Source organism: Shinella sp. H4-D48, from assembly GCF_022637395.1.
In the GTDB taxonomy this organism is placed as follows: Bacteria; Pseudomonadota; Alphaproteobacteria; order Rhizobiales; family Rhizobiaceae; genus Shinella; species Shinella sedimenti.
In genome coordinates this window covers 2111295-2807500 of sequence record NZ_CP093337.1, presented here as the reverse complement: position 1 = coordinate 2807500, position 696206 = coordinate 2111295, and the positions used below count along the sequence as shown (strand labels likewise).

Here is a 696206-nt window from a genome sequence, read left to right as displayed (position 1 = left end):
ATTGGATTGGGTGTGCAGGGAAGCGGTTCCAGGAAATAGCTCCACCGTATAGACCGTACCCGAAACCGACACAGGTGGTCAGGTAGAGTATACCAAGGCGCTTGAGAGAACTCTGCTGAAGGAACTCGGCAAATTGCACGCGTAACTTCGGAAGAAGCGTGACCCCAAGGCACGCAAGTGTTTTGGGGTGGCACAGACCAGGGGGTAGCGACTGTTTATCAAAAACACAGGGCTCTGCGAAGTCGCAAGACGACGTATAGGGTCTGACGCCTGCCCGGTGCTGGAAGGTTAAGAGGAGAGGTGCAAGCTTTGAATCGAAGCCCCAGTAAACGGCGGCCGTAACTATAACGGTCCTAAGGTAGCGAAATTCCTTGTCGGGTAAGTTCCGACCTGCACGAATGGCGTAACGACTTCCCCGCTGTCTCCAGCAGAGACTCAGTGAAATTGAATTCCCCGTGAAGATGCGGGGTTCCTGCGGTTAGACGGAAAGACCCCGTGCACCTTTACTATAGCTTTACACTGGCATTCGTGTCGGCATGTGTAGGATAGGTGGTAGGCTTTGAAGCAGGGACGCCAGTTTCTGTGGAGCCATCCTTGAAATACCACCCTTATCGTCATGGATGTCTAACTGCGGCCCGTTATCCGGGTCCAGGACCGTGTATGGTGGGTAGTTTGACTGGGGCGGTCGCCTCCGAAAGAGTAACGGAGGCGCGCGATGGTTGGCTCAGACCGGTCGGAAATCGGTCGTCGAGTGCAATGGCATAAGCCAGCCTGACTGCGAGACTGACAAGTCGAGCAGAGACGAAAGTCGGTCATAGTGATCCGGTGGTCCCGCGTGGAAGGGCCATCGCTCAACGGATAAAAGGTACGCCGGGGATAACAGGCTGATGACCCCCAAGAGTCCATATCGACGGGGTTGTTTGGCACCTCGATGTCGGCTCATCGCATCCTGGGGCTGGAGCAGGTCCCAAGGGTTTGGCTGTTCGCCAATTAAAGCGGTACGTGAGCTGGGTTCAGAACGTCGTGAGACAGTTCGGTCCCTATCTGCCGTGGGTGTAGGAATATTGACAGGATCTGTCCCTAGTACGAGAGGACCGGGATGGACATATCTCTGGTGGACCTGTTGTCCTGCCAAGGGCATAGCAGGGTAGCTATATATGGAATGGATAACCGCTGAAGGCATCTAAGCGGGAAACCAACCTGAAAACGAGTATTCCCTTGAGAGCCGTGGAAGACGACCACGTTGATAGGCCGGGTGTGGAAGCGCAGCAATGTGTGAAGCTTACCGGTACTAATAGCTCGATTGGCTTGATCGTTCTCATTGTTCATGCTCATCTCAAGGCAAACGCGAAGCGTTTGTCCTGACAGAGCAAAGGCAAAAGCCTTTGCGACAGGCCCGGCGAACACGCAGTGTTCGTCCGGTTGTTGCTGAAGACGTGTTCAAAACTTAAGACAAACGAGGAAGTTTCCTTCCTCTACCAGCTTCTCATCACATTGCCCTTAGCCGACCTGGTGGTTATGGCGGGGTGGCCGCACCCGTTCCCATTCCGAACACGGCCGTGAAACGCCCCAGCGCCAATGGTACTTCGTCTTAAGACGCGGGAGAGTAGGTCGCTGCCAGGTCTGCTAAAGGCAATGTCATCTGGTTTTTGCGGAAGCGAAATACCTCTGGTTTTTGCGGAAGCGAAATACCAGCAGGTTTTGTCGCAAGACAAATACCGACAACAATCTTCTCGACACACATTCGGCCCTGCCGAAACCAAAGGGCCGCTTCAAGCGGCCTTTATGCTTTCCAAACCTCGGATACGAGGTCAGCGTAACAAACGGTATTTTGCCTCCGGCAAAAACCGGACCGGAAATACGATCTTTGCCTTCGGCAAAAATCGGTCGGTATTTTGCCTTACGGCAAAAACCGGGTAACGCGGGGTGGAGCAGCCCGGTAGCTCGTCAGGCTCATAACCTGAAGGCCGCAGGTTCAAATCCTGCCCCCGCAACCAAATCAAAAAGCCCCGCAGGCGTAAGCCGCGGGGCTTTCTCGTTTGGGGCAGGAAAGCAAAAACGCGAAGCAAACCACAAGATCGCCACATCGTCCTTGCCCGATGTCAAAGGGGAGGGCGGGATGCCCAACCCCTTGTTGCGAGTTAACGCCTGTAGCGCAGGCGTTCCTGCTCGATTTCAGCCGGACCATAAGGGTCGAGGGTGTCGTCGAAGCGGGTCCAGCCACCCTCTGCATAGGCCGCGCGGCGCTGGTCGGGATCGACAAGGTTCGAGTTGCGGAGAATGGCTTCAGCCTCGCTGTAGAGACTATCGTCGACCTTCGCCGTCACCAATGTGCCGCCGCGGCGCACGCCTTCAGCATAGACATGCGCATGGTCTTCGGGAACGCCCGAGTCGGTGAGTGCACCGATAAGGCCGCCTGCCGCGCCGCCGGCGACCGCGCCTGCAACTGCCCCGGCCGCAGTGGCTGCGAGCCAGCCGGCCGCGACCACGGGGCCGACGCCCGGTATGGCCATGACGCCGAGCCCGGTCAGAAGGCCGCCGACGCCGCCGACGGCAGCACCGATGCCCGCGCCGGCTCCGGCACCTTCAGCCGCATTGCTTTCCCGGTTATGGCGTTCGTCGGCATTGTTGGAAACGATGCTGATGTCGCTGGAGGGCACGCCGCGTGCCTCAAGGGCGCTGACGGCAGCGCTTGCATCGGAATAGTCGTCGAAAAGTCCTGTAACGGTTTTCATGGAAATCTCCTGAATGTGTGATTAGTTGGCGACGATGTTGCCCTGATAGTCGAGGGCCACGCCGACGGCCTTGCCGTCTTTCATCGCCTTGGCCTGCCAGACACCCTTGTCGTCCAGCATTAGGCCGGTGATGTCGGCGTAGCCGGCTTCGGACAGACGTTCCTTGGCCTGCTCCTCCGTGAAGCTGTTTGCGCCCTCGACGGGAGCAGTCGTGTTCTTGGTGTCGGGCGTGGCGACGGCAGGCGTATCGCCATCCGTGGCGGGAGCGGTGGTCGTCTGGGCAAAGGCGCCAAGTGCGGATGCGCCCATAAAGGCGGCGGCTAGGAGAATTTTTTTCATGATCGTATTCCTCGTTGGAGCCTGAGAGCAGGCCCCTAAGGAACACGCTGTGGGTCGCATGGTTCCGAGGTGCGAGAAATAGAAATAACGACTCCAGGCATGGAACGGCGAGTAAATCAGTGCGTTACATGCACATATCGCGTGTATTCCGGTGCTTCATTGGAGATTTAATGGGACGTGGTCTTCTTTTCTGGCTTTTGGGCATTCCTCTTCCCATCGTGATCCTGCTCGTCCTCTTCTTGCGTTAAACAAAAACAGACAAGGCATCCGTAGTGTGCTTGAGGCATTGCTCGCCAGGTGCGCTGCTTCTGTCGCGGGCCTCACCGCCGATGCGCCCGGCTTGTTGATGGCCGCTCGTAGCGCGTCACGTTTACCGGCACGTAACCGCGCGCTGCTCCCGCTAAAGGACAGCCTTCGGGGAACTCGCCGAAAGGCCGTTTCGGTGGCTGGCCTCCTGAAGCGCATGCGCCAGTTTTCGGACAGCACGCTCGATCTCATAAGGGGTGTAGGCAGCGAAACCCATGAGGAAGCCGGGTTTTCCGCCCGCGCCGGCATGAAGGGTCGAAAGGCCGAGAAGCGCGATTTCCACCCGCTTTGCCGCGTCCACCACCGCTTGTTCGGGCAGGTCGCAGGTCAGCACACAGGGCATCTGCAAGCCTCCGATGGGCACCTGCGCTTCGATGAAGTCCGAAAGATGCCGTCGGACGAGTGTGGTCAGCACGTCCAGCCGCTCTGTATAGAGGCTGCGCATCGCGCGGACATGCGCGCCGAAATGCCCGGCTTCCATGAAGCGCGCCAGCGTCAGTTGCGTTAGGGAGGCGGTGTGACCGTCCAGCAGGGTGCGCGCTACAGTCATCGGTTTGACGAGCTGGTGCGGCAGGACGACATAACCGATCCGCAGGCCCGGAAAGAGCGCTTTCGTGAAGGTCCCGACATAGATGGTGCGGTCGTGCGGGTCGAGACCCTGTACGCAGGCGGTTGGCTTGCCGGCATAGCGGAACTCGCTGTCGTAATCGTCCTCGATGATCCATGCCTGGTGCCGCGCGGCCCATTCGATCAAGGCGAGGCGGCGATCCAGCGAAAGTGTCGCCCCTGTCGGGAACTGGTGGGACGGCGTGAGGAACGCCGCTTTCGCCTTGCGTGGCGCGGCGAGGATGTCATCGACAACGATACCCTGACGGTCCACGCGAATGGGAATGCAGTCCAGGCCGGCAGCATTGAACGCCTTCCGCGCGCCGTAATAGGCGGGATCTTCGATGAAAATACGCTCTCCGGGGTCAAGGAGCACGGTCGCGCACAGGGCCATGGCCTGTTGCGAGCTGGTCAGTACCAGCACACGGTCGGCCGTGGCGCGTGCACCACGCTCCAGATTGACGTGGTCGGCAATGGCGCGGCGCAGCGGTTCGGCCCCCTGCGGATCGCCATGCAGCAGAGCCTGCGTGCCGGTCTCCTTCAGCACCTGGCGCTCCAGTCGTTCCCAGAGTGCGAGGGGAAAGCTGCGCGTTTCCGGTACGCCGTGCGCGAAAGGTCTTGGCGAAAGCGTTTCCGCCACGCCTCCGTCGCGGAACATGGCGGCACCGCGCTTGCTGAGACTTGGCGCCTGGTTGCGAGGGCAAGTGTCTCGCCGTGTTATGTGACGCCCGGCCGAGAAATCCGTTATCTGCGCGACGAAGCTTCCACTTCCCACGCGCCGATCAATGAAGCCTTCCGCATGCAGCTGGGCATAGGCCGCTTCGATGGTATCGCGGGAAACGCCAAGCGATTTGGCGAGCGCGCGTGAGGCCGGCAGCGGCTTGCCGGCCCCCAAAGCTCCATCGAGGATCAACTGGCGGATGGCGCGCTGGATTCGCGCGTGCAGTGGCATCGCCGCGTGTGCGGGATGCGCGAGCGAGGCCTTTACCGATTCCAGTTGCGAATGCTTGAACAAATGGTCTGCGCTTCTCTCATCAAATGACAAAGGTATCAGGCCATTTGCTTGTCGGGAGTCAAGCCACTGAGCGCAATCGACCTTTTGAGACCATGCAAATCCCCCACCTCGAAGATGCGGTGTCCGCCGTGATGACGCGGCCCGCTTTGGCATGACATTAGATCTTGGGATTTCTATTTGCGGCGCGGCGAAATATGACTAGGGCATGGATGATTCGGCGGCGATTCTGATTTCCCGTCGTGGTGGCCGGCTGCTTCGTGCAGCATCGCTGCTAACGGCCCTTGCTGCGCTGGCCGGCGCCGGTTGCGCAGCGCGTCCCGGCGCGGGTGTGGACTCGATGTCGACCACGGTTCCCGCGACGAGCGCGCTTGTGCTGCCCGCACCGGGCACGCTTTCGATCGTCAGCGTCATTCAGCGCCAGTATACCAATGCCATCGAACAGCAGATTGCGCTTTCGACGACCGCTGCTTCATCCGGTCAGAACTTCCTGAGCATCCAAGCCTTCGGGCCGGCGGAAACGGTGGCGCGGCCTGCCGGCGCGCTCGCCTTCAAACCCGTGCAGCACGGTGCGATCCGCGGCGAAATCCGCAAGTATTTTCCCGGCCGCCAGCTCGTGATCTCCGCCAATTTCGTGCGGAACAGCTATGGTCCCTTTGGCTATGCCTATGGTCGGGGCGCGGGCAACGACGGTTGCCTCTACGGATGGCAGCAGATTCGCTCCGATGTGGCCGATCGCGACAGGCTGCGCGAGCTCGGCATGCTCCAGATCCGTCTGCGCGTTTGCCAGTCGGGCGCCTCTGAGAAGGAACTGGTCGAGCTGATGTACGGCTATACGGTCGTCGGCGGGTTCGCTGGTGCCGCCTGGAACCCCTACGGCAGGCCCGCTCCGGTCGACAGCCAGATCGGCGGCGGCGAGCCGGTGCGGCCGGTTTTCGAGGAGCCGAAGACGGCGGCGGTCACGCAGACCGTCAATCGTGCGGTCGTGACGCGGCGGCCTGTGACGGAAACGCCCGTGCGCAAGACGCAGGGGGCGGTGGACACCGGCGGGAATGCGGTTGTCGTTCCCTCGCCGTCGGGCGGCGCAACCGTTTCGGGCGGCGAAGCCGTCGTCGTGCCGTCGCCTGTATGTGCGACGGGAGAGGCGGGCGCAGTGAGCTGCAATTGATGTCGGTTGAGCCCTAATTTCTCCTTAACCGTCTTGCGGGTAGTGTCTCGCGATCGCGCCATGACGGCGAAGGGTGGGTAAATGAGACATAGCGGTACCGTCGTATTGTGGGCATGTGTGTCCGCTCTCGTGATTCTCGTAATCACGCTTCCCATCAATCTCCAGACCCAGCTCGTCGCCAGCATAGCCGTCGTGACCTTCATGGCGGTGATCAAGGTTCTGCGCGCCGAGGGCATCTGGCGACTGATCGCACTCGCCTTCGGCACGGCCATCGTCCTGCGCTACGTCTATTGGCGCACCACCAGCACGCTGCCCCCTCTCAACCAGCTGGAAAACTTCATTCCCGGTTTTCTGCTCTATCTCGCCGAAATGTACAGCGTGATGATGCTGGCGCTCAGCCTGTTCGTGGTCGCGCTGCCGTTGCCTTCGCGCAAGGGCAGTGTCACGCCGCTTGAAAGGCTGCCAAGCGTCGATGTGTTTGTGCCCAGCTACAACGAGGATATCGGCCTTCTCGCCAACACGCTGGCTGCTGCCAAGGCGATGGACTACCCGGCCGACAAGATGACGATCTGGCTGCTGGATGACGGCGGCACGGAACAGAAGCGCAATGCGGCGGCTGTCGTGGAGGCGCAGGTCGCGGCGGCGCGTCACGCCGAGTTGCAGGCGCTGTGCCGCGATCTTGGCGTCAATTACCTTACGCGCGCGCGCAACGAGCACGCCAAGGCCGGCAACATGAACAACGGCATGCTCCATTCGAAGGGCGAGTTGATCGCGATTTTCGATGCGGACCACGCGCCGGCCCGGGACTTTTTGCGCGAGACGGTCGGCTATTTCGCAGACGATCCGAAACTGTTCCTTGTCCAGACGCCGCACTTCTTCCTCAATCCCGACCCGCTGGAGCGCAACCTGCGCACCTTCGAGAAGATGCCGAGCGAGAACGAGATGTTCTACGGCATCATCCAGCGCGGCCTCGACAAATGGAATGCCTCCTTCTTCTGCGGTTCGGCGGCGGTCCTGCGGCGCACCGCGCTCAATGAGGCGGGCGGCTTCAGCGGTCTGTCGATCACCGAGGACTGCGAGACGGCGCTGGCGCTGCATTCGCGCGGCTGGAACAGCGTCTATGTTGACAAACCGCTGATCGCCGGGCTCCAGCCCGCAACCTTCGCCAGCTTCATCGGCCAGCGCAGCCGGTGGGCGCAGGGCATGATGCAGATCCTGCGCTTCCGCTTTCCGCTCTTCAAGAGCGGTCTCTCGCTGCCGCAACGCCTTTGCTACATGTCGTCCATGCTGTTCTGGCTGTTTCCGTTCCCGCGCACGATCTTCCTGTTTGCACCGCTCTTCTACCTCTTCTTCGACCTGGAGATCTTCACGGCATCGGGCGGCGAGTTCCTCGGCTACACCCTCGCCTATATGCTCGTGAACCTGATGATGCAGAACTATCTCTACGGCTCGTTCCGCTGGCCGTGGATTTCGGAACTGTATGAATATGTGCAGAGCGTGCATCTGCTGCCCGCCGTGGTTTCCGTGATGCTCAACCCCACGAAACCGACCTTCAAGGTGACGGCGAAGGACGAGTCGATCGCGGTGGCGCGGCTTTCGGAGATCAGCCGGCCGTTCTTCGTCATCTTCGCCGTGCTGTTCGTTGCGTTCCTCATGAGCATCTACCGGTTCTATGCGGAGCCCTACAAGGCTGATGTCACGTTCGTGGTCGGCGCCTGGAACCTGCTGAACCTGCTGATTGCCGGCTGTGCGCTTGGCGTCGTCTCCGAGCGCAGCGAGAAGGCGGCAAGCCGGCGCGTTACCGTCAAGCGCCGTTGTACCTTCCTCAGCGAGGGCCGCGAATATCCTGCCACGCTTGAAAACGTTTCGGCGAACGGCGCGCGCGTTCAGGTCTTCGGCCTTGAGGATCACATTGCGACGGGCGCCGAGGGTGCCCTGCAGTTCAAGCCCTATGGCGGAGATCACGAAGAAGCGCTGCCGGTTGAAATCCGCAACACCGAAACGGCCGGCAATGTCATGGTGATCGGCTGCCGGTTCACGCCGCAGGACGCTCGGCACCATTCGCTCGTCGCCGACCTCATCTTCGCCAATTCCAACCAGTGGAGCGATTTCCAGGTGTCGCGCCGCTACAATCCCGGTATCTTCCGCGGCACGCTTTGGTTCCTCGGGATTGCCGCCTATCAGACGAGCCGGGGGCTGATCTACTTCGCGCGCAGCCTCGGTGGGCGCAAGGGGGAGGCGACGTCGTGAGGTTCGCTCCAGCAGCGGCCGTGGGGCTCGGCCTGTTTCTCGCGCTTTCGGCTTCCACGGCTTTCGCGCAGGAGGCCGCGGTTCCCTTCGACATGACGGGCGAACGCGGTCCGACCGCCGATCAGAAACCGTCCGAAGGCAACAGCGGTACGGCCACGCCAACGACGACACAGGTTGAACAGAAACCGGTCGTGAAGCCGCCCGCGCGGCGTTACATCGTCTCTGCCCCGTCGCTGATGCTGGAAGGCGAGGTCGCCAGCCGCTCTTTCCCGATCTACCTCACAAAAGATGAGGCGGCAGGTGCCGATGCGCTCAACCTCGGCTATTCCAACGCCGTTGTCGTCGCGCCGGAGGCTTCCCGTCTGACGGTCGTGATCAATGACGTGCCCGTCGGAGAAATGCCCGTGCAATCCGCCGAGGGCACGAAGGAGGTGCGGCTCAACCTGCCGGCCGGCCTGCTGCGTCCCGGTATCAACCGCGTCACGTTCAACGCGACACACCGCCACCGGACCGATTGCACCATCCGCTCGACCTATGATCTCTGGACGGCGGTCGATCCGGCGCGCACGTTCCTGACGCTACCGGACGCCCCGACGAGCCGCTTGCAGACCATGGATGATATTCCGGCCATTGGCGTCGGGCCGGCCGGCCAGACGAAGTTCATCATGGTCCTGCCGGAAATGGGTCAGCCTGCTGCCACCAACGCGCTGATGCGCCTCAGCCAGGGCCTCGCCATGATGGCGAAGATGCCCAACCAGACCTTCGATGTCGTCGACACGATGCCGGCGACACTCGGCGCCGGCGAACTGGCGGTGGTGTTGGGCACGGCCGGCGATCTTTCGCCGATCCTGCCGCGCCTGCCCGCGACGGCCGCAAGCTCCGCCGTCGCGACCTTTGTCGATGCCCCGGCAGGGAACGGAAAGGTCCTCGCCGTCAGCGGTCCCGACTGGCCGTCCATCGAAAGTGCCGTGGAAGGCATCGTCTCGCCCATCGACCGGCCGCTCGGGGTTATGCGTGAGGCGCTGAGCGTTCGCCAGCGCAACGCCGCCGAAATGCCGCTCGTTTCTGGCGAGACCACACTGACGCTTGCTGCGCTCGGCGTGCGCACCGGCGAATTCAGCGGCCGCCGTTTCCGCACGGGCTTCGATATCGGCATTCCCTCGGATTTTTATGCCGATGCCTATGGTGAGGCGACGCTTCTGCTCGATGCCGCCTATGCGCCCGATGTGCTGCCCGGCAGCCATTTTGATGTTTATGTCAACGGCAACCTCGCCTCCACGGTGCCGTTCAACAGCCGGAACGGCGGCATCTTCCGTCACCTTCCCATTCGCGTGACGATGCGGCACCTGCGGCCCGGCCCCAATCGTATCGATATCGAGGCGATCCTTCTGACGCAGGCCGACGCCGTCTGCGCGCCGGGCGCCAGCGCGCTGCAGGAGCCACGTTTTGCGCTGTTCGATTCCTCCGAACTGCGCGTGCCGAACTTCGCCCGCATCGGGCAGATGCCAAGCCTTGCCGCCCTATCGGGAACCGCGTTCCCCTATAACGGTCAGACCGATCCGGCGGCGCTCTATCTCGACCGCCTGGATTCCGACACGCTTTCGACGGGCGCGACGTTCCTTGGCCGGCTTGCCGTGTCGGGCGGCCGGGCCTTGCAGGTTCGCCCCGAATCCTCGGCGCTTGCCATCGGCGATCGCAATGCCATCCTGATCGGCACGCTGTCGCAGCTTCCGCCGCTCGTGCTCAGCCAGACGCATATCGCCGCCGAGAGTGCCTCGACCTGGGGCGCGCCCGTGGCGGGCGACAACCAGCGGGCCGGCACGCAAGAAGCCATCGACGAATGGCAGTCACGCGTCCGCGGCGGGGCGTGGCGCAGTCAGGTGGCGGCGTTCCAGACCTGGTTGCAGGAAACTTTCGACATCTCGTTTTCGTCGCTCCGGTTGTTGCCGGGCGAAGAGCAGGAGGTGGTGCCCGACGATAGCGCCCAGTTCCTCATCGCCCAGGGTGACAGCCCGGACCATACGGCGACGTGGACCGTGCTTTCGGCACCGACCGGTGCGAGCCTCAAGGCCGGCATGGCGGCAGTGGCGCAGGATGCCCGCTGGCAGCAGCTGGATGGATACGCGACGCTGGACGACAAGGCCTCCGACAGCCTCGACACGCGTCAGGTCAGCCGCGCCCGGTTTGTGCCCACGCAGCCATGGAGCTTTTCGAACATGCGCCTGATCGCGGCGAACTGGCTGTCCTCCAATATCCTGTCCTATGCCTTGGCGTTCTGCGGCCTCTCTCTGCTCCTCGGCATGGCGACCTGGGGTTTGTTGCGTCGGTTCGGACGGCAATCGTGATCGGTATGTTTACCGTCGGTTAACCCTACTGGGCTTTTATCGGTGCGAGTTGGCTCTTTATGGCGGACACGGAGACGTGTCCGCCGTTCATGACGCATGGTGTCGTCACGGGTAAGCCGGAGCCGGATGTGGAAAATGACCGAAGGAAATTCGGGATGAAGTCGATCCTGATGGCGCTCGTCCTTATTTCCGCCGGCGCGGCAAGCGTCGCCGGCTTGTCATTCCGGCTGCCCGGCGATCAGCCGCAGGATGTGCTGCGCATGGCCGCGGGTGGAGACACGCGTGGAAAGGCGGAAAAGAGCCCCCGCGTGGAACTCGCGCAAGCCAACGGCGGCGCGCAGCAGGTTCCGGCCAACCAGAACACGACGGCGGACCAGCCAACCGATATGACGCAGGCCAAACCTGCGGTAGACGAAAGCGCCCTGCGCTACTTCGCGTCCCGCGGCGACACGGTCCGGCTGAACGCCGAGATCGCACGCCTGCGCTCCCTCTACCCGACCTGGACCCCGCCGGAAAATCCGCTCGCCATTCCCGAGAACGAGGACAAGCAGCTTGAGGCGATGTGGGCGCTCTACAGCCAGTCCCGTTATGCCGATGTCCGTGCGGCGATCGCCAGCCGTCAGAAGGAAGATCCCCAGTGGACGCCGCCCGCCGACCTCGTTGAGCGTCTCGATATCGCCGAGAAGCGGACAGCGCTGATTGCTGCTTCCAATGCGGGCAACAGTCAGGAAGTCGTGCGTCTTGGTGCAGAGACGCCAAGCCTGCTGACCTGTAGTGACGCAGATGTGCTCTGGCGCGTTGCCGAAGCCTTCGTGAAGGTGGACCGCGTGCCACGCGCCAAGGACGCCTTCGGCTACATGCTCGACAATTGCACGGATGGACCGATCCGGCTTGCGACCGTGCAGAAAGCGGCCGCCGTGCTTGGCTATGCGGACATGCAGGACCTGCTGGCGCGCGAGCGGATTGCCGCGGATGGCGCCAAGGAATTCGATACGCTGCGTCCCGATCTCGCGCGCCGTTTCGTCAGCGAAGGCGACAATGAGCCGAAGCTGACCGTCGCGCCGGAATATCTGAAGATTGTCGAGAAGCTTCTGACCGATGACGGTCTCGCGTCCGATGCGCTGCTGCTTGGCTGGTATCATCTTCGCCGCGACGAGAATGCGCTGGCCGAGCCGTTCTTCCGCAAGGCGCGCTCGATCGAGGATTCCGCCTCGGCCGCCCAGGGCCTGTCGCTCATCCTGCTGGCCCGCAAGCAGCCGGCGGAAGCGGAGGACGTGATGTATGCCTGGCGCACCAGCTCCGACCAGGCGATGGAAACCTATCTTGCCGCCACTGCCAACCTGATGGCGCTCGATCCGATACCGACCCTCGACGCCACGGTGCTCAACCGCATCGCTCAGGTGACGGTGGAGGAAAAGCATCCCGAGACGGGCGAGCAGTTCGGCTGGTACGCGCTCGCCATGGACCAGCCACGCACGGCGGAGGAGTGGTTCTCGCAGGTTCTGCGCTGGAAGGCGGACTACGAGCCTGCTGCCTACGGTCTGGGTGTGGCGCGTCTTCGTCTTGAGGACAAGGCAGGTCTTGCGGCAGTCAAGCAGGCTTGGGCGAACCGTTCGCAACGCATTGCCCGGCTGGGCGAGGCCGATACAGGCAACGACGCGGCACCCCTTCGCCGCGAGCGGGAGCAGCGCCCGGTGGCTGTCGACCGACGCGTGCCTGAACGCGAAGTCGTGGCCGAGGCGCGTCCGGCGCTTGTCGAGGACGTCTCAACGAGGACACAGCGCACCGGCCGTACGACGGCACGCAGCACGGCAAGCGCAGACTGCCGGGCGACGCGCGATCCCGCGGGTCTTCCGCCGGCCAGCGCCCTGTCGCTGGGCTGGTGCCTGATGGAAAGGAACCGCCCCATGGAGGCCGCGCAGGCCTTCGAGGTGGCGCTCGGCGGACAGGGCACGGTGCGCAGCGATGCGGCCTATGGCCAGAGCCTTGCCTATCTCCGTGCCGGCCTGACCAGCGATGCCGCGGTCGCCGCCACCAAGGCAAAGCTCGAGCAACGGCGCGGCGCCGAACTCCAGTCTGCCATCCTTGCCGACCGTGCCGTTGCCAGCTTCCGTGCGCAGCGCTACCGCGAGACGCTGGCCTATCTCGATCAGCGTCGGCAGGTCCAGGCCGAGCCGGCCGACCTGATGGTCATGCGCGCCTATGCCTACAAGAATCTCGGCATGCGGGGAGACGCCTATCGTCTCTTCGAGGCACTTGGCGAGACGGGCCGGCAGGATGCAATCCGTGCGCTGGCGGAATTGCGCGACGAGCGTCGCTAAGTTCGGCCCGGCCAGCGCCTGAAGGCATACTTACAGGAAACATTACGAAAATATAATGATCCCAAAGGGTTCTCCTTTCGGAGCATCGGTGCCACATGTCTTTGTAAGGGACATGGAGGCACGGCCTCGACCATTGGAAGACGGATGAGCAAGAGCGCACGACCGAAAGAGGATGCAAGGGCCGCCGAGGATGCGGGCCGGACCAATGTGACATTCATGCCAGGCGCGGTGCCGCCGCGGCGGCGCAAACGCTCGCGGACATGGCTGTGGCTGGGGCTTGCCGTCCTTCTCGCCGGTGCCGGTTATTACGGCTGGCGGGCCTACACGCCGGCCGAGACGGCAGCCGCCGTCGTTACCGAGGCCGTGGTGCGTGGCGATATCGAGAATGCGGTCACCGCCGTCGGTACGCTGGAAGCGGTCAAGTCCGTCGATGCTGGCGCGCAGGTCTCCGGCCAGCTGAAGGTGCTGCATGTCGCCATTGGCGACAAGGTCGACAAGGATACGCTCCTTGCCGAGATCGATCCCGCAACCATCGAAAACCGCATGGAGATCAACCGCGCGGAGCTTGCCAATCTTCAGGCCCAGCTCGAATCCAAGAAGGCGCAGCTTACCTTCAGGCAGGCCAATATCGCCCGCCAGCGCAATCTCGTGGCCGGCAGCGCCGCCGCTCAGCAGGCGCTGGATCAGGCCGTCGCCGATCTGGCAGCCGCCGAGGCGGACGTGAATGCGACCGAGGCGCAGATCCGCAAGCAGCAGGCGACGATCGCTGGCGACGACGTGGACCTTAGCTACACGAAGATCTATGCGCCGATGGCCGGCACCGTCGTTTCCAACCCGGTGAAGGAAGGCCAGACGCTGAACGCCGCCCAGTCGGCACCCACCATCGTCACCATCGCCGACCTCTCGACCATGACGGTGCGCGCCGAGGTCTCGGAGGCCGATGTCGGCCGCCTGAAGGTCGGCATGGAAGCCTATTTCACGCTGCTTGGTCAGCCCGGCAAGCGTTTCACCGGTACGCTCCGCCAGATCGAGCCGACGCCGACCGTCGAGAACAATGTCGTCCTCTACAATGCGCTGTTCGACGTGCCGAACCCGGACGGCGAGTTGATGACGTCCATGAGCGCGCAGGTCTTCTTCGTGCAGGCCGCTGCCCGCGATGTGCTGATCGTGCCGAACGGTGCGGTGAGCATGAAGCGCGCCGAAGGCGGCGCCAAGCCGCAGGCGCAGGTGACCGTCGTCAAGGCCAACGGCGCGACGGAGACCCGTTCCGTCGAAACCGGCATCCGCAACCGCGTCAGCATCGAGATCAAGAGCGGGCTGGAAGAGGGCGAACGCGTCGTCGTATCCCCGACGTCCGAAGGCGGCTCGGCCCGTGGCGGCAGGGGCGGACAGGGTCGCGGCATGCGCATGCCGTCGATGTTCTGAGGTGCTGACATGGCACCGCTGATCTCGCTCCGGGACGTCACCAAGACCTATTTCAACGACGGCTTCGCCGTGGAGGTGCTGCACGGCGTCTCGCTGGATATCGAGGCCGGCGAGTTCGTCGCGATCATCGGTCAGTCCGGTTCCGGCAAGTCGACGCTGATGAATATCCTCGGCTGTCTCGATCAACCGACGAGCGGCGATTACCGCATCGACGGCGAGCCGGTTTCCGACATCGACAGCGACGACCTCGCGGCGCTCCGACGCCGCACCTTCGGCTTCGTCTTCCAAAGCTACAACCTCATCCCGACGGCAAGCGCCCTGGAGAATGTCGAGGTCCCCGCGATCTATGCCGGACTTCCCGCGCGTGATCGACAGGAGCGCGCGGAAATGCTGCTCGGCTCGCTGAAGCTCGGCGACCGGCTGGATCATCGCCCCAACCAGCTTTCAGGCGGCCAGCAGCAGCGTGTTTCGATTGCGCGCGCGCTGATGAACGGCGGCCGCGTCATTCTCGCTGACGAGCCGACCGGCGCGCTCGACAGCCAGAGCGGCGAAGAGGTCATGGCGCTCTTGCGCAAGATGCACGAGGACGGCCACACGGTCATCCTGATCACCCACTCGCGCGAGGTGGCGGAGGCCGCCGACCGGTTGATCGAGATTCGTGACGGCACCATCATCTCGGACCACGCGCGAAAGCCGCGATCCGCGTCATCTGCTGCCGCCGGCTTGCAGAAGGCGGTACGCGACGGATCGGCCGCGATTGCCGATCTCTCCGAAGCCGTGAAGATGGCCTTCCGGGCCCTGCACGCCAACCTGTTCCGTACCGTGCTGACATTGCTCGGCATTGTCATCGGCGTCGGATCGGTCGTGGCGATGCTGGCCATTGGTACGGGCGCACAGAACTCCGTGCTCGACCGTATCTCCGCGATGGGATCGGACCTGCTGCTTGTCCGTCCCAGCATGGCCAACTTTCGGGGTGGTGGAAGCGCGCCGGTGACCCTTATCCCGGCGGATGCCGACGCCATCCTCGAAGTGCCGAACGTCGCCTTCGCGGTGCCGGAAATGACGAGCACGGTCACCGTGCGCTACGGCAATATCGATTACCAGACCACCGCAAACGGCACGGTGCCGGCCTTTCCGCGCGCGAAATCCTGGGCGGTGGCGTCGGGCGAATTCATCAATGCCGAGGATATGAATACCTATGCCCCGGTGGCCGTGCTCGGCCAGACGGTTGCGAAGACGCTGTTTACCAACGGCGAAAACCCGCTTGGCCAATATGTGCTCGTGAACAAGATCCCGTTCCAGGTCATTGGCGTCATGGCGGAAATGGGCGCGACCGCCGGCGGCAACGATCAAGACGACGTGATGCTGGTGCCGCTGTCGACCGGCAGCATGCGGCTCTTCGGACAGCGCAACGTGCGCACCATCACCGTGCAGGTGCAGGACGCCACCGCCATCGATCAGACACAGGACACTATCCAGGCGCTGCTCGACGAGCGCCACAAGGCGCAGGATACGCAGATCACCAACATGTCCTCAGTGCGCGAGGCGTTCACCGAGACGTCGAACACAATGAAGCTGTTCCTGGGCTCGGTTGCGGCGATCTCGCTGCTCGTCGGCGGCATCGGGGTGATGAACATCATGCTTGTGAGCGTGCGCGAGCGCACCCGTGAGATCGGCGTGCGCATGGCGACGGGCGCCCGCCAGCGCGATATCCTGTTGCAGTTCCTCATCGAGGCGCTGGTCGTCTCGGCGATCGGCGGCGCTATCGGTGTCGTGCTGGGCCTGTCCATCGGCGGCATCGCGCAGGCGTTCGGCATGCCGGTGAGCTTCACCGTCGGGCCGGTCGCGCTTGCCTTTGCCTGCTCGTTCCTGACCGGGCTGGTCTTCGGTTATCTGCCGGCCCGCAACGCATCGCGCTTGCAGCCGGCAGTCGCGCTAAGCGTAGACTGAGGCCATCCGGCCTCAGTTCCGGTCGAGCGCCCTTGTCAGCGTGAGGGCTGCAATGGTGCAGATCGCGCCTGAGATCAGGTAACCGCCGATGAAGATGATGCCGAAGCTGCTGGCGAGACCAAGCGCCACCAGCGGCGCAAAACCCGCGCCGACCAGCCAGGCAAGGTCGGAGGTGAGAGCGGCACCGGTATAGCGATAGGGCTGCGAGAAGCGCGAGGACACGGCGCCGGAGGACTGGCCGAAGCTCAGTCCCAGAATGAAGAAGCCGATCAGGATGAAAGCATCCTGCCCCTTGCCGCCGGCATCCAGCAGGAAGGGCGCCGAGAACGAGAAGATCGCAATCAGGATCGCGCCGGCCATCAGCTGGTTGCGCCGGCCGATCCGATCGGCAAGTAGGCCCGAGAGCACGATGCCGACGGCGCCCAGTGCTGCACCCGCAACCTGCACCCACAGAAACTGTGCCGCCGACTGCCCGCCCGTCAAAGTGACCCAGGAGAGCGGGAAGATGGTGACGAGGTGGAACATCGCAAAGCTTGCCAACGGCACGAAGGCGCCGAGAACGACGTCGGTGCTGTGCTTGCTCAGCATTTCGAACACCGGCCGCGCCTGCAGCTCCTGCGCTTCCATCGCCGCGCCGAATTCCTTGCTGGCGACGATGCGCAGGCGCGCGAAGAGCGCCACAACGTTGATCGCGAAGGCGACGAAGAACGGATAGCGCCAGCCCCAGGAAATGAAGTCCTCCTGCGAGAGCGTGCTGACGAAATAGCCAAACAGGACGCTGGCCAGTGCAAAGCCGATGGGCGCGCCGAGCTGCGGGATCATGGCGTACCAGCCGCGCCGGCTTTCCGGGGCGCTGAGATTGAGCAGCGAGGCGAGACCGTCCCATGCTCCGCCGAGCGCGAAACCCTGCCCCAGGCGGAAGAGCGCCAGCAGGGCGACGGCCCAGTAGCCGATCGTGTCATACCCCGGCAGGAAGGCGATGGACGCCGTCGAGCCGCCGAGGATGACGAGCGCGGTCGTCAGCTTCGTGCCGCGGCCGTAATTGCGATCGATCCACATGAAGACGAAGGAGCCGATCGGGCGGGCGAGGAAGGCCAGCGGGAACAGCGCGAAGGACATCAGCGTCGCGACCACCGGATTGGGCGCGAAGGGGAAGATCAGCTTGGGAAAGACCAGGATAGACCCGAGGCCGTAGACGAAGAAGTCGAAGAACTCGGAGGTTCGGCCGATGACCACGCCGATGGCGACGCTGCCGGGCGACAGCGGCTTGTCGTCCTCGTGCATGCGGCGCGCGTCGCGCTCCATACCGGACGAGGTGGGATTGATGGCCGAACTCATGAACTCCTCCGTGTGGATTTGCGTCATGTGGTTAGAATGTTGATCAATCGGTGGCCGATGGCAAGGACTACCTTGCGAATGAGTCATTGGCCGCCGAATTGACAGAGGGCATTTCTATTGCGCTAGTACAATCGCGCATCGACAGATAGTCCCTTATTGACTACCCTCCTGCGACAGAATGCTGCGCTGCGACGATGGACCTCATTTCCAAAGCCGCCTGTGCGCGATTATTGCCGACTAGACAGAACGCAAGTTGAGGCCGAAATGCCGAAGCAATTCAGTTTAGCCAGTCGATTCACCGTCTTTGCCCTTATGCTCGCCACTTTAAGTGGTTGCGATCTCGTGGTCATGTCGCCTTCCGGTGATATTGCGGCGCAGCAAAGAGATCTGATCGTCATCTCGACGATCCTGATGCTGGTGATCATCGTTCCCGTGATTTTTCTCACGCTGTTTTTCGCCTGGCGATACCGCCAGTCGAACACGGCCGCCACATATGATCCGGAATGGCACCATTCCACCGGCCTGGAAGTGGTGATCTGGTCGGCGCCACTCGCCATCATCATCGCGCTCGGCGCCATTACCTGGGTCAGCACCCACAAGCTCGATCCCTACCGTCCGCTCGACCGCATCGACGCCGCGCGGCCGGTGACGGAAGAGATGAAGCCGATCACCGTTGAGGTCGTCGCGCTCGACTGGAAATGGCTGTTCTTCTACCCGGATTACGGCATTGCCACCGTCAACGAGATGGCGGCCCCCGTCGATGTGCCGATCAACTTCAAGCTCACGGCCTCCTCTGTGATGAATTCGTTCTACATCCCGGCGCTTGCCGGCATGATCTACACGATGCCGGGCATGGAGACGAAGCTGCACGCGGTCATCAACAAGCCGGGCGAGTATGACGGCCTCTCGTCCAATTTCAGCGGCGATGGCTTTTCGCATATGCGCTTCAAGTTCCACGGCGTCGACCAGGCCGGCTTCGATGCCTGGGTCGCCCGCGTCAAGCAGAACGGAACCGCGCTCAACCGCGACGCTTACCTGAAGCTCGAAAAGCCGAGCGCGAAGGAACCCGTTCGCTACTTCGCCACGGTCGAAAACGGTCTCTACGAGGCCGTGCTCAACATGTGCGTGCGCGAAGGCCAGATGTGCATGAAGGACATGATGCACATCGACATGATGGGCGGCGGCGGCAAGGACAGCCACGACAACAAGGAACGCCTCCGGCACGACGACCGCTTCGTCAGTGACGCGCGCCCGAAGGCCGACATCCCGGTCGAGCAGCTGCTTGCGTCCCTTGAGCAAGATATCTGCCGCACCGAGCCGGGCGAAGCCCTGACGCTGGATGCGGACGGCAAGCTGCCGGCGACCGAGTTCATGAAGTACAGCCCGCGCGCGACGCAGTAGCGCCCGCGCCTTCCGGAACCGGCTCCCGCGGTTCCGGCTCATCTGTAGAAACCCATGGCCTGCCAGTCCCGGGCCGCAGTCTGTAAAGTTTGGACCACCCCATGTTTGGTGACATCAGCCTCACGCAATTCATCTTCGGCCGGCTTACCTGGGAAGCGATCCCCTATCACGAGCCGATCCTTGTCGTGACCTTTGCGGTCGTGGCGCTCGGCGGCATCGCCATCCTGGGCCTCATCACGAAGTTCAAGCTCTGGGGCTATCTCTGGCACGAATGGTTCACGAGCGTCGATCACAAGAAGATCGGCATCATGTACATCATTCTGGCCATCATCATGCTGCTGCGCGGTTTTGCCGACGCCATCATGATGCGCATCCAGCAGGCAATCGCCTTCAACGGCAACGAGGGCTATCTCAACCCGCACCACTACGACCAGATCTTCACCGCCCATGGCGTGATCATGATCTTCTTCGTGGCGATGCCTTTCGTCACCGGCTTCATGAACTATGTCGTGCCGCTTCAGATCGGCGCGCGCGACGTCTCGTTCCCGTTCCTCAACAACTTCTCCTTCTGGATGACGACGGCCGGCGCCGTCATCATCATGATGTCGCTGTTCGTGGGCGAGTTCGCCCGCACCGGCTGGCTCGCCTATCCGCCGCTGTCGGGCGCGGATTACAGTCCGGGCGTCGGCGTCGATTATTACATATGGGGCCTTCAGGTGGCGGGCGTGGGGACCACGCTTTCAGGCATCAACCTCATTGCGACCATCGTGAAGATGCGCGCGCCCGGCATGACCTTCATGAAGATGCCGATCTTCACCTGGACGTCGCTCTGCACCAACATCCTGATCGTCGCCACCTTCCCGATCCTCACCGCCACGCTCGCGCTGCTGTCGCTCGACCGTTACGTCGACACGAACTTCTTCACGAACGATCTCGGCGGCAATCCGATGATGTATATCAACCTCATCTGGATCTGGGGCCATCCGGAAGTCTACATCCTCGTCCTGCCGGCCTTCGGCATTTTCTCCGAGGTGGTCGCCACCTTCAGCGGCAAGCGTCTCTTCGGCTATGCCTCGATGGTCTACGCCACCTGCGTCATCATGATCCTGTCCTATCTCGTGTGGCTGCACCACTTCTTCACGATGGGCTCGGGCGCGTCGGTGAACGCCTTCTTCGGCATCACCACCATGATCATCTCGATCCCGACGGGGGCGAAGATGTTCAACTGGCTCTTCACCATGTATCGCGGGCGCATCCGCTACGAAGTGCCGATGCTGTGGACGATCGGCTTCATGGTGACCTTCGTCATCGGCGGCATGACGGGCGTGATGCTCGCGATTCCGCCGGCCGATTTCGTGCTGCACAACTCGCTCTTCCTCATCGCCCATTTCCACAACGTCATCATCGGCGGCGTGCTGTTCGGCCTGATGGCGGGCGTCGTCTACTGGTTCCCGAAGGCCTTCGGCTACAAGCTCGATCCCTTCTGGGGCAAGATGAGCTTCTGGTTCTGGCAGATCGGCTTCTTCTTCGCCTTCATGCCGCTCTATGTGCTCGGCCTGATGGGTGTCACGCGCCGCGTCAGCCAGTTTGAGGACCCGTCGCTGCAGATATGGTTCATCATCGCCGCCTTCGGTGCTGCGCTGATCGCCATCGGCATCGCCTCCTTCATCATCCAGCTCGTCGTCAGCTACCTGAAGCGCGACCAGTTGCGCTGCGACACCGGCGATCCGTGGAACGGCCGCACCCTGGAATGGTCGACGTCCTCGCCGCCGCCGGACTACAACTTCGCCTTCACGCCGGTCGTGCACGATCATGACAGCTGGTACGACATGAAGAACCGCGGCTACGAGCGCCCGCTTGAAGGCTTCAAGCCGATCCACATGCCGAAGAACACCGGCACGGGCATCATCCTATCCGGCATCAGCATTGTGCTGGCCTTCGCCCTGATCTGGTACATCTGGTGGCTGGCGGCTGTCTCCTTCATCGCGCTCATCGCGGCGTCGATCGCCCATACGTTCAACTACGACCGCGACTTCTTCATCCCCGCCGAGACTGTGACGGCGACGGAGGATGCGCGCACCAAACTGCTTGCAGAACGGACCTGAGCCATGAGCGCGACCCAAGTCCAAGAGACCGAAAAGCCGCAGTTCTACCTGACGGACGACCATCACCCGGAAAACAGCACCAATCTGGGTTTCTGGCTCTACCTGATGAGCGACTGCCTCATCTTCGCCGTGCTGTTTGCCACGCACGGCGTGCTCGGCCGCAACTATGCGGCCGGTCCGTCGCCGGCCGATCTGTTCGACCTCAACCTCGTCGCCATCAACACCGCGCTGCTGCTCTTCTCCTCCATCACCTATGGCTTCGCCATGCTGCAGATGGAGCGTGGCGCCAAGATGGAAACGCTCGTCTGGCTCGGCATTACCTGCGTCTTCGGCGCGGCCTTCCTGGCTTTGGAAATCTACGAGTTCCACCATCTCATCGCTGAAGGCGCGGGCCCGACTCGCTCGGCCTTCCTGTCGTCCTTCTTCACGCTGGTGGGTACGCACGGCCTGCACGTCACCTTCGGCATCATCTGGCTGATCACGCTGATGGTGCAGGTATCGAAACGTGGCCTGATCCCGGAAAACCGTCGCCGGCTGATGTGCCTGTCGATGTTCTGGCACTTCCTCGACGTCATCTGGATCGGCGTCTTCTCCTTCGTCTATCTGTTGGGAGTCCTCGGATGAGCTCGAATCATGAAAGCGCTTCTGACGTGCACCACGCCCACAGCCACGGTCACGAGGCGGCGCATGGGTCCTTCAAGAGCTATGTGACCGGCTTCATCCTGTCTGTCATCCTGACGGCCATCCCCTTCTGGCTGGTCATGGGCGGCGTGCTCGATAGCAAGCTCCTGACCGCCGTTCTCGTCATGGGCATCGGTGTCGTGCAGATCTTCGTGCACATGATCTATTTCCTGCACATGAACACGCGCTCCGAGGGCGGCTGGACGATGATGGCGCTGATCTTCACGCTCGTCATCGTCGGCATCGCGATTGCGGGCTCCCTCTGGGTCATGCATCATCTCAACACGAACATGATGCCCATGACCCACGAGATGATGAAGAACATGCCCTGACGGGCGGAGCCGACATGAAGACGGATGAGGAAGGGCTGCAGGACGGCGGGCAACCATCGCCCCGCGCCCGCAGAGTTCTCACGGCACTCCTCCTGCTGCTCGTCGCCGTGTTCGTGGGGCTCGGGTCCTGGCAGGTGCAGCGGCTCTTCTGGAAGCTCGATCTGATCGCTCGGGTGGATGCCCGGGTGCACGCCGATCCAGTGCCGGCCCCGGCCGGCCCGGTCGATGCCGCCGCGGACGAATATCGCCATGTCATCGCTATCGGTCTTTTCGAACACGACAAGACCGTGCTCGTACAGGCCGTCACGGAGCGCGGCGCGGGTTTTTGGGTGGTGACGCCGCTGCGGACAGATGGCGGCGGTCCGACGATCCTCATCAATCGCGGCTTCGTGCCCGCCGATCGCAGCAGCGAGGATGCGCGCCTCGCCAGCGCGCTGGCTGCCGGTCCGGTCACGGTGACAGGCCTGCTGCGGATCACCGAGCCGGGCGGCGGTTTCCTGCGCGCCAATGATCCCGCGGGCGACCGCTGGTTCTCGCGAGACGTTGCCGCCATCGCCGCGGCCAAGGGGCTCCGGAATGTCGCGCCCTATTTCATCGATGCGGATGCAACGCCCAATCCGGGCGGTCTTCCAGTCGGCGGCCTGACCGTCGTGACCTTCCGCAACAGCCATCTCGTCTATGCGCTGACCTGGTATGCGCTGGCGCTCATGAGCGCGGTCGCCGCCTACAGCGTCCACCGTCGTCGCTTCGTCTAAAAACTCCGCTACATCTGCCTGCAGAATCAGTCGCCGGCTTGCCGGCGGTGGTTGAATGTGTCGCTTGCCTTGCAGGGTCGAAGGGAAGATCCTGCTGATGGCTCTGGCGTGGGATGATGGGAGCAGACTTTGGGACAGGATGTCGAACTGAAGCTCGATCTCGCCGGTGAGGAGATCGTTGATCTCGTGGCGGCCGGTCTTGTGTCCGGTGAGCCCGTCGTGCTTGCGCGGCATGTTGTCTATTACGATACGCCAGATCGCGCCCTGCGCGCCGCCGGCTTTTCGCTTCGCATCCGCAAGGATGCGGAAGGGTATGTCCAGATCGCCAAGGCTGTCGGTGGCGGTATCGCAAGTGTCTTTGCCCGCCCGAAATGGGAGCGAAAAGTCGAGAACGATACACCCGTCCTCGATGACACCACGCCGATCCGGGCGTTTCTCGGCCGGCGCGCCGATGAAATCCAGCCTGTTTTCGAAATCGCAACCGAGCGTCGCCGCTGGTCCGTCCTCTGGGAAGGGACGCGCATCGAGATGGCTCTCGACCGGGGCAGTATCGTGGCCGGCGACCGGAAGGCGCCTATCGCCGAGATCAAGTTGAAGCTGGAGGACGGAAAACCGGATGGCCTCTTCTCCTTTGCCCGACGGTTGGGCGCGGTCATGCCGCTGCGGCTGGGTGTGCTGAGCAAGGCGGAGCGCGGCTACGGGCTGACGGCGTCCCCGGCACGTGCGGTGAAGGCCGATCCGGTCGCGCTTGTTGCCGACATGACCGTTCCCACCGCCTTCCGCACCATCGCGCGTGCTTGCATCAGGCAGTTTCGCATGAACGAGGACCTCATGGGGGACGGGGGAGAAGACGCGGTGCATCAGGCGCGTATCGCCCTGCGGCGGCTGCGCTCTGCGTTCTCCGTGTTCAATCCATTGCTGGAGAATGAGACCGGCGCGTGCCTTGCCGATGAAGTGAGATGGCTGGCGGGCGTGCTCGGCGGCGTGCGCGATCTCGACGTGCTGGTGGCCCGCTGCAAGGATGATGCGTTGCGCGCACGGCTGGCAGAGGCGAGGGCGACCGCCTTCCGTGAAGCCGCCGCCACTCTCGCCGGACCGCGTGCCCGCGCACTGATGCTGGACGTTGAAGAGTGGCTGGTTTGCGGTTCCTGGCAGACGCAACGTCGCACACGCGAAATCCGCACGCAGCCGCTGCCGGATTTCGCCGCCGGTGCGCTCGATCGGCTGCGGCGCAAGGTCAAGAAGGGTGGCCGCGATCTCGCCGACGTGGATGACGAAGCCCGTCATGCCGTGCGCAAGGACGCCAAGAAGCTACGCTATGCCGCAGGTTTCTTCGCCGCCTTGTTTGATCGAAAGCGCCAGAAGCGCCGGTATGGCCGCTTCATCGATGCGTTGGAAGCCTTGCAGGATCGTCTGGGTGTGCTGAATGACACGGCCGATATGCCGGAGGTTCTCGCTCGCCTCGGCTTTGACGAGAAAGCGCTTACGGCCTTCACCAAGACGGAACCGCAAAGCTCGGCGGATATGCTCGCCGCAGCGGCGGAAGCGCATGAGGCGCTGATCGATACCAAGCGCTTCTGGCGCTAGACAGGCGATGGATTGCACGCATTGCTTTGCAAAGTAGCCTGCACTTCCCTACATATTGACGTTGGTCGTCAAACGGAGTTCAGGCGTGAGCGTCGCATTCGTCAAGGAAGAGAGCGCGGAAACCGCAGCGGAAACCCAACTGCCGGATCGGCCCATCTCGCCGCATCAAAACCTCGTCACGGAAACGGGCCTGAAGGCGCTCGAAGCGCAGTTGCAGGCCGCGCGCGAGGCGTTCGAGGCAGCCAATGCGCTTGAGGATGTGAACGAACGCCGCCGCCAGACGGCCGGTCCCGTGCGTGATCTGCGCTATCTCGCAGAACGGCTGCGCACGGCCCAGCTCGTGCCGGCGCCGACCGCAAACGATGTCGTCGCGTTCGGCAGCACCGTAACCTTCAGCCGCGACGACGGGCGCGTGCAGACCTACCGTATCGTCGGCGAGGATGAGGCCGACCCGAAGGCGGGTTCGATTTCCTATGTCTCGCCCGTCGCGCGCAAGCTGATGGGCAAGGCGGTCGGCGATGTCGTCACGGTGGGCGAGCAGGAACTCGAGATCGAGACGATCGCCTGAAACGAAAAAGGGCCGGCTTGCGCCGGCCCCTTGAGGCTTAGAAGCTGACGGCGCGGTCGCCGTCTTCGTCCTGGATGCGAGTCGGCAGGCCGATGCGGTTCAGGAGGTTGATGAACGGCTTCGGCGGCAGTTCTTCCACATTGGCCATCTTCTTCACGTCCCACTCGCCGGTTGCGACGAGCATCGCGGCGGCGACGGGCGGCACGCCGGCGGTGTAGGAAATGCCCTGCGAACCGACTTCCTCATAGGCTTCCTTGTGATCGGCCACGTTGTAGATGAAGACGGTCTTTTCCTTGCCGTCCTTCAGGCCCTTCACATAGTCGCCGATGCAGGTCTTGCCTTCGTAGCCGGGTGCGAGCGACGCCGGATCGGGCAGCACGGCCTTGACGACCTTGAGCGGCACGACTTCCTGGCCTTCGGCCGTCTTGACCGGCTGCTCGGAAAGCAGGCCGAGGTTCTTCAGGACGGTGAAGACGTTGATGTAGTGATCGCCGAAGCCCATCCAGAAGCGGACATTGGCCCCGTCCATGTTCTTGGCGAGCGAGTGCACCTCGTCATGGCCGCAGAGATAGGCGCGGCGCGTGCCGACGACCGGCAGGTCGTAGTCCTTGCCGATTTCGAACATCTTGTTGGTCTGCCACTGGCCGTTCTGCCAGGAGTAGACGACGCCGGTAAATTCGCGGAAGTTGATTTCCGGATCGAAGTTCGTGGCGAAATACTTGCCATGGCTGCCGGCATTGATGTCAACGATGTCGACGTCCGTCACCTTGTCGAGATATTCGTCCTTGGCGAGCTTGGCATAGGCGTTGACGACGCCCGGGTCGAAGCCGGCGCCGAGGATGGCGGTGATGCCCTTTTCCTCGCATTCGGCGGCACGCTTCCACTCGTAGTTACCGTACCACGGCGGCGTCTCGCAGATTTTGCCCGGCTCTTCGTGAATCGCGGTGTCGATATAGGCGACGCCGGTATCCATGCAGGCGCGCAGCACCGACATGTTGAGGAAGGCGGTGCCGACATTGATGACGATCTGCGCCTTTGTCGAGGTGATCAGCGCCTTGGTGGCTTCGATGTCCAGCGCGTCGAGCGCATGGCCTTCGAGAACGCCCGGCTGCTTCATCGCGTTCTTCTCATGAACGGACGCGATGATCTTGTCGCACTTCGCCTTGGTGCGCGAAGCGATGTGGATGTCGCCGAGCACGTCGTTGTTCTGAGCGCATTTGTGCGCCACGACCTGTGCAACGCCGCCGGCGCCGATGATGAGCACGTTTTTCTTCATGTCCCGGAATAGCTCCTTCTGGGTTTGATGAGGGGATTTAGGAAAGGCTTGCTTCGTAGTCCGCGTAGTCGAATTCGCGGACGGTGCGGATGCTGCCATCCAGTTCACGGATGGCGATCGCCGGCATTTTCACGCCGTTGAACCAGTTCTTCTTGACCATTGTGTAGCCGGCCGCATCCTGAACGGAGATGCGGTCGCCGACCTTCAGGCGGTTCTCGAAGTTGAACTCGCCGAAGATATCGCCGGCCAGGCACGACTTGCCGCAGACCATGTAGCGGTGCGGTCCGGTGTTGGGCGAAAGCTTGGCATTCTCGCGGTAGATCAGCAGGTCCAGCATATGCGCCTCGATCGATGAGTCGACGATGGCGAGGTCCTTGCCGTTGTTGAGGATATCGAGCACCGTCACTTCCAGAGAGGTCGATTTGGTGATCGAGGCCTCGCCGGGCTCGAGATAGACCTGCACGCCATATTCGCCGGCAAATCGCTTCAGCCGCTCGGCGAATTTTTCGAGCGGATAGTTCTCGCCGGTAAAGTGGATGCCGCCGCCGAGGCTTACCCATTCGGCCTTCTTCAGGAGCGGTGCGAACTTCTCCTCGATCGTGCCCAGCATGCGGTCGAACAGGTCGAAATCACCGTTTTCACAGTTGTTGTGGATCATGAAGCCGGAGACGCGGTCCATAACAGGTTCGACCTTTTTCACGTCCCATTCGCCGAGGCGCGAGAAGGGGCGGGCAGGGTCGGCAAGGTCGAAGCTCGACGAGGAGATGCCGGGATTGAGACGCAGGCCCCGCACGATGCCGGCCGCCTTGTCGGAGAACCGGTCGAGCTGGCCGATCGAGTTGAAGATGATCTTGTCGGCGTGGCTGATCACCTCGTCGATCTCGTAATCGGCATAGGCCACGGAGTAGGCGTGGGTTTCCTTGCCGAACCGCTCGTGCCCCAGACGCACTTCATTCAGCGACGAGGAGGTCGTGCCGTCCATGTAGTCGCACATGAAATCGAAGACCGACCAGGTGGCGAAGCACTTCAGCGCCAGCAGCGCCTTCGCGCCGGACAGTTCGCGCACCCGCGCGATCTTTTCCATGTTGGCGAGAAGCTTCGACTTGTCGATCAGATAATACGGCGTTGTAAGGGACATGCGGGACCTGTCTTGTGCGGTGGATGGCCGCCGGCTGAGACCGGCAACGCGACGAAAACGCGAAGAGGGAGGCGCAAACCGTCCGCTTCGTGTGGCTCTGGAAAGGGAAAAGCCGCTGTTACGGTATCGTCGTGCGGACACGGCGATGTGACAGCGCCTTGGCGCTGTTGCCCCGGTCGCGATACCTGGCGAGAAAGAGATTGGGCAGGCGTGACGTCTTCACCGGGCGCAACGATGCGGCCGGCGTAACGGCATAAAAGCCAGACCGTGCCCCATGGGCACTGATCGAAAAGCGTTCTTCCGTTCGGGGGGCATCCGAGCCCATCCCCGATTGGAAGAGGGCGTGCCAAGACATGGCGTCCTCCCCAACCAGCAGATGAAACCTGCAACAAGTGGCGCTCTCTAGCACAGGGCGGCCGGAAATATCAATGTGGCTTCGGTTGCGATTTTTTTTGATTTCGCTCTTGCACCTCTAGTCGCTAGAGGTCGTAGACCATCCTCACGACAATGAAGAGGATTGTATGATGTCCGATGTGAAAGAGACGCGTTTCCGGGTCGAAGGCATGGATTGCGCGTCCTGCGCCAGCAAGATCGATACGGCGGTGCGCCGCATGCCGGGTGTGTCCGACGTGTCGGTGTCCGTCACCGCAGGCACGATGCGGGTCCAGCACGATCCGTCGAGTGACCTGGACGCGATCCGCAGGAAGGTGTCGGGCCTCGGCTATGTCGTGACGCCCGGTGCCGCCCTGGCGGGGGACAAGCCCGCACCGGAACACGCACATGGGCCGAACTGCGATCATGCGCATGCGCACGACCATGATCATGGACACAGCCACGACGTGAAGGCTGCCGCCATGGAAGGCCTGCACGGCCATGATCACGGCCCTTCGGAAGGTCCCTGGTGGAAGGGCAAGAAGGGTAGGCTGACCATTCTCGCCGGCGGCGCGCTTGTGGTCGCTTACGGCATCGGCCATCTCTTCCCCGCCATCGCATCCTACGCCTTTCTCATCGCCATGATCGTCGGCCTGGTGCCGATCGGGCGGCGCGCCATCATGGCAGCCCTTGCCGGCACGCCCTTCTCCATCGAAATGCTGATGACCATTGCCGCGATCGGCGCCGTCGCCATCAATGCGACGGAAGAGGCCGCGATGGTCGTCTTCCTTTTCCTCGTCGGAGAGCTTCTGGAAGGTGTGGCCGCCGGCAAGGCGCGTGACAGCATCCGTTCGCTTTCGACCCTCGTGCCGAAGACGGCGCTGCTGGAGGAGGACGGCCGCACCAAGGAAGTGCCGGCCGAGTCGCTTCCCGTCGGGGCGGTCATCCTCGTTCGCCCGGGCGACCGGATTTCTGCCGACGGTACGATCATCGAAGGCGAAAGCGCCATCGACGAGGCGCCGGTGACAGGCGAAAGCACGCCGGTGCGCAAGGAGGCTGGTGATGCGGTCTTCGCCGGCACGGTGAACGGCGATGCGGCATTGCGCATCCGTGTGACGGCGGCAGCCGCCGACAACACGATTGCCCGCGTCATCAAGCTGGTCGAGGAAGCCCAGGAATCCAAGGCGCCGACCGAGCGCTTCATCGATCGCTTCTCGAAATATTACACGCCCGGCGTCGTCGTGGTCGCCGCGCTCGTCGCGATCATCCCGCCGCTCGCCTTCGGCGGCATCTGGAGCGAGTGGGTCTACAAGGGCCTCGCCGTGCTGCTGATCGGTTGCCCCTGCGCGCTCGTCATCTCCACGCCGGCGGCCATCGCTGCGGCCCTGTCCGCCGGGGCCCGCCGCGGCCTGCTCATGAAGGGTGGCGCCGTGCTGGAAGGGCTGGGCAAGCTCACCGCCATCGCCTTCGACAAGACCGGAACGCTCACCGAGGGCAAGCCCGTCGTCACAGATGTCGTCGCCTTCTCGTCGCCTGCCGAAGAGGTGCTGCGCCTCGCCGCAGCTCTGGAGGCAGGCTCCAGCCATCCGCTGGCGCTCGCCATCCTCGCGAAGGCCGCCGAGGACGGCATCGTGCTCCCGATCGCCACGGGCTCGCATGCGCTGGGCGGCAAGGGCGTCGCCGCGACTGTCGAGGGCAGGGACGTCTTCCTCGGTTCGCCGAAGGCTGCTGCGGAGCGCGTCGCTTTGTCCGCAGAGGTACAGGCTGCGACCACGGCACTCAACGATCACGGCAAGACCGTCTCCATGCTGATCGTCGATGGTGTGCTGGCCGGTGCCATCGCCATGCGCGACGAACCGCGCGCGGATGCCGCTGCCGGCCTGAAAGCCCTGAAGGACCTCGGCATCAAGACGATCATGTTGACGGGTGATAATGCCCGCACGGCCAGGGCCGTCGGCAGCCAGCTCGGCATCGAGGTACGCGCCGAACTGATGCCGGAAGACAAGCAGCGCATCGTTGGCGAGCTTCAGCGCGAAGGCTTCGTCGTTGGCAAGATCGGTGACGGCATCAACGACGCGCCGGCGCTCGCCGCCGCCGATGTCGGCATCGCCATGGGCGGTGGAACGGACGTTGCATTGGAAACCGCCGATGCCGCCATCCTGCATGGCCGGGTCGCCGACGTGGCGTTGATGACGGACCTCTCGAAGCGCACCATGCGCAACATCGTCGAGAACATCGTGCTCTCGCTCGGCCTCAAGGGCGTCTTCCTCGTCACGACGATCGTCGGCATCACCGGCCTGTGGCCCGCAATCCTCGCCGATACCGGTGCAACCGTGTTGGTCACGCTGAATGCGCTGCGTCTCCTCAGGCCGATCAAGTGATGCGGCGCAGGAAAATCCTTGGCCTCTGCGTGCTGGCCGCGATCGTCGGTGCGACGGTCGCGGCGCAGATGCCGACCGCCGACCCATCGAAAGAACGGACCTTCATACTGACGACCGTCGACGGAACGCCGTTCAGTTCCGCCGACCTGGCCGGCAAGCCCTATCTCGTGTTCTTCGGCTTCACCCATTGCCCGGATGTCTGCCCGACGGCGCTGTTCGAGCTCAGTGGTCTCCTGAAAGATATCGGCCCGGCGGCGGATCGCATCACGCCGCTGTTCGTCTCGATCGATCCCGAGCGCGATACGGCGGAACTTCTGAAGCTCTACATGACGTCCTTCGATCCCCGTATCGTCGCGTTGCGGGGCGATGCGGCTCAGACGAAGCAGGCGGCGGATGCCTTTTCGGCCACATACAGGAAGGTGGAAACGGCGTCCGACAGCTACACGATGGATCACACAGCCGGGCTGTTCCTTGTCCGCGCAGACGGGCGTCTTCAGGGCATGCTGGACATGCACGAGCCGCGCGCGGTACAGCTCCAGAAACTGAAGCTGCTGGCCCAGACCTAAAGCATGTCCAGCCGAAGCAGTATCGCTTCGGCTTCGGATAATGCGGCTAGTCGTGCTCGTCGTGGCAAAGCTCGTGGTTGGCCAGCGCGCGGATGACGTAGCAGTCGCGCACCTGATCGGAATGGCAATGGCTTGTGATGCGCACCAGTTCGGCTTCCAGCTTCTGGAGGCGGGCGATCTTGCGGCGCACGGCGGAAAGCTGTTCGGCCGCGATGCGGTCGGCATCGTGGCAGGGGCGCTCGGGATGCTGGCTGAGATCGATCAGCTCACGGATGGCGTCGAGGGTGAGGCCGAGGTCGCGCGCATGGCGGATGAAGGCGAGCCGGTCGCGTTCGTCGCTGGAGTAACGCCGCTGGTTGCCTTCGGAACGTTCGGCAGGCGCGATGAGGCCCATCTGCTCATAGTAGCGGATCGTCGGAACTTTGACGCCCGTTGCCCTGGAAAGATCGCCGATGGTCAGCATCGTTTCGCCTCGTCGCGTGCATTTGCTCACAGATGGACGCGAAGGGCGCGAAAATCAAGTTTTCCAGCTTTCCGTGCCATGCGGACAGCGCGCGGCAAGGTTCTGACGTTTTTTTGTACGTGCCGTGATCGTTGGACGAAAGAATGCCGCAAATCTGGGGTTGAAGCTCTGTTGGCGAGAGGGTTTAAGCTCCTGCCAAGCAAGGTCGGCCTTAAGCGTCGACCGCGGCATGAGGCCGCAAACGCAACAAGATTAACGAAGTTCTAAGCAATCGCTTGGACTCTACACGAAACCGGCGCCGCGCGATTGCGGCGCGTCGAACTTCCAACGACCGAAACAGACCCATGTTTGTGCTTCGCCAACGCTCCGATACCAAATCCGCCCGCCCGCGCCTTTCGCTGCTCGCGCGTCTCGCCGCCGCAACGGTTGCCGGTGGCCTGCTTGCCGGCTGCATGGCCATGGACGTCGCCTCGCTCGCGGAAGCGCCCAAGCTTTCCAACAAGGTGAAGGCGGAAATGTCGAAGAAGAAGATGCGGCCGGAAAGTCCCGTGCTCGTGCGCATCTTCAAGCAGGAAAGCGAGCTGGAGGTCTGGAAGGTCGACGCCAGCGGCAAATACGCGCTGTTCAAGACCTATCCGATGTGCCGCTGGTCCGGCAAGCTCGGCCCCAAGATGAAGAGCGGCGACCGCCAAGCGCCCGAGGGTTTCTATCATGTCTCGGCCGGCATGCTGAATCCGAACTCGCAATATTACGTATCGTTCAATCTCGGCTATCCGAACCGGCTCGAATCGGCGCTCGGCTATACCGGCGAGGCGCTGATGGTGCATGGCGCCTGCTCGTCGTCAGGCTGCTACGCCATGACGGACCAGGGTGTCGGCGAGATCTACGCCATCGTGCAGAAAGCGCTGGAAGGCGGTCAGCAGCGTTTCCAGGTGCAGGCCTTCCCCTTCCGCATGACGACGGAGAATATGGCTAAGCATCGCGGCGACCCGAACATGCCCTTCTGGCGCACACTGAAGGAAGGCTACGACGCCTTTGCTTTCACGCGCCAGCAGCCGAAGGTTTCCGTCTGCAGCGGACGCTATGTCTTCAACCGCGAATTCGTGAACGGCGAGCCGAGCGATCCGCTCGCCCAATGCCCGGCCACCACAGATGGCGCACAAAATGATGTGATCGCGAAGATCGGTGCGGAACAAAAGAAGCTGGATGCGGCTTTCGCCGCTGCCACACCGGTTTCGAGCTTCGCCTATGTGGACGGCGGCATGCATCCCAGCTTCCGCTCGCTTCTGAAGCAGCAGGGCGCGAAGGGCATGGCATCACGCATCTCTCGCACCAAGTATCCGGTGAGCCGGCCCGATGCCGCGCTTGCCGATCCCTATGACAAGTAAGGTGTGAGGGCGTCTGTTGACATTTGAAAGCGTAACCCGCCGGTCTTTCCTCCTGGGCAGTGCCGGACTGGCGACGACGGTGCTGGCCGGCTGCACCACGGCGCGCGAAAGGGTCGAGGTCAGGCCTGAGCCCGTCGTCGATAACAGCATCTATGCGGCCATGTACGGGCCGAAGGATGACGAGCAGTTCCCGCTGCCCGCCATTCCCTACCAGAAGATCGATCCGCGCTTCTATCGCCAGATGGTGCCGAACCCGACCGGTGAGCGTCCCGGCGTGATCGTCGTCGATACGGCGAACCACTTCCTTTACCTCACCTATGAGGATGGACAGGCCATGCGCTATGGCGTGGGTCTTGGCCGCGCCGGTTTCGAATGGGCAGGCCGCGGCGTCATCCAGTACAAGCGTGAGTGGCCACGCTGGACACCCCCGGACGAGATGATCGCGCGCCAGCCGGAATTGGAGCCCTACAGCGCCCGCAACGGCGGCATGGAGCCGGGCCTCAAGAACCCGCTCGGCGCCCGTGCGCTCTACATCTTCCGCGACAAGCAGGACACGCTCTACCGCATCCACGGCTCGCCGGAGTGGTGGACGATCGGCAAATCCGTTTCCTCAGGCTGCGTGCGCATGATCAACCAGGACGTGGTCGATCTCTTCAATCGCGTGCAGAGCGGCACGCCGATCGTCGTGCTGGGTGCCGCGCCCGCCATGGCGGCGGTCGATCAGCCGATGCCTGCCTATGATGAGGCCACGCCGGTTTACTGAAATTCGCCTTGCGCAATGAAAAAGGGCGTGCCCGCAACTGCCGGCACGCCCTTTTGCTGTCTGCGAAGCCGCTCAGGTACGCGGCTTCAGGTTTTCCGGGTCGTAGAGCGGCTTGTAGCCGATGCTGACCACCTCCACCGGGTAGGTCTCGTCGAAATACGAGATGTTGAGCTTGCGGCCTTCCTGGCAATAAGCATGCGGCAGGTAGGCCAGCGCGATGTTCTTGCCGATGGTCGGGCCGAAGGCGATCGACGTCGTGTAGGAGCGGCGGCCGAGCTCGTCGATCAGCACTTCGCCGGTTTCCGGATCCATGACCGGCAGGTTGCCGAGCGGATAGCGCTTCACACCGTTTTTGTCCGTATTCTCGGTCATGACCAGCGTGCAGAGCATGGCGGGCTGATGGTCGCGCGCCTTGTACTCCAGATGCTTTGCCTTGCCGCGGAAATCCGCTTCCTTGACCTTCGGACGGGCCAGATCGGCCTCGATGAGGTTGTACTGGGTCAGGAGGTCGGCGTTCTGGAGACGCAGGCTCTTTTCCATACGGCGCGAGTTGGCGTAGGTCTCGACGCCGACGGCCATGGCGCCGGTGGAGCGCAACGCATCCCATACGGCCAGACCGTCCTCGTACTTCATGTGCAGTTCCCAGCCCTGCTCGCCGACATAAGAGATGCGGAAGGCGGTGACGTGCTTGCCGGCAATCTCGATCGGCTTGATGGCCGCGAACGGGAAGTTCTCGATATCAAGGCCGGCTGGGTCCGCAACGACCTTCTTCAGGTTCTCGCGGGCATTCGGGCCCCAGATGCCGATGGTGATGTACTTCTCCGACGTATCGGTGATCGTGACGTCGAGGCCGCGATCTTCGGCAACGCGCTTCATGTAGTGGAAGTCGCGCGGGCCGGCATCGGCGCCGTTCACGAGCCGGCAGCGGTCGGACATGCGGAAGACCGTGAAGTCGGCGCGCACCATGCCCTCGTCGTCGAGGAAGTGGGTGTAGATGCCCTTGCCGATATTGCCGTCACCGCCAACCTTGGCGGCGCAGAGCCATTCGAGAAGCTCGACGTGATCGGGGCCCTCGATATCCACCATGTGGAAGTGCGAGAGATTGATGATGCCGCAATCCTCGCTCAGCGCGAGATGCTCGGCATTGGAAACACGCCAGAAGTGGCGGCTGTCCCACTCGTTCTCACGCACCGGAACGCGGTCGCCGTATTTTTCCAGCAGATGCTCGTTGGCCTTGTAGCCATGCGCACGCTCCCAGCCGCCGAGTTCCATGAAGTAGCCGCCAAGTTCGACTTCGCGCTCGTAGAAAGGCGAGCGCTTGACGCCGCGGCTGGAGGCGTAGGGCTCACGGTTGTGTACGGCAGGGAAATAAATCTTCTGCGCGGCCTCGAAGGTGCGGTTCTCGATGAACTTCTCTTCCAGCTGGTGCGGGTAGAAGCGCGAATAATCGATCGAGTTGTGGTCGATCTCCGTGCGTCCATCCGTCATCCAGTCGGCGATCAGCTTGCCGTAGCCGGGGCCGTCCTTGACCCAGATGGCGACGCAGTACCAGAGGCCGCGCACCTTCTGGCTTTCGCCGCAGGACGGGCCGCCGGCGGCCGACACCTGCAAGAGGCCGTTGAAGGAATGGCTTTCGTTGTAGCCGAGTTCGCCGAGGATCGGCGTCAGCTCCATTGCCTTTTCGAGCGGCTCGAGGATCTGCTCCATGTCGAGATCGCGCTGCGAGGGCGAAAGGCGGGCTTCGTTCTTCTCGAGAATATCGCGCGGGTGGCACAGCCGCGGATTGGTGGTCTCGTAGTAGCCCCACTCGATCTGGCCGCCTTCGGTGGTCTTCGGGTCGCCGGTGTCGCGCATATAGGCGGAGTTGCCCTGGTCACGCAGCAGCGGGTAGCCGATTTCCTTGCCGGTGCCTTCGAATTCGTTGTACGGGCCGAAGAAGGTCAGCGGATGGTCGACCGGCATGACCGGCAAGTCCTCGCCGACCATTTCGGCGATCAGGCGGCCCCAGATGCCGGCACAGACGATGACATAGTCTGCCATGATGGTGCCGCGATGGGTGACGACACCCTTGATGCGTCCGCCCTCGACGATCAGCGACTTTGCCGGCGTGTTCGCAAAGGCCTGCAGCTTGCCGGTTTTTTCGGCGGCATCGACGAGCTTGCCGGCGACGGTTTGCGAGCGCGGTATGACGAGGCCGGCATCCGGGTCGAACATGCCGCCCTGCACCTGGTCTTCCTCGATCAGCGGGAACTTTTCCTTGATCTCGGCGGGCGACACGTAGTGCGCGCGCGTGCCGAATGCCTTGGCGGAGGACAGCTTGCGCTTGATCTCTTCCATCCAGGTATCGTCGCCCGTGCGCGCGACTTCGAGACCGCCGATGCGGGCGTAGTGGCCCATCTTTTCGAAGAAGTCGATGGAATACTGTGTGGTCCAGACCGAGAGGTAGTCATGGCTGGTCGTGTAGCAGAAGTCCGAGGCATGCGCCGTCGACCCGATGTCGGTCGGGATGCCCGACTTGTCGATACCCACGATATCGTCCCATCCGCGCTCGATGAGATGATGGGCGATCGACGCACCCACGATGCCACCCAAACCGATGATGACGACCTTCGCCTTTTGCGGAAATTCTGCCATTTGCTGGACCCCGATGAGAAATTTGAGGCTGATTTTAGGGCCTCGTTCTGCGCCATTGCAGCCTGTCTGCGACGGCGCCGCGACCAGTTCCGACAGTCGCCGGAATGGCAGTGCGACCCTAGCCGATCGTCCCGCCGACGCAACGCAATTCATGGCGTCAGGCGTTGGTCGAGTTTTGTTCGGGCGCGCTTTTCTTTGGAAAACCATGCCGGTGCCGGGCATGTCACATTTGCTATACATCGGCAGGCTAGAGCGCGGATGCGCATAGACGGGGAGGGGCAACATTTGGCAGGCGATACGGCGGCCCGGACGGGCGCTCCGTCCAGCGACCACGCGCACGGTGTTCCCATCGGCGAGGCGATCACGGTCTGGGCTCGGGTGGCTGCGCTCAGCTTCGGCGGCCCGGCCGGGCAGATCGCCGTCATGCACCGCATCATCGTGGAGGAGAAGCGCTGGATCGGGGAGAGCCGTTTTCTGCACGCGCTGAACTACTGCATGCTGCTGCCCGGCCCGGAGGCGCAGCAGCTTGCCATCTATATCGGCTGGCTGATGCACCGCACGCTGGGCGGGCTGATCGCAGGCCTGCTGTTCATCCTGCCCGGTTTTCTCGCCATTCTGGCGCTGAGCTATGTCTATGTCGTCTTCGGCGATGCGAGCGTGGTGGAGGGGCTGTTCTTCGGCCTCAAGGCGGCGGTACTCGCCGTCGTCGTGCAAGCGGTTTTCCGCATCGGCAGCCGTGCCCTGGTCAATCCGGCAATGATCGCGATTGCCGGCGCGGCCTTCATCGCCATCTTCGCCTTCAAGGTGCCGTTTCCGCTTATCGTCGTTGCCGCTGCCTTCATCGGTTATCTCGGCTCGAAGTCCGGGATGCGGCTTTTCCGCGTGACCGCCGGCCATGCTGCCACGCGCAGCGCGGTGCTGCAGGATCGTGATTCGCTGCTGGGCGAGGCGACGCCGGCCCATGCCCGGCCTGATCTCCGTTGGTCGCTGAAGATATCGGCCGTGATTCTCTGTCTGTGGCTCGGCCCCGTCGCGCTGATCTGGGTCGTTGCCGGTGGCGAGAATGTCTTCACGCATATCGGCGTCTTCTTCAGCAAGATGGCGGTCGTGACCTTCGGCGGCGCCTATGCCGCGCTGGCCTATGTCGCGCAGGAGGCCGTACAGCACTATGGCTGGCTGCAGCCCGGCGAAATGCTGGACGGGCTGGGCATGGCGGAAACGACGCCCGGGCCGCTCATCATGGTGCTGCAATTCGTCGGTTTCCTCGCCTCCTACCGCGATCCGGGTGGCCTGAGCCCGATGGTGGCGGCGACTTTTGGCGCGATCCTCACCACCTGGGTCACCTTCGTGCCCTGTTTTCTCTGGATTTTTCTGGGCGCCCCCTTCATCGAGAAGCTGCGCGGCAATGCGGCGCTGTCCGGTGCCATGTCCGCCATCACCGCCGCAGTGGTCGGTGTCATCCTGAATCTGGCGGTCTGGCTTGCCGTGCACACCCTCTTTCGAGCCGTAACCGTGCTGTCGGCCGGGCCGTTGCATATCGAGGTGCCGGTGCCGTCGACGCTCATACTGCCGTCGGCGCTTCTTGCTGTTGCGGCAGCCTTTGCTCTCTTCAAACTCAAAAGCTCCGTGCCGATGACGCTTGGCCTGTCGGCTCTTGCCGGGATTGGCTGGATCCTGCTCGCTGGCGGCGGCTGACCTGGTTTAACCCATGCGCTGATTGCATGGGTGGCGTGCGGCCTTTGCGCTGTACCGCAGTGCAGCATTGCAGTAAAACATACCCATCGAAAGACGCGGTGCCACGGATCGGTGCCGAACAGAGAGCCTCACGAAAGGGGATCATCATGAACATGGCACGTTCCTTCAGCAATTGGCGCAAATATCGTCAGACCGTCACCGAACTCGGCCGCATGACCGAGCGGGAACTCAACGATCTCGGTATCGCACGCTCGGATATCAAGCAGGTCGCCCGCAGCGCTGTCGGCCTCTGATCGACAGGCCGCACGACGGCAGGAATTTGGAAACGCCCGCTCTCGAGCGGGCGTTTTTGCGTTGCGAAGACCACAGGCAGAAACGGGTCTGCCAAGGCACCTTCAGTCATTCGATAAGCGCATAGCGCATGGCTGCTTTGCAAAACGATGCCTATGAAATCATCAGGAATCGGATATAGTCATACCTATCGAAGCAACGTACCTCCTCCCACGAAGCTTCGATGTTTGCAGAAGGCCTACTCCTCCTCCCAAGGCCGACTGCGGGAATGGCGACACTCCTCCTCCCAGTCGCCATTCGGTTCTATCGGAAAGCCTGCCGCACCTCCTCCCGCGGCAGGCTTTTCCATTTCTGGACCTCGGCAACGCCGCTCCCCTTCTTTCTCCCGTATTTTCCGATGCTTCCCTCCGCCGGCCTTATGTCTACGTCGGTGTCATTGTGTTCTCAAAAATATAACGCTGGCAAAATTGCAGGCGGCGATATATTCACCGAGATATCACGCTGCCGAAAGGTGGAAATGGGAGAACAGGAATGAACCGTCGTCTGCTTTTGAAATTCGTCGTCGCTGCCTTTGCCGCGCTGCCGCTTGCCATGCCGGCCGCGGCCGCCGAAAAGGTCACGGTCTTTGCCGCAGCCAGCCTCAAGAACGCGCTGGATGCGGCGAACGCCGCCTGGCAGGCGGAAAGCGGCAATGAGACGGCCGTCTCCTATGCCGCAAGCTCGGCACTCGCCAAGCAGATCGAAGCGGCAGCTCCCGCCGATCTCTTCATCTCGGCCGATCTTGCCTGGATGGATTATGTGGCCGAGAAGAAACTCATCAAGGATGACACCCGCTCCAACCTGCTCGGCAACCGCATCGTGCTCGTGGCGCCGAAGGACAAGGCGGAAGCGGTCGATATCAAGGAAGGTTTCGACCTCGCCGGCCTCGTGGGCGACGGCAAGCTTGCCATGGGCGCGGTCGACAGCGTTCCGGCCGGTAAATACGGCAAGGCCGCGCTCGAAAAGCTCGGCGTCTGGTCGTCCGTCGAGGGCAAGGTCGCAGGAGCTGAAAGCGTGCGTGCCGCGCTTGCGCTCGTGTCACGCGGCGAGGCGCCCTACGGTATCGTCTACGAAACGGATGCCGCCGCCGATCCGGGCGTTGCCGTCGTCGGAACCTTCCCGGAAGAGAGCCACCCGCCGATCATCTACCCCGTCGCCATCCTCTCGGAATCCCAGAGCCCGGCGGCGGCCGCCTATCTCGACTTCCTGAAGTCCGAAAAGGCCGCGCCGTTCTTTACCCAGCAGGGTTTTACCATCCTGAAGTAGGGTGAGCCTATTCCATAGGCCAAGGCACGTGTTTCCGGTTGTCTAACGGAGGTTTGCTCACCGCTTGGGGCCGCCCCTCATCCCGTTACCGCGACCTTCTCCATGTAAGCGGGGAGAAGGTGCCGGCAGGCGGATGATGGGGCTTTCGCAACGCCGGGCTGGAAACTAGGGTCTCGGTCATCGAATTTTGCAAAGGAAAATGCCGTGGACTGGCTAGCGCTCAGCGCCGAGGAATGGACCGCCATCCGGCTGAGCCTTCGGGTTTCGTCGGTGGCGGTGCTCGTGAGCCTGCCGCTTGGCATTCTGGTGGCGCTGGCGCTGGCGCGCGGCCGCTTCTGGGGCAAATCGCTGCTGAACGGCATCGTGCACCTGCCGCTCATCCTGCCGCCGGTCGTGACCGGCTTCATCCTGCTCATCCTGTTCGGCCGGCGCGGCCCGGTCGGATCCTTCCTCGATGACTGGTTCGGCATTGTCCTGTCCTTCCGCTGGACAGGTGCGGCGCTGGCCTGCGGGGTCATGGGCTTTCCGCTGATGGTGCGATCCATCCGGCTCTCCATCGAGGCGGTCGACCGCAAGCTTGAGGAGGCGGCCGGAACGCTGGGGGCAAGTCCGCTCTGGGTTTTCCTGACGGTCACGTTGCCGCTTATCCTGCCCGGTGTGCTGGCCGGCATGATCCTCGCCTTCGCCAAGGCGATGGGCGAGTTTGGCGCCACCATAACCTTCGTTTCCAATATTCCCGGTGAAACGCAGACCCTGTCGGCCGCCATCTATACCTTCACGCAGGTGCCGGGCGGCGATCAGGGCGCGATGCGTCTTACGCTCGTTGCCATCGCCATTTCCATGGTGGCGCTGCTGGCGTCGGAAGTCCTCGCCCAGCGCATCGGCCGCAAGGTGCACCTCGAATGAGCCTCGTCGTCGATATCCGCCACCGTCTCGGCGAATTTTCGCTCGAGGCCGCCTTCTCCTCCGATGGCGGCGTGACGGCACTGTTCGGGCGTTCCGGCTCGGGCAAGACCTCGCTTATCCGCATCATCGCCGGGCTGGCGCGCCCTGCGGACGGCCGCGTCCAGCTCGATGACGACGTGCTGGTCGATACTGCCGGCCGCCGCTTCGTGCCGCCCCATCGCCGCCGTTTCGGTTATGTCTTTCAGGAAGCGCGCCTGTTCCCGCATCTGACGGTGCGCCGGAACCTCGATTACGGCCGCTGGTTCGCGCCGAAGGGCGCACGAACGGAACACCCGGATCGCATCATCGATCTGCTCGGCATCGCAAACCTGCTCGACCGTCAACCTTCCAATCTCTCGGGCGGCGAAAAACAGCGTGTCGCCATCGGCCGTGCGCTTCTGTCTTCTCCGCGACTTCTGCTGATGGATGAGCCGCTCGCGGCCCTCGACGAGGAGCGCAAGGCGGAAATCCTGCCCTATCTCGAGCGCCTGCGCGACGAGGTCGGCATTCCCATCGTCTATGTCAGCCACTCCGTTGCCGAGGTCGCCCGTCTTGCCGACAAGGTGGTGCTGATGGCCGCAGGACGCATCGAGGCCATCGGACCCGCTTCGGACGTGCTGGGCGGCCCGCGCCTTGCCTCAACCATGGAGCGCCGCGAAGCCGGCAGCGTGCTGACAGGTCGTGTCGAGGCGCAGGACGCGGCCCACGGCCTCGCCACCATTCGCCTCGAAGGCGGCGCGGCACTGCTGGTGCCCGGCGCAAAGGTCTTGCCCGGCGAGGCGGTGCGCCTGCGCATTCCCGCGCGCGATGTCATGGTGGCGACGGTGCGCCCTGAAGGACTGAGCGCGTTGAACATCCTTGAAGGCACCGTGGAAGCGATCGAGCCGGACGGGGAGGGCATGGCAAGCCTGCGCATCGCCTGCGGCGGCGATCATGTCCGCGCCCGCATCACCGCGCTTTCGGTCGAACGCCTTGGCCTCACCCCCGGCCTGCCGGTTCATGCGGTCATCAAGACGGTGGCGCTGGAGTAGCCGTCACTCCGCCAGGTTGCCAATGATCCAGTCGATATCGTCGGAGAGGGCGGCCTGAGCCTTCTCTTCCATGGCGTGATAATGCGCGATCAGCGCCTCGCCGAACGGTGTCACCACCGCGCCGCCGCCCTGCTTGCCGCCGCGCTGTGATTCGACCACGGGTTCGCGAAACAGCCGGTTCATCTCGTCCACCAGAAGCCACGCGCGCCGATATGACATGTCCATCGCCCGGCCCCCGGCGGAAATCGAGCCGGTTTCCCGGATATGCGTGAGAAGCGCAATCTTGCCACGCCCGATGCGACCCTCCGGCTCGAACTGGAGGCGGAAGATGAGTTTCGGTTCGCGGTTGCCGGCTGCTGACATGAAAAGGGCCCGTGCTGATGACGGGCCCAGATATAACAGCGTTTCCTGCGCAGGAAAGATTAGGCCGCGCGCTTCAACGCATCGCCCAGGATCGAGACGATATCCTCGAAATGCTTCTTTTCGGCAATCAGCGGCGGCGAGAAGGCGATGATGTCACCGGTCACGCGGATGAGCAGGCCCTTCTCGAAGCAATCGACGAAGACATCGTAGGCACGCGCGCCCGGTGCGCCATCGCGCGAGGCAAGCTCGATACCGGCAATGAGACCGATCGTGCGGATATCGATGACATGCGGCAGGCCCTTCAACGAATGCATCGCCGCGTGCCAGTCGTCCTGCAACTCCGCACCGCGAGTGAACAGGCCCTCGTCACGGTAGATGTCGAGTGTCGCGATGCCGGCGGCGCAAGCGGCCGGGTGGCCGGAATAGGTGTAGCCATGGAAAAGTTCGATGGCGTTTTCCGGGCCGTGCATCAGCGCATCGTGTACCTTGCGGCTGGAGAACACCGCACCCATCGGGATCGCGCCGTTGGTGAGGCCCTTGGCCGTGGTCACGAGGTCGGGCGTGACGCCGAAATAGTCAGTGGCGAAGGCCGCGCCCAGACGGCCGAAGCCGGTGATGACCTCGTCGAAGATCAGCAGGATACCGTGCTTGTCGCAGATCGCCCGCAGCTTTTCGAGATAGCCTTTCGGCGGGATCAGCACCCCGGTCGAGCCGGCGACCGGCTCGACGATGCAGGCGGCGATGGTTTCCGCGCCGTGCAGCGCGACCAGACGCTCGAGATCGTCAGCAAGCTCCGCGCCGTGCTCGGGCTGGCCCTTCACATAGGCGTTCCTGGAGAGATCATGTGTGTGGCGCAGATGATCGGCGCCGGCAAGCTGCGGAAAGACGCGGCGGTTGTTGACGATGCCGCCCACTGAAATGCCGCCGAAGCCGACGCCGTGATAGCCTCGCTCGCGGCCGATCAGGCGCGTGCGCGTGCCTTGGCCGATGGCGCGCTGGTAGGCGATAGCGATCTTCAGCGCCGTATCGACCGATTCCGAGCCCGAGCCGGTATAGAACACGCGATCAAGTTTGGCGCCTTCCGGGCCGGGCGCGATTTCCGCGAGGCGCTCGGCAAAATCGAACGCGATCGGATGGCCCATCTGGAAGGAGGGTGCGAAATCCATCTGCATCAGCTGGCGCTCGACGGCGGAGGCGATCTGCCGGCGGCCATGCCCGGCATTGACGCACCACAGGCCCGCGGTGCCGTCCAGAACCTGCCTGCCGTCGCTGCTGGTGTAATACATGCCTTCGGCAGCGGCGAGCAGGCGCGGGGCAGCCTTGAACTGCCGGTTGGCGGTAAACGGCATCCAGTAGCTGTCCAGCACCGGCGCATTGGGTTTGTTGTGCACGTTCATGGCGAAGTCCTCCAGGGCGGTTCCGGCAAAGGGCGTAGCGGCTCGTGGCCGGAACTGCGTGAAACGAAAGGGTAGAACGTTCCGCAACGCGAAAAGCGGAAATGCTCTGGCTGGAGGATTGTCGCCATGATTTGCAAGGCCGAACAAGTCCTTTTCTTGTTGACGCCAAGCACTTGAAAAGAAAGGATGGAGAGCAAGACAATTTCGCTATTTCGAACATCTAGAACAGGCAGATGCCATGTCGGTCGATATCGGGGGCAGGCTGCGCTATCTGCGCATCGCTCACAACCTTTCCCAGCGGGAACTCGCCAAGCGCGCCGGCGTCACCAATTCCACCATCTCGTTGATCGAATCGAACGCCTCCAACCCGTCCGTCGGTGCACTGAAACGCATTCTCGACGGCATCCCCATCGGCCTTGCCGAGTTCTTCGCCTTTGAACCGGACCGGCCGAAAAAGGCCTTCTACCGCGCGGACGAGCTGACGGAGATCGGCAAGGGCGGCATTTCCTATCGCCAGCTGGGCGACAACCTCTTCGGCCGCAGCCTGCAGATCCTGAAGGAGTGTTATCAGCCCGGCGCCGATACGGGAAAGGTACCGCTGGTGCATGATGGCGAGGAGGGCGGCATCGTGCTGTCGGGCCGCCTCGAAGTGACCGTGGACGACGAGCGGCGCATCCTCGGGCCGGGCGATGCCTATTACTTCGAAAGCCGGCGCCCGCATCGCTTCCGCTGCGTCGGCCCGGTGCCTTGCGAGGTCATCAGCGCCTGTACGCCGCCAACCTTCTGAACAACAAAAAGCCCGCCGGTGGCGGGCTTTCTGAAGACGGCCGATCAGGCCTTGGGGGCGGTGTTGTCTTCCACCGGCGCGTCGGGGCCATTCTTCTTGATCGAATCGATGGCGTTCTGTGCGCTGGCCTTGCTGGAGTAGCCCTCCGTGGAGAACATCACTTCGCTGTTGTACTTGAAGCGAACACGAAACTCGCCGGCCTTGTCCTTGTAGATCTCAAACTTGTGCGCCATGGGCTTCCCTCTACGCAGTTGTGAATCAAGCAACCACAACGTGCCAGCCGCCGCCTGCGCTGACAAGAGGCCCATCCGTACCGCTCCACCTGTTTATTAGAGATAAAGCAAGAAGAACGCCTCGTCTCGGCAGCGTTAAGGCCGAATGCTGGGAAGATCGGCGATGATCGAGGCGGGGTCGCAGGAGAGGCGGGTGACTTCATTGCCCTTCACGTCATTCGTGAAGGCATCCGTCGAATTGTAGACGCGGATTTCCGCGTCGCGGATGCGGTCGTCGAGGCGCTTATCCTGCGTCACGACGAAGGCATAGACGTAGTCGCCGCGCGCATAGCCCAGTGCCATGGTGAGATCCGTGGGGTGATCGACGTCGGTGTCCTTGGTCGAAAACCAGGTCGAATCGGTTTCGAAATACAGCTCCGCGGGCTGTGTTCCCACCACATAGGTATAATAGGCTTCCTTCTTGCCGGGATGCTGCGCGGGCTCGGCGATGCGGCAGAATTCCGCCCGGGCATTCCGTTCCGGGATGGCGCAGGCGAACTGCGTCTGCCAGGGCGGAACGCAGTTCGCCAACGCGGGCGATGCCAGCAGCACGGTTGCGGCCACAACCCTAGCGCGCCGCATCACGCGGCCTTTTTCTTTCGCAGCGAGAAGAAGGTGAACGCAGCGGCACCCAGCCCGTAAAGGGCCCATGCGACAGGCAGAAGGTCCGCCGTTTCGCTGCGGATCGGCAGGTAGGCGACGGTGCCGGGCCGTGTCTCGAGACCCGCCTTGCCCTCTGCCTGGGCCTGCGCGATCTCTTGGGGAGAAACCTCCCATTCCGCGCCGCTCCACTTGTCATACGCCATCTTGCCCGCTCCCACGGCAACACCCACGATGGCGGCGATGACAAGGTTCCTGACTGTCGACATGCTTGATTTCCCTCATGATTCCGCAGGGAAAATAGCCACGACCCGCCGCGCCGGCAAGGCCAATATGACTTAGATTCTCGTAGAAAGGGGATTGATTTCCGCCTGTGCAACAAAGTGCGACGAAGCTCGGTTTTTGAGAGGGAGATGATGGAAAGATCAACGAATGCCGTTCTCAAGAAACACTGTATCGTACTGGTCAACCACGCCTTGAATCCATGGAGGGATACGTGAGGCGGTAATGCGCCACTCCTGAAAATCACGCACAGCCTTATCCCAATCTGGGAAGCCTCTTACCGCAGCAATCCTCACTTTATTGTCTTCTGTTTGTTTCAGCATCGCCAAGGTAAGCGCTTGCTGCTCGTCCAAAAAATTCACAATGCCCAATTGTATTTCGGGATGCTCTGCGCCGATCTGTGAGGCTAAGCGCTTCAGACGTGGAGTGGCCATCGATAGAATGTCGAGTGTACGGCCAAGTTCACCAGCAACTTCAGCATTTAGGCGTGCCACCTCAGCCCGCAGGTCGCTCTGGCGCATGGCACGGTCGCTACCGATACCAACAAGCGTAAGCAGCCAAGATATAAAATCCACGCATGCCCCCAACGTCACAGACTTTAGGTTGAGCGAGAATCGGTAAATTAGCAAGAGCGTTTGGCAAGGGCGGCATGATCGCTATTGATCATCCGCAAACATCAGCACTTAGCACTTCCTGATCAAATCAGGCATCTAAATCTAGCGGAAGAAAGATTGGCTGGGGAACCTGGAAAGTAATCCAACTTTCATCAACGCCTTGATGCGAAACAACCTATTGCAATTAACGGCTTATTTTATAGCAGTGTTCCGGTTGGGTGTTCCGGAATAGTGCTACGGATGGGCAGAAATGGCAAGGGTCACATATCTCGATCGGCGCGGGGCAACCTACTATGCCAGACTTGATATTCCGCTCGATCTTGTCGCCCACTATGGCACGACGACGCGTAAGAAGTCGTTGCAGACCAAGGACGAGAACGAAGCAAAAAGGCGTCTCTGGCCCGTCATCGAGAGTTGGCGAGCCGAATTCGATGAGGTTCGCTCACGCCGCGAGCTAACGCCAGAAGACAAGGCGACTGCAGTCTGGCAGCATTATGAGGCGACGCTGGAAAGCTATGATCGCAAACAGCGTGCAATGCCGACGCCGGAAGACCAGGACGCAGAGCTGCAGAGCCTGTATCGCCGGATCGATCTCGGCGAGATCACGTCCGACGACTTCTTTGGCATGATCAACGCCTACACCGACTTCGAGCTGATGCTGAGAGCGCGGACCGATGACGCCAATCTACGCAGTCGGCGGCTTGCGGCCTTGAAGAGGGCGCTTGCTTCTGGCGACAACAAATTAATCGCGTCGGCGGCGAAGGACTTCGTTGCCAAGCACAAGCTCCTGGTTGATGAAGGCTCGGATGAGTATCGCGAGCTTTGCGTCCTGATGACGCGTGCTGAGATCGAGGGACTCCAGCGCACCCTTGAACGTGACGGGGGTGACTTTACCGGAGCCCCGAAAGATCCGATCGTCAAGCCGGCGTCCGGCATCGCCCGCGAGGCAGCAGCTCCTGGCCAGACCATCATGGAGCTCTTCGAGATCTACGCGCGCGAGAACCCCAACCAGATTAAGTCGGATACGCTTGCACAAGCTCGTCGGGATGTAGGTCTGTTCGTGGACCACGTCGGTAGCACGTTCCCAGTCCATCGGATCGACAAGAAGGCTGTGAGGGAATGGAAGGCGCTCCTGCTTCAATACCCGGTCAAGGCAACCGAGACGCGGGTTTTTGCAGGCATGAAGATCGCCCAAATCGTCAAGCACAATGAGATTGTAAAGAAGCCTACAATCAGCGCCCCTACGGTCAATCGTCATCTATCCGGATTCAGCGCCTTCTGCACCTGGCTGACGAACCACGGCTACCTGTCGGCGAACCCGGCGGCCGACATGTTCCTCAAGAAGTCGAAGGAGAAGACTACCAAGCCCTTCACCGTGGATGAGATGAATATCTTGTTCAATTCGCCGTTCTTTACCGGATGCCAGAATGATGATGCCCCTCGTTTCTGGAGCAAGCCTGGCAATGTCCTGATCCGAGACCATCGTTTCTGGGTGCCGCTGATCATGCTGTTTTCCGGCGCCCGTCCCGCAGAAATCGCGCAGCTTGGAATAGACGATGTCCGCGAAGACCGCGGTCACTGGATCATGCACATCACGACTGAAGGGGATGGTGACAAGTCCGTAAAGACTGCTGGTTCAATGCGCGTCGTGCCTGTTCACCCCGAATTGGTGAAGCTCGGGTTGCTCAAATATCATACTACACTGAAGAAGCTGGAAGAGAAGCGACTGTTTCCGCTCGCTGAGCGCAACGAGCGCGGCCAGATGATCGCCACGTTTAGTAGAGACTTCCCGCGCTACCTGACAAAGATCGGGTTGAAAGAAGGTCGCGGCCTATCCCTCTACAGTTTTCGGCATGGGGCGGCTGACGCTCTCCGTCGCGCAGGTTTCCTTGATGAGCAGTTCGGTTTCATCCTCGGACATACGTCTGGCACTATGACACAGCGTTACGGCACGTTGCCTCAGGGGATGCTTGAACAGCGAGTGGAGCTGATCAACTCCATCGCCTATCCTGGACTGCTGATCGATCACCTGAAGGTCTCCGACGGTGTAGAGGAGGCGGCTTAGTCACACTCATCCTGTTGTCCGGATCCGGCAGCTTGGTCCAGTTCATAGCCGCGGCGCCAGCTTGGCGCGGCATCAATCGCGGCCTGATACCGCCAACGCTGTTTGGTGCGCGGCTTCACCCAGGTGACCGACATGCGCTTTCCCTCGTCTAGCGCTTTCTTGATGGCCTGCTGCATTTCCGATGTCGGCTTGGCAGGGACAATTCTGAGCCCGCTCTTCTCAATCTGCTCGAGCATGAACCGTGTGATTAAGGATGCTTCGTCGTCGCCCACGCAGATCCCTCGATCGGAGAGTCCTGTCTTCAACGCCTTCTTGAGAATGCGCCAGGTGTCGCGGTCGAGCTGGTGCGGAAAGGTTTCATCGCTGCGGAGTTGAAGTTGATCACTCATGCGGCGTCGTCCTGGTCGCGGATCATTTGCCGCCCTTTTTCTTTTTGGATTTTCGCTTTGGGGTCGTCTCTCGTGACCGGCCCGCGAGTTCATCAGATGGGTCAGTTGGACCGCTGGACAGCGCCTGGCACATGAAGTCGACAGTTCTATCGGTAAAGAACTGCCTAAGCACGGCACGGGTAAAGTTTGTTGGCTCGATTCCGAGGGCCTCTACGGCGGCTTCGATAAGGTCTGGGGGAAAATAGTGGCGCCCGGTGATTAAGTTCATCACCTTCGCTCCCTGTTTGATGCCAAGACGCGTTGCTAGCTGTTCCGTCGAAAAGCCGGACGCGCACAGGTGATCCCTCAGGATATTTCCGACAATAACGGCGGCGCTGGGGTCCTTTTCCATCTCATGTATTCCTCCTTTGTGTCGTGTTGTATTCCAGCATTGCCTTGCTAAAGTCAATTAATCAGCAAATTATACATTATGCCAATAAGTAAGCGGTTACTTAACGCTGCAGAATTGATGCTGTTCCCATCAGAAAACCTCTGAGATTAGTGATATATACTCATTGAAACTGATCAAAGAGAGCGCATTGATGATGAATGAGGATACGAAGGCCGAGATATCCACCCTCCTCAGGGCGCATATTGATGAGAGTCCCTACACTCTAAATGAAATCGCGATCCTGTGCGGTTTCCACGGACCTGAAATGCTGGAAGGTATTCTTAGTGGAGAGCTCCGGGTTCCCCTCGACAAGGCAATGCCGTTGGCCAAGGCTATCGGGTGCGACGGACAGACCTTGTTCGCGCTCGTCCTCAAGAGTTGGTTCGGGGTAGAGTTGGTGAATACGATCGAGGAGGTGTTCACGAATGATGCCGCTTCGGCGGTTGAGCGCGGCTGGATCGCCTTCCTCCGTGACTTCTATGGTGACCGTATCCCGGAGCTGACTCCCACGCTGCGTCGCCGCCTTCGGTTGCTTGTCAGCTTACCAGGTTGACGCTCAGCTTCTGGAAATGATTGGGCGCGGCCTGGTAGCGGCCCGATAACCGGTATGGGAGGATAGGCGACCGGATGCTCGCGGCCACGGAATGCATCCCCATGGCTGATGCGCGCATGCCCTAGGACTTCGATGTTTCGGATGCAGGGCAATATCGAGCTGCGTTCGCGGCGTAGGAGGCTAGCGGGCACCAGGTGGCAGCCAACAAGGTGGAGGTGCGCGCCAGCGCATCGTCCGTTGATCTCTAGATCTATCTGAGAAAGCTAGGTTCGAAGCTACTGGTCCTGCAGCTAGAGCTCAGATCTGCGGTCAGTTAAAGGCGCGGACACGTTTCTTGCCCCTGCGACGCAAACTACTCTGGATATGTTTTCGACGCTGGCACTCATACGACCCCTGCTGCCGACATAAAGCAGGCCCGCCAAAAGACCTTGCTTTCGAAGCCGCTGTTCTGTCGGGCGTCAATGAGATCAGGCCAGCAGTCTTACCTGCAACCTGATCGTGTTCTCCAACCTTTACATCAGAGGCAAAAACATAGATTTCATGCCATTCTGTCAAGATGGGGGAAAGGTAGTGTCAAGGTTTCGGGCATTTCCGCAATGATTGCGGATTTTGTGTCAGGTTCGATGACAACCTGAGGTAGGTGTTTGTCAAGGTTCAATGGTTGCGACCTTTACATAATCGCGGTCGGTAAACCTGTTATGTAAAGGTCGCTCGCAAACGCAGAGAGTCTAGCAAGGCTGCAGGTGCAGCAACCCTCCTGGTGGGTGATCTCCGTAATCAGCTAAAGCTGGCTTGAAAAGCTGTCGCGGTCAGCGTCACATGTGCCTCAAGCGGAGGAGCCAGCTCGAACGCCTTCGGTCCTCGCGAGAAATTCCAGAGCCGCAAAAGGCGCCATTGCGTGCGGCGTTCCTGGGCTACGGCGAGCTCATTGCGGCTAATATGGAAGGGGGTGCGCTCCCACCCGTTTGTCGTCTTGACCTCGATGAGCCTTTCCTTGCCGGACAGGTCGAAGCTTGCAATATCGTAGCCCGCACCATCGCCTTCGTCCTCAGAGATCCAGCGCACGCTGTTCGCAAGATCCGTGCGGCCTGCTGCTTTCAGAGTGGCGCGCTCATGCGCGAGAACGAGCTCCTCGCCGGCGCGTCCCAGTTTGCGGTTGCGCTCATCTCGGCCGGCAACATCGAATTTACGAGCGATGTGCTGCATTTGCTCAAGCTCTTGCGGGGGCGGTTGGTTGGACATGGTCGGCGCTGGTCCGATCCAGAGCGGTTCAGCCTCGCGCATCTCAGATGTCCAGGGCAGATTTGGTTGGCGCTGAAGCCAGGCCGGATTGGCGAAGAGCCACCGAGCTACCGCGTCTTCAAGAGACTTCTGGAAATTGAATGCCGGCTTGTAACCTGGGATCCATTCCTCGCCGAACCCCTTGAGCACCGCACTGATGTTCTGATGCTTAAACTCGATCGAAGTGCGGGATCGGCCGAGCAGCTGCTGGAGGCGACGGTTATGCTCGGCCTTGTTGTAGGGGCTGCCTGCAACGTCGAGCATTAGCATCTCGAAATAATCTGCAACGATCAGGTCGTTCTCTGTATCGGTCCAAGGTCCTTCAGCCATGAGCCAACGTTACAAGCCGCCTATTCAGCTGTCATTTAATTATGAAGTCTGTCCCCCGCTCCGAGGTCAACAGAGAAGATCGAGGAAAACTTCGTCACGAAGCAACTGCTCAGAGATTGCGCGAGCTTGCACCACCCGCACCATTGTTGTTTGATGCTTACCATCTCTGATTGCCCGGAACAGACTTGCGTCAGGGTGGCTTGGCAATCCAGAGCGAAAATCGGTTTACATAAAGGTGTGCAACATCGACAATACTGCCCCTTCATTTGTTGACCGGTGTCTGTCGATCGACCTCGAGGTCAACCCAGAAAGCTCCAAGATCTTTGCCTTTGCGGCGGTCCGGTCTCGTGACCTCGAGAAGGTAGTCTTCCGAGACAGAGATCTCGACGCTGCACTCGATCGACTGGAGAAAATGGCGTCAGAGGCCGAGTTTCTGCTCGGTCATAATATTCTCCGGCATGATCTTCCGCATCTGACCGCAGCGAGGCCCAGCTTTGGCCGGCTCTCGTCAGGCCCTGTCGACACGCTCTGGCTGAATCCACTGGCGTTTCCGCGCAATCCTTACCATCACCTGGTCAAGCATCATCATGATGGACGGCTGCAGGCCGGGCATGTCAATGATCCAGAATTGGACGCTCGCCTGGTTCTTCAGATCCTGGCAAATCAGATAGAGGCCTTTAGGAGCCTCGCAGATCGTGCGCCGGCAGTCATCGAAGCCTACCACTATCTCTCGACCTGCGCGCCAGGCAGCGGTGGTTTCGACGCTTTTTTCGCCGACTTGCGCCGAGCTGCTCGCCCTACTCCTTTAGCCGCCGAACGGGCGATCCAGCAGCTCCTGGAGGGGCAGGCCTGCGCAGCTCGAGTGCGAGACGTATTGCAACGCCTTTCGTCGCCCCATCTGGGGTGGCCGATGGCCTATGCGCTCTCCTGGATCTCTGTCGCGGGCGGAGATTCTGTCATGCCGCCTTGGGTGCGGGCGCAGTTCCGTGAGGCCGCGCAGATCGTCAGGCACCTCCGCGACAAGGCATGCGACGACGACCGTTGTCAGTGGTGCCGGGAGAGAAACGATCCAAAGAAAGCGTTGTCGCGCTGGTTCGGGTTTGAGGGGTTTCGAGCCGAGCCGAAGGATGATGCCGGTCGTCCCTTGCAAGAGCGCATCGTCGCAGAGGCAATGGCTGGCCGATCGGTGCTTGGCATCCTGCCGACTGGCACTGGTAAATCTGTCTGCTATCAAATCCCAGCGCTTTCACGGTTCGACAAGACCGGCGCTCTGTCTGTCGTGATCTCCCCATTGGTGGCTCTTATGGCTGATCAGGTCCAAGGTCTTGCACGACATGGCATCTCCAGTTGCGTGACGATCAACGGTCTTCTGTCACTGCCAGAGCGGCATGCAGCACTAGATCAAATCCGGATGGGTGAGGCGGCCATCTTGCTGATTTCGCCTGAGCAGCTGCGAAATGCTTCCGTGCGTTCGATCCTGTCGCAGCGTGAGGTCGGCTACTGGATCCTCGATGAGGCCCATTGCGTGTCGAAGTGGGGACACGACTTCAGACCGGACTATCGTTACGTATCGCGGTTCATCCGCGAATACACCGGGGATCGAGAGCCGGCACCCGTCATCTGTCTGACTGCGACGGCCAAGCCTGAGGTAGTGCGCGATATCAGGGACCACTTCCACGCTCGCCTCGGAGTGGAGCTCTTGCTGCTCGACGGAGGGGCAACGCGTAACAACCTCACCTTCGAAGTCCAGGAAACCCACCGCAGTCGTAAACTGGCGGACATCCTGGACACCATCGAGCGCGCACTCCCGCAAGAGGGAGTGTCGGGGGCGGTCGTTTACTGCGCTACGCGTGCTGCAACCGAAAAAGTGGCTGGCTTCTTGCAGCAGCAGGGATTGGCCGCTGACTACTTTCATGCCGGCCTAACACCCGAACGCAAGCAGGATACGCAGGAACGCTTCCGGGTAGGTGACCTCAGGATCATTGCCGCGACTAATGCTTTCGGCATGGGGATCGACAAGCCCGACATCCGGCTTGTGGTCCATGGAGATATACCCGGATCGCTAGAGAACTATCTGCAAGAGGCAGGGCGCGCCGGGCGAGATCGCAGTCCTGCTGTGTGTGTTTTGTTGTTCAACACGGACGATGTCGAGCGACAGTTCTCGCTCAGCGCACGCTCTCGCTTGGCTCGTCATGAGATCAGTGGGATCTTGAAGGCTCTGCGTCGCCTGGATGCGAAGGGCAAGCACCGGGGAGGTGTCGTCGCGACGCCTGGTGAGATCGTTCGCGAGGACACAGCGCAGGATTTTGAGCGCGACAGTGCGACCGACGACACGAGGGTCAAGACCGCAATCGCTTGGCTTGAAGAATCCACCTTGCTGACACGCGACGAGAACCGTGTGCAGGTTTTTCCCTCATCTCTGCGAATTCGCACCATGCAGGAGGCCGATGTCATTCTGACAAAGGCGGAGATCACAGGACCGCGGCGCAAGCAACTCATAGCCTTGGTGCAGCACCTGATGACCGCCCCTTCGGATGCTGGAGTATCTACGGATGAACTTTCCGGAGCGAGCGGCCTCACAGGTGGCGCTCTCCGCAAAGCATTATCCGATCTCGAAACCCTCGGCATTGCAACCGACGACACCGCCATCACCATGTTCGTGCATATCGGTATTGAAGGAGCTTCGCGACACAGGTTTCAGATGGCAGCTTCTCTAGAGACTGCGCTGATTGGGGCTTTGCGCGAAAATGCGCCAGATGCCGAAGATGGGGAGGCCTACCCCCTGCACCTTGCGACGACCTGTCAGATGCTACGTGACCAGGGTCATGCAAGCGTTCGTCCTGATTTGGTCGAAGCTCACCTTCGTAGTTTTGCGCAGGATGGGCGTGATGAGGACGGAGGCCGTGGCAATGTGCATGTCCAGAAGCTGAATAGGAGCACATGCCTGGTGCGGCTACAACGATCCTGGGAGGTGCTGAGCAGAACTGCGGAGCTTCGGCGACGTGGATCGGAATTGCTGCTGCTGCACCTGGAGGGGCTTGTGCCAAAGGGAACACGCGGCAAGGACATCAGAGTCGAGACGACGATCGGCAAGCTGCAAGGCGCCATCATGGGAGACGTCTTTCTGAAAGGATCTGTCCGTGATGAAACAAAGCTCTTGAGCCGGGCGCTGATGTGGCTTCACGAGCAGGGGGTAATAACGCTCGGGCGAGGCCTCACGATCTTTAGACCTGCGATTACCGTGAACTTACGCCCTGGCACAGGCCAATTCACCCAGAAGGACTTTCTGCCTCTCGAAGAGCATTACAGCGAACAAACCATTCAGACCCACATCATGGCGGCCTACGCGTCTCGTGGCCTCATCTCTATCGATGAGGCTGAGCGATTGGCGTCCGACTATTTCCAATTGGAGAAGGAAAGCTTCCTAAAGCGGTGGATGCCAGACCGCGCCGGAGAGCTTCGCAGACAGACGACACCGGAAAGCTGGCGTCGGATCGTCGATGATCTAGGCAGTCAAACGCAGTCAAAGATCGTTGCAGACGATCGTGAGCAGACAAATGTGCTGGTGCTCGCGGGCCCTGGATCCGGCAAGACGCGCGTCTTGGTGCATCGCGTTGCCTATCTGGTTAGGATCCGACGTGAGGATTCTCGCGGTATCCTGGTGCTTACATACAATCGCCATGCCGCCGTTGAAATTCGCAGGCGACTGAAGGACCTCATCGGCGACGACGCAATCGCCGTGACAGTGTCGACTTGCCACGCATTGGCCATGCGGTTGGTGGGCGCAAGCTTTGCCGGGCAGATTGACACAGACAGTCAGCGCGACTTCGACAAGGTAGTGGTGGAAGCAACGGCCTTGCTGAAGGGCGACGGTCTCCAGAAGGAAGAAGCCGAGGCACTTCGCCAAACGTTGATAGAGGGGTATCGGTGGATCCTGGTGGATGAATACCAGGACATTGGTCCGGAGGAGTATGGGTTGATCGCAGCGGTAGCCGGCCGCTCCCTCGACGACCAGGATCAGCGCCTCAGCCTCTTTGCCGTGGGAGATGATGATCAGAACATCTATGCGTTCGCCGGCGCCTCGATCGAGTTCATCAGGCGCTTCGAAACGGATTACAGTGCCAAGCCGACATATCTCATCGAGAACTACCGTTCGACCGCAGCGATTATTGCTGCCGCCAACCGGGTCATTGCGCCAGCTGCGGGGCGAATGAAGGCAGAGCATGATATCCTTATCGATCGGGCTCGTGCAAAAGCTCCAGCAGGCGGCATGCTTGCCAATCTCGACCCTGTAGCCCAGGGGCGGGTTCAACTATTGCACTGCAGCGCTGACGGGCAGCCTCAGGCCGCAGTTGATGAACTGGTTCGATTGTCACAGCTGGTGCCGGATTGGTCCTGGTCAAAGACGGCAATCATCGCCCGGGAGTGGCGTCTTCTGGAACCGGTGCGAAGCTATTGTGAGGCGAGGGGCATTCCGGTGCAGCTTGCGAGCGAGACCTTGCCGCCCTTTTGGCGCCTTCGTGAAGTAAGGGCTTTCCTCGCCTTCGTGAGAGCGGCTTCTGCAAAGATGCTAACAATCTCACAGATGCAGGAGTTCATCGCCGCACAGACCGCGAACTGTTGGTGGACGATGATATCTGATGCCTTGTCGGCATTCAGCTTGGAGCTGGATGGCAAGGCGGTTCCGGTCGCCGACCTTATCGAAATGCTTGCGGAATGGGCACGGGATGCTCGTCAGGAACAACGCGGCCTGATGCTCCTGACCGCGCATCGCGCCAAGGGGCTCGAATTCGATGATGTGGTGATCTTGGATGGCGGCTGGGATAGGAACTCACGAGGGGAAGATCGGGATGCGCCGAGGCGGCTTTTCTATGTCGCGATGACACGCGCCAGGCGCAGTCTGGCGATATTTTCTACCAGGGACAAGCATCCGCTTATCGGCCCCAATGCCCCGGGTTTACTGCGGCGACAAATGACAGCCAGGACTGATCAAGTCGGCGATCGCTCTCTCCGCTATCAACTCGTGGAGCCGCAGATGGTGGACCTCTCCTGGACAGGTCGGCAGAGCCCTTCACATCCGGCGCATGCCGCCTTGGCACATCTGCGAACTGATGATCCCGTAACATTAGTCGAGAATGATGGTCGATGGCTGATCCAGAACTCGGTCGGCGTGACAATCGGGCGGATGGCGAAAAGCTATCGGCCGCCGGATGGACTGGGTTTCATTGAAGGTTCAGCAAGAGCCATCATTCAATGGCGCAAAGTCGACAACGGCGAGGATTTTCAGGAGACTTTAAGACACGAGGGATGGGAAGTCGTTCTTCCCGAGCTTCTCTTCGGTGTCTCTTAGTTTGCGGCATTGATGCCCGCGTCCCGTCCGCATGGTTCCATTGCCGCGACGAGGGATGCAGTGATCGATTGGAGCTCGTAAAGAACCCTGTTCGGTGCCGCTCAAGGACCACTGGCGTTTAGTTGTGCCGACAGCCGTCACCGTGTCGTGCCGGGCCTCGCGGGCGTGGTGTTGTTACAGGTGTCAGATTGTCCCTGCCAATCAGCATTGCAAGCCTTGCATCAGCTATGCAACTTTGGGTAATGCTGTGTAGCTATATATTTCCTTTGGGGGGAGGGACCGAGTGCATCCGAGTGAAGTCACGCGCCTGGAAAAAAGTGCCAGGAAACTCGCTGAAGCTAAACAATGGGAAATGCGAGAGCTGCTCGGACATGGGGCCAGTGCAGCCGTGTTTGAGGTCGAAACTGCTGATGGCCTGGCAGCATTAAAAATTTATCATCCTAACTTTCTCAGGGGCAACGAAGGAGTGGTGAGCAGGGCTCGTCTAGCGTTGGTCCAAGAAAATCTTTTGACGCACACATGCCCCACACTCGTTCGAATCTTCGATTGTGGGGAAGCTGACGGCGTTGTCTACATGCTCATGGAGCGAGTGCCGGGGCTATGCTTGACTGAGGCGCTCAAATTGGTTCCAGGAGACAAGATCGAAGGTATTGTTGTGCAAATTGCTCGAGCCGCGCAATACTTGGAGTCAGTCAATATATGTCATCGGGATATCAAGCCCGACAACATTGTGGTCTCTATGGATTTTGAAAAGGCCACGCTGCTCGATCTTGGGGTTGTGCGGTTGATAGACAGTGATAGTGGATCGGGAACCGATGAGTCCGGTCAACTGCCGTTTGTGGCGACGGCACGTCACAGCTCCCCTGAATACATGTTTCGTCTCTGGCCCGCCGGTCCGGAGCTTTGGAGGGCGCTGACATTTTATCAGCTCGGAGCTGTGACTCATGATCTTCTGGCGCAGGAGCAGTTATTTGAAGAGGTGGTCAGCAAAGGCGCCGGAAACCGTTACCTAATCGCACATGCTGTCGCCACCATAGTCCCGACAGTCCCGGTGAGGGCAGATGCTCCGTCCTATCTCTCAGTTTTAGCTCAACGAGCCTTGCAAAAGGATCCTTCTGCAAGATTGCGTGCTGTCAGTTGGAACGATTTCAATCAGGATCGACGAAGACAGAACGAAATTATTCTGGGAGTCGTAGGTAATAATGGTTTCAACATTAAACAATCATCAATAAACTTGCATGGTGTGTCTCAAAAAATCAGAGAGTTTATCAATGTAAAACTTACAGAGAATAAGGTTGACTGTAGTTGCAAAGTGGATTTTACGTCAAGCAAAGAATTTAAGGTTGCGTTCGATTGGATTGCAAACGTGAATGGTGGTGTTGGTCTGAGGACTGATTTGTGGGTGGCCGTGGGGTCTGAAACGTTGACTATCAACGGGGTCGCCAGGTGCAAGGATAGGCCTCTAGAGTGCAAATCTCCGCCCGTCACGATCGCATATGTTGCGGGTCATGAAGTGGCTATAGAAGAGCAGTGCTATACAATATTCTTAGAATGCTCTGCTCTAATAGTCGAAAAGTGCTTGGAGCAACGTGAGGATCAAGCCCAATGAGCCTTTTATGGAGACGCCGCCGCGACCTGCATCAGGACCAAATAAATGCTATTGAAGGGCTTCCTGTAAGCGGAAAATATATGCTCATCGGACCACCAGGTAGTGGTAAGACGAGTATTCTATTGCACCGAGGTCAGTATCTGAGGCTCCCGCCTCACCAACTGGCAAATACTAAGCTTATAACGTTCACTAGGACGCTTCGGGAGTTTATATCCCTGAGCGGAGACAACAGATTTCCGGCAGAGCTGATCACAACAATGAGATCATTTGTCGATAGTTTTTTTGCTACCTATGGGGTCAGCGCTCCAGTTTATTCCGGGGATTTGGTCGAGGCAAACAGGCGCCGAGCCATTGCCGCAGCTGATCTTCTAGATCAACATGGGCGCCTAGTGTCATACGACGCGCTTCTAGTTGATGAGATTCAAGATCTCTCGTTCGAAGAGTTGGAATTCCTTAATCGGTTGACCGATCGGCTAATGCTTGTGGGAGATGACAGGCAGCGCGTCTATCAGGGTGGGACCACGCTGGAGCTCGCCGGTGCGATATGCGATCAGAGGATCGATCTGAGGCACCACTTCAGGATTAGCCACGATATCTGTCTGATGGCAGATAGAATCCTTGTGCAGGACGACTACACGTTGGCCGCATATTGCCATTACGTCGGCCCCACACCGGCTCCGCCGCACTCCGTCGGTCCATATTCGCGACAGGCTCAGGTGGAGGCTCTGGTAGCTTCTTTGGATGTCCAATTAGACACATACAATGAGCCTGGAGACCTCATTGGAGTAGTAGTGCGCCGACGCGCCGATTGCGATGATGTCTTCGACGCCCTTGAGCAAGTCGCTAAATTGGCAGGGAAATCGCAAATTTTCCACTCCGGGGTTCCGGATAGGCACTTCTCCGATAGCTGCCGGATATGCATCACAACAATCCAGTCGTGTAAGGGGCTTGAGTTCCGTGCCCTTCATTGGCTATTTGCCGAGGACGACAGTTACCTGACGCGCCAAAAAGCGTATACGGTCGTAACCCGCGCCAAAACGTCACTCGCGGTGTATTTTAACCAAGCCCTTCCGGAAATCTTGGCAGGAGCATTTCCTCCTGCAGCACAGGGATTGTTCGATGATGATGACTAAGAGCGACTTGTCGTTTTCTCTCCTGAGCCGCGAAGAGCTAGCTTCTGTGCTCCGTGGTGAGTCGGAAGCGAGAGATAGCGCGAGCCAGGAGTTTTTGCGGCTGTCTCAAGAGGGGTCTGTGAAATCAGTAGTCGTCGTTTGGCATGAGCAAAGCGCCCGTCCCGTCGCTGTTATCGTTGGCTCTTCCCAAGCTCGTGATGAGCTGCTCGCCTGGCTTGTAACATTTCATGGTGATTTGGCTCCCCTCACGAGCTGGTGCTACCTCCTTTCGTCCGAAGATTTCGAGCGTCACTTTCGCAGTGGCTCACGTTACCCTTCTCTCAATGGTCTTGAGGCGGCGTGGCTGGGAGCGATCATTGCCGACGCCATGAGCTCTTCGAACCGCGACATTGCAGCACTTTCACTATCTTCGTGCCTGTCGACAGAAACTTTCGCCGTGGCCCGCGCTGCAGCTCTTTATGGTCCGAAGAGTGGCTTAGGCACCATCGAGCGGCTGGAAGCAGCAAGGCAGTCAGTGCAGCAAAAGCAGCTCCCCACGCGCGTTAGACGACTCTTCGTGATTGAAGTCTTGTTGAACCTGATGCCCGGGAACAGCGTGCCAGCGTCTCGCAACAGTGAGTTGGTGACGGCCGCCTGTAGGTCGCTAGCAGTTTCCGAGGAAGCCATACCTTCGCTACCCAGTGCAATTGTGCGCGATTTCATTGAGGTCTCGCCGGACTTTGAAACGCTGGCACTTGTTGACAAAATGCCCGCAGAGCACCGCGTCCGGCTGCTTAGACGAATCAAGGATATTTCACTGCATGCATTTCCGGGCGATCTCGAAATCTACAACTTCGTTGCAGGTTACATCATAAGCCGAATTGGCGGAGCAGAGCGAGATTTCCGCTTGGCTCAGGACTTCAAGGATGGAGCAGAAGTGTTGGCCTGGGCCGCAGTGGCGGGAGGGCTCGGTGTGGAGACGTTCTGGACGAATGCATTCGGCGGCCTTGGACGTCTCTTGGCAAAAGAATTGCTGCGGCCTGTAGCTCTCTGTGATTTTCCGGAGAGTGATATCTCCCTAGACGAACTTAGGCACCTTCAATCCAGCAGTGGAAAATTGCAGTTCCGCACCGCAGCCAGAAATGCTGTAGTTGTGGCCTTGCAGCCAGGTGTCGACGTAACAATTGCTCTGGCAGACCTTGATAGAGCTTCATCGAGTTACAGTCCGCCAGCTCAAAGAGAACAAAATCCGGCGCAAATGCCGCTTGAATTTAATGCTGGTCAGCTTGACATTTTGGTGGAGAAACTGCTTCCGCTGCTTGAGCGCAGGTTGGCCTCGCCAAAGTCAACCAGATATACTAAAAGTGGACCTAAATCACTGAAATAATGCGCACCACCAAGTTATTGACCTCGTCTAGTAAGTCTTGGCGGGGGGCGTATTAAACCTGAGCTGGAATCGAAGAATCCGTTAGGTGTGAGCGTCCCAACGCAGCTCCAACCGCCCTCCTTGAGCTCTCGCATCCAGTATTTGGACCAATAGGGGGTAGTTCTCCAATACAATACTGGCGCTGAAAAACGCCCGCCGAATATCTGCAGCATTGATGGTCGGCGGAATTGAAGATGTGGTTCCGCGTGCGAAATCGAAGGCGCTTTCCGCCATCGCATAGACCGCAGCCCACCCCAACACTTCCGAAATAGCGTTGTGGGTTGGTAGCTGGCCCTCCGCGACTAAAGGTTGAAGCACAGTCGTTTCGGTTCCAGACCGCCTAGCCTCGAACACTTGGAAATGTCGAAGAATATTGCTCAGCCGGTCTTGCGTAGCCGGATCCGAATACTGAATCACTTCCTTGAGCACAGGGATTACGGCTTCAGGCATCGGCTGGAAGACCGTTGCGTCTGCCAGCTCGGACCCGATCGGCCCGTAGCCGGGGGCGAAACGTAGTCGCAAGTTATTTTGCGCAACCTTACAAATCTCGGACAGCACGGCAGGCAGCATCGCTCTTGCCGCTGCAAGAGACCGAATCCTCCGCTCTTCTTCTAAGTCTGCCGCCTGCTGTATTTGCGCCTTGTTACCTTGCAACGCCAGCCATGCAGCGCCTATGGAAAAGAGCGCGACGACGATGCTTCCGAAGAAGCTCACCCAGTCGTCATTTCCCAAGTTGAAGTCAATCAACATGAAGGCGAACAAAAAGGCCAAGGTCGCTACAAAGAGCCCGAGTGCGACGCCTTCAAGATAGCTGACTTGCTTTTGACGCCGACAGTTCATGACTGGAAAATCCGAAGACCAGCGGACCCACCGTATCCATCCCCAAAGTTAAGCAGTTTGATATCGCTCAAGATTCACCTCGGCTGTGACCGCAGATTGTGCTCAAATTTCTATTCGCTTTGTCGCCCTTGTCCAGATAATTTGCCGGTGCGCGGCGATTTGGTAGGATCGGCCTGCGGCTGATGTGAGGGATGAGCATAGATGACGACGTTGAGCCTGGCGCAGCTGGAAAACCATCTCTGGCGGGCAGCGGATATCCTGCGGGGATCGATCGATTCCGGCGACTACAAGCACTACATTTTCGGTCTGCTGTTCTTCAAACGCCTCTCGGATGTCTGGGAGGAAGAGTATGAGGAGCGGCTGGCGCGCTACCATGATGCCGATTTGGCGGCTGATCCCGACGAGCATCGGTTCGATATCCCCAAGGGCCATTTCTGGAAGGATGTGCGCAAGCACACGACCGATATTGGCACGCATCTGAATGCCGCCTTCCGCGCCATTGAAGACGCGAACATGAAGCTGCGCGGCGTCTTCCAAGATGTCGATTTCAACAACAAGGAGCGCTTTCCGGATGCCATGCTGGAAAAGCTGCTGCAGCATTTCGAGACCTATCGCCTGCGAAACTCAGATGTCGAGCCGGATGTGCTGGGCCAGGCCTATGAATATCTAATCGCCCAGTTTGCCGATGATGCCGGCAAGAAGGGCGGCGAATTCTATACGCCGAAGATGGTCGTGCGGCTGATCGTCGAGTGCCTGAAGCCCGAAGAAGGCATGTCGATCTATGACCCCACCTGCGGCTCGGGCGGCATGCTCCTGGAGGCGGTGCATCACCTGGAGCGGCAGGGCAAGAACCCCAAGAGTCTCTCGCTGTTCGGCCAGGAACGGAACCTCAACACCTGGGCCATCTGCCAAATGAACCTGTTCCTGCATGATATTGACGATGCGCAGGTGGCGCGCGGCGATACGCTGCTGGAGCCGAAACATCTGACGGGCGACAACGTGAAGGCCATCCGCACCTTTGACAGGGTGCTGGCCAACCCGCCTTTTTCGCTGAAAAGCTGGGGCCATGATGTCTGGTCGAAGGGCGATGCCTATGGCCGCGACCGCTATGGCTGCCCGCCGAAATCCTATGGCGATCTCGCCTTCGTGCAGCATATGGTGGCGAGCCTGAAGGAGGATGGTGTCTGCGGCGTGGTGCTGCCGCATGGCGTGCTGTTTCGCGGCGGCGCGGAGGGCAAGATCCGCGAGGGGCTGATCAGGGATGATCTGATCGAGGCCGTCATCGGCCTGGCGCCCAATCTTTTTTATGGCGCGGGCATTCCGGCCTGTATCCTGATCCTGCGCAAACATAAGCCGGCGGACCGCAAGGGCCAGATCCTGATTGTCAACGGTGCCGAACAGAAGATCGATGGCAAGAACCAGAACCAACTTTCGGATGCCAATGTCGCTACGCTGGCAAAGGCATACGACGACTTTGCCGATGCCGAGCGGCTGGCGCGTGTGGTGCCAGCAAGCGAGATTGAGGCGAACGATTTCAACCTTAACATCAGCCGCTATGTGCATTTGGGCGAAGAAACCGAGGAGGTCGATGTCGCGGCGGAAGTAGAAAAGCTGGTAGAGATTCAGGCCGAGCGAGATGCGGCAGAAGCGCGGATGATGGGCTTTCTGCGGGAGCTTGGCTATGTCGCCTGAGGTGGCCGAGGGGTGGAGGCTGACCGCTTTCAGCGACATTGCGTCCGACGTGTCAGCAAGAAATCGCAGCCGTGATGAGATCCCGGTTCTAAGCGTCACCAAATACGACGGCTTCGTCCCTTCTGAGGAATATTTCAAGAAAAAGGTGTTTAGCGCAGACACCGAGAACTACAAGATCGTTCGGAACGGACAATTTGCTTACGCGACGATCCACCTCGATGAGGGGTCAATCGATCGTCTCACTCGTTTCGACATGGGGCTAATCAGCCCCATGTATACAGTGTTTGAGATCGACGAACGTCAGGCGGATCCGGATTTTATTCTTCGTCTTTTCAAATTGTATGCCACGAATGGTCAGTTTGATGCGCTTGGAAACGGAGGCGTCAATCGCCGTAAGTCGATCTCTTTCTCGACTTTGGGAAAACTCTCGATTCCTCTCCCCCCGCTCCACGAGCAGCGCCGGATCGCCGAAATCCTGTCCAGCGCCGATGAGGCCATTGCGGCAACGCGGACGGTGATCGAGCAGACGAGAAAGGTCCGCTCAGAGATCCTTTCGACGTCCTTCCCAGAACATCGGGCTGTCGGGCGGTCAACTGCGGATGACACCTTCAAAGGATGGTCGGTAGAACCTGCTTCAAGCATTTGCGAGAGTATCATTGACTGCAAAAATCGCACTCCTCCGGTGACCGAAAATGGTTACGCAGTTGTTCGAACGCCAAATGTTCGTAACGGCCGCTTCCGATATGATGGGCTTCAATTCACTGACAAGCAGAGCTTTCAAGAATGGACGGCGAAGGGAGTGCCTAGAGCAGGGGATATTCTTTTCACCCGAGAGGCTCCATATGGCGAGGTCTGCATGGCCCCTGCAATGGCGTTTTGTCTGGGGCAGCGGATGATGTTCATGCGACCGGATACATCTCGTGTCAGCTCCGATTTCCTGTTGTATGCGCTCCAGTCAGGGGCAGTAAAACAGGAGATGTTCCGGCGGGCTGGCGGTTCTACTGTCGGCCATCTGCGAGTAGGAGATGTTCGTGCACTACCTATACCTGTGGCTCCCAGAGAGGTTCAGTTGCGCTTGACTTCCACCCTAAGGTCGCTGGATGAGGCGCTACACAGAAACGAGAAGACTTTATCGCGCCTTGAGGACTGCAAATCCGCCCTGATGTCCGACGTGCTCACCGGCCGCAAGCGCGTCACCGACGCCCTGCCCATGGCTGCGGAGTAAGCGCCCCATGAGCCACGGCCCCGAATGGCATTTTGCCGAGCGCCCCACGATCGAGCACCTGAAGGCCATTGGCTATCGCTTCGTGGCGCCGGCAGACCATGCAGCCTTGCGCGAGGGCGAGAACCAGGTTCTGTTTCGCTCGCATCTGATCGAGGCGCTGATGCGCGTCAACGGGATCGACCGCCCGTCTGCCGAAGCCGCCTATGGCGAGCTTGCCGCGATCAGCGACAACGAGGCCTGGCTGAAGGTGCTGCGCGGCGATTATGCCCGCAAGGTGACCGGCCAGGAAATGCGCCAGACGCTGCGCGTGATCGATTTTCTTAATCCCGGCAACAACCTATTTGTCGTAACACATCAGCTCAGGGTGAAGGCTCAGAACACGCGCAAGCCCGATGTTGTGGTCTATGTGAACGGTATTCCGCTCGTCGTCATCGAGGCGAAAAGCCCGTTGAATGTGAAGGACAAGACCGGCGAGGCTTTCGAGCAGATCAGGCAATATGAGCAGGACATTCCGCGCCTGTTCTTCTCCAATGTCTTCAATATCGTGACCGACGGCGCGCTGGTGCTCTATGGCGCAACCGGCTCCGGCTCGAAATACTATGCCGAATGGCGCGACCCCTGGCCGAAGGTCGAGAGTGATTTTCCCGATCCGCTCGCCAAGGGTCTCTGGTGCCTGCTGGAGCCCAGCCGTCTGCTCGACCTCATCGCGCATTATGTTGTCTTTGAAAAGGCAGAGACCGGCACGATCAAGAAAATCTGCCGCTACCAGCAGTTCCGCGCCGTCAACCGCATCGTCGAGCGGGTGATCGAGAGCAAGCATCGCCAGGGGTTGATCTGGCACACCCAGGGCAGCGGTAAATCGCTGACCATGGTGTTTGCCGCGCTGAAGCTGAAGACGCACCGGACCATCCCATCCGAGAGGCTCACCAACCCCAACATTCTGGTGCTGACCGACCGGGTGGACCTGCATTCCCAGATCAGCGGCACCTTTGTCGCCTGCGGCCTGCCGAACCCGACGGCGATCGAAAGCATCAAGGATCTGCACGCGCTGATCCGCAGCGGCAAGGACGGGCACACCGCGCTTTCCACGATCTTCAAGTTCCAGGGCTCGAGGGAGCCCATTGCCAATTCCGAGAACTGGATCGTGATGGTGGATGAGGCCCACCGCACCCAGGAAAAGGATCTGGGCGCCTATCTGCGCGCGACGCTGCCCAACGCCCGGTTCTTCGGTTTTACCGGCACGCCGGTCAAAAAGGACGACAAGAACACATACGAAAACTTCGGTGTGCCAGGCGAAGGCTATCTCGACAAATACGGCATCGATGACGCCGTGGCCGACGGCGCGACGGTGCCGATCTATTATACCGGCCGCAAGACGGACTGGCACATCGACGAGGCAAAGATCGACATTCTGTTCGATACTTGGTTTGCCGAGCTCGATGATGACAAGCTCAACGAGATTAAGAAGCGCGGCGTGCAAATCGAGGATCTGGTCAAGCATCCGCGCCGCATCGAACTGATCGCTTACGACATCTGGACGCATTTCAAGCAATATGCCCGGCCAGATGGTTTCAAAGCGCAGATCGTCGCCATCGATCGCGAGGCGGTGATCCTCTACAAGCAGGCGCTGACGAAGGTCATTGCCGAGGATCTGGAAGCCGAGGGCATGGAGCCCGCCGAGGCGCTGGCCCGCGCCGATGCCATGTCGGCCTGCGTCTATTCGATCAACCAGGAAGACAGCAAGCCAAGCGAGGATGCCCACAAGCAGGCGATCCGCACCGAGCTGAAGGCTCATTATCTCGATGCCGAAGCCGAGAAGCTGGCGAAGAAGGCCTTTGGCCGCAAGAGCGAGGCCCCGCAGTTTCTGATCGTCTGCGACAAGCTGCTGACCGGCTTTGACTGCCCGATCGAAAGCGTCATGTATCTCGACAAGCCGCTGAAGGAGCATGGGTTGCTGCAGGCGATTGCCCGCACCAATCGCGTTTCCGACGCTAGGAAGCGCAACGGGCTGATCGTCGATTACATTGGGGTGTCCGGCCATCTTGAGGAGGCGCTCTCATCCTACCGCGCTGATGACGTGAAGAACGCCATGCGCGACCTGGACGATCTGCGCAATCAGCTGCGGGCAGCGCATTCTGCCGTTGCCGCGCTGATGAAGCCGCTGAAGCGCAAGGCGAGCGACAAGGATGCGCTGAAGGCGGAATATGATGCCTTCGTGAAGCTGCTCGGCACCGAGGACAAGTGGTTCGACTTCAAGGCGAAGGCCCGCAGCTTCATCGCGCTCTATGAAACGCTAAGCCCGGACCCAAGCGTGCTGGAGTTCACCGCCGATCTAAAGTGGGTCGCGAACTTTCTGCTCTATGGCACCCAGCACTTCGAAAAGCGCCAGGCCTTCGACCAGATGAGTTACAGCGAGAAGATCCGCGAGATGCTGGAGAAGCATCTGGAAGCGACGGGCCTGAGCGTCACCGTCAAGCTGCGCCACATCACCGATCCGGAGTTCTGGGAGGATTTCGATCCTGATGGCAAGACCGAGGAAGACCTGATGACAGCGGCGATCCGCAAGACGACGGAGCTGCGCAAGACGGTGACCGAGCGGATCGACGATAGTCCGCATCAATATGGCAAGTTCTCAGAACGGCTGCGCCAGCTCTTGGAAAAGCTGGAAAGTGCACAGCTCTCCTGGTCGGAAAAGCTGAAGGCAGCTGAAGAGCTGGCGAAGGAAATCACGGACGAGGATGCCGCTCATGTCGAGGCGGGACTCTCTCCCGGCGCCTATGGTATCCTGCAGATCCTCAACGGCTTTACTTCGGGGCCGGAGGGCGAGGATCTGGCGATCCGGCTGGAAGGACTCTACACCGATCCTGTGACCGCTCCATCAGGCTGGTGGGAGAAGGACGGCCTGCGCAAGAGCTTGCGCCAGCAGGTGCGCTCCATGGCGCATCTGGCGGGTCTGACCCAGCTCAGGGAGATCCCGGAAGAAGTCGAAGCCTACGCGCTCAAGCATTTCGTGGGGCAGTGACATGGCCGTGTATCGCATCGGGGCTCAAGAGATCGAATACACCCTGCGGCGATCGCCGAGGGCGCGCAAGGCAAGCCTCAGCGTCACGCCAAAATCCTTTGACCTCCTCGTCCCAGAGACCGCCACCGACGAGCAGATCAGAGCGGTGCTGGACCGCCGGCGCGCCTGGATCATCGAGACCGTGCAGCACATGGCGGAGCGCGCCAGGGCGCAGACGCGGGTCTACCAGTTCGTGACCGGCGCCAAGATCCCCTATCGTGGCCGGATGACAAAGCTCACGATCGAGCCCTTCGACGGCTCCCTGGTCGAAGTCAGCTTCCGCAACGGCTTCCAGATCCGCCAGCCCTCCGATCTTTCGCCGGAGTCCTCCGACACCATTATCGAGAGCGCGCTCCGGCTTTGGCTGAAGCGCCGCGTGCGCGACGACGCCCACGACTTCGTCCGCAAGCATGGCGAGCGCCACGGACTGAAGCCGCGCGGCGTTCATATCAAAGACCAGAAACACATGTGGGGCAGCTGCGGGCAGGACAGGCTGATCAACCTCAACTGGCACCTGATCTTCGCACCGAAGCCCGTGCTGGAATACGCCGTGGTCCACGAGATGTGCCATCTGAAGCACCGCAACCACGATCCGGAGTTCTGGGAGTTCGTTGGGCGGGTGCTGCCGGACTGGCAGGAGCGCAAGGCCTGGCTCGACAAGAACGAGCATATGCTGGGCTGGGAGAAGGTGGAGCCGGTGCAATGAGCTCTGTCCTTGCGTAACCGTGGCTGGCGTTGTTTGTCCTCATCGTTGTAAAGTTGATCAAGGGGCCTGGTTGTTGCCAGTCAGATAGCGAGCGAACTAGAAACTCTCAGTTTTTCTGACTGAGTTCTCGCCGGAAGCCGTCGGAACGTCGTCCGATCTGCCGGTCTTGGCTGAGTTCTGGAGAATCCGTGACGACAGTTGCCTAGTAACTTCTATTAGGACCTTCTCATCCTTCCTGTCCCCCCTCTGCAGCTCCTACTTCCCCTTCCACCTGACATTCAAAGCCAGCGACAATCCTCTTTCCGAGATTACGGAGTGCTGTCCTCGTGCGATTGTTCAGCTCCTCAAAGGCCACGAACGAACCCGCGGGCCCGCGCCCGGGCCTGTTAGCTGCTGGTAGGCGTAGTCCTCGCCGATGAAGATCCCGCAGGGCGTGTCGCTTGATCCCGGCCTGTTGCTCAGCGAGTGCTCGATCCATCGCTTTCAAGCTCAGTCCTCCGCTCTTGCCGAACTTGATCGCGCGTTGACGATCCTGCCAAAGTTGGAGTGCTGATTTCCTTCCCGGATCCAGGGCGGCGTCTCCAGTAAAGGTCGGGAAGAAGAACCGGAAATACCGTCCCTGCAGGCGCGTGAAGTTCAGGTGCTTGAGGTCGCTGAGGGCCGTGATGCCGAGGGCTTCTACCTCCGGCTGGGCGAGAGTAACCTCGATCCTGGCACGCTTCTCTGCCTCATCCAGCACGACGCACGTTCCGGCGCGGACGTTTTGCCGGTCGATGACCTTGTCCATCACACGCCAGCGCACGGTCCCTTCCTTCGCACCAATCTCTAGCGTCCCATCCGTAAATGGCGCGCGATCTCGCTCTGTCTCGATCAGGAAGCGCGTATTCTCCTCCGCGGTAAGGTGTTTCGAGTCGTAAATGAGCCGGGCAACGCTACGCTGGTCGCGCCCCCACACCGTCCTCGGGCGGTCTCGAATGTTCGTGATCACATCCTGTTCGACCAGGAGATGGTTCATCAGCACGCGGGCGATCTTCGCGCGTTCCAAGTCGCCGGGAACCCTCGGCGTGAAATCGACGCTGATCTCGACGCTACTCACGACGGGCGCCCTCTCCATCCCATACCTCGCCTCGATTGCGGCCATGGCTTTCAGGACGGCTCCCATCTCAGGTTCCTGGAACCTTACTTCAAAGCTATCGGATGAATCGTTCGGCTTGCCGAGCCGGTTCTTGACGAATGGAGTTCGACCAAGAATTCCGGCTATCTCCGACTGGAGCCATTGGAACTGGGTCGCCCTCTTCAAGAACACGCTTACGGCAAGCCAATCGATGACCGCCCGGATCTTGAACCTGCCGAGGTCAATGTCAGGGCAAAGAGCGTATCGCCCGGCCAGGCGCTTCTGTGCGTTGGGGAGTCCTACCCGTGAATAGGTGAGGTGACCTACGATCGCCGGCACTTTCCTGGCAAACAGTGGGACGGTCAGTAACGGCTGAGGTGCGGTCATTCTGTTCTCTTCAACATGTGCGCGGTTGTCCGATCGGGGACCATCTCAATGGTGCCCGGGCGTGTGGCTCAAGCTGCTGGATAAGTGGGTTAGCCTCGCCGGCTCAGGAAGCCCGGATAGCGGCGCCGACGGCGGGCGCTAACAACTTGCTGTTCAGGTGTCTGGAGCGCGCCTGTGGCCTGCTAGGTCGATTGGAGAGGCGTTGACACGGGCCGGGCCGGTGAGGCCCAAGCTAACCGCTGAACTCGTCAGCGGCATAGCCTGGCACCTTCAAATCCCGGTCGCCCTATGCGTCCTGCAGCGCCTTCTTCAGGGCCGCCCATTCGGTTTCCAGAATGGCGTCGCGCAGAGGCGGGAACTTGTTCCTGAAACGCTTCTTGAGGTGCTCCACGATGGCAGTGGCTCGAAGCTCCGGTTTCTCCGCGACACACGGCGCCCGAGAACCGTCGACGTGCTGGCCTACCGTTTCCGGCTCTTCAGCCGCTAAGGCTCGGTCCAGCGAAGCTAACACGTCATCCGGGAGGTCATTGGACGGCTTCTGGGAGCCGTCGAGTGCCATCTTCTGAGCCGCGACAGCCTTCTGTGGCGCCGCGTTCTTGGTAGCTGCAATCTTCTTCTCGATCTGCTTGGGGTCGGGTTTTTCGCCCCGCTTGATCTCGTCAATTACCGACTGCCTGATCGCGTCCGGCGTGCTCTTTGCCGCAAGCTTATAAACCGTTGACGGGGGCAGCAAATCAATGACCTGGGGCGTAGAGCCAAAAGCAATCGCTGAGTTCATGTAATTCTGGGCGGTCCGTTCCTTCCAGCCGAAATGGAATTCCAGCCACTTGCCGAATTTCCCGTGCTTGAGCACCTTTTTGATGCCCAGCAGGTCCTTGCCAATTTCGATGGAATGCACACTGAGACGATGACGGATCCGTTTGGCAGCTGCTTCCGCTTCCTTTGCAGCTGCGGCAGACAGACCTGCATAGTCAAAGGAACGGACCTCGGCAGCTTTAGGCTTCGGCGCAGGTAGTGCCACGACGTTGGTGGCAGGCACGGACGATTGCTCTGCAGGAGCTGCTGCGATCGTTTTAGACAGGTCGAGATCAGTCAGCTCTTCATCATTCAACTTGGAAACATAAGCCATCGAGTAACTCCTTGAATATTTGTTCGACGCAAAACCGCAATAGTTGCGGGTTTGGCGCTCTGGTTGCGTGGTTGAGATTGGCGATTTAGTCTGCTGCCCTGGTCTGCGGGCGGGATCGTCTGACGCGCTTGTTCAGGTTGTGGCGCATCTTTTTCAGGCGCTCCAACTCATCCAATGCTTGCTTTGAGTTCGAACCAGTGAGGCCGGACTTCTTGACCTCCTCGATCCGGGCTTCGATTTCGCTCCGCTTGAAATCAGAGATGTCGTGAGCCAGCGTCTCGACCACGTCCTCCAGCAGGCTGAGGACCAGCTCAGCTTTGCCAAGGGAATTGAAGGCTGCGGCCTGGTCGTCTTCATCGATCTCAGATGGATCCAGCGGCTCGATGCCATCGTCCTGGCTAAAATCCCACCATGTGCTGCCGAGAACAAGGAAGTGGCTTCCGAATCCGGTGCGCTTGTCCTCCCGGCAGAAATCGGAAAACGCCTTCTTAAACACCGAGGAATTCAGCGATCGCTCCTGCGCCGATTGCCTGTCTCGTTCCCGCTTCCGTGCCTCTCGCTTGTATTCGGCCCAGCTTTTTCGCATGTCCGTCTCCTTTCGTTGGACGGACAATGTCCAAACGTTTTGGACATCTCAAGTCCAATTGCATGTCCAACCTTAGAGGGCAGGAGGCAATGGCCGGGGCCAGCACGGAGATGTCGTTGCTTTGTTATTCCCACGCGTCCGCCGGTCGATCCCTAGGATCGCTGCCGTTCCCCGCCTCGAGACGGCTGACTATGTTGGGTAATGTGATAGGATGAGCTGCGCGGACGGGACGGAGCTGCTCCCATACGCTTACCCCGAGGGTGAGGACGATGATCGACAACAGCGAAAAGCCCATTCGCCGAGCGAGGCCAGGTTATAAGCCGCTGGACGCCGGCGACCTCGTGAGCAGAGAGTATGAGCGCCATGGGGCGCTCATGGAAGCGCTTAGGCAGTCCGACGCTGATGAGGACGCTGCTCAGGATCCGGCGAACAAGACCGACGTAGAACGGTAAGCTGTCCTTCCTGCGAGGAAGCTATGGCGCCTACAAGCTCGGCTTTTCCACCGCCCTTCGCATCAGGGCACATCTGGTGTCGATTATTTTCCGGACGGTCTTTAATATCGGATGGTAGGTGCCGTTCTCGGACATCTCGTCCATCAGCCCGTCGGCTTCCAGCCCGATCGCGTCCGCCATGCGGACCAACTCGCCGGCCAGCATGCGCGTCGCGGCCTTGTTGGACGGCACGAGCGATGCCCAGTGCTCCATCTGGATCGTGTCTGGTAGTGACCTGCCGCCGAGTGCCATCGCCATCTTCTTTGACAGTCGTGGATAGGCAGCCGTGCAGATGGCATCATACATCGGTGCCAGGTCCGGCGCTTTCCCACGATAGAGCAGCGCGTAGTTCTTGGCATGGGCGTCAGCATTGCCAATCAGGTAGTGGAACATCAGCATTCGCTGGAAGCGCAATGTCTCGGCCGCGGGCTTGGCCGTCGTTTGCCGGATCAGCTGGAGGCACTGACTGATGCCGGGGCCTCCTTCTTCCTCATACTTGAGCTCGGGGGGCACGCTCAGCGCCTGGCAGAAGTCTTCCTGGTGCAGCCGCTCGATCCGCCCGTCTTCAAGCGTCAGGCGATCGTAGCGCTCGACCAGGAAGTAATCGACCTTGCCAGCCGTGCCCTTCGACACAGCGGGGACATCGAGGCCGAGACGGCGTCCCAGGCTCATGCAGAACACTTCGTTCTCCACCGTGCCATCAAGGCCCTCGATGAAGGGTTTGAGGATGTGCGTCGTCGGCCGCCCGCCCCGGGGCAGCAATATGTGGCCGTTGATGACGGTCACGGCCAGCTTGTCCTGGGCGCCGGCAAGCGAAAGGCGCACGTCACCTTCTCCGCCGAGCAGGGGCCTCTGTCTGAGCAAAGAGAGGATCCCTTCGAGGAGCTGCTCATCGAGTGCCTCGGCATCGTCTGTCGTCGAGGCCGGTGGGAACTGTCCTGGCGGAACAAGCGACAAGGCGCCCGCACATTCCCCGCCGATAACCTCGAGCAGCCCGAACGCGTTACCCGAGGATATGCCCAGTGCCGCAGCCAATCGACGTCGAGCGCCTTCATCAGGCAGGAGACCGGAGAAGAATGGACGTGCGACGCGATCGGCAAAAGGTTCTTCCCTCACCGGTAGGGAGACTGACAAAGCGATTGGATCACTGGCGAGGTAGTCGCCGTCGTAAGCGAAGGTGAGCGAGGCGTCGCTGTCCTGCTTGAGCTCGCCGGCCTTGCGGTCTTTGAGGAAGACGTCCAGCACGCGGCTCATGAGGAGGCACCGCGAGAGGTGATGCTCACGGTCAAGCCAAGCGTCTGCAGGACGGTCAGAGCAAGTCCGACCCGACAGCTTTCCTTGCCGCTCTCCAGCTCGCGCACGAACCGCACGCCCACGCCTGCGACGCCGGCAAGTTGTTCCTGAGTCAGTTGCTGACGTTTTCGCTCGGCGCGGATCAGCTGGCCGAGTGCTACGCTATCAGAGACCGTCGCCATGTGATTCATCCCTTTCGGGACGATTGAAGCATAATTGTCGAGTGATTGCACGAAAAAGAACCGAGCGGGACGATCGTCGCAAGAATCAACGGGCGGGGACCTTGATGAACCCGATCGGGACTCTCGGAAGTGGGGGACATGGAGATGCTGTCGGAGCGATTGTCCAGCCAATGGCTTCAGGTCAGCGTGATCCGGAAAAGTGGTTCGGAAAACTGTTCCGGTTGACTTTGGCGTCGGCCGTCTAAGTGTCTGAAAAATATGAAAAAAGAGAGATTGGCTGGGGAACCTGGATTCGAACCAAGATTAACGGAGTCAGAGTCCGTCGTTCTACCGTTGAACTATTCCCCAGCGTGGCTGTTGCCGGCTTGGCCGGCGCCTGTGAGGCGGGCTTATAAACAAAAGATGGCGAGATGCAAATGGTTTTTTCGGGAAAATCGCGTTCGTGCTGTCGGGGCATGGACGATGGGCGCGCGCTGTCGCGCGCATGATCGGCCGGGCTGTCGTCGTGGCGTCACAAAAAGAATTTGGCGAACGGGGCGGGCGCTGGTAATGTCGACCCAACGAAGATCGAGAGAGCGCCTGCTTGCAGCTTCAAGGCTTTGCGCGGCGCCATAGGCAGTAACGTGAACGACCCCGACAGCGGCGAAAAGCCGTCCGTTTCCGGGGCGCGAGTTGCGGGAGAAGCGGGGCGACCGAAGCGGTCGCGCCGTCGAAAGGGAAAGCAGAAGGGCGCGACAGCTCCCTCTGTCGCTTCCCTGTCCGCAGGCCAGGTGGACGGTTCGACCGGATCCGCCGAGCGCCCCCAGTCCGCCCCCGGTGGCAGCAGCAATGCGCGCCGCAACAAGCGCCGCAGGCACGGCAAGGTCGCCGGCGGCGCAAATGTGCGCCCGCTTGTCCCGGTAGGACAGAGCGAATCGCCGGATCCCGACCAGCGCCATGCCGAGGGCCGGCGCAACCGTCGCAAGAACCGTGGAAAGAAGGCGTCCGCGCGCGTCTCTCAGCCCGTTTCCGATAGCGCCGTCGCGCAGCCGGCCGCGCAAGCCTTCATCGAGCAACGCCCTGCCACCACGCACGAGCCGCGGCGCGATACGGCTTTTGCAACCCGTGGCGGCGAGCGTGACGGCTTCGAGATGCCGCTTTATGCGGCCCTCGACCTCGGCACCAACAATTGCCGGCTTCTCATTGCCCAGCCCACGCGGCCCGGGCAGTTCCGCGTCGTCGATGCCTTCTCGCGCATCGTGCGGCTCGGGGAAGGGCTGGGCGCGAGCGGCCGGCTTTCCGAAGAGGCGATGGATCGCTCCGTCGAGGCGCTCAAGGTCTGCGCCGCCAAGCTGAAGAGCCGCAACATCCGCCGCGCGCGCCTCATCGCCACGGAAGCATGCCGTTCGGCCGAAAACGGCGAGGCCTTCCTCGTCCGGGTGAAGGAAGAAACCGGCCTCGATCTTGAAATCATTAACCGCGAGACCGAAGCGCGGCTTGCCGTGTCTGGCTGCTCGTCGCTCGTCGGGCGGGAAGCGAAGTCCGTCGTACTCTTCGATATCGGCGGCGGTTCGTCGGAAATCGCCGTCATCCGCATCGGCGACAACCGGTCGAGCCGGCTTGCCAACCACATCACCCACTGGACCTCGCTGCCCGTCGGTGTCGTCACCCTCTCCGAGCGTCATGGCGGGCGGGATGTGACGCCGGAAAGCTTCCAGGGCATGGTCTCGGAGGTCGAGGGCATGCTGGCGAATTTCGATTGCCCCGGCGATATCGTGCATGCGCCGGAGGATTTCCATCTCATCGGCACCTCGGGCACCGTAACAACGCTGGCCGGCGTGCACCTCGATCTGCCGCGTTACGATCGCCGCCGTGTGGATGGCGTTTGGCTCTCGGACGACGAGGTCTCAGCCATGCAGGCGCGGCTGCTGTCCTGGGATTTCAACGCCCGCGCCGCCAACCCCTGCATCGGGCCTGACAGGGCCGATCTCGTTCTCGCCGGTTGCGCGATCCTCGAGGCGATCCGCAAGCGCTGGCCTTCGCGTCGCATGCGCGTGGCCGACCGCGGCTTGCGGGAAGGCCTGCTCACCGACATGATGGCCGATGACGGCGTCTGGCGCCGCGGCCGCCATCGCCGCAATCACCGCGCCGGCCCGCGCAACCCGGCAAAGCCCGAAGGACAGGCATCATGACCAAGCCCCCTATCGGCCGAAAAATCGGCCAGAAGGTCAAGAAGGGCAAGCTGAAAGCCTCTTCGCGGCGCTGGCTGGAGCGCCATATCAACGATCCCTATGTGCAGCGCGCCAAGCTGGAGGGTTATCGCGCCCGCGCGGCCTTCAAGCTGTTGGAGATCGACGAAAAGCACAACATTCTCGGTGGCGCCCGGCGCATCATCGACCTTGGCGCAGCGCCTGGCAGCTGGTCGCAGATCGCCGCCAAGGTGACGAATTCCACCGATGCCGATCCGCGCGTCGCGGCAATCGACTTCCTGGAGATGGACCCGCTGCCGGGCGTGCGCATCCTGCAAATGGACTTTCTCGATCCCGATGCCCCGCGGCAGCTTATCGAGGCGGTCGGCGGCACGCCGAATCTCGTCATTTCAGACATGGCCGCTCCAACGACCGGCCATCGCCAGACGGACCATCTGCGCACCATGCATCTTTGCGAAGTCGCGGCCTATTTCGCCGTCGAGGTGCTGGCAGAGGGCGGTCACTTCCTCGCCAAGACGTTCCAGGGTGGCACGGAGCGCGACCTGCTCAACATGCTCAAGCAGAATTTCCGGCAGGTTATCCATGTAAAGCCTGGGGCTTCCCGCGCCGAATCGGTGGAGATGTTCCTGCTCGCCAAGGGCTTCAAGGGCCGCAAGGCGTCCGAAACAACCGATGCGGCCGAAGCGGACGCCTGATGCTGCTCTACACCACCGTCGGCACGAACGATCTTGAGCGGGCCGGCCGTTTCTACGATGCCATCCTGCCGCTCATCGGCTATGGCAGGCAGAAGCAGGCACCGGGCGAGATCGGCTATGCGGCGGATGGCGATGTGCGCTGCCGTTTCTGGGTGGTGGAGCCGTTCAACCGTGAACCGGCAACCTATGGCAACGGCGCCACAATCGCATTCGAGGCGCCGGACCGGGCCTCGGTGGATGCCTTCCATGCGGCGGCGCTTGCTCAGGGCGGCGTGGACGAGGGCGCACCGGGCCTTCGGCCGTTCCATGCCAGCTTCTATGCGGCCTTCGTGCGCGACCCTGACGGCAACAAGCTCGTTGCCGTCTGCGAAAAGCCTGTCTGAGCGGCCTACTTCACGCCAACCGTTTCCTCTTCCGCCGCTTTCAGCTTGTGGCCTGAAACCGATTCGCCGGCATTCTTCGCCATGGAGATAAAGGGCAGGGCAGCCAGCAGCGTCAGCCCGGCAATGATCATGAAGGCAATCTGGAAGTCGCCAAGTTCGAGCGGCGAGCCGGTGAGTGTCGTCTCTGTTTCCAGAATGGCGCCGGCTACCGCCACGCCCATGGCGAGGCTGATCTGCTGGATGACCGCGCTCATCGACGTGGCCTTGCTCGCGTCCGCATCGGCGATGTCGGCGAAGGAGAGCGCATTGACGCTGGTGAAGAACAGCGAGCGGGCGAGCCCGGCGATGAGCAGAACGCCGGCCATGAACCAGAACGGGGTGGCCGGCGTGAACAGCCCGTTGGCGAAGGTCAGCGCCGCGCCGCAGAGGCTGGCGACGATGAGCGTCGTGCGGAAACCGGCATAGACCAGCACGCGCTTTGCCATGAACTTGGTGGTGATCGCGCCGATCGCCCCGGTGAAGGTGACGAGGCCGGATTCGAAGGGCGTGAGCCCGAACCCCACCTGAAGCATCAGCGGCATGAGGAAGGGCACCGCGCCGACGGAGATGCGAAACAGCGTACCCCCAATGGCGGCGGCGCGAAACGCGCTATCGCGGAAGAGCCTGAGGTCGAGCAACGGCGCGGGATGATGGCGCGCATGGCGCACATAGAGCACGCCGCAGACGATGCCGGCGATGGTGGCGGCGATGCCGATGACGGGCGGCAGGGCGGGCAGGCTGACCACGGAAAGGCCGAAGATCGTGCCGGATGCCGCGACGGCGCTGAGCAGGAAGCCGATCCAGTCGAGCGGCGGCGGCGGTGTCGCCTCGGTCTCCGGCAGATAGATGCCCGAAAGCACATAGCCGACGATGCCGACCGGCAGGTTGATCAGGAAGATCCAGTGCCAGGTGAAATAGGTGGTAATGAAGCCACCGAGCGGCGGGCCGGCAAGCGGCCCCACCAGCGCGGGGATGGTGAGCAGCGCCATGGCCGAGACCAGTTCGGAGCGCGATGTGCTGCGCACCAGAACGAGGCGCGCCACCGGCGTCATCATCGCCCCGCCCATGCCCTGAAGGAAGCGCGCGACCACGAAGGACAGCAGGCTGCCGGACATCGCGCAGAAGATGGAGCCTGCAACGAACACCAGGATCGCCAGACGGAAGACGCGCTTGGCCCCGAACCGGTCCGCCATCCACCCGCTCAGGGGAATGAAGGTCGCAAGCGACACCATATAGGCGGTGAGCGCGAGCTTGAGCGTGATCGGCCCCACGCCGAGATCGGCGGCGATGGCCGGCAGCGAGGTGGAGATGACGGTGGAATCCATCTGCTCCATGAAGAGCGCGACGGCAAGGATAAGCGGAACGATACGGTTCATCGGCATGTCGCGTGCGAGGTCCCGGGCGGACCCGGAGGGCAGGGCTGCGGCTTGGCATATGCAGCTGCAGGCCGAAACATTCGGCAATATCTGCGCCTCGTACTGCGTTCTGTCAAACTGTGAGCTGCGGCGTTTGGGCATCACAAGCGCGTGATAGGACGGGACCGCAATGTGTGAGCGCCCTACTTTCCGCCCATGGCATTCTTGCCCAGCCCCTTCATGCATGAAAGAGGAACAACCATGGGAAATCCTTCGACCATCTCGCGCCGGACGCTTTTCCTGGCCGCAGGTGTGGGTACGCTTGCCGCGCCCGTGCTGCTCGGCCGGGCAGCTGCAATCGCACAGACCCAGACCGCAGAAGAGGCGACCGACATGCGTGTGAGCCCGCTCCAGGCGCGCAGCCTTAAGCTCGGCAGCTTCCGTATCCTGACGGTGCGCGACGGGATACGTTCCTCCGGCGCACCCAACGAGACTTTTGGCACCGATCAGTCGGCCGACGCGGTCGGCAAGCTGCTCACCGAAAACTTCCTGCCCGCCGACAGCTTCGTCAACAGCTTCACCCCGGCGCTGGTGGATACCGGCTCCGAGGTGGTGCTCTTCGACACCGGCATGGGCGAGGGCGGGCGCGAGGCCGGCATGGGCCGCCTTATCGAGGGCCTGAAATATGCAGGCTACACGCCTGACCAGGTATCGGTCGTCGTCATCACCCACATGCACGGCGACCATATCGGCGGGCTTATGGAGGGCGGTAAGCCGGCATTCCCCAACGCTCGCTATGTCACGGGCCGCACCGAATACGATTTCTGGGTCAATCCGGAGCGGATGGGCACGCCGGCCGAACAGGGCCATCAGGGCGTGCTTGCCAAGGTGCAGCCTCTGGCCGAAAAGCTCACCTTCATCGAAAACGAGGGCGAGGTCGTGCCCGGGATCACCGGCCTCGATGCCTTCGGCCATTCGCCGGGCCACATGATCTTCCGCGTCGAATCGGAAGGCAAGGCGCTGATGCTCACCGCCGACACGGCCAACCATTATGTGCTTTCGCTGCAGCGGCCGACCTGGGAGGTCCGCTTCGACATGGACAAGGCGGCAGCGGCGGCGACCCGCAAGAAGGTCTTCGATATGATCGCGACCGACCGGCTTCCCTTCATCGGCTACCACATGCCGTTTCCGGCCGTCGGCTTCGTGGACACTGCGAGCGAGGGCTATCGCTTCGTACCGGCGAGCTACCAGTTCGACATCTGAGCGACACCTTCGGGATGCGCGCAATGCCCGGAAGCGATTCCGGGCATTTTGCTATTTGCAATCCGTCATGAACGTGTTACCAGCCCTCGCCAACTTCCAAGAATTTCTTGCAAGCGACCGAGGCGGACAACTCCCAATGTTCACCTTGGTGCGTAAGCTTTACCCTGAAGGAACTTGGCCCATGGCGCGCATCATTGAAACGGCAACCGGTCTCGAAGCCCTGACCTTCGACGACGTTCTCCTGCAACCCGGTCACTCCGAGGTCATGCCGGGTCAGACGAACATCGCCACCCGCATTGCTCACGATTTCGATCTCAACCTGCCCATCCTCTCCTCCGCGATGGATACCGTCACGGAAAGCCGTCTCGCCATTGCCATGGCGCAGGCCGGTGGCCTCGGTGTCATCCACCGCAACCTCACGCCTGCCGAGCAGGCCGAGGAAGTCCGCCAGGTCAAGAAGTTTGAAAGCGGAATGGTCGTCAATCCGGTCACGATCGGCCCAGATGCCACGCTGGCCGAGGCGCTTTCGCTGATGAAGACGCACGGTATTTCCGGCATCCCGGTCGTCGAGAACGGCGGCAACGGCAAGGCCGGACGCCTCGTCGGCATCCTGACGAACCGCGACGTGCGCTTCGCTTCCGATCCGGCACAGAAGATCTACGAGCTGATGACCCGTGAAAACCTCATCACGGTCAAGGAAACGGTCGACCAGCAGGAAGCCAAGCGCCTCCTGCACCGCCATCGCATCGAGAAGCTGCTTGTGATCGATGGCGATGGCCGCTGCGTCGGCCTCATCACCGTCAAGGACATGGAAAAGTCGCAGCTCAACCCGAATGCCTCGAAGGACTCGCAGGGCCGCCTGCGCGCCGCCGCCGCCATTTCCGTCGGCGATGATGGCTTCGAACGCGCCGAGCGGCTGATCGATGCCGGCATCGACCTCATCGTCGTCGATACCGCCCACGGCCACTCGCAACGCGTTCTCGACGCCGTTGGCCGTGTCAAGAAGCTCTCCAATTCCGTACGCATCATGGCCGGCAATGTCGCGACCGCCGACGGCACCAAGGCGCTGATCGATGTCGGCGCGGATGCCGTCAAGGTCGGTATCGGCCCGGGCTCGATCTGCACCACGCGCATCGTCGCCGGCGTCGGCGTACCGCAGCTCGCGGCCATCATGTCCTCGGTCGAGGCCGCGCAGGCAGCCGGTATCCCGGTCATTGCCGATGGCGGCATCAAGTTCTCCGGCGACCTTGCCAAGGCTATCGCCGCCGGCGCCTCCGCCGTCATGGTCGGCTCGCTGCTGGCCGGCACGGATGAAAGCCCGGGCGAAGTGTTCCTTTACCAGGGCCGCTCCTTCAAGGCTTATCGCGGCATGGGCTCGGTCGGCGCCATGGCGCGCGGCTCGGCGGACCGCTACTTCCAGGCGGAAGTGCGCGATACGCTGAAGCTGGTGCCCGAGGGCATCGAAGGCCAGGTGCCCTACAAGGGCCCGGTCTCGGGCGTGCTGCACCAGCTCGCCGGTGGCCTGAAGGCTTCCATGGGCTATGTCGGCGGCAAGGACCTGAAGGAATATCAGGAGCGCGCGACCTTCGTGCGCATCTCGGGTGCGGGCCTGCGCGAAAGCCACGCGCATGACGTGACGATCACCCGCGAAAGCCCGAACTACCCGGGCGCCGTCTGATCCCGCACGCTCAGGTGACAGAATAAAATGCCCGGCTTTGCCGGGCATTTTCGTGTTTGGACGCCCGCTCTCCCATTTCGTTCCTGCGAGTATGTGCATAGAGTGAAATAGCGGCAATTTCGCCGTTATCCGGGGGACATCATGAAAACTATTCTGGCTGGCGTGCTTTTCGGGCTTGCGCTGGTTGCGCCCGTTCAAGCGCAGACCGTTAATGCCGGCACTTACAACGTCGAGGGCACGAACCTCGACGGCTCGGCTTATAACGGCACGGCAACGATCACGCTGACGAGCGAGACGACGTGCGCCATCGAATGGAACACCGGTGCCGTCACTTCGAACGGCATCTGCATGCTCTACGACAACGCATTTGCCGCCGCTTATGTGTTGCAAGACGCGGTCGGGCTCATCGTCTACCAGGTGAAGGCCGACGGTTCGCTCGAAGGCGCCTGGACGATCAGCGGCAAGGACGGGTCCGGTTCGGAAAAGCTGACACCCCAGTAAGACGATGCCTTCGGCTTGTCGGATCCACCGCTGCGGGTTGAGGCCTTGGCCATAACCGCCTATGAACGCGGGACGAAACGACAAGCCGAAGGATTTTCATGTCTCCCACGGAAGCCACGATCTGGCCGATGATCGCGCATGTAGCGCTCGTCTTCGCATTATATTTCCTGCTTTCCGCGCGGCGCATACGGGCTGTCCGCAGCGGTACGGCCCGAGCAGAGCAGTTCCGCGAGAACCGGGAAGAGCCGGCCGAAAGCCTCACCGTCAGGAACGCTATTGCCAACCAGTTCGAGTTGCCGGTCCTCTTCTACGCGGTCAGCATTCTTCTCTACCTGGTCGATGCCGACAATCCGGTGACGGTTGCCGGCGGCTGGCTCTTCGTAGTCCTGCGCTATGCCCATGCCTGGGTGCATGTCACGAACAACCGCCTGCGCTATCGTCGGCCGCTGTTCATTGCCGGTTTTTTCGTGCTGATGGCTCTTTGGGCCTGGCTCGGTGTCTGGCTCGCCTTCACCTGACTCAGGCGGCGCCGGTAACAGCGCCGCATTTTCAGGCGTTCACATCCAGCCGCATCGCGCATCGCGTGTCGCGCGAAAGCCCGTCGCCATCCTCGCGGTCCATAAGGTCGTTGAGGCGCGGGGAGAGTTCGCCGTCCTCCAGAATGCGGAAGCCGAGCCGCTCGTAGAACGGGCAGTTCCACGGAATGGTGCGGAAGGTCGTGAGCGTCACCGCCTCGAGGCCGCGCGCGGCGGCATTTTCGATGGCGTGTTCGATCAGCTTGCGGCCGAGGCCGAAGCCCTGGTGAAGATGGCTCACCGATATCTCGCAGATATGAAGGTCCTTGTCGGCGACTTCCGCGCTCAGGAAGCCGAGCGGTCGGCCGCTGCCGTCCGCCGCCACCCAGTTGGTGCCGGCGGCGGTTAGCCTGCGATGCGTTTCGGCACTCTGCACATCGCCGACCGACAGCCATGAGAAAGCCTCGATCAGCCGGAAGGCCTGCGCGGCCGACCGTTCGATCTGGCAGAGCGTTTCCGCCTCGTCGTTGCGGGCCAGCCGGATTGTTACACCGGTCGGCCCGTTCTTGACGAGAGGGGCGCCGTCAAGCGGGAGCTGCGTTACCATCCGGGCAGGATCTGCCCCGGCCGATGCCGCGGAAGGCGCGGAAACACTTTGACTTCGGCATCCGTGAGGTCGTCGGCAGCCGCCAGCGGCGTGATGTTGTCGAGGCAGGCGGTAATATGGCTGGTAATAGCGTTGGAAAGAGACGGCGACAGGCCCGGCCGGCGCATGATGCCGATCTGGACCGGCGCCAGAGACGGAAAGCCGTCGGCCTGCGTCAGCACCTTCATGCCGGGTCGCAATGCCGATTCCGGCAGAACGGACACCGCCATGCCGGCCATGACGGCGGCGGCGACGACAGTCGAAGACCAGCTCGTGAACAGGACCTGATAATCACGCCCCACCGAATCCAGCGCCCCGCAGGCGATCTGCCGCCACTGGCAGTCGCGCCGGCCCACGGCTAGCGGCACTGGTGCGTTTTCCGGCAGCGGATGGTTCGCCGACATGACCCAGCAGAGCGGCTCTGTCCGCACGACATCGGAGTGGCGCTGGCGCGGGTTGTGGGTGACGAGCGCGATATCGAGTTCGCCCTTCGCCATCTTCTCGGCCAGATCCACCGAGGGCTCGCAGACGATGTAGAGCTCGACATTCGGATGCGTCTTGGCGAACCGCATGATGATCTCGGGCATGTAGCGGTCGGCATAGTCGTCCGGCGTGCCGATGCGCAGCATGCCTTCGAGCCGGTTGTCGTCGAAGGCGGCGATGGCCTCGTTGTTGAGGCGCAGCATGCGCCGGGCGTAGTTGAGCAGGCGCTCGCCCTCTGCCGTCAGCCGGTTGCCGCGGCCGTCCTTCATGAAGAGCTGCTTGCCGATGCGCTCCTCGAGGCGACGCATCTGCATGGAAACGGCCGACTGGGTCTTGAACACCCGCTCGGCGGCGCGCGTGAAGCTGCCGGTGTCTGCAATCGAGACGAAGGTCTGCAACTGGTCAATGTCGAGCGGAGCGGACATGGGTCTTACTCATCAGATTGTTTGATTGATACTATTAGAAACATTCGTTGGACTGATCAATGGGATTCTGCGAAAAAGCAATTGTTGAACGATTGCTCCGTCCGCCGGGCCTTCGTTCGGCAGGATATGCCGCTCGCTTCGACCTCCCGCGGGCGTTCCTGATGAGACCGAGACCCTGAACCGCCGTCCGATCCCTGCGGATGGCGAACGATCATTGGCGTCCTGCGAAACCCCATCGAAGACGATGGAACGCTGCGCCGGAAAGGAGAAGTGCCATGCGCATGATCGACCGTAATTTTGAAATAGAGACGAGAGCAGCACGCCGTCCGGCTTCGACCTTCGTGGCAAGTGTCCGTACCGTTGCATCCGGATTTTTCCGCGCCTGGCGCAATCGCCGCATGGTCAACCGGCTCAACGAACTCGAGGATCACCAGCTCCTGGATATGGGGCTGCGCCGCAGCGATGTGAGTGCGGTACGGGCCGCTTCGTTCTTCTCCGATGCCGGCCTTCATCTGACGCTTGCCTCGCGCGAACGCGCCCGCCGCCACCTGCGCGCCGGTCGATCGGACTGATTTCTCCCGGCCACGCCCTTTATCGCGAGGGCGACGCCAGACTTCCCCGCAGGGTGAGAGCCAATAACCCTGCTGCTTGCCCGGCGTGCAACTCCCAAGGTTCGCGCCGGGCTTTTTCATACCGCCGGCCTGCAATTGGCTTTACCTGACGTAAACCACACTTGGTTACCGTTTTCGCGGCAGTCGTGGAGCGCTCCACGGGCATGATGCCGCCTGCCTTCCGGATGAACCGGGTCACCGCCTCGTTTTCTATTGGACGGATCGTAATGCGGATTTCCCGGAAACTGCCCCTGGCCGCAGCCGTGCTCACGCTGCTTTCCATCGGCGCCGCAAGCGCGGTCTCGCTCATCGTCAGCGCCGAGACGGTGACGGACCAGGTCATGCAGAAGCTGGAGGCGACGGCGGACGGCCGGCGCAATGAAGCCCGCGCCTATCTTGAAGGCATGAAGCTCGATCTCATCAGCATGTCCAGCGCCATGCCGACCACGCAGGCCTTCTACGGGTTTGCCGGCGCGTGGAGCGCACTTGGCACGGAGCCTTCGAAGGAACTGCACAAACGCTACATCACGGACAATCCGAACCCGCCTTCCCAGCGCTATCTTCTCGATACCGCCAAGAAGGATAATTTCGACCGCTCGCACAAGCAGTATCACGCGACTTTCCGCAAGCATCTCGAATCGCTCGGCTACGCGGATATCTACATGATCGACCCCAAGGGCAACGTGCTCTATTCTGTGGCCAAGGCCGAGGATTTCGGTACAAACCTCGTTGACGGTCCCTTCAAGAACAGCGGCCTCGCAAGAGCCTTCACGCAGGCCATGGCGCTGAAGGAGCCGGGGTCGGCCGTCTTTTCCGACTTCGCCGAATATGCGGCCCTCGGCGGCGCGCCGGCATCGTTTCTGGCAGCGCCCATCACCATGAATGGCCGCACGCTCGGCATCATGGCGATCCGCGTGCCCAACGCCAAGCTCGACACGATCTTCGCCAACAGCAAGGGCCTCGGCGAAACAGGGGAAACGGTACTCGTTCGCGCTGACGGTACAGTGCTCACGGATGCGCCCCGCACGCCCGAATACGATGCACTGAAGGTGCGTCTCGACATGGCGAACCTGCCCGTCGGCAGTGAAACCCATGGCACGATCTCCGATGCGGCCGGCACCGAACTGTTTGCCGCTGCCGCGCCGCTGTCCTTCGGCAGTGCCGAATGGTCGGTGGTGGCGAAGATCAGCCGGGCGGAGGCGACCGCCGGCCTGATGCGCGGAACGCTCATCGTGCTCGGTGTCACCGCCGCCATCATCGCGCTTGCCATCCTTGCGGCCACGATCTTCTCGCGCGCCCTGACGCGTCCCATCCACCAGCTCGTCAAGGCTATGACGGCGCTTGCCGCCGGCAACACCCAGATCGACCTGCCCAAGGAAGGCCGCGCCGACGAGATCGGCGACATGGTCCGCTCCGTTGCTGTCTTCCGCACGGCCGCGCTCGAAAAGGACGCACTCGAGCGGTCTACCGCCGAAGCGCGCGCCTCGTCCGCCCGCGAACAGGCGGCGCAGGAAGCGGCCAAGGCCGCCCAGCAGCGCGAGGTTCAGGAAGCGGTCGCGACGCTCGGGGCGGCGCTGGAGCGCCTGTCGGCCGGCGACCTCTCAACCGTCATCGGCCGCACGTTCGCGGACGGGCTGGACGAATTACGCGCCGATTTCAACACGTCGGTCCGCCGCCTTGCGGAAACAATTGCTGCCGTCTCCTCCAGCGCCCGCTCGATCGACAGCAAGGTTATGCATGTCGATGCCGCTGCCCGCGACATTGCCGAGCGCACCGAAAGCCAGGTGGCAGCACTGGAGCGGACCTCCGGCGCCGTGGGCCAGATGATGGAGGCCATTCGCAATTCCACCGAGCGCGCCGACGAGGCCTCGCGCATGGCCACGGATGCCAAGCGCAGCACGGATCTTTCGAGCGGCGTCGTCACCGACGCGGTGGCCGCCATGGAGCGGATCGAGGGCGCATCGCGCGAAATCTCTTCCATCATCAACGTCATCGACGAAATCGCCTTCCAGACGAACCTGCTGGCGCTCAACGCCGGCGTGGAAGCAGCCCGCGCTGGCGAGGCCGGCAAGGGTTTCGCCGTCGTGGCGCAGGAGGTGCGTGAACTCGCCCAGCGCTCGGCCAATGCCGCCAAGGACATCAAGGCGCTTATCACCAAATCCGGTACCGAAGTCGCCAAGGGCGTGGATCTCGTGCAGCAGGCCGGGTCGGCCCTTTCGGGCATTGCCGAGCAGGTCACACGCATCAGCGATCATATCCATTCGATCGCCACCGCCGCCAACCAGCAGTCATCCAGCCTCGGCGATATCAGCCGCTCGATGAACGAGATGGAGCAGGTCACGGCACAGAACCGTCAGGCGGTTTCCGAGACGGCGGCCGGCATGTCCGGCCTTGCCGGCGACACGCGTGCACTGGCCGCCATCGTCGAACGCTTCAACCTGCCTGCCGGCGCAACCCGGACGCGGGCTGCGGCGTAGAGTTTAAAGGCGCTGTGTGAACGTCGGGGAGGGCGTGCATTGCGGCCCTCCGTTTCGGGCAGTCTGGCACCGCTCAGGCCTTGCTGCTCTCGTTGTCCATGCCGTTGCGCATCGTCTCGAAGATCGCCTCGACGTTGCGCTGGTAGTCCTTCTGCATTTCCAGCCCGGTATCGAACATCGTGCCGACGAGGGACTTGAGCGCATCGGCGGGGGCGGCATCCGGTTCTTGCGGTTTTTCGCCTGCCGCGGATTGACCCGCCATGCCGGCCATCATGTCCTGGAAGGCCTTCGCGAAAGGATTGTCGGTGAAGGGATTGGCGGCCGCTTCCTTCTTCGTGCCGAAGAACTCCTGCGCGGCCTGTGTGAAGGGATTGTCGAAGGGGTTGGCCGGCGCGGGCTTCTTCGCAAGGCCCGAGGCCTCTGCCCATTGCTGCATCATGTCGGCAAAGGGATTGGCGGATGCGCCGCCGGTCTGCGCGCCGGGAAAGAACGGGGCGAAAGATTGCTTGAAGAGGCCGCCCATCAGCGTGCTGGCCATGACGGGCAGCATCTGCTTGTAGATTTCCTGGCCGATGCCGGTCATCTGCGCGGCCTGTGCGGCGATGGCGCGCGACACGTCCTTGTTGCCGAAGAGATGGCCGAGGATACCGTTGCCCTCGGCAAGGCCCTGCGGCGTAAAGGCCTTGGAGACATCCTCGAAATATTTGGCGTGCTCGCCCGTGGTCAGCGCCTTCATGAAGGCGGCCATGTCATAGGGGTTGGCGGCATTGCGCTTGAAGCCCTCGGAAAAGGCCGGCATCAGGGCGGCGACGGCTTTCGCCGCCTGCTCCTGCGCAAGCCCGAACTGCCGAGCCATGATCTCCACGGCATTGCCGTTCTGGGCCTGCATCATCATGTCGTAGAGCGATTGCATCGGCGAGACCCTTCCCCTGGCAGGCGTGTATGCAACTGCAGTATAATGGGAATTTCCGCCGCGCAAACCGCTTTCTGGCGTGATGTCAGTATTGGTATTCGCTGAAAACCGGTTCGACCGAGCCGTTCCAGCGGCCGTTGTAGAGCGCCAGCATGTCCTCTGCGAGTGTCGCCTTCTTGGCCAGCACTTCGTCGAGCGGCGCAAGGAATACGCTTTCGTCGACGCCATCGCCGTTCAGGCGGGCGCGCGCGACTAGTCCCTGGCGGGCGATGGACAGGACTTCGCGGGCGACATTGAAGAGCGGCTTGCCACGAAACTCGACGTGAAGCGCTTGCGCCGGCACGGCGTCGCGCAGCGCGGAGACTTCCTCGAAGGTCCAGTCGCGGGTCAGCGCCTCGGCGGCGTCAAGCGCGCCGTCATCATAGAGAAGCCCCACCCAGAAGGCGGGTAGCGCACAGATGCGGCGCCACGGGCCGCCATCGGCGCCGCGCATTTCCAGGAACCGCTTGAGGCGCACATCGGGGAACAGCGTGGAAAGATGGTTCGTCCAGTCGCCGAAATTCGGCTCGTAATCCGCGACTTCGCCCTTCAGCGCACCCGCCATGAACTGGCGGAAGGTGACATGCGTGCAGTCGTGATATTTGCCGTCGCGGACGATGAAATACATCGGCACGTCGAGCGCCCATGCCACGTAATCCTCGAAGCCGAAATCCGGCGAGAAGGCGAAGGGGATGAGGCCGGCGCGGTTGTTGTCCGTATCGCGCCAGATATTGCCACGCCAGGACAGGAGCCCGTTCGGCTTGCCCTCGGTGAAGGGCGAGGAGGCGAAAAGCGCGGTGGCGAGCGATTGCAGCTTCAGCGACACCTGCATCTTGCGGCGCATGTCGGCTTCGGAGGAAAAATCGAGGTTCACCTGGATCGTGCAGGTGCGGTACATCATGTCGAGGCCCTGGCTGCCGACCTTCGGCATGTAGCGCGTCATGATGTCGTAGCGACTTTTGGGCATGCGGTGCGTCTCGGCAAACGACCATTTCGGGCTGCCGCCCATGCCGAGGAAGCGAATGCCGAGCGGTTCGGCGATCTCGCGCAGCGTGGCGAGATGCTGGTTGGATTCCTTGCAGGTCTGGTGCAGGTTTTCGAGAGGCGCGCCCGACAGTTCGAACTGGCCGCCCGGTTCCAGTGAGATCGCACCCATGCCCGAGGGTTCCGCAAGGCCGATGATGTTGCCGGCATCGATGATCGGCTCCCAGCCGGTCTTGGCCTGCATGCCGTTAAGCAGTGCGGAAATGCTCGCATCGCCAAAATAGGGGACTGGGCTGTTGTCGGCCGTAAAGAAGACGAATTTTTCATGCTCGGTGCCGATGCGGAACTTCTCCTTCGGCTTGTTGCCGGCGGCGAGATAGTCCGCCATTTCCGCGACATTGCGGATCGGCGTCTGGTCGGTGGTGTCACGGGCCATGGGCGTCTTCTTCTGAACGGGTATGCCCGGCAGAACCGCAGGGCCTTGGGAGGGTGCTTGAACCGGAATTAAATGCGGTGCAAGCAAATTCCTTTCAAGGCAGATTCAAAAAAACCAATTCGACTTTTGGGGAAAATCATTCCCAGTCGCCGATGGCTGCCTGGATCACGGCCATCGCCGCCACGGCCGCGGTATCGGCACGCAGAATACGCGGGCCGAGCGGAATGGGCGTCACGAAATCCAGCCCGCGCAGGAGCGTGCGCTCCTCGTCGGAAAACCCGCCTTCAGGGCCGACCAGCAGGGCCAGCTTGCGCTCCGTGATATCGCGCAGCACCGGCAACGGGTTCTGGCTGCCATGCCCTTCGTCGCAGAAGATGATACGACGATCACGCGGCCAGTCTGAGAGCAGGTCGTCCAGCTTGCGGGGCGCGGCAACGGTCGGGATGGCCAGGATGCCGCATTGCTCGGCGGCTTCCACGGCGTTCGCCTCAAGCCGTTCGAGATTGGTGATCTTGCCCTGTACGTGTTGGGTCATCACCGGCTGTAGCACGCCGGCGCCCATTTCCACCGCCTTCTGCACGAGATAGTCCAGCCGCCCGACCTTGAGCGGCGCGAACAGGTAGTGCAGGTCGGAAGGGACGGGCTGTGCCCGCGTCTGTTCGACCGGCGTAAGCATGAGACGCTTGCGGGTGGGAAAGGACAGCGTGGCACGCCATTCGCCGTCCCGGCCGTTGAACAGCAGCACCGCTCCCTCTTCGCCCATGCGCAGCACGTTCGTCAGGTAGTGAAAGTGATCCTTGGAGGCTTCGAAAGGCTGGTTTGCCGCGAGCGCATCGTCCACGAAGAGGCGCTGCATCCGGTAATTGGCGCGCATGGTCGGTCTCTCAGCTGAACACGGCGTTGAGGGCGAGGAAGACGAGGGCGGACAGCATCGCCGAGATCGGCAGCGTCACGATCCAGGCCGAAACGATCGTCATGAAGTGGGAGCGCCGCACGAGATAGCGCCGGCGCGTCTCTTCGGGATTGGCCGATGGCTCCTCGGGTGCGATGCCGTTGCCGCGGCTGCGGATATACTCGATACGGCGCTTCGAATTGCGGGTGTACCATTCACGAAACAGGCCGACGCCGAACACCGCCCCAACGGCGATATGTGTCGAGGAGACGGGAATGGCGAAGGCCGATGCCGTCAGCACCGCTACGGCCGACGACAACGCCACGCAGAAGGCGCGCATCGGATTGAGCTTGGTGATCTCGCTGCCGACGATGCGGATGAGGCGCGGACCGAACAGCAGAAGGCCAAGCGAGATGCCGAAGGCGCCGATGACCATCACCCAGAGCGGAATGCCGGCATTTCCCGAGCCACTGCTTTCACGCAACGCCACGACGACGCCGTAAAGCGGACCGACCGCATTCGACACGTCGTTGGCCCCGTGGGCAAAGGACAGCAATGCCGCCGAACAGATCAGCGGCAGACGAAACAGCGTGCGCAGAGACTGGTTGCGGTTGTCCAGTCCTTCCGCATGCCGGCGCACGATCGGTCGTGTGACAAAGTAGGTCAGCACGCCCACAGCCAGGCCGACAAGCAGGGCTTTGCCGAATGGCACATGATAGAAGCCATTGGTGCCGCCGGTGGCGAGAAAGGCGGAGAAAGCCCCAGCCATGATTGCGACGAGAACCGGGACCCAGGTCTTTGCCGCCGCGATCTTGTCGTCGCGGTAGATGATCGTTTCCTTGATAAAGAACAGGAACAGCGCTGCAATCACGCCGCCCAGAATCGGTGAGACGGTCCAGCTGATGACGATGAGACCCATCGCCTCCCACTGAACACTGTGCAGGCCGCTTGCCGCTGCACCCGCACCGATGACACCGCCGATGATGGCGTGCGTGGTGGAGATCGGTGCATTGGCGAGTGTCGCGATGTTGATCCAGATCGCGGCCGAGACGAGCGAGGCCATCATTGCCCAGGCAAAGACCTCGGAGCTGGGGAAGTTCGCGCGATCAAGGATGCCGGATGCGACGGTCTCGGCAACGCCGCGACCGGCCAGGAGCGCGCCCGCGATCTCGAAGACGGCTGCAATCGCCAGAGCGCCGCCCATGCTTATCGCACGGGCGCCCACCGCGGCCCCCACATTGTTCGTCACATCGTTCGCGCCGATGTTCATCGCCATATAGGCGGCCAGCGCGGCCGTGACGGCGATGACGAGAACCCCGGGCGTACCGGTGGCAAATGTATTGGCGATGGCCATCGTCAGGAGCAGGAAGACCAGTGAAATGCCCGCACCCGTCCAGGAGCGCAGCACAAAGTGCGTTGCCTGTTCGGTGAGGGTGAGTTTTTCCAGGTCCTTGTCCAGCGTCGGCTTGCGAAGCTGGACTTGAGAATTGGCCATTCATGCTGCTCCAGTTTTGCCGAGAGGCAGTAACGCCTCATGGCATAGGCGGCAATATGGCGGAGGCTGTGTCAGGCGCCGGTCGTGCCGTTTTTCGCGATCGGGGGAAGCCCGGAGAGGATTTTCTGCTCGAAGGCGAGGAAGAGCTTCTTCAGGCCCGGCTCCTGAACGCGGTTTGCGGCCTCGGCACAATCGACCCATTCGGCGCGCCGCTGGTCCTTTTCCGGGAAATTCTTGCAGATGTCGTCCACGGCCAGCGCGAAGACGCGCACCCGGCAATCGACCTTCAGCCCTTCCGGCAGGCCCTTCATGTAATGATAGTCGCCGATCGCCTCCTGGGCGATAACACCCTTGACGCCGGCCTCTTCCCAGGCCTCACGCGCCGCTGCTGCGGCGGCGCTCTTGCCGTCCATCGGCCAGCCCTTGGGAATGACCCAGCGACCGGTGTCGCGGCTGGTGATGAGGAGGACTTCGACCGCCGAACGTTTCTTCTTCAGCCGGTAGCACAGCGCGCCATACTGTTCCCGGACGGGCCTGCGGAACATGAGTTGGACGTCACTCGCAATGCGGTTGAGAATGTTCAAGGTCTTTTTCATTCCTCTCGTCGGGACGTGCGTGTTGAGTCGCTTTGTGACATATCTTGCTTGCGCGCAGATTGCAGCGCAAGTCAGGCTTTTGCGGGAAGATTGCGCTTTTGCATGCGCAGCTGAGAAATACGTTGCCATTCTCCGCTGCGTTCGGCTTCGCGGATAGCGACGGCAATATAGTCCATATGCGCCTGAGCGGCATTGCGCGCCGCATTTCCGTCACGGGCCATGATGGCGGCGTAGATCGCCTCGTGCTGCGCGAGAAGATGTTCGCGGGCTTCCTGCGAGGAGAAAACGAGATGGCGGTGGAAAAAGATCCCCTGCGCCAGCAGCCGGTAGCAGGAGCGCAGCGTGTGCAGCAGCACGATGTTGTGCGCGGCCTCGCCGATCGCGTTGTGCAACTCGACATCCGTCTCGAGTTCCGCATCGAAGGAGCCGCCGGCATGGGCCTCCCGCATCGCCTCCATGATGCGGGTCAGCATCTGCCGGTCGTAGTCCGTCGCGCGGCGGGCGGCGAGTTCGGCGGTAATGCCTTCCAGCTCGCGCCGGTACTCGATGTAGTCGCCGGTCGCGCGCTGGTGACGGGCGATGAGGTCCACGACAGCCGGCGAGAAGACCTGACCGATGATATCGGCGACATAGGTGCCGCCGCCGTGCTGGCTGACGAGCAGGCCACGGATTTCCAGCTCCTTCAGCGCCTCGCGCAGGATCGGTCGGGAAATGTCTAGGCGCTTGGAAAGCTCGCGCTCGCCCGGCAGCCGGTCGCCGTCGCGCAGCACGCCTTCCAGCAGCAAAAGCTCGATCTGCCGGACCACCTCGTCGGCGGTGCGGTCATGGCTGATGGGGGCAAAGAGGTCGAAAGCGTTTTCGGTCACGGCACGATAGTACCAACCCGCATGGAAACTGGTCAACAAACTTGTCCAATCCCTGTTCGTGGCCTGCGTCAATGCGTCTCATCACCGTTGCCCTGACATTTGTTAAGAAAGATCTGTTGCACGTGAGGGGAAGGTGCAGACATGGCAAAGGGCAGCTTCGCCTTTCCGCAGGCGACAATGCGCGCGCAGGCTCTCGGAGAAATCCATGCACGGCCATATGCGCTGGTGCCGTCGCCGCGCGTCATTTTTCAGCTCGCGTTCCTGACCGAGGGCGGCTCGGCCGTCGATCATGCCGTTATGGGCGAACTGTCGCGCTCGCGCGGTGTGTCGCCGCCCGGCCGCGATTCCAACCACCACGCGCTGAGCTGGGGGCAGGGCACGCTGCGCTGGGAGCGGCACACCGAATTCTCCACTTATTTCTGGGATGCGCCCGCGCCTGAGATCTTCGGCGGCGAGGTGCCCGTCCATCCGTTCGGCGACAGCTTCTCGCCGCCTGGCACGCTGATATCGGGCATCCGCCTGGAGATCCGGCCGGATTCGCCGGAAAGCCGTGCAGCGATAGCAACCTTCGACCCGACCAGTCTCTGTTATAGCGAGATCAAGAACGGCCAGGGTGTCATCGTCACGGACTTTCGCCAGAACGGCGACGGGCTGACGCCGATCCTCGTCATCGACAAGGGCATGACCGAAGCGGGGCGCGGCGCGCTTGTGCAGCGCCTGCTCGATATCGAGACCTACCGAACGCTCGCCATGATGGGCCTGCCGCTTGCCCAGTCGCTATCCCCGGAAATCCGTCGCATCGAGGACGGGCTCACGGGCATCACCAATGCGATGAAGCAGCACGCCCGCGACAAGGCCGACGCGCTACTTTCCGAGATTACGCGGCTTGCCGCGGAACTGGAGGCGAATGCCGCGCTCAGCCTCTACCGGTTCGGCGCTAGCCGCGCCTATTACGGTATCGTACAGGAGCGCATCCGCACGCTGGCTGAAACCGCCGTGCCCGGCTACGAAACGCTCGGCTTCTTCCTCGAGCGGCGCCTTGCGCCGGCCATGCGGACCTGTCAGTCCGTCGAGGAGCGGCAGGCCAACCTGTCGCGCAAGCTCGCCCGCGCCACCGCGCTGCTGCGCAGCTGGATCGACGTGGAACTGGAACAGCTCAATACCTCGCTGCTGAACTCCATGGATCGCCGCGCGCGGTTGCAGCTTCGCCTGCAGCAGACCGTCGAGGGCCTCTCGGTGGCGGCGATTTCCTATTACGTCGTCGGTCTCTTCGGCTATGTCGCGAAGGCGGCGCATGGTCTCGGCCTGCCGGTGAAGCCGGAAACGGCGACCGGCATCGCGGTGCCCTTTGTCATCATCGGCATGTGGCTTCTCGTCCGCGCGATCCGCAACCGCCATGCCGAAGAAGACAAGCACTGAGGCGATTACGCCGGTTCAGGTGGAGAGGTCGCACATATAGCGCGGCACACCATCGACGACGGAAAAGCCGGTCTGCCAGCCCAGGTCGGCCTTGTCCTGCGCGGTCAGTTTTGTCTGCGCGGACTCGCCCCGCGCCTTGAAGGTCTCTTCCGCCTGCTTCACCGCGCCTGCCGGGAAAATCACGGCGTGGGAGCTGAAGCCGCTTTCGAGGGCGGTGATGAAAACCTCGATTTCCTGCACCGGTACACCGCGCCAGGTGCCGTCGCTCACCGGCAGGGTGACGTGCAGATACTCATCGACGGGCGCGACAGTCGGCTGGCCAAAGACCGTCTCGTAACCGGCCGGAATGGCGATGTCGCCTTCCGTGCGGCCGAATGCGTAGCTCGATTGAAGCAGCGCCGCGAGACCGTCGCTGTAGTCGCAGGCGTCATCGAAGCCTTCGAGCAGCGGATCGAGCGGCGCGGCGAGCGCCGGGGAGACCACGAGCCCGCAGGCAATTGCGAGCATGCTCAGTCTGCCGGCCATGTCTTCCTCCTGTCGTCAATGTTCCCAATAGGGCGCGGGTCCATAAAGCTCGGCGAGATAATCGATGAACAGCCGCACCTTGACCGGAAGGAACTGCCGACTGGGATAGACGGCGGACAGCACCACGTTGCGCGAGCCTTCGTATTGCGGCAGCACCTGCACGAGGGTGCCATCCTTCAGAGCCGGTCCCACATCCCAGCTTGAGCGCAGCGCGATCCCCATGCCGGAAAACACCGCCTCGCGGACAACTTCGCTGGAGTTCGTATAGAGCGGTCCCTGCGGACGGAAGCTGACGCTGCCTTCCGGTCCTTCAAGGCGCCAGAGATCCTGCGTGTGCGGCGGCAGGCAGACATGCGCGGCGAGGTCGGCGAGTGTCGCAGGCATGCCGTGCCTGGCAATGTAATCAGGCGAAGCACACAGCACGCGCCGGACCGGTGCAAGCCGCCGGGCGACCAGCGAGGAGTCGGAGAGTTCCCCGATGCGGATCGCCAGATCGAAACCGTCACCGACAATGTCGGAGAAGTCGTCGGTCAGCACGAGATTGACGATGAGTTCCGGATAGGCATCCATGAAGCCCTTCAGATGCGGCGCAATATGGAGGCGGCCGAAGGATGTCGGCGCGGAAAGGCGCAGCGTGCCCCGCACCGCGCCCGACCGGCCGGATACGAAGGCTTCCGCCTCCTCGATGCCGGCGAGAATGCCGACGATACGCTCGTAGAAGCCCTGTCCGGCCTCCGTCAGCGAGATCTGGCGCGTGGTGCGCTGGAAGAGGCGGGTGCCGAGGCGTTCTTCCAGTCTTTTCACGCGCTTGGAAACAACGGCTGGGGATAGACCCAATGCTCGCCCCGCTGCGGACATACTTCCCATGGAGATGACGCGGGAGAAGATTTCGAGATCGCCGAGATTGGTCATTCCGTCGCGCCCATTGTTTCCGTAGCGGATAAAATGCTTATCATTTGCACCGGCCGATAGAAAGTGGTAAAGAAAACAGACCACTTGTGGATTGGGGAGGCGAAATATGGATCAGATCGCGTTTCTGGAGCCGCGCCCGGCGGTTCTTTCGCGCCGCCGCGAAATCGTCGCCGATCTCCTCGATCTCCTGCCGGAAGGCTGTCTCGTGCATGAGCCGCGCGAGCTCGTTCCCTTCGAAACGGACGCCTTCGTGTCCTATCGCCGTCTGCCGCTCGCGGTCGCCCTTCCCGAGACCACGCAACAGGTCGCCGCGGTGCTGAAATACTGTCATCGTTACGGCGTTCCGGTCGTGCCGCGCGGGGCGGGCACCTCGCTTGCCGGCGGCGCGATTCCGCAGGAGGATGCCGTCGTCATCGGTCTTTCCAAGATGTCGCGCATCCTGGAGGTCGATTTCGCCAACCGCACCGCAACCGTCCAGGCCGGCGTCACCAATCTTGCCATATCCGATGCCGTTTCCGCCGACGGCTATTTCTACGCGCCCGATCCGAGCTCGCAGCTCGCCTGCACCATCGGCGGCAATATCGGCATGAATTCCGGCGGCGCGCATTGCCTGAAATACGGCGTGACCACCAACAATCTCCTCGGCGTCAAGCTCGTGCTGATCGACGGCACGATCGTCGATCTCGGCGGCAAGGCGCTCGATGCCGGCGGCCTTGATCTTCTCGCCGTTGTCTGCGGTAGCGAAGGCCAGCTCGGCATCGTCACCGAGGCGACCGTGCGCCTCATTGCCCGGCCGGAAGGCGCGCGTCCGGTGCTCTTCGGCTTCGACACGTCGGAGGAGGCCGGCGCCTGCGTGGCCGATGTCATCGGTGCCGGCATCATCCCCGTCGCCATCGAATTCATGGACAAGCCCGCCATCGAAATCTGCGAAGCATTCGCGCAAGCCGGCTATCCCATGGATGTGGAGGCGCTTCTCATCGTCGAGGTCGAGGGTTCCGAGGCGGAAATGGACGCCATGCTGGCCAGCATCATCGAAATCGCCGGTCGTCATGGTGTGAAGGTCGTCAAGGAATGTCAGTCAGCAACCGAGGCGGCGCTCATCTGGAAGGGCCGCAAGTCCGCCTTCGGCGCGACGGGCCGTATCGCCGACTATATCTGCATGGATGGAACCGTGCCGCTCGGCCAGCTGCCGCATGTCCTGCGCGGCACGGCCGAGATCGTGGCGAAATACGGTCTGCGCGTCGCCAATGTCTTCCATGCAGGCGATGGCAACATGCACCCGCTCATTCTCTTCAACGCCAACGACCCGGAGGATGCTGCGCGGGCGGAAGCCGCCGGCAATGAAATCCTGAAGCTTTGCGTCGATGCCGGCGGCTGCCTCACGGGCGAGCACGGTGTCGGCATCGAAAAGCGCGACCTGATGCGCCACCAGTACAGCGAGGTGGACCTCGCCCAGCAGATGGCCGTCCGTGCCGCCTTCGATCCGCAATGGCTGCTCAACCCCTCCAAGGTTTTCCCGCTCGAAGGGCGCCCTGCCGCATGACACCGATCCATGAACCGCTCTCCGAAGAGGCCGCAGCCCGCCTCGTCATGATCGCCGGCCTATCCGCGACGCCCTTTTCCATTTCCGGAGGTGGCACGCGTAGCCTGCTGCCGGCGACCGATGGTGCCGAGCAGCTGTCGACGCGCGGCCTTAATGGCATCGTGGCTTACAATCCGGCCGAGATGACGATGACGGTGCGGGCGGGAACACCGCTTGAAAAAGTCGAAGCCGCCCTTGCCGAAAACCGCCAGATGCTGGCGTTCGAGCCCGTCGACCTGCGCGGCGTGCTCGGTTCGTCCGGCATTCCCACCATCGGTGGCGTCTTTGCGACCAATGCGTCCGGCCCGCGCCGCTTCGTGGCGGGTGCGGCGCGCGACAGCCTGCTTGGCGTTCGCTTCGTCAATGGCAAGGGCGAAATCGTAAAGGCCGGTGGCCGTGTGATGAAGAATGTCACGGGCCTCGATCTCGCAAAGCTGCTTGCGGGATCGCACGGTTCCCTGGCGCTCCTGACGGAAGTCACCTTCCGCGTCCTGCCGATGCCGGAAACCGCCGTCACCATCGTTGTCTCCAACCTCAACGATGCCGAAGCCACGGCGGCCATGGCAACCGCGATGGCCCTGCCAGTCGAAGTCTCCGGTGCCGCGCATCTGCCGGAAAGCGTGCGCGGCCGGTTTGTCGGCGGCGCGTTGCCGGACGGGGCGGCGACCGTGCTGCGTCTCGAAGGCCTTGCCGCTTCCGTTTCGGTGCGGGCGCAGAAGCTTGCCGATGCCATGGCCGGCTTCGGTACAGTCTCGCAATGCGATGCCGGTTTGACGCAACGCCTCTGGCGCGAAATCCGCGACGCCACGCCCTATGCAGATGGCACGTCGCGGCCGCTCTGGCGTGTCTCGGTCGCGCCCACCGCCGGCCAGCAGCTGGTCGCGGCCCTGCGTCTCGAAGCCGGCGTCGATGCCTTCTACGATTGGCAGGGCGGTCTTGTCTGGCTGCGCATGGAGAGCGACCCGGAAGCGGCATTGCTGCGTCGCTATATCAAGGCGGTCGGCGGCGGCCATGCAACGCTGCTTCGCGCCCGCCCGGACGTGCTGGCCGCAACGGAAATCTTCCAGCCGCAAACCGATGCGGTCACCGCCATCCAGACCGCCGTGAAGGCTAGTTTTGATCCGGCCGGGCTTTTCAGATCCCGCATGACCGGCTGACAGGAACACCCGCCGATGCAAACCAATTTCACCGCCGAACAGCTTGCCGATCCGCATGTCGCGACATCGGAGAAGATCCTGCGCAAATGCGTGCATTGCGGCTTCTGCACGGCCACCTGTCCGACCTATGTGACGCTCGGCAATGAGCTGGATAGTCCGCGCGGGCGCATCTATCTCATCAAGGACATGCTGGAAAACGGTCGTCCGGCGGATGCCGAGGTGGTCACCCATATCGATCGCTGCCTCTCCTGCCTTGCCTGCACGACCACCTGTCCCTCCGGCGTGGACTATATGCATCTCGTCGATCACGCGCGCATGCATATCGAGGAGACCTACAGGCGGCCGTTCTGGAACCGCCTGACGCGCAACATCCTCGCGGCAACGCTGCCCTATCCCTCGCGCTTTCGCATCGCTCTGCGGGCGGCGGCGCTGGGGCGGCCCTTCGCCGGATTGTTCAAGCGCTTCAAGGCCTTCGAGCCCTTCGGCGCGATGCTGGATCTGGCGCCGAAGACATTGCCGAAGGCCTCTGCCAGCTCGAAGCCGGGCACATATGACGCCGCCGGCGAGCGTCACGGCCGCGTGGCGATCCTGTCCGGCTGCGCTCAGCCGGTCCTCAAGCCCGGCATCAACGAGGCTACGATCCGGCTTCTGAACCGGCTCGGCGTCGAAGTCGTGGCGCCAGCCGGCGAGGTGTGCTGCGGCTCGCTCGTCCATCATATGGGCCGGGAGGCACAGGCGCTGGAGGCCGCACGGCGCAATGTCGATGTCTGGCTTGAGGAAGTGGAGAAGGGCGGGCTCGACGCCATCATCATCACCGCATCCGGCTGCGGCACGACGATCAAGGATTATGGATTCATGCTGCGGCTGGACCCGGTTTATGCGGGGAAGGCGGCGCGCGTTTCGGCCCTTGCCAAGGACGTGACGGAATATCTCGCGACCCTCGACCTGCCACAACAGGAGGGCAAGGGGCTGACGGTCGCCTATCACTCAGCCTGCTCCATGCAGCATGGCCAGAAGATCACGATGGCGCCGAAGACACTGTTGAAGAAAGCAGGCTTTACGGTACGCGATCCAGCGGAAGGCCATCTCTGCTGCGGTTCGGCCGGCACCTACAATATCCTTCAGCCGGAAATCTCGGCCAAGCTGAAGGCGCGCAAGGTGAAGAACATCGAGGCGACGAAGCCTGATCTCATCGCGACCGGCAATATCGGCTGCATCACGCAGATCGCGACCGGAACCGCCGTGCCGATCCTGCATACGGTGGAATTGCTCGACTGGGCCTATGGCGGCGAGAAGCCTGTGGCGATATCGAACCTTTCGACGAAAATGCCGGCCTGAAGCCGGCATTCCCTGATACCAGCAGGTCTTCTCAGATTAGCCGCCGAAGCCGAAGAGCGTGCCGAAGAAATCCACGCCGCGGTCGTTGTAGTCGACGGCGCCCTGCCGGTTGCCGGGGCCGACGACGATGACCTTGGTGCCGATATCGGCGCGGGCATACAGGTGCTCCACATCCTTGTTCATCATGCGGATACAGCCCGACGACATGTTCTGGCCGATCGTCCAGGGCTGGTTCGTGCCGTGGATGCGGAAGATGGTGTCGCGGCCGCCCTGATAGAGATAGAGGGCGCGCGCGCCGAGCGGGTTGTCCTCACCGCCGGCCTGCACGACGGGCAGGATGCGCCCCTTCTTGGCCTCGCGGCGGCGCATCTCGGCCGGCGGCGTCCAGCTCGGCCACTCGGCCTTGCGCCCCACCTTCACCACGCCCGACCAGCCGAAGCCGTCACGCCCGACGCCGATGCCGTAGCGCGTCGCCCGGTTCTTGCCCTCGACATAGTAGAGGAACTTGTTGTTCGTATCGACGATAACGGTGCCCGGCGCCTGGTCGGTGACGAAGCGGACCTTGGTGCGCTTGTACTTCTGGGCGACCTGCTTCTTGCTCTGCTGCACGAGCACGACGTCGCGCGCGGGGCCGGCCTGGTTCTCCTGCCGCGCGCCGGGAAAGGCGCTGGCCGCTGTTGCCGGCATGATCGCCGTGACGGCGACGGCGGCCGCCAGCAAGATCGATGCGTATGTCCGCATGTTGAAGTCCCTCTCAATCCTCAATTCCGCAAGGCTAGCCGAGTCCTGATCAAATTCAAGTCGGCCCGCCGGAAGCAGGACGGTTGCGAGGGCGGATTTGTTCGAATTCTTTCGACGGGGCCTGCGTAAAACGAAAACATCTCCGGCAGCGGAGCGGCCGGAGATGTCCGAATTGCTTGGTTTTGGGCGGTGTCAGATCACGATGACCTTGGTGCCGACCTTCACGCGCTCGTAGAGATCGACGACATCTTCGTTGCGCATGCGGATGCAGCCGGAGGAGACCGCATAGCCGATCGTCCAGGGCGCATTCGTGCCGTGGATGCGGTAAAGTGTCGAGCCGAGATACATGGCGCGCGAGCCGAGCGGGTTTTCCGGTCCGCCTTCCATAGAGGCCGGCAGGTAATGGCCCTTCGCGGCCTCGCGCGCCACCATTTCCTTGGGCGGCGTCCAGCGCGGCCATTCGGCCTTGCGGGTCACGGTGTGCGTGCCGGCCCATTCGAAGCCGGGCTTGCCGACGCCCACGCCATAGCGGCGCGCCTTGCCGTCGCCCATCACGAGATAGAGGAAGCGGTTGTTGGTATCGATGACGATCGTGCCGGCCTTGTGCTTGCTCTCGTAGGAAACGATCTGCGGCAGATACATCGGGTCGAGCTTGGAGCGTACGGGCCTCTGTGCCTGGCCGGTCGCCGACACCTGCTCCACGCGGGCGACGCCGTCGCGGCGGATGACGCGACGCTGCTCCACCCGCTGGCGCTGGATGATGCGGCGGGTATTGGCGGCCGGCTGCGCGCCTTCGCCGGTCAGCTGCATCAGCCACGGCGCGGTGAGGTCGGGGCTGACGATGACGGGCGGGCGGCTGCCGTACCGGTCGTTGGCGTGGGCAACCGTCGTGGTGCTCAGCAGGGCTGCTGCTAGAAGGGTTCGTATCAACATCGGACGTACTCGCTACTGATCGTCGCCGGTCTGCGCCGCCCCAATGCGACGCCGGTTCGCCAAAATGCTTGCACCGTCAGATGAAGCGAATGGTAAACGCCCATTCATTAAACATGCACGATGCCGATAAAGCGTTGAGTAGGGTTATTGCCCGCTTTCCAAAGGTGGTTGATGAGTGGTAAACGCGAACAAAAAGGAAACGGAGACGGTGATGACGGAACGCGGATTGACGGTGGGCGAGGACGGGAAGACGCGGTGCGCCTGGCACGGCAACCTCGACGACTACCGGCGTTACCATGACGAGGAATGGGGCCAGCCCGTCACGAGCGATATCCGTCTCTTCGAGAAGATCTGCCTGGAAGGATTCCAGTCGGGCCTGTCCTGGCTCACCATCCTGCGCAAGCGGGAAGGGTTTCGCGCTGCCTTCGCCGGCTTCGATTTCGACCGCGTTGCGGCGTTCGGCGAGGAGGATGTCGCGCGCTGCGTCGCCGATACCGGCATCGTGCGCCATCGCGGCAAGATCGTCTCGACCATCAACAATGCACGCCGCGCACAGGCGCTGCGCGACGAGTTCGGCACACTCGCCCGCTATTTCTGGAGCTTCGAGCCCGGTCTGGATGAGCGTCCTGCAAGGGTGGATTGGGCGACGATTTCCGCCAATCCCACCACGCCGACATCCGTGCGCCTTTCGAAAGATCTCAAGAAGCGCGGCTGGACCTTCGTCGGTCCGACGACCGTCTATGCCTTCATGCAGGCCATGGGGCTCGTCAACGACCACGTTGAAGGTTGTTGTTGCCGGGCAGACGTAGAACTTAAGAGAAATGCGCTCGTACGGCCATAAATCCGGGCTTGCCGTTACAAACAGCTATTTGATTTTGTGACGAATCATGTAGCTTAAGGTTGAGCGGCGAATTCATACATCAACAAGTCTGGGGCGACGTGTACACGTATGGTCGCGCGGTGCCGCTTTATGCTGAATGATTTGGCATGGGGGATTTATGGCGCCAAACCTATCTGCAATCGACGATACCCGGCTGGAACTCTGGGCCTGTGACAAGGCGCAGGAGATCATGTTGCGCGAGGGCTTTCGTCTCATCCGGTCCGCGCGCAGCGGCTCCAACACCGAACTGCGCGAAACGAGCCTTATGATGGCCCGCGCGATCGCCGCCTCGCTTGTCGAGGCCTCTGCGACCAGCCGGCCGCCGGCCGGCGAGTGAGCGATTGAAGACCCGCCGGATCCGGCGGGTTTTTCGTTTGGGGGACGCATTCGCCGCACAGATGGCGATACGAAAGAGCCCCGCCTTGCGGCGGGGCTCCCGGCCGGCGGTTATGCGGCTTACTGGGCGTTCTTCGCCAGCCACTCTTCCATCATCTTGATCTCGCCCTCCTGGGCGGTGATGATCTCCTCCGCGAGCTTGCGGATAGCCGGGTCCTTGCCGTGCTCCAGCTCGATCTTCGCCATGTCGATGGCGCCCTGGTGATGGGCGATCATGCCGCGCACGAAATCCACGTCGGCATTGCCGGAGAACGGGATGTCCATGCCCTTGTGCATCTTCGCATTGGCATCGATGAAGGCTTGCGTGGATGCGCTGCCCGAAGGCTCGGCCGCCATCTGATGGCCCGAGTGATCGGCCTCCTGTGCGATGGCCGGCAGGGAGAAGGCGAGCGCGAGGGCAGCGCCAAGAAACAGGGTCTTTGCGTTCATTGTCTTTTCCAGTTCTGAAAACGGTTGATGAGCGGACGCGAGGCGCGTCCGCATTGTCATGCAATCGTGTTCAAGCTCGGGGAGGGGGATCGAGCGGCGACAGCGCACGGCCCGCAAGGCGCGGCTCGGCGCTGGAAATGCGCGCGGAGATATCGAACCGTCGGTTGGTCGGTAAAAGCGTGCCGGCTTCTATCGCAAAACACGCAGCACACGCGACGGGATGGGCGGAGGGCTTGGTTTTTCCGTGTTCGCCGGAGCCGTGATCATGCATGTGCACGGCCTGCGCTGCCGGCATGCGGGCCGCATGCAGCGTCCCGGCCATCGCCGGCACCCAGCCGGCGAGCACGGCGCCCAGAATGGCGAATATGAGGAAAATCTTCCGCATGCACCAGAGATAGGCGCGTGCTGCGCAAAAGGAAAGGCCTCAGTTCAACAGGGTCGGCATGGTCACAGTCGTTTCGAGACAGCGCCGCGCGGTGGCAAAGGTGCCGACGATCACGCCGCCGTTCGCCGTGATTTCCGAATGGCCGAAGCAGAATACCGGACGGTAGAGCCCCGCCTTGGGGCGGATCGACGTGCCGAAACTGATATCGGTCGCGACGGTGGCGGCTTCCTCCAGCGCCAGCAGAACCTTGTGCCAATCGGCGGGATCATAGGGCTGGATGATATCGAGGATGCCACAGGTCTGGCCGGCCACACCATGGAAGGCGGCGGTCTGCGGCCCGATCCACAGAATTCCCGTCGCGAGGTCCGCGCTCCAGGATTCGCAGACGAACATGTCGTCCAGTTGATCCGCCTTGATGCCGATGAAGTCTGCGACGGACGAGCGTTGCGCGAGGGAGATTGTCGATTTCGATGCCATTGCGTCGGTCCGGGCTGGTGTAGTCGCCGTCCGAGGGGACATGCACGTGGCGACAAACCACACCCAGCCCTTCGTATGGTCGCCGTCTTTTGAAAATTTTCGTTCACCGGCAGCAACGGCTGCGCGAATGAGCGTTCGCTTTCATACGCCCAGCCGCAGCCGAAATCTACTAAAAGGAGAGCTGCCGGTTTCAGCTCGATCAAAAGGGCATGTCTTTGCGCCCTTGCCGCTTCCGGCCCAATCCGCTAGGGAAACCGCAACGGAAATACAGGAATTTCGGCCGTCCCGATGAGCGAAAAGCAGAAAAAACCGCAGAAGCTGAAAGCCCGCCTGCCGCGCGGCTTTGTCGACCGCGAGGCTGCGGATATCCGCGCCGTCAACGAGATGACCGCGAAGATTCGCGAGGTCTATGAGCGCTACGGCTTTGATCCCGTCGAAACGCCGCTCTTCGAATACACCGATGCGCTCGGCAAGTTCCTGCCCGACAGCGACCGCCCCAACGAGGGCGTCTTCTCGCTGCAGGACGACGACGACCAGTGGATGAGCCTGCGCTACGACCTGACGGCGCCGCTCGCCCGCCATGTCGCGGAGAATTTCAACGAGATCCAGCTGCCCTACCGCACCTATCGTGCCGGCTATGTCTTCCGCAACGAGAAGCCCGGCCCGGGCCGCTTCCGCCAGTTCATGCAGTTCGATGCCGATACGGTCGGCGCCGCCGGTGTCCAGGCGGATGCCGAAATGTGCATGATGATGGCCGACACGATGGAAGCCCTCGGCATCAAGCGCGGCGACTATGTCATTCGCGTCAACAACCGTAAGGTTCTGGACGGGATGCTGGAGGCGATCGGGTTAGGCGGTGAGGAGAATGCTGGGCGGAGGCTCAATGTACTGCGCGCCATCGACAAGCTTGATAAGTTTGGCGTTGAAGGTGTTCGCCTTTTGCTAGGCGAGGGACGCAAGGATGAATCCGGAGACTTCACCAAAGGTGTAGGTTTGAATTCGCAACAAATCGCGAGAATTATCGTCACGTTATCGGGCGGTATGGCTGCGGTTGACGTCGAGACAGATGACACTCGTAATATCGCGGATATGAAGTCGTTCTATTCCGATCCGAATGAGGCAGAGCCTTCTACCTATGCTGACAACATCCACGACGCCAGATCGCTGATAGATCTTGCTACTAACGAGACAGGGTTGCGAGGTGCAGAAGAGCTGTTAGCAATGGCGCAGATTTTCTCTGCTTGCGGGTATGAAAGCGGCCGTATCAAGATCGATCCGTCCTGCGTCCGCGGCCTGGAATACTATACCGGCCCCGTCTTCGAGGCCGAGCTGCAGTTTGCCGTTACCAACGAGAAGGGCGAGAAGGTCGTCTTCGGGTCCGTCGGCGGCGGGGGCCGTTATGATGGTCTCGTGTCGCGCTTCATGGGCCAGCCGGTGCCGGCCACGGGCTTCTCCATCGGCGTCTCGCGCCTGATGACGGCGCTGAAGAACCTCGGCAAGCTCGGGCAGGACGAGGTCGTCGCCCCCGTTCTCGTCACCGTCATGGACGGCGATGTCGAGAGCATGGGCCGCTACCAGCGCTTCACCCAGGAACTGCGCAATGCCGGCATCCGCGCAGAGATGTACCAAGGCAACTGGAAGAAGTTCGGCAACCAGCTGAAATATGCCGACCGCCGCAACGCCCCCGTCGCCATCATCCAGGGCGGCGACGAGCGCGGCGAAGGCGTGGTGCAGATCAAGGACCTGATCGAAGGCAAGCGCCTCTCCGGTGAAATCGAGGACAACACGTCCTGGCGCGAGGCGCGCGTGGCGCAGGTTTCCGTGCCGGAAAGCGAACTCGTAGCGAAGGTCCGTGAAATCCTCGAGGCGCACGCCGAAGACCGGGCGCGGGCCGGCTGATAGCGATGCGCGCGTCCTTCCACCCCCTTCTGGCCTGCCGGCCATCTCCCCCACAAGGGGGGAGATTGGCAAGGCGCGAACGCATCACCCGGATAGAGATGTCAGGGACAGGCGAGACGGTCCAACAATTCGATCTCCCCCCTTGTGGGGGAGATGGCCGGCAGGCCAGAGGGGGCTATGCCGCCCCGCGGCCGGAGCTTTTCCCATGCCACTGATCAATCTCCCCGCCTTCGCCCCCGATCTGATCTCCGATCTCGAAGCCCTCGGCACCGAGCGCGTCGACACGCCGGTCATCCAGCCGGCCGAACCCTTCCTCGACATGGCGGGCGAGGATCTGCGCCGGCGCATCTTCATGACGGAGAGCGAGACGGGCAAGAGCCTGTGCCTGCGCCCGGAATTCACCATTCCCGTTTGCCTGCGCCATATTGAGACGGCGACCGGTACGCCGAGGCGCTATGCCTATCTCGGCGAGGTCTTCCGCCAGCGCCGCGAGGGATCGAACGAGTTCTATCAGGCTGGTATCGAGGATCTTGGCGAGCCCGATGTGGCGCGCGCCGATGCCCGTGCGGTCAGCGATGCCATTGCCGTGCTGGCAAACCGTCTGCCGGGCGTGTCACTGTCCGTGGTGCTGGGCGACCAGTCGGTGTTCGAGGCGGTGGTTGCCGCCTGCGGTCTGCCGGCCGGCTGGCAAAAGCGGCTTGTCCACGCCTTCGGCAACCAGACGCAGTTGCAACGGCTGATGGACACGCTGTCCAATCCCGCCCCGTCAGGCGTCTTCGGCCCGGAAGTCGAACGCCTTGCCATTCTCGGCAAACTCGACGACGAGACGACGCTGATCGCCCATATCGACGAGACGATGAAAGCGACCGGCTATTCCACAAATGCCAGCCGCAGCCCCGCTGATATCGCGCGCCGCCTGCGGGAGAAAATGGAACTGGCGAACACCCGCCTAGATGAGCGCACGCTTGCGCTGCTCAGGGAATTCCTGGCGCTGGAACTGAGCCTTGCGGATGCGCCACAGGCGCTCGCCGCCTTCGCGCAGAAGGCCGGCCTGTCGCTTGGAGAAGCGCTCACCCGTTTCGAAAGCCGCGTTGCCGCTTTGCGCGAGGCCGGCATGCACCCGTCCGCCGTGACCTATCGCGCCGCCTTCGGCCGCCCGCTCGACTATTATACCGGCCTTGTCTTCGAGATCACGCCTGAGGGCGATCCGCTCGTTCTTGCTGGTGGGGGCCGCTTCGACCGGCTGCTCACGCTGCTCGGCGCCAAGGAGCGTATTCCCGCCGTCGGCTTTTCGCTGTGGCTCGATCGCATCGCAAGCGTGAAGGAAGCTGCGGCATGACCATCACCATCGGTCTTCCGTCCAAGGGGCGCATGAAGGAGGATTCGTCCGCCATTCTCGCCCGCGCCGGTTTTTCCGTCATCGCCGTCGGCAATGACCGGTCCTATCGCGGCCGGGTCGAAGGCCGCGACGATATCGAGATCGCCTTTCTCTCCGCCTCGGAAATCTCGCGCGAGATTGCCAATGGTACGGTCGACTTCGGCGTGACTGGCGAGGATCTGGTGCGTGAGGGGCTGGCGGAGGCCGATGCTCGCGTCGAGTTCTGCGCTCGCCTGGGCTTCGGCCATGCCGATGTCGTCGTCGCCGTGCCGGAAATCTGGCTCGATGTCGATACCATGGCCGATCTCGGCGATGTCGCCGCCGATTTCCGCGCCCGCCACGGCCGCCGCCTGACGATCGCCACCAAGTACTGGCGGCTGACGCAGCAGTTCTTTTCCGGCAATCACGGCATCCAGCTCTACCGCATCGTCGAAAGCCTGGGCGCCACGGAAGGCGCACCCGCCTCCGGCTCGGCCGACATCATCGTGGACATCACATCGACCGGGTCGACGCTGGTTGCCAACCACCTCAAGATCCTGTCCGATGGCGTGATCCTGAAATCGGAAGCCTGCCTCGTGCGCGCCCGCAAGCCCGAGCATGAAGGCAATCCGGTCGTGGCTGAGATCATCGACGCGGTGCGTGGGGTGCTCTGACTGCAGGGACTATCCGGCTTCCACCGGAATTTTGTCGGGGCCACCCTGACATCGCCCGTCCACCTGTCCTATCTATGAGCTCCCGTGTCCAAGGAGCCGTTCATGTCCGACCTTTCCGCCTTCCAGATCACCAAGAAGTGGCCCGCCAAGAACCCCGATGTCATCCAGCTCTATTCGCTGCCCACGCCGAACGGTGTGAAGGTCTCGATCGCGCTTGAGGAACTTGGGCTTCCCTATGAAGCCCACCGCATCGAGTTCGGTCCGGACGGCGTGAAATCGCCTGAGTTCATCTCGCTCAACCCGAACGGCCGCATTCCCGCGATCATCGATCCGAACGGCCCCGGCGGCAAGCCGATCGGCCTGTTCGAATCCGGCGCCATCCTCGTCTATCTCGCCGAGAAGATCGGCAAGCTCATCCCGGCCGATGCCGCCGGACGCTATGAAACGCTGTGCTGGGTGATGTTCCAGATGGCCGGCGTTGGCCCGATGCTGGGGCAGTTCGGCCACTTCTTCAAGTATGCCGCCGACAAGGTCGCCAACAACTCCTATCCGATGGAGCGCTACCGCGACGAGTCCAAGCGCCTGCTTTCGGTTCTGGAAGACCGCCTCAAGGATCGTCAGTGGATCATGGGCGACGAATACACCATCGCTGATATCACCACATTCCCGTGGGTGCGCGGCGCCGATATCTTCTACGGCGGCCGCGAAGCGCTCGACTACGCGGGTTTCCCGGCGGTCGGTGCGTGGGTCGAGCGTTGCGTTGCCCGTCCGGCGTCCGCAAAGGGCCTCGAAATTCCGGCAAGCGCCTGACACAAACCGAAAATCCGGTGGCGCGGCGCCTGTTGACGCCACCGGGTACGCCGGGCTACCTCTCGGAAAACAAGAGCGGGACGGAAACATCGTGACGGGAAGACTGGTTGTTGTGGGCGGCGGTCAGGCCGCATTTTCCCTCGTTGCCAAACTGCGTGCACTGAAGGACGAGCGGCCGATCACGATCGTCTCGGCCGAGGCCAGTCATCCCTACCAGCGCCCGCCGCTCTCCAAGAAATACCTGCTGGGCGAGGCGGACCTGTCGCGCCTCATGTTCCGCCCCGACACCTGGTATCCGGAAAACAATGTCGAAATCCGCCTGTCGACCGAGGTGACGGCGATCGATCGTGCAGCCAAGACAGTGGCGCTCAGCGATGGCACGACGCTGCATTACGCTTTTATCGCGCTCGCCACCGGCGCCACGCCGCGTCGCTTGCCCGCCGAGATCGGCGGCGATCTGGACGGCGTTTTCACCGTGCGCGACTATCGCGATGCGGACCGTCTCGGTCTGGAAATGCAGGAAGGCCGCCGGGCGCTCGTCGTTGGCGGCGGTTATATCGGTCTTGAAGCGGCCGCCGTCGCGCGGGGCAGGGGGCTGCATGTCACGGTGATCGAAATGGCTGAGCGTATCCTTGCCCGCGTTGCATCGCCCGCGACGGCCACGATCCTCAAGGCCATTCATCACGCCCGCGGTGTGGATGTGCGGGAGAAGACCGGCCTGGTGCGCCTTCTTGGCGAAAACGGCCGCGTCACCGGCGCGGAGTTGACCGACGGCTTCGTGCTGCCGGTCGATGTGGTGATCGCCGGTATCGGCGTGACGGCGAACGACCAGCTCGCGCGCGAGGCCGGCCTGGAGGTGGCGAACGGCATCGTGGTCGATCAACACGCCCGTACCTCCGATCCTGCCATCTTCGCCATGGGCGACTGCAGCGTACTGCCCTTCGAAGGAAGTCGCGTGCGGTTGGAATCCGTTCAGAACGCGGTCGATCAGGCCGAGGCGGCAGCCGCGGTCATCGCCGGCGGCGACGAGCCCTATCAGCCGAAACCGTGGTTCTGGTCGGATCAGTATGATGTGAAGCTCCAGATCGCCGGCTTCTGCGCGGGTTTCGACGATACATTCGTTCGCCCCGGCCAGCGCGAGGGCAGCGTTTCCGTCTGGTACTTCCGGCAGGGACGGCTGATCGCGGTCGATGCCGTCAACGATGCCAAGGCCTATGTCGTCGGCAAGAAGCTGATCGAGATGGGGCGTACCCCGGAGCGCGCAACGCTGGAAGATCCGGCTGCGGACCTCAAGGCGCTGACTCTCTAGGCTTATTAGCGCCCGTGGTTGTGTGCTGCGCACGTCGCCGTCGCACCTGGTTGCATATTTTCGAAATCCGTTAAGTATGACGGCACATGGAACCCGGCAGCAGGCTTCCGTAACGTGAGGATTTATCGATTCTTCAGGATTGACGGCGTTTTTGGCGATCACATAGCCCCACCCGGTGACCGTCTTCATGCTGTATATCCTGACCTGCCTGACCGTTGAGCACGACCTTCGTCTCGTCCTGCTCGCCGCACTCATTTGCTTCCTGTCCTGTTATGCCGCGGTTGTCCTCACGCAGCGCGCCCTCGTTTGCGTCGGTATGGCACGGGTTCTCTGGCTCGGTGCGGCCGGCGCTTCCAGCGGTTTCGGCATATGGGCAACTCACTTCATCGCCATGCTGGCTTACGATCCCGGCATGGATATGGGCTTCATCATGGAGCCGACGCTTGTTTCGCTGGGCGTCGCCATATTCGTCACCGCCGCGGGGCTCGGCGTGGCGACCTATGTCTCGGGCCGCAGTGCGGTTCTGGCGGGTGGCCTGCTGCTTGCCGCGGGCGTGACCTCCATGCACTATATCGGCATGTCGGCGGTGGAACTGCCGGGCACGCTTTTCTTCGACAAGACCTATGTCGCGGCTTCGGTCGTGAGCGCCGCCCTCTTCAGCACGCTGGGGCTGATCTGCTGCCTGCGCCCCGCACCGCGTGCGCGGGATCGCGCGCTTGCCACCGGCCTGATGGCGCTCGCCGTCGTGTCGCTGCATTTCACCGCCATGGCCGCCGTGCGCATCGAACCGGGTCCGATGCCGGTGGCCGGCGAGACGATGCTGTCGACAAGCGTCATGGTGCCCCTCATCGCGACCGTGGCATTCTCCCTGCTCATCGCGGGGCTGACAGCTGCCGTTTTCGCCCGCCAGGCCGAGATGACCGCGAACGAGAACGCACGCCGCTTCTCCATGCTTCTGCAGGGCGTGAAGGATTATGCCATCTACATGCTCGACGCAGAGGGCCGGGTGGCGAACTGGAACGAGGGCGCCGAACGCAAGATGGGTTTTGCGGCCGCAGAGATCGTCGGCCAGCACTTCTCGCGCTTTTATGGCGCGGAAGATCGTGTGGCGGACGAGCCGGAGCGCGCCATGCGCATTGCGCGCGAGCAGGGAAAGTTCGAGACCGAGGGCTGGTGCCACCGCAAGGATGGATCCCGTTTCTGGGCCAACACGGTGATGGACCCGATCCATGACGCGAGCGGTGCCCTTGTCGGTTATGCCAACATCACCAAGGACATCACGCAGGAGAAGGCGGACGCCGATCGGCTGGCCGAGGTAACGAAGAACCTCGATCTGGCGCTGGAGAACATGTCGCAGGGGCTTTGCCTGTTCGACAAGGAGGAGCGACTTCTGCTGGCCAACCGGCGTTACAGCGAAATCTTCGGCTTTCCCGAGGGTGGCATCAAGCCTGGCATGACCCTTCGCGAGATCATCGACCTCGGCGTGGCAGTCGTCCTCTCCGACCCCGAGGAACGGCAGGCCAAGGCGCGGGATATCTATGCGCGCCGACGTGCTGCGATCCAGGCGCGGGAGGTCGATGCCATTGTCGAGAAATTCTCCAGTGGCGTGTCCGTACAGCTCTATCACCGCACCCTGCCGGATGGTTCGTGGGTCGCGACCTATGAGGATGTGTCCGAACGCCTGCGTTCGGAGGCGCAGATTTCCTTCCTGGCGCGTCACGACAGTCTGACGGGGCTGCCCAACCGCGCGAGCTTCAACGACCGGCTCGAGGCCGACCTGCTTTCCGCCCGCCGCTCCGGTGGCAAGGTCGCGGTCATTGCCATCGACCTCGACAAGTTCAAGGAGATCAACGATACGCGCGGCCATGCCGCGGGAGACGAAGTGCTGGCCACCCTGTCGCGCCGCATGCAGGCCTGCCTTGCGGCCGACGAGACGATCGCCCGGTTCGGCGGCGACGAGTTTGCCGCCTCCAAGCGCTTCGAGGACATGGCGGAGCTTACCGGCTTCGTCCAGCGTCTTGAAACTTGCCTTGGCGAGGAGATCCGCATCGACGGCTATGATATCCGGCCGGGCGCCAGCTTCGGCATCGCCATCTACCCGCAGGATGCCGACAACGTCGGTGCGTTGCTGAACAACGCCGACCTTGCCATGTACAGGGCGAAGGAGGCGCTGACGCAGACCGTATGCTTCTACGAAGTGTCGATGGACGAGGCCGCCCGTCGCCGCCGCCTGATCGCGAACGATCTGTGGCAGGCTGTTGGTCGCAACGAACTGGAGCTGCACTATCAGGTGCAGAAAGCCGTCGATACGGGTCAGACGCTCGGTTACGAGGTTCTGCTGCGCTGGCACCATCCGGTGCGCGGCACCATCCGGCCGTCGGATTTCATTCCGATCGCCGAGGAATGCGGCGCCATCCTGCCGATCGGCGAATGGGTGCTGCGCGAAGCCTGCCGCGAGGCCGTCAGCTGGGATAGTTCGCACAAGATCGCGGTCAATCTCTCGCCGGTCCAGCTCGGCAATGCGGATGTCGCAGACCTCGTGCACCGCGTGCTGCAGGAAACGGGGCTGGACCCGCGCCGACTGGAGCTGGAGATCACGGAATCGACCATCATCGGCGACAAGGAACGGGCGTTGGAAACGCTGCGCCGCATCAAGGCATTCGGCGTTACGATTGCCATCGACGACTTCGGAACCGGCTATTCGTCGCTGGAAACGCTACGTGCCTTCCCCTTCGACAAGATCAAGCTCGACCGCAGTTTCATGAGCGAGGTGGAATCGAGCCCGGAGGCCAAGGCTATTATCCGCGCCATCCTGGCGCTGGGCCATACGCTGCGTGTTCCGGTGCTGGCGGAGGGCGTGGAGACGCGCAACCAGCTCGACATCCTGCTCGACGAGGGCTGCGACGAAGCGCAAGGTTATTTCCTCGGGCGGCCGATGCCGATGGAGCGCATTCGCGCGGCACGGCAGGCGAGTGAAGCGGCGTAGGACGCCGCTTACTGCCGCTTGAAGCGCCGGCCGGCGAGGTCGATCTGGAAACGGGGGAAGATGAAGACGCCGATGATCGTGCCGGCGTACTTCTCTTCCAGGCCCGTCGATTCGCCGACGCAGAACACCGGCTGGCGCGGCGCGCCATCCAGATGAATGGTCGTGGAAAAGCAGAAGGAAGACGAGGAGGCGGCCGCCTGCTCGAAAAGCTCCAGCACGCGCGTGCGATCCAGCGGCTCATAGCACCGGATGAGGTTGAGCAGCCCGCAGGTGCGCTGTGTCATGCCATGCGCCAGCGTGGCCTTCTCGCCGAGCGTGAAGAGACCGTTGGAAAGATCGCCCGTCCAGCGCTCCGTCACGCAATATTGGGTGAGAAGCTCATTATCCGTCTCATCGAATTCCATCGAGCCCGGCAGAAAGGGCGACGAGAGATCAGTCTTGATTATCTTGAACACCTACGACCTCAGGCAGTTGCTCGAATTTGAACGACATGTCGCGGGCGCTTGCGCCTCATGACACGCTAAAAATGTGCACCGGCCGAGCTCCCGAAGCTGGCCGCCACACGTCTCTATGAACTGAACTGCATCCGGTTCCGGTTGTGCATATCGGGTCGGATGTACGCGGAGAAGACCGTCGCTGCCTCTCCGTCAAGGCCATGGCGGTTCCATTAAATACCGTGGGGATGGTCGCGGGCGGATTGCCGGCAGCAATGATGCCGGGTTTTCAGCGCCTCAGGCCCCCCTGTGAATCTTTAAAGCTCACTTGGGGCGTCTTTATAGTTGGTTTTTCAACGCCATCAACGGCTTTTTGAAAATTATTGTACGGTTGGAAAAATTCTTCTTCCGGAAACGTTGCAGGCCGGTTGCCGTAAAACAAAAAGGGCGGTCCAAAGACCGCCCTTTCCTAACTGAACCAGATGGCTCATATGTGAAGGATTTCGCCTGTCACATCATGTCCATGCCGCCAGTTCAGCGCGCTTGACGCGCTGAACCGACTTTAGTGCATGGGCGAAGCTTGATGGTCACGCTGCGATAGGCTTTCGCCTATCACATCATGTCCATGCCGCCCATGCCGCCCATGCCGCCAGGCATGCCGGCCGGAGCGTCCTTCTTCGGCAGTTCGGCGATCATGGCTTCCGTCGTGATCAGCAGCGAGGCAACCGAAGCTGCGTTCTGCAGAGCCGTGCGGACAACCTTGACCGGGTCGACGATGCCAAGCGCAATCAGGTCGCCGTATTCGCCGGTCTGAGCGTTGTAGCCGTAGTTGTCTTCGTTCTTCTCGAGGATCTTGCCGACGACGATGGATGCTTCGTCACCTGCGTTGTCCGCGATCTGGCGAACGAGAGCCTGGAGGGCGCGGCGGATGATGTTGATGCCGGCTTCCTGGTCTGCGTTCTCACCCTTGACGGTGATTTTTGTGGAAGAACGGAGCAGGGCAACGCCACCGCCCGGTACGATGCCTTCCTGAACGGCAGCGCGCGTCGCGTTGAGGGCGTCGTCGATGCGGTCCTTCTTTTCCTTCACTTCGACTTCAGTCGAACCGCCGACGCGGATGACGGCAACGCCGCCAGCGAGTTTGGCAAGACGTTCCTGCAGCTTCTCGCGGTCGTAGTCGGAGGTGGTTTCTTCGATCTGGGCCTTGATCTGCGCAACGCGGCCTTCGATTTCAGCCTTCTGGCCGGCACCGTCGACGATCGTCGTGTTTTCCTTGGAGATCGAAACCTTCTTCGAACGGCCGAGCATGTCGAGCGTTACGTTTTCGAGCTTGATGCCGAGGTCTTCGGAGATGACCGTGCCGCCCGTCAGGATGGCGATGTCTTCCAGCATGGCCTTGCGGCGGTCGCCGAAGCCCGGAGCCTTGACGGCAGCGATCTTGAGGCCGCCACGCAGCTTGTTGACGACGAGCGTAGCAAGGGCTTCGCCTTCGACGTCTTCAGCGATGATGACCAGCGGCTTGCCGGTCTGGACGACGGCTTCGAGAACCGGAAGCATGGCCTGGAGGTTCGAAAGCTTCTTCTCGTGGAGGAGAATGTAAGCGTCTTCGAGATCGGCGACCATCTTTTCCGGATTGGTCACGAAGTAGGGCGACAGGTAGCCGCGGTCAAACTGCATGCCTTCGACGACTTCGAGTTCGGTTTCGGCGGTCTTGGCTTCTTCAACCGTGATGACGCCTTCGTTGCCGACCTTCTGCATGGCTTCAGCAATGTCGAGACCGACCTGCTTGTCGCCGTTTGCGGAGATCGTGCCGACCTGGGCAACTTCTTCCGAGGTGTTGATCTTCTTGGCCTTGGCCTGGAGATCCTTGACGACTTCCGTGACGGCGAGATCGATACCGCGCTTGAGGTCCATCGGGTTCATGCCGGCGGCAACGGCCTTGTGGCCTTCGCGAACGATAGCCTGGGCAAGAACGGTTGCGGTCGTGGTGCCGTCGCCGGCGATGTCGTTGGTCTTGGAAGCGACTTCGCGAACGAGCTGGGCGCCCATGTTCTCGAACTTGTCGTCCAGTTCGATTTCCTTGGCGACGGAAACGCCGTCCTTGGTGATGCGCGGAGCGCCGAAGGACTTGTCGATGACGACGTTACGACCCTTCGGGCCAAGCGTTACCTTGACTGCGTCTGCGAGGATATCGACGCCGCGCAGCATCTTTTCGCGCGCGGTGCGGCCGAATTTAACTTCTTTGGCTGCCATTGTGAGGACTCCTGAGTAGATATCAGCGAATTGCGGAACGGGTTACCGGCTGATCAGCCGATGATGCCCATGATGTCGGCTTCCTTCATGATCAGAAGGTCTTCGCCGTCGAGCTTGACTTCGGTGCCCGACCACTTGCCGAACAGGACGCGGTCGCCAGCCTTGACATCCAGCGGAATAACCTTGCCGGACTCGTCACGAGCGCCGGTGCCGACAGCGACGATTTCGCCTTCCTGCGGCTTTTCCTTGGCGGTATCCGGAATGATGATGCCGCCCTTGGTCTTGGCTTCGGATTCGACGCGACGAACGACGACGCGGTCGTGAAGCGGGCGGAAGGTGGTGCTTGCCATTGTCTAATCCCTCGATCAAATGACATTGCGAACCCAGAGCGGGTCCGATGGATTATTGTTAGCACTCATCGTTGGAGAGTGCTAGCGGCTTCGAGATAAGGGGGGCTTTCTCTCGAGTCAAGAACTGCCTTCGGAAAATTCTTTACCGTTGGCGGTTGCCGCGGCCGGCAGATGGGAACGTCCTGCCACGCCATCAAGGCGGTCGTGTGAATTTTTGCAACTTTGCCTGTGGATGCGTCAAAATTGTAGGGAGAGGCTTGTTTTCTTGGCGTCGCTTTGCGATGTCACGCGGGCCTGATCTCGATACGGAACTCCCCCATGTCCCACCGCATCCAATCCATCCGCGACATCGCCGCGCACTACGACGTGATGCTCTGCGACGTCTGGGGCGTGCTGCACAACGGGGTGGAGGCCTTCTCCTATGCATCGGAAGCGCTCGCAGAAGCCCGTGCGGCCGGCATGACCGTCGTGCTCATCACCAATTCGCCACGCCCTCATCCGGGCGTGAAGGTGCAGATTCGCGGGTTGGGCGTCGGTGACGATGCCTATGACCGCATCGTCACCTCCGGCGACGTTACCCGCGCGCTGATCGCCAAGGGCCCGAACAAGGTCTATTTCATCGGCGCCGAGAAGGACCTGCCGCTGCTCGATGGTCTCGACGTCGAACCTGTGGGCATGGACGAAGCCGGTATCGTCGTCTGCGCGGGCCTGCGCGAGGACGAGAAGGAAACCGTCGAGGACTACCGCGAGGAACTCACCGCACTCGCCGCCCGCAAGCTGCCTTTCATTTGCGCCAACCCGGACCTCGTCGTCGAGCGCGGTCACAGGCTCATCGCCTGCGCCGGTGCCCTCGCCAAGGTCTATGAGGAACTCGGCTGCACGACGGAGATCGCCGGCAAGCCGCACCGCCCGATCTACGACAAGGCGATCGCCGAGGCGCGCGACGTGCGCGGCGACTTCGATCTGTCGCGCGTCATCGCCGTCGGCGACGGCATGCCGACCGACGTGCGCGGGGCCGAGGCCTATGGCCTAGATGTGCTCTACATATCCGGCGGTATCCACGCCCAGCATTATGTCGAAGGCGGCCGCACCGACGAGGTGAAGCTCGCTGCCTTCCTGGATCAGGAACAGGCCCACCCGAAATGGTGGATGCCCCGGCTGCAGTGACGGGACGGAGACGGTCGTCATGACGGTATTTCACAGGAACGAGACGAAACAGCTGCTGCCGGAGCACCTGCGCGGCGGCGTCATCGCGATCGGCAATTTCGACGGCGTGCATCGCGGCCATCAGGCCGTGCTGCAAAGGGCGCTGGACATTGCCAAAGGCCGCTGCGCCCCCGCTCTGGTTCTGACCTTCGAGCCGCATCCGCGCACGATCTTCCGGCCGGATACGCCCGTCTTCCGGCTGACGCCAGCCCCCCTCAAGGCCCGTATCCTGGAAGGCATGGGCTTTTCCGCCGTCATCGAATACCCGTTCGACCGCACCTTCTCGGAAATGTCGGCGCATGATTTCATCGGTGCTGTCCTGCTCGAATGGCTGCACGCCTCGGAGGTCGTCACCGGCTTCGATTTCCATTTCGGCAAGGGCAGGGAAGGCGGCCCCGCCTTCCTGATGGCGGCCGGACAGGACAACGGTTTCGGCGTCACACTGGTCGATGCCTTCCGCGACGAGAACGCCTCGGTCATCTCCTCCAGCGTTATCCGCTCTCTGCTCGGCGAGGGCACGGTTACCGAAGCCGCTGGCCTGCTCGGCTATCGCTACACGGTCGAGGCCGAGGTCATCGACGGCAAGAAGCTCGGCCGCACCCTTGGCTACCCCACCGCCAACATGGCGCTTCCGCCGGAAGTGGAACTGCGCAACGGTATCTACGCCGTGCGCTTCCGCCGTCCCGACGGCAGTCTGCATGACGGCGTCGCGAGCTTCGGCCGCCGCCCGACCGTCACGTCGAACGGTGCGCCGCTGCTCGAAACCTTCCTCTTCGACTTTTCCGGCGATCTCTATGGCGAAATCTCCGCCGTCTCCTTCTTCGGCCATCTGCGTGACGAACTGAAATTCGATGGTCTCGACGCGCTCGTCGTGCAGATGAAGCGCGACGAGGAGGAAGCGCGTGCGCTTCTTTCAGGCGTGCGACCGCTCGGCGAGATCGACCAGCGCCTCTGTTTCTGACGCGCATGAAGAGTGGCGAGCCCAGCCCCTCTATCTCTTCCGCTCGCAGGGTTTTGCCGCATCGGGCGACACCGTTGTCAGCGTAGTGCCGCAGCAGCACGTCGTTGCCGTCTATGGCGGTGGCGGCACTTTTGAGGCCGACGGACTTTCCCAAGCCTTCGGCGGGGCCGCAATCTTCAGAAACGATGCGACGGGACGACGAACGCTGACGACCATCATTCTTGTACCAGCACGCCTGCGTGGCCGTCGCACCGGATCGCGATGAAGAGGTTTGCGATATGTCTTTTCAAACCGCCGAAAACCCCGTAAGACCGCGCGCATGATGCTCCACCGGCTGACCATCGATCTGCGAATTAGTGGCCCGGCCTTCCGCGCGCTCTGAGCGAGGCCGGAAGGTCCGGGATTTCGGGTGTTCTTGAAACGCCCCCGCCGTCATTGCCGGTGCATTGACCGATATTCCCTCCGCATGCGCACGATGCGCGCGAACAAAGACGATAGCCATATCCATGACCGATACGCCTGAAAAAGTCGATTATTCGTCCACCCTCAATCTGCCGCAGACGGATTTTCCGATGCGCGCCGGCCTGCCGCAGAAGGAGCCGGAAACGGTGGCCCGCTGGCAGCAGATGAACCTCTACAAGAAGCTGCGTGCCTCCGCCGCCGGCCGCGAGAAATTCGTGCTGCACGATGGCCCGCCCTATGCCAACGGCAATATCCATATCGGCCACGCGCTGAACAAGATTCTCAAGGACGTCATCACCCGCTCGTTTCAGATGCGCGGCTACGATGCCAACTACGTGCCCGGCTGGGACTGCCACGGCCTTCCCATCGAATGGAAGATCGAGGAAAAGTACCGCGAGAAGGGCAAGAACAAGGACGAGGTTCCGGTCAACGAATTCCGCCAGGAATGCCGTGACTTCGCGAGCGGCTGGATCAAGATCCAGTCGGACGAGTTCAAGCGTCTCGGCATCGAGGGCGACTTCGAAAATCCCTATACGACCATGGCCTTCCATGCCGAAGCCCGCATCGCCGGCGAGCTGTTGAAGATCGCCAAGTCCGGTCAGCTCTATCGCGGCTCCAAGCCCGTCATGTGGTCGGTCGTCGAGCGCACCGCGCTGGCCGAAGCCGAAGTCGAATATGCCGATGTCGAGAGCGACACGATCTGGGTGAAGTTCCCAGTGGTTGGAGCGGACACGTCAGCTCGCTATTCTCGCGTTGCTTCGGAGGTTGAGGCTGACCGAATTGCAGATGGCATCGCGTCGGTTATAAACAACGTTGAGGAGCTGGTTGAGGATAAGGTCTCTGTCGTCATCTGGACGACCACGCCCTGGACGATCCCCGGCAACCGCGCCATCTCATTCTCGTCGCGCTTCCCTTACGGCCTCTACGAGGTGGAAAGCGCCACGAACGATTTCGGCCCGCAACCGGGCGAGAAGCTGATCTTTGCCACCCGACTGGCCGATGATTGCGCCGCCAAGGCCAAGGTGACGCTGAAGTTCCTCCGCGATGTCGCGCCGGAAGAGCTATCGGCGATCGTGACAGCCCATCCGCTCGCGCCGCTCGGCTACACCTTCCCGGTGCCGCTGCTCGACGGCGACCATGTCACCGACGATGCCGGCACGGGCTTCGTGCACACGGCCCCCGGCCACGGCCGCGAGGACTTTGATGCCTGGACGGCCGAGGCCCGCAACCTCGAGGCGCGCGGCATCTCCTCCAAGATCCCCTTCACCGTCGACGACGCGGGCTTCTACACTGCCGATGCCCCCGGCTTCGAAGGTGCGCGCGTCATGGACGACAACGGAAAGAAGGGCGATGCCAACGACCGCGTCATCAAGGCGCTGATCACTGAGAACAACCTCTTTGCCCGCGGCCGCCTTAAGCACTCCTATCCGCATTCCTGGCGCTCCAAGAAGCCGGTCATCTTCCGCAACACGCCGCAGTGGTTTGTCTATATGGACAAGGAACTCGGCGATGGCACCACGCTGCGTTCGCGTTCGCTTGCAGCAATCGACCAGACCCGCTTCGTGCCAGCCTCCGGCCAGAACCGCCTGCGCGGCATGATCGAAGGCCGCCCGGACTGGGTTCTGTCGCGCCAGCGCGCCTGGGGCGTGCCGATTGCCGTCTTCGCCGACGAACAGGGCGAAGTGCTCGTCGATGACGCCGTCAACGCCCGCATCCTCGAGGCCTTTGAACAGGAAGGCGCCGATGCCTGGTTCGCAGAGGGCGCGCGCGAGCGCTTCCTTGGCAATCGTGCGGGAGAAGGCTGGACGCAGGTCATGGACATCCTCGATGTCTGGTTCGACTCGGGCTCGACCCACACCTTCACGCTGGAGGACCGCCCGGACCTGAAATGGCCGGCCGACGTCTATCTCGAAGGCTCCGACCAGCATCGCGGCTGGTTCCATTCGTCGCTGCTCGAAAGCTGCGCGACGCGCGGCCGCGCGCCCTACAACGCCGTCGTCACCCATGGCTTCACCATGGACGAGAAGGGCGAAAAGCAGTCGAAGTCCAAGGGCAACGTCGTCTCGCCGCAGGACGTGATGAAGGAATCGGGCGCCGATATCCTGCGTCTCTGGGTCATGACCACCGACTACTGGGAAGACCAGCGCCTCGGCAAGACGATCATCCAGACCAATATCGACGCCTACCGCAAGCTGCGCAACACGGTGCGCTGGATGCTGGGAACGCTGGCGCACGACAACGGCGAGGAGATCGCCTATGCCGACATGCCGGAGCTGGAAAAGCTCATGCTGCACCGGCTGGCGGAACTGGATGCGCTCGTGCGGTCGGGGTATGATGCCTTCGATTTCAAGAAGATCACCCGCGCGCTCATCGATTTCTCGAATGTCGAACTGTCGGCCTTCTATTTCGACGTGCGCAAGGATGCGCTCTACTGTGATGCCCCGTCCTCGCTGAAGCGCCGGGCCGCCCTTGCCGTCATTCGCAAGCTGTTCGATTGCCTCGTCACCTGGCTCGCCCCGATGCTGCCCTTCACGATGGAGGAGGCCTGGCTCTCGCGCAAGCCGGAAGCCGTCTCGGTGCATCTGGAGCAGTTCCCGGACGTGCCGGCCGAATGGCGCAACGATGCACTCGAAGCCAAGTGGGAGAAGATCCGCGCGGTGCGCTCGGTCGTCACCGGCGCGCTCGAAATCGAGCGTCGCGAGAAGCGCATCGGCGCCTCGCTGGAGGCCGCTCCGGTCGTCCACATCGCCGATCCCGAGCTTCTGGCTGCCCTTGACGGCCAGGATTTCGCGGAAATCTGCATCACCTCGGCTATCACGCTCGTTGCCGGCGAAGGCCCGGTGGAGGCCTTCCGCCTTGCCGAAGTCGCCAAGGTCTCCGTCGAGCCGAAACTGGCAGAAGGGCAGAAATGCGCCCGTTCCTGGCGTATCACGACGGATGTCGGTTCCGACCCGGAATATCCTGATGTGTCGGCCCGCGATGCGGCGGCGTTGCGCGAAATCGGTTTCCGCCGCGCGGCATAAGCGCCCGCTCTGTTGACGGCCGGTTCTTTCCGGCCGTCGATTTGCCGGCATGAATTGCACTTCGGCGCCTCATCCGGTAATGCTGCCTGAAAATGGTCGGATTGTTCCGCCATGGCACGGCGGACTTTTGCCGTGGAATGAGTTTTCTGCGTACCGGCTCTGCTGGAAGGGTATTCATGGGAATGACGCGAAATATTCGGGTACGGACCGGCCTGTTCGGCCTTCTCGGCGGCAGCCTCCTTCTGACCGGTTGCATGGGCCCGACCTACGGCACCGACAAGACAGCCGGCGAGCAGCTGATCGACGACCTCGGCAATGCGGTGATGATCCAGCCGGAGAACAAGGGCGCAAAGACGGTCCGCTATCAGCCGCGCGGCGGCCTTGTCGTGCCGAAGGACAAGACGGCGCTGGCCAATCCGCAGCAGTCGGTCGCGTCCAAGGAAAACCCCGAATGGCTGGAAAATCCGGAAGACATGCGCGAGCGCCTTCGCGCCGAGGCCGATGAGAACCTCAACAATCCCGGCTACCGTTCGCCGCTTGTCAGCCAGAATTCCAATGCCCAGCAGATGGGCACGGCGCAGCAGACTCAGGCCTACCGCGAGGCACGCCGCCTGCAGATGGGCGCCTATTCCGACCAGCGCCGCTACCTGAGCGATCCGCCGACCGAATATCGCAAGCTTCCCGAGGAAGCCCAGGCCGATCTCGGCGAGCCGGAAAAGCAGAAGGAACGTCGTCGCAAGAAGGAAGCGAAGGCCGCCAAGCAGAGTGGTTCCAAGTGGTGGCCGTTCTGACATCATGACCGGCTACCGAATCCGGCCGGCGACGGTCGATGACGCCGCCGTCATCCTGCGCTTCATCCGCGAGCTCGCGGACTACGAAAATGCCCTGTCCGAAGTCGCCGCGACCGAAGAAAGCGTCGCGGTCTCTCTGTTTGGCGAGGGGTCTGTGAGTTGCGCGGCCATCTGCGAGACGCAAGACGGCGAACCGGCCGGCTCCGCTATCTGGTTCAAGACCTATTCCACCTGGCAATCGAAGAACGGCCTCTATCTCGAGGACCTCTATGTAACGCCCGCCCATCGCGGTGCCGGTGTCGGCAAGATGCTGTTGCGCTACCTTGCGCGCCTTGCCATCGAACAGGATTGCAGCCGTTTCGAATGGAGCGTGCTCGACTGGAACGAGCCGGCCATCCGCGTTTACGATGCCATCGGCGCCGAGCCGCAGAAGGAATGGCTGCGCTATCGCCTGACGGGCGACCGGCTGAAACGCTTCGCCGAAGGGTGAGACCCGGTCAGCCTCCGCGCCGGGCAAGCAGGACCAGATGAAGCATATGCGCGCCGACAAAGGCGACGCAAAGAGGCAGGATCGCCACGATCATTCCGCCGCTCATGGCGACAAAGGCGAGCACCAAGACTGCCAGCGTCGGCGTGAAGGCGAGTGCGGCGTTGCGCGGCAGCGACCAGTTCGGCTTGCCCTCGCGGTTCCACTGCATGGTCAGTCGTTCAGCACCCGGCGCGATGCGGCGCGCGGCAAGGCCGGACATGGCGGCCATCAGGATGACGGTTGCGACAACGGCAGCGGTGGCGGGTGGCATCGTTCTCAGCGCCTTTCCAGAAAGAAGTCCTTCAAGATCTCCGCGGCTTCCAGGCCGCTGATGCCGGAATAGACCTCCGGGGCATGATGGCAGGTGGGCTGCGCGAAGAAGCGCACGCCATTGTCGACGCCGCCGCCCTTCGGGTCTTCTGCGCCATAATAGAGGCGTCGGATGCGGGCGAAGGAGATGGCGGCCGCGCACAATGTACAGGGTTCGAGCGTCACATAGAGGTCGGCGCCCGTCAGCCGCTCCTGGCCAAGTTTGCGGGCGGCCTCGCGGATGACGGCGACTTCGGCATGAGCGGTCACATCGTTGTCGGCGCGCGTGCGATTGCCCGCCTGAGCCATGATGGCGCCATCCATGACGAGCACGGCGCCGACCGGCACTTCACCGCGTTTGCCGGCAGCACGGGCCTCGGCCAGCGCGATTTCCATGAAGCGATTTGTCATAGCGGAACGAATTCCTCTTAACCCGGGGCGTCTGACCTGATACGACACGCGAAAACGCAGGCAACACAAATGACATTCAAAGACAAGCCAAAACGGCCGGGCGCGAAGCCCGCGGGCCGCGATACCAAGCCGCGTGGCGCTGCATCGGCGGCCGCGGGCAAGAAATCCTTCGGCAGCAAGCCGGCAGGCAAGAAGCCTTTTGACGGCAAGTCGGCCCCGCGCGACGGCAAGCCTTCCCGTGCCGCCAAGCCGGCACCCGCCGCGCCGGCCGGTGCCGAACTCGCGCCCGAACGCATTTCCAAGCTGCTCGCCCGTGCAGGCGTGGCTTCCCGCCGCGATATCGAGCGCATGATCATGGAAGGCCGCGTCAGCGTGAACGGCAAGGTGCTGGAGACCCCGGTCCTTAATGCCAGCTTCGCCGACCGCATCGAGGTGGATGGCGTGCCGGTGCGCGGCATCGAGCGCACGCGCCTGTGGCTCTACCACAAGCCTGCCGGCCTCGTGACGACCAATGCCGACCCGGAAGGGCGCCCGACCGTCTTCGACAATCTGCCGGAAGAGCTTCCGCGCGTCATGTCCATCGGCCGCCTCGACATCAACACCGAAGGCCTGCTGCTGCTCACCAATGACGGTGGTCTCGCCCGCATGCTCGAACTGCCGACGACCGGCTGGCTGCGCCGCTACCGCGTGCGCGCCCACGGCAAGATCGAACAGGCCGACCTCGACAAGCTGAAGGAAGGCATTGCCGTCGATGGCGTGCTTTACGGCTCGATCGATGCGACGCTCGACAAGGCACAGGGCTCCAATGTCTGGCTGACGCTCGGCCTGCGCGAAGGCAAGAACCGCGAAGTCAAGAACGTGCTCGGCGCGCTCGGCCTCGACGTCAACCGGCTGATCCGCATTTCCTACGGGCCGTTCCAGCTCGGCGAGCTGCCGGAAGGTCATGCTCAGGAGATCCGTGGCCGCACGCTGCGCGACCAGCTCGGCCCGCGCCTGATCGAGGAATCCGGAGCAAACTTCGATGCGCCGCTCTTCGATCACAAGGCGGAGGATGCCGACGAAAAGCCGGTGAAGCCCCGCGAGGAGGCGTCCGCCTGGAGCGAGCGTCCGGCGGAGCGCCGTGAGAAGCCCGCCGGCCGCCGTGATGGTGACCGTCGTGAGCAGGCCCGCGCCCGGCTGGATACCAAGCGCGACGACCGTTTCAGTGACAAGCCGCGCGGTGGCCCGCGCGATCGGGATCGCGATGGCGATCGTTTCGAAAGCAAGCCGAAGCGCGAACCCGCAAACCGTGGCCGCAAGTCCAACGTCTGGATGGCGCCCGGCGCCCGTCCCGTTGCCGAGAAGACGGCTGACGCCGCCGAAGGCGTGAAGCGTGAACCGCGCGCTCGTCCCGAAGGGGCGCCCAAGTCCAAGCGCTACGGCCGTACGGCCGAGGGCGCGCCGACCCGTTCGTCCAAGAAGTTTGACCCCGATCGCAAGGGTTCCGACAGCAGGGGTCCGGCCCGCGGCCGTCCCGGTGATGACCGCGTGGAAAAGCCCCGCATCCTGAAGACGCGCGACGAGGATGGCGAATGGATCCGCGCCTCCGAGCCGGAGGCCGGTGGTCGTGACGATGGCGGCCGTGGCGGCTTCGGACGCACACGCTCCGGCGCAGGCGACGATCGTGCCCCCCGCGATTTTGGTGATCGCAAGCCGCGTTCTCAGGGCGAGCGCTCCTTCGGCGACCGTCCGGCCCGGGGTGAACGTTCCTTTAGCGACCGCAAGCCGCGCGCAGAGGGTGAACGCTCGTTCTCCGATCGTCCGCCGCGTCGCGACGGCGGCAAGCCCTTCGGCGGCAAGCCCGGCGGCAAGTCGTTTGGCGGAAAGCCGAGCGGCGGCAAACCCGGTGGTGGACGCCCCGCAGGCGGCGGTCGGCCGCGCGGCAAGGGCAAGTAAGCCGCCGTGCGGATCGTCGGCGGAGAATTTCGCGGTCGTTCGCTTGCAACGCCGAAGTCGGACGATATCCGTCCGACTTCGGACCGCACGCGCGAAAGCCTGTTCAACATCCTCTCACACGCGTATCCCGAGGCGCTTGACGGAACGCGCGTGCTCGATCTCTTCGCGGGCACCGGCGCCGTCGGCTTTGAGGCGCTGTCTCGCGGCGCGCGCGCCGTGCTCTTCGTCGAGCAGGGCGTGGAGGGCAGGGGACTGCTGCACGCCAACACGGAATCGCTCGGCGTGATCGGCCGCGCCAAGATCTTCCGACGCGACGCCACCTCGCTCGGCGGCGTCGGCACGATGGAGCCGTTCGATTTCCTCTTCGCCGATCCGCCCTATGCGAAGGGTCTTGGCGAGCGTGCGCTCGATGCCGCCGCACGCGGCGGCTGGCTCGTCGACGGCGCCCTTGCGATCCTTGAGGAGCGCGCCGATATTCAACCCGCCGCCGTCGATGGTTTCGAGCTTCTCGAAGTCAGAACGTTCGGCGAAACGCGCATGCACTTCTATCGTTACCGGCCTGGCTGAACGGTGACGGCCGCGGAGACCTGAGCGATGACCGATTCCCTCGTTTCCTCGATCGCGCCACGCCCCGCCGGCCCGACCGTCGCCATCGCGCTTGGCGGCGGCGGCGCGCGCGGACTTGCCCATATCCACGTCATCGAAGTGCTCGACGAGTTCGGCATCCGTCCGGTGCTGATCTCGGGCGCGTCGATCGGCGCGATCATCGGAGCGGCCATGGCCTCCGGCATGACGGGTCGCGAAATCCGCGAGCATACGCTGGCCACCATCGGACGTCCGGGCCAGATCATGAACCGCCTGTGGAGCCTGCGGCCTGCGGGTTTCTCCGAAATGGTCTCCGGCGGCTTCCGGCTCGGGCAGTTCAATCTGGAGCGCATGCTGAAGGCCTTTCTGCCGGACCGTGTGCCGGAAACCTTCGAAGAACTTGATATTGCGATGAAGATCGTCGTGTCGGATTACTACGCCCAGCGCGAATGCGTCTGCGAGAGCGGCCCGCTTTTCCCGGCACTTTCCGCATCGGCCGCCTTGCCCGCCGTCTTCCTCCCCGTCGTCATCGACGGCCGGGTGATGATGGACGGCGGCCTGTGCAACCCGATCCCGTTCGATCATCTCGCGGGCCGGGCCGATATCACCATCGGCGTCGATGTGATCGGGCAGCCGCCGGCCGGCACGGCCGAACTGCCGAACAGCGTTGACAGCCTCTACGGCGCCACGCAGCTGACCATGCGGTCCATCGTTACGCTGAAGCTCGAAAAGGGCGCGCCCGATATCTTCCTTCAGCCGGAGGTAGGCCGCTTCCGGGTGCTGGATTTCGCCAAGGCAGCTGAGGTGCTGAAAGCATCGGAGGGTATCCGCGACGTCCTCAGACGCGCGCTTGACAAAAAACTCTCCCGTACGCACTGAAGCCGCCGAGTCGACAGCGCTCAGACGTCCTCGTCCGCATCGGCCATCTGGTTCTTCGGCCGCACGAGCGGTTCCGGCTTCACTGGTGCGGAATGCAGCATGTGCCGCCCCGCGGCCAGTCCTTCCACCGCCTGAAGTTCCAGCCGCGCCACGTCGCGGCGGCGGATATCGTCGCTGATGGCCACCGCGTCATCGGGCTCGACGCCGAGCTCTTCAAGTGTCTCGCGGCCGAAGACAAGCGCGGATTCGAATGTTTCGCGCACGTCGTGCTGCACGCCGCGGGCACGCAGCGAAAGCGTGTGCACGCGATCATAGGAGCGCACGAAGACGGTGGCGTTCGGGTATTCCGACTGCACGAGATCGACAATGCGATCCGTGGTGGTCTTGCCATGCGTGCAAACGGCGACGATCTTCGCCCGTTCGATGCCGGCGGCGCGCAGCACATCCTTTCGCGTGCCGTCGCCGAAATAGATGCGGAAGCCGAAATTCGCGGCCTGTCGCACGCGGTCCGTCGAATGGTCGATGACTGTCACCTCGCGGCCGCCGGCCAGCAGGATCTGGGCGGCGATCTGGCCGAAGCGCGAAAAGCCGATCATCAGCACGTCGGCGCCGGCGCCTTCGAAATCCTCCTCCATCTCCTCTTCCGGATCCTCTACCAGCAGGAAGCGGGAGAGCGCGGCGGCAATCGGCGTCAATGCCATCGACATGGTTACGACGGCAATCAGTAGTGAGGCGAGCCCGCCGGAGAAGATGCCGGCCGCAGCTGACGCCGTGAAAAGCACGAAGCCGAATTCACCGCCCTGCGGCAGCACGAGCGCGATGCGCACCGCATCATTGTGCGAGGAACCGGTAAAGCGGCAGAGGCCATAGATGACGAGGCCCTTCACCAGCATGACGGCAGGTGTCGCGATCAGGATCGTCAGCCAGCTGGAGAAGATCACGTCGAGATGCAGCGACAGGCCGACCGCCATGAAGAAGAGGCCGAGCAGAATTCCGCGGAAGGGTTCCACATCCGCCTGCAACTCGTGGCGATAGGAGGAATCGGCAAGCAGCACGCCGGCCAGGAAGGCACCCATGGCCATGGAAAGCCCGGCCATCTGCAACAGCATGGCGGCGGCCAGAACCACGAACAGCGCCGCCGCGATCATGGCCTCGCGCGCGCCGGTGCGCGCGATGATCTGGAACAGCGGGTTGAGCAGGTAGCGGCCGGCGACCAGCAGGGCGGCGATCGCTCCGACCGCGACCATGAAATCGTGGAAGGCGCTTGTCGTGTCCTCCGGCGCCTGTTCGGCCAGCAGCGGTATCAGCGCCAGCAGCGGCACGATGGCAAGGTCCTGCAATAGAAGCAGCGAAAAGGCGCGCTGGCCGTAGCGCGTGTTCGTGTCTCCCCGCTCATCGAGGATCTGCATGGCGAAGGCGGTGGAGGACAGCGCAAGCCCGAAACCGATGATCAGCGCGCCGTCCCACTCCTCCAGCCCGAAGAGCAGCACAAACCCCGCCAGGACGAGCCCCGTCACCACCACCTGCGCGATGCCAAGCCCGAAAATATCATGGCGCATCGACCACAGGCGCGAGGGCTTCAGCTCCAGCCCGATCAGGAAGAGCAGGAACACGACGCCGAGTTCGGCGACACCCAGCAGCTCCTCGCCATCGCGTATCTGGTGCAGGATGGGGCCGATCACCACACCCGCCGCGAGATAGCCGAGAATGGTGCCAAGCCCAAGTCGCTTGAAGATCGGCGCGGCGAGAAGCGCCCCGCCGAGCATCATCAGGACCTCGTTGTACGAGCTGTGCGTATATTGCATGCGGAAGGCTTTCTCTGCGGGATGGCGGCTGCACGGCAAAAAAGGAACGACCTCCCTTGATGCCTGTGTCGGCGCACAATAAATGGGGCATCAAAGAAAGGCCAAGTCATGTCACAGACAATCGATTCCGCAAGCCTTCTCGGGCGCGCCGGTGAACTTATCGACCGCGCCATTCAAGCGGGGGCGGATGCGGCCGATGCCGTCGTCGTCCGTGGCCGGTCCTCCTCGGTGAGCGTGCGCCTCGGCAAGGTCGAGGGTACCGAGGCCTCCGAAAGCGACGATTTCTCCTTGCGCGTCTTCGTTGGAAAACGCGTCGCCAGCGTCTCGGCCAACCCGGGCTTCGACCTGAAGGTGCTCGCGGAGCGCGCCGTGGCCATGGCCAAGGCCTCGCCGGAAGATCCCTTCGCGTCGCTCGCCGTCGAAGACGACCTTGCCAAGGCGTGGCCCGACCTCGAACTTTTCGACCCGACCGAGGTCTCCGCCGACCAGCTCACCGAAGCGGCCCTTGCCGCCGAGGCCGCAGCGCTTTCCGTATCCGGCATCACCAATTCCGGCGGGGCCGGCGCATCCGCCGGCATGGGCGGCCTTGTGCTTGCCACCTCGCACGGCTTTTCCGGCGCTTACAGCGCCAGCCGCTTCGGCCGTTCCGTCAGCGTCATCGCGGGCGAAGGCACGAAGATGGAGCGCGACTACGATTTCGACTCTTCCCTGTATTTTGCGGAACTGCGTGATGCCGAGGATATCGGCCGCGAGGCTGCCGCCCGTGCGGTGCGCCGGCTGAACCCGCGCCAGGTGCCGACAGCAAAGAACGTGACGGTGATATACGATCCGCGCGTGGCGCGCGGCATTGCCGGCCACATTGCTGGTGCGATCAACGGCGCCTCCGTCGCCCGCAAGACCAGCTTCCTGCGCGACCGCATGGGCAAGCAGGTCCTGAAGGCTGGGCTTTCCGTCACGGACGACCCGCTCATCGTGCGGGGCTCCTCATCGCGTCCGTTCGATGGCGAGGGCGTCACGGGCAAGCGTCTTGCGATGATCGAGGATGGCGTGCTGCAACACTGGTTCCTCTCGACCTCCACGGCGAACGAACTTAGCCTGAAGACGAACGGCCGTGGCGTGCGCGGCGGCACCTCCGTCAGTCCGGCTTCCACGAACCTTGCTCTGGAGCCGGGAGATATATCCCCGGAGGAACTGATCCGCTCGGTCGGCAACGGTTTCTATGTCACGGAGCTGATCGGCCAGGGCGTCAACATGGTGACGGGCGAATACAGCCGCGGCGCCTCCGGCTACTGGATCGAAAACGGCGAACTGACCTTTGCCGTCTCCGAGGTGACGATCGCCTCCAATCTGGTCGACATGTTCATGCGCATCACGCCGGCAAACGACATCGACCGTTCGTTCGGAGTGGCCGCGCCGACGCTTGCCATAGAGGGCATGACGCTTGCGGGAACGTGACCCGATGCACCCCGCCGGAGATTGGGCCGCCGATCTCGACCTCCTCGTGGGGGCCGCGCGGCTGGCCGGCGCCAGGGCGCTGGAATTCTTCCGCAAGGGCCCGGAAGTCTGGTGGAAGAACGGCGGCCGCTCGCCGGTGAGTGCTGCCGATTTCGCGGCAAACGATATCCTCAAGACGGAACTGCTTGGTGCCCGGCCCAATTACGGCTGGCTGTCGGAGGAGACCGACGACGACGCGGCTCGGCTCGGCTGCGAGACCGTCTTCGTCATCGACCCCATCGATGGCACGCGCGCCTTCATCGCCGGCAAGGATATCTGGTGCGTCAGCGCCGCCGTCGTGCATGGCGGACACCCGGTGGCGGGTGTTCTCTTCGCGCCCGCGCTCGACGAAATGTTCACGGCATCGGCCAGCGGACCTGTGCTGAAGAATAGCGCGCCCATTGCCGTGACCGGGCCGGACGACACGCGTGCGATGCGCGTCGCCGCCCCCGAGGACATGGTGCGCGACATCGATCGCCGGCGGATCGGGGACATGAGCCGCATCGCCCATGTACCGTCGCTTGCCTATCGTCTTGCCATGGTGGCGGACGGGCGGATCGATGCGACGCTCGTGAAGCGCAATTCGCACGACTGGGATCTGGCCGCCGCCGATATCATCCTTGCGCAGGCCGGCGGGGCGCTCGTGTCGCTGGACGGTGAGCCTCTCGTCTACAACCGCACGGCTGTCAGCCACGAGACGCTGTGCGCGGCCGGGTTGTCCCGGCTTCCCGCACTTGTGGAGGCCGCACGCGACCTCTCCGACCATTGACCTTTTATGCGGAATACCGCAAACCGTGAGCCGAATTCGGCATAATAAAGAGAGAAGACATGACCGATACGAACGAACCCAAACAGCTCCTTCATCTCGTTTTTGGCGGCGAACTGAAGACCCTCGACGACCTTCAGTTCCGCGACCTCAATAGCCTCGATATTGTCGGGATCTACCCAGATTATGCGAGCGCGCTCGTAGCCTGGAAATCCAAGGCCCAGCAGACCGTGGACAATGCGCATATGCGCTACTTCATCGTGCACATGCACCGTCTTCTGGACCCGCGCAACGGCTGAGCCGTCGTCACCGCCCCAGTCCCGCGCGGCCTGACCGCGCCGGACAGAAAGACCGGACCCTTCATGACCCTCCACAGCCCGAAAGCCCGAACGAAGGTGCCTTGCCGATGAGCAGCCGGCTCGCCCGTCTCACGCTTTCGATTTACCGCTGGGGAGGTGTCGCGCTCTACCCGGTGATAGGTCCCTATCTTGCCGTGCGCGCCGCCAAGGGCAAGGAAGAGCGCGCGCGTCGCCGCGAGCGCTATGGCGTAGCCGGCGTGCCGCGTCCTGCCGGCCCGTTGGTCTGGTTCCATGCTGCGAGCGTCGGCGAGACCGCCTCCATCATTCCGCTCATCAAGGAAGTGCGCCGCCGCGGCATCGCCGTGGTGCTGACGACGGGCACCGTCACGTCCGCGAAGGTCGTTCAGGACCGGCTCGGTTCCGATGTCATTCACCAATATGTACCGCTCGACCTGAAGCCTGCGGTCAGCCGCTTCCTCGAATATTGGCACCCCGATCTCGCCATCATGGCGGAGTCGGAGATCTGGCCGATGACCATTCTGGAATTGAGTCAGCGCCATATCCCTCAGGTGCTAGTGAACGGCCGTATCTCGGATCGTTCCTTCCCGCGCTGGCAGCGTCGCCAGGCCTTCGCCGAGGCGCTGTTCGAAAATTTCGCGCTGGTCATCGCCCAGTCGGATGTCGATGCGGAGCGGTTCAGCGCGCTCGGCGCGCTGCCTGTAACGGTATCCGGCAATCTCAAGGTCGATACCGATGCGCCGCCGGCCGATGCCGATGCGCTCGCGACCTATCTCGGCCAGATCGAAGGTCGCCGGACCTGGGCGGCGATCTCGACTTTCGAGGGCGAGGAAGCCGCCGCCGGCAACGTGCACCGCGCCCTGAAGGAGCGCACGCCCGGCCTGCTCACCATTATCGTGCCGCGCCATCCCGAGCGCAGCGATGCCGTCGCGGATATGCTGATGTCGCGCGGCCTCAAGGTCGTCAGGCGCACTTCCGGCGAGTCGCTGACGCCGGAGACGGATATCTTCCTCGGCGACACGATTGGCGAGATGGGGCTCTACCTGCGCATGACCGAGGTGGCCTTTGTCGGGCGTTCGCTCTTTGCGGAAGGCGGGCAGAACCCGCTGGAGCCGGCCATGCTCGGCTGCGCGATCCTTTCGGGCGGCAATGTGCAGAATTTCCGCGAGACCTATCAGCAGCTCGCCCGCAACGGCAGCGCCAAAATGGTGCGCGATGTCGAGATGCTCGCCAAGGGCGTGCATTATCTCCTCAACAATGAGGAAATGCGCCGGCAGATGATCGATGCGGGCCAGGAGACGGTGCAGGAAATGCGAGGCGCGCTGCGCGCCACCGTCAAGGGGCTGGAACCCTACATCAATCCCCTCACCGTGAAGGCGCGGCTCCACCCGCGCCAGTCCTCCTGAAAGGACGCGACATGACGAAGGCCGAAGCGATCTCCGGTATCCTCTTCGACAAGGACGGCACGCTGCTCGACTATGCCAAGAGCTGGGTTCCCGTGAACTACGAGCTTGGCCGCATCGCCGCCAAGGGCGACGAAGACCTTGCCCGCAAGCTGCTCGTCGCGGGCGGCATGGATCCGGACACAGGCCATGTCACCCCCGACAGCCTGCTGGCGGCCGGCAACACAGTGGAAATCGCCGAGGGCTTTGTCGCGGCGGGCGCGCCGTTCACGGTGGAAACGCTCACCACCCATTTCGACGGGCTTTTCGCCAATTCGGCGCAGCTGGCCGTCGCCGTCACCGACCTTGCGGCCTTCTTCGCCACCATGCATGCGCGCGGCTACCGGCTGGGTGTCGCCTCTTCCGACAATGAGGCCTCCATCCGCGCGACGGCTAAGCGCTTCGGTTTCGACGGCTACCTGCACTATGTCGCAGGCTATGACAGCGGCTTCGGCGTCAAGCCGGAACCGGGCATGGTGCTGGGCTTCTGCGCCGCCACGGGGCTCGAACCGCATCAGGTCGCCGTGGTCGGTGACAACAACCACGATCTCCATATGGGGCGCAGCGCCGGTGCCGGTATTACTGTCGCGGTGCTCACTGGAACGGGCTCGCGGCAATCGCTGTCGGAGGCATCAGACTATTGCCTCAACGACATCACCGAACTGGTGCCACTGTTTTCCGGCGCCGCCGCGCGTCCGGTGGCTTGAGCGCTATCCTCCGCGCTTCGCGGCCCCGGTCACAGGCCCGATGGTTGATTTTCACACCGTTCTCGCGTTTCTTGTGCCGACGAACGGGCAGGGGTGCCTGCGGGGGATGAAATGGTAAGTGAAGCGCCGCCGTTCTGGTGGACGAAGCCCGACTGGCGAGCCCGGGCGCTCTGGCCCATCTCGCGCCTTTACGGGCTGATCGCGGGACGGCGCATGCGCAGCGGTCGCCGGGCGCAAGTGCCCGTTCCCGTCATCTGCGTCGGCAATTTCACGGTGGGCGGCGCCGGCAAGACGCCGACGGCCATCGCCATTGCCCGTGCCGCCAAGGCGCGGGGCCTGAAGCCCGGCTTTCTGTCACGCGGCTATGGCGGTTCGCTCGATGTCACCACTGTCGTCGATCCTCACCACCACCGTGCCCGTGCCGTTGGCGACGAGCCGCTGCTGCTCGCCCGCGAGGCGCTGACGGTCATTTCCCGAAAGCGCATCAAGGGTGCGTTGAAGCTGGTGGACGAGGGCGCCGATCTCATCATCATGGACGACGGTTTCCAGAGCGCGCGGCTGACTTTCGATTACGCGCTCGTCGTCATCGATACCCGTCGTGGGATCGGAAACGGCCATCTCGTGCCAGGGGGGCCGGTACGCGCGCCGCTTGACGAGCAGATGCGGCAGGCCAGCGCCCTGCTCGCGATCGGCGATGGTACGGCAGCCGACCGACTGATCCGCCAGGCCGCCCGCGCCGGAAAGGCGATCCATCCCGCGACGCTGGTAACCGTCGGCGCCGGCGATCTCGCAGGGCAGGCTGTCATGGCGTGGTCCGGTATTGCCGACAACGAAAAGTTCTTCCGGACCGTGCGCGAGACCGGCGCGCAGCTCCAGATGACGCGCTCCTTCCCCGATCATCATTTCCTCGCCGAGGACGAGGTTGCCGAGCTCCTTGAGCAGGCCGCAGAACTGGGGTGCGGGCTCGTCACCACGGCCAAGGACAGCGTGCGGCTCGGCGGCGGGCACGGGCGGTCTGAGGAGTTGCAGGAAAAGAGCCGGGTGATCGAGGTGGAAATCCGGTTCGACGACCCGAAGGGCCCGGACGCGATCATCGATGCGGCGATCGCCAATGCACGGCAGCGCAAGCTGCAGCGCCCGGCCGGGGCGAAACCCTAGCGCTTCTGCGTCGGCAGGCTGCCGGCGCGCTTTTCGGCGTCGAGCGAGGCTGCGCAGCTAATATAGGCTTCCTGTCGCGCGACACTCCAGTAGCGCAGTTCCTCGACCGGAATCGTCTCACCTGTCATCGCGCAGATGACGTGCGAACCCGGCATCAGGATCTGGAAATCGCCATCCAGGTAGCGGATCTTCGCTTCCCGACTGCCGTTGCGGCCTTCAAAACGGTTCATCATCGATTTCAGTATCCGTATCACTGCTGGCAATTCCGCTTCGGCAAACGATCCGTATCCGGAATTACGTCAAGAAAGCTTCATGGTGCATATCGCGGCAAGGGCCAAATTTCCAGCGCTTTCGCCGTTCAGCTGCGTCCGAAAAGACGCTCGATATCCGACAGCTTCAGTTCGATATAGGTCGGTCGGCCGTGATTGCACTGGCCGGAGCCGGGTGTCGCCTCCATCTGCCGCAGCAGCGCGTTCATCTCTTCGGGCCGCATGCGCCGCCCGGAGCGCACCGAGCCGTGGCACGCCATGGTCGCGGCGAGATATTCGAGTTTTGCCTTGAGGCCGTTTGCCGTGTCCCATTCGGCAAGTTCGTCCGCCAGCTGACGGATGAGGCCGGCCGCATCCATCTCGCCGAGCATGGCGGGCGTTTCGCGCACTGCAATCGCGCCCGGTCCGAAGCGGTCGATGCCGAGCCCGAGTGTCGCGAACTCTTCGGCATGGGCCACCAGCCGATCGCAATCGTCTTCCGGCAGATCGATGATCTCGGGGATGAGCAGCGCCTGCGCGGGCACGGCGCGGGAATGCAGCGCATTGCGCATGGCTTCGAAGACCAGCCGTTCATGCGCTGCGTGCTGGTCCACGATGACGAGGCCATCCTGCGTCTGCGCGACAATATAGTTCTCGTGCAGCTGCGCGCGCGCCGCGCCGAGCGGATGCTGCTGCGGCGCGTCGTCCGGCACCGGCTGCTGTGCCGTAAAGACCGGCTCGCTGCGCGCAGACGGTGTTGCGAATTCGGCAAAGCCGGCCTGCTCCGCGCGCAGCGGCATCGATGCTGCCGGCTCGAACGGGCGATAAGGCGAGGCAGCAGGCGTCCAGGGCGTGGCGGGCCGTTGCGCTTCCGGCCGGAAGGCGCGCATCAGGCCGCTGGCGCCGGTCGTGGCCGCCCGGTCGCCCTCGCGCCCGAGCGCCTCGCGGATCGCGCCGATGACAAGCCCGCGCACCAGCCCCGGATCGCGGAAACGCACGTCGGATTTCGCCGGGTGCACATTGACATCCACCAGGGCCGGGTCGATCTCGATGGAAAGCACCGCGACCGGGTAGCGCCCGTGCGGGATGGTTTCCGCATAGGCCGCCCGCAGCGCCGACCAGAGAAGCTTGTCCTGCACGGGACGGCCGTTGACGAAGGCGAACTGGTGCAGGCTGTTGCCGCGGTTGAAGGTCGGCACGCCCGCAAAGCCCGTCAGCCGCACGCCCTCCCGCTCCGCGTCGATCTCGATGGCATTGTCGCGGAAATCCCGGCCGAGCACCTGCGCTATGCGCGCGAGGCGATCCGTCCCGGTCGCGGGAAATTCCTGCGTCGTCCGGTCGGAGCCTGATAGCACGAAGCGCACATGCGGGAAGGCGATGGCCATGCGCCGCACGACATCCGAAATGGCGGAGGCTTCGGCCTTCTCGCTCTTCATGAATTTCAGCCGCGCCGGCGTGGCGAAGAAGAGGTCACGCACCTCCACCACGGTGCCGCGATTGGCCGCCGCCGGCCGCACCGGCTCGACCTTGCCGCCGGTTACGCTGATTTCGGCGCCCTCGCTGGCCTCCGCCGTGCGGCTGAGCAGTGAAAGGCGCGCGACCGAGCCGATAGAGGGCAAGGCCTCGCCGCGAAAGCCAAGGGTGCGGATATCGAGCAGATCCGTGTCGAGCTTGGAGGTGCAGTGGCGCCGGATCGCGAGTTCCAGCTCGCCGGGCGCCATGCCGCTGCCATTGTCGGTAACGCGCAGCAGCGTCTTTCCGCCGCCCGCAGTGGCAATCTCGATGCGCGTCGCACCGGCGTCCAGCGCGTTCTCGATCAGCTCCTTGGCGGCGCTCGCGGGGCGCTCGATCACCTCGCCGGCTGCAATCTGGTTGATGAGGGTTTCGGAAAGCTGCCTGATGGTCATGGCGCCATTTTCGCGGATTCGCGCGGTCCCCGCCAGTGGTCTTGGCGGCTTATCCCGTCTTGCGCGTCCTTAAGGCACGCTCACGAGATTTAATCAGGCTTTAATAAAATGCTGCGAACGTGCTGTTTGGCTTGTATGAGCACAAGCTTGCCGGTCGCCCGGCGGACGATTTCAGCGTGGCTGGCCGCTGTCATTCCCATGTCCAAGAGCGCGTGAAGCGCCGATCAGCATGTTAGCGGGAATGCCAGACAGGCAGGGGTGGCCAATATGAATGATGTAGCGCCGTCAGACGCGCACATCCGGCTGGGAATGTTCGAGGCTGCGTGCGATATCCTCGCCGCGGCCGTGATCGTGTACGACAAGAACGACTGCCTCGTTTTCGCCAGCCGTCAGGCCCTTCGCTACTTTCCCATTCCCGTCGAAATGCTTATCCCCGGCACCCGCCTCCGCGATGTGCTGGGCGCAATCTTCGACAGCGGCATGCGTTATGGCATCACGCCGGATCAGCGCCACAAGGCGATCAACCGCGAGGAATGGATCTCTACCCGCATTTCCGCCCACTGGCGCGAACAGCACGACGCCGTCGAGCGCGTCGGCCGCGACCGCTGGATCCATTTCCGCAAGCGCCGCCTTCCGAGCGGTTACAGCGTCAGCACCTTCATCGATGTCTCAGAGCAGAAGAAGCAGGAAGAGCAATGGCGCCTTGACCTCGAGCGCATCGCGCTAACCGAGGATATCCTGGAGACCTTGCCGTTCCCGGTCGTGATCAAGGATCGCAACCTGACCTATATCGCGGCGAACAAGGCATTCTGCGCGATCTATGGGGCGAGCGCCGAAACCATCGTCGGGCGCTCGTCCTGGGCCTTTGCCGATCCGGAAACCGCCGAACGGATCGAGCAGGGTGATCGCACGGTCTTGGAGACCGGCGAACCGACCAGCCTTGCCGAGCACATCATTCGCGCCGACGGTTCCGATCTCTACACCATCACACACAAGTACCGCATCGGGGCTCCCGAGCATCAGGTCGTCATCACCGTCATGCAGGACGTCACCGCCTATGCACAGAACCGGGTTGCCGATCCCGCTTCGACTGACGCGGTCCTGCGGGTGACCGGCGGCTTCATCGAGGCGCAGAACTGCTTCGATCCCGTTCGCGAGGCGGAACACCGTCTGTTGCTCGACCAACTGGATGCCGATGAGTTGCGGACGATTGCCGGAAAGCGCGTGCTTGTCGTGACGGCCAATCCGCATATCGAGGATATTCTCGTCGCAGCGCTCAAGGCGCGCGGCGCGGAATGCTGTGCCGTCCACAGCGTACCGGAACATCACGCCTTCCTCGCCGCGGCCGCTGCCGGCGGATTGAGCCTCGACTATATCGTCATCGACAGGAACCTGCCGGCGCGCGAGGCCATCGCCGACAATGACTACGGCATTGAAACGCGCCTCATTACACCCGACGATATCGGCCCCGATTTCATGCGGACCCTTGTTGATAGCCACGAGCTTTTGTCGGAGGATGCCTCCCCGCTCGGCGAGATCGTCGTCACGCCGTCAACATTCGCCGACGACTGGTATATCGCGACCGACATCACGACGATGCTGCCGGGCGCGGTCGGTGACGTCGAGGTGCTGGTGGCGGAAGACAACCAGATCAACCAGTTCGTCTTTTCACAGATCCTCGAGGGCATGGGTGTCTCGCACCGCATCGCCGAGAACGGCGAGGAAGCGGTCATGCTATGGCGCAAGCACCAGCCACGCCTCGTGCTGATGGATATTTCCATGCCGCTGATGAACGGAATTGATGCGGCAAAGGAGATCCGTGAGGCGGAAAAGCTGACAGGCGCCCGCACGCCCATCGTTGCGGTTACCGCCCAGGCGCTGAACGTCGACATGCAGAAATGCATGGATGCCGGCATGGACGATTACATCACCAAACCGGTAAGCCCCGACATGATCGAGGCCATCTATCGGCGCTATGTCAGCCGGATCTCGGAAAAATCCGTCGCATAGATCAGGAAAGGACGGGTCAACCCCCCATATTTAGGGAGGCTGGAGGGCAGGACTGACGATCGCGTGCTATGCATTTGTTAACGCTCATGCCGCATCGTGAAGCAGTCTTCGGAGGTCGAGTGCAAGTACGGGTAATCATTAATGAAGTCTGCTGATCACGCGGCGCTGGATGTTTCCCAGACTGACCTCCATGCCATGGCCTATACCGACCCGTTGACCGGGTTGGGCAATCTCTACCGACTGCGTGACAAGGTTCGCCAGATCGCCAAGGAGCGCGAGGAGGACCCCGCGCCGTTCGCCATCGGCATCACCAATCTCGACGGCTTCAAGCCCATCAACGATCTGTTCGGCCCCCGGGCCGGCGACGAGATTCTCTGCCAGGTCGCCCATCGCCTGAGGGCCTGCATCCCGGATGGTGCGACCGTCACGCGCCATGGCGGAGACGAATTCGCTTTCGTGCTGCCTCTGGTCTTCGAGCGCAAGGGTGCGGAGAAGATCGGCCAGATGCTGCGCGAGGTCCTGTCAGCGCCATTCGATCTGGGCGACCGCAACGTGCGCCTGTCCGCTTCCTTCGGTTTTGCGATCTATCCCTTCGCCGGTGAAGACTTTACCGAACTCCTGAAAAGTGCCGACACTGCGCTTTATCGCTCCAAGCGTCGCGGCCGTGGTCAGATCACGGTCTATTCCCAGGAGATCGCCCAAGAGATGAAACGGGCGACGCAGCTTGAACAGGCGCTGCGCAACGCCATCATCGCCAACGAGGTTGATGTGCATTTCCAGCCGATCGTCAGCCTGCGCGATGATACGGTGGTCGGCTTCGAGGCGCTGGCGCGCTGGTGCGATGCCGATCTAGGCTATGTATCGCCAGCGGTCTTCGTGCCGCTTGCCGAGGAACGTGGTTTCATTGATGCGCTGTCCGACACGCTGCTGCGCAAGGCAGCCGAAGCGGCCCTTTCTTGGCCGAAGGAACTCTTTCTGTCCTTCAACCTCTCTTCCGCCCAGCTGATGGACCCGAAGACCGCCTTCAACACGCTGGCGATTCTCAATCGCGTGGGGCTCGATCCGCGCCGGTTGGAGCTGGAGATCACAGAGACCGCCGTCATGACGGATGCGGATACGGCCCAGAAGATTGTCTGCGAGCTGCGCGCAGCGGGCGTTCGCATCTCGCTGGACGATTTCGGCACGGGCCAGTCGAGCCTCGGGCGGCTGCGCGATTTCACCTTCGACAAGGTGAAGATCGACCGCGCCTTCGTCTCGCGTATTTCCAACGACAAGGCGTCCGAGCACATCATCAAGGCTATTGTCACCATGTGCGAGGGCCTTGATCTGGCCGTCGTTGCCGAAGGTATCGAGGATTTCTCCGAGGCGCTGAAGCTGAAGGCGCTCGGCTGCGGCATGGGGCAGGGCTATTTCTACGGAAAGCCGGCGGATGCCGTTGCGACGATGCGCTACCTCGCCGATCGCTACGTAACCGTCGAGGGCCGCGCGGCATCTTGAGGGTACGTTTACCGATTCTCAACGCTATCCATTAGCCGGGCGGCAAAGGTTTTTCACTACCCTGCGTTTATCTCGGCAACGATGGGGGTGTGCTGAATGACGACCATCAAGGATATGCCCGTCCGGGCAAGCAATCGTTCCAGCGTGCGGCTTTTCGCGACGGTAAAGATCATGCATCAGACGACGCGCGCGCGTGTCGTCGATCTGTCGGCCAGCGGCATGGCCTTCGATATCGAAAAGCCCATTCAGGTCATGCCAGGGCAGCTCGTGACGGTCGAAAGCGAGGAGCTTGGTCGTCTCAGCGGCACAGTGCGCTGGTATTCAAACGGGCGGCTGGGAATCCAGTACAAACTGTCGACCAACGCGCTTGCACAGATCACCTCCTATTTCCGTTTCTTCCACGAGGAGGTGCGTCCGGTCCTGCGCCGCTGACGCGCCATTTTTGCGGACAAAAAAACCCGGTGGCTCAAGGCCACCGGGCTTGTGTCGTTCAGCCTGAGGCTTATTCAGCCGGCTGGGTCGTGGTGGGCAGCGTGCCCGAGGTCGACGACGTGGTCGAATTGTCGACCGGCTGGTTGGCCTGACGCTCGGAGACCTGCTGCGCCTTGGTCTTGAATTCCGGCGCTGCCTGCAGGCTTTCTGCTGTTTCGGTCGTGGTCAGCTTGACGTCGTCCGAATCCGGGACCTGCGTAATCGCGATCTTTTCGAACGGAACGGCAACCCACTTTTCGCCGATGCCCAGGAAGCCGCCGACGCCGATCACCGCAGCGTCAATACCGCCGCTCTTTTCCATGATCAGGTCGGAAATCTTGCCGATACTTTCATCGGCGCTGTTGTAGACAGCCTGGCCGATATAGGTGTTGGCGCTGATCTGCTGGTCGGACTGGGCCGTCAGATAGTCACCACCGGCAGCTGCCGGAGCCTGGGCCGTATCTTCGGTCGCGGTAGCCGGCGTTTCGGCCATGTTCTGGTCAGTCGTTGCACCCGGTGTCGCAGCGGTGTCGCCGGGGGTGGTGCCCGTGGCGTCATCGTTGGTCATGCCGGGCTGTTCCATCGTCTGGCCGGCTGCGGGCTGGTTGGTGTCCTGTGCATATGCCGCAGGAGCCAGGGCTGCGCCAAGGAAAAGTGCACCAGCGGCAACGGAGGTAAGAAGTTTCTTGCTCATGATAAACCTGCCTTTCGTCTCGTTGGTATCAAGGCGCGGCGGTCTTGAAGTATCCTCCGCACCGGCTGATGCACACACAACGGTGACTCCGAGTTTTGGTTCCGAGAAAATTTGCCTCATTTTTGATGTCCGCCATGCAAAAGGAGCGGCACTCGCCCGTTCACGTCCGGGCAGCCGCTCCCTTGTATCGACGGTAAGGGCCGGGTTCAGAGCGCGAAGCGTGGTTCGAAACGACCATTGACCGCAACGCCCAGTTCGAAGGTCTGGCCGGCATGCGGGTCGTCGCTGCGGGCAGCTGCATCCATGCCCTGCCATGCCGATGTCACCAGCAGGCGGTCGGCCTTTGCACCGATGAAGGCGGGGCAGCTCGACTGCGAGGCGGGCACCAGATGCCGCGCGATCTTGTTGCCGTCGGGCATGTAGACCTCCACGGCATTGGAGCCCCATCGCGCGTTCCAGATCAGGCCTTCGGCATCGCAGACCGCACCGTCAATGCCGCCGGGCGTTGTGGACTCGTCGCTCAGCACTTCCGGCTGTCCGGTCGGCAGGCCGGTGGCGGGATCGAGCGTGACGCGCATGAGGTGGTTCACATCCGTATCGGTGAAATAACCGATGCTGCCATCCGGCGAGAAGCAGATGGCGTTCGGAATGGTGATGTCGGAATAGAGCTTGGTCACCCGCTCGCCCGCGACATGGTAGATCGCGCCGGCGTGCTTTTCGGCCTTGCGTCCCATGGTGCCGATCCACAGTGCGCCGGACGGATGCACGCGCCCGTCGTTGGAGCGGTTGCCCGGCTTGTCTTCCAGTTTTGCAAAGGGGCTGGCCTTGCCGTCAGCCACCGTGCGGATGAAGAGGCCCTTGTCGGATGCGATCAGCTGCCGCTCGGCATCGACGACGGCAAGCACGCTGCCGAGGAAGGGTAGGTCGTGCACGGTTTTCTTCATGGTGGCGAGCTGCAGTTCATGCAGCTTTTGCCCGATGATGTCGAACCAGAAGGCGGTGTCGGTCGCCGGATCGTAGGTCGGGCCTTCGCCCAGCTCGCTGTTGACGTCGCACAGGACGCGGCCGGTAAATGCGTGAGTGTCTGTCATCGTTTTCCTCCGTAAACGGCGTCATAGGCATCGAGCGTCGCCTTAGCGCGTGCACGCACCGCGTTGCCGTCCATGCCCACCTTGTAGAGGCTGGAACCGAGCCCGAAGCTGCGGATGCCGATGGCGGCATAATCGCCGAAATTCTGGTCGGAGACACCACCCACGGCGGCGATTTCCAGTTCCGGCGGCAGGATGGCGCGGATCGCCTGGATGCCTGACGGGCCAAGCACGCTGGCGGGGAAGAATTTCAGCCCCGTTGCGCCGGCCCTTGCGGCGGCGAGCGCTTCAGTCGGCGTGAAGACGCCCGGCATCGTGACCATGCCCTTGGCGGCGGCCGTGGAAATGACATCGGGCTCGACATTCGGGCTCACCATGAGGCGCCCGCCGACATCGGCAAGGCGCTTCACGTCCTCCACTGTCAGCACCGTACCGGCACCGATGAGGCAGCCCTCCGGTGCCATCTTCACGGCGATCTCGATGGACTTGAAAGGCTCCGGCGAGTTCAGGGGAATTTCGATGGCCGTGAATCCGGTCTCGATCAGCGCGCCCACGACATCCTCCGTCTCGTGCGGCTTCAGTCCGCGCAGGATGGCGATCAACGGATATTTCATGGGCGGGAAGGGGATGCGGCTCATTGTTGCGACTTTCTTCGGGCGTTCCAGCCAACGGCGTTGGCTGTGTTGATGACTAAAGCGACCAGATGGCCTTTGCGCCGGCGGCAAGGCCAGTACGCACAGCCGTGTCTGCATCGATAACGGTGGGGGAGAGGCCGGCGGCGGCCAGCGCCTGTCCGTAGAGTGTGCCGAGCGAGCCGGACGCGACGAGCATGACGGGCGTATCCTTCGCCGCCAGTGACAGCGCACCGGCGATTTCGAGCCCAATCAGCGTGCCGGAGAGGCGGGCTTTCGCATCCTCCGGTGAAAGCCCTGCAATCAGCGAGCCGGCCCTCACCGAAAACAGCTGGCTCGTGGCAAGCGCCGGATTGGTGACCATGCGCGTGACGGCCGCCCGGAAGGCAGCGTTGTCAGGAGCAATCGCGCCGGCATCGGCAATGGCATGGCTGAGGATCGTGTTCTTCGCGATGGCGTCGAACAGTTCGCCCGTCATGAAAGTCGAGAAGCCCTCCACCTTGCCGCCTGAGAGCCGCACCCACTTGCTGTGCGTGCCGGGCATGCAGACGAGATGATTGCCGCTGCCGAGGTCGGCAGCCGCGCCGAGAAGCTGGGTTTCCTCGCCGCGTATGACGTCGGGCGCCGTCGCATCGCGCTGTGCGAGACCGGGCAGGATGCGGATATCGGCCTCGACACCGGGAACCCGAACAGCAGCCGCTGGAATGGCGGAAAGAGCGGCCGGCGTATCGAGATAGCCGGCCTCCACCCATCCCTGCTTAGCGCCGGCCATGCCGCAGATCAGCACGGGCACGCCCTCGGGCGCGGAAATGGCGGCGAGGTGGCTTGTCAGCACCTCGGCAAAGCCGGTGCGCGCGGCGGTCGTCATGCCTTCGCCGCTGCGGCGTTCGGCGAGTACGGCTCCATCACGGCCGACGAGCCAGAGACGGAAGCTGGACGTTCCCCAGTCCACGGCCACGTAGGCGGCGTCGGTGGGGGAAGCGGTGTGGGTCATCAGAGCATGCCTCCATCGGCAATGAGCGTTTGTGCGGTGATGGCGGCGGATGCATCCGATGCCAGGAAAAGACAGGGGCCTACCATATCCTCGGCAACGAGGGAGCGCTTCAGGCATTGCCGTTCGATGCCGGCGGCGGCATCGGCCTCATCGACCCACAGTCGCTTCTGCCGCTCGGTCAGCACCATGCCGGGCAGGATGGCGTTGACGCGGATATTGTCCGGTCCGAGCTTGCCGGCGAGCGATTTCGTCAGGCCGATGATGCCGGCCTTCGCCGTGGCATAGGCGGGCAGTTCTCCCATATTGAGCAGGTAGGCGATGGAGGAGAAGTTGACGATCGACCCGCCGCCGCCCTTGCGCATGGCCGGCACAACCGCCTGGGCGGCAAAGAACTGGTGGCGCAGGTTCACGGCCTGGTTCTCGTCCCATCCGTCGGGCTCGATGTCCTCCAGCCCCTGCCGGTCATCGCGCGCGGCATTGTTGACGAGTACGCGGATGCCGCCGAGAACGGAGATCGCCTCGTCGACCGCGCTGCGCAGGGCGGTGATGTCTCGCAGGTCCGCCTTGATGAAGTGAGGCCGGTGGGCGGCCGTATCGGCCAGTTGCGCGACCAGAGCGCGGCTTTCCGTTTCGGCAATGTCGAGAAAGGCAACGCGGGAGCCCTCGGCGCAGAAGGCCGCAACCAGCGCCGCCCCGATTCCCGACCCGCCGCCGGTGATCAGAACGCCCTGTCCCGCCAGGTCCTGATAACGGCCCGCCATCGTCTCCTCCTTTTTGTTCCATTATTTGGAACTGAGTTTGATTATTCGGAATTATTTCGTTAGGCTCTCGCCCTGTCAAGAGAAGACCGGAGCAGCGCAGATGGCGACAGAGCGGAACGACGAGACGGTTGGAACCGGCACGCTGGGCAAGGCGATGGCGGTGCTGGAGACCGTCGCACTTGCCGACCGGCCGATGCGCTTCACGGATGTGCTGGCGATCAGCGGCCAGCCGCGCGGCACGCTACACCGCCAGATGTCCCATCTGGTGCACGAGGGCCTGCTGGAGCTTCGTGCCGACCACGTTTATGTGCCGGGCCTGCGCCTCTTGAAGCTTGCCTCGGCAAGCTGGGCGCGCAGCGAGTTCCGCGCGGTCGCCGCGCCCTTTCTGGAGGCACTGCACGGGGAGACGGGCGAAACGGTCCATCTCGGTGTGCTGCGTGGTCGCGAGATCATTTATCTCGATAAGGTGGAAAGCCGTCAGGCGGTGCGGATGAATTCGCAGATCGGCAATGCCTCGCCGGTCTATTGCACGGGTGTCGGCAAGGCTGCGCTCTCCACGCTCGACCCCGCCGCTCTGGACGTGATTCTGTCGGGCATCGAGTTCCAGCGCTTCACGCCGCAGACGATTGTCGACCGGGCAACGCTGCTTGGCGAGCTGGAGGCCGTGCGGCGCAGCGGCGTGGCCTTCGATCGGGAAGAGCACGAGCCCGGCATCCGCTGCGTGGCCGCACCGGTCTGCGATGCCGCGCGCTCGCTGGTCGCCGGCGTTTCCGTAACGGGGCCGGCCTATCGGGTGGGGCAGGAGAAGCTGGACGCCTGGGTTCCGCTGGTGCGAAGGGCGGCCGATGCGATCAAGAGTGAGTTGGACGCGCGGCTTGGCCCACAACGCTGACGCGATATCTGATGTACGTAACCGCACAAACCTTATCTTATCACCGCATTTTACGGTAAATTAGAAAATCGCGCTGGACGCGAGCGGAGGGGGTCATTAGCTTCATCGGTGACGCGCCTGCGGGCTGCGTCGCTCATCGCGGCTTGAGGCGCGGTTCATCGGAAATACTTGCATTGGGATACGGGGGTTCCTGAAGCAAGCAGTGTATCGTGTCGGCGGGCTCTGCCGCACTTTCGCATGCGTGCTGAAGGAAGGTGACTATGGCGGATCGACTTCATACGGATTCTGCGAAGCTCCAGCAGCGATGGGATTCTGTCCCGTCGGCGATGGGATCGGAATCGGATATCGCCGATACCTTGCTCGCCATTGCACAGCGTCATGGTCTCAACGGCTACATCCTGATCAATGTGCCGTCGGAAGCGCCAACGAATTTCTCCTCCCATGTTCTCATGACGTCCTGGCCCAAGGACATGCTGCAGGCCTATGACAATGCGGGCCTCATTTTCGGCAGTCCTGTCATCGAGCATCTGCGACAGAGCACGACCCCCTTTTCGTATGACGCCGAACGCACCAACCGCCGCCGCTCGGATGGCAAGTCTGAGATCGCCATGCAGCTGTTCGACGGCCACGGCCTGACACGCGGCGCTTATTTTCCGGCGCACAATTCCGCCGGCCTGCGCGGGGCGCTCGCCTTCGGCGGAACGCGGGCAGCGTTGCGACCGAACGAGATGGCGGAGCTGAACGCGGTCGCCAATCTCGTGTTCACCCAGGTTCTCGAACTGCGGGCACGCCGGCGCCAGAACGTGTCCTTGTCACGCCGCGAGATCGAATGCCTTTCCTGGGCCTCGGCGGGCAAGACGAGCGTGGAGATGTCGGAAATACTCGGTCTCTCGGAGTATACCGTGAACCATTATCTGAACCGCGCGACGCGCAAGCTCGATGCGGTCAACCGGGTCCAGGCCGTCGTCAAGGCGATCAGGGCCGGTCTTTTGAACTGATGGGAAGAAACCTTGTGACTGTCTGGAATGTGCGTGGTCCCGCTCCAACTGCTCAAGGGGAAAAATAAACAGTGCGGGGCAACAATGACTGCTGACGAAAAAAGCAGCGAGGAATACCAGGTAAACGACGACGCCGCCGAGATTGCCGGGCTGGCCACCCAGTTCGACATCGTTCGCTATATGCGACGGCGGTGCGAGCAGTATGGTCTGAAATATTTCATCGTGTTCAATCTGCCGGGTTTCGAGGCGGAAAAGCTTTCGGCCTATTCCATCGTCAGCAACTGGCCCCAGGAAGTTCTCGCCAAATACGATGCCATGCGGATGGTTCGCCACAGCGCGGGCATCCGTAAGCTGCGGCTGACCACGGTGCCCTTCTCCTACGACATGCGCGAATGGCTCGGTGAGGCGAGCGCCAATCCGGAATTCGGCGACCTTCTCGAAATGATGACTGATCACGGCATGCTGGTCGGCCACTTCTTCCCGGTGCACGATGCACTCGGCAATCGGGGTGCGGTCGTCTGGGGTGGCGACAATCTCTCCCTCAAGCGGGAAGACCGCCTGATGCTGCAGATGATCTCCGTGCACCTCTTCAACCGGCTTGCCGAAATCGGCTCGGCCTGGAAGACCGGTCAGATCGTCCTGACCGAACGCGAAGTCCAGTGCCTGAGCTGGACCGCCGCCGGCAAGACGAGCCTGGAGATCGCGGAAATCTTGGGATTGTCGGAGCACACCGTCAATCATTATCTCAATCAGGTCACCCGCAAACTCGAAGCGGTCAACCGCACCCAGGCGGTTGTGAAGGCGATCCGCCGCGGTCTCATTACCTGACGCCGTCATTTTTGCCGCAGGCCTGCTGCCTCCCGTCGCAGACAAAGTCGTTGGCGGCAGCCGCTGCGTGCACTATCTACGGACAAGGCCGGCGATAGCACGGCGGGGTCTCAAGAGGATGTCATGACGGATGTGAGCAAGGAACAGGTGCTGGAACGGCTGCGTACGGTGCGCGGCCCGGATATGGACGGCAACATCGTCGATATGGGCCTCGTTTCAGATGTCTTCATCTCGGATGGCAAGGCGTATTTCTCGATCACCGTGCCGGCCGAGCGCGCCCGTGAACTCGATCCCATGCGTGCCGCCGCCGAGCGGGTCGTGAAGGAAATCCCCGGCATCAAGGCCGCCATGGTCGCGCTGACGGCGGACAAGCGGGCCGCATCCGGCCCTGCGGCCGCCCGTGCGCCGACCCCGCCTCCGCCGGGCCGGGGCGCTGCACATGATCACGCCGGCCACGCGCACGCCGCGCCGGGGCAACCCCAACAGCGCGCCAAGTCCGGCATTCCGGGCGTCGGTGCCATCATTGCGGTCGCCTCCGGCAAGGGCGGCGTCGGAAAATCGACCACATCGGTCAACCTGGCGCTCGCGCTGAAGGCCAACGGACTGCGTGTCGGCATTCTCGATGCCGATATCTACGGCCCCTCCATGCCGCGGCTGCTGAAGATTTCCGGCCGCCCGCAGCAGATCGAGGGCCGGATCATCAAGCCGATGGAAAACTACGGCATCAAGGTCATGTCCATGGGCTTCCTCGTCGATGAGGACGTGGCGATGATCTGGCGCGGCCCGATGATCCAGTCCGCACTCATGCAGATGCTGCGGGAGGTCGCGTGGGGCGAGCTCGACGTGCTCGTCGTCGACATGCCGCCCGGTACGGGCGATGCCCAGCTGACCATGGCGCAGCAGGTGCCGCTGGCCGGTGCCGTCATCGTCTCCACGCCGCAGGATCTTGCGCTCATCGATGCGCGCAAGGGCCTCAACATGTTTTCGAAAGTCGAGGTGCCGGTGCTCGGCATCGTCGAGAACATGAGCTACTTCATCGCGCCGGACACCGGCAACCGCTACGATATTTTCGGCCACGGCGGTGCGCGCAAGGAGGCGGAACGCATCGGCGTTCCCTTCCTCGGCGAGGTACCGCTGACCATGGATATCCGCGAGACCTCCGATGCCGGAACGCCGGTCGTGGTTTCCAATCCGGAGGGCGCGGCCGCGAAGACCTATCGCGAGATTGCGACCCGCGTCTGGCAGGAACTCGAGGCCGTGCAGGGCAAGGGTACGCGCGGCGCTCCCGCCATCGTATTCGAATAGCGCCTGGCCGCCGCTCTCGATCGCTGGGCACCATGAACAAGGCTTTCTCCCACAGCCGCCGGATGCGCGCACGGGGAGGGGGCCTTGATTTTTATGTTGCGCTGCGCAATATCCCCAGCCTGCCGCGCGGCGGTATGTAACAGGAGTGTGTGCGATGGTCCGTTTCGGAGCCATTCGCCGGTGATCACCGTCTTCCGTCCCGATGGCGCGGCGCAGGCCCTGCCCGCTGAAACCGATTCCGCCGCCGCGGAGGCTCTTGCCGGCGCCGTTTGGGTGGATCTGGTCGAGCCGACCCGCGCGGACGAGGCTCTGGCCGAGCGAATGCTCGGCCTCGAAATCCCGACGCGCGACGAACTCAAGGACATCGAGCCCTCAAGCCGTCTCTATACGGATGGCAGTGCCGCCTACATGACGGCCTCGCTGATGGTGAAGGCCGAAAGTGACCTGCCGTTTCTCACCGACGTCGCCTTCATCCTGACGCCGGAACGGCTGCTGACTGTCCGCTACGCCGACCCGCGCTCCTTCGAGATATTCCGAACCGCCATGCGCCGCATTCCCGGCGGCTGTTCTTCGCCGACGGTCATGGTCACGCGCCTGCTCGAAACCATCGTGGACCGCACTGCCGAAATCCTCGAAATCGCCGTCACGCGGGCCGACAAGCTTTCGCTGGAAGTCTTCGGAGACAAGCGGCATCTTTCACGCCGGCCGCCGCGCTATCTTGAGGATCGGGTGGTGCAGGTCTCCGCGTTGCACCGGCTCCTCGCCAAGACGCGTGACAGCCTCCTGTCGCTTTCGCGCGTCCTGACCTTCCTGCATGGTCTGCCGGCGCTGCAATCCGATCGCGACAGTCTGGAACTCTGCCGGACGGTGACACGGGATGTGCAGTCGCTGTCCGAGCACGCCAATTTCGTCGCCGGTAACATCACCTTCCTGCTGGACGCTTCGCTCGGTCTCATCAATCTCGAGCAGAACGCCATCATCAAGATCTTCTCGATCGCCTCGGTGGTGTTATTGCCGCCGACGCTCATCGCCTCCATCTACGGTATGAACTTTGAGTTCATGCCCGAACTGCATGTTGCCTACGGCTATCCGCTCACCCTTGTGGCGATGGTCCTGTCGGCGATCCTTCCGTTTTTCTTTTTCCGCTGGAAAGGCTGGCTTTGACGCCTGATCGCCCCATGCACGCAAATACAGGCAGCGCAGCGCATCCCGAAAGCCGCCCGCGCGCAATGTTTCTTCTGGCGCTCGGCTCGGTCGGCGTCGTCTACGGCGATATCGGCACCAGCCCGCTCTATGCCTTCCGCGAAGCGCTGCGCCCGGTTTCCGGCGACGGCCTCGTGCGCGAGGAGGTCATCGGCCTCATCTCGCTGATGATCTGGACGCTGACGATCATCGTCACCATCAAATACGTGCTCTTTCTGCTGCGTGCCGACAACCACGGCGAAGGCGGCACCCTGTCGCTGCTGGCGCTGCTGATGAAGACGGCCGGCAGGCACGCGCCCATTCTCTTCTTCATGGGAGCGGCCGGTGCGGCGCTCTTCATCGGCGACGCCATGATCACGCCGGCGCTTTCGGTGCTGTCCGCCGTAGAGGGCCTGACGCTCGTCACGCCGGCTTTCGGCGATTATGTCGTGCCGATATCGGTTGTCATCCTTGTGCTGCTTTTTGCCGTGCAATCGCTCGGCACCGCTGCCGTATCGAGGTTCTTCGGGCCGATCACCGCCATATGGTTCGTCGTGCTGGGCCTTGGTGGCATTACGCATATTTCCGACGATCTCGGTATTCTTGCGGCTTTCAATCCCTATTACGCTGTGCATTTCATGGCGACGGAAGGCTATCTCGGCCTCGTCGTGCTGGGCGCGGTGTTCCTGACGGTCACCGGGGCGGAAGCGCTTTATGCCGATCTCGGCCATTTCGGCCGCCGGCCGATCCAGTGGGCGTGGTTCTGCCTGGTCTTCCCCGCGCTGACCCTGAATTATCTCGGGCAGGGCGCGCTGGTGCTGGCCCGCCCGGAGACGGTTTCCAACCCGTTCTTCCTGATGTTCCCGAACTGGGCCCTGCTGCCGGTGGTCATTCTTGCCACGGCCGCGACGATCATCGCCAGCCAGGCGGTCATTACCGGCGCCTTCTCTCTCACCCGCCAGGCCATCCATCTCGGCTTCCTGCCGCGCATGGAAATCTTCCACACATCCGAGACGCAGACCGGACAGATCTACCTGCCGGCCGTCAACACGGTCCTGTTGCTCGGCGTCATGCTGCTGGTCTTCCTCTTCGGCTCCTCCGAATCGCTCGCCACCGCCTATGGCATCTCCGTCACCGGTGCGATGGTCGTGACGACAGTGCTCGCCTTCGAATTCCTGCGCGCGCGCTGGCACTGGAAGCCTCTCACGGCCGTCCTGGTACTTCTGCCGCTCTTCCTGCTGGAATTGACCTTCCTCGGCGCGAACCTGCTCAAGATCCATGACGGCGGCTATGTCCCCGTCGCCATCGCCGCCGGCGTGGTGGTGGTCATGTGGACATGGACCCGCGGAACGCGCATCCTGCGGGAGAAGACGCGCCGCATCGAGGTGCCGATGTCGGCCTTCGTGAAGTCGCTGGAAAAGCACAGCACGCATTCGCCAGTGCAGGTGCCGGGCACGGCAATCTTCCTGACGAGCGATCCCGACTTCGCGCCCGCAGCCCTGCTGCACAACATCAAGCACAACCATGTCCTGCACGAGCAGAACTTCGTGCTGACCATTACCACGGCCAACAAGCCGCGCGTGGCCCCGGCCGACCGCTTTACCGTGGAGCGCATCTCCGAGCGCTTCTCACGCATCGAGATGCGCTTCGGTTTCATGGAAACGCAGAACGTGTCGCAGGCGCTCGGCGTGATGCGCAAGGCCGGGCACAAGTTCGACATCATGTCGACGTCGTTCTACCTCGGCCGCCGCAAGCTGGTGCCCGATGCGCAGTCCGGCATGCCCATGTGGCAGGACCGCCTGTTCATAGCCCTCGCCGACCTCGCGACCGACCCCTCGGATTACTTCCGCCTGCCCACGAATCGCGTGGTGGAACTCGGGTCGCATGTCGTGATCTGAGCCGTCGGCCGTCCGTTTTCTCATGCTCCTGACAAAAACGTGAAGAGGAGGCCCGCGCCTACCCTTCGCGCATGTATGAGCATTAACCAACCATCAAGGTTAATGCTTCATTTTACCCTGACAGCGAGCCGCTTCGGGCCCGTGCCTCGGCGCGGCTTGGCTCCCATACAAAAATATCCGGGCAGAAAGGCACGCCGGTCGTTCATCGGCGCGGTCGCCCGTACATGCGTGCGGAGTAGTCAGTTGCGTAAGCGTAACATTCGTCATGCCGGGGCAGGCCGCTTCTTCGACTATCTGAAGCGGGAATGGAAAATGCCCCTGGTCCTGGCCGCAGGCCTCGTCGCCAGCGTGCCGACCCAGGCCGCGCATACCGACCTTGCCACCTATCTGGCGGGGCTCAACCGCAAGGGCGGCAATCAGAACATGGTGCTCACCCGTTCGCCCGCCGGTTCGGTGCATGAAATCGAAATTTCCTTTGCGGATGCGATGATCACAGGCGGCATCGAGAGCGGGGCAGGGGTTGAACTGCCCGGCGGCGCCAAGGCTGCGCTGCGCAGCGAGCACAAGGGCCAGGGCGGAATTCCCGACGAGGACCGCATCAACCGCCGCGACAAGAAGGGCCGTATCGTCGCGGTGGTGCCCGTGAGCCCGCCGAAGGATTTCACCGCCGGTTCCATTCTGGAGCGTACGTCCTCGCTCCTGTCGCCGGTCTTCAATGATGGCCAGCGCATGATCTTCGCGCGGGCCGACATTCGCGGCAAGGAAATCCAGATCGCTACGGCCTTCTACAAGAAGACGCCGGCGCGCAAGACCCCCGGCGTCTCGCCGGTCATCGCCGATCTCGTCACCAGCGACAAGGCTGACATCCTCGCGACCGCCTATGCCCGCGTCGAGCCGGATTATGCGCGGGAATCGCCCTTCGATTCGATCCTGAAGCCGAAGGTCGAGACCGGCCGCTTCATTCCTGAAATCGCACCGGAGGATCATGCCTGGGCCGCGACTGCGCTGCCGCCGGGCGTGTTCACCGAGAAGGAACAGAAGTGCCTGGCCGAGGGCATTTATTTCGAAGCGCGCGGCGAAGAGCTGAAAGGCCAGGCCGCCGTCGCCCAGGTCATTCTCAACCGCGTACGAAACCCCGCCTATCCCGACACGATCTGCGGCGTGGTCTACCAGAACCAGAACTGGCGAAACCGCTGCCAGTTCTCCTTCGCCTGCGACGGTATCCCCGATCTCATCCTGTCGCCCTGGCACTGGAAGACGGCCAAGGAAATCGCCATGGCGGTAACGGCCGGCAAGATCTGGATCGATGAGGTCGGTTCCTCGACCCACTACCACGCGACCTACGTCAAGCCGCCGTGGGGCCGCACCATGCAGCGCGTGGCAAAGATCGGCAAGCACATCTTCTACCGCACCTATGGCGGTGGCTGGAGCTGAGCCAGTCGGCGGCTGTGGTGAGTCCGCGCCACAGCGCCGGCGATTCCCGGGGCAGAGAGTCGCGCTTCCCGTTCAATTCAGGTCAATGTGTTGATTTTATTATATATATTTGCAGCGGCGCAAAGCTCCGCCACGCCTTGACTATGCCGGCACCTAAAACTATGTTGCGGCCGACTTCGAAAGGGGTCGGATATGGCTTGAATCCTAGCCTTCAATATGTCCGCATTGGGGCGAACGCCTCATCGGAAGCAAGCAGGAGGATGCCATGGCCGACGATCAAAAGGGAAGTCTGGAAGACCGGCTGAAGCGGCTCGACGCGGAACTCGCGGAGAAGCGCAAGTCAGACGGGGCGGAAGAAGCCGCCGAGGCGAGGGCAGCAGCAAGCCGTTCAGGCTATGCGGTCGCCATGAAGCTCTCGAGCGAGTTCGTCGCTGCCGTGATTGTCGGGGCGCTTCTGGGCTATCTTTTGGACCATTTTGCGGGTACAGGGCCGTGGGGAATGATCGTATTCCTCCTTCTCGGCTTCGGTGCCGGCGTTCTGAACGTCATGCGCGCCGCCGGCATGGTGGCTTCGCCCCATCCGGTCGACAGGCTGGCCGGGCGAGAGCCCGGCAAGGTCGGCGGCGGACGGGACGAGACCGATAAGAAGGACGGCGTCTGACGACGCGGTTCGCATAGTGGGTGACTTCCGTCGCAAGGCGGGCAAGCAAGAGAGATAAGCGGTGTCCAACGATCCGACCCATCAGTTCCTGGTCAACAAGATTGTTCCGATCGAAATCGGCGGTATCGATTTCTCGTTCACCAATGCCTCGCTGTTTATGGTCGCCACCGTCGCGGCCGGCATCGGCTTCCTCTATTTCACCACCGGCCAGCGCGGCCTGGTTCCGAGCCGCATGCAGTCGGTTTCGGAAATGTCCTACGAGTTCATCGCCTCGATGCTGAGGGAAGGCGCGGGCAGCCACGGGATGAAGTTCTTCCCGTTCGTGTTCTCGCTCTTCATGTTCGTGCTGACGGCAAACATGCTCGGCATGGTGCCGTACTTCTTCACCGTCACGAGCCAGATCATTGTCACCTTCGCGCTGGCCATGCTCGTCATCGGCACGGTCGTGGTCTACGGCTTCTACAAGCATGGCTTCGGCTTCCTCAAGCTGTTCGTGCCGTCGGGTGTTCCCGGTGCGCTTCTTCCGCTGGTCGTCTCGATCGAGGTCATCTCGTTCCTCTCGCGTCCGATCAGCCTCTCGATCCGTCTTTTCGCAAACATGCTGGCGGGTCACATCACGCTGAAGGTCTTTGCAGGCTTCGTCACCTCGCTTAGCGCGCTTGGCGCCGTCGGCGTCGCCGGTGCGATCCTGCCCCTTCTCATGACCGTCGCCCTGACCGGTCTCGAATTCCTCGTGTCGTTCCTGCAGGCCTATGTCTTCGCAGTTCTGACATGCATGTACCTCAACGATGCCGTGCATCCGGGTGGTCACTAGGGAATAAAGTCGTCGGTGCCTCCGGGCGCCGCTCACAAGCCGCAACAACCCATTCAAGGAGTTCAACATGGAAGCGGAAGCAGCAAAGTACATCGGCGCAGGTCTTGCCACGTTCGGTCTCGCCGGCACGGCTCTCGGCCTCGGCAACATCTTCGGCAGCTACCTGTCCGGCGCTCTGCGCAACCCGTCTGCTGCTGACAGCCAGTTCGGCCGTCTCGTATTCGGCTTCGCCGTTACGGAAGCTCTGGGCATCTTCTCGCTGCTCATCGCTCTCCTTCTCCTCTTCGCCGTCTGATATCGGCTGAGGACTGGACCATGGCCCCGCAAGGGCCGTGGTCCATCGTACGTTCCGTACATGATCTGAGAGTGCCCCCTGGAGGTCAGCATGTCTGTGACCTTGGCATCGGCCGAGTCCACCCCCTTCGAAATCGCCCAGGCGGAAACTCCTGCGGATACGCATGAGACCCCTGCGGATGCGCATGCGGCTCAGCCGGCAGGCGAAGTGCACACCGAAACGGGTGTTGCCCATGGCGGCGAGCACGCTTCCGGCGTCTTCCCCCCGTTCGACCAGACAACGTTTGCATCGCAGCTTCTGTGGCTCGCGATCACGTTCGGTCTTTTCTACCTTCTCATGTCGAAGGTCGTCATTCCGCGCATCGGCGGCATTCTGGAGACGCGGCACGACCGCATCGCACAGGATCTCGACGAAGCGTCCCGCCTGAAGGCGGAAGCCGACGCTGCGATCGCTTCCTACGAACAGGAACTCGCCGCTGCCCGCGCCAAGGGCAACGCGATCGCCTCGACTGCCCGCGACGAAGCCAAGGCCAAGGCCGACGCCGAGCGCGCCAAGATCGAAGCCTCGCTGCAGGACAAGATCGCCGGTGCGGAAACGCGCATCGCCGAAATCAAGGCCAAGGCGCTTGCCGATGTCGGCACGATTGCCGAGGAAACGACCGCAGCCGTCGTCGAACAGCTGATCGGCGCCAAGGCCACCAAGGCCGAGATCGCTTCGGCCGTGAAGTCGGCAGCGGGCGAATAAGGAGGATACCATGGCATTCGACGCAACATTCTATGCCTTTGTCGGCCTCCTGCTGTTCCTGGCCCTGATTGCCTATCTCAAGGTTCCGGGCATGATGGCCAAGGGTCTCGACGCCCGTGCCGAGAAGATCCAGAACGAGCTGGCGGAAGCCAAGCGTCTTCGCGAGGAGGCCCAGCACTTGCTCGCCGAATACCAGCGCAAGCGCAAGGATGCCGAGGCGGAAGCTGCAAGCATCGTCGCCGCCGCTGAACGCGAAGCGAGCGCCCTGACCGCCGAGGCCAAGCAGAAGACCGAGGAATACGTCACCCGCCGCACCGCGCTCTCCGAGCAGAAGATCAAGCAGGCGGAAGTCGACGCGATCAACGCCGTGCGCGCCGCAGCCGTCGATCTCGCTGTCGCGGCCGCCGAGAAGGTCATCGCCGCCAAGGCAGATGCCGCAACCGGCAAGTCGCTCTTCGACAACGCGATCAGCGAAGTGAAGAGCCGCCTCAACTGAGGTCGCCATTCTCGATGAATTGAAAAAGGCCGGAGCGATCCGGCCTTTTTTGCGTCCGGCGTATACCCAACATTGGTCTGTGCTGAGTGTTCGACGCTGGCGATCAGACACGATACTTTCGCGCCTCTGCCGGTTGGCAGCCAGCGTGCGCGCTTTGATATCCAGCGTAGAACTGGTGATCTGCAATTGTTGCGGAGGGGGTGGATCAGTCCTTGCGCAGCGGGCGAAAGCTCATGCGGTGGAGGCGGCAGGGACCGATGGACTCGATAGCGCTGCGGTGCACCTGGGTGGCATAACCGGCATGCACGGCAAAGCCGTATCCTGGATAGGTTTCTTCCGCGCGCGCCATCATCCGGTCGCGCATCACCTTGGCGACGATCGAGGCCGCAGAAATCGAAACGGAGAGCGCGTCGCCCTTGATGACGGCCCGGCCCTCGCAGGCTAGGCCCGGCGGCACGTCACGGCCGTCCGTCAGGACGAGCCTCGGCGCCACTTCGAGACCCGCGACGGCGCGGCGCATGGCGTCGAGGCTCGCCTTGCGGATGTCGATCGTATCAATGCGCCGCGAGGAACTTGACGCGACGGATACGAAGGCCGTTTCCATGATGCGGGCAAACAGCATTTCCCGCTTCGCCGCGCTCAATTGCTTGGAATCGCGAAGACCATCGGGAATGTTATCAGGGTCGAGCACGACCGCCGCCGCGACCACGGGCCCGGCCAAAGGGCCGCGCCCGGCCTCGTCAGTCCCGGCGACCGGCCAGAGGCCGCGTTTTCTGGCCGCCATCTCCATCGAGAAGTCGGGCCCTTCGGGCATATCGAAAAGAAGGCGGGAATCGGAGGATGCGGGACGGGACATGCGGCGAACCTCGCACATCCGTCCGATTCCCTGCAAGTCCCCCGGCAGGAGGCGGATGCCGGAGGGGCAACCGGTGCGCCCGGGGATTGGCGGACCGGAAGAGGATAGCGCCCTTTCAAGAGCCGGCCGGCCCGAGGAACTGCGCAGAACTTTCAAATCACTGTCGCGGCCTTGGCGGTGATGTGGGTCACGGCCCCGTTTGCCGTAAGGCATGCCGCCTTGTCGGAACGCCGCGCGGGGTAGGCGGTTAAACCTCACCCACCGACTTTCAGAGCAAGGACAACTGCACGCCGCTGCCCGAGGGCGGAATGAACTGGTCGCCGGACAGGTTCCGGCGCGTTCGCGTCAGTTCCAGCCGCTTGCTGGCCATCTCGAAGCGCCGCGCGATCTGCCACGCATAAGGGCCGGCACCCTTCATGCGCTTGCCGAACTCCGCGTCGTAATCCTTGCCGTCACGCATGGAGCGCACGAGCGACATGACATGGCGATAGCGATCCGGATAGTTGCGCAGCAGCCACTCACGGAAGAGGGGGCTCACTTCCAGCGGCAGGCGCAGCAGCACATAGCTCGCTTCCATCGCCCCGGCCGCCTTGCCCGAATCGAGCACCTTTTCGATCTCGTGATCATTGAGGCCGGGAATGATCGGCGCCATCATGACGGCGGTGGGGATGCCGGCATCGGAGAGCGCGCGTATCGCCGCCAGCCGGCGTGACGGGGTGGCTGCCCGCGGCTCCATGGTGCGGGCAAGCTTCCGGTCGAGTGTCGTCACCGACATGCCGACCCAGGCCAGGCCGCGGGCGGCCATGCGGGAGAGAATATCCATATCGCGCATGACGAGCGCCGACTTGGTGACGATCGAGACAGGATGGTTGGCCTTGTCGAGCACTTCGAGAATCTGGCGCATGATACGCCATTCCTTCTCGATAGGCTGGTAGGGGTCGGTATTGGTGCCGATCGCGATGACACGCGGCTTGTAGCCGGGCTTGGACAATTCGCGTTCGAGCAGCTTGGGCGCATCCGGCTTGGCGAAGAGCTTCGCTTCGAAATCGAGGCCAGCGGACAGGCCCATGAAGGCATGAGTCGGCCTGGCGAAGCAGTAGATGCAGCCATGCTCGCAGCCGCGATAGGGATTGATCGAGCGGTCAAAGGGAATATCCGGCGATTCGTTGCGGGTGATGATGGTACGCGGCTTCTCGACTTGGACCTCGGTGCGGAACGGCGGAAGCTCCTCCAGCGTCTGCCAGCCGTCGTCGAAGCTTTCGCGCGTCACGGGCTCGAAACGGCCGGTGAAGTTGAGCCCGGCGCCCCGACCGCGTCGGCGGTCTCCATCGATGCGCATGCCCGTATCAGCCAGCAGTGCTTCGGCAACATCCTTCGCATGGCCGGGCGCTAGGGCACCCTGCCTCAGGTTTGCAACATCGTTCATGGCTATCTCCGGCGGGACCGTCTCGCCCCGGTTCAATGACTATATTCCTATAATCGAAATGAGAACAATGCAAGAACAAATTTGTTCCGGCTAACCATGTCGCCTAACCATGCGGCAATGCGACGGTCTTGCGGCGGTGGCAATTCATGCTGCGATGCGGTAGTAGGATGTATGCTGACGATCATCATCGAATGCCGGGACAACGAGGCCGAGCTTGCTCAGACGCTTTCGGCGCTTGTTCCGGGTGCTGTCGAGGGAATCGTGCGGGAGGTCATCGTGCTCGATCACGGCTCGCGCGATGGTTCCGGCCGTGTGGCGGATGCAGCCGGTTGCCGGTTTCTCACCAGCTGGGACATGAAGGATGTCGTGCGCGCGGCGCGCGGCGACTGGCTGCTCCTGCTGGAGCCCGGCGCACGCCCGATGACCGGCTGGGTCGATGCCATCGCCGATCATGTCTCGGTCAGTGCCGGCCCGGCGCGGTTCACCGGCTCGCGCAATCACCGTCGCCCATTCCTGAAACGCTTCGGGCGCCGCCTTTCGCCACTCGAGCAGGGCTATCTTGTCAGCAAACGGCAGGCTGCGGCCGCAGTGCGCACCGGCATGTCCCTGTCCGACATCGCAAAGGGTACGAAGACCTTTTCGCTCGTTGCCGAGATCGTGCCCGCCTGGGCGATCAGGGCGATGCGCGCGCAGCTCGTGGCCGGTTGAGGCGGCTCAGCAGGCCGAGCGCTTCAGGTGCTCGTCGAGACGCGGCATGATTTCCACGAAATTGCAGGGCATGTGCCTGTAGTCGAGTTGTGCCTTGAGAATGCCGTCCCAGGCATCCTTGCAGGCGCCGGGCGAGCCGGGCAGCACGAAGATGAAGGTGGCGTTGGTGACACCGCCCGTCGCGCGCGACTGGATCGTGGAGGTGCCGATCTTGTCATAGGAGATGCGGTGGAAGACCTCCGAAAAGCCGTCCATGCGTTTCTCGAAGATCGGCTCCAATGCCTCCGGCGTCACATCGCGGCCCGTGAAGCCCGTGCCGCCGGTGGTGATGACAACGTCGACCGCATCGTCGCGCGTCCAGGCCTCGACCTGCGCGCGAATGGTGGCGATATCGTCCGGCACGATCGCGCGGGCAACGAGCCTGTGGCCGGCGTCGGCGATGCGCGCGACCAGCGTATCCCCGGAACGGTCTGTCTCTGGTGTGCGGGTATCCGAGACGGTCAGCACCGCGATGCCGACCGGGATGAACGGTCTCGTCTCGTCAAGGCGTGCCATTGTGTCCCTCCAGCGTGCGGGTGGCGGTGATGAACCAGTCGGGGTGTTGCTGCCTCAGCGAAGCCGCCGCCGCCTCGGCCATTGCGTCCGAACCGTATAGCGCGAAGCAGGAGGCGCCGGAACCAGACATCCGCACGACGCGTGCATCCGTCGCGGCAAGATCGTTGGCCAGTTCCCCGATCTGCGGGCAGAGCCGGCGGGCAGGCGGCTCCAGATCGTTGCGCAGGCCGGCAATGGCATCCAGCCAGTCTTCCGGCATATCTTGAAGCGCCAGCGGCCCGTTCCGCTTGGAGGCGAGCGCGCGAAACACGGCTGGCGTCGAGACACCCACGAGAGGGTTGGCGAGCACCATGGAGAGCGCGGGAAGTGCGACAGGCGTGATATCCTCTCCGATGCCGCGTGCCAGCAACGGACGGCCGGCGAGGCACATGGGCACATCCGCGCCGAGCCCGATGGCGATGGCGTCGAGCCGGTCGCAGGGCAGATGCGCGTGCCACAGGGCAAGCAGGCCGCGCAGTGTCGCGGCCGCATCCGCCGAGCCGCCGCCGATGCCGGAGGCAATGGGCAGGTTCTTTTCCAGATGAATATGCACGGGCGGGGCGGATTGCCCCGTCTGTTCCAGCGCCGCACGCAGGCGGTCACGCGCGCGGGTGACGAGATTGTCACCCTCTGCGGCCAGCGTGCCGGAAAAGCGGCCGGACAGCGTGAAGCGGTCTTCATCGGCCGGCGACAGCGCGATGCGGTCGCCGAAGGCTGTGAAGGTTACGAGGCTGTCGAGGAGATGGTAGCCATCCTCGCGCTCGCCGACGACGTGCAGCGCGAGGTTTATCTTGGCGGGCGCCGGTTCGATAACGGCAAAGCCCGAAAGGGTGTCGCCGGGCATGCGGTCAGGACTTGCGGTCCGCGGCTTTTTCTTCCGGCGCGATTTTCTGCGCGGGCTTGTCTTCCTTCGCTTCGGCCGAGGCCGGGTCGGAAGGCTTGATATCGGCGAGACCGTTTTCGATCTTGTCCTTGATCTTGACGATCTCCGCGTCTTCCGGCTTCAGCCCGAGCGCGCGGTTCCACTGGAAGGTCGCTTCCAGTTTGCGGCCGACGCGCCAGTAGGCATCGCCGAGGTGATCGTTGACGGTGGGATCGCCGGCCTTGAGCTCCGCCGCGCGCTCCAGTTCCGCGACGGCGTCGTCGAAGCGGCCGAGACGGTAATAGGCCCAGCCGAGCGAATCGACGATATAGCCGTCATCGGGCTTGAGGCTCACTGCCTTGCGGATCATGTCCAGGCCCTCGTCGAGGTTCCGGTTCATGTCCACCCAGGAATAGCCGAGATAGTTCAGCACCTGGGGCTGGTCGGGGTTCAGTTCCAGCGACTTGCGGAAATTCGGCTCGGCCTTGTCCCATTCCTTCAGACGCTCATAGGCGATGCCACGCTGGAAGAAGACGCTCCAGTGGTTGCGGGTCGGAACCGAGCCGATGACACTGACGGCCTTGTCGTAGAGCGTGGCCATGGCGCGATAGTCCTTGGCGTCGGACAGCACGCTGCCGAGCGCGAGATAGCTGCGCAGGTCGGCCGGATCGGCATCGATCAGCTCCTGAAGGTGCTTCTTGGCTTCGTCAACCTTGCCGGTGTCGGCAAGGTTGAGGCCGAGCTGCAATTCGGAAATACGGCGCATCGGCGATTTCTCGGGCACAGCCCGATAATAATCGATGGCGATATCCGGCTTCTTCTGGTTCTCGGCAATGCCGCCGAGAAGAACCAGAACGTCGTCGCTGTCGGGGTCGAGCGCGCGGGCGGCCTGGAGATAGAGCGCGACGATGTCTTCCGCCCCGTCGCGGTTCAGTGCGCCACCGATGGAAAAGAGCACGGCGGCAGCACCCTGGGCGGCGGTGCGGACTTGCTGCTCCTGCTTCTCGCCGGCCTCGATGCTCTGGCGCAGCGCCTTCAGCGGCGCGTAGCTCGTAACAAAATTGTCACCCACCGAGATCGCGTCGAGCGCCTTCTGCTTGTTGCCGTCGCGGGCCTCAAGCCGGGCCAGTGCCATGACGGCGCGAATGAAGGTGTCGGGTGCGGCGCCAGCGCCGTTGCGGTCGAGGATCGCCTCGTTGAGGCGTGCGCGTGCCGTCGCCTTGTCGCCTGCGGCAGCGGCCAGCGCGCCGGCATGGTAGTTCTTGAAGATGGCGAGCCATTCCGGCCCCTGCATGCCCGTGACGAGCTTGAGCGCCTCCTTCGGCTTGCCGTCGCCGAACTTGGCCCAGGCGAGCAGGAGGTCGTTCATCATCCGGTCGAGATCGTTCGGCCCCTTATAGGCGAGGATCTTTTCCGCCGACTTGTATTCACGTTTGCGGATCGCCTCCATGCCGCGCACGGTCGAGGTGATGCGCTCGACGGACGGGTCGTTCTTCAGCGTGTCGGCAAGCTTGACGCCCTCGGCGAAGTCGCCGCTCATCAGCTGTGTGATCATCAGGCGCTGCTTGACGTCGGTGTTCGTCGGGTCGAACTGGAGCGCGATCTTGTAGAGCTTGACGGCGGTGGCGTAGTCCTTGTCGAAATCCGCGGTGCGGGCCGCCAGGAAGGCGCCGGAGAAGGTGTTGACGCTCAGCGGATCGAACGGCGTCTCATCGGCCGCCTCGGCAGCGGGCTTGTCCTGCGCATAGGCGGCGGACGGACCGGCCAGGGGACCGGCGAGCGTGATGCTGGCAGCAATCGCCACGCCGGAAAGAAGCCGAAGGAGGAGGAAATGCCGCATCAAAATGCCTTTCACCGGAAGGTATGAAGGTCGCCCCGGCACCCAGCGCGGCACGTCCTGCCACGATGGCGCCCAAATCAGTCATGGACTCATGACGGCAGAGAATGGCTTTTTTGGCGCGGCGCGGCAAGATAATCCTGCCACGCCGGATTTGGCGGAATGCCGTCAGCTGACGCGGGCGATGGAGAAGTCGATGACTTCGAGCAGCGCATCCTTCCAGGGGCTTGCCGGAAGGGGGGCAAGCGCATCGCGGGCGATCATGCCGTAATGCTGCGCGCGGGCAATCGTGTCCGTCAGACCGCCATAGCGGGTGATGAGGCCGAGCGCCCGCTCCAGATTGGCATCGTCGCTCTTGCCGCCCTCGATCGTCTCGCGCCAGAACGCACGGTCCTCGGCCGTGCCGCGGCGCCAGGCCAGAATGACCGGCAGCGTGATCTTGCCCTCGCGAAAATCGTCGCCGGTGTTCTTGCCCAGGTCGGCCGCCTTCCCGCCGTAGTCGAGCGCGTCATCGACCAGCTGGAAGGCGAGGCCAAGATTCATGCCGTAGGACTTCAGCGCATTGCGCTCGGCCTTGCCGGTATTGGCGATAATCGGACCCACTTCGGCAGCGGCGGCAAAGAGGGCGGCCGTCTTGGCGCGAATGACTTCGAGATAGTCGTCCTCCGTCGTCTCCATGTTCTTGGCGACGGACAGCTGCAGAACCTCGCCCTCGGCGATCACCGTGGCGGCGGTCGACAGCACGTCGAGCGCTTCCAGCGAGCCGACCTCGACCATCATCTTGAAAGCCTGGCCGAGAAGGAAGTCGCCGACGAGTACGCTCGCCTGGTTCCCCCAGATCATGCGGGCGGTGGATTTTCCGCGGCGCAGGTCGCTCTCATCGACCACGTCGTCATGCAGCAGCGTGGCGGTGTGCATGAACTCGACGCTGGTCGCGAGCTTGATGTGATGGTCGCCGCCATAGCCGAACATGGAGGCTGCCGCGAGCGTCAGCATGGGACGCAGGCGCTTGCCGCCGGACGAGATGAGGTGGTTTGCAACCTCGGGAATCATCTGCACGTCGGAACCGGCTTTCGACAGGATGAGCTGGTTCACCCGTTCCATGTCGGCTTTTGTAAGGTCGACGAGCGGCTTCACCGATGCCTGTTTGTTTTTGCCTTCTTCAAGCGGTATCACGACGCCCAAATGCCCGGACTCCTGTTCATTTTTGTTGAAAGACAATAGAAAGCGGGGCCTCATGCGGCAAGAGGCGAATTGTCCCGCCTCCGGAATTAAGGCTGGAAAAGACCCGAATGATCGAACTGATCCGCACCAACGACGCCGTTCTGCTCTCCTTCGCGGAAAGCCTTATGAAGGAGGCGGGTGTCCACTGCCTGATCGCCGATCAGGGAATGAGCATTCTCGAAGGCTCGCTTGGCATGCTGCCGCGCCGTTTCCTCGTCGAAAGCGACCGGGAGGACGAGGCGCGCGGCATCCTCAGGGATGCAGGGCTTGCCGCGGAGCTGCGCCCGTGACCAAGGCGTCTCCCGAGCCGGAAAAGCCGGTCACGGAAACCGTCGACGCCTTCCATTACGGCCGCTTCCACGTCGTCCAGCCGAAGGGCGTCGGCCATCGTTCGGGCATGGATGCGATGCTTCTGGCGTCGCTGGTCAGCGGCGATGGGCCGATGCGCGTTGCCGATCTCGGCGCGGGTGCGGGAGCCGCCGGCCTTGCCGTAGCGGCCCGCATCGAGAAGGCTGAGGTCCTGCTCGTCGAGCGCTCCCCGCTCATGGCCGCCTTCGCGCGCAAGTCGCTGGCGCTTGAAGACAACGCACCCTTCGCCGGCCGTGCCAGCGTGCTCGAGGCGGATGTGACGCTCACCGGCCGGGCCCGTGTGGCTGCCGGCCTGGCCGATGACGATCACGATCACGTTATCATGAATCCGCCCTTCAACGACTCCTCAGACCGGAAAGCGCCCGACGCGCTGAAGGCGGCGGCGCACGCCATGGAGGACGATCTGTTCGAGCGGTGGATACGCACGGCAGGCGCCATCCTCAGGCCCGGCGGGCAGCTTTCGCTGATCGCCCGGCCGCAATCCATCGCCGAGATCATCGCCGCCTGCGGCCGGCGTTTCGGCGGTGTCGAGATCACGCCAATCCATGCCCGCACGGGGGAAAACGCGCTACGCATTCTGGTGACGGCGATCAAGGGCTCGCGCGCGCGCCTCAACCTGCGCATGCCGCTCGTCATGCACGATGGGCCGGGCCATGCCTTCAGTGCGTTCGTCAACGATCTGAACAACGGCCGGGCCAGTTATCCGCGTCTGTCGCGACCCTGAATTTTCCGGCGCGCCATTGCGTTTTGCCGTCCCGTGCATACATCAGCCGGACGAAAGAACAGGAGACACGACCCGCATGGCCGGATTTTTGAAGAGGCTGGTGCCGAAGAAGTTCCGCAAGGAGGGCGTCGTCGTTCCCGTCGTGCGGCTGCATGGCGCAATCATGGCCGGCGGCAGCCAGTTCCGGCCGGCGCTGAATCTCGCGGGCGCCGCACCGGCCCTCGAAAAGGCCTTTGCCTACAAGGATGCGCCGGCCGTCGCGATTTCCATCAATTCGCCCGGCGGCTCGCCGGTGCAGTCGCGCCTGATCTTCCAGCGCATTCGCGACCTCGCGGTTGAAAAGAACAAGCCCGTCCTGGTCTTCGTGGAGGATGTGGCGGCCTCGGGCGGCTATATGATCGCGCTCGCCGGCGATGAGATCTTCGCCGACCCGACCTCCATCGTCGGTTCGATCGGCGTCGTCTCGGGTGGTTTCGGCTTTCCGGAGATGCTCAAGAAGATCGGCGTGGAGCGGCGCGTCTACACCGCCGGCTCCAACAAGGCGATCCTCGACCCGTTCCAGCCGGAGCGCGAAAGCGACGTCGAATATCTGAAGTCGCTGCAGCTCGAAATCCATCAGGTCTTCATCGACATGGTGAAGGCGCGGCGCGGCACACGGCTTGCGGATGACCCCGATCTCTTCTCCGGCCTGTTCTGGACGGGCGGTCGCGGCCGCGCGCTCGGGCTCGTCGACGGGCTGTCCGACATGCGCTCCGAACTCAAGCGCCGCTACGGCCCGAAGACGCGGCTGGAACTCGTTTCCACCCCGAAGGGATTGTTCGGACGAAAGACGCCCGGCGTCGGGGGGCTTTCCCTCGACATGGCAGACCGTATAGGGTCGGCCGGTGTTTCGGCCGTGGCCGAGCTTGCGGAAGAAAAGGCGCTGTGGGGCCGCTTCGGCCTGCCGGGATAAGGCGTCGTAGAACAACGGGGGAGGGCATGGCCCAGATTATCTTTCTGCTTCTGGTCGGCGGCCTTGCCTGGTTCGGCTATCGCAAGTTCGTGTCGGATGCCGAGCGCTTGAGCCGGGTGCGCCGCCGCACCGAAGAGGAGCGTCGCACCGGCGCGACCGGCACGCTGGTCAAGGATCCGGAAACGGGCGAGTACCGCGTGCGCCGCGACGACGAGTAACGTTCCGGCACGGTTTCATCCTGTTTCGGGGCGACGTGAAAAGGGCTTACGTATTGTTTTCGCACGTTAACCAGGTCTCGTAAGGTTAATTCCGTATTTATCGCTGTGCTGCGCTGGCGCGTGTTGTGCCCGCGCGTGGGACCACCGATCTTGAGGGCATGGCCGCCATGAGGGCGGATTGCAATGCGCCTGTGCTGATCGGAGTACCACCATGGCCTCGCTCGACCTCGACCATATCCGAACCATCGTCGTGACGGGTGGCGCCGGCTTTGTCGGCTCCCATGTCGTCGATGACCTTCTGGCCCATTGTCCGATGGCGCGCATCCGCGTGCTCGATGCTTTTACCTATGCCGCTGATATGTCACATCTCGATGCCGCCCTGCGCTCCGGACGGGTGACGATCCAGCAAGGCGATGTCTGCAATCTCGACCTGGTGACGGAGGTCCTGAAGGGGGCCGATCTGGTGGTGCATGCCGCCGCCGAAAGTCATGTCGAACGCGCCTTCGCCGTTCCTGAGCGATTCACGCTTGCCAATGCGCTCGGCACGCAGGTGCTGGTGGAGGCGATGGGACGGCGCAGCGTGCCGCTGATGATCCATATCAGTTCGGCGGAAGTCTATGGATCGGGCGAGAATGCACCGGCTGGCGAGCGTTCGCCTCTGATGCCCGACAATCCCTACGGCGCCTCCAAGGCCGCCGCCGAAATGCTGATCGCCGGCCTCACCCGCTCCTTAGGCGTCGATATCCGTGTGCTGCGGCCCGTCAACCTGATCGGCACCCGCCAGAACGTGGAAAAGCTGTTGCCGCGCTTCCTGGAACTGGCGGCCGTCGGTCGCCCGCTGCCGGTGCATGGCGACGGCCTGCAACGCCGCAGCTTCCTGCCGATCGCGGATTTCTGCGCGGCCCTGCGCACCGTCGTCACGAACGGCGCGGAAAATGCCACCTACAATGTCGCCGGTGAAGATCCCGTCGATATTCTTTCCGTCGCGCGCATGGTGCTGGAGACGGTGCAGGACCCGGTTGCCGGCGTGAGCTTCGTTGCCGGCCGCCCGAAGAATGTCAGCCGCCCGCCGCTTGATACGAGCGCGTTGAGGGCGCTCGGCTGGCAGGCGAAGGGGTCGCTTCGCGGAGAACTGCCGGCGCTCGCCGCCTGGTATGGCGCGCGCATTCCCGGCGGCGCCCGCCGCCGTCTCGCACAGGTGCCCGACCTCGCACCACAGCGCGTGCAGGTCGTCACGCAGACGGCCGGATCGGGCCTCTTCCGCTCGCTGGAACGGCACTGAGACGCCTTGACCCTTCCGGCGCATCGTGGCACCAGTCCGCCAGCTTTTATGAATGTCCGGACATGACCGATGACCTCTGCCGCCCTGCCTGACCACATGAACCCGACGCGCTCCTTTCAGGCGCTGATCCTGACCCTGCACAACTATTGGGCGGACAAGGGCTGCGCGGTGCTCCAGCCCTATGACATGGAAGTGGGCGCGGGAACGTTTCATCCGGCAACCACGCTGCGCGCGCTCGGGCCGCGCCCGTGGCGGGCCGCCTATGTGCAGCCCTCGCGCCGCCCGTCGGACGGCCGCTATGGCGAGAACCCGAATCGTCTCCAGCACTATTACCAGTATCAGGTCATCCTGAAGCCGAACCCGTCGAACCTTCAGGAACTCTATCTCGGCTCGCTCGCCGCCATCGGCCTCGATCCGCTCCTGCATGACGTGCGCTTCGTCGAAGACGACTGGGAAAGCCCGACGCTGGGCGCCTGGGGCCTCGGCTGGGAATGCTGGTGCGACGGCATGGAAGTCTCGCAGTTCACCTATTTCCAGCAGGTCTGCGGCATCGAATGCGCGCCGGTCGCCGGCGAGTTGACCTATGGCCTCGAACGCCTCGCCATGTATGTGCAGGGCGTCGACAACGTCTACGACCTGAACTTCAACGGCCGCGAGGGCGACGAGAAGATCACCTATGGCGATGTCTTCCTGCAGGCCGAGCAGGAGTATTCCCGCCACAACTTCGAATATGCCGACACGGCCATGCTGCATCGCCACTTCATCGATGCGGAAAAGGAGTGCCAGGCATTGCTCGCCGCCGGTGCGCCGGGCGACAGCAACGCCCTGCACAAATGCGTGCTGCCGGCCTATGACCAGTGCATCAAGGCCAGCCACGTCTTCAACCTGCTCGATGCGCGCGGCGTGATTTCCGTCACGGAGCGCCAGAGCTATATCCTGCGCGTACGCACGCTCGCCAAGGCCTGCGGCGAGGCCTTCCTACTGACGGATGCCGGCGGCGCGAACTGGAACAAGGACGCGGCGTAAAGTCGGATACATTCCGATCATCAGCCGCCATGTTGAAAAGCCATTCGCTAACCCGGATGGCTTTTTCTTCTGGAGGATCAGGCGATTGTCGTGACCTTCACGCCCAGTTCCCAGACAGGCTTGAGCGTTGGGAAGGCGCCGGTCGGCAGCTGGCCGGCATAGGTCTGGAGCGCGCGGCGCACACCCGTCGGCCGGTCGATCGCCGCACCCATCGTGTAGGCGAGGAAGAGAGCGGTGAAGCCGAGGACGTTGAGCGTGAGGGCGAGGGCTTTCATGGCGGCGGCTTCAAGGCTCGGTTGGCGATGAAGCGACTATCGGTCAAAGCGCGGCCGCGCGCGGTTCCCCCGGTGACAAGGCCGCCGGCATCGCCCGCAAGGGGCTTTCCAGCCGCGCTTTCAATGCTAAGGTCGCCGCAAACGCCATGAAGGAGCGGAGAAGCCCATGATCGGTCTGGCAATTGCGGCGGTGGTCGTCATCTACGCCATCGTCATCTACAACGGCCTGGTGCGCGCGCGGCAGGTGAAGGAAGAGGCCTGGTCGGGCATCGACGTGCAGCTGAAGCGCCGCGCCGACCTCATCCCCAACCTTCTTGAAACCGTGAAAGGCTATGCCGCGCACGAGAAGGAAACGCTGGAGAAGGTCGTGGAACTGCGCAACCGCGCGCAGGCCGTGCCCGCCGGTGATGTCGCCGGCCGCGCCCAGGCCGAGGGCATGCTGAGCCAGGCGCTTGGCCGCCTCTTCGCGCTGGCCGAAGCCTATCCCGACCTCAAGGCCAACCAGAACTTCGCCGAGTTGCAGCAGACGCTGGAGACCATCGAGGGCGAGATCCAGATGTCGCGGCGCTACTACAATGGCGCTGCGCGCGATCTCAATGTCAAGGTCGAGAGCTTCCCCTCCAATCTCGTGGCCAGCGTCTTCAAATTCGCCAAGGCGCCCTATTTCGAGATCGACAATCCTGCCGACAGGGCCGTGCCCAGCGTGAAGTTCTGATACCGGAGACCCCCATGACGCGGATCGCGGCTTTCCTGACGTTGTGGCTGTGCCTCCTGGTCGGGAGCGCCGCGCAGGCGGAAGAGTATTTCGACCGCTACCATTCCGACATCACGGTGGCGAAGAATGGCGTCCTGACCGTGACGGAAACGATGCGGGTCCATGCCGAGGGCGACAAAATTCGCCGGGGCATCTATCGCGATTTCCCGCTCACCTTCACCGATGAGGCTGGCCGCGAGCGCGAGGTCGGCTTCAAGGTGCTGAGCGTCGAGCGTGACGGCCAGCCAGAGCCCTATCGCACGGAAAATATCCGCCGGGGCGTACGCATCTATTTCGGCTCGAGCGACAGGCTGCTGTCGCCGGGCTTTCACGAATACCGGCTGACCTACGAGACGACGCGGCAGATCCGCTTCTTCGATACCCACGACGAGCTTTACTGGAACGTGACCGGCACGGAGTGGGCCTTCCCGATCCGCGCGGCAAGCGCCATCGTCACGCTTCCGGCCGGGGTGAGCGCCGAGGAGTTGACCGTCTTTACCGGAGAATTCGGCTCGGGCGAGAAGAATGCGCGCGCGGAAAACCGCGGCAACCGCGCGCTGTTCGAAACGACGCGTGCGCTCGCGCCCTACGAGGGGCTGACGATTGCGGCGAAGATGCCGGTGGGCAGTATCGACAAGCCGACGCCAGAGGAGGAACGCGCGCTGTTCTTCCGTGACAACCGCGATCTGTTCCTCTCCTTTGGCGGGCTCGTGCTTGTCATCGGTTATTATCTCTGGGCGTGGCTGTCCGTAGGCCGCGACCCGCCGGAAGGCGTCATGGTGCCACGCTGGGATGCGCCGGAGGGCATTTCGCCCGCACTCGTCAACTATATCGATGGCAAGGGGTTCGGCGGGCAGGGCTGGACTGCCGTCGCCGCCGCCTTCCTCAGCCTTGCCGTCAAGGGTCTCGTCGAGCTGAAGGATCTCAAAAAATCCATCGTCATCAGCCGCACGGGCAAATCGCCTTCCGGCGTGCTGCCCACCGGCGAGGCCGTGCTGTTTGCCGCGCTGCCGGCGGATGGCGGCGATTTTGTCATCGAGAAGGCGAATGGCAAGCGGGTGCAGACGCTCGGCGGCAGCTTCCGCGATGCGATGGAAAAGGAGCACCGCCACAAATATTATCTGGCGAACTGGCCGCAGGTGATCGGCGGCATTCTTCTCTCGCTCGCCTGCCTTGCCGCGCTGCTGATCTTCGGTTCCCTGCCGGAGGAGGGCGCTGCCCTCATCATCCTGCCGGTCTTCGCCGCCGTCTTCGTGTCGATCTTCGCTATGGCGCTCGGCCGCAGCCTGCGGCGGGCGAGAACGCTCGGCGCGCGCATCTTCGCCGTGGCCATGATCGCCTTTGTCAGCTTCGTCTTCCTGACCGTTTTCGGCGGCATCGCGCTTGCCGTCTTCGCGGAAGCGGAGGCGGCCGGCGAAATGCCGCTCTTCGTCGCCGTCGGCGGCATCGTCGTCGCCAATATCGTCTTCTTCTTCCTGATGGGCGCGCCCACGCCGCTCGGACGCAGGATGATGGATGGCATCGATGGGCTGCGCCAGTATCTGACGCTCGCCGAGAAGGACCGGATGAACATGGCCGGCGCGCCGGAAATGTCGCCCCGTCATTTCGAGACGCTGCTGCCCTATGCGGTGGCGCTCGGCGTGGAAAAACCCTGGTCGCAGACCTTCGACCGCTGGCTGCTCTCTGCCGCGGCAGCGGGCGCGGCGGCGGCCGCCTACCAGCCCGGCTGGTATCATGGCGATGGTTTCTCATCCGGCAGCTTCTCCGACCGGATGGGCGATTTCGCCGGCTCGATGGCTGGCACCATGCAGTCCTCGCTGCCGGATCCGCCGAAAAGCTCGTCCTCCGGCTTCTCGTCGGGCGGCGGTTTTTCCGGCGGCGGTGGTGGCGGCGGCGGTGGTGGCGGCTGGTAGCTCAGAGATCCTGATAGTTCAGCGGCGTGACTTCGACCAGACGATGCCCGGGCTTGGCCGTGACGCTGGCTGCGGCGGCAAGACCTGCTTTCGCCTCGCCCGCCACCGTAATCGAGAAGGTGGTCATGGTACCGCCGTCAAGGGTCATGACACCGCTCGTCTGCGCTTGCGTGCCCGCCGATACGGCGACCTCGGCCGTGGCCTTGAGCATGCTTGTGGCGGGGATGGAAGCAGTCAGGATGGCGTCGACGGGTTCGAAGGGTTTTTCCGGCAGCAGGCTGCCGAAGGCCCACACGGCTTTCAGTTCGGACTTCGTCATCGGCGCGACATTGACGTCGATGTCGTTCAGCGCGCCCTTCACCCGGTAGGGGCAGCGCCGTTTCGTGCAATTGGCGGCGGCCGAGAACTGCCAGAGCGCATAGTTGTCCCAGTTGCCCATCGGGAAGCTGCCGGCAATGCCGGGCTTGTAGCGGGCATACCAGAGCGGCAGGCGTGAAAGGATGCGGTAGCGGTCGCGGTTGGCGGCGATATGGAGCGCCGTGATGTGATTTGTGTAGAGCACGGGGTAACGGCCCGTGCGCGTGCGGACATGGCTGGCGAAGACCTGAGCGTCATCGAGCGACATGTAGCGGTCCGGATCAAGCCCCTCGATATCGAGCACCATCATCTCGTCGTCCTGCGGATTGGCATAGTCGAGAAAATGGTTGGCCTGTTCGATCGGGTTGCCCGGGCGGGCAAGGTGATAGGCGCCCCAGAGCAGGCCCTTGGAGCGGGCAAGCAACCGCCGCGTCTCGTAGAGTTCGCGGCTCACGGCATATTTGCGCCACATGGTCTTGCAGTGCGCGAAGGTGTCGCCGCCGTGGTCGCCCTTGCAGCTGTAGCTTTCCGGCAAGCCGTCCGAGGCCTTCGAGATGAAGCCGACGATGCGCTTGTCCGTCAGCATGTCGGACCAGTCGATCTCGTTCAGCTCATAGGCGTCGATGACGATGGCATTCTCCGGCTTCTTCCACGGCTCGACGTCGGCGGCCACCGCGGCAAGCGGGAGAGCCGTCGAAAGGAGAAGGGCGACAAGGCCTGAAAACTGCACGGAATGCATGGACGCTCCTTCGCGAATCGCTGATTTTTCGCGAAGCCCGATGCTGCGGCAGACATGGTTAAGGAACGTTGAAACCGCGGGGCGGGAACAATCGCCGGCCTTTCCCGTTTCGCTGGCAATCGCGCCGGCATGGTATGCCTGGCGATATCAGGGAGAAACGCCATGAGATTGATCAGCAAGTGCCTTGTCGTTGCGCTTTCGGCACTGTTTGCCGCGACGCCCGTCGTGCCGGCGAGTGCGATGCCCTTGCCGGTCGTGAAGGTCCAGCCGGCAGAAACCAGCACCGGCGCCCAGTTGGTCGATCACCGCGCCTATCCGCGCCGCCACTGGCGCGGCGACCGTCAATGGCGCGGCAATCGCGGCTGGGGTCGCCATCACGGTCGTCACTATCGTGACCGCTGGCATGATCGCCGTCGTTACGGCGGCTACTATCGCCACCGTGACAATGCCTGGGTTCCCCTTGCGATCCTCGGAATGGGAGCCGTCATCGGCAATTCCGTCGCGCGCGACCGGCGCGTCTATTCCGGCGGCCGCAGCCATGTGAGCTGGTGCGCCAACCGCTACCGTTCGTATCGCGCCTACGACAACACGTTCCAGCCCTACAACGGCCCGCGCCGCCAGTGCTATTCGCCCTATCGCTGAGACAGTTCAGCTTGAAGGCATGCAGACAAAGGCTGACCGGCATCCATCGGTCAGCCTTTTCTTTTGCCGATGTGTTCCCTTGTCGCTTGCGTCAAAGATTGACGTTTACGTAAAAATCAATAATCTTCGCGCCAGAAAAGCCGCGCTTCGGCTGAGCGCGCGCAGAGGAGGATAGAGATGTACAAGGCGCCGGTCGAGGAGATTGCGTTCACCCTCAAGCATGTGGCGGGCCTCGCGCCTGCGCTCGACGGCGGCCATCTCGGCGACCTCACTGACGATCTCGTCGATGCCATCCTTGCCGAAGCCGGCCGCTTCGCGAGCGAGGAGATCGCCCCGCTCGGAGCGATCGGCGACACCGAGGGCGCCCGCTTCGCCGATGGCGCGGTGAAGATGCCCGATGGCTGGCCGGCACTCTACAAGGCGTGGGCGGAAGGCGGCTGGAACTCGCTCACGGCCTCGCCGGACTTCGGCGGGCAGGGGCTGCCGCACATGCTGCATGTTGCGGCGCTGGAAATGTGGAACAGCGGCTCCATGGCCTTCGCCATCGGCCCGACGCTGACCATCGGCGCCATCGAGGCCCTGACGGCGCATGGTTCCGACCACCTGAAGAACACCTATCTGCCGAAAATGGTCTCGGGCGAATGGATGGGGTCGATGAACCTCACCGAGCCGCATGCCGGTTCAGACCTCGGCGTCATGAAGACCCGTGCCGAGCGCCGCGACGACGGCACCTACCGCCTGTTCGGCCAGAAGATTTTCATCACCTATGGCGAGCACGATTTCACCGACAACATCGTGCATCTCGTTCTCGCCCGCCTGCCGGATGCGCCGGCCGGCACACGCGGCATCTCGCTGTTCCTAGTGCCAAAGTTTCTGGTCAATGAGGATGGTTCGCTGGGTCCGCGCAACGACGCCTATTGCCATTCCATCGAACACAAGCTCGGCATCCACGGCTCCCCCACCTGCACCATGATCTATGGCGACGGCCGCTTCGGCGAAGAGCCGGGCGCGATCGGCTGGCTGGTCGGCGAGGAAAACCGCGGGCTCGCCTGCATGTTCACCATGATGAACAATGCGCGCCTGGCCGTCGGCATGCAGGGCGTGGCCATCGCTGAAGCAGCCACCCAGAAGGCCATCGCCTATGCGAAGGAGCGCACACAGGGAAAAGCGCCTGGCTGGCAAGGCTCGGGCATGAGCCCGATCATCGAGCACCCCGATGTCGCGCGCATGCTGCTCACCATGAAGGTGCTCACACAGGGCGCGCGGGCCATCACCTATGCCTGCGCCCACGCCGTCGACATGGCCCATGGCGAGGATGCCAGGCATTGGGCGGAACGCGCGAGCCTCCTGACACCCGTCGCCAAGAGCTTCGCCACCGATGCCGGCGTGGACGTGGCCTCGCTCGGCATTCAGGTGCATGGCGGCATGGGCTTCATCGAGGAAACGGGTGCCGCCCGCCTTTACCGCGATGCGCGCATCGCGCCGATCTACGAGGGCACCAACGGCATCCAGGCCATCGATCTCGTGACGCGCAAGCTGCCGCTGTCGGAGGGAAACCACATCCGCGGCTTCATCGCTGAATTGCGGGATATCGCCGCAAAGGCGGCTGCCAGCAACATGCCGGCGCTCGGCGAGACCGGCGAACGGCTCACCGCCAGCATTGCCGACCTCGAAATCGCCACCGAATGGCTGCTCGCCGCAGCCACGGAAGGCCGGCAGGTCGAGGCGCTCGCCGGCGCCACGCCCTATCAGCGCCTCTTCGGCCTGGTGCTGACTGGCGCCTTCCTCGCCAAGGGCGCGCTTGCCGATGGCGGCGATGGCCGCAACGAGGAGCGCGCGGCGCTCTGCCGCTTTGCGGCGGAGAATGTCATCGGCGAGACTGCCGCGCTGCGCGAGCGGGTGATCGGCGGGGCGCCGAGCCTTGCGGCCGCGCGCGCCGTTCTGGGCTGAGGGGGAAGAGCATGACCGACCATATCCTGATCGAGCGTCCTGAGGCCGCACCGGGGGTGCAGGTGATCCGCTTCAATCGCGCGGACAAGAAGAACGCCATTACCCGCGCCATGTATGAGGCCATGACAGCGGCGCTGAAGGCGGGCGATGCGGACGAGGGCGTGCGCGCCACCGTCTTCCTCGGTTCCGAGGGCTGCTTTTCCGCCGGCAACGACCTCACCGATTTCATGGCCGTCGCGATGGGCGGCGCCATGGCGCGCGAGGCCGTCGATTTTCTCTATGCGCTCGCCACCCACAGCAAGCCGCTCGTGTCTGGTGTGGACGGCCTTGCCATCGGCATCGGCACGACCATCCAACTCCATTGCGACCTGACCTATGCCTCTGATCGCACGCAGTTCCGCACGCCTTTCGTGGACCTGGCGCTGGTGCCGGAAGCAGCCTCCAGCTTGCTTGCGCCGCGCGTGATGGGCCATCAGCGCGCCTTCGCGCTGCTCGCGGCCGGCGATGTTCTCTCCGCAAGCGCGGCGAAGGAGGCGGGTCTTGTCTATGCTGTCGTCGAGCCCGGCGCCGTCGAACGCGAAACGCTCGCTGCGGCGAGCCGCCTTGCGGCCAAGCCACCAAAGGCGCTGGCCATCGCCCGCAACCTCGTTCGCGGCGACCGGTCGGATGTGCTCGCGCGCATCGACGAGGAACTCGGCCATTTCTCCGCACAGCTGAAAAGCCCGGAGGCGCGCGCCGCCTTCGAGGCGTTCATGACGCGGCGTTGAGCGGAGTCTATTTCTCCAAGACCGCAATCGCTTCGACATGGGCGGACCAGAGGAACTGGTCGATGGGTGTCACGAGGCGGATACGGTAGCCGGCGGCGGTGAGGATTGAAAGATCGCGGGCAAGGCTGACGGGATTGCACGACACGGCGATAATGGTTTTCACACCGGAACGGGCAAGTTCCTTGCACTGGTCTTCGGCGCCCGCGCGCGGCGGATCGAAGACCACGGCGTCGTAGACCTTCAGTTCTGAGGCCATCAGCGGGCGGCGGAAGAGGTCGCGTCGTTCCACCGTCACGGGCTTGAGGCCCTGCGTGTTGCGCGCGGCATGGTCCAGCGCCTTGATTGCCGTCTCCTCGCCTTCCACCGCATGCACCTTGGCTTGGCGCGCGATGCGCAGCGCAAAGGTGCCCGAACCGGCAAAGAGGTCGGCGACACGCTTGGCCTTGCCGAGCGCGGTCAGCACGAGTTCGGCCATGGCCTCCTCGGCAGGTTTCGTCGCCTGCGTGAAGCCGCCGGATGGCGGAGAGACACGCACGCCGCCGAACTCGATTTCCGGCTTCATCGGCTCGATCAGGATTTCGCCGTCGCTGGTCACGCGCGCGATACCGCGCAGCGCCAGCACACTTTCGGTCACGGCATGGCGTTCCCGGGTGCCGACCTTCTTCACCCCTTCGAAGGCGAGGTCGAGGCCGGCCAGGGTATCCAGCACGGTCACGCGGAAAGGTTCGGCCGAGGTGGCGATGGCCGCCGCGACCTGGCGGATCGCATCCAGCCGGGAGACGATGCCGTCGCTGGCGATGGGACAGTGCTCGATGGAAACGATGTGGTGGCTGCCGGCCTGGTTGAAGCCGAGCAGCAAGCCCTTTTCCGTCTTGCGCGCGGTAAAGGTGACGCGGCGGCGTTCGCCGGGCGCGGCCGTGACGAGCGGTGCCACATCGGGCGTCAGTCCCGTGGATTTCAGGGCGTTGACGACGAGCGAGCGCTTGAAGTCATGATAGAGCGCGTCGCCTGCATGCTGCAGCGTGCAGCCCCCGCAGGTGCCGTTCTTCCCATCGGGGCCGAAATGCACGCAGGCGGGCGCGATCCGCTCCGGAGATGCGACCGACATCGACATGACGGTCCCGTGGTTCTTGACGCGCGCGACCGCGACGGTCTCGCCGGGCAGGGTGAAGGGCACATAGACCGGGCCGGCGGACGTGTCGGCAATGCCGTCGCCGCCGCTGCCGAGCCGCGCAATGGTGAGCGTCTCGGTCGTCATGGTTTCACGCCTCCCAGCAGGAATTCGACATTGCCGTCGCCGCCGGCAATCGGCGAGGGGATGAGACCAAGGCTCTTCCAGCCCATATCCTCCACCAGCCAGCGTTCCAGCTCGGCAGCGACAGCAGGCGCACTGTCGGGGTCTTTCAAAAGTCCCGCCTTGCTGATCGCGTCGCGGCCCGCTTCGAATTGCGGCTTGACGAGAAGCACGCAGAAAGCGCCGGCTTCCGCGAAGGAGAGCGCCGGCGGCAATGCGAGCTTCAGCGAGATGAAGGACACGTCCGAGACGATGCAGCCGACCGGCCTGTCTTCGATATCGTCGCGGGTCAGCGCACGCGCATTGAGGCCTTCGAGGTTGGTGACACGGCGATCGGCGCGCAGCTTCGGGTGCATCTGGTCATGGCCGACATCGATGGCGACGACATGGGCGGCACCCCGCTCCAGCAGCACCTGCGTGAACCCGCCGGTGGAGGCGCCGATATCGAGACAGTCGAGGCCTGCGGGATCGAGACGGAAATGGTCGAGCGCTGCCGTCAGCTTCAGCGCGGCGCGCGACACGTAGTCCTGCGCGGGGTCGTCGATGGCGATGACGGCGGAAGCGGGAAAGCAGGAACTCGGCTTGGTGACGACGCGGCCGTTGACGGTCACGGTGCCGCGCGCGATGGAATCGCGCGCCCGCGAGCGGCTGGGCACGAGGCCGGCATTCAGCAGGAGCTGGTCGAGGCGGATGGTTTCGGTGGGTTCGGACATCGCCTCTCATGACGCCTTGCGCGGCAAGAGGCAAGCCCCGGAATCACAGCCAGATGATACGGCCGGGAAAGGCGCGCGCCGAATCGAGATCGATCAATGCCGAAATACCCTGCACCGCCGCCTGCGGTGGCTCGCGGCGAACGATTACAGGTTCCTCACCGATACCGTGCGACTTGCGGATATCCGGCAGCTTCTTCTGGAGGATGGCGATCGCCGCGGCCTCGATTGCCGGGTCATGTGCAGGCCGCTCGTCGGCCGCCGCCAGCGGCTCATGGCTAAGGGTGGCGGCGAGAGCCGCAAGAAGCGCGTAGCGCATGGTGAAAATCCCTGTCCGGTCTTTTTTGTCTTTGACGGGACACTAGCAGCCGGAGGTTTCAGAACGGCCAAGGGATGTGGTTACGCGGTTGCAAAACGGCATGGTTGAGAAAAGGTGACACACGGGAAAGCGTGCGTCACGGTCTCGCCAAGGGCAGGCAGGGGCCGGTCAGCCGGCCGCACCGACCCCCATGGCCTTCTGGCCGAGTGCCTTGAAGACCGTCGAGACGATGCCCGCGCGGTCGAGGCCGGCCTTGGCATACATCGCGTCAGGCTTGGCCTGCTCCATCCAAATATCGGGCAGCACCAGCGGGCGGACCTTCAGCCCGTGGTCGAGCAGCCCTTCCATGGCGAGGAACTGCAGTACATGGCTGCCGAAACCGCCCACGGCGCCTTCCTCGATGGTGATCAGCACCTCGTGGTGGCGGGCAAGCTGGCGGATCAGGTCATGATCGAGCGGCTTGGCGAAGCGCGCGTCGGCAACCGTCGTGGAAAGCCCGGCGGCGTCGAGGTCCTCAGCGGCTAGCAAACAGTCGGCCAGGCGGGTGCCGAAGGAAAGCAGCGCCACCTTGGAGCCCTGCTTGACGAGGCGCCCCTTGCCAATTTCGAGGATCTCGCCCCGCGCCGGCATCTCGACGCCCACGCCCTCGCCGCGCGGATAGCGGAAGGAGATCGGGCCGGCGTCATAGGCGGCGGCGGTGCGCACCATGTGCTTCAGCTCCGCCTCGTCGGCGGCGGCCATAACCACGAAGCCCGGAAGCGTCGCGAGATAGGTCGTGTCGAAAGAGCCGGCATGGGTCGGCCCGTCCGCGCCGACGAAACCGGCGCGGTCGATGGGAAAACGTACCGGCAGCCCCTGGATGGCCACGTCGTGCACCACCTGGTCATAACCGCGCTGGAGGAAGGTGGAATAAAGCGCGCAGAACGGCTTGTAGCCCTCTGCGGCAAGGCCGGCGGCAAAGGTCACCGCGTGCTGTTCGGCGATGCCCACGTCGAATGTGCGCATCGGATAGGCCGTGGCGAGCTTGTCGAGACCGGTGCCGGCAGGCATGGCCGCGGTGACACCGACGATCTTCTCGTCGAAGCCGGCTTCCTGCACGAGCGCCTCGGCGAACACCGAGGTATAGGCCGGCGCATTCGGTTTCGCCTTGGCCTGCGCGCCGGTGATCACGTCGAAGGTGTTGACGCCGTGATACTTGTCGGCTGCGGCCTCCGCCGGCGGATAGCCCTTGCCCTTCTGCGTCACGACATGGATCAGCACGGGGCCCTTGGCATTGTCGCGCACATTGCGCAGCACCGGCAGCAGGTGATCGAAGGAATGACCGTCGATCGGGCCGATATGGTAGAAGCCCATCTCCTCGAAGAGCGTGCCGCCGGTGACATAGCCGCGCGCATGTTCGACGGCGCGGGTGATCGCCCGGTCGACCGTCTTGCCGAGATAGGCCGTCAGCTTCTTGCCGAGTTCGCGGAAGCCCATATAGGTGCGGCCCGAGGCGAGGCGGGCGAGATAGGCGCTCATCGCACCCGTCGGCGGCGCGATCGACATGTCGTTGTCGTTGAGGATGACGATGAGGCGCGCATCGAGCGCGCCGGCATTGTTCAGCGCCTCATAGGCCATGCCGGCTGACATCGCGCCGTCGCCGATGACGGCAATGACATTGCGATGCTCACCCGCAAGATCGGCCGCGACCGCCATGCCGAGGCCGGCGGAAATCGATGTTGAGGAGTGGGCGGCGCCGAAGGGGTCGTATTCGCTTTCCGCGCGGCGGGTGAAGCCCGAAAGGCCGTCTTCCTGGCGCAGCGTGCGGATGCGGTCGCGCCGGCCGGTCAGGATCTTGTGCGGGTAACACTGGTGGCCGACATCGAAGATCAGCCGGTCCTTCGGCGTATCGAAAACTTTGTGGATGGCGATGGTGAGTTCCACCACGCCAAGGCCAGCGCCCAGATGCCCGCCGGTGCGCGAGACGGCGTCGATCATGTCCGAACGCAGTTCGCTGGCGAGCTGCGGCAGGTCGCGATCGTCCACGGCCTTCAGGTCTGCGGGGATGCTTACCTGGTCGAGCAGGGGGGTGGCTGGCGTCTGTGTCACTCTCGTGCCTCGTTGTCGCGCCCGCCGGCCAGACCTCCCTCACGGAGGCACGGCCCGGGCGTGCGGCTTTGCAACCGCGCTTGCTTGTCACATGCAGAATGCCGAGCGCGATTTCAACCTTTTCGGCAAGTCTAGATTGGTTTTCGGCGGATTGATACCGCTCAATCCGTCACAGGCGCGGACTCTCTGCACCCATTGGGGCATTTTGCAGACACTGCCCTGCCGCACTCACCGCTTTTTTGCGCTGCGCGCCGCCCGATTGAGTGCGATGGCCGCGCGGACCAGGCCCTTCAGAGCTTCCTCGCGGATCGCGTCGCCCTCGCGCAGATCGATGGCGCGGCGCGTATTGCCCTCCAGGCTGGCGTTGAACAGGCCTTGCGGGTCTTCCAGAGCCGCGCCCTTCGCAAAGGTGAGCTTGACCACCGCCTTGTAGGTCTCGCCCGTGCAGATGATGCCGCCATGTTCCCAGACCGGCACGCCGCGCCATTTCCATTCCTCGACGACGTCAGGGTCGGTCTCGCGGATCAGCTCTCGCACCTTCGCCAGCGTTTCACCGCGCCAGTCCGCCAGCTCGGAAATCCGGCGGTCTATCAGTACGGAAGGCGATTCGGCTCCTTTCTGTTCCTCGGTCATCGCATTGTCCTCGATATGGCGTTACAGGCGCTCGCCGGGAAGCGCGCTTGCCTGGCTAATCCAGGCCGCAAGCTGGCGTTCGTCCAGCGCCTCGCCCTCATGGATATGGAAATAGCGCGTCTCGTTCGTCTTGGAAGACACCGGCGGAACAGGATCGAGCGACGTGCCGCGAAAGAAGGTCAGCTTTATGTATTTGGCAAAGCAGTGATAGCTGAGGAACCAGCCTTCGCCCTCCACGCCATAGAAGGGCGAGTTCCACTTCACCGCCTTGCGGGCGCCCGGTACGGTCTTTTCGATGAGAGCGTCGAGCTTGCGGCCGATGTCGCTCTTCCAGCCTGGCATGGCCGCGATGTAGGCCTTTACCGGCGCGTCACCTTCTCCCTTGGCGATCTGCGGGTTGCCGCCTGAGAGAAGGACGACGCCTTCCGCTTTTGTTGTCTTGTCAGCCATGCATCTCCTTCCGTTTTGCCTGGCACTCTTTCAATCGAATCTGTCAGCCTGCGGGCAGCGGCACGAATTCCTCCTCGTCGCCGGGCACGATGTCGTAACGGCCGGTGCGCCATTCCTCCTTGGCCTGCTCGATGCGCTCCTTCGAGGAGGATACGAAGTTCCACCAGATATAGCGCTTGGAGCCCAGCGCCGCGCCGCCGAACAGCATGATGTGACAGCCCTGCGGGCCGGCTTTCAGCGTGATCGCATCGCCGGCGCGGAAAACCAGAAGCTGGTCGGCCGCAAAGACATCGCCTGCCACGTCGAGCGTGCCCGAAAGCACATAGACCGCGCGCTCCTCCCAGTCCGCGGCAAGCGGCGCCGAAGCGCCCGGCGCAAGCGTCAGGTCCGTATAGAGCGTGTCGGTCGGCACACTGACGGGCGAGGCATGGCCCTCGTAGCGGCCGATGATCGTGCGGCCTGTAATGCCGTCGGCGGAAAAGGCCGGAAGCTCCGCCTTGGTGGTGTGAGCGAAGACCGGAGCGGCCTCTTCCAGACGGTCCGGCAAGGCAAGCCAGGTCTGCAGACCCGAAATCGACTGCGGCCTGCCGCGCAGGTTTTCCGGCGAGCGCTCCGAATGCACGATGCCGCGTCCGGCCGTCATCAGGTTCACATCGCCGGGTGCGATGACCATTTCGGTGCCGAGGCTGTCGCGATGCTTGATTTCGCCGTCGAACAGATAGGTGACTGTGGAAAGGCCGATATGCGGGTGCGGTTTCACGTCGATCGCCTCGCCGGCGCGCAGCAGCGCCGGTCCCATGCGGTCGAAGAAGATGAACGGGCCGACGAGCCGGCGCTTGGCCGTCGGCAGGGCGCGCCGCACCTCCAGCCCGCCGATATCGCTGGTGCGCGGAATGATCAGCAGGTCCAGCGCGTCGCACGCCGGCGCATCACCGGCCTCAGGGTCCTGTCCGGGAAAAAAGCTCATGGCACCCTCCTGTCATCGGTTGTGGCCCGTATGCTAGCGGGCAGGGCGGAGCGTGGATAGGGCTGCGGATGTGGACGGTGTGTCGTCGGCTGGAGATGTCAGGTGTCGTCGGGAAGATTTGCTGCGGCGTTTCGCGCATTAATGATCAAAGCGGGCAACTGTTTGGTTACGATCGACCAGACGACTTCCTCATCGACGCTGTCGTAGGCATGACGAAGGATGCTGCCCAAGTCATGAGTGTGCCGCCAGGGGTGGTGTGGCAGAAGCGTCTCGGCGGTGGAACCAAGCTTGCTCGCGGCTTCGGATATCCGTTCCAGGCATCTCTCCACCGCATCGCGGATCAGCCTATTGCCACTGAAAGCCTGCCGATCCAGGCCGGCGGTGTAGTCGAGGATGCTTATAGCATTCTCGACGATATCCAAAAGCCTTGCCTTAGGCCGTTTAGAAGGCAATGACCCGCTCTCGCTCGACATTTTTACGGAGCTTGTCTTTCCGGATCGGCTCGGGAAGAACATCGACCGCGCGCCCGGTGAACTTTTCGATCATGCTTTTGAGATCGGCAAGCACGCCGAAATAACCGAAACCCGATTGCCGGACCGGTTCCGAGAGCTTGATCAGCACATCGACATCAGACTCCGTCGTATCATCGCCCCGCGCCACCGAACCGAACAGCGAAACGTGCTCCGCCCCCGCCGCCTCAAGTTCGGCACGGTGCTCCACAAGCTTGGCGATGATCTCGTCTCTGGTCATGGCTGAATTCTACCACAAGGCGAAACGACGGTCGAGATTGGCCCTTACGCGCCGTCGAGCGGTTCGGTGCCCTGCGGCTTGCCGGCGCGGTCGAGGCGGATCTTCTCGATGCGGTTCTCGGCGGCCGAAAGCAGCGTCTCGCAATGTTTCTTCAGCGCTTCACCGCGCTCATAGATCTCGATGGAGCGGTCAAGCGGCACGTCGCCGCGCTCGAGCGCCGCGACGATCTTTTCCAGTTCCTCGACGGCCTGCTCGAAGGACAGCGCCGAGACATCGGTGGCGGGGGTGGGGGTGTTCATGGTCAGCCTCTCATCAGGCGAAAGATATGGGTGGCGGCGGATTCGGCAAGGCCCTCGAGGTCGTAGCCGCCTTCCAGCAGGCTGACGACGCGATGATTGGCCGACTTTTCCGAGAGTTCCATCAGTCTTGCCGTCGCCCAGTCGAAATCTTCGGCGACGAGATTGATCTGCGCCAGCGGGTCGCGGTGGTGCGCATCGAAGCCGGCGGAGATGATGATCAGGTCCGGCCTGAAATCGGCGACACGCGGCAGCACGCGCGACTTGAAGGCCTCGCGGAAATGGTCGCTGCCGTCGTTCGGGGAGAGCGGCGCATTGACGATGTTGCCAGCACCGGTCTCATCCTTCGCGCCGGTACCGGGATAGAGCGGCATCTGGTGTGTCGAACAGAACAGCACCGAGGGCTCGTTGAAGAAGATATCCTGCGTGCCGTTGCCGTGGTGCACGTCCCAATCCACGATGGCGACACGCTCGGCGCCATGGACCTTCTGCGCATGGCGGGCGGCGATTGCGGCATTGTTGAAGAAGCAGAAGCCCATTGCCTTTTCACGCTCGGCGTGGTGGCCGGGCGGACGCGCCGCGACGAAGGCGTTGTCGGCCTTGCCGGAAAAGACCGCATCGACAGCCGCCACCGCGCCGCCGACGCCGGTCAGCGCCGCCTGTAGGCTTGCGGGACTGGCATGGGTGTCAGCCTCGAAGTGGTTGATGCCTTCCTCGGGGATCACGTCCATCACCGCGCGCAGATGGCTTTCGGGATGGGCAAGCAGCACGAAATCCTCGTTCGCCTGCGGCGCTTTCTCGCGCACCAGCGGTGCGAAACGCTCATGCTCCAGCGCAAGGTTGAGCGCACGGATGCGGTCGGACCGCTCCGGGTGGCCCTCGGGCGTGTGATGCTCAAGGAAGATCGGGTTCTCGAAAAGGAACGTCGTCATGGCCGGAAGCTATCCATTGCGGTTGGCGCGGTCCACGGGAAATGGGCCGGTGTCCACGCCTTTTCAACGGTCATGGCGCAAGAAGCACCTTGCCGGTGCGCGCCGGGTCGTCCTGACGAGCAAGTGCAGCGGCAAGCTCCGAGAGCGCGTAGACCCCATCGACGGACGAACCCAGCACGCCGGCACGAATGCCCGCAAAGCTGCGCGCGAAGGCGGCCTCGATATCGGCGCGCGGGGCGGCATGCACCCAGTTGCGCAGCCAGAGGAAGGAGAACGCCACCGCCTCGCGCCTTTCCGTCACCAGCGCCGGGTCGAGCTGCGCACCGGAAAGCGCGCCGTACTGGATGAACGCGCCGCCGGCCCTGACCTGCCGGAACAGCTCATTGCCAGCCTCGCCGCCGACCGCATCGAGCACGGCATCGAGATCGGGCGCCACCCTTACGGCGATCTCTCCGGCGAAGGTTTCGGCAAGACGTTCGGCGGTCGCAGCACTGCGCACGAGAGCGACGGGATGGAACCCGGCCTCGGCCAGCAGGACGAGCAGCATCCGGCCGATGGCGGAGGCTGCGGCAGTCACGCCGATGCGCCGGACGCCAGCCTTGCCGAAATGCGCCTGCACGGCGTCGATAAGCCGGAAGGCCGTGAGCGGGTTCACATAGGCCATGGCGGCCTGATCGTCGGAAAGGTCATCCGGCACGGCAAAGCACCAGTTCGCCGGGCGCACGAGCCGCTGCTGCCAGAGCCCGCTCGCGCCGATCGGCAGCACGCGCTGGCCGATGGACAATCCGGTGACGTCGGTGCCGAGGCTCATGATTTCACCCACGCCCTCGAAGCCCGGCACGAAGGGCAGGACGGTGCGGCTGCGATAGGCGCCGGTGACGGGGATGAGATCGGAGGGATTGATCGCCGCGCGATGGATTCGGATTTCCACATCGCCCGGGCCGGGAGCGACGGGATCGGCCTCTTCGAGGTCGATCACTTGCCGGGGGTCGCCGAAGGCTTTAACAACGGCACGAAGCATGGTCTAACCCCGGGATACGACGTGGAACAGGCGGCAGACATCACGGCCAGCGATATCAGGATACCGTTCCGCGATATAGACATGCACGGCCACATGCACAATGCCGCCTATTATGCCCATGCCGAGGCAGCGGTCGCGGGCCTGTGGCGTCACCGGCCCGAAGACGCGGGCGATCCTGTCTATCTCGTGCGCAAGTCCGGCTGCATCTTCCATCGGGGCTTGAAACTGGACGATCTCGCGCGCTTCAAGGTCTCGGTCACGCGAATGGGCGCAACCTCGCTCACCTTTGCCGTGGCTGTTTCATCCGAAGGGCGCCCTGTCGCGGATCTCGAGATCGTCTGGGTCGCCGTCGATCCCGCTGGCCGTCAGCCGGTCAATGTTCCGCAGCCGGTGCGCGACTGGCTGAAGTTATTCCTCGCCTGAGGCCGTCTCCACGGAAAGCCAGTCCGGCCGGCAATCCTCGAAGGAATGGTACTGCGGCGCAAGCGCAGGATTGCGCGGATCGTCGAAGCCGCCGATGAGGAGCGCCACGACCGGATCGTCGTCGAAGGCGCCGAGCGAGCTGCCGCAGGTCGGGCAGAAGGCGCGGCTGGAATAATCCGAGGACCGCCAGGTCGACGGCTTTCCGCCCGTGCCCGTCCATGCCACGCGCTCGGCCGGAAACTCCACCCAGGCGGCGGTCGGTGCGCCGGTATGCTGCTGGCAGAACCGGCAGGAGCAGGTGTGCGGCTTTTCCGCGGGCGCCGTTGCCTCGAAGCGGATCGCGCCGCACAGGCAGCCGCCGGAATAGATCGTCTTGCGCATGTCGGTCCTCATGCCTTCCGGAAAAGCGTGGCGATGCCCATGCCGCCGCCGATGCCCATCATCGCCAAACCCGCGGTGTCCTCGGCGGCATCGCGCATCTGCGCGAAAAGCCGCGTGACGAGGATCGCTCCGGAGGCACCATAGGGATGGCCGAGCGCCAGCGCTCCGCCATCGCGATTGACCGCGGCGGGGTCGACGCCGAGGGAATCCAGGCAGGCCAGCACCTGCGCGGCGAAGGCTTCATTAAACTCAAGAAAGGGTACGCTTACGGCATCGAGGCCGGGATTGCGTGCCGCAAGCTTGTGCACGGCCGGCACGGGACCAAGCCCCAGCAGGTTCGGATCGACGCCGACGGTGACGCTGTCCACGATCTCCATGAGAACGGTCAGGCCGAGCGCTCGCGCACCCGCCAGCGACGTGACGAGCACGACCGATGCCCCGTCATTGACCGGGCAGGCATTGCCCGCGGTCACGGTGCCATCCGGCCGGAAGGCGGGTTTCAGGCCGGCAAGTTTCTCAAGCGAGGTGTTTTCGCGCGGGCATTCGTCCCGCGTGACGAGGCCGGTTGGGGTCTCGATCGGCACGATCTCGCTATCGAACCGCCCGGCCTTCCGCGCCGCCACCGCGCGGCGGTGGCTTTCGAGCGCGAAGGCGTCCTGCCGGGCGCGGCTGATGCCAGCATGGGCGGCGACGTTTTCGGCGGCGATCCCCATGTCGGGGTCGCCAATGGAATCCGGCGCCATACGGGCGCGCGGCACGGGTTCAGGCGCCCCGCCGGGCACCATCGGCGGGCGCAGCCGCAGATGCGCGCGGCTGGTGCTTTCCGTGCCGCCGGCCAGGTAGAAGCGCCCGGCGCCTGCCTGGACGAGCCGTGCAGCCAGCGCGATCGCCTCCAGCCCCGAGCCGCACTGGCGGTCCACCGTCAGGCCGGGCACGGCGACCGGCAGCCCGGCCTCCAGCCCGGCGAGGCGCGCGAGGTTACCGGCACTATTGGCGGCATTGCCGAGGATCACGTCATCCACCGCATCGGGTGCAAGGCCCGTTTCGGTCAGGATCCGGCGGATGAGCGGTGCGGCCAGGCTTGCCGGCTCGATGGCGGCCAGCGTGCCGTTGATGCGGCCGATCGGTGTGCGCAACGCCGCTGCGACGACGGGGATGCGGTCGGGATCAGAAGAGGCGTTCGAGCGCATCGTTGTCCTCCGCAACCCACTGCCGCACAGTCTTGGCCGCCACCTTGCCGGAGGGCGTGACCGGCATCGTCTGGCACTGCCAGATCCGGCGCGGCTGCTTGTAGCGCGGCAGCAACGCGGCCATCGCGGCCTGCAGGTCTTCTGCCGCAAGACCGGCTTCCGATGGTTCTATCACGGCAACGAGTTCGCTGCCGAGATCGGCGTGGTCGCAGCCGAAGACATGGGCAGCGCGCACGCAGGCAAGGCCAAGCAGGGCCGCTTCCACCTCGGACGGGTAGATGTTGTTGCCGCCTGAAAGCACCATGCCGCCGGACCGGCCGAGCAGGTGCAGCGTGCCATCAGCGTCGAGAAAGCCGAGGTCGCCGACGGTCGCGAGCGCACCGAAACGCTTAAGCCCCGCGCCATCGCCCGCACCGAGATAACCCGTGGCAACCAGCGGGCTTTGCACGAAGATCGTGCCCGTTTCGCCTGCCGTCACGGGAGCGCCGGCCTCATCGAGAACCGAGACCATGACACCTGGAAAGGCATGGCCGACGGCGGTCGATGATGCCGCGGCATCCGGTTGCGTGACGGTAATGAAGCCCAATTCGGAAGCCCCGTAATATTCGCGCAGGTCTGCCTTCGGGAAGTGTTTTCGGCTGAGCGCATGGTCGCCCGCGGTCAGCTTGGCGCCCGCCACGGTGATGGCCTCGACGCTCGCAACCGGCGGCCCCTCGCAGAGCCGGCGCAGCATGGTCGGTACCAGAACGAGGCGGCGAATGGTCGCCGTGCGCATCGTCTCGCGGGCGCTGACCGCATCGAAATGCGTGGCCGAATGGAAGGTCGCGCCGCCAAGCAGCGTTTCGGTCATCGCATAGAGCGCAAGCCCATGGGCGAGGGGGCCGGGGGCATAACTGTGGGTTTCGATATCGATGCCGAAGAACGGTGCGCCTGCCGAAAGGCTGATGCGCCATGAGCGGCGGTCGCGGATGATCGGTTTCGGATCGGCCGTGGTGCCGGACGTGAAGACGATGAGGAATGGATCGTCGTCGTGGCCCTCGGGCAGCGGCGGCGCGTCGGTGGTCGCGCATTCGGCGAGGCGCTGTGACCCGCCCGTGCGGGAAGCACTGGCGAGAAGTCCGTCGCCCTGCGCCGTCACCACGATATCGGGCGCGAGCTTCTCCAGCATCCGGCCGCGCATCGCGTCCGGCAGATGTGGATCGATCAGCGCCACGCAATTGTTGCCGGCCGTTGCGGCAATGAAGGCGGCTGGGAAGAGCAGGTGGTTGCCGCAAACGAGCGCGATCAGGCGTGTCTTGCGGCCGATGACACTCCGGCCTTCCGGGGCAAGCGTCGTGAAGGCGCTGTGGCACGTCCGCGCGGTGACGGCCAGCCCCCCATAGGAAAGAACCCGGTCCTCCAGATGGAAAGCCGGGTTCTGCGGAATGCGTGCGGCGTGCCGTTCGATGGCGCCGGAAAGCGGCATCGGCTCAGGCGCGCTGCGGCAGGAGCGGATAGCCGGCAAGCACCGCGCGTGCAGCGAGCATGGCGACGAACGCCTTGATCAGGTCGCCCGGCAGGAAAACCAGCGATGCGGCAGCCGTTTCGAAAAAGGCCTTGCCGCTCATATAGGCGAGCCAGGGCATGCCGAAGAGATAGACGATGCCGATGCCGCCGATCACCGATGCCACTAGGAAGGAAATGAACTGCGAGAGTTCCGACTGGTCTTCCCTCACGAGGCGTTCGGCGATCAGGCCGCAGACAAACGCACCGACCACCCAGCCGATGATATAGCCGGCGGTCGGTCCGGCAAAGATCGCCAGCCCACCGCGACCGCCGGAAAGGACCGGAAGACCTATCGCGACGAGCAGGAGCACGAGCAACATGGCGGCGGAACCGCGTCGTGCGCCGAGAATGCAGCCGGCGAGCATCGGGCCGAGCGATTGCGCCGTGATCGGCACGGGAATGAAGCCGAGCGTGATCGGCGGCAACAGGCCCAGAACCACCATGATGGCGGCGAAGAGGGCAACAAGCACGATGTCTCTTGTGGTCACGTCTGAATCCCCAAAAACAGTAAAGAGAGGGTTTAGTGCCGCCGAAAACCGCGGGCGTCAATCGCCATGGCGATCGTGTCGGCATCCTTCAATGTCAGGATGATAAGCGGAACGAGCATCGTGAGTGGCCGCACACGCAGGCCGCGCGCCCTGTGCGCGTCGGCAATCTCGCCGTAACGCGCAAAGATCTCGGGTACGAAGCGAATGACGAGACCGACCGCCAGGCTGACATCCGCCGCCCGCACGAAGCCGAACCGTTCGAGCGGGGTGATCAGCCGCGTAATCTCGTCCATGAAGGCGGAAATGCCCGTCGTCGCGGTCACGGCAGCGGCCAGCAGCACCAGTGCCGACAGCCGGCAAAATACGACGAGCGCCTCGTGTACCGAATGGAACAGGTAGTTCGCGAGTGCGACAAGCAGCACCGTGAACAGCACGAAACGCGTGCGGCGGAAGGCTTCTTTAAGCCCGATGCCGGTGGAGAGGTAAAGGAGTGCGGTAAGCGCGAGCGCAGGCACGAGAATGCGCAGGTCCGAGATCAGCAGGAGCAGGATCGCGGCTGTGAACAGCAGGATAAGCTTCCCGCGCACCGGCATGCGGTGAAGCGGCGAATTACCCTCGATGTCGAGCCCGTTCAGCATGCAGCCAGTTTCCGGTAAGCGGCAATGGCGTTCGAAGGCGTGTCATCGGCGGCAAGCCGGCCCTCGTGGAACACCAGCACGCGGTCGAATCCTTCGATGAGTGCGAGGTCGTGGCTGATGACGAGCACCTGCTCGGGCAGGGCGGCGATGGTGCGCTCGATCAGCGCGCGGTTCTTCAGGTCGAGCTGGTTGGTCGGCTCATCGAGGATCAACAGTTCCGGACCGGTCACGAGCACGCTGGCGATAGCGCCAAGCTGCGTCTCGCCGCCGGAAAGCTCATGCACACGCCGGCGGGCGAGATGCGAAATGCCGAAGCGGGCGAGGATGGCGTCGGTCTTCTCGGCGATGTCCGCCTTGGTGAGTTTACGGTTCTTCAGCCCGAAGGCGATATCCTCGGCCAGGATCGGCAGGATCATCTGGTGCTGCGGGTTCTGGAAGATGAAGCCGGTCTTTCCGCGCGCCGCCGCTTCGTCCGCGACGGTATCGAGCCCGTCCACCGTCACTGTGCCGGCGGTCGGCTTGACGAGGCCGTTGATCAGCCGCGCCATGGTGGTCTTGCCCGATCCATTGAGGCCGACGACGCCGATGCGTCGCTCAGCCAGCGTGAGCGTCAGCGGCTGGAGCGCGGTGCGCGCACCATAGGCCACCGTGGCGGCGGAAAAGACGATGTCCAAGAGCAGGTTTCCGGTTCGCGAAAGTCGGAGTGACCTATAACATGGCGGGGCGCAAAGAAAACCGGGTGGAACAAACAGGGAATGTATGTCTATCATCGCGCATGACGATTCTGCTTTCCAATGCCGAAGCCCGGCACATCTTCCTTTCGCGGCAGGGGCTGAGCAGCCCGCCCGGCCGTGCCCTTGGCAAGGCTGGGCTGCTGCAGCTCATCCACGATATCGGTTTCGTGCAGGTGGATAGCATCGCGACCGTCGAGCGGGCGCATCACCAGATCCTCTTCTCGCGCAACCAGACGTACCGGCGCGAGCATCTCGCCGAACTCCTGGAGAAGGACGGCGAGCTTTTCGAGCACTGGACGCATGACGCCTCCATCATCCCCAGCGCCTTCTTCCGCTACTGGAAGCATCGTTTCCGCCGCAAGGAAGCGTCCATCCTGGCAAACTGGCGCAAATGGCAGGGGGAGGGTTTCGACGCGACCTTCGAGGAAACCTACCAGCGCATCGCCGAAGGCGGGGCGGTAATGTCGCGTGATCTCAAGGTGGACGATCACAAATCCGGCGGCTGGTGGAACTGGCATCCGAACAAGACGGCGCTCGAATATCTCTGGCACACCGGCAAGCTGGCCATCGCGCGTCGGGAGAATTTCCAGAAGGTCTATGATCTTGCCGAGCGTGTCCTGCCGCAGCATCACCACGAACCCGCCGTAAAGCATGACGTTTTCGTCGACTGGGCCTGCCGCAGCGCGCTGGAACGGCTGGGCTTTGCCACCCACGGCGAAATCGCCGCCTTCTGGGCGCTGGTCACGCCGGAGGAGGCGAAGGCCTGGGTCGATGCCAACAGGGCGGAGCTGCGTCAGGTCTCCATCGAGACCGCCGATGGCGGCAAGCCCCGCGCCGCCTTTGCCTTCGCACATTCGGCCGACAACCTGCGCGATGTGCCCGAGCCGCCTGCGCGCCTGCGCGTGCTCTCGCCCTTTGATCCGCTGATCCGGGACCGCAATCGCACGGAGCGTCTTTTCGGCTATTTCTACCGCATCGAAATCTTCGTGCCGGAGCCGAAGCGGCAATATGGCTACTATGTCTTCCCGCTGCTCGAGGGCGACCGCCTCGTCGGCCGCATCGACATGAAGGCCGACCGCAAGGCGGGCGTGCTCTCCGTCCGGCGCATTTGGTGGGAGCCGAAGGTCCGTGGCTCCGCCGGGCGGCTGGAGCGTCTGGAAGCCGAACTGGCACGCGTGGCCCGGTTCGCGGGCGTTGAGAACGTGCGCTATCTGGATGGCTGGCAGGGCGAGGAGACGTAGCACCGCCCGCCGCCGCTCTCTTCTCCGCACTTACGGGGAAAAGGTGCCGGCAGGCGGATGAGGGGGCCTGCGGCGCTTACGTTGCCGAGCCGCCCTGTGACGTCAGACGTCCGGTCTGGCCGCGGTCGCGCAGGTAGTGATCGGCGATGGCGCAGGCGACCATGGCTTCACCGATCGGCACGGCGCGGATGCCCACGCAGGGATCGTGCCGGCCCTTGGTGCGCACGTCGACATTGTTGCCGTCGGCATCTATGGAGCGGCGCTCGGTGAGGATGGATGAGGTCGGCTTGATCGCGAAGCGCGCCACCACCGGCTGGCCCGTCGAGATGCCGCCGAGGATGCCGCCGGCATGGTTCGAGAGGAAGATCGGGTTGCCGTCATTGCCCATGCGCATCTCGTCGGCATTTTCCTCGCCTGTCAGTTCGGCAGAGGCGAAGCCTTCGCCGATCTCCACGCCCTTCACGGCGTTGATCGACATGAGGAGCGAGGCGATGTCCTGGTCGAGCTTGCCGTAGATCGGTGCGCCGATGCCGGCGGGCACGCCCTCGGCCACGACCTCCACGACGGCGCCGACGGAGGAGCCGGCCTTGCGGATGCCGTCCAGATACTCTTCCCAGACGGGAACGATGGCCGGATCGGGCGCGAAGAACGGGTTGTTGTTCACCTCGTTCCAGTCCCAGTTGTTGCGGTCGATCTTGTGCTTGCCGATCTGCACCAGCGCGGCGCGCACGACGAGGCCGGGCACGACCTTGCGGGCAAGCCCGCCGGCTGCAACGCGCGCGGCGGTCTCGCGGGCGGAGGAGCGTCCGCCGCCGCGATAGTCGCGGATGCCGTACTTGATGTCATAGGTGTAGTCGGCATGACCGGGGCGGTAGCGATGGGCGATCTCGCCGTAATCCTTGGAGCGCTGGTCGGTGTTCTCGATCAGCATGGAAACGGGCGTGCCGGTCGTGATCATCGTCTCGCCGTCATCGTCCAGCATCACGCCGGAGAGAACCTTGACGAGGTCGTCTTCGCGGCGCTGCGTCACGAAACGCGACTGGCCGGGTTTGCGCTTGTCGAGCCAGGCCTGGAGTTCCGCAAGCGTGAAGCGGATGCCGGGAGGGCAGCCGTCCACCACGCAGCCGAGTGCTGCCCCATGGCTTTCGCCCCATGTGGTGACGCGGAAGAGATGACCGAAAGTGTTGTGCGACATGAGCGGAACCGGACCGATAGGAAAGTGTGCCTTCTCTTAGTGGAAAAGGCACGCCCGGGACAAGGGTTTCACGTCCTCACGATGCCATCTTCCAGCGCATCTCGGTGCCGAAGGCGAGAAACGCGTCGCGCGACAGCGGCTTTGCAAAGGCGTAGCCTTGCAGAAGGTCACAGCCGAGCATGCTGAGCATCTCGGCATGCTGCATCGTTTCCACGCCTTCCGCGACGATCTCGATGCCGAGCGAGCGGCCGATCTCGATGATCGATCGCACCAGCGCCTGCTCGTTTCGCGACTTGAGGATGGGAGACACGAGCTGCCGGTCGATCTTCAGCCGGTTGGGTTTCAGCTTGAGCAGGCTCACGATGGAGGTGTGCCCGGTGCCGAAGTCGTCGATCTCGATATCGATGCCGAGTGCCTTGATGCGCGCCAGGTTGGAGAGAACCACATCGTCGCTCTCGTCGAGGAAAATGGATTCCACCAGTTCGAAGGACAGCTGGCCGGGTTGGATCGACAGACCGGTGAGGCTTTCGATCAGGCTCTCGTCGCGCAGGCGCCGGGCTGAAACATTGACCGATATCTTCGGCATGACCAGACCCTTGGCCGCCCAGCGTGCGCAATCCAGCAGCGCCTTTTCCAGCACGATCCGGTCGAGCGTCGCCATCACGTTGAGGTCTTCGGCGATCTTGAGAAAACGGTCGGGCGTCAGCAGGCCATCGCGCGGATGGTTCCAGCGGATCAGCGCCTCCGCGCCGGCAAGCTTCAGCGTGCCGGCGTCGATCTGCGGCTGGTAATAGGGCACGAACTCGTTGTTCTCGATGCCGGCGAGAATGTCGTCGGCGGTGCGCTTTGTCGAGATGATCTCGGCCTGCAGCGTCTCGGTGAAGAATTCGTGGCGGTTGCGGCCGAGCGCCTTGGCCCGGTAGAGCGCGATATCGGCGTTGACCAGCAGCTTCGCCGTGTCGATGGAATGCCCGGAGGCAAAGGCGATGCCGATGCTGACGCCGAAGCGGCAGAGATGGCCTTCGTAATCGACGGGCTGCTGCATCAGGGCGATGATGCGGCGCGCAAGGCCGCTCAGATAGTTCTCGTCGGTAGTGTCGGAGACCACCACCACGAATTCGTCGCCGCCGATGCGCGCGACGAGGTCGCTCTCGCGCGTGGATATGGTCAGCACCTGCGAGGCATGTACGAGCAGCGCGTCGCCGGCGGCATGGCCGAGCGTGTCGTTGATCTGCTTGAAGCGGTCGAGATCGATATGCAGGATGGCGATCTGCGCTCCGTCCGCCGCGCTGTCTCTGGAGATCGCGGTCAGCACGTCATCGAGCTTGCGGCGGTTGCCAAGCCCGGTCAGGGGATCGTGCAGCGCATTGTGCTCGATACGCACCCGCGCCTGTTCGAGCTCGATGTTCTTGGCGTCCGCCTGGGCCTTGGCGGCCTTGAGGTGATCGCGCAACACCACGTCCTCGGTCACATCGAAGGCGAGGCCGATCAGCTTGCGGCTGCCGCCATGCCCATGGTGAACCTTGCCGACCGAGCGGATATGGCGGATTTCGCCGCTGGACAAGACCACGCGTGCCTCGTGCACATAGGGCTGTTCCAGAGCCGTGCACCGGTCGACGTTTTCCACGATCGCATCGCGGTCATCCTGGTGGATCGTGGCGAGCCATGCCTCGCGCGTGACGATGCCGTCGGTAAAGGTGAGGCCGTAGAGTTGGTGCATGCGCACGTCCCAGAAGGTACGTCCGCCGTCCAGATCGGCCTCCCACATGCCGCACTGATAGGAATCGAGCGCCAGGTCTAGACGCCGCGTCGTCTGCTCCAGCTCGGCATTCTGCCGCTCGGAGCGCTCTTTTGCTTCCTTCAGGCTTTCGGTCATGTACACGTCTTCGGTCACGTCGAAGGCAAGGCCGACCAGTTTGCGCCGGCCGTCCTCGACATGCAGCTTGCCGACAGACTGGACGTAGCGGATGTTTCCGTCGGGCAGCAGGATACGGGCGGTGCGCATGTAGGGCAGATTTCTTTGCGTGCTGTCTGCCACCTTGCGCAGAGCCTCTGCCCGATCGTCCGGGTGAAGCGCTGCCAGCCAGACCGCGTGCGGGATGCGCTCTCCGGTATTCGGGACGCCGTAGAGCTGATGCATGCGCTCGTCCCAAAGCGTCAGTCCGTCTTGGAGATCGCTTTCCCAAAGGCCGCATTGATAGGCATCGAGCGCAAGGTCGAGGCGTTGCGTGAGCTTGGCCAGCTCGACGTTCTGCACCTCGGTCTGTTCCTTTGCCGTCTTCAGGGCCTCATTCAGCAGGACATCTTCGCTGACGTCCCAGCAGATGCCGGTCAGCGTTTCGCCGCCGTTGGGGCCGGCGAGGCGCGAGCCGACGCTGCGGATGTGCCGCCATGAGCCGTCCTGCATGCGGATGCGGTACTGCGCGCGGAAATCATTCGCGCCTGCCCGGATCAGGTCCATCTGGGCGTTTGCAGGCGCAATATCGTCAGGATGCAACGCGGCGTACCAGAGATCGTCCGTGAGCGCCACGGTCTGGGAGAAGCCATGCAGGCGATGGATCTGGGCGTCCCATTGGCGGACGCCGTTCATGAAGTCGTATTCCCAGATGCCGATCTTGGACGCGTCGAGGGCAATGTCGAGACGCTGGGACAGCGTCTGCACCTGCCGGTCGCGGGCTCTGAGCCGGGCGAGGTTTCGCTGGCGTTCGGAGATGAGGCCGCCGGTCAGGAAGATCGGTACAATGATGACAAGGGCGCTTGCGATAGCGGTGAGGCGGATCTGCGTAAGGTTTTCCGGCGGATGGTGCCAGCCCTGCGTTGGGATCGCTCCCACTTCCCATGTGCCGCCGGGAAAGCTCAGAACCTGCACCACCGGATTGCTCTCGAAAACCTCGGCATTGCCGAAGAACGGATCGTTGATGTTATCAGGCACGCTGATATCGCGGATCGCCAGTTCCATGTCCGTGGCATGCTGTGAGATGCCGTGCCGCACGCGCTGACCTTCGGTGATCAGACCGGCATCGATGAGGAGTTTTCGCTCGTCGATCACGCCGTCGACATAGCCCCACAGGTGCTGCCGCCCGCCAACCTGGGTGAAAACCGGTACGAAGAGGTTGAAGCCCCGGCCACCCTTGGCAAACTCCACGGGGCCGAAGATGCGAGGTTCGCCAAGACCGCGCTCGCTGCGAACCGCATGGCGAAACGAGGGGAAGCGTTTGAAATCGGTGCCGAGATAGCGCTGGTTGCCGCTTGTCGGGAAGGCGTGGCTGACCTTGCCGTCAGGCGCAAGGCCGATGCGGCGGATATGGCCGTTCTGCAGCATTAGCCGGCCGGCCATGGCGTTGAACTGCGCCGCTGCATGGTCGGTCGTGACGGAGATCATGTTCGCGACGCTGCGCAGGGCTGCCGCGTCGCTGTTCATCTCGCTGCGCAGCCGCGCAACCGTCAGCGCCAGATCGCCGGACACCCGCATCTGAAGGTCGTTGCGATAGATCTGCTCGTTCTGTCGTTCATAGAAGACCGTCGCAGCGAGGATGACGCAGCCAGCGATCGCCGCGGGAACGAGCGAAGGGCGCGCCCATTCCGCGATGGATGCGATGCGGTGGCGAATAGAGGCAGTCGATGGCAACGCGCAAGCCCTCGTTTGTCGAGGGAAAATAGGGTGGCTTCCCTTAAGATAGCCTTTATGAGCCGCCGGAAATCCGGGGCTTGCCCGGTCTCGCCAGCACCGGCTGGCTGCGGATGCCTTTAGCACTCAGGATAATAGCGGGGATGACGCTGGCGGGAGCCTTGATTCGCACTCCCTTTCCGGCCATCCATGTCACCCACAGTCAAAAAACGGGCGAATTTCGCCATATTTGGGGAGCATCTGACGTGGCCGGTAAGAAGACTGATTCATTTCCAGGGGTTCGCAGAATGCGTTTGATGATCGCCACGCTCATGGCCATGGCCACCCTCCTTTCGCCACTTGCAGCGTCTGCCGAAAGCGCTGATGTCGAGGCGACAATCACCGGTGTCGACACGAACAGTCTCAGCCTGTCGCTGGATGACGGCAAGAAGTATCAGGCGCCCGAGGAGTTCAATTTCGAGGGCCTGGCGCCGGGCGTGAAGGTCGTGGTGTTCTACACGGAAGTCGACGGCAAGCGCGTCATCAACGACCTCGAGGTCGTTCAGTAAGGCGCGGGCTTACAGCCAGTGCATGCCGGTGGCGTCGATACGCAGGATGCGATCCTGATGGATCGGCGTATTCGCCGCCTCTTCCTCATCCATGCCATTGAGCCGGAAAGCCGCGCGGAAAACGCCGCCATGGCTGACGCAGACCGTGGGCTTCGTCACGTCGGCGAGCCATGAGCCGATGCGCCAGCAGAGAATCTCGTAGCTCTCGGCGGTTTCGCCGGGCGGAATGAAGTTCCACTTTGCACGGGCGCGCTCCTCGACACGCTCCGGCGTGCTTTTCTCAAGTTCGGGAAGCGTGAAGCCTTCCCAGTCGCCGAAGGACACTTCGACGAGGCGCGGGTCGGTGCGATAGGCGAGGGGATCGAGGCCCATGGCGCCGCGCATTATTTCCATCGTTTCGCGCGTGCGCCCGAGCGGGCTTGCGACGAAATCGAAATCCGAGACGGTGTCGCCGAGTAAGCCCTTGAGGGCGAGGCCGTTTCCGGCCGCCTGCTTGCGGCCGGTATCGTTGAGCGGGATGTCCTTCTGGCCTTGCAGCCTGCCCTCTGCGTTCCACGCGGTCTGGCCGTGTCGGATCATGTAAATGAGCAAGCTGAAAACCCTGCGTCAGTCCTTGACGACGGAAATGTCGGGCGCGTCCACGGCCTTCATGCCGATGACATGATAGCCGCTGTCGGCATGATGCGTCTCGCCGGTGACCGAGCGCGACAGGTCCGACAGCAGGTAGAGGCCGACATCGCCTACTTCCTCGATGGTGACGGTACGGCGCAGCGGCGCGTTGTACTCGTTCCACTTCAGAATATAGCGGAAGTCGCCGATGCCCGATGCCGCGAGCGTCTTGATCGGGCCGGCCGAGATGGCGTTGACGCGGATGTTCTGCGGGCCGAGATCGACCGCCAGATACTTCACGCTGGCTTCCAGTGCAGCCTTGGCGACACCCATCACATTGTAGTTCGGCATGACCTTCTCGGCGCCGTAATAGGTCAGCGTCAGCATCGAGCCGCCATCGGTCATCAGCTTTTCCGCACGTCGGGCGACCGAGGTGAAGGAGTAGACCGAGATCTGCATGGTCTTGGCGAAGTTGCCCGGCGTCGTATCGACGTAACGGCCGGTCAGCTCGTCCTTGTCGGAAAAGCCGATGGCGTGCACGAGGAAGTCGATCTTGCCCCACATCTTCTCGACATTGGCGAAGACCGCATCGATGGATGCTTCGTCGGACACGTCGCAGTCACCGGCCAGAACGGCGCCGATTTCGGCGGCCAGCGGTTCGACGCGCTTCTTGAGCGCATCGCCCTGATAGGTGAAGGCGATCTCGCCGCCCTGTGCGTGGATGGCCTTGGCGATGCCCCAGGCGATGGAACGGTTGTTGGCAACGCCCATAATGACGCCGCGCTTGCCCTTCATCAGACCAGATGCCTGAACCATGGAATGCCCCCTGAAACTAAAGTCGAGACTGCCTATGGCATAGGCGGCAATGCGGTTCAAGCGCGCACGGGTTCAGGAACTGTTAGCATTCGTAACAATGGGTGCATGTTTCACCCCGGCGTCACAAACCGTTCTAAAGATAGAGACCTTCGCGCTGAGAGCGCATCAGGTCGACCATCCTCGCATCCGGTTTGTCCCAGAGAAGAAGGCGGATTTCGGCAATGAGATCGCCGCGTTCGCCGTTTTCCATGATCAGGCCTTCGCCGGGAATGCGGATGGCCTGGTCCGAGCCGGACCATTCCGGCACCGTCACGGGAAGGGGGCCAAGCGGTCCCTCGATGGTCGTTTCGCAGCCAAGGACGGCATTCTCGATCGTGATGGGCAGGTCGATCTTAAGGTCGAAGCCGTCGACACGGAAGCGGCCCGGCGTGATGCGAACGGTAGCGACGACATCGCCGCGGCGCAGGCCTTCCATGCGGTAGCCGGCCTCCTTGAGGCGGATCACCTGGCCATCCGTCGTGCCGGCGCCGATGGGGATGCGGATCGTCTGTCCTTCCGGCGTTTCGATGGTAGGGCGCACCTTGTTCAGGATGTCCTCGACGGAGACGCTGACATCCGTGACGAGATCGGGCGCCTTTTCCATCTTGGCGCGGCTGCCGCGGATGCGGCGAAGAATTGCGGAGATGAGGGTCGCACCCGGGGCTGCGACTTGTGTGGCGGCGGCCTCGTCGGTCTCGTCGGCGGCCTTGCGGGCGTCCTGCGCCGGCGCGGCATTCGGCTGGGCCTGCTGCTGTTGAGGTTGCGGACGCGGCTGTGCGCCGGCATCGGCCTGTGCGTTTCGCGAATCGACGCCGAAGATGCGGGCGATCATGTCCTCCGCGTCCTCGTTGCCGGCGCGCGGTGGCTCGCTGCGTGCCTTGCGCTCCGCCTGCTGGCGGCGCATCTGCTCCATGCGGCGCATTTCCGCCTCGCGCTGCTGGCGGTCGTAGCGGCTGCGCTTGTCGGGATCGCGCAACAGGTCATAGGCGCGGCCGGCCTCGGTGAAGCGCACGGTTGCGAGCGGATCGTCGTGATTCTGGTCGGGATGCACGGCTTTCGCCAGCGAACGCCAGGCCGCCTTGATTTCCTCTTGCCCGGCGCTTCGTTTCACGCCGAGGACCGAATAGGGATCACGCATAACTCATACCCGTTTCCGTTGTGGCGGCCATGGTAGCGGCGAACGTCCTAATCGGCTCTTACGGATCAGGGTTTAGAAAGTGTTATCCCTGGCGGTCGAAGGCCAGGAGCATCCATTCGCCGGAATTGCTCATGCAGGTGCGGCCGGAGAAGTTGGCGATGCCCTGGTAGGAATGTTTCGTGGTCACGAAATCCCGGCAGGTGCGGCCGGCCCGGTCCTGATTCTCGGCGATGGAACTGATGACGCCAGCGCTGCCGGAGGCGGAATTGGCCCACGGGATGGCGTTCCCGCCGGTGCGGGCGAGGTCTGCGGAAGACACGGCATTGCGCACGGTGATTTCGTCGGTCAGACGTTCCGTGTTGCCGTTGGATACGGTGCTGGTGCGCAGCGACGTGTCGACCTTGCTGTCGGAAAACAGGTCGAGACCGCTCATGCAGCCGGAAAGGACAGTGCCGGACATCATGACGGCAAGAACCCCAAGGCCACGCACCCAGTATCGCTTTGTGTACGGTCGCGTTTTTGTTATGTCTTTCACTCCAGCCTGCCTCATACAGCTAGATAGATCGGCATTGAGTTAAATATGAGTGACAATGCGTTAACAAGCGGTGACTTCACCGAGGAAAACGAACCCTACATCCTTTTTGGCCATTGGCTGGAGGACGCGGGAAAGACCGAGCCCAACGATCCCAATGCGCTCGCGCTTTCCACCGTCGACGCGACGGGCATGCCGAATGTGCGCATGGTCCTGCTCAAGGGCTTCGACGAGCGCGGCTTTGTGTTCTACACCAATTTCGAGAGCCGGAAGGGCGAGGAGCTTCTCTCTGCCCGCAAGGCCGCCATGTGCTTCCACTGGAAATCGCTACGCCGCCAGATCCGCATTCGCGGCGATATCGAGGTGGTGAGCGATGCGGAGGCCGATGAGTATTACGCCTCGCGTCCGCGCGGCAGCCGTATCGGGGCGTGGGCATCCAAGCAGTCCCGGCCGCTGGAAAGCCGCTTCGCGCTTGAGAAGGCGGTAGCGGAATACACTGCGCGCTACGCGATCGGCGAGATCCCGCGCCCGGCGCACTGGTCCGGCTTCCGCCTGAAACCCGTCTCGATCGAGTTCTGGCACGACCGCCCCTTCCGCCTGCACGACCGGGTGGAGTTCCGCCGCACGGAAGACGGCGCGGGATGGACGAAGGTTCGGATGTATCCCTGACGGTCAGCGCCGTATCAGCCGGAAGGGAATGCCCGAGGCCAGCGCGCCCACATATTTCGGCTTCTGGTAGAGGCCGTTGAGCGAGATGCGCGGCAGCGATGTCGGCGTGTCGAAGGAGCGTGCCGAAAGCGTGCCGGGTTCCGTCGTCACGGCAACGCGGAAGCCAAGTTCCTTGGCCAGCCGGTGCTCGCGCGGCGAGACGGACTGTCTGTCGCCATAGGGATAGGCGAAGGTGTCCGGCCGACGGCCGATAATGGCGGCAATGCGTTCGGCTGAAAGGTCGATCTCCTGTCGCGCCTCGTCGTCGCTCAGGCGGGCCAGCGCGCGGTGGCTGATCGTATGCGCGCCGATGGAGGCCAGCGGGTTGAGCACGAGGCTCTTCAGCTCGGGCTCGCGCATCACGAGCCGCTCGGTGATCATGAGCGGTTCGATGCCGTGCACCTTCGCCATCGCGTCGAGCTGTGCGATCGCCGACGCCTCGTCCGTTGCGGAATGGATGAAGCGCGCGAAGCGGTCGAAGGCGGCTTGTTTCTGGAAGGGCGTTGCGAGCGGCAGGGTAACCGGGCCGGGGCCGAAATCGAATTCGAGATGCGGCACGGCACGCAGAAGTTCGGTCAACGTCTCCCACCAGATGCCGTGCGTCTTGCCCGCAAAGCCCGGGGCGACGAAAACGGTGAACGGCACCCTGTGCTGCGTGAAGACCGGCTGGGCATGCACCGCATTGTTGCGATAGCCGTCGTCGAGCGTGAAGGCGGCGAAACGCTCGCCGGCGCGCGCGATGGCTAGTCGCGCCGGCATGTCTGCAAGCGCCACAAACTGATAGCCTTCCTCCGTCAGATGCCGGATGGCCGTATCGAGGAATTCCGGCGTGATCTCCAGATGCGCATTGGGATCGAAGCTCTGCGGCGTCTTCGGCCGGACATGATGCAGCGTGAAGATCGCCCCCATGCCGCGGGCCGAGGACATCAACCCGACCCGTTCGGCCAGATGCGCGAACTCCAGCCCACCCGTGATGACGGCGCGCTTCAGTTTCTGTCGCATGGCATTTCGGATCGGCATGTCGTTTCGATCTTTCCGCGTTATTTCGAGCGGTCGTTATCGCACCCGGCCGGTATCCGAGTGGTTAACAGGGGCTTTCCTGTCGCGCACCGGCGATGCACGTCCGGGCTGGAAGGTGAGGAGGCGAACCACCTCCATGGCAATGGCGAGGATGTTGTCGAACATGTCTTCATGCTTCATGCGTTGAACCTGCATGGATTGTCCGCCCGCTTGCCTGTCGGGCTCAAACGAGTTTATCGTCGACTTCAAATGACTTGAGGTTATGCAATGAAGCGTGGACGGCTGCCCCTGACGGCATTGCGGAGTTTCGAGGCGGCGGGGCGGCTCGGCAGCTTCACGCTTGCGGCCGATGAGCTTTCCGTGTCGCAGGCCGCCGTGAGCCGGCAGGTCAAGGACCTGGAGGCAGAGCTTGGCAAGCCGCTGTTCGAACGCCGCCATCGCAGCGTGCGGCTGACGGCGGCCGGCCGCAGCCTGCTCGATGTCCTCTCCCGCTCCTTCGATGCCATGGATGCGAGCCTTTCGGAAATCCGCGGCCGACGCGGCGGCGGGCTTCTGGAAATCAGCGCGGAGCCTTCGTTTGCCGCCTGCTGGCTGGTCTCGCATTTGGAGGATTTTCGCGCCGGCCATCCCGAGATCGACGTGGCCGTCGATTCCGACATGCGGCTCATCGAATTCCGCACCCACGAGGCGGAAATCGCCATCCGCCATGGCATGGATGCAAAAGCCTGGCCGCGCACGGAAGTCGATCTTGTCGCCGAGGTCGATCTGGTGCCGGTGATCGCGCCGGCACTCCTGGCTTCCGGCCCGCCATTGAGCGAACCTGCCGATCTTCTCGCGCACACCCTATTGCACGAGGAGAACCGCAGCGTCTGGGAGCGCTGGTTTGCCGCCGCTGGCGTGGAGGGCGTGCCGCTTGGCCGCGCGCAGATATTTGCCGAGGGGAACTTGGTGTTGCAGGCCGTGCTGCGCGGCCACGGCGTCGCGCTGGTCGATCGCTTCCTGGCCGCCGAAGATATCGCCGCCGGCCGGATCGTGCAGCCGTTCGATCTCTCGATCCGCCACGGCGCCTACTGGCTTGTCGCGCGCAGCTTCAAGCGCCTCTCACCGGAAGCCCGCGCCTTCCGGCAGTGGTTGCTCCAGCGGATTGCGGTGCCGGGCGGAATGTGATGAGGGGCGGCTCGAGCAGGTCCTGAAAAATCAGGTCTTCGTCCCGCCCACCGTGATCTGGTCCATCCGAAGATGTGGCTGGCCGACGCCGACCGGCACCCACTGGCCGGCCTTGCCGCAATTGCCGATGCCGGTGTCGAGCTTGGTGTCGTTGCCGATCATCGAGACGCGACGCATGGCGTCCGGTCCGTTGCCGATCAGCATGGCGCCCTTGACCGGTGCCGTCACCTTGCCGTTCTCGATGAGATAGGCCTCGGTGCAGCCGAAGACAAACTTGCCCGATGTGATGTCGACCTGCCCGCCGCCGAAGGAAACGGCGTAGATGCCGTTCTTCACCGAGGCGATGATCTCGTCCGGCGTCTTGTCGCCGGAGAGCATGTAGGTGTTCGTCATGCGCGGCATGGGGCGGTAGGCATAGCCCTGCCGGCGGCCGTTGCCGGTTGCCTTCATGCCCATCAGCCGGGCATTCTGACGGTCCTGCATGTAGCCCACCAGCTTGCCGTCCTCGATCAGCACATTGTAGGCCGAGGGCGTGCCTTCGTCGTCGATGGTGATCGAGCCGCGGCGGTTGTCGATGGTGCCGTCGTCGACGACGGTGACACCCTTGGCTGCGACCTGTTCGCCCATCAGCCCGGCGAAGGCGGAGGTCTTCTTGCGGTTGAAGTCGCCCTCCAGCCCGTGGCCGACGGCTTCATGCAGCATCACGCCGGGCCAGCCGTTGGCAAGTACCACGTCCATGGTGCCGGCCGGGGCTTCGACGGCCTCGAGATTGACGAGCGCCTGGCGCAGCGCCTCGTCGGCGCCGGCATGCCAGCTGTCCTCGGTCAGGAAGGCATCGAAGGTGGTGCGTCCGCCGGTGCCGAAACTGCCGGTCTCCTGGCGGTCGCCGTCACCCACCACGACGGAAATGTTGATGCGCGTCATCGGGCGCACATCGCTGACGCGATGACCGTCCGCGCGCAGGATGTTGACGACCTGCCAGCTTGCCGCAACCGAGGCCGTGACCTGCCGCACCTTCGGGTCCTTGGCCCGCAGATAGGCGTCGATTTCGGTCAGAAGAGCCACCTTCTCCTCGAAGGTCGGCGCGCCGATCGGATTGTCGGGGCTGTAAAGCTGCCGGTTGGTGCCCTGCGGCGCGGCGGCATAGTCACCGGAATAGCCGCGCGTGACGGCGCCGGCGGCATCGGCCGCGCGCTTCAGCGCCGACAGGCTCATCTCGCCGGAATGGGCGTAGCCGACGGCGTCGCCGGCAACGGCGCGCAGCCCGAAACCCTGGTCGGTGTTGAAGCTGCCGCCCTTCAGGCGACCGTTGTCGAAGGACAGTGATTCGGCCTGCGCGTGTTCGATGAAAAGCTCGCCGTCGTCGGCACCCTTCAGCGTTTCCCGGAGCACGGCCTGCACGGTCGCCTCGTCGGCATCGAAGAGGGAGAGAAGGTCGGTGTTCATGGCGGGCTCCGCAAGCAATGGTGGACGGGGCTCATGTAAGTTCCCCGGCGGCGGGCGGCAAGCCCGCCGGCGACAGGCTCACGGCAGCGCGTCGTAGCCTTCGCCAAAGCCCTTGAGATCGACCGGGATGCCGATGCCCTCTTCGGGAGACTGGAAGACGATGAAGGTCGCCGTCGCACCGGAGCGGAATGTCTTCAGCAGTTCATCCTCCAGCACCACTTCGGCATAGCAGCCATCGGCGAAGCAGCGGACGAAATAGGCCCGGCCGATATCCTTGCCGTCGACATTGAGGCCGAGGCCGTTGGGCAGGAGCACGCCGAGCGGGGCGAGAACGCGCAGGATCTTCGCCTTGCGGTCGGCGGTCTTCAGCACGACGACGGAAAGGCCCAGTTCCGGCCGGTCCTCTGCCAAAACATTCTGCATCAGCGCGCACTGCTCGCCCGATGCGCCGGCCGGCTGGTCGCAGACGATGGACCAGGCGCCATGGTTGGATTTCACCGTTCCGGGCTGCTGCGCTGCGGAGAGGGAAGGAAGTGCCGTGGCGCCGAGCGCGAAGACGGCAAGGCCGAACGCCGCCCGTGACAGCCGGGAGAGGGGAGTAAAACCCATGAAAACCTCGGAATCTCGAATCAGTCGGGCTATCTTTGAATAGCCGGCGGCGAAATGAAAAGCCCCGGCCGCTGCTTTCCGATTGATTGAAGGCGGAAATTGGACGCGATCGCGCACTTTCATGCCATCGGCCCGCACTTTATTTAATAGGCAGTGTGCTGTGGCCGCCTTTGCCACGCAATCGGGTAGCCGTTCGAAGCAGGCTCGCCGCTGCCAAACCTTTCATGCTATAGACAAATGTGAAGAAACTGTGGGGAGTGGCCACATCCGTTTGCGTTTGCGCAAAAATGCCGCACGGGGGCATCCCCATGGCGGTTGCGGCGGACATGAAACTATGATTTTAAGCACTCAGTATAGCAGGGATTCTGCGCGTCTGTTTGATCCCGATCAAACGCCTTGGGGAGATACGTTGTGAAAAACAAAGCTTTTGCAGGTCTGGCCGCTCTTGGCTGTCTGCTCTTTGCTTCGACCGCCTTCGCTGATCAGCCGTTCGACTGGCAGAAGGGCCTCCAGCCCGCCGCGACCTCGATCATGGAAGAAATTCGCTGGTTCGAGCAGTACACACTGTGGTTCATCGTTCCGATCACCCTGTTCGTTCTCCTTCTGCTCATCGTCGTCGTCGTCAAGTTCCGCGAAAGCAAGAACCCGGTGCCGTCCAAGACCAGCCACAACACGGCTATCGAGGTCGTCTGGACGCTTGGCCCGGTCGTCATCCTCCTGTTCCTTGCTGTTCCCTCCTTCCAGCTGCTGACCAAGCAGCTCGCTCCCACGGAAGAGCCGGAACTGACCATCAAGGCCACCGGTTTCCAGTGGTACTGGGGTTATGAGTATCAGGTCGGCGACAACCCGCTCTCCTTCGACAGTCTCCTTCTGCATGACAATGACCGCGCCGCCGCCGGCAAGGAAGACAAGTCCGTCTATCCGCGCCTTCTGGCCGTCGACAACGAAGTCGTGGTTCCCGTTGGCAAGCATGTCCGTCTCCTCGTCACTGCCGGTGACGTGATCCACGCTTTCGCCATGCCGTCCTTCGGTGTGAAGATCGATGCCGTGCCGGGCCGCATGAACGAGACCTGGTTCAAGGCCGAGCGCGAAGGCCTGTTCTACGGCCAGTGTTCCGAGCTCTGCGGCAAGGACCATGCGTTCATGCCGATCGCCATCCGCGTCGTTTCGCAGGAAAAGTTCGATACCTGGCTTGCTGCCGCCGCGACGAATGTCGGCGAGGCAAACAAGGCCCTGATGGCGTCTGTCGACGGTGCGGACAAGTCCGTAGACGTCGCCCAGAACGCCGCGCAGTAATACCTAGGGAGTCAGATCCATGGCCGGAACATCCGCTGCCCACGGCGATCATCACGATCACCACGAACACAAGCCGCTTACTTTCTTTCAGCGTTGGTTCCTGTCGACCAACCACAAGGATATCGGCACCCTCTACCTCATCTTCGCGATCTGTGCGGGCATCATCGGCGGCACGCTGTCGATCTTCATGCGCATGGAGCTTCAGGAGCCTGGCATCCAGATCTTCCACGGTCTGGCGCAGATGGTCTACGGCTTCGAGGGCGATGCCGCCATCGACGGCGGCAAGCACATGTTCAACGTCTTCACGACGGCGCACGCGCTCATCATGATCTTCTTCATGGTCATGCCGGCGCTGATCGGCGGCTTCGCCAACTGGATGGTTCCGATCATGATCGGCGCGCCTGACATGGCGTTCCCGCGCATGAACAACATCTCGTTCTGGCTCATCATCCCGGCCTTCCTGCTGGTCTTGCTTTCGATGTTCGTAGAAGGCCCGGCGGGTGCCTATGGCGCGGGGGGCGGCTGGACGATCTATCCGCCATTCTCGACGGCCGGCCAGCCCGGTCCCGCTATGGACCTGGTGATCCTCGGCCTGCACATTGCCGGCGCGTCCTCGATCCTCGGTGCGATCAACTTCATCACCACGATCCTGAATATGCGCGCTCCGGGCATGACGCTGCACAAGATGCCGCTCTTCGCCTGGTCGGTTCTGATCACCGCCTTCCTTCTCCTGCTTTCGCTGCCGGTTCTGGCAGGTGGCATCACCATGCTGCTGACGGACCGCAACTTTGGCACGGCCTTCTTCGCGCCGGAAAACGGCGGTGACCCGATCCTCTTCCAGCACCTGTTCTGGTTCTTCGGTCACCCGGAAGTGTACATCCTGATCCTGCCCGGTTTCGGCATCATCAGTCACATCGTGTCCACCTTCTCGCGCAAGCCGATCTTCGGCTACCTCGGCATGGCCTATGCCATGGTCGCCATCGGCGCCGTCGGCTTCGTCGTGTGGGCCCACCACATGTACACGGTCGGCATGTCGCTCGACACGCAACGCTACTTCGTGTTCGCCACGATGGTCATCGCCATCCCGACGGGCATCAAGATCTTCTCGTGGATCGCGACGATGTGGGGCGGCTCGATCCGCTTCACGACCCCGATGGTCTGGGCGATCGGCTTCATCTTCCTGTTCACCGTCGGCGGCGTCACGGGCGTTCAGCTCGCCAATGCCGGCCTCGACCGTGCCCTGCACGACACCTACTACGTGGTTGCGCACTTCCACTACGTTCTGTCCCTCGGCGCCGTCTTCGCGATCTTCGCAGCCTGGTACTACTGGTTCCCGAAGATGAGCGGCTACATGTACTCCGAGTTCATCGGCAAGCTGCACTTCTGGGTCATGTTCATCGGCGTGAACCTGGTCTTCTTCCCGCAGCACTTCCTCGGCCTCGCCGGCATGCCGCGCCGTTACATCGACTACCCGGATGCCTTTGCGGGCTGGAACGCGGTATCGTCCTACGGTTCGTACATTGCGGGCGTCGGCGTGCTGATCTTCCTCTTCGGTGTCTTCGAAGCCTTCGCAAAGAAGCGCGTCGCCGGCGACAATCCGTGGGGCGAGGGTGCAAACACCCTGGAATGGCAGCTGTCTTCGCCGCCGCCGTTCCACCAGTGGGAACAGCTCCCACGCATCAAGTAAGATCTTGCGATCGGGGCCGCCGGCAACGGCGGCCTCAATACTGGGAAATACCGGCGGAGGCCGGGGCAAGGGCGCTGGCGATGAGCCGCAGCCTGGAACCCAACCTTCGTCATCCTCGGGCTTGGCCGGAGGATCCATCCCGCATCCTCCGGCGTGCCGTGGGTGTGGATCCTCGGGTAAAGTCCGAGGATGACGGTGGAGAGGGGAAGCCATGAGGCTGACGCTCTCGGACAAAAGAACGGAAACATCATGTCGGTCATCGAGCATCACGAAACGGTTCCGGGCGGCGGCGAGGTCTACCTCTCCGAAGCGTCGCCGCGTGATTTCTTCGAGCTCCTGAAGCCGCGCGTCATGTCGCTCGTCGTCTTTACGGCCTTTGCGGGCCTCGTCGTCGCGCCCGGCTCGATCAATCCGGTCATCGGCGTCATCGCAATCCTCTGTATCGCCGTGGGTGCCGGTGCATCCGGTGCCCTGAACATGTGGTACGACGCCGATATCGATGCGGTCATGACCCGCACCGCCCAGCGTCCGATTCCGTCCGGCCGCATCCGGCCCGAAGAGGCGCTCGCCTTCGGCATGACGCTCTCGGCCTTTTCGGTCGGTATTCTCGGCCTGGTGGTCAACTGGCTCGCCGCCGGCTTGCTTGCCTTCACCATCTTTTTCTATGCCGTCGTCTATACGATGTGGCTCAAGCGCTCGACGCCGCAGAACATCGTCATCGGTGGCGCGGCCGGCGCCTTCCCTCCCATGATCGGCTGGGCCTGCGTCACCGGCGGCGTGTCCGTCGAGAGCGTCGTGCTCTTCCTCATCACCTTCCTGTGGACGCCGGCGCATTTCTGGGCGCTCGCGCTGTTCAAGATGCGCGACTACGAGGCCGTCGGCGTGCCGATGCTGCCTAACGTGTCCGGCGAGGCGACGACCAAGGTGCAGATCCTGATCTACGCCGTGCTGACCGCCGTTATCTCGGTCGTCCCGACCTTCCTCGGCTTTGCCAGCCTCGGCTACGGTCTCTTTGCCGCAGCGCTTGGCCTTGGCTTCGTGTGGTACTCCATCGGCGTGTTGCGCATGCCGGAGGGGGATCGCGCGATGGTGCCGGCCAAGAAGCTCTTTGCCTTCTCGCTTGTCTATTTGTTCGCGGTGTTCTCCGGCCTCATGCTTGACCACCTGATCGCGTCATTTGGATGGGTGCTGTAATGGAAACCGTAAAGCTCACCGATAGCCAGAAGAAGGCCCGCCGCGGCCGCAACCTCGCGCTCGGCGCCGTTCTTCTCGGCCTCGTCGTCCTGTTCTACATCGTCACGCTGATCAAGTTCGGCGGCGGGATGGCAGGCTGACCATGAGCGAACCGAAGAAGACCGAAAAGAGCGGAATGGGCAACGGCGCCGTCGTCGCCATGTGCTGTTCCTTCGTCATCGGCATGGGCGCGATGGCCTATGCCGCCGTGCCGCTTTACGAGATGTTCTGCAAGGTCACCGGTTACGGCGGCACGACGCAGCGCGTCGAGCAGGCCTCCGACGTCGTTCTCGATCAGAAGATCAAGGTCCGTTTCGACGCAAACGTCGCGCCGGGCCTGCCGTGGACCTTCACACCGGTCCAGCGCGAGATCGAGCTGAAGATCGGCGAGACCGTGCAGGTCTTCTACAAAGCCCGCAACAATTCTTCCAAGCCGGCGACCGGCCAGGCGACGTTCAACGTCACGCCGGAAGCGACCGGGGCCTATTTCAACAAGGTCCAGTGCTTCTGCTTCACCGAGACGACGCTGAAGCCCGGTGAGGAAATGGAAATGCCCGTCGTCTTCTTCGTCGATCCGGAGATCGTCAAGCCGGTGGAGACGAAGGGCGTCCACACGATCACGCTGTCCTATACCTTCTTTCCGCGAGAGGCGTCGAAGCCGGTGGCTGCGGCTGCGGACGTGAAGACGGGCGACGCGAATAACCTTTGAAAGACATGCGTTTCCGGCTATGCCGGGAACGGAACGCGATACATTCGGGGATAAGTCAAATGGCCGATGCGCATCAGAAGAAACACGACTACCACATCATCGACCCCAGCCCGTGGCCGCTGCTCGCATCCATCGGCGCCTTCGTCCTGGCGTTCGGCGGCATCGGTTACATGCGCTACCTGTCGGGCGGCGCATTCCACCTGTTCGGCCTGAACTTCGCCACGCCGTGGGTCTTCTACATCGGCCTGCTGATCACGCTCTACACCATGTATGCCTGGTGGGCCGACACGGTGAAGGAAGCGCATGAGGGGCACCATACCCGCGTCGTGTCGCTGCACCTGCGCTACGGCATGATCATGTTCATCGCTTCGGAAGTGATGTTCTTCGTCGCCTGGTTCTGGGCCTTCTTCGATGCCAGCCTGTTCCCCGGCGAAGCCATTCAGGCCGCCCGAGCGGAATATACCGGTGGCGTCTGGCCGCCGAAGGGCATCGAGGTTCTCGATCCCTGGCACCTGCCGCTCTACAACACCGTCATCCTGCTGCTCTCGGGCACCTGCGTGACCTGGGCGCACCACGCTCTGCTGCACAACGACCGCAAGGGCCTGATCAACGGCCTGGCGCTCACCGTTGCGCTCGGCGTGCTGTTCTCCTTCGTGCAGGCTTACGAATACGCTCACGCACCGTTCGCCTTCAAGGATTCCATCTACGGCGCGACCTTCTTCATGGCGACCGGCTTCCACGGTTTCCACGTTCTGGTCGGCACGATCTTCCTGATCGTCTGCCTCATTCGCGCCATGCGCGGCGACTTCACGCCGAAGCAGCATTTCGGCTTCGAGGCCGCCGCCTGGTACTGGCACTTCGTCGACGTTGTCTGGCTGTTCCTCTTCTTCTCCATCTACATCTGGGGTGGCTGGGGCGCACCGATCGCCCATATGTAAGCGCGACGACGAACAGACCTTCGAAACGGCCGCAGCGATGCGGCCGTTTTGCGTTGCGCCCTTTGTCGCGGACTTTCGATTGGACGCAGGTGGTGGCGGCGATATAGAACCGTCTTGACCGGCCGGCGGTTTATGCCGGTGGCAAGACACGGAAGCGATCATGGACGAGGACAAGGCACTTTACCCACCCGTGGAGCCCTTCAAGGCGGGCGCGCTGGGCTGCTGCCCGCGCTGCGGCCAAGGTAAGCTCTTCGACGGGCTTCTCAAGGTGAGGCCGGCCTGCTCGAATTGCGGCCTCGACTATTCCTTCGCCGATTCGGGTGATGGGCCGGTCGTCTTCGTCATCCTGATCGTCGGTTTCATCGTGGTCGGCGCAGCCCTGTGGACGGAGGTGAATATCAACCCGCCGCTCTGGGTGCATTTCATGCTGTGGATCCCGCTGGTGATCGTGCTGGGCCTTGCGGTAACGCGCATCCTCAAGGGACTGCTGATCGCACTGCAGTATCGCAATCGCGCCCGTCCCGGTGAGATCGACCGTGGCTGAAGTGCCCCCGCATTCCGTGCCAAGGGCCGGCAAGGGCAGAGCGATCCTGACGGGTGTCGCCTTCCTGGCGGCGCTTGCCATTCTTCTTTCGCTCGGCACCTGGCAGGTCGAGCGCCTGCAGTGGAAAGAGAAGCTTCTTGCCGATATCGCCGAACGTCGTGTCGCGCCTCCGGTGGTGCTTGATGAGATCGAGGCGATGGCGGCGCGGGGCGAGGATATCGAATATCGCCCCGTCACGGTTACGGGTGTTTTCGCCAACAACCGGGAACGGCATTTCTTCGCGACCTGGCGGGGCCAGACCGGCTACTATGTCTACACCCCGCTCCAGCTGGCGGATGGCCGGTTTCTCTTCGTCAACCGCGGTTTCGTGCCCTATGAGGCGAAGGAACCGGAAATGCGCAAGCAGGGGCAACTGACCGGCGAGCAGACGGTAACGGGCCTCGCCCGAGGGCGCCTTGCCGAAAAGCCGTCGGCCATCGTGCCGGAAAACGACCTCGCCAAGAACATCTTCTACTGGAAGGATCTCGACGCGATGGCGGCCAGCACCGGCATCGCGGCCGACAGGCTGGTCCCGTTCTTCATCGATGCCGGCGACGCGCCCAATCCAAAGGGCCTGCCGATCGGCGCCGTCACGCAGTTCGACCTGCCGAACAATCACCTGCAATATGCCCTCACATGGTATGGACTTGCCGCAGCGCTGGTAGGCGTGATGCTCTATGCGCGTTTCCGGCGAAAGGGCGATCGCCCGGAGGGCTGAACGCAGCCGGACGCGGGAACGAAAGGAAAAGCGCATGCAGATCCTCGCAACCCTTCTCGTGGCGCTCGTCGCCCTCGAGCACATCTATATCCTCGTGCTCGAAATGTTTCTCTGGACGACGCCGCGGGGCCTGAAAGCCTTCGGCATGACGCCGGCGCAAGCCGAAGCCACGAAGACGCTCGCCGCCAATCAGGGCCTCTATAACGGCTTCCTTGCCGCCGGCCTCGTCTGGTCGTTACTTCACCCCAATCCGGACGTCGCTTTCCAGCTCAAGCTGTTTTTCCTTGGCTGTGTGCTGGTGGCCGGCCTATATGGGGGCGCAACGGCCTCACGGAAAATTTTCGTCATCCAGGCGCTTCCTGCGGCCATCGCCCTTGTTGCTGTCCTCATTGCCGGATAACCGATACGCATGACCGAGAACCGACCGGACTTGACCATCAGGCTTTGCGGCCCGCGCGGCTTTTGCGCGGGTGTGGACCGTGCCATCCAGATCGTCGTGCTGGCGCTGAAGGCCTATGGCGCGCCCGTTTATGTGCGCCACGAGATCGTTCACAACCGCTATGTCGTGGAAGGCCTGGAAGCCAAGGGCGCGATCTTCGTGGAGGAACTCGACGAGATCCCGCCGGAACATCGCCAGCAGCCCGTGGTGTTTTCCGCTCATGGCGTGCCGAAATCCGTGCCAGCGGATGCCGAGGCGCGCAACCTCTTCTATCTCGATGCCACATGCCCGCTCGTGTCCAAGGTCCACAAGCAGGCCATGCGTCACCAGCGGCTCGGCCGTCATGTCGTGCTGATCGGCCATGCCGGCCACCCGGAAGTCATCGGCACGATGGGCCAGCTGCCGGAAGGCACGGTCGATCTGATCGAGACCGTCGAGGATGCCGACCGCTACACGCCGCCCGATCCCGACAACCTCGGCTTTGTTACCCAGACCACGCTGTCCGTCGATGACACCGCCGGCGTCATCAAACGTCTGCACGAGCGCTTCCCGAACCTCACGGCGCCGGCTGCCGATTCGATCTGCTACGCCACCACCAACCGGCAGGAAGCCGTGAAGCAGGCCGCGCCCGGCTGCGATCTCTTCCTCATCGTCGGTGCGCCGAATTCGTCGAACTCCAAGCGGCTCGTTGAAGTGGCGCTGAGGGCAGGGGCGACGAAGTCCGTGCTCGTTCAGCGCGCATCCGAGATCGACTGGGAGACGATCGGCGATATCCGCACGGTCGGCCTTTCGGCCGGCGCGTCCGCGCCCGAGGTCATCGTCAACGAGATCATCGAGGCATTCCGCGCTCGCTACAATGCGGTGGTGGAGCTTGCCGATACGGTGGAGGAAAACGAACACTTCCTCGTCAACCGCGAACTGCGCACAATCGAACTCACCACCGCCGACATGGCCTTCGTCAATGGGGAATAGGGCTGGTTGGCGTTCATTGCAGCGCGCGTCCCTCCGTTCTCTCCCGTCCTTTCTTCAAGCCTGAGACCCGCCGTGGCCGTCTATACCGATATCACCGAAGACGATCTTTCCAGCTTCCTGACTGCCTATGATGGCGGCACGCTTCTGTCCTACAAGGGCATCGCCGAAGGCGTGGAGAATTCCAACTTCCTGCTTCACACCACGAAGGGCCCCTTCATCCTGACGCTTTACGAAAAGCGCGTGGATCGGGACGACCTGCCGTTCTTCCTCGGCCTGATGCATCACCTGGCGGAGCGCGGGCTCTCCTGCCCGCTGCCGTTGCCGCGCAACGACGGCGCGCTGCTCGGGGAATTGTCCGGCCGTCCGGCCGCGATGATTTCCTTCCTGGAGGGCATGTGGCTGCGCAAGCCGGCCGCGCGGCATTGCCGTGAAGTCGGCCGGGCGCTGGCGAAGATGCATCTCGCCGCCGAAGGGTTTCAGATCCGGCGCGAGAACGCGCTTTCCGTCGAAGGCTGGCGACCGCTCTGGGACAAGTCCGCCGCGCGGGCCGATGAGGTCGAAACCGGGCTTCAGAAGGAAATCGGCCAGGAACTGCATTATCTGGAAGCGCACTGGCCGGATAATCTGCCTGACGGCGTCATTCACGCCGATCTGTTCCCCGACAATGTCTTCTTCATCGGCGACGATCTTTCCGGCCTGATCGACTTCTATTTCGCCTGCAACGACTACCTCGCCTACGATGTCGCCATCTGCCTGAACGCCTGGTGCTTCGAGAAGGACGGCTCCTACAATCTCACAAAGGGCATGGCGCTGCTCGACGGCTACGAGAGCGTTCGCCCGCTTTCCGACGACGAGGCGGCGGCGCTGCCGCTCCTGGCGCGCGGATCGGCGATGCGCTTCTTCCTGACCCGGCTCTACGACTGGCTGATGACCCCGGCCGGCGCCCTTGTTGTGAAGAAGGACCCGCTGGAATATCTGCGCAAGCTGCGCTTCCACCGCGCGGTCGAAAACCCTGTCGAATACGGTCTCTCCCGATGAAGCATGTCGATATTTTCACGGACGGCGCCTGTTCGGGCAATCCGGGCCCCGGCGGCTGGGGTGCGGTGCTGCGCTATGGCGAGGTCGAAAAGGAATTGAACGGTGGCGAGCCGGACACGACCAACAACCGCATGGAACTGATGGCCGCCACCAATGCGCTGACGGCGCTGAAGACACCTTGCGAGGTCGATCTCTACACGGACTCGAAATATGTCATGGACGGCATTTCCAAGTGGATTTTCGGCTGGAAGAAGAACGGCTGGAAGACCGCAGACAAGAAGCCGGTGAAGAACGGCGATCTCTGGCAGGCATTGGATGCAGCGCGATCACGCCACAAGGTCGAGTGGCACTGGGTCAAAGGCCATGCCGGCCACCCGGAAAACGAACGCGCCGACGAACTCGCCCGCAAGGGCATGGCGCCGTTCAAGCGTTCCTGATCCATCACGCAGCCGCCGAGGCGATCGCGACGAGCGAGAACCCGCCGAGCACGAGGGCAGCACCCTGATAGGCATGTTGCTTCAGCTGGCGCGGCAGGAGCGAGCCGCTGAGGATCCATAGGAGCCCCGCCGTCATCGACAGAGCGATATAGGTGGCGATCCAGACCGGCAGGTTCGCACCCGTGCCCGGTGGAATGAGCACCACACCGACGACCATCGCCTTGGGGTTAAGAATAGTCGTCAAGAGCACCCGCGCGAACGCGCGCCGGGGCGCCTCCGCCGTATCTGCGGTGCGCGTCCGCCAAAGCTGGATGGCGGAAAACAGCAGCCACGCGGCCGCGATCGTCTTCATCACGACAAGCCCGGCCGGCATGTGCGTTACCGATTGTGCGATGAGGGCGAAGAAGGTGACTGCGGCAGCGTAGCCCGCAGCCTCCGCCAGCACCAGTGCCGCACCGCGCCGCATGCCGAAGGCAGCGCCATAGGCGGCAAGCAACGTGTTTGTGGGGCCGGGTGTGAGAAGCAGGAACAGCGACGTGGTGATGAATGTCAGCGTGACCATGAAGAGGTGACCATGTACCGGGGTACGCCCGCCGGCGCGACCGGGTCACGCGCGGCAAGCGATATGCTGACGGCAGGCATAAAGGCGCCCGCATGCGGGCGCCTTGGCATGGATCAAAGCTGTTCGATCATTGCGGCGGCAGCCGAAACGGTTGCCTGGCCGGGGCTTTCCTCGACATTCAGCGTCTTCACCACGCCGTCGTCGACGAGCATGGAATAGCGCTTGGAGCGAACGCCGAGCGTGCCTGCGGAAAGATCGATATCCATGCCCAGCGCCTTTGTGAAGGCGGCATCCCAATCGGCGATGAAGCGCAGCTTGCCCGCACCACCCGTCGAGGTCGCCCACGCGCCCATGACGTGCAGGTCGTTGACAGCGACGACGACGATGTCATCGACGCCCTTGGCGAGGATCGCGTCGCGATTTTCCAGGTAGCCCGGCAGATGGTTCAGCGAGCAGGTGGGCGTGAAGGCGCCCGGAACAGCGAAGAGCACGATGCGCTTGCCGCCGAAAAGTTCGGCGGTCGAGACTTCGGCGGGACCGTCCGGCGTGCGCTCCTTGAGCTTGAGGTCGGGCAGCTTGTCTCCAACGGCAATGGTCACGGCGTCTCTCCTGTCTGTGTAATGGAAGCGGCCCGCAAGGGCCTGCCGCGGCACTATAGGGGAGGCTCATTCGATGGCAAGCGGGCTTTCCATCGTCCTGTCGCCCGCGCGTACCGTCAGCCGGATCGGGTCCTTGTCCAGATCGTAGACCTTCGGCTTGTTGAGCACCGGCACCTCCGCGACGAAGACGCCGCCCTCCCGGCGCACGGGACCTGCGGCGCCGAACTCGAAGGAGGACGAGCCGGACAGGAAGACATCCGGCAGCGGCCCGTCGGCAGGCGCTTCGAAACGCACGGAGATGCTCTTGTCGTCGGCAGCGAAACGGCCGGAGAGCGGCTTGAAGCCGTCGCCCGCGCCATGGGGAAGGCTGGCCTCGGCATCGGCGATCGCCACTTCCTCCAGCGGACTGGCGAAGGCCTCGCTGCTGGCATCCGCTGTCAGTTCGGCCTGCACGGGCACACAGATTTCCTTGCACACGCCGAGAAAGACCGTCGCGGTAATCGAGCCGCCGCCCGATTTTGCATCAAGTATCAGCGGCAGCCTGACAGGCGCATCGTAGCCCACGTAATGCGTCTCCTTGTCGCCCAGACGGCGCGGCGCCGGGAAGCCGATCGACTTGAGCTCCGCGCCGCTGATCGAAACCGAGGGAGGAATGCCGCTGCCGCCGGGATCGCGCCAATAGGTCTTCCAGCCGTCATGCAGGCGAATGTCGAGCATGGCGCGCACCGTGCCGTCGGCCGCGCGCGGCAGCGTCACGAGGCGCACGTCGCCGCCCGGCGTCTCGAACCAGGGCGAGCTGGCGGCAAGCGCCGGGGAGGCGACGGAAAGCAGAAGCAGGGCTGCGATTTTCAGGTGTTTCATGAGGCACATTTAACGCCGGCCAAAGTGGCTTTCCAGCGGCAAACGTAGGTGTGGCGATCATAATAGCTTGATCGGCGTGGCACTGCTATGCGCCCTGCGGCGGGCCGACCCATATCGCCGCCCTAAAAGAACACTTTTCATTTGATGGCGAATTGATAGGCTGGGTGCACTATGGCTATGTCGGTTCTGAAAAACAGACGCGAGCGCGGTTTCCTTGACGGTCAGTTCCTGATCGCCATGCCGGGTATGGCCGACGCAAATTTCGCCCGCACCGTGGTCTATATCTGCGCCCATTCCGATGACGGCGCGATGGGCTTCGTCATCAACCGGCCCCAGCAGCTCAGCTTCTCGGATGTGCTGCTGCATCTGGAAATCGCCGACGAGGACGAGTTGATCCGCATGCCCGGCGCCACGCGCGATTTCCCCATCCGCTGCGGCGGGCCGGTAGAGAGCGGCCGCGGCTTCGTGCTGCATTCCGACGATTACATGTCCGAATCGAGCATTCCCGTCAGCGATGACATCTGCCTGACGGCCACGCTCGATATCGTGCGCGCCATCTCGCATGGGCGAGGGCCCCAGCGCGGCCTGATGATGCTCGGTTACGCCGGCTGGGGGGCAGGACAGATCGAAAACGAGATCGGTGCGAACGGCTGGCTGACCTGCCCGGCGCACGAAGAACTCATCTTCGACACCAATCTCGACAGCAAGTACGAGCGGGCGCTCGCCCTTATGGGTATCACCCCAGCCATGCTGTCCACCGAGGCTGGCCACGCCTGAATCGTCGTCGAATTTTAGCCGGCCGCGGGAACTAGTTGAGACTATCCCCGTTTGTAGAACGCGCCGCTGACGGCGTCTCGAACAAAGGGATAATCGCAATGGGCAGCACGAGCGACAAGATCAAGGGTACGGCAAACGAGCTGACCGGCAAGGCCAAGCAGGCAGCCGGCAAGGCCACGGACAATCCGAAGCTGCGCGCCGAAGGTGCGGCTCAGGAAGGCAAGGGCAAGGCCCAGAAAACCGTGGGCAAGGCCAAGGATGCCGTCAAGGGCGCCGTCGACCGCATGTGATCCGACGGAATGGCGCGGCCATTCCATCATCGAATGATTTTAAGCCCGTGCCGGTTTCCCGGCGCGGGCCTTCTGTAAAAACCATCCCCCGGGATTGCCATGAAGCTCTTTACCTGCGCCACCTGCGGCCAGACCATCTATTTCGACAACCGGTTTTGCGTGCGCTGCGGTTCCGCGCTCGGTTTCCTGGCGCAGGATGTAACGCTCCATGCGCTGGTCCCGGCCGGAGATGCTATGTGGACCGTTGCAGGCCGCGACGGTGTCTTCCGCTTCTGCGACAACGCCGCCCATGACGTCTGCAACTGGCTCGTGCCCGCCGATGGTCCGCATGCCTTCTGCGAAGCCTGCCGCCACAACCGCATCGTGCCCACCACGGATCCGCAGGGGTTAGAGCGTTGGCGGCCTATCGGCGCAGCACAGCGCCATCTGTTCTATTCCATCCTGCGCTGGAACCTGCCGCGCCCGACCCGCGAGGAGGATCCCGCTGGCGGTCTCGTCTTCGATTTCCTGGCCGACGAAGTGGATATGAACGGCAATGTCGTCAGCGCGGCCATGACGGGCCATGAGGATGGCTTGATCAGCCTGCGGGCGGCGGAGGCCGACGATGCGGTGCGTGAGAGCGTGCGCGTTTCGATGGGCGAACCCTATCGCTCCCTGCTCGGCCATTTCCGCCACGAGATCGGCCATTTCTACTGGACGCAGCTGGTTCGCGACGAGGCTATGGTGGAGGAGGCGCGCCGCCTGTTTGGCGACGAGCGCGAGGATTATGCCGCCGCCCTCCAGCGCAACTATACGGAAGGCCCGCCGCCGGACTGGCCGCAGCACTTCATCAGTACCTATGCTGCCGCGCATCCCGCCGAAGATTTCGCAGAATGCTGGGCGCATTTCTTCCATATCGTCGATACGCTGGAGACGGCCCGCAGCTTCGGCCTCAACACCGATCCGAAGGGCCATGAGGAACTCGAGGCCGAAGTGACCTTCGATCCCTACCGCGCCGCTAATGCCGGGCGCCTCGTCGAATCCTGGATCCCGCTCAGTGTTGCTCTGAATGCCATCCAGCGTTCCATGGGACAGCCTGACAGCTACCCCTTCGTGCTGCCGCCGCCCGTAGTGGACAAGCTGGATTTCATCAACAGGCTGGTAAGAGGCGTCAGGCAATAGGAATTGGGCAATAGGGGACGGATTTCCCTACCGCTTAATTCCTGTCACGCCCGCTTCATCAGCGGAAACCGCTCCTTGAGCAGCCGCTGGACGGAATCGTAGCCGATCGGCGGGCCGAAGAGATAGCTCTGGCCGAACTCGCACCCCATATTGCCGAGTTCGATAGCATCCTCTTCCGACTCGATACCTTCCGCCACCACCTGCATTTCCAGCTCGCGCGCCATCGAGATGACGGAGCGCAGAAGCACGGTGCGCTTGTCGGAGCCGTCGCGCACCAGCGCCTTGTCGATCTTGATCGTGTCGAAGGGGAAACGGGTCAGGTAGGAAAGCGAGGAATGGCCGGTGCCGAAATCGTCGAGCGCCAGGCCAAGGCCGAGGTCGCGCAGCTTGTTGAGGATCAGGCGCGCCTGTTCCGGATTTTCCATCACGACGGATTCGGTGAGCTCCAGCTTGATCTTCTCGGGCTCGCAGCGGGTGCGGGCCAACGCGGCGCGCACATCGTTGTAGAGCTCGTTGTTGAGAAGCTGCGAGCTGGAGAGGTTGACCGAAACGAAGATCGGCAATTCGCCGGTGTGCAGCTGCCAGTCCATGAGGTCGCTCGCCGCCTTGTCGAAGGCGAAGAGACCGAGCTGGCCGATGAGGTCCGACGCCTCGGCGATGGGAATGAACTCCGCCGGCGAGATATTGCCCCGCTTGGGATGATCCCAGCGCATCAGTGCCTCGAAGCCGGCGATTTCCGCATCATGGAGGCGTACGATCGGCTGGTAGACGAGGGAGAGTTCCTTGCGCTCGATGGCACGGCGCAGGTCCGTCTCGATCTGAAGCCGGTCCGCGCCGAAGGTGCGGAAGGCGGGGCGGAAGGGCTCGACGCGGTTGCCGCCGGCTTTCTTGGCCCGGTACATGGCAAGCTCGGCGTCGTTGAGAAGCCCCGCGGCATCCTCCTGCTGGTCGACCCAGGAAACGAGGCCGATGGAGGCCGTCAGGATGATTTCCCGGCCGCCGAAATTGATCGGCACCATGATCGCCTTGCTCACGGCATCGGCGAAATCCGCCACCTTGGCCGGGTCGCGCTCCGACAAAAGGATGAGGCCGAACTGGTCGCCCGAGAGGCGTGCCAGCGTGTCCTGCGGCCGCAGCAGGCGGCGCAGGCGCCGCGTCAGCGCAATCAGGATATTGTCGCCAGCGGCGATGCCGAGCGCATCGTTGACCTGCTTGTAGCGGTCGATGTCGATGGTCATGACCGTGGGTCGCACTGTTTCCGAGCTTGCCGTCAGCGAAAGCATCGCCTGAAGGCGGTCGAGGAAAACCTGGCGGTTCGGCAGGCCCGTAAGGTTGTCGTGCAGCGCGTCCTGCAGCAGCCGGTCGACGGAGTTGCGCTGCTCCGTGATGTCGATGATCGTGCCCACACAGCGGATGATCTCGCCGTTTGCGCCGAGCACCGGCCGGGCGCGGATCGAAAGCCAGTGGTAGTGACCGTCTTCGGCGCGCACGCGGAACTGATGGTTGAGCCGGCCCCGGCGGTGCTCCAGCAGCACGTCGAGCGTGGCGCGGAAGCGGTCGCGGTCATCGGGATGCAGGCGCGGTAGCCAGTTGCGGGCGGGACCGTGCATGACACCGGGCGCAAGGCCGAGCTGGATGGAGATGTCGGGAATGGTCACGACGCGGTCGCGCGCCACGTCCCAGTCCCAGACCGTATCACCCGAGCCCGTCAGCGCCAGCGACTGGCGCTCGAGATCGGAGAACAGGCCCTGGCTGTAGGCGCCGCCGGCAAAGGCGTGCTGCATGACCGTGAAGCCGATGAGCAGCACGATGAGAACGAGCCCACCACCGAGCGCCGGCTGGATGATGTCGTTGTTGAGCTGGCCGGTGACCGTGAGCCACGCGCCGAACAGCCAGACGAGGATCAGCGCCCAGGCCGGCACGAGCAGGATGGCGCGGTCGTATCGGTTGAAGCCGAGATAGGCGATGAGCACGATGCCTACCGTTCCCGTCAGCGCGAAGGACAGGCGCGCAATGCCGGCGGCAATCGGTGGATCGTAGATTGCCACGCCGAAGAGCAGGCCAAGTCCCAGGATCCAGGCAAGCGTCGCGTAGGACAGATGGGCATGCCAGCGATTGAGGTTCAGATAGGTGAAAAGGAAGACCACGAGGCCGGCGGCAAGAAACACCTCCGTTCCCGCGCGCCATATGCGCTCGTCACCGGCAGTGATGCTGATGAGCTTCGACAGAAAGCCGAAATCCACACAGATGTAGCCGAGCACCGCCCAGGCGAGCGCGGCCGTCGCCGGCAACATGGAGGTGCCCTTCACCACGAAGAGGATCGTCAGGAAGACGGCGAGGAGGCCCGCAATGCCGAGCACGATGCCGCGATAGAGCGTGAAGGCGTTGACCGTATCCTTGTAGGCATCCGGCGCCCAGAGATAGATCTGCGGCAGGTCCGGCGTCGCAAGCTCGGCGACGAAGGTCACGACGGAGCCGGGATCGAGCGTGATGCGGAAGACGTCCGCCTCGTCGCTCGGCTGGCGGTCCAGCGCAAAGCCCTGGCTCGGCGTGATGGAGATGATGCGCTTGGCGCCGAGGTCGGGCCAGAACAGCTTGGATTGCACGAGGCGGAAATGCGGGGCGACGATCAGGCGGTCGATCTGTTCGTCGGAAACATTGGCGAGCGCGAAGACGGCCCAGTCGCCCTGATGCGTATCGGAAGTCGCCCGCACCTCGATGCGTCGCACGATGCCGTCGGTGCCGGGTGCGGTGGAAACCTGGAAGGCTTCGCCCCGGCCCGTATAGATTTCCGTCGTGGCAGTCAGGTCAAGAGCGGTGTCGTCACGCGAAATCCGCACGGGCTCGACAGCAAACGCCTGCCCGGCGAGCGAGGCGAACAGCACCATCGCCGCCAGCAGGATGAGGTATGAGGACCGGCTGGCACGCAGCGCGAGCGGCACGATTGAAGACGTCATTGAAAGCGCATTGTCCTTAGGTACTTGCCCAGTCCTGTCGCGCCCGGTGTCGCTCAGGGCCGCCCGTCGGCGGCCAGGAGCGAGAACATCACATGGTCGCGCCACTGCCCGTTTATCTTCAGATACTCCCGAAGGTAGCCTTCCCGCTGAAAGCCGGCCTTTTCAAGGAGGCGAATGCTTCTCGTATTGTCTGGAATACAGGCTGCCTCGATACGGTGCAACTGAAGGCTCGAAAAGATATAGGGAATGGCGAGCTTGAGCGCGCCGAACATGTGGCCCTTTCCGGCATGGCGCGCGCCCATCCAGTAGCCGATCATGCAGCATTGCGCCGCCCCGCGCCTGATATAGCCGACGGTCAGTCCGCCCAGCAGGGCATTGTCCACGCGCGAAAAGACGAGCAGCGGAACGGCCTGGCCAGAGGAAAATTCCTGTTCATTGCGGATGATGCGTGCGCGAAAGGCGCTCTCGGTCAGCTCGTCGCCGCGCCATGTCGGCTCCCACGGTTCGAGGAACGCGCGGCTTTCGGAGCGCAACGCATACCATTGCCGATAATCCTGAAAGCGGGGGAGGCGAAGGAGGTAGCCGTCGCCGGCAAGCTCGACCGTGTCGGACTGCCGGGACAGAAACCGAAAAACCGACCTCGTCATGCAGCCCTCCGCGCGCGCCGACTGGTGGCGCGCATTCGCACGAGACTATGACGATAGCGTTACCGGCGTCAAATGCTGTTGACAGTCGGCCGGCCGCGGGACGGTCTGATTTTGCGTGCTATGCAGGATTTGCATGCCTGTGCTGAAAGCATGTGCATTTAAAGTAGGCATGGGAGAGGCTATATTTTCATCAACACAAAGGAGAGATGAACATGAACCTTTTCGCAAAGCTCAAGAAGAATGTTGCCGACCGCCGCGCCATCCGCGAACTCGGTGCCCTCGATGACCGCACCCTGCAGGACCTCGGCCTGACGCGCTCGAACATCCGCGCTGCCGTCAAGGGCGCAAGCGACCTCATCTGATACGGACTGCGGCACGCGCCGCGTCCCGTCTGACCGCCGGAACGCACCTCCAGGTTCCGGCCCATAACCCGCCCGCAAGGCGGGTTTTGTTATGGAATAAACCTCCGCCGGAGGTGGCGCAGATGGCCTGCTCAGGCGCTTCGGTTCGCTCTAGGCCGCTCAGCTGGCCGGTTTATCGAGAACGAAATAGGCGTAGCGCTCATCGTCGATGAGATTGTCCTTGGGACGAAGCGAGATCGACACCGGTATGAAGCCGGCGCGTTCGGTCCTGTGCCAGAAGTCGTCGATGCAATAGGTCGTCATGTTGGCGAGGTTCCGGCGGTATCCCCATTTGCGGGATTTCGTCTTCCGGTCGGCCGTCTCGTATTTTATCTGGATGATCGCGGTCCCGCCGGGCCGCAGCACCCGGTTGGCGATGTCGAGGATGCGCTGGCCGTGCTCCTGTGAGGGGAGAAGCTCGAAAACGTAGGTGCAGAGAAAAACGTCCGCCGTCCCCGCCAAGGCGTCGGCGGCAGCCTCGGGATCGGAGACATCGGTGAGCACAGGCTGAAAGTTCTCCTGCCCCATGCTGCGCAGCACGACGCCGCATTCGTCCAGCGTGGCCTGTGAGATGTCCACCCCGACGAAGCTTTCGGTCATGGGCGCGAAATGCACCGCATTCGCGCCGCCGCCGCACCCCCATTCGACGACGCGCCCAACCGGCAGACTTCGACCGCGGATGGTCAGGTGGTCGAGCATGAGCTTGAGATGCGGTTTTCCGAGCTCCAGCCAGACGCGTTCCGGCAAGCCTTCGCCGCCTTTCCAGTGGGAGTTGGAGTGGAACGCTCGCTGGTTCACATCACTCCAGTATTTCTGGGACTCGTGCGCACGGCTACGCTCTGATTGCTGCACCGGCATGTGCTCGAGCAACGTATAGCCAGCGTATCGAAGCAGGTTTTTCGCGACTGCTCTCATCGACGTCTCCCCGCCGGGCGCAAAAGACCCGGTCGGGATACCATCGCTGCGATCGACTGGAAAAAACATCCACCGAAAGACGGAGGACGCGTCGGCTTTATGGCGTATGCGCGGACTTCGAAGGGCCGCTTAACTTGCGACCCGGTCCGGCACGCTGTCACGCGCAAGCGAGCGCGTTATGTCGGCGGCCGGCACGAGGTGGTCGAGCGGACCGATGGCCGAAATGGTCGGCACGGTGTCGAAGAACAGGCGTCCGGCAAGGTCCGTCAGGCGCTCGATGGTGATGCCTTCAAGGCGCTCCATCAACTCCTCGTTCGGGATCGGTCGACCGTACAGCATCATCTGGCGGGCGATCTGGCCGGCGCGGGCCGCAGGGCTTTCCTGACCCATGAGCAGCTGGGCGCGAATCTGCGCGCGGGCACGCTCGATCTCCTGCTGTTCGATGATATCGGAGGACTTCTTCAATTCGTCGAAGATGACGGGCATCAGCTCGGGCAGGTTCTCGCCGCCCGTCGCGGCATGAATGCCGAAGATGCCGGTGTCGGAAAAGCCCCAGTGGAAGGCATAGATCGAATAACAGAGGCCGCGATGCTCGCGAACTTCCTGGAAGAGGCGCGAGGACATGCCGCCGCCGAGGATATTGGCGAGGATCTGCGAGCAGTAGAAGTCGCGCGCATGATAGGCCTTGCCCTCGAAGCCGAGCAGCACCTGGGCATCCATCAGGTCGCGCGTTTCGCGAATGTCGCCGCCGGTGTAGCGGGCGGGTTCGAAGACCGGCGAGATTTTCGGCGCCGTCGGCAGGCTGGAAAAGCGCTCCTCGACCTGGCGCACGAATTCGTCGTGCTTCACGGCGCCGGCCGCAACGACGAACATGCGGTCCGTCGTGTAGTTGCGGTCGAGATAGCTGCGGATCTCGCCGGGCGTGAAGGAGAGAACGGTATCCGGCGTGCCGAGAATGGCGCGGCCGATGATCTGATCGCGATAGGCGACCTCGGAGAACTTGTCGAAGACCACGTCGTCGGGTGTGTCGTTCGCCGCGCCGATTTCCTGCAGGATGACGTGCTTTTCGCGGCGAAGCTCCTCCTCGTCGAAGACGGATTCCGTCAGGATGTCGGCGAGGATATCGACCGCGAGCGGAACGTGGTCCTTCAGTACGCGGGCATAGTAGGAGGTCGTTTCGGTCGAGGTGGCGGCGTTGACCTCGCCGCCGACATTTTCGATCTCCTCGGCGATCTGGCGGGCCGAGCGGCGCTGCGTGCCCTTGAAGGCCATATGTTCAAGAAGGTGGGCGATGCCGTGCTCGTCCGTGGTTTCATTGCGTGATCCGGATTTGATCCACACGCCGAGAGCGACGCTCTCGAGATGGGGCATTGACTCGGTCACCACGGTCAACCCGGATGTAAGCCGGGTGCACTCAACTCTCATCATGCGCACTTTCTGCGTTCAGTCCCGCGCCCGCGTATGTTTGCCGATGTAGTCTTCCACCGCATCGAGCTCAGCACCGAGCACGTCGAACCGCTCTTCCCTTTGCATCAGGTCAGCAAGCCACGACGGAAGCGCCGGGTCAATACCACTCGCCGATTTTACTGCGGCAGGGAATTTTGCCGGATGCGCGGTGGCAAGCGTTACCATCGGCGAACCGGGCTTTTCATGCTTTGCGGCAACAAACACGCCGATCGCCGAATGAGGATCGAGCAGATAGCCGGTCTCGGCCAGCGTGGTCTTGATGGTTTTCGCCACGTCTTTTTCGGTGGCGCGGCCGGCGCGGAACTTCTTGCGGATCGTCTTCAGCGCCTTGTCTTCGATCTCGAAAGCGTTGGATTGCTTGAGGCTTTCCATGGCGCGGCGCACCGCGCCCGCATCGCGGTCGAGGGCTTCGAACAGCAGGCGCTCGAAGTTGGAGGAAATCTGGATGTCCATGGAAGGCGAGGTGGTGGCCTTCACGCCTTTGATCTCGTAGCGCCCGGTCTTCAGCGTGCGGGCGAGAATGTCGTTCTCGTTGGTGGCAATGACCAGCTTGTCGATCGGCAGGCCCATGCGCTTTGCCGCATAGCCGGCGAAGATGTCGCCGAAATTGCCGGTCGGCACGGTAAACGAGATCTTCCGGTCCGGGCCGCCCAGCGCGACGGCGGTCGTGAAGTAATAGACGATCTGGGCCATGATGCGCGCCCAGTTGATCGAGTTGACGCCGGACAGTTTCACGCTGTCGCGGAACTTGCCGTCGTTGAACATCGCCTTCACGAGGTTTTGGCAGTCGTCGAAATTGCCCTTTATCGCCAGCGCGTGGACGTTCTTTTCCGTGGAGGTCGTCATCTGGCGCTGCTGCACCGGCGAGACCTTGCCTTCCGGGAACAGAATGAAGATGTCGGTGCGCTCGCGCCCGGCAAAGGCATCGATTGCCGCGCCGCCCGTATCGCCCGATGTCGCGCCGACGATGGTCGCGCGCTGGCCGCGGGTGGCCAGCGCATGGTCCATCAGCCGCGCGAGCAGCTGCATGGCCACGTCCTTGAACGCGAGCGTCGTGCCGTGGAAGAGTTCCAGCACGAAGGCGTTGGGGCCGGTCTGGATCACAGGTGCGATGGCCGGATGGCGGAACGTGGCATAGGCCTCGTCGATCATCGCCCGGAATTTGTCGGCGGGGATATCGCCCTCCACGAAGGGCGAGAGGACGGTGAAGGCGATGTCCTGATAGGACTTGCCGCGCAGCGCCCGGATGTCCTTCTTCGAGAAAGTGGGCCATTCGCGCGGGACATAGAGCCCGCCGTCACGGGCAAGGCCCGCCAGGAGCGCATCCGAGAAACCGAGGGAAGGGGCCTCGCCCCGCGTCGAAACATAATCCACGTTCACACGTCCTTGGAATGGTTGGGCTGCAAGGCGTTGCCTGCGGCCGTTCGTGACGATGCCGTTCTGTGCGGCCCACCGATGGCGGACCTTTCGAAATTCTGCGGGCGATTTCATTCGACAATCGATTTTTCCCCGCGCCGCTGCTATAGACCATCGCCTGGGGTCGTGAAAAGGCCCGTAAAACGAGTTCCGAAAGGCTTGGACGCCGGAGGCGGGGCCTGATCGCAGGGGTAGACGTAACGTGTTTGGAATGACAATCCGCCGCTTTCTCGGCATCACCCTTCTTGCCACCGTCGCCGGTTGCAGCCAGTCAGACAAGCCTGTCAATCTCGGCGTGACCAGCGATCCGTCCGGCATCGAGACCGCGACGCAGCAGCAGACTCAGGTCGCCGTCATCCAGGGATCGTGCCCGCAGGTCTATCTGCAGGACGGCACGGCCGTTCTCCAGCGTTACGCCAGGGGCGCCAAGGACGATCCGCAGAACCTCGCCTATCAGGTGACGCTTGCCGACACGACGCGCCAGTGTGTGATCAATTCCAGCCAGCTCTCCATCACGGTCATGGTGCAGGGCCGTATCGTCGTCGGCCCGGCCGGCGCCTCGGGCACCGTGAACGTGCCGATCCGCGTTTCCGTGCTCGATGGCACCAACACGCTTTACACCCAGCTGGTGCAGTACCCGGTCACCGTACCGGCCGATGGCACGGCGGGTCAGTTTATCTTCAAGCAGGACAATATCGCCGTTCCCGGCGGTTCGGGCGGCTTCACGAAGGTCTATGTCGGCTTCGAGGACGGCCCGGCGAAGAAGCGCAAGTAAGCCCCTTCCCAGATATGAAAAAGGCCGCGGTCGATCATGCCCGCGGCCTTTTTGTTTCCGGTTATCCGTGGCGTCAGATCGCCTCGCTCCATTCGGCAAGTGCGGCGATGACGTCGGGCAGCTCCGTCATGCGGGCAATCACGGTTTCCGCGCCGGCTTCCGTCAGGCGGTCGGCATGGGAGGGATAGGTGTGCGAGGCGCCGGTGAAGCCGACGACGCGCATGCCGGCGGCGCGCGCGCCCGAAATGCCATGCACCGAATCCTCGACGACCAGCGTGCGCGCCGGATCGGCGCCGAACTGCTTTGCGCCATGCAGGAAGATGTCCGGCTTAGGCTTCACCCGGTCCGGCCCGAGGTCCTTTGCCGAATAGATATAGGGGCCGAAGACCGGCTTGAGACCGACCTTGGTCAGCATCATGTCGAGCCGGTGCGAGGACGAGTTCGAACAGATGCAATAGGGCTTGCGGATGCGCGACAGCATCTGCTTCACGCCGTCGATGACCTTCACCTCGCTTGCCAGGCGCGCATCGAGCAGCTTTTCCGACTTGTCGAGCAGCGATGCGGAAAGTGGAATAGCGGCCTCGCGCTCGATGGCCAGCAGGATGTTCTGCCAGGTCATGCCGGCAAAGCGCTCGCCCATCTCTTCGACGCTGATCGGATAACCCGCCTCCGTCAGCAGGCGGGATTCCACTTCCGCGGCGATGATTTCCGAATCGACCAGGACGCCGTCGCAGTCGAAGATGATGAGGTCGAAACCTTCCATGATGGGCTGTCTTTCAAACTGGCGGCGCCGGCAGGCGCATCACGCCTTGCTTGCCGAAACCGGGAAAAGATTGGAGGAGGCGGGCAGGCCCGCGCAGCTGCGGCATCCCTACACGAAAGGGCCGCCCGGGACAATTGCGGAGTGGTGGAAGGAGCTATGCGCGGCTGCGGCGAATAGGCTGCCCTGCTTCAGGCCTTCGGATTATGGAAAAAGCGCCATGAACTCGCGTTCGCCTTCCCCGGTGAAGCGGACGGCGCGGCTGTTCTTTTCGCGTTTTGCCCAGCCGGTGGCGATGAAGCGGGCAAGCAGCGCCTCGCCCAGCGATCCCGCAAGATGCGAGCGCCGTTCGCTCCAGTCGAGACAGGTACGGCAGACCGGGCGGCGTTGCGCCTTCAGGGCCGGCATGTCGATGCCGAGCGCGGCCATGCGCATCTCGCCCGCCGGCGTCACCGCGGCTTCGTCGCCATCGAGCGTTACATCGCCGTCTGCCACCAGCCGGTCGAGCAGGCGCACGCCATAGTCGCCGGCGAGGTGATTATAGCAGACGCGTGCCTTGCGCAGCGCCGGGTCCTTCGGGCCAGGACGCGTGCGCAGATGGCCGCGGTTGGCTGCATATCCCATGATGCTCTCGAGCAGCCGGCCGGCCTCGTCGTCGGCCAGCGCGAAATAGCGGTGCCGCCCCTGCTTGCGCTGGGCGATCAGTCCGCCGGCTTCCAGCTTGGCGAGATGGGCGCTCGTCGTCGGAAGCGTCACGCCCGCCGCACCGGCGAGTTCGCTTGCGGTCAATGCCTCGCCTCCCATCAGCGCGGTCAGCATGTTGGCGCGGGCGGGGTCGCCGATCAGCGCGCCGATCTGGGAAATGTCCGGTCCTTCTTTCATACTTCGATGATAGACGAAGCATTCGCGTCAGGCAATGCGGGAAAGCCAGGTACCGCCTTCATCCGCTAAGAGATCGATCTTTTCCGCAAGGATGCTTTTGCTGCCTATGCCTACCGTCTTCGTGTCGCGAGCGTGTGCGTGACGACGGTCTCAACGACCGCAACGAGGGGCCGAAAGATACCAGCCCTTCGATGCGGCCCAGGCGCAGCCGGCCTATTCCACCGTCACTTCCGAGCGCTCGCCTGCCTTCACCGTGGCCGGTTTCTCCTTCGGTGCAATGTCGCCCTCATAGTTCACGGCGATCACATAATCGCCGGCCGGCAGGGTCTCCTGGTATTGGGCGCCGTAGTTGTTGGAAACGGATTTGCGATTGCCCTGAATGTCCTTCTGGGCGCTGAAAATCTCGATGAAATTTGCGCCCGGAGCGGTGATCGCCAGAACCCCTGCATTGAGGTTGACCGACACGTCGGCCATTTCCCCGGCCTTGATCGTGAAGGGGATTTCCGCCGTTGCCGCGCCGAGCTTGGCCGTCAGGACATGATCGCCGGGTGGCACGTCGATCTTGCTGCCGGTGCCGTAGTTGTAGCCGATCTGCTTTCGCGTGCCGTCGATAGCCTTGTTGGCGGCCACGACCTCGAAAAAGACATCGCCGGAATCGACCGCCGGTCCGCCCTCGGCATAGATGGCGCTGTTCAGCACGGTGCCGGAACCGACGATAAGGTCGTGTTCCATCTGCTCGCCCGCCTTCAGGGTGACGGTTTCCTCGACGGCGGTCGGGCCGACGGATCCCTTGAGTTTCACTTGCCCTGCCGCGGCATAGAATTTGGACGTGCCGTAATAGGTGGTGGTGTAGTCGCCGAAGGCGACGTCGACGCGGATTTCGCGGTCGTCCTCGGCGGCATCGGGGGTACGCTTGGGATGCACGATCACCGTTCCGGCGTCGAAATTGACGAGGGGCTTGGCCACCTCGCCATCCTTCACCTCGAAAGCCACCTGCTTTTCGATGACGCTATCGAGCTTGGCTACGGCCACATATCTGCCGGCCGGGAAGTTGGCGGAATAGGCGCCCTTGTACTCGCTCGTCAGGTCGTCGCCGGTGCGCTGGCCGTTTTCATCGGCCTTGTAGACCAGCCATTGCACATGGTTGTCCTCGCCGATCGAAGGTCCGCCTTCAGAAAGCACGCTGTCGAAGATGGTGTTGAACTCGACTGCGGGTTTGGCTTCGACCACCTGCTCTTTCGGCTTGGACATCGGCGCTTCCGCAACCGTCGCGGTCAGTGCGGCGACGAGCTGGGTGGCGTCCGAGGCCTGGAAATATTTGCCCCCGGTGTTTTCGGCGAGGCACGCGACCTTCCTGCCTTCCTCCGCCGTCAGCCCGAAGCCGACGACATGGGTGGTAAAATCGACCCCTTTGCTTTCCAGCGCCGACGCGAGAGCGCACGGATCGGCCTCGCAGGTCTCCAGCCCGTCCGTGACGAGCACGACGGTCGCCTTGTCCTCGGTATATTTCAACGCCTCGGCCGCCTGTTCCACGGAGCGGGTCAGCGGCGTCTTGCCCTTCGGATTGAGGCCGGAAACGAAGGCGTTGATGGCATTCTCGGTGCCGGCACCCGGCGGCACGGCAAGTTCGATGTCGCTGCACGAACCCTTTTCGCGATGACCGTAGATCATCAGGCCGAGTTCGGTGCCCACGGGAACGGATTTCAGGACCGTGCCCAGCGTTTCGCGTGCAATATCGATCTTCGAACGTCCGTTGATTTGGCCCCACATCGAGCCGGAGGCGTCCAGGACGATCATGGTCTTGTCCGCGGCAATCGTATTGGTGGCGGCAAGAAGCCCCGCCAGAAGCAGGAATGCAGCTTTCAGTCGCACATTTCTCTCCTCGTGATGTCGGGGGCTCCCGCGCCGATTGCGGCAATATCGGGAAAAAGACGTTCGGGCGCGGCGGTCTATTCGCATGTGCTTGAATGATGCGGAAAAATTCCGTCTTGCGACGGTTTCGGCTTTTTCTTCAGGGCCTTCAGCCTTTGGTAACCATCTTCGGTAACCATAAGCCCATCAAGTTCAGTTCCCAGTAAGCGTATCAGCGAGTATCAAATGCCATCTGTTCTTTCGCTTGCCGACGTCTCCCGTTCGCCCCGCAAGAGCGTGTGGCTCGACACCATCATCAAGGGAGACTGCGTCGCCGCGCTCGAGGCGCTGCCCGACCAGTCCGTCGATGTCATCTTCGCCGATCCGCCGTATAACCTCCAGCTTGGCGGCATGCTGACCCGACCCGACCAGTCGCAGGTCGATGCGGTCGATGACCAATGGGACCAGTTCGCATCCTTCGGTGCCTACGACGCCTTTACCCGTGCCTGGCTGCTGGCCTGCCGCCGCGTGCTGAAGCCCTCGGGCACCATCTGGGTCATCGGCTCTTATCACAATATCTTCCGCGTCGGCGCGACCTTGCAGGATCTCAACTTCTGGATCCTCAACGACATCGTCTGGCGCAAGACCAATCCGATGCCGAACTTCAAGGGCCGTCGCTTCCAGAACGCGCACGAGACGATGATCTGGGCCACCCGCGACCCCAAGGCCAAGGGCTACACGTTCAACTACGACGCCATGAAGGCCGCCAATGACGACGTGCAGATGCGCTCCGACTGGCTGTTCCCGATCTGCAACGGCGGCGAGCGCCTGAAGGGCGAGGACGGCAAGAAGGTGCATCCGACGCAGAAGCCGGAAGCGCTGCTTGCCCGCATCCTGATGGCATCCTCCAAACCCGGGGACGTGGTGCTCGATCCGTTCTTCGGTTCCGGCACGACGGGTGCCGTCGCCAAGCGCCTCGGCCGCCACTTCGTCGGCATCGAGCGTGAGCAGACCTATATCGATGCCGCTCGCGAACGCATCGAGGCCGTCGAACCGCTGGGCAGCGGCACCCTGTCCGTCATGACGGGCAAGAAGGCCGAACCGCGCGTCGCCTTCAACACGCTGATCGAAAGCGGTCTGATCGCGCCTGGCACCGTGCTGACCGATGCCCGCCGCCGTCACAGCGCCATCGTGCGCGCCGACGGCACGCTTGTCGCGGGCAACGATGCCGGCTCCATCCACCGCGTCGGTGCGAAGGTGCAGGGCTTCGATGCCTGCAATGGCTGGACCTTCTGGCACTATGCGGAAGGGGCCGAACTGAAGCCGATCGACGAACTGCGCGCCATCGTGCGCTCGCGGATGGCCGGCCTCGAATAGAGGCCTGCCGAAGACTTTAAAACTGTTTCTCCAGCTGCGGCCTCCGGTGTTCCCTGCACCGGGGGCTGTGGCTTTCTAGGGATGCAAATCTTTTGTGGTTTGGCCTTGCGCGATTCAGATGATGTTAACCAACACGCGCTTACTTTGAACTCGACAAGGACATCAGGCCAAGCGGCGGAAATCGTTGCGGAAAGCCACGGCCGAACAACCGGCCAGGCAGGCCGGATATCGCTTTTCCGGTTTTTGTACCTTCAGTCCCGGAAATGCGAAAACGCCCGGAGCTTCAAAAGCTCCGGGCGTTTCGGTTTAAGAGCCGCTCCTTAAAGCGCGATGCCGTGGGCGGCGAGGTCCGTCTTCAGCTTTTCCGGATCGGTGAACAGAACGGCATTCCAGCCGGCAAGCCGTGCGCCTTCCACATTGGCCGGCGCGTCGTCGATGAACAGCGTGTGGGCCGGCGAAAGGCCGAAATCGCGGCTGTGCTTTTCGTAGATGGCGATGTCGGGTTTGATGAGGCCGATCTCGCCGGAAACCGTGACGCCGCGTGGCATGTCGAGGAAGGGGAAGAGCTTGCGCGCTTCCTTGAAGGTGTCGGCCGCGAAATTGGTGAGCATCGTCACGTCGCGGCCCTCCTGGATGAGGGCCTCCATGATCGCCACGCTCTCAACATAGGCGTGCGACACCATCTCGTGCCAGTGTTTGCGGAAGGCGCGAATATGCTCGATGCGATCGGGATGTGCCTCGATGAGCAGGGCTTCGGCGTCTTCCCACGCCCGGCCGCGATCCTGCTCAAGGTTCCAGTCGTGCGTGCAGACATTCGTGAAGAACCAGTTCCGCTCGGCGTCGTCGGGAATGAGGCGGGCAAAGGGGATATGCGGATCGTAGTGAATCAGCACCCTGCCGATGTCGAAGACGATGTGTCGGATTTCGATGCTGCTCATGCTTTCCTCGCCTTTTCGAATGCGTCCGGTATCGCTTGTTTTATGGCTTTCTTCATGACGGTCGGCAGTGCCTCACCGTCGAGCGTCTCCTTGGGCTGCCACCATCCTTCGCCGGCTACGACATCGCGCGATGCCCGTGAGCGATAGACGGTAAGCCGCAGCTCAAAATGCGTGAACACGTGCCCGACGGTTCCGCAGGCCTGCCACGCCGCCGGAAACGGTGCTGCGCCAGTGCCAGTGTCACCATCGATACGTGCCGTCCAGTGGCTGCCGGGCACCTCCGTCATGCCGCCGAGCAGGCCGCTCTCCACGCGTTTGCGCAGGAAGATGGCGCCCGTTTCGTCTTCCGCCACGAAGGCCGCGCCCAATCGGACCGGCTTTTCCTTCTTAGCGGCCTTGCGCGGATAAAGTTCCGGATCGTCCTGGCCAAGCACCCGACATTGCGCGTTGAAGGGACAGAGCGCGCAGGCCGGCCGGCGCGGCGTGCAGATCGTGGCGCCGAGATCCATCATACCCTGGGCGAAATCGCCCGGCCGGTCCTGCGGCGTCATCGCGGCCACCAGCGCCCGCATTTCCGGCTTGGCCGAGGGCAACGGCGTCTCGATGGCATGGAGGCGGGAAATGACGCGCTCCACATTGCCGTCGAGCACCGCGCTGTGGCGGTTGAAGGCGATGGCGGCGATCGCGGCTGCGGTATAGTCACCGATGCCGGGCAGGGCTTTCAACCCTTCCTCTGTATCGGGAAACACTCCGCCATGCTCGAAGGCGACGGCCTCAGCGCATTTTTTGAGATTGCGCGCGCGGGCGTAGTAGCCGAGCCCGGCCCACGACTTCATCACGTCCTCGTTGTCCGCCTTGGCGAGATCCATGACCGTCGGCCAGCGCGACGTGAAGAGGGCGAAATAGGATTTCACCGCCTGAACGGTCGTCTGCTGCAGCATGACCTCCGACAGCCAGACGCGGTAGGGATCGGCCGTCTCGCCGCGCGCCGCCATCGGCGGGCTGACCCGCCAGGGCAGATCGCGATGGTGCCGGTCGTACCAGGCGAGAAGCAGGTCGGCGAGCGCCGTCGTTCGGTGAGGCTTGGTCATGATCGGCCTGAACGGGGTCGGATCACCCCTCTTTGTATCGCTGAATCGGCGCAAAACCCTGCACACTTTTGCTGGAATTGCTCTATAACTGGCGGAGTGGTCCGCGCTCTTCAAGGTGCTTCGCGGGCATGGCAGGAATATTTTCCCGCGAGGGGTAAACCGTGAACAACAAGGCGTCAAGACGCGGCATCGTACAGATCAGCGAAGTCGCCAACGGTCTCATCGATCCGGTGCTGGCCAAGCGTGCGGGCATCAATACGATGCTTCTGGGCTCGTGGGACGAGATCGCCGGAACGCAGTTTTCCGACTGCACGCGGCCGGAACGCATTTCCTGGCCGCGCCGGGCCTCCGAAATGACGGGTGAGGGCGGCGGCCACCAGCCGGGCGTGCTGACCATTGCCTGCGAGGGCGCGCGCGCACTCTTTCTCAGCCACCAGCAGGGCGAGATCATCCAGCGCATCAACGGCTTCTTCGGCTTTCCGGCAATCAATCAGGTCCGGATCGTCCAGAAGCCGGTAAGCCAGCAGTCGCGCCACCGCGCAAAGCCGCGCCCGCTGACCGGCGAGGCCGCCCGCCATCTCGACGGCCTCGTTGAGGGTATCGAGGGCGATGCCCTGAAGGCAGCGCTGAAGCGGCTTGGTACGGCAGTGCTCGGCCGGCGTCGCTAGAACCATCGAACGGTCACAATTCTTTGAAGTTACTGGCCTCCACGCAGCTTGTTCGCGCCCCAAAGCAGGTATATCGGGAATGCGAAGAGCAATTCTTGCGAAAAGACTTGAACCGTCTTTCCTCAAGAATTGCGCCGATCCCAAGAATTTTCCATCCCACAGGAGAGACCATGTCCCTTTCCGAAATGAGCCTGATGAAACGCCTTCTCACCGGCGTTGCCGTAGCAGGGCTTGCCGTAACGCTTGCCGCCTGCTCCGACGACAAGAAGGAGCAGGCTGCGCAGGATCCGGCGACCAACCAGTCGACATCGACTGAAACCACGGGCTCGACGACCTCGACCGCCACGACCGGAACGACCGAGGTCGCCCAGGCCGACACGGCGACGGCCGCCCCTGCCGAACTGCCGACCGCCGAGGGCGACGTCGACATGGCTGAAGTGCTGAAGCCCGGCGCTCTGCCGGACATGGCGCTGGGTGAAGCCAACGCGCCGGTGACGATCGTCGAATACATGTCGACGACCTGCCCGCATTGCGCCGCCTTCCACAACAACACCTTCGACGCGATCAAGACGAAGTATGTCGACAGCGGCAAGGTCCGTTTCGTGATCCGCGAATTCCCTTTTGATCCGCGTGCCGCCGCAGCCTTCATGCTGGCGCGCTGCAAGCCGCAGAACCCGGCAGAACTGACGGACGCCGCGCAGTACTTCCCGATGATCTCCATGCTCATGAAGCAGCAGGAAGTCTGGGCCGCCGCGCAGGATGGCCGCGAAGCGCTGCTGCAGATGTCGAAACTCGCCGGTTTTACACAGGAGAGCTTCCAGGCCTGCTTGACGAACCAGAAGCTTCTGGATGATGTGAACGCGGTACGGGAACGCGGTGCCAAGGAATTCGGCGTCGCAGCGACCCCGACCTTCCTGATCAATGGCAAGCGCTATTCGGGAGACATGTCGGTTGGCACCATGTCGGCCCTCATCGACAGCATGTTCTGATCCTTCGACCGGATTGACGGCGGGCGACGGCGGAAGCTGTGCGCCCGCTTTTTATTTTTCGTCGGCGTCCGTGGCTCACCCCCCTCTGGCCTGCCGGCCATCTCCCCCACCGGTGGGGAGATCGGCTGGAGGCAAGGCGTCGCCACGATTCAATCTCCACCCTTGTGGGGGAGATGGCCGGCAGGCCAGAGGAGGGTATCCCACCCTCGAGGCGGCCGCATGAAGTTCAACAAGCTCCGTCTTCTCGGCTTCAAGTCCTTCGTCGAACCAACCGAATTCGTCATCGAGCGCGGCCTGACCGGCGTGGTCGGGCCCAATGGCTGCGGCAAGTCGAACCTTGTCGAGGCGCTGCGCTGGGTGATGGGGGAAAACTCCTACAAGAATATGCGTGCGTCCGGCATGGACGACGTCATCTTCTCCGGTTCCGGCAACCGCCCGGCGCGCAACACAGCCGAAGTCGGCCTCTATCTCGACAATTCCGACCGCACGGCGCCGGCTGCCTTCAACGACGAGGACGAGATACAGGTCTCGCGTCGCATCGAGCGCGAAAACGGCTCGATCTACCGCATCAACGGCAAGGAAGCGCGTGCCAAGGATGTGCAGCTGCTTTTCGCCGACGCCTCCACCGGCGCCCGCTCCCCATCCATGGTGGGGCAGGGCCGGATCGGCGAACTCATTCAGGCCAAGCCCCAGGCCCGTCGCCAGCTGCTCGAAGAGGCGGCCGGCATTTCCGGCCTGCATTCCCGTCGCCATGAGGCGGAACTGCGTCTGCGCGCCGCTGAAACCAATCTCGAACGGCTCGACGATGTCACCTCGCAGCTCGAAAGCCAGATCGAAAGCCTGAAGCGCCAGTCGCGCCAGGCCAATCGTTTCAAGGCGCTGTCGGCCGATATCCGCCGCCACGAGGCGATGCTTCTGCATATCCGCTGGGTGCAGGCGAAGGAGGCGGAAGGCGAGGCGGAAAGCCAACTCAATCAGGCCACCTCGCTCGTCGCCGAGCGGGCGAACGCCCAGATGCAGGCGGCCAAGGACCAGGCCGTCGCCAGTCTCAAGCTGCCGGAACTGCGCGAGAACGAGGCGAAGCTCGCCGCCGTGCTCCAGCGTCTGCAGATCGCAAGAGCGCAGCTCGAAGAGGATTCCGCGCGCCTGCTGCGCCGCCGCGACGAACTCGGCCGCCGCATGGCGCAGCTTGCCGAGGATATCGTGCGCGAGGAACGCATGGTGGCTGATAATGCCGCCGTGCTGGAGCGCCTTGAGGCCGAGGAGGCCGAAATCGGCGAAATCCTAGCCGAGGCCGACGAGCGTGCCAAAGCCGCCCGCGAGACGATGGACGAAGCGGCGGCCAGGCTGGCAACAAGCGAAGCCGCTCTTGCCACAGTCACCGCCGAGCGCGCCGAAGCGCAGGCCGTGCGCAACCAGCTGGAAAAGGCGATCCGCGATCTTTCCGAGCGCCATCTGCGGCTTGGCCAGCAGCTTGATGCGCAGGCGCGCGAGCTTGCCGAAATGGATGCGCGCATCGCGGCACTTCCCGACCCGGAAGAGCGCCGCGCCGCCGTGCAGGAGGCCGAGGAAGCGCTGGAAGCCGCCGGCGAGATGCTGGTCGCCGTCGAGGAGGCGCTGGAGGAGGCCCGCTTCAGCGAAGCCGCCCTGCGCGGCCCCGTCGACACAGCGCGCGCCCGGCTTGCCGGCATCGAGACGGAAGCCCGCACCATTCGTCGCATGCTGGAGGCCGGAACGAGCGCGGGTTCGTCTGCGCCCGTTGTCGAGGATGTCGAGGTCGACCGTGGCTATGAGACGGCGCTCGGTGCCGCGCTCGGCGACGATCTTGAATCGCCTGCCGATGTGGACGCGCCCGTTCATTGGCGTGCGTCGGGCGATGCCTCCGCCGATGCGGCCCTGCCAGGCGGCGTGCCGTCTCTCATTTCTCATGTCCGCGCGCCCGCGGTTCTGCACCGCCGCCTCGCGCAGGTCGGTATTGCCGGCGGCGTGGAGGAGGCGCTGGCCCTCCTGCCGCAGCTCCGTCCCGGCCAGCGGCTCGTGACCCGCGAGGGCGCGGTGTTCCGCTGGGATGGCCACGTCACCGGTGCCGATGCGCCAAGTGCGGCGGCGCTGCGCCTGGAACAGAAGAACCGCCTCGCCGAACTGGAAGCCGAACTGGACGACGCACGCGCGGCGCTTGCGGATGCCGAGGCTGACCTTGCCCGTGCCGCCGAGACGATCCGCGCCGAAATGCAGCGCCAGCAGGCGGCCCGCGAGGCGCAGCGTGTCGCCACCCGCGCGCTTGCCGAGGCCCGCGAGGCGCTGGAAACGGCCGAGCGCGCCTCGGGCGATCTCATCCGCCGCCGCGCCGTTCTCGGCGAGACGCGCGCGCAGATCGAGGGGCAGGTGGAAGAGGCGGCAGAAGCGCTTGAGGATGCCCGCGCAGCCCTTGAAGACGCGCCCGACCTTGCCGATCTCGACCTTCGCCTGCGCACCCACACGATGGATGTCGCGACCGACCGCGCGACGTTGGCGGAAGCCCGCGCCGCCCATGACGGCCTCGCCCGCGAAATGGCCGACCGCCGCCGTCGCCTGATGGCGATCTCGGCCGAGCGTGAGACCTGGACGACGCGCGCCACCAGCGCGGAAAGCCACATCGCCACGCTGCGTGACCGTGAGGCGGAAGCGCGCGAGGAAATGGAGGAGTTGGCCGAGGCACCCGACGAGATCGAGGAAAAGCGCCGCGAACTGCTGACCGGCCTCACCAATGCCGAGGCCGCGCGCCGCGAAGCCGCCGACGCGCTTCAGGAGGCCGAGAACCGCCAGCGCGAGGCCGATCGCACAGCCACGACCGCGCTCTCGCAGCTGGCTGAGTCGCGCGAAACCCGCGGCCGTGCCGAAGAGCGCCTCGTCTCGGCGCGCGAACGCCGCATCGAAGGCGAGACACGCATTCGCGAGGCGCTGAACTGCGCGCCGCACGAGGCCCTGCGGCTGACCGGCCATGCCGTCGACGCGCCGCTTCCCGATCCGCGCGAGACCGAACGGGACCTCGACCGCCTCAGGATCGAGCGCGAGCGTCTAGGCGCCGTCAACCTGCGCGCCGAGGAAGAGCAGCGCGAACTGTCCGAAAAGCTCGATGCCATCGTCACCGAGCGCGAGGATATCATCGAGGCGATCCGCAAGCTGCGTTCTGCCATCCAGAGCCTGAATCGCGAGGGGCGCGAGCGCCTGCTCGCCGCCTTCGATGTGGTCAACGCGCAGTTCCAGCGCCTGTTTACCCACCTGTTCGGCGGCGGCACGGCAGAGCTTCAGCTCATCGAGAGCGAGGATCCGCTGGATGCCGGGCTGGAGATCCTCGCCCGCCCGCCCGGCAAGAAGCCGCAGACCATGACGCTGCTTTCGGGCGGCGAGCAGGCGCTGACGGCGATGGCCCTCATCTTTGCCGTCTTCCTCACCAATCCCGCGCCGATCTGCGTGTTGGACGAGGTGGACGCCCCGCTCGACGACCACAATGTCGAGCGCTACTGCAACCTGATGGACGAGATGGCGGCCTCCACCGAGACGCGCTTCATCATCATCACCCACAATCCCATCACCATGGCCCGCATGAACCGCCTCTTCGGCGTCACCATGGCCGAACAGGGTGTTTCCCAGCTCGTCTCCGTCGACCTCCAGACCGCAGAACAGCTGCGCGAAGCATCCTGACGCCGGAACAATAGCCTCTCTGATGCGTTTATCTTGGCCTGCAGGGTTTGCAGCGCTGCATACGCAATTGGGGATCACACGTGAACAGAAACGCACTCTACATGATCATCGGCGCCCTTGTCGTCGTGGTGGCCGGGTTCGCCTACTATGCCTATCAGCAGGAAAAGAAGCCCGATGGGGTCGAGATCAAGCTCAACGATCAGGGGCTTTCGATCGAGGGCAACTGACGCTGGCGCGTAACCTCTGAAGCCGTGTTCTGCCTTCGAACGCGGCTTTTCCATCTCAAACAGAGCTATATTGCATTGCCGTCGCATTTTTGACGCAGTGCAGCATAATTCCCATCATGCCGCGTTTTCAAAGGGATGCACTTCCTGTAGATTGCGAGCGCGCATTTGGGAGGCGTTGATGGAGAAGTGGGTCTACACCTTTGGGGACGGCCGTGCCGAGGGCAGTGCGGAAGACCGCAACCTGCTCGGCGGCAAGGGCGCGAACCTGGCCGAAATGTGCAATCTTGGCCTGCCGGTCCCGCCCGGTCTCACCATCGTCACCGATGCCTGCAATCACTATTACGAAAATGACCGCACGTTGCCGGAAGGCCTGAAGGATCAGGTCCGTGCCGGCCTGCGCCGGATGGAGACCATCACCGGCCGCATCTTCGGCGATACGCAAAAGCCGCTGTTGCTTTCCGTCCGCTCCGGCTCGCGCGCTTCCATGCCGGGCATGATGGACACGGTTCTCAATCTTGGCCTCAACGACGCGACGGTCGCGGGGTTGGGCGAGGATGCCGGCGATACGCGCTTTGCCTGGGACAGCTACCGTCGCTTCATCCAGATGTACGGCGATGTCGTCATGGGCCTCGACCACGAGGTCTTCGTGGAAATCCTGGAAGACGAGAAGGGCCGGCTCGGGCACGAGAACGACACCGAGCTTTCGGCCGCGGAATGGCAGGAGGTCGTCGCCCGCTACAAGCAAGCCATCCGCGAGGAACTGGATGAAGAGTTTCCGCAGGACCCTGAGGTCCAGCTGTGGCGCGCGATCGGCGCCGTCTTCGCCAGCTGGATGAACGCCCGGGCCGTCACCTACCGCACGCTGCACAACATTCCGGCCGTCTGGGGCACGGCTGTCAATGTGCAGGCGATGGTCTTCGGCAATCTCGGTAATTCCTCCGCCACGGGTGTCGCCTTCACGCGCAATCCCTCGACGGGCGAAAATGCGCTCTATGGCGAATTCCTCGTCAATGCGCAGGGCGAGGATGTCGTCGCCGGCATCCGCACGCCGCAGAACATAACCGAGGAAGCCCGCATCGCCTCCGGTTCCGATCGGCCGTCGCTGGAAAAGCTGATGCCGGAAGCATTCGGTGAATTCCGCGCCATCTGCGACCGGCTGGAGCGGCACTACCGCGACATGCAGGACCTCGAATTCACCATCGAGCGCGGCAAGCTTTGGATGCTGCAAACCCGCGCAGGCAAGCGCACCGCCAAGGCCGCACTCAAGATCTCCGTCGATATGGCGACGGAAGGGCTGATCAGCCAGGGCGAGGCGGTCAGCCGCATCGATCCCGCCTCTCTCGACCAGCTTCTTCACCCGACCATCGATCCGCGCGCCCGCCGCGACGTTATCGGCTCGGGCCTGCCGGCCTCGCCGGGGGCGGCAACGGGCGAGATCGTCTTCACCTCGGAAGACGCCGTGAAGGCGCAGGAGGAGGGGCGCAAGGTTATTCTCGTGCGCATCGAGACGAGCCCGGAAGACATTCATGGCATGCATGCCGCACAGGGCATTCTGACGACGCGTGGCGGCATGACCAGCCATGCGGCCGTCGTCGCGCGCGGAATGGGCACGCCCTGCGTTTCCGGCGCCGGTACGCTGCGCGTCGACCTGCGCAACGAACTGCTCGTCGCCCATGGCGTGACGCTGCGCAAGGGCGACGTCATCACCATCGATGGCTCGTCCGGCCAAGTGCTGAAGGGTGCGATCCCCATGCTCCAGCCGGAACTGTCAGGCGATTTCGGCCGCCTCATGGAATGGGCCGACCGCACGCGCCGCATGAAGGTGCGCACCAATGCCGAAACGCCGGCAGATGCGCGCGCTGCGCGCTCCTTCGGTGCCGAGGGTATCGGCCTCTGCCGCACCGAGCACATGTTCTTCGAGGGCAGCCGCATCAATGTGATGCGCGAGATGATCCTCGCCGAGGATGAGGCCGGCCGTCGTGCCTCGCTGGCAAAGCTCCTGCCCATGCAGCGTTCGGACTTTGCCGAGCTGTTCGAGATCATGCACGGCCTGCCGGTGACCATCCGCATGCTCGATCCGCCGTTGCACGAGTTCCTGCCGAAGAGCGACGAGGAGATTGCCGAGGTTGCCGCGGCCCTGTCCATCGAGGAAGCCGTGCTGCGCCGCCGCGTCGATACGCTGCACGAGTTCAACCCCATGCTTGGCCATCGCGGCTGCCGCCTCGCGATCTCCTATCCCGAGATCGCCGAGATGCAGGCGCGCGCCATTTTCGAGGCTGCCGTGGAAGCGGCGAAGAAGACGGGGGCCGCCGTGGTGCCCGAAATCATGGTGCCGCTTGTCGGTCTGAAGGCCGAGCTCGACTATGTGAAAGCCCGCATCGAGGCCGTCGCAAAGGCGGTCATCGCCGAAAGCGGCGTAAAGATCGATTATCTCGTCGGCACGATGATCGAGCTGCCGCGCGCGGCGTTGCGGGCCCATGTCATCGCCGAATCGGCGGAGTTCTTCTCCTTCGGCACCAACGACCTGACGCAGACCACCTTCGGCATTTCGCGTGACGACGCCTCGGCGTTCCTCTCGACCTATATCCAGAAGGGCATCGTCGAGCAGGACCCGTTCGTGCAACTCGATTTCGACGGCGTGGGCGAACTGATCCGCATTGCCGCCGAGCGCGGACGACGCACGCGCAACGACCTCAAGCTCGGCATTTGCGGCGAACATGGCGGTGACCCGGCGTCGATCCATTTCTGCGAGGATGCGGGGCTGGATTATGTTTCTTGCTCGCCGTTCCGCGTGCCGATCGCACGACTTGCCGCCGCCCAGGCGGCATTTAACAACGGCAAGGTTTGAACGCGTAGGCTTAGACAGTCAGCGACGGTAGGTCCGCACGACATAGACCGGCTGCGGCATGAACAGCGCATCGCGGCTTGCCGCGCGCAGTTCCGCCCGTCGGTCGAGATCGATGCGTTGCAGGCATGCCGCGAAAGCGTCCGTGCGCGGACGGAAACCGTAGGAGGCACAACGATTTTCATCGGAGGCGCGGATTTCCTCGGCGGTCTGGCATCCGGCCAGCACAAGCATTACCGCTGCAAGGGCGATCAGGCGGGATGAGATCGGTGACATGCTGGCTCCGGCGATCAGTTGCTGGCTTGAAGTAGGCGAGCGCCGCCGTTTCGGCAAGCGCTAGATCCGTTGCAGCACATCCACAAATGCGTCGGCGAAACGCTTCAGGTCTGCCGTCTTTTCGTCGGGGTTTTCCACGCGAATGGATGATGCCTCCGCATCGAGCAACGCAAAAACCACCTCCAGCGCACCGTTCTCGCCCTTGGGCACACGCAGCGCCGCGATGCGCTGGCAGTCTTCCGCAAGGCCGGAAGCCGGCAACTCGAACAGGAAATCGCCGTCCAGCTGGCTGGCGGCATTCCGCACGGCATCGGCGAACGCGTCTGCGTCGCCGGAAAAGCCGTCGAGTGAAAGCTCGAGTTCCAGAAGTTCGAGCGGGAGGGCGGGTTCCCCGCTATTGGCAGCGGTTGTGGTGTCGGCGGCTGTCGGCGTCGGCAACATTGTCTTTCTCCTAAGGCGACCCCTGCAACAATGAAAAAGCGGCCTTCGGCCGGAATCGCGTTAAAGATGAACTACCCCCGTCCCGGGAAAGTTCGTTAAGGAGCGTGGCAATTTTGCGGCGGGCGCGGTTTCTTCGCGTCTGTTGCTGCCTGACAACATCCCGCCCGGTGGTTCTGGCGGATGGAAAAATGCGCGACCCTGCGCTAGGGAAGGGAGCCGCGGCTTCGCCGCCGGCGCATCCGGTTTCTGGCGCGTACCCTTCGCACCAGGAACGGCGTGAAGCAGGAAAGGCGCTTGCGGTGAACGGGTTTCACCAAAGCGCATCGATACTCGGTGAGGCCATGGCGATAACCATCCAGTACGAACGGCCCGTTTCCTACGCCGCGCAGTGGGCGCGCCGCCTGTCGCTGTTTTCCTGCGCGCTGTTTGTCGTCGTCGTCGCGGCGCACCGCTTCGGCCCGCTCACGACGCCGCATTTCCTGGTGCTTGCCGCCTTCGCCTGCGGCGTGGCGGCCCTCGCGGTCCTGATGGCGGCTGTCGGGCTTGCGCGCCTCTGGCATGTCGGCGCACGCGGCGGAAAGGCGTCGCTCATCGCGCTGCTCTTTGCGCTGTTGCCGCTCGGTGTGGCGGCCGCTGCCGTCTATTCCTACATCTACAAGCCCGCGCTCTACGACGTGACGACCGATACGAACGCCCCGCCGCCATGGATCGTCGAGCCGGTGGCGGAAAAGGGCTGGCGGGCCCGTGCCCAGACGATCACGCCGCAGGACCGGCAGCTGCAACTCGATGCCTATCCGGCCCTGTCCGGACGGCGCTACGAGGGCGCGCTCGATCGCGTCTATCAGGGTGTGCGCAAGGTGTCCGACGCCTATGGCATCAGGATCGTCGCGGAAGACGGGCTGGACAACATCCTGACCGATCTTGAGGACCTTGCCGTCGATCCCGCAAAGGCGGAGCAGGGGGCCGAGGCGCTGGGCGATGTGCCGATACCCGAAGCACGCCCGCTCGAAACGCCTTTGATGCCGCATCTCGGCAGCGCGGGCGATGTGATGGTGCAGGGCGAGTGGCGCAGCCTGGTCTTCGGCCTGCGCTTCGACGTCGTCATTCGCCTGCGCGAAGAAGCCGAAACCACGCTGGTCGACATGCGCGCCGCCTCCCGCACAGGCGCACATGACCTCGGTATCGGCGCGGATCTGGTGGAAGGGTATCTGAAGGCGCTCGACGCTGAACTGCTCGGCATCGCAGGCGACTGATCAGAGGCCCGGCGCGGGGAAATAGAGGCCCGAAAGCGAGGGCGCCCCCTCCGTCACCACCTCGCCGCGGGCGATGAGGTCTTCCAGATGCGCCAGCACCGAGAGGGCTGCAGCACCATGCAGGCGCGGATCGGTCTCGCGGTAGATGACCTTCACCATATCGGCAATCAGCCGGTCGCCGGCGCGAATGCGCTCACGCACCGCCCGTTCACGCATGCGCCGGTGGGTACGCAGGCCGCGCAGGAAGGCCGCCGGTTCTGTCACCGGTCCGCCATGGCCGGGAAAATACAGCCGGTCGTCCCGCTGCAGCAGCCGCTCGAGCGACGCCATGTAGTCCGCCATGGACCCATCCGGCGGCGCGACGATGGAGGTCGCCCAGGCCATGACATGATCGGCCGAGAAGACGATGCCTTCGGGCCCCTCCAGTGCAAAGGCCGCATGGTTTGCGGTGTGGCCCGGTGTCAAAAGCGCCGTCAGCGCCCAGCCGTCGCCTTCCACCCGCTCGCCATGCGCCAGCGCGACATCGGGCACGAAAGCGGTGTCAGAGCTTTCGGCGAAGGGATTGCTCTCGCCGGCATGCAGCGGCCGTGCGGCGCGATGCGGCCCCTCCGCGACGATGATGGCGCCGGTCTCGGCCTTCAGCCTGCGGGCAAGCGGCGAGTGATCGCGATGCGTATGGCTGACCGCGATATGTGTTACCTCGCGCCCGGAAAGTGCCGCCATCAGCGCCTGGAAATGCGCCTCGTCCTCCGGTCCGGGATCGATCACCGCCACGGATCGATCGCCGACGATATAGCTGTTGGTGCCGTGGAAGGTGAAGGGGCTCGGATTGTTGACGGTGAGGCGCTGCACGCCCGGCGCCACGGCAACGGCTTCGCCATAGGCCGGCCTGAAATCGCGCTCGAAACGCGGGCTCTCGTCCTTTTCGTCGCGCATGGCAGCCGTCACTTGTATTCGATCTCGATGAAGCTCATCGGCTTGTCACCGCCATTGACGACATTGTGCGCCACGCCCGCCTCGCGCCGATAGACGGCACCCGCTGTCGTGGGCACGCGCCGCTCGCCCGTCTCATCCTCGATCAGGAAATCGCAATCCGTCATCGGCACGACGACATAGCCCAGGCCATGGACGTGATGGCCGGTATCGGCACCCGGCTCGAAATTCCACCGCGTGACACGCACCATCGCATCGTCAAGAAGAACGGTGGGAACGGCCGGCGGACGGGCGCGGAACTGGGACATGAGGGCTCCTTGCGGAATTGGATGTCGGGACGGAAAAACGCACAGACACGCTCACATGCGAAGCCGTGCAGATAGGGCCGACACAAATCCTATCGCCCGTCACCAGTCCTTGCCAAGCACCAAGCTCGCACCGCCGTGCAAATCCCGCTACTCGGCACAAGATAATCGCAGAAAAGCAGAACATAAGCATTGTCCACGCCCCCCCGCTTTGCTATCAGGCTCCCGCAAGTTGGGGCGTCGCCAAGCGGTAAGGCACCGGTTTTTGGTACCGGCATTCCCAGGTTCGAATCCTGGCGCCCCAGCCATTTAACTCTTTTGTCCAAGTAAATCGGCATGTTCAGATCCCACTGCTGACCTGACGGCGCGCCACTTGCGGAGATGCGCCTGAGAGTGCTACGCGCATGCCAAATACCTAAGGCTTTATTTGCCGTCGCATTTACCGGCTATTTGCGCGCCAAGAAGATGGTTTGGACATGGACATCCGCATTTACGCGATTAATCTGGATCGTTCGGTTGAACGCTGGACTAGTCTATCTAGGCGTGCGGACGATTTAGGCTTTGGCCTTGTTCGTGTCGCCGGAGTCGATGGTGTAAAGACGCCGCCGGAAGAACGCGTAGACTGTGATGAGAGAACTTTCGAGCACAACAACGGCCGCACCATGCTGCCGGGTGAGTATGGTTGCTATCGAAGCCATTTGAAGGCTCTGGCGACATTTTACGCAACGGGCGAAGCCGCGGGCGTCATCGTCGAAGATGACATCGAGCTTTCAACCACACTTGTTGCCCGTGCCGTAGCCATAATAGAAGCCATTCCGGATGCAGATGTCGTGAAGCTATGCAACCACCGTGTCGTCGGCTTCAGGCATGTCGCCAACTCGCAAGAAGGCGATGAGATTGGCCGTGCCGCACATGGTCCGCAAGGATCCGCCGCGTGTTATGTTGTTACGCGAAAAGGCGCCAAGCGCGTGCTCGAAGGCCTGAAAATCATGGAATACCCTTGGGATGTCGCTCTGGAACGTGGCTGGGCTTACGGTGCCAAAGTCTACACGACGCGTCATGACGTGGCCGTACCAGGGCGTGACAGCACGACGATTGCAACAAGCTCGTTGTACCGTGCCGCCAAGTTTCCCTGGTGGAAGCGGCTAAGGACATACGCTATCCGCATCGTAGAGGCTATTCGCAGGATCGGATATGCGCGAAATGGTTGAACAGCTTTCGGTATCGCGCGCCCGTATGAACGCCGTAATATTTGCTCTTTTATGGGCGCTCATGGCTTCCGCCATGCTGTTAGAAAGCGATACCTACCGCTATGTCTCCATAGTACTGGTTGTGTTTGCCGTTGTCTGGCAAAGGGATGGCGTCCGGCGCGTTTCGCGAGACTGGCTGGCGATCGCCTGCTACGTCTGGGCTTTTTACACGGCAGGCCGCTTTTTCTATGGTGTATTTGTCGCCGGGGAGAAGGGCACGTCGGAATGGCTCTACATTTTCCCAGCCGTCTTTCCGCTTGTTGGCGTCGCCCTCTACGCCACCAGAGCCTATATTTTCCCGGCTGCCACGCTGACTGTCGTCGTCGGTTTTGTGGCGCTCGTGGCCACGTTGAACCCTGCGGTCATCATTGCAGGCGAGAGGGCGGCACCATTGTTTCATCACAATCCCATTCATGCGGGGATCGGCAGTTGCATGCTTTTTCTGACCTCGGTCTTCTGGCTGCTCTACGCGGCTGAAACCGGGCGTTTGAGAGGCCGTTTCAAATTCCCGATGGTGGGGCTGGGCGTACTCACACCCATTCTCAGTCTTTTCGGCGCTCTGGGCGCGCACTCAAAAGGAGCTTGGCTGGCGCTGGTCTTTGTCATGGCCCTCATGGCCATTCTCGCGCTGCTCCATTATGCGGGCAGATGGCGGCTTCATCTCTTGGGCGGGCTCCTGTTGACGGCAGTGGCGGTGGCTTTGATTTCCGCCTCCTATGTCGAGAAAGTTGCTGGCCCCACTATCGAAGCGGCTGCGAAGTTGACGGATGATACCGTTGCGACCGAGGGGCCGATTGCGTCCATGCAAAGGGCGATTGTTGATCCTGCAACACCATCCTCCATGCGCGAGCGTCTGAAATTGTGGTCGAACGCCATTGAATTGATCCAGGCTGCTCCGTTTGTGGGATGGGGCAATGAATGGCTGCGTGAGTGGCGCAAGACGACCTATGCGGATGTGGGCTTCACGCTAATCCACAACGGCTATCTTGAAATCATGGTCCGCCATGGCATTCTCGGAATGGCCTTTCTCCTTGTTTTTGTCGCGACCGCTGTCCGCCGCATCAATGCTGCGCACCGTGGCGGCGTCATTTCCTCAAGTCTAACGGCCTATCTTTACAGTTTAAGCTTCTTCTTCTTCTGCACGATAACGACAAACTCCAATAATCGCCTCGCATTGGGGGAATCCTTCTTCATTCTGGGAGCGGCGACCGTGTTCGCGATTAGTCTCGCGCAGGAAGACCGTATGCGGGGTGAGCATGAAGAGCGTTTAGCCCAGCCAGTCTAGGCGGCGTCAGCAGCCCCGGCGGTTCCGGCTTTGTCGAACAAGCCGCATGAGCGGCGCTCTAATCGACCTCCTCGATTAATTCCCCTCTCTCCGCCATCTTGTCGGCCGCCAGGTACCCCGGAATACTGCCTTCAAATTGTCATTGAAGGTCATGCGCGGGATGAGTGCTCTTGAAGCTGTAATCGATGGTGTTGGCGATCGCATCGATGGTCTTGTGGCGGGCCATCGGGCGGGGCATGGGCTGGCGCGGGCGTTTTATCAGGATGCGGAGATTTACCGGCGCGACATGGAGCGTGTCTTCCGCCGGCACTGGCACTGTATCGCGCATGAGAGCGTGATCCCGAACGTCAACGATTTCGAGGTCTTCCGCATCGACACGGAACAGGTGATCGTGACGCGGGCTGCGGATGGCAGTATCCATGCGGTGCTGAACGTCTGTCGCCATCGCGGCGCTGAGGTCTGCACGAAACAGAAGGGCAATGCGCGCGTCTTCGTCTGTCCCTATCATGCGTGGACCTACGGCAACGACGGCAGCCTCAAGGCCGCGCGGCTGATGCCGAAGGATTTCAAACGCGAGGATCATGGCCTGAAGACGCTCAATGTGCGCGTGGTCGAGGGGTTGATCTTCATCTCCTTCGCCGAGCAGCCACTCGATTTCTCCGAGGTCGAGAACCTGCTGCACGCCACCTGCGGACAATATGGCTGGGCGAGTGCGAAGGTGGCCCATCGCGAGTCCTATCCAGTGGCGGCGAACTGGAAGCTCGCAGTCGAGAACTATGTCGAATGTTATCATTGCGGCCCGGCGCATCCGGAATATTCGCAGACCCATGCGTTGGAACAGCCGCTGCATATGATCGAGGCGCTGAACGAGGCGATGGAGGCGCGCACCTGCGCGCTCGGCATCGAGGTCGGCTCGGGCAATCACTGGCAGACGTCCCGGGAGGGCCGCGAGGCGATCCACGCCTTCCGCTATGCCCTCTATGACGGCGTGCAGAGCGGCAGCGAGGACGGCAAGGCGGTCGCGCCGCTGATGGGCCGCTTCTCCGATTTCGATGGCGGCGTCACCTCCATCCATCTCGGCGGCACCACGTTCCTCGTCTGCTATCCCGATCACGGCATGATCTATCGCTTCATTCCGAAATCCGCGGAAAGCTGCGAGATGGAACTGATCTGGCTGGTCGACGGCAAGGCGGAGGAGGGCAGGGATTACGACCTCGCCAAGCTCACCTGGCTGTGGAAGGTTACGACGGAAGAGGACAAAGCGATCATCGAGCACACCGCACGCGGCGTGCAGTCGCACTATTTCGTGCCTGGCCCGATTGCGCCGATGGAGCAGAACGAGCTGCGCTACATCGAGTGGTATCTCGACGAGATCAGCCGTCCCTGATGAACGCCCAAGTGTCGGCCGTCTGGAGTCGGTGGTTTCTGACTATTCGCCTGGGACCTCGGTTTGAGAGACACCGGATGGCGATGGGCAAGGCGTCATCGCGTCAATCGACACTTTCCACTTCGGCGGCTTAAAAAGGCTATTGGCTGGCGACGCAAGCGCGGCTCCTGGTCTGGCCGCTGACAGAACATCTTGGCGTCTGGGCGCGCCAAAGTGCCGTCAAAACGAATAAAGACATAAAGATTTCTTTATATCTATTGACTTCCAAATGATTGTCGGGAGATATGCCCGTGTCATGGTTCCCCGGGGCAGTTCTGCTGCTGCGGGGCTAAGAGGGAATCCGGTGCGCCGAGATGATCGGCAAGGCCGGGGCTGCCCCCGCAACTGTAAACGGCGAGCTGTTGTCCAGCGATGTCACTGAGGCGATGCCTTGGGAAGACGGACAGCGGCGATGACCCGTGAGCCAGGAGACCTGCCAAGACGAAATAACGTCCACGGGCGGGGTGTCCCGGTGGTTGCTGCAGCCCGTCGATTGCGGCGGCTTTTGCACGCGTCCGCTTACCCATGCCCCCACAAACCAATGGGGTATGTCCATGTCCAACAAAACTCTCTCCGTCGCTTCGCTCGGCTTTCCGCGTATCGGCCGCCACCGCGAGCTGAAATTCGCGCTGGAAGGCTTCTGGTCCGGCAAGGTTGCCGAGGCCGACCTGCTCGAAACCGCCCGGAAGCTGCGCGCCGAAAACTGGGCGCTCCAGCGCGACATCGGGATCACCAAGATCCCCTCGAACGATTTTTCGCTCTATGACCACGTTCTCGACACGGCCGTGATGGTCGGCGCCATTCCGCCGGCATATGGCTGGACGGGCGGCGACGTGTCGCTTGCCACCTATTTCGCGATGGCGCGCGGCAGTGAGCGCGATGGCCACGCCGATTGCGGCCATGCCCACCATGGCCACGGCGTTCCCGCGCTCGAGATGACCAAATGGTTCGACACCAACTACCACTACATGGTGCCCGAAGTTTCCGAGGATCAGGCCTTCGCCCTGACCTCACAGAAGCCCGTCGATCATTTCCTCGAGGCCAGGGCGCTCGGCATCCACACCCGCCCGGTCGTTCTGGGGCCGGTCACCTTCCTCAAGCTCGCCAAGGCGCGCCCCTCCACGTTCAAGCCGCTCGATCTTCTGGCGAAGCTGCTGCCCGTCTATGAAGAGCTGTTCCGCCGGCTGCGCGCCGCCGGCGCCGACTGGGTGCAGGTCGATGAGCCGATCCTCGCCCTCGACCTCACCGAAGGCGAGCGCCATGCCTTCAAACTGGCCTATGAGGCCTTCGCCAAGGCCGCACCCGGGCTGAACATCATGCTTGCCACCTATTTCGGCGCGCCGGGGGACAATCTCAATGCCGCGGCCGCCCTTCAGGTCGCCGGCCTCCATGTCGATCTCGTGCGCGCGCCGAACCAGCTTGATGCAATCCTGAAGGTTGTCCGGGCCGATCAGGTCCTTTCGCTCGGCGTCATCGACGGGCGCAACATCTGGCGGGCCGATCTTGCCGCCATCCTGGAGCGGCTGGCGCCGGTCGTCGCCGCTCGGGGGGCTGACAAGGTCGAAGTCGCCGCCTCGTGCTCGCTCCTGCATGTGCCGATCGACCTTGCGCTCGAAACCGGGCTCGATGCGGAGCTGAAAAGCTGGCTGTCCTTCGCCACCCAGAAGCTGGGCGAGCTTGCAACGCTCGGCCAAGGGCTTGCACAGGGCAGGGATGGCGTGTGGGAGGCGATCAACGAGGCCGCGCAGGCGGTGGCGGCGCGAGCGTCCTCGCCGAAGGTAACCGATCCCCTGGTGCAGGGCCGCATTGCCGGCATCGATGCGGCGATGACGCGCCGCAAGAGCCCCTTCGAGCATCGCCGCGCGCTCCAGGCAAAGGCACTCGACCTGCCGCTCTTCCCCACAACGACGATCGGCTCCTTCCCGCAGACCAGCGAAGTCCGCAAGGCACGCTCCGCCCACGCCAAGGGCGCGCTGAGCTACAAGGATTACGAGACCTTTCTGCAAAAGGAGACGGCTGCGGCGATCCGCTGGCAGGAGGAGATCGGGCTGGATGTGCTGGTGCACGGCGAGTTCGAAAGGAACGACATGGTGCAGTATTTCGGCGAGCAGCTTGCCGGCTTCGCCTTCACGCAGCACGCCTGGGTACAGAGCTACGGCTCGCGCTATGTCCGCCCGCCGATCATCTTCGGCGACGTCTCGCGGCCGAACCCGATGACCGTTCGCTGGTGGCAATATGCGCAGTCGCTGACCGAAAAGCCTGTGAAGGGCATGCTGACGGGCCCGGTGACGATCCTCAACTGGTCCTTCGTGCGGGACGATATCCCGCGCAGCGCCACCTGCCGACAGATCGCGCTCGCCATCCGCTACGAAGTCGCCGATCTCGAGGCGGCCGGCGCGAAGATGATCCAGATCGACGAGGCCGCTTTGCGCGAAGGCCTGCCGCTGCGCCATCGGGACTGGCAGCATTATCTGGACTGGGCGGTCGAATCCTTCCGGCTGTGCTCGAGTGGCGTGGCGGACGAGACGCAGATCCACACCCACATGTGCTACTCGGAGTTCAACGACATCATCTCGGCCATCGCCGCCATGGATGCCGACGTCATCTCCATCGAGACCTCGCGCTCGAAGATGGAGCTGCTCGATGCCTTCAGGAACTTCCAGTATCCCAACGAGATCGGCCCCGGCGTCTATGACATTCACTCGCAGCGCGTGCCCGATATCGGTGAGATGACCGACCTCCTGTCGCTCGCCCGCCAGCGCCTGGCGGATCGCCAGCTGTGGATCAACCCCGATTGCGGCCTCAAGACTCGCAAATGGGAAGAGGTCAGGCCCGCGCTCGTCAACATGGTCGCTGCCGCCGCGCAATTGCGCCACGCCGCCCGATAGTGTCATCCGGCGGCCCGGGGAAACCCGGGCCGTCCTCATGTCGTCAGGTCCGCCGGCCTGACAGGTGAAATCGTTCTCGCCGCTTGAGGAGGGCTGATATGAGCAGACGTCCCAGCCGGATTGGCCGACGCCAGGTCTCCGGACACTTCCCGCCCGATGTGCTCGACGCGATCAGCCGGCTCGCGAAAGAGCGCAACGTCACCCATCAGGTCATCCTGGCCGAAGCGTTGAACGATCTCTTCGAAAAGAACGGCCTGCAAAGGCTGGCCCGTCAAACCGCGCTGCCGAGAGGACGAGCGACTGTTCGCCGTCACGCGACCGGGCCGGACGCCGCCGATTGAAGGAATTGATCTCATGTCTGTTTTCCCGAGCCGCCTCATCGATCTCGTTTTTCCCGGTGATACGAACCACCACGGCACGCTGTTCGGCGGCGCCGGACTAGCGCTGATGGACCGCATCGCCTTCATTGCCGCGACCCGCCACGGCCGGGTGCCCTTCGTGACGGCCTCCTGCGACCGCGTCGATTTCCAGGCGCCCGCTCGCGTGGGGGAAATGGTCGAGCTTTGCGCGCGCGTCCTGCGCGTCGGCCGTAAGTCGATGTCCGTCGAGGTGGAAATGACGGCGGAGGACCTTCTCTCCGGCGAGCGCCGGCTGTGCACGCGTGGTGGGTTCAATATGGTCGCGGTGCCGGAAAGCAAGGGGCCGGACTGGCGCCTGCCGCCGCTCTGTGACACCGCCGATGCGCCGCACGACGGGCTCATCACAAGCGATATCGTCTTTGCCGATCAGGCCAGCAGTTCCTGCCGCATGTTCGGCGGCGAGGCGCTCGCCGTCATGACCAAGGCGGCTTTCGTGGCGGCGACCCGCCATGGCCGGCGCATCACCGTGCTGGCCGCCTCCGAGCGTGTCGATTTCCGCGCGCCCGTGCCGGTCGGCGCGATCGTCGACACGGTCGCAACGATTGTTGCCGTCGGGCGCACCTCCATGACCGTTGCCGTGGACCTGTGGTCGGAAGACCTGATGAGTGGTGCCCGCAAACTCACGGCACACGGCCGTTTCGTGATGGTCGCGGTCGATGACCGCGACCGGCCGGTGCCCGTGGTCCCGCACGAAATGTTGGATAACCGATCATAGGCGTTGACGCATTTTTTACCTCGTCTACTATATCTTGTGTTCGAGGTTCCTTCGATTCGAAAGTGTCGAGGGCTAAGACGGGAACCCGGGGCGGCTATGATGGCCGCATTGTCCGGGGCTGCCCCCGCAACTGTAAGCGGTGAGCGTTCATCCGATGATGTCACTGAGGCGCTAATGCCTTGGGAAGACGGATGACCGTGTCGACCCGCGAGCCAGGAGACCTGCCTCGTGCATGAACGTCCACGGGCGGGGTGTCCGGATGGCGAGCGATGGGTTGCGAATGATCTCGCCCCGCGTCTCCCTGTGCACCCTGCTGAAAATGTCTCGGTGTGAAGTCATGTCGATCTTGTTTACAGTTTCTCCGCGCGTGTAGGCGGACGCCCCTTAACCGGTCGTCCGCGGGCGTCCGTCCATGTCTCTATAATGTTTCGAACGGTCATCGGCGGATGGCCGATCGGTTCCCCATGCCTGATTGAAAAACGAGGAAAGCCCATGTCCATCATCGTCTATTCCAAGCCCGCCTGCGTCCAGTGCACCGCGACCACCCGCGCGCTCGACCGCCAAGGCATCGATTACAGCGTCGTCGATGTCTCCGAGGATGCCGATGCCTTCGCGCTGGTGCAGGGTCTCGGTTATCGCCAGGTTCCCGTCGTCATCGCCGGCGAGCAGCATTGGGCCGGCTTCCGCCCGGACATGATCAGCGCGCTCGCCTGAGCCGGCCGATGGGCGGGCTCGTCTATTTTTCCAGCCGGTCGGAGAACACCCGGCGCTTCGTCGAGAAACTCGGCGTCGCGGCCCTCCGCCTGCCGGTCGACGCGACGGACGAGCCGCCAACGGCGCGGGAGCCCTTCGTGCTGGTCTCGCCGACCTATGGCGGCGGCGGGGAGAAGGGAGCGGTGCCGAAGCCGGTGATCCGCTTTCTGAACGATCCGCACAATCGAAGCCTGATCCGCGGCGTTATCGCGGCCGGGAACACCAATTTCGGCACCGGATACGCTCTCGCAGGCAACATCGTCTCCGCGAAATGCGCCGTGCCGTACCTCTACCGTTTCGAACTGCTCGGAACGGATGAGGATGTCGACAACGTCAGACAAGGGCTGGAACGATTTTGGACACGATGACGATAGACAAGCCGGCAAAGGTGCCGGAAATCACGGCGCTGGACTATCACGCGCTCAACGCCATGCTGAACCTCTATGATGAAGAGGGGAAGATCCAGCTCGACAAGGATCGGCAGGCGGCCAAGCAATATTTCCTCCAGCACGTCAACCAGAACACGGTGTTCTTCCATAACCTGCGGGAGAAGCTCGATTATCTGGTGACGGAGGGCTATTACGAGCAGGACGTGCTCGATCAGTATTCGTTCAATTTCGTGCGCGATCTCTTCGATCACGCCTATGACAAGAAGTTCCGCTTCCCGACCTTCCTGGGTGCCTTCAAGTACTACACCTCCTACACGCTGAAGACCTTCGACGGAAAACGCTACCTGGAGCGCTACGAGGACCGCGTCTGCATGGTGGCGCTGGCGCTGGCCCGCGGCAACGAGCAGCTTGCCCGCGATCTCGTCGACGAAATCATTTCCGGCCGCTTCCAGCCGGCGACGCCGACCTTCCTCAATGCCGGCAAGAAGCAGCGCGGCGAACTCGTCTCGTGCTTCCTGCTGCGCATTGAAGACAACATGGAAAGTATCGGCCGCTCGATCAACTCGGCGCTCCAGCTTTCCAAGCGCGGTGGCGGGGTCGCGCTCTCGCTCACCAACCTTCGCGAGATGGGCGCGCCGATCAAGCAGATCGAGAACCAGTCGTCCGGCGTCATCCCTGTCATGAAGCTTCTGGAGGACTCGTTCTCCTACGCCAATCAGCTCGGTGCGCGGCAGGGGGCAGGGGCCGTCTATCTCAACGCCCACCATCCCGATATCATGCGCTTTCTCGATACCAAGCGCGAGAATGCCGACGAGAAGATCCGCATCAAGACGCTGTCGCTCGGCGTGGTCATCCCCGACATCACCTTCGAACTGGCGAAGAACAACGAGGATATGTACCTCTTCTCGCCGCATGACGTGGAGCGCGTCTACGGCGTCGCCTTTTCCGAGATTTCGGTCACCGAAAAATACCGTGAGATGGTCGAGGACAGCCGCATCAAGAAGAAGAAGATCAAAGCGCGCGATTTCTTCCAGATCATCGCCGAGATCCAGTTCGAAAGCGGCTATCCCTACATCATGTTCGAGGACACGGTGAACCGCGCCAATCCCATTGCCGGCCGCATCTCCATGAGCAATCTCTGCTCGGAAATTCTGCAGGTGAGCGAGCCGAGCGAGTTCAACCCCGACCTCTCCTATGCGAAGATGGGCAAGGACATCTCCTGTAATCTCGGCTCGCTCAACATTGCCTCTGCGATGGATTCACCGGATTTCGGCCGGACCATCGAGACGTCGATCCGCGCGCTGACGGCCGTTTCCGAGATGAGCCACATCTCGTCCGTTCCCTCCGTCGAGAAGGGCAACGACGACAGCCACGCCATCGGGCTCGGCCAGATGAACCTGCATGGCTATCTCGCCCGCGAGCGCATCTTTTACGGTTCGGAAGAAGGCGTCGATTTCACCAATATCTATTTCTATACGGTGACCTATCACGCCATCCGCGCCTCCAACCGGCTGGCTGTCGAGAAGGGCGTAAGCTTCAAGGGCTTCGAGAACTCGAAATATGCCTCGGGCGAGTATTTCGACAAATATACCGAGCAGGAATGGCTACCCGTGACGGAGAAAGTGCGCGGCATCTTCGAAGAGGCCGGCATCCACATCCCGACGAAGGAAGACTGGAAGGAACTGAAGTCGGCCGTCATGGAAGGCGGGCTCTACAACCAGAACCTCCAGGCCGTGCCGCCGACCGGATCGATCTCCTATATCAACCACTCGACCTCCTCGATCCACCCGATCGTCTCTAAGATCGAGATCCGCAAGGAAGGCAAGATCGGACGCGTTTACTATCCCGCCGCCTTCATGACGAACGACAACCTGGATTACTATCAGGACGCCTATGAGATCGGCCCGGAGAAAATCATCGACACCTATGCGGCGGCCACCCAGCATGTCGATCAGGGCCTGTCGCTGACGCTGTTCTTCCGCGATACGGCAACGACACGCGACATCAACCGGGCGCAGATCTATGCCTGGAAGAAAGGCATCAAGACCATCTACTACATCCGCCTTCGCCAGATGGCGCTGTCCGGCACGGAAGTGCAGGGCTGTGTCTCTTGCGCGCTGTGATTTCGGGGAAGACCATGAATATCCAAGTGAAGACCAAGGCGCCAAAGGCTGCCGCCGCCGTGCGCGCCATCAACTGGAACCGCATCGAGGACGACAAGGACCTGGAGGTCTGGAACCGCCTGACCGGCAATTTCTGGCTGCCGGAAAAGGTGCCGTTGTCCAACGACATTCCCTCCTGGGCGACGCTGAAGCCGGAAGAGCAGAAGCTCACCATCCGCGTCTTCACCGGGCTTACCCTGCTCGACACGATCCAGAACGGCGTCGGCTCCGTCAGGCTGATGGAGGATTCGGCCACGCCGCATGAGGAAGCGGTTCTTTCCAACATCTCCTTCATGGAGGCCGTGCACGCGCGCTCCTATTCCTCGATCTTCTCGACGCTCTGCCTGACGCCCGATGTGGACGACGCCTATCGCTGGTCGGAGGAAAACGAGTTCCTGCAACGGAAATCGGCGCTGATCATGGAGCAGTACGATTCCGGCGATCCCTTGAAGAAGAAGGTCGCCTCCGTCTTCCTGGAAAGCTTCCTGTTCTATTCCGGCTTCTATCTGCCGATGTACTGGTCGAGCCGCGCCAAGCTCACCAACACCGCCGACATGATCCGCCTCATCATCCGCGACGAGGCCGTGCACGGCTATTATATCGGCTACAAGTTCCAGCGCGCCGTCGAGCGCTTGAGCGCTGACAAGCAGCAGGAAATCAAGGACTTTGCCTTCGATCTGCTGCTGGAGCTCTATGACAACGAGGCCCGCTATACCGAAGAGCTCTATGACGGCGTCGGCCTCAGCGAGGACGTCAAGAAGTTCCTGCACTACAATGGCAACAAGGCGCTGATGAACCTCGGCTACGAGGCGCTGTTCCCGCCGGAAGCCTGCAAGGTCAATCCGGCGATCCTCTCGGCGCTGTCGCCGAATGCCGATGAAAACCACGACTTCTTCTCCGGCTCCGGTTCGTCCTATGTCATCGGCAAAGCGGTCGCGACCGAGGACGACGACTGGGATTTCTGAGCCTTGGGATGTCCTTCAACGGCATGTCGTTCGGGGTGCCGTCGATGTCGTATTCCCGAGGGTCCTTTGGCCCGCCAGATGGTTTGCTGGGTGCGTACAGGGTGCCGTCCCGACCATGTCGGGACGGATAATTGGGAAGCCGGTCGAATGCCGGTGCTGCCCCCGCAACGGTAGCGGAACGAAAGCTCCGGCAAACACCACTGGCCAGTCGGCCGGGAAGGTGCCGGCAGCGTCCGAAAGGACAGTTCCGAAGCCCGGAAACCAGCCCTGAAACGATGACTCGGCCGATTGCGGTGGGCGATCAAGAGGTGAACGGCGTCCTCTCGAAGGGCCCGTTTCCTTCTCCTCTCCATCCTTCGTCGAGCGACGCTCCGCGCTCAGCCCGTTGGCCTGCGCGATCGTTCCGAGAGGATCCGGCGCGCGCTTGGCGGGCCGGACGAGGCAAAACCCAGGAGGAGACAGACATGAGCAGGAACAGAGGCGTCGTCTATATGCGACCCGGCAAGGTCGAGGTCCGCGACATCGACGACCCGAAGCTGGAGGCCCCCGACGGCCGCCGTATCGAACACGGCGTGATCCTCAAGGTGATCTCGACGAATATCTGCGGCTCCGACCAGCACATGGTGCGCGGCCGCACGACGGCCATGCCCGGCCTCGTCCTCGGCCACGAGATCACCGGCGAGGTCATCGAGAAGGGCATCGACGTCGAGATGCTGCAGATCGGCGACATCGTCTCGGTGCCGTTCAACGTAGCCTGCGGGCGCTGCCGTTGCTGCAAGTCGCAGGACACCGGCGTATGCCTCACCGTCAATCCGTCGCGTGCGGGCGGTGCCTATGGCTATGTCGACATGGGCGGCTGGATCGGCGGCCAGGCCCGTTACGTCACGATCCCCTATGCCGACTTCAATCTGTTGAAGTTCCCGGATCGCGACAAGGCCATGTCGAAGATCCGCGACCTTACCATGCTGTCCGACATTCTGCCGACGGGCTTCCACGGCGCGGTGAAGGCCGGTGTCGGCGTCGGCTCGACAGTCTATGTGGCGGGTGCCGGCCCGGTCGGGCTTGCGGCGGCCGCATCCGCCCGCATTCTCGGCGCAGCGGTCGTGATGATCGGCGATTTCAACAAGGACCGTCTGGCGCACGCCGCCCGGGTGGGCTTCGAGCCGATCGACCTTTCCAAGAGCGACCGCCTTGGTGACATGATCGCCGAGGTCGTTGGAACGAACGAGGTGGACAGCGCCATCGATGCCGTCGGCTTCGAGGCCCGTGGCCATGCGGGCGGCGAGCAGCCGGCCATCGTGCTGAACCAGATGATGGAGATCACCCGCGCCGCCGGCTCGATCGGCATTCCCGGCCTCTATGTCACGGAAGATCCGGGCGCCGTCGACAGCGCGGCCAAGGAGGGCAGCCTGTCGCTGCGCTTCGGCCTCGGCTGGGCGAAGGCGCAGTCCTTCCACACCGGCCAGACGCCTGTTCTCAAGTACAACCGGCAGCTCATGCAGGCCATCCTGCACGACCGCCTGCCCATCGCCGATATCGTCAACGCGAAGATCATCGCGCTCGACGATGCCGTGCAGGGCTACGAGAGCTTCGACCAGGGCGCGGCGACGAAGTTCGTGCTCGACCCGCACGGCGACCTGCTCAAGGCCGCCTGAAAAACCGGTACCGCGCCGGCCGCCTGTAGACGGCCGGCGCGGTCCAAACCGATGCAACGTCGCGGCCTCGCTTTCCGAAGCCGGGTTCGCGGCGTTCATTCGAGAGGGAGGAAACCATGGCGGATATCAGGGATGTCCTGATCGATCATCTCATCGACCGGCGGGCAGGGTGGAGCATGGGGTCGTATGGCGCCGTTGCGGAATTCCACCAGGATCCGGGCGAGTATCTGCAGGCCGATGCTCCCTCGCTTTTCGTCCGCGCCACACCGCGCGGCGCCATCCGGCTCGATGCCGATACGGTCGGGCAGATCGTGCCCTTCGCCTACGAGGCGCTGAGCTGCCGGCCGCAGCGCTGGAGTCATGGTGTGGCGCTGTGCCTGCCGCAGCGAGACGCGGCGATGAACGGTCGCAAGGCGCTGACCGAACTCGGCCCTGATACGGAAGCTGTGCGCGTGACGGACCGGGCGGCCATCCTCTTCGATCTCGGCCTTGCCCTGCCGCAATGCGATTTCTGTATCCGCACCGACGATCCCGCGCTGCTCGCCATCCTGCGCGCGCAGATCGGCCGCAGCCTGTTCGATCCGCACAATCCGGCGACGGCGGCCATCATGAAGGCGCATCCGCACCGCGTGGCGCTGACCCGACTCGGCCGCATCGAGGTGTTCCAGAAGATCGGCGGCCCGGATACCGGCGGCGTCTCACCGCCGGGGCCGCACACACATCTCCTGCCGCACCTCATCCGCTCGCGGCGCACCCATTCGGCCAACACGCCGATCCCGAAGTACCATGTGCCGCTCGGCTATCTGCATCCCGCCAATCCTGTCATGGACAGCCTGGGGCGCGATCTCGATTTCGACATCGACGACCATGCGCGCTTCCAGGATCTCTTTTCGCAGTTCGCGCGCCCGGACCTGCCCATCCTGCGCAAGGCGGTGCTGGATGGGCTGGCGCGGCGGGTGGAACCGGAATCCTTCCTCTCCCACACGGATCGGTTCAGCCGTGCGACGGTACGCATCACGCTGCGCCAGCAGGACAGGATGGCCCGGCGCTTCGGCGGCGGCTCCTATCTCGAACTGATTTCGCAATGGCGCGCCGTTCTCGACAGGGGCGTGGAGGGTATTGCGGCGGACGAAGACGCGCCCGGCCACGCGGAGACCGGCGCCGTCGTGTCGTTCCTGCCGCTCGCCGCGACGGGCTGAGCCGTCAAACGCCGTCGTCAACTGCGGGCAGGCCCGCGCCGAAACCGCGCAGCGCCCAGCGGCGTCCATCGCTCGACAGGTCGAGAAAGCCGAGCGGCTCTACATCGATACGCCAGACCGCCGTCAGCGGTGCGCCCACAACATGCGCGAAAACCAGCTTAAGCGGGATGCCGTGGGTCACGGCAAGGATGCGCCCGCCCGTGCCATGCAGGCCGTTGAGCCAGCCCGTGGCGCGTGTGGCCGCCGTCTCGAAGCTTTCCCCGCCATGCGGTGCCGCGGCCGGATCGGTCATCCAGTGCCGCAGTGCCTCTGGAAACCGCTCCGCGATCTCGTCTGCGGTCTGTCCGTTCCATGAACCATAATCGACATCGCGCAGCGCCGGGTAGGGGATCGGTGCGGCGGAAAAGGCCGCTGCCGTTTCGGCCGCAGAGGCTTCCGGCGCGCAGAACACCCGGTCGAAGGGCCGCAAGCTCTTGGCAAGCGCCGCCGCGCGGGCCGGCTCCTTCGGCAGGAGGCTATCACCGGCTGAGAACCGCGCCTGCCGGTTGGCAGCGGTGGCGCCGCGGCACAGCAGGGTGATGCGGGTTGCCCGGCTCGCTCGCGCTGCGGGCGCGTCTTCTGGCGTCGTCACGATCTGTCATGCTCCATGGCAGGGGCGCTCGGTTTTTCGATTGATAGTCGCATCGGCGCCGGTGGCCAAGCGGCTTTGAAAATCGCATTTGCGGCAGGCCGGCGACGGAAGGTGCTTCGCGCGCGAGGGCGGAAGATGCTATCAACGGTTCTCATTCGAAGACGGGAGACAGGCATGAGCGAGAACAAGGTAGCGGTGATTACTGCCGGTGGCAGCGGCATGGGCGCGGCCTCGGCACGGCGGCTGGCGGCAGATGGCTTCAAGGTGGCCATCCTGTCTTCTTCCGGCAAGGGCGAGGCGCTGGCCGCCGAACTGGGCGGTATAGGCGTCACCGGGTCCAACCAGTCCAACGACGATCTCAAGCGGCTCATCGACCTTGCCGTCTCGACCTTCGGCCGCATCGACGTGCTGGTCAACAGCGCGGGCCATGGCCCCCGCGCCGAGATCACAGCCATCACCGACGAGGACTGGCACAAGGGCATGGACGTCTATCTCATGAACGTCGTGCGGCCCGTGCGGCTGGTCGCGCCCGTCATGAAGGCGCAGAAGTCCGGATCGATCGTCAATATCTCCACTGCCTGGGCCTTCGAGCCGTCGTCGATGTTCCCGACCTCAGCCGTCTTCCGCGCCGGGCTTGCCGCCTATACGAAGATCTTCGCTGACACCTATGCGGCCGACAATATCCGCATCAACAATGTGTTGCCGGGCTGGATCGACAGCCTGCCGGGCACGGAGGAGCGGCGCGAGAGCGTGCCGATGAAGCGCTACGGCACGAGCGAGGAGATTGCTGCGACCGTCGCCTTCCTCGCCTCGGAGGGTGCCGGCTACATCACGGGCCAGAACATCCGCGTCGATGGTGGGCTGACGCGCTCCGTCTGACGGAACGCCGGGGCGTCAGGCAAGCGTGCCGAGCGGTATGAGCTCGCGCGCGCCGGGCGTCCAGGCTGCGCCCTGCCAGTCGCCATACCAGCGCTCGACCCGAAGACCGGCTTCTCCAATCAGCCTCTCCAGCTCTTCCCTGGTTGGAAAAGCGATGCGCGAGGCGGCGGACAGGCGCTGGCCGGTCTGCTCGATCTCGTAATGCGTTTCATAGGTCACGACGCCGGTCTCGTCGTCGAAAGCCGCATCGTTCCACGCCTGCACGGCGCCGAACCGGGGATGCGCGAGGCGGCGTCGCGATTCGTCCGGGCCCCATTCCTCCCATTCCCGGCAGGCGGGCTCGCGGCTGTCGAAGATGAAGCGGCCGCCGGGGGCCAGATGCGCGGCGATGGTGGTAAGCGCCGCACGCCGATCCTCCTGCGTGAGGAACACCTGGAAGGCGTGCCCCGTCAGCATGACCAGCGCGAAGCGCCGCCCAAGCCGCAGCGTGCGCGCATCTCCCTCGATGAATTCGACACGCGCCGCACCCGGCTTGGCGCGTGCGATTTCCAGCATGGCGGGTGCCGGGTCGACCCCGACGACCATCCTGTTGCCGGACAGCGCGACCGCCAGTTCCCCCGTGCCGCAGCCAAGGTCGAGCACGCTGTCAGCCTCGGCGGCGAGTGTCTGGCAGAAGGTGAAGTCCTCAGACCGGTCCCAGCCGTTTTCGAGATCGTAGAAATCGGCAAGGGCAGGGTCGTGGTAAAGGCGGTCTTCCATGTCTTCCTCCATGAAAAAAGGCCATGCGTCGCCGCATGGCCTTGTCATTTCTGCTGTGTCAGCCGCCCATCATTTCTGCGCGGCGTCGAGCACGGTTTCGCAGTGGCTCGGGCCGCCCTTCGGATCGACGCGGTCGGCGATCGCACGGATATTGGTGATCCGGTAGGCGTCGTTCACGGTCAGCTCGACGGAGCAGGACCGGCCCTTCGAGAAGCCGCCGCGCCACTTGTAAAGCGTCGTGCCGCCCGCGCTCGTGTCGGAAAGCGGAGGGCCATAAGCCGCGAAGAAGCTGCCGGCGGTCTTGCCGTTCCAGCGCGCTTGCAGCGGGTTCGTCGGAACGCTGACGGTGGTGCATGCGGTAAGGGCAAGCGCCAGGCCTGCCAGGAGTGCGATGCGGGAGTTCATATGTGCCATTTCCTTGGACTTCGTTCAGCCGTTCCCGGTGACTCGGGACGGGCCCCTGATTTCGCCATAGCGCAGTGCTCGCAAAAGGGGAATCACTCCCGCGCCAAGTTTGTGGTCATCCCCGGACATGGGGCGGGATACGTGCGGATTTGCAACAGTGGGATGCAACCGCCGGCCGGGCGCCAAGCGGCGTCATGGCCCGAACCGTAGGGAACCGACGTCTCAGAAATCGTCCATCAGGATAAAGGTGCATTCGGCGCGCTGATGGGCATTGATCTGCGGCACCAGCCGCCGGAAGTGTTCCGTCGCGCAATGGGCGTCCAGCGCGGCGCGGTCTGGCCAGGTTTCGATGAAGACGAAATGGCCGGGATCCTTTTGGTCGACATGCAGGTCGTAGCTGATGCAAAGCGGCTCCTGCCGCGTCAGCGCAACCAGCTCCTGGTAAAGCGGGCGAACGATCTCCAGCGCCTCGGGCTTGATGAAGTCCTGGGCAATCACTTTCAGCATATTGGCAATCCATTTACGGTGAGGGCATTGAATGCGGCGCGGTCGTCAACGCTTGGCAAAGAGATGGCTGGCCGTCACCAGCCCGATGACCGCCAGCAGCGCCAGGCTCCAAGGGAAGAGGCCGATCACGAAGGCGAGCAGGGCAAGACCGATACCGGCCGCCGAAACGCAAAGCAGTGCGGTTGCTATCGTCTGACGCGTCATCCACGCTCCCGATTCATGCGTTCGCCGCACGATAACAATCCGGGAAAACCTCGGCAACCGCCGCGGCTATCATCGCAATCTCGAAAGGGTTTCGGGAAACATTCAACCGCCTGATCTTCTAGCAGTTTCAGCTGGTCGGAGTGGAGTGATTCGAACACTCGACCCCCACGTCCCGAACGTGGTGCGCTACCAGACTGCGCTACACTCCGTGACCAGCGGCGCCTCTATAGAACAGGCTCAGCCGTTCGACAAGCGGAAAAGTTCAAAAAAATCCGCGATGTTGGGGAAAGCCCCGGGACGCCGCGGGATTTTTTTCGCGAAGCCTCGGACCGCAGGCCGGGGAGGGCGTTTACGCCTTTCGCGCGGTACGGCTCACGCGTGTCGCGAAACGGAAAAGCCGGCGTGCGTGGCTGGCCTTTGCAAGCACTTGTACCCGCCGCTGGTGGAACAAAATCGCGCAACGCGCATTTCCTGTTCAACGCAATAAAGGAAAGGAAACAACCATGGCTCGCGCTTTTATTCTCTGGTTGATGGGCGTTCCGCTCTTCGCAGTCCTGCTGATCTGGTACTTCTTCTTCTGAGGATTTTCGGATCGGCTGCCTGCAAGGCGGCAGGCCATTCCGGATCATGAAAGGCACCCTCGAACCAGGCTTGCTGGCGAAGGGTGCCTTTCTTTTTAGATGCCACATGTGGCAACGGCCAAAACGAAAAGCGGCGCCCGAGGGGCGCCGCTTTCGTATCGCCATGCGATGCCGGACTATTCGTCCAGATCGCCAAGGATTTCCGCCGCGCGGCCGACGGTGGTGTGGCGAATGTCCACATCCTGGCGGCGGCTTGCGAAGAGTTCGCTGGCCATGATCTTTTCAGCAAGATCGGCGGGCAGGGAGAGCAGCACGCGCTGGTCGTCCTTGTGGATGCCGCCCAGTTCCGAGCGCCGCCCCGTGATCATGCCGCCGGCCACCGTGTTGTTGGTGTCGGGGTCGATCAGGATGAAGGCGCCGGTCGTGCGGTTCTGCTCGTAGGTGTCGAAGATCGCCTGTTCGTCGAAGGTGAGATGAACCTTGCCGATGGCGTTCATGCCGAGACGTTCGGCGGTGCCCCACTTCGAGGTCTTCAGGTCGAGCTGGCTCACCGGCTCGATGAGTACGCGCTGGCGGCGTGAGCCGCTCTTCAGCCAGTAGCGCTTGCCCGGCTCGATGCGGTCGGGTTGCAGCGCCACGATCTGGGCGTCGAAGCCGCGGCCGGTCATCGGCTGGCTGTCGATGGCGACGATCATGTCGCCGCGCGACACGTCGACCTGCCGGTCGAGCACGAGCGTGATGGCATCGCCCGCGACGGCCGCGTTGCGCACGAGGTCGAAGGTCACGATCTTGGTGACGTTGGCGACCATACCGGACGGCAGGATCACCACGGAATCGCCCGGCTTCACCGAACCGCCGGCGACCGTGCCCTGATAGCCGCGGAAGCTTTCGCCCGGGCGCGAGACGCGCTGCACCGGCAGGCGGAAGCCGACCGTCTGGTTGGAGCGGGTCGTGGCCTTTTCCAGCGTCTCGACGAGCGTCGGCCCGTCGTACCAGGGCATGGCGGCACGGCCGTCATAGACGACGTTCTCGCCCTTCAGCGCCGACATCGGGATGGCGGTGATCTGCTTGACCCCGAGCGTGAGCGCGAATTCCTTGAAATCGTGCACGATTTCCAGGAAGCGGGCGCGGTCGTAGTTCGTCAGGTCGATCTTGTTGACGGCGAGCACGAACTGCCGGATGCCCATCAGCGAGGCGATGGTGGCGTGACGGCGGGTCTGCTCGAGAATGCCGGCGCGGGCATCGACCAAGAGCACAGCAAGGTCCGCCGTGGAGGCGCCGGTGGCCATGTTGCGGGTATATTGTTCGTGGCCGGGGGTGTCGGCGACGATGAACGAGCGACGGTCCGTCGAGAAGTAGCGATAGGCCACGTCGATGGTGATGCCCTGTTCACGCTCGGCCTGGAGACCGTCCAGCAGCAGCGCGAAATCGGGCAGGCCGAGATCGTTCTGCTTGCCGCTGTCGCGGTGCAGCGTCGCGGCCTGGTCTTCCTTGACGGCCTTGGTGTCCCAGAGCAGGCGGCCGATCAGCGTCGACTTGCCGTCGTCGACCGAGCCACAGGTGATGAGGCGAAGCGGGCGGGAATCGCGGATCGCGCGGGCCTGTTCAGCGACCGGCGCTTCGAGCGGAAGCGCTTCGGCGGTTGCGGTGGCGGAAACGGTCATCTCAGAAATACCCTTCGCGTTTCTTCTTTTCCATGGAGCCGGACTGGTCGCGGTCGATCGCGCGGCCCTGGCGTTCGGAGACGGTGGCCGTCTCCAGCTCGGCAATGATGTCGTCGAGCGTGGTGGCGTTGGAGCGGATGGCGCCGGTCAGCGGGAAGCAGCCGAGCGTGCGGAAGCGTATGACGCCTTCCTGGCGCACTTCGCCGGGCAGCAGTTCCATGCGGGGATCCTCGGCCATGATCATCATGCCGTCGCGCTCCACATAGGGGCGCTTCTTCGCGAAGTAGAGCGGGACGATCGGGATGTCCTCGGCCTGGATGTAGCGCCAGATATCGACCTCGGTCCAGTTGGAGAGCGGAAAGGCGCGCACGCTTTCGCCCTGCCGGATCATGCCGTTATAGACGTTCCACAGTTCCGGGCGCTGGTTGCGCGGATCCCAGCGATGATCGGGCGTACGGAACGAGTAGATGCGCTCCTTGGCGCGCGAGGCTTCCTCGTCGCGGCGCGCACCGCCAAAGGCGGCATCGTATTTGCCGGCGTCCAGCGCCTGGCGCAGCGATTCCGTCTTCATGATGTCGGTATAGAGAGCCGAACCATGCGTGAAGGGCGTTACGTTCTCGGCCGCGCCGCGCGGATTGATGTGCTCGATCAGGTCGAGATCGTATTCCTTCACGATGTTGTCGCGGAAGGCAATCATCTCGGCGAACTTCCAGCCGGTGTTGACGTGCAGCAGCGGGAAGGGCACGCGGCCGGGATAGAAGGCCTTGCGCGCCAGATGTAGCAGGACGGAACTGTCCTTGCCGATGGAATAGAGCATAACGGGGCGCTCGAATTCGGCAGCGACCTCGCGGAAGATATGAATCGCTTCGTTTTCCAGCGCCTTGAGGTGCGGATCGAGCGGCGGCTTGTGCGTTGCGTTCTGCTTCGCTTCCGCCTCGTTACGGATGTCGGACATGGAAATTCTAAACTCCGGATGGGGCGCCTTGGGAGGGCGGGTGTCTGTCAGGCGGCGCTCGGGGCCGGGATGGTGGATGCGGTGGCCTCGTGGACGTGCAGGCCGCATTCGCGCTTCTCGTCGTTTTCCCACCACCAGCGGCCGGCACGCTCGGGCTCGCCGGGCTTGATGGCGCGCGTACAGGGCTCGCAGCCGATGGAGGGATAGCCGCGGTTGTGCATCGGGTTCACCGGCACGGCGTTGTCGGCGACATAAGCCTTGATGCGGTCGATGTCCCAATCCGCCAGCGGATTGATCTTGATGAGATTGCGATCGGCATCGAATTCGGCGAAGGGCGTGTCCGCGCGGTTGCCGGACTGGCCGCGGCGCAGGCCGGTGATCCAGAAGGATGCCCCTTCGAGTGCGCGCGCAAGCGGCTTCAGCTTGCGCACGCCGCAACAGGCGTGGCGGGCTTCGACGCTATCGTAGAAGCCGTTAAGACCATACTTCGCCGCATAGGCGTCGATATCGTCCTGTGCGGGAACGTAGCGGGCGATGGTGATGCCGTACTGGCCCTCGGTCTCGTCGATGAGATCGACGGTTTCCTTGAAGAGACGCCCCGTCTCCAGCGTCACGACATCGATGGCAAGCCGCTCGGTGCCGATTACCGCGGTGATGACCTGATCCTCGATGCCGAGACTGGTGGTGAATACGGCGCGGCCGCCCAGCTCGGCGACCAGCGCAAGCCGTCCGGCAAGATCGAGGCTTGCAAGTTTGTCATTAAGGGCCTGCGCGGTCCCGTTTCCGGTGAGAGCAGTCATTGCGTCCATGCCTTTGCGAAGAGTTGACGGATTATCGCAGGAGCAGGGACGCCGAGACAGCAAAACAGGTTTCTCAAAAGTCTGCGCAGGAGCAAATATCTCTCCATTCGCCAAGAAGAGAAGAAATACTGCCGCACCGCCTCGGAAAGCGCTTTATTTCTTTATATTCTACATAAATAGTAGAAAATTATGGTTGCGCGAGACTATAGTTGGGCCTGCGATGAGGATGCGGCCGTCACCGTGCGGGTGCCCGCTCGACATCGGCCCGCTGGTTTGCGCGGTTGGCGCGGATCGAGTCGGCAATGAAGGCGCGAGACAGACCGTGATACAGCGGCTCGGATGAGATGAACCGTGCGGCGATGTAACCGAGCATGGAGGCGGCCATCAACGCGATGACGCTCTCCCGGCTGTCCGACATTTCCAGGATGATGACGAACGCCGTCATGGGCGCCTGGACCACGCCGGCGAAATAGCCGGCCATGCCGACGAGCGCGCCCAGCGATATGCTGGCGCCCAGCAAGGTTGCCACGGTGCTGCCGAAACCGGCGCCGACGGAAAGCGAGGGGGCAAAAATGCCACCGGGAATACCCGACATCATGGAAATGAAGGTGGCGGCAAGCTTCTCAAGGAAGAAGAAGGGCGAGGGGGCCGTGCCTTCCACGGCTGCGCGTGCCTGCTCGTAGCCCGTGCCGAAGGTCGCACCGGAAGACAGGATGCCGAGCAGCGCGATGGCAAGCCCGCTTGCGCCGGCGAGCATCAGCATGCGGCGGCGGATATCGGGCTGCGCCCAGCGCTTGATGCGCCGCGCGCCGCGCAGCGCCGCCGTGCTGAAGATCGCCCCGATAAGCCCCCCGCCGATTCCGCAGATCATGACCATCCACCAATCGGAGGCGTGCAGTGTGGTGGATGGTGCGCCGCCGAAATAGGTATAATTGCCGTTGAGGCCGAGCGCGGCGATGCCGGCGAGGATCACCGCGGTCAGCACCGCGCCATTGGTGCGCGATTCGTAGCTGCGGCTCATTTCCTCAATGGCGAAGACGATTCCGGCGAGCGGCGTGTTGAACGCTGCCGCAATGCCCGCCGCCGAACCGGCGAGAATCAGCCCACGGGCCTGCTCGACACCGCCCCACCGCGCCGCCTGCAGCATGATCGAGGCACCGACCTGAACAGTCGGCCCTTCGCGACCGATGGAGGCGCCCGACAAGAGCCCAGTGATCGTCAGCACGATCTTGCCGACGGCGAGTTTGAGATTGAGCAGCCGCGCGCGGTCTTCACGATCATGCAGATGCCGCGCGGCGATCGCCTGCGGAATGCCGCTGCCCTGCGCGTTCGGAAAGAACTGCATGGCCAGCCAGGCGCAAAGCACGAAGCCGAGCGGCGTGATGACAAGCGGCAGCAGGAAGGTCCATTCCCCGGCTGTGCGCGCGGTGCTGAACAGATGTTGGGCGACATCGGCAAGCCGTGCAAAGCCGACGCTGACGGCCCCGATAGCCAGAGCGCCCAGCCAGAACACCAGGCGCATGCGCCAAACCTGATAGGAACCCCACATCGCGCGGCCGCGGCGCAGGAGTTTCGATTTGCTGTAATATCGCGACATGGCGGCACACTGTCACGTCCGTCACACGGGGGACAAGACGCGAGAACAAATTTTCCCGCATCTGGTCCCAACGATGCGGCCTTTACCGGTCGCTGACCGCCGCGCGGGGGTTGACCCAGGGTTCCTGGTTGGAACGGGCGAGCGGCTGGCGGCCGAGGATGTGGTCGGCCGCCTTTTCGCCGGTCATGATCGACGGGGCGTTGAGGTTGCCGTAGGTCACATGCGGGAAGATTGAGCTGTCAGCCACGCGCAGACCGTCGATGCCGATAACGCGGGTTTCCGGATCCACCACCGCCATCGGGTCGCTTGCCTCGCCCATCCGGCAGGTGCCGCAGGGGTGATAGGCGCTTTCCAGATGCTCGCGCAGGAACGCGTCGATCTCGTCGTCGGTCTGCACCTTCTCGCCCGGCTGGATTTCCGGTCCACGGTAATCGTCGAAGGCCTTCTGGCTGAAGATCTCGCGGGTCAGGCGCACGCAGTGGCGGAACTTCGCCCAGTCTTCCTCGTGGCTCATATAGTTGAAGCGGATGACCGGATCCGCCATCGGATCGGCGGACCTGAGCGTCACGTTGCCACGCGATTTCGACAGGTTGTAGCCGACATGCACCTGGAAGCCGTGGCTCTTGGCCGCCGCCTTACCGTCGTAGGAGATGGCGACGGGCAGGAAGTGATACTGGATATCAGGTTGCTTCAGCCCCGCCGCCGAACGCAGGAAGGCGCAGGCCTCGAACTGGTTGGAGGCGCCGAGCCCGCCCTTGGACAATAGCCACTGCGCGCCCGCCACGCCCTGCCAGAACCATGGCAGCCAGGAATAGAGCGAAACCGGCTTGGTGGAAATCTGCTGGAAATAGAATTCCATATGGTCCTGAAGGTTGGCGCCGACGCCCGGCCGGTCGACCTTCACTTCGATGCCCATATCCTTCAGGTGCTGCGCCGGGCCGATGCCGGAGAGCATGAGCAGCTTGGGCGAGTTGAAGGAGGAGGCAGAGACGATGACCTCCTTGTTGGCCCGCACCACCTCGACCACGCCGCCACGCTCGATCTCGACGCCGACGGCGCGGCCGTTCTCGATGACGATCTTGCGCGCGAAGCACCGCACCAGCGAAACGTTCGGCCGCTTCATGGCGGGCCGCAGATAGGCATTGGCCGCCGACCAGCGCCGGCCGTTGTGGATCGTCTGCTCCATCAGGCCGAAGCCCTCCTGCTTGGAGCCGTTGTAATCCTCGGTCATTTCGAAGCCGGCCTGCTGGCCCGCCTGGATGAAGGCGTGGAACAGCGGGTTTGTCATGGGACCGCGCTGAACGTGCAGCGGCCCGTCGGTGCCGCGCCAGCCGGTCTCGCCGCCATGCGAGGTCTCCATGCGCTTGTAGTAGGGCAGCACGTCCGCATAGGCCCAGCCGCGCGCGCCCAGCTCTTCCCAGCGGTTGAAGTCCTCCGCATGGCCGCGCACATAGACGAGCCCATTGATGGAGGACGACCCGCCCATGACCTTGCCGCGCGGCGCTGTGATGCGCCGGTTGTTGAGGTTGGGCTCGGGCTCGGAGAGATAACCCCAGTTATAGCGCTTCATGCTCATCGGCCATGCGAGCGCCGCCGGCATCTGGATGAACGGCCCGATATCCGAGCCGCCATATTCCAGCACCATGACCGTATGCTTGCCATCTTCCGAAAGCCGGTAGGCAATGGCCGAACCGGCCGAGCCGGACCCGATGATGATATAGTCTGCGTTCTGCATGGTTGAGCCCCTAGAATTCTCGCGTTCGGCAAGCCCCCTCATCCGGCTGCCGCCACCTTCTCCCCGAGGGGGAGAAGGCTATTGTCGCACCGCTTTCGTCCCTTCTCCCCCTGGGGAGAAGGTGCCCGAAGGGCGGATGAGGGGGGATCTGCTATCTCAATACGGCGCCTCGACCTTGCCCATCGACACGTAAACCGTCTTCAGCTCCGAATAATGTTCCAGCGCGGCGAGCGAGTTCTCCCGCCCGAAGCCGGATTGCTTGGAGCCGCCGAAGGGGATTTCCACGGGGGCGAGGTTGTAGGTGTTGATCCACAGCGTGCCGGCCTCCAGCTGGTCGACGACGCGGTGGGCGCGGGTGATGTCGGACGTGAAGACGCCGCCGGACAGGCCGAACTCCGTGGCATTGCCGCGTTCGATCACCTCGTCTTCATGATCGAAGTCGAGCACGCACATGACCGGCCCGAAGATCTCTTCGCGCGCGATGGTCATGTCGTCGGTGACGTCGGCGAAGACGGTCGGCTGGATATAGGTGCCTTCGGCCGAAACGTCGTTCGGAATGCCGCCGCCGGTGACGAGCGTCGCGCCCTCGGCCTTGCCCTTTTCGATATAGTCGAGAACCTTGTCACGCTGCGCCTTCGAGACCATCGGGCCGAGCTGGGTCGCTTCGTCCAGGGGATCGCCGATGACGATCTTTTCCGTGCGCTCTTTCAGGCGCGTCAGGAACTGCTGCTTGATACCCTTCTGCACGAAGACGCGGGTGCCGTTCGAGCAGACCTGTCCTGTCGAATAGAAGTTGCCGAGCATGGCGCCGCCGATGGCGCTTTCGAGATCGGCATCGTCGAAGACGATGAGCGGCGACTTGCCGCCGAGCTCCATCGTCACGTGCTTGAGGTCGGAAGCCGCAGCCCCCGCCACCTTCTTGCCCGTCGGCACGGAGCCGGTCAGCGAGACCTTGGCGACGTCCTTGTGGTTGACGAGCAGCGGCCCGGTCGAACGGTCGCCTTGGATGACGTTGTAGAGCCCCTTCGGCAGGCCGGCTTCGATCAGGATCTCGGCGATCTTCAGCGCGCCGAGCGGCGTGTTCTCCGAAGGCTTGAAGACCATGGCATTGCCGCAGACGAGCGCCGGTGCGCCCTTCCAGCAGGCGATCTGCTGCGGATAGTTCCAGGCGCCGATTCCGACGCACACGCCCAGCGGCACGCGCTTGGTGAAGGCGAAATCCTGGCCGAGGGGGATGTAATCGCCGTTGAGGCCCGCCGCCGCGATGCCGCCGAAGAATTCGAAGGCATCCGCCCCGGAGGTCGGGTCGGCGACGATGGTTTCCTGGATCGGCTTGCCGGTGTCGAGCGTTTCGAGTTCCGAGAGTTCGCGGTTCCTCTCGCGCATGATCTCGGCGGCGCGCTTGAGGATGCGGCCGCGCGCCGTCGGGCTCATCGCAGCCCATTCCTTCTGGGCGCGCCTGGCCGACGCAATGGCCTTCTCGACGATGGCGGGCGTTGCCGCATGCAGCCTGGCGATCACCTCGCCGGTGGCAGGATAGATGCTCTCGAAGGGCGTGCCGGCGGCATCCTCGATATATTCGCCATCAATGAAGTGCGAGGCTTTCGGTTGGGCTCTCATGTCATTCTCCCCGCGGGTAGCGTTTGGATTCCTCGAGATTGTCGAGGTTCATGTGGTTGCGCATATAGCGTTCGGATGCCTTTTGCAGCGGCTGGTGATCCCATGGATAATAGCTGCCGTTGCGCAGCGCCTCATAGACCACCCAGCGCCGCGCCTGGCTTTCGCGCACGGCCGCGTCGAAGGCGGCCATGTCCCAGCGCGCCTCGCGCATCTGCCGGAAGGCGTCGAGCGTCGCCTTGACGACGCTGTCCTCTGATGCCGCGAGATTGTTGAGTTCGTGCGGATCGGCTTCCAGATCGTAGAGCTGCTCGGGATCGAGCTCGCAATGAATGTATTTCCACTTGCCCTCGCGGATGCCGACGATGGGCGCATAGGAGGCTTCGGCGGCATATTCCATCAGCACGGGCGTCGTGCGCTCCGCGCCGTTGATGACAGGCAGCAGGCTCTCGCCATCCGTCCACGGCATCACCGCGTCCATGGAAATACCGGCGAGGTCGCAGAGCGTCGGCGTCACGTCGAGATTCGAGGAGGGGGCAAGATGCAGGCCGGGCGCCACGCCGGGACCTGATATCATCAAAGGCACGCGGGCCGAGCCCTCGAAGAAGTTCATCTTGAACCACAGGCCGCGCTCGCCCAGCATGTCGCCATGGTCCGAGCAGAACAGGATCAGGGTGCGGTCCAGCATGCGCGTGCGCGTCAGCGTATCGACGAGTTCGCCGACCTTTTCGTCGAGATAGGAGATGTTGGCGAAATAGGCCTGGCGCGAGCGGCGAACATGCTCGCCCGTGATGGCGAACTTGGCGTAGTCGCAGGAATGCAGGATGCGGGCCGAATGCGGATCCTGTTCCTCCAGCATGCCGACCTCGGGCAGGAGGTGTTCGCAGTCCTCGTAGAGGTCCCAGAATTTCTTGCGCGCCACATAGGGATCGTGCGGATGGGTGAAGGAAACGGTGAGGCACCAGGGGCGCCGCGCCTCGTCGTCGTTCTCGCGCGAGAGCTGATAGAGCTTCTGGTTGGCGAGGAAGGCGACCTCGTCGTCATATTCCATCTGGTTGGTGATCTCGGCGACGCCGGCGCCCGTCACCGACCCCATATTGTGATACCACCAGTCGATGCGCTCGCCCGGCTTGCGGTAGTCCGGCGTCCAGCCGAAATCGGCCGGATAGATATCCGTCGTCAGCCGCTCCTCGAAACCGTGCAGCTGGTCCGGCCCGACGAAGTGCATCTTGCCCGACAGTGCCGTGTAATAGCCGGCGCGGCGCAGGTGATGTGCGAAGGTCGGGATCGAGGAGATGTATTCGGCCGCATTGTCATAGACCTGCGTGCGGCTCGGCAGCTGGCCGGCCATGAAGGAGGCGCGGGCAGGGGCACAAAGCGGCGAGGAGGTGTAGTTGTTGCGAAACCGCGCCGAGCGTGCGGCAAGCGCCTTCATGTGCGGCGCATGCAGCCAGTCCGCCGGACCGTCCGGGAATAGTGTCCCGTTGAGCTGGTCGACCATGATGATCAGGATATTCGGCTTGGCGGTCACGGACAGGTCCTTGCGTGAATGAAACGTTGGTCTCGAATGTCTATCGCGGCTGTGTGACGGGTGCGCGTTTGCCCGCGTCGGCGGAGGCAGCACCCGCGACAGAGGCAAGCTGTGCGTCCACGTAACTCTCCGTCAGCGCGATGGAGGATTCGATGCTGACGGGTGCGGAGCGAAGGCCCTGCCGAAGATAAAGGCCATCGATCATCGCCGCCGCGCCATCGGCGATGGCGGCGGCCTCCTGGGGCGCGCAAAGGCGCTTCAGGCTCGACAGCAGGTTGGAATTCAGCCGCCGCGCATAGACGACGAGAAGGCGCCGCACCTCTTCCGACCGATGCGCCTCGGTATAGAAGGCAAGCCACGCCGCCACCGTCTCCGGCGCGAACTGGTGCGCCTGGAAATTGACGCGGACAACAGCCGAAACCCTGTCGCGCGGCGTGGCAGCCTGCCGGAGCGCCGCCACGGCATCCTCGCGCAAGGTGCGCAAAAGGCTGCGGATCGTCTCGATGACCAGCTGTTCCTTGGAGCCGAAATAGTGATGGGCAAGCGCTGGCGAGACACCGGCATGACGGGCGATTTCCGACATGCTGACGGTGAGCGAGCCATGGTCGCCGACAGCCCTCAACGTGGCGTCCACCAGCGCCTTGCGGCGCAAAGGCTCCATTCCGACTTTGGGCATGACGGTCTCCTGACTTTCATCAAGAATATTTTTAATTGATCGATCAATCAATAAAAAAGTTTGGCTTTCCGTCCGCAATCAGATGTCGTGACGCGCCGGTTTTTCGTGTTAGGGTCAGGCGCGTTCTCATCTGTTTTTCGAGGTGCATCATGGTCCTCTCCCCTGGAATGAACCCCCTCTCCGAAGTGCGTGCGAAATGGGGCTGGTTCGTCGCCCTTGGCGTCGTCCTGCTCGTTTTCGGCGGGATCGCCGCGGCCAATCTCTTCATCGCCACCGTCGCCTCGGTCTATTATGTCGGCATGCTGATGATCGTCGGCGGCGCGGTGCATCTGGCCCATGCATTCCAGGTAAAGGCGTGGCGCGAGACGATCGCCTGGGCGCTCAGCGCGCTGCTCTATCTTGCCGCCGGTGTGCTCGCCTTCGTCAATCCCATCCTGACATCGGCGGTGCTGACGCTGCTGATGGCATCGGCACTGCTGGTCGCGGGCCTCTTCCGCATCTTCGCGGCGTTTCGCGTACGGCCGGAAAGCGGCTGGGGCTGGCTCCTGGCCGGCGGTATCGTCACGGCGCTGGCCGGCATCGTGTTCTTCCTCGGCTGGCCGGTCAACAGCCTCTGGCTGCTCGGCCTGTTCCTCGCATTCGACCTCGCCATGCAGGGCTGGGCGCTCATCGCCTTCGGTCTCGCGCTGCGCAAATAGGCGTCCGACGGCCACCCACCGCCCGGAATGGCGCGCCGGGCGGCGTTTGACAGGCCGAGGTGACACAGCCTAGAAATTCCTGCGTGGGATGGGGATGGCGTTGCCCGACAACCGCCGTCGAGCGGCTGATCGCGCCTGCCGGACCGTCCAGCGATGGCCGTCGGAGGGCGGTTCCTATTGTCCGGATGTCGAAACAGCCTACCCGTGAGGCAGCACGCATGAACTATCTAATCGTCTTTCTCGGCGCGGGCATCGGCGGCGCGAGCCGTCATGGCGTCAATGTGCTGGCCGCGCGGCTGGTCGGCACGGCCTTTCCGGCCGGCACGCTGGTCATCAACGTGCTCGGTTGCCTGCTGATGGGCCTGATCGCCGGTTTCTTCGCGTTCCGGGGGCATCTGCCGCAGGAAGCCAGGCTGTTCCTGACAACGGGCATTCTCGGCGGCTTCACCACCTTCTCCGCCTTTTCGCTCGATGCCGCCCTGCTGTGGGAGCGCGGCGATATGGGCCTAGCCGTTCTTTACGTGCTGTCGTCAGTCATTTTTTCCCTGCTCGCCGTCGCGGCCGGGCTTGCGCTTTCGCGCGCTTTTCTCGCGGGCGTTTAAGACACCACAAGCCTGAACGTCGCCATGCCGCGCTTTCAGGGGCGTTGCGGCGCAAAGCTGGCTAAATAAGAATATTCTTCTTCAACTTATTGTAGTCGTTGAAGTTTCATCAAACCGTCACACTGGCGAAACGCTTTTTTCAGAGATGTGGATGGACACTTCCGGCAAAATCGATGCTCCGGAGTTTCCGAATGTCCGCCGCCGAATTGCTAGCCCTTCGTCGCTTCGGCGATGGTGAGATCGTCACCCTTGCCAAGCTGGTGATCGAAACGGCATTTCAGCCGATCGTCGAAGCCGCGACCGGCTCGGTCTTCGGTTACGAATCCCTCATGCGCGGTTTCGACCGCCTCGGCTTCCAGTCGCCGCTCGATCTCATCGACCGGGCGCACGACGCCGGCCAGCTCATGGCGCTGGAGCACATGGTCAACAGCCGGGCGATTGCCGCTTTCGCGGCACTGCCGGATTTTCGCGCGCGCACGCTGTTCATCAATCTCGATTCCCGCCTCGTGTCCGAGGGATCGGTCCTGGTCGATCGCCTCGCCGGCCATCTCCAGCGCGCCGGCATTCCGGCGTCCTCGATCTGCTTTGAAATCTCCGAACGCTTCGACAACGATACGCTGCCGGACTTCGCGCTTCTGGTGCGCAAGCTGCGCCTTGCCGGCTTCAAGCTCGCCATCGACGATTTCGGTGTCGGCCATAATGGCCTGAAGCTCTTGTGCGATCACCCTGTCGATTATCTCAAGATCGACCGGCATTTCATTTCCGGCATGGAGGCCGATGCACGCAAGCGCCACCTCGTGCGCCACACCGTCAACGCCGCCCATGTGCTGGGCACCCGTGTCATTGCTGAAGGCGTGGAGACGGAAGCGGAGTTCATCGCCTGCCGTGACGCTGGCTGCGACCTCGTGCAGGGCTGGTTCATCTCGCGGCCGGTCACGGACTTCTCGGCGCTGAGCCCGGTCTATCCGCAGGTCGATCGCGCCGGCGGCATCCGCCGCAATTCCCGCACGCTCGACAGCATCCTCATCCGCCGCGAGATCGAGCAGGTCGCGGTGCTGCGCGAAAACGAAAGCCTGGAATCCGTCTTCGAGTGCTTCCGGCGCGATCCCAAGCGCACCTTCTTCCCGGTGCTGAATGCCAATGACGAGCCGCGTGGCATCCTGCACGAATATCATGTGAAGGAGCTGAGCTATCATCCCTTCGGCCGCGATCTCCTGAAGAACAAGCTCTACCAGAAGGGCCTCTCGCACTTCGTCACGACAGCACCCATTGCCGATCTCGATACGCCGGCAGAACAGCTGCTCGACGTGTTCACCGGCATGGGCGGCAACGAATGCGTCATCCTGACCGAGCGCATGCGCTATGCCGGCATCCTTTCGGCATCGTCGCTGCTCAAGATTATCAACGAGAAGCGCCTGAAGACGGCCGAAGACCAGAACCCGCTGACCGGCCTGCCCGGCAACCGCTCGATCCGCGATTACCTGCAGGACAAGGCGCTCGACGGCGACCAGCTGCGCTGCCTGTGCTATTTCGATTTCGACAATTTCAAGCCGTTCAACGATCACTACGGCTTCCACAAGGGCGATACGGCGCTCTCCCTCTTCGCCTCGCTGCTGCGCCGTGAATTCGTCGGCGACGATGCCTTCATCGGCCATGTCGGCGGCGATGATTTCTTCGCCGGCGTTTCCGGCCGGCCCGTTGCGGATGTCCGCGTGATCCTGGAGCGCCTGCTCGCTGATTTCAGCCGCGAAGTGCGCCTGTGCTATTCGCCGGAGGATCAGCTGGCCGGTGAAATTCGCGGCCATGACCGCGCGGGGCAGGCGGCGCGTTTCCCGCTCATGCGCTGCTCGGCCGTCGTGCTTGTTGTGCCGGAGGGCGAGATCATCAGTGATGCCGGACAGATCAGCAGTCTGATCGCGACGCTGAAGGCCGATGCCAAGGGCAGCGAGGCAGGACTTGTCCTGGCGTCGACATCAGCCCATGGTGAGCCGCCGGCCGCGCTTTGAGGTTGCCGGAGCCTTCCTGAAGCTCCGCGAAAACATTCGCAAACCGGAGCAAGCGATTCAAAGGATTCACGCTTTCGGCTAGAATCGCTGCAACAAGACAGACAGCGCAAACGACCGGGAGGTTTCCATGCCCCATCCAAGTTCCATGCTCCATGTCGGCCTGAACGGCTTTGGCGGACCGGAGGCCATGGTCGTGACGGAAGGCCCCGTGCCGCAGCCGAAGGATGGTGAAATCCTCGTGCGCGTCGCGGCGGCCGGCATCAACCGCCCGGACGTTCTCCAGCGCAAGGGCGAATATCCGCCGCCGCCGGATGCCAGCCCCATCCTCGGGCTGGAGATCGCCGGCGAGGTCGTGGAAGTCGGCAAGGACGTGAAGGGCTACGCGCCGGGTGACATGGTCTGCGCGCTCGCCAATGGCGGCGGCTACGCGCAATATTGCACGGTGCCGGCCGGCCAGGCCCTGCCGTTTCCGAAAGGCTATGATGCGGTGAAGGCGGCGGCGCTGCCGGAGACCTTTTTCACCGTCTGGGCGAACCTCTTCATGATGGCCGGGCTGAAGGAAGGCGAGAGCGTTCTCATCCACGGCGGCTCCAGCGGCATCGGAACGACGGCGATCCAGCTTGCATCCGCGCTGGGCGCGCGCGTGTTCACGACGGCCGGGTCGGCGGAAAAGTGCGAGGCCTGTCTTGGCCTGGGCGCCAGCCGCGCCATTAATTACCGGGAGGAGGATTTTGTCGCGGTCATCGCGCAGGAGACGGGCAAGGCCGGGGTCGACGTCATTCTCGACATGATCGGCGCCGCCTATTTCGAGCGGAATCTGAAATCCCTCGCCCGTGACGGCCGTCTTTCGATGATCGCCTTCCTCGGCGGCGCCGTGGCGGAAAAAGTCAATCTCGTTCCCATCATGACGCGCCGCCTGCATGTCACGGGCTCGGCCATGCGCCCGCGCAGGGCGGCGGAAAAACAGGACATCCGCGATGCCCTTCTGGCCACGGCTTGGCCGCTTCTGGAGGCCGGGCGCGTCGCCCCCGTCATCCATGCCGTCATGCCGTTCGACAAGGTTGCGGACGCGCACCGGATGATGGAAGAGGGCGATCACATCGGCAAGATCGTGCTGACCTTCTGATAAACCAGAGCATGTCGAGCCGAAGCGGAATCGCTTCGGCGTTGGACGATGTGGGAAATATGCTAGGACTCGGCCCGCTCGATGCGGTCGCGGCCGAGATGCTTTGCGCGGTAAAGCGCCCGGTCGGCGCGCTCGAACAGATCGTCGGCAGCGTTGCCGCAATATTCGGCGACGCCCGCTGACATCGTATAGGTGCAATCAAGGCCGGGCTGCGGCTCCTCGCGCGGCAGGTGGCGGCGCAGCCGCTCCATCGCGGCCGTCGCCTCGCTGAGGCTGGTGTCGGGCATCAGCACGAGGAATTCCTCTCCGCCCACGCGCGCGAGCATGTCGCCGCCGCGCAGATGCTGCCTTCCGGTGGCCGCGAAATGGCGCAGCACATCGTCGCCGCGGGCATGGCCGTAGCGATCGTTGATCGATTTGAAATGATCGAGATCGATGAGCGCGAGCGACAGCGGCGTGCAATTGTTGAAGGCATGCTGCATGGCTGCATCCACCCGTTCCATGGCCGCCCGACGGTTGAAGAGGCCGGTCAGCTGGTCCGTGTCCGCCGCGTGCCTCGCCGCTTCATGCGCGCGCTGAAGCACCTGCTCGTGCGATTTCAGAAGCGTGATATCCGTAAAGACATGCCACAGCCAGCCGCCCGGAAGCAGCGTCTCGTCCGCCTGAAGCCAGCGCTCATCGCTGGTCTCGATTTCGAACACACGCTGCGGGCTGCTGCGCCGCTTTGTGCGCGCCATCGCCAGAAAGTCCTCGATCGGCGCATCCATCTTGGGGCCTACACGCTCCAAATAACAGTGGCGCATGATATCGGCGAAGGTACGCGCGTCGGGCTGCACGTCGAAGAGCAGCTTGAAAGCGGTCGATCCGTAGGACAGTTCGTCATCCGGCGAAAACAGTGCAAAGGCGACGCCGGAGGCCTCGAGCCCGGAGAGAATGAGGCCTGTGGTTGCGCTGTCGCGTAAAAGCGCCGGCGGAAGAATCGTCTCCAACGGTGTCTCGCCGCCATGCTCGATCCATCCTTGCGGGATGTTTTCGCTCATTTTTTCCTCCAGCGACAGAATCGCCGCCTGTCGATGAAGATAGGGGCGCTTTGCCTCAGAGGCGAGCAATGTCGTGATTGCGCCCCGCGTTTGTCGTTAATACGCTATAAATTTAGACTCTTTGTGGCCCGTTCTGGCACGGCACTCCGCTCAGATTCCGATGCGGCCGATGGCGGGGATCTTGATGGCCGGGCGCATCAGGTCGACGCCCGCGACAAGGCCCATGATGTGCAGTTCCAGGCCGCTACGCAGGCCGGCGGAAACGCCGAGAAGCCCATAGAGCGTGGCATGCACGTCCTTGCCGTCGGGGTCGAGCGCGAACAGCTTGCCCTCGGGCAGGTAGTCGCGCCCCACAGCGTCCGGCGGCAGCACCACGCCGAGTTCCGGCACGGAACGCAGCACATGCGCAACGAAGGTGTTGGAATTCGGCCCCGGCCAGATGCGGTAGGCGCCGGGCGTCGCATAGGGATAGTCGGCAATGGCCTTCTCGATCTTCGGGATCAGCCGTGCCGCCTCGTCGCCGCTGACGGACACCACCACGCGCGGCGTGTTGGAGTACCAGTAGGCGTCCGGCGCATAGCCGTTCTTGCGTACGGGCGTGCCCCAGCCGACCTTGTCATAACGGTTGTAGCTTGCCGCATTCGCCTCCTTGGTGACGATCCAGGCATGGCTGGCGACCGCGCCCTTCATGCCGCCCGTCGCGGCGGAGAAGATGTGGATCGTCGCCTGCGCGGTGTCCTTCGCGGCCGGCAGGATGCCCGCGGACTTCCAGCTGGCCTCGCGCCAGCTGTGCGGCCGGTCCTTGATGTACCAGTAGCCCGCCGAGGCCAGCGCCGGCATGAGATAGATGACCAGGAAGAGGACAAGGACGTTCCTCAGAAGTTTCATGCGGGGCGTCTCCGAAAATCGCGTGTGCGAAACCGTGTTTTCGGATAATACCGCACCGGAAACCGGAAATTTGAGGGCATCATCATGGCAAACCCCGTCCTTGTCGAAGTCACGCGCGGCAATCTTGTCGAAAGCCGCCATCGCGGCATGGTCGTCGTGGTCGACGGCGATGGTAAGGTGGTGTTTTCGCAGGGCGATGTCGAGGCCGGTGTTTTCCCGCGCTCGGCCTGCAAGGCCATGCAGGCGCTGCCTCTCATCGAGAGCGGTGCGGCCGATGCCCATGCCTTCGGCAATCAGGAACTGGCGCTGGCCTGCTCTTCGCATAACGGCGAGGCGGCCCATGCGAGGCTTGCCGGCACGATGCTGGCGGCGGCCGGCGTGGATGAAAGCGTGCTGGAATGCGGCGCGCACTGGTCTTTCGAGCAGCCCGTCCTGATCAACCAGGCGCGCCTGCTCGATCGTCCGAGCGCCCTGCACAACAATTGCTCCGGCAAGCATGCCGGCTTCGTCTGCGCCGCCTGCCACACCGGCAAGGATCTCGAGGGCTATGTGCGCTACGAGCATCCGGTGCAGGCCGAAATCCGCGGCGTCATGGAAAGCCTGACCGGCGCGGCACTCGCCATCGACAATTGCGGCGTCGACGGCTGCTCCATTCCCACCTATGCCGTGCCGCTGAAGAGCCTCGCACACGGCTTCGCGAAGATGGCGACGGGCGCGGGCCTTGCGCCCGAGCGCGCGAAGGCCTCGCGCCGGCTGATCGAGGCCTGCATGGCCGAGCCGTTCTTCGTCGCCGGGACCGGCCGCGCCTGCACGCGCCTCATGGAAACCGCGCCCGGCCGCATCTTCGCCAAGACGGGCGCCGAGGGCGTATTCTGCGCCGCCATTCCCGAACAGGGCATCGCGATTGCGCTCAAATGCGAAGACGGCACGACGCGCGCCGCCGAAAGCATGGTCGCCGCCACGCTCGCCCGCTTCTTCACGGAAGAGCCCGATATCCACGCCGCGCTGATGGCGCAGGCCAATCGCTCGATGTCGAACTGGAACCGTATCCATGTCGGCGATATTCGCGTGACGGATGCGCTGGTCGCCTGACCGCTGATTTTTTCAGCGCGGCTTGTCGGCAAGGCATGGGCCGTTACGTCCTTGTGGCATGACGGGGTGATCGCGCCCCGCCGCGCAACGAACAAGGAGGGCATCCATGCGCATGATCTTCGTCAACCTGCCCGTCAAGGATCTGGCCGCCACGCGCCGTTTCTTCGGCGCGCTCGGCTTTTCCTTCAACGAACAGTACAGCGACGACACGGCCGTCTGCATGGTCGTGGACGAGAACATCTACGTCATGCACCTGACGGAGGAGAAGTTCGCCCAGTTCGTGACCGGCAAGGTCGGCGATCCCGAACAGCAGACTCAGGTCCTGACCTGCCTTTCGGCCAGCAGCCGGCAGGAGGTCGATGATTTCAAGGCCAAGGCGCTCGCCGCCGGCGGCCGCGAATGGAAACCGAACATGGAGTTTGGTCCAATGTACGGCTGCTCCTTCCAGGATATCAGCGGCAATGTCTGGGAGATCATGTATATGGACCAGACCGGCGGCTGAGCCCGCCTGTCGAAAGCACGAGGCCTGCGCTGGAAACGACGCAGGCCTTTGCATATCCGCGTGTCAGGCGGGGCGTCTGCCGCAGCCCTCCGCCACGTCGCGCGGACGAAACAGGCCAAAGGGCAGGTCGCCCAAGGCGCGGCCGTCCATCGCGCTGATATCGGGATGGGACAGTGGGTCGCGCGCCCAGATCGGCGCGTCCGACCCGTCGGTTTGCGTCCTGAACATTTCTGTCAGCCTGGAGAAAATCTTGAACATTGAATTCTCCCTTCTATGCGTTACTATTGGTGATGGCTGATAATCGCGCTGAAGTATCGAGATCGCAATCGAGTAGTTCGTGAGAAGATTATAGAAAATCTATATGAAGAATCTCAACCAGGTGCATCTGAACGGCCTGCGCGCCCTTGAAGCCGTGGGCCGGCTCGGCTCGCTTCAGGCGGCGGCCGACGAGCTTGGCGTCACGGTGGGCGCCGTCAGCCAGCAGGTCATCAGGGCAGAGGAGCAACTGGGCCGCCCGATCTTCGACCGCACCGCGCGCGGGCTGCGCGAGACGGCGTTCGGCGGGCCGTTTCTTGCGACGCTGTCGGCGGGCTTTCGCCAGCTGTCCGAGGCGGTCGCCACCACACGGCGCAGCGACGATGCCATCCTGACCATTTCCGTTGCGCCGATCTTCGCTTCGCGCTGGCTCATCCACCGTATCGACCGCTTCGCCGCGCTGCACCCCGATATCAGCCTGCGCATCGAGGCGACGACCATGCTGGTTGATCTCGCCCGTTCCGATGTCGATCTGTGCATTCGCGTCGGGCCGGGCGGCTGGCCGGATGTGAAGGCGGAATATTTCCTGCCGCAGGTGCTGTTTCCGGTCTGCGCGCCGGCGCTGGCGGAAAAGATCAGGACGCCGAAGGATCTCTCGGAGCAACCGGCAGTCGTCGATGGCAACGAGGCCTTCACGTGGGAGCGCTGGCTGGAGGCCGCGGGCCTTGGCGTGCCGCCGCCCCGGGCGCGGCACGTGTTTTCCGATGCCTCGCTGTGCCTCGATGCTGCCATGGCCGGGCAGGGGGTGCTGCTCGCCTTTCCGGTCCTCGCCTCCTGGGCGCTGCGCGAAGGGCGGCTGGTCGCGCCATTCCCCATCCGGGTGGAAACCGGCATGGGCTACTATTTCGTGACGGCCCCGGGCGTGCCCGAGCTGCGCAAGGTCGCGGTCTTCAAGCAATGGCTGCGCGCCGCCATGGCCGAGGATGAGGATGGCTTTGCCGGTGCCGTTATTCCAGCTCGCCGCTCCGCGTCTCCATCATCGCCTTGAAGGCCGGCCGCGACTGGCAGCGCGCAAGCCATGCCTTCACATTCGGCGCGGCGTCGAACAGCGCCGGCTGGCCCATCGCATAGCGGAAGACCTCCGCAAGGTTGAGGTCGGCCACCGTGAAACGGTCGCCGACGACATGGCCCGTTGCGGCAAGATGCTGGTCGAGTCGCTGGAAGCCACGCGCCAGCGCTTGCGAAGCCTTGGCGATGACGCTGCGGCCTTCCTCGCTGTCCTGCGCGCCGGTATCGAAGGCCAGCACGATCTTCACCGCATGCGGCTCGACTTCCGTGGCGGCCCACATCGTCCATTGCAGCATCTCGGCCTCCTCGGTCGCGGTCTGGCCGGAGAGCGGACCGCCGTGCTTGCGGGCGAGATAGAGGTTGATGGCGAGTGATTCCGTCATGACGAAACCGCCGTCGTCGATGCAGGGGACGAGCCCGGTCGGATTGACGGCAAGAAAGTCCGGCGACTGGGTGTTGAGCGGCGCATCCGCCGAAAGCGGGTCTGCGACACGCCGCGCCTGCACGACGGGGACGGACACGAAGGGCAGTCCGAGTTCGCCGGCCAGCCAGTAGTTGCGCGAGGCGCGGGAGCGATAGACGCCGTAGATGGTAAGCATGGACACTCCTGGGTAGGGTTGGTTTGCACGAGAGCAAAGAGTTCAGTTCGCCGCCGGGCTGAAACGGCGATATCGATCCTGCCGCACCATAGGCGAGGGGCGCGCGCCGAAGTAGCGTGCTGGCCTGATCGTCCCATGAATTGTCGTGATGGCTGCCCGCTTTGTCGCATTGACCTTGCTCCGACACGAGGTTAAGGCCGAAGGATCCGCTGTCGCGGATGGAGACGAACGATGACGGGACGCATGACACGCTGGGCTGTTTGCCTGCGCATTCTTTGCGCAGTCGCCCTGCTGTTCGTCGGTTTCGCCCATCAGCCGGCGGCAGTCGGCCAGCCCACTATCCTCGAGCTTGCCGACTATGTCCTGCCGGATGGCAGCATGGCCGACCTGTGCATCGGCAACACGGTGGATGGCAAGGCCAAGCACACCGGTCCCGTCAAATGCGAGGCCTGCCGCATCGGTGGCGCGATGCTGATGCCGCAGCCGGCCGATCTTGCCGGCATGGCGCTGGCCTATCGCGTCGTCGCCGATCGTCCCCTCGTGACCGAGTCGCTGCATTCCAGGCGTGATCGCCCCGGCGCGCCGCCGCGCGCACCACCCTTCCTGTCCGCCTGATCTTCTGCCCGTGTGCCGGCTTGCGCCGTCGCGCGCCTGAAACCGGCCTGACAGGCCTTCCTTACCCGCACTGTGTCGACTGCCGTCATGGCCGCCGTTGCGGGCCTCCAATTCCGATCCTGAACCACAAAGGACACCGTCATGAAACGCATCCTCGCAACCGTCGCCGCCCTCGCACTCTCGGCAGGCGTCGCATTCGCCCATGATTACAAGCTGGGCGATCTGGAGATCCATCATCCGGCCTCCAAGGCAACGCTGCCCGGCCAGCCCGTCGGCGGCGGCTTCCTGACCGTCACCAACAAGGGTGGCGAGGCCGACCGCCTCGTCTCCATCACCGCGCCTGATGTGTCTGATGACGTGCAGCTGCACGAAATGGCTGTCGAGAACGACGTGATGAAGATGCGCCAGCTGACGGACGGTATCGAGATCCCGGCTGGCGCCACCGTCGCGCTCAAGTCCGGCGGCCTGCATGTGATGTTCATGAGCATCAAGCGCCCCTTTAAGGAGGGCGATAGCTTCAAGGCGACGCTGAACTTCGAGAAGGCCGGTGCGGTCGATGTCGACTTCAAGGTGGAAGCGGCAAAGCCCGGTTCGGGCGCGGGCGAAGGGCACAACCACGGCGGCTGAGTTGCAATATGAAAGCGGACGAGGGAGCGGCCCGGATGCTGCCCCCTCGTCCATGCGTCTCTCCGTTCGGGCAGAAGAAGAGACGCAATCGAAGACGGGCTCAGCCCGTCCTGTTCCGTTCGATCGTGAGGTGCGGATAGGCGCTGCCGGCCGTCGCAAGGTCGTCCGTCGTGCGCTCGTTCCAGCGGAAGCCGGCAATGGCGGCCGTTTGGGTTTCCTCGAAAATGTTGCCGGAGATGAGCGCAGAGCCCGCGCCTTCCACCACGGTCACGGCGCAGCCGACGGGGCTGTTGCGCACCAGGTTTCCGTTCACGACGAGGCCGCGCATATAAGGCCCCCAGCCGAGTACCAACCCCCATTTCGGCGCGTTTTCCACGGTATTTCCCGACAGCACCGTATCGGCCTCCACCGCGATGCCGAAGCCGAAGCCCGCACCGTCATGCAGATAGGGGCCGTCGAGCTTCAGGTTGCGCACGACGTTTCCGGTGACGGTAGCGAGCCGCCCGCCCTCGTTGAAATTGACGATGAGAATGCCGTTGGCCGCGCCGTCGATCAGGTTGCCGTTGACGATGGCGCCCGTGAAGCCGAATTCCGAATAGATCGCCGTCTCGCCGCTATCGAGGCAGGTATTGCCCGATATCTGCACGTTCGAACCCGCATTGGCGCGGATCGCCGAGAAGGCGCAGCCGGAGACATGGTTGTTGGTAATCATCACGTCGTCGGCGCGGAAGATGTTGATCCCGTTGCCATATTGCCCGGTGCCGCCGCGCGTGGCGGATATGCGGGCGATGCGATTGCCCGAGACGATGCTGCCGTCGCGGCCGGTCTGCCAGCGGTGGATCAGGATGCCGCCATTGCCGCAGTCGAAGACGTGGTTGCCCGTCACCGAAAGCGTCTGGCTGTCGATTGCGTAGATCGCGTGCTCTGCCGCGCCGGAAATCCGGCTGCGTTCGATGCGCCCGCCGGAGCGCTCCATGTAGATCGCGCTCTTGGCCGAGCCCTGGATTTCGCAATTCTCGATGGTGACATCAGCGACGGCGGAGAAATTGAGCAAACCCTGCACGCTGTCGTCCAGCCAGCGGTTCGCCCCGTCGATGACGAGATTGGCAAGCTCGATGCGTGCGGCGCCATCGGCGGCGAAGAGGTGGCCGTCGCCGCCATAGACAATGCGGGTCGCACCGGGCACGCCGGTCAGCCGCGTGTTGTCGGGCAGCGTCAGGTTGGAGATCACATAGTCGCCGGGCGGCAGGAAGACCGGCATGTTCTTCGCCGCGGCGTCCTTCAGCAGCTTGGCGAAGGCCTTGCTCTTGCGGTCGCCCGCCCCGGAGCGCACGCCGTGCGCAGCCGCATCGATGCTGCCTCTCAGGTCCACATCGAAAATAGGCATGCGCTGCGTCTGCGCCTGCGCGCCGGTGGCGGCGCCAGCGGCGCCCAGCGCCAGACCCGACAGAAATGACCTTCTGGTAACCATCACAGCTCCTTTGGCCCTATATTGCAGGAAGCGTGCCAGATGGTTTTGTCTCGAAACGGCACAGGTGGTTTTCCCGCCAGCCTGGGTTGTTGTTCTGCTCGAAATACGCCGAGAGGGCGGCATTTCGCTGGTTTCGTTCAGGATTGACTAACGAGTTGGGGTGTAGGGTTTTCCGGTTGTGTGAGAGGAGGCCGTTGCAGCGCGCATCCTCGCGTTCGGGAATGCAAGGGTTCATGTCGACGCAACTGTCTCACCTTGGCAAGGACGAAGCCGACGCGACAGCCCGGCTGATGTCGGCCAGCGAACGCCTGATGGCCGAGGCGGCCCGGCTGTTTCCGCTGGCGGCAGCGCAGAGCGAGCGCACCGTCTGGCTCGAAGCCATGATCGACGAGGTGCCGGACTATCTCTATTTCAAGGACCTGTCTTGTCGCTTCGTCGTCGCCAACCGCGCGATTACCAGCGACAACGCGCGTGACACTCTGGTCGGCCTGACCGATTTTGAGCTCCACCCCGAAGCCACCGCCCGCCATTTCTTCAACACCGAGCAGGAGATCATCCGCACCGGTCGCCCCATGCTGGACATGGAGGAGCAGATCCGCGATGCCGCCGGCAACCTGAAATGGATGCTCTCCTCCAAGCTGCCGGTGCGCAACGGCAGTGGCGAGGTGATCGGCATCGTCGGCACGGCACGCGATATTACCGAGCGCAAGCTGGCGGAAAGCCTGCATCGCGGTCAGGCGGATCTTCTCAAGATGATCGCGCTCGGCGAGTCGCTGACCGATGTCTTCTCCGCTCTTATCCTTCTGATCGAGCGTCATGTGCCCGACGTCACCGGATCGATCCTGCGGCTTTCGCCGGATGGCCGGCATATCGTCAACGGAGCTGCCCCCAACCTCGACCGGGGCTATTGCAAGCTGATCGAAGGTCTGGAGATCGGCCCGGTCGTGGGCTCCTGTGGAACCGCCATGTGGCGCGGCGAGCCGGTTATTGTCTCCGATATCGCGACCGATCCGCTCTGGGCGGGCTTCAAGGATCTCGCGCTGGGCATCGGGTTTCGCGCTTGCTGGTCCTGGCCCATCCGGTCCTATCAGGGCAGGGTGCTCGGCACTTTTGCACTCTATAACCGCGAAATCGGGGAGCCGTCGGCCGAGTGCACGAAACTCGTCGGCATGGCGACCCACATCGCCGGCATCGCCATCGAGCGCAAGGAAGCCGAAGACAGCATCCAGTACATGGCGCACCACGACACGCTGACCGGCCTGCCGAACCGCAGCATGCTGGACGAGCGCGTGGCCTCCGCCATCGAGGCGGCCGACGATCGCGGCGGATCCATGACGCTGGCCTTCATCGACCTTGATAACTTCAAGCTGGTCAATGACAGCCTCGGGCACCACGCGGGCGATGAACTCCTCAAGATCGTCGCTGCGCGCATGCAGGGATGCATTCGCGCAAGCGACAGCATCGTGCGCCTCGGCGGCGACGAGTTCGTCATCCTCATTAGCGGCGCGATGCGCCGGGGCGAGGCGGTCGAAGACCGGCTGCGCTCCGTGCGCGAGGCCGTCGCCGAGCCCGTCGAGATCGACGGCCGTTCGTTCCAGGTGACATGCAGCATGGGCGTGGCCGTCTATCCGGAACACGGCCGCAATGTCAGCGAGCTTCTGGCGCGCGCCGACATGGCCATGTATCGCGCCAAGGAGATCGGCCGCGACGCGGTGCAGGTCTTCACCTTCGAGCTTGCCGCGCGCGCCCACGAGAAGCTTGAGCGGCAGGAGGAGCTGCGCCGCGCTCTCACCCAGACCGAGTTCTTCCTCCAGTACCAGCCGCAGATGGACCTCGTGACCGGCCGTATCTTCGCCGTCGAGGCGCTGATCCGCTGGCGTCACCCCGAGCGCGGCATCGTCTCGCCGGGCGAGTTCATCCCCCTTGCCGAGGAAACCGGCCTCATCGGCCCCATCGGCGACTGGACGCTTCGCACTGCCTGCCGGCAGAACAAGGCCTGGCAGCTCTCCGGCCTGCCGCCCATCGTCGTCAGCGTCAACGTTTCCGCCCGCCAGTTCCAGGAACGCGACTGGGTCGAGCGCGTGGCGGCAGCCCTTGAGGAAAGCGGTCTGGAGGCGCGCTACCTCGAACTGGAACTCACCGAGAGCCTCATCATGGAGGATGTGCAGCAGGCGGTGGAAACCATGCACCGGCTGGAACAGCTCGGCGTGCATCTGGCCATCGACGATTTCGGCACGGGTTATTCCAGCCTCAGTTCGCTCAAGCGCTTTCCCGTCGGTCGCCTCAAGATCGACCGCTCCTTCGTGAAGGACCTGCCGGGCGATAGCGACGATGCCGCGATCGCCACGGCCGTCATCTCGCTCGGGCACTTGCTGCAACTGCGCGTCATCGCCGAAGGCGTGGAAACGCGCGAGCAACTGGACTTCCTGCGTGCGGCGGGCTGCGACGAGATCCAGGGCTATTATATCAGCCGTCCCATCGATGCGATGGCCCTTCAGGCCCTTCTCTGCCTACCGCACTGCTGATGCGGACCGGCATAGCGGCGACCGCCCCTTGACATTGTCGTGGCGGCGCCAACGTTACCAGGCATGAAGCCCGATCAGCTCCTCCGTCCGGCCCCCGCCGGCCTCTATTGCCCCGCTGGCGATTTCTATATCGACCCCGTCCGGCCGGTGGCGCGCGCGCTGGTCACCCATGGCCATTCGGACCATGCCCGTGCCGGCCACGGCGCCGTGCTCGCCACGCAGGAAACGCTCGACATCATGGAAATCCGCTACGGAGCGGATTTTTGCGGCACCCGTCAGTCCGCCGCCTTCGGCGAGCGCATCGAGGTCAACGGCGTCACGGTTTCCTTCCATCCCGCCGGCCATGTGCTGGGCTCGGCCCAGATCGCCGTGGAGAAGGCCGGCCTGCGCATCGTCGCGTCGGGTGATTACAAGCGCGGGGTCGATCCCACCTGCGCGGCCTACGAGCCGGTGCCCTGCAATATCTTCATTACCGAGGCGACCTTTGGCCTGCCGGTCTTCCACCATCCCGACCCGAAGGCCGAGATGGGCAAGCTCATCACCTCGCTCCGGCAGTTTCCCGAGCGCAGCCATCTTGTCGGCGCCTATTCGCTCGGCAAGTCGCAGCGCGTCATCCGCCTGCTGCGCGACTGCGGCTACGATGCGCCGGTCTATATCCATGGCTCGCTTGCCAGGCTGTGCGACTACTATGTCAGCCGCGGCATCGATCTCGGCGACCTGCGCCCCGCGACCGTCGAGAAGGGCGACAAGACCGATTTCCGCGGCGCCGTCATCGTCGGCCCGCCCTCGGCCTTCGCCGACCGATGGGCGCGCCGCTTCAACGAACCGCTCATCGCCTTCGCCTCCGGCTGGATGATGGTGCGCCAGCGCGCCAAACAGGGCGGCGTCGAGCTGCCCCTCGTCATCTCAGACCACTGCGACTGGCCCGAACTGACCGAGACGATCCGCGAACTCGCCCCGCAGGAGGTGTGGGTCACCCACGGCCGAGAGGAGGCGCTGGTGCGCTGGTGCGAACTCGCCGGCCTGCCGGCACGGCCGCTGCATCTGGTGGGCTATGAGGACGAGGGGGATTGATGATGGCGGCTCGAATTCAGCCGCCCGGGTGCGGCTCACCCCCCTCTGCCCTGCCGGCTATCTCCCCCACAAGGGGGGAGATCGGGTTGTTGCCACGCCTCGCCCAAAGCGGGCGATTGACATGGAGCGATAGCGGTGCTCCCAGCAAATCTCCCCCCTTGTGGGGGAGATGGCCGGCAGGCCAGAGGGGGGTAGATTGCATCCGCCGGTTCCTCGGAAGGGGAACCCCATGAAGGCCTTCTCCACCCTTCTCGACCGCCTCGTCCTCACCCCGTCGCGCAACGGCAAGCTGAAGCTGCTGGCCGATTACTTCCGCGATACGCCGGATCCTGACCGGGGCTATGGCCTTGCCGCCATCGCCGGCACGCTGGACCTGAAGAGCGTCAAGCCGGCGCTGCTGCGCGAACTGGTGCTCGAGCGCATGGACGCGGTGCTGTTTCGCTATTCCTACGACTATGTCGGTGACCTCGCCGAAACCATCGCGCTGGTCTGGGACCAGGAGCGCAAGGAGCGCGTGCCCGATGAGGTCGAGCCCAGCCTGAGCGCCGTCGTGACCCGCATGAACGCGCTCGGCCGCACGGAGGTGCGTGGCGCTGTGCGCGATCTGCTCGACCGGCTCGATCCCTCCGGCCGTTTCGCCTTCCTGAAGCTCGCCACCGGCGCCCTGCGCATCGGCGTCTCGGCGCGTCTCGCCAAACAGGCGCTCGCCGAGTTTTCCGGCATGGACGTGACCGAGATCGAGACGCTGTGGCACGGACTGGAGCCGCCCTATGAGCCGTTGTTCGCCTGGCTGGAGGGCAGGGCGGAACGCCCGGTTCTGGCCACGCCGGCGATCTTCCATTCCGTCATGCTCGCCAATCCGGTGGGGGACGGCGATCTCGTCAATCTCGACCCCGCCGATTTCGCCGCCGAATGGAAATGGGACGGCATCCGCGTGCAGATGTCGTCGTCCGGATCGACGCGCCGGCTCTATTCCCGCTCCGGCGACGACATCTCCGCTGCCTTTCCGGACGTGCTCGACGCCATGAATTTCGAAGGCGTGGTGGACGGCGAACTCCTGGTCGGCGGCACGGCGCGCATGAACAGCCCCACGCGCACCTTCTCCGATCTCCAGCAGCGGCTGAACCGCAAGACGGTCAACACGAAGATGCTGGAGGACTACCCGGCATTTGTGCGCGCCTATGACGTTCTGTTCGAAGGCGAGGTCGATGTTCGCCCGACTGCCTTCACCGAACGCCGGAAGCGGCTTGCCGGCCTCATCGACAAGACCCCGCACGACCGCTTTGACCTCTCGCCGCTGGTGCCCTTCGCGACATGGGAAGAACTGGAGGCCATCCGCCGCGACCCGCCCGATCCGGTCATCGAGGGTGTGATGATCAAGCGCCTCGACAGTCCCTACCAGGCCGGCCGCATGAAAGGCCCGTGGTTCAAGTGGAAGCGCGATCCGTTCAACATCGATGCCGTCATGATGTATGCCCAGCGCGGCCATGGCAAACGCTCGAGCTACTATTCGGATTTCACCTTCGGCGTCTGGACGGAGGGGCCCGACGGCGACGTGCTGGTGCCGGTGGGGAAAGCCTATTTCGGCTTCACCGACGCCGAACTCGAAGTGCTCGACCGCTTCGTGCGCAACAACACGACCGAGCGTTTCGGTCCCGTCCGCGCCGTGCGCGCCGACCCCGCCCACGGCTTCGTGCTGGAAGTGGCCTTCGAAGGCATCAACCGCTCGAACCGCCACAAATCCGGCGTCGCCATGCGCTTCCCCCGCATCGCCCGCCTCAGGCAGGACAAGCTGCCCGCCGATGCAGACCGGCTGGAAACGCTGATGGCGATGATCGATGCGCGGGAGGGGGTTGCCGACATTTAGAGTCCCAGCGCCGAAAGGTCCGGCCCGAGCGGGACGATGCGGTTGGGGTTGAGCGATTTGATCGAGTAGTAGCCCTGCTTGATGTGGTCGATATTAACCGTCTCACGCACGCCCGGCAGGTCGAGCATGCGTTTCGTATAGGCCGAGAGCACGTTGTAGTCGGCCATACGCTGGCGGTTGCACTTGAAGAGACCGAAATAAGCCGCGTCGAAGCGGATGAGCGTGACGAAGAGGCGAATGTCGGCTTCGGTGAAGGTCGCGCCGGTCAGGAAGGCGCGGTCGTCGGAAAGGCGGGCTTCCAGCTCGTCCAGCATGGCGAAGACGCCCTGATAGGCTTCCTCGTAGGCAACCTGGGTCGTGGCGAAGCCGGCACGGTAGACGCCGTTGTTAAGCACGGGATAGATGCGTTCGTTGAGGGCATCGATTTCGGCGCGAAGCGGCTCGGGATAGAGGTCGACGCTTTCATCGGCAAGTCGGCCGAAGCCGTTATTGAGCATGCGCACGATATCGGCGGACTCATTGTTGACGATGGTCTTCTTCTCCTTGTCCCACAGCACAGGCACTGTCGCGCGGCCGGTGAAGGTCGGGGCGGCGCGCGTATAGAGTTCGTGCAGGTAGGTCGCGCCGTTCAGGTCGTCGCGGTTGGAGCCCGGGTAGTCGCCGAATTGCCAGCCCTGGTCGGAGAGTGCCGGCTGGACGACGGAGATGGAGATCACGTCGTCGAGCTTCTTCAGCTTGCGCGCGATCAGCGTGCGTGAGGCCCAGGGGCAGATATAGGCGACATAGAGCTGATAGCGGCCCTTTTCGGCGGCAAAGCCGCCTTCGCCGGTCGGCCCGGCGCTGCCATCGGGTGTCACCCAGTTGCGGAAGCTCGAAACCTGCCGCACAAAACCGCCCTTGGCGTCCGTCGCCTGAACCGGCTGCCAGTCTTCCGTCCACTTGCCATTGACGAGCATCGCGTCACCTCATGTCCCTTGCATCTCCTCCAGCCGTAGCCCGCGCGCGCGGAAACGGCAATTCGCGCAGCGATTGACACAGCGTTCACAAGGCGGAGGCGCCGTGGTGTGGAGATGGTTATCCTGCCTCTGCTTTGTGTTCGGCGACAGCGTTTCGCGAAAACGGTGCGCCACCTCTACCCCAAGGGGAGAAGGAGAGGTGGCGAAGTGTCGGGCATGCCAATCGTCTGTGCAGAGGCCGTCGCCAGCCGAGAGTGCTATGCTCAAGCCATCAGCCGGTCGATCAGCGCCGAGGCGGCGTCCGCGATGACGGTGCCGGGCGGGAAGATGGCGTCGGCGCCGGCCTCTTCCAGCGCGGCAAAATCCTGCGGCGGGATGACGCCGCCGACGGCGATCAGCATGTCGCGCGCGCCGCGCTTGACGAGGGCGGCCTTCAGTTCCGGCACCAGCGTCAGATGCCCGGCGGCGAGCGACGAGGCGCCCACGATATGCGCGCCCTCACGGATGGCGAGCTCCGCCACTTCCTCGGGCGTCTGGAACATGGCGCCGACGATGACATTGAAGCCGAGATCGGCAAAGGCCGTGGCGATCACCTTCTGGCCGCGGTCGTGCCCGTCCTGGCCCATCTTGGCAACGAGGATGGCGGGCTTCTCACGCCGCAGCTTTTCAAAGGCGGCAACTTTGTCGACCGCCGTGTTGAAGGCGCAGTCGTTGGCGCCCATCTCCTTGCGGTAAACGCCGGAAATGGTGCGGATTTCCGCGACATGGCGTCCGAATGCCTTTTCCAGCGCAAGCGCGATCTCGCCCACCGTCGCCCGGGCGCGCGCCGCCTTCACCGCGAATTCCAGAAGGTTGCCGTCGCCGCTTTTCGCAACGTCCGTCAGGGCATCGAGCGCGCTTTCGGCGGCCGCGGTGTCGCGCGTGCCCTTGAGCTGCTGGAGCTTGGCGAGCTGGCGCGCCCGCACCTCCGAATTGTCGACCTTGAGCACGTCGACCTCGATATCGCGCTCGGGACGGGAGAAGTTGACGCCGACGACGGTCTGCTGGCCACTATCGATGCGCGCCTGCGTGCGGGCCGCGGCCTCCTCGATGCGCAGCTTCGGAATGCCCTTCTCGATGGCCTTCGCCATGCCGCCCAGCGCTTCCACCTCCTCGATATGCGAGAGCGCGCGCGCGGCAAGGTCATGCGTGAGACGCTCGACATAGGCCGAGCCGCCCCAGGGATCGATGATACGGGTCGTGCCGCTTTCCTTCTGCAGCAGGATCTGCGTGTTGCGGGCGATGCGGGCGGAATGGTCGGTGGGCAGCGCCAGCGCCTCGTCGAAGGAGTTGGTGTGCAGCGATTGCGTATGCCCCTGCGTGGCCGCCATCGCCTCGACCATGGTGCGCATCACGTTGTTCATCGGGTCCTGCGCGGTCAGCGACCAGCCGGATGTCTGGCAATGGGTGCGCAACGCCAGTGACCGGGCGTCTCTGGGCGCAAAATTCTTCTTCATCAGCGCGGTCCAGATCAGGCGCGCGGCGCGCATCTTTGCGACTTCCATGAAGAAGTTCATGCCGATCGCCCAGAAGAAGGAAAGTCTTGGGGCAAAGGTGTCGATGTCGAGCCCTGCGGCCACCCCGGCGCGGGCATATTCGATGCCGTCGGCAATGGTATAGGCCAGTTCCAGGTCCGCCGTCGCGCCCGCTTCCTGCATGTGGTAGCCGGAAATCGAGATGGAGTTGAACTTCGGCATGCGCCGGCTGGTATAGCCGAAGATGTCGGAGATGATCCGCATCGAGGGCTGCGGCGGGTAGATATAGGTGTTGCGGACCATGAACTCCTTGAGGATGTCGTTCTGTATGGTCCCGGACAGCTTGTCCTCGGAAACGCCCTGTTCCTCGGCCGCGACGATGAACAGCGCCATGATAGGCAGCACCGCGCCGTTCATGGTCATGGACACGCTCATCTGATCAAGCGGGATGCCGTCGAAGAGCTGGCGCATGTCGAGAATGGAATCGATCGCCACGCCCGCCATGCCGACATCGCCCGCCACGCGCGGATGGTCGCTGTCATAGCCGCGATGGGTGGCGAGGTCGAAGGCGACGGACAGGCCCTTCTGACCGGCCGCGAGGTTGCGGCGGTAGAAGGCATTGGATTCCTCCGCCGTGGAAAAACCGGCATACTGCCGGATCGTCCAGGGCTGCTGGACATACATGGTGGGGTAGGGACCGCGCAGATAGGGCGCGGCACCCGGCCAGGTATCGAGATAGGAAAGCCCCGCCAGCTCCGCCTCGCCATAGGCGCCCGCCACGGTGATGCCTTCCGGCGTGTGCCATGCGGCATCGCCGGTAACGGCCGTGGGGGTGGTTGGCTTCGACCACGCGATGGATGAAAAGTCCGGGATCCGGCTCATGCGGCGGCTCCTGCTTTAAGGGGGCAGCGTATCCGCATCATGCCGCCTCCACGCAGTCTGCCAGCAACACGGGCCGAAGCCCTGGCGTGGTAGTGTCCGACAGAGGCCCGAGCACCGTTGCCGGACGCTCCTCCTTCAGCGCAAACAGCGTGGTGCCGACAATGGGCCGCCCACGTCGTGCGTCGCGCGCCGCCGCCACCATGGCCTTGATCCTCCCCGAAGCAATCGCGGCCGATAGCCCACCCGCCTTCTCGATATCCGCAAACACCGCCCACGCCTTTTCCGCCAGCGCATCCGTCAGCGCCTCGATGCCGCCCGCGCCCGCGGCGGGATCGGCGACATGGGCGAGGTGGCTTTCGGTGATGAGCACGACCTGCGTGTTGCGCGCGATGCGCCGCGCGAAGGGATCGGGCACGCCGAGCGCCAGCGTGTGCGGCAGCACCGTGATCTCGTCGGCGCCGCCCGTGCCGGCGGAAAACACGGCGATTGTGTTGCGCAGAATGTTGGTTTCCGGATCGAGCCGGGTCAGCATGCGCCAGCTCGTCTCGGCATGGATATGCGCGGGCTTCGGTTCCGAAACACCACAGGCCGCCTGCATGCGCGCATGGATGAGCCGCGCCGCGCGGAGTTTCGCGGTCGTGAGGAACTGGTCCTGATCGGCCGCAAGACAGAGCGCGGTGGCGGCAAACACCGTTTCCGGTGCAAGGCCGGCGGCATCGAGGCGGCGCAGGTTCTCCGCCAGCGCGGCCGCGACGATGGCGAGTTCCAGCGCTTCGCCCGCGCCGGCATTGTGCGCAAGTCGGCCGTCGGCATTCAGAACCGTTCCCGAAAAATTAAAGCCGATCAACTCCTTGGCGCGGTCGGCGGAATCTCCTGCTTCACTGGAAGTGCCGGAAAGTGCGGCACTGTAGGGATCGAGCCCGAAATGCACCGGCGCCCTGCGGGCGCCCGCCTTGTCCAGCGCGTGGGCGAGCGTCGCCGAGAGCGCATTGTCGCGGAAATCGGCTTCGAGGCGCAGGGAAAAAGGGGCGGCGGCACATGCGGCGGCCGTCCGGGCGAAGGCGGTCTCGCTGCCGGCGGCCATGCCCGCGCCATGGGCGCTGGCGCTGCCCATGAAGACGAGGGCGATACCCGTCGCGCCGTTCTCCAGGTCGTCGGCCATCTGCGCACGGGCGCGGGCGGTGTCGGCGTCGTCGCGGCGCTGGTTGACGGTCCAGGCGTCGCCCGCGTGGGGCGTGGCGGCATGGCTGTGGGCGAGCGGCGGCGCGCCTTCGCGGCGCGGGTAGATCGGCTGGATGGCGATGCCATCGTCAGTCTGCGACAGCAGTGTCGCGTCGAAATCCGCGCCCTTCAGCGCCTTTTCCGCCAGTGCCCTCCAGCCCGCCTCGTCGACGGGCGCAAAGCCCGCCGTCCTCAAGATGCTCGCATCCATGCCGTCGCCATCTCCCGTGTTGCGGCATTTCTATTCATCCGGGATACAGCGTAAAGGACCACTTTGGTAGAGTGACGCATTGGTGACACCCCGCCGGAATTGTGGCGCGCAAGCCTGACACCAGCCGCATTTGCCACATTTAGGGCAGGGTTGTGAACCTAATTCGCCCTGCATTCATTAGTGATTCAGCCTTCGCTCATCCCGCCTCCGTCAAACGGATACCGACCCTTCCATGACCGATACCGCGCTTTCCCGTCGCCGTTTTCTCCAGTTTTCCGGCCTTGCCATGGCCAGCGGCCTTGCCGGCTGCACCTCGTCCATGAACACCGACGAGTTCCGCGAGCAGACCCGGCCTTATTTCCGCAATCCCGCGCTCGAGGGACGCCCGGAATATATCGACAACCGCGGACCGATCAGCATCTACGGCCAGACGCCGCCCTCCGGCCTGCTGCCCGATTCCTCGCGCTATGCCGCGATATACGGCCCGGTGAACGACGGCGGCTTCCAGGTGCCCGCCGTGCCCTACCAGCAGATCGATGCGCGCTTCTACCGTCAGGAGGTGGAAAGCCCTTTCGCTGAGCGGCCGGGCACGATCATCGTCGATACCGGCAACCGCTTCCTCTACCTGATCCTCGCCAATGGCCGTGCCATGCGCTACGGTGTGGGCATCGGCCGGCAGGGCTTTGCCTGGTCGGGCCGTGGCGTCATCCAGTGGAAGCAGGCCTGGCCGAAGTGGACGCCGCCGGACGAAATGGTCAAGCGCCAGCCGGAACTGGTGAAATATTCCGGCGCCAATGGCGGCATGGCCGGCGGCCTCAACAACCCGCTCGGCGCGCGCGCTCTCTACATCTTCCAGAACGGCCAGGACACGCTCTACCGCCTGCACGGCTCGCCGGAATGGAAGTCTATCGGCAAGGCCGTCTCATCCGGTTGCGTACGCATGCTCAACCAGGATGTGATGGACCTCTACGACCGCGTGAAGGGCAAGGCACCGATTCTCGTGATCTGATGCATGGGGCCCGTCGGGCCCCCCTCTGCCCTGCCGGACATCTCACCCACAGGTGGGGAGAGCGGCAGGACGTTCGGACATCTCTTCATGTGCAATGATAGCGTTGGGCGGGGCGCAACCGCGATTCAATCTCCCTCCTTGTGAGGGAGACGCCCGGCAGGGCGGAGGGGTATCCCTAAACCGTCGCCGGCGAAATGAGATGCGCGCCTTCGATTTGCGGCAGGTCGCCGGATGTCACGGCCTTGCCGCCCTCCATGCGCACCTTGCCGTCCGCCACAAGACGCAGCGCCAGCGGATAGCTCCGGTGCTCGACCGTTAGCACGCGGGCGGCCAGCGTATCGGCGGTATCGGCCGGCAGCACCGGCACGGCGGCCTGAACGATCACCGGACCTTCATCCATGCCCTCCGTCACGAAATGCACCGTGCAGCCGGCAAGGCGCATGCCCGCATCAATGGCGCGCTGGTGCGTGTTGAGGCCCGGAAAGAGCGGCAGCAGGGAGGGATGGATATTGAGGATGCGGCCTTCATAGCGGTTGATGAAGGTGCCGGAGAGCAGGCGCATATAGCCGGCAAGGCAGATGAGATCGGGCGCAAGCGCTTCGAGCGCCGCAAGGATCGCCGCCTCGTGGGCCTCCTTGTCGGCATAGTCCCTGCGCAGGAAGGTATGCGTTGCAATGCCGAGCGCTTCAGCCCTGGCAAGCCCGCCGGCATCCGCCTTGTCGGAGAAGACAGCGACGATCTCGGCCGGGAAATCAGCCGCTTCCGCCGCCTTCGCCAGCGCCAGCATGTTGGAGCCGCCGCCGGAAATGAAGGCGACGACGCGCTTGCGGGCAGGGGTCGTCATAGGGCAAGCGTGCCCTTGTAGATCGTGCCGGCGGCACCCTCTTCACGGCCGACCATGCGGCCGAGGCGGAAGACGGTCTCGCCTTCGGCGGAAAGCACGGCGGCGACCGCATCGGCCTTGTCGGCCGGCACGACGGCGATCATGCCGACGCCGCAGTTGAAGGTGCGCAGCATTTCATGGGCTTCCACACCGCCAGTGCGGGCAAGCCAGGAGAAAACGGCTGGTGCCTTGACGGCATCGAGGTCGATCTCGGCGGCAAGGTGCTTGGGCAGCACGCGCGGAATGTTTTCAGGAAAGCCGCCCCCGGTGATATGGGCCAGCGCCTTGATGGAGCCGGTTTCGCGGATCGCCTTGAGAAGCGGCTTCACATAGATCTTCGTCGGTGTGAGCAGCGCTTCGCCGAGCGTCTTGTCGGCGTCGAAGGGGGCGGCCGCATCCCAGGCGAGGCCGGAGAGCGAAACGATCTTGCGCACCAGCGAATAGCCGTTGGAATGCACGCCGGAGGAGGCGAGGCCGAGGATGACGTCGCCTTCGGCAATGTCGCCGGCCGGCAGCAGCTGGCCGCGCTCGGCCGCACCCACGGCAAAGCCCGCGAGGTCGTAGTCGCCGTGCGAATACATGCCCGGCATTTCGGCGGTCTCGCCGCCGATCAGCGCGCAGCCGGCCTGGCGGCAGCCTTCCGCGATGCCCTGCACGATGGCGGCACCCTGATCGGGATCGAGCTTGCCGGTGGCGAAGTAGTCGAGGAAGAAGAGCGGTTCGGCGCCCTGCACCACGAGATCGTTGACGCACATGGCGACAAGGTCGATGCCGACAGTGTCGTGGCGGTCGGCGTCGATGGCGATCTTCAGCTTGGTGCCCACACCGTCATTGGCCGCCACGAGGACCGGATCCGTGAAGCCGGCGGCCTTGAGATCGAACAGGCCGCCGAAGCCGCCGATCTCGCCATCCGCGCCCGGGCGGCGCGTCGAGCGCACGGCCGGCTTGATCTTCTCGACCATCAGGTTGCCGGCATCGATATCGACACCTGCATCGCTATAGGTCAGACCGTTCTTCTCCGACTGGCTCATGCTCTCGTCTCCGGGTTCAGGCTGTTCGCGCCCGATTGGCATGATGGGACGGCAAGTGCAAGTCGAATGCCGGGAAAACCGGGCTTTTTTCACCGATTTGCCCACTCCTGTGACCGGAAAAATTCCCGAGCGATATGGGGAAATCGAGGAAAACGCCTTGCCGGTTCCACTTATGGCCGCCGAGCCTTGACGTTTCTCCGGCCCGCATCCTATCTGCTGATATAACGGCAAACACGGGAAGAGGCGCGATGGCAGCCCATATCAGCGGCGCGGGACTGAAGCGGCAGGTGATCTTCTGGATCATCGCGCTCATCGTCTTCGTGATCTTCCTCCTCATTTTCAGCGATATCCTGCTGCCCTTCATCGCGGGCATGGCGCTGGCCTATTTCCTCGACCCGGTCGCCGACCGGCTGGAGCGGCTCGGCCTCAGCCGCATGATGGCAACGGTGCTAATCCTCATCGCTTTCGTCGTGCTGTTTGCGCTGTCGTTGATGATCATCATCCCGCTTCTGGCAACACAGGCCGCCGATTTCCTGGAAAAGCTGCCCACCTACGTCACCCAGCTCCAGCAGCTCGTGGCGAGCTTCAATCCCGATCTGCTGCCGAGCTGGATCAGCAGCCAGATGGACACGATCAAGCAGAGCTTCTCCTCCATTCTGGCGGAAGGCGCGGGTTTCCTCGGCACGGTCTTCAAGCAGCTGTGGAACTCCGGCATGGCGCTAGTCAACATCGTCTCGCTGCTGGTCATCACGCCCGTCGTCGCCTTCTATATGCTGCTCGACTGGGACCGCATGATCGACAAGGTGGACAGCTGCGTACCCCGTGACCATGTCGCCGATGTCCGCCAGATCGCGTCCGAAATGGATGCCGCGATCGCCGGCTTCGTACGCGGGCAGGGCTCCATCTGCATTATCCTCGGCCTTTACTACGGTGTCGGCCTGTCCTTCGCCGGCCTGAATTTCGGTCTGCTGATCGGCCTTTTCGCCGGCATCATCAGCTTCATTCCCTATGTCGGTTCACTGGTCGGTCTGGTGCTGGCCATCGGCGTGGCGGTCGTGCAGTTCTGGCCCGATTACTGGATGATCGCGCTCATCGCAGGCATATTCTTCTCCGGCCAGTTCATCGAGGGCAATATCCTCCAGCCGAAGCTCGTGGGCTCGCGGGTCGGGCTGCACCCGGTCTGGCTGATGTTTGCGCTGGTCGCCTTCGGCGCGCTGTTCGGCTTCGTCGGGCTGATGATCGCGGTGCCGGCGGCCGCCGCTGTGGGCGTGCTTGTCCGCTTCGGCCTCAACCGTTACCTTGACAGCGATCTCTATTACGGCAGCAAGAAGCCCATTCTCCTGGAGGAGAGCCTGCCGCAGGAAAGCCTGCCGCGCGGTGAATGAGACAGAGTACCCGGGTAGACGCATGACCTCGCGCAAGACCGCCGAACAGTTGCCGCTGGCCTTCGGGCACGATCCCGCAACGGGACGGGACGACCTGCTGGTCGCCGGTCCGGTCGATGCGGCCGTCGCCATGATCGATGCCTGGCCGCATTGGCCTGCGCCCGTCGTCGTCATCGCCGGACCCGTCGGCTCGGGAAAATCCCATCTCGCCGCGATCTGGCGCGAGCGGACCGGCGCGCGCCTTATCGAGGCGATGCCCGGAACCGGCGCCGAACAGGCGGCCGAACAGGGGCCGGTCCTCATCGAGGATGCCGACCGCGCCGGCTTCGACGACCGCACCCTGTTCCACATCATCAACAATGTGCGCCAGCACGGCCACACCCTGCTCATCACATCGAGGCTTTGGCCGATGTCCTGGGTAGTCGAGCTGCCGGACCTGCGCTCGCGCCTGAAGGCGGCGACCGTGGTGGAGATCGGGGAGCCCGATGACGAACTCCTGTCGCAGGTCATCGTCAAGCTCTTCGCCGACCGCCAGCTCTTCGTCGATGACAGGCTCGTCGCCTATATCGTGGCGCGCATGGAGCGCTCGCTGGAGGCAGCCCAGACGCTGGTGGACCGGCTGGACCGGCTGGCCCTTGCCCGCGGCAGCCGCATCACCCGCCAGCTGGCGCAGGAAGTGCTGGGCGAGATGGTGGGGGCCGGTGAATTTCCCGACGAAGCCAACTCTGTGGATTGACTGTCACAGTTCTGTCGTCAAACTGCGCTAAGCGCTTCGCGTTAAAGCAGAAATCGTTTCCGCCGCAAAGACGGGGGACGCGGCGGCCAAGGGACGGAACCTTTCATGGATACAGCGACTTCCGACATGTCGGGCGACAAGCCCGTCGAGCAGGCGCAGCCGGAGGGCGCGATTGTCGATGTCGAAGCGCTGATGGCGAGCCCCGAGCGCTTCATCAACCGTGAATTCTCTTGGCTCCAGTTCAACCGCCGTGTTCTCGAGGAAACGCTGAACACCGCCCATCCGCTGCTCGAGCGCGTGCGCTTCTTGTCGATCTCGGCGGCCAATCTCGACGAATTCTTCATGGTGCGCGTCGCGGGCCTCGAAGGTCAGGTGCGGCAGGGCATCGCTATCCGCAGCCCCGACGGCAAGACCTCGGCCGAACAGCTCGACGACATCCTGAAGGAGATCGACAATCTCCAGATGGAGCAGCAGGCCTCGCTTGCCGTGCTCCAGCAATATCTCGCCAAGGAAGACATCCGCATTGTGCGCCCGGTGGCGCTGACGAGCGACGACAAGGTCTGGCTCCAGCAGGAGTTCAACCAGTCGATCTTTCCGGTGCTGACCCCGCTTTCGATCGATCCGGCGCACCCGTTCCCGTTCATCCCCAACCTCGGCTTCTCCATCGGCCTCCAGCTGGAAAGCACGATGGGCAAGGAGCCGATGACGGCGCTGTTGCGCCTGCCGGTCGCGCTCGACCGCTTCATCCGCCTGCCGGATGCCGAGGGTGCCATCCGCTACATCACGCTGGAGGATGTCGTCGGCCTGTTCATCGGACGGCTCTTCCCGGGCTACATCGTGCGCGGCTCGGGCACGTTCCGCATCATCAGAGACAGCGATATCGAGGTGGAGGAAGAGGCGGAAGATCTGGTACGCTTCTTCGAGACCGCGCTCAAGCGACGCCGCCGCGGATCGGTGATCCGCATCGAGACCGATTCGGAAATGCCGGAATCACTGCGCCGCTTCGTCGTCGGCGAACTCAACGTGCCGGATAACCGCGTCGCCGTTCTGCCGGGCCTGCTTGCCCTCAACACGCTGTCGGAGATCGCCAAGGCTCCGCGCAACGACCTGAGGTTCGAGCCCTACAATGCGCGATTTCCCGAACGCGTCCGAGAGCACGCCGGAGACTGCTTCGCCGCCATCCGCGAAAAGGACATGGTCGTCCACCACCCCTACGAAAGCTTCGACGTGGTGGTCCAGTTCCTTCTCCAGGCTGCGCGCGATCCTGACGTTCTGGCGATAAAGCAGACGCTCTACCGTACCTCCAACGACAGCCCGATCGTGCGCGCGCTGATCGATGCGGCGGAGGCCGGCAAGTCGGTAACGGCGCTGGTCGAGCTCAAGGCCCGCTTCGACGAGGAGGCCAACATCCGCTGGGCGCGCGATCTGGAGCGCGCCGGCGTGCAGGTCGTCTTCGGCTTCATCGAACTCAAGACCCACGCCAAGATGTCGATGGTGGTGCGGCGCGAGGAGAACCGGCTTCGCACCTACTGCCACCTCGGCACGGGCAACTATCACCCGGTCACGGCGAAGATCTATACGGACCTGTCCTTCTTCAGCTGCAACCCGACCATCGCCAACGACATGGCGAACATCTTCAACTTCATCACCGGCTACGGCGAGCCCGAGGCCGGCATGAAGCTCGCCTTCTCGCCCTATACGCTGCGCCCGCGCATCCTGCGTCACATCGACGAAGAGATCGCGCATGCCAAAAACGGCGCGCCGGCGGCGATCTGGATGAAGATGAATTCTCTTGTGGATCCGGACATCATCGACGCGCTTTACCGCGCCAGCCAGGCAGGCGTGGAAGTGGATCTGGTGGTGCGCGGCATCTGCTGCCTGCGCCCGCAGGTGCCGGGGCTCTCGGACAACATCCACGTCAAGTCCATCGTCGGGCGCTTCCTGGAGCATTCCCGCATCTTCTGCTTCGGCAATGGCCACGGGCTTCCATCCGACAAGGCGCTGGTCTATATAGGCTCCGCGGATATGATGCCGCGCAACCTGGACCGGCGGGTCGAGACACTCGTGCCTCTGATCAACCGGACGGTGCATGAGCAGGTACTCTCGCAGATCATGCTGGGCAATCTTATCGATAACCAGCAGAGCTACGAGATTCTTCCCGACGGAACGTCCCGGCGCATGGAAGTGCAGCCCGGCGCCGAACCGTTCAATGCTCAGCACTACTTCATGACCAACCCCAGCCTCTCCGGCCGGGGCGAAGCCCTGAAGTCCTCGGCACCGAAGGCGATCGCGGGCTGGCAAGGGCGCCGCAAGAAGTAAAACTGGATATGCATGGTCGAATCTGAAGCCCAGGGGCGTTTGCCTGGAATTGCCCCGGTCTCGGTCGTGGATATCGGTTCCAACTCGATTCGTCTTGTCATCTACGAGGGTATGAGCCGGTCGCCGGCCACGCTCTTCAACGAGAAGGTCATGTGCGGCCTCGGCAAGGGGCTTGCCCGGACCGGCCGCATGGACCAGGCGAGCGTCGACCGCGCTCTGGCAGCTCTTCATCGTTTCAAGGCGCTTTCCGCGCAGGCCCGCGCCACCACCATGTTCGCGCTTGCGACGGCGGCGGCGCGCGAGGCCGAAAACGGCCCCGATTTCATTCATCAGGCGGAGATGATCCTCGGCCAGAAGGTGCGCGTGCTGACCGGCGAGGAGGAGGCCTATTTCTCCGCGCTCGGCATCGTCAGCGGTTTCCATGACCCCGACGGCATCGTCGGTGACCTTGGTGGCGGCTCCCTGGAACTGATCGATGTCGCAGGCGGCGCGATCGGCAAGGGCATTACGCTTCCGCTCGGCGGCATCCGGCTGTCGGAAGCCTCCGGCGGCTCGCCCGCACAGGCGCGCATCGTGGCCCGCAAGTTCCTGCGCACCGCCAATCCGTTGAAGAAGGGAGCGGGCCGCGCCTTCTATGCCGTGGGCGGCACCTGGCGCGCCATCGGTGCCCTGCACATGGAAGTGCAGAACTATCCGCTCCACATGATCCAGGGCTACGAGCTGAATTTTTCCGACGCCATGGATTTCCTGACCGACATCGTCACGGCCAAGGACCAGAAGGACCCGGCCTATGCGGCTATCTCCAAGAGCCGCCGCAACCTGCTTCCCTTCGGCGCCGTCGCGCTTCAGGAGACGATCGCGATCATGAAGCCGTCGCGGGTCTTCTTTTCCGCGCAGGGCGTGCGCGAGGGCTATCTCTATTCGCTGCTGCCCGAACGCGAGAAGGCACGCGATCCGCTGCTGGCCGCCGCCGGCGAACTCGCCATCCTGCGCGCCCGCTCGCCCGAACACGCCCGCGAACTTGCCGAATGGACAGGCCGCGCGATGCCGCTGTTCGGCATCACCGAGACGGACGAGGAGCGGCGCTATCGAGAGGCCGCCTGCCTGCTTGCCGATATCAGCTGGCGCGCCCATCCCGATTACCGCGGCCTTCAGGCGCTGAACCTCATCGCGCACGGCACCTTCATCGGCATCACCCATCCCGGCCGCGCCTTCATTGCGCTCACGAACTACTATCGCTTCGAGGGCCTGAACGACGATACGGTCAGCAGTTCGCTCGCCTCCATCGCCACGCCGCGCCTGCGCGAACTCGCCAAGCTGGTGGGCGGACTCCTGCGCGTCGTCTATCCGTTCTCGGCCTCCATGCCGGGCGTCGTTCCGCATCTCGCCTTCCGCACGTCGAGCATGTCCGATGTCGATCTCGAACTGATCGTGCCGCCGGAGCATGCGGAACTGGCTGGCGAACGGCTCGATGCCCGCCTCCAGCAGCTTGCGCGGCTCACAGGCAAGAAGCTTGCCTATCGTTTCCTGTGAGGCAGACCATGCGCGTGACGAGCTTTCTCATCGGCCTTTTTCTTGCCACCGGCGCCATGGCGCAGGACTGGCAGGCGGTGGAGCGCGTCGAACCTTATTCGGTACAGGGCACGACGGGACTGGAAATCTACCGCTCCATCGGCGAGCGCGGCCCCAAGCTCGGTGTGGCCCGCGTCATAGCCCATACCGGATTCAAGCTGACCTGGACGCGCAAATACGAGCGGCAGGGCAATGCCTGCGTCATCACGGTCAACAAGCCGAAGCTCATCATCACCTACACGTTGCCGCAGCTGAAGACCAAGCTCTCCGAACCGATGAAGAGCCGCTGGGACACCTTCATCGCCGGCGTGACCGCGCATGAGAAAATCCATGGCGACTTCATCAAGGACATGGTGAAGGAAATCGAGGCGATGAGCGTGGGCATGCGCGTCGAGGACGATCCGAACTGCAAGAAGATCCGTCCCGCGCTCCAGGCCCGACTTGGCGAGCTCTCGCAAGCCCAGCGCGCGCGCAGCCGCGATTTCGACAACGTCGAAATGAGCGAGGGCGGCAATGTCCACCAGCTGATCCTGCAGTTTGTCGATCCGCGGTAATCCGCCGCCTCGCCACCGTTGGGCAATGGTCAGGCCCTTTGCGCCTCCTCCCCGCAAGCGGGGAGAAGGCTGATGCAGCGAGCTCTCTGGCTCACTCCGCCTTCAAAAACTCGCCCACTTCCAGCAGCACGAACTCGTTGTCGTCGGCCTTGTCGAGCGCGCGGCCGGCGGAGAAGGGCAGGTTGTTGTCGTTGCCGACGATGATGTGGGTATCGTCCACGCGGTCGACATTCTCGATGGTGACGAACGGCATGTCGTAGAAGCCGTCGCCGCCGCCCTGGCGCTTTTTGTTGGCGGGATCGGCGATCTTCAGAAGGTCGATATAGCCGATCTTGCGCACGGCCTTGCCGACGGTCTCATCCGTCATGGCGATCTTGTAGATGCGCTTGACCTTTGAGGGCGTGGCGAAGCAGTCCGGCTTCGGGTCCTTCGCATCGGCGCAGGCCTTGTCGGCGGTACCCGCACCGTTATCGCGCTCGATCACCAGTGCCGTCGTCTCGTCCAGCATGTTGAAGTCGCCAATGGCCTCGCCGCCTTCGGCGAGCGGATAGAGCCAGCTGCGGCCCGTCCAGGCCTTGGACGCGACGTCGAGCTCGATGATGCGCAGAGCCGGGCGACCTTCGGCCTTCTCGACATTGGCATTGTCTAGCCAGATCGGGCCTTCCAGCAGGCCGTAGAGCTTCGAGCCGTCCTTCGAAAGGGCCAGGCCTTCATAGCCGCCGGAGCGCTTGAGGTTGAAGGCCGGCATCGCCTTGGACGGATCGGCCTGCACGGCAAGCGTCGGATTGTCGGGCGAAGCCACCGGCTTGCCGTCGACCTCTGTGGCGATGACGTCGGTCAGCCGGCCCTCACGGTCGAATTTCAGGATGTAGGGCCCGAATTCCTCGCCGACCCAGAAACCGTCGGCGACGGGCTGAATGGATTCGACATCGAAATCGGCGCCCGTGAGGTAGCGCTTGGCCGCACCCTCCATGACGATCGGGAAGGGCGCCTTCTTGTCCGGGTCGGACAGGAAGAGCGTCGTGATCGGCTCCATCGTGCCCTTGTCCCAGTCGAAGCGCACATGATGCAGCATCAGCATGGCGTCGGACGAGTTCAGCTTGGTGCCGAAACCGTTGTCCGACAGCGTCCAGAACGTGCCGTCCTCCATGGCCTTGATGCCGGAGAAGCCCTGCATTGGCTGTCCTGCGAAGGGCAGTGCAAGGCCGGTCTCGCGCACGCCGTCCTTGCCCATGACAGTGCCGGGCGCATCGCTACGCTTGCGGTCGGCGGTGGTGAACTTGCCGGAGGTCTTGAGATAATCGGCCGCGTCATCGGGGGCGGCGAGGATCGTGTCGGCCGGGAGGATCGCGTGCGCCTTCAGCGTGGCGGTAAATTCGGTCTCCGCGGCGAGCGCGGTCGTGGTCATCAGCAGCGCAAGGGCAGCGGTGGTGAAAAGGTGTCTGGTCATCGTTATCCCCGTGGGTTTGCAAAGCGACGCCAGTTGATAGGCAGCGTGCATGACCGCTGCTTGACAGTTGCTTGTCGCTTTCGTGACGGGGGTGTGGATTAGAGCATTTCCGGCCGAAGCGGCATCGCTTCGGCGTGGGATAATGCGATGAAAACAATGCGCTAGCGGCCGCGCCCTGCGGAAAGCGCGGCGAAGCGCCCGGGCGTCATGCCGTGCGCTTTCTTGAAGTGGCGGCTGAGATGAGCCTGATCGGCAAAGCCGCTGGCGAAGGCGGCTTCCGCCAGGCTTTCGCCGGCGGTGATCAGGGCGCGCGCGCATTCCAGCCGGCGCATGACAAGATAGCGGTGCGGGCTGGTGCCAAGCACCCGTCGGAACTGCCGGGCAAGCGCAAAGCGGTCGAGGCCGGTCACCTCTTCGAGGTCTTGAGCGCTGACTTGCCGGACGATGTTTTCCCGCAGGAAGGCGCAGGCTCTCAGGACCTCCGGCTGCGCAAGCCGTTCCGACCGTGCCTGCGGCGCACCGGCATGGTCGAGCAGCGTGGTGGCAATCTCCGCCACCAGTTCGTCGAACTTCAGCGGTTCGAATGCTTCATTCATGCTGCCGAAGGCGTCGAGCAGCAGCCGCGCCAGCCTGTTGTCGTCGATGACGGGGCTTGCCACGAAGGGCAGGGAGCGCCCGCGTTCAGCCGTCGCCGGCAGGAACCGCTCCGGCGGGATGTACATCATGCGGTAGGTCAGCCCGTCATCTGTGCCGGCCGCGCCGTCGTGCAACTCGTCGGGATGCAGCACGATGACATTGCCGGGCGGGCTGAACCGCGACGCGCCGCGATAGCGGAAGGTCTGGATGCCGGCCATGGTGACGCCCAGGGCATAGGTGTCGTGCCGGTGCAGGTCGAAGCCCTTGCCGCGGAACCGCGCCTCGATCCGTTCGATGCCGGCAAGCTCGGGCGCCACGACGATGCGGTCCTTGTCCCTGTCCGTGCACGAACGTTCAAGCGGGCCCTCGACCGCGCCTGCTATCGCATTGTCCGCGGAATGGTCCGCAGCCTTTTCCCGGGAGTATATCCGAATGTTCGATACCAAGTTCGCCGTCGTGCTGCGCGAGGATCTGGAGGTGTGGCAGAAGCTCAATGTCACCGCGTTCCTGTCGAGCGGCATCATCGGCCAGAAGCCGGAACTGATCGGTGAAGCTTATCGCGATGCGGCCGGCCATGTCTATAACGCGCTCAGCGTGCAGCCGATCATCGTGCTGTCGGCCGACGGCACGACGCTTTCAAAGATCCACGTCCGCGCGCTCGAACGCGCGGTGCCCGCATCCGTTTACATCAAGGAGATGTTCTCGACTGGCCATGACGCCGCCAATCGTGCGGTCTTCGCGACGTTCCGTCCTGACGATGCCAATATCGTCGGCATCGCGATGCATGCCGACAAGAAGACCGTGGATCGCATCACCAAGGGCGCCAGGCTTCACGCATGAGGCTTAAAGCTCGACGGCCTCGATCTTCTTGTCGACGAAGCGCAGCGCGACCTTGCCGCCGATAAGGTTGAGCGCGGTCTCGCCGAAGAGTTCGCGGCGCCAGCCGGAAAGGGCGGCGACTTCGGCCGCCTCGCCCTCGATGGCGATCTTTTCGAGATCGTCGGAATTGGCGATGATCTTGGCCGCGACGCCTTCTTTTTCGGAGACGATCTTGAGCAGCACCTTCAGCATTTCGCTGGCGGAGGCTGCGCCTTCGGGAACATGGTTCTGGCGCGGCATACGGGGCAGGTCGGTCTTCGGGATGGCAAGCGCCTCGCCGATGGCCTCGAGAAGTGCGGCACCCGACTGCGAGCGCTCCCAGCCCTTGGGGATGGTGCGCAGGCGGGCCAGCGCCTCGGCGTCGGCCGGCTGCTGCTGGGCGATCTCGTAGATCGTGTCGTCCTTGAGGATGCGCGAGCGCGGCACATTGCGGCTGCGCGCCTCGCGTTCGCGCCAGGCGGCCACCTTCTGCAGAACGGCCAACTCCACCGGCTTCTTGACGCGCATCTTGAGGCGGCGCCAGGCGTCATCAGGGTGCAGGTCGTAGGTCTCGCGTGATTCCAGCACGGCCATTTCTTCCGTCAGCCACAGCGAACGGCCCGCTTCCTCCAGCTTCTCCTTGAGTGCCAGATAGACGTCGCGCAGGTGAGTGACGTCGGCCAGCGCATATTCGAGCTGCTTGTCTGTCAGCGGCCGGCGGCTCCAGTCGGTGAAGCGCGAGGACTTGTCGATATGCACGCCCTTGATCTTCTGCACGAGCTGGTCATAGGACACGCTGTCGCCGAAGCCACAGACCATGGCCGCGACCTGCGTATCGAAGATCGGATGCGGCAGCAGGTTGCCGCGGTTGAAGATGATCTCGATATCCTGCCTTGCGGCGTGGAACACCTTCAGCACATCAGGGTTGGCCATCAACTCGAAGAAGGGCGCAAGGTCCAGACCCTTGGCCAGCGGATCGACGATGACCTCGATCTCCGGCCCGGCGAGCTGGATGAGGCAAAGTTCCGGCCAGAACGTCGTTTCCCGCAGGAACTCCGTGTCGATCGTCAGATACTCGGAACGGGCGAGCGTCTCACAGGCGTCGCGAAGGGCTGCGGTTGTCTCGATGATCTGCATAAGGACTTGGCCGGCTTTCTCGATTTTTTGGATCGGGCAGCTTTAGACGTTCCACGGTTTTGCCACAATCGAAAATTTCGGGTTAAAGCGGCGGTGCCACGCCTTACGTCACCCGCACATAGCTCGTCATGCCGGTCTTCTGGTGCTCGATGATGTGGCAATGGAAGACCCAGTCGCCGGGATTGTCGGCCACGAGTGCCAGCTGCACCTTCTCGTCCGGCAGGATGAGATAGGTGTCGGAGAAGTGCGGGCGAAGCGCCTGCTTGTTGGAGTTCATCGGCTTGAAGACGAGGCCGTGCAGGTGGAGCGGATGCACCTGCGGCGTCGGGTTTTCGACATTGAAGATATAGGTCCTGCCCGCCTTCATCTCGGCGAGCGGCGCGGTCGGGTCGCCGCTGTCGTCTGCCCACGGCACCTTGTTGATGGCCCAGAAATTGTAGCCGAGCGAGCCGCAGATGCCGTCCTTCGGGCGCTCTTCCGCCGAGGCCGACAGGATGAACGGGATTTCCGTCGCCGCCGAAAGGTCCGGCTCGGACAGGGGATTGGCGGACAGCGCCGGCAGATCCTGGAGATTGCGCTTCAGCGATGCGCCGGTGGCGCGGAAGGTGACGAGCGTGGCGGGCTTTGTGCCGCGCAGGTCCATCAGCGCGGCGATGGCGCCCTCGCTGTCGGGCATGCGCAGCGCGAGGTCCAGTCGCTGGCCGGGGCCGATCATCAGGTGATCGAGCTTGAAACGGTCTGCCGTGGGATTGCCGTCGGCGGCGATCACGAGCGCGTCGGCGCCATCCACATTCAGGGTCAGGATGCGGGTGACGTCGGTGGCGGCGATGCGCAGCCGCACGAGCCCGCCCGCCGGCGCATCGTATTGTGGTGTCTGGCGCCAGTTGGTGGTGCGCACCGTGCCGAAGGTGCCGGCGCGCGCAGCGTCGCGCGGCTTGAACTGCGCGATGAACTGCCCGTCGCCGCCCAGCCGCCAGTCACGCAGATTGAGCACGATCTCGGCGTCGAAGACTGCGTCGGTCGGGTCCTCGACCACGATCACGCCGGCGAGGCCGCGGCCCATCTGTTCCAGCGTGTTGCAATGGGGGTGATACCAGAAGGTGCCGGCATCGGGCGGCGTGAAGGCATAGTCGAAACCGTCGCCGCCATAGACATAGGGCTGCGTGAGGAAGGGCACGCCGTCCATCCTGTTGTCGATGCGCAGACCGTGCCAGTGCACCGTGGTCGGCTCGTCCAGCCCGTTTTCGAGGCGCAGCGCGAAGGGCACGCCGCGGCGCATGCGCAGCACCGGCGGCACCTCGGCGTCGCCATAGGTCATGGCCGCCCTGGTCGGCCCTTTGTCGGTGATGAGCGCATCGGTGCGGCGGGTGAGGAGCGTCGTTGCGGCCTTCGCACTTGCCGGTTTGCCAAGCTGGCCGGCCAGGCTCATTCCGCCGGCATAGGCACCGGCGACGAGTGCGCCCTTCATCAGCGTGCGACGTGTCAGCATGGCAATCCCTCCGGTGCGTTGCCTGCTTCTAAACCTGACTTGCGCGCTCATCAATAAGCGGTGCGAGACCAGATTGCCGCAGCTCAGCGCTTTTCGCGGCGCTCCTTCTCCGGCGCGGCCAGCTTGTTGAAGAAGAAGGAGGTGCGCAGCAGGTTGCGGAAGCGGCTGCGGCGTGCGCCCGTCGGCACGCCGGGCCGTGCGCTCATGCGCAAGGCCGTGTAACCCATGAAGGCGAAGAGGATGATGGCGGTATAGAGGAAGAGCGCCTGCGGCCCGAAGAACTGGAGCAGCACGGAGGCGAAGAGCGGCCCGATGATCGCCCCGCAGGACCAGAAGAAAAGCATCCCGGCCGAAACCAGCGCATGCTCGCCTTCCCCGGCATGATCGTTGGCGTGGGCAGAGCAGAGCGAATAGAGCGGCATGGCAAAGGCACCGAAGACAAAGATGCCGACGAGGTTCTTCCATTCGTTGCCGCCGGCAAAGAAGGCGAGATAGAGCGCGGCGAGCGTTGAGCCGAACGTGGCGACGAGAATGATCAGGCGCCGGTCCAGCCTGTCGGAATAGATGCCGAGCGGATATTGCAGCACGACCCCGCCGACGATGCCCGCGCTCATGAAGCTCGCGATGGCCGTCACCGAAAGCCCGATGTCGTGGGCATAGATCGGCCCAAGATTGCGGAAGGCCGCATTGGTCAGGCCCACGACGATACAGCCGACGGTGGCGAGCGGCGAGATGTTCCACAGCTTCTTCACGTCGAAGCGGATCGCCTCCGGCACGGTGGGGCTGGAGCGGTCGGCAAGCGAGATCGGCACCAGCGACAGCGACAGTGCCATGGCGATGAAGGCGAAAATCTCGAAACCGCCGATGCCGAAGCCGGGAATGACATATTGCGCGGCTGTCACCGAGCCGAGGTCGACCAGACGGTAGACGGAAAGCGTGCGCGCCCGGTTGGCATTGGTGACGGAGGCGTTCAGCCAGCTTTCGACGGTGGCGAAGAGACTGGCGAAGCAGATCCCGGCGACCAGTCGCATGGCGAACCAGAAGATGGGATCGATCACCAGAACCATGGCGATGGCCGAGGCCGACGCGATGGCCGCCATGGCGGAAAAGGTGCGGATATGACCGATGGCCCGCAGCACGCGCGTCACGTAGATGCAGCCGATGGCGAAGCCGATGCTGTAGCCCGCGCCGACGATGCCGATCACCGACGTCGAGAAGCCCTCATTGGCCGCGCGCAACGCGATGAACGTGCCCTGCAGCCCGTTGCCGCCGATCAGGATACCGGCGGTGACGAGAAGTGGAATCAGGGGGCGAATCGTGGACATGCGCCCACTATGGCGAAGCTTTCACGGAAAGGCAGGCGGGAAAGCGAAACGGGTGCGCAAATCGGTGAATGCGTGGGGGGCCACAACCAGGATTGCCCCCGAAATGGGGCCAACGCCCAAAACCGCCTTCAGCCCAGCAGCTCGGCCATCACGCGCAGATGGTCGGGTTCCAGCGGCTTTTCGAAATAGCTCTTGACGAAATCGTACTGCATGGCCCGTTCGCGGTCCTTGCCGAGATGCGAACTGGTGAGCATCGCGACGACGGGGGCGTGGACCTCGAATTCCTGCGCATAGCGGTCGAGGAACTCGAAGCCGTTCATCACGGGCATGTTGATGTCGAGGATGATGGCATCCGGCGTGTCGCCGCGCAGCACATTGAGTGCTTCGGCGCCGTCGAAGGCCTTGAGCACGCGGATGGCCGAGTCGTATTTGCGGATCGTGTATTCGCAGATGAACTGATCGTTCTCGTCGTCATCGACGACCAGGATCGATTGGATTTTCATGTGTTTCCTCGACGGGCAGCTCGATGATGAACCGGCTTCCCTTGTCCCTTGCTTCGTAGAGCGCAGTACCGCCAAGCGATTCTGCGCTTTTCCTCAATATATAAAGGCCCAGCCCGCTGCCGAAGGATCGGTTGGGGTGCAGCCGTTTGAACATCCTGAACAACAAATGGCGGCTGGCGGGCGGAACGCCCAGGCCGTTGTCCTCTACCGATAGCCGTATCCCGCCGGCGGAGCGGAGGGCGCGGATATCGATCCTCGGCTGCGCCTCCTGCGGATCGTGATACTTGATCGCGTTGGACAGCATGTTGCCGACGATGACGTCGAACTTCGATGGATTGCTGATAATTGTCAATTCTGCGGCAATGTGATTTTCGATGCGGATGCGCCTGAACTCTTCCAGATGGGAGAGGGAATCGATGGCATCGGAGACCGCTGCACGAAGAGAGATGGTGCTCTTTTCCTCTTCCATCAGGCGGTTGCGCGTGATGGTGATGATGTTCTGGATGAGGTGGTCGAGCCGGCCGAAATTCTTCTCCATGCGCTGGAGTGTCTGCGCGAGTCCCTTGAGATCGCCGTCCGCCAGCATCATGCGCGAAATCTTGAGCAGGCCCATGGAGGAGGCGATCGGCGAACGCAGGTCGTGCGAGGTGCGATAGGCGAATTCCTCGAGCTCTGTATTGGCGTCGATCAGTGCGTGCTCGCTCTCCTTGCGCTCGGAAATGTCGCGCACGATGCCGCTATAGATCGTCGCGCCGTTGAGATCGATGCGGGCGACGGCAAGATCGAGCGGGAAGATCTCGCCGCTCTGGCGCCGGCCTTCCACCTCGCGGCCGATGCCGATGACCTTGGCCTCACCGCTGCGCTGGTAGTTGGAGATATAACGGTCGTGGTCGCGGTGATAGGGATCGGGCATCAGCATCTTCACGTTCTGGCCGATCATGTCGTCGGAACCGTAGCCGAAGATGCGGGTGCATGCCGCGTTGACCTTGAGGATGATGCCGCGGTCGTCGATCAGGATGATGCCGTCGACCGCGTTGTCGATGACGGCGGCAAGCCGCGCGCGGCTTTCGGCAAGGTCGTCGGCCATGCGGCGCGCCCGGCGCGATGAAAAATAGAGATGTGCCACCAGCCCGCCGTAAAGCACGCCGGAGATCACGATGAGCGAGGTGAGCGTGGAGCGCCCATTGCCGGTATCCGCGGTAAACGTGATGCCGAAGGCGGTCTCGTAGCGGGCCAGCTCGTAGTAGGCCATCGCCAGCAGCACGAGATAGGTCGAAAGGCCCAGAATGCTGGCGAGCGTCGAGCGGTGGTAGCCGGTTTCCTCGGTGTCGACGAAAACGATCGACATGCCGAGCGCGATGAAACAGCTGGCGCTTGGAATGGACATGCGCGTGAAGCGGATCCAGTCATGGGCGATATCGAGCGCGATCGCATAGCCGACAAGGGCAGCAGCGGCGATGATGATGGCCGAGAGCCCGAGCAGGACCTGTACTGTGTCGGTCTTCCGCCTGATGATGCGCAGCATGAGCGCGAGGCTCACGAGAATGAAGCAGAGGGCCGTGTTCGGTGCGATGCGGCCCGGCCGGCTCGTTCCGATGTCCATGAAGGGCGTGTTCAGGAGCGTGTCGATGCCGACGTCGATCGCAAGGACGTGCTGCGACAGGGCCAGCACACCATAGATCAGGACCACCAGCAGCAGGAGCGTCGGCAAGGTCCGCAGACCGCGCGCCGACAGGAGCAGGGCGGCCCCCGTCATGACGGCCGCAAGAGCCGCATTGAACTTCATGCCGAAAAGGAAGGGCAGGTGGCCGGCGAGATCGACCGGCTCCATGAGCCAGAACGTCATCATGCCGATGCCCACGACAAGGCACCAGATGCCCGCCGCAAGGTTCGCCCGTTGCCAGGACCACTGCCAGTTCAATCGTTCCCCCAGACACGGCTCTGATCTGCCGCCTGGTGCACTCTAGCGGCAAGGGGCGGCCGGCAACAGGTCTGCGCGTGAACGATCTGGGGAAAGGCGGTCTTTACGCAGCCGTATCGTGCCGCGCGGCCGCTTCCAGACGGGCGGAGAGCTGTTGCAGCTCGCCCGTCAGCGCCTGCAGGTTCTCTACCGTACAGCCCGTCGCCTGGCGGATCCCCTTGAGGATACCGATGGCTGCGTCCTGCATGGCCTTGCCCTTGTCCGTGAGGGTGATCAGCACCTGCCGCTCGTCGGCCTTGTCGCGGGCGCGGCGGATATGGCCCGCCGCCTCCAGTCGCTTGAGGAGAGGCGAGAGCGTGCCGGAGTCGAGCCCGAGCGTTTCGCCCAGCGCCTTCACGGTACGCCCATCTTCCTCCCACAGCGTCATCAGCACGATATATTGCGGATAGGTGAGGCCGTAGGCGTCGAGCAGCGGCTTGTAGGTGCGGTTGAACGCATGCGCCGCGGAATAGACGGCAAAGCAAAGCTGCTGGTCGAGCGCCAGCGCGCTTGGCGGAATGTCGTTGGTCTCGGCTTCGTCACGTTTGTCTGTCATGGTGACATTGTCGCAGAAAGCGACAGAAATTGCAATTTTGCAAAATTATATTGCGCACAATCTAATTTTGCGCTATCAACAATCATCAACACAGGAAAGGAGACACCATGCCCATTCTCTACAGGACCAAGGCATCTGCAACCGGCGGCCGCGCCGGCCATGGCGCAACCGAAGACGGCACCGTCGATGTCACGCTGACGGTTCCCAAGGAACTTGGCGGCGATGGCGCCACCGGCGCAAACCCGGAAAAGCTCTTTGCCGTAGGCTATTCCGCCTGCTTCCTCGGCGCCCTCAAGTTCGTCGCCGGCAAGGAAAAGGTGAAGATCCCCGATGACGCCAAGGTTACCGCGACGGTCGGCATCGGCCCGCGCGAGGATGGCGGCGGTTTCGGAATCGAGGCTGCGCTGGAAGTGTCCGTCCCCGGCGTCGACAAGGCCGTGCTCGAGGATCTCGTCAAGAAGGCGCATGTCGTCTGCCCCTACAGCCACGCCACCCGCGGCAATCTGGACGTCAAGACGACGATCGCCTGATCAGCCGTCAGAAATTCAAAAGGCCGCCCCGTCACCATCCGGGGCGGCCTTTCTGCGTGTTCCCGCGGAAACAGCGCAGGAAGCCGCGCTGTGAGACCTTTTGATCACCGGACGAGAACAGCTCGTCGTTCCCGGACATCAGGAGAGACCCATGCGCAAGTTCATCGTTTCCGCGACCATTGCCCTCGTTGCCGCCGCTTCCTTCGCCGCGCCCTCGCAGGCCGGCAATTACGGTTATGGCTACAAGCCGCAGTGTTTCATCAAGAAGGTGAAGTCCTACGATTACTACGGCAATGTCGTGATCAGGAAGATCAAGGTCTGCAAGTAAGCCGCATCAGTCATGACCTCCCCAAAGGCCCGGATGTCCCTGCATCCGGGCTCTTTGCTATCTTGGAAGACGTCAGTCCCGCATCCCTTGTCATTGGAAAAATATCGACTATATTCTTTCCCATGAAAGGAGATCGCATTATGCAGCGCAAACCTGCCCTTCAAGCCAATGCCGAAGGCGTCGTGCTTACCAAGGCGGCAGTCAATGCGGCCGAACGGCTTGGCCTGACGGCGCGTATCCTGTCAGCGGTCATCGGGGTGTCGGAGGCCACGGTCTCGCGGCTCAAGCGGCAGGATGTGCTTCTCGAGCGCGGCACCAAGCCGTTCGAACTCGCCGTCCTGCTCGTGCGCCTGTTCCGCTCGCTCGATGCCATCACCGGGGGCGACGAGGGCGTGGCCCGCGCCTGGATGAGCGCGGAGAACACGGTTCTCCAGGCCCGCCCCGTCGATCGTATCGTTTCCATTTCAGGCCTTGTCGATGTCCTTGCCTATCTGGACGCCCGTCGCGCTCTCGTCTGAGGCGCGGCCTTTTGCGGGCGAGGTGTGGCGGCTCGTCGAGGCGCAGCATCGCGTCTCCACCCTGAAACTCGTCGATACGCTGGACGAGCAGGCGTTGCTGGAGGATCTGCTCGAAGAGAGCAAGCCCGTGTTGCCGCCCGAATGCGCGGGCCTCGATTATCTGCTCGCCACACCTTTCCGCTATGGCGCGGTTTATCCGCACGGGTCGCGGTTCCGCCGCGCTGGCCGCACGCTCGGCGTCTATTATGCCGCGCTGACGGTGGAGACGGCTTTGGCGGAAATGGCCTTCTACCGGCTGCTGTTCTTTTCCGAATCGCCCACGACGCCGCTGCCGTCCAATGCCGCCGACTACACCGCCTTTTCCGCCGCCGTCGCCACCGGACAGGCCCTCGATCTCACACGACCGCCGCTCGACCGTGATGCGCCCGCCTGGACGCATCCGACCGATTACGCCGCCTGCCAGGCGCTTGCCGATGCCGCGCGTGCCGCGGGCATTGACGCCATCCTCTATCGCTCGGTGCGCGATCCCGGCGCCGGCGGCAACCTGGCGCTTCTGACGGCGAAAGGCTTTGCCGTGCCGAAGCCGGTGGAGCGCCAGACCTGGCGCATCCGGCTTTCGCCGCTCGGCGTGCAGGCGCTCTGCGACCACCCGCCAAGACGCATCGGCTTTTCACGCGAGGATTTTGCCCGCGATCCGCGCATCGCCTCACGCAAATAGCGCGGCTTCCTCGAAGAAGTCTTCCGGCCCGTCCACCTCGATCAGCCGCCGCTTTTCGATGAGCCAGAAGCGGTTCGCCACTGCCCGTACGAAGGCGCGGTCGTGCGAGACGAAGAGGCAGCTCGCCTGCTGGGCCGTCAGTTCGCGCTCCAGCGCTTCCTGTCCGTCGATATCGAGATGGTTGGTGGGCTCGTCGAGCAGGGTGAAGTTTGGATTGGTGAGCCTGAGCACCAGCATGCCGAGCCGTGCCTTCTGCCCGCCGGACAGCAGCCCGACAGGACGACCCTGCATGTCCACGGAAAAACCCGCGCCGGCAAGCAGGCTGCGCGCCCGCTGATCGCCGACATCGAAGCGGTGGATGATCGTGCCATGCGGCGTCTCGTCGTCGGACAGGTCCGAAAGCGCCTGGTCGCCATAGCCGAGCACCAGCGAGGGCGTCGGCTTGATGCCCTCCTGTACCTCGCCCTCGATGGCCGCCTTGAGCCGCCGCACCAGCCGCGTCTTGCCGGTGCCGTTCAGGCCGAGCAGCACGATCCTGTCGCCCTGGCAGATGAATTTCTTGCCGGTGCGGAAGAGAAGCGTGCCGTCGGGTGTTTCGACCGGGCAATCCTCCAGCGTCACCAGCACCTTGGCATGCGTGCCACGACTGGCGAGCCGGATGGCGCCGGCGGAGTTCTCCTGATGGGCGGGACGCGCCGCATCCTCGATGCGTTCCGCGCGGGCCTTGAGCTGCTTGGTCTTCACCACCAGCAGGTCGCTGCCGGAATTGACGCCGATATTGTGCAGCTTCGCCGCCTGCTGTCTGAGCTGCGCGGCCGTCTTCATGTCCTTCTCGAAGCGTCGCTCCTCGGCTGCGTCCGCCTCATCCAGCGCAGCGCGGGCACGGGAATAGGGAAGTGCGAAGACCTGCGAGCGCTCGGGCCTCAGGAACAGCGTGCGGTTCGTCACCGCATCGAGAAAGGCCCGGTCGTGGCTCGAAAGGATGACCGGCATGTCGCGCGGCAGGGTGGCGAGCCAGCTTTCCAGCCTTGCGATCTTTTCCAGGTCCAGATGGTTGGTCGGCTCGTCGAGCAGAAGCACGTCCGGCTCGCTGACACGCACCCGGGTGATCAGCGCGATGCGCTGCCAGCCGCCGCTGAGTGCGGCGAGCGGACGCTCGCGCAGGTCCTGCGGCACCTCCAGTTCCTCGAGCGTGACATCCGCACGCCAGCTTTCGCTGTCCTGCTGCTCAGCCGACAGTGCGTCGAGCACCGCCTCGCGGAAGGTCAGCGTTTCCAGGCCGGGCGCAAGCTGTTGTTCCATATGGCCGATGGTCAGGCCGCGGGCGCGGGTAATGTCGCCCGTCGTCGGCTCGAATGCGCCCGTGATGCATTTCAGCAGCGTGGACTTGCCGCGTCCGTTGGCGGCAACGAGCCCGATGCGGTCACCGCTGGAAACGGCGAGGTTGAGGTTCGAAAAGAGGGGAGCGGAAAGCGTGACGCCGAGCGCACGGATATTGATGAGCGACATGAGAATTCTCTGGTCTGCAAGGCCTCGCGGCGCGGCATCGGCCGTCGATTACGCGCAAGGCACAAGGAAATCGGATGCGGTGAACCACATCGCCGAAAGGGCAGACCAGAAAAGAAAGTGTGTTCGTTCCGATCAGCCCTGCAAACGCATTTGCAGGGCAAGATCAGGGCCATGTGTGCGATGTGGCAGGAAGCCGACCTTCACGGCACAGCCCTCTCTTACGTGTTGCGAACGGCGTGGAAATACCATCGGCTGGCAAGGTTTGCAACGGGGCGGGTGGTTTACCCCCCTCTGTCCTGCCGGACATCTCCCCCACAAGCGGGGAGATTGAGTCGCGGCACCGTGTTGCCCTTCTCCTGCATGCTGGTGAAGCGAAGGTGCCGCTGCTTGCCGATCTCCCCCCTTGTGGGGGAGATGCCCGGCAGGGCAAAGGGGGGTGAGCACTGAGCTTCGATGCAGTCCTACCGCCGCAAACTCCCCAAAATGCCGCGCACGAGCGCGCGCCCGAGGGAGGATGCCACGGTGCGGGCCACGGATTTCATCGCCGCTTCCGCGACCGTTTCGCGCTGGTAGCCCGCACGGGGCTTGGCCTGCTTCTGTGCCGGCTGGGCGGGTTCGTCGTCGCCGAAGCCGGGCAGGGTCCAACGGCTGCCGCCGGAGGATTGCTGGCTCGACTGGTCGGCTTCCGCCTGCTGCTGCGCGGCGGCGGCATCGGCTGCCTTCTTGGCCTGCGCCGTCAGGATCTCGTAGGCGGACTCGCGGTCGAAGTCTTCGTCATAGAGCCCGGCGACAGGGCTCACCTTCATGATCGACTGGCGCTCCGCATCGGTGACGGGGCCGAGCCGCGAGGCCGGTGGGCGCACCAGTGTGCGTTCCACCATGGACGGCGCGCCCTTGCCCTCCAGCGTGGAGACCAGGGCCTCGCCGGTGCCGAGATTGGTGATGACCTCGGCGCAGTTGAAATCCGGATTGGGGCGGAACGTGTCGGCGGCGGTCTTCACCGCCTTCTGCTCGCGCGGCGTATAGGCGCGCAGCGCATGCTGCACGCGGTTGCCGAGCTGGGCGAGCACCGTTTCCGGCACGTCGAGCGGGTTCTGCGTGACAAAGTAGACGCCAACACCCTTGGAGCGGATGAGGCGCACGACCTGCTCCACCCGCTCGGTCAGCACCTTCGGCGCGTCCTTGAACAGGAGATGCGCCTCGTCGAAGAAGAACACCAGCTTCGGCTTGTCCGGATCGCCCACTTCCGGCAGCACCTCGAAGAGCTCGGAGAGCATCCACAAGAGGAAGGTGCCGTAAAGGCGCGGGTTCATCATCAGCTTGTCGGCGGCCAGCACCGAGATCGCGCCGCGCCCGTCATTGGTGGTGCGCATGATGTCGGAAATCTTCAGCGCCGGCTCGCCGAAGAACTGCACGGCACCCTGCTGTTCGAGGATGAGCAGTTCGCGCTGGATCGAGCCGACCGAGGCCTTGGAGATGAATCCTAACTGGTTGGAAAGCGTCGAGGCATTCTCGCCCATATAGTTGAGCAGCGCCTGGAAATCCTTGAGGTCGAGCAGCGGCAGGCCGCCCTGGTCGGCGATCTTGAAGGCGATGTTGATGACACCTTCCTGCGCATCGGTCGCGTTCATTAGACGTGACAGCAGCAGCGGACCCATTTCCGAGATGGTGGTGCGGACGCGGTGGCCCTTCTCGCCGTAAAGATCCCAGAAGATGACCGGGAATTCCTGGAACTCGTAGGGCGTAAGCCCGATCTGGTCGGCGCGCTTCTGGAGGAAGTCCTTCGGCTCGCCCATCGCGCCAATGCCCGAAAGGTCGCCTTTCACGTCGGCGCAGAACACCGGCACGCCGGCATTGGAAAAACCTTCCGCGAGGATCTGCAGCGTCACCGTCTTGCCGGTGCCGGTCGCGCCCGTCACGAGGCCGTGGCGGTTGCCGAACTTCAGGTCGAGATATTCGGGCTTGTTGTTGGTATCGTCAGGCTTGCGGCTGGTGCCGATATAGAGTTTTCCGTCCTGAAGAATGGAATCCGTCACGTTGAAACTCCCTGACTGCCGGTTCCTGCCGCGATTCCCGTGAAGGGGCGGATCGCCGCGCCCGAACGGTTTTCATTGAATCGTCTCAGGGAGGTTATAAGGATAGTCAGGCACGGGAACAACACGCTTTCACGGCCGACTCCCGGCGGTCGAATGCGCGCCTGACCGGCTTGAGTTTGCCGGAGAACTCATTTACCTTGACGTTAACGTCAATTCCTTTGGAGGATCGTCCATGAATGAACTCGTCACCCGCGTCGCCAATGCCGTCGGTATCGAACCTGCCCTCGCCGAAAAGGCGATCGGCATGATGCTGGGCTTCCTGCAGCGCGAAGCGGCCGATGGCCCTGTTGCCCGCATGATCGAAGCCATTCCCGGCGCCTCCGACCTCGTCGCCCAGTATAACGGCGAAGGCGAAGGCAAGGGCCTGCTCGGCGGCCTGATGAGCGCCATCGGCGGCGGCGGCGTCATGGGCCTCGGCCAGCAGCTGATGAGCCAGGGCCTCGGCATGGGCGAGATCACCGGCCTCGCCAAGGAAACGCTCGCTGTCGCCCGCGAACATGCCGGCGCCGAGACGGTCGACGAAGTCGTCGATTCGGTCCCGGGCCTCAGCCAGTTCGTCTGATTTTCGATACGCCATCCCGCTCAAGGGCGGGATGGCGGCCTCATGGCGTTGCCTGCGCCTTCAGCCAATTGCGCAGCCGGCCGCGGGCATTGGCATAGGGTGACGACGTGTTGAACTGGATCATCCGCCCCATCGTCCACTTTTCATACCAGCCTCGTCCATAAAGCGCCGCATCGTCCTTGCCTTCGATGGTCGCGACGATCCGCGCCTTCGCAGCCTCGAGGCGTGCGACGAGCGCGGGATAGGGCACATCCTCATAGTCGCGGTAGAATTTCTGGCCGAGCCTGCCCAGCTCGTTCCACTTGAAACCCGTCTCGGGAAAATCGACCGGCAACCCCGCCGCATCACGATCCAGCCATTTCAGCACGAGTTCGTTCCAGCCCGTCAGGTAGGCGACGAGATCGAACGGGCTCATCATCGTGCCCTTGGCATGGCCCTCCATGGTGCGCGCGTGAACGATGCCCTCGGGAATATCATCGAGCGCCTTGCGCAGCTTGCCGAATTCCAGCGCGATCGCCGCCAGCAGCTCATCCTTGGTCTGCGGCACGGCCATGGTGGTCTACCGCTTGCGCGCCTTCATCATGAGAACCGTAAAGAAAACAAGTCCGACGCCCACCGAGAGCGGACCGGCCTTGGGGCCGCCGGCCTCCATGATCGCCCCCGTCAGGCCCGACCCCGCCCCGCTGCCGGCCGCATAGGCGAGTGCGAAGGCGGCACTTCCGGCAACCAGCATGGCGCCGCTATGGCGTTCGCCGAGCATGGTGAGAGCACAGGTGTAGAGCGAGAAGGTGGCCGTGCCCATCAACGCGAAGACCGAGAGAATGGCGATCTCCGACGTCATGGAAGGCAAAAGCAGGTAGCTTGCAGCGGCCACGGTGACGGCGGCGAGCGCGACGCGTTCGCGCGGGAAGCGGTCGAGCAGCACGCCGATGAAGGGCTGGGCGATGGCCGTGGGCAACGCCAGCACGGTTACGCTCACCGCCGCGAAGGCCTCGCTGTAGCCCATCTTCACGAAATAGACCGGCATGGCGGAAATCGCCGCGATATCGGCAAAGCCGAAGACGAACACCATGCCGGCCAGAAGTGGCGCGGCGCGGAGGAAGCGGAAGACATCGCCGGTGGAGGAAGGCTCGGGCACCGTCTTCGTCGAGAACATCAGCATGGCCGTCGCGAAGGCGACGATGGCGAGATAGATCGCCGTCATGGCGAAGCCGATGGCGCTTGCGCTGCCGAGAAGCGGAATGGCGAGCGGTCCGGCGGCGAAACCCGCGCACATGCCCGCACCATAGATGCCGGAGACACGGCCGCGCAGGCGGTCCGGGCAGGCGGCGTTGAGCCACGCCTCGCCGAGCATGAAGATGAGGCTGGCGAAGAAGCCGAGCAGGAAGCGGGCGACAAGCCAGATGGCGAAGGAGCCGGAAGCGGCGAAGGTGGCGAGGCACAGCGAGCAGCCGATGAGGCTTGCGATGATCAGCCGGTCGGCGCGCCAGCGGGCGGTGAGCGTGCCGAGCATCAGCGTCGAGGCGGCAAGGCCGCCGGCGAAGGCCAGCGCGTTTACGCCGATCAGCCCCGGCGAAAAGCCGCGTGCCTCCAGCGTCAGCGAGATCAGCGGATAGGTCAGCCCCTGCGCGACGGAAAATGCGGTGACGCCGAGCACGACGGCGACAATGGCCGGCCAGTCCGGCGCAAAGACGGTTGAAGACGAGGACTGCATGAGGGGCTCCCGACCGCACGCGCGGCGGCGCCTTCATCCATATCCGGCCGCCACGCCTTTGGGAAGCAGGACAACGAGGCGCGGTGTGCGCCCCGTCGAACGTCGATCAGGCCGCGCGGTCCCACGCCGGTGCCAGTCCATCCGGGCTGACGATGCGGCCGTCGGTGCGGGCAAGCCCGTGGATGCGCGTCATCTCGTCCGGTGTCAGCGTAAAGTCGAAGATTGCGCGGTTTTCGGCAAGCCGTGCCTGCGTCGCCGTCTTGGTGAGCACCACCACGTCGGGCTGCTGGATCAGCCAGCGCAGCGCGACCTGTGCTGCCGACTTGCCATGGGCCGCACCGATATCCTTCAGCACCGGCTCGGCCGGCACCTTGCCGTCCGCCATGGCGAAGTAGGCGGTGAGTGCCATGCCGTGGGTGGCGGCGGCGGCGTGCACCTTCGTCTGGTCGAGGAACGGGTGGTATTCGACCTGGTTGGTGGCGAGCGGCGCGGGGCTGAGGCGCACGGCGTCGGCCATCAGCGCCGTGTTGAAGTTGCTCACGCCAATATGCCTGGTCAGGCCGCGTTCACGCACGGCATTGAGCTCGGCGATCTGCACCGCGAGCGGCACAGCCTCGTTCGGCCAGTGCAGCAGGAGAAGATCGACATGGTCGGTCTTCAGCTTGCGCAGGCTTTCCTCGACGGAGGCGGCAAACGCATCCGTTCCGTAATTCGCGACCCAGACCTTGGTGGTGAGGAAGATGTTTTCGCGCGCAACGCCGGAGTTGCGGATCGCGTCGCCGACAGCCGCCTCGTTCTCGTAGATCTGGGCGGTATCGACATGGGTGAAACCGGCCTGCAGCGCCTTGGGCAGGATCGAGAGGACTTCGGTTTCCGGCATGCGGAAGGTGCCGAAGCCGAGCTGGGGAATGTGGGCGCCATTGGCGTTGACGGTTTGCATGGGTTTTTCCTTGGGTGGATGCGCTGGAGTTCCGGGACGGATATCCGGCAGGGGAAGATTTCAGGCAAGCTCGGCGGCGGCGTCCGGCTGGCTGCGTTCGCGGCGGTCGAGCGCACCGCTCAGCATCGTGAGGCCAAGCGCGCCGGCTACCAGGATCGCGCCGACCCAGGGCGTTGCGCCAAGCCCCAGCGGCGAGGCGACGACGAGCCCGCCAATCCATGCGCCGGCCGCGATGCCGAGGTTGAAGGCGGCGATGTTGAGCGCGGAGGCGACATCGATGGCGGCGGGGCGGTGACGCCGGGCCATGTCGACCACGTAGAGCTGAAGGCCGGGCACGGTGGCGAAGGACAGGAAGCCGATGGCGGCGAGCGTGACCAGCGCCAGAACCGGCGAGGGCGCGGTCAGGGTCAGCACGGCCAGCGCCGCCGCCTGGAGCGCAAACATCACGGCAAGCGCCTTCACCGGATCGCGGTCCGCAATCCTGCCGCCGACAAGATTGCCGATGGCGATGGCGACGCCATAGAGCACCAGCACGAGGCTGACCATGTTGGCGGAAAAACCGGTAATGGTCTGCAGCAGCGGCGACAAGTAGGTGAAGGTGACGAAGGTGCCGCCATAGCCAAGCGCCGTCATGGCGAAGACGATGAGCAGGCGGCCCGAGCCGAGTACGCGCACCTGCTGCATGAGGCCGGCCGGCGTCTCGCGCTTGAGATTGGACGGCAGAAGCAGCGCGATGGCAGCGAGTGCGACGAGGCCAAGCCCGGCCACGGCCCAGAAGGTGGCGCGCCAGCCGAAGGTCTGGCCGATGAACGTGCCGAGCGGCACGCCGGTGACGATGGCGACGGTCAGCCCCATGAACATCATGGCGATGGCCGAGGCCCGCCGGTCCGGGGCGACGAGATCGGCCGCGATGGTGGCGCCGACGGAGAAGAAGACGCCATGCGCGAAGGCCGAAAGCACGCGGCCGACAAGCAGCATTTCATAGCTTGGCGAGAGCGCGGCAAGCGCATTGCCGGCGATGAACAGCGCCATGAGGCCGACGAGCAGCGGTTTGCGGCCGAGCCTGCCGGTGAGCGCGGTCAGCACGGGCGCGCCGAAGGTGACGCCGAGCGCATAGACGGAAACGATAAGGCCGGCAAGCGGCAGCGTGATGCCGAGGTCGGAGGCGACGGTCGGCAACAGGCCGACGATCACGAATTCCGTGGTGCCGATCGCGTAGGCCGCGACGGTCAGGGCAAAGAGGGCAAGGGGCATGAAACACCTTTACAGGGTTACGGGCGCGGGCCTGGGAGATGGCCCGGTCGCCGCGCGGAACGGATGGCGCGAATATGCGGCCTTGCCACTTGAATGATAATCGGCAGCAATGGATAAATGGCTGTGAAACAAATTCACAGGATGAGCCATGGACAACCGCACCGGTGAAATGGAGGTCTTCGTCTCTGCGGCGGAGACCGGCAGCTTCTCTGCCACGGCGCGCCGGCTGAAGCTCACGCCCTCGGCGGTCAGCAAGCTGGTGACGCGCATCGAGGACCGGCTCGGCACGCGCCTTCTGGTGCGCACCACCCGTTCGCTGCTGCTGACGCCGGAAGGCGAGACCTATCTGGCGCGCGCCCGGCGCGTGCTGGCGGAAATCGATGAGATGGAGCGGCTGGTCGCGCAGGGCGCGCAGGCCAAGCCGCGCGGGCTGCTGCGCGTCAATGCGACGATCGGCTTCGGCGAATGCTACATCATCCCGCTGGTCGGCGAATTCCTCTCGCTCTACCCGGATGTGCGGCTGGAACTGTCGCTCAGCGACGGGTTGATCGATCTCGTGGAGGAGCGCACGGACATCGCGTTCCGCACCGCGCCCATGGCCGATTCATCGCTCAAGGCACGCAAGCTCCTGGTCAGCCATCGCATCACGGTGGCCACGCCGGATTATCTCGCCGCGCGCGGCACGCCGCAGGTGCCGGCTGATCTCGCCGGCCATAACTGCATCACCTTCACCTTCGGGCGCACCCCGGGCGAATGGCCGTTCCGTGATCCCGGCACGAGCACCGTCTATCCCGTGCCGGCGCCGGGGAATGTCATGGCGGCAAGCGGCTCGGTCGCGCGGCTGCTCTGCCTGGAGGGCGTGGGCATTGCCCGCATCGGCAAGTTCCATGTCGACGGAGATATCGCCGCCGGCCGCCTCGAGGAGGTGCTGGCCGAATACAACCCCGTGCAGGAGGAGCAGGTGCACGCCGTCTATGTCGGCCACGAGCACCTCGCCGCGCGCATCCGCGCCTTCATCGACTTCCTGGCCGAGAAGATCTGAAGCCGTCAGGCCTTGACTGCGATGACGAACAGCCGCGGGAAGCGCAGCAGAAGCCGTCCGTCCGTAAGCGGCGGGTAGCCGGCGGCGATACGCCCTTCGTAATCGGCAAGGAAGTCCTCGTGGTGTTCGGCAGGGATATGGTCGAGATAGCGCCGGAGGCCGGTGCCCTTGACCCATTCCACGATGGCGCCCGCATCGGCCATCGGATGATTGTAGACGGTCTGCCACACGTCGACGCGCACGGCCCTGGGCGCAAGCGCGTCGAAATAGGCGGCAGGCGGGGGAAGGCGCTTTCGGCGCGGCGCGCCGTCGGGAAACGCGCTCTGCCAGGGACCGGCCAGCGCGCTTTCCTCCATCAGCCTGTGCGAGGGCTCGTCGAAATTGTCCGGCATCTGCACGGCAAGCACGCCGCCGGGGCGCAGCCCGTCCATCAGCGTTGCCATGAGCGCCAGATGGTCCGGCAGCCACTGGAACACGGCGTTGGCATAGAGCAGGGCAGCGGGTGCCGGCGGGCGCCATGTCGCAAGATCGCATTCGACGAAATCCACGCCCGGCAGGCGTTGGCGCGCCGCCTTCAGCATGTCGGCCGCATTGTCCACGCCCTTCACGCCCCGCCCGGGAAAGCGTTGCACCAGGAGTTCCGTCGAATTGCCCGGGCCGCAACCGAGGTCGTAGACCGTGCCAGCCGGCAGATCGGCGGGCACCTGGGCCAGGAGGTCGCGCGCGGGCCGAGTGCGTTCATCTTCAAATTTCAGATATTGTGCGGCGGACCATGCCATGTCAGAGGCTTTCGAGCGAGGGAAGGATGAGCGCGGGGCCGAGATCGAAATATTCATCCGGCATGTCGGCGCGGTTGATCCAGACGGTGCGGAAGCCGAATTTCGCAGCACCCGCAATGTCCCAGCGGTTGGAGGACTGGAAGGAAACGGCGTCAGGGTAAAGCCGGTAACTGGTCGTGACCAGATCGTAGACCGCGGGTGCGGTCTTGTAGGTCTTCAGCGCATCCACGGAAAAGATGTCGTCGATGACGGTGTCGAGCGCGGCGTTCTTCACCGCCGAGGCGAGCATGGCCGGCGAGCCGTTGGAGAGAATGGCGATATGCGCGCCCCGGCTCTTCAGCGCTTTCAGCACGGCCGGTACTTCGGGGTAGCAGTCGAGCGTCCAGTAGGCGTCGAGCAGCTTCGACCGCAGCGCCGGGTCGACGCCGCTGACGCGCTGGAACGTATAGTCCAGCGCCTGCTCCGTCAGTTGCCAGAAATCGGCGTAAGCGCCCATCAGCGCGCGCGTCCAGGAATATTCCAGCTGCTTGGCGCGCCACATCTCCGAAAACAATCGGTAATCCGGCCCCACATCCCCCGCATGCCGCCGCACCGCCGCATGCACGTCGAACAGCGTGCCATAGGCATCGAACACATAGGCGGCATGGGACATGGTGGGCGATTCCTCGGGTTTCCTCGCTCGCGATTGGCGGTGATTGGCGTAGGAATGTCAATTGTGCGCCGAAAGTACGCTTCTTCGCATCTCGGGCGCCATGGCCGTCAGGGTGAAGCGGAAGTGATCGCTTTCAGTACGTCTATGAAGGCGCTGGTGCGAACACCGGACGCGTTCTGTTTGAGATCGACGGTCTGCACCACCACGAGACGCTTCGATGGCACGACAGCGATGATCTGCCCGCCATAGCCGGAAGCGTAAAAGGCATGCGGCCCCCAGGGATCTTCGGGAAGTGTCCACCACATATAGCCGTAGCCCTGCCGTATCCGTTTCGCCTGCGAATAGGGTGTCGTCGATTCCTCGACCCACGCTTCTGGAATGATCTGCCTGCCGCCCCACTTGCCTGCATTCAGAAAAAGCTGGCCAAAACGGGCGGCGTCCCGCGCACTGAGTTGAAGCGGATAGGCTGGGTGCTCGGATACCTTTTCGAGGGCATAACGGCCGTCTTGAAGCGAGAAATCCTCCATGCCCACAGGGCGGGCAATCCGGTTTTGAAAGCTCGCGAAGATGTCTTCCCCGGTCTGCTGCCGATAGATCGTACCAAGAGTGTTGAAGTCCCAGTTGTTGTAGAACCAGAACGACCCCGGTGGATGGCTCCCGCGGGCCGGCCGCTTGCGCTTGATATCGGCTGTCTCGTGCGCGGCTGGATGGTAGATACCTGATCGTGACATGAGCAGATCGCGCACTGTCGCCGTTTTTTCCTCTTGCGTCAGACGGGGCGCCGTGTCGTCGATGCCGAGTTCGGCAAGAGTGCTCGACAGGTCGATCCGGCCGTCGGCGACAGCGATGCCATAGAGTGCGCTGAGCAGGCTCTTGCGAACGGATGCCATGTTGACCTTGCGCGACGTGTCGCCCCATCGGGCAATGACCCGCCCGTCCTGAACGATCATCAGCGCGGTCGGCTTGAGTTTTTTCGATTGCAGGCGGGCGGCCTCGAGCCGCTCCACGGACCAGCCGGCGACAGCCGGATCGACGTCCTCCCAGGCTTGGGCATGGGCTTGCCCTGACATGAGAACGGTCACGAAAAGCAGAAATGCGAAATGTCGAGCGAACATGGCCCCTCCCGTTTTGAACAGGCTGAACATCCAATCGTGGCAGCTTTCTGGTGCACGCCTCGACTGTCGACACATGAGGGATTTTTCGCTCGGCAGCGCGCGGGCTCGCCCGTCATTCATCCTCAAGCCAGCCGGAGGGCGGCCATGTCGCCGCTGCTGAGAGCCGGCAGGTTGGCTTCGATCTTGTCGAGCGGCCAGTCCCACCAGGCGAGACGAAGCAGTTCATCGATGACGTCGCTTGAATAGCGCATCCGGATGATGGATGCTGGATTTCCGCCGACAACGGCGTAGGGCGGAACGTCCCGGGTAACCACCGAGGCGGCGGCGACGATCGCGCCCGAACCGATATGGACGCCGGGCATGATGGCCGCGTTCTGGCCTATCCAGACATCGTGATCCACAATCGTGTCTTTGACAGGCAGGTCCTTGTAGCCGAAGGTCTCCGGCTTGAAGATGCGAAACGGATAGGTCGTGAAGCCGTCCATCGGATGATTGGCGGAACTCGTGATGAAATAGCTTCCGCGCGCGATCTGGGCGAACTTGCCGATTACCAGCCTTTCGCGACATGCGTGGCCGAGGTAGGGGGCCAGAATCAAGGCCGTGTCCTCGAGCGTGCCGGAATGCGTGTAATAGCTGAAGTCGCCGATCTCCATGCGCGGATGATCGATGACGTTCTTAAGATACACCGTGTCCCGATAGATAGTCCCGTCGGGCAGGGTGATGGGATGAATGGCCTGTGCATCAAGAAGAGCCATGGAGCACCTTTCAGGCATTCGGCCAGCCAATCACGACGAAGCGGCATTCCGGTGAGATCTGGCGGCTAGTGTTCGAACGATAACGCTATTGTCGCGGGGCCGGGAAATCCATCACGGCCCGGATATCGCTCCGATGAATAATTTTGATACCGAAATCGGGGACGCGCGCGGCCCCCCGTTAAAACCGCGTGATCACGCTGATGCCGAGTTCGGTGGCCTTGTCCATGGCCATCAGCGCCGGCACGGCCTCGTCGAGGCTGATATGGCGGCCGATCAGGTTTTGCGGGGCGAGCTTGCCGCTTTCGATCATGGCGAGCATGGCGTCGTAGCGCCAGGCCTGCATGCCGTGGCTGCCGTAGATTTCCAGCTCGTGGCCGATAACCTGGGCCATCGGAATCTGCGGTGCGGCATGGTCTGCCAGCATCAGCCCGACCTGCACATGGCGGCCGCGGCGGCGCAGGTTCTTGATGGAATTGAAGCAGGTGACGGGCGAGCCGAGCGCATCGACGGAGGCATGCGCGCCACCGCCGGTGATATCGCGCACGGCTTCCGCGACATCGGCCACGTCCCTGGCGTTGATGGTGGCGACCGCGCCCATCTTGCGCGCGAAGTCGAGCTTCTCGTCTGAAATGTCGATGGCGACAGGGTTTGCGCCAAGCGCCGCTGCGACCATGATCGCCGACAGGCCGACGCCGCCGCAGCCGTGCACCGCCACCCACTCGCCGCCCGTCACGCGCGCCTGGTCCACCACGGCACGGAAGGACGTGGCGAAACGGCAGCCGAGGCTGGCGGCGGTGGCATAGTCGATAGCCTCGGGCAGGTGCACGAGGTTCTGGTCGGCGTAGTCGATCGCGACATATTCGGCAAACGAGCCCCAATGGGTGAAGCCCGGCTGGAACTGCTCTTCGCAAACCTGCTGGTTGCCGGCGCGGCACTCACCGCAATGGCCGCAGCCGGAGACGAATGGCACCGTCACGCGCTGGCCTTCGCGGAAGCGGCGCACGCCCTTGCCGACGGCCATGACCGTGCCGGCAAGCTCATGGCCCGGCACATGCGGCAGCCTGATATCGGGGTCATGCCCCATCCAGCCATGCCAGTCGCTGCGGCACAGGCCCGTCGCCTCCACCTTGATCACCACGCCGCCCTCCGTGGGCGTCGGGTCCGGCAGGTTGCGGACATCGGGCGTGGCTTCGAAGGCTTCGAAATACATGGCGCGCATGGCTGTCTCCTTTTGCCCTCTATCGCATGCGGCCCGCGGCCTCTCAATCGCGTCACCCATGATAAGACCTGATGCACCTATTCAACATCTTGAATGGACAAGCGGCCCGCTCTGTCCGAAGTCAGGCGGGCCGAAGTCAGGCGGGCTTGACCGGCCCGGCCGGCAAGGCCTTGATGGGCGAAAAGGAGTTTTTGAAAATGCCAGTCGATACCTCACCGCGCTCGATGACCTGGACCTTCGTGGACGGCGAATGGATTTCGGGCAACCCGCCACTTATCGGCCCCACCTCGCATGCCATGTGGCTCGGCTCGACCGTATTCGACGGTGCACGCTGGTTCGACGGCATCGCGCCCGACCTCGACCTGCATTGCCAGCGCGTCAACCGCTCTGCCGAGGCGTTGGGCCTCAAGGCGACAGTGCCGGCCGAGGAGATCGAGGCGCTGTCGTGGGAAGGCGTGAAGCGGTTCGACGGCAAGACGGCTGTTTACATCAAGCCGATGTACTGGGCCGAGCACGGTTCGTTCAGCGTCGTGGCGCCCGATGCGGAATCGACCCGCTTCGCGCTTTGCCTGTTCGAGGCGCCGATGGGCGATCCGAAGGCGGCCTCGTCGCTCACCGTTTCGCCCTTCCGCCGCCCGACGCTGGAATGCATGCCGACGGATGCCAAGGCCGGCTGCCTCTACCCGAACAATGCCCGCATGCTGGTGGAGGCCCGCAAGCGCGGCTTCGACAATGCGCTGGTGCGCGACATGCTGGGCAATGTCGCCGAAACCGCATCGTCCAACATTTTCATGGTGCGCGACGGCGTCGTCTTCACGCCGGCCTCCAACCGCACTTTCCTTGCCGGCATCACACGGTCGCGGGTGATCAACCTGCTGCGGGAAGCGGGCTTTGACGTCGTGGAGACCGCGCTGACGCTGGCCGACTTCCAGGCGGCCGACGAGATCTTCACCTCCGGCAACTATTCCAAGGTCGTGCCTGTCACCCGCCTTGATGACCGCGACCTCCAGCCCGGCCCCATCACCGCCAAGGCCCGCGATCTCTATTTCGACTGGGCGCATTCCAACGGCGATGCCTGAAATGACAAGAGCCGGTCGAAAGACCGGCTCTGCCGCACGCAGATGTCTGGCGGTCATTCCTGCCCGGTGGGGTCCTGCGTGGTGTTGTCGCCGGTCTCGGCCTTTTTCTCGGCTGCTGCGGCGCGCTCGCTTTCGCGCACGACATGCAGGAAATCCGCGGTGATCGGCGGTGACATCTCAACCGTCTTCTTCTGCTTGTCGTAGATGCAGACATAGGTGATCTGGCTTTTGGCCTCCGGCGACAACCCCTCGATGGCGGCGATGCCGTAGGATTCCGTGCCGGTCGGCTCGACGAAGACGGTGGGCGTTCCCAGCGCTTCCGGCAGGCTGGCCAGGCAGCTCTTCTCCACATCCGCGCGGAATTCCTCCCAGGCCTCGGGCGAGGAGGCGTGCGCGAGCGGGGCGGTGAGAGAAAGGGTGATCATGGCAAGGGGAAGGGCGCGCATGGCAGGCTCCGTGTTGCGGTGAGGGGCAAAATGTCCCGAATCGGAATTCGTTCCGCTTCATCGTTGATCTGACACGCAAAAACGAAAGGATTTTGTCGAAGGTCAGGAAAATTTGGGAGCCGGGCGGGTTGCCTCTTCCGGTTGCCGCTCCTATGTTCCGCTCACGGATTTCCTTGAAAAATTCCGTCGCCAAGAGGAGACATCACCATGGCTTTCGAACTTCCGCCGCTTCCCTATGATTACGAAGCGCTCGCGCCCTTCATGTCGCGCGAAACGCTCGAATATCACCACGACAAGCACCACAAGGCCTATGTCGACAACGGCAACAAGCTGGCGGAAGAAGCCGGCCTCGCCGACCTCTCGCTCGAAGAGATCGTCAAGAAGTCCTACGGCACCAACCAGGGCCTCTTCAACAATGCCGGCCAGCACTACAACCACGTCCATTTCTGGAAGTGGATGAAGAAGGGCGGCGGCGGCAAGAGCCTGCCGGGCGCACTTCAGAAGGCCATCGACAGCGATCTCGGCGGCTATGACAAGTTCAAGGCCGATTTCGTCGCTGCCGGCACCACGCAGTTCGGTTCGGGCTGGGCCTGGCTTTCCGTCAAGGACGGCAAGCTCGCCATCTCCAAGACCCCGAACGGCGAAAACCCGCTGGTACACGGCGCAGAGCCGATCCTCGGCGTCGACGTGTGGGAACACTCCTACTACATCGACTACCGCAACGCCCGCCCGAAGTACCTCGAAGCCTTCGTCGACAGCCTGATCAACTGGGACTACGTCCTGGAGCGCTACGAAGCCGCCACGAAGTAATTCACGCGGTTTGCTGATTTCAAAAAGCCCCGGTCGGAAACGGCCGGGGCTTTTTGTTTGGTCTGTGAAACCAAGCAGGATGTGCTAGAATGTGTACATATCAGCACAGGTGATACGCATGAGCACCACAACGATGACTATACGGGTCAGCGAAGACCTGAAGGAACGGCTCGACAGGCTTGCGGCCGATACGCGGCGCAGTCGCTCTTTCCTTGCGGCCGAAGCGGTCGAGGCTTACGTCGCGCGTGAACTGGCCATCGTCGACGGTATCAATGCGGGCGTCGACGATGTCGCAGGCCGCCGTACGGTCGCACATGATGACGCCATGGCGGAACTGAAGGCTGTGATTGACACGGCGGAGCGTGACGAGCCGTGAAGCGGGCCGTCCGGTGGTCGCGTGCGGCCCTTGATGACCTGAAACAGCAAGTGCGGTACATCGCGGCGGACAATCCCGCGACCGCACGCGACGTCGCCGACCGTATCGATACCGCGGCGCGGCTGCTGGGCGAGGGTGCCACTGGCCGGCCCGGTCGTGTCGGCGGAACCTACGAGAAATCCGTGCACCGGCTCCCCTATGTCATCGCTTACAGCATCGGGGTGCTGGAGGGGCGTGAAACCCTATTCGTCCTGCGTGTCATCCACACCGCACGTGATTGGCCGCAGAGGCAATGGCCCGATTAGCTTTCACTTGATCCAAATTGCCGCATCAGTCCGTTGGCGACAGCGGGCGACCGGGCGATCCCGCAGTATTTGCGCCGTCAAAAAGATTTTACTTTCATGCGGTTCGCAAAATGCCATCATGCCGCTGCATCGTAAACGGGCGGCGCGGAATCAACCGGCCGCCAACTATCGGGAGAACGCGATGAAGTTCAGGATTTTGGCGACGGCGGCCGCGCTCGCTATCATCGGCGCCAGCGCCGTGGTCGCGGCGGATGAGCCGCAAGTCGTCCGCGCGCAGATGATGAAGAAGGTCGGCGGCGCCATGGGCGCGCTGTCGGGCATCGCCAAGGGCGAGAAGCCCTATGACGCCGACGTCGTGAAGGCATCGCTCACCACGATGAGCGAAGTCGCCAAGGCGTTCCCGGATCAGTTCCCGGCCGGCTCCGAAACCGGGCATGATACGGAAGCGAGCCCGAAGATCTGGGAGCAGATGGACGACTTCAAGGCGAAGGCCGCCAAGTTCGGCGCGGATGCCGATGCGGTGCTGGCGAACCTGCCCGCGGATCAGGCGGCGGTCGGCACGGCGCTGGGCACGATCGGTCCCAATTGCGGTGGCTGTCATGAGGTCTACCGCGTCAAGAAGTAAGCGGTAGACCCGACTATCCCCCAGGAGACGCAACACTGTCCCGGCGCCGGCCGCCGGGGCGGTGTTTCATGGTCTGAGGTTGCGGGCGGCGATCCCGCCACCGGCGAGAGGAAATGGCTCATGGCTTTCAAGAAGATCATCGGCGGCATTGTCGTGCTTGGCGCGATTGGCGCGGGTGCGTTTCTGTTCATCACCGCCCCGCAGCGCGTGCCGGCGGAAGCCTGGGCCGCTGCCGGCGCGCCGGACCTTACCAATGGTGAGCGTATCTTCCATGCCGGCGGCTGCGTGAGCTGTCATGCGGCGCCGGGTGCGGCCGACGACCAGAAGCTGGTTCTCGCCGGCGGCATGGCGCTGAAAAGCCCTTTCGGCACCTTCCACGCGCCCAATATCACGCCCGATGAGACGGCCGGCATCGGCGCCTGGACGCTCGCCGAATTCGGCGACGCTATGAAGCGCGGCACGGGCCGCAACGGCGAGCATCTCTATCCGTCCTTTCCCTACGCCTCCTATTCGCGCATGACGGTGAAGGATATCAACGATCTCTACGGCTACCTGAAGACGCTGCCCAAGAGCGGCAATGTCGCGCCGGGCCATGAGCTGCCGTTCCCGTTCAATATCCGCTTGGCGCTCGGCGGCTGGAAGTTCCTCTATCTCAACGAGGCGCCGCGGGTGGAACTCGCCAATGCCGACCAGACGGTGAAACACGGCCAGTATCTCGTGGAAGGCCCCGGCCATTGCGGCGAATGCCACACGCCGCGCGACGTGCTGGGCGGTCTGAAGATCGACCAGTGGCTGGCCGGCGGGCCCAATCCGGAAGGCGAGGGGCGCATCCCCAACATCACGCCGGCCGAAGGCGGCTTCGGCAGCTGGAGCGCCGGCGATATCGCCAACTATCTCGAAACCGGCTTCACGCCGGATTTCGACAGCGTCGGCGGCTCGATGGTCTCGGTGCAGAAGAACATGGCGCAACTGCCCAAGGAAGACCGCGACGCTATCGCGGCCTATCTCAAGGCGATCCCGGCGCGTTAGGGATGGTGGAGCGTGACGATCGCGCGGAGAGATGACGCATGCCTTGGTAGGTGAGTACCGCCATTGTCGTCGGCCTAGTCTTCTCTGCCGTGCCTTTCCACTATGCACGCTATCTCGCCCGCGGCGAGACCGAGGGCAGGCCGACATGGTACGGAGGCTTCACCAATCTCTATCTTGTGGTGCGTATTCTGAAGGCGCACGCCCGGCGCGGTGACCGCTGGGCGGGACCGGCCTATATCGCCTATTGTATCAGCGCGGCGATGACGCCGGCCGTGCTGGTCGGGCTCATCGTTCAGGATTACTGGTTTCGCTGAACCAGGCCGCCGCCCGCATAGCAGCGGCTGGCGCGGACTAATACATGCTGCGGCGATAGTCCTCTTCCAGCCCGTCATCCATCCTCTGCATCTCGTCCTTGTCGGTCGGCGCGCCGGTCGTGTCGTCAAGGATCATTTTGATGAGCGAGGGCATCTCGCTGCGGTCCTGGAAATGCTCGGCACTCCATAGGCGGGAGCGTCGGAATGCCTTGGCGCAGTGCAGGAAGACCTCGCTGATGGTGACGACGATTGCGAGCTTCGGCGCACGGCCAGCGACGGCCATGCTTTCGAGGAGTGCCGGATCGCGGGTGAGGGTGGCCCGCCCGTTGACGCGCAACGTGTCCTCGAAACCGGGGATGATGAACAAGAGCCCCACCGTCGGATTGACGATGATGTTGCTCAGTGTGTCCAGCCGGTTGTTGCCGGGACGATCCGGGATTGCGAGTGTGCGATCGTCCAGGATCGTCACGAAGCCCGGCGGGTCGCCACGCGGGCTGACATCGCCCCTCCCGTCCGGGCCCTGGGAGCCGATGCACAGGAACGGCGAGCGCCGGATGAACGCTTGGGCATGTTCCCCCAGTGAATTCCGGCACTTCTGCACGGCAAGATCGTGCGTGGGCGCAAACAGGCCCCGCAGTTCTTGTTCATCCGCGATGATGAAATCGGGATTGAGTTCCAACGTCGTCATGATCCGCCTCCCAGGCTGTTTTCATTCTGATTTCTGTCCCCACGCACAAGCCATATCCAACGCCTTTCTCGATGGCGTCAAAAATGACGTACGTACATCAGAAAATCATTATAGGAATATGTGCGCCGGATCAACGTGGTTTGTCTCGATCGAAAGCGGGAGCGAGGGATGGTGGCGTGCCCGGGGAAGAACGAGAGGCATGCGGGCAGGTGCGAGAAACAGTTCGAAGCCGGTGTGAACGACGACTGCCCCCTGTGCGGCGGAGCAGGGCTGTTCGCCCCGTGTTCTCAGCCTGCCGCCGCCCGGTGCTCGTTGCCATACATGTCGAGATAATCGACCAGGCCGGACGAGCCAAGGCCGGCCGCCACGAAGCGGCGGACAGGCGCCGAAAGGTCGGGTGCGTCGCCGCTCTCCCAGATCGTGGCGCCACACAAGCCCAGCGCGTCGAGATCGTCGGGTTCGGCATCTTCCGCCTTGCCCGACGCGCGAACGCAAACGTCGCCGAGCGAGGTCACGTCATGGCCGCCGGGCGTCAGCACGAGAGTTTCTGCGCCCAGCGCATGGCGGGCCGTCGCCATCAGGAGCCCGCACTCCCAGTCGGCATAGCCCTCCGTCAGCACGATCGCCGATCGCGTGGTCATCTTGGGGCAGATGTCAGCCGAGCGCCTGCACATAGCGCATGCCCGTCACGGGGCCTGCGCGGAAATTCATGTGTTCGTAGAAGCGGTGCGCGCCGAAATTGCCGGTTGCTGCGCTGACGGAGAGGTAGCCGCAGCCGGCAATGCGGGCATGGTCGCGGGCGCGCGACACGAGGTGGCGGCCGATGCCCTGTCCGCGATGGTCCTTGCGCACGAAGATCTGGTGCAGTTCCATGCCGCGCACGCCATCGCCGGCGCGGTACATCGGCACGAGCAGGGCGTAGCCAATCAGGCGTCCGCCGGCTTCGGCAACGAGCGCAGTGATCCAGGGATGCACGCCGAAGAGGTCGCGGTCGAGATCGGCGGCGGAAATCTTCGCCGTGTCGCCATGGCATTCGGCATGCAGCGCGATCATGTCGAGGATCTGCTGCAGATCGCCCTGGCGGGCGGCGCGGATGTTCAGCATCGCCGGACGTTCGACGGCATGCGGTTCGAGCTTGATGACGGTGTTTTGCATTTCGGGCTCCCTCGGGTTCAGTGCCATCAGGAGCGTTAAAACAACAAAGCCGCCTGATGGCGGCTTGTTGACATGATCAGACAGCCGCTCCTTATCGGAACAGCCAAAAATACGTCGCGGCGATGTGCGTACTCTTGATCATGGACGCGATATTCTCGAATTCGCGCCGTTTGTCAATCGCCTTTCTCGCCGCGACGGGAAGTCGAAGCGGAGGCTGGTCAGGCCTCCGCTTCCTTCGTGCCGGCGGCGGCTTGCCCGTCCGCTGCGCCGGCCTGTGCCGTCTCGTCGACCCCGAGGCGTTGCTTGATGGCCTGGCGGATCTGCTCGTTGATTGCCGATCGTTCTTCCGGCGGCAGCTGGGCGAGGCTGTCCTCGGTCAGGCCCATCTCCTCGAGCAGTTCCTTGCGCAGGCGCTCGATCGCCGTCATCTTCGATAGATCGAGGAATTCCGTCAGCACTTTCTCGCTTTCCTCTTGCAGCTTGTCCTGCTTGGACGCGTTCAGCCAAAGGGCGTTGGCGAGGCCGGAGGGCATGGAGGAGGCGGACGTTTCGACGGTCGGGATGTTGCGTCCCCCATTGCCGTTCCCGTTGCTCAAGCCGGGCGGAATGCCGGCGTCGCCGGAGGGGGCGCGCTGCTGGCGGGCGAGCGCATAGGCGGAAAGCGAATTGCTGTCGATCTTCATGAAAAGGACTCCCTGAAAAATGTCTCGGGAGCATGGTTAGGCGGCGCAGCTTTTGCGAAGCTTTCGGTCAGGCGCTCGCGTCGAGATGCCCGCCGGTCAGGTGAACCACGTGGTCATCGGGCGCGATAACGCTCTTGCGATGGGTGACGGCAAGGATCGTCACTTCGCCGGCAAGGCTGCGCACATGGCGCATGATTTCCGCCTCCGTCACCTCGTCCAGCGCCGAACTTGCCTCATCGAGGAAGAGGAACTGCGGATCGGCATAGAGCGCGCGGGCAATCGCGATACGCTGGCGTTCCCCGCCCGAGAGCTTCATGCCGCGCTCGCCCGCCATCGTCTCGAAGCCGTCGGGCAGCCCTTCGATGAAGGGCAGGATCGCCGCCTTCTCCACCGCGCGCCGCAGCTTCGCTGGATCCAGCGACCGGCCGAGCACGATATTGGTGGCGAGCGTGTCGTTGAGCAGCGTCGGCTCCTGCGGCACGATGCCGATCGCGGCATACCAGTCGCGCTGCGAGATGGTCGCCAGATCGCTCCCGTCGACACTGATCCGCCCCGATGTCGGCGCGAGCGATTTCAGCGCCAGCCGCAGCAGCGTCGATTTGCCGGAACCGGTTTCCCCTACGAGATAGGTGATCCTGCCACGTTCGGCGGTGAAACTGACATTGGCCACGCCCCGGCCGTTGTCATGGGAAAACGAGACGGCCTCGAAGGCGAGGCGGCCATCGCCGGCAGAAAATCCGCCCGGCGTTGCCGCATCCGTCTCTTCCGGCGCAGCCCAGATGCGGGCGAGCGGCAGGAGCGAGGCGCGTGCCCGCACCAGATCGTCGATCGCGTGGCCGATCATCTCGAAGGGCTGGTTGAGCTGGAGCAGCAGCGTGTTGAACAGAACGAGGTCGCCGACCGTGAGCTCTCCCGCCTGATAGCGCGGCAGAAGCAGGACGAAGGTGATGAGGAACTGTGCGGCGAGCCCCGCGCCCATCAGCGAGGAATATCCGATGCGCCGGCGGCAGAAGGTCGTCCAGTTGTCGCGCTCCTCGCGCGCCTTGCCGGAAAAGCGCGCCTGCATCCAGTCCTGGCTGCCGAAGTGACGCAGCGTCTCCATCGCCGTCATGGCATTGCCGATGAATTTGGCATTCTCCTGGCCGGCTTCGATGGCCGCATCGAGATAGCGGCGCGTGCTGTGATTGGCGATGGCCGTCAGCGTGATGAACGCGCCGCCATAGGCGATGACAACGAGCACGACCTCGAGATTGATGGCCGCGCCGAGCATGGCGAGCGAAAGCACGATCTGGGTCGTACCGGGAACGAAGACGATGAGGGCGAGCTGCACCAGCGTCATCATCGCGCTTTCGCCACGCCGGCCCGCGCTTTCGATCTCGGCCGGATTGTGTTCGGCGAAGAAGAGGGCGCGTTTGCGAAGCAGTCTTTCGAACAGGCTGGTGCTGGCGATGAAGCTGAGGTTCTGCGCGCTCATGAAAGAGAGGTATTGCACCATGTTCTGCAGTGCCGCACTCGCACCGATGAGCAGCGCGTAAAGAGCAAAACCGAAAGCCAGCATGGCGGCCATGCGGTCGGCCGTCATGGTATCGACGAGGCGCGAAAACAGGTAAGGCGCGGCCACGGACGACACGGCCGACAGGAAGACGATCAGGCACACGAGAGCGAGAAGCCCGCGCGAGGCGCGCCAGTAGTTCGCAAGGATGATCCTCACCGGCGCGGCGATCAGCCGCCAGTCGTCGTTCATGGCGAATCTCCCGAGGATTGGAGGCCGCATAATGAAAAGGCCGGCGCGGGGAAGCAACCCTGCGCCGGCCTTCTGTGATCGCGAGGAGCGGCCGCCGGGCCACCCGTTCGTGTGTCTTACGGCAGCGTATAGGCGATGACGTAGTCGCCAGGCTTGGTGCCGACGGAGCCGTGGCCACCGGCGACGATTAGCACATATTGCTTCTCGCCGACCGTGTAGGTCATGGGCGTTGCCTGTCCGCCGGCTGGAAGGCGGCCTTCCCAGAGCTCGCGGCCGGTCGTCACGTCATAGGCGCGGATGTAATCGTCCACGGCCGCACCCAGGAAGGCGACGCCGCCCTTGGTGATGATCGGCCCGCCGATGCCGGGTACGCCGACCTTGAAGGGCAGCGGCAGCGGGGTCATGTCCATGACGGTGCCGTTCTTGTGCTTGTAGGCGATCTTGCCGCTCGCGAGGTCGGCGCCAGCGACATAGCCCCACGGCGGCGCCTGGCACGGAATGCCGAGCGGGCCGAGGAAAGGACCCATGAACACGCCGTAGGGCGCGCCCTCGTTGCGGTTGAGGCCCTGTTCGGATGCCTTCTCGTCCTCGCCCTTCGGCGGGATCTGGTCACGCGGCACAAGGCGCGAGGTGAAGGCGAGGTAGGTCGGCATGCCGAACATCACCTGCCGTTCCGGGTCAACCGCGACCGAGCCCCAGTTGAACGTGCCGAAATTGCCGGGATAGACGAGCGTGCCCTGCAGCGACGGCGGCGTGTAGCGGCCCTCATACTTGAGCGACAGGAAGTCGATGCGGCACTTTAGCTGGTCGAACATGCTGATGCCCCACATGTTCTTTTCCGTCAAAGGCGGCGGCGAGAAGGTGAGGTCGGAGATCGGCTGCGTCGGGGCAGTGAAATCCTCCGGGATCGCACCCGTTGGTGCGGGGATTTCCTTGATGCCAATGAGCGGGTCGCCGTTGCGGCGGTCCAGCACGTAGATGTCACCCTGCTTGGTGGGGCCGACAAGCGCCGGAATGGTCGCGCCGTCCTTTGTGATGTCGATCAGCGCGGGCTGCGCCGGCACGTCCATGTCCCAGAGATCGTGATGCACGGTCTGGCGCACCCAGCGCACGGCACCGGTCTTGATGTCGAGCGCCACGATGGAGGACGAGTATTTTTCGACATGCTCGCTGCGGCCCATGCCGAGCTGGTCGGGCACGCGGTTGCCGAGCGGGATATAGACGAGGCCGAGCGCGTCGTCATAGCTGAAGACGGACCAGGAATTCGGCGAGTTGACCGTATAGACCTGACCCTCCGGCAGCGGCGTGGTGACATCCGGATTGCCCGAATCCCAGTTCCAGATCAGCGCGCCGGTTTTCACGTCGAAGGCGCGAATGACGCCCGATTGCGAATGGATGGAATAGTTGTCGTTGACCGCACCGCCGATGATGATCTTTTCGTCGGTGATGACGGGCGGCGATGTCGAATAGTAGTAGCCGGCCGGATTGTACGGCATGCCCTGTTCGAGACGCAGCACGCCGTTTTCGGCGAAGCTGGTGCAGACATCGCCGGTCTCAGCGTCGAGCGCGATCAGCCGGGCGTCGGAGGTCGGCAGGTAGACGCGTGTGGCGCACGTCGTGCCCGCCGTCGCGACCGGATCGGCGTAGTAGGTCACGCCGCGGCAGGTCTGGTGCTGGCGGTCGGAGTTCATGCCGGAGTTGGAATCGTATTTCCACTTTTCCTTGCCGGTCGCCGCGTCGATCGCGATCGCCCAGTTATGCGGCGTGCACATATAGAGCGTGTCGCCGATCTTGAGCGGCGTCACCTGGTAGGTGGTCTCGCCGACATCGTCGGGCAGCTTCACGTCGCCCGTCTGGTACTGCCAGGCGACCTTCAGCGTGTTGACGTTTTCCGTGTTGATCTGGTCGAGCGGAGAATAGCGCTGGCCGAAGGGGGTGCGGCCATACTGATGCCATTCCCCGGCCGGCACGTTGCCACCGAGCGCCGGCGTCGCATTGACCACGTTCGTCGGCAGTTCACCCGCAAGGTCATGCGGATCCTGCGTCATGGAATAGCCTGCGACGGCGATGGCCACGATGGACGCTACGGCAAGCGGCAGGGCCGATGCCGGATAGCGGATGCCGGTGGGGCTTGCAATGCCGAGCGGCCTACGGATGGCCGGCAGCATCAGCCACAGGCCGAGAAGCACGATGATGCCGCCACGCGGACCGAGCTGCCACCAGTCGAAGCCGACTTCCCAGATGGCCCAGCCGAGCGAGCCGAGGACGATGAGGGCGTAGAGCCAGAGCGCAGCACTGGAGCGGCGCAGGAGGAGATAGGCCGTGACGAGGAAGGCGAGGCCGGTGATGAGGTAGTAGGGGCTGCCGCCGAGTGACAGCAGCCATCCGCCTCCGCCCGTCAGTACCAATCCGATGATGGCAAAGAGGACGGCAGTCAGCGTGAGCAACATGGGAAACTCCATTTGTGATGGCGGCCGGGAAAGCGGCCGACATGACGTCCGGCTCCGTAGAGCGGACGTGTCAGGAATTAGGGCGAAAAGGTGGCCATTCAATGCCCCGGCTCATGCGTTATTGCACGGCTGGGCTACCATGACTGCATGTCGGCGGCGGCGCAAGGGCCATCAGGTGCCGCAGAACGTTGCCGAGATCTCCTCGCCCGGCGCGGGCGGGAGGGCATAGGCGGCAAAGCGCGGCTGGTCCTCATAGGGCCGGGCAAGCACGTCGTTCAGAGCCGCAAAGAGCGAGAAATCGCCATCGTCGATGGCCGCATTGAGCGCTTCCTCGACCTTGTGGTTGCGCGGGATGAAGGCAGGGTTGACGCGCCGCATCGCCTCGGCGCGCGCGGCAGGCGAGGTTGCGTCCTGCGCCAGCCGTGCCCGCCAGGTGGAAAGCCAGAGGGCAAGGACCGCCGGGTCTTCGAGGAGGGCGCCGAGCGCGGGATCGGCCGCGTCGTCCTGCGCGCAGTCGGCAAGCCCGCGAAACGCCAGCGTATAGTCCGCCTTCTGCTCGTAGAGCGTGACGAGAAGCTCGCGGATCAGCTCCTGATCCTCCTCGCGCGCGTCGTCGCCAAGGCCGAGCTTGGCGCGGATGGTGCGCGTCCAATGCGTCTGGAACCGCTCCATGAAGCGGCCTACGGCGGCGTTGGCGGCTTCCACTGCCTTGTCCTGGTCCTCGTCGAGAATGGCGAGCATGGCCTCGGCGAGCCGCGCGATGTTCCATTGGCCGATGCCGGGCTGGTTGCCGAAGGCATAGCGGCCGTTGCGGTCGATGGAGGAATAGACGGTGCGCGGGTCGTAGCGGTCCATGAAGGCGCAGGGCCCGAAGTCGATCGTCTCGCCCGAGATCGTCATGTTGTCGGTGTTCATCACGCCGTGAATGAAACCGACGCCGAGCCATTTCGCGATAAGCGACGCCTGCCGCTCGGCGACGGCGTCGAGCAGGGCGAGATAGGGCTTTTCCGCGCCCTTGAGCTCGGGATAGTGCCTGTCGATGACATGGTCGGCCAACACGCGCACATTCTCCGTGTCGCCGCGCGCGGCGAAGAACTGGAAGGTGCCGACGCGGATATGGCTGCCGGCGACGCGCGTGAAGACGGCGCCCGGCAGGACCCGGTCGCGATGGACCGGCTGGCCGGTCGCGACGGCGGCGAGTGCGCGCGTCGTCGGGATGCCGAGCGCGTGCATGGCTTCGCTGATGATATATTCGCGCAGGACCGGACCCAGCGCCGCCCGCCCGTCGCCGCGCCGCGAATAGGGCGTCGGCCCGGCGCCCTTCAGCTGGATGTCGCGCCGCTTTCCGTTGCGGTCAATCACCTCGCCGAGCAGGATGGCGCGCCCGTCGCCGAGCTGCGGCACGAACTGGCCGAACTGGTGCCCGGCATAAGCCATGGCGAGCGGCAGCGAGCCGGGCAGGGGAATGTTGCCGGAGAAATAGCCCGCGCCATGCCGTTCCAGCCTGTCGGCATCGAGTCCGAGTTCCTCGGCGAGCGGCCGATTGAAGGCGATCAGCATCGGCGCTTCCACCGGCGTGGGATCGACCGGCGTGAAGAATGCATCCGGCAGGCGTGCATAGCTGTTGTCAAAGGGGAGGGCGCCGGTCGCGCCCGCCTGTGCTGTCGTTGCCGTGCTCATGATCCATCCATCCTTTGCCGCTTTCTCTTCAGATAGGACGTCGGGGCGGCAAACGAAAGGCTTGGAAGCCGTATGCCTCATGCGCGACAGCCCCAGATGGCCTCAGGCCACCTTTCCTTTCACGGCCCCCGCCCTATCCTCGTCGAAAAGGAGTGTTGCATGAAGAACCTGACCTGCCTGCTGCCCGGCATGACTGCCATTCTCCTGCTCACGGCCTGTAGCGCGCCGTCAACGCAGGCGCCGGCCGGAGAGCGGCCCATGGACGAGGTGCCGCGCCAGACGCAGCTTTCGAATGGCGACCGGCAATACGCCTTTCGCAACGGCTGCGTGATCGTGCTGGACTCCCGCCGGGCGGTGGTGAAGAGCGAGGGGGCTGTCTGCGCGCTCCATCATCGCGATATCGCGCTGCTCTACGGCTCCGCCGACTGATCGTGTACCCCGTCGCCCGGTTGGTCGGCCGGTAGCCGGCGGTCGATGAAATCATACATCAGCGTCAGCGCTTCCTCGCGCGGCACGCCGCCGGATTGAAGGCCGTGCCGCAGCCAGAGGCCGTCAATCAGGCCGCTGATCAGCAGCGCGGTCCGGCGCGCCGCCTCTGCCGGCATCAATTCCCGGAGTGCCGACATGAGGTTTGAATGCATGCGGGCGTGAATGACCGCCTGGATGCGGGCGAGCTGTGGTTCGCGCGGCACCTCCGCGCAGAGCGCAAGCCATGCATGGGCAATTTCGGGCTGGTAGAAACGCGGGTCGAAATTGCCCTCCACCACGGCCGCGATGCGCCCGCGCGGTGTCTTCGCCTGCCTGAGACGCTCGGCCACGGCATCGCGCAGGTTGGCGTTCGCCTCGCGCATCGCCTGTTCGAACAGCTCCTGCTTGTTGCGGAAATAGTGCAGCACGATGCCCTTCGAGGCGCCGGCATGAGCGGCGACCTTTTCCAGCGTCGCGCCGGCCATGCCTTCGCGCTGCAGCACCTCGAACGCCGCCTGCCGCAGTTCCCTGCGCCTGATATCGACCAGTTTCGTGAGCTTTCCCGCCATGTGATTCCCGCTTTTCGTACGGGAAGATTGACATTTTTTCCGTGAAGTTCAAGAATTGTCCCATTGGTCAATCTTTGATCCAGTCGGACAAAGTTCAAAAAGGGGAACGCCGATGAAACGCGCCATTGCCTGCGCCGCCGCATGCCTCATGACGATCGGGGCCGCCCAGGCGGCCGAACAGGAGAGCTGCCGCAAGGTGCGCCTCGCCGAGCCCGGCTGGAACGACCTCGCCTTCACGACCGGCGTCGCGCAGTCGCTGCTGCATGCGCTGGGCTACGAGACGCAGAGCGACCTTCTCGGCATCGACGTCATCTATCTGAGCCTGAAGAACAAGGATCTCGACGTCTTCCTCGGCTATTGGGATCCCGCGATGCGGACCTATTTCGCGCCTTACGAGAAGGACGGCTCGGTCGAGACCATCAAACAGAACCTGACGGGCGCGAAATACACCTTCGCCGTTCCCGCCTATGTCTGGGATGCCGGTGTGAAGGATTTCGCTGATCTCAAGACCCATGCCGACAAGTTCGAGAAGAAGATGTACGGCATTGAGCCGGGCTCCAACCAGCTCATGCTGGATGCCATAGCCGATCCGTTGTTGGGCATTGCGGACTGGGAGGTCGTGGAATCGAGCGAGCAGGGCATGCTGGCCGAGCTTGCCCGCCATATCGACATGAAGACGTTCTTCGTCTTTCAGGGCTGGGCACCGCATCCGATGAACACCGCCTACGACATCCGCTACCTCACCGGCGGCGACAAGTTTTACGGCCCGGATTTCGGCGCTGCCACGGTCTCTACGCAGGTCCGCAAGGGCTATCTCGCGGAGTGCCCGAACGTCGCGCAGCTTTTGAAGAACCTCAGCTTCGACATCGATTTCGAAAACCGAGGCATGGGCTACCTGATGAATGACGGCATGGCGCCCGAGGATGCCGGCCGCAAGGCGATCGGTGAAGAACCGAAGCGCCTCGACGCCTGGCTGGCCGGCGTCACCACGGTCGATGGCGCGCCGGGCCTTGAGGCGGTGAAGAAGGCGTTCGGCCTTTGAGTGGTGTCGATCAGGCGGGGTGGAACGGCCGCAAGCGTGCTCTGCCCCTGCGAGACGGCCGAAGCCTCGCCTTCATCGATGCGGGGTCGGGCGATGTCCCGCTCTTCCTGCTGCACGGCTATACCGACAGCAGCCGCAGCTGGTCGCTGATCGAATCGCACCTCGCGCGAGGATATCGGCTCGTCATGCCCGATCTGCCGGGGCACGGCCTGTCGGCCGCGACGACTTCGCCCAGGCTGGAAAGCTTTGCCGACGATATGGTCGAACTGGTCGATGCACTCGGCATAGCGCGCTTCGCGGTCGTCGGGCACTCGATGGGGGCGATGACCGCGCTGGTGCTTGCGGCACGCCATCCTGCAAGGGTGACGGCGCTCGCCAGCATCTGCGGCAGCGTGACGCCCGGGCTCCTGGCACAGACGACGCTCGGCGCGGAGATTGCGGCCCTCAGCGATCCCATCGATCCGCAAAGCGCTTTCCTGCAGGCCTGGCATGCTTGCGCGCGGCCGGTGGATAGGGATTTCCTGCGCTGGATCGCCAGCGAGGCGGCGGCAACGCCGGCCGCCAGCTGGCAGGCACTCTATGCGATGCTGGAGAGCGCGAACCTGTCGCGGATACCAGAAGCGGTGCGCGCGCCTCTGCTGCTTCTGGCCGGCGAGGAGGACTCGCTGTTCGGCGAACCGCACCGCGCCGCCCTGCGCCATGCCTTCCCGAATGCCACGGTCGAGGTCCTCGCCGGCCACAGCCACAATCCCCATTGGGAATCGCCGGTTCTCGTGGCGGCTGCGCTGACCGATTTCCTGGCAGCGCAGCCGCTCTGAGGCTTACATCTTGCCGGCGACCTTGATGGCGAAGGCATATTCGAAGGCGATCTCCTCCAGCCGCTGGAAACGGCCCGAGGCGCCGCCATGGCCCGCACCCATATTGGTCTTGAGCAGGATCGGTTCCTTGCCGGTCGTCTTCTCGCGCAGCTTCGCCACCCACTTGGTCGGTTCCCAATAGGTGACGCGCGGGTCGGTCAGGCCCGACAGCGCGAGGATCGCGGGGTAGGCCTTGGCCTCGACATTGTCATAGGGCGAATAGCTCGCCATCAGCTGGTAGAAATCCTTGCTCTCGATGGGATTGCCCCATTCGGGCCATTCCGGCGGGGTGAGTGGCAGCGTGTCGTCCAGCATGGTGTTGAGCACGTCGACGAACGGCACGGCCGCGATGATGCCGCCGAACTTTTCCGGCGCCATGTTGGCGATGGCGCCCATCAGCATGCCGCCGGCCGAGCCGCCTTCTGCGACGATGTTCGCGTAGGACGTGAACTTCTCCTGATTCAGATAATCCGCCGCCGCGATGAAGTCCTTGAAGGTATTGGTCTTCTTGTCCATCTTGCCGTTTTGGTACCAGGCGAAACCCTTGTCCTTGCCGCCGCGGATATGGGCGATGGCATAGACGAAGCCGCGGTCGACCAGCGACAGGCAATTGGTGTTGAAGGACGCCGGAATGGTGATGCCATAGGCGCCGTAGCCATAGAGCAGGCACGGGGCCGATCCGTCCAGCGGCGTATCCTTGCGGTAAAGCAGGGTGACCGGCACGCTCTCGCCGTCCCAGGCCGGCGCGAAGACGCGGCGGGTGACATAGTCATCGGGGTTGTGGCCCGACGGCACTTCCTGCGTCTTCAGGAGCGTGCGCTCGCGCGTCGCCATGTTGTAATCGAAGAGCTGCGAGGGCGTCGTCATCGACGAATAGGAAAAGCGGATGACGTCGGTATCGTATTCCGCCGCCCCCGACAGGCCGAGCGAATAGGCCTCCTCGGCAAAGGCGATGGCGTGTTCCTCGCCGGTCTTGCGGTCGCGCACGACGATACGCGGCAGGCCCTCGTGGCGCTCCAGCCAGACGAGATGACGGGCGAACGCCATATGGCTGAGGATCAGCGTGCCGGGCCGGTGCGGCACGACTTCCGTCCAGTTTTCACGGCCCGGCGCCGTTACCGGCGTTTCCATGATCTTGAAGTCCTTCGCGCCGTCGGCATTGGTCAGGATATAGAAGACGTCGCCGCCCTCGGTCATCGAATATTCCAGCCCCGTCTGGCGCGGGGCGACGACAACGGGCGTGGCCGTGAGGTCCTTGGTGGAGAGCAGCCGGTATTCGCTCGTCTCGTGGTCGTGGATGTCGATATAGATGAAGTCGTCGATCAGCGAGCCGCCGACACCCATGAAGAAACCGGCGTCCTTTTCCTCATAGACCAGCCGGTCGTTCTCCTGCCTGTCGCCGAGAATGTGGTGGAAGATCTTCGAGGGACGGTGGTTCTCGTCGAGCGCGGTGTAGAAGAAGCTGCGGGCATCCGGCGCCCAGACGCCGCCGCCGCCGGTGTTGGAAAGCGTGTCGGCGCGGTCCTCGCCGGTCGCGAGATCGCGCACCTTCAGCGTGAAATATTCCGATCCCTTGTCGTCATAGCCCCAGATGCCGATGGAATGGTCGGTGGAATGGTCGATGCCGGCCAGCCGGAAGTAATCCTTGCCCGCTGCCTCCTTGTCGCCGTCGAGCAGGATGACGCGCTCGCCACCCTCGCGCGGCTCGCGGAAATAGCGCGGCTGCTCCCCACCGGTGACATAGGCCGTGCCGTAGGCATAGGGGCCATCCTTCATGGGCACGGAGCTGTCGTCCTCCTTGATGCGGCCGCGCATCTCGGCAAACAGCGTCTTCTGCAAGGCCTCCGTATCGGCCATCGCCGCCGTCATATAGGCGTTCTCGGCCTCCAGATGCGCGCGGATCTCCGGCTGGAGGATCGAGGGATCCTTGAACATGGCCTGCCAGTTGTCATCGCGGAACCAGGCATAGTCGTCGGTGCGGGTGATGCCGTGGCGCGTATCCTCCTGCGGGTTCTTGGCAGCAATCGGGGCGGCGGGCAGGTTCTTGAAGACGGACACGATTTCACTCCGGTGGATCGACAGGCGGGACCAGAGAGATAGAGAGCCATGCCCCCGGCATCAAGCAAGCTTTTGCCCGGGGCCTGGTTTTTGATCAGCCCGGCAGGATGCGCTTGGCGGCCTTGCGCTTGGCGGGACGCAGCTCGTCGGCGACGGTCTTGGCGATGATCGAGAGCGGCAGCGCGAGCATGGCGCCGGCAGCCCCCCACATCCATGTCCAGAAGATGATCGCGGTAAAGACGATGAAGGCATTGACCTCAAGCCGCTTGCCCATCACCGCCGGCATGACGAGGTTTTCGATGGCGAGGTGGACGAGGAAGAAGAGCAGCGCCGGCATCAGCCCCATCATGATCGTGTCGTGGGTGAGAAGGCCCGCTGAGGCGAGCGCGATCGTCATCAGCGTCACGCCGAGGAAAGGCACAAAGCTGGAGATGAAGGCGAAGAGGCCCCACAGCACCGGCATGCCGAGCCCGCCGAACCAGGCGATGAAGCCGGTGATCACGCCAAGCGAGCCGTAGACCAACGCAGCGGTGGCGAAGTAATAGCCGAGCGCCGAATCGATCGCGTTCATGATGCGGATGGTCGTCAGCCGCTGGCTGCGGCGGGGAAACGCCATGATGAGCATCTGGCGCAGCTTGAGACGCGCCGAAAGGAACAGCACCAGCGCGGCAAAGAAGATCATGCCCTGCAACAGGGCAGGGGTGAGGCTGGACGACAGGATGCTCAGTACGCTGCCGGTGTTTTCCAGAACCTTCTCCATCGACATCTGTCCGCTCTCGAAGGCGGCCGGATTGACGTTGAGCCAGCCGAAACGGGAAAACAGTGGCGTGATACGGTCATAGGCATCGCGCACCAGCTCCGGTGCATTGGCTGCAAGCTGGGTGATCGGCTCGGCCAGCGCGCCGGCGATGAGGAACAGGCCCACGGCAAACGCGCTCGCAAGAAGGAGGGCGGCGGGCAGCGGGGGAATGCCCATCTTGTTCAGCTTCTCGGCGGCGACGCCGAAAATCAGCCCGATGACCACGGCCAGAGACAACGGAATGAGAATGGGCGCCATGAAGTAGACGATGCCCATGGCCATGATGGAAAAGATGCCGATGATCGCCCAGGATGAGGCGGTCAGCAGCCCGTCGCGTCTTATCGAGACGTCGTCGACGTCGTCTTCCGTTTCAAGACTGCTTGCCAGCAGGCGGCGTTCGGCTGGCTTTGCGGACATGTCGTGCATGGATGGATCCCCTTGTCTGCTCCACAAACGCCGCCGCACGATGGATGTTCCATAAGCAAAAGCCGTTGTAACCTCCGGTGGGTTGCCGGCTGTCGTCAAATCGACATATTGCCGGGCAAACCCCAACGAGCCAACGAAAACGATGAGGCAAAGAGGAGTGAGAATGTTGAACCGGCAGACCCGCGGCCTTCGAATTGCCCTGTGCGTGCTTGCGCTGCTGCCCGTCGGCCAGTCGCCTGCCATGGCGCTCGATGCGCGGGTGCGCGGAGAACTGCAAAAGCTCGATCCGGAAGAGCGGCTGGAGCAGCGGTGCGACATGGAAGCGATGGACAAGATCAGCGGCGCCAAGGAGGGCTATCGCCCCGACAAGGTGATCGCCTACGCTTTCGGCGATCCCAAGGTCGACGGCACCACGCTGAAGACGAAGGGGGCGGTGTTCCGCAGCAAGGGGGAATGGTACCGCCTGTCCTACAAGTGCGAGACCAGCGCCGACCGCCTGGAGATCAACGCCTTCAAATACACGATCGGCGAGCCCGTGCCGCACGATCAATGGGCCGCCCATTACCTCTATGATTGATGAGGCTGGCGCGAGAAGCGGGCACTGAACGCACCGGCCCCTCGCGACGCTTGCCTATGCCGAAAGCTTCAGCCCGATGCCCCAGGGATCGACGAGCGAGACGGTATCACCGGAGCGGGTGGTCGGGATGGCGAGTTCATCCAGCTTTGCCACGGCCGCGTCGAGCCTGGCCCTGTCGTTGAAGCGCAGGGTATAGTCCGAAAGGCCCGTCATGCCGTCCTTCCGTTTCGGCCGGCCGCGCGAGTTCCAGACATTGGCCGCCACATGATGGTGGTACTTGCCTGTGGAGAAGAAGCTCGCGCCGGGATAGGTCGCCATGACGTCGAGACCGAGCACGTCGCGAAAGAAGGCGTCGGCTTCCGGGATATCCGAGACCTGAAGGTGGATATGGCCGATGGCCGTGCCATTCTCCTGGCCTGTCCAGCCGTCCTTCGGGGCCTCGTCATAGAGCGCCTGGAGGTCGAGCCGGTTCGTTGCCATCTTCACCCCGCCGTCAGGAACATAGGTCCATTCCGAGCGGTCGCGGTCGCGATAGATCTCGATGCCGTTGCCTTCCGGGTCGTCGAGATAGATCGCCTCGCTGACGAGATGGTCCGATGCGCCGGTAAGCGGCACGTTGTTGTGGGCGGCATGCGCCAGCCAGCGGCCGAGCTCCTTGCGGTTGGGCACGAGGAAGGCCGTGTGGAACAGGCCCGGTGCGGTGCGTGGCGCGCGGGCGGCGTTGCTGCCGGTCGTCAGCGTCAGGAGCGGGCGCCCGCCCACGCCGAGCGTCTCGCCCGATGCGGACGTGTCCAGCACCGAAAGGCCCATTGCCTTCTGGTAGAAGGAAGAGACCATCGGCAGGTCGATGACGTTGAGATGCGAATGGTCGACAAAGGCCGGCATGTCGATGGCATGGTTCGTGTTGGCTGTCATGGATGCGATCTCCGCGTGAAGGGGGGCGGCGGCGCCAGCGATGCCTGCGGCGGCTGCGCCGAGAAAGGTTCGTCTGTCGAGGGCCGTCATGATAATGTCCCTGTTTCGGTTTCCGTCGGAAACCGTTCTGTCGGGAGGAATATGGCGGGCTGACATCGTTCACGAAAGATGGTGTTTCGGCGATTTACTGTCAATGCGGCGTTGACGGCATGCATGTGGGACTTGATTCCGATCAATGCTGGATGCCGGGCGGGATGCCACTTTTCCTGTCGTGAGGAACCCAGGAGATGGAATCGTGAAGGATCTGGCGCATTACAAGGACGTACTTCTCACCCGCAAACGCGAGCTTTACGGCCGCCTGCACAAGATCGACAGGGATCTCGATACGCTGAAAAGCAGCGACAGCGGCGAGCGCGCGGTGGAGCGCGAGAACGACGAGGTGCTGGAGGAATTCGGCGCGACAGGTCTCAAGGAACTGGCTGCGATAGATGCCGCGCTGGACCGGCTGGCGGCCGGCACGTTCGGCACCTGCGCGAAATGCGGCAAGCCCATCTCGGCAGAGCGCTTGTCGGCGGTGCCACAGGCGGCGCTCTGCGAGGAATGCATCGCGGGGCCGTAACCGCCCGCGTTTCAGCCGGCAATTATTCTTGATCCCGCTTTCCCTTGCCTGCGCGGTGCAAAGATACCACCATATGGTCTTGTATCATTGCAGGCAGGACATCGTGGAAATCAAGGGCGTCAAGTGGAACTATGACCGGTATGAGGTGATCGCCGACGGCGTCGTGCATGGCATCGGCGTCGTCTTCGCGCTGATCGGGGTAACGGCGCTGATCTTCTATGCGACCGTTTGGGCCAGCAGCGGCCAGCTTGCCGCCGCCTGGGTCTATGGCGTGGGTCTGGTGCTCTCGCTCGGCATTTCCTTCGCCTACAATATCTGGCCTGTCTCGACGGTGAAGTGGCATCTGCGCCGCTTCGACCACTCCGCGATCTTCATCCTCATTGCCGCGACCTACACGCCCTTCCTTCAACGCGGCATCGACGATCCGTTCCTGGCGGCCATGCTTGTCGGCATATGGGTGATGGCGGCGGCTGGCGTCGCGTTGAAGTTCCTCTTCCCCGGCCGTTACGACAGGCTGGCGATCCTCATCTATCTCGCCATGGGCTGGAGCGGCGTCTTTGCCGCCGGACCGCTGACCACGCATCTTTCCACGGCCACGCTCGCGCTGATCGTCGTCGGCGGCGTGCTGTATTCGGTCGGCGTCATCTTCCATGTCTGGGAAAAGCTGCGCTTCCAGAACGCCATCTGGCACGGCTTCGTCGTGGCTGCCGCCGCCGTGCACTATTCGGCGGTCCTGACCAGCGTCGTCGCCGGCGTCTGATCCCGCCCTCTACTGCGCCGCAGGTGCGACGCCCTGCGCGCTCGTGCAGCCCTGTGCCGGGCGCATCGATTTCACCAGCCGGCCGACCAGCGGCGAAATCGCCTTCTTCATCGTATCAGGATATTCCAGAACGAAGGAGGCCGCCGCGCCATCGCACAGCACAATCGCCCGGTGATAAAGGATCGACTTGCCGCGCGTGCCCGAAAGGCTGGCCCAGCCGGCCGTCTGCCGGTCGTAACTCAGATCCCAGCCCTCCCGCGCATAGGTCGCGCGCCGTTCCGCCACATCGTCAGTGAAGTTGCCGTTGGCGAGAGTCTGGCCCCAGACGGCGAGGGTCGCCTCGCCATTCGCATAGCTGCGCCCATCGCCGTTGTCGGCTTCTCGCACCAGCGAAAAGCCTGGCGGTATCTCCACCGCAAAGCCGAAGCGGGCATTGGCATAGGGCGTCCAGTCTGCGGCAAGCACGGCAAGAGGCAGGGAAAAAACAGCGATCAGGACAAGAAGGAGGCGCAAGCTGTAAGATCTCCGGTCATCAACAGGCAGGGAACGGATGGATCAGGCCATTTCTTCGGACTGGACAGCTTTCCCGCTCCTCTTGTAATCCATTTTCGAAAGCCGGGGGAAACATGGACATTACAATACGCGACGCCACGGAAGGCGACCTTCCGGGCATCATGGACATTTACAACGACGCTGTGGCCAACACCACGGCGATCTGGAACGAGGCGATTGTCGATCTCGAAAACCGCAAGGCATGGTTTGCCGCGCGGCGGGAGCGGGGCTTCCCCGTTCTGGTGGCGCTACGCGGAAAACAGGTGATCGGCTATGCATCCTACGGGGAATGGCGCGCCTTCGACGGTTATCGCCATACGGTGGAGCATTCCATCTATGTGCGCAGCGACACGCGCGGCACGGGAACGGGCGGCAAGCTGATGAAGGCGCTGATCGAGCGCGCGAGCTTCAACGGAGTGCATGTCATGATCGCGGGCATCGAGGCGGAAAACACCGCCTCGATCAAGCTGCATGAGAAGTTCGGCTTCCGCACTGTCGGCCGCTTCAGCGAGGTGGGCATCAAGTTCGGCCGCTGGCTGGACCTCACCTGCATGGAGCTGAAGGTGCCGAAGCGTTAAGCCGTCAGTCCGGGTCGAAGCTGAGCGCCACACCGTTCATGCAATAGCGAAGGCCCGTCGGGGCAGGGCCATCGGGGAAGACATGGCCGAGATGGGCATCGCAATCCGAACAGCGGATTTCCGTGCGCGTCATGCCGTAGGAATAGTCGGCGTGATCGGCGACGGCGCCCGGCTCGATCGGCTGGTAGAAGCTCGGCCAGCCCGTGCCGGAATTGTATTTCGCTTCCGACCGGTAGAGCGGCCTGTTGCAGCAGATGCAGCGATAGGTGCCCTTCTTGGACAGGTCGAAATCGGGGCTTGAAAAAGCACGTTCCGTGCCGTGCTCGCGGGTGATGCGGAACTGCTCGGGCGTCAGGATCTGCCGCCATTCTTCCTTGGTCTTGTTGACCTTCAATGTCGTCGTTTCGCTCATGGGAACCTCCAGTTGCTCCATAGATAGGACGCCAATTGTGGCAAGACAATCGGGCGCCGGATCATGCCGAACGTTCTGATGCCTTTGCCGTCAGTCCTCATAATGTCGTGAGCAAATGCCTTGCTGTGACGATCAAGGGTGGTCATTTTCCTTCGGGCATCCTAGAAACGGCGCCGGAATGATCGAAAGAAGACGGTCGAAGCCGCACGTGAGGGAGATTGAATGACAGGCACCATGGGCTTCACCTTGCTGGCCTTTTGCCTGCCGTTTATCGGCGCGCTTGTTGCACCCTTCCTGACGCGCCTGCTCGGCCACAACGCCGCCTGGCCGCTTGCGCTCATTCCCTTCGCCGTCTTCCTGCATTTCCTGGGCTTCAACGCCGACGTCGCAGACGGCCGCATCGTCACGGGCGGCTATATGTGGGTGCCGTCCTACAATGTCAGCTTCTCCTGGTTGATCGACGGCCTGTCGCTGACCTTTTTGCTGCTCATTTCCGGCATCGGCACGCTGATCGTGCTCTATGCCGGCGGCTACCTGAAGGGGCACAAGCATCAGGGGCGGTTCTTCTCGTTCATCCTCATGTTCATGGGCTCGATGCTCGGTCTCGTCGCGTCCGATAGCTTCCTGATGCTGTTCGTCTTCTGGGAACTGACCTCCATCACCTCCTTCCTGCTGATCGGCTTCGACCATGCGCGCGAGGCCTCGCGCCGCGCCGCCCTGCAGGCGCTGATCGTGACCGGCGGGGGCGGGCTGTTCCTGCTGGCTGGCCTCTTGCTCCTGTGGGACGTGACTGATGTCACGCAGTTCTCGCTGCTCATGTCTTTCGGCCCGGAGGTGCGCGCAAGCCCGTTCTATCTTGCGATCCTGTTCCTCATGCTGGGCGGTGCCTTCACCAAGTCGGCGCAGTTTCCGTTTCATTTCTGGCTGCCCAACGCCATGGAAGCGCCCACACCGGTCTCGGCCTACCTGCATTCGGCGACCATGGTGAAGGCGGGCGTCTATCTCCTGATGCGGCTCAACCCGGTGATGGGCGCAACACCCGCCTGGGAAACCATCCTGCCGGCCTTCGGCGGTCTCACGCTGCTGGTGGGGTCGGTGCTTGCCATTCGCCAGACGGACCTGAAGCTGATGCTGGCCTATACGACGGTCGCCTCGCTCGGCCTGCTGGTGATGCTGACCGGCTTCGGTTCAGAGCATGCGATTGCGGCAGCCGCGCTTTATCTCGTTGCACATTCGCTGTTCAAGGGTGCGCTCTTCATGGTCGCCGGCCTCATCGATCACGAGACCGGTACGCGTGACGTTACGAAGCTTGGCGGCCTGCGCCGGGCCATGCCCATAACCTTCCTTGCCGCCCTCGTGGCTGCGCTCTCCATGGGCGGGCTGCCGCCCTTTTTCGGCTTCCTCGCCAAGGAGGAAATCTACGCCGCGCTGGCCGGCGGCAATGCGCGCGCCATTGCCTTCACTTCTGCCGCCGTTATCGGCAATGCGCTGATGTTTGCCGTGGCCTTCGCCGTGGCGCTGAAACCCTTCCTCGGCAATGCCGTTGCGACACCGAAACAGGCGCATGAAGGACCGGCGCTGCTGTGGATCGGGCCAGTGCTGCTGGCGGTGACGGGGCTGGCGATCGGCATCTTCTCGGGGCTTGCCCACGCGCTGATGACCTCGCCGCTCGCCTCCGCCATATCGGGCACAGCGCAGACGGTCACCATCTCGGCGGTGCCGCATGCCGGCATCGCACTCTATCTCTCGCTGCTGACCGTCGCCATTGGCGTCGCCGTCTTCCTGAAGCTGAACGCGGCGCGCGGGGCAGCCGACCGGCTGATCGAGGATATCGGCTGGGGCCCCGACAGGGGCTTCGACCAGGCGATGCGCGGTCTTGTTCGCTTTTCGACACGGGTCGCGCGCTTCACCCAGCCCGGCCTCATGGAAATCTACATGACCGCCACCTTCGTCGTGGTGGCACTGGCGCTGCTTGTGCCGCCGGCAGTGTACGGCGAATGGCCGCGTGCCCCGGTCTGGCCCGCCGACATGCCGTTCCATGAACTGGCGGTCATGGTGCTGGCCGCGCTCGGCATCGCCGCGGTGCTGATGGCCAGGAACAGGCTGACGGCCATCGTTGCGCTCGGCATCCAGGGTTTCTGCGTCGCCATGCTTTTCCTGCTGTTTGGTGCCCCGGACCTCGCCTTCACGCAGTTCATGATCGAGACGCTCTCCGTCGTCATCCTGGCGCTTGCGATGACGCGGCTGAAGCTGACGCCGCGCGACCATCGTCCGCTGCGCGAGAAGATCCCCGATGCAGTGATCGCCATCGCCTGCGGTCTCGGTTTCGCGCTCTTCCTGCTGAGGGTCACGCAGGCGCGCTTCGACACTGCGCTCACCGACTTCTTCAACCTCTATTCCAAGACGATTGCGCACGGCGCCAATGTGGTGAACGTCATCATCGTCGATTTCCGCGGTACGGACACGCTGGGCGAAATCGCCGTCGTCATGGTGACGGGCCTTGCGATCCTCTCCCTCATCCGCGTCCGCAAGGGGAGGCGGGCATGAACACTCTGATCTTTCGCACCGTTGCGCCCTTCCTCACCGCCCTCATGGTGCTGTTTTCGCTGTTCGTGCTGTTGCGCGGCCATAACGAGCCGGGTGGTGGCTTCATCGGCGGGCTGATCGCCGTTTCGGCGCTTGCCATTTTCGGCATTGCCAACGGCATTTTAGCCGTGCGCCGTGCGCTGTGGTTCCATCCGATGGCGATCTCGGCCTTCGGGCTTTTCATCGCCTGCCTCGCCGGGCTGATGTCCATCTTCTTCGCCGTGCCCTTCATGACCGGGCTGTGGATCACGCCGGTCATCCTCGGCGTGGAGATCCCGCTGTCCAGCGTGATGCTGTTCGATACAGGCGTCTACCTCGTCGTGGTCGGATCGATCACCTCCATCGCGCTGGCGCTCGAGGCGGGGGACGACGCATGATGGAGTTTCCTTTCGCACTGCTCGTCGGCCTGTTCTTCGCCGCCGCCGTCTATCTCATGCTCTCGAAGTTCCTCGTGCGCGTGCTGCTCGGCGTGGTGCTGCTCGGCAACGGCGTCAACCTCCTGATCTTCACCAACGGGCGCATCCTGCGCGAGGTGCCGCCGATCATCCCTGACGGGCACGACGTGCCGACGATGCTCACCGCCAATCCGCTGCCGCAGGCGTTGATCCTGACGGCCATCGTCATTTCCTTCTCTTTCTTCGCCTTTCTTCTCGTGCTGGTCTATCGCGCCTATCAGGACCTGGGCACCGACAACGGTAACGAGATGCGCGCGGCCGAGCCGGAAAACGATCCCCTTCCGCCGACCGGCTACTGACAGGAACCGACCCGCCAATGGCCGCAAGCACCGCCGATCTTTCTGCAGCTTTCCTCATGACGCCGGTCGCGACCGCCGACTGGCTGGTCGTGCTGCCGCCGGCCTGGTGCATCCTTGCCGGCGCGGTTCTCCTGATGCTGCGCAAGTCGCTGCACCTGCAGGCGTGGCTGGCCGTGCCGGCGCTCGCGATCCTCGTCGTGCTCGACGGGTTGCTGCTGAGCCATGTTCTGGCCAACGGCCCGGTGACAATGGTGATGGGCCGCTGGCTGCCGCCCTTCGGTATCGCGTTCACCGCTGACCTGACGGGAGTGCTGTTCGCACTCGCCGGCGCGGTGGTGGCGCTGGCGGGCGCGGTCTATGCGATCGCCGATATCGACGGCAGCGGGCGGCGCTATGGCTTCTACCCGTTTCTGCTTCTGCTGATGGCCGGTGTCTCCGGCGCGTTCCTGACCGGCGACATCTTCAACCTCTATGTCTGGTTCGAGGTGCTGCTGATCGCGTCCTTCGGGCTCATCACGCTGGGCTCCGAGCCGCGCCAGATCGACGGTGCGATCAAATATGCCTTCCTCAACCTGATCGCCACGACGCTGTTCCTCGCCACGACGGGCTATCTCTACGGCATCTTCGGCACGCTCAACATGGCCGACATCGCCCTGAAGGCGGCGGCCGGGCGTGACAGCCTGCCGCTGATGACGCTTGCGACGCTCTACCTGCTCGCCTTCGGCATGAAGGCCGCGGCCTTCCCGGTGAATTTCTGGCTGCCGGCTTCCTACCATACGCCGCGCATCGTCGTGGCCGCGCTCTTCGCGGGCCTGCTGACGAAGGTCGGCATCTATGCGCTGCTGCGCACGCTCATCATGCTGTTTCCCGTCGAGCGGGAGGAGCTCAGCTTCGTCATCGCGCTTGCCGGCGCCGCCACGATGATCGTCGGCGCGCTCGGCGCACTCGGCCAGAGCGATGTTCGCCGGGTCCTCGGCTATGTCGTCATTTCCGGCATCGGCATCATGCTCGCCGGCCTTTCGCTCGGCAGCCCGGGCGGCGTCGGCGGCGCGATCTTTTATGCGTTGCATTCCATGGTGGTGATGACGGCGCTCTACATGGCCGCGGGGCTGATGGGCCGGCTTGCCGGCAGTTTCGACCTCAACCGCCTCGGCGGGCTCTACGGCCGCTCGGCGCTGTTTTCCGGACTGTCGCTCGTGCTGTTCTTTGCGGCATCCGGCTTGCCGCCCTTTTCCGGCTTCTGGCCCAAGGTCATGGTCGCCAAGGCGGCGCTGGATATCGGCGCCTGGTGGCTGGTGGCGGCGGTCTTCCTCACCGGCTTCCTCGTTACCATCGCGCTCGGTCGGGTCTTTGCGCTCGCTTACTGGCGTCCCGCGCCGGAAGCCCTGCCGGCGACGGCCATTCCCGCAAGCCTGCTGCTGCCGCTGGCCGCCCTCACGGCGCTGACGGTGGTCTTCGGCCTGTTCCCGGACGCGCTCCTGTCGACCATCCAGGCCGCCGCGCAGGGGTTGTCCGATCCGAGCGCCTATATCGGCTCGGTCTTCCCGGGAGGAACCTGACATGCGGCCCGCCGTCATCGTCGCGCTCTTCGCGCTGGTCTGGCTTGCCGTTTCCGGCAGCTTCACCATCCCCAATCTTCTGCTCGGCCTTGCCGCCGGGGCGCTGTCGCTCTGGCTCATCCGAGGCCATATCCAGCTGGACGGCCGTCGCGTCCGACCGCTGAAGGTGTTGTCGCTCGTCCTGCTGTTCATCAAGGAGCTTGCGCTCTCGGCCTGGAAGGTCGCGGTTCTGGTGGCAAGTCCGAAAATGGCGCTGAAGCCGGGCATCTTCGCCTTTCCGCTGACGGTCGACCGCGATTTCGAGATCACGCTGCTCGCCAATCTCATCACGCTGACGCCGGGCACCCTGTCTGTTGATGTCTCCGAGGACCGCAAGGTGCTTTATGTGCACGCGATCGACTGCTCCGATCCAGCCGCCGCGCGGCGGGATATCGCAAACGGTTTCGAGAAGAAGATCATGGAGGCCTTCCGCTGATGGGCGCTGAAACGATCCTCTCCGCCGCGTCGACGCTCGCGCTTGGGCTGATGTGTGTGGCCTTTTTCCTCACCGCATGGCGCGTCATCCGTGGCCCGACCCTGCCGGACCGCATCGTCGCGCTCGACATGCTGGTGGCTATCGCCATCGGCTTCATCGCCGTCATCGCCATCCGTACCGGCTTCAATCTCTATATCGACATCGCCATCGCCCTCGGGCTCGTCGGCTTTCTCGCCACCGTGGCCTTCGCACGCTTTGTGCTGAGCCATGGCATGTCGGAGGATGGTGAAGACCCAGCACTCGTGCCGGACAGGCCGCAGCGCGGCAAAGGCCGGCGCAAGGGGAGGGCGCGCTGATGCTCGATCTTGTCCTCGCCCTCATCGTGGCCGTCATGCTCGTTGCGGGCGGCATCTTCGTCTTTCTGGCCGCGCTCGGCATCGTGCGCCTGCCGGATGTCTATACGCGCATGCATGCGGCCTCGAAGGCCGGGACGGTGGGGTCCGGGCTCATGCTCTTTGCAGCAGGCATCCATTCGCTCGACATCGCGATCTTCATGCGGGCCTTTGCCGGTTTCGTGTTCTTCGTGCTGACCGCGCCGGTGGGGGCCCATCTTCTCGCCCGGGCCGCGCACAAGGCCGGATACCGCCTCGCGAGGGTCTCGACGGTGGACGAGATGCGCGATTCCGAACGGCGCGACGCCAAGAAACGCTGATATCCATTCAATAGTATATTCTAAAACTTGGAATAGTTCTTGAATTCTTCCGTGCGAAGAGACTTGGCAAAATCTATTGCTTCCTAACGGCAAGATAATGCTGGACATTAAATTGCGTAATGATATTTCAGATGAAGTAAAGCCGATGCGCTGATTTAATTCGTGTTCATTTTTCCTGCTTAGGTTGTGCGTCTCCCTAATCTAGCTCGCCCGCTATAGGTTTTGTTGAGATCGCCTCGCAGAAGCAGAGTATGTGATTGCAGAAATTATATTGGTGTAGAATTTCGGTGTTTTGGCAGGCGCGCCCGAAGACGGGTGTTGTTTCGCGGCCCGGACGTCGAGGAACAAGGCTTTGTGCACAAATTGAAGTGTAGGCGGATGGGAAGAGACTATCGGCTTGCGCACGTTCGACAGGAGAAAGACATGACTGATAATACCCTTGCCGCCGGCTCCACCCTGCTCGTTGAACTGACCGCGGACATCGTTGCCGCCTATGTCGGCAACCACGTCGTGCCGGTCTCCGAACTGTCGGGCCTGATCGCCGATGTGCATGCCGCGCTGAACAACACGACGCAGCCCGCCGCCGCCGTCGAGGCACCTGTCGTTGCCGAAAAGCCGAAGCCGCCCGTGCCGGTGAAGAAGTCCGTGCAGAACGACTACATCATCTGCCTGGAAGACGGCCAGAAGTTCAAGTCGCTGAAGCGCCACCTGATGACCCATCACGGCATGACGCCCGAGGAATACCGCGAGAAGTGGGATCTGCCGGCCGATTATCCGATGGTTGCGCCCGCCTATGCGGAAGCCCGTTCGCGCCTCGCCAAGGAAATGGGCCTCGGCCAGCGCCGCAAGGGCAAGTAAGCGCCGCATCGACGTCGCAGGAATCGAAAGGCCGGCGCCTCCAGGGGCGCCGGCCTTTTCTTTTGCTGAACGGGAGCATCATTGAGGAATAAAAGCCTAGATGCGGGGATGAGTTTCAAAAAAATGTTAATATTTTCAAGGAAAGGTTGCGCTGAAGTGCTTCATTCATCCCCGTTTGCGCTCTAGGGTGTATGAATAAATTCCTATTAACGGAGTGGCTCTTCATGCATCAGTTCCTTGTTCCGCACGCCCGCCCGTCCTGCCTGCCCGTTCCTGCCGATGCCGCGCCGGAAACCAAGAGTGCCGAACGCGTGGGCCGCTCCGCGCGGCCGGGCCGCGCCATGGATGGTCCGGACGGGCCCGTCGTCCCACCGGATATCGCCTGCCGAATCGTCCGCCATCTCGTGCTGGAAATGACGGCGCTGGCGAGCGACCGCCCGCTGTGGCGGCGCGACGGGCGTCGTTCCACCAGCCATGTGCGTCAGGTCGCCATGTATATATGCCACGTGGTGCTGAGCCTGTCGCTTTCCGATATCGGCACCGCCTTCGGCCGCGACCGCACCACGGTCGGCCATGCCTGCAACCGGGTGGAGGATCGCCGCGACGATGCCTCCTTCGATGCCTTCGTGGCGTCGATCGAGCGCGCCGTACTCGCCGTCTTCGGCCCCTCGGGGATCGGCAGCCATGCGTGAGATAAACGGGAAAGACGATGCGGCCCTGGCGCGGCTCCTGCGGTTCATGCTTGCCGCCCGGGTGGCAACGCTTGGCGGTGGCGACACGCTCACAGACCGCGACGGGCGCACCATGCCTGCGATGCCGACGGTTCTCGCCCGGGCGCTGCGTGATGGCCTCATCCGGCAGGAGGGGGATCGGTTGGCGGCGACGCCTGAGGCCCGGGCCTATCTGAAACGCCGCCTCGACGCGGCCGAAACGCCTTTCGCCGGCCAGCACCGCGACCTCACCGGCGTAATGGTGGTGCAGGACGGCGCGCGCGAAACGGCAGTGATGAACCGGCTCGAATCGCCGTTGTCAGGCATCGCGCGGCTGAAGGAGAAATCCGGCGAGGCCTATCTGCCGGAAAGCGCGATTGCCGCCGGCGAGCGCCTGCATGCGGATTTCACCCGCGGCGGCCTGCAGCCGCGCATGACCATGTCTTGGGAGCCGCGCATCGCGAGCCGCCAGAAGGGCGAGGCGGGGGCGGCCCGCGAGATCAGCGATACCGCACTTGCCGCGCGCCTGCGCGTCGCACGCGCCGTCGAGGCCATCGGCCCGGAACTGTCGGGCGTGGTGCTGGATGTCTGCTGCTTCATGAAGGGGCTGGAAACGGTGGAGCGTGAACGACAATGGCCGGCCCGCTCCGCCAAGTTGATGCTGCGCGCCGCCCTCATGGCGCTCGCCCGCCACTATGCACCGCCGGTCGCCAGAGGACAGCGCGCGCATCGATGGGGTGCGGAAGACTATCGGCCGGAGATGGGGCGATAGGTGGGAGGCATCCGGACGAGGAACGGTTACGCCGCCACCTTTATTGCCGCTTCCTCGCGGATGCGCTTGACCATGGAGCGCAGGCCGTTGGCGCGTTGGGAGGAGAGGTGTTCGACGAGGCCGATCTCGTTGAAGGTATCGATGGCGTCGAGGGCTGCGATCTCGGAGGCCCGCTTTCCTGAATAGATGGCGAGCACGATCGCAACGAGCCCGCGCACGATATGGGCGTCCGAATCGCCCTCGAAGGTCATGACCGGGTCGGCGCCGCCGGCACTGTGGCTGACGAGCCAGACCTGGCTGGCGCAGCCCTGCACCTTGTTGGCCGCCGTGCGCTTGTCTTCCGCCAGATCCGGCAGTGCCTTGCCGAGTTCGATGACATAACGATAGCGGTCCTCCCACTCGTCGAGGAAGGCGAAGTCGTCGATGATCTGCGTAAGCTCTGCCATGGTCCGTCCATTCCGCTGTTCCCCTTCATATAGGCGAGGGCACGGGCGATTTGAACCGAAAACCGCCGTCATGGACCGTATGAAAAAAGAAACGCCGCAGGGAACGGGTCCGTGCGGCGGTTGCAGTGCAACGAGTCAGGCAGGCAGTAAAACGTGAAAGAGGCTCAGCTCTTGCGATCGGGACGGCGGGTCGGGATGGCGACGGTGCCGGTGATGACCTCGTCCTCGGCATTGATGGTGGCGACGGCCGGAAGCGGCTGGTTCAGCGCTTCCTTTTTCGAATGGGCGGTCTGGGCGGCCTCGTCTTCGGCGAACTGGGTGTCGAGGAACTGGTAGGCGATGCGGGCACCCTCGCGGGCCCGGTGGCCCAGCGCAACAAAGGTTTCGCTGCCCTTCTCGCAGACATCGGGTTTTTCCAGGCACAGCGCCGTCAGGTAGTGAACGGCTTCCGTGGCGGCGGTGAAGGTATCGCCGATCTGCACGGTCGGTCCGTTTTCCAGCTTCGTCGCCGATTCAGGGCTCAGAAACGGGAGCAGGACCAGAACCATTGAGAACCAGAACGTTCCCTTGATCAGAAACCACATCGCTTGCCATCCTCGTTAAGGCCTCGGCTCTTTGCGGCCTTCGGCTTGATTGGTCCTTGGCGAACCGTTGATGCGAGAATAGGGCCCGGAAGGAAATTCCCCTTTGCAAGAATCATTCGGATTTTGCCCAGTTTTGATTAAAATTCGAACGAATCCGATCTTCACGGGCATTTGAGGCAGATTTTAGCATTCCCCGTTAAGGATGATGGCGTCCTCCACAGGCACGAGCGCCCGGAATGCCGGAGGACACCATGGGCCGGCTTTGCCCCAGAAGTTAATATGAACAGAAAAATGCCGCAAAATGAGGCGCTTACGCCCCGTTAACCACGCCGGACGAATGGCCGTTGGATTGCCCCGAAATGGGATTTTTCGGCCTTTTTCGACCCCTTCCGGTCCCCCGCGTTTATTCTTTCCTTAAGTCGCCGGTGCGATTTTGGGCTCACATAAAAAGTACATAAACGGCAGGGTTTTGCGTTGCGCCACATGAACAACATCGCTGACAGAATGGCCGCCCGTCTGGGCGCCGTCGCCGGCGTTGCTGGTGCTGACACGGCCGATGCGCGCCCCTCCGCCGCGCTTCGCGCGACCACGCTCGCCCTTCTGGCTGCGGTGCCCGGACTGCCGCTCGTGCTGTCGGCCGTCATGCCCGCCTCCGCCGCCCTTCCGGCTGGTGTGGCGGTGGCCGGAGCCGGTGCGCTGCTGGCAACGGCCGCCAGTGCCGTGCGCAAGCCCGCGCCTGCACCCGTGCGCACCTTTTCCGAAGAACTGGACGTTACGGCACCGCCGGCCGTCTCGCCCTACGATCTCTTCGCCGGCCTGGTGACGCTGCATGATGCGCGTGGTTTCGTGACCGCCGTGCATGGCCGCGACAAGGCCGATGTGCTGGCCTGGATGCGCGACCCCATCGGCCGCGGCTATCTCGACCAGATCCACGTGTCCGATAGAATCGGCTTCCTCGCCGCCATCGACCGCCTGCGCCAGGGCGGTACGCGCGAGACCGTGGATATCCGCATCGACCGGCCGAGCCTTGGGGCCGATGCCGAGCAGTTCACGCACATGCGCGTGGAGATGACGGCGCTTGCCGGCCCCGACGGCGCGCTGATCAACGTTATCGCCCAGTCGCACGACATTTCCGCCGAAGCCCGGCTGAAGGGCGAGAACGTGCGCCGCGCGGCCGACGCCGAATCGGCCAACGACGCCAAGACCCGCTTCCTTGCGGCCGTCAGCCACGAGCTGCGCACGCCGCTCAACGCCATTCTCGGCTTCTCCGACGTGCTGTCGGGCGAGTACTTCGGCAAGCTGGAGAACGACCGTCAGCGCGAATATGTCGCGCTCATCCATCAGTCGGGATCGCACCTGCTGTCGGTGGTCAACACCATGCTTGATGTCTCGAAGATCGAGGCCGGCCGCTATGAGCTTCTGACCGAGCCTTTCCGTGTCGCCGAAAGCGTGAAGGCCTGCGAGCAGATGCTCGGCCTCCAGGCACGCGACAAGGGGATCCAGCTGACGAGCCGCGTGCCGCGCGCCGTCGGCGAGGCCGTGGCCGACCAGCGGGCGATCCAGCAAATCCTCATCAATCTCGTCGGCAACGCCATCAAGTTCACCGACCGCGGCGGCATCGTCACCATCGATGCGGCGCGCGAGGGCAAGGACCTGCTGCTCGTCGTCAGCGACACCGGCATCGGCATTCCCGCCGACAAGCTCGCGCTGATCGGCCAGCCCTTCATGCAGGTCGAAAACGAATATACCCGCAAATACGAAGGCACCGGGCTCGGCCTGTCGCTGGTCAAGGGGCTCGTCGCCCTGCATGGCGGCAGCCTGACGATCCAGAGCCAGCCGGGCGAAGGCACCGTCATCACCGTTCGCATCGCGGCCGATGGTTCGGGCGTCGTGAGCGACACGAACGGCCGGACGGCATCGTCCACCGTCGATTTCCCGCCCCGCCTTGCGAGCGACAAAGAGACCGTTTACGAGCCGTCGAACGATGGCAAGGACACGCAAGATGAACGCGCACGTCAGAAGACAGCCTGAGCGGGGGCCGAAGGGCCAGGCCCGCAAGGGCCGGTCCGGCGGACGCAACCAGCCGCAGCGCCGGCCGAATGTCGCGCTCACCGCGCTCTCGGCGCTGGGCGGCCTCGTCGCGCGCCATCCCGCCACCGTAGGCGGCATAGCCGCCTTCATCGTCGTCTTCTCCTTCGTTGCGGCCAATGCGCTGTGGTATCAGCCGGGCGGTCATCCGTCGCCGTTCCTGAAAACCCGATCCGCCGACAATTCGCTGGGCTTCACCGCCACGCAGCCGGGGCCGAAGGACGTCACGACCTTCGTCATCGAGCGCGAGGGGGAGGAGGGCGATCTGCCCGAAGTGACCGGTGTCACACCCGCCGAGCGTCCGTTCGATGAGGTCGCCGCACTGGTGGAGAAGAGCTCCGCCGACGTGCCCGCCGCAAAGGACGAGGCCGATCCGGTTGCTGCCGCGATCCTGCGCGCCGAGGCCGATCCGGGCGTGACCTCGGCTGTGGCGAAGCCCGTTCCGAGCGAACTCGTCATGAAGATCCAGAAGGGGCTGAGCAACATCGCCTATGCCGATATCGCCGTGGACGGGCTGATCGGCGAGAAGACGCGCACCGCCATCCGACATTTCGAAAAGCACTATCGCCTGCCCGTGACGGGCGAGCCCAACGAGCAGGTGCTCGCCAAGCTCAAGGATATCGGCGCGCTCTGAGGGCGGATTAGACGAAAGTCTTAAGCCTACAATGTCCTGCCACGCCAGGTTGTCTTAAAGGAAGCGTTAACCCTATCCCCGGATGATTGCGCGATCATCGGGAGGATAGCCGAACCATGTCCAATGCCGCCTTGCGCGAAGAGACGCAGCTCTTTGAAGAGGAAACGCCGGCAGATGCGGCCGCGCTGCGCCGGGTCATCGGGGCGTTGGCGGGCGAGGCGTCAGACCTCGGCATGCATCTCGTCGACATTGCCGGTTCCATTCAGGACACCGCCGCTCAATCGCGCGAGCATGCCGCACTCTTCACCCGTCTTAACCAGTCGGCTACGGCGATTGCCGGCACCAATGGCGATATCGCCCGCGCCCTCGGCGAGACCGACGCGCTGGCCGGCAGTGCGCGCACGGTTCTGGGCGAGCAGGCGGCGCAGCTCGACGGCTCGATTGCCGCCATCGACCACATGGTGACCGCCTCCCACGAGATCGGCACGGAAATCTCCGCCTTTTCCGGCGCACTGGCCGATGTGGGACGGCTGGCGGACGCCATCGGCACCATCGCGCGCCAGACGAACCTTCTGGCCCTCAACGCAGCCATCGAGGCAGCCCGTGCCGGCGATGCCGGCAAGGGCTTCGCCGTGGTGGCCGCCGAGGTGCGTACGCTGTCGCTCCAGACCTCCGAGACCACCGCATCGATCCAGAAGACCTTGCAGGCCTTGCGCGCCCGCATCGACAAGCTGGAGGCGGCGGGCGAGGAGGCGCGTGTTTCCGCCGAGGATGTGAAGACGACGGCCGCCGAGGTGCAGGGATCGTTTTCGGGTGTCGAGCAGGTCATGTCGAAGATCCTCGACAGCGCCTCGTCGCTGGCCGCGACCGCCGGCGCGGTGGACCGGGAATGCAGCGAGTTCGCGCGTGCCATCGGCGCCGCCTCCACGGATATCATCCGCACCAACGAGGTCCTGCAGGGCGCGTCCGCCAAGGTGGGCGAGGTGGTGACGATTTCCGAACGCATCATCCAGGCGACGGCGCGGGCGGGCATCGATACGCCCGACAGTCCCTATATCCGCCTCGTGCAGCAGCTGGCCGACGAGGTCTCCGGCCGCTTCACCGCCGCCGTGCGCCAGGGCGAAATCGGCCTTGCGGCGCTGTTCGACCGTCAGTACCGGCCCATCCCCGGCACCGACCCCGTGCAGATGATGACCGCCTTCACGGACTTTACCGATAGGGTGCTGCCGGCGATCCAGGAGCCGGTCGTGGCCGCAGATGCGCGCGTCGCCTTCTGCGCGGCGGTGGACGAGAACGGTTACCTGCCCACCCACAACCGCGCCTTCTCCGCGCCGCAGCGGCCGGACGATCCGGCCTGGAACACCGCCAACTGCCGCAACAGGCGCATCTTCAACGACCGCGTCGGCCTTTCGGCCGGCCGCAACACCGAGCCCTTCCTCGTCCAGACCTACCGCCGCGACATGGGCGGCGGACAATATGTGCTGATGAAGGACATTTCCGCGCCCATCACCGTCGACGGTCGCCATTGGGGCGGTCTGCGGCTGGCGATTCGGGTGTAGCGGGGCCGCGGGACCCGGCTTTACGGCTGACGTGGGGTGAGGGGCACCTTGCTCCACCTCACCGCGCCGTGTATGCCGCCGTGATGCGCGTTCGCACCGACATCTTCGTTTCCGCCCTGATGCGCCGGGTCTTCGCCCGCGGGGATTTCGCTGCTGTGGAGGTAAAGGGCGCTGAGGCGGCAGGCGCGGTCTTCGTGCGGCAGATGTTTCGCGACGGCACCGAGAGTCTGCACGCGCCGGCGCCGCAGAGCTTCTTCGACAGCGAAGAAAGCGACACGCGCCTGTTCGAGACGCGGCTGGAGCGCGTGGCGGCCCATGCGGTCGCCGAGGCGGTCGACCGGGAACGGCGCTTCGACAGCGATCTGTGGGTGGTGTCCGTGGAGACGGACGATCTCGCGGGCCTGATCGATTTTGCGGAAGACAGCCCGAAGGACGACGGTTTCTTCCGGCGTTAGGCTGCGCCTGTTCCAAAGGAAACAGCGGCGAACCGGCCGCCATGGGAAAACAGGGTCACGCCGGCATGGGCCGGTGGCTCACCCTGGAGGACCCCATGTTCATCGTGCTGCCCGCTCTTGCACTGCTGATTTCGGTCATGTTCTTCGTGACGATGGTTGCGGCGCTTTCCGCCGGGCGGGATGACGCAGCGGCAATTCGCACACCGGGAAAACGCGGACTTTTCTGAGAAGCTGTCAAACAGCGGGGCGTTGCCGTCCCGTCTGAGAGGATTTGCCGTGGTTATCCAGCCCCTTCACCTCCATGTCATCGGTATTGGCGGCCGCCGGAAGGCCATCACCATTCGTGTAGCTGTCCGCCCGCTGCCAGCTTTCGATGCGTCGCACCGCCTCGGCGGCATCTAGCGAGGCGAGCAGGGTGTCGGCCCCGCCATCGGCCAGGTGCGGATAGAGCGTTGACAGCACGAAGAGGCTGTCGGCTTCTGGCACGCGAAGCGCCAGCAATGTTTCGGCAAGCTGCCGCCCGGACACGTCGAGCAGGATGCGCTCGGACAGCCACTGGCTGGACGACAGCGCGTCGGCGAGCGTCACGGCGATCATGCCGACATCGCCGGTGCGCGCGAAGCGCACGAACAGCGACTGGTGAATCTCGGACGCCGGAAAGACGCGGATCGGTGCCTCGACGGCGGGTGTCGCGGCCCGCACGAGGGCGCGCAGCTCGTCGCGCATCTTTTCCTCGCGGTCGAGCCGTGCGGCTTCTTCCAGCGCGGCGTCGCGGTCCTTGCCGGTGCGGCGGCTGGCATGTTGCTGATGGGTGCCGACCAGCGCCTCGATGATGGCGGGAGAAAGATTATCGCGCCGCCCGATGGCGCGCGCATGTTCGGGACCGGCGATGCGCAGGATGTGCTTGATCGTCGCATCGTTGAGCGTCTTCGCGCCCATGAGGAAGATCGCGGCAATGGCAATGGGCTGGCGGGCGATGAAGAGGGCGGTTTCCTCGGGGATCTGCGGGCAGCGCGACAGCGCCGCCACCGCCTGGCGCCGGGCCTCGTCGGAAGAAGCTATATAGAGCGGCTGGAAAAGCTCACCGAACTGGCGCAGGTCCGATTTCGACGGAAAGCGCAGGCTTTCGAAGCTGGAGACCGTGGCCATCAGAACGATGTCCTTCGGCCGCCCCGCCTGCGGTCTCTCCAGTTCGCGAAACCTGTCCGCCACGAAACACCTGTCATCCCCGGACCGGCAGCCCCTGGCCGGTCATACCGTCATTCACGAAAACCGAAGGAAAGAGGTCTGTCTGTTGCCGCGATGTGCATTTGGCGCAATCGTTTGAAAAACAATAGACTTTCCGAAAATAGCTCTCCTGCGAACGGCATTCGCCGCTCCCGCTTACTGTAGGTCCTTCATGATTAACGGACGGTAAAGGCAGCGTCCTCACCTGTGCACAATCGGGGCGGAGGGTATGCCCGGCGCAAGAGTGTGCCCGATAGTTCCGGCATCCATCCGCCGGCGCAACACATCGCAACCGGCGCTGAACGTTGACATGACGGGTGGGGGCTGCTGGCGCTTCTTATCCTGGCGTCGGATCTTTCGATGGTCGGCTATGCCTTCGGCCCCACGGCGGGCGCGGTGAGCTACAATATGGTGCACAGCTATATTTTCGCCGCGGGCCTTGCGGCGCTCGGCTTAGTCTGGCCGCTTCTGCTTCCCGTCGCCTGCATATGGGCCGCCCATATCGGGATCGACCGGGCGCTTGGCTATGGCTTGAAGTCCGTCTCGGCCTTCAATGAAACCCATCTCGGCCCCATCGGCCGCCGTCGCTGAATGCGCCTGTAACCACGGTAACTGCCATAATGCCGTGATCACGGTAGTGTTAACAGCGTGTTAACCAGACTGTCGTTAGTTTTGAGGATGTGGTTCGGTTCGTCTCCCGCAGGGGATGTGGTAGGTTCCGGCCATGGTGATGGTGGTGATCCCTCGGGATGCGCTGCCGTGCGTGGGAAAGGTGCGATGTTCCGGTTTCCGGTCGGTCGCCAGACACATTCCCGTGATGGGAAAACTTCTGGTCCCGTATCGCCGTTTTCTACCCGTATGCGACAGGCTCGATAGCAGGCTCATGTCGCATCCGGAGGACGGACCGGATGCACCGGCTCGAAAAACGGGCAGGGTGAGATTGTAGAGTACTTCATCCGTCTCGATTCTTCTTATGGAGGCGAGAATGGCAGACGTGGTACGATTGACGGAATGGGCAGGACGGACGCCAAGACGCGATCATGTCCGGCCGGCGGAACCGGCACAGGTTCTTCTCTTCACGGGTGTGCGCTATGAGCGCCTTACCCCTGTTTTGCCCGCGCCGCGCGGCAAGACGGCAAAACACGGCGGTCCCGACACGGCCCGTCGGACCTAGAGCGCGTCACGCGCCGAACGGTACGTGCGCCGGAAGCGCGCGTCCCTAGCGGTCGGCCGTGAACGGCTCGCAGCTTGCGCCCGCCAGAAAGGCGGCGGCCTCTTCCTGACGGCTGCGGGTCGGCACGAATGTCCGCAGCACCGCATAGCCTTCCTCTCCCCGCATCTCCACCAGAATGGACTGTTCCAGCTCCTGCGGCACCGCCTTGCGGATCGCGATCAGCTGGACGGGTGTTGCGACCAGCGTATCGAGCGCGCCGCCGACAGAGGTGCGGTCGTTCATGCTGAACACCTCGTTGGAGGCACTGTCATAGACGGCGAGCGACCAGAAGGGCACATCGCCTTCCGCGAAGAGGCGGACCGGGCCGTTCTCCACCGAAAACGCGCAGACCGCCGTCAGCATGGACGGGTCGTCGTTGATCGGCAGCAGCGTGTTGCCGCTGCTGGCCAGCGGGAAGAAGCGGTTGGGCTCGTCGAAGGCCTGAACGCGGGTATAGGCATCGCGCCCGGTGAAGCTCGGCAGCGACAGGATGATGACGATGTGCAACAGGGCGGCCCCGACCAGCCCGATCACGATGGCATAGAGAAAGCTACGCATCCGCGCAGTCCAGCCGGTTGATGGCGGGCATGGCGAGGTCGATCACCCCGGAACTGCCGGCGGTGGGCGTGTCGAGCAGCGTCATGACGAGCAGGAAGGGCGCGCGCCCTTCCGGAATGGCCAGCCAGTTGCCCGCAGACGCCGAGGACGAGATGCGGATGGAAAAGGCGCTGTCGGCACCGCGCAGCACGGACCAGGCGTTGACGCCGGTCGGCAGACCATTTCCGGTGCCTTCGAGCGGATTGCCCGCGCTGTCGGCGGCATGCAGCGTCCACAGCCGTGCAGGCGGCGTCAGGCCCGCTATCTCGTAACGGCAGTTTTCCACCAGCGTGCGCTTCTCGCTGTCGCGCGCGGCGGTGAAGGTCAGGCCCTCGGCGCTGCCGAGCAGGAGCTTGCCATCACGCGCGCGGTGCGCCTTGGCATAGGGATCGGCATCGATCGTCTGGGCATTGGGAAAGGCCGTCCACGGTCCAAGCGCGATCGCGCCGAAGCCGACCGTCGCGCGCAGCGCGTAGATCGAGCTCAGGATGCCGAACCCGAAGGCGACGGCGAGCGCTGTGGCGATGACGAGGGGTGTGCGGAACAAGACGATCGACCGTTGGAATCAGCTGCGGGTTACTCTGTCCGGTTCGCTCTAGGCAGGTCAAGCGTATCGTCGAGCGCGGCCACGCGGCCATCCGGCTTGAGGGGCTTGGCCTCGGTGAACTGGCGGGCGACGTCTTTGAGGAGTTTCGTGACATCCGTGGACAGCGAACGCGGGCGAACGAGGGCGGGCAGGGCACTCTCGTCGGGATTGGTCTGCGCGACCTCCGTGGCCTGCTTGCCATCCGGCAGCGGATTTTCGATGCCTGGAATGGCGCGCAACTCGATGCCCTGGTGGGCATAGTCCATCAGGCGCTTGAAGGTCATGGCGGGCAGGGAGCCGCCGGTCATGTTGTTGGTCGACGTATAGTCGTCGTTGCCGAACCAGACGGCCGTCGTGTAGTTGCCGGTGAAGCCGACATACCAAGCGTCGCGATAGGCCTGTGTCGTACCCGTCTTGCCACCCGACACGATGCCGCGGTCGAGCGCGCCGCGCCGCGCAGTGCCGCTGACGGGAATGGTGACGAAGATGCGGTTCATCGAGGATGTCGCCTGATCCGACAGGATCTGCCGGGCGGGCAGCTCGTCACGGCCGAAATCATAGAGGATGTCGCCGTCGTAATTGATGATCTGGCTGATGCCATGGCGGCGCGCCTGCCGGCCGCCGGCCGGGAAGACGGCATAGGCCGTCGCCTGATCGAGCACCGTGACCTCGGTGGTGCCGAGCGGCATGGTCTTGTCGGTGCGCAGCGGCGTCTCCACGCCCATTTCCTTGGCAAGTTCGGCGATGCGCTTGGTGCCGAGCTTGTCCTTGGCGAGGCGGACCGGGACGGTATTGATGGACTTGGCCATTGCCGTCATCAGCGTGACGCGGCCGGCATAGCTGCGGCCGTAGTTCTGCGGCGACCAGCCGCCCCAGCTGATCGGCCCATCGACGATGGTCGTCTCGGGCGTCATGCCGGCCTCCATGGCGGCGGCATAGGTATAGGCCTTGAAGGACGAGCCCGGCTGGCGCAACGCCCGGGTCGCGCGGTTGAACTGGCTTTCGCCGTAATCGCGCCCGCCGACCATGGCGCGCACCGCGCCGCCGTTCTCCACCATGACCAACGCGCCCTGCTTGACGCGGTAGCTGTCGCCATACTGGCGAAGGCCGCTCTCCACCGCCTCTTCCGCGGCGGCCTGCAAACCCATGTCGATGGTGGTGCGCACGACCAGCGAATGCTGGGCGAAGGGCTTGGCGATGCGCTGCACCTCGTCGAAGGCCCAGTCGAGGAAGAAATCCGGCGCCGTCTTGTCCTTGCGGTCGATGACGGTGGCGGGATTGCGCCGCGCGGCGATCACCTGGCCCTCGGTCATCAGCCCGCCCTGCACGAGATTGGTCAGCACCTCGTTGGCGCGGCCGCGCGCCGCCGGCAGGTTGACATGCGGCGCATAGCGCGCCGGCGCCTTGAACAGGCCCGCCAGCATGGCGGATTCGGCAAGGTTCACATCCGTGATGTTCTTGCCGAAATAGAACTGCGCCGCCGCCGCCGCGCCGAAGGTGCCGCCGCCCATATAGGCACGGTCGAGATAAAGCCGCAGGATCTCCTTCTTGGAAAGATTGGCCTCCAGCCAGAGGGACAGGAAGGCTTCCTTGATCTTGCGCTCCAGAGTCCGCTCGTTGGTGAGGAAGAGGTTCTTGGCCAGCTGCTGGGTAAGCGTTGAGCCGCCCTGCACGACTCCGCCGGCGCGGGCATTCTCGTTGAGCGCGCGGGCAAGGCCGAGAAAGTCGATGCCGAAATGGCTGAAGAAGCGGCGGTCCTCTGTCGCCAGAACCGCCTTGATGAGGTGGTCGGGCAGCTCGTCGATCGGCACCGAATCCTCATGGATGATGCCGCGATGGCCGATCTCGTTGCCGTAGCGATCAAGGAAAGTGACGGCGAAATCGCTCTGGGCGCGCCAGTTGCCCTTGGTCTCCTCGAAGGCGGGAAGGGCGAGCGCCAGAAGCAGCACGAAGCCGGCCGTGCCGAGGTTCATGCCTTCGCCAGCCAGCTCGAAAACCGCCTTCTTCCAGCCGCGCACATGAAAGCGGCGGGAGAAGATGGTGATCTCTTCCCAGATCTCGCCGAGCCGGAACCCGGCGTTCCAGACCGTGGAATCTATCCACGAATCCAGCCGCAGCAGGACATGCCGCTTGCGGCGGCGGGGTTGTTCGGGCTTAGGGCTGTCGTCTTCCACGTCTCTTACCTTGTCGGAGGCGGCCGCAGCCTGCCCGCATCCGGTTAACGTCCTGTGACCACCGGTTTATTCTTGCACGATACCAGTCTTTTCCAAGGCAAAGAACGGAATTTCCGCATGAAGGTTAGCGCGCACGCCTCTTGACCTTTGCGGCCGAGGGGTTCAGGGGTCGCGCATGACCAAGCCGATGACCGAAACCCCGCAGGACCTGCCGTTCTGGAAGACCAAGACGCTCGCCGAGATGAACGACGCGGAATGGGAAAGCCTGTGCGACGGCTGCGGGCTCTGTTGCCTCAACAAGCTGGAGGACTGGGAGACCGGCGAGATCGTCTGGACCTCGATCCGCTGCACGCTGCTGGACGGCGAGAGCTGTCGCTGCTCGGATTACGAGAACCGGCAGGCGACCGTGCCGGACTGCATCCGCCTGACGGTGGAAAGCGTGTCGGAAATCCCATGGCTGCCGCCGACCTGCGGCTATCGCCTCGTGCGTGACGGCCTCGACCTCTACTGGTGGCATCCGCTGGTCTCCGGCGACCCCGACACCGTGCACCAGGCCGGCATTTCGGCGCGCGGCCGCACGATGAGCGAGGATGGCATCGATATCGACGACTACGAGGATTACCTCGTGACGTGGCCGCTGGAAGTGGGCGAGAAGACGTAGCGCTGCCAGGCGTTTACGCGAAAAATCGAAATAATAGGAAAATAGTCCTTGACGGCGTGACGGTCGTTTGATAGGTTTATGGCATAGTCGGAAAGGTGCGGGCGGATGGATCGCCGAGCTTTCCGGAGGCTTTATGGCTTCGGCGGCATCCGCCCGCAGCCGGCTTGAGAAAATTTTGTTAGGCGCTCGTTCCTATGGACCGGGCGCCTTTTCGTTTTCGGGTGTGCGATGGACCAGTTTTCGACGATCGATCTCGACCTTTTCGGCATTTCGCCTGACATGGCGGTTTATGATGGACTCGGCGCGCGTCGGGCCATTCTCTACGGTGGAGCGGCCCCGCTGCTCGACACCAAGGCCGACGCGCCGGGCGACCCCTTTCTCGACATGCAGGCGATGCTTCTCGAAATGACGAAGGAACTGCGTGAGCGCTTCCAGCGGTTCCAGAGCCAGAAGGTTCTGGCCGAGCAGGATGCGGACGCAGCCGTGGACGACGCAGCGCGCAAGGTCGCCCAGACCGATGCCAAGGCGGCCATCGAGGCCGTGTCGCTCATCGTTCGCACGCTGGAGAAGATCGACAGCCTGCAGCGCACGCTGATCAATGAACGGGCTGAGGCCGCAGCGGCTGACGGTGACGACGAGAACGAGGCGGCGCTGATCGAGGAGTTCGACCGGCTTGTTGAGGTGCGCGTAAAGGAGCGGATGGATGCCGCCAAAAGCGAATGGATGCGCGAAATCCGGGCTGGCGGCGATGCTGCCGCGGGAATGGAAAGCGGGCCGTAAGGAGCGGCGCGCCTGCCGGGCGATCGGAAAGAAGTCGGACGGAAATTTGAGGGCGGCGGCCACGGGCTTGACGATGATCGAGGAAAATCGTGGGCTGGCGGCCTTGCGGAATGGGGCCGATACGCTCGAGGCGGGGCTGGCGCGGCGCGGCGCGGATAGCGACGATTGCCCCTCACCCCCCTGCCGGGACCCTCTTCCCGCGGGCGGGGAGAAGGGGCTGGAGGGCGTGTTTTATTCTCCAGCAACGACCCCTGGTGAAGAAAGCCCGGCATCTCTTCCTTCTCCCTGTTTGCGGAAAGACAATCCCGACAGCGGAACGACGGGCACGTCGGAAGCGCTTTCGTCTGCCACAAAGCGGATCGTTCTGAGCAATCGACGGCAGATCGGCCACTGGCACTGCAAAGCGCGGCTGGCGCAGATGCCGCCGAAAGGCGACTGGCGGGTGTGGCTGCTGATGGGTGGTCGCGGCTCCGGCAAGACGCGGGCCGGGGCGGAGTGGGTGCAGGAGATCGCCCTCAAATTGGCCGGCATCCGCATTGCGTTGGTGGCTGAAACGCTGGGCGACGCGCGTGAAGTGATGATCGACGGCGTCTCCGGCCTCTGCAGGATCGCGGGCCGCAACAGGCCGGATTTCGAGGCATCGCGCCGGCGGCTCGTCTGGCCGAACGGTTCGATCGGGCAGATCTTCTCGTCCGAAGACCCGGAAAGCCTGCGCGGGCCGCAGTTTCATTTCGCCTGGTGCGACGAGCTCGGCAAGTGGAAACATGCGCAGGAGACCTGGGACATGCTGCAATTCGGCCTGCGTCTCGGCGAGGATCCGCGCGTTCTGGTGACGACGACGCCGCGGCCGGTGCCGCTGTTGAGGGCGCTTGCGAGCGATCCGGCGACGGCCGTGCAGCGCATCCGCACCGACGACAATATCGACAACCTGTCTCCGGGCTTCCTGCGTGCCATGGCCGACCGTTACGGCGGCACGCGGCTCGGCCGGCAGGAGCTGGACGGCGAGCTGATCGCCGACCGCGAGGATGCGCTGTGGAGCCGGCCGCGGCTGGAGGCGATCCGCCTTCGCAGTCCCGGGCCGCTGTCGCGCATCGTCGTGGCGGTCGATCCGCCGGCGACGGCCTCCGCGGCCTCGGTCTGCGGCATCGTCGTGGCCGGGCTCGACCAGACCGGGCGTGCCGTCGTGCTGGCCGACTGCTCGGTAACGGGCGCAAGCCCGGCGGGCTGGGCCAGTGCTGTGGTGCGCGCCTTCCGGCGCTTCGATGCCGACCGGGTGGTGGCGGAAGTCAACCAGGGCGGCGACATGGTGACGGCGATGCTGCGCAGCGTCGACGCCGATCTGCCGGTTTCGACGGTCCGGGCGACGCGCGGAAAATTCCTGCGCGCCGAACCGGTGGCCGCCCTCTACGAACAGGGCCGGGTGGCCCATGCGGCGGCCGTTGCCGAACTGGAGGACCAGATGTGCGATTTCGGCCCGGACGGGTTGTCTTCCGGCCGCTCGCCTGACCGGCTCGATGCGCTCGTCTGGGCGTTGACGGCGCTGGTGCTCGACCGGCAGGGCGAACCGCGCGTGCGGGGGATATGACGATGGCAATCGATCGCAAGGGCTTCTTCGACGGCGTGCGCGGGCCGCTCTATGGCGGGCGGCTGGCGCGGGCGCAGGTCGCCGGCATGAGCGCGCTCATCGACCGCTTCGAGGCGGGCGGCGAGACGGGCGGCCGGCGCTTCCTCGCCTATATGCTGGCGACGGCGCATCACGAGACGGGTGGGCGCATGCAGCCGGTGCGCGAGACCTTCGCCGCGACCGACGACACCGCGATCGCTCGCCTCGACCGGGCCTTTGCCGAGGGGCGCCTGCCGCAGGTCTCCGCGCCCTACTGGCGACGCGACGCCGACGGGAAGACCTGGCTCGGGCGCGGGCTGGTCCAGATCACGCACCGGCGCAACTACGAGCGGCTGTCATCGCTGATCGGCGTCGATCTCGTGCAGCGCCCCGAGCGGGCGATGGAGATGGCGGTGTCGGTGGAAATCCTCGTCGTCGGCATGCTGCGTGGGGCCTTCACCGGCCGGCGGCTGGCTGATTGCTTTTCACCCGGCCGTGCCGACTGGATCGGCGCGCGGCGCATCATCAACGGACTGGACCGCGCCGAGCGCGTGGCGGGGTATGGGCGGGCGTTTTTCACCGCGCTGGGCGGGTAGGGGCGCTTCCGCCGAACCAACCGCATTTTGCAACGAACCGAGGGCATCATGAAACTGCCATCCATTTTCTCCCGACGGCGCGCGGCGCCGGCGGAAACCAAGGCGTCGGGCTTCTTCACGCTGACGGCCGAGGGGCGGGCGCACTGGTCGAGCCGGTCCTATGCCTCGCTGTCGCGCGAAGGCTTCATGAAGAACCCGATCGCGCACCGCGCGGTGCGGATGATCGCGGAGGCCGCCGCCTCGGTGCCCTGGCTCGCCTATGAGGGCGAGAGCGAGCGGCCCGGCGATGCGCGTCTTACGCTGCTTTCCCGCCCGAATGGGCGCATGGCGGGCACGGATTTCTTCGAGACGCTTTACGGGCACCTGCTGCTTGCCGGCAATGCCTTCGTCGAGGGCGTGCGGGTGGGCGAGGACTTGCGCGAACTGCACCTGCTGCGGCCCGACCGGGTGCGCATCGTCGAGGGACGGGACGGCTGGCCTGAGGCCTACGAATACCGCACAGGCAACCATGTGCGCCGCCACCGCGCGGGCGACGGGGCCGCAGGCGAGGGGCAGGCGATCCTGCATCTGCGGCTGTTTCACCCGCTCGACGACCAGCTCGGCTTCGCGCCGCTCGAGGCCGCCTCCATGGCGCTCGACCTCTCCAATGCCGCGGCGATCTGGAACAAGGCGCTGCTCGACAATTCGGCGCGTCCCTCCGGCGCACTCGTCTACCAGCCGAAGGAGGGGGGCAATCTTTCGCCCGACCAGTATTCACGGCTGAAGAGCGAACTGGAGGACGGCTATTCGGGCGCGGCGCGTGCCGGCAGGCCGATGTTGCTGGAAGGCGGGCTGGACTGGAAGGCGATGGGGCTTTCGCCGCGCGAGATGGATTTCGTGGAGGCCAAGAACGGCGCGGCGCGCGACATCGCGCTCGCCTTCGGCGTGCCGCCCATGCTGATCGGTGTGCCCGGCGACGCGACCTATGCCAACTACCAAGAGGCCAACCGCGCCTTCTGGCGGCTGACGGTGCTGCCGCTGGTGAGCCGCACAGCCGCAGCCTTCGCCAACTGGTTCTCCGAGGAAGGCGAGGCCGCGCTGCGGCTGGTGCCGGACCTCGACCAGGTGAGCGGCCTTGCCGCGGAACGTTCCGAACTCTGGGCGCGGGTGGGGGCGGCCGGTTTCCTGACGGACGAGGAGAAGCGGCGGGCGGTAGGGTATTGAAGGTGCGGTGCATCCCCCTCTGTCCTGCCGGACATCTCCCGAAAACGTCAGAGAAACAGATCGTTGCCCGGGGGAGCTGAATCGTTTTGCCGCCTTCCGGATTCAACATCTGAACGCGTTGAATCGGACTACGAGGAAAGCGCGCCAAGGGATTCAAAAGACTCAGCGTTTGCCGCGCCCGCCGCAGAGAAGCCGGCGTGTCCTCGGCCATTTGGCCGATGCTTCTGGATTTTCATAATAATCTGAAAGGCTTAACAATGGCTGACTTCGGAAACGATAGCGGGCTGTGGACGGCCCGTCTGGTCGGGGCGTCGGCGGGAGCCGCCGTCTCGTTGATCTACCTGCTGCCCAAAAGCCGTCGCGAGGCGGCGTGCCGGTTCTTCACCGGCCTTGCCTGCGGGCTCGTCTTCGGCGGGCCGGCCGGGCTGTGGATTGCCGTCCGCCTGGGCATCGCAAGCTATCTAGGGCCGGTGGAAGTGCTGCTGACCGGGTCGGCCGCGGCGAGCCTCTCGGCCTGGTGGGGGCTGGGCGTACTGGCGCGCGCGGCGGAGCGGATGAAGCAGTAGCGCGTGGGAAATAGCCCGTAGGCAAGGCAGTAGGCCGTGGATCGGACGCTCGCGTGGCGACCCTGCTGGCTGCTGCCAAATTCCAAATCCTCCTTTCATATCGGAGCAACCAATGACAACCGACGACCTGCCGGTCTGGCGGACGAAGAAGTATGCCGATCTGACGCTCGCCGGCGTTTCCGGCGACGGGGCGTTTTCGGGTTATGCCAGCCTGTTCGGCGAGGTGGACCTGGGCAAGGACGCGATCGCGCCCGGCGCCTTCGTGCAATCGCTCACCAGGCGCGGCGCGTCTGGCGTGCGCATGCTTTTCCAGCACGATCCGGCCGAGCCCATCGGGCGCTGGCGCACCATCCGCGAGGACGAGCGCGGGCTCTATGTCGAGGGTGTGCTGTCGCCCGGCGTGGCGCGGGCCCGCGAGGTGCTGAACCTCATGAAATCCGGTGCGCTCGACGGCCTTTCCATCGGTTTCCAGACAGTGCGTTCCAGGACCGACCGCTCGAGCGGCGTGCGGCGCATCCTCGAGGCCGATCTCTGGGAAATCTCGATCGTCACCTTTCCCATGCTGCCTTCGGCGCGGGTGTCGAACGTGAAGAATGCGCGGTGGTTCCGCGACAAGGAAACGGAGCTCGTGCGCACCATGCGCCGGGCGGCCCGGATGATGATGCAACGCTAACAGGAGCACAGCACGACATGACGGATACCCTCAAGACCGCGCCGGAAATCAAGGCGGTGCCGGAAACCATGACCGCCGCCTTCGACGACTTCATGGAGGCCTTCGAAGCCTTCAAGGAGACCAACGACCGCAGGCTCGGCGAGATCGAGCAGAAACTGACCAGCGATGTGGTGACCCGTGAGAAGGTGGACCGCATCAACCGCGCCATGGACGACCAAAAGCGGGTGCTCGACCAGCTGGCGCTGAAGAAGGCGCGGCCGGCGCTTGGCGGCAGCGGTGCTGTGAGCCTGGAAGCGGCCGAACACAAGGCGGCATTTTCCGCCTATATGCGACGCGGCGATGAAAGCGCCCTGCGCGCGCTGGACGAAAAGGCCATGTCCGTCGGCTCGGCGGCGGACGGCGGCTACCTCGTGCCGCCGGAGACCGACACGGAAATCGGCCGCCGGCTTTCCGCCGCTTCGCCGATCCGGGCGCTCGCCACGGTGCGCCAGGTTTCGGGCGCGGTGCTGAAAAAGCCGTTCGCCACATCGGGCATGGCCTCCGGCTGGGTGTCCGAAACGGCGTCGCGCCCGCAGACCGGCACGGCGCAGCTTGCCGAACTCTCCTTCCCGACCATGGAGCTCTACGCCATGCCGGCGGCGACGGCGGCCCTGCTCGACGATGCGGCGGTGGACGTGGAAAGCTGGATTGCCTCGGAGGTGGACATCGTCTTCGGCGAGCAGGAAGGGACCGCCTTCGTTTCCGGTGACGGGACCAACAAGCCGAAGGGTTTCCTCAGCTATACCAACGTGGCGGATGCCGGCTGGAGCTGGGGCAATATCGGCTATATCGCCACGGGGGCCGCCGGCGCCTTCAAGGCGAGCGGCCCGTCCGACACGCTGATCGACACGATCTATGCGCTGAAGGCGGGGCACCGGCAGAATGCGAGCTTTGTGATGAACCGCAAGACGCAAGGCGCGATCCGCAAGTTCAAGGATGCCGACGGCAATTATCTCTGGCGCCCGCCGGCAACGCCGGGCCAGGCGGCTTCGCTGATGGGCTTTGCCATCGCCGAGGCCGAGGACATGCCCGACGTGGCGGCCGACAGCTTCTCCATCGCCTTCGGCGATTTCCGCGCCGGCTATCTCGTCGTCGACCGCACAGGCGTTCGCGTGCTGCGTGATCCCTATTCCGCCAAGCCCTACGTCCTTTTCTATACGACCAAGCGCGTGGGCGGTGGCGTGCAGAACTTCGAGGCGATCAAGCTGGTGAAGTTCGCGGCGAGCTGAGGTCTCGGTCGCCAGCGTATCCGCTCCCTCTCCCTGCCTGCGGGCAGAAGGGGTCGCGGGCGCTGCTTTCCTTCCTCCATTCTTCTCGCACCGGCGGTCGTCCCCTGCCGCCGGTGCCGGCGGGCGCGGCTCTTCCTCCCGGCCGCGCCCGCATCCCTTTCACCGCAAGAGGACGACCATGACCATTGCCGAACTTCTACCGCCCGCGGCCGAGCCGATCACGCTTGCCGAGGCGAAGGCGCATCTGCGCCTGGAGACCGACGACGAGGATGCGCTGCTCGCAGCGCTCATCCGCACCGCCCGCGACCATCTGGAAAGCGAGACGGGGCTCTGCCTCATCACGCGGACGCTGAGGCTCTATCTCGATGGCTGGCCGGACGGCCAGATGATTCAGATTACCAGAGGGCCGGTGCAAACCATTGAAACCGTAACGGTTTATGATGAACTGGGTGATCCTGTAGAGGTGGCGCTTGCAGGCGCCGTGCTCGACGGGACCGCCCGCCCGGCGCGGCTCTTGCTGCCGGACCGTCCGGAGACCAGACGCGCGCTCAACGGCATCGAGATCGATTTCACCGCCGGCTTCGGCGAAAGCGGCGCTGATGTGCCCGATACGCTGAAGCGGGCGCTGCTGCTGCATGTGGCGGCGATGTTCGAGTTGCGCGGCGTCGTCTCGCTGGACGACCAGCCGGGCGCGGTGCCGCAAGGCTACGACCGTCTCATCGCACCCCATCGCCTGCGGAGGCTGTGATGACGAAACCCATCGATCCCGGCGCGCTGAGCGTGCGGCTGGTGCTGGAGCGCCCGGTGGAAACGTCGGACGGGCAGGGCGGCGTGGAGACCGGGTTCGCCGCGCTCGCGACGCTCTGGGCGCGCATCGAGCCGGTATCGGCCGGCCTCAGTGAGGCAGCCGGCGCGCTGCAACGGCGGGTGACGCACCGCATCTGGCTGCGCGCGCGCGGCGATCTCAACGGCGGCATGCGGCTGCGCAAGGGCGCGCGTATTTTCGCGCTCGTCGCCTTCCGCGATCCGGACGAAACGGGGCGCTACACGCTCTGCGACTGCGAGGAGTTGAGCCCATGAGCGCGGCATCCGCCTTGCAGAAGGCGGTCTTCGGACGGCTTTCCGCCGATGCGGCGCTGACGGCACTCGTCGGCCCCGACGGCATCACCGACCGCAGGCTTTCCCAGCCGGCGGCGCCGCTTCTGGTGATCGCCGGCATCGACAGCACCGATCATTCGACGGCGAGCGAGCCGGGCGAGCAGCACACGGTGCTGCTGGAGGCCTGGAGCGAGGCGGCGGGCCACAAGACCGTGCAGGCCATCGCGGCGGCGGTTCGCGCCGCCCTGCATGACGCGCCGCTCGCGCTGGATGGCCATCACCTCGTTTTGCTGCTGCACCGCGACACGCAGCTGCGGCGGGACGGCAAGTCGCGCTTCCACCGCGCCGAAATGCGCTTTCGGGCCGTGACGGAGCCCGTTCTCTAACAACGTTTCATGGAAAGGATCGGGCCATGGTGGCACAGAAGGGGCGGGATCTGCTGCTCAAAGTCGATAACGGTACGGGCTTCGCGACGGTCGCGGGGCTGCGCTCGAAACGGCTGTCGTTCAACACGCAGCTCGTCGACGTGACCGACGCGGAGTCGGCGGGACGCTGGCGTGAACTGCTGGGCGGTGCAGGTGTGCAGCGCGCGGCCGTTTCCGGCAGCGGTATCTTCAAGGACCAGGCATCGGACGCGCTGGTGCGCTCGCTGTTCTTCGCCGGCGCGATCGTGCCCTGGCAGGTGGTGATCCCCGATTTCGGCAAGGTCTCCGGCGCGTTCCAGATCGCGGCGCTGGAATATTCCGGCGCGCATGACGGCGAGGTGGTTTTCGAGATCGCGCTTGAATCTGCGGGACAACTGACCTTCGAGGTGGTGTGATGGGCGCGCGGGCAAACCGGCATCGCGGCGAGATCGAGGCCGACTTCGACGGCATCCGGCGGGTGCTGTGCCTGACGCTCGGCGCGCTCGCCGAGCTGGAAACGGCCTTTGCCGTCGACAGCCTGACCGGGCTTGCCGAGCGCTTTTCCTCCGGGCGGCTGAAGGCGGACGACCTGATCCGCATCATTGGTGCCGGGCTGCGCGGCGGCGGCAACCTTTTCAGCGACGAGGAGGTGGCGGCCATGGCGGTGGCGGACGGGCTGGCGGGTTTCGCGCGCATTGCCGCCGAACTGCTGCAGGCGACCTTCGGCGGGGCGGCGCAAAACGAAAACCCTTGAGGGCCGCATCCGGCGCGTCCGGCGCGGCACCTGCCTTCCCCTGGGAGGCAGTGCTGCATGCCGGGCTGTGCCGCATGCGGCTTTCCGCACGTGATTTCTGGGCGATGACTCCGCGCGAGCTTGGCTTCGCTCTCGGCCTGCTGCGGCCTTCGGCGGTGGTGCCGGGGCGCGGGGCTTTGACCGCCCTGATGCAGGCCTTTCCCGACGAGATGGAGTGAAACATGGCGACTTCGGACGACAATGCACGATCCGCCTCGCTTGCCGACACGCGGCAGCAGGCCGAGGCGCTGACAGACGTGTTCGACGATCTGGAGGCGCGCTCGCGCTCCTTCGGCTTCGCGCTGACCTCGGCGCTGAAGGGCGCGGTGGTGGACGGACGCAGGCTGGACAGCGTGCTGCGCGGGCTCGCGCTGCGCATGAGCGACATCGCGCTTTCGGTGGGCCTGAAGCCGCTGGAAGGGTTGCTGTCGTCAGGCATTTCCAACCTGCTCGGCGGCGCGACGCCCTTCGCCAAGGGCGGTGTCGTCTCTGCGCCGACCTATTTCGGCAGCGGCGGCGGACTGGGATTGATGGGCGAGGCGGGCGCGGAAACGATCCTTCCGCTGAAGCGGGGGCCGGACGGTTCGCTTGGCGTTGCCGCCGGCGGGGGTGGTGCAGGGCAGATCGTCTTCAACGTGACAACGCAGGACGCGGCGAGCTTCCGCAAATCCGAGGGACAGATTGCCGCCATGCTGACGCGTGCGGTGGGGCGCGGGCAGCGGAGTTTGTGAGCGTTTGGGGGCGGGGGCCCAGATTGCGACGCCCACCGTTGGCGATGGCGTCGCGGCGAGAGGTGCCAGCAGGCGGGTGAAGGGCAGTCCCATTTATGGAGATATCGAGATGGCGGGATTTCATGATGTGCGGTTTCCCTTGCGGGTCGCGCTCGGTACAAGCGGCGGGCCGGTCAGGCGCACGGATATCGTCAGCCTTTCCAACGGCCGGGAGAACCGCAATCGCCGCTGGCAGGACGCGCGCCGGCGCTATGACGCCGGCTCGGGCGTGCGCTCCGTGGATGATCTCTACGCGGTGCTGAACTTCTTCGAGGCGCGGGCGGGGCAGTTCAACGGGTTTCGCTTCCGCGATCCCGTTGACCACAAGTCCTGCGCGCCCGGCGCGACCGTGAGTGCGACCGATCAGCTGCTTGGCACCGCTGACGGGACGACGGTAATATTCCGATTGGTGAAGCGCTATGCGGATGTGGGCGGCGAGACGGTGCGCCCGATCGAGAAACCCGTGGCGAGCACGGTGGTGGTCTCGGTGGCGGGTGCGGTGGTGCCGACGGGAGACTATGTGGTCAACCATGCGGCGGGTCTCGTGACCTTCAAGCCGGACAAGATCCCGGCTGCCGGCGCGGTGCGGGCGGGTTTCGAATTCGACGTGCCGGTGCGTTTCGATACCGACCGCATCGATATCGACCTTGCCCAGTTCAATGCGGGCCGCATTCCCTCCATTCCGCTGGTGGAGATCAGGCCATGAGGACGATTCCGGTAGGGCTGCAGGCCCATCTCGACGGCGAGGCGACGACGCTGTGCAATGCCTGGCGCGTCGTGCGCCGCGACGACGTCGTTCTCGGCTTTACCGATCACGACCGCGACCTTGAATTCGACGGTCTCACCTATCTCGCGGCGAGCGGCTTCGAAGCGAGCGAGACGGAGGACGGCAACGGCCTTTCCGCCGAGGGCGGCGATGTCTCCGGCGGTTTTTCGGCGGATGCGATCACGGCGGAGGACCTGTCGGCCGGGCGCTATGACGGCGCGAAGGTCGAGGTGTTCCTGGTCAACTGGCAGGAGACCGGGCAGCGGCTCCTTCTGCGCACCGCCGAGCTTGGTGAAGTGCGCCGCGAGGGCGGGCTTTTCCGCGCCGAGCTTCGGCGCCTCACGCACAAGCTCGATCAGGTGAAGGGCCGTATCTATGGCCGGCAGTGCGACGCCGTGTTGGGCGACGGACGCTGCGGCGTCAATCTTGCCGCCTACCGCGCGACCGCGACGGTCAGCGCGGTCACTGATGACATGCACATCGACGTGACCGGCCTTTCGGGTTTCGCGGAGCGCTTCTTCCGCTACGGCGTGCTTTCCTTCACCGGCGGGGCGGCGGCCGGGCTTTCGGCCGATATCGAGGATCACCGTAAAGGTGCCGGCGTCGATTCTCTCACGCTCTGGCTGCCCATGGCGGCGGGTGTGGCCGTTGGCGATACGCTGCAGGTGACGGCGGGCTGCGACAAGCGCTTTTCCACCTGCAAGGCGAAGTTCAACAACCGGCTGAACTTCCAGGGTTTTCCCCATATGCCGGGCAGCGATTTCAGCTACGGCTATGCCGACGGCCAGACCGTGCATGACGGGAGGCCGCTCTATGGCTGATGATTTCGGGTACCGGATCGTGGCCGTGGCGCGCGGTTTCATCGGCACACCGTATCGGCATCAGGGCTCGCTGAAGGGCGTCGGTTGCGATTGCCTCGGGCTGGTGCGCGGCGTTTGGCGCGAACTCTATGGCGCCGAGCCGGAGGTGCCGGCACCCTATGCGCCGGACTGGGCCGAGCGGGCAGGCGAGGAGCGGTTGCTGCTCGCCGCCGCACGGCACTGCGGGCCGGCGCTGCCCGCCTCGGCGCTCAGGCCGGGCGATCTCCTCATCTTCCGCTGGCAGGAGGCGGCGGCGGCCAAGCATGCCGGTATCGCCGCGCCGGATGCGCGCTTCATTCACGCCTATGAGCAGGCGGCGGTGATCGAATCGCCGCTCATTCCCTCCTGGCGCCGGCGCATTGCCGGCGTCTTCCGCTTCCCGGAGCTTTCCTGATCCATGGCGACCATTCTCTTCCAGGCGGCGGGTGCCGCCCTCGGCGGCGTGTTCGGGCCTGTCGGCGCCATCGTCGGCCGCGCCGTGGGCGCGCTTGCGGGCTCCATCGTCGACCGATCCCTCATCAACGGTTCGAAGACGATCACCGGCCCGCGGCTTGGTGACGCGCGCCTGCCGGGTGCCGATGAGGGAACGGCGATCGGCCGCGTCTACGGCACCATGCGGGTGGGCGGCACGCTGATCTGGGCGACGCGCTTCGAGGAGGAGGTTACGGTCGAGCGGCAGGGCGGCAAGGGCCGCGGGCCGCGCGTCGAAACCTATCGCTACTATGCGAACCTCGCCGTGGGCATCTGCGAAGGGCCGATTGCGGCGGTGCGCCGCGTGTGGGCCGACGGCCGCGAACTGGACCTGCGCTCCGTCGAGATGCGCATCCACAAGGGCACGCGCACGCAGCAGCCCGATCCGCTGATCGAAGCCAAGCAGGGTGCAGGCAACACGCCGGCCTATCGCGGGCTCGCCTATGCGGTTTTCGAACGGCTGCCGCTCGACAGCTACGGCAACCGCCTGCCGGTGCTGCAATTCGAGGTGCTGCGGCCGGTCGGCGCGCTGGAAACGGATATCCGCGCGGTGACGATCATTCCCGGCTCAAGTGAGCACGGTTACGATCCCGGCCTGGTGACGGAGAATTTCGGCAACGGCTCGGCACGCCATGTCAACCGCAACACGCTGACCGCCTCCACCGACTGGCAGGCCTCCATCGATGAATTGCAGGCGCTGTGTCCCAATCTCAAGCGGGTCGGGCTGGTGGTGGGCTGGTTCGGCACGGACCTGCGGGCAGGCCAGTGCCGGATCGTCCCGGGCGTCGAGGTTTCCGCGCGTGGGCAGGAGACACGGCCGTGGCGCGTTTCAGGCATTGCGCGCGGCAACGCACATGTGGTGAGCCGCAACGGCGGCTCGCCTGCGTACGGGGGCACGCCTTCCGATGCCGGGGTGATCGCGGCGATCCGCAATCTGAAGGCGCGGGGACTGGAGGTCTATCTCTATCCCTTCCTTCTGATGGACGTTCCCGCTGACAATACCCTGCCGGACCCCTATGGCGCGGCCCTGCAGGCGCCCTATCCGTGGCGCGGCCGCATCACCTGTTATCCGCCCGGTGCGGACAAGACCAATGCCGCGCGCAGCCAGGTGCAGGCATTCCTCGGCAACGCCCAGGCCGGCCATTTCTCCATATCGGGCGAGACGGTTATGGGACCTTCAGGCGACAGCGGTTTCCGCAGGCTCATCCTGCACTACGCGCATCTGGCGGAAGTGGCGGGCGGCGTGCATGGCTTTCTTATCGGTTCGGAAATGCGCGGCCTGACCTGGCTGCGCGATGCGGCCGGGCGCTTTCCCTTTGTCGACGGCTTGTGCGATCTGGCGGCGGACGTGCGTGCGGTGCTGCGCGCCGGCACGAAGATCACCTACGCGGCCGACTGGAGCGAGTATTTCGGCTTCCAGCCGGCCGATGGCAGCGGCGAGGTGCGCTATCACCTCGATCCGCTCTGGGCCTCCCCTGCCATCGACGCCGTCGGCATCGACAATTATATGCCGCTTGCCGACTGGCAGGACGGCGACACCGTCGCCGGCAATCCAGACGACTTCCGCCATGCTGAAGACGTGGCCGCGATGCGCGCCCATATCAGGAGCGGAGAGGGCTTCGACTGGTATTATGCCAGCGCCGCGGACCGCCGGGCGCGCAGCCGCACGCCGATCACCGACGGCATGGCCGGCAAGCCATGGGTGTTCCGCTACAAGGATATCGAAAGCTGGTGGGCGAACCGCCACTATGAGCGCGGCCCCGGTGGCACCGAGCTTGCGAGCCCGACCGCCTGGGTGCCGCGCTCCAAGCCGATCTGGTTCACGGAACTGGGTTGCCCGGCCGTGGACAAGGGCGCAAACCAGCCGAACGTCTTCGTCGATCCGAAAAGCGCGGAAAATGCGCTGCCCTATCATTCCGGCGGCGCCCGTGCCGATTCGACCCAGCGCCGTTTCCTCGACGCGCATCACAGCTGGTGGCAGGGTGAGGGCCCAGAACCGGGCATGGTGGATCCCGGCCGCATCTTCCTGTGGACCTGGGACGCGCGGCCGTATCCAGCCTTCCCGCAGAAAACAGGGCTTTGGTCCGACGGAAGCAACTGGCAGCGCGGTCACTGGCTGAGCGGGCGGCTGGGTACCGGCACCGTCGCCGATGTCATCGCCGCCATCCTGCGCGATCACGGCTTCTCGGATTTCGACGTGTCCGGCGTTTCCGGTGACCTGCCGGGCTTCGTGCAAGGCGAACAGGCTTCGGCGCGGGCGATGATCGAGCCGATCATGGCGGCATTCCAGATCGACGCGCTGGAGGCGAACGGCCGGCTGACCTTCCGCTCGCGGCTGAAATCCGCGCTGCCGCCCGAGGATCTCGATGTGCTCGCCGAGCGGCCGGACGAGGCGCTGTTCGAGGAAAGCCGCGCGCATATCAGCGAATTCGCCGGCGAGGCGATCCTCGATCATTTCGACGATGCCGGCGCCTATGCGCATGCCACGACACGCTCGCGACGCATGGCCGGCGACACCGACCGGGTGCTGCGGCTCGGCCTGCCGGCCGTGCTGCATGCGGGGGCGGCTGCCTCGGCGGTCGAGACGGCCTTGCGCGATCACCGGGCCGCACAGCGGCGCGTGACATTTCGTCTGCCGCCGACGGCGCTCGGTGTCACGCCCGGCGATGTCGTGCGGCTGACGGACGGCCCGGCGGGGCGTTTCCTGATCACCGACATCACCGACGGGTTGGTGCGCGAGGTGGAGGCGCGGGCGATTGCGGCCGGCGACAACGGCGCGCCGACGCTGGGCGAGGGGGGCGGGGAGCCCGTGAACGGTCCGGGCCCATCGGATGCCTTCGCGCCCGAAATCGTTCTGCTCGACCTGCCCGTTCTCGGCTCCGGCAGCGCGCAGGATTTCGCGCGCGCCGCCGCCTATGCCAAGCCGTGGCGCGCCATGGTCCTCTCTAGTTCAGAGGGATTGGAGGGGTTCAGGCCGCGGGCGCGGCTGGACCGGCCGGCGCGCATCGGCCGACTCGTCGAACCGCTTGCGCCCGGGCCGGTGGGATTGTCCGACCTCTCCAATGTCATTGTCCTCGATCTGCCGGGCGGTGAGCTCGCCTCGGCCGATATGGTGAGCATGCTCAACGGCGCGAACCGGATCGCTGTGCGGGGCGACAACGGGGCATGGGAGGTGATCGGCTTCCAACAGGCGAGCGAAATCGCCCCGGCCCGCTGGCGGCTATCGGGCCTGCTGCGCGCCCTGCATGGCACGGAAGACGCGATGATCTCGGGTCACGCAGCCAATGCGCAGGCGGTGGTGCTGGATGAAACGGTACGGCCGCTCGGGCTCGATGTCGAGGAGGTGGGGCGGCTTTCCAACTGGATCGTCGATGCGGTGGGTGCGCCGCAGGGACAGGCCGGTCCCTATGCTTTTGCCGGTGGCGAACGGGCGCTGACGCCGCTTGCCCCGGTGCATCTACGCGGCGAGCGGGGATCGGACGGCGCAGTGCGCTTTACATGGACGAGGCGCGGGCGGATCGATTCGGACACCTGGCTTGCGACGGAGATCCCGCTCGACGAACCGAACGAGGCCTACCGCCTCGATATCCTCTCCGGTTCCACGGTGGTGCGGAGCTTTGAGGTGACGGCGCCGGCCTGCCTCTATCCATCTGCTAGCGAACTTGCCGATTTCGGTGCCACGCAGGCCTCGATCACCATTCGCGTGCACCAGCTCGGGCGGGCCATTCCGCTTGGCATCGCCGCGCAGGCAACCCTGAACCTCTAGGAGAAGACCATGAACGACGTGAAAGCCTGGTATCAGTCCCGTACCGTCTGGGGCGCGCTGATCGCGATTCTCGCCTCCTTCGCTCACGCTCTGGGGATCGAGGTGACGGCGGGCGACGAGGGTGAACTTGCCGACCTGATCGTCGCCGCAGTCGGCGTCGTAGGCGGGCTCGTGGCGCTGATCGGCCGCCTTTCGGCACGCCGGCGCGTCGGATGACGCTTTGCAGAAAGTCTGCCCGGCATTCATTTGCCATTCAGCGAGGATCGTTTATTGCTTGCGTCACACTGATGAGCACCTGAAAGTATGTCGATGGCTTCGCCAATTCTCATAACCGCACTTGCGGCCAGCCTGATGCACCCGGTCCCGTTCGATGCGGGCGTCCAGCGGGATGTCGTCTCGGTTTCGGGCGACTGCAGCAATGCGGCTGCGCAGGTGGTGTCGCAGACGGGCGGTGAACTGCTTTCGGCGGAGCCGAGCGGCGACAGCTGCGTGGTGACCGTGCTGGTGCCGGGCAAGGACAATGCCCGGCCGCGCAAGGTGACGGTACGCGTACCGATGTAAGACCGTCGGGCCAGTCGGCCCGGCGAGGGGATTGCTGATAGAAAGAGGGCGCATGCGAATCCTGGTGGTCGAGGACGACGTCAACCTGAGCCGACAGCTCAGCGAGGCATTGAAGGAGGCCGGCTACGTGGTGGACCAGGCCTTCGATGGCGAGGAAGGCCATTATCTCGGCGATACCGAGCCCTATGACGCCATCATCCTCGATATCGGCCTGCCGGAAATGGACGGGATCACCGTGCTGGAAAAATGGCGCGCCGACGGCAAGGCCATGCCCGTGCTGCTTTTGACGGCGCGCGACCGCTGGAGCGACAAGGTCGCCGGCATCGATGCCGGCGCCGACGACTATGTCGCCAAGCCCTTCCATGTCGAGGAGGTTCTGGCTCGCATCCGCGCGCTCATCCGCCGTGCGGCGGGTCATGCCAGCCCCGATATCGTCTGCGGCCCGGTGCGCTTGGATACCAAGGGATCGAAGGCGACGGTCAACGGCGAGACCCTCAAGCTGACCTCGCACGAGTACCGGCTTCTCTCCTATCTCATGCATCACATGGGCGAGGTCGTCTCGCGAACCGAGCTGGTCGAGCATATGTACGATCAGGATTTCGATCGCGATTCCAACACGATCGAGGTTTTTGTCGGCCGGCTGCGCAAGAAGATCGGCGTCGATCTGATCGAGACCGTGCGCGGCCTCGGCTACCGGATGCAAGCCCCCGCCAATGGCAAATAACGCCAGGCGCTCCCGCTCGCTCACCGTTCGCGTCCTCTTTCTGGCCTCCCTCTGGGCCGCGGTGGCGCTTGTCGTCATCGCCGTCGTCATCTCGACGCTCTACCGGCAGAGCGCGGAGAAGAGTTTCCGCGACCTGCTGCGCGCGCAGCTCTACAACGTCATCAACTCGATCTCGACTAGCGAGAACACGCGTCTGGCCGGCACGCCGCAGCTGGGCGACCTGCGCTTCTTCCAGCCGCAATCGGGCTGGTACTGGATCGTCGAGCCGATCGGCGGCACGCTGGAGGGCGAGGCGCTGACCTCATCCTCGCTCGGCACGGGCAGCATTCCCATCCCGGACACCGACAGCATTCCCTTCGATACCCGCTACGAGCGCTTCTACACGACCATCGATTCCTTCGGGAACGAGGTCGAGGTGGGCGAAACGGAAGTGGTGCTCGACGACGAGGGGCGAACGGCGCGCTTTCGGGTCGTCGGCAACCGAGACGTGCTGGAAAGCGATATCAGCGACTTCTCCGGCAGCCTCTATCTGGCGCTTGCCGGTTTCGGTGTGGGAAGCCTGTTGCTCAACGCGGCGGCGATCCTGATCGGTCTGCGACCGCTCGACCGCGCCCGAAAGGCGCTGGAAAAGATCCGGGCCGGGGAGAGCGAGCAGCTCGACGGGGAATTTCCGCGCGAAATCCTGCCGCTTGCCAGCGAAGTGAACGCGCTGATCGACAGCAACCGGCGTATCGTGGAGCGGGCGCGCATGCAGGTGGGCAACCTCGCACATTCGCTGAAGACGCCGATTGCCGTGCTTCTCAACGAATCGCGGTTGATCTCCGCGCCGCAGGGCGAACTGGTGAAGACGCAGGCCGAGGCGATGCAGAGCCAGGTGCAGTCCTATCTCAACCGCGCCCGCATCGCAGCCCAGCGCGAATCGGTGCTTGCCCGCACTGAGGCGCTTCCGGTGCTGGAGCGCCTGGTGCGCGTGATGCGACGGCTAAACGCCGACAAGCAGTTTCCCCTCCATGTCGATCCGCCCGGTATCATGCTGGCGATGGAGCAGCAGGATATCGAGGAAACCGTCGGCAACCTTCTGGAAAACGCAGCGCGCTATGCCAGAAACACCGTCAGCCTGCGCGTCTTCATGGCGCCCGCCGACCTGCGCGGGACCGACGATGCGCGCAAGAGCTGGGTCATCGTCGAAGTCGAGGACGACGGGCCCGGACTGGAGCCAGACGAAATCCGCGAGGCGATGAAGCGCGGGAAGCGGCTTGACGAGAGCAAGCCCGGCACGGGCCTCGGCCTTTCCATCGTCAACGAAATCGCGTCGGAATATCAGGGTGTTTTCGGGCTGTCCCGCGGGCCGGGCGGCGGGCTTCTCGCGCGTCTTGTTCTTCCAGCCGTTACAAAGGATGTTGCTTGACACGGCGGACAATGCAACAAGGGATGGTCCGCGATATGAGGATCGCGGGATTGAAGAATGACGGCGGCTTGCCGCCCTTGCGTGAGAGACGGTTCCAGCGGATGAAGACGGGTTTGCGCGGCGCCTTTTTCCCCCTCCTTCTGGCGACAGTGACGGTTTCGGGATGTACGACCACATCAGGTGGAAAAACCTCCCTCGGCGGGTCGGCATCGGGCGGCCTGTCGGGTCCTGCCGCCTATATCACGGCGCTGCAGGGCGGCCTTGTCAGCCGCAACACGTCAGCGCAGCTTTCCAAAGCCGACATGCAGCGGGCGCTCGAGGCTGAATATCGTGCACTTGAAGCCGCACCCGGCGGCCAGCCCGTCGTATGGCAGGGCAAGGGCGTCGGCGGCTCTGTGGTCGCGGCCGCACCCTATCAGGTCGGTTCGCAGAACTGCCGGCAGTACAGCCACACGCTGACAGTCGACGGCCGCGAGACCGCGACGCGCGGCGCCGCCTGCCGCAATGCAGACGGTGCCTGGGCGCCGTTGTCCTGAGCCTGACGGCCCGTTGCGGCGAAACGCCTCAAATTCGCGTCATCGTTCCCTGGGGAATTGGAAACGCCCGCATGTTCCAGTAATGGAACGAGCATGCTTTTCTGGATTCTCGTCGCCATTCTGACGGCAGCGGTCGCCGCCGTCCTCCTTCTGCCCCTGCTGCGCCGGCCACCGGCCGCCGCGGGCGATGCCAGCCATGATGTCGAGGTCTATCGCGACCAGCTCGAGGAGTTGAAGCGCGACGAGGCCACCGGGCTCATCGCGCCGAACGAGGCGGAGCTCGCCCGCGCCGAAGTTGCGCGCCGGTTGATTGCGGCAAGCAAGGCCGAGGCAAAGGAAAAGGCTGCCCCCGCGACACGGCGCAACCGGCTGGCGCAGGCCTTCGTCATCGCGATCCTTCCGATCACCGGTCTCTGTCTTTACATCGCGAACGGCCGCCCGGACCTGCCGGCGCAGCCGCTGGCGGAGCGTCTCGCCAATCCCGGAAACGACGTCAATATCCTGATTGCTCGGGCGGAAGGCCATCTTGCGCGCAATCCAGATGATGGCGCTGGCTGGGATCTCCTAGCGCCGATCTATTATCGCAACGGACGCATGGAAGAGGCGGCCAATGCCTTCTCGCAGGCAATCCGGCTGCTCGGCCCTACCCAGGAGCGGCTTGATGGCTATGCCGAAACGCTGATCGCCCAGGCGAACGGCATCGTGACGGCGGATGCGCGCGCGCGGCTCGAGCAGTCGCTGGCGCTGCAGGCCGACAATCCGCGTGCGAAATATTATCTGGCGCTGGCGCTGGAACAGGACGGGCGACGCGATGAGGCGCGCGCCGCCTTTGAGACCATGGCGAAGGATGCACCGGCGGATGCTCCCTGGCTGCCGCTGGTCAACCGACATATAGCGGCGCTCGCTGATGGAACGGAAACCGGCCCGGGCGGTGCACTCGGCAATCCCACGGTGGGCGATGTGGCAGCAGCCGAAGAAATGTCGGCTGGTGACCGCCAGCAGATGATCGCCGGTATGGTCGACAGTCTTGCCGCCAAGCTGGACGAAGACCCTGATAATTTCGAAGGATGGATGCGCATCATCCGTTCCTATGTTGTGCTGGATCAAAGGCCGAAGGCGGAGGCCGCGTTACAGACGGCGCTCAAGATGTTCCCGGCGGATAGCGAAAACGGCAAACAGCTCGTGGCGCTCGCCCGGGATCTGTCGATCTCGACCGGGGGAAGCGGACAATGACACGCAAGCAGAAGCGTCTGGCGGTTATCGGCGGCGGCGTCGCTTTTCTGGTGGCGGCGGTGCTGCTGGTGATGTTCGCCTTCAGCCAGTCCATCGCCTATTTCTATGTGCCAGGCGATCTGGCCAAGGCGAGCGTGCCGCCCGGCACGCGCATTCGCCTCGGCGGCCTCGTCGAGGACGGCACGGTCAAGCGCGGCGAAGGATCGACTGTTACCTTCACGGTGACGGATACGCTTTCAACGGTGCCGGTGACCTATACCGGCATTCTGCCCGACCTTTTCCGCGAAGGGCAGGGCGTGGTGGCAGAAGGCACCTTCGGCACCGACGGGCTCTTCATCGCCGATACGGTGCTTGCCAAGCATGACGAGACCTATATGCCGAAGGATGTGGCGGACAGGTTGAAGGCGCAGGGCGTCGAACTCTCCGGCAAGGAAACGATCAAATGATCATCGAGCTTGGCCATTATGCCCTCATTCTGGCGCTGGCGACCGTCATCATCCAGTCGGTATTGCCGCTGATCGGCACGATCCGCAACGACCGGGCGCTGATGGCCGTGGCGCCGGCCGCGGCCTTTGCCGGTTTCCTGCTCGTGCTGTTTTCCTTCTCGGTTCTGACCTTCGCCTATGTCGTGTCGGATTTCTCCGTCGCGAATGTCTGGGAGAACTCGCATTCGCTGAAGCCGATGATCTACAAGATCTCCGGCGTATGGGGAAACCATGAGGGCTCGATGCTGCTCTGGCTCCTCATCCTGGTCTTCTTCAGTGCGCTGGTCGCAAGCTTCGGCGCCAATCTGCCCGAGCGGCTGCGGGCCAATGTGCTGGCCGTGCAGGGACTGATCTCCACGGCCTTCGCGCTCTTCATCCTCCTGACGTCGAACCCGTTCATCCGTCTATCGCCGGCGCCCGCCGAGGGGCAGGACCTCAACCCTGTCCTGCAGGATATCGGCCTCGCAATCCACCCGCCGCTGCTCTATCTCGGCTATGTCGGCTTCTCCGTCTGTTTCTCCTTCGCCATCGCCGCGCTGATCGACGGCCGTATCGATGCGGCTTGGGCGCGCTGGGTGCGACCCTGGGCGCTCACCGCCTGGTCGTTTCTCACCGCAGGCATCGCCATGGGCTCGTACTGGGCCTATTACGAGCTGGGCTGGGGCGGCTGGTGGTTCTGGGATCCGGTGGAAAACGCTTCGTTCATTCCCTGGCTTGCCGGCACCGCGCTCCTGCATTCTGCGCTCGTCATGGAAAAGCGCGAGGCGCTGAAGATCTGGACCGTGCTGCTCGCCATCCTGACCTTCTCCATGTCGCTGCTCGGCACCTTCCTGGTGCGCTCAGGCGTGCTGACCTCGGTGCATGCATTCGCGACAGACCCGACGCGCGGCGTCTTTATCCTCGCGATCCTCATCTTCTTTATCGGCGGCGCGCTGTCGCTCTTTGCCTTCCGGGCGGCGACGCTGAAGGCCGGTGGCCTGTTTGCGCCGATCTCGCGCGAAGGCGCGCTCGTTCTCAACAACCTCATCCTCACCACGGCCGCCGCGACGGTTCTGACGGGCACGCTCTATCCGCTCGTGCTGGAGGCCTTGACCGGCGAGAAGATTTCCGTCGGGCCACCGTTCTTCAACCTGACCTTCGGCCTTCTGATGCTGCCGCTCCTGCTGGCGGTGCCGTTCGGACCGCTGCTGGCCTGGAAGCGTGGCGATATCCTAGCAGCGGGGCAGCGGCTGTTCGCGGCGGCCGCGATCGGTCTCGCGGTGGCCGCTGCGGTGATGTATTCCTATCGCGGCGGGCCGGTGCTTGCCTATTTCGGCATTGCCATCGGCTTCTACATGATCGCGGGTGCAGTGACGGATCTGTGGCTGCGCGCCGGTATTGGCAAGGTGGCCGGCAATGTCGCGTTCCGCCGCTTCGTCGGCCTGCCGGGCTCGGCCTTCGGCACGGCGCTCGCGCATATCGGCATCGGTGTCACTGTTATCGGCATCGTCGCCGTTACCGCCTTCGAGACCGAGCATGTGGTGGAAATGAAGCCGGGCATGCAGGTCGAGGCAGGCGGCTTCACGCTGACCTTCGACGGCATGCGCCGCGGGCAGGGGCCGAACTATTCCGAAGAATCCGGGCACTTCACCGTCGCACGCGCAGGTGCGGTCGTGACCGACATCTGGTCGTCGAAGCGGTTCTACACGGCGCGGCGCATGCCGACGACAGAGGCGGGTATCCGCACATTCTGGTTCAGCCAGCTCTATGTTTCGCTTGGAGATGCCATGGCGGATGGCGGCATCGTCGTGCGGGTATGGTGGAAGCCGATGATCCTGTGCATCTGGATCGGCACGCTCATCATGATGGCGGGTGGCGCGGTATCATTGTTCGACCGGCGTCTTCGCGTCGGTGCGCCGCAAAAGGCCCGCAAGGTTAAGGCGGCTCTGGAGGCGGCCGAATGATCCGCCGCCTGCTCATGGCCGTAGCGTTCCTGCTTGCCGCGTTTCCCGCCTTTGCGGTCAATCCCGACGAGGTGCTTTCCGATCCGGCGCTGGAAGCCCGCGCCCGGGCGCTGTCCGCCCAGCTTCGCTGCATGGTCTGCCAGAACCAGTCGATTGACGATTCGAATGCCGAACTGGCCCGCGACCTGCGCCTTCTGGTGCGAGAACGGCTGACGGACGGTGACAGCGATGAGGCTGTCATCGATTATGTCGTCTCCCGCTACGGCGAATTCGTACTGCTCAATCCGCGCCTGCGTGGCGAGACGCTCCTTCTATGGGGCGCGCCGATCGTGCTGTTTGTGGCGGGCGCCGTAGCCATGGTGCTTTTCGTGCGCAAACGCGGCGGCAAGCCCACGGGAACGCCGCTATCCGACGCCGAAAAGGCAGAGCTGGATCGTGCCCTGCGCCGCGACTGACAGGAAAATTCCAACATTACGAAAAATTCATGCGGCGGATAGTGTGCCGTAATGTGCGACCGCCTATCTCTTTTCCATCGGCTGCCGGGCGCAGCCCTGAAAGAAGAGAGAAGGTGCACAGAATGGCCAAGATTTCCGCGTTCCGTCCGAGCCTCAAGGCTGCGTTGCAGACGACCACCGTCGCAGGGCTCGCAGCCGTTATGCTCGCGACCGGCATCCCCGCGCGCGTTACTGAAAGCTATGCAGAAGCCGTTTCCGTCCAGGCGCCGCAGGTTGCGAGCTTCGCCGACGTCGTTCAGGCCGTTTCCCCGGCCGTGGTTTCCGTCCGTGTTGAATCCGATGCCAAGCCGTCCAACGATGAAAGCAATTTCTCGTTCAACTTCGGCGGCCGCGGCTTTGACGAGCTTCCCGACGATCACCCGCTGAAGCGCTTCTTCCGTGAATTCGGCGGCCAGGACCAGTTCCGCGGCGACCGTGGCCCGGATCGAGGCTTCGGTGACCGCCGTGGTCCCGGCCGCAAGCCGCATCTTCGCCCGACCGCGCAGGGCTCCGGCTTCTTCATCTCCGAAGACGGCTACATTGTCACCAACAACCACGTCGTCAGCGATGGCTCGGCCTTCACGGTCGTCATGAACGACGGCACCGAGCTTAAGGCCACGCTTGTCGGCAAGGACAGCCGCACTGACCTCGCCGTGCTGAAGGTCGACGAGAAGGACAAGCGCAAGTTCACCTATGTCAGCTTTGCCGATGACAGCCAGATCCGCGTCGGCGACTGGGTCGTGGCGGTCGGTAACCCGTTCGGCCTCGGCGGCACCGTGACGGCGGGCATCATCTCCGCCCGCGGCCGTGACATCGGCTCCGGCCCCTATGACGACTACCTGCAGGTGGATGCCGCTGTAAACCGCGGCAATTCCGGTGGCCCGACCTTCAATCTCAACGGTCAGGTCGTCGGCATCAACACCGCCATCTTCTCGCCGTCGGGCGGCAATGTCGGCATCGCCTTCGCGATTCCCGCATCGGTCGCCAAAGGCGTCGTTGCCAACCTGATGAAGGATGGCAAGGTCGACCGTGGCTGGCTCGGCGTCCAGATCCAGCCGGTCAGCCGCGACATCGCCGACTCGCTCGGCTTGGCGGATGCCGCCGGTGCCCTCGTCGTCGAGCCGCAGGCCGACTCGCCCGGTGCCAAGGCCGGCATCAAGAAGGGTGACGTGATCACCGCGCTCGAAGGTGAGCCGGTCAAGGATCCGCGTGACCTCGCCCGCCGTGTGGCCGATATCGCGCCCGGCAAGACGGTCGATGTCGCCGTATGGCGCGATGGCAAGTCGCAGACCATCAAGGTCGAGATCGGCACGCTGGCCGGCGAAGCCATCCAGGCCGCCACGACCACGGATGACGCTGCTCCCGCCGACGAAACCAGCGAGCAGGCGCTTGCCGATCTCGGTATCTCGGTCACGGCCGGCGACGACGGCTTGACCGTCTCCTCTGTCGATCCGGACTCCGACGCCAGCGATCGCGGCCTCAAGGAAGGCGACCGCATCACCTCCGTCAACAACCAGACCGTCAAGTCTGCGGACGAGGTGATGAAGGTGATCGAAGCCGCCCGCAAGGATGGTCGCTCCAAGGCGCTGTTCCAGGTCGAGACCAAGGATGGCAGCCGCTTCCTGGCTCTGCCCATCGACCAGGGCTGACCGGCTCCGTAAATCTTCGCATTGACGGCGCCGCGGGATCGAACGATTTCGCGGCGCTGCCGTATCCGGCGCGTGCTGCTGGTAAATCCCGCCGAACATGCTGTAAGGTTCCGCCATGAAGTTATTGATTGTGGAAGACGATCTGGAGGCAGCCGCTTATCTCGCGAAGGCTTTTCGCGAGGCCGGCATCGTTCTCGATCATGCCAGCGACGGCGAGAGCGGCCTCTTCCTGGCCACGGAAAACAGCTACGACGTGCTGGTCATCGACCGCATGCTGCCGCGGCGTGACGGCCTTTCGCTGATCTCAGAGCTGCGCCAGCGCAACATCCACACGCCCGTGCTCATTCTGTCCGCCCTCGGGCAGGTCGATGATCGCGTGACGGGCCTTCGCGCCGGCGGCGACGACTACCTGCCGAAGCCTTATGCGTTCAGCGAGCTGCTCGCCCGTGTGGAGGTACTCGGCCGCCGCAAGGGCACGCCGGAACAGGATATGGTCTACCGGGTGGGCGATCTCGAACTCGACCGTCTGTCCCACACCGTCAAGCGCGCCGGCAAGGAAATCCTGCTCCAGCCGCGCGAGTTCCGTCTTCTCGAATATCTCATGAAGAATGCCGGGCAGGTCGTGACGCGCACCATGCTGCTCGAAAACGTCTGGGACTATCATTTCGATCCCCAGACCAACGTCATCGATGTGCATGTCTCGCGGCTGCGTTCGAAGATAGAGAAGGATTTCGACCAGCCGCTGCTGCGCACCGTGCGCGGCGCGGGATACATGATGAAGGAAGAGGCGGCGGTCTGAACCGATGCAACGACTGCTTGGCCGGCTGACCGCACTCTATCGCACGACCGCCGTGCGCCTTTCGGCGGTCTATCTCCTGCTGTTTGCCGCCTGCGCGGCCGTTCTCGTCTTCTACGTTTCCTCCATGTCCGAAGGCCTGCTGCAACAGCAGATGCGCGAGGCCGTGGCCCAGGAGGCCGAGCAGATCGAGCGCATCTTCGACAACAACGGCATGAACGGCCTACTGCGCACGCTCGAGCGGCGCGCGCGCCAGCCGGGTGCCAATCTCTACATCATCGCGAGCCCCACGGGCGAGGTGCTGGCCGGCAACGTGGCCTCCATCCAGCCGGGCGTGCTGGACACGGAAGGCTGGACGACAATACCCTTCCGTTATCAGCGCTACCAGGAAGAGGCGCGCGGCACAAACCGCCCCATGGCCTATGCGCAGGTCAATGTCTTGTCGAACGGGCTTCGCATCCTGGTTGGTCGCGACCTCGGCGAACCGGAAAACTTTCGCAAGCTGGTGCGGCAGGCCCTGATGGTGGCGCTTGGCGTCATGGGCGTCGGCGCGCTTGCCATCTGGTATCTCATCGGGCGCAACGCCCTCAAGCGCATGGATCGCATGTCGGACGCCAGCCAGCGGATCATGGCCGGCGACCTTTCACAGCGTTTGCCGACCAGCGGATCCGGGGACGAATTCGACCGCCTTTCCGAATCGCTCAACACCATGCTCGGCCGTATCGAGAAACTCGGCGAGGGGCTGAAGCAGGTTTCCGACAACATCGCCCACGACCTCAAGACGCCGCTGACACGGCTGCGCAACAAGGCTGAGGCTGCGCTGGCAGTTGGAGACGGGGCTGATCACCGCAGCGCTCTGGAAGAGATGATCGTCGAATCCGACCAGCTTATCCGCACCTTCAATGCGCTCCTGATGATCTCCCGCGTCGAAGCCGGGCAGGCGCCGGCGGAAATGAGCGCGGTGGATATCAGCGGCATTACACATGACAGCGCCGAGCTCTACGAGCCCGTTGCTGAGGATTGCGGTCTGAAATTTACTACCGACATTGCCGAAGGTATCGAGGTCAAGGGCAATCGTGAGCTCGTCGGTCAGGCACTCGGAAACCTTATCGACAACGCGATCAAATATGCCGAGGGCAGCGACGGCGAGCCGGATATACGTATCTCGCTTGCACGGCGGGATAACGAGGTCGTGCTTGCTGTGGCGGACAGCGGCCCGGGCGTGCCGGAAGACAAATATGGCGACGTGATCGAACGCTTCGTGCGGCTCGATGCCAGCCGCTCCAAGCCGGGAACGGGGCTTGGCCTGTCGCTGGTCGCGGCGGTCATGGAAATGCACCAGGGTCGTCTGGAACTCGACGCCACCCATCCCGACCGGGAAAACAACCGTGGCCTGACGGTCAGGATGGTTTTCCCCGTCCTGCCGGACTGATACATCTCCTCCTCAAAAGCGAGGAGACATCATGAGCGTGACGACGGCAACGCGGCTATCCGATCTTACGGCATCTCCGATCCGGCCCCTGAGCCAGACGGACGCCAAGTCGGTCCTGTCCGATCTGAAGGACTGGGGCCGCGACCACCCCGCTATTGCCGGCCTTCTCTCCACGGATGGGCCGCTCAAGGATTTCATCGTCGCGGCTTTTTCTCTGTCTCCCTATCTGCGTGATACGGCCCGCATCGATCCCGCCTTGCTGGTCCGGGCGGTGGAAGAGCCCGTCCTGCCCGTCATCGAGGCGGCCATTGCCCGCGCCCGTGCCGCCTGGCAGCCGGGCGAAGGAGAGGTGACGGAGGCGGTGCTGATGACGCGGCTTCGCGTTGCCAAGCGCGAGGTTGCCTTCCTTACCGCGCTTGCCGATCTTGCGCGCATCTTCGATGCCCGCCGGACGACGGCGCTTCTGACCGAGCTTGCCGAAGCCACGACATCTGCTGCCATCGATCATCTGCTCCTGTCCGCCCATGAAAGCGGCAAGGTAAAGTTGCCGGACCCTGCCCATCCCGGCGAGAAATCCGGCCTCATCGTGCTTGGCATGGGCAAGCTCGGTGCCGCGGAACTGAACTACTCCTCCGATATCGACCTCGTCGTTTTCTTCGACCCGATGGCGGACATCGCGACGGATCCAACGGAGGCGGTAGAGACGTTTTCCCGTCTTGTACGCCGCCTCATCCGTATCATGCAGGAGCGCACCGCCGACGGTTACGTCTTCCGCACCGACCTGCGCCTGCGGCCCGATCCGGGGGCCACGCCGCTCGCCATCTCCTTCGATTCCGCGATGCTCTATTACGAGAGCCGAGGCCAGAACTGGGAGCGCGCCGCCTTCATCAAGGCCAAGCCCGTTGCTGGCGATATCGAAGCAGGCCGCAACTTCCTCAAGGGCCTCATTCCCTTCGTCTTCCGCAAATATCTCGACTATGCGGCAATCTCCGATATCCACTCGATCAAGCGGCAAATCCATGTCCACAAGGGGCATGGCGAGATCGCAGTGAAGGGGCATAACGTCAAGCTCGGCCGCGGCGGTATCCGCGAGATCGAGTTCTTCGTACAGACGCAGCAGCTTATCGCGGGCGGGCGCGTGCCCGCACTGCGCCTGCGCGCGACTGAACCTATGCTCGCAGAACTCGCCAATGCCAACTGGATCGACACGGCGACGGCCGACGAGTTGACGGAAGCCTACTGGTTCCTGCGCGACGTCGAGCACCGCCTGCAGATGGTCCGCGACGAGCAGACCCACGTCCTGCCCGAGACCGAATCGGAACTGAAACGCATCGCCTTCATGCTCGGCTTTGCGGATACGGCGGGCTTCTCCGAAAAGCTCGTGTCCGTGCTCAAGACCGTCGAGCGCCGCTACGCCGCCCTGTTCGAGCAGGAGGCAAAGCTGTCGTCGGAGGCCGGCAATCTCGTCTTCACCGGTCAGAAGGACGATCCCGATACGCTGGAGACGTTGAAGAAGCTCGGCTTCGAGCGTCCCGCCGACATTTCCCGCACCATCCGCACCTGGCATTACGGCCGCTACCGCGCCACGCAGTCCGTCGAGGCGCGCGAGCGGCTGACGGAACTGACGCCGGAACTGCTGCGCGTCTTCGGCCAGAGCAAGCGGGCCGACGAAGCGCTGCTGCGCTTCGACAGCTTCATTTCCGGCCTGCCTGCCGGCATTCAGCTGTTCTCGTTGCTCGGCAACAATCCCGCGCTGCTCTCCCTTATCGTCAACATCATGTCCTCGGCGCCGCGCCTTGCCGAGGTCATCGCGGCAAAGCCGCATGTCTTCGACGGCATGCTGGATCCCGGCCTTCTGGCGGAGCTGCCGACGCGCGCCTATCTTGCCGATCGCATCGAGGGTTTCGTTTCGGGCGCGCGCCACTATGAGGAAATTCTCGACCGCCTGCGCATCATCGCCGCCGAGCAGCGCTTTCTGATCGGCATTCGCCTGTTGACGGGGGCAATCACCGGAAAGCAGGCTGCACGTGCCTTCACCCATGTTGCAGACCTCATCGTCGCGGCGGCGCTCAAGGCGGTGCTCGACGAGGTCGAGGCGGCGCACGGCAAGTTCCCCGGCGGGCGTGTGGCGCTGGTCGGCATGGGCAAGCTCGGCAGCTTCGAGCTGACGGCGGGCTCCGATATCGACCTCATCCTCCTCTACGATCACGACAGCGACGCCTTCGAGTCGGATGGTGCAAAGCCCCTCGACAATATCAAATACTTCACCCGCATCACCCAGCGCCTGATCGCCGCGCTCTCGGCGCCCACCGCGGAGGGCGTGCTTTACGAGGTGGACATGCGCCTGCGGCCTTCCGGCAACAAGGGGCCGGTCGCCACGCGCATCACATCCTTTGCCAAGTACCAGGCGGAAGAGGCCTGGACCTGGGAGCACATGGCGCTGACCCGCGCGCGCCTTCTCTGCGGCGATGACAGCCTGGTGGCAGAGGCGGGAGAAATCTTCCGCGGCGTGCTGGGCCGCAAGCGCGATACCGCCAAGACGGCAAAGGACGTTGCCGAGATGCGCACGCTCATCGATCAGGAAAAGCCGCCGAAGGACATCTGGGACCTGAAGCTGATCGCCGGTGGCCTGATCGATATCGAGTTCATCGCTCAGTTCCTTGCGCTGGTCGCACCTGCGCGCGGCGCGGCCCAACCGGAAGGGGCGCTCCCCACCGCAGAGGCGCTTGCCGAGCTCGGCCAAGCCATGATGGATCCGAACGATCTCGAGACCGTGCAGGGCGCGCTGTCGCTCTATACGGAAATCTCGCAGATCGTGCGTCTGTGCGTGGATGGCGGCTTTGATCCGAAGGAGGCGCCCGCCGGGTTGATCGATCTCGTCTGCCGCGCAGGCGAGTGCCCGGACCTGCGCACGCTGGAGGCGGAAATCCGGCGTGTCTCCAAGGCGGTGCGCAAGATCTTCCATGCGACGGTCAAGGGCTGACTGTCGCGCCCTCAGGCCGCCGCCAGGTGAAGTGCGGCGAGCCGTTCGCGGTCGGGAATGCGCACGGAGATGATCGTGCCCTTGCCCTCGTCGGAGCGGATGCGCATGGCGCCACCATGCAGGTGGGCGAGCGAGCGCGAGATGGCGAGACCGAGCCCCGAACCGCCCTTGCTCTTGGCATACTGGCTCTGCACCTGTTCGAAGGGCTGGCCGATCTTCTGGAGGGCGGATTTCGGAATGCCGATGCCGGTATCGGCGATCGTCAGCGTGATGGCGCCATCCACGCGCCGCGCCCGAACTTCAACCTTACCGCCTTCGTTGGTGAACTTCATGGCGTTGGACAACAGATTGAGCAGGATCTGCTTCATCGCGCGGCGGTCTGCCACGGCGACGAGGTTGCAAGGGCAGGCTTGCTCGACCGTGATGTTCTTCTTCTCGGCCTGCAACATGGTGAGGCGCAAGGTTTCCTCGATCAGTGGCGCAAGGTCGACCGCCTCGCAGCTGATGCGCATGTGACCGGCCTCGATCTTCGACATGTCGAGAATGTCGCTGATGACGTTGAGCAGGTGCTTGCCGCTCTCGTGGATGTCACGGGAATATTCGCGGTACTTGTCCGAGCCGATCGGGCCGAACATCTGGTTCTGCAGGATCTCGGAGAAGCCGAGGATGGCGTTGAGCGGCGTGCGCAGCTCATGCGACATGTTGGCGAGGAATTCCGACTTGGCGCGGTTCGCCGCCTCGGCTCGCTCCTTTTCTGCCTGGTAGTTGGCATTGGCCAGCGAAAGCTCGGTCTTCTGCCGCTCCAGCTTGGCGCGCGAGGCCGAAAGGTCGCCGATGGTCGCCATCAGGCGGCGTTCGGATTCGCGCAGGCGCACCTGGTGGCGCTTCATCATCGTGATGTCGGTGCCGACGGAGACACGTCCGCCGTCACGCGTGCGACGCTCGTTGATCTGCAGCCAGCGTTCGTCGGCGAGCTGCACTTCGGTGGTCTGGGAAACGCCAGTGCCGTCAGCATCAGCAATGCGTCGCTCGATGACAGGCCGGGCAGCAGCGGCATTCACCACGGCGCGGTCGGTGCCGGGCACCAGCACCTCGTCCGGCAGGCCATAGGCCTGCTGGTAATGCGCGTTGCACATCACGAGCCGGTCGTTCTTGTCCCATAGCACGAAGGCTTCCGACGTGCATTCGATGGCGTCGGCAAGCCGCTCGTCGGCTTCCTGATAGCGCTGGGCGAGGCGGTGCTGTTCCGTCACGTCCATGGCGATGCCGATCATGTGCATCCGGCCGGAGGACATGCGTATGAGCTGGGCGCGCGCCCGCATCCAGACATAGTGTCCGTCGGCATGGCGCATGCGGAAGACCTGGTCCACCTGCTTGGCCTCACCGCGGGCAACCGCACGCGCCACCTGGTAGATGCCGTCGTCATCTGGATGCATCAGCCGCGCGGCGTCACCGAAGGACAGCACGCTGTCGCGGGCCGGCATGCCGAGCATCTCGTACATCGAACTCGACCAGAACAGCCGGCGGTTCGCCAGGTCGAAGTCCCACAGGCCGCAGCGGCCGCGTGCCAGCGCCGTTTCCACGCGCAGATTGGACTCCGCGAAGATGGCATCGGCGTCGCGGGCGCGCTTAGCCTGGATGTAGTAGGCATAGAGAATGACGAGCAGGATCGCCGAAATCCCGGTGAAGAGTGTCACGTTCAGCGCGATCTCGTCGCGCCAGAAGAGCGCTGTCTGGCCCAGCGGATTGGCGACCACGATGAAGCCGCCCTTGCGCGGCATCTCGACGAGCGAGGCGTAATAGTCGTCGCCGCCGATACGGGTGCGGAAGACCGTCGCCGGATCACCGAAATACTGGATGGCGGCAAGTTCGGGCGAGAAGCGCGCGAGCGACTGGCCGACATAGCGAGAGGCGGCCAGGGAGCTGCCGAAGACGCGGCCGTTTTCTGCAACGAACAGCACAATGCCGCCCGGCTGCATGCGATCCTGCGGCAGGTTGACGGACAGCGTAGCCTCCACCGCCATGCGGTCGGCTTCGGCGAGGCTTTGCGCCATCGTGCCGGAGAAGGCCGCGCCGACAGCGAGCGCCGTCAGCGATGTCGTGTCACGCACACTCGTGTCCATCCGGTCGTGTTCGACCAGAATGCCGACGACCCGCGATATCGCCACGACAAGCAGGAATGCAATGATCAGGATCGGTATCGACCGCTTCAGCACGGGCTCCGCCCGTGACAGATGCCGTGCGGTCGGCCCCGCGAAAATTTTCGCTGGCCCTGTCGCCTCGGATTTCCAGGCCGCCATTCCCGGAAACTTGAGACGAGTCCACCCGCCGGCTGCGCGTCCTCGTTGCGCGTCCGCCATAGTCTTCAAACCTTGTAACCCTCTCGTGATTCGGCGCGCCGCTCGCCCGAATCTGCCATAATGAATCAATTGTGATTCGGCTTGTCTATAGAAAAAGGTAAAACTTTTTTAACCATTTTTGACGGGTGCGATTTGGTAGACCAAACCGGCACTTAAGCGCAGCTCTGGCCGTCTTCGGGCCGCCGTGGCCTGCTGTCCTGCTCGTGCCACTCCTTCAGCAACAGGGCGCGCCGGCGCGGATAGCGTGTTTCCATGAGCGCGATTTCGCGCATCCGGTCTGTGCGGAAATGCCGGAAATCGTCCCGCGTCTCGCACCACGCGACGAGCATGCGCGTTTCTTCAAAATAGCCGAGCGCAACCGGCCAGATGACGCGTTCCGTAAAGGTGCCGGCACCGTCCGCATAGGCAAGACGCAGTTTTCGCTCACGGCGGATGGCGCTGCGCAGCAGCACCAGATCCACCACTTCCGCATCGACGACCCGTCGCGGCCCGACCAGCAGCGCCGTGTTTTCCAGTTCGTCGCGCAGTTCCGCCGGCAGCACGGCCGAAATCTTGGCGAGCGCATCCGATGCCGCCTTGGTCACGGGCATGTCTGCGAACTTCTGAACCCAGCGAAAACCGAGTATCAGCGCTTCCAGCTCGCTTTGCGAAAACATCAGGGGCGGCAGCATGAAGCCGGGGCGCAGCACATAGCCGACGCCCGGCTCGCCCTCGATGTCGGCGCCCTGTGTCTGCAGCGTGGCGATGTCACGGTAGAGCGTGCGGATGCTGACGCCGAGTTCGCGGGCGAGCGTCGCGCCGCTCACCGGATGCCGATGGCGCCTGAGAAGCTGGAGGAGGGCGAGCAGTCTTTCCGAACGGGCCATGGAACGATACTGCCATTTTCTGGCAGTGGTGTCGCCTAGTATCCCTTCGTCAACACAGCGAAAGGACGCTTCCCATGACCTCTCCCAACCTCCTGATCCTCTATGTCGAAGATCCTGCCCGTAGCGGCGGCTTCTATGAAAAAATTCTGGAACAGGCGCCGGCCTTCCAGTCGCCCGGATATGTCGGCTTCGCGTTCGAAAGCGGGCTCAGCCTCGGTCTCTGGTCGACCAGTTCGCCGGAATTCGTCTCCGCGGGCACGGGGCATCGCTCGGAAATCGCCATCGCCATCGACGGCGACGACAAGATCGACGCATTGCATGACACGTGGAAGGCGGCGGGCGTTGCCATCGAGCAACCGCCGTTTACAGCTGTCTTCGGACGCACCTTCGTGGCTCTCGATCCCGACGGGCACCGCATCCGCGTTTGCCCGCCGGATAAATAAGCAAAGGTTTCAACCCTTCAGCATGCGCTCCACGATGTCGGAGACGTCGGAGGAGAGCTTCTCGCCCGCAGCGATGGTGCGCAACGCGTTGCGGGCGTGATCGGAACGGACCTCCTCCAGCGCGCGCCAGGAGCGCATGGAGGTGAGGATGCGCGCGGCCAGCTGCGGGTTCTTCGGGTCGATCTCGAGGATCTGCTCGGCGAGGAAACGGTAGCCCGCGCCATCCGCCCGGTTGAAGCCGGTCGGGTTCGAGAAGGCGAAGGTGCCGACGAGGGCGCGAACGCGGTTCGGGTTCGACTTGGCGAAATGCGGGCTCGTCATCAGCGCCTGAACGCGCGCAAGTGCTCCATCGCCCGGAATGGTCGACTGGATGGCGAACCATTTGTCGATGACGAGCGCATTGTCGGCAAAGCGGGCGCGGAAGGATTCAAGCGCCTCCGCCGTTTCCGGCGCTGCCGGGAAGCGGTGTGCCAGCACCGTCAGGGCAGTGCTGCGGTCGGTCATGTTGTCGGCGCTGGCAAAGGCCTCGGCCGCGCGCGCCGGTGTGCCGTCGCTGACGGCGAGATACGAGAGGGCGGCATTGCGCAATGCCCGGTGGCCAGCACTTGCCGCATCCGGCGTGAAGGTACCCTGTGTGCGGTGACGTTCGAACAACGTCGCAAAGACCGCCGCACCACGGTTGGCGACGAAAGCCAGCACGGCTTCGCGGCCAGTTCGGATGGCATCGGGGTCGTTGTTGCTGCCCAGTTCCCGGGCGATATCGGATTCCGACGGCAGCGCCAACGCCTGCGCGCGGAAGGCGGGCTCCAGATTTTCGTCGCCGGCGATGGCGATCAGCGTGTCGGCGAGCACGGCGCTCGTCTCGACCGTCTCTCCGGCGCGTGCCCTGCGGGCCGCCTCGACGAGGCTTGGCAGGGCGAGGTCGTTCAGCGCCTGCCAGCGCGAGAAGAGATCGCTGTCATGACGCGCGATATGGGCGAGATCGGCCGGAGCCTGCTCGAAATGCAGGTTGACGGGCGCGGAGAAGCTGCGGTTGAGCACCAGGACCGGGCGCGACGGAATGCCGGAGAACGTCACCGTCTGGCGGCGCTCCTTCAGATGCAATACATCACCCGTGACGTCGGCACCGCTCACGGCTGCGGTCTTTGCCTCCGAACCGTCCCCCAGCAATAGGCCGAAGCGCAGCGGAATGTGCATCGGTTCCTTGACGCTCTGGCCGGGCGTCGGCGGTATCATCTGCTCCAGCGAAAGCGTGAATTCGCCCTTCGCCTGATCGTAGGCGCAGGAAACGCTGACGAGCGGCGTGCCGGCCTGATGATACCAGAGCGAGAACTGCGTGAGGTCGATGCCGTTGGCGTCCTCGAAGCACTTTACGAAGTCCTCGATGGTGGCGGCATCGCCGTCATGGCGCTCGAAATAGAGATCCATGCCCTTCTTGAAACCGTCATGGCCGACGATGGTCGCGATCATGCGCGTCACCTCGGAGCCCTTCTCATAGACAGTCGTCGTGTAGAAGTTGTTGATTTCGCGGTATTTCGTCGGCCGTACCGGATGGGCGAGGGGGCCGGCATCCTCCGGGAACTGCTCCGATTTCAGATGGCGCACTTCCGCGATGCGCTTGACCGGGCGCGAGCGCTGGTCGGCGGAGAATTCATGGTCGCGGTAGACCGTGAGGCCTTCCTTCAGGCACAGCTGGAACCAGTCACGGCAGGTGACGCGATTACCGGTCCAGTTGTGGAAATATTCGTGGGCGATGATCGCCTCGATATTCGCATAGTCCTGGTCGGTCGCCGTTTCCGGGTCGGCCAGCACATATTTGTCGTTGAAAACGTTGAGCCCCTTGTTCTCCATGGCACCCATGTTGAAGTCGGAGACGGCGACGATCATGAAGATGTCGAGGTCGTATTCGCGGCCGAACACCTCTTCATCCCATTTCATGGAGCGTTTCAACGCGTCCATCGCATAGGCCGCACGCGCTTCCTTGCCGTGCTCGACATAGATCTTCAGCGTTACCTCGCGCCCGGACATCGTGGTGAACGTGTCCTCCACGACGCCGAGGTCGCCGGCAACGAGCGCGAAGAGATAGGACGGCTTCGGGTGCGGATCGAACCAGGCGGCGAAATGCTTGCCCTCGCCATAGCCGGCGCCGCCGAGGAAGTTGCCGTTGGAGAGCAGCAGCGGGCAACTTGCCTTGTCGGCGATGATATTGACCGTATAGACCGCAAGAACATCCGGCCGGTCCGGGAAATAGGTAATGCGGCGGAAGCCCTCGGCCTCGCACTGCGTGCAATAGACGCCGTTCGAGCGATAGAGGCCCATAAGCTGGGTGTTGGCCTCCGGGTTGATCATCGTGGTGATCGTGATTTCGAAGGGTTCGCTCGCCGGCAGGTCGCGGATGGTCAGGCTGTCCGGCGTGGCGTCATAGCGCGCCGCATCCATTTCCATCTGGTCGAACAGTAGGCCCGTCATGACGAGCTCGTCGCCGTCAAGAACCAGCGGTGCGGCCACGTCCGCGCCTTCGCGACGATGGAAAATCAGGCGTGCCTCGACCTTGGTTTCCGTGGGGTCCAGTTCGAAAGTCAGGTCGACGCGCTCGAGAACGAAGTCAGTCTGGCGATAGTCCGCCAGATGAATGATCTGGCCGTTCTCAGTCCGCATGGATATGTCCTGTTTCTATCGCTCCGGCCTGTCCCGTTCGTGCATGACGCGACATCCCGCCGGGCGCATTGCCCCCAAATTCCACCGATTGATATGCTTATTCGCTTAACATCTCATTTCCACGGAACCGCCGTTCACAACTTTGTGCTGACTTGAGACAGGTTGGCATGCACGCCGCACCCGCGAGCGCGGCGCTTCGCTCAGGCGGCGCGCATATTTTTCCGCGACATATCATCATATTTGATGCCCACGGGCCGGTTTGTCCCGCTAGAGTGGCCGCGTCCGGATCGATTCCCGATGCGCCAAACATCTGACGCCGCGACCTGCCGGTCGCGCAGAGCTTTTCATGGATATGCCGCACCACGACCCCATGAGGGGTATTTTCCTCAAGATCGCTTCCGTTGTGATCTTCCTGTGCATGTCCACGCTGATCAAGGCGGCGGGCAAGGATATGGCGGCCGGGCAGATCACCTTCCTGCGTTCGGCCTTCGCCATGGTGCCGATCGTCGTCTTCCTGGCGTTCAAGGGACAGCTCGTCGATGCCTTCCGTACCCGCGATGTCATGGGCCACCTGAAGCGCGGTTTCGTCGGCATCCTGGCTATGGGCTTCGGCTTCTACGGCCTCGTGCACCTGCCGCTGCCGGAGGCCATCGCCATCGGCTATGCCATGCCGCTCATCGCCGTCGTCATCGCGGCGGTTTTCCTCAAGGAAAAGGTCGGCATCTATCGCTGGTCGGCGGTGCTCGTCGGGCTGACGGGCGTCTTCATCATCACCTGGCCGCGGCTGACCCTGTTCCGCGAGGGCGGCGTCGGCTCGGCGGAGGCGATGGGCGCGCTCGCGGTACTGCTATCCGCGACACTCGGCGCGGTGGCGATGGTGCTGGTCCGAAAGCTCGTGAAGACGGAACGCACGCATACGATCGTGCTCTATTTCTCGCTCTCGGCCTCCGTCTTTTCGCTCGCCACGCTGCCCTTCGGCTGGAATGCGCTCGGCTGGGAGGCGCTCGGCCTTCTGGCAATGGCCGGCTTCTGCGGCGGGGTCGCACAGCTCCTGCTGACGGCAAGCTACCGCTATGCCGACGTCTCCACCATCGCGCCCTTCGAATACACCTCGATCGTTCTCGGGCTGGCGGTAGGCTATTTCCTGTTCGATGACATCCCGACGTCAGCGATGCTGATCGGCACGGCCATCGTGGTGAGCGCCGGCATCTTCATCATCCTGCGCGAACACCGTCTGGGTCTGCAGCGGCGCGCGGCGCGCAAGCACGTCACGCCTCAGGGCTGACGCCATTCCGGCGTCGTGGTGTCTTCCATCGGCTCCTCCGTCGGCGCGTCGGGCTGCAAGGCGGCAGCGGCGGCGTCGGCGCCAAGCGGCTGTACCGCCATAGCCTGGAAGTCCGTCTTGACGACAAGGCCATCATTCTCCTCGCGGCGGCTGATGCGCCAGGCGGCATAGGCGCTGTAGAGGGCAAAATAGCAGGCCAGCACGACAAAGAGGGAGCCGGGGCCGAACCGGTCCATGATCGGCCCCACCATGATCGGAGCCGAAATCGTGCCGACGCCGTAGACGATCATCATGCCTGAGGAAACCTCGACATATTCGTCCGGCTGGGCAAGGTCATTCGCATGGGCGACATTCAGCGCGTAGATCGGGAAGATCACCGCACCGACGCAGGCTGCCACCGCGTAGAGCAGCACCGGCGGCCCGCCGGAAACGGCGGCCATGACGGCGCAGGAGAGCGCACCGAACGCTCCGCAGGCGACCATGACGCGCCGTCGGTCCATCCGGTCGGATGCGCGTCCGATGGGAATTTGTGACAGGGCGCTGCCGATGAGCACCGAGGCGAGTAGCGTCGCACCCTCGGCGGTGGAAAGTCCCGTGCGCTGCGTGAACACGCCGCCGAGATTGAGCCACGCGCCGGAAAGCGCACCGGCAAGGAAGGCACCGATGACAGCGACGGGCGAGCGCCGATAGAGCGTCGGCACGTTGAAGCGTGCCTGCGTCGGCGGGGCCGGCAGCGGGGAAGAGGTCAGCGCGGTCGGCAGCAGCGCCACGGAAAAGATTATGCCGCAGAGAATGAAGAGTGAGGTGTTGGTGGGATCGCCGAGCGGCACGAGATACTGTCCGCCGATCGTTCCGACCATAGTGGTGATGAGATAGACGGAGAAGATCGAGCCGCGGTTGTCGTTCGTGACGCGCTCGTTGAGCCAGCTTTCGATGATAAGATAGCTGCCAGCGATGGCAAAACCCGATACAGCGCGAAACAGCATCCACGCCCGCCAGTCCACCACCAGCGCGCAGAGCAGGATGCCGATGGCGAGAAGCGTGATGAGCGCCACGAAGACGCGCACATGGCCGACGAGCAGCACGAACTTCGGCGTGACGATGCATGAAAGCGTGAAGCCGACCGTGTAGCCGGTAGCGATCATGGCGATGGTCTGCGTCGACCAGCCCTCCGCGACGGCACGCACCGGCACGACATAGCTTTGCAAGCCGAAGGCCACCATCATCAGGAGGGTGGACAGCATCAGGCTCAGAATGGAGACAAGGCTTGCCAGCATGGGGGCTCCGCGAAAGGCATCCAGTTTCAGAATGTCGCTCTATTGCGCCGGCCATGCTCTGTCCATGGCGACAATCGCTGGCGTAACCAGGAAGATTTTCCGGAGTGCGGAGGGTTTCTCGGAGGAGCAATGTTGTGAAGGAAGTGCCGGGTGCATGCCCGGCATACCGAAAGGAGGTTACACGCTTGAGAATCCGGGTTTCGGTTATTGTCAGACTGTTCGGTTGGCGCCTGACTCTGACAGTAAGCCGATAACAGAACGGAGATCGGGCTTCGGCCTAGTCTCTACCGGAAGGAAAGGCGTCTCACCTCCTCACGGCAGAGATCATATCACGGCTTTTGGCCATGGACAAAGCCGGTCAGTTCGGCAGGAAGGCCTTCAGCGGATCATGCCGCTGGGCAGCGTCGCGCGGCAGCGATGCCAGTACCGAATATTCGCGTGCGGCATTCACGGCCGCACGGATATCGGCGATATCGGAAACCAGTCGGCGAAATTTCAGCATGGCTTGCTCCTGTGTGCATCTGCCGGGCACGCTCTCACGCACCCGATCCGCATCAGCGTGTGACGAACTCGGCGAAGAGCTGGGCAGGACGGTTGATGCGGGAAAAGCCGATGGCCGTAAGCTGCTCGTTGGCCGGCGCGCAGATGCCGCCGAAGCCACGGCCGGTGCGAAGACCGGAATGGCGGAGCGTCTCAAAGCTCGAGTGGATGGGCCGAAAACGGGCGGTCATGGGTTCAGTTCCTTAAATCCTGTCCCTCCCATGCCTGTATATTGCGCCGCAACATGGATTTTGCAATGCGACATTCCGCCCGGCAGATATGTGCAATTCGCATGGCTGGCGAAACATTTTGTTCATGCTTGAGGCAGAATCGCGGCACCGCGATTGATCCTCATTCAGCGTGTATCGTTAAGTAATTGAAAAATATGGCATGCATGAAATGCCTAGTCTTGCAGCCCTGCACGAAAAGCGAGCAGGTCCAGCCAGGCCAGCCGCTTGCTGATCGGCGCGGTGACCAGATCCTGCGGATGCAATGTCGCAAAAGCGGGGATGGTTCTGCCCGAAACTTCGATTTCACGCCATTCGCCACGGAGCTGATGGATCGTATCGTTCGACCGGAACAGGAAACGGGCAGCGAAATTGCCGAGAACGAGCAGGTGATTCGGCTCGGCCAGCGCGATCTGGCGTTCGATGAACGGCCGGCAGATATCGGCCTCGCGCTGCGATGGCGGGCGGTTGCCCGGCGGCCGCCACGGCACGATATTGGTCAACAGGATCTCGGCACGCGTCAATCCGATACCGGCGAGCATGCGGTCCAGCATCGCGCCCTGCCGGCCGGAGAAGGGTTGGCCGTCGCGGTCGTCTTCGGCATTCGGCATGGCGCCGATCACCATGACGGCGGGCTTGGCATTGCCCTCGGCAAAGACGAGGCAGCGCGCGCTAGTCTTCAGGTTGCAGCCGTTGAAGGCTTCCATCGCCGTGCGCAGTTCCTCCAGCGAGCGGGCGCTGCTGGCGGCAAACTCCGCTTCCGCGACCGCCTGGCCGTCCGGGATCGCGACGTTCGGCATGGGGGCCGGCGCGGCGGGGCGGGGCTGCTCCTGCCGTTGCGGCGCCTGCCTTGTAGGCCGCTGCGGCTCCGGTGGGGCCTCTTGCCGGGCCGGCATGCCGCGTGCCGCGCGCATCGCCTCGAATTCGGCTATGCGGTCGACAGCCTCTTCCTCCAGCAGCCAGTCGACGCCCGCATCCGCATAGAAATGCAGAAGCGCACGAAGCTGCTCGGGATGAAGGTCGCTGGCGGTGTTCATGGCCGCACCTTAGCGAAGCGGCGGCGCGGAGGAAAGCACCGCCCTCATGCTACCCACGTTGCGATGTCGTCGCTTTCGCCGATCAGGGCGAGACCGTGGGCGATAGACAGAAGCTCGCCGCCGCTTTCGATCTTGTCGCCGTCGAAGCGGCGCGTGAAGATCCCGCGCACCGCAGGCACGAAGGATGTGCCGCCGGTGAGAAACACCTTGTCGACGGCCGAAGCCGGCGTTTCGGTCTTCTCCAGCACTTCGTCGAGCGCACCCTCGATGCGGGCAAGGTCCGGTGCAATCCATTGTTCGAAATCGGCGCGCTTCACCGTCTTGCGCCCCGCGGCTCCGAGCGGCGGGAAGTGGAATGCCGCTTCCTCGTCTGCCGACAGCGCCATCTTGGTGGCAGAAATCGCCTGATAGAGCGGGTAGCCCTCGTCATGGTCCACGAGATCGATGAAGAGTTCCAGCTTTTCAGGCTCCAGTGCCGAGCGCACCAGCGACTTGAGGTCAGAGAATTCGCGCGTCGTTTTGAAGATCGACAGCTGGTTCCACCGCGAGAAGTTGGCATAGTAGCCCGAGGGCACTTCCAGCACCTTGTCAAAACTCTTGAAGTGCGAGCCCTTGCCGATTTCCGGTGCCACGAGATGCTCGATCATGCGGGAATCGAAATGGTCGCCCGCGACGCCGACGCCGGAGTGGCCGATCGGCGTTGCCGTCAGCCGTCCTGCCTGCCGCTCGAAGCGGATGAGCGAATAGTCCGTGGTGCCGCCGCCGAAATCCGCGACGAGAACGGTGGCATCGGTTTTCAGCGTCTGCGCGAAATAATAGGCGGCCGCGACGGGCTCATAGACATAGTGGATTTCCGGAAAGCCGAGCTTCGTCAGTGCCGCGTTGTAGCGCTCGATTGCGAGGTCCGGGTTGGGGCTTGCACCGGCGAACTGCACCGGCCGGCCGGCGATCACGCGCGATACGTCCGCAGGCCATCCGTCGCCGGCGTAGGTCTTCAGGCGGCGCAGGAAGATTTCCATCAGGTCGTCGAAGCTGTGGCGGCGCGCGTGGACGAGCGTACCCTGGAAGAGCGCGCTTGCCGCAAACGTCTTGATCGACTGGAGAAAACGACAGTCGCCGGGATTGTCGATGAACTGGCGGATCGCCGCCTGGCCGGCCTCGACCTTCAACGCCTGCGCGCCAACCACCGGATCCTTCATGAAGGAAAGCGCCGTGCGCATCGTGTCGGTAATGCCGGCGCTGCTTTCGAAGCGCATGGATTGTGTGTCGTTGTCGCCGGTGGCCAGCGCCATGACGGTATTGGTCGTGCCGAAATCGAGGCCGAGTGCCCGTGCCATTGCCGTGCCCCTGTCATTGCAAAAATGGATTGAACCGGGGCAGTTGGCCCCGTGCGAGGAGGCGCGTCAGGTGCGCCCTGATTTTGGAGAGCGCGCCAGATGGCACAGGCCGCGGCCGATGGCAAGGGGAGGGCGGCGGCTCAGAGCGAGCTTGCCGCTCCGCCGTCGCAGCGCACCAGGCTGCCGGTGACATAGCTTGCGGGAGCGCTGCACAGGAAGGCAGCGGTGGCGGCGAACTCCGCCACGGTGCCGTAGCGCCGGGCCGGGATGGCGGCTTCCGAGGCGGCGCGCACCTCTTCCACGCTCTTGCCGCTGCGCTCGGCGGCCGCGGCATCGAGGCTTGTCAGGCGGTCGGTCATGATGGAGCCGGGCAGCAGCAGGTTGCTGGTGATGCCGTATTGCGCAACCTCGCCCGAAAGCGTCTTCGACCACCCGGCCAGCGCCGCCCGCAGCGTGTTGGAAAGCGCGAGCCCGGGGATCGGCTCGATCACGCCGGAGGAGGCGACGGTCAGGATGCGGCCCCAGCGCTGCTCCTTCATGCCGGGAAGCAGCCGGTTCGTCAGCGTGATGATGCCCAACACCATGGACTGGAAATAGGTGGTGAGCTTTTCCACGCTCATGTCTTCGGTCGAACCCGGCGTCGGGCCGCCCGAATTGTTGACGAGGATGTCGACGCTGCCGAGCTTCTCCGCAACGGCATTCGCCACCGTCTCGACGAAACCGTCGTCCGAAAGATCGGCCTGCACCCAGTCCGCGCGGCCTGGGCCTTCGGCGTTTATGGCCTCGCAGTTCGCCTTCAAGGTTTCCGCGCTGCGGCCGCACAGCAGCACATGCGCGCCCTCGCGGGCAAGCGCAACGGCGATGCCTTTGCCGAGGCCGCGGGAAGAGGCGAGAACGAGGGCGCGTTTGCCGGCGATGCCGAGATCCATGGTATTGTCCTTTTATTGAGCGCCCGCTCGGCGCGATCGGCCTATTTTGTCGAGATGTGACGGATTTCCGCGGCGAGGGCGGCTCTGGTGCTGCGGGCGCGCCGCAAGCCGGCGTCTCGACGGTTGCCTCCGATATGGTGGAGCATGCCGCCGAAATCGTTCAAGTCTCGTACGGACATTCGGATAATCTCGTACATGGAAAGGTCTTGGGCAAACAGCTTGGCTGCGCATGCCTAGTCCCGCGGCATGCCAGAATCAAGTACAGGCCGGCTTGGATCCGTTACGGCGGTTGACGTTTACGTTAAAGTCAATAAAAATTCGACCGGTGTCATCACCTCATGCGCAAATGCGGGGACGCTCTGTCGCAGAACGGCTCGACAAGATTTCTGGTATTTGTCATGAGAGGGTCCACCAGAGGGTATTTCCGCGGCTTTCGAGGGTTGCGGCGAGGAGAGAAAAATGAGCGAAGAAATGGAACTCCCCGAACGCGAAAGCATGGAATTCGACGTTGTGATCGTCGGTGCGGGTCCTGCCGGCCTTTCGGCGGCGATCCGGCTGAAGCAGGTCAATCCTGATCTTACCGTCGTCGTGCTGGAAAAGGGCTCGGAGGTCGGCGCGCACATTCTTTCCGGTGCCGTGGTCGATCCCATCGGCATCGATCGCCTGCTGCCGGACTGGCGCGAGGATGCCGATCATCCGTTCAAGACCGAGGTCACGGACGACCATTTCCTGTTCCTCGGCCCGGCCGGCTCGGTGCGCCTGCCCAACGCCTTCATGCCACCCTTGATGAACAACCACGGCAACTACATCGTCTCGCTCGGCAATGTCTGTCGCTGGCTGGCGACCAAGGCGGAAGAGCTCGGCGTCGAGATCTATCCCGGCTTTGCCGCCACCGAAGTGCTCTACAATGACGAAGGCGCCGTCATCGGTGTGGCCACCGGCGACATGGGCATCGAGCGCAACGGCGAGCCCGGCCCGAACTACACGCGCGGCATGGCGCTGCTCGGCAAATATACGCTGATCTCCGAGGGCGTACGCGGTTCGCTCGCCAAGCAGCTGATCGCGAAGTTCGACCTCCAGAAGGATCGCGAGCCGCAGAAGTTCGGCATCGGCCTCAAGGAACTCTGGCAGGTCAAGCCGGAGAACCACAGGCCCGGCCTCGTGCAGCACTCTTTCGGCTGGCCGCTCGGCATGAAGACCGGCGGCGGCTCGTTCCTCTATCACCTCGAAGACAACATGGTCGCCGTCGGCTTCGTGGTGCATCTCAACTACAAGAACCCCTACCTTTATCCCTTCGAGGAGTTCCAGCGCTTCAAGACGCATCCGGCGATCCGCGGCACCTTCGAGGGCGGCAAGCGCCTGTCCTATGGCGCGCGTGCGATCACCGAGGGCGGCTACCAGTCGGTGCCGAAACTGTCCTTCCCGGGCGGTGCGCTGATCGGCTGCTCGGCCGGCTTCGTCAACGTGCCCCGCATCAAGGGCAGCCACAATGCGGTGCTGTCGGGCATGCTGGCAGCCGAGAAGCTGGCGGATGCGATTGCGGCCGGCCGCGCCAATGACGAGCCGATCGAGATCGAGCAGGGCTGGCGCGACAGCGCCATCGGCTCGGACCTCAGGAAGGTGCGCAACGTCAAGCCGCTCTGGTCGAAGTTCGGCACGGCGATCGGCGTGGCGCTGGGTGGTCTCGATATGTGGACGAACACGCTTCTCGGCTTCTCGTTCTTCGGCACGCTCAAGCACGGCAAGACCGATGCGGCCTCGCTGGAACCGGCGGCCAAGCACCAGCGGATCGATTATCCGAAGCCGGATGGCGTGCTGACCTTCGACCGCCTGTCCTCGGTGTTCCTGTCGAACACCAACCACGAGGAAGACCAGCCGGTCCATCTGCAGGTCAAGAATCCCGAGCTGCAGAAGACGTCCGAACTCGACATCTACGCCGGCCCGTCGACGCGCTACTGTCCGGCCGGCGTCTACGAGTGGGTCGAGAAGGATGGCCAGGACGTCTACGTCATCAACGCGCAGAACTGCGTGCACTGCAAGACCTGCGACATCAAGGACCCCAACCAGAACATCAACTGGGTGCCGCCGCAAGGGGGCGAAGGGCCGGTCTATCCGAACATGTAATGTTCGCGGAGACGGCCGCACGGACCCCCGCAGGCAAGAGCGCGGCGAAGGGCCGGTCTATCCGAACATCTAAATCCCGCAGCGATTACCGAGACCGAAAGGCCGCCCTCCAGGTGGCCTTTTTCGTTCGATCTCGCCTTTTTCCGGCCACGCTGGTTAATCCGTCTTGCAACCGCAACTGGCCGTTTAACCTTCGATTAACCATAACTGCATAGTTTTCGCCCCGACGGATCATATATTCAGGGGGCCTTAACCATGTCGATTTCCCGCCGCGGATTCCTGCTAGGCGCATCCGCGCTGCTCGCAGGCTGCGCTACCAACGGCAACAGCGACCGCGCCAATTACGGCGACCGTCTGGATGAGCGTCATCCGTTCAAGGCGATGCCGCTCGACAAGATCAAGCCGGAGCTGCGGCGTCAGGAAGTCGCCTATGCCACGACCCATGCCCCCGGCACCGTCGTGGTGGATACGCCGGCCCGCCGGCTCTACTACGTGCTCGGCGGTGGCAGGGCGGTGCGCTATGGTATCGGCGTCGGCCGGCAGGGCTACTCGCTGGCCGGCAGCGCCTATATCGGCCGCAAGGCGGAATGGCCGAGCTGGACGCCGACCCCGAACATGATCCGTCGCGATCCCCAGAAGAACCTGAAATATGCGGGCGGCGTTCCCGGCGGCCTGAACAACCCGCTCGGTGCGCGCGCCATCTATCTCTACCAGAACGGCAATGACACGATGTTCCGAATCCATGGCACGAACCAGCCGTGGTCGATCGGGCAGGCCATGTCGAGCGGTTGCGTGCGCATGCTCAATCACGATGTGATCGACCTCTATGAGCGTGTGAAGACCGGTGGCCGCGTGCACGTTATCCAAGGTCGCCGCGAGGCCTGAGTTTCCAGCGCACACAGCATCGTCGCAAAAGGTCAAAAGGCTGGCGAAAGCCGGTCTTTTCCTTTTTAAGGTTGAAAAAGCTGTTCGTTATCATAGGATTGCGAGCATCCCCGCGGGGCCCGGTCTGCTCTTGGTGGTATTAATAATTTGATACCACATGACGCATCGGGTTTAGTGGCAGACGCATTCATACCGGCATTCGATGCAGTAGCTGCAAAAGTCGAGAATGCGGTAATCGCGGATCAGGCGCTGCATCTGTGCCTGTCCGAATACGATCCGCGGAGGATAACGGGCTCGGCGGCGGTGCAGCGGGTCCGATGGGGCACAACGACACCGCCATAAAAAGGGAACCATCATGAAACATCTTCTCGCTTCCACCTGCCTCGTCGTCGGTCTCATGGCCATGACGGGTGCGGCGCGCGCCGAATGCGGCAACGTGACCATTGCCAGCATGAACTGGCAGAGCGCCGAGGTTCTCGCCGCGCTCGACAAGTTCATCCTGAGCGAAGGCTATGGCTGCAATGCCGAAGTTATCGTCGGCGATACGGTTCCGACCATCACCTCCATGACCGAGAAGGGCGATCCCGACCTCGCGCCGGAAGGCTGGGTCGACCTGCTGCCTGACGTCGTCAACCGCGGCATCGAGGAAGGCAAGCTGGTCGGTGCGGCTGTCGCGCTCTCCGACGGTGCCGTTCAGGGCTGGTGGATCCCGAAATACATCGCCGACGCGCATCCCGACATCAAGACCATCGATGACGTCTTCAAGCACCCGGAACTGTTCCCCGATCCGGAAGACAAGAGCAAGGGCGCCGTGCACAATGGCCCGCAGGGCTGGGGCGGCACGGTCGTAACGAGCCAGCTCTACAAGGCTTACGGCGGCGAGGCGGCCAACTTCACGCTGGTCGATACCGGCTCGGCTGCCGGCCTGGATGGCTCCATCGCCAAGGCCTACGAGCGCAAGGAAGGCTGGGTCGGCTACTACTGGGCGCCGACCGCGCTGCTCGGCAAGTACGACATGGTGAAGCTCGAGCACGGCGTTGCCTATGACGAAGCCGAGTGGAAGCGTTGCAACACCGTAGCCGATTGCCCGGATCCGAAGAAGAACGACTGGCCGAAGGACAAGGTGCAGACGCTCGTTACCAAGAAGTTCTCCGAACGCGCTGGCGAAGACGTCATGGGCTACCTCAACAAGCGTGCGTGGACCAACGACACCGTCAACAAGCTGATGGCCTGGATGACCGATAACCAGGCGAGCGGCGACGACGGCGCCAAGCATTTCCTCGAGGAAAACGAGGCGATGTGGACGGAATGGGTCTCGCCGGAAGCTGCCGAAAAGATCAAGGCAGCACTCTGATCGCCTGACACGATGCGGCGGCGCGCAATGCGTGCCGCCGCTCACGTTTCGTTTCGATGCATGCCTATGGCGCAAATCGATGCGCACTTTCCTTTGACATGCATCAGGGTTGGGCTCGCAAACCGGCACAAGACCGGTGGAGCGGAAGGGGATTGATATGGAATGGTTGACAAAATTTCCGACGATGGACGCGGGATCACTTCGCGATCTGAAAAAGGCGATCGATGAAGGCTTCCGTGGTTTCACGCGCGCCTATGGCGACAGCATCGAATCCCTTTTCGAGCCGTTGCAGCATTTTCTGATCTGGTCCGAGCGCTTCATGACGCGCACACCTTGGCCGATCATCCTCATTCTCATTGCCCTGATCGCATGGTTTGCCAGCCGCAACTGGAAGATCGTCGTCGGTGCAATCGCCACGCTTCTCGTGATCGGCTATCTCGACATGTGGGACGATACGATGAAGACGGTCTCGATGATCTTCGTCTGTACGGTCCTCTCCATCGTCATCGGCATACCGATCGGCATTCTGATGTCGCGCTCCGACAGGTTCCAGAACGTCATCAATCCGATCCTCGACGTGATGCAGACGATGCCGAGTTTCGTCTATCTCATTCCCGTGGTCATGCTGCTCGGCATCGGCAAGGTGCCCGGCCTGATCGCCGTGGTGATCTATGCCATTCCGCCGATGATCCGCCTCACCAATCTCGGTATCCGCCTGGTGGACAAGGATGTGCTGGAGGCTGCCGACGCGTTCGGGTCTTCGGGTTGGCAGAAGCTGAAGAACGTGCAGATGCCGCTGGCGCTGCCCACCATCATGGCCGGCATCAACCAGACGATCATGATGGCGCTCGCCATGGTGGTCATCGCCTCGATGATCGGCGTGCAGGGCCTTGGCCAGCCGGTGCTGAAGGCCATCTCCAACCAGTACTTCACGCTCGGCATCTTCAATGGTCTGGCCATCGTCGGCATCGCGATCATCTTCGACCGCGTCAGCCAGGCCTTCGGCAAGCGCCTGCAGAAGCATCGCGAGATCGTTCACGGCTGATCCGGAACCGGTCCGCAAGACAAGGGGCGCCCCGGCAAAGGCCGTGGGCGCCCTTTCTCGTTCAGCGGGCCGTCTTCCAGGCCACGACCATCAGGGCGCCGATGACGGTGATGTGTTCCATCACGATATAGAACTCGACGGTGCGCATTGGCTCTTCCATGGTCCAGAAATTGTGGGCCAGCGGAATGGTCAGTGCTGTGAAGACAGCGAGCATGCCGGCCCCAAGCCATGTCCAGCGGTTGGCGATGATGAGCGCCGAACCGACGAGCTGGACCACCGCGGTGGCGATGTTGAAGAGGGCGGGCGGCTCGAGGCCGAAATGGGCCATCTCGGCCACGCCGCCATTGAAGTCGGCCAGCTTGGCGATGCCGGACAACCAGAACATGGATGTAAGGACGAGGCGGGCAACGAAGCCGAAGGCACGGCTGCCGGTAATGCTTTCGACGAAGGCGGTCATTCTTGTCTCTCCGATGACATGGCCGCGACGGGCCGGTTCGCCCGCTCCCGCACGCCTTTCGACAGCGGGAGCGGTACGATCCTGTCTAGCAGAGATTCGGTGCGGGTTGTGCTGCCCGAAAAATAACCCTCGTAAATTTCAGAGGCGTGTCAAAATCCCTCCAGGACCAGCTTGCCGCGGGTGCGGCCGCTCTCGATCTGAGCATGTGCCTTGCGCAGGTTCTCCGAGTTGATCGTGCCGACCGTCTCGGCGAGTGTCGTGCGGATCTTGCCATCATCGACAAGCTGCGACACCGCGTTCAGCAGATTGTGCTGCTCGATCATGTCGGGTGTCTGGAAGAGCGGACGCGTGAACATCAGTTCCCAATGGGTCGACACCGCCTTGCGCTTGAAGGGCATGACATCGAGCGTGGCGGGGTCGTCGATCAGACCGAAGCGGCCCTGCGGTGCAATGGTCTCGACGATGGCGGGCAGGTGTTGCGCGGTGCTGGTGGTGGAGAACACGAAGGCCGGCGCCCCGATGCCGAGTGCCTCCACTTCCGCCGCCAGCGGCTTGCTGTGGTCGACGACGTGGTGCGCGCCGAGCTCCTTCACCCATGCTGCCGTCTCGGGCCGGGACGCCGTGGCGATGACAGCGAGATCCGTGAGGCTGCGGGCGAGCTGCACGGCGATAGAACCGACGCCGCCGGCACCGCCGATGATGAGGATGGCGTTGGCGGCACCGGACACGCCGTCGCGCACCTTCAGCCGGTCGAACAGCATTTCCCAGGCCGTGATGGCGGTGAGCGGCAATGCCGCGGCGGCAGCGAAGCCGAGCGAGGCGGGCTTGCGGCCGACGATACGCTCATCGACGAGGTGGAATTCGGCATTCGTGCCGGGCCGGTCGATGGAGCCGGCGTAAAAGACGGCGTCGCCGGGCTTGAACAAGGTCACATCCGGTCCGACAGCCTTAACGATGCCGGCGGCGTCGAAGCCCAGAACGCGCCATTCGCCCTCCGGCGGCACTGCCTTGCTGCGAACCTTCGTATCGACCGGGTTCACCGAAACGGCCTTGATCTCGACCAAGAGGTCGCGGCCCAGCGGTTCGGGCGTCGGCAGTTCGATATCGACAAGGGCGGTTTCGGCGGCGATGGGCTGTGGGGTCTGGTAGGCGGTGGCGCGCATCGTGGGTTCCTTTCGCGTTGAATGGAAACTAGATGAAGGGTAGCGTCGCTTTGCGCAAGAATGCACAAATAGTGTTCATAGTATCCAAAAGGATACCGTCGATGTCGCGTCCACGCGCCAAGCTCACCAGCAATTTCCCGGGTTGCCCCGTGGAATCGACCCTGTCGTTTCTTGATGGAAAATGGAAAGGCGTGATCCTCTTTCACCTTATTGACGGCAAGCTGCGCTTCAACGAACTGCGCCGCAAGCTTCCGAGCGTCACGCAGCGCATGCTGACCAAGCAGCTGCGCGAGCTGGAGGAGGCGGGTATCGTGTCACGCACCGTTTTCCCCGTCGTCCCGCCGCGCGTCGATTATGAGCTGACGGCCATCGGGGGCAGTCTCAAGCCTGTCATCATGGCGCTTGCGGCGTGGGGCGCACGCAATGTCATCTGCGACAACGGCCGCAACGTCATCCGCCTTGCCGATGAAAAGGAAACGGCGTCCCCGGGAAGGGACGCCGCCTGAAGGTTTGCGATTGACCGGAGGCTTTCACTCCGCCGGGCAGGCCGGGGATGCGGCGCGCTCCGCCTTTTCGAGCGCAAGCGAGACGAGGAAGACGCCGAAGCCGATTACGGCCGTTGCAGCCCCCACGAAGCCCATCGATTCGTAGCCGTACCCGGCATTGATCGCCATGCCGCCGAACAGTGCGCCGAGCGCATTGGCGATGTTGAAGGCGGAGTGATTGAGGGCGGCGGCCAGCGTCTGCGCGTCGCCGGCCACATCCATCAGGCGCGTCTGCAAGGCGGGGCCAACCACGAAACTGCACCCGATAAGGAAGCAGCACAGCCCGAGCAGCACGGGATCGTGCGCCACCAGGGACAGGGCGACGAGAACCCCGAAATACAGGACCAGCGACCAGCCGATGGTGCGCATCAATGAGAGATCGGCAAGCTTGGCGCCGAAAAGGTTGCCGACGATCATGCCCGCGCCGAAGATCGCCATATAGACCGGCACCATGCCGACATTGAGCCGGGCCACGTCGGTCACGATCGGCGAAATATAGGTGAAGACCGCGAACATGCCGCAAAAGCCGGTAGCGGCGATGCCGAGCGTCAGCCAGACTTGCTTACGCTTGAGCGCGCCGAGTTCCGTCAGGGCGTTCACGCCCTTGGGGGCCTTGTCGCGCGGCAGGAAGGTGGCGATCAGCCCGATCGTCAGAAGCCCCGTTACGCCGACGGCTACGAACATGAACTGCCAGTTGAGGATCTGCCCGAAAAAGGCGGCAAGCGGCGTGCCGATCAGGGTCGAGACCGTCAGGCCCAGCATGACCTTGCCGACCGCTTGCGTGCGCTTGTTGACGGGCACCATGGAGGCCGCGACAAGTGCTGCCACGCCGAAATAGGCGCCATGCGGCAGGCCGGAGAGAAACCGGAACAGCATGAAGCTGTGGAAGCTTGGGGCAGCCGCGCTTGCAAGATTGCCGGCGGCGAAAACGCCCATCAGCACCAGCAGGAGGTCGCGGCGGCGAAAGCGCGCGCCGATGACAGCAATGAAAGGCGCGCCGACCACGACGCCAAAGGCATAGGCGCTGATGACATGCCCCGCCGTCGCATTGCTGACGCCGAACGTGCCCGCGACATCGGGCAGGAGGCCCATGATGGCGAACTCGCCCGTGCCGATGCCGAAGCTGCCCACGGCGAGCGCCAGGATGATGAGGGTGACGGTCAACGCCGGAAGTGGCGGCTGCCCGGAGGAGAGGGCGGCATCGGGCAGTTTATGTTCGGACACGGTGGCTCCGCAGGATGTGGCCATGCGGCACATCCGGCCACGAACCATCACAAGGGCGGCCACTCCTCCTGGCTGCTTTGCGGTGCGGTTCGGCCGGGTTGGCCGCAATGGGGATAGATTCAGGCCGGCAGGCGTCTTCCCGACGCACGCGGCTGCCTGAGATATATCAAAACAGGTGCGGATGCCTACTGTGATTTTTCGCCCGCACCGGTTGAGCGGTGCACGCCGACTTCACGATTTATTGCATTCCCTTTCCTGACCGCCTGTGAATCGCCGCTTTCTCCCCTATCTAATGCAGCCATAGAGAGCCTTCAGGCGTTCTCGGCCAGGATGCGGAGTAGACGAATGAGAGTTCAGGCGATTTTCAACCGGGATGGCGGAACGTTTCGGACCACCGACATGGAGGCCTACGCCCGCCATGCGGAAGAGGTCTTCGCCGCGGCGGGGCACCATCTCGACTGTGACATCGTCGAAAGCTCCGATATCGAGATGGTTCTGCGCCGCTGCGCGGAACGCACGGATCTGGACGCGATGCTGGCCGGTGGCGGTGATGGCACGATCTCTGCTGCTGCCGGGCTTGCCTGGCAGAGCGGCATGCCGCTCGGCATCATCCCGGCCGGCACGATGAACCTCTTTGCCCGATCGCTGAAGATCCCTCTCGATATCTGGGAGGCGATCGATGCGCTGGCGGATGGTGATATCGCCGCTGCCGATATCGGCACAGCGGACGACCGGCCCTTCGTGCATCAGTTTTCCGCAGGCCTCCACGCCCGCATGGTGCGCCTGCGCAATGCCATGACCTACCGCTCGCGTGTGGGAAAGATCGTCGCCAACACGCGCGCTGCCTTTGGCGTGATCTTCGATCCGCCCGAATTCGAGGTGGAGTTCGAGGTCGACGGCGTTGCGGAAAGTCGCAAGGTCTCGGCCATCAATGTCTCCAACAACCGGTTCGGCGACAATGGCCTGCTCTATGCGGATGATCTGTCCGGCGGACATCTCGGTTTCTATACCACCGGCCCGTTGAAGCCGGCCGGCGTTGCGCGCCTTGCCTTCGATATCCTGCGTGGCAAGCTGCGCGAGAACGCCGATGTGCGCGAGATGACCGGCCGCGAAGTCGAATTGCATTTCCCGCGGGTCGATCGGTCGATCAACTGTGTGATCGACGGCGAGCTGTTGCCGATGGATCGCGACGTCTCGATCCGCCTGCATCCCGGCGAACTCAAGGTGATCGTGCCGAAGGTGCAGGCCGGCAACATGTCCACGACGGAGACGGCGGCGGCTTAAGAAAAGGCACGGCCCAGCACTATCCTTTTCCGCAAGCGGAAAATGAGCCCGAACCTCTCAGATCCGTGGCAGATAGGTCTGGTAGTCGAAATCCGAGACGGTGCGCAGATAGGTGATGGCTTCCTTGCGCTTCGTGTCGCCATAGAGCTTTTGGTAGGCTTCGCCAAAGGCGTCATTGATGAAGGGCGAGGCCGAGAACTCTTCCACCGCTGTCAGGAAGTCGTGCGTCAGGCGCTTGGCGTTTGGCACGTCCTTGCCCGGCTCCGTCACCGGGCCGGGGTCGAGTTCGTTGTCCAGCCCGAGCAGGATGCCGCCGAGGATCGCTGTCAGCAGCAGGTAGGGGTTCACGTCGGCACCCGCCACGCGGTGCTCGACACGCGCCGCCGGGCCGTCCTTGTCGGGAATGCGGATGGCGGTGCCGCGATGGCCGAAGCCCCAGGTCAGATCGACAGGTGCAAACGAGCCCGGCTGGAAACGCCGGTAGGAGTTGGCGAACGGCGCGAAGACGAGCTGCGCATCGCGCATCGTCTGCAGCATGCCCGCGCAGATCGATTTCAGCTTCACCGGATCGCGGCCCTTGGCGTCGAGGATGTTGTTGCCGTCCTTGTCGATGACGCTGCAATGCACATGCAGGCCGGAGCCTGCGTGCTCGGCATAGGGCTTCGCCATGCAGGTGGATTTCAGCCCGAAGCGGCGTGCGGCCTGCTCGGCGATGCGCTTCAGGTAGATGCAGTCGTCGGCGGCGGCAAGCGCGTCCGGCCGGTGCAGCAGGTTGATCTCGAACTGGCCGGGGCCGAATTCCGCTGTCGTGGCGTCCGCCGGCAGATCCATCTCCTTCGCCCACGCGCGTACCGTCTGGATATAGCCGTCCAGCGCATCGGTGGCGCGCATGTCGTAAAGCTGGAAGCCGTTCGGCTCGTCGCGATACATCAGGGCTGCCGGGGGGCGCGGCTTGCCGGTTTCGCGCCAGTCGTCCTCGACGACATAGAATTCGAGCTCGGTCGCCACGACCGGTGTGAGGCCGCGGTCCTCGAAGCGCTTCACCATGCGGGTAAGAATGGCGCGCGGGTCCATGAAGGAGGCGGTGCCGTCGAATTCGTGCATGGTGGCCAGCACCTGGCGTGATCCTTCGGGTGCCCAGGGCATCGACGTCAGAGAACGCCTGTCGGGAATGCACACGCCATCGGGGTCGCCCACGGACAGCGACAGGCCGGTAATGTCGTCGTTATCGTCGCCCCAGATGTCGAGCGACTGGGTGGAGGAGGGCAGGCGGACCGAGCCATCCCAGATCTTCTTCTCGGCTTCGGGCGGAATCTGCTTGCCACGCAGGTCGCCGTTCATGCCGACGAGAAGGATTTCGATACGGGCCTGGGAATTGGTGGGCGCGTTGACTGGCGGCGAACCGGCAGCCTTCTTGTCGTTTGTCATGGTGCCTGCTTTTGGTTTGGCGGGAAGCACCGACAGGAAATTTTGCTCGCGCAGCATCTCTTGCCAAATGCCTGTTACATGGGCATTTTCGTAACCCATTCTGTCCCGTCGTTCAATAAGGCGGGTTCCACCTGCAAGGATGTATTCAAATGTCGCAGACCAGTGCAGCAGCCGTTTCGAACCTCGGTGCCCTCGATGCCGCCCACCATCTTCATCCGTTCTCGGACATGAAGAAACTGAACGCGGCCGGCACCCGCATCATCGAGCGCGGCGAGGGCTGCTACATCTTCGACAACCACGGCAAGCGTTATCTCGACGGTTTTGCCGGACTGTGGTGCGTGAACATCGGTTACGGCCGCAAGGAAATCGCCGATGCCGTCGTGCGGCAGATGAACGAGCTGCCCTATTACAACACCTTCTTCGGCACCACGACGCCGCCGGCCGTGCTGCTCGCGCAGAAGATCACCTCCCATGCCGGTCCCAACATCAACCGTGTCTTCTTCACCGGTTCGGGGTCGGAGGCCAACGACACCTGGTTTCGCATGGCCCGCGTCTACTGGGGCGCCATGGGCAAGCCGACCAAGAAGGCCATTATCGCCCGCAAGAACGGCTATCACGGCTCCACCGTCGCCGGCGCCTCGCTCGGCGGCATGAAGTGGATGCACGAACAGGGCGATCTGCCGATCGCCGGTGTGCACCATATCGACCAGCCCTTCTGGTACGGCGAGGGCGGTGATCTCTCCTCCGACGAATTCGGCCTGAAGATGGCCCGCCAGCTGGAAGAGAAGATCGACGAGCTCGGCGAGGACAACGTCGCCGCCTTCGTAGCCGAGCCGATCCAGGGCGCGGGCGGCGTTATCGTGCCCCCGGCCACCTACTGGCCGGAAATTGCCCGCATCTGCAAGGCGCGTAACATCCTGCTCGTCACGGACGAAGTCATCTGCGGTTTCGGCCGCACCGGCCACTGGTTCGGTCATCAGCATTTCGGCGTCGAACCGGATCTGGCGCCCATCGCCAAGGGTCTTTCCTCCGGCTATCTGCCGATCGGCGGCGTCATGGTATCCGATCGCGTGGGCAATGTTCTGGTCGAGGAAGTCGGCGATTTCAACCACGGCTTCACCTATTCCGGTCATCCGGTCTGCGCCGCCGCGGCACTGGAAAACCTGCGCATCATCGAGGATGAGAAGCTGGTCGAGCGCGTGCACGACGATATCGGCCCCTATCTTGCCGCCGGCCTGAAGTCGCTGGAGGATCTGCCGATCGTCGGTGAAGTCCAGCAGGTCGGCCTGATGGCCGCCGTTCAGCTCGCCGAGGACAAGACGACGCGCAAGCGCTTCGAGGACAAGGAAAAGGCCGGCGTCACCGTGCGCAACCATTGCCTGGACAATGGCCTCGTGCTCCGCGCCACCGGCGACCGCATGCTCTTCTCCCCGCCGCTCGTCATCACCCACGCCGAAGTCGACCAGATGATCGACATCACCCGCAAGGGCCTGGAACATGCCTGGACGGTGATGAAGGGCTGATCGGACACAAAGGGGCGGTTTACCGCCCCTTTTTAGTTCTCGTCGCAGTCTACTGAAACGCGGTCTCGAAGAAGCTTCTGAGTTTGCGGGAATGCAGCTTTTCCGTCGGCATGCCGGCGAGTTTTTCCAGGGCGCGGATGCCGATGCGCAGGTGCTGGTTGACCTGGGTGCGATAGAAGGCCGTGGCCATGCCGGGAAGTTTCAGCTCGCCGTGCAGCGGCTTGTCGGAAACGCACAGCAGCGTGCCGTATGGAACGCGGAAGCGGAAGCCGTTGGCGGCAATGGTCGCCGATTCCATATCAAGCGCGATGGCACGGGACTGGGAGAGGCGTTTGACCGGCCCGCGCTGGTCGCGCAGTTCCCAGTTGCGGTTATCGATCGTCGCTACGGTGCCGGTGCGCATGATGCGCTTGAGGTCATAGCCTTCGAGGCCGGTGACCTCCTCCACGGCGCCTTCAAGCGCGACCTGGATTTCGGCCAGCGCCGGGATCGGCACCCAGACGGGCAGATCGTCGTCCAGCACATGGTCCTCGCGCACATAGGCATGCGCCAGCACGTAATCGCCCAGGGTCTGGCTGTTGCGCAGGCCCGCGCAGTGGCCAAGCATCAGCCAGGCGTGCGGGCGCAGCACCGCGATATGGTCGGTGATCGTCTTGGCGTTGGACGGGCCGACGCCGATATTGACCATGGTGATGCCGCCATGGCCTTTCTTCTTGATGTGATAGGCCGGCATCTGCGGCAGGCGGCCGGGGGTAATGTCCGGGTCCGGCCTGTCGGAGCCGGCGTGTGTGATGATGTTGCCCGGCTCGATGAAGGCCGTATAGCCATTGCCGCCCTCGGCCATCTGCTGGCGGGCCCATTCGCAGAATTCGTCGATATAGAACTGGTAGTTCGTAAACAGCACGAAGTTCTGGAAATGCGTGGCGCTCGTCGCCGTGTAGTGGCTGAGGCGGGCGAGCGAATAGTCGATGCGCTGTGCGGTGAAGGGCGCAAGCGGCGAGGGCTCGCCGGGGCCGGGCTCATAGGCACCGTTGGCGATCTCGTCATCGGTGTTCGAAAGGTCGGGCGCATCGAAGAGATCGCGCAGCGGCAGGTCAATCCCGCCGGCCACGTCCGCTTCTACATGCGCGCCTTCCCCGAAGGCGAAATGCAGCGGGATCGGTGTCGTCGATTCCGACACGATGACCCGCACGCCGTGATTGCGCATGAGAAGCCCGAGCTGTTCGATCAGGTAATGGCGGAACAGTTTCGGGCGGGTGATGGTCGTTGTGTAGACGCCGGGCGAGGCGACATAACCATAGGAAAGGCGGGAATCGACATGGCCGAAGCTGGTGGTCTCTATGCTCACCTGCGGATAGCAGGCGCGAAAGCGCGTCTGCGGCGCGCCGGTGCCGGCAAGCGAGGAAAAGGCATCGGTCAGGAAGCTCGTATTGCGATCGTAGAGCGCTTCGAGCGCATCGACGGCGGCCACCGGATCATCGAAGGATTTGGCCTCGTAGGCGGCGGGCGTGGCGTAGGAAAGCGGCTTGGGCGAGAAGATTCGTTTGCTCATGAATCACTATAGGTGTTGTCTTTTGACAAGCAAACGACAACTTCAGCGCGCCTGCAAGCCTTATCGAGGTGCGGCGAGGATCACACCGGCACCGACGAGCGCCAGTGTCGCGCCTGCAAGGTCGAAGCGATCCGGCCGCATGCCCTCGGCAACCCACAGCCAGAGCAGTGATGCTGCAATGTAGACCCCGCCATAGGCGGCATAGGCGCGTCCCGCAAACGCGCTGTCGGCCTGTGTCAGAAGCCAGCCGAACAGCGCGAGGGAAACCATGCCGGGAACGAGCCAGAGACCGGACTTGTCCAGCCGCCACCACGCCCAGAAGGCAAAGCAGCCGGCGATTTCGGCTAGGGCGGCGACGGAAAAGAGAAGGAGGGATTTCATCCGGCGCTCCGCGAAAACGTCAACGTCTCCGGGTTTAGCACGGATCAGCCGGCTGGGAAGGCCGGCGTCAGCTCATCGACTGGCGCTGGAGGGTGACGAAGAGAACGAGGCCGGCGCCCTGCTTTTCGATGCCGAGGCCGCCGGCATTGCTCCAGGCGAGACCGCCGACCGGCGCGATCATCATCGCCGAGAGGGCGAGGATGCGCAGAAGCGTCGCGGCGGTGTTGGTAAGGGCGGCGGTCATAGTGAGGTCCGTCTTTCGGTTCAGTATCAGATAGAGGCGCGGCACATCTGCGGTGCGGAGCATGCGACAAGCTTGCCGTTGGCATTGTGGGTGCCGCGGCGGTAGTCGGTCTCGACGGCAGCAGCGAGCATGATCGCGAAGATCGCCATCAGAAGCGTGATGATCGTGAGGCGGCGAGCGAGAATGTCCATTGTCTTGTCCCTGACGCAGAATGTTGCTGTGACGCCTTTGTCGCATTCCGGGACTGAACGCTCCCTGAGAGGCCGGTTCATCTCCTGTTCAGAAAAGGTGTGAATGTGCCTTGAAGCGGCGCAGGGCACCCTCTACGTGTTGAAAAACACGAAGGAGAGACCGAAATGACCGCGCCGATCGAAGTCTATTACTGGCCGACACCCAATGGCTACAAAGTCACGATCATGCTGGAGGAACTGGGTGTTCCCTATGACATCAGCTACATCAATATCGGCAAGGGCGAGCAGTTCGCGCCTGACTTCCTGAAGATCGCGCCCAACAACCGCATGCCGGCGATCATCGATCCGGACGGACCTGATGGTGCGCCGATCTCGATCTTCGAGTCCGGCGCGATCCTGCAATATCTCGGTCGCAAATATGGACAGTTCTATCCGGCGGACGAGCGCCGGCGCGTCGAGGTGGACCAATGGCTGTTCTGGCAGATGGGCGGGCTTGGACCGATGGCGGGACAGGCGCACCACTTCCGGGATTACGCACCTGAAAAGATTGCCTACGGCATCGATCGCTACACCAATGAGGTGAACCGCCTCTATGGCGTGATGAACCGGCGGCTTGCCGATCGCGAATATCTGGCTGGCGATTACTCCATCGCCGATATGGCATGCGTCGGCTGGGTGCGGTCCTACGAAAAGCAGGGACAGGATCTGAACGACTTTCCGCATCTCAAGCGGTGGTTCGAGACGCTGATGGCGCGACCGGCTGTCGAGCGCGGCATTGCGGTCGGCCAGGAAGAGCGGGCCCGTCAGGCCAACCTTGCCGAGGACAAGGAAGCGCAGAAGATCCTGTTCGGCCAGCGCGCCCAATAATCGAACACAGCAAAGCCGGCGCCTGGCGCCGGCTTTTCGGTTTCCTCAGAGCCGTGTCCAGGTCTGAGACTTGCACAGAACCGCCAGCACGCAGCCTTTCATGCGCAGTGAACTGCCGGTGACCGTGCCCGAGCCGCTATAGGTCTTGTCGGTTTCCGGGTCAGTGATCGATCCGCTGTAATCGGTGCCGGCACCATTCATCTGGCCGATGCGCTTGCCGGCATGTTTTCCCGTCTTCAAGGTAATGCAGAAGCCGCCGCCGCATTTGGCGATCGCGGCGGTCGCGCCGCTCGCCGTCTTCCAGTTGCCCTCGATGGGCTCGGCGGCATGGGTAACGGCAGCAGGCATGGCCAGAAGCGCCGCAATGAGCAAGGTCCTCAGTTTCATTCTCTTCCTCCTCCAGAATGAGCGCGCAGAATATCTTACGCAAACGTAAAGGTAAATATACGTGAAAGCCGGAATCCGGCGCCTTCAGAGGGGTGGACGAGCCCCAAATCTTGCTGTTCGAAAAATCACTGCCGTTCGCCGTGGTTAGCAAAGCGTTGAAATCGCCGTTTGAACAATCGGTAAATTTTGAAGCAAATCCGCCGGATTTCAGAGGGTCCGATGTTTAACGAAAATCCAATTTTACCAAGCGTTTGGATTTTGTTTGTCTCAAATTAAGCATGCCTTTTAAGCGCATTTTGAAGGCCCCGCGGCATAGTGGAGCCATAAGACGAGCACGGAATAACCGGCCGGCAAAACTCTCAGGGAAGACCAAAGCCGCGAAGACGGCAGGCGCCAGGAGAGGCCCGAAAGGGCAGGTAAAACAGGACAAAAGAACAGTAAACCAGTCAGACAGGGACTATCGAAATGGCACGCTTTGATTTTCAGAACACCGAAACGGCCGCCATGACTGGCGGTGAAAACCGCGCCGAAACCTTCTGTGACATGGGCCTGATGTATGCGACGGGCCGCGGTTGCGATATCGACGTGGTGCAGGCCCACAAATGGCTCAACATCGCCGCGATCAAGGGGTGCGACCGCGCCGCTGAACTGCGCGCCGATCTTGCCGCGACAATGACGAAGACAGATCTCGCCATGGCGCTGCGCGCCGCCCGCGAGTGGATGACGCTTCACTGATAAGACAGGCCTCAACAGGCATTCGCAAAGCCTCCCGCAGACCCACGGCAACCGGCGCCAGAACCGGAGCTCCGTTGGCCTCGTCGGGAGGCTTGGCGTTTATACCAGTTTTTTCAGCACTTTGGGCAGGGCTTCTTCCAGCAGGGCCATGTCGCTTTCCATTCCCGTGCTGATGCGAATGCATCGGTTGAGGGGCGCAACACCCGGCATGCGGATGAACACGCCATGCTCCATGAGCCCTTCGACGATGGCCTTGGCATGCGCGCCGTCGCGGCCGCAGTCGATGGTGACGAAATTCGTGGCGGAGGGGAGTGGCGCAAGGCCGTTCGACTGCGCAATGGTGGTGATGCGCGCGCGCGATGCCGCGATGCGGCCGATCACATCCTTCAGATAGGCCTGGTCATCGAGTGCGGCCAGCGCTGCCGCGATCGACACCCGCGCCATGCCGAAATGGTGGCGGATCTTGTCGAAGGCCTGCGCATTGCCAAGCGTGCCGATGGCATAGCCCACACGCGCACCCGCCAGTCCGTAGGCCTTCGAGAAGGTGCGCATGCGCAGAATGTTCGGTTGGCCGATCAGCGCGGTAATGGACGGAATGGTTCCGGACGGCGCCGTCTCGCCGTAGGCCTCGTCCAGCACGAGCAGCGTCGTTTCCGGCAGAGCCTTCGCGAAGGCGACGACGCTGTCGGCATCCCACCAGCTGCCCATCGGATTATCGGGGTTCGCGAGGTAGACGAGCGGAGCATTTTCCCGCCGCACAGCATCCAGCAGACCATCGAGATGCTCGCGGTCGCCCGCATAGGGCACCGTGACCAGCCGACCGCCATAGCCGTTCACATGATAGTTGAAGGTGGGATAGCCGCCGAGCGAGGTGACGACGGGCGTGCCCGGCTCCACGATCAGGCGCGCGATATCGCCGAGCAGACCGTCGATGCCGCTGCCGATGGCAATGTTGTTGCGCGATATGCCGTGATGAAGGGCAAGCGCCTCCCTCAGCTCGAAATTCTCCGGGTCGCTGTACATCCATATCGTCGTCGCTGCCGTGCGCATGGCCTCGATAACGGAGGGGGCTGGGCCGAAGCCGCTTTCATTGGCGCCGATGCGGGCGCGGACCGCAAGGCCGCGGGTGCGTTCGATTGTTTCGGGGCCGACAAAGGGAACGGTGGAGGGCAGTGCCTGGGCAATGGCGGTAAAGCGGGAAAATGCGGACATGAAAACGCCTGGGATCGGTGAACGGACAAGGTGCCGGAATCGGCTTTGCCGGCACCCTAGCCAATAATCCCCGGTTGCGAAACGCTCAGGTGATGCGCGATCCCACGCCGCCCTTTTCGACACCCACCATGTAGCGCCGCTCCGGCACTTTCGGCTTGGCGGCACCGCCGGTGAAATAGTCGGCGCGCACGATGGTGTGCAGCAGCTCCTCGTCGATTTCCTTGATGAACTGCACGCCGATGCGGCTGTCGGTGCGATAGACCTCGGCGCAGCCGATGCGCGACGTGACGCCGACGATGGAAAGATAATAGTGCAGCGGAAGGCCGATCGTCGTGGTGACGCTGAAGCTCGCGCCGCCCTGGGAGATGTCGATCAACTGGCAGCTACGCATCTTCGGCGCGCCCAGATCGAAGCCCACGGTCATCAGCATACCTTGCCGGTTGACCGCGTAACGCTCCCACTTGCGTTCATAAAGGCCCGCGGCGGAACGCGGATCGGCGCCAATGCTCATTGCGATACTCCCGAGGAGGACGATCATGTCCGACACAGATGAGGCAGTGTTGCAGCGGAGTATTTTGTTTCGCTGAAGCAAATTTTTAAAAGTTTAATCGACGCATATTTTGTGCGGCCGATCAGGCCTCATGCAGGTCGGCCGGTCGCCCCAGCACGACCTTGAGGAATTCCGTATCGAGGAACATGTTGAAACGCACGACCATCTCGTCGCCGTCGCGCTTGAACTCGGTGCAGGGAATGCCGTCGCGAATGCCCTGGATTTCCAGATAGAAGTTCTCGGGCAGCGTCAGCGTCCGATTGATGGAGAGCACCGCACCGGCACTCGAAATGCTGCGGATCAGGCAGGTGTAGCGCAACGCCGTGCTGAGGTGATGACCGATCGGCGTGATGAAGCCGGGCCGGTCCAGCCTGTACTGGACGAAACTGCGCTTGGGCTGGCGCGCATGGGCCTGTTCGTGGAGATGTTCGAGAGGCATGAAGCCCTCCCGCTTCTGTTGCCGGACTGGTACTGTACCGAAACGGGATGGAGAAAGCGTAAAAACGGCCGCCCGTATTCTAACGAGCGGCCGCCGAAATTGCGAAATGTCAGGTCAGCTTACTGGAAGGCCTGAAGACCGGTCTGCGCGCGTCCGAGGATCAGCGCATGGATGTCATGCGTGCCCTCATAGGTGTTGACGGCTTCAAGGTTCATGACGTGGCGGATGACGCCATATTCGTCCGAAACGCCGTTGCCGCCGTGCATGTCGCGCGAAACGCGGGCGATATCGAGCGCCTTGCCGCAATTGTTGCGCTTCATCAGCGAAATCAGCTCGGCAGGCGCGCGATGTTCGTCGAACAGGCGGCCAAGCCGCAGCGCGCCCTGCAGGCCGAGCGCGATTTCGGTCTCCATGTCGGCGAGCTTCTTCTGGATGAGCTGCGTTGCGGCGAGCGGCTTGCCGAACTGCTTGCGGTCGAGCGTATACTGGCGCGCGGCGTGCCAGCAGAATTCGGCGGCACCCATGGCGCCCCAGGCGATGCCGTAGCGGGCGCGGTTGAGGCAGCCGAACGGACCGGCAAGGCCCGACACTTCCGGCAGCAGGTTCTCTTCGGGAACGAAGACGTCCTGCATCATGATCATGCCGGTGACGGAGGCGCGCAGCGAGAACTTGCCCTCGATCTTCGGTGTTTCGAAGCCTTTCATGCCGCGTTCCAGCACGAAGCCCTTGATCTTGTTGTCATGCGCGTCGGACTTGGCCCAGACGACGGCAACATCGGCGATCGGCGAATTGGTGATCCAGTTCTTGGCGCCCGAGACGAGATAACCACCGTCGACCTTCTTCGCGCGGGTGATCATGGAGGAGGGGTCAGAACCATGGTCGGGCTCCGTCAGTCCGAAGCAGCCGACCCACTCGCCTGAGGCGAGTTTCGGCAGGTACTTCTTGCGGGTCTCTTCGGTGCCATAGGCGAAGATCGGGTGCATGACGAGCGAGGACTGCACGGACATGGCCGAGCGATAGCCGGAATCGACGCGCTCCACTTCGCGGGCGACGAGGCCGTAGGACACGTAGTTGGCGCCGACGCCGCCATACTCTTCCGGGATGGTCGGGCCGAGCAGGCCCAGTTCGCCCATCTCGCTCATGATTTCGCGGTGGAAGATCTCATGGCGGTTGGCTTCGGTCACGCGGCTGGCGAGCTTGTCCTGGCAATAGGCGCGCGCCGTATCGCGGATCATGCGCTCTTCGTCCGTCAGCTGATCTTCAAGCAGGAAGGGGTCGGCCCAGTCGAAGGGCGCCATCTTGGCGCGCGCCTGCTCGGGGGTGGCGCTGTGGTGCTCGCTCATGGGGTTCCTCCTGTCGCGGATCTGTCGTTGCAGAAGTGCTACATCAGCTTGACCGGGTTCGAAAGGCCGGGAACGAAATGCAGGGCGTTGCACTTTGGCTATTTATGAATGCCCTCATGAATCCGCAGAATGAGCCATCTCCGATATTTCGCCGACTGTGCCTTGATCCTGCCGCGCACACTGCGCAAGTAAACTGACGATGGGCAATTCCATGAAAGAGAGGCCAAGCATGCGGGATCGCTTCAAGCGGTCGGTCGAGCGACTGTTACCGGCCGAAACGCGGCTGGGAGATCTGTTCTGGCCGTTCCAGCCGACCACGGAACGCAGGACGCCGGCCGTGCGCCGCCGCGTGGACACAGGCTCGCCGCTTGTCGAGACGAGTGGCTTCGGCAGCAATCCCGGCGGCCTTCGCATGTTTCTACATATCCCCGAGGGCCTGCCGTCCGGGTGCCCGCTCGTGCTGGTGCTGCACGGTTGCCGGCAGGATGCCGAAAGCTATGACCGCGCCGCCGGCTGGGCCTCGCTTGCCGACGAGCGTGGCTTTGCCGTCGTTTACGCCCAGCAGCGGGAGGCGAACAATCCGCGTCTGTGTTTCACCTGGTTTCGCCCGAGCGAGGTGACACGTGACCGCGGCGAACTCATGTCGATCCGCCAGATCGTGGCCCATGCCGCCGGGCTTGCGGCAAGCGACCGGCAACGCATTTTCATAACGGGCCTTTCGGCCGGCGGCGCCATGACGGCTGCGATGCTGGCGAACTACCCTGATGTCTTCGCCGGCGGCGCCATCATCGCCGGCCTCCCGTTCGGTGCCGCCCGCGACGCCACCCGCGCCTTCGATGCGATGGCGCAGGCCCCGGATCATACGCCCCGCGCCTGGGCCGATCTCGTTCGGCTGGTCTCGCCGCGCATTCGCCGCAAGCCGTCGGTCTCGATCTGGCATGGCACTGCCGACGATACGGTCGCGCTTTCAAACGGCCTCGCGCTTGTCGAGCAATGGCGCGACCTCTACCGCCTGCCGAAGGATGCCTTCGTCGAAAAGCGCCTGAAAGGCCGCCGCATCCGGATCTGGCCGGACAAGGACGGCAAGCCGCTTGTCACCTTCCATGAAATCGACGGCATGGGTCACGGCACGCCGGTCATGTCGGGCGAGGGCGGTGGCTACGCGGCCTCACCGGAACCCTTCATGCTGCAGGCCGGCTTTTCCTCGACGCTCGAGATCGCCAAGGAATGGGGCATTACGCGCAAGTGGAAGCGCTGATCTTAAGCTCGCACGCGCTTTTCGTCTGATTGCCGCTGGCTGCGCGTGATATTCACATCTGGTGAATCGTGGAGCGATAAAAGACGTGACGGAAAATCATTGGGAAGGCGACCGGTTTGACGGTCGGTGGGAAATCTTCCGGGACGAGCCCGATCACGGATGGATCCCGTGGCATGGCGGCCTGCCGCCGTTCACGACCGGCGATGTCGATGTGCGCCTGCGGTCCGGCCGCTTCATTTTCTATCGCGGTATCGTCCATATCGGGGGGCGGAAAAACGAGGGCGGCAACTGGGTTCATCTCGGTGAAATGGCCGATATCGTCGCCTATCGCCGTCATCCCAAGGAGGTCTTTCTCGGAGACCGCGAGGAGATCCTTCCCTTCTAGTCCGGCTTTCGGCCTGCCCTTCGTTTCTTCGCCCGGAAACGTTTCAAGGAGTTGAAAAATAAAGCCGATGGTATTCCGGCACCCGGTGCCGCCGCCAGCGAGACGGTCGGTGCCGGGCGATGTGATTGATTTCGTATTGCAATCCTGCGCCGATGATTCTGGTCCACAATCACCCCAGCAGCCACTCATGCTCCTTGGCGTTGTGGAACTTCCAGACGCGCTTCGGACCGGCCATAACGTTCAGGTAATAGAGGTCGTAGCCGTGAATGGTCGCGCAGGGGTGATACCCCCTCGGCACCAGCGTCACGTCGCCATCCTCCACTGCCATGGCCTCGTCCAGCGTACGGTCGTCGGTATAGACGCGCTGGAAGGCGAAGCCCTGGGGCGGGTTGAGGCGATGGTAGTAGATCTCTTCTAGCAGGCTTTCGTTCGGCAGGTCGTCCCGGTCATGCTTGTGCGAGGGATAGGACGAGGTGTTGCCGTTCGGCGTGATGACTTCGACGACGAGCAGCGAATGGGCCGAATTGTCGTCTTCCGGCATGATGTTATGCACATGCCTGATATTCGAGCCCTTTCCGCGATGAAGCTGCGCATGGGTACCCGGGGGAATGGGCTTCGCCTTGTAATCGCCGCCGCCCGGGGCCGAGCAGACGGCGAGTTCCAGATCGGTCTCCGCCGTCACCGACCAGTTGGAATCGGCCGGGATATAGAGTGCGTGCGGTGCGCCTTCGAAGGGGCTCATGCGCTCGCCGAGCACGCCGAAATCCTCGCCGCCCGCCGTCGCCTTGCCCTTGCCGGAAACCCAGACGAGGCAGACCTCGCGGCTGCCCGTTTCCGCCGCCACGATCTCGCCGGGCTTCATGCGGTGCAGGTCGAAGCCGACATAGGTCCATCCGGCGCTTTCGGGCGTGACATGGCTGACGCGGCCGTGGGTGCCCTGGGGTTTGACGAGCAGGTTCGGCATGGGTTCGGTCCTTTCATTCAGGCGTGCGGCTAGGGCTTACCCTTTTGGAAATCCTTCCGTCTCGACAGTATAACCGGCGGCGGTCATCACGCGCATCAGTTCGGCATGGCCGACTTCAGCCATCTTCGCCGGTGGAGCCTTGCGCGGATCCTGCTCGGCTTCGACGACGAACCAGCCTTCATAGCCGTAGTCGGCAAAGCGCTGCACGATGGCGCCGAAATCGAGCGAGCCGTCGCCCGGAACGGTAAAGGCGCCGAACGCCACCGCATCGAGGAAGGACTGTTTCGTGCGGTCGAGGCCATCCACGACCGACTGGCGGATATCCTTCACATGCACGTGGTTGATGCGGGCATGATGGTTGTCGATGGCGCGCAGCACGTCGCCGCCGGCAAAGGCGAGGTGGCCGGCATCGAGCAGCAGCGGAATGCCTTCGCTGGAATTCCTCATGAAGGCATCGAGTTCCGGCTCGGTCTCGACGACTGCGGCCATGTGGTGGTGGTAGGAGAGCGGCATGCCCTGTTCGGCGCACCATTCGCCGAAGGCGGTGAGGCGGCGACCATACGCCTTCATCTCGTCGTCGGAGAGGCGCGGCTTGGTGGCGAGCGGCTTGGAGCGGTCGCCCTGGATGGAGCGGCCGACTTCGCCATAGACGATGCAGGGCGCGTTGACGGCCTTGAACAGTTCGATCATCGGGGCGATGCGGTCCTTGTTGGCCGACAGTTCCTCATCGACCAGCGTGCCGGAAAACCAGCCGCCGCACAGCGTGACGTCGGCGGCGCGCAGGATCGGCAGCATTTCCTCCGGGCTGCTCGGAAAGCGGCGGCCCTGTTCCATGCCCGTGAAGCCGGCCGTGCGCGACTGGCGCAGGCACTCTTCGAGGGACACGTCGTCGCTCAGGTCCGGAAGATCGTCGTTCCACCAGGCGATGGGCGACATGCCGAGTTTGGCTTTCATGCGAGGCTCCATGGCGGGAGGCAACGGCCTCCCTGTCGATTGTCTTGTCCCATTCATTCTGCCTTCCTCTCGGGACAAGCCTGAGGGTGGCAGAGACGATACTTCCTAGCCCAAGGCCTGGGCTGCGCGGGCCTTCACATAGGCGATGCGCGCCTTGTTGACCTCGCTGCGGGGGCTGACTTCCGGCACCGCCACATCCCACCAATGGCCACCTTCCTCGGTGGTGATCAGCGGGTCGGTGTCGATGACGATGACCGAGGTGCGGTCGTTGCCCTTGCTCTGCTCGATGGCCGTTTCGAGATCGGCGATGGAGGACACCTTGACCGCGACCGCGCCCATGCTCTCGGCATGCGCCCGGAAGTCGATATCGGGCATCATCTCGATCATCGAGTCCTTGAGCAGATTGTTGAAGTTCGCGCCGCCGGTGCCCATCTGCAATCGGTTGATGCAACCGTAGCCGCGATTGTCGAGCACGATGATGGTCAGCTTCTGGCCGAGCATGATGGACGTCGAAAGCTCGGAATTCATCATCATGTAGGAGCCGTCGCCAACCATGACGACGACATCCGCCTCGGGCCGCGCCAGCTTCACCCCGAGCGCGCCGGCAATCTCGTAGCCCATGCAGGAAAAGCCGTATTCCATGTGGTAGCCGCCCGGCTTCTTCGCCTGCCACAGCTTGTGCAACTCGCCCGGCAGGCCACCGGCGGCGCAGACGAGGACGGAGTTCTCGCCGCCGATCGAACGCTGCACCGCACCGATGACCTGCGCGTCGGAAGGCAGGTCGGCATTGGTTGGTGCCGTCGCGCGGTTCGCCGCCGCCATCCATTCGCCCTTGCGGCTCTTGGCCGTCTGCGTGGAAGCCGAGGGTGCCGACCAGCCGCCTAGCGCTTGCGAAAGCAGCTTCAGGCCTTCCCGCGCATCCGCGACCAGCGGCTGGCTGTCATGCTTGGCGGCATCGAAGGGCGCGGTGTTGAGGCCGATCATCGTCACGCCGCCGTTCTTGAACAGCGCCCACGAACCCGTCGTGAAGTCTTGCAGGCGCGTGCCGACGGCGAGGATGACATCGGCTTCCTCCGCAAAGGCGTTGGCAGCCGAGGTGCCGGTCACGCCGACCGAACCCATGCACAACGGATGATCGTCCGCGATGGCCGATTTGCCGGCCTGCGTGACGGCGACGGGGATACCATGCGTTTCCGCGAAGGCCTGGAGTTCTACGGTCGCCTGTGAATAGAGCACGCCACCACCAGCGATGATCAGCGGCGTCCGCGCCTTGCGCAGCGTTTCGATGGCGGCGGCCAGTTCGTCCGTGTCGGGACGCGGGCGCCGGGTCGCCCAGACCTTTTCCTCGAACAGGCTGGCGGGATAGTCATAGGCCTCGGCCTGCACGTCCTGGCAGAGTGACAGCGTCACCGGCCCGCAATCGACCGGATCGGTCAGCACCTGCATGGCGCGCTTGAGCGCCGAGATGATCTGCTCGGGCCGCGTGATGCGGTCGAAATAGCGCGACACGCAGCGGAAGGCATCATTGACCGACACCGTGCCATCGCCGAAATCCTCGATCTGCTGGAGAACCGGGTCTGGAATGCGATTGGCGAAGATGTCGCCGGGCAGGAAGAGCACGGGCAGGCGGTTGACGTGCGCCACGCCGGCCGCCGTCACCATGTTGAGCGCACCCGGGCCGATGGAGGTCGTGCAGGCCATGAAGCGCTGGCGGAAGCTCGCCTTGGCGAAAGCGACCGCGGCATGCGCCATGCCCTGCTCATTGTGGGCGCGCAGCGTCGGCAGTTCCTCACGTACCTGATAGAGCGCTTCGCCCATGCCAGCGACATTGCCGTGGCCGAAAATGCCCCACACACCCGCGAAGATCGGCACCGTCTTGCCGTCGATGATCGTCTTCTGCGCGTTCAGGAAATGCGCAACGGCCTGCGCCATCGTCAGCCGGATCGTCTTGCCCATGATGTTCCTCCCGTATTCTGTTATTGCAGGCTGCGCGTGCGCAGCCATGCGTCGGTCAGTTCGCGGAAGCGGCTGGCCATGTCCGTGATCGCTGCCTCGTCGTCGATCTTGCCGGCCATCCAGGCGCGGGCGGCGTCGACGAAGATCGTGCGGCCGACGGCAAAACCTTTCACCGAAGGCGCGACGGTGGTCGCCTCGAAGGCCTTGACCAGATCTTCCGTCGGCGCCTCGAGACCGAGCAGCACGATGCCGCGGCAATATTCGTCGTTGCGTGCGATGACGGCTTCGATGTTCTTCCACGCCGCGCTCGACGCCTGCGGCTCCAGCTTCCACCAGTCCGGCTTGATACCGAGATCGTAGAGTTCCTGGAGTGCGGTCGAAACGGTGTCGTCGGTGAGCGGGCCGTTCTTGCCGGCGATGATCTCGACCAGCAGCTCGCGACCAACGCGGCGGGCGGCTTCGAAGAGCGTGCGCAGCTTCTCCTGCTGCTCCGTCTTGAGGGTATCAGGATCGTCGGGATGATAGAAGCACAGGCATTTGATGCAATGGTCGAGCGGCCATTCCACCAGCTGCGAGCCGATATCCTGGCTGAACTCGAAGCGTAGCGGCTTGGAGCCCGGCATTTCGACCGGGCGGCCGATCCACGAGAAACCCTTGGTTGCAGCGTCGAAAAAGGCGTCGCGGCCGAAACGTTCGTCGATCAGCATGCCGTAGCCCGGACGGCCCTGCGAGACGCGGGCGGCAGCCTCGACGGTCAGCCGCTTGAACGCGGAAATCCTGTCATGCGGCACCTTCAACTCGTCGGCCACATCGACAAGCTGCATGCGGTGGTCGCAGGCGAGTGCCATCAGCAGGGGAATGTCGGCCTGCTTGCGGTTCGTCGCCCAGTGGATGTGGTTGATCGCCTCGTCCTTGCGCAGCGCGCGATGCTTGCTGCCGTTCTTCAGGAAGAAGGTCAGTTCCTCCCAGCTCGGATATTCCGGCGAACACAGAAGGCGCGATACGGCAAAGGCACCGCAGGCATTGGCCCAGGTGGCGCAGGTCTTGTGATCCTCCCCCGTCAGCCAGCCGCGCAGGAAGCCGGACATGAAGGCATCGCCCGCACCCAGCACATTATAGACCTCGATGGGAAAGCCATCGCCCACCACGCCGTCTTCCAGATCGTCGGAGATCGGGCCGTCATAGACGATGCAGCCCATGGCGCCGCGTTTCAGCACGATGGTGGCCGGCGAAACGGCGCGGATCGCCTTGAGCGACGACAGCACGTCGTCGGCACCCGAGGCTATCATGATTTCCTCTTCTGTGCCGACGATCAGGTCGCAGTCCGGCAGGACCGATTTAAGGGTGGCGGACACCCGGTCGGACTTCACATAACGCTCGAAACCCTCGGCATGGCCGGCAAGGCCCCAGAGGTTCGGGCGGTAGTCGATGTCGAAGATGACCTTGCCGCCGCTTTCCTTCGCGATGCGGATCGCCTTGCGCTGCGCAGCTTCCGTGTTGGGGCGCGAAAAGTGCGTGCCGGAGACCAGAACGGCGCGCGAGGAGCGCACGAAGGCCTCGTCCACGTCACCTTCGTCCAGCGCCATGTCAGCGCAGTCGGTGCGCACGAAGATCATCGGCGAAACGCCTTCGGCTTCGATGGCGAGCAGCACGAGCGCGGTCAGCCGATCCTTGTCGGTCCTGATGCCCTCGACATTGACGCCTTCGCGGGCGGATTGCTCGCGAATGAAGCGGCCCATCTGCTCGTCACCGACGCGGGTGATCAGCGCCGACCTGAGGCCGAGGCGGGCCGTGCCGATCGCGATATTGGCCGGGCAGCCGCCCACGGACTTGGCGAAGGAGGCGGTGTCCTCCAGCCGCGTTCCGAGCTGCTGGCCGTAGAGATCCACCGACGAACGGCCGATCGTGATCACGTCGAGCGACTTCGCCGGGCTCTCGCGGCGATCGATGTTGGGCATGTCTTCCTCCCGGTCTCGCGGCGCCTTCGGGAAGGCGATGCGGCATTCTCGGAAAATGAAACATGAATTCTATTATTATGTCAATTCGGAATATTCATTCCATTTTTATTCTCCGGCATTCCGCCTTGGTGTGCGCTTGAGACTGCGCCGGCGCTCGGCGATCGCAACGGGCAGCGCCATCGCAAGCGCCATGGAGGCCGAAAGCGAGCGAAAGCCGGCATAATCGGCCTCAGACACCTCGAACCAGTGGGTGGCGGTGGCGGCAAGCGGCGAGAACACCGAGTCGGTGATCGCGATGATCGGAACGCCGCGGCCCGCCAACTCCTGCGCCTGCGTCAGGCTTTCGGCGGCGTAGGGTGAAAAGCTTGCCGCAATCACCGCGTCCTTGCCGGTGGCGAATTGCGCCATTTCGGTATCGATGCCGTTGGGCGATGCGATGATCTGGTGGCGGATGCCGAGCTTGCCGAACGCATAGGCAATATGCGCCGTCAGCGGATAGGACCGGCGCTTGGCGACGAGATAGATCGTTTCCGCCCGCGCGAGCACATCCACCGCTTTCGAAAATGTCTCGCCATCGACCGTGCTGGCAAGCCGCGCCACCGACTGGCTTGCCGCGTTCAGGAAGCCGGAAAGCAGTTCGGCATCGCTGCCGGCCGTTGCGCCGGCCTCCAGCGACAGCAGCCGCTCCTCATACGAAAGCGTGCGGTCGCGCAGCCGGGCGCGAAAGACATTCTGGAGGTCGGAAAAACCGTCGTAGCCGAGATGGTGGGCAAGGCGCACCAGCGTCGAGGGCTGCACGTCCGCAGCCGTTGCAATGCTCGCTGCGGTGCCGAAGGCCATGTCGTCAGGGTTGGACAGCGCATAGGCCGCCACCTGCGCCAGCCGCTTCGGCATGGTCTCCTTGCGCTCGATGATGACGCTGCGCAGGCTTTCAAAATCGCGGGGTACGCGGGTCTGGGCCGCTTCGCTGCTGGTCATGCATTCATTCTCCTCACGTTGCCGCTTCGCGAAAAACGGAATGAATATTCCATTATCAAGGAAAAGAAAGTTTTCATTCCAAATCTTTCCGGCTATGAATGACGTCAGCGCGCCCCTCTTGCGAGATATAGCAATTCCGGCGCGGGAGCGTAGCGGAATTCAGCGGACGGAGGAGACGTCATGAAGGCTCTTGGCATTGGACTGATCGGCACCGGCTATATGGGCAAGTGCCATGCGCTCGCCTGGAACAATGTCAGTACGGTTTTCGGCGACGTCGATCGCCCGCGCCTCGTGCATCTGGCCGAGGCCAATGGCGAACTCGCCGTTGCGCGTGCGAAGGAGTTCGGCTTTGCCAAAGCCACCGCGAACTGGCGCGATCTGCTGGCCGACCCTGAAGTCGACGTGATTTCCGTCACCACGCCCAATCAGTTCCACGCCGAAATGGCGATCGCCGCGCTCGAAGCGGGAAAACACGTCTGGTGTGAAAAGCCCATGGCAACGGACATCGGCGATGCAGAACGCATGCTTGCTGCCCAGCGCGCGTCCGGCAAGATCGCCGTGATGGGCTACAACTACATCCAGAACCCGGTCATGCGCCACATCCGTTCGCTGATCGACGAGGGCGCGATCGGCACCGTCAATCACGTCCGCATCGAGATGGACGAGGATTTCATGGCCGATCCGCAGGCGCTGTTCTATTGGAAGAGCGAGGCGTCATCCGGTTATGGTGCGCTTGATGATTTCGCGGTGCATCCGCTGTCGCTGCTGTGGAGCCTGTTCGGCCATGTCGAGGCGGTCATCGCCTCGCTTGCCAAGCCCTATGCCGACCGTCCCACGAAGGACGGCGGTCGGCGCGCCGTCGAAAATCACGATATCGCCAGTGTTCTGATGCGCCTTTCCGGCGGCATTTCCGGCGTGCTGATGGCGAACCGCTCCGCCTGGGGGCGCAAGGGCCGCATCGCCCTGCAGATCTATGGCTCGACGGGTTCGATCCTCTACGATCAGGAGCGCATGAACGAGTTCCAGCTCTATACGACCGATGGTCGCGCCACCGAACAGGGCTTTTCCACAATCCTGACCGCCCCTCATCACAAGCCCTATGACAGGTTCATTCCGGCGCCGGGCCACGGCCTCGGCTTTAACGATCTCAAGGTCATAGAATGCCGCGAGCTGATGGCCGCCATCGCCGGGAAACCATCCCATGCCATCGATTTTGTCGATGGCCTGCGCATCGAAAAATCCGTGCATGCCATGGCCCGCTCCCATCGCGAGGAGCGCTGGGTGGAGGTCGATGCCGGGTGAGCTCCGCCGGCCAGGATAAAAAATTCCGAATGCCCCCACATTGAAACGGGCATGCCCATACGTAATAGTGGCGGCAATAATGCCGGAGGTAAGGGCATGTTAAGACGCGTACAAAAACACTGGGCGCCGGTATTCTTCGTGTCTGTCGCCGTCGTGGTGTTCAATGCGGGCGCTGCGGAGGCGAAGCGCGTTGCGCTGTTGATCGGCAATCAGAAATACGAAGAGACCGCCCAGCTCAACAATCCCGCGAACGACGTGGAGCTGATGCGCGCCTCGTTCCAGAATGCGGGCTTCGATTCCGTCAAGACGGTGTTCGATCTCGACCGCTCCGCCATGGTCAAGGCGCTGCGCGAATTCGAGGACGAATCGGTCGATGCGGACATGGCGGTGGTCTATTATTCCGGCCACGCCATGGAAATGAATGGGGTCAACTACCTGATCCCCGTCGACGCGGCGCTGAAGAGCGACAGGGATGTCGAGGACGAAAGCGTGGCCATCGATCGCGTGCAGCGGTCGCTGGAGGGCGCCAAGAAGCTGAAGCTGTTCATTCTCGATGCCTGCCGCAACAATCCGTTCTCCGCGCAGATGACGCGCTCGATCGGCACGCGTGCCGTGTCGCGCGGCCTTGCGCGCGTCGAGCCTGAATCGGCGGATACGCTGATCGCTTTCGCGTCGAAGGCCGGTACTGTGGCGCTGGACGGGGAGGGCAAGAACAGCCCGTTTGCCACCGCGCTTGCCAAGTACCTTACGGAACCCGGCCTCGATGTGCGTATCGCGCTCGGCAAGGTTCGCGACGAGGTGGTGCAGGCCACCAATCGCGAGCAGGAGCCTTTCGTCTACGGTTCGCTCGGCGGTGCGCAGATCTTCCTGAACATCAAGGAAGTGAACATCAACATCACCAACAGCGGCAACACGCAGGAGGTCTCGCCCAACGGCCAGTCCGAGGCGGCGGCCGACTGGCAGAACATCCGCGACCTCGCCGACGAGGACCTGATCAACGCCTTCATCGCCAAGCACGGCAAGGACCCGGTCTACAAGATGCTGGCGGAAAAGAAGCTCGCCGGCCTCAAGGAAGCGACCGAGACGGAAGGGCAGGATGCGGCGGGCATCGCCTGGGAGGCGCTCACGGGCTCGACCGATGCGGCCGCCCTCCAGCGCTTCATCGAGCGCTATCCCGACAGCCAGCACCGCAGCGACGCCGAACAGCTGATCGCCGCGCTGGAACCCAAGAAGGGGCTCAGCGTCAATGTCGCCGGCAAGGAAACGCCGGCCTCGCGCGATTGCTTCCTGCTCGCCGGCGAGCCGCAGTCGCTGCCCGGCTTCATGGGCGTTAACTTCCTGAAGATCGATGCCAAGCGCGCGCTCACCGCCTGCGCTCAGGCCGTCAACGAGAACCCGTCCGACGGCATGCTCGTAAACCTGCTCGGCCGCGCGCATGACGCAGACCGCAACTATATCGAGGCGCGCCGCAACTACGAAAAGGCGATCGAACTCGGCAACATGTATGGCCTCACCAACCTCGCTTGGTTCTCGGTCTATGGGACGGATGGCCCCGTCGATGTGCCGAAGGGCCTGTCGATGTTCGAGAAGGCTGCGGTTGCCGGAAATTCCTATGCGCAGGCCTCGCTCGGCTGGCTTTACCGCGAAGGCTACGGCGGTACGCGCCAGGATTATAATGAAGCGGTGAAGTGGTATCAGCAGTCGGCCAATCAGGGCTACGCCAATGCCATGGCGACGATGGGCTGGTTCTATCGCGAGGGCCTCGGCGTCTCGCAGGATTATGTCCAGTCGCTCACCTGGTATCGCAAGGCCGCCGATGCGGGCGATGCCAATGCCATGTCGTCGCTCGGCTGGGCCTATCAGAACGGCCTCGGTACCGCGCAGAACTATGCCGAAGCCAAGGTCTGGTACGAGAAGGCCGCCAATATGGGCGACGCCTACTCCATGGCCTCTCTTGCCTGGCTCTACGATGTCGGCAACGGCGTGAAGCAGGATTATGTGGAAGCCCGCTACTGGTATGAAAAGGCCGCCAATGCCGGCAGCGCCTATGCCATGGGCAACCTCTCTCGCCTTTACGATCAGGGCCTCGGCACGCCGGCCGATGCCAAGGAAGCCGTTCGCTGGGCGGCGGCGGCCGTCGAAAGCGGCGACGCCAACAAGCTGAAGGAACTGAAGGAAACCCCCGGCAACTTCACCGTCGCCTTCCGCACGGAGCTGCAGAACCTGCTGCGCGAACGCGGCTACTACAGCGGTTCGTCCGATGGCGAATTCGGCGCGGCGACGATCGCCGCCATCGATGGGCTCGCGACCGGCCGCACCGGCAGTGCCTCGGTCTCCAGCGGCGGCACGTCGACCATCACCACTGGCCAATCCTCGACGGTGCTCACCGGCTCGGATGCGGACCAGTGTTACGAACTGGCCGGCGAGCCGAACCTGCGTCCCGGCTTCCTCGGCAAGCTCTTCACGCAGATCGACTACGGTCGTGCGATCCCGGTCTGCGAGGCGGCGCTCAACGCCAATCCGTCCGACAACGGCATTCGCAACATGCTGGGCCGCGCGCACGATGCGGCGCGCAACTACAGCCAGGCCCGCGAATATTACCAGAAGGCGGCGGACGAGGGGAACCTCTACGCCCTGACCAACCTGGCCTGGTATTCGATCTACGGTACGGATGGTCAGGTCGACATGGCCAAGGGCATCCGCATGTTCGAACAGGGTGCCAATGCCGGTAATCCCTATGCGCAGGCTTCGCTCGGCTGGCTCTATCGCGAGGGCTACAACGGCACGCGCAAGGACTATGACGAGGCCATCAAGTGGTACCGCAAGTCCGCTGAACAAGGCTATGGCAATGGCCAGGCCACCATGGGGTGGTTTTACCGCGAAGGTCTCGGCACGGCGCGTGACCTGACCCTTTCGCTCGAATGGTACAAGAAGGGCGCGGAAGGCGGCGACATCAACGCCATGTCCTCGGTCGGCTACGCCTATCAGTCCGGCCTCGGCGTTCCCGTCGATTACGCCGAAGCCCGCAAGTGGTACGAGAAGGCGGCAGCCTTCAACGACTACTATTCGATGGCCTCGCTGGGCTGGCTTTACGATGCCGGCAACGGCGTGAAGCAGGATTACGCTCAGGCCATCAGCTGGTATGAAAAGGCGGCCAATGGCGGCAATACCTATGCGATGGGCAACCTCTCGCGCCTCTACGACTACGGTCTCGGCACCCGCGCCGATGCCAAGGAGGCAGCGCGCTGGGCAGCCGCCAGCATCGAGGGTGGTGATCAGGGCAAGCTTTCGGAACTCAAGGGCTCGCCGTCGAACTTCACGCCACAGTTCCGCAAGGCGTTTCAGCAGATCCTGAAGGACCGTGGCTACTACAACGGCCCAATTGATGGCGACTTCGGCGCTTCCACCCAGAACGCCATCGATCGCCTCGCCGCCCGCGCCTGATACGCTGCCGGTCGAAAAATCGAAGCCTCCGGAAACGTTCGTTTCCGGAGGCTTTCTCGTTTCGGGGAGTCGTTAACCAGCGCCTTCAAGCCTGCGCAATTCGACAGGTCAGATCCAGATATCGTTTTCGGCCGTACGTTCGCCGCCGGCTTGGCCCGTGTTCAGCACCCCGCGCGGCTCGATCAGCAGAAGATGGACTTCCCTCTGCGCAAAGGGCTTGTGTTCCACGCCCTTCGGAACGACGAACATTTCGCCCGGCCGAATCGTCACGGCGCCATCGCGAAAATCGATCCGCAATTCTCCATCGAGGACGATGAACGTCTCATCCGTCTCCGGGTGATCATGCCAGATGAAATCGCCTTCGATGCGCACGAGCTTGAACTGATAGTCGTTCATCTCCGCGACGACGCGCGGCTGCCACAGGTCTTTGATCCCGGACAGTTTTTCTGAAAATCGGATGGTTTGGTACGTGCTGTCCATCTTGCCGCTCTCCTTTGTTGAGCGCGGTGAATAGGCGTGTTTGCAGATCCGTTCTTGAACGATCGTGCAGGGACAGGCCCGGACAGATTTGTCTCGGTGGGACCGGGTGACCGAATGCATCTTAACGGCAGGGCAGGCGGCTACTCACTTCGCGGCAAGGAGCGAACTGTGCAACCATTCGGCATTATACAAGATGGCAGAAGGGGAAACTGGCGGAGAAGAAGGGATTCGAACCCTCGATACCGTTTCCGGTATACTCCCTTAGCAGGGGAGCGCCTTCGACCACTCGGCCACCTCTCCGCTCGCGATTTCACTATGCGGCATGGGTCGGGATTGCAAGGCATTTTTAGATTTTTGCGACAATATCCAGAATTTCTCGCGCCTTAGGCCAATGTGCAGTCCGCTGCACGCGCAGCCGTCTTTTGCGTGTTGACCGCTCAGGGCCGTCTGGGCATCTGCCGCCGTTTCAGGCCCTGACAAATCATGCCCGGACCTGCTGCCAAAATCCTGTGATTCGGGGGGAGGAATGCCTCCCTCCGGCCAATGACGACGCCATGCTGTTTGCCTACGGCGCCTTGATACGGGCGGCGTGCTCCAGAACGGGGACACAGACATCGAGATCGCCGGATGCGAGATGCGCATAACGCATCGTCATCTGCAGCGTCTGGTGCCCGAGCCATGTCTGCACGCGCCTGATATCGATGCCGCCCTGAACGAGCCGCGATGCACAGGTGTGTCGCAGAATATGCGGAACGACATCCGGTTCCGAGCCGAGGCCAACCTCCTGCTTCGCCTCGTTCCAGGCCGCCCTGAATTTCGCCTGGACAATGCTCGTGAAAGGTCCGCGTCGCTTGCGCTCTGATGCCTGGATGGCCGCGGCTGCCCTCTCGGTGAGCGGAACAGAGCGGCTTTTGCCGCTTTTCGTCAGCCAGAACGTCACGCGATCCTGATTCAGATCCTGCCATCGAAGGCCGATACCCTCGCCCAGCCGCGCCCCCGTATCGATAAGGAAGGTACAGAAGCGACCGTAGAGCTCCGATTTCTCGGATATGGCGGCAAAGAGCCGGTTTTCCTCTTCCGGCTCGAGAAAGCGGATGCGCCCGGCCTTCTCCTTCAGGCGCTTGAACTCCGGCAGGCCCTGGATATCGCCCATCTTCTGGGCCTTCTTCAGGAGCTTGCTGAGTGCGGCCATCTTGCGGTTGATGGTGGCATTGCTGTTGCCGCGCTTGCGAAGCGCGCCCGTCAGCGTGTCCATCATCTCGTCGGTAAACTCCGAGAATTCGGCACCGAGCAGGACCTCGTCGAGTTCGCCGACAAAAGACGTCACATTGTATTTATGCGAGCCCGGTTCCCAGAGAACATCGACGTATCGATCGAGCAGGGCGCGAAGCGATGCCTGATTACGGGCGCTCTGAAACTGATAATTCAAGCGGTAGGGGCCGCTCATCAATGGAGGGTTTAACATGTCGACCTTGCTACGCCACGTTGAGCGCGTATTGGTTGCATCGAATGCTTATTAATTCCCTGCTAATTAACCCCAAAAACTAGCCGGAACGGGAAAAACCCGACCGAAGGCCGGGTTCTTCGCTTTTGGATAAGCTAAGCCAGATTGGCTTAGAAGTTGCGCTGCAGACGCAGGAAGCCGGAAGTCCAGTCCGTATCACGCGAGGCAACATTCGAGTCACGGTTGTTGTAGTTAACCGTACCGAGGAAGTTGAGACCGGATACGATCTCGTAGCCTACGGTCACGCCCACGCGCCACTGATCTTCGTTTTTGTTAAATCCGTAGCTCGGGAGACCCTTGACCTTGCCGCTAAGAGCGAGATTGTCAAAGTATTGAACGCCAGGCGTAATCGTCAGCTTTTCCGTCGCCTTGAAAGCGTATGAGGCTGCGATGCTCCACTCGGATGCATCCCAATACGTATTCGGGTCAGAAGCCCAGACGCCAAGAACCTGCAAAGTGCCGGGGCCAAGGTCTGCGGAAAGGATTGTGCGGATTGCGCCTTCACCGACGGCGTTGTCATAACCACCGAGGATGTCGAGATTTACACCGCCAAGTGAGAAGCCAACAGTACCTGCTACGCCAAGATTGTTGTGGTTGAAGTTGTTGCCAACGACGAGAGGATTGTGATTGTTCTTGACGTATTCAGCGCCCTCGATTTCATCAAGCGAGAGGCCTGCACGCCACGTGCCACCATCATAGGTGTAAGCGATCGAGTTGAACTCTGTCGTGTTGCCGTTCGTGTCGGTTTCGCCGTTGATGCCGCTATCCCACCAGCTATAGAAAAAGCCGACCTTGAAACCAGCGAGTTCGATGAAGGCTTCGTCGATATCGAAATCGCCATCACCACCGTTCTGATCAGAGTCAGCATTGGCTTCGATTGCGATGTACGAACGCAGCGTGCCGAGTTCGGTGTCATTGCGAGCGTCGAACTGCACCTGAACCTTCGTGAACGAATCCCAATCGGAGTGAGAACCAGCGAGGTTCGTGTCGATCTCGTTTGCAGTGCCGCCGATGTCACGACCAAACGAGGTCTGGAAGCGAACGAAGCCGCCGATCTTGAGGCAGGTTTCGGTGCCCGGGATGTAGAAGAAGCCGGTGCCGAAGGCGTCGCAAACGCGAACGTATTCCATGGGCTCGGGCTCAGCAGCGACGATGGCGTCGGCGGCCTGTGCGCCGGATACTGCCACGAGAGCGGCAGCGGAGCCGATGAGAAGGCTCTTGATGTTCATTTCTGACCTCCAGTCAAAAAGAGCCGCGCGTGTGGCTTTCTGCTGGTTGATCAACCCCTGGCTTCCATATGCAATATATAAAGTGTGTTTGTGTGCGAGGGTTGTGTGTCGCCGAAATGGAAGTGTACGTGCTTTTCCGATTGCAACGTCATCCAAAGCCTTAAATGTTCAGTGCGGACCTAGAGCGAAGTCGCATCAAGCGGCTGCGTAAGCGGTCACGATTCGCCGGCGAATCGAACGAGCCACATGGCGCACCGATTCTCGATTTTCCTTGAGGCAGCGGTGACCCAATCCATGAAGTGCCCCATAAAAACCGCGCTCTCGTCATGCGAAGAGGCCGCGTCTGCCGGCTTTCTGCCTGGATTGTGACGGCGTCACCAGGGATGCGCCACCGGCTAAGTGACGGCTACATAAGGTTTTTTGTTAAGGATCCATAAACTTTTAGCGATCCCGGCTGCCATTTTGTGTCCTTTGCGCAACAGGCACGGGCGAAGGCTGACAGAAACCCTGCCTCGTTTCAGTTTGATGATTGCTTACGGAAACGCGTCTTGTATTTTCACTTTCGGAAGCAGGGGCGGTTGTTCGTCCGCTTCCTGAACTTGGGGATGGGGCAGGGAACGCTGTCCTTCAGCAAAAAACCCAGACCCGTTTGAAACTTTTTGACTGGAGGTCAGAAATGAACATCAAGAGCCTTCTCATCGGCTCCGCTGCCGCTCTCGTGGCAGTATCCGGCGCACAGGCCGCCGACGCCATCGTCGCTGCTGAGCCCGAGCCCATGGAATACGTTCGCGTTTGCGACGCCTTCGGCACCGGCTTCTTCTACATCCCGGGCACCGAAACCTGCCTCAAGATCGGCGGCTTCGTTCGCTTCCAGACCTCGTTTGGTTCGGACAACGACCCGGTCGGCGTTAGCTCGAACCAGGACTACCTGCGTGACGGCGGTGCCTCTGATTGGGATTCGTTCACGCGCATCAACGTGAACCTCGATGCCCGTAACGACACCGAGCTCGGCACGCTGCGTTCGTACATCAACATCGAAGCCAATGCTGGCGGTGCTGGTTCGCGTTCGGGCAACGACTTCTACATCGATGAAGCCTTCATCGAACTGGCCGGCTTCAAGGTCGGTAAGTTCTACAGCTGGTGGGATAGCGGTATCAACGGTGAGAACGACACCCTTGGTAACATCACGGCTTTCAACTCGATCGCTTACACCTACGATGGCGGCACCTGGCGTGCAGGTCTCTCGGTTGACGAAATCGAGTATGATATCATCGATTCCTTTGGTCCGCCGATCGTTCTGGGTGATCACTATCACGACTTCGGTATTGCCGGTACGGTTGGCTTCTCGCTCGGTGGCGTGAACCTTGATGTTCTCGGTGGTTACGACAATGCTGCAGAAGAAGGCGCGATCCGCGCTATCCTGTCGGCTGAGGCCGGTCCGGGCACCTTCCAGCTTGCCGGTATCTGGGCTTCCGACCCGAATGCTTACTGGGCCGCTTCTGAGTGGACCGTTGCCGCTTCCTACGCCTTTAAGGCCACGGAGCGCCTGACGATCACCCCCGGCGTGCAGTACTTCGACAAGCTGTCGTTCGGTGGTGCTGACTTCGTCAACGACACGCATCAGTGGCGCGTTGGTGCGACGATCGGTTACGAAGTCGTATCCGGCCTGAACCTGCTGGCGACCGCCGACTGGAACAAGGTTGATGACGGTGCGGACAACGACGACTTCGTTCGCGGCTTCCTCCGCCTGCAGCGCAACTTCTAATCTGAAGTTGAGCTAGGAATAGACCCGCAGCCTTTTCGAGGCTGCGGGTTTTTCGTTTTTTAGGCTTTCGCGCCATACGGCGTTCCATCCGCGCTGGACGTTAGTAATTGTCCAGAAACGCCTTGACCCGCTCGAACAATCCCGGCTGGTGCAGTAGGGGAGCGTGGCCTTGGCCATTTGCCGTCGTGGTTTCAATAATCGGCTCCTGCGCCTTCATGCGCGCCAATGTCTTCGCGGAAAAAAGCTTGGAATATTCGCCGCGCACCACGAGCAGCGGCTTTTGGGCCAGCAGGGCGAATTGTGGCCAGAGCGTCGGCAGGGGCTGGGAGAAATCCATGGCCCGCAAGGGCGCCACAAGCGCAGAGTCGTGGTCTGCGACCAGGCAGCCATTGTCCTCGACATAGATTGCGTTTGCCATATCCAGCCAGTCCTGCCGGGTTAGGACAGGGAAGGCCGGGCCGTGAACGGCTTCGAGATGGTCGGCCGCCGCTTCGAAATCATCGAGCGCGGTCTGCCGCGAGAGGTAGTCACGGATATCCCGAAGACCCTCCGCCTCGATCTCCGGCCCGATGTCGTTGAGAACCGCCGCCGCGATCCGCTCCGGCTGTAACGTCGCCATGATATGGAGAATCAATCCGCCACGCGAGGTGCCGACGAAGATGGCCTGCGCGATGCCGAGCGCGTCACAGATGGCCAGCACGTCGCTGCACTCCACGCCGACATTATAATGTGTGGGATCCGGATCGCGGCTCGAGCGGCCCCGGCCGCGATAATCGATGGCAACGACGCGCCGTGGCGTTGTCGTATCCTTGGAAAGGCGCTCTGCGAATGGATGGAAATCGCGGCTGTTGCGGCTGAGCCCTGGCAGGCAGATCACGGGAAGCCGGGAGGCGCCGCCAGACACGGGCGCATAGTCCCGCACATGGAGTTGCAGTCCGTCCGTCGTGGTAGTGAAGCGGCTGATAAAGTCTTCCATACCTGCGCCCTCGTGTCCGATGGCGAAAGCCTAGACCAAAAAAGAGCACGGTGCGTAGCGCTTTCGCACCGGAGTTTTCAGGGGCAGGGGCGGTTAACGCCCCGCGACGAGGTCGTGTTCGATATCAGCCTTCTGGCCAAGCCGCGTCTTGTAGACCTGGTAGTTCTCCATCACGCGCTGGACATAGCCGCGGGTCTCGGAGAACGGAATGCGCTCGATCCAGTCCACCACCTCGTCGACCGATTTGCCGCGCGGGTCGCCGTAGCGGGCGATCCATTGTGGCACACGACGCGGGCCGGCATTGTAGGCGATGAAGGTCAGCACGTAGGAGCCGCCGAAGTCATTGATCTGCTCGCCGAGATAATGCGCGCCGAGCGTGGCATTGTAGGCAGCGTCCGTCGTCAGCTTCTCCTTTGAATAGGCGAGGCCGTAGCGTTTCGCGACACCCTGGGCCGTTGCCGGCATCAGTTGCAACAATCCCTGCGCATTGGCCGGCGAAACGGCCGCCGGGTTGAAGGCGCTTTCCTGGCGCGCAATGGCATAGGCCAGCGCCTTGCCCGAGCCGGAAATGTTGGCGCCATCGGGAATGACCCCGACCGGGAAGGCCAGTGCCGCCACATCGATGCCGCGGCCGAAGGCGATCTTGCCGATCTGGAGCGACAGCTGGTGGTTGCCGCCCTTTTCCGCTTGTGCCGCAAGCAGCGCCAGTTCGCCGGGGCTCACCAATTCGGCGGCCAGCGCGCGGTAGAGGCTGTCACCGCGCCAGCCATGGCCGGCGGCCTGCAGCCGCGCGATGGCCTGGACAGCCTCGCGCGCATGGAAGCGGCCGCGTTCCTCTGCCGTCGGCTTCGGATAGGCGACATTCAAGGCCGTGCGGCCGAGCCTTGCTGCGGCGAGCTGACCATAGAAGGTGCCGGGAAAGTTCGCGGCCTTCGCGAAATATTCCTTCGCGTCGCCGGTTCCGCCCTTTTCCGCCGCGCGCCCCAGCCAGTACCAGGCGCGGGACACGGACAGCGGGCGGTCGGAGGCTTGCAGGATGCGCTGAAAATGCTTGTGCGCGGTCTTTGCGTCGCCGAGATCGCGCAGCGCGTACCAGCCGGCATGGAATTCCGCCTCGACGATATCGGTTGCATCATCTGCGCCGTGATGGGCGGCAACCCGGTAGGCGTCGCGATAGTCGCCCAGATCGGCAAGGCCGCGGCTGACGATGCGCTGCTCGTTCCACCATGCGCCCGGATTGACCAGCCGGGCGGGGTCTTCCGGCATGGCCGAGAAGAGCTTGCCGGCGGCGCGGTATTCCTCGTTGTTGCGCAGGTTGCGGATGCGCAGATAGGTGTAAGCGGGATTGTTCTGCCAGCGGGCATCCACCGCCTTGATGAGCGTGGCCGTATTCTTGTTCTTGCGGATGACGGCGGCCCAGGCGCGGTAAAGCGATTGCGCCTGACCGAGATCGCCGAAACGCTGCGCCTGGTCGGCGCGGTCCCGGTAGAGCAGCATTTCCATGCGGGCACGATGGTCCGCGATGGTCAGAAGCCTGCCGAATTCGTCGAGGATCTGCGTTTCGATATCCGTGTTCATCGCCTCCCTGTGCCAGAAGGTACGCAGCACGTCCGTCGCGCGGGCCGTATCGCCCGTCGCGATGAGCGCGCGGGCAAGCACGACGGCGCCTTCCGCCGTTTCGGGGCGGGTCGTACCGAAGGCGGCGAGCACGTCTGATGTCGGTGGATTTTCCCGGGCAAGCGCCCGTTCTGAATGGCCACGCAGCGCCTTCAGGCCCGGCCAGCCCTTCAACTCCCTCTGCGCCTCCGCGATCTCCCACGATGGCACGCCGCGTTGGCCGGAAACCGCGATGGCCCATGTCAGGATATGGCGGTCGAGGCTATCCCTGGACAGACGATCGCGTGCAACCATCGCGGCCGCTGCATCCCGGTTGGAAAGCGCGTCCAGCCCGGCCTTGAGCGCAGGGTTCACTTTAGGCACGGCGTCGCCGCGCGGAATGGCGTTGGTGATGATGTCCTTCGATGGCATCTCGGCAGCGAAACCGAGCGGCTTGATCGTGGGTGTGGCGACACTCTCCGCTTCCACGCGAGAGGGGCGAAGGGAAAGACCGGCCACGCCGGCCAGCAACAGCGCGCAAAGGGCAAGACTGCGTTTTGAGATCATCTCACGTCCTGGATGCCTGGCAGGCGGCGTTGGTCATGGTTCGCCTGATCCTCGACAATCATTAACCCTTTGTTGTCTTAACGAATGCTTAACCGGTCCGGTCACCAAGCCGTGAAGGCCCGCGCTTTCGAACGACGGACAGAATGACACGGATATTCGCGTCGTTGCGGCACTTTCGCCTTGATCGTGCACGAAAAACGCCTTTCACGCCGCTTGCCGCATGACTGTCACATGACTATTGTGCCTTCGTTTTTAACCACGGAATACGGCCAAAGCATGTAAGCCTCCGGGCGGCTCTGGTCCTAGGAGTTCTCGATGTTCAAGGGATCCATTCCCGCTCTCGTCACCCCGTTCACCGATGCTGGTGCCGTCGATGAAGCGGCATTCGCCGCCCATGTCGAATGGCAGATCGGTGAGGGCAGCCACGGCCTCGTACCCGTCGGCACCACGGGCGAATCGCCGACTTTGTCGCATGACGAGCACAAACGGGTGGTGGAGCTCTGCATCGAGGTTGCCAAGGGCCGCGTTCCCGTCATCGCGGGCGCCGGCTCCAACAACACGAAGGAAGCGATCGATCTGGCCCGCCACGCCGAAAAGGCAGGCGCAGACGCGATCCTCGTCGTGACACCTTATTATAACAAGCCGACGCAGAAGGGACTGTTCGCGCATTTTTCCGCCATTGCGGAAAGCGTGAAACTGCCGATTGTGATCTACAACATCCCCGGCCGTTCGGTCGTCGACATGACGCCGGAAACGATGGGCGCGCTGCATAAGGCGCACCCGTCGATCATCGGCGTCAAGGACGCCACCGGCAAGATCGAGCGCGTTTCCGAGCAGCGCATCGCCTGCGGCAAGGATTTCGTCCAGCTCTCGGGTGAGGATGCGACAGCCCTCGGCTTCAACGCCCATGGCGGCGTCGGCTGCATTTCGGTCACGGCCAATGTGGCGCCGCGCCTGTGTGCGGAGTTCCAGGAAGCGACGCTTTCGGGGGATTACGCCAAGGCGCTCGACTATCAGGACAAGCTGATGCCGCTGCACAAGGCGATCTTCATGGAACCGGGCGTCTGTGGCGCGAAATACGGCCTGCACCGCATCCGCGGCGGCAACCGTGCGGTGCGCTCGCCCCTGCTTCCCAGCCTGGAGCCGGCAACGGAGGCCGCCATCGATGCAGCCCTTCGCCATGCTGGTCTGTTGAACTGACATGGCAACCAAGGCACGTCCGACAACGATCAAGAAGATAGTCGCGGAGAACCGCAAGGCCCGCTACAACTACGAGATCGTGGATACCTACGAGGCCGGTCTCGTGTTGACCGGCACGGAGGTCAAATCCCTGCGCGAGGGCAAGGCGAACATCGCCGAGTCCTACGCGTCGGACGAGGGCGGCGAGATCTGGCTGATCAATTCCTACCTGCCGGAATACCTGCAGGCGAACCGTTTCAACCACGAGACCCGCCGCCGCCGCAAACTTCTGTTATCGAAGCGGGAAATCCATCGCCTGCGTTCCGCGATCAACCGCGAGGGCATGACGCTGGTGCCGCTGAAGGTCTACTTCAACGATAGCGGCCGCGCGAAGCTGGAACTTGCGCTCGCCAAGGGCAAGAAGCTCCATGACAAGCGCGAGAGCGAGAAGGAACGCGACTGGAACCGCCAGAAGGGCCGCCTGCTGCGCGACCGCGGCTGAACGGGTTCCCCGCGTTCCGCGTCAGAACTGACTGTAGAGCTGGGCGATCATCGACTGGTTGATGACGGTACGTGCAGCCGTTTCGCCGCTGGCCGGCGTGCGCGCCGTGAGGAAGGACGACATCAATGCGTTGAGGTCGGCGCTCTGGATGGCGAGCGGGCTGGGCGTATGCCGTGTGGTATCGGCATTTACGGCGCGCTCGACAGCGCTGGACGAGGCGGCCGAATTGCCCGGAAGGCCGTTGGTCGCATAGAGAAAGCTCAAGTCGCCCACGTCGTCCGCAGCATCGGACGGTTGCGTAACGGCGGGCGACGAAACGCTTGGACGGGTCTCGCCAGTCGGGGCGGCCGGACGCAGCGCAAGAGCCTGCGTTGCTGCCCGGTAGCTGTTGCCAGAAAGCGATACTGCGTCGACCATTACAGGATATTCCAATGCGGGATGTGTTTACCGCATTTTGAATAGCAGCAGAACCTTGCGGAATACTAATGGGGTTCCGCGCTATTTTCCTCGATGTTTAACGAAGCGTTGAAAAGTCTGGTTTTGCAGGGCACAGGCGTTTCCAAAGGGAGCGTTCCGTTTCGTGCGCGACCTTTCTGCCTGATGTCAGTCTGCGGCGGTCTCCGCTGCTTCCGCCGAGCGGGCCGGGCGCTCGGAGGGATCCCGACCGATTTCGGCCTTCAGCGTGCCAAGATCGATGAAATAGTCCGCCTGCCGGCGCAGATCGTCGGCGATCATCGGCGGCTGGGTCTGCATGGTCGAGACGACCGAGACCTTGCGGCCACGGCGCTGAAGCGCCTCGACCAGCGTCGTGAAATCGCCGTCGCCTGAAAAGATGACGAGGTGATCGACCGTCTCGGACTGTTCCATCGCGTCGATGGCCAGTTCGATGTCCATGTTGCCCTTGATCTTGCGGCGACCGAGCGAGTCGGTAAATTCCTTGGCCGGCTTTGTAACAACCTTGTAGCCGTTATAGTCGAGCCAATCTATCAGCGGGCGGATGGATGAATATTCCTGGTCCTCTATCAGCGCCGTATAGTAATAAGCGCGTAGAAGGTAGCCGCGTTTTTGAAATGCTTTCAACAGTTTCCGATAATCGATGTCGAACCCGAGTGTTCTGGATGCTGCATAGAGATTGGCGCCATCGATGAAGAGTGCGATTTTCTCGCGCGGGTCGAACATTTCAAAAAATCCCTTAAGTAGAGGTCCGGATAATGCGTAAGCCACGCCACGCCGGCGTGCATGGCTGCGTTTTCCGGTGGCATTATGCATATTTCATTTATTTGTCATTTAGGGCAGGTTGGTGGCATTTCCAAGCAAACACGGGTTGCGGCGCATTTTTTCCAGAAGCACGGTGCCCGTGCATTTCACAATATCGGAATTGGGAAGTATTTACCGGCCTTTATCCTCGCCGTTCGGGGCGCCGTGCCGCGTCTTTTCGTGGGCGCAAACCTCAACCGGGAATTACAGGCGCGGGCTTGCGGCGTCCGCGAAAGGCGCGTCCGGCAAGGAAAAACTTGAATTTGCCGTCCTTTGCCTGTATCGGGCATGCAAACTCCTGAAATTCTCGATCACAAAGGACAGGCAATGGCCCGTGTCACCGTTGAAGATTGCATTGACAAGGTAGACAACCGCTTCGAGCTGGTTCTCTTGGCAAGCCATCGCGCCCGCCTCATCTCGCAGGGTGCGGCCATCACCATCGATCGCGACAACGACAAGAACCCTGTCGTGGCGCTGCGCGAGATCGCCGACGAGACCCTGTCGCCCGACGATCTGAAGGAAGATCTGATCCATTCGCTGCAGAAGCATGTTGAGGTCGACGAGCCCGAGCCCGATCCGGCAAGCCTGCTGGCAGAAGATGCCACGACCGCAACCGCCGACGAGGACGACGACCAGCCTGAGACGATCGCTTTCGACCGCATGTCGGAAGAAGAGCTGCTCGCCGGCATCGAAGGCCTCGTTCCGCCGGAAAAAAGCGACGATTACTGATTTCGGTAGCCATTCCGAAACCTTTATTATTGTGAATATCGGTGCGCCCCTTCTAAGCTCGGGGCGCACTTTTTGTTTGCCCCGCCTGAACGAGCCGGGGAGGGAGCCCACCGAGAATGATGCGTCAATATGAACTCGTGGAGCGGGTTCAGAAATACAAGCCCGATGCCAACGAGGCGTTGCTCAACAAGGCTTATGTCTATGCCATGCAGAAGCACGGCCAGCAGAAGCGTGCGAGCGGCGATCCCTACATCTCGCATCCTCTCGAAGTGGCTGCCATCCTCACGGAGATGCGGCTCGACGAATCGACCATCGCCGTCGCCCTTCTGCACGACACGATCGAGGACACCAGCGCGACGCGCGCGGAAATCGACGAACTGTTCGGCGAGGATATCGGCGCCCTCGTCGAGGGCCTGACCAAGATCAAGAAGCTCGACCTCGTTTCCAAGAAGGCCAAGCAGGCCGAAAACCTGCGCAAGCTCCTGCTTGCCATCTCCGACGATGTGCGCGTTCTGCTCGTCAAGCTCGCCGATCGCCTGCACAACATGCGCACGCTCGAGCACATGACGCCGGAAAAGCGCGCCCGCATCTCCGAAGAGACGATGGACATCTATGCGCCGCTCGCCGGCCGCATGGGTATGCAGGACATGCGCGAGGAGCTGGAGGACCTGTCCTTCCGGCATATCAATCCTGAAGCCTACGAGACCGTCTCGCGCAAGCTGGAGGAGCTGTCGCAGCGCAACGAGGGACTGATCCGCAAGATCGAGGAGGAGCTGCGCGAACTGCTCGTCGTGAACGGCCTGCCGGATGCCCTCGTCAAGGGCCGGCAGAAGAAGCCTTATTCGGTCTTTCGCAAGATGCAGTCGAAGTCGCTCTCCTTCGAGCAATTGTCCGACGTCTACGCCTTCCGCATCCTCGTCGACGACATTCCCGCCTGCTATGCGGCACTCGGCATCGTGCACACGCGCTGGCGCGTCGTGCCGGGCCGCTTCAAGGACTATATCTCGACGCCCAAGCAGAACGACTATCAGTCGATCCACACCACGATCGTCGGGCCGTCGCGCCAGCGCATCGAACTGCAGATCCGCACCAAGCGCATGCACGAGATCGCCGAATACGGTATCGCCGCGCATTCGCTCTACAAGGACAAGGAGCCGGTCAACGAGGAGGCCGCACGCTCGCCGCGCTCCAATGCCTATGCCCTGCTGCGCCGGACCATCGAGGCACTGGCCGAGGGCGACAACCCGGAAGAATTCCTCGAGCACACCAAGCTGGAACTGTTCCAGGACCAGGTGTTCACCTTCACGCCCAAGGGCCAGCTGATCACGCTGCCGCGCGGCGCGACGCCCATCGATTTTGCCTATGCGGTGCACACCAATATCGGCGACACCTGCGTCGGCGCCAAGATCAACGGCCGCATCATGCCGCTCGTCACGCGCCTCAACAATGGTGACGAGGTGGAAATCATCCGCTCGGGCATCCAGGTGCCGCCGCCGGCCTGGGAAGAGATCGTCGTGACCGGCAAGGCGCGGGCAGCTATCCGCCGCGCGACGCGTGCAGCCATTCGCAAGCAGTATTCCGGCCTCGGCTACCGCATCCTTGAGCGCACCTTCGATCGTGCCGGCAAGACCTTTTCGCGCGACGGCCTGAAGCCTGTTCTGCACCGGCTCGGCCACAAGGATGTGGAAGACGCCATCGCCTCCGTTGGCCGTGGCGAACTCTCTTCGCTCGATGTGCTGCGCGCCGTCTTCCCGGATTATCAGGACGAGCGCGTGACTGTGAAGCCCAACACCGACGAGGGCTGGTTCAACATGCGCAGCGCCGCCGGCATGGTCTTCAAGCTGCCCGGCAAGACGAAGGCCGCGCTGGAAGACGGCGAGGGCGAATCGGGCCCGGAGGCCCTGCCGATCCGTGGCCTCTCCGGCAATGCCGAAGTGCATTTCTCCGCCGGCGGCGCCGTTCCCGGCGACCGCATTGTCGGCATTATGGAGAAGGACAAGGGCATCACCATCTATCCGATCCAGTCGCCGGCGCTTCAGAAGTTCGATGACGAACCGGAGCGCTGGATCGATGTGCGCTGGGATCTCGACGAGGCGAACAACACCCGCTTCATGGCGCGCATCATGATCAATGCCCTGAACGAGCCGGGCACACTGGCCGAAGTCACGCAGGTCATCGCGACCAGCGACATCAACATACGATCGATGTCCATGGCGCGCGTGGCGGCCGATTTCACCGAGGTGCATATCGACCTTGAGGTCTGGGATCTGCGGCAGCTCAACCAGTTGATGGGCCAGCTGAAGGAGTTGCAGTGCGTTTCGACCATCAGCCGTGTGTTTGAGTAGTGGCTGACATCGAATTTTCAGCAATTTGCCTTGAATAAGTCAGGATTGCTCAAGTTTTAACCAGGCGATATGCGCAATGCGCATGGCTGTGTTGGGATAGTCGCGCTGGTGCCGGCGGGGTGTCTCACCTATCTTCTGTCTCGGGAGGTCAACCGAAAGAGGTTTACCATGCTGAAGCAGTTCAAGAACATCGCCCGCGCCTTGCGCGTTCCGTCGGCCGAAGAGCGCGAGAGCGCCTATCTCAACGGCGCCATCGACCGGATCGACCTGGAATACCGCCAGCGTCAGATCGACCGCGGCCTTTTCCGCAAGTCCTACTAAGGTCTGCAGCCATGCGGCGCACCCCGTGCGCCGCGGCGGCTCCTGCCGTGGCGTCTCAGGGCGCCATTGAAATGACACCAACGGATCGGCTATGTCTGGGCGATGTTGTTCAGACGCCGAAAAAAGGCCTCACGGGCCGAACGCTTGCGCGAATTTCTCTGGCCGCGCAAGGGCCTGACGCGGCCGGCGCGCTATCTCGCGAAGCGCATCATCCGCCTGTCGGCATCCCCGCACGCGGTCGCCGCAGGTGTCGCGGCCGGCGTCTTCTCTGCCTTCACACCGCTGCTCGGGTTCCACGTCATCCTGGCGCTGGTCATGGCCTATCTCATGGCCGGCAATCTGCTCGCGGCCGCCCTTGCCACAACCGTCGCTAACCCCCTGACCATTCCGCTGATCGCGCTCACGACCTTCCGCATCGGCGAAGCGCTGCTCGGCATCCAGGCCGCTGAAGCCATTACAACGCACGACCTTCTGCACAGGCTGGAGCATCTCCAGTTCTCCGAACTCTGGCAGCCGGTGCTGAAACCCATGCTGGTCGGCGCAGGTGTGCTCGGGCTGCTCGCAGCCGTGATCGCGTATGGCGTGACACGCCTTGCCGTCCAGTCCTTCAAGGTCCGTCGCCGCGCGCGGCTGGCGCTTCGCGCCGGGCTTGCACCCGCCGCGCTCTCATCCGGAGACCTGTCCTCATGATCATCGGCATCGGCAGCGACCTCATCGACATCCGTCGGGTGGAGAAGTCGCTGGAACGTTTTGGCGCACGCTTCACGGAGCGCTGCTTCACCGCGATCGAACAGGCCAAGTCCGATGGACGGAAGAACCGCGCCGCCTCCTATGCCAAGCGCTTCGCCGCCAAGGAGGCCTGTTCCAAGGCGCTCGGCACAGGTCTGGCGCAGGGTGTGTTCTGGAAGGACATGGGCGTCATAAATCTGCCGGGCGGCAAGCCGACCATGCATCTCACCGGCGGCGCGCTCGAAAGGTTGAAACGGATGCTGCCGGCCGGTCACGAGGCGCGAATCCATCTCACCATCACCGACGACTTTCCGCTGGCGCAGGCTTTCGTGATCATCGAGGCGCTACCCGCGGGAATGCCGGCTTTGTGAGGCTTCCGCGTCTTTTTGACCGATGTGATTTCCAACAGGCAACCTTTCCTCTATAGAGGGCCTCATGTTAGCAAATAAGGACAAGTCGGGCGTGGCAGAGAAGACTGAAAAGGCCGAAGGCGGCCTGTGGGAAAACGTCAAGGTCATCATTCAGGCGCTGCTGCTCGCCGTCGTGATCCGCACCGTGCTTTTCCAGCCCTTCACCATTCCGTCCGGCTCGATGATGCCGACGCTGCTGGTCGGCGATTACCTGTTCGTCAACAAGTTCTCCTACGGTTATTCGAAATATTCGCTGCCGTTCTCGCCGAACCTGTTCTCGGGCCGCATCTTCGCAAGCGAGCCGAAGCGCGGCGACATCGTCGTGTTCCGCTTCCCGCCGAACCCCGACATCGACTACATCAAGCGTCTCGTCGGCCTGCCGGGCGACCGCGTGCAGGTGCGCGACAGCATTCTCTACATCAATGACAAGCCCGTCGAGCGCCAGCAGGATGGCTTCTTCCGCGCGGACGACCAGTACGATACCGGCGAAAACATCCCCATGTTCCGCGAGACGCTGGACACGGGCGTCTCCTACGACACGCTGGACACCCGTCCCGGCACGGTCGGCGACAACACGCGCGAGTTCATCGTGCCCGAAGGCCACTACTTCATGATGGGCGACAACCGCGACAACTCCGCCGACAGCCGCTTCGACGTCGGTTTCGTCCCGGCCGAAAACCTCATCGGCCGCGCCAGCCTGATCTTTTTCTCGCTCGGCCACGACACGTCCTTCAGCGAAGTCTGGAAGTGGCCGGCGAACCTGCGTTGGGATCGCCTCTTCAAGGTCGTTGAATGAAGGGCGCCATTCCGCTGAACGACGCCAACCGCAAGGCCCTCGAGGCGCTGATCGGCTACGTCTTCACCGACAAGGATCGTCTCGACCGGGCGATCACGCATGCGAGTGCACGGCCCGGCAAGGGCAGCAACTACGAGCGGCTGGAGTTTCTCGGTGATCGCGTTCTCGGCCTTTGCGTGGCCGAGATGCTGTTTCGCACCTTTCGCGATGCCAAGGAGGGCGAGCTGTCCGTTCGCCTCAACCAACTCGTCAGCGCTGAAAGCTGCGCGGCAGTTTCGGATGATCTTGGTCTGCATCGCTTCATCCGCACCGGCGCCGACATCAAGAAGCTTACCGGCAAGGCCATGCTGAACGTACGGGCCGATGTGGTGGAATCGCTGATCGCGGCCATCTATCTCGATGGCGGGCTGGAGGCCGCGCGCGGCTTCATCCTCGCCAACTGGGAGGGCAGGGCGGCGCGTGCCGAAGGCGCGCGGCGAGACGCAAAGACCGAGTTGCAGGAATGGGCGCACGCCCGGTTTGGCCTCACACCGAATTACAGGGTGGACGAGCGCTCCGGACCGGATCATGATCCCCGCTTCACCGTGACGGTCGAGGTCAAGGGCGTGGCGCCGGAGACCGGCATCGACCGATCGAAACGGGCCGCCGAACAGGCGGCCGCGACGAAGATACTGGAACGCGAAGGCGTCTGGCCCAAGGCCGACGCCTGAACGCACTTCCGCCTTTTGAAATTGCATGGAAACAGGAACATGGGGCCTTCCGCCAGAAGGACCCGGATTGACGGATATCATGACGGAAGAAACCAACATCCCTGCCGAGACCGGTGCCGCAGCCGAGGGCGCGACCCGTTCGGGCTTCGTCGCCCTGATCGGCGCCACCAATGCCGGCAAGTCGACGCTGGTGAACCGGCTGGTCGGCGCCAAGGTGTCGATCGTCAGCCACAAGGTGCAGACGACGCGCGCCATCGTACGCGGCATCGCGATCCACAAGAACGCGCAGATCGTGTTCATGGACACACCCGGCATCTTCAAGCCGCGCCGCCGGCTCGACCGCGCCATGGTGACGACGGCCTGGGGCGGCGCCAAGGATGCCGACTTCATCATGTTCCTGATCGACAGCGAGCGCGGCCTGAAGGGCGACGCCGAGGCGATCCTGGAGGGCCTCAAGGAGGTCCATCAGCCGAAGATCCTCGTGCTGAACAAGGTCGACCGCGTCAAGCCGGAGGATCTCCTGAAGCTGACGGCCGCCGTGAACGAGGTCGTCAAGTTCGAGCGCACCTTCATGATCTCCGCCCTCAACGGCTCGGGCTGCGAGGATGTGATGGACTATCTTGCGGCCGCGCTGCCGGAAGGTCCGTGGTACTACCCGGAAGACCAGATTTCTGACCTGCCCATGCGCCAGCTCGCCGCCGAAATCACCCGCGAGAAGCTGTTCCTGCGCCTCCACCAGGAACTTCCCTATTCCTCCCACGTCGAGACGGAAAAGTGGGAAGAGCGCAAGGACGGCTCGGTGCGCATCGAGCAGGTCATCTATGTCGAAAGAGACAGCCAGAAGAAGATCGCGCTCGGCAAGAACGGCGATGCGATCAAGGCGATCTCCACGGCGTCCCGCAAGGAGCTCTCGGAAATCCTCGAGCAGCCGGTTCACCTCTTCCTCTTCGTGAAGGTGCGCGAGAACTGGGGTGACGATCCGGCCCGCTTCCGCGAAATGGGCCTCGACTTCCCGACATCCTGATCCGTTTCGCGGCCGTCTGGGAAGCGCTTAGCCCTGTGCGCGGCGCTCTGCCGACCGCATCGTTTCGCGTGCCGTGTCCAGCAGGCGCTGCATGGCCCAGACGCCGAGGTCGTCGAGCGCAAGCGGGCGGCTGATGAGATAGCCCTGGTAGAGGTCGCAGCCTGCCGCGGCGAGCAGCGACATCTTCTCCGGCGTATCGACCCCTTCGGCAATGACCGACATGTCCTGCGCGTGGCAGAGCGCGATCAGCGCGCGCAAGGTGGGAAGGGCGGCCGACCGGGTCAGGCTTTCCACCAGTTCACGGTCGAGCTTGATGGTTTCAGCCGGGTACTCGATGATCTGCTGCACGGACGTATATCCGGCGCCGAAATCGTCGATCGAGATGCGGAAGCCCTTGGCGCGCAAGATCTCGATGTTGCGGCGGGACTGCTCGCCGAGCTTGACCGCGAAGGTTTCCGTCAGCTCGATCTCGATCAGCCGCGCATCGACGCCATGCCTGTCGGCGCAGTCGCAGAAGTGATCGCTGATCGACTTGGTGTAGAGTTCGGCGGACGAAATGTTGATGCACAGGATGGTCTCGGCGCCGAAGAGCTTCCTCACATGGCCATAGTCGGCCATCGCGCGGTTGATCACCCACCAGTCGATCTTGCTGAACAGGCCCGTCGTTTCGGCGATGGGAATGAATTCGTCCGGGGTGACATTCCCCAGCACCGGTGAGGTCCAGCGCAGCAGCGCCTCGCAGCCCGTGACCTTGCCCTGACCGTTGACGATGGGCATGTAAACCAGATGGAACTGCTCGTCGGCATTGAGGATGCGCAGTTCCTCCTCGATGCGGCGCTGACGGTTGCGCTTCTCGTGCAGGGAGCGGGAATAGCGGGCCGAACCGTTCTTGCCCTGCGATTTTGCCTGATACATAGCCGCGTCGGCATTGGCGATGAGTTCGGGCAGTGTGCGCGCGTCTTCAGGGTAGACCGCGATGCCGATGCTGGCTGTGACCGGATAGGCCTTTTCCAGTACTTCGAATCCCTCCGCAAACAGCGCCAGGATATTGCCGGACAGTTCGGTGATCGTTCCCGCGCCGGGCTGGCAGCGCAGCATGATGGCGAATTCGTCCCCCGAAAGGCGGGCGAACAACCCGGCCGGAAGGCCGCGCTCAATGACAATACGTGCGACGATCGCCGAGATGCGGTCTGCCAGCGTCTTGAGCAGTTCGTCGCCGATCTTGTGGCCATGCTTGTCGTTGACGAATTTGAAGTTGTCCACGTCGATGAACAGCAGCGTGCAGCCGATGCCGGCTTCCTCGGCCTCTTCGAGCAGCTGCGTCGAGCGGATGTTGAAGTATTCGCGGTTGGAGATCCCGGTCAGCGTATCCGTCCAGGAGGCGTTTTGCACGAGATCGAAGGAGTGCATGGACTGGTCGTGCAGGCGCTTGACGTTCACGGAGAGGCGGCCGATTTCGCCGATCTCGTGCATTTCGGGCAGGGCGCTGCGATTGCCGGTCATGACTTCGGTTAGTTGGCGGTCAAGGCGGGCGATCGGGTTGGTGATGTAGCGGCGAACCAGCACCAGCACGAGAACGATGGTGCACAGGCTGAGCGCGATGGCGCCGAGCGCCAGAAGCATTCTGAGCGTCGAAAGCCGTTCCTCCAGAAAACCCGGCTCCGGCGTCAGGCGTGCAAAGAGCGACGGGCCGAGCGTGGCGGTCGCCGAAAGCCCGCCCTGCGCAAGGAACTGATGCCGTGCGATCTCGACGGTTGCGCCATATTCCTTCTCGAGCGCCCGCTTCAATTCGAGAAAGGCCTTCGGGCGCACTGCCGTCTGGACCAGGATCGATTCGGCTTTGGCGCTGGCGACCGGGCGGTTGAAGGTCACGGGGTCGATGAATTCGGAATGCACGATGAGCGGTTCGATGCCCGGCGTGTCGAGGTAGGACCACGAGGACAGCCGTGGGCTGTCTATGGTATGGCGGATGTGTTCGAGTTGCTGCGGTGTGATCTCGGCGAAGGGATCGGCGCTGTCCTCGAAATAGTAATCCACCGTCAGGGGCGGGCGAATGATGGCGGCAGAAATAAAGCGTTTGCGGTCGTCGGAGAGAGACGTGATACTCTGCTGCAGCCGCACGCCGAGCGCCATACGGCGGTAATCGGCATTCGGTTCGTTGACGAAGAGACGCACCGCACCGCCTTCAACGAGCGAATACAGGAAGCTGCGGTTCTGCATCACGTCGTTCTGGAAGACGGCGGTCAGCATGCCGATCTGCTGCCAGAGGCGCGCGCGCTCCAGCCCGGCGATGGACGAGCTCTGCACATAGTAGATGAGCGAGGCTGCAAGCACATAGCCTGCCAGAACGACCGGGAAGATAAGGGCGAGGGCGCGTTTACCGAGCGTCACTGAATTGAGCCAGACTGCTGAGGATGCGACGGCGGGCCTGCACCGATTGAACGGTCAGTTCCTCCTGAAGCTGGCTCTTTGCCAGGATTTCCGGGGCCGCATAGATTTCGGGATTGGATTGCATGTCTTCCGGCAGTAGCGCCATTGCCGCCTTGTTTGCCGTGGGCATGTTGAGCTTGACGGCGTTGCGGGCGCTGTTTTCCGCATTACCGATGTAATCGACCAGCTTCAGCGCGAGCGCCTTCTGCTTCGAACGTTCGCTGACCGAGACGCAGTCGAGCCAGGACAGCGTGCCTTCCTTGGGCAAGGCATAGCGCCAGAGGTGCGGCGTGCCCACCTTGCCGTTGAGGGTATACTGGTCGCCGCTATAGCCAAGCGCCATCCAGATGTTCGGCCCCTTGTCCGGGCTCTGAACCGAGGTGATGGCGTAGTCATAGGTCAGCACATAGGGGGCCTGCGCCTTCATCATGTCGTAGGCGGCCTTGAGCGTCTCGTTATCGTTGGCATTCACCGATTTCCCGAGCAACACGAGCGGCGCGACGAAGGCTTCGGCATGGTCATCGTACATCGCGATATGGCCGCGCAGGGGTTCCGCGGGCATCATGATGTCGGCCCAGGAGGTCGGCGGCGTCGTGATCTTGTCCGAGCGGTAGAGGATGCCCATCGTTCCCCAAAGATAGGGAACGCCGTAGCCGCCGCAGCGCTTGGTCCAGCTGTCCTCGTAATCCTTCAGGGCAGGAACGTTGCCGGTATCGAGTGCCGTCAGAATGCCGCGATTACCGTAGAGCTTGGCACCGTTCTCGTTGGTCACCACCACGTCGATATTGCTGTTGGGGTCGGCGAGGATCTCGTCGCGCACGTCGCCGCTGTCATAGAGCGTCTGCCGGACCTCGGCGCCGGTTTCGGCGGTGAAGTCGGCAAGCACCTGTTCGTCGATGTAGGCTTCCCAGATCAGCAGGCTGAGCGTCGTCGCATGCGCAGGCCCTGCCACGGCGAGGGCCGCCATTGAGACTGTTGCGAGAAATGCACTGCGCATGACGATGGCCCCGTTGCCGTTCCACAGTGCACGATACCGGCGGAAGGCTTTATGAAGCGTTACAACCCAAGGGTCGGAAAGCGTGGTAGCCTCACTTTCCCGCACTCGCGGGAGCGCTGATATATTGTGGACTGGCGGCCAGTCGCGGCGCAGGCAGTTGGCCTTGCCCCGCTGGCGAACTATGGTCGCCGCCCGCCGTTACCCCACAGGAGTTCGTCATGGCCCCGACCCCGCTCAAGATCGCAAACCTGATCGCAGCCGAGATCAAGGCGACCGCCGCGCAGGTTTCCGCAGCCGTCGGACTGATCGACGAGGGCGCGACCGTTCCCTTCATCGCCCGCTACCGCAAGGAAGTGACCGGCGGGCTCGACGATACCCAGCTGCGCACGCTCGCCGAAAGGCTCGCCTATCTGCGCGAACTGGAAGCCCGCCGCGCCTCCATCCTCGATTCCATCGCGGGGCAGGGAAAGCTGACCGACGAGCTGTCCGCCCGCATTGCCGCCGTCACCACCAAGGCCGAGCTTGAGGATATCTATCTTCCCTACAAGCCGAAGCGCCGCACCAAGGCGGAAATCGCCCGCGAACGCGGCCTTGGCCCGCTCGCCGAGCAGATCCTTGCCGACAGGGCACTGGTGCCGTCCGAGCTGGCCGAGAAATTCCTCTCGGCCGATGTGCCCGATGTGAAAGCGGCGCTGGAAGGCGCGCGCGACATCGTCGCCGAACAGCTCACGGAAAACGCGGACCTTCTCAAGCGCCTGCGCGATTACATGAAGGACAATGCCTTCCTGCGCTCGCGCGTCGTCGAGGGCAAGCAGGAGGCCGGAGCAAAGTTCTCCGACTATTTCGACCACACCGAACGCTGGGCGACCGTGCCCGGCCACCGCGCGCTCGCCATGCTGCGCGGCTGGAACGAGGAGTTCCTGTCGGTCGATATCGTCGTGGATCAGGACAGCACCGAGCCGGTCAAGCCCGTCGAGCGCATCATCGCTTCCTTCTACGCCGTCGGCACAAGGCCGGGCGACAAGTGGCTGGCCGACGTCATCGGCTGGACCTGGCGCGTCAAGCTCTCCATGTCGCTGTCGCTCGACCTGATGCGCGAGATGCGCGAGCGCTCCGAGGAGGAGGCGATCCGCGTCTTCGCCCGCAATCTCAAGGATCTCTTGCTTGCGGCCCCCGCCGGTACACGCGCCACGATGGGCCTCGATCCGGGCATCCGCACCGGCGTCAAGGTCGCCGTTGTCGACAACACCGGCAAGGTGGTCGAGACGACGACGGTCTATCCCTTCCCACCGAAAAACGATGTGCGCGGCACGCAGGCCGAGTTGGCATCGCTCATCCGCAAGCACAAGGTGGAACTAATCTCCATCGGCAACGGCACGGGCAGCCGCGAGACGGAAAAACTCGTCGCCGACATGCTGGCCCAGCTTCCTGGCGCAAAGCCCACCAAGGTCATCGTCTCGGAGGCCGGCGCCTCGGTCTATTCCGCTTCCGAAACAGCCGCCGCCGAGTTTCCCAACCTCGACGTGTCGCTGCGCGGCGCCGTCTCCATCGCGCGTCGCCTGCAGGATCCGCTGGCCGAACTCGTGAAGATCGAACCGAAGTCGATCGGCGTCGGCCAGTACCAGCACGATGTCGATCAGGGCAAGCTTTCGCGCTCGCTCGATGCCGTGGTGGAGGACGCCGTGAATGCAGTCGGTGTCGATCTCAATACGGCCTCCGCGCCGCTTCTCGCGCGTGTTTCGGGCCTCGGAAAATCCTCGGCCGAGGCCATCGTGGCGCATCGCGATGCCAACGGCCCCTTCGAAAGCCGCAAGGAGCTGATGAAGGTCGCGCGCCTCGGCGCCCGCACCTTCGAACAGTGCGCTGGCTTCCTGCGCATCCCCAACGGCAAGGAGCCGCTCGATGCCTCGTCGGTCCACCCGGAAGCCTATGGCGTCGCCAAGAAGATCGTCGCCGCCTGCGGTCGCGATCTGCGTGCACTGATGGGGGATAGTGCGGCGCTGAAGCAGCTCGATCCGAAGGTCTTCGTCGACGAACGCTTTGGTCTGCCCACCGTCAAGGACATTCTGGCCGAGTTGGAAAAGCCCGGCCGCGACCCGCGCCCGGAATTCAGGACCGCGACTTTCGCCGACGGCATCGACGATATCAAGGACCTCAAGGTCGGCATGCTGCTTGAAGGCACGGTCACAAACGTCGCCGCCTTCGGTGCTTTCGTTGATATCGGCGTGCACCAGGACGGTCTCGTCCATGTCTCCCAGCTCGCCGACCGCTTCATCAAGGACCCGCACGAGGTCGTGAAGGCCGGCGACGTCGTGAAGGTGCGGGTGACGGAAGTGGATGTGCCGCGCAAACGCATCGGCCTCACCATGCGCAAGGACGGGGCAGCTCCCGCGCCGCGGGACAACGCCCCGCGCAATGACCGCAACGCCCAGATGAAGCCGAAATTCAGCCAGGCTGCGCCCAAGCAGCCGGCCCCGTCGCAAGGCGCCTTCGGTGCCGCGCTCGCCGAGGCGATGAAGAAGAAATAGGCCTAGTTTTCCTAATGGCTGCTGGCAGAATTCGTCGTTTGTTTTGACCCGGCCCGTTGCGCATAGTCGCGATGTGGGCGGGCTCAAACCGGTGTGGCGCACAAGGCGCCCGTTACCGGCAGACAGGAAATGAACGGATGACGATGACGATTTCACGCCGGCAGGCGATGGCCGGCGCTCTCTTTGCGATTCCCGCCGTTTCGGCAATGACAGGCTCCGCTCGGGCCGCCGGCGACGGCGCGCTCGGCAAGCGGCTCGCCGAACTGGAAGCGCGCCACAAGGGCCGCATCGGCGTTGCCATACACAATCTCGCAACGGGCGCCCGGCTTGGCCATCGGGCCGATGAGCGGTTCCTGATGTGCAGCACCTTCAAGGCGCTGCTGGCGGCGCATATCCTCGCACGCGTCGACCGCGGGGAGGAAACGCTCGACCGGCACATCGTCGTCAAGACATCGGACCTCGTCGACTGGTCGCCGGTGGTGGAAAAGCATGTCGGCGGTGCCGGCATCTCGGTGGCCGCTCTGTGCGAGGCGACGATCACGCTCAGCGACAATGCCGCCGCGAACCTGCTGCTTGCCGCGTCGGGCGGGCCGGAAGCCGTCACGACCTTCCTGCGCGGTTGCGGCGACACGGTCACGCGCCTCGACCGCACGGAACCGGCGCTGAACTATCACGACAAGCCGAACGACGAGCGCGACACCACGACGCCGACCGCCATGACCGACACCCTGCACAGGCTCGTTCTCGGCGACGTGCTTTCGCCGCGTGCGAAGGCGCAGCTTGCCGCCTGGCTGGTGATGAACAAGACGGGCGATACGCGGCTGCGCGCCGGCTTTCCGGCGAACTGGATGACCGGCGACAAGACCGGAACGAACGGCGACAAGGCCGGCAACGCCAACGATGTCGCGATCGCCTGGTCGCCGGATCGCGGTGCGATCGTGGTGACCGCCTTCGTGGAAATGCCCGATATTTCCGGCGACGAACGAAACGCCATCATTGCCGAGATCGGCCGCATCGCGGTCGCGGTCTGATTTTGTGAGGCGCCGTCGAATGGCGGGGCCTCAGCCTTCCAGTTCGTCTTTCAGGGCCGAAAGCACGTTCATGGCATGCCCGGCATACTGGCTGATCCAGCGGTCATGGATCGCCTGGATCGGCAGGGCGTTAAGGTGGTTCCAGCGCTCGCGGCCCTCTCTGCGGGGAATGATCAGGTCCGCCTCTTCAAGCACCTTCAGGTGCTGCATCACCGTGCAGCGGTCCATTTCCGGAAATTTCTCGCACAGTGCACGCGTCGTCAGCGGCGCGAGCTTGATCGCGTCCAGCATCTGCCGCCGCTTGCCGTTGGCAAGCGCCTTGAAGACGGCATCCTCTATCGATTCGATTGACATGTTATATTTTTATAACCTATTTTGACCGGGTACAAGACAGAGGAGGCGGGTACGCCCAAGGAGGAAGGCATGACGCTGGAATTTCGCGTGAACGGGCGGATCGGCAAGCCGGTTGCCGAGGTTTTCGATGCGGTGGTCAATCCGACGAAACTGAGCGGTTACTTCACGACGATCGGCGGTGCGAGCGCACCGCTTGTCGAGGGTACGACCGTCACCTGGTGGGGAATGGCCCCTGTTATCGTCGACAAGGTAGAGGAAAACACCCTTATCGTCTTCCGGTGGGACGCCATGGTCGATGAGGGGGAGGCGCCTTACACGACGCGCGTCGAGATGCGTTTCAAGTCCCTGGACGATGGCGGTACGATGGTGACGATTGCAGAGAGCGGCTGGCGTGAGAACGAGCGCGGCCAGAAATCCTCCTACATGAACTGCGAGGGCTGGTCGCAGATGCTCGCCTGCATGAAGGCCTATGTCGAGTACGGCATCAACCTGCGGGAAGGCTATTATCCAAGCGAAATGAAGGGTGTGGTCACCGCCGGGCAGGAGGATTTCACATGACGGAGGTTGCGATGAATACGCAGATCACGGGCGGTATCAATATCGCGATGAAGGTGCCGTCACATCAGTATGCGGCGACCGTCGCCTTCTATCGCGACGTCGTGCGCCTCAAACCCTTCGAGGCGAAGGCGCCAGCCATCGGTTTCGAACTCGGTCCGAACAGGCTTTGGATCGACGAGGCGCCGGCCTACAGTCAGGCGGAAGTCTGGCTCGAACTTTTCACACCGGACCATCGGGCCGCGCTCGGACATCTCGAGCAAAACGGCGTCGTGCGTTGCGACGCCGTTGAAGATCTGGGAGAGGGCTTTCGCGGTGGTTGGATCATGAACCCCGCCAGCATCGTGCATATGGTTCGAGAGCCCGACGCTTGGTGATGCTCAGATCGCAGCCGGCGGCACAAGTCCGTCGGACGCGGCCATCGGCCCCGGCTCGTCGACCGGCGTGTGATGCTGCAGCACGACGACGCGGCTTCCAGTCGGAACACGGCCATAGAGGTCGATGATATCCTGGTTGAACAGCCGGATGCAGCCGCTCGAGACCGCCTTGCCGATAGACCACGGCTCGGAGGTGCCGTGGATGCGGAAGAGCGTGTCGTTGCCGTCCTTGTAGAGATAAAGCGCGCGCGGGCCGAGCGGGTTGGTGAGGCCCGGCTCCATGCCGCCTGCCCATTTCAGGTTACGTTCGGGTTCGCGCGCAATCATGTTCTGCGTGGGCGTCCAGCGCGGCCATTCCGCCTTGCGTCCTATGCGTGCCGCACCTTCGAATTCCAGTCCCGCCTTGCCGACGCCGATACCGTAGCGCATCGCCATGCCGTCGCCCTGCACGAGATAGAGGAAGCGCTCCTGCGTATCGACCACGATGGTGCCGGGCGGCTCCATTGTCCGGTAGGCCACCTGCTGGCGGAAGTATTTCGGATTGACCTTGCTGATATCCATCGCCGGCAGCGGAAAGCGCTCGTCGGGATGCGGCCCGTACATTGCCACATGCATCGGATCCGGGCCCTTCTGCTTCACCTCCATCACGGTCGTGGCGCAGCCGGCAAGCGTCGAGGCAAGAACGAAGAGGGCGATGGAGCGAAGCAAACGCATGAAAACGGCACCTGTCATGTCAGCGAAATTTGGCTTTTGCAGCCTTTGGGCGGTCTTTCAGGGGCAAAGCGGGCGAGGGCAGGGCGAGAAGAAAGCGAAACTGTGGCAAGGGCTTAAGTGTGGCGTCAGCGCCACGCGGCGTTCCGCCGCACAGCGATGACCCGCGCGCCTTGCGGCCGCAGGGCCGAAGGCGTAAGGCTTGGCCATGCAGTGGAGTGATGAGGCCATCGTTCTGGGCGTTCGGCGCCATGGCGAAACGTCTGTGATCGTCGAGGTCATGACGCGCGGCCGCGGCCGGCATCTCGGCATGGTGCGCGGCGGACGCTCGCGGACCATGCAGCCGGTGCTCCAGCCGGGCAATTCCGTAGATGTGACCTGGCGTGCGCGGCTCGACGAGCATCTCGGCGAGTTCCGCATCGAGCCCGTGGAACTGCGCGCTGCCCGGCTGATGGAAACGGCGACCGCCGTCTACGGCGTGCAGGCCATGGCCGCACTCCTGCGCTTCCTGCCGGAGCGCGATCCTCATCCCCATCTCTACGAGGCGCTCACCGTCATCCTCGACCACCTGCACGAGCCGTCCGCCGCGGGCGAGCTTCTCATCCGCTTCGAGCTTGCCGTTCTCAACGATCTCGGCTTCGGCCTCGACCTTCTGGAATGCGCCGCCACCGGCTCGCGCGAGGACCTGTGCTACGTGTCGCCCAAGTCGGGGCGGGCGGTGTCGCGCGCCGCCGGCGGCCCCTGGGCGGACAGGATGCTGGCGCTGCCGGCGTTCCTGGGCGATGAAAGCCGGCATGCCGCCGATGCCGCGGCACTCTCCGATGGCTTCCGGCTCACGGCCTTTTTCCTCAACCGTTACGTCTGCGAGCCGCGCGGCCTCACGCTGGCGAGCGCCCGCGACGGGTTCGTGCAGGCGGCGCTCAAGGCGCTCGGTGCGGCCGAAGACATGCGGGCCGGGGAAGCGGGCGCGCACGGCGGTTGATGGTCCAGGTCAAAACCTCCATCCCTATCCTGTGAAGAGATCGCCGGCCTGAAACGTAACCCTGTTTGGCGTTTGAAGAAAAACGGGTAGTCTGCCGCCCGAACATGGCCGTCCTGGAGTTGTAATGCTCGATATCCTTACCCTGGTCGCGATCGGCCTGGCGCTCTACACCCTCAACGCATCCCGCAACAGCGCGCAGAAGATCGGCGAGGAGGTGCTTCGCCTCCGGCGCGAGGTAGAAGCTTTAAAGGCGGCCGGTCCCGTGGTGGTAGCCCAGGCAGAGCAGGCGGACGATGTCGCAGCCTTACCGGCCGATCCTGCGCAAGAGCCTGAACAGGAAACGTTCGACGGTCCATGGGCAGGGACAACCGACGAGCTCGACAAGGGCCGTGCGATTTTTGGCAGCGCGCCGGCCGAAGAAGCAACGGAGAGCGTGGCGGCAAGCCAGACGGCACAGGATGTTGTCACGGCTCCGGCCGCCACCCCTGTCACCACGCCGGCAAAGCCGCGCGAAAGCTTCGAAAGCCGCATCGGTGCGCGCTGGGCGGTCTGGGTGGGCGGTGTCGCGCTCGCGCTCGGCGGCATTTTCATGGTGAAATATTCCATCGAGGCCGGGCTGCTCAGTCCTGCGGTGCGCCTGTCGCTCGCCGCCGTCTTCGGCCTGGTGCTGATCGCCATCGGCGAATTCGTGCGCCGCCGCACCCAGCCGCTCATCGCCAATGCTTTCCAGAACGCCATGATCCCCGGCGTGCTGACGGCCGCCGGTGCCCTGACGCTCTTTGCCGTCACCTATGTTTCCTACGGGGTCTACGGCTATTTCGGCCCGCTGGCGGCCTTCGTGCTGCTGGCCGCCGTCTCCTTCGGCACCATCGGCCTGTCGCTGCTGCACGGTCAGGCACTGGCGGGCCTCGGCCTGCTTGCCTCCATGCTGACGCCGGCGCTGGTCTCGACGGAAAATCCCAGCGCCTGGGGCCTGTTCGGCTTTCTCGGCATCGCGTGGCTTTCTACCTTTGCTGCCGCGCGCATCCGCCGCTGGCAGGTCGTGCCGGCGCTTGCCAATGCCGGCATGGCGATGTGGACGCTGCTCTATCTGACGCAGGCGAGCTATGTCGATGTCATCCCGGTGCTGCTGACAATGCTGCTGCTGGCGCTCGGCCATGGCCTGCTCTGGCCGGGAAGCGTAACGGCGGACGACGTTCCCGCACCTGCCGCGATGTCCGCGACACCGGCCGTGCCCGCAACCGCGCTCGACCGTCTGTTCGCGCCCCCGCTGCTTGCCGTCTCCCTCACCGGCGCTCTGGCCATGGCCTTCCCGGCGCTCGTCCTTGCCAGCAAGGTACCGGCGATCGCGTACGGCGAATACGCCTTCGCAGCCATCGTGCTGGCGCTGGCCGCTCTCGGCACGTTGCGCGGCTGGGCGATCTATCCGGCGCTCCTGTCGGCCATAGCTGCCGTTGGTGGCGTTGTGAAGATGACCGCGCTACCGGGCGGCCTGATCGATCCGTTCACGCTGATCGAACCGCCGACACTGGATGGCGCACAGCCTGTCTCCGTTCTCGGTTTGGTGCCGGTCAATCTGCTGCTCGTTCTGGCGGTCGCCTATGCGGCGGTCGGCCTTGTCGCGGTGCGCCTGCAGGGCAGGGGCGATCGTGCCTTTGCCGCGATCTGGAGCATATTGGCGCCGGCCGTGCCGTTTTCGATCGTCGCGGTCAGCTTCCTCAATCTCGGTAATCTCTCCTTCGATCCCAAACACGGTCTGCTCGCCATCGTTCTCGGCCTTGTCTTCTTCGCGGCGGCCGAGATGTTCTCGCGCGAAAGCGAGGCGGAGGAAAATATCGACATCAAGCAATGGGCCTTCGTGGCCGGCGGCTTCGCCTTCCTGGTCCTCGCGCTGCACGCCCTGACCGATGGTCTCGCAACCACGCTTGGCATCGCTGTCCTGGGTACGGTCGCGGTCTTTGCCACGCGCCTGCGCCGCTGGCCGGTCCTGCCCTGGCTGATGGCGGCGGCCGCAATGCTCGTTGCCGGCCGCATTGCCTGGGAGCCGACCATCGTCGGCGCGGCCAATCTCTCGAAGATGCCGGTGTTCAACCAGTTGCTTGCCGGCTACGGCATTCCTGCCGCACTTCTCGCGCTGTCCGCCTTCGAACTGCGCCGCTGGCCGGGTGAACGCATCCGTAATCTCTTGCAGGCGCTCGCGAGCCTCTTCGTGCTGCTGACGGCTGCGATCCTCGTGCGCCACGGCATGAACGGCGGCGTGCTCGACAGCGCCGTGCCGACGCTGGGCGAGCAGGCGACCTACACGCTGCTGATCATCGGCGCCTCGGCTGTCATGATGTCGCTCGACCTCAAATCCCCGAGCCCGGTCTTCCGCTATGGCTCGATGGTGGTCGGCGTTCTTTCGGTCCTGTCGGTGCTGAGCGCGCATTTCATCGGCCTCAATCCCTATTTCACCGGGGAACTGCTCGGCAAATGGCCGGTGTTCGATCTGCTGCTGGTCGGCTACCTGCTGCCGGGCATCGCCTATGGCGGGCTTGCCCTCTATGCACGCCACCGCCGGCCGCTGCCCTATGTCATCATGCTGGCGCTGACGGCCGTGGCGCTCGCCTTCGCCTGGGTGACGCTTTCCGTTCGCCGCTACTGGCACGGCGAGGGCATCGCCGACTGGAAGGGTTTCCTCCAGCCGGAGACCTACACCTATTCCGTCGTCTGGCTGCTGCTCGGCGTCGTGCTTCTGGCGATCGGCTCGAAGGTCGATTCCCGCAGCATCCGCCTCGCTTCCGCCGGCCTCGTGCTGATTTCCGTGGTGAAGGTCTTCCTGATCGACATGTCGAACCTCGAAGGCATCCTGCGGGCGCTCTCCTTTATCGGGCTCGGAGCGGTTCTCATCGGCATCGGCCTGTTCTACCAGAAGATCCTGTCGCGAAAATCCGGGACGGAGGATGCGACGGAATTGAACGCCGGGGCCTGACGGGCTAGGGAAGGAGCACCATTCCGGGATCGCTCCATGTCTTTCACCTGCCTTGCCGCCGCTTTCTCGCCGCTCGGAAGCCTTGCTGAACGCCTGCTGCCGCAGGCCTTCGCTGCCGATGACGGCTCGCATGACGCGGCCCATCTCATCCGTGTGTGGAAGAATGCCCGACGCATCCAGGCGGAGGAGGGCGGCGACCTGCGGCTGCTTGCCGCCGCCGTTCTGCTGCACGATTGCGTGGCCGTGGAGAAGAACTCGCCACTGCGGGCAGAGGCCTCGCGCCTTGCCGCGGAAAAGGCTTCTACCCTGCTGGCCGACGAAGGCTGGGACGCGGCGGATATTGCCGCCGTCGCCCACGCCATTCTCACGCACAGCTTCTCCGCCAATATCGCGCCGGAGACGCTGGAGGCGAAGATCGTGCAGGATGCCGACCGGCTCGACGCCATCGGCATGATGGGCGCGGCGCGCTGCTTCTACATTGCCGGTCGCATGGGCAGCGGTCTTTACGATCCCATGGACCCGCTGGCCGAAAATCGACCGCTCGACGACAAGGCCTTCGCCATTGATCATTTCGAGGTGAAGCTGTTCCGGCTCGCCGATGGCTTCCGCACGGCAACCGGCAGCCGCATGGCAGCTGAACGGACGCAGCGCCTGCGCGTCATCCGCGACATGATGCTGGATGAAATCTGAAGGAATACATGCTTTTGTGACCCCGGATTGAATCGATCCGGCAAGGAATTGAATCGATATTTCAGGAAAGATTGCCGTCATGCAGGTCGAAGGCCTCAACATCCATCCACTGAAAAGCGGCCGCGCCATTCCGCTCGAGACGGCGACCGTTCGTATCGACGGGCTGGCCGGCGACCGGCGCTACATGATCGTCGAGCCGGACGGCCGTTTCATCACCCAGCGCGAATTGCAGGCGCTAGCCCGGGTCGAGGCCACAGCAGTCGGTGAAAGTCTGCATCTCGAAATGGATGGCCGCCAGCTCTTTGCGAGCTTCGAGCCGGAGGACCGCCTCGATGTCGTGATCTGGGATACGCCCGTCAACGCGGCTGTCGCCGATCCCGCAGTCAACGAGGCGCTTTCCGAATGGTTCGCCCGCCCGGTCAAACTCGTGCACATGGATGCCCAGGCGCACCGCGCGGAAGGCGAGGCATGGGCCGGCGTGGCGGCGTCGGTCGGCTTTGCCGACGGATTTCCGGTTCTTGTCACGACAACCGGTTCGCTGGCCGACCTCAATGCGACGCTCAGCGCAAAAGGGCAGGAGCCGGTCGGCATGGATCGTTTCCGCACCAATATCCTCGTGTCGAGCGACGAGCCGTGGGCCGAGGATTTATGGGAAACGATCGAGGTGGGCGGTGTCGTGTTCGACCTCGTCAAGCCATGTTCCCGCTGCATCATGACGACGCAGGACCAGACGACCGGCGAGCGCATCGGCGGCAATCCGATCCAGGGCCTGGCCGAAAAGCGCATGTCCGCCGACCGTCGCGTGCCTGGTGTCCTGTTCGGCTGGAACGCCGTCCCGCGCAGCGAAGGCGAAATCCGCCTGGGCGACCCGGTGCGCGTAACGAAGACGCGCGCCGAGCGCTGGCCGATGAAGGTGCGCGGTTAGACCCAGCCGCGCCGTTTGAAGTAGAGGTAGGGCATCAGCGCCGAGATGATCATCAGGCCGACGGCATAGGGATAGCCGAAGTGCCATTGCAGCTCCGGCATCAGTTCGAAGTTCATGCCATAGGCCGACGCGACAAGCGTCGGCGGCAGGAAGACCACCGAGGCCACGGTGAAGATCTTGATGATCTGGTTCTGCTCGAGATTGATCAGGCCGAGCGTAGCATCGAGCAGGAAGTTGATCTTGCCCGACAGGAAGGCGGCATGGTCGCCCAGCGAGGTGGCGTCGCGCTGAACGAGCTTTACCAGCTGGCGAACCTCCTTGGAGGGCCGGCGTGAGGGGCTTTCCAGCGCCGCGTGATAGGCGACGAGCCGCGAAATGCTGACGAGGCTTTCACGAACGCCGCTCAGGAAGTCTCCCTTGCGGCCGAGCTGCTCGATCAGCGCCTCGAGGTCACGCGTCTTCTTGCGCGAGGAGGCCTTCTTGCCGCGGAACACGCCGCGCGAAATGCCGTCGATCTCGTTGCCGAGCCGTTCCAGCACGTCCGCCATCCGGTCGATCACGGCTTCGATGACGCCGAGCATGACATCCTCGCCGGTCTCGTAGCTGTGACCGTTGCCGCGCAGCGCCCGCGTGCAGAACGTGGCGAAGGGCTTCGCATCGGCATGGCGCACCGTGATCAGCGTCGGCCCCCGCAGGATGAAGGTGATCGGGGTCTTGGCCGGCTCGTCGCTGTCGAGATTGGTCAGCGCCGTCATGGTCATGAAGGACGCACCGTCCTCCTGATAGAGCCGGGCCGACAGCTCGATATCCTCCATTTCTTCCCGTGTGGGAATGGAAACGTGAAGAGCTTCCTGGACGTCCTTGATCTCCGCGGGCGTCGGGCTGAGCAGGTCGTACCAGAGCGCAGGCGAGATCGCCTGCTCGATGGCGGGGTTGGAAATTTCGCGCAGGCAAAAGCGGTCGGCCCTGCGGGCGTAAATCTGCAGCATGCTTCACTCCTTTGAGGGCAGGCGAACCGCCCGGAGCGAAGCGTGAAGCCGCTACCGGACAGATCGTTCGACTGCTCTCGATCGTCTACTGTCGGGGTCCATTGTCTTATCCGGTTTGGTTTGGCGTCTTGTGACGCCTGCGGTGGAGATGCGCCTAAAATCGCCCGGCGTCAAGTCGATCTGACAGGGTGGAAAGGACTGTCGGATTCCATCAGTACGGCTGATCGTTCGGTCAATTAAATTCGCTTTTGTTCATCGATCGCGACGCTTAGGTTCGGCAACCTGATCTGGAGACCGTCATGTCCGCCCCATCCATCCATGCAGCGCCGTCCGCCAGCCGCCCCATGCCCTGGGGCATCATCGCCGCCGGCTCGCTGATCGCCGTGCTCACCTTCGGTCCACGCTCGGCGATGGGCTTCTTCCAGCTGCCCATGCTGCAGGATACCGGCTGGGACCGCACGACCTTCGGTCTTGCCATGGCATTGCAGAACCTTGCCTGGGGCCTCAGCCAGCCTTTCTTTGGCGCCATCGCCGACAAGTTCGGCACTTGGCGGGTGCTGCTGGTCTCCGGCATCGTCTATGCGCTCGGCCTGTTCCTCATGTCGCTCGGTACCTCGCCGCTCTGGCTGCATATCGGCGGCGGCGTGCTGGTCGGTCTCGGTGTCGGTTCGGGCTCGTTCGGCATCCTGCTTTCGGCCTTCGCGCGCAATGTCACGCCGGAGCAGCGCTCCATGGCCTTCGGCATCTGTACGGCGGCAGGCTCTGCCGGCATGTTCCTCTTTGCGCCGCTGTCGCAGGGTCTGATCAGCGCCTATGGCTGGTCTGACAGTCTCGTCTATCTCGGCGTGCTGATGCTGCTGGTGCCGCTGATCGCCATTCCGCTGCGCGGCAACTCGTCATCGGGCATCACGGCGGCGAGCGAATACAAGCAGACGATCGGCGAGGCGCTGCGCGAGGCGCTCGGCCACCGATCCTATCTGCTGCTCGTGTCCGGCTTCTTTGTCTGCGGCTATCAGGTCGCGTTCATCACCGCGCATTTCCCCGCCTATCTCGGCGATATCGGCATCGATGCGCGCTATGCAGTGATCGGCCTCGCGCTGATCGGCTTCTTCAACATCATCGGCTCGCTCGCCGCCGGCGTCATCGGCCAGCGCTACTCGAAGCCCTATTTCCTCGCCTATATCTACATTGCCCGCTCGGTCGCCGTTTCCGCCTTCATCCTGCTGCCCAAGTCGCCGGCCTCCGTCATCATCTTCGCCATCGTGATGGGCCTGCTGTGGCTTTCCACTGTGCCGCCGACCAACGGGCTTGTCGCCATCATGTTCGGCACCAAGCATCTCGGCCTGCTGGGCGGCATCGTCTTCCTGTCGCACCAGGTCGGCTCGTTCCTCGGCGTGTGGATGGGCGGCTATCTCTACGATCATTTCGGCACCTACGATCCGGTCTGGTGGCTCGGCGTGGTGCTCGGCATCTTTGCCGCCATCGTGCACTGGCCTATCGAGGAAAAGGCCGTGCCGCGGCCGGCCGCCGCCTGAACGAAATGAGGGCGGCTTCACGAGGATTTCGGGCGCCGCTCCTTGCAAACCGTCACAAAAGTTTTTAAATCAGAACCACCGGCCATGCCGGTTTTGTTTTAAGACCATTATGCTCACTTTGAGCAAAATGGCGGCGCCGCCGGAGGGCGGTGGAAGAGGAGGGTTCCATGACCGTTCTGGCCCAGCATGCGTCGGCAGCCGATGCACCGCGCCCGCTCACCGCAGCGGAGCGCTTCGGCATCCTTGAAAAACCGGACCTCACCTTCACGCCGGAAATCGCCCGCGAGACGGAGCACCTGTACGAGAAGGTCAAGCAGTTCATTCCCGCCTTCGAATGGCCGGTCTATGCGCCCTATGTCGCCGCCATCAACCGGCTGAAGCGCGAGCGCGGCGCGGTCATCCTGGCGCACAACTACCAGACGCCCGAGATCTTCCACTGCGTTGCCGATATCGTCGGCGATTCGCTGCAACTCGCCCGTGACGCCACCAAGGTCGATGCTGAGATCATCATCCAGTGCGGCGTGCACTTCATGGCCGAGACGTCCAAGCTCCTCAACCCGGAAAAGACCGTTCTCATTCCCGATGCCAGGGCCGGCTGCTCACTGTCGGACTCGATCACCGGCGCGGATGTGCGGCTCCTGAAGGAGCGCTATCCGGGCGTGCCCGTCGTCACCTATGTGAACACCTCGGCCGATGTGAAGGCGGAGACGGATATCTGCTGCACCTCGTCCAATGTGCTGGCCGTCATCGAAAGCCTGGAGAGCGACACCGTTCTCTGCATCCCCGACGAATATCTGGCGATGAACGTCGCCAAGCAGACGAACAAGAAGATCCTGACCTGGAAGGGCCATTGCGAGGTGCATGAGCGCTTCACCCCACAGGAACTGCTGTCCTACAAGGAAGCCCATCCCGGCATCGAGATCATCGGGCATCCGGAATGCCATCCTGATGTCATCGCCGTGTGCGATTTCGCGGGCTCCACGGCGGGCATGATCAACTATGTGAAGGACAACCGCCCCGCGCGCGTCCTGCTCGTCACCGAATGCTCCATGGCTTCCAACATCCAAGCCGACTTGCCCGGCGTCGATTTCGTCAAGCCGTGCAATCTCTGTCCGCACATGAAGCGGATCACGCTGCCGAAGATCCTCGACAGCCTGGTGAACATGACGGAGGAGGTCGTGGTGGACCCGGCGATCGCCGACCGCGCCCGCCTCGCCGTCGAGCGGATGGTGAACCTTAAGCAGTAGGAAGCGCACGCAACGTTCGCGCGGCCCCTCATCCCCCTGCCGGGACCTTCTCCCCGCAGGCGGGGTGAAGGGGCAGAACGGTGAACCCCATCGCCCCTTTCCCCGCTTGCGGGGAGAGGATGCCGTCAGGCAGGTGAGGGGCAAGCTGACGGGGCCGACGCGCTGGAGGAGTAAAACATGCCCATGGATAGTTTTCGCCCGCAATCCTGGAACGGTATCGACGATATCGTCATCGTCGGTGGCGGTCTGGCAGGTCTGTTCTGCGCGCTGAAGCTCGCGCCGCGGCCCGTGACGATTCTCGCGGCCGCGCCCATCGGGCAGGGCGCTTCCTCCGCCTGGGCGCAGGGCGGCATCGCGGCGGCCATGAGCCCCGGCGATACCTTCGACAAGCACGTTGCCGATACGCTTGAAGCCGGTGCCGGCATCGTCGATGAGAAGATGGCACGCTTCATGGTCTCCGAAGGCCCCGCGCGCATCCATGATCTGCTCGAATACGGTGTGCCCTTCGATCGCGACCTCGAGGGGAAGCTCCTGCTGTCGCGCGAGGCGGCCCATTCCGAGCGCCGCATCGTGCGCGTCAAGGGCGACATGGCCGGCAAGGCCATCATGGAAGCGCTCATCGCGGCCGTGCGTAACACTCCGTCGATCCGCGTGCTGGAAGGCTATGTGGTCGAGGAGCTGGTGCGCGAGGGCCGCTTCATTTCCGGCGTTGTCGCGCGGCCGGATGCCGGCCAGTCGAAGCGGCGCGTGCATTTCCCCGCCCGCGCCGTTGTGCTGTGCTCGGGCGGTGTTGGCCATCTCTTCGCCGTCACCACCAATCCGTGGGAGGCCTGCGGGCAGGGCGTCGGCATGGCGGCGCGTGCCGGGGCCATCATCGCGGATCCGGAATTCGTGCAGTTCCACCCCACAGCCATCAATATCGGCCGTGATCCCGCGCCGCTCGCCACCGAAGCCCTGCGCGGCGACGGCGCCCATCTGGTCAATTCCGCCGGCCATCGCTTCATGCTCGATATCCACGAGGATGGCGAACTCGCGCCGCGTGACATCGTCTCGCGCGGCGTCTTCGCGGAGGTCCAGGCCGGCCGCGGTGCCTTCCTTGATTGCACCAAGGCCGTCGGCGCGCATTTCCCGGAAATGTTCCCGACCGTCTACGCATCCTGCATTGCCGCCGGCATCGATCCCGTCACCCGGCCCATCCCCGTCGTACCGGCCGTACACTATCATATGGGCGGCGTGCTGACGGATGCCGAGGGCCGCACCTCGATCGATGGCCTCTGGGCAGCCGGCGAAGTCACCTCGACGGGCGTGCACGGCGCCAACCGCCTTGCCTCCAACTCGCTGCTCGAAGCCGTCGTCTTTGCCGCTCGCATCGCCGAAAACATCAAGGGCATGCTGCCCGAGCCCAAGCTCAACGACTGGGGCGAGAATGCCGGCGAGAGCGACGATCTCGTCACCATTGAGGATAGCGCGGCGCTCAAGCGTCTGCGCCGCCTGATGAGCGATCATGTCGGTGTTATCCGCACCCGCGAGGGCCTGATGACCGCGATCCGCGACATAGCCGCGCTGGAGCGCGAAAACACCCGCATGCGCTTCCACAATATCGTCACGACCGCCAAGCTGATCGCGACCGGCGCCTATCTGCGCGAGGAAAGCCGCGGCGGCCACTTCCGCTCCGATTTCTCCGAGCAGAAGGCAAGCTGGAAGCACCGCACCTTCCTGACCCTCGCCGATGCCGACCGTGTCGTCGCCGAACTCTCCGAAACGAAGGCGGCGTAAGCTGCCGCGCATCCATGATCTGAACAGGACAAGCCCATGACCACGCCCCATCTTCCCGTTCTCTCCCCGCTGATGGTCGAGGAGCAGGTGCGCGCGGCGCTGGTCGAGGATCTCGGCCGGGCGGGCGATATCACGAGCCAGGCGACGATCGCGCCGGATATGACGGCGACGGCGGAGCTCAATGCGCGGGAGGAGGGCATCGTCGCGGGGCTCGATCTGGCGCGCGCGGCGTTCCGGTTGATGGACCCCGAAATCCGCTTCGAGGCCTTTGTGAAGGATGGCGACCGTCTCGAACCCGGCACGGTGATCGCGACGGTATCCGGCCCGGCGCGCGCCGTGCTGTCGGCCGAGCGCGTCGCGCTGAATTTTCTGATGCATCTGTGTGGTGTTGCCACCCACACCGGCCATTTCGCGCAGGAGATCGCGCATACACAGGCAAAGGTCTGCTGCACGCGCAAGACCATTCCGGGCCTGCGGGCGCTGGAAAAATATGCCGTCCGCATGGGCGGCGGCTCCTCCCATCGCTACGGCCTGGACGACGCCATCCTCATCAAGGACAACCACATCGCCGTTGCCGGCGGCGTCGCGCCCGCCATCCGCGCCGCCCGCGCCTTCGCCGGTCATCTCGTCAAGGTGGAGGTCGAGGTAACGACGCTGGAGGAACTGGAGGAAGCGCTGGAGGCGCAGCCCGACGTGGTGCTTCTCGACAATATGGGGCCGGAACTGCTCTACCGCGCCGTCGAGATCAACCGCGATTGCGCGGGTCTGACAGACGCCACCTATGCGGCTGATCCGCGCCGGGTGAAGCTGGAGGCGTCGGGCAACGTCAACCTCAAGACGATCCGCGCCATTGCCGAGACCGGCGTTGACTATATCTCGACGTCCAAAATTACCATGGCGGCGCCGACGCTCGATATCGGCCTCGACGTCGTCGTCGGCTGAAAAGGCGGAACACCCTCACGCACGATGCGTTCCGGTTCCATGACCAACCAACCGGACGGACGTATCATGTTGAAAATTCTTGCACTCGCCGCCGCGGCGAGCACCGTGGCGCTGGGTTCGCCAGCGCTCGCCCAGCAGGCCGGAAACACGGCCCAGGCAGATTTCGTCGACAAGTCCGGCAAGGAGACCGGCCGCGCCCATCTCACGGCAGCAAGTGGCGGCGTGCTGTTCGAAGTCGAGGTCTCAGGCCTGGAGCCGCGCAAATGGGTTGCGCTGCACGTTCACGAAACGGGCAACTGCGATGACCATGCCGAAGGCCACAAGGCATCCGGCGGCCACTTCAATCCCGATGAGAAGGAACACGGCTTCCTGGCCGCCAACGGCCCGCATGCCGGCGACCTGCCGAACCAGTACGTTGCGGAGGATGGCGTCATGCGCGCCCAGATCTATTCCACGCTGGTCCGCCTCGACGACAAGGAGCGTGGAATTCGTGGCCGTGCGCTGATCGTGCATGCAGGCTCGGATGACAACCGCACGGATCCCGCCGGCGGCGCGGGCGATCGGCTCGCCTGCGCGGTAATCCGCTAAGCGTTGCCCATCCGGCGCAGGGTCCTTTGCGTCGGATGCTCGGAAAAGAAGCAGAGAAGTCATTTCTGGCGAACCCGTGTTCGCCGGAAATTCTTTGGAGATCAGGCGGCCGGGGCGGCATCCGGCTCCGGCCCGGCCACCTTCTGGCCGAAGGCGATCCGCACCCGGCGGTTCATGTCCCTGGTAATCTTGAACCATTGCGGCGTAGACACCCAGTAGCGCAGTTTCAGGGTCGCGGCGCTGTCGCTCACGCTGTCGACGAAGACCTGCGGGGCGGGCACGCTCTCGATCATCGGGTCCTCCTGCGCAATCGACAGCAGGCGCGCGATCTCGTCGTCGATGTCCCGGTCGCCCGGCACGGTCACTTCAAGGTCGTGCTTGCGGATTCGCTCGCGGCTGAAATTGGTGACGGGCGTGTTCCACAGAGTCGAGTTGGGCGCCAGGAGATACAGTCCATCGCTGGTTTTCAGCTCGGTGGCGAACAGACCGACTTCGGTGATTGTGCCGGAAACGTCCTTGGTCTGGATATATTCCCCCACCCGGAACGGCCGCAGCACCAGAAGCATGATTCCGGCCGCGATATTCTGCAGCGTGCCTTGCAGGGCCAGGCCGATGGCGAGGCCGGCGGCGCCGAGGGCGGCGATGATCGACGCCGTCTGCACGCCGAACTGACCGAGCACTGTGACAAAGACGAGGATAAGGACGGCGTAGCGCAGCGCGTTTGCGAAGAAATGCGCGAGCGTGGTATCGATGCCGCGCACGTGTTTAAGCCCGTTCAGCGCCCAGCTGTGCAGGATGCGCGACAGGAACCACCCGAGCAGAAGCAGCACGACCGCGCCGAGAATGGAAAAGGAATATTGCACGGCCATGGCACTCGCTTGAGTGAGTGCGGCACGCGTTGCGACGACGGCTTCGTTGACCTGCTGTTCCATGAGCCCTTCCACGTTTTGATGTTGAAGGGCCAAATGTCAGTGCAAGCGATAGGTTCCCCTGGTTCCGTCGCCTAGCGCATGCCGACCTTGAGACCCGGCGCCGGCCGCTCTTCCAGAATGCGGCGGCGGAAGCGGAAGAGGGCGGCGGGGCGCCCGCCCGTCGCGGATGTGGAGCCGCCGGTGGGTTCCACGAGTTCGGCGCCTTCCACCAGTCGGCGGAAGTTCTGCTTGTGCAGGTGCCGCCCGGAGATCGCCTCGACGCTCGCCTGCAACTCGGTGAGGGTGAACTCCGGCGCCATCAGCTCGAAGATGACGGGGCGGTATTTGATCTTGCCGCGCAGGCGCGCCATGGCGGTGGCAAGGATGCGGCGATGGTCGTGCCGCATGGCCACGCCCGGGGCGCTGACACAGGATGTACCGCGCCCGTCGGTTACGGCCTCCTCGGCAAGCCCCGCCTCATAGAGCAGTTCGTAGCGCTCGAGCACGCGCTCTTCGTCCCAGGGAAAGTCGTCGAGCCCGAAGGCGAGGCGCATGCGGGTGCGCGGTGAAGGCATGGTGCCAATGCGCTCCTCCAGCGGCGGCTCGGCCGCCCAGCTTTTCAGCGCGGGCAGGATGATCTGGTCGATCACGGCAGGACGGCCTTGCCGCCAGTCCTCCCACGGCAGATAGCTGTACCAGTCGCGCCAGGTCGCACCGGCTTCGGCCAACTGCTCCGTCGCCTCCGCATCGGTGCGCGTGAGCGCGAGATAACCGACCGACACCATATGCGTGCCGGCCTCGTCGGGCAGCTTCTGCCGTCCCCGGTCGCCGAAGGTGTAGAGCTGCTCGATATAGCCGAGTTTCAGCGCGGTCTGCGCCTCGACGCTCGCCCGGAGGCTCGTTTCGAAAGTGCGGTGCTGGCGCGGATCGAAGGGGCCGAAGGGCAGCGCGTCGCGGCTGTCGGGCCCTTCGCCGCCAATCGCCAGAATGGACGGCCGGCCACCCGAGATCGCGACCACCGCTGCATTGAGGCCGATCTCGACCGGCGGGCGGGCGCGGGTCTCGCTCATGGCGCGACAGGCTCCGGCATGGCGGAGAAGGAGAAGGGGCTGTCGCCGACATAGTCCGCACCGCGGCCGATCGCCTTGACGGCGGCCACCAGCCGTCCGCTGCGGCCCAGCATCCGGTCGCCGATCTCGATAAGGCGTGCATTGGGCGTCGCCTGAACGGAGGCGCGCCTGAGGCGCTGCGCAAGGTCGTGATCGTCCTGATCCGGCGCCACCGCGAGTGCTGCGATGAGGGCGGCGGCCGGCGAGCGGGAGACGCCCATCTGGCAATGCACCAGAAGCGGCGCCTGCCAGTCCCATCCACGCGCAAAGGCGATGATGGCGTCGACATGCTCTTCGCCCGGCGCCACGAGCCTGCCGGTGCCGGCAAAGGCGATGTCGTTGACGCCGAGGATGAGGTGGCGCTCCCCGGCAATGACGGCGGGTCGGTGGAAATTCTGCTGCGGCGCGATCAGGCTCAGCATTTCCCGGCAGCGGTGGCGCACGGCGAGTTCCGCGATCTTACCGAGTGGCGCAACGATGATCGTGCCCATCGTCACACCGCCGCGGCGATCAGGCCGCGTTCCTGTTCCAGCGCTTCGAACCGCGCGCAGAACAGCCGCTGCGCTTCCAGCGCGGGAACGGGGACGATATCGATCATGTCGAGCGTGATACCGCGCGGCGCGCCGAAGAATTTCACGGCCTCCGCATGGGAGAAGCCGGCAAGCTCGGTGGCCTCGAAGAAGGCGGCGACCTGATCGGCCTTCTTGATCTTGGTTTTCAAGGCAGCGGGCGTCACGGGCGGCAGGCCGAAACGCAGGTGCACGGCGGCCTCCAGCCGCTTCTCCACGGTCTTGTAGCCACCGCCGACCACCGCCTTGAACGGTGAAATCATGTCGCCGATCACATATTCCGGCGCATCGTGCAACAGCGCCATCAGGCATTCGTCCACGCCTGAGCGGTTCTGATGGCGGAAGATCGTTTCGACGATCAGCGAGTGCTGCGCGACGGAAAAGGCATGGTCGCCGTTGGTCTGGCCGTTCCAGCGCGCGACACGGGCAAGCCCGTGGGCGATGTCGGAAAGCTCGACATCGAGCGGCGAGGGGTTGAGCAGGTCGAGGCGGCGGCCAGACAGCATGCGCTGCCAGGCGCGCGGCTCGGCCTTGGCGCGCACCGTTCCGCTCATGGTGCCGGAGCCTCCGCGGCATCCTGCGGGAAGGTGAGGCCGGTCCAGTGCGGTAGTTCAACGGTCACGGGCGCGCCGTCTAGGGTGATCGGCGTGCCGGACTGGATAGCGTCGCCCGCGCGGTCGATGCGCACGACGGCAAGGCCGAGTGTGCCGGCGACGCTGCCGAGCGTGCCGATCGGCTTTCCGCCGGCCATGAGCTCGGTGCCGGTGTCGGGCAGCGCCACTTCGCCCTTGACGATGACCGGACGGCGGCGCGCCGTGCCGCGATGATGCATACGCGAGACGACCTCCTGGCCGACATAACAACCCTGCCGGAACGAAACCCCGTCGGTAAGATCGAGTAGCACGTCGTGCGGAAAGGCGTCCGACAGCGCATAGTCGCGGCCGGCTTCCGGCAGGCCCGCCTCGATGCGCAGGAGATCGTAGAGCGCGGGATCGTCGCTACCCGTCGCGCCAGGTGTGCGCGAGAGGGCGATGCCGGCCTTGGCGAAGCGGCCGTCGCGCGGCGCGCCGGCTTCAGCCTCATCCCAGGCCACCTTCACGCTGTCGCCGTCCACGGCCGTAAGGTCGACGGCGGCGCGCAGCCTGTACATGGTCAGCCGCTTGAGAAGTGCATCGCGCTGGTCGGCGCTCGTCTCGAGCAGGAAGGCCCCTTCGCCATTGCGGCGGATCAGGAAATCGAACAGGATCTTGCCCTGCGGCGTCAGCAGCGCACCGGGCCTGATCTCGCCCTCGGCCAACTCGGGCAGATTGGTGGTGATCAGCGATTGCAGGAGGGTCTCGGCATCCTTGCCGGAAATGTGGAGAAAGGCGCGGCCGGAAAGCGTGACGGAAGGCATGGCAAAATCCAGATATCTCGCGCGCCGGGAAACGTCCGGCGCAGGCGGTGCGTCGATGCACCTATCGAAACAGAGGTAGAACGGCCGGGCGCCTTTCGCAAGGTCAGGCCTCTTGCCGCGCCGTGCAAAGCCGCTATGACAGCCTCCCAATCGAAAGCGAAGTCATGAGCGAAACATCCCCAATCCCGCACGATGCCTGGTGTGCCTGGCACCCGCAGGAATTGGCGCGCAGGGTTTCCGGCGTCAAGCGACCGTGGTGCGTCGTCGGTGGCTGGGCGCTCGACCTGTGGCACGGCGCTGAGACGCGGCCGCATGAAGACATCGAGTTTACCGTATTGCGCGCAGAATTTTCCCTGTTTCGCCATGCGTTGACAGGCCTGCGCTTTCACGCTGTGGGAAACGGGGAGGTGCGGCCTTTGCTGCGGGACGAAGCGCCGCCTGCCGATATCGCACAGGTCTGGTGTGAGGACGTCGCGGCCGGCTGCTGGCGGGCGGATATGATGCTGGAGGAGGGCACGCCGCAGACCTGGATCTACAAGCGCGATCCGTCGATCCGGCGCTCGCGCTGCGAAATGGTGCAGGTCACTGCGGACGGCATTCCCTATCTCGCGCCGGAGGCCGTCCTGCTGTTCAAGGCGAAATACCGGCGGGAGAAGGACGAGGCCGATTTTGCCCGCACCGTTCCCATGCTTGGCAAGGACCGCCGCCGCTGGCTGAAAGCGTGCATCGCGAAGGCTGATCCGCGCCACGTCTGGCTGGCGGCTTTATAGGTGAGGCCGTCCGCCCCTTAGTCGCCTGTCACGAAGAACTTCCACTGGCCGTCGGGCGCAATGCCAACGCGGTAGAAGTTGTAGCTGCCGAATTCCTGCATGTCGGCGAAGTCTCCGGCGGTGACGATGCGCAACAGCTCCACCTTTTCCGGCGGCGTGAGGCCGGCGAGCGGTTTGGCGGTGAAATAGGGCCAGACATACATTTCATCCGGCGTTCCCTGGCCGACATGGACATAGCCCGTCGCCAGCACGTCGAGCAGGATGGCGAGGACCTCGATGCCGTCGGAATCGCCGGACTGGCCCTTGAGGGTCTCGACCGGTCCTTCCTGGCTCTCGACCATGGAGACCTGCGTTTCGGTCACGCCCTTGCCGAGCAGCGGGCGCAGGCGTTCGATATCGCCGGAAGCAGCGGCCTCGACAATCAGCTGGCGCATGCGGCGCACCGGTTCGGGCGCCTTCTCGATGTCGTAGATGACTTCGACGGGTTCCTGCGGTTCCTCTTCGGCGGGCTTGTCGTCGGTGACGGCGGGCTCGTCCGTGGGTTCCGTCACCGAATCGCGCTTACGGATCAGCGGATCGGGCTGCGGCAGTTCGACCGGAGCGGCGTTTTCCTGCTCTTCCTCAACGGGAGCTGCCTTTTCGCCCTCGGCGGGCTTCTGGGGAAGCTCGCCCTCTTCCTTCTTCAGCTCGCTGAGTGCGAAGGCGGGGCGTGCGGGCAGGGTGAGCGCCATTGTTGCAAACAGCGCCGACAATACGATGAGGCTGCTGCGAAGCAGCGTTTTACCGTCCGTCGATATGCGCATGATCAAAATTCCAGCCTATTGCAGGATACGCTCGGGGGAGAACTCTCCGGCGAGCATGCGCTCGCGCAGCGCGTCGAGCATCGCTTCCGCGCCGCGTTCGCCCTGGGTGCGTATCGTCTCGCGAAGCGCGAGCGCGATCGCCGCATCGGCAATGATTTCCGGCTCGATACCGTCTGCCATTCCGTCGGCCCAGGCTTCGTTCTGGTATTCCAGAGCGGCCTGCATCTTCTCGTGCACGATCATCTCGTCGATATCGTTGAGAGTAGGTTCCATCAATCGGTCCATGCGCGGCATTCAGTTCTTACTGCTCTGTTAACGACCTTAGCAGCCTTTTCCCAAAACGGCACTGGGTCAGGTAAAAAGGGGTTAATTAATCCCTAATTTCCGAAGCGTGCGGTTATTTCTGTGGCAAGTGTTGCACCTTCGTTACGGTATCTCTCTTCTGCGACAACTGCCGAGTCGGTGCAAGCGGTATAGATGGCGGCAAAGGACCTGTATCCACGGTTGAATGCGGCCGTCAGCTTTTCCTGCCGCTTCGGCTCGCCCGCCGCCTCCATGTCGATCAGGCGCTGCATGTCGGCGCGCCAGTTGTCCTCCGCCTGTCCCAGGCACAGATTGCGCAAATAGTGCACCGCGCCCAGGATTTCCGAAAGGCGCTCCAGCCGCTCGTCATAGGGAGCCGGCTTTTCCTCCACGGTTGGGGTCGCCGGCGTCGCGGCCGATGTGTCGCCCTTCGCCTTCTGGGCAAGCGCCGGTGTGGCCAGCGCAAGGCTGAGCAGGAGAAGAAGCCGAATCATGCGCTGATCCCCAGTCTTTCGGCCTCCAGCCGTGCGATGCAGTCTCGCACGCTATCGGGTGCCGGCATGGTGGCGATCTCTGCGGCCGTGTACCAGCCGACGCTCGCGGCATCGTCGGATGCGACGGCAACGGCCTGCGGATCGGCGTTCACCTTGAAGACCGAAAGGAAGAAGGAAAGGCTGCCGGGCGCGCCTTCGGGACCGGACAGGTCATAGGTGGCGAAGAGTTGAGGATTCTCGCCGTGAATACCGGTTTCCTCGGCCAGTTCGCGCAGTGCCGTTTCAGAGGCCGTCTCGCCCGGTTCGCCGCGCCCGCCGGGAAAGGCATACATCGCCTTCGACGGCGGCTTGCTGCGCAGCACGAGCAAATAGCGGCCGTCGCGCTCGAGAATGGCGGAGGAGGCGGGCTTGGATATCCTGGGCGTCGTCATCGTGATCCGGTTCGCTGGCGCTTCATTGACCCCTTATAGGCAAAGTGCGATGACGACGCCATGTGTGGACGATTTGCATTGCTGGCCAAGACCGATCTTGCGCGCGAATTCTTCAGTCTTGCCGAGATCGACGATCTGACGGAGCGCTACAATATTGCGCCGACGCAGCCGATCGTCATCGTGGTGGCAAGCGAGCGGCAGGAGAAGGGCAGCAACCTCCCGGAGCGCAAGGCCATGCTGGTGCGCTGGGGCTTCATGCCTGGCTGGGTCAAGGACCCGCGCGAGTTCCCGCTGCTTATCAATGCCCGCGCCGAGACGGCCATCGGCAAGGCGTCCTTCAAGGCCGCCATGCGCCACCGCCGCATCCTCGTGCCGGCGACGGGGTTCTTTGAGTGGCGCCGGCCACCGGAGAAGGGCGCGAAGTCGCAAGCCTATTTCATCCGCCCGAAGAAGGGCGAGATCGTCGCCTTTGCCGGGCTGATGGAAACCTGGTCCTCTGCGGACGGATCGGAGGTCGATACCGGCGCCATCCTGACCACGGCGGCCAACACCGACGTCGCCCGTATTCATGATCGCATGCCCGTCGTCATCCGTCCGGAGGACTTTTCCCGCTGGCTCGACTGCAAGACGCAGGAGCCGCGCGATGTTCTGGATCTGATGAAGCCGATCGACGACGGTTTCTTCGAGGCGATCCCGGTCTCCGACAAGGTCAACAAGGTCGCCAATATGGGGCCTGATATCCTCGAACCGGTCGAGGAGGTCATTGAACCGCCGCCGCCGCAAAAGAACAAGGGTGCTGACGCGCCCCCTTCATCCGATCAGCTTTCGCTGTTCTGATCTGCATCCGCTCAGTCGTGCAGCGACCGAAGCACGGCGGGCAGGTCGCGCTTGCTGTCCGTATCCGCGCTCTTGATCTCCGGCTTGCACTGCGTAGCCGCAACCACGGCGCGCAGGCCGAGCGGCTTGTAGCGCGTCTGCAGGCTTTCCTTCGTGGCGCCTTGCGGAGCAGGCTGGGTTTTGGCGGTCGACATCTCGTTCTCCTCAGTTCGGTTGGCGAGGCAGCCCCGTGTGTTCCCTCCGGTCGCCGCTCTCTATGAGCTATGAATTTAACGCAGCCTTCCGGCCGAATTCTGCCCGAAATTTGATCGCTCTGCGGCAAACTACTGAAAGCATGTTGTTTTCGATCAACAATTGTGACGGGCGCACACAATCAGCGGGTGGTTCGCGGACGCGCTCGGGCAAGCATGACCGCTGCCAGAACGGCGCGCATGGCAAGCGGATTATAGCGTTCTGCGAGGTCGATCTGTCTCCTGTCGGTCTTCATCCTGCGGCTCCTCTTCGGGCGGTGAAGACCTGTTCTCGCATGGCCCTGACTGGCGGCGAGTCACCTGGGGAACAGGGAAGGGCAGGATTTTCGCGCCAGCGCGCCCGCACCCGCTTGACCGGACGCCTGCGGGGCGCAATAAAGCACACCATGAAAACGGTACTCTGCCTTCGCCGGAGCATTATTCGCTAGCGCACGCGCTGGCTCGGCCGTTTTCGTCCCCCAAAATCCCTGGATGACAACGACCCGGCCAGCCGGGTTTCTGCATTTTGGGAGATTCTAATGGCCGAAAAGCCGGTCCTGACGCTGTACAACACGCTCACGCGCACCAAGGCGCCGCTTGCGCCCATCGATCCGCAAAACGTGCGCATGTATGTCTGCGGCCCGACGGTCTACGATTTCGCGCATATCGGCAATGCGCGCCCTGTCATCGTCTTCGATGTGCTGTTCCGGTTGCTGCGCCATGTCTATGGCGAAAGCCATGTCACCTATGCGCGCAACATCACCGACGTCGACGACAAGATCAACGCCCGGGCGCTGCGCGATTTCGGCCCGGAAATCGAGAAAGGTACCTTATCGCTCAACGAGGCGATCCGCCGCGTGACGGAAAAGACGGCAAACCAGTTCCACGAGGATATCGTCCGCCTCGGCGCCATGCCGCCGACGCATGAGCCCCGCGCCACCGAGTTCGTCTCGCCGCGCGAGGATGGAAAGGTGGACATGATCACCTTGATTCAACGTCTCATCGAACGCGGCCATGCCTATGAAACCAATGGCGAAGTCCTGTTCGACACGCGCTCCATGGAAGATTACGGCGCGCTCTCCAAACGCAATCTCGATGAGCAGCAGGCCGGCGCCCGCGTGGCGGTCGATACGCACAAGAAGAATCCGGGTGATTTCGTGCTCTGGAAGCTGTCTTCGCCGGAGGAGCCCGGCTGGGATTCGCCTTGGGGCCGCGGCCGTCCGGGCTGGCATATCGAATGCTCCGCCATGTCGGCCGCCTATCTCGGCGAGGTCTTCGATATCCATGGCGGCGGGCTCGACCTGATCTTTCCCCACCACGAAAACGAGATCGCCCAGTCGCGCTGCGCCCATGGCACGAAGGTCATGGCCAATGTCTGGATGCACAACGGCTTCGTACAGGTCGAAGGCCGCAAGATGTCGAAGTCGGAAGGCAACTTCGTCACCATCTACGAACTGCTGCACGAAGAAAAATTCGGCGGCCGCAAGTGGCCGGGCGAGGTGCTTCGGCTTGCCATGCTGATGACCCATTATCGCGAGCCGATCGACTTCTCCGTCAAGCGGCTGGAGGAGGCCGAGCGCCTGCTCGCCAAATGGCCGGCCGGCGGCAACCCGGCGGAAGGCAGGGTGGACGAGACCGTGCTCGCGCCCCTTCTCGATGATCTTAACACCGTCGGCGCAGTACAGGCACTGCACGCGCTCGCCCAATGCGCCAACAACGACCCGCTGATGCTGCCGGTCTTCGCAGCCAGCGCCGAGCTTCTCGGGGTCCTGCCGAAGAAGGCCGAGGTCTCCAAGGCGCTGGAAGACAGCGTCGAAAGCCTCATCCAGCTCCGTCTCGAAATGCTGAAGGCCAAGAATTTTGCCGAAGCCGACAAACTCCGCGACGACCTCGCGGCCAAGGGCATCCAGCTCAAGGACGGCAAGGACCCGCAAACCGGCGAACGCGTGACGACGTGGGAGGTGAAGAGGTGACCACATCCGTTCACACCGGCGGCTGCCAGTGCGGGGCGGTGCGCTTTCGCGTCGAGGGCGCGCTTGGCGATGCGTCGGTCTGTCATTGCCGCATGTGTCAGAAGGCGAGCGGCAATTTCTATCTGCCGCTGGTCTCCGTGCGCGACGCGGCGCTCAGCTGGACGCGCGGCGAACCGAAACGCTTCCGCTCGTCGAACCACGGCTATCGCGGTTTCTGCGCTGATTGCGGCACGCCGCTGACCTATGAGGCGCCGGATGGCGTGGCGCTGACCATTGCCGCCTTCGACGATCCCGCCGCGATCGCCCCTCGCATCCAGTGGGGCATCGAGGCGAAGCTGCCCTATGTCGATACGATCCCCGACCTGCCGGGCGAGGACACGATGGCCGATCAGGACGCCGCCTCCTTCCTCGCCGATCTCGTTTCCTATCAGCATCCGGACCACGATACCGATGAATGGCCGCCGGAGGATCGTCGATGACCGATCCGCGGCCGGACCTCGGCTTTCCGCGTAAATGGCTTTATCTCATCGCCGCCAAGCTGGTGCTGATCACCGCGGTGGTGGTCGCCGTCGTCGTTTATTCCTCCTACCGTTGAAGGATATCGTCATGAGCAAGGAAGAGCAGGAAATGAGAACCGGAGGTTGCCAGTGCGGTGCCGTGCGCTTCCGCATCCGGGGCGCGCTCGGCCGCCCGTCGATCTGCCATTGCCGCATGTGCCAGAAGCAGTTCGGCGGCTTCTTCGGTCCGCTCGTCACGGTCAAGGGCGAGGTGGAATGGCCGCGCAGCGAGCCGGCCTATTTCCAGTCCTCGATCAACATCGCCCGCGGCTTCTGCCCGCAATGCGGCACGCCGCTGACCTACAAGCATCCCGGCGGTGTGGAGATCGCCATCGGCGCCTTCGACGACCGCAGCGACCTCGCCCCGCAGATCCAGGTGAACTACGGTTCGCGGCTGCCCTGGGTGGAGCAAATCTTTGCCGCCCCTGTTCACGACGACCCGGACTATTACAGTCAGCAGGAGGGGATCATCTCCTTCCAGCATCCCGATTACGAAACCGAAAACTGGCCTGAACACGGACTGAAATTATGAGCGATACCCTGCGCGGCCTCTATCCCGAGATCGAACCCTATGCGTCCGACCACCTCGATGTCGGTGATGGTCATGTCATCTATTGGGAACGTTCGGGAACGCCGGGTGCCAAGCCGGCCGTGTTTTTGCACGGCGGCCCCGGCGGCGGGTTTTCCCCGAGCCACCGCCGCCTGTTCGACCCCGCCCTCTACGACGTGACCCTGTTCGATCAGCGCGGCTGCGGCCGGTCCACGCCGCATGCGGAGCTGAACGCCAACACGACCTGGCACCTGGTCGAGGACATCGAGCGGCTGCGCGAAATGGCCGGTGCCGAGAAGTGGCAGGTCTTCGGCGGCTCCTGGGGTTCCACGCTGGCGCTCGCCTATGCGCAAAAACATCCTGAGCGCGTCTCCGAACTCGTCCTGCGTGGCATCTACATGCTCACCAAGGGCGAGCTCGACTGGTACTACCAGTTCGGCGTCTCGGAAATGTTCCCGGACAAGTGGGAGCGCTTCATCGCGCCCATCCCGCCGGAGGAGCGCCACGAGATGATGCATGCCTACCATCGCCGCCTGACCAGCGACGATAAGGCGACGCGTTTTGCCGCCGCCAGGGCCTGGAGCCTGTGGGAGGGCGAGACGATCACCCTGCTGCCCGAGCCGTCGACCAGCGACAAGTTCGGCGAGAACGAATTCGCCCACGCTTTCGCGCGCATCGAGAACCATTTCTTTGTCAATGCCGGCTGGATGGAGGAGGGGCAGCTGCTGCGCGACGCGGGCAAGCTCGACGGCATTCCCGGTGTCATCGTGCATGGCCGCTACGACATGCCGTGCCCGGCCAGATATGCCTGGGCCCTGCACAAGGCTTGGCCGGAGGCTGAGTTTCACCTGATCGAGGGCGCTGGCCACGCCTATTCCGAGCCCGGCATCCTCGATCGCCTGATCTACGCGACGGACAAGTTCGCGGGCAAACAGTAAGACAGACGGTTCCCAGGGAGGGAACAGATGAAAAAAGACCGTATCTACCTTTTCGACACCACGCTGCGCGATGGCCAGCAGACACCGGGCATCGATTTTTCCGTCGAGGACAAGATCGCGATTGCCGGCATGCTGGACGAATTCGGCCTGGATTATGTCGAGGGCGGCTATCCCGGCGCCAACCCGACCGATACGGCGTTCTTCGCAAGGAAACGCACCGCACGCGCAAAATTCGTCGCCTTCGGCATGACGAAGCGCGCCGGCATTTCCGCCTCCAATGATCCGGGCCTTGCAGCCCTTCTCGATTCGCAAAGCGACGCGATCTGTCTCGTGGCCAAGAGCTGGGATTATCATGTGCGCGTGGCGCTCGGCTGTTCCAACGAGGAGAACCTCGAGAGCATCGCCGAATCGGTCAAGGCGGTCGTCGCTTCCGGCCGCGAGGCGATGATAGACTGCGAGCATTTCTTCGATGGCTACAAGGCTAACCCTGGCTACGCGTTGGCCTGCGCCACGACGGCCTTCGCATCGGGCGCGCGCTGGGTCGTGCTGTGCGACACCAATGGCGGTACGCAGCCGGCCGAGGTGCGCGCCATCGTCGAGGCGGTCATCGCCGCCGGCGTCCCGGGCGCGAACCTCGGTATCCACGCCCATAACGACACCGGACAGGCCGTCGCCAACACGCTCGCCGCCGTCGAGGCGGGCGTGCGGCAGATCCAGGGCACGCTGAACGGCATCGGCGAACGCTGCGGCAACGCCAATCTCGTGACACTCGTGCCGACGCTGGCGCTGAAGGAGACCTATGCCCAGCGCTTCGACATCGGCATCGACACCGACATGCTGGCGGGCCTCACCAAGCTGTCGCACACCTTCGACGAATTGCTGAACCGCTCGCCCGATCATCAGGCGCCCTATGTCGGCGCCTCCGCCTTCGCCACCAAGGCCGGCATCCACGCCTCCGCGCTCCTCAAGGACCCGCGCACCTATGAGCATGTTACGCCCGAAAGCGTCGGCAACCTGCGCAAGGTCATGGTGTCGGATCAGGGCGGCAAGGCGAACTTCATCAATGCGTTGAAGCTGCGTGGCATTACCGTCGCCAAGGACGATCCGAAGCTCGATCGCCTCATCCAGATCGTCAAGGAACGCGAGGCCACCGGCTATGCCTATGAGGGTGCGGATGCGAGCTTCGCGCTCCTGGCCTACCGCACGCTCGGCACAGTGCCGGATTTCTTCCATGTCGAGAGCTTTCGCGTGATGGTCGAGCGCCGCTACGACGCGAACGGCCAGCTCAAGACCGTCTCGGAGGCCGTGGTGCGCCTTATTGTCGACGGTGAGACCATGATGTCGGTGGCCGAGGGCCACGGCCCGGTCAATGCGCTCGACCTCGCACTGCGCAAGGACCTCGGCAAGTACCAGTCCGAAATCGCCGATCTGGAACTGGCGGACTACAAGGTGCGCATCCTCAACGGCGGCACCGAGGCCATCACCCGCGTCCTTATCGAATCGACCGATGCTTCCGGCGCGCGCTGGTGGACGGTCGGCGTCTCCGACAACATCATAGACGCTTCCTTCCAGGCGCTGATGGACAGTATCGTCTACAAGCTCCTGAAGAACCGGGGTGAGGCGGGCAAGGCCGCGGCGGAGTAAAGCGGGCGGCAGGTTCAATGCCGCTCATCATCCCTTCACCGGAATGAATTGGTACATTCATCGCGGTTAGAGTATTCCCGTCGAAAAATCCATAAATCGACGGGAAGTGACACCCATGGCCGACGCAAACTCCTCCAGCGGCCCGCAAACCGGCGATTCGCCGCGCGGTTTCGCCTTCGCCCTGACAGCTTATCTCCTGTGGGGCTTCCTGCCGTTCTTCATGAAGGCGGTGGCGCATATCCCGGCGGCCGAGGTGGTCGCGCATCGCATCATCTGGTCCGTGCCGCTCGCCGGCCTCGTCCTCGTCTGGCTGGGGCGCACCGGCGACATCAAGGTGGCGCTGCGCTCGCCGCGCATGATCGCCATGGCGACGCTGACGGCGGTGCTCATCACCATCAACTGGGGCATCTATGTCTGGGCCATCGGTGCCGGTCGCGCCATCGAGACGGCGCTGGGCTATTACGTCAATCCGCTGTTTTCGATCTTCCTTGGCGCCGTTCTGCTGAAGGAGAAGCTGGACCGGGCGCAGATGGTGGCGATTGCGCTGGCCGCCGTTGCGGTTGCCATTCTGGCATTCGATGCCGGAGGTCTGCCGTGGGTGTCGTTGGGGCTGTGCGTGTCTTGGGCCTTCTACGCCTTCTGCCGAAAGGCGCTGCCCATCGGCCCGAACCAGGGCTTCTTCCTGGAGGTGCTGATCCTCAGTGTGCCGGCTATCGGCTACATCATCTGGCTGGAATCCACGGGGCAGGGCCATTTCGGCGACACCGGCATGGCGGATGTGCTGTGGCTGCTGTCCTGCGGCGTCGTCACCGCGATCCCGCTCATGATCTATGCCAATGGCGCCAAGCTCCTGCGCCTCTCCACCATCGGCATCATGCAGTACATCGCGCCCACAATGATCTTCATCATCGCGGTCTTCGCCTTCGGCGAGCCTTTCGGTACGGTCAAGCTCATCGCCTTCGTCTTCATCTGGGCGGCACTTTTCATCTATTCGGGCCCCATGCTGCGCAGCGCGCGCAACCGCCGCCTGGCGGCCGCCGAAATCAAGGCGGCGGAATAGGGCGAACGGCTTTTCGCCCGACCGAAAGACAATGGCCGGGACGTGCCCGGCCATGATGGAACTGCGTGGTGAAGGAAGACCCGTCAGAGCCGGGCGATGATTTCCGCTTCGCCCTCGCGGTCGACCTGGCTCGCCCAATGTTCGAGCAGGGTCGAGACGATCTCCTCAGGCTCGTCGATGACGAGCGGCTGCACGAGATGGGCGGTGTGGATAAAGCCTTCGTCCGCCATGTGGCGGATGAGCTTGAGCATCGGATCCCAGAAGCCGCCAATATTGGCGAAGATCATCGGCTTGCGGTGGCGGCCGAGCTGCCCCCAGGTCATGATCTCGACGATTTCCTCCAGCGTGCCGATGCCGCCGGGCAGCGCGACGAAGGCATCGGAGCGCTCGAACATCTTGTGCTTGCGCTCGTGCATGTCAGGCGTGACGATCAGTTCGCTGAGCTGACCGAGCGAATGCCGCGTGGCCTCCATATCGATCAAGAATTGCGGTATGATACCCGTGACACGGCCGCCATGGGCGAGCACGCCGCTGGCGACGGCGCCCATGATCCCCTTGGTGCCTCCGCCATAGACGAGGCGGAGATGGTTTTCCGCCATGGCCTTGCCCAGGCTGCGCCCGGCATTGACATAGGACGCATCGCGTCCCGGCTGGGAACCGCAGTAAACGCAGACGGATCGAATCGGCATTGAATGTTCGCTCATGGGCCGATTCAGCCACCCGACCACGGGCCCGTCAAGGATAATGACGGAAAATGCGCGCATGGGAGGCTCCGGGAGACTGCAAACCTTGTGCGAGCCATCGGGAATCGGTAGCAATTCGGGCAGGGAACTCACCGGGAAACCGGGACAGAGAGAGAGTTGATGATGAAGAACAAGACCGGCCTGGTGGCTCTGATCGTGCTGGCGGCGGCAACGCTGCTCATGGTTTTCTTCGTGCTGCCCAACATGAACAAGGACAAGCCGGCTGAAACCACCGTCTCGACTGCAAGCGAGACACCGGCCGCGGGTGGTAGTGAAACCACGACGGCAGCCGGCAAGCAGGCGCGCGGCACGACCGAAGCCGCCGGCGAGGCCGCCGCGACAGACGGTGCCGCAAGTGCTGAGGCCAGCCCGGCGCAGGACGCGACCGCCACGCAGGAAACCGCCAAGGCGGATGCGACGCCGGACGCGCCGGGTGAAGACTGGGTCACGCCGTCCTTCGACGTGCTGCGCGTCGAGCCGGACGGCTCCACGGTCATTGCAGGCCGCGGCCAGCCGAACACCAAGCTGGAGATCAAGAACGGCGATACGGTCGTCGGCACGGCCGATATCGGCCCTTCCGGCGATTTCGCTGCCGTCTTCGACCAGCCGCTCGCCGCAGGCGACTATCAGCTTTCCCTCAACACGAAGGACGACAAGGGCACGTCGAAGACCTCCGAAGAGGTCGCGACCGTTTCCGTGCCCAAGGACGGCGCGGGCGATCTGCTCGCCATGGTCTCGCGCCCCGGCGAGGCGAGCCGCCTGATCACGGTTCCGCAGACCGACACGGCCGGTAATGCCGCCGAAACCGCAACCACCACGCCGGCCGGTGAAACGGCCGACAAGCCGGCGACCGAGACGGCGTCAGCGGATGTGGGCACCGCCAGCAGCGACCAGCCGGCAGCAGGCGAAACCGCGAATGGCTCTGATACCGCAGCGAAAACGTCCGGCGAGGCCGCGACGGCCTCTGCGCCCGAGGCTGTTGCCAAGGAAGCTCAGGCCCGTGTTTCGGCCGTCGAGCTGGAAGGCCGGCGCATGTTCATCGCCGGCACGGCCAAGCCGGGTGCGCTGATCCGTCTCTATGCTGACGACACGCTCGTCGGAGAGACGAAGGCGGACGAGCAGGGGCGCTATGTGGCCGACGGCACGATCGATCTTTCGGTCGGCCGCCACACGATCCGCGCTGACGTCATGAGCGCGGATGGCGACAAGGTCGAGTTCCGCGCCTCCGTGCCGTTCGATCGTCCCGAAGGTGAGCAGGTCGCCGCCGTCGTGGCGCAGGACAATCCGACGGGCGCATCCGACGCCACGCTCGGCCTGATCGGCGGTGGTACCTTCGACAAGCTGCGCGGCGATGCCGACAAGGCGCTCGCCCTGCTCAAGGGCCTCTACGCCAACGGTGCGGTTCCCTCCGCCGAACAGCTGGCCGCAGCCCGCTCGGCGACGGAAATCGCCTTGAAGTCACTGGCCGAGTTCAAGCCGGGCGAAGAAGAGGGCGACGCCGCACGCACGATGGCCGCCAAGGCCTCGGCCGCTGCCGCCGATGCGCTTGCCCGCCTGCGTGCACTGCCGACGGACGCTGCTGCCGTCGGTGCTGCGCTCGGCTCCATCGAGACGGCTGTGGCGGACGCGCTCGCGCCGGCCATCGAGAAGGCACAGACCATGGCCGAGAATGTCGCGGCTGCGGCTGACGGCTCCATCGAGGCGCTGGTCGAGCAGACCGCGGCGATCCACCAGAAGTTCGTCGCCCTCTTCGCCGATGGCCGCAACGCCACGGCGGCGGAAATCCAGACCGGCCGCTCCGCGCTGGAGGCAGCCCTGGACAAGATCGTCGGCTTCACCGTTCCGGCCAATACGACCGGCGACGTTGCTGCTGCAATCGAGAAGCTGAAGGGCTGGGCCTCCACCGCGCTCGACCGTCTGGCGGCCGTTCCGGCCGGGGCGGCCCCGGAGGCCTACCGTCAGGCGCTTGTGGCGCTGGAGGGCATGCCCTCGCTCAGCGCCGCTGCCGGCGCCGTGGAAACGACGACCGAAGGCGCGGTCGCGACGACGGCCGGCGCCACGTCCGCGCAAACGGCTGGCACCGATACGGCAGCCACCCCGGCGGGCGGCGAGGCCGCGGCCGAGGAGCCGGAAACGGTTGAGCAGGCGCCGCTTCAGGCCAGCAAGACCTCCGTCATCATCCGTCGCGGTGATACGCTGTGGCAGATCTCCCGCCGCATCTACGGCAAGGGTGTACGCTATACGACGATCTACCTCGCCAACGAGGACCAGATCACCGATCCGGACCGCATCATCCCCGGCCAGGTCTTCGGCATCCCCGACAAGACCGTGGAAACGGATGCGGCTGCCGAGGAGATGCACCGCAAGCATGTGCGCGGCAATTGATGCCTGACAATTTCCCGCCGGCGGTTGCGAAGCGGCCGGCGAGGACCTATCTCACACGGACGGCGCCCGAAAGGGCGCCGTCTTTTCATTAGAGCAATTCCAGCACGTAAAGACCGAACCGTTGCATATGGTTCGGCGGAGGCCAGCGTGGCGACGACGACGAAAAAGACGGTTTCGGCCGATAGCAGCAATCCGCTCCGGACGCTGGTCAACCTTTGGCCCTATATGTGGCCCTCCGACAGGCCCGACCTGAAGATGCGGGTTGTGTGGGCTTCGGTCTTCCTGCTCGCCGCCAAGGTCGTGCTGCTGCTTGTGCCCTATTTCTTCAAATGGGCGACGGATGCGCTGAACGGCAAGCCAGACGCCGTCGGCCTGCTGCCGGTCTTCATGCTCGGCGCGGTCATGCTGGTGCTCGCCTATAACGGCGCGCGCATCCTGCAGGCCGGCCTCAACCAGCTGCGCGATGCGCTGTTTGCCAGCGTCGGGCAATATGCGGTTCGCCAGCTTGCCTACCGCACATTCGTCCACCTGCACCGCCTGTCGCTGCGCTTTCATCTGGAGCGGCGCACCGGCGGCCTTTCGCGCGTCATCGAGCGCGGCACCAAGGGCATCGAGACGATCGTGCGCTTCACGATCCTCAACAGCGTGCCGACCTTCATCGAATTCCTGATGACCGCCGCCATCTTCTGGTGGGGCTACGGGCTGCAATATCTGCTCGTCACCGCCGTCACGGTCTGGCTCTACATCTGGTTCACGGTTCGCGCCTCCGACTGGCGCATCTCCATCCGCCGCTCGATGAACGACAGCGACACCGAGGCCAACACCAAGGCCATCGATTCGCTCCTGAACTTCGAGACGGTGAAGTATTTCGGCAACGAGGATATGGAGGCCCGCCGCTTCGACCAGTCCATGGAGCGCTACGAGAAGGCCGCGACCCAGGTCTGGACCTCGCTCGGCTGGCTGAACTTCGGCCAGGCGCTGATCTTCGGCATCGGCATGGCGGTCATGATGGCGATGTCGGCGTTCGCCGTGCAGCGCGGCGATCAGACACTCGGCGACTTCGTCTTCATCAATGCCATGCTGATCCAGCTGGCCATTCCGCTCAACTTCATCGGCTTCGTCTATCGCGAAATCCGCCAGGGCCTGACGGATATCGAGCAGATGTTCGATCTCCTGGAGGTTGAGGAAGAGGTGCAGGACAAGCCGGGCGCCGCCGATCTCGTCATCTCCTCCGGCGCCATCTCCTTCCGCGACGTGCATTTCGCCTATGATCCCGCGCGGCCTATCCTCAAGGGTGTCTCCTTCGACGTGCCCGCCGGCAAGACCGTCGCGGTCGTCGGCCCGTCTGGCGCCGGCAAGTCCACCCTGTCGCGGCTGCTCTATCGCTTCTACGATGTGCAGGAGGGTTCCATCACCATCGACGGGCAGGATGTGCGCGACGTCACGCAGAAGAGCTTGCGCCATGTCATCGGCATGGTGCCGCAGGATACCGTGCTGTTCAACGACACGATCGCCTACAACATCCGCTATGGCCGGCCCGATGCAAGCCAGGAGGAGGTGGTGGCCGCCGCCGAGGCCGCGCAGATCGGCCCGTTCATCCACCAGCTGCCCGAAGGCTTCAAGGCGATGGTGGGCGAGCGCGGCCTGAAATTGTCGGGCGGCGAGAAGCAGCGCGTCGCCATCGCGCGCACCATCCTGAAAAGCCCGCCCATCCTCATCCTCGATGAGGCGACCTCCGCGCTCGATACCCGCACGGAACAGGAAATTCAGGCGGCGCTGGACATCGTCTCGAAAAACCGCACCACGCTGGTCATCGCCCACCGCCTTTCCACGGTCATTTCCGCCGACGAGATCATCGTGTTGAAGGACGGCGCGATTGCCGAGCGCGGCACCCATGGCGAACTCATGCAGCGTGACGACGGCCTCTACGCCTCCATGTGGAACCGCCAGCGCGAGGCCGTGCAGGCCGAGGAACGCCTCAAGCAGGTGCGCGAGAGCGACGATCTCGGCATCATCGTGCGCGGCGCCCCTGCGGCGGAGTAGGATCAGGGATCAGGCAGCCGGAGCGGGCAACAGGGGGGAAGGGCGATCGCTTTTCCCCTGATTCCTATTGTCGACTGCCTATCACCTTTCCCTAAACATTGCCCCCATCGCCATTTCACGCTAGGTCGATGGCGTGAAATTGTCAGGAGATGTCGAAAAATGAGTTTGGTCGATACAGTCCGCAGCACCCTGGTGCCGATCCATCGGGAGGGCTGGAAGTTCGTGGCCGGCTTCTTTGTCGTCTCGCTTCTGCTGGGCTTGCTCTGGACGCCGCTGATGTGGATCGGCTTCGTCCTCACTGCCTGGTGCGCCTATTTCTTCCGCGATCCCGAGCGCCTGACGCCGCAGGACGACGACCTCGTCATCAGCCCGGCTGACGGCCGTGTCTCGGCCATCGCCTTGATGACGCCGCCGGTGGAACTAGAGCTGGGCGACCAGCCGATGCTGCGGATTTCGGTGTTCATGAATGTCTTCAACTGCCATGTGAATCGTGCGCCCATGCGCGGCCGCATCTCGCGCGTCGCCTATCGCGCGGGCAAATTCCTCAACGCCGACCTCGACAAGGCAAGCCAGGAGAACGAGCGTAACGGCCTCGTCATCGAAAGCGCGCATGGTGAAATCGGCGTCGTGCAGATTGCCGGCCTCGTCGCGCGCCGCATCCTGTGCTGGAGCACGATGAACGATCATTTGGACGCGGGCGAGCGCTTCGGCCTCATCCGCTTCGGCTCGCGCCTCGACGTGTTCCTGCCGGCCGGCGTCCAGCCGCGCGTCAGCGTCGGACAGACGGCGATTGCCGGCGAAACGGTGCTGGCGGAATTCGGCTCGGCCAAGGGCCCCGTCGTCAGCCGCAGGGCGTAGGATCGGGAAACGAGGTGGCCAACGGGGCGTTTTGCGCCGCGGCCGCGTCCAACCAAGAGAAACGACACGCGATGGAAACGCCATTTCCACCCTATGAGCCTGATGGCCCGAACGACGAAGCGCGCGGGCCGCGCCTGCGCGAAATCCCGCTGCGCATCGTCATTCCCAACGTCATCACTGTACTTGCTATCTGCGCGGGCCTCACCGGCATTCGGCTGGCCTTTGAAAACCGCTACGAACTGGCCGTGGGCATGGTGCTGCTCGCCGCCTTCCTCGATGGCATCGATGGGCGCGTGGCGCGCCTCCTCAAGGCCACGTCGAAGTTCGGCGGCCAAATGGATTCACTGGCCGACATCGTCAATTTCGGCGTCGCGCCCGCGCTCGTGCTCTATGTCTTCATCCTCGATCAGGCCCGCTCCTTCGGCTGGATTGCGGCACTGATCTACGCCATCGCGGCGGGCCTTCGCCTTGCGCGCTTCAATGTCATGGCCGAGCGCGAGACCAAGGCGAAATGGCAGAGCGAATACTTTGTTGGCGTGCCGGCCCCGGCCGGCGCCATGCTCGTACTCCTGCCGGTTTATATCGGCTTCCTCGGCGTGCCGCCGAGCCCGCTCTTCGCCTTCCTTGCCTCCGGCTATACGGTGGTGATCGGCTTCCTTCTGGTGAGCCGCCTGCCGGTCTGGTCGGGCAAGTCCGAGGGCAGCCGCATCCGCCGTGATCTCGTGCTGCCCGGCATCCTGCTCGTCGTGCTCTATGTGGCGACCCTGATGAGCTTTACCTGGGAAACCATGGTGGTGACCGTCGTGGCCTATCTCCTGACGCTGCCCTTCGGCGCCCGGTCCTGGAAGCGCAAATATGGCGGCTGGTCTGCACCCGTCACGCCGGCCGCCAGCGAGTTTCCCGAAACCGACGGTCACTGACCGCCGCAATCATTTTTACGTGAGCTTGCTGCAAGCCCCGTCCAGTCCTCTGGGCGGGGCTTGATTTTTGTCATGCCTTGGATTACCTAGCAAGCAAATAGATAGCAAGCTAATAATATTTGGGCTACCAAGATGATGATGACCGATCCGCGTGAACGCCTCCTCGACGATCTCTCCCGTGTCCAGCGCAAGATGCGCGCCTTGTTCGATGCGCGGGTGAAGGAGAGGGGGCTGACCCTGCCACGCGCCCGCGCCCTGATGATTCTCGGGCGCGGCTCCCAGCTCAACCAGCGCGAACTGGCCGATGAACTCGATATCGAGACGCCGACGCTGGTGCGCCTGCTCGACGGCATGGAGAAGCAGGGTTTCATCGCCCGCCAGTCGGTGGAGGGCGACCGCCGCGCCAAGCAGATCGTCATGACGCCGCACGGCGCGCGCATGGCCGGCGAAGTGCTCGATCTCGCGCGCTCGCTGCGGGCGGACGTGCTCGCCGACATTTCCACGGCCGACATGACCGCGACAGTGAAAGTCTTCGCGGCCATGTCGGACAACATTGCCAGGAGCTGCCGGGACAGCGTCGAGGCATGAGGACGGTTTCCCCAAGCGATGAGCTGGACGAGCCGGCCGAGCCGGTAACGCCGGTGGCCGCGCCACCGGCACCGCCGCCCATGCCACCCGGCCGTGCCGCCCTCTACATGGCCGCCTCCACATTGCTGGCCATGACGCAGGGGTTCGGCATGAACTTCGTCGCCGCCAATCTGCCGCAGCTGCAAGGCCCGCTTGGCGCGACAAGCACGGAGGCGGTCTGGCTGGTCGCGGCCTATATGGCGCCCAACGCCTCGCTGTCGATCGCGCTCATCAAGATCCGCAACCAGTATGGTCTGCGCCACTTCGCCGAACTCGGCATTGCCGTCTTCCTCGTCGTTTCGGTAATGCACATCTTCATCACCGATCTGCATTCGGCAATCGTGCTGCGCTTCTTCGCCGGCATGGCTGCCGCGCCCCTCTCGTCCCTCGGCTTCCTCTACATGCTGGAGGCCTTTTCACCGGCGCGAAAGCTGACCGTCGGCATCTCGCTGGCGCTGACCAATATCGGGCTGGCCGCGCCGCTGACCCGCATCATCTCGCCGCCGCTGATCGACCTCGGCGGGGTAAGGGCGTTGCTCTATCTCGAACTCGCGCTTGCCATGCTGTCCTTCGCGGCGATCTATCTCCTGCCGCTGACCCCGATTCCGCGTGCCAAGGTCATCGAGAAGCGCGCTATCGTCAGCTATCTTTTCATCGCCGTCGGCTTCGGCTCGGCTGCCGTGATCTTCGTCGTCGGCCGAACCTACTGGTGGCTTGAGGCGGAGTGGATCGGCGTTCTGGCCGTCGTGATGATTGCCGCGCTCACCATCGCGGCCGTTCTCGAGCTCAATCGAGAGACGCCGCTGATCGACCTGCGCTGGCTCCTCAGCCGCGAGGTGATGCATTTCGCCGCCGTCCTCATCCTCTTCCGGCTCATGCTGGCCGAGCAGACGGCGGTGGCCGGCAACTTCTTCCAGATCATGGGCCTGCAGAACGGCCAGCTGACCGGCCTTTACACCTATGTCGCCCTGGCGACGCTTGCGGGCGGGCTCGTCTGCGCGGCGATCCTCAAGCCCAGCCGTGAACCCGGCATCCACATGGCGGCGCTCATGCTGATCGGCGTCGGCGCCTGGCTCGACAGCCACGCCACCAACCTGACGCGGCCGCACGATATGTATTTCAGCCAGGCGATGATCGCCGCCGGCGGCGGTCTGTTTCTGCCGCCCGCCATCGCTGCGGGCTTCACCATGGCACTGCGCAAGGGCCCGCAATACATCCTGAGCTTCATCGTGGTCTTCCTCGTCACGCAGAGCCTCGGCGGCCTTGCCGGCTCCGCGATCTTCGGCTCCTTCATCACGCTGCGCGAGAAGTTCCATTCCAACATCCTCGCCCAGACAATGACCCTGACCGATCCGCTCGTCGCCGCGCGCGTTTCGCAGCTTGCCGCCGGCTATGGCCGTACGATCACAGATCAGGCGGTGCTCAAGGCCGAGGGTGTGGCGCTGCTCAGCCAGCAGGTGACGCGCGAGGCGAACGTGCTCGCGCACAACGATGCGTTTTTCGTCATCGCGCTTCTGGCCGTCGCCTCCGCCGTCGCGCTCGCCATCCACCGCATCTATGTCCGAATCAGAGAGGCGGGCGCCGTTTCGGGCGCGGCCGCCGCAAAGGCTTGATCCATGAAAGAGTATATTCGCAACACTGCGACGGCGCTGGCCGTCATCCTTGGCGTCGCCGGCATTGTCGTCGTTGCCTATGCCTGGCGCCTTCCGCCCTTCAGTAGCCAGGTCCAGACGACGGACAATGCCTATGTGCGCGGCTACGTGACCCTGATCAGTCCGCAGCTCGCGGGCTACGTCACGGAGGTGGCGGTCAAGGATTATGAGAGCGTCAAGCAGGGGCAAGTGCTCGCCCGCCTGGATGACCGCATCTACCGCCAGAAGCTCGCCCAGGCCGAGGCCACGCTCGCCAGCCAGAAGGCGGCACTTGCGAATTCAGAGCAGCAGGAAAATGCCGCCAAGGCCCGCATCGGCGCCAGCGAAGCCGCGCTCGGCGGTGCCACCTCGGCCAAGCGTCGGGCAGAGGAAAACTGGAACCGCGTCGAGGAACTGTCGACCAAGGGCATCTCCACCCAGAGCGATCTCGAGCAGAGCCGTACGACGCTCGATCAGGCCGAGGCCGCGGTCTCGCAGGCACAGGCCAATCTCGAAGTGTCGAAGCAGGATCTGCAGACGATCATCGTCGGCCGTGATTCGCTCGGCGCGGCCGTTGCCGGCGCCGAGGCCGCCGTGGAACTGGCGCGGATCGATCTTTCCAACACCACGATCACCGCGCCGCGCGATGGCGTGGTCGGCGAGGTCGGCGTCAAGCTCGGCCAGTATGTCGCCGCCGGCACGCAGCTCATGGCCGTCGTGCCGCGCGATACCTGGGTCATCGCCAATTTCAAGGAAACCCAGCTTGCCTATATCAAGCCGGGGCAGGCGGTGGAGGTGACGGTCGATGCCTTCCGCCACGCCACGCTCAGGGGCCATGTCGAGCGCTTTTCGCCGGCCGCTGGCTCGGAGTTCAGCGTCATCAGGCCCGACAACGCCACGGGCAATTTCACCAAGGTCGCCCAGCGCATCCCCGTCCGCATCGCCATCGACGACGGACAGGACCTGTCGCAATACCTGGCGCCGGGCCTTTCGGTGGAGGTGAGGACGGTGGTGGAGTAGGGCGCCAGCGCCCCCTCTGGCCGGCAGGGCAGAGGGGGCAATCCACAACTCCTCATGCCAACGGATCACTCCGGCAGGCGGTAATCCACCAGGCGCCCCTGGCGCATGTCGAACAGCTTGCCGGTCTCGGCATAGTCGCGCGCGACGAGCGGCAGGATGGCCTTGGCCACCTCGGAGGGATGCTGCACCGTCGAGGGATCTTCGCCGGGAATGGCCTGGGCGCGCATGGCCGTGCGGGTGCCGCCGGGATCGAACGAGGTGATGCGCAGCGCCGTGCGCTGCGTCTCGCCGGCCCAGGTGCGGGCCAACGCCTCGACGGCGGCCTTGGAGGCGGAGTAGGGCCCCCAGAACGGCTTGCACTTGTGGGCGGCGCTCGAGGAGAGCAGCACGGCGCGGCCGGCATCGGATTTCAGGAGCAGCGGCGCCACCGAGCGGATCAGCCGCCACGTCGCCGTGACGTTGATGTTCATCACCTTCTCGAACACCTTCGCCTCGACATGGTCGATCGGCGAGATGACCCCGAGCATGCCGGCATTGGCAATGAGGATGTCGAGCTTGCCCCAGCGCTCGAAGATCGAGCCGCCGAGCTTGTCGATGGCCGCCATGTCGGCGAGGTCGAAGGGCACCAGCGTGGCCGAGCCGCCCGCGGCCTGGATGGCATCGTCCAGTTCTTCCAGCCCCCCGACGGTGCGGGCACAGGCGATCACATGGGCGCCCGCCTTGGCCAGTTCGAGGGCGGTGAAATAGCCGATCCCGCGCGACGCGCCGGTGACCAGCGCGATGCGGTCTTTCAGGTCGATGCTCATGCTGTCTTCAATTATCCGTTGCTTGCCAGAACCGAGACCTTCCGTCCCATCGTCTCGCCTTCCTTGTCAAGGAGGCGCGTCGGATAGTCGCCGGTGAAGTAATGATCGGTGAACTGTGGACGGGCCGGGTTGCGATCCTCGCCGCCGACGGCCCGGTAGAGACCGTCGATTGAGATGAACTCCAGCGAATCCGCACCGATATACTTCGCCATGGCGTCGACGTCGGCATACTGGTTGGCCAGAAGTTTGTCCCGATCCGGCGTGTCGATGCCGTAGAAGTCCGGATAGAAGATCATCGGGCTCGCCACGCGCACATGCACTTCCTTGGCACCGGCGTCGCGGATCATCTGTACGATCTTCAGCGAGGTGGTGCCGCGCACGATCGAATCGTCCACGAGAATGACGCGCTTGCCCTCGATCATCGCACGGTTGGCCGAGTGCTTCAGCTTGACGCCGAAGGCGCGGATCTGCTGCGTCGGCTCGATGAAGGTGCGGCCCACATAGTGGTTACGGATGATGCCGTATTCGAACGGGATGCCGCTCTCCTGGGCGTAACCCAGAGCCGCGGGCGTGCCTCCATCCGGCACGGGCACCACGACGTCACCCTCGACCGGGTGTTCTTTCGCAAGGTTGATACCCATGTTCTTGCGCGCCACATAGACGCTGCGGCCGCCGACGACGGAATCGGGACGGGCGAAATAGACATATTCGAACAGGCAGAGCCGTTCCGGCTGCGCATTGCCGGATTTCCTGGCCTCGATGGTGATCGAGCCGTCCGGCTGGATCTCGCAGATGACGATCTCGCCGTTCTCCACGTCACGAATGAACTTGGCGCCGATGATGTCGAGCGCGCAGGTCTCCGAGGCGAAGATCGGCTTGCCGTCGAGTTCGCCCATGACGAGCGGACGGATACCGGTGGGGTCGCGCGCGGCGATCAGCTTCGTGCGGGTGATGCCGAGCATCGAATAGCCGCCTTCCATCTGGCGGATCGCATCGATGAAGCGGTCGGTCGTGTTGGTGTAGCGCGAGCGGGCGATGAGGTGGAGAACGACTTCCGTATCCGAGGTCGACTGACAGATGGCGCCGCCGGCAATGAGCTGACGGCGCAGCGTCAGGCCGTTGGTGAAGTTACCGTTATGGGCGACGGCGATGCCGCCGACTTCCAGTTCCGCAAACAGCGGCTGCACGTTGCGCAGCGCCACTTCCCCTGTCGTGGAGTAGCGCGTGTGGCCGATCGCCATGTTGCCGGGCAGCTTCGCCAGCGTCACCGGATTGGTGTAATGGTCGCCGACGAGGCCCATATGCTTTTCTGTGTGGAACTGCATGCCGTCGACGGAGACGATACCCGCCGCCTCCTGGCCGCGATGCTGGAGCGCATGCAGGCCAAGCGCGGTCAGCGTTGCAGCATCGGGATGGCCCAGAATGCCGAAAACGCCACACTCCTCGTGAAGCGTATCGCCGTCGAGATCGTCATCGTGGCGGCCGGGGAACAGGAAATCGCTCATTGCTGCAAGCCTTTGCTCGGAACCTGGGAGGTTGCACGGGGGTCTTCACCGCTCCGGCCATGCCCATATGGGGATGGCCTAAAGCATTTGCCACCGAGGCCCGGAAGCATCAGTGGCTGTTCTTTCATCCTAACAAAAAAACGGGGAGCCTGCCTTCGTCAATTTTCGCGAGCGGCGGCTCCCCTGATTGTCTTATCCGTTCGTCGCGGGCGTCTCTTCGGCGGGCGCCTGGTTCGTTCCGCCGGCAGCGCCGTCCGGATCCTCCGTGGCGCCGTCGGTCTGCTTGCCGCGCAGGCGATCGATGATCGTCGCGTCGGCATCTTCCGGCAACAGCGCCACGAGGCGCGAGCCGAGATTGTCGAGCAGCGGCTTGGATTTCGCGGTGGTGACCCAGGACGGCTGCTGCTGCGGCGCCACCAGCCAGTTGAAGAACAGCATGGCCACAACGACGAGCAGGATGCCGCGCGCCGCGCCGAACAGGAAGCCCAGGGTGCGGTCGAGTGCGCCGATACGGCTGTCGATGATGAAATCGGCGATGCGCATGGTGATGAAGGAGATCACGATGAGCGCGACGAGGAAGATGGCGGCGGCGGAACCCACCAGGGCGACCGTGTCGCTCGTCGTATAGTCCTTCGCATAGGGCAGAAGGACGGGATACAGGAAATAGGCGGCGGCTGCGGCACCGACCCAGCTTGCGACGGAGAGCACCTCGCGCGAGAAGCCGCGCACCATCGCCAGCACGGCGGAGAACAGCGCAACGCCGATGACGATACCGTCGAGAATTGTGATGGGCATGTTCGTCCTACTCCAAACCCGAAATGTCGCCAGGCCCGCCCCGTGCGAAGCGCACATTAGCGGAAGGCGTCTTCGCCGTCCCGGTTCGGCACGCTTCAAACCCGTGTTTCCCACAGGGCATTGACCCGCTGCCGAAGGCCGTCAGACGTCCTCGTCTTCCCGCTTGAGAGCGCTCTTCGATCCGGCGATGCGCGCCACCAGGTCCGGCAGGCCTTCGATCTCGCTCCAGCGGCCGCCGGTGCCCTTGGGCAGTTCGGCTGAACCCGCTGGCAGCAGGGCCTGCGAAAACCCCAGCTTTTCCGCCTCCTTGAGGCGCTGGGCGGTGTGCGCAACCGGACGAATGGCGCCCGACAGGCTGACTTCGCCGAAATAGACGCAATCGGCGGGAAGGGCAAGACCGGCAAGCGAGGAAACCAGCGCCGAGGCCACCGCAAGGTCCGCCGCCGGCTCCGAGATGCGGTAGCCGCCCGCCACATTGAGGTAAACGTCGTGTTGACCGAGCCGCACGCCGCAATGGGCCTCCAGCACCGCAAGGATCATCGAAAGGCGCGCCGAATCCCAGCCCACGACGGCGCGGCGCGGTGTGCCGAGCGAGGTCGGCGCCACCAGCGCCTGCACCTCAACCAGCACCGGCCGCGTGCCCTCCATGCCGGCGAAGACCACGGCACCGGGCGCCTTTTCGTTGCGCTCGCCAAGGAAGAGCTCTGACGGGTTGGAAACCTCGCGCAGGCCCTTGTCGGACATTTCGAAGACACCGATCTCGTCCGTCGGCCCGAAGCGGTTCTTTACCGTGCGCAGGATGCGGTAATGGTGGCCGCGGTCGCCCTCGAAATAGAGCACGGCGTCGACCATGTGTTCGACGACGCGCGGTCCCGCGATCTGGCCTTCCTTGGTGACATGGCCAACCAGCACCATGGCCGCGCCCGTCTGCTTGGCGAAGCGGATCATGGCCTGCACGCCGGTGCGCACCTGCGTCACCGTGCCGGGCGCGGCCTCCGCCGTATCGCTCCACAGCGTCTGGATCGAATCGATGATGACGAGGTCCGGTCGTTTGCCTTCGCCGATGGTGGCCAGGATGTCCTCGACATTGGTTTCGGCGGCCAGCAGCACGTCGGTCTGGTGTGCCTGGAGACGCTGCGCGCGCAGCCTGACCTGCGCCACGGCCTCTTCGCCCGAGACATAGATGATGCGGTGGCCATGGCGGGAGAGGGCAGCAGCGGCCTGCATCAGCAGCGTCGACTTGCCGATGCCGGGATCGCCACCGATCAGCACGGCCGAACCGCGCACGAAGCCGCCGCCCGTGGCGCGGTCGAGTTCGGCGATGCCGGTATGGATGCGCGGCGCTTCCTCGATCTCGCCCGACAGCGCCGTCAGCGCGACGGGCCGGCCTTTCTTCGGCACCTTGCCGGGGCCCGAGCCGATGCCACCCATCGGGTCTTCCTCGACCACGGTGTTCCACTCGCCGCAGCCCTCGCATTTTCCCACCCAGCGGGAATGCACGGTGCCGCAGTTCTGGCAGACGAATTGAGTGCGGCCTTTCGCCATCAGGACTTAATCTCCGGTATCAGTCGCTAGTGGCAATAGCACAAAACGGGAACAAGTCCAGTTCGCCGATGGGTGTGAGCACGTCGCCGTCGTGAGGAAATCTACTTCTTCAACGCCTCGTAGCGCCGTTCGTAGCGGTTGCCCAGGCTTGTAAGAAGCTCGTAATCAACGGTGCCGGCGGCACGCGCCACATCCTCGATCGGCATGGTCCTTCCGAAGAGTTCGATGAAATCGCCCGGCCGCACGCTTCCGGCGGGCAGGGCCGTCACATCGAAATGCGTAAGGTCCATGGTCACGCGGCCGATGATCGGCACGGGGTGGCCATGCAGCATGCCGCTCGGGCCGGCAAGGCCGGTCTGGCGCAGCGGTATGCCGGCGCTGGAAAGGCTGCGCATATAGCCGTCCGCATAGCCGATGGCGGCGATGGCCACGCGTGTATCGCGCGCGCAGACCACGGCGGCGCCGTAGCCTACGCTTTCGCCGGCCTTCACGTCGCGCACCTGGAGAATGCGGGCCTCCGCCGTGACGACCGGTTTCATCGGGTTCGGCACGCCATTGACCGCGGCCCCGCCATAAAGCGCGATGCCGGGGCGGGTGAGGGTGAAGTGATAGTCCTCGCCAAGAAAGATACCGGCGGAATTGGCAAGCGTCGCGTCGATATCGCCGAAGGCGGAAATGACGCTGCGGAAGCGCTGGAGCTGCTGTCGGTTCAGCGCGTGGGAAGGCTCGTCGGCGCAGGCAAGGTGGCTCAGCAGCATGATCGGCGAAAAGCTCGCGGGCCGTGCGATGTCCTCGGCAAGCGCCAGCGCATCCTCCACCCTCAGCCCCAGACGGCTCATGCCGGTGTCGACATGCAGCACGCAGGGAATGTCGCCGCCATCAGCAATCGCGGACATGAACACGACAAGCTGTTCCTCCGAGACGATGACCGGCACAAGGTCGAATTCGAAGAACAGCCGCTCGGCGCCCGCCCACATGCCCGAAAGCACATAGATGCGCGCATCGGGCAGAACGGCACGCACAGCAGCGCCTTCGGCGGGCGTAGCGACGAAGAAGTCGCGCGCGCCGGCCTGATGGAAGGTTTTGGCGGCGGGTTCCAGGCCGATTCCGTAGGCGTCGGCCTTCAGCACGGCGGCGGTGCGGGCCGCGCCGGAGCGGCGGTCCATGGCGCGCCAGTTGTCGGCAAGCGCGGAAAGGTCGATCGTCAGGCGGGCATGATCCTCGCCTGCGACAGGAAGCGTTGGGCGGCCGGAAGCTGAAAGTTTGCTCATCGTGTGGAAATACAGCCTGTGGACTGTGGCCGCAATACGGTCGGCGCGCGCATTGCGGCGGCCCGGCGCCGGCCCTATGGTGCGGTGCAAACAGGAGCGAGCATGGCGCGCAGAAAACCATTGATCATTGCCGCTGCGATGTTTCTCCTGGCCATGCCCGTCCTCGCGCAGGAGACCCCGACCGACGCGGATATCCGGGATGCCCATGCGGCGCTGCTCGGCCTTGCCCGAGACGATGGAACGCCCGAGAAGGACCACGCTGCCGCAGTCTATTATTCCATCGTCGAAAACCCGGATGCGCCGCGCCTCGTCACCCGTCTCGAAGTGGGCGGCGCCCCATGCCGCTCCCGCTTCATGTCCGCGCTGCAGTTTCCCAACCAATGGGCAACCCTGACCTTCGGCATGGTGGACCTGCGCCGTGTCACGTCCGTCATCGCCTACGCTTCGGCCGACGACATGATCGCGGGCGTGAAGCCGGTGCCGGTCGATTCGGAAAAGGCCGTGCAGATCGTTCTCACCGGCAAGGATCTGCACTGCTCCAGCCGCATGTCGCTTTCGGGCGAAGCCGCCTCGGACCCGGTTTGCTCCGACCGGCTGGACCTGACACTGACGGACGCGCGGGAAAAGGAGCGCGCCCGCAAGGCGCTCGCCATCGTCGCCGGCACCTGCAAAGCGCCGGCCTTTTCCAAGAAGTAAGCGCGCAAAAAGGCCGGGCAGGGCCCGGCCGTTCGTGACAGATATAAGCGGCTTGAACCCGGCCTCAATGCTCGTACTGGGTGAAGGACGGGTCGGCGAGGTCGGTGAAGCGGGTGTATTCCGACTGGAAGGCGAGCTTCACCGTGCCGGTCGGTCCGTGACGCTGCTTGGCGATGATGACGTCGGCCGTCCCCTTCACGCCCTCGAACTTCATCTTCCATTCCTCGTATTTCGGATCGAACTCGTCGCGCGGCTCGAGGTTCTTCACGTAGTATTCCTCGCGGAACACGAAGAGCACCACGTCGGCGTCCTGCTCGATGGAGCCTGATTCGCGAAGGTCCGAAAGCTGCGGGCGCTTGTCCTCGCGGCTTTCCACCTGACGGGAGAGCTGGGAGAGCGCGATGATCGGCACGTTCAGTTCCTTGCCCAGCGCCTTGAGGCCCGTGGTGATCTGGGTGATTTCCTGCACGCGGTTGTCGCTCGACTTGCCCGAGCCGGTCATGAGCTGGATGTAGTCCACCACAAGGCAATCGAGACCGCGCTGGCGCTTGAGGCGTCGGGCGCGTGCCGAGAGCTGGGCGATGGAAATACCACCGGTCTGGTCGATATAGAGCGGCACCTTCTGCATCATCTGGCTGCAGGCGACGAGCTTCTCGAAATCGGCCTCGGAAATGTCGCCGCGGCGGATTTTCGAGGAGGACACTTCCGTCTGCTCGGAAATGATACGGGTCGCCAGCTGTTCTGACGACATTTCGAGCGAGTAGAAGCCGACGACGCCGCCATTGCGCGCCTTGTACGAACCGTCCGCCTGCACTTCGGGCTCGTAGGACGCCGCAATATTATAGGCGATGTTGGTGGCAAGCGAGGTCTTGCCCATGCCGGGACGTCCCGCAAGCACGATAAGGTCCGAACGCTGCAGGCCGCCCATGCGGGCGTCGAGCGAATGGATGCCGGTGGAAATGCCCGACAGCGAACCATCGCGCTCGAAAGCCTGACCGGCCATGTCGATCGCCTGCGCCACCGCATCGTTGAACGACTGGAAACCGCCGTCGTAGCGGCCTGTTTCGGCCAGTTCGAACAGCCGGCGTTCTGCGTCCTCGATCTGCGTCTGCGGTGGCATGTCGAGCGGCGCGTCATAGGCGATGTTGACCATGTCCTCACCGATATTGATCAGCGAGCGACGCAGTGCGAGATCGTAGATCGCCCGGCCATAGTCTTCCGCGTTGATGATCGTCACGGCCTCGGCCGCCAGACGCGCAAGATATTGCGGGATCGTCAGGTCGCCGACCCGTCCGTCCGTCGGCAGGTGCGTCTTGAGCGTGATCGTCGTGGCAATCTTGCCCATGCGGATCGTGTCGCCGGCAAGCTCGTAGATCTTGCGGTGCAGCGGCTCGTGGAAATGGATCGGCTTCAGGAAGTCGGAGACGCGGTAATAGGCATCGTTGTTGACGAGAATGGCGCCCAGCAGCGCCTGTTCGGCCTCGACGTTGTTCGGCGCCTCGCGGTGGTGAAGCTCCGCATTGTCGTGACCAGCCTGGCTGAGCTTGCGCACGGCATCATTCATCGTCCCGAATCTCCCCGTCCTCTTTTGCGAAGGCCGATGGTTTGGGTTCTTTACCGTCGGGGGTCAAGCGCATCCGACTCATACCGACGTTTAAGCCCGGTCTTAGACTTTTCCACAGGCGGGCATGACACAGCAAGCCCGGATTCCTCCGGGACATCTGGCTTTCGGTTGACTCGCTACGCGAATCTTCACGCATTGCCAGCCGAGGCGGCACGCTGCGGCATCTGAAACAACGATCGAAAAGCTCTGGTGAGTGTTGCCCGGAGCGTCTCTAGAGCGATGCCTCCTGCGGGAACTGCCGCGGGCCGCGCTGCTCGCCTTTGGGATTGCCCTCATGCGCCTTGAGGCAATCCTCACCGCGGCCGATATAGTCGCGGGTCAGCGGCATGGCCTCCTGATCGTGCGCCAGCTGGAGCTGGAAGACGACGAGGTTCTGCCAGCGGAAGGCGCTTTCGGACGCCGCGAGATAGAACTCCCAGATACGGCAGAACTTCTCGTCGTAGAGCGCCTTGGCCTCGTCGCGCCGGGCCATGAAGCGCTCGCGCCAGTGGCGCAGGGTCTCGGCATAATGCAGACGCAGGATTTCCACATCCGTCACGACAAGCCCGCTTTTCTCCACAGCCTGCATCACCTCGGACAGGGCAGGGATGTAGCCCCCGGGAAAGATGTATTTCTCGATGAACGGATTGTTGGCCGTCGGCCGGTCGGTGCGGCCGATCGTGTGCAGCAGCATCACGCCGTCGCGCTTCAGAAGGGCTGCGCTCTTCTTGAAGAAGGTGAGGTAGTTCGGCCGCCCGACATGCTCGAACATGCCAACGGAGACGATGCGGTCGAACGGGCCGTCCGTGTTGCGGTAGTCCTGCAGCAGAAACGTCACCTCGTCGGCTAGCCCCGCCTCGTTCGCCCGTTTTACCGACAGCGCATGCTGCTCGTCGGAAAGGGTGACGCCCGTGACCTTCGCGCCGAGCTGGCGGGCAAGGTAGAGCGCCATGCCGCCCCAGCCGCTGCCGATGTCGAGCACGTTCTGGCCCGGCCTGTTGATGTTGAGTTTGGCGGCGATGTGCCGTTTCTTGGCAAGCTGCGCCTCGTCCAGCGACTGGTCCGGCCGTTCGAAATAGGCGCAGGAATATTGCCGGTCCTGATCGAGGAAGAGGTCGTAGAGCGCGCCGGTCAGGTCGTAGTGATGCTGCACGTTGCGGCGTGAGCGCACGACGCTGTTCTTCTCGCGCGCCCAGCGCAGCAGGTAGCGCAACCGCTCCAGCGTCCGGTTCCACCGTGTGTCGTAGTACTGAAAGTCGGGATTGCCGGTGAAGACGATCTTGAGCAGACCGTACATGTCACCCTCGACGATATCGATATCGCCGGTGCCGTAGTGATGGCCGAGATAGTAGGCCGGGTCGAGCGCAAGGCCCCAAAGCGCCTTGCGGCTGTTGATGCGCATGTGCACCGGATTGCCGGTTCCATCGCCGAAGGTCTGGCGGGATCCGTCCGGGTAGGTGACCGTCAGATTTCCAGTCTCGACGAGGCGGGAAACAAGAGCCTGTACTATGAATTTCATCAGCAAACTCCGTCGCGCTTGAAAAAATGGCGGAACGGGTCTGGTCGGAAACCGGCCTGAAGAGCGGCCCAACCGCCAATCCAGTCTAACGGCTTATAAATATTGCTGAGAAAGCGGGGATTTCAACCCGTGTTTTTTGACCTGCCAAAACGAAGACGGGCCGGCAATGCCGGCCCGTCCCGTAACCAACCGTAGGGGCTGGATATTATGCTTCGTCTTCGTCCATGCCGTCAGCTTCCGGGTCGAAGAAGTCGGCTGCCGTCAGCGCGTCTTCGTCAACGCCGTAGATGGCGTCGGCCGAGGTCAGGCTTTCGCCCTTGGCCTGGCGCTCGGCTTCATCGGCCGAACGGGCAACGTTAAGCTCGATGGAGATCGCGACTTCGGCATGCAGGTGCAGCACGACCTTGTGCAGGCCGATGGCCTTGATCGGCGTGTTGAGCTCGACCTGGTTGCGGCCGACGTTGAAGCCTTCGGCTTCCAGCGCTTCGATGATGTCGCGCGCAGCGACCGAACCGTAGAGCTGGCCGGTTTCGCCGGCGGAGCGGACGATCACGAAGGACTTGCCGTCGAGCTTTTCGGCAACAGACTCGGCTTCGGACTTGCGCTCCAGGTTACGGGCTTCGAGCGTCGCACGCTCGGCTTCGAAGCGCTTCTTGTTGGCTTCGTTGGCGCGCAGCGCCTTGCCCTGCGGCAGCAGGAAGTTGCGGGCAAAGCCGTCGCGAACCTTTACGGTTTCGCCCATCTGGCCGAGCTTGGCGATGCGTTCGAGAAGAATGACGTCCATTTTAGAGTTCCTTTCTTGAGTTCAGGTATTTGGGTTTTTCTGTTCAGCCGGGCCTGTGGGCGTCAGCGCGATGGTGCGCCTCGTGTCCATCAGGCCGAGAATGAGGATGAAGAAGACCGGTATCGTGAAGAGCAGTACCGAGATGTAGGTGAACCACAGCGCAAGCAGCCGCCATGGCTTGCCGCGGGTGCGGAAATGCAGGCTGGCGAAACCGGCGAGCACGAAGCCGGCGCCGAACGTGCCGCAGATCAAGGCGCCGATGATCGCCGGAACGCCGCCCACGAAGGTCAGCACGAGGCCGCCGAGGAAGGCGAAGATCGCATTGCGATGCATGCGCAGCGTCGCGGGCATGTCCTCGCGCGGGCGCAGCCCCTTGCCGGAAGCGCGCACGATGAAGGACGCGATGTAATAGGCCGCAAACAGCAGGAACACCCACAGCGCGCCCTGCACGAGCGGCAGCGCGATCGCAAACACCGACTTCAGCTGCGCGACGGCGGTGGCATCCGGGTTATAGAGCGGCTCCTGCGCCTTCAGGGCCTCGATGACCATGTCGACGAGCTTGCTCGCCATCTCGCTGTCATAGCCGACGATCGCGCCGACCGCGATCATGCCGAGCGTGACCATCACGGCGAGGTGGGCGAGGATGTTGGAAAGCGGATACCAGGCGAGCGCGTTGTCAGGACCGCCGAGCTCGGAAGCCGGGCGCGCGAGGTTCGCAAGATTGGAGAGCCAGCCCGCCGGGATCAGCGTGATGAGTACGATCAGCGCGGCGAAATGCGAGGAAACGAGCGCGGACGCCGTGACGCCACCGGCAATGACGGCGATGAAGGCGCTGGCATTGCCCCAGCCGAGGCCGGCAATCAGAATGGGCAGGGCGGACGCTGCGTAAAGCACGATGGCCAGCGACGACTGCGCATTCGCGCTCAGCGAAAGCAGAGCGGCGGTCACACCGGCAACGAGGCCGATCGCAATCGAGGTTGGCGTCAAGGTCTTCACGTTCGCTGTCCTGTCTCATCAGACAGTTAGAGGAGGTTCCTGATCGAAGGTTTCAGGACTGTCTCCCCAACATGGGGTTTTGGCTTCGAAAAGCCGGCGGCTCCGATCCGCGCCCAACGCGGAAGGGAAGCGGGGAAGGCGGAAAACCGTCTTCCCCTTGAGTCAGAGGCCCCGGCCTGACGCGGAGTCAGGCCGCAGCGTCAGCGTGCTTACGCTACGACGTAGGGCAGCAGGCCGAGGAAGCGGGCGCGCTTGATCGCCTTGGCGAGTTCGCGCTGCTTCTTCTGGGAAACGGCCGTGATGCGGGACGGAACGATCTTGCCGCGCTCGGAAATGTAGCGCGACAGAAGACGGACGTCCTTGTAGTCGATCTTCGGAGCGTTTGCGCCCGAGAAGGGGCAGGTCTTGCGGCGGCGGTGGAACGGACGGCGTGCCGGAGCGGAAGAAACATCAGCCATATCTATAATCTCCTTCTGCTTCGATTACGCGCGGTCTTCGCGGGCCGGACGGTCGCCACGCGGCGGGCGGTCGCCGAAATCGCGGCGCGGACGGTCGCCGAAGTCGCGGCGCGGGCCGCGGTCGTCGCCTTCGCGGCGCGGACGGTCGTCGCGGTCACGCTTCTGCATCATGGCCGACGGGCCTTCTTCGTGCGCTTCGACGGCGATGGTCATGTAACGAAGGATGTCTTCGTTGATGCGCATCTGGCGCTCGACTTCGTGGATCGCAGCTGCCGGAGCGTCGATGTCCATCAGCGCGTAATGCGCCTTGCGGTTCTTCTTGATGCGGTAGGTCAGGGACTTGAGGCCCCAGTTTTCGACCCGGCCGACCTTGCCGCCGAACGATTCGATAACGCCCTTGTACTGTTCGACGAGAGCGTCGACCTGCTGGGCGGACACATCCTGGCGGGCCAGGAAAACGTGTTCGTAAAGAGCCATGTGGCTTTGCCTTTCTTGCGTTTGCATATCACCCGAAACCGGCGCCAAGCCTCAACGACAGTTCTCAAGAGGCCGAAGCCCGAAGCAAGAAAAGCGTTAATCCAGACGGTCGAGAGCGGAGACACGGGAGGCTGGAGCCCTTGGCCCCAAACGGCATGTCACAAGGATATGCCGGCCCTCCGTTCAGCCACCAGCCGATTGACCGGGTGTTTTGAACAGCGCGCTTATACGGTTTTTTCCGCGAAACGCAAGGCCTGTCGCCAAAAGCCCTCGTTTCGTTCACCAACGCCTTGCGGAACCATCCCTGCATCCGGACGTTATCACCGCGATCCAACAACATGGAGTGAACGACATGCAAGACCCGAACCTTGTCAATCGTCCCCTGGAACACAACTCTCCGGATGGTCGCGTGGAGCGCCCGGTGCAGGACCGCGATCCCGTCGTCGTCAACAACACCCGGAGTGGTGGGACTGGCGGCTGGGCCGTCGCGGTGATCCTCGCCGTGCTGGTCGCCGTAGGTGCTTTCTACTTCGTCGGCAGCGGCACGCCCGATAATGTCGACCCGAACGCCAACACCTCGTCCGTCACGACGCCGGAAACCGCACCGGCCGCAGGCACGGCCACGGATGGCCAGACCGGCGGCGCCACGGGTACTCAGCAGCCGCTGAACACCCAGCCTGCAGAAGGCGGCGGCGCCACGACGACGACGCCATAAGAATTTCCGAAGCTCGGCCAAGGACAAACCCCAAGTCCGCGACTGAGTGTCGGGAGCGAGAAACCCGCCGGAGACGGCGGGTTTCTTATTATGTGCATATGACCGAATGCGGGTGTCAGATCGGTGCGGGATGCAGACGGTGGATGCGGGCGATGCCATCGAGCACCTCTTCCGACAACGTGACGTCCTTCGCCGCGATATTCGTCTTCAGCTGCTCCATCGAGGTCGCGCCGATGATGACGGATGCCATGAAGGGGCGCGTCAGGCAGAAGGCGAGTGCCATCTGGGCCGGGTCGAGCCCGTGCTTGTGGGCAAGGTCCACATAGGCGCGCACCGCCGGCTCCTGCAGCGGCTGATAGCGCCCGCCGAGATCGCCGTTCTTCGTCAACCGCGAACCCTCGGGCTTCGCGCCGTCGAGATATTTGCCGGTTAGCAGGCCGGCGGCGAGCGGCGAATAGGCGAGAAGACCGATGTCTTCGTGATGCGACAGCTCCGCGAGATCGAGATCGTAGGTCCGGTAGAGAAGGTTGTACTCATTCTGGATGGAAGCGACGCGCGGCAGACCCTTTTCCTGAGAGAGCGCGAGCATGCGCATCGTGCCCCAGGCCGTATCGTTGGAAAGCCCGAGCGCGCGGACCTTGCCGGCCTTGACGAGATCGCCCACGGTTTCAAGGATTTCCGAAAGTTCCTCGGCCACCTGATTGCGGTCCTGCTGCGAGGGATCGTAGCCCCAGGCATTGCGGAAGTGATAATGCCCGCGGTTGGGCCAGTGCAGCTGATAGAGATCGACATAATCGGTCTGGAGGCGTGACAGGCTGGCGTCGATGGCCGGAAGGATGCCCGCGCGGTTCATCGGTTCGCCGCCGCGGATATGCGGGCGACCGGGGCCGGCGACCTTTGAGGCAAGCACCACCTTGTCGCGGTTGCCACGCGCCTTCAGCCAGCTGCCGATGAAGCGCTCGGTGTCGCCATACGTCTCCGGCGAGAGCGGAGTGGTCGGGTAGAGTTCGGCGGTATCTATAAAATTGACGCCCTGGGCGAGAGCATAATCGAGCTGGTCATGGGCTTCCTGCTCGCTGTTCTGGGAGCCCCAGGTCATCGTGCCGAGGCAGATTTCCGACACATCGATGCCGGTCCTGCCGAGCGGATTGTATTTCATGGGAGGGAAAATCCTTTTGTGGGAACGGCGCGAATGTAGGCGGGCGTCTGCGAAGTGCAAGACATGAGGCCGCAATTCCCTGTGCAAGGCGCGCCAAACGGCGGTTCGGGCACGGTGCGGGGGCGCGCCACGCCTTGACTTGGCCGGCCGGAATGTGAATGGAAAGGAAAACAGAAGACGGGAGACCCCGAAAATGAGCGTAGCATTCACTTTCCCCGGCCAGGGCAGCCAGGCCGTCGGCATGGGCAAGGAACTCGCAGACACCTTCCCGGAAGCGCGCGCCGTTTTCCAGGAAGTCGATGACGCCCTGGACCAGAAGCTTTCCGCCATCATGTTCGACGGCCCCGAGGACACGTTGACGCTGACGGCGAACGCCCAGCCGGCGCTGATGGCCGTTTCCATGGCCGTCATGCGCGTTCTGGAAGCGCGCGGCCTGTCGCTGAAGGACAAGGTATCCTATGTCGCCGGCCATTCGCTCGGCGAATATTCCGCGCTCTGTGCCGCCGGCACCTTCTCGCTGGCCGACACCGCACGGCTCCTGCGCATCCGCGGCAATGCCATGCAGTCGGCCGTCCCGGTCGGCGAGGGCGCCATGGCCGCCATCATCGGCCTGGAGCAGGCGGATGTCGATGCCATCTGCCAGGAAGCGTCGAAGGGCGGCTCTTGCCAGATCGCCAATGACAATGGCGGCGGCCAGCTCGTCATCTCCGGTTCCAAGCCGGCGGTCGAGGTCGCAGCCCGGCTCGCGACGGACAAGGGCGCCAAGCGCGCGCTGATGCTTTCGGTCTCCGCCCCCTTCCATTCCGCCCTGATGGCGCCGGCCGCCGACGCCATGCGCGAGGCGCTTGCCGCCGTCGAGGCAAAGGCCCCGATCGTGCCGCTCATCGCCAATGTCCGCGCAGCACCCGTCAGCGATCCGCAGGAGATCGTCCGCCTGCTGGTGGAGCAGGTCACCGGCCAGGTCCGCTGGCGCGAAACGGTCGAGTGGTTCGGCGCAAACGGCATCACCACGCTTTACGAGGTCGGTTCCGGCAAGGTGCTGACCGGTCTGGCACGCCGCATCGACAAGTCCGTCACCGGCATTGCCATCAACACGCCTGCCGACATCGACAATGCGCTCGCGGAGCTCGGCTGAGGGATCAGGCGATAGGCAGCAGATACTAAGGGCGCAAAGCGCCCTGCATTCAAAACCCTGCTGCCTCATTCCGACTGGCCAATGCCTTACCGTCTTTCGCTCAAACCACAGGAGCAACCCATGTTTGACCTTTCCGGCCGCAAGGCTCTCGTTACCGGCGCTTCCGGCGGCATCGGCGAAGAGATCGCCCGCATCCTGCATGCCCAGGGCGCCATCGTCGGCCTGCACGGCACCCGCGTCGAGAAGCTCGAAGCGCTTGCCAACGATCTCGGCGAACGCGTTCATATATTCCCGGCCAACCTGTCCGACCGCGCCGAGGTCAAGGCGCTCGGCGAGAAGGCCGAAGCCGATCTCGGCGGCGTTGACATCCTCGTCAACAATGCCGGCATCACTAAGGACGGCCTGTTCGTGCGCATGAGTGACGTGGACTGGGATGCGGTTCTGGAAGTGAACCTCACCTCCGTTTTCCGCCTGACGCGCGAGCTGACCCATCCGATGATGCGCCGCCGCTACGGCCGCATCATCAACATCACGTCGATCGTCGGCGTTACCGGCAATCCGGGCCAGGCCAACTACTGCGCCTCCAAAGCCGGCATGATCGGCTTCACCAAGTCACTGGCGCAGGAGATCGCCACCCGCAACGTCACCGTCAACTGCGTTGCGCCTGGCTTCATCGAAAGCGCGATGACCGGCAAGCTGAACGACAAGCAGAAGGAAGCCATCATGGGTGCCATTCCCATGAAGCGCATGGGCACCGGCGCGGAAGTTGCGTCGGCCGTGGCCTACCTCGCGTCGTCGGAAGCCGCCTACATGACAGGGCAGACGCTGCACGTGAACGGCGGCATGGCCATGATCTGAATGGGCTGCGGGCACCCGGTCAACCGGCTGAAATTGCATGTTGACCGCTGGAGCGCCGGCCATTTTCGGACTTTGCGACAGACTTAAACCGTGTTAATCGGGCCATGACTGTCAGCAGTCGACCGGCAAAAGCCTGAGCGATCAGGCGGTGCGAATGAGTATCGCCGATGCCGTTTGCCGGTTGCAGGGATTGCCGGATGTGTTCTTGAGGCACATCGGGCGTGTTGAGTGTCCGGTGCCGTTAAAGGCGCCGATCAAAAACAAAGGTCGAGGAATCCGACATGAGCGATATCGCAGAACGCGTAAAGAAAATTGTCATTGATCATCTGGGCGTTGACGCCGAAAAGGTCAGCGAAGGCGCAAGCTTCATCGATGACCTTGGCGCGGACTCCCTCGACACCGTTGAGCTGGTCATGGCGTTCGAAGAAGAATTCGGCGTCGAGATCCCGGACGATGCCGCGGACTCGATCCTGACGGTCGGCGACGCTGTCAAGTTCATCGAGAAGGCCCAGGCCTGATCGAACCGATTTCCGGCGGGCCGCCTTCGGGTGGCCCGTCCCGGTCTCCGTCCGGGAGGCCGCTCCCCCCTCGTATCGAGGCAACAGAAATAACATTCTATAGGGTGGATCACGGACGATGAGGCGTGTCGTTATCACGGGTACCGGCATGGTATCTCCGCTTGGCTGTGGTACCGAAGTAACCTGGAACCGGCTTCTCGAAGGCCGCAGCGGTGCCGCAAGGGTCACTGCTTTCGAGGTTGAAGACCTTCCCGCAAAAATCGCCTGTTCCATTCCGCGCGGAGACGGCTCCGACGGCACCTATAATGCCGACCAGTGGATGGAGCCCAAGGAGCAGCGCAAGGTCGATCCCTTCATCGTCTATGCGATGGCGGCTGCCGACATGGCGCTTGCCGATGCCGGCTGGCATCCGCAGAACGACGAGGACCAGATCGCGACCGGCGTTCTCATCGGTTCGGGCATCGGCGGTCTCGACGGCATTGTCGAGGGCGGCTACACGCTGCGCGACAAGGGCCCCCGCCGCATTTCGCCCTTCTTCATTCCCGGCCGACTGATCAACCTGGCTTCCGGCCATGTCTCGATCAAGCACAAGCTGCGCGGCCCCAATCATTCCGTCGTCACCGCCTGCTCGACGGGCGCGCACGCCATCGGCGATGCCAGCCGCCTGATTGCGCTCGGCGACGCCGATGTCATGGTCGCCGGCGGCGCCGAATCGCCGATCTGCCGCATCGCGCTGGCCGGCTTTGCCGCCTGCAAGGCTCTGTCGACCGAGCGCAACGACGACCCGACCGCCGCTTCGCGTCCCTATGACCGCGACCGCGACGGCTTCGTCATGGGCGAGGGCGCCGGCATCGTCATCCTGGAAGAGCTGGAGCACGCCAAGGCGCGCGGCGCCAAGATCTATGCCGAAGTCGTCGGCTACGGCCTGTCCGGCGACGCTTACCACATTACCGCGCCGTCGGAAGACGGTGACGGCGCCTATCGCTGCATGCAGATGGCGCTGAAGCGCGCCGGCATTCCGGCAAGCGAAGTGGACTATATCAATTCGCACGGCACCTCGACCATGGCCGACACGATCGAACTCGGCGCGGTCGAGCGTCTGGTCGGCGATGCCGCGTCGCGGGTTTCGATGTCGTCGACCAAGTCTGCCATCGGCCACCTGCTGGGTGCCGCCGGTGCTGTCGAGGCCATCTTCTCGGCGCTGGCGATCCGCGACAACATCGCGCCGCCGACGCTCAACCTCGACAATCCCGCCGTCGAGACGGCGATCGACTTGGTGCCGCACAAGGCCCGCAAGCGCGAGATCAACGTGGCGGTCTCCAACTCGTTCGGCTTCGGTGGAACGAACGCCTCGCTGGTTCTCAAGCGTTACGCCTGACCCTTTACCGCCGGCAAGGCATCCTCATCCGCCTGCCGGCAGTCTCTCCCCGCCGGGGAGAGGCAGAGAACCGAGATATCGCATTCTCATGACCTTCGCGCACAAGGCGGGGAGGTGGCCCGTGGGCCGGATGAGGGGAGAACTCGGCTGATCGATAGAGACGCGGGGGATCATCCCTGCTTTTGCCGCATTGCTCTGCTGGAAGACGTCGAGCAATGCCCGAACATGAGGACAGTCCGTGAGCGACACGAACGAACCTGGTGAAACGCCCTTTGGCCGAGCGGAAACAACCGGCCAGCCGCGCATCATCCCCAAGTCCGCCAATGAGGCTCTCCGGCCCGAACAGGTGCCTGAACCGCCGAGCCGCCGCCGTTCGCGCAAGGCCCGCAGCCAGGTCGTCATCTTCCTGAATTTCGTGATGACACTGGTCGTCTTCGCCACGGTCATCGGCGTCGGCGTGTTCTATTACGGTGTCCGTAGCTACGACGAGGCCGGCCCGCTGGTCGCCAACACCAATTTCATCGTGCGCAATGGTGCCGGCACCAACGAGATCGCCGCCAATCTGGAGCGCAACAACATCATCACCGATGGCCGCGTGTTCCGGGTGCTCTCGCGCGTCTATCTCGACGGCGAGACGCTGAAGGCCGGCGAATACGAAATCAAGGCCGGCTCCTCGATGCGCGATATCGTCGAGCTCTTGAAGTCCGGCAAGTCGATCCTCTACAGCGTCTCCGTGCCCGAGGGGCTAACGGTCAAGCAGGTCTTCCAGCGCCTTGCGGACGATCCGGTGCTGGAGGGCGACCTGCCGCAGGAACTGCCGGTGGAAGGCACGCTGATGCCCGATACCTACAAGTTCTCCCGCGGCACCAAGCGTGCCGATATTCTCCAGCAGATGCTGAACGCCCAGAAGAACCTTGTGGACCAGATCTGGGCGCGCCGCGACGAAGGCCTTCCGGTCACTACCCGCGAGGATTTCGTGACGCTCGCCTCCATCGTGGAGAAGGAAACCGGCCGGGCGGATGAACGGCCGCGCGTTGCCTCCGTCTTCATCAACCGTCTCGAAAAGGGCATGCGCCTCCAGTCCGACCCGACGATCATCTATGGCATTTTCGGCGGCGACGGTAAGCCTTCGGACCGTCCGATCTATCAGTCGGACCTCGAAAAGCAGACGCCCTACAACACCTACATCATCCGCGGCCTGCCACCGACGCCCATCGCCAATCCCGGCCGTGCGGCGCTGGAGGCTGTGGCGAACCCGTCGCGCACGCCCGACCTCTACTTCGTGGCCGACGGCACGGGCGGCCACGTCTTTGCCGAAACGCTGGACGAGCACAATCAGAACGTCCGCCGCTGGCGCAAGCTGGAAGCCGAAAAGGCGGCCGCCGCCGCGAAGGAAGCCGAATCCGGCACTGCGCAGTGATGACAGGCTAATGATCAAGCGGCCCCGGAATGTCCGGGGCCGTTTTCTGTTGGAGGCAACACCCGTGCGGACGTCATCCCTGGGCTTGGCCCGAGGCTCTGTCCATTGCATTGGCGATGCCGTTTTGGATGCTCGGAAAAGCGTGAATAGGGCGGGCGCCATGTCGGAAGTTCCTGATCCGTACATCCGTTGCCCCGTACATTGTCACCTTTGGTGTGGATCGCGCACGCTTCCGCGCCCTTGGGCGTTTCCAAGCCCTTAAAATTGTTTCACTTTGGGAAATGGTTCCGCCTCACCGGCGCGTATCGGGCTGCCCCCTTTCCGGCGGGCGCCATTGGAGGATGACATGACATTGCAGTCGATGACCGGTTTCTCGCGCGTCGAAGGCACCAGCGGACGAACGCGCTGGGCCTGGGAGCTGCGCTCGGTCAACGGCAAGGGGCTGGACCTGCGTCTGCGCCTGCCGCCCGGCCTGGAGGCGCTGGAGGCAGATGTCCGCCGCCTCGCAGGTGAGGCCTTTTCGCGCGGCAACATGCAGATCGGGCTGACAACAAGCGTCAGCGAGGCGCAGGTCGAGGCCGTCGTGAACGAGGGCGCACTCGCTGCCGTGCTCGCACTGCGCGACCGGCTTGCCGGCACCATCGATCCCGCGCCGCTGAAGCTTGAGACGCTGCTGTCGGTTCGCGGCATCGTCGATTTCCGCGAAGCCGAGGAAAGCGAAACCGAGGCACAGACGCGCGATCGCGACATCCGCGCGGGCCTTGCCGAAGCGATCCGTCGTCTCGCCGACATGCGGCGCAAGGAGGGGGCGGCCCTTGCCGACGTGCTGCTCGGCCAGGTCGCGCGCATCGAGGCCCTGACGGCGGCTGTCGAGGCCGATCCGTCGCGCAGCGTTGCGGTCATTGCCGAACGGCTTGCCGTCCAGGTCGCGACGCTCATGCAGGGTGCGACCGCACTCGATCGCGACCGCCTGCATCAGGAAGTGGCGCTGCTGGCCACCAAGGCGGATCTGCGCGAGGAGATCGACCGGCTGAAATCCCATGTGCGCGCCGCGCGCGAGCTGATCGCCGAGGGCGGACCGATTGGCCGCAAGCTCGATTTTCTCGCACAGGAATTTAACAGGGAATCGAATACCATCTGTTCCAAGTCGAACGCTGCTGCTGTAACGGCTGCGGGTATAGAATTGAAGGTCGTCATCGACCAGTTCAGGGAACAGGTCCAGAATCTGGAGTAGGCCATGGCCGAGCAGACCAAGCAGATCCACATCGAGCGCCGCGGGCTAATGCTCGTCATCTCCTCGCCGTCAGGCGCGGGCAAATCGACCATCGCCCGCAATCTTCTCGAAGCCGACTCGGGCCTCAGCCTCTCGGTCAGCGTGACGACGCGTCAGCGCCGGGCCAGCGAGATCGCCGGCCGGCACTACCATTTCATCAACCACAAGGAATTCGAGCGCCTGCGCGACAGCGACGCCCTGCTGGAGTGGGCCGAGGTGCACGGCAATTTCTACGGCACCCCGCGCGAGCCGGTGGAGGAAGCGATGTCCGCCGGACGGGACATGCTGTTCGACATCGACTGGCAGGGGGCTCAACAGCTGCAGGAGAAGATGCCGGCCGACGTCGTCTCCATCTTCATCCTGCCGCCATCCATGACAGAGCTGCAATCGCGCCTGCACCGCCGAGCGGAGGATACCGAGGAGGTCATCCAGACGCGCCTCGCCAACTCCCGTGCGGAGATCGAGCATTGGCGGGAATATGACTATGTCATCCTGAACGACGACCTTTCCGTCGCCTTCGACGCCGTGCAGAGCATCGTCAAGGCCGAACGCCTCCGCCGCGACCGCCGCCACGGCCTGTTCGAATTCGTGACGGGGCTGGTGACGGAAAAACCTGTTCTTTAGGGCGACAGGGCGAATTCGCCCCTCAGCCTAACCCTCTCCCCGCAAGCGTGGAGAGGGAATTTGCCCCGTAAGGTTGCCTTTAGGTAAAACAGCGCAACGCGATTCCTTCGCCCCTCTGCGGGGAGAAGGTGGCCGGCAGGCCGGATGAGGGGCAATCTCTGCGGTCGTTACAGCGCGTTGGCCAGCCGCACGAATTCTTCCACGCTCAGCGTCTCCGCGCGCCGCTGCGGGTCGATCTGCGCCCGCGCCAGCAACGCCTCTCCACCGAGCGACTTCAGGCTCTGGCGCAGCATCTTGCGGCGCTGGCCGAAGGCGGCCTGGGTAACGCGTTCGAGGGACGAGACGTCACAGGGCAGGGGATTGGCGATCGGCTCCAGATGGACCACGGACGATGTCACCTTCGGCGGTGGCGTGAAGGCCTGCGGCGGCACGTCGAAGGCCATGTGCGCCCTCGTGCGCCAGCCGCAGAGCACGCCGAGACGGCCGTAGTGGTCGTCGTTGTCTTCGGCGACGATGCGCAGGCCCACCTCGCGCTGGAACATCAGCGTCAGGGATTCCCAGAAGGGTGGCCAGGTCTTCGGCAGCAGCCAGTTGACGAGCAACTGCGTGCCGACATTGTAGGGCAGGTTGGCAATGATGCGGACGGGCTCGCCGGGCGCCAGCGCCTCGAAATCCGTCTTCAGCGCGTCGCCTTCGATGACGGTCAGGCGCCCCGGATAATGCGCCGACACCTCCGCCAGCGCCGGAAGGCAGCGCGCGTCGCGTTCGATGGCGATCACGCGCTTGGCGCCGAGCGCGAGGATGGCGCGCGTCAGGCCACCCGGGCCCGGGCCGACCTCGATCACCGTATGGTTCTCGATGGGCCCGGCCGTGCGGGCGATCTTCTGCGTCAGGTTGAGATCGAGCAGGAAGTTCTGGCCGAGCGCCTTCTTGGCGTCCAGACCGTGACGCTGGATGACATCGCGCAGCGGCGGCAATCCGTCGAGGGCGGCCATCAGAGCGTTTCCTTCGATGCGCGCTCGTGCGCGGCGAGCGTGTGGGCGAGCCGCAGCGCCGCCAGCAGGCTGTCAGGCTTTGCGATACCTTTTCCGGCCAGCGCAAAGGCCGTGCCATGGTCGGGTGAGGTGCGGATGAAGGGCAGGCCGAGCGTGGCGTTGACGGAATCGTCGAAGCCGAGCGCCTTGGCCGGGATCAGCGCCTGATCGTGATACATGCACAGCGCCACGTCATAGGTGGCGCGCGCGGCGTCGTGGAACATCGTGTCGGCCGGAAGCGGCCCGACGGCATCGATGCCGGCCGCCCTGAGACGTGCGACAGCCGGCTGCACCACGGCATCATCCTCCAGCCCAAGAGCACCGCCTTCGCCGGCATGCGGGTTCAGCCCGGCAACGGCAAGCCTCGGTCGCGCAATGCCGAAACGCTGGCGCAGATCCCGCTCGGTGATAACGGCCGTTTCCACGATCAGGTCCTCGGTGAGCGCGCCTGGTACGTCCTTCAGCGGGATGTGGATCGTCACCGGCACGCTGCGCAGCTTCGGCCCGGCCAGAAGCATCACCGGAAGCAGGCTCTCGGCGCCGGTCGCCCTTGCTGCGAGGTCGGCGAGGAACTCCGTATGGCCGGGAAAGCCGAAGCCGGCTTCGTAAAGCACCGCCTTGGCGATCGGGTTCGTCACGACGGCCGACGTTCTGCCTGCCATTGTCAGGGCGACCGCCGTCTCGATTGCGCCGGTCACGGCCGCTGCGTTGCGGGGATCGGGCGTGCCCGGCACCGGCGCGACGGCGCATTCGACCGACAGCACCGGCAGAGCCGTGTCAAACAGCGCATTCCCCGTTTCAGGCGTTGCTGTGGCGACGGCAATGTCGAGACCGAGCACGGCCGCGCGTGCTGTCAGTACCTGTGCATCGCCGATGAAAAGGAAGGGGGGCAGCGAAAGGGATCTTCGGTCAGACCAGAGCGCAAGCGCGATATCCGGTCCAATGCCCGCGGGGTCGCCCATGGTGAGCGCCAGCGGCGGAACAGTCATTGTCGTCATGATACCCCGCAGCGGGTTTGAAAAAGCGAATGCCCCGCCGGAGCGGGGCATCGTGTCGCCGACTCCGCGCTCAGCGGTCGGTGATCGTGGCCTTCTTGCGAAGCTCGGCAAGAAGCTTCTTGCTGTTTTCATCGTTCTCGTTGCCCTTGGCTTTCGCCAGGTCCTCGGCACGGAAAACCATTTCGGCGGCGACGTCGTCATTGACATCGCGCTTCATGCAGATCGCGAGATATTCAACGCCGCGTTCGGTGACGCGCGTGCCGGTCGTCTGACCGGTCGCCTTTTCGACCAGCGGCTTCCAGTCTTCGGGCATCTGCGGCGCGAGCACCCGGCCGAGGTCGCGGATCGATACGTCGTGCATCGTCGCGGCAAAGGCCTTGGCCTGGTCGCAGCCGGGGAATTTCGAGCGCGAGGCCTCCGCTTCCGACTTGCGCTTGCCCAGGATGGCGTTGCGGCGCTTTTCCGGTACGACGAAGATCACCTGCTTGAGGAAATATTCCGTCGTGACGGGCTTCTTGCCGCCATTCTCCTGCATGCGCTCGACGAGCGATTTGCCGGTGTTGGAACCAGCGAAGCGCGCATTCACCACGCGCGGCCAGCTCATCTGCAGCGCAATAAACTGCTTGAAATGCTCCGATCCGACGCCAGCCTGGCTGAGGACCTTGCCCAGCTGCTCCGCCGACATCTTGTTGGAGGAGGCAAAGCGCGCATAAGCGGCATCGACTTCCGACTGGCTGACGGACGCACGCACGCGCAGGATTTCTTCGCGCTTGAGCGTGTCCTCGATCAGCTGTTCGCGTGCCATGCTGCGGAGGTTACCCTTCGCGCGTTGCAGCTTGAGGAAGTTCACACGCTTTTCCACGTCACCGGTGGTGATCGCCGTGTTGTTGACAACAGCGACAACGGAGCTTGCCGCCTGCGCCGTGCCGGCTGGCACAACGACCGCAACCGCCGCAGCCAGCGTCACTCCCATCATCACGGAGCGTAGCAGAGAGTGTCTCATCCCGTTCCCTTTCCCGTAGCCGTTCCGCATGGCTTCACCGTACAATGCCCTTTAGGCGTGCTGCCATCCGGAAGTTCTTTTCCCGGATGTGCATAGTACATGCGGCCAAACGATGACAAGTCGTACAGCTTTTGAGCGTCAATAGCTGTCAGTGCCAATCTGGATGTCGCCAATCGTGCGGAACATCAGGCGGGCCATGACCGACCAGTCGTTCGCGGTGGTGTTGCTCTTGTCACGCGTCTGTTCATAGGCGATCGAGAAGAGCGTATCGCGGTCATCATAGGCAAAGCCGACGCCGTTGCGCGCCACGACCTTGTTGCTGATATCATAGGTGACGGAGCCGAAGACCGACCAGTAGTCGCGGAACTTGAACGAGGTGCTGTTCTGCACTTCGCTTGTGGTTTCACTGGCGCCGTAGAGCGGCTGCGCGGCGACGCGGGTATAGGTCGTTGTCGTGCTGAAGCGATCGTTGGCGAAGCCCAGCGACACATCGGAGCGGCGCAGCGACAGGTCGTCCTTGTCGAGACGCGCACCCGTGGTGAAAGTGATGCCGATCGGAAGATCGATACCTGCCATGCCGACATAATCGGAGCTATCGGTTTCCAGGCCAGAATTCGCGCCTGCATTGACCAGATCGGGTGTGGCGAAGGAATTCACGCCGCCGAGATGGTAGGACTGGCCGACAATACTGCGCAGCCGCACGTCGTTGTCGAATGTCCCGGTATAGCGGATGCCGACATTGGCCCGGCTGCCACCTTCGATCCGGTCGAAGCCCGAAAACTTGTCGCGCTCGAACAGATTGGAGGCGTCGAAGACGAAGCTCTGCGCATCCTCGTTCGGCAGGCGGCCTGCGAGATCCTCATCCGGCCGCAGATAAAGCTGGGCCATCGGCTCGAAAAGGTGGCTCGACGAGTCGGTGGTAACGAGAATCGGGTAACGGGCTTCCAGCCCCGCCGTCAGCATCGAGCTCGTCGCGCTGCCGGCGGTCTCGAAATCGCCGCCATACCCGACCGGCGAGCGAACGTCGAGGCGATGAATATCGCCACGTGCGGCAAGCAGGGGCGTCAGCACAAGGCCACCCGGCACGATGAACTGGCGCTTCCATTCAACTTCGCTGGTAAAACGTGTCGAGCCGCCTTCGAGGCCGCCGAACCTTATGCCGCCGGGAACAAGTCGGCTGTCGGTCAGGTCGCGATCGATATTGGTGAAGTTGGTCGTCACGGAAAGCTCGCCGCCGAGAACCGACTCCGGGACAATATACTGGTGATCGAGAACCTGCGCGATCGCCTGCTTGCGCTCGGCGGTGTTGTCGATATCAGCGTCCTGGACGTCGAAGTAGAACGCGCGCAAATCAAAGCTATTACGCCGGCTCAAGCCCGTCAGGTAAGCCTGATTGACGTAGGTATCCGCCTTGAAACCTTTGATACTGTAGGTCCGCGAGAAGTTGTTGTCGCTCTGCAGCATGGCGTTCCAGCCGAACGCCCAGCGCGGATTGATCTGGAAGGCACCCGTCGTGCCGACCATGCCGCGATTCGTCTCAAGCTGGTCGCTCGTTCCAGCGGTGAAGCGATCCGGATCCGACTGGTTGATGCCGGCCGCATGCAGCGTCACCATGCCGTTATGGAAGCGCTTGCGGAACTCCGCTTCCATCAGGAAGCCCTGGCTGGTCAGGCCGGTGGGGGAGAGCGTCGCATCCATGTCCGGGGCGATCGCAATATAATAAGGTGTCGTGACGCCGAAGCCGAGCTTCTGATCGAAGCGGAACTGCGGGAAGAGGAAACCGGTTTTCCTCTTCACCGTATGATCCGGCACTTCAAGCACCGGGATATAGGCGACCGGCCGGCCGAACATTTCGAAGCGCGCATGCTCGAGGCGGATCGTCTTGGTGCGGCCGTTCTGCACAACGCGCTCGGCCTTGACCTCCCACACACCGCGATAGGTCGGATTGGTCGCGCAGGGCGTACAGGCGGTATAGACGGCGTGGTTGAGGATCATCTCCTCGTCATTCACGCGTTCGCCGCTCGTCGCCGCGAGCTTGGTCAGATCGGTCGTCTCGACGCGCACCGCATTGACGAAGCCGTTTGCGAAATCGTCCGACAGGTCCATTTCGTCGCCATAGAGGCGGTTGCCGGTCGGCTCGATCAGTTCGATATTGCCGTAGGCCTTCACCCGGCCGGTCTTCTGATCGTAGATCACTTCGCGGGCGACCAGCTTGTAGCCGGCATAGTTGATCTGCACCGCGCCGCGTGCGGTCACGGTCTCGTTGTCCTTGTTGTAGACAACCTCATTTGCCGCAAGAAGCAGCTTGCTGCCCTCAGGGACATTCGGCGCCATCGCATCGACGCGCGCGTTCTGGGAATATGCGGGGAATGCGGATGCGGACATGAGGGCGCACGCGGCCGCACCTGCAAGCAGGGCGGCTTTCAACCACCGATTCGTTTTGCGGGCGCCTGCCGCCACTAGCCGTCCTCCTGATGCAGAAGAATCGTTGCTCCCAGGGACATCGCGACGACCACTGGGAGCCAAGCCGCAACGAACGGAGGAACAACACCGCTGCTTCCGAATGCCTTCACAAGCACGGTGACGACATAAAGCATGAAGCCCGAAAGGATTCCACCCAGAATCACCGCACGCGATTGATTAAACCGGCTAAATTTCAATGATACACAGGCGGCGATCAGCGTCATCGCAACCAGGAGAAGCGGCAGCGCCAGCATCGTATGAAGCTGTGTTTCCATCGCATGCGTCGGGAAGCCGAAGGATTTTGCCGCTTCGATTTTCCGACCCAGATTGAAAAAGGCAATGGTTTCAGGCTTTTCGAGGCTCTCCTGAACGAATTCCTGTTTCAGGTTGGTACGAAGCTGTACCTCGTCGAGACGCACGGGCAATTCGCCGGTGCGCGTTTCGCGCACATTCTTAAGAAGCCAGTAACCATCTTCCAAAGTCGCCTGGTCTGCGTCCTGGCGAAGCGTGATGCGATTGTCGGTATCGAAGTGGATGACGGACACGTTCATCAGGCGCATTCCGCCGTCGAGAACGGCCTTGGCGCCGATGATCGCCTGGTCATTGCCGTAGATCTGGCGCAGCCACGGCACGGCGGTCTCGGAGCGCGCCGCGTTGGTCGCACCCCACGACGCTTCGAATTCCTGCGCCTTCTTGCTGCCCCAGGCCGCGAGCGGATTGATCGTCAGGATCGCGGCCACGCCGAACAGGAAGGCGCCGAGCAGGAAGGGGCGAAGGAACTGCCAGGCGGAAATGCCCGCGGCGCGTGTCACCACCAGTTCATAACGCCGATTGAGCGAGATCAGCGCCGCCATGCCGGCGAAGAGCGCGACGAAAGGCACCGTCTGCATCAGGATCATCGGGATGCGCAGCGCGGTGACCACGAGGCCCATGCCCAGCGTATAGCCGGGCAGGCCGCCGACGCGATTGGACATCTCGCTGAAGTCGATGATGAAGACGAGCGCGAAGATGCCCAGCAGGAACCAGATGGTGGTGACGATGTAGCGGCGAAAGAAATAGAGATCGAGCGTGCGGATCATGGCTGCTTGCCTCCGCCGGGCAGTGCGCGCCCCTTCGCAAAGCGCGACCGAAGTTTTTCCGTAAGCTCCGTCAAGCGCTCACCTGCCGAACTGGGGAGATCGAGGTTCTTGTTGCGTGCGAGATACCGGATCGCGATCGCCGCCGTGAGGAGGGGGATGATGTACATGACAGGAATGAAATAGGCGGATTTTTCGGCGCTGTTGGAGGCATAGAAACTTGCCCAGCGCACGAAGAGCGCGGTCAGCAGTGCCGTCACCATCGGATGCAGGCGCGCTTCGCGATGCGAGCGGGCGTCACCGCTCACCACGAGCGCGATGAGACCGAAGACCGCCGGAAACAGCCATTCGGTGAAGCGTCGGTGCAGTTCGGCGCTGAAAGCCAGCGGATTGTTCTTGTAGTGCGAATCCGCGGGGTCGGGATTGAGCAGATAGGCGAGATCCCGGTCCTTCGGGCGAATGTTGGCCGTGCCGGCGCTCTGCGTCAGGTCGGCGAGGTCGAAGGCGTAGGAATCGAACTTGATGATCGAGACGCTCCCGTCGGGAAGCTTGCGGTGCACCTCACCGTCCTTCATCACCAGCGCGGCACTGTTCTCGTCCACCGCGCCTTCGCGGGCATAATAGATCATCTCGAAGCGCGGATCGCGCGTATCGGCGACGAAGAGACCGTGCAGCACGCCGCCGTTGCGCCGCTCCGCCACCTGTACGTAGAGACCGTCCGTGACCTTGCGGAACGTATTTTCCTGCACGACCGAAGAAAGCATGTCCGCATTGGCGGTGGCGATCATCTGGCGCACGGCCATGCGCGAATAGGGCTCGACGAAATTGTCGACGGCAAAGGAGACGACGCTCGTCGCCATGGCGAGAATCATGATCGGCTTGATGATGGTCATGCGCGAACTGCCGGCGGCATTCAGCACCGTCAGTTCCGAATCGCCGTTCATCACGGTCAGCGTCTGCGCCACGCCGATGACCAGGGCGAAGGGCAGGATGATCGGAATGACCGAGGGGAGGATGAGCGTCGCGAGCCGCAGGAAGGCGAAGATCGACTGGCCGCTGTCGGTGACGAGATTGACGCTGGTCAGCGCCTGCGTGACCCAGACGATGCCCAGCAGCGGCAGAAGCGTTGCCGCGAACATGAGCGACGCCCGCCGCAGGATATAGCGCTCGATCAGTTTCATCATTCAGTCCGCGTGGTCCAAAGGCGGCTCCGGTCAGCGCCCCCTGGCGCCCCTCTGCGGAACTGCAATGGGCATATAAGCTTTCTTGAGGCTGACGCCATACCCCGAGAGTCTCTACCCGGATGGAAAATTTATGGCGAACAAGCGTGGTTAACGTTCTCTAAACAACCGAACGCATCTTGCCAAGCGCTGCAAAAGCGACAAGGAGTCGATGTTATCGCGGGCTTTGCCCGCCCCGCCGGCGGGTTCCGGCGTCACATGCGGAGTAAGTCATGGCATCCAGGTTCGACATCGGTTTCGCAAAGACGGCACGTGCTTCGGGCGGCGTCGCAATCCTCCTGCAGGCCGCCGGCCAGCCGGCCGCGGGGCTCGCGGATGTCGACCCGGGCAATGTCGTCGGTCGTGCGGCGGAGGTGGCGAAATTCACCGGCAAGGCGCTGAAGAGCCTGGATGTTCTGGCGCCCCACGGCGCGCCGGTGGATCGCATCCGCGTGCTCGGCCTCGGCGAGGCCGACAGGCTCGTCGCGCACGATTGGCTGAAGGCCGGCGGTGCTGCTGCAAAGATTGGCCAAGCCGAAAAGGTCACCATCTATCTCGATGCGCCCGGCGTCACCGTCAGCGCGCGCAATGCCGCCGATTTCGCGCTGGGTATGCAGCTCGGCGCCTATAGCTTCGATACCTACAAGACGAAGAAGGGCGATGAGGACGAGGCAAAGCCCGGCAAGCCGGTGAAGGTGACGCTCGTCACCGCTGCCGCCAGCGCCGCGAAGAAGGCGAACGAGGTGTCCGACGCGGTCGCCGAGGGCGTGATCCTCGCGCGTGACCTCGTCAACGAGCCGGCCAACGTGCTCGGCCCGGTCGAGTTTGCCGCCCGCGCCAAGGCGCTCGAAAAGCTCGGCGTCGAGGTCGACATTCTCACCGAGCGCGAGATGAAGAAGCTCGGTATGGCAGCGCTTCTCGGCGTCGCGCAGGGCTCTGTGCGCCCGCCGCGCCTTGCCGTCATGCACTGGAAGGGCGGCAAGGAGAAGGACCGTTCGATCGCCTTCATCGGCAAGGGTGTCGTCTTTGATACCGGCGGCATTTCCATCAAGCCCGCCGCCGGCATGGAGGACATGAAGGGCGACATGGGTGGCGCGGCGGCCGTCATCGGCCTTATGCACACGCTTGCCGCCCGCAAGGCGAAGGCCAATGTCATCGGCATCATCGGCCTTGTGGAAAACATGCCAGACGGTAATGCGCAGCGCCCCGGCGATATCGTGAAGTCCATGTCGGGCCAGACCATTGAGGTCATCAACACCGATGCCGAGGGCCGGCTCGTGCTGTGCGATGCGCTCTGGTACTGCAACGAGACCTTCAAGCCGCAGTTCATGGTCAATCTAGCCACGCTGACCGGCGCCATCATGGTCGCGCTCGGCAGCCATCATGCGGGCCTGTTTTCGAACGACGACACGCTCGCCACGCGCCTCACGGCGGCGGGTCTGACCACCAATGAGCGCCTGTGGCGCATGCCGCTCGGGCGCGAATACGACAAGATGATCGACAGCAGGTTCGCCGACATGAAGAATACCGGCGGCCGTTATGCCGGCTCGATCACCGCCGCGCAGTTCCTGCAGCGCTTCGTCAAGGATACGCCCTGGGCGCATCTCGACATCGCCGGCACGGCGATGGGCTCGCCCACGGACGAGATCAACCAGTCGTGGGCCTCGGGCTTCGGCGTACGGCTGCTCGACGAACTCGTGCGCGCCAATTACGAGGGATGAGGTGAGCGAGGTCCTCTTCTATCACCTGACCGAATCGAAGCTCGAGGATGCGCTGCCGCCGCTCCTCGACAAGAGCCTCGAACGCGGCTGGCGCGTCGTCGTGCAGACCGGCGATGCCGAACGGCGCGATGCCATCGACACGCACCTGTGGACGTTCCGGGAAGACAGCTTCCTGCCGCACGGCACCGACGAGCAGGCCTTCGCCGCCGACCAGCCTGTGCTGGTGACGGTAACGCCGGACAATGCCAATGCTGCAAATGTGCGCTTCATCGTCGCCGGTGCCGCCCCGCCGCCGCTCGATGCCTATGAGCGCGTCATCTTCATGTTCGACGGCTACGACCAGGCGGAGGTCGAGACCGCGCGCGAGCACTGGAAGCGCCTGAAAGGCGAGGGCCACCAGCTCACCTACTGGCAGCAGAACAACGACGGACGCTGGATGAAGAAGGCCTGACCGCGACACTGTCACCGCGCTCATCTTGCCAACGCGAATTCATGGGTATATACCCGCGAAATGAGCAAAGATCTCTGCCACTGCATTCTTCTGCGCAAGGCGTCGCGCAAGGTCTCGTCCTACTATGACGAGGCGCTGGCCCCGCTTGGCATAAACATCGCCCAGTTCAGCCTTCTCAGGAACATCAGGCGCATGGCGCCGGTATCGCTGACGGATCTGGCTGCACGCGTCGAACTCGACCGCTCGACGGTCGGCCGCAATGCCAAGGTGCTGGAGCGCATGGGATTGGTCGATATTCGCACCGGTAAGGATCAGCGCGAGGCGACGCTTCTGGTGACGGAGGCAGGCCAGGCGGTTCTGAAAGAAGGTGCCCCGCTCTGGGATCGCGTGCAGGCCGATATCGAATCCCGCCTGGGAGCCGATGGCATCGACCGGTTGCGGGACCTGCTCGCCGTTCTGTGAAATTTTTTGTCGTTAAATGGGTATATACCCGCAAATTCACCGCGACGTGGTGCTGACGAAAGGGACGTGAAGATGGTTTCGGCAAGTGTCGCCAGATGGATGGCCGGCAGGAATGTGCATTACGGCTGGGTGGTGGCCGCGACCACCTTCCTGACCATGCTGGCGACGGCCGGCGCCATGGGCTCGGCGGGCGTGATGATCCAGCCGCTGCATCAGGAGTTCGGCTGGGATATCGCCGACATTTCGTCGGCCATGGCCGTTCGGCTGGTGCTCTTCGGCCTGCTCGGCCCCTTCGCAGCCGCCTTCATGAACCATTTCGGCATCCGCCGGGTGGTGACTGCGGCCCTGTCGCTCATCATGGGCGGCATCGTGCTGTCCTTCTTCATGACGCAGGTCTGGCAGTTGCTGCTGCTCTGGGGCGTCGTCATCGGCGTCGGCACGGGCATGACGGCGCTGGTGCTCGGCGCCACCGTCGCCACCCGCTGGTTCTCCAAGCGCCGCGGCCTGGTCATCGGCCTGATGACGGCAAGCAATGCGACGGGCCAGCTCGTCTTCCTGCCGCTGCTTGCCGCCCTCACGGAAGCCTATGGCTGGCGCACGGCGCTCACGCTCTCCGTCGCCGTCATCGCCACCGCGATGGTGCTCGTCCTCCTTTTGATGCGCGATCACCCCTCCGATGTCGGGCTGCCGGCCTACGGTGAAACGGCTGTCGTCGCGCCGCCAAAGCAGGATCACAAGCTCGGGGCCACGTTGCTCGCACCGCTCGTCACGTTGAAAAGCGTCTCAGGCAATCCGGTTTTCTGGGTGCTGTTCGGGACGTTCTTCGTCTGCGGCCTCTCGACCAACGGCCTGATCCAGACCCACTGGATTTCGATCTGCGGTGATTTCGGCATGGCAGCCGTCACGGCGGCAGGCACGCTCGCCGTTATCGGCGTGTTCGATTTCTTCGGCACCGTCTTCGCCGGCTGGCTGGCCGATCGCTACGACAACCGCGTCCTGCTGTTCTGGTTCTATGGCCTGCGCGGACTGTCGCTGCTCTATCTGTCCATCTCGGGCTTCAGCTTCGTGGAACTGTCCGTCTTCGCCGTGTTCTACGGTCTCGACTGGGTCGCCACCGTGCCGCCGACGGTCAAGCTGGCGGCCGAAAATTTCGGGCGCGAGAAGGCCGGCCTGGTCTTCGGCTGGGTCTTCGCCGGCCATCAGCTCGGTGCCGCCACCGCCGCCTTCGGGGCGGGCTACCTCAAGAGCGACTTCGACACCTACATGCCGGCGCTGCAGATCGCGGGGCTGATGTGCATCCTCGCCGCGCTGTCGGTGATGCTGCTCAAGCGCCCGCAGCCAGGCCCGCTTGCCGCGCAGGCCTGAAAAGCAGAAGGCCCGCCGAAGCGGGCCTTTTCTCAATCGTAGAACATGTCCACGAACTTGCGTCGTCCCAGCATGAAGGCGTCGGCGACATGGCGCAGTGGCGCCAGATCGACATCCGACTGCCCCGCCTTGATGATCTCCGCAAACCGCTTGTAGAGCATCGGATATTCCTGCTCTGGCTCGTCATGCACGAGCTTGCCGTCGATGGAAAGCTTCGCGCCGCCTTCCGAGAGAACCATCTCGCCCGCCTCGGTCTGTGCCACGATGTCCCAGCTCTGCTTACCGGTCTGGCGCCAGTCGAACTCGGCCTTGAGGTCGAGACCCTTCGCGTCCGTGAAGGTGATGGCGGCGGCGATCGGCGCATCCCGGTTCTCCGGGAATTCCAGCGTTGCCTCGGTGATGAAGACCGGCCGCGGCAGGATATGGGTGACGATGGACAGCGCATTGATGCCGGGATCGAACACGCCAAGCCCGCCGGCCTGCCAGATCCAGTCCTGGTTCGGGTGCCAATGGCGCACGTCTTCCTTCCAGATCACCTGCATGGAACGCATCGTCGTGCCGGCCAGAAAGCTCTTCGCAGCCTCGACGGCCGGCGCATAGCGCGAATGCCAGCTGGCGAAGAGCGACAGGCCCTTGGAAGCGGCCAGCGCCTCGAGGTCGGCCACTTCCGAAAGCGTCGCGCCTGGCGGCTTTTCGAGGAAGACGTGCTTGCCGGCCGACAGCGCCTTTTCGGCGGCTTCGTAGCGGTATTGCGGCGGCATGCAGAGCGAAACCGCGTCGATGGCGGGCACGGCCGCAAGCATCTCGTCGATCGACTTGAAATTGTCGATGCCATCGACGACGCCATGCCGGCTTGCGGCGGCGATCAGCTTGTAATCGCCGTTCTTCGCGACGGCCGGAAGATGCTGGTCGCGCACGATCTTGCCGACGCCGACGATTGCGAGATTGATCGCTGCCATGTCTCCACCCTTATTTGTATGATGATTGCGCCGCTGTTTTAGCAGAACGCTTTGCGGCGGCAAGGCGTGTTCGCGCCGATAACTGCCTATTCCTTATGCAGTCGATATCCAGCCAGCCGCGCGGCATTCGTCTTTTGTCTAATAAGGCAGGTGCCGGTCCGGTTTCTGACTTGAAAGCCCCCGCGAAATTGGCACTCTGACCGGGCTGGGCACCATAGAAAAATACGCCACGCGGGGAGGACTATTTCATGAAGACACTGCTGGTTTTCAGCCGGCTGATCGATGCTGTCACGGAAGGTGTCGGCAAGGCGGTCGGCTGGCTCATCCTGATCGCCGTACTCGTCAGCGCCGGCAACGCCGTCGTCCGGAAGGCTTTCAACATCTCATCGAACGCTTGGCTCGAGGCGCAATGGTACCTGTTCGGTGGCGCCTTCATGCTGGCCGCCGCCTACACGCTGGCGCAGAACGAGCACATCCGCATCGACGTGGTCTACGGCAAGTTCTCCCGCCGGGTGCAGCACTGGATCGATCTTCTCGGCCATTGCCTGTTCCTCATGCCCTTCGTGCTTCTGATGATCTATTATCTCGTGCCCTATGTGCTGATGTCCTATCGCTCCGGCGAGGGCTCTTCGAGCGCCGGCGGCCTGATCGTCTGGCCCGCCAAGGCCATCCTTCTTGCGGGCTTCCTGCTTCTGGCCGCGCAGGGCGTGTCGGAGATCATCAAGAAAATCGCGATCATGCGCGGCGACATGGAGGATCCGAGCCCCTATGTGCCCACGCACGCGCCGCTCGATATGGCTGCAGGCGGGGAGAAGGGCGCATGATCGAGTTCATCGCTGAAAACCTCGCACCGATCATGTTCGTGTCGCTGATCGTGTTCCTGCTGCTTGGCTACCCGGTGGCCTTCTCGCTTGCGGCAAACGGTCTGCTCTTCTTCGTCATCGGTGTGGAGCTCGCGCCGCTGTCCGATTCCATCAACCTCTCCTGGCCTTTGCTCAATGCGATGCCTGAACGGCTGTGGGGGGTGATGTCGAACGACACATTGCTCGCCATTCCCTTCTTCACCTTCATGGGGATCGTGCTCGAACGGTCCGGCATGGCCGAGGACTTGCTCGACACGATAGGCCAGCTCTTCGGGCCGATCCGCGGCGGCCTGGCCTATGCGGTCATCTTCGTTGGTGCGCTGCTTGCGGCCACCACCGGCGTCGTCGCCGCCTCGGTCATCGCCATGGGCCTCATCTCGCTGCCCATCATGCTGCGCTATGGTTATGACCGGTCGATCGCGTCGGGCGTCATTGCCGCATCAGGCACGCTCGCCCAGATCATCCCGCCATCGCTCGTCCTGATCGTACTGGCCGACCAGCTCGGCCGCTCCGTCGGCGACATGTATGCCGGCGCGCTGATCCCCGGCCTGATCCTTACCGGGCTTTACATGGGCTACATCTTGCTCATGTCGTTCCTCAAGCGGGATTCCATGCCGGCGCTGCCGCTGGAGGCCCGTTCCCTCGGGTCGGGTGTCACGTCGCTGATCGTCGCGCTCGCGGTGGCTGCCAGCATTGCCTATGCCGCGCATGTCTATCTCTACCCGACGCATGGCGAGAATGCCGATATCCTCGGCGGTACGGTCGGGGTGATCTTCATCTACATCGTGGCGCTGGCCGACAAGGGCCTGAACATCAACATGATGTCGCGGCTCGCCCAGCAGGTCATCATCGTGCTGATCCCGCCCTTGGCGCTGATCTTCCTGGTGCTCGGCACCATCTTTCTCGGCATCGCCACGCCGACGGAGGGCGGTGCCATGGGCGCGGTCGGCGCGCTCGTCATGGCAGCGGCAAAGGGCCGGCTCAATCTGGACGTCATGCGCTCGGCGCTTGCCGCCACCACGCGCCTCTCGTCCTTCGTGCTGTTCATCCTCATCGGTGCGCGCGTCTTCTCGCTCACCTTCTATGGCGTGAACGGGCACCTGTGGGTCGAACACCTGCTGGTTTCCCTGCCGGGCGGCGAGACGGGCTTCCTGATCGCAGTGAACGTGCTGGTCTTCTTCCTGGCGTTCTTCCTCGATTTCTTCGAGCTTGCCTTCATCATCGTGCCGCTGCTCGCACCCGCCGCCGACAGGCTCGGCATCGATCTCATCTGGTTCGGCGTGCTGCTCGGCATCAACATGCAGACGAGCTTCATGCACCCGCCCTTCGGCTTCGCGCTCTTCTACCTGCGCTCGGTCGCCGCCAAGATACCCTATCTCGACAAGGTCACCGGCAAGCGGATGGAACCCGTCACCACCGGCCAGATCTATTGGGGTGCGGTGCCCTTCGTCGGCATCCAGATCCTGATGGTCAGTCTCACCATCATGTTCCCGGGCATGGTCATGCACTACAAGGGCGAGGGCAGCGGTGTCGATCCCGCCACGATCAAGATCGAGGTCCCCGGCTTCGGCGGTAGCGGCAGCGGCGGCGGCCTTGGTCTGCCGGATAATGGCGGCGGTCTTGGCCTCCCGGGCGGCCTGCAATTGCCCGCCGGCAACCCGCTGGACGGCGGCGGCGAGCAGAAGCCCGCCGAAGGCAACCCGCAGGGCAACGAACAGAAACCCGCCACTGACCTCTCCAGTCCGCCGTCGTTCAACTGACGGGGAGGGGCAGCCGGATGGGCACCGCAAAGCGCTGCCCTGTCCGGCGACACTCAAACAAACAGAAACCCCGGAGCGTCGCCGCTCCGGGGTTTTCCATGTCTCGTTCCGACGTGCTGGTTACAGCTTGTTGGCGCGCTGCTGGAGCATCATGAAGGTGTCGTAGTTGTATTCGGCGATCTGCAGGTTGAGATAATATTCCCCGCGGAAGGCCTTGATGGAGTCCCAGATCTTCTTGAAGGTCGGGTTGGAAGCTTCCATCTCGGCATAGACCTCGTTGGCGGCGTCGAAGCAGGCCGAGAGGATTTCCTGGCTGAACGGGCTGAGCTTTGCGCCGGCCGCAACGAGGCGCTTGATCGCTGGCGGGTTCAGCCAGTCGTATTTTTGCAGCATGTCGGCGTCCGTCGCCTGACAGGCCGTGCGCAGCAGCGACTGGTAGGCCTTCGGCAGGCCCTCGAAGGCCGCCTTGTTGAACAGTGCATGCACCGTCGGGCCGCCCTCCCAGAAGCCGGGATAGTAGTAATAAGGCGCTACCTTCACGAAGCCGAGCTTTTCGTCGTCATAGGGCGTCGTCCATTCGGCCGCATCGATCGTGCCCTTTTCCAGCGCCGGGTAGATGTCGCCGCCGGCGATCTGCTGCGGCACGACGCCAAGCTTCTCGACGACCTTGCCGGCGAAGCCGCCGATGCGCATCTTCAGACCCTTGAGGTCGTCGACGGTCTTGATTTCCTTGCGGAACCATCCGCCCATTTGCACGCCGGTATTGCCGCCCGGATAGCCGACCAGGCCCTGCGTGGCGAGGAATTCGTTGAACAGGTCGATGCCGCCGCCATGGTACTGCCAGGCGTTCATGCCGCGCGCGTTCAGCGCAAACGGCACGGCCGCACCCAGCGCCCAGACCGGGTCCTTGCCCCAGTAGTAGTAGGAAACGGTATGCGCGGCTTCCACGGTGCCGGCAGACGCGGCGTCGGCGGCCTGAAGGCCCGGCACGATCTCGCCGGCCGCGAAGACCTGGATCTGGAAATTGCCGTCCGTCGCTTCGGACACGTATCTCGACAGCACCTCCGCGCCGCCGTAAATCGTGTCCAGCGATTTCGGGAACGACGAGGCGAGACGCCAGTTGATCTTCGGGTTGCTTTGCGCGAGGGCCGGCGCAGCGAGTACGGCGGAGGCTGCGCCGCCCACACCTGCTACACCGGCTTTCTTGATGAACGAACGGCGATCCATGGTTTCCTCCCAGTGGCGGGCAGGGCTCCTCAACCCCACCCTTGTGTGACCGGGGAAAGCTAATCATGCCGGCATGTGGGTTTCAAGCGAAGATGGGGCCGGATAAATCCCGCCCGCTACGACTTTCGTCTTAGAGGATGGCGCGCGCGACGCGCTGGTTTCGCAGGCCTTGCGCCGGGCCGGCCGGGTTCGTTATCCGGCCATCGCCTCTTCGTATTCCGCCGAAAGCTCCAGCCACTGTTCCTCGGCCTCGTTGAGCTTGTCGGCGGCCAAGGCGCGCAGCTTGGCCTTCTCGGCGGCCTTGGCCGGGCTCTTCTCGTAGAGCGCGGGGTCCGCAAGTTCTGCGTCAAGCAGTTGAATCTGCTTGTTCAGTTTCGCCGTCAGGGATTCGATTTCATTGATCTTTTTCTTGAGCGGCGCGAATTGCGCACGCCTGTCGGCATTGGCCTTGCGCTGGTCGGCCTTGTTGGCCGTATCGCCGTTCGCCGCCGGCTTGTCCTTGTCGTCGCGCTTGCCGGACTGCACGATGAGGCCGCGATAATCCTCCATATCGCCTTCGAAGGTCTTCACCGTGCCGTTGTTGACCAGCCACAGCCTGTCGACGGTCGCCTCGATCAGGTGCCGGTCGTGCGAGATCAGGATGACGGCGCCCTCGTAATCGTTCAGCGCCTCGATCAGCGCGCGGCGGCTGTCGATGTCGAGATGGTTGGTCGGTTCGTCGAGAATGAGAAGGTTCGGCGCGTCGAAGGCGGCAAGGCCCATCAGCAGCCGCGCTTTTTCACCGCCCGACAGGTCCTTGGCGGGTGTGGACATCTTCTCCGTTGCAAGCCCCATCTGGGCGACGCGGGCGCGCACCTTGGCTTCCGGCGCCTCCGGCATCAGCCGGCGCACGTGCTCGACGGGTGACTGGTCGGGAATGAGGTCGTCCAACTGGTGCTGGGCGAAGAAGCCGATCTTCAGCCCCGGCGCGCGCTTGACCACACCCGATTCCGCTTCCAGCCGCCCCGAGATGAACTTGGCAAAGGTCGATTTGCCGTTGCCGTTCGAGCCGAGCAGCGCGATGCGGTCGTCATTGTCGATGCGCAGGTTGATCTGCTTGAGGATCGGCTTGCCGGGCGTATAGCCCACCGCGCCGCCCTCGATGGCGATGATCGGAGAGGCCGGCTGCCGTTCCGGCTCGGGAAAGGTGATCGGCTGCACCTGGGTCTCGATAACGGCGGAAACCGTGCCCATGCGCTCCAGCGCCTTGATGCGGCTTTGCGCCTGCCGTGCCTTCGTCGCCTTCGCGCGGAAGCGGTCGATGAAGCTTTGCAGGTGCTTGCGCGCGGCGTCGTTCTTGGCCTTCGCCTTCATCTGCAATTCGTCGTTCTCGGCCTTCTGCCGCTCGAACTGGTCGTAGGAGCCGCGATAGAAGGTCAGCTTCTGCTGGTCGAGATGCACGATGGCGTTGACCGCCGTGTTGAGCAGGTCGCGGTCGTGGCTGATGATGATGACGCTGTGCGGATAGCGCCGCACATAGTCTTCCAGCCACAGCGTGCCTTCGAGGTCGAGATAGTTCGTCGGCTCGTCGAGCAAAAGCAGGTCCGGCTCGGAAAACAGCACGGCCGCCAGCGCAACGCGCATGCGCCAGCCGCCGGAAAAGCTTTTCGCCGGCCGCTGCTGCGCCTCGTGGTCGAAGCCCAGGCCGGCAAGAATGCTGGCCGCGCGCGCCTCGGCCGAATGCGCGCCGATATCGGTGAGCCGCGTCTGGATTTCGGCGATGCGGTGCGGGTCGCTTGCCGTTTCCGCCTCTTTCAGCAGGGCGGCGCGTTCCTTGTCGGCGGCCAGCACGATCTCGATCAGCGCATCGTCCGTGCCGGGCGCTTCCTGCGCCACCTGGCCGATGCGCGCATTCTTCGGCAGCGTGATCGTGCCGGCCTCCGGCGAAAGCGCGCCGGTGATGATGCGAAACAGCGTGGACTTGCCGGTGCCGTTGCGCCCGACGAGACCCGCCTTCGTGCCTGAAGGCAGCGAAAGCGACGCGTTGTCGATGAGGAGACGCCCGGCGATGCGGGCGGTGAGGCCGGAAATCGTGATCATGGCGGGTCTATAACCAAATCCCGCGCAAGTGCGAAGCGGTTTTGCGCGCCAGACGCCGTCTCAGGCCGCGGCGCCGCCGCGATAGGTGCGGCCAGCCCGCTCGGCCACCTCCGCGGAGTAGATGCGCAGCGCAATTCCCGTCTCCGCTGCGTACGCCAGCGCCTGGTCGGCCTGTTCGTAGAGCGTGACGGGTGTCGTTGCCGAATCGGTCATTGAAACGCCGGCTGTCAGCGTCAGGAAGCCGGCCGGCAGTTCGCGGTCGAGGAAGGGAAACGGCATTTCCGCCACCTTGTCGGCCACCCTTCGGGCAATGCCGGCGGCGATCTCGCGCGTGACATCGCACAGCAGCAGGCAGAAGAGGTCTGGCCCGGTGCGCGCGACGAGGTCGTTCTTCTTCACCGACTGGCGAAAGATGGTCGCCAGTCGCTTGACCGTCTTCTCGTCAGATCCGCCGGCATGGCTTTCGGCGAATTTCCGAAGCTGCTCGACGCGGAAGACCAGCAGCGCGGAGGTGCCCGCCGCAGCCTTGTCGTCGAAGATACCGTTTAGATGGCTAAGCAGTGCGGCCTTGTTCGCAAGCCCCGTCACAGGATCGTGCGTCAGCGCGTCACGGCTTATGGCAAGGCCGGAGCGCAGGCTGTCGAGATGGCATTGCAGGTCGCCGATGCGGGCGGCAGCGGTCCGGTCGGCGCCGAGAATATCCTGCATGAGGGAAAGAAGCCGCGTCGCATCGCTGGCGAAGTCTGAAATGCCGAGCACCGGGTCGCGCTTCATGCGGGCGGCGATTTCCTCCAGTTCCTGCACGGCGACGGCGCGCTGGCGCTGGCTCTCCTCGGCGGTTTTGGCGATTTCGCAGAGCACGCGCACGGCGTCGTCGGCCGCCTTGCCGGCCGCCAGCGCATTGTGGCTGGGCAACGCATGCCGTAGCGCGATGGCGTCGAGCGAAAGCTGGTCGGGCGTCCTGCCCAGCGCCGCGATCTCCCGCGCCACCCCGGCATTGCCGTTCAGCGCTTCGAACAACAGCTCGTAATTGCGCGGAAGCGCTGCGATGCCGAGGTTCGCCATCAGCTGCGCGATGCGCGCCGCGATCGGCGGAACGACCTGTTGTATGTCCTTTGAAGCGGTGGACGCCTTGCTGTTCATGAAACGCCGTCGGTTCGGCGCGGGCCAGTGGGCCCACGCGCAGGAATTGTCGGCGTAACTATCGGATTGTGCGGTTAATTTTACGTTCGCTCACGAACGATGGGCCGTCTCCTGACGATTGCCGGGTCCAGCGGGTGTATCGCGGTGAAACACCCGGCTATGGACGCCGGCCGCTCCGTCAGGCGGTGCGTCGCGCCAGCGGCAGGGCCCGCATCACCTGGCCGATCACGTTCAGGCGTTGCTTCTTGGCGGTTCGCAGGGCGCGGTTCTGCTGCAGGTCGCGCAGCGCCGCCGCATAGCCTTCCGCGCGCGCATCCTTCAGCGCCACCTCGAAGGTCTGTTCAATGACCGGGTAGCACTCCTCCGGCAGGTAGGCATTCGGGGCGTCGGTGCCGTAGACACGCGCCATCTTGCAAAGCGTACTGCCGAGCAGGGCGGCCCACTCTTCGTTCGTTCTTGCCATAAGCTTTCCTCTCATCGGGCGAGGCACGCGCCATGAGCGTGGCCCCAACGGAAGCGACTATGCTGCCACCGATCGCCGCGTGGCTGTCACCTGGGTGACACGCACGCGGCAGCCCCCGAAATCGGTGTCGAGCGCTTCCATATTCCTCAACTGTATCACTACTATTGCAGGAGTCGACCCGTCGACGCACCTCAGATGTGCAGAAAAGCCTTTCCCTCGCTGCGGACGAAATAGACGAGGTCGAGTGGCACGCTCGGTCCGCCCAGTGCCGTCAGCATGGCATGGCATTGTCCGCGATGGTGGGTCTGGTGGTTGAAGACATGGGTAAGCGCAAGGCCGAGCGGGTGGGTTATGTTGCCCGGATTGCTGAGCGGGCTGTAGGTCACGTCGGCGGCAATCTGCGCTTCGCTCAGCGAATCGATGAAAGCGGCAATTCGTTCGTCCTCCGCCGTCCGTGCCGCATGAAGCCCTGCGAAATCCTCGTGCAGGATGGCGTCGAGACTGGTCGGCGCGTCGCCTGCGCCTGTGAAGCGCTTCAGCCAGATGCGGTCGGCGGCGAGCAGATGGTTGAGCGTTCCGTGTATCGAGCCGAAGAACGCGCCGAGATCGCGGCGATAGTCCGCGTCATCCAGCCTGGCGACGGCATCGTAGAGCCTGGCGTTCGCCCAGCTGTTATAGGCGCTGAACATGCGGTAGTGATCGTGCATCTGGTTCTCCTTGAAACGGCCAGTATAAAGCGCCGCGCATTCGGCGGATGAATGCAATGCATGAAATTATCTGATTTGAAGCCGCAAATTATCTGATTTGCAGCCGCGCCCGCCATGCGTTTCAATGCGCTGAACGGAGGCTTCCCATGACCCGACTGCTTTATGCCCTTGCCGGCGCCGACAAGGCCCGCCAATTCTCACCCCATGTGTGGAAGACGGTAATGTCGCTTGCCCACAAGGGGCTGGATTACCAGACTGTCTGCGTCGGTTTCACCGAAATACCGGCAATCGAAAACGGCGTGACCGCGACGGTGCCACTGCTGCGCGATGGCGACAGGCTCGTGCGCGACAGTTTCGATATCGCCCTTTATCTCGATGAAGCCTATCCGGATCGCCCCACGCTGTTCGGCGGCCAGGGCGGCAAGGCGATGGCGCGCTTCATAGAGGCATGGTCGCAGTCGACCCTGCATATGGCTATAACCCGCATCGCGATCCTGGATATTCACAACCTGCTCGGCCCCGTCGACCGGGATTATTTCCGCCGCAGCCGCGAGGAGCGCCTGGGCGCATCACTCGAAGATATCGCCGCGGCCGGAAAGCAGGAGATCGAAGGCTTCGCCAGGAAGCTCCAGCCGCTGCGCAACATGCTGAAGGTGCAGCCGTTCATCGGCGGCGATGGCCCGCTTTTTGCCGACTATATCGTCTTCGGCGCCCTGCAATGGCTGCGTACCACATCGGGCGCGAAGGTGCTGGAGGCCGAGGATCCGGTGGCCCTGTGGTTCGAGCGTTGCCTCGATCTGCACGGCAGTGCGGGACGGCGTGTGACGGCGGCATGAAAGTTTTGTGCTGAAAACGCCAAACACCGCCACCCCCTTGTTTTGCCGGGCATTGGCAGCTATTGAACCGCCACTTTCACCGGAAAACCAAGGGAAACCTAAAAATGGCGATTGAACGCACCTTTTCGATGATCAAGCCGGACGCGACGAAGCGCAACCTCACCGGCGCCATCACCAAGATGCTCGAAGACGCAGGCCTGCGCGTCGTGGCGTCCAAGCGCGTCTGGATGAGCAAGCGGGAAGCCGAAGGCTTCTACGCCGTGCACAAGGAACGTCCCTTCTTCGGCGAGCTCGTCGAAGGCATGACCTCCGGCCCGACGATCGTCCAGGTTCTCGAAGGCGAGAACGCGATCCTCAAGAACCGTGAAATCATGGGCGCCACCAACCCGGCCAACGCCGACGAAGGCACTATCCGCAAGACCCACGCTCTCTCCATCGGCGAGAACTCGGTCCACGGCTCGGACGCCCCGGAAACCGCTGCCCAGGAAATCAAGTACTGGTTCTCCGACACCGAAATCGTCGGCTGAATCAATTCCTCCGGCTCCGGTCGGAAAGCATTGAAATGATTCGAAAACCGGGACCGAAAGGCCCCGGTTTTTTATTGCGATGCGATATCTGCGTTGGCGTTATCCGGGGCGCGCACCATCAACGAAAATGGGCGCGAACCTTGGCGATCTTCGGTAATGTCGTCAGCACTGTGGAATAGTGGCCGGCAAAGCTCGCCATATTGTCGGTAAGTGACGAGGCCTTGCAGAAAGACGCCCAAGTGGTGCCTTCAAGTGCCCGGCGATAGAACGCCTTCATCCGCCGGTGCGTCCACGGCATCACGGCCTGCCATGGCTTCTTGCGTCCGGTAAAATGCACGATGGCCGGCTGTTCGATGAAGGGCAGGATACCGGTCTGAGCGTTGTAACGTGCATCGAGACGATGCCAGTTTCCATCATAGGCGATGTTCAGCACGTCCTGATCGTGCGACGGAAACCGCTCCGGCTCGCGTTCGAAGGTCTCACGTGCCTTCCGGATCAGGCCGTCCTCGACGCTTTTCTTCCAGTCGAACAACAGAACCCCGGCATTGAAATATCGCCCGCCGCTCTTCAGTCCGATCCTTTGCTGCCTGCGATCTATCTTCTCCGGAAAAGCCATGACGTAGTCGTCGACCGCACCGAGTGCCTTGCCGTCGAGGTCTGCCTGGAAAAGCTCATCCAGTGACGCCACGGCGACCGCATCCGCATCGATGTAGAGAAGCCGGTCGATATTACCGGGGACAATGAGATCCATGTAAAGCCGCGCGAGCGTCGCGCGCGACCAGCGGCCGAATGCGGGCTCATCCGTCCTCGGCGTCGGATCGGGCAGGACATCGATTGTGAGCGAATGCCGTTTTGCGAAGGCGGCGATTTCCTGGAGTTGCTTCTCTTCCGCGCCGAGTGCCAGCAGCAGAAGTTTCGCATTTATGGCCTTCAGGTTGTTGTGGATCGACAGCAAGGCACAGCAGGCGGCCGGCAGCATGTTGGCGTCGGCGCAAGCGATCGCACCATAATTCAGAGCGGGGGCTGGGGACATGAAGACGGCACTCCGACCGGGCAGGGCATGAAACGGGTGGTCGGTCGCGCGGGCAAACCGCCGGGAGCGTCAATATACGATGTCGCAACGGTTCGGAAGAGACAGCGTTGGAAACGCACCGATTGAATTGCGCATCGCGTTGTTCTTGCTGGGATTGCGGTGCTGCCGCATCCGCATTTTCTTCGGTCTCAGCCGGCACACGTCGCCGTCTCGAAATGCGCCGGTGCCTTGCCGTCCTTGAAGACCGCGGGGTTTTTCTCATAGGCGGGGCCGATGACGAGGGGTTTGGCGGGCAGGATGTCCTGGTCGAGGCTGGAGGTCACCTGCGTTTCCAACGATTGCAGTTGCTCTCCGTCCGGCCCCAGCACACGGATCGACACCCTGTAGGGATGGTTCTTTTTCACGCAGGTGACGTCAGGGCTTTCCAGCACGACGCGCGGCAGGCTGGCGAAGAGTTTGCGCTCCAGCGTCAGCGGTGCGCCGCCGGCCGGGTTCTCGAATTCGGCCCGCACGATCGATCCCTCGGCCAGAGGCTGCGTCTTCTCCAGCGTCACCAGATAGGTCGCATAGGCCAGCCTGTAGTTGAAGACGAACATCTTGCCCGTCAGCTTAAGCGGATCGGGGCCGGTTTCGCGCTGGCAGGCGGCGAGAAGCAGGGCGAGGGGGAGCAGCACAAGCAGAGCCCGTTTCATCGTCCCTGGTCTCCGCGCCGGCGGCGATAGTGGCGGCTCGCCTTCACCCGGTTGCCGCACACCGCCATGTCGCACCAGGCGCGCGAGCGGTTGCGGCTGCGGTCGATGAACAGCCAGCGGCAGTTCGGGCAGATCTTCAGCCGGTCGGGTTCCGACTGCGCCAGCAGCAGCAGCGCCGAGCGCGCTGTCGCGGTATCCAGCGCCTGCGGACGCGCGCCGGATCGGCGCAGCGTCGCGGCGATCGCCTCCAGCAGGTCCGAGAGCAGGTCCGGCGTTCCCGTACCTTCGATTTCGGCACGGAAATGCGCGTCGATCGCCTCGCGCAGCGCGACAAGCCCGTTGCGTGCATCCTCCCGCACCGGCGCCAGCGCGCCGAACAGATCGCGCTCGGCCCCGTAATTACTCGCTCCGGCGCAAAAGGCATCCATGGCGGCGGGATCGGCGAACCGGTCGATCCGCCGCGCCGGGTCGTCGCGCAGCACGACGGCGTTAGCGACATCGAGCGCCAGTGCGCCACCGGAAAAACGATGCGGGGTCCAGGAAAAGGTCATGCGATATTCTAACTGGTAAAAGCGATTTTGCCAGTTATAATTTCCGCGCATCGGGGAAGCGCCATGGCCTATTTTCTTCAGCAGATTGCCAATGCCGCGCCCGTATCGGCACTCTATGCGGTGCTCGCCTTTGGCTATTCCATCGCCTTCGCCGTGACCCGCCGCGCCGATATCGCCTACGGTGCGCTCTTCGCGTTCTCGGCCCAGCTCTTCGTGCTGTTTTCCGGTTACGGGTGGAACCAGCTCTGGCTCGTCCTGCCCGCCGCGCTCGGCTTCGGCGCGGTCTGCGCGCTGCTCTACAGCCTGGGCGCGGCCGTTCTGATCGGTCGCCACGTCATGCGTCCGCTCGCCTTTTCCTCCGACAATACGGTCGTGGTGGCCGCGCTGGGCGTGGTGCTCGTGCTCATGGAGACGGCACGGCTGGCATCGGATGCGCGCAGTCTTTGGCTGCCGCCGCTGCTCGCGACGCCGGTCGTCTTCTGGAGCGACGCCGCATTCCCCGTGGCGCTCACCGTGCTGCAACTGGCGAACACGCTTGCCATGCTTGCCATGATCGCGATCGGCGCGGTCTTCCTCGCCCATTCCCGCTGGGGCCGCCGCTGGCGCGCGGTCTCGCAGGACAGGCGAGCGGCGGAACTCTGCGGCATCGATTCGGCGGGCGTCTACCTTTCCGCCTATGCGCTGGCGGCGCTGTTCGCCAGTCTCACCGGCATGCTTGCCGTCTCCTATTACGGCAACATGGATTTCGGCGCAGGGTTGGTCTTCGGCGTGAAGGTGTTGTTCATCGCTGCACTCGGCGGGGCGGGAAACCCCTTGCGGTCGGCCCTCGGCGGCGCGGCCATCGGTCTTGCCGAAACGGTGTGGAGCGCCTATGGCGCCTTCCTCTGGCGCGACGTCGTCGTCATCGCCGCGCTGGTGCTGCTTCTGATTTTTTTCCGGCGCGAGCGGCCCGTCGTGTAAGCAACGTGCCGTGCAGCTACGACCACTTTTCCAGCGCGGTGTCGTCGCTGTCCTTCGCCTCCACCCAGCCGCCTTCGGAACCGTCGGCGAAGTGCTCCTTCTTCCAGAAGGGTGCGGAGGTCTTGAGATAATCCATCACGAAGGACGCGCCGTCGAAGGCGGCGTGACGATGCGGTGCGGCGGCAATCACAAGCACGATGTTTTGCCCTGGCGTGATCCGCCCCACCCGATGGATGGCGGCGATGCCCAAAAGCGAAAAGCGCGTGACGGCCGCAAGGCAGATGCGCTCTATCTCGGCCTCTGCCATGCCGGGATAGTGTTCCAGTTCCAGTGCGGAGAGACGGCCGCCTTCGTCGCGGCAAAGCCCGGTGAAGCTGACGATGGCGCCGGCCGAGGCGCCTCCCGCCACAAGACGCGCCGTTTCGGCCGCCACGTCGAAATCATCGCGCTGCACACGCACGATCACCGGGGCAGGGGCCGCGCCGGCCACCGTTCAGCCCCCCGTCATCGGCGGAAACAGCGCGATCTCGCGCGCGCCGGCAATCGGCTCGTCGTGCTCGACATGCTCCTGGTTGATGGCGATGCGGATGACGTTTTCATGCTCCAGCGCATGGGCATAGCCGTCGCCGAGCGTCTTGAGATGGGCGAGAAGGTCTGCCCCCGTCGTTACGTCGGCGGGCAGGTCGATGTCTTCCTCGCCCTTGCCGATCCGCTCGCGCACCCAGGCGAAATAGACGAGCCGCGTCATCTTACTCGTCCACGATGTGCTTCAGGCCGACGCGGAAATAGTCGTAGCCCGTATACATGGTGATCGCTGCGGCAATCCACAGCAGCGTAATGCCGATCTCGGTGGTGTAGGGCAGCACCTGGTCGCCGGCCGGGCCGGCCAGCAGGAAGGCGATGGCGAACATCTGGATCGCGGTCTTCCACTTGGCGATGCGCGTCACCGGCACGCTGACCTTGAGGTCGGCGAGATATTCGCGCAGGCCCGACACCAGGATCTCGCGGCACAGGATGATGATCGCCGCCCAGATCGTCCAGCCGGCAATGGTGCCGTCGGCGGCCATCAGCAGCAGAACGGAGGCGACCAGCAGCTTGTCGGCGATCGGGTCAAGCATGCGGCCGATATTGGAGGTCTGGTTCCAGATGCGCGCGAGATAGCCGTCCAGATAGTCCGTGATCGATGCCACGGCGAAGAGGACGAGCGCCGTCCACCGCGCGAAATCCGATGATTCGAGCCGCCCTTCGATGAAGAAGCACAGAACGATCAGCGGCACCGCGACAATGCGGGCGTAGGTCAGGAGGTTGGGTATGCTGTATGCGCGGGAAGCCATGGATTTTCAGTCTCTCGATTTCTGGCTAGAAGATGTGTTTGTAGGAGTGACGTCAACCTTTGTTTCGGGCAATTCTTGGCGAATTTACGGAGCAGGGCACAATGACGCGGCAAGAGGCCCCTGCAAGCCCGCAAAACGGGTGTCACATCGGCGGCGAACCGTCTGTCGTGAACGATGCGGAGAACGTGCCGCCCTCCGAAAACGTGCCCTCGCAGGCGATGGTCATCGGTCCCTTCATGGGATTGCCGAAGCCGCATGTCCCGCGCGCCGGGAAGACATCCGGCGCGTCCGGTCTGTCCTTGCGCGTCATCAGCACCTTGTCGAGGTGTATAACGTCCGTGTCGGGTGTCGGGTTCTCGCCGTCCATGCCGGAGAAGCTGACGACGGTGCCGTCCGACAGCAGGAAATAGAAGCTGACTCGCTCGTCCGGATAGGCGACGTTCACAACCTTGGTCGAGCAGGCGGCGGTCAGATCGCGTTCGCCCACGAGCAGCCGGCCGCAATGTCCCGTCACGCTGACCATCTGGGCATTGCCCAGCGTCGTCTGCGCGCCGGCGGCGGTGGCCAGCAGGGTCATGCCGGCGGCCAGGAGTGCTCTTGGGTGAAAGACAGTCATTGCGCCTCGCTGTCGGTTGGAGCGTGGGGTCATGTTGACCCGGCGGTGGGGCGTAACCGGCCTATCCCGCCGAATCGTCGTGGAAATGGTTGTAGACGATGCGCGCGACGCTCTCCGAAATGCCGGCGACGGCCATCAGATCGGACATGGCGGCGCGTGAAACGGCTTTCGCCGTGCCGAAATGCTGCAGCAGCGCGCGCTTGCGCGTCGGGCCGATGCCGCCGATCTCGTCGAGCGGGTTCTTGACCATTTCCTTCTTGCGTCGCGCCCGGTGCGAGCCGATGGCGAAGCGGTGCGCCTCGTCGCGCATGCGCTGCACGAAGTAGAGCACGGGATCGCGCGGCGGCAGGGAGAAATCGGGAATGCCGCGCATGAAGAAGCGCTCGCGCCCGGCCTCGCGGTCCGCGCCCTTGGCGACGCCGATGGCGATCACCTGGTCGGTGATGCCGAGCTCTTCGAGGATCGCCCTGACAGCCGTCATCTGGCCCTGGCCGCCGTCGATGAGGATGACATCGGGCCATGCGGGCAAGGGCAGGTCCGCGGCATCCGCGCCGGTATCGCGCGCGCTTCGGTCCGGCAGGCCCTCTTCCTTGATCAGGCGCGAGAAGCGGCGGGTCATCACTTCCTTCATCATGCCGAAGTCGTCGCCGGGCGTGATCTCCGTCGATTTGATGTTGAACTTGCGGTACTGCCCCTTCACGAAGCCTTCCGGCCCGGCCACCACCATGCCGCCCACGGCATTGGTGCCCATGATATGCGAGTTGTCGTAGATCTCGATGCGGCGCGGCACATAGGGCAGCTTGAAGGTCGCGGCAAAACCGTCGAGCAGCCGGCTCTGCGAAGCGGTCTCGGCCAGCTTGCGGCCATGCGCCTCGCGGGCATTCGCCGTCACATGGTCGACGAGGTCCTTCTTCTCGCCGCGCTGCGGCACCGAAATCGTCACCCTGTAGCTGGATCGCTCGGAAAGCGCCTGCGACAACAGTTCCATTTCCTCGACCGGCTCCGACAGCAGAACCTGCCGGGGACAGGGCTTGTCGTCATAGAACTGCGCGAGAAAGGCATTGAGAACCTCCGCGCCCGAGAGCTGCGGGTCCGCCTTGGGGAAATAGGCGCGGTTGCCCCAGTTCTGGCCCGTGCGGAAGAAGAACACCTGGATGCAGGAAATCCCGCCTTCGTGATGGATGGCGAAGACATCGGCCTCGTCCACACCGGCCGGGTTGATGCCCTGGTGGCTCTGGACGTGGGAAAGCGCCGCCAGCCGATCGCGGAAGACGGCGGCGCGCTCGAAGTCGAGATCTTCGGCAGCGGCGTTCATGGCCTCCGCCATATGCGCCTTCACCTTCTGGCTCTTGCCGGAAAGGAAGTCCTTCGCCTCCTGCACCAGTTCGGCATAGTCGGCGTCGCGGATCTCATGAGTGCAGGGCCCGGAACAGCGCTTGATCTGATAGAGTAGGCAGGGGCGCGTGCGGCTTTCGAAGACGCTGTCGGTGCAGGTGCGCAGAAGGAAGGCGCGTTGCAGCGAGTTGATCGTGCGCCCCACCGCGCCCGCCGAGGCAAAGGGGCCGAAATAGTCGCCCTTGCGCGAGCGTGCGCCGCGATGCTTGAAGATCGCCGGCGCCCGGCTGTCGCCGGTCAGCAGGATATAGGGAAACGACTTGTCGTCGCGCAGAAGCACGTTGAAGCGCGGGCGCAGGCGCTTGATCAGGTTGGCCTCGAGCAGCAGCGCCTCGGTCTCCGTGCGCGTCGTCACGAATTCCATGTTCGCCGTCTGGCGCACCATCTGCGCGAGGCGGTTGGAGTGCACGCGGCCCTGTGCATAGTTGCTCACGCGCTTTTTCAGGCTGCGCGCCTTGCCGACATAGAGCACGTCGCCGGCTGCGTTGAACATGCGGTAGACGCCGGGGCTGTTGGGCAGGCGCTTGACGAAATGCTGGATCAGGTCGGCGCCGGTCAGGCCTTCCGGGACGTCGCCACCCTCGTTCCAGTCCATGCCGCCGGTCGCGACGGCAGGCGCTTCCGTGGCCGGCGATGTGCCTTCCAGCAGTTCGTCGTCCTCGTCCGTCTCGTTTTCGTCATAGAGGATGCCGCCATCCTCCACCTTCCGGCCGTTCATTCCGCATTCTCCGCGACGTCGGGGGTTTCCCAGGCGAGATGCTGCCCGCCGTCGAGCGCTATCATTTGCCCCGTAATGGACGGCGTGTCGAACAAAAAGCGAACTGTCCGGCCGAATTCCCCCAGATCGGGCCCGCGGCGCAGGATCAGCCCGTCGATCTGCGTCCGGAACGCCTCGTCGGTCTGGCGCTCGTTCGGCAGGGAGGGGCCGGGGCCGATGGCGTTTACCCGCACCTGCGGCGCAAAGCTCTGCGCCATTGTGCGCGTCGCCATCCACAGCGCCGATTTGGAGAGCGTGTAGGAATAGTAGCGCGGCGTCGGGTTCCAGACACGCTGGTCGATAATGTTGACGATGGAGCCGGTCACCCCCTCCGGCAGCTGCCGCACGAAATCGCGCGCCAGAATGGACGGCGCCTTTACATGCACGGCGAAATGCCGGTCCCACAGCGCATCGTCGAAGGCCGCCACGGTGTCCGGCTTGAAGAGGGAGGCATTGTTGACGATGAGGTCGAGCGGGCCGAGGGCGGCGCAGGCCGCCGCGATCAGCCCGGCCGTCGCCGCGCCGTCCGCCAGGTCGCATTGCACCGCGCTTGCCATCTGGCCCCGCGCCCGGATTGTGGCAGCGAGCGCCTCTGCGTCATCGAGCGACGTGTTGGCGTGAATGGCGACCGCAAAGCCGTTGGCGGCGAGATCTTCGACGATGGCCTTGCCGATACGCTTGGCCCCGCCCGTCACCAGGGCCGTCTTCAAGGGTTTTTTCAAGAAATGTCCGTCCTGCCGATTCATTTGATTAACCGGCCAAAGATATAGACATCCGGGCGCAGGCTTAAACTCCCCCGGACAATTGGTTGCGGAAAAATTAACCGCGAAAGACACTTCGAAGTAATTTGAAGTATATTTTCATCGTTTTCTTCACAACTGAAATTATGGTTAATGAATTACCTGGTGCGGAAAAGTCACATCCAGATTTCGCCCTGCGTCTGCCACAATGAATTCACATTTTGGCTCTTTCATTTCCTCAATCTTTAGTCAATTTCACCTCAACCGGGCGGGACTGAATTGGATGACGGCGCCCGACAACCTCCCCAAGAGGGCGTCGTTTAGTAAAAGGAGAATAACATGCGTACACTTATCGCCACCCTCGTCGCTTCGACCGTTTCCATGGTCGCCTTCCAGACCGCTCACGCTGCAGATGCCATCGATGACATCCCGCAGGCTCCGGCCGCTGAATATTCCGAGCCGGTCGTAAAGAACTGGTCCGGCGCCTATGTCGGTGGTAACGCCACCTGGCAGAAGGGCAAGTTCAACGGCCAGGGCAGCGAGCGCGGTCACGCTCTCGGCGGCGGCCTCTACGGCGGCTACAACATGCAGAACGGCCAGCTGGTCTACGGTCCGGAAGTCGATCTGAACTACTCGGGCGTTGACCACACCAACAACGGCTTCACTGCCAAGCAGGGCGTCAACGGCTCGATCCGCGGCCGCGTCGGCGTCGATCTGAACCCGGTTCTGGTCTACGGTACGGCCGGTGTTGCCGCTTCGGGCGTCAAGGTGACCGACAACGGCACTGGCGCCAAGGATGATGCAACCCTACTCGGCTGGACGGCCGGTGCCGGTGTAGAAACCATGGTTACGGACAACATTACCGCACGCGTCGAATACCGCTACAGCGACTACGGCAAGAAGACCTTCAACGGTGCCAATGGCGTTCGCAGCGGCTTCGAAGACCACAGCGTTCGCGTCGGTATGGGCGTGAAGTTCTAAGCCTCGAAGGCTCTGGAATGAAAGAAGGCCGCGGAGCAATCCGCGGCCTTCTTGTTTTTGCATGATGTTCGACGGCGCGCGGAGGCCTCCGCCTCAGTCCTTGAACGTCGCGTAATCGGGGAACACAGCCTCGAAGCGGGCGAGGTAGCGCTTCAGCTTCGGCCGGCCGCGCTGCCATTTTCCGGCAAAGCGCAGCTCGATGTAGCGCAGCATGGCGGCGAGCGCGAAATGGCCGGCATTCGGCTTCTTGCCGAGCCGCGGCATGTTGGCCTCGAGATGGTCGAGCGCGCGTTCCACCTTCTGCCACTGCCGGTCGATCCACGGCTGGTACACCTTGTCCTCCGGGCGGGCACGGCGCTCGTAGACGATGGCAAGCAGGCAGTCGCAGATCCCGTCGGCGGTCGCCTCCAGCACGTCCACCTCCGTGCGCTTGACCGCATTGCGCGGATAGAGCGCGCCGCGCGACTGGCGGTCGATATAGTTCATGATCGCGCGGCTGTCGAAGACGGCAACGCCCTCGTCCGTCACGAGCGACGGGATCTTTCCGAGCGGATTTGCCGCAAGCAGGTCCGCCGGGTCGGCATTGGTGTCGACGGCGACCGCCTCGGCGGCAAGTCCGGCATACTGCGCGGCCATGCGCACCTTGGTGGAATAGGGCGAGGTGGAGGAATAGAAGATCTTCATGGCGGGTCCTGTGCTCGTTGAAGGAAGATAGGTTAGCGAACCGGCGGTTGTTCGATGCTCTTGGCGCGGCAGGCGGCGCGGTCGACCTGCGGGCATGTGCGGAAGGCGAGGTCCGCCGTCATGCAGATGCGCACTTCCTCCAGCCGTCCCGCCTCGCAGGTCACGGCGATGCCCTGACCGGAAAGCCCGGGATTGTCAGCGATGAAGGCCGCCTCCACCCCGTCGGGCGACAGGCGCTGTCCCTTGTCGGCATCGAGGCTTGCGGGAATGCGCACCCGCTCGAACGCCGCGCGCGTCACCGCGAAATAGTCCTTCTGCGAAAGCCCCGAACAGCTGCCGTGCTTGCGCCACTGGTGGCCGATCAGGCCCATCGAGGGAATGATGTCGAGCACGGTGCGGCCGAGGTTTTCGGGCACGCGATCCGATTCGCGCGTCGCGCAGTATTCCGGATAGCCGCGATCGTTCTGCGGCCAGAGCCCGTGCACGATAAAACCGTTGTTTTCGCCGCGCCGGCATTGCTGCGTACGGCCGCCCTCGTCATTGTCGGCGCACCAGGTCGGCGACCACGACAGCGACAGCACATAGAAGTCGAAACCCTTGCCGAGCGGCACGCGCGCCGGCGCGGCTGTTTCCTTGCGGCTCGTCTCAACCTTCGGTTTTTCGGCGGGCTTGTCCTCGCCGCAACCGGAAAGCAGGGCCATGCCTGACAGCAGCAGCGCCACGGTGCGGAGCGGGGTGGAGGAGGGCAGCCGGTCCGTCATGCGGCGGCGGCAGGCAAAGAGGGCATGATGGTCTCCCGGTTCGGCGCGCGATTGTTGTCGCCGCGCGCGAAAGGTCAAGAGGCCTTGTTCTCGCCCGCAAGCCAGAACGACCGCGAAGAAGCGAAGCGGTCCTGCGCCAACCGCGCCTTGAGGAAGGGGAGCAGCACGTCGAGTTCCGCCTTCAGCGTGAAGGGCGGGTTGACGACGATCAGGCCGGAGCCGGTCAGGCCCGTCGTCTCGCGGTCGCTCTTCACCGAAAGCTCCGCGCACAGCATCTTGGGGATATCCGACGCCTTCAGCGCGGCATGGAACTGCGCGATGGGCGCGCCCTTCTTCAGCGGATACCACAGGCAGTAGACGCCGCCCGGGAACCGTCGCACGGCCTTTTCCAGCCCGTCCACCAGCCGCTCGTATTCGCCCTCGATCTCGAAGGGCGGATCGACCAGCACGATGCCGCGCTTTTCCTTGGGCGGCAGATGCGCGCCGAGCGAAAGCCAGCCGTCGAGATGGGTGATGCGGCTCTGGAAGTCGCCGTCGAACAGCCGGTGCAGCGTCTCGTAATCGTCGGGATGCAGCTCCATGGCCGACAGCCGGTCCTGCGGGCGAAACAGCATGCGGGCCAGTTTTGGCGAGCCGGGATAATAGGTTAGCCCGCCTTGCGGATTCAATTCCTGAACGACCTTGAGATAGGGCGCCAGGATATCGGCCACATCCGCCGGCAGGTCGCCGTTAAGCAGCCGGCCGATGCCGTCGAGCCATTCGCCCGTTTTCTGCGCCTCGATGCCGGAGAGGTCGTAGAGCCCGATGCCGGCATGGGTGTCGAGCACGCGGAACGCCTTGTCCTTGCCCTGCATGTAGGTAACGAGGCGCGCAAGCACGGCATGCTTGAGCACATCCGCGAAATTGCCGGCATGGTAGACGTGACGATAGTTCATGGCGTTCCCGCGCGATCACGCGCTCTGATGCGACGATGAATTGTTGCGATGGTAGAATGATTTGCCTTTTGGCCGTTCGCGCCCTGCAATATACAAAAGCCATGAACGTTGCGACACCAAATCTCGGAAAACCGCGGACCGCCCATTCGGCCTGCCCGCACGACTGTCCCTCCACCTGCGCGCTCGATGTCGAGATCGGCGCGGATGGACGCATGGGCCGCATCAAGGGCAGCGCCGACAACAGCTACACGGCCGGCGTCATCTGCGCCAAGGTCGCCCGCTATGCCGAACGCCTCTATCATCCCGACAGGTTGATGAAGCCCCTCGTCCGCAAGGGCGAGAAGGGCAGCGGCGAATGGGGCGATATTTCCTGGGAAGCCGCACTCGACGCGATCGCCGAGAATTTCGTCAAGGCCGAGCAGGCGCATGGCGCTGAGGCCGTCTGGCCCTATTATTATGCCGGCACGATGGGCCTCGTGCAGCGCGATTCCATCGAGCGCCTGCGCCACGCCAAGCGCTATTCCGGCTTCTTCGATTCCATCTGCACGAACCCGGCCTGGACCGGCTTCACCATGGGCGCCGGCACCCTGCGCGGCCCCGATCCGCGCGAGATGGCGGCATCCGATTGCGTGGTGATATGGGGCACGAACGCGGTGGCCACGCAGGTCAATGTGATGACCCACGCGGTCAGGGCCCGCAAGGAGCGCGGCGCCAAGATCGTCGTCGTCGATATCTACGACAACCCCACGATGAAGCAGGCCGATCTGGCGCTCAAGCTGCGCCCCGGCACGGATGCGGCGCTCGCCTGCGCCGTCATGCATGTCGCCTTCCGCGATGGTTATGCCGACCGCGCCTATATGGCCAAATATGCCGACGACCCGGCCGGGCTGGAGGCGCATCTCGCCACCCGCACGCCGCAATGGGCAGCCGCCATCACCGGCCTCGATGTCGCTGATATCGAGGCCTTCGCCGCCTTGGTCGGGCAGACGAAGCGCAGCTTCTTCCGCCTCGGCTACGGCTTTACGCGCAGCCGCAACGGCGCGGTCTCCATGCATGCGGCGCTTTCCATCGCCACCGTACTGGGCTCCTGGCAATACGAAGGCGGCGGCGCCTTCCACAGCAATTCCGGCATCTTCCGCCTGCGCAAGTCGGAACTGATGGGCCTCTCCTATGCCGATCCCGATATCCGCGCGCTCGACCAGTCGCAGATCGGCCGCATCCTAACCGGCGATGCGGTTGCCCTGCGCCATGGCGGCCCCGTCACGGCGATGCTGATCCAGAACACCAATCCGGTGAATGTCGCGCCCGAACAGCGCCTCGTGAAGCAGGGCTTCCTGCGCGACGATCTCTTCGTCGCCGTGCACGAGCAGTTCATGACGGATACGGCGAAGCTTGCCGATATTGTGCTGCCCGCCACCATGTTCGTCGAGCACGACGATATCTACCGCGGCGGCGGCCAGCAGCATATCCTGCTCGGCCCCAAGCTGGTGGAGCCGCCAGCGACCGTGCGCACCAATCTCTTTGTGATCGAGGAACTGGCCAGGCGCCTGGGCGTCGCGGACAAGCCGGGCTTCGGCCTCACCGAGCAGGAGCACATCACCCGCATGCTGCCCGCCTACGACACGAATTTCGACGGACTGAAGGAAGAGAAGTGGATCGATTGCCAGCCGGATTTCGAGACGGCGCATTTCGTGAAAGGCTTCGGCTTCCCGGACGGCAAGTTCCGTTTCCGGCCGGACTGGACCGGAACACCCGCTCCGAACCGGCCGCCCAAGGCGCTGGGCGCCTTCGGGCCGCATGAGGCGCTGCCGGAATTCCCTGACCATGTCGAGATCATCGAGACGCCGGATGCCGAACATCCGTTCCGCCTCGCAACCTCGCCAGCGCGCACCTTCCTCAATTCCTCTTTCACGGAAATGAAGAGCTCGCGCGAGCGCGAAGGCCGCCCGGAGGTGATGATCCACCCCGAGGATGCTGTAGCGAACGGCATCGCGGAAGGGGATATCGTGAAGCTCGGCAATGGCCGCGGTGATATCCGCCTGCATGCGAAGGTCACCGATGCCGTCAAGCCCGGCGTGCTGATCGCCGAGGGCATCTGGCCGAATTCCGCCCATCTCGACGGCGAGGGCATCAATGTACTGACCGGCGCCGATCCCGTCGCGCCCTATGGCGGCGCCGCCTTCCACGACAACCGCGTCTGGCTGCGCAGGACGTGACCGCCCACACATTGCAAGGACTTCCCATGACGGCTTCCGCTTCGTCCGCTATCCGCATCGTCGACCAGCAGACGGTGTGGAAGCGCTTCATCCGCCTCAGCACCATCGTCGTCGAACAGACCCGCGCCGATGGCCGCGTCGAGCGGCTCGATCGCGAGGTGCACGATCACGGTGCGGCGGCTGCCATCCTGCTGGTCGATCCCGACCGCCGCTCGGTCGTGCTGGTGCGCCAGTTCCGCCCCGGCGCCTTCTTCGGCGGCCACCCGGACGGCTTCCTGCTGGAAGTGCCCGCCGGCCTGCTGGACGATGACAGCCCGCAAGACGCCATCGCCCGCGAGGCGATGGAGGAAACCGGCTATGCCGTCACCGACCTGCGCCATCTTTTCGAAATGTATTCCAGCCCCGGCACGCTAACGGAGCGTGTCTCCTGTTTTGCCGCGCGCATCGATGCCGGCAGACGCGACGGCAAGGGCGGCGGGGTCGATCACGAGGGCGAGGATATCGAGATCGTCGAAATGCCTGTCGATGAAGCTTTCGATCTCATCGCGATAGGCGGAATCGTGGATGCAAAGACGATCATGATGCTGCAATGGCTGATGCTGAACCGCAGCGATTTCAACATCTAAGCCCTTCGGCGACGAAAAACACCACCGCGAAACGTCCCCGCTCTTTGCACCCGTGCCCATAATGCGCGTGTCCCGCCGCGGATACACCGGAGCGCGTTGCCGGCGAGGCGGGACCGGTGCCCTTGTCTGTCGATACCGACGCATGTCGCAGGCAAGGGGCCCGGCAGAAAATGGTTTCCCTCCCGGCTCGATGCAGCAGGGGCGTGTCTGTGCGGCACACAAGGGAACCGGCGACTGGACGAAATGGTGTTGCCTTGCCGTCCTTTCGCACCGCCCCGGCATCTGCCGGTGAGCGGTCGCCCTGGAGAAGGCGCCGGTTCTTGCAGAGAAACCGCAGTTGCCGGGCAAAAGACACCGAACGGGGTGCCGGAAGGTGCCATTTAACACACTTACAGATGAGGCAGCTCCGGCGCCCCGTCCGATCCCGGCTGGACCGGGCCATTGAGAAGAGAGCAAAACCACGGACGCAACGCGTCGCGTGGCCACTGTTGCAGGAGCCGTCTTCATGACCGCATCGCAAACCCAAAGCCTTCCGGACACCGAAAGATATACGCTCGAACACGATACGCTCTGCCGGCTGGCGGCGCTTGCGGCGTCCTGCCCGCGCCACTGGTGCCGCCTGCGCCGCTGCCGGCGCGCCGGTATCTGCCTCGGGGCCCTTCGGCCTGTCGAGGGCGCGCCCGCGCTCTTCCTGCCGCCCTGCGTACCCAGTCTCGATGCGCCGCCCGCCGCCGCTTTCCGCGCCTCTGTGCGTTCCTGGGCCGACCGGTTGGCACGGTGCGGCATGTCGGCTTTCGATTCGCCGCCGCGTGACGGGTAAGCGGGGCCGGGCGCTGCCGTCACGCGTTGCCAGCCAGTGTCCGGCACGGCTGCAAGGCAGGCGCTCCAGCCCCTGCCGGGCCGTCGCAAGGCCCGCCAAGCCTTGACAAACGGGCCGGGTCATGCGCTTGTCCGCCCGATTTTTCTTGGGTGGCCGCGCCGGGATGTTTCCGCGTGGCCCGTCAGCATTTCAGGATACCACGATGCACCGTTACCGCAGCCACACCTGCGCCGCTCTCCGCAAGTCCGACGTCGGCCAGACTGTTCGTCTCTCCGGCTGGGTCCACCGCGTGCGAGATCATGGCGGCGTGCTTTTCATCGACCTGCGCGACCACTACGGCATCACCCAGGTGGTCGCCGACCCTGATAGCCCGGCCTTCAAGACGGCCGAAACGGTCCGCGGCGAATGGGTCATCCGCATCGACGGTCTCGTCAAGGCGCGCACGGACGACACCGTCAACAAGGGCATGCCGACCGGCGAGATCGAACTCTACGCGCAGGATATCGAGGTTCTCTCGGCCGCCAAGGAACTGCCGCTGCCGGTCTTCGGCGAACCGGAATACCCGGAAGACGTCCGCCTGAAATACCGCTTCATCGACCTGCGCCGCGAGACGCTGCACAAGAACATCGTGCGCCGCACGCAGATCATCTCGGCCATGCGCAAGGGCATGGGCGAGGCCGGCTTTGCCGAATACACCACGCCGATCCTGACGGCTTCCTCGCCGGAAGGTGCGCGCGACTTCCTCGTGCCGTCGCGCATCCACGAAGGCAAGTTCTTCGCGCTGCCGCAGGCTCCCCAGCAGTACAAGCAGCTCCTGATGGTCGCCGGTTTCGACCGCTACTTCCAGATCGCGCCGTGCTTCCGCGACGAAGACCCGCGCGCCGACCGCCTGCCGGGCGAGTTCTACCAGCTCGACGTCGAAATGAGCTTCGTCACCCAGGAAGACGTCTGGGAAACGATGGAGCCGATGATGACGGCCGTCTTCGAGGAGTTCGCCGAAGGCAAGCCGGTCACCAAGCAGTGGCCGCGCATCCCCTATGACGAAGCGATCCGCAAGTACGGCTCCGACAAGCCCGACCTGCGCAACCCGATCGTCATGGAAGCCGTCACCGACCATTTCGCCGGCTCCGGCTTCAAGGTCTTCGCCAACATGATCGCGTCCAACCCGAAGGTTCAGGTCTGGGCGATCCCGGCCAAGACCGGCGGATCGCGCGCCTTCTGCGACCGCATGAACGCATGGGCGCAGTCGACCGGCCAGCCTGGCCTCGGCTACATCTTCTGGCGCAAGGAAGCCGACAAGCTGGAAGGTGCGGGCCCGCTCGCCAAGAACATCGGCGAGGAGCGCACGGAAGCCATCCGCACGCAGCTCGGCCTCGATGACGGCGATGCCTGCTTCTTCGTCGCCGGCGATCCGGCCAAGTTCTACAAGTTTGCCGGCGAAGCCCGCACGCGCGCCGGCGAGGAACTGAACCTCGTCGATCGCGACCGTTTCGAAATGTGCTGGATCGTCGACTTCCCGTTCTACGAATACAACGAGGACGAAAAGAAGATCGACTTCGCGCACAACCCGTTCTCCATGCCGCAGGGTGGCCTGGAAGCCTTCGACAGCAAGGATCCGCTGGAACTGAAGGCCTACCAGTATGACGCGGTCTGCAACGGCTTCGAAATCGCTTCGGGCTCGATCCGTAACCAGTCGCCGGAACTGATGGTCAAGGCCTTCGAGAAGGTGGGCCTCAGCCAGCAGGACGTGGAAGAGCGCTTCGGCGGCCTCTACCGCGCCTTCCAGTACGGCGCGCCCCCGCACGGCGGCTGCGCCTTCGGCATCGACCGCGTCGTCATGCTGCTCGTCGGCGCCAAGAACCTGCGCGAAATCTCGCTGTTCCCGATGAACCAGCAGGCGCAGGACCTGCTGATGAACGCGCCAGCACCCGCTACGCCCACGCAGCTGCGCGAACTGGCGCTGCGCGTCGTGCCGTCGCAGAAGAAGGACTGATTTTCCAAGGGCGGGGCGCTTGGCGTCCCGCCCGAGGGAACCCTTCGGGCTCATGACCGTTCTTCTGCCATCGACAAAGGAGAACGAACATGACCAACAAGCTCATTCTCGCCGGCGCGGCTGCCTTTCTCTCGCTGTCCGCATCGGCTTATGCCCAGGATACGGTCATCATCCAGCAGACCGATCCGGTCATGACCGAATCGACGGTCGTGGTCCCCGGCGGTGTGCGCACCTACGTCCTGGAACAGCAGGTGCCGTCCGTGACCTATGAAGGCGATGTCCTGGAAGGCCGTGTCATTCCCGAGGCCGTGGAAATCTATCCCGTCGATGGCTATACCGATTACGGCTATACGGTGGTCAACGAGCGCCGCGTGATCGTCGATCCGCAGACCCGCACCGTGGTCCAGGTCCTCGAATAGGCTCATACCATTGGAAACCCGGCTCAAGCGCCGGGTTTCCGCCTTCCGTGACCGCAGCGCGACAATGCCGCGAATTCGCCGTCAGTCGATCCCAATTCCGCGAACAATCGGTCGAAATGCACCCCTAGCGTGAGCGCGCCTATAATGGCGAACAACGACTGGAGGGACTTCCATGACCGAACCGCATTCCGACGATCCTGCTTCCGCACCACCCCGGCCGCTGCCCTATCCGGAGCCGCGCGGCAATCTTTCCGCCTTCCTGCGCTCGCCCGGCGTCAAGTTCATCATGATCGGCGTCATTTCGGTGGCGCTTCTCGTGCCGTTGCTCCTCGTCTGGGGCCTCACCGAAGAACGCGCCGAACGCGCGAGGGAGGTCTCCAACCGCATTTCCCATGGCTGGGGCGGGGACCAGGCGGTCAACGGCCCCTATATCGCCGTGCCGTTCGAAGTCATGCGCAGCCGGGAGTTGGACGGCCGCACCCTGATTGAAAAGGTAACGGAATGGGCGCTCGTCATGCCCGAGATGCTGGATGTGACGGCTGACCTCAAGACGGAGGAGCGCCGCCTGTCGATCTACACGCTGCCAGTCTATAACGGCGCCCTCACGCTCAAGGGTCGCTTCGGCGCCGGCATCTTGCAGGATCTCGCCAGGTTCGACGGCACGCCGGATTTCAACCGTGCCATCCTCGTGCTCAACATCAACGACATCACCGGTATCCGCTCGGATGCGGGCGTAAAGATCGAAAACGGCCCGGTCCTTCCGTTCGATCCCGGCATGCGGCAGATTTCCGCCATGGGCGTGGCCGGCACGATGGACTACGGCAGGTCGCAGTCGAATGCCGGCGTCCACCGCCCGATCGACCGGGCGCTCATCGAAAAGGGCTTCACCTTCGACATCGTTTTGTCGCTGAACGGCTCGCGAAGCTTTGCCGTGGCGCCTGCCGGCCAGACGACCAGCTTCCAGGCGAAGGCGAACTGGCCGCATCCCGGTTTCGAGGGGCTTTTCCTGCCGGAGCAGAAAACCATCACCGCCAAGGACTTCACCGCGACGTGGACGATCCCCTATCTCGCCCGCGGCATCGACAAGGCCGTGTCGGGATCCATGCTCCCCTTGTCGGAGAGCATGATGAGCATCAACCTCGTGGAGCCCGTGCAGTTCTACCAGGTCGTCTCGCGCACGCTGAAATATTCCATCGGCTTCATCTCGCTCGTCTTCCTCGCCGTCTTCGTCGTGGAGCTAAAAGGCGGGCGCATGGTGCACTGGATCCAGTACGTGCTGACGGGTCTGGCGCTCATCGTCTTTTACGTGCTGTTGCTAGCACTGGCCGAGCATACCGGCTTCACGCTCGCCTATGGCATCGCCGCCATCGCGACGACGCTCCTCATCTCCGCATATCTCGGCAGCGCGACGGCGAGCCGTAGAAACGGCTTGGCCCTGGGTGCTGTCCTGCTGGCGGCCTACGGCATCATGTATCTGGTGCTGCGCGAGGATGAATATGCCCTGCTTGCCGGAGCGCTCATCTCCTTCATCGCGATTGCCGCAACCATGTATGCGACGCGCAAGGTTGATTGGTCCGGCACCGCGGTGCGCCCGGCGCAGGCAGAGTAGGTCACAGTGGCGGCTCGGTGCAGACCCACCGGGCCGCCATTCTTTCTGTGCACGGTTGCCTCGCCACACCATGCGCTTTATAGCGGTGTCATTCACCCCGGACCCGGTGAAAACCCGGGTGGCTCTTCTGGCCGCCGATCCGCCAGACAACGCAAAAGCATCAAACCAGCTCACATGCCGGACGCCGTCCGGTCTGGATGCACTACTCTTGCGGAATTCTCCATGTTCAATCTGACGACCTACAAGCGCGAATGGTTTTCGAACATTCGCGCCGATATTCTTTCCGGAATCGTTGTCGCGCTTGCTCTGATCCCCGAAGCCATCGGCTTCTCCGTCATTGCCGGTGTGGATCCGAAAGTCGGGCTCTTCGCCTCCTTCGCCATCGCCTGCGTTTCCGCCGTTCTCGGCGGCCGGCCGGGCATGATCTCGGCCGCGACCGCTGCCACGGCCGTCCTCATGGTCACACTGGTCAAGGAGCACGGCCTGGAATACCTGTTCGCGGCCACCCTCCTGATGGGCCTCATCCAGATCGGCGCAGGTCTGCTCAAGCTCGGCCGTGTGATGCGCTTCGTTTCGCGGTCGGTGATCACGGGCTTCGTCAACGCGCTCGCGATCCTGATCTTCATGGCCCAGCTGCCGGAACTCATCGGCGTTCCCGGCCTGACCTACGCGATGATCGCTGCAGGGCTCGCGATCATCTACCTGTTTCCCTATGTCACGAAGGCCATACCTTCGCCGCTCGTGGCCATACTCGCACTCACCGGCGTGGCGTGGTGGAGCGGCATGGACATTCGAACCGTCGGCGACCTCGGCGAACTGCCTTCGGCCTTTCCGGTTTTCGCTCTGCCGCACGTGCCGCTGACCTTCGAAACCCTTCAGATCATTTTCCCCTATTCCATCGCGCTTGCGGCGGTCGGTCTGCTGGAATCGTTGCTGACCGCCCAGATCGTCGATGACATGACGGATACAAGAAGCTCCAAGAGCCAGGAATGCATCGGGCAGGGGGCCAGCAACATCGCCTCCGGCCTGATCGGCGGCATGGGCGGCTGCGCCATGATCGGCCAGTCGGTGATTAACGTCACTTCCGGCGGACGCGGTCGCCTCTCGACCTTCGTGGCAGGGGCCTTCCTGCTGTTCCTGATCCTCGTGCTGGATGATCTCGTGCGGATCATCCCGATGGCCGCGCTCGTCGCCGTCATGATCATGGTGTCCGTCGGCACCTTTTCATGGCGTTCGGTCCTGGATATCCGCCGCAATCCGCTGTCGTCGTCCGTCGTGATGCTGGCCACGGTGGCGACTGTCGTCGGCACCCACGATCTGGCCAAGGGCGTGCTCGTCGGCGTCCTGTTGTCCGGTGTGTTCTTCGCCGGAAAGGTGGCCAGGCTTTTCCGCGTCCGCGCGGAGCTGAACGAGGACGGTACGGAGCGGACCTACCGTGTCGAGGGCCAGATCTTCTTCGCCTCGGCGGAAAGCTTCACGACGGCCTTCGATTTTGCCGAGCCGGTCGACAGGATCACGATCGATGTCTCGCAGGCGCATCTGTGGGATATCACCGCAGTCGATGCGCTCGATAAGGTGGTCCTGAAATACCGCAGGCAGGGCGTCGATGTTGCCGTCATCGGCGTCAACGAAGCGAGCGCGCATATGCTCGACCGCTTTGCGCTGCACGATAAGGACCACGCCGCGTTTTCCGCGACGGCCGGCCACTGAAACAGGAAAGGCCCGAAGCGATGCTTCGGGCCTTTCCTTCAAGACGAAAGCCGAGTCTTAGTCGTTGGCGGTGACGGTGACGCCGAGGACCTGCGGAATGGTCTGCGGGGCACCCATGGCGGCGCCCATGATCATCGGGAACGGCACCGGCTCCTTCGGCTCGGCGCTGATCTTGATGCTCTTCGGGTCGTCCAGATAGGTGTTTACGGCCGCCGAGATCTGGTTCTGCAGGTCGGGCATGTTGAGCTGCGCGATCATGATCGGAACCAGGCCCTTCAGCGACTGTGCCATCTGGTCGCCCGTGACACCCTGTTCGCTGCCGGCATAGTCGAGCAGCTTCTTGGTGATGGAGGCGTCTTCGAAGGAGATGGTGGCGCTGTTGAAGGTCAGCTGCTGGACGAGGCCCATCATGGCCATGCCCATGGCGGCGTTGGCTTCTTCCTTGTTCGGATTGGCCTCGGCGGTCTTGATTGCTTCCTGCATGTTCTTGATGAAGTCGAGCGTGTAGCCCGAGAAGGCGAGCTGCAGGTTCAGGCGGCCGATATCCTTGAAGTCGAAGGCATATTCGTCCACGGCGAGCTTGCCGCTGGCCAGTTCCCAATTGCCGGCCATCGAGACTTCTCCTTCGAGCGACTGGATGCCGAGCTTGTTGAGCGTATCCTTGGCCTTGGGGTCTTCGACGGTCGTCAGGTCAGCCTTGAGGTCGGAGAACTTGGCGTCGAACTCCAGGCCTGCATCGTTGTCCATGCGGGTGATGTTTGTCTCCATGCCGGACATGGAGAAGACTTCCTTGCCCTTGGAGGTGACGCTGATCGGGCCGGCGGTGGCGGATTCGTACATCAGCAGCGATTCCAGCGTGCCGGGAACGATCTTGCCGGGTACCGCGACGCCGTTGAGGGCGAGATCCTTCGCAGAGACGGTCGATTCGGCTTCGGTAACGTTGACGTCTTCGAAACCGATGGTCTCGATCGTGTAACCGCCGTCGCCGTCTTCCTCTACGCCTTCCATGGTAACGGTGCCGAGCTTGATCGGGGTTTCGGTGCCCGTGGCCTTCAGTTCAGTGCCTTCCAGCGTCACGGTGGAGCCGTCGACGGCAACATTCGAGTAACCGACCGAAACGCCGCTCGTGGCATAGGTGGCGTTCAGCTTGGTCATCAGGTCCGCGCCATCCAGCGCGAAAGCGGGGCTTGCCAGGGTGGCGAGCGCGGCGCCTGCAAGAAGGCTGCGGAAGTGGGAGGTGCGCATCATTGATTGGCTCTCTTTCTGGTTTTCTGAACGGCTGCCTTGCCGTACCGCCTCTAGACGAGCGGCGGGGCGACTATATTCGGCTGTTTGCAACTTTCCATGTATTTCTTGTCCCCCGGACCGATTTCGCCAACAGCCTTTACAAAGCGCTATCCACAGGCGGATCGCCCGGATCCTTGCCGCGAATCGGTATGAAGGCTAGTCAAGACCCATGGGACAAAACACTTTGCCGCCCGATGGCGGAGACGACCACATTCAACCTATCGACCTCAAGGCGGCGCTGGAAGAGCGCTACCTGGCCTATGCCCTTTCGACCATCACGCAGCGCGCGCTGCCAGATGTGCGCGACGGTCTCAAGCCGGTTCATCGCCGTATCATCCATGCCATGAGCGAGATGGGCCTCAGGTCCAATTCCTCCTTCAAGAAATGTGCGCGTATCGTCGGCGACGTCATCGGTAAGTTCCACCCGCACGGCGACCAGTCGGTCTACGATGCGCTCGTGCGTCTCGCGCAGGACTTCTCGCAACGCTATCCGATCGTCGACGGGCAGGGCAACTTCGGCAATATCGATGGCGACAATGCGGCCGCCTATCGATACACCGAAGCGCGCATGACCGAGGTCGCGACGCTGCTGCTCGAGGGCATCGATCAGGATGCCGTCGATTTCCGCAAGACCTACAACGAGGAAGACGACGAACCTGTTGTCCTGCCGGGCGCGTTCCCGAATCTGCTGGCGAACGGTTCGTCCGGCATCGCGGTCGGCATGGCGACGTCCATTCCCTCGCACAACGTGCACGAACTGTGCGACGCCGCGCTGCACCTCATCCGCAACCGTGACGCCGATGTCGAGAAGCTGGTCGAATTCGTCCAGGGGCCCGATCTGCCGACAGGCGGCATCATCATCGACAGCCGCGAGAGCATCATCGAGGCCTACAAGACCGGCCGCGGCGGTTTCCGCGTGCGTTCGAAGTGGGAGACCGAGGATCTGGGCCGCGGCGGCTACCAGATCGTCGTCACCGAAATTCCCTATCAGGTGCAGAAGTCGCGCCTGATCGAGAAGATCGCCGAACTGCTGATCGCCCGCAAGCTGCCGCTTCTGGAAGACATCCGCGACGAATCGGCGGAAGACGTGCGTATCGTGCTGGTGCCCAAGAGCCGCACCGTCGATCCGACGATCCTGATGGAATCGCTCTTCAAGCTGTCCGAGCTGGAAAACCGCATTCCGCTCAACATGAACGTGCTGTCGATGGGGCGCGTGCCCAAGGTCATGGGACTGAAGGACGTTCTCGTCGAATGGCTTGACCATCGCCGCGACGTGCTCCAGCGCCGTTCGCGCCACCGCCTGGCTGCCATCGATCGCCGGCTGGAAATCCTCGGCGGCTACCTGATCGCCTATCTCAACCTCGACGAGGTGATCCGCATCATCCGTGAGGAGGACGAGCCGAAGGTCTCCCTCATGGAGACGTTCTCGCTGACGGACGTCCAGGCAGAAGCGATCCTCAACATGCGCCTGCGCTCGCTGCGCAAGCTCGAGGAGTTCGAGATCCGCACCGAGTTCGACAATCTGTCGAAGGAGAAGGCGGAGATCGAGGCGCTGCTCGCCTCCGACGAGAAGCAGTGGCAGACCGTTGCCTGGGAGATCGGCGAGGTCCGCAAGAAGTTCGCCAAGGCGACCGAACTCGGCCGCCGCCGCACGCAGTTCGCAAGCGCCCCCGCCGCCGATATCGAGGCCATCCAGCAGGCCATGATCGAGAAGGAGCCGGTTACGGTCGTCATCTCCGAAAAGGGTTGGGTGCGCGCGCTGAAGGGGCATATCGCCGATACGTCCGGTCTTCAGTTCAAGGAAGGCGATGCGCTGAAGGTTGCCTTCCCGGCGCAGACCACGGACAAGGTTCTGATCGTGACGACGGGCGGCAAGGTCTTCACGCTCGGCGCCGACAAGCTGCCAGGCGGTCGTGGCCATGGCGAGCCGTTGCGCATCATGGTCGACATGGAAAACGATCAGGACGTGCTGACGGCCTTCGTGCACGATCCCGCGCGCAAGGTCATCGTCGCCTCGCAGGCCGGCAACGGCTTCGTCGTTTCGGAAACCGAGATGGTCGCCAACACCCGCAAGGGCAAGCAGGTGATGAATGTCGGCATGCCTGACGAGGCCAAGCTCGTCGTGCCAGTGCGCGGCGATCATGTGGCCGTCGTCGGCGAAAACCGCAAGATGCTGGTCTTCCCGCTGTCGCAGCTGCCCGAGATGTCGCGCGGCAAGGGCGTGCGCCTGCAGCGCTACAAGGACGGCGGCGTCTCCGACATCCGTTGCTTTGCGCTGGAGGAGGGCCTGTCCTGGGACGACAGCGCAGGCCGCAACTTCGTGCGCAACAAGGACGAGCTGGCCGAATGGCTGGCCGACCGCGCCACTGCGGGCCGCACCGTGCCGAAGGGGTTCCCCCGCAGCGGCAAGTTCAGCGGTTGATCATCAGGGATAGGGGACGCTGACGTCGCGCAAGAACCGCGTCGCGCCCTCTTCATCGATCTCACCCGCCGCGACGGCGAGGACGAATGTGATGACATCGGCTTGGGAGGCCTCGACCAGAAAGCCGTTCAGCAGCAGGAGCGTGAACGCGGCAAGGAAGCCCGTGCGCTTGTTGCCGTCGGAAAACGGGTGGTTGCGGACGAGACCATGGAGATACGCTGCAGCCAGTTCGAAGATGTCAGGCTGGCCATAAGCGGCCTTGTTGAGCGGGCGGGCGAGCGCGGCCTCCAGGGCATTGTCGTCCTTAAGGCCGGGAAATCCGCCATGCTCGCGCAATTGCTCTTCGTGCATGATCTCGACGGCCTGGCGAGAAAGCCATTTGATCGTGCTCATTTGGCAAGTTCGCGCAACGCAACACGGTATTTCTCCATGCCCATACGCGCCGCCTTGAGCTGCTCCGCTAGGTCTGCGTTCTGCGCGGCGAGTCTGATTTCACCGTCTTCTTCGAGCAGAACGATCTCATCTCCCGCCTTGACGCCCATGCGGTCGAGGACGTCCTTGGGGATGATGATGCCTTCCGAATTGCCGATCTTGCGGATGGTGATGTTCATGGCTCTGGCTCCGTTATAACCGAGTTATAACATGGGCGTCGACCGGTCTCAAGGATCAGTGCGTCAGGGGGAGCTCAGCGACTGCGGCACTTGCCCGCGCGGCACGGGATTTCGAGCGCATCTGCCACAGCGAATGGCCGAGCAGGGCGAGGATGAGAATTGCCCCGCCGATCAGCGTCTGCGTCGTGGGGGTTTCGGAGAAGGCGATCCACACCCACACCGGCGCCAGCACCGTTTCCACCAGATAGAACATGCCGACTTCCGGTGCCGACAGATAACGCGGGCCCGTGGCGAGACACCAGAAGGCCAGCGGCAGCAGGACGAGGCCGTTGAGAAGGATATAGTACGGCTCGGCAACGGTCAGGCCGCCGGGCGGCAGGAAAAACAGCCCGAGAATGCCCGGTAGCAGCGTGGCGACCAGCGGAACGAAGCCCATTTCCGCGCCGCTTTTCCGGCTGAGCGTCAGCGATGCCGCAAGCAGCATGGCGGAGCATGCGGCCATCACATCGCCGAAGACGTTGCCGCTCGAAAGTCCGTCATGCACGATCAGGAGAACGCCGCCAACCATGGCGGCCATGGTGATGAGCGTGGCATTGGACGGACGTTCGCCGAGGAAGATCCAAGATAGGATCGCCGCGAACATCGAGGTAAAGGCGAGGATGAAGACGACGTTGGCGGTCGTGGTGTTGAACACCGCCAGCATGAAGGTCAGGCCGTTGATGCCGTAGAGCAGCGCGATCAAAAGGCCGACTCGGCCGGGCACCAGCACCGTCCTGCGCCGCATCACGAAATTCAGGCCCGCCCACAGGACGAGCGCCATCACGAAGACGGCAACATTCCTCACGACGACCATCGACCAGAATTCGCCATGGGCAGCACGAATCAGCGGAATATCGAAGGAAAGCGCGAGACCGCCGAGGGCGGTTATCAGAAGACCCTTGCGGTGAAGGGCGGGATCATTCGTCTTGGACAAGGCGGGACCGAATATCGATTACGAGGCAGCACTATCTCCATCATAGCGCTCCCATCCACGCGGCATCAGGTGCTCCTGCGGCAAAAACTTTGTTTTATAATCCATTTTGCGCGATCCCTTCACCCAGTAGCCGAGATAGACGTGCGGCAGGCCGAGCGCCTTGGCACGCCTGATATGGTCGAGGATCATGAAGGTGCCGAGCGAACGCTCGGCCCGCTCGGTATCATAGAAGGAATAGACCATCGAAAGGCCATCGCCCATGCGGTCGGTGAGCGCCACGGCCAGCAGCTCGCCTTGCGGACGCTCCTTGAGGCCCGCGCCTTCCTCGCGCAGGCGATATTCGATGACGCGGGTGTTGACGTGGGTGTCCTCCACCATCATCGCGTAGTCGAGCACGGACATGTCGGACATGCCGCCCTTCTGGTGGCGGGCATCCAGATAGTCGCGGAACAGCGAATACTGCTCGCTGGAGGGCTCGGCGGGGTAATCGCGCGAGACGAGATCGGCATTGGCCGCCAGCACACGCCGCATGGTGCGGCGCGGCTCGAACTCGTTGACGAGGATGCGAACGGAAATGCAGGCGCGGCACGTTTCGCAGGCCGGGCGATAGGCTATGTTCTGCGATCGGCGGAAGCCGCCCTGGGTCAGCAGATCGTTCAGCTCCGGCGCGCGCTCGCCCACCAGATGGGTAAACACCTTCCTCTCCATCTCCTGCGGCAGATAGGGGCAAGCCGCCGGCGCGGTGAGATAGAACTGCGGAGAGGATGTTGCGTGCGTGTTCATCGGCCGTAAGGCGTACCCGTCGCTCTGTGACACTTCTATGCCAATACCATGGCCTAGTTCAGGAAAAGGTCAACTGGCGGATTTCGCCAGTGCGTTTTCGTCCCCTCAATAACGATCGCGGCGAACGACCACGGTACCGAGCAGAAGGTCGTGCAGCAGGCGGCCGCGATCGGTGAAGAGGCCGACAAGCACGATGAAGGGCGTCAGCACCACGTTGCCGATCCAGAACAGAACGAGATGTACGACGGCCGTCAGGAAATCGATCGGGCGACCATCGGTTCGCGCCAGCATGAGGCCCATCGCGTTCATGCCCGCACTCGCCTGGCTCGGGCCGCCCATCGTGAAGCCGAAATAGAGCAGCGCAACGATGGTGAACAGCGCAGGATACAGGAAGAAGCCGAGGCCGAGCGTCAGGATGCCGAGGAAGAAGACGACCACGGCAGCGGGCACCCAGAGCAGCGCGATGATCGCGTAGTCGATCAGAAAAGCGAAGACGCGCCGTGACAGCACGCCGCGATAGGCCTGCCAGTCCGTCGTCGGAACACGCGTTTCGTTGAAATCAGCGCTCATCTGCTTGTCTCCCGAATGGAACATGATCCTGATATGGGAATTTTCCTGCGGAAAACAACGGCGGCCGCTACGCGTTATGACCCCTTCTTGGCGAGGTGCCGTGCAACATCCATGGCGAAATAGCTGAGGATGCCGTCGCAGCCGGCGCGCTTGAAGGCGAGCAGGGTTTCCAGCATCACGCGCTCGCCGTCGATCCAGCCGTTCAGCGCGGCGGCCTTGATCTGGCTGTACTCGCCCGAGACCTGATAGGCGAAGACGGGCAGCCCGAAGGCTTCCTTTATGCGCCAACAGATATCGAGATAGGGCAGGCCGGGCTTGACCATGAGCGTATCGGCGCCTTCCTCGACATCGAGCGCGGCATCGCGGAGCGCCTCGGTACCGTTGGCCGGGTCGATGTAATAGGTCTTCTTGTCGCCCTTCAGCAGGCCGCCGGTGCCGATGGCATCGCGATACGGGCCGTAGAAGGCGGAGGCGAACTTGGTGGCATAGGCCATGATGCCGACATTCTGGTGCCCGGCCTCGTCCAGTGCCCGTCGGATCACGCCGATGCGGCCGTCCATCATTTCGGACGGCGCGATGATGTCGGAGCCGGCATCGGCCTGAATGACCGCCGCCTTGGCAACCAGCTCGACCGTCTCGTCGTTGACGATGACATCGCCGCGCAGCACGCCGTCGTGCCCGTGATTGGTGAAGGGATCGAGCGCGACGTCGGTGATGACGCCGATATTGGGCACGGCCTGCTTGATGGCGCGGGTCGCCTCGTTGATGAGGTTATTGGCGGCAAGACAGTGCGAGCCGGTTTCGTCGCGCAGCGACATGTCGATATTGGGGAAGGTGGCGATGGCCGGAATGCCGAGATCGGCCGCTTCCTTCGCCGCCTCGACCAGCTTGTCGACGCTCAGGCGATTGACGCCCGGCATGGCGGCGACGGGATCGACCACATTCGTGCCCGGCACGACAAAGGCGGGCCAGATGAGATCGTCGACCGTCAGACGGTTTTCCTGCACCAGCCGTCTCGTCCAGTCGGCCTTCCGGTTGCGCCGCATGCGGCGGTGCCCGGTGATCTCGTCGACGATGTTTCTGTTGCCGGTCATGGTGCCGCTTTCTTGCTGGATGTGTTTTTCGCTCCTTATCATGCCAGCCCCGTCAATCAAATCGCGAGCGCTCGGGAGGGCTGCGGCATATGGCCGTGCGCCGCGCAAAATGCCGGGGCGCTCTTTATGCGGACAAGCCTTGCCCTTACTGTCCGCTGCATGCTCGCTGATTCTGCCAAGGGCCTGAGGCCAAGCCTGACCGAAACGCTGTTCGTGCTGTTCCTGCGGCTCGTGGCGGTGACGTCTCTTTGGTTTGCGCTCCAGTACTGGGCCATGCTGACCGGCTTTTCTCTCGGTGGGGCAGGGCGGTTCGATCTCCTGCCGCCGGCATGGAAAGCGGCTGCCACCGCGCTGGCCGTGCTGTTTCCCGTCGCCGCTGTCGGCCTGTGGCTTCTCGTGTCCTGGGGACCGGTGATCTGGCTCATCGCGGCAGGCACCGAGATTGCCATGCACGAGGTATTTCCATCGGTCTTTGGCATCAACCGGCTGCTGGTCTTTGCGCATGTCGCGGTGGCCGCGACCTTCCTGCTTTTCAATGTCGTGCTATTCATCCAGCGCCGCCGTCAGGCCCGCACAGTAAGAACTGATTCACCGTGAGACAGCATTGCCTTCTGGTAAGGCGCTGTTAAGGCTGCGGTTTAAGTAGAATTTTAGATGCATTCGTTAGGTTCTCACTCAAGGCGGGAAAACAAACCACACCGCCAAACAAAACAGTGAGGCAGTAACAATGAACACCAAGATGAAGCCGCAGCAGGCCCCGGTCGTCGATCAGCAGGAAGATGCGATCCGCAACCTCTATCTGGAATCCCTCCACCTCGTCGAGCGTCTGCACCGCCGCCTGCTCGATGTGATCAAGGACGAGTTCGACCGTGCCGGTCGTTCGGATGTCAACGCCATCCAGGCGCTGCTACTCTTCAACATCGGCAATTCGGAACTGACCGCCGGCGAGCTGCGCTCGCGCGGTTACTATCTCGGCTCGAACGTTTCCTACAACGTCAAGAAGCTGGTCGATCTCGGCTTCATCAACCACCAGCGCTCGCGCATCGACCGTCGCTCGGTGCGCATCAGCCTGACGGAAAGCGGCCAGGAAATCGCTGAAACCGTCGCCAAGCTCTACGAGCGCCATATCGGCTCGATCCAGAAGGTCGGCGGCATCGGCGAAGGCGAGTTCAACCAGATGAACAAGCTGCTCCAGCGTCTCGACCGCTTCTGGAACGACTCGATCCTGTACCGCCTGTAAGCGCTCCAGCGTTTCGACCTCCTCCTCAAAAGCCGGCCGCGTTCCCTGCGCGTCCGGCTTTTCACGTTTTCGTGCAAGGCTCCGCGCGACCCTCCCAGACACGAATTGGCCATATTGCTATGACACCCGGACGCTGGGCTTAAGGTATGCGCGGGCGGCACGGCCGGTTTGCGTTTGTTAACCCTGTTCGTGATAGCTGCATCGGGTATGAACCGCGGTTCACGTGCCCAGGCGCGCCCGCCGCTTTGAACGGCGTCTCAGGAGATGGTAGGATAGATGTCTCGCAAAACCGAAACTGATGTGTTCTCGCGCCGCGCATTTTTGCGCTCCGCCGCAACCTTCGGCGCCGCCGCCGTTGCCGGCCCGGCTCTGGCACAGACGGCCCTTGACGACGTCCTGAACGCACCCCGCCGCGGCAACTGGGACGACCAGTTCGACGCACAGGCCTCGCGTGCATCCGCAGCCGTCCAGTCCAACAATCCTATCCTGGGCTCCGGTTCGGTTCCCAACATCCAGCAGGCGATTTCCGATTACCAGCAGATCGTGTCGAACGGCGGTTGGCCGCAGGTCAATTCGTCCCAGAAGCTGCAGATCGGCGTCGTCGATTCCGGCGTGCAGTCGCTTCGCCAGCGCCTGATCATCTCGGGCGACCTGCCGCGTGCAGCCGGTATTTCGGATTCCTTCGATTCCTACGTCGACGGTGCCGTCAAGCGTTTCCAGGCCCGTCACGGCCTGCCGCAGGACGGCGTGCTCGGCGAATACACGCTCAAGGCCATGAACGTGCCCGCCACGACGCGCCTTAGCCAGCTGAACACCAACCTCGTTCGCCTCCAGACGATGTCCGGCGATCTCGGCCAGCGTTACGTGATGGTGAACATCCCGGCCGCCTATATCGAAGCGGTGGAATCCGGTCGCGTGGCGTCGCGCCACGTCGCCGTCGTCGGCCGCATGAGCCGTCCGACTCACATCATCAATTCCAAGATCTATGAGGTCATCCTCAACCCGTACTGGACGGCGCCCCGCTCGATCATCGAGAAGGACATCGTGCCGCTGATGCGTCAGGACCCGACCTATCTGGCGCGCAACAACATCCGCCTCATCGACGGCAAGGGCCAGGAAGTGGCGCCGGAAACCGTGGACTGGAATGCCGCGAAGGCGCCGAACCTGATGTTCCGCCAGGACCCGGGCAAGATCAACGCCATGTCCTCGACGAAGATCAACTTTCACAATCCGAACAACGAATACATGCACGACACGCCCCAGCAGGGCCTGTTCAACAAGCTGATGCGCTTCGAATCTTCCGGCTGCGTGCGCGTGCAGAACGTGCGCGACCTGACGACCTGGCTGCTGCGCGACACGCCCGGCTGGTCGCGCGAGAAGATCGAGCAGGTCATCAACTCCCGCGTCAGCTCGCCGATCCGGCTGGCGACCGAGGTTCCGGTCTACTTCGTCTACATCTCGGCGTGGTCGGCCCGCGACCGCGTCGTGCAGTTCCGCGACGACATCTACCAGATGGACGGCGCCACCGAACTGGCACTCCAGACCGGCTATAACCAGGAAGGCGGCCAGTCCGTCGAGAGCAATCTCCTGCCGCAATAAGGCAATCGGCCCAAAACCGCCAAAAGCCCCGCATCCCAAGGGATCGCGGGGCTTTTGCGTTCGAAGTGTTCGCGCGCTGTCGTTTTTATTGCAGAAGATGCGTTGAAATGGCGCAAACCGTGGAGCGGATATTGCCCTTGCCATGCGAGGACGATAAACACCGTGCCACCACCCTTAAGGAGCCTCGAGGATGAGCCAGACTTCTGCCACCGACGTTTTCTTCACGCGTAACCTTGCCGATACGGATCCGGATATTTTCGGCGCGATCCAGAAGGAACTCGGTCGCCAGCGTCATGAGATCGAGCTGATCGCCTCCGAGAACATCGTGTCGCGCGCCGTGCTCGAAGCCCAGGGCTCGATCATGACGAACAAGTATGCCGAAGGCTATCCGGGCAAGCGCTATTACGGCGGCTGCCAGTTCGTCGATATCGCGGAAGAGCTCGCCATCGATCGCGCCAAGAAGCTGTTTGGCGTCAACTTCGCCAACGTTCAGCCGAATTCCGGTTCGCAGATGAACCAGGCAGTCTTCCTCGCGCTGCTCCAGCCGGGCGACACCTTCATGGGTCTCGACCTGAACTCGGGGGGACACCTGACGCACGGTTCGCCGGTCAACATGTCGGGCAAGTGGTTCAACGTCGTGTCCTACGGCGTGCGCGAAGGCGACAACCTCCTCGACATGGACGACGTCGCCGAGAAGGCCCGCAAGAACAAGCCGAAGCTCATCATCGCCGGCGGCACCGCCTATTCCCGCATCTGGGACTGGAAGCGCTTCCGCGAGATCGCCGATGAAGTCGGCGCCTATCTCATGGTCGACATGGCCCACATTGCCGGCCTCGTGGCCGGTGGCCAGCATCCGTCGCCGTTCCCGCATTGCCACGTTGCCACGACCACCACGCACAAGTCGCTGCGCGGTCCGCGCGGTGGCGTCGTGTTGACGAACGACGAGGACATCGCCAAGAAGATCAATTCGGCCGTCTTCCCGGGCCTCCAGGGCGGCCCGCTGATGCACATCATCGCCGCCAAGGCCGTTGCCTTCGGCGAGGCGCTGCAGCCGGAATTCCAGGAATACGCGGCGCAGATCGTCAAGAACGCCAAGACGCTTGCCGACACGCTGAAGGCCGGCGGTCTCGACATCGTGTCCGGCGGCACCGACAACCACCTGATGCTCGTCGACCTGCGCAAGAAGAACGCGACTGGCAAGCGAGCGGAAGCCGCACTCGGCCGCGCCTACATCACCTGCAACAAGAACGGCATCCCGTTCGACCCCGAAAAGCCGTTCGTCACCTCGGGTGTCCGTCTCGGCACGCCGGCCGGCACGACCCGTGGCTTCAAGGAAGCCGAGTTCAAGGAAATCGGCAACCTGATCGTCGAGGTTCTCGATGGCCTGAAGGTCGCCAATTCGGACGAGGGCAATGCGGCTGTCGAAGGTGCGGTGCGGGAGAAGGTCGTCAAGCTGACCGAGCGCTTCCCCATGTATTCGTACATGTAAGCTGGCCATTTCAGGACAAGGTGTTGCGCGGTTTCCGTCGGGAACCGCGCAAAGCAAGGAGACCTCATGCGCTGCCCCTATTGCGGTTCGGAAGATACGCAGGTGAAGGATTCCCGTCCCGCAGAGGACGGGGCTGCCATTCGCCGCCGGCGCATCTGCCCGGATTGCGGCGGTCGGTTCACCACCTTCGAAAGGGTGCAGCTGCGTGACCTCATGGTGGTCAAAAAGACGGGCCGCAAGGCCCCCTTCGACCGCGACAAGCTTCTGAAATCCTTCGAGATCGCACTTCGCAAGCGGCCCGTCGACCGGGACCGTATCGAGCGCGCGGTCTCGGGCATCGTCCGCCGGCTGGAAAGCTCCGGCGAGACGGAAATCGCCTCTGAGGAAATCGGCCTCCAGGTGCTGGAGGCGCTGAAGGCGCTCGATGACGTGGGCTTCGTGCGTTACGCATCGGTCTATCGCGACTTCTCCCATGTCGATGACTTCGAGAAGATCCTCGCCGAGGTTGCCGCCAAGATCGCCCGTGATCCGGGCGTCGATGGCTAGATGTCCGGCGGCGCGCGCGACGACATCAGGTTCATGGCGGCGGCGCTTCGCCTCAGCCGCCGCAATCTCGGCCTGACGGCCACCAATCCCTCCGTTGCCTGCCTGATCGTCAAGGACGGCGTGGTTCTCGGCTCTGCCGTGACCGCGCCCGGCGGACGGCCGCATGCCGAGACCCAGGCGCTGGCCGAAGCCGGCGCGGCGGCGCGCGGCGCAACCGCCTATGTCACGCTCGAACCCTGCTCCCATCACGGCAAGACGCCGCCCTGCGCCGATGCGCTCATCGCGGCCGGTGTCGCCCGCGTCGTGGTATCCGTCACCGACCCCGATATCCGCGTGGCGGGCAGGGGACTGTCGATGTTGCAGGCGGCCGGCATCGCCGTGGAGGCGGGCGTGCTGGAGGCCGAAGGCCGCGCCGCACTCGCCGCCTACCTGACTCGGCAGACGAAGAAGCGGCCCTATGTGACTCTGAAACTTGCGGTTTCCAGCGACGGCATGCTCGGCCGTCTTGGGGCAGGGCAGGTGGCTATCACGGGCCCGGTGTCGCGCGGGCAGGTTCATGTGCTGCGCGCCGAGACGGACGCGATCCTTATCGGTATCGGAACCGCGCTTGCCGACGATCCAGAACTGACCTGCCGCTTGCCGGGACTGGAAGCCCGTTCGCCCGTCCGCGTCGTGCTCGACCCACGGCTGGAATTGCCGGTGACGTCGAAGCTCGCGCGCACGGCACGCGACGTGCCGGTGCTGCTGGTTACCGGCGATGACGGTGAGCCCGATCCGGCGTTCTCCGCCCGGCGGAAGGCACTTGAGGCCTTCGGCGTCGAGGTCGTGCAGTGTGACCCACGCCGGCTCGACACCCTGCTCGTCGCGCTCGCAACGCGTGGCATATCCTCGCTGCTCGTTGAGGGTGGCGCGCGGACGGCCCAATCCTTCCTCGATGCAGGCCTTGTCGACCGCATCCTGCTGTTTGGTGGTGCGACACCCCTTGGCAGCGATGGGGTTGCATCCCCATGTGTGCCGGGGCGCGTGCCTGCGGGCTTTTCGCTTCGCCACACGGCCCGCTACGGCGCCGATAGTCTGCAAGATTACGAAAGAGACGATTGATGTTTACCGGCATTGTCACGGATATTGGAACGGTGGAGAAGGTCGAGCCGATGAACGAGGGGGTTCGCCTGCGCGTGCGCACGACCTACGACCCGGCGACCATCGACATGGGCGCATCGATTGCCCATTCCGGCACCTGCCTGACCGTCACTGCTTTGCCGGAAGAAGGCTCGAATGCCCGCTGGTTCGAGGTGGAGGCCTGGGAAGAGGCGCTCCGCCTCACCACGATCGGCAGCTGGAGCGCCGGCACGCGCATCAATCTTGAGCGCTCACTGAAGATCGGTGACGAACTGGGCGGCCATATCGTTTCCGGACACGTCGATGGCAAGGCGGAGATCCTGTCCGTCGAGGCCGAGGGTGATGCCACCCGCTTCCGTATCCGTGCGCCCAAGGGGCTCGAGCGTTTCGTCGCGCCAAAAGGGTCCGTTGCGCTCGACGGCACATCGCTGACCGTCAACGCCGTGGACGGTGCGGTCTTCGACGTGCTTCTCATCCGGCACACGCTTGAGGTCACGACCTGGGGCGAACGCAAGGTGGGCGATTTCGTCAATTTCGAAGTCGATACCATGGCCCGCTATGCCGCGCGCCTCGCCGAGTTTCCGGCAAAGCCGTGACTCGCGCGTGACACCTGGCGCGAGCGGTGTGGATTGATGCGGGACACCGCAGAAATTTAACAAACCGGGTAAGACTCTGGATACTTCTGCGTCTTTAGGGTGGCGCATTGGACCGCTGGAGAACGCCCCCGCATGACGCCAGACTACAACACCCTGCTCCTTGCGATCGGGCTGTCCGGCTTTTGTCTTTCCGCCACGCTGTTCGCATCGTGGATGTCGGCCCGCCTCGAGCGTTTCCTTTTGTCCTGGGCCGTCGGCATCGGCATCATCGTGATGGCGGTGGGCGTCTACACTTTCTATGTCGAGAATGCGAGCATCGGCATCACCTGCCTCGCCTTCGTGCTCCAGTTCGGCGGTTTCGCCTTTATTTACGGCGCTGCCTACCGCTTCCGCACCAGCCGGCGCGGACGCTGGCGCATTGCCGCGGTGTTCTCGATATCGTCGGCTGTGAGCATTCCCTGGATTCTGTTCGGACTTGACGGCGTCGCGCTCATCGCGCTGAACCTCGTGATCGCCGCAACGCTTGTCGCGACGGCGTGGGAATACTGGCTTGGCCGTGCAGAGGCGCCCTTGCCGCTGACCGGTATCGTGGCGCTTTACGTGCTGGTGGCGATGTCCTTCCTGCTCTGTGCCGGCGTGCTTCTGGAGCAGCGCCAGTGGTCGATCGGCCATGCGCCCGACAACTGGGCCGAAAATCTCAATCTGATCGCGGCGATCCTCGGCATAACCGGCATTGGCGCCATGTCGCTCGCGCTCAACCAGTGGCGGATCGCCGGCGCACACCAGCGTACGGCGATGACCGATGCCCTGACCGGTCTTCTCAACCGCCGTGCGCTTTTCGACCGCTACGGCGACGAGACCGTCTCCGCCCACCGAGCGGCCATCGCCTTCGACCTCGACAGTTTCAAGGCCGTGAACGACCAGTATGGCCATGCCGCCGGGGATGCGGTGTTGAAGTGCTTTGCCGAAGTGCTTGTAGAGGCCTGCGAAAACGCCGCCTGCATTGCGCGCCTCGGCGGCGAGGAATTCGTCGTGGTGATGGATCGAGCGGTGCCGGACCGGGTGGCGCGTGTGGCCGAACGCATCCGGGCGGATTTCGCCGCGCGGCTCATCCCGACCGGCCGTGGATCGATCAACTGCACCGTCAGCGCCGGGATCGCCTTCGGCAGCGAGGCCGGGCTGAGTTTCGACGCTCTGCTGAGCAATGCCGACCGGGCCCTTTACATGTCCAAGCATAACGGTCGCAACCGCGTATCGCTTGCTGCCTGATATCCCCCTGAGCGGTGCTTCGGGAGCGCTGCACTGCCAGTCCCGGCGCCGAAAACGCCGCAGCAGGCGGAAATCGCTTGCCAAGCCTCGTTTGGCATGGTTTGACCGCCGCCTCTGCCCGCCATGCCGGGCCTGCTCCATTTTCAGGTGATTCATGGCCAACACCGATAATCCTCATCTTCTGATCGTCGAAGCCCGCTTCTACGACGACATGGCCGATGCGATGCTCGACGGCGCGAAACATGCGCTCGAGGCCGCCGGCGCCACCTTCGATGTCGTGACCGTTATGGGCGCGCTGGAAATTCCCGCCGCCGTCGCCATGGCGCTCGACGGTATGGACAATGGCGGCACCTGGTATGATGGTTTCGTCGCGCTCGGCATGGTCATCCGTGGCGAGACCTATCATTTTGATATCGTCGCCAACGAGTCCTGCCGCGCCCTGATGGACATCGCCGTCAGTGAGAGCCTGCCGATCGGCAACGGCATCCTGACCGTCGAGAACGACGAGCAGGCTTGGGCACGCGCCCGTCGTTCGGAAGGCGACAAGGGTGGCTTTGCTGCCCGCGCCGCGCTCATCATGATCGAGCTGAAAAAGAAACTGGGCGGCGAACAGTGACCAGCGAAAACAATTCCCACCCGGTCAAGCCAGCCAACCAGCGCGGTGCCGCGCGTCTTGCCGCCGTGCAGGCGCTCTACCAGATGGATGTCGGCGGTACCGGCGTTCTCGAGATCGTCGCCGAATACGAGACGCACAGGCTCGGACAGGAAATCGACGGCGACACCTATCTCAAGGCCGATGCGGGCTGGTTCCGCTCCATCGTGTCGGGTGTCGTGCGCGACCAGCGCCAGCTCGATCCGATGATCGGTGCGGCCCTTCAGGACGACTGGGCGCTGTCCCGTCTCGATTCGACCGTGCGCGCCATCCTGCGTGCCGGGACGTTCGAGCTCAAGGAGCGCAAGGACGTGCCGGTTGCGGTCATCGTCACCGAATATGTCGAGATCGCAAAGGCGTTCTTCGAGGAAGACGAACCCAAGCTGGTGAATGCCGTCCTCGACCGCATCGCCAAGCAGGTCCGGGTCGATCAACGCAAGTAAAGCGGTAGGCAGGCATGAGCGCGAATACGGTCGAAGGTCTTGAACGGGAGCTTTCGGCCGCGCGCCGCAACGTGTTCCTGCTGACGCTGGCGCAGGCGCTACTCGCGTCCGCCGGGCCGATCGTCTTTTCGGTCGGGGGCCTTGCCGGCTACAATCTTCTCGGACAGGACAAGTCGCTCGCGACCGCGCCGCTCACCGGCTTCAATATCGGCGTGGCGCTCGGCGCCGTGCTGGTCGCCATCGCCGCGCGCCTGCTGGGGCGTGCGCATGGCTTCATGGTCGGTTCGCTTGTCGGCGCCGGGGGAGGGCTCGTGGCGGCCATCGCGCTGTTCCGTAGCGATTTCTGGCTGTTTGCCCTGGGCTTCCTGCTGGTCGGCATTTCCAGCGGTTTTGCCCAGAAGATCCGCTTCGCCGCCGCCGATGCCTCGCCATCCTTCTACAAGCCGCGCGCTATCTCCTGGATCCTCGCGGGTGGCGTGCTGTCGGCGATGCTCGGTCCGCAGGTGGTGATCCTCACCAGGGACCTGTTCGCGCCGGTAATGTTCGCCGGCGCCTTCGTGGCGCTGGTGCCGCTGTGCGGCGCGGCCATCCTGCTGTTCTTCTTCCTGCGCCTTCCTGATCACAAGGCGGCGGGCGCGGCAAGCGGCGAACCGGCACGGCCGCTCGGCGAGATCGTGCTGACGCAGCGCTTCCTGACCGGCATGATCTGCGGCATCTCCACCTATGCGCTGATGACCTTCATGATGACCGGCGCACCGCTTGCCATGGTCATCGGCTGCGGCTTCTCGCCGGACCTCGCGACGCTTGGCATCCAGTGGCATGTGCTGGCCATGTTCGCGCCGAGCTTCGTGACGGGCATGCTGATCCAGCGCTTCGGCAGCGAGGTTGTCGTGGCCGCCGGCCTCGTCATCCTCATGGCGTGTGCTGGCATCGCCCATATGGGCATCGAGTTGTGGAACTTCTGGGGCGCCCTCATCCTGCTCGGCGTCGGCTGGAATTTCGGCTTCATCGGCTCGACTGCCATCGTCGCCTCGAGTTACCGCCCGCACGAGGCCGACAAGGTGCAGGGCTTCCACGACATCATCCTCTTCGGCACGGTGGCGCTTGCCTCCTTCTCCTCCGGCAAGGTGTTCACCGCCTATGGCTGGCAGGCCATCAACATGATGTTCTGGCCGGTCACCGGCGTCAGCCTCTTCCTCGTCCTGTTCCTCATGCTGCGCAACCGCCACAAGGCGGCCTGATCGTTTCGCATCCGCCCGGCGGGAAAATCCGCTCGCTCTAGGCTTGTGGCTAGATGCGGCGGCTTGACGCGGCCGATTCGCAAACGCACTCTGGCCTCGCGCCGGCACCCGGTTTGTGAGGAGGCAAACCGGGCGCGGGCGCATAGCGCTGCGGGAGAGGACCCGCGGCATCCAAGGAGGAAAGAGCGAAATGACCATATTGCTTGGCGTTATCGCATGCGGGTTGCTTTCGGTGGTCTATGCCATCTGGGCGACACGGTCGGTGCTGGCCGCCGACCAGGGGAATGCCCGCATGCAGGAAATTGCAGGTTATATCCGGGAAGGGGCGCAGGCCTATCTCACCCGGCAGTACAAGACCATTGCCCTGGTCGGTGTTGTCGTCTTCGTCGGCACCTGGCTGCTTCTTTCCGCAACGGCTGCCATCGGGTTCCTGATCGGTGCCGTGCTGTCGGGCGTTGCCGGCTTCATCGGCATGCATGTGTCCGTCCGCGCCAATGTGCGCACGGCGCAGGCCGCGTCCGTCAGCCTTTCCTCCGGCCTCGACATCGCCTTCAAGTCCGGCGCGATCACCGGCATGCTGGTGGCGGGCCTCGCTCTTCTCGGTGTGTCGATCTACTACTGGGTCCTCACCGGCGTCCTCGGGCAGGAGCCCGCCTCGCGCGAGGTCATCGATTCGCTCGTCGCGCTCGGCTTCGGCGCATCGCTGATCTCCATCTTCGCCCGCCTCGGCGGCGGCATCTTCACCAAGGGCGCCGACGTGGGCGGTGACCTCGTGGGCAAGGTGGAAGCCGGCATTCCCGAAGACGATCCGCGCAACCCTGCCACCATCGCCGACAATGTCGGCGACAATGTCGGCGATTGCGCCGGCATGGCGGCCGACCTCTTCGAGACCTACGCGGTGACGGTCGTCGCCACCATGGTGCTTGCAGCGATCTTCTTTGCCGGGACACCCGTTCTGGCGTCGGCGATGATCTATCCACTCGCAATCTGCGGTGCGTGCATCATCACGTCGATCGTCGGCTCGTTCTTCGTCAAGCTCGGCACGAACGGGTCGATCATGGGCGCCCTCTACAAGGGCCTCATCGTGACCGGCCTGCTGTCCATCCTCGGCCTGGCCGCCGCAACCTCGCTGACCGTCGGCTGGGGCGTGATCGGCACGGTGGCCGGCAAGGAGATCACGGGCGCGAACCTGTTCATCTGCGGTCTTCTCGGCCTCGTCGTGACCGCGCTGATCGTCGTGATCACCGAGTACTATACCGGCACCAACAAGCGCCCGGTCAACTCGATTGCCCAGGCATCCGTGACCGGTCACGGCACCAACGTCATCCAGGGGCTGGCGGTCTCGCTGGAATCGACGGCGCTGCCGGCCATCGTCATCGTCGGCGGCATCATCGCCACCTACCAGCTGGGCGGCCTCTTCGGCACGGGCATCGCTGTTACCGGCATGCTCGGCATTGCCGGCATGATCGTGGCGCTCGATGCCTTCGGCCCGGTGACCGACAATGCCGGCGGCATCGCCGAAATGGCGGGCCTCGACCCGGAAGTGCGCAAGTCCACCGACGCGCTCGACGCCGTCGGAAACACGACGAAGGCCGTGACCAAGGGCTATGCGATCGGCTCGGCCGGTCTCGGTGCGCTGGTGCTGTTTGCGGCCTATTCGAACGACCTTGCCTACTTCGCCGCCAATGGCGACAAGTATCCGTATTTCGCGGATATCGGCACGATCTCCTTCGACCTCTCCAACCCCTATGTCGTCGCCGGCCTGATCTTCGGCGGTCTCATCCCCTATCTCTTCGGCGGCATCGCGATGACGGCCGTGGGACGGGCGGCGGGCTCCATCGTCGAGGAAGTACGCCGGCAGTTCCGCGAAAAGCCCGGCATCATGGCGGGAACGGAACGGCCCGACTACGGTCGTGCCGTCGACTTGCTGACCAAGGCGGCGATCCGCGAGATGATCGTGCCGTCGCTGCTGCCGGTGCTGGCACCGCTCGTCGTCTATTTCGGCGTGCTGCTGATCTCGGGCTCGAAGGCGTCCGCCTTCGCCGCGCTCGGTGCATCGCTGCTCGGCGTGATCGTCAACGGCCTGTTCGTCGCCATCTCCATGACGTCGGGCGGCGGTGCCTGGGACAATGCGAAGAAGAGCTTCGAGGACGGTTTCGTCGACAAGGACGGCAACCGGCATATGAAGGGCTCGGAAGCGCATAAGGCCTCCGTCACCGGCGATACCGTGGGCGATCCCTACAAGGACACGGCGGGCCCGGCGGTCAACCCGGCCATCAAGATTACCAATATCGTGGCCCTGCTGCTGCTGGCCGTGCTGGCCTGAGCCAAAGACGCGCACAAACAAAAACCGCGGGGAGCGATCCCCGCGGTTTCCTTTTGTCCTTGCCGTGTGGGCTTAGTTGTTGCCGCCCAGCATGTTCTTCATCATCGCACCGGGGTTTGCGCCGCCGCGCAGCAGCTGGCCGAGGAACGTCGTCTCGGCGCCGCCCGTCGGCGTGACGCGCGCGATCATGTCGAAGACCTTGCCGTCCTGCAGCGTGTAGTGGGCGAGGCGCTCGACATTGCCGTCCTTGTTGAAATAGACGGCCAGAACGCTCTGCTCCACGATCTTCGGCTTCATGAAAGCCATCGGGCGCGTGCGCTTCTGCGAGATGTAGTAAAAGACTTCATTGTCGAAGGTCGCCGTCGAGGAGGGCGAGCCGAGCGAGAGCAGGACCTGTTCGCGCGACGAGCCGACCGGAGCAAGTGCAAGCGTTTCCTGGTCCACGACGTAGCCCTGGTGCATTACCTCGCCCATGCCCATGCCCTGGCAGCCTGCCAGAACAGAGGCGGAGAGGGTGGCGGCAATGGCGGCACTACGCAACAGCTTCATATTCACAGCATCTCTCTTAACACTATCCCCGGGACGATGATGGCCGCGCAGCCATTGCAATTCATGCATGCTTCGGTAAACCAGCTTCGACCGTCATGCAACATGACTTGCGACGGCACCATGGTTTGAATCAGGCAAAACTAGGCTTTATGATGATTTTTGGCCTGTTCGGCAAAAAAAACGGCAACCGGCGCATTGTCGAGAAGCAATATGCGACGCTTACAACGGCCGCGCGCCATCCCTATCTCTATGAAGCGCTTGATGTCCCCGACACCGTGATGGGCCGCTTCGAGATGCTCTCGGCGATATTGATCCTGTACTTCCGCCGCACCCGCGCAAGCGCTACATCGGGTCAGGAAATCGCCCAGGAGATCGTCGATGCCTTCTTCGAGGACGTCGATCATTCGATTCGCGAGCTCGGTGTGGGCGATGCAGGCGTGCCGAAGCGCATGAAGAAATTCGCCGGCATGTTCTATGGCCGGCTGGAATCCTATGCGGCGGCGTTCGATGCCGCCGACCGTGACGCGCTGGCAGCGGCGCTGCGACGTAATATCTATCCGGAAGGCGGCGAGGGCGCCCCTTCCATGAACGGCCTTGCTGCTTATCTCTTCGACGCAGAAACGGCCATGGCCGCCGTCGGCGAGGACGCGATTGCGGTCGGCGCGCTCACGGTTCTGGAACCGCGCGCGCCCGCACAGGCCGGCTGAGGCGAAAGGCAGGACGATGAAACACAATGACGAAACGCCGTTTTCCTACCCGGTCAAGGTGGGAAACATCTCCGCCAACCCGGTCGCGGTGACGATTTCGGCCGATGCGGAGGAACTGGCGGGCCTCGCGCGGCTCTGGTCCGTGCTGGAGGTGAAGGCGCTGACGGCGGCCTTCGAGGTCAAGCGCTGGAAGCGCGACGGCATTCGCGTCAAGGGCCGCGTAACGGCCGATATCGTGCAGGCCTGCGTGGTGTCGCTCGATCCGGTCGAAGCCCATATCGACGAGCCCGTCGAAGTGGTCTTCGTGCCCGAGGGCTCCAAGCTCGCGCGCATGCCGGTCGCCGTCGAGGGTGGCGAAATGGTGCTTGATCCCGAAGGGCCGGACGCGCCGGAAATCTTCACCGGCGACACGATCGATGCCGGCATGGTTGCCGCCGAGCACGTCGCGCTTGCCATCGATCCCTATCCGCGCAAGCCCGATATCGCCTTTGCAGGCCATATCGAGAGCACCGACAAGGACGACCGGAAACCGTCGCCTTTTGCTGTTCTCAAGGACTGGAAAAAAGACTGAACGCCCCAGGGGCGTCCGATAATTCAGTTGTGCCCCCGGCGAAAAGCGGTATTTTGGCCGAATTCCGCTGGGGCGGCTCTTCTGCCGTTGGAAACAAAACTAAGGCAATACACGCGTGGTCAGAATTTCCGTCGATGTCATGGGTGGCGATTTCGGCCCGTCCGTGGCCATCCCTGGTGCAGCCAAGGCTCTCGAGCGCCATCCCGAAACCCGCTTCGTGCTTTTTGGCAACGCCGCCGAATGCGAGCCTCTTCTGGCGCAACACCCGAAGCTGAAGGCGGCGAGCACGTTCCATCACTGCGAGGTTGCGGTTGCGATGGATGAGAAGCCGAGCCAGGCGCTGCGCCGCGGGCGAGGCAAGGCTTCCATGTGGCAGGCGATCGATGCTGTGGCCAAAGGCGAGGCCGACGTTGCCGTTTCCGCCGGCAACACCGGCGCGCTGATGGCGATGTCGAAGTTCTGCCTGCGCATGATGGCCAATATCGAGCGCCCCGCCATCGCCGGCATCTGGCCGACGCTCAAGGGCGAGAGCATCGTGCTCGACATCGGCGCCACGATCGGCGCGGACGCCAACCAACTGTTCGACTTTGCGCTTATGGGCGGCGCCATGGCGCGTGCGCTGTTCGAGATCGACAAGCCGTCGCTCGGCCTGCTCAATGTCGGTGTCGAGGAAATCAAGGGCCAGGAAGAGGTGAAGGCCGCCGGCCAGCTCATCCGCGAGGCCAATTTCGACACGATCGACTATTATGGCTTCGTGGAAGGCGACGATATCGGTCGCGGCACGGTGGATGTGGTGGTGACGGAAGGTTTTGCTGGCAATATTGCGCTGAAGGCGGCGGAAGGTACCGCACGCCAGATCGCGGAATATCTGCGCGCGGCCATGTCGCGCACCTGGCTCGCCAAGCTCGGTTACATTCTCGCCAAGAGCGCGTTTGACAGCGTGCGCGAGAAGATGGACCCCCGCAAGGTCAATGGCGGCGTGTTCCTCGGCCTGAACGGCATCGTCATCAAGAGCCATGGCGGCACGGATGCCGAGGGTTTCGCGGCCGCGGTGGATGTCGGATACGACATGGTCCGCAACGGCCTGAAAGACAAGATCGAAAAAGATTTGCAGAAATATCATGCCGGCCGCCCCGTCGAAGGCGCCCAGAGCGTGAGCGATGAGGTATTGAAATGATCCGTTCAGTTGTCCGTGGTTTCGGGACGGCGCTTCCCAAACGGGTTGTCACCAATGCCGAGCTGGAAAAGACGGTCGACACGTCCGACGAGTGGATCGTGCAGCGCACGGGCATCCGCCAGCGCTACATTGCGGGTGAGGGCGAAACGACCGCCTCGCTCGGCGAAGCGGCGGGGCGCGCAGCGCTCGAAAAGGCCGGCCTCACCGCCGCCGATATCGACGTGATCATCGTGGCGACCTCCACCCCCGACAACACCTTTCCGGCGACGGCGGTCAACATTCAGAACCGCCTCGGCATGCACCACGGCTTCGCCTTCGACGTGCAGGCAGTCTGTTCCGGCTTCGTCTATGCCGTGACCACGGCCGATGCCTATATCCGCGGCGGCTTGGCCAAGCGTGTTCTCGTCATCGGTGCAGAGACCTTCTCGCGCATTCTCGACTGGACCGACCGCACGACCTGCGTGCTGTTCGGCGACGGCGCGGGCGCCATCGTGCTCGAAGCGCAGGAAGGGGCGGGTACCACCGCCGACCGCGGCGTGCTGACCGCGCAGTTGCGATCCGACGGCGCGCATCGCGAAAAGCTCTATGTCGACGGCGGTCCCTCGACGACGGGCACGGTAGGCCACCTGCGCATGGAAGGCCGCGAGGTCTTCAAGCATGCCGTGGGTATGATCACCGATGTGATCGTCTCGGCCTTCGACGCGACCGGCTTCACGGCCGACGATGTCGACTGGCTGGTTCCGCACCAGGCCAACAAGCGCATCATCGACGGTTCGGCCAGGAAACTCGGCATTCCCGAGGAAAAGGTCGTGATCACCGTCGATCTGCACGGCAATACGTCGGCGGCGTCCATCCCGCTGGCGCTGGCCGCGGCCGCAGAGGACGGACGCATCAAGCAGGGCGACCTGGTTCTCCTGGAAGCGATGGGCGGCGGTTTCACCTGGGGAGCGGTGCTGCTACGTTGGTAGGATGGCCCCCGCCGCAGGTGCGGCTTGACCCGGGCGTGCAAGGACAATAGTCTTCCGCGACTAACCATACGCTTTCAATAGGAAATCGGTGAGGAACGATGAGCGGCAAGACGGTGACACGCGCAGATTTGGCCGAATCGGTTTTCCGGAAAGTCGGCCTTTCGAGGACTGAATCCGCAGAGCTCGTCGAAACCGTGATCGATGAGATCTGCAACGCCATCGTGCGGGGCGAAAGCGTCAAGCTTTCCTCCTTTGCCACCTTTCAGGTGCGCGACAAGAACGAGCGCATTGGCCGCAATCCCAAGACCGGCGAGGAAGTGCCGATCTCGCCGCGCCGCGTCATGACCTTCAAGGCCTCCAACGTGCTCAAGCAGCGTGTCCTGAAAGCCCATCTCGCGCGCAAGGCGAAACAGAAGCCGGCTTCGCCCGCGTCCTGAACGCTTTTCGGGGTGATAGACCCGCCGCCGGCAATTTGAAACTTGAATATCTCCGGGCAACTCGCTGAAATGAATACGATTCGGCTGCATATCGTGTATGCTGCCGCCGTAACCTTTCATCGAGGCTAGTATGGACAAGAGTCCGGACGCTTTCCGCACCATCAGCGAGGTCGCCGACGATCTCGATCTGCCGCAGCATGTCCTGCGCTTCTGGGAGACGCGGTTCACGCAGATCAAGCCGATGAAGCGCGGCGGCGGGCGACGTTATTACCGCCCCGAGGATGTCGATCTCCTCAAGGGCATCCGACACCTGCTCTACGATCACGGCTATACGATCAAGGGCGTGCAAAAGCTTCTGAAGCTCAACGGCAACAAGTTCGTCGCGGCCATTGCCAGCGGGGACCTCGCGACCGTGGAGGCGCTGGCCGCGGCCAGCCACGAGGAGCCGTCGCCGCCAAAGGCCGGGAGCGACGAGGATCAGATCGTCGGTCGCGCCAAGGCGCCGTCCAGCCGCCGGTTCTTCTCCTTTGTCGGGGGTGGGGACGAAACGCCGGAAATCTCGCTCGGCAAGACCAGCGTCGGCAAGGAAGACCGCGCCTTGTTGCAGGAGGCGCTCTACGATCTCCTGGAATGCAAGCGCCTGCTGGATCAGGTGCGATAGGGCACCCGCAGGCGGCCCGTCATCGCGGCCGCTGATCTTTCCGGTTACGCGGCCCGCAAGCCGCGTTTTCCTCCGTCTAGTCCCGTATAACCGACGGCTCCCAGCCGCGCGTGAAGCCGCGTCCCATCGCGGCACGCATCAGGTCGAACTGGCGTTGCAGATGGGCGCAGTCGGCAAGCAGGGTCTCGATGGTCGCACGCACATCACCGCCATGCCAGGCGAGGGCGGCATCCACGGGGTCGTCATCTGCCGCATCAAGAGTCGCCGCGTCGGTTACAGGCTCGCAAAGCGGCTGCATTTGATTCTCCTGACAATGAATTAGAGCGCCCAGGGGTTTGAATGAACGCCTCGGCGAGAGATGTTCCTATTATGTTCCGTATGCTCCGTGAGTCAAGGGCAGGGCGGAGGATGAATGCATATTGGGGAAAAAGCCCCGCACGAAGGCGGGGCAAGCAGGCGTCACGCTTGGCTCGCAGTGACGCGGGGAGTGCCCGCAAAGATCGGAGCGGGCAGAACGCTTCTACGACTTTCGTCTTATGTCGCGAAAGGTCGAAAGAGCCGAATCCGGTACGCCTGACCAAGAAAATCCGCGCCGGCTTCGCGAAAAGACTCCGCACGCCTTCGGTCGGGCCTTTTTCGCACGAAAAAGCCGCCTCTCCGGGGGAGAGACGGCTTTGAAAAAATCATGTTTCCGCTATCGCCGGATCGCTCTGGCCAATGCGATGAGGATGCAGGCACCGATGAAACCTGCGATAAGATAGCCGATCCAGCCGCCGAGCGACACACCGATCAGCCCGAGCAGAAGGTTTGCCACGGCCGCGCCGACGATGCCGAGGAGAACGTTCATCAGAACGCCCATGTCGCTCTTCATGAAACGCTCCGCGAGCCAGCCCGCAATACCGCCGATGATGATGGCCGCAATCCAACCGATACCTGCTTCTTCCATTCCGCTACCCTCTCGCTGCCGATGAAACCGGCAAAAAGAGCCGGCGGCATAAGAACGCGCGTGAAGAGCGAAAGTTCCGCAGGAAAGCATGGAGGGAGGAAGGAAATTGGTCGGAATGGCGGGATTCGAACCCACGACCCCTTGACCCCCAGTCAAGTGCGCTACCGGGCTGCGCTACATTCCGGACCGAGCAAACCCCTATAGTCTCGATCTTTTGGATGCAAGCCCAAAAATCGGCGTTGCAAACAAAAGTGGTGAGTTGTCGGAAAACGATGCGGCCGCCGCGCTCTTATCGGCATGATATGCGCCGTGCACCACACTTCTCATGCGACGAGGCTGCGATAGATCGCCTCGGTTTCGTCGATCATGCGTTCCAATGCGTAGTCGCCGCTGCGGGCCACGGCGGCGGCAGTGTAGCGCGCAAGGCGGTCGGGGCTGCCAAGATGCAGCATCGCGCCGGCCAGCCGTTCCGGGTTGTCGGTGTTTTCGATCAGCAGGCCGTTGTGTTTGTCTTTCAAGACCATAGAGGCGCCGCCGACATCGGTGAGGACAAGCGGCTTGCCGGCGGCGGCGGCCTCCAGCATCACATAGGACATGGCCTCGTAGCGGCTCGGCATGACGAGAACGTCGAACGCCGCCATCGCCTCGGCTCCGGCAAAGCGCGTCGTGAGATGCATGCGCCCGGCATGGCTGCTGGCCGCGATCCGGCTGCGCGTCGCCTCCTGCGCCTCGCCGGTGCCTATCATCAGAAGATGGGCGCGCGACAGGTGCCCGGCGAGCAGATCGAAGGCCGCGACAAGCCGTTCGGGCGCCTTCTGATGGCAGAGCCGACCGACGAAGCCGTAGAGCAGCGCATCCGCGGGTATGCCGAGCTCCTTGCGAACCCTCGCACGGGTATCGTCTGGCGGCGTTTCGACGCCGTTGACGACGATGGTGAGCTTTTCACGCGGCATGCCAAGGCTGCGGGCATGCGCATATTCGTCCTTGGACACGCATATCAACCGATCTGTCAGCATGTGTGCGAGCATCGTCTCGATCAGGCCGTAGATCCGCCGGCCGGACTCGCCCAGCCCCGGATCCATCGTGCGGAACGCGTGCGGCGTGTAGACCCGCGGCACATGCGGTCCCGGCAGGCGCAGGCGTGCGAGCGCGCCCGCCTTGGAGCTGTGGCCGTGAATGATGTCGAAGGGGCCAGCCTGGCGCATGACGCCATTCAGCTGACGCCAGGCGCCGAAATCGGCCGGACCCGGCGACCGTTTCATCGGCACGACATGGGTGCCGGCGAGATCGAGTGTGGTGAGTTCGGCGACGAACCGTTCCTCCGCCCTGACCGGGGAGTAGATGGCATGCACGCTGTGGCCGCGCGCCTGCATGCCCCGGCACAGATCGATGAAATGCCGGCCGGAGCCGCCACCGCTCGGTTCAAGCACCTGCAGGAGGCGCAGGGATCGTTGGCTGCGGGCCGCGGTGGCGTTCATCAGGCGGCGGCGCCTCTGACGGTGCGCAGGTTGTGGCGCCGCTCGAGCGCGAAGCAGCCCCAGAGGATGCCGAGCAGCAGGTAGAAGTGTCTCCAGTGATCGGTATCGATGACGAATCCGATCACGCTGTGGCCGACGATGGTGATGAGCGCGATCATCAGATAGGGCTGCCACGGTCGGTTGCGCAGCAGATATTTGAAACCGGCGCTGAGTGTCCAGGCGATGAGGGAGACGTAGCAGAGGAAGCCGAGCCAGCCGTAGCTGGTCAGCGATTTCAGCCAGATATTGTGCTCGTCTTCCGGAAAGATCTTGCTGAACACCATGGGGCCGATGCCGAGCGGATTTTCCATGGACATGAGGAAGCCGATGCGGTGGCGGTCGAAGCGGCCGAGATGCCCGCCGTCATAATCCTGCACGAGCTGGGTGCGGTTGGAGAAGAGGTCCGCGACCTTGTCGAACTGTAGCGCGACGAGCAGCGCGACCACCATGAGGCCGGCCGCCGAGATGCTGAGGATGAGGATCTTCAGCCGGAAGGCGCCGGTTCGCTCCTTCAGCAGCATGATGAAGACCAGCGCCACCACCGAGAACAGGTAGAGCGCCCAGGCCGCGCGCGAGAACGACAGGAAGACGCCGAGCGCCAGAATCAGCACGCCAACGATCTTCAGCGGTGCACCGAGAATGCGGCCGGAAAGCAGGCCGTGCATGAGATAGAGCGATGGCGCAACGAGATAGGGTCCGAAGACGTTCGGGTCCTGGAAGGCACCCTTGGCGCGGTCGTAGAGCGTGAAGGCTTCCGCCCCGGGAAAGGCATGGAAATAGCCGAGGATGCCGAGGATGGACGTGATGAGCGCGCCGGCGACCCAGGCACGGAAGATGAGCTCGAGCCGCGAATGGCGGGCCTCGACGATGGCCGCGAAGAAGACGCTGGAAAGCGCCAGGAACAGCGAGACGGCGACATACATCGGCCCGCCGGCCAGATCGTCCATCACGGTCAGCGAAAGCATGCCGCCGACATTGAAGGTCACGAGCAGAACGAGCAGGGGCGCCACGCCGCGCGAGATGCGCAGTCCGACGATGGCCCAGAGGCCGATGAGCCCCGCCATGAACAGCTCATAGGGGGCCGGCTCGCTCATGACGAAGCCGGACAGGAAGACACCGACCGCGACCAGCATCGAGCCGAACACGCCGATGGCCGCAAGCTGCGGCCGGAAGGGCGGGGCATAGGGGAGGGCCGCGTCGCTCAATAGGCGTTTTCCGTGTTGAGCAGCCGGAAGGGCGTTAGGAACAGGATCTTGAGATCCAGCCAGAGCGACCAGTTCTCGATGTAGTGGAGATCGAATTCCGTGCGGAAGCGGATCTTGTCGTCATGGTCGATCTCGCCGCGCCAGCCGTTGATCTGCGCCCAGCCGGTGACGCCGGGCTTGACGCGGTGGCGGGCGAAGTAGCCGTCGACCACATCGACATATTTGCGGTCGTGCGACTGCGCCTGCACGGCGTGCGGGCGCGGGCCGACCAGCGAAAGCTCTCCCTTCAGCACGTTGAACAGCTGCGGCAGTTCGTCGATCGAGGACTTGCGCAGGAAGCGGCCGATCGGGGTGACGCGCGGATCGCCTTTCGTGACGGCGGCGCGGGCCGAGGGGTCGGAGAGATGCGTGTACATCGAGCGGAACTTGTAGACGTCGATGATCTCGTTGTTGAAGCCGTGGCGCTTCTGCTTGAAGATGATCGGGCCCGGCGACGAGAGCTTGACGGCAATGGCCGCGCCCAGCATGACCGGCCAGAGCAGGACGAGCGCTAGGACGCTGAAGAACAGGTCGAAGATGCGCTTGGCGACGTTGTCCCAATCGGCGATGGGCTTGTCGAAGATGTCGAGCATCGGCATGCTGCCGACCTGCGAGTAGCTGCGCGGGCGGAAGCGCAGGCCCTTGGCATGCGCGGCAAGGCGAATGTCGACCGGCAGCACCCAGAGCTTCTTGAGCAGCGTCAGGATGCGCGCTTCCGCCGAGAGCGGCAGTGAGATGATCAGCATGTCGATGCGCGCGAGACGGGCGAATTCCACGAGTTCCGCGACGTTGCCGAGCTTGGGATAGCCGGCGATGACCGAAGGCGAACGGCGCTCGTCTCGGTCGTCGAAGATGCCACAGATACGGATGTCGTTTTCCGGCTGCAGTTCCAGCGTGCGGATAAGCTCCTTTGCGGGTTCACCGCCGCCGACGATGACGGCGCGCCGCTCCATGGTGCCGTTGCGCGCCCAGCGGCGGATCGCATAGGCGATGATGTGACGCTCGACGATGAGATAGACGGCGCCCACGGCGAACCAGGACACGAACCAGATTCGCGAGTAATGCTGCCCGGATTTGAAGAAGAACACCATCAGCGCCATGATGGCGAAGGCGGCGGCCCATGCGGCCAGGATTCGCGGAATCATGCGCAGCGGCGATCTGAGCGACGGAACCTGATACGTGTCGGCCAGCTGAAGCGTAAGCACGCCAACGGCCGCGCCGCCGAACATCACCAGCGCGTAGAATCCTGTCAGTCCGATGCCGACATAGAAGGCGTGGATGGCGTAGCCTATGACCAGCAGCATGACGAATTCACAAAGCCGGAGCAGGCCCGTGATCATGGAGGGGGAGAAGGTATCGACGCGGAACTGCTGGGCGATCTTGCGCGCGAGCGGATTGAGCTCGACCGTTTCCTCGTCGCCCGACTGCGGTTCCTGCGAAAGCGTACGGATTTCCGACACCTTGCGGCGCAGGGCATCCGGATCGAAGGAGTCGGGCGGCTGGATCTGGTTCATGGCTGTACCTCAGCAGGCTTTCAGCCTCAGATAGCATGAAGCCCCTAAGAAACGTTTACGGTTGACCGACGCGGGGCTCGCCGATCGGACGCATTCTGGCACTCTGAGTGCCGAGAATGTCCCGGTAAAGCGCAAGCAGGGCATCCGACATGGTTCTGGCGGAAAAGGTCTTCCTGAACGCGACGGGCTCCGGCATCGCCTTGCGGAGCCAGAGCGGATCGTTCATCGCCTTGGTCATCACCGTGGCGAGCGAGGCCGCATCGCCCGGTTCCGTCAGCACGGGACTGTCGCGGCCCAGCACTTCCGGAATGCCGCCGACGCGGCTGGCGATGACGGGCCGCCCGGCGGCGATCGCTTCCAGTACGATATAGGGGAGCGCTTCGGCACGGGAGGGTACGACCACGGTGCGGGCGAGCGCGAAGGCTTCCTGCGCCTTCATGGCCGGTAGCAGGCCGATGCGGCGCCCCAGCCCGCTCTCCACGATGCGCCGCTCGTATTTCGCCCTGTCCGGCCCGTCGCCTATGATCAGCGCCGAAAGCGGCCGACCGACGCGTCGCTCGGTCTGGGCGAAGGCATCGATGAAAACATCCGGACCCTTAAGATCGCGCAACATGCCGATATAGAGGAAATCGACGGCATCCTCGCGGGGATAGACGATGTCGAAGTCCCGGTCGTGAATACCGTTGTAGATGCGTTCGGCGCGCACGCGCGGCTTGCCGACACGGGCGATATAGGCGTCGCGCTCGTAGTCGCAGACGAAGGTGAGGGCGTCACCGCGCCGCTCCAGCAGCCGTTCGGCTGCGAGGATTGCCAGTCCCGCCACCGTGCGGCTGGTATAGTGCAGGCTGCCGCCATGCGGCGAATAGAGGCGGGCTACGCGATACCTGTTCACCCGCAGGGCTGAGCCGATGAGCCGGGCAATGGCGCCACCCTTGGCGCCGTGCCCGTGCAGGACATCCGGCTGCAAACCTTTTATTTCATGGTAGCTTTTCCGAAATGCGCCGATGTCGCGAAGGTCGACGGACCGGCTGATGGGCATGCGCACGAGGCCGAGCGAAAGATAGGGGCGGATTTCGTCGAAAAGCGCATCCTCGAATGAACCGCCCGTGAGGCTGTCGCAGATGATGCCGACGTCATGCCCGGCCTTCGTGTGAAATTCGGCAAGGTCACGCACATGACGGAAGATTCCACCGATGGGGGAACGGAAGCAGTGAATGATGCGCAGAGGCCCATCGTCCGCCATGATGCTCAGAACAGCCGTTCACGAACATAGATCGTGTCGCCGGCCAGGATAGGATCGGAGATGGAGACACGGCCCGTGACGATCTTGCCGTTGATCTTGCGCGTCACGTCCACGTCGCGCTGGTTGGCGCGCGGCGAAAACCCGCCGGCGACCGCGATGGCGTTCTGAATGGTCATGCCTGCGACATAGCTGTACTGCCCCGCCTGACCGACTTCGCCCATGATATAGATCGACCGGTAGCGATCGACCTCGATGGAGACATCAGGATCGCGCAGGTAGCCTTGGCGCAGCTTCGCGGCGATAATGCTTTCAAGTTCCTGAATGGTCTGGCCGCGTGCCGGCACCGCGCCGATGAGCGGGAAGGCGAGATAGCCGGCCTGGTCGATCGTATAGGTGTTGGACAGGCCCGCCTGTTCGAAGACGGTCACGCGCAGGCGATCACCGCTGTCGAGGCGGTAGGGCTGGATCGTTGCCTCATGGAAGGCCTTCGGGGCAGGACGATATCCGCTGCAACCGGCAACGGCCGGCACGATAAGCGCCAGCGCAAGCAGCAAGCCCTTGTTGATCGTTGCGAACGTCATTCGCTCAGTCCCGCAAATCAGAGTGTGGTCTCCGTTATCCATCCGTTAGGGTTAATGGCCGGTAAATATTCCCGCGATATCGCGCACCAAATCGCGCAAAAGTATATTTTCCCGTTTGCGCAACTCAGGATGGTTAACGCTTGGGTTACCATATTTGTTTACCGTGCGCGGAAATCGTCGGTTTGGAGTAGGGATATGTCGGGCGTTCACGGAAGCCAGCAGGATGTCGATATCGACCTTGGCGGCCTTTTCGGCGCGATCTGGCGGCACCGCATGCGCGTGCTGCTGGCGACGGTTGCTTGCGCCGGCGTGGCCTTCGCCGCCGCAAACCTCATCACACCGACCTATAAGAGTGAATCGCGCCTTCTCATCGAGACTCGCGAGCCGGCCTTCACGACGGGCCAGGACCGTTCGCAGGGCAGGGAGCAGCCGGCCTTCGATGAACTCGGCATCGCCAGCCAGGTGCAGATGCTGAAATCCGCCGACCTCATCAAGCAGGTCGCGCGCAACATGAAGCTCTACGAACTGGAGGAATTCGATCCGACCTCCAAGCCCTCGGCCGTTTCCGATTTGCTCGTGCTGCTCGGCCTGAAAAAGAACCCGCTCGATATGCCGCCGGAAGAGCGTGTGCTGAAGGAATTCAACGAAAAGCTCGTCGTCTATCAGGTGGAGAAGTCGCGCGTCATCGGCATCGAGTTCTCCTCGCGCGATCCGCGCCTTGCGGCTGCCATTCCCAACGAGATGGCGAAGGTCTACCTGTCGCTGCAAAGCGGCGCCAAGCTCGATACGAATTCCGAGGCCTCACGCTGGCTGGAGCCCGAAATCGTCAACCTGCGTGAAAAGGTGCGCGAGGCCGAGCAGAAGGTCGCCGAGTATCGCTCGCAATCGGACCTGTTGCCGACCGGCGAGAATTCGACCTTTGCAGTGCGCCAACTCAACGACATCTCGACCGAGCTTGCCCGCGTGCGCGGCGAACGTGCGACCGCCGAGGCGCGGTCCGAAAGCGTGCGCTCGGTGCTGCAGAATGGCGGAGCGCCGGATACGTTGACCGAAGTCGTCGGCTCTCAGATGATCCAGCGTCTCAAGGAGAGCGAGGCGCAGATCCAGGGGCAGATTTCCGATCTGTCGACGTCGTTGCTGGAAGGGCATCCAAGGCTGAAGGGCCTGCGCTCGCAGCTCGTCGGTATTCGCGCGCAGATCAAATCGGAAACCCAGAAGATCCTGTCGAGCCTCGAAAACGAGGCGAAGACGGCGCGTCTGCGCGAGACGCAGCTCGTCCAGCAACTCAATACGGTGAAGGCGGATACGGCGCGCGCCGGCGAGGACGAAGTCGGCCTCAAGGCGCTGGAGCGCGAGGCAGCAGCCCAGCGTGAACTGCTCGAAACCTATCTTGCGCGATATCGCGAGGCGACCTCGCGCACAGGCGATGGCGCCACACCCGCCGATGCCCGTGTGATCTCCGCCGCCGTCGAGCCGACGGAAGTTGCCTTCCCCAAGGTCGTTCCGATCACCATTGTCGGCGGCGTTGCCGGCTTCGCACTCAGCGCGATCGCCATTTTGCTCGCCGAACTGTTCAGCGGCCGCGCGCTGAAGCCGGTCGGCACGGTGGCAACACCCGTCCGCCGCCGCGAAGAGGAGGAGGAGGAGGACGACGCCGAGACCGATGTCGCGCTCGAGCGGCCGCCGTTCGCCCGCAGGGAACAGGCCGTCCGCGTCGACCACGCCGCCGTGCGGGACATGAATGTGCCCGCCCGGTCGCTGCTCGCCGACATCCGTCCCGTCGAGGAGGACGAGGAAGACGTGGAGCCGACGCTTGCGCCAGCTGCCGCCGAAACCTCTGCCGGTGAAGAGGATGAAGGCGATTTCTCGGTCAACGCCGTCGCCCGGCACATGATCGAGAACAACATTTCCGTGGCCATTTCCGTTTCGCCGTCGGGTGATCGCGGCTCGACCGCTGCCGTCATGCTGGCGCGCCGTATCGCGCAGAAGCACCGCCGCACGCTCATCATCGACCTGACCGGGTCGGCCTGCCCGACGCGCCTGATGGCGGAGTCCGTTCATCTTGCGGGGATTACCGACCTGCTGGTCGGCGAAGCCGCCTTCGGTGACATCATCCACGGCGACCGCCTTTCCCCTGCCCATGTCATCCCGCGCGGCAATGCGAATATCCGGCGCGCCATGCGCGGTATCGACCGGCTGGCCATGGTGATCGACGCGCTGTCGGACGCCTATGACACCGTGATCGTGGAATGCGGCCCGGCCGAAGTGGAGGGCGTGCGCCGCCTGACTCGCGATCGGGAGACGGATGTCATTCTCTCGCTGCCGGGTGCGGACGAGGACGAGGTCGTCAAACTCATTGGCGCCTTCGACGAGGCGGGTTACAGCGACATCCTGCTGATGACCGGCGAGACTGGGGAACCGCCCCACAATCCGGGCCGTCGCGTGGCCTGACGGTTCAGTCCGCGTCGTTACCGGCGCGGGCGGCCTGCCGCCCAGAGCGCCGGCGCTGAAGAAACGCATAGATCTGCGGATTGCGCTTGATGAAGCGCTTGGCGCCCGCCTTCACGCGGTGAAGCGTGGCCGCAAGGCTGCCGGCCGGCGTGGTCGCCCACAACAGATCGTATTGCGGAGTCTCGATCGTGCACCAGGAACGCTTGTAGAGCTGGTCGCCTATGCCGAAATCGAAGAGCGCCACGCCTTCTTCGCAAAGCTTGCGGATGGCGAGATGAAACAGGAACTCGCCGGGGCTGGCACCTGCCGCAACGCTTTCGTCGAGCGAACCGAACTGGCAGATCACATGATCGCCCTTGCGCGAAAGCCCGGCAATGGCCGCGATATGGCCCGCATGCGCGCCGGTGAGACGCAGCGCATGAAGCTGAAGCGGGTATTCGCTGTCCGATAATGATGTCGTCACGAGTGCGCGGAAAAAATCGCGAGTCCGCTCGTCGCGAAAGACATCGGGCAGGCCGAGTGCCTGGAAACGAACCGATTTTTGCCGGAAGAAGGTTTCGAGAAGGACAAGCGCCTCGTTTCCGGTGGGCGCGATGATGTGCTCGTAGCCGCCGAGCTCCATCAGCCGGCGTTCGGCGTTGCGGAACTTCTTGCGCCGGTTCTTGGCATTGATCTGGGCCAGCGTGCGCTCGAAATCGCCGAGCAGCGGCAGCTGGAAGGCGGCGTTCTGGTTCAGGATGGCCGGCAGGTCGCCAAAGGGATTGGCATCGCCGCGCCATTCGAGCGGCACCTTGTCGAGCAGCAGAAGGTCGAAATGACTGGCGAAGTCGCCGCGCGCCTGGCTCAGTGCATTGCGCAGCCGGGGCGGTGAGGCGAGCGCCCGGAACGCTCTCGTATAGAGGCCGGTGTTGAGGTTGCTGAAATCGGTGGCGAGCAGGCGGGCGACCCGCACCGGCCCGTGCCGCACAATTTCGAGCGGCAGGATGAGCTGCGTGCGGCCGCCGGACACGCCCTCGACGATCAACAGCTTTGTGCCCTGCGTGCGTGCCCAGGCGCGGCACCAGTCATAGCTCTGGTGAAGGGAGAGGTTATCGCAAGCCTCCATCGCCCGCCAGCGGGCCTCAAGCGGCTCTATCGTCTCGTGCAGGCGGATGGAGAGGGGGCCGAAGGCGAGCACACCATCACCTGCCGCTGCCGCATCGGCTGGCGCCGGCTCTGACGGCATGGCCTGGAAATGGAGTTGCATCGCGCCCAACCTCTGTGTCCCTTTCGCGCGCGGCACGCAGCCGCTGCCCGACCATAGCGGCCGAGATTGCGCAAATGGTTTAAGCACGAGCGGGGCCGGCGGCAGGGCAGAAGGAATCGGCCGGCGAGGTTAGCAATTGGATAACGCGGCGCGGGTTTGGGACGCCACGGCAGCGCGCAGGCCGGCTATTCGCTACGCGGCTTGCCGGGCTTTTCCATCCACTTGATGATCAGCATGGCCGGCAGAATCCACAGAAGCCCCGTGAGCGTGAAATAGAGAAGGTGGATATACCACGGCGATTCCCCCAGCGTCGCGACGGCAACCGTCGTTGCGACCAGCGCGTAGACGAGCACGAGGATGATGATCAGGATCGTGCCGATCAGTTTTCTCAGGCGAGGGGGCATTTCGGACCTTCGTTGGGCGGGGCTGCAGGGCGCGACGGCATGCCGCAAAGCTTCGGGCCTTGTTTTGCACGGCCCGGTCGGGCAAATCAACGTCGGAGCAGTTTGCGACGATGGGTGCAGGCCATTTTGTGCCCGCGACTGCATGGAAAAGCCTGAGGGGCGGGCGGATTGCCGCTCCGGGCAAAGGAGCCGATGAAATGAGCGCCACCAACGTAACAGCATATCGCAGCGTCGACGACGCGGGCCGCATCGAGCGCAATCGCCGGCAGGTGCGCATCTGGCTGGGTTTCGTTCTGTTCGTTCTGTTCGTGCTGGTTCTCGTGGGCGGCGCAACGCGCCTGACCGGCTCCGGCCTCTCCATTACGGAGTGGAAGCCCATCCACGGTGTCATCCCGCCGATCGGCGCGCAGGAGTGGCAGGAGGAGTTCGAGCTCTACAAGCGCATTCCGCAATATGAGCAGGTCAACAAGGGCATGACCGTCGACGAGTTCAAGACGATCTTCTGGTGGGAATGGGCACACCGGCTGATCGCGCGCTCCATCGGCTTCGTCTTCGCCGTGCCGCTCGTCTTCTTCTGGCTGACCGGGCGCATCGAGCGCAAGATGCGCTGGCCGCTCGTCGGGCTTCTTGCGCTTGGCGGCTTCCAGGGTTTCATCGGCTGGTGGATGGTGTCGTCCGGCCTCGCCGAGCGGGTTTCCGTCAGCCAGTACCGGCTTGCCACCCATCTCACCATCGCCTGTCTCATCTTTGCCGGGACCGTGTGGCTGATGCGCGCGCTTGCGCCGCACAGCGACGATGAGGCGCCGACGCCGGGTTCGCGCCGCATGGCCGGCATCATCGCCTGCATGGCGATCTTCCAGATCTATCTCGGTGCGCTCGTTGCCGGCCTGCATGCCGGCTTTACCTACAATACATGGCCGCTGATGGACGGCGCCGTCGTGCCTGGTGGCCTCTTCCTGCAGCAGCCCTGGTGGATCAATCTCTTCGAGAACCCGAAGACCGTGCAGTTCGTGCACCGCATCGGCGCCTACGTGCTCTTCGCGCTTGCGCTTGTGCACCTGATCTCCTCGCTGCGTGCCGCACCCGAAACCACCCATGCGCGCCGCGCACTGGTGCTCTTCGGCCTCGTCTGTCTTCAGGCGACAATCGGCATCCTGACGCTGATCTGGCAGGTGCCGCTCGGCTGGGCGCTGGCGCACCAGGGCGGCGCGCTGGTCGTGCTGAGCTTCGCCATCGCCCACTGGCGCGGCTTCTATGGGGAATACGAAAGAGACGACGTGCGGGCCTGATCCGGTCAGGCCTGCCTGAGAACGTTGCGGATCGCAGCGGCAACGGCAAGTTCGTTGTCGCGATCCTCCGAGTTGCCATCCTCGTCATGCCACGCGGCCGACAGGCAGCCATAGGCGAAGGCGTAGCGCAGGATGGTGCGGACATCGCGCGCGAGCGTCTTTGCGAAGACCTCCGCCATGTCGGCGATCCGCTCTTCGTCGCGCGTGAGATCGAAGCGGTCCAGCGGATTGGAGAACATGTTGGCGACGTCGAGCGCGGCATCGCCGATCAGCCCAACGGGATCGATGATGAGCCAGCCGCGCGGTCCGTGCATGATGTTTTCGTGGTGAAGGTCGCCGTGCAGCGGCCTGATGTCCCGCTGATCGGCCAAGAGCGCCTCGGCGATGGTCGCAGCTGCCGCATAGGGGCCGGCACGGCTGTCCCTGCGATCCCGTTCGGCCTTGGCGAAGAGGCTTGCGAAATAGCGTGAGAGCGGTTGCAGGCTTGCCGGCGGCGGGCTGTCCGACGGACGGTCATAATCAAGAAGAACGTTGGCAGCGATGCGCGTCGCGTCACGGTCGCCGTGCGATAAGAGGTGATCCCGAAGCGTCGTCTTGCCGGCATGCTCCATCAGCAGCATCGTGCCGGAGCGGGCGAGAAGCTTCACGCAGCCAACGCCATCCCGCCATGTCAGGAAATCTGCGCCGCGCAGGCTGTCTTCCAGCGCCTTCGGCTTCAGATGCTTGACGACGGCGTTTTCGCCGCCGGCAAGTGTCACGTCGTAAACCCTGCCGACAATCGTGTCTGCCAGGAGTGCGGCGCTTTCAATCTGCCATTCGCCGGGGAAGGGCAGCTGTTCTATCGTCATGCGCCCAGCATCAGGTCCATGTTCTGCACGGCGGCACCCGAGGCGCCCTTGCCGAGATTGTCGAGCAGGGCGACGAGGTTGACATGCGGCGCGCCTGCGGTGCCGAAGACATAGAGCTTCATGCGGTCGGTATCGGCCAGCTCCACGGCGTTGACGCGGGCAAGATTGGCGCTTTCCTTGAGATCGACCACCTCGACGATATCCTGGCCGGCATAGTGATCTGCCAGCGCTTCATGGATCGAGCCAAGCGACGCGTTGTCCTTGAGGTCGGCGAGGTGGAGCGGCACCTGCACGATCATGCCCTGCGCGAACTTGCCGACAGAGGGCGCAAACAGCGGCGAGCGGCCGAGCAGGCCGTGCACCTGCATTTCCGGCACATGCTTGTGCTTCAGCGTGAGGCCGTAGAGGAAATGCGGCGATGCGATGTGCTCGGCATGGCCTTCGTCTTCCATCTGCGCGATCATCTGCTTGCCGCCGCCGGTATAGCCCGAGACGGCATTGACCGTGATGGGATAATCCTCCGGCAGAAGGCCGGCGAGGCGCAGCGGCCGGATGAGACCGATGGCGCCGGTCGGGTAGCAGCCGGGATTGGCGACGTAGCGCGCCGCCGCGATCTTCTTCGGCTGGTTGCGATCCATTTCCGCAAAACCGTAGGCCCAATCCGGATTGACGCGATGGGCGGTCGAGGTGTCGATGATCCGCACGGAATTGTTGCCCGCGACCATGGCCACGGCCTCCTTGGCCGCATCATCGGGCAGGCAGAGGATAGCGATATCGGCGCTGTTGAGCAGGTCTTCGCGCAGCTGCGCGTTGCGGCGCTCGGCTTCCGGGATGGACAGAAGCTCGACATCGGCGCGGCCGGCCATGCGGGTGCGGATCTGCAGACCCGTCGTGCCGTGTTCGCCATCGATGAAGATCTTCGGTTTCATCTGCTGTCCCATCCTGTCAGTGTCTCGGGCAAATCCGGTCGCAGTGTTGTGCCGCTGCATCCGGACGTGCGGAAAAGAGAAGTCGCCGCCGATATAGCGGCTCGTTCTGTCGCATTCAATGGTGCTCAGCCGCGACGTTCGGCCAGCGCCTCGGCGTGAAGGCCGAGCATGTACATGGCGATGGTGGAGCCGGCGATTGCGGTGATATCGGCGTGGTCATAGGCGGGGGCCACCTCCACCACGTCGGAGCCGACGATGTTGAGCGCGCCGAGCTTGCGCAGCACCGACAGGATACGCGCGCTGGACGGCCCGCCCGAGACCGGCGTGCCCGTGCCCGGCGCATAGGCTGGGTCGAGGCAGTCGATGTCGAAGGTCAGATAGGTCGCGCGGTCGCCGACATGATGGATGATCGCATCGGCGATTTGGGCAGCACTCATCTCCTCCACGTCGTAGCCATAGAGGATGCGGATGCCGCAATCTTCGGGCGCATGGGTGCGGATGCCGATCTGGATCGACGTCTCGGCGTCGATCAACCCCTCACGGACGGCGGTGCCGACGAAAGAGCCATGGTCGATGCGGCCCTTCTCGTCCGCCCAGGTATCCTGATGCGCATCGAACTGGACGAGGGAGAGGGGCCCGTGTTTTTCGGCATGCGCGCGCAGCAGCGGCAGCGTGATGAAGTGATCGCCGCCGAGCGTCAGCATATAGGCGCCGGATTTCAGGATCTTCTTTGCCTCGCGCTCGATGGTACCGGGCGTCTTCTGGTGGTTGCCGTAGTCCAGCAGGCAATCGCCGTAGTCGATGACGGCCATGTCCTCGAACAGGTCGCGCTCGAAGGGATATTGCGGATCGTTGTCCATGATCGCCGACGCGCGGCGGATCGCCTGCGGCCCGAAGCGCGTGCCGGGGCGGTTGGAGGTCGCGGCATCGAAGGGAATGCCCCAGACGACGGCGTCGACATCCTTTAGCACCTTGGTATAGCGCCGGCGCATGAAGGACAGGATGCCCGCATGGGTCGGGTCCGACGCTGCGCTCTTCAGCGACTTGGCGGTGATGGCATGGTCGATCGTCTTGTTGGCCATAAAGTCCCCCCTCGGTCATTTCCGGTAAAAATGCGTGAAACAAGTTCGGCGGGACGTTCGCCAATCGCGGGGCTTTAGGCAAGGGGGTAAAATTGGGAGATGGGTGTGAGCGGGTCACTTTCGAGCGGAGGCGGTTCAGGGGCAATCCGTCCATCCCCAAAACGAAAAGGCCGGGGCGAACCCCGACCTTTCCTGAAGAAAAAGTCTTCCGAGCGATTAACGCTTGGAGAACTGGAACGAACGGCGGGCCTTGGCCTTGCCGTACTTCTTGCGTTCGACGACGCGCGAGTCGCGGGTCAGGAAGCCGCCCTTCTTCAGAACCGAGCGCAGGGCCGGTTCGAAGTAGGTCAGTGCCTTGGAGATGCCGTGACGAACGGCACCGGCCTGGCCGGAAAGGCCGCCGCCAGCAACGGTCGCGTCGATGTCGAACTGACCATCACGGGCAGCTGCGACGATCGGCTGCTGCAGGATCATCTGCAGGACCGGGCGTGCGAAGTAGGCTTCGAACGACTTGCCGTTGATGGTGATCTTGCCGGAGCCCGGCTTGACCCACACGCGGGCGACAGCGTCCTTGCGCTTGCCGGTGGCGTAGGAACGGCCCTGGGCGTCAACCTTCTTGACGTGAACCGGGGCGGAAGCGGCCGGAGCTGCAGCGGCGACGCCGAGGTCCTTGAGCGAGGAGAGGTCGGCCATTATCAGGCGCTCCTTGTGTTCTTGCTGTTCAGCTTGGCGACGTCGAGAACGACGGGCTGCTGGGCTTCGTGCGGATGGTTGGCGCCGGCGTAAACGCGCAGGTTCTTCATCTGGCGACGGCCGAGCGGGCCGCGCGGAACCATGCGTTCGACAGCCTTCTCGAGAACGCGCTCCGGGAAGCGGCCTTCGATGATCTGGCGAGCCGTACGCTCCTTGATGCCACCCGGGTAACCGGTGTGCCAGTAGTACTTCTTGTCGGAGTACTTCTTGCCGGTGAAGACGACCTTGTCGGCGTTGATAACGATGATGTTGTCACCGTCGTCGACGTGGGGCGTGAAAGTGGCCTTGTGCTTGCCGCGCAGGCGGTTCGCGATGAGGGTAGCGAGGCGACCGACAACGAGGCCTTCGGCGTCGATGAGGATCCACTTCTTCTCTACCTCGGCGGGCTTCTGTACGAAGGTACCCATGGGAGTAGCTCTTTCTGTAGGGTCCCGAAGCCTTGCGGCCTGGGGCGTTTCTTGTTGCTTGGTTTGGCCTCTTGCGAATGCCAAAAATCGAACGCGGCCCGAGGGGACCGCGATCTGGTGCGGCTTATAAGCGAGGGCGGGCAGGGCGTCAAGCGACGCAATCCGGAGGCCGCGAAAGATGGTCGTTTAAAAACAATGCGTTATGAGGGTGGTATTAAGATACCGCAAATTATCTTGGTGGAATCGAGTACGTCGCGGTGGCGTGGGCCACCAGATCCTCGCCGTCGGCATCGAAAATCGAGGCGTCCACGACGGCCAGCCGCTTGCCAAGCTTGAGGAGCCGGCAGGTGCAGGAGAGGGGCCCGGGCGCGGGCTTGCGCAGGAAATTGATGTTGAGGTTGGTGGTGACGGCAAGCGCCACCGGCCCGATATGAGCGAGTACCGCGCACCATGCGCCGACATCGGCGAGTGAGAAGAGCGTGGGGCCGGAAATCGTGCCGCCGGGGCGCAGGTGCCGATCGTTGGGCATGAGCCGCATGGTCACCGTTCCCGGGCCGACCGCCATCACCTCGAACACCTTGCCATCCTTGTGAAGCTGCGGAAAATCGGTTTCGAGGAAGCGGTTCAGCGCTTCCGGGTCCATGATCGGCGTCAGTTCCATCGCATGCGTCTCCTCTCCCCGCGTTTACAGACCGATTTGCCGCGCCCCGCAAGCCCGCTGAAAGTCTATCTTGCCGCGCTTGAAACGGGCGACGGCGCGGCGTAGGACCACACGACTATACGAGAAGGAGGTCACAATGGCGGATGTGGTGGAGTTCAGGAAAGAAGAGCAGGCAGGACTGGTGCGGATCGAGCGGCAGGCGCCGGTTTTGCGCATCACGCTGAACAATCCGCCGGCAAATGCGCTCTCCATCGCCACCATGCAGGCGCTTGCCGAGGCGCTCGATGCCGCTGCCGCGGATGACGCGATCCGCGTCGTCGTACTGGCCTCGACCGGCAAGGTCTTTTCCGCCGGCCACGATCTCAAGGAAATGACTGCGCATCGTGCGGATGCCGACGGCGGCCGTGCCTTCTTTGAGAAGACCATGCGCATGGGTGCAGACATCATGCTGAAGATCGCCGCGTTGCCGCAGCCCGTCGTGGCCGAGATCGACGGCCTGGCGACGGCCGCCGGCTGCCAGCTCGTCGCGAGCTGCGACCTTGCCATCTGCACGGACACCGCGACGTTCTGCACGCCGGGCGTCAATATCGGCCTGTTCTGCTCGACGCCGATGGTTGCCGTGACCCGCGCGGCACATCCCAAGCAGGCGATGGAGATGCTGCTGACCGGCGAGACCATCGACGCCTCCACCGCCAAGGATTTCGGCCTCGTCAACCGCATCGTGCCGCAGCAGTACCTGCGCCAGGTCGTCGACAAATACGCTGCCGTCATCGCATCCAAGTCGCCGCAGGCGCTGCGCGTCGGCAAGGCCGCGATCCGCGCCCAGGCCGGCCTGCCGGTCGCGGAAGCCTACACCATCGCCGTCACGACCATGGTCGAGAACATGCTGGCAGACGACGCAAAGGAAGGCATCGGAGCGTTTCTCGACAAGCGCATGCCGGAGTGGGATCGGACGTAAATTACGCCAGTTTCAGAATGAGCACGCCGCCGGCGATGACGGCGCCGGCGAGGTAGCGCCAGATGCTGGCCTTCTCCTTGAGGATGAAGACGGAGATGAGTAGGGCGAAGAGGATGGCGGTTTCGCGCAGCGCGGCGACCGTCGCCACCGGCGCCTTTGTCATGGCCCAGAGCGCCAGCCCGTAGGAGGCGATGGAGCCCGCGCCGCCGAACAGGCCGCGTGCCCAGTTGCGGCGGACATGGTTCCAGACCGGAGCGGTGCCGCGACGCGCGATGGCCCAGGTAAACAGCAGGACCGGCGGCAGGAGCGCCATCCACAGCGTGTAGGAGATCGCGTTGCCCGAAACGCGCGCGCCCGCGCCGTCCACAAAGGTATAGGTGGCGATGACGATCCCATTGGCGAGCGCCAACAGGATGGCATGGCGCCCGCCGCGACGCGATTCGAGCGCGAGTGTCAGCACGCCAGCCGAAATGACCAGCACGCCGGCCATAGCCGTCGGTGTCAGATGTTCGCCCAGCACGAGGCCGCTCGTCATGGCGACGATGAGGGGTGCCACGCCGCGCATCAGCGGATAGACAAGCCCGATATCGCCGGCCCGATAGGCTGCCGCAACCAGCTGGAAATAGGCGAATTGCAGGACGGCCGAGACGAGGATGAACGGCCAGGCCTCCGGCTTCGGCAACGGCACGAAGGGCAGGAAGAACAGCCCGACGGCCCCGGCGCCGAGCGCGACCATCGCCGCGTCGAGCGACTTGTCCGTGCCGGATTTGACCAGCGCATTCCACGTCGCGTGCAGGGCCGCGCCGAGAAGCACGAGAAGAAGAACGTCGAACGGCAAGCTGGGACCTCGGAAGGGGAAGGCGGCGGACGGGAAGGCGTCTCTTCATCCGCCCAAATCCGTGGATTTGCAATCGGGACCTGCCGCAACTTTTGTGATGAAACGGCCAGAATACGTGATGACTGCGCCGGATTGGCACAGATCGCGCTGCAAAGGCCGCGCCGGACCGCTCTTCTTGTTTAGGGTTTCGCGCTAGAATGGCGGACAGCAAGGCAAGGGAGAGACGTTCGCGACAGCCGGAGGAGGCAGCGATGAACCACGACCATTATCCCGACAGCTATATCCGCGATATCCTTTCCGGCGTGCATACGATCGCCGTCGTCGGCGCGTCACCGAACGATGCGCGCCCGAGTCACGGCGTGATGGGCTTCCTGCTCGGCAAGGGCTATCACGTCATTCCGGTCAATCCGGGGCATGCCGGCAAGACCATTCTCGGCCAGAGGGTGCATGCGCGCCTCGCCGATATTCCTGAAACGATCGACATGGTCGACGTTTTCCGCGCCGCCAGCCAGTTCGGCGTCGTCGTGGACGAGGTGCTGGCGCTGCGGCCGCTGCCAGGAGTCCTGTGGGGGCAGTTTACGGTGCGTGATGACGTGGCTGCCGCACGCGCGGAGGCGGCCGGTATCCGGGTCGTGATGGACCGGTGCCCGGTGACGGAATATCCTCTGCTCATGCGCAAGGCTTCCTGACATCCATCAATATTGACTTCACGTTGCGTTACCCCAATTCTTCTCGGAAACGGGAACGCGCCATGAACCACGATTTCTATCCGGACTACTATCTTGCCGATATCCTGCGCGCGACGAAGGTGATTGCCCTCGTCGGTGCTTCGCCAAACCCGGAGCGCCCCAGCCAGCGGGTCATGGCGTTCCTCCTGCGCAAGGGATACCGCGTGATCCCCGTCAATCCCGGCCAGGCCGGCAAGGAAATCCTCGGCCAGCGCGTCGTCGGCCGTCTGGCCGATATCGAAGAGCCGATCGATATGGTCGATGTCTTCCGTGCCGCCAATGCGCTTCCCGCCGTCGTGGACGAGGTGCTGGCGCTCTCGCCTCTGCCGAAAGTCATCTGGGGACAGCTGTCCGTGCGCCACGACGAGGCCGCGGCCAGAGCCGAGGCTGCCGGGATCAAGGTCGTGATGGATCGCTGCCCGGCAATCGAGTATCCGCGCCTCATCGGCTGACGAATGCCGCGTGTAGCGCTTTGCCGCATTCGCACGCACGCGGAAGACTCCCTTTGACCGGCCGCTATCTCTCTGAAATAGTGCCGGAACTTTAAAAGGGAGGTCATTCCATGACGAAGAACAAGCCGGGCTTTTCCACGCTCGCCATCCATGCAGGCGCTCAGCCGGACCCCACCACCGGCGCGCGCGTGACGCCGATCTACCAGACGGCCAGCTTCGTGTTCAACGACACGGACCATGCCGCCTCGCTCTTCGGCCTGCAGGCTTTCGGCAACATCTATACCCGCATCATGAACCCCACGCAGGCCGTGCTCGAAGAGCGCGTTGCCGCGCTCGAGGGCGGCACGGCGGCGCTTGCCGTGGCCTCCGGCCATGCCGCACAGCTCCTGGTGTTCCACACGATCATGCGCCCGGGCGACAACTTCATCGCCGCGCGCCGGCTCTATGGCGGTTCGATCAACCAGTTCGGCCATGCCTTCAAGAACTTCGACTGGCATGTGCGCTGGGCCGATACGGATGACATTTCCACCTTCGAAAGCCAGATCGACGAGAAGACCAAGGGCATCTTCATCGAAAGCCTCGCCAATCCGGGCGGCACCTTCGTCGACATCGCCGGCATTGCTGATATCGCGCACCGCCACGGCCTGCCGCTCATCGTCGACAACACCATGGCGACGCCCTATCTGCTGCGCCCGCTGGAGCATGGCGCCGATATCGTCGTGCATTCGCTGACCAAGTTCATGGGCGGTCACGGTAATTCCATGGGCGGCGTCATCGTGGACGGCGGCACGTTCGACTGGTCTGCTTCGGGCAAGTATCCCGCACTCTCAGAGCCGCGCCCGGAATACGCAGGCATGGTGCTGCATTCGACCTTCGGCAACTTTGCCTTCGCCATCGCATGCCGCGTTCTCGGGCTGCGCGATTTCGGCCCCGCCATCTCGCCGTTCAACGCCTTCCAGCTCCTGACCGGCATCGAGACGCTGCCACTGCGCATGCAGCGCCACTCCGACAACGCGCTTGCCGTCGCGACGTGGCTGAAGGGCCATGACAAGGTGGCCTGGGTCAACTATGCCGGCCTCGATGATCACCCCAACCACGCGCTGCAGCAGCGTTATTCACCGAAGGGCGCGGGCGCCGTCTTCACCATCGGCCTGAAGGGCGGCTATGAGGCGGGCAAGAAGTTCGTCGAGGGGCTGGAAATGCTTTCGCACCTCGCCAATATCGGCGACACGCGCTCGCTCGTCATCCACCCCGCATCGACGACCCACCGCCAGCTCTCCGAAGAGCAGCAGGTCGCGGCCGGCGCAGGCCCGGATGTGGTGCGCCTGTCCATCGGCATCGAGGACGCCGACGACATCATCGCAGACATCGAACAGGCCCTCGCCAAGGCCTGACGCCATGAGGGCGGCCGATCAGGCCGCCCGAACCCTCCCTGAAGCGGAAGACAGCATGAGCAAGGCACAACCCTTCGACATCTCCGGCGTCGAGCCGGAAACCGGCCGTCCCGCTGCCGACAGGCTGATCGCGGGTGATCCGGTCTTCACCAGCTGGAATATCGAGGAAGCCGACGGCGGCGTCTATTCCGGCATCTGGCAATCGACGCCGGGCAAATGGCGCATCCAGTATGACGAGTGGGAATATTTCCACATCCTCGAAGGCCACTCGATCGTCAGCTCCGATGACGGGGAGGTGTTCGAGCTCAAGGCGGGCGACCGCCTGATTCTCAGACCCGGCTTCAAGGGAAGCTGGGAAGTCATTGAAACGACTCGCAAGGACTATGTCATCCGGCTCTAGCGGATCGGTTGCGCCGCCCGGAACGCTTTGGCGAAATCCGGCGAGGAAACGAGCCCCAGCAGCGCGCGCATCTCCGCCGAGCGTTCGGCGCCGAAGGCGGCATCGAAGCGCGCCTGTGCATCGCGCCATAGGGTGAGCGCTTCGGCCTGCCTGGCGGCGCCGGTCGCCGTCAACCTGGCGCGCCGGACGCGTCCGTCCTTCTCGTCGGCGATCAGCTCGACCAGTCCGTCTCGTGTCAGCGGCTTCAACGTGTGGCCGAGGGCGGACAGGTCCATCACCATCGCTTCCGCCAGAGGCTTCAGGGGAATGCCGTCCCGCCCTGCAAGCGCGATCTGCGACATCAGCGAAAACTGCGTGCCCTTGAGGCCGCTCGGCGCAATCACATCGTCATAGAGCTGGCCAAGCTGCCGCGCCGCGCGGCGGATCGCGCTGTTGGTGCAGTGCTGCCAGACGCCTTCGGGTTCATTCATCTCTCAACTCCTCCAATCCTCGATAAAAATCGAAAGGCCCACTTGCAAGTGGAAACGCGCCTCTCCAATATAATGGTATATGCCACTAAATTCAAACCGGAGACCTGCCATGACCACTTCATCCCCGCTCGGAACCGCTCTCGTTACAGGCGCATCCGCCGGCATCGGTGCCACCTATGCCGACCGGCTCGCCCGCCGCGGCCACGATCTCATCCTTGTTGCCCGCGATACGGCGCGGCTCTCGGCGCTGGCGCAGACGCTGAAGGCGCAGTACGGCATCGCCGTCGACATCCTGCGCGCCGACCTCTCTGTGCCCACAGATCTGCGTCTCGTCGAAAAGCGCCTGCGTGAGGATGCGGCGATCACGCTCCTCGTCAACAATGCGGGTATTGGCCCGAAGGGCCCGCTACTTGCCGACGATGTCGACTATCTCGACACGATGATTGCGCTCAACGTGACGGCCGCAAACCGGCTTGCCGTTGCCGCCGCACAGGCCTTTTCCGCCCGGGGCAAGGGCACCATCGTCAACATCGCCTCGGCGGTCGCCATCGTGCCGGAACTCTTCAACGGTACCTACAGCGGCAGCAAGGCCTTCGTGCTGGCCTTTACGCAGGCGCTGGCGAAGGAACTCGACGGCACGGGCGTGCGCCTCCAGGCCGTTCTGCCGGGCCTGACGCGCACGGAACTGTTCGACCGGGCAGGGGGCTCCGTCGAGGCGCTGGACCCGAACCGCGTGATGGACGTCGCCGATCTCGTCGATGCCGCTCTTGCCGGCCTCGATCAGGGAGAGCTGGTCACCATCCCGTCGCTGCCCGAAAAGGCCGACTGGGAGAAGCTGGAAGCCGCCCGCTTCGTGCTGGCGCCGAATATCTCGCACAACAAGCCGGCCGCGCGCTACGCGACGGCCTGACCGTTCACCATTCCAGCTCCAGCGCCTCCAGCCCGTGGAAGTGATAGACGTCCTTGACCACGGGCGGCTTTGCGATGCGCAGGCCCGGCAGGCGCTGGAAGAGGATCGGCAGGGCGATGTTGAGCTCGAGCCGGGCCAGCGGCGCGCCGATGCAGAAATGGATGCCGGCGCCGAACGAGAGATTGGCGCCCTCATTGCGATCCGGCCGGAAAGACAGCGGATCGGAGAACTTCTGTGGATCGAGATTGGCGGCGGCGAGGATCATCGCGACCTTGTCGCCGCGGCGGAACTGGATGCCGTCGAGTTCCACATCCTCCAGCGCGAAACGGTCGAAGATGTGAACCGGCGCTGAGATGCGCAAGCATTCCTCCACCGTGCGCTCCGTCGCCTTCTCGTCGGCGAAGAGTACCGTGGGGTCGGCGCCGTCTTCCAGAATGGTGCGCACGGCATTGCCGATCTGGTGAACGGTCGCCTCGTGGCCGGCGTTCAGCAGCACGATGGTGGTGGAGACGAGTTCGTCATCGGTCAGAAGCTGGCCGCGATGTTCGGTGTGCACCATGTGCGAAAGCAGGTCGTCGCGCGGCTCGGCGCGGCGCTCGGCGATGACGCCGCGCACATAGTCCGAAAACGCCTGGGCGGCCTTGTCGGCAGCAAGCTCGTCGGCATGGGTGCGGCCGAACATGTACATGCGCACATAGGCATGCGACCATTTCAGGAGCTGCGGCCCCATTTCATCGGGAATGCCGATCATGCGGGCGATCATGGTGACCGGCAGGATATCGGCGAAGGCCGATAGGAGCTCGACCTTGCCGTCCTTCTCGAAGCGGTCGATCGCTTGATGGCAGAGATCGGTAATCTCCGGCGTCAGCTTCTCGATCATGCGCGAGACGAAGGCACGGTTGACGAGGGTGCGAAGCCGCGTGTGTTCCGGCGGCTCCAGTTCCAGCAGCGACCAGGCTTCAGCGGCATCGAAATGCGCGACATGCGGCTGCGGCTCGGGAAGGCCGAGTTCCTCGCGGCTTGCGACATGAAGAATCTGCCGGCCGAAGCGGCGGTCGCGCAGAAGGCTATTCACATGGTCGTAGCCCGTAAAATACCACTTCTTCTGCTCTTCCCACCAGAAGGTGGGACATTGCGCATGGAGCGCGGCATAGACCGGGTTCGGATCGCGGTAAAAGGCGGGATCGCGGCCATCGAGGGAGACACGTCGGTTGGCGGCATCGATGGTGAGGAAGGGGAAGGATGTCGTCGTCATACGGCATGACGTAGCGGATTTCATGCGCCCATGAAAGCGCGGCAAAACGCCTTCAACAGCCATCTCATGCGACCCCTTTCACCGGCCGACCGCGACGCCCTCGCGCCGCGGATCGGCCGCACCCTTCAAGCCGTCTGCGGTAAGCTCGATGGCGTGCAGGCCGGAATTCATTTCGCCGATCTTCACCTCGTAACCGAGGTCCTTCAGCGGTGCGGCGAGCTTTTCCGCATCGGTGCCGGCTTCGATGTCGTAGGGGCCGAACCGGTTGATGAGATGGGGCATTGCGACGATCTCGCCGACATCCATGTCCCAGTCGATATAGGCGATCAGCGCCTGCGCGACATAGCCGATGATCTGGCTGCCGCCGGGCGAGCCGATGGCAAGCAGCGGCCGGCCGTCCTTCAAGACGATGGTCGGCGACATGGAGGAGCGTGGCCGCTTGCCGGGCTCGACGCGGTTGGCGACGGGCATGCCATCGTCATGGGTCTTGAAGGAGAAGTCCGTCAGTTCGTTGTTGAGCAGGAAGCCATTGGTCATCAGCCGCGAGCCGAAGCCGTTCTCAATGGTCGTGGTCATGGACACGACATTGCCCTTGTCGTCGACAATGACGAAATGGCTGGTGGAAGGCAGTTCGATGGCGGCGTCGCGACCGAAATTGAAGGCGTGGTCCCATTCCGGCTTGCCGGCGCTCACGGCGTCCTCGCCAAGCGCTTTTTCGCCGTCGAGCAGCCTGGCGCGCTCCCCGAGATAGGCCTTTTCCGTCAGTCCCTTGATGGGCGCCGGTACGAAATCCGTGTCGGCGAGGTAACGCTCCCGGTCGGCGAAGGCGAGGCGCTGGGCATCCCCGATCAGCCGCCAGCTTTGCGGATTGTCCTTGCCAAGCGCCTTGAGGTCGAAGTTCTCCAGCATGCCGAGCATCTGGCCGACGGCAACAGCGCCCGAGGAGGGGGGCCCCATGCCGCAGATGTCGAGGGCGCGATAGGCGACGCAGACCGGCTGGCGCTCCTTGACCCGGTAGTTGGCGAGATCGGCGAGCGACAGCACGCCCGCATTCTTTCCCGCCATGCGCACCGTATCGACGATCGCTTCTGCGATCGGGCCCTCATAGAACGCCGCCGCGCCACCATTTGCAACGGCCGTGAGCGTCTCGGCATAGGCGGGGTTCTTGAGGATGGCGCCAGCCTTGAGAGGTGCCCCGTCGGGACCGAAGAAGTAGGATGCCGTCGGTTCGAAGGTCTTCAGCCGGTCGCCCTCGGCCGCGATAAGGCCGGCGAGGCGCGGCGAGACGGCGAAGCCATCGCTTGCCAACTTCTGCGCCGGCGCGAAGAGGTCCTTCCACGCCATGACGCCCCATCGGTTATGCGCCTCCTGCATCAGCATCACGGTGCCGGGCGTGCCGACGGAGCGCCCGCCGACGACGGCATCGAAAAACGCCAGCGGTTCGCCCTTGTTGTCGAGGAAAAGCTTCGGCGTCGCCTCCATCGGCGCGGTTTCGCGGCCATCGAGCGTGGTGATCCGTTTTGCCTGCGCATCGTAATAGACAAGGAAGGCGCCGCCGCCGAGGCCTGAGGATTGCGGTTCGACGAGGCCGAGCACGGTCTGTACGGCGATCATGGCATCGATGGCGCTGCCGCCCTGGCCAAGGATTTTCGCGCCCGCTTCGGCGGCGAGCGGGTGGGCGGCGGCGACCATGTGCTTTTCGGCGGTGACGATGCCAACGGCCGTTCGGCCCGTCGCGCGCTCGGGAGCGACGGCGTCGGACGCCTGCTGGGCGGCCGCGGTCGTGCTTGCAAGAGCCAGAGCGCCAAAGGCGATGAGGACGCGTTTCATGGTGATTGCCTCCGCTGGAGACCATATAGTGCAGCCGATCATGGGCATGAGGCAAGGCGGGCGAAAGAATTCATCTTTCCTTCACCCTGTCTGCGGATCGGTTGTGGAAATCCTGCCTGCGCATTGCGCCGATTAACCGCATTCTCGCATACAACGCCGCAAAACATGGCGCCGTCTTGAAGTCAGCTACCCTGACACTCTATGTAGGGAATACGAAACTTGCTGATTCCCAACGCTTGGGCGAGGGTTTCAGGGCACTTGAGATGAAGGATTGATATGAGAAATCCCGTAGATACCGCCATGGCTCTGGTGCCGATGGTCGTCGAGCAGACCAACCGCGGCGAGCGTTCCTACGACATCTATTCGCGTCTCCTCAAGGAGCGCATCATCTTCCTGACCGGTCCGGTGGAAGATCACATCGCCACGCTCGTGTGCGCGCAGCTTCTCTTCCTCGAGGCCGAAAACCCGAAAAAGGAAATCGCGCTCTACATCAATTCGCCGGGCGGCGTCGTCACCTCGGGCATGGCGATCTACGACACGATGCAGTTCATCAAGCCGGCCGTGTCGACGCTGTGCATCGGCCAGGCGGCCTCCATGGGCTCGCTGCTTCTGGCCGCCGGCCACAAGGACATGCGCTTCGCCACCCCGAATGCGCGCATCATGGTGCACCAGCCCTCCGGCGGCTTCTCCGGCCAGGCCTCGGATATCGAGCGCCACGCCAAGGACATCATCAAGATGAAGCGCAAGCTGAACGAAATCTACGTCAAGCATTGCGGCCGCACCTACGAGGAAGTGGAACAGACGCTCGACCGCGACCATTTCATGAGCGCCGACGAGGCGAAGGACTGGGGTCTGGTCGACCGCGTCATCACCAGCCGCGAGGCTATCGAGGGTGCTGACGGCGCATAATGTCATGGTTTTGCCGCCGATGAAGCTATTGTGACACATTTGTAAGGTTCACAGGGCTTTATCCCGGCGGCAAAGCCGCTAATATTGGCCGTTAATGCTATGTTGATTTGTGAGGACCTAGCATTCGGTATTTCGGTGGGGGATTCGTTGCCACCGGCCAGGGGTGTGTCGCCCCGTCCGGTTAGTACCCCCTAAGCCTTGACGGGCTGCGCTTCCCGAGCGTTCCGGAAAAGGCGGTTTGAGTGTCCGGCCATCTTGCGAGGGGTGGACGGCGTGCTGGAAGGAAAGTGATATGAGCAAGGTCAGCGGCAGCAACGGCGGCGACTCGAAGAATACCCTCTACTGCTCCTTCTGCGGCAAGAGCCAGCACGAGGTCCGCAAGCTTATTGCCGGACCGACCGTATTCATCTGCGATGAATGCGTCGAATTGTGCATGGACATCATCCGCGAGGAGAACAAGACCTCGATGGTGAAATCCCGCGACGGCGTTCCCACGCCCCAGGATATCATCAAGGTCCTCGACGAATATGTCATCGGCCAGCAGCAGGCCAAGCGCATCCTGTCGGTCGCGGTGCACAACCACTACAAGCGCCTGGCGCATGCCGCCAAGGGCTCGGACGTGGAACTGGCCAAGTCGAACATCATGCTGGTCGGCCCGACGGGTTGCGGCAAGACCTACCTTGCCCAGACGCTCGCACGTATCATCGACGTGCCCTTCACAATGGCCGACGCCACGACGCTGACCGAAGCCGGTTACGTCGGCGAGGACGTGGAGAACATCATCCTCAAGCTCCTGCAGGCGGCCGACTACAATGTCGAACGCGCGCAGCGCGGCATCGTCTATATCGACGAAGTCGACAAGATTTCGCGCAAGTCGGACAATCCGTCGATCACGCGTGACGTCTCGGGCGAGGGCGTGCAGCAGGCGCTTCTGAAGATCATGGAAGGCACGGTTGCCTCGGTTCCCCCGCAGGGCGGCCGCAAGCATCCGCAGCAGGAATTCCTCCAGGTCGACACGACGAACATCCTGTTCATCTGCGGCGGCGCCTTTGCCGGCCTCGACAAGATCATCTCCGCCCGTGGCGAGAAGACCTCGATCGGCTTCGGCGCGATGGTGCGTGCACCGGAAGATCGCCGCGTCGGCGAGGTTCTGCGCGAACTGGAGCCGGAAGACTTGGTCAAGTTCGGCCTCATCCCGGAATTCATCGGTCGTCTGCCGGTTCTGGCGACGCTCGAGGATCTCGATGAGGACGCGCTGATCCAGATCCTGTCGGAGCCGAAGAACGCGCTCGTCAAGCAGTACCAGCGCCTGTTCGAGATGGAAGACGTCGAACTGACCTTCCACGAGGATGCGCTGCGCGAGATTGCCCGCAAGGCCATCGTCCGCAAGACGGGCGCCCGTGGCCTGCGCTCGATCATGGAAAAGATCCTGCTCGACACGATGTTCGAACTGCCGGAACTGGAAGGCGTACGCGAAGTCGTCATCTCCGACGAAGTCGCCAAGGGCACCGCCCGGCCGCTCTACATCTACTCCGAGCGCGCAGACGAGAAGGCCAACGTTTCGGCCTGATCCGTCGCAGCATTTCAGACAGAAGACCCGCCCCGCAACGGGCGGGTCTTGTCATTTACGCCTCAGCGATCATAGGCCGCAATGGCGGCGGGCAGGGCGGCCGTGACGCCGTTACCGACCGCGGGCAGCCCCGTCAGGACGGCGCTGACGACTTCCTCGCGGCTTGCGCCGTTCGCCTTGGCTTCCGCCACATGGAAAGCAAGCCCGCTTTCCAGCCTGACGGCCGCAAGCACCGCGATATAGGCGAGCGACTGCGTCTTGGCGTCGAGCGCCGAGGCCGCGCCAAGCTTCGCCACGGCCTCCAGCCAGGCCTGACTGTGCGCCGGTGCGTCCTTCGTGAATGTCTGAAATGCGTTGCTGACGAGAGAAGTGTCGTTCACGGACGGTCCTTTCCTGATATAGTCGCCGAGATTATGGCACGTCATAAGCCCGCCGGTCTTGCGGCAGGTCAAGAAGCGCGGTTTTTCGGGTGTCCGCTGGGCGGCCGCGCGCTACATTTCGTGATTGGCCGCTTGCGCCCGGAAAGGGCATGATGCAAGGGAGCCGATGTTGCGAGAGACCGTTGCGAAACACCGCGCGGCAGGCGAATATGGAAGACCGCGAATCTGCTTGGCAAAATGCGTCGGCGGCGCCGTTGGTGGGAAGGCCGCAAGGTCCGCGACAGCGCGGAAGACTAGTGTTCCTGATGTTCGTTCGTCTGGCCGGCGGCTGGAAAGGGGCTCCCTGTCGCCGGGCTTGAAAAAGCGTTAACCGCACGCCACTTGTGGATGGAAAAGATCGCCGGCCCGGTGCCTTCAGGCGCCGATCGGTCCGGTTCCCGGAAACGGGACGTTTGAAAGGAAATGACATGACGAAGAAGACGTCTGCGCCGCACGAATCCACGGCCTTCCCGGTCCTGCCCCTGCGCGACATCGTGGTATTCCCGCACATGATCGTGCCGTTGTTCGTCGGTCGCGAAAAGTCGATCCGTGCGCTGGAAGAGGTCATGGGCACCGACAAGCAGATCATGCTTGCCACCCAGATTAATGCTTCCGACGACGATCCGGAAACCGACGCCATCTATCGCATCGGCACCGTGGCCAACGTTCTCCAGCTCCTGAAGCTGCCCGACGGCACCGTAAAGGTGCTGGTCGAAGGCCGCGCGCGTGCCGAGATCGACGGCTACACCGATCGCGAGGAATTCTACGAGGCAACCGCCCACGTTCTGGTGGAGCCGGAGGAGGACCCGGTCGAGATCGAGGCGCTGTCGCGCTCGGTCGTCTCCGAGTTCGAGAACTACGTCAAGCTCAACAAGAAGATCTCTCCCGAGGTCGTCGGTGCCGCGAGCCAGATCGAAGACTACTCGAAGCTCGCCGATACGGTCGCCTCGCACCTGTCCATCAAGATCGTCGAGAAGCAGGAAATGCTGGAGACGACGAGCGTCAAGCTGCGGCTTGAAAAGGCGCTCGGCTTCATGGAAGGCGAGATTTCCGTCCTGCAGGTCGAAAAGCGCATCCGCTCGCGCGTCAAGCGCCAGATGGAGAAGACCCAGCGCGAATACTATCTCAACGAACAGATGAAGGCGATCCAGAAGGAGCTCGGCGACGGCGAGGACGGCCGCGACGAGATGGCCGAACTGGAAGAGAAGATCGCCAAGGTCAAGCTCTCCAAGGAAGCCCGCGAAAAGGCGGATGCCGAACTGAAGAAGCTGCGCCAGATGAGCCCGATGTCGGCGGAAGCCACCGTCGTGCGCAACTATCTCGACTGGCTGACGGGTATTCCGTGGGGCAAGAAGTCGAAGATCAAGACCGACCTCAACGCGGCGGAAAAAATCCTCGACGAGGATCATTTCGGTCTCGACAAGGTCAAGGAGCGCATCGTCGAATATCTCGCCGTGCAGGCCCGTTCGACCAAGATCAAGGGCCCGATCCTGTGCCTCGTGGGTCCTCCGGGCGTCGGCAAGACCTCGCTCGCCAAGTCGATCGCCAAGGCGACCGGCCGTGAGTATATCCGCATGGCGCTCGGCGGCGTGCGCGACGAGGCCGAAATCCGCGGTCACCGCCGCACCTATATCGGCTCGATGCCCGGCAAGGTCATCCAGTCGATGAAGAAGGCGAAGAAGTCCAATCCGCTCTTCCTGCTCGACGAGATTGACAAGATGGGCATGGATTTCCGCGGCGATCCGTCTTCTGCCCTGCTCGAAGTGCTGGATCCGGAACAGAACTCGACCTTCATGGACCACTACTTGGAAGTCGAATACGACCTGTCCAACGTCATGTTCGTGACGACGGCGAACACGCTGAACATTCCAGCACCCCTGATGGACCGCATGGAAGTGATCCGCATCGCCGGCTACACGGAAGAAGAAAAGCTGGAAATCGCCAAGCGGCACCTGCTGCCGAAGGCGATCCGCGACCACGCGCTGCAGCCGAAGGAATTTTCGGTCACCGACGGCGCGCTGATGGCTGTCATCCAGCAGTACACCCGCGAAGCCGGTGTGCGTAACTTCGAGCGTGAACTGATGAAGCTCGCCCGCAAGGCGGTGACCGAGATCATCAAGGGCAAGGCACAGAAGGTCGAAGTCACGGCTGACAACATCCATGACTTCCTCGGCGTTCCGCGCTTCCGCCACGGCGAAGCCGAGCGCGAAGATCAGGTCGGCGTCGTGACGGGTCTTGCCTGGACGGAAGTCGGCGGCGAGCTGCTCACCATCGAAGGCGTCAGCCTGCCGGGTGGCAAGGGCCGCATGACGGTCACGGGCAACCTGAAGGACGTGATGAAGGAATCGATTTCGGCAGCGGCGTCCTATGTCCGCTCGCGCGCCGTCGATTTCGGCATCGAGCCGCCGCGCTTCGACAAGACCGACATCCACGTGCACGTGCCGGAAGGCGCAACGCCGAAGGACGGTCCGTCGGCCGGTATCGCCATGGCGACCGCCATCGTTTCCATCATGACCGGCATTCCGGTCTCGAAGGATATCGCGATGACGGGCGAAGTGACGCTACGCGGTCGGGTCCTGCCCATCGGTGGCCTGAAGGAAAAGCTGCTCGCGGCCCTTCGCGGCGGTATCAAGAAGGTTCTGATCCCGGAAGAGAATGCCAAGGATCTGGCTGACATTCCGGACAATGTGAAGAACAACATGGAGATCGTTCCGGTCTCGCGCATGGGCGAGGTCATCGAGCACGCCCTGCTGCGCAAGCCCGAGCCGATCGAATGGGATAGCGCTGCGGCCGAAGCGGCCAAGGTTCCGGCCGTCGAATCGTCGGAAGACAGCACCGGCGCCATCGCGCATTGAGCCCTTACGCCGGCTAAAGACCCCGGCTTTTGGACCCTGAACTTGAAAAGACCGGCCCTTTGGCCGGTCTTTTTCGTTGAAAATCGTGTGTAAAGCCCGGATTCTCAGGCGATTGCGACGAAATTTTCTTGCGGGGCGAAGGGTGATGCGTATTCTGCCCCCGACTTGTATGAGTCGTTTCAAACCGTATGAAAGGGGTGGAAACATGAACAAGAATGAACTCGTATCCGCGGTGGCTGAAAAGTCGGGCCTGTCGAAGACGGACGCAGCATCGGCTGTCGACGCCGTATTCGAGACCATCCAGGGCGAACTCAAGAACGGCGGCGACGTTCGTCTCGTCGGTTTCGGCAATTTCTCCGTATCGCGCCGTGAAGCTTCGAAGGGTCGTAACCTTTCGACGGGCGCCGAGATCGAGATCCCTGCACGCAACGTGCCGAAGTTCTCGGCCGGCAAGGGCCTGAAGGACGCCGTCAACGGCTGATCCTCAGTTCGGGCAGAGCGGTTATCCACTCCGCCGCAACACCTGACATTCAGGGTCGGGGTCCGGTTCGTCCGGGCCCCTTTTTATTTGCGGGACAAAGTCCGGGTTCGTTGCCGGCTGTCATGTCGCTGTAACACGAAAGCCGCAGAACCGCCGGGTTCCATTCAACCGGATTCCGGAGGATTCCATGAAAACCCGTTCGCTCACTGCCGCACTGGCAGCCGTGCTGGCTGCGTCCGCTGCGCCGGCCGCAAGCGCCGAGCCCGTCTTCAACCGCATCGCATCCTTTGCCGTTGCCGACAATCTGCCCGATGGCACCGAAAAGGCGACGCCGACCTCGGCCGAGATCATCGCCGCGACGGAAGACGGCAACACGCTGGTCTACTCCGACAGCCCGAACAAGGCGATCGGCTTCGTCGACATCACCGATGCGAAGGCGCCGAAGGCCGGCGGCTCCGTCAGGCTCGAAGGCGAGCCGACCTCGGTAACCGTGGCCGGCGCCAAGGTGCTGGTCGCCGTCAACACGCGTGAAAGCTTCACCAATCCCTCGGGCGTTCTGGCCCAGGTGGATCTCGCGTCGAAGGCGGTCGAGGCGACCTGCGATATCGGCGGCCAGCCGGACTCCATCGCGCTCAATAAGGACAAGACGATTGCCGCGATCGCCATCGAAAACGAGCGCGACGAGGACGTGAACGAAGGCGCTCTGCCGCAGATGCCGGCCGGCGACCTGGTGCTTCTCTCCGTCAAGGACGGCGTGGTGGATTGCGGCTCGCTCAAGCGCGTCGATCTGACCGGGCTTGCCGAAATCGGTGGCGAGGATCCGGAACCGGAATTCGTGTCCTTCAACAGTCTGGATGAAGTGGCCGTCACCCTTCAGGAGAACAACCACGTCGTCATCGTCGACGGCAAGACGGGCACAGTAAAGAGCCACTTCTTCGCCGGCAACGTCAGCCTGGAAGGCATCGACACCAAGAAGGACGGTGCGCTGAAGTTCACCGGCGAGATGAAGGATGTCGCGCGCGAGCCTGACGCCGTGAAGTGGTTGGACGACAACCGCCTTGTCGTCGCCAACGAGGGCGACTGGAAGGGTGGCGCAAGGGGCTTCACCATCTTCGACAAGCAGGGCAAGGTTCTCTACGAGAATGGCGCGGCCTTCGAGCGCGAGATCGTGAAGATCGGCCACTATCCCGACAAGCGAAACAAGAAGGGCGTCGAGCCGGAAGGCCTGGAAGCGGCGAAGTTCGGCGAGGAAAACCTGTTCTTCGTGCTGGCCGAGCGCGCCTCCATCGTCGGCGTTTACAAGGATACCGGCGGCGAGCCCGAGCTTCTCCAGCTTTTGCCCTCCGGCATCGCACCTGAAGGGGCCGTCGCCATTCCCGCCCGCAATCTTTTCGTGACGGCCAACGAGGCCGATCTGGTCGAGGATGGCGGCGCGCGCTCGCATGTCATGATCTATGAGCGTGCGGAAGGCGAGGCAGCCTATCCGCAGCTGGTCTCCACGGAAAAGGATGGCGAGCTGATCGGCTTCGGCGCTCTGTCCGGCCTTGCGCCGGTGCCGGAAAAGCCGGGCTTCGTCTACGCCGTGAACGATTCCTTCTACGCCTCGCAGCCGACAATCTTCACGATCGACGCCACGGCAAAGCCGGCGAAGATTGTCGATGCGTTGCGCATTACCCGCAACGGCGCGGCCGCCCAGAAGCTCGACATCGAGGGTATCACGCCGGATGGCGAGGGTGGCTTCTGGCTGGCCAACGAGGGCGACGCCGACAAGCTCTACAGCCATGCGATCATCAACGTAAACGCCAAGGGCGAGATCCAGATGGAGATCGCCATTCCCGCCGAACTGCGCGCGCATGAAAAGCGCTTCGGCTTCGAAGGCATCACCAGCGTCGGCGAAGGCGACGACAAGGTGCTGTGGATGGCTGTGCAGCGGGAATGGGGCGACGACGAGAAGGGTTTCGTCAAGCTCGTTTCCTACAAACCGTCGTCCAAGGAATGGGGTGCCGTGCGCTACCCGCTCGACAAGGCCGAAACCGGCTGGGTCGGCCTGTCGGAAATTACTGCCAATGGCGACTATGCCTATGTCATCGAGCGCGACAACCAGATCGGACAGGCTGCCAAGCTGAAGAAGCTCTTCCGCGTCGCTCTGGCTGACATGAAGCCGGCCAAGCTCGGTGGTGATCTGCCGGTCGTGAAGAAGGAAGAGGTCCGCGATCTCATTCCCGACCTCAAGGCCACCAACGGCTACGTCGTGGACAAGGTCGAAGGGTTCACCATCGATGCCGCCGGCAACGGCTTCGTCGTGACGGACAATGACGGTGTGGACGATTCCTCCGGCGAGACGCTGTTCTTCGGCATCGGGCCGATCAACACCATGTAAGCAGAGCGGCCCGGCGCCGGCCCCGTCAGGGGGAGGGCGCCGGCCAGCCGCGCCAGACATGAAAAGGCCGGCATCTTTCGATGCCGGCCTTTTCCGTTTTCATAATGTTCAAACTAGACGGCGTCTTGCAGGGAACGCTGGGGTGCGGCGTCGAATTCGCCGGCACGCTTGTCTCTTTCCCTTTGCAGCTCGTCGGTCTTCTCGCTGAGACAGCGGATGATTTCCTTCATGTGCTGCTTCTGCTCTTCGGTCAGTGCACTGAAGATGGCCTCGATCGTCTTGTGCTGCGGCTGCTGGGCGGCAGAAATGACCGTGCGGCCCATATCCGTAATCGAGACGATCTTGGCACGGCGGTCCTTCGGATCGGGTTCGCGCATGACCAGCTTGTCACGTTCGAGACCGTCGATCGCTTCCGTCACCGTCCTGGGTGCGAAACCAAGAGCGCAGGCGATATCCGTCGACCGCTGCGGGCCCTGACATTCCAGAAGAAGCAGGAACTTGCTGCGGGCGAGCGACACACCTTCGTCCATCATGCACTCGTTCACCAGGCGGCTGACCTGATGGTAGAGTTTGAACATGCCTTGGGAGATTTCTATCGTGCTACTCATGAGGGGAAATATAGGTATTATGAGGTACCATGTCAAATGATCACGAAGTTTTTCGGATAATTTGATCATATATATTGAACGATGACTGTAAATGCGAATGGTCAGCTGAAATGCCGCTTTTCAAGGATTTTCCCGGCTTGATCGTAACATGATGATTTCCGCTGCATAACGCTGCCGGCGCCTCCGCAGGCATTGACCCCGCTGGACGCGGAGGCGATTGTCCGGCCATGTCTTTCCGCTTCATCCACACCGCCGATCTGCATCTCGATTCGCCGCTGACATCGCTTGCGCTGCGCAATGCCGAGCTTGGCGATCTCGTGCGCGGCGCAACGCGCAAGGCGCTGGAACGCATTGTCGATCTGGCGCTGGGGGAGGCGGTCGATGCCGTGGTGATCGCCGGCGACCTTTATGACGGCTCGCAGACCTCCATGGCGACTGCGCTCTTTCTGATGGAGCAGATGCGACGGCTGGAGACGGCGGGCATTCGCGTCTTCGTCATTCGCGGCAATCACGATGCGCAATCGCAGATCACCCGCGAGCTGACCTTCCCGCCGAATGTTCATGTCTTCGATGGCCGCGGCCGGCCTGTGCTGGCAGGCACGCTGGCGAACGGCCGCGAGGTGCATGTGCATGGTGTCAGCTTCGCCAATCCGCACGCGCCAGCCTCGCTGCTGCCGACCTATCGCGCGCCCGTGGCGGACGCCATCAATATCGGCGTGATGCATACGAGCCTGGCCGGTGCCAGCCGTCATGACCCCTACGCGCCGGTCGGCATCGCTGATCTCTCCGGTCACGGTTTCGACTATTGGGCGCTCGGACATATTCACCAGCGGCGGGTGCATGCGCAAAAGCCCTGGATCGTCATGCCCGGCAATCCGCAGGGCCGCGATATCAACGAAGCCGGTCCGAAGGGCGTCACGCTCGTCGATATCGATGACGACGGCACGATCACTTGCGAGGAGCGCGCCGTCGCCGTTGCCGTGTTCGAGCGCATCGCCGTGGATCTCTCCGATATCGATGACTGGAGCGGCATGCTCGACCGGGTGGAGGCCGCACTTGGTACGGCACGCGCGGCCGCCGGTGGTGCGCATCTCGTCGCACGCCTGCTCCTGACGGGGGCGACGCCGCTCGCATGGCGCCTGCGCCGCGACGAGGACTTGCTTCTGGCCGAAGCGCAGAACCTCGCAGCCTCGCTTGGCGAATGCTGGATAGAAACCGTCGAACTTTCCGTGACGGTGCCGGCGGCAGCGACGGGCGGTGATGCCGGGCCGGTAAGCGAGCTTTCGCGGCTGATGCATGAAAATGTCGTGGAAAGCCACGCCTACCGCGAGGACCTGCGCGAAGCGCTGAGCGATCTCCTGCGACAGCTGCCGAAGGAGGCGCGTGGCCTGCTTGCTGCGGACGAGGCGGCCGAGGAAGCACTGCTGTCCGAACTGGCGCTGACGGGCGCCGATGCCGTGCTTGCCCGCCTCGGCGGCGAGGGCGGGAGGACATAGGATGCGTCTCGACCGTCTCGATCTCGTCCGCTACGGCAAGTTCACGGACCGCAGTCTCGACTTCGGCGCGGCGCGGCCGGGCAAGCCGGATTTCCATCTCGTGCACGGCCCCAACGAGGCCGGCAAGTCGACGCTCTTTTCCGCCTATCTCGACCTGCTCTTCGGTATCGAGAAATCCAGCGCCTACGGGTTCCTGCATCCCTATTCGCTGATGCGTGTCGGCGGTCTGCTCTCAATCGGCGCTTTGCAGCGGGAAGCCTATCGGCTCAAACGTAACCAGACGTCGCTCGTGACCGCCGACGACCGGCCCTTGCCGGACGGGCTCTTCGCCTCCGTGCTCGGCGGCATGGACCGCCACGCCTACCGCACGATGTTCTCGCTTGATGACGAAAGCATCGAAAAGGGTGGCGAGGACATTCTGAAAAGCGAGGGCGAACTTGGCGCGATGCTGTTTTCCGCCAGTTCCGGCCTGTCCGACATGGCCTCCGCGCTGGCGGGGCTGAAAGCGGAGGCGGATGAATTCTATCGTCCTTCCGGACGCAAGCACGGACTTTCCAATCTCAAGGCCGAGATCGAGGCGCTGGCGGCGGAGCGTAAGGCGCTCGACGTTGCCGCCCGCGACTACGGCGTGCTCATGCGCGAACGCGATGCAGCGGCCGGCCGGCTGGATGCCGCGACGGCGGCCCGCACCAGGCTACGCGGCGCGCTGGTCGAGGTGGAGCGCAGCCTTGGCGCGCTGCCGTCGCTGCGCCGCCTGCGGGCGCTGCGAGCCGAACTGGCTGCCTTCGACCTTGGCGATTCGCCGCCGCCGGGCTGGCGCGGCCTCCTGGGTGAACTGGCGCGGGAAGAAGCGGAGATCGCGGCTCGCATGGAGCATCTGGAGCGCGAGCGCCACAGGAGCGGCGACGAGCGCGACGCCCTGCCGGAGGATGACGCGATTCTGCATGCCGAGGCCGATATTCTCGCGCTGTCCGGTTCCGCGCTGGAAGCCCGTTTCCGCACCGCCGGAATGGACCTCGCTGCGCGCGAGGCCGATCGCGACCGGCTGGAGGCGACGATAGCCGATGCGCTCGTAGCACTCACGCTGGCGCCGAACACCGATCCGGCCGATCTTGTTCTGCCCGTCGGCCTCGCCGACCGGCTGATGAAACGTCTCTCGCGCCGGGCGACATTGGTGGAGCGCGCCGAGATGGCGAAGCGCGAGCATGCGGATGCGCAGAAGGCGTTGGATGCTTTCGGCGGGGACGCCGGGATGGTTGAGGGCGAAGCCGGTGGCGACGCTGCATTGCAGACCACGCTTTCCACCGCACTGCGTGCCGCCCGTGCCAACGACCTGTCGGGACGGCTGCGTGCTGCGCGGCGCCTTGCCGCCGTCGCCGCCCAGGAAGCGGATAATGCCATGGCGCATCTTCTGCCCTGGGACGGCACGCCGGACGCCTTGCGTCGGCTTGCCGTTCCCGCCGCCGGCGATGTCGATGCCCTTCGCAGGCGCAGCGAGGCTGCTGGCGAGGCACACCGCCGCCAGCACGAACAGATCGCCGCCGCCAGCCTTGACGTCGCCTCCGCCAAGGCGAAGCTCGATGCCCTGCTGGTGGTGACAGGCGCCGTGAGTGACGAGCAGACCGAGCGTCTGCGGATTGCCCGTGACGCTGCATGGCATGCCCATCGCGCGCGTCTCGACGCTTCGACGGCCGATGTCTTCGAGACGGCGATGCGCGATGACGACCGCGCGACGGAGCTGCGGCTGCGCAACGCCGACCGCCTGTCCGAAATCCGCCTGCACGAGCGCGCCGGTGCGGAAGCCGCCGCGCGCCTTGCCGTTCTCATGGAGGAGGCGGGGCGGCTGGAGCAGGGGCAGCGGGATGTCGAGGCCGATATTGCCGCGCTTGCAGGTGGGCTGGGTCTTGCGGAAAGCCTGTCGCCGTCCGAGGTGCTGGCATGGCTGGAGCGTCGGACGGCAGCGCTTGCGGCAGCCGACGATCTTGCCCGCTGCAAGGTCGAGGCTGATCTTGTCGGCGCTGAGGCACAGGCCCTTGCCGAACGGCTTGCCCCGGCACTCGGCGTCGACGTGGACGAGATGCCTTTCGACGAACTGCTCGTTCTGGCCGAGGATCGGTTGGAGGCGCTTCGCGCGTCCCACGCCGCGCGGCTGGCCGCCGCGGATGCCCTTACACGGGCGCAGGCGGACGTCGAGGCGCGGCGGCTGGCGGCGGACGAGGCGGCGGCCGACCTTTTGGCATGGCAGGACGCCTGGAATGCGGATGTTGCGGGCACCTGGCTTGCAAGCGATACGGCCGGCGACGAGCCCGACCGGCTGGCCGTGCTGCTGCCGGCCCTTCAGGCGCTTGCCCAGAATATCGAGCGCAGGGGCGAGCTCGATCACCGCATCGCCGCCATGCGCCGCGATCAGCAGGATTACGCGAACCGAGCCCACAGCCTTGCCGAACGGCTGAACGAACCCTTCGACGAGAACGATTGCCTTTCCGTCGTCGCCGGTCTTTCCCGTCGCCTTGGCGACGCCAGGAACATGCGCGAACGGCGGGAGGCCATCGACAAGACGCTGGCGCGGCTCACGGAAGAGGAGGGGGCGCTGGAGGAGCGGCGCGCCGCGCTCGTCGCCCACCTTTCGGAAATCTTCACCTTCCTCGGTTGCGACAATCTTGCGGAGGCAGCAAGCCTTCTCGAAGCCTACCGCCAGCGGGATGATGTGCTCTCCCATGTCACGGATGCCGCGCGCAGTCTCGTGGAGCAAATGCACACGGATACCGTCGATGAGGCGGAGGCGCTGCTGGCGGCGCTGGACGGCGACCAGCTTCAGGCGGAAAAGGCCGATCTCGCCGTGCAGTTCGATGCGCTCGACAGCGAGGTGCAGGAGCATCATCTGGCGCGTGTGCGGGCGGACGAAGCGCTCGCGAAGGTCGCCGGCAGCGACGAGGCGGCGGCGCTGGAGGAACGGCGCCGCACCACGCTGATCGAGCTTGCGGAAAAATCCCGCCGGTATCTGGCGACCCGCGCCGGAATCATGGCGGCAGAGCAGGCCTTGCGCCTGTACCGCGAACGTCACCGCAGCGCCATGATGCAGCGGGCTTCCGACACGTTCCGCGATATCACCGGCGGTGAATATGCCGGGCTGTCCACGGTGCTTGAAAAAGACGGCGAGTTTCTCGTGGTCAATGCCGCCGCCGGCGGCTCGAAACTCGCCAAGGATCTCTCCAAGGGCACACGCTTTCAGCTGTATCTGGCGCTGCGTGTCGCCGGCTATCACGAGATTGCCGCCAGCCGCGAGATCGTGCCCTTCATCGCCGACGACATCATGGAAACCTTCGACGACCGCCGGGCGCTGAACACGCTCAGGGTGATGGGTGATATGGCGATGGGCGGGCAGGTGATCTATCTCACCCATCACCAGCATCTGCGTGATCTTGCGCGCGAAGCCTGCCCGGATGTCACGATCCATGAATTGTGAGGGCTGAAACGTCGGATCGTCAAGGAAGCGTTAACGCCGCGAACTTGACTTGGCGGGCCGTAAATGGTTCTTGGCGCACCATCGGCGCCGCTGCGAAGCCTGCTTCGCGTCCGCAATGCGTGGAGAAAACGGACGGGCATGACGATCAGGACCGGGAAAGACTGGACGGCTTGGGAGCGGGGTTTTGCACCCGTCGGCTTTCTTGTGCTGGTTTTCACCCTGTTCCTGTCGCAGTTTTCCCTGCCTGAGAATACGCCCACCGCCGCACATCCGCAGCCGACAGCCGCCGAAGGCGGCGTCGCACCGTCGCCGCTATCCACCTCCGCTGACGACCTTTGGTTCCCCGCGAGCGGCCATGCCGAGCGGCGGGCCGCCAAGGCCAAGGCCGGTCTGCCTGAGGGCGATGCCGGCGGCAAGGCGTTGCTCTCGGCGAGCGGTGCGTGGCTCTATCCCTTTGAAACCGCTCTCGATGTGGTTTTTCACGCTGCTGACGATGTGGCGCCGGCTCGCTCCGGCCACAGCGCCTTCCGCAGTCGTGCGCCTCCGGCCCTTGTTGCCTGAGGCTCCGTGGCGCTGGCCGCGCCGCGCCATTCGATAAATACCGCTCCCACGGACGGCGCCGGCTTTCAGTCGCGCCTTTCCGGCAGTCGAACTGGAACAAACCCATGAAAACTTCCAAATGGGCACTGATCGTCTCGACCCTTCTCATCCTCTTCGGGATGCTTGCGGCCGTGCCGAACGTGCTGACGCCTGAACAGCAGGCGAAATACGGGCGCTACCTGCCCGCCAACCCCGTCACGCTCGGGCTTGACCTGAAGGGCGGCTCTCACCTCGTTCTGGAGGTGGATTCTGCGGCCCTGCGCAAGGCGCGCATGGATGCGCTGCTGAACGATACGCGCGCCATCCTGCGCACGGCCGGCGAACGCGCCTCCGCCGCGCGCCTGAACGGCACGACGCTGACCGTGACGCTGCCCGACCAGGCCGCCCTCGACAAAGTCCTGCCTGAAGTGCGCAAGCTCGCCACGCCGACATCCACGCTCGGCTTCGGCACCGGTTCCTCCGATATTGATGTGGCGACCAGCGGCCAGGTGATCAACGTCACGCTGACGGAAGCCGGTATCAACGAGCGCATGTCTGCCGCCGTTGAGCAGAGCCTGGAGATCATCCGCCGCCGCGTCGACCAGGTCGGCGTTGCTGAGCCGCTCATCCAGCGTGTCGGCGGCGACCGCATTCTCGTCCAGCTGCCCGGCCTCCAGGACCCGACGCGTCTTCGCCAGCTGCTCGGCTCGACCGCGCAGATGAGTTTCCACATGGTCGACCAGACCGTGGATCCGAACGGGGTCGCGCCGCGTGGCGTGATGATCCTGCCCGGCGCCAACGACAATAACAAATACGCCGTCGAAGAGCGTGTCGCTATTTCGGGCGACCGTCTGGCCGATGCCAAGGCCGGCTTTGACCAGCGTACGAGCGAGCCGATCGTTTCATTCAGCTTCGATTCCACCGGCGCACGCCAGTTCGCGGAAATCACGCAGGCCAATGTCGGCAAGCCTTTCGCCATCGTTCTCGATGGCAAGGTTCTGACCGCGCCCGTCATCCGCGAGCCGATCATCGGCGGCCAGGGCCAGATCTCGGGTAACTTCAACCCGCAGGAAGCTACCGTGCTTTCCGCGCTCCTGCGTTCGGGCGCGCTGCCCGCACCGCTCACCATCATCGAAGAGCGCACCGTCGGCCCGAACCTCGGTTCGGACTCGATCCGCATGGGTCTCTACACCGGCCTTGCCGGCCTTGCCGCCGTCGTGGTCATGATGCAGGTGCTCTACGGTTCGTGGGGTCTCATCGCCAATCTCGGTCTGGTGCTGCACACGATCCTGACGATCGGCCTGCTTGGCATTCTCGGCTCGACGCTCACGCTGCCGGGCATTGCCGGTATCATCCTCGGCATCGGCATGGCGGTGGACGCCAACATCCTCATCAACGCCCGTATCCGAGAAGAAACCGCGGGCGGGGCAGGCGCCATGAAGGCGCTCGATGTCGGCTTCAACAAGGCCTATGCGACCATCGTCGATGGCAACATGACGACCATGGTCGGCATGATCCTGCTCTTCATGTTCGGCTCGGGCCCGGTTCGCGGCTTCGCCATCACCATGATCATCGGTCTGGCGATCTCGATGTTCACTTCGATCACCTTCGTGCGCTTCCTGATGCGCGAGGCGGTGATCTGGCGCAAGATGAAGAAGATCGAGATTCATTCGATCTTCGGCAAGACCTGGAGCATGCCGACTTTCTCCTTCATGCGCGGCCGCTATATTGCGATTGCCATGTCGGCCTTCATCTCGACGAGTTCCATCATCCTGTTCTTCACGCCGGGCCTCAATTACGGCATCGACTTCGTCGGCGGTATCCAGGTTGAAGCAACGTCCAAGACGCCGATCGATCTGGGGCCGCTGCGTTCCAAGATGGAGGGCCTCAACCTGGGCGAAGTGGCGTTGCAGGAATTCGGCCAGGGCACGTCGGTTCTCGTGCGCGTCCAGCGTCAGCCGGGCGGCGAGGAGGTGCAGACTGCAGCCTTGCAGAAGATCCGCGACGGTGTCGCCGAAGTCATTCCGGATGCCAGCTTCGAGCGGACGGAAGTGGTGGGCCCGACGGTCAGTACCGAGCTCGCCCGCTCCGGCTTCCTCGCCGTGGGCCTCGGCATGGTGGCGATCCTGATCTACATCTGGTGGCGCTTCGAGTGGCACTTCGCGGTGGGCGCCATCGCGACGCTGATCCTCGATATCACCAAGATGATCGGCTTCTTCGCGCTGTTCCAGATCGACTTCAACCTGACGGCCATCGCGGCCGTGCTGACGCTGATCGGCTATTCGGTCAATGACAAGGTTGTCGTGTATGACCGCATGCGAGAGAACATGCGCAAGTACAAGACGATGCCCTTCTCGGACCTGATTGATCTGTCGATCAACCAGGTGGTCATGCGATGCATCTTCACCTCGGTTGCCGTTGCCGCCTCGCTGCTGCCTATGGCGATCTGGGGTGGCGACACGGTCAAGCCCTTCGCCTGGCCGATGCTGTTCGGCGTCATCGTGGCGACGACCTCGTCGATCTATATCGGCGGTCCGATCCTCCTCTTCCTCAACCGGTACTGGAAGGATCGCAGCGCAACCCGCACGGCCGGCACGCCCGGAACGCCGGCTGCGGAAGCCTGAGATACGAACGGGCGCCCTTGAGGCGCCCGTTTCGTTTCAGTGGAAGCGTCGGGGGCTGAACGTCCCGGCCCCTATACCCTCTCGCATGAGCGGTTCCGGTATGGGGTTTTCCGTCAGCAGCGCGGCGGCGAGGCTGCCGAGTGCCGGCGAGGTGAGGATGCCGTAGCCCCCCTGACCGGCGAGCCAGAAGAAACCGGGCTCGTCCTTGGCGTAACCAACGACCGGCAGATGGTCGGGCGCAAAGCTGCGCATGCCGGCCCAGCTCTTGAAGACGCGGCGCACGTCGAGCGTCGTCGCTTCCTCCACATAATGGGCGGCATAGGCGATATCGAGTTCTTCCGGCTGCACGTCGCCCGGCTCGCAGGGCGTGGCATCGGCGGGAGAGGCGAGCAGGCGGCCGCCTTCCGGCTTGAAGTAGAACGTATCCTCGATCTCGTTGATTTCCGGCAGCGCATTCGCGTCTGTCCCTGCCGGCAGATCGACCGTGATGGCGGTGCGCCGGTGGGGCACGATCCCCATCGGCGCCACGCCGGCGCGGCCGGCGACCGTGTCGGCCCAGCCGCCCGCCGCGTTGACCAGAACGTGGGCGCGGATCGTCTCCTCGTTCGTCTCGATCAGCCAGCTTTCCCCAGTTCGCTTGGCTGATGTCAGCTGTCGCTTCTCAAGGATCTGGGCACCGTTGCGGCGCGCGTGTCTTGCATAGGCCTGCAACAGTGCATCCACCTCGATGTCCCAATAGTCAGGGTCGAAATAGGCGGCGGCGACATAGGACGGGTCGAGGAGAGGTGCGCGCGCCAGCAGGGCGGCCTCGTCGAGCCATTCGACGGCAACGCCGAGCGCTCTGGCCTCCTCGAAACGCGCTTTGACCAGAGCTTCCTTGCCTTGCGTGCCGATCAGGATGCTGCCGCGAGGGATAAGGAGCGGAACCGCAGCGAAACTCTCCGGCGGCGCCATCATGAAGGCATGGCTGGCCCGGGCCAGCGCGTTGACCAAAGGCGGGTTGTCGCGCAGCGTGAATTCGGCGGCCGAGCGCCCGGTGCTGTGATAGCCGAGCGCTTCCTCCTGCTCTAGCACGACGACGGAGCGGTTCGGGCTGACGAAATGGGCAAGCGAAAGGCCGGCAATGCCGCCGCCGATGATCGCGATGTCGAAAGTCTGCATGCCGTCCTCCAGCGTTCGTGCACAGGAAGCCGTAAGCAAGCCGCCGGCATTCTTCAAATTTATAGATGTGAAGGTGGATATCAGTCGGATTGATGCGGTTCGCCCCAGTGCCACGCGGGCACATCTGCCATATGGGCGAGGAAGGCGCGTTCCGCCGGGTTGAGTGTCGAACCGGGATTGGTGATGCGGAACGTCTCGGCCACGGGAAGCGCATCATACGGCGGCAGTTGCCAGAGGTCGCCGGCAGCGACGGCTGGTCCCGTGAGGTGCAGCGGCAGCATGCCGATACCGGCATTGGCCACCACCAGACGCAGCACTTCCTCGACGTTGAAGGCGAGGGCACGCACCTGCTGGCCGAAAGAGCCGATGGCGCGCACGGCCGTCACCGGTCCCATATGCGGCCCGCCGAGCACATCGGCGAGGAAACTCACATAGGGTTCGCCGCGCAGGTCCTCCAGCCGGACATCCGGCACGCCGAACAGCCGATGGCCCCGGCCGCAAAAGAGCGCGTAGTGTTCGTAGCAGAACGGCGTCTTTTCAAGCTCCGGTGGAATGATCCCGTCGGACAGGCCGAGTGTCGCGACGCCGCGTTCCACCGAGCGGATGACATCCGTCGTCGTCTCCACGGTCACGCCCACGGTGACGCGCGGGTGCAGCCGGAAGAAATCGGCGATGGCCCGGTCCCAGCCGGGGTTCATGGCATGGCTGACGGAATGAATGGTGATGTGACCGGCAATGTCCTCGCCGGAGGTCTCCATCGCCTCGGGCAGGCGCACGATGGCGGTGAAGATGTCGTGGCAGAGATCGTGCAGCCGCTCGCCGGCCTCCGTCAGCTCGAAACGGCCGGGGCTGCGGTCGATGAGCCGGTGGCCGACGGACTGCTCCAGCCGCTTTAGCGCCATGCTGACGGCCGGCTGCTGCAGAAGAAGCCGGTTCGCCGCTCGCGTGATCGAGCCTTCCTCGACCACGACGACGAAGGTACGCAGCAGGTTCCAGTCGAGATTGTGGGCGAAGCGTTCGAGGCGGTTGATCGGCATGCCCCTAGCTAGGACGGTGGGCTGGAGAATGGCAAGCGGCTTTTGCGCCGAGATTGCCCTCATCCCGCTGCCGCGACCTTCTCCCCGCAAGCGGGGAGAAGGGGCCGATAGGCGGATGAGGGCTATAGCCTCCCGTACGTCACTTCATCGTATAGATGTCGATGGAGAAGTACTTGTCGTTGATCTTCTGGTAGGTGCCGTCCTCGCGGATGGCCTTGAGCGCGGCGTTGAGCTTCTCGCGAAGATCGTTGTCGTCCTGGCGCACGGCGATGCCGACGCCTTCGCCGACGAACTTCGGATCGGTGATCGGCTTGCCGATGAGTTCGCAGCAGGCCTTGCCGTCTTCGTTCTTGGTGACCCAGTCGAGAAGCGGGATCATGTCGCCGACCTGGAGGTCGAGACGCCCGTTCGCCATGTCGAGGTTTACCTCATCCTGTGTCGGATAGAGCTTGATATCCGCATCGGGATAGACCGCCGCGACATAGTCGCCCTGGGTCGTGCCGGACTGCGCGCCGATCGTCTTGCCCTTCATGCCCTCATTGGTGAAGTCGGTGATGCCGGCGCCCTTGGGCGCGGCATGGGTCATGGCGGCAAGATAATAGGGATCGCTGAAAGCGACCTGCTTCTTGCGCTCCTCGGTGATGAACATCGATGCGATGATCATGTCGTATTTCTTGGCGATGAGGCCCGGGATGATGCCGTCCCAGTCCTGCGCCACGACCTCGCATTCGACCTTCATCTTCTCGCAGAGCGCAAGGCCGATCTCGACATCGAAACCGCCGAGCTTGCCAGTGGAATCCTGGAAGTTGAAGGGCGGATAGGCGCCCTCGGTCCCGATCTTCAGCGTTTCGGCAAAAGCCTGTCCGTTGATCAAGGCGGCACCGGCGACAGCCAGCGCAAGCAGCGTTCTTTTCATGGTCGTTCCCCTGTTGTGTTATGACCTGGCGTGACGGTAGCGCGCGCTCGGGCATAAACGAAATAGATAGCCATGATATCAGCTATCATTTCAGCTTATGTGGATGACACGGCCGACGCCTATCAGGAAGGCGTGTGGGGAAGGATGCGGATATCGTAGAACGTGGTCTGATCGCCCGCCGGTATCACCTCGATCTGCATATTGACGTCGATCAGCAGCGCATCCAGTGCCTGGAGACCGACAAGGCCCTGGGGCGTGGCGACGCCGAGCGGATCAAGCGGCAGCAGCAGGCGCGTGCCAGGCGCGGCGGCAAGTGTGAACGACCCGTCTGCGGTATGGCGTGAGAGAGTATGCTCGAAGTGGCCACGCCGGGTCATCACGTTGAGGTCGGTGATAGGGCCGCCCGTAAGGCGGGCCGTCGTCGGCGCGTCGGCGGGGAAGGCCAGCGGTTCGGAGGACGGCGTCAGCAGCCTGTCGCCGAACCCGTCGATGGACAGCGCTATGCCGTCACCCGACAGGACCGCCAGCGTGCGGTCGATGCCGGGAAAAACGGAGAACGGCCCGTCGCTCGCGACGGTCGCCATGCTGACACGCCAACCGAAATCGGTAAGGCCCGCACCTTGCGGATGCACGAAGATCTCGACCGTCTCGCCGCCGCCGTTCTTCCACGGCATGCGGCGATGGTCTGCGTTGCGCAAGAGCGTTGCCATCAGTTGCCGAGAATGCCGGGCAGGCGCAGGCCCTTTTCCTTCGCGCAGTCGAGCGCGATGTCGTAGCCGGCATCGGCATGGCGCATGACGCCGGTCGCCGGATCGTTCCACAGGACACGACCGATACGTTCGGCGGCGTCATCCGTGCCGTCGCAGCAGATCACGACGCCCGAATGCTGGGAGAAGCCCATGCCAACGCCGCCACCGTGATGAAGCGACACCCAGGTCGCGCCGGAGGCGGTGTTGAGAAGCGCGTTGAGCAGTGGCCAATCGGACACGGCGTCCGAGCCGTCCTTCATCGCTTCCGTCTCGCGGTTGGGCGAGGCGACGGAGCCCGAATCGAGATGGTCGCGGCCAATGACCACGGGTGCTTTCAACTCGCCGTTTCGGACCATCTCGTTGAAGGCGAGGCCGAGGCGGTGGCGGTCACCGAGCCCGACCCAGCAGATGCGCGCCGGCAGGCCCTGGAAGGAAATGCGCTCTTTCGCCATGTCCAGCCAGTTGTGCAGGTGCTTGTTGTCGGGCAGCAGTTCCTTCACCTTGGCGTCGGTCTTGTAGATGTCCTCTGGGTCGCCCGACAGCGCGGCCCAGCGGAACGGGCCGATGCCGCGGCAGAACAGCGGGCGGATATAGGCCGGCACGAAGCCCGGGAAGGCGAAGGCGTTTTCCAGACCTTCGTCCTTGGCGACCTGGCGGATGTTGTTGCCGTAGTCGAAGGTCGGGATCCCCATGTCCTGAAAGGCGATCATGGCTTCGACATGCTCGCGCATGGAGGCGCGGGCGGCCTTTTCGACGGCCTTCGGGTCGCTTTCGCGCTTTGCCTTCCACTCGGCCATCGTCCAGCCCTTCGGCAGGTAGCCGTTGATTGGGTCGTGGGCGGAGGTCTGGTCCGTCACCATGTCGGGGCGGATGCCGCGGCGAACCATTTCCGGCAGGATTTCGGCGGCATTGCCAAGCAGGCCAACGGACTTGGCCTCGCCGGCCTTCGTCCAGCGGTCTATCATGGCGAGCGCCTCGTCGAGCGTTTCGGCCTTCTCGTCGATATAACGGGTGCGTAGGCGGAATTCGATGGAATCGGGGTTGCACTCCACAGCAAGGCACGACGCGCCGGCCATGACGGCGGCGAGCGGCTGGGCGCCGCCCATGCCGCCGAGGCCGCCGGTCAACACCCACTTGCCCTTGAGATTGCCGCCATAATGCTGGCGGCCGGCTTCCACGAAGGTCTCGTAGGTGCCCTGCACGATGCCCTGGCTGCCGATGTAGATCCACGAGCCGGCCGTCATCTGGCCGTACATGGCAAGCCCCTTCTTATCCAGCTCGTTGAAATGGTCCCAGGTGGCCCAGTGCGGCACGAGGTTCGAGTTGGCAATAAGCACACGCGGCGCATCCTTGTGCGTGCGGAAGATGCCGACGGGCTTGCCGGACTGCACCAGGAGCGTCTCGTTGTCTTCGAGATCGCGCAGCGAGGCGACGATCCTGTCGAAATCCGCCCAGGTGCGGGCGGCGCGGCCGATGCCGCCATAAACGACCAGTTCGTGCGGGTTCTCCGCCACATCGGGGTCGAGATTGTTCATCAGCATGCGCAGCGGCGCTTCGGTCAGCCAGCTCTTGGCGGTGCGCTCGGTACCGGTGGCGGCACGGACCTCGCGGATATTGTGGCGGGGATTATCGGTCATGGCTGCGTCTCCCGGATCAGTGTGGAAGGGTGGCGGCAAGCGCCGCGATGCGGTGGAGGATGTCTTTGAGGTGGACCCGCAGCCGCACGGCCTTGTCTTCGTCATAGGCGAAGGGCGGGGCCTCGGTCGCAAGATGGCTGATTTGCGCCAGTTCCATCTGGATGGCGTGCACGCCCGTTTCCGGCCTGCCGTAATGGCGCGTCGTCCACCCGCCCTTGAAGCGGCCGTTGAGGACGCTCGTATAGCCCTCAGCATTGGCGCAGACCTCACAGGCCACCCTTTCGATTTCGCGAGCGCAAGTCCTTCCCATGTCGGTGCCGACGTTGAAATCCGGCAGCCTGCCTTCGAACAGGAAGGGAATAAGCGAACGGATCGAGTGGCAATCGTAGACGATTGCCACGCCGTGGATCGCCTTGATGCGCTCTATCTCGGCGGCAAGGGCTGCATGATACGGCGCGTGGAAACTGGCGAGCCGGTCTGCGATATCTGCCTCTGTCGGTGCCTGCCCGTCCTTCCAGATCGGCTTGCCATCGAAATCCGTTTCCGGAACAAGACCGGTCGTGTTCTGGCCGGGATAGAGGCTGACGCCGGCCGGATCACGATTGGCGTCAATGACATAGCGGTGGAATGTGGCGCGCAACGTCGTCACGTTCGGCAGCAGGCCGTCGTAGAGACGTTCGATGTGCCAGTCGGTATCGGCGAGGATGCGGCCGTTGTCGTTCAGGCGTTCCCATATGGCGGCGGGCACGTCGGTGCCCGTGTGCGGGAAGGCGAGGATGAGGGGCGAGGTGCCCTGGTGGGTCTCGAACACCGCCATGTCAGCCCCCCAGCACCGGCAGAATGCCCTTGGTGACGGAGGCGGCGAGCGCGCCGGACGACACGAAGGTGCCGGCGGCGCTGAGATCCGGCGCCATGTAGCGATCCTCTTCCAGTGTGGCGACGACGGTACGCAACGCGGCGACGACCTTCTGCAGCTCCGGGCTGGTGACGAGGGGCGTGCGGAATTCGACCCCCTGCGCGGCTGTCAGGGCTTCGATGCCGACGATTGCGGAAAGGTTTTCCGTCATGCGCAGCAGGCGACGGGCGCCGTGGCAGGCCATGGAGACGTGGTCTTCCTGATTGGCGGAGGTCGGCGTCGAGTCGACCGAGGCCGGGTGCGCCATCTGCTTGTTCTCGCTCATCAGGGCGGCAGAGGTCACTTCCGCGATCATCAGGCCCGAGTTGAGGCCCGGCTTTTTGGCGAGGAAGGCCGGCAGGCCGAAGGAGAGGGCAGGATCGACCAGAAGCGCAATACGGCGCTGGGCAATCGCGCCGATCTCGCAAACGGCGATCGCGATCTGGTCTGCGGCGAAGGCGACCGGTTCGGCGTGGAAGTTGCCGCCGGACACCACGCTGTTGTCGGAGAGCACCAGCGGATTGTCGGTGACCGCATTGGCTTCGATTTCAAGCGTGCGGGCGGCAGAACGCAGGAGATCGAGGCAGGCGCCGTCGACCTGCGGCTGGCAGCGGATGCAATAGGGGTCCTGCACGCGCTCGTCGCCGGTGATGTGGCTCTCGCGGATGACGGAGCCTGCGAGCAGCGCCCGCAATGCCGCCGCGGCATCGATCTGGCCCTGATGGCCGCGCAGCGTGTGGATATCGGGATGGAACGGTGCCGACGAACCCATCGCGGCGTCCGTCGAAAGCGCGCCGGTCACAAGGGCAGCCTGGGCGGCGCGGTGGGCGCGAAACAGGCCGGCAAGCGCCAACGCCGTCGAAACCTGCGTGCCGTTGATCAGCGCCAGGCCTTCCTTGGCGGCCAGCACGACCGGCTTGAGGCCGGCCTTTTCGAGGGCGCCGCCGCCGGGCAGGCGTTCGCCGGCATAATAGGCCTCACCTTCGCCGATCATCACGGCCGTCATATGGGCGAGGGGAGCGAGATCACCCGATGCGCCAACGGAGCCCTGTTCGGGAATGACGGGGATGACGCCCTTTTCCTGCATGGCTTCGATGAGGCGGACGATCTCGATGCGCACGCCCGAAGCGCCGCGGCCGAGCGAGATGAGCTTCAGCGCCATGATGAGACGCACGATGTTTTCGGCAAGCGGTTTGCCGACGCCGCAGCAATGCGAGAGAATGAGGTTGCGCTGGAGTGTGGCGACATCGGCCGGCGCGATCTTGATGGAGGCGAGTTTGCCGAAGCCGGTATTGATGCCGTAGACCGGCTCATCGCCCGCGGCAATGTCGGCAATTCGCGCGGCGGCTCTTGCGATACCAGCGTCGAAGGATGCATCGAGACGCGTGGCTTCGCCGGTCCAGTAAAGGGTCTCAAGGGTTTTCAGGGGCACGGAGCCCGGGTGAAGCGTGATCGTCATGGTTCATTCCCCGATGCAGCACTGTGCTGCGCAAAGAGCGATTATTGTCCGCTGCGAACGCGGGCATGCATGGGATTGAAGCCCATGCGGTAGACCAGTTCCGCCGGCCGGCTGATGTCCCAAAGGACGAAATCGGCCCATTTTCCGGTCTCCAGCGTTCCTACTTCATCGACCAGGCCGAGCGCGCGCGCGGCCTCGCGCGTCGTGCCGGCAAGGCACTCCTCGACGGTCATGCCGAACAGGGTCGCGGCCATGTTCATGGTGAGGAGAAGCGAGGTCAGCGGCGAGGTGCCCGGGTTGCTGTCGGTAGCGACGGCCATTTTCACGCCGTGCTTGCGGAAAAGCTCGACCGGCGGCTTCTTCGTTTCACGGATGAAATAGAAGGCGCCCGGCAGGATGACGGCGACGGTGCCGGCCTTCGCCATGGCCGCAGCACCGGCATCGTCGGTATATTCGAGATGATCGGCCGAAAGCGCGCCATAGCGGGCGGCAAGTTCGGCGCCATGCAGGTTGGAAAGCTGGTCGGCATGGAGCTTGACCGGCAGGCCATGAGCCGTTGCCGTGTCGAAGACCCGTGCCATGTCCTCGGGCGAGAAGGCGATGCCCTCGCAGAAGCCGTCGACGGCGTCCGCCAGTCCTTCGGCTGCGACGGCCGGCAGCATTTCGCCCACCACCTTGTCGATATAGGCCGTCCTGTCGCCGTTCATCTCGGTTGGAACAGCGTGTGCCCCGAGAAAGGTCGTGCGCACCGTGACATCACGCTCTTCGGCGATGCGGCGCGTGGCACGCAGCGACTTCAGCTCGTTTTCGGTATCGAGCCCATAGCCGGACTTGATCTCCACCGTCGTCACGCCCTCGGCGATCAGCGCATCGAGACGGGGCAGCGTCTGGCGCACCAGTTCGTCCTCGCTCGCCGCGCGAAGCGCCTTGACCGAGGAGACGATGCCGCCGCCGGCCCGCGCGATCTCTTCGTACGAGGCGCCGGCGAGGCGAAGCTCGAATTCCTGGGCACGGTCGCCAGCATGCACGAGGTGGGTGTGGCAGTCGATCAGACCCGGCGTGATCCAGCGGCCCTCGCAATCCACGGTCTCTGCGCCGGCGAATGCGGCGGGCAGCGCCGACTCAGGGCCGGCGAAGGCGATGCGGCCATCTTCAACGGCAATTGCGCCGTTCTCGATGATGCCGAGCCCGGGGAGGCGTTCATCAAGCGTGGCAAGATGCGCATGGCGCCAGACGCGGGGCTTGTCCTTTTCCGATGTTGTCATAGCGATTGCCTCTTCCCTGTGATGGTTATAATGTATATACATAATGATGAGGCGCGCAAGGGTCAATTTGACGCCGCGCACGAGAGGCAGCGAACGAGGGAACAATGTCCGTCATTCACGCAAGGCAGGCGCTGCTTACGGGCGGCTGGGTGAAGAACGTACGGCTGCACATCGCGGCGGGCCGTATCGAGGCGCTGGAGACGGGCAAGGCGCCTGAGGTCGCCGACGAACGGCACGACACGATCGTTGCCGGCATGCCAAACCTGCACAGCCACGCCTTCCAGCGCGGGATGGCCGGGCTTGCCGAAATGCGCGGACCAGGCAGCGATTCGTTCTGGAGCTGGCGCAGCGTCATGTACCGGTTCGCGCTCTCCATGACGCCTGACGACGTGGAGGCCGTTGCCGCTCAGCTCTATGTGGAAATGCTGGAAGCCGGCTTTACCCGCGTCGGCGAATTCCACTACCTGCACCACGACAAGGACGGTCGTCCCTATGCGGATATCGCCGAAATGGCTGCCCGCATCGTCGCGGCCGCGTCGGCAACCGGCATCGCGATGACCCTGCTGCCGGTGTTTTACGCCCATGCCGGCTTCGGCGGGACCGTGCCGGGCGAAGGGCAACGCCGGTTCATCAATGATCGCGATTCCTTCGCTCTGCTGCTGGAGCGATGCCGTGCGCTGACGGACACGATGCCGGCCGGCATCACCGGTGTCGCCCCCCACAGCCTGCGCGCGGTGACGCCGGACGAGCTTTCCGCCGTCGTCGCCATGGCGGGCGAGGCGCCGGTTCACATTCATATCGCCGAGCAGGTCAAGGAGGTCGAGGACTGCATCGCCTGGTCTGGACGTCGGCCGGTGGAATGGCTGGTCGACAACCAGCCTGTCGATGGCCATTGGTGTTTCATCCATGCCACGCACATGACGGAGACCGAAACCGCCGGCATGGCAAGGACCGGTGCCATTGCCGGCCTGTGCCCCGTCACCGAAGCCAATCTGGGGGACGGCACGTTCCAGGCGGCCGATTTCCTCGCTGCCGGTGGGCGGTTCGGCGTTGGCTCCGATTCGAACGTGCTGATCGGCCTGCCGGATGAATTGCGCCAGCTCGAATACTCGCAGCGTCTTGCTCATCGCGCCCGCAATGTGTTGGCGACGCCCGGCGGCTCGACAGGCCGCGCGCTGTTCGACGGCGCGCTGTCAGGCGGTGCCGGGGCACTCGGTGCCGCTTCCGGCATCGCAACCGGCCAAGCGGCGGATTTCGTCAGCCTGAAGGCACGCCATGGTCTCGATCTGGAGGGCGACGCGCTTCTCGATGGCTGGATCTTTGCCAATGCCGCGATGGTCGATTGTGTCTGGGTGAACGGCCGCAAACGCGTCGAAGCCGGATGCCACGCAGAACGTGAGGCGATCGGCCGACGCTTCGCGTCCGTCATGCGCGCGCTCGCCGCCGCATGAGCGCATATTGAAAGGCGGGACGGCCTTTTCTATGACATTGAAAGACCGGCGAATCTGCGTCCGGCAACGGAGATGCGCATGTCCACCGGCGAGGAAAGCCTGGCAGCCGAGGCCAAAACCCCCTCCCTGCATCGCCGCATCCTGGAGGATGTGGAGGGCAGGATTCTGTCGGGCGAGTGGCCGCCCGGCCATCGCATCCCCTTCGAGCATGAGCTGACCGAACAGTACGGGTGCTCGCGCATGACGGTGAACAAGGCGATCACCGAACTCGTGAAGCGCGGCCTGATCGAGCGCCGCCGCAAATCCGGCAGCTTCGTCACCCATCCCCACGCACAATCCGCAGTGCTGGAGATCCACGACATCCGCCTGGAGGTGGAGCAACTGGGGCTTCCCTATCGCTATGAGCAGCGCGCGCGCCTCGACCGTCCCGCAAGGGCCACTGACCGACGCCTGATGGATCTGCCGGAGGCGGCACGGGTGATCGAAGTCATGGCGCTGCATTTTGCAGGCGCCCAGCCATTCTGCCTGGAGGAGCGTCTCATCAATCACGCCGCGGTGCCGGAGGTTGCAAACGAGACCTTCGGCGACATCGCCCCGGGTGCATGGCTGATCAGCCGCGTGCCCTGGAGTGCTGCCGAGCATCGTATCCGCGCCGTTGGCGCTGATGGCCGTGTGGCCGGGCTTCTCGCTATCGCGCCGGGCACGCCGTGCCTTGTGGTCGAGCGCCGCACCTGGAGCGGCGGTCTCTACGTGACCCATGTGCGGCTCACCTATCCCGGTGAAAAGCATGAACTCGTTGCCGAATTCGCTCCGACGCATCCTAAGCTCGCCTGATAAGAAGCCGTGGGCACGCTACGGAATGGGTGGACGCACGGCGCCTGCTCTGTCAGAACAATTTCAGGAACGCGACTGCCGGTAGTTTTAGATCGGGGTCGGGCGACCGATTGACGTCACGTCGCTGCCGCGAGATCACGCAGGCCGTTCCTGCCGCAATTTCCTTCGATCACGCGAGCCGGAGCGCACGATCCGGCATCGCCTCCAGGACGAGCCGCCATGACCAATAAGCCCAAGCTGGAACATTCCGAGCTTTCCGGAGAATACACCGAAGACGATATAACGGTGCTCGTCGATATCTACCGCCCGGCCGGCACGCAGAACGACTGGAAGCTGGAAGTCGTCACCCAGAACGAAGATCTGTTCGAGTGGGACGAACCCTTCGCCACCGATCGCGAAGCCTTCGACGAGTTCCTCGCCACCATCGCCCGCGACGGCATTCATTCCTTCCTCGAGGAAGACGATATCCCAACGACACACTAGGCCGCATCCGCCGGGGAACATTTGCTCGGTCGCCGTATTATCTCCTGCATGCGGATTGGCCGCCAAACGAGGAGATAAAACATGTACTTGAAACTGGTAACCGTAGCGGCTGCAGCTGCATTCATGAGCGTTTCTGCCTATGCACAGTCATCCGGCGGCGAAGCCGACAACTCGGCTGTGAATCAGGCTGCCGGCGATAATCATCAGGTCTGGTCGGGTGCGACCGGCGAAGTCTTCTTTAGTGACTCCACGAACAAGACGATGCGCCCGCAGGCTGAATGGTCGGATCGCTGGACAAAACTGTCGGACGATCAGCGCGCGGAAGTGAAGCGCAAGTGCGACGCCGCTTCTCAGACCAACAAGGACGACGCGAACGCCGGTGCGATCTGCCAGTTCGTGAACGCAAAGTAATATACACATACGCCGCCGCCGTACTCCGGCGGCGGCGTATGCAATTTTTATGATGGTTTGTTTGTTGTCTTGCGTATGTGATGCAGGGTGATTGCTATTAGGTAACAGTATTTCGCTACTGCAGCGGGATGGCCCGCCCCTCTTATCCCATGGTCGGGATTACTGGCCATTTGATTCGGCCGCTGCATCGGTGACGATCTCAGCGTTCGCTCCCTGGCTTTTAAGCACCGCGAGGCTCAGAACCGAGCCTATGATGACAACGAAGGTGAGGATAAGCCCCAGGCCAGTCGGGCTGAATCGCATCTGCATCTTTTCTCCCGACGGTGGTTGTTTAGCGATGCTCGACAGGTTTGCCCATCGGATCGACATTGACCTCAACACGAGCCTTGTCGCTCGTGTGGTAGACGATTTCGTAGTAACCTTCATCTTCCCATGACATCTCGTCCAGGCGGGCGAAATCCGGCCGTTGCTCGATCATCGCCAGGATTTCCGAGGGCTTCTTGCCTGCTTCGGGTGTCGGTTTGTCGGCCTGCTGGGCGGCGGCGGGAAAGGCTGCGAGAAGGCCAATAAGGATGACGGCTCTTTTCATCGTTCACACTCCATTTCAATTGCAGACATGAAACGACCTGCGTGGGATGAAGTTCCACAAGGGGCGCGCAGAACGCAAATTCTGGCTGGCCCTGAACCTATCAAAGCGTTCCAGATCAGAGACGAAAGGATGCTCTGATGTTTCATATCGCCATGTTCTCGATCTTCGGCTGTGCCGCACTACTTGCGTCATCGTACGCCTCTGCACAGGGGTTAACTCCGGTGCCTGGCAGCATTACCTATAATGGCCAGCCTCATACGAAACTGACCAGGGCGCCGATCGGCAGTACCTTTATCCACAGTCTGACCGATGTGGTGACGGGGCAGCAATATGTCGAGATTTATCGAATTGCGCCTGACCGTTCGCTCGAGATTGTGAGCCGGCGCCTCTACGGTCCCGTCAGCAACTGACCCGTTTCAAAGCGGGCTGTTCACCACTCGCAATCTCGCCGTTTCCGGCGAGATCTCCGAGGAAGGTGTCGCACCAGGTGAACACGTTGTTTTCTCGCAGCGTCGTCATCATGCCTCTCCAGCGCGCCTGACGCTCTTCAAGAGGCATGGCGAGGCTGCGTGCGATGACATCTGCGGTTCCCTCGACATCGTAAGGATTGACCAGCACCGCTTCCTTCAGTTCATGGGCAGCGCCTGCGAAGCGTGAAAGAAGCAGAACGCCGGGATCATCCTCATCCTGCGCCGCGACGAATTCCTTGGCGACAAGGTTCATGCCGTCGCGAAGCGGAGTGACGAGCGCCACCTTGGCCATGCGGTACAGGCCCGCGAGAGCGGGCCGGCGCAGGGAGCGGTTGACATAGCGGATGGGCACCCAGTCCACCGTGCCGAGCGCCCCGTTCACGCGCCCTGCCTGTTCCGCGACCGTTTTCTGCATCGCCTCATATTCCGGTACCTCGGAGCGCGATTTCGGCGTGATCTGCAACAGGGTGACCTTGCGCTGATAATCAGGATGCCGCGTCAGAAACGTCTCGAAGGCATCGATGCGCTGGGTGATGCCCTTGGAATAATCAAGACGGTCGACGCCGATGATGAGTTCCTTGCCGTCGAGGCTCTGGCGCATGCGCTTGTGCAGCGTGGTGTTGGCCGCCTGGCGCGCCAGTTTTGCGAATTCGTCGGTCTCGATGCCGATCGGGTAGGGCCGTGCGATGAAGCTGCGACCTGCGGCGGTGAACGCCTCCTTGCCGTGCCGCTCACCGATATCCTGCCGCGACAGGCATTCCGCGAAATTTTCGCGATCCTGTCGGGTCTGGAAGCCGACGACATCATAGGCCGTCAGGCTCTTTAACAATTCGTCATGAACCGGCATCGCCAGGAAAACGTCCGGCGCCGGCCATGGTATGTGCAGGAAGAAGCCTATCCGGTTTTTCACGCCTTGTCGGCGAAGTTCCTCCGCAAGGGGAATGAGGTGGTAATCGTGGATCCAGATGACATCGTCCTTCTGGATCAGCGGAAGCAGGCGGCTGGCAAAGAACTGGTTGACGCGAAAGTATCCCGTCATCTCCCGGCGGCCATATTCGGCAAGGTCCAGCCGATAATGGCAGATCGGCCAAAGCACGCGATTGGCAAAACCCTGATAATATTCCTCGACGTCCAGATCCGTGAGATCGGTCAAGGCATATTCGATATTGCCGTCCTTGAGCATTGTCAGCGGCCCCACGGGCTCGTCACTGCATATCTTTCCCGACCAGCCGAGCCACAGCCCGCCGCGCGCGGCCAGAGCCGATTGAAGCGCGACCGCGAGGCCGCCGGCGGACGCTGCCCCGCTCTTTGAGGGAAGAGGGACGCGATTGGAAACGACGATGAGACGACTCATGAGCTTTTGAACCATGTCTGGGCTGGCCCATCGCTCGGCAGGAAAACCTCCGGAAGGCAATCCATGATGACGGCACGACCGCGCCAGGAGAGGCAAGGCCAGCAGATTTCATATTGCAATGCAGTATGAACACGCCGGTGCCGATTTGGTTCCGAAAAAGAAAGACCGGCGCTCGGTCCGCCAGCCACCCAGGACCAACGGCAAGTGCTGCGGGCAATGGAATCAGTAGCCCGCGCGGCGCCAGCCGGCAGCCTGTGCTTCGGCTTCCGTACAGAACCACCGCTCGCCCCTGCCGTAGCTGATTTTGGTGTTCTGATAATAATGCTGGCCGGGTACATGGTAGATCCGTGCGCCACCATTATAGGAGGTGTTGCCCTTGATATTGCAGGCGGGATCGTAGGCTTCGCGCGGAATGAGTGCGTGTCCGCCCGCAGCGCTGGCGATCGAGGCGCCGACAACGAGATAGGTGAAGTTGCTCATGCCGCCACGATAGCCGAGGGATGTTTCGCGGCGGTGTAATGATTACATAAAGTTGTAATCGCTGGGCAGTGCAATTCCATTCTGTGGAGTTGCGTGGATATATCGTCGCGTCGCCTCAGCTTTTGCACATTACAATGCAGGATATGGGCATGGACAGAACCGGCATCGCTTTCACCGCTCTCCTCATCGCCCTCGCGGCCCTCGTGGTGAGCGTTCTTCTCATCGAGGTTGACCCGCGATCTCCCGAGACCGGCGATGGCGCCATCGTACCGGCGCCGGCCGTCGGGCCGGTGGAATAATACTGATGAGTCTGCGGCCATATTGGGTGCGGGGCTCATGTGGTTCGCGAAAGCGCTGATCAGGTGGAGGTCCTTCCACCATCAGAACTTCCAGCGGGGAACCGTCCTTCAGGACGTCCGGTTTTCGTGCCTGGACTTTCCGTTCCGCCCCATCCACCATAGCCTCCATGACCACGTATCATGCTGGCAATTGCCCCGCGTGCCGCAATGGACGGCTGTTTCTCTTCCGCAAGACCGATACCGGTGACGTGTACGGTCATTACGAGGAGTGCGAACAAGGCTTTCGAAGCCCCGATGAAATCGACGCAAAAAGCGGCTTCCTGACCTTGCTCAACCCTTCTGACGCGCAATGGGCGACCGCCGCAGACATCGGCCGAAGCGTGTGGGCGAACTACGAGATTTTCCCAGCGCAGCCGTAGGCGCACGGCCATTCCGTCCAGGTGCCGACCATCCGCGGCCTCACGCTGGCTGGCACCGCATGACATGGAGCCAGAAACACAATAGGCGAGGTGGAAACCTCAAGATCGCGTCAGAGGAGATGAGGAGTTCCGAAACCCCAAAAAGCAAAAAGGCCCTGTAAACAGAGCCTTGCGCGAATGGATATGGTGGGCGATGAGAGACTCGAACTCCCGACATCCTCGGTGTAAACGAGGCGCTCTACCAACTGAGCTAATCGCCCGCCGCGTTGGTGGCTGTGATCTATGCGGAACCGGATCGAACCGCAAGAGGCAATTGCAAAGTTTTCTGCATTTTTTTGAAGGGCGCGCTGATGATGCAGGAGGGTGTGGAAACATTTCGTGCGGCGTCATTCTTTTGTCTTGAAACCTGCTTGACACCCAAAGGCGAACCCCGTAGTTAGCCGCTCATCGAACGGCCAAGGCCGCTCGGGACGGATGCCTTGTCATCCGGTCGCTTTCGAGGATGCGGGTGTAGCTCAGTCGGTTAGAGTGCCGGCCTGTCACGCCGGAGGTCGCGGGTTCGAGCCCCGTCACTCGCGCCACTCGAAAGGCCGGAACATCATCCGGGACTTAAGGTCCAAAAGATGCGCGGGTGTAGCTCAGTCGGTTAGAGTGCCGGCCTGTCACGCCGGAGGTCGCGGGTTCGAGCCCCGTCACTCGCGCCATTCTTCTTTTTCTTCCAGTTTCTTCCAGCTTTTTCTTCATGTTAAGAACGAGCTGCGATTCGGTTTGTTTTTCTCCCCTTAAGCTGAATGTTTGCGGGCCTCTCTCCGTCTGGATATAGCGACGCGTCAAAAACGAGAGAGGATTCGCATGCGAAACGTCACGATGATTCTGGCCGGGTGCGCTGCGCTTGTCGCGCTCAGCATTCTGTTCGGCTCCTGGTTCACCGTCGACCAGGGGGAGCGCGGGGTGATCCTGCGCTACGGCGCCATTTCCGGCACGGCCGAGCCCGGCCTCGGCTTCAAGCTGCCGCTCATCGATTCGATCGTGCGTGTGTCCGTGCAGTCCAAGGCCGTGGTCTATGAAAAGATGGAGGCCTACAGCCGTGACCAGCAGCCGGCCGAGATTCGTCTTTCCGTGAACTATCGCATCCCCGCGGACCGCGTGCAGGAAGTCTATGCCACCTATGGCGGGGAGGACGGTCTTCTGTCGCGTCTGATCGAGCGCAAGGTCTTCGAGGAGACGAAGACGGTGTTCGGCCGCTTCAATGCGGTCACGGCGATCCAGGAGCGCGGGCGGCTCAACGCGGAAATCGCGTCTGCCATCCAGCAGGGCGTCTCAGGTCCTGTCCTTATAGATAGCGTTCAGATCGAGAATATCGATTTTTCGGATGCCTATGAGGCGAGCATCGAGCAGCGCATGCTGGCCGAGGTGGAAGTGCAGCGCCTGCGGCAGAACGCCGAGCGTGAAAAGGTGCAGGCGGAAATCACCGTGACGCAGGCGCGCGCCCAGGCCGATGCGCGGCGTGCGGAGGCCCAGGCGCAGGCCGATGCCGTCAGGCTGGCGGCGCAGGCCGAATCGGAAGCGATCCGCCTGCGCGGTGAGGCCGAGGCCGAAGCGATCAAGGCGCGCGGCGATGCGCTGAAGGACAATCCGGGCCTCGTGGCGCTGACGCAGGCGGAAAAGTGGGATGGCCAGCTGCCGCGCACCATGCTGCCGGGCGGCGCCGTCCCCATGCTCAACCTCAATCCTAATTAAGAGCCGAACTGCGGCCCCCGTCTAGGGCAACAAACGCGCAGGCGCGGTTTTCAGGCCGCGCCTGCGGCGAAACGCCCCGAACGCCGCCCGTCATGAAATCGTAACGATTTAAACGGCTTCCCGCGGGCTTGTGTCACTCCTGTCTCAAAAGCGCAGATTGATTACGGCGAAAGCGGGACAAAGCCTTGCGCGGGGGCGCTCGCTGCGCTAACGACAGGGCGTTGCAACATACTTTATCGGCTTGCAGGTCTTGAACCAACAGGCGTCTCTCCGGCGCCGATCGCAGGCAGGATGGACGCCAATGACTGAACTTCTCGGTTCCTATATTCCGATCGCCATCTTCATCGGTATCGCGCTTGTGATCGGCCTTGCGCTGCTGGTCGCGCCGTTTGCCGTCGCATACAAGGCCCCTGATTCGGAAAAGCTTTCCGCTTACGAGTGCGGCTTCAACGCTTTTGACGATGCGCGCATGAAATTCGACATCCGCTTCTATCTGGTGTCGATCCTCTTCATCATCTTCGACCTCGAAGTGGCCTTCCTCTTCCCGTGGGCCGTCTCCTTCGGCGACATGGGCTGGTTCGGCTTCTGGTCGATGATGGTTTTCCTCGGTGTCCTGACCATCGGCTTCATCTACGAATGGAAGAAGGGAGCACTCGAATGGGAGTAGCATCCAGCACGCTCGTCGCGCCGCAGCCGAAGGGGATCATCGATCCCTCGACCGGCAAGCCCATTGGCAGCAACGATGCCTTCTTCGGCGAGATCAACAACGAACTCGCCGACAAGGGTTTTCTCGTCACCTCCACGGATGAACTCATCACCTGGGCCCGTACCGGCTCGCTGATGTGGATGACCTTCGGCCTGGCCTGTTGCGCCGTCGAGATGATGCAGCTTTCCATGCCGCGTTACGACGTCGAACGCTTCGGCTTTGCGCCGCGCGCCAGCCCGCGTCAGTCCGACGTGATGATCGTCGCCGGCACGCTGACCAACAAGATGGCGCCTGCGCTCCGCAAGGTCTATGACCAGATGCCGGAGCCGCGCTACGTCATCTCGATGGGCTCCTGCGCCAATGGCGGCGGCTACTATCACTATTCCTATTCGGTGGTGCGCGGCTGTGACCGCGTGGTGCCGGTCGACATTTATGTACCAGGCTGTCCTCCCACGGCGGAAGCGCTCCTTTACGGCGTGCTCCTGCTGCAGAAGAAGATTCGCCGGACCGGTACGATCGAGCGTTAAGGGCAGGGGACTTAGATATGAGCGAAGCTCTGCGGGAGCTCTCCTCCCACATCGGCGAAGTTGCCGGCGGTCTGGTTTCGTCCGCCGACATCGCCTATGGCGAACTCACCTTGAAGACCGACGGCACGCGCGTCATCGAGCTTCTGACGTTCCTGCGCGATGACGTGCAGTGCGGTTTTGTCAATCTTATCGATATCTGCGGCGTCGACTGGCCGGCGCGGGCCGAGCGCTTCGACATTGTCTATCATCTCCTGTCGCCGCGCCAGAACCTGCGCATCCGCATCAAGGTCGCGACCGGCGAGGACGTTCCAGTTCCTTCGGCCTGTTCCGTCTATGCGGGCGCGGACTGGTTCGAGCGCGAAGCCTACGACATGTACGGCATTCTCTTTACCGGCCATCCGGACCTGCGCCGCATCCTCACCGACTACGGTTTCGAGGGGCACCCGCTGCGCAAGGACTTCCCGACGACCGGTTTCGTGGAAGTGCGCTATGACGACGAGGTCAAGCGCGTCGTTTACGAGCCGGTCGAGCTGAAGCAGGAATTCCGTAACTTCGATTTCCTCTCCCCCTGGGAAGGCACGGACTACGTGCTTCCGGGCGATGAGAAGGCGAAGACGAACTGATTTTGGGTCACGTGGCCCGATAGGGCGCCGGCCTCTGGAGCAAGCGGTATGAACGAGCACAACGTTCGCAATTTCAACATCAACTTCGGCCCGCAGCACCCTGCGGCGCACGGGGTTCTTCGTCTGGTTCTCGAGCTGGACGGCGAAATCGTCGAGCGCGTCGATCCGCATATCGGCCTGCTGCACCGCGGCACCGAGAAGCTGATCGAGACGAAGACCTATCTTCAGGCGGTTCCCTATTTCGACCGCCTCGACTACGTGGCGCCGATGAACCAGGAGCACGCCTTCGCTCTGGCCGTCGAGAAGCTGACGGGTACGGAAGTTCCGATCCGCGGGCAGCTGATCCGTGTGCTCTATTCCGAAATCGGCCGCATCCTGTCGCATCTGCTCAACGTGACGACCCAGGCCATGGACGTCGGCGCGCTGACGCCGCCGCTCTGGGGCTTCGAAGAGCGTGAAAAGCTTATGGTGTTCTACGAGCGCGCCTGCGGCGCGCGCATGCACTCGGCCTATATCCGTCCGGGCGGCGTGCATCAGGACCTGCCGCACGAGCTGGTGGAAGACATCGGCAAGTGGATCGACCCGTTCCTCAAGACCGTCGACGATATCGACGCGCTTCTGACCGGCAACCGTATCTTCAAGCAGCGTAACGTCGATATCGGCGTCGTGAAGCTTGAAGACTGCTGGGCCTGGGGCTTCTCCGGCGTCATGGTGCGCGGTTCGGGTGCGGCCTGGGACCTGCGTCGTTCGCAGCCTTACGAGTGCTACTCTGACCTCGACTTCGACATTCCGATCGGCAAGAACGGCGACTGCTATGACCGCTACGTCATCCGCATGATCGAGATGCGCGAATCGGCCAAGATCATGCGCCAGTGCGTCGATCGCCTGCTCGGCGATGCCAAGGTCGGCCCGGTCTCCTCCATCGACGGTAAGATGGTTCCGCCGAAGCGCGGCCAGATGAAGCGCTCGATGGAAGCGCTCATCCACCACTTCAAGCTCTATACCGAAGGCTATCACGTGCCAGCCGGCGAGGTATATGCAGCCGTCGAAGCGCCGAAGGGCGAATTCGGCGTCTACCTCGTCGCAGACGGCACCAACAAGCCGTATCGCTGCAAGATCCGCGCCCCGGGCTATGCCCACCTGCAGGCGATGGATTTCATCTGTCGCGGCCATCAGCTCGCCGACGTCTCGGCGATCCTGGGTTCGCTGGATATCGTGTTCGGCGAGGTTGACCGCTGATGCCGAAAGCCGCCCTTGCCATCGTCGCCGCTGTCCTGGCCGCCACGCCTGCGCTTGCGCAGGAGGGCGGCGAAGGCAATGCGTCCACGACGATCGGCCAGCTGGCAGGTCAGGGCTATGAGATCAAGGCGGCGGCGCCGAATGGCAGCCGTTACGTCCTATTCATGCAGAAAGAGAAGTCTGTCTACGCCTGCGAATTCGTCAACACGACGAGAACGCAGTGCCGGCAGATTAACTGAGACAAGGCGTTACAGAATGTCCGTTCGTCGACTAGCCGATGATAATGTTCAGCCCGCCAGCTTCGCCTTCACCGAGGAGAATGCGGCCTGGGCCAAGGCGACCATCAACAAGTATCCGCAGGGTCGCCAGCAGTCGGCCGTGATCCCGCTGCTCATGCGGGCACAGGAACAGGATGGCTGGGTTACCAAGGCGGCAATCGAATCCGTCGCCGACATGCTCGACATGGCCTATATCCGTGTGCTCGAGGTCGCGACCTTCTACACGCAATTCCAGCTTCTGCCGGTCGGTACGCGTGCCCATATCCAGGTGTGCGGCACCACGCCCTGCATGCTGCGCGGCGCGGAAGATCTGATCAAAGTCTGCAAGAAGCGCATCCATCCGGAGCCCTTCCACCGCAACGAGAGCGGCACGCTCTCCTGGGAAGAGGTCGAGTGTCAGGGGGCCTGCGTCAACGCGCCGATGATCATGATCTTCAAGGACAGCTACGAAGATCTGACGCCCGATCAACTCGAGACCATTATCGATCGCTTCGATGCGGGCAAGGGCGCTGAAGTGTCGACCGGCCCACAGGTCGAGCGTGTCTTCTCCGCGCCTGCCGGTGGTCTCACCAGCCTCACGGCGCCGGACGCCGCCGTCGGCAAGACGACTGGCCGCAGCCGCAAGACGGCGGATGAAAGCGTAAGCGTTCCCCCGTCGAATGCCGCCAAGCCCAAGACGGATGCTGCCGAAACCGATCCGACGGTCAAGACGCCGCTGACTGCCAAGGCAGAAGCCGCCGCCAATGCCAAGGTGAAGGGTGAAACGCGCGCCGAAGGTGGCGACGCCGCCGACAAGCAGTCAACTGCTGCTGTTGCGAAGCGCTCGCTGGACGACAAGAACCGTCCGGCCGGCATCGAGCGTCCGGCAGCGGTCGACGACCTCAAGCTGATCTCCGGCGTCGGACCGAAGATCGAGGGTATCCTGCACGAACTCGGCATCTTCACCTTTGCGCAGGTCGCATCGTGGAAGAAGGGCGAGCGCGACTGGGTCGACGGCTATCTGAACTTCAAAGGCCGCATCGAGCGCGACGACTGGGTCAAGCAGGCCAAGGCGCTCGCAAAGGGTGGCGAAGCGGAATACATCCGCGTTTTCGGCAAGAAGCCGCGGTAAAGAGGTGAACCATGCTTAAAGATCAGGATCGCATCTTCACCAATATCTACGGCACCAAGGACAAGTCGCTGAAGGGCGCCATGGCGCGCGGCCATTGGGACGGCACCAAGCAGCTTCTCGAAAAGGGCCGTGACTGGATCATCAACGAGATCAAGGCATCCGGCCTTCGCGGCCGCGGCGGCGCCGGCTTCCCGACCGGTCTCAAGTGGTCTTTCATGCCGAAGGAATCGGACGGCCGTCCGCATTACCTCGTCGTGAATGCCGACGAATCCGAACCCGGCACGTGCAAGGACCGCGATATCCTGCGCCACGATCCGCATACGCTGATCGAGGGTTGCGTCGTGGCGTCCTTCGCCATGGGGGCTAACGCCGCCTACATCTATGTGCGCGGCGAGTTCATGCGCGAGCGCGAGGCGCTTCAGGCGGCCATTGACGAGTGCTATGACGCGGGCCTTCTCGGCAAGAACAACAAGCTCGGCTACGACATCGACGTCTTTGTCCACCATGGCGCCGGCGCCTATATCTGCGGCGAAGAGACCGCACTGCTCGAAAGCCTCGAGGGCAAGAAGGGCCAGCCGCGCCTGAAGCCGCCGTTCCCGGCCAATATGGGCCTCTACGGCTGCCCCACCACCGTCAACAACGTCGAATCGATCGCCGTTACCCCGACGATCCTGCGCCGCGGCGCTGGCTGGTTCTCGTCGTTCGGCCGTCCGAACAATGTCGGCACCAAGCTGTTCATGATGTCGGGCCACGTCAACACGCCCTGCACCGTTGAGGAAAGCATGGGCATCTCCTTCAAGGAGATGGTCGAAAAGCACGGCGGCGGCATTCGCGGCGGCTGGGACAACCTGCTTGCGGTCATTCCCGGCGGCGCATCCTGCCCGGTCGTCAAGGCCGAGGACATGATGAACGTCACGCTCGATTTCGACGGCCTGCGCGAGGTTAAGTCCTCGTTCGGCACCGGCGGCATGATCATCATGGATCGCTCGACCGATATCATCAAGGCGATCTGGCGTATCTCGGCCTTCTTCAAGCATGAGAGCTGCGGCCAGTGCACGCCGTGCCGTGAAGGCACGGGCTGGATGATGCGCGTCATGGAGCGCATGGTTCGCGGCAACGCGCAGAAGCGCGAGATCGACATGCTATTCGACGTCACCAAGCAGATCGAAGGTCACACGATCTGCGCGCTCGGCGACGCGGCCGCCTGGCCGATCCAGGGCCTCATCCGCAACTTCCGCCCCGAGATCGAGGCGCGGATCGACCAGTACACCGCCAATGCCATGGCGCATGGCGCGGTGCTGGAAGCAGCGGAGTAAGACGATGAAGACGCCGGCCGGACAGGATGCAAATGCCACCAATGTCCCGCCGGCCGAAGCAGCCGGCGACGATCCTTTCGGGATGGCGCAGTGGCTGAAGGAAGTGCCCGATGTGCCGCTGCATCCGCTGATGGCGCATCCGGTTGCGGCAATGGCGGCGACGGCGGCTATCGGTTTCGGACTAGCCGGCCAGATGGCCGGTGCGATGCTGGGGCTGATGCAGGGCGCGGCGGGGCAGGCCAAGGCGGTGCTGGACGAGGCGGCGGATCTCGCCGCCAAGGCCAGGACAGAGTCGGTCAGGGCAAAGCCGGTGCTGAGGGTTGTGCCGAAGGAACCGGCGGCGAAGGCGGAAACGCCTGCGGCCGAACTGAAGGCGAAGGTGGCGCGGGAAAAGACCGCGACGCCGAGCACGGTGGAAGCAAAGCCGGTGCGCAAGGTGCCGGTGAAGAAGACCGCCAAGGCCGATGACCTGAAGATGATTTCGGGCATCGGGCCGAAGCTGGAGCAGGTGCTGAACGGCATGGGCTTCACTCGCTACGCCGACATCGCAGCCCTTGGGGACGCGGATGTGGCAAGGATAGAGGCCGAACTTGGCGCCGGCGGGCGGATTGCCCGCGATGGCTGGGTGGAGCAGGCAAGAACGCTGGCGAAGGGCAGGGGAAAGACCCGCCCGGACCGGCAGTAGAAACGAAGGGCGGAGGCCTGGGGCATACGACCCGGGCCGAAGGCCGGAGAGAGAATGGCGCTGGTAAGACGCGGTTTCGCGTCAAAGCGGGATTGAGATATGGCAAAGCTGATCGTCGACGGAAAAGAAATCGAAGTCCCTGACCACTTCACGCTGCTTCAGGCGTGCGAGGAGGCGGGCGCCGAAGTTCCGCGCTTCTGTTTCCACGAGCGGCTTTCGGTCGCCGGCAACTGCCGCATGTGCCTCGTCGAGGTGAAGGGCGGCCCGCCGAAGCCGGCGGCCTCTTGCGCCATGAGCGTGCGCGACCTGCGCCCCGGCCCGAACGGCGAAGCGCCGGAAGTCTTCACGACCACGCCAATGGTCAAGAAGGCCCGCGAAGGCGTGATGGAGTTCCTGCTCATCAACCACCCGCTGGATTGCCCGATCTGCGACCAGGGCGGGGAATGCGACCTGCAGGACCAGGCGATGGCCTTCGGTATCGACTCGTCGCGCTACGCTGAAAACAAGCGCGCAGTCGAAGACAAGTATATCGGCCCGCTCGTCAAGACGATCATGAACCGCTGCATTCACTGCACGCGTTGCGTTCGCTTCACGACCGAGGTTGCCGGCATTACCGAACTCGGCCTCATCGGCCGCGGTGAAGATGCCGAGATAACCACCTATCTCGAGCAGGCAATGACCTCGGAGCTTCAGGGCAACGTGGTCGATCTTTGCCCGGTCGGCGCGCTGACCTCCAAGCCCTTCGCCTTTACGGCGCGGCCGTGGGAACTGAACAAGACCGAATCCATCGACGTGATGGATGCCGTCGGCTCGGCGATCCGCGTCGATACGCGCGGCCGCGAAGTCATGCGCATCCTGCCGCGCGTCAATGAAGAGATCAACGAAGAGTGGATCTCCGACAAGACCCGCTTCATCTGGGACGGCCTGAAGACCCAGCGTCTCGACCGCCCGTATGTTCGCAAGGACGGCCGTCTGCAGCCTGCCTCCTGGGCCGAGGCCTTCGGCGCCATCAAGGCTGCCGTTGCCGGCAAGCCGGGCGACCGCATCGGCGCCATCGCCGGCGATCTGGCCTCCGTCGAGGAAATCTACGCGCTGCGCGAACTGATGACGTCGCTCGGTTCGACGAACATCGATTGCCGCCAGGACGGGTCGGTGCTCGACCCGTCGCTCGGTCGCGCCAGCTACATCTTCAACCCGACCATCGAAGGTATCGAGCAGGCCGACGCGCTGCTCATCGTCGGCTCCAACCCGCGTCTCGAAGCCGCCGTGCTCAACGCCCGCATTCGCAAGCGTTGGCGCATGGACAACTTCCCGATCGGTGTGATCGGCGAGCAGGGTGAACTGCGCTACGGCTACGAATATCTCGGCGCCGGCACGGATACGCTGTCCGGCCTCGTCAACGGTTCGATCTCGTTTGCCGAAACGCTGAAGAAGGCCGAGCGTCCGATGATCATCGTCGGCCAGGGCGCACTGTCGCGCGCCGATGGTCTGGCCGTTCTCTCGGCCGTCTCTGCACTCGCCGACAAGGTCGGCGCGGTCACGGCCGACTGGAACGGTCTTGCCGTGCTTCACACCGCCGCTGCCCGCGTCGGTGCGCTCGACCTCGGTTTCGTGCCGGGCGAGGGCGGCAAGACGGCTGCCGAGATGCTGGACGGCACGGACGTGCTCTTCCTGCTCGGCGCCGACGAGATGGACTTCTCGAAGAAGTCCGCCTTCACGGTCTATATTGGCTCGCACGGCGACAACGCGGCGCATGTCGCCGACGTCATCCTGCCGGGCGCGACCTATACCGAAAAGTCGGGCACCTGGGTCAACACCGAAGGCCGCGTCCAGATGGGCAACCGCGCCGGCTTCGCACCGGGCGATGCCCGCGAGGACTGGGCGATCCTGCGTGCGCTTTCCGACGTGCTCGGCAAGAAGCTGCCGTTCGATTCGCTCGTCCAGCTGCGCGCAAAACTCTATGCCGCGCACCCGCATTTCGCCGCGATCGACGAGATCGCACCAAGCGAAATCGCCGATCTCTCGGCCCTTGCGAAAAAAGGCGGGACGATGGCGAATTCCGGGTTTGCGTCTCCGATCAAAGACTTCTATTTGACGAACCCGATAGCGCGCGCCTCCGCGGTCATGGCCGAATGCTCGGCGCTTGCCCGCAACAATTTCAAAGCCGCGGCGGAATGAGCGCGAAGGAATAAGACGTTATGGACGCTTTCATTTCGACCTATGTCTGGCCCGGTCTCATCATGGTGGCCCAGTCGCTTCTGCTGCTGGTGCTGCTTCTGGTGTCGATCGCCTTCATCCTTCTGGCAGACCGCAAGATCTGGGCGGCGGTACAGCTGCGCCGCGGCCCGAACGTCGTCGGCCCCTTCGGTCTTCTCCAGTCGTTTGCCGACCTTCTGAAGTTCGTCTTCAAGGAGCCGGTGATCCCGGCCACGGCCAACAAAGTCATCTTCCTGCTCGCTCCGCTGGTTTCCGTGACGCTGGCGCTGGCGACCTGGGCGGTGATCCCGGTCAATGACGGCTGGATGATCGCCAACATCAATGTCGGCATTCTCTACATCTTCGCGATCTCGTCGCTCGAAGTGTATGGCATCATCATGGGCGGCTGGGCTTCGAACTCGAAGTACCCGTTCCTTGGTGCGCTGCGTTCCGCGGCGCAGATGGTGTCCTACGAAGTGTCGATCGGCTTCGTCATTGTGACCGTGCTGCTCTGCGTCGGTTCGCTGAACCTGTCTGATATCGTCAACGCCCAGAGCGATGGTCTCGGCACCCGTCTCGGCCTGCCGCCGTCGTTCCTCGATTGGCATTGGCTGGCGCTGTTCCCGATGTTCGTGATCTTCTTCATCTCGGCGCTGGCCGAGACGAACCGCCCGCCTTTCGACCTTCCGGAAGCGGAATCCGAACTCGTCGCCGGCTTCATGGTCGAGTACGGCTCCACCCCGTACATGATGTTCATGCTCGGCGAATATGCCGCCATCTGCCTGATGTGCGCGCTGACCACGATCCTCTTCCTCGGAGGCTGGCTGCCTCCGGTCGACGTCTGGTTCCTGAACTGGGTTCCGGGCATCGTATGGTTCGTCCTGAAGGCGCTTCTCGTCTTCTTCATGTTCGCGATGGTGAAGGCCTTCGTGCCGCGCTACCGCTACGATCAGCTCATGCGTCTGGGCTGGAAGGTCTTCCTTCCGATCTCGCTTGCCATGGTCGTCATTACCGCATTCGTGCTGAAGCTCACGGGCTGGTCGCCATGATGACCGTCTCTCGCCTCAGCAGCATTGGAGCTTGAAATGGCTAGTCTTTCGCAAGCCGTAAATTCGCTGTTCCTCAAGGAATTCGTCGGCGCGTTCTTCCTGTCGATGCGTTACTTCTTCCGCCCGAAGGCAACGGTGAACTATCCCTTCGAAAAGGGCCCTGTCTCTCCGCGCTTCCGCGGCGAGCATGCGCTGCGCCGTTACCCGAACGGTGAAGAGCGCTGCATCGCCTGCAAGCTGTGCGAAGCGATCTGTCCTGCTCAGGCCATCACCATCGAGGCCGGCCCGCGCCGCAACGATGGCACCCGCCGCACGGTGCGTTACGATATCGACATGGTGAAGTGCATCTATTGCGGCTTCTGCCAGGAAGCCTGCCCGGTTGACGCCATCGTCGAAGGTCCGAACTTCGAGTTCTCGACCGAGACGCGCGAAGAGCTCTACTACGACAAGCAGAAGCTCCTCGAGAACGGCGATCGCTGGGAGCGGGAAATCGCCCGCAACATCGCGATGGACTCGCCTTACCGCTGATCGGCTGGGCGTATTGAATTTCAAGTGCCTGACGAGAGGGTCGTCAGGCTTCGACGGGGAAGGGGGACCTTCTCCGGGGAAGACGAAAAGGCACCAAAATGGGTCTGCAGGCTCTATTCTTCTATCTGTTCGCCTTCGTGGCGGTGGCGTCCGCCTTCATGGTGATCGCGTCGAGGAACCCGGTTTACTCCGTGCTGTTCCTGATCCTCACCTTCTTCAACGCGGCGGGCCTGTTCCTTTTGACGGGCGCCGAGTTCCTGGCGATGATCCTGCTGGTCGTCTATGTCGGCGCCGTCGCGGTTCTCTTCCTCTTCGTCGTCATGATGCTGGACATCGACTTCGCCGCCTTGCGCGCGGGCGTTCTTGAATATGCTCCGGTCGGCGCGCTGATCGGCGTTATCCTGGCCATCGAACTCGTCGTGGTCATCGGCGGTTCGACGCTTTCGCCGGAAATCGCCTCGAACGTGTCGATGCCGATCCCGCCGGTATCGGAACGCACCAACACGGCAGCGCTCGGTGACGTGCTCTATACGCACTACGCCTACTACTTCCAGATCGCCGGCCTCGTGCTGCTCGTCGCCATGATCGGCGCGATCGTGCTGACGCTGCGCCACAAGCCAAACATCAAGCGCCAGAACATCTCGCAGCAGGTTGCCCGCACGCCGGAAACCGCCGTCGAGGTGGTCAAGGTGAAGCCCGGACAGGGCATCTGAGGCCGCGCGGACAAGGAAAAGCATCATGGAAATCGGTATTTCCCACTATCTCACGGTCAGCGCCATCCTCTTCGTTCTCGGCGTCTTCGGCATCTTCCTCAACCGGAAGAACGTCATCGTCATCCTGATGTCGATCGAACTGATCCTGCTTGCGGTCAACATCAACATGATCGCGTTCTCGGCGTTCCTGAACGACATCGTCGGCCAGGTCTTCGCGCTGTTCATTCTGACCGTCGCGGCTGCGGAAGCGGCCATCGGTCTTGCAATTCTCGTCGTCTTCTATCGTAACCGCGGTTCGATCGCCGTCGAAGACGTCAACGTGATGAAGGGCTGATCGGGTCATGGATACCATCATCAAGGCAATCGTCTTTCTTCCGCTGATCGGCTTCCTGATCGCCGGCATCGGCGGCAACGCCATCGGCGCCAAGGCATCGGAATACGTCACCTCCGGCTTCATGATCATCGCCGCCGTGCTGTCGTGGATCGTCTTCTTCGACGTCGCCATGGGCGAGACGGAGATGATCAAGGTCAGCGTGCTGCGCTGGATCCAGTCGGGTAATCTCGATGTCGAATGGGCGTTCCGCGTCGACACGCTGACGGCCGTCATGTTCGTCGTGGTCAACACCGTTTCGACGCTCGTGCACATCTACTCGATCGGCTACATGCACCACGATCCGCATCGGCCGCGCTTCTTCGCCTATCTGTCGCTCTTCACCTTCGCCATGCTCATGCTGGTGACCGCCGACAACCTGCTGCAGATGTTCTTCGGCTGGGAAGGCGTGGGTCTGGCCTCCTACCTGCTGATCGGTTTCTGGTACAAGAAGCCGTCGGCCAGCGCGGCCGCCATGAAGGCGTTCATCGTCAACCGCGTCGGTGACTTCGGCTTCATTCTCGGCATTTCCTGCGTCTTCGTGCTGTTCGGCTCGATCAATTTCGAAACGATCTTCGCGACCGCCGCGACCTATCTGCCGGCCGAAGGGGCCGCGAATGCCGCTGAACCCGTCATCAACCTGTTCGGCATGTCGCTCGACAAGTCGCATGCGCTGACCGCCACCTGCCTGCTGCTCTTCATGGGCGCGATGGGCAAGTCGGCGCAGTTCCTGCTGCACACCTGGCTTCCGGACGCCATGGAAGGCCCGACCCCGGTTTCGGCGCTCATTCACGCCGCCACCATGGTCACCGCCGGCGTCTTCCTCGTCGCACGCATGTCGCCGGTCTTCGAACTGTCGCATGACGCCCTGATGGTCGTCACGCTCGTCGGCGCGATCACGGCCTTCTTCGCCGCGACGGTCGGCCTCGTGCAGAACGACATCAAGCGCGTCATCGCCTATTCGACCTGCTCGCAGCTCGGCTACATGTTCGTGGCGCTCGGCATCGGCGCCTATGGCGCGGCCGTCTTCCACCTGTTCACGCACGCCTTCTTCAAGGCTCTGCTGTTCCTTGGCGCGGGTTCCGTCATTCACGCCGTCGATGGCGAGCAGGACATGCGCTACATGGGTGGCCTGCGCAAGCACATCCCCATCACCTTCTGGATGATGACGATCGGCACGCTCGCGCTGACCGGCGTCGGCATCCCGGGCACCGTCATCGGCTTTGCCGGCTTCTTCTCGAAGGATGCGATCATCGAATCGACGTTTGCGTCGCACAGCCCGGTTGCCGGCTTCGCCTTCGTGCTGCTGGTCATTGCCGCGCTCTTCACGAGCTTCTACTCCTGGCGCCTGGCCTTCATGACGTTCTTCGGCAAGCCCCGCGCTTCGGCAGACGTCATGCACCATGTGCACGAGTCGCCGGCCGTCATGCTCATCCCGCTCTACATTCTCGGTGCGGGCGCGATTGGCGCGGGTGTGATCTTCGTGGAGTATTTCTACGGTCACCATTACGGCGAGTTCTGGCAGGGCGCTCTCTTCACGCTGCCGGGCAACGACCTGGTCAACGAGTACCACCACGTTCCGCTGTGGGTGAAGTGGAGCCCGTTCGCCGCCATGGCGCTTGGCTTCGTCACCGCCTGGTACATGTACATCCGTTCGCCGGAGACCCCGAAGTACCTCGCAGAGCAGCACCGCGGTCTCTACCAGTTCCTGCTCAACAAGTGGTACTTCGACGAACTGTACGATTTCCTCTTCGTTCGTTCGGCAAAGGCGCTGGGGAGGTTCCTCTGGAAGAAGGGTGACGGCGCCGTCATCGACGGTTTTGGCCCGAACGGTGTTGCCGCTCGCGTCGTCGACGTCACCGACCGTGTCGTACGTCTCCAGACCGGTTACCTCTATCACTACGCATTCGCGATGCTGCTGGGTATTGCAGCACTCGTCACCTGGATGATGCTCGGGAGTTCCCTCTGATGACCGATTGGCCCATTCTTTCAGCGGTCACCTTTCTCCCGCTCGTCGGCGTGGCGCTTCTGCTGCTGACGCGTGAGGACAGCCCGTATGGCCGCCGCAACATCCTGAATGTCGCGCTGCTGACGACGGTTTTCACCTTCGTGCTCTCGCTCTTCATCTGGATCGGGTTCGACTATTCGAACCCCGGCTTCCAGATGACCGAGAAGCATGAATGGCTCGGCACCGGCATCTCCTACCATCTGGGCGTCGACGGCATCTCCATGCTGTTCGTCATCCTCTCGACCTTCCTGATGCCCTTCTGCGTGCTTGCTAGCTGGAACACCATCGAGAAGCGCCTGAAGGCCTACATGATCGCCTTCCTGCTTCTGGAAGTGTTCATGGTCGGCGTCTTCGTTTCGCTCGACATCGTGCTGTTCTACGTGTTCTTCGAAGCGGGCCTCATTCCGATGTTCATCATCATCGGCGTGTGGGGCGGCAAGGATCGCGTCTACGCATCCTACAAGTTCTTCCTCTACACGCTGCTCGGCTCGGTGCTGATGCTGCTCGCCATCATGGCGATGTACTGGCAGGCCGGCACGACCGACATCACGGAACTGCTTGCCTACAACTTCCCGGCTCATATGCAGACGTGGCTGTGGCTCGCCTTCTTCGCGTCCTTCGCGGTGAAGATGCCGATGTGGCCGGTGCATACCTGGCTTCCCGACGCGCACGTTCAGGCGCCGACGGCGGGTTCGGTCATCCTGGCAGGCGTGCTCCTGAAGCTCGGCGGCTACGGTTTCATCCGCTTCTCGCTGGCCATGTTCCCGCTCGCCTCCGACTATTTCGCGCCCTTCGTCTTCACGCTGTCGGTCATCGCCATCATCTACACCTCGCTGGTCGCGATGATGCAGGACGACATCAAGAAGTTGATCGCCTATTCGTCGGTCGCCCATATGGGTTACGTCACCATGGGCATCTTCGCGGCGAATGCGCAGGGCCTGCAGGGCGCCATCTTCCAGATGCTGTCGCATGGTATCGTGTCCGGCGCGCTCTTCCTCTGCGTCGGCGTGGTCTATGACCGGCTGCATACCCGCGAGATCTCGGCTTATGGCGGTCTCGTCAACAACATGCCGAAATACGCCGTCGCCTTCATGCTGTTCACCATGGCGAATGTCGGCCTTCCCGGCACGTCGGGCTTCGTCGGCGAATTCATGACGTTGCTCGGCGTCTTCCGCGCCAACACCTGGGTTGCGCTTTTTGCGACCACGGGCGTCATCCTCTCTGCCGCCTATGCGCTCTGGCTCTATCGCCGGGTGATTTTCGGTGCACTTGAGAAGGAAAGCCTCAAGGCGCTGCTCGATCTCTCGGGCCGTGAAAAGCTTCTGCTGTATCCGCTCGGCATCCTGACCATCTTCTTCGGTGTCTATCCGGCACCGGTCTTCGATGTGACGGCGGCTTCGGTCGACGCCCTGCTCAACCAATATTCCGCGGCTCTGCAAGCGGCGCAGCAATCTGTTGCGCTTCTGGCGAACTGACGACGGGACCCTAGACATGACTGCTGATACAATCCTCGCCAGCCTGCAGCTCTCGATGCCGGAGATCATTCTGGCCGTTGGCGCCCTGGCCCTGCTGATGATCGGTGTCTTCTCGGGCGAACGCTCCGGGACGACGGTCACGGGGCTTGCCGTCGCGCTGCTCATCATCTCCGGCCTCTGGCTGGTGCTCGCCACCGGCGAGGGCCAGGCCTATGGCGGCGCCTTCGTCTCCGACCCGTTCGCGCGGTTCATGAAGGTGCTGGCGCTGATCGGCTCGATCACCGCCATGGTCATGACGGTCGGTCACGCCCGCTCCGACCAGCTCGACCGCTTCGAGTTCCCGGTGCTGATCGTGCTGTCGACGCTTGGCATGCTGCTGATGATCTCCGCCAACAGCCTGCTGTCGCTGTATCTGGCGCTGGAACTCCAGTCGCTCGCGCTTTATGTCGTCGCCGCGATCAACCGCGAAAGCCTGCGCTCGACGGAAGCCGGCCTGAAGTACTTCGTGCTCGGCGCGCTGTCCTCGGGCATGCTGCTTTACGGCATGTCGCTGGTCTACGGCTTCACCGGCCAGATCGGCTTCCAGGAAATCGCCTCCGCGCTCACCGCAGAGGGCCGCTCGCTCGGTCTCGTCTTCGGCCTGGTCTTCATTCTCGCCGGCCTTGCGTTCAAGATCTCGGCCGTGCCGTTCCACATGTGGACGCCGGACGTTTATGAAGGTGCTCCGACCCCGGTCACGGCCTTCTTCGCAGCCGCTCCGAAGGTCGCCGCCATGGCCATGCTCGTACGCATCGTCATCGATGCCTTCGAGCCCGTCGTTGCCGACTGGCAGCAGGTCATCGTCTTCATCTCGATCGCCTCGATGCTGCTCGGTTCGTTCGCTGCCATCGGCCAGAAGAACATAAAGCGCCTGATGGCCTATTCCTCCATCGGTCACATGGGCTATGCACTGGTCGGTCTTGCGGCCGGCTCCATGGCAGGTGTGCGCGGCGTTGCGCTCTATATGCTCATCTACATGGTCATGACGCTTGGCACCTTCGCCTGCATCCTGGCCATGCGCCGCAAGGAAGGCGGCAATGTCGAGGATATCAATGACCTCGCAGGCCTGTCCTCGACCAACCCCTTCATGGCGACCGTTCTGACCGTCCTCATGTTCTCGCTTGCCGGCATTCCGCCCATGGCTGGCTTCTTCGCCAAGTACTTCGTGTTCATGGCGGCGATCGAGGCGCATCTCTATGCGCTTGCCATCATCGGTGTCCTGTCGTCGGTCGTCGGCGCCTACTACTACCTGCGCGTCATCAAGGTGATGTGGTTCGATGAGCCGACCGGCGAATTCGCACGTACGTCGGGTGAGCTGAAGCTGGTATTCGGTCTCTCCGGCCTGTTCGTTCTCGGCTACATCCTGATCGGCGGGCCGATCGGCAACGCAGCCGAAGCGGCGGCGCGGACCTTCTTTTGAGCCGGTCCGATCATCCTCGCCTGATGTCGCTTGACGACTTCCGGCATGAGGCGCTCACGGATGTGAGTTCGACCAATACGGAATGCCTGGAGCGCGCCCGAAAGGGCGCGCTTTCCGGTCTCTGGGTGACCGCCGTGCGTCAGACCGGCGGTCGCGGGCGGCGCGGCCGCGCCTGGTTTTCCGAGCCTGGCAATCTCTACGCATCACTGATGCTGATCGATGCGGCACCGATGGACCGTCTCGGCTCCCTGCCGCTTGCCGTCGCCGTTGCCGTGCAGGACGCAATCAGCCGCGTCATGCCGCTCGACGCGCCCGATGTGCTGATCAAGTGGCCGAACGATATCCTCATCGAGCGCCTTAAGGTCTGCGGCATCCTTGTCGAAGGCGAGATGCTTCCCGACGGCCGGCATGCGCTGGTTATCGGCATAGGCATCAATGTGGCCGTGGCTCCGGAGGTCGGTCTCTATCCCGTGGCAACGCTGCGCGAATTCGGCGTGGCCGCTTCTCCCGAGGAGCTTTTCGCCCATCTGTTTCAGTCAATGGCCGAGACGCTGTCGCTATGGAACGGCGGGCAGGGCATTGCATTGATCATCGAACGCTGGAAGCAGGTTGCCGGCGGGATCGGTGAGAACATAACGGTCAATCTTCCGGACCGTTCGATTTCCGGGCGCTTTGCCGGAATTGATGATACAGGTCTCCTCAAGTTGGAGACGGATGACGGCGGCACGCGCTTGATAGCGGCCGGCGACGTATTTTTTGGATAGGATGTTTTGAACACGATGGCAAAAGAAGACGAACTGGTGTTCCTGCCGCTTGGCGGCGTCGGCGAAATCGGCATGAACCTGGCGCTTTACGGCTACGGCCCGAAAGCCGACCGCCAGTGGATCATGGTCGATTGCGGCGTCACCTTCCCGGGACCGGATTTGCCGGGCGTCGACCTCGTCCTCCCCGATATCCGCTTTCTGGCCAAGGAACGCGACCGGCTGAAGGGCATCATCATCACCCACGCGCACGAGGACCATTACGGCGCGCTGAACGATCTGTGGCCCAGCCTCAACGTACCGGTTTATGCCTCGCCCTTCACGGCCGGCATGCTGGAGGCCAAGCGTGATTACGAGCGCAGCCGCGTCGAAATCCCCGTGACGATCTTCAAGCAGGGCGACCGCATCAATGTCGGCCCCTTCGAGATCGAGGCGATCGGCGTGAACCACTCGATCCCTGAGCCGATGTCGCTGGCGATCAAGACACCGCTCGGCACGGTCGTCCATACCGGTGACTGGAAGATCGACCTTGAACCGTCTCTTGGTCCGCTGACAGACGAAACCCGTTTCCGCAAGCTTGGCGACGATGGTGTGCTGGCGCTGATCTGCGACAGCACCAACGCGTTGCGTGACGGCGTCTCGCCCTCCGAGCGCGAGGTCTCCGAAAGCCTGACCAAGATCATCGAGGCCTCCGAAGGCCGGGTGGGCATCACCACCTTCTCGTCGAATGTCGGGCGTATCCGCTCGATTGCGCGCGCCGCCGAGGCCGCCGGCCGCGAGGTGCTGCTGCTCGGCAGTTCTATGAAGCGCGTGACGGATGTGGCGCGCGACATCGGCCTGATGGAAGGCATCAAGACCTTCATCGCCGAGGACGAATTCGGCTACATTCCCCGAGACAAGGTCGTGGTGATCCTCACCGGCAGCCAGGGCGAGCCGCGCGCGGCGCTTGCCAAGATCGCCCGCGATGAGATGCGCAACGTCGCTTTCACCGCAGGCGATACGATCATCTTCTCCTCGCGCGCCATTCCCGGCAACGAGAAGGCGATCAACGATATCAAGAACGGCCTGATCGAGCAGGGCATCCACATCATCACCGATTCCGAGGCGCTGGTGCATGTGTCGGGCCATCCCCGTCGCCATGAGCTGCAGCAGATGTATGGCTGGGTGCGCCCCAAGATTGTGGTGCCCGTGCATGGCGAAGCCGCGCATCTGACGGCACATGCAGAGCTTGCGGAGCAGTCCGGCATCGGCAAGGTCCCGCGCGTGCGCAACGGTGATGTCCTGAAACTCGCCCCGGGCGAGCCCGAAGTCGTCGACCACGCCCCGTTCGGCCGCATCTTCAAGGATGGCAACCTGATCGGTGACTTCGAGGAGATGGGCATCGGCGAGCGGCGCAAGCTGGCCTTTGTCGGGCACGTCGCCGTCAGCGTTCTGCTCGACAGCCGCTACGATTTCATGGGCGATCCCGAAGTGGAACCGTTCGGCCTGCCGCAGTTCGACGACGAGGGCGAGGACATGGGCGATACGCTCTATGACGCCATTCTGGGTGCTGTCGAAAGCATTCCGCGCGCCCGCCGCAAGGATCTGGAAATGGTGCGGGAAGCCGTGCGCCGCGCCGTGCGCTCCACCGCAAACGAGATCTGGGGCAAAAAGCCCGTTGTGACGGTGTTCCTGACGAAAGTCTGATTGCCCGGCACGGGCAGGGGATGATAGCGGGCGAGAGATTGCCCGCCATCACGCCGTAGAATGGCATCCTCTTCGCCGAGAAGTAGTCGCGACATGGATGAGGCGGTCGCAGTCGTTCAACGCCGGGAGGATACCGTGCTCGGAAAAGTCAACCACATCGCCATTGCCGTGCCGGACCTCGCCGCCGCCACGGCGGTCTATCGTGACACGCTGGGTGCCAAGGTGTCGGAGGCGCAGGCGCTGCCCGAACATGGCGTGACGGTGGTGTTTGTCGAACTGCCGAACACCAAGGTAGAACTGCTCGAGCCGCTGGGCGAGGCATCGGCGATCGCCGCCTTCCTCGAAAAAGCGCCGGCGGGCGGTATGCACCACATCTGCTACGAGGTGGACGACATTCTCGCAGCGCGTGACAGGCTGGTTGCCGGTGGCGCGCGCGTGCTGGGCGACGGAAATCCCAGGATCGGCGCCCACGGCAAGCCGGTGCTTTTCCTGCATCCCAAGGATTTTCTAGGCACTTTGGTCGAGCTCGAACAGGTGTGACAGCGCGTCGCCTGTCTTCCATTTGAACTTCTCGTTTGCTCGGCGTAAAAGAGCGCTGTCGCACGAGGGTCGCCCATGCAGTTCGTTTCCTACTTTGCCGTTTATTTCATCGTCTGGTGGATGACGCTCTTCGCCGTTCTGCCGTTCGGGCTGCGCACGCAGGCCGAGGCGAACGAGGTGGTGCCGGGTTCCGTGGAAAGCGCACCGGCGCGCTTTCGCGGCGGTCGCGTGGTGCTGACCACGACCATTGTCTCGGCACTCATCTATGGCGGCTGGTATATTCTATCCGTGCGCTTCGGCTACGGCATCGATTCCCTTCCGCAGCTCTACCCGAACTTCGAATAGCCTCTGCCGCATGTGTTAACGGCCTGAAGAGCGGTGAAGCACGGCATTCCTGTTTGGCGGATATCCAGGAAAACGGTTCCTTTTGCGTCACGCGCATTGCCGCGTCGCGCACGTCTTGCAAACGGCGCGGGAGGGCGGGTTTTCGCAAATCTCCCGATGGGCGCGTCCAGATACATGTGTGAGGCTGAGTGTCGCAGCGTTAGCCGGTGCGCGCCAATGTCTCATGGACATCGACGAAAAACGCTGACGTAAAGGAAGGTGCCGTCAGGAAGTCAAAAAAAAACAAGGCGTAAAGCCTTGTTTTACAGGTATCGCGTGATCTCTATCCGTTTTGCGGTGGCAGCGTCTGCGCGCGCCAAAGATCTGATCCTCCCAAGACTTGACCGCGAATTTGGCTGGAATTTGTACTTCCTGCCTGTTTTGTGACCTGAAATTAGCCCAAAGCTTAGGCGTTGTCATCCGGTTTTTTTGCATTTCTGCTACAGTGGAATAAAATTTTTCCGTTGACAAGCTGCGCGCAATTTCTGTTATTGACCGCCCCATTTTTTCGCCACATTTGTCATGGCTGCCAAGAGCGGTGGACAGTGCTTCGCACCGTCGCGCCCATGAGGCCTTCCGGGTTCCCTTCCTTCCGCGAAGCGTTTATGAACGCGTGAAAATCAACGTCATTTTGCCCGATTCCCCCAATAGGGCGGTTCGGTCAGTTCGGAACCCTTGTCTTATGCGTCTTTCCCGCTTCTTCCTGCCCATCCTCAAGGAAAACCCCAAGGAGGCTGAAATCGTCTCCCACCGGCTGATGCTGCGTGCGGGTATGATCAAGCAGCAATCCCAGGGCATCTATACCTGGCTGCCGCTTGGCAAGCGCGTGCTGGACAAGGTGAACGCGATCATCCGCGAGGAGCAGAACCGTGCTGGCGCCGTCGAGCTTCTGATGCCGACGCTGCAGTCCGCCGAACTCTGGCAGGAAAGCGGCCGCTATGACGCCTATGGCAAGGAAATGCTGCGCATCAAGGACCGCCAGGAGCGGCCGATGCTCTACGGCCCGACCAACGAGGAAATGATCACGGACGTCTTCCGCTCGTTCGTGAAGTCCTACAAGGACCTGCCGCTCAATCTCTATCATATCCAGCTGAAGTTCCGCGATGAGATCCGCCCGCGTTTCGGCACCATGCGTTCGCGCGAATTCCTGATGAAGGACGCCTATTCCTTCGACCTGAACCGCGAGGGCGCGGTCCACGCCTATAACCGCATGTTCGCCGCCTATCTGCGCACCTTCACGCGCATGGGCCTGCGCGCCATTCCAATGCGTGCCGACACCGGCCCGATCGGTGGTGATCTCAGCCACGAATTCATCATCCTGGCCGATACGGGCGAGTCTGAAGTGTTCTGCCACAAGGACTTCCTGGACCTCGACATTCCGTCGGAAGACACCAACTTCGAGGATGCCGCAAGCCTGCAGGGCATCTTCGACAAGTGGACGTCGCGCTATGCGGCGACCTCCGAAATGCACGACGCCGCAGCCTTCGATGCCATCCCGGAAGGCGATCGCCTGTCCGCCCGCGGCATCGAGGTCGGCCATATCTTCTATTTCGGCACCAAGTATTCCGAAGCGATGGGCGCCAAGGTTCAGGGCCCCGACGGCAAGGAACATGCTGTGCATATGGGCTCCTACGGCATCGGCCCGACGCGCCTCGTGCCGGCGATCATCGAAGCCTCGCATGACGAGAACGGCATTATCTGGCCCAAGGCGATCGCGCCCTTCGAGGCCATCGTCATCAACATGAAGTCGGGTGACGCGGCCTGCGACGCGGCCTGCGAAACGATCTACAATGCGCTCCTGAAGGCCGGCATCGACGTTCTCTACGACGACAAGGACGAGCGGGCGGGTGCGAAATTCGCGACCGCCGACCTGATCGGCGCGCCGGTCCAGGTCATTGCCGGACCGCGCGGCGTGGCCAATGGCGAGGTCGAGATCAAGGATCGCAAGACCGGCGAACGCGAGACGCTGACCATCGAGGCGGCCATCAACCGCCTGACGTCCGGGAATTGATGCGGCGCACGAGCGCCGGGTGCAACGGGAGAGATCATGGCTGACGCAGCGAGCGGTGCATCTGCATCCGAGGCACAGGCCTTCAAGAAGAACCGCCCGTTTTCCGCTTTCGAGCGGATGGTCGCCTGGCGCTACCTGCGCTCCCGGCGCAAGGAAGCCTTCATCTCGGTCATCGCCGGGTTTTCCTTCATCGGCATCATGCTGGGCGTCGCGACGCTCATCATCGTCATGGCCGTCATGAATGGTTTCCGCACGGAGCTGATCTCCCGCATCCTCGGCATCAACGGCCATATGATCGTTCAGCCCATCGATACGCCGCTGACCAATTACGGCCAGCTGGCCGAGCGGCTTTCGAAAGTTGCTGGTGTCACCATGGCGATACCGCTCGTCGAGGGCCAGACACTGGCCTCGGGCACGGCAGGGGCCGGCACTGGCGCGCTGGTGCGCGGCGTGCGCCCCGAAGACCTGGCCAAGATGAAGGCGGTCTCCGATCATATCAAGGAAGGTGATCTCGTCGGCTTTGCCACCGGCGGCGTGGCGATCGGTGCGCGCATGGCCGAGCAGCTGGGCCTCAGCGCAGGCGGGCAGATCACGCTCGTCGCGCCGGAAGGGGACGTGACGCCGCTTGGCGTCAACCCGCGCGTGAAGACCTATACGGTCTCGGCCATCTTCGAGATCGGCATGTCGGAATACGATGCGTCGATCATCTACATGCCACTTGAAGAGGCGCAGCTCTATTTCAATGCCGAAGGCATCGTGCAGTCGATCGAGTTGTTCGTGTCCAACCCGGATGCGGTCGACGAGCTTCGTCAGCCGCTTGAGGCGGCGGCGGAGCGACAGATCTTCATCACAGACTGGCGCCAGCGCAACAAGACCTTCTTCTCGGCGCTCGAGGTCGAGCGAAACGTCATGTTCATGATCCTGACGCTCATCGTGCTTGTCGCGGCGCTCAACATCATTTCCGGCCTGATCATGCTGGTGAAGGACAAGGGGAGCGACATCGCGATCCTGCGCACCATGGGGGCGACATCGGGCGCGATCATGCGTATCTTCTTCATGACGGGCGCGGCCATCGGCACCGTCGGCACGTTCGCCGGCGTGCTGCTCGGCGTCATCGTCTGCCTGAACGTTGAATCCATCCGCCAGTTCTTCTCCTGGATATCGGGCACGACACTGTTCAATCCGGAACTCTACTTCCTGAGCCAGCTGCCGGCCGACATGAATGCCGGCGAAACGGTATCGGTGGTGGTCATGGCTCTGGCGCTGTCGTTCCTCGCGACGATCTTTCCCGCCTGGCGCGCCTCCAAGCTCGATCCCGTCCAGGCCCTTCGGTACGAATAGGAACAGAACGCATGAATGCGCGCGTCGCTTTGGAACTGAAGGGCATCGAACGGCACTATGGCCAGGGCGAAACCACGCTGTCGATCTTGCGCGGCGCCGATTTCACGCTGAGAAGCGGCGAGACGGTCGCGCTGGTCGCTCCGTCAGGAACCGGCAAATCGACGCTGCTGCACATAGCCGGCCTGCTGGAAAAGCCCGATGCGGGCGAGGTCCTCGTCAACGGCCATTCCTGCGCGACGCTCGGCGATGACGAACGCACGGCCATTCGTCGCGGCGAGATCGGCTTCGTCTACCAGTTCCACCACCTGCTGCCGGAATTCACGGCGCTCGAAAACATCATGATGCCGCAGCTGATCTCCGGCCTTACCAAGGCGGAAGCGCGCGAGCGCGCAGCACAGCTGCTCGATTACATGCGCATCGGCCACCGCGCCGACCATCGTCCCTCCGAGCTGTCGGGTGGCGAACAGCAGCGCGTGGCGATTGCCCGCGCCGTGGCCAATGCGCCGCTTCTGCTGCTTGCCGACGAGCCCACCGGCAATCTCGACCCGGAAACCGCAGGCTACGTCTTCGAGGCGCTGGAGGCCCTTGCCCGCCAGTCCGGCCTTGCGGCGATGATCGCCACGCACAACCATGAGCTTGCGGGCCTGATGGATCGTCGCGTGACGATCGAAGACGGCCTCGTGCGCGAACTCGCCTGAGGCTCATCTCCGGCGCGTGTGGCACGCTCCAAGATCAGTTGTCGAGACCGCAGATCGAGCGGCCGACATCGTCCTTCCAGTCCTTCAGCAGAACGAACTGCGCTTGGCCGGCGACCGGCCGCCCGCTGCTCTTTCCCTTGCCGGTCAGAACGTTCAGGTCGCATTCCTGCGCGCCGTCCGGGTTCAGCGTGTCGTAGGATGAGAAGGTGTAGCCCGCCACGATGAAATCGAAATTCCGATAGGCGATGGTGAGCGACTGGCGCCAGCGCTCGCGGCCGACGGCTTCATTCTTCGTCGTCAGCGTGAAGGAGCCGTTGGCGAGCGCGACAAGTTCGGGCTCCTGACCGAACAGGCTGAGGTTCCCCCAGACCGTGTTGGGCAGTGAAAGAGCGAGTTTCAGCCGGTTCTCGTTCGGTTTGGCGAGATAGACATAAAGTCCGTTGTCGTCGCCGT

At 63.4% G+C, this 696206-nt stretch carries 669 protein-coding genes, 9 tRNA genes, 2 rRNA genes, 1 pseudogene, 4 riboswitches and 1 other annotated feature (2 of these 686 cut by a window edge); of the genes and pseudogenes, 380 read left to right on the top strand and 301 right to left on the bottom strand.

The window, feature by feature from the left end; all coding sequences use genetic code 11:
- From MNR02_RS13805 to MNR02_RS13795, 3 genes are all read left to right on the top strand, one after another.
- Positions 1–1316 (top strand): 23S ribosomal RNA (locus MNR02_RS13805) (it extends 1483 nt beyond the left edge of the window).
- Positions 1317–1508: 192 nt separating this feature from the next.
- Positions 1509–1623 (top strand): 5S ribosomal RNA (gene rrf, locus MNR02_RS13800).
- A 297-nt stretch (positions 1624–1920) separates the two neighbouring features.
- A tRNA-Met gene (locus MNR02_RS13795) sits at positions 1921–1997 on the top strand.
- A gap of 144 nt (positions 1998–2141) precedes the next feature.
- On the opposite strand, the gene MNR02_RS13790 is transcribed toward MNR02_RS13795, so the two are convergent.
- The 3 genes from MNR02_RS13790 to MNR02_RS13780 form a co-directional block, all read right to left on the bottom strand.
- Entirely contained in the window at positions 2142–2735 is a 594-nt protein-coding gene (locus tag MNR02_RS13790) for a general stress protein (RefSeq protein WP_241947206.1), read from the bottom strand.
- Between the two features lie 21 nt (positions 2736–2756).
- Positions 2757–3074, bottom strand: coding sequence for a PepSY domain-containing protein (locus tag MNR02_RS13785; RefSeq protein ID WP_241947205.1), 318 nt, complete (start codon positions 3072–3074; stop codon positions 2757–2759).
- Positions 3075–3474: 400 nt separating this feature from the next.
- Positions 3475–5001 carry a PLP-dependent aminotransferase family protein gene (locus tag MNR02_RS13780; RefSeq protein WP_241947204.1) on the bottom strand — a complete coding sequence of 509 codons (1527 nt, stop codon included), beginning with the start codon at positions 4999–5001 and terminating at the stop codon, positions 3475–3477.
- A 205-nt stretch (positions 5002–5206) separates the two neighbouring features.
- Between MNR02_RS13780 and bcsN the strand changes: the two genes are divergently transcribed.
- The 6 genes from bcsN (at position 5207) to MNR02_RS13750 (ending at position 16457) form a co-directional block, all read left to right on the top strand.
- The gene (bcsN, locus tag MNR02_RS13775; protein ID WP_241947203.1) at positions 5207–6166 is read left to right on the top strand and encodes a cellulose biosynthesis protein BcsN; all 960 of its coding nucleotides are present in this window, start codon (positions 5207–5209) and stop codon (positions 6164–6166) included.
- Positions 6167–6247: 81 nt separating this feature from the next.
- The gene (gene bcsA, locus MNR02_RS13770; RefSeq protein WP_241947202.1) at positions 6248–8416 is read left to right on the top strand and encodes a UDP-forming cellulose synthase catalytic subunit; all 2169 of its coding nucleotides are present in this window, start codon (positions 6248–6250) and stop codon (positions 8414–8416) included.
- Positions 8413–10761 (top strand): cellulose biosynthesis cyclic di-GMP-binding regulatory protein BcsB, encoded by a 2349-nt coding sequence (locus tag MNR02_RS13765; RefSeq protein WP_241947201.1) that lies wholly within the window; start codon positions 8413–8415, stop codon positions 10759–10761. The genes bcsA and MNR02_RS13765 overlap by 4 nt, the downstream gene beginning before the upstream one ends.
- 155 nt (positions 10762–10916) lie before the next feature.
- Positions 10917–13082, top strand: coding sequence for a cellulose synthase (locus tag MNR02_RS13760; protein ID WP_241947200.1), 2166 nt, complete (start codon positions 10917–10919; stop codon positions 13080–13082).
- Between the two features lie 144 nt (positions 13083–13226).
- Positions 13227–14507, top strand: a complete 1281-nt coding sequence (locus MNR02_RS13755; protein ID WP_241947199.1) for an efflux RND transporter periplasmic adaptor subunit — start codon at positions 13227–13229, stop codon at positions 14505–14507.
- Between the two features lie 9 nt (positions 14508–14516).
- Complete coding sequence (locus MNR02_RS13750) at positions 14517–16457, top strand: MacB family efflux pump subunit (protein ID WP_241947198.1); 1941 nt, start codon at positions 14517–14519, stop codon at positions 16455–16457.
- Positions 16458–16469: 12 nt separating this feature from the next.
- Here MNR02_RS13750 and MNR02_RS13745 read toward each other — a convergent pair whose 3' ends face one another.
- A complete protein-coding gene (locus MNR02_RS13745; RefSeq protein ID WP_241947197.1) occupies positions 16470–17795 on the bottom strand; it encodes an MFS transporter in 1326 nt (441 codons plus the stop codon).
- A 264-nt stretch (positions 17796–18059) separates the two neighbouring features.
- Here MNR02_RS13745 and cyoA point away from each other — a divergent pair, with 264 nt between their 5' ends.
- The 7 genes from cyoA to greA all read left to right on the top strand — a co-directional run bounded on the left by cyoA (position 18060) and on the right by greA (position 25224).
- On the top strand, positions 18060–19196 hold the full coding sequence (gene cyoA / locus MNR02_RS13740; protein ID WP_312419435.1) for a ubiquinol oxidase subunit II: 1137 nt from the start codon (positions 18060–18062) through the stop codon (positions 19194–19196).
- A gap of 101 nt (positions 19197–19297) precedes the next feature.
- The gene (cyoB, locus tag MNR02_RS13735; protein ID WP_241947196.1) at positions 19298–21301 is read left to right on the top strand and encodes a cytochrome o ubiquinol oxidase subunit I; all 2004 of its coding nucleotides are present in this window, start codon (positions 19298–19300) and stop codon (positions 21299–21301) included.
- Positions 21302–21304: 3 nt separating this feature from the next.
- Positions 21305–21925 (top strand): cytochrome o ubiquinol oxidase subunit III, encoded by a 621-nt coding sequence (gene cyoC / locus MNR02_RS13730; protein WP_241947195.1) that lies wholly within the window; start codon positions 21305–21307, stop codon positions 21923–21925.
- Entirely contained in the window at positions 21922–22314 is a 393-nt protein-coding gene (gene cyoD / locus MNR02_RS13725) for a cytochrome o ubiquinol oxidase subunit IV (RefSeq protein ID WP_241604986.1), read from the top strand. Before cyoC ends, cyoD begins: the two co-directional genes overlap by 4 nt.
- 14 nt (positions 22315–22328) lie before the next feature.
- On the top strand, positions 22329–23069 hold the full coding sequence (locus tag MNR02_RS13720) for an SURF1 family protein (protein ID WP_241947194.1): 741 nt from the start codon (positions 22329–22331) through the stop codon (positions 23067–23069).
- 129 nt (positions 23070–23198) lie between these two features.
- Positions 23199–24656 carry a CHAD domain-containing protein gene (locus MNR02_RS13715; RefSeq protein ID WP_241947193.1) on the top strand — a complete coding sequence of 486 codons (1458 nt, stop codon included), beginning with the start codon at positions 23199–23201 and terminating at the stop codon, positions 24654–24656.
- 85 nt (positions 24657–24741) lie between these two features.
- A complete protein-coding gene (greA, locus tag MNR02_RS13710; protein ID WP_241947192.1) occupies positions 24742–25224 on the top strand; it encodes a transcription elongation factor GreA in 483 nt (160 codons plus the stop codon).
- Between the two features lie 37 nt (positions 25225–25261).
- On the opposite strand, the gene MNR02_RS13705 is transcribed toward greA, so the two are convergent.
- Positions 25262–26500, bottom strand: coding sequence for a saccharopine dehydrogenase family protein (locus MNR02_RS13705; RefSeq protein WP_241604978.1), 1239 nt, complete (start codon positions 26498–26500; stop codon positions 25262–25264).
- 37 nt (positions 26501–26537) lie between these two features.
- Positions 26538–27638: a carboxynorspermidine decarboxylase gene (locus tag MNR02_RS13700; protein ID WP_241604976.1), complete on the bottom strand. Its 1101-nt coding sequence runs from the start codon at positions 27636–27638 to the stop codon at positions 26538–26540.
- 524 nt (positions 27639–28162) lie between these two features.
- Here MNR02_RS13700 and MNR02_RS13695 point away from each other — a divergent pair.
- Positions 28163–30391 carry a heavy metal translocating P-type ATPase gene (locus MNR02_RS13695; RefSeq protein ID WP_241947191.1) on the top strand — a complete coding sequence of 743 codons (2229 nt, stop codon included), beginning with the start codon at positions 28163–28165 and terminating at the stop codon, positions 30389–30391.
- Positions 30391–30957: an SCO family protein gene (locus MNR02_RS13690; RefSeq protein ID WP_241947190.1), complete on the top strand. Its 567-nt coding sequence runs from the start codon at positions 30391–30393 to the stop codon at positions 30955–30957. Before MNR02_RS13695 ends, MNR02_RS13690 begins: the two co-directional genes overlap by 1 nt.
- A gap of 46 nt (positions 30958–31003) precedes the next feature.
- Here the strand turns inward: MNR02_RS13690 and MNR02_RS13685 are convergent, their stop codons facing one another.
- Complete coding sequence (locus tag MNR02_RS13685) at positions 31004–31420, bottom strand: helix-turn-helix domain-containing protein (RefSeq protein WP_241947189.1); 417 nt, start codon at positions 31418–31420, stop codon at positions 31004–31006.
- Between the two features lie 344 nt (positions 31421–31764).
- Here MNR02_RS13685 and MNR02_RS13680 point away from each other — a divergent pair, with 344 nt between their 5' ends.
- Together MNR02_RS13680 and MNR02_RS13675 are read left to right on the top strand one after the other, a co-directional pair.
- Positions 31765–32808 carry a hypothetical protein gene (locus MNR02_RS13680; RefSeq protein WP_371746673.1) on the top strand — a complete coding sequence of 348 codons (1044 nt, stop codon included), beginning with the start codon at positions 31765–31767 and terminating at the stop codon, positions 32806–32808.
- Between the two features lie 16 nt (positions 32809–32824).
- Positions 32825–33571, top strand: a complete 747-nt coding sequence (locus MNR02_RS13675; protein WP_241947188.1) for a L,D-transpeptidase — start codon at positions 32825–32827, stop codon at positions 33569–33571.
- A gap of 72 nt (positions 33572–33643) precedes the next feature.
- Here MNR02_RS13675 and MNR02_RS13670 read toward each other — a convergent pair whose 3' ends face one another.
- Positions 33644–36205 carry an FAD-dependent oxidoreductase gene (locus MNR02_RS13670; protein WP_241947187.1) on the bottom strand — a complete coding sequence of 854 codons (2562 nt, stop codon included), beginning with the start codon at positions 36203–36205 and terminating at the stop codon, positions 33644–33646.
- Positions 36206–36463: 258 nt separating this feature from the next.
- On the opposite strand from MNR02_RS13670, the gene chrA reads away from it, so the two are divergent.
- From chrA to modC, 5 genes are all read left to right on the top strand, one after another.
- Complete coding sequence (gene chrA, locus MNR02_RS13665) at positions 36464–37900, top strand: chromate efflux transporter (RefSeq protein WP_371746672.1); 1437 nt, start codon at positions 36464–36466, stop codon at positions 37898–37900.
- 146 nt (positions 37901–38046) lie between these two features.
- Positions 38047–38193: a DUF1127 domain-containing protein gene (locus MNR02_RS13660; protein ID WP_241604961.1), complete on the top strand. Its 147-nt coding sequence runs from the start codon at positions 38047–38049 to the stop codon at positions 38191–38193.
- A gap of 529 nt (positions 38194–38722) precedes the next feature.
- Positions 38723–39496 carry a molybdate ABC transporter substrate-binding protein gene (modA, locus tag MNR02_RS13655; protein ID WP_371746671.1) on the top strand — a complete coding sequence of 258 codons (774 nt, stop codon included), beginning with the start codon at positions 38723–38725 and terminating at the stop codon, positions 39494–39496.
- A gap of 204 nt (positions 39497–39700) precedes the next feature.
- Positions 39701–40402 carry a molybdate ABC transporter permease subunit gene (gene modB / locus MNR02_RS13650; protein WP_241947185.1) on the top strand — a complete coding sequence of 234 codons (702 nt, stop codon included), beginning with the start codon at positions 39701–39703 and terminating at the stop codon, positions 40400–40402.
- Positions 40399–41472 (top strand): molybdenum ABC transporter ATP-binding protein, encoded by a 1074-nt coding sequence (gene modC / locus MNR02_RS13645; protein ID WP_241604957.1) that lies wholly within the window; start codon positions 40399–40401, stop codon positions 41470–41472. The genes modB and modC overlap by 4 nt, the downstream gene beginning before the upstream one ends.
- A 3-nt stretch (positions 41473–41475) precedes the next feature.
- Here modC and MNR02_RS13640 read toward each other — a convergent pair whose 3' ends face one another.
- Entirely contained in the window at positions 41476–41835 is a 360-nt protein-coding gene (locus tag MNR02_RS13640; protein ID WP_241947184.1) for a winged helix-turn-helix domain-containing protein, read from the bottom strand.
- A 59-nt stretch (positions 41836–41894) separates the two neighbouring features.
- A complete protein-coding gene (locus MNR02_RS13635) occupies positions 41895–43232 on the bottom strand; it encodes an aspartate aminotransferase family protein (RefSeq protein WP_241947183.1) in 1338 nt (445 codons plus the stop codon).
- 238 nt (positions 43233–43470) lie between these two features.
- Between MNR02_RS13635 and MNR02_RS13630 the strand changes: the two genes are divergently transcribed.
- On the top strand, positions 43471–44019 hold the full coding sequence (locus MNR02_RS13630; protein ID WP_241604951.1) for a cupin domain-containing protein: 549 nt from the start codon (positions 43471–43473) through the stop codon (positions 44017–44019).
- A gap of 44 nt (positions 44020–44063) precedes the next feature.
- Here the strand turns inward: MNR02_RS13630 and MNR02_RS13625 are convergent, their stop codons facing one another.
- From MNR02_RS13625 to MNR02_RS13610, 4 genes are all read right to left on the bottom strand, one after another.
- Complete coding sequence (locus MNR02_RS13625; protein ID WP_134649001.1) at positions 44064–44252, bottom strand: YegP family protein; 189 nt, start codon at positions 44250–44252, stop codon at positions 44064–44066.
- Positions 44253–44387: 135 nt separating this feature from the next.
- Entirely contained in the window at positions 44388–44876 is a 489-nt protein-coding gene (locus MNR02_RS13620; protein ID WP_241947182.1) for a hypothetical protein, read from the bottom strand.
- Positions 44873–45160, bottom strand: a complete 288-nt coding sequence (locus MNR02_RS13615; RefSeq protein WP_241947181.1) for a hypothetical protein — start codon at positions 45158–45160, stop codon at positions 44873–44875. The genes MNR02_RS13620 and MNR02_RS13615 overlap by 4 nt, the downstream gene beginning before the upstream one ends.
- A 156-nt stretch (positions 45161–45316) precedes the next feature.
- Positions 45317–45748 carry a hypothetical protein gene (locus tag MNR02_RS13610; RefSeq protein WP_241947180.1) on the bottom strand — a complete coding sequence of 144 codons (432 nt, stop codon included), beginning with the start codon at positions 45746–45748 and terminating at the stop codon, positions 45317–45319.
- Positions 45749–46037: 289 nt separating this feature from the next.
- Between MNR02_RS13610 and MNR02_RS13605 the strand changes: the two genes are divergently transcribed.
- The gene (locus MNR02_RS13605; RefSeq protein ID WP_241947179.1) at positions 46038–47852 is read left to right on the top strand and encodes a site-specific integrase; all 1815 of its coding nucleotides are present in this window, start codon (positions 46038–46040) and stop codon (positions 47850–47852) included.
- Here the strand turns inward: MNR02_RS13605 and MNR02_RS13600 are convergent.
- Both MNR02_RS13600 and MNR02_RS13595 read right to left on the bottom strand, forming a co-directional pair.
- Entirely contained in the window at positions 47849–48241 is a 393-nt protein-coding gene (locus MNR02_RS13600) for a hypothetical protein (protein ID WP_241947178.1), read from the bottom strand. The genes MNR02_RS13605 and MNR02_RS13600 overlap by 4 nt on opposite strands.
- 22 nt (positions 48242–48263) lie before the next feature.
- Positions 48264–48632 (bottom strand): helix-turn-helix transcriptional regulator, encoded by a 369-nt coding sequence (locus MNR02_RS13595; RefSeq protein WP_241947177.1) that lies wholly within the window; start codon positions 48630–48632, stop codon positions 48264–48266.
- A gap of 163 nt (positions 48633–48795) precedes the next feature.
- On the opposite strand from MNR02_RS13595, the gene MNR02_RS13590 reads away from it, so the two are divergent.
- On the top strand, positions 48796–49224 hold the full coding sequence (locus MNR02_RS13590; protein ID WP_241947176.1) for a hypothetical protein: 429 nt from the start codon (positions 48796–48798) through the stop codon (positions 49222–49224).
- 777 nt (positions 49225–50001) lie between these two features.
- On the opposite strand, the gene MNR02_RS13585 is transcribed toward MNR02_RS13590, so the two are convergent.
- Complete coding sequence (locus MNR02_RS13585) at positions 50002–50835, bottom strand: DUF3883 domain-containing protein (protein WP_241947175.1); 834 nt, start codon at positions 50833–50835, stop codon at positions 50002–50004.
- A gap of 235 nt (positions 50836–51070) precedes the next feature.
- Here MNR02_RS13585 and MNR02_RS13580 point away from each other — a divergent pair, with 235 nt between their 5' ends.
- The 4 genes from MNR02_RS13580 to MNR02_RS13565 all read left to right on the top strand — a co-directional run bounded on the left by MNR02_RS13580 (position 51071) and on the right by MNR02_RS13565 (position 60293).
- Positions 51071–56185, top strand: coding sequence for a RecQ family ATP-dependent DNA helicase (locus MNR02_RS13580; protein WP_241947174.1), 5115 nt, complete (start codon positions 51071–51073; stop codon positions 56183–56185).
- A 283-nt stretch (positions 56186–56468) separates the two neighbouring features.
- On the top strand, positions 56469–57794 hold the full coding sequence (locus MNR02_RS13575; protein ID WP_241947173.1) for a protein kinase: 1326 nt from the start codon (positions 56469–56471) through the stop codon (positions 57792–57794).
- Positions 57791–58927 carry an AAA family ATPase gene (locus MNR02_RS13570; protein WP_241947172.1) on the top strand — a complete coding sequence of 379 codons (1137 nt, stop codon included), beginning with the start codon at positions 57791–57793 and terminating at the stop codon, positions 58925–58927. The genes MNR02_RS13575 and MNR02_RS13570 overlap by 4 nt, the downstream gene beginning before the upstream one ends.
- Positions 58914–60293, top strand: coding sequence for a hypothetical protein (locus MNR02_RS13565; RefSeq protein WP_241947171.1), 1380 nt, complete (start codon positions 58914–58916; stop codon positions 60291–60293). Before MNR02_RS13570 ends, MNR02_RS13565 begins: the two co-directional genes overlap by 14 nt.
- 81 nt (positions 60294–60374) lie before the next feature.
- Here the strand turns inward: MNR02_RS13565 and MNR02_RS13560 are convergent, their stop codons facing one another.
- Positions 60375–61172: a hypothetical protein gene (locus MNR02_RS13560; RefSeq protein WP_241947170.1), complete on the bottom strand. Its 798-nt coding sequence runs from the start codon at positions 61170–61172 to the stop codon at positions 60375–60377.
- Between the two features lie 201 nt (positions 61173–61373).
- Here MNR02_RS13560 and MNR02_RS13555 point away from each other — a divergent pair, with 201 nt between their 5' ends.
- Genes MNR02_RS13555 through MNR02_RS13540 form a run of 4 tightly spaced genes read left to right on the top strand, consistent with a single transcriptional unit; the run spans position 61374 to position 67856 of the window.
- A complete protein-coding gene (locus MNR02_RS13555; protein ID WP_241947169.1) occupies positions 61374–62864 on the top strand; it encodes a type I restriction-modification system subunit M in 1491 nt (496 codons plus the stop codon).
- Positions 62854–64089, top strand: coding sequence for a restriction endonuclease subunit S (locus MNR02_RS13550; protein WP_241947168.1), 1236 nt, complete (start codon positions 62854–62856; stop codon positions 64087–64089). The genes MNR02_RS13555 and MNR02_RS13550 overlap by 11 nt, the downstream gene beginning before the upstream one ends.
- A 7-nt stretch (positions 64090–64096) precedes the next feature.
- Positions 64097–67111, top strand: coding sequence for a type I restriction endonuclease subunit R (locus tag MNR02_RS13545; protein WP_241947167.1), 3015 nt, complete (start codon positions 64097–64099; stop codon positions 67109–67111).
- A 1-nt stretch (position 67112) separates the two neighbouring features.
- The gene (locus MNR02_RS13540; protein WP_241947166.1) at positions 67113–67856 is read left to right on the top strand and encodes a M48 family metallopeptidase; all 744 of its coding nucleotides are present in this window, start codon (positions 67113–67115) and stop codon (positions 67854–67856) included.
- A gap of 226 nt (positions 67857–68082) precedes the next feature.
- Here MNR02_RS13540 and MNR02_RS13535 read toward each other — a convergent pair whose 3' ends face one another.
- From MNR02_RS13535 to MNR02_RS13525, 3 genes are all read right to left on the bottom strand, one after another.
- Positions 68083–69357 (bottom strand): hypothetical protein, encoded by a 1275-nt coding sequence (locus MNR02_RS13535; protein WP_241947165.1) that lies wholly within the window; start codon positions 69355–69357, stop codon positions 68083–68085.
- A gap of 286 nt (positions 69358–69643) precedes the next feature.
- On the bottom strand, positions 69644–70486 hold the full coding sequence (locus tag MNR02_RS13530) for a DUF3102 domain-containing protein (RefSeq protein WP_241947164.1): 843 nt from the start codon (positions 70484–70486) through the stop codon (positions 69644–69646).
- An 85-nt stretch (positions 70487–70571) separates the two neighbouring features.
- The gene (locus MNR02_RS13525) at positions 70572–71072 is read right to left on the bottom strand and encodes a hypothetical protein (RefSeq protein WP_241947163.1); all 501 of its coding nucleotides are present in this window, start codon (positions 71070–71072) and stop codon (positions 70572–70574) included.
- Positions 71073–71341: 269 nt separating this feature from the next.
- Here MNR02_RS13525 and MNR02_RS13520 point away from each other — a divergent pair, with 269 nt between their 5' ends.
- On the top strand, positions 71342–71524 hold the full coding sequence (locus MNR02_RS13520) for a hypothetical protein (protein ID WP_241947162.1): 183 nt from the start codon (positions 71342–71344) through the stop codon (positions 71522–71524).
- Between the two features lie 30 nt (positions 71525–71554).
- On the opposite strand, the gene MNR02_RS13515 is transcribed toward MNR02_RS13520, so the two are convergent.
- The 3 genes from MNR02_RS13515 to MNR02_RS13505 all read right to left on the bottom strand — a co-directional run bounded on the left by MNR02_RS13515 (position 71555) and on the right by MNR02_RS13505 (position 73386).
- Entirely contained in the window at positions 71555–72817 is a 1263-nt protein-coding gene (locus tag MNR02_RS13515; protein WP_241947161.1) for a type II toxin-antitoxin system HipA family toxin, read from the bottom strand.
- Positions 72814–73047, bottom strand: a complete 234-nt coding sequence (locus MNR02_RS13510; protein WP_371746752.1) for a helix-turn-helix domain-containing protein — start codon at positions 73045–73047, stop codon at positions 72814–72816. The genes MNR02_RS13515 and MNR02_RS13510 overlap by 4 nt, the downstream gene beginning before the upstream one ends.
- Before the next feature lie 265 nt (positions 73048–73312).
- Positions 73313–73386, bottom strand: a tRNA-Gln gene (locus MNR02_RS13505).
- 275 nt (positions 73387–73661) lie between these two features.
- On the opposite strand from MNR02_RS13505, the gene MNR02_RS13500 reads away from it, so the two are divergent.
- From MNR02_RS13500 to MNR02_RS13490, 3 genes are read left to right on the top strand one after another with little or no spacing between them, the layout of a single operon-like run.
- The gene (locus MNR02_RS13500) at positions 73662–75209 is read left to right on the top strand and encodes a Ppx/GppA phosphatase family protein (RefSeq protein ID WP_241947159.1); all 1548 of its coding nucleotides are present in this window, start codon (positions 73662–73664) and stop codon (positions 75207–75209) included.
- The gene (locus MNR02_RS13495; protein WP_241604943.1) at positions 75206–75922 is read left to right on the top strand and encodes an RlmE family RNA methyltransferase; all 717 of its coding nucleotides are present in this window, start codon (positions 75206–75208) and stop codon (positions 75920–75922) included. The genes MNR02_RS13500 and MNR02_RS13495 overlap by 4 nt, the downstream gene beginning before the upstream one ends.
- Entirely contained in the window at positions 75922–76305 is a 384-nt protein-coding gene (locus MNR02_RS13490; RefSeq protein WP_241604941.1) for a VOC family protein, read from the top strand. The genes MNR02_RS13495 and MNR02_RS13490 overlap by 1 nt, the downstream gene beginning before the upstream one ends.
- A gap of 5 nt (positions 76306–76310) precedes the next feature.
- On the opposite strand, the gene MNR02_RS13485 is transcribed toward MNR02_RS13490, so the two are convergent.
- On the bottom strand, positions 76311–77720 hold the full coding sequence (locus MNR02_RS13485; RefSeq protein ID WP_241947158.1) for a DHA2 family efflux MFS transporter permease subunit: 1410 nt from the start codon (positions 77718–77720) through the stop codon (positions 76311–76313).
- A gap of 240 nt (positions 77721–77960) precedes the next feature.
- Between MNR02_RS13485 and MNR02_RS13480 the strand changes: the two genes are divergently transcribed.
- The 4 genes from MNR02_RS13480 (at position 77961) to MNR02_RS13465 (ending at position 81659) form a co-directional block, all read left to right on the top strand.
- The gene (locus MNR02_RS13480; RefSeq protein ID WP_241947157.1) at positions 77961–78962 is read left to right on the top strand and encodes an MBL fold metallo-hydrolase; all 1002 of its coding nucleotides are present in this window, start codon (positions 77961–77963) and stop codon (positions 78960–78962) included.
- Positions 78963–79143: 181 nt separating this feature from the next.
- Positions 79144–80640, top strand: a complete 1497-nt coding sequence (gene guaB, locus MNR02_RS13475) for an IMP dehydrogenase (RefSeq protein WP_241604935.1) — start codon at positions 79144–79146, stop codon at positions 80638–80640.
- 141 nt (positions 80641–80781) lie between these two features.
- Entirely contained in the window at positions 80782–81141 is a 360-nt protein-coding gene (locus MNR02_RS13470; protein ID WP_371746670.1) for a hypothetical protein, read from the top strand.
- A 98-nt stretch (positions 81142–81239) separates the two neighbouring features.
- Positions 81240–81659 (top strand): MAPEG family protein, encoded by a 420-nt coding sequence (locus tag MNR02_RS13465; RefSeq protein WP_241604933.1) that lies wholly within the window; start codon positions 81240–81242, stop codon positions 81657–81659.
- Between the two features lie 31 nt (positions 81660–81690).
- Here MNR02_RS13465 and MNR02_RS13460 read toward each other — a convergent pair whose 3' ends face one another.
- Positions 81691–82263, bottom strand: coding sequence for a GNAT family N-acetyltransferase (locus MNR02_RS13460; protein WP_241947156.1), 573 nt, complete (start codon positions 82261–82263; stop codon positions 81691–81693).
- Positions 82257–83210: a LysR substrate-binding domain-containing protein gene (locus tag MNR02_RS13455; RefSeq protein WP_241604929.1), complete on the bottom strand. Its 954-nt coding sequence runs from the start codon at positions 83208–83210 to the stop codon at positions 82257–82259. The genes MNR02_RS13460 and MNR02_RS13455 overlap by 7 nt, the downstream gene beginning before the upstream one ends.
- A 275-nt stretch (positions 83211–83485) precedes the next feature.
- Between MNR02_RS13455 and MNR02_RS13450 the strand changes: the two genes are divergently transcribed.
- Positions 83486–83782, top strand: a complete 297-nt coding sequence (locus MNR02_RS13450; protein WP_241604926.1) for a DUF1127 domain-containing protein — start codon at positions 83486–83488, stop codon at positions 83780–83782.
- A 266-nt stretch (positions 83783–84048) separates the two neighbouring features.
- A complete protein-coding gene (locus MNR02_RS13445; RefSeq protein ID WP_241947155.1) occupies positions 84049–86298 on the top strand; it encodes a methyl-accepting chemotaxis protein in 2250 nt (749 codons plus the stop codon).
- 73 nt (positions 86299–86371) lie between these two features.
- Here the strand turns inward: MNR02_RS13445 and MNR02_RS13440 are convergent, their stop codons facing one another.
- The 6 genes from MNR02_RS13440 to MNR02_RS13415 all read right to left on the bottom strand — a co-directional run bounded on the left by MNR02_RS13440 (position 86372) and on the right by MNR02_RS13415 (position 92519).
- Positions 86372–87211 (bottom strand): DUF937 domain-containing protein, encoded by an 840-nt coding sequence (locus tag MNR02_RS13440; RefSeq protein ID WP_241947154.1) that lies wholly within the window; start codon positions 87209–87211, stop codon positions 86372–86374.
- 85 nt (positions 87212–87296) lie between these two features.
- Positions 87297–88670, bottom strand: coding sequence for a glutamate--cysteine ligase (locus MNR02_RS13435; protein WP_241947153.1), 1374 nt, complete (start codon positions 88668–88670; stop codon positions 87297–87299).
- Positions 88671–88806: 136 nt separating this feature from the next.
- Positions 88807–89544 carry a 16S rRNA (uracil(1498)-N(3))-methyltransferase gene (locus MNR02_RS13430; RefSeq protein WP_241947152.1) on the bottom strand — a complete coding sequence of 246 codons (738 nt, stop codon included), beginning with the start codon at positions 89542–89544 and terminating at the stop codon, positions 88807–88809.
- 10 nt (positions 89545–89554) lie between these two features.
- A complete protein-coding gene (locus tag MNR02_RS13425) occupies positions 89555–91057 on the bottom strand; it encodes an inorganic phosphate transporter (RefSeq protein WP_241947151.1) in 1503 nt (500 codons plus the stop codon).
- A 71-nt stretch (positions 91058–91128) separates the two neighbouring features.
- Positions 91129–91641: an NUDIX hydrolase gene (locus MNR02_RS13420; protein ID WP_241948879.1), complete on the bottom strand. Its 513-nt coding sequence runs from the start codon at positions 91639–91641 to the stop codon at positions 91129–91131.
- Positions 91642–91724: 83 nt separating this feature from the next.
- Positions 91725–92519, bottom strand: coding sequence for a FadR/GntR family transcriptional regulator (locus tag MNR02_RS13415; RefSeq protein ID WP_241948878.1), 795 nt, complete (start codon positions 92517–92519; stop codon positions 91725–91727).
- A 141-nt stretch (positions 92520–92660) separates the two neighbouring features.
- Here MNR02_RS13415 and MNR02_RS13410 point away from each other — a divergent pair, with 141 nt between their 5' ends.
- Positions 92661–93938, top strand: coding sequence for a DUF3422 family protein (locus MNR02_RS13410; protein ID WP_241947150.1), 1278 nt, complete (start codon positions 92661–92663; stop codon positions 93936–93938).
- A gap of 15 nt (positions 93939–93953) precedes the next feature.
- Here MNR02_RS13410 and MNR02_RS13405 read toward each other — a convergent pair whose 3' ends face one another.
- Entirely contained in the window at positions 93954–94463 is a 510-nt protein-coding gene (locus MNR02_RS13405; RefSeq protein WP_241947149.1) for a hypothetical protein, read from the bottom strand.
- Between the two features lie 15 nt (positions 94464–94478).
- A complete protein-coding gene (locus MNR02_RS13400) occupies positions 94479–95375 on the bottom strand; it encodes a LysR family transcriptional regulator (protein ID WP_241947148.1) in 897 nt (298 codons plus the stop codon).
- Positions 95376–95481: 106 nt separating this feature from the next.
- Between MNR02_RS13400 and MNR02_RS13395 the strand changes: the two genes are divergently transcribed.
- From MNR02_RS13395 to glcF, 3 genes are read left to right on the top strand one after another with little or no spacing between them, the layout of a single operon-like run.
- The gene (locus MNR02_RS13395; RefSeq protein WP_241947147.1) at positions 95482–96918 is read left to right on the top strand and encodes an FAD-linked oxidase C-terminal domain-containing protein; all 1437 of its coding nucleotides are present in this window, start codon (positions 95482–95484) and stop codon (positions 96916–96918) included.
- Positions 96915–98114, top strand: a complete 1200-nt coding sequence (locus tag MNR02_RS13390; protein WP_371746669.1) for an FAD-binding protein — start codon at positions 96915–96917, stop codon at positions 98112–98114. Before MNR02_RS13395 ends, MNR02_RS13390 begins: the two co-directional genes overlap by 4 nt.
- Positions 98115–98129: 15 nt before the next feature.
- On the top strand, positions 98130–99452 hold the full coding sequence (gene glcF, locus MNR02_RS13385; protein WP_241947146.1) for a glycolate oxidase subunit GlcF: 1323 nt from the start codon (positions 98130–98132) through the stop codon (positions 99450–99452).
- A 36-nt stretch (positions 99453–99488) separates the two neighbouring features.
- Here the strand turns inward: glcF and MNR02_RS13380 are convergent, their stop codons facing one another.
- Positions 99489–100139 carry a L,D-transpeptidase gene (locus MNR02_RS13380; RefSeq protein ID WP_371746751.1) on the bottom strand — a complete coding sequence of 217 codons (651 nt, stop codon included), beginning with the start codon at positions 100137–100139 and terminating at the stop codon, positions 99489–99491.
- A gap of 246 nt (positions 100140–100385) precedes the next feature.
- On the bottom strand, positions 100386–101126 hold the full coding sequence (locus MNR02_RS13375; RefSeq protein ID WP_241947144.1) for a L,D-transpeptidase: 741 nt from the start codon (positions 101124–101126) through the stop codon (positions 100386–100388).
- Positions 101127–101337: 211 nt separating this feature from the next.
- Here MNR02_RS13375 and MNR02_RS13370 point away from each other — a divergent pair, with 211 nt between their 5' ends.
- Complete coding sequence (locus MNR02_RS13370; protein WP_241947143.1) at positions 101338–101967, top strand: DNA-3-methyladenine glycosylase I; 630 nt, start codon at positions 101338–101340, stop codon at positions 101965–101967.
- 157 nt (positions 101968–102124) lie between these two features.
- A complete protein-coding gene (locus tag MNR02_RS13365) occupies positions 102125–102343 on the top strand; it encodes a hypothetical protein (RefSeq protein WP_241947142.1) in 219 nt (72 codons plus the stop codon).
- Between the two features lie 119 nt (positions 102344–102462).
- Here the strand turns inward: MNR02_RS13365 and MNR02_RS13360 are convergent, their stop codons facing one another.
- The 3 genes from MNR02_RS13360 to MNR02_RS13350 all read right to left on the bottom strand — a co-directional run bounded on the left by MNR02_RS13360 (position 102463) and on the right by MNR02_RS13350 (position 103693).
- Positions 102463–102831, bottom strand: a complete 369-nt coding sequence (locus MNR02_RS13360; RefSeq protein WP_241947141.1) for a DUF305 domain-containing protein — start codon at positions 102829–102831, stop codon at positions 102463–102465.
- Between the two features lie 70 nt (positions 102832–102901).
- Complete coding sequence (locus tag MNR02_RS13355) at positions 102902–103216, bottom strand: hypothetical protein (protein ID WP_241947140.1); 315 nt, start codon at positions 103214–103216, stop codon at positions 102902–102904.
- 39 nt (positions 103217–103255) lie between these two features.
- On the bottom strand, positions 103256–103693 hold the full coding sequence (locus tag MNR02_RS13350; protein WP_241947139.1) for a hypothetical protein: 438 nt from the start codon (positions 103691–103693) through the stop codon (positions 103256–103258).
- Between the two features lie 288 nt (positions 103694–103981).
- Here MNR02_RS13350 and hisS point away from each other — a divergent pair, with 288 nt between their 5' ends.
- The 6 genes from hisS (at position 103982) to MNR02_RS13320 (ending at position 112728) form a co-directional block, all read left to right on the top strand.
- Entirely contained in the window at positions 103982–105592 is a 1611-nt protein-coding gene (gene hisS / locus MNR02_RS13345) for a histidine--tRNA ligase (RefSeq protein ID WP_241947138.1), read from the top strand.
- A gap of 205 nt (positions 105593–105797) precedes the next feature.
- Positions 105798–106931 carry an ATP phosphoribosyltransferase regulatory subunit gene (locus MNR02_RS13340; RefSeq protein WP_241947137.1) on the top strand — a complete coding sequence of 378 codons (1134 nt, stop codon included), beginning with the start codon at positions 105798–105800 and terminating at the stop codon, positions 106929–106931.
- Positions 106928–107623, top strand: coding sequence for an ATP phosphoribosyltransferase (hisG, locus tag MNR02_RS13335; RefSeq protein WP_241947136.1), 696 nt, complete (start codon positions 106928–106930; stop codon positions 107621–107623). Before MNR02_RS13340 ends, hisG begins: the two co-directional genes overlap by 4 nt.
- A gap of 102 nt (positions 107624–107725) precedes the next feature.
- Entirely contained in the window at positions 107726–108433 is a 708-nt protein-coding gene (locus MNR02_RS13330) for a glutathione binding-like protein (protein WP_241947135.1), read from the top strand.
- Positions 108434–108524: 91 nt separating this feature from the next.
- Positions 108525–109742: an NAD(P)/FAD-dependent oxidoreductase gene (locus tag MNR02_RS13325; RefSeq protein ID WP_241947134.1), complete on the top strand. Its 1218-nt coding sequence runs from the start codon at positions 108525–108527 to the stop codon at positions 109740–109742.
- Between the two features lie 187 nt (positions 109743–109929).
- On the top strand, positions 109930–112728 hold the full coding sequence (locus tag MNR02_RS13320) for an EAL domain-containing protein (RefSeq protein WP_241947133.1): 2799 nt from the start codon (positions 109930–109932) through the stop codon (positions 112726–112728).
- Positions 112729–112736: 8 nt separating this feature from the next.
- Here MNR02_RS13320 and MNR02_RS13315 read toward each other — a convergent pair whose 3' ends face one another.
- From MNR02_RS13315 to groES, 3 genes are all read right to left on the bottom strand, one after another.
- A complete protein-coding gene (locus MNR02_RS13315; RefSeq protein ID WP_241604880.1) occupies positions 112737–113183 on the bottom strand; it encodes a hypothetical protein in 447 nt (148 codons plus the stop codon).
- Positions 113184–113774: 591 nt separating this feature from the next.
- Complete coding sequence (gene groL / locus MNR02_RS13310; protein WP_241947132.1) at positions 113775–115415, bottom strand: chaperonin GroEL; 1641 nt, start codon at positions 115413–115415, stop codon at positions 113775–113777.
- A 53-nt stretch (positions 115416–115468) separates the two neighbouring features.
- Positions 115469–115765: a co-chaperone GroES gene (groES, locus tag MNR02_RS13305; protein ID WP_134648963.1), complete on the bottom strand. Its 297-nt coding sequence runs from the start codon at positions 115763–115765 to the stop codon at positions 115469–115471.
- Positions 115766–116083: 318 nt separating this feature from the next.
- On the opposite strand from groES, the gene MNR02_RS13300 reads away from it, so the two are divergent.
- From MNR02_RS13300 to MNR02_RS13275, 6 genes are all read left to right on the top strand, one after another.
- Positions 116084–116932, top strand: a complete 849-nt coding sequence (locus MNR02_RS13300; protein ID WP_241947131.1) for a TIGR01459 family HAD-type hydrolase — start codon at positions 116084–116086, stop codon at positions 116930–116932.
- Positions 116933–116951: 19 nt separating this feature from the next.
- Positions 116952–117932: a bifunctional riboflavin kinase/FAD synthetase gene (locus tag MNR02_RS13295; protein WP_241947130.1), complete on the top strand. Its 981-nt coding sequence runs from the start codon at positions 116952–116954 to the stop codon at positions 117930–117932.
- A complete protein-coding gene (locus MNR02_RS13290) occupies positions 117874–118197 on the top strand; it encodes a hypothetical protein (protein WP_241947129.1) in 324 nt (107 codons plus the stop codon). Before MNR02_RS13295 ends, MNR02_RS13290 begins: the two co-directional genes overlap by 59 nt.
- A 241-nt stretch (positions 118198–118438) precedes the next feature.
- On the top strand, positions 118439–121417 hold the full coding sequence (gene ileS, locus MNR02_RS13285; RefSeq protein ID WP_241947128.1) for an isoleucine--tRNA ligase: 2979 nt from the start codon (positions 118439–118441) through the stop codon (positions 121415–121417).
- A gap of 176 nt (positions 121418–121593) precedes the next feature.
- On the top strand, positions 121594–122208 hold the full coding sequence (locus MNR02_RS13280; RefSeq protein ID WP_241947127.1) for a hypothetical protein: 615 nt from the start codon (positions 121594–121596) through the stop codon (positions 122206–122208).
- 4 nt (positions 122209–122212) lie between these two features.
- On the top strand, positions 122213–122698 hold the full coding sequence (locus MNR02_RS13275) for a GNAT family N-acetyltransferase (RefSeq protein WP_241947126.1): 486 nt from the start codon (positions 122213–122215) through the stop codon (positions 122696–122698).
- Positions 122699–122705: 7 nt separating this feature from the next.
- Here the strand turns inward: MNR02_RS13275 and MNR02_RS13270 are convergent, their stop codons facing one another.
- Both MNR02_RS13270 and MNR02_RS13265 read right to left on the bottom strand, forming a co-directional pair.
- A complete protein-coding gene (locus tag MNR02_RS13270; protein WP_241947125.1) occupies positions 122706–123008 on the bottom strand; it encodes a hypothetical protein in 303 nt (100 codons plus the stop codon).
- Between the two features lie 5 nt (positions 123009–123013).
- Positions 123014–123457, bottom strand: coding sequence for a nucleoside deaminase (locus MNR02_RS13265; protein WP_241947124.1), 444 nt, complete (start codon positions 123455–123457; stop codon positions 123014–123016).
- A 69-nt stretch (positions 123458–123526) separates the two neighbouring features.
- Between MNR02_RS13265 and MNR02_RS13260 the strand changes: the two genes are divergently transcribed.
- From MNR02_RS13260 to MNR02_RS13250, 3 genes are read left to right on the top strand one after another with little or no spacing between them, the layout of a single operon-like run.
- Positions 123527–125392: a pseudouridine synthase gene (locus tag MNR02_RS13260; RefSeq protein WP_241947123.1), complete on the top strand. Its 1866-nt coding sequence runs from the start codon at positions 123527–123529 to the stop codon at positions 125390–125392.
- 6 nt (positions 125393–125398) lie between these two features.
- A complete protein-coding gene (gene rsmD / locus MNR02_RS13255; RefSeq protein ID WP_241947122.1) occupies positions 125399–125959 on the top strand; it encodes a 16S rRNA (guanine(966)-N(2))-methyltransferase RsmD in 561 nt (186 codons plus the stop codon).
- 27 nt (positions 125960–125986) lie between these two features.
- Positions 125987–126856 (top strand): patatin-like phospholipase family protein, encoded by an 870-nt coding sequence (locus MNR02_RS13250; protein ID WP_241947121.1) that lies wholly within the window; start codon positions 125987–125989, stop codon positions 126854–126856.
- Positions 126857–126876: 20 nt separating this feature from the next.
- Here the strand turns inward: MNR02_RS13250 and MNR02_RS13245 are convergent, their stop codons facing one another.
- Entirely contained in the window at positions 126877–128661 is a 1785-nt protein-coding gene (locus MNR02_RS13245; protein WP_241947120.1) for a monovalent cation:proton antiporter-2 (CPA2) family protein, read from the bottom strand.
- A 108-nt stretch (positions 128662–128769) separates the two neighbouring features.
- Here MNR02_RS13245 and MNR02_RS13240 point away from each other — a divergent pair, with 108 nt between their 5' ends.
- The 6 genes from MNR02_RS13240 (at position 128770) to lpxK (ending at position 134545) form a co-directional block, all read left to right on the top strand.
- Positions 128770–130116, top strand: coding sequence for a TldD/PmbA family protein (locus MNR02_RS13240; RefSeq protein ID WP_241947119.1), 1347 nt, complete (start codon positions 128770–128772; stop codon positions 130114–130116).
- Between the two features lie 4 nt (positions 130117–130120).
- Positions 130121–130924 (top strand): 3'(2'),5'-bisphosphate nucleotidase CysQ, encoded by an 804-nt coding sequence (locus tag MNR02_RS13235; RefSeq protein WP_241947118.1) that lies wholly within the window; start codon positions 130121–130123, stop codon positions 130922–130924.
- 59 nt (positions 130925–130983) lie between these two features.
- Entirely contained in the window at positions 130984–131220 is a 237-nt protein-coding gene (locus MNR02_RS13230) for a DUF4170 domain-containing protein (protein ID WP_241604855.1), read from the top strand.
- 107 nt (positions 131221–131327) lie between these two features.
- Positions 131328–132644, top strand: a complete 1317-nt coding sequence (waaA, locus tag MNR02_RS13225) for a lipid IV(A) 3-deoxy-D-manno-octulosonic acid transferase (protein WP_241947117.1) — start codon at positions 131328–131330, stop codon at positions 132642–132644.
- An 11-nt stretch (positions 132645–132655) separates the two neighbouring features.
- Positions 132656–133387: an HAD family hydrolase gene (locus tag MNR02_RS13220; RefSeq protein ID WP_241604853.1), complete on the top strand. Its 732-nt coding sequence runs from the start codon at positions 132656–132658 to the stop codon at positions 133385–133387.
- A 111-nt stretch (positions 133388–133498) separates the two neighbouring features.
- Positions 133499–134545 (top strand): tetraacyldisaccharide 4'-kinase, encoded by a 1047-nt coding sequence (gene lpxK / locus MNR02_RS13215; protein WP_241947116.1) that lies wholly within the window; start codon positions 133499–133501, stop codon positions 134543–134545.
- On the opposite strand, the gene MNR02_RS13210 is transcribed toward lpxK, so the two are convergent.
- Positions 134542–134778 carry a DUF2093 domain-containing protein gene (locus tag MNR02_RS13210; RefSeq protein WP_241947115.1) on the bottom strand — a complete coding sequence of 79 codons (237 nt, stop codon included), beginning with the start codon at positions 134776–134778 and terminating at the stop codon, positions 134542–134544. The genes lpxK and MNR02_RS13210 overlap by 4 nt on opposite strands.
- A gap of 125 nt (positions 134779–134903) precedes the next feature.
- The gene (mutL, locus tag MNR02_RS13205) at positions 134904–136700 is read right to left on the bottom strand and encodes a DNA mismatch repair endonuclease MutL (RefSeq protein ID WP_241947114.1); all 1797 of its coding nucleotides are present in this window, start codon (positions 136698–136700) and stop codon (positions 134904–134906) included.
- Positions 136701–136967: 267 nt separating this feature from the next.
- On the opposite strand from mutL, the gene MNR02_RS13200 reads away from it, so the two are divergent.
- The 3 genes from MNR02_RS13200 to MNR02_RS13190 all read left to right on the top strand — a co-directional run bounded on the left by MNR02_RS13200 (position 136968) and on the right by MNR02_RS13190 (position 140639).
- Positions 136968–138710, top strand: a complete 1743-nt coding sequence (locus MNR02_RS13200) for a response regulator (RefSeq protein ID WP_241947113.1) — start codon at positions 136968–136970, stop codon at positions 138708–138710.
- Between the two features lie 141 nt (positions 138711–138851).
- Positions 138852–140207, top strand: a complete 1356-nt coding sequence (locus MNR02_RS13195; RefSeq protein ID WP_241604848.1) for a bifunctional diguanylate cyclase/phosphodiesterase — start codon at positions 138852–138854, stop codon at positions 140205–140207.
- Positions 140208–140303: 96 nt separating this feature from the next.
- Positions 140304–140639, top strand: a complete 336-nt coding sequence (locus tag MNR02_RS13190) for a PilZ domain-containing protein (RefSeq protein ID WP_241604847.1) — start codon at positions 140304–140306, stop codon at positions 140637–140639.
- A 70-nt stretch (positions 140640–140709) separates the two neighbouring features.
- On the opposite strand, the gene MNR02_RS13185 is transcribed toward MNR02_RS13190, so the two are convergent.
- The 5 genes from MNR02_RS13185 to MNR02_RS13165 form a co-directional block, all read right to left on the bottom strand.
- A complete protein-coding gene (locus MNR02_RS13185) occupies positions 140710–141372 on the bottom strand; it encodes a PRC-barrel domain-containing protein (RefSeq protein ID WP_241604846.1) in 663 nt (220 codons plus the stop codon).
- A 206-nt stretch (positions 141373–141578) separates the two neighbouring features.
- Positions 141579–142463 carry an SMP-30/gluconolactonase/LRE family protein gene (locus MNR02_RS13180; RefSeq protein ID WP_241947112.1) on the bottom strand — a complete coding sequence of 295 codons (885 nt, stop codon included), beginning with the start codon at positions 142461–142463 and terminating at the stop codon, positions 141579–141581.
- Positions 142460–143098 (bottom strand): 2-dehydro-3-deoxy-6-phosphogalactonate aldolase, encoded by a 639-nt coding sequence (locus MNR02_RS13175; RefSeq protein WP_241947111.1) that lies wholly within the window; start codon positions 143096–143098, stop codon positions 142460–142462. The genes MNR02_RS13180 and MNR02_RS13175 overlap by 4 nt, the downstream gene beginning before the upstream one ends.
- 52 nt (positions 143099–143150) lie before the next feature.
- A complete protein-coding gene (locus MNR02_RS13170; RefSeq protein ID WP_241947110.1) occupies positions 143151–144086 on the bottom strand; it encodes a 2-dehydro-3-deoxygalactonokinase in 936 nt (311 codons plus the stop codon).
- Positions 144086–144847, bottom strand: a complete 762-nt coding sequence (locus tag MNR02_RS13165; RefSeq protein WP_241947109.1) for an SDR family NAD(P)-dependent oxidoreductase — start codon at positions 144845–144847, stop codon at positions 144086–144088. Before MNR02_RS13165 ends, MNR02_RS13170 begins: the two co-directional genes overlap by 1 nt.
- 100 nt (positions 144848–144947) lie before the next feature.
- Here MNR02_RS13165 and MNR02_RS13160 point away from each other — a divergent pair, with 100 nt between their 5' ends.
- The 12 genes from MNR02_RS13160 (at position 144948) to MNR02_RS13105 (ending at position 156394) form a co-directional block, all read left to right on the top strand.
- Positions 144948–145739, top strand: coding sequence for an IclR family transcriptional regulator (locus MNR02_RS13160; protein ID WP_241947108.1), 792 nt, complete (start codon positions 144948–144950; stop codon positions 145737–145739).
- Between the two features lie 260 nt (positions 145740–145999).
- A complete protein-coding gene (locus MNR02_RS13155) occupies positions 146000–146737 on the top strand; it encodes a LuxR family transcriptional regulator (RefSeq protein ID WP_241604837.1) in 738 nt (245 codons plus the stop codon).
- An 84-nt stretch (positions 146738–146821) separates the two neighbouring features.
- The gene (locus MNR02_RS13150; protein WP_241947107.1) at positions 146822–147565 is read left to right on the top strand and encodes a LuxR family transcriptional regulator; all 744 of its coding nucleotides are present in this window, start codon (positions 146822–146824) and stop codon (positions 147563–147565) included.
- Between the two features lie 123 nt (positions 147566–147688).
- On the top strand, positions 147689–148870 hold the full coding sequence (apbC, locus tag MNR02_RS13145; protein WP_241947106.1) for an iron-sulfur cluster carrier protein ApbC: 1182 nt from the start codon (positions 147689–147691) through the stop codon (positions 148868–148870).
- A gap of 180 nt (positions 148871–149050) precedes the next feature.
- On the top strand, positions 149051–150034 hold the full coding sequence (locus MNR02_RS13140) for a magnesium transporter CorA family protein (RefSeq protein WP_371746668.1): 984 nt from the start codon (positions 149051–149053) through the stop codon (positions 150032–150034).
- Between the two features lie 14 nt (positions 150035–150048).
- Positions 150049–151950 (top strand): potassium transporter Kup, encoded by a 1902-nt coding sequence (locus MNR02_RS13135; protein WP_241947105.1) that lies wholly within the window; start codon positions 150049–150051, stop codon positions 151948–151950.
- Between the two features lie 312 nt (positions 151951–152262).
- A complete protein-coding gene (locus MNR02_RS13130) occupies positions 152263–153384 on the top strand; it encodes a cell wall hydrolase (protein ID WP_241948875.1) in 1122 nt (373 codons plus the stop codon).
- A 265-nt stretch (positions 153385–153649) separates the two neighbouring features.
- The gene (locus tag MNR02_RS13125; protein ID WP_241604788.1) at positions 153650–154045 is read left to right on the top strand and encodes an AtpZ/AtpI family protein; all 396 of its coding nucleotides are present in this window, start codon (positions 153650–153652) and stop codon (positions 154043–154045) included.
- 61 nt (positions 154046–154106) lie between these two features.
- Complete coding sequence (locus MNR02_RS13120) at positions 154107–154859, top strand: F0F1 ATP synthase subunit A (protein WP_241604786.1); 753 nt, start codon at positions 154107–154109, stop codon at positions 154857–154859.
- A 67-nt stretch (positions 154860–154926) separates the two neighbouring features.
- On the top strand, positions 154927–155154 hold the full coding sequence (locus tag MNR02_RS13115) for a F0F1 ATP synthase subunit C (protein ID WP_241604784.1): 228 nt from the start codon (positions 154927–154929) through the stop codon (positions 155152–155154).
- 90 nt (positions 155155–155244) lie between these two features.
- Entirely contained in the window at positions 155245–155898 is a 654-nt protein-coding gene (locus tag MNR02_RS13110) for a F0F1 ATP synthase subunit B (RefSeq protein ID WP_241604782.1), read from the top strand.
- A 10-nt stretch (positions 155899–155908) separates the two neighbouring features.
- The gene (locus tag MNR02_RS13105) at positions 155909–156394 is read left to right on the top strand and encodes a F0F1 ATP synthase subunit B (protein WP_241604780.1); all 486 of its coding nucleotides are present in this window, start codon (positions 155909–155911) and stop codon (positions 156392–156394) included.
- Positions 156395–156599: 205 nt separating this feature from the next.
- On the opposite strand, the gene MNR02_RS13100 is transcribed toward MNR02_RS13105, so the two are convergent.
- Both MNR02_RS13100 and MNR02_RS13095 read right to left on the bottom strand, forming a co-directional pair.
- On the bottom strand, positions 156600–157250 hold the full coding sequence (locus tag MNR02_RS13100) for a ribonuclease HII (protein ID WP_241947104.1): 651 nt from the start codon (positions 157248–157250) through the stop codon (positions 156600–156602).
- Between the two features lie 268 nt (positions 157251–157518).
- The gene (locus MNR02_RS13095; RefSeq protein ID WP_241947103.1) at positions 157519–158676 is read right to left on the bottom strand and encodes a PA0069 family radical SAM protein; all 1158 of its coding nucleotides are present in this window, start codon (positions 158674–158676) and stop codon (positions 157519–157521) included.
- Positions 158677–158847: 171 nt separating this feature from the next.
- Here MNR02_RS13095 and MNR02_RS13090 point away from each other — a divergent pair, with 171 nt between their 5' ends.
- The gene (locus MNR02_RS13090; protein WP_241947102.1) at positions 158848–159384 is read left to right on the top strand and encodes a glycosyl transferase; all 537 of its coding nucleotides are present in this window, start codon (positions 158848–158850) and stop codon (positions 159382–159384) included.
- Positions 159385–159390: 6 nt separating this feature from the next.
- On the opposite strand, the gene moaB is transcribed toward MNR02_RS13090, so the two are convergent.
- From moaB to MNR02_RS13070, 4 genes are all read right to left on the bottom strand, one after another.
- Positions 159391–159939 (bottom strand): molybdenum cofactor biosynthesis protein B, encoded by a 549-nt coding sequence (gene moaB / locus MNR02_RS13085; protein WP_241947101.1) that lies wholly within the window; start codon positions 159937–159939, stop codon positions 159391–159393.
- Positions 159926–160822 carry a 4-(cytidine 5'-diphospho)-2-C-methyl-D-erythritol kinase gene (locus MNR02_RS13080; protein ID WP_241947100.1) on the bottom strand — a complete coding sequence of 299 codons (897 nt, stop codon included), beginning with the start codon at positions 160820–160822 and terminating at the stop codon, positions 159926–159928. Before MNR02_RS13080 ends, moaB begins: the two co-directional genes overlap by 14 nt.
- A 4-nt stretch (positions 160823–160826) precedes the next feature.
- Entirely contained in the window at positions 160827–162680 is a 1854-nt protein-coding gene (locus tag MNR02_RS13075) for a tetratricopeptide repeat protein (RefSeq protein WP_241947099.1), read from the bottom strand.
- Between the two features lie 165 nt (positions 162681–162845).
- On the bottom strand, positions 162846–163862 hold the full coding sequence (locus MNR02_RS13070) for a polyprenyl synthetase family protein (protein ID WP_241947098.1): 1017 nt from the start codon (positions 163860–163862) through the stop codon (positions 162846–162848).
- A 107-nt stretch (positions 163863–163969) separates the two neighbouring features.
- Between MNR02_RS13070 and MNR02_RS13065 the strand changes: the two genes are divergently transcribed.
- From MNR02_RS13065 to MNR02_RS13040, 6 genes are all read left to right on the top strand, one after another.
- On the top strand, positions 163970–164191 hold the full coding sequence (locus tag MNR02_RS13065) for a DUF2007 domain-containing protein (RefSeq protein ID WP_241947097.1): 222 nt from the start codon (positions 163970–163972) through the stop codon (positions 164189–164191).
- Positions 164188–164994, top strand: coding sequence for a tRNA1(Val) (adenine(37)-N6)-methyltransferase (locus tag MNR02_RS13060; RefSeq protein WP_241947096.1), 807 nt, complete (start codon positions 164188–164190; stop codon positions 164992–164994). The genes MNR02_RS13065 and MNR02_RS13060 overlap by 4 nt, the downstream gene beginning before the upstream one ends.
- A gap of 76 nt (positions 164995–165070) precedes the next feature.
- Positions 165071–165946: a S49 family peptidase gene (locus MNR02_RS13055; RefSeq protein WP_241947095.1), complete on the top strand. Its 876-nt coding sequence runs from the start codon at positions 165071–165073 to the stop codon at positions 165944–165946.
- A gap of 26 nt (positions 165947–165972) precedes the next feature.
- Positions 165973–166164 (top strand): hypothetical protein, encoded by a 192-nt coding sequence (locus tag MNR02_RS13050; protein ID WP_241947094.1) that lies wholly within the window; start codon positions 165973–165975, stop codon positions 166162–166164.
- A gap of 211 nt (positions 166165–166375) precedes the next feature.
- Positions 166376–167446, top strand: a complete 1071-nt coding sequence (locus MNR02_RS13045) for a dTDP-glucose 4,6-dehydratase (RefSeq protein ID WP_241947093.1) — start codon at positions 166376–166378, stop codon at positions 167444–167446.
- 69 nt (positions 167447–167515) lie between these two features.
- A complete protein-coding gene (locus tag MNR02_RS13040; protein ID WP_241947092.1) occupies positions 167516–168472 on the top strand; it encodes a glycine--tRNA ligase subunit alpha in 957 nt (318 codons plus the stop codon).
- Positions 168473–168549: 77 nt separating this feature from the next.
- On the opposite strand, the gene MNR02_RS13035 is transcribed toward MNR02_RS13040, so the two are convergent.
- Entirely contained in the window at positions 168550–168747 is a 198-nt protein-coding gene (locus tag MNR02_RS13035; protein ID WP_241947091.1) for a hypothetical protein, read from the bottom strand.
- 166 nt (positions 168748–168913) lie between these two features.
- Here MNR02_RS13035 and MNR02_RS13030 point away from each other — a divergent pair, with 166 nt between their 5' ends.
- Together MNR02_RS13030 and MNR02_RS13025 are read left to right on the top strand one after the other, a co-directional pair.
- Positions 168914–169462, top strand: a complete 549-nt coding sequence (locus tag MNR02_RS13030; RefSeq protein WP_241947090.1) for a LemA family protein — start codon at positions 168914–168916, stop codon at positions 169460–169462.
- A 14-nt stretch (positions 169463–169476) separates the two neighbouring features.
- Positions 169477–171414, top strand: a complete 1938-nt coding sequence (locus MNR02_RS13025; protein WP_241947089.1) for a DUF2207 domain-containing protein — start codon at positions 169477–169479, stop codon at positions 171412–171414.
- Position 171415: 1 nt separating this feature from the next.
- On the opposite strand, the gene MNR02_RS13020 is transcribed toward MNR02_RS13025, so the two are convergent.
- Positions 171416–172510 carry a glycoside hydrolase family 25 protein gene (locus MNR02_RS13020; RefSeq protein WP_241947088.1) on the bottom strand — a complete coding sequence of 365 codons (1095 nt, stop codon included), beginning with the start codon at positions 172508–172510 and terminating at the stop codon, positions 171416–171418.
- Between the two features lie 162 nt (positions 172511–172672).
- Here MNR02_RS13020 and MNR02_RS13015 point away from each other — a divergent pair, with 162 nt between their 5' ends.
- The 3 genes from MNR02_RS13015 (at position 172673) to MNR02_RS13005 (ending at position 175869) form a co-directional block, all read left to right on the top strand.
- The gene (locus MNR02_RS13015) at positions 172673–173152 is read left to right on the top strand and encodes a BA14K family protein (protein WP_241947087.1); all 480 of its coding nucleotides are present in this window, start codon (positions 172673–172675) and stop codon (positions 173150–173152) included.
- Positions 173153–173329: 177 nt separating this feature from the next.
- Positions 173330–175102 carry an acyl-CoA dehydrogenase gene (locus MNR02_RS13010; RefSeq protein ID WP_241947086.1) on the top strand — a complete coding sequence of 591 codons (1773 nt, stop codon included), beginning with the start codon at positions 173330–173332 and terminating at the stop codon, positions 175100–175102.
- 11 nt (positions 175103–175113) lie between these two features.
- Positions 175114–175869 (top strand): crotonase/enoyl-CoA hydratase family protein, encoded by a 756-nt coding sequence (locus MNR02_RS13005; RefSeq protein WP_241947085.1) that lies wholly within the window; start codon positions 175114–175116, stop codon positions 175867–175869.
- Between the two features lie 7 nt (positions 175870–175876).
- Here the strand turns inward: MNR02_RS13005 and MNR02_RS13000 are convergent, their stop codons facing one another.
- The 12 genes from MNR02_RS13000 to MNR02_RS12945 form a co-directional block, all read right to left on the bottom strand.
- Positions 175877–177127, bottom strand: coding sequence for a class I SAM-dependent RNA methyltransferase (locus MNR02_RS13000; protein ID WP_241947084.1), 1251 nt, complete (start codon positions 177125–177127; stop codon positions 175877–175879).
- Positions 177124–177876, bottom strand: coding sequence for a TlyA family RNA methyltransferase (locus tag MNR02_RS12995; protein WP_241947083.1), 753 nt, complete (start codon positions 177874–177876; stop codon positions 177124–177126). Before MNR02_RS12995 ends, MNR02_RS13000 begins: the two co-directional genes overlap by 4 nt.
- Positions 177877–177919: 43 nt before the next feature.
- Positions 177920–178192 carry a hypothetical protein gene (locus MNR02_RS12990; RefSeq protein WP_241947082.1) on the bottom strand — a complete coding sequence of 91 codons (273 nt, stop codon included), beginning with the start codon at positions 178190–178192 and terminating at the stop codon, positions 177920–177922.
- A 168-nt stretch (positions 178193–178360) separates the two neighbouring features.
- Positions 178361–180280 carry a 1-deoxy-D-xylulose-5-phosphate synthase gene (dxs, locus tag MNR02_RS12985; protein WP_241947081.1) on the bottom strand — a complete coding sequence of 640 codons (1920 nt, stop codon included), beginning with the start codon at positions 180278–180280 and terminating at the stop codon, positions 178361–178363.
- Between the two features lie 228 nt (positions 180281–180508).
- Positions 180509–180913: a DUF1801 domain-containing protein gene (locus MNR02_RS12980; RefSeq protein WP_241947080.1), complete on the bottom strand. Its 405-nt coding sequence runs from the start codon at positions 180911–180913 to the stop codon at positions 180509–180511.
- 21 nt (positions 180914–180934) lie between these two features.
- Positions 180935–181363, bottom strand: a complete 429-nt coding sequence (locus tag MNR02_RS12975) for a DUF1801 domain-containing protein (protein ID WP_241947079.1) — start codon at positions 181361–181363, stop codon at positions 180935–180937.
- A gap of 43 nt (positions 181364–181406) precedes the next feature.
- A complete protein-coding gene (locus MNR02_RS12970) occupies positions 181407–182330 on the bottom strand; it encodes a pirin family protein (protein WP_241947078.1) in 924 nt (307 codons plus the stop codon).
- A 98-nt stretch (positions 182331–182428) separates the two neighbouring features.
- The gene (locus MNR02_RS12965) at positions 182429–182752 is read right to left on the bottom strand and encodes a DUF86 domain-containing protein (RefSeq protein ID WP_241947077.1); all 324 of its coding nucleotides are present in this window, start codon (positions 182750–182752) and stop codon (positions 182429–182431) included.
- Between the two features lie 19 nt (positions 182753–182771).
- The gene (locus tag MNR02_RS12960; RefSeq protein ID WP_241947076.1) at positions 182772–183080 is read right to left on the bottom strand and encodes a nucleotidyltransferase family protein; all 309 of its coding nucleotides are present in this window, start codon (positions 183078–183080) and stop codon (positions 182772–182774) included.
- A gap of 44 nt (positions 183081–183124) precedes the next feature.
- Complete coding sequence (locus MNR02_RS12955) at positions 183125–183379, bottom strand: exodeoxyribonuclease VII small subunit (RefSeq protein WP_134648902.1); 255 nt, start codon at positions 183377–183379, stop codon at positions 183125–183127.
- Between the two features lie 2 nt (positions 183380–183381).
- Positions 183382–184308 carry a histone deacetylase family protein gene (locus MNR02_RS12950; RefSeq protein WP_241947075.1) on the bottom strand — a complete coding sequence of 309 codons (927 nt, stop codon included), beginning with the start codon at positions 184306–184308 and terminating at the stop codon, positions 183382–183384.
- A 70-nt stretch (positions 184309–184378) separates the two neighbouring features.
- The gene (locus MNR02_RS12945) at positions 184379–185329 is read right to left on the bottom strand and encodes a zinc-dependent alcohol dehydrogenase family protein (protein WP_241947074.1); all 951 of its coding nucleotides are present in this window, start codon (positions 185327–185329) and stop codon (positions 184379–184381) included.
- An 81-nt stretch (positions 185330–185410) separates the two neighbouring features.
- Between MNR02_RS12945 and MNR02_RS12940 the strand changes: the two genes are divergently transcribed.
- Positions 185411–185752: an acyl-CoA thioesterase gene (locus MNR02_RS12940; protein ID WP_371746750.1), complete on the top strand. Its 342-nt coding sequence runs from the start codon at positions 185411–185413 to the stop codon at positions 185750–185752.
- On the opposite strand, the gene MNR02_RS12935 is transcribed toward MNR02_RS12940, so the two are convergent.
- From MNR02_RS12935 to MNR02_RS12910, 6 genes are read right to left on the bottom strand one after another with little or no spacing between them, the layout of a single operon-like run.
- Positions 185738–186133: a GFA family protein gene (locus MNR02_RS12935; RefSeq protein ID WP_241947072.1), complete on the bottom strand. Its 396-nt coding sequence runs from the start codon at positions 186131–186133 to the stop codon at positions 185738–185740. The genes MNR02_RS12940 and MNR02_RS12935 overlap by 15 nt on opposite strands.
- Positions 186134–186141: 8 nt before the next feature.
- Positions 186142–187323 carry a thiolase family protein gene (locus MNR02_RS12930; RefSeq protein WP_241947071.1) on the bottom strand — a complete coding sequence of 394 codons (1182 nt, stop codon included), beginning with the start codon at positions 187321–187323 and terminating at the stop codon, positions 186142–186144.
- Positions 187301–188788, bottom strand: coding sequence for a class I adenylate-forming enzyme family protein (locus tag MNR02_RS12925; RefSeq protein ID WP_371746749.1), 1488 nt, complete (start codon positions 188786–188788; stop codon positions 187301–187303). Before MNR02_RS12925 ends, MNR02_RS12930 begins: the two co-directional genes overlap by 23 nt.
- Before the next feature lie 4 nt (positions 188789–188792).
- Entirely contained in the window at positions 188793–189356 is a 564-nt protein-coding gene (locus tag MNR02_RS12920; protein WP_241947069.1) for a biotin transporter BioY, read from the bottom strand.
- Between the two features lie 32 nt (positions 189357–189388).
- A complete protein-coding gene (locus MNR02_RS12915) occupies positions 189389–189994 on the bottom strand; it encodes an energy-coupling factor transporter transmembrane protein EcfT (protein WP_241947068.1) in 606 nt (201 codons plus the stop codon).
- Positions 189988–190668, bottom strand: coding sequence for an energy-coupling factor ABC transporter ATP-binding protein (locus tag MNR02_RS12910; protein WP_241947067.1), 681 nt, complete (start codon positions 190666–190668; stop codon positions 189988–189990). The genes MNR02_RS12915 and MNR02_RS12910 overlap by 7 nt, the downstream gene beginning before the upstream one ends.
- 101 nt (positions 190669–190769) lie before the next feature.
- On the opposite strand from MNR02_RS12910, the gene MNR02_RS12905 reads away from it, so the two are divergent.
- Entirely contained in the window at positions 190770–191969 is a 1200-nt protein-coding gene (locus MNR02_RS12905; RefSeq protein ID WP_241947066.1) for a winged helix-turn-helix domain-containing protein, read from the top strand.
- A 76-nt stretch (positions 191970–192045) separates the two neighbouring features.
- On the opposite strand, the gene aroC is transcribed toward MNR02_RS12905, so the two are convergent.
- Positions 192046–193164: a chorismate synthase gene (gene aroC, locus MNR02_RS12900; RefSeq protein WP_241947065.1), complete on the bottom strand. Its 1119-nt coding sequence runs from the start codon at positions 193162–193164 to the stop codon at positions 192046–192048.
- 76 nt (positions 193165–193240) lie between these two features.
- On the bottom strand, positions 193241–196792 hold the full coding sequence (locus MNR02_RS12895) for an EAL domain-containing protein (protein ID WP_241947064.1): 3552 nt from the start codon (positions 196790–196792) through the stop codon (positions 193241–193243).
- Between the two features lie 287 nt (positions 196793–197079).
- Here MNR02_RS12895 and MNR02_RS12890 point away from each other — a divergent pair, with 287 nt between their 5' ends.
- Positions 197080–197340 carry a DUF1344 domain-containing protein gene (locus tag MNR02_RS12890; protein WP_241947063.1) on the top strand — a complete coding sequence of 87 codons (261 nt, stop codon included), beginning with the start codon at positions 197080–197082 and terminating at the stop codon, positions 197338–197340.
- A gap of 9 nt (positions 197341–197349) precedes the next feature.
- Here the strand turns inward: MNR02_RS12890 and MNR02_RS12885 are convergent, their stop codons facing one another.
- The 4 genes from MNR02_RS12885 to MNR02_RS12870 all read right to left on the bottom strand — a co-directional run bounded on the left by MNR02_RS12885 (position 197350) and on the right by MNR02_RS12870 (position 200405).
- Positions 197350–197931: a histidine phosphatase family protein gene (locus tag MNR02_RS12885; RefSeq protein ID WP_241947062.1), complete on the bottom strand. Its 582-nt coding sequence runs from the start codon at positions 197929–197931 to the stop codon at positions 197350–197352.
- Between the two features lie 15 nt (positions 197932–197946).
- Positions 197947–198765, bottom strand: a complete 819-nt coding sequence (gene fabI / locus MNR02_RS12880; RefSeq protein WP_241604698.1) for an enoyl-ACP reductase FabI — start codon at positions 198763–198765, stop codon at positions 197947–197949.
- Positions 198766–198898: 133 nt separating this feature from the next.
- Positions 198899–199942: a DnaJ C-terminal domain-containing protein gene (locus MNR02_RS12875; protein ID WP_241947061.1), complete on the bottom strand. Its 1044-nt coding sequence runs from the start codon at positions 199940–199942 to the stop codon at positions 198899–198901.
- 82 nt (positions 199943–200024) lie between these two features.
- On the bottom strand, positions 200025–200405 hold the full coding sequence (locus MNR02_RS12870) for an RT0821/Lpp0805 family surface protein (RefSeq protein WP_241947060.1): 381 nt from the start codon (positions 200403–200405) through the stop codon (positions 200025–200027).
- 117 nt (positions 200406–200522) lie between these two features.
- Between MNR02_RS12870 and pdxH the strand changes: the two genes are divergently transcribed.
- Entirely contained in the window at positions 200523–201143 is a 621-nt protein-coding gene (gene pdxH, locus MNR02_RS12865) for a pyridoxamine 5'-phosphate oxidase (RefSeq protein WP_241947059.1), read from the top strand.
- Positions 201144–201146: 3 nt separating this feature from the next.
- Here pdxH and MNR02_RS12860 read toward each other — a convergent pair whose 3' ends face one another.
- The gene (locus MNR02_RS12860; RefSeq protein ID WP_241947058.1) at positions 201147–202184 is read right to left on the bottom strand and encodes a polysaccharide deacetylase family protein; all 1038 of its coding nucleotides are present in this window, start codon (positions 202182–202184) and stop codon (positions 201147–201149) included.
- Positions 202185–202238: 54 nt separating this feature from the next.
- Positions 202239–202397, bottom strand: a complete 159-nt coding sequence (locus tag MNR02_RS12855) for a hypothetical protein (RefSeq protein WP_241947057.1) — start codon at positions 202395–202397, stop codon at positions 202239–202241.
- A 72-nt stretch (positions 202398–202469) separates the two neighbouring features.
- Between MNR02_RS12855 and MNR02_RS12850 the strand changes: the two genes are divergently transcribed.
- Positions 202470–203369, top strand: coding sequence for a LysR substrate-binding domain-containing protein (locus tag MNR02_RS12850; protein ID WP_241947056.1), 900 nt, complete (start codon positions 202470–202472; stop codon positions 203367–203369).
- 30 nt (positions 203370–203399) lie between these two features.
- Here MNR02_RS12850 and tldD read toward each other — a convergent pair whose 3' ends face one another.
- Both tldD and MNR02_RS12840 read right to left on the bottom strand, forming a co-directional pair.
- Positions 203400–204815: a metalloprotease TldD gene (tldD, locus tag MNR02_RS12845; protein WP_241947055.1), complete on the bottom strand. Its 1416-nt coding sequence runs from the start codon at positions 204813–204815 to the stop codon at positions 203400–203402.
- 78 nt (positions 204816–204893) lie between these two features.
- On the bottom strand, positions 204894–205424 hold the full coding sequence (locus MNR02_RS12840) for an invasion associated locus B family protein (RefSeq protein WP_134648882.1): 531 nt from the start codon (positions 205422–205424) through the stop codon (positions 204894–204896).
- Between the two features lie 411 nt (positions 205425–205835).
- On the opposite strand from MNR02_RS12840, the gene coxB reads away from it, so the two are divergent.
- The 12 genes and pseudogenes from coxB (at position 205836) to rnhA (ending at position 215474) form a co-directional block, all read left to right on the top strand.
- On the top strand, positions 205836–206720 hold the full coding sequence (coxB, locus tag MNR02_RS12835) for a cytochrome c oxidase subunit II (RefSeq protein WP_241604687.1): 885 nt from the start codon (positions 205836–205838) through the stop codon (positions 206718–206720).
- A 19-nt stretch (positions 206721–206739) separates the two neighbouring features.
- Complete coding sequence (gene ctaD / locus MNR02_RS12830; RefSeq protein ID WP_134648880.1) at positions 206740–208407, top strand: cytochrome c oxidase subunit I; 1668 nt, start codon at positions 206740–206742, stop codon at positions 208405–208407.
- Positions 208408–208656: 249 nt separating this feature from the next.
- Positions 208657–209603 (top strand): annotated as a pseudogene (locus MNR02_RS12825) (heme o synthase); the annotation flags it as partial.
- On the top strand, positions 209601–209741 hold the full coding sequence (locus MNR02_RS12820) for a hypothetical protein (protein ID WP_134648879.1): 141 nt from the start codon (positions 209601–209603) through the stop codon (positions 209739–209741). The pseudogene MNR02_RS12825 and the gene MNR02_RS12820, both read left to right, overlap by 3 nt.
- Before the next feature lie 2 nt (positions 209742–209743).
- Positions 209744–210349 (top strand): cytochrome c oxidase assembly protein, encoded by a 606-nt coding sequence (locus MNR02_RS12815; protein WP_241604683.1) that lies wholly within the window; start codon positions 209744–209746, stop codon positions 210347–210349.
- A 59-nt stretch (positions 210350–210408) separates the two neighbouring features.
- Positions 210409–211287 (top strand): cytochrome c oxidase subunit 3, encoded by an 879-nt coding sequence (locus MNR02_RS12810; RefSeq protein ID WP_134648877.1) that lies wholly within the window; start codon positions 210409–210411, stop codon positions 211285–211287.
- A gap of 160 nt (positions 211288–211447) precedes the next feature.
- Positions 211448–211831, top strand: a complete 384-nt coding sequence (locus MNR02_RS12805) for a DUF983 domain-containing protein (protein WP_241947053.1) — start codon at positions 211448–211450, stop codon at positions 211829–211831.
- A gap of 1 nt (position 211832) precedes the next feature.
- The gene (locus MNR02_RS12800) at positions 211833–212588 is read left to right on the top strand and encodes an SURF1 family protein (RefSeq protein ID WP_371746748.1); all 756 of its coding nucleotides are present in this window, start codon (positions 211833–211835) and stop codon (positions 212586–212588) included.
- Positions 212589–212622: 34 nt separating this feature from the next.
- Positions 212623–212988: a DUF1304 domain-containing protein gene (locus MNR02_RS12795; protein WP_241947051.1), complete on the top strand. Its 366-nt coding sequence runs from the start codon at positions 212623–212625 to the stop codon at positions 212986–212988.
- 9 nt (positions 212989–212997) lie between these two features.
- Positions 212998–213999 (top strand): 4-hydroxy-3-methylbut-2-enyl diphosphate reductase, encoded by a 1002-nt coding sequence (gene ispH, locus MNR02_RS12790; RefSeq protein WP_241947050.1) that lies wholly within the window; start codon positions 212998–213000, stop codon positions 213997–213999.
- 72 nt (positions 214000–214071) lie between these two features.
- A complete protein-coding gene (locus tag MNR02_RS12785) occupies positions 214072–215037 on the top strand; it encodes a homoserine kinase (protein WP_241947049.1) in 966 nt (321 codons plus the stop codon).
- Positions 215034–215474 (top strand): ribonuclease HI, encoded by a 441-nt coding sequence (gene rnhA, locus MNR02_RS12780; RefSeq protein ID WP_241947048.1) that lies wholly within the window; start codon positions 215034–215036, stop codon positions 215472–215474. The genes MNR02_RS12785 and rnhA overlap by 4 nt, the downstream gene beginning before the upstream one ends.
- A 4-nt stretch (positions 215475–215478) precedes the next feature.
- Here rnhA and MNR02_RS12775 read toward each other — a convergent pair whose 3' ends face one another.
- The 3 genes from MNR02_RS12775 to MNR02_RS12765 all read right to left on the bottom strand — a co-directional run bounded on the left by MNR02_RS12775 (position 215479) and on the right by MNR02_RS12765 (position 217496).
- The gene (locus tag MNR02_RS12775) at positions 215479–216036 is read right to left on the bottom strand and encodes a LysE family translocator (protein WP_241947047.1); all 558 of its coding nucleotides are present in this window, start codon (positions 216034–216036) and stop codon (positions 215479–215481) included.
- 113 nt (positions 216037–216149) lie between these two features.
- The gene (locus tag MNR02_RS12770) at positions 216150–216635 is read right to left on the bottom strand and encodes a peroxiredoxin (protein ID WP_241604668.1); all 486 of its coding nucleotides are present in this window, start codon (positions 216633–216635) and stop codon (positions 216150–216152) included.
- Positions 216636–216701: 66 nt separating this feature from the next.
- Positions 216702–217496: a protein-disulfide reductase DsbD domain-containing protein gene (locus MNR02_RS12765; protein ID WP_241947046.1), complete on the bottom strand. Its 795-nt coding sequence runs from the start codon at positions 217494–217496 to the stop codon at positions 216702–216704.
- A 171-nt stretch (positions 217497–217667) separates the two neighbouring features.
- Between MNR02_RS12765 and MNR02_RS12760 the strand changes: the two genes are divergently transcribed.
- From MNR02_RS12760 to MNR02_RS12750, 3 genes are all read left to right on the top strand, one after another.
- Complete coding sequence (locus tag MNR02_RS12760; RefSeq protein ID WP_241947045.1) at positions 217668–218273, top strand: YqgE/AlgH family protein; 606 nt, start codon at positions 217668–217670, stop codon at positions 218271–218273.
- Between the two features lie 98 nt (positions 218274–218371).
- Positions 218372–218563, top strand: a complete 192-nt coding sequence (locus MNR02_RS12755; protein WP_160870771.1) for a CsbD family protein — start codon at positions 218372–218374, stop codon at positions 218561–218563.
- A 99-nt stretch (positions 218564–218662) separates the two neighbouring features.
- Entirely contained in the window at positions 218663–219724 is a 1062-nt protein-coding gene (locus MNR02_RS12750) for a putative zinc-binding metallopeptidase (RefSeq protein ID WP_241947044.1), read from the top strand.
- 44 nt (positions 219725–219768) lie between these two features.
- Here MNR02_RS12750 and MNR02_RS12745 read toward each other — a convergent pair whose 3' ends face one another.
- Both MNR02_RS12745 and MNR02_RS12740 read right to left on the bottom strand, forming a co-directional pair.
- Positions 219769–222612 carry an EAL domain-containing protein gene (locus tag MNR02_RS12745; protein ID WP_371746747.1) on the bottom strand — a complete coding sequence of 948 codons (2844 nt, stop codon included), beginning with the start codon at positions 222610–222612 and terminating at the stop codon, positions 219769–219771.
- A gap of 122 nt (positions 222613–222734) precedes the next feature.
- On the bottom strand, positions 222735–223328 hold the full coding sequence (locus MNR02_RS12740) for a GNAT family N-acetyltransferase (RefSeq protein ID WP_241947042.1): 594 nt from the start codon (positions 223326–223328) through the stop codon (positions 222735–222737).
- A gap of 212 nt (positions 223329–223540) precedes the next feature.
- On the opposite strand from MNR02_RS12740, the gene MNR02_RS12735 reads away from it, so the two are divergent.
- Positions 223541–223690, top strand: coding sequence for a DUF1127 domain-containing protein (locus MNR02_RS12735; RefSeq protein ID WP_241604655.1), 150 nt, complete (start codon positions 223541–223543; stop codon positions 223688–223690).
- Between the two features lie 159 nt (positions 223691–223849).
- Here MNR02_RS12735 and MNR02_RS12730 read toward each other — a convergent pair whose 3' ends face one another.
- The 3 genes from MNR02_RS12730 to thrC all read right to left on the bottom strand — a co-directional run bounded on the left by MNR02_RS12730 (position 223850) and on the right by thrC (position 227485).
- On the bottom strand, positions 223850–224644 hold the full coding sequence (locus tag MNR02_RS12730; protein ID WP_241947041.1) for a bifunctional 2-polyprenyl-6-hydroxyphenol methylase/3-demethylubiquinol 3-O-methyltransferase UbiG: 795 nt from the start codon (positions 224642–224644) through the stop codon (positions 223850–223852).
- A gap of 129 nt (positions 224645–224773) precedes the next feature.
- Positions 224774–226072, bottom strand: coding sequence for a pitrilysin family protein (locus MNR02_RS12725; RefSeq protein ID WP_241947040.1), 1299 nt, complete (start codon positions 226070–226072; stop codon positions 224774–224776).
- 15 nt (positions 226073–226087) lie between these two features.
- Positions 226088–227485, bottom strand: coding sequence for a threonine synthase (gene thrC / locus MNR02_RS12720; RefSeq protein ID WP_241947039.1), 1398 nt, complete (start codon positions 227483–227485; stop codon positions 226088–226090).
- Positions 227486–227738: 253 nt separating this feature from the next.
- On the opposite strand from thrC, the gene MNR02_RS12715 reads away from it, so the two are divergent.
- Entirely contained in the window at positions 227739–228302 is a 564-nt protein-coding gene (locus MNR02_RS12715; protein WP_241605021.1) for a hypothetical protein, read from the top strand.
- 73 nt (positions 228303–228375) lie between these two features.
- Here the strand turns inward: MNR02_RS12715 and MNR02_RS12710 are convergent, their stop codons facing one another.
- The 3 genes from MNR02_RS12710 to MNR02_RS12700 all read right to left on the bottom strand — a co-directional run bounded on the left by MNR02_RS12710 (position 228376) and on the right by MNR02_RS12700 (position 231816).
- Positions 228376–229065, bottom strand: coding sequence for an HAD family hydrolase (locus MNR02_RS12710; protein WP_241604646.1), 690 nt, complete (start codon positions 229063–229065; stop codon positions 228376–228378).
- A 201-nt stretch (positions 229066–229266) separates the two neighbouring features.
- Entirely contained in the window at positions 229267–229944 is a 678-nt protein-coding gene (locus MNR02_RS12705) for a helix-turn-helix transcriptional regulator (RefSeq protein ID WP_241947038.1), read from the bottom strand.
- 213 nt (positions 229945–230157) lie between these two features.
- Positions 230158–231816 carry a VWA domain-containing protein gene (locus tag MNR02_RS12700; RefSeq protein WP_241947037.1) on the bottom strand — a complete coding sequence of 553 codons (1659 nt, stop codon included), beginning with the start codon at positions 231814–231816 and terminating at the stop codon, positions 230158–230160.
- Positions 231817–232041: 225 nt separating this feature from the next.
- Here MNR02_RS12700 and MNR02_RS12695 point away from each other — a divergent pair, with 225 nt between their 5' ends.
- Positions 232042–233172, top strand: coding sequence for a site-specific DNA-methyltransferase (locus MNR02_RS12695; RefSeq protein WP_241947036.1), 1131 nt, complete (start codon positions 232042–232044; stop codon positions 233170–233172).
- A 320-nt stretch (positions 233173–233492) separates the two neighbouring features.
- Here the strand turns inward: MNR02_RS12695 and MNR02_RS12690 are convergent, their stop codons facing one another.
- Together MNR02_RS12690 and mutY are read right to left on the bottom strand one after the other, a co-directional pair.
- Positions 233493–234110, bottom strand: coding sequence for an HAD family phosphatase (locus MNR02_RS12690; RefSeq protein ID WP_241604639.1), 618 nt, complete (start codon positions 234108–234110; stop codon positions 233493–233495).
- Positions 234107–235201 carry an A/G-specific adenine glycosylase gene (gene mutY / locus MNR02_RS12685; RefSeq protein ID WP_241947035.1) on the bottom strand — a complete coding sequence of 365 codons (1095 nt, stop codon included), beginning with the start codon at positions 235199–235201 and terminating at the stop codon, positions 234107–234109. The genes MNR02_RS12690 and mutY overlap by 4 nt, the downstream gene beginning before the upstream one ends.
- A gap of 161 nt (positions 235202–235362) precedes the next feature.
- Between mutY and MNR02_RS12680 the strand changes: the two genes are divergently transcribed.
- From MNR02_RS12680 to ppdK, 5 genes are all read left to right on the top strand, one after another.
- Positions 235363–235869: a DUF721 domain-containing protein gene (locus MNR02_RS12680; RefSeq protein WP_241604633.1), complete on the top strand. Its 507-nt coding sequence runs from the start codon at positions 235363–235365 to the stop codon at positions 235867–235869.
- Between the two features lie 170 nt (positions 235870–236039).
- Positions 236040–236858: a DsbA family protein gene (locus MNR02_RS12675; RefSeq protein ID WP_241947034.1), complete on the top strand. Its 819-nt coding sequence runs from the start codon at positions 236040–236042 to the stop codon at positions 236856–236858.
- Between the two features lie 219 nt (positions 236859–237077).
- Positions 237078–240542: a chromosome segregation protein SMC gene (gene smc / locus MNR02_RS12670; RefSeq protein ID WP_241947033.1), complete on the top strand. Its 3465-nt coding sequence runs from the start codon at positions 237078–237080 to the stop codon at positions 240540–240542.
- Between the two features lie 80 nt (positions 240543–240622).
- Positions 240623–240769 carry a hypothetical protein gene (locus MNR02_RS12665; RefSeq protein WP_241604627.1) on the top strand — a complete coding sequence of 49 codons (147 nt, stop codon included), beginning with the start codon at positions 240623–240625 and terminating at the stop codon, positions 240767–240769.
- Between the two features lie 178 nt (positions 240770–240947).
- A complete protein-coding gene (gene ppdK / locus MNR02_RS12660) occupies positions 240948–243617 on the top strand; it encodes a pyruvate, phosphate dikinase (RefSeq protein WP_241947032.1) in 2670 nt (889 codons plus the stop codon).
- Positions 243618–243635: 18 nt separating this feature from the next.
- Here the strand turns inward: ppdK and MNR02_RS12655 are convergent, their stop codons facing one another.
- On the bottom strand, positions 243636–243890 hold the full coding sequence (locus MNR02_RS12655) for a hypothetical protein (RefSeq protein ID WP_241604623.1): 255 nt from the start codon (positions 243888–243890) through the stop codon (positions 243636–243638).
- A 60-nt stretch (positions 243891–243950) separates the two neighbouring features.
- Entirely contained in the window at positions 243951–244331 is a 381-nt protein-coding gene (locus MNR02_RS12650; protein WP_241947031.1) for a hypothetical protein, read from the bottom strand.
- Positions 244332–244672: 341 nt separating this feature from the next.
- On the opposite strand from MNR02_RS12650, the gene MNR02_RS12645 reads away from it, so the two are divergent.
- Positions 244673–245584, top strand: a complete 912-nt coding sequence (locus MNR02_RS12645; RefSeq protein WP_241947030.1) for a DUF1499 domain-containing protein — start codon at positions 244673–244675, stop codon at positions 245582–245584.
- On the opposite strand, the gene MNR02_RS12640 is transcribed toward MNR02_RS12645, so the two are convergent.
- The gene (locus tag MNR02_RS12640; RefSeq protein ID WP_241604618.1) at positions 245585–246520 is read right to left on the bottom strand and encodes an MBL fold metallo-hydrolase; all 936 of its coding nucleotides are present in this window, start codon (positions 246518–246520) and stop codon (positions 245585–245587) included.
- An 8-nt stretch (positions 246521–246528) separates the two neighbouring features.
- Positions 246529–246825 carry a cupin domain-containing protein gene (locus tag MNR02_RS12635; RefSeq protein ID WP_241947029.1) on the bottom strand — a complete coding sequence of 99 codons (297 nt, stop codon included), beginning with the start codon at positions 246823–246825 and terminating at the stop codon, positions 246529–246531.
- A gap of 230 nt (positions 246826–247055) precedes the next feature.
- Here MNR02_RS12635 and MNR02_RS12630 point away from each other — a divergent pair.
- From MNR02_RS12630 to MNR02_RS12570, 13 genes are all read left to right on the top strand, one after another.
- Positions 247056–247130 (top strand) — tRNA-Gln (locus MNR02_RS12630).
- A 168-nt stretch (positions 247131–247298) separates the two neighbouring features.
- Positions 247299–248033, top strand: a complete 735-nt coding sequence (locus tag MNR02_RS12625) for a glycosyltransferase family 25 protein (RefSeq protein WP_241947028.1) — start codon at positions 247299–247301, stop codon at positions 248031–248033.
- Positions 248017–249357: an O-antigen ligase gene (locus MNR02_RS12620; protein ID WP_241947027.1), complete on the top strand. Its 1341-nt coding sequence runs from the start codon at positions 248017–248019 to the stop codon at positions 249355–249357. Before MNR02_RS12625 ends, MNR02_RS12620 begins: the two co-directional genes overlap by 17 nt.
- A 160-nt stretch (positions 249358–249517) precedes the next feature.
- Positions 249518–250744 carry an SRPBCC family protein gene (locus MNR02_RS12615; protein ID WP_241947026.1) on the top strand — a complete coding sequence of 409 codons (1227 nt, stop codon included), beginning with the start codon at positions 249518–249520 and terminating at the stop codon, positions 250742–250744.
- A gap of 279 nt (positions 250745–251023) precedes the next feature.
- A riboswitch (cobalamin riboswitch) is annotated at positions 251024–251239 on the top strand.
- Between the two features lie 98 nt (positions 251240–251337).
- Positions 251338–253671, top strand: a complete 2334-nt coding sequence (metE, locus tag MNR02_RS12610) for a 5-methyltetrahydropteroyltriglutamate--homocysteine S-methyltransferase (protein WP_241947025.1) — start codon at positions 251338–251340, stop codon at positions 253669–253671.
- Positions 253672–253769: 98 nt separating this feature from the next.
- On the top strand, positions 253770–254012 hold the full coding sequence (locus tag MNR02_RS12605) for a ribbon-helix-helix domain-containing protein (protein WP_241597672.1): 243 nt from the start codon (positions 253770–253772) through the stop codon (positions 254010–254012).
- 13 nt (positions 254013–254025) lie between these two features.
- Complete coding sequence (locus tag MNR02_RS12600) at positions 254026–254805, top strand: acyl-CoA thioesterase (protein WP_241947024.1); 780 nt, start codon at positions 254026–254028, stop codon at positions 254803–254805.
- Between the two features lie 26 nt (positions 254806–254831).
- Positions 254832–255049: riboswitch (cobalamin riboswitch) on the top strand.
- Between the two features lie 248 nt (positions 255050–255297).
- Complete coding sequence (nrdH, locus tag MNR02_RS12595) at positions 255298–255519, top strand: glutaredoxin-like protein NrdH (RefSeq protein WP_241597668.1); 222 nt, start codon at positions 255298–255300, stop codon at positions 255517–255519.
- Positions 255520–255527: 8 nt separating this feature from the next.
- The gene (gene nrdI / locus MNR02_RS12590; protein WP_241947023.1) at positions 255528–255926 is read left to right on the top strand and encodes a class Ib ribonucleoside-diphosphate reductase assembly flavoprotein NrdI; all 399 of its coding nucleotides are present in this window, start codon (positions 255528–255530) and stop codon (positions 255924–255926) included.
- The gene (gene nrdE, locus MNR02_RS12585) at positions 255923–258070 is read left to right on the top strand and encodes a class 1b ribonucleoside-diphosphate reductase subunit alpha (RefSeq protein ID WP_241947022.1); all 2148 of its coding nucleotides are present in this window, start codon (positions 255923–255925) and stop codon (positions 258068–258070) included. Before nrdI ends, nrdE begins: the two co-directional genes overlap by 4 nt.
- A 14-nt stretch (positions 258071–258084) precedes the next feature.
- Positions 258085–259074: a class 1b ribonucleoside-diphosphate reductase subunit beta gene (nrdF, locus tag MNR02_RS12580; RefSeq protein ID WP_241947021.1), complete on the top strand. Its 990-nt coding sequence runs from the start codon at positions 258085–258087 to the stop codon at positions 259072–259074.
- An 82-nt stretch (positions 259075–259156) separates the two neighbouring features.
- Positions 259157–259359, top strand: a riboswitch (cobalamin riboswitch).
- A 179-nt stretch (positions 259360–259538) separates the two neighbouring features.
- The gene (gene fdhA, locus MNR02_RS12575; RefSeq protein WP_241947020.1) at positions 259539–260729 is read left to right on the top strand and encodes a formaldehyde dehydrogenase, glutathione-independent; all 1191 of its coding nucleotides are present in this window, start codon (positions 259539–259541) and stop codon (positions 260727–260729) included.
- Between the two features lie 116 nt (positions 260730–260845).
- Positions 260846–261928 carry a hypothetical protein gene (locus MNR02_RS12570; RefSeq protein WP_241947019.1) on the top strand — a complete coding sequence of 361 codons (1083 nt, stop codon included), beginning with the start codon at positions 260846–260848 and terminating at the stop codon, positions 261926–261928.
- Positions 261929–261932: 4 nt separating this feature from the next.
- Here the strand turns inward: MNR02_RS12570 and MNR02_RS12565 are convergent, their stop codons facing one another.
- Positions 261933–262559, bottom strand: a complete 627-nt coding sequence (locus MNR02_RS12565) for a histidine phosphatase family protein (RefSeq protein ID WP_241947018.1) — start codon at positions 262557–262559, stop codon at positions 261933–261935.
- 174 nt (positions 262560–262733) lie between these two features.
- Here MNR02_RS12565 and MNR02_RS12560 point away from each other — a divergent pair, with 174 nt between their 5' ends.
- On the top strand, positions 262734–263438 hold the full coding sequence (locus tag MNR02_RS12560; RefSeq protein WP_241597640.1) for an SDR family oxidoreductase: 705 nt from the start codon (positions 262734–262736) through the stop codon (positions 263436–263438).
- A 15-nt stretch (positions 263439–263453) separates the two neighbouring features.
- Here the strand turns inward: MNR02_RS12560 and MNR02_RS12555 are convergent, their stop codons facing one another.
- From MNR02_RS12555 to betI (MNR02_RS12495), 13 genes are all read right to left on the bottom strand, one after another.
- Positions 263454–264197 (bottom strand): class I SAM-dependent methyltransferase, encoded by a 744-nt coding sequence (locus tag MNR02_RS12555; protein ID WP_241947017.1) that lies wholly within the window; start codon positions 264195–264197, stop codon positions 263454–263456.
- A gap of 69 nt (positions 264198–264266) precedes the next feature.
- Positions 264267–264602: a hypothetical protein gene (locus MNR02_RS12550; RefSeq protein WP_241597634.1), complete on the bottom strand. Its 336-nt coding sequence runs from the start codon at positions 264600–264602 to the stop codon at positions 264267–264269.
- Between the two features lie 222 nt (positions 264603–264824).
- Positions 264825–265109, bottom strand: a complete 285-nt coding sequence (locus MNR02_RS12545; protein WP_241597630.1) for a putative quinol monooxygenase — start codon at positions 265107–265109, stop codon at positions 264825–264827.
- Positions 265110–265154: 45 nt separating this feature from the next.
- Positions 265155–265313 carry a hypothetical protein gene (locus tag MNR02_RS12540; protein ID WP_241597627.1) on the bottom strand — a complete coding sequence of 53 codons (159 nt, stop codon included), beginning with the start codon at positions 265311–265313 and terminating at the stop codon, positions 265155–265157.
- Positions 265314–265445: 132 nt separating this feature from the next.
- Positions 265446–265522: transfer RNA gene (locus MNR02_RS12535), tRNA-Pro, on the bottom strand.
- A 548-nt stretch (positions 265523–266070) separates the two neighbouring features.
- Complete coding sequence (gene cysN, locus MNR02_RS12530) at positions 266071–267558, bottom strand: sulfate adenylyltransferase subunit CysN (protein ID WP_241947016.1); 1488 nt, start codon at positions 267556–267558, stop codon at positions 266071–266073.
- Position 267559: 1 nt separating this feature from the next.
- Positions 267560–268513, bottom strand: a complete 954-nt coding sequence (cysD, locus tag MNR02_RS12525; RefSeq protein ID WP_241947015.1) for a sulfate adenylyltransferase subunit CysD — start codon at positions 268511–268513, stop codon at positions 267560–267562.
- Between the two features lie 47 nt (positions 268514–268560).
- Positions 268561–269313 carry a phosphoadenylyl-sulfate reductase gene (locus tag MNR02_RS12520; RefSeq protein ID WP_241947014.1) on the bottom strand — a complete coding sequence of 251 codons (753 nt, stop codon included), beginning with the start codon at positions 269311–269313 and terminating at the stop codon, positions 268561–268563.
- Between the two features lie 235 nt (positions 269314–269548).
- Positions 269549–270910 (bottom strand): chloride channel protein, encoded by a 1362-nt coding sequence (locus MNR02_RS12515; protein WP_241947013.1) that lies wholly within the window; start codon positions 270908–270910, stop codon positions 269549–269551.
- An 82-nt stretch (positions 270911–270992) separates the two neighbouring features.
- Entirely contained in the window at positions 270993–272645 is a 1653-nt protein-coding gene (gene betA, locus MNR02_RS12510; protein ID WP_241947012.1) for a choline dehydrogenase, read from the bottom strand.
- Between the two features lie 156 nt (positions 272646–272801).
- Complete coding sequence (betB, locus tag MNR02_RS12505; protein ID WP_241947011.1) at positions 272802–274265, bottom strand: betaine-aldehyde dehydrogenase; 1464 nt, start codon at positions 274263–274265, stop codon at positions 272802–272804.
- 1 nt (position 274266) lies between these two features.
- Positions 274267–275763 carry a choline-sulfatase gene (gene betC / locus MNR02_RS12500; RefSeq protein WP_241948874.1) on the bottom strand — a complete coding sequence of 499 codons (1497 nt, stop codon included), beginning with the start codon at positions 275761–275763 and terminating at the stop codon, positions 274267–274269.
- A gap of 70 nt (positions 275764–275833) precedes the next feature.
- Positions 275834–276469 carry a transcriptional regulator BetI gene (gene betI, locus MNR02_RS12495; RefSeq protein WP_241597585.1) on the bottom strand — a complete coding sequence of 212 codons (636 nt, stop codon included), beginning with the start codon at positions 276467–276469 and terminating at the stop codon, positions 275834–275836.
- 149 nt (positions 276470–276618) lie between these two features.
- Here betI (MNR02_RS12495) and MNR02_RS12490 point away from each other — a divergent pair, with 149 nt between their 5' ends.
- The 4 genes from MNR02_RS12490 to MNR02_RS12475 all read left to right on the top strand — a co-directional run bounded on the left by MNR02_RS12490 (position 276619) and on the right by MNR02_RS12475 (position 280901).
- Entirely contained in the window at positions 276619–277167 is a 549-nt protein-coding gene (locus tag MNR02_RS12490) for an HdeD family acid-resistance protein (RefSeq protein ID WP_241597583.1), read from the top strand.
- An 81-nt stretch (positions 277168–277248) separates the two neighbouring features.
- Positions 277249–277312: riboswitch (Fluoride riboswitch) on the top strand.
- 73 nt (positions 277313–277385) lie between these two features.
- On the top strand, positions 277386–277769 hold the full coding sequence (gene crcB / locus MNR02_RS12485; RefSeq protein ID WP_241947010.1) for a fluoride efflux transporter CrcB: 384 nt from the start codon (positions 277386–277388) through the stop codon (positions 277767–277769).
- Positions 277770–277960: 191 nt separating this feature from the next.
- Positions 277961–279775 carry a bifunctional diguanylate cyclase/phosphodiesterase gene (locus MNR02_RS12480; RefSeq protein WP_241597580.1) on the top strand — a complete coding sequence of 605 codons (1815 nt, stop codon included), beginning with the start codon at positions 277961–277963 and terminating at the stop codon, positions 279773–279775.
- A 127-nt stretch (positions 279776–279902) separates the two neighbouring features.
- Positions 279903–280901 carry an NAD(P)H-quinone oxidoreductase gene (locus MNR02_RS12475; protein WP_241947009.1) on the top strand — a complete coding sequence of 333 codons (999 nt, stop codon included), beginning with the start codon at positions 279903–279905 and terminating at the stop codon, positions 280899–280901.
- Positions 280902–280963: 62 nt separating this feature from the next.
- On the opposite strand, the gene MNR02_RS12470 is transcribed toward MNR02_RS12475, so the two are convergent.
- Positions 280964–281941, bottom strand: a complete 978-nt coding sequence (locus MNR02_RS12470) for a sensor domain-containing diguanylate cyclase (protein WP_241947008.1) — start codon at positions 281939–281941, stop codon at positions 280964–280966.
- Positions 281942–282091: 150 nt separating this feature from the next.
- Positions 282092–282829 carry a DUF3750 domain-containing protein gene (locus MNR02_RS12465; protein ID WP_241947007.1) on the bottom strand — a complete coding sequence of 246 codons (738 nt, stop codon included), beginning with the start codon at positions 282827–282829 and terminating at the stop codon, positions 282092–282094.
- A gap of 84 nt (positions 282830–282913) precedes the next feature.
- On the opposite strand from MNR02_RS12465, the gene MNR02_RS12460 reads away from it, so the two are divergent.
- Entirely contained in the window at positions 282914–283921 is a 1008-nt protein-coding gene (locus MNR02_RS12460; protein ID WP_241947006.1) for an asparaginase, read from the top strand.
- A 106-nt stretch (positions 283922–284027) separates the two neighbouring features.
- The gene (locus MNR02_RS12455) at positions 284028–284423 is read left to right on the top strand and encodes a VOC family protein (RefSeq protein ID WP_241947005.1); all 396 of its coding nucleotides are present in this window, start codon (positions 284028–284030) and stop codon (positions 284421–284423) included.
- Positions 284424–284486: 63 nt separating this feature from the next.
- Here the strand turns inward: MNR02_RS12455 and MNR02_RS12450 are convergent, their stop codons facing one another.
- On the bottom strand, positions 284487–284681 hold the full coding sequence (locus tag MNR02_RS12450) for a hypothetical protein (protein WP_241947004.1): 195 nt from the start codon (positions 284679–284681) through the stop codon (positions 284487–284489).
- A 103-nt stretch (positions 284682–284784) separates the two neighbouring features.
- Between MNR02_RS12450 and MNR02_RS12445 the strand changes: the two genes are divergently transcribed.
- Positions 284785–285726, top strand: a complete 942-nt coding sequence (locus MNR02_RS12445; protein ID WP_241947003.1) for a LysR substrate-binding domain-containing protein — start codon at positions 284785–284787, stop codon at positions 285724–285726.
- On the opposite strand, the gene MNR02_RS12440 is transcribed toward MNR02_RS12445, so the two are convergent.
- Positions 285686–286345 carry a glutathione S-transferase family protein gene (locus MNR02_RS12440; RefSeq protein ID WP_241947002.1) on the bottom strand — a complete coding sequence of 220 codons (660 nt, stop codon included), beginning with the start codon at positions 286343–286345 and terminating at the stop codon, positions 285686–285688. The two genes, MNR02_RS12445 and MNR02_RS12440, sit on opposite strands and share 41 nt — an antisense overlap.
- Positions 286346–286576: 231 nt before the next feature.
- On the opposite strand from MNR02_RS12440, the gene MNR02_RS12435 reads away from it, so the two are divergent.
- Together MNR02_RS12435 and MNR02_RS12430 are read left to right on the top strand one after the other, a co-directional pair.
- Positions 286577–286960, top strand: a complete 384-nt coding sequence (locus tag MNR02_RS12435) for a hypothetical protein (RefSeq protein ID WP_241947001.1) — start codon at positions 286577–286579, stop codon at positions 286958–286960.
- A 141-nt stretch (positions 286961–287101) separates the two neighbouring features.
- Entirely contained in the window at positions 287102–287587 is a 486-nt protein-coding gene (locus MNR02_RS12430) for a copper chaperone PCu(A)C (protein ID WP_241947000.1), read from the top strand.
- A gap of 100 nt (positions 287588–287687) precedes the next feature.
- Here the strand turns inward: MNR02_RS12430 and MNR02_RS12425 are convergent, their stop codons facing one another.
- Positions 287688–289058, bottom strand: coding sequence for a TIGR03808 family TAT-translocated repetitive protein (locus MNR02_RS12425; protein ID WP_241946999.1), 1371 nt, complete (start codon positions 289056–289058; stop codon positions 287688–287690).
- 233 nt (positions 289059–289291) lie between these two features.
- Here MNR02_RS12425 and MNR02_RS12420 point away from each other — a divergent pair, with 233 nt between their 5' ends.
- From MNR02_RS12420 to MNR02_RS12410, 3 genes are all read left to right on the top strand, one after another.
- Entirely contained in the window at positions 289292–291583 is a 2292-nt protein-coding gene (locus MNR02_RS12420; RefSeq protein ID WP_241946998.1) for a bifunctional diguanylate cyclase/phosphodiesterase, read from the top strand.
- Positions 291584–291646: 63 nt separating this feature from the next.
- Positions 291647–292657: a ligase-associated DNA damage response exonuclease gene (locus MNR02_RS12415; protein ID WP_241946997.1), complete on the top strand. Its 1011-nt coding sequence runs from the start codon at positions 291647–291649 to the stop codon at positions 292655–292657.
- Between the two features lie 229 nt (positions 292658–292886).
- A complete protein-coding gene (locus MNR02_RS12410) occupies positions 292887–294524 on the top strand; it encodes a cisplatin damage response ATP-dependent DNA ligase (RefSeq protein WP_241946996.1) in 1638 nt (545 codons plus the stop codon).
- On the opposite strand, the gene MNR02_RS12405 is transcribed toward MNR02_RS12410, so the two are convergent.
- The 3 genes from MNR02_RS12405 to MNR02_RS12395 form a co-directional block, all read right to left on the bottom strand.
- Positions 294521–295480, bottom strand: a complete 960-nt coding sequence (locus MNR02_RS12405; protein WP_241946995.1) for a glutathione S-transferase family protein — start codon at positions 295478–295480, stop codon at positions 294521–294523. The two genes, MNR02_RS12410 and MNR02_RS12405, sit on opposite strands and share 4 nt — an antisense overlap.
- A gap of 263 nt (positions 295481–295743) precedes the next feature.
- The gene (gene scpA, locus MNR02_RS12400) at positions 295744–297876 is read right to left on the bottom strand and encodes a methylmalonyl-CoA mutase (RefSeq protein WP_241946994.1); all 2133 of its coding nucleotides are present in this window, start codon (positions 297874–297876) and stop codon (positions 295744–295746) included.
- A 37-nt stretch (positions 297877–297913) separates the two neighbouring features.
- Positions 297914–299308, bottom strand: coding sequence for a methylmalonyl-CoA mutase family protein (locus MNR02_RS12395; RefSeq protein WP_241946993.1), 1395 nt, complete (start codon positions 299306–299308; stop codon positions 297914–297916).
- Positions 299309–299540: 232 nt separating this feature from the next.
- On the opposite strand from MNR02_RS12395, the gene MNR02_RS12390 reads away from it, so the two are divergent.
- Positions 299541–300317, top strand: coding sequence for a L,D-transpeptidase (locus tag MNR02_RS12390; RefSeq protein WP_241597517.1), 777 nt, complete (start codon positions 299541–299543; stop codon positions 300315–300317).
- 175 nt (positions 300318–300492) lie between these two features.
- Here MNR02_RS12390 and purN read toward each other — a convergent pair whose 3' ends face one another.
- On the bottom strand, positions 300493–301161 hold the full coding sequence (purN, locus tag MNR02_RS12385) for a phosphoribosylglycinamide formyltransferase (RefSeq protein WP_241946992.1): 669 nt from the start codon (positions 301159–301161) through the stop codon (positions 300493–300495).
- Positions 301158–302231 carry a phosphoribosylformylglycinamidine cyclo-ligase gene (gene purM / locus MNR02_RS12380; protein ID WP_241946991.1) on the bottom strand — a complete coding sequence of 358 codons (1074 nt, stop codon included), beginning with the start codon at positions 302229–302231 and terminating at the stop codon, positions 301158–301160. The genes purN and purM overlap by 4 nt, the downstream gene beginning before the upstream one ends.
- Before the next feature lie 248 nt (positions 302232–302479).
- Here purM and MNR02_RS12375 point away from each other — a divergent pair, with 248 nt between their 5' ends.
- The 5 genes from MNR02_RS12375 (at position 302480) to MNR02_RS12355 (ending at position 308797) form a co-directional block, all read left to right on the top strand.
- Positions 302480–303616: an AI-2E family transporter gene (locus tag MNR02_RS12375; protein WP_241946990.1), complete on the top strand. Its 1137-nt coding sequence runs from the start codon at positions 302480–302482 to the stop codon at positions 303614–303616.
- A 22-nt stretch (positions 303617–303638) separates the two neighbouring features.
- Entirely contained in the window at positions 303639–304352 is a 714-nt protein-coding gene (gene hdaA / locus MNR02_RS12370) for a DnaA regulatory inactivator HdaA (RefSeq protein ID WP_241946989.1), read from the top strand.
- 126 nt (positions 304353–304478) lie between these two features.
- A complete protein-coding gene (locus MNR02_RS12365) occupies positions 304479–306671 on the top strand; it encodes an RNA degradosome polyphosphate kinase (protein ID WP_241948873.1) in 2193 nt (730 codons plus the stop codon).
- 12 nt (positions 306672–306683) lie between these two features.
- Entirely contained in the window at positions 306684–308204 is a 1521-nt protein-coding gene (ppx, locus tag MNR02_RS12360; protein WP_241946988.1) for an exopolyphosphatase, read from the top strand.
- 8 nt (positions 308205–308212) lie between these two features.
- Positions 308213–308797 carry a DUF922 domain-containing Zn-dependent protease gene (locus MNR02_RS12355; protein WP_241946987.1) on the top strand — a complete coding sequence of 195 codons (585 nt, stop codon included), beginning with the start codon at positions 308213–308215 and terminating at the stop codon, positions 308795–308797.
- A gap of 91 nt (positions 308798–308888) precedes the next feature.
- On the opposite strand, the gene MNR02_RS12350 is transcribed toward MNR02_RS12355, so the two are convergent.
- Together MNR02_RS12350 and MNR02_RS12345 are read right to left on the bottom strand one after the other, a co-directional pair.
- The gene (locus MNR02_RS12350; RefSeq protein WP_241946986.1) at positions 308889–310247 is read right to left on the bottom strand and encodes an esterase-like activity of phytase family protein; all 1359 of its coding nucleotides are present in this window, start codon (positions 310245–310247) and stop codon (positions 308889–308891) included.
- A 161-nt stretch (positions 310248–310408) separates the two neighbouring features.
- Entirely contained in the window at positions 310409–311329 is a 921-nt protein-coding gene (locus tag MNR02_RS12345) for an AraC family transcriptional regulator (protein ID WP_241946985.1), read from the bottom strand.
- Between MNR02_RS12345 and MNR02_RS12340 the strand changes: the two genes are divergently transcribed.
- On the top strand, positions 311316–311723 hold the full coding sequence (locus tag MNR02_RS12340; RefSeq protein ID WP_241946984.1) for a DUF2000 family protein: 408 nt from the start codon (positions 311316–311318) through the stop codon (positions 311721–311723). The two genes, MNR02_RS12345 and MNR02_RS12340, sit on opposite strands and share 14 nt — an antisense overlap.
- A gap of 3 nt (positions 311724–311726) precedes the next feature.
- Here the strand turns inward: MNR02_RS12340 and rnd are convergent, their stop codons facing one another.
- From rnd to MNR02_RS12310, 6 genes are all read right to left on the bottom strand, one after another.
- Positions 311727–312872, bottom strand: coding sequence for a ribonuclease D (rnd, locus tag MNR02_RS12335; RefSeq protein WP_241948872.1), 1146 nt, complete (start codon positions 312870–312872; stop codon positions 311727–311729).
- A gap of 109 nt (positions 312873–312981) precedes the next feature.
- Positions 312982–314373 carry a multicopper oxidase family protein gene (locus MNR02_RS12330; protein ID WP_241948871.1) on the bottom strand — a complete coding sequence of 464 codons (1392 nt, stop codon included), beginning with the start codon at positions 314371–314373 and terminating at the stop codon, positions 312982–312984.
- Positions 314374–314450: 77 nt separating this feature from the next.
- Positions 314451–315692: an MFS transporter gene (locus MNR02_RS12325; protein ID WP_241597485.1), complete on the bottom strand. Its 1242-nt coding sequence runs from the start codon at positions 315690–315692 to the stop codon at positions 314451–314453.
- 128 nt (positions 315693–315820) lie between these two features.
- On the bottom strand, positions 315821–316195 hold the full coding sequence (locus MNR02_RS12320) for a response regulator (protein ID WP_241946983.1): 375 nt from the start codon (positions 316193–316195) through the stop codon (positions 315821–315823).
- Positions 316164–318116, bottom strand: a complete 1953-nt coding sequence (locus MNR02_RS12315; RefSeq protein WP_241946982.1) for a PAS domain S-box protein — start codon at positions 318114–318116, stop codon at positions 316164–316166. Before MNR02_RS12315 ends, MNR02_RS12320 begins: the two co-directional genes overlap by 32 nt.
- A gap of 103 nt (positions 318117–318219) precedes the next feature.
- Positions 318220–318711: a MarR family winged helix-turn-helix transcriptional regulator gene (locus tag MNR02_RS12310; RefSeq protein WP_241946981.1), complete on the bottom strand. Its 492-nt coding sequence runs from the start codon at positions 318709–318711 to the stop codon at positions 318220–318222.
- Between the two features lie 107 nt (positions 318712–318818).
- Between MNR02_RS12310 and MNR02_RS12305 the strand changes: the two genes are divergently transcribed.
- The 4 genes from MNR02_RS12305 to MNR02_RS12290 all read left to right on the top strand — a co-directional run bounded on the left by MNR02_RS12305 (position 318819) and on the right by MNR02_RS12290 (position 320805).
- A complete protein-coding gene (locus MNR02_RS12305) occupies positions 318819–319241 on the top strand; it encodes an organic hydroperoxide resistance protein (protein WP_241597456.1) in 423 nt (140 codons plus the stop codon).
- Positions 319242–319392: 151 nt separating this feature from the next.
- Positions 319393–319569: a hypothetical protein gene (locus MNR02_RS12300; RefSeq protein ID WP_241946980.1), complete on the top strand. Its 177-nt coding sequence runs from the start codon at positions 319393–319395 to the stop codon at positions 319567–319569.
- A 140-nt stretch (positions 319570–319709) separates the two neighbouring features.
- Positions 319710–320087, top strand: a complete 378-nt coding sequence (locus MNR02_RS12295) for an MbcA/ParS/Xre antitoxin family protein (RefSeq protein ID WP_241597450.1) — start codon at positions 319710–319712, stop codon at positions 320085–320087.
- A complete protein-coding gene (locus tag MNR02_RS12290) occupies positions 320047–320805 on the top strand; it encodes an RES family NAD+ phosphorylase (protein WP_241946979.1) in 759 nt (252 codons plus the stop codon). Before MNR02_RS12295 ends, MNR02_RS12290 begins: the two co-directional genes overlap by 41 nt.
- On the opposite strand, the gene MNR02_RS12285 is transcribed toward MNR02_RS12290, so the two are convergent.
- On the bottom strand, positions 320794–322314 hold the full coding sequence (locus tag MNR02_RS12285; protein WP_241946978.1) for an ABC-F family ATP-binding cassette domain-containing protein: 1521 nt from the start codon (positions 322312–322314) through the stop codon (positions 320794–320796). The genes MNR02_RS12290 and MNR02_RS12285 overlap by 12 nt on opposite strands.
- 461 nt (positions 322315–322775) lie before the next feature.
- Positions 322776–324338, bottom strand: a complete 1563-nt coding sequence (locus MNR02_RS12280; protein WP_241948870.1) for a helicase HerA-like C-terminal domain-containing protein — start codon at positions 324336–324338, stop codon at positions 322776–322778.
- A gap of 244 nt (positions 324339–324582) precedes the next feature.
- Between MNR02_RS12280 and MNR02_RS12275 the strand changes: the two genes are divergently transcribed.
- Entirely contained in the window at positions 324583–324972 is a 390-nt protein-coding gene (locus MNR02_RS12275; RefSeq protein WP_241597437.1) for a hypothetical protein, read from the top strand.
- A 40-nt stretch (positions 324973–325012) separates the two neighbouring features.
- Here the strand turns inward: MNR02_RS12275 and MNR02_RS12270 are convergent, their stop codons facing one another.
- The 4 genes from MNR02_RS12270 to MNR02_RS12255 all read right to left on the bottom strand — a co-directional run bounded on the left by MNR02_RS12270 (position 325013) and on the right by MNR02_RS12255 (position 328880).
- On the bottom strand, positions 325013–325525 hold the full coding sequence (locus MNR02_RS12270) for a ClbS/DfsB family four-helix bundle protein (protein ID WP_241946977.1): 513 nt from the start codon (positions 325523–325525) through the stop codon (positions 325013–325015).
- Positions 325526–325531: 6 nt separating this feature from the next.
- Positions 325532–326686: an MFS transporter gene (locus MNR02_RS12265; protein WP_241946976.1), complete on the bottom strand. Its 1155-nt coding sequence runs from the start codon at positions 326684–326686 to the stop codon at positions 325532–325534.
- Between the two features lie 106 nt (positions 326687–326792).
- Positions 326793–327626 carry an aldo/keto reductase gene (locus tag MNR02_RS12260; RefSeq protein WP_241946975.1) on the bottom strand — a complete coding sequence of 278 codons (834 nt, stop codon included), beginning with the start codon at positions 327624–327626 and terminating at the stop codon, positions 326793–326795.
- Positions 327627–327686: 60 nt separating this feature from the next.
- Positions 327687–328880: an MFS transporter gene (locus MNR02_RS12255; RefSeq protein ID WP_241946974.1), complete on the bottom strand. Its 1194-nt coding sequence runs from the start codon at positions 328878–328880 to the stop codon at positions 327687–327689.
- 148 nt (positions 328881–329028) lie between these two features.
- Here MNR02_RS12255 and MNR02_RS12250 point away from each other — a divergent pair, with 148 nt between their 5' ends.
- Entirely contained in the window at positions 329029–329922 is an 894-nt protein-coding gene (locus MNR02_RS12250; protein WP_241946973.1) for a LysR family transcriptional regulator, read from the top strand.
- A gap of 5 nt (positions 329923–329927) precedes the next feature.
- Here the strand turns inward: MNR02_RS12250 and tam are convergent, their stop codons facing one another.
- The 5 genes from tam to MNR02_RS12225 form a co-directional block, all read right to left on the bottom strand.
- Positions 329928–330701 carry a trans-aconitate 2-methyltransferase gene (gene tam / locus MNR02_RS12245; RefSeq protein ID WP_241946972.1) on the bottom strand — a complete coding sequence of 258 codons (774 nt, stop codon included), beginning with the start codon at positions 330699–330701 and terminating at the stop codon, positions 329928–329930.
- A gap of 1 nt (position 330702) precedes the next feature.
- A complete protein-coding gene (locus tag MNR02_RS12240; protein WP_241946971.1) occupies positions 330703–331353 on the bottom strand; it encodes a haloacid dehalogenase type II in 651 nt (216 codons plus the stop codon).
- Positions 331354–331460: 107 nt separating this feature from the next.
- A complete protein-coding gene (locus MNR02_RS12235; RefSeq protein ID WP_241946970.1) occupies positions 331461–332468 on the bottom strand; it encodes a serine hydrolase in 1008 nt (335 codons plus the stop codon).
- A 122-nt stretch (positions 332469–332590) separates the two neighbouring features.
- On the bottom strand, positions 332591–333223 hold the full coding sequence (locus MNR02_RS12230) for a CatB-related O-acetyltransferase (protein WP_241946969.1): 633 nt from the start codon (positions 333221–333223) through the stop codon (positions 332591–332593).
- 178 nt (positions 333224–333401) lie between these two features.
- Positions 333402–334442, bottom strand: coding sequence for a zinc-dependent alcohol dehydrogenase family protein (locus MNR02_RS12225; protein ID WP_241946968.1), 1041 nt, complete (start codon positions 334440–334442; stop codon positions 333402–333404).
- Positions 334443–334639: 197 nt separating this feature from the next.
- Between MNR02_RS12225 and MNR02_RS12220 the strand changes: the two genes are divergently transcribed.
- Entirely contained in the window at positions 334640–335521 is an 882-nt protein-coding gene (locus MNR02_RS12220; RefSeq protein WP_241946967.1) for a branched-chain amino acid aminotransferase, read from the top strand.
- 53 nt (positions 335522–335574) lie between these two features.
- Here MNR02_RS12220 and MNR02_RS12215 read toward each other — a convergent pair whose 3' ends face one another.
- Complete coding sequence (locus tag MNR02_RS12215; protein ID WP_241946966.1) at positions 335575–335967, bottom strand: hypothetical protein; 393 nt, start codon at positions 335965–335967, stop codon at positions 335575–335577.
- A gap of 207 nt (positions 335968–336174) precedes the next feature.
- On the opposite strand from MNR02_RS12215, the gene MNR02_RS12210 reads away from it, so the two are divergent.
- The 6 genes from MNR02_RS12210 (at position 336175) to MNR02_RS12185 (ending at position 339426) form a co-directional block, all read left to right on the top strand.
- Positions 336175–336777: a superoxide dismutase gene (locus MNR02_RS12210; protein WP_241597384.1), complete on the top strand. Its 603-nt coding sequence runs from the start codon at positions 336175–336177 to the stop codon at positions 336775–336777.
- A gap of 118 nt (positions 336778–336895) precedes the next feature.
- Positions 336896–337153, top strand: coding sequence for a CopG family ribbon-helix-helix protein (locus MNR02_RS12205; RefSeq protein WP_241946965.1), 258 nt, complete (start codon positions 336896–336898; stop codon positions 337151–337153).
- Positions 337150–337458, top strand: a complete 309-nt coding sequence (locus tag MNR02_RS12200; RefSeq protein WP_241946964.1) for a type II toxin-antitoxin system RelE/ParE family toxin — start codon at positions 337150–337152, stop codon at positions 337456–337458. The genes MNR02_RS12205 and MNR02_RS12200 overlap by 4 nt, the downstream gene beginning before the upstream one ends.
- A gap of 181 nt (positions 337459–337639) precedes the next feature.
- On the top strand, positions 337640–338083 hold the full coding sequence (locus MNR02_RS12195) for a cytochrome c (protein WP_241946963.1): 444 nt from the start codon (positions 337640–337642) through the stop codon (positions 338081–338083).
- 120 nt (positions 338084–338203) lie between these two features.
- Positions 338204–339112: a cytochrome c gene (locus tag MNR02_RS12190; RefSeq protein WP_241946962.1), complete on the top strand. Its 909-nt coding sequence runs from the start codon at positions 338204–338206 to the stop codon at positions 339110–339112.
- Between the two features lie 50 nt (positions 339113–339162).
- Positions 339163–339426: a hypothetical protein gene (locus MNR02_RS12185; RefSeq protein WP_241946961.1), complete on the top strand. Its 264-nt coding sequence runs from the start codon at positions 339163–339165 to the stop codon at positions 339424–339426.
- Positions 339427–339463: 37 nt separating this feature from the next.
- Here MNR02_RS12185 and MNR02_RS12180 read toward each other — a convergent pair whose 3' ends face one another.
- The 7 genes from MNR02_RS12180 to MNR02_RS12150 form a co-directional block, all read right to left on the bottom strand.
- On the bottom strand, positions 339464–340114 hold the full coding sequence (locus MNR02_RS12180) for a pyridoxamine 5'-phosphate oxidase family protein (RefSeq protein WP_241946960.1): 651 nt from the start codon (positions 340112–340114) through the stop codon (positions 339464–339466).
- 287 nt (positions 340115–340401) lie between these two features.
- Complete coding sequence (locus tag MNR02_RS12175; RefSeq protein ID WP_241946959.1) at positions 340402–340755, bottom strand: hypothetical protein; 354 nt, start codon at positions 340753–340755, stop codon at positions 340402–340404.
- A 13-nt stretch (positions 340756–340768) separates the two neighbouring features.
- Complete coding sequence (locus MNR02_RS12170; RefSeq protein WP_241946958.1) at positions 340769–341269, bottom strand: GNAT family N-acetyltransferase; 501 nt, start codon at positions 341267–341269, stop codon at positions 340769–340771.
- Positions 341270–341487: 218 nt separating this feature from the next.
- Entirely contained in the window at positions 341488–341952 is a 465-nt protein-coding gene (locus MNR02_RS12165) for a hypothetical protein (protein ID WP_241946957.1), read from the bottom strand.
- A 67-nt stretch (positions 341953–342019) separates the two neighbouring features.
- Positions 342020–343696, bottom strand: coding sequence for an ABC transporter ATP-binding protein (locus MNR02_RS12160; protein WP_241946956.1), 1677 nt, complete (start codon positions 343694–343696; stop codon positions 342020–342022).
- Positions 343697–343812: 116 nt separating this feature from the next.
- On the bottom strand, positions 343813–346146 hold the full coding sequence (locus MNR02_RS12155; RefSeq protein WP_241946955.1) for a glucose/quinate/shikimate family membrane-bound PQQ-dependent dehydrogenase: 2334 nt from the start codon (positions 346144–346146) through the stop codon (positions 343813–343815).
- 171 nt (positions 346147–346317) lie between these two features.
- On the bottom strand, positions 346318–347826 hold the full coding sequence (locus tag MNR02_RS12150; RefSeq protein ID WP_241946954.1) for a YdiU family protein: 1509 nt from the start codon (positions 347824–347826) through the stop codon (positions 346318–346320).
- 159 nt (positions 347827–347985) lie between these two features.
- On the opposite strand from MNR02_RS12150, the gene MNR02_RS12145 reads away from it, so the two are divergent.
- The gene (locus tag MNR02_RS12145) at positions 347986–348255 is read left to right on the top strand and encodes a hypothetical protein (protein ID WP_241946953.1); all 270 of its coding nucleotides are present in this window, start codon (positions 347986–347988) and stop codon (positions 348253–348255) included.
- On the opposite strand, the gene betI (MNR02_RS12140) is transcribed toward MNR02_RS12145, so the two are convergent.
- Positions 348237–348863 carry a transcriptional regulator BetI gene (betI, locus tag MNR02_RS12140; RefSeq protein WP_241946952.1) on the bottom strand — a complete coding sequence of 209 codons (627 nt, stop codon included), beginning with the start codon at positions 348861–348863 and terminating at the stop codon, positions 348237–348239. The two genes, MNR02_RS12145 and betI (MNR02_RS12140), sit on opposite strands and share 19 nt — an antisense overlap.
- A 112-nt stretch (positions 348864–348975) precedes the next feature.
- Between betI (MNR02_RS12140) and choX the strand changes: the two genes are divergently transcribed.
- The gene (choX, locus tag MNR02_RS12135) at positions 348976–349905 is read left to right on the top strand and encodes a choline ABC transporter substrate-binding protein (RefSeq protein ID WP_241946951.1); all 930 of its coding nucleotides are present in this window, start codon (positions 348976–348978) and stop codon (positions 349903–349905) included.
- The gene (locus MNR02_RS12130) at positions 349902–350723 is read left to right on the top strand and encodes an alpha/beta fold hydrolase (protein WP_241946950.1); all 822 of its coding nucleotides are present in this window, start codon (positions 349902–349904) and stop codon (positions 350721–350723) included. Before choX ends, MNR02_RS12130 begins: the two co-directional genes overlap by 4 nt.
- Positions 350724–350726: 3 nt before the next feature.
- Here MNR02_RS12130 and MNR02_RS12125 read toward each other — a convergent pair whose 3' ends face one another.
- On the bottom strand, positions 350727–352820 hold the full coding sequence (locus MNR02_RS12125) for a S9 family peptidase (RefSeq protein WP_241946949.1): 2094 nt from the start codon (positions 352818–352820) through the stop codon (positions 350727–350729).
- A gap of 94 nt (positions 352821–352914) precedes the next feature.
- Positions 352915–354045: an AI-2E family transporter gene (locus tag MNR02_RS12120; RefSeq protein ID WP_241946948.1), complete on the bottom strand. Its 1131-nt coding sequence runs from the start codon at positions 354043–354045 to the stop codon at positions 352915–352917.
- A gap of 163 nt (positions 354046–354208) precedes the next feature.
- On the opposite strand from MNR02_RS12120, the gene MNR02_RS12115 reads away from it, so the two are divergent.
- On the top strand, positions 354209–354622 hold the full coding sequence (locus MNR02_RS12115; protein ID WP_371746667.1) for a DUF930 domain-containing protein: 414 nt from the start codon (positions 354209–354211) through the stop codon (positions 354620–354622).
- 54 nt (positions 354623–354676) lie between these two features.
- On the opposite strand, the gene MNR02_RS12110 is transcribed toward MNR02_RS12115, so the two are convergent.
- Positions 354677–355537 carry a VOC family protein gene (locus tag MNR02_RS12110; RefSeq protein ID WP_241948868.1) on the bottom strand — a complete coding sequence of 287 codons (861 nt, stop codon included), beginning with the start codon at positions 355535–355537 and terminating at the stop codon, positions 354677–354679.
- A gap of 295 nt (positions 355538–355832) precedes the next feature.
- Between MNR02_RS12110 and MNR02_RS12105 the strand changes: the two genes are divergently transcribed.
- Entirely contained in the window at positions 355833–356156 is a 324-nt protein-coding gene (locus tag MNR02_RS12105; protein ID WP_241597318.1) for a TraR/DksA C4-type zinc finger protein, read from the top strand.
- Between the two features lie 73 nt (positions 356157–356229).
- Positions 356230–356916, top strand: coding sequence for a hemolysin III family protein (locus MNR02_RS12100; RefSeq protein ID WP_371746666.1), 687 nt, complete (start codon positions 356230–356232; stop codon positions 356914–356916).
- 9 nt (positions 356917–356925) lie between these two features.
- Here the strand turns inward: MNR02_RS12100 and MNR02_RS12095 are convergent, their stop codons facing one another.
- A complete protein-coding gene (locus MNR02_RS12095) occupies positions 356926–357429 on the bottom strand; it encodes a hypothetical protein (protein WP_241946947.1) in 504 nt (167 codons plus the stop codon).
- A gap of 113 nt (positions 357430–357542) precedes the next feature.
- On the opposite strand from MNR02_RS12095, the gene MNR02_RS12090 reads away from it, so the two are divergent.
- Entirely contained in the window at positions 357543–358046 is a 504-nt protein-coding gene (locus tag MNR02_RS12090; protein ID WP_241946946.1) for a GNAT family N-acetyltransferase, read from the top strand.
- Between the two features lie 4 nt (positions 358047–358050).
- Here MNR02_RS12090 and msrB read toward each other — a convergent pair whose 3' ends face one another.
- Positions 358051–358458 carry a peptide-methionine (R)-S-oxide reductase MsrB gene (gene msrB / locus MNR02_RS12085; protein WP_241597309.1) on the bottom strand — a complete coding sequence of 136 codons (408 nt, stop codon included), beginning with the start codon at positions 358456–358458 and terminating at the stop codon, positions 358051–358053.
- A 222-nt stretch (positions 358459–358680) separates the two neighbouring features.
- Here msrB and MNR02_RS12080 point away from each other — a divergent pair, with 222 nt between their 5' ends.
- The 10 genes from MNR02_RS12080 (at position 358681) to MNR02_RS12035 (ending at position 366884) form a co-directional block, all read left to right on the top strand.
- A complete protein-coding gene (locus MNR02_RS12080) occupies positions 358681–361005 on the top strand; it encodes a putative monovalent cation/H+ antiporter subunit A (protein ID WP_241946945.1) in 2325 nt (774 codons plus the stop codon).
- Positions 361002–361421, top strand: a complete 420-nt coding sequence (locus MNR02_RS12075; RefSeq protein WP_241946944.1) for a Na(+)/H(+) antiporter subunit B — start codon at positions 361002–361004, stop codon at positions 361419–361421. Before MNR02_RS12080 ends, MNR02_RS12075 begins: the two co-directional genes overlap by 4 nt.
- Positions 361418–361798, top strand: coding sequence for a Na+/H+ antiporter subunit C (locus MNR02_RS12070; protein ID WP_241597300.1), 381 nt, complete (start codon positions 361418–361420; stop codon positions 361796–361798). The genes MNR02_RS12075 and MNR02_RS12070 overlap by 4 nt, the downstream gene beginning before the upstream one ends.
- A 17-nt stretch (positions 361799–361815) precedes the next feature.
- Complete coding sequence (locus MNR02_RS12065) at positions 361816–363357, top strand: Na+/H+ antiporter subunit D (protein WP_241946943.1); 1542 nt, start codon at positions 361816–361818, stop codon at positions 363355–363357.
- Between the two features lies 1 nt (position 363358).
- Positions 363359–363832 (top strand): Na+/H+ antiporter subunit E, encoded by a 474-nt coding sequence (locus MNR02_RS12060; RefSeq protein WP_241946942.1) that lies wholly within the window; start codon positions 363359–363361, stop codon positions 363830–363832.
- Positions 363832–364188 (top strand): cation:proton antiporter, encoded by a 357-nt coding sequence (locus MNR02_RS12055; protein WP_256465725.1) that lies wholly within the window; start codon positions 363832–363834, stop codon positions 364186–364188. Before MNR02_RS12060 ends, MNR02_RS12055 begins: the two co-directional genes overlap by 1 nt.
- Positions 364188–364544 carry a monovalent cation/H(+) antiporter subunit G gene (mnhG, locus tag MNR02_RS12050; RefSeq protein ID WP_241597290.1) on the top strand — a complete coding sequence of 119 codons (357 nt, stop codon included), beginning with the start codon at positions 364188–364190 and terminating at the stop codon, positions 364542–364544. The genes MNR02_RS12055 and mnhG overlap by 1 nt, the downstream gene beginning before the upstream one ends.
- A 423-nt stretch (positions 364545–364967) precedes the next feature.
- Positions 364968–365402, top strand: coding sequence for a MucR family transcriptional regulator (locus tag MNR02_RS12045; protein ID WP_241597278.1), 435 nt, complete (start codon positions 364968–364970; stop codon positions 365400–365402).
- A 224-nt stretch (positions 365403–365626) separates the two neighbouring features.
- A complete protein-coding gene (locus MNR02_RS12040; RefSeq protein ID WP_241946941.1) occupies positions 365627–366094 on the top strand; it encodes a helix-turn-helix domain-containing protein in 468 nt (155 codons plus the stop codon).
- Positions 366087–366884 carry a DUF6456 domain-containing protein gene (locus MNR02_RS12035; protein WP_241946940.1) on the top strand — a complete coding sequence of 266 codons (798 nt, stop codon included), beginning with the start codon at positions 366087–366089 and terminating at the stop codon, positions 366882–366884. Before MNR02_RS12040 ends, MNR02_RS12035 begins: the two co-directional genes overlap by 8 nt.
- Positions 366885–366910: 26 nt before the next feature.
- Here MNR02_RS12035 and MNR02_RS12030 read toward each other — a convergent pair whose 3' ends face one another.
- Both MNR02_RS12030 and MNR02_RS12025 read right to left on the bottom strand, forming a co-directional pair.
- Positions 366911–367330 (bottom strand): SufE family protein, encoded by a 420-nt coding sequence (locus MNR02_RS12030; protein WP_241597272.1) that lies wholly within the window; start codon positions 367328–367330, stop codon positions 366911–366913.
- Positions 367331–367494: 164 nt separating this feature from the next.
- On the bottom strand, positions 367495–367914 hold the full coding sequence (locus MNR02_RS12025) for a DUF5330 domain-containing protein (RefSeq protein ID WP_241946939.1): 420 nt from the start codon (positions 367912–367914) through the stop codon (positions 367495–367497).
- A gap of 483 nt (positions 367915–368397) precedes the next feature.
- Between MNR02_RS12025 and MNR02_RS12020 the strand changes: the two genes are divergently transcribed.
- The 5 genes from MNR02_RS12020 (at position 368398) to MNR02_RS22925 (ending at position 372877) form a co-directional block, all read left to right on the top strand.
- Positions 368398–369945, top strand: a complete 1548-nt coding sequence (locus tag MNR02_RS12020; protein ID WP_241946938.1) for a HAMP domain-containing sensor histidine kinase — start codon at positions 368398–368400, stop codon at positions 369943–369945.
- Positions 369917–370636 carry a peptidoglycan-binding domain-containing protein gene (locus tag MNR02_RS12015; RefSeq protein ID WP_241946937.1) on the top strand — a complete coding sequence of 240 codons (720 nt, stop codon included), beginning with the start codon at positions 369917–369919 and terminating at the stop codon, positions 370634–370636. Before MNR02_RS12020 ends, MNR02_RS12015 begins: the two co-directional genes overlap by 29 nt.
- 116 nt (positions 370637–370752) lie before the next feature.
- Positions 370753–372195, top strand: a complete 1443-nt coding sequence (locus tag MNR02_RS12010) for a methyl-accepting chemotaxis protein (RefSeq protein WP_241946936.1) — start codon at positions 370753–370755, stop codon at positions 372193–372195.
- Between the two features lie 83 nt (positions 372196–372278).
- The gene (locus tag MNR02_RS12005) at positions 372279–372650 is read left to right on the top strand and encodes a DUF1491 family protein (RefSeq protein WP_241597257.1); all 372 of its coding nucleotides are present in this window, start codon (positions 372279–372281) and stop codon (positions 372648–372650) included.
- 95 nt (positions 372651–372745) lie between these two features.
- Complete coding sequence (locus tag MNR02_RS22925) at positions 372746–372877, top strand: hypothetical protein (protein WP_256464473.1); 132 nt, start codon at positions 372746–372748, stop codon at positions 372875–372877.
- Between the two features lie 7 nt (positions 372878–372884).
- Here the strand turns inward: MNR02_RS22925 and MNR02_RS12000 are convergent, their stop codons facing one another.
- The gene (locus tag MNR02_RS12000) at positions 372885–373862 is read right to left on the bottom strand and encodes a hypothetical protein (protein ID WP_241946935.1); all 978 of its coding nucleotides are present in this window, start codon (positions 373860–373862) and stop codon (positions 372885–372887) included.
- Positions 373863–374237: 375 nt separating this feature from the next.
- Between MNR02_RS12000 and MNR02_RS11995 the strand changes: the two genes are divergently transcribed.
- Together MNR02_RS11995 and MNR02_RS11990 are read left to right on the top strand one after the other, a co-directional pair.
- Complete coding sequence (locus MNR02_RS11995; RefSeq protein ID WP_241597251.1) at positions 374238–374468, top strand: DUF4260 family protein; 231 nt, start codon at positions 374238–374240, stop codon at positions 374466–374468.
- Between the two features lie 394 nt (positions 374469–374862).
- Positions 374863–375051: a hypothetical protein gene (locus tag MNR02_RS11990; RefSeq protein ID WP_241946934.1), complete on the top strand. Its 189-nt coding sequence runs from the start codon at positions 374863–374865 to the stop codon at positions 375049–375051.
- Between the two features lie 45 nt (positions 375052–375096).
- Here the strand turns inward: MNR02_RS11990 and MNR02_RS11985 are convergent, their stop codons facing one another.
- From MNR02_RS11985 to MNR02_RS11975, 3 genes are read right to left on the bottom strand one after another with little or no spacing between them, the layout of a single operon-like run.
- A complete protein-coding gene (locus MNR02_RS11985; protein WP_241946933.1) occupies positions 375097–375648 on the bottom strand; it encodes a DUF1254 domain-containing protein in 552 nt (183 codons plus the stop codon).
- Entirely contained in the window at positions 375641–376234 is a 594-nt protein-coding gene (locus tag MNR02_RS11980) for a DUF1214 domain-containing protein (protein ID WP_241597243.1), read from the bottom strand. Before MNR02_RS11980 ends, MNR02_RS11985 begins: the two co-directional genes overlap by 8 nt.
- Before the next feature lie 29 nt (positions 376235–376263).
- Positions 376264–378447, bottom strand: a complete 2184-nt coding sequence (locus tag MNR02_RS11975) for a transglycosylase domain-containing protein (protein ID WP_241946932.1) — start codon at positions 378445–378447, stop codon at positions 376264–376266.
- A gap of 175 nt (positions 378448–378622) precedes the next feature.
- On the opposite strand from MNR02_RS11975, the gene MNR02_RS11970 reads away from it, so the two are divergent.
- The 32 genes from MNR02_RS11970 to MNR02_RS11815 all read left to right on the top strand — a co-directional run bounded on the left by MNR02_RS11970 (position 378623) and on the right by MNR02_RS11815 (position 408969).
- Positions 378623–379108: a YcgN family cysteine cluster protein gene (locus tag MNR02_RS11970; protein WP_241946931.1), complete on the top strand. Its 486-nt coding sequence runs from the start codon at positions 378623–378625 to the stop codon at positions 379106–379108.
- A 228-nt stretch (positions 379109–379336) separates the two neighbouring features.
- Positions 379337–379888, top strand: coding sequence for a hypothetical protein (locus MNR02_RS11965; protein WP_241946930.1), 552 nt, complete (start codon positions 379337–379339; stop codon positions 379886–379888).
- A 358-nt stretch (positions 379889–380246) separates the two neighbouring features.
- Positions 380247–381473, top strand: coding sequence for a DNA-packaging protein (locus MNR02_RS11960; protein WP_371746746.1), 1227 nt, complete (start codon positions 380247–380249; stop codon positions 381471–381473).
- Positions 381474–381475: 2 nt separating this feature from the next.
- On the top strand, positions 381476–382087 hold the full coding sequence (locus tag MNR02_RS11955) for a glycoside hydrolase family 19 protein (RefSeq protein WP_241948867.1): 612 nt from the start codon (positions 381476–381478) through the stop codon (positions 382085–382087).
- 48 nt (positions 382088–382135) lie between these two features.
- On the top strand, positions 382136–383290 hold the full coding sequence (locus MNR02_RS11950) for a phage portal protein (RefSeq protein WP_241946928.1): 1155 nt from the start codon (positions 382136–382138) through the stop codon (positions 383288–383290).
- A 257-nt stretch (positions 383291–383547) separates the two neighbouring features.
- On the top strand, positions 383548–383856 hold the full coding sequence (locus tag MNR02_RS11945; RefSeq protein ID WP_241948866.1) for a DUF6107 family protein: 309 nt from the start codon (positions 383548–383550) through the stop codon (positions 383854–383856).
- A 112-nt stretch (positions 383857–383968) separates the two neighbouring features.
- Complete coding sequence (locus MNR02_RS11940; RefSeq protein ID WP_241597225.1) at positions 383969–384529, top strand: HK97 family phage prohead protease; 561 nt, start codon at positions 383969–383971, stop codon at positions 384527–384529.
- Between the two features lie 17 nt (positions 384530–384546).
- Positions 384547–385797 carry a phage major capsid protein gene (locus MNR02_RS11935; protein ID WP_241946927.1) on the top strand — a complete coding sequence of 417 codons (1251 nt, stop codon included), beginning with the start codon at positions 384547–384549 and terminating at the stop codon, positions 385795–385797.
- A gap of 178 nt (positions 385798–385975) precedes the next feature.
- Complete coding sequence (locus MNR02_RS11930) at positions 385976–386545, top strand: head-tail connector protein (protein ID WP_241946926.1); 570 nt, start codon at positions 385976–385978, stop codon at positions 386543–386545.
- Complete coding sequence (locus tag MNR02_RS11925) at positions 386545–386877, top strand: phage head closure protein (protein ID WP_241597217.1); 333 nt, start codon at positions 386545–386547, stop codon at positions 386875–386877. Before MNR02_RS11930 ends, MNR02_RS11925 begins: the two co-directional genes overlap by 1 nt.
- Complete coding sequence (locus MNR02_RS11920; protein ID WP_241597214.1) at positions 386874–387281, top strand: DUF3168 domain-containing protein; 408 nt, start codon at positions 386874–386876, stop codon at positions 387279–387281. Before MNR02_RS11925 ends, MNR02_RS11920 begins: the two co-directional genes overlap by 4 nt.
- Positions 387282–387307: 26 nt before the next feature.
- Positions 387308–387715, top strand: coding sequence for a phage major tail protein, TP901-1 family (locus MNR02_RS11915; RefSeq protein WP_241946925.1), 408 nt, complete (start codon positions 387308–387310; stop codon positions 387713–387715).
- A complete protein-coding gene (locus tag MNR02_RS11910) occupies positions 387715–388053 on the top strand; it encodes a gene transfer agent family protein (RefSeq protein WP_241597208.1) in 339 nt (112 codons plus the stop codon). The genes MNR02_RS11915 and MNR02_RS11910 overlap by 1 nt, the downstream gene beginning before the upstream one ends.
- Positions 388050–388271 carry a rcc01693 family protein gene (locus MNR02_RS11905; RefSeq protein ID WP_134647563.1) on the top strand — a complete coding sequence of 74 codons (222 nt, stop codon included), beginning with the start codon at positions 388050–388052 and terminating at the stop codon, positions 388269–388271. The genes MNR02_RS11910 and MNR02_RS11905 overlap by 4 nt, the downstream gene beginning before the upstream one ends.
- Positions 388272–388274: 3 nt before the next feature.
- Complete coding sequence (locus tag MNR02_RS11900; RefSeq protein WP_241946924.1) at positions 388275–388823, top strand: phage tail tape measure protein; 549 nt, start codon at positions 388275–388277, stop codon at positions 388821–388823.
- 109 nt (positions 388824–388932) lie between these two features.
- Positions 388933–389568, top strand: coding sequence for a DUF2460 domain-containing protein (locus tag MNR02_RS11895; RefSeq protein WP_241946923.1), 636 nt, complete (start codon positions 388933–388935; stop codon positions 389566–389568).
- Positions 389565–390449: a DUF2163 domain-containing protein gene (locus MNR02_RS11890; protein ID WP_241946922.1), complete on the top strand. Its 885-nt coding sequence runs from the start codon at positions 389565–389567 to the stop codon at positions 390447–390449. Before MNR02_RS11895 ends, MNR02_RS11890 begins: the two co-directional genes overlap by 4 nt.
- On the top strand, positions 390442–390882 hold the full coding sequence (locus MNR02_RS11885) for an NlpC/P60 family protein (protein WP_241946921.1): 441 nt from the start codon (positions 390442–390444) through the stop codon (positions 390880–390882). Before MNR02_RS11890 ends, MNR02_RS11885 begins: the two co-directional genes overlap by 8 nt.
- Positions 390883–390885: 3 nt before the next feature.
- Complete coding sequence (locus MNR02_RS11880) at positions 390886–394725, top strand: glycoside hydrolase/phage tail family protein (protein WP_241946920.1); 3840 nt, start codon at positions 390886–390888, stop codon at positions 394723–394725.
- A gap of 9 nt (positions 394726–394734) precedes the next feature.
- A complete protein-coding gene (locus MNR02_RS11875; RefSeq protein ID WP_134647551.1) occupies positions 394735–394941 on the top strand; it encodes a hypothetical protein in 207 nt (68 codons plus the stop codon).
- 93 nt (positions 394942–395034) lie between these two features.
- Positions 395035–395286, top strand: a complete 252-nt coding sequence (locus MNR02_RS11870; RefSeq protein ID WP_241597194.1) for a hypothetical protein — start codon at positions 395035–395037, stop codon at positions 395284–395286.
- A 52-nt stretch (positions 395287–395338) separates the two neighbouring features.
- A complete protein-coding gene (locus MNR02_RS11865) occupies positions 395339–396010 on the top strand; it encodes a response regulator transcription factor (protein WP_119258894.1) in 672 nt (223 codons plus the stop codon).
- Complete coding sequence (locus MNR02_RS11860) at positions 396000–397418, top strand: HAMP domain-containing sensor histidine kinase (RefSeq protein ID WP_241946919.1); 1419 nt, start codon at positions 396000–396002, stop codon at positions 397416–397418. Before MNR02_RS11865 ends, MNR02_RS11860 begins: the two co-directional genes overlap by 11 nt.
- A 101-nt stretch (positions 397419–397519) precedes the next feature.
- Positions 397520–397954, top strand: a complete 435-nt coding sequence (locus tag MNR02_RS11855) for a hypothetical protein (RefSeq protein WP_241946918.1) — start codon at positions 397520–397522, stop codon at positions 397952–397954.
- A 93-nt stretch (positions 397955–398047) separates the two neighbouring features.
- Entirely contained in the window at positions 398048–399187 is a 1140-nt protein-coding gene (ccmI, locus tag MNR02_RS11850) for a c-type cytochrome biogenesis protein CcmI (protein WP_241946917.1), read from the top strand.
- Positions 399184–399633 (top strand): cytochrome c maturation protein CcmE, encoded by a 450-nt coding sequence (ccmE, locus tag MNR02_RS11845; RefSeq protein WP_241946916.1) that lies wholly within the window; start codon positions 399184–399186, stop codon positions 399631–399633. Before ccmI ends, ccmE begins: the two co-directional genes overlap by 4 nt.
- The gene (locus tag MNR02_RS11840; protein ID WP_241946915.1) at positions 399630–401615 is read left to right on the top strand and encodes a heme lyase CcmF/NrfE family subunit; all 1986 of its coding nucleotides are present in this window, start codon (positions 399630–399632) and stop codon (positions 401613–401615) included. Before ccmE ends, MNR02_RS11840 begins: the two co-directional genes overlap by 4 nt.
- Positions 401612–402070 carry a cytochrome c-type biogenesis protein gene (locus tag MNR02_RS11835; protein WP_241946914.1) on the top strand — a complete coding sequence of 153 codons (459 nt, stop codon included), beginning with the start codon at positions 401612–401614 and terminating at the stop codon, positions 402068–402070. Before MNR02_RS11840 ends, MNR02_RS11835 begins: the two co-directional genes overlap by 4 nt.
- Positions 402071–402192: 122 nt before the next feature.
- Complete coding sequence (locus MNR02_RS11830; RefSeq protein WP_241946913.1) at positions 402193–403758, top strand: Do family serine endopeptidase; 1566 nt, start codon at positions 402193–402195, stop codon at positions 403756–403758.
- Positions 403759–403873: 115 nt separating this feature from the next.
- Entirely contained in the window at positions 403874–404557 is a 684-nt protein-coding gene (locus MNR02_RS11825) for a response regulator transcription factor (RefSeq protein WP_134647530.1), read from the top strand.
- A gap of 4 nt (positions 404558–404561) precedes the next feature.
- The gene (locus MNR02_RS11820; RefSeq protein ID WP_241946912.1) at positions 404562–405986 is read left to right on the top strand and encodes an ATP-binding protein; all 1425 of its coding nucleotides are present in this window, start codon (positions 404562–404564) and stop codon (positions 405984–405986) included.
- A 31-nt stretch (positions 405987–406017) separates the two neighbouring features.
- On the top strand, positions 406018–408969 hold the full coding sequence (locus MNR02_RS11815) for a bifunctional [glutamine synthetase] adenylyltransferase/[glutamine synthetase]-adenylyl-L-tyrosine phosphorylase (protein WP_241946911.1): 2952 nt from the start codon (positions 406018–406020) through the stop codon (positions 408967–408969).
- An 11-nt stretch (positions 408970–408980) separates the two neighbouring features.
- Here MNR02_RS11815 and MNR02_RS11810 read toward each other — a convergent pair whose 3' ends face one another.
- Together MNR02_RS11810 and MNR02_RS11805 are read right to left on the bottom strand one after the other, a co-directional pair.
- A complete protein-coding gene (locus MNR02_RS11810) occupies positions 408981–411338 on the bottom strand; it encodes a PAS domain-containing sensor histidine kinase (protein WP_241946910.1) in 2358 nt (785 codons plus the stop codon).
- A 143-nt stretch (positions 411339–411481) separates the two neighbouring features.
- Positions 411482–412195, bottom strand: coding sequence for a YafY family protein (locus tag MNR02_RS11805; RefSeq protein WP_241946909.1), 714 nt, complete (start codon positions 412193–412195; stop codon positions 411482–411484).
- Positions 412196–412269: 74 nt separating this feature from the next.
- Here MNR02_RS11805 and MNR02_RS11800 point away from each other — a divergent pair, with 74 nt between their 5' ends.
- Positions 412270–412638: a VOC family protein gene (locus MNR02_RS11800; protein WP_241946908.1), complete on the top strand. Its 369-nt coding sequence runs from the start codon at positions 412270–412272 to the stop codon at positions 412636–412638.
- Positions 412639–412647: 9 nt separating this feature from the next.
- Here MNR02_RS11800 and pepN read toward each other — a convergent pair whose 3' ends face one another.
- Positions 412648–415296 carry an aminopeptidase N gene (gene pepN, locus MNR02_RS11795; RefSeq protein WP_241946907.1) on the bottom strand — a complete coding sequence of 883 codons (2649 nt, stop codon included), beginning with the start codon at positions 415294–415296 and terminating at the stop codon, positions 412648–412650.
- A gap of 346 nt (positions 415297–415642) precedes the next feature.
- On the opposite strand from pepN, the gene MNR02_RS11790 reads away from it, so the two are divergent.
- Positions 415643–416581 carry a DMT family transporter gene (locus tag MNR02_RS11790; RefSeq protein WP_241946906.1) on the top strand — a complete coding sequence of 313 codons (939 nt, stop codon included), beginning with the start codon at positions 415643–415645 and terminating at the stop codon, positions 416579–416581.
- Here MNR02_RS11790 and MNR02_RS11785 read toward each other — a convergent pair.
- From MNR02_RS11785 to MNR02_RS11760, 6 genes are all read right to left on the bottom strand, one after another.
- A complete protein-coding gene (locus MNR02_RS11785; RefSeq protein ID WP_241946905.1) occupies positions 416572–417858 on the bottom strand; it encodes an MFS transporter in 1287 nt (428 codons plus the stop codon). The genes MNR02_RS11790 and MNR02_RS11785 overlap by 10 nt on opposite strands.
- Positions 417859–418216: 358 nt before the next feature.
- Positions 418217–418360, bottom strand: coding sequence for a hypothetical protein (locus MNR02_RS11780; RefSeq protein ID WP_160870912.1), 144 nt, complete (start codon positions 418358–418360; stop codon positions 418217–418219).
- Between the two features lie 52 nt (positions 418361–418412).
- On the bottom strand, positions 418413–418589 hold the full coding sequence (locus MNR02_RS11775; protein WP_241597143.1) for a hypothetical protein: 177 nt from the start codon (positions 418587–418589) through the stop codon (positions 418413–418415).
- Between the two features lie 212 nt (positions 418590–418801).
- The gene (locus MNR02_RS11770) at positions 418802–419662 is read right to left on the bottom strand and encodes a uracil-DNA glycosylase (protein ID WP_241946904.1); all 861 of its coding nucleotides are present in this window, start codon (positions 419660–419662) and stop codon (positions 418802–418804) included.
- A 44-nt stretch (positions 419663–419706) separates the two neighbouring features.
- Positions 419707–420999: an Hsp70 family protein gene (locus tag MNR02_RS11765; protein WP_241946903.1), complete on the bottom strand. Its 1293-nt coding sequence runs from the start codon at positions 420997–420999 to the stop codon at positions 419707–419709.
- Between the two features lie 140 nt (positions 421000–421139).
- The gene (locus tag MNR02_RS11760) at positions 421140–421928 is read right to left on the bottom strand and encodes an SDR family oxidoreductase (RefSeq protein ID WP_241946902.1); all 789 of its coding nucleotides are present in this window, start codon (positions 421926–421928) and stop codon (positions 421140–421142) included.
- Positions 421929–422387: 459 nt separating this feature from the next.
- Here MNR02_RS11760 and MNR02_RS11755 point away from each other — a divergent pair, with 459 nt between their 5' ends.
- The 4 genes from MNR02_RS11755 to MNR02_RS11740 all read left to right on the top strand — a co-directional run bounded on the left by MNR02_RS11755 (position 422388) and on the right by MNR02_RS11740 (position 427336).
- Positions 422388–424052: an electron transfer flavoprotein-ubiquinone oxidoreductase gene (locus MNR02_RS11755; protein WP_241946901.1), complete on the top strand. Its 1665-nt coding sequence runs from the start codon at positions 422388–422390 to the stop codon at positions 424050–424052.
- A 255-nt stretch (positions 424053–424307) separates the two neighbouring features.
- On the top strand, positions 424308–424937 hold the full coding sequence (locus MNR02_RS11750) for a L,D-transpeptidase (protein WP_241597130.1): 630 nt from the start codon (positions 424308–424310) through the stop codon (positions 424935–424937).
- A gap of 355 nt (positions 424938–425292) precedes the next feature.
- Positions 425293–426291 (top strand): ABC transporter substrate-binding protein, encoded by a 999-nt coding sequence (locus MNR02_RS11745; RefSeq protein ID WP_241946900.1) that lies wholly within the window; start codon positions 425293–425295, stop codon positions 426289–426291.
- 157 nt (positions 426292–426448) lie between these two features.
- Entirely contained in the window at positions 426449–427336 is an 888-nt protein-coding gene (locus MNR02_RS11740) for a proline/glycine betaine ABC transporter permease (RefSeq protein ID WP_241597126.1), read from the top strand.
- A gap of 61 nt (positions 427337–427397) precedes the next feature.
- Here the strand turns inward: MNR02_RS11740 and MNR02_RS11735 are convergent, their stop codons facing one another.
- Together MNR02_RS11735 and MNR02_RS11730 are read right to left on the bottom strand one after the other, a co-directional pair.
- The gene (locus MNR02_RS11735; RefSeq protein ID WP_241597124.1) at positions 427398–427793 is read right to left on the bottom strand and encodes a DoxX family protein; all 396 of its coding nucleotides are present in this window, start codon (positions 427791–427793) and stop codon (positions 427398–427400) included.
- 149 nt (positions 427794–427942) lie between these two features.
- Positions 427943–428956, bottom strand: coding sequence for a zinc-binding alcohol dehydrogenase family protein (locus MNR02_RS11730; RefSeq protein WP_241946899.1), 1014 nt, complete (start codon positions 428954–428956; stop codon positions 427943–427945).
- Between the two features lie 101 nt (positions 428957–429057).
- Between MNR02_RS11730 and MNR02_RS11725 the strand changes: the two genes are divergently transcribed.
- Entirely contained in the window at positions 429058–429462 is a 405-nt protein-coding gene (locus tag MNR02_RS11725; RefSeq protein WP_241946898.1) for a helix-turn-helix domain-containing protein, read from the top strand.
- A 24-nt stretch (positions 429463–429486) separates the two neighbouring features.
- Here the strand turns inward: MNR02_RS11725 and MNR02_RS11720 are convergent, their stop codons facing one another.
- Positions 429487–430725, bottom strand: coding sequence for an MFS transporter (locus MNR02_RS11720; RefSeq protein ID WP_241946897.1), 1239 nt, complete (start codon positions 430723–430725; stop codon positions 429487–429489).
- A 345-nt stretch (positions 430726–431070) separates the two neighbouring features.
- Between MNR02_RS11720 and MNR02_RS11715 the strand changes: the two genes are divergently transcribed.
- On the top strand, positions 431071–432009 hold the full coding sequence (locus tag MNR02_RS11715; protein WP_241597113.1) for a diacylglycerol kinase family protein: 939 nt from the start codon (positions 431071–431073) through the stop codon (positions 432007–432009).
- Between the two features lie 57 nt (positions 432010–432066).
- On the opposite strand, the gene MNR02_RS11710 is transcribed toward MNR02_RS11715, so the two are convergent.
- Entirely contained in the window at positions 432067–433437 is a 1371-nt protein-coding gene (locus MNR02_RS11710; protein WP_241597111.1) for a glutamine synthetase family protein, read from the bottom strand.
- A 149-nt stretch (positions 433438–433586) separates the two neighbouring features.
- Between MNR02_RS11710 and MNR02_RS11705 the strand changes: the two genes are divergently transcribed.
- Positions 433587–434960 carry an aspartate aminotransferase family protein gene (locus tag MNR02_RS11705; RefSeq protein ID WP_241946896.1) on the top strand — a complete coding sequence of 458 codons (1374 nt, stop codon included), beginning with the start codon at positions 433587–433589 and terminating at the stop codon, positions 434958–434960.
- A gap of 49 nt (positions 434961–435009) precedes the next feature.
- On the opposite strand, the gene MNR02_RS11700 is transcribed toward MNR02_RS11705, so the two are convergent.
- The 4 genes from MNR02_RS11700 to MNR02_RS11685 form a co-directional block, all read right to left on the bottom strand.
- Positions 435010–436512: an AMP nucleosidase gene (locus tag MNR02_RS11700; protein ID WP_241946895.1), complete on the bottom strand. Its 1503-nt coding sequence runs from the start codon at positions 436510–436512 to the stop codon at positions 435010–435012.
- Between the two features lie 60 nt (positions 436513–436572).
- Positions 436573–436893, bottom strand: a complete 321-nt coding sequence (locus tag MNR02_RS11695; protein WP_241946894.1) for a YnfA family protein — start codon at positions 436891–436893, stop codon at positions 436573–436575.
- Between the two features lie 67 nt (positions 436894–436960).
- On the bottom strand, positions 436961–437137 hold the full coding sequence (locus MNR02_RS11690) for a hypothetical protein (RefSeq protein ID WP_241946893.1): 177 nt from the start codon (positions 437135–437137) through the stop codon (positions 436961–436963).
- Positions 437138–437163: 26 nt separating this feature from the next.
- Positions 437164–437328 carry a hypothetical protein gene (locus MNR02_RS11685; RefSeq protein ID WP_241597084.1) on the bottom strand — a complete coding sequence of 55 codons (165 nt, stop codon included), beginning with the start codon at positions 437326–437328 and terminating at the stop codon, positions 437164–437166.
- 165 nt (positions 437329–437493) lie between these two features.
- On the opposite strand from MNR02_RS11685, the gene MNR02_RS11680 reads away from it, so the two are divergent.
- Complete coding sequence (locus tag MNR02_RS11680) at positions 437494–438195, top strand: glutathione binding-like protein (RefSeq protein WP_241946892.1); 702 nt, start codon at positions 437494–437496, stop codon at positions 438193–438195.
- Between the two features lie 45 nt (positions 438196–438240).
- Here MNR02_RS11680 and MNR02_RS11675 read toward each other — a convergent pair whose 3' ends face one another.
- A complete protein-coding gene (locus MNR02_RS11675) occupies positions 438241–438582 on the bottom strand; it encodes a DUF2147 domain-containing protein (protein WP_241597080.1) in 342 nt (113 codons plus the stop codon).
- A gap of 465 nt (positions 438583–439047) precedes the next feature.
- On the opposite strand from MNR02_RS11675, the gene MNR02_RS11670 reads away from it, so the two are divergent.
- Positions 439048–439317, top strand: coding sequence for a sel1 repeat family protein (locus MNR02_RS11670; protein WP_241597077.1), 270 nt, complete (start codon positions 439048–439050; stop codon positions 439315–439317).
- Positions 439318–439416: 99 nt separating this feature from the next.
- On the opposite strand, the gene MNR02_RS11665 is transcribed toward MNR02_RS11670, so the two are convergent.
- The 4 genes from MNR02_RS11665 to MNR02_RS11650 all read right to left on the bottom strand — a co-directional run bounded on the left by MNR02_RS11665 (position 439417) and on the right by MNR02_RS11650 (position 442861).
- Complete coding sequence (locus tag MNR02_RS11665; RefSeq protein ID WP_241946891.1) at positions 439417–440529, bottom strand: pyridoxal phosphate-dependent aminotransferase; 1113 nt, start codon at positions 440527–440529, stop codon at positions 439417–439419.
- 85 nt (positions 440530–440614) lie between these two features.
- A complete protein-coding gene (locus MNR02_RS11660; protein ID WP_241597070.1) occupies positions 440615–441040 on the bottom strand; it encodes a PilZ domain-containing protein in 426 nt (141 codons plus the stop codon).
- A gap of 121 nt (positions 441041–441161) precedes the next feature.
- Positions 441162–441518, bottom strand: a complete 357-nt coding sequence (locus MNR02_RS11655) for a hypothetical protein (protein WP_241597067.1) — start codon at positions 441516–441518, stop codon at positions 441162–441164.
- A 119-nt stretch (positions 441519–441637) separates the two neighbouring features.
- Complete coding sequence (locus MNR02_RS11650; RefSeq protein WP_241946890.1) at positions 441638–442861, bottom strand: acyl-CoA dehydrogenase; 1224 nt, start codon at positions 442859–442861, stop codon at positions 441638–441640.
- A 229-nt stretch (positions 442862–443090) separates the two neighbouring features.
- Between MNR02_RS11650 and MNR02_RS11645 the strand changes: the two genes are divergently transcribed.
- On the top strand, positions 443091–444119 hold the full coding sequence (locus MNR02_RS11645) for a PHB depolymerase family esterase (RefSeq protein WP_241946889.1): 1029 nt from the start codon (positions 443091–443093) through the stop codon (positions 444117–444119).
- A 52-nt stretch (positions 444120–444171) separates the two neighbouring features.
- Here MNR02_RS11645 and MNR02_RS11640 read toward each other — a convergent pair whose 3' ends face one another.
- The 6 genes from MNR02_RS11640 to MNR02_RS11615 form a co-directional block, all read right to left on the bottom strand.
- Positions 444172–444693, bottom strand: coding sequence for a hypothetical protein (locus MNR02_RS11640; protein WP_241946888.1), 522 nt, complete (start codon positions 444691–444693; stop codon positions 444172–444174).
- Positions 444674–445468 (bottom strand): 5-deoxy-glucuronate isomerase, encoded by a 795-nt coding sequence (iolB, locus tag MNR02_RS11635; protein ID WP_241946887.1) that lies wholly within the window; start codon positions 445466–445468, stop codon positions 444674–444676. Before iolB ends, MNR02_RS11640 begins: the two co-directional genes overlap by 20 nt.
- Before the next feature lie 36 nt (positions 445469–445504).
- The gene (gene iolE / locus MNR02_RS11630) at positions 445505–446422 is read right to left on the bottom strand and encodes a myo-inosose-2 dehydratase (protein ID WP_241946886.1); all 918 of its coding nucleotides are present in this window, start codon (positions 446420–446422) and stop codon (positions 445505–445507) included.
- Positions 446423–446527: 105 nt separating this feature from the next.
- Entirely contained in the window at positions 446528–448378 is a 1851-nt protein-coding gene (gene iolD / locus MNR02_RS11625) for a 3D-(3,5/4)-trihydroxycyclohexane-1,2-dione acylhydrolase (decyclizing) (RefSeq protein WP_241946885.1), read from the bottom strand.
- A 20-nt stretch (positions 448379–448398) separates the two neighbouring features.
- Positions 448399–450336, bottom strand: coding sequence for a 5-dehydro-2-deoxygluconokinase (gene iolC, locus MNR02_RS11620; RefSeq protein WP_241946884.1), 1938 nt, complete (start codon positions 450334–450336; stop codon positions 448399–448401).
- A 105-nt stretch (positions 450337–450441) separates the two neighbouring features.
- Positions 450442–451314: a MurR/RpiR family transcriptional regulator gene (locus MNR02_RS11615; RefSeq protein WP_241946883.1), complete on the bottom strand. Its 873-nt coding sequence runs from the start codon at positions 451312–451314 to the stop codon at positions 450442–450444.
- 180 nt (positions 451315–451494) lie between these two features.
- Between MNR02_RS11615 and MNR02_RS11610 the strand changes: the two genes are divergently transcribed.
- Entirely contained in the window at positions 451495–452616 is a 1122-nt protein-coding gene (locus MNR02_RS11610) for a Gfo/Idh/MocA family protein (protein WP_241946882.1), read from the top strand.
- 96 nt (positions 452617–452712) lie between these two features.
- Entirely contained in the window at positions 452713–456060 is a 3348-nt protein-coding gene (locus MNR02_RS11605) for a caspase family protein (protein ID WP_241946881.1), read from the top strand.
- Between the two features lie 108 nt (positions 456061–456168).
- On the opposite strand, the gene MNR02_RS11600 is transcribed toward MNR02_RS11605, so the two are convergent.
- The 4 genes from MNR02_RS11600 to MNR02_RS11585 form a co-directional block, all read right to left on the bottom strand.
- Positions 456169–456540, bottom strand: coding sequence for a cupin domain-containing protein (locus MNR02_RS11600; protein WP_241948865.1), 372 nt, complete (start codon positions 456538–456540; stop codon positions 456169–456171).
- A 210-nt stretch (positions 456541–456750) separates the two neighbouring features.
- Positions 456751–456840: transfer RNA gene (locus MNR02_RS11595), tRNA-Ser, on the bottom strand.
- Positions 456841–457105: 265 nt separating this feature from the next.
- On the bottom strand, positions 457106–458005 hold the full coding sequence (locus MNR02_RS11590) for a tyrosine-type recombinase/integrase (protein ID WP_371746665.1): 900 nt from the start codon (positions 458003–458005) through the stop codon (positions 457106–457108).
- Between the two features lie 149 nt (positions 458006–458154).
- Positions 458155–459273 carry a porin gene (locus tag MNR02_RS11585; RefSeq protein ID WP_241946880.1) on the bottom strand — a complete coding sequence of 373 codons (1119 nt, stop codon included), beginning with the start codon at positions 459271–459273 and terminating at the stop codon, positions 458155–458157.
- Positions 459274–459949: 676 nt separating this feature from the next.
- Between MNR02_RS11585 and MNR02_RS11580 the strand changes: the two genes are divergently transcribed.
- The gene (locus MNR02_RS11580) at positions 459950–461038 is read left to right on the top strand and encodes a porin (protein WP_241946879.1); all 1089 of its coding nucleotides are present in this window, start codon (positions 459950–459952) and stop codon (positions 461036–461038) included.
- Positions 461039–461138: 100 nt separating this feature from the next.
- Here MNR02_RS11580 and MNR02_RS11575 read toward each other — a convergent pair whose 3' ends face one another.
- Positions 461139–462014, bottom strand: a complete 876-nt coding sequence (locus MNR02_RS11575; protein ID WP_241946878.1) for an alpha/beta fold hydrolase — start codon at positions 462012–462014, stop codon at positions 461139–461141.
- A gap of 93 nt (positions 462015–462107) precedes the next feature.
- On the bottom strand, positions 462108–464174 hold the full coding sequence (locus tag MNR02_RS11570; protein ID WP_371746745.1) for a lytic transglycosylase domain-containing protein: 2067 nt from the start codon (positions 464172–464174) through the stop codon (positions 462108–462110).
- 318 nt (positions 464175–464492) lie between these two features.
- On the opposite strand from MNR02_RS11570, the gene dapA reads away from it, so the two are divergent.
- A complete protein-coding gene (gene dapA, locus MNR02_RS11565; protein ID WP_241946877.1) occupies positions 464493–465377 on the top strand; it encodes a 4-hydroxy-tetrahydrodipicolinate synthase in 885 nt (294 codons plus the stop codon).
- A gap of 1 nt (position 465378) precedes the next feature.
- On the top strand, positions 465379–465858 hold the full coding sequence (gene smpB / locus MNR02_RS11560) for an SsrA-binding protein SmpB (RefSeq protein ID WP_134649770.1): 480 nt from the start codon (positions 465379–465381) through the stop codon (positions 465856–465858).
- A 21-nt stretch (positions 465859–465879) separates the two neighbouring features.
- Here smpB and MNR02_RS11555 read toward each other — a convergent pair whose 3' ends face one another.
- Both MNR02_RS11555 and MNR02_RS11550 read right to left on the bottom strand, forming a co-directional pair.
- Positions 465880–466275 carry a hypothetical protein gene (locus MNR02_RS11555; RefSeq protein ID WP_241946876.1) on the bottom strand — a complete coding sequence of 132 codons (396 nt, stop codon included), beginning with the start codon at positions 466273–466275 and terminating at the stop codon, positions 465880–465882.
- A 186-nt stretch (positions 466276–466461) separates the two neighbouring features.
- Positions 466462–467037 (bottom strand): NYN domain-containing protein, encoded by a 576-nt coding sequence (locus tag MNR02_RS11550; protein WP_241946875.1) that lies wholly within the window; start codon positions 467035–467037, stop codon positions 466462–466464.
- 60 nt (positions 467038–467097) lie between these two features.
- Between MNR02_RS11550 and MNR02_RS11545 the strand changes: the two genes are divergently transcribed.
- The 9 genes from MNR02_RS11545 (at position 467098) to era (ending at position 474179) form a co-directional block, all read left to right on the top strand.
- Entirely contained in the window at positions 467098–467376 is a 279-nt protein-coding gene (locus MNR02_RS11545) for a hypothetical protein (RefSeq protein ID WP_241946874.1), read from the top strand.
- A gap of 66 nt (positions 467377–467442) precedes the next feature.
- Entirely contained in the window at positions 467443–467844 is a 402-nt protein-coding gene (gene rpoZ / locus MNR02_RS11540; protein WP_241597006.1) for a DNA-directed RNA polymerase subunit omega, read from the top strand.
- Between the two features lie 116 nt (positions 467845–467960).
- Positions 467961–470189 (top strand): bifunctional (p)ppGpp synthetase/guanosine-3',5'-bis(diphosphate) 3'-pyrophosphohydrolase, encoded by a 2229-nt coding sequence (locus MNR02_RS11535; protein WP_241946873.1) that lies wholly within the window; start codon positions 467961–467963, stop codon positions 470187–470189.
- Between the two features lie 168 nt (positions 470190–470357).
- Positions 470358–470510 (top strand): DUF3563 family protein, encoded by a 153-nt coding sequence (locus MNR02_RS11530; RefSeq protein ID WP_241596991.1) that lies wholly within the window; start codon positions 470358–470360, stop codon positions 470508–470510.
- Between the two features lie 102 nt (positions 470511–470612).
- On the top strand, positions 470613–471200 hold the full coding sequence (locus MNR02_RS11525; protein WP_241946872.1) for a DUF2062 domain-containing protein: 588 nt from the start codon (positions 470613–470615) through the stop codon (positions 471198–471200).
- Positions 471197–471610, top strand: coding sequence for a holo-ACP synthase (gene acpS, locus MNR02_RS11520; protein WP_241946871.1), 414 nt, complete (start codon positions 471197–471199; stop codon positions 471608–471610). The genes MNR02_RS11525 and acpS overlap by 4 nt, the downstream gene beginning before the upstream one ends.
- Positions 471611–471701: 91 nt before the next feature.
- A complete protein-coding gene (gene lepB / locus MNR02_RS11515; protein ID WP_370879881.1) occupies positions 471702–472445 on the top strand; it encodes a signal peptidase I in 744 nt (247 codons plus the stop codon).
- Positions 472442–473155, top strand: coding sequence for a ribonuclease III (rnc, locus tag MNR02_RS11510; RefSeq protein WP_241596978.1), 714 nt, complete (start codon positions 472442–472444; stop codon positions 473153–473155). The genes lepB and rnc overlap by 4 nt, the downstream gene beginning before the upstream one ends.
- Positions 473156–473234: 79 nt before the next feature.
- The gene (gene era, locus MNR02_RS11505) at positions 473235–474179 is read left to right on the top strand and encodes a GTPase Era (RefSeq protein ID WP_241946870.1); all 945 of its coding nucleotides are present in this window, start codon (positions 473235–473237) and stop codon (positions 474177–474179) included.
- A gap of 27 nt (positions 474180–474206) precedes the next feature.
- Here era and MNR02_RS11500 read toward each other — a convergent pair whose 3' ends face one another.
- Together MNR02_RS11500 and MNR02_RS11495 are read right to left on the bottom strand one after the other, a co-directional pair.
- A complete protein-coding gene (locus MNR02_RS11500; protein WP_241596971.1) occupies positions 474207–476570 on the bottom strand; it encodes a bifunctional diguanylate cyclase/phosphodiesterase in 2364 nt (787 codons plus the stop codon).
- On the bottom strand, positions 476557–477606 hold the full coding sequence (locus MNR02_RS11495) for a spermidine/putrescine ABC transporter substrate-binding protein (protein WP_241596968.1): 1050 nt from the start codon (positions 477604–477606) through the stop codon (positions 476557–476559). The genes MNR02_RS11500 and MNR02_RS11495 overlap by 14 nt, the downstream gene beginning before the upstream one ends.
- Positions 477607–477824: 218 nt before the next feature.
- Between MNR02_RS11495 and MNR02_RS11490 the strand changes: the two genes are divergently transcribed.
- Positions 477825–480134, top strand: coding sequence for a Tex family protein (locus MNR02_RS11490; protein ID WP_241946869.1), 2310 nt, complete (start codon positions 477825–477827; stop codon positions 480132–480134).
- Between the two features lie 137 nt (positions 480135–480271).
- The gene (gene bla / locus MNR02_RS11485; protein ID WP_241946868.1) at positions 480272–481165 is read left to right on the top strand and encodes a BKC/GPC family carbapenem-hydrolyzing class A beta-lactamase; all 894 of its coding nucleotides are present in this window, start codon (positions 480272–480274) and stop codon (positions 481163–481165) included.
- 30 nt (positions 481166–481195) lie between these two features.
- Here bla and MNR02_RS11480 read toward each other — a convergent pair whose 3' ends face one another.
- The gene (locus MNR02_RS11480; RefSeq protein ID WP_241596960.1) at positions 481196–481519 is read right to left on the bottom strand and encodes a helix-turn-helix transcriptional regulator; all 324 of its coding nucleotides are present in this window, start codon (positions 481517–481519) and stop codon (positions 481196–481198) included.
- 69 nt (positions 481520–481588) lie between these two features.
- On the opposite strand from MNR02_RS11480, the gene MNR02_RS11475 reads away from it, so the two are divergent.
- Positions 481589–482077: an SRPBCC domain-containing protein gene (locus tag MNR02_RS11475; protein WP_241946867.1), complete on the top strand. Its 489-nt coding sequence runs from the start codon at positions 481589–481591 to the stop codon at positions 482075–482077.
- Positions 482078–482088: 11 nt separating this feature from the next.
- A complete protein-coding gene (locus MNR02_RS11470) occupies positions 482089–482451 on the top strand; it encodes a hypothetical protein (protein ID WP_241948862.1) in 363 nt (120 codons plus the stop codon).
- A gap of 3 nt (positions 482452–482454) precedes the next feature.
- Here the strand turns inward: MNR02_RS11470 and MNR02_RS11465 are convergent, their stop codons facing one another.
- Entirely contained in the window at positions 482455–483165 is a 711-nt protein-coding gene (locus tag MNR02_RS11465; protein WP_241946866.1) for a L,D-transpeptidase, read from the bottom strand.
- Between the two features lie 205 nt (positions 483166–483370).
- Here MNR02_RS11465 and recO point away from each other — a divergent pair, with 205 nt between their 5' ends.
- The 4 genes from recO (at position 483371) to MNR02_RS11445 (ending at position 488730) form a co-directional block, all read left to right on the top strand.
- Positions 483371–484144: a DNA repair protein RecO gene (gene recO / locus MNR02_RS11460; RefSeq protein ID WP_241946865.1), complete on the top strand. Its 774-nt coding sequence runs from the start codon at positions 483371–483373 to the stop codon at positions 484142–484144.
- Between the two features lie 124 nt (positions 484145–484268).
- Positions 484269–487115 carry a DUF2339 domain-containing protein gene (locus tag MNR02_RS11455; protein ID WP_241946864.1) on the top strand — a complete coding sequence of 949 codons (2847 nt, stop codon included), beginning with the start codon at positions 484269–484271 and terminating at the stop codon, positions 487113–487115.
- A 36-nt stretch (positions 487116–487151) separates the two neighbouring features.
- Entirely contained in the window at positions 487152–487805 is a 654-nt protein-coding gene (locus MNR02_RS11450; RefSeq protein WP_241946863.1) for an HD domain-containing protein, read from the top strand.
- Positions 487806–487884: 79 nt separating this feature from the next.
- A complete protein-coding gene (locus MNR02_RS11445; RefSeq protein ID WP_241946862.1) occupies positions 487885–488730 on the top strand; it encodes an MOSC domain-containing protein in 846 nt (281 codons plus the stop codon).
- Here the strand turns inward: MNR02_RS11445 and corA are convergent.
- A complete protein-coding gene (gene corA, locus MNR02_RS11440) occupies positions 488727–489719 on the bottom strand; it encodes a magnesium/cobalt transporter CorA (RefSeq protein ID WP_241946861.1) in 993 nt (330 codons plus the stop codon). The genes MNR02_RS11445 and corA overlap by 4 nt on opposite strands.
- Before the next feature lie 299 nt (positions 489720–490018).
- On the opposite strand from corA, the gene MNR02_RS11435 reads away from it, so the two are divergent.
- The 5 genes from MNR02_RS11435 to MNR02_RS11415 all read left to right on the top strand — a co-directional run bounded on the left by MNR02_RS11435 (position 490019) and on the right by MNR02_RS11415 (position 495807).
- Positions 490019–491254: an MFS transporter gene (locus tag MNR02_RS11435; RefSeq protein WP_241946860.1), complete on the top strand. Its 1236-nt coding sequence runs from the start codon at positions 490019–490021 to the stop codon at positions 491252–491254.
- A 167-nt stretch (positions 491255–491421) separates the two neighbouring features.
- The gene (nadA, locus tag MNR02_RS11430) at positions 491422–492501 is read left to right on the top strand and encodes a quinolinate synthase NadA (protein ID WP_241946859.1); all 1080 of its coding nucleotides are present in this window, start codon (positions 491422–491424) and stop codon (positions 492499–492501) included.
- A 177-nt stretch (positions 492502–492678) separates the two neighbouring features.
- Positions 492679–494277, top strand: a complete 1599-nt coding sequence (locus MNR02_RS11425; protein WP_241946858.1) for an L-aspartate oxidase — start codon at positions 492679–492681, stop codon at positions 494275–494277.
- A gap of 36 nt (positions 494278–494313) precedes the next feature.
- The gene (gene nadC, locus MNR02_RS11420; protein WP_241596913.1) at positions 494314–495219 is read left to right on the top strand and encodes a carboxylating nicotinate-nucleotide diphosphorylase; all 906 of its coding nucleotides are present in this window, start codon (positions 494314–494316) and stop codon (positions 495217–495219) included.
- Between the two features lie 69 nt (positions 495220–495288).
- The gene (locus tag MNR02_RS11415; RefSeq protein ID WP_241948861.1) at positions 495289–495807 is read left to right on the top strand and encodes a superoxide dismutase family protein; all 519 of its coding nucleotides are present in this window, start codon (positions 495289–495291) and stop codon (positions 495805–495807) included.
- A 101-nt stretch (positions 495808–495908) separates the two neighbouring features.
- Here MNR02_RS11415 and MNR02_RS11410 read toward each other — a convergent pair whose 3' ends face one another.
- The 5 genes from MNR02_RS11410 to MNR02_RS11390 form a co-directional block, all read right to left on the bottom strand.
- A complete protein-coding gene (locus tag MNR02_RS11410) occupies positions 495909–496739 on the bottom strand; it encodes a mechanosensitive ion channel family protein (protein ID WP_241596910.1) in 831 nt (276 codons plus the stop codon).
- A 71-nt stretch (positions 496740–496810) separates the two neighbouring features.
- Complete coding sequence (locus MNR02_RS11405; protein WP_241946857.1) at positions 496811–497788, bottom strand: NAD regulator; 978 nt, start codon at positions 497786–497788, stop codon at positions 496811–496813.
- Positions 497785–498318, bottom strand: a complete 534-nt coding sequence (locus MNR02_RS11400; protein WP_241946856.1) for a tyrosine phosphatase family protein — start codon at positions 498316–498318, stop codon at positions 497785–497787. The genes MNR02_RS11405 and MNR02_RS11400 overlap by 4 nt, the downstream gene beginning before the upstream one ends.
- A gap of 2 nt (positions 498319–498320) precedes the next feature.
- Positions 498321–498950 (bottom strand): HD family hydrolase, encoded by a 630-nt coding sequence (locus MNR02_RS11395; RefSeq protein WP_241946855.1) that lies wholly within the window; start codon positions 498948–498950, stop codon positions 498321–498323.
- Positions 498947–499792 carry a folate-binding protein YgfZ gene (locus tag MNR02_RS11390; protein WP_241946854.1) on the bottom strand — a complete coding sequence of 282 codons (846 nt, stop codon included), beginning with the start codon at positions 499790–499792 and terminating at the stop codon, positions 498947–498949. The genes MNR02_RS11395 and MNR02_RS11390 overlap by 4 nt, the downstream gene beginning before the upstream one ends.
- 164 nt (positions 499793–499956) lie before the next feature.
- Here MNR02_RS11390 and MNR02_RS11385 point away from each other — a divergent pair, with 164 nt between their 5' ends.
- Positions 499957–500562, top strand: a complete 606-nt coding sequence (locus MNR02_RS11385) for a nucleotidyltransferase domain-containing protein (protein ID WP_241946853.1) — start codon at positions 499957–499959, stop codon at positions 500560–500562.
- A 17-nt stretch (positions 500563–500579) separates the two neighbouring features.
- On the opposite strand, the gene MNR02_RS11380 is transcribed toward MNR02_RS11385, so the two are convergent.
- The 4 genes from MNR02_RS11380 to MNR02_RS11365 all read right to left on the bottom strand — a co-directional run bounded on the left by MNR02_RS11380 (position 500580) and on the right by MNR02_RS11365 (position 502593).
- The gene (locus tag MNR02_RS11380; protein WP_241946852.1) at positions 500580–501365 is read right to left on the bottom strand and encodes a hypothetical protein; all 786 of its coding nucleotides are present in this window, start codon (positions 501363–501365) and stop codon (positions 500580–500582) included.
- Positions 501366–501380: 15 nt separating this feature from the next.
- Positions 501381–501650 (bottom strand): hypothetical protein, encoded by a 270-nt coding sequence (locus MNR02_RS11375; protein WP_241596884.1) that lies wholly within the window; start codon positions 501648–501650, stop codon positions 501381–501383.
- A gap of 92 nt (positions 501651–501742) precedes the next feature.
- The gene (locus MNR02_RS11370; protein WP_241946851.1) at positions 501743–502162 is read right to left on the bottom strand and encodes a TIGR02301 family protein; all 420 of its coding nucleotides are present in this window, start codon (positions 502160–502162) and stop codon (positions 501743–501745) included.
- Positions 502159–502593 carry an NUDIX domain-containing protein gene (locus MNR02_RS11365; RefSeq protein WP_241946850.1) on the bottom strand — a complete coding sequence of 145 codons (435 nt, stop codon included), beginning with the start codon at positions 502591–502593 and terminating at the stop codon, positions 502159–502161. The genes MNR02_RS11370 and MNR02_RS11365 overlap by 4 nt, the downstream gene beginning before the upstream one ends.
- A gap of 60 nt (positions 502594–502653) precedes the next feature.
- Here MNR02_RS11365 and MNR02_RS11360 point away from each other — a divergent pair, with 60 nt between their 5' ends.
- Complete coding sequence (locus MNR02_RS11360) at positions 502654–503430, top strand: SOS response-associated peptidase (protein WP_241946849.1); 777 nt, start codon at positions 502654–502656, stop codon at positions 503428–503430.
- An 11-nt stretch (positions 503431–503441) separates the two neighbouring features.
- Here MNR02_RS11360 and MNR02_RS11355 read toward each other — a convergent pair whose 3' ends face one another.
- A complete protein-coding gene (locus MNR02_RS11355) occupies positions 503442–503624 on the bottom strand; it encodes a hypothetical protein (protein ID WP_241596872.1) in 183 nt (60 codons plus the stop codon).
- A 575-nt stretch (positions 503625–504199) separates the two neighbouring features.
- On the opposite strand from MNR02_RS11355, the gene cysS reads away from it, so the two are divergent.
- From cysS to rarD, 6 genes are all read left to right on the top strand, one after another.
- Positions 504200–505633: a cysteine--tRNA ligase gene (gene cysS, locus MNR02_RS11350; protein WP_241946848.1), complete on the top strand. Its 1434-nt coding sequence runs from the start codon at positions 504200–504202 to the stop codon at positions 505631–505633.
- A complete protein-coding gene (locus MNR02_RS11345; protein WP_241946847.1) occupies positions 505630–506112 on the top strand; it encodes a GFA family protein in 483 nt (160 codons plus the stop codon). Before cysS ends, MNR02_RS11345 begins: the two co-directional genes overlap by 4 nt.
- 127 nt (positions 506113–506239) lie before the next feature.
- A complete protein-coding gene (locus MNR02_RS11340; RefSeq protein ID WP_241946846.1) occupies positions 506240–506722 on the top strand; it encodes a GFA family protein in 483 nt (160 codons plus the stop codon).
- Complete coding sequence (gene pip / locus MNR02_RS11335) at positions 506719–507678, top strand: prolyl aminopeptidase (RefSeq protein WP_241946845.1); 960 nt, start codon at positions 506719–506721, stop codon at positions 507676–507678. Before MNR02_RS11340 ends, pip begins: the two co-directional genes overlap by 4 nt.
- Positions 507679–507705: 27 nt before the next feature.
- A complete protein-coding gene (cimA, locus tag MNR02_RS11330; RefSeq protein WP_241946844.1) occupies positions 507706–509322 on the top strand; it encodes a citramalate synthase in 1617 nt (538 codons plus the stop codon).
- A gap of 115 nt (positions 509323–509437) precedes the next feature.
- Positions 509438–510382 carry an EamA family transporter RarD gene (gene rarD, locus MNR02_RS11325; RefSeq protein WP_241946843.1) on the top strand — a complete coding sequence of 315 codons (945 nt, stop codon included), beginning with the start codon at positions 509438–509440 and terminating at the stop codon, positions 510380–510382.
- An 83-nt stretch (positions 510383–510465) separates the two neighbouring features.
- Here the strand turns inward: rarD and MNR02_RS11320 are convergent, their stop codons facing one another.
- Positions 510466–511086, bottom strand: a complete 621-nt coding sequence (locus tag MNR02_RS11320; protein ID WP_241596853.1) for a TIGR00730 family Rossman fold protein — start codon at positions 511084–511086, stop codon at positions 510466–510468.
- 159 nt (positions 511087–511245) lie between these two features.
- On the opposite strand from MNR02_RS11320, the gene MNR02_RS11315 reads away from it, so the two are divergent.
- The 7 genes from MNR02_RS11315 to MNR02_RS11285 all read left to right on the top strand — a co-directional run bounded on the left by MNR02_RS11315 (position 511246) and on the right by MNR02_RS11285 (position 520609).
- Entirely contained in the window at positions 511246–513510 is a 2265-nt protein-coding gene (locus MNR02_RS11315) for a LysM peptidoglycan-binding domain-containing protein (RefSeq protein WP_241946842.1), read from the top strand.
- A gap of 147 nt (positions 513511–513657) precedes the next feature.
- Positions 513658–515553 carry an ABC transporter ATP-binding protein/permease gene (locus MNR02_RS11310; protein ID WP_241946841.1) on the top strand — a complete coding sequence of 632 codons (1896 nt, stop codon included), beginning with the start codon at positions 513658–513660 and terminating at the stop codon, positions 515551–515553.
- Positions 515554–515712: 159 nt separating this feature from the next.
- A complete protein-coding gene (locus tag MNR02_RS11305) occupies positions 515713–516411 on the top strand; it encodes a phosphatidylserine decarboxylase (RefSeq protein WP_241596834.1) in 699 nt (232 codons plus the stop codon).
- Positions 516412–516482: 71 nt separating this feature from the next.
- The gene (gene pssA, locus MNR02_RS11300; RefSeq protein ID WP_241596822.1) at positions 516483–517331 is read left to right on the top strand and encodes a CDP-diacylglycerol--serine O-phosphatidyltransferase; all 849 of its coding nucleotides are present in this window, start codon (positions 516483–516485) and stop codon (positions 517329–517331) included.
- 132 nt (positions 517332–517463) lie between these two features.
- Positions 517464–517919 (top strand): MarR family winged helix-turn-helix transcriptional regulator, encoded by a 456-nt coding sequence (locus tag MNR02_RS11295; protein WP_371746664.1) that lies wholly within the window; start codon positions 517464–517466, stop codon positions 517917–517919.
- A gap of 80 nt (positions 517920–517999) precedes the next feature.
- Positions 518000–519571, top strand: coding sequence for an MFS transporter (locus MNR02_RS11290; RefSeq protein WP_241948860.1), 1572 nt, complete (start codon positions 518000–518002; stop codon positions 519569–519571).
- A gap of 3 nt (positions 519572–519574) precedes the next feature.
- The gene (locus tag MNR02_RS11285) at positions 519575–520609 is read left to right on the top strand and encodes an HlyD family secretion protein (protein WP_241946840.1); all 1035 of its coding nucleotides are present in this window, start codon (positions 519575–519577) and stop codon (positions 520607–520609) included.
- Between the two features lie 65 nt (positions 520610–520674).
- Here MNR02_RS11285 and MNR02_RS11280 read toward each other — a convergent pair whose 3' ends face one another.
- The 5 genes from MNR02_RS11280 to alr all read right to left on the bottom strand — a co-directional run bounded on the left by MNR02_RS11280 (position 520675) and on the right by alr (position 526531).
- Positions 520675–521415 (bottom strand): SDR family NAD(P)-dependent oxidoreductase, encoded by a 741-nt coding sequence (locus MNR02_RS11280; protein WP_241946839.1) that lies wholly within the window; start codon positions 521413–521415, stop codon positions 520675–520677.
- Between the two features lie 11 nt (positions 521416–521426).
- Entirely contained in the window at positions 521427–522920 is a 1494-nt protein-coding gene (purF, locus tag MNR02_RS11275; protein WP_241596798.1) for an amidophosphoribosyltransferase, read from the bottom strand.
- A gap of 192 nt (positions 522921–523112) precedes the next feature.
- Positions 523113–523715 carry a CvpA family protein gene (locus MNR02_RS11270; protein WP_241596784.1) on the bottom strand — a complete coding sequence of 201 codons (603 nt, stop codon included), beginning with the start codon at positions 523713–523715 and terminating at the stop codon, positions 523113–523115.
- Between the two features lie 141 nt (positions 523716–523856).
- Positions 523857–525260: a DNA repair protein RadA gene (radA, locus tag MNR02_RS11265; protein ID WP_241946838.1), complete on the bottom strand. Its 1404-nt coding sequence runs from the start codon at positions 525258–525260 to the stop codon at positions 523857–523859.
- Between the two features lie 101 nt (positions 525261–525361).
- Positions 525362–526531: an alanine racemase gene (gene alr / locus MNR02_RS11260; RefSeq protein WP_241946837.1), complete on the bottom strand. Its 1170-nt coding sequence runs from the start codon at positions 526529–526531 to the stop codon at positions 525362–525364.
- 102 nt (positions 526532–526633) lie between these two features.
- Between alr and MNR02_RS11255 the strand changes: the two genes are divergently transcribed.
- Positions 526634–527227: a hypothetical protein gene (locus tag MNR02_RS11255; protein ID WP_241946836.1), complete on the top strand. Its 594-nt coding sequence runs from the start codon at positions 526634–526636 to the stop codon at positions 527225–527227.
- Positions 527228–527291: 64 nt separating this feature from the next.
- On the opposite strand, the gene MNR02_RS11250 is transcribed toward MNR02_RS11255, so the two are convergent.
- From MNR02_RS11250 to rpsF, 6 genes are all read right to left on the bottom strand, one after another.
- A complete protein-coding gene (locus MNR02_RS11250) occupies positions 527292–528791 on the bottom strand; it encodes a replicative DNA helicase (protein WP_241946835.1) in 1500 nt (499 codons plus the stop codon).
- 271 nt (positions 528792–529062) lie between these two features.
- On the bottom strand, positions 529063–530349 hold the full coding sequence (locus MNR02_RS11245) for a cyclopropane-fatty-acyl-phospholipid synthase family protein (protein ID WP_241946834.1): 1287 nt from the start codon (positions 530347–530349) through the stop codon (positions 529063–529065).
- Positions 530350–530554: 205 nt separating this feature from the next.
- Entirely contained in the window at positions 530555–531133 is a 579-nt protein-coding gene (rplI, locus tag MNR02_RS11240; protein ID WP_241596770.1) for a 50S ribosomal protein L9, read from the bottom strand.
- 21 nt (positions 531134–531154) lie between these two features.
- Positions 531155–532129, bottom strand: a complete 975-nt coding sequence (locus MNR02_RS11235) for a DUF2232 domain-containing protein (protein WP_241596768.1) — start codon at positions 532127–532129, stop codon at positions 531155–531157.
- Positions 532130–532338: 209 nt separating this feature from the next.
- A complete protein-coding gene (gene rpsR / locus MNR02_RS11230) occupies positions 532339–532587 on the bottom strand; it encodes a 30S ribosomal protein S18 (RefSeq protein WP_023515801.1) in 249 nt (82 codons plus the stop codon).
- A 24-nt stretch (positions 532588–532611) separates the two neighbouring features.
- Complete coding sequence (gene rpsF, locus MNR02_RS11225) at positions 532612–533064, bottom strand: 30S ribosomal protein S6 (protein ID WP_117369405.1); 453 nt, start codon at positions 533062–533064, stop codon at positions 532612–532614.
- Positions 533065–533416: 352 nt separating this feature from the next.
- Between rpsF and MNR02_RS11220 the strand changes: the two genes are divergently transcribed.
- Positions 533417–533779: a hypothetical protein gene (locus MNR02_RS11220; protein ID WP_241596766.1), complete on the top strand. Its 363-nt coding sequence runs from the start codon at positions 533417–533419 to the stop codon at positions 533777–533779.
- 115 nt (positions 533780–533894) lie between these two features.
- On the opposite strand, the gene MNR02_RS11215 is transcribed toward MNR02_RS11220, so the two are convergent.
- Positions 533895–534938: an aldo/keto reductase gene (locus MNR02_RS11215; protein WP_241946833.1), complete on the bottom strand. Its 1044-nt coding sequence runs from the start codon at positions 534936–534938 to the stop codon at positions 533895–533897.
- Positions 534939–535131: 193 nt separating this feature from the next.
- On the opposite strand from MNR02_RS11215, the gene fabD reads away from it, so the two are divergent.
- The 7 genes from fabD (at position 535132) to gmk (ending at position 542144) form a co-directional block, all read left to right on the top strand.
- Positions 535132–536073, top strand: a complete 942-nt coding sequence (gene fabD / locus MNR02_RS11210) for an ACP S-malonyltransferase (protein WP_241946832.1) — start codon at positions 535132–535134, stop codon at positions 536071–536073.
- Positions 536074–536193: 120 nt separating this feature from the next.
- A complete protein-coding gene (fabG, locus tag MNR02_RS11205; protein ID WP_241946831.1) occupies positions 536194–536931 on the top strand; it encodes a 3-oxoacyl-[acyl-carrier-protein] reductase in 738 nt (245 codons plus the stop codon).
- A gap of 281 nt (positions 536932–537212) precedes the next feature.
- A complete protein-coding gene (locus MNR02_RS11200) occupies positions 537213–537449 on the top strand; it encodes an acyl carrier protein (protein ID WP_003531676.1) in 237 nt (78 codons plus the stop codon).
- Between the two features lie 118 nt (positions 537450–537567).
- A complete protein-coding gene (gene fabF, locus MNR02_RS11195) occupies positions 537568–538827 on the top strand; it encodes a beta-ketoacyl-ACP synthase II (protein WP_241946830.1) in 1260 nt (419 codons plus the stop codon).
- Between the two features lie 238 nt (positions 538828–539065).
- Complete coding sequence (gene mltG / locus MNR02_RS11190) at positions 539066–540247, top strand: endolytic transglycosylase MltG (RefSeq protein WP_241946829.1); 1182 nt, start codon at positions 539066–539068, stop codon at positions 540245–540247.
- Positions 540248–540593: 346 nt separating this feature from the next.
- Positions 540594–541481, top strand: coding sequence for a YicC/YloC family endoribonuclease (locus MNR02_RS11185; protein WP_241946828.1), 888 nt, complete (start codon positions 540594–540596; stop codon positions 541479–541481).
- A gap of 3 nt (positions 541482–541484) precedes the next feature.
- Positions 541485–542144 carry a guanylate kinase gene (gmk, locus tag MNR02_RS11180; RefSeq protein WP_134649837.1) on the top strand — a complete coding sequence of 220 codons (660 nt, stop codon included), beginning with the start codon at positions 541485–541487 and terminating at the stop codon, positions 542142–542144.
- A gap of 167 nt (positions 542145–542311) precedes the next feature.
- Here gmk and rsmA read toward each other — a convergent pair whose 3' ends face one another.
- The 6 genes from rsmA to lptF form a co-directional block, all read right to left on the bottom strand.
- Positions 542312–543139, bottom strand: a complete 828-nt coding sequence (gene rsmA, locus MNR02_RS11175) for a 16S rRNA (adenine(1518)-N(6)/adenine(1519)-N(6))-dimethyltransferase RsmA (protein ID WP_241946827.1) — start codon at positions 543137–543139, stop codon at positions 542312–542314.
- Entirely contained in the window at positions 543139–544176 is a 1038-nt protein-coding gene (pdxA, locus tag MNR02_RS11170; RefSeq protein WP_241946826.1) for a 4-hydroxythreonine-4-phosphate dehydrogenase PdxA, read from the bottom strand. Before pdxA ends, rsmA begins: the two co-directional genes overlap by 1 nt.
- Before the next feature lie 70 nt (positions 544177–544246).
- Positions 544247–545179: a peptidylprolyl isomerase gene (locus MNR02_RS11165; protein WP_256465723.1), complete on the bottom strand. Its 933-nt coding sequence runs from the start codon at positions 545177–545179 to the stop codon at positions 544247–544249.
- Positions 545180–545317: 138 nt separating this feature from the next.
- On the bottom strand, positions 545318–547639 hold the full coding sequence (locus MNR02_RS11160) for an LPS-assembly protein LptD (protein ID WP_241946825.1): 2322 nt from the start codon (positions 547637–547639) through the stop codon (positions 545318–545320).
- A complete protein-coding gene (gene lptG, locus MNR02_RS11155; RefSeq protein ID WP_241946824.1) occupies positions 547639–548721 on the bottom strand; it encodes an LPS export ABC transporter permease LptG in 1083 nt (360 codons plus the stop codon). The genes MNR02_RS11160 and lptG overlap by 1 nt, the downstream gene beginning before the upstream one ends.
- Positions 548718–549899 (bottom strand): LPS export ABC transporter permease LptF, encoded by a 1182-nt coding sequence (lptF, locus tag MNR02_RS11150; RefSeq protein ID WP_241596739.1) that lies wholly within the window; start codon positions 549897–549899, stop codon positions 548718–548720. The genes lptG and lptF overlap by 4 nt, the downstream gene beginning before the upstream one ends.
- Positions 549900–550171: 272 nt before the next feature.
- Between lptF and MNR02_RS11145 the strand changes: the two genes are divergently transcribed.
- The 4 genes from MNR02_RS11145 (at position 550172) to MNR02_RS11130 (ending at position 553937) form a co-directional block, all read left to right on the top strand.
- The gene (locus MNR02_RS11145; RefSeq protein WP_241946823.1) at positions 550172–551659 is read left to right on the top strand and encodes a leucyl aminopeptidase; all 1488 of its coding nucleotides are present in this window, start codon (positions 550172–550174) and stop codon (positions 551657–551659) included.
- A gap of 1 nt (position 551660) precedes the next feature.
- Positions 551661–552110, top strand: coding sequence for a DNA polymerase III subunit chi (locus MNR02_RS11140; protein ID WP_241946822.1), 450 nt, complete (start codon positions 551661–551663; stop codon positions 552108–552110).
- Between the two features lie 60 nt (positions 552111–552170).
- Positions 552171–552572, top strand: a complete 402-nt coding sequence (locus MNR02_RS11135) for a MarR family winged helix-turn-helix transcriptional regulator (protein ID WP_241596728.1) — start codon at positions 552171–552173, stop codon at positions 552570–552572.
- Positions 552573–552644: 72 nt separating this feature from the next.
- Positions 552645–553937, top strand: a complete 1293-nt coding sequence (locus MNR02_RS11130) for an MFS transporter (RefSeq protein WP_241948859.1) — start codon at positions 552645–552647, stop codon at positions 553935–553937.
- 32 nt (positions 553938–553969) lie between these two features.
- Here the strand turns inward: MNR02_RS11130 and MNR02_RS11125 are convergent, their stop codons facing one another.
- Entirely contained in the window at positions 553970–554896 is a 927-nt protein-coding gene (locus MNR02_RS11125) for a Gfo/Idh/MocA family protein (protein WP_241596726.1), read from the bottom strand.
- 248 nt (positions 554897–555144) lie between these two features.
- Here MNR02_RS11125 and MNR02_RS11120 point away from each other — a divergent pair, with 248 nt between their 5' ends.
- Both MNR02_RS11120 and MNR02_RS11115 read left to right on the top strand, forming a co-directional pair.
- On the top strand, positions 555145–555720 hold the full coding sequence (locus MNR02_RS11120) for a TRAP transporter small permease subunit (RefSeq protein ID WP_241946821.1): 576 nt from the start codon (positions 555145–555147) through the stop codon (positions 555718–555720).
- Positions 555717–557519: a TRAP transporter large permease subunit gene (locus MNR02_RS11115; RefSeq protein ID WP_241946820.1), complete on the top strand. Its 1803-nt coding sequence runs from the start codon at positions 555717–555719 to the stop codon at positions 557517–557519. The genes MNR02_RS11120 and MNR02_RS11115 overlap by 4 nt, the downstream gene beginning before the upstream one ends.
- Before the next feature lie 120 nt (positions 557520–557639).
- Here the strand turns inward: MNR02_RS11115 and MNR02_RS11110 are convergent, their stop codons facing one another.
- The 5 genes from MNR02_RS11110 to MNR02_RS11090 form a co-directional block, all read right to left on the bottom strand.
- On the bottom strand, positions 557640–558746 hold the full coding sequence (locus MNR02_RS11110) for a TRAP transporter substrate-binding protein (RefSeq protein ID WP_241946819.1): 1107 nt from the start codon (positions 558744–558746) through the stop codon (positions 557640–557642).
- 192 nt (positions 558747–558938) lie between these two features.
- Positions 558939–560825 (bottom strand): ABC-F family ATP-binding cassette domain-containing protein, encoded by a 1887-nt coding sequence (locus MNR02_RS11105; RefSeq protein ID WP_241946818.1) that lies wholly within the window; start codon positions 560823–560825, stop codon positions 558939–558941.
- Positions 560826–560885: 60 nt separating this feature from the next.
- Positions 560886–561968 carry a GGDEF domain-containing protein gene (locus MNR02_RS11100; protein ID WP_241946817.1) on the bottom strand — a complete coding sequence of 361 codons (1083 nt, stop codon included), beginning with the start codon at positions 561966–561968 and terminating at the stop codon, positions 560886–560888.
- 178 nt (positions 561969–562146) lie between these two features.
- The gene (locus MNR02_RS11095; RefSeq protein ID WP_241596715.1) at positions 562147–562431 is read right to left on the bottom strand and encodes a hypothetical protein; all 285 of its coding nucleotides are present in this window, start codon (positions 562429–562431) and stop codon (positions 562147–562149) included.
- Positions 562432–562622: 191 nt separating this feature from the next.
- Positions 562623–563138, bottom strand: a complete 516-nt coding sequence (locus tag MNR02_RS11090; protein WP_241946816.1) for a DinB family protein — start codon at positions 563136–563138, stop codon at positions 562623–562625.
- 146 nt (positions 563139–563284) lie between these two features.
- Between MNR02_RS11090 and MNR02_RS11085 the strand changes: the two genes are divergently transcribed.
- Both MNR02_RS11085 and ndk read left to right on the top strand, forming a co-directional pair.
- On the top strand, positions 563285–563974 hold the full coding sequence (locus MNR02_RS11085; protein ID WP_241946815.1) for a glutathione S-transferase family protein: 690 nt from the start codon (positions 563285–563287) through the stop codon (positions 563972–563974).
- 104 nt (positions 563975–564078) lie between these two features.
- Positions 564079–564501, top strand: coding sequence for a nucleoside-diphosphate kinase (gene ndk, locus MNR02_RS11080; RefSeq protein WP_028736091.1), 423 nt, complete (start codon positions 564079–564081; stop codon positions 564499–564501).
- A 118-nt stretch (positions 564502–564619) separates the two neighbouring features.
- Here the strand turns inward: ndk and MNR02_RS11075 are convergent, their stop codons facing one another.
- The 3 genes from MNR02_RS11075 to MNR02_RS11065 all read right to left on the bottom strand — a co-directional run bounded on the left by MNR02_RS11075 (position 564620) and on the right by MNR02_RS11065 (position 566777).
- Positions 564620–565534 carry a glycosyltransferase family 8 protein gene (locus MNR02_RS11075; protein ID WP_241946814.1) on the bottom strand — a complete coding sequence of 305 codons (915 nt, stop codon included), beginning with the start codon at positions 565532–565534 and terminating at the stop codon, positions 564620–564622.
- Between the two features lie 188 nt (positions 565535–565722).
- Entirely contained in the window at positions 565723–566226 is a 504-nt protein-coding gene (locus MNR02_RS11070; protein ID WP_241946813.1) for a hypothetical protein, read from the bottom strand.
- Positions 566223–566777 (bottom strand): CGNR zinc finger domain-containing protein, encoded by a 555-nt coding sequence (locus MNR02_RS11065; RefSeq protein ID WP_241946812.1) that lies wholly within the window; start codon positions 566775–566777, stop codon positions 566223–566225. The genes MNR02_RS11070 and MNR02_RS11065 overlap by 4 nt, the downstream gene beginning before the upstream one ends.
- A gap of 63 nt (positions 566778–566840) precedes the next feature.
- Here MNR02_RS11065 and MNR02_RS11060 point away from each other — a divergent pair, with 63 nt between their 5' ends.
- Positions 566841–567737 (top strand): branched-chain amino acid ABC transporter permease, encoded by an 897-nt coding sequence (locus MNR02_RS11060; protein WP_241946811.1) that lies wholly within the window; start codon positions 566841–566843, stop codon positions 567735–567737.
- 16 nt (positions 567738–567753) lie between these two features.
- Here the strand turns inward: MNR02_RS11060 and MNR02_RS11055 are convergent, their stop codons facing one another.
- The 6 genes from MNR02_RS11055 to MNR02_RS11030 form a co-directional block, all read right to left on the bottom strand.
- Positions 567754–568227 carry a molybdenum cofactor biosynthesis protein MoaE gene (locus MNR02_RS11055; protein ID WP_241596691.1) on the bottom strand — a complete coding sequence of 158 codons (474 nt, stop codon included), beginning with the start codon at positions 568225–568227 and terminating at the stop codon, positions 567754–567756.
- A 3-nt stretch (positions 568228–568230) separates the two neighbouring features.
- Positions 568231–568485, bottom strand: coding sequence for a molybdopterin converting factor subunit 1 (gene moaD, locus MNR02_RS11050; protein ID WP_241596689.1), 255 nt, complete (start codon positions 568483–568485; stop codon positions 568231–568233).
- Between the two features lies 1 nt (position 568486).
- Positions 568487–569071, bottom strand: a complete 585-nt coding sequence (gene pgsA, locus MNR02_RS11045; RefSeq protein WP_241596687.1) for a CDP-diacylglycerol--glycerol-3-phosphate 3-phosphatidyltransferase — start codon at positions 569069–569071, stop codon at positions 568487–568489.
- A gap of 142 nt (positions 569072–569213) precedes the next feature.
- A complete protein-coding gene (locus tag MNR02_RS11040; protein ID WP_241946810.1) occupies positions 569214–569687 on the bottom strand; it encodes a hypothetical protein in 474 nt (157 codons plus the stop codon).
- Between the two features lie 61 nt (positions 569688–569748).
- Positions 569749–571800 carry an excinuclease ABC subunit UvrC gene (gene uvrC / locus MNR02_RS11035; RefSeq protein ID WP_241946809.1) on the bottom strand — a complete coding sequence of 684 codons (2052 nt, stop codon included), beginning with the start codon at positions 571798–571800 and terminating at the stop codon, positions 569749–569751.
- On the bottom strand, positions 571797–572561 hold the full coding sequence (locus MNR02_RS11030) for an SDR family oxidoreductase (protein ID WP_241946808.1): 765 nt from the start codon (positions 572559–572561) through the stop codon (positions 571797–571799). The genes uvrC and MNR02_RS11030 overlap by 4 nt, the downstream gene beginning before the upstream one ends.
- Positions 572562–572918: 357 nt before the next feature.
- Here MNR02_RS11030 and MNR02_RS11025 point away from each other — a divergent pair, with 357 nt between their 5' ends.
- Positions 572919–573560: an outer membrane protein gene (locus MNR02_RS11025; protein WP_241946807.1), complete on the top strand. Its 642-nt coding sequence runs from the start codon at positions 572919–572921 to the stop codon at positions 573558–573560.
- Positions 573561–573653: 93 nt separating this feature from the next.
- On the opposite strand, the gene MNR02_RS11020 is transcribed toward MNR02_RS11025, so the two are convergent.
- The 3 genes from MNR02_RS11020 to MNR02_RS11010 form a co-directional block, all read right to left on the bottom strand.
- On the bottom strand, positions 573654–574244 hold the full coding sequence (locus MNR02_RS11020; RefSeq protein ID WP_241946806.1) for a glutathione S-transferase: 591 nt from the start codon (positions 574242–574244) through the stop codon (positions 573654–573656).
- A gap of 32 nt (positions 574245–574276) precedes the next feature.
- Entirely contained in the window at positions 574277–575005 is a 729-nt protein-coding gene (locus MNR02_RS11015) for a ribonuclease (protein WP_371746663.1), read from the bottom strand.
- A gap of 74 nt (positions 575006–575079) precedes the next feature.
- Positions 575080–575940 (bottom strand): 23S rRNA (adenine(2030)-N(6))-methyltransferase RlmJ, encoded by an 861-nt coding sequence (locus MNR02_RS11010; protein ID WP_241946805.1) that lies wholly within the window; start codon positions 575938–575940, stop codon positions 575080–575082.
- 101 nt (positions 575941–576041) lie between these two features.
- Here MNR02_RS11010 and MNR02_RS11005 point away from each other — a divergent pair, with 101 nt between their 5' ends.
- The 7 genes from MNR02_RS11005 to MNR02_RS10975 all read left to right on the top strand — a co-directional run bounded on the left by MNR02_RS11005 (position 576042) and on the right by MNR02_RS10975 (position 585333).
- Positions 576042–578156, top strand: coding sequence for a molybdopterin-dependent oxidoreductase (locus tag MNR02_RS11005; RefSeq protein ID WP_371746662.1), 2115 nt, complete (start codon positions 576042–576044; stop codon positions 578154–578156).
- A 26-nt stretch (positions 578157–578182) separates the two neighbouring features.
- Complete coding sequence (locus tag MNR02_RS11000) at positions 578183–578782, top strand: NUDIX domain-containing protein (RefSeq protein ID WP_241946803.1); 600 nt, start codon at positions 578183–578185, stop codon at positions 578780–578782.
- 505 nt (positions 578783–579287) lie between these two features.
- The gene (locus tag MNR02_RS10995; RefSeq protein ID WP_241596642.1) at positions 579288–579602 is read left to right on the top strand and encodes a hypothetical protein; all 315 of its coding nucleotides are present in this window, start codon (positions 579288–579290) and stop codon (positions 579600–579602) included.
- 202 nt (positions 579603–579804) lie between these two features.
- On the top strand, positions 579805–581595 hold the full coding sequence (gene aspS / locus MNR02_RS10990) for an aspartate--tRNA ligase (RefSeq protein ID WP_241596640.1): 1791 nt from the start codon (positions 579805–579807) through the stop codon (positions 581593–581595).
- 89 nt (positions 581596–581684) lie between these two features.
- A complete protein-coding gene (locus MNR02_RS10985) occupies positions 581685–582014 on the top strand; it encodes a DUF1236 domain-containing protein (RefSeq protein WP_241946802.1) in 330 nt (109 codons plus the stop codon).
- 172 nt (positions 582015–582186) lie between these two features.
- Complete coding sequence (creD, locus tag MNR02_RS10980; RefSeq protein WP_241946801.1) at positions 582187–583623, top strand: cell envelope integrity protein CreD; 1437 nt, start codon at positions 582187–582189, stop codon at positions 583621–583623.
- 96 nt (positions 583624–583719) lie between these two features.
- Positions 583720–583775, top strand: a sequence feature (sul1 is cis-regulatory element that is thought to sense ions involved in sulfur or methionine metabolism; They are found in Alphaproteobacteria).
- 70 nt (positions 583776–583845) lie between these two features.
- Positions 583846–585333 (top strand): SulP family inorganic anion transporter, encoded by a 1488-nt coding sequence (locus MNR02_RS10975; RefSeq protein WP_241946800.1) that lies wholly within the window; start codon positions 583846–583848, stop codon positions 585331–585333.
- A gap of 57 nt (positions 585334–585390) precedes the next feature.
- Here MNR02_RS10975 and MNR02_RS10970 read toward each other — a convergent pair whose 3' ends face one another.
- The gene (locus tag MNR02_RS10970) at positions 585391–586581 is read right to left on the bottom strand and encodes a hypothetical protein (RefSeq protein ID WP_241946799.1); all 1191 of its coding nucleotides are present in this window, start codon (positions 586579–586581) and stop codon (positions 585391–585393) included.
- 208 nt (positions 586582–586789) lie between these two features.
- Here MNR02_RS10970 and parC point away from each other — a divergent pair, with 208 nt between their 5' ends.
- Complete coding sequence (gene parC / locus MNR02_RS10965) at positions 586790–589042, top strand: DNA topoisomerase IV subunit A (RefSeq protein ID WP_241596630.1); 2253 nt, start codon at positions 586790–586792, stop codon at positions 589040–589042.
- 3 nt (positions 589043–589045) lie between these two features.
- On the opposite strand, the gene MNR02_RS10960 is transcribed toward parC, so the two are convergent.
- From MNR02_RS10960 to hemB, 6 genes are all read right to left on the bottom strand, one after another.
- Positions 589046–589435 (bottom strand): type II toxin-antitoxin system death-on-curing family toxin, encoded by a 390-nt coding sequence (locus tag MNR02_RS10960; protein WP_241946798.1) that lies wholly within the window; start codon positions 589433–589435, stop codon positions 589046–589048.
- The gene (locus tag MNR02_RS10955) at positions 589432–589653 is read right to left on the bottom strand and encodes an AbrB/MazE/SpoVT family DNA-binding domain-containing protein (RefSeq protein ID WP_241946797.1); all 222 of its coding nucleotides are present in this window, start codon (positions 589651–589653) and stop codon (positions 589432–589434) included. The genes MNR02_RS10960 and MNR02_RS10955 overlap by 4 nt, the downstream gene beginning before the upstream one ends.
- Before the next feature lie 55 nt (positions 589654–589708).
- A complete protein-coding gene (locus MNR02_RS10950; protein ID WP_241946796.1) occupies positions 589709–590626 on the bottom strand; it encodes a DMT family transporter in 918 nt (305 codons plus the stop codon).
- A gap of 18 nt (positions 590627–590644) precedes the next feature.
- Entirely contained in the window at positions 590645–591409 is a 765-nt protein-coding gene (locus tag MNR02_RS10945) for an arginyltransferase (RefSeq protein WP_241596619.1), read from the bottom strand.
- A 105-nt stretch (positions 591410–591514) separates the two neighbouring features.
- Positions 591515–591979, bottom strand: coding sequence for an RDD family protein (locus MNR02_RS10940; protein WP_241596616.1), 465 nt, complete (start codon positions 591977–591979; stop codon positions 591515–591517).
- A 74-nt stretch (positions 591980–592053) separates the two neighbouring features.
- On the bottom strand, positions 592054–593073 hold the full coding sequence (gene hemB / locus MNR02_RS10935; protein WP_241596613.1) for a porphobilinogen synthase: 1020 nt from the start codon (positions 593071–593073) through the stop codon (positions 592054–592056).
- Between the two features lie 126 nt (positions 593074–593199).
- Here hemB and MNR02_RS10930 point away from each other — a divergent pair, with 126 nt between their 5' ends.
- The 12 genes from MNR02_RS10930 to MNR02_RS10875 all read left to right on the top strand — a co-directional run bounded on the left by MNR02_RS10930 (position 593200) and on the right by MNR02_RS10875 (position 605593).
- Complete coding sequence (locus MNR02_RS10930) at positions 593200–593670, top strand: DUF6163 family protein (protein ID WP_371746744.1); 471 nt, start codon at positions 593200–593202, stop codon at positions 593668–593670.
- Between the two features lie 130 nt (positions 593671–593800).
- Positions 593801–594313, top strand: a complete 513-nt coding sequence (ldtR, locus tag MNR02_RS10925) for a transcriptional regulator LdtR (protein ID WP_241596608.1) — start codon at positions 593801–593803, stop codon at positions 594311–594313.
- Between the two features lie 276 nt (positions 594314–594589).
- A complete protein-coding gene (locus MNR02_RS10920) occupies positions 594590–595912 on the top strand; it encodes a murein L,D-transpeptidase (RefSeq protein ID WP_241946794.1) in 1323 nt (440 codons plus the stop codon).
- 190 nt (positions 595913–596102) lie between these two features.
- Positions 596103–597401 (top strand): serine hydroxymethyltransferase, encoded by a 1299-nt coding sequence (glyA, locus tag MNR02_RS10915; protein ID WP_241596604.1) that lies wholly within the window; start codon positions 596103–596105, stop codon positions 597399–597401.
- 66 nt (positions 597402–597467) lie between these two features.
- Positions 597468–597947 carry a transcriptional regulator NrdR gene (gene nrdR / locus MNR02_RS10910; RefSeq protein WP_134649886.1) on the top strand — a complete coding sequence of 160 codons (480 nt, stop codon included), beginning with the start codon at positions 597468–597470 and terminating at the stop codon, positions 597945–597947.
- Positions 597948–599048: a bifunctional diaminohydroxyphosphoribosylaminopyrimidine deaminase/5-amino-6-(5-phosphoribosylamino)uracil reductase RibD gene (gene ribD / locus MNR02_RS10905; RefSeq protein WP_241946793.1), complete on the top strand. Its 1101-nt coding sequence runs from the start codon at positions 597948–597950 to the stop codon at positions 599046–599048. It abuts the gene before it with no gap.
- A complete protein-coding gene (locus MNR02_RS10900; RefSeq protein ID WP_241596598.1) occupies positions 599048–599662 on the top strand; it encodes a riboflavin synthase in 615 nt (204 codons plus the stop codon). Before ribD ends, MNR02_RS10900 begins: the two co-directional genes overlap by 1 nt.
- A gap of 132 nt (positions 599663–599794) precedes the next feature.
- Entirely contained in the window at positions 599795–600931 is a 1137-nt protein-coding gene (locus MNR02_RS10895; protein ID WP_241946792.1) for a diguanylate cyclase, read from the top strand.
- A gap of 154 nt (positions 600932–601085) precedes the next feature.
- The gene (gene ribH / locus MNR02_RS10890; RefSeq protein ID WP_241946791.1) at positions 601086–601547 is read left to right on the top strand and encodes a 6,7-dimethyl-8-ribityllumazine synthase; all 462 of its coding nucleotides are present in this window, start codon (positions 601086–601088) and stop codon (positions 601545–601547) included.
- The gene (gene nusB, locus MNR02_RS10885) at positions 601544–602026 is read left to right on the top strand and encodes a transcription antitermination factor NusB (RefSeq protein ID WP_241596590.1); all 483 of its coding nucleotides are present in this window, start codon (positions 601544–601546) and stop codon (positions 602024–602026) included. Before ribH ends, nusB begins: the two co-directional genes overlap by 4 nt.
- A 14-nt stretch (positions 602027–602040) precedes the next feature.
- A complete protein-coding gene (locus MNR02_RS10880) occupies positions 602041–603267 on the top strand; it encodes an MFS transporter (protein WP_241946790.1) in 1227 nt (408 codons plus the stop codon).
- Between the two features lie 190 nt (positions 603268–603457).
- Positions 603458–605593, top strand: a complete 2136-nt coding sequence (locus MNR02_RS10875; protein ID WP_241596585.1) for a sodium-translocating pyrophosphatase — start codon at positions 603458–603460, stop codon at positions 605591–605593.
- Between the two features lie 72 nt (positions 605594–605665).
- On the opposite strand, the gene MNR02_RS10870 is transcribed toward MNR02_RS10875, so the two are convergent.
- Positions 605666–606142 (bottom strand): outer membrane protein assembly factor BamE, encoded by a 477-nt coding sequence (locus tag MNR02_RS10870; RefSeq protein WP_241597806.1) that lies wholly within the window; start codon positions 606140–606142, stop codon positions 605666–605668.
- Between the two features lie 152 nt (positions 606143–606294).
- Between MNR02_RS10870 and MNR02_RS10865 the strand changes: the two genes are divergently transcribed.
- From MNR02_RS10865 to MNR02_RS10840, 6 genes are all read left to right on the top strand, one after another.
- Complete coding sequence (locus MNR02_RS10865; protein ID WP_241597802.1) at positions 606295–606849, top strand: ubiquinol-cytochrome C chaperone family protein; 555 nt, start codon at positions 606295–606297, stop codon at positions 606847–606849.
- 16 nt (positions 606850–606865) lie between these two features.
- On the top strand, positions 606866–607420 hold the full coding sequence (locus MNR02_RS10860; protein ID WP_241946789.1) for a DUF177 domain-containing protein: 555 nt from the start codon (positions 606866–606868) through the stop codon (positions 607418–607420).
- A 115-nt stretch (positions 607421–607535) separates the two neighbouring features.
- On the top strand, positions 607536–608597 hold the full coding sequence (plsX, locus tag MNR02_RS10855; RefSeq protein WP_241946788.1) for a phosphate acyltransferase PlsX: 1062 nt from the start codon (positions 607536–607538) through the stop codon (positions 608595–608597).
- Entirely contained in the window at positions 608594–609565 is a 972-nt protein-coding gene (locus MNR02_RS10850; protein WP_241946787.1) for a beta-ketoacyl-ACP synthase III, read from the top strand. Before plsX ends, MNR02_RS10850 begins: the two co-directional genes overlap by 4 nt.
- A gap of 98 nt (positions 609566–609663) precedes the next feature.
- Positions 609664–610002 carry an integration host factor subunit alpha gene (locus MNR02_RS10845; protein WP_064329714.1) on the top strand — a complete coding sequence of 113 codons (339 nt, stop codon included), beginning with the start codon at positions 609664–609666 and terminating at the stop codon, positions 610000–610002.
- Between the two features lie 130 nt (positions 610003–610132).
- Complete coding sequence (locus tag MNR02_RS10840) at positions 610133–610663, top strand: MerR family transcriptional regulator (RefSeq protein WP_134649898.1); 531 nt, start codon at positions 610133–610135, stop codon at positions 610661–610663.
- Positions 610664–610739: 76 nt separating this feature from the next.
- Here the strand turns inward: MNR02_RS10840 and MNR02_RS10835 are convergent, their stop codons facing one another.
- The 8 genes from MNR02_RS10835 to MNR02_RS10800 all read right to left on the bottom strand — a co-directional run bounded on the left by MNR02_RS10835 (position 610740) and on the right by MNR02_RS10800 (position 617708).
- The gene (locus MNR02_RS10835; RefSeq protein WP_241946786.1) at positions 610740–610961 is read right to left on the bottom strand and encodes a dehydrogenase; all 222 of its coding nucleotides are present in this window, start codon (positions 610959–610961) and stop codon (positions 610740–610742) included.
- 396 nt (positions 610962–611357) lie between these two features.
- A complete protein-coding gene (locus tag MNR02_RS10830; RefSeq protein WP_241596575.1) occupies positions 611358–611609 on the bottom strand; it encodes a GlsB/YeaQ/YmgE family stress response membrane protein in 252 nt (83 codons plus the stop codon).
- Positions 611610–611716: 107 nt separating this feature from the next.
- Positions 611717–611793 (bottom strand) — tRNA-Pro (locus tag MNR02_RS10825).
- 139 nt (positions 611794–611932) lie between these two features.
- On the bottom strand, positions 611933–613087 hold the full coding sequence (locus MNR02_RS10820) for a glycosyltransferase family 4 protein (protein WP_241946785.1): 1155 nt from the start codon (positions 613085–613087) through the stop codon (positions 611933–611935).
- On the bottom strand, positions 613087–614331 hold the full coding sequence (locus tag MNR02_RS10815) for an O-antigen ligase (RefSeq protein WP_241946784.1): 1245 nt from the start codon (positions 614329–614331) through the stop codon (positions 613087–613089). Before MNR02_RS10815 ends, MNR02_RS10820 begins: the two co-directional genes overlap by 1 nt.
- Positions 614328–615884: an undecaprenyl-phosphate glucose phosphotransferase gene (locus MNR02_RS10810; protein ID WP_241946783.1), complete on the bottom strand. Its 1557-nt coding sequence runs from the start codon at positions 615882–615884 to the stop codon at positions 614328–614330. Before MNR02_RS10810 ends, MNR02_RS10815 begins: the two co-directional genes overlap by 4 nt.
- A gap of 55 nt (positions 615885–615939) precedes the next feature.
- Complete coding sequence (locus MNR02_RS10805) at positions 615940–617127, bottom strand: glycosyltransferase family 4 protein (protein ID WP_241946782.1); 1188 nt, start codon at positions 617125–617127, stop codon at positions 615940–615942.
- A gap of 5 nt (positions 617128–617132) precedes the next feature.
- Positions 617133–617708, bottom strand: coding sequence for a polysaccharide biosynthesis/export family protein (locus MNR02_RS10800; RefSeq protein WP_134650928.1), 576 nt, complete (start codon positions 617706–617708; stop codon positions 617133–617135).
- A 195-nt stretch (positions 617709–617903) separates the two neighbouring features.
- Between MNR02_RS10800 and MNR02_RS10795 the strand changes: the two genes are divergently transcribed.
- Positions 617904–620159, top strand: coding sequence for an exopolysaccharide transport family protein (locus MNR02_RS10795; protein WP_241946781.1), 2256 nt, complete (start codon positions 617904–617906; stop codon positions 620157–620159).
- Between the two features lie 4 nt (positions 620160–620163).
- Here the strand turns inward: MNR02_RS10795 and MNR02_RS10790 are convergent, their stop codons facing one another.
- Both MNR02_RS10790 and MNR02_RS10785 read right to left on the bottom strand, forming a co-directional pair.
- Positions 620164–621405, bottom strand: coding sequence for a GNAT family N-acetyltransferase (locus MNR02_RS10790; RefSeq protein WP_241946780.1), 1242 nt, complete (start codon positions 621403–621405; stop codon positions 620164–620166).
- 185 nt (positions 621406–621590) lie between these two features.
- A complete protein-coding gene (locus tag MNR02_RS10785; protein ID WP_241946779.1) occupies positions 621591–621809 on the bottom strand; it encodes a DUF2842 domain-containing protein in 219 nt (72 codons plus the stop codon).
- A 197-nt stretch (positions 621810–622006) separates the two neighbouring features.
- On the opposite strand from MNR02_RS10785, the gene MNR02_RS10780 reads away from it, so the two are divergent.
- Positions 622007–623098, top strand: a complete 1092-nt coding sequence (locus MNR02_RS10780) for a COX15/CtaA family protein (protein WP_241946778.1) — start codon at positions 622007–622009, stop codon at positions 623096–623098.
- A 5-nt stretch (positions 623099–623103) separates the two neighbouring features.
- Here the strand turns inward: MNR02_RS10780 and MNR02_RS10775 are convergent, their stop codons facing one another.
- From MNR02_RS10775 to MNR02_RS10750, 6 genes are all read right to left on the bottom strand, one after another.
- Positions 623104–623946, bottom strand: a complete 843-nt coding sequence (locus tag MNR02_RS10775) for an aminoglycoside phosphotransferase family protein (RefSeq protein WP_241946777.1) — start codon at positions 623944–623946, stop codon at positions 623104–623106.
- Positions 623943–624875, bottom strand: coding sequence for an N-acetyl-gamma-glutamyl-phosphate reductase (gene argC, locus MNR02_RS10770; RefSeq protein ID WP_241946776.1), 933 nt, complete (start codon positions 624873–624875; stop codon positions 623943–623945). The genes MNR02_RS10775 and argC overlap by 4 nt, the downstream gene beginning before the upstream one ends.
- Before the next feature lie 125 nt (positions 624876–625000).
- Entirely contained in the window at positions 625001–625957 is a 957-nt protein-coding gene (speB, locus tag MNR02_RS10765; RefSeq protein ID WP_241946775.1) for an agmatinase, read from the bottom strand.
- Between the two features lie 216 nt (positions 625958–626173).
- Entirely contained in the window at positions 626174–626650 is a 477-nt protein-coding gene (gene rpsI / locus MNR02_RS10760; RefSeq protein ID WP_241596541.1) for a 30S ribosomal protein S9, read from the bottom strand.
- A 2-nt stretch (positions 626651–626652) separates the two neighbouring features.
- Entirely contained in the window at positions 626653–627117 is a 465-nt protein-coding gene (gene rplM, locus MNR02_RS10755) for a 50S ribosomal protein L13 (RefSeq protein ID WP_134650939.1), read from the bottom strand.
- Positions 627118–627346: 229 nt separating this feature from the next.
- Positions 627347–627778 carry a PaaI family thioesterase gene (locus MNR02_RS10750; RefSeq protein ID WP_241946774.1) on the bottom strand — a complete coding sequence of 144 codons (432 nt, stop codon included), beginning with the start codon at positions 627776–627778 and terminating at the stop codon, positions 627347–627349.
- A 136-nt stretch (positions 627779–627914) separates the two neighbouring features.
- Between MNR02_RS10750 and MNR02_RS10745 the strand changes: the two genes are divergently transcribed.
- Positions 627915–628736 carry an enoyl-CoA hydratase gene (locus MNR02_RS10745; RefSeq protein WP_241946773.1) on the top strand — a complete coding sequence of 274 codons (822 nt, stop codon included), beginning with the start codon at positions 627915–627917 and terminating at the stop codon, positions 628734–628736.
- Position 628737: 1 nt separating this feature from the next.
- On the opposite strand, the gene MNR02_RS10740 is transcribed toward MNR02_RS10745, so the two are convergent.
- A complete protein-coding gene (locus MNR02_RS10740) occupies positions 628738–629574 on the bottom strand; it encodes an EamA family transporter (RefSeq protein ID WP_241946772.1) in 837 nt (278 codons plus the stop codon).
- A 251-nt stretch (positions 629575–629825) separates the two neighbouring features.
- Here MNR02_RS10740 and MNR02_RS10735 point away from each other — a divergent pair, with 251 nt between their 5' ends.
- From MNR02_RS10735 to MNR02_RS10720, 4 genes are all read left to right on the top strand, one after another.
- Positions 629826–630263: a CoA-binding protein gene (locus MNR02_RS10735; protein WP_241946771.1), complete on the top strand. Its 438-nt coding sequence runs from the start codon at positions 629826–629828 to the stop codon at positions 630261–630263.
- Positions 630264–630325: 62 nt separating this feature from the next.
- Positions 630326–630754: a CoA-binding protein gene (locus tag MNR02_RS10730; protein ID WP_241946770.1), complete on the top strand. Its 429-nt coding sequence runs from the start codon at positions 630326–630328 to the stop codon at positions 630752–630754.
- A 110-nt stretch (positions 630755–630864) separates the two neighbouring features.
- Positions 630865–632148: an O-acetylhomoserine aminocarboxypropyltransferase gene (locus MNR02_RS10725; RefSeq protein ID WP_241596522.1), complete on the top strand. Its 1284-nt coding sequence runs from the start codon at positions 630865–630867 to the stop codon at positions 632146–632148.
- A gap of 55 nt (positions 632149–632203) precedes the next feature.
- Entirely contained in the window at positions 632204–632548 is a 345-nt protein-coding gene (locus tag MNR02_RS10720) for a cupin domain-containing protein (RefSeq protein WP_241946769.1), read from the top strand.
- Here the strand turns inward: MNR02_RS10720 and MNR02_RS10715 are convergent.
- Positions 632545–633018 carry a MarR family winged helix-turn-helix transcriptional regulator gene (locus tag MNR02_RS10715; protein WP_241946768.1) on the bottom strand — a complete coding sequence of 158 codons (474 nt, stop codon included), beginning with the start codon at positions 633016–633018 and terminating at the stop codon, positions 632545–632547. The genes MNR02_RS10720 and MNR02_RS10715 overlap by 4 nt on opposite strands.
- 109 nt (positions 633019–633127) lie before the next feature.
- Here MNR02_RS10715 and MNR02_RS10710 point away from each other — a divergent pair, with 109 nt between their 5' ends.
- Positions 633128–633928, top strand: coding sequence for an SDR family oxidoreductase (locus MNR02_RS10710; RefSeq protein WP_241946767.1), 801 nt, complete (start codon positions 633128–633130; stop codon positions 633926–633928).
- A 4-nt stretch (positions 633929–633932) separates the two neighbouring features.
- On the opposite strand, the gene MNR02_RS10705 is transcribed toward MNR02_RS10710, so the two are convergent.
- Together MNR02_RS10705 and ggt are read right to left on the bottom strand one after the other, a co-directional pair.
- The gene (locus MNR02_RS10705; protein WP_241946766.1) at positions 633933–635183 is read right to left on the bottom strand and encodes a cytochrome P450; all 1251 of its coding nucleotides are present in this window, start codon (positions 635181–635183) and stop codon (positions 633933–633935) included.
- 78 nt (positions 635184–635261) lie between these two features.
- Positions 635262–637013: a gamma-glutamyltransferase gene (gene ggt / locus MNR02_RS10700; protein ID WP_241946765.1), complete on the bottom strand. Its 1752-nt coding sequence runs from the start codon at positions 637011–637013 to the stop codon at positions 635262–635264.
- A gap of 276 nt (positions 637014–637289) precedes the next feature.
- Here ggt and MNR02_RS10695 point away from each other — a divergent pair, with 276 nt between their 5' ends.
- Together MNR02_RS10695 and clpX are read left to right on the top strand one after the other, a co-directional pair.
- Positions 637290–637922 carry an ATP-dependent Clp protease proteolytic subunit gene (locus tag MNR02_RS10695; RefSeq protein ID WP_241596484.1) on the top strand — a complete coding sequence of 211 codons (633 nt, stop codon included), beginning with the start codon at positions 637290–637292 and terminating at the stop codon, positions 637920–637922.
- Positions 637923–638214: 292 nt separating this feature from the next.
- On the top strand, positions 638215–639492 hold the full coding sequence (gene clpX, locus MNR02_RS10690; protein ID WP_134650951.1) for an ATP-dependent Clp protease ATP-binding subunit ClpX: 1278 nt from the start codon (positions 638215–638217) through the stop codon (positions 639490–639492).
- A gap of 62 nt (positions 639493–639554) precedes the next feature.
- Here clpX and MNR02_RS10685 read toward each other — a convergent pair whose 3' ends face one another.
- A complete protein-coding gene (locus MNR02_RS10685; protein WP_241596482.1) occupies positions 639555–639872 on the bottom strand; it encodes a carboxymuconolactone decarboxylase family protein in 318 nt (105 codons plus the stop codon).
- A gap of 467 nt (positions 639873–640339) precedes the next feature.
- Here MNR02_RS10685 and lon point away from each other — a divergent pair, with 467 nt between their 5' ends.
- The 3 genes from lon to MNR02_RS10670 all read left to right on the top strand — a co-directional run bounded on the left by lon (position 640340) and on the right by MNR02_RS10670 (position 645627).
- A complete protein-coding gene (lon, locus tag MNR02_RS10680; RefSeq protein WP_241946764.1) occupies positions 640340–642766 on the top strand; it encodes an endopeptidase La in 2427 nt (808 codons plus the stop codon).
- A gap of 205 nt (positions 642767–642971) precedes the next feature.
- Entirely contained in the window at positions 642972–643247 is a 276-nt protein-coding gene (hupB, locus tag MNR02_RS10675; protein ID WP_023516583.1) for a DNA-binding protein HupB, read from the top strand.
- Positions 643248–643434: 187 nt separating this feature from the next.
- The gene (locus MNR02_RS10670) at positions 643435–645627 is read left to right on the top strand and encodes an esterase-like activity of phytase family protein (protein ID WP_241946763.1); all 2193 of its coding nucleotides are present in this window, start codon (positions 643435–643437) and stop codon (positions 645625–645627) included.
- A 113-nt stretch (positions 645628–645740) separates the two neighbouring features.
- Here the strand turns inward: MNR02_RS10670 and MNR02_RS10665 are convergent, their stop codons facing one another.
- Entirely contained in the window at positions 645741–646235 is a 495-nt protein-coding gene (locus tag MNR02_RS10665; RefSeq protein ID WP_306424433.1) for a MarR family winged helix-turn-helix transcriptional regulator, read from the bottom strand.
- Positions 646236–646462: 227 nt separating this feature from the next.
- On the opposite strand from MNR02_RS10665, the gene MNR02_RS10660 reads away from it, so the two are divergent.
- The 4 genes from MNR02_RS10660 to secD all read left to right on the top strand — a co-directional run bounded on the left by MNR02_RS10660 (position 646463) and on the right by secD (position 654400).
- Complete coding sequence (locus tag MNR02_RS10660; protein WP_241946762.1) at positions 646463–647731, top strand: DNA repair exonuclease; 1269 nt, start codon at positions 646463–646465, stop codon at positions 647729–647731.
- 1 nt (position 647732) lies between these two features.
- On the top strand, positions 647733–651197 hold the full coding sequence (locus MNR02_RS10655; protein ID WP_241946761.1) for an AAA family ATPase: 3465 nt from the start codon (positions 647733–647735) through the stop codon (positions 651195–651197).
- Between the two features lie 138 nt (positions 651198–651335).
- The gene (locus MNR02_RS10650; RefSeq protein WP_241946760.1) at positions 651336–651758 is read left to right on the top strand and encodes a hypothetical protein; all 423 of its coding nucleotides are present in this window, start codon (positions 651336–651338) and stop codon (positions 651756–651758) included.
- 104 nt (positions 651759–651862) lie between these two features.
- Complete coding sequence (gene secD, locus MNR02_RS10645) at positions 651863–654400, top strand: protein translocase subunit SecD (RefSeq protein ID WP_241946759.1); 2538 nt, start codon at positions 651863–651865, stop codon at positions 654398–654400.
- Positions 654401–654436: 36 nt separating this feature from the next.
- Here the strand turns inward: secD and MNR02_RS10640 are convergent, their stop codons facing one another.
- The 8 genes from MNR02_RS10640 to hutI form a co-directional block, all read right to left on the bottom strand.
- The gene (locus MNR02_RS10640) at positions 654437–655561 is read right to left on the bottom strand and encodes an FAD-binding oxidoreductase (protein ID WP_241946758.1); all 1125 of its coding nucleotides are present in this window, start codon (positions 655559–655561) and stop codon (positions 654437–654439) included.
- Between the two features lie 80 nt (positions 655562–655641).
- Positions 655642–656661, bottom strand: a complete 1020-nt coding sequence (locus tag MNR02_RS10635) for a LysR family transcriptional regulator (RefSeq protein ID WP_241946757.1) — start codon at positions 656659–656661, stop codon at positions 655642–655644.
- A 76-nt stretch (positions 656662–656737) separates the two neighbouring features.
- A complete protein-coding gene (locus MNR02_RS10630) occupies positions 656738–657514 on the bottom strand; it encodes an ABC transporter substrate-binding protein (protein ID WP_241946756.1) in 777 nt (258 codons plus the stop codon).
- Between the two features lie 122 nt (positions 657515–657636).
- Positions 657637–658224: a HutD family protein gene (locus MNR02_RS10625; protein WP_241946755.1), complete on the bottom strand. Its 588-nt coding sequence runs from the start codon at positions 658222–658224 to the stop codon at positions 657637–657639.
- Positions 658224–659900, bottom strand: a complete 1677-nt coding sequence (hutU, locus tag MNR02_RS10620) for a urocanate hydratase (RefSeq protein WP_241946754.1) — start codon at positions 659898–659900, stop codon at positions 658224–658226. Before hutU ends, MNR02_RS10625 begins: the two co-directional genes overlap by 1 nt.
- A gap of 16 nt (positions 659901–659916) precedes the next feature.
- Positions 659917–660717 carry an N-formylglutamate deformylase gene (gene hutG / locus MNR02_RS10615; RefSeq protein ID WP_241946753.1) on the bottom strand — a complete coding sequence of 267 codons (801 nt, stop codon included), beginning with the start codon at positions 660715–660717 and terminating at the stop codon, positions 659917–659919.
- Position 660718: 1 nt separating this feature from the next.
- Positions 660719–662254, bottom strand: a complete 1536-nt coding sequence (gene hutH, locus MNR02_RS10610) for a histidine ammonia-lyase (RefSeq protein ID WP_241946752.1) — start codon at positions 662252–662254, stop codon at positions 660719–660721.
- Between the two features lie 41 nt (positions 662255–662295).
- A complete protein-coding gene (hutI, locus tag MNR02_RS10605) occupies positions 662296–663519 on the bottom strand; it encodes an imidazolonepropionase (RefSeq protein ID WP_241946751.1) in 1224 nt (407 codons plus the stop codon).
- Positions 663520–663623: 104 nt separating this feature from the next.
- Between hutI and MNR02_RS10600 the strand changes: the two genes are divergently transcribed.
- The 4 genes from MNR02_RS10600 (at position 663624) to MNR02_RS10585 (ending at position 666698) form a co-directional block, all read left to right on the top strand.
- Entirely contained in the window at positions 663624–664970 is a 1347-nt protein-coding gene (locus MNR02_RS10600; RefSeq protein WP_241946750.1) for a formimidoylglutamate deiminase, read from the top strand.
- A gap of 78 nt (positions 664971–665048) precedes the next feature.
- Positions 665049–665804, top strand: a complete 756-nt coding sequence (gene hutC, locus MNR02_RS10595) for a histidine utilization repressor (protein ID WP_371746661.1) — start codon at positions 665049–665051, stop codon at positions 665802–665804.
- Positions 665805–666023: 219 nt separating this feature from the next.
- The gene (locus tag MNR02_RS10590) at positions 666024–666287 is read left to right on the top strand and encodes a hypothetical protein (RefSeq protein ID WP_241946748.1); all 264 of its coding nucleotides are present in this window, start codon (positions 666024–666026) and stop codon (positions 666285–666287) included.
- 81 nt (positions 666288–666368) lie between these two features.
- Positions 666369–666698 carry a hypothetical protein gene (locus MNR02_RS10585; RefSeq protein WP_241596439.1) on the top strand — a complete coding sequence of 110 codons (330 nt, stop codon included), beginning with the start codon at positions 666369–666371 and terminating at the stop codon, positions 666696–666698.
- A gap of 159 nt (positions 666699–666857) precedes the next feature.
- Here MNR02_RS10585 and MNR02_RS10580 read toward each other — a convergent pair whose 3' ends face one another.
- Both MNR02_RS10580 and MNR02_RS10575 read right to left on the bottom strand, forming a co-directional pair.
- Positions 666858–667007, bottom strand: a complete 150-nt coding sequence (locus tag MNR02_RS10580) for a hypothetical protein (protein WP_241596437.1) — start codon at positions 667005–667007, stop codon at positions 666858–666860.
- Between the two features lie 22 nt (positions 667008–667029).
- Positions 667030–667287, bottom strand: coding sequence for a PepSY domain-containing protein (locus tag MNR02_RS10575; protein WP_241596435.1), 258 nt, complete (start codon positions 667285–667287; stop codon positions 667030–667032).
- A gap of 137 nt (positions 667288–667424) precedes the next feature.
- On the opposite strand from MNR02_RS10575, the gene MNR02_RS10570 reads away from it, so the two are divergent.
- On the top strand, positions 667425–667697 hold the full coding sequence (locus MNR02_RS10570; protein ID WP_371746660.1) for a hypothetical protein: 273 nt from the start codon (positions 667425–667427) through the stop codon (positions 667695–667697).
- Here MNR02_RS10570 and otsA read toward each other — a convergent pair.
- The gene (gene otsA / locus MNR02_RS10565) at positions 667687–669111 is read right to left on the bottom strand and encodes an alpha,alpha-trehalose-phosphate synthase (UDP-forming) (RefSeq protein ID WP_241946747.1); all 1425 of its coding nucleotides are present in this window, start codon (positions 669109–669111) and stop codon (positions 667687–667689) included. The two genes, MNR02_RS10570 and otsA, sit on opposite strands and share 11 nt — an antisense overlap.
- A 222-nt stretch (positions 669112–669333) precedes the next feature.
- A complete protein-coding gene (locus tag MNR02_RS10560) occupies positions 669334–669591 on the bottom strand; it encodes a hypothetical protein (protein ID WP_241946746.1) in 258 nt (85 codons plus the stop codon).
- 149 nt (positions 669592–669740) lie between these two features.
- Here MNR02_RS10560 and MNR02_RS10555 point away from each other — a divergent pair, with 149 nt between their 5' ends.
- Positions 669741–669890 (top strand): hypothetical protein, encoded by a 150-nt coding sequence (locus MNR02_RS10555; RefSeq protein ID WP_241946745.1) that lies wholly within the window; start codon positions 669741–669743, stop codon positions 669888–669890.
- Positions 669891–670057: 167 nt separating this feature from the next.
- Entirely contained in the window at positions 670058–670309 is a 252-nt protein-coding gene (locus tag MNR02_RS10550; protein ID WP_241946744.1) for a hypothetical protein, read from the top strand.
- Between the two features lie 184 nt (positions 670310–670493).
- Here MNR02_RS10550 and MNR02_RS10545 read toward each other — a convergent pair.
- A tRNA-Val gene (locus MNR02_RS10545) sits at positions 670494–670569 on the bottom strand.
- A gap of 244 nt (positions 670570–670813) precedes the next feature.
- On the opposite strand from MNR02_RS10545, the gene MNR02_RS10540 reads away from it, so the two are divergent.
- From MNR02_RS10540 to MNR02_RS10415, 26 genes are all read left to right on the top strand, one after another.
- Positions 670814–670890, top strand: a tRNA-Asp gene (locus tag MNR02_RS10540).
- Positions 670891–670936: 46 nt separating this feature from the next.
- Positions 670937–671013, top strand: a tRNA-Asp gene (locus MNR02_RS10535).
- 148 nt (positions 671014–671161) lie between these two features.
- Positions 671162–672049: a prohibitin family protein gene (locus tag MNR02_RS10530; RefSeq protein ID WP_241596426.1), complete on the top strand. Its 888-nt coding sequence runs from the start codon at positions 671162–671164 to the stop codon at positions 672047–672049.
- 301 nt (positions 672050–672350) lie between these two features.
- A complete protein-coding gene (locus MNR02_RS10525) occupies positions 672351–672716 on the top strand; it encodes an NADH-quinone oxidoreductase subunit A (protein WP_064329771.1) in 366 nt (121 codons plus the stop codon).
- Positions 672707–673282 (top strand): NADH-quinone oxidoreductase subunit B family protein, encoded by a 576-nt coding sequence (locus MNR02_RS10520; RefSeq protein ID WP_241596423.1) that lies wholly within the window; start codon positions 672707–672709, stop codon positions 673280–673282. Before MNR02_RS10525 ends, MNR02_RS10520 begins: the two co-directional genes overlap by 10 nt.
- 17 nt (positions 673283–673299) lie before the next feature.
- The gene (locus MNR02_RS10515) at positions 673300–673905 is read left to right on the top strand and encodes an NADH-quinone oxidoreductase subunit C (RefSeq protein WP_241946743.1); all 606 of its coding nucleotides are present in this window, start codon (positions 673300–673302) and stop codon (positions 673903–673905) included.
- 48 nt (positions 673906–673953) lie between these two features.
- Positions 673954–675144, top strand: coding sequence for an NADH-quinone oxidoreductase subunit D (locus MNR02_RS10510; RefSeq protein ID WP_134652282.1), 1191 nt, complete (start codon positions 673954–673956; stop codon positions 675142–675144).
- Positions 675144–675383, top strand: coding sequence for a hypothetical protein (locus MNR02_RS10505; protein WP_241596419.1), 240 nt, complete (start codon positions 675144–675146; stop codon positions 675381–675383). The genes MNR02_RS10510 and MNR02_RS10505 overlap by 1 nt, the downstream gene beginning before the upstream one ends.
- A 16-nt stretch (positions 675384–675399) precedes the next feature.
- A complete protein-coding gene (locus MNR02_RS10500; RefSeq protein WP_241946742.1) occupies positions 675400–676533 on the top strand; it encodes an NADH-quinone oxidoreductase subunit E in 1134 nt (377 codons plus the stop codon).
- Positions 676534–676544: 11 nt separating this feature from the next.
- Positions 676545–677849 (top strand): NADH-quinone oxidoreductase subunit NuoF, encoded by a 1305-nt coding sequence (gene nuoF, locus MNR02_RS10495; protein ID WP_241946741.1) that lies wholly within the window; start codon positions 676545–676547, stop codon positions 677847–677849.
- A 4-nt stretch (positions 677850–677853) separates the two neighbouring features.
- Positions 677854–678534 (top strand): NADH:ubiquinone oxidoreductase, encoded by a 681-nt coding sequence (locus tag MNR02_RS10490; protein WP_241946740.1) that lies wholly within the window; start codon positions 677854–677856, stop codon positions 678532–678534.
- Positions 678535–678633: 99 nt separating this feature from the next.
- The gene (gene nuoG, locus MNR02_RS10485) at positions 678634–680712 is read left to right on the top strand and encodes an NADH-quinone oxidoreductase subunit NuoG (RefSeq protein ID WP_241596411.1); all 2079 of its coding nucleotides are present in this window, start codon (positions 678634–678636) and stop codon (positions 680710–680712) included.
- A gap of 20 nt (positions 680713–680732) precedes the next feature.
- On the top strand, positions 680733–681779 hold the full coding sequence (gene nuoH / locus MNR02_RS10480; protein ID WP_241596408.1) for an NADH-quinone oxidoreductase subunit NuoH: 1047 nt from the start codon (positions 680733–680735) through the stop codon (positions 681777–681779).
- A gap of 36 nt (positions 681780–681815) precedes the next feature.
- A complete protein-coding gene (gene nuoI, locus MNR02_RS10475) occupies positions 681816–682307 on the top strand; it encodes an NADH-quinone oxidoreductase subunit NuoI (protein WP_023513863.1) in 492 nt (163 codons plus the stop codon).
- A 98-nt stretch (positions 682308–682405) separates the two neighbouring features.
- Entirely contained in the window at positions 682406–683020 is a 615-nt protein-coding gene (locus tag MNR02_RS10470) for an NADH-quinone oxidoreductase subunit J (protein ID WP_241596405.1), read from the top strand.
- A gap of 25 nt (positions 683021–683045) precedes the next feature.
- Positions 683046–683354: an NADH-quinone oxidoreductase subunit NuoK gene (nuoK, locus tag MNR02_RS10465; RefSeq protein WP_241596402.1), complete on the top strand. Its 309-nt coding sequence runs from the start codon at positions 683046–683048 to the stop codon at positions 683352–683354.
- Between the two features lie 7 nt (positions 683355–683361).
- Positions 683362–685359 (top strand): NADH-quinone oxidoreductase subunit L, encoded by a 1998-nt coding sequence (gene nuoL / locus MNR02_RS10460; protein WP_241946739.1) that lies wholly within the window; start codon positions 683362–683364, stop codon positions 685357–685359.
- Positions 685359–686873, top strand: a complete 1515-nt coding sequence (locus MNR02_RS10455) for an NADH-quinone oxidoreductase subunit M (protein ID WP_241946738.1) — start codon at positions 685359–685361, stop codon at positions 686871–686873. Before nuoL ends, MNR02_RS10455 begins: the two co-directional genes overlap by 1 nt.
- A 16-nt stretch (positions 686874–686889) precedes the next feature.
- On the top strand, positions 686890–688332 hold the full coding sequence (gene nuoN / locus MNR02_RS10450) for an NADH-quinone oxidoreductase subunit NuoN (RefSeq protein WP_241596393.1): 1443 nt from the start codon (positions 686890–686892) through the stop codon (positions 688330–688332).
- 23 nt (positions 688333–688355) lie between these two features.
- On the top strand, positions 688356–689096 hold the full coding sequence (locus MNR02_RS10445) for a biotin--[acetyl-CoA-carboxylase] ligase (RefSeq protein WP_241948856.1): 741 nt from the start codon (positions 688356–688358) through the stop codon (positions 689094–689096).
- A gap of 15 nt (positions 689097–689111) precedes the next feature.
- A complete protein-coding gene (locus MNR02_RS10440) occupies positions 689112–690779 on the top strand; it encodes a ribonuclease J (RefSeq protein WP_241946737.1) in 1668 nt (555 codons plus the stop codon).
- A gap of 135 nt (positions 690780–690914) precedes the next feature.
- On the top strand, positions 690915–691319 hold the full coding sequence (gene mce / locus MNR02_RS10435; RefSeq protein ID WP_241946736.1) for a methylmalonyl-CoA epimerase: 405 nt from the start codon (positions 690915–690917) through the stop codon (positions 691317–691319).
- A 75-nt stretch (positions 691320–691394) separates the two neighbouring features.
- Positions 691395–691664 (top strand): DUF1467 family protein, encoded by a 270-nt coding sequence (locus tag MNR02_RS10430; RefSeq protein ID WP_241596388.1) that lies wholly within the window; start codon positions 691395–691397, stop codon positions 691662–691664.
- A gap of 721 nt (positions 691665–692385) precedes the next feature.
- Complete coding sequence (gene proS, locus MNR02_RS10425; protein WP_241946735.1) at positions 692386–693714, top strand: proline--tRNA ligase; 1329 nt, start codon at positions 692386–692388, stop codon at positions 693712–693714.
- Positions 693715–693750: 36 nt separating this feature from the next.
- Positions 693751–695055 carry a lipoprotein-releasing ABC transporter permease subunit gene (locus tag MNR02_RS10420; RefSeq protein WP_241596383.1) on the top strand — a complete coding sequence of 435 codons (1305 nt, stop codon included), beginning with the start codon at positions 693751–693753 and terminating at the stop codon, positions 695053–695055.
- 11 nt (positions 695056–695066) lie between these two features.
- Positions 695067–695753 carry an ABC transporter ATP-binding protein gene (locus MNR02_RS10415; RefSeq protein WP_241596381.1) on the top strand — a complete coding sequence of 229 codons (687 nt, stop codon included), beginning with the start codon at positions 695067–695069 and terminating at the stop codon, positions 695751–695753.
- A gap of 34 nt (positions 695754–695787) precedes the next feature.
- On the opposite strand, the gene MNR02_RS10410 is transcribed toward MNR02_RS10415, so the two are convergent.
- Positions 695788–696206, bottom strand: the 3' portion of a protein-coding gene (locus MNR02_RS10410) for a hypothetical protein (protein ID WP_241596379.1). Its footprint extends 160 nt past the window's final position; the window shows 419 of its 579 coding nt (coding positions 161–579); its start codon lies beyond the right edge, outside the window; the stop codon is at positions 695788–695790.

Bases quoted from the DNA above. Each gene is read 5' to 3' on its own strand.
- MNR02_RS13790 (WP_241947206.1), bottom strand. From the start codon at position 2,735: ATGAAAACCGTTACAGGACTTTTCGACGACTATTCCGATGCAAGCGCT.
- MNR02_RS13785 (WP_241947205.1), bottom strand. From the start codon at position 3,074: ATGAAAAAAATTCTCCTAGCCGCCGCCTTTATGGGCGCATCCGCACTT.
- bcsN (WP_241947203.1), top strand. From the start codon at position 5,207: ATGGATGATTCGGCGGCGATTCTGATTTCCCGTCGTGGTGGCCGGCTG.
- bcsA (WP_241947202.1), top strand. From the start codon at position 6,248: ATGAGACATAGCGGTACCGTCGTATTGTGGGCATGTGTGTCCGCTCTC.
- MNR02_RS13760 (WP_241947200.1), top strand. From the start codon at position 10,917: ATGAAGTCGATCCTGATGGCGCTCGTCCTTATTTCCGCCGGCGCGGCA.
- MNR02_RS13755 (WP_241947199.1), top strand. From the start codon at position 13,227: ATGAGCAAGAGCGCACGACCGAAAGAGGATGCAAGGGCCGCCGAGGAT.
- MNR02_RS13750 (WP_241947198.1), top strand. From the start codon at position 14,517: ATGGCACCGCTGATCTCGCTCCGGGACGTCACCAAGACCTATTTCAAC.
- MNR02_RS13745 (WP_241947197.1), bottom strand. From the start codon at position 17,795: ATGAGTTCGGCCATCAATCCCACCTCGTCCGGTATGGAGCGCGACGCG.
- cyoA (WP_312419435.1), top strand. From the start codon at position 18,060: ATGCCGAAGCAATTCAGTTTAGCCAGTCGATTCACCGTCTTTGCCCTT.
- cyoB (WP_241947196.1), top strand. From the start codon at position 19,298: ATGTTTGGTGACATCAGCCTCACGCAATTCATCTTCGGCCGGCTTACC.
- cyoC (WP_241947195.1), top strand. From the start codon at position 21,305: ATGAGCGCGACCCAAGTCCAAGAGACCGAAAAGCCGCAGTTCTACCTG.
- cyoD (WP_241604986.1), top strand. From the start codon at position 21,922: ATGAGCTCGAATCATGAAAGCGCTTCTGACGTGCACCACGCCCACAGC.
- MNR02_RS13720 (WP_241947194.1), top strand. From the start codon at position 22,329: ATGAAGACGGATGAGGAAGGGCTGCAGGACGGCGGGCAACCATCGCCC.
- MNR02_RS13705 (WP_241604978.1), bottom strand. From the start codon at position 26,500: ATGAAGAAAAACGTGCTCATCATCGGCGCCGGCGGCGTTGCACAGGTC.
- MNR02_RS13700 (WP_241604976.1), bottom strand. From the start codon at position 27,638: ATGTCCCTTACAACGCCGTATTATCTGATCGACAAGTCGAAGCTTCTC.
- MNR02_RS13695 (WP_241947191.1), top strand. From the start codon at position 28,163: ATGTCCGATGTGAAAGAGACGCGTTTCCGGGTCGAAGGCATGGATTGC.
- MNR02_RS13690 (WP_241947190.1), top strand. From the start codon at position 30,391: ATGCGGCGCAGGAAAATCCTTGGCCTCTGCGTGCTGGCCGCGATCGTC.
- MNR02_RS13685 (WP_241947189.1), bottom strand. From the start codon at position 31,420: ATGCTGACCATCGGCGATCTTTCCAGGGCAACGGGCGTCAAAGTTCCG.
- MNR02_RS13680 (WP_371746673.1), top strand. From the start codon at position 31,765: ATGTTTGTGCTTCGCCAACGCTCCGATACCAAATCCGCCCGCCCGCGC.
- MNR02_RS13670 (WP_241947187.1), bottom strand. From the start codon at position 36,205: ATGGCAGAATTTCCGCAAAAGGCGAAGGTCGTCATCATCGGTTTGGGT.
- chrA (WP_371746672.1), top strand. From the start codon at position 36,464: ATGCGCATAGACGGGGAGGGGCAACATTTGGCAGGCGATACGGCGGCC.
- MNR02_RS13660 (WP_241604961.1), top strand. From the start codon at position 38,047: ATGAACATGGCACGTTCCTTCAGCAATTGGCGCAAATATCGTCAGACC.
- modA (WP_371746671.1), top strand. From the start codon at position 38,723: ATGAACCGTCGTCTGCTTTTGAAATTCGTCGTCGCTGCCTTTGCCGCG.
- modC (WP_241604957.1), top strand. From the start codon at position 40,399: ATGAGCCTCGTCGTCGATATCCGCCACCGTCTCGGCGAATTTTCGCTC.
- MNR02_RS13640 (WP_241947184.1), bottom strand. From the start codon at position 41,835: ATGTCAGCAGCCGGCAACCGCGAACCGAAACTCATCTTCCGCCTCCAG.
- MNR02_RS13635 (WP_241947183.1), bottom strand. From the start codon at position 43,232: ATGAACGTGCACAACAAACCCAATGCGCCGGTGCTGGACAGCTACTGG.
- MNR02_RS13630 (WP_241604951.1), top strand. From the start codon at position 43,471: ATGTCGGTCGATATCGGGGGCAGGCTGCGCTATCTGCGCATCGCTCAC.
- MNR02_RS13625 (WP_134649001.1), bottom strand. From the start codon at position 44,252: ATGGCGCACAAGTTTGAGATCTACAAGGACAAGGCCGGCGAGTTTCGT.
- MNR02_RS13615 (WP_241947181.1), bottom strand. From the start codon at position 45,160: ATGTCGACAGTCAGGAACCTTGTCATCGCCGCCATCGTGGGTGTTGCC.
- MNR02_RS13605 (WP_241947179.1), top strand. From the start codon at position 46,038: ATGGCAAGGGTCACATATCTCGATCGGCGCGGGGCAACCTACTATGCC.
- MNR02_RS13600 (WP_241947178.1), bottom strand. From the start codon at position 48,241: ATGAGTGATCAACTTCAACTCCGCAGCGATGAAACCTTTCCGCACCAG.
- MNR02_RS13595 (WP_241947177.1), bottom strand. From the start codon at position 48,632: ATGGAAAAGGACCCCAGCGCCGCCGTTATTGTCGGAAATATCCTGAGG.
- MNR02_RS13585 (WP_241947175.1), bottom strand. From the start codon at position 50,835: ATGGCTGAAGGACCTTGGACCGATACAGAGAACGACCTGATCGTTGCA.
- MNR02_RS13570 (WP_241947172.1), top strand. From the start codon at position 57,791: ATGAGCCTTTTATGGAGACGCCGCCGCGACCTGCATCAGGACCAAATA.
- MNR02_RS13565 (WP_241947171.1), top strand. From the start codon at position 58,914: ATGATGATGACTAAGAGCGACTTGTCGTTTTCTCTCCTGAGCCGCGAA.
- MNR02_RS13560 (WP_241947170.1), bottom strand. From the start codon at position 61,172: ATGAACTGTCGGCGTCAAAAGCAAGTCAGCTATCTTGAAGGCGTCGCA.
- MNR02_RS13555 (WP_241947169.1), top strand. From the start codon at position 61,374: ATGACGACGTTGAGCCTGGCGCAGCTGGAAAACCATCTCTGGCGGGCA.
- MNR02_RS13550 (WP_241947168.1), top strand. From the start codon at position 62,854: ATGTCGCCTGAGGTGGCCGAGGGGTGGAGGCTGACCGCTTTCAGCGAC.
- MNR02_RS13545 (WP_241947167.1), top strand. From the start codon at position 64,097: ATGAGCCACGGCCCCGAATGGCATTTTGCCGAGCGCCCCACGATCGAG.
- MNR02_RS13540 (WP_241947166.1), top strand. From the start codon at position 67,113: ATGGCCGTGTATCGCATCGGGGCTCAAGAGATCGAATACACCCTGCGG.
- MNR02_RS13535 (WP_241947165.1), bottom strand. From the start codon at position 69,357: ATGACCGCACCTCAGCCGTTACTGACCGTCCCACTGTTTGCCAGGAAA.
- MNR02_RS13530 (WP_241947164.1), bottom strand. From the start codon at position 70,486: ATGGCTTATGTTTCCAAGTTGAATGATGAAGAGCTGACTGATCTCGAC.
- MNR02_RS13525 (WP_241947163.1), bottom strand. From the start codon at position 71,072: ATGCGAAAAAGCTGGGCCGAATACAAGCGAGAGGCACGGAAGCGGGAA.
- MNR02_RS13520 (WP_241947162.1), top strand. From the start codon at position 71,342: ATGATCGACAACAGCGAAAAGCCCATTCGCCGAGCGAGGCCAGGTTAT.
- MNR02_RS13515 (WP_241947161.1), bottom strand. From the start codon at position 72,817: ATGAGCCGCGTGCTGGACGTCTTCCTCAAAGACCGCAAGGCCGGCGAG.
- MNR02_RS13510 (WP_371746752.1), bottom strand. From the start codon at position 73,047: ATGAATCACATGGCGACGGTCTCTGATAGCGTAGCACTCGGCCAGCTG.
- MNR02_RS13495 (WP_241604943.1), top strand. From the start codon at position 75,206: ATGACCAAGCCCCCTATCGGCCGAAAAATCGGCCAGAAGGTCAAGAAG.
- MNR02_RS13490 (WP_241604941.1), top strand. From the start codon at position 75,922: ATGCTGCTCTACACCACCGTCGGCACGAACGATCTTGAGCGGGCCGGC.
- MNR02_RS13485 (WP_241947158.1), bottom strand. From the start codon at position 77,720: ATGAACCGTATCGTTCCGCTTATCCTTGCCGTCGCGCTCTTCATGGAG.
- MNR02_RS13480 (WP_241947157.1), top strand. From the start codon at position 77,961: ATGGGAAATCCTTCGACCATCTCGCGCCGGACGCTTTTCCTGGCCGCA.
- guaB (WP_241604935.1), top strand. From the start codon at position 79,144: ATGGCGCGCATCATTGAAACGGCAACCGGTCTCGAAGCCCTGACCTTC.
- MNR02_RS13470 (WP_371746670.1), top strand. From the start codon at position 80,782: ATGAAAACTATTCTGGCTGGCGTGCTTTTCGGGCTTGCGCTGGTTGCG.
- MNR02_RS13465 (WP_241604933.1), top strand. From the start codon at position 81,240: ATGTCTCCCACGGAAGCCACGATCTGGCCGATGATCGCGCATGTAGCG.
- MNR02_RS13460 (WP_241947156.1), bottom strand. From the start codon at position 82,263: ATGGTAACGCAGCTCCCGCTTGACGGCGCCCCTCTCGTCAAGAACGGG.
- MNR02_RS13455 (WP_241604929.1), bottom strand. From the start codon at position 83,210: ATGTCCGCTCCGCTCGACATTGACCAGTTGCAGACCTTCGTCTCGATT.
- MNR02_RS13450 (WP_241604926.1), top strand. From the start codon at position 83,486: ATGCGCATGATCGACCGTAATTTTGAAATAGAGACGAGAGCAGCACGC.
- MNR02_RS13445 (WP_241947155.1), top strand. From the start codon at position 84,049: ATGCGGATTTCCCGGAAACTGCCCCTGGCCGCAGCCGTGCTCACGCTG.
- MNR02_RS13440 (WP_241947154.1), bottom strand. From the start codon at position 87,211: ATGCAATCGCTCTACGACATGATGATGCAGGCCCAGAACGGCAATGCC.
- MNR02_RS13435 (WP_241947153.1), bottom strand. From the start codon at position 88,670: ATGGCCCGTGACACCACCGACCAGACGCCGATCCGCAATGTCGCGGAA.
- MNR02_RS13430 (WP_241947152.1), bottom strand. From the start codon at position 89,544: ATGCGCGCCAATTACCGGATGCAGCGCCTCTTCGTGGACGATGCGCTC.
- MNR02_RS13425 (WP_241947151.1), bottom strand. From the start codon at position 91,057: ATGGCCAATTCTCAAGTCCAGCTTCGCAAGCCGACGCTGGACAAGGAC.
- MNR02_RS13410 (WP_241947150.1), top strand. From the start codon at position 92,661: ATGGCAAAGGGCAGCTTCGCCTTTCCGCAGGCGACAATGCGCGCGCAG.
- MNR02_RS13405 (WP_241947149.1), bottom strand. From the start codon at position 94,463: ATGGCCGGCAGACTGAGCATGCTCGCAATTGCCTGCGGGCTCGTGGTC.
- MNR02_RS13400 (WP_241947148.1), bottom strand. From the start codon at position 95,375: ATGACCAATCTCGGCGATCTCGAAATCTTCTCCCGCGTCATCTCCATG.
- MNR02_RS13395 (WP_241947147.1), top strand. From the start codon at position 95,482: ATGGATCAGATCGCGTTTCTGGAGCCGCGCCCGGCGGTTCTTTCGCGC.
- MNR02_RS13390 (WP_371746669.1), top strand. From the start codon at position 96,915: ATGACACCGATCCATGAACCGCTCTCCGAAGAGGCCGCAGCCCGCCTC.
- glcF (WP_241947146.1), top strand. From the start codon at position 98,130: ATGCAAACCAATTTCACCGCCGAACAGCTTGCCGATCCGCATGTCGCG.
- MNR02_RS13380 (WP_371746751.1), bottom strand. From the start codon at position 100,139: ATGCCGGCAACAGCGGCCAGCGCCTTTCCCGGCGCGCGGCAGGAGAAC.
- MNR02_RS13375 (WP_241947144.1), bottom strand. From the start codon at position 101,126: ATGTTGATACGAACCCTTCTAGCAGCAGCCCTGCTGAGCACCACGACG.
- MNR02_RS13370 (WP_241947143.1), top strand. From the start codon at position 101,338: ATGACGGAACGCGGATTGACGGTGGGCGAGGACGGGAAGACGCGGTGC.
- MNR02_RS13365 (WP_241947142.1), top strand. From the start codon at position 102,125: ATGGCGCCAAACCTATCTGCAATCGACGATACCCGGCTGGAACTCTGG.
- MNR02_RS13360 (WP_241947141.1), bottom strand. From the start codon at position 102,831: ATGAACGCAAAGACCCTGTTTCTTGGCGCTGCCCTCGCGCTCGCCTTC.
- MNR02_RS13355 (WP_241947140.1), bottom strand. From the start codon at position 103,216: ATGCGGAAGATTTTCCTCATATTCGCCATTCTGGGCGCCGTGCTCGCC.
- MNR02_RS13350 (WP_241947139.1), bottom strand. From the start codon at position 103,693: ATGGCATCGAAATCGACAATCTCCCTCGCGCAACGCTCGTCCGTCGCA.
- hisS (WP_241947138.1), top strand. From the start codon at position 103,982: ATGAGCGAAAAGCAGAAAAAACCGCAGAAGCTGAAAGCCCGCCTGCCG.
- MNR02_RS13340 (WP_241947137.1), top strand. From the start codon at position 105,798: ATGCCACTGATCAATCTCCCCGCCTTCGCCCCCGATCTGATCTCCGAT.
- hisG (WP_241947136.1), top strand. From the start codon at position 106,928: ATGACCATCACCATCGGTCTTCCGTCCAAGGGGCGCATGAAGGAGGAT.
- MNR02_RS13330 (WP_241947135.1), top strand. From the start codon at position 107,726: ATGTCCGACCTTTCCGCCTTCCAGATCACCAAGAAGTGGCCCGCCAAG.
- MNR02_RS13320 (WP_241947133.1), top strand. From the start codon at position 109,930: ATGCTGTATATCCTGACCTGCCTGACCGTTGAGCACGACCTTCGTCTC.
- groL (WP_241947132.1), bottom strand. From the start codon at position 115,415: ATGGCAGCCAAAGAAGTTAAATTCGGCCGCACCGCGCGCGAAAAGATG.
- groES (WP_134648963.1), bottom strand. From the start codon at position 115,765: ATGGCAAGCACCACCTTCCGCCCGCTTCACGACCGCGTCGTCGTTCGT.
- MNR02_RS13300 (WP_241947131.1), top strand. From the start codon at position 116,084: ATGTCCCACCGCATCCAATCCATCCGCGACATCGCCGCGCACTACGAC.
- MNR02_RS13295 (WP_241947130.1), top strand. From the start codon at position 116,952: ATGACGGTATTTCACAGGAACGAGACGAAACAGCTGCTGCCGGAGCAC.
- ileS (WP_241947128.1), top strand. From the start codon at position 118,439: ATGACCGATACGCCTGAAAAAGTCGATTATTCGTCCACCCTCAATCTG.
- MNR02_RS13280 (WP_241947127.1), top strand. From the start codon at position 121,594: ATGGGAATGACGCGAAATATTCGGGTACGGACCGGCCTGTTCGGCCTT.
- MNR02_RS13275 (WP_241947126.1), top strand. From the start codon at position 122,213: ATGACCGGCTACCGAATCCGGCCGGCGACGGTCGATGACGCCGCCGTC.
- MNR02_RS13270 (WP_241947125.1), bottom strand. From the start codon at position 123,008: ATGCCACCCGCCACCGCTGCCGTTGTCGCAACCGTCATCCTGATGGCC.
- MNR02_RS13265 (WP_241947124.1), bottom strand. From the start codon at position 123,457: ATGACAAATCGCTTCATGGAAATCGCGCTGGCCGAGGCCCGTGCTGCC.
- MNR02_RS13260 (WP_241947123.1), top strand. From the start codon at position 123,527: ATGACATTCAAAGACAAGCCAAAACGGCCGGGCGCGAAGCCCGCGGGC.
- MNR02_RS13250 (WP_241947121.1), top strand. From the start codon at position 125,987: ATGACCGATTCCCTCGTTTCCTCGATCGCGCCACGCCCCGCCGGCCCG.
- MNR02_RS13245 (WP_241947120.1), bottom strand. From the start codon at position 128,661: ATGCAATATACGCACAGCTCGTACAACGAGGTCCTGATGATGCTCGGC.
- MNR02_RS13240 (WP_241947119.1), top strand. From the start codon at position 128,770: ATGTCACAGACAATCGATTCCGCAAGCCTTCTCGGGCGCGCCGGTGAA.
- MNR02_RS13235 (WP_241947118.1), top strand. From the start codon at position 130,121: ATGCACCCCGCCGGAGATTGGGCCGCCGATCTCGACCTCCTCGTGGGG.
- MNR02_RS13230 (WP_241604855.1), top strand. From the start codon at position 130,984: ATGACCGATACGAACGAACCCAAACAGCTCCTTCATCTCGTTTTTGGC.
- waaA (WP_241947117.1), top strand. From the start codon at position 131,328: ATGAGCAGCCGGCTCGCCCGTCTCACGCTTTCGATTTACCGCTGGGGA.
- MNR02_RS13220 (WP_241604853.1), top strand. From the start codon at position 132,656: ATGACGAAGGCCGAAGCGATCTCCGGTATCCTCTTCGACAAGGACGGC.
- lpxK (WP_241947116.1), top strand. From the start codon at position 133,499: ATGGTAAGTGAAGCGCCGCCGTTCTGGTGGACGAAGCCCGACTGGCGA.
- MNR02_RS13210 (WP_241947115.1), bottom strand. From the start codon at position 134,778: ATGATGAACCGTTTTGAAGGCCGCAACGGCAGTCGGGAAGCGAAGATC.
- mutL (WP_241947114.1), bottom strand. From the start codon at position 136,700: ATGACCATCAGGCAGCTTTCCGAAACCCTCATCAACCAGATTGCAGCC.
- MNR02_RS13200 (WP_241947113.1), top strand. From the start codon at position 136,968: ATGAATGATGTAGCGCCGTCAGACGCGCACATCCGGCTGGGAATGTTC.
- MNR02_RS13195 (WP_241604848.1), top strand. From the start codon at position 138,852: ATGAAGTCTGCTGATCACGCGGCGCTGGATGTTTCCCAGACTGACCTC.
- MNR02_RS13190 (WP_241604847.1), top strand. From the start codon at position 140,304: ATGACGACCATCAAGGATATGCCCGTCCGGGCAAGCAATCGTTCCAGC.
- MNR02_RS13185 (WP_241604846.1), bottom strand. From the start codon at position 141,372: ATGAGCAAGAAACTTCTTACCTCCGTTGCCGCTGGTGCACTTTTCCTT.
- MNR02_RS13180 (WP_241947112.1), bottom strand. From the start codon at position 142,463: ATGACAGACACTCACGCATTTACCGGCCGCGTCCTGTGCGACGTCAAC.
- MNR02_RS13175 (WP_241947111.1), bottom strand. From the start codon at position 143,098: ATGAGCCGCATCCCCTTCCCGCCCATGAAATATCCGTTGATCGCCATC.
- MNR02_RS13170 (WP_241947110.1), bottom strand. From the start codon at position 144,086: ATGACCCACACCGCTTCCCCCACCGACGCCGCCTACGTGGCCGTGGAC.
- MNR02_RS13165 (WP_241947109.1), bottom strand. From the start codon at position 144,847: ATGGCGGGCCGTTATCAGGACCTGGCGGGACAGGGCGTTCTGATCACC.
- MNR02_RS13160 (WP_241947108.1), top strand. From the start codon at position 144,948: ATGGCGACAGAGCGGAACGACGAGACGGTTGGAACCGGCACGCTGGGC.
- MNR02_RS13155 (WP_241604837.1), top strand. From the start codon at position 146,000: ATGGCGGATCGACTTCATACGGATTCTGCGAAGCTCCAGCAGCGATGG.
- MNR02_RS13150 (WP_241947107.1), top strand. From the start codon at position 146,822: ATGACTGCTGACGAAAAAAGCAGCGAGGAATACCAGGTAAACGACGAC.
- apbC (WP_241947106.1), top strand. From the start codon at position 147,689: ATGACGGATGTGAGCAAGGAACAGGTGCTGGAACGGCTGCGTACGGTG.
- MNR02_RS13135 (WP_241947105.1), top strand. From the start codon at position 150,049: ATGCACGCAAATACAGGCAGCGCAGCGCATCCCGAAAGCCGCCCGCGC.
- MNR02_RS13130 (WP_241948875.1), top strand. From the start codon at position 152,263: ATGCCCCTGGTCCTGGCCGCAGGCCTCGTCGCCAGCGTGCCGACCCAG.
- MNR02_RS13125 (WP_241604788.1), top strand. From the start codon at position 153,650: ATGGCCGACGATCAAAAGGGAAGTCTGGAAGACCGGCTGAAGCGGCTC.
- MNR02_RS13115 (WP_241604784.1), top strand. From the start codon at position 154,927: ATGGAAGCGGAAGCAGCAAAGTACATCGGCGCAGGTCTTGCCACGTTC.
- MNR02_RS13110 (WP_241604782.1), top strand. From the start codon at position 155,245: ATGTCTGTGACCTTGGCATCGGCCGAGTCCACCCCCTTCGAAATCGCC.
- MNR02_RS13105 (WP_241604780.1), top strand. From the start codon at position 155,909: ATGGCATTCGACGCAACATTCTATGCCTTTGTCGGCCTCCTGCTGTTC.
- MNR02_RS13100 (WP_241947104.1), bottom strand. From the start codon at position 157,250: ATGTCCCGTCCCGCATCCTCCGATTCCCGCCTTCTTTTCGATATGCCC.
- MNR02_RS13095 (WP_241947103.1), bottom strand. From the start codon at position 158,676: ATGAACGATGTTGCAAACCTGAGGCAGGGTGCCCTAGCGCCCGGCCAT.
- MNR02_RS13090 (WP_241947102.1), top strand. From the start codon at position 158,848: ATGCTGACGATCATCATCGAATGCCGGGACAACGAGGCCGAGCTTGCT.
- moaB (WP_241947101.1), bottom strand. From the start codon at position 159,939: ATGGCACGCCTTGACGAGACGAGACCGTTCATCCCGGTCGGCATCGCG.
- MNR02_RS13080 (WP_241947100.1), bottom strand. From the start codon at position 160,822: ATGCCCGGCGACACCCTTTCGGGCTTTGCCGTTATCGAACCGGCGCCC.
- MNR02_RS13075 (WP_241947099.1), bottom strand. From the start codon at position 162,680: ATGCGGCATTTCCTCCTCCTTCGGCTTCTTTCCGGCGTGGCGATTGCT.
- MNR02_RS13065 (WP_241947097.1), top strand. From the start codon at position 163,970: ATGATCGAACTGATCCGCACCAACGACGCCGTTCTGCTCTCCTTCGCG.
- MNR02_RS13055 (WP_241947095.1), top strand. From the start codon at position 165,071: ATGGCCGGATTTTTGAAGAGGCTGGTGCCGAAGAAGTTCCGCAAGGAG.
- MNR02_RS13050 (WP_241947094.1), top strand. From the start codon at position 165,973: ATGGCCCAGATTATCTTTCTGCTTCTGGTCGGCGGCCTTGCCTGGTTC.
- MNR02_RS13045 (WP_241947093.1), top strand. From the start codon at position 166,376: ATGGCCTCGCTCGACCTCGACCATATCCGAACCATCGTCGTGACGGGT.
- MNR02_RS13040 (WP_241947092.1), top strand. From the start codon at position 167,516: ATGACCTCTGCCGCCCTGCCTGACCACATGAACCCGACGCGCTCCTTT.
- MNR02_RS13035 (WP_241947091.1), bottom strand. From the start codon at position 168,747: ATGAAAGCCCTCGCCCTCACGCTCAACGTCCTCGGCTTCACCGCTCTC.
- MNR02_RS13030 (WP_241947090.1), top strand. From the start codon at position 168,914: ATGATCGGTCTGGCAATTGCGGCGGTGGTCGTCATCTACGCCATCGTC.
- MNR02_RS13025 (WP_241947089.1), top strand. From the start codon at position 169,477: ATGACGCGGATCGCGGCTTTCCTGACGTTGTGGCTGTGCCTCCTGGTC.
- MNR02_RS13020 (WP_241947088.1), bottom strand. From the start codon at position 172,510: ATGCATTCCGTGCAGTTTTCAGGCCTTGTCGCCCTTCTCCTTTCGACG.
- MNR02_RS13015 (WP_241947087.1), top strand. From the start codon at position 172,673: ATGAGATTGATCAGCAAGTGCCTTGTCGTTGCGCTTTCGGCACTGTTT.
- MNR02_RS13010 (WP_241947086.1), top strand. From the start codon at position 173,330: ATGTACAAGGCGCCGGTCGAGGAGATTGCGTTCACCCTCAAGCATGTG.
- MNR02_RS13005 (WP_241947085.1), top strand. From the start codon at position 175,114: ATGACCGACCATATCCTGATCGAGCGTCCTGAGGCCGCACCGGGGGTG.
- MNR02_RS13000 (WP_241947084.1), bottom strand. From the start codon at position 177,127: ATGACGACCGAGACGCTCACCATTGCGCGGCTCGGCAGCGGCGGCGAC.
- MNR02_RS12995 (WP_241947083.1), bottom strand. From the start codon at position 177,876: ATGTCCGAACCCACCGAAACCATCCGCCTCGACCAGCTCCTGCTGAAT.
- MNR02_RS12990 (WP_241947082.1), bottom strand. From the start codon at position 178,192: ATGCGCTACGCGCTTCTTGCGGCTCTCGCCGCCACCCTTAGCCATGAG.
- MNR02_RS12980 (WP_241947080.1), bottom strand. From the start codon at position 180,913: ATGACCGAGGAACAGAAAGGAGCCGAATCGCCTTCCGTACTGATAGAC.
- MNR02_RS12975 (WP_241947079.1), bottom strand. From the start codon at position 181,363: ATGGCTGACAAGACAACAAAAGCGGAAGGCGTCGTCCTTCTCTCAGGC.
- MNR02_RS12970 (WP_241947078.1), bottom strand. From the start codon at position 182,330: ATGAGCTTTTTTCCCGGACAGGACCCTGAGGCCGGTGATGCGCCGGCG.
- MNR02_RS12960 (WP_241947076.1), bottom strand. From the start codon at position 183,080: ATGACCAGAGACGAGATCATCGCCAAGCTTGTGGAGCACCGTGCCGAA.
- MNR02_RS12955 (WP_134648902.1), bottom strand. From the start codon at position 183,379: ATGAACACCCCCACCCCCGCCACCGATGTCTCGGCGCTGTCCTTCGAG.
- MNR02_RS12950 (WP_241947075.1), bottom strand. From the start codon at position 184,308: ATGACGACGTTCCTTTTCGAGAACCCGATCTTCCTTGAGCATCACACG.
- MNR02_RS12945 (WP_241947074.1), bottom strand. From the start codon at position 185,329: ATGCTTCGTGCCGTTGTTAAAGCCTTCGGCGACCCCCGGCAAGTGATC.
- MNR02_RS12940 (WP_371746750.1), top strand. From the start codon at position 185,411: ATGCACGGCCACATGCACAATGCCGCCTATTATGCCCATGCCGAGGCA.
- MNR02_RS12935 (WP_241947072.1), bottom strand. From the start codon at position 186,133: ATGCGCAAGACGATCTATTCCGGCGGCTGCCTGTGCGGCGCGATCCGC.
- MNR02_RS12930 (WP_241947071.1), bottom strand. From the start codon at position 187,323: ATGCGCTCGAACGCCTCTTCTGATCCCGACCGCATCCCCGTCGTCGCA.
- MNR02_RS12925 (WP_371746749.1), bottom strand. From the start codon at position 188,788: ATGCCGCTTTCCGGCGCCATCGAACGGCACGCCGCACGCATTCCGCAG.
- MNR02_RS12915 (WP_241947068.1), bottom strand. From the start codon at position 189,994: ATGCTGAACGGGCTCGACATCGAGGGTAATTCGCCGCTTCACCGCATG.
- MNR02_RS12905 (WP_241947066.1), top strand. From the start codon at position 190,770: ATGACGATTCTGCTTTCCAATGCCGAAGCCCGGCACATCTTCCTTTCG.
- aroC (WP_241947065.1), bottom strand. From the start codon at position 193,164: ATGTCGCACAACACTTTCGGTCATCTCTTCCGCGTCACCACATGGGGC.
- MNR02_RS12890 (WP_241947063.1), top strand. From the start codon at position 197,080: ATGCGTTTGATGATCGCCACGCTCATGGCCATGGCCACCCTCCTTTCG.
- fabI (WP_241604698.1), bottom strand. From the start codon at position 198,765: ATGGTTCAGGCATCTGGTCTGATGAAGGGCAAGCGCGGCGTCATTATG.
- MNR02_RS12875 (WP_241947061.1), bottom strand. From the start codon at position 199,942: ATGCGTGATCCCTATTCGGTCCTCGGCGTGAAACGAAGCGCCGGGCAA.
- MNR02_RS12870 (WP_241947060.1), bottom strand. From the start codon at position 200,405: ATGATGTCCGGCACTGTCCTTTCCGGCTGCATGAGCGGTCTCGACCTG.
- pdxH (WP_241947059.1), top strand. From the start codon at position 200,523: ATGAGTGACAATGCGTTAACAAGCGGTGACTTCACCGAGGAAAACGAA.
- MNR02_RS12860 (WP_241947058.1), bottom strand. From the start codon at position 202,184: ATGCGACAGAAACTGAAGCGCGCCGTCATCACGGGTGGGCTGGAGTTC.
- MNR02_RS12855 (WP_241947057.1), bottom strand. From the start codon at position 202,397: ATGCAGGTTCAACGCATGAAGCATGAAGACATGTTCGACAACATCCTC.
- MNR02_RS12850 (WP_241947056.1), top strand. From the start codon at position 202,470: ATGAAGCGTGGACGGCTGCCCCTGACGGCATTGCGGAGTTTCGAGGCG.
- tldD (WP_241947055.1), bottom strand. From the start codon at position 204,815: ATGAACACCGACCTTCTCTCCCTCTTCGATGCCGACGAGGCGACCGTG.
- MNR02_RS12840 (WP_134648882.1), bottom strand. From the start codon at position 205,424: ATGGGTTTTACTCCCCTCTCCCGGCTGTCACGGGCGGCGTTCGGCCTT.
- ctaD (WP_134648880.1), top strand. From the start codon at position 206,740: ATGGCCGGAACATCCGCTGCCCACGGCGATCATCACGATCACCACGAA.
- MNR02_RS12820 (WP_134648879.1), top strand. From the start codon at position 209,601: ATGGAAACCGTAAAGCTCACCGATAGCCAGAAGAAGGCCCGCCGCGGC.
- MNR02_RS12815 (WP_241604683.1), top strand. From the start codon at position 209,744: ATGAGCGAACCGAAGAAGACCGAAAAGAGCGGAATGGGCAACGGCGCC.
- MNR02_RS12810 (WP_134648877.1), top strand. From the start codon at position 210,409: ATGGCCGATGCGCATCAGAAGAAACACGACTACCACATCATCGACCCC.
- MNR02_RS12805 (WP_241947053.1), top strand. From the start codon at position 211,448: ATGGACGAGGACAAGGCACTTTACCCACCCGTGGAGCCCTTCAAGGCG.
- MNR02_RS12795 (WP_241947051.1), top strand. From the start codon at position 212,623: ATGCAGATCCTCGCAACCCTTCTCGTGGCGCTCGTCGCCCTCGAGCAC.
- ispH (WP_241947050.1), top strand. From the start codon at position 212,998: ATGACCGAGAACCGACCGGACTTGACCATCAGGCTTTGCGGCCCGCGC.
- rnhA (WP_241947048.1), top strand. From the start codon at position 215,034: ATGAAGCATGTCGATATTTTCACGGACGGCGCCTGTTCGGGCAATCCG.
- MNR02_RS12775 (WP_241947047.1), bottom strand. From the start codon at position 216,036: ATGGTCACGCTGACATTCATCACCACGTCGCTGTTCCTGCTTCTCACA.
- MNR02_RS12765 (WP_241947046.1), bottom strand. From the start codon at position 217,496: ATGAAACACCTGAAAATCGCAGCCCTGCTTCTGCTTTCCGTCGCCTCC.
- MNR02_RS12760 (WP_241947045.1), top strand. From the start codon at position 217,668: ATGGCTATGTCGGTTCTGAAAAACAGACGCGAGCGCGGTTTCCTTGAC.
- MNR02_RS12755 (WP_160870771.1), top strand. From the start codon at position 218,372: ATGGGCAGCACGAGCGACAAGATCAAGGGTACGGCAAACGAGCTGACC.
- MNR02_RS12750 (WP_241947044.1), top strand. From the start codon at position 218,663: ATGAAGCTCTTTACCTGCGCCACCTGCGGCCAGACCATCTATTTCGAC.
- MNR02_RS12745 (WP_371746747.1), bottom strand. From the start codon at position 222,612: ATGGTGCTGTTCGCCTCGCTCGCCGGGCAGGCGTTTGCTGTCGAGCCC.
- MNR02_RS12740 (WP_241947042.1), bottom strand. From the start codon at position 223,328: ATGACGAGGTCGGTTTTTCGGTTTCTGTCCCGGCAGTCCGACACGGTC.
- MNR02_RS12735 (WP_241604655.1), top strand. From the start codon at position 223,541: ATGAACCTTTTCGCAAAGCTCAAGAAGAATGTTGCCGACCGCCGCGCC.
- MNR02_RS12730 (WP_241947041.1), bottom strand. From the start codon at position 224,644: ATGAGAGCAGTCGCGAAAAACCTGCTTCGATACGCTGGCTATACGTTG.
- MNR02_RS12725 (WP_241947040.1), bottom strand. From the start codon at position 226,072: ATGATGAGAGTTGAGTGCACCCGGCTTACATCCGGGTTGACCGTGGTG.
- MNR02_RS12715 (WP_241605021.1), top strand. From the start codon at position 227,739: ATGACAATCCGCCGCTTTCTCGGCATCACCCTTCTTGCCACCGTCGCC.
- MNR02_RS12710 (WP_241604646.1), bottom strand. From the start codon at position 229,065: ATGGAAGGTTTCGACCTCATCATCTTCGACTGCGACGGCGTCCTGGTC.
- MNR02_RS12705 (WP_241947038.1), bottom strand. From the start codon at position 229,944: ATGAAAGAAGGACCGGACATTTCCCAGATCGGCGCGCTGATCGGCGAC.
- MNR02_RS12695 (WP_241947036.1), top strand. From the start codon at position 232,042: ATGCCATCTGTTCTTTCGCTTGCCGACGTCTCCCGTTCGCCCCGCAAG.
- MNR02_RS12690 (WP_241604639.1), bottom strand. From the start codon at position 234,110: ATGAGCAGCATCGAAATCCGACACATCGTCTTCGACATCGGCAGGGTG.
- mutY (WP_241947035.1), bottom strand. From the start codon at position 235,201: ATGACCAAGCCTCACCGAACGACGGCGCTCGCCGACCTGCTTCTCGCC.
- MNR02_RS12675 (WP_241947034.1), top strand. From the start codon at position 236,040: ATGTCCCTTTCCGAAATGAGCCTGATGAAACGCCTTCTCACCGGCGTT.
- smc (WP_241947033.1), top strand. From the start codon at position 237,078: ATGAAGTTCAACAAGCTCCGTCTTCTCGGCTTCAAGTCCTTCGTCGAA.
- ppdK (WP_241947032.1), top strand. From the start codon at position 240,948: ATGGAGAAGTGGGTCTACACCTTTGGGGACGGCCGTGCCGAGGGCAGT.
- MNR02_RS12655 (WP_241604623.1), bottom strand. From the start codon at position 243,890: ATGTCACCGATCTCATCCCGCCTGATCGCCCTTGCAGCGGTAATGCTT.
- MNR02_RS12650 (WP_241947031.1), bottom strand. From the start codon at position 244,331: ATGTTGCCGACGCCGACAGCCGCCGACACCACAACCGCTGCCAATAGC.
- MNR02_RS12645 (WP_241947030.1), top strand. From the start codon at position 244,673: ATGGCGATAACCATCCAGTACGAACGGCCCGTTTCCTACGCCGCGCAG.
- MNR02_RS12640 (WP_241604618.1), bottom strand. From the start codon at position 246,520: ATGCGCGACGAAAAGGACGAGAGCCCGCGTTTCGAGCGCGATTTCAGG.
- MNR02_RS12635 (WP_241947029.1), bottom strand. From the start codon at position 246,825: ATGTCCCAGTTCCGCGCCCGTCCGCCGGCCGTTCCCACCGTTCTTCTT.
- MNR02_RS12625 (WP_241947028.1), top strand. From the start codon at position 247,299: ATGGACATCCGCATTTACGCGATTAATCTGGATCGTTCGGTTGAACGC.
- MNR02_RS12620 (WP_241947027.1), top strand. From the start codon at position 248,017: ATGCGCGAAATGGTTGAACAGCTTTCGGTATCGCGCGCCCGTATGAAC.
- MNR02_RS12615 (WP_241947026.1), top strand. From the start codon at position 249,518: ATGAGTGCTCTTGAAGCTGTAATCGATGGTGTTGGCGATCGCATCGAT.
- metE (WP_241947025.1), top strand. From the start codon at position 251,338: ATGTCCAACAAAACTCTCTCCGTCGCTTCGCTCGGCTTTCCGCGTATC.
- MNR02_RS12605 (WP_241597672.1), top strand. From the start codon at position 253,770: ATGAGCAGACGTCCCAGCCGGATTGGCCGACGCCAGGTCTCCGGACAC.
- MNR02_RS12600 (WP_241947024.1), top strand. From the start codon at position 254,026: ATGTCTGTTTTCCCGAGCCGCCTCATCGATCTCGTTTTTCCCGGTGAT.
- nrdH (WP_241597668.1), top strand. From the start codon at position 255,298: ATGTCCATCATCGTCTATTCCAAGCCCGCCTGCGTCCAGTGCACCGCG.
- nrdI (WP_241947023.1), top strand. From the start codon at position 255,528: ATGGGCGGGCTCGTCTATTTTTCCAGCCGGTCGGAGAACACCCGGCGC.
- nrdE (WP_241947022.1), top strand. From the start codon at position 255,923: ATGACGATAGACAAGCCGGCAAAGGTGCCGGAAATCACGGCGCTGGAC.
- nrdF (WP_241947021.1), top strand. From the start codon at position 258,085: ATGAATATCCAAGTGAAGACCAAGGCGCCAAAGGCTGCCGCCGCCGTG.
- fdhA (WP_241947020.1), top strand. From the start codon at position 259,539: ATGAGCAGGAACAGAGGCGTCGTCTATATGCGACCCGGCAAGGTCGAG.
- MNR02_RS12570 (WP_241947019.1), top strand. From the start codon at position 260,846: ATGGCGGATATCAGGGATGTCCTGATCGATCATCTCATCGACCGGCGG.
- MNR02_RS12560 (WP_241597640.1), top strand. From the start codon at position 262,734: ATGAGCGAGAACAAGGTAGCGGTGATTACTGCCGGTGGCAGCGGCATG.
- MNR02_RS12555 (WP_241947017.1), bottom strand. From the start codon at position 264,197: ATGGAAGACCGCCTTTACCACGACCCTGCCCTTGCCGATTTCTACGAT.
- MNR02_RS12550 (WP_241597634.1), bottom strand. From the start codon at position 264,602: ATGAACTCCCGCATCGCACTCCTGGCAGGCCTGGCGCTTGCCCTTACC.
- MNR02_RS12545 (WP_241597630.1), bottom strand. From the start codon at position 265,109: ATGCTGAAAGTGATTGCCCAGGACTTCATCAAGCCCGAGGCGCTGGAG.
- MNR02_RS12540 (WP_241597627.1), bottom strand. From the start codon at position 265,313: ATGACGCGTCAGACGATAGCAACCGCACTGCTTTGCGTTTCGGCGGCC.
- cysN (WP_241947016.1), bottom strand. From the start codon at position 267,558: ATGACCGTTTCCGCCACCGCAACCGCCGAAGCGCTTCCGCTCGAAGCG.
- cysD (WP_241947015.1), bottom strand. From the start codon at position 268,513: ATGTCCGACATCCGTAACGAGGCGGAAGCGAAGCAGAACGCAACGCAC.
- MNR02_RS12520 (WP_241947014.1), bottom strand. From the start codon at position 269,313: ATGACTGCTCTCACCGGAAACGGGACCGCGCAGGCCCTTAATGACAAA.
- MNR02_RS12515 (WP_241947013.1), bottom strand. From the start codon at position 270,910: ATGTCGCGATATTACAGCAAATCGAAACTCCTGCGCCGCGGCCGCGCG.
- betA (WP_241947012.1), bottom strand. From the start codon at position 272,645: ATGCAGAACGCAGACTATATCATCATCGGGTCCGGCTCGGCCGGTTCG.
- betB (WP_241947011.1), bottom strand. From the start codon at position 274,265: ATGAGAGCCCAACCGAAAGCCTCGCACTTCATTGATGGCGAATATATC.
- betC (WP_241948874.1), bottom strand. From the start codon at position 275,763: ATGGTCGACCAGCTCAACGGGACACTATTCCCGGACGGTCCGGCGGAC.
- betI (WP_241597585.1), bottom strand. From the start codon at position 276,469: ATGCCCAAAGTCGGAATGGAGCCTTTGCGCCGCAAGGCGCTGGTGGAC.
- MNR02_RS12490 (WP_241597583.1), top strand. From the start codon at position 276,619: ATGGTCCTCTCCCCTGGAATGAACCCCCTCTCCGAAGTGCGTGCGAAA.
- crcB (WP_241947010.1), top strand. From the start codon at position 277,386: ATGAACTATCTAATCGTCTTTCTCGGCGCGGGCATCGGCGGCGCGAGC.
- MNR02_RS12480 (WP_241597580.1), top strand. From the start codon at position 277,961: ATGTCCGCCGCCGAATTGCTAGCCCTTCGTCGCTTCGGCGATGGTGAG.
- MNR02_RS12475 (WP_241947009.1), top strand. From the start codon at position 279,903: ATGCCCCATCCAAGTTCCATGCTCCATGTCGGCCTGAACGGCTTTGGC.
- MNR02_RS12470 (WP_241947008.1), bottom strand. From the start codon at position 281,941: ATGAGCGAAAACATCCCGCAAGGATGGATCGAGCATGGCGGCGAGACA.
- MNR02_RS12465 (WP_241947007.1), bottom strand. From the start codon at position 282,829: ATGAAACTTCTGAGGAACGTCCTTGTCCTCTTCCTGGTCATCTATCTC.
- MNR02_RS12460 (WP_241947006.1), top strand. From the start codon at position 282,914: ATGGCAAACCCCGTCCTTGTCGAAGTCACGCGCGGCAATCTTGTCGAA.
- MNR02_RS12455 (WP_241947005.1), top strand. From the start codon at position 284,028: ATGCGCATGATCTTCGTCAACCTGCCCGTCAAGGATCTGGCCGCCACG.
- MNR02_RS12450 (WP_241947004.1), bottom strand. From the start codon at position 284,681: ATGTTCAAGATTTTCTCCAGGCTGACAGAAATGTTCAGGACGCAAACC.
- MNR02_RS12445 (WP_241947003.1), top strand. From the start codon at position 284,785: ATGAAGAATCTCAACCAGGTGCATCTGAACGGCCTGCGCGCCCTTGAA.
- MNR02_RS12440 (WP_241947002.1), bottom strand. From the start codon at position 286,345: ATGCTTACCATCTACGGCGTCTATCGCTCCCGCGCCTCGCGCAACTAC.
- MNR02_RS12435 (WP_241947001.1), top strand. From the start codon at position 286,577: ATGACGGGACGCATGACACGCTGGGCTGTTTGCCTGCGCATTCTTTGC.
- MNR02_RS12430 (WP_241947000.1), top strand. From the start codon at position 287,102: ATGAAACGCATCCTCGCAACCGTCGCCGCCCTCGCACTCTCGGCAGGC.
- MNR02_RS12425 (WP_241946999.1), bottom strand. From the start codon at position 289,058: ATGGTTACCAGAAGGTCATTTCTGTCGGGTCTGGCGCTGGGCGCCGCT.
- MNR02_RS12420 (WP_241946998.1), top strand. From the start codon at position 289,292: ATGTCGACGCAACTGTCTCACCTTGGCAAGGACGAAGCCGACGCGACA.
- MNR02_RS12415 (WP_241946997.1), top strand. From the start codon at position 291,647: ATGAAGCCCGATCAGCTCCTCCGTCCGGCCCCCGCCGGCCTCTATTGC.
- MNR02_RS12410 (WP_241946996.1), top strand. From the start codon at position 292,887: ATGAAGGCCTTCTCCACCCTTCTCGACCGCCTCGTCCTCACCCCGTCG.
- MNR02_RS12405 (WP_241946995.1), bottom strand. From the start codon at position 295,480: ATGCTCGTCAATGGCAAGTGGACGGAAGACTGGCAGCCGGTTCAGGCG.
- scpA (WP_241946994.1), bottom strand. From the start codon at position 297,876: ATGAGCCGGATCCCGGACTTTTCATCCATCGCGTGGTCGAAGCCAACC.
- MNR02_RS12395 (WP_241946993.1), bottom strand. From the start codon at position 299,308: ATGGATGCGAGCATCTTGAGGACGGCGGGCTTTGCGCCCGTCGACGAG.
- MNR02_RS12390 (WP_241597517.1), top strand. From the start codon at position 299,541: ATGACCGATACCGCGCTTTCCCGTCGCCGTTTTCTCCAGTTTTCCGGC.
- purN (WP_241946992.1), bottom strand. From the start codon at position 301,161: ATGACGACCCCTGCCCGCAAGCGCGTCGTCGCCTTCATTTCCGGCGGC.
- purM (WP_241946991.1), bottom strand. From the start codon at position 302,231: ATGAGCCAGTCGGAGAAGAACGGTCTGACCTATAGCGATGCAGGTGTC.
- MNR02_RS12375 (WP_241946990.1), top strand. From the start codon at position 302,480: ATGGCAGCCCATATCAGCGGCGCGGGACTGAAGCGGCAGGTGATCTTC.
- hdaA (WP_241946989.1), top strand. From the start codon at position 303,639: ATGACCTCGCGCAAGACCGCCGAACAGTTGCCGCTGGCCTTCGGGCAC.
- MNR02_RS12365 (WP_241948873.1), top strand. From the start codon at position 304,479: ATGTCGGGCGACAAGCCCGTCGAGCAGGCGCAGCCGGAGGGCGCGATT.
- ppx (WP_241946988.1), top strand. From the start codon at position 306,684: ATGGTCGAATCTGAAGCCCAGGGGCGTTTGCCTGGAATTGCCCCGGTC.
- MNR02_RS12355 (WP_241946987.1), top strand. From the start codon at position 308,213: ATGCGCGTGACGAGCTTTCTCATCGGCCTTTTTCTTGCCACCGGCGCC.
- MNR02_RS12350 (WP_241946986.1), bottom strand. From the start codon at position 310,247: ATGACCAGACACCTTTTCACCACCGCTGCCCTTGCGCTGCTGATGACC.
- MNR02_RS12340 (WP_241946984.1), top strand. From the start codon at position 311,316: ATGTTCGATACCAAGTTCGCCGTCGTGCTGCGCGAGGATCTGGAGGTG.
- MNR02_RS12325 (WP_241597485.1), bottom strand. From the start codon at position 315,692: ATGTCCACGATTCGCCCCCTGATTCCACTTCTCGTCACCGCCGGTATC.
- MNR02_RS12320 (WP_241946983.1), bottom strand. From the start codon at position 316,195: ATGAAAATCCAATCGATCCTGGTCGTCGATGACGACGAGAACGATCAG.
- MNR02_RS12310 (WP_241946981.1), bottom strand. From the start codon at position 318,711: ATGACAGACAAACGTGACGAAGCCGAGACCAACGACATTCCGCCAAGC.
- MNR02_RS12305 (WP_241597456.1), top strand. From the start codon at position 318,819: ATGCCCATTCTCTACAGGACCAAGGCATCTGCAACCGGCGGCCGCGCC.
- MNR02_RS12300 (WP_241946980.1), top strand. From the start codon at position 319,393: ATGCGCAAGTTCATCGTTTCCGCGACCATTGCCCTCGTTGCCGCCGCT.
- MNR02_RS12295 (WP_241597450.1), top strand. From the start codon at position 319,710: ATGCAGCGCAAACCTGCCCTTCAAGCCAATGCCGAAGGCGTCGTGCTT.
- MNR02_RS12290 (WP_241946979.1), top strand. From the start codon at position 320,047: ATGTCCTTGCCTATCTGGACGCCCGTCGCGCTCTCGTCTGAGGCGCGG.
- MNR02_RS12285 (WP_241946978.1), bottom strand. From the start codon at position 322,314: ATGTCGCTCATCAATATCCGTGCGCTCGGCGTCACGCTTTCCGCTCCC.
- MNR02_RS12275 (WP_241597437.1), top strand. From the start codon at position 324,583: ATGAATGAACTCGTCACCCGCGTCGCCAATGCCGTCGGTATCGAACCT.
- MNR02_RS12270 (WP_241946977.1), bottom strand. From the start codon at position 325,525: ATGGCCGTGCCGCAGACCAAGGATGAGCTGCTGGCGGCGATCGCGCTG.
- MNR02_RS12265 (WP_241946976.1), bottom strand. From the start codon at position 326,686: ATGCAGTCCTCGTCTTCAACCGTCTTTGCGCCGGACTGGCCGGCCATT.
- MNR02_RS12260 (WP_241946975.1), bottom strand. From the start codon at position 327,626: ATGCAAACCGTCAACGCCAATGGCGCCCACATTCCCCAGCTCGGCTTC.
- MNR02_RS12255 (WP_241946974.1), bottom strand. From the start codon at position 328,880: ATGCCCCTTGCCCTCTTTGCCCTGACCGTCGCGGCCTACGCGATCGGC.
- MNR02_RS12250 (WP_241946973.1), top strand. From the start codon at position 329,029: ATGGACAACCGCACCGGTGAAATGGAGGTCTTCGTCTCTGCGGCGGAG.
- tam (WP_241946972.1), bottom strand. From the start codon at position 330,701: ATGGCATGGTCCGCCGCACAATATCTGAAATTTGAAGATGAACGCACT.
- MNR02_RS12240 (WP_241946971.1), bottom strand. From the start codon at position 331,353: ATGTCCCATGCCGCCTATGTGTTCGATGCCTATGGCACGCTGTTCGAC.
- MNR02_RS12235 (WP_241946970.1), bottom strand. From the start codon at position 332,468: ATGTTCGCTCGACATTTCGCATTTCTGCTTTTCGTGACCGTTCTCATG.
- MNR02_RS12230 (WP_241946969.1), bottom strand. From the start codon at position 333,223: ATGGCTCTTCTTGATGCACAGGCCATTCATCCCATCACCCTGCCCGAC.
- MNR02_RS12225 (WP_241946968.1), bottom strand. From the start codon at position 334,442: ATGCGCGCCATGTATTTCGAAGCCTTCGAAGCCACGCCCGATGTCCGC.
- MNR02_RS12220 (WP_241946967.1), top strand. From the start codon at position 334,640: ATGCCAGTCGATACCTCACCGCGCTCGATGACCTGGACCTTCGTGGAC.
- MNR02_RS12215 (WP_241946966.1), bottom strand. From the start codon at position 335,967: ATGCGCGCCCTTCCCCTTGCCATGATCACCCTTTCTCTCACCGCCCCG.
- MNR02_RS12210 (WP_241597384.1), top strand. From the start codon at position 336,175: ATGGCTTTCGAACTTCCGCCGCTTCCCTATGATTACGAAGCGCTCGCG.
- MNR02_RS12205 (WP_241946965.1), top strand. From the start codon at position 336,896: ATGAGCACCACAACGATGACTATACGGGTCAGCGAAGACCTGAAGGAA.
- MNR02_RS12195 (WP_241946963.1), top strand. From the start codon at position 337,640: ATGAAGTTCAGGATTTTGGCGACGGCGGCCGCGCTCGCTATCATCGGC.
- MNR02_RS12190 (WP_241946962.1), top strand. From the start codon at position 338,204: ATGGCTTTCAAGAAGATCATCGGCGGCATTGTCGTGCTTGGCGCGATT.
- MNR02_RS12180 (WP_241946960.1), bottom strand. From the start codon at position 340,114: ATGACGACGTTGGAACTCAATCCCGATTTCATCATCGCGGATGAACAA.
- MNR02_RS12175 (WP_241946959.1), bottom strand. From the start codon at position 340,755: ATGACCACGCGATCGGCGATCGTGCTGACGGAGGGCTATGCCGACTGG.
- MNR02_RS12170 (WP_241946958.1), bottom strand. From the start codon at position 341,269: ATGCAAAACACCGTCATCAAGCTCGAACCGCATGCCGTCGAACGTCCG.
- MNR02_RS12165 (WP_241946957.1), bottom strand. From the start codon at position 341,952: ATGAAGATCGACAGCAATTCGCTTTCCGCCTATGCGCTCGCCCGCCAG.
- MNR02_RS12160 (WP_241946956.1), bottom strand. From the start codon at position 343,696: ATGAACGACGACTGGCGGCTGATCGCCGCGCCGGTGAGGATCATCCTT.
- MNR02_RS12155 (WP_241946955.1), bottom strand. From the start codon at position 346,146: ATGTTGCTCACGCTGACTGCCGTCCTCTTTGCCATCATCGGATTGGTA.
- MNR02_RS12150 (WP_241946954.1), bottom strand. From the start codon at position 347,826: ATGAGCACGGCAACGACAGCACAGGCGGGCGCGACCGGCGCCCTCCCC.
- MNR02_RS12145 (WP_241946953.1), top strand. From the start codon at position 347,986: ATGAAGAACCTGACCTGCCTGCTGCCCGGCATGACTGCCATTCTCCTG.
- betI (WP_241946952.1), bottom strand. From the start codon at position 348,863: ATGGCGGGAAAGCTCACGAAACTGGTCGATATCAGGCGCAGGGAACTG.
- choX (WP_241946951.1), top strand. From the start codon at position 348,976: ATGAAACGCGCCATTGCCTGCGCCGCCGCATGCCTCATGACGATCGGG.
- MNR02_RS12120 (WP_241946948.1), bottom strand. From the start codon at position 354,045: ATGCACGACATGTCCGCAAAGCCAGCCGAACGCCGCCTGCTGGCAAGC.
- MNR02_RS12115 (WP_371746667.1), top strand. From the start codon at position 354,209: ATGTTGAACCGGCAGACCCGCGGCCTTCGAATTGCCCTGTGCGTGCTT.
- MNR02_RS12110 (WP_241948868.1), bottom strand. From the start codon at position 355,537: ATGACAGCCAACACGAACCATGCCATCGACATGCCGGCCTTTGTCGAC.
- MNR02_RS12100 (WP_371746666.1), top strand. From the start codon at position 356,230: ATGGTCTTGTATCATTGCAGGCAGGACATCGTGGAAATCAAGGGCGTC.
- MNR02_RS12090 (WP_241946946.1), top strand. From the start codon at position 357,543: ATGGACATTACAATACGCGACGCCACGGAAGGCGACCTTCCGGGCATC.
- msrB (WP_241597309.1), bottom strand. From the start codon at position 358,458: ATGAGCGAAACGACGACATTGAAGGTCAACAAGACCAAGGAAGAATGG.
- MNR02_RS12080 (WP_241946945.1), top strand. From the start codon at position 358,681: ATGACAGGCACCATGGGCTTCACCTTGCTGGCCTTTTGCCTGCCGTTT.
- MNR02_RS12075 (WP_241946944.1), top strand. From the start codon at position 361,002: ATGAACACTCTGATCTTTCGCACCGTTGCGCCCTTCCTCACCGCCCTC.
- MNR02_RS12070 (WP_241597300.1), top strand. From the start codon at position 361,418: ATGATGGAGTTTCCTTTCGCACTGCTCGTCGGCCTGTTCTTCGCCGCC.
- MNR02_RS12065 (WP_241946943.1), top strand. From the start codon at position 361,816: ATGGCCGCAAGCACCGCCGATCTTTCTGCAGCTTTCCTCATGACGCCG.
- MNR02_RS12060 (WP_241946942.1), top strand. From the start codon at position 363,359: ATGCGGCCCGCCGTCATCGTCGCGCTCTTCGCGCTGGTCTGGCTTGCC.
- MNR02_RS12055 (WP_256465725.1), top strand. From the start codon at position 363,832: ATGGGCGCTGAAACGATCCTCTCCGCCGCGTCGACGCTCGCGCTTGGG.
- mnhG (WP_241597290.1), top strand. From the start codon at position 364,188: ATGCTCGATCTTGTCCTCGCCCTCATCGTGGCCGTCATGCTCGTTGCG.
- MNR02_RS12045 (WP_241597278.1), top strand. From the start codon at position 364,968: ATGACTGATAATACCCTTGCCGCCGGCTCCACCCTGCTCGTTGAACTG.
- MNR02_RS12040 (WP_241946941.1), top strand. From the start codon at position 365,627: ATGCATCAGTTCCTTGTTCCGCACGCCCGCCCGTCCTGCCTGCCCGTT.
- MNR02_RS12035 (WP_241946940.1), top strand. From the start codon at position 366,087: ATGCGTGAGATAAACGGGAAAGACGATGCGGCCCTGGCGCGGCTCCTG.
- MNR02_RS12030 (WP_241597272.1), bottom strand. From the start codon at position 367,330: ATGGCAGAGCTTACGCAGATCATCGACGACTTCGCCTTCCTCGACGAG.
- MNR02_RS12025 (WP_241946939.1), bottom strand. From the start codon at position 367,914: ATGTGGTTTCTGATCAAGGGAACGTTCTGGTTCTCAATGGTTCTGGTC.
- MNR02_RS12020 (WP_241946938.1), top strand. From the start codon at position 368,398: ATGAACAACATCGCTGACAGAATGGCCGCCCGTCTGGGCGCCGTCGCC.
- MNR02_RS12015 (WP_241946937.1), top strand. From the start codon at position 369,917: ATGAACGCGCACGTCAGAAGACAGCCTGAGCGGGGGCCGAAGGGCCAG.
- MNR02_RS12010 (WP_241946936.1), top strand. From the start codon at position 370,753: ATGTCCAATGCCGCCTTGCGCGAAGAGACGCAGCTCTTTGAAGAGGAA.
- MNR02_RS12005 (WP_241597257.1), top strand. From the start codon at position 372,279: ATGCGCGTTCGCACCGACATCTTCGTTTCCGCCCTGATGCGCCGGGTC.
- MNR02_RS22925 (WP_256464473.1), top strand. From the start codon at position 372,746: ATGTTCATCGTGCTGCCCGCTCTTGCACTGCTGATTTCGGTCATGTTC.
- MNR02_RS11995 (WP_241597251.1), top strand. From the start codon at position 374,238: ATGGTCGGCTATGCCTTCGGCCCCACGGCGGGCGCGGTGAGCTACAAT.
- MNR02_RS11990 (WP_241946934.1), top strand. From the start codon at position 374,863: ATGGCAGACGTGGTACGATTGACGGAATGGGCAGGACGGACGCCAAGA.
- MNR02_RS11985 (WP_241946933.1), bottom strand. From the start codon at position 375,648: ATGCGTAGCTTTCTCTATGCCATCGTGATCGGGCTGGTCGGGGCCGCC.
- MNR02_RS11970 (WP_241946931.1), top strand. From the start codon at position 378,623: ATGACCAAGCCGATGACCGAAACCCCGCAGGACCTGCCGTTCTGGAAG.
- MNR02_RS11965 (WP_241946930.1), top strand. From the start codon at position 379,337: ATGGACCAGTTTTCGACGATCGATCTCGACCTTTTCGGCATTTCGCCT.
- MNR02_RS11955 (WP_241948867.1), top strand. From the start codon at position 381,476: ATGGCAATCGATCGCAAGGGCTTCTTCGACGGCGTGCGCGGGCCGCTC.
- MNR02_RS11950 (WP_241946928.1), top strand. From the start codon at position 382,136: ATGAAACTGCCATCCATTTTCTCCCGACGGCGCGCGGCGCCGGCGGAA.
- MNR02_RS11945 (WP_241948866.1), top strand. From the start codon at position 383,548: ATGGCTGACTTCGGAAACGATAGCGGGCTGTGGACGGCCCGTCTGGTC.
- MNR02_RS11940 (WP_241597225.1), top strand. From the start codon at position 383,969: ATGACAACCGACGACCTGCCGGTCTGGCGGACGAAGAAGTATGCCGAT.
- MNR02_RS11935 (WP_241946927.1), top strand. From the start codon at position 384,547: ATGACGGATACCCTCAAGACCGCGCCGGAAATCAAGGCGGTGCCGGAA.
- MNR02_RS11930 (WP_241946926.1), top strand. From the start codon at position 385,976: ATGACCATTGCCGAACTTCTACCGCCCGCGGCCGAGCCGATCACGCTT.
- MNR02_RS11925 (WP_241597217.1), top strand. From the start codon at position 386,545: ATGACGAAACCCATCGATCCCGGCGCGCTGAGCGTGCGGCTGGTGCTG.
- MNR02_RS11920 (WP_241597214.1), top strand. From the start codon at position 386,874: ATGAGCGCGGCATCCGCCTTGCAGAAGGCGGTCTTCGGACGGCTTTCC.
- MNR02_RS11915 (WP_241946925.1), top strand. From the start codon at position 387,308: ATGGTGGCACAGAAGGGGCGGGATCTGCTGCTCAAAGTCGATAACGGT.
- MNR02_RS11910 (WP_241597208.1), top strand. From the start codon at position 387,715: ATGGGCGCGCGGGCAAACCGGCATCGCGGCGAGATCGAGGCCGACTTC.
- MNR02_RS11900 (WP_241946924.1), top strand. From the start codon at position 388,275: ATGGCGACTTCGGACGACAATGCACGATCCGCCTCGCTTGCCGACACG.
- MNR02_RS11895 (WP_241946923.1), top strand. From the start codon at position 388,933: ATGGCGGGATTTCATGATGTGCGGTTTCCCTTGCGGGTCGCGCTCGGT.
- MNR02_RS11890 (WP_241946922.1), top strand. From the start codon at position 389,565: ATGAGGACGATTCCGGTAGGGCTGCAGGCCCATCTCGACGGCGAGGCG.
- MNR02_RS11885 (WP_241946921.1), top strand. From the start codon at position 390,442: ATGGCTGATGATTTCGGGTACCGGATCGTGGCCGTGGCGCGCGGTTTC.
- MNR02_RS11880 (WP_241946920.1), top strand. From the start codon at position 390,886: ATGGCGACCATTCTCTTCCAGGCGGCGGGTGCCGCCCTCGGCGGCGTG.
- MNR02_RS11875 (WP_134647551.1), top strand. From the start codon at position 394,735: ATGAACGACGTGAAAGCCTGGTATCAGTCCCGTACCGTCTGGGGCGCG.
- MNR02_RS11870 (WP_241597194.1), top strand. From the start codon at position 395,035: ATGGCTTCGCCAATTCTCATAACCGCACTTGCGGCCAGCCTGATGCAC.
- MNR02_RS11865 (WP_119258894.1), top strand. From the start codon at position 395,339: ATGCGAATCCTGGTGGTCGAGGACGACGTCAACCTGAGCCGACAGCTC.
- MNR02_RS11860 (WP_241946919.1), top strand. From the start codon at position 396,000: ATGGCAAATAACGCCAGGCGCTCCCGCTCGCTCACCGTTCGCGTCCTC.
- MNR02_RS11855 (WP_241946918.1), top strand. From the start codon at position 397,520: ATGAAGACGGGTTTGCGCGGCGCCTTTTTCCCCCTCCTTCTGGCGACA.
- ccmI (WP_241946917.1), top strand. From the start codon at position 398,048: ATGCTTTTCTGGATTCTCGTCGCCATTCTGACGGCAGCGGTCGCCGCC.
- ccmE (WP_241946916.1), top strand. From the start codon at position 399,184: ATGACACGCAAGCAGAAGCGTCTGGCGGTTATCGGCGGCGGCGTCGCT.
- MNR02_RS11840 (WP_241946915.1), top strand. From the start codon at position 399,630: ATGATCATCGAGCTTGGCCATTATGCCCTCATTCTGGCGCTGGCGACC.
- MNR02_RS11835 (WP_241946914.1), top strand. From the start codon at position 401,612: ATGATCCGCCGCCTGCTCATGGCCGTAGCGTTCCTGCTTGCCGCGTTT.
- MNR02_RS11830 (WP_241946913.1), top strand. From the start codon at position 402,193: ATGGCCAAGATTTCCGCGTTCCGTCCGAGCCTCAAGGCTGCGTTGCAG.
- MNR02_RS11825 (WP_134647530.1), top strand. From the start codon at position 403,874: ATGAAGTTATTGATTGTGGAAGACGATCTGGAGGCAGCCGCTTATCTC.
- MNR02_RS11820 (WP_241946912.1), top strand. From the start codon at position 404,562: ATGCAACGACTGCTTGGCCGGCTGACCGCACTCTATCGCACGACCGCC.
- MNR02_RS11815 (WP_241946911.1), top strand. From the start codon at position 406,018: ATGAGCGTGACGACGGCAACGCGGCTATCCGATCTTACGGCATCTCCG.
- MNR02_RS11805 (WP_241946909.1), bottom strand. From the start codon at position 412,195: ATGGCCCGTTCGGAAAGACTGCTCGCCCTCCTCCAGCTTCTCAGGCGC.
- MNR02_RS11800 (WP_241946908.1), top strand. From the start codon at position 412,270: ATGACCTCTCCCAACCTCCTGATCCTCTATGTCGAAGATCCTGCCCGT.
- pepN (WP_241946907.1), bottom strand. From the start codon at position 415,296: ATGCGGACTGAGAACGGCCAGATCATTCATCTGGCGGACTATCGCCAG.
- MNR02_RS11790 (WP_241946906.1), top strand. From the start codon at position 415,643: ATGGATATGCCGCACCACGACCCCATGAGGGGTATTTTCCTCAAGATC.
- MNR02_RS11785 (WP_241946905.1), bottom strand. From the start codon at position 417,858: ATGCTGGCAAGCCTTGTCTCCATTCTGAGCCTGATGCTGTCCACCCTC.
- MNR02_RS11780 (WP_160870912.1), bottom strand. From the start codon at position 418,360: ATGCTGAAATTTCGCCGACTGGTTTCCGATATCGCCGATATCCGTGCG.
- MNR02_RS11775 (WP_241597143.1), bottom strand. From the start codon at position 418,589: ATGACCGCCCGTTTTCGGCCCATCCACTCGAGCTTTGAGACGCTCCGC.
- MNR02_RS11770 (WP_241946904.1), bottom strand. From the start codon at position 419,662: ATGAACACCGCCAGCGACCTTCATCCCGAGCAGCTTCGTGCGCTTCTG.
- MNR02_RS11765 (WP_241946903.1), bottom strand. From the start codon at position 420,999: ATGGCACGGGCACTCGGCCTCGATTTCGGCACGACCAATACCGTCATG.
- MNR02_RS11760 (WP_241946902.1), bottom strand. From the start codon at position 421,928: ATGGATCTCGGCATCGCCGGCAAACGCGCCCTCGTTCTCGCCTCTTCC.
- MNR02_RS11755 (WP_241946901.1), top strand. From the start codon at position 422,388: ATGAGCGAAGAAATGGAACTCCCCGAACGCGAAAGCATGGAATTCGAC.
- MNR02_RS11750 (WP_241597130.1), top strand. From the start codon at position 424,308: ATGTCGATTTCCCGCCGCGGATTCCTGCTAGGCGCATCCGCGCTGCTC.
- MNR02_RS11745 (WP_241946900.1), top strand. From the start codon at position 425,293: ATGAAACATCTTCTCGCTTCCACCTGCCTCGTCGTCGGTCTCATGGCC.
- MNR02_RS11740 (WP_241597126.1), top strand. From the start codon at position 426,449: ATGGAATGGTTGACAAAATTTCCGACGATGGACGCGGGATCACTTCGC.
- MNR02_RS11735 (WP_241597124.1), bottom strand. From the start codon at position 427,793: ATGACCGCCTTCGTCGAAAGCATTACCGGCAGCCGTGCCTTCGGCTTC.
- MNR02_RS11730 (WP_241946899.1), bottom strand. From the start codon at position 428,956: ATGCGCGCCACCGCCTACCAGACCCCACAGCCCATCGCCGCCGAAACC.
- MNR02_RS11725 (WP_241946898.1), top strand. From the start codon at position 429,058: ATGTCGCGTCCACGCGCCAAGCTCACCAGCAATTTCCCGGGTTGCCCC.
- MNR02_RS11715 (WP_241597113.1), top strand. From the start codon at position 431,071: ATGAGAGTTCAGGCGATTTTCAACCGGGATGGCGGAACGTTTCGGACC.
- MNR02_RS11710 (WP_241597111.1), bottom strand. From the start codon at position 433,437: ATGACAAACGACAAGAAGGCTGCCGGTTCGCCGCCAGTCAACGCGCCC.
- MNR02_RS11705 (WP_241946896.1), top strand. From the start codon at position 433,587: ATGTCGCAGACCAGTGCAGCAGCCGTTTCGAACCTCGGTGCCCTCGAT.
- MNR02_RS11700 (WP_241946895.1), bottom strand. From the start codon at position 436,512: ATGAGCAAACGAATCTTCTCGCCCAAGCCGCTTTCCTACGCCACGCCC.
- MNR02_RS11695 (WP_241946894.1), bottom strand. From the start codon at position 436,893: ATGAAATCCCTCCTTCTCTTTTCCGTCGCCGCCCTAGCCGAAATCGCC.
- MNR02_RS11690 (WP_241946893.1), bottom strand. From the start codon at position 437,137: ATGACCGCCGCCCTTACCAACACCGCCGCGACGCTTCTGCGCATCCTC.
- MNR02_RS11685 (WP_241597084.1), bottom strand. From the start codon at position 437,328: ATGGACATTCTCGCTCGCCGCCTCACGATCATCACGCTTCTGATGGCG.
- MNR02_RS11680 (WP_241946892.1), top strand. From the start codon at position 437,494: ATGACCGCGCCGATCGAAGTCTATTACTGGCCGACACCCAATGGCTAC.
- MNR02_RS11675 (WP_241597080.1), bottom strand. From the start codon at position 438,582: ATGAAACTGAGGACCTTGCTCATTGCGGCGCTTCTGGCCATGCCTGCT.
- MNR02_RS11670 (WP_241597077.1), top strand. From the start codon at position 439,048: ATGGCACGCTTTGATTTTCAGAACACCGAAACGGCCGCCATGACTGGC.
- MNR02_RS11665 (WP_241946891.1), bottom strand. From the start codon at position 440,529: ATGTCCGCATTTTCCCGCTTTACCGCCATTGCCCAGGCACTGCCCTCC.
- MNR02_RS11660 (WP_241597070.1), bottom strand. From the start codon at position 441,040: ATGAGCATTGGCGCCGATCCGCGTTCCGCCGCGGGCCTTTATGAACGC.
- MNR02_RS11655 (WP_241597067.1), bottom strand. From the start codon at position 441,518: ATGCCTCTCGAACATCTCCACGAACAGGCCCATGCGCGCCAGCCCAAG.
- MNR02_RS11650 (WP_241946890.1), bottom strand. From the start codon at position 442,861: ATGAGCGAGCACCACAGCGCCACCCCCGAGCAGGCGCGCGCCAAGATG.
- MNR02_RS11645 (WP_241946889.1), top strand. From the start codon at position 443,091: ATGCGGGATCGCTTCAAGCGGTCGGTCGAGCGACTGTTACCGGCCGAA.
- MNR02_RS11640 (WP_241946888.1), bottom strand. From the start codon at position 444,693: ATGAGTGGCTGCTGGGGTGATTGTGGACCAGAATCATCGGCGCAGGAT.
- iolB (WP_241946887.1), bottom strand. From the start codon at position 445,468: ATGCCGAACCTGCTCGTCAAACCCCAGGGCACCCACGGCCGCGTCAGC.
- iolE (WP_241946886.1), bottom strand. From the start codon at position 446,422: ATGAAAGCCAAACTCGGCATGTCGCCCATCGCCTGGTGGAACGACGAT.
- iolD (WP_241946885.1), bottom strand. From the start codon at position 448,378: ATGGGCAAGACGATCCGGCTGACGATGGCGCAGGCCGTTGCGCATTTC.
- iolC (WP_241946884.1), bottom strand. From the start codon at position 450,336: ATGCCCAACATCGATCGCCGCGAGAGCCCGGCGAAGTCGCTCGACGTG.
- MNR02_RS11615 (WP_241946883.1), bottom strand. From the start codon at position 451,314: ATGACCAGCAGCGAAGCGGCCCAGACCCGCGTACCCCGCGATTTTGAA.
- MNR02_RS11610 (WP_241946882.1), top strand. From the start codon at position 451,495: ATGAAGGCTCTTGGCATTGGACTGATCGGCACCGGCTATATGGGCAAG.
- MNR02_RS11605 (WP_241946881.1), top strand. From the start codon at position 452,713: ATGTTAAGACGCGTACAAAAACACTGGGCGCCGGTATTCTTCGTGTCT.
- MNR02_RS11600 (WP_241948865.1), bottom strand. From the start codon at position 456,540: ATGGACAGCACGTACCAAACCATCCGATTTTCAGAAAAACTGTCCGGG.
- MNR02_RS11590 (WP_371746665.1), bottom strand. From the start codon at position 458,005: ATGTTAAACCCTCCATTGATGAGCGGCCCCTACCGCTTGAATTATCAG.
- MNR02_RS11585 (WP_241946880.1), bottom strand. From the start codon at position 459,273: ATGAACATCAAGAGCCTTCTCATCGGCTCCGCTGCCGCTCTCGTGGCA.
- MNR02_RS11580 (WP_241946879.1), top strand. From the start codon at position 459,950: ATGAACATCAAGAGCCTTCTCATCGGCTCCGCTGCCGCTCTCGTGGCA.
- MNR02_RS11575 (WP_241946878.1), bottom strand. From the start codon at position 462,014: ATGGAAGACTTTATCAGCCGCTTCACTACCACGACGGACGGACTGCAA.
- dapA (WP_241946877.1), top strand. From the start codon at position 464,493: ATGTTCAAGGGATCCATTCCCGCTCTCGTCACCCCGTTCACCGATGCT.
- smpB (WP_134649770.1), top strand. From the start codon at position 465,379: ATGGCAACCAAGGCACGTCCGACAACGATCAAGAAGATAGTCGCGGAG.
- MNR02_RS11555 (WP_241946876.1), bottom strand. From the start codon at position 466,275: ATGGTCGACGCAGTATCGCTTTCTGGCAACAGCTACCGGGCAGCAACG.
- MNR02_RS11550 (WP_241946875.1), bottom strand. From the start codon at position 467,037: ATGTTCGACCCGCGCGAGAAAATCGCACTCTTCATCGATGGCGCCAAT.
- MNR02_RS11545 (WP_241946874.1), top strand. From the start codon at position 467,098: ATGGCTGCGTTTTCCGGTGGCATTATGCATATTTCATTTATTTGTCAT.
- rpoZ (WP_241597006.1), top strand. From the start codon at position 467,443: ATGGCCCGTGTCACCGTTGAAGATTGCATTGACAAGGTAGACAACCGC.
- MNR02_RS11535 (WP_241946873.1), top strand. From the start codon at position 467,961: ATGATGCGTCAATATGAACTCGTGGAGCGGGTTCAGAAATACAAGCCC.
- MNR02_RS11530 (WP_241596991.1), top strand. From the start codon at position 470,358: ATGCTGAAGCAGTTCAAGAACATCGCCCGCGCCTTGCGCGTTCCGTCG.
- MNR02_RS11525 (WP_241946872.1), top strand. From the start codon at position 470,613: ATGTTGTTCAGACGCCGAAAAAAGGCCTCACGGGCCGAACGCTTGCGC.
- acpS (WP_241946871.1), top strand. From the start codon at position 471,197: ATGATCATCGGCATCGGCAGCGACCTCATCGACATCCGTCGGGTGGAG.
- rnc (WP_241596978.1), top strand. From the start codon at position 472,442: ATGAAGGGCGCCATTCCGCTGAACGACGCCAACCGCAAGGCCCTCGAG.
- era (WP_241946870.1), top strand. From the start codon at position 473,235: ATGACGGAAGAAACCAACATCCCTGCCGAGACCGGTGCCGCAGCCGAG.
- MNR02_RS11495 (WP_241596968.1), bottom strand. From the start codon at position 477,606: ATGCGCAGTGCATTTCTCGCAACAGTCTCAATGGCGGCCCTCGCCGTG.
- MNR02_RS11490 (WP_241946869.1), top strand. From the start codon at position 477,825: ATGGCCCCGACCCCGCTCAAGATCGCAAACCTGATCGCAGCCGAGATC.
- bla (WP_241946868.1), top strand. From the start codon at position 480,272: ATGACGATGACGATTTCACGCCGGCAGGCGATGGCCGGCGCTCTCTTT.
- MNR02_RS11480 (WP_241596960.1), bottom strand. From the start codon at position 481,519: ATGTCAATCGAATCGATAGAGGATGCCGTCTTCAAGGCGCTTGCCAAC.
- MNR02_RS11475 (WP_241946867.1), top strand. From the start codon at position 481,589: ATGACGCTGGAATTTCGCGTGAACGGGCGGATCGGCAAGCCGGTTGCC.
- MNR02_RS11470 (WP_241948862.1), top strand. From the start codon at position 482,089: ATGAATACGCAGATCACGGGCGGTATCAATATCGCGATGAAGGTGCCG.
- MNR02_RS11465 (WP_241946866.1), bottom strand. From the start codon at position 483,165: ATGCGTTTGCTTCGCTCCATCGCCCTCTTCGTTCTTGCCTCGACGCTT.
- recO (WP_241946865.1), top strand. From the start codon at position 483,371: ATGCAGTGGAGTGATGAGGCCATCGTTCTGGGCGTTCGGCGCCATGGC.
- MNR02_RS11455 (WP_241946864.1), top strand. From the start codon at position 484,269: ATGCTCGATATCCTTACCCTGGTCGCGATCGGCCTGGCGCTCTACACC.
- MNR02_RS11450 (WP_241946863.1), top strand. From the start codon at position 487,152: ATGTCTTTCACCTGCCTTGCCGCCGCTTTCTCGCCGCTCGGAAGCCTT.
- MNR02_RS11445 (WP_241946862.1), top strand. From the start codon at position 487,885: ATGCAGGTCGAAGGCCTCAACATCCATCCACTGAAAAGCGGCCGCGCC.
- corA (WP_241946861.1), bottom strand. From the start codon at position 489,719: ATGCTGCAGATTTACGCCCGCAGGGCCGACCGCTTTTGCCTGCGCGAA.
- MNR02_RS11435 (WP_241946860.1), top strand. From the start codon at position 490,019: ATGTCCGCCCCATCCATCCATGCAGCGCCGTCCGCCAGCCGCCCCATG.
- nadA (WP_241946859.1), top strand. From the start codon at position 491,422: ATGACCGTTCTGGCCCAGCATGCGTCGGCAGCCGATGCACCGCGCCCG.
- MNR02_RS11425 (WP_241946858.1), top strand. From the start codon at position 492,679: ATGCCCATGGATAGTTTTCGCCCGCAATCCTGGAACGGTATCGACGAT.
- nadC (WP_241596913.1), top strand. From the start codon at position 494,314: ATGACCACGCCCCATCTTCCCGTTCTCTCCCCGCTGATGGTCGAGGAG.
- MNR02_RS11410 (WP_241596910.1), bottom strand. From the start codon at position 496,739: ATGGAACAGCAGGTCAACGAAGCCGTCGTCGCAACGCGTGCCGCACTC.
- MNR02_RS11405 (WP_241946857.1), bottom strand. From the start codon at position 497,788: ATGAGCGAGACCCGCGCCCGCCCGCCGGTCGAGATCGGCCTCAATGCA.
- MNR02_RS11400 (WP_241946856.1), bottom strand. From the start codon at position 498,318: ATGGGCACGATCATCGTTGCGCCACTCGGTAAGATCGCGGAACTCGCC.
- MNR02_RS11395 (WP_241946855.1), bottom strand. From the start codon at position 498,950: ATGAGCGGAACGGTGCGCGCCAAGGCCGAGCCGCGCGCCTGGCAGCGC.
- MNR02_RS11390 (WP_241946854.1), bottom strand. From the start codon at position 499,792: ATGCCTTCCGTCACGCTTTCCGGCCGCGCCTTTCTCCACATTTCCGGC.
- MNR02_RS11385 (WP_241946853.1), top strand. From the start codon at position 499,957: ATGAGCGAAACATCCCCAATCCCGCACGATGCCTGGTGTGCCTGGCAC.
- MNR02_RS11380 (WP_241946852.1), bottom strand. From the start codon at position 501,365: ATGCGCATATCGACGGACGGTAAAACGCTGCTTCGCAGCAGCCTCATC.
- MNR02_RS11375 (WP_241596884.1), bottom strand. From the start codon at position 501,650: ATGGACCGATTGATGGAACCTACTCTCAACGATATCGACGAGATGATC.
- MNR02_RS11370 (WP_241946851.1), bottom strand. From the start codon at position 502,162: ATGATTCGGCTTCTTCTCCTGCTCAGCCTTGCGCTGGCCACACCGGCG.
- MNR02_RS11365 (WP_241946850.1), bottom strand. From the start codon at position 502,593: ATGACGACGCCCAGGATATCCAAGCCCGCCTCCTCCGCCATTCTCGAG.
- MNR02_RS11360 (WP_241946849.1), top strand. From the start codon at position 502,654: ATGTGTGGACGATTTGCATTGCTGGCCAAGACCGATCTTGCGCGCGAA.
- MNR02_RS11355 (WP_241596872.1), bottom strand. From the start codon at position 503,624: ATGTCGACCGCCAAAACCCAGCCTGCTCCGCAAGGCGCCACGAAGGAA.
- cysS (WP_241946848.1), top strand. From the start codon at position 504,200: ATGGCCGAAAAGCCGGTCCTGACGCTGTACAACACGCTCACGCGCACC.
- MNR02_RS11340 (WP_241946846.1), top strand. From the start codon at position 506,240: ATGAGCAAGGAAGAGCAGGAAATGAGAACCGGAGGTTGCCAGTGCGGT.
- pip (WP_241946845.1), top strand. From the start codon at position 506,719: ATGAGCGATACCCTGCGCGGCCTCTATCCCGAGATCGAACCCTATGCG.
- cimA (WP_241946844.1), top strand. From the start codon at position 507,706: ATGAAAAAAGACCGTATCTACCTTTTCGACACCACGCTGCGCGATGGC.
- rarD (WP_241946843.1), top strand. From the start codon at position 509,438: ATGGCCGACGCAAACTCCTCCAGCGGCCCGCAAACCGGCGATTCGCCG.
- MNR02_RS11320 (WP_241596853.1), bottom strand. From the start codon at position 511,086: ATGAGCGAACATTCAATGCCGATTCGATCCGTCTGCGTTTACTGCGGT.
- MNR02_RS11315 (WP_241946842.1), top strand. From the start codon at position 511,246: ATGATGAAGAACAAGACCGGCCTGGTGGCTCTGATCGTGCTGGCGGCG.
- MNR02_RS11305 (WP_241596834.1), top strand. From the start codon at position 515,713: ATGAGTTTGGTCGATACAGTCCGCAGCACCCTGGTGCCGATCCATCGG.
- pssA (WP_241596822.1), top strand. From the start codon at position 516,483: ATGGAAACGCCATTTCCACCCTATGAGCCTGATGGCCCGAACGACGAA.
- MNR02_RS11295 (WP_371746664.1), top strand. From the start codon at position 517,464: ATGATGATGACCGATCCGCGTGAACGCCTCCTCGACGATCTCTCCCGT.
- MNR02_RS11290 (WP_241948860.1), top strand. From the start codon at position 518,000: ATGCCACCCGGCCGTGCCGCCCTCTACATGGCCGCCTCCACATTGCTG.
- MNR02_RS11285 (WP_241946840.1), top strand. From the start codon at position 519,575: ATGAAAGAGTATATTCGCAACACTGCGACGGCGCTGGCCGTCATCCTT.
- MNR02_RS11280 (WP_241946839.1), bottom strand. From the start codon at position 521,415: ATGAGCATCGACCTGAAAGACCGCATCGCGCTGGTCACCGGCGCGTCG.
- purF (WP_241596798.1), bottom strand. From the start codon at position 522,920: ATGAGCGATTTCCTGTTCCCCGGCCGCCACGATGACGATCTCGACGGC.
- MNR02_RS11270 (WP_241596784.1), bottom strand. From the start codon at position 523,715: ATGCCCATCACAATTCTCGACGGTATCGTCATCGGCGTTGCGCTGTTC.
- radA (WP_241946838.1), bottom strand. From the start codon at position 525,260: ATGGCGAAAGGCCGCACTCAATTCGTCTGCCAGAACTGCGGCACCGTG.
- alr (WP_241946837.1), bottom strand. From the start codon at position 526,531: ATGAGCAAACTTTCAGCTTCCGGCCGCCCAACGCTTCCTGTCGCAGGC.
- MNR02_RS11255 (WP_241946836.1), top strand. From the start codon at position 526,634: ATGGCGCGCAGAAAACCATTGATCATTGCCGCTGCGATGTTTCTCCTG.
- MNR02_RS11250 (WP_241946835.1), bottom strand. From the start codon at position 528,791: ATGAATGATGCCGTGCGCAAGCTCAGCCAGGCTGGTCACGACAATGCG.
- MNR02_RS11245 (WP_241946834.1), bottom strand. From the start codon at position 530,349: ATGAAATTCATAGTACAGGCTCTTGTTTCCCGCCTCGTCGAGACTGGA.
- rplI (WP_241596770.1), bottom strand. From the start codon at position 531,133: ATGGACGTCATTCTTCTCGAACGCATCGCCAAGCTCGGCCAGATGGGC.
- rpsR (WP_023515801.1), bottom strand. From the start codon at position 532,587: ATGGCTGATGTTTCTTCCGCTCCGGCACGCCGTCCGTTCCACCGCCGC.
- rpsF (WP_117369405.1), bottom strand. From the start codon at position 533,064: ATGGCTCTTTACGAACACGTTTTCCTGGCCCGCCAGGATGTGTCCGCC.
- MNR02_RS11220 (WP_241596766.1), top strand. From the start codon at position 533,417: ATGCAAGACCCGAACCTTGTCAATCGTCCCCTGGAACACAACTCTCCG.
- MNR02_RS11215 (WP_241946833.1), bottom strand. From the start codon at position 534,938: ATGAAATACAATCCGCTCGGCAGGACCGGCATCGATGTGTCGGAAATC.
- fabD (WP_241946832.1), top strand. From the start codon at position 535,132: ATGAGCGTAGCATTCACTTTCCCCGGCCAGGGCAGCCAGGCCGTCGGC.
- fabG (WP_241946831.1), top strand. From the start codon at position 536,194: ATGTTTGACCTTTCCGGCCGCAAGGCTCTCGTTACCGGCGCTTCCGGC.
- MNR02_RS11200 (WP_003531676.1), top strand. From the start codon at position 537,213: ATGAGCGATATCGCAGAACGCGTAAAGAAAATTGTCATTGATCATCTG.
- fabF (WP_241946830.1), top strand. From the start codon at position 537,568: ATGAGGCGTGTCGTTATCACGGGTACCGGCATGGTATCTCCGCTTGGC.
- MNR02_RS11185 (WP_241946828.1), top strand. From the start codon at position 540,594: ATGACATTGCAGTCGATGACCGGTTTCTCGCGCGTCGAAGGCACCAGC.
- gmk (WP_134649837.1), top strand. From the start codon at position 541,485: ATGGCCGAGCAGACCAAGCAGATCCACATCGAGCGCCGCGGGCTAATG.
- rsmA (WP_241946827.1), bottom strand. From the start codon at position 543,139: ATGGCCGCCCTCGACGGATTGCCGCCGCTGCGCGATGTCATCCAGCGT.
- pdxA (WP_241946826.1), bottom strand. From the start codon at position 544,176: ATGACGACAATGACTGTTCCGCCGCTGGCGCTCACCATGGGCGACCCC.
- MNR02_RS11165 (WP_256465723.1), bottom strand. From the start codon at position 545,179: ATGAGACACTCTCTGCTACGCTCCGTGATGATGGGAGTGACGCTGGCT.
- lptG (WP_241946824.1), bottom strand. From the start codon at position 548,721: ATGATCCGCACGCTCGATCTCTATTTCTTTCGCCGCTACATCGTCACC.
- lptF (WP_241596739.1), bottom strand. From the start codon at position 549,899: ATGAAACTGATCGAGCGCTATATCCTGCGGCGGGCGTCGCTCATGTTC.
- MNR02_RS11145 (WP_241946823.1), top strand. From the start codon at position 550,172: ATGGCATCCAGGTTCGACATCGGTTTCGCAAAGACGGCACGTGCTTCG.
- MNR02_RS11135 (WP_241596728.1), top strand. From the start codon at position 552,171: ATGAGCAAAGATCTCTGCCACTGCATTCTTCTGCGCAAGGCGTCGCGC.
- MNR02_RS11130 (WP_241948859.1), top strand. From the start codon at position 552,645: ATGGTTTCGGCAAGTGTCGCCAGATGGATGGCCGGCAGGAATGTGCAT.
- MNR02_RS11125 (WP_241596726.1), bottom strand. From the start codon at position 554,896: ATGGCAGCGATCAATCTCGCAATCGTCGGCGTCGGCAAGATCGTGCGC.
- MNR02_RS11120 (WP_241946821.1), top strand. From the start codon at position 555,145: ATGAAGACACTGCTGGTTTTCAGCCGGCTGATCGATGCTGTCACGGAA.
- MNR02_RS11115 (WP_241946820.1), top strand. From the start codon at position 555,717: ATGATCGAGTTCATCGCTGAAAACCTCGCACCGATCATGTTCGTGTCG.
- MNR02_RS11110 (WP_241946819.1), bottom strand. From the start codon at position 558,746: ATGGATCGCCGTTCGTTCATCAAGAAAGCCGGTGTAGCAGGTGTGGGC.
- MNR02_RS11105 (WP_241946818.1), bottom strand. From the start codon at position 560,825: ATGATCACGATTTCCGGCCTCACCGCCCGCATCGCCGGGCGTCTCCTC.
- MNR02_RS11100 (WP_241946817.1), bottom strand. From the start codon at position 561,968: ATGAACAGCAAGGCGTCCACCGCTTCAAAGGACATACAACAGGTCGTT.
- MNR02_RS11095 (WP_241596715.1), bottom strand. From the start codon at position 562,431: ATGGCAAGAACGAACGAAGAGTGGGCCGCCCTGCTCGGCAGTACGCTT.
- MNR02_RS11090 (WP_241946816.1), bottom strand. From the start codon at position 563,138: ATGCACGATCACTACCGCATGTTCAGCGCCTATAACAGCTGGGCGAAC.
- MNR02_RS11085 (WP_241946815.1), top strand. From the start codon at position 563,285: ATGACCCGACTGCTTTATGCCCTTGCCGGCGCCGACAAGGCCCGCCAA.
- ndk (WP_028736091.1), top strand. From the start codon at position 564,079: ATGGCGATTGAACGCACCTTTTCGATGATCAAGCCGGACGCGACGAAG.
- MNR02_RS11075 (WP_241946814.1), bottom strand. From the start codon at position 565,534: ATGTCCCCAGCCCCCGCTCTGAATTATGGTGCGATCGCTTGCGCCGAC.
- MNR02_RS11070 (WP_241946813.1), bottom strand. From the start codon at position 566,226: ATGAAACGGGCTCTGCTTGTGCTGCTCCCCCTCGCCCTGCTTCTCGCC.
- MNR02_RS11065 (WP_241946812.1), bottom strand. From the start codon at position 566,777: ATGACCTTTTCCTGGACCCCGCATCGTTTTTCCGGTGGCGCACTGGCG.
- MNR02_RS11060 (WP_241946811.1), top strand. From the start codon at position 566,841: ATGGCCTATTTTCTTCAGCAGATTGCCAATGCCGCGCCCGTATCGGCA.
- moaD (WP_241596689.1), bottom strand. From the start codon at position 568,485: ATGACGCGGCTCGTCTATTTCGCCTGGGTGCGCGAGCGGATCGGCAAG.
- pgsA (WP_241596687.1), bottom strand. From the start codon at position 569,071: ATGGCTTCCCGCGCATACAGCATACCCAACCTCCTGACCTACGCCCGC.
- MNR02_RS11040 (WP_241946810.1), bottom strand. From the start codon at position 569,687: ATGACTGTCTTTCACCCAAGAGCACTCCTGGCCGCCGGCATGACCCTG.
- uvrC (WP_241946809.1), bottom strand. From the start codon at position 571,800: ATGAACGGCCGGAAGGTGGAGGATGGCGGCATCCTCTATGACGAAAAC.
- MNR02_RS11025 (WP_241946807.1), top strand. From the start codon at position 572,919: ATGCGTACACTTATCGCCACCCTCGTCGCTTCGACCGTTTCCATGGTC.
- MNR02_RS11020 (WP_241946806.1), bottom strand. From the start codon at position 574,244: ATGAAGATCTTCTATTCCTCCACCTCGCCCTATTCCACCAAGGTGCGC.
- MNR02_RS11015 (WP_371746663.1), bottom strand. From the start codon at position 575,005: ATGACGGACCGGCTGCCCTCCTCCACCCCGCTCCGCACCGTGGCGCTG.
- MNR02_RS11010 (WP_241946805.1), bottom strand. From the start codon at position 575,940: ATGAACTATCGTCACGTCTACCATGCCGGCAATTTCGCGGATGTGCTC.
- MNR02_RS11005 (WP_371746662.1), top strand. From the start codon at position 576,042: ATGAACGTTGCGACACCAAATCTCGGAAAACCGCGGACCGCCCATTCG.
- MNR02_RS11000 (WP_241946803.1), top strand. From the start codon at position 578,183: ATGACGGCTTCCGCTTCGTCCGCTATCCGCATCGTCGACCAGCAGACG.
- MNR02_RS10995 (WP_241596642.1), top strand. From the start codon at position 579,288: ATGACCGCATCGCAAACCCAAAGCCTTCCGGACACCGAAAGATATACG.
- aspS (WP_241596640.1), top strand. From the start codon at position 579,805: ATGCACCGTTACCGCAGCCACACCTGCGCCGCTCTCCGCAAGTCCGAC.
- MNR02_RS10985 (WP_241946802.1), top strand. From the start codon at position 581,685: ATGACCAACAAGCTCATTCTCGCCGGCGCGGCTGCCTTTCTCTCGCTG.
- creD (WP_241946801.1), top strand. From the start codon at position 582,187: ATGACCGAACCGCATTCCGACGATCCTGCTTCCGCACCACCCCGGCCG.
- MNR02_RS10975 (WP_241946800.1), top strand. From the start codon at position 583,846: ATGTTCAATCTGACGACCTACAAGCGCGAATGGTTTTCGAACATTCGC.
- MNR02_RS10970 (WP_241946799.1), bottom strand. From the start codon at position 586,581: ATGATGCGCACCTCCCACTTCCGCAGCCTTCTTGCAGGCGCCGCGCTC.
- parC (WP_241596630.1), top strand. From the start codon at position 586,790: ATGGGACAAAACACTTTGCCGCCCGATGGCGGAGACGACCACATTCAA.
- MNR02_RS10960 (WP_241946798.1), bottom strand. From the start codon at position 589,435: ATGAGCACGATCAAATGGCTTTCTCGCCAGGCCGTCGAGATCATGCAC.
- MNR02_RS10955 (WP_241946797.1), bottom strand. From the start codon at position 589,653: ATGAACATCACCATCCGCAAGATCGGCAATTCGGAAGGCATCATCATC.
- MNR02_RS10945 (WP_241596619.1), bottom strand. From the start codon at position 591,409: ATGAACACGCACGCAACATCCTCTCCGCAGTTCTATCTCACCGCGCCG.
- MNR02_RS10940 (WP_241596616.1), bottom strand. From the start codon at position 591,979: ATGAGCGCTGATTTCAACGAAACGCGTGTTCCGACGACGGACTGGCAG.
- hemB (WP_241596613.1), bottom strand. From the start codon at position 593,073: ATGACCGGCAACAGAAACATCGTCGACGAGATCACCGGGCACCGCCGC.
- MNR02_RS10930 (WP_371746744.1), top strand. From the start codon at position 593,200: ATGCGGACAAGCCTTGCCCTTACTGTCCGCTGCATGCTCGCTGATTCT.
- ldtR (WP_241596608.1), top strand. From the start codon at position 593,801: ATGAACACCAAGATGAAGCCGCAGCAGGCCCCGGTCGTCGATCAGCAG.
- MNR02_RS10920 (WP_241946794.1), top strand. From the start codon at position 594,590: ATGTCTCGCAAAACCGAAACTGATGTGTTCTCGCGCCGCGCATTTTTG.
- glyA (WP_241596604.1), top strand. From the start codon at position 596,103: ATGAGCCAGACTTCTGCCACCGACGTTTTCTTCACGCGTAACCTTGCC.
- nrdR (WP_134649886.1), top strand. From the start codon at position 597,468: ATGCGCTGCCCCTATTGCGGTTCGGAAGATACGCAGGTGAAGGATTCC.
- ribD (WP_241946793.1), top strand. From the start codon at position 597,948: ATGTCCGGCGGCGCGCGCGACGACATCAGGTTCATGGCGGCGGCGCTT.
- MNR02_RS10900 (WP_241596598.1), top strand. From the start codon at position 599,048: ATGTTTACCGGCATTGTCACGGATATTGGAACGGTGGAGAAGGTCGAG.
- MNR02_RS10895 (WP_241946792.1), top strand. From the start codon at position 599,795: ATGACGCCAGACTACAACACCCTGCTCCTTGCGATCGGGCTGTCCGGC.
- ribH (WP_241946791.1), top strand. From the start codon at position 601,086: ATGGCCAACACCGATAATCCTCATCTTCTGATCGTCGAAGCCCGCTTC.
- MNR02_RS10880 (WP_241946790.1), top strand. From the start codon at position 602,041: ATGAGCGCGAATACGGTCGAAGGTCTTGAACGGGAGCTTTCGGCCGCG.
- MNR02_RS10875 (WP_241596585.1), top strand. From the start codon at position 603,458: ATGACCATATTGCTTGGCGTTATCGCATGCGGGTTGCTTTCGGTGGTC.
- MNR02_RS10870 (WP_241597806.1), bottom strand. From the start codon at position 606,142: ATGAAGCTGTTGCGTAGTGCCGCCATTGCCGCCACCCTCTCCGCCTCT.
- MNR02_RS10865 (WP_241597802.1), top strand. From the start codon at position 606,295: ATGATTTTTGGCCTGTTCGGCAAAAAAAACGGCAACCGGCGCATTGTC.
- MNR02_RS10860 (WP_241946789.1), top strand. From the start codon at position 606,866: ATGAAACACAATGACGAAACGCCGTTTTCCTACCCGGTCAAGGTGGGA.
- MNR02_RS10850 (WP_241946787.1), top strand. From the start codon at position 608,594: ATGATCCGTTCAGTTGTCCGTGGTTTCGGGACGGCGCTTCCCAAACGG.
- MNR02_RS10845 (WP_064329714.1), top strand. From the start codon at position 609,664: ATGAGCGGCAAGACGGTGACACGCGCAGATTTGGCCGAATCGGTTTTC.
- MNR02_RS10840 (WP_134649898.1), top strand. From the start codon at position 610,133: ATGGACAAGAGTCCGGACGCTTTCCGCACCATCAGCGAGGTCGCCGAC.
- MNR02_RS10835 (WP_241946786.1), bottom strand. From the start codon at position 610,961: ATGCAGCCGCTTTGCGAGCCTGTAACCGACGCGGCGACTCTTGATGCG.
- MNR02_RS10830 (WP_241596575.1), bottom strand. From the start codon at position 611,609: ATGGAAGAAGCAGGTATCGGTTGGATTGCGGCCATCATCATCGGCGGT.
- MNR02_RS10820 (WP_241946785.1), bottom strand. From the start codon at position 613,087: ATGAACGCCACCGCGGCCCGCAGCCAACGATCCCTGCGCCTCCTGCAG.
- MNR02_RS10810 (WP_241946783.1), bottom strand. From the start codon at position 615,884: ATGAACCAGATCCAGCCGCCCGACTCCTTCGATCCGGATGCCCTGCGC.
- MNR02_RS10805 (WP_241946782.1), bottom strand. From the start codon at position 617,127: ATGGCGGACGATGGGCCTCTGCGCATCATTCACTGCTTCCGTTCCCCC.
- MNR02_RS10800 (WP_134650928.1), bottom strand. From the start codon at position 617,708: ATGACGTTCGCAACGATCAACAAGGGCTTGCTGCTTGCGCTGGCGCTT.
- MNR02_RS10795 (WP_241946781.1), top strand. From the start codon at position 617,904: ATGTCGGGCGTTCACGGAAGCCAGCAGGATGTCGATATCGACCTTGGC.
- MNR02_RS10790 (WP_241946780.1), bottom strand. From the start codon at position 621,405: ATGCAACTCCATTTCCAGGCCATGCCGTCAGAGCCGGCGCCAGCCGAT.
- MNR02_RS10785 (WP_241946779.1), bottom strand. From the start codon at position 621,809: ATGCCCCCTCGCCTGAGAAAACTGATCGGCACGATCCTGATCATCATC.
- MNR02_RS10780 (WP_241946778.1), top strand. From the start codon at position 622,007: ATGAGCGCCACCAACGTAACAGCATATCGCAGCGTCGACGACGCGGGC.
- MNR02_RS10775 (WP_241946777.1), bottom strand. From the start codon at position 623,946: ATGACGATAGAACAGCTGCCCTTCCCCGGCGAATGGCAGATTGAAAGC.
- argC (WP_241946776.1), bottom strand. From the start codon at position 624,875: ATGAAACCGAAGATCTTCATCGATGGCGAACACGGCACGACGGGTCTG.
- speB (WP_241946775.1), bottom strand. From the start codon at position 625,957: ATGGCCAACAAGACGATCGACCATGCCATCACCGCCAAGTCGCTGAAG.
- rpsI (WP_241596541.1), bottom strand. From the start codon at position 626,650: ATGGCCGACCTCTCCTCGCTCAAGGACCTCGGCGTCGCCGCTGCAGCT.
- rplM (WP_134650939.1), bottom strand. From the start codon at position 627,117: ATGGGTACCTTCGTACAGAAGCCCGCCGAGGTAGAGAAGAAGTGGATC.
- MNR02_RS10750 (WP_241946774.1), bottom strand. From the start codon at position 627,778: ATGGAACTGACGCCGATCATGGACCCGGAAGCGCTGAACCGCTTCCTC.
- MNR02_RS10745 (WP_241946773.1), top strand. From the start codon at position 627,915: ATGGCGGATGTGGTGGAGTTCAGGAAAGAAGAGCAGGCAGGACTGGTG.
- MNR02_RS10735 (WP_241946771.1), top strand. From the start codon at position 629,826: ATGAACCACGACCATTATCCCGACAGCTATATCCGCGATATCCTTTCC.
- MNR02_RS10730 (WP_241946770.1), top strand. From the start codon at position 630,326: ATGAACCACGATTTCTATCCGGACTACTATCTTGCCGATATCCTGCGC.
- MNR02_RS10725 (WP_241596522.1), top strand. From the start codon at position 630,865: ATGACGAAGAACAAGCCGGGCTTTTCCACGCTCGCCATCCATGCAGGC.
- MNR02_RS10720 (WP_241946769.1), top strand. From the start codon at position 632,204: ATGAGCAAGGCACAACCCTTCGACATCTCCGGCGTCGAGCCGGAAACC.
- MNR02_RS10715 (WP_241946768.1), bottom strand. From the start codon at position 633,018: ATGAATGAACCCGAAGGCGTCTGGCAGCACTGCACCAACAGCGCGATC.
- MNR02_RS10710 (WP_241946767.1), top strand. From the start codon at position 633,128: ATGACCACTTCATCCCCGCTCGGAACCGCTCTCGTTACAGGCGCATCC.
- MNR02_RS10705 (WP_241946766.1), bottom strand. From the start codon at position 635,183: ATGACGACGACATCCTTCCCCTTCCTCACCATCGATGCCGCCAACCGA.
- ggt (WP_241946765.1), bottom strand. From the start codon at position 637,013: ATGAAACGCGTCCTCATCGCCTTTGGCGCTCTGGCTCTTGCAAGCACG.
- MNR02_RS10695 (WP_241596484.1), top strand. From the start codon at position 637,290: ATGAGAAATCCCGTAGATACCGCCATGGCTCTGGTGCCGATGGTCGTC.
- clpX (WP_134650951.1), top strand. From the start codon at position 638,215: ATGAGCAAGGTCAGCGGCAGCAACGGCGGCGACTCGAAGAATACCCTC.
- lon (WP_241946764.1), top strand. From the start codon at position 640,340: ATGACGAAGAAGACGTCTGCGCCGCACGAATCCACGGCCTTCCCGGTC.
- hupB (WP_023516583.1), top strand. From the start codon at position 642,972: ATGAACAAGAATGAACTCGTATCCGCGGTGGCTGAAAAGTCGGGCCTG.
- MNR02_RS10670 (WP_241946763.1), top strand. From the start codon at position 643,435: ATGAAAACCCGTTCGCTCACTGCCGCACTGGCAGCCGTGCTGGCTGCG.
- MNR02_RS10665 (WP_306424433.1), bottom strand. From the start codon at position 646,235: ATGAGTAGCACGATAGAAATCTCCCAAGGCATGTTCAAACTCTACCAT.
- MNR02_RS10660 (WP_241946762.1), top strand. From the start codon at position 646,463: ATGTCTTTCCGCTTCATCCACACCGCCGATCTGCATCTCGATTCGCCG.
- MNR02_RS10655 (WP_241946761.1), top strand. From the start codon at position 647,733: ATGCGTCTCGACCGTCTCGATCTCGTCCGCTACGGCAAGTTCACGGAC.
- MNR02_RS10650 (WP_241946760.1), top strand. From the start codon at position 651,336: ATGACGATCAGGACCGGGAAAGACTGGACGGCTTGGGAGCGGGGTTTT.
- secD (WP_241946759.1), top strand. From the start codon at position 651,863: ATGAAAACTTCCAAATGGGCACTGATCGTCTCGACCCTTCTCATCCTC.
- MNR02_RS10640 (WP_241946758.1), bottom strand. From the start codon at position 655,561: ATGCAGACTTTCGACATCGCGATCATCGGCGGCGGCATTGCCGGCCTT.
- MNR02_RS10635 (WP_241946757.1), bottom strand. From the start codon at position 656,661: ATGAGGGCAATCTCGGCGCAAAAGCCGCTTGCCATTCTCCAGCCCACC.
- MNR02_RS10630 (WP_241946756.1), bottom strand. From the start codon at position 657,514: ATGAAAAGAACGCTGCTTGCGCTGGCTGTCGCCGGTGCCGCCTTGATC.
- MNR02_RS10625 (WP_241946755.1), bottom strand. From the start codon at position 658,224: ATGGCAACGCTCTTGCGCAACGCAGACCATCGCCGCATGCCGTGGAAG.
- hutU (WP_241946754.1), bottom strand. From the start codon at position 659,900: ATGACCGATAATCCCCGCCACAATATCCGCGAGGTCCGTGCCGCCACC.
- hutG (WP_241946753.1), bottom strand. From the start codon at position 660,717: ATGGCGGTGTTCGAGACCCACCAGGGCACCTCGCCCCTCATCCTCGCC.
- hutH (WP_241946752.1), bottom strand. From the start codon at position 662,254: ATGACGATCACGCTTCACCCGGGCTCCGTGCCCCTGAAAACCCTTGAG.
- hutI (WP_241946751.1), bottom strand. From the start codon at position 663,519: ATGACAACATCGGAAAAGGACAAGCCCCGCGTCTGGCGCCATGCGCAT.
- MNR02_RS10600 (WP_241946750.1), top strand. From the start codon at position 663,624: ATGTCCGTCATTCACGCAAGGCAGGCGCTGCTTACGGGCGGCTGGGTG.
- hutC (WP_371746661.1), top strand. From the start codon at position 665,049: ATGTCCACCGGCGAGGAAAGCCTGGCAGCCGAGGCCAAAACCCCCTCC.
- MNR02_RS10590 (WP_241946748.1), top strand. From the start codon at position 666,024: ATGACCAATAAGCCCAAGCTGGAACATTCCGAGCTTTCCGGAGAATAC.
- MNR02_RS10585 (WP_241596439.1), top strand. From the start codon at position 666,369: ATGTACTTGAAACTGGTAACCGTAGCGGCTGCAGCTGCATTCATGAGC.
- MNR02_RS10580 (WP_241596437.1), bottom strand. From the start codon at position 667,007: ATGCAGATGCGATTCAGCCCGACTGGCCTGGGGCTTATCCTCACCTTC.
- MNR02_RS10575 (WP_241596435.1), bottom strand. From the start codon at position 667,287: ATGAAAAGAGCCGTCATCCTTATTGGCCTTCTCGCAGCCTTTCCCGCC.
- MNR02_RS10570 (WP_371746660.1), top strand. From the start codon at position 667,425: ATGTTTCATATCGCCATGTTCTCGATCTTCGGCTGTGCCGCACTACTT.
- otsA (WP_241946747.1), bottom strand. From the start codon at position 669,111: ATGAGTCGTCTCATCGTCGTTTCCAATCGCGTCCCTCTTCCCTCAAAG.
- MNR02_RS10560 (WP_241946746.1), bottom strand. From the start codon at position 669,591: ATGAGCAACTTCACCTATCTCGTTGTCGGCGCCTCGATCGCCAGCGCT.
- MNR02_RS10555 (WP_241946745.1), top strand. From the start codon at position 669,741: ATGGACAGAACCGGCATCGCTTTCACCGCTCTCCTCATCGCCCTCGCG.
- MNR02_RS10550 (WP_241946744.1), top strand. From the start codon at position 670,058: ATGACCACGTATCATGCTGGCAATTGCCCCGCGTGCCGCAATGGACGG.
- MNR02_RS10530 (WP_241596426.1), top strand. From the start codon at position 671,162: ATGCGAAACGTCACGATGATTCTGGCCGGGTGCGCTGCGCTTGTCGCG.
- MNR02_RS10525 (WP_064329771.1), top strand. From the start codon at position 672,351: ATGACTGAACTTCTCGGTTCCTATATTCCGATCGCCATCTTCATCGGT.
- MNR02_RS10520 (WP_241596423.1), top strand. From the start codon at position 672,707: ATGGGAGTAGCATCCAGCACGCTCGTCGCGCCGCAGCCGAAGGGGATC.
- MNR02_RS10515 (WP_241946743.1), top strand. From the start codon at position 673,300: ATGAGCGAAGCTCTGCGGGAGCTCTCCTCCCACATCGGCGAAGTTGCC.
- MNR02_RS10510 (WP_134652282.1), top strand. From the start codon at position 673,954: ATGAACGAGCACAACGTTCGCAATTTCAACATCAACTTCGGCCCGCAG.
- MNR02_RS10505 (WP_241596419.1), top strand. From the start codon at position 675,144: ATGCCGAAAGCCGCCCTTGCCATCGTCGCCGCTGTCCTGGCCGCCACG.
- MNR02_RS10500 (WP_241946742.1), top strand. From the start codon at position 675,400: ATGTCCGTTCGTCGACTAGCCGATGATAATGTTCAGCCCGCCAGCTTC.
- nuoF (WP_241946741.1), top strand. From the start codon at position 676,545: ATGCTTAAAGATCAGGATCGCATCTTCACCAATATCTACGGCACCAAG.
- MNR02_RS10490 (WP_241946740.1), top strand. From the start codon at position 677,854: ATGAAGACGCCGGCCGGACAGGATGCAAATGCCACCAATGTCCCGCCG.
- nuoG (WP_241596411.1), top strand. From the start codon at position 678,634: ATGGCAAAGCTGATCGTCGACGGAAAAGAAATCGAAGTCCCTGACCAC.
- nuoH (WP_241596408.1), top strand. From the start codon at position 680,733: ATGGACGCTTTCATTTCGACCTATGTCTGGCCCGGTCTCATCATGGTG.
- nuoI (WP_023513863.1), top strand. From the start codon at position 681,816: ATGGCTAGTCTTTCGCAAGCCGTAAATTCGCTGTTCCTCAAGGAATTC.
- MNR02_RS10470 (WP_241596405.1), top strand. From the start codon at position 682,406: ATGGGTCTGCAGGCTCTATTCTTCTATCTGTTCGCCTTCGTGGCGGTG.
- nuoK (WP_241596402.1), top strand. From the start codon at position 683,046: ATGGAAATCGGTATTTCCCACTATCTCACGGTCAGCGCCATCCTCTTC.
- nuoL (WP_241946739.1), top strand. From the start codon at position 683,362: ATGGATACCATCATCAAGGCAATCGTCTTTCTTCCGCTGATCGGCTTC.
- MNR02_RS10455 (WP_241946738.1), top strand. From the start codon at position 685,359: ATGACCGATTGGCCCATTCTTTCAGCGGTCACCTTTCTCCCGCTCGTC.
- nuoN (WP_241596393.1), top strand. From the start codon at position 686,890: ATGACTGCTGATACAATCCTCGCCAGCCTGCAGCTCTCGATGCCGGAG.
- MNR02_RS10445 (WP_241948856.1), top strand. From the start codon at position 688,356: ATGTCGCTTGACGACTTCCGGCATGAGGCGCTCACGGATGTGAGTTCG.
- MNR02_RS10440 (WP_241946737.1), top strand. From the start codon at position 689,112: ATGGCAAAAGAAGACGAACTGGTGTTCCTGCCGCTTGGCGGCGTCGGC.
- MNR02_RS10430 (WP_241596388.1), top strand. From the start codon at position 691,395: ATGCAGTTCGTTTCCTACTTTGCCGTTTATTTCATCGTCTGGTGGATG.
- proS (WP_241946735.1), top strand. From the start codon at position 692,386: ATGCGTCTTTCCCGCTTCTTCCTGCCCATCCTCAAGGAAAACCCCAAG.
- MNR02_RS10420 (WP_241596383.1), top strand. From the start codon at position 693,751: ATGGCTGACGCAGCGAGCGGTGCATCTGCATCCGAGGCACAGGCCTTC.
- MNR02_RS10415 (WP_241596381.1), top strand. From the start codon at position 695,067: ATGAATGCGCGCGTCGCTTTGGAACTGAAGGGCATCGAACGGCACTAT.